The organism is Enterobacter quasimori, from assembly GCF_018597345.1.
Classification (GTDB): Bacteria; Pseudomonadota; Gammaproteobacteria; order Enterobacterales; family Enterobacteriaceae; genus Enterobacter; species Enterobacter mori.
Map to the genome: position 1 here is coordinate 57,672 of NZ_JAHEVU010000003.1, position 682,471 is coordinate 740,142.

General features: G+C 56.3%; 630 protein-coding genes, 13 tRNA genes, 1 rRNA gene, 3 other RNA genes, 12 pseudogenes, 1 riboswitch and 1 other annotated feature (1 of these 661 running past the window's edge). Of the genes and pseudogenes, 373 read left to right on the top strand and 286 right to left on the bottom strand.

Annotation, left to right across the window (positions count from 1 at the left end; all coding sequences use genetic code 11):
• Window positions 1-1,041: the 5' portion of a glutamate synthase small subunit gene (locus KK102_RS12400; protein ID WP_216357706.1), read on the bottom strand. The gene continues 378 nt to the left of window position 1, outside the view; the window shows 1,041 of its 1,419 coding nt (coding positions 1-1,041); it begins with the start codon at window positions 1,039-1,041; its stop codon lies off the left edge, out of view.
• 9 nt (window positions 1,042-1,050) lie between these two features.
• Window positions 1,051-5,511, bottom strand: a complete 4,461-nt coding sequence (gene gltB / locus KK102_RS12405; RefSeq protein ID WP_216357707.1) for a glutamate synthase large subunit — start codon at window positions 5,509-5,511, stop codon at window positions 1,051-1,053.
• A 687-nt stretch (window positions 5,512-6,198) separates the two neighbouring features.
• Here gltB and mnmL point away from each other — a divergent pair.
• Window positions 6,199-7,140, top strand: a complete 942-nt coding sequence (gene mnmL, locus KK102_RS12410) for a tRNA modification radical SAM protein MnmL/YtqA (RefSeq protein ID WP_216357965.1) — start codon at window positions 6,199-6,201, stop codon at window positions 7,138-7,140.
• Here the strand turns inward: mnmL and KK102_RS12415 are convergent.
• Entirely contained in the window at window positions 7,120-8,622 is a 1,503-nt protein-coding gene (locus KK102_RS12415) for a helicase HerA-like C-terminal domain-containing protein (RefSeq protein WP_109492456.1), read from the bottom strand. The two genes, mnmL and KK102_RS12415, sit on opposite strands and share 21 nt — an antisense overlap.
• 137 nt (window positions 8,623-8,759) lie before the next feature.
• Here KK102_RS12415 and KK102_RS12420 point away from each other — a divergent pair, with 137 nt between their 5' ends.
• Entirely contained in the window at window positions 8,760-10,400 is a 1,641-nt protein-coding gene (locus KK102_RS12420; protein WP_216357708.1) for a dihydroxyacetone kinase subunit DhaK, read from the top strand.
• 43 nt (window positions 10,401-10,443) lie between these two features.
• Here KK102_RS12420 and ahr read toward each other — a convergent pair whose 3' ends face one another.
• The 5 genes from ahr to pepA all read right to left on the bottom strand — a co-directional run bounded on the left by ahr (window position 10,444) and on the right by pepA (window position 17,102).
• Window positions 10,444-11,463 (bottom strand): NADPH-dependent aldehyde reductase Ahr, encoded by a 1,020-nt coding sequence (gene ahr / locus KK102_RS12425; RefSeq protein WP_126545337.1) that lies wholly within the window; start codon window positions 11,461-11,463, stop codon window positions 10,444-10,446.
• 83 nt (window positions 11,464-11,546) lie between these two features.
• Window positions 11,547-12,050, bottom strand: coding sequence for a GNAT family N-acetyltransferase (locus tag KK102_RS12430; protein ID WP_216357709.1), 504 nt, complete (start codon window positions 12,048-12,050; stop codon window positions 11,547-11,549).
• A gap of 123 nt (window positions 12,051-12,173) precedes the next feature.
• Window positions 12,174-15,029, bottom strand: a complete 2,856-nt coding sequence (locus KK102_RS12435) for a valine--tRNA ligase (protein WP_126545335.1) — start codon at window positions 15,027-15,029, stop codon at window positions 12,174-12,176.
• A complete protein-coding gene (gene holC, locus KK102_RS12440; RefSeq protein WP_010436086.1) occupies window positions 15,029-15,472 on the bottom strand; it encodes a DNA polymerase III subunit chi in 444 nt (147 codons plus the stop codon). The genes KK102_RS12435 and holC overlap by 1 nt, the downstream gene beginning before the upstream one ends.
• Window positions 15,473-15,590: 118 nt before the next feature.
• Window positions 15,591-17,102: a leucyl aminopeptidase gene (gene pepA, locus KK102_RS12445; protein ID WP_010436084.1), complete on the bottom strand. Its 1,512-nt coding sequence runs from the start codon at window positions 17,100-17,102 to the stop codon at window positions 15,591-15,593.
• Window positions 17,103-17,367: 265 nt separating this feature from the next.
• On the opposite strand from pepA, the gene lptF reads away from it, so the two are divergent.
• The 5 genes from lptF (at window position 17,368) to mtgA (ending at window position 23,627) form a co-directional block, all read left to right on the top strand.
• Window positions 17,368-18,468, top strand: coding sequence for an LPS export ABC transporter permease LptF (lptF, locus tag KK102_RS12450; protein WP_126545334.1), 1,101 nt, complete (start codon window positions 17,368-17,370; stop codon window positions 18,466-18,468).
• On the top strand, window positions 18,468-19,550 hold the full coding sequence (lptG, locus tag KK102_RS12455; protein ID WP_126545333.1) for an LPS export ABC transporter permease LptG: 1,083 nt from the start codon (window positions 18,468-18,470) through the stop codon (window positions 19,548-19,550). Before lptF ends, lptG begins: the two co-directional genes overlap by 1 nt.
• Window positions 19,551-19,685: 135 nt before the next feature.
• A complete protein-coding gene (arcB, locus tag KK102_RS12460; RefSeq protein ID WP_216357710.1) occupies window positions 19,686-22,019 on the top strand; it encodes an aerobic respiration two-component sensor histidine kinase ArcB in 2,334 nt (777 codons plus the stop codon).
• Between the two features lie 232 nt (window positions 22,020-22,251).
• A complete protein-coding gene (gene elbB, locus KK102_RS12465; protein ID WP_216357711.1) occupies window positions 22,252-22,905 on the top strand; it encodes an isoprenoid biosynthesis glyoxalase ElbB in 654 nt (217 codons plus the stop codon).
• Window positions 22,902-23,627 carry a monofunctional biosynthetic peptidoglycan transglycosylase gene (gene mtgA / locus KK102_RS12470; RefSeq protein WP_216357712.1) on the top strand — a complete coding sequence of 242 codons (726 nt, stop codon included), beginning with the start codon at window positions 22,902-22,904 and terminating at the stop codon, window positions 23,625-23,627. The genes elbB and mtgA overlap by 4 nt, the downstream gene beginning before the upstream one ends.
• A 39-nt stretch (window positions 23,628-23,666) precedes the next feature.
• Here mtgA and npr read toward each other — a convergent pair whose 3' ends face one another.
• The 11 genes from npr to KK102_RS12525 all read right to left on the bottom strand — a co-directional run bounded on the left by npr (window position 23,667) and on the right by KK102_RS12525 (window position 31,586).
• Window positions 23,667-23,939, bottom strand: a complete 273-nt coding sequence (gene npr / locus KK102_RS12475) for a PTS phosphocarrier protein NPr (RefSeq protein WP_003861872.1) — start codon at window positions 23,937-23,939, stop codon at window positions 23,667-23,669.
• Window positions 23,936-24,790, bottom strand: a complete 855-nt coding sequence (gene rapZ / locus KK102_RS12480) for an RNase adapter RapZ (RefSeq protein ID WP_010436066.1) — start codon at window positions 24,788-24,790, stop codon at window positions 23,936-23,938. The genes npr and rapZ overlap by 4 nt, the downstream gene beginning before the upstream one ends.
• A gap of 45 nt (window positions 24,791-24,835) precedes the next feature.
• Entirely contained in the window at window positions 24,836-25,327 is a 492-nt protein-coding gene (gene ptsN / locus KK102_RS12485) for a PTS IIA-like nitrogen regulatory protein PtsN (RefSeq protein ID WP_010436064.1), read from the bottom strand.
• Window positions 25,328-25,409: 82 nt separating this feature from the next.
• The gene (gene hpf, locus KK102_RS12490; RefSeq protein WP_010436063.1) at window positions 25,410-25,697 is read right to left on the bottom strand and encodes a ribosome hibernation promoting factor; all 288 of its coding nucleotides are present in this window, start codon (window positions 25,695-25,697) and stop codon (window positions 25,410-25,412) included.
• A gap of 22 nt (window positions 25,698-25,719) precedes the next feature.
• Window positions 25,720-27,153, bottom strand: coding sequence for an RNA polymerase factor sigma-54 (rpoN, locus tag KK102_RS12495; RefSeq protein WP_126545329.1), 1,434 nt, complete (start codon window positions 27,151-27,153; stop codon window positions 25,720-25,722).
• 47 nt (window positions 27,154-27,200) lie between these two features.
• A complete protein-coding gene (lptB, locus tag KK102_RS12500; protein ID WP_010436061.1) occupies window positions 27,201-27,926 on the bottom strand; it encodes an LPS export ABC transporter ATP-binding protein in 726 nt (241 codons plus the stop codon).
• 6 nt (window positions 27,927-27,932) lie between these two features.
• Complete coding sequence (lptA, locus tag KK102_RS12505; protein ID WP_010436059.1) at window positions 27,933-28,487, bottom strand: lipopolysaccharide ABC transporter substrate-binding protein LptA; 555 nt, start codon at window positions 28,485-28,487, stop codon at window positions 27,933-27,935.
• The gene (gene lptC / locus KK102_RS12510) at window positions 28,456-29,031 is read right to left on the bottom strand and encodes an LPS export ABC transporter periplasmic protein LptC (RefSeq protein ID WP_108416125.1); all 576 of its coding nucleotides are present in this window, start codon (window positions 29,029-29,031) and stop codon (window positions 28,456-28,458) included. The genes lptA and lptC overlap by 32 nt, the downstream gene beginning before the upstream one ends.
• On the bottom strand, window positions 29,028-29,594 hold the full coding sequence (kdsC, locus tag KK102_RS12515) for a 3-deoxy-manno-octulosonate-8-phosphatase KdsC (protein ID WP_126545373.1): 567 nt from the start codon (window positions 29,592-29,594) through the stop codon (window positions 29,028-29,030). Before kdsC ends, lptC begins: the two co-directional genes overlap by 4 nt.
• A 14-nt stretch (window positions 29,595-29,608) precedes the next feature.
• Window positions 29,609-30,595 carry an arabinose-5-phosphate isomerase KdsD gene (kdsD, locus tag KK102_RS12520; RefSeq protein WP_010436053.1) on the bottom strand — a complete coding sequence of 329 codons (987 nt, stop codon included), beginning with the start codon at window positions 30,593-30,595 and terminating at the stop codon, window positions 29,609-29,611.
• Between the two features lie 13 nt (window positions 30,596-30,608).
• Window positions 30,609-31,586, bottom strand: a complete 978-nt coding sequence (locus tag KK102_RS12525; protein ID WP_010436050.1) for a calcium/sodium antiporter — start codon at window positions 31,584-31,586, stop codon at window positions 30,609-30,611.
• A gap of 228 nt (window positions 31,587-31,814) precedes the next feature.
• Between KK102_RS12525 and mlaF the strand changes: the two genes are divergently transcribed.
• The 7 genes from mlaF to murA all read left to right on the top strand — a co-directional run bounded on the left by mlaF (window position 31,815) and on the right by murA (window position 36,609).
• Window positions 31,815-32,627 (top strand): phospholipid ABC transporter ATP-binding protein MlaF, encoded by an 813-nt coding sequence (gene mlaF, locus KK102_RS12530; protein WP_010436047.1) that lies wholly within the window; start codon window positions 31,815-31,817, stop codon window positions 32,625-32,627.
• A gap of 7 nt (window positions 32,628-32,634) precedes the next feature.
• Complete coding sequence (gene mlaE / locus KK102_RS12535; RefSeq protein ID WP_010436044.1) at window positions 32,635-33,417, top strand: lipid asymmetry maintenance ABC transporter permease subunit MlaE; 783 nt, start codon at window positions 32,635-32,637, stop codon at window positions 33,415-33,417.
• A 4-nt stretch (window positions 33,418-33,421) separates the two neighbouring features.
• On the top strand, window positions 33,422-33,970 hold the full coding sequence (gene mlaD / locus KK102_RS12540; protein ID WP_126545328.1) for an outer membrane lipid asymmetry maintenance protein MlaD: 549 nt from the start codon (window positions 33,422-33,424) through the stop codon (window positions 33,968-33,970).
• Window positions 33,971-33,988: 18 nt separating this feature from the next.
• Window positions 33,989-34,624, top strand: a complete 636-nt coding sequence (gene mlaC / locus KK102_RS12545; RefSeq protein WP_010436040.1) for a phospholipid-binding protein MlaC — start codon at window positions 33,989-33,991, stop codon at window positions 34,622-34,624.
• Window positions 34,624-34,917: a lipid asymmetry maintenance protein MlaB gene (gene mlaB / locus KK102_RS12550; RefSeq protein ID WP_126545327.1), complete on the top strand. Its 294-nt coding sequence runs from the start codon at window positions 34,624-34,626 to the stop codon at window positions 34,915-34,917. The genes mlaC and mlaB overlap by 1 nt, the downstream gene beginning before the upstream one ends.
• 126 nt (window positions 34,918-35,043) lie before the next feature.
• Window positions 35,044-35,298 (top strand): BolA family iron metabolism protein IbaG, encoded by a 255-nt coding sequence (gene ibaG, locus KK102_RS12555; RefSeq protein WP_010436035.1) that lies wholly within the window; start codon window positions 35,044-35,046, stop codon window positions 35,296-35,298.
• Window positions 35,299-35,349: 51 nt separating this feature from the next.
• Window positions 35,350-36,609, top strand: coding sequence for a UDP-N-acetylglucosamine 1-carboxyvinyltransferase (gene murA / locus KK102_RS12560; RefSeq protein ID WP_025756701.1), 1,260 nt, complete (start codon window positions 35,350-35,352; stop codon window positions 36,607-36,609).
• A gap of 64 nt (window positions 36,610-36,673) precedes the next feature.
• Here murA and sfsB read toward each other — a convergent pair whose 3' ends face one another.
• Window positions 36,674-36,949, bottom strand: a complete 276-nt coding sequence (gene sfsB / locus KK102_RS12565) for a DNA-binding transcriptional regulator SfsB (RefSeq protein WP_126545326.1) — start codon at window positions 36,947-36,949, stop codon at window positions 36,674-36,676.
• A 229-nt stretch (window positions 36,950-37,178) separates the two neighbouring features.
• Window positions 37,179-38,150 (bottom strand): octaprenyl diphosphate synthase, encoded by a 972-nt coding sequence (gene ispB, locus KK102_RS12570; RefSeq protein ID WP_216357713.1) that lies wholly within the window; start codon window positions 38,148-38,150, stop codon window positions 37,179-37,181.
• A gap of 257 nt (window positions 38,151-38,407) precedes the next feature.
• Here ispB and rplU point away from each other — a divergent pair, with 257 nt between their 5' ends.
• The 4 genes from rplU to cgtA all read left to right on the top strand — a co-directional run bounded on the left by rplU (window position 38,408) and on the right by cgtA (window position 41,247).
• Window positions 38,408-38,719, top strand: a complete 312-nt coding sequence (gene rplU, locus KK102_RS12575; RefSeq protein ID WP_010436026.1) for a 50S ribosomal protein L21 — start codon at window positions 38,408-38,410, stop codon at window positions 38,717-38,719.
• A gap of 19 nt (window positions 38,720-38,738) precedes the next feature.
• The gene (gene rpmA / locus KK102_RS12580) at window positions 38,739-38,996 is read left to right on the top strand and encodes a 50S ribosomal protein L27 (RefSeq protein ID WP_004385076.1); all 258 of its coding nucleotides are present in this window, start codon (window positions 38,739-38,741) and stop codon (window positions 38,994-38,996) included.
• A 94-nt stretch (window positions 38,997-39,090) separates the two neighbouring features.
• Entirely contained in the window at window positions 39,091-40,056 is a 966-nt protein-coding gene (locus tag KK102_RS12585) for a DMT family transporter (protein ID WP_216357714.1), read from the top strand.
• Window positions 40,057-40,071: 15 nt separating this feature from the next.
• Entirely contained in the window at window positions 40,072-41,247 is a 1,176-nt protein-coding gene (gene cgtA / locus KK102_RS12590) for an Obg family GTPase CgtA (RefSeq protein ID WP_216357715.1), read from the top strand.
• A gap of 33 nt (window positions 41,248-41,280) precedes the next feature.
• On the opposite strand, the gene pmrB is transcribed toward cgtA, so the two are convergent.
• Genes pmrB through dacB form a run of 3 tightly spaced genes read right to left on the bottom strand, consistent with a single transcriptional unit; the run spans window position 41,281 to window position 44,419 of the window.
• Window positions 41,281-42,324 (bottom strand): two-component system sensor histidine kinase PmrB, encoded by a 1,044-nt coding sequence (gene pmrB, locus KK102_RS12595; RefSeq protein WP_216357716.1) that lies wholly within the window; start codon window positions 42,322-42,324, stop codon window positions 41,281-41,283.
• The gene (gene pmrA / locus KK102_RS12600) at window positions 42,321-42,983 is read right to left on the bottom strand and encodes a two-component system response regulator PmrA (protein WP_216357717.1); all 663 of its coding nucleotides are present in this window, start codon (window positions 42,981-42,983) and stop codon (window positions 42,321-42,323) included. The genes pmrB and pmrA overlap by 4 nt, the downstream gene beginning before the upstream one ends.
• A gap of 2 nt (window positions 42,984-42,985) precedes the next feature.
• On the bottom strand, window positions 42,986-44,419 hold the full coding sequence (gene dacB / locus KK102_RS12605) for a serine-type D-Ala-D-Ala carboxypeptidase (protein WP_216357718.1): 1,434 nt from the start codon (window positions 44,417-44,419) through the stop codon (window positions 42,986-42,988).
• A gap of 228 nt (window positions 44,420-44,647) precedes the next feature.
• On the opposite strand from dacB, the gene greA reads away from it, so the two are divergent.
• Entirely contained in the window at window positions 44,648-45,124 is a 477-nt protein-coding gene (gene greA / locus KK102_RS12610; RefSeq protein ID WP_126545320.1) for a transcription elongation factor GreA, read from the top strand.
• 151 nt (window positions 45,125-45,275) lie between these two features.
• Here the strand turns inward: greA and yhbY are convergent, their stop codons facing one another.
• Entirely contained in the window at window positions 45,276-45,569 is a 294-nt protein-coding gene (yhbY, locus tag KK102_RS12615; RefSeq protein ID WP_003861814.1) for a ribosome assembly RNA-binding protein YhbY, read from the bottom strand.
• A gap of 127 nt (window positions 45,570-45,696) precedes the next feature.
• On the opposite strand from yhbY, the gene rlmE reads away from it, so the two are divergent.
• The 6 genes from rlmE (at window position 45,697) to KK102_RS12645 (ending at window position 51,289) form a co-directional block, all read left to right on the top strand.
• Window positions 45,697-46,323 carry a 23S rRNA (uridine(2552)-2'-O)-methyltransferase RlmE gene (rlmE, locus tag KK102_RS12620; RefSeq protein WP_003861812.1) on the top strand — a complete coding sequence of 209 codons (627 nt, stop codon included), beginning with the start codon at window positions 45,697-45,699 and terminating at the stop codon, window positions 46,321-46,323.
• 102 nt (window positions 46,324-46,425) lie between these two features.
• Window positions 46,426-48,360: an ATP-dependent zinc metalloprotease FtsH gene (gene ftsH, locus KK102_RS12625; protein ID WP_014833437.1), complete on the top strand. Its 1,935-nt coding sequence runs from the start codon at window positions 46,426-46,428 to the stop codon at window positions 48,358-48,360.
• A gap of 98 nt (window positions 48,361-48,458) precedes the next feature.
• Complete coding sequence (folP, locus tag KK102_RS12630; RefSeq protein WP_216357719.1) at window positions 48,459-49,307, top strand: dihydropteroate synthase; 849 nt, start codon at window positions 48,459-48,461, stop codon at window positions 49,305-49,307.
• On the top strand, window positions 49,300-50,637 hold the full coding sequence (glmM, locus tag KK102_RS12635; protein WP_126545318.1) for a phosphoglucosamine mutase: 1,338 nt from the start codon (window positions 49,300-49,302) through the stop codon (window positions 50,635-50,637). The genes folP and glmM overlap by 8 nt, the downstream gene beginning before the upstream one ends.
• 223 nt (window positions 50,638-50,860) lie before the next feature.
• Complete coding sequence (gene secG, locus KK102_RS12640) at window positions 50,861-51,193, top strand: preprotein translocase subunit SecG (RefSeq protein ID WP_003861803.1); 333 nt, start codon at window positions 50,861-50,863, stop codon at window positions 51,191-51,193.
• A 9-nt stretch (window positions 51,194-51,202) separates the two neighbouring features.
• Window positions 51,203-51,289, top strand: a tRNA-Leu gene (locus KK102_RS12645).
• Window positions 51,290-51,453: 164 nt separating this feature from the next.
• Here the strand turns inward: KK102_RS12645 and argG are convergent.
• Window positions 51,454-52,800, bottom strand: coding sequence for an argininosuccinate synthase (gene argG / locus KK102_RS12650; RefSeq protein WP_015571974.1), 1,347 nt, complete (start codon window positions 52,798-52,800; stop codon window positions 51,454-51,456).
• 287 nt (window positions 52,801-53,087) lie between these two features.
• Here argG and KK102_RS12655 point away from each other — a divergent pair.
• The 12 genes from KK102_RS12655 (at window position 53,088) to mtr (ending at window position 66,785) form a co-directional block, all read left to right on the top strand.
• Window positions 53,088-53,164, top strand: a tRNA-Met gene (locus KK102_RS12655).
• A 207-nt stretch (window positions 53,165-53,371) separates the two neighbouring features.
• Entirely contained in the window at window positions 53,372-53,824 is a 453-nt protein-coding gene (gene rimP / locus KK102_RS12660) for a ribosome maturation factor RimP (protein WP_014833432.1), read from the top strand.
• A gap of 28 nt (window positions 53,825-53,852) precedes the next feature.
• The gene (gene nusA, locus KK102_RS12665; RefSeq protein ID WP_126545317.1) at window positions 53,853-55,355 is read left to right on the top strand and encodes a transcription termination factor NusA; all 1,503 of its coding nucleotides are present in this window, start codon (window positions 53,853-53,855) and stop codon (window positions 55,353-55,355) included.
• A 24-nt stretch (window positions 55,356-55,379) separates the two neighbouring features.
• Window positions 55,380-58,067, top strand: a complete 2,688-nt coding sequence (gene infB / locus KK102_RS12670) for a translation initiation factor IF-2 (RefSeq protein ID WP_216357720.1) — start codon at window positions 55,380-55,382, stop codon at window positions 58,065-58,067.
• A gap of 106 nt (window positions 58,068-58,173) precedes the next feature.
• Window positions 58,174-58,578 (top strand): 30S ribosome-binding factor RbfA, encoded by a 405-nt coding sequence (rbfA, locus tag KK102_RS12675; protein ID WP_126545315.1) that lies wholly within the window; start codon window positions 58,174-58,176, stop codon window positions 58,576-58,578.
• Window positions 58,578-59,528, top strand: coding sequence for a tRNA pseudouridine(55) synthase TruB (gene truB, locus KK102_RS12680; protein WP_126545314.1), 951 nt, complete (start codon window positions 58,578-58,580; stop codon window positions 59,526-59,528). Before rbfA ends, truB begins: the two co-directional genes overlap by 1 nt.
• Before the next feature lie 155 nt (window positions 59,529-59,683).
• Complete coding sequence (gene rpsO, locus KK102_RS12685) at window positions 59,684-59,953, top strand: 30S ribosomal protein S15 (RefSeq protein ID WP_003861789.1); 270 nt, start codon at window positions 59,684-59,686, stop codon at window positions 59,951-59,953.
• Window positions 59,954-60,195: 242 nt separating this feature from the next.
• On the top strand, window positions 60,196-62,328 hold the full coding sequence (pnp, locus tag KK102_RS12690; protein ID WP_126545313.1) for a polyribonucleotide nucleotidyltransferase: 2,133 nt from the start codon (window positions 60,196-60,198) through the stop codon (window positions 62,326-62,328).
• 109 nt (window positions 62,329-62,437) lie between these two features.
• Window positions 62,438-63,322, top strand: coding sequence for a lipoprotein NlpI (nlpI, locus tag KK102_RS12695; protein ID WP_013098912.1), 885 nt, complete (start codon window positions 62,438-62,440; stop codon window positions 63,320-63,322).
• 107 nt (window positions 63,323-63,429) lie between these two features.
• A complete protein-coding gene (gene yrbN, locus KK102_RS22400; RefSeq protein ID WP_100122156.1) occupies window positions 63,430-63,510 on the top strand; it encodes a protein YrbN in 81 nt (26 codons plus the stop codon).
• Window positions 63,503-65,398: a DEAD/DEAH family ATP-dependent RNA helicase gene (locus KK102_RS12705; protein ID WP_126545312.1), complete on the top strand. Its 1,896-nt coding sequence runs from the start codon at window positions 63,503-63,505 to the stop codon at window positions 65,396-65,398. The genes yrbN and KK102_RS12705 overlap by 8 nt, the downstream gene beginning before the upstream one ends.
• Before the next feature lie 142 nt (window positions 65,399-65,540).
• A complete protein-coding gene (gene mtr, locus KK102_RS12710; RefSeq protein ID WP_126545311.1) occupies window positions 65,541-66,785 on the top strand; it encodes a tryptophan permease in 1,245 nt (414 codons plus the stop codon).
• Window positions 66,786-66,885: 100 nt separating this feature from the next.
• Here mtr and KK102_RS12715 read toward each other — a convergent pair whose 3' ends face one another.
• The 3 genes from KK102_RS12715 to ubiU all read right to left on the bottom strand — a co-directional run bounded on the left by KK102_RS12715 (window position 66,886) and on the right by ubiU (window position 69,853).
• Window positions 66,886-67,893 (bottom strand): luciferase-like monooxygenase, encoded by a 1,008-nt coding sequence (locus tag KK102_RS12715; protein WP_126545310.1) that lies wholly within the window; start codon window positions 67,891-67,893, stop codon window positions 66,886-66,888.
• Between the two features lie 78 nt (window positions 67,894-67,971).
• The gene (locus KK102_RS12720; protein ID WP_216357721.1) at window positions 67,972-68,850 is read right to left on the bottom strand and encodes a U32 family peptidase; all 879 of its coding nucleotides are present in this window, start codon (window positions 68,848-68,850) and stop codon (window positions 67,972-67,974) included.
• A gap of 7 nt (window positions 68,851-68,857) precedes the next feature.
• Window positions 68,858-69,853, bottom strand: coding sequence for a ubiquinone anaerobic biosynthesis protein UbiU (ubiU, locus tag KK102_RS12725; RefSeq protein ID WP_216357722.1), 996 nt, complete (start codon window positions 69,851-69,853; stop codon window positions 68,858-68,860).
• A 220-nt stretch (window positions 69,854-70,073) separates the two neighbouring features.
• Here ubiU and ubiT point away from each other — a divergent pair, with 220 nt between their 5' ends.
• Complete coding sequence (gene ubiT, locus KK102_RS12730; protein ID WP_126545307.1) at window positions 70,074-70,598, top strand: ubiquinone anaerobic biosynthesis accessory factor UbiT; 525 nt, start codon at window positions 70,074-70,076, stop codon at window positions 70,596-70,598.
• Window positions 70,592-71,095, top strand: coding sequence for a GNAT family N-acetyltransferase (locus tag KK102_RS12735; protein ID WP_010435964.1), 504 nt, complete (start codon window positions 70,592-70,594; stop codon window positions 71,093-71,095). The genes ubiT and KK102_RS12735 overlap by 7 nt, the downstream gene beginning before the upstream one ends.
• On the opposite strand, the gene KK102_RS12740 is transcribed toward KK102_RS12735, so the two are convergent.
• A complete protein-coding gene (locus tag KK102_RS12740; protein WP_045260079.1) occupies window positions 71,082-71,411 on the bottom strand; it encodes a GIY-YIG nuclease family protein in 330 nt (109 codons plus the stop codon). The genes KK102_RS12735 and KK102_RS12740 overlap by 14 nt on opposite strands.
• A gap of 14 nt (window positions 71,412-71,425) precedes the next feature.
• Here KK102_RS12740 and KK102_RS12745 point away from each other — a divergent pair, with 14 nt between their 5' ends.
• Window positions 71,426-71,860 carry a YhbP family protein gene (locus KK102_RS12745; protein ID WP_216357723.1) on the top strand — a complete coding sequence of 145 codons (435 nt, stop codon included), beginning with the start codon at window positions 71,426-71,428 and terminating at the stop codon, window positions 71,858-71,860.
• Here KK102_RS12745 and KK102_RS12750 read toward each other — a convergent pair.
• Window positions 71,840-72,358, bottom strand: a complete 519-nt coding sequence (locus KK102_RS12750) for a type 1 glutamine amidotransferase domain-containing protein (protein ID WP_216357724.1) — start codon at window positions 72,356-72,358, stop codon at window positions 71,840-71,842. The two genes, KK102_RS12745 and KK102_RS12750, sit on opposite strands and share 21 nt — an antisense overlap.
• 128 nt (window positions 72,359-72,486) lie before the next feature.
• On the opposite strand from KK102_RS12750, the gene KK102_RS12755 reads away from it, so the two are divergent.
• Window positions 72,487-73,131, top strand: coding sequence for an NAD(P)H-binding protein (locus tag KK102_RS12755; protein WP_216357725.1), 645 nt, complete (start codon window positions 72,487-72,489; stop codon window positions 73,129-73,131).
• 40 nt (window positions 73,132-73,171) lie between these two features.
• A complete protein-coding gene (locus tag KK102_RS12760; RefSeq protein ID WP_126545303.1) occupies window positions 73,172-74,209 on the top strand; it encodes a permease in 1,038 nt (345 codons plus the stop codon).
• A 49-nt stretch (window positions 74,210-74,258) separates the two neighbouring features.
• On the opposite strand, the gene dolP is transcribed toward KK102_RS12760, so the two are convergent.
• From dolP to KK102_RS12780, 4 genes are read right to left on the bottom strand one after another with little or no spacing between them, the layout of a single operon-like run.
• Complete coding sequence (gene dolP, locus KK102_RS12765) at window positions 74,259-74,834, bottom strand: division/outer membrane stress-associated lipid-binding lipoprotein (protein ID WP_089599837.1); 576 nt, start codon at window positions 74,832-74,834, stop codon at window positions 74,259-74,261.
• Window positions 74,835-74,843: 9 nt separating this feature from the next.
• Window positions 74,844-75,434, bottom strand: coding sequence for a DnaA initiator-associating protein DiaA (diaA, locus tag KK102_RS12770; protein WP_003861754.1), 591 nt, complete (start codon window positions 75,432-75,434; stop codon window positions 74,844-74,846).
• Window positions 75,435-75,455: 21 nt separating this feature from the next.
• On the bottom strand, window positions 75,456-75,851 hold the full coding sequence (locus KK102_RS12775) for a YraN family protein (RefSeq protein WP_216357726.1): 396 nt from the start codon (window positions 75,849-75,851) through the stop codon (window positions 75,456-75,458).
• Window positions 75,809-77,950 (bottom strand): penicillin-binding protein activator, encoded by a 2,142-nt coding sequence (locus tag KK102_RS12780; RefSeq protein WP_216357727.1) that lies wholly within the window; start codon window positions 77,948-77,950, stop codon window positions 75,809-75,811. Before KK102_RS12780 ends, KK102_RS12775 begins: the two co-directional genes overlap by 43 nt.
• A gap of 62 nt (window positions 77,951-78,012) precedes the next feature.
• Here KK102_RS12780 and rsmI point away from each other — a divergent pair, with 62 nt between their 5' ends.
• Window positions 78,013-78,876 (top strand): 16S rRNA (cytidine(1402)-2'-O)-methyltransferase, encoded by an 864-nt coding sequence (gene rsmI, locus KK102_RS12785; protein WP_216357728.1) that lies wholly within the window; start codon window positions 78,013-78,015, stop codon window positions 78,874-78,876.
• 53 nt (window positions 78,877-78,929) lie between these two features.
• Here rsmI and KK102_RS12790 read toward each other — a convergent pair whose 3' ends face one another.
• The 8 genes from KK102_RS12790 to garD all read right to left on the bottom strand — a co-directional run bounded on the left by KK102_RS12790 (window position 78,930) and on the right by garD (window position 86,979).
• Entirely contained in the window at window positions 78,930-79,703 is a 774-nt protein-coding gene (locus tag KK102_RS12790) for a DeoR/GlpR family DNA-binding transcription regulator (RefSeq protein ID WP_126545299.1), read from the bottom strand.
• A gap of 110 nt (window positions 79,704-79,813) precedes the next feature.
• On the bottom strand, window positions 79,814-80,857 hold the full coding sequence (gatD, locus tag KK102_RS12795) for a galactitol-1-phosphate 5-dehydrogenase (protein ID WP_126545298.1): 1,044 nt from the start codon (window positions 80,855-80,857) through the stop codon (window positions 79,814-79,816).
• A 41-nt stretch (window positions 80,858-80,898) separates the two neighbouring features.
• Window positions 80,899-82,272, bottom strand: a complete 1,374-nt coding sequence (locus KK102_RS12800) for a galactitol-specific PTS transporter subunit IIC (protein ID WP_216357729.1) — start codon at window positions 82,270-82,272, stop codon at window positions 80,899-80,901.
• Between the two features lie 4 nt (window positions 82,273-82,276).
• Window positions 82,277-82,561 (bottom strand): PTS galactitol transporter subunit IIB, encoded by a 285-nt coding sequence (gene gatB, locus KK102_RS12805; protein WP_126545296.1) that lies wholly within the window; start codon window positions 82,559-82,561, stop codon window positions 82,277-82,279.
• A gap of 28 nt (window positions 82,562-82,589) precedes the next feature.
• Window positions 82,590-83,057 (bottom strand): PTS galactitol transporter subunit IIA, encoded by a 468-nt coding sequence (gatA, locus tag KK102_RS12810; protein WP_216357730.1) that lies wholly within the window; start codon window positions 83,055-83,057, stop codon window positions 82,590-82,592.
• A 13-nt stretch (window positions 83,058-83,070) separates the two neighbouring features.
• On the bottom strand, window positions 83,071-84,342 hold the full coding sequence (gatZ, locus tag KK102_RS12815) for a tagatose-bisphosphate aldolase subunit GatZ (RefSeq protein WP_216357731.1): 1,272 nt from the start codon (window positions 84,340-84,342) through the stop codon (window positions 83,071-83,073).
• A gap of 34 nt (window positions 84,343-84,376) precedes the next feature.
• The gene (locus KK102_RS12820; protein WP_126545293.1) at window positions 84,377-85,231 is read right to left on the bottom strand and encodes a tagatose bisphosphate family class II aldolase; all 855 of its coding nucleotides are present in this window, start codon (window positions 85,229-85,231) and stop codon (window positions 84,377-84,379) included.
• Window positions 85,232-85,407: 176 nt separating this feature from the next.
• Window positions 85,408-86,979 (bottom strand): galactarate dehydratase, encoded by a 1,572-nt coding sequence (garD, locus tag KK102_RS12825; protein WP_126545292.1) that lies wholly within the window; start codon window positions 86,977-86,979, stop codon window positions 85,408-85,410.
• A 411-nt stretch (window positions 86,980-87,390) separates the two neighbouring features.
• Between garD and KK102_RS12830 the strand changes: the two genes are divergently transcribed.
• The 12 genes from KK102_RS12830 (at window position 87,391) to KK102_RS12885 (ending at window position 102,544) form a co-directional block, all read left to right on the top strand.
• Window positions 87,391-88,725 (top strand): MFS transporter, encoded by a 1,335-nt coding sequence (locus KK102_RS12830; RefSeq protein ID WP_216357732.1) that lies wholly within the window; start codon window positions 87,391-87,393, stop codon window positions 88,723-88,725.
• A 15-nt stretch (window positions 88,726-88,740) separates the two neighbouring features.
• Entirely contained in the window at window positions 88,741-89,511 is a 771-nt protein-coding gene (gene garL / locus KK102_RS12835; RefSeq protein ID WP_126545290.1) for a 2-dehydro-3-deoxyglucarate aldolase, read from the top strand.
• Window positions 89,512-89,531: 20 nt separating this feature from the next.
• Complete coding sequence (garR, locus tag KK102_RS12840; protein WP_216357733.1) at window positions 89,532-90,422, top strand: 2-hydroxy-3-oxopropionate reductase; 891 nt, start codon at window positions 89,532-89,534, stop codon at window positions 90,420-90,422.
• A 76-nt stretch (window positions 90,423-90,498) separates the two neighbouring features.
• Window positions 90,499-91,644: a glycerate 2-kinase gene (garK, locus tag KK102_RS12845; protein WP_216357734.1), complete on the top strand. Its 1,146-nt coding sequence runs from the start codon at window positions 90,499-90,501 to the stop codon at window positions 91,642-91,644.
• A gap of 32 nt (window positions 91,645-91,676) precedes the next feature.
• An RNA gene (gene rnpB, locus KK102_RS12850) (RNase P RNA component class A) lies at window positions 91,677-92,053 on the top strand.
• 663 nt (window positions 92,054-92,716) lie between these two features.
• The gene (gene tdcA / locus KK102_RS12855; RefSeq protein ID WP_126545287.1) at window positions 92,717-93,637 is read left to right on the top strand and encodes a transcriptional regulator TdcA; all 921 of its coding nucleotides are present in this window, start codon (window positions 92,717-92,719) and stop codon (window positions 93,635-93,637) included.
• Between the two features lie 99 nt (window positions 93,638-93,736).
• Window positions 93,737-94,726 (top strand): bifunctional threonine ammonia-lyase/L-serine ammonia-lyase TdcB, encoded by a 990-nt coding sequence (gene tdcB / locus KK102_RS12860; RefSeq protein ID WP_216357735.1) that lies wholly within the window; start codon window positions 93,737-93,739, stop codon window positions 94,724-94,726.
• Window positions 94,727-94,735: 9 nt separating this feature from the next.
• Window positions 94,736-96,067: a threonine/serine transporter TdcC gene (tdcC, locus tag KK102_RS12865; protein WP_126545286.1), complete on the top strand. Its 1,332-nt coding sequence runs from the start codon at window positions 94,736-94,738 to the stop codon at window positions 96,065-96,067.
• Between the two features lie 30 nt (window positions 96,068-96,097).
• Window positions 96,098-97,306: a propionate kinase gene (tdcD, locus tag KK102_RS12870; RefSeq protein ID WP_126545372.1), complete on the top strand. Its 1,209-nt coding sequence runs from the start codon at window positions 96,098-96,100 to the stop codon at window positions 97,304-97,306.
• A 15-nt stretch (window positions 97,307-97,321) separates the two neighbouring features.
• Window positions 97,322-99,616: a formate C-acetyltransferase gene (gene pflB / locus KK102_RS12875; protein WP_216357736.1), complete on the top strand. Its 2,295-nt coding sequence runs from the start codon at window positions 97,322-97,324 to the stop codon at window positions 99,614-99,616.
• Between the two features lie 271 nt (window positions 99,617-99,887).
• Window positions 99,888-101,219: an amino acid permease gene (locus KK102_RS12880; protein ID WP_216357737.1), complete on the top strand. Its 1,332-nt coding sequence runs from the start codon at window positions 99,888-99,890 to the stop codon at window positions 101,217-101,219.
• A gap of 20 nt (window positions 101,220-101,239) precedes the next feature.
• Window positions 101,240-102,544 carry an L-cysteine desulfidase family protein gene (locus tag KK102_RS12885; RefSeq protein WP_216357738.1) on the top strand — a complete coding sequence of 435 codons (1,305 nt, stop codon included), beginning with the start codon at window positions 101,240-101,242 and terminating at the stop codon, window positions 102,542-102,544.
• A gap of 100 nt (window positions 102,545-102,644) precedes the next feature.
• Here the strand turns inward: KK102_RS12885 and KK102_RS12890 are convergent, their stop codons facing one another.
• The gene (locus KK102_RS12890) at window positions 102,645-103,346 is read right to left on the bottom strand and encodes a pirin family protein (RefSeq protein WP_023309295.1); all 702 of its coding nucleotides are present in this window, start codon (window positions 103,344-103,346) and stop codon (window positions 102,645-102,647) included.
• 104 nt (window positions 103,347-103,450) lie between these two features.
• Here KK102_RS12890 and yhaJ point away from each other — a divergent pair, with 104 nt between their 5' ends.
• The gene (gene yhaJ, locus KK102_RS12895; RefSeq protein WP_003862655.1) at window positions 103,451-104,353 is read left to right on the top strand and encodes a DNA-binding transcriptional regulator YhaJ; all 903 of its coding nucleotides are present in this window, start codon (window positions 103,451-103,453) and stop codon (window positions 104,351-104,353) included.
• A gap of 41 nt (window positions 104,354-104,394) precedes the next feature.
• On the opposite strand, the gene KK102_RS12900 is transcribed toward yhaJ, so the two are convergent.
• The 11 genes from KK102_RS12900 to KK102_RS12950 form a co-directional block, all read right to left on the bottom strand.
• On the bottom strand, window positions 104,395-104,760 hold the full coding sequence (locus tag KK102_RS12900) for a DUF805 domain-containing protein (protein ID WP_126545281.1): 366 nt from the start codon (window positions 104,758-104,760) through the stop codon (window positions 104,395-104,397).
• Window positions 104,761-104,866: 106 nt separating this feature from the next.
• Window positions 104,867-105,853 carry a glutathione S-transferase family protein gene (locus tag KK102_RS12905; protein ID WP_216357739.1) on the bottom strand — a complete coding sequence of 329 codons (987 nt, stop codon included), beginning with the start codon at window positions 105,851-105,853 and terminating at the stop codon, window positions 104,867-104,869.
• A 72-nt stretch (window positions 105,854-105,925) separates the two neighbouring features.
• Window positions 105,926-106,318 (bottom strand): DoxX family protein, encoded by a 393-nt coding sequence (locus KK102_RS12910; protein WP_059355555.1) that lies wholly within the window; start codon window positions 106,316-106,318, stop codon window positions 105,926-105,928.
• Window positions 106,319-106,569: 251 nt separating this feature from the next.
• Window positions 106,570-106,866 (bottom strand): YqjK-like family protein, encoded by a 297-nt coding sequence (locus KK102_RS12915; protein ID WP_010435892.1) that lies wholly within the window; start codon window positions 106,864-106,866, stop codon window positions 106,570-106,572.
• On the bottom strand, window positions 106,863-107,261 hold the full coding sequence (locus tag KK102_RS12920; RefSeq protein WP_216357740.1) for a phage holin family protein: 399 nt from the start codon (window positions 107,259-107,261) through the stop codon (window positions 106,863-106,865). Before KK102_RS12920 ends, KK102_RS12915 begins: the two co-directional genes overlap by 4 nt.
• Before the next feature lie 2 nt (window positions 107,262-107,263).
• Window positions 107,264-107,569 carry an ElaB/YgaM/YqjD family protein gene (locus KK102_RS12925; RefSeq protein ID WP_010435890.1) on the bottom strand — a complete coding sequence of 102 codons (306 nt, stop codon included), beginning with the start codon at window positions 107,567-107,569 and terminating at the stop codon, window positions 107,264-107,266.
• 29 nt (window positions 107,570-107,598) lie between these two features.
• The gene (locus KK102_RS12930) at window positions 107,599-107,967 is read right to left on the bottom strand and encodes a DUF1090 domain-containing protein (protein ID WP_216357741.1); all 369 of its coding nucleotides are present in this window, start codon (window positions 107,965-107,967) and stop codon (window positions 107,599-107,601) included.
• Window positions 107,968-108,110: 143 nt separating this feature from the next.
• Window positions 108,111-108,494, bottom strand: a complete 384-nt coding sequence (mzrA, locus tag KK102_RS12935) for an EnvZ/OmpR regulon moderator MzrA (protein ID WP_216357742.1) — start codon at window positions 108,492-108,494, stop codon at window positions 108,111-108,113.
• A 2-nt stretch (window positions 108,495-108,496) separates the two neighbouring features.
• A complete protein-coding gene (gene yqjA, locus KK102_RS12940) occupies window positions 108,497-109,159 on the bottom strand; it encodes a DedA family general envelope maintenance protein YqjA (RefSeq protein WP_042713927.1) in 663 nt (220 codons plus the stop codon).
• A gap of 343 nt (window positions 109,160-109,502) precedes the next feature.
• The gene (gene exuR, locus KK102_RS12945) at window positions 109,503-110,279 is read right to left on the bottom strand and encodes a transcriptional regulator ExuR (RefSeq protein ID WP_216357743.1); all 777 of its coding nucleotides are present in this window, start codon (window positions 110,277-110,279) and stop codon (window positions 109,503-109,505) included.
• Window positions 110,280-110,460: 181 nt separating this feature from the next.
• The gene (locus KK102_RS12950; protein ID WP_126545276.1) at window positions 110,461-111,759 is read right to left on the bottom strand and encodes an MFS transporter; all 1,299 of its coding nucleotides are present in this window, start codon (window positions 111,757-111,759) and stop codon (window positions 110,461-110,463) included.
• 475 nt (window positions 111,760-112,234) lie between these two features.
• On the opposite strand from KK102_RS12950, the gene uxaC reads away from it, so the two are divergent.
• Together uxaC and KK102_RS12960 are read left to right on the top strand one after the other, a co-directional pair.
• Window positions 112,235-113,647, top strand: coding sequence for a glucuronate isomerase (uxaC, locus tag KK102_RS12955; RefSeq protein WP_126545275.1), 1,413 nt, complete (start codon window positions 112,235-112,237; stop codon window positions 113,645-113,647).
• Between the two features lie 17 nt (window positions 113,648-113,664).
• Entirely contained in the window at window positions 113,665-115,152 is a 1,488-nt protein-coding gene (locus KK102_RS12960) for a UxaA family hydrolase (protein ID WP_216357744.1), read from the top strand.
• Between the two features lie 85 nt (window positions 115,153-115,237).
• Here the strand turns inward: KK102_RS12960 and sstT are convergent, their stop codons facing one another.
• The 4 genes from sstT to KK102_RS12980 form a co-directional block, all read right to left on the bottom strand.
• Window positions 115,238-116,479, bottom strand: coding sequence for a serine/threonine transporter SstT (gene sstT / locus KK102_RS12965; protein ID WP_126545273.1), 1,242 nt, complete (start codon window positions 116,477-116,479; stop codon window positions 115,238-115,240).
• Between the two features lie 218 nt (window positions 116,480-116,697).
• A complete protein-coding gene (locus tag KK102_RS12970) occupies window positions 116,698-117,666 on the bottom strand; it encodes a TerC family protein (RefSeq protein ID WP_216357745.1) in 969 nt (322 codons plus the stop codon).
• 250 nt (window positions 117,667-117,916) lie between these two features.
• On the bottom strand, window positions 117,917-118,915 hold the full coding sequence (locus tag KK102_RS12975; protein WP_126545271.1) for a Gfo/Idh/MocA family protein: 999 nt from the start codon (window positions 118,913-118,915) through the stop codon (window positions 117,917-117,919).
• Window positions 118,916-118,985: 70 nt separating this feature from the next.
• Window positions 118,986-119,489: a YgjP-like metallopeptidase domain-containing protein gene (locus tag KK102_RS12980; RefSeq protein ID WP_047347756.1), complete on the bottom strand. Its 504-nt coding sequence runs from the start codon at window positions 119,487-119,489 to the stop codon at window positions 118,986-118,988.
• Window positions 119,490-119,572: 83 nt separating this feature from the next.
• Between KK102_RS12980 and rlmG the strand changes: the two genes are divergently transcribed.
• Complete coding sequence (gene rlmG, locus KK102_RS12985) at window positions 119,573-120,709, top strand: 23S rRNA (guanine(1835)-N(2))-methyltransferase RlmG (RefSeq protein WP_126545270.1); 1,137 nt, start codon at window positions 119,573-119,575, stop codon at window positions 120,707-120,709.
• A 91-nt stretch (window positions 120,710-120,800) separates the two neighbouring features.
• Here rlmG and KK102_RS12990 read toward each other — a convergent pair whose 3' ends face one another.
• The 3 genes from KK102_RS12990 to lsrR form a co-directional block, all read right to left on the bottom strand.
• Window positions 120,801-122,822: an NADPH-dependent 2,4-dienoyl-CoA reductase gene (locus KK102_RS12990; RefSeq protein ID WP_216357746.1), complete on the bottom strand. Its 2,022-nt coding sequence runs from the start codon at window positions 122,820-122,822 to the stop codon at window positions 120,801-120,803.
• Window positions 122,823-123,027: 205 nt separating this feature from the next.
• A complete protein-coding gene (gene lsrK, locus KK102_RS12995; RefSeq protein WP_216357747.1) occupies window positions 123,028-124,626 on the bottom strand; it encodes an autoinducer-2 kinase in 1,599 nt (532 codons plus the stop codon).
• Window positions 124,627-124,658: 32 nt separating this feature from the next.
• Window positions 124,659-125,630 (bottom strand): transcriptional regulator LsrR, encoded by a 972-nt coding sequence (gene lsrR, locus KK102_RS13000; RefSeq protein ID WP_216357748.1) that lies wholly within the window; start codon window positions 125,628-125,630, stop codon window positions 124,659-124,661.
• A 215-nt stretch (window positions 125,631-125,845) separates the two neighbouring features.
• On the opposite strand from lsrR, the gene lsrA reads away from it, so the two are divergent.
• The 6 genes from lsrA to lsrG are packed head-to-tail and all read left to right on the top strand — an operon-like array spanning window position 125,846 to window position 131,531.
• Window positions 125,846-127,333 (top strand): autoinducer 2 ABC transporter ATP-binding protein LsrA, encoded by a 1,488-nt coding sequence (gene lsrA / locus KK102_RS13005; RefSeq protein ID WP_216357966.1) that lies wholly within the window; start codon window positions 125,846-125,848, stop codon window positions 127,331-127,333.
• Complete coding sequence (lsrC, locus tag KK102_RS13010) at window positions 127,330-128,361, top strand: autoinducer 2 ABC transporter permease LsrC (RefSeq protein ID WP_216357749.1); 1,032 nt, start codon at window positions 127,330-127,332, stop codon at window positions 128,359-128,361. Before lsrA ends, lsrC begins: the two co-directional genes overlap by 4 nt.
• Window positions 128,362-129,339: an autoinducer 2 ABC transporter permease LsrD gene (gene lsrD / locus KK102_RS13015; RefSeq protein WP_216357750.1), complete on the top strand. Its 978-nt coding sequence runs from the start codon at window positions 128,362-128,364 to the stop codon at window positions 129,337-129,339.
• A 1-nt stretch (window position 129,340) separates the two neighbouring features.
• Entirely contained in the window at window positions 129,341-130,342 is a 1,002-nt protein-coding gene (gene lsrB, locus KK102_RS13020) for an autoinducer 2 ABC transporter substrate-binding protein LsrB (protein WP_023333523.1), read from the top strand.
• An 11-nt stretch (window positions 130,343-130,353) separates the two neighbouring features.
• Window positions 130,354-131,241 (top strand): 3-hydroxy-5-phosphonooxypentane-2,4-dione thiolase, encoded by an 888-nt coding sequence (gene lsrF / locus KK102_RS13025; protein WP_048992618.1) that lies wholly within the window; start codon window positions 130,354-130,356, stop codon window positions 131,239-131,241.
• Window positions 131,238-131,531 (top strand): (4S)-4-hydroxy-5-phosphonooxypentane-2,3-dione isomerase, encoded by a 294-nt coding sequence (gene lsrG / locus KK102_RS13030; protein ID WP_028014490.1) that lies wholly within the window; start codon window positions 131,238-131,240, stop codon window positions 131,529-131,531. Before lsrF ends, lsrG begins: the two co-directional genes overlap by 4 nt.
• Before the next feature lie 144 nt (window positions 131,532-131,675).
• Here the strand turns inward: lsrG and KK102_RS13035 are convergent, their stop codons facing one another.
• On the bottom strand, window positions 131,676-132,365 hold the full coding sequence (locus KK102_RS13035) for a B3/B4 domain-containing protein (protein ID WP_216357751.1): 690 nt from the start codon (window positions 132,363-132,365) through the stop codon (window positions 131,676-131,678).
• Between the two features lie 42 nt (window positions 132,366-132,407).
• Between KK102_RS13035 and KK102_RS13040 the strand changes: the two genes are divergently transcribed.
• Window positions 132,408-133,010, top strand: coding sequence for a helix-turn-helix domain-containing protein (locus tag KK102_RS13040; protein ID WP_216357752.1), 603 nt, complete (start codon window positions 132,408-132,410; stop codon window positions 133,008-133,010).
• A 41-nt stretch (window positions 133,011-133,051) separates the two neighbouring features.
• Here the strand turns inward: KK102_RS13040 and KK102_RS13045 are convergent, their stop codons facing one another.
• Complete coding sequence (locus KK102_RS13045) at window positions 133,052-134,023, bottom strand: WaaS/CpsH family glycosyltransferase (protein ID WP_216357753.1); 972 nt, start codon at window positions 134,021-134,023, stop codon at window positions 133,052-133,054.
• Between the two features lie 94 nt (window positions 134,024-134,117).
• Window positions 134,118-135,497: a putrescine aminotransferase gene (gene ygjG / locus KK102_RS13050; protein WP_042715413.1), complete on the bottom strand. Its 1,380-nt coding sequence runs from the start codon at window positions 135,495-135,497 to the stop codon at window positions 134,118-134,120.
• 425 nt (window positions 135,498-135,922) lie between these two features.
• Between ygjG and KK102_RS13055 the strand changes: the two genes are divergently transcribed.
• Together KK102_RS13055 and KK102_RS13060 are read left to right on the top strand one after the other, a co-directional pair.
• Window positions 135,923-137,443, top strand: a complete 1,521-nt coding sequence (locus KK102_RS13055; protein ID WP_042715415.1) for a methyl-accepting chemotaxis protein — start codon at window positions 135,923-135,925, stop codon at window positions 137,441-137,443.
• Window positions 137,444-137,771: 328 nt separating this feature from the next.
• Window positions 137,772-139,331 carry a methyl-accepting chemotaxis protein gene (locus KK102_RS13060; protein ID WP_216357754.1) on the top strand — a complete coding sequence of 520 codons (1,560 nt, stop codon included), beginning with the start codon at window positions 137,772-137,774 and terminating at the stop codon, window positions 139,329-139,331.
• On the opposite strand, the gene KK102_RS13065 is transcribed toward KK102_RS13060, so the two are convergent.
• Window positions 139,328-139,822 carry a PadR family transcriptional regulator gene (locus KK102_RS13065; RefSeq protein WP_216357755.1) on the bottom strand — a complete coding sequence of 165 codons (495 nt, stop codon included), beginning with the start codon at window positions 139,820-139,822 and terminating at the stop codon, window positions 139,328-139,330. The two genes, KK102_RS13060 and KK102_RS13065, sit on opposite strands and share 4 nt — an antisense overlap.
• Window positions 139,823-139,969: 147 nt before the next feature.
• Between KK102_RS13065 and KK102_RS13070 the strand changes: the two genes are divergently transcribed.
• Window positions 139,970-140,734, top strand: a complete 765-nt coding sequence (locus KK102_RS13070) for a siderophore-interacting protein (RefSeq protein WP_216357756.1) — start codon at window positions 139,970-139,972, stop codon at window positions 140,732-140,734.
• Here KK102_RS13070 and KK102_RS13075 read toward each other — a convergent pair whose 3' ends face one another.
• Entirely contained in the window at window positions 140,735-141,904 is a 1,170-nt protein-coding gene (locus KK102_RS13075) for a coiled-coil domain-containing protein (RefSeq protein ID WP_126545254.1), read from the bottom strand.
• Between the two features lie 288 nt (window positions 141,905-142,192).
• On the opposite strand from KK102_RS13075, the gene KK102_RS13080 reads away from it, so the two are divergent.
• Genes KK102_RS13080 through KK102_RS13090 form a run of 3 tightly spaced genes read left to right on the top strand, consistent with a single transcriptional unit; the run spans window position 142,193 to window position 154,227 of the window.
• Window positions 142,193-143,842 (top strand): ShlB/FhaC/HecB family hemolysin secretion/activation protein, encoded by a 1,650-nt coding sequence (locus KK102_RS13080; RefSeq protein WP_244992577.1) that lies wholly within the window; start codon window positions 142,193-142,195, stop codon window positions 143,840-143,842.
• Window positions 143,843-143,851: 9 nt separating this feature from the next.
• Window positions 143,852-153,877, top strand: coding sequence for a hemagglutinin repeat-containing protein (locus tag KK102_RS13085; protein ID WP_244992543.1), 10,026 nt, complete (start codon window positions 143,852-143,854; stop codon window positions 153,875-153,877).
• Window positions 153,877-154,227, top strand: a complete 351-nt coding sequence (locus KK102_RS13090) for a hypothetical protein (RefSeq protein WP_126545252.1) — start codon at window positions 153,877-153,879, stop codon at window positions 154,225-154,227. Before KK102_RS13085 ends, KK102_RS13090 begins: the two co-directional genes overlap by 1 nt.
• A gap of 88 nt (window positions 154,228-154,315) precedes the next feature.
• Here the strand turns inward: KK102_RS13090 and KK102_RS13095 are convergent, their stop codons facing one another.
• Window positions 154,316-154,771, bottom strand: a complete 456-nt coding sequence (locus tag KK102_RS13095; RefSeq protein WP_126545251.1) for a SymE family type I addiction module toxin — start codon at window positions 154,769-154,771, stop codon at window positions 154,316-154,318.
• A gap of 339 nt (window positions 154,772-155,110) precedes the next feature.
• Here KK102_RS13095 and KK102_RS22225 point away from each other — a divergent pair.
• From KK102_RS22225 to KK102_RS13120, 3 genes and pseudogenes are all read left to right on the top strand, one after another.
• Window positions 155,111-157,734: pseudogene (locus KK102_RS22225) on the top strand (hemagglutinin repeat-containing protein); the annotation flags it as partial.
• Between the two features lie 129 nt (window positions 157,735-157,863).
• Window positions 157,864-158,130: pseudogene (locus KK102_RS22450) on the top strand (EndoU domain-containing protein); the annotation flags it as partial.
• Window positions 158,131-158,140: 10 nt separating this feature from the next.
• A complete protein-coding gene (locus tag KK102_RS13120; protein ID WP_126545250.1) occupies window positions 158,141-158,392 on the top strand; it encodes a MafI family immunity protein in 252 nt (83 codons plus the stop codon).
• 505 nt (window positions 158,393-158,897) lie between these two features.
• Here the strand turns inward: KK102_RS13120 and KK102_RS13125 are convergent.
• Window positions 158,898-158,973: transfer RNA gene (locus KK102_RS13125), tRNA-Ile, on the bottom strand.
• A 124-nt stretch (window positions 158,974-159,097) separates the two neighbouring features.
• On the opposite strand from KK102_RS13125, the gene mug reads away from it, so the two are divergent.
• Window positions 159,098-159,604, top strand: coding sequence for a G/U mismatch-specific DNA glycosylase (gene mug / locus KK102_RS13130; protein ID WP_100166453.1), 507 nt, complete (start codon window positions 159,098-159,100; stop codon window positions 159,602-159,604).
• 30 nt (window positions 159,605-159,634) lie between these two features.
• Here mug and KK102_RS13135 read toward each other — a convergent pair whose 3' ends face one another.
• The 5 genes from KK102_RS13135 to rpsU all read right to left on the bottom strand — a co-directional run bounded on the left by KK102_RS13135 (window position 159,635) and on the right by rpsU (window position 166,938).
• Window positions 159,635-161,632, bottom strand: a complete 1,998-nt coding sequence (locus KK102_RS13135; protein ID WP_216357759.1) for a TonB-dependent receptor domain-containing protein — start codon at window positions 161,630-161,632, stop codon at window positions 159,635-159,637.
• 10 nt (window positions 161,633-161,642) lie between these two features.
• Window positions 161,643-162,692, bottom strand: coding sequence for a 7-bladed beta-propeller protein YncE (gene yncE / locus KK102_RS13140; RefSeq protein ID WP_216357760.1), 1,050 nt, complete (start codon window positions 162,690-162,692; stop codon window positions 161,643-161,645).
• Between the two features lie 162 nt (window positions 162,693-162,854).
• Window positions 162,855-164,726, bottom strand: a complete 1,872-nt coding sequence (rpoD, locus tag KK102_RS13145; protein WP_260591527.1) for an RNA polymerase sigma factor RpoD — start codon at window positions 164,724-164,726, stop codon at window positions 162,855-162,857.
• Window positions 164,727-164,861: 135 nt separating this feature from the next.
• Window positions 164,862-166,607, bottom strand: coding sequence for a DNA primase (gene dnaG, locus KK102_RS13150; protein ID WP_089599648.1), 1,746 nt, complete (start codon window positions 166,605-166,607; stop codon window positions 164,862-164,864).
• A gap of 115 nt (window positions 166,608-166,722) precedes the next feature.
• Window positions 166,723-166,938 carry a 30S ribosomal protein S21 gene (rpsU, locus tag KK102_RS13155; protein WP_001144069.1) on the bottom strand — a complete coding sequence of 72 codons (216 nt, stop codon included), beginning with the start codon at window positions 166,936-166,938 and terminating at the stop codon, window positions 166,723-166,725.
• A gap of 236 nt (window positions 166,939-167,174) precedes the next feature.
• On the opposite strand from rpsU, the gene tsaD reads away from it, so the two are divergent.
• A complete protein-coding gene (gene tsaD, locus KK102_RS13160) occupies window positions 167,175-168,188 on the top strand; it encodes a tRNA (adenosine(37)-N6)-threonylcarbamoyltransferase complex transferase subunit TsaD (protein WP_010435734.1) in 1,014 nt (337 codons plus the stop codon).
• Between the two features lie 85 nt (window positions 168,189-168,273).
• Here the strand turns inward: tsaD and ureG are convergent, their stop codons facing one another.
• The 10 genes and pseudogenes from ureG to plsY all read right to left on the bottom strand — a co-directional run bounded on the left by ureG (window position 168,274) and on the right by plsY (window position 176,044).
• A complete protein-coding gene (gene ureG, locus KK102_RS13165) occupies window positions 168,274-168,891 on the bottom strand; it encodes an urease accessory protein UreG (protein WP_024906473.1) in 618 nt (205 codons plus the stop codon).
• 9 nt (window positions 168,892-168,900) lie between these two features.
• A complete protein-coding gene (locus tag KK102_RS13170) occupies window positions 168,901-169,575 on the bottom strand; it encodes an urease accessory protein UreF (protein ID WP_216357761.1) in 675 nt (224 codons plus the stop codon).
• Window positions 169,575-170,114, bottom strand: a complete 540-nt coding sequence (locus KK102_RS13175; RefSeq protein ID WP_032650274.1) for a HupE/UreJ family protein — start codon at window positions 170,112-170,114, stop codon at window positions 169,575-169,577. The genes KK102_RS13170 and KK102_RS13175 overlap by 1 nt, the downstream gene beginning before the upstream one ends.
• Before the next feature lie 9 nt (window positions 170,115-170,123).
• Window positions 170,124-170,582 carry an urease accessory protein UreE gene (gene ureE, locus KK102_RS13180; protein WP_216357762.1) on the bottom strand — a complete coding sequence of 153 codons (459 nt, stop codon included), beginning with the start codon at window positions 170,580-170,582 and terminating at the stop codon, window positions 170,124-170,126.
• Window positions 170,583-170,591: 9 nt separating this feature from the next.
• On the bottom strand, window positions 170,592-172,295 hold the full coding sequence (gene ureC / locus KK102_RS13185) for an urease subunit alpha (RefSeq protein ID WP_216357763.1): 1,704 nt from the start codon (window positions 172,293-172,295) through the stop codon (window positions 170,592-170,594).
• Window positions 172,288-172,602 carry an urease subunit beta gene (locus tag KK102_RS13190; RefSeq protein ID WP_216357764.1) on the bottom strand — a complete coding sequence of 105 codons (315 nt, stop codon included), beginning with the start codon at window positions 172,600-172,602 and terminating at the stop codon, window positions 172,288-172,290. The genes ureC and KK102_RS13190 overlap by 8 nt, the downstream gene beginning before the upstream one ends.
• 10 nt (window positions 172,603-172,612) lie before the next feature.
• Window positions 172,613-172,915 carry an urease subunit gamma gene (locus KK102_RS13195; RefSeq protein WP_003862556.1) on the bottom strand — a complete coding sequence of 101 codons (303 nt, stop codon included), beginning with the start codon at window positions 172,913-172,915 and terminating at the stop codon, window positions 172,613-172,615.
• 10 nt (window positions 172,916-172,925) lie between these two features.
• Window positions 172,926-173,753 (bottom strand): urease accessory protein UreD, encoded by an 828-nt coding sequence (locus KK102_RS13200; protein WP_216357765.1) that lies wholly within the window; start codon window positions 173,751-173,753, stop codon window positions 172,926-172,928.
• Window positions 173,754-173,869: 116 nt separating this feature from the next.
• Window positions 173,870-175,336 (bottom strand): annotated as a pseudogene (locus KK102_RS13205) (MFS transporter).
• 93 nt (window positions 175,337-175,429) lie between these two features.
• Complete coding sequence (gene plsY / locus KK102_RS13210; protein ID WP_010435699.1) at window positions 175,430-176,044, bottom strand: glycerol-3-phosphate 1-O-acyltransferase PlsY; 615 nt, start codon at window positions 176,042-176,044, stop codon at window positions 175,430-175,432.
• A 107-nt stretch (window positions 176,045-176,151) separates the two neighbouring features.
• On the opposite strand from plsY, the gene folB reads away from it, so the two are divergent.
• Together folB and bacA are read left to right on the top strand one after the other, a co-directional pair.
• Entirely contained in the window at window positions 176,152-176,520 is a 369-nt protein-coding gene (folB, locus tag KK102_RS13215) for a bifunctional dihydroneopterin aldolase/7,8-dihydroneopterin epimerase (RefSeq protein ID WP_126545242.1), read from the top strand.
• 106 nt (window positions 176,521-176,626) lie between these two features.
• Window positions 176,627-177,448: an undecaprenyl-diphosphate phosphatase gene (gene bacA / locus KK102_RS13220; RefSeq protein WP_010435693.1), complete on the top strand. Its 822-nt coding sequence runs from the start codon at window positions 176,627-176,629 to the stop codon at window positions 177,446-177,448.
• 13 nt (window positions 177,449-177,461) lie between these two features.
• Here bacA and KK102_RS13225 read toward each other — a convergent pair whose 3' ends face one another.
• Both KK102_RS13225 and KK102_RS13230 read right to left on the bottom strand, forming a co-directional pair.
• Window positions 177,462-178,703 (bottom strand): multifunctional CCA addition/repair protein, encoded by a 1,242-nt coding sequence (locus tag KK102_RS13225; protein ID WP_126545241.1) that lies wholly within the window; start codon window positions 178,701-178,703, stop codon window positions 177,462-177,464.
• A gap of 60 nt (window positions 178,704-178,763) precedes the next feature.
• A complete protein-coding gene (locus KK102_RS13230) occupies window positions 178,764-179,384 on the bottom strand; it encodes a TIGR04211 family SH3 domain-containing protein (RefSeq protein ID WP_010435686.1) in 621 nt (206 codons plus the stop codon).
• Window positions 179,385-179,621: 237 nt separating this feature from the next.
• Here KK102_RS13230 and KK102_RS13235 point away from each other — a divergent pair, with 237 nt between their 5' ends.
• From KK102_RS13235 to hldE, 3 genes are read left to right on the top strand one after another with little or no spacing between them, the layout of a single operon-like run.
• Complete coding sequence (locus tag KK102_RS13235) at window positions 179,622-180,923, top strand: CYTH domain-containing protein (protein ID WP_216357766.1); 1,302 nt, start codon at window positions 179,622-179,624, stop codon at window positions 180,921-180,923.
• A 21-nt stretch (window positions 180,924-180,944) separates the two neighbouring features.
• A complete protein-coding gene (glnE, locus tag KK102_RS13240; protein WP_216357767.1) occupies window positions 180,945-183,800 on the top strand; it encodes a bifunctional [glutamate--ammonia ligase]-adenylyl-L-tyrosine phosphorylase/[glutamate--ammonia-ligase] adenylyltransferase in 2,856 nt (951 codons plus the stop codon).
• 40 nt (window positions 183,801-183,840) lie between these two features.
• Complete coding sequence (hldE, locus tag KK102_RS13245) at window positions 183,841-185,271, top strand: bifunctional D-glycero-beta-D-manno-heptose-7-phosphate kinase/D-glycero-beta-D-manno-heptose 1-phosphate adenylyltransferase HldE (RefSeq protein WP_003862540.1); 1,431 nt, start codon at window positions 183,841-183,843, stop codon at window positions 185,269-185,271.
• Between the two features lie 116 nt (window positions 185,272-185,387).
• Here the strand turns inward: hldE and ubiK are convergent, their stop codons facing one another.
• Window positions 185,388-185,684 (bottom strand): ubiquinone biosynthesis accessory factor UbiK, encoded by a 297-nt coding sequence (gene ubiK / locus KK102_RS13250; protein ID WP_126545238.1) that lies wholly within the window; start codon window positions 185,682-185,684, stop codon window positions 185,388-185,390.
• A 119-nt stretch (window positions 185,685-185,803) separates the two neighbouring features.
• Window positions 185,804-185,954: riboswitch (FMN riboswitch) on the top strand.
• Between the two features lie 106 nt (window positions 185,955-186,060).
• On the opposite strand from ubiK, the gene ribB reads away from it, so the two are divergent.
• Window positions 186,061-186,714 carry a 3,4-dihydroxy-2-butanone-4-phosphate synthase gene (gene ribB / locus KK102_RS13255; RefSeq protein ID WP_010435670.1) on the top strand — a complete coding sequence of 218 codons (654 nt, stop codon included), beginning with the start codon at window positions 186,061-186,063 and terminating at the stop codon, window positions 186,712-186,714.
• Window positions 186,715-186,746: 32 nt separating this feature from the next.
• On the opposite strand, the gene zupT is transcribed toward ribB, so the two are convergent.
• Window positions 186,747-187,520: a zinc transporter ZupT gene (zupT, locus tag KK102_RS13260; protein WP_126545237.1), complete on the bottom strand. Its 774-nt coding sequence runs from the start codon at window positions 187,518-187,520 to the stop codon at window positions 186,747-186,749.
• A 131-nt stretch (window positions 187,521-187,651) separates the two neighbouring features.
• On the opposite strand from zupT, the gene ygiD reads away from it, so the two are divergent.
• A complete protein-coding gene (gene ygiD, locus KK102_RS13265; RefSeq protein WP_126545236.1) occupies window positions 187,652-188,440 on the top strand; it encodes a 4,5-DOPA-extradiol-dioxygenase in 789 nt (262 codons plus the stop codon).
• A gap of 82 nt (window positions 188,441-188,522) precedes the next feature.
• Here the strand turns inward: ygiD and KK102_RS13270 are convergent, their stop codons facing one another.
• The 3 genes from KK102_RS13270 to tolC all read right to left on the bottom strand — a co-directional run bounded on the left by KK102_RS13270 (window position 188,523) and on the right by tolC (window position 192,024).
• Window positions 188,523-189,683, bottom strand: coding sequence for a glutathionylspermidine synthase family protein (locus tag KK102_RS13270; protein WP_216357768.1), 1,161 nt, complete (start codon window positions 189,681-189,683; stop codon window positions 188,523-188,525).
• A gap of 2 nt (window positions 189,684-189,685) precedes the next feature.
• A complete protein-coding gene (locus KK102_RS13275) occupies window positions 189,686-190,351 on the bottom strand; it encodes a DUF1190 family protein (RefSeq protein WP_126545234.1) in 666 nt (221 codons plus the stop codon).
• Between the two features lie 194 nt (window positions 190,352-190,545).
• Window positions 190,546-192,024 carry an outer membrane channel protein TolC gene (tolC, locus tag KK102_RS13280; RefSeq protein WP_216357769.1) on the bottom strand — a complete coding sequence of 493 codons (1,479 nt, stop codon included), beginning with the start codon at window positions 192,022-192,024 and terminating at the stop codon, window positions 190,546-190,548.
• Between the two features lie 203 nt (window positions 192,025-192,227).
• Here tolC and nudF point away from each other — a divergent pair, with 203 nt between their 5' ends.
• Genes nudF through parE form a run of 5 tightly spaced genes read left to right on the top strand, consistent with a single transcriptional unit; the run spans window position 192,228 to window position 196,636 of the window.
• Window positions 192,228-192,860, top strand: a complete 633-nt coding sequence (gene nudF / locus KK102_RS13285) for an ADP-ribose diphosphatase (RefSeq protein ID WP_216357770.1) — start codon at window positions 192,228-192,230, stop codon at window positions 192,858-192,860.
• Entirely contained in the window at window positions 192,857-193,279 is a 423-nt protein-coding gene (locus KK102_RS13290; RefSeq protein ID WP_003862516.1) for a DUF1249 family protein, read from the top strand. Before nudF ends, KK102_RS13290 begins: the two co-directional genes overlap by 4 nt.
• A 27-nt stretch (window positions 193,280-193,306) precedes the next feature.
• Entirely contained in the window at window positions 193,307-194,134 is an 828-nt protein-coding gene (gene cpdA, locus KK102_RS13295; RefSeq protein WP_042714985.1) for a 3',5'-cyclic-AMP phosphodiesterase, read from the top strand.
• Window positions 194,134-194,715, top strand: coding sequence for an esterase YqiA (yqiA, locus tag KK102_RS13300; protein WP_126545232.1), 582 nt, complete (start codon window positions 194,134-194,136; stop codon window positions 194,713-194,715). The genes cpdA and yqiA overlap by 1 nt, the downstream gene beginning before the upstream one ends.
• A 28-nt stretch (window positions 194,716-194,743) precedes the next feature.
• Complete coding sequence (gene parE / locus KK102_RS13305) at window positions 194,744-196,636, top strand: DNA topoisomerase IV subunit B (protein WP_126545231.1); 1,893 nt, start codon at window positions 194,744-194,746, stop codon at window positions 196,634-196,636.
• Window positions 196,637-196,738: 102 nt separating this feature from the next.
• On the opposite strand, the gene KK102_RS13310 is transcribed toward parE, so the two are convergent.
• Window positions 196,739-198,868, bottom strand: a complete 2,130-nt coding sequence (locus KK102_RS13310; RefSeq protein WP_216357771.1) for a TonB-dependent siderophore receptor — start codon at window positions 198,866-198,868, stop codon at window positions 196,739-196,741.
• Between the two features lie 383 nt (window positions 198,869-199,251).
• Between KK102_RS13310 and KK102_RS13315 the strand changes: the two genes are divergently transcribed.
• From KK102_RS13315 to KK102_RS13335, 5 genes are read left to right on the top strand one after another with little or no spacing between them, the layout of a single operon-like run.
• Window positions 199,252-200,064 (top strand): ABC transporter ATP-binding protein, encoded by an 813-nt coding sequence (locus tag KK102_RS13315; RefSeq protein ID WP_216357772.1) that lies wholly within the window; start codon window positions 199,252-199,254, stop codon window positions 200,062-200,064.
• Complete coding sequence (locus tag KK102_RS13320; protein ID WP_216357773.1) at window positions 200,061-201,044, top strand: FecCD family ABC transporter permease; 984 nt, start codon at window positions 200,061-200,063, stop codon at window positions 201,042-201,044. The genes KK102_RS13315 and KK102_RS13320 overlap by 4 nt, the downstream gene beginning before the upstream one ends.
• Window positions 201,041-202,081, top strand: coding sequence for a FecCD family ABC transporter permease (locus KK102_RS13325; RefSeq protein ID WP_216357774.1), 1,041 nt, complete (start codon window positions 201,041-201,043; stop codon window positions 202,079-202,081). Before KK102_RS13320 ends, KK102_RS13325 begins: the two co-directional genes overlap by 4 nt.
• 10 nt (window positions 202,082-202,091) lie before the next feature.
• Window positions 202,092-203,042, top strand: a complete 951-nt coding sequence (locus KK102_RS13330; protein ID WP_216357775.1) for an iron-siderophore ABC transporter substrate-binding protein — start codon at window positions 202,092-202,094, stop codon at window positions 203,040-203,042.
• On the top strand, window positions 203,039-203,914 hold the full coding sequence (locus KK102_RS13335; RefSeq protein WP_216357776.1) for a MurR/RpiR family transcriptional regulator: 876 nt from the start codon (window positions 203,039-203,041) through the stop codon (window positions 203,912-203,914). The genes KK102_RS13330 and KK102_RS13335 overlap by 4 nt, the downstream gene beginning before the upstream one ends.
• Before the next feature lie 28 nt (window positions 203,915-203,942).
• Here KK102_RS13335 and KK102_RS13340 read toward each other — a convergent pair whose 3' ends face one another.
• The gene (locus KK102_RS13340; RefSeq protein ID WP_216357777.1) at window positions 203,943-204,782 is read right to left on the bottom strand and encodes an AraC family transcriptional regulator; all 840 of its coding nucleotides are present in this window, start codon (window positions 204,780-204,782) and stop codon (window positions 203,943-203,945) included.
• 166 nt (window positions 204,783-204,948) lie between these two features.
• Here KK102_RS13340 and KK102_RS13345 point away from each other — a divergent pair, with 166 nt between their 5' ends.
• Genes KK102_RS13345 through KK102_RS13355 form a run of 3 tightly spaced genes read left to right on the top strand, consistent with a single transcriptional unit; the run spans window position 204,949 to window position 209,276 of the window.
• Window positions 204,949-206,763 carry a DUF2264 domain-containing protein gene (locus KK102_RS13345; protein ID WP_216357778.1) on the top strand — a complete coding sequence of 605 codons (1,815 nt, stop codon included), beginning with the start codon at window positions 204,949-204,951 and terminating at the stop codon, window positions 206,761-206,763.
• Window positions 206,764-206,795: 32 nt separating this feature from the next.
• The gene (locus tag KK102_RS13350) at window positions 206,796-208,061 is read left to right on the top strand and encodes an oligosaccharide MFS transporter (RefSeq protein WP_126545222.1); all 1,266 of its coding nucleotides are present in this window, start codon (window positions 206,796-206,798) and stop codon (window positions 208,059-208,061) included.
• Between the two features lie 27 nt (window positions 208,062-208,088).
• Entirely contained in the window at window positions 208,089-209,276 is a 1,188-nt protein-coding gene (locus KK102_RS13355) for a glycoside hydrolase family 88 protein (protein WP_216357779.1), read from the top strand.
• A gap of 32 nt (window positions 209,277-209,308) precedes the next feature.
• Here the strand turns inward: KK102_RS13355 and lysM are convergent, their stop codons facing one another.
• From lysM to qseB, 5 genes are all read right to left on the bottom strand, one after another.
• Window positions 209,309-209,749, bottom strand: a complete 441-nt coding sequence (gene lysM, locus KK102_RS13360) for a peptidoglycan-binding protein LysM (RefSeq protein WP_126545220.1) — start codon at window positions 209,747-209,749, stop codon at window positions 209,309-209,311.
• A gap of 151 nt (window positions 209,750-209,900) precedes the next feature.
• Window positions 209,901-210,215, bottom strand: coding sequence for a putative quinol monooxygenase (locus KK102_RS13365; protein WP_126545219.1), 315 nt, complete (start codon window positions 210,213-210,215; stop codon window positions 209,901-209,903).
• Between the two features lie 31 nt (window positions 210,216-210,246).
• Entirely contained in the window at window positions 210,247-210,828 is a 582-nt protein-coding gene (locus KK102_RS13370; protein ID WP_042714968.1) for an NAD(P)H-dependent oxidoreductase, read from the bottom strand.
• 104 nt (window positions 210,829-210,932) lie between these two features.
• The gene (gene qseC / locus KK102_RS13375; protein WP_216357780.1) at window positions 210,933-212,270 is read right to left on the bottom strand and encodes a quorum sensing histidine kinase QseC; all 1,338 of its coding nucleotides are present in this window, start codon (window positions 212,268-212,270) and stop codon (window positions 210,933-210,935) included.
• A complete protein-coding gene (gene qseB / locus KK102_RS13380; RefSeq protein WP_216357781.1) occupies window positions 212,267-212,926 on the bottom strand; it encodes a quorum sensing response regulator transcription factor QseB in 660 nt (219 codons plus the stop codon). The genes qseC and qseB overlap by 4 nt, the downstream gene beginning before the upstream one ends.
• 139 nt (window positions 212,927-213,065) lie before the next feature.
• On the opposite strand from qseB, the gene KK102_RS13385 reads away from it, so the two are divergent.
• From KK102_RS13385 to KK102_RS13405, 5 genes are all read left to right on the top strand, one after another.
• Window positions 213,066-213,467: a YgiW/YdeI family stress tolerance OB fold protein gene (locus KK102_RS13385; protein WP_216357782.1), complete on the top strand. Its 402-nt coding sequence runs from the start codon at window positions 213,066-213,068 to the stop codon at window positions 213,465-213,467.
• 118 nt (window positions 213,468-213,585) lie between these two features.
• On the top strand, window positions 213,586-215,844 hold the full coding sequence (gene parC / locus KK102_RS13390) for a DNA topoisomerase IV subunit A (protein WP_216357783.1): 2,259 nt from the start codon (window positions 213,586-213,588) through the stop codon (window positions 215,842-215,844).
• 164 nt (window positions 215,845-216,008) lie between these two features.
• Window positions 216,009-216,746, top strand: coding sequence for a 1-acylglycerol-3-phosphate O-acyltransferase (gene plsC / locus KK102_RS13395; RefSeq protein ID WP_216357784.1), 738 nt, complete (start codon window positions 216,009-216,011; stop codon window positions 216,744-216,746).
• A gap of 59 nt (window positions 216,747-216,805) precedes the next feature.
• Window positions 216,806-218,218, top strand: a complete 1,413-nt coding sequence (gene ftsP, locus KK102_RS13400; RefSeq protein ID WP_216357785.1) for a cell division protein FtsP — start codon at window positions 216,806-216,808, stop codon at window positions 218,216-218,218.
• 151 nt (window positions 218,219-218,369) lie between these two features.
• Window positions 218,370-220,541, top strand: a complete 2,172-nt coding sequence (locus tag KK102_RS13405) for a YgiQ family radical SAM protein (protein WP_244992549.1) — start codon at window positions 218,370-218,372, stop codon at window positions 220,539-220,541.
• A 73-nt stretch (window positions 220,542-220,614) separates the two neighbouring features.
• Here the strand turns inward: KK102_RS13405 and dkgA are convergent, their stop codons facing one another.
• Both dkgA and yqhD read right to left on the bottom strand, forming a co-directional pair.
• The gene (gene dkgA / locus KK102_RS13410) at window positions 220,615-221,442 is read right to left on the bottom strand and encodes a 2,5-didehydrogluconate reductase DkgA (protein ID WP_120158629.1); all 828 of its coding nucleotides are present in this window, start codon (window positions 221,440-221,442) and stop codon (window positions 220,615-220,617) included.
• 105 nt (window positions 221,443-221,547) lie between these two features.
• On the bottom strand, window positions 221,548-222,711 hold the full coding sequence (gene yqhD / locus KK102_RS13415) for an alcohol dehydrogenase (RefSeq protein WP_216357786.1): 1,164 nt from the start codon (window positions 222,709-222,711) through the stop codon (window positions 221,548-221,550).
• Window positions 222,712-222,906: 195 nt separating this feature from the next.
• Between yqhD and KK102_RS13420 the strand changes: the two genes are divergently transcribed.
• A complete protein-coding gene (locus KK102_RS13420) occupies window positions 222,907-223,806 on the top strand; it encodes an AraC family transcriptional regulator (RefSeq protein ID WP_126546257.1) in 900 nt (299 codons plus the stop codon).
• A 49-nt stretch (window positions 223,807-223,855) separates the two neighbouring features.
• On the opposite strand, the gene yghB is transcribed toward KK102_RS13420, so the two are convergent.
• Window positions 223,856-224,515 (bottom strand): DedA family general envelope maintenance protein YghB, encoded by a 660-nt coding sequence (gene yghB, locus KK102_RS13425; RefSeq protein WP_126546258.1) that lies wholly within the window; start codon window positions 224,513-224,515, stop codon window positions 223,856-223,858.
• A gap of 142 nt (window positions 224,516-224,657) precedes the next feature.
• On the bottom strand, window positions 224,658-225,845 hold the full coding sequence (gene metC, locus KK102_RS13430) for a cystathionine beta-lyase (protein ID WP_126546259.1): 1,188 nt from the start codon (window positions 225,843-225,845) through the stop codon (window positions 224,658-224,660).
• Window positions 225,846-226,096: 251 nt separating this feature from the next.
• Between metC and exbB the strand changes: the two genes are divergently transcribed.
• From exbB to KK102_RS13445, 3 genes are all read left to right on the top strand, one after another.
• Window positions 226,097-226,828, top strand: a complete 732-nt coding sequence (gene exbB, locus KK102_RS13435) for a tol-pal system-associated acyl-CoA thioesterase (protein ID WP_126546260.1) — start codon at window positions 226,097-226,099, stop codon at window positions 226,826-226,828.
• A gap of 4 nt (window positions 226,829-226,832) precedes the next feature.
• Complete coding sequence (exbD, locus tag KK102_RS13440; RefSeq protein ID WP_010435590.1) at window positions 226,833-227,258, top strand: TonB system transport protein ExbD; 426 nt, start codon at window positions 226,833-226,835, stop codon at window positions 227,256-227,258.
• Between the two features lie 273 nt (window positions 227,259-227,531).
• A complete protein-coding gene (locus tag KK102_RS13445; RefSeq protein WP_216357787.1) occupies window positions 227,532-228,983 on the top strand; it encodes a methyl-accepting chemotaxis protein in 1,452 nt (483 codons plus the stop codon).
• Here KK102_RS13445 and KK102_RS13450 read toward each other — a convergent pair.
• Window positions 228,980-229,447 carry a cytoplasmic protein gene (locus KK102_RS13450; protein WP_126546262.1) on the bottom strand — a complete coding sequence of 156 codons (468 nt, stop codon included), beginning with the start codon at window positions 229,445-229,447 and terminating at the stop codon, window positions 228,980-228,982. The genes KK102_RS13445 and KK102_RS13450 overlap by 4 nt on opposite strands.
• Window positions 229,428-229,832, bottom strand: coding sequence for a hypothetical protein (locus KK102_RS13455; protein ID WP_216357788.1), 405 nt, complete (start codon window positions 229,830-229,832; stop codon window positions 229,428-229,430). The genes KK102_RS13450 and KK102_RS13455 overlap by 20 nt, the downstream gene beginning before the upstream one ends.
• 104 nt (window positions 229,833-229,936) lie before the next feature.
• Between KK102_RS13455 and KK102_RS13460 the strand changes: the two genes are divergently transcribed.
• Both KK102_RS13460 and KK102_RS13465 read left to right on the top strand, forming a co-directional pair.
• Window positions 229,937-230,440 carry an ESA_00282 family adhesion-associated protein gene (locus KK102_RS13460; protein WP_216357789.1) on the top strand — a complete coding sequence of 168 codons (504 nt, stop codon included), beginning with the start codon at window positions 229,937-229,939 and terminating at the stop codon, window positions 230,438-230,440.
• An 81-nt stretch (window positions 230,441-230,521) separates the two neighbouring features.
• Window positions 230,522-231,010: a TIGR00645 family protein gene (locus KK102_RS13465; RefSeq protein ID WP_126546264.1), complete on the top strand. Its 489-nt coding sequence runs from the start codon at window positions 230,522-230,524 to the stop codon at window positions 231,008-231,010.
• A gap of 110 nt (window positions 231,011-231,120) precedes the next feature.
• Here KK102_RS13465 and KK102_RS13470 read toward each other — a convergent pair whose 3' ends face one another.
• Entirely contained in the window at window positions 231,121-232,161 is a 1,041-nt protein-coding gene (locus KK102_RS13470; RefSeq protein ID WP_216357790.1) for an aldo/keto reductase, read from the bottom strand.
• Between the two features lie 230 nt (window positions 232,162-232,391).
• Here KK102_RS13470 and KK102_RS13475 point away from each other — a divergent pair, with 230 nt between their 5' ends.
• Window positions 232,392-233,936 (top strand): methyl-accepting chemotaxis protein, encoded by a 1,545-nt coding sequence (locus KK102_RS13475; RefSeq protein ID WP_126546266.1) that lies wholly within the window; start codon window positions 232,392-232,394, stop codon window positions 233,934-233,936.
• Between the two features lie 37 nt (window positions 233,937-233,973).
• On the opposite strand, the gene fucR is transcribed toward KK102_RS13475, so the two are convergent.
• The 3 genes from fucR to yghU all read right to left on the bottom strand — a co-directional run bounded on the left by fucR (window position 233,974) and on the right by yghU (window position 236,183).
• Window positions 233,974-234,690, bottom strand: coding sequence for an L-fucose operon activator (fucR, locus tag KK102_RS13480; protein ID WP_216357791.1), 717 nt, complete (start codon window positions 234,688-234,690; stop codon window positions 233,974-233,976).
• A gap of 133 nt (window positions 234,691-234,823) precedes the next feature.
• On the bottom strand, window positions 234,824-235,156 hold the full coding sequence (locus KK102_RS13485; protein WP_216357792.1) for a YMGG-like glycine zipper-containing protein: 333 nt from the start codon (window positions 235,154-235,156) through the stop codon (window positions 234,824-234,826).
• 160 nt (window positions 235,157-235,316) lie between these two features.
• Window positions 235,317-236,183, bottom strand: a complete 867-nt coding sequence (gene yghU / locus KK102_RS13490) for a glutathione-dependent disulfide-bond oxidoreductase (protein ID WP_126546268.1) — start codon at window positions 236,181-236,183, stop codon at window positions 235,317-235,319.
• Between the two features lie 245 nt (window positions 236,184-236,428).
• On the opposite strand from yghU, the gene KK102_RS13495 reads away from it, so the two are divergent.
• The 6 genes from KK102_RS13495 (at window position 236,429) to gss (ending at window position 243,858) form a co-directional block, all read left to right on the top strand.
• A complete protein-coding gene (locus KK102_RS13495; RefSeq protein WP_216357793.1) occupies window positions 236,429-238,018 on the top strand; it encodes an ABC transporter substrate-binding protein in 1,590 nt (529 codons plus the stop codon).
• Between the two features lie 45 nt (window positions 238,019-238,063).
• Window positions 238,064-239,017, top strand: coding sequence for an ABC transporter permease subunit (locus tag KK102_RS13500; RefSeq protein WP_024906524.1), 954 nt, complete (start codon window positions 238,064-238,066; stop codon window positions 239,015-239,017).
• A 5-nt stretch (window positions 239,018-239,022) separates the two neighbouring features.
• Window positions 239,023-239,868 carry an ABC transporter permease gene (locus KK102_RS13505; protein WP_021242100.1) on the top strand — a complete coding sequence of 282 codons (846 nt, stop codon included), beginning with the start codon at window positions 239,023-239,025 and terminating at the stop codon, window positions 239,866-239,868.
• Window positions 239,861-240,838, top strand: coding sequence for an ABC transporter ATP-binding protein (locus KK102_RS13510; protein WP_216357794.1), 978 nt, complete (start codon window positions 239,861-239,863; stop codon window positions 240,836-240,838). Before KK102_RS13505 ends, KK102_RS13510 begins: the two co-directional genes overlap by 8 nt.
• Complete coding sequence (locus tag KK102_RS13515; RefSeq protein ID WP_216357795.1) at window positions 240,835-241,812, top strand: ABC transporter ATP-binding protein; 978 nt, start codon at window positions 240,835-240,837, stop codon at window positions 241,810-241,812. Before KK102_RS13510 ends, KK102_RS13515 begins: the two co-directional genes overlap by 4 nt.
• A gap of 183 nt (window positions 241,813-241,995) precedes the next feature.
• The gene (gene gss / locus KK102_RS13520) at window positions 241,996-243,858 is read left to right on the top strand and encodes a bifunctional glutathionylspermidine amidase/synthase (protein ID WP_216357796.1); all 1,863 of its coding nucleotides are present in this window, start codon (window positions 241,996-241,998) and stop codon (window positions 243,856-243,858) included.
• A 52-nt stretch (window positions 243,859-243,910) separates the two neighbouring features.
• On the opposite strand, the gene pgaD is transcribed toward gss, so the two are convergent.
• Genes pgaD through pgaA form a run of 4 tightly spaced genes read right to left on the bottom strand, consistent with a single transcriptional unit; the run spans window position 243,911 to window position 250,047 of the window.
• Window positions 243,911-244,342 (bottom strand): poly-beta-1,6-N-acetyl-D-glucosamine biosynthesis protein PgaD, encoded by a 432-nt coding sequence (gene pgaD, locus KK102_RS13525; RefSeq protein ID WP_090418649.1) that lies wholly within the window; start codon window positions 244,340-244,342, stop codon window positions 243,911-243,913.
• Window positions 244,339-245,670 (bottom strand): poly-beta-1,6-N-acetyl-D-glucosamine synthase, encoded by a 1,332-nt coding sequence (gene pgaC / locus KK102_RS13530; RefSeq protein ID WP_216357797.1) that lies wholly within the window; start codon window positions 245,668-245,670, stop codon window positions 244,339-244,341. Before pgaC ends, pgaD begins: the two co-directional genes overlap by 4 nt.
• Window positions 245,663-247,600, bottom strand: a complete 1,938-nt coding sequence (gene pgaB / locus KK102_RS13535) for a poly-beta-1,6-N-acetyl-D-glucosamine N-deacetylase PgaB (protein WP_216357798.1) — start codon at window positions 247,598-247,600, stop codon at window positions 245,663-245,665. The genes pgaC and pgaB overlap by 8 nt, the downstream gene beginning before the upstream one ends.
• Before the next feature lie 8 nt (window positions 247,601-247,608).
• On the bottom strand, window positions 247,609-250,047 hold the full coding sequence (gene pgaA / locus KK102_RS13540; protein ID WP_126546276.1) for a poly-beta-1,6 N-acetyl-D-glucosamine export porin PgaA: 2,439 nt from the start codon (window positions 250,045-250,047) through the stop codon (window positions 247,609-247,611).
• 672 nt (window positions 250,048-250,719) lie between these two features.
• Here pgaA and KK102_RS13545 point away from each other — a divergent pair.
• Window positions 250,720-251,271 (top strand): helix-turn-helix domain-containing protein, encoded by a 552-nt coding sequence (locus tag KK102_RS13545; protein ID WP_185805625.1) that lies wholly within the window; start codon window positions 250,720-250,722, stop codon window positions 251,269-251,271.
• Between the two features lie 557 nt (window positions 251,272-251,828).
• Here the strand turns inward: KK102_RS13545 and KK102_RS13550 are convergent.
• From KK102_RS13550 to tssB, 18 genes are all read right to left on the bottom strand, one after another.
• Entirely contained in the window at window positions 251,829-252,191 is a 363-nt protein-coding gene (locus KK102_RS13550; RefSeq protein WP_216357799.1) for a hypothetical protein, read from the bottom strand.
• Between the two features lie 26 nt (window positions 252,192-252,217).
• The gene (locus tag KK102_RS13555; RefSeq protein ID WP_216357800.1) at window positions 252,218-252,640 is read right to left on the bottom strand and encodes a hypothetical protein; all 423 of its coding nucleotides are present in this window, start codon (window positions 252,638-252,640) and stop codon (window positions 252,218-252,220) included.
• 19 nt (window positions 252,641-252,659) lie between these two features.
• Window positions 252,660-253,532: a LysM peptidoglycan-binding domain-containing protein gene (locus KK102_RS13560; protein WP_216357801.1), complete on the bottom strand. Its 873-nt coding sequence runs from the start codon at window positions 253,530-253,532 to the stop codon at window positions 252,660-252,662.
• 32 nt (window positions 253,533-253,564) lie between these two features.
• Window positions 253,565-254,044, bottom strand: a complete 480-nt coding sequence (locus tag KK102_RS13565) for an Hcp family type VI secretion system effector (protein ID WP_216357802.1) — start codon at window positions 254,042-254,044, stop codon at window positions 253,565-253,567.
• Between the two features lie 19 nt (window positions 254,045-254,063).
• Window positions 254,064-255,425, bottom strand: a complete 1,362-nt coding sequence (locus KK102_RS13570) for a VasL domain-containing protein (protein WP_216357803.1) — start codon at window positions 255,423-255,425, stop codon at window positions 254,064-254,066.
• 10 nt (window positions 255,426-255,435) lie between these two features.
• Window positions 255,436-258,897, bottom strand: a complete 3,462-nt coding sequence (gene tssM, locus KK102_RS13575; protein ID WP_476728972.1) for a type VI secretion system membrane subunit TssM — start codon at window positions 258,895-258,897, stop codon at window positions 255,436-255,438.
• 80 nt (window positions 258,898-258,977) lie between these two features.
• Window positions 258,978-260,393 carry a type VI secretion system protein TssA gene (gene tssA, locus KK102_RS13580; RefSeq protein ID WP_476728971.1) on the bottom strand — a complete coding sequence of 472 codons (1,416 nt, stop codon included), beginning with the start codon at window positions 260,391-260,393 and terminating at the stop codon, window positions 258,978-258,980.
• A 2-nt stretch (window positions 260,394-260,395) separates the two neighbouring features.
• Window positions 260,396-261,124 (bottom strand): type VI secretion system-associated protein VasI, encoded by a 729-nt coding sequence (vasI, locus tag KK102_RS13585; RefSeq protein WP_216357804.1) that lies wholly within the window; start codon window positions 261,122-261,124, stop codon window positions 260,396-260,398.
• Window positions 261,121-263,802, bottom strand: a complete 2,682-nt coding sequence (gene tssH, locus KK102_RS13590) for a type VI secretion system ATPase TssH (RefSeq protein ID WP_216357805.1) — start codon at window positions 263,800-263,802, stop codon at window positions 261,121-261,123. Before tssH ends, vasI begins: the two co-directional genes overlap by 4 nt.
• A gap of 8 nt (window positions 263,803-263,810) precedes the next feature.
• Window positions 263,811-264,569 (bottom strand): type IVB secretion system protein IcmH/DotU, encoded by a 759-nt coding sequence (icmH, locus tag KK102_RS13595; RefSeq protein ID WP_216357806.1) that lies wholly within the window; start codon window positions 264,567-264,569, stop codon window positions 263,811-263,813.
• A gap of 4 nt (window positions 264,570-264,573) precedes the next feature.
• The gene (gene tssK / locus KK102_RS13600) at window positions 264,574-265,905 is read right to left on the bottom strand and encodes a type VI secretion system baseplate subunit TssK (RefSeq protein WP_216357807.1); all 1,332 of its coding nucleotides are present in this window, start codon (window positions 265,903-265,905) and stop codon (window positions 264,574-264,576) included.
• 2 nt (window positions 265,906-265,907) lie between these two features.
• Entirely contained in the window at window positions 265,908-266,414 is a 507-nt protein-coding gene (gene tssJ / locus KK102_RS13605) for a type VI secretion system lipoprotein TssJ (RefSeq protein ID WP_420841354.1), read from the bottom strand.
• A gap of 23 nt (window positions 266,415-266,437) precedes the next feature.
• Complete coding sequence (gene tagH, locus KK102_RS13610; protein ID WP_126546292.1) at window positions 266,438-267,727, bottom strand: type VI secretion system-associated FHA domain protein TagH; 1,290 nt, start codon at window positions 267,725-267,727, stop codon at window positions 266,438-266,440.
• 24 nt (window positions 267,728-267,751) lie between these two features.
• Entirely contained in the window at window positions 267,752-268,840 is a 1,089-nt protein-coding gene (gene tssG, locus KK102_RS13615) for a type VI secretion system baseplate subunit TssG (protein ID WP_216357808.1), read from the bottom strand.
• The gene (gene tssF / locus KK102_RS13620; RefSeq protein WP_126546293.1) at window positions 268,804-270,657 is read right to left on the bottom strand and encodes a type VI secretion system baseplate subunit TssF; all 1,854 of its coding nucleotides are present in this window, start codon (window positions 270,655-270,657) and stop codon (window positions 268,804-268,806) included. The genes tssG and tssF overlap by 37 nt, the downstream gene beginning before the upstream one ends.
• A gap of 4 nt (window positions 270,658-270,661) precedes the next feature.
• A complete protein-coding gene (tssE, locus tag KK102_RS13625) occupies window positions 270,662-271,078 on the bottom strand; it encodes a type VI secretion system baseplate subunit TssE (RefSeq protein ID WP_126546294.1) in 417 nt (138 codons plus the stop codon).
• Complete coding sequence (gene tssC, locus KK102_RS13630; RefSeq protein WP_126546295.1) at window positions 271,075-272,547, bottom strand: type VI secretion system contractile sheath large subunit; 1,473 nt, start codon at window positions 272,545-272,547, stop codon at window positions 271,075-271,077. The genes tssE and tssC overlap by 4 nt, the downstream gene beginning before the upstream one ends.
• Window positions 272,548-272,837: 290 nt before the next feature.
• Window positions 272,838-273,341: a type VI secretion system contractile sheath small subunit gene (gene tssB, locus KK102_RS13635; protein WP_126546297.1), complete on the bottom strand. Its 504-nt coding sequence runs from the start codon at window positions 273,339-273,341 to the stop codon at window positions 272,838-272,840.
• Window positions 273,342-273,937: 596 nt separating this feature from the next.
• On the opposite strand from tssB, the gene KK102_RS13640 reads away from it, so the two are divergent.
• The 13 genes and pseudogenes from KK102_RS13640 to KK102_RS22240 all read left to right on the top strand — a co-directional run.
• On the top strand, window positions 273,938-274,456 hold the full coding sequence (locus tag KK102_RS13640; RefSeq protein WP_032944948.1) for an Hcp family type VI secretion system effector: 519 nt from the start codon (window positions 273,938-273,940) through the stop codon (window positions 274,454-274,456).
• A 225-nt stretch (window positions 274,457-274,681) separates the two neighbouring features.
• Window positions 274,682-276,799: a type VI secretion system Vgr family protein gene (locus KK102_RS13645; RefSeq protein ID WP_216357809.1), complete on the top strand. Its 2,118-nt coding sequence runs from the start codon at window positions 274,682-274,684 to the stop codon at window positions 276,797-276,799.
• 65 nt (window positions 276,800-276,864) lie between these two features.
• Window positions 276,865-280,650, top strand: a pseudogene (locus KK102_RS13650) (RHS element core protein); the annotation flags it as partial.
• Window positions 280,651-281,501: 851 nt separating this feature from the next.
• Window positions 281,502-282,248, top strand: a pseudogene (locus KK102_RS13655) (RHS repeat-associated core domain-containing protein); the annotation flags it as partial.
• A 5-nt stretch (window positions 282,249-282,253) separates the two neighbouring features.
• The gene (locus KK102_RS13660; RefSeq protein WP_216357810.1) at window positions 282,254-282,574 is read left to right on the top strand and encodes a hypothetical protein; all 321 of its coding nucleotides are present in this window, start codon (window positions 282,254-282,256) and stop codon (window positions 282,572-282,574) included.
• Window positions 282,575-282,690: 116 nt separating this feature from the next.
• Window positions 282,691-282,882 (top strand): annotated as a pseudogene (locus KK102_RS22230) (RHS repeat-associated core domain-containing protein); the annotation flags it as partial.
• Between the two features lie 39 nt (window positions 282,883-282,921).
• Window positions 282,922-283,305 (top strand): hypothetical protein, encoded by a 384-nt coding sequence (locus KK102_RS22235; protein WP_244992584.1) that lies wholly within the window; start codon window positions 282,922-282,924, stop codon window positions 283,303-283,305.
• A gap of 4 nt (window positions 283,306-283,309) precedes the next feature.
• Window positions 283,310-283,795: a hypothetical protein gene (locus KK102_RS13670; RefSeq protein WP_216357811.1), complete on the top strand. Its 486-nt coding sequence runs from the start codon at window positions 283,310-283,312 to the stop codon at window positions 283,793-283,795.
• Between the two features lie 9 nt (window positions 283,796-283,804).
• A pseudogene (locus KK102_RS22315) lies at window positions 283,805-284,554 on the top strand (type IV secretion protein Rhs); the annotation flags it as partial.
• Window positions 284,555-284,646: 92 nt separating this feature from the next.
• A pseudogene (locus tag KK102_RS22410) lies at window positions 284,647-284,724 on the top strand (RHS repeat-associated core domain-containing protein); the annotation flags it as partial.
• A 63-nt stretch (window positions 284,725-284,787) separates the two neighbouring features.
• The gene (locus tag KK102_RS22320) at window positions 284,788-285,345 is read left to right on the top strand and encodes a hypothetical protein (protein WP_338070880.1); all 558 of its coding nucleotides are present in this window, start codon (window positions 284,788-284,790) and stop codon (window positions 285,343-285,345) included.
• Between the two features lie 520 nt (window positions 285,346-285,865).
• A complete protein-coding gene (locus KK102_RS13680) occupies window positions 285,866-286,420 on the top strand; it encodes a hypothetical protein (protein WP_216357812.1) in 555 nt (184 codons plus the stop codon).
• A gap of 18 nt (window positions 286,421-286,438) precedes the next feature.
• Window positions 286,439-287,184: pseudogene (locus tag KK102_RS22240) on the top strand (ISAs1 family transposase); the annotation flags it as partial.
• A gap of 37 nt (window positions 287,185-287,221) precedes the next feature.
• Here KK102_RS22240 and KK102_RS13690 read toward each other — a convergent pair.
• The 3 genes from KK102_RS13690 to KK102_RS13700 all read right to left on the bottom strand — a co-directional run bounded on the left by KK102_RS13690 (window position 287,222) and on the right by KK102_RS13700 (window position 289,416).
• The gene (locus KK102_RS13690; protein ID WP_216357814.1) at window positions 287,222-288,007 is read right to left on the bottom strand and encodes a lipoprotein YafT; all 786 of its coding nucleotides are present in this window, start codon (window positions 288,005-288,007) and stop codon (window positions 287,222-287,224) included.
• A gap of 524 nt (window positions 288,008-288,531) precedes the next feature.
• Window positions 288,532-288,607 (bottom strand) — tRNA-Phe (locus tag KK102_RS13695).
• Between the two features lie 95 nt (window positions 288,608-288,702).
• Window positions 288,703-289,416, bottom strand: coding sequence for a DUF554 domain-containing protein (locus tag KK102_RS13700; RefSeq protein ID WP_126545033.1), 714 nt, complete (start codon window positions 289,414-289,416; stop codon window positions 288,703-288,705).
• A 181-nt stretch (window positions 289,417-289,597) separates the two neighbouring features.
• Between KK102_RS13700 and KK102_RS13705 the strand changes: the two genes are divergently transcribed.
• Window positions 289,598-291,733, top strand: a complete 2,136-nt coding sequence (locus KK102_RS13705) for an ornithine decarboxylase (protein WP_216357815.1) — start codon at window positions 289,598-289,600, stop codon at window positions 291,731-291,733.
• 99 nt (window positions 291,734-291,832) lie between these two features.
• On the opposite strand, the gene KK102_RS13710 is transcribed toward KK102_RS13705, so the two are convergent.
• Together KK102_RS13710 and KK102_RS13715 are read right to left on the bottom strand one after the other, a co-directional pair.
• On the bottom strand, window positions 291,833-292,525 hold the full coding sequence (locus KK102_RS13710; protein ID WP_010435522.1) for a response regulator: 693 nt from the start codon (window positions 292,523-292,525) through the stop codon (window positions 291,833-291,835).
• Entirely contained in the window at window positions 292,515-294,152 is a 1,638-nt protein-coding gene (locus KK102_RS13715) for an ATP-binding protein (RefSeq protein ID WP_216357816.1), read from the bottom strand. The genes KK102_RS13710 and KK102_RS13715 overlap by 11 nt, the downstream gene beginning before the upstream one ends.
• 345 nt (window positions 294,153-294,497) lie before the next feature.
• Here KK102_RS13715 and KK102_RS13720 point away from each other — a divergent pair, with 345 nt between their 5' ends.
• From KK102_RS13720 to citG, 8 genes are read left to right on the top strand one after another with little or no spacing between them, the layout of a single operon-like run.
• The gene (locus KK102_RS13720) at window positions 294,498-295,859 is read left to right on the top strand and encodes a 2-hydroxycarboxylate transporter family protein (protein WP_023333366.1); all 1,362 of its coding nucleotides are present in this window, start codon (window positions 294,498-294,500) and stop codon (window positions 295,857-295,859) included.
• A 17-nt stretch (window positions 295,860-295,876) separates the two neighbouring features.
• Window positions 295,877-296,740, top strand: a complete 864-nt coding sequence (locus KK102_RS13725) for a fumarylacetoacetate hydrolase family protein (RefSeq protein ID WP_120158650.1) — start codon at window positions 295,877-295,879, stop codon at window positions 296,738-296,740.
• A 10-nt stretch (window positions 296,741-296,750) separates the two neighbouring features.
• Complete coding sequence (gene citC / locus KK102_RS13730; protein ID WP_126545016.1) at window positions 296,751-297,773, top strand: [citrate (pro-3S)-lyase] ligase; 1,023 nt, start codon at window positions 296,751-296,753, stop codon at window positions 297,771-297,773.
• A 16-nt stretch (window positions 297,774-297,789) separates the two neighbouring features.
• Window positions 297,790-298,083 (top strand): citrate lyase acyl carrier protein, encoded by a 294-nt coding sequence (gene citD / locus KK102_RS13735; protein ID WP_008499773.1) that lies wholly within the window; start codon window positions 297,790-297,792, stop codon window positions 298,081-298,083.
• On the top strand, window positions 298,080-298,955 hold the full coding sequence (citE, locus tag KK102_RS13740; protein ID WP_216357817.1) for a citrate (pro-3S)-lyase subunit beta: 876 nt from the start codon (window positions 298,080-298,082) through the stop codon (window positions 298,953-298,955). The genes citD and citE overlap by 4 nt, the downstream gene beginning before the upstream one ends.
• Before the next feature lie 10 nt (window positions 298,956-298,965).
• Window positions 298,966-300,489, top strand: coding sequence for a citrate lyase subunit alpha (citF, locus tag KK102_RS13745; protein WP_216357818.1), 1,524 nt, complete (start codon window positions 298,966-298,968; stop codon window positions 300,487-300,489).
• Window positions 300,486-301,025 carry a citrate lyase holo-[acyl-carrier protein] synthase gene (gene citX / locus KK102_RS13750; RefSeq protein ID WP_126545013.1) on the top strand — a complete coding sequence of 180 codons (540 nt, stop codon included), beginning with the start codon at window positions 300,486-300,488 and terminating at the stop codon, window positions 301,023-301,025. Before citF ends, citX begins: the two co-directional genes overlap by 4 nt.
• Window positions 301,003-301,806, top strand: coding sequence for a triphosphoribosyl-dephospho-CoA synthase CitG (gene citG, locus KK102_RS13755; RefSeq protein WP_126545012.1), 804 nt, complete (start codon window positions 301,003-301,005; stop codon window positions 301,804-301,806). Before citX ends, citG begins: the two co-directional genes overlap by 23 nt.
• Before the next feature lie 78 nt (window positions 301,807-301,884).
• Here the strand turns inward: citG and KK102_RS13760 are convergent, their stop codons facing one another.
• From KK102_RS13760 to mutY, 4 genes are all read right to left on the bottom strand, one after another.
• Window positions 301,885-303,141 (bottom strand): nucleoside permease, encoded by a 1,257-nt coding sequence (locus KK102_RS13760; RefSeq protein WP_126545011.1) that lies wholly within the window; start codon window positions 303,139-303,141, stop codon window positions 301,885-301,887.
• 270 nt (window positions 303,142-303,411) lie between these two features.
• On the bottom strand, window positions 303,412-304,488 hold the full coding sequence (mltC, locus tag KK102_RS13765; protein ID WP_216357819.1) for a membrane-bound lytic murein transglycosylase MltC: 1,077 nt from the start codon (window positions 304,486-304,488) through the stop codon (window positions 303,412-303,414).
• 124 nt (window positions 304,489-304,612) lie between these two features.
• Window positions 304,613-304,885, bottom strand: coding sequence for an oxidative damage protection protein (locus tag KK102_RS13770; protein ID WP_008499765.1), 273 nt, complete (start codon window positions 304,883-304,885; stop codon window positions 304,613-304,615).
• Window positions 304,886-304,910: 25 nt separating this feature from the next.
• Window positions 304,911-305,963 (bottom strand): A/G-specific adenine glycosylase, encoded by a 1,053-nt coding sequence (gene mutY / locus KK102_RS13775; protein WP_216357820.1) that lies wholly within the window; start codon window positions 305,961-305,963, stop codon window positions 304,911-304,913.
• Window positions 305,964-306,107: 144 nt separating this feature from the next.
• Between mutY and trmB the strand changes: the two genes are divergently transcribed.
• Genes trmB through KK102_RS13790 form a run of 3 tightly spaced genes read left to right on the top strand, consistent with a single transcriptional unit; the run spans window position 306,108 to window position 307,927 of the window.
• The gene (trmB, locus tag KK102_RS13780) at window positions 306,108-306,827 is read left to right on the top strand and encodes a tRNA (guanosine(46)-N7)-methyltransferase TrmB (RefSeq protein WP_114980011.1); all 720 of its coding nucleotides are present in this window, start codon (window positions 306,108-306,110) and stop codon (window positions 306,825-306,827) included.
• Entirely contained in the window at window positions 306,827-307,153 is a 327-nt protein-coding gene (locus KK102_RS13785; RefSeq protein WP_010435485.1) for a YggL family protein, read from the top strand. Before trmB ends, KK102_RS13785 begins: the two co-directional genes overlap by 1 nt.
• Before the next feature lie 57 nt (window positions 307,154-307,210).
• Entirely contained in the window at window positions 307,211-307,927 is a 717-nt protein-coding gene (locus KK102_RS13790; RefSeq protein ID WP_216357821.1) for a YggN family protein, read from the top strand.
• Between the two features lie 67 nt (window positions 307,928-307,994).
• Here KK102_RS13790 and KK102_RS13795 read toward each other — a convergent pair whose 3' ends face one another.
• The 6 genes from KK102_RS13795 to KK102_RS13820 form a co-directional block, all read right to left on the bottom strand.
• Window positions 307,995-308,357, bottom strand: a complete 363-nt coding sequence (locus tag KK102_RS13795; RefSeq protein WP_216357822.1) for an endonuclease domain-containing protein — start codon at window positions 308,355-308,357, stop codon at window positions 307,995-307,997.
• Between the two features lie 63 nt (window positions 308,358-308,420).
• Window positions 308,421-309,563, bottom strand: coding sequence for a radical SAM family heme chaperone HemW (hemW, locus tag KK102_RS13800; RefSeq protein ID WP_010435478.1), 1,143 nt, complete (start codon window positions 309,561-309,563; stop codon window positions 308,421-308,423).
• Complete coding sequence (locus tag KK102_RS13805; protein WP_216357823.1) at window positions 309,556-310,149, bottom strand: XTP/dITP diphosphatase; 594 nt, start codon at window positions 310,147-310,149, stop codon at window positions 309,556-309,558. Before KK102_RS13805 ends, hemW begins: the two co-directional genes overlap by 8 nt.
• Before the next feature lie 3 nt (window positions 310,150-310,152).
• Window positions 310,153-310,449 carry a DUF167 family protein YggU gene (gene yggU / locus KK102_RS13810; RefSeq protein ID WP_010435470.1) on the bottom strand — a complete coding sequence of 99 codons (297 nt, stop codon included), beginning with the start codon at window positions 310,447-310,449 and terminating at the stop codon, window positions 310,153-310,155.
• Window positions 310,446-311,012: a YggT family protein gene (locus tag KK102_RS13815; protein ID WP_010435467.1), complete on the bottom strand. Its 567-nt coding sequence runs from the start codon at window positions 311,010-311,012 to the stop codon at window positions 310,446-310,448. Before KK102_RS13815 ends, yggU begins: the two co-directional genes overlap by 4 nt.
• Window positions 311,013-311,033: 21 nt before the next feature.
• A complete protein-coding gene (locus KK102_RS13820) occupies window positions 311,034-311,735 on the bottom strand; it encodes a YggS family pyridoxal phosphate-dependent enzyme (protein ID WP_216357824.1) in 702 nt (233 codons plus the stop codon).
• 17 nt (window positions 311,736-311,752) lie between these two features.
• Between KK102_RS13820 and KK102_RS13825 the strand changes: the two genes are divergently transcribed.
• The gene (locus tag KK102_RS13825) at window positions 311,753-312,733 is read left to right on the top strand and encodes a type IV pilus twitching motility protein PilT (protein WP_216357825.1); all 981 of its coding nucleotides are present in this window, start codon (window positions 311,753-311,755) and stop codon (window positions 312,731-312,733) included.
• Between the two features lie 10 nt (window positions 312,734-312,743).
• On the opposite strand, the gene ruvX is transcribed toward KK102_RS13825, so the two are convergent.
• From ruvX to metK, 8 genes are all read right to left on the bottom strand, one after another.
• Window positions 312,744-313,160, bottom strand: a complete 417-nt coding sequence (gene ruvX, locus KK102_RS13830) for a Holliday junction resolvase RuvX (RefSeq protein WP_006811925.1) — start codon at window positions 313,158-313,160, stop codon at window positions 312,744-312,746.
• On the bottom strand, window positions 313,160-313,720 hold the full coding sequence (locus tag KK102_RS13835) for a YqgE/AlgH family protein (protein ID WP_126545002.1): 561 nt from the start codon (window positions 313,718-313,720) through the stop codon (window positions 313,160-313,162). The genes ruvX and KK102_RS13835 overlap by 1 nt, the downstream gene beginning before the upstream one ends.
• Before the next feature lie 74 nt (window positions 313,721-313,794).
• Window positions 313,795-314,742, bottom strand: coding sequence for a glutathione synthase (gshB, locus tag KK102_RS13840; RefSeq protein WP_010435454.1), 948 nt, complete (start codon window positions 314,740-314,742; stop codon window positions 313,795-313,797).
• A 19-nt stretch (window positions 314,743-314,761) separates the two neighbouring features.
• Window positions 314,762-315,493, bottom strand: a complete 732-nt coding sequence (gene rsmE, locus KK102_RS13845; RefSeq protein ID WP_216357826.1) for a 16S rRNA (uracil(1498)-N(3))-methyltransferase — start codon at window positions 315,491-315,493, stop codon at window positions 314,762-314,764.
• A gap of 51 nt (window positions 315,494-315,544) precedes the next feature.
• Window positions 315,545-316,252, bottom strand: coding sequence for a deoxyribonuclease I (gene endA / locus KK102_RS13850; RefSeq protein ID WP_216357827.1), 708 nt, complete (start codon window positions 316,250-316,252; stop codon window positions 315,545-315,547).
• Between the two features lie 94 nt (window positions 316,253-316,346).
• Window positions 316,347-316,844, bottom strand: a complete 498-nt coding sequence (locus tag KK102_RS13855; protein ID WP_010435446.1) for a SprT family zinc-dependent metalloprotease — start codon at window positions 316,842-316,844, stop codon at window positions 316,347-316,349.
• Window positions 316,845-316,902: 58 nt separating this feature from the next.
• Window positions 316,903-318,300: a galactose/proton symporter gene (gene galP / locus KK102_RS13860; protein WP_216357828.1), complete on the bottom strand. Its 1,398-nt coding sequence runs from the start codon at window positions 318,298-318,300 to the stop codon at window positions 316,903-316,905.
• Between the two features lie 432 nt (window positions 318,301-318,732).
• Entirely contained in the window at window positions 318,733-319,887 is a 1,155-nt protein-coding gene (gene metK / locus KK102_RS13865; protein WP_010435443.1) for a methionine adenosyltransferase, read from the bottom strand.
• Between the two features lie 424 nt (window positions 319,888-320,311).
• On the opposite strand from metK, the gene KK102_RS22415 reads away from it, so the two are divergent.
• The 4 genes from KK102_RS22415 to speB all read left to right on the top strand — a co-directional run bounded on the left by KK102_RS22415 (window position 320,312) and on the right by speB (window position 323,873).
• Complete coding sequence (locus KK102_RS22415) at window positions 320,312-320,455, top strand: hypothetical protein (RefSeq protein ID WP_419716700.1); 144 nt, start codon at window positions 320,312-320,314, stop codon at window positions 320,453-320,455.
• A 94-nt stretch (window positions 320,456-320,549) separates the two neighbouring features.
• Window positions 320,550-320,681, top strand: a complete 132-nt coding sequence (gene yqgB / locus KK102_RS13880) for an acid stress response protein YqgB (protein WP_127312443.1) — start codon at window positions 320,550-320,552, stop codon at window positions 320,679-320,681.
• Window positions 320,682-320,689: 8 nt separating this feature from the next.
• Window positions 320,690-322,666: a biosynthetic arginine decarboxylase gene (gene speA / locus KK102_RS13885; RefSeq protein ID WP_216357829.1), complete on the top strand. Its 1,977-nt coding sequence runs from the start codon at window positions 320,690-320,692 to the stop codon at window positions 322,664-322,666.
• A 286-nt stretch (window positions 322,667-322,952) separates the two neighbouring features.
• Entirely contained in the window at window positions 322,953-323,873 is a 921-nt protein-coding gene (gene speB / locus KK102_RS13890) for an agmatinase (RefSeq protein ID WP_006811917.1), read from the top strand.
• A 3-nt stretch (window positions 323,874-323,876) separates the two neighbouring features.
• Here the strand turns inward: speB and KK102_RS13895 are convergent, their stop codons facing one another.
• Complete coding sequence (locus KK102_RS13895) at window positions 323,877-325,088, bottom strand: MFS transporter (protein WP_216357971.1); 1,212 nt, start codon at window positions 325,086-325,088, stop codon at window positions 323,877-323,879.
• A gap of 413 nt (window positions 325,089-325,501) precedes the next feature.
• On the opposite strand from KK102_RS13895, the gene KK102_RS13900 reads away from it, so the two are divergent.
• The 14 genes from KK102_RS13900 to KK102_RS13965 all read left to right on the top strand — a co-directional run bounded on the left by KK102_RS13900 (window position 325,502) and on the right by KK102_RS13965 (window position 338,196).
• On the top strand, window positions 325,502-325,825 hold the full coding sequence (locus tag KK102_RS13900) for a Rieske (2Fe-2S) protein (RefSeq protein WP_003860044.1): 324 nt from the start codon (window positions 325,502-325,504) through the stop codon (window positions 325,823-325,825).
• Window positions 325,822-326,130 carry a recombinase-like helix-turn-helix domain-containing protein gene (locus KK102_RS13905; RefSeq protein ID WP_126544997.1) on the top strand — a complete coding sequence of 103 codons (309 nt, stop codon included), beginning with the start codon at window positions 325,822-325,824 and terminating at the stop codon, window positions 326,128-326,130. The genes KK102_RS13900 and KK102_RS13905 overlap by 4 nt, the downstream gene beginning before the upstream one ends.
• Window positions 326,131-326,140: 10 nt before the next feature.
• Entirely contained in the window at window positions 326,141-327,163 is a 1,023-nt protein-coding gene (locus KK102_RS13910) for an aromatic ring-hydroxylating oxygenase subunit alpha (protein ID WP_216357830.1), read from the top strand.
• Window positions 327,163-327,912 carry an SDR family oxidoreductase gene (locus KK102_RS13915; RefSeq protein WP_126544995.1) on the top strand — a complete coding sequence of 250 codons (750 nt, stop codon included), beginning with the start codon at window positions 327,163-327,165 and terminating at the stop codon, window positions 327,910-327,912. Before KK102_RS13910 ends, KK102_RS13915 begins: the two co-directional genes overlap by 1 nt.
• A 12-nt stretch (window positions 327,913-327,924) precedes the next feature.
• A complete protein-coding gene (locus KK102_RS13920) occupies window positions 327,925-328,713 on the top strand; it encodes an IclR family transcriptional regulator (RefSeq protein ID WP_216357972.1) in 789 nt (262 codons plus the stop codon).
• Between the two features lie 78 nt (window positions 328,714-328,791).
• A complete protein-coding gene (locus KK102_RS13925) occupies window positions 328,792-329,718 on the top strand; it encodes a VOC family protein (RefSeq protein ID WP_216357831.1) in 927 nt (308 codons plus the stop codon).
• Window positions 329,715-330,902, top strand: coding sequence for an NAD(P)/FAD-dependent oxidoreductase (locus KK102_RS13930; protein WP_216357832.1), 1,188 nt, complete (start codon window positions 329,715-329,717; stop codon window positions 330,900-330,902). Before KK102_RS13925 ends, KK102_RS13930 begins: the two co-directional genes overlap by 4 nt.
• 25 nt (window positions 330,903-330,927) lie before the next feature.
• A complete protein-coding gene (locus tag KK102_RS13935) occupies window positions 330,928-332,184 on the top strand; it encodes an MFS transporter (protein WP_126544992.1) in 1,257 nt (418 codons plus the stop codon).
• Window positions 332,185-332,194: 10 nt separating this feature from the next.
• On the top strand, window positions 332,195-332,725 hold the full coding sequence (locus KK102_RS13940) for a cupin domain-containing protein (protein WP_216357833.1): 531 nt from the start codon (window positions 332,195-332,197) through the stop codon (window positions 332,723-332,725).
• A gap of 9 nt (window positions 332,726-332,734) precedes the next feature.
• On the top strand, window positions 332,735-333,505 hold the full coding sequence (locus KK102_RS13945) for an alpha/beta fold hydrolase (RefSeq protein ID WP_216357834.1): 771 nt from the start codon (window positions 332,735-332,737) through the stop codon (window positions 333,503-333,505).
• Entirely contained in the window at window positions 333,489-334,283 is a 795-nt protein-coding gene (locus tag KK102_RS13950) for an SDR family oxidoreductase (RefSeq protein WP_216357835.1), read from the top strand. The genes KK102_RS13945 and KK102_RS13950 overlap by 17 nt, the downstream gene beginning before the upstream one ends.
• Before the next feature lie 9 nt (window positions 334,284-334,292).
• Complete coding sequence (locus tag KK102_RS13955) at window positions 334,293-335,063, top strand: aspartate dehydrogenase (protein ID WP_216357836.1); 771 nt, start codon at window positions 334,293-334,295, stop codon at window positions 335,061-335,063.
• A 9-nt stretch (window positions 335,064-335,072) separates the two neighbouring features.
• Window positions 335,073-336,542 carry an aldehyde dehydrogenase gene (locus KK102_RS13960; protein WP_216357837.1) on the top strand — a complete coding sequence of 490 codons (1,470 nt, stop codon included), beginning with the start codon at window positions 335,073-335,075 and terminating at the stop codon, window positions 336,540-336,542.
• Window positions 336,543-336,555: 13 nt separating this feature from the next.
• Window positions 336,556-338,196, top strand: coding sequence for a thiamine pyrophosphate-binding protein (locus KK102_RS13965; RefSeq protein ID WP_216357838.1), 1,641 nt, complete (start codon window positions 336,556-336,558; stop codon window positions 338,194-338,196).
• Window positions 338,197-338,284: 88 nt separating this feature from the next.
• Here the strand turns inward: KK102_RS13965 and KK102_RS13970 are convergent, their stop codons facing one another.
• Together KK102_RS13970 and loiP are read right to left on the bottom strand one after the other, a co-directional pair.
• Entirely contained in the window at window positions 338,285-339,553 is a 1,269-nt protein-coding gene (locus tag KK102_RS13970) for an OprD family outer membrane porin (protein WP_216357839.1), read from the bottom strand.
• Window positions 339,554-339,763: 210 nt separating this feature from the next.
• Window positions 339,764-340,522 (bottom strand): metalloprotease LoiP, encoded by a 759-nt coding sequence (gene loiP, locus KK102_RS13975; protein WP_010435388.1) that lies wholly within the window; start codon window positions 340,520-340,522, stop codon window positions 339,764-339,766.
• A gap of 272 nt (window positions 340,523-340,794) precedes the next feature.
• Here loiP and tkt point away from each other — a divergent pair, with 272 nt between their 5' ends.
• The 7 genes from tkt to KK102_RS14010 all read left to right on the top strand — a co-directional run bounded on the left by tkt (window position 340,795) and on the right by KK102_RS14010 (window position 349,164).
• Window positions 340,795-342,786 (top strand): transketolase, encoded by a 1,992-nt coding sequence (tkt, locus tag KK102_RS13980; RefSeq protein WP_216357840.1) that lies wholly within the window; start codon window positions 340,795-340,797, stop codon window positions 342,784-342,786.
• Between the two features lie 326 nt (window positions 342,787-343,112).
• Window positions 343,113-344,132 carry an erythrose-4-phosphate dehydrogenase gene (gene epd / locus KK102_RS13985; protein ID WP_126544984.1) on the top strand — a complete coding sequence of 340 codons (1,020 nt, stop codon included), beginning with the start codon at window positions 343,113-343,115 and terminating at the stop codon, window positions 344,130-344,132.
• 49 nt (window positions 344,133-344,181) lie between these two features.
• Window positions 344,182-345,345, top strand: a complete 1,164-nt coding sequence (gene pgk, locus KK102_RS13990) for a phosphoglycerate kinase (protein WP_126544983.1) — start codon at window positions 344,182-344,184, stop codon at window positions 345,343-345,345.
• 92 nt (window positions 345,346-345,437) lie between these two features.
• Window positions 345,438-346,517 carry a class II fructose-bisphosphate aldolase gene (fbaA, locus tag KK102_RS13995; RefSeq protein WP_008499731.1) on the top strand — a complete coding sequence of 360 codons (1,080 nt, stop codon included), beginning with the start codon at window positions 345,438-345,440 and terminating at the stop codon, window positions 346,515-346,517.
• A gap of 186 nt (window positions 346,518-346,703) precedes the next feature.
• A complete protein-coding gene (locus KK102_RS14000; RefSeq protein ID WP_216357841.1) occupies window positions 346,704-347,558 on the top strand; it encodes a small-conductance mechanosensitive channel MscS in 855 nt (284 codons plus the stop codon).
• A 145-nt stretch (window positions 347,559-347,703) separates the two neighbouring features.
• On the top strand, window positions 347,704-348,339 hold the full coding sequence (gene argO / locus KK102_RS14005) for an arginine exporter ArgO (protein ID WP_003860085.1): 636 nt from the start codon (window positions 347,704-347,706) through the stop codon (window positions 348,337-348,339).
• Window positions 348,340-348,432: 93 nt separating this feature from the next.
• Window positions 348,433-349,164, top strand: a complete 732-nt coding sequence (locus KK102_RS14010; RefSeq protein WP_126544981.1) for an oxidative stress defense protein — start codon at window positions 348,433-348,435, stop codon at window positions 349,162-349,164.
• A gap of 42 nt (window positions 349,165-349,206) precedes the next feature.
• Here the strand turns inward: KK102_RS14010 and argP are convergent, their stop codons facing one another.
• Window positions 349,207-350,100, bottom strand: a complete 894-nt coding sequence (gene argP, locus KK102_RS14015) for a DNA-binding transcriptional regulator ArgP (protein ID WP_126544980.1) — start codon at window positions 350,098-350,100, stop codon at window positions 349,207-349,209.
• 127 nt (window positions 350,101-350,227) lie between these two features.
• On the opposite strand from argP, the gene rpiA reads away from it, so the two are divergent.
• A complete protein-coding gene (gene rpiA / locus KK102_RS14020) occupies window positions 350,228-350,887 on the top strand; it encodes a ribose-5-phosphate isomerase RpiA (RefSeq protein ID WP_003860091.1) in 660 nt (219 codons plus the stop codon).
• A gap of 266 nt (window positions 350,888-351,153) precedes the next feature.
• Window positions 351,154-352,386 (top strand): phosphoglycerate dehydrogenase, encoded by a 1,233-nt coding sequence (serA, locus tag KK102_RS14025; protein ID WP_032643292.1) that lies wholly within the window; start codon window positions 351,154-351,156, stop codon window positions 352,384-352,386.
• 154 nt (window positions 352,387-352,540) lie between these two features.
• Here the strand turns inward: serA and KK102_RS14030 are convergent, their stop codons facing one another.
• The 3 genes from KK102_RS14030 to zapA all read right to left on the bottom strand — a co-directional run bounded on the left by KK102_RS14030 (window position 352,541) and on the right by zapA (window position 353,716).
• Complete coding sequence (locus KK102_RS14030; RefSeq protein WP_216357842.1) at window positions 352,541-353,137, bottom strand: 5-formyltetrahydrofolate cyclo-ligase; 597 nt, start codon at window positions 353,135-353,137, stop codon at window positions 352,541-352,543.
• A gap of 24 nt (window positions 353,138-353,161) precedes the next feature.
• Window positions 353,162-353,345: non-coding RNA, 6S RNA (ssrS, locus tag KK102_RS14035), on the bottom strand.
• 41 nt (window positions 353,346-353,386) lie between these two features.
• Window positions 353,387-353,716 (bottom strand): cell division protein ZapA, encoded by a 330-nt coding sequence (zapA, locus tag KK102_RS14040; protein ID WP_006811891.1) that lies wholly within the window; start codon window positions 353,714-353,716, stop codon window positions 353,387-353,389.
• 167 nt (window positions 353,717-353,883) lie between these two features.
• Between zapA and KK102_RS14045 the strand changes: the two genes are divergently transcribed.
• From KK102_RS14045 to KK102_RS14080, 8 genes are all read left to right on the top strand, one after another.
• Window positions 353,884-354,462 carry a YecA/YgfB family protein gene (locus KK102_RS14045; protein ID WP_211446507.1) on the top strand — a complete coding sequence of 193 codons (579 nt, stop codon included), beginning with the start codon at window positions 353,884-353,886 and terminating at the stop codon, window positions 354,460-354,462.
• Between the two features lie 31 nt (window positions 354,463-354,493).
• Complete coding sequence (gene pepP / locus KK102_RS14050) at window positions 354,494-355,807, top strand: Xaa-Pro aminopeptidase (protein WP_216357973.1); 1,314 nt, start codon at window positions 354,494-354,496, stop codon at window positions 355,805-355,807.
• On the top strand, window positions 355,804-356,982 hold the full coding sequence (gene ubiH / locus KK102_RS14055) for a 2-octaprenyl-6-methoxyphenyl hydroxylase (RefSeq protein WP_216357843.1): 1,179 nt from the start codon (window positions 355,804-355,806) through the stop codon (window positions 356,980-356,982). The genes pepP and ubiH overlap by 4 nt, the downstream gene beginning before the upstream one ends.
• Window positions 356,983-356,994: 12 nt before the next feature.
• A complete protein-coding gene (gene ubiI, locus KK102_RS14060; protein ID WP_126544978.1) occupies window positions 356,995-358,197 on the top strand; it encodes an FAD-dependent 2-octaprenylphenol hydroxylase in 1,203 nt (400 codons plus the stop codon).
• 397 nt (window positions 358,198-358,594) lie between these two features.
• On the top strand, window positions 358,595-359,689 hold the full coding sequence (gene gcvT, locus KK102_RS14065; protein ID WP_216357844.1) for a glycine cleavage system aminomethyltransferase GcvT: 1,095 nt from the start codon (window positions 358,595-358,597) through the stop codon (window positions 359,687-359,689).
• Between the two features lie 23 nt (window positions 359,690-359,712).
• Window positions 359,713-360,102 carry a glycine cleavage system protein GcvH gene (gene gcvH / locus KK102_RS14070; RefSeq protein WP_008499718.1) on the top strand — a complete coding sequence of 130 codons (390 nt, stop codon included), beginning with the start codon at window positions 359,713-359,715 and terminating at the stop codon, window positions 360,100-360,102.
• Between the two features lie 127 nt (window positions 360,103-360,229).
• Entirely contained in the window at window positions 360,230-363,103 is a 2,874-nt protein-coding gene (gene gcvP / locus KK102_RS14075) for an aminomethyl-transferring glycine dehydrogenase (RefSeq protein WP_126544976.1), read from the top strand.
• Window positions 363,104-363,173: 70 nt separating this feature from the next.
• A complete protein-coding gene (locus tag KK102_RS14080; protein ID WP_126544975.1) occupies window positions 363,174-363,917 on the top strand; it encodes an SDR family oxidoreductase in 744 nt (247 codons plus the stop codon).
• A 3-nt stretch (window positions 363,918-363,920) separates the two neighbouring features.
• On the opposite strand, the gene KK102_RS14085 is transcribed toward KK102_RS14080, so the two are convergent.
• The 6 genes from KK102_RS14085 to KK102_RS14110 form a co-directional block, all read right to left on the bottom strand.
• A complete protein-coding gene (locus KK102_RS14085) occupies window positions 363,921-364,421 on the bottom strand; it encodes a protein disulfide oxidoreductase (RefSeq protein ID WP_126544974.1) in 501 nt (166 codons plus the stop codon).
• The gene (locus KK102_RS14090) at window positions 364,411-365,013 is read right to left on the bottom strand and encodes a DsbA family protein (RefSeq protein WP_126544973.1); all 603 of its coding nucleotides are present in this window, start codon (window positions 365,011-365,013) and stop codon (window positions 364,411-364,413) included. The genes KK102_RS14085 and KK102_RS14090 overlap by 11 nt, the downstream gene beginning before the upstream one ends.
• Window position 365,014: 1 nt before the next feature.
• Window positions 365,015-367,024: a protein-disulfide reductase DsbD family protein gene (locus tag KK102_RS14095; protein WP_216357845.1), complete on the bottom strand. Its 2,010-nt coding sequence runs from the start codon at window positions 367,022-367,024 to the stop codon at window positions 365,015-365,017.
• A gap of 49 nt (window positions 367,025-367,073) precedes the next feature.
• Window positions 367,074-367,433: a copper resistance protein gene (locus KK102_RS14100; RefSeq protein WP_126544971.1), complete on the bottom strand. Its 360-nt coding sequence runs from the start codon at window positions 367,431-367,433 to the stop codon at window positions 367,074-367,076.
• 121 nt (window positions 367,434-367,554) lie between these two features.
• A complete protein-coding gene (bglA, locus tag KK102_RS14105; protein WP_216357846.1) occupies window positions 367,555-368,988 on the bottom strand; it encodes a 6-phospho-beta-glucosidase BglA in 1,434 nt (477 codons plus the stop codon).
• A gap of 117 nt (window positions 368,989-369,105) precedes the next feature.
• Window positions 369,106-369,837, bottom strand: coding sequence for a MurR/RpiR family transcriptional regulator (locus KK102_RS14110; RefSeq protein WP_010435329.1), 732 nt, complete (start codon window positions 369,835-369,837; stop codon window positions 369,106-369,108).
• 266 nt (window positions 369,838-370,103) lie between these two features.
• Between KK102_RS14110 and trhA the strand changes: the two genes are divergently transcribed.
• A complete protein-coding gene (gene trhA, locus KK102_RS14115; protein ID WP_003863433.1) occupies window positions 370,104-370,763 on the top strand; it encodes a PAQR family membrane homeostasis protein TrhA in 660 nt (219 codons plus the stop codon).
• Between the two features lie 84 nt (window positions 370,764-370,847).
• On the opposite strand, the gene ygfZ is transcribed toward trhA, so the two are convergent.
• Window positions 370,848-371,828, bottom strand: a complete 981-nt coding sequence (gene ygfZ / locus KK102_RS14120; protein ID WP_216357847.1) for a tRNA-modifying protein YgfZ — start codon at window positions 371,826-371,828, stop codon at window positions 370,848-370,850.
• 294 nt (window positions 371,829-372,122) lie between these two features.
• Here ygfZ and sdhE point away from each other — a divergent pair, with 294 nt between their 5' ends.
• Together sdhE and KK102_RS14130 are read left to right on the top strand one after the other, a co-directional pair.
• Window positions 372,123-372,389, top strand: a complete 267-nt coding sequence (sdhE, locus tag KK102_RS14125; RefSeq protein ID WP_010435322.1) for an FAD assembly factor SdhE — start codon at window positions 372,123-372,125, stop codon at window positions 372,387-372,389.
• A complete protein-coding gene (locus KK102_RS14130) occupies window positions 372,370-372,780 on the top strand; it encodes a protein YgfX (RefSeq protein WP_010435320.1) in 411 nt (136 codons plus the stop codon). Before sdhE ends, KK102_RS14130 begins: the two co-directional genes overlap by 20 nt.
• A gap of 7 nt (window positions 372,781-372,787) precedes the next feature.
• On the opposite strand, the gene fldB is transcribed toward KK102_RS14130, so the two are convergent.
• A complete protein-coding gene (fldB, locus tag KK102_RS14135) occupies window positions 372,788-373,309 on the bottom strand; it encodes a flavodoxin FldB (RefSeq protein ID WP_042716099.1) in 522 nt (173 codons plus the stop codon).
• Window positions 373,310-373,410: 101 nt separating this feature from the next.
• Here fldB and xerD point away from each other — a divergent pair, with 101 nt between their 5' ends.
• From xerD to lysS, 5 genes are all read left to right on the top strand, one after another.
• On the top strand, window positions 373,411-374,307 hold the full coding sequence (xerD, locus tag KK102_RS14140) for a site-specific tyrosine recombinase XerD (protein WP_042716100.1): 897 nt from the start codon (window positions 373,411-373,413) through the stop codon (window positions 374,305-374,307).
• Window positions 374,308-374,335: 28 nt separating this feature from the next.
• Window positions 374,336-375,049 carry a bifunctional protein-disulfide isomerase/oxidoreductase DsbC gene (dsbC, locus tag KK102_RS14145; protein WP_010435313.1) on the top strand — a complete coding sequence of 238 codons (714 nt, stop codon included), beginning with the start codon at window positions 374,336-374,338 and terminating at the stop codon, window positions 375,047-375,049.
• A 5-nt stretch (window positions 375,050-375,054) separates the two neighbouring features.
• On the top strand, window positions 375,055-376,788 hold the full coding sequence (gene recJ / locus KK102_RS14150) for a single-stranded-DNA-specific exonuclease RecJ (protein WP_216357848.1): 1,734 nt from the start codon (window positions 375,055-375,057) through the stop codon (window positions 376,786-376,788).
• A gap of 89 nt (window positions 376,789-376,877) precedes the next feature.
• A protein-coding gene (gene prfB / locus KK102_RS14155; protein ID WP_216357849.1) for a peptide chain release factor 2 occupies window positions 376,878-377,976 on the top strand; the annotation gives its coding sequence in 2 pieces (ribosomal slippage) (window positions 376,878-376,952 and window positions 376,954-377,976; 1,098 coding nt in all).
• A gap of 9 nt (window positions 377,977-377,985) precedes the next feature.
• On the top strand, window positions 377,986-379,503 hold the full coding sequence (gene lysS, locus KK102_RS14160) for a lysine--tRNA ligase (RefSeq protein ID WP_126544965.1): 1,518 nt from the start codon (window positions 377,986-377,988) through the stop codon (window positions 379,501-379,503).
• A gap of 39 nt (window positions 379,504-379,542) precedes the next feature.
• Here lysS and idi read toward each other — a convergent pair whose 3' ends face one another.
• A complete protein-coding gene (gene idi / locus KK102_RS14165) occupies window positions 379,543-380,085 on the bottom strand; it encodes an isopentenyl-diphosphate Delta-isomerase (protein ID WP_216357850.1) in 543 nt (180 codons plus the stop codon).
• Window positions 380,086-380,248: 163 nt separating this feature from the next.
• On the opposite strand from idi, the gene actS reads away from it, so the two are divergent.
• Together actS and KK102_RS14175 are read left to right on the top strand one after the other, a co-directional pair.
• Window positions 380,249-380,992 carry an amidase activator ActS gene (gene actS / locus KK102_RS14170; RefSeq protein ID WP_216357851.1) on the top strand — a complete coding sequence of 248 codons (744 nt, stop codon included), beginning with the start codon at window positions 380,249-380,251 and terminating at the stop codon, window positions 380,990-380,992.
• 80 nt (window positions 380,993-381,072) lie between these two features.
• Window positions 381,073-381,146 (top strand) — tRNA-Gly (locus KK102_RS14175).
• On the opposite strand, the gene KK102_RS14180 is transcribed toward KK102_RS14175, so the two are convergent.
• From KK102_RS14180 to KK102_RS14215, 8 genes are all read right to left on the bottom strand, one after another.
• Window positions 381,113-381,742 (bottom strand): Crp/Fnr family transcriptional regulator, encoded by a 630-nt coding sequence (locus KK102_RS14180; RefSeq protein WP_216357852.1) that lies wholly within the window; start codon window positions 381,740-381,742, stop codon window positions 381,113-381,115. The two genes, KK102_RS14175 and KK102_RS14180, sit on opposite strands and share 34 nt — an antisense overlap.
• A gap of 107 nt (window positions 381,743-381,849) precedes the next feature.
• Window positions 381,850-382,329, bottom strand: a complete 480-nt coding sequence (locus KK102_RS14185; protein WP_216357853.1) for a hypothetical protein — start codon at window positions 382,327-382,329, stop codon at window positions 381,850-381,852.
• Window positions 382,326-383,105, bottom strand: a complete 780-nt coding sequence (locus tag KK102_RS14190) for a winged helix-turn-helix domain-containing protein (protein ID WP_108416309.1) — start codon at window positions 383,103-383,105, stop codon at window positions 382,326-382,328. The genes KK102_RS14185 and KK102_RS14190 overlap by 4 nt, the downstream gene beginning before the upstream one ends.
• 17 nt (window positions 383,106-383,122) lie before the next feature.
• Window positions 383,123-384,289 (bottom strand): HD-GYP domain-containing protein, encoded by a 1,167-nt coding sequence (locus tag KK102_RS14195; RefSeq protein ID WP_235843703.1) that lies wholly within the window; start codon window positions 384,287-384,289, stop codon window positions 383,123-383,125.
• 75 nt (window positions 384,290-384,364) lie between these two features.
• Window positions 384,365-385,537 (bottom strand): fimbrial protein, encoded by a 1,173-nt coding sequence (locus KK102_RS14200; RefSeq protein WP_235843700.1) that lies wholly within the window; start codon window positions 385,535-385,537, stop codon window positions 384,365-384,367.
• Window positions 385,538-385,561: 24 nt separating this feature from the next.
• On the bottom strand, window positions 385,562-388,066 hold the full coding sequence (locus KK102_RS14205; protein ID WP_235843698.1) for a fimbria/pilus outer membrane usher protein: 2,505 nt from the start codon (window positions 388,064-388,066) through the stop codon (window positions 385,562-385,564).
• Window positions 388,067-388,098: 32 nt separating this feature from the next.
• On the bottom strand, window positions 388,099-388,806 hold the full coding sequence (locus tag KK102_RS14210; protein ID WP_235843696.1) for a fimbrial biogenesis chaperone: 708 nt from the start codon (window positions 388,804-388,806) through the stop codon (window positions 388,099-388,101).
• A 38-nt stretch (window positions 388,807-388,844) separates the two neighbouring features.
• Entirely contained in the window at window positions 388,845-389,405 is a 561-nt protein-coding gene (locus KK102_RS14215) for a fimbrial protein (RefSeq protein ID WP_148102931.1), read from the bottom strand.
• Window positions 389,406-389,901: 496 nt separating this feature from the next.
• Between KK102_RS14215 and KK102_RS14220 the strand changes: the two genes are divergently transcribed.
• Together KK102_RS14220 and KK102_RS14225 are read left to right on the top strand one after the other, a co-directional pair.
• Window positions 389,902-390,531, top strand: a complete 630-nt coding sequence (locus KK102_RS14220; protein ID WP_216357854.1) for a winged helix-turn-helix transcriptional regulator — start codon at window positions 389,902-389,904, stop codon at window positions 390,529-390,531.
• Between the two features lie 100 nt (window positions 390,532-390,631).
• Window positions 390,632-391,246: an outer membrane beta-barrel protein gene (locus tag KK102_RS14225; protein ID WP_216357855.1), complete on the top strand. Its 615-nt coding sequence runs from the start codon at window positions 390,632-390,634 to the stop codon at window positions 391,244-391,246.
• Window positions 391,247-391,305: 59 nt separating this feature from the next.
• On the opposite strand, the gene KK102_RS14230 is transcribed toward KK102_RS14225, so the two are convergent.
• Window positions 391,306-391,704, bottom strand: a complete 399-nt coding sequence (locus tag KK102_RS14230; protein ID WP_126544955.1) for a hypothetical protein — start codon at window positions 391,702-391,704, stop codon at window positions 391,306-391,308.
• 171 nt (window positions 391,705-391,875) lie between these two features.
• Here KK102_RS14230 and KK102_RS14235 point away from each other — a divergent pair, with 171 nt between their 5' ends.
• On the top strand, window positions 391,876-393,858 hold the full coding sequence (locus KK102_RS14235; protein ID WP_216357856.1) for an alkyl/aryl-sulfatase: 1,983 nt from the start codon (window positions 391,876-391,878) through the stop codon (window positions 393,856-393,858).
• 35 nt (window positions 393,859-393,893) lie between these two features.
• Here the strand turns inward: KK102_RS14235 and KK102_RS14240 are convergent, their stop codons facing one another.
• Window positions 393,894-394,778, bottom strand: a complete 885-nt coding sequence (locus tag KK102_RS14240) for an SDR family oxidoreductase (RefSeq protein ID WP_216357857.1) — start codon at window positions 394,776-394,778, stop codon at window positions 393,894-393,896.
• Window positions 394,779-394,845: 67 nt separating this feature from the next.
• The gene (locus KK102_RS14245; protein ID WP_216357858.1) at window positions 394,846-395,235 is read right to left on the bottom strand and encodes a YdeI family stress tolerance OB fold protein; all 390 of its coding nucleotides are present in this window, start codon (window positions 395,233-395,235) and stop codon (window positions 394,846-394,848) included.
• A gap of 139 nt (window positions 395,236-395,374) precedes the next feature.
• Between KK102_RS14245 and KK102_RS14250 the strand changes: the two genes are divergently transcribed.
• From KK102_RS14250 to KK102_RS14265, 4 genes are read left to right on the top strand one after another with little or no spacing between them, the layout of a single operon-like run.
• Window positions 395,375-395,878 (top strand): hypothetical protein, encoded by a 504-nt coding sequence (locus KK102_RS14250; protein WP_126545026.1) that lies wholly within the window; start codon window positions 395,375-395,377, stop codon window positions 395,876-395,878.
• A 9-nt stretch (window positions 395,879-395,887) separates the two neighbouring features.
• On the top strand, window positions 395,888-396,334 hold the full coding sequence (locus tag KK102_RS14255; RefSeq protein ID WP_216357859.1) for a DUF421 domain-containing protein: 447 nt from the start codon (window positions 395,888-395,890) through the stop codon (window positions 396,332-396,334).
• Between the two features lie 11 nt (window positions 396,335-396,345).
• The gene (locus tag KK102_RS14260; protein ID WP_216357860.1) at window positions 396,346-396,858 is read left to right on the top strand and encodes a 2-oxo-tetronate isomerase; all 513 of its coding nucleotides are present in this window, start codon (window positions 396,346-396,348) and stop codon (window positions 396,856-396,858) included.
• A gap of 13 nt (window positions 396,859-396,871) precedes the next feature.
• A complete protein-coding gene (locus KK102_RS14265; protein ID WP_126544951.1) occupies window positions 396,872-397,858 on the top strand; it encodes an SDR family oxidoreductase in 987 nt (328 codons plus the stop codon).
• Here KK102_RS14265 and KK102_RS14270 read toward each other — a convergent pair whose 3' ends face one another.
• The 7 genes from KK102_RS14270 to KK102_RS14300 all read right to left on the bottom strand — a co-directional run bounded on the left by KK102_RS14270 (window position 397,859) and on the right by KK102_RS14300 (window position 404,207).
• Complete coding sequence (locus KK102_RS14270) at window positions 397,859-399,484, bottom strand: alpha-amylase family protein (RefSeq protein ID WP_216357861.1); 1,626 nt, start codon at window positions 399,482-399,484, stop codon at window positions 397,859-397,861.
• Between the two features lie 8 nt (window positions 399,485-399,492).
• Complete coding sequence (gene cydB / locus KK102_RS14275; protein ID WP_126544949.1) at window positions 399,493-400,503, bottom strand: cytochrome d ubiquinol oxidase subunit II; 1,011 nt, start codon at window positions 400,501-400,503, stop codon at window positions 399,493-399,495.
• Window positions 400,503-401,906, bottom strand: a complete 1,404-nt coding sequence (locus KK102_RS14280) for a cytochrome ubiquinol oxidase subunit I (RefSeq protein WP_126544948.1) — start codon at window positions 401,904-401,906, stop codon at window positions 400,503-400,505. The genes cydB and KK102_RS14280 overlap by 1 nt, the downstream gene beginning before the upstream one ends.
• Window positions 401,907-401,975: 69 nt before the next feature.
• Entirely contained in the window at window positions 401,976-402,848 is an 873-nt protein-coding gene (locus KK102_RS14285; RefSeq protein WP_010435239.1) for a manganese catalase family protein, read from the bottom strand.
• Window positions 402,849-402,865: 17 nt separating this feature from the next.
• On the bottom strand, window positions 402,866-403,372 hold the full coding sequence (locus KK102_RS14290; RefSeq protein WP_216357862.1) for a ferritin-like domain-containing protein: 507 nt from the start codon (window positions 403,370-403,372) through the stop codon (window positions 402,866-402,868).
• A gap of 59 nt (window positions 403,373-403,431) precedes the next feature.
• Window positions 403,432-403,929 carry a YciE/YciF ferroxidase family protein gene (locus KK102_RS14295; protein WP_126544947.1) on the bottom strand — a complete coding sequence of 166 codons (498 nt, stop codon included), beginning with the start codon at window positions 403,927-403,929 and terminating at the stop codon, window positions 403,432-403,434.
• Window positions 403,930-404,021: 92 nt separating this feature from the next.
• On the bottom strand, window positions 404,022-404,207 hold the full coding sequence (locus KK102_RS14300; protein ID WP_004136767.1) for a con-10 family general stress protein: 186 nt from the start codon (window positions 404,205-404,207) through the stop codon (window positions 404,022-404,024).
• Window positions 404,208-404,769: 562 nt separating this feature from the next.
• Here KK102_RS14300 and KK102_RS14305 point away from each other — a divergent pair.
• The 6 genes from KK102_RS14305 (at window position 404,770) to KK102_RS14330 (ending at window position 408,639) form a co-directional block, all read left to right on the top strand.
• A complete protein-coding gene (locus KK102_RS14305; protein ID WP_216357863.1) occupies window positions 404,770-405,798 on the top strand; it encodes an isopenicillin N synthase family dioxygenase in 1,029 nt (342 codons plus the stop codon).
• A 24-nt stretch (window positions 405,799-405,822) separates the two neighbouring features.
• Window positions 405,823-406,626 (top strand): MetQ/NlpA family ABC transporter substrate-binding protein, encoded by an 804-nt coding sequence (locus KK102_RS14310; RefSeq protein WP_371317575.1) that lies wholly within the window; start codon window positions 405,823-405,825, stop codon window positions 406,624-406,626.
• A complete protein-coding gene (locus KK102_RS14315) occupies window positions 406,619-407,407 on the top strand; it encodes a methionine ABC transporter ATP-binding protein (protein WP_126544945.1) in 789 nt (262 codons plus the stop codon). Before KK102_RS14310 ends, KK102_RS14315 begins: the two co-directional genes overlap by 8 nt.
• Complete coding sequence (locus tag KK102_RS14320; protein ID WP_126544944.1) at window positions 407,395-408,063, top strand: methionine ABC transporter permease; 669 nt, start codon at window positions 407,395-407,397, stop codon at window positions 408,061-408,063. Before KK102_RS14315 ends, KK102_RS14320 begins: the two co-directional genes overlap by 13 nt.
• A 62-nt stretch (window positions 408,064-408,125) precedes the next feature.
• Window positions 408,126-408,356 carry a 4Fe-4S mono-cluster protein YjdI gene (gene yjdI, locus KK102_RS14325; protein WP_010435213.1) on the top strand — a complete coding sequence of 77 codons (231 nt, stop codon included), beginning with the start codon at window positions 408,126-408,128 and terminating at the stop codon, window positions 408,354-408,356.
• 10 nt (window positions 408,357-408,366) lie between these two features.
• Window positions 408,367-408,639, top strand: a complete 273-nt coding sequence (locus tag KK102_RS14330; RefSeq protein WP_010435212.1) for a GNAT family N-acetyltransferase — start codon at window positions 408,367-408,369, stop codon at window positions 408,637-408,639.
• A 65-nt stretch (window positions 408,640-408,704) separates the two neighbouring features.
• Here the strand turns inward: KK102_RS14330 and KK102_RS14335 are convergent, their stop codons facing one another.
• The 3 genes from KK102_RS14335 to KK102_RS14345 all read right to left on the bottom strand — a co-directional run bounded on the left by KK102_RS14335 (window position 408,705) and on the right by KK102_RS14345 (window position 411,282).
• The gene (locus KK102_RS14335) at window positions 408,705-409,208 is read right to left on the bottom strand and encodes a DUF4760 domain-containing protein (RefSeq protein WP_216357864.1); all 504 of its coding nucleotides are present in this window, start codon (window positions 409,206-409,208) and stop codon (window positions 408,705-408,707) included.
• 263 nt (window positions 409,209-409,471) lie between these two features.
• Window positions 409,472-410,701 (bottom strand): amino acid permease, encoded by a 1,230-nt coding sequence (locus KK102_RS14340; RefSeq protein ID WP_216357865.1) that lies wholly within the window; start codon window positions 410,699-410,701, stop codon window positions 409,472-409,474.
• Between the two features lie 119 nt (window positions 410,702-410,820).
• Complete coding sequence (locus KK102_RS14345; RefSeq protein ID WP_042718447.1) at window positions 410,821-411,282, bottom strand: multidrug/biocide efflux PACE transporter; 462 nt, start codon at window positions 411,280-411,282, stop codon at window positions 410,821-410,823.
• Window positions 411,283-411,383: 101 nt separating this feature from the next.
• On the opposite strand from KK102_RS14345, the gene KK102_RS14350 reads away from it, so the two are divergent.
• The 3 genes from KK102_RS14350 to KK102_RS14360 all read left to right on the top strand — a co-directional run bounded on the left by KK102_RS14350 (window position 411,384) and on the right by KK102_RS14360 (window position 414,523).
• A complete protein-coding gene (locus KK102_RS14350) occupies window positions 411,384-412,250 on the top strand; it encodes a LysR family transcriptional regulator (RefSeq protein ID WP_042718446.1) in 867 nt (288 codons plus the stop codon).
• Between the two features lie 93 nt (window positions 412,251-412,343).
• Window positions 412,344-413,522 (top strand): acetyl-CoA C-acetyltransferase, encoded by a 1,179-nt coding sequence (locus KK102_RS14355; protein WP_216357866.1) that lies wholly within the window; start codon window positions 412,344-412,346, stop codon window positions 413,520-413,522.
• A 317-nt stretch (window positions 413,523-413,839) separates the two neighbouring features.
• Complete coding sequence (locus KK102_RS14360) at window positions 413,840-414,523, top strand: oligogalacturonate-specific porin KdgM family protein (RefSeq protein ID WP_010435198.1); 684 nt, start codon at window positions 413,840-413,842, stop codon at window positions 414,521-414,523.
• A 142-nt stretch (window positions 414,524-414,665) separates the two neighbouring features.
• On the opposite strand, the gene KK102_RS14365 is transcribed toward KK102_RS14360, so the two are convergent.
• A complete protein-coding gene (locus KK102_RS14365) occupies window positions 414,666-415,841 on the bottom strand; it encodes an oligogalacturonate lyase family protein (RefSeq protein WP_126544938.1) in 1,176 nt (391 codons plus the stop codon).
• Window positions 415,842-416,138: 297 nt separating this feature from the next.
• On the opposite strand from KK102_RS14365, the gene kduI reads away from it, so the two are divergent.
• The 3 genes from kduI (at window position 416,139) to araE (ending at window position 419,529) form a co-directional block, all read left to right on the top strand.
• Window positions 416,139-416,975 (top strand): 5-dehydro-4-deoxy-D-glucuronate isomerase, encoded by an 837-nt coding sequence (gene kduI, locus KK102_RS14370; RefSeq protein ID WP_089600936.1) that lies wholly within the window; start codon window positions 416,139-416,141, stop codon window positions 416,973-416,975.
• A 63-nt stretch (window positions 416,976-417,038) separates the two neighbouring features.
• Window positions 417,039-417,800 (top strand): 2-dehydro-3-deoxy-D-gluconate 5-dehydrogenase KduD, encoded by a 762-nt coding sequence (gene kduD, locus KK102_RS14375; RefSeq protein ID WP_126544936.1) that lies wholly within the window; start codon window positions 417,039-417,041, stop codon window positions 417,798-417,800.
• Window positions 417,801-418,113: 313 nt separating this feature from the next.
• Window positions 418,114-419,529, top strand: a complete 1,416-nt coding sequence (gene araE, locus KK102_RS14380) for an arabinose-proton symporter AraE (RefSeq protein ID WP_126544935.1) — start codon at window positions 418,114-418,116, stop codon at window positions 419,527-419,529.
• A gap of 68 nt (window positions 419,530-419,597) precedes the next feature.
• Here the strand turns inward: araE and KK102_RS14385 are convergent, their stop codons facing one another.
• The 4 genes from KK102_RS14385 to KK102_RS14400 are packed head-to-tail and all read right to left on the bottom strand — an operon-like array spanning window position 419,598 to window position 423,823.
• Entirely contained in the window at window positions 419,598-420,884 is a 1,287-nt protein-coding gene (locus KK102_RS14385) for an ABC transporter substrate-binding protein (RefSeq protein WP_126544934.1), read from the bottom strand.
• Between the two features lie 13 nt (window positions 420,885-420,897).
• Window positions 420,898-422,025, bottom strand: coding sequence for an ABC transporter ATP-binding protein (locus KK102_RS14390; protein ID WP_089601123.1), 1,128 nt, complete (start codon window positions 422,023-422,025; stop codon window positions 420,898-420,900).
• A 12-nt stretch (window positions 422,026-422,037) separates the two neighbouring features.
• A complete protein-coding gene (locus KK102_RS14395) occupies window positions 422,038-422,940 on the bottom strand; it encodes a carbohydrate ABC transporter permease (protein ID WP_216357867.1) in 903 nt (300 codons plus the stop codon).
• Window positions 422,933-423,823 carry a carbohydrate ABC transporter permease gene (locus KK102_RS14400; RefSeq protein ID WP_010435175.1) on the bottom strand — a complete coding sequence of 297 codons (891 nt, stop codon included), beginning with the start codon at window positions 423,821-423,823 and terminating at the stop codon, window positions 422,933-422,935. Before KK102_RS14400 ends, KK102_RS14395 begins: the two co-directional genes overlap by 8 nt.
• Window positions 423,824-424,362: 539 nt before the next feature.
• On the opposite strand from KK102_RS14400, the gene wzz(fepE) reads away from it, so the two are divergent.
• Window positions 424,363-425,505 (top strand): LPS O-antigen length regulator Wzz(fepE), encoded by a 1,143-nt coding sequence (gene wzz(fepE), locus KK102_RS14405; RefSeq protein WP_126544932.1) that lies wholly within the window; start codon window positions 424,363-424,365, stop codon window positions 425,503-425,505.
• 37 nt (window positions 425,506-425,542) lie between these two features.
• Here wzz(fepE) and KK102_RS14410 read toward each other — a convergent pair whose 3' ends face one another.
• On the bottom strand, window positions 425,543-425,866 hold the full coding sequence (locus KK102_RS14410; RefSeq protein WP_042715918.1) for a cupin domain-containing protein: 324 nt from the start codon (window positions 425,864-425,866) through the stop codon (window positions 425,543-425,545).
• A gap of 137 nt (window positions 425,867-426,003) precedes the next feature.
• Here KK102_RS14410 and KK102_RS14415 point away from each other — a divergent pair, with 137 nt between their 5' ends.
• Window positions 426,004-426,696 (top strand): aspartate/glutamate racemase, encoded by a 693-nt coding sequence (locus tag KK102_RS14415; protein ID WP_126544931.1) that lies wholly within the window; start codon window positions 426,004-426,006, stop codon window positions 426,694-426,696.
• On the opposite strand, the gene KK102_RS14420 is transcribed toward KK102_RS14415, so the two are convergent.
• Window positions 426,691-427,617: a LysR family transcriptional regulator gene (locus KK102_RS14420; RefSeq protein WP_010435167.1), complete on the bottom strand. Its 927-nt coding sequence runs from the start codon at window positions 427,615-427,617 to the stop codon at window positions 426,691-426,693. The genes KK102_RS14415 and KK102_RS14420 overlap by 6 nt on opposite strands.
• Window positions 427,618-427,743: 126 nt before the next feature.
• Between KK102_RS14420 and lysA the strand changes: the two genes are divergently transcribed.
• Window positions 427,744-429,006 carry a diaminopimelate decarboxylase gene (gene lysA, locus KK102_RS14425; RefSeq protein ID WP_126544929.1) on the top strand — a complete coding sequence of 421 codons (1,263 nt, stop codon included), beginning with the start codon at window positions 427,744-427,746 and terminating at the stop codon, window positions 429,004-429,006.
• Here lysA and KK102_RS14430 read toward each other — a convergent pair.
• Window positions 428,976-430,013 carry a LacI family DNA-binding transcriptional regulator gene (locus tag KK102_RS14430; RefSeq protein WP_216357868.1) on the bottom strand — a complete coding sequence of 346 codons (1,038 nt, stop codon included), beginning with the start codon at window positions 430,011-430,013 and terminating at the stop codon, window positions 428,976-428,978. The two genes, lysA and KK102_RS14430, sit on opposite strands and share 31 nt — an antisense overlap.
• A gap of 300 nt (window positions 430,014-430,313) precedes the next feature.
• On the opposite strand from KK102_RS14430, the gene KK102_RS14435 reads away from it, so the two are divergent.
• The 4 genes from KK102_RS14435 (at window position 430,314) to KK102_RS14450 (ending at window position 434,397) form a co-directional block, all read left to right on the top strand.
• Window positions 430,314-431,639 (top strand): PTS sugar transporter subunit IIC, encoded by a 1,326-nt coding sequence (locus KK102_RS14435; RefSeq protein WP_216357869.1) that lies wholly within the window; start codon window positions 430,314-430,316, stop codon window positions 431,637-431,639.
• 7 nt (window positions 431,640-431,646) lie between these two features.
• Entirely contained in the window at window positions 431,647-433,074 is a 1,428-nt protein-coding gene (locus KK102_RS14440) for a glycoside hydrolase family 1 protein (RefSeq protein ID WP_216357870.1), read from the top strand.
• A gap of 76 nt (window positions 433,075-433,150) precedes the next feature.
• The gene (locus KK102_RS14445; RefSeq protein WP_010435154.1) at window positions 433,151-433,924 is read left to right on the top strand and encodes a GntR family transcriptional regulator; all 774 of its coding nucleotides are present in this window, start codon (window positions 433,151-433,153) and stop codon (window positions 433,922-433,924) included.
• A complete protein-coding gene (locus KK102_RS14450) occupies window positions 433,921-434,397 on the top strand; it encodes a GNAT family N-acetyltransferase (RefSeq protein ID WP_216357871.1) in 477 nt (158 codons plus the stop codon). Before KK102_RS14445 ends, KK102_RS14450 begins: the two co-directional genes overlap by 4 nt.
• Here the strand turns inward: KK102_RS14450 and galR are convergent.
• Complete coding sequence (galR, locus tag KK102_RS14455) at window positions 434,358-435,374, bottom strand: HTH-type transcriptional regulator GalR (RefSeq protein WP_010435148.1); 1,017 nt, start codon at window positions 435,372-435,374, stop codon at window positions 434,358-434,360. The genes KK102_RS14450 and galR overlap by 40 nt on opposite strands.
• Window positions 435,375-435,997: 623 nt before the next feature.
• Between galR and aas the strand changes: the two genes are divergently transcribed.
• Both aas and lplT read left to right on the top strand, forming a co-directional pair.
• Entirely contained in the window at window positions 435,998-438,157 is a 2,160-nt protein-coding gene (aas, locus tag KK102_RS14460; protein WP_216357872.1) for a bifunctional acyl-ACP--phospholipid O-acyltransferase/long-chain-fatty-acid--ACP ligase, read from the top strand.
• Window positions 438,150-439,343, top strand: a complete 1,194-nt coding sequence (lplT, locus tag KK102_RS14465; RefSeq protein WP_216357873.1) for a lysophospholipid transporter LplT — start codon at window positions 438,150-438,152, stop codon at window positions 439,341-439,343. Before aas ends, lplT begins: the two co-directional genes overlap by 8 nt.
• Before the next feature lie 103 nt (window positions 439,344-439,446).
• On the opposite strand, the gene KK102_RS14470 is transcribed toward lplT, so the two are convergent.
• From KK102_RS14470 to KK102_RS22245, 4 genes and pseudogenes are all read right to left on the bottom strand, one after another.
• A complete protein-coding gene (locus tag KK102_RS14470; RefSeq protein WP_010435145.1) occupies window positions 439,447-440,487 on the bottom strand; it encodes an NADP(H)-dependent aldo-keto reductase in 1,041 nt (346 codons plus the stop codon).
• Between the two features lie 132 nt (window positions 440,488-440,619).
• The gene (locus KK102_RS14475; protein ID WP_010435144.1) at window positions 440,620-440,838 is read right to left on the bottom strand and encodes a YgdI/YgdR family lipoprotein; all 219 of its coding nucleotides are present in this window, start codon (window positions 440,836-440,838) and stop codon (window positions 440,620-440,622) included.
• A gap of 129 nt (window positions 440,839-440,967) precedes the next feature.
• A complete protein-coding gene (mutH, locus tag KK102_RS14480; protein ID WP_109081807.1) occupies window positions 440,968-441,660 on the bottom strand; it encodes a DNA mismatch repair endonuclease MutH in 693 nt (230 codons plus the stop codon).
• Between the two features lie 159 nt (window positions 441,661-441,819).
• Window positions 441,820-441,891, bottom strand: a pseudogene (locus tag KK102_RS22245) (hypothetical protein); the annotation flags it as partial.
• A 454-nt stretch (window positions 441,892-442,345) separates the two neighbouring features.
• On the opposite strand from KK102_RS22245, the gene rppH reads away from it, so the two are divergent.
• From rppH to recD, 12 genes are all read left to right on the top strand, one after another.
• Complete coding sequence (gene rppH / locus KK102_RS14485; protein WP_089601146.1) at window positions 442,346-442,876, top strand: RNA pyrophosphohydrolase; 531 nt, start codon at window positions 442,346-442,348, stop codon at window positions 442,874-442,876.
• A gap of 12 nt (window positions 442,877-442,888) precedes the next feature.
• Window positions 442,889-445,135 (top strand): phosphoenolpyruvate--protein phosphotransferase, encoded by a 2,247-nt coding sequence (gene ptsP, locus KK102_RS14490; RefSeq protein WP_126544925.1) that lies wholly within the window; start codon window positions 442,889-442,891, stop codon window positions 445,133-445,135.
• Between the two features lie 204 nt (window positions 445,136-445,339).
• A complete protein-coding gene (lgt, locus tag KK102_RS14495) occupies window positions 445,340-446,212 on the top strand; it encodes a prolipoprotein diacylglyceryl transferase (RefSeq protein ID WP_126544924.1) in 873 nt (290 codons plus the stop codon).
• A gap of 6 nt (window positions 446,213-446,218) precedes the next feature.
• Window positions 446,219-447,013: a thymidylate synthase gene (gene thyA / locus KK102_RS14500; protein ID WP_042715869.1), complete on the top strand. Its 795-nt coding sequence runs from the start codon at window positions 446,219-446,221 to the stop codon at window positions 447,011-447,013.
• Window positions 447,014-447,196: 183 nt separating this feature from the next.
• Window positions 447,197-447,661: a prepilin peptidase-dependent protein gene (locus KK102_RS14505; RefSeq protein ID WP_216357874.1), complete on the top strand. Its 465-nt coding sequence runs from the start codon at window positions 447,197-447,199 to the stop codon at window positions 447,659-447,661.
• Entirely contained in the window at window positions 447,652-448,212 is a 561-nt protein-coding gene (locus tag KK102_RS14510) for a prepilin peptidase-dependent protein (protein ID WP_216357875.1), read from the top strand. The genes KK102_RS14505 and KK102_RS14510 overlap by 10 nt, the downstream gene beginning before the upstream one ends.
• Window positions 448,209-448,610 carry a DUF2509 family protein gene (locus KK102_RS14515; RefSeq protein ID WP_216357876.1) on the top strand — a complete coding sequence of 134 codons (402 nt, stop codon included), beginning with the start codon at window positions 448,209-448,211 and terminating at the stop codon, window positions 448,608-448,610. The genes KK102_RS14510 and KK102_RS14515 overlap by 4 nt, the downstream gene beginning before the upstream one ends.
• Window positions 448,595-448,918 carry a prepilin-type N-terminal cleavage/methylation domain-containing protein gene (locus KK102_RS14520; protein ID WP_216357877.1) on the top strand — a complete coding sequence of 108 codons (324 nt, stop codon included), beginning with the start codon at window positions 448,595-448,597 and terminating at the stop codon, window positions 448,916-448,918. Before KK102_RS14515 ends, KK102_RS14520 begins: the two co-directional genes overlap by 16 nt.
• Window positions 448,919-448,930: 12 nt before the next feature.
• A complete protein-coding gene (gene recC, locus KK102_RS14525; protein WP_216357878.1) occupies window positions 448,931-452,305 on the top strand; it encodes an exodeoxyribonuclease V subunit gamma in 3,375 nt (1,124 codons plus the stop codon).
• A 139-nt stretch (window positions 452,306-452,444) separates the two neighbouring features.
• On the top strand, window positions 452,445-455,327 hold the full coding sequence (gene ptrA / locus KK102_RS14530) for a pitrilysin (protein ID WP_216357879.1): 2,883 nt from the start codon (window positions 452,445-452,447) through the stop codon (window positions 455,325-455,327).
• Complete coding sequence (recB, locus tag KK102_RS14535) at window positions 455,324-458,866, top strand: exodeoxyribonuclease V subunit beta (protein ID WP_216357880.1); 3,543 nt, start codon at window positions 455,324-455,326, stop codon at window positions 458,864-458,866. The genes ptrA and recB overlap by 4 nt, the downstream gene beginning before the upstream one ends.
• Complete coding sequence (gene recD, locus KK102_RS14540) at window positions 458,863-460,683, top strand: exodeoxyribonuclease V subunit alpha (RefSeq protein ID WP_216357881.1); 1,821 nt, start codon at window positions 458,863-458,865, stop codon at window positions 460,681-460,683. Before recB ends, recD begins: the two co-directional genes overlap by 4 nt.
• Window positions 460,684-460,717: 34 nt before the next feature.
• Here recD and argA read toward each other — a convergent pair whose 3' ends face one another.
• A complete protein-coding gene (gene argA / locus KK102_RS14545; protein WP_126544915.1) occupies window positions 460,718-462,049 on the bottom strand; it encodes an amino-acid N-acetyltransferase in 1,332 nt (443 codons plus the stop codon).
• Window positions 462,050-462,276: 227 nt separating this feature from the next.
• Between argA and amiC the strand changes: the two genes are divergently transcribed.
• Window positions 462,277-463,530, top strand: coding sequence for an N-acetylmuramoyl-L-alanine amidase AmiC (gene amiC, locus KK102_RS14550; RefSeq protein WP_021242006.1), 1,254 nt, complete (start codon window positions 462,277-462,279; stop codon window positions 463,528-463,530).
• Window positions 463,531-463,617: 87 nt separating this feature from the next.
• Here amiC and KK102_RS14555 read toward each other — a convergent pair.
• From KK102_RS14555 to KK102_RS14565, 3 genes are all read right to left on the bottom strand, one after another.
• Window positions 463,618-463,694, bottom strand: a tRNA-Met gene (locus KK102_RS14555).
• A gap of 44 nt (window positions 463,695-463,738) precedes the next feature.
• Window positions 463,739-463,815 (bottom strand) — tRNA-Met (locus tag KK102_RS14560).
• Window positions 463,816-463,859: 44 nt separating this feature from the next.
• Window positions 463,860-463,936: transfer RNA gene (locus KK102_RS14565), tRNA-Met, on the bottom strand.
• 208 nt (window positions 463,937-464,144) lie between these two features.
• Between KK102_RS14565 and mltA the strand changes: the two genes are divergently transcribed.
• Entirely contained in the window at window positions 464,145-465,242 is a 1,098-nt protein-coding gene (gene mltA / locus KK102_RS14570; protein ID WP_126544914.1) for a murein transglycosylase A, read from the top strand.
• A 75-nt stretch (window positions 465,243-465,317) separates the two neighbouring features.
• Window positions 465,318-466,124, top strand: a complete 807-nt coding sequence (tcdA, locus tag KK102_RS14575; RefSeq protein ID WP_216357882.1) for a tRNA cyclic N6-threonylcarbamoyladenosine(37) synthase TcdA — start codon at window positions 465,318-465,320, stop codon at window positions 466,122-466,124.
• On the opposite strand, the gene csdE is transcribed toward tcdA, so the two are convergent.
• Window positions 466,115-466,561: a cysteine desulfurase sulfur acceptor subunit CsdE gene (gene csdE / locus KK102_RS14580; protein ID WP_216357883.1), complete on the bottom strand. Its 447-nt coding sequence runs from the start codon at window positions 466,559-466,561 to the stop codon at window positions 466,115-466,117. The genes tcdA and csdE overlap by 10 nt on opposite strands.
• A complete protein-coding gene (csdA, locus tag KK102_RS14585) occupies window positions 466,561-467,766 on the bottom strand; it encodes a cysteine desulfurase CsdA (RefSeq protein ID WP_216357884.1) in 1,206 nt (401 codons plus the stop codon). Before csdA ends, csdE begins: the two co-directional genes overlap by 1 nt.
• Before the next feature lie 192 nt (window positions 467,767-467,958).
• On the opposite strand from csdA, the gene KK102_RS14590 reads away from it, so the two are divergent.
• From KK102_RS14590 to rlmM, 4 genes are all read left to right on the top strand, one after another.
• The gene (locus KK102_RS14590; protein WP_008499648.1) at window positions 467,959-468,186 is read left to right on the top strand and encodes a YgdI/YgdR family lipoprotein; all 228 of its coding nucleotides are present in this window, start codon (window positions 467,959-467,961) and stop codon (window positions 468,184-468,186) included.
• Between the two features lie 348 nt (window positions 468,187-468,534).
• Window positions 468,535-469,452, top strand: a complete 918-nt coding sequence (gene gcvA / locus KK102_RS14595) for a glycine cleavage system transcriptional regulator GcvA (RefSeq protein WP_126544910.1) — start codon at window positions 468,535-468,537, stop codon at window positions 469,450-469,452.
• Between the two features lie 39 nt (window positions 469,453-469,491).
• On the top strand, window positions 469,492-469,887 hold the full coding sequence (locus KK102_RS14600; protein ID WP_010435099.1) for a DUF423 domain-containing protein: 396 nt from the start codon (window positions 469,492-469,494) through the stop codon (window positions 469,885-469,887).
• Window positions 469,880-470,980, top strand: coding sequence for a 23S rRNA (cytidine(2498)-2'-O)-methyltransferase RlmM (gene rlmM / locus KK102_RS14605; RefSeq protein WP_112780981.1), 1,101 nt, complete (start codon window positions 469,880-469,882; stop codon window positions 470,978-470,980). Before KK102_RS14600 ends, rlmM begins: the two co-directional genes overlap by 8 nt.
• Before the next feature lie 101 nt (window positions 470,981-471,081).
• Here the strand turns inward: rlmM and xni are convergent, their stop codons facing one another.
• The 5 genes from xni to queF form a co-directional block, all read right to left on the bottom strand.
• A complete protein-coding gene (gene xni, locus KK102_RS14610; protein WP_216357885.1) occupies window positions 471,082-471,837 on the bottom strand; it encodes a flap endonuclease Xni in 756 nt (251 codons plus the stop codon).
• 112 nt (window positions 471,838-471,949) lie between these two features.
• Window positions 471,950-473,317, bottom strand: coding sequence for an L-serine ammonia-lyase (locus KK102_RS14615; RefSeq protein ID WP_126544906.1), 1,368 nt, complete (start codon window positions 473,315-473,317; stop codon window positions 471,950-471,952).
• A gap of 63 nt (window positions 473,318-473,380) precedes the next feature.
• On the bottom strand, window positions 473,381-474,670 hold the full coding sequence (locus KK102_RS14620) for an HAAAP family serine/threonine permease (protein WP_126544905.1): 1,290 nt from the start codon (window positions 474,668-474,670) through the stop codon (window positions 473,381-473,383).
• A gap of 513 nt (window positions 474,671-475,183) precedes the next feature.
• Complete coding sequence (gene ppnN, locus KK102_RS14625; protein WP_216357886.1) at window positions 475,184-476,548, bottom strand: nucleotide 5'-monophosphate nucleosidase PpnN; 1,365 nt, start codon at window positions 476,546-476,548, stop codon at window positions 475,184-475,186.
• 116 nt (window positions 476,549-476,664) lie between these two features.
• Complete coding sequence (gene queF, locus KK102_RS14630; RefSeq protein ID WP_126544904.1) at window positions 476,665-477,507, bottom strand: NADPH-dependent 7-cyano-7-deazaguanine reductase QueF; 843 nt, start codon at window positions 477,505-477,507, stop codon at window positions 476,665-476,667.
• A gap of 69 nt (window positions 477,508-477,576) precedes the next feature.
• On the opposite strand from queF, the gene syd reads away from it, so the two are divergent.
• The 8 genes from syd to KK102_RS14670 all read left to right on the top strand — a co-directional run bounded on the left by syd (window position 477,577) and on the right by KK102_RS14670 (window position 485,925).
• Window positions 477,577-478,122, top strand: a complete 546-nt coding sequence (syd, locus tag KK102_RS14635) for a SecY-interacting protein (protein WP_126544903.1) — start codon at window positions 477,577-477,579, stop codon at window positions 478,120-478,122.
• 632 nt (window positions 478,123-478,754) lie between these two features.
• Window positions 478,755-479,084 (top strand): YqcC family protein, encoded by a 330-nt coding sequence (locus KK102_RS14640; protein WP_126544902.1) that lies wholly within the window; start codon window positions 478,755-478,757, stop codon window positions 479,082-479,084.
• Entirely contained in the window at window positions 479,081-479,866 is a 786-nt protein-coding gene (gene truC, locus KK102_RS14645; protein WP_126544901.1) for a tRNA pseudouridine(65) synthase TruC, read from the top strand. The genes KK102_RS14640 and truC overlap by 4 nt, the downstream gene beginning before the upstream one ends.
• A 15-nt stretch (window positions 479,867-479,881) precedes the next feature.
• Window positions 479,882-480,331, top strand: coding sequence for a flavodoxin (locus tag KK102_RS14650; RefSeq protein ID WP_126544900.1), 450 nt, complete (start codon window positions 479,882-479,884; stop codon window positions 480,329-480,331).
• 328 nt (window positions 480,332-480,659) lie between these two features.
• Complete coding sequence (gudP, locus tag KK102_RS14655) at window positions 480,660-482,015, top strand: galactarate/glucarate/glycerate transporter GudP (protein ID WP_126544898.1); 1,356 nt, start codon at window positions 480,660-480,662, stop codon at window positions 482,013-482,015.
• Window positions 482,015-483,355 carry an enolase C-terminal domain-like protein gene (locus KK102_RS14660; RefSeq protein ID WP_126545025.1) on the top strand — a complete coding sequence of 447 codons (1,341 nt, stop codon included), beginning with the start codon at window positions 482,015-482,017 and terminating at the stop codon, window positions 483,353-483,355. Before gudP ends, KK102_RS14660 begins: the two co-directional genes overlap by 1 nt.
• Before the next feature lie 15 nt (window positions 483,356-483,370).
• Entirely contained in the window at window positions 483,371-484,708 is a 1,338-nt protein-coding gene (gene gudD, locus KK102_RS14665) for a glucarate dehydratase (protein ID WP_126544897.1), read from the top strand.
• A gap of 77 nt (window positions 484,709-484,785) precedes the next feature.
• Complete coding sequence (locus tag KK102_RS14670) at window positions 484,786-485,925, top strand: glycerate kinase (RefSeq protein WP_216357887.1); 1,140 nt, start codon at window positions 484,786-484,788, stop codon at window positions 485,923-485,925.
• Between the two features lie 83 nt (window positions 485,926-486,008).
• On the opposite strand, the gene barA is transcribed toward KK102_RS14670, so the two are convergent.
• Complete coding sequence (gene barA / locus KK102_RS14675; RefSeq protein ID WP_216357888.1) at window positions 486,009-488,768, bottom strand: two-component sensor histidine kinase BarA; 2,760 nt, start codon at window positions 488,766-488,768, stop codon at window positions 486,009-486,011.
• A gap of 59 nt (window positions 488,769-488,827) precedes the next feature.
• Here barA and rlmD point away from each other — a divergent pair, with 59 nt between their 5' ends.
• The 5 genes from rlmD to eno all read left to right on the top strand — a co-directional run bounded on the left by rlmD (window position 488,828) and on the right by eno (window position 496,509).
• Window positions 488,828-490,126, top strand: a complete 1,299-nt coding sequence (gene rlmD, locus KK102_RS14680) for a 23S rRNA (uracil(1939)-C(5))-methyltransferase RlmD (protein ID WP_216357889.1) — start codon at window positions 488,828-488,830, stop codon at window positions 490,124-490,126.
• Window positions 490,127-490,177: 51 nt separating this feature from the next.
• Window positions 490,178-492,409 carry a GTP diphosphokinase gene (gene relA / locus KK102_RS14685; protein WP_216357890.1) on the top strand — a complete coding sequence of 744 codons (2,232 nt, stop codon included), beginning with the start codon at window positions 490,178-490,180 and terminating at the stop codon, window positions 492,407-492,409.
• A 66-nt stretch (window positions 492,410-492,475) separates the two neighbouring features.
• Window positions 492,476-493,267, top strand: a complete 792-nt coding sequence (mazG, locus tag KK102_RS14690; RefSeq protein WP_126544892.1) for a nucleoside triphosphate pyrophosphohydrolase — start codon at window positions 492,476-492,478, stop codon at window positions 493,265-493,267.
• 223 nt (window positions 493,268-493,490) lie between these two features.
• Window positions 493,491-495,128: a glutamine hydrolyzing CTP synthase gene (gene pyrG / locus KK102_RS14695; protein WP_126544891.1), complete on the top strand. Its 1,638-nt coding sequence runs from the start codon at window positions 493,491-493,493 to the stop codon at window positions 495,126-495,128.
• An 82-nt stretch (window positions 495,129-495,210) separates the two neighbouring features.
• On the top strand, window positions 495,211-496,509 hold the full coding sequence (gene eno, locus KK102_RS14700; RefSeq protein ID WP_024909267.1) for a phosphopyruvate hydratase: 1,299 nt from the start codon (window positions 495,211-495,213) through the stop codon (window positions 496,507-496,509).
• 52 nt (window positions 496,510-496,561) lie between these two features.
• On the opposite strand, the gene KK102_RS14705 is transcribed toward eno, so the two are convergent.
• Window positions 496,562-497,386, bottom strand: coding sequence for a MurR/RpiR family transcriptional regulator (locus KK102_RS14705; protein WP_216357891.1), 825 nt, complete (start codon window positions 497,384-497,386; stop codon window positions 496,562-496,564).
• 165 nt (window positions 497,387-497,551) lie between these two features.
• On the opposite strand from KK102_RS14705, the gene KK102_RS14710 reads away from it, so the two are divergent.
• The 3 genes from KK102_RS14710 to queE are packed head-to-tail and all read left to right on the top strand — an operon-like array spanning window position 497,552 to window position 500,544.
• The gene (locus tag KK102_RS14710) at window positions 497,552-499,111 is read left to right on the top strand and encodes a PTS transporter subunit EIIC (protein ID WP_216357892.1); all 1,560 of its coding nucleotides are present in this window, start codon (window positions 497,552-497,554) and stop codon (window positions 499,109-499,111) included.
• Window positions 499,111-499,818, top strand: coding sequence for an N-acetylmannosamine-6-phosphate 2-epimerase (locus KK102_RS14715; protein WP_126544888.1), 708 nt, complete (start codon window positions 499,111-499,113; stop codon window positions 499,816-499,818). The genes KK102_RS14710 and KK102_RS14715 overlap by 1 nt, the downstream gene beginning before the upstream one ends.
• 54 nt (window positions 499,819-499,872) lie before the next feature.
• Window positions 499,873-500,544 carry a 7-carboxy-7-deazaguanine synthase QueE gene (gene queE, locus KK102_RS14720; protein WP_023333236.1) on the top strand — a complete coding sequence of 224 codons (672 nt, stop codon included), beginning with the start codon at window positions 499,873-499,875 and terminating at the stop codon, window positions 500,542-500,544.
• An 86-nt stretch (window positions 500,545-500,630) separates the two neighbouring features.
• Here queE and queD read toward each other — a convergent pair whose 3' ends face one another.
• Window positions 500,631-500,993 (bottom strand): 6-carboxytetrahydropterin synthase QueD, encoded by a 363-nt coding sequence (gene queD, locus KK102_RS14725; RefSeq protein WP_014885039.1) that lies wholly within the window; start codon window positions 500,991-500,993, stop codon window positions 500,631-500,633.
• Window positions 500,994-501,299: 306 nt separating this feature from the next.
• Between queD and cysJ the strand changes: the two genes are divergently transcribed.
• From cysJ to cysH, 3 genes are read left to right on the top strand one after another with little or no spacing between them, the layout of a single operon-like run.
• Window positions 501,300-503,105, top strand: coding sequence for an NADPH-dependent assimilatory sulfite reductase flavoprotein subunit (cysJ, locus tag KK102_RS14730; RefSeq protein ID WP_216357893.1), 1,806 nt, complete (start codon window positions 501,300-501,302; stop codon window positions 503,103-503,105).
• Entirely contained in the window at window positions 503,105-504,817 is a 1,713-nt protein-coding gene (cysI, locus tag KK102_RS14735; protein ID WP_216357894.1) for an assimilatory sulfite reductase (NADPH) hemoprotein subunit, read from the top strand. The genes cysJ and cysI overlap by 1 nt, the downstream gene beginning before the upstream one ends.
• 15 nt (window positions 504,818-504,832) lie before the next feature.
• Window positions 504,833-505,567, top strand: coding sequence for a phosphoadenosine phosphosulfate reductase (gene cysH / locus KK102_RS14740; protein ID WP_216357895.1), 735 nt, complete (start codon window positions 504,833-504,835; stop codon window positions 505,565-505,567).
• Window positions 505,568-505,638: 71 nt separating this feature from the next.
• On the opposite strand, the gene KK102_RS14745 is transcribed toward cysH, so the two are convergent.
• A complete protein-coding gene (locus tag KK102_RS14745; protein WP_126544883.1) occupies window positions 505,639-506,682 on the bottom strand; it encodes an aminopeptidase in 1,044 nt (347 codons plus the stop codon).
• A 237-nt stretch (window positions 506,683-506,919) separates the two neighbouring features.
• Between KK102_RS14745 and cysG the strand changes: the two genes are divergently transcribed.
• The 13 genes from cysG to rpoS all read left to right on the top strand — a co-directional run bounded on the left by cysG (window position 506,920) and on the right by rpoS (window position 517,921).
• On the top strand, window positions 506,920-508,278 hold the full coding sequence (gene cysG / locus KK102_RS14750) for a siroheme synthase CysG (protein ID WP_420842098.1): 1,359 nt from the start codon (window positions 506,920-506,922) through the stop codon (window positions 508,276-508,278).
• Window positions 508,279-508,287: 9 nt separating this feature from the next.
• Window positions 508,288-509,196, top strand: coding sequence for a sulfate adenylyltransferase subunit CysD (gene cysD / locus KK102_RS14755; RefSeq protein WP_010434549.1), 909 nt, complete (start codon window positions 508,288-508,290; stop codon window positions 509,194-509,196).
• Between the two features lie 9 nt (window positions 509,197-509,205).
• On the top strand, window positions 509,206-510,630 hold the full coding sequence (gene cysN, locus KK102_RS14760; protein WP_216357896.1) for a sulfate adenylyltransferase subunit CysN: 1,425 nt from the start codon (window positions 509,206-509,208) through the stop codon (window positions 510,628-510,630).
• Complete coding sequence (cysC, locus tag KK102_RS14765; protein WP_216357897.1) at window positions 510,630-511,235, top strand: adenylyl-sulfate kinase; 606 nt, start codon at window positions 510,630-510,632, stop codon at window positions 511,233-511,235. Before cysN ends, cysC begins: the two co-directional genes overlap by 1 nt.
• 58 nt (window positions 511,236-511,293) lie before the next feature.
• A complete protein-coding gene (locus KK102_RS14770) occupies window positions 511,294-511,620 on the top strand; it encodes a DUF3561 family protein (RefSeq protein WP_042716229.1) in 327 nt (108 codons plus the stop codon).
• 79 nt (window positions 511,621-511,699) lie between these two features.
• Window positions 511,700-512,011, top strand: coding sequence for a cell division protein FtsB (gene ftsB / locus KK102_RS14775; protein ID WP_003862095.1), 312 nt, complete (start codon window positions 511,700-511,702; stop codon window positions 512,009-512,011).
• Window positions 512,012-512,030: 19 nt separating this feature from the next.
• Window positions 512,031-512,741 carry a 2-C-methyl-D-erythritol 4-phosphate cytidylyltransferase gene (gene ispD, locus KK102_RS14780; protein WP_216357898.1) on the top strand — a complete coding sequence of 237 codons (711 nt, stop codon included), beginning with the start codon at window positions 512,031-512,033 and terminating at the stop codon, window positions 512,739-512,741.
• Complete coding sequence (ispF, locus tag KK102_RS14785) at window positions 512,741-513,220, top strand: 2-C-methyl-D-erythritol 2,4-cyclodiphosphate synthase (RefSeq protein WP_126544878.1); 480 nt, start codon at window positions 512,741-512,743, stop codon at window positions 513,218-513,220. Before ispD ends, ispF begins: the two co-directional genes overlap by 1 nt.
• Window positions 513,217-514,266 carry a tRNA pseudouridine(13) synthase TruD gene (truD, locus tag KK102_RS14790; protein WP_216357899.1) on the top strand — a complete coding sequence of 350 codons (1,050 nt, stop codon included), beginning with the start codon at window positions 513,217-513,219 and terminating at the stop codon, window positions 514,264-514,266. The genes ispF and truD overlap by 4 nt, the downstream gene beginning before the upstream one ends.
• Window positions 514,247-515,008 carry a 5'/3'-nucleotidase SurE gene (surE, locus tag KK102_RS14795; RefSeq protein ID WP_216357900.1) on the top strand — a complete coding sequence of 254 codons (762 nt, stop codon included), beginning with the start codon at window positions 514,247-514,249 and terminating at the stop codon, window positions 515,006-515,008. The genes truD and surE overlap by 20 nt, the downstream gene beginning before the upstream one ends.
• Window positions 515,002-515,628 carry a protein-L-isoaspartate(D-aspartate) O-methyltransferase gene (locus KK102_RS14800; protein WP_216357901.1) on the top strand — a complete coding sequence of 209 codons (627 nt, stop codon included), beginning with the start codon at window positions 515,002-515,004 and terminating at the stop codon, window positions 515,626-515,628. Before surE ends, KK102_RS14800 begins: the two co-directional genes overlap by 7 nt.
• 116 nt (window positions 515,629-515,744) lie before the next feature.
• Complete coding sequence (gene nlpD / locus KK102_RS14805) at window positions 515,745-516,869, top strand: murein hydrolase activator NlpD (protein ID WP_126544875.1); 1,125 nt, start codon at window positions 515,745-515,747, stop codon at window positions 516,867-516,869.
• Between the two features lie 59 nt (window positions 516,870-516,928).
• On the top strand, window positions 516,929-517,921 hold the full coding sequence (rpoS, locus tag KK102_RS14810) for an RNA polymerase sigma factor RpoS (protein ID WP_013098493.1): 993 nt from the start codon (window positions 516,929-516,931) through the stop codon (window positions 517,919-517,921).
• Window positions 517,922-517,972: 51 nt separating this feature from the next.
• On the opposite strand, the gene KK102_RS14815 is transcribed toward rpoS, so the two are convergent.
• On the bottom strand, window positions 517,973-518,353 hold the full coding sequence (locus tag KK102_RS14815) for a DUF4440 domain-containing protein (protein WP_126544874.1): 381 nt from the start codon (window positions 518,351-518,353) through the stop codon (window positions 517,973-517,975).
• A gap of 256 nt (window positions 518,354-518,609) precedes the next feature.
• Here KK102_RS14815 and KK102_RS22250 point away from each other — a divergent pair.
• A pseudogene (locus tag KK102_RS22250) lies at window positions 518,610-518,744 on the top strand (LysR family transcriptional regulator); the annotation flags it as partial.
• Here KK102_RS22250 and KK102_RS14820 read toward each other — a convergent pair.
• Window positions 518,741-519,148 (bottom strand): MarR family winged helix-turn-helix transcriptional regulator, encoded by a 408-nt coding sequence (locus KK102_RS14820; protein WP_126544873.1) that lies wholly within the window; start codon window positions 519,146-519,148, stop codon window positions 518,741-518,743. The pseudogene KK102_RS22250 and the gene KK102_RS14820 overlap by 4 nt on opposite strands.
• Window positions 519,149-519,320: 172 nt before the next feature.
• On the opposite strand from KK102_RS14820, the gene KK102_RS14825 reads away from it, so the two are divergent.
• The 3 genes from KK102_RS14825 to KK102_RS14835 are packed head-to-tail and all read left to right on the top strand — an operon-like array spanning window position 519,321 to window position 521,572.
• Window positions 519,321-519,923, top strand: coding sequence for a non-oxidative hydroxyarylic acid decarboxylases subunit B (locus KK102_RS14825; RefSeq protein WP_126544872.1), 603 nt, complete (start codon window positions 519,321-519,323; stop codon window positions 519,921-519,923).
• A complete protein-coding gene (locus KK102_RS14830; RefSeq protein WP_126544871.1) occupies window positions 519,913-521,340 on the top strand; it encodes a non-oxidative hydroxyarylic acid decarboxylases subunit C in 1,428 nt (475 codons plus the stop codon). Before KK102_RS14825 ends, KK102_RS14830 begins: the two co-directional genes overlap by 11 nt.
• A gap of 10 nt (window positions 521,341-521,350) precedes the next feature.
• Window positions 521,351-521,572: a non-oxidative hydroxyarylic acid decarboxylases subunit D gene (locus KK102_RS14835; RefSeq protein WP_033146398.1), complete on the top strand. Its 222-nt coding sequence runs from the start codon at window positions 521,351-521,353 to the stop codon at window positions 521,570-521,572.
• 140 nt (window positions 521,573-521,712) lie between these two features.
• Here the strand turns inward: KK102_RS14835 and mutS are convergent, their stop codons facing one another.
• On the bottom strand, window positions 521,713-524,274 hold the full coding sequence (mutS, locus tag KK102_RS14840) for a DNA mismatch repair protein MutS (RefSeq protein ID WP_126544870.1): 2,562 nt from the start codon (window positions 524,272-524,274) through the stop codon (window positions 521,713-521,715).
• A 474-nt stretch (window positions 524,275-524,748) separates the two neighbouring features.
• Between mutS and KK102_RS14845 the strand changes: the two genes are divergently transcribed.
• Both KK102_RS14845 and KK102_RS14850 read left to right on the top strand, forming a co-directional pair.
• Window positions 524,749-525,585, top strand: a complete 837-nt coding sequence (locus tag KK102_RS14845; RefSeq protein WP_216357902.1) for a winged helix-turn-helix domain-containing protein — start codon at window positions 524,749-524,751, stop codon at window positions 525,583-525,585.
• Complete coding sequence (locus tag KK102_RS14850) at window positions 525,582-526,064, top strand: hypothetical protein (protein WP_420841346.1); 483 nt, start codon at window positions 525,582-525,584, stop codon at window positions 526,062-526,064. Before KK102_RS14845 ends, KK102_RS14850 begins: the two co-directional genes overlap by 4 nt.
• A gap of 38 nt (window positions 526,065-526,102) precedes the next feature.
• Here KK102_RS14850 and KK102_RS14855 read toward each other — a convergent pair whose 3' ends face one another.
• Window positions 526,103-526,336 carry a SymE family type I addiction module toxin gene (locus KK102_RS14855; RefSeq protein WP_126544868.1) on the bottom strand — a complete coding sequence of 78 codons (234 nt, stop codon included), beginning with the start codon at window positions 526,334-526,336 and terminating at the stop codon, window positions 526,103-526,105.
• Window positions 526,337-526,511: 175 nt separating this feature from the next.
• On the opposite strand from KK102_RS14855, the gene KK102_RS14860 reads away from it, so the two are divergent.
• Window positions 526,512-526,856, top strand: coding sequence for a nitrous oxide-stimulated promoter family protein (locus tag KK102_RS14860; RefSeq protein ID WP_216357903.1), 345 nt, complete (start codon window positions 526,512-526,514; stop codon window positions 526,854-526,856).
• Between the two features lie 19 nt (window positions 526,857-526,875).
• On the opposite strand, the gene flhA is transcribed toward KK102_RS14860, so the two are convergent.
• From flhA to hypA, 6 genes are all read right to left on the bottom strand, one after another.
• Window positions 526,876-528,948 (bottom strand): formate hydrogenlyase transcriptional activator FlhA, encoded by a 2,073-nt coding sequence (gene flhA / locus KK102_RS14865; protein ID WP_216357904.1) that lies wholly within the window; start codon window positions 528,946-528,948, stop codon window positions 526,876-526,878.
• Between the two features lie 63 nt (window positions 528,949-529,011).
• A complete protein-coding gene (gene hypE / locus KK102_RS14870; RefSeq protein WP_216357905.1) occupies window positions 529,012-530,022 on the bottom strand; it encodes a hydrogenase expression/formation protein HypE in 1,011 nt (336 codons plus the stop codon).
• Entirely contained in the window at window positions 530,009-531,139 is a 1,131-nt protein-coding gene (gene hypD, locus KK102_RS14875) for a hydrogenase formation protein HypD (RefSeq protein WP_216357906.1), read from the bottom strand. The genes hypE and hypD overlap by 14 nt, the downstream gene beginning before the upstream one ends.
• A 2-nt stretch (window positions 531,140-531,141) precedes the next feature.
• Window positions 531,142-531,414 carry a HypC/HybG/HupF family hydrogenase formation chaperone gene (locus KK102_RS14880; RefSeq protein ID WP_010434489.1) on the bottom strand — a complete coding sequence of 91 codons (273 nt, stop codon included), beginning with the start codon at window positions 531,412-531,414 and terminating at the stop codon, window positions 531,142-531,144.
• A complete protein-coding gene (hypB, locus tag KK102_RS14885) occupies window positions 531,405-532,268 on the bottom strand; it encodes a hydrogenase nickel incorporation protein HypB (RefSeq protein WP_216357907.1) in 864 nt (287 codons plus the stop codon). The genes KK102_RS14880 and hypB overlap by 10 nt, the downstream gene beginning before the upstream one ends.
• 3 nt (window positions 532,269-532,271) lie before the next feature.
• Window positions 532,272-532,622, bottom strand: coding sequence for a hydrogenase maturation nickel metallochaperone HypA (gene hypA, locus KK102_RS14890; RefSeq protein ID WP_216357908.1), 351 nt, complete (start codon window positions 532,620-532,622; stop codon window positions 532,272-532,274).
• A gap of 211 nt (window positions 532,623-532,833) precedes the next feature.
• Here hypA and hycA point away from each other — a divergent pair, with 211 nt between their 5' ends.
• From hycA to hycI, 9 genes are all read left to right on the top strand, one after another.
• The gene (gene hycA / locus KK102_RS14895; protein ID WP_108416396.1) at window positions 532,834-533,298 is read left to right on the top strand and encodes a formate hydrogenlyase regulator HycA; all 465 of its coding nucleotides are present in this window, start codon (window positions 532,834-532,836) and stop codon (window positions 533,296-533,298) included.
• A 72-nt stretch (window positions 533,299-533,370) separates the two neighbouring features.
• Window positions 533,371-533,979 (top strand): 4Fe-4S dicluster domain-containing protein, encoded by a 609-nt coding sequence (locus KK102_RS14900; protein WP_216357909.1) that lies wholly within the window; start codon window positions 533,371-533,373, stop codon window positions 533,977-533,979.
• Window positions 533,976-535,790 (top strand): formate hydrogenlyase subunit 3, encoded by a 1,815-nt coding sequence (gene hycC, locus KK102_RS14905; RefSeq protein WP_216357910.1) that lies wholly within the window; start codon window positions 533,976-533,978, stop codon window positions 535,788-535,790. Before KK102_RS14900 ends, hycC begins: the two co-directional genes overlap by 4 nt.
• Window position 535,791: 1 nt before the next feature.
• Window positions 535,792-536,715 carry a respiratory chain complex I subunit 1 family protein gene (locus KK102_RS14910; RefSeq protein ID WP_216357911.1) on the top strand — a complete coding sequence of 308 codons (924 nt, stop codon included), beginning with the start codon at window positions 535,792-535,794 and terminating at the stop codon, window positions 536,713-536,715.
• A gap of 15 nt (window positions 536,716-536,730) precedes the next feature.
• Complete coding sequence (gene hycE, locus KK102_RS14915) at window positions 536,731-538,440, top strand: formate hydrogenlyase subunit HycE (protein ID WP_126544858.1); 1,710 nt, start codon at window positions 536,731-536,733, stop codon at window positions 538,438-538,440.
• 9 nt (window positions 538,441-538,449) lie between these two features.
• Window positions 538,450-538,992: a formate hydrogenlyase complex iron-sulfur subunit gene (locus KK102_RS14920; RefSeq protein WP_216357912.1), complete on the top strand. Its 543-nt coding sequence runs from the start codon at window positions 538,450-538,452 to the stop codon at window positions 538,990-538,992.
• On the top strand, window positions 538,992-539,759 hold the full coding sequence (gene hycG / locus KK102_RS14925; protein WP_032648040.1) for a formate hydrogenlyase subunit HycG: 768 nt from the start codon (window positions 538,992-538,994) through the stop codon (window positions 539,757-539,759). Before KK102_RS14920 ends, hycG begins: the two co-directional genes overlap by 1 nt.
• Window positions 539,756-540,166, top strand: coding sequence for a formate hydrogenlyase maturation HycH family protein (locus tag KK102_RS14930; protein WP_032640835.1), 411 nt, complete (start codon window positions 539,756-539,758; stop codon window positions 540,164-540,166). The genes hycG and KK102_RS14930 overlap by 4 nt, the downstream gene beginning before the upstream one ends.
• On the top strand, window positions 540,159-540,632 hold the full coding sequence (hycI, locus tag KK102_RS14935) for a hydrogenase maturation peptidase HycI (RefSeq protein WP_216357913.1): 474 nt from the start codon (window positions 540,159-540,161) through the stop codon (window positions 540,630-540,632). Before KK102_RS14930 ends, hycI begins: the two co-directional genes overlap by 8 nt.
• 60 nt (window positions 540,633-540,692) lie before the next feature.
• On the opposite strand, the gene KK102_RS14940 is transcribed toward hycI, so the two are convergent.
• Both KK102_RS14940 and ascF read right to left on the bottom strand, forming a co-directional pair.
• Window positions 540,693-542,117 (bottom strand): 6-phospho-beta-glucosidase, encoded by a 1,425-nt coding sequence (locus tag KK102_RS14940; protein ID WP_126544853.1) that lies wholly within the window; start codon window positions 542,115-542,117, stop codon window positions 540,693-540,695.
• Window positions 542,118-542,135: 18 nt separating this feature from the next.
• On the bottom strand, window positions 542,136-543,587 hold the full coding sequence (gene ascF / locus KK102_RS14945) for a PTS cellobiose/arbutin/salicin transporter subunit IIBC (protein ID WP_216357914.1): 1,452 nt from the start codon (window positions 543,585-543,587) through the stop codon (window positions 542,136-542,138).
• A gap of 213 nt (window positions 543,588-543,800) precedes the next feature.
• Between ascF and KK102_RS14950 the strand changes: the two genes are divergently transcribed.
• The 4 genes from KK102_RS14950 to KK102_RS14965 all read left to right on the top strand — a co-directional run bounded on the left by KK102_RS14950 (window position 543,801) and on the right by KK102_RS14965 (window position 548,741).
• Window positions 543,801-544,814 carry a LacI family DNA-binding transcriptional regulator gene (locus tag KK102_RS14950; RefSeq protein WP_126544851.1) on the top strand — a complete coding sequence of 338 codons (1,014 nt, stop codon included), beginning with the start codon at window positions 543,801-543,803 and terminating at the stop codon, window positions 544,812-544,814.
• 134 nt (window positions 544,815-544,948) lie between these two features.
• On the top strand, window positions 544,949-545,494 hold the full coding sequence (gene hydN / locus KK102_RS14955) for an electron transport protein HydN (RefSeq protein ID WP_042717120.1): 546 nt from the start codon (window positions 544,949-544,951) through the stop codon (window positions 545,492-545,494).
• Window positions 545,495-545,500: 6 nt separating this feature from the next.
• A complete protein-coding gene (gene hypF / locus KK102_RS14960; protein ID WP_216357915.1) occupies window positions 545,501-547,717 on the top strand; it encodes a carbamoyltransferase HypF in 2,217 nt (738 codons plus the stop codon).
• A 1-nt stretch (window position 547,718) separates the two neighbouring features.
• Window positions 547,719-548,741, top strand: coding sequence for a HoxN/HupN/NixA family nickel/cobalt transporter (locus KK102_RS14965; protein ID WP_126544849.1), 1,023 nt, complete (start codon window positions 547,719-547,721; stop codon window positions 548,739-548,741).
• 76 nt (window positions 548,742-548,817) lie between these two features.
• On the opposite strand, the gene norW is transcribed toward KK102_RS14965, so the two are convergent.
• Together norW and norV are read right to left on the bottom strand one after the other, a co-directional pair.
• Window positions 548,818-549,951, bottom strand: coding sequence for an NADH:flavorubredoxin reductase NorW (gene norW / locus KK102_RS14970; RefSeq protein ID WP_216357916.1), 1,134 nt, complete (start codon window positions 549,949-549,951; stop codon window positions 548,818-548,820).
• Window positions 549,948-551,396: an anaerobic nitric oxide reductase flavorubredoxin gene (gene norV, locus KK102_RS14975; protein WP_216357917.1), complete on the bottom strand. Its 1,449-nt coding sequence runs from the start codon at window positions 551,394-551,396 to the stop codon at window positions 549,948-549,950. The genes norW and norV overlap by 4 nt, the downstream gene beginning before the upstream one ends.
• 186 nt (window positions 551,397-551,582) lie before the next feature.
• On the opposite strand from norV, the gene norR reads away from it, so the two are divergent.
• Complete coding sequence (norR, locus tag KK102_RS14980; protein WP_216357918.1) at window positions 551,583-553,097, top strand: nitric oxide reductase transcriptional regulator NorR; 1,515 nt, start codon at window positions 551,583-551,585, stop codon at window positions 553,095-553,097.
• Here the strand turns inward: norR and gutQ are convergent.
• From gutQ to srlA, 7 genes are all read right to left on the bottom strand, one after another.
• Window positions 553,094-554,059 (bottom strand): arabinose-5-phosphate isomerase GutQ, encoded by a 966-nt coding sequence (gene gutQ / locus KK102_RS14985; RefSeq protein WP_126544845.1) that lies wholly within the window; start codon window positions 554,057-554,059, stop codon window positions 553,094-553,096. The genes norR and gutQ overlap by 4 nt on opposite strands.
• Complete coding sequence (srlR, locus tag KK102_RS14990) at window positions 554,052-554,825, bottom strand: glucitol operon DNA-binding transcriptional repressor SrlR (RefSeq protein ID WP_024907708.1); 774 nt, start codon at window positions 554,823-554,825, stop codon at window positions 554,052-554,054. Before srlR ends, gutQ begins: the two co-directional genes overlap by 8 nt.
• 63 nt (window positions 554,826-554,888) lie before the next feature.
• Window positions 554,889-555,248, bottom strand: coding sequence for a transcriptional regulator GutM (gene gutM, locus KK102_RS14995; RefSeq protein WP_032648019.1), 360 nt, complete (start codon window positions 555,246-555,248; stop codon window positions 554,889-554,891).
• Between the two features lie 93 nt (window positions 555,249-555,341).
• Window positions 555,342-556,121: a sorbitol-6-phosphate dehydrogenase gene (gene srlD, locus KK102_RS15000; protein WP_047348067.1), complete on the bottom strand. Its 780-nt coding sequence runs from the start codon at window positions 556,119-556,121 to the stop codon at window positions 555,342-555,344.
• 14 nt (window positions 556,122-556,135) lie between these two features.
• Window positions 556,136-556,498 carry a PTS glucitol/sorbitol transporter subunit IIA gene (gene srlB, locus KK102_RS15005; RefSeq protein ID WP_023308951.1) on the bottom strand — a complete coding sequence of 121 codons (363 nt, stop codon included), beginning with the start codon at window positions 556,496-556,498 and terminating at the stop codon, window positions 556,136-556,138.
• A 12-nt stretch (window positions 556,499-556,510) separates the two neighbouring features.
• A complete protein-coding gene (gene srlE, locus KK102_RS15010; RefSeq protein WP_216357919.1) occupies window positions 556,511-557,470 on the bottom strand; it encodes a PTS glucitol/sorbitol transporter subunit IIB in 960 nt (319 codons plus the stop codon).
• Window positions 557,467-558,030: a PTS glucitol/sorbitol transporter subunit IIC gene (srlA, locus tag KK102_RS15015; protein WP_003862164.1), complete on the bottom strand. Its 564-nt coding sequence runs from the start codon at window positions 558,028-558,030 to the stop codon at window positions 557,467-557,469. Before srlA ends, srlE begins: the two co-directional genes overlap by 4 nt.
• A 251-nt stretch (window positions 558,031-558,281) precedes the next feature.
• On the opposite strand from srlA, the gene mltB reads away from it, so the two are divergent.
• From mltB to KK102_RS15110, 19 genes are all read left to right on the top strand, one after another.
• Window positions 558,282-559,382 carry a lytic murein transglycosylase B gene (gene mltB, locus KK102_RS15020; protein WP_216357920.1) on the top strand — a complete coding sequence of 367 codons (1,101 nt, stop codon included), beginning with the start codon at window positions 558,282-558,284 and terminating at the stop codon, window positions 559,380-559,382.
• Window positions 559,383-559,695: 313 nt separating this feature from the next.
• The gene (locus KK102_RS15025) at window positions 559,696-560,349 is read left to right on the top strand and encodes a metal ABC transporter ATP-binding protein (protein WP_216357921.1); all 654 of its coding nucleotides are present in this window, start codon (window positions 559,696-559,698) and stop codon (window positions 560,347-560,349) included.
• Entirely contained in the window at window positions 560,346-561,206 is an 861-nt protein-coding gene (locus tag KK102_RS15030; protein WP_216357922.1) for a metal ABC transporter permease, read from the top strand. Before KK102_RS15025 ends, KK102_RS15030 begins: the two co-directional genes overlap by 4 nt.
• Before the next feature lie 14 nt (window positions 561,207-561,220).
• Window positions 561,221-562,099 (top strand): metal ABC transporter substrate-binding protein, encoded by an 879-nt coding sequence (locus KK102_RS15035; protein WP_216357975.1) that lies wholly within the window; start codon window positions 561,221-561,223, stop codon window positions 562,097-562,099.
• Window positions 562,100-562,228: 129 nt separating this feature from the next.
• Complete coding sequence (gene pncC / locus KK102_RS15040; protein WP_216357923.1) at window positions 562,229-562,726, top strand: nicotinamide-nucleotide amidase; 498 nt, start codon at window positions 562,229-562,231, stop codon at window positions 562,724-562,726.
• Between the two features lie 89 nt (window positions 562,727-562,815).
• Window positions 562,816-563,874: a recombinase RecA gene (gene recA, locus KK102_RS15045; protein ID WP_028014189.1), complete on the top strand. Its 1,059-nt coding sequence runs from the start codon at window positions 562,816-562,818 to the stop codon at window positions 563,872-563,874.
• 68 nt (window positions 563,875-563,942) lie between these two features.
• Complete coding sequence (recX, locus tag KK102_RS15050) at window positions 563,943-564,443, top strand: recombination regulator RecX (RefSeq protein ID WP_216357924.1); 501 nt, start codon at window positions 563,943-563,945, stop codon at window positions 564,441-564,443.
• 131 nt (window positions 564,444-564,574) lie between these two features.
• Entirely contained in the window at window positions 564,575-567,202 is a 2,628-nt protein-coding gene (alaS, locus tag KK102_RS15055; protein WP_126544836.1) for an alanine--tRNA ligase, read from the top strand.
• 241 nt (window positions 567,203-567,443) lie between these two features.
• Complete coding sequence (gene csrA, locus KK102_RS15060; RefSeq protein ID WP_000906486.1) at window positions 567,444-567,629, top strand: carbon storage regulator CsrA; 186 nt, start codon at window positions 567,444-567,446, stop codon at window positions 567,627-567,629.
• A 342-nt stretch (window positions 567,630-567,971) separates the two neighbouring features.
• Window positions 567,972-568,064, top strand: a tRNA-Ser gene (locus KK102_RS15065).
• Window positions 568,065-568,068: 4 nt separating this feature from the next.
• A tRNA-Arg gene (locus KK102_RS15070) sits at window positions 568,069-568,145 on the top strand.
• Between the two features lie 64 nt (window positions 568,146-568,209).
• A tRNA-Arg gene (locus tag KK102_RS15075) sits at window positions 568,210-568,286 on the top strand.
• Window positions 568,287-568,315: 29 nt separating this feature from the next.
• Window positions 568,316-568,392: transfer RNA gene (locus tag KK102_RS15080), tRNA-Arg, on the top strand.
• A gap of 28 nt (window positions 568,393-568,420) precedes the next feature.
• Window positions 568,421-568,497, top strand: a tRNA-Arg gene (locus KK102_RS15085).
• Window positions 568,498-568,747: 250 nt separating this feature from the next.
• Window positions 568,748-569,314: a fructose-1-phosphate/6-phosphogluconate phosphatase gene (gene yqaB / locus KK102_RS15090; RefSeq protein WP_120159325.1), complete on the top strand. Its 567-nt coding sequence runs from the start codon at window positions 568,748-568,750 to the stop codon at window positions 569,312-569,314.
• A complete protein-coding gene (locus tag KK102_RS15095) occupies window positions 569,311-569,739 on the top strand; it encodes a YqaA family protein (RefSeq protein ID WP_216357925.1) in 429 nt (142 codons plus the stop codon). The genes yqaB and KK102_RS15095 overlap by 4 nt, the downstream gene beginning before the upstream one ends.
• An 83-nt stretch (window positions 569,740-569,822) precedes the next feature.
• Window positions 569,823-571,367, top strand: a complete 1,545-nt coding sequence (gene gshA / locus KK102_RS15100; RefSeq protein WP_042716438.1) for a glutamate--cysteine ligase — start codon at window positions 569,823-569,825, stop codon at window positions 571,365-571,367.
• A gap of 154 nt (window positions 571,368-571,521) precedes the next feature.
• Window positions 571,522-572,037, top strand: coding sequence for an S-ribosylhomocysteine lyase (luxS, locus tag KK102_RS15105; RefSeq protein WP_126544833.1), 516 nt, complete (start codon window positions 571,522-571,524; stop codon window positions 572,035-572,037).
• Window positions 572,038-572,091: 54 nt separating this feature from the next.
• Window positions 572,092-572,856: an AraC family transcriptional regulator gene (locus KK102_RS15110; RefSeq protein ID WP_216357926.1), complete on the top strand. Its 765-nt coding sequence runs from the start codon at window positions 572,092-572,094 to the stop codon at window positions 572,854-572,856.
• Here KK102_RS15110 and leuA read toward each other — a convergent pair.
• The 13 genes from leuA to KK102_RS15175 form a co-directional block, all read right to left on the bottom strand.
• Window positions 572,843-574,498, bottom strand: coding sequence for a 2-isopropylmalate synthase (gene leuA, locus KK102_RS15115; RefSeq protein WP_216357927.1), 1,656 nt, complete (start codon window positions 574,496-574,498; stop codon window positions 572,843-572,845). The genes KK102_RS15110 and leuA overlap by 14 nt on opposite strands.
• A 199-nt stretch (window positions 574,499-574,697) precedes the next feature.
• Window positions 574,698-576,245 (bottom strand): multidrug efflux MFS transporter permease subunit EmrB, encoded by a 1,548-nt coding sequence (emrB, locus tag KK102_RS15120; RefSeq protein WP_216357928.1) that lies wholly within the window; start codon window positions 576,243-576,245, stop codon window positions 574,698-574,700.
• A gap of 16 nt (window positions 576,246-576,261) precedes the next feature.
• A complete protein-coding gene (gene emrA, locus KK102_RS15125; protein WP_042714077.1) occupies window positions 576,262-577,434 on the bottom strand; it encodes a multidrug efflux MFS transporter periplasmic adaptor subunit EmrA in 1,173 nt (390 codons plus the stop codon).
• 128 nt (window positions 577,435-577,562) lie between these two features.
• Window positions 577,563-578,093: a transcriptional repressor MprA gene (gene mprA, locus KK102_RS15130; RefSeq protein WP_042714079.1), complete on the bottom strand. Its 531-nt coding sequence runs from the start codon at window positions 578,091-578,093 to the stop codon at window positions 577,563-577,565.
• Between the two features lie 313 nt (window positions 578,094-578,406).
• Window positions 578,407-579,591, bottom strand: coding sequence for an MFS transporter (locus KK102_RS15135; protein ID WP_216357929.1), 1,185 nt, complete (start codon window positions 579,589-579,591; stop codon window positions 578,407-578,409).
• 205 nt (window positions 579,592-579,796) lie between these two features.
• Window positions 579,797-580,792 carry a glycine betaine/L-proline ABC transporter substrate-binding protein ProX gene (proX, locus tag KK102_RS15140; protein ID WP_216357930.1) on the bottom strand — a complete coding sequence of 332 codons (996 nt, stop codon included), beginning with the start codon at window positions 580,790-580,792 and terminating at the stop codon, window positions 579,797-579,799.
• Window positions 580,793-580,801: 9 nt separating this feature from the next.
• The gene (gene proW / locus KK102_RS15145) at window positions 580,802-581,872 is read right to left on the bottom strand and encodes a glycine betaine/L-proline ABC transporter permease ProW (protein WP_126544826.1); all 1,071 of its coding nucleotides are present in this window, start codon (window positions 581,870-581,872) and stop codon (window positions 580,802-580,804) included.
• Window positions 581,856-583,067, bottom strand: coding sequence for a glycine betaine/L-proline ABC transporter ATP-binding protein ProV (gene proV, locus KK102_RS15150; protein ID WP_126544825.1), 1,212 nt, complete (start codon window positions 583,065-583,067; stop codon window positions 581,856-581,858). The genes proW and proV overlap by 17 nt, the downstream gene beginning before the upstream one ends.
• Before the next feature lie 333 nt (window positions 583,068-583,400).
• Window positions 583,401-584,360: a class 1b ribonucleoside-diphosphate reductase subunit beta gene (gene nrdF, locus KK102_RS15155; RefSeq protein ID WP_216357931.1), complete on the bottom strand. Its 960-nt coding sequence runs from the start codon at window positions 584,358-584,360 to the stop codon at window positions 583,401-583,403.
• Between the two features lie 9 nt (window positions 584,361-584,369).
• Window positions 584,370-586,514 carry a class 1b ribonucleoside-diphosphate reductase subunit alpha gene (gene nrdE, locus KK102_RS15160; RefSeq protein ID WP_126544823.1) on the bottom strand — a complete coding sequence of 715 codons (2,145 nt, stop codon included), beginning with the start codon at window positions 586,512-586,514 and terminating at the stop codon, window positions 584,370-584,372.
• Window positions 586,487-586,897 carry a class Ib ribonucleoside-diphosphate reductase assembly flavoprotein NrdI gene (gene nrdI / locus KK102_RS15165; protein WP_216357932.1) on the bottom strand — a complete coding sequence of 137 codons (411 nt, stop codon included), beginning with the start codon at window positions 586,895-586,897 and terminating at the stop codon, window positions 586,487-586,489. The genes nrdE and nrdI overlap by 28 nt, the downstream gene beginning before the upstream one ends.
• Complete coding sequence (nrdH, locus tag KK102_RS15170) at window positions 586,894-587,133, bottom strand: glutaredoxin-like protein NrdH (RefSeq protein WP_216357933.1); 240 nt, start codon at window positions 587,131-587,133, stop codon at window positions 586,894-586,896. The genes nrdI and nrdH overlap by 4 nt, the downstream gene beginning before the upstream one ends.
• A 242-nt stretch (window positions 587,134-587,375) precedes the next feature.
• Entirely contained in the window at window positions 587,376-587,702 is a 327-nt protein-coding gene (locus KK102_RS15175) for an ElaB/YgaM/YqjD family protein (protein ID WP_010434339.1), read from the bottom strand.
• A 160-nt stretch (window positions 587,703-587,862) separates the two neighbouring features.
• Between KK102_RS15175 and KK102_RS15180 the strand changes: the two genes are divergently transcribed.
• On the top strand, window positions 587,863-588,207 hold the full coding sequence (locus tag KK102_RS15180) for a DUF2002 family protein (protein ID WP_126544821.1): 345 nt from the start codon (window positions 587,863-587,865) through the stop codon (window positions 588,205-588,207).
• Between the two features lie 32 nt (window positions 588,208-588,239).
• Here the strand turns inward: KK102_RS15180 and alaE are convergent, their stop codons facing one another.
• Window positions 588,240-588,689, bottom strand: a complete 450-nt coding sequence (gene alaE, locus KK102_RS15185; protein ID WP_042716310.1) for an L-alanine exporter AlaE — start codon at window positions 588,687-588,689, stop codon at window positions 588,240-588,242.
• A gap of 492 nt (window positions 588,690-589,181) precedes the next feature.
• Here alaE and stpA point away from each other — a divergent pair, with 492 nt between their 5' ends.
• On the top strand, window positions 589,182-589,586 hold the full coding sequence (gene stpA, locus KK102_RS15190) for a DNA-binding protein StpA (protein WP_126544820.1): 405 nt from the start codon (window positions 589,182-589,184) through the stop codon (window positions 589,584-589,586).
• Between the two features lie 38 nt (window positions 589,587-589,624).
• On the opposite strand, the gene KK102_RS15195 is transcribed toward stpA, so the two are convergent.
• Both KK102_RS15195 and KK102_RS15200 read right to left on the bottom strand, forming a co-directional pair.
• The gene (locus tag KK102_RS15195; RefSeq protein ID WP_216357934.1) at window positions 589,625-589,804 is read right to left on the bottom strand and encodes a YodC family protein; all 180 of its coding nucleotides are present in this window, start codon (window positions 589,802-589,804) and stop codon (window positions 589,625-589,627) included.
• 78 nt (window positions 589,805-589,882) lie between these two features.
• On the bottom strand, window positions 589,883-590,404 hold the full coding sequence (locus tag KK102_RS15200; protein WP_216357935.1) for a rhodanese family protein: 522 nt from the start codon (window positions 590,402-590,404) through the stop codon (window positions 589,883-589,885).
• A gap of 189 nt (window positions 590,405-590,593) precedes the next feature.
• On the opposite strand from KK102_RS15200, the gene KK102_RS15205 reads away from it, so the two are divergent.
• Entirely contained in the window at window positions 590,594-590,752 is a 159-nt protein-coding gene (locus KK102_RS15205) for a YqaE/Pmp3 family membrane protein (RefSeq protein ID WP_014884952.1), read from the top strand.
• Here the strand turns inward: KK102_RS15205 and KK102_RS15210 are convergent.
• Window positions 590,749-591,678 carry a LysR substrate-binding domain-containing protein gene (locus KK102_RS15210; RefSeq protein ID WP_216357936.1) on the bottom strand — a complete coding sequence of 310 codons (930 nt, stop codon included), beginning with the start codon at window positions 591,676-591,678 and terminating at the stop codon, window positions 590,749-590,751. The two genes, KK102_RS15205 and KK102_RS15210, sit on opposite strands and share 4 nt — an antisense overlap.
• 320 nt (window positions 591,679-591,998) lie before the next feature.
• On the opposite strand from KK102_RS15210, the gene KK102_RS15215 reads away from it, so the two are divergent.
• The 7 genes from KK102_RS15215 (at window position 591,999) to KK102_RS15245 (ending at window position 600,427) form a co-directional block, all read left to right on the top strand.
• Window positions 591,999-592,604 carry an ankyrin repeat domain-containing protein gene (locus tag KK102_RS15215; RefSeq protein ID WP_024907675.1) on the top strand — a complete coding sequence of 202 codons (606 nt, stop codon included), beginning with the start codon at window positions 591,999-592,001 and terminating at the stop codon, window positions 592,602-592,604.
• A gap of 106 nt (window positions 592,605-592,710) precedes the next feature.
• Complete coding sequence (gene fdrA, locus KK102_RS15220) at window positions 592,711-594,252, top strand: acyl-CoA synthetase FdrA (protein ID WP_216357937.1); 1,542 nt, start codon at window positions 592,711-592,713, stop codon at window positions 594,250-594,252.
• Complete coding sequence (locus KK102_RS15225; protein ID WP_185805599.1) at window positions 594,252-595,667, top strand: YlbE family protein; 1,416 nt, start codon at window positions 594,252-594,254, stop codon at window positions 595,665-595,667. Before fdrA ends, KK102_RS15225 begins: the two co-directional genes overlap by 1 nt.
• An 11-nt stretch (window positions 595,668-595,678) precedes the next feature.
• Entirely contained in the window at window positions 595,679-597,232 is a 1,554-nt protein-coding gene (locus tag KK102_RS15230; RefSeq protein WP_216357938.1) for a xanthine permease, read from the top strand.
• On the top strand, window positions 597,229-598,185 hold the full coding sequence (locus KK102_RS15235; RefSeq protein WP_216357939.1) for a carbamate kinase family protein: 957 nt from the start codon (window positions 597,229-597,231) through the stop codon (window positions 598,183-598,185). The genes KK102_RS15230 and KK102_RS15235 overlap by 4 nt, the downstream gene beginning before the upstream one ends.
• 1 nt (window position 598,186) lies before the next feature.
• Window positions 598,187-599,566 carry an amidohydrolase family protein gene (locus KK102_RS15240; RefSeq protein WP_216357940.1) on the top strand — a complete coding sequence of 460 codons (1,380 nt, stop codon included), beginning with the start codon at window positions 598,187-598,189 and terminating at the stop codon, window positions 599,564-599,566.
• Window positions 599,567-599,692: 126 nt separating this feature from the next.
• A complete protein-coding gene (locus KK102_RS15245) occupies window positions 599,693-600,427 on the top strand; it encodes a class I SAM-dependent methyltransferase (protein ID WP_216357941.1) in 735 nt (244 codons plus the stop codon).
• On the opposite strand, the gene KK102_RS15250 is transcribed toward KK102_RS15245, so the two are convergent.
• Complete coding sequence (locus KK102_RS15250) at window positions 600,421-601,023, bottom strand: short chain dehydrogenase (RefSeq protein WP_216357942.1); 603 nt, start codon at window positions 601,021-601,023, stop codon at window positions 600,421-600,423. The genes KK102_RS15245 and KK102_RS15250 overlap by 7 nt on opposite strands.
• 97 nt (window positions 601,024-601,120) lie before the next feature.
• Between KK102_RS15250 and KK102_RS15255 the strand changes: the two genes are divergently transcribed.
• Window positions 601,121-602,008 (top strand): LysR family transcriptional regulator, encoded by an 888-nt coding sequence (locus KK102_RS15255; protein WP_216357943.1) that lies wholly within the window; start codon window positions 601,121-601,123, stop codon window positions 602,006-602,008.
• Window positions 602,009-602,028: 20 nt separating this feature from the next.
• Window positions 602,029-603,210, top strand: coding sequence for an aminotransferase-like domain-containing protein (locus KK102_RS15260; RefSeq protein ID WP_216357944.1), 1,182 nt, complete (start codon window positions 602,029-602,031; stop codon window positions 603,208-603,210).
• Window positions 603,211-603,255: 45 nt separating this feature from the next.
• Here KK102_RS15260 and KK102_RS15265 read toward each other — a convergent pair whose 3' ends face one another.
• The gene (locus KK102_RS15265) at window positions 603,256-603,675 is read right to left on the bottom strand and encodes a nuclear transport factor 2 family protein (RefSeq protein WP_216357945.1); all 420 of its coding nucleotides are present in this window, start codon (window positions 603,673-603,675) and stop codon (window positions 603,256-603,258) included.
• 97 nt (window positions 603,676-603,772) lie between these two features.
• Between KK102_RS15265 and KK102_RS15270 the strand changes: the two genes are divergently transcribed.
• Window positions 603,773-604,558, top strand: a complete 786-nt coding sequence (locus KK102_RS15270) for an AraC family transcriptional regulator (protein ID WP_216357946.1) — start codon at window positions 603,773-603,775, stop codon at window positions 604,556-604,558.
• On the opposite strand, the gene KK102_RS15275 is transcribed toward KK102_RS15270, so the two are convergent.
• From KK102_RS15275 to KK102_RS15310, 9 genes and pseudogenes are all read right to left on the bottom strand, one after another.
• Complete coding sequence (locus KK102_RS15275; RefSeq protein ID WP_152540067.1) at window positions 604,559-605,728, bottom strand: beta-barrel domain-containing protein; 1,170 nt, start codon at window positions 605,726-605,728, stop codon at window positions 604,559-604,561.
• A 10-nt stretch (window positions 605,729-605,738) separates the two neighbouring features.
• Window positions 605,739-607,931 carry a type I secretion system permease/ATPase gene (locus tag KK102_RS15280; protein WP_216357947.1) on the bottom strand — a complete coding sequence of 731 codons (2,193 nt, stop codon included), beginning with the start codon at window positions 607,929-607,931 and terminating at the stop codon, window positions 605,739-605,741.
• On the bottom strand, window positions 607,928-609,331 hold the full coding sequence (locus KK102_RS15285) for a TolC family outer membrane protein (protein ID WP_126544805.1): 1,404 nt from the start codon (window positions 609,329-609,331) through the stop codon (window positions 607,928-607,930). The genes KK102_RS15280 and KK102_RS15285 overlap by 4 nt, the downstream gene beginning before the upstream one ends.
• A 79-nt stretch (window positions 609,332-609,410) precedes the next feature.
• The gene (locus tag KK102_RS15290) at window positions 609,411-619,832 is read right to left on the bottom strand and encodes a BapA/Bap/LapF family large adhesin (protein WP_216357948.1); all 10,422 of its coding nucleotides are present in this window, start codon (window positions 619,830-619,832) and stop codon (window positions 609,411-609,413) included.
• Window positions 619,833-620,570: 738 nt separating this feature from the next.
• Complete coding sequence (locus KK102_RS15295; RefSeq protein WP_126544803.1) at window positions 620,571-620,927, bottom strand: hypothetical protein; 357 nt, start codon at window positions 620,925-620,927, stop codon at window positions 620,571-620,573.
• 377 nt (window positions 620,928-621,304) lie between these two features.
• A pseudogene (locus KK102_RS22255) lies at window positions 621,305-621,496 on the bottom strand (integrase); the annotation flags it as partial.
• Between the two features lie 347 nt (window positions 621,497-621,843).
• Entirely contained in the window at window positions 621,844-623,037 is a 1,194-nt protein-coding gene (locus KK102_RS15300) for a hypothetical protein (RefSeq protein WP_023972318.1), read from the bottom strand.
• Window positions 623,038-623,042: 5 nt separating this feature from the next.
• Window positions 623,043-624,071 carry a site-specific integrase gene (locus KK102_RS15305; RefSeq protein ID WP_196353824.1) on the bottom strand — a complete coding sequence of 343 codons (1,029 nt, stop codon included), beginning with the start codon at window positions 624,069-624,071 and terminating at the stop codon, window positions 623,043-623,045.
• Between the two features lie 2 nt (window positions 624,072-624,073).
• Window positions 624,074-624,706, bottom strand: coding sequence for a phage repressor protein CI (locus KK102_RS15310; protein ID WP_216357949.1), 633 nt, complete (start codon window positions 624,704-624,706; stop codon window positions 624,074-624,076).
• A 116-nt stretch (window positions 624,707-624,822) separates the two neighbouring features.
• Between KK102_RS15310 and KK102_RS15315 the strand changes: the two genes are divergently transcribed.
• From KK102_RS15315 to KK102_RS15360, 10 genes are all read left to right on the top strand, one after another.
• Window positions 624,823-625,065, top strand: a complete 243-nt coding sequence (locus KK102_RS15315; protein WP_057060132.1) for a Rha family transcriptional regulator — start codon at window positions 624,823-624,825, stop codon at window positions 625,063-625,065.
• 32 nt (window positions 625,066-625,097) lie between these two features.
• Window positions 625,098-625,607: a phage regulatory CII family protein gene (locus tag KK102_RS15320; protein ID WP_057060133.1), complete on the top strand. Its 510-nt coding sequence runs from the start codon at window positions 625,098-625,100 to the stop codon at window positions 625,605-625,607.
• 7 nt (window positions 625,608-625,614) lie between these two features.
• Window positions 625,615-625,815 carry a phage filamentation protein Fil family protein gene (locus KK102_RS15325; protein WP_032442472.1) on the top strand — a complete coding sequence of 67 codons (201 nt, stop codon included), beginning with the start codon at window positions 625,615-625,617 and terminating at the stop codon, window positions 625,813-625,815.
• Window positions 625,779-626,120, top strand: coding sequence for a DUF5347 domain-containing protein (locus tag KK102_RS15330; RefSeq protein ID WP_013098807.1), 342 nt, complete (start codon window positions 625,779-625,781; stop codon window positions 626,118-626,120). The genes KK102_RS15325 and KK102_RS15330 overlap by 37 nt, the downstream gene beginning before the upstream one ends.
• Window positions 626,121-626,187: 67 nt before the next feature.
• Window positions 626,188-626,421, top strand: a complete 234-nt coding sequence (locus KK102_RS15335; RefSeq protein WP_001744223.1) for a DUF2732 family protein — start codon at window positions 626,188-626,190, stop codon at window positions 626,419-626,421.
• Window positions 626,421-626,648, top strand: coding sequence for a TraR/DksA family transcriptional regulator (locus tag KK102_RS15340; protein WP_000785510.1), 228 nt, complete (start codon window positions 626,421-626,423; stop codon window positions 626,646-626,648). The genes KK102_RS15335 and KK102_RS15340 overlap by 1 nt, the downstream gene beginning before the upstream one ends.
• The gene (locus tag KK102_RS15345) at window positions 626,645-627,502 is read left to right on the top strand and encodes a DNA adenine methylase (protein ID WP_244992561.1); all 858 of its coding nucleotides are present in this window, start codon (window positions 626,645-626,647) and stop codon (window positions 627,500-627,502) included. Before KK102_RS15340 ends, KK102_RS15345 begins: the two co-directional genes overlap by 4 nt.
• Window positions 627,499-629,907, top strand: coding sequence for a replication endonuclease (locus tag KK102_RS15350; RefSeq protein ID WP_216357950.1), 2,409 nt, complete (start codon window positions 627,499-627,501; stop codon window positions 629,905-629,907). Before KK102_RS15345 ends, KK102_RS15350 begins: the two co-directional genes overlap by 4 nt.
• A gap of 155 nt (window positions 629,908-630,062) precedes the next feature.
• Window positions 630,063-630,251, top strand: a complete 189-nt coding sequence (locus KK102_RS15355; protein WP_063849403.1) for a hypothetical protein — start codon at window positions 630,063-630,065, stop codon at window positions 630,249-630,251.
• Window positions 630,252-630,260: 9 nt separating this feature from the next.
• Entirely contained in the window at window positions 630,261-630,494 is a 234-nt protein-coding gene (locus KK102_RS15360; RefSeq protein WP_126344995.1) for a DinI-like family protein, read from the top strand.
• Window positions 630,495-630,626: 132 nt separating this feature from the next.
• On the opposite strand, the gene gcvA (KK102_RS15365) is transcribed toward KK102_RS15360, so the two are convergent.
• On the bottom strand, window positions 630,627-631,529 hold the full coding sequence (gene gcvA, locus KK102_RS15365) for a transcriptional regulator GcvA (protein WP_241235445.1): 903 nt from the start codon (window positions 631,527-631,529) through the stop codon (window positions 630,627-630,629).
• Between the two features lie 117 nt (window positions 631,530-631,646).
• On the opposite strand from gcvA (KK102_RS15365), the gene KK102_RS15370 reads away from it, so the two are divergent.
• On the top strand, window positions 631,647-631,979 hold the full coding sequence (locus tag KK102_RS15370; RefSeq protein WP_126296544.1) for a gamma-glutamylcyclotransferase family protein: 333 nt from the start codon (window positions 631,647-631,649) through the stop codon (window positions 631,977-631,979).
• A gap of 55 nt (window positions 631,980-632,034) precedes the next feature.
• Window positions 632,035-632,979 carry a DMT family transporter gene (locus KK102_RS15375; protein ID WP_153677142.1) on the top strand — a complete coding sequence of 315 codons (945 nt, stop codon included), beginning with the start codon at window positions 632,035-632,037 and terminating at the stop codon, window positions 632,977-632,979.
• 636 nt (window positions 632,980-633,615) lie between these two features.
• Here the strand turns inward: KK102_RS15375 and KK102_RS15380 are convergent.
• Window positions 633,616-634,665: a phage portal protein gene (locus tag KK102_RS15380; protein ID WP_216357951.1), complete on the bottom strand. Its 1,050-nt coding sequence runs from the start codon at window positions 634,663-634,665 to the stop codon at window positions 633,616-633,618.
• Window positions 634,665-636,428, bottom strand: coding sequence for a terminase ATPase subunit family protein (locus tag KK102_RS15385; RefSeq protein WP_216357952.1), 1,764 nt, complete (start codon window positions 636,426-636,428; stop codon window positions 634,665-634,667). Before KK102_RS15385 ends, KK102_RS15380 begins: the two co-directional genes overlap by 1 nt.
• Before the next feature lie 149 nt (window positions 636,429-636,577).
• Here KK102_RS15385 and KK102_RS15390 point away from each other — a divergent pair, with 149 nt between their 5' ends.
• The 17 genes from KK102_RS15390 to KK102_RS15465 all read left to right on the top strand — a co-directional run bounded on the left by KK102_RS15390 (window position 636,578) and on the right by KK102_RS15465 (window position 646,437).
• Window positions 636,578-637,405 (top strand): GPO family capsid scaffolding protein, encoded by an 828-nt coding sequence (locus tag KK102_RS15390; RefSeq protein ID WP_048971705.1) that lies wholly within the window; start codon window positions 636,578-636,580, stop codon window positions 637,403-637,405.
• 15 nt (window positions 637,406-637,420) lie between these two features.
• The gene (locus KK102_RS15395) at window positions 637,421-638,569 is read left to right on the top strand and encodes a phage major capsid protein, P2 family (protein ID WP_016150809.1); all 1,149 of its coding nucleotides are present in this window, start codon (window positions 637,421-637,423) and stop codon (window positions 638,567-638,569) included.
• 3 nt (window positions 638,570-638,572) lie between these two features.
• Window positions 638,573-639,226, top strand: a complete 654-nt coding sequence (gpM, locus tag KK102_RS15400; protein WP_006777754.1) for a phage terminase small subunit — start codon at window positions 638,573-638,575, stop codon at window positions 639,224-639,226.
• A 98-nt stretch (window positions 639,227-639,324) separates the two neighbouring features.
• Window positions 639,325-639,792 carry a head completion/stabilization protein gene (locus tag KK102_RS15405; protein ID WP_014884903.1) on the top strand — a complete coding sequence of 156 codons (468 nt, stop codon included), beginning with the start codon at window positions 639,325-639,327 and terminating at the stop codon, window positions 639,790-639,792.
• The gene (locus KK102_RS15410) at window positions 639,792-639,995 is read left to right on the top strand and encodes a tail protein X (RefSeq protein ID WP_000868184.1); all 204 of its coding nucleotides are present in this window, start codon (window positions 639,792-639,794) and stop codon (window positions 639,993-639,995) included. Before KK102_RS15405 ends, KK102_RS15410 begins: the two co-directional genes overlap by 1 nt.
• A 3-nt stretch (window positions 639,996-639,998) precedes the next feature.
• The gene (locus tag KK102_RS15415) at window positions 639,999-640,214 is read left to right on the top strand and encodes a hypothetical protein (protein ID WP_014884902.1); all 216 of its coding nucleotides are present in this window, start codon (window positions 639,999-640,001) and stop codon (window positions 640,212-640,214) included.
• Window positions 640,195-640,710, top strand: coding sequence for a lysozyme (locus KK102_RS15420; RefSeq protein WP_216357953.1), 516 nt, complete (start codon window positions 640,195-640,197; stop codon window positions 640,708-640,710). The genes KK102_RS15415 and KK102_RS15420 overlap by 20 nt, the downstream gene beginning before the upstream one ends.
• Window positions 640,707-641,135, top strand: a complete 429-nt coding sequence (gene lysB / locus KK102_RS22260; protein WP_244992563.1) for an Rz-like lysis system protein LysB — start codon at window positions 640,707-640,709, stop codon at window positions 641,133-641,135. Before KK102_RS15420 ends, lysB begins: the two co-directional genes overlap by 4 nt.
• Window positions 641,020-641,268: an Rz1-like lysis system protein LysC gene (gene lysC / locus KK102_RS15425; RefSeq protein WP_223195361.1), complete on the top strand. Its 249-nt coding sequence runs from the start codon at window positions 641,020-641,022 to the stop codon at window positions 641,266-641,268. Before lysB ends, lysC begins: the two co-directional genes overlap by 116 nt.
• Window positions 641,231-641,662 carry a phage tail protein gene (locus KK102_RS15430; protein WP_014884898.1) on the top strand — a complete coding sequence of 144 codons (432 nt, stop codon included), beginning with the start codon at window positions 641,231-641,233 and terminating at the stop codon, window positions 641,660-641,662. The genes lysC and KK102_RS15430 overlap by 38 nt, the downstream gene beginning before the upstream one ends.
• Complete coding sequence (locus KK102_RS15435; protein WP_032642152.1) at window positions 641,655-642,101, top strand: phage virion morphogenesis protein; 447 nt, start codon at window positions 641,655-641,657, stop codon at window positions 642,099-642,101. Before KK102_RS15430 ends, KK102_RS15435 begins: the two co-directional genes overlap by 8 nt.
• Window positions 642,102-642,169: 68 nt before the next feature.
• A complete protein-coding gene (locus KK102_RS15440) occupies window positions 642,170-642,748 on the top strand; it encodes a phage baseplate assembly protein V (protein ID WP_216357954.1) in 579 nt (192 codons plus the stop codon).
• Window positions 642,745-643,104 carry a GPW/gp25 family protein gene (locus tag KK102_RS15445; protein WP_150312766.1) on the top strand — a complete coding sequence of 120 codons (360 nt, stop codon included), beginning with the start codon at window positions 642,745-642,747 and terminating at the stop codon, window positions 643,102-643,104. The genes KK102_RS15440 and KK102_RS15445 overlap by 4 nt, the downstream gene beginning before the upstream one ends.
• Window positions 643,091-643,999: a baseplate assembly protein gene (locus tag KK102_RS15450; RefSeq protein WP_150312768.1), complete on the top strand. Its 909-nt coding sequence runs from the start codon at window positions 643,091-643,093 to the stop codon at window positions 643,997-643,999. The genes KK102_RS15445 and KK102_RS15450 overlap by 14 nt, the downstream gene beginning before the upstream one ends.
• Window positions 643,992-644,597 carry a phage tail protein I gene (locus tag KK102_RS15455; protein WP_216357955.1) on the top strand — a complete coding sequence of 202 codons (606 nt, stop codon included), beginning with the start codon at window positions 643,992-643,994 and terminating at the stop codon, window positions 644,595-644,597. The genes KK102_RS15450 and KK102_RS15455 overlap by 8 nt, the downstream gene beginning before the upstream one ends.
• Window positions 644,594-645,997, top strand: coding sequence for a phage tail-collar fiber domain-containing protein (locus KK102_RS15460; RefSeq protein WP_216357956.1), 1,404 nt, complete (start codon window positions 644,594-644,596; stop codon window positions 645,995-645,997). Before KK102_RS15455 ends, KK102_RS15460 begins: the two co-directional genes overlap by 4 nt.
• Before the next feature lie 5 nt (window positions 645,998-646,002).
• A complete protein-coding gene (locus tag KK102_RS15465) occupies window positions 646,003-646,437 on the top strand; it encodes a tail fiber assembly protein (RefSeq protein ID WP_063945935.1) in 435 nt (144 codons plus the stop codon).
• Here the strand turns inward: KK102_RS15465 and KK102_RS15470 are convergent.
• A complete protein-coding gene (locus tag KK102_RS15470; protein ID WP_048210629.1) occupies window positions 646,409-646,822 on the bottom strand; it encodes a tail fiber assembly protein in 414 nt (137 codons plus the stop codon). The genes KK102_RS15465 and KK102_RS15470 overlap by 29 nt on opposite strands.
• A gap of 259 nt (window positions 646,823-647,081) precedes the next feature.
• Between KK102_RS15470 and KK102_RS15475 the strand changes: the two genes are divergently transcribed.
• The 8 genes from KK102_RS15475 to KK102_RS15510 all read left to right on the top strand — a co-directional run bounded on the left by KK102_RS15475 (window position 647,082) and on the right by KK102_RS15510 (window position 654,575).
• A complete protein-coding gene (locus KK102_RS15475) occupies window positions 647,082-648,254 on the top strand; it encodes a phage tail sheath protein (protein ID WP_007848866.1) in 1,173 nt (390 codons plus the stop codon).
• Between the two features lie 9 nt (window positions 648,255-648,263).
• Window positions 648,264-648,779 carry a phage major tail tube protein gene (locus KK102_RS15480; protein ID WP_007848874.1) on the top strand — a complete coding sequence of 172 codons (516 nt, stop codon included), beginning with the start codon at window positions 648,264-648,266 and terminating at the stop codon, window positions 648,777-648,779.
• A gap of 54 nt (window positions 648,780-648,833) precedes the next feature.
• On the top strand, window positions 648,834-649,136 hold the full coding sequence (locus KK102_RS15485; protein ID WP_007848877.1) for a phage tail assembly protein: 303 nt from the start codon (window positions 648,834-648,836) through the stop codon (window positions 649,134-649,136).
• A gap of 14 nt (window positions 649,137-649,150) precedes the next feature.
• Window positions 649,151-649,270 (top strand): GpE family phage tail protein, encoded by a 120-nt coding sequence (locus tag KK102_RS15490; protein WP_007848878.1) that lies wholly within the window; start codon window positions 649,151-649,153, stop codon window positions 649,268-649,270.
• Window positions 649,263-652,706 carry a phage tail tape measure protein gene (locus KK102_RS15495; protein WP_216357957.1) on the top strand — a complete coding sequence of 1,148 codons (3,444 nt, stop codon included), beginning with the start codon at window positions 649,263-649,265 and terminating at the stop codon, window positions 652,704-652,706. Before KK102_RS15490 ends, KK102_RS15495 begins: the two co-directional genes overlap by 8 nt.
• Complete coding sequence (locus KK102_RS15500) at window positions 652,706-653,191, top strand: phage tail protein (RefSeq protein WP_032610580.1); 486 nt, start codon at window positions 652,706-652,708, stop codon at window positions 653,189-653,191. Before KK102_RS15495 ends, KK102_RS15500 begins: the two co-directional genes overlap by 1 nt.
• The gene (locus KK102_RS15505; protein WP_216357958.1) at window positions 653,188-654,288 is read left to right on the top strand and encodes a phage late control D family protein; all 1,101 of its coding nucleotides are present in this window, start codon (window positions 653,188-653,190) and stop codon (window positions 654,286-654,288) included. The genes KK102_RS15500 and KK102_RS15505 overlap by 4 nt, the downstream gene beginning before the upstream one ends.
• A gap of 68 nt (window positions 654,289-654,356) precedes the next feature.
• A complete protein-coding gene (locus tag KK102_RS15510; protein WP_216357976.1) occupies window positions 654,357-654,575 on the top strand; it encodes an ogr/Delta-like zinc finger family protein in 219 nt (72 codons plus the stop codon).
• A 115-nt stretch (window positions 654,576-654,690) separates the two neighbouring features.
• Here KK102_RS15510 and ssrA read toward each other — a convergent pair.
• Window positions 654,691-655,054: a transfer-messenger RNA gene (gene ssrA / locus KK102_RS15515) on the bottom strand.
• A gap of 89 nt (window positions 655,055-655,143) precedes the next feature.
• Window positions 655,144-655,626: an SsrA-binding protein SmpB gene (gene smpB, locus KK102_RS15520; protein WP_006178063.1), complete on the bottom strand. Its 483-nt coding sequence runs from the start codon at window positions 655,624-655,626 to the stop codon at window positions 655,144-655,146.
• A gap of 156 nt (window positions 655,627-655,782) precedes the next feature.
• On the opposite strand from smpB, the gene KK102_RS15525 reads away from it, so the two are divergent.
• Together KK102_RS15525 and KK102_RS15530 are read left to right on the top strand one after the other, a co-directional pair.
• The gene (locus tag KK102_RS15525; protein ID WP_024908332.1) at window positions 655,783-656,220 is read left to right on the top strand and encodes a type II toxin-antitoxin system RatA family toxin; all 438 of its coding nucleotides are present in this window, start codon (window positions 655,783-655,785) and stop codon (window positions 656,218-656,220) included.
• Entirely contained in the window at window positions 656,210-656,497 is a 288-nt protein-coding gene (locus KK102_RS15530; RefSeq protein WP_008502503.1) for an RnfH family protein, read from the top strand. Before KK102_RS15525 ends, KK102_RS15530 begins: the two co-directional genes overlap by 11 nt.
• A 104-nt stretch (window positions 656,498-656,601) precedes the next feature.
• Here KK102_RS15530 and bamE read toward each other — a convergent pair whose 3' ends face one another.
• The 3 genes from bamE to nadK form a co-directional block, all read right to left on the bottom strand.
• Window positions 656,602-656,940 (bottom strand): outer membrane protein assembly factor BamE, encoded by a 339-nt coding sequence (gene bamE, locus KK102_RS15535; RefSeq protein ID WP_014884883.1) that lies wholly within the window; start codon window positions 656,938-656,940, stop codon window positions 656,602-656,604.
• A 138-nt stretch (window positions 656,941-657,078) separates the two neighbouring features.
• Window positions 657,079-658,740 (bottom strand): DNA repair protein RecN, encoded by a 1,662-nt coding sequence (gene recN, locus KK102_RS15540; protein WP_216357959.1) that lies wholly within the window; start codon window positions 658,738-658,740, stop codon window positions 657,079-657,081.
• 85 nt (window positions 658,741-658,825) lie between these two features.
• The gene (gene nadK, locus KK102_RS15545; RefSeq protein WP_126544799.1) at window positions 658,826-659,704 is read right to left on the bottom strand and encodes an NAD(+) kinase; all 879 of its coding nucleotides are present in this window, start codon (window positions 659,702-659,704) and stop codon (window positions 658,826-658,828) included.
• A gap of 122 nt (window positions 659,705-659,826) precedes the next feature.
• Between nadK and grpE the strand changes: the two genes are divergently transcribed.
• The gene (grpE, locus tag KK102_RS15550) at window positions 659,827-660,420 is read left to right on the top strand and encodes a nucleotide exchange factor GrpE (protein WP_148102930.1); all 594 of its coding nucleotides are present in this window, start codon (window positions 659,827-659,829) and stop codon (window positions 660,418-660,420) included.
• A 51-nt stretch (window positions 660,421-660,471) separates the two neighbouring features.
• Here the strand turns inward: grpE and KK102_RS15555 are convergent, their stop codons facing one another.
• Together KK102_RS15555 and KK102_RS15560 are read right to left on the bottom strand one after the other, a co-directional pair.
• Window positions 660,472-661,758 (bottom strand): HlyC/CorC family transporter, encoded by a 1,287-nt coding sequence (locus KK102_RS15555; RefSeq protein WP_126544797.1) that lies wholly within the window; start codon window positions 661,756-661,758, stop codon window positions 660,472-660,474.
• A gap of 18 nt (window positions 661,759-661,776) precedes the next feature.
• Window positions 661,777-662,568, bottom strand: a complete 792-nt coding sequence (locus KK102_RS15560; protein ID WP_126544796.1) for a cytochrome C assembly family protein — start codon at window positions 662,566-662,568, stop codon at window positions 661,777-661,779.
• Between the two features lie 166 nt (window positions 662,569-662,734).
• Here KK102_RS15560 and ffh point away from each other — a divergent pair, with 166 nt between their 5' ends.
• From ffh to KK102_RS15595, 7 genes are all read left to right on the top strand, one after another.
• Complete coding sequence (gene ffh, locus KK102_RS15565) at window positions 662,735-664,096, top strand: signal recognition particle protein (RefSeq protein ID WP_003863132.1); 1,362 nt, start codon at window positions 662,735-662,737, stop codon at window positions 664,094-664,096.
• A 116-nt stretch (window positions 664,097-664,212) separates the two neighbouring features.
• Entirely contained in the window at window positions 664,213-664,461 is a 249-nt protein-coding gene (gene rpsP / locus KK102_RS15570) for a 30S ribosomal protein S16 (protein WP_003863133.1), read from the top strand.
• Between the two features lie 15 nt (window positions 664,462-664,476).
• A complete protein-coding gene (gene rimM / locus KK102_RS15575) occupies window positions 664,477-665,016 on the top strand; it encodes a ribosome maturation factor RimM (protein WP_029741020.1) in 540 nt (179 codons plus the stop codon).
• Between the two features lie 31 nt (window positions 665,017-665,047).
• On the top strand, window positions 665,048-665,815 hold the full coding sequence (gene trmD / locus KK102_RS15580) for a tRNA (guanosine(37)-N1)-methyltransferase TrmD (protein ID WP_014832949.1): 768 nt from the start codon (window positions 665,048-665,050) through the stop codon (window positions 665,813-665,815).
• Between the two features lie 43 nt (window positions 665,816-665,858).
• Window positions 665,859-666,206: a 50S ribosomal protein L19 gene (gene rplS / locus KK102_RS15585; RefSeq protein ID WP_002914145.1), complete on the top strand. Its 348-nt coding sequence runs from the start codon at window positions 665,859-665,861 to the stop codon at window positions 666,204-666,206.
• A 132-nt stretch (window positions 666,207-666,338) separates the two neighbouring features.
• Window positions 666,339-666,743, top strand: a complete 405-nt coding sequence (locus KK102_RS15590) for a DUF2946 domain-containing protein (protein ID WP_126544794.1) — start codon at window positions 666,339-666,341, stop codon at window positions 666,741-666,743.
• A gap of 38 nt (window positions 666,744-666,781) precedes the next feature.
• Window positions 666,782-668,152, top strand: coding sequence for a PepSY-associated TM helix domain-containing protein (locus KK102_RS15595; protein ID WP_216357960.1), 1,371 nt, complete (start codon window positions 666,782-666,784; stop codon window positions 668,150-668,152).
• A 2-nt stretch (window positions 668,153-668,154) separates the two neighbouring features.
• Here KK102_RS15595 and KK102_RS15600 read toward each other — a convergent pair whose 3' ends face one another.
• The 4 genes from KK102_RS15600 to KK102_RS15615 all read right to left on the bottom strand — a co-directional run bounded on the left by KK102_RS15600 (window position 668,155) and on the right by KK102_RS15615 (window position 670,928).
• Window positions 668,155-668,637 carry an OmpA family protein gene (locus KK102_RS15600; RefSeq protein ID WP_108416517.1) on the bottom strand — a complete coding sequence of 161 codons (483 nt, stop codon included), beginning with the start codon at window positions 668,635-668,637 and terminating at the stop codon, window positions 668,155-668,157.
• 13 nt (window positions 668,638-668,650) lie between these two features.
• On the bottom strand, window positions 668,651-669,871 hold the full coding sequence (dgcN, locus tag KK102_RS15605) for a diguanylate cyclase DgcN/YfiN (protein ID WP_126544792.1): 1,221 nt from the start codon (window positions 669,869-669,871) through the stop codon (window positions 668,651-668,653).
• Entirely contained in the window at window positions 669,864-670,400 is a 537-nt protein-coding gene (gene yfiR, locus KK102_RS15610; RefSeq protein ID WP_420842099.1) for a regulatory sequestration protein YfiR, read from the bottom strand. Before yfiR ends, dgcN begins: the two co-directional genes overlap by 8 nt.
• A gap of 153 nt (window positions 670,401-670,553) precedes the next feature.
• Window positions 670,554-670,928, bottom strand: coding sequence for a DUF2799 domain-containing protein (locus KK102_RS15615; protein ID WP_089600696.1), 375 nt, complete (start codon window positions 670,926-670,928; stop codon window positions 670,554-670,556).
• Between the two features lie 214 nt (window positions 670,929-671,142).
• Here KK102_RS15615 and aroF point away from each other — a divergent pair, with 214 nt between their 5' ends.
• The 3 genes from aroF to KK102_RS15630 are packed head-to-tail and all read left to right on the top strand — an operon-like array spanning window position 671,143 to window position 674,278.
• Entirely contained in the window at window positions 671,143-672,213 is a 1,071-nt protein-coding gene (aroF, locus tag KK102_RS15620) for a 3-deoxy-7-phosphoheptulonate synthase AroF (RefSeq protein WP_010434135.1), read from the top strand.
• 10 nt (window positions 672,214-672,223) lie between these two features.
• Window positions 672,224-673,345: a bifunctional chorismate mutase/prephenate dehydrogenase gene (gene tyrA, locus KK102_RS15625; RefSeq protein WP_126544790.1), complete on the top strand. Its 1,122-nt coding sequence runs from the start codon at window positions 672,224-672,226 to the stop codon at window positions 673,343-673,345.
• 60 nt (window positions 673,346-673,405) lie between these two features.
• Entirely contained in the window at window positions 673,406-674,278 is an 873-nt protein-coding gene (locus tag KK102_RS15630) for an SMP-30/gluconolactonase/LRE family protein (protein WP_126544789.1), read from the top strand.
• Here the strand turns inward: KK102_RS15630 and pheA are convergent.
• From pheA to bamD, 4 genes are all read right to left on the bottom strand, one after another.
• On the bottom strand, window positions 674,275-675,435 hold the full coding sequence (gene pheA, locus KK102_RS15635) for a bifunctional chorismate mutase/prephenate dehydratase (RefSeq protein WP_126544788.1): 1,161 nt from the start codon (window positions 675,433-675,435) through the stop codon (window positions 674,275-674,277). The two genes, KK102_RS15630 and pheA, sit on opposite strands and share 4 nt — an antisense overlap.
• 30 nt (window positions 675,436-675,465) lie before the next feature.
• Window positions 675,466-675,591 (bottom strand) — a sequence feature (Phe leader region).
• On the bottom strand, window positions 675,543-675,590 hold the full coding sequence (gene pheL / locus KK102_RS15640) for a pheA operon leader peptide PheL (RefSeq protein WP_100249759.1): 48 nt from the start codon (window positions 675,588-675,590) through the stop codon (window positions 675,543-675,545). (Overlaps the previous feature by 48 nt.)
• Before the next feature lie 110 nt (window positions 675,592-675,701).
• Window positions 675,702-676,043 carry a ribosome-associated translation inhibitor RaiA gene (gene raiA, locus KK102_RS15645; protein ID WP_008502470.1) on the bottom strand — a complete coding sequence of 114 codons (342 nt, stop codon included), beginning with the start codon at window positions 676,041-676,043 and terminating at the stop codon, window positions 675,702-675,704.
• Window positions 676,044-676,311: 268 nt separating this feature from the next.
• A complete protein-coding gene (bamD, locus tag KK102_RS15650; RefSeq protein WP_216357962.1) occupies window positions 676,312-677,049 on the bottom strand; it encodes an outer membrane protein assembly factor BamD in 738 nt (245 codons plus the stop codon).
• 131 nt (window positions 677,050-677,180) lie between these two features.
• Between bamD and rluD the strand changes: the two genes are divergently transcribed.
• The 4 genes from rluD to KK102_RS15670 form a co-directional block, all read left to right on the top strand.
• The gene (rluD, locus tag KK102_RS15655; protein WP_008502468.1) at window positions 677,181-678,161 is read left to right on the top strand and encodes a 23S rRNA pseudouridine(1911/1915/1917) synthase RluD; all 981 of its coding nucleotides are present in this window, start codon (window positions 677,181-677,183) and stop codon (window positions 678,159-678,161) included.
• Complete coding sequence (gene yfiH / locus KK102_RS15660) at window positions 678,158-678,889, top strand: purine nucleoside phosphorylase YfiH (protein WP_216357963.1); 732 nt, start codon at window positions 678,158-678,160, stop codon at window positions 678,887-678,889. Before rluD ends, yfiH begins: the two co-directional genes overlap by 4 nt.
• 129 nt (window positions 678,890-679,018) lie before the next feature.
• A complete protein-coding gene (gene clpB, locus KK102_RS15665; RefSeq protein WP_216357964.1) occupies window positions 679,019-681,592 on the top strand; it encodes an ATP-dependent chaperone ClpB in 2,574 nt (857 codons plus the stop codon).
• A 427-nt stretch (window positions 681,593-682,019) separates the two neighbouring features.
• Window positions 682,020-682,471: ribosomal RNA gene (locus KK102_RS15670) — 16S ribosomal RNA — on the top strand; the annotation flags it as partial.

Below are 682,471 nucleotides of genomic sequence, written 5' to 3' on the forward strand. Positions count from 1 at the left end.
CTGGATGTTGAACTGGAACTCCACGCCCTCTTCACGCGCGTTTTTCACTTCGCGTTTAGAGCCCGGCATGTTCTCTTCGTCGCGACGGTAAGCACAAATGACGTGTGCCGCATTCTGACGAATGGAGGTACGCACGCAGTCCATCGCGGTATCACCGCCGCCCAGCACCACCACGCGTTTGCCTTCCATGCTGACGAACGGCTCATCGGCAGTTTCGCCGTAGCCCATGATCTGCTTGGTGTTGGCAATCAGGAACGGCAGCGCGTCGTACACGCCCGGCGCGTCTTCGTTCTCCAGACCACCGCGCATGGACTGATAGGTGCCCACGCCCAGGAACACGGCGTCGTAATCCTTCAGCAGGTCGTCGAGCTGCACGTCGCGGCCCACTTCCACGTTAAGTTTGAACTCAATGCCCATGCCGGTGAAGATTTCACGGCGACGGGTCATGACCTCTTTTTCCAGCTTGAAGGCCGGGATACCGAAGGTCAGCAGACCGCCGATCTCCGGATGACGGTCAAAGACTACCGCCTTCACGCCGTTGCGGGTCAGCACGTCCGCACAGGCCAGGCCCGCCGGGCCCGCGCCGATGATTGCCACACGCTTGTCGGTTTGACGCACGCCGGTCATATCCGGACGCCAGCCCATCTCGAACGCTTTATCGTTGATGTAGCGCTCGATGTTGCCGATGGTCACCGCGCCAAACTCGTCGTTCAGCGTACAGGAACCTTCACACAGACGGTCCTGAGGACACACGCGGCCACACACTTCCGGCAGGGTGTTGGTCTGGTGAGAGAGCTCGGCGGCTTCAAAAATACGTCCTTCGTTGGCCAGCTTCAGCCAGTTCGGGATGTAGTTATGTACCGGACATTTCCATTCGCAGTAAGGGTTACCGCAGGACAGGCAGCGGTCTGCCTGCGCTTTGGCCTGGCCCTCTGAAAACGGCTCGTAGATTTCAACAAATTCAATTTTGCGGATCTTCAGCGGTTTCTTTGGCGGATCAACACGCTGCAGGTCGATAAACTGGTATACGTTCTGGCTCATCTGAATTCCTTACTGCGCCTGCACGCGCAGCTCTGCTGCGCTACGACTACGGTGACCCAACAGGGCTTTAACATCGCTGGACTTCGGCTTAACCAGCGCGAATTTCGCAGAGAACGCCGGCCAGTTAGCCAGGATCTCCTCGCCGCGCGAAGAACCGGTATGCTGCACGTGTTCGGTAATCAAACCGCGCAGGTGTTCTTCGTGGATAGCCAGCGTGTCAACGTCCAGCACTTCCACCAGCTCCGGGTTCACGCGTTTGCGGAACTCACCGTCTTCGTCCAGGACGTAGGCAAAACCACCCGTCATGCCCGCGCCGAAGTTCACGCCGGTTTTACCCAGAACGCAAACAATCCCGCCCGTCATATACTCACAACCGTTATCGCCGATGCCTTCCACCACGGTGATGGCACCGGAGTTACGCACCGCAAAACGCTCGCCCGCACGGCCTGCTGCGAACAGACGACCGCCGGTCGCGCCGTACAGGCAGGTGTTACCGATAATGCTGGCTTCATGGCTGCGGAAGGCTGAGCCAACCGGAGGACGCACCGCCAGCAGACCACCCGCCATGCCTTTGCCGACGTAGTCGTTGGCATCGCCGGTCAGATACAGCTCAACGCCGCCTGCGTTCCACACGCCGAAGCTCTGACCCGCGGTACCGCTGAAGTGCGCGGTAATCGGATCCGCCGCCAGCCCCTGGTCACCGTGCGTTTGCGCGATGTAACCGGAGAGGGAGGCTCCCACGGAACGGTCGGTGTTGCGGATATCAAACCAGAACGTTTTGCTCTGCTTGTCGTCCACATACGGCTTCGCCTGCTGCAGCAGCTGCGCGTTCAGCACGCCGTTATCGAACGGCGGGTTGTTCTCGGTGCAGTAGACCGCTTTGCCAGGATGCGGCTGCGCGGTTTCCAGCAACTTGCTCAACTCCAGCTTCTGCTGCTTGGCGGTGAAGCCTTCCAGCTCTTTCAGCAGATCGGTGCGGCCAATCAGGTCTACCAGACGCTTCACGCCCAGCTGCGCCATCAGCTCGCGGGTTTCGCGGGCGATGAACTCAAAGTAGTTGGTCACTTTGAACGGCAGGCCGTGATAGTGGTTCTTACGCAGCTTCTCGTCCTGGGTTGCAACGCCGGTTGCGCAGTTGTTCAGGTGGCAAATACGCAGGTATTTACAGCCCAGCGCGACCATTGGACCGGTACCGAAGCCGAAGCTTTCCGCACCGAGGATCGCCGCCTTGATGATGTCGAGGCCGGTTTTCAGGCCGCCGTCCACCTGCAGACGGATCTTATGACGCAGGCCGTTAGCCACCAGCGCCTGCTGGGTTTCCACCAGGCCAAGCTCCCACGGGCAGCCTGCATATTTCACGGAGGAGAGCGGGCTTGCACCGGTACCGCCGTCATAACCCGCGATGGTGATAAGGTCCGCATAGGCCTTCGCCACGCCGGTCGCGATGGTGCCGACGCCCGGTTCGGAAACCAGCTTCACGGAGATCATCGCCTTCGGGTTGACCTGCTTCAGGTCGAAAATGAGCTGCGCCAGGTCCTCGATAGAGTAAATATCGTGGTGCGGCGGCGGGGAGATCAGCGTCACGCCCGGTACGGAATAGCGCAGTTTGGCGATGTACGGGGTAACTTTATCACCCGGCAGCTGACCGCCTTCGCCCGGTTTCGCACCCTGAGCGACCTTAATCTGAATCACGTCGGCGTTGACCAGGTACGCTGGCGTCACGCCAAAGCGGCCGGATGCCACCTGCTTGATACGGGACACCTTGTTGGTGCCGTAACGCGCCGGATCTTCACCGCCTTCGCCGGAGTTAGAGTTGCCGCCGATGCTGTTCATGGCTTCCGCCAGCGCTTCGTGGGCTTCCGGGCTCAGCGCGCCGATGGACATCGCCGCGGTATCGAAGCGTTTGAACAGCTCGGATGCAGGCTCAACCTCGTCAATGCTGACCGCTTCATCACCCGGGTTCAGGGCAATGAGGTCGCGCAGCGTCGCCGCCGGACGGTTGTTTACCAGCTCAGCGTACTGCTGGTAATCACGGTATTCGCCGCTCTGAACCGCCTGCTGTAGCGTGCGCACCACGTCCGGGTTATAGGCGTGGTATTCGCCACCGTGGACGTACTTCAGCAGACCGCCCTGATCCAGCGGCTTACGTGCCAGCCAGGCGCGTTTGGACAGGTTCACCAGATCCTGCTGGAAGTCAGCAAAACCGGCGCCGCCGATGCGGCTGACCACGCCCTGGAAGCAGAGGTTGGCGACCTCGTCATGCAGGCCGACCGCTTCAAACAGCTTCGAGCAGCGGTAGGAGGCAATGGTCGAGATGCCCATTTTGGACATGATCTTGTACAGACCTTTGTTGATGCCGTTACGGTAGTTCAGCATCACCGCGCGGTAATCTTTGTCGATCGCGCGGGTATCCACCAGACGGGCCAGCGTTTCGTAGGCCAGGTACGGGTAGATCGCCGTCGCGCCAAAGCCCAACAGCACGGCAAAGTGGTGCGGGTCGCGGGCGCTGGCGGTTTCAACAATGATGTTGGCGTCGCAGCGCAGGCTCTTATCGACCAGACGCGTCTGAATAGCCCCCACCGCCATTGGGGCTGGAACCGGCAGACGGTTTTTCGCGATATTGCGGTCGGACAGCACCAGCAGAACGGTACCGTTACGCACCATCTGTTCGGCTTTGTCGCACAGCGCATTCACCGTCTCTTCGAGGGTCGCTTCGGTCACGTCGAAGGTAATGTCGAGCGTGTCGGCGCGGTAGTGATCCTCTTTCAGCGTAGTGAGCTGTTTGAAATCGGAGTACAGCAGGATCGGCGATTTAAAGGTCAGACGGTGCGCCTGGCCTTCGGCTTCGCAGAAGACGTTCATCTCGCGACCAATGCTGGTTGCCAGCGACATCACGTGCGCTTCACGCAGCGGGTCGATCGGCGGGTTGGTTACCTGCGCGAACTGCTGGCGGAAGTAGTCATAAATGATGCGCGGCTGGCTGGAGAGCACGGCAAACGGGGTATCGTCACCCATGGAGCCGACCGCTTCCTGACCGTTTTCACCCAGTACGCGGATGACGGAGTCCAGCTCTTCCGCGCTGTAGTTAAACTGCTTCTGGAAGCTTGCGAGGGTATCGTCGTCCAGCTCGCGGCTGCCTACTTCTTCGTCCGGCAGATCTTCGAACGGCACCAGACGACGCACGTTTTTCTCCATCCACTCTTTGTACGGGTGGCGGCTCTTCAGATCGTTGTCGGTTTCGGCGGAGTGCAGGATGCGCCCACCGCGGGTGTCGATTACCATCAGCTCGCCCGGACCGACTCGGCCTTTCTCGACCACTTCGTCAGGCTGGTAATCCCAGATACCGACTTCAGAGGCGCAGGTGATGAGCTTGTCTTTAGTGATGACGTAGCGTGCCGGACGCAGGCCGTTACGGTCCAGGTTACAGGCGGCAAAACGACCGTCGGACATGACGATGCCCGCCGGGCCGTCCCACGGCTCCATGTGCATGGAGTTAAAGTCGAAGAACGCGCGCAGCTCAGGGTCCATATCCGGGTTGTTCTGCCAGGCCGGCGGCACGAGCAGACGCATGGCGCGCACGATATCCATCCCGCCCGCCAGCAGCAGTTCCAGCATGTTATCCATCGAGCTGGAGTCAGAGCCGGTTTCGTTCACGAACGGCGCGGCATCGTGCAGATCGGGGATCAGCGGCGTCTGGAATTTATAGGTACGGGCGCGGGCCCACTGGCGGTTACCGGTGATGGTGTTGATCTCGCCGTTGTGCGCCAGATAGCGGAACGGCTGAGCCAGCGGCCAGCGTGGAACGGTGTTGGTGGAGAAGCGCTGGTGGAACAGGCAAATGGCCGATTCCAGACGCAGGTCCGCCAGGTCCAGGTAGAAGCGCGGCAGGTCAGCCGGCATACACAGACCTTTATAGATGTTCACCAGGTTAGAGAGGCTACAGACGTAGAACTCTTTATCGTCCTGGAGACGTTTTTCAATGCGGCGGCGGGCAATAAACAGACGGCGTTCCATATCACGCGGACGCCAGCCCGCAGGCGCGTTGACGAAAATCTGTTCAATACGAGGCAGCGAGGAGAGGGCGATTTCACCGAGCACCCCTTCGTTGGTTGGCACATCGCGCCAGCCGACAATCGACAGGGTTTCACGCTGAAGTTCTTCTTCGACGATGCGGCGTGAGGCGGCAGCCTTTTCAGGATCCTGATTCAGGAACAGCATGCCGACAGCGTAGTTTTTGGCTAAACGCCAGCCGCGCTCTTCCGCCACGATGCGGAAGAAACGATCCGGTTTTTGCAGCAGCAGGCCGCAACCGTCGCCGGTTTTACCATCGGCAAGGATGGCGCCACGGTGCTGCATACGGGCCAGTGCGTGAATAGCGGTACGCACTACCTTGTGGCTAGGTTCGCCTTCTATGTGGGCGATCAGGCCGAAACCACAGTTATCCTTCTCAAGGGATTTATCGTACAACATATCAGTGAACCTCCCCAGGCTCGTCGGGCTTCCCACTGAACTTTACCGTGGCGCACAGGCACAGAAAGAGCATGGCGACGGGGTTTGCGTTTCATACGCGGACCTCGCATTCGCCCTCTTTTTCATCCTTTCGCGCAGGTAAACAAGTTTGAGGACTTGCTTCAGAGGGAATCTCAATTACTGCATAAATATGATGAGCAGGCCGCTCATCCAGAAAGCTTCCAGCGGATTTCCAACTTATCGGGAATTGGTACACAGGTCAAATGGCAATCTTATTTATACAAAAATGTGCTAAAGAGAGTTTATCTGTTTGTATTTTAAGGTTATTTAACTAATTTTACATTGAATGAATGCCCTGAAAGAGCACAGCGGAGTGTGATCTGACTCACTATATGAAAGCGGTATTATCCATGTAGCGTGCTGAATAGCGGTTTTATAGCAGAACAATAATCTGGCATTGGCCGCAAACCCGCATAAACACACTGTTTTTCAGTGATGGCGCTATAAATGAAAAAAACAATCAGAACATAAGGAAAAGTAATCACATGCGGCGTGAATGAAATTGCAGTAATCCTGAGTATTTATTCATATAGATAAAGGCCGTCCAGGGCGATTGATCCAGGTCATCGCCGACAGAGGCTAAAAATGGCAGGCTTGTCCCCTTTCTCCGGGACGGTCTATCAGATTATGCAGTTACAGAAATTAGTCAATATGTTTGGTGGGGATCTTTTGCAGCGATACGGACAAAAGGTTCATAAGCTGACGCTGCACGGCGGGTTTAGCTGCCCGAATCGCGATGGCACCATCGGGCGCGGCGGCTGCACCTTCTGTAACGTTGCGTCGTTTGCCGATGAAGCGCAGCAGCATCACTCTATCGCGGAACAGCTCGCCCATCAGGCGAGCCTGGTGAACCGCGCGAAGCAGTATCTGGCCTATTTCCAGGCCTACACCAGCACGTGGGCGGAGGTGCAGGTGCTGCGCTCGATGTATCAGCAGGCGGTCAGCCAGGCTAACATCGTAGGGCTGTGCGTGGGGACGCGCCCGGACTGCGTACCGGACGCGGTGCTGGACCTGCTCAGCGAGTACAAAGAACAAGGCTACGAAATCTGGCTGGAGCTGGGCTTGCAAACCGCGCACGACAAAACTCTGCACCGCATCAATCGCGGTCATGATTTCGCCTGCTACCAGCGCACCACGCGGCTGGCCCGTGAGCGTGGGCTGAAAGTCTGTTCGCATCTGATTGTTGGGTTACCCGGCGAGGGTCAACAGCATGCTCTCGAAACGCTGGAAAAGGTGGTTGAGACCGGCGTGGACGGCATTAAGCTGCATCCGCTGCATATCGTTACGGGAAGCATTATGGCGAAAGCCTGGGAAGCAGGGCGGTTAAGCGGTATTGAGCTCGACGACTATACGGTGACGGCAGGGGAGATGATTCGCCACACGCCGCCGGAAATTGTCTACCACCGCATCTCCGCCAGCGCCCGCCGTCCAACGCTTCTGGCACCGCTATGGTGTGAGAACCGCTGGACGGGGATGGTGGAAATCGACCGCTATCTACAGGAGAACGGTGTACAGGGGTCGGCGCTTGGCCGCCCGTGGGTTCCCCGTCTACCGGCGACGGCCGCCTAACAGGCTTCCCAGCATGCCGCGCACTATCTGATTGGTGACCTGTCGTGCGGCACTTTTCGCCATGGTTTGTACCACGCCGTCGCGCTTGCCGCCGCGCGGCCCGGTGCTGCCGAACAGGATGTCTTTGAGCCCCCCGAGAATACCGTCATCCACGGCGACAGACTGCCCTTTTGCGGCAGGCGCATCCTGCGATTCCGTTGTCGCCTGAACCCCTTTTTGCAGCATCTCGAACGCGGACTCCCGGTCCACTTCGTCTTCGTACTTTCCGTAAACCGGAGAGTGGTTAATCAGGCCGTTGCGTTCATCGTCGGTAACCGGCCCCATGCGCGAGCAGGGTGCGATCACCATAGCGCGTTCCACCACGGACGGGCTGCCCTTCGCATCCAGGAACGAGATCAGCGCTTCACCGGTGCCTAACGCCTGAATCGCCGCTTCGGTATCAAAGGCCGGATTGGCGCGCATGGTTTGCGCGGCGGCTTTTACTGCTTTCTGATCTTTTGGCGTAAAGGCGCGCAGGGCGTGCTGCACGCGGTTACCGAGCTGACCGAGCACGTTATCCGGGATATCCGACGGGTTTTGCGACACAAACCAGACGCCAACGCCTTTGGAGCGGATCAGGCGAATGACCTGTTCAATTTTATCCAGCAATACCTGCGGCGCATCGTTAAACAGCAGGTGCGCTTCGTCAAAGAAGAAGACCAGCTTCGGTTTTTCCAGATCGCCCGCTTCCGGTAGCTGTTCGTACAGTTCGGAGAGCATCCACAGCAGGCTGGCAGCGTAGAGCTTTGGCATCTGGTAGAGTTTTTCCGAACTCAGAATGTTGATGATGCCTTTGCCGCTGCTGTCGGTGCGCATCCAGTCTTTGATATCCAGCATGGGCTCGCCAAAGAAGTGTTCGGCACCCTGTTGCTCCAGGGTCAGTAGCCCACGCTGAATGGCGCCCACCGAGGCGCTGCTGATGTTGCCGTACTGATTCTGGAAGGATTTAGCGTTATCGCCGATGTACTGGGTAATGGCGCGCAGATCTTTGAAATCAAGCAGCAGCAGTCCCTGATCGTCGGCAATACGGAAGATAATGTTCAGCACGCCGGACTGCACGTCGTTGAGGTTAAGGAGCCTCGCCAGGAGAAGAGGACCGAGATCGGAGACGGTGGCGCGCACCGGGTGCCCTTTTTCACCAAAGATATCCCACACTACCACCGGATTGCTGTGGGGCGTCCAGTCCGTGATGCCAATATTCTTCAGCCGTTCGAGCAGTTTTTCAGAGGCCGTCCCTTCCTGAGCCACACCGGTTAAATCGCCTTTCACGTCAGCCATAAAGACCGGTACGCCAATCTCCGAAAGCGACTCCGCCAGCTTTTGCAGGGTGACGGTTTTCCCCGTCCCGGTCGCGCCGGTGATCAGACCGTGGCGGTTCGCCATCGCGGGCAGTAAATACAGCTCTTTTTCCAGCGTCCGGGCAATTAACAATGGTGTACTCATGATGCGCTTCCTCTCTTTGTCCTGGGTGGAGTATAGGCAACCTGGCCGCAATTTGGTTGAGTAAATTCCTGACTTTGCGGCGCATTATCCAGCGCGGACTATGCTTTTGCATACGGTTCACAACATTTTGGGAATGTATGTCCAGATTCTTTTTTAATGATCGCAAACAACTGGTTAACGATGCTATTGAAGGCATTCTGATTTCTGCTCCGCACGGAAACCTCGTCAAGCTTGATGTTGATCCTGCCATTCGAATTGTTGCGCGCGGTGACTGGGATAAAAGCCGCGTAGCGGTGATCTCCGGTGGGGGTTCCGGCCACGAACCGGCGCATGCCGGGTTTGTCGGAAAAGGGATGCTGACGGCGGCGGTATGTGGTGACCTCTTTGCCTCGCCGAGCGTGGATGCGGTGCTGAATGCCATTGTGGCGGTCACGGGCGATCGCGGCTGTCTGCTGATCGTCAAAAACTACACCGGTGACCGCCTGAACTTTGGTCTGGCGGCGGAAAAGGCCAAACGCTACGGCCTGAAGGTGGAGATGGTGATTGTGGCGGACGATATCGCGCTGCCGGACAACAAGCAGCCGCGCGGTATTGCCGGTACGGCACTGGTGCATAAGATTGCGGGCTATGCGGCGGAGCAGGGGAAATCGTTGAGCGAGGTGCGGGAGATTGCGCAACAGGCCTGCGATAACCTCTGGAGCCTGGGCGTTGCGATGCAAACCTGCAACCTGCCGGGCAGCGACGAGGAAGAGGGGCGCATTAAGCAAGGCCACGTTGAGCTGGGTCTGGGCATTCACGGCGAGCCCGGCGCTTCCGTCGTAGATACGCAGAACAGCAAAGCCATTATCGACACGCTGGTGACGCCGCTACGCGCGCAGGCGGGTGAGGGGCGTTTTGCGGTATTGATTAACAATCTTGGCGGCGTATCGGCGCTGGAGATGGCGCTGCTGACCAAAGAGCTGGCGCACTCGGCGCTGAAAGAGAATATCGCGTACCTGATTGGCCCTGCGCCGCTGGTGAGCGCGCTGGACATGAAAGGCTTTTCTCTGACGCTGCTGAAGCTCAACGATTTCTTCGAAAAGGCTATTCACGCCGGGGTCGAGACGCTGGGCTGGCAGAAGCCCGTCGCGTTTGCGCCGCTGCGTACCGTGGCGCATAGCGCCATTCACGATCGCGTGGAATACACCCCGTCTGACAATCCGCAGGTGGGTGAGTATGTCTCCTCGGTAACGAGGACGCTGATACAACTCGAAAACCGCCTGAACGCGCTGGATGCCAAAGTGGGTGACGGTGATACCGGCTCTACCTTTGCGCAAGGCGCGCGGGATATTGCGCAGCGCCTGGAGGAGCGCAAACTCCCGCTTGATAACGTATCGACGCTGCTGCTGCTGGTGGGCGAGCGGCTGGCAACGGTGATGGGCGGATCGAGCGGCGTATTGATGTCGATCTTCTTCACGGCGGCTGGACAAAAGCTCCACGACGGGCAGCCGCTACCTGAGGCATTGCTCGGCGGACTGGCGCAGATGAAGCAGTATGGCGGCGCAGATCTTGGCGATCGCACGCTGATCGACGCGCTGCAGCCGGCGCTGGAAGCCTTGCAGAAAAAAGATCTTCAGGCAGCGGCGAAAGCCGCACTGCAGGGGGCAGAGGCAACGGCGAAGATGGCAAAAGCCGGTGCGGGGCGCTCGTCGTATGTGAACAAAGAGAATCTGGATGGGGTAATGGATCCGGGAGCGGTCGCGGTAGCGGAAGTATTTAACGTATTGGTACAGCAGTGAAAGTAGGCCGGGTAAGGCGAAGCCGCCACCCGGCACTGTCACATCAGAAATCCGCTTTCAACACCACGCGGTAGCGGGCTTTGCCGTCACGCACGTGCTGGATGGCTTCGTTGATTTTCGACATCGGATACAGTTCGGTGGTCGGGGCCACTTTGGTGCGTCCGGCAAACTTCATCAGCTTGCGCAACTCGTACGGCGTACCGGTTGCAGAACCGGATATGCTGCGATCGCCGCCGATCAGGGTAAACGCCGGAACCGGCAGCGGCTTCATCACGGCACCTACGGTGTGGAAGTTACCGCCGTAGGCCAGCGCTTCAAAATACGGCTGCCAGTCGAGATCGACGTTCACGGTATTGATGATCAGGTCAAACTGCCCTGCCAGCGCGTTCAGCGCTTCAGGATCGCGGCTGTTCACGACTTTATCCGCCCCCATCGCCAGCACTTCTTTCTCTTTCGCCGGGTTCGAGCTAAATGCCGTCACTTCGCAGCCCATCGCGTGCAGCAGCTTGATGGCGATATGCCCAAGGCCACCAATACCGATGACGCCCACGCGGCTGGTGGCGGTGATATGATGCATCAGCAGCGGCTTGAAGACGGTGATACCGCCGCACAGCAGCGGACCGGCGGATTCGATATCAATGCTGTCCGGCAGCGGGATGACCCATTGCCAGTCGGCGCGCAGCTTGTCGGCAAAACCGCCTTTATTCAGGATGGTGGGTACGGCGCCTTCGAGGCAGTTGATCTGGTTGCCGCTGATACAGGCGTCGCAGTGGCCACAGCTGCGTGCCGTCCAGCCAATGCCCACGCGCTGGCCCACTTTCAGCCCTTTGTCCTGCGCGGCGCTACCGAGCGCCACGACGCGGCCAATGACTTCGTGTCCGGCAACCAGCGGATAGCTCGAGAAGCCCCATTCGTTGTCGATCATCGAGAGATCCGAGTGGCAGATCCCGCAGTAATCAACCTGTACTTCGACGTCTTCTGCTTTTAGTACGCCTGCATCGTACTCGTACAGCTCAAGTTCTGCACCCGCCTGCGGTGCGGCGTAGCTTTTTATCTTCGACATCGTGTTTCCCCTGTTGTGGTGTGAACTGTGAGTGTAGAGCATCCAGTTTACAGCCGCTTAACAGAAGAGGGCAGGAACGAAAGTTACAGACTTTTCAGCATCCTGACTTCGCAATCAACGTGGCCGGTACAGCCCAGCGGCGCATCGATATGCTCAAAGCCGAGATGCTCATACAGGCCGATGGCCTCTTTGAGGAAGGCGGTGGTTTCGAGGTAACAGCGTTTGAAACCCTGGGTGCGCGCGTATTCCAGGGCAACCAGCGCCAGCTTTTTCGCCAGGCCCTGTCCGCGAACCGACGGGAGAAAATACATTTTCTGCAGCTCACAAATATCCGGCTCGCTGCAGCTCAGTGGTGCCACGCCGCCGCCGCCCACGACCTTGCCATTCTGCTCGATAACCCAGTAGGCATGGCCAGGCTGGTTGTACAGATGGAAAAGTTCATCGAGATTAGGATCGGCCACGGTGTAGCCTTTATCGGCTGTCAGCCCATATTCGGCGGAAACCGTGCGGATAACAGCGGCAATGGCCGGGTTGTCCTGCTCAGCGATCCGACGCATTGTCGTCGCGACGGGGGTAATCACGCTCATAGCATTACTCATTACAAAAATTGACACACAACTGCTGTTAATAGCACCGCAGAAAGGGGAGTGCAAGCGAGGAGTTTTCAGGAAGGGTACCCCTTACGCCCTGAAGCGTAAGGGGTAATAGTATTACAGGGCAGCAATAACCGCCTGCTGCTCAATCAGCTTGGTCTTCGCATCGGCGAAGGCAACCAGACGCTCACGCTCTTTCGCGATGACCGCTTCCGGCGCGCGGGCGACAAAGCCTTCGTTCGCCAGCTTGCCTTCGATTTTGCCAATTTCCACGTCGACTTTCGCCACTTCTTTCGCCAGACGCGCCAGCTCGGCGTCTTTGTCGATCAGGCCCGCCATCGGGATCAGCAGCTCGGCGCCGTCGATGATTTTGGTCACGGAAACCGGACCTTTGTCATCCGCAGGCAGCACGGTGATGCTTTCCAGACGCGCCATGGTCTTCAGGAAGGTGTTGTTCTCGGTGACGCGACGAACAGCCGCTTCGCTGCAGCCGCGCAGCAGCAGCTCCAGCGGTTTGCCAGGGGCGATGTTCATTTCAGCACGAATGTTACGCACCGCAACGATAGCCTGTTTCAGCCACTCGGTATCCGCTGAAGCCGCTTCATCAACCTTAGCCGCATCGAATTCCGGGAACGGCTGCAGCATGATGGTATCGGCGTTAATGCCTGCAATCACCTTCACGCGCTGCCAGATGGTTTCGGTGATAAATGGAATGACCGGATGCGCCAGGCGCAGCAGACCTTCCAGAACGGTAATCAGCGTGTTGCGCGTGCCGCGCAGCTCCGCCTCAGTACCGCCGTTCATCACCGGCTTCGCCAGCTCCAGATACCAGTCGCAGAACTGGTTCCAGGTGAATTCATACAGGATGCCCGCCGCGATATCGAAGCGGTAGCTGTCCAGCGCCTCGCGGAACGCTTTCACCGTCTGGTTGAATTCCGCCAGGATCCAGCGGTCCGCCAGAGACAGGGTCATTTCGCCGCCGTTGAAGCCGCAGTCCTGATCTTCGGTGTTCATCAGCACGAAGCGGCTGGCGTTCCACAGCTTGTTACAGAAGTTACGGTAACCTTCCAGACGCTTCATGTCCCAGTTGATGTCACGCCCGGTCGAGGCCAGTGCCGCCAGGGTGAAGCGCAGGGCGTCGGTACCGTGAGACTCGATCCCGTTCGGGAACTGCTTCTCGGTACGCTTGCGGATTTTCTCCGCCAGCTGCGGCTGCATCATGTTGCCGGTACGTTTTTCCAGAAGGTCTTCCAGAGAGATACCGTCAACCATATCCAGCGGGTCGATGACGTTACCCTTGGACTTGGACATCTTCTGGCCTTCGTCGTCGCGGATCAGACCGGTCATGTAGACGGTATGGAACGGAACCTGCGGCTTGCCGTCTTCGTCTTTGATGAAGTGCATGGTCATCATGATCATGCGGGCAATCCAGAAGAAGATAATGTCGAAGCCGGACACCATTACGCTGGTTGGGTGGAACTGACGCAGCGCGTCGGTGTTTTCTGGCCAGCCGAGGGTGGAGAAGGTCCACAGCGCGGAGGAGAACCAGGTATCCAGCACGTCTTCGTCCTGACGCAGCGCAACGTCCGCGCTCAGGTTGTTTTCCTGACGCACTTCGTCTTCGGTGCGGCCAACGTAGACGTTACCGTCGTTGTCGTACCACGCCGGAATACGGTGACCCCACCACAGCTGGCGGGAGATACACCAGTCCTGAATGTCGCGCATCCAGGAGAAGTACATGTTTTCGTACTGCTTCGGCACGAACTGAATGCTGCCGTTCTCAACCGCTTCAACAGCCGGTTTCGCCAGCACGTCGGCACGCACGTACCACTGGTCGGTCAGCATCGGCTCGATAACCACGCCGCCACGGTCGCCGTAAGGCACGGTCAGATCGTGAGGTTTAATTTCTTCCAGCAGGCCGAGAGCGTCGACTGCTGCAACGATCGCTTTACGCGCGGCAAAGCGTTCCAGCTTCTGGAACTCCGCCGGGATGTCGCTGGAGTAAACGTCAGACTCTTCGCCTTTGGTGTCATACACTTCTGCGCTTTCGCGGATATCGCCGTCGAAGGTCAGGATGTTGATCATCGGCAGGGCGTGACGACGACCGACTTCATAGTCGTTGAAGTCGTGCGCAGGGGTGATTTTTACGCAGCCGGTGCCTTTTTCCATGTCGGCGTGTTCGTCGCCCACAATCGGAATACGGCGGTTTACCAGCGGCAGCACCACGAATTTTCCGATCAGATCTTTATAACGTGGATCTTCCGGGTTAACGGCCACGCCGGTATCGCCCAGCAGGGTTTCCGGACGGGTGGTTGCGACCACCAGGTAATCTTTACCGTCGGCGGTTTTTGCGCCGTCGGCCAGCGGATAGCGGATGTGCCACATGGAGCCTTTAGACTCGCGGTTTTCCACTTCCAGATCGGAAATTGCGGTGCGCAGTTTCGGGTCCCAGTTTACCAGGCGCTTGCCGCGGTAAATCAGGTCTTCTTTGTACAGGCGCACAAAGACTTCTTTCACGGCGTTGGACAGGCCTTCGTCCATGGTGAAGCGCTCGCGCTCCCAGTCCACGGAGTTGCCGAGACGGCGCATCTGGCGGGTAATGGTGCCGCCGGATTCTGCCTTCCACTGCCAGATTTTGTCGATGAACGCGTCGCGGCCGTAGTCGTGACGGGTTTTACCTTCTTCAGCGGCAATTTTACGCTCAACCACCATCTGGGTCGCGATACCCGCGTGGTCAGTCCCCGCCTGCCACAGGGTGTTTTTACCCTGCATGCGCTGGTAGCGGATCATGGTGTCCATGATGGTCTGCTGGAAAGCATGTCCCATATGCAAACTGCCGGTGACGTTCGGCGGCGGGATCATGATGCAGAAGGACTCTTTGCTTTCGTCGCCGTTAGGCTTGAAATAGCCCTGCTGTTCCCAGTGCTCGTAAAGCGGCTGTTCGATATCGCGTGGGTTATATGTCTTTTCCATTATTTCCAGGTTGCCGTATTCAGGTTAAAACCAGCCAGGCGGTACGCTTTATAGCGTTCGCGCGCCAGTTGTTTCAAAGATTCTTCGTAAGGGACAAAGTCTACCACTTCTGTGAAAGCGGTGGCAAAATCTGCAAAGTCTACCCGCAGGCTGATGAGAATATCGCGCGCGCTGCTGTTGCGCTTCTGCGGCCAGGCAATTTCTACCGGCGCACCGCCGCGCGGGCCTTCGCCCGACAGGTTGTGCGGCACAAAGCTTTCCGGCGGGCGGGCCCACAGCGCTTCATCAAGGCGAATCGCCTGCTGCTCATCTTCACAGGCAATCAACACGCGTTTACCTGCGCGCCAACGTTCTGCGGCAATGTCACACACCAGCTGTTCGACGGCGCTGAGGCCATCCTGATGGGTGTCGTTGTCCAGAAGGTAGAACGTTGCATTCTTCATATATGGGGCTTCTTGTCGTGGATTTAAATGCAAAGCCGGGTGGCGCTACGCTTACCCGGCCTACGGTTGAGTGACGCTCCAGGCCGGGTAAGGCGAAGCCGCCACCCGGCGTTTTTCATCACTCGTCGCCGTTAAAACCCGCACGATTAAGCAGGAACTGCGACAGCAGCGCGACCGGACGACCGGTTGCGCCTTTGGCTTTACCGGAGCGCCACGCGGTGCCCGCGATATCCAGGTGCGCCCAGTTGTACTTGCGGGTGAAGCGCGCCAGGAAGCAGCCCGCGGTGATCGCACCGCCAGGACGACCGCCAATGTTCGCCATATCCGCAAAGTTGGACTCCAGCTGCTCCTGGAACTCATCGCCCAGCGGCAGACGCCACGCGCGGTCACCGGCCTGTTCGGACGCGCCTATAAGCTCGTGTGCCAGCGGGTTATGGTTCGACATCAGTCCCGTGATGTGGTGGCCCAGCGCGATCACGCAGGCGCCGGTCAGCGTTGCCACGTCGATTACCGCTTCAGGTTCGAAGCGCTCAACGTAGGTCAGCACGTCGCACAGCACCAGACGGCCTTCGGCGTCGGTATTCAGCACTTCAACAGTCTGGCCGGACATGGTGGTCAGCACGTCACCCGGACGGTATGCGCGGCCGCCAGGCATGTTTTCACAGCCCGCCAGCACGCCGATGACGTTAATCGGCAGCTGAAGCTCTGCGACCATGCGCATGACGCCGTACACCGCCGCCGCGCCGCACATGTCGTACTTCATCTCGTCCATGCCTTCGGCAGGCTTGATGGAGATACCGCCAGAGTCGAAGGTCAGGCCTTTACCGACCAGCACGATCGGGCGCGCGTCTTCGGACGGGTTGCCCTTGTACTCAATGACCGACATCAGGGATTCGTTCTGCGAGCCGTTGCCGACCGCCAGATAAGAGTGCATCCCCAGCTCTTTCATCTGCTGTTCGCCGATGACGCGAGTAATGACATTCTTGCTGTAGGAGTCCGCCAGCTGACGCGCCTGAGAGGCCAGGTACGCGGCGTTACAGATGTTTGGCGGCATGTTGCCGAGATCTTTTGCGGCTTTAATACCGGCGGCAATCGCCAGACCGTGCTGAATGGCGCGCTCGCCGCTGGTCAGTTCGCGACGGGTTGGCACGTTGAAGACCATTTTACGCAGCGGGCGACGCGGCTCGCTTTTGTTGGTCTTGAGCTGGTCGAAGCTATACAGGCTCTCTTTTGCGGTTTCGACGGCCTGGCGTACTTTCCAGTAGGTGTTACGGCCTTTGACGTGCAGTTCGGTCAGGAAGCAGACGGCTTCCATTGAGCCGGTATCATTCAGGGTATTAATCGTTTTCTGAATCACCTGCTTATACTGGCGCTCATCCAGCTCACGCTCTTTGCCGCAGCCAATCAGCAGAATGCGTTCGGACAGGACGTTCGGAACATGGTGCAGTAACAGCGTCTGCCCAGGTTTACCTTCCAGTTCGCCACGGCGCAGCAGGGCGCTGATGTAGCCGTCGCTGATTTTATCGAGTTGTTCGGCGATCGGGGAGAGTCGGCGCGGTTCAAACACGCCCACAACGATGCAGGCACTCCGCTGTTTCTCCGGGCTACCGCTTTTTACACTGAACTCCATGCACTACGCTCCTGAATCTTAAAGACAACGGCGGCAGCTACGGATAGAATTGAAACCTTTCGTAACTCATGTCCGCGGTTGTGGTGACTTCGTGTTAATCTTACGTTACTACGGTTTCGGCACGTCATTAAATGTTCTGAAGCGCGAATCCGCCGGGTTTTTTAATCTTAGCGATGATTTCGACGACTCAAGAGAATAAATGACGTTTAAGCCATGAAACAAGCTAAATTCCTGCAAAAGACGAGTTTTAACGGGCGTATTTAAAGTGATAATCATAAGATATCTGGTGCGGGAGACGCTGAAGAGCCAGCTGGCGATCCTCTTTATCCTACTTCTGATCTTTTTCTGTCAGAAGCTGGTTAAGATCCTCGGCGCGGCGGTAGACGGTGAAATCCCAACAAATCTGGTGCTTTCTCTGCTCGGATTAGGCGTGCCCGAAATGGCGCAGCTCATTCTGCCGTTAAGCCTTTTCCTCGGTTTGCTGATGACGCTCGGTAAGCTGTATACCGAAAGTGAAATCACGGTGATGCACGCCTGCGGCTTAAGCAAAGCCGTGCTGGTGAAAGCCGCCATGGTGCTGGCGTTATTCACGGGGATCGTCGCTGCCGTTAATGTGATGTGGGCTGGCCCCACCTCTTCCCGTCACCAGGACGAAGTGCTGGCAGAAGCAAAAGCTAACCCGGGGTTGGCCGCGCTGGCCCAGGGCCAGTTCCAGCAGGCCACCGACGGTAACTCCGTTCTCTTTATCGAAAGCGTTGACGGCAGCCGCTTTAACGATGTGTTTCTTGCTCAGTTGCGTACCAAAGGTAACGCCCGTCCTTCCGTGGTGGTCGCCGATTCTGGTCAACTGGCACAGCGTAAAGATGGTTCCCAGGTTGTGACGCTGAACAAAGGGACGCGCTTTGAAGGCACCGCGATGCTGCGCGATTTCCGTATCACCGATTTCCAGAACTACCAGGCGATTATTGGTCATCAGGCCGTCGCGCTCGATCCAACTGACACCGAACAGATGGACATGCGTACCCTGATCAACACCGATACCGATCGTGCGCGTGCTGAACTGCACTGGCGCATCACGCTGGTATTCACCGTCTTTATGATGGCATTGATGGTTGTTCCGCTGAGCGTGGTGAACCCGCGTCAGGGACGCGTGCTGTCGATGCTTCCGGCCATGCTGCTGTATCTGGTGTTCTTCCTGCTCCAGACGTCAATTAAGTCCAACGGCGGCAAAGGGAAAATTGACCCGGTTGTCTGGACCTGGGTAGTGAATGGTCTGTATCTGCTGCTGGCGGTGGGCCTCAACTTGTGGGATACGGTGCCAATGCGTCGAATCCGTGCCCGGTTTACGCGTAAAGGAGCCATCTAATGCAGGCATTTGGCGTTCTTGACCGCTATATCGGTAAAACGATTTTTACCACCATCATGATGACCCTGTTCATGCTGGTGTCGCTCTCCGGCATTATTAAGTTTGTCGATCAGCTGAAAAAAGCCGGGCAGGGGAGCTACGATGCGCTGGGCGCGGGGATGTATACCCTGCTCAGCGTGCCAAAAGACGTGCAAATCTTCTTCCCGATGGCGGCCCTGCTCGGCGCGCTGCTGGGGCTGGGGATGCTGGCGCAGCGTAGCGAACTGGTGGTGATGCAGGCTTCCGGCTTTACCCGTATGCAGGTTGCGCTGTCCGTCATGAAAACCGCAATCCCACTGGTGCTGTTGACCATGGCGATTGGCGAGTGGGTGGCGCCGCAGGGCGAACAGATGGCGCGTAACTACCGTGCTCAGGCCATGTACGGTGGCTCACTGCTCTCAACGCAGCAAGGCCTGTGGGCGAAAGACGGTAATAGTTTCGTCTATATCGAGCGCGTGAAAGGTGATGACGAACTGGGCGGTGTGAGTATTTACACCTTTAACGATGAACGCCGTTTGAAGTCAGTGCGTCACGCCTCCTCTGCAAAATTTGATGCTGAACACAAGCAGTGGCGTCTCTCTCAGGTGGATGAGTCTGACCTGAAAGATCCGAAACAGATCACCGGGACGCAGACGGTTTCCGGTACCTGGAAGACCAACCTGACGCCGGACAAGCTGGGCGTGGTTGCGCTGGACCCTGATGCGCTCTCTATCAGCGGCCTGCACAACTACGTGAAGTATCTGAAGTCGAGTGGACAAGACGCCGGGCGTTATCAGCTCAATATGTGGAGCAAAATTTTCCAGCCGATGTCTGTCGCGGTAATGATGCTGATGGCGCTGTCGTTTATCTTCGGTCCGTTGCGTAGCGTGCCGATGGGCGTGCGCGTCGTGACCGGTATCAGCTTCGGCTTTGTGTTCTACGTCCTCGACCAGATCTTCGGTCCTTTGACGCTGGTTTACGGTATCCCGCCGATTATCGGCGCGCTGCTGCCAAGCGCCAGCTTCTTCCTGATCAGCCTCTGGCTGCTGCTAAAACGTTCCTGACCTGTCTCTCCTCGCTTCCGGTTTGCCGGAAGCGAGGCTAATCTCCTGTTTCACCCCGCACTTTTTCTCACAACCTTCAACGCCTCGCCGCGAATTTGAGTATTATTGAGCGATAACGTCGTGAAGGGATCCCCTATGAAGCAAATTCGAATGCTGGCCCAGTATTACGTCGACCTGATGATGAAGCTCGGGCTGGTGCGTTTCTCCTTGCTGCTTGCGCTGGCGCTGGTCGTTCTGGCGATTGTCGTGCAAATGGCCGTGACCATGGTTCTGCACGGTCAGGTTGAAAGCATTGACGTGATCCGCTCTATTTTCTTCGGCCTGTTGATCACGCCGTGGGCGGTCTATTTCCTGTCGGTGGTGGTAGAGCAACTGGAGGAGTCCCGTCAGCGTTTATCAAAACTGGTGGATAAGCTGGAAGAGATGCGCGAGCGCGACCTCAAGCTTAACGTCCAGCTCAAGGATAATATTGCGCAGTTGAATCAGGAAATTTCGGATCGCGAGAAGGCTGAAGCTGAACGTCAGGCTACGCTGGAGCAGCTGAAAATCGAGATGAAAGAGCGCGAAGTGACGCAGATCCAGCTCGAACAACAATCCTCTTTCCTGCGTTCTTTCCTGGATGCCTCGCCGGATCTGGTTTTCTATCGTAACGAAGATAAAGAATTCTCCGGCTGTAACCGCGCAATGGAGCTGCTGACCGGCAAAAGTGAAAAACAGCTGGTTAACCTCAAACCGCAGGATGTCTATTCCGAAGAAGCGGCTGCCAAAGTGATGGAGACGGATGAAAAAGTCTTCCGCCACAACGTATCGCTCACCTATGAACAGTGGCTGGATTATCCCGACGGTCGTAAAGCCTGCTTTGAGATCCGCAAAGTGCCCTATTACGACCGCGTGGGGAAACGTCACGGTCTGATGGGCTTTGGCCGCGATATCACCGAGCGTAAGCGCTATCAGGATGCGCTGGAACGCGCCAGCCGCGACAAGACCACCTTCATTTCCACCATCAGCCACGAGCTGCGTACGCCGCTGAACGGCATCGTTGGGCTGAGCCGTATTCTGCTCGACACCGACCTGACCAGCGAGCAGGAAAAATACCTCAAAACGATCCATGTCTCGGCGGTCACGCTGGGCAATATCTTTAACGATATTATCGACATGGATAAAATGGAGCGCCGTAAGGTGCAGCTCGATAACCAGCCGGTGGATTTCACCGGTTTCCTGGCCGATCTGGAGAACCTCTCCGGCCTGCAGGCCCAGCAAAAAGGGCTGAGCTTTGTGATGGAGCCCACCCTGCCGCTGCCGCATAAAGTGGTGACGGACGGCACGCGCCTGCGCCAGATCCTGTGGAACTTGATCAGCAACGCCGTGAAGTTTACCCAGAAGGGGCGGGTTGCGGTGCGTATTCGCTATGACGAAGGGGATATGCTGCATTTCGACGTTGAAGATTCGGGGATCGGTATCCCGCAGGAAGAGCAGGATAAGATCTTTGCCATGTACTACCAGGTAAAAGACAGTCACGGCGGTAAACCCGCGACCGGAACCGGTATTGGTCTGGCGGTGTCGAAACGTCTGGCGAAAAGCATGGGCGGTGATATCACGGTTGCCAGCCATCCGGGCAAAGGTTCAACCTTTACCCTGACGGTGCATGCGCCCGCGGTGGCAGAAGAGGTGGAAGATACCTTTGAGAATGACGATATGCCGCTGCCCGCACTGCATGTGCTGCTGGTGGAGGACATCGAACTGAACGTGATTGTGGCGCGTTCCGTGCTGGAAAAACTCGGTAACAGCGTGGACGTGGCGATGACCGGTAAAGCGGCGCTGGAGATGTTTACGCCTGGCGAGTATGACCTGGTCCTGCTGGATATTCAGCTTCCGGACATGACCGGGCTGGATATCTCCCGCGAGCTTACGCGCAAATATGCTGCCGATGAGCTGCCGCCGCTGGTGGCGCTGACGGCGAACGTACTGAAAGACAAAAAAGAGTACCTCGATGCCGGTATGGATGACGTGCTCAGCAAGCCGCTGGCGGTGCCCGCCCTGACCGCCATGATCAAGAAGTTTTGGGATACCCGTGATGAAGAGGAGAGCACCATGACGTCTGTTGATAGCGCGAAAGCACACACACTACTCGATACCGCGATGCTGGAGCAGTATATCGATCTGGTGGGGCCAAAACTGATTACCGATGGTCTGGCGGTATTCGAAAAAATGATGCCGGGCTACCTGAGCGTGCTTGAGTCCAACCTGACGGCGCGCGATCGGAAAGGTATCGTTGAAGAGGGGCACAAAATCAAAGGTGCAGCCGGCTCGGTGGGGTTACGCCATCTGCAGCAGCTGGGTCAACAGATTCAATCGCCTGATTTACCTGCGTGGGAAGATAATGTGGGTGAATGGGTTGAAGAGATGAAACAAGAGTGGCAAAACGATGTGGCGGTACTGAAAGCCTGGGTGGATGCCAGAAAAAAATGACCCCGGCTTAACCGGGGTGCGCGAATACTGCGCCAACACCAGGGAAATCGTGGCTGCGCCTGTTTTTAAACGTTATTTTCGAAAGGGCGCTGCCTGAAAAATTTAGGCCGCACGCAGATAAGATAGCAAATCTTAAATGGTTTGTTACATGAATCAGTGAAATGTGTGAAGCATAGCGGTTTAATCAGAATTTTTAATGTGCTTCAGCATGTTGCAAAGAAGGAACGTCATAATGAAAAAGATTGGTGTCGTGCTGAGCGGTTGTGGTGTTTACGACGGTTCAGAGATACATGAAGCCGTATTAACGCTGCTGGCATTATCTCGTCAGGGCGCTGAAGCGATCTGCTTCGCGCCGGATAAAAGCCAGGCGGATGTAATCAACCATCTTACCGGCGAGCCGATGGCGGAAACGCGTAACGTCCTGATTGAAGCCGCGCGTATCGCCCGGGGCGCTGTCCAACCCCTGTCGCAGGCTGATGCCTCAACGCTGGATGCGTTGATCGTGCCGGGTGGCTTTGGCGCAGCTAAAAATCTCAGCACTTTTGCTTCGGAAGGGGCTGAGTGCCATGTCGATCCCGATTTAAAACGGCTTGCCCTGGCGCTGCATGCAGCAGGCAAGCCACTGGGTTTTATCTGTATTGCCCCGGCCATGCTGCCCCGGATCTTTGACTTCCCGCTGCGCCTGACCATCGGGACCGATATTGATACCGCAGAGATCGTCGAAGATATGGGCGGCGAGCATGTTCCTTGTCCGGTGGATGATATTGTGGTCGATGAAGACAACAAGATCGTCAATACGCCCGCCTATATGCTGGCGCAATCCATCGCTGAAGCTGCTACGGGCATTGATAAGCTGGTGGACAGAGTGCTGGTTCTCTCGGAATGAGCCGTAAATTTGCTGCGGGTACGTGGATAAAACGTACACTGTTACGCGTTGTGCTTGTACTGACCGTCTTCTGGGGCGGCGGGATCGCCTTATTCAGCGTTCTGCCGGTACCCTTTTCCGCCGTGATGGTTGAGCGCCAGCTCAGCGCGTGGTTGACAGGTGATTTCGGCTATGTCGCCCATTCGGACTGGGTAAGCATGGATGAGATCTCACCGTTCATGGGGCTGGCCGTGATTGCGGCAGAAGATCAGAAATTCCCGGAGCACTGGGGTTTTGACATGGCGGCCATCGAGAAGGCGCTCGCCCACAACGAGCGTCACGAAAACCGGGTGCGCGGCGCGTCGACGCTGTCGCAGCAGACGGCTAAAAACCTGTTTTTGTGGGATGGTCGAAGCTGGGTGCGAAAAGGGCTGGAAGCGGGGTTAACCCTGGGGATGGAAACGGTCTGGAGCAAAAAGCGCATTCTGACCGTCTATCTCAACGTCGCGGAATTTGGCGACGGCATATTCGGCGTGGAAGCTGCAGCGCAGCGTTATTTCAATAAGCCAGCCAGCCGACTGAGTATGTCAGAAGCGGCGCTATTGGCCGCTGTTTTACCGAATCCCATCCGTTTTAAAGCGAGTGCGCCGTCAGGGTACGTGCGAAGCCGTCAGGCGTGGATCATGCGCCAGATGCGCCAGCTAGGTGGGGAAGGGTTTATGCAGCGAAATAATCTTATGTAGGGCGGGTAAGCGCAGCGCCACCCGCCAGCGAGGCAGGGATCAGTCTTCGTCAAACCCAGCGTTGAACAGCGCAATCACCGCCGCCAGCGCTTCCTCTTCCTGAGGGCCGGTGGCCTCGACTTCAATCTGGCGACCTTTCGCTGAGTCCAGCATCAGCAGCGCAATGACGCTATTCGCTTCCGCTTCAGTGCCTTCGTCATTGCGCAGCAGAACTTCTGCATCGAAGCCCTGCATCAGTTCAAACAATTTCATTGCCGGGCGTGCATGCATGCCCAGCTTGTTGGTGATCTCAACGGTTTGTTTTACGGTCATGTTTTACGTTTTTCCAGCGTGCGATGACGGGACTGAACGTTCTTTCCGCGTGAGCGGAAGTAGTCGGCCAGCTGTTCGGCGATATAAACCGAACGATGTTTACCGCCGGTACAGCCAATCGCAACCGTCAGATAGCTACGATTGTTTGTCTCCAGCATAGGTAACCATAGCTCAAGGTAGCTTCGCGTCTGGTAGATAAAATTGTGAACTTCTGTGTGTCTGTCGAGGAAGGCCGCCACGGGCTTATCCAGACCGGTCATTGGACGCAGTTTGGGATCCCAGTGCGGATTCGGCAGGAAGCGCACGTCGAAAACATAATCCGCATCGATAGGAATACCGTGCTTAAAGCCAAAGGATTCAAACACCATCGTCAATTCACGCTCGCGTTTACCCAGCAGACGGGTTCGCAGCATTTCCGCCAGTTCGTGCACGGACATTTCGGAGGTGTCGACAATCAGGTCGGCCCGGGAGCGCAGCGGCTCCAGCAGATCGCTCTCTTCGTCGATGGCACTTTCCAGCGAAAGGTTTTTGCTGGAAAGCGGGTGTAAACGACGGGTATCGCTGTAGCGACGGATCAGGGTGTTACGATCGGCATCAAGGAACAAAAGCTGAGGCGAGAAGCACTCTGGCAGATTGCTCATGGCCTGCTCAAAGACTTCAGGTGATTCTGGCATGTTACGGACATCAATACTGACGGCGGCAGAAATTTGTCTGTCCGCAAGCGTCCGCGCCAGATCGGGCAACAGCACCACCGGCAGGTTATCTACGCAGTAAAAACCCATATCTTCCAGCGCGCGCAGGGCGACGGATTTCCCCGACCCCGAGCGACCGCTGACGATCATCAGCACCATGTTCCGTTTCTCCTCAGGACAACAGATGTGAAGGCCATCTCCCGGTTACGCGTCATCCTGATTGCCTTCTGCTTCAGTGATAATCTGGAAGAGCTCTTCATCACTTTGCGCTGAACGCAGTCGACGGCAAATGGTTTTATCGGCCAGGCGTTTAGCGACCAGCGACAGCGTATGCAGATGGGTCTTTGTCTGGTCTGCCGGCACCAGCAGCGCGAAGAGGAGATCGACGGGCTGGTTATCAATGGCATCAAAGGCGATCGGTGTTTCAAGCTGCACAAACACGCCGACGGCACGCAAGGTGTCTTCTTCGAGTTTGCCATGCGGGATCGCGATGCCGTTACCGATGCCGGTACTGCCCATTTTTTCACGGGTCAGGATAGCTTCGAACACCACCTGTGGCGGCAGGCCCAGCTGTTTTGCGGCCAGTTCACTGATGATCTCCAGCGCACGTTTTTTGCTCTGGCAGTGAACGCCACTGCGGGTACATTCCTGGTTAAGGACATTGCTCAGTTGAAGAGCCGAATCGTTGTTCATCATAATTTCACCTAAGCGCTAACTGTACAAATGGCCTGTTGTGTCGCACAACAGGCCGTCCTGCACCCGTTAACTGCCCGGACAATTAGTGTTGTTTCAGTTTATCTTTATGTTTATTGAGCTGTCGCGCAAGCTTATCAATCAAGCCGTCGATAGCCGCGTACATGTCTTGCCCTTCCGCACTGGCATGGAGTTCCCCCCCGTTAACGTGCAGGGTTGCATCCGAGATATGAGTCACTTTCTCCACTTTCAACACAATATAGACCTGATTGATCCTTTCGAAATACTGTTCGAGCTTGGCGAACTTCGTGTTCAGAAACTCGCGTAAAGCCTCAGTAATCTCGACGTTGTGTCCTGTGATGTTGAGCTGCATAGTGTCTTCCTTATCGGTTGTGTCAAACCAGTTGTTTACGCTGGTTAGACGGCGGAATGGATAAAGACTCTCGATACTTCGCAACAGTACGACGTGCCACCATAATACCCTGGTCGGACAGCATGGTGGTTAACTTACTGTCACTCAGTGGCTTCGCGGGGTTCTCCGCGGCGATCAACTTCTTCACCAGTGCGCGAATGGCCGTTGACGAGGCTTCGCCGCCGCCCTCGGTATTCACATGGCTGGAGAAGAAATACTTAAGCTCAAATATACCGCGTGGACTGTGCAGATACTTCTGCGTGGTCACGCGAGAAATGGTTGATTCATGCATCTCGACGGCCTGGGCGATGTCCGCCAGTACCATCGGTTTCATAAACTCTTCGCCCTGCTCAAAAAAGGCCTGCTGTTGTTCAACAATACAGCGGCTCACGCGCAGCAGCGTGTCATTTCGACTCTCCAGACTTTTGATCAGCCAGCGTGCTTCCTGCAAATTGCTACGAATATATTGATTATCGGAGTCATTGCGCGCGCTGGTGCACATGGAGGCGTACTGCTGGTTGATTTGCAGGCGAGGAATGCTGTCTGAGTTCAGCTCGACCACCCAGCGACCGTTGTGTTTTCTGACTAACACATCCGGAATGACATATTCCGGCTCGCTGGTCTGGATCGACTGGCCGGGACGCGGATCGAGAGACTGGATCAGATTCACCGCCTCTTTCAGCACCTCTTCCTTCAGACGCGTGACGCGCATCAGGGTGCGGAAATCGTGATTCGCCAGCAGATCCAGATGATCGCTGATGATTACGCGGGCTTCTTCAATCCACGGCGTCTCTTTGGCGAACTGCGACAGTTGGATCAGCAGGCAATCGCGGAGATCTTTCGCGGCCACACCGATTGGGTCGAAACGCTGAATGCGCTTCAGAACCGCTTCGATCTCTTCGAGTTCGATCTCGTCGTCGCCGATACTTTCCAGGATGTCGTCCAGGGTTACGGTTAAATAACCCGTATCGTCAACGGCATCGACAATCGAGGTCGCAATGGCGCGGTCGGTATCGGAGAAGGGGGTTAGCTCCACCTGCCACATCAGGTAATCCTGCAGCGACTGGGTGGTTTCGCCCTGATAAACCGGTAGCTCGTCGTCCTGGTAGTCTGCACGCGTGCCGGAAGGGGTTCCAGCGGTGTAGATTTCATCCCAGCTGGCATCCAGCGGCAGCTCGTCCGGCATCTCTTTTTGTTCGAGCGCATCAGCGGTGTCGAGCGTTTCAGTGTCCTGCGTTTGCTGGGTTTCTACCTCGTCATGAAGATCGGTTTGCTCCAGCAGCGGATTACTGTCCAGCGCCTGCTGGAGCTCCTGCTGGAGTTCTAACGTGGACAGCTGCAACAGACGGATCGCCTGCTGTAGCTGCGGCGTCATCGCCAGTTGTTGGCTGAGCCTTAATTGCAAACCTTGCTTCATGTTCAGAGCATTTTTCTCCGGTTCGGCGTTACGTTACCTCTACCCTATCAGAGTCTGAAGTCTTCCCCAAGGTACACGCGCTTAACATGCTCATCTTCGAGGATTTGCTGCGGTGTACCGTGGGCAATCAGATGGCCCTGGCTCACTATGTAGGCGCGTTCACAGACGGCCAGCGTTTCACGGACGTTGTGGTCGGTGATCAGCACGCCAAGCCCGCTGTCGCGCAGGTGTTCAATAATGCGTTTGATATCAATAACGGAGATCGGGTCAACGCCCGCGAAGGGTTCATCCAGCAGGATGAATTTCGGGTTGGCGGCCAGCGCACGTGCAATCTCGACACGACGACGTTCCCCCCCGGACAACGCCTGACCGAGACTGTCGCGCAGATGTTCGATATGAAACTCTTCCATCAGCTCGTTGGCGCGGTCGGTGCGCTGCTCGCTGGTCAGGTCGTCACGGATCTGCAGCACGGCCATCAGGTTGTCGTAGACGCTCAAACGACGAAAGATTGAGGCTTCCTGCGGCAGGTAGCCGATACCCCGGCGCGCGCGCGCGTGCAGCGGCAGCAGGCTAATGTCTTCATCATCAATGATGATGTTGCCAGCATCACGCGGCACAATGCCCACTACCATGTAGAAGGTGGTGGTTTTCCCTGCACCGTTAGGGCCAAGCAAACCCACAATTTCGCCGGAGTTGACGGTCAGGCTGACATCTTCGACGACACGGCGGCCCTTATACGCTTTCGCGAGGTTTTTTGCAGTTAATGTTGCCATAACGAATTAGTTACTCTTCTTTTGTGCCGGAGCCTGGCCTTTGCCTTTATCCTGCAGCTGCGATGGAACCAGCACGGTGGTGACGCGTTTGCCTTTCTCGCTGGAGGCCTGCATTTTCTGCTCTTTAACCAGATAGGTGATCTTGTCGCCGGTAATATTGCTGTCCAGCTGTTCCAGATAGGCGTTACCGGTCAGGATGACCAGATCCTTCGCCAGCTCATAGTGCATATGCGACGCGCGGCCTTTCACCGGTTTGCCGTTGTCCTGCATCTGGTAGAAGGTGGCCGGATTACCATAGCCATCAATGATCTCTTTGCCCTGCTCGCCGCCCGGACGGGTAACGACCACTTTATCGGCGTTAATTTTGATGGTGCCCTGGGTCATCACGACGTTACCGGTGAAGGTGACGACGTTACCTTGCATATCGAGGGACTGAGTGTCTGATTCGATATGAATCGGCTGTTCGGTATCGCCAGTCACAGCAATCGCGGGAAGACTGGCCGCCAGCAGTGCGCTGGCGATAATGGCTTTAAGGCTGAGTTTGTTTGTTTTGAATTTCATAGGAGGTTCTAACCTTTTCAATCAGCTCGGCGTTTTTGCTGCGTAAGTTCCCGCGCATTCTTAAACCGCTGGAATTAAATGTTGTGCCATACAGTGTGACCAAATCTTGCGAAGTCACGTCCTGGGTCACCAGGTTGATCTGGGCGTTATCCGTCGTAATTTTGCGCAGCTGTGAGTCCGCGGTCAGGGCATTGACTTCTACGTGGCCGTACAGATAAAGCATACGGTCATTTGTCAGTTTTGCCCGATCTGACTTAATTGACCATGTCGGGGTTTTGTCAGTATCAAAGGTGGTCATCACCGGTTGGGTAAACCACGAGATACCGTCATCGGAAAAATATTCCACATGCTGGGCAATCAGGCGATAGTTCAGCGCACCTTCAGGGCTATACACCACAGTATCACTGTGATCGCTTTTATAGGTTGGCTCGCTCGTATTAACCACTTCTGTTTGTGCATCGTCACGGTCGGCAAGGTTCACGCCAATCAGTACCAATGCGACAAGCGAAAGCAGAATGATAACCCAACGTCTGGTTTTACTCATATCGATTGCCCTTTGGCCTCATCAAGCTTGCCCTGCGCGAGCAGAAGCAGATCGCAGACTTCACGGACCGCCCCACGCCCACCGTTGATACGGGTGACGTAATCCGCGCGTGGGAGAAGCAGCGGGTGTGCGTCAGCAACTGCCACGCTCAGACCCACTTCCGCCATCACCGGCCAGTCGATCAAATCATCACCAACATAGGCCACGTTCTCAGGTGCGATTGCCAGCTTCGCCAGCAAATCGTTAAAGGCGGCCAGTTTGTCGGACTGCCCCTGATACAAATGGGTAATGCCCAGCGTTTCGCAGCGGTCTTCTAAAAGTTTAGCTTTCCGTCCGGTGATAATAGCAACTTCGATGCCGGACGTGAGCGCGCAACGAATGCCGTACCCGTCGCGAACGTTAAATGCTTTCAGCTCTTCGCCGCTGTTGCCCATATAAATCAGGCCATCGGAGAGCACGCCATCCACATCGAGGATCAACAGACGGATGTTTTCCGCCTTTGCCATCATGTGCGCGCTTACCGGACCATAACAGGTTGCAAGGGATGCACCCGCATTACTCATTGTCTTATCCTTCATTACACTACGCCTGCGCGCAGAAGATCATGCATATGTACCACACCCAGCAACTGGTCGCCATCGGCAACCATCACTGCGGTAATATGACGGGACTGCATCAGGTTCAGGACATCCACCGCAAGGATGCCCGGACGCACGCGAATTCCGCCTGGCGTCATGACGTCTGCGATACCCAATGTGCGAACGTCCACGCCCATATCGAACACCCGGCGTAAGTCGCCGTCGGTGAAGATTCCCTGAATTTTCATCAGATCGTCGCACACCACCGTCATACCCAGATTTTTACGGGTAATTTCCAGTAACGCGTCACGCAGGGAAGCCTCTTTGCTGACGTGAGGGATCTCATCGCCCGTGTGCATAATATCGTTAACCCTGAGCAGCAGCTTACGGCCCAGCGCACCGCCTGGGTGAGAAAGCGCAAAATCTTCTGGGGTAAAACCACGGGCTTCAAGCAGCGCAACGGCAAGGGCATCACCCATCACCAGTGCTGCCGTCGTGCTGGACGTTGGCGCAAGGCCAAGAGGGCAGGCTTCTTTGGGCACTTTTACGCACAGATGAATATCCGCCGCACGCGCCATGCTGCTTTCCGGGCGGCTGGTCATACAGATAAGCGGGACCTGTAGTCTCTTCAGTACCGGGATCAGGGCCAGGATCTCATTGGATTCACCGGAATTCGACAGTGCGATAACCACGTCCTGCGGGGTGACCATCCCGAGGTCGCCGTGCGCCGCTTCCCCTGGGTGCACGAAGAACGATGACGTTCCCGTGCTGGCAAAGGTCGCCGCCATTTTGCGTCCAATGTGGCCGGACTTGCCCATTCCCATTACCACGACTTTACCGGCACAGTAGAGTATCTTCTCACATGCCAGACTAAAATCCTGATTAATGTACTGATCTAACTGCGCCAGACCTTCACGTTCAATCTCCAGAACCTCTTTTCCTGCTTTCTGAAAGTCAAAACCCGGCTGCAATTCTATTTGCGACATAATGCGTTTCCGTTTACCCAGAGAGAAGCGGCGAGAGCCAGTACAGCATCGCCATCCATACGATAAATCCACCCGTCAGCAGTGCGCCTGCGCCTTTGCCAATTTGTCGTTGCCGCCGCCAGCAGAGCAGGGCAAAAATGACGCTGACAAGCAACATCACTCCGTAATCACGCGTGAACGCCATCGGGTTAAACGGCCCCGGTGAGATCAGGGCTGGCAGGCCCGTCACGATCGCGATATTGAAAATATTCGAGCCGATGATATTACCAATGGCGATATCATCTTCACCTTTGCGCGCGCCCGCGATGGCGGTGGCCAGCTCAGGCAGACTGGTACCGATAGCGATCACCGTCAGGCCGATTGTCAGTTCGCTCATGGCGAAATAGTTTGCCAGCACCGTCGCGTTATCGACGACCATGCGCGTTGCCATCGGCATAATGATCAGCGCGACGCCCAGCCACAATAGCGCCACGGGCAGCGTACCTTCACGCGGGAGTTCGGCAACCTGTTCTCGGGTCAGGCTGTCGTGCCCCTGTTTTTCTGCCTGACGGGCGATTTTAACACTATACAGCAGCCATATCCCGGCGAGAGCGAGCAAGAAAATGCCATCATCGTAGCTCAGCACCCCGTCATACAGCACATAACCCGCCAGCAGACTTACGATTAACATTAGCGGCAATTCACGGCGCAGAACATCGGAATGCACGCGAAATGGGTGCAGCAATGCGGCTAAACCTAAAATCAGTAGGATATTGACGATGTTAGAGCCAATCGCGGTGCCAATAGCAAGGTCCGTCTGGTCATGCAGCGATGCCGTGACAGAGACGATGATTTCAGGGAGTGAGGTGCCGACGCTCACAACCGTCATTCCAATGACGAGAGGGGGGACGCCAATCAGTCGGCACAAAATTGATGCGGCAAACACTAAACGGTCAGCACTGTAGACCACCAAAAGTAAACCAATTATTAACAGTGCTGTTGCTAAAAGCATCAAAAGTCCTTTCTTCAGGTATACTTGCCGGTCCACCGCGCAGGAATTGTTGGCGCTGCATACAGCCTGAGTCGTAACGAATTCCTAATTTTGACTTTATGCGCCGGAAAAGTAAAACAAATGCCAGCTTTCGCTAACCTCTACAGGCAATATTCTGTAAAAATGTGGCGTTTAGGGCTGATTTAAGCCTCATGCTTAGCCTGAGGCAGGGTAAGAAAGGAACCATAAATGAGCCAAACGATGGCGAATTTAGTCGATGTCCGTGGTGTCAGTTTCTCCCGCGGCAACCGATTGATATTTGATGATATTTCGCTGACCGTGCCGCATGGCAAGATCACCGCCATTATGGGCCCGTCAGGCATCGGTAAAACGACGTTGCTGCGTCTTATTGGGGGGCAAATTCCCCCGGACGGCGGCGAAATCCTCTTCGACGGCGAGAACGTCCCGGAGATGTCGCGCTCGCGTCTGTATACCGTCCGCAAACGCATGAGCATGCTCTTTCAGTCTGGGGCTTTGTTCACGGATATGAACGTCTTTGACAACGTGGCCTACCCGCTGCGTGAACATACCCATCTGCCGCCCGAACTGCTGAAAAGCACCGTCATGATGAAGCTTGAAGCCGTTGGTCTGCGGGGGGCGGCGAAATTGATGCCGTCTGAACTCTCTGGCGGTATGGCGCGCCGTGCTGCGCTGGCGCGTGCCATTGCGCTTGAACCCGATTTAATCATGTTTGACGAACCGTTTGTGGGACAGGACCCTATCACCATGGGCGTGCTGGTGAAGTTAATTTCTGAATTAAACAGCGCGCTGGGCGTTACCTGCATCGTGGTGTCTCACGACGTACCGGAAGTGTTGAGCATTGCCGATTACGCCTACATCGTGGCGGACAAAAAGATCGTCGCACACGGTAGCGCCCAGGCGCTGCAGGAAAATTGCGATCCGCGGGTGCGGCAGTTCCTCGACGGTATTGCAGATGGCCCAGTGCCGTTCCGCTACCCGGCTGGCGACTATCGTGACGATTTACTGGGAATAGGGAGTTAAGCCACTCATGCTGTTAAATGCGTTGGCTGCGCTCGGACACCGTGGCATAAAAACCATCAGGACGTTCGGGCGTGCCGGATTAATGTTATTCAACGCGCTGGTCGGCAAGCCGGAATTCCGCAAGCACGCGCCTTTGCTGGTGCGGCAACTTTATAATGTCGGCGTGTTGTCGATGCTGATCATCATCGTGTCCGGCCTGTTTATTGGTATGGTGCTTGGGCTGCAGGGCTACCTGGTGCTGACAACCTACAGTGCGGAAACCAGCCTCGGGATGCTGGTGGCGCTTTCGCTGCTGCGTGAGCTGGGGCCGGTCGTTGCTGCGCTGCTGTTCGCCGGACGCGCGGGCTCTGCCTTAACGGCAGAAATCGGGTTGATGCGCGCCACCGAGCAACTTTCCAGTATGGAAATGATGGCGGTCGATCCGCTGCGTCGCGTCATCTCACCGCGTTTTTGGGCGGGGGTGATTTCGCTACCGCTGCTGACTATCCTCTTTGTGGCGGTCGGTATCTGGGGCGGGTCGTTGGTCGGCGTGCACTGGAAAGGTATTGATGCCGGTTTCTTCTGGTCCGCAATGCAGGATGCCATCGACCTGCGGATGGATCTGGTGAACTGTTTAATCAAGAGCGTGGTCTTTGCCATTACGGTCACCTGGATTGCGTTATTCAACGGGTATGATGCTATTCCAACCTCGGCAGGCATCAGCCGTGCAACGACACGTACCGTCGTTCATTCGTCGCTGGCCGTACTGGGTCTGGATTTTGTGCTCACCGCACTGATGTTTGGGAATTGAGTTCATGCAAACGAGAAAAAATGAAATTTGGGTTGGCGTATTCCTGTTACTGGCGCTGCTGGCGGCCCTGTTTATCTGCCTGAGAGCGGCGGATATCACCTCTGTCCGCACCGAGCCGACGTATCGCGTTTATGCCACCTTCGATAATATCGGTGGCCTGAAGGCGCGCTCACCGGTCCGTATTGGCGGCGTGGTGATTGGACGCGTATCAGACATTACGCTGGATGAGAAAACCTATCTGCCGCGCGTCGCGATGGATATTGAAGAGCGTTATAACCACATTCCCGATACCAGCTCGCTTTCCATCCGCACCTCCGGTCTGCTTGGCGAACAATATCTGGCACTTAACGTTGGCTTTGAAGATCCTGAGCTGGGAACGACTATCCTTAAAGACGGTAGCGTGATCCAGGATACGAAGTCCGCGATGGTGCTGGAAGATATGATTGGTCAGTTCCTTTACAACAGTAAAGGAGATGATAAAAAGTCTGAGGCTGCCCCTGCGCAGAGTGAAGACCCTACCAATGTTGCGCCGACCCCTGGTGCTGCGAATTAATTTCAGGAGAAGTCATTCATGTTTAAACGACTGCTAATGGTTGCCATGTTGGTCATTGCCCCTCTCACTGCGGCACAGGCTGCAGATCAGAGCAACCCGTACAAACAGATGGACGCGGCCGCGAAGAAAACCTTCGATCGTCTTAAAAACGAACAGCCGAAGATTCGCGCTAATCCTGATTACCTGCGTGATGTGGTCGATCAGGAACTGTTGCCGTATGTGCAGATCAAATATGCAGGCGCACTGGTGCTGGGCCGTTACTACAAAGATGCGACCCCGGCACAGCGTGAGGCTTACTTTGCTGCGTTCCGTGAATACCTGAAACAGGCTTATGGCCAGGCGCTGGCGATGTACCATGGCCAGACCTACCAGATTGCGCCTGAACAGCCGCTGGGCGATGCCACCATCGTGCCTATCCGCGTGACGATTAACGATCCTAACGGTCGTCCGCCGGTTCGTCTGGACTTCCAGTGGCGTAAAAACAGCCAGACTGGAAACTGGCAGGCGTATGACATGATTGCCGAAGGGGTGAGCATGATCACCACCAAACAGAACGAGTGGAGCGACCTGCTGCGCACGAAAGGCATTGATGGCCTGACCGCGCAGCTGCAGTCTATCTCTCGTCAGAAAATTACCCTAGACGAGAAGAAGTAATGTCGCAGCAACTGAGATGGTCGCGTGATGGCGAAACGTTAACGTTGTCGGGTGAGCTCGATCAGGATCTGCTAAACCCGCTGTGGGATAAACGCCATGAGGCGATGCAGGGCGTGACGCTGATTGATCTCAGTGCTGTCTCGCGGGTCGATACGGCGGGAGTTGCGCTGCTCACCCATCTGATCGCGGTGGGTAAAACCCAGGGTGCAAACGTCAGGCTTCACGGCGCGAGCGATAACGTCATGACCCTGGCGCAGCTTTATAATCTGCCTCAGGACGTTTTACCGCGCTAATATTTTCAGTGCGTTACTTCTGAAAGCCCCGACTGTTTCATCGTCGGGGCTTTTTGCTTGTTTAAGACGACGCCACTTTGCTCTAAGATGTTGGGCTTGTTTTCACTATCAGATGATATAGACCCCATGGAAAATAATGAAATCCAGGCAGTGCTGATGAATGCACTCACCCTTCAGGAAGTCCACGTCTCTGGCGATGGCAGCCACTTCCAGGTTATTGCTGTGGGTGAGATCTTTGACGGGATGAGTCGTGTGAAGAAACAGCAGGCTGTCTATGCGCCGCTGATGGAATACATTGCGGATAACCGCATCCACGCCCTGTCGATTAAAGCGTTCACCCCGCAAGAGTGGGCACGCGATCGCAAACTAAACGGTTTTTGAGCTGAGGGCGAGACGCCCGCAGCACGGTTGAATTTATAAGAGAGCAATTACATGGACAAATTTCGTGTACAGGGGCCAACGCGTCTCCAGGGCGAAGTCACAATTTCTGGCGCAAAAAACGCTGCGCTGCCCATCCTCTTTGCTGCATTGCTCGCGGAAGAGCCGGTAGAAATTCAGAACGTACCTAAGCTGAAAGATATCGACACCACCATGAAGTTGCTCACCCAGTTGGGCACGAAAGTCGAGCGTAACGGCTCCGTCTGGATCGACGCCAGCAACGTGAACAACTTCTCTGCGCCCTACGATCTGGTGAAAACCATGCGCGCATCCATCTGGGCGCTTGGCCCACTGGTGGCGCGTTTTGGTCAGGGTCAGGTATCACTGCCGGGCGGCTGCGCCATCGGTGCGCGTCCGGTTGACCTGCACATCTTTGGCCTGGAGAAACTGGGCGCGGAGATCAAACTGGAAGAAGGTTACGTCAAGGCGTCCGTCAACGGTCGCCTGAAAGGTGCGCACATTGTCATGGACAAAGTGAGCGTGGGCGCTACCGTCACCATTATGTCTGCGGCGACGCTGGCAGAAGGCACGACCATCATCGAAAACGCCGCACGTGAACCGGAAATTGTGGATACCGCAAACTTCCTCGTGGCGCTGGGTGCGAAGATTTCCGGCCAGGGCACTGACCGTATCACCATCGAAGGCGTTGAACGCCTGGGTGGCGGTGTCTATCGCGTTCTGCCGGACCGTATCGAAACCGGTACCTTCCTGGTGGCTGCGGCGATCTCTGGCGGGAAGATTGTTTGTCGCAACGCACAGCCTGATACCCTGGATGCGGTGCTGGCTAAACTGCGCGATGCGGGTGCGGATATCGAAATCGGCGAAGACTGGATCAGTCTTGATATGCACGGCCAGCGTCCAAAAGCCGTCAATGTGCGTACTGCACCGCATCCGGCGTTCCCGACGGACATGCAGGCTCAGTTTACGCTGTTAAACCTGGTTGCCGAAGGCACGGGCTTCATCACTGAAACCATCTTCGAGAACCGCTTCATGCACGTACCGGAACTCATCCGTATGGGCGCGCACGCTGAGATCGAAAGCAATACGGTCATTTGCCACGGCGTGGAAAAACTGTCTGGTGCGCAGGTGATGGCAACCGATCTTCGCGCGTCTGCAAGCCTGGTGCTGGCGGGCTGTATCGCAGAAGGGACGACTATTGTTGACCGTATCTACCACATCGATCGTGGCTATGAGCGTATCGAAGACAAACTGCGCGCGCTGGGTGCAAATATCGAGCGTGTGAAAGGCGAGTAATCGTTCTTGCACCCCCCTGGCCTGTAAAGGCCGGGGGATTGCTGATGCTGTTAAATTTGCAGTGTTACTTCGACTGCTTCTTCTGGCGCATCGTGCGCGTTCTGTCGATAAATTCGTGAGTTATAGGGTCGTGATAGCGTGACGGCCAGATGATCCACGGATGCGTGTCCAGCGCCGTCGCAATAATCAATTCCCCCTTCGGCCACGGGCGAGTCAGCGCGTTTGCCAGCGTCGATGAGCTTAACCCGTTACGGCGCGATTCCGCCGCCAGTGATGTCCCTTTTTTGCGCAGCGCCGCAATAATATCAGCTGAGTGCCAGTCGATCAGTTTCATATCCATAAAGCTGTCCTTGTGTTCGTTTTCACCCACGCCATTTCTCCTGAAATGACAGGATTACTATACCTTCTTCGAACATGTGTTCTAAAAAGTTCGCGTTACTGGAAGCAATATTCAGAATATGACATGGCTTTATTCATGCGGGATGTAAGTCGATGATTTAACGTGATGATGGAATTTATGAGTGCTTATTGGAGCCTCCCCGTGTGGCCACGGGGAGAAGGGGGAAGGATTAACGATCGCGCTGAACGGCGATGTGGGCAAGACCAATCAACGCGTCACGCCACGGGCTGTCCGGAATCACCTGAAGTGCTTCGATGGCTTTGTCTGCCTCTTCTTCAGCACGCTGACGCGTCCATTCCAGCGATCCGCAGTGTGCCATTGTTTCCAGTACAGGTTCCAGAAGATGGCGACCATTTCCTTGCTCGATCGCTTCACGGATCAGTTTCGCCTGCTCGGGGGTTCCGTGACGCATTGCATGGAGCAGCGGCAGCGTTGGTTTGCCTTCGTTCAGGTCATCCCCAACGTTTTTGCCGAGCGTTTCGCCGTCGGCACTGTAGTCCAGCAAATCATCGATCAGCTGGAAGGCAGTCCCCAGATAACGGCCATAATCCTGAAGCCCTTTTTCCTGGGCTTCAGTGCAGCCAGCAAGGATGCCAGCGCATTGCGCCGCAGCTTCAAACAGGCGCGCCGTCTTGCTGTAAATCACGCGCATGTAGTTTTCTTCGGTGATATCCGGGTCGTTAACGTTCATCAACTGCAGGACTTCACCTTCAGCGATAACGTTTACCGCTTCAGACATCACTTCCAGCACTTTCAGCGAGCCGAGGCTGGTCATCATCTGGAAAGCACGGGTATAGATGAAATCCCCCACCAGAACGCTGGCTGCGTTGCCAAACGCTGCGTTCGCGGTTGCTTTGCCACGGCGCATGTCTGATTCATCCACCACGTCATCATGCAGCAGCGTGGCTGTGTGGATAAATTCGATCAGGGCCGCAATCGTGACGTGGGCATTTCCCTGATAGCCAACGGCGCGAGCGGCCAGAATGGCAATCATCGGGCGAATGCGTTTACCGCCGCCGCTAACGATGTAATAGCCCAACTGATTGATCAGCTGAACATCAGAGTTGAGTTGCTCCAGGATTGCTGCATTCACACCCGCCATATCTTGCGCGGTTAACTCGTTGATTTTTTCTAAATTCATCGCAAAAGCCGGGCTTTTTATCCTGTTTATCCCACGGAGTGTGGGTTCACAAAGGGTTTCGGTTTATCAATAGTATCGCTGATTGTACTGAAAAAACGGCTCAGATAAACGTTACCGTACGCGTTGTGTTTTTTTTCTTCATGTATTGATGGTAGCACTTGTCAAAGGCTCGCGTTTTGCGTAATATTCGCGCCCTATTGTGAATATTTATAGCGCACTCTGATTCATACGAGGATGTGCGCGGAAGCGGAGTTTATATGTACGCGGTTTTCCAAAGTGGTGGTAAACAACACCGAGTAAGCGAAGGTCAGACCATTCGCCTGGAAAAGCTGGACATCGCAACTGGCGAATCTGTTGAATTCGCTGAAGTTCTGATGATCGCAAACGGTGAAGAAGTCAAAATCGGCGTTCCTTTCGTTGATGGCGGCGTGATCAAAGCTGAAGTTGTTGCACACGGTCGTGGCGAGAAAGTTAAAATCGTTAAGTTTCGTCGTCGTAAGCACTACCGTAAGCAGCAGGGCCACCGTCAGTGGTTCACTGATGTGAAAATTACTGGCATCAGCGCCTAAGACCTGAGGAGAGATTTAAATGGCACATAAAAAGGCTGGCGGCTCCACACGTAACGGTCGCGATTCAGAAGCTAAACGCCTTGGCGTTAAGCGTTTCGGTGGCGAATCCGTTCTGGCGGGTAGCATCATCGTTCGTCAACGTGGTACCAAATTCCACGCTGGCAACAACGTAGGTTGCGGTCGTGACCACACTCTGTTTGCTAAAGCAGACGGTAAAGTGAAATTTGAAGTTAAAGGCCCGAACAACCGTAAATACATCAGCATCGTTGCTGAGTAAGGTTTTCTCGGTCCGGTAACGGATTAAAGCCCCGCAACGTGTTGCGGGGCTTTTTACATTGGAAACCCGGAAAATTTCTGTAGGGAAAACGGGCATGAAGCAGCAGGCCGGCATAGGTATTCTTTTGGCGCTCACCACCGCAATGTGCTGGGGTGCACTGCCAATTGCAATGAAGCAGGTTCTGGAAGTGATGGAGCCGCCTACGGTGGTCTTTTATCGCTTCCTGATGGCAAGCATTGGCCTCGGTGCCATTCTGGTGATTAAAGGTAAGCTTCCACCGCTGCGTCTCTTCCGAAAGCCGCGCTGGCTGGTTTTACTGGCGATTGCGACGGGCGGTCTGTTCGGTAACTTCATCCTGTTTAGCTCCTCCCTGCAATATCTCAGCCCCACGGCGTCGCAGGTGATCGGCCAGCTTTCACCGGTCGGCATGATGGTCGCCAGCGTCTTTATCCTCAAGGAGAAGATGCGCGGAACGCAGATTATCGGAGCGAGCATGCTGCTCTGTGGTCTGGTGATGTTTTTCAACACCAGCCTGGTTGAGATTTTCACCCGCCTGACGGATTACACCTGGGGTGTAATTTTCGGTGTCGGGGCAGCAACGGTCTGGGTGAGTTATGGCGTCGCACAAAAGGTGTTATTGCGTCGTCTGGCCTCACAGCAGATCCTCTTTTTATTGTACACTTTGTGTACAATAGCATTGCTGCCGTTAGCAAAGCCGGGTGTGATTACTCAGCTTAGCGACTGGCAACTGGCGTGCCTCATCTTTTGTGGGCTTAATACGCTGGTCGGTTATGGCGCGCTGGCTGAGGCAATGGCGCGCTGGCAGGCAGCGCAGGTGAGCGCGTTAATCACGCTGACTCCGCTGTTTACGCTGTTATTTTCAGATTTGTTATCAATGGCCTGGCCCGATGTCTTCGTCAAGCCGATGCTCAACTTGTTGGGTTATCTCGGTGCGTTTGTCGTGGTTGCGGGTGCGATGTATTCCGCCATTGGTCATCGTCTCTGGGGGCGTTGGCGCAAAAATGAAGCGGTCGTAGTAGTCCCCCGCTCAGGCGAATGAGTTACGGAGAGTAAAATGAAGTTTGTTGATGAAGCGACGATTCTGGTCGTGGCAGGTGATGGCGGTAACGGTTGTGTAAGCTTCCGCCGTGAAAAATATATTCCTCGTGGCGGCCCTGACGGCGGTGACGGTGGCGATGGTGGTGACGTGTGGCTGGAGGCGGATGAAAACCTCAACACGCTGATCGACTACCGTTTCGAAAAATCTTTCCGCGCCGAGCGCGGCCAGAACGGCCAGAGCCGTGACTGTACGGGTAAACGTGGTAAAGACGTCAACATCAAGGTTCCGGTCGGTACGCGTGTGATTGACCAGGGCACCGGTGAAACCATGGGTGATATGACCAAACACGGTCAGCGCCTGCTGGTTGCTAAAGGTGGCTGGCACGGTCTGGGTAACAGCCGTTTTAAATCATCGGTTAACCGTGCTCCGCGTCAGAAAACCATGGGGACACCGGGCGATACGCGCGAGCTGCAGCTGGAACTGATGCTGCTGGCTGACGTCGGTATGCTGGGTATGCCTAATGCCGGTAAATCGACGTTTATCCGTGCTGTATCAGCCGCTAAGCCAAAAGTGGCGGATTATCCGTTTACGACGCTGGTGCCAAGCTTGGGCGTTGTCCGTATGGACCACGAAAAGAGCTTTGTTGTCGCTGATATCCCGGGTTTGATCGAGGGCGCAGCAGAAGGCGCAGGACTGGGTATTCGCTTCCTGAAACACCTTGAGCGCTGCCGCGTATTACTGCACATCGTTGATATTAATCCAATCGATGAGTCCGATCCGGTCGAAAACGCCCGTATCATCATCAGCGAACTGGAAAAATACAGCGAAAAACTCGCAGGTAAGCCACGCTGGCTGGTCTTCAACAAGATCGACCTGATGGATAAAGCCGAAGCGGAAGCAAAAGCGAAAGCCATTGCTGAAGCGATGGGTTGGGAAGATAAATATTATCTGATCTCTGCGGCAAGCCAGGTCGGCGTGAAAGATCTCTGCTGGGATGTGATGACCTTTATCATCGAGAACCCAATCGTTCAGCCAGAAGAGGCGAAACAGCCTGAAAAAGTCGAATTCATGTGGGATGACTACCACCGTCAGCAGCTCGAAGAGCTGGAAGCGGAAGACGATGATGAAGACTGGGACGATGACTGGGATGAAGACGACGAAGAAGGCGTTGAGTTCATCTACAAGCATTAATACCTGAAAGAAGCCCCGCTAAGGGGCTTTTTTTTATCCTAACGTCGACGGCAACCAGCAGCTGGCGATTAAGCCGCCCTCAGCGCCGTTATCCAGCACTAAATTGCCATGGTGGAGTTGAACGATACGCTGAACAATACTCAGCCCCAGGCCGCTGCCACCGTAGCGCTGGTCGAGCCGACGGAAAGGCTCGGTAATGGACTGTCGATGAGCCTCATCGATTCCGGGGCCCTGATCCACCACGCTGACCTGCGTTCCGCCGTCAACTTCCGCTAATTTCACTTCGATGGTCGTTCCCGTTGGGCTATAGCGGGCGGCATTCTCCAGCAAATTTCTGAGCATCAGGCGCAGAAGCACGGCGTCTCCCTGCACGGTAAGACTGCTTTTAGCGGGCCATATCACCGTATGGTCTTTGGCTTCGTGCTCAAGACCCAGCGGCGCAATAATATTCTCTGTCCAGTTGATGGTATCGTAGTGGCCGCTTGCCATCGCCTGTCCGGCTCGCGCCAGCATGAGCAGCTGTTCAACGGTGTGCATCAACTGATCGATACGACTAATCAACGCGGTGGCTTGTGGTGAGCCGGACTGAGCCATTAATTCCAGATGCAACCGGATCCCGGCAAGCGGTGTTCGTAGCTCGTGCGCGGCATCAGCGGTGAAAAGACGCTCCTGCTGTAGGGTGTGATCAAGACGCGCCAGCAGTTGGTTTAGCGATGTCGTCACAGCGCCAACTTCTTCCATATCGGAATACATAGGCAGCGGCGTCAAGTTGTCGGCTGACCGGTTGGCCAGGCTGGCGCGTAATTTGTTAAGCGGGCGGGTTATCCAGGTAACCGCCCAAAAGGAGAAGAGCAGGGTAAAACCGACCATTACGAGAGAAGGGACCAGCAGCGACGCAATCGCTTCACGGATCTCTTTCTCAACGTGCTTGTTACGTGCTTTCGCCGAGAGTGTTTCATTCACCAGAAAGCCAATCTGTTCACGGCTTTCATGCCATAACCAGATGACGCTTATTAACTGGAAAAACAGCAAGATAATCGCCAGCAAAACCATTAATCGCCGACGCATACTGTTCATTTCTGGCTCTCCAGGCGGTATCCGACGCCACGGACCGTTTTGATCCGCTCTTTGCCGAGCTTGCGGCGCAGATTGTGAATATGAACCTCAAGGGTATTTGAACCCGGGTCGTCCTGCCAGGAGTAGATATCCTGCTGCAGCGTCTCACGATGTACCGTTTGACCGCTCCGCATGATGAGGCGCGTCAGGAGGGCAAATTCTTTTGGGGTCACTTCGACAGGCTGGGACTTACGCAACACCTGCTGCGTCTGGAGATTCAGCGTAATGTCACCGTCAGTCAGCATGTTATCGCTGTGTCCCTGATAGCGGCGGATCAGCGCCCGCACGCGCGCCTGAAGTTCTGCGAGGGCAAAAGGTTTAACCAGATAATCATCCGCACCGGAGTCCAGACCGTGAATGCGATCTTCAATGGCATCGCGCGCAGTGAGGATCAGCACTGGATTTTCAACGCCACGACGGCGCCACTGGCTGAGCAGCGTCGCGCCGTCTTTATCCGGTAAGCCTAAATCGAGGATCACCAGGCTATATTCACTGCTCTGGATCAGCGCATCGGCTTCTGCCGCCGTGGCGGCGCAGTCGAGCGCATACCCTTCATTCGCCAGTGCGAGCGCCAACCCTTCCTGCAATAACAGATCGTCTTCAACTATGAGTAGTTTCATCGCTAGTTATTCTGGTAGATGTCCTTGTATAGCCTGCTTTCGAAGCGCACCAGCGGAATACGGCGATTACGCTGATCGGTCGGTTCGACGGCATAGCCGGAAAGATACTGCACGAATGCCATACGTTGTCCGCTGGCCGTGGTGATAAAGCCCGCAAGGTTATACACCCCCTGCAGTGAACCTGTTTTCGCTGACACTTTGCCATCAACACCCGCGGCATGAAGCCCTGCCCGATACTGAAGCGAACCGTCATGCCCGGCAAGTGGCAGCATCGAAATAAAGTTTAGCTCAGCGTCATGTTGGGCAATGTACTGAAGCACTTGCATCATGGTGGCTGGGGAGATCAGATTATGGCGCGATAACCCGGAGCCATCGACGGCGATGGTATTACCAAGATCGATTCCCGCCTGCTGACGCAGGATCTGACGAACGGCGTCTGACCCCGCACGCCAGGTGCCTGGTACGCCGAAACGGGCGTGACCAATCATGCGGAACACGGTGTCAGCAATCATGTTATCTGACTTTTTCAGCATAATCCTGAGCAGGTCATGTAGCGGCGCAGACTGTTTGCTGGCGATGACGGTACCCGGTTGATTAACCTGTGTCTGACGCATCAGTGAGCCAGAATAGGTGATGCCAGCCTGTTTCAGTTCGTCTTTGAGTATCGCACCCGCATAACCCGCTCCGTCCTGAATGGCGAAGGCCAGCGGCAGCGGATCGGCACGCTGCGTCAGGCAGCCGGTGAGGGTGAAACGGTTAAGATCGCCCGGCACGACGTCCAGCTCGCAATACTGCGCATCCGGCGATCCTTTTGCTAATGTGCGTACCTGGCTGAACATCGTGACCGGGTAGTAGGACGCCACGCGGATAAAGGCTAAATCATCCGGCTTGGGGGCGCTGTAGAGCGACACGGAGAAGCAGTTACGGTCAACGATGGCCGCGGCAGGCGGGGCGCTAAAGCACTGCGTCATGTCATTCCACGGCCAGCCAGGGGCTTTATCGTGGCTGGCAAAGATGGACGTGTCGATCAGCACGTTGCCATCAATTTTCTGCACGCCAGATTTTTTCAGCACCGCCACCATATTGCGGATATCCTGGCGCTTGAAGGTCGGGTCACCCCCAAAGCGGGCAATCAGATCGCCTTTCAGTTCGCCACCTTCGACGTTACCTTTGGTCTCAAGCGTGGTCGTAAACCGGAAGTCAGGGCCAAGCTGAAGCAGGGCGGCGAGGGCAGTGATCACCTTCTGGGTACTGGCAGGCAGCGCCATCTGTTGACTGTGAAAGTCAATGTCAGGTGCCTGGGCGCCAACCTTCTGCACCATCAGCGCAAGGTTAGCGCCAGCGGGCAGTTGATTAATGTACTCATCAACGTTCGCGGCCTGAGCGGCGAACGCCATACTGGTAGTCAATCCGATGATAAAACTGGAAAATCGCATAATCTCGCGCTAACAACCCGAAAACAAACCGTCATACTACGGTGCATAGCACTGCAAAGTAAACGATGACCCATAGTGAACTTCGCGGTAAAATGCGTATCAAATTGAAAAATTGCTGCTGACCTGGGGCGTTGCTCCCGGGTCGGTTTTCTTTTTGCTTCTTGCCCGCTTAGGGGGGCAGGAGCAGGGAACACTGCTCCCAACAGGAATGTTTAAGAGGTATAACAAATGCAAGCTATTCCGATGACCTTACGTGGTGCCGAAAAACTGCGCGAAGAGCTGGATTTCCTGAAATCCGTTCGTCGCCCTGAAATCATCGCCGCTATCGCGGATGCGCGCGAGCATGGCGACCTGAAAGAGAACGCTGAATACCATGCGGCGCGTGAGCAGCAGGGCTTCTGTGAAGGGCGTATTAAAGACATCGAAGCGAAGCTGTCTAATGCGCAGGTGATCGACATCACTAAAATGCCAAACAATGGTCGCGTGATCTTTGGTTCTACCGTGAGCGTTCTGAACCTGGACAACGACGAAGAGCAGACTTACCGCATCGTGGGTGACGATGAGGCTGACTTTAAGCAGAACCTGATTTCCGTGAACTCGCCCATCGCGCGTGGTCTGATTGGCAAAGAGCAAGACGATGTGGTCGTGATCCGTACGCCAGGTGGTGAAGTGGAATACGAAATTACTAAGGTTGAGTACCTGTAATTCGCTTCTCCACTGAGATGTTGATACATTGTAAAGAAAAGAAAAAGGCCGCATAGCGGCCTTTTAACAACTCAAGGAGCGTGGCATTTTGCTCACCTGCTGACAGAAATCCCTCGTTTTACACAGAAAATGTGTTCGATTAGGGATATCCTTAACGTGGCAGCGAGATTTTGCGCTCTTTAGATGGGCGGTAGAGCACCAGCGTTTTACCGATGACCTGTACATTACAGGCGCCGGTTTCGCGCACGATGGCTTCCACGATCAGGTTTTTAGTGTCTCTGTCTTCAGAGGCGATTTTCACCTTGATCAGCTCGTGGTGTTCCAGCGCTTGTTCAATCTCGGCAAGCACCCCTTCGGTCAAACCATTGTTGCCAAGCATCACTACAGGCTTGAGCGGATGTGCCAGACCTTTAAGGTGCTGTTTTTGTTTAGTACTCAGATTCATCGTATATTTTTGCTTACGTTGGGATTGAAAACGGTTCATTCTACCGCCATCTCCCTTATATCGCCAAATAGCTGCGTAGAAATTTACGTCACAGGCAAGCAACGATGAACCAGGACGGAAATGTTAAATGACAGGTAAAAAGCGTTCTGCCAGCTCCAGCCGCTGGCTCCAGGAACACTTTAGCGATAAATATGTTCAACAGGCACAGAAAAAGGGGTTGCGTTCCCGTGCCTGGTTTAAACTTGATGAAATACAGCAAAGTGACAAACTTTTTAAGCCGGGGATGACGGTTGTTGACCTCGGTGCGGCACCTGGCGGATGGTCCCAGTATGCGGTAACGCAGATCGGCGGAACGGGCCGAATCATCGCGTGCGATCTTTTACCAATGGATCCCATCGTCGGTGTCGACTTCCTTCAGGGCGACTTTCGTGATGAATTAGTGCTGAAAGCGTTACTTGATCGTGTAGGTGACAGTAAGGTCCAGGTTGTCATGTCAGATATGGCACCAAATATGTGCGGAACACCGGCGGTGGATATCCCCCGCGCCATGTATCTGGTGGAGCTAGCGTTAGAAATGTGTCGTGATGTACTAGCGCCTGGTGGTAGTTTTGTTGTGAAGGTGTTTCAGGGCGAAGGTTTCGAGGAGTACCTTAAGGAAATTCGCTCCCTGTTTGCGAAGGTTAAAGTTCGTAAGCCGGACTCTTCCCGGGCGCGTTCCCGTGAAGTGTATATTGTAGCGACCGGGCGAAAATGATAACCGGTAGATTTCAGACGAAAGTTTGAATGAAACTGGATATAGAGTATCCTGACGCTGTTTTTAACACAGTTGTAATGTGAGGTTAATCCCTTGAGTGACATGGCGAAAAACCTAATTCTCTGGCTGGTCATTGCCGTCGTGCTGATGTCAGTATTCCAGAGCTTTGGGCCCAGCGAGTCGAATGGCCGCAAGGTGGATTATTCTACCTTCCTGCAGGAGGTCAATCAGGACCAGGTTCGCGAAGCGCGTATCAACGGACGTGAGATAAACGTTACCAAGAAAGATAGTAACCGTTACACGACCTACATCCCGGTGAACGATCCTAAGCTGCTCGATAACCTTCTGACTAAAAACGTCAAAGTGGTTGGCGAGCCGCCAGAAGAACCAAGCCTGCTGGCTTCTATCTTCATTTCCTGGTTCCCGATGCTGCTTCTTATCGGCGTCTGGATCTTCTTTATGCGTCAGATGCAGGGCGGCGGTGGCAAAGGTGCCATGTCGTTCGGTAAGAGCAAGGCGCGTATGCTGACGGAAGATCAGATCAAGACCACGTTTGCTGACGTTGCAGGTTGTGACGAAGCAAAAGAAGAAGTGGGCGAACTGGTTGAATACCTGCGTGAGCCGAGCCGTTTCCAGAAACTGGGCGGTAAGATCCCGAAAGGCGTTCTGATGGTGGGTCCTCCGGGTACCGGTAAAACCCTGCTGGCGAAAGCTATCGCGGGTGAAGCGAAGGTGCCGTTCTTTACTATTTCAGGTTCTGACTTCGTAGAAATGTTCGTGGGTGTTGGTGCATCTCGTGTGCGTGACATGTTCGAGCAGGCCAAGAAGGCAGCACCGTGCATCATCTTCATCGATGAAATCGACGCCGTAGGCCGCCAGCGTGGTGCAGGTCTGGGCGGTGGTCATGATGAACGTGAGCAGACGCTGAACCAGATGCTAGTTGAAATGGACGGCTTCGAAGGTAACGAAGGTATTATCGTTATCGCGGCGACTAACCGTCCGGACGTACTTGACCCGGCGCTGCTGCGTCCAGGCCGTTTCGACCGTCAGGTCGTGGTCGGTCTGCCGGACGTTCGTGGTCGTGAACAGATTCTGAAAGTCCACATGCGTCGCGTACCGCTGGCACCAGATATCGACGCGGCAATCATTGCGCGCGGTACTCCGGGCTTCTCCGGTGCGGATCTGGCTAACCTGGTCAACGAAGCTGCCCTGTTTGCTGCTCGCGGTAACAAGCGCGTGGTGTCGATGGTGGAGTTCGAGAAAGCGAAAGACAAAATCATGATGGGTGCGGAACGTCGCTCCATGGTGATGACGGAAGCGCAGAAAGAGTCCACGGCGTACCACGAGGCAGGTCACGCGATTATCGGTCGCCTGGTGCCGGAACACGATCCGGTGCACAAAGTGACGATTATTCCTCGTGGCCGTGCTCTGGGCGTAACATTCTTCCTGCCGGAAGGTGATGCGATCAGCGCCAGCCGTCAGAAACTGGAAAGTCAGATTTCAACGCTGTACGGCGGTCGACTGGCTGAAGAGATTATCTACGGCGCAGAACATGTTTCTACTGGTGCGTCTAACGACATTAAAGTCGCGACAAACCTGGCGCGTAACATGGTCACGCAGTGGGGCTTCTCCGACAAACTCGGTCCGCTGCTCTATGCAGAGGAAGAGGGTGAAGTCTTCCTGGGCCGCTCCGTGGCGAAAGCGAAACATATGTCCGATGAAACGGCTCGTATCATCGACCAGGAAGTGAAGGCGCTGATTGAACGTAACTACGGCCGCGCGCGTCAGATCCTGAATGACAACATGGACATTCTGCATTCGATGAAAGATGCGCTCATGAAATATGAGACCATCGATGCACCGCAGATTGACGACCTGATGGCACGCCGTGAAGTGCGTCCGCCAGCTGGCTGGGAAGATCCAGGTGCTTCCAACAATTCTGACAACAATGGCACCCCGCGTGCACCGCGCCCGGTTGATGAACCGCGTACGCCAAACCCGGGCAACACCATGTCAGAACAGTTGGGCGACAAGTAAGTCACATCTGTTGAAATGTTTGTCTGTACCTCAAACCCTGGAGCTTGCTCCGGGGTTTTTCTTATCCGTTAAAACTTATAAATACCAGGGATTTTGCCATGAAACTCTTCGCCCAGGACTCGCATCTCGATCTCTCGCATCCGCATGTGATGGGGATCCTGAATGTTACCCCTGACTCCTTCTCTGACGGTGGCACGCATAACACGCTTATTGAGGCGGTGAAGCACGCAAATTTAATGATCAATGCGGGTGCCACCATCATTGATGTCGGTGGAGAATCGACGCGCCCCGGTGCGGCGGACGTGTCTGTGGAAGAAGAGCTGGCGCGCGTGGTGCCCGTGGTTGAGGCCATTGCTCAGCGATTTGAGGTGTGGATCTCCGTTGACACGTCCAAGCCTGAGGTGATTCGTGAAGTGGCGAAAGTGGGCGCTCACATTATCAATGACATTCGCTCACTGACTGAGCCTGGCGCGATTGAAGCGGCTGCGGAAACGGGCCTGCCGGTCTGCCTGATGCACATGCAGGGACAGCCGAAAACCATGCAGGAGGCGCCGAAGTATGATGATGTCTTTGCCGACGTGAATCGCTTCTTTATTGAGCATATCGCACGCTGCGAGCGTGCGGGTATCGCAAAAGAGAAATTGCTGCTCGACCCGGGGTTCGGTTTCGGTAAAAATCTCTCTCACAATTATGCGCTGCTTGCGCGCTTATCAGAATTTCATCACTTCGGCCTGCCGCTGCTCGTGGGGATGTCGAGGAAATCGATGATTGGCCAGTTGCTGAATGTAGGGCCGAGCGAACGCCTGAGCGGCAGCCTGGCCTGCGCGGTGATTGCGGCGATGCAGGGTGCGCACATTATTCGTGTCCATGACGTCAAAGAAACAGTAGAAGCCATGCGTGTGGTGGAAGCCACACTGGCAGCGAAGGAAAACAAACGCTATGAGTAATCGTAAATATTTTGGTACCGATGGTATCCGTGGGCGCGTAGGCGATGCTCCAATCACCCCTGATTTTGTCCTGAAGCTGGGCTGGGCTGCTGGCAAGGTGCTGGCGCGTCATGGTTCCCGTAAGATCATCATCGGCAAAGACACCCGTATTTCAGGCTATATGCTGGAATCCGCCCTGGAAGCCGGTCTGGCAGCAGCGGGGCTTTCCGCTTCCTTTACAGGCCCAATGCCAACGCCTGCTGTTGCTTACCTGACGCGCACCTTCCGTGCGGAAGCAGGGATTGTTATCTCTGCTTCCCATAACCCGTTCTACGACAACGGCATCAAGTTCTTCTCCATTGACGGCACCAAGCTGCCGGATGATGTTGAAGAGGCCATTGAAGCGGAAATGGAAAAAGAGATCACCTGCGTCGACTCCGCTGAGCTGGGTAAAGCGAACCGTATCGTTGATGCCGCGGGTCGCTATATCGAATTCTGTAAAGGCACCTTCCCGAATGAGCTGAGTCTGGCCCATCTTAAAATTGTGGTGGACTGTGCAAACGGCGCGACCTACCACATTGCTCCAAATGTTTTTCGCGAGCTGGGTGCGAAGGTCATCACCATCGGCTGTGAGCCGGATGGTCTGAACATCAACGAAGAAGTGGGGGCGACGGACGTGCGTGCCCTGCAGGCTCGCGTGCTGGCGGAAAAAGCCGATTTGGGTATTGCCCTCGACGGCGACGGTGACCGCGTGATCATGGTCGACCACGAAGGTAACAAGGTCGACGGCGATCAGATCCTCTACATCATTGCACGTGAAGGTCTGCGTCAGGGTCAGCTGCGTGGCGGCGCGGTAGGTACGCTGATGAGCAACATGGGGCTGGAACTGGCGCTGAAACAGCTCGGTATTCCGTTTGTCCGCGCGAAAGTGGGCGACCGCTATGTGCTGGAAAAATTGCAGGAGAAGGGCTGGCGAATCGGTGCGGAAAACTCCGGTCACGTGATCCTGCTCGATAAAACCACCACCGGTGACGGCATCGTGGCGGGCCTGCAGGTGGTTGCCGCCATGGCGCGCAACCATATGAGCCTGCACGATCTCTGCAGCGGCATGAAGATGTTCCCGCAGATCCTCGTTAACGTGCGTTTCACAGCGGGGAAAGGCGATCCGCTTGAAAATGACAACGTGAAAGCGGTGATGGCTGACGTTGAAGCGGCTCTGGGCAGCCGTGGACGCGTGCTGCTGCGTAAGTCCGGTACCGAACCGCTGATCCGCGTGATGGTGGAAGGCGAAGACGAAGCGCAGGTGACTGAATTCGCGCATCGCATCGCGGATGCGGTGAAAGCTGCATAACTTTTCACAGTAAGTGTTTAAAAAGGCGGCGCTTGCCGCCTTTGTTTTAAGCATTTCATGGCTTTTTGCTGTTTTTTTCCGCAGTTGATACAATGCGTCGAAAATGCCCTTGCGAAGGTCATTCGCTTTGGTTAGTATTCACACCCGCTTCAGTGGGAAACAAAAATCCTGCTAATTGGTCGAAGCATTGGTATGCGGCAAATCCGCAAGGAACAGGTTGATTATGTACGAAGCTCTTTTAGTTATTTTCCTTATTGTAGCCATCGCTCTTGTAGCGCTGATCATGCTGCAGCAAGGTAAAGGCGCTGATATGGGAGCCTCCTTCGGAGCAGGCGCTTCCGGTACGCTGTTTGGTTCAAGTGGTTCTGCGAACTTCATGACCCGTACGACGGCGATTCTGGCTACGCTGTTCTTCATCATCAGTCTGGTGCTGGGCAATATCAATAGCAACAAGACCAGTAAAGGAAGCGAGTGGGAAAATCTGAGCGCGCCAGCAAAAACTGAGCAGACTCAGCCAGCTGCACCGGCTAAGCCGACCAGCGATATCCCGCAGTAAGTATTCCGTACCGAGGTGGTGGAATTGGTAGACACGCTACCTTGAGGTGGTAGTGCCCTAACGGGCTTGTGGGTTCGAGTCCCATCCTCGGTACCAATATTCCAGAAGAAAGACGTCGAAAGACGTCTTTTTTTTCGTCTGTAGATTATGTGTCTCCGATCTTTTGTAGGGCGGGTAAGCGCAAGCGCCACCCGCCATTTTGCCCGGTAAGCGCACAAAAAAGGCGCCCAGTGGGCGCCTTTTGCATGTCTTGCTGTCTATTACTTCTTATCGCTGTGTTCCAGGTTTTCAACCTGCGGCAGGCCGTTACCGGAGCTGGCGGAGAGCAGGCCATTCTCAACATAGTTGAACAGCTTCTCGCGGGTATCGGTAATGTCCAGGTTACGCATGGTTAGCTGGCCGATACGATCGTCCGGCGAGAACACGGACTCACCTTTCTCCATGGTCAGACGCTCTGCTTTATAGGTCAGGTTGTCAGACACGGTATTCAGGATGGAGTAGTCATTGCCGCGACGCAGTTCCAGCGTCACTTCACCGGTGATTGCACTCGCCACCCAACGCTGCAGCGCATCGCGCAGCATCAGCGCCTGCGGATCGAACCAGCGGCCCTGATACAGCAGTTTGCCCAGCTGACGACCATGCGAGTGATACTGCTCGATAGTGTCTTCGTTATGAATACCGGTCAGCAGACGCTCGTAAGCGATGTGCAGCAGCGCCATGCCCGGGGCTTCATAGATGCCACGGCTTTTCGCTTCGATGATACGGTTTTCAATCTGATCGCTCATGCCCAGACCGTGACGACCGCCAATGCGGTTAGCTTCCAGCATCAGCTCAACGTCGTCAGAGAAAGTTTTACCGTTCAGGGCAACCGGATGGCCGCGTTCGAAGCGTACGGTCACTTCTTCTGCCGGGATCTTCACGTTCTCGTCCCAGAACTTCACGCCCATGATCGGGTTAACGATCTTCACGCTGGAGTTCAGGAATTCCAGGTCTTTCGCTTCGTGCGTCGCACCCAGCATGTTGGAGTCTGTGGAGTAGGCTTTCTCGACGGACATCTTATAGTCAAAGCCGCAGGCGATCATAAATTCAGACATTTCATGACGGCCACCCAGCTCGTCGATGAAGTCGGTATCCAGCCACGGTTTGTAGATCTGCAGCTCGGCGTTGGTCAGCAGGCCATAACGATAGAAGCGTTCGATATCGTTGCCTTTATAGGTGCTGCCGTCACCCCAGATATTCACGCCATCTTCTTTCATGGCGGCAACCAGCATGGTGCCCGTCACGGCGCGCCCCAGCGGGGTGGTATTGAAATAGGTCAGGCCGCCAGTCGTGTTGTGGAAAGCACCGCACTGAATCGCAGCGATACCTTCGGCTACCAGCTGCTTACGGCAGTCAATCAATCGTGCGTTCTCTGCGCCATACTCCATGGCACGACGAGGGATCGCATCATAATCTTCCTCATCCGGCTGTCCCAGGTTCGCAGTATATGCATACGGAACCGCTCCCTTTTGGCGCATCCACAGCAGTGCAGCGCTGGTATCCAGGCCGCCTGAGAAAGCGATGCCAATACGTTGTCCTACCGGAAGATGCTTGAGAATCGTCGTCATATAATAAAACCCTGCTTGATTGACTGATTAGAGACCGCTTTCGCTCTCTTGTGCATTTTTATGCAAAATAAGTGAGTATTCATTTAATCATCTTTTGCCGAAGACCGGAAGAGACTCATGCGTTTTTTGTAAAAAATTTGGTCTAATCGATCTGGCCGAAGTCGCCTTGACAGGCGGGGTCAACTATCAATATACTGAACGCCGATTTTACGTCCCGTCTTCGGTACCAAATCCCAGCATTATTTGCATTTTCTACCTAAAACGCGTAGAATTTGCCACGTTTCAGGCGCGGGGTGGAGCAGCCTGGTAGCTCGTCGGGCTCATAACCCGAAGGTCGTCGGTTCAAATCCGGCCCCCGCAACCACTTTCCCATAAAGTTCTTTTTCAAATATACTGTGAAGACTTAGAGCCTTCGTAGCTGGATTTGAAAAAATTCTTTCGGAGAGTGCTCCAGGCCACAGTTGTGGCTATAGGGTTCAGTTATCTAAAGCCCCGATTTATCGGGGTTTTTTGTTATCTGACTACAGAATAACTGGGCTTTACGCCCTTTTTTTATGTCTTGGGGGTGGGCTTGTCCACATTAGAGCAAAAATTAACAGAGATGATTACTGCACCGGTCGAAGCACTGGGCTACGAACTGGTCGGCATCGAATTCGTTCGCGGCCGTACATCGACGCTGCGCATCTATATTGATAGTGAAGATGGCATCAATGTTGATGATTGTGCTGATGTCAGCCACCAGGTGAGTGCGGTTCTTGATGTTGAAGACCCGATTACCGTTGCGTACAACCTGGAAGTTTCCTCACCTGGCCTCGATCGCCCGATGTTCACGGCCGAGCACTATGTGCGCTTTACCGGTGAAGAAGTGGCTCTCGTTCTGCGTATGGCCGTACAGAACCGCCGTAAATGGCAGGGAATTATCAAAGCCGTTGATGGTGAAATGATCACGGTGACAGTCGAAGGCAAAGATGAAGTGTTCGCGCTGAGTAATATCCAGAAGGCGAACCTGGTTCCCCACTTTTAACAGTCTGGATTGAGGTGAAAAGCCCGCGATGAACAAAGAAATTTTGGCTGTTGTTGAAGCCGTCTCCAACGAGAAATCACTGCCGCGTGAGAAGATTTTTGAAGCGCTGGAAAGTGCACTGGCTACAGCAACCAAGAAAAAATATGAACAAGAGATCGATGTTCGCGTAGAAATCGATCGTAAAAGCGGTGACTTCGATACATTCCGTCGTTGGGTAATCGTTGAAGAAGTGACCCAGCCGACCAAAGAGATCACGCTGGAAGCCGCACGTTTTGAAGACGAAAGTCTGAACGTGGGTGACTACGTTGAAGATCAGATTGAATCTGTCACCTTCGACCGTATCACCACCCAGACCGCCAAACAGGTTATCGTGCAGAAAGTGCGCGAAGCCGAGCGCGCGCTGGTTGTCGATCAGTTCCGCGATCAGGAAGGCGAAATCATCACCGGCGTGGTGAAGAAAGTGAACCGCGACAACATCTCTCTGGAGATCAAATCCGAAGGGATGCCGGGCAACGCTGAAGCCGTGATCCTGCGCGAAGACATGCTGCCGCGTGAAAACTTCCGCCCAGGCGACCGTATTCGCGGTGTTCTGTACGCGGTACGCCCTGAAGCGCGTGGTGCACAGCTGTTCGTGACCCGTTCTAAACCAGAAATGCTGGTTGAACTGTTCCGTATCGAAGTGCCGGAAATCGGCGAAGAAGTTATCGAGATTAAAGCGGCGGCTCGCGATCCGGGTTCCCGTGCGAAAATCGCGGTGAAAACCAACGACAAGCGTATCGACCCGGTCGGTGCTTGCGTCGGTATGCGCGGCGCGCGTGTTCAGGCGGTTTCGACCGAGCTGGGCGGCGAGCGTATCGATATCGTTCTGTGGGACGACAACCCGGCGCAGTTCGTGATAAACGCAATGGCTCCGGCGGATGTCGCGTCTATCGTTGTTGACGAAGACAAACACACCATGGATATCGCTGTAGAAGCGGGCAACCTGGCGCAGGCGATTGGCCGTAACGGTCAGAACGTACGTCTGGCGTCACAGCTGAGCGGCTGGGAACTCAACGTCATGACCGTTGATGATCTGCAGGCTAAGCATCAGGCTGAAGCCCACGCGGCGATCGATACCTTCACGAAATACCTCGACATTGACGAAGACTTCGCCACTGTTCTTGTTGAAGAAGGTTTCTCTACGCTGGAAGAACTGGCCTATGTGCCAATGAAAGAGCTGCTGGAAATTGACGGTCTGGATGAACAGACTGTTGAAGCCCTGCGTGAACGCGCTAAAAACGCACTGACCACCCTGGCACTGGCTCAGGAAGAAAGCCTTGGCGATAAAAAGCCGGCTGATGACCTGCTGAATCTGGAAGGTCTTGATCGTGCGATTGCGTTCAAGCTGGCTGCCCGTGGTGTTTGTACGCTGGAAGATCTCGCCGAGCAAGGCGTTGATGACCTGGCTGATATCGAAGGTTTAACCGACGAGAAAGCCGGCGAGCTCATCATGGCCGCACGTAATATTTGCTGGTTCGGCGACGAAGCGTAATAAACTGTAGCAGGAAGGAACAGCATGACTGATGTAACTGTAAAATCGCTGGCTGCTGAGATTCAGACCTCCGTGGACCGCCTGGTACAGCAATTTGCTGATGCAGGGATCCCGAAGTCCGCTGATGACTCGGTGACCGCGCAAGAAAAACAAACCTTGTTAACGCACCTGAACCGTGAACACGGCTCTACGCCTGACAAGTTAACGCTGCAGCGCAAAACGCGTAGCACGTTAAACATCCCTGGTACCGGTGGCAAAAGCAAATCGGTACAAATTGAAGTCCGCAAGACGCGCACCTTTGTAAAACGTGATCCGCAAGAGGCAGAACGCCTTGCCGCGGAAGAGCAGGCACAGCGTGAAGCGGAAGAACAAGCTCAGCGTGAGGCGGAAGCAGCCGCCAAACGTGAAGCAGAATTAAAAGCTGAACGTGAGGCCGCAGAAAAAGCGAAACGCGACGCAAGTGATAAAGTGAAGCGTGACGCTGCGGAAAAAGACAAAGTGAGCAATCAACAGACAGACGAAATGACCAAAACCGCCCAGGCTGAAAAAGCCCGCCGTGAAAATGAAGCTGCCGAGCTTAAGCGTAAAGCGGAAGAAGAAGCCCGCCGTAAGCTGGAAGAAGAAGCTCGCCGCGTCGCCGAAGAAGCGCGTCGTATGGCAGAAGAAAATGAGAAGAACGGTGTTGATACCGTTGAGCAGTCTGAAGACACCAGCGACTATCACGTGACCACTTCTCAGCACGCACGTCAGGCAGAAGATGATAACGACCGTGAAGTAGAAGGCGGCCGTGGCCGTGGCCGTAATGCAAAAGCTGCGCGTCCGGCGAAAAAAGGCAACAAGCACGCTGAATCTAAAGCCGATCGTGAAGAAGCACGCGCGGCTGTTCGCGGTGGTAAAGGCGGCAAGCGTAAAGGTTCCGCTCTGCAGCAGGGCTTCCAGAAGCCGGCTCAGGCCGTTAACCGTGACGTTGTGATCGGCGAAACCATTACCGTTGGCGAACTGGCGAACAAGATGGCGGTTAAAGGCTCTCAGGTCATCAAAGCGATGATGAAGCTGGGCGCAATGGCGACCATCAACCAGGTCATCGACCAGGAAACCGCACAGCTGGTTGCTGAAGAGATGGGCCACAAAGTTATCCTGCGTCGTGAAAACGAGCTGGAAGAAGCAGTAATGAGCGACCGTGACACCGGCGCAGCGGCTGAACCGCGCGCACCGGTAGTGACCATCATGGGTCACGTTGACCACGGTAAAACCTCTCTGCTCGACTACATTCGCTCGACTAAAGTGGCATCCGGCGAAGCGGGTGGCATTACCCAGCACATCGGTGCTTACCATGTAGAAACCGAAAACGGCATGATCACCTTCCTGGATACCCCAGGCCACGCAGCGTTTACCTCAATGCGTGCTCGCGGTGCTCAGGCAACGGATATCGTTGTACTGGTTGTTGCGGCAGACGATGGCGTGATGCCGCAGACCATTGAAGCTATCCAGCACGCGAAAGCGGCGCAGGTGCCTCTGGTTGTTGCGGTCAACAAAATCGATAAGCCAGAAGCCGATTTGGATCGCGTGAAGAACGAACTGTCTCAGTACGGCGTTATGCCGGAAGAGTGGGGCGGCGAAGCGCAGTTCATCCCTGTATCTGCAAAAGCGGGTACCGGTATCGACGACCTGCTGAACGCTATCCTGCTGCAGGCTGAAGTTCTGGAGCTGAAAGCGATCCGTAATGGTATGGCAAGCGGCGCGGTTATCGAATCCTTCCTGGATAAAGGTCGTGGTCCGGTTGCAACCGTTCTGGTTCGCGAAGGGACGCTGCACAAAGGCGACATCGTTCTGTGTGGTTTCGAATACGGTCGCGTTCGTGCGATGCGTAACGAACTGGGTCAGGAAGTGCTGGAAGCGGGTCCATCCATTCCAGTGGAAATCCTGGGCCTGTCCGGTGTTCCGGCTGCCGGTGACGAAGTGACCGTTGTGCGTGACGAGAAGAAAGCGCGTGAAGTTGCACTGTATCGTCAGGGCAAATTCCGTGAAGTTAAACTGGCTCGTCAGCAGAAATCTAAACTCGAGAACATGTTTGCCAACATGACCGAGGGCGAAGTTCACGAAGTGAACATCGTGCTGAAAGCCGACGTTCAGGGTTCTGTGGAAGCGATCTCCGACTCCTTGCTGAAACTGTCTACCGACGAAGTGAAGGTGAAGATCATCGGTTCTGGCGTAGGTGGTATCACCGAAACCGACGCGACACTGGCTGCTGCGTCCAACGCCATCCTGGTTGGCTTCAACGTTCGTGCTGATGCGTCTGCGCGTAAAGTGATTGAATCCGAGAGCCTGGATCTGCGCTACTACTCCGTCATCTATAACCTGATCGACGAAGTGAAAGCAGCGATGAGCGGCATGCTGTCTCCTGAGCTGAAACAGCAGATCATCGGTCTGGCTGAAGTACGTGACGTGTTCAAATCACCGAAATTCGGTGCGATCGCGGGCTGTATGGTTACCGAAGGTAACATCAAGCGTCACAACCCAATCCGCGTACTGCGTGACAACGTGGTTATCTACGAAGGCGAGCTGGAATCCCTGCGCCGCTTCAAAGATGACGTTAACGAAGTCCGTAACGGCATGGAATGTGGTATCGGCGTGAAGAACTACAACGACGTTCGCGTTGGCGATATGATCGAAGTGTTCGAGATCATCGAAATTCAGCGTACCATCGCGTAATCTTCGTCGACTGAAGATTGGCTGACGTAGGCCGGGTAAGCGAAGCGCCACCCGGCAATAATTTTAAAAGGGGCTTTTAGCCCCTTTTTTGTCTGGAGAATTTATTATGGCGAAAGAATTCGGTCGCCCACAGCGCGTGGCGCAGGAAATGCAAAAAGAGATCGCGCTCATCCTGCAGCGCGAAATCAAAGACCCGCGTATTGGTATGATGACCACCGTTTCCGGTGTTGAGATGTCCCGCGATTTGGCCTATGCCAAAGTGTTCGTGACTTTCCTGAACGATCAGGACGAAGCCGCGGTGAAAAACGGTATTAAAGCGCTGCAGGAAGCCTCTGGTTTCATCCGCTCTCTGCTCGGCAAAGCGATGCGTCTGCGTATCGTGCCTGAGTTGACCTTCTTCTACGATAACTCGCTGGTAGAAGGTATGCGCATGTCCAACCTGGTGACCAGCGTGGTGAAACATGACGATGAGCGTCGTGTGAACCCATCGGACGACAGCAAGGAGGACTGATGAGTCGTCCTCGTCGTCGCGGTCGCGACGTGCATGGCGTACTGCTGCTGGATAAACCGCAGGGTGCATCCAGCAACGACGTACTGCAAAAAGTGAAGCGTATTTTTAACGCCAACCGTGCGGGCCATACGGGCGCGCTGGATCCGCTGGCGACCGGTATGCTGCCGGTCTGCCTGGGAGAGGCGACAAAGTTCTCCCAGTACCTGCTCGACTCCGATAAGCGTTATCGCGTTATCGCTAAACTGGGCCAGCGAACGGACACCTCCGACGCGGATGGCCAGGTCGTGGAGGAGCGCCCGGTGGCCTTCAGCGCAGAGCAGCTTGATGCGGCGCTGGAAAGCTTCCGTGGTGACACGATGCAGGTTCCGTCGATGTATTCGGCGCTGAAATATCAGGGCAAAAAGCTCTACGAATATGCGCGCCAGGGCATCGACGTCCCGCGTGAAGCCCGTCCGATTACCGTGTATGAACTGCTGTTCATTCGCCATGAAGGCGATGAGCTGGAGCTGGAAGTGCACTGTTCGAAAGGTACCTATATTCGTACCATCATCGACGATCTCGGTGAAAAACTGGGCTGCGGGGCGCATGTGATTTATTTGCGTCGTCTGGCTGTCAGCAAGTATCCGGTCGAACGTATGGTGACGCTTGAGCGTCTTCGCGAACTGGTTGAACAGGCGGAAGCGCAGGGAATAGCGCCAGCAGAATTGCTGGATCCCTTGCTGATGCCAATGGACAGTCCGGCGGCGGACTTTCCGATCGTTAATCTTCCTTTAACATCGTCCGTTTACTTTAAGAACGGAAACCCGGTTCGTACGGCGGATGCGCCGCTTGAAGGGCTGGTACGCGTGACGGAAGGTGATGACGGGAAATTCATCGGTATGGGCGAAATGGACGGTGAAGGGCGCGTTGCGCCGCGTCGTCTGGTCGTCGAGTATCCGGTCGAAGCGTGACGGCAATAACACCTCACCTTGCGATAAGCAGGGGAGACGAGTAGAATATCGCCGCTTAACGGTCTGCAAATTGTTTAACAGTTTGTTGGTCGTATACTGGGATTGCTGAATTAGAGATCGGCATCCTTACATTCTTTATATTCTGGAGTTTGAAAATGTCTCTAAGCGTTGAAGCTAAAGCTAAAATCGTTTCTGAGTTTGGTCGTGGTACTAACGACAGCGGTTCTACCGAAGTTCAGGTTGCACTGCTGACTGCACAGATTAACCACCTGCAGGGTCACTTTGCAGAGCACAAAAAAGATCACCACAGCCGTCGTGGTCTGCTGCGTATGGTTTCTCAGCGTCGTAAACTGCTCGACTACCTGAAACGTAAAGATGTTGCACGTTACACCGCGCTGATCGAGCGTCTGGGTCTGCGTCGCTAAGTCTTGCGAGTTTCAGAAAAGGGGGCCTGATGGCCCCTTTTTTCAACCAGACGGCAGCAATTCACTGGAAACTATTGTATTGTTGCTATAAATGATCTTCATTGCAGAGGTTCGCGCGGCTAATGAGAGGCTTCACCCATGGGGGTGTCGGTTGTCATTAGTCGCGAGGATGCGAAGAAGGTCGGGTTAAATCGTCAGCACACCTGTGGTGTGCTGTCATACATTTAAGAAAGGACAGAACTTTGCTGAATCCGATCGTTCGTAAATTCCAGTATGGTCAACATACCGTCACGCTGGAAACCGGCATGATGGCACGTCAGGCTACTGCTGCCGTTATGGTAAGCATGGATGACACCGCGGTATTCGTTACCGTTGTTGGCCAGAAAAAAGCTAAACCAGGTCAGGACTTTTTCCCGCTGACCGTTAACTACCAGGAGCGTACCTACGCTGCCGGTAAAATCCCGGGTGGCTTCTTCCGTCGTGAAGGCCGTCCAAGCGAAGGCGAAACGCTGATCGCGCGTCTGATTGACCGCCCGGTTCGCCCGCTGTTCCCGGAAGGCTTCGTTAACGAAGTACAGGTTATCGCGACCGTTGTTTCCGTTAACCCACAGGTTAACCCGGACATCGTTGCTATGATCGGCGCATCTGCTGCCCTGTCACTGTCTGGTATTCCATTCAATGGCCCAATCGGTGCCGCGCGCGTTGGCTACATCAACGACCAGTACGTGCTGAACCCAACTCAGGAAGAGCTGAAAGAAAGTAAGCTGGACCTGGTGGTTGCGGGTACCGAAGCGGCAGTTCTGATGGTGGAATCCGAAGCTGAACTGCTGAGCGAAGACCAGATGCTGGGCGCTGTGGTATTTGGCCACGACCAGCAGCAGATCGTTATCCAGAACATCAACGACCTGGTGAAAGAAGCCGGTAAACCGCGTTGGGACTGGCAGCCAGAAGCAGCAAACGACGCGCTGAATGCACGCGTTGCCGCTCTGGCAGAATCTCGTCTGAGCGATGCGTACCGCATCACCGACAAACAGGAGCGTTACGCTCAGGTTGACGTGATCAAGTCTGAAACCATCGCTACGCTGGTTGCTGAAGACGAAACGCTGGATGCTAACGAGCTGAGCGAAATTCTGCACGCTATCGAGAAAAACGTTGTTCGTAGCCGCGTACTGGCAGGCGAACCGCGTATCGATGGCCGTGAAAAAGACATGATCCGTGGTCTGGATGTTCGTACTGGCGTACTGCCACGTACTCACGGTTCCGCACTGTTCACCCGTGGCGAAACGCAGGCCTTGGTTACCGCGACCCTGGGTACCGCACGTGACGCACAGAACATCGACGAACTGATGGGCGAGCGTACTGACAGCTTCCTGTTCCACTACAACTTCCCTCCGTACTCCGTAGGTGAGACCGGTATGGTTGGCTCGCCGAAGCGTCGTGAAATTGGTCACGGTCGTCTGGCGAAGCGCGGCGTGCTGGCAGTGATGCCGGAAGCTGACAAATTCCCGTACACCGTGCGTGTGGTTTCTGAGATCACCGAATCTAACGGTTCTTCTTCCATGGCTTCCGTGTGTGGTGCCTCTCTGGCGCTGATGGATGCAGGCGTACCAATCAAAGCCGCTGTGGCGGGTATCGCTATGGGTCTGGTGAAAGAAGGCGACAACTTTGTTGTTCTGTCTGACATCCTGGGCGACGAAGACCACCTGGGCGATATGGACTTCAAGGTCGCGGGTTCCCGCGAAGGTATCTCTGCGCTGCAGATGGATATCAAAATTGAAGGTATCACCAAAGAGATTATGCAGGTTGCTCTGAACCAGGCTAAAGGTGCGCGTCTGCACATCCTGGGCGTGATGGAACAGGCTATCAACGCGCCACGCGGTGATATCTCTGAATTCGCACCGCGTATTCACACCATCAAGATCAATCCAGACAAGATCAAAGATGTTATCGGTAAGGGCGGTTCCGTCATCCGTGCGCTGACCGAAGAGACCGGCACCACGATCGAAATCGAAGATGACGGTACTGTGAAGATCGCAGCAACCGACGGCGAAAAAGCGAAATTCGCTATCCGCCGCATCGAAGAGATCACTGCAGAGATCGAAGTGGGTCGTGTCTACGCAGGTAAAGTGACCCGTATCGTTGACTTTGGCGCGTTCGTTGCCATCGGTGGCGGTAAAGAAGGTCTGGTCCACATCTCTCAGATCGCTGACAAGCGCGTTGAGAAAGTGACCGATTACCTGCAGATGGGTCAGGAAGTGCCGGTTAAGGTTCTGGAAGTTGACCGTCAGGGCCGTATCCGTCTGAGCATTAAAGAAGCAACCGAGCAGTCTCCTGCCGCTGCGCCAGAAGCGCCAGCCGCAGAACAAGGCGAGTAAGGTAGCATTTGCCCTCCGCTTCGGCGGAGGGTTTATTATCAGGCAGGACGCCTTGTTAAGCCGCCGGGGGACAGGACGTTCATCCAATAGTTGTCTTCGGGAGTGGGAAATGAAGCCTTTTTTGCGCTGGTGTTTCGTTGCGACAGCTTTAACGCTGGCAGGATGCAGCAACTCTGCCTGGCGTAAGAGCGAAGTCCTCGCAGTGCCATTGCAACCGACTTTGCAGCAGGAAGTGATTCTGGCGCGCATGGAACAAATTCTTGCCAGTCGGGCTTTAACCGATGACGAACGCGCACAGCTTTTATATGAGCGCGGAGTGTTGTATGATAGTCTCGGTCTGAGGGCATTAGCGCGGAATGATTTTTCACAAGCGCTGGCAATTCGACCTGATATGCCTGAAGTATTCAATTACTTAGGCATTTACTTAACGCAGGCAGGCAATTTTGATGCTGCCTATGAAGCGTTTGATTCTGTACTTGAGCTTGATCCAACTTACAACTACGCGCACTTGAATCGCGGTATCGCATTGTATTACGGCGGTCGTGATAAGTTAGCGCAAGATGATCTGCTGGCGTTTTATCAAGACGATCCTAATGATCCTTTCCGCAGCCTGTGGCTTTACATCGTTGAGCAGAAGCTCGATGAGAAGCAGGCCAAAGAAGCACTGAAACAGCGCTTCGATAAATCGGACAAGGAACAGTGGGGATGGAACATTGTCGAGTTCTACCTGGGCAACATTAGCGAAGCAACGCTGATGGAACGCCTCAAGGCGGACGCAACGGATAACACCTCGCTCGCTGAGCATCTCAGTGAAACCAACTTCTATTTAGGTAAGTACTACCTAAGTCTGGGGGATAAGGACAGCGCTACGGCACTGTTCAAATTAGCGGTTGCTAACAACGTACACAACTTCGTTGAGCACCGTTATGCATTGTTGGAATTATCGCTCTTGGGCCAGGAGCAAGACGACCTGGCAGAATCGGACCAGCAATAGCTGACGACATAAACATCAGCCCGTAATCTTTTGATTGTCATCACCTTAACTGGTGAGGGCGTTGTTGTTCGTCAATACACCTACTTTGAGCCGGTTCACACTTTTCAATGAAAATTGCTAATCATTTTCACGATGAGCTAAGTAGACTGGCCGCCATTGACATTGAGGCACTCGTACTACATGGCTGAATTCGAAACCACTTTTGCAGATCTGGGCCTGAAGGCTCCTATCCTTGAAGCCCTTAACGATCTGGGTTACGAAAAACCATCTCCGATCCAGGCAGAATGTATCCCACATCTGCTCTCTGGTCGTGACGTGCTGGGCATGGCCCAGACTGGTAGCGGTAAAACTGCAGCATTCTCGCTGCCGCTGCTGAACAACATCGATCCGGACCTGCGTGCGCCGCAGATCCTCGTCCTGGCACCAACCCGTGAACTGGCTGTTCAGGTTGCTGAAGCCATGACGGAATTCTCTAAACATATGCGCGGCGTAAACGTGGTTGCCCTGTACGGCGGCCAGCGTTATGACGTGCAGTTACGCGCCCTGCGCCAGGGCCCACAGATTGTCGTCGGTACGCCGGGCCGTCTGCTGGATCACCTGAAGCGCGGTACTCTGGACCTCTCTAAACTGAGCGGCCTGGTACTGGATGAAGCAGATGAAATGCTGCGTATGGGCTTCATCGAAGACGTCGAAACCATCATGGCGCAGATCCCGGAAGGTCATCAGACCGCGCTGTTCTCTGCAACCATGCCGGAAGCTATCCGTCGCATTACCCGCCGCTTCATGAAAGAGCCGCAGGAAGTGCGCATTCAGTCCAGCGTAACCACTCGCCCGGATATCAGCCAGAGCTACTGGTCTGTATACGGCATGCGTAAAAACGAAGCGCTGGTACGTTTCCTGGAAGCGGAAGATTTTGATGCGGCGATTATCTTCGTTCGTACCAAAAATGCGACCCTGGAAGTGGCTGAAGCCCTGGAGCGTAGCGGCTACAACAGCGCCGCGCTGAACGGCGACATGAACCAGGCCCTGCGTGAGCAGACTCTGGAGCGTCTGAAAGACGGTCGTCTGGATATCCTGATTGCAACCGACGTGGCAGCACGTGGTCTGGACGTTGAGCGTATCAGCCTGGTTGTTAACTACGACATCCCGATGGATTCCGAGTCTTACGTTCACCGTATCGGCCGTACCGGTCGTGCGGGTCGTGCTGGCCGTGCGCTGCTGTTCGTTGAGAACCGCGAGCGTCGTCTGCTGCGTAACATCGAACGCACCATGAAGCTGACCATTCCAGAAGCGGACCTGCCAAACGCAGAACTGCTGGGCAAACGCCGTCTGGAAAAATTCGCCGCCAAAGTACAGCAGCAGCTGGAAAGCAGCGATCTGGATCAGTACCGTGCGCTGCTGTCGCAGATTCAGCCTGTTGCTGAAGGCGAAGAGCTGGACATGGAAACCCTGGCTGCAGCACTGCTGAAAATGGCTCAGGGCGAACGTAGCCTGATCGTGCCACCAGATGCACCGATGCGTCCTAAGCGTGAATTCCGTGACCGTGACGACCGCTTCGAACGTCGTGGCGACCGTAACGATCGTGGCCCACGTGGTGACCGTCCAGAGCGTGGTGGTGAAGACCGTCCTCGTCGTGAACGTCGCGACGCAGGCGATATGGAACTGTACCGCATTGAAGTGGGCCGTGATGATGGTGTTGAAGTTCGTCACATCGTTGGCGCTATCGCTAACGAAGGCGACATCAGCAGCCGTTACATTGGTAACATCAAGCTGTTCGCCTCCCACTCTACCATCGAGCTGCCGAAAGGCATGCCGGGTGAAGTACTGCAGCACTTTACGCGTACCCGCATCCTGAACAAGCCGATGAACATGCAGCTGCTGGGCGATGCACAGCCACGCCCTGACCGTGGCGGCGAACGTCGTGGCGGTGGTCGCGGTTTCGGCGGCGAGCGTCGTGAAGGCGGTCGCAGCGAAGGTCGCGGTGGTGAAGGTCGTCGTTTCTCCGGCGAGCGCCGCGAAAGCCGTGGCCCGCGTCGTGAAGAAGGCACCAGCCGTCGTCGTTTCGGTGACGCGTAAGCCTTACGCTTCTGACGTAAAGTAAAATATACAGCCCCGATACATGCTATCGGGGCTTTTTTTATTCCCTTTGTACTCTTGTACTGGTACAGTGCGTCACATTAAAATGCAGAACCGCATGATTGACTGGAGAAAAGGCTGTATGGCGACACTAACCACCACCCAAACGTCACCTTCGCTGCTTGGCGGCGTGGTGATCATCGGCGGAACCATTATAGGTGCCGGGATGTTCTCCCTGCCCGTGGTCATGTCCGGTGCGTGGTTCTTCTGGTCGCTGGCCGCGCTGGTCTTTACCTGGTTCTGTATGCTCCATTCCGGGCTAATGATCCTCGAAGCCAACCTGAACTACCGCATTGGCGCGAGCTTCGACACCATCACCAAAGACCTGCTGGGCAAAGGCTGGAACCTGGTGAACGGGCTGTCCATCGCGTTTGTGCTCTATATCCTGACCTACGCGTATATCTCGGCAAGCGGTTCGATTCTGCATCACACCTTCTCGGAGATGTCGCTGAACGTACCGGCGCGTCTGGCCGGGCTGTGCTTTGCGCTGGGCGTGGCGTTTATCGTCTGGATGAGTACCAAAGCGGTGAGTCGGATGACGGCGATCGTGCTGGGCGCGAAGGTCATCACCTTCTTCCTGACCTTCGGCAGTCTGCTGGGGCACGTGACGCCCGCCACGCTGCTTAACGTTGCCGAAGTGAATACCTCCTATACGCCGTATCTGCTGATGACGCTGCCGTTCTGCCTGGCGTCGTTTGGCTACCACGGTAACGTGCCGAGCCTGATGAAGTACTACGGCAAAGATCCGCGCACCATTGTGAAGTGTCTGGTCTACGGCACGCTGCTGGCGCTGGGGCTGTACGTCATCTGGCTGCTCGGGACGATGGGCAACATCCCGCGCCCGGAGTTTATCGGCATTGCCCAGAAGGGCGGTAACATCGACGTGCTGGTGCAGGCCCTGAGCGGCGTGCTGAACAGCCGCAGCCTGGATCTGCTGCTGGTTATTTTCTCTAACTTTGCGGTGGCGAGCTCTTTCCTCGGCGTGACGCTGGGCCTGTTTGATTACCTGGCGGATCTGTTTGGCTTTGATGATTCTGCGATGGGGCGTTTCAAAACCGCGCTGCTGACCTTCCTGCCGCCGATTGTGGGTGGCCTGCTGTGGCCGAACGGTTTCCTGTACGCCATCGGCTATGCCGGACTGGCGGCGACCATCTGGGCGGCAATTGTGCCGGCGCTGCTGGCGCGTAAATCACGTAAACGCTTCGGCAGCCCGAAATTCCGCGTCTGGGGCGGTAAGCCGATGATTGCGCTGATTCTGGTGTTTGGCGCTGGCAATGCCCTGGTACACGTGCTGTCGAGTTTTAATCTGTTGCCTGTTTACCATTAAACCGTGCGGGCTGATCCCCTCACCCCGCCCCTCTCCCGAAGGGAGAGGGAGAAAAGAATGTAGGCCCGGTAAGCGAAGCGCCACCGGGCAAAGCAAAAAACTACCCCACCAACTCCTCTTTCACCTGCATCGCCAGTTCAAACGAATGTAAACGCGCCTGGTGATCGAAAATCTGGCCGTTAACCATAATTTCATCCGCCTGCGTTTCGCGCAGCACCGCCTCCAGCCCGTGACGCACTTTCGCTTTATCGCCTACCAGCGACATGCTCAGCGCCTGCTGAACGCCATACTGCTCTGAAGCTGACCACAGCTGATGCATATTCTCCACCGGCGGCGGAAGCTGGCCCGTCTCACCGCGACGCAGCTTCACAAACGCCTGCTGCATGGAAGTGAAGAGAAATTCCGCGTCACGGTTGCTGTCGGCTGCGATGATGTTGATACACACCATCGCGTACGGTTTCTCCAGACGCGCGGACGGTTTGAAGTTCGTGCGGTAAAGATGCAGTGCCTGATGCAGCATATCCGGCGCGAAGTGCGAGGCGAAGGCAAACGGCAGCCCCAGCTGTGCGGCCAGCTGTGCGCTGTAGAGGCTTGATCCCAACAGCCATACCGGGATCTTCTCACCGTAGCCCGGTACCGGGCGCACGTGCGGGTTCGGATCGCGCGCGTCGAACCAGTCCACCAGCTCTGCCACGTCGCGCGGGAAGTTATCGATATCGCCGCTCATGTGGCGACGCAGGGCGCGCATGGTTGGCTGGTCGCTGCCCGGCGCGCGGCCAAGCCCTAAATCAATACGGCCCGGATAGAGGGTGTTCAGCGTCCCGAACTGCTCGGCAATCACCAGCGGGGCGTGGTTCGGCAGCATCACGCCACCCGAACCAAGGTGTAACGTTGTGGTGTTTGCTGCCAGATAGCCAATCAGTACCGAGGTGGCGGCGCTGGCGATGCCCACCATGTTGTGGTGCTCGGCCAGCCAGTAGCGGTGATAGCCACGCTTTTCGGCCAGCTGAGCGAGATCGAGAGAGTGCGAAAAGGCTTCTCGAGCCGAGGAACCCTGAGGGATCGGCGCCAGATCCAGCACCGAAAACGGAATGGTTTTGTCAGTCATAACAGCTCACTTTGTCGACGGTGAATCTTTAATACTGCATTAAAAAATGATAACCGTTGTTAACAAAGTGAGCCTTTTTTACGCCTGAAGTTCCAGCCCGGCGAGACGTTTCCAGTAACCGTTGCAGTCGCTGTTTGCCGTCAGCGGCAGCGGAGCGGCGCCGTTTTCATTGGCGCGGAAGGCGTCCAGCATCGCGAACACGCCGGTATCCAGTGGCGACAAACGCACCATATCCACCAGCCCGTCCATCGACGCCAGCTCGTTGCCGAGGTTATAGACATAGCCGCTCATGGTCTGAATGCCGTTGAGGACAAACACCTGTTGGTTTTCCTGCGACAGCATGCTGCGTCCGTTCGGGTACTTGATGCAGCAGGTTTCGCATTCGTCTTTCGGACGGTCTTCCGAGCGCGCGGTAAAGCAGCGGGCGGAGTAGGCCAGCGGCAGATGCCCGTAGCTCAGCACTTCCACTTCAAACTTGTTGCGGATGCCCAGCTCGTCGCACTGCGTGAGCAGGTTTGCCAGCCAGTCACGAGAGAGTTCCACCGGCATGCACCAGCGCGTCATCCCCTGTTTGAGCAGCTGGCGCAGGGTCACGGCGTTATAGCAGTTCAGAGCGTGGCCCGCGACAAACGGCAGCTTGCGTTCGGCGCACATATTCACCACGCCGAGATCGCTCGCCTCCAGCAGGAACTCGCCGTTTTCGACGTAGCGCTTCAGCTCGCCCAGTTCAGAAGACGCCTGCACCAGCGCAAGCGTGGAGAGCACCACCTGCTTGCCGCTGCCGGCCAGGCTTTTCGCCATATCCAGCCAGTCGCCCACTTTGGTGGCGCGGCGCTTGCTGCACACCGCTTCGCCGAGGTAAATCACATCGGCGCTGCTGTTAGCCGCCTGCTGGTAAAAATCTTCCAGCGTCTCTTTTGGCCAGTAGTAGAGCACTGGTCCTAATGAATATTTCATGGTTATCTCACTGCCATTTACGGTGATACGCGCCCAGCGTGGTTTGCGTGCCTTCGGACATCGAACCGAGCGTCTCCATCCAGGCCTGCTGTGGAGCATAGTTCTGCGGGTCCGCCATGCAGCGGTCGATGGCCTGACGCCACACTTTCGCCACCTGGCTCACGTAGGCCGGGCTGCGCTGACGACCTTCGATTTTCACCGAGGCAATATTGGCCGCCAGCAGTTCCGGCAGCAGCTCCAGCGTGTTGAGGCTGGTCGGCTCCTCCAGCGCGTGGTAGCGCTCGCCGTCGACCAGATAGCGGCCTTTACACAGGGTTGGATAACCGGCGTTTTCACCGTCCTGATAGCGGTCAATCAGCACCTCATTCAGGCGAGACTCGAGCCCCTGAGGGGTCTGCTGCCAGCGAACAAAGCGGGCAGGGGAGCAGGCTCCGACGGTATTCGGCGATTCACCGGTTAAATAAGAGGAGAGATAGCAGCGGCCTTCGGCCATGATGCACAGGCTGCCAAAGGCAAAAACTTCCAGCGGCACTGGCGTGACGCGCGCGAGTTGCTTAACCTGATGAATAGAGAGCACGCGCGGCAACACCACGCGGGCCACGTCGAAGTTTTGATGATAAAAACGCACGGCTTCTTCGTTGGTGGCGGATGCCTGTACAGAGACGTGGCGCTCAATATGCGGATAGCGTTCTGCTGCATACTCAAGCATGGCGATGTCGGCCAGGATCAGCGCATCGGCACCCAGCTGTGCCGCCATGTCCACCGCGCGCTGCCAGCGGGCGTAGCCATCAGGATGGGCAAAGGTATTGATGGCAATGTGCAGCTTGCGGCGGTGCTGATGAACGAAGTTAACGGCTTCCTGAAGCTTTTTCTCCGTAAAGTTGAGGCCAGCAAAATGGCGGGCGTTGGTATCATCCTTTAGCCCGATATAGACCGCATCGGCCCCATTTTCAATGGCCGCCTTAAGCGCCGGAAGGTTTCCGGCAGGGCAGAGCAGCTCCATAATTTATCCTGATGTTCTCGATCGCAGGGATCGCAAAATTGTTAACGAGCTGGGATTTTAATTAACCCACAGGCGACAATTTTTGATTTAAGGCAGCTAATGGCGTATTGATGACACCAATAATGAGGTAAGCCGGACGACGGTTTGTTGATTTACGCCGCTATGTTCTGGAATGAATGTGGCAAAATAGCGGGATTACAGATATCAGGGAGTAAAGCTCGTGCTGGAGAAACTGCGTTCACGTCTCGTACAATTGGGTCCATCTATGCTGAGCGTGCCGGTCAAGCTGGCACCGTTCGCGCTTAAGCGCCAGGTGCTGGAGCAGGTCCTGAGCTGGCAGTTCCGCCAGGCGCTGCAGGATGGCGAGCTGGAATTCCTGGAAGGCCGCTGGCTCAGCATTGAGGTGCGCGACATCGGGCTGCGCTGGTTTACCTCCGTAGAGAACGGCCAGCTGATCGTGCGCGAGTCCGCAGAGGCGGACGTGAGCTTTAGCGCTGATGCCAGCGATCTGCTGATGATCGCCGCGCGGAAGCAGGATCCGGATACGCTCTTCTTCCAGCGCCGTCTGGTAATTGAAGGGGACACGGAGCTTGGCCTGTACGTGAAGAATTTAATGGATGCCATTGAGCTGGAGCAGATGCCGAAAGCGCTGCGCGTGATGTTGATGCAAATGGCAGATTTTGTTGAGGCCGGGCTGAAAACCCCGCCGGACGGTAAACACATTTCAGTAGGTGAGCCATGCTGATTCGAGTCGAAATTGGGATTGATGCACCGGGTATCGATGCGTTATTGCGCCGCTCTTTTGAGAGCGATGCGGAAGCTCAACTGGTCCACGATCTCCGTGAAGACGGCCTGATCACGCTGGGTCTGGTTGCTACCGATGATGAAGGTCAGGTTGTCGGCTATGTCGCCTTCAGCCCGGTCATCGTTCAGGGCGACGATCTTCAGTGGGTAGGAATGGCACCGCTGGCGGTAGATGAAAACTATCGCGGGCAAGGTCTGGCGCGCCAGCTGGTCTATGAAGGGCTGGACTCGCTGAATGAGTTTGGCTATGCCGCGGTAGTCACGCTGGGCGATCCGGCGTTCTATGGCCGATTAGGCTTCGAGCAGGCCGCGCATTACGACCTGCGCTGCCGCTGGCCGGGTACGGAATCCGCTTTCCAGGTGCACCGTCTGGCGGATGATGCCCTCAACGGCGTCAATGGCCTGGTGGACTACCACGACCATTTCAATCGCTTTTAATCAGGCTCTCGCGTAGCGCCTCAAAGGAGCCGTCTCCGGTCACGAGGCGCTCCTTCTGGCGCTTCGTCAGCTGCTTGATACGGTATTCCAGCCTGAGCGCCAGCGATCGGTCGCCGACGGCCGCCGAGAAGGCGAGCTGTAGTTCTCCTTTTCCCCGCAGCGCCTTTGCCCCTTTTCCCGTTTGATGTTGTAAAAAACGCCGCGCCACATCGGTGGTGATCCCGGTGTAGAGTGCGTTATCAGCGGTTCGGACAAGATAGAGAAACCAGCACACGGTAAACAGATTCAGTATGTTAAGGTGAACGCACCATAGCATGAGAGAGAACGAAAATGGAAACACTGGCCGCCATTAACCGCTGGCTGGCGAAGCAGCATGTTGTCACCTGGTGCGTCTGTGACGAGGGTGAGATGTGGTGCGCCAACGCGTTTTACTACTACGACCCTGAGCGCGTGGCTTTTTACGTCATGAGTGAAGACAACACGCGTCATGCGCAGATGACCGGCCAGCAGGCAAAGGTGGCGGGTACGGTGAACGGCCAGCCGAAAACGGTCGCGCTGATCCGCGGCGTGCAGTTCAAAGGGGAGATCCGTCGTCTGGATGGCGAAGAGAGCGACGCGCGCCGTAAGCGCTACACGCGCCGCTTTCCCGTTGCCGCTGCGCTAAAAGCCCCGGTGTGGGAAATCCGCCTCGATGAGCTGAAATTTACCGACAACAACCTGGGCTTTGGCAAGAAGCTGCACTGGCTACGCGCCGAGCAGGCGTAGCGCTTCGCGGTTAAACGCCGGGAGATCGTCCGGGGTTCGGCTGGTGATCAGCTGGTCTTTGTCGTTGACCACCTCCTGATCGTAAAACTCGGCGCCCGCATTTTTCAGATCGATAACGATCGGCTTCACGGCGGTCAGCTTACGCCCGCGTACGACTTCAGCGCTGATCAGCAGCTGCGGGCCGTGGCAGATGGCAAATACCGGTTTACCGGTACTCACAAAGTCGCGGGTGAAGGTGACAAAGCGCTCATCTCCGCGCAGGTAATCCGGGGAATGGCCGCCGGGTAACAGCAGAGCGTCAAAATCTGAGGGGCTAACGTTATCGATAGACTCATCAATCGTCACCGTGGCCTCGCCCTTATGGCCCGTCACCGTTTTGCCTGCCTCTTTCTCAATGGTGATGACCTCATGTCCCGCCTTGCGGAACGCCTCTGCAGGAGAGGTGAATTCTGAATCTTCAAACTCGTCGGTAATCAAGACTGCGATTTTCTTGCCCATGCTTCCTCCGTTGTTTTGGCTTCAGACTGATTTTTCTCCGCTTGTGGTAAATACTTACCTGTAACAGACTTCTAAGTGTGGTCGACCACGCTGAGTTCGCAAACGGACAATTCTGTAAAGGGGATACGATGAGTCAGGTACTGATTACGGGCGCCACCGGGCTGGTGGGGGATCATCTGCTGCGGCTGCTGATTCAGGATCGCCGCGTGAACTACATTGCAGCGCCTACGCGTCGGCCGCTGGTGGACGTCTCCGGCGTATTTAACCCGCACGATCCGCAGCTGACGGACGCGCTGGCGCAGGTCCAGGATCCCATTGATATCGCCTTTTGCTGTCTGGGTACCACGCGGCGGGAGGCGGGCAGCAAAGAGGCATTTATCCACGCCGACTATACGCTGGTGGTGGACACGGCGCTCACGGCGAAAAAACTGGGCGCAAAACATTTTCTGGTGGTCAGCGCGCTGGGCGCCAGTGCCGGATCGCCTTTCTTCTACAACAAGGTGAAGGGCAAGATGGAAGATGCGCTGATTGCGCAGAAATGGGAGCAGTTGACGATTGTGCGCCCCTCAATGCTGAGCGGCCACAGGGACGAACGCCGATTTAACGAGTCGATCCTGGCCCCGCTGTTTCGCATCCTTCCCGGCAACTGGAAATCTATCGACGCGCGGGACGTTGCCCTCGCGATGCTAAAAGAGTGGCTGGCACCGTTGAAAGCGGGCGTCAACATTATCCCTTCGGCAAAACTGCGTGAAATCGCCCAGGACGAGGCGTAAACTCCTCCGGCTAATTAAATAATACTCTCCGGGGAATGCTATGACTGGTCAGTCTTCATCTCAGGCGGCAACACCTGTCCAATGGTGGAAGCCCGCACTTTTCTTTCTCGTGGTCATTGTTGGCCTCTGGTATGTGAAATGGCAGCCGTACTACGGCAAAGCCTTCACCGCCGCCGAAACGCACAGCATCGGTAAATCTATTCTCGCTCAGGCTGATTCCAGCCCGCTTCAGGCGGCGTGGGATTACGCCATGGTCTACTTCCTTGCCGTCTGGAAAGCCGCTGTACTGGGCGTGATTCTGGGCTCGCTGATACAGGTGCTCATCCCGCGCAACTGGCTGGTAAAAACACTCGGCCAGCCGCGTTTTCAGGGCACGCTGCTGGGGACGATTTTCTCCCTGCCGGGCATGATGTGCTCCTGCTGCGCTGCACCGGTTGCGGCGGGTATGCGTCGTCAGCGCGTGTCGATGGGCGGCGCGCTGGCGTTCTGGATGGGTAACCCGCTGCTCAACCCGGCAACGCTGGTCTTTATGGGCTTTGTGCTTGGGTGGCATTTTGCTGCGATCCGCCTGGTTGCCGGGCTGGCGACGGTGCTGGTGGTGGCGACGCTGGTGCAAAAACTGGTGAAGGACAGCGCGCCTGAGGCCGCTGCCGTTGAGCTGGACATCCGCGAGCCGCAGGGTGGTTTTTTTGCCCGCTGGGGTATCGCGCTGTGGCAGCTTTTCTGGAGCACCATCCCGGTTTATATCCTGGCGGTGCTGGTATTGGGAGCGGCGCGCGTCTGGCTCTTCCCGCATGCGGATGGCGCTATCGACAACACGCTGATGTGGGTAATCGCAATGGCGGTCGCGGGCTGCCTCTTCGTGATCCCAACGGCGGCGGAAATTCCAATTGTTCAGGCCATGATGCTGGCTGGGATGGGGACCGCACCGGCGCTGGCGCTGCTGATTACGCTGCCGGCGATCAGCCTGCCGTCGCTTATCATGCTGCGTAAGTCTTTCCCGGCGAAAGCGCTGTGGCTGACGGCGGGGCTGGTGGCGTTAAGTGGGATGATTGTGGGCAGTATTGCGTTGATGTAAAAAAAGCCCGGTGGCGCTAGCGCTTACCGGGCCTACGGACAGGTGGGAATTACTTAATGTAAGTAAAGGCGGTGGTGACGTGCTTCACGCCGCTCACCCGGCTGGCGATATCCGCCGCCGCTTTCCCTTCACGCTCAGTCACCAGACCCAGCAGGAACACTTCGCCGTTCTCGGTGGTCACTTTCACGTTTGACGATTTCACCTGGTCCGATCCCAGCAGCTGAGAGCGCACTTTGGTGGTGATCCAGGTATCGGATGAGGCGTCACCCAAACCAATTGGCTGGCCCTGGCGCACTTCATTGAACACCTCTGTTGTCCCTTCTACACCCATCGCGATCTGTTTAGCGCGGGAGGCTAATTCGGTATTGGGTGCCTGGCCTGCCAGCAGCACTTTGCCCTGATAAGCCGTTACGTTAATACGCGCTTCTTTCTTGATTTGTTCGTCTTTCGACAGCGCACTGTTGACGCGCAGCTCCAGCGTGCCGTCATCAACCTGGGTCCCGACAGAACGCGGATCGGTCGCCGCTTTGGTGCCGACAGCTGCGGTACCGACAACAGCAGCGGCAATACATCCCTGAAGTAGAAGTGCAGACATAAGGACTGCAAGGGTCGATAAAGCCTTCATTAGAACTCCTTAATCATCCTGGTGAGGGAAAAGCGTGTTATCGATCAGATCGCATAAGCAGTTGACCGTGAGCATGTGCATTTCCTGAATACGCGCGCTACGGTGAGAAGGAATGCGAATTTCCACATCCTGCGGTCCCAGTAAACCTGCCAGCTCGCCGCCGTCATAGCCGGTCAGCGCAACGATGGTCATATCGCGGGTGACCGCCGCTTCAACGGCTTTAACGATATCCCGGCTGTTACCGCGCGTGGAGATGGCCAGCAGCACGTCTCCGGCATGGCCTAAGGCGCGCACCTGCTTCGCGTAGATCTCGTCATGCAGACGATCGTTAGCAATCGCTGTTAAGACCACATTATCGGTATTAAGTGCAATGGCAGGTAAACTCGGGCGTTCTGTTTCAAAACGATTGATCATGCTGGCAGCAAAATGCTGTGCGTTGGCGGCTGAAGTGCCATTGCCACAACAGAGGATTTTGTTGCCGTTCAGAAGAGATTGTACCAGCGTCATTGCTGCGCGGGAGATCGCGTCCGGGAGGGCTTCCGCCGCGGCAATCTGTGTTTGAATGCTTTCTGTGAAGCACACTTTAATTCTTTCGAGCACGTTATCCCTTTTAAATCTTAATTATGCGTCTTCGCCAAAAGCGTTTTTAAGCCATTCGATCTGATTTCCGGTGAAGGCTACCACATCGAACCGGCAATCCACAGTATCAAAGCTCCCATTATGGCGGGCAAGCCACAAGTGGGCAGTCTGTAATAATTTATGTTGTTTGGCGAGCGTCACGCTGGCGGCAGCACCGCCAAAACGGGAGGACTGTCGAAAGCGCACTTCTACAAACACGGTGACCTGACCGTCTTTCATGATCAGGTCGATTTCGCCGCCGCGCCCGCGGACGTTGGCGGCGATAAAACGCAGTCCTTTGCCTTCAAGCCAGCGACGCGCCTTTAACTCCCACGCGTCGCCGGTCTCTTTACGGCTTAACTGGCCGGGACGATCTGCCCCTGCTGGTATTTGAGCCATGATAACTTCCTGTTAATCACACAGTCCTGAGTGGCGGTCAGATCGCCGGTGTTGCCGTTGAGCTCGAAGCCCGGCACCTGACGCATCTGGGTAAAGTGGTTTGCCAGCGCCCACGCATCCACGCCCATGGCGTACAGACGCGCCAGCGAGTAGTCGTTACGTACCGAGCTCAGCGCCTGCTGCATCAGCGGCGGGTTGCTGCCCGCGAGCATTGGGATTTCGCTGTACTGCAGGCCGTCCATTTCCAGACGGAAATCCGGGCCTGCGGTGCCCTGCGCGCTGCGCGAGCTGGCGTAGAGGGTCGCGCCGCTCTGGCTGCCGTTGCGCATCGCAATCATCGGCTTGATGAAAGCAATCTCTTCCGGCGTTGCGACAATGTAGGCCGCATCCACTTTGCCGCCGCCGCTGATTTGCGCGTCGGTTGGAGGGGCCGGAATGGTCAGGCCGCCGATGGTCACGCTCTGCTGCTGCGGCAGGCTGGCGCTGACCGGGCTGCCGTTAAGGGCGATACCTGCACCGCCGTTGACGCCAGCGCGCAGTTCTGAGGCGGAACCAAATTTCTGCTGCAGCACCACGCCACCGCCGATCTTCTGCCACTCATCGGCAAAGGCATTGGCGACGCGATCGCCCAACGCGCTGCGCGGGATCAGCAGCAGCGGTGCCTGTTTACCCTGTTCGTGAATATGACGCGCCGCGTCGCGAGCTTCATCTTCTGGCGAAAGAGCAAAGTAGCAGATGTTAGCGCGGTTCTGCACGTTCTCTGGCTGGTTAAGCGCCAGCACGTTCAGCGTGGTGTTGCTCTTTATCAGCGTTTCCACGTCGTTTTTCAGCAGAGGGCCGACAACGATGCTCGCGCCATCTTTTTGCACCTGCGCCAGCACTTGATCGAGCGGCTGAGCGGTGGTGTCGTAGATTTTCAGCTCAGCACTCGGGTTGGCGCTGGTGGTCGCTACGGCCTGAGGCTGCGCGGCAGGTTGCTGTTCTGCTGGCGCGGCTTGCGGTTGCGGCTGTTCAGCCGTCACGGGAGCCTGAGTTTCCGCAGGGGCCTCTACTGCTTCAGGTGCAGGTGTTGCGGCTGGTGGCGTCGTCGGTGCAGTGACCGGGTTCTGCATTGTCCCCTGCGCTGGCGCCTGTGCCGCCGTCAGATCGCTGGTTTCAGCGGCAGAAGGGCTGACAACGTCGCTGACGTTGGCTGCCTGTGCGGACTGCGCCGGTACGGCACTACCGCTTACGGCAGTCGTCCCGTTTTTCGCCGCTTCAAAGCCTTGCTGAATGGTGCGACCAAAGACCGCCGCCTGGCCGTTCAACGGCAGAAGCAGCGCGATTTTGCTGGTCGAGGCTGGCTTAAAGTTCTGCACATTCACCAGCTGCGTCGGCAACATTTTCGCGCCCGGATTTTGCGGGTAGCGGGTTTGCCAGTCGGTAATACCCGCTTTCAGCATCGTGGGATCGCTGCGGTTGTTAAACCACATCTGCTGCAGATCCAGCCAGCCCTGCAAGACATTTTCGTCGGCGTTAATGACCAGCGTTTGCGCCTGTTCCGGGGTCATGGAGGCGAGCGCCTGCCAGGTCGCATCGATATTTTTCTGTTTATCCGCACCGGCGAGCAGCGGCTCCTGGGCGATAAGCGCGCGCAGCAGCGTCAGGGAAGGGCGACCCTGCTCGGCGGTAATGCCCGCCTGCCAGAAGCGCGCCTGCTGGTTTTTGTCCAGCGCACCGACGTCGAGGTCTCCGAGGATTTTCTTCGCTGCCGCATAATCTTTCTGCGCTACCTTCAGTTCAGCAGAGAGCAGACCCTGCTCGCGGCGCTGATCGTCGTTAAGATCCTGCGGTAGCTGATTGAACAGTTCGGCGGCCTGCTGGGTTTTCCCCTCTTTCAGCAGTGCACGAATGGCGAGTAATTGCCAGTTGGTCTTGGTATCATTTGAGCTCTGCGACATTTGTTGCAGATAAAAGCCAGAATCAGCCTGAGCGGATCCCTGCATATGGGCAGCGGTCTGATCGGGTGCCTGGGTGCCACAGCCTGCAAAGATCAGGGCTGCGAGCAGAAGCGGCACGCTGCGCGTGGCTTTTTTTCGAAGAAACGTTAACGGTACCATACTGTATCCAGTGATTTTTTTTACGCAATGCTCAATATTAAATCGGCAATACGGACGAAACAATGAAACAACACGAAACGGCAGATAATTCTCAAGGCCAGCTTTATATTGTACCTACTCCTATCGGGAATTTGTCTGATATTACCCAACGTGCGCTCACCGTGTTGCAAGCTGTTGATTTAATTGCCGCTGAAGATACCCGCCACACCGGCTTACTGCTGCAACATTTCGCAATTAACGCCCGTTTGTTTGCCCTGCACGATCACAATGAGCAACAAAAAGCCGAAACGCTGGTGGCGAAGCTGAAAGAGGGACAGAGCATTGCGCTGGTCTCCGACGCCGGTACGCCGCTGATCAACGATCCGGGCTATCACCTGGTGCGCACCTGTCGCGAAGCCGGTATTCGCGTTGTGCCGCTGCCGGGGCCGTGCGCCGCCATTGCGGCATTGAGCGCCGCAGGTTTGCCGTCCGATCGCTTCTGCTATGAAGGCTTCCTCCCTGCCAAATCCAAAGGCCGTCGCGACGTGTTAAAGGATCTGGAAGCCGAACCGCGCACCCTGATTTTTTACGAATCCACACACCGCCTGCTGGAAAGCCTGGAAGATATGGTGACCGTCTGGGGTGAATCCCGCTACGTGGTGCTGGCGCGCGAGCTGACCAAAACCTGGGAAACGATCCACGGCGCGCCGGTGGGCGAACTGCTGGCGTGGGTAAAGGAAGACGAAAACCGCCGCAAGGGCGAAATGGTGCTGATTGTCGAAGGGCATAAAGCGCAGGAAGACGCGCTTCCTGCTGACGCGCTGCGCACGCTGGCGCTGCTGCAGGCGGAACTGCCGCTGAAGAAAGCGGCTGCGCTGGCGGCGGAAATTCACGGCGTGAAGAAAAATGCGCTATATAAGCATGCGCTGGAGCAGCAGGGGGAGTAAGCCCCTAACGCCTGTTTTGCCGGGTGGCGTCTGTGCCTTACCCGGCCTGCACACTACACCGTGATGATCTCGGTACCCGTTTTACCCAACAGTTCTTTTTCGTGTTTTCCGATCCCATCATCCGTAATCACACAGTCGATTTTTTCCATCGGCAACACCTGGTTGAACCCGCGGCGGTTGAATTTGCTGGCGTCCAGCACGGCAATCACCTTATGCGCGGCGGCAGCCATCACGCTGCTAATCGAATAGCCTTCATTGAACGTTGTAATGCCGTTGGTGGCGTCAATACCGTCCGCCCCGACAAACATCAGGTCCGCGCTTATCCCGGTCAGAGAGCGCTCGGCGATGGTGCCGTGCATAGAGTGAGTTTTATGGCGCACGGTACCGCCGCAGACCACGAGCGTAATATCTTTATTTTCCGAGAGGGCAAACGCGGCAGGCAGGCTGTTGGTGATGACGGTGATATTGGCTTTTTTGGTGAGTGCTTCGGCGATGAGCATGGTGGTGCTACCGCTATCGAGAATGATCGTCATCCCTTCTTCAATCATGGCCGCTGCAGCCTGTGCGATCCGCTTTTTCGGGTCGCTCGCCAGCTGATAACGATCCTCCAGTACCACTTCCTGATTTTCGCTTTCCGCCAGGCTGCTGCCGGGTCTTGCTGCGCCACCGTGAAAGCGCGTGACCAATCCTTTTTCTTCCAGCAGGCGCAGATCTGTTCGGATCGTCACTTCTGAAATGCCAAACATAGTCGACAGATCCAACACCATCACACTGCCCTGAGCGTTGACGAGGTCAACGATTTTATTGCGTCGCTCAAATGAGTTCATATTGAAATGCCTGATAATTAACTGCCTCTATTCTAATCGAAGGTATGCGAAAGGTGTACGGTAATATTCGAAAGTAAATGTGAGCCAGCTCAGGTTGCTGGCTCGAAGCGCTACGCGAAGCGCAGCATGATTTTGCCCTGCATTGGGGCACCGTTTAGTCCCTGAACGGCCTGCGCAAAGCTATCGCTATCGCCGGTATGAGCAATAAGGGGCTTTAGCTGCAGTTTTTTCTCTGTAAGCAGGCGGGCCGCGGTTTCCCATTCTTCACCCGGCCACGGGGCCGAATAATTCATCCAGCTCCCCAGAAGCGTCAACTCCTTACGCAGTATCTTGCCAAATGTCGCCGCCGGTAAGTTCAGGTCGTGATGCAGCGTTCCCACCAGAGCGACCTGGGCGCGCGGCCCGGCGATATCAATGGCGAGCGTGACGGTTTGCGGTGTGCCGGCAGTCTCCAGAACCAACTGATCAAACGGGTGGTCGCTCAAGGCGTTGAGGATGTCGTCTGCGGCCAGAGTGCGGCTATTAAACACCTGAGTTGCCCCCAGCGTTGTTGCCAGCGCGAGCCTATCGTCGTTGATGTCGATCGCGGTAACGCTGTTGGCACCCAATGCCAGCGCACACTGCATCGCCAGCAGGCCGATCGTTCCTGCGCCGACAATGACGACGTTCTTACCCTCGCAGCCGGAAGCGAGATGAAACGCGTGTAGCCCTACGGTTATGGGCTCAATAAATGCACCATCTTCAATTGCCATCTCCGCAGGAAGGCGGAACAGGTTTGCGCGCTTCACCACGATATATTCCGCGTTACCGCCTTCGCTGCGAGATCCGACAAACTGATACTGCTTGCAGAGCGAGTAATAGCCTTTTTCGCACGCCGGACAGGAAAAGCAGGGCAGTAATGGCACGCAGGCAACCGGATCGCCTGCCTTGAGATCGTGCACTTCGGTACCACAGGCTTCGACATAACCGCTAAATTCATGTCCGAGGGTGATGGGATAATAATGTGCCCCTCCGGCAAAAATTCGCGGAATATCGGAGCCACATAATCCTGAGCAGGCAATGCGCACCTGCACATCATCCGCAGCCTGAATGTGAGGGATTGGACGTTCTTCAACGCGCACGTTGCCCTCAGCGTGAATTACCACTGATTTCATATTCACTCCAGAAAAAGAGGGGGAGCATGGCTCCCCGGATATCAAGACACCGTCTGGCTTTGCGGGGTTGCGGCGTTCTTTTCTGCCGCGTTAAACACGCGGGCACGTCGCCAGGTGAGCAGGATGCCGGTGACGTAAATCGCGCCAATCACGATGAACCCCATCACGTTTTGCCAGGTGAACAACTGGATGAGCAGCCAGGTGACGGGTGAACCGCCCTGGTCCATGGAGGCCACCAGCCCGCCCGCTTTCAACGCGCCAGCATTTTGCGCAAGCTGGGTGTGCAGGCCGATGGTCTGGGTCGCAATCCACAGCGTAATCCCCATGATGATGACGCCGGAGATAAGCGTGCGGAACAGGTTGCCCTGATGCACCGCGACCGCCATCGCCACAAAAAAGCCGATGGTGGCAAGGTCACCGAACGGCAACACCTGGTTTCCCGGCACCAGAACAGCAATCAGGATAGTGAGCGGTATAAAAATCAGGCTGGCGGAGACGACGGACGTATGGCCCAGCAGCAGCGCCGGATCGAGACCGATTAAGAACTCCTGACCACCAAACTTCGCCTGCAGACGTTTACGGGCATGTTTAGCAATCGGCGTCAGGCCGTCCATGATCGGTTTGATAACGCGCGGCATCAGCAGCATCACGGCGGCGGTTTTCACGGCCAGCTGGAGAACGGATTTGGCGTCGTAGCCTGCCAGCAGGCCAATGGCCAGTCCCATCACAAACCCAACCGTGACCGGTTCGCCAAACGGGCCAAAGCGTTTTTGCACGTCGTCAGCGCTAAAATGAATACGCTTCAGGCCTGGGATTTTGTCGATAATCGTATCGACCAGAACGGCGATTGGGCCGAGGTAAGCTGACGACCCGTGAGGGATGGCGATCCCTTCCAGACCGAAGAAGTCCCGCGTGTCTTTGGCAAACCAGTCCCCCAGCTTGTAAACAAACGCGGCGTGCACCACAACGCCCAGGATCCCCAGCCAGTAAGAGCCGGTTGCCAGGTGCAGCATTGCACCGGTGAAGGTCATGTGCCAGATGTTCCAGATATCGACGTTCACCACCCGCGTCATCCGCGTCACCAGCATGACAACGTTAACGCCAATGGCAACAGGGATAGCGATAAGCGCAATCTGGGATGCCCAGGTCATGGGGGATGAACCCGGCCAGCCGACGTCCACCACGTGCAGGTTAATCTGGAACTGCTCAGCCATCGCTTTGGCCGCCGGGCCGATGGAGTCAAGCATCAGGCCGATGACCAGCCCGATCCCAACAAAGCCAATGCCAATATGCAGGCCGGATTTAAAGCAATCGCCCAGCTTCATCCCCAACAGCTTTGAGAAGATGATGATGACGATTGGCAGCATTACGGTTGGCCCCAGATCGAGGATGTACCGCATGATTTCGGTAAACATGATCTTACCCCTCGAGGATGGTCAGAATTTTTTGCTGCAGGGCTTCGATGCCGACGCCGGATACAAACGGCATGCCGTGCACCACCGGGATATTGCCAAAGGCTCTGTCAACTTTCGCCGTGGTACAAATCAGGTCTGCACCGTCCATATAGGTTTCGATTTCAGTCACCCGGCACTGGACCAGATCCAGCTCAATGTGGTGGGCTTCACACAGTTCTTTGATCTCTTCTGCTGCCATGGTTGAGGTGGCGACAGCACCGCCGCAGGCAACAATAACTTTGCGTTTCATAGGGCACTCCTTTCTTATTATCAGTATGTTATGAAGCCTGGGCACAGGCGACAGGCTCAAGGATCGTCTCCCGGAAACGATCGGCCAGGCGCTCTGCGGGCGCAGCCAGCAGCATGTCCAGCGTGTCCGGGTTTTGTAGCTCACTGAAAAGGCGGCGCAGCAATGTCATTTGCGCCGCAGGGTTTTCAACGATTAACGCGATGATGAGTGAGACGGCGACCTCGCCATCATCATCGGCCTGCTGAAAATGCACCGGTTTGTCCGGACGAATCAGGTAAATCGCGGGGCGTTTCGCATGTACGGCTTCGCAGTGCGGAATAGCGACCGCATGGCGTTCAAGGGCAATGCCGGTGGGGTAGTTCATCTCCCTTTCCAGAAGGGCGGCAGGGTAGGTGGCGTGTACAACACCGTTAGCCAGCATCTCCTCGCCAATATGCGCCAGCGCCTGCTGGCAGGTTTCAAACTCAATTCCGGTACGGACAAAAACGTGACTCATACACTCTCCGGCATCAGACGGGTTCAGGGGTGCAGCCAAATCGATAGGCGCGTAATACATCCTGTATTTTGTCGATGATGAGATTTTGCGGTGTTGCGGCGATCTCATTCATCGACAATCGTTCGAACTGGACGGGCATAAACTGGCTGATCAGCCCCAGAGGCAAGGAGGTTGCGCTCAGATTAGCGATCAACTTCTCAACGCTCTGGCGAATACGCGGGTGCGGCCAGTAGTAGCGAATGCGATCGGACAGGCTAAAGTGAATATCCACCATTGCCTGGCTCCAGGTGGGGCGGTAGTACTTCTTCCAGTAATCCGGCTCGTTCAGCATGACTTCGTCGATCACGTCAAGCACATGGCTGCGTTGCTCAGGGGCGATGAGGGCCTTCTCCATCTGTGCGAGGGCAAAAATGGCTTCTCGCAGGGCAAAGGTCAGCGCCGGGCCGACTTTCAGGATCGCGAAGTGATCGCGAACCAAAGCGCGATAGGCCTGACGAGTCTGGTAGTCCGTGGAGTGCGCCTCATAGACCATGGGGGTCTGGCGGATCCAGCCGGAAAGCGCCTCTGCCGCGTGCGGCTGGTAGTGAATAATTTGCGTATGGTCGAACTCCACGCCGGGTTGCACGACTAACGCAATCACTCGCGTCATCGCCTCGTCCAGACCGAGCGCGGCAAAGGCCTCACGATGCGTTTCCAGCGTCTGCACGGCATCTTCCACACGGGTAACATGCACGCTGTTAATACTGCTGGCTTCACCGCCGGGAACGGGAACCTCAGTACCTATCACGTAGGCTAGCGCCGCTTTCTGTTCTTCAGTAGCCGTCTCTTCTGCGGCTTTGCACAGTCGGGCGGCACGCTGTGCCACCACTTCAGGCGGGAGTGGAACAGGATCGTCGGCGCAGGACATTGAGGCGTCCAGGTGGATCTTGCTAAACCCTGCCGCGACATAGGCTTTGATCAATGCGATGGATTTCTCCATCGCCGCGTCGGCCGGTTCGTTTTGCCAGCAGTTTGGCCCCAGATGATCGCCACCCAGGATCAAACGTTCATGCGGAAAGCCCACCGCTTCAGCGATCTTCAGCACAAAATCACGGAAATCAGCGGGTTTCATACCGGTGTAACCGCCGAACTGGTTCACCTGATTTGAGGTGGCTTCAATCAGCATCTTGTTGTCGGTATGCAGATCGAACCGCAATGCGGCTTCGATAACCAGCGGGTGCGCTGAGCAAACTGAGCAAATACCGAGATCTTCTCCCGCTTTATGGCGGGTAATAATATCTTTCACGTTTCCTCCAGGTCAGGACTTCAGGCTTTCGTATTTAGAGCTTTCCTTCACAGCCACAATCGTTAATCACTTTACGCACCACCTCTTTCATGGCGCGTTTGGCGGGCACCATGTAATGTCGCGGGTCGCTGGTTTCGGGATGTGAAGCGAGATAGGCCTTCAGGGCATTCGAGAAGGCGATTTTGAGTTCTGTGGCAACGTTGACTTTGCAGATACCGAGGCGAATGGCCTGACGGATATCGGCCGTCGATAAACCGGAAGCGCCGTGCAGCACCAGCGGGATATCGACCTGATTGCGGATCTCTGCCAGACGTTCAAAATCAAGTTTCGGCGTGGCGGTGTAGAGGCCGTGCGCGGTACCGATGGCGACGGCCAATGAGTCGATACCCGTTAATTCAACAAACTCGCGTGCCTGTAGCGGGTTGGTGTAAAGCGCATCTTTGCTGTCGACCACAAGGTCATCTTCCTGCCCGCCAAGACGGCCAAGTTCAGCCTCCACGCTCACATCGTAACGGTGGCAGTAGTCTGTCACTTTCTTCACCAGCGCGACGTTTTCAGTGAACGGATGATGAGATCCGTCGATCATCGCCGAGCGGATCCCGCTCTGGACTTTCTGCGCGATATCGTCGAACGCTTCGTGATGATCGAGGTGGATCGCCAGCGGCTGGTTGTACGTTTTGGCCAGATCGCTGGCGATGGCGACAACGTTCCCGGTTCCGGCATAGCTGAACGTGCCGGGCGTACCCGCCACGATCAGCGGAGATCGCATCTCAGAGGCCGTTTCAACGACCACCTGCAGCGTTTCGAGATTATGAATATTGAATGCCGGTACGGCGTAACCTTCGCGCTGTGCTTTCAGCAGCATCGCTTTCGACGAGATGATGAACATCTTTCCTCCGAAACCTTTCGTTTTGTTTATGCGAAAGACAATATAGGGTTTCGGAATGTTATTTTGTGATTGGTATCTTAAAAATGAAAGAATCGAAATGAAAGATAAGGATGCGAAAGAAATGAAAGCAAAAAAAAGCATGGCCGAAGCCATGCTAAGCGAGGTTTACAGCAAACTCACGTCACCGGTGCCGGGTTAAACACCGCCAGCTGATTATGTAATCCCCATTGATCAGAGAACGTTTTCTTCCGGCCGCTGGCAACATCCAGAATGAAGTGGAACAGCTTCCAGCCCACGTCCTCAATGCTCTCTTCCCCGGTGGCGATGGTGCCCGCGTTGATATCCATTAAGTCATACCAGCGGTTTGCCAGCTCGGTGCGGGTCGCCATCTTGATCACCGGCACCGCCATCAGGCCGTACGGCGTGCCGCGCCCGGTGGTAAAGACCTGCACCGTAATGCCGGACGCCACCTGCTGCGTGCCGCAGACGAAATCGCTGGCAGGCGTTGCGGCATAAATCAGGCCGCGTTTGGTCGGGCGCTGGCCCGGAGAGAGCACTTCGACAATCGCGCTCTGGCCGGATTTGGCAATCGAGCCAAGGGCTTTTTCCACCACGTTGGCCAGGCCGCCTTTTTTGTTGCCCGGCGAAGGGTTAGCGCTGCGGTCGGTTTGCCCCATGTCGAGATAGTTATCGTACCAGGCCATCTCTTCCAGCAGGCGTTTGCCCACCTCTTCGTTGACGGCGCGCGGCGTCAGCAGGTGGATAGCGTCACGCACTTCGGTCACTTCGGAGAACATCACCGTGGCGCCGCAGCGCACGAACAGATCGGACGCATAGCCCACCGCCGGGTTGGCGGTCACGCCGGAAAACGCATCGCTGCCGCCGCACTGGGTGCCCACCACCAGCTCAGAGGCCGGGCAGGTTTCGCGCTGGCGTTTGTTGAGCTTATCCAGGTGGCGTTCAGCCACCTGCAGAATATCGTCGACCATCGATCGAAAGCCGACGTGGTGCTCGTCCTGCAGGCGCACGATGCTGGCATCGTCTACCGGAATCGCTTTCACATCCTCGGTGCCCTGAAGCAGGCGCTCAGGCTGAAGTTTTTCACACCCCAGACCGATTACCATCACCTCGCCGCCAAAGTTCGGGTTGAGGGCAATATTGTGAATGGTGCGGATCGGCACTACCGCCGCGGGCGCGTTGATCGCCACGCCGCAGCCGTAGAGGTGGTTCAGGCCCACTACGCCATCCACGTTCGGGTATTTCGGCAGCAGGTCGCGCTCGATGATTTTCACCACGTAATCCACCACGCCCGCCACGCAGTGTACGCTGGTGGTAATGCCGAGCAGGTTCTTGGTGCCGACGCTGCCGTCCGCGTTACGGTAGCCTTCGAAGGTATAGCCCTCCAGCGGCGGCAGCGGTTCAGGCACGCGCGTCGCCAGCGGCAGGGTATTCAGCGGCGGCGCTTTTGGCAGTTCAACCAGCGACTCTTCAATCCAGCTTCCCTGCGGGATCGCGCGGACGGCATAGCCAATAATTTCACCGTAGCGCACGATTTCACCGTGCGCCGGGATATCCACCAGCGCCACCTTATGCCCTTGCGGAATATGCTCAATCAGTTCCAGCCCGTCCGGGAAACGGGTTCCCGCTTTTAAGCCGTTGTCGTTGACAATAATCGCCACGTTATCGGTGTCATGTACTTTTATATAAAACGCCGTCGGCGATGCCTGTCGAATTTCAATGTCGGCCATTGTTCACTATTCTCCAGCAAAGTGTCTGATCATTAATGCAGCCACACAGGTAGTAATTTACTTATTTTCGAAATAAAGACGCTGCTTACTTAAATAAAGAATGTCAGGACTTGAGATATAAGAATGTGATCCAGGTCACCCCCTAAAGCGAGAGACAGCGCGCTGCGGCTGTGAATGCGTGATTCTGTGCAGCAGCGCCCAGTGCTTTGTGCATATGCTCAAAAACTTATTCATATCAGGCGTGATAATTGAGCGTTAATCCAGTGCGATGCCATAAAGTGATGATTATACTGAATCACATTGATATTGCGTCTGGTTAATTACCTGATATTGCCTGCTATCGATAAATAATCAGGAAATATGTTTTCTAAAATTATAAATATAAATTTCGCTGTGCCTGAGGAAATAAACATGATTCTGGATACTGCTGTAGAATCGAAAAAGGGTGTACCCACTCGCTATTTAATATTACTGATTATTTTTATCGTCACGGCCATTAACTACGCTGACCGTGCGACGCTGTCGATTGCCGGTACGGAAGTGGCAAAAGAGCTGCAGCTCAGTGCCGTCTCAATGGGGTATATTTTCTCCGCCTTCGGCTGGGCCTACCTGCTGATGCAAATCCCCGGAGGCTGGCTGCTGGATAAGTTCGGCTCCAAAAAAGTCTATACCTACAGCCTGTTCTTCTGGTCGCTGTTCACCTTCCTGCAGGGCTTTGTGGATGTCTTCCCGCTGGCCTGGGCGGGCGTGTCGATGTTCATCATGCGCTTTATGCTCGGCTTCTCGGAAGCGCCATCGTTTCCGGCAAACGCCCGGATCGTGGCGGCCTGGTTCCCGACCAAAGAGCGCGGCACCGCGTCTGCGTTGTTTAACGCCGCGCAGTATTTCTCGCTGGCCATCTTCTCTCCGCTGCTGGGCTGGCTGACCTTCGCCTGGGGCTGGGAACACGTCTTTACCGTGATGGGCGTGATTGGCTTTGTGCTGACCGGCGTATGGGTGAAGTATATCCATAACCCGACCGATCACCCGCGCATGTCAGAGCAGGAGCTGAAGTTCATCTCCGAAGGCGGCGCGGTGGTTGATATGGACCATAAAAAGCCCGGAGCGCAGGTCGCAGGCGGTCCTAAACTCCATTACATCAAACAGTTGTTGACCAACCGCATGATGCTGGGCGTCTTTTTTGGTCAATACTTTATCAACACCATCACCTGGTTCTTCCTTACCTGGTTCCCGATTTATCTGGTGCAGGAAAAAGGGATGTCGATTCTGAAAGTGGGTCTGGTGGCCTCCATTCCGGCGCTGTGCGGTTTTGCCGGTGGCGTGCTGGGCGGGGTGTTCTCGGATTATCTGATTAAGCAGGGCAAGTCGATAACCCTGGCGCGCAAGCTGCCGATTGTGCTCGGCATGCTGCTGGCGTCGTCCATCATTCTGTGCAACTACACCAACAACACCACGCTGGTGGTAACCCTGATGGCGCTGGCGTTCTTCGGCAAAGGCTTTGGTGCGCTGGGCTGGCCGGTGATTTCCGACACCGCGCCAAAAGAGATTGTTGGCCTGTGCGGCGGGGTATTTAACGTCTTTGGCAACGTGGCGTCCATCGCGACTCCACTGGTCATTGGTTATCTGGTCAGTGAGCTGCATTCGTTCAACGCGGCACTGGTATTCGTTGGCTGTTCAGCGTTGATGGCGATGTTCTGCTACCTGTTCGTGGTAGGCGACATCAAACGTATGGAATTGCAGAAATAAGCAAAGGTATAAGCGATGAGTAACGATATCTTCCCGAACAAGTTTAAGGCGGCCCTTGCGGCGCATCAGATCCAGATTGGCTGCTGGTCCGCGCTGGCAAGCCCGATCAGCACCGAAGTACTTGGACTGGCCGGGTTCGACTGGCTGGTGCTGGACGGCGAACATGCGCCAAATGACATCAGTACCTTTATTCCGCAGCTGATGGCGCTGAAGGGCAGCCATAGCGCGCCGGTGGTACGCGTGCCGACGAACGAGCCGGTCATCATCAAGCGCCTGCTGGATATCGGTTTCTACAACTTCCTGATCCCGTTTGTGGAAACGGAAGAAGAGGCGGTGCTGGCCGTGGCCTCTACCCGCTACCCGCCGGAGGGCATTCGCGGCGTGTCCGTGTCGCACCGCGCCAACATGTTTGGCACCGTGCCGGACTACTTCGCCCAGTCCAACAAGAACATCACCATCCTGGTGCAGATCGAGAGCCAGCAGGGCGTGGATAACGTCGATGCCATCGCCGCAACCGACGGCGTGGACGGCATCTTTGTCGGTCCAAGCGACCTGGCCGCTGCGTTCGGGCATCTGGGCAATGCGGGTCATCCTGACGTGCAGCGCGCCATTCAGCACATTTTCGCGCGTGCCAAAGCGCACGGCAAACCGTGCGGCATTCTGGCCCCGGTTGAAGCCGATGCCCGCCGCTATCTGGAGTGGGGGGCGACGTTCGTTGCCGTAGGTAGCGATCTCGGCGTGTTCCGCTCCGCCACGCAGAAATTAGCAGACGCTTTTAAAAAATAACCATCACTGAGGAAAAGATTATGACGCTGAAAGTGGGCTTTATTGGCTTAGGTATCATGGGTAAACCAGTGAGTAAGAACCTCATCAAAGCGGGTTACTCACTGGTGGTTTTAGACCGTAATTCAGACGCCGTGGCGGAAGTGATTTCAGCCGGAGCGGAAGCGGCAACCACGGCCAAAGCGATTGCCGAGCAGTGCGATGTGATCATCACCATGCTGCCAAACTCTCCGCACGTGAAAGAGGTGGCGCTGGGCGAGAACGGCATTATCGACGGCGCGAAGCCGGGCCTGGTGGTGATCGACATGAGTTCTATTGCCCCTCTGGCGAGCCGTGAAATCAGCGAGGCGCTGAAGGTGAAAGGCGTGGACATGCTGGACGCGCCGGTCAGCGGCGGCGAGCCAAAAGCCATCGACGGCACGCTGTCGGTGATGGTGGGCGGCGACAAGGCAGTTTTCGACAAATATTACGACCTGATGAAAGCCATGGCCGGTTCCGTGGTGCATACCGGTGAAATCGGCGCGGGTAACGTCACCAAGCTGGCAAACCAGGTGATTGTGGCGCTGAATATCGCGGCGATGTCAGAAGCGTTGACGCTGGCCACCAAGGCGGGCGTCAACCCGGATTTGGTCTATCAGGCGATCCGCGGCGGCCTGGCGGGCAGCACCGTGCTGGATGCGAAAGCGCCGATGGTGATGGATCGTAACTTCAAGCCGGGTTTCCGCATTGACCTGCACATTAAAGACCTGGCTAACGCGCTGGATACCTCTCACGGCGTGGGCGCACAGCTGCCGCTGACCGCGGCGGTGATGGAGATGATGCAGGCGCTGCGCGCGGACGGTCTGGGCACCGCCGACCACAGCGCGATTGCATGCTACTACGAAAAACTGGCGAAAGTGGAAGTTGCTCGCTAATGACGTCCTGCCCGGTGGCGCTTTGCTCATCGGGCCTACGGTCCAGGCCGGATCCGTGCTGTAACAGGCTACAACTATGAAAATCGTAATCGCGCCAGACTCTTATAAAGAAAGCCTTTCTGCCACCGAGGTAGCTCAGGCGATAGAAAAAGGATTTCGGGAAATCTTCCCCGACGCACTTTATGTTTCTGTTCCCGTCGCCGACGGCGGGGAAGGCACGGTTGAAGCGATGATCGCCGCCACCCACGGCAGCGAACATCATGCCGTCGTCACGGGCCCGCTGGGTGAAAAGGTGAATGCCTGCTGGGGAATGTCCGGTGACGGCAGTACGGCGTTTATCGAGATGGCGGCAGCCAGCGGTCTGGCATTAGTCCCTCCGGCACAGCGCAACCCGCTGGTTACCACTTCACGCGGCACCGGGGAGCTTATCCTCTGCGCGCTGGATAAAGGCGCGCGCAATATTATTATCGGCATCGGCGGCAGCGCGACCAACGACGGCGGCGCGGGGATGATGCAGGCGCTCGGGGCGAAGCTCAGCGATGCTAACGGCACGGAGATCGGCTACGGCGGCGGCAGCCTGATGGCGCTTAACAGTATTGATCTTTCGGGTCTTGATATGCGTCTTCAGCATTGTGCGATCCGCGTCGCCTGCGACGTCACCAACCCCCTGGTGGGAGAGAAAGGCGCGTCGCGCGTCTTCGGCCCACAAAAAGGGGCGACCGAGGGGATGATCCTCGAGCTGGACGCCAATCTCAGCCACTTTGCTGACGTGATGAAAAAAAACCTGCGTATCGACGTGAAGCACGTGCCGGGAGCCGGTGCTGCGGGCGGTATGGGGGCAGCGCTGATGGCGTTTCTCGGCGCGGAACTTAAGAGCGGGATTGAGATTGTCACCCAGGCGCTCAACCTTGAAGAGCATATCCACGACTGCACATGGGTACTGACGGGGGAAGGGCGCATCGACAGCCAGAGCATTCACGGCAAAGTGCCCATCGGCGTAGCGAACGTCGCTAAAAAATACCATAAGCCGGTGATCGGCATTGCCGGTAGCCTGACCCCGGACGTGGGCGTCGTGCACCAGTACGGCATTGACGCTGTGTTCAGCGTGCTGACCAGCATTGGGTCACTGGAAGAAGCGTTTCGCGGGGCCTATGACAACATTTATCGCGCCTCACGCAATATCGCCGCGACTTTGCAGGTGGGGATGCACACCCAAGGGTGACAGCGGCGCGCAAACCCTCTATACTGCGCGCCGAAGCTGACCAGACAGTCGCCGCTTCGTCGTCGTCCCTTTCGGGGGAGACGGGCGGAGGGGAGGAAAGTCCGGGCTCCATAGGGCAGGGTGCCAGGTAACGCCTGGGGGGGAAACCCACGACCAGTGCAACAGAGAGCAAACCGCCGATGGCCCGCGCAAGCGGGATCAGGTAAGGGTGAAAGGGTGCGGTAAGAGCGCACCGCGCGGCTGGTAACAGTCCGCGGCACGGTAAACTCCACCCGGAGCAAGGCCAAATAGGGGTTCACATGGTACGGCCCGTACTGAACCCGGGTAGGCTGCTTGAGCCAGTGAGCGATTGCTGGCCTAGATGAATGACTGTCCACGACAGAACCCGGCTTATCGGTCAGCTTCAACTTCTTAAAGAACCCCGCTTCGGCGGGGTTTTTGCTTTCAGGTCATCCGGTCATATGGGCAAAGGATACCAATTATCAAAATTGCGACACTAAGCACATTTCACTATTTATGTGGTTAATGAATCCGTTCATTTGCCCTATACGATCCTAATCACAAAATTTCCCGCTAAGAAAAGACGCTTTCTCAGTGTTGTTAATTTGTTGCTGATGTTGCGCTAATGGTGTTCATAGTTTTCACATTTGATATGTGAATATTGAATTCAAAAACATTCATACTATGAATGTGTGATGTATTCGACCCTTTTGTATGCGCTAATAACGTCATTATTGTTCTTTTTGATAAAACACAAAAATGTTTTAAAAAGAAAATGGTTGTTTATTAGCCGTTAATTGTCTGAAAGATAGTCTTTATTGATATTTTAAAATACAAAAAATCCACCGCAGTTATCACCATAAAATAAAGTTATTACCGCCATTTTTATTGATCAATATCAGCGTATTGGTGTGTTTTTGTATTATTAACCAATTGATATATAAGTGTTTTAATGGCGTTTTGTGGGGGAGGGAAATGATGTGAAAAGGCAAATTGTGAGTAACAGCACATACCCCCTGAAACACTATTAGGTAGAATTCGCTCCGTCATAGGGAAATAAGCGCAGAATATTATGAACACTATTATTCTACCGAAAACACAGCACCTCGTGGTATTTCAGGAAGTCATTAAAAGTGGCTCCATAGGTTCTGCGGCAAGACAGCTGGGCCTGACGCAACCGGCCGTCAGCAAAATCATCAGCGATATCGAATCCTACTTCGGGGTTGAAGTGATGATTCGTAAAAACACGGGCGTTAAGTTGACCGCAGCAGGCCAGGTTCTGCTCTCGTACTCAGAGTCGATCACCCGCGAAATGAAAAACATGGTGAGCGAGATTAACAGCCTCAGTTTTAGCACCGTTATGGACGTCTCCTTTGGCTATCCGTCGCTGATAGGCTTCACCTTCCTGTCTGAGATGATCAAAAAATTCAAGGAAGTGTTCCCGAAAGCGCGCGTCTCGATGTACGAAGCACAGCTCTCTTCGTTCCTGCCCGCTATCCGCGATGGCCGACTGGATTTTGCCATCGGTACGCTAAGTGATGAAATGCTGCTGCAAGACTTGCACGTCGAGCCTCTGTTCGAGTCCGAGTTTGTGCTGGTCGCCAGCAAATCACGAACGTGCACCGGCCCGACAACACTGGCATCGCTCACGCACGAGCAGTGGGTGATGCCGCAAACCGATATGGGCTACTACAAAGAACTTCTGACCACCCTGCAAGACAACCACATCAGCATTGAAAACATCGTCCAGACCGATTCCGTCGTTACCATTTATAACCTTGTCCTTAATGCCGATTATCTGACGGTGATTCCCCGCGACATGATTGCGCCGTTCGGTTCTGACCAGTTTATTGTCCTGCCGGTAGAAGATGAATTACCCGTGGCGCGTTATGCCGCGGTATGGTCTAAAAATTACAGGATTAAAAAATCAGCGTCCGTATTAGTTGAACTGGCAAAACAATATTCGTCGATGAATATCGAAAGACGACGATGAATAATTAGCATCCATTTAAAAACACCCAGAGCTTATCTCAGTACCGCTCTGATACCCTGACTTTGCCTGAAAACAATGAATTATTATAACGAGGATATTATGCACATTACTTACGATCTCCCGGTAACGATTGAAGATATTCAGGATGCCAGAAAACGACTGGCAGGAAAAATCTATAAAACCGGTATGCCGCGTTCGAATTATCTCAGCGGACGTTGTAAGGGCGAGATATTCCTGAAGTTTGAAAACATGCAGCGTACCGGTTCATTCAAAATTCGCGGCGCGTTTAATAAGTTAAGCTCACTCACCGATGCTGAAAAACGTAAAGGCGTTGTCGCCTGCTCGGCGGGGAACCACGCGCAGGGCGTGTCCCTCTCCTGCGCGATGCTCGGCATCGACGGCAAAGTGGTGATGCCGATGGGCGCGCCGAAATCTAAGGTTGCCGCCACGCGCGACTACTCCGCCGAAGTGGTGCTGCACGGCGAGAACTTCAACGACACCATCGCCAAAGTGAGCGAAATCGTCGAGATGGAGGGGCGCATTTTTATCCCGCCTTATGATGACCCAAAAGTGATTGCCGGACAGGGCACCATTGGCCTGGAAATCCTCGAAGATTTATACGACGTGGATAACGTCATTGTGCCTATCGGCGGCGGCGGATTAATTGCCGGGATTGCCACGGCGATTAAATCCATCAACCCGACCATTAATATTATCGGCGTGCAGTCTGAGAACGTTCACGGTATGGCTGCGTCTTATCAGGCCGGGGAAATCGTCAACCATCGCGTCACCGGAACATTAGCGGACGGCTGCGATGTTTCTCGTCCCGGCAAATTAACCTTCGAAATTGTTCGTGAATTAGTTGACGACATTGTGCTGGTCAGCGAGGACGATATTCGCAACAGCATGATAGCGCTTATTCAGCGAAACAAAGTGGTGACAGAAGGTGCCGGCGCGCTGGCCTGCGCGGCGTTATTAAGCGGCAAGCTTGACCATTATATTCAGGGTCGTAAAACCGTCTGCATTATTTCCGGCGGCAATATCGATCTCTCCCGTGTTTCCCAAATTACCGGCTTCGTTGACGCATAAGGATGACCTATGAGCAACACAGAAAGCATTATCGTTGGCCAGACAAAAACGTCCTCCTGGCGTAAGTCTGATACCACCTGGACGCTTGGCCTGTTTGGTACCGCCATTGGCGCGGGCGTGCTGTTCTTCCCTATTCGCGCAGGCTTCGGTGGCCTGATCCCCATTCTGCTGATGCTGGTTCTCGCGTTCCCGATTGCGTTCTACTGCCACCGGGCGCTGGCGCGCCTGTGTCTGTCAGGCAGTAACGTCTCCGGCAACATCACCGAAACGGTGGAAGAGCACTTCGGCAAGACCGGCGGGGTGGTCATCACCTTCCTCTACTTCTTTGCGATTTGCCCGCTGCTGTGGATTTACGGCGTCACTATTACCAACACCTTCATGACCTTCTGGGAAAACCAGCTCCAGCTGCCCGCGCTGAACCGTGGCTTTGTGGCGCTGTTCCTGCTGCTGCTGATGGCCTTTGTTATCTGGTTTGGTAAAGACCTGATGGTGAAGGTCATGAGCTTCCTGGTGTTCCCGTTTATCGCCAGCCTGGTGCTGATTTCCCTGTCGCTGATCCCGTACTGGAACTCGGCGGTAATCGACCAGGTCAACCTGAGCGATATCGCCTTCACCGGCCATGACGGCATCCTGGTCACGGTGTGGCTGGGGATCTCCATCATGGTCTTCTCCTTTAACTTCTCGCCTATCGTCTCCTCGTTCGTGGTCTCCAAGCGCGAAGAGTACGAGCCGGAGTTCGGGAAAGAGTTTACCGAGCAGAAATGTTCCAAAATCATCGGCCGCGCCAGCCTGCTGATGGTGGCCGTGGTGATGTTCTTCGCCTTCAGCTGCCTGTTCACCCTCTCTCCGCAGAACATGGCGGACGCCAAGGCGCAGAACATTCCGGTGCTCTCTTATCTGGCAAACCACTTCGCGTCGCTGTCAGGCACTAAATCTACCTTCGCCACCGTGCTGGAATACGGCGCGTCCATCATCGCGCTGGTCGCTATCTTCAAATCCTTCTTTGGCCACTATCTGGGCACCCTGGAAGGGCTGAACGGCCTGATCCTCAAGTTCGGCTACAAGGGCGATAAGAAGAAAGTCTCCGTCGGCAAGCTGAACACCATCAGCATGATCTTCATCATGGGCTCCACCTGGGTTGTGGCCTACGCCAACCCGAACATCCTGGACCTTATTGAAGCCATGGGCGCGCCAATCATCGCTTCTCTGCTCTGCCTGCTGCCGATGTACGCCATCCGCAAAGCGCCAGCCATGGCGAAGTATAAGGGCAAACCCGAGAACATCTTCGTCACGGTTGTGGGCCTGCTGACCATTCTGAATATCGTTTACAAACTGTTCTAACCCATTGCTCAGGAAGAGCGGAGTCACATGATGATTGAGTTTCCGGTAGTACTGGTTATTAACTGCGGATCGTCCTCTGTTAAGTTTTCGGTGCTCGACGCCAGCAGCTGCGACGCCCTGATGACGGGCATTGCAGACGGCATCAACACCGAGAAGGCCTTTATTTCCGTGAACGGGGGTGAGCCGGTCAGGCTGGCTCACCAGGACTACGAAGGGGCGCTGGCTGCCATCGCCCTGGAGCTGGAGAAGCGTGACCTGATGAGCAGCGTGGCCTTAATTGGCCACCGCATTGCTCACGGCGGCGACCTCTTCAGCGAGTCGACCCTGATCACGGAAGAGGTGATTGCGCAGATCCGCCAGGTCTCCCCGCTGGCGCCGCTGCATAACTACGCCAACCTGAGCGGCGTGGAAGCCGCAGAGCGCCTGTTCCCGGGCGTGCAGCAGGTGGCGGTATTTGATACCAGCTTCCACCAGACGCTGCCGCCGCAGGCGTATCTGTACGGATTGCCGTACCGCTATTTTGAAGAGCTGGGCGTTCGCCGCTACGGCTTCCACGGCACCTCTCACCGCTATGTGGCCGCGCAGGCGCATACGCTTCTCGGGCTGTCCCCCGAAGACAGCGGCATGGTGATCGCCCATCTCGGCAACGGGGCGTCCATCTGCGCGGTGCGCAACGGCGAAAGCGTGGATACCTCCATGGGGATGACCCCCCTGGAAGGGCTGATGATGGGCACGCGCTGCGGCGACGTGGATTTTGGCGCGATGGCGTGGATTGCCCAGCAGACCGGGCAGTCCTTCGAGGATCTGGAGCGCGTGGTCAACAAAGAGTCTGGGCTGCTGGGGATCTCCGGCATCTCTTCAGACCTGCGGGCGCTGGAGAAAGCCTGGCATGAAGGCAACGAGCGGGCCGTGCTTGCGATCCAGACCTTCGTTCACCGCATTGCGCGACACGTTGCCGGGCACGCGGCGTCGCTGCACCGCCTGGATGGGGTGGTCTTTACCGGCGGGATCGGCGAAAACTCAACGCTGATTCGCGCCCTGGTGGCTGAACGCCTGAAGGTGTTTGGCATCCTCCTCGACGATGCCAAAAATGCCCTGCCGGGCAGCGCGGGTGAGCGCGTCATCAGCACCGATTCGTCCCGCGTGGCCTGCGCGGTGATCCCTACCAACGAAGAAAAAATGATCGCGCTGGACGCCCTCCGTCTTGGGAAGGTTACCCCGGCTGCGGCTTACGCCTGATAAAGCGAGAAACACATGAAAGTAACAATCGATACGGGCGTCGCGCCCTACAGCGACGCATGGGCCGGGTTTCGCGGTGAAGAATGGAAAAACGCCGTCAACGTCCGCGATTTTATTCAGCATAACTACACCCCTTATGAAGGCGATGAAGCTTTCCTCGCGCAGGCGACGCCAGCAACGACGGCGCTGTGGCAGAAGGTGATGGTCGGCATTCGTCAGGAGAATGCTACCCACGCTCCGGTGGATTTTGACACCAACATTGCCACCACCATTACGGCCCACGGGCCGGGCTATATCGACCAGGATCTGGAGACGATCGTTGGTCTGCAAACCGACAAGCCGCTCAAGCGCGCGCTGCACCCGTACGGTGGGATCAACATGATCCGCAGCTCGTTCGAAGCCTATGGCCGCGAGATGGATCCGCAGTTCGAATACCTGTTTACCGACCTGCGCAAAACCCACAACCAGGGCGTATTTGACGTCTATTCGCCGGAGATGATGCGCTGCCGTAAGTCCGGCGTGCTGACCGGCTTGCCGGACGGCTACGGGCGCGGACGCATCATCGGCGACTATCGCCGCGTGGCGCTGTACGGGATCGCTTATCTGGTGCGCGAGCGTGAACTCCAGTTTACGGATCTGCAGGGCAGGCTGGAGCGCGGAGAGGATCTGGAGGCGACGATCCGCCTGCGTGAAGAGCTGGCGGAGCACAAGCGCGCGCTGCTGCAGATCCAGCAGATGGCGGCGAACTATGGCTTTGATATCTCGCGTCCGGCGATGAACGCCCAGGAAGCGGTGCAGTGGCTCTATTTTGCCTACCTTGCCGCGGTGAAATCCCAGAACGGCGGGGCGATGTCGCTGGGGCGCACGGCCTCGTTCCTCGATATCTACATTGAACGCGACATGCAGGCAGGAAGGCTGAATGAAGTCCAGGCGCAGGAGCTGATCGACCACTTCATCATGAAGATCCGCATGGTGCGCTTCCTGCGCACGCCGGAGTTCGACACGCTCTTCTCCGGCGATCCGATCTGGGCGACGGAAGTGATCGGCGGCATGGGGCTGGACGGACGCACGCTGGTGACCAAAAACAGCTTCCGCTATTTGCACACGCTGCACACCATGGGGCCTGCGCCGGAGCCGAACCTGACGATCCTCTGGTCAGAACAGCTGCCGATCGCGTTCAAGAAATACGCCGCGCAGGTGTCGATCGTCACCTCGTCGCTGCAGTATGAGAACGACGATCTGATGCGTGCGGACTTCAACAGCGACGACTACGCCATTGCGTGCTGCGTCAGCCCGATGGTGATCGGCAAGCAGATGCAGTTCTTTGGCGCGCGCGCCAACCTCGCCAAAACGCTGCTGTACGCGATCAACGGCGGGGTGGACGAGAAGCTCAAGATCCAGGTCGGTCCGAAAACCGAGCCGCTGCTGGACGACGTGCTGGATTACGACACCGTGATGGCGAGCCTCGATCACTTTATGGACTGGCTGGCGGTGCAGTACATCAGCGCCCTGAATCTCATTCACTACATGCACGATAAGTACAGCTACGAAGCCTCGCTGATGGCGCTGCACGACCGGGACGTCTATCGCACCATGGCCTGCGGCATTGCCGGGCTGTCGGTAGCCGCGGACTCCCTGTCGGCCATTAAATACGCCACGGTGAAGCCGGTGCGCGACCATACCGGACTGGCGGTCGATTTCGTGATTGAAGGGGACTATCCGCAGTACGGCAACAACGACGACCGCGTGGACAGTATTGCCTGCGACCTGGTGGAGCGCTTTATGAAGAAAATTCAGGCGCTGCCAACCTACCGCAACGCGGTGCCGACACAGTCGATCCTGACCATCACCTCCAACGTGGTTTACGGCCAGAAGACCGGGAACACGCCGGACGGACGACGCGGCGGCACGCCGTTTGCACCTGGTGCGAACCCGATGCACGGACGCGACAGAAAAGGGGCGGTGGCCTCGCTAACGTCGGTTGCCAAACTGCCGTTCACCTATGCGAAAGACGGAATTTCCTACACCTTCTCCATCGTGCCGCAGGCGCTGGGCAAGGACGAGCTGGTGCGCAAAACCAACCTGGTGGGGCTGCTGGACGGCTACTTCCATCACGAAGCGTCCATTGAGGGGGGGCAGCATCTGAACGTGAACGTCATGAACCGGGAAATGCTGCTGGATGCGATTGCCCATCCCGAGAATTACCCGAACCTGACGATCCGCGTTTCGGGCTATGCGGTACGCTTTAACGCCCTGACGCGCGAGCAGCAGCAGGATGTGATTTCGAGGACGTTTACGCAGGCGATGTGACGCAGGCTTCCCCCAAGCCTCCTCTTTGGGGAGGCTTTCATTTCGTGATCAGCATCACTTTTAGAAAATCCCAGTTTTATTTGATACTACAGAAGCAAATTTTCCTCCCGGCACAGAATATCCTTATTAATGTTGTGACCTTTTTCTCCCACGCTCCGGATATGATCTTCCCACACCAATAACACACACCTGCAACCCTCTGAATCGCAATCGCTGGCGATCGGAAATCCATAAAAACAACTGTTTACCCTACAAAATAAGCGAGTGCCCAATGGATACGGCAACAAACAGCAGTGTGATTGTGAGTGATTCCCCCGCGGCAAGGCGAGCGGGAATGAGCGAGAGCGAGTGGCAAGCGGCAATTAAATTCGACAGCACCGACACGGGCTGGGTCATCATGAGTATCGGGATGGCTATCGGTGCGGGGATAGTTTTTCTCCCCGTGCAGGTCGGGTTAATGGGGCTGTGGGTATTTTTGCTCTCATCAATAATTGGCTATCCCGCTATGTATTTATTCCAGCGTCTGTTTATTAACACTCTGGCGGAATCACCGGAGTGCAAAGACTACCCGAGCGTCATTAGCGGTTATTTGGGTAAAAACTGGGGCATCTTATTAGGCGCGCTCTATTTCGTGATGCTGGTGATCTGGATGTTTGTCTATTCCACGGCCATCACCAACGACAGCGCCTCGTATTTGCACACCTTCGGCGTGACCGACGGTTTGCTCTCGGAAAATCCATTCTACGGTTTATTTCTGATTTGCATTCTGGTGGCCATTTCTTCACGCGGTGAAAAGCTGCTGTTTAAGGTTTCCAGCCTGATGGTGCTGACCAAATTATTCGTGGTAGCCGCGCTGGGGCTGTCGATGATTGGCCTCTGGCATTTAGCCAACGTGGGCATGCTGCCGCCGATGGGGCTGCTGATTAAAAACGCCATCATTACACTGCCCTTTACCCTAACTTCCATTCTGTTTATTCAGACCCTTAGCCCGATGGTGATCTCGTACCGTTCACGTGAAAAATCGGTGGAGGTTGCGCGCCATAAAGCGCTGCGGGCGATGAACATTGCCTTTGGTGTGCTGTTTGTAACGGTCTTCTTCTATGCCGTCTCCTTCACCCTGGCGATGGGGCACGATGAGGCGGTTAAAGCCTACGAGCAGAACATTTCGGCTCTGGCGATTGCGGCGCAGTTTATCAGCGGTGACGGCGCGGGCTGGGTCAAAATCGTCAGCGTGATCCTCAATATCTTCGCCGTGATGACCGCGTTCTTTGGCGTCTACCTCGGCTTCCGCGAGGCGACGCAGGGTATCGTCATGAACATCCTGCGCCGCAGAATGCCGGCAGAAAAAATCAATGAAAACGCCGTCCAGCGCGGGATTATGCTGTTCGCCATTCTGCTGGCCTGGAGCGCGATAGTCCTGAACGCGCCGGTGCTGAGCTTCACCTCCATTTGCAGCCCCATCTTCGGCATGGTGGGCTGCCTGATCCCGGCATGGCTGGTCTACAAGGTACCGGCCCTGCATAAATATAAAGGCGTATCGCTGGTGATTATCGTCATCACCGGACTGCTGCTTTGTGTTTCTCCTTTCCTCGCATTCTCCTGAGGGTAATTAAGGTCGTAACGATGTCTGAGCAAACTCATCCTTTATGGAATCAATTTATTCGCGCGGTGCAGGAAGAAGTGAAGCCTGCCCTTGGGTGTACCGAACCCGTCTCTCTGGCACTGGCCTGCGCGATGGCCGCAGACCTTCTGCCGGGGGAGGTCACGCGGATTGAAGCGTGGGTATCGCCGAACCTGATGAAAAACGGGCTAGGCGTGACGGTGCCAGGCACCGGGATGGTCGGTCTTCCCATTGCAGCGGCGCTGGGCGCGACTGGCGGTAACGCGCACGCCGGACTGGAGGTGTTGAAAGATGCTACCGCCGATGCGCTAATACGTGCCAAAGCCCTGCTTGAGGCGGGACAGGTGCAGGTCAAACTGCAGGCACCGTGCGATGAGATCCTCTACTCCCGCGCCCGTGTTCATGCCGGGGGTACCTCGGCAACGGTGACCATCGCCGGTGGGCATACGCGGGTGGCGGAAGTGATTTGCCAGGGCGAAACGCGCTTTACGCTGGGTGAACAATTGACTGAAGAAAATACCGATCCTCTGGCGGTGCTATCAGCCAGCACGCTGTCGCAGCTCCTGGAATTTGTCGAGCAGGTGCCGTTTGAAGACATCCGCTTCATCCTGGAAGCAGGGCAGCTGAACGACGCACTCTCTCGCGAAGGGCTCAGCGGGAAGTGGGGGCTGCATATTGGCGCAACGCTGGATAAGCAGCGCTCGCGCGGATGGATGGCGCAGGATCTGGGGTCAGACATTGTTATCCGCACCAGCGCCGCCTCGGATGCCCGGATGGGCGGCGCGACGCTGCCGGCAATGAGTAATTCGGGCTCCGGCAATCAGGGGATCACCGCCACCATGCCCGTCGTTGTTGTGGCTGAGCACCTTCAGGCCGGTGACGAAAGGCTGGCGCGGGCGCTGATGCTGTCGCATCTGTCGGCGATCTATATTCATTATCAGCTTCCGCGCCTGTCCGCACTGTGTGCGGCGACAACGGCGGCGATGGGCGCTGCGGCGGGTATGGCGTGGCTGATGGGTGGCACTTACCAGACCATCGCGATGGCGATTGGAAGCATGATTGGTGACGTCAGCGGGATGATCTGCGACGGGGCGTCAAACAGCTGCGCCATGAAGGTCTCAACCAGCGTCAGTAGCGCCTGGAAAGCGGTGATGATGGCGCTGGATGAGTCGGGCGTAACGGGAAACGAGGGGATTGTGGCGCACGATGTGGAGCAGTCAATCGCAAACCTGTGCGCGCTGGCGTGTCGCTCGATGCAGGCCACGGACCGGCAGATTATTGAGATTATGGCGAGTAAGGTGTCGTGATTTAATCCAACCCCTCACCCTGGCCCTCTCCCCAAAGGGGAGAGGGAACCGATCGAGCCTCTCGCCCCTTTGGGGAGAGGGGTTGGGGTGAGGGGGATTTTTAAACCGGTAAATCAATCAGCAGCGCGCGCAGCGGCGTATCCGCCACCAGGGTGATATTCGCTTCATCACGAATAAACGCCCCGTCGCCGCAGGTGAGCGCTTCTTTCTCTTCCGTATGCGTCACCGCATGCACCGTACCGTGAATCGACTGCAGATAGGCGCGCGGACCATGAAGCTGGAAGCTCGCCTGTTCACCTTTCTTCAGCTCGATATGGTGCAGCCACACCTGCTGACGCAGCTGCAGGCTACCTTTACTGCCATCCGGCGATGCAATCAGCTGCTGCTTATCGCCCGTTAAATCTAACTTCTGTACCAGCGGATTTTCCCGCTCAGGGCAGGCGTCCAGCCACAGCTGCATGCGGGTCAGCGTTTTGTCTTTACTGAGGTTATGCTCGCTGTAGCTGATGCCCGGCTGCGTGGAAATTAACAGCGCTTCGCCAGCCTTTGCCTGGACATGATTGCCCTCGCTATCGCGGTATTCTGCCTCGCCTTCCAGGATCAGGTTCAGGATATCGACTTTCGGATACGTACGCGGCTGGAAGGAGGCGCCCGGGGCGAGCACTTCCTGGTTCAACACGCGCAGTGAAGCGTAACCGAGGAGTTTAGGGTCAAAGTAGTGTCCAAAGGAAAAGGTGTAGCGGGCCTGCAGCCAACCGAAATCGGCTTGTCCGCACTGTTTAGCTGTTCTTGTCGTAATCATAAACTTGACCTCTCTTTACACTAAAACAATGGTAAAGGTATGGACGCTGCATTGTTAGCCAGATATTCTGCCCGGTATGTTCAAATTTCCTGAATGAGAACGAGATGGCTAAAGAGAGAGCATTGACGCTTGAGGCGCTTCGCGTCATGGACGCGATTGACCGGCGCGGCAGTTTTGCGGCGGCGGCCGATGAACTGGGGCGCGTTCCGTCTGCGCTGAGCTACACCATGCAGAAGCTGGAAGAGGAGCTGGACGTGGTGCTGTTTGACCGCTCCGGTCATCGAACAAAATTCACCAACGTCGGGCGAATGCTGCTGGAGCGCGGCCGCGTGCTGCTGGAAGCGGCGGACAAGCTGACGACAGACGCCGAAGCGCTGGCGCGCGGCTGGGAAACCCATCTGACGTTAGTTACCGAAGCGCTGGTGCCAACCGAAGCGCTGTTCCCGCTGGTGGACCGGCTGGCGGCGAAGGCCAATACCCAGCTGTCGATCATTACCGAGGTGCTGGCAGGAGCGTGGGAGCGTCTGGAAACGGGCAGGGCGGATATTGTTATTGCGCCGGACATGCACTTCCGCTCATCGTCAGAAATTAACTCCCGCAAGCTCTATAGCGTGATGAACGTTTATGTCGCCGCGCCCGATCACCCGATCCATCAGGAGCCGGAGCCGCTTTCGGAGGTTACGCGCGTGAAGTATCGTGGCGTGGCGGTCGCGGATACCGCCCGTGAACGTCCCGTGTTAACGGTACAGCTGCTGGATAAACAGCCTCGTCTGACGGTGACCTCACTGGAAGACAAACGGCAGGCGCTGCTGGCCGGTCTGGGCGTGGCGACGATGCCTTATCCTTTTGTTGAAAAGGACATTGCGGAAGGGCGACTGCGCGTTGTCAGCCCGGAATACACCAGCGAGGTGGATATCATTATGGCGTGGCGACGCGACAGCATGGGCGAAGCCAAATCCTGGTGCCTGCGCGAAATACCAAAGCTTTTTGCCCACCACAATAAATAATATCGTAGGCCCGGTAAGCGTAAGCGCCACCGGGCTCTGATTTACATGCCAGCTTTCGGATCCGGACCAAAGCGGTTTTCACCCGCCGTGCCGTTCTGACAGTTGAAGACCAGGATCACGATCCAGCCCACGATCGGGATCAACAGCAGCAAGAGCCACCAGGCCGAACGATCGGTATCGTGCAGGCGTCGGAACTGAACCGCCCAGGAAGGCAGCATAATAAACACGCCATAAATCGTGGTGAGAATGCCTTCTCCCCCGGCACGCTCCCAGCCCAGAATTTTGTCCACAATACTCAACACCAGGGCGAGGATGAAGTTCACCAGAACGAACATCCAGTACTCTTTGCGGCGGGCGCGGCCACCAAATCCAATGTAGTTGCGCAGTACGTTTAAATACCAGTCCATTTTCCTTGCCTCATTAGTCAGTCAATCACTTGTTTTCTAAGCGATCGAGGTAAGGATAGATGGAGATTGTGAATTAAAAAAGGGCATCTATTGATGCCCTGAATATTTATCCGAAACGAACGTCGCGCCCGTGAGGTTCATCCAGATCCTGCCATGGCCCAATGGATATGATGCCCGTTGGGTTAATCGTCTTGTGGCTGCGGAAATAGTGGGTGCGAATATGGTTGAAATCGACCGTCTCCGCGATGCCCGGCATCTGGTAGATGTCGCGCAGGAAACCATACAGGTTCAGGTAATCGCTGATGCGGTGCTTATCGCACTTAAAGTGGGTGACATAGACCGGATCAAAGCGAACCAGCGTGGTCCACAGGCGAATGTCCGCTTCCGTCAGGCGATCGCCCGTCAGGTAGCGATGCTTGCCGAGGATCTGCTCCAGACGCTCAAGCGATTCAAACACCTTCCCAACCGCTTCGTCATACGCCTCCTGGCTGGTGGCAAAACCGGCCTTGTAGACGCCGTTGTTCACGTTGTCGTAGATCCAGCTATTCAGCTCGTCAATTTTATCGCGCAGCTCGACCGGGTAATAATCCCCGGCGCGGGCACCGTGGGCATCAAACGCGGTGTTGAACATGCGGATGATCTCCGCCGATTCGTTGCTGACGATCGTTTGGTTTTTCTTGTCCCACAATACCGGTACGGTGACGCGTCCGGTGTAGTGCGGATCTGCGCGCAGATAAAGCTGGTAGAGAAAATCGTGGTGATAAAGGTCGTCACCGGTTGCGGCAGGAAAATCACTGTCGAACGTCCAGCCGTTTTCCAGCATCAGCGGGTTGACCACCGATACCGGAATGAAGGATTCGAGCCCCTTAAGCTTGCGCACAATCAGCGTGCGGTGTGCCCACGGGCAGGCGAGAGAAACATAGAGATGATAACGGTCTTTTTCTGCCGCGAAGCCACCTTCGCCGCTCGGGCCTGGCGCGCCGTCGGCGGTCAGCCAGTTACGGAAGGCCGAAACAGAGCGCTTGAAGCGACCCCCGGTGGATTTGGTGTCATACCAGACATCCTGCCAGACGCCGTCTACGAGTTGTCCCATTTTTTTCTCCTCCGTCAGATAGCAAAAACGAGGAGATATCTCCTCGCTTTGGGTTCAATCAGTATAGCGTGCTTACCACTTCTTATTCAGAAGACGGTCGATGCTGTATGCGCCTGGACCAGTGATGGCCAGCAGCAGGAAGCCACCCGCGATGGTCAGGTTTTTCATGAACATCAGAGAGTTCACGCCTTCCGCAAAGTTGCTGTGGAAGATGAACGCTGTCAGCAAGGTGAAGCCTGCGGTGAACAGCGCGGTGGTACGGGTCAGGAAGCCGAACAGCACTGCCAGGCCGCCGCCGAACTCAAGCAGGATGGTCAGAGGCAGCAGGAACCCCGGCACGCCCATGGCTTCCATATATTGCTGGGTACCCGCATAACCGGTGATTTTTCCCCAACCTGCCACGATGAACAGAATTGGCATCAGAATACGTGCTACCAGTACACCAACATCTTCTAATTTTTTCATTTTACTCTCCAGGAAACCACATGCGCGGCTGAACGTTATTTGTCTGCAATTCCGGGTAGATACCGCGTCGTTGCTGTCGATGGAGAGCATCATAAACGTGACGGTGGGCGATTGTTAGCAAGGAAAACTGTCAATCTTCTTCAAAGATATTGAGTAAGGGAGGTGCGCGCTGGTGCCCTCACCCCAACCCTCTCTCACAGGGAGAGGGCGTAAAACAAAAAACGGTAACCTGGGTTACCGTTTTGCTTTTATCACCGCAGCTGCTGCTGCCGCAACGTGGCTTTCACCAGACGCCAGGCGCTCCAGGCACCAAAGCCGCGACGCGCCCAGCGGATCAGCATATTCGGATGACGAACCGTCCAGATAGCCATCACGCTGCTGCCCACCAGCGCCCAGGAACGCAGGCTCAAAAATGTATTCCAGCCCCGGTCGAACGGACGTGTTGCCTCGATCCAGTCGCGACGACCGGCGGACAGATCCAGCCGTTGCTGCTGGATCTGGCTTAGCAGATACGCTTTTCGCTTTTGACGTTCGGCTTTATCGCTCACGGCTTGTTATCCTCCAGCAGCGAACGATCGTTGGCCAGCTCCTGGCGCGTGTGGCGCAGGAAGGTGGACCTGCGCGCTTTACGCATTGTCCAGATGCCGCCAATCAATGCCGCAACCAGTAACACCACCGTGGTGGCAATCATCGCGTTAAGACGATACTGCGGGTCGATAGCCCAGATGATTAATACCATCAGACTCATCAGACCGAACGCGGCGAAGAGCATGGTTAGCCCGAGCATGAGCAGCATCTGGAAGAGATTGGCTTTCTCCTCTTCCAGTTCAACCACTGCCAGCCGGACGCGCGTTTCGGCAATGCCGACCAGCGTGGTTAATATACGCTGGCCGATACCGAGGACGTTATTAGCAGGCCCTTGTGCGTGACGAGGATCTTCCATAATCAACGACGCGTCAGCAGGACACCCAGCACTACACCAACGGCAGCGCCGATACCCACACCCGTCCACGGATTGTCGCGAACATATTCGTCAGCGCGCGCGGCGGCTTCACGGGTCTGTTTGGCTAACGCATCGCCGGTTTCACCGAGGCGATAACGGCTCTCTTTCAGCGCCTGCTCCGCTTTGCTGCGAAGTTTGCTGACCTCTTCTTTCGACTTATCGGCAGAAGAGCTAAGTACCTCTTCCAGGGTGTCCGCCAGTGATTTCAGTTCAGCGCGCAGATTTTCTGACGTAGTATCTTTTGACATGATTCTCTCCTGTTGAGATTTCCGTTAACTCAATAATCGCGAGCTTCCAGCGCTTTCAGGTCGTCCTGCGCTTCTTTCAACTTCTTCTCGCGCTTAGCAATTTTTTCCGCATCCCCTTTCTCTTTCGCTTCCTGCAGGTCTTGACGGCGCTCGGCTATCTCGTCCTTCTGTTCAGCGATTTTTTTCTGATGATCGGCACGCAGCTTGCTGTCGGAACAGTTGGCTTTCACTTCGCTTAACGCTTTCTTCAGGCCATTAACGCGGTGCTGATTGTTATGCTTTTCGGCATAGCCGATCTCGCGCTGGATATCCTGTTCTTTCTCCTGACAGAGAGAGGTGGCGTATGAAGCTGCGCTTAAAGAAAAAAGGGCCAGAGCCAGGGTAATGCGGAATTTCATTATCGAAACCTTCCATTGTGTTACGGCGTGAGCCGTGATCCAGAACTATGCGGAGAACATCTGAGGGGTGCTCCGCGTACTTAAGCATAGTAAGTAAACGGCGTAATCACCAAAGTGAGTGAAAAGATTCGGAATCCTGGTAATTAACCAAACCGATGCGACGTATCGCGTAGCAGCGACATCCAGGCGGCAACATGGCTGTCGTCTTCCTGCTGCGCAATGATATAACCCTGCGGCAGCGTTCTGTCGAGCACGGCTTTTGCCGCTGCACTCTGTGCGCTGGAGTCAAATTTTATCAGCAGCACGTCGTCTTGCGGCGTGATGCTTTTAAAGCGGATCCCGTTGGCGTCCAGATGATGCCAGATGGAAAAACCATCCGGCACGCTGGCACCCTGATTTACCGGACGTATTGCCAGCGTCGATTCCTGATGCTGCAGCGCAGCCCATGCCAGGATCAGGACGCTGAACATCATCAGCGCGATCATGGCGTAAGAGACGCGACGCAGAGCAAGCGGGGAGATCACCATGGTTAGCCCCTGGCGCCGTATTTCTTTTTCCACAGGACAACCAGCGAACCCACCAGGCCAAAGACCAGCAGGACCACCGGTAACAGCATCAGGCAGGACATCAACTGATCTTCATACTTCATGAAAACCGGGGTTTTCCCCAGCGCGTAGCCCAGCGTGGTGAGGATCAGTACCCATAACAGGCCGCTCATCCAGTTAAAGAACTGGAAGCGGGCACTGCTCAGACCGGACAGCCCGGCGATGGTGGGCAGCAGAGTACGAACAAAGGCGATAAAACGGCCCATCAGCAGCGCCGAAAGCCCGTGCTTGTGGAAAAGATGGTGTGCGCGCTGGTGGTAATGGGCCGGAAGGTGCGAAAGCCAGTTTTGCACAATCCGCGTGTTGCCCAGCCATCGTCCCTGAATGTAGCTCACCCAGCAGCCCAGGCTGGCCGCAATGGTTAACAGCAATACGGTTTGCGGGAAGGCCATCGCCCCTTTCGCACAGAGTACGCCTACCAGCACCAGCAGACTGTCGCCCGGTAAAAAAGCAGCAGGAAGCAGTCCGTTCTCAAGGAACAGAATCATAAAGAGGACAAAATAAAGCATGCCAATCATGGAAGGGTTGGCCAGCGTTTCGAAATCCTGAGCCCACAGGGCATTCAGTAGTTGGGTCAAAAGTTCCATTCAGTGTTCCTGGAAATCGGTTAACGTCACGCCTGTAATCCGGGAAAAACAGCACGGCGACATTGTTGTGATTTCATTATGGTCGCTCGCGGACACATTGGTGTGTGGCCAACACTGTTCCCTGTTAATTGGCTGGTTAGCAAGCACTAACTTACAAAATAACGAAGTGAATCCAATTGTAACAAAGCCCGACGTTCTGCGTCACAGAATTTGCAGGGTGAAGTGATTTTGGCGTAAGGCCTGGAAGGGAGCGAGGGATTTTACAAAGGCTGACACTATATATGTTTTGCTTACCTCTGTTCGCCATCAGGCGCAGCGAAGCGCCTGCCGGCATCAAGGTAGTCTATTTTGCGTGACTGGATGCGGTATCGAGATGAACCACAGGATTATCGGCAAAAAGATAGCGGTCAGCGTTGAATTCGAAGTCGTCGCTGGTCTCGTTGAACAACATCTGTTTGGTGTTTTCCAGGTGCTGCCACATCGCCAGTTTTGCCGCATGCGGATCTTTGCGAATCAGTGCCTTAAGGATTTGGTCGTGATCGTCACACCAGTTATCCACGGTGCGCGAATCGATATGATCGTGCAGTTTTTTCCAGTACGGGTTGTGAACGCGCTGAGTCCACATTTTTTCCACGATTGCGGCCAGCGCCGTATTCTGCGTGGCTAGCGCCACCTGGACGTGGAACTGAAGATCCCATTCTGAATCGCGGAAACATTTTTCTTTACGCGCGTTTTCCTGGATCTCCATCAGCTTCATGATGTCCTGCTTGGTCACCTGCGTCGCCGCAAACTCAGCAATGTTGCTTTCAATCAGCTGGCGAGCCTGGAGCAGCTCAAACGGACCGTAGCTGGCAAATTCCAGATTTTCGTCCGGTACCGGGGAGTGTTTTGCCTGGTTGGAGATCACATGAATGCCGGAGCCTTTGCGTACCTCAACGTAGCCTTCCACTTCCAGCATGATGATGGCTTCGCGCACGACCGTGCGGCTCACGCTCTTTTCATCCGCAATAAAGCGCTCAGCGGGAAGTTTATCACCGACAAGATAGACACCTTGCTCGATGCGATCTTTCAGCTCGGCAGCAAGTTGTTGATATAAACGACGTGGTTCGGTGATTTCCATATGCGCTCCAGGCAGGGTACGGCGGATGATTTGTTATACCACTTTTGCGAGCCAGTCTCCATATTTCGCCATGAAAAAAGCCGCTACTGAGCGGCCTTTAAATGCCCGGCGGCGCTTCGCTTGCACGGGCCTACGGGTTTGTAGGCCGGGTAAGGCGAAGCCGCCACCCGGCACAGTGATGCTAACTCTGCGTAGCCGGTTTCCCGAGGGACTCTTTCGCCAGCTCCTCTGCCGATTTGCTTTTCAGCACCGTCCAGATCACCACCGCGCCCAGCAGGTCGAAAATAGCCAGCACGGCGAACAGCGGGCTGAAGCCGATGGTATCTGCCAGCGCGCCGACCACCAGCGCAAACATCGTACTCGCGGTCCAGGCGGCCATACCGGTCAGGCCGTTGGCCGTTGCCACTTCGTTACGACCGAAGACGTCAGACGATAGCGTAATCAGCGCGCCGGACAGGGACTGGTGCGCAAAGCCACCAATACACAGGAGGGCGATAGCCACATATGGGCTGGTGAACAGGCCGATCATGCCAGGGCCGATCATCAGCAGGGCGCCCATGGTGACGACCATTTTACGGGAGACAATCAGGTTCACCCCAAACCAGCGCTGGAACAGCGGTGGCAGGTAGCCGCCCACGATACAGCCCAGGTCAGCGAACAGCATCGGCATCCAGGCGAACATTGCGATCTCTTTCAGGTTAAAGCCGTAGACTTTAAACATGAACAGGGGGATCCACGCGTTAAAGGTCCCCCAGGCCGGTTCTGCCAGGAAGCGCGGCAGGGCGATACCCCAGAACTGACGGGTGCCCAGGATCTGCCAGACGCTCATTTTTTTGCCGTTGTTGGTCTGATGCTGAGATTCCTGACCGCCAATGATGTATTCACGTTCTTCTTCAGAGAGTTTCTTCTGGTCGCGCGGGTGTTTATAGAACACCAGCCATGCCATTGCCCAGGCAAAGCTCAGTACGCCAGAGATAATGAACGCCATCTGCCAGCTGTGCATCACGATGGCCCAGACCACCAGCGGCGGTGCAATCATCGCGCCGATGGACGAGCCCACGTTGAAGTAGCCTACAGCGATGGAGCGCTCTTTTGCCGGGAACCATTCGGAGCTTGCCTTCAGGCCCGCCGGGATCATGGCGGCTTCAGCCGCACCGACCGCACCACGCGCCAGCGCCAGGCCGCCCCAGCTGCCTGCCAGTGCGGTTGCACCGCAGAAAATCGCCCATGCTACGGCGAAGAAGGCATAGCCGATTTTGGTACCCAGAATATCCAGAACATAGCCCGCAACAGGCTGCATGATGGTATAAGCCGCGGAATAGGCCGCAATGATGTAGGAGTATTGCTGCGTGGTGATGTGCAACTCTTCCATCAACGTTGGAGCCGCTGCTGCCACTGTGTTACGCGTCAGGTAGCCCAGCACGGTGCCGAGCGTCACCAGTGCGATCATATACCAACGTAACCCTTTAATTTTACGCATGTAAAACCTCATCGTTATGTTATTTCCGTGCCAGAACACGGTAACAACTCAACCGTTGCCGGGAGTTGTTCAGTAACGGGAGGGGCATAACCGGGAGAAGTCCCGGAACGGCCCGAACCTTGCCATAAGTCATCGTGCATTAGTCGGTTTCCGTACCGTTAAATCTGATGTTCTTGACACCAGCAATGCATTCCGTAGGCGTAGTGTTTGCGACGGCGAAACGATAACTTGTCATACAACTTTAAAAGGTGAGTGACATCACAAATGTGTGAATCTTTGTAGGGATATTCTGCAGCGCGCGCAAAGCCAGTATTGGCGCGGTCTGCGAGAGGGTTTACTCCATTTGGGGTAATTTTTTTGTCGACGTTTATTGATCTGACTCACGAAAAAAACTTCGGTGGGTGGAAATTGGTGTGATAACTTTGCAGCATATGAACATACGCTTTCTGACGCTCCCGTAATGAGGAAGACGATAATGACGCCGTTTATGACCGACGATTTTCTGTTAGATACTGAATTTGCTCGCCGCCTGTACCACGACTACGCGAAGGACCAGCCGATTTTCGACTATCACTGCCATTTACCGCCGCAGCAGGTTGCCGAAAATTACCGATTCAAAAACCTGTATGATATCTGGCTGAAGGGTGACCACTATAAATGGCGCGCGATGCGCACCAACGGCGTCGCTGAGCGCCTGTGTACCGGCGACGCCACCGATCGCGAGAAGTTTGACGCCTGGGCGGCGACCGTTCCGCACACCATCGGAAACCCGCTTTATCACTGGACGCACCTCGAGCTGCGTCGTCCGTTTGGCATCACCGGTAAACTGCTTTCTCCCGCTACAGCGGATGAAATCTGGGCTCAATGCAACGATCTGCTGGCGCAGGAACAGTTCTCCGCGCGCGGCATCATGAAGCAGATGAACGTGAAGATGGTGGGTACCACCGACGATCCGATTGATTCCCTGGAACATCATGCCGTCGTCGCCAAGGACACCTCTTTTGATATCAAAGTGCTCCCAAGCTGGCGCCCGGACAAAGCCTTCAACATTGAGCAGGCCACCTTCACTGACTACATGGCGAAGCTGGCGGAAGTGTCCGATACCGATATTCGTCGTTTTGCTGACCTGCAAACCGCGCTGACTAAACGCCTGGATCACTTCGCGGCGCACGGCTGTAAAGTCTCTGACCATGCGCTGGACGTGGTGCTGTTTGCGGAATCCAACGAAGCCGAGCTGGACAGCATCCTCGCGCGTCGTCTCTCCGGCGAAACGCTGAGCGAGCATGAAATTGCCCAGTTCAAAACGGCGGTGCTGGTGTTCCTCGGCGCAGAATACGCCCGTCGCGGCTGGGTACAGCAGTACCATATCGGCGCGCTGCGCAATAACAACCAGCGCCAGTTCAAACTGCTGGGTGCGGACGTGGGCTTCGACTCCATCAACGATCGTCCGCTGGCGGAAGAGCTGTCCAAACTGCTGAGCAAACAGAACGAGCAAAACCTGCTGCCAAAAACCATCCTCTACTGCCTGAACCCGCGCGATAACGAAGTGCTGGGCACCATGGTCGGCAACTTCCAGGGCGAAGGGATGCCGGGCAAGATGCAGTTCGGCTCCGGCTGGTGGTTCAACGATCAGAAAGACGGCATGGAGCGTCAAATGACGCAGCTGGCGCAGCTTGGCCTGCTGAGCCGCTTTGTCGGCATGCTGACCGACAGCCGCAGCTTCCTGTCCTATACCCGCCATGAATACTTCCGCCGCATTCTGTGCCAGATGATTGGCCGCTGGGTGCACGCGGGCGAAGCGCCAGCGGATATCCAGCTGCTGGGGGAAATGGTGAAAAACATCTGCTTTAACAATGCGCGTGACTACTTCGCCATTGAACTGAACTAAGGCCGTCTGAGGTTGATATGCAATACATCAAAATCCATTCGCTGGATAACGTTGCCGTCGCGCTGGCTGATTTGACTGAAGGAACGAACGTCACGTTCGACGGTCAGTCTGTCACGTTGCGCCAGGCCATTGGGCGTGGACACAAGTTTGCCCTGATCCCCATTGCGAAAGGGGAGAACGTGGTGAAGTACGGTTTGCCCATCGGTCATGCGCTGGCGGATATTGCGCCGGGTGAATATATTCACTCCCACAATACCCGCACCAATCTGAGCGATCTGGACGAGTACAGCTATCAACCTGATTTTCAGGCGGAAGCCGGACAGGCGGCAGATCGTGACGTGCAGATCTACCGTCGCGCCAGCGGCGAGGTGGGGATCCGCAACGAGCTGTGGATCCTCCCGACCGTCGGCTGCGTGAACGGAATTGCGCGTCAAATTCAGACGCGTTTCCTGAAAGAGACCAACGATGCCGAAGGCACTGACGGCGTGCATTTGTTCAGCCATACCTACGGCTGCTCGCAGCTGGGTGACGACCACATCAATACCCGCACCATGCTGCAAAACATGGTGCGCCACCCGAACGCGGGCGCGGTGCTGGTGATTGGTCTGGGCTGCGAGAACAACCAGGTGGACGCCTTCCGCGACACGCTGGGGGAATTCGACCCTGAGCGCGTGCATTTTATGGTGTGCCAGCATCAGGACGACGAAGTGGAAGCGGGCGTGGAGCAGCTGCACCAGCTGTATAACGTGATGCGCCACGACAGGCGCGAGCCGGGCAAGCTGAGCGAGCTGAAGTTTGGTCTGGAGTGCGGCGGATCTGATGGTCTTTCAGGTATTACCGCTAACCCGATGCTCGGCCGTTTCTCCGACTACGTCATCGCCAACGGCGGCACCACGGTGCTGACCGAAGTGCCGGAAATGTTCGGCGCGGAGCGTATTCTGATGAGCCACTGCCGCGACGAAGAGACATTTGAGAAAACCGTCACCATGGTGAACGACTTCAAACAGTACTTCATCGCCCACAATCAGCCGATTTATGAGAACCCGTCGCCGGGCAACAAGGCGGGTGGGATCACCACGCTGGAAGAGAAATCTCTCGGCTGCACCCAGAAAGCGGGCGCGAGCCAGGTGGTCGATGTGCTGCGCTACGGCGAGCGCCTGAAAACGCACGGGCTGAACCTGCTCAGCGCACCGGGCAACGATGCGGTCGCCACCAGCGCGCTGGCGGGAGCGGGCTGCCATATGGTGCTGTTCAGTACCGGTCGCGGCACGCCGTACGGCGGGTTTGTGCCGACGGTGAAAATCGCTACCAACAGCGAGCTGGCGACGAAGAAAAAACACTGGATCGACTTTGATGCCGGGCAGCTTATCCACGGCAAGGCGATGCCGCAGCTGTTGACGGAGTTTGTGGATACTATCGTGGAATTCGCGAACGGTAAGCAGACCTGCAACGAGAAGAACGACTTCCGCGAGCTGGCGATCTTTAAGAGTGGTGTGACGCTTTAAGTACTTTGTCGGGTGGCGCTAGCGCTTACCCGACCTACTAAAACCTGTAGGCCCGGTAAGGCGTAGCCGCCACCGGGCTTTTTTTTTAACTGCGTAGGGCGTTCTTCGCTAAACGCGCGTCTTCCGCCTGACAGGCCGCTGCGGTGAACAGCACGTCGGTAGAGGAGTTCAGCGCGGTTTCGCAGGAGTCCTGCAGCACGCCGATGATAAAGCCGACGGCCACAACCTGCATCGCGATCTCGTTCGGGATGCCAAACATATTACACGCCAGCGGGATCAGCAGCAGCGAACCGCCCGCCACGCCCGATGCGCCACAGGCACACAGTGACGCCACCACGCTCAGCAACAGTGCGGTCGGCAGATCCACCGGAATACCCAGCGTATGCACCGCCGCAAGGGTCAGCACGGTGATGGTGATCGCTGCGCCCGCCATGTTCACGGTTGCGCCCAGTGGGATCGACACGGAATAAGTGTCGCGGTCCAGGTTCAGCTTCTCTGCAAGCGCCATGTTGACCGGAATGTTCGCCGCCGAACTGCGGGTGAAGAAAGCGTACACGCCGCTCTCGCGCAGGCAGGTCAGCACCAGCGGGTACGGGTTGCGGCGGATCTGCCAGAACACCAGCAGCGGGTTAATGACCAGCGCGACCAGCAGCATACAGCCAATCAGCACAATCAGAAGCTGTGCGTAACCCCACAGGGTTTCAAATCCGGTTGTTGCCAGCGTGGAGGAAACCAGACCGAAGATACCGATTGGTGCAAAACGAATAACGATTTTCACCATAAAGGTCACGGCGTTCGACACGTCGTTAATCAGGTTTTTCGTGGTTTCGTTGCCGTGACGCAGCGCGAAGCCCAGGCCAATCGCCCAGACCAGGATGCCAATGTAGTTTGCATTCAGCAGGGCATCAATCGGGTTAGTGACCATGCTCATCAGCAGGCCGCGAAGGACTTCTACAATCCCGGACGGCGGGGTGATATCACCCGCCGCGCTGGTCAGGTGCAGCGTGGAGGGGAACAGGAAGCTAAACACCACGGCCGTTAAGGCAGCAGAGAAGGTTCCCAGCAGATACAGGAACAGAATAGGGCGAATGTTGGTTTTTTGTCCGTGCTGGTGGTTGGCGATTGACGCCATCACCAGCATCAGTACCAGAACCGGCGCGACGGCTTTCAGTGCGCCAACAAACAGCGTACCCAGCAGGCCCGTCGCGATAGCGGCAGGTTTGGACACCAGCGCCAGCAGGATCCCCAGCACCAGCCCTACCAGAATTTGTTTAACCAGACTCCCCTGCGCCAGGCGCGCAAAAAGCCCCGTTGATTGTGTGCTCATACATTATTCCTGAGTGAAATTGCGTTCCATTCCGAATGTGCTCTAAGTCACATTTATGTCCGGATGTAAGTAAATGTTTGCCTGGTCGAGTATAGGGAATGCACGAAAGGAGGGAAGCGTAAAATGCTGGATTTTACGTAGTGCATCATATTTTTTAACTGCTGCGTTACAAAAGTGTGTTCACCCTCTCCCTGTGGGAGAGGGCCGGGGTGAGGGAATTACTCTACCTGCTGCTTCTTATCGTGCTGGCGGTTAACCCAGGTATTGATAATCAGCGTCACGATCAGAATGCCGAACACCACGCCGAGCGAAATGGCGATCGGGATGTGGTAGAAATCGACGATCAGCATCTTGATACCGATAAACACCAGGATCACCGACAGGCCGTACTTCAGCATCGAGAAGCGCTCCGCCGCGCCCGCCAGCAGGAAGTACATGGCGCGCAGGCCGAGGATCGCAAACAGGTTTGAGGTCAGGACGATGAACGGGTCGGTGGTGACGGCAAAGATTGCCGGGATGCTGTCCACCGCAAAAATCACGTCGCTCAGCTCAACCAGAATCAGCACCAGCAGCAGCGGGGTAGCAAACAGCAGGCCGTTCTTGCGCACGAAGAAGTGCTCGCTCTCAATCTTGTCGGTCATGCGCAGGTGGCCACGGATCCACTTCACCAGCGGGCGATCGCCAATCGCGGAGCCGTCCTCTTTCGCCAGCGCCATTTTGACACCGGTGAACAGCAGGAACGCGCCAAAGACGTACAGCAGCCATTCGAACTGGGCGATCAGCCAGCTGCCGGCGAAGATCATGATGGTACGCAGGATAATCGCGCCCAGCACGCCGTAGACCAGCACGCGACGCTGCAGGGCAGCAGGTACGGCAAAGTAGCTGAACAGCATCAGCCAGACGAAGACGTTATCAACCGCAAGGGCTTTTTCAATCAGATAGCCGGTGAGGAAGGCGAGCGCCTGAGGATCGGCCACCGCACGGCCTTCGGTCGAGGCCAGATACCACCAGAAGGCGGCACAGAACAGCAGAGAGAGGGTAACCCACACCAGAGACCAGGCCGCAGCCTGTTTGATGCTCATGCCGTGCGCGCCGCGACGGCCCTGCAAAAAGAGGTCGATTGCCAGCATGATGAGCACGACAACCGCGAATCCGCCCCACAACATTGGAGTGCCGACAGAATGCATACTATTTTCCTTACACATAAAAAACAAAAACGGCCATGGTCAGAAGACGATAGCCGTTAGCTTTTTATGCATAGACCTCGCCTTCCGGCAAGGTCTCACTTACAACCACGAGGGTTGCCCGGCGACCGGATGCGTGTTTAACGCATCGTAATGACGATCCACCGGCGAAGAAGTTACTCCCCTTTGCAGGTAACAAAATATGTCAGACCATTGGTTTCGTCAATGGTCTGCACGGTTTCATTACACAGTTTTACGCGATAGCTTCCGCGCTCACGTCGTCTGCCGGGAAAACCACGCCGGTCTGACGGCGGATCTCCGTTTGCAGCTTCGCCGTGGTGCGGCTTACCGCGAGGCCCGGGTGATTCACTTCGTTGTCTTCCACCAGGCGGGCGAAGACCTCTGCCTCATAGAGCATAGTGTTAATATGCTGAGGCTGCGTCAGCTCCTGCGCTTTACCGCCGCGCGGCACAAAGCTCACCTTCTGGCACTCGGAGATCTTCTCGATAACCAGCGAGCCCGCTTCGCCCTGAATTTCGCTCGGCAGCACGGAATCGCTCACCTTGGAGTGCTGCAGCGTAACGCTGAAATCGCCGTAGTCCAGCACCACGAGTCCGTGCGCATCCACGCCGCTCTCCAGCAGGCTGGCGGTGGCCGTTACGCCATGCGGCTCGCCCCACAGGGCCACGGCAGAGGCCAGGCAGTAGAAGCCGATATCCATAATCGAACCGTTAGAGAAGGCCGGGTTAAAGGTGTTCGGGTTCTCGCCGTCCAGGTAGCGCTGATAGCGCGACGAGTACTGGCAGTAGTTGATAAAGGCTTTACGCACTTTGCCAATTTTCGGCAGGGACTGCTGCAGCAGCAGGAAATTCGGCAAGCTGGCGGTTTTAAACGCTTCGAACAGCACCACCTGGTTTTCGCGGGCAAGCGCAATGGCCGCTTCCACTTCCTGAATATTCGATGCCAGCGGCTTCTCGCAAATCACATGCTTTTTGTGGCTGAGGAACAGCTTCGTTTGCGGGAAGTGCAGGGAGTTCGGGCTGGCGATATAGACCGCGTCAATGGCGTCGCTTTGCGCCATCTCGTCGAGCGAGGTGAAGAGATGCTCAACGAGGTAGTCGTTAGCAAAACTTTGCGCCTGCTCGAGGCTGCGGGAATAGACCGCGGTAAGCTTATATTTGCCGGTTTCGTGGGCGGCGTCGACGAACTGGCGCGTGATCCAGTTCGTTCCAATGACTGCGAAACGTATCATAAACGTTTACGTACTCCGTAGCGGGGAACCTTTAGCCACTGTAGCACGTCATCATGACAATTCGCGTGCGCTATTCCGCATTACTATTTAACGATAAATGCGTAAGCCATAGCCGGGTATCAAACTCCAGCTGGTGGTACTGCGGCTCCATGTGGCAGCACAGGGAATAGAACGCTTTGTCGTGCTCTTTCTCTTTCAGATGCGCCAGCTCATGGACGACGATCATCCGCAGAAAGGCTTCCGGCGCGTTACGGAAAACCGTCGCGACGCGGATTTCGGCCTTCGCCTTCAGCTTGCCGCCCTGCACGCGAGAGATGGCGGTGTGCAGGCCGAGCGCGTTTTTCAGCACGTGGATCTTGTTGTCGTACATCACCTTGTTGATCGGCGGCGCGCTCTTCAGATAACGGCTTTTCAGATCCTGCGTATACTGCCAGAGGGCTTTATCGGTCGCGAAATCGTGCGTGCCGGGGTAGCGTTTTTCCAGCACCGCGCCGAGCTTCTGCTCGGCAATCAGGCTGCGAACCTGAGTCAGTAAATGCTCCGGATAGCCCTGGAGATAAGTAAGTTGGTTCATCAACGCCCCAAATCGACAATAAAACGGGTATACTCACGCACCCTTTTCAGGGATACGCCAAATTTTACCATTCAGGAGGGCCGATGAGCCACTTAGACAACGGTTTCCGTTCACTCAACCTTAAACGTTTCCCGGAAACGGACGACGTTAACCCGCTTCAGGCGTGGGAAGCGGCGGATGAATATCTGCTGCAGCAGTTGGATGAGACTGAAATCCGCGGCCCGGTTTTGATCCTGAATGACGCGTTTGGCGCGCTGGGCTGCGCCCTGGCGGAGCACACGCCGTACAGCATCGGCGACTCCTACCTGAGCGAGCTGGCGACGCGTGAAAACCTGCGCCATAACGACATCGAAGAGTCCAGCGTGAAGTTCCTCGACAGCACCGCGGACTACCCGCAGGCACCGGGCGTGGTGCTGATCAAAGTGCCAAAAACCATGGCGCTGCTGGAGCAGCAGCTGCGCGCGCTGCGTAAGGTCGTCACGCCGGATACGCGCATCATCGCGGGTGCCAAAGCGCGCGATATCCACACATCGACGCTTGAGCTGTTCGAGAAAGTCCTCGGCCCAACCACCACGACCCTGGCCTGGAAAAAAGCGCGCCTGATCAACTGCACCTTCAGCGCACCGGAGCTGGCCGACGCGCCAGAGACCCTGAGCTGGAAGCTGGAAGGGACCGACTGGACCATCCACAACCATGCGAACGTCTTCTCCCGCACCGGGCTGGATATCGGCGCGCGCTTCTTTATGGAACACCTGCCGGAAAATCTGGAAGGTGAGATTGTCGACCTGGGCTGCGGCAACGGCGTGATTGGCCTGACGTTGCTGGCGAAGAACCCGGACGCCAGCGTGGTGTTCAGCGACGAGTCGCCGATGGCGGTGGCCTCCAGCCGTCTGAACGTGGAAACCAACATGCCGGACGCGCTGGACCGCTGCGAGTTTATGATCAACAACGCGCTGTCGGGCGTAGAGCCGTTCCGCTTCAACGCGGTGTTCTGCAACCCGCCGTTCCACCAGAAGCACGCCCTGACGGATAACGTCGCGTGGGAGATGTTCCACCACGCGCGCCGCTGCCTGAAAATCAACGGCGAGCTGTACATCGTGGCGAACCGCCACCTGGATTACTTCCACAAGCTGAAGAAGATTTTCGGCAACTGCGTGACCATTGCGACGAACAATAAGTTTGTGGTGCTGAAGTCGGTGAAGCTGGGGCGTCGTCGTTAAGATTGTTTTGCCCGGTGGCGCTTCGCTTACCGGGCCTACAATGGCCTCGGACCCGTAGGCCCGGTAAGCGAAGCGCCACCGGGCGATGCCGTTAAATACTCAGCGCCAGTTTTGTCCCCTGCGCAATCGCGCGCCGCGCGTCCAGCTCCATCGCCACGTCGCACCCGCCAATCAGATGCACCGTTTTACCGGCCTCGCGCAGCGGATCGGCCAGATCGCGCTTCGGCTCCTGCCCGGCACATAAAATGACATGATCCACGCGCAGCAGCTGCGGCTCGCCGCCGATCGTGACGTGCAAACCCTCGTCGTCGATCTTCTGGTAGCTGACCGCCGGGATCATCTTCACCCCGCGTGAGAGCAGGGTGGCGCGGTGGATCCAGCCGGTGGTTTTGCCCAGCCCTTCGCCCGGCTTGCTGGCCTTACGCTGCAGCATCACGATCTGCCGCGGGCTTTTCGGCAGCTGCGGCCCTTCCGGGCGTAAACCGCCGGACTGGCTCAGGCTGGTGTCGATTCCCCATTCCACGCAAAACTCGGCGATATTCTGGCTGGTGGCCTCGCCCGGCTGGCTTAAGTACATGGCGGTATCAAAGCCGATACCCCCGCAGCCGATAATCGCCACCTTCTCGCCAACCGGTACTTTGTCACGCAGCACGTCGAGATAGCTCAATACCTTCGGATGATCGATACCCTCGATCGCCGGCAGGCGAGGTACGATCCCGCTCGCCAGGATCGCCTCATCGAAATCAGTCAGATCCGCCGCGCGGACAAACTGGTTAAGCCGCAGCTCGACGCCTGTAAGCTCGATCATCCGGCGGTAATAGCGCAGCGTTTCGTAGAACTCCTCTTTGCCGGGGATCTGTTTGGCGATATTAAACTGCCCGCCAATCTCCCCCAGCGCATCAAACAGCGTCACGCGGTGCCCGCGCGAGGCGGCGTTCACGGCAAATGCCAGCCCCGCCGGGCCAGCGCCCACCACGGCCAGGCGTTTTTTATTAACCGCCGGAACGACCGGCATTTTGGTTTCGTGGCAGGCGCGTGGGTTAACCAGGCATGAAGTGACCTTGCCGACGAAGATCTGATCCAGACAGGCCTGGTTACAGCCGATGCAGGTGTTGATCTCATCCGCACGGCCGCTTTGCGCTTTGGAGAGCAGTTCGGCATCCGCCAGGAACGGACGCGCCATTGAGACCATGTCGGCGTCGCCGCGTGAAATCACATCGTCCGCCACCTGAGGATCGTTAATGCGGTTAGTGGTGACCAGCGGAACAGATACCTTGCCCTTCAGCCTGCGCGTTACCCAGCTGAACGCCGCGCGCGGCACCGGCGTGGCGATGGTCGGAATGCGCGCCTCGTGCCAGCCGATGCCGGTGTTGATAATGGTGGCACCTGCGGCTTCAATCGCCTGCGCCAGCTGCACGGTTTCGTCGAACGTCCCACCGCCTTCCACCAGGTCGAGCATCGACAGGCGGAAGACGATAATAAAGTCCGCGCCCGCACGTTCGCGCACCGCGCGCACTACCTCTACGGCAAAGCGCATCCGGCGGGCATAGTCGCCGCCCCATTCGTCTTCACGGTGGTTGGTGCGGGCGGCGAGGAACTCGTTGATCAGATAGCCTTCTGAGCCCATCACCTCGACGCCGTCGTAGCCCGCCTCGCGGGCCAGCGCCGCGCAGCGGGCGAAGTCGTCTATCAGCGCCAGGATCTCGTCGTGGCTCAGGGCATGCGGAGTGAAGCGGTTAATCGGGGCCTGAATGGCCGACGGCGCGACCAGGTTCGGCTGATAGCTGTAGCGCCCGGTGTGCAGGATTTGCAGGGCGATTTTACCGCCCTCGCGGTGTACCGCGTCGGTCACAATGCGGTGATGCGGCAGCTGTGACGCATCGTTCAGGACCGCGCCGCCCTCCATGCCCACGCCGGAAGGCGCAGGGGCCACGCCGCCGGTGACAATCAGCGCCACCCCGTGGCGGGCGCGCTCGGCATAGAAGGCCGCCAGACGCTCGGCCCCGTCCGGATGCTCCTCCAGCCCGGTGTGCATCGAGCCCATCAGCACGCGGTTTTTGAGTGTGGTAAACCCCAGATCGAGAGGGGCGAATAACGACGGGTAGCGGCTCATAGTCTCTTCCAGTGTAAAATTATTGTTATGTGGTCGGATGAGTTACTAATTTAGCCAGCGGCAGCGGAAAGGTAAAAGCGGGATCGAATGATTGTGATAGATCTCAAAGAACTTCCCCTCACCCTAACCCTCTCCCCGGAGGGGAGAGGGGACTCGCCGGTGCGGCCTTAAAGAATTGGCTCGATCTGGTTTTTTCCCTCTCCCCTTAGGGGAGAGGGGCAGGGTGAGGGGTGTGGGTTTTTACTAACCCCGGCGCCTGCCACATCGACGTCGTCAGTCCGCTGTCCACCAGCCCGAGCTGGTCTGCATATACCGCCTGCCATTTCTGCATCATGCCGTCGTACAGCTCGCGGTGCTGCGCGTTCGGCGTAAATTCGCGGCTCCACTTCACCAGCCGCTCGCCCGTCGAGGCCATATCCGCGAATAGCCCCGCGCCAGCCCCTGCCGCAATCGCGCAGCCGAGCGCCGTCGCCTCCTTCACTTCCGGCACGCGCACCGGCAGGCCGGTGACGTCGCTGAGGATCTGGCTCCACAGCGCGCCTTTCGAACCGCCTCCGGCAAACACCAGGCTCTCAAACGTCACGCCGGAGAAGCGCGAAATCTGCGCCAGGTTACAGGCTGAGACAATCGCCGCGTTCTCCTCCAGGGCGCGGAACAGCGTCGCTTTATTGCATTTTTCCGGGTCGATGGAGAGGTTAATAAACGACGGCGCGGCGTGGTACCACTGCTTAAAATGCATCGCGTCGGAGAAGATCGGCATTACCCCGTGTGAACCCGCCGGCACGCGGCTGGCCATCTCTTCCAGCAGGGAGTAGGTGTCCATCCCCATCCGCTCGGCAATCAGCTTTTCCTCCGCGCAGAAGGCGTCGCGGAACCAGCGCATGGTCAGCCCGGTAAAGAAGCTGATCGACTCCGCCTGCGCCATGCCGGGGATAACGTGCGGGTTCACGCGGATGTTCATCTCGGGGTCGGTGCGCACCTGCGGCAGGTTTACGACCTGCTGCCAGAAGGTACCGCCCAGCACCGCGGTTTGTCCGGCGCGAACCACGCCCAGCCCCAGACAGCCCAGCTGCACGTCGCCGCCGCCCATCACCACCGGGGTGCCTTCGCGCAGGCCGCTTTGCTGCGCGGCCTCTTTGGTGATAGCACCCAGCACGGTGCCGGTCTCTTTCACCGGGGAGAGGATATCGGCGCGCAGCCCGGCCATGTCGAGCAGCGCCGGACGCCAGGCGCGGGAGAAGAGATCCAGCATGCCGGTGGTGCCCGCGTTAGACGGGTCGACCGCCAGCTCGCCGGAGAGCTTCGCCGCCAGCCAGTCGCTGATCATGGTGATGGTCGCGGCCTTGCGGTAAATATCCGGACGATGGTGCGCCAGCCACAGCAGGCGCGGCATGGCGCTCAGCGCCAGCGTCTGGCCGGAGACGTCGTACACTTCGGATTCAAAACGGTTGTCGTGGATCTCTTTGAGTTCGGCCACCTCGCGGCTGGCGCGAGCGTCGACGTTGGCGCAGGCCCAGATGGCCTCGCCGTTGCGGTCGTACAGCACGATCCCTTCGCGCATCGAGCAGCAGGCGACGGACTGAATATCCGCCGCGCCCAGATTCGCGCGCGTCAGCGCCTGATGAATGCACCGGCAGGCCAGCCGCCAGTTGGTCTCCAGGTCGAACTCCATCGACCCCGGCACGTTCTCCACGCTCAGGTGCTTCCACTCGGCCTGACCGACGGCAATCTGGTTGCCCTGTAAATCGAAAATCACGGCGCGAACGCTGCCTGTCCCTGCATCTAACGCTAAAAGGTAACTCATGAGCTTGCCTCGCTGTTAGCGCAGGCAGGCTCTTATTTGGCCAGAGCCAGCACCGCGCGGGCTGTCGTCTCTTCCGTCACCAGGCCATTGATACGGCGACCCTTCAGTGCGGCATAAATCGCATCGGCTTTCTCTTCCCCGCCGGCCACGCCAACGATGGTGGGCAGCTGCGCCAGTTCATCGAGCGTGACGCCCAGCAGTTCTTTGTGGATCTCCAGCTCCTCGACGCACTCGCCCTCGGCATTGAGGAAGTAGCCGAGAATGTCGCCGACCGCCCCTTTGCGGGCGTACATCAGCTGTTCACCTTCGCTGATATAGCCGGAGCGCAGGATCGTGGCGTCACGGCGCTGGTTTACTGAACCAATACCAACTACCGCCACGTCGGCGGCGGTGGCGGCGAGGATCACGTCCCGCACGCTGGTTTCGCGCTTTAAAATCCCGGCCACTTCGGCGGATGACACGCGAAGCGGGGCGGGGATCATGCTGACGCTGCAGGCCGCGTCCAGCTGGCCGATACCGGTCATGTACGGCCCGACGCCGCCGGAGAGCGTCACCAGGCGGATCTGCTGCGAGCTGATAAAGCCGCTCAGGTGCTGCAGGCTGCTCATGGTGGTTTCACCAAACCCCACCGCCAGCAGCTGGCCGGGCTCCAGTACGCCCATCAGCGACTGCGCCGCGCCAATGCCCAGCCGCACGTTCATCGGCGGCGTATTCAGGGCGGGCATCACGCGCACCAGCTTCAGGCCAAAGCGCTGCTGCAGCTCGGTTTCCAGCGCCAGGCAGCCCTCGTAGCGGGAGTTGATCTGCACGCGGATCACCCCGGACTGACGGCCCTTCTCCAGCAGGCGGGAGATTTTTAACCGCGGCAGCCCGAGCCGCTCGCCGATGTCGTTTTGGGTCAGCCCGTCGTGGTAGTAGCACCAGGCCACGCGCGCCACCAGCTCCTCTTCCGCCAGCGCCAGCCCGGCAAACCGTCCTTCTTCCGCAGTGCGTTTATCGCTCATAGTTGAACTCTTATAAAAATTTAGATCATATGTTCGTGATGGCGCGAAGGGAAAGTGTGAGCCACGCGACAAAACGGATCATTTCGATCGTTTCTGGTTTATCTGAATCTCAATCGATAAAACTGTGATCCCTGCACGGTTGTAAATATAGTTCACCGTCTACGCTTTTGAACATTATTAAATCTAAAAATCATTTGTTCAATAGCGGAGCGATGATGACCTCACTTCTCGACGCGCGGAATATCAGCAAGCAGTTCTCAGGCGTGCCGGTTCTTAAAGGCATTGATTTCACGCTGCTTGCGGGCCAGGTGCACGCCCTGATGGGCGGAAACGGCGCGGGAAAATCGACGCTGATGAAGATCATCGCCGGGGTCGAAACGCCGGACGGCGGTGAACTTTCCGTCGAGGGACAGTCTTATGCGCGGCTGACGCCCGTGCAGGCGCACAGATTAGGCATTTACCTGGTGCCGCAGGAGCCGCTGCTGTTCCCCAACCTGACGGTGCGGGAAAATATCCTGTTCCGCCTGCCACGCGAGCGCGATCTGGAAAAGCGGCTGGCGGAGAAGCTCAAGCAGCTGCAGTGCCAGCTTAACCTCGACGCCGCAGCCAGCACCCTGGAGGTGGCGGATCAGCAGATGGTGGAGATCCTACGCGGGCTAATGCGCAACGCCAGGATCCTGATCCTCGACGAACCCACGGCCTCCCTCACGCCGGGCGAAACCGAACGGCTGTTCCGCCAGATCCGCGCCCTGCAGGCACTCGGCGTCGGGATTGTCTTTATCTCGCACAAGCTGCCGGAAATTCGCGTGCTTTCGAGCCACGTCTCGGTGATGCGCGACGGCGCGGTGGTGCTGAGCGGCGAAACCGCGCAGTTCGACGATAACGCCCTGATTGCCGCCATGACGCCGGTAAGCCGGGAGAAATCCCTCAGCGATACGCAAAAGCTGTGGCTGGCGCTGCCGGGCAACCGCCGCACCCAGCCGCAGGATTTCCCGGTGCTGCGCGTTGACGATCTTACCGGGGAAGGCTTTATCGATCTGAGCCTTGAGATCTACGCCGGGGAGATCGTCGGCCTGGCAGGGCTGGTGGGATCCGGGCGCACCGAGTTTGCGGAAACGCTCTACGGCCTGCGGCCGGTACGCGGGGGCCGCATCTGGCTGGAGAACCAGGAGATCGCCAACGAGCCGGTAAGTTCACGCCTGGAAAAAGGGCTGGTCTACCTGCCGGAAGACAGGCAGGTGTCCGGCCTGTTCCTCGACGCGCCGATCCGCTGGAACACCGTGGCGCTGAACGAGCCGTCGCTCTGTCAGCAGCGCAAGCGGGAGTCTGCGGTCGTGGAGCGCTATCACCGGGCGCTGGGGATCAAGCTCAACCATGCGGATCAAACCGTACGCACGCTCTCCGGCGGCAACCAGCAGAAAGTGCTGCTGGCACGCTGTCTGGAGGCCAATCCTTTACTGCTGATCGTCGATGAACCGACGCGCGGCGTGGACGTCTCGGCGCGCGCCGATATCTACCAGCTCATCAAAAGCGTGGCGGCGCAGAACGTGGCGGTACTGATGATCTCAAGCAATCTTGATGAGTTTCCGGGCCTCGCGGACCGCGTGTTGGTGATGCACCAGGGTGTGCTCAGCGGCGAGCTGCCGCGCCACGCCGTCAGCCTCGACAGAATGATGGCGCTGGCGTTCGGAGGGCAAGCATGAAGACTTTGCTGAAAAACCGCGAGCTGAGCGCGTTTCTCGCCATCCTGGCGCTGTTCGCCGTGCTGGTGGCGCTCAATCCGTCCTACCTGAGTTTGCAGACGCTGGGGATGATCTTCGCCAGTTCGCAGATCCTGATCCTGCTGGCCATCGGTGCGGCGCTGGTAATGCTGACCCGCAATATCGACGTCTCCGTCGGCTCCATCGTCGGGCTGTCCGCCATCGCCGTCGGCGTGGCGCTTAATAGCGGCTACAGCCTGCCGGTTTCCATTCTCTTCGCGCTCACGGTTGGCGCACTGGCCGGGGCGTTCAACGGGTTTCTGGTGGTGGGGCTGCGCATCCCGGCGATTGTCGCCACCCTCGGCACGCTGGGGCTGTATCGCGGAGCGATGCTGCTCTGGACGGGCGGGAAGTGGATTGAGGGGCTGCCGCCGGGCCTGAAATCCCTCTCTGAGCCTGCCGCCGTCGGCATTTCGCCGCTCGGCATGGTGGTGTTGATGATCGTGCTCATCGGTGCCTGGACGCTGTCGCGCACCGCGTTCGGGCGTGATTTCTACGCCGTGGGGGATAACCTCGCCGCCGCGCGGCAGCTGGGCGTGGCGGTGAACCGCACCCGCATGATTGCCTTTACCCTGAACGGCATGCTGGCGGCCTGCGCCGGAATCGTTTTTGCCGCGCAGATTGGCTTTGTGCCCAACCAGACCGGCAGCGGGCTGGAGATGAAGGCCATCGCCGCCTGCGTGCTCGGGGGGATTTCGCTGCTGGGCGGCACGGGCACGCTGGTTGGCGCGCTGCTCGGCGCCTTCTTCCTGACGCAAATCGACACCGTGCTGGTGCTGTTCAGGCTCCCGGCCTGGTGGAACGACTTTATCGCCGGGCTGGTGCTGCTGGGCGTGCTGGTGCTCGACGGGCGTCTGCGCCAGGCGCTGGCGCGCCATCAGCGGGCGCTGAAGTACGGTCGCTTCCAGCCGGGTAACAGAGGGGGAAAGCACGTCACCCCGTTTCCCAAACGCAAAAAAGAGGTGGCGTAAATGAGGCTTAACTGGGAAAGCGCGCTGCTCATTTTGCTGGTGCTGGAGATCCTGCTCTTTGGCGCCATTAACCCGCGCATGCTCGACGTCAACATGCTGCTGTTCAGCACCAGCGATTTTATCTGCATCGGCATTGTGGCGCTGCCGCTGACGCTGGTGATTATCAGCGGCGGGATCGACATTTCGCTGGGCTCGACTATTGGCCTTTGCGCCATTGCGCTGGGCGTCATGATGCAGGCGGGATGGCCGATGGCGGTCGCGATTCCGCTGACGCTGCTGCTGGGACTGCTGTGCGGGCTGGTAAACGCGGCGCTGATCCACTACACCGGCATCAGCCCGCTGGTGATCACCCTCGGCACGCTCTACCTCTACGGCGGCGGCGCGCTGCTGCTTTCCGGCATGGCGGGGGCCACGGGCTACGAGGGCATCGGCGGCTTCCCGGACAGCTTCACGGCGTTCGCTAACCTCACGGTGTTGGGTCTGCCGATCCCATTGGTCTTGTTCGCGGTAATTACCGTCTTCTTCTGGCTCATTACCCACTGCGGGCGCTTTGGCCGTCATCTGTTCCTGATTGGGCAGAACCCGCGCGCGGCGCGCTATGCGGCGCTGCCGGTGAACGGCATGCCCTACGTGCTGTACGGCCTGGTGGGCGTGGCCTCGGCGATTGCCGCGCTGGTGATGGTCTCCTATTTCGGCTCCGCGCGTTCGGATCTGGGGCGCGATCTATTAATGCCAGCGCTCACCGCCGCCGTGCTCGGCGGAGCCAATATCTACGGCGGGTCAGGTTCGGTTGTCGGTACGGCGCTGGCGGCGCTGCTGGTGGGGTATCTGCAACAGGGTTTACAGATGGTCGGTATTCCTAACCAGGTATCGAGCGCGCTGTCAGGGGCGCTGCTGGTTGTGGTGGTAATGGGACGTTCGCTGAGTCTGCACCGTGAGTGGGTGCGTTCTCTCTTTAGAAAACTATCCGGAGCGTAAGATGAAAACAAAACTGTTCGTCCTGGCAATGGCCCTCAGCTTCGCTTCGGCGCAGGCGGCGGACCGCATTGCCTTTATCCCGAAGCTGGTGGGCGTCGGCTTCTTCACCAGCGGCGGCAACGGCGCGAAAGAGGCGGGGAAAGATCTTGGCGTGGACGTGACCTACGACGGCCCGACCGAGCCGAGCGTCTCCGGCCAGGTGCAGCTCATCAATAACTTCGTCAACCAGGGCTATAACGCCATTATCGTCTCCGCCGTGTCGCCGGATGGGTTGTGTCCGGCGCTTAAGCGCGCGATGCAGCGCGGCGTCAAGGTCCTGACCTGGGATTCCGACACCAAACCGGAGTGCCGCAGCATCTACATCAATCAGGGGACGCCGGAACAGCTGGGCGGCCTGCTGGTGGAGATGGCGGGCAAACAGGTCACCAAACCGAACGCTAAAGTGGCGTTCTTCTACTCCAGCCCCACCGTCACCGACCAGAACCAGTGGGTGAAAGAGGCGAAGGCCAAAATCGAGAAGGATCATCCCCAGTGGCAGGTCGTCACCACCCAGTTTGGCTATAACGACGCCACTAAATCGTTGCAGACCGCCGAAGGGATCTTAAAAGCGTATCCGGATCTGGATGCGATCATCGCCCCGGACGCCAACGCGCTGCCAGCGGCGGCGCAGGCGGCGGAAAACCTGAAGCGGGAAGGGGTGGCGATTGTCGGGTTCAGTACGCCAAATGTAATGCGTCCGTACGTTGAGCGCGGCACGGTAAAAGCCTTCGGCCTGTGGGATGTCGTACAACAGGGCAAAATTGCGGTCAATGTCGCCGATCGCCTGCTGAAAAAAGGCGATCTTAACGTCGGCGACAGCGTAGACGTAAAAAATATCGGGGCGCTGAAGGTCGAGCCGAACAGCGTGCAGGGCTACCAGTATGAGGCGAAGGGCAACGGCATCGTGCTGCTGCCGGAGCGGGTGGTGTTCACCAAAGAGAACATCAGCAAATACGATTTCTGACGGGGGAGCAAATGGCTGATTTAGACGACATCAAAGACGGCAAGGATTTTGGCATCGGTACGCCGCAGGTCAACGTGCCGTTCACGCTGAAGGGCTGCGGCTCGCTGGACTGGGGCATGCAGTCCCGCCTGGCACGCATCTTCAACCCTAAGAGCAACCGTACGGTGATGCTGGCCTTTGACCACGGCTACTTTCAGGGGCCGACCACCGGCCTTGAGCGTATCGATCTCTCCATCGCGCCGCTGTTTGGCGAAACCGACGTGCTGATGTGCACCCGCGGTATCCTCAGAAGCCAGGTGCCCGCCGCGACGAACAAACCGGTGGTGCTGCGCGCCTCCGGCGGTAATTCGATTCTGGGCGAGCTGTCGAACGAGTGCGTGGCGGTGGCGATGGAGGACGCGCTGCGCCTGAACGTCTGCGCGGTGGCGGCGCAGGTGTATATCGGAAGCGAGTTTGAGCATCAGTCGATTAATAACATCATCAAGCTGGTGGACGCGGGTGCGCGCTACGGCATGCCGACGCTGGCGGTGACGGGCGTGGGGAAAGAGATGGCGCGGGACGCGCGCTATTTCTCGCTGGCCAGCCGCATTGCCGCCGAAATGGGGGCGCAGTTCGTCAAAACCTACTACGTGGATGAAGGCTTTGAAAAAGTGACCGCCAGCTGTCCGGTGCCGATTGTCATCGCCGGGGGCAAAAAGCTGCCGGAGCACGAGGCGCTGGAGATGTGCTGGCGGGCGATTGACCAGGGCGCATCGGGCGTGGACATGGGGCGCAACATCTTCCAGTCCAGCGCGCCGCTCGCCATGCTGAAGGCGGTGAAAAAAGTGGTTCACGAGAACTGGAACGCCCGCGATGCGTTCCAGTTCTGGCAGGAAGAGAAACAGGGAGAAGCAAAATGAACGTGACGCTGGTTGAAATCAACATTAAGCCTGAGCGGGTAGACGAGTTTCTGGAGGTGTTTCGCGCCAACCACGAGGGGGCGATCAGGGAGCCGGGAAACCTGCGCTTTGACGTCTTGCAGGACCCGCGGGTGAAAACCCGCTTCTTTATCTACGAAGCCTATAAAGACGAAGCGGCGGTGCTGGCGCATAAGCAAACGCCACACTATCTGGCGTGCGTGGATAAGCTTGAAGAGCTGATGTCAGAGCCGCGCAAAAAGCGCAGCTTTGTAGGGTTGTTGCCGGAGTAGCGGCTTTGCCCGGTGGCGCTGCGCTTACCTGGCCTACGGGTGCGGGATGGTGCGGTTTTTGCCCGGTGGCGCTGCGCTTACCGGGCCTACGGGATGTGGAATAGTGCGGTAGGCCGGGTAAGCGTTAGCGCCACCCGGCATTGTTCAGGCCAGCTCCAGCAACTGCACCCGGGCCGTTGCCCCGGGCATCAGCCGCTGCAGATTATTAACCAGTGCCGCGCCCGCCTCTTCCAGTGCCGCCAGCGGCATTGAGGGGAGGCTTTCAAGAATAAACCACATAGATTGCGCCTGGCTATCCAGGCGGGTACGCACTCCCTGGCGCCAGTTCCAGCGACGGCAGGTGACGCCGAGATCGTCGCGCCAGACAACCTCGCCCGGTTCCGGATGTTCCACCACCGGCTGGCCCTCTTTAAAGGTATCAAACGGCTCGCTGCCGTCGGCCAGCGTCAGGTGCGGTGCACCCGAGTACGCCGCGAGATTTTCCCCACCCACAGGAATGGCGTAGCGAATGCTCACCGCGTTATAGATATCCACCACCGGATCCAGCGACGGCAGCGAACCGTCTTTCAGCACCCGCTTGCGCAGGGCCGCGGCGGAACAGGGCGTGCGTTTCGGTTTCGCGCCGAAGGCTTTAAACACCTCATCCCAGTCTGAAAGGTGAGCATCAGCCCATGGCATATCATCATTCAACATCTGCTGGCAGGCCTGCGTCAGCGCGGCGGGCGCAACCTCCGGGTGGGTAATCGGCGCAGCTTCAACCAGAATGCTCAGCGCCCGAAAGCCCGGGGCAATTCCGGCAAGTCGCGAATCTATTGACGGCGTAACGAGAGACATAAATAATCCTGTATTGACTGTTTTATACCATGGTAGTGACCAATGACTGATAAAGTCAATATAATGACTGACTCGGGTGCCGATGTTGCCCAGGTAAGCCTGGCCGTGGCGAACCGCATTCGCAACTGGCGTAAAGAGAAAAAGCTGTCGCTGGACGAGCTTTCGCGGCGCGCCAGCGTCAGCAAAGGGATGCTGGTGGAGATCGAAAAGGGCGCAGCCAATCCCAGCATCGCCATTTTGTGCAAGCTGGCCGCCGCGCTCGGCATCTCCGTGGCGGATATCGTCAACGTCTCCAGCGAGCCGCTGGTGCACATTATTGAAGAAGCAGCGATCCCGGTGCTGTGGCAGGGCGCGCTGGGTGGACGCGCCAGACTGCTGGCGGGCACCGCGGGCCCGGACATGATTGAACTGTGGCAGTGGGAGATGCATCCGGGGGAGTCTTTCACCTCGACAGGGCATCCGGCGGGAACCTTTGAGCTGCTGCACGTAAACGAGGGCGTGTTAACGTTAACGGTGGATGAGACGGTGACCCAGGTTAACGCTGGCGCGTCGGCGGTGGCGAAAACCGAAGCGGCGCACGGCTATGCGAACGAAGGAGAGAGCGTGCTGCGCTTCACTATGACGGTGGCGGAATTTCACCGTTAAAAAACAGCCCGGTGGCGCTACGCTTACCGGGCGAACCTCTTTCAGGAATGATGATTTTGCAACGTAGCGAGCAGACTGTCCGCACTGTATTGTCTGAGGAGTTTTTCATCTCTTGCAGGCAGGTCGCTTTGAAGAAATGCGTCCAGACCCTCGGTATCGACTCCGTTATAAATAAAAATACGCGCGGGATCGTACAGCGCCATCGTTTTAATCGACGCATTGGTGGTGATCAGCTTCTTATTCAGAACCAGTGCTTCCAGCGCGCGGAGTGTTAAACCATTTTGCTCAGGTTTATTTATTTCCAGCATAATTGAACAGTGTTTGGCTTTTTTAATATTATCCAGATAGCTGAGTTTTTTATTCTGACAATTGCTGGGGTAGTTATCCTGATTATTGTACTTATCCAGTAGGTAAAAATCTGTCTCATAGCCGCTATTTTCAAGTACCGGTGTCAGGGTACGAAGAACATCTGCCCGAATGGGTTCATAGCCACCGACAAAAAAGCAGCTTTTATTTTCAGCTGCGCTCTCTTTTTGAAATTGCTGGATTTCTTGCCAGCTAAACGGCAAAAACTGCTCGATAGCACGCAAGTTATAGCGTTCGCAATCAGCAGGATCAAAGCTATAAATAGCATCAAAGACGGGCCGAACGGTCTCGATGTAATCCGCATCCTGCGCCAGCTGCCCAAGAAGACGACGTTTGCGCGTCAGGGCATCCACGGAGTCGCGCAGAATCAACACTTTTTTACACGGCATGCTGGCGACATAATCCAGGAACGGAAAGACGCTGTAGCCATTACAAATCGCGATATCATCCCGCTTGATTGCCGATAATTTAACGGCACAGTGCGTGCGCTTATGCCATTTTTTTAACGCCTCGCCTGGCAGTAGGGCATTGATCGTTTTGTAGCGTCGCATAATGCGATTAACTTGCTTTACGGGATGATCCTTAGCAAGCGAGTTAAGCATCATGATTTCGAAAGGATTGACCCATTCCAGGAAAAAATAGCGCATGGTCCCTCAAGAGAAGATAGCCGATATTGCAGGAATGATATCGTATTCTGCCAGACGGGTCATTAAACACCCCCTCCAGCGGAGGGGGGTTATATTACGCCTCTTCCACACTCACCCTGAGCGCGGCCAGCGCTTTGCGCGCCGCTTTCAGCACCTGCTCACACTGCTCAATGGTCAGCGTCAGCGGCGGCTCAATGCGGATGGTTTTCGAGTTGTTGAGCGTCCCGGCCACCAGCACCCGCTGGCGGAACATCTCGCTCGCGAAGCTGTAGCCGATTTCGTTGTCGACAAACTCGATTGCCATGAGCATCCCTTTACCGCGCGCCTCCTGCACAAGGTCCGGGTATTCCCGGCCCAACTGGCGGAAGCCGTCCAGCAGCATGTCGCCTTTCTGCTCCGCCTGCGCGGGCAGGTTTTGCTCCAGCAGCACGTTGATGGTCGCCAGCGCTGCCGCACAGGCCAGCGGGTTGCCGCCAAAGGTGGTGGTATGCAGGAACGGGTTGTCGAACAGCACCGAGAAGACCTCTTCCGTTGCCACCGTCGCACCTATTGGCATCACGCCGCCGCCGAGCGCCTTCGCCAGGCACAGGATGTCCGGCTGAACGTTTTCATGCTCGCAGGCAAACATCTTACCGGTGCGCCCCATGCCGGTTTGCACTTCATCGAGGATCAGCAGGGCGCCAAACTCATCGCACAGCTGACGCACGGCGGGCAGATAGCCCTGCGGAGGGAGGATCACGCCGCCTTCACCCTGGATAGGCTCCAGGATCACCGCTGCCACATCGTCGCCGGTTTTACGGCATTCGCTCAGCACGGTGCGCATGGCGTTAATGTCGCCAAACGGCACGTGGCGGAAGCCCGGCAGCAGCGGCATAAACGGTTTGCGGAAGGTGGATTTGGCGGTAGCCGACAGTGCGCCCAGGGATTTCCCGTGGAACGCGCCGCTGGTGGCGATAAAGGTGAATTTCCCGCGCGGCGACTGGTACGCTTTGGCGAGTTTAATCGCTGCTTCGACCGATTCGGTGCCGCTGTTGCTAAAGAAGCTGTACTTCAGTTTGCCGGGCGTTAGGGCTGCCAGCGTTTTCGCGAGCATGGCGCGAAGCGGGTCGAGCAGCTCCTGGCTATGGAGAGGTTGTTTCGCAAGTTGATTCTGTACGGCGGAAACCACAACTGGATTACGGTGCCCCACGTTGAAAATACCAAAACCCCCCAGGCAATCGATAAATTCCTGTCCCTGGGTGTCGACAAGCGTGTTCAGACTTCCCGCTTGCCACTCTACGGCTCCGTAATCCCCGCCGGCGGTAACAGATTTGCGATATTCCAGAAAACCAGGATTCACATGCTCTTTAAAGTAATCGATGACCTCTCGGTTAAGTTGTTTCATCTCCTCATGATCGAGCGTTCGCTTCTCAATGAGATTCAGTGCGTGCGCGGTACAGGCAAGAGCCGAGGCGCTGGAAGGTAACCTGTTCAAAATGTGCTCCCGGGGATCGCGTATCACATGATACTGAGATAAGTATTGCAGGGATTACGCCACTTCAGCGGACTTAACGAAAATCGGGATAAACACCAGGTTAAAATAATGTTGCGCAATATTTAATCATGCCGATACCAGCCTGATGGGATGAAGGGGCGAGGGGAGAGCGCGATGAATGAGGTCAATTGCACCGGAGTGGTGCGAAAGATGCCACTTAAGTGGGCGTTAATAGATCATGCTTTGCAGGTAATTTCTCTACGAAAGTATTTTAAATCAATCGATTAGAAAAGCGTACAGAAAGTGCGGTTTAGCCGAAATTTGCGATCTCGATCGGATTTAACAACTAAAGATAAATTTGTAACCGCCGAAAAAACAATAAACCACAAAATTAACACTCGAATAACCTGCAAGGAATGCCCGCCATGTCCTCTCCATCCTTTGTCACCCAGAATGAATTCCCTCTGGATAGTGACACCACTCTTATGTCTACCACCGATCTCCAGAGCTACATGACCCATGCCAACGACACCTTTGTGCAGGTAAGTGGCTATACGCTCCAGGAACTGATGGGCCAGCCGCACAACATGGTGCGTCACCCCGACATGCCGAAAGCGGCCTTCGCCGATATGTGGTACACGCTGCAACAGGGGGAACCGTGGAGCGGGATTGTCAAAAACCGCCGTAAAAACGGCGACCACTACTGGGTGCGAGCGAACGCCGTGCCAATGGTGCGCCACGGGAAAATGACCGGCTATATGTCGATTCGTACAAAAGCGACGGCTGAAGAGATTGCGACCGTGGAGCCTTTATATAAGGCGCTCAATGAAGGCCGTTGTAAAAAACGTATCCATAAAGGGCTGGTGGTACGCAAAGGCTGGCTCGGGAAGTTACCGGCTATGCCGCTGCGCTGGCGGGTTCGTAGCGTCATGGCGGCGCTGTTTGCGGTGATGGCTGCCACGCTGGCGTTAACCTCTGCGGGGTGGCCATCGCTGGTGGCGGCTGCCGTCGTGATGGTCGTCGGGACGATGCTGTTCGAGCAGCAGATTGTCCGACCGATGGAAAATGTCACGCGTCAGGCGCTGAAGGTCGCGACCGGTGAGCGTAACAGCGTGCAGCACCTGAACCGCAGCGACGAGCTGGGGCTGACGCTGCGCGCGATCGGACAGCTGGGGCTGATGTGTCGCTGGTTAATCAATGATGTCTCAAGCCAGGTGGTGAGCGTGCGCGATGGCAGTGATAGGCTGGCGCAGGGGAATGACGATCTCAACGACCGCACGCGTCAGACCGTCACCAATGTACAGCAGACCGTGGCGACGATGAATCAGATGGCCGCCTCGGTACAAAGCAACTCTGAAACCGCGGCCGAAGTCGATAAGCTCTCCGTGGCGGCCAGCAACGCGGCGACCAAAGGCGGAAATGCCATGCAGACGGTGGTGAAAACCATGGATGATATTGCGGACAGCACCCAGCGGATTGGCTCGATCACTTCGCTTATCAATGACATCGCTTTCCAGACCAATATTCTGGCGCTGAACGCGGCAGTGGAAGCGGCACGTGCAGGCGAACAGGGCAAGGGCTTTGCGGTCGTGGCCGGTGAGGTTCGTCATCTCGCCAGCCGCAGTGCCAGTGCGGCCAACGATATCCGTAAGCTGATTGACGCCAGCGCCAGCAAGGTACAGTCCGGCTCCGATCAGGTTCATGCGGCAGGTCGTACAATGGATGACATTGTTGAGCAGGTGAAAAACGTCACGCAGCTTATTGCCCAGATTAGCCACGCCACGTCTGAACAGGCTACCGGTCTGTCCGAGTTAACCCGGGCCGTTGCCGAACTGGACAGTATCACGCAGAAAAATGCGGACCTGGTAGAGGAGAGCGCGCAGATCTCCGCCATGGTGAAGCACCGTGCGGGACGGCTCAAAGATGCCGTGACCGTGCTCCATTGAGCCAGTCATGTTCCAGAAAAGCCGTTTATGCCACCAGGTATAAACGGCGTTTTAATGTGATTATTTTTAATGTTTATTGTTAATGCGATATTAAATAACTAAAAAAATCCGCTCAGTTATTTATGCCTGCCTAAGTCAGTTTTCCCCGATGCTATTTCAGAAATGCCCTCTCTGATGGTTACGCAACGATCGATGCGCCACAATTAATAGACTGTACCTATCCATTGTGATGGTTATGAAATAAAAAAACGATCAAAGTCATAAAGTTAGCGCGTTCGTTACCGATAACGGTGATCGTCTGAGAAATAATCACATCGATGGAGTAAATATGTTCTTACATGACGTAAAGATCGGCACGAAATTATTTCTGGCGTTTGGTTTCTTTATTGTTCTGATGATCGTCAGTGCGAGTGTCTCATTGCTGAGCCTGAATCGGGCGAACAACGGGATGCAGACTATCATTACCCACGATTATCCAACCACGGTAAAAGCCAACCAGCTAATCGACAACTTCCAGGAATTTATAAGCACGCAGCAGCTTATGCTGTTGGACGAGCAGGGCACCTACACGGGGCAATCTCAGCAGCGTCTGAAAGAGATCAGCGAGCACATTACGGTGATCCTGGGCGAGCTGAACAACGCGTTGCAGGATCAGAAGTCTCAGCAGGTGCTGGCGGATATCCGCAGCGTGCGCCAGCAGTATCTGGACTCGCGCTACCGCATTTTGCAGGCGGTACAGAACAACAACCGTGCGGGCGCTATCCAGGAGATGATGACCAACACCCTCACCGTGCAGCAGGCTTACAAAGCGAAGGTGCAGGCGCTGATCGCCATCCAAAACAACGAGATGCAGAGCGCGGGCGCGCAGGTGGACGGTGATTTTCGAACCAACCGCATGCTGCTGCTCCTGATCGCGCTCTTCAGCGTGGCGGCGGGCAGCCTGATCGGCTGGTTTATCGTACGCTCCATTACCCGTCCGCTGGGCGAGGCGGTGAGCTTTGCAGAAGCCATTGCCGATGGCGATCTGACCGGAAGCATTACGTCTCACGGTAAAGACGAAACCGGCCTGTTGCTGCATGCGCTGATGGAGATGAAAACCCGTCTGCTGGAGATTGTGCAGCAGGTGCAAACCGGCTCGGAAAACATCTCCAGCGCCGCCGCGCAGATTGTCGCAGGCAACCAGGATCTGGCCGCGCGCACCGAAGAGCAGGCCAGTTCCGTCGAGCAGACGGCAGCCTCGATGGAGCAGATCACCGCGACGGTGAAAAACACCGCATCGCACACCGGGGAAGCGACCACCCTCTCTGCCGATGCTGCTACGGTGGTGAAAAACAACGGTGAGATGATGAAACAGGTGACCAGCAAAATGCGCCTGATTAACGAAACATCCAACCGGATGTCCGACATTATCGACCTGATCGACGCCATTGCCTTCCAGACCAACATTCTGGCGCTTAACGCGGCGGTTGAGGCGGCACGTGCGGGAGAGCACGGGCGTGGCTTTGCGGTGGTCGCGGGCGAAGTGCGCCAGCTGGCGCAGAAGAGCGCCTCTTCGGCGAGTGAAATCCGCCAACTGATTGAAAGCTCCACCAGCCAGACCCAGGACGGGATGAACCTGGTCGAAAAAGCCAGCGGGCTGATCAACGGGATGGTCGGCAACGTGGAGGAGATGGACGCGATCCTGCGCGAGATCCGTCAGGCCAGCCATGAGCAGACGGAAGGCATCTCGCAGATCAACAGCGCGATTGGCCTGATTGACGCCACCACCCAGCAGAACTCCGCGCTGGTGGAGGAGTCCGTTGCGGCGGCGGCATCGCTGAATGAGCAGGCGATGCACCTGAAAGAGCTGGTAAGAGTGTTTCGCGTGAGCGAACGCGCGCTCGCTTAATCCAGCTGGGAGATCTCCAGCGCCGCGCGGTCAATCACGCCGATAATCTGCTTAAGCTGCGCGTCGCTGAGCTCTCCCTGATTCACCTTCAGGTCCAGCACCGCTTTGAAGTTTTCCAGCGCCCGCTTCATCTGCGGGTTTTTGCGCAGCTGGAAGCCGACGCTGCGCGCTTTGATGCGCACCTGGATCTGTTCCAGCTGTTCCCGATTTTCGTCCAGCCAGCTTTGTCCTTCAGCGGTTATCGCAATCTTCTTACGACCGCTCTCTTCTTCCGTAATGGTGATAAACGTCTGATCCTGCAGATAATCCAGGGTTGGGTAGATCACGCCCGGGCTCGGCGTGTAGTTCCCCTGCGTCAGGTTCTCGATCGCTTTGATCAGCTCGTAACCGTGACTGGCATTGCGGGTCAGGATATCCAGGATCACCAGGCGCAGATCGCCGTGGCCGAAAAAGCGCGGTCGGCGTCCGCCGCCGTCGTGTTCGTGTCGCATAGTGAACCTCTAAAATTGATATATCTAAACTATATCTTAGATATATTCAGATGCAATCTAAAAGATCTTGCATTCCTGGTTAATAGCAATCATTATCATTAAAAAATCAATTTAGATATATCGTATTCACCTGAGAAGGGCATAAAAATGACATCAACCCGTTACCCTCAACGTGTCCGCAATGACCTGCGCTTTCGCGAGCTGAACGTGCTCCGCGTCGAGCGCGTCAGCGCTGGCTTCCAGCGCGTTGTGCTCGGCGGTAAGGCGCTGGAGGGCTTTAGCTCCCGCGGCTTCGACGACCACACCAAGGTCTTTTTCCCTGCGCCGGGCGCGACCTTTGTTCCGCCCGTTGTCACCGATGAAGGCATCGACTGGGGCGACGGCGTGCGCCCGCAGGCGCGTGACTATACGCCCCTGTTCGATGAGCAGAAAAATGAGCTGGTGCTGGATTTCTTCGTTCATGATGGTGGCGTTGCCAGCAGCTGGGCGGTAGCGGCCAAACCTGGCGACAAACTCACTATCGGTGGGCCGCGCGGATCGCTGGTGGTGCCGGAAGATTACGCCTGGCAGCTGTACGTGTGCGATGAATCCGGCATGCCCGCGCTGCGCCGCCGTTTAGAAGGCATCGCAAAACTGCCGGTACGCCCGGACATTCATGCGGTCGTGACCGTGGGTGACGGATCCTATAAGGACTATCTGGCGCACCTGAGTGAATTCAACCTCACCTGGATTGTGGGCCACGACCCGCAGGCGGTTGCCGATCGTCTGGCGACGCTGGCCGTGCCCGATGAGGATTACTTTATCTGGCTGACCGGGGAAGGGAAGGTGGTGAAAAACCTGAGCCGCCAGTTTGAAACCGACGCGATTGACCAACAGCTGATGCGTGCCAGCGCGTACTGGCACGCTAAATAGTCAGGCTGCGGACTCCAGCTGCGCTTCGCTCACCTGATGTTCGAGCGAGGCGCGGACCTCATGTAGCGCCTTCTCCTGCTGGGCGAAGTAGGCTTCCATATTGTTCAGCGACGACACCAGCAGCCAGGATTCTTCTTTTTCCAGCTCCGCCAGCTCGTTCACTAAGGTGTCGATTTGCTCGCGCACCTGCGCCATTTTTTTGCGGATACGCTCCAGATCGTTCAGCCTGTCGCTCGCCATCATTGGCTCAAAGCCCTGCTGCAGGCGTGCCACCAGCGATCGGATCGCTTTCACATCTCCGCGCTGTTTGGCCTGGTTGAGCTGCACCATCATGGTGTTAGCTTCTTCTTTCAGATCGTCAGCCACCAGATCCGGGTGGCAGAGCTTGCTCGCCTGACGCCACAGGCGTTTGAGCTCGTTCCGATCCTCTTCCGAGAGATCTTTCCCTTTGCGCAGACGCACTTCGGCATCGTGATGCTGCTCGCGATACTTCTCGTACTCTTCGTTAGCCTCATCGCGCGCCTGGCGCGCGGGCTCTTCTTCACGCGTTAAGCCGCTCTCCAGCTCCAGCGCTTCGGCCAGAAGATTGGCAATCAGGTTGCTTTGCTGCTGCAGCTGTTTACGCGCCTCGGCAGCCTGTACGGAATCGGCCGGGAGCTCGCGCCAGCGCTGGGTGAGCGTTGCCAGCACCTCCACGGCCTGCGCCATGTAGCGCTGACAGCGGCGATAATCTTCTTCGCGACGACGCGCCTCCGCCTGCTGACGACGCAGGTTTAGCTCCGCCAGCGTTTTACGCAGGGCGAGGATCTGCTGCATCAGCGGCCCGAGACGGGAGAAATAGAGATCGTTGAACTCATCAAGCTGCTGTACGCGGGCGTTGCGGCGGTCAATCAGATCGCGCAGACGCTCTTCCAGCGCCTTCAGCTCCAGCTTGCTGGCGGCCACCTGCGGGTCACGCCACGGGGTCACGGCGCGCTGGCCCTGCAGCCACGCGGTGATGGCCCTGATGGCTGCGGTGTAGTTCTTATTCTCAAGCGCCACGACGATTGCCTGTAGCTCCTCGTCAAACGCTTCATTTTTCAGCCGCGTCAGCTGGCTCTGGATGATGTCGTCATCTTCCAGTTCGATGGCATTTTTTATGATTTCTAGCCGTTTGATCGGTGTGCTCATGATGCCTTTCGCTTTGGCGCTTAAGTATTTGAGTTAAGGTTAGTTGTTGTTAAAGCTACAGGAAATAATACACACGGATGATGATCGGCGCGACAAGGGATTTCTTTAATCTTGCTTCAGATATACCCCTGCAAAAATCTGAAAATGCGCCAGAAATATCCTTATTCTCTTTGTTGATATTTACACTATTTACTTTTTGAAATAAGTTGCTCGTTTTTTAACAGTCAAGTTTGAAAACGGACTTTAAGCGGAGAGTAAAGAGTGTTAGGGAAAACATCAGCATGCGCGCTGTTGGCGGCCATCCTGTTACTGGCGCCAGGGATCGCACTCGCCGCCCCGTTGTCACCGGCCGACCGTAATACCATCCAGCAGCAACAGCAGCAGCTGCTGGATGAGAGCCAGCGTCAGCGTGAATCGCTGGAGCGCAGCGTGGTGGTACCGCGTCCCGTTCAGCCCGACAGTACCGCGACGCCACAAGGCCCCTGTTTTGCTATCTCGCGCATCGAACTGACGGGTGCCAACCTTCTGTCTCCGTTAGTTAAAGAACGGCTGGTTGCGCCGTGGCTGAATCATTGCCTTGATATTGCTGGCTTAAATACCCTGACTAACGCCGTGTCCGACTGGTACATCAGCCGGGGTTATATCACCAGCCGCGCGTTTTTAACCGAGCAGGATCTCTCCGGCGGCGTACTCCATCTTGCCGTGCTGGAAGGAAAGCTTCAGCACATTCGCCTTGAAGGTGTTCCGGACCGCACGTTGAAAATGACCTTCCCCGGGCTTGAGGGGAAGATCCTTAACCTGCGCGATATCGAACAGGGCATGGAACAGCTCAACCGGGTACGTCAGCGGCCCGTTGAGATTGAAATTTTGCCCGGCGACAGGCAGGGCTACTCGGTGGTTAATCTGACCGCCACGCCAGAGTTCCCCCTTAGCGGCTCCGTCAGTTTTGATAACAGCGGGCAAAAGAGCACCGGGACCGGGCAGCTTAACGGCGCGTTGTACGGAAATAACCTGCTGGGTCTGGCGGATAAGTGGTTTATCAGCGGCGGGCGCAGCAGTGATTTTTCCAACAGCAAGGATGCTCAAAATTTTGCAGCAGGCGTCAGCATCCCTTACGGCTACGGACTGCTGGACTACAGCTACAGCTGGAGCAACTACCTCAGCACTATCGATAATAACGGCTACCTCTGGCGGTCGACGGGGGATACCGAAACGCACCGTCTGACGGGCTCATGGGTGTTGTTCCGCAATGGCGATATCAAAACCGGCGTGTCGGCGGGCATCACTCACCGCATCAACCGGAACTATCTCGATGATGTTTTGCTGGCCACCAGCAGCCGCAAGCTCTCCAGTGTTTCATTGGGCATTAACCACACGCAAAAAATCGCCTCGGGCGTGGCGACCCTGAACCCAACCTTTACGCAGGGCGTGCCGTGGTTGGGAGCGGAAGACGATAACGACAAGCAGGGTGATGTGCCAAAAGCCGAATTCCGCAAATGGAGCCTGAACGGCAGCTTTCAGCGTCCCGTGGCGGACAAACTCTGGTGGCTCACCAGCGTCTATTTTCAGTGGTCGCCGGACAGGTTGTACGGCAGCGAGCGTCTGACGCTGGGCGGCGAAACGTCCGTTCGGGGCTTTAAGGAGGAGTACATCTCCGGGGATAACGGCGGCTACTGGCGAAACGAGCTGAACTGGTCGCTCTTTACGCTGCCGTGGGTCGGCGATGTTGGCGTACTTGCCGCAATTGACGGCGGCTGGCTGAAGAAGGACGGCCAGGATCGTTACGCCTCCGGGACGCTGTGGGGAACCGCGTTGGGGCTTACCGCGACGAATCGCGGGTACGCCAGCCAGTTTACCGTCGGCACGCCTGTGGACTATCCGGACTGGCTGGCACCGGATCACCTCGTGATCTATTACCGTTTTTCAGTAGCTTTTTAAGGGACAGGGATGATGGAAAAGGATCAGGTTCGTTTTTCACAGCGTGCGCTTAGCGCGTTACTGAGCGTATTGCTGGCGACCCAGCCGCTGCTGCCTGCGGTGGCCGCCACGATCTCCCCGTCCGGAAATACGCAAATGGATAAGGCGGCCAACGGTGTTCCGGTCGTGAATATTGCCACGCCGAATCAGTCCGGTATTTCCCATAATAAATACCACGATTACAACGTCGGCAAAGAAGGGCTGATCCTGAATAACGCTACAGGACAGCTGAACCAGACCCAGCTTGGCGGGATTATCCAAAACAACCCCAACCTGAAAGCCGGGCAGGAAGCCAAAGGGATCATCAACGAAGTCACCGGCGCGAACCGCTCACATTTACAGGGCTACACCGAAGTGGCGGGCAAGGCGGCCAACGTTATTGTGGCGAACCCCTACGGTATCACCTGTAACGGCTGCGGATTTATTAATACGCCGAATGCAACGCTCACCACGGGGAAACCGGTGCTCGACGCCAGCGGGAAGCTGCAATCGCTTGATGTGACTAAAGGTACGGTCACCATTGAGGGGGCCGGTCTGGATGGCAGCCAGAGTGATGCCGTATCGATTATTTCCCGTGCGACCGAGATCAATGCCCAGCTGCATGCGAAAGAGGTAAGCGTGGTCGCCGGGGCGAACCGCGTCGCAGCAGACGGCAGCGTCAGCGCGTTGAAAGGGGAAGGGGACGCGCCGAAGGTGGCGGTAGACACGGGCGCGCTGGGCGGAATGTACGCCAACCGTATTCGTCTGGTGTCCAGCGAAACAGGGCTGGGGGTAAACCTGGGGGATCTTAACACGCGTCAGGGCGATATTACGCTCAGCAGCGCGGGGAAAGTGGTGCTGAAAAACACGCTTGCCAGCGGCAGTACCACGGTCAGCGCGGCGGACGTGACGTTAATCGGCGACCATAAAGCCGGGGGTAACCTCACCGTCTCCGGGCAGAGCGCGCTGACGCTCGATCAGGCCCATATCGCCGCCGAGAAAAATCTTCAGCTAGCGACCAACGGTACACTCACCCAAAACGGCGGCGCGTTCACTGCGGGAACCGACACCGCGCTCACGGCAAACGCCCTCGCCCAGAGTGCGGATGCCCAGGCCGGTGCCGGTCGTAACCTTGCCGTGGACGTGGCAGAAAACGCGGCGCTCAAGGGGAAAAACATCGCCGGGGTGGATGCCACGGTTAATGCGAAAACGCTGGAAACCGGGACGCAGCTGACCGCATCACGCAATATTTCGCTGGTGGCGTCGCAGCGCGCCGCGCTCAACGGCTCTGTCGTCGCGGGTCAGCAGCTGTGGGTTAAAGGCGGTGAGCTAACGCAGCGCGGAAGCGTAAGCGCCTCAGATATCACGCTCAGCGGTCAGACGCTGACTCAGGAGAGCAGCAGCAGAACCAGTGCCAGCGCGACTATCGCTCTCTCCACGTCCGGGAACACCCTGCTGAAAGGCAGTACCATTGCCGGAAAATCTCTTGCCCTTAACACGGGGAACCTGATCAACAGCGGGACGCTGTCCGCAGGGACGGATGCCTCGTTGAAGACCGGGGCCTTCAGCAATACCGGCACCGTTCAGGGCAACAGCCTGAGCGTTTCAGGGACCGATATCACCAGTTCAGGCAGCCTGAAAAGCGCCTCCACGCTGGATATCAGCGCACGCAACGCCACCCTGTCTGGCGACACCGGCGCGAAAGGCAAAACGACCGTTATCGCGAGCGGTAAGCTGGATAACAGCGGCGCGCTCGTCAGCGATGATACGCTGACGCTGAAGGCTGCACAGGTGACAAACAGCGGCACGCTTTCAGGCGGCAGGGGGCTTACTGGCTCAGCTGACGCATTCATCACCACCGAAAAGTCAGTGACCCACAGCGATGGCGATCTGACGCTGAACAATACGGCTACCACCCTTGCAGGCGAAACCAGCGCGGGCGGCTCCGTGAGCGTTCGGGGTCAAAGCCTGACGACCACGGCAACGGCACAGACGCAGGGTAACAGCGTCAACGTGGACGTACAGAAAGCGCAGCTTGATGGGACGCAGGCCGCGAAAGATGGCCTTATCCTGACGGCTACTGACGCTCTCAGTCACGGGGGAAAATCTTCAGCGTCAGCCCTGAAGATTGAAACCACGAATCTCAATAACAGGGGGACGCTGACGGCGTCTTCGCTCGCCATCAGCAGCCCTGCAGTCATTAACAGCGGTCTGATCCACGCGGGGCAGACGCTGTCGCTGGTTACCCGTCTGCTGGATAACCGCAGCAGCGGCGTGCTGTACAGCCCGGCGGCACTCACTCTTTCAGTTTCTGACGTGAAAAACAGCGGCATTATCACCAGCGATGCCGGGCTGTCCCTTTCCGGTTCGCGCCTGTCCAACAGCGGTGAGCTGAGTGGCGCGTCACTCCTTGTTGATTACGACACGCTGAATAACAGCGCGGGAGGCCTGCTGCTGGCGCAGGGGGCAAACCGCATCACGGCACAATCGGTATCCAGCGCAGGCAGTATCGTGGGGAACACGCTCACGCTGAATGCCGATCGTCTCGATAGTCGCGGTCTCTTGCAGGGGGATACCGCGTTATCCGTGACTGCCGGAGTGCTGGATTTAGCGGCAGGCTCGCGCACGCTTACGGGCGGGAGCCTCACCTTTTCAGGCACCTCGCTGGCCACCGCAGGCCAGCTGCAGGGGGAGAATGTCAGTCTCCGCGGCCGCGACTGGAATAACAGCGGAAGCTCGCTGGCGACCGGCTCCTTTGACGCCTCCGCTACCGGGACATTCAGCAATACCGGTGAACTGATGAGCCAGGGCGACATCACGCTGAATGCGGGCAATACCGTTAACCACGGCAATCTGTTATCGGCTGGCACGCTCTCGCTTACGGGGAATACGCTGCGCAACAGCGGAGCGGTTCAGGGCAACCGCGTTAACGCGCATCAGGACAGTATCACGAACAGCGGTACGCTCACCGGGATCGCCGCGCTGACGCTGGCTGCTCGTCTGGAGATGGCTGCACCGCTCCTCTCGCTGGTGAATGAAGCATCGGGAGCGCTGCTGACGGCGGGCGAGTTGACGGTGACGGCCGGTGACCTCGGTAACGCCGGGCAATGGCAGGGTAAACGGGTACTTATTCATGCGCAGGCGCTGACGAACGGCGGTGCGATCCAGGCAGCAGATGTACTGGATGCGCAGATCGTCAGCAATCTTATCAGTTCGACGGGCAGCAAAATCACCTCAAACGGAGAACTGGCGCTCTCAGCACTGACGCTTGCAAACAGCGGGCAGTGGATAGCCAAGGATCTGACGCTGAAGGCGAATACGCTGACAAACAGCGGTGAAATCACCGGGGTTGATGCGCTTTCCGTCGCGCTGAACCAGACGCTGAACAACCAGGCCGGCGGGAAATTTCTCACGGCTGGCGTCCTGTCGATGAATGCCGGTAACGCGACAAACGCCGGACAGATTCAGGGTAAAACGACCGCAATCACAGCCGGGCAGTTGATCAACAGCGGACGGCTTCAGGGTGAAGCGCTGACGCTGGACGTTTCCGGAGCGCTGAACAACACCGCCAGTGGTGTTCTGTTGAGCCAGAACGCGCTGACGGCGTCGTCCGCCACGCTGAATAATCAGGGGACGGTGCAGGGCGGCGGTGAATCCACGGTGAAAGCCACCGCCCATTTACAGAATGACGGCAAAATGCTCTCCGGTGGGAAGCTCAAGCTGGTCACGCCAGAGCTGGCAAACGGTAGCGGCGGGCTGGTTCAGGCCGTCACGCTGCTGCTGGATGTGGTGAACGCCGTGAATGGCGGAAATGTCCTGGCGACGGGCAGCGCTAAGCTGCGTGGCAGCTCGCTCGATAACCGCGGCACGCTTCAGGGTGCGGATTTGGGGGTGAAATACCGGAACATCATCAACAGCGGGACGGTGCTGGGGACTGCCTCGCTGGCGGTAGCGGGTGACGCTCTCACCGATACCGTCAGCGGTAAACTCTACAGCGGGGGCAGTCTGCTGCTCGATGTCGCCAACTTCAGCGGTCGTGGTCAGGTGGTTTCCCTGGGCGACGCGACGCTGAAGCTGGTTAATGCGCTCGTGAATACCGGTACGCTGGCCGCAGGTAAAACGCTGTCGGTCTCCTCGCAAAACGCCATCACCAACAGCGGCGTGATCCAGGGCAATGCCATCGCCCTCAGCGCGGGCGGAGCATTCACCAACAGCGGTACGCTCACTACAGGTAACGGCAGCAGCACGTTCAATGCGCAGAATATTCTGCTCAACGTTCCAGGTAGTCTCTCAGCTGGCGGTGACGTGGTCTTTAGCAGCCTGAGCGACATCACCGTTAATGGGTTTACCGGTACCGCGGGCAGACTGACGATGAATGCTGTAGGCACCTTGCTCAATACCGCATTGATTTATGCTGCGAATAATATGCAGCTATTCGCTGACCGTATCCATAACGTCTACGGCGATATTCTGGCAGGGAATAGCCTGTGGTTGCAGAAAAATACCGCGGGCGCAGCGAACAGTGAAGTAGTGAATAAATCTGGAAATATTGAGACGCAGAAGGGTGATATTGCGATACAAACCCGGCATTTTGAAAATAACAGAGATGAATTAACCTCAAAAGTCGTTGAAGAAACCTTTTACGATCAACTGCCCGATGCGAATGGAAGCACAATTACAATTTGGGGAAATGAAGATGGTCATCCAGATTACGAAATTTTTGTTGGTGGAGGTAACGCCGGACCGGCGCCAATGCTCGTTGTTAAACCCAATGAAACAACGAGTACAAAAAAATACCTGGTCGAAAGAAAAACCGAATCTGTAGATCTCTCCGGAACGGCGGGACGTATTTCTTCTGGCAGAGATTTGACCATCGGTGCTGACTATTTTCTCAATAATGCATCCCAGATTCTGGCTGGCAGGGATATTCTCTTAACCGGAAATCGGTTTGATAATTTAAGCTACCAGGACAAAGTGATTGAAACCTGGCGCACGTATATTTTTTCAAAAGCAGGTTTTTACTCTAACTGGATCCCCAAGCCAGAAGAAATCTACTTCATTTATGAACTTTCAGATAATGAAGTTACTGATCGAACTGGAGAGGTTATCCGCGCTGTTATTCAGGCGGGAGGTAATGTTCAGGCGAACTTCACAGAAGGTGTGAATAATGGCGATTTCTCACCATTAGCAGGAGAGATTGTCAATAACATCTCTACCCCAACGCTGACCCCGCTCAGCAACCAGTCCATCGCCAACGGCGAGCAGGCGCAATCTCTTGTCGAAACGGATACGCAAGATATCACCACGCCGCAATGGCGTGATGCGTTGAGCGACGCCCTTAAAGACATCTCCGGCGGTTCATCCCTTTCCGACCAGAACGGCAGCAGCGGTAACTACCCGCTGCCGTCTGGTGATAATGGTTACTTCGTGCCATCCACCGACCCCGATAGCCCGTATCTGATTACGGTGAACCCTAAGCTTGATGGCCTCGGGAAGGTGGATAACAGCCTGTTTGATGGACTCTATGGCATGCTCGGCATCAAGCCTGGCGATGCACCGCGTGAGACCAACAGTGCCTACACCGATCGGAACCAGTTCCTTGGCTCGGCGTATTTCCTCGACCGTTTGGGGTTGAACCCGGATCGCGATTACCGTTTCCTCGGCGACGCGGCGTTCGATACCCGTTACGTCAGCAACGCTATTCTGAACCAGACCGGCAGCCGGTATATCAACGGCATCGGTTCCGATCTCGATCAGATGCGCTATCTGATGGACAGCGCAGCCACACAGCAGCAGGCGCTGGGCCTGAAATTTGGCGTGGCGCTGACGGCAGCGCAGGTTGCCGCGCTTGACCACAGCCTGCTGTGGTGGGAAGCGGCGACCATTAACGGCCAGACGGTGATGGTCCCGAAAGTCTACCTTTCACCGAAGGATGTCACCGTGCACGGCGGCAGCGTGATCGACGGCAATAACGTGCAGCTGGCGGGCGGCAACGTCACCAACAGCGGCAGCACCATCACGGCGCAGAATGCCCTGTCCATCGACAGCAGCAACAGCATCAGCAACCTCAACGCCGGGCTCATCAGCGCGGGCGGCGGGCTGAACCTGAGCGCGCTGGGGGATATCAACAACATCGGCTCCGCCATCAGCGGTAAAACCGTCGGGCTTGAGAGCGTTTCCGGCAGTATCAACACTGTCACCCGTGCCCGGAAGTGGAATGTTGATGCGGGGAACGTGCATTTTGGCGGTACGGATGTGGGCACGACGGCGTCTATCATCGCGACAGACGGGCTGGCAATGCGCGCCGGACAGGATATCAACGTGACGGGCGCAACCGTGTCGGCGGGCGGCAGCCTGGGCATGGCGGCAGGGAACGACATCAACCTCACCGCCAACGAGATGGCGACAAGCGAGGGACGTGCCGGGCGCGAGACGGCGTCCGTCACGCATCAGGGCAGCACCCTGACCGCAGGCGGCGATCTCACCCTGCAGGCGGGTAACGACGTGAATGCCCGTGCGGCGGCGACGGCGGCAGAAGGGGATGTGGGCATTCAGGCCGGACGCGACGTGAACCTGCTGGCGGAAGCCAGCTCACAGAGTGCGAGCAGCCGGGAGAAAAAGAAAACCGTTATCGATGAGTCCGTGCGCCAGCAGGGCACGGCAATCGCCAGCGACGGTAACACGGTCATTCTTGCCGGGCGGGACGTGACCGCACAGGCGGCAGAGGTGACGGCGCAGGGTGATATCGGCGTGGCGGCAGGTCGCGACGTGACCCTGACCACGGCGACGGAGAGCGACTACCACTTTAAGGAAGAGACCAAAACCAAAAAAGGGTTCCTCAGCAAGAAGACCACCCACACCATCGAGGAAGACAGCGCGACGCGGGAGAAGGGCTCGCTGCTGAGCGGCGACAACGTGACGGTGTCGGCGGGGAACAACCTGCGGGTGTCAGGCTCGGCGGTGGCGGGTGACGGCGACGTGGCGCTGTCTGCGGGCAACAACGTGGACATCGTGGCGGCCACCAACACGGATACCTCGTGGCGCTTTAAGGAGACCAAAAAGTCCGGTCTGATGGGCACGGGCGGTATCGGCTTCACCATCGGCAGCAGCAAAACCACCCACGACCTGCGGGAGCAGGGCACGACGCAGAGTGAAAGCTTCAGCACGGTCGGTTCGACGGGCGGCAGCGTCAGCATCACGGCGGGCAAACAGGCGCATATCGGCGGGGCGGATATCATCGCGCAGAAGGATATTAATCTTACCGGCGACAGCGTGGTGATTGAGCCGGGGCACGACAAACGCACCCGCGATGAGAGGTTCGAGCAGAAGAGCAGCGGGCTGACGGTGGCGCTGTCGGGGGCGGCGGGGAGCGCGGTGAACAGCGCGGTCACCACGGCGCAGAGCGCGAAGCAGAGCAGCGACTCGCGCCTTGCCGCACTTCAGGGCACGCAGGCGGCGCTTTCCGGCGTGCAGGCGGGTCAGGCGGTGGGGCTGGACCAGGCGAAGGGCAGTTCTGACAAAGGGAATAACAATACCGTCGGCGTCAGCGCGTCGCTGGGGTCGCAGTCGTCCAAATCCTCCTCGCACAGTGAGAGCGAGACGACGACGGGCAGCACCCTGAGCGCGGGGAATAACGTCACAATAAAAGCCACCGGAAGCGACATCACCGTGGCGGGGAGCCAGATTAAGGCCGGGAAAGACGTGACGCTGGACGCGGCGCGTGACGTTAACCTGATTGCTTCGCAGGATACGCAGCAGACGACGGGTAAAAACAGCAGCAGCGGCGGCAGTCTTGGCGTCGGGGTGGGTGTCGGCTCCGGCGGTGCGGGCATCAGCATCTCGGCGAATGCGAACAGCAGCAAGGGGCATGAGAAGGGCAACGGCGTCTGGCAGAACGAGACCACGGTGGATGCGGGTAACCGCGTGACCATTAACACCGGGCGCGACGCGATAATTGCCGGGGCGCAGGTGAGCGGCGACGCCGTGGTGGCGGATATCGGTCGCGACCTGACGATAGCCAGCACGCAGGACAGCGACCACTACAACAGCAAGCAGAACAGCGTCAGCGGCGGTGTGGGTTACACCTTTGGTGCAGGCACGGCATCCGGCAGCATCAATGTCAGCCGCGACAAAATGACCAGCGACTACGACTCGGTGCAGGAGCAGAGCGGGCTGTTCGTCGGCAGCGGCGGGTTTGACGTCACTGTGGGTAACCACACGCAGCTGGACGGCGGGGTGATTTCCTCGACGGCGACGGCGGATAAAAACCACCTCGACACGGGGACGCTGGGCTTCAGCGATATCCACAACCAGGCGGACTTTAAGACGGAGCATCAGGGCGCGGGCATCAGTTCGGGCGGCAGCATCGGTGAGCAGTTTGCCGGGAACATGGCTAACGCTCTGCTGGCCGGAGGCGGTAACAGCGGCCACGCGGAAGGGACAACGCAGGCGGCGGTGAGCGAGGGGACGCTCATCATCCGCGATAAGGAGAACCAGAAGCAGGATGTGGCTGACCTGAGCCGCGATGCGGAGCATGCCAACGGCAGCATCAGCCCGATATTTGACAAGGAGAAGGAGCAGCAGCGCCTGCAGGAAGTGCAGCTGATTGGTGAGATTGGCTCGCAGGCGGTGGATATTGCGAATACGCAGGGCGAGATAAACGGGCTGAATGCAGGCAGAAAAGAGCTTGCAGATAAAGGGATAACCGAGCCGGGGGCGGATGCCAGCGACGCACTGAAAAAGGCCTATCAGGATGCGCTGCGCGGGACCGATGCGTACAAAACCACGACGGCGAAATATGGCACGGGCAGCGACCTGCAGAGGGGTATCCAGGCGGCGACGGCCGCGCTTCAGGGGCTGGCGGGAAGTGACCTTAAGGCAGCGCTGGCGGGGGTCTCGGCACCGGAGCTGGCAAACTATATCGGACATGGTTCCGGGCTGAGCGATGAGGCTGCGGTGGTGGCGCATGCCATCCTGGGCGGCGCGGTTGCGGCGCTGCAGGGGAACAATGCAGCAGCGGGTGCGGCCGGAGCGGCGACGGGGGAGCTTGCGGCGAACGCGATAATGGCCTCGCTGTATCCGGGCAAGACAGCGGGAGAGCTGGACGAGTCGCAGAAGCAGACGATCAGCACCCTGGCAACGATATCGGCCGGAATGGCGGGTGGACTGACGGGAGACAGCACGGGGTCAGCGGTAGCCGGGGGGCAGGCAGGGAAGAATGCGACTGAGAATAACTCGCTGGCTGGAGACCAGGCTCGTGAAGCGGCTAAGCAGGCTGCTGAATCCCTGAAAAATCAGGTCAGGGAGAAGCTGGGTGAAGGTACTGCCTCCTCCATCGCAAACGGCATTATCAATGCTCTTGCTGATACCGGCGATGCGGCTTTGGGTTCAGCGGACTATGCTGCTGATGCGGCAATGGCGCTGGCGTCGTGTGCTGCAGGTGACAGCTACTGCAGCAAGGCCATGAGCGACCTGGCCGGGAAGAATCAGGCACTGGCGGACAGTGTTAGCGCCCTGATGCAGAGTGAAACCTGGTCAGCGGTTGCGGATACGGTTAAACAGGCCGCTGGCGGAAATCAGGCTGCGCTTGAAGCAACGGGGGGACTGCTGGCAGGTATTATACTGCCGGGTAGGAAAATACCAAATGCTAATGCTGCATTTGATATATCCAAGTCTGTGGTAGATTCAAAGAAATTTAATTATCTTTTCGGAAAAGCAACGGGAAGCGATCATACATTGGATCGTACAAATCAGCTGGCATTGGAAATGAAAAGATTAGGAGTAGCCGATGATGCAAATGGACATGCTATACTTGCAGAACACTTCACAAAAGCGACAAAAGACCCAAGTAACATTGTAAAAACATTCGCGAATGAGTATGGCAATTTTGAGGTTAGAGAATCTTTCTTCATAGGGCCTTCAGGTAAAGCTACAATGTTTGAAAGTACGTTTAAGGTTGCAGATGACGGCTCTCACAATTTTATAACCACGATACCGAAAAATGGGGTGTCAAAGTAATGTTTATAGAGAACAAACCTGATGAATTAGAGTTATTGTCATTTTTTGAATGTGAACCCATCATCCTTGAAAAGGATAATGGGAGTTATTTATACGTTGTCACAGATCAAAAGGGATGTAGACTTGACTTTTCCTTTAGTGTTATAGAGGGCTGGATTCAGTATGCTGTGAGTCTTAATAATAGTAAGGTTGTTCAAAGTTATATTGAAGGAGTAAGTTATTTTAGTATAAAAAATGATAAGTCAGGTGAATATCTATATACGGAAGTAATTACTACTGAGCAGATTAAAAAAATTGAAGTACGCGTAAAGCCCTATATATTAATAAATAGTGGTGCTTTGGTTAGATAATAATTTCGACTATCTGGTCGGAACCAAAAGAAATTTTCCTCAGGGTTAATTAAAGATCCCGACCTCAGAGTCGGGATCTTTTTAACTGTCACGTACCCCGCTTAATCACCGGCACATCACCCAAATCATTCAGCGCTCCCGGAAACGTTTTCAACCACTGCGACACTTTCTTTTTATTAATATTCACCACACTCATACCTTCAAGGCATCCCCATAACTCACGCGTATGCTGCGGCGTAATGACAATACAATCCTTCATGACCCGGATTTTGACAGGCATCCCGTTGATAAAACCTGCATTTGCGAGCCATTTTCCACTAAGGGGAAGGTATCGACAGTCTACCCGTGAATAAAGCTCACAACAGGCAGAACTGTCTTCCTCCGTTTCCGCTCGGGGGTGAACGGGGGCAGCATCAGTTCGGTTCCCGTGCAAACGGCGAATATCATTTTTGCGTATCAGATCGCGGTTTTCGGTAATACTGTCAAAAGCGTCTGATTCTGTTTTGAAAACAGTAAACTCTGGCTTAAAATTCGTCTCAGCCATATTCAACTCCGTATAAGTTGCTTTGTGGTCAGCGGCATGAAGGTGCTGATACACCTTCATGTCGCGTTCTTTAATGATATGAAAGATTATATCCTGTTAACGCTTCCTTTACTGTGAAGTGATTTTCTATGTGTTGATTATACCGGACTGAATAAAAATACAGTATCTGATGAGAAATTAATTATTGAAATTGCGAGTTAGCTTCAGGAAATATTACTGCTTGCGGTCGTGTTGCATAATAAATAGCAACAATGGCTACTTTATACCGCCGCCTACCAGAATCGTTTCCACGGCGACGCGGCGTTCGATACCCGTTACGTCAGCAACGCCATTCTGAACCAGACCGGCAGCCGGTATATCAACGGTATCGGCTTCACCATTGGCAGCAGCAAAACTACCCACGACCTGCGGGAGCAGGGCACGACGCAGAGTGAAAGCTTCAGCACGGTCGGTTCGACGGGCGGCAGCGTCAGCATCACGGCGGGCAAACAGGCGCATATCGGCGGGGCGGATATCATCGCGCAGAAGGATATTAATCTTACCGGCGACAGCGTGGTGATTGAGCCGGGGCACGACAAACGCACCCGCGATGAGAGGTTCGAGCAGAAGAGCAGCGGTCTGACGGTGGCGCTGTCGGGGGCGGCGGGGAGCGCGGTGAACAGCGCGGTGCAGACGGCACGCGACGCGAAAGGCGAGAGTGATGACCGCCTCGCGGCGCTGAAAGCGACCAAAGCGGCATTGTCAGGCGTGCAGGCGGCTCAGGGTGCGGAAGTAGCACAGGTTAACGGTGACCCGAACAACGGCATTGGCGTGAGCGTTTCGCTCTCCTCGCAGAAATCGAAATCCGAACAGCACATGCAGAGCGACACGGTTGCGGGCAGTACGCTGAATGCGGGGAATAATCTGTCCATTACCGCGACCGGAAAAGGGAAGGGGGAGAACAGCGGCGACATCCTTATCGGCGGTAGCCAGCTGAAGGCGGGCGGCGACACCGCGCTTGCCGCTGCGAACGACATTGTGCTGGGCGGCGCGGCCAGCACGCAGCAGACGACAGGAAAGAACAGCAGCAGCGGGGGCGGCGCAGGCGTCAGCATTGGCGGTGGCAAGAGCGGTTACGGCATCGGCGTGTTTGCGAATGTGAATGCTTCGAAAGGCAGTGAAAAGGGAGACGGTACGGCGTGGACGGAAACGACGCTCGACAGCGGCGGGACGGTCTCCATGACCAGCGGTCGGGACGCCATTCTGAACGGCGCGCAGGTGAGTGGCGATAAAATCGTTGCGGATATCGGACGCGACCTGTGGATGAGCAGCCAGCAGGACAGCAACGATTATAAATCGACGCAGAACAGCGCGGCGGCAGGCGGCAGCTTCACCTTCGGCAGCATGACGGGTTCCGGCTACATCAGCGCCAGCCAGGACAAAATGAAGAGCACGTATGACTCGGTGCAGGAGCAGACGGGGCTCTTCGCGGGTGACGGCGGCTTTGATGTGACGGTGGGACGCCACACGCAGCTTGACGGTGCGGTAATTGCCTCGACGGCGACGGCGGATAAAAACAGTCTCGATACGGGAACGCTGGGCTTCCGGGATATCCACAACGAGGCGGATTATAAGGTCAGCCACAGCGGCATCAGCCTGAGCGGCGGCGGTGACTTTGGCGGCGATGCATTCAAGGGCAACCTGCCGGGCGGCGTGGTATCGGCAGCGGGCAGAAGCGGTCATGCGGAAGGCACGACGCAGGCGGCTGTGGGTGAGGGTAACATCACCGTCCGGGATACCGCGAACCAGCAGCAGGATGTGGTAAACCTGAGCCGGGACACGGAACACGCGAACGACAGCATCAGCCCGATATTTGACAAGGAGAAGGAGCAGCAGCGGCTTGCGCAGGTGAGCGCCATCAGCGATATCGGCGGGCAGGTGGCCGACATCGCCCGAACGCAGGGCGAGCTGAATGCGCTGGAAGAAGCGCGCAAGGCGCATCCTGACCTGACCGTTGAGCAACTGAAAGAGACGCAGACGTACCGTAACGAGCAGGCAAAATACGGCACGGGCAGTGACCTTCAGCGTGGTATTCCGGCGGCGACGGCGGCGCTACAGGGGCTGGCGGGGGAGATATCGCCGGCGCGCTGGCGGGAGCTTCGGCACCGGAACTGGCGCATCTGCTGAAATCAACCGAGGGTAATCCGGCCGTCAACACCATTGCGCACGCGATACTGGGCGGCGCGGTGGCGGCCTTGCAGGGGAACAGTGCAGCGGCGGGTGCGGCCGGAGCGGCCACGGGTGAGCTTGCGGCGCGTGCAATCATGGCGGCAATGTATCCGGGCAAAGCGGTCAGCGACCTGAGTGAGGAGCAGAAGCAGACGGTCAGCACGCTGGCGACGATATCGGCAGGGATGGCTGGCGGACTGGCGGGAGACAGCACGGCGTCGGCTGCAGCGGGGGCGCAGGGCGGGAAGAATGCGGTTGAGAATAACTATCTGAGCGTGTCTGAAAAGACAGAGCTTGAGTTAGCGAAGCTGAAACTCAACAGCAAAGATCCGGCAGAACGTGAAAAAGCACAGCAGACTATCAATGATCTACGTGAAAAAGATATCGCCAGCGACCAGAAAGTCATTGATGCCTGTGGTAATGGTAATGCTGGCAGTGCGGCCTGTGCCGGAGCAAGACTCGAAGTTATCGCAGCTAAAGGTGAATACGAAAAAACCGGTAACTATAACTCGAAAACTAGCCAGCAGTACGCCGATGCTTACGGTCAGATAGTGAACCTGCTGGATGTGACCAGCGTTGATGCACAGAATCAGCAGCAGGTGAAGGATGCGATGGTGAATTACGCCATGGTGCAGCTTGGGGTTGATAAGGCTACGGCAGAGCAATATGTATCTACTTATGATGGAATAAAAATCGTAGCGGCATCTGTTACACCTGTGCTGGGTTCGGCTGCTGCCGGAAAACTCAGTGGACTTATGGCTGAGAGTTCTATCACGCAGGCAAACCAGAAATATGTTGATATTCTTTCACCTGAAGCAAAACAGCATATTTTGTATGGGGATAGTCCTACGCAAGGTGGGCATCTATATCCAGGTAATCCGGGTAAAACAGTTTTCCCTAAAAGTTGGTCGGCAGATAAGGTTGTTCATGCTGTGGGTGATATAGCAACTTCACCCGATACCCAATGGTTTGCTCAGACAGAAACTGGTGGGGCGTATACAAATGCAGGAAATCCTGCAAGATGGGTTGCTTGGGAAGAACGAGATAATGTTAGAGTTCGTGTAGTATACGAACCAGCAAGTGGCAAAATAGTAACTGCGTTTCCGGATAGTAATCCTACTCCTCCAACGTTAAAGCCGATTAAGAAATAGAGTAAGCGTAATGGATATTAATGAAAAAATTAGATTATTGGGTGAAGGGCTGAAAGATCGGTTAGATCCTTCAATGGTTGACTTTGCTCTTGATTATATTGGATTCTCAGAGAATATATTAGCATTTGAAACTTTGTGCGATCATATCGGTGATCATGATGTTGTGATCAGTAAATGTGAATATGCTCAAATCATTGATATAGCTAATTATTTAAATCTTGAAATAAATAGTAGGTATACATATATAAATCCGGATAAATAATCTAATGAATTTATAAGTGATCCATATTTTTCACTTGGATCGCTTCATGAATGCTTACTAAGCGTGGAGCTTGAATAGCAACTCGTCGGTAAATCAGCCTGTGAGATCCACTCTCATTCAAATTAAGAATAATGAGCTGAGTGCCAAACAGATTGATAGTTTTGCTGCGAGGGGAAAAGTATGTGAAGCCCACGACTTTTTCCACAGGCAATAACGTGGACATCGTGGCGGCCACCAACACGGATATCTTGTGTTCGGTACGAAAGGGGTAGAGTGGTTGCCGATTGAGGAAAACATTTATTCTGACGAGTCGGAAGCATGGCAAGCGGCATATGGGCACTGGATGGATATTTGTACGCGTAGGGACAAAACAATGGGGAACTCAGGGGCGGATAGTCAGCATAGCGTTTTTAATTCGTGCGACACTTTTGCGACACTGGGATTTGATAATGAAAAAGCCACCTTATGAAAGGTGGCTTAATTTGCTGATTTTAAAGCTAAAATTTGGTGGCCCCTGCTGGGCTTGAACCAGCGACCAAGCGATTATGAGTCGCCTGCTCTAACCACTGAGCTAAGGGGCCGTGGCGGTGAATTATAAAGTAACTCCCCGCAGCAATCCAGCCATTCACTCCTGCCTGCTGTTTTTATAAACAATGCATAATCAATCCTTTATACTTCCATAACGACGTATCAGTGGGAGTAAAGATGATTAACGACATTCTGGCCCCTGGCCTGCGGGTGGTGTTTTGCGGTATCAACCCGGGGAAATCCTCGGCGCACACCGGTTTTCACTTCGCTCATCCGGGAAATCGCTTCTGGAAGGTGATCTATCAGGCAGGGTTTACCGACAGGCTACTCAAGCCAGAAGAGGAGCAACATCTGCTGGATACGCGCTGTGGGATCACCATGCTGGTCGAGCGTCCTACGGTGCAGGCAACCGAAGTCAATCTGCATGAACTACGCAGCGGCGGGCGGGAACTGGTCAAGAAGATAGAGGATTATCAGCCCGCTGCGCTGGCTATCCTCGGCAAGCAGGCTTACGAGCAGGCATTCAGCCAGCGCGGGGCGCAGTGGGGTAAACAGAGCATTAGCATCGGCGTTACGCAGGTGTGGGTGCTGCCAAACCCAAGCGGGTTGAACAGGGCAACGCTGGATAAGCTGGTTGAAGCCTATCGCGAACTGGATGAGGCGCTGATGGTGCGCGGGCTGTAGCTGCCGGAGCCAGAGGCTCCGGCGTCACTGTCAGAACTCGAAGCGTGCGCCCATGTTGTAGCGGCGTCCTTCCAGCAGGGAAGACTGGTTATAGGACGTTTTGTAGATCGGGTTCACGTCGAACAGGTTGTATACCCCCGCCATCAGCGTGATGCGCTTGTTGAGATGGTAGCGTGCGCCTAAATCGACCAGCGCATAGGCCTCTGTGGATGTCGATTTCCCGGTGTTCGGCGTGTTGCTGCGCCAGCTGGCTTTGGTCCACAGCTCAAGATCGTTAAGCGCGTTCCACGTCAGGGAGAGGTTGGCCATGCTGCTCGGGAATTCGTTCAGCGCTTCACCCTTGTACTGACCGCTCTTTTGCTCGCTGTGCGTATAGGTGTAGTTCGCGTTAGCCTTCAGCGCGGGCGTGACCTGCCAGTCACCGTTCAGCTCCAGACCATAAATTTCCGCGTCGCTGACGTTGAAGTACTGGGAGACCTCTTCCGCTTCATAGCCGTTGTACACACACTTCTGCGTAGCCGTTGCGGTACAGATGGTGTAATCGCTGATCTTGTCTTTAAACTTGGTGAAGAACACGGTGGCATCCAGCGCCAGCGCGTCCTCTTGCCAGTAGACGCCCAGTTCGGTGTTGACGCTCTGCTCGGGCTTCAGGTCGTTGTTACCGATGCCAATATAGGAATAAGGATACGAACCGTAAACGCTGGTGAATCCTTCGTTGTTCTGGCGCAGATCCGGTTTTTTATAGCCCGCAGAGACGCCACCTTTCAGCGCCCAGCTTTCATCAATCGTCCAGTTACCGTAAAGTTTTGGCGTCACGTGGTAGCCAAAGTAGCTGTCGTGATCGAGACGTGCTGAGGTGGTGAGGGTGAAGTCCGGCACCATCATCCAGGCGTCTTCGGCGAAGACCGCCCAGCCGTTACGCGTGATTTTGCTGACTGGCGTGACGCCCGGCACTTCCTTGTCTGCAATACCGAAGGTGTCGTCCAGCTCGTTGCGGGTGAAGTTAATCCCCAGCGTCAGCTTGTGATCGCCCAGCGTAAAGGTGTTCGCGCTATTGGCCTCGTAGTTGCGCTGTTTGATGAACTGCGAGCTCATCCCCGGAACGCGATATTCGGTTTTGGCGTTCTCGTAGCTGACGAAGTTTTTCGCTTCCAGCAAATCGTCGCCGTACCAGGCGTGCTGAGAAAGCGACGCGGCATCGCGGTCAAAATCCCATTCCCAGGCTTTATCGTTGTGTGATTTTTCCTGATGCCCTTTAACGACATTTAAATCCCACAGCTGGGTATCGGTCGGCGACATGTTGATGGTCGCGTCCAGATTCCCGGCCTTGTGCTTCACAAAGCGCTCATCGTTCTGGCTGTCGTCATCGCGACGGTCCAGATAATCCGCCGCCACGCTCACCCCGAGTTTGCCGGGAATAATCGGCCCCATCAGGAAAGCGTTGGTCTGGTTGGTGTTGCCGTACTCGCTCTTCTCCTGCAGGAAGTAGTTATCTTCCAGTACGCCGGTCCATGCATCCAGGTTGTAGCCTTTTTTGGTGATGACGTTCACCACGCCGCCAATGGAGTCAGAGCCATACAGGGAGGACATCGGCCCACGGATCACCTCGATGCGCTCGATAGCGGCAAGCGGAGGTAAAAAGGCCGCTTCGGTACCGATGTGGTGCCCGTAAGGGCGGGATTCACGGGTACCCTGTTTGATGCCGTTCACCATGTAAGAGGTATAGGTTGAGTCCATGCCGCGCATCTGAACATCACCCGTGGCCAGGCTTCCGTTACCGTTGCCCACTAATACGCCGGGCATCTCACGAAGCGCTTCGGTGACGTTCTGGTTCGACCGGGTGTTAAGCTCTTTTTCACCGACGACAGAGATGGTGGCCGGTGCTTCGCGGCGTTCCTGCGCGAAACCGGTGGCGGTGACGACAAGCTGATCTTCATCTGCCGGGGTAGCTTCCTCGGCGAAAGCCGCCCCAGGAAGGGTGGCGAGGGCGAGCGACATCGCCAGCGCCGTTCGTGTCTGGTTCATCACGTCGCACTCCTCAGAATGGGGTTAAATCGAGTTTGAGCACATAGTCAGCCTTGTTGGCCTTCTCATCCTGTTTCACGCTGACGAACAGCGTTTTGTTGTCAGGGGAAAGCACCATGCTGTTTGGCATCGCCGCCGTTGTGACGGTGTGTTTCAGGCTGTAGGTGTTGGCATCGATAACGCTTATCTGACGGGCATTGCGATGGGTAACATACACTTCATCGCGCGCAGGGTTGTAGACCGCGGCAATAGCGTTCGGGGTTGGAACGCGATGAACAATTTTGCCGGAGTCGAGCTGGACAACCAGCACGTCACGAATGTTGGTATCCGCAATAAAACCAATACCTTTGGCGGTGTTCAACGCGATGTTCAGGAAGTAGTGTTTAGGCTCAGCGGGGTCAACCTTCACGCGGGAGAGAACCTGCGAGGTTTTGCCATCCAGGGTAATTAGCTCGCCTTTGCCGGTCACAGCGTAAACTTTATCGCCTGCTGCATCGACCGCAAAACCGACCGGATCCATCTGTTTGTGGGTCAGCAGCAACGTCTGTTTTTGCGTGTCGACGACCCACAGCACGCCTTTGCCTTTACTGCCGATGCCGGAGACGTACAGGCGGTGGTGTTTCTTATCCAGTACCACCTCGCGGACGTGTGCTTTATTCTCAGCATCCGCAAGCTGGATGATTTTCACTTCTTTGTCGGTGCGGGTATCCAGCAGCGTCACGGAGCCATCAAGCGCGTTGCCTAACCACAGGATATGATTGGCATCGTCCAGTGAAACCGCAAACGGGCGGCGCTGGGTAGTAATGCGCTCATTAACGTTTAGTGAATCGGCCGCAAGCTGGAACACTTCACCGGCGGGTTTGTCTTTGTCGAAAGAGGGAGCCGAGGCCGCGTAGACAACCTTTTGTCCAGCGTCATAAGCCAGTTCGTAAACGCCGTGACCCAGCGGCTGAGAGGTGAACCGATCTTCCGTGAAGTCCTTTGCCAAAACAGAACCCGCGTGAAGTGCCAGGGAAATCGCGAGCGCACAGAGGGAATGATTTTTTAATGTTTTGAAATTCATGTAATTTTTCTTTACAGTAGTTTACGAAAAGAAAAATGATAATGAAAATAAATATCATTTACAATTGCATATGCAGGCGGTCACCCCTACTAATTTTTGTACTCCCGGTAGAAAATCCCCAAAAAAAAACTCCCCGCAGGGAGTTTTTGCTGTCAGGACAGATTAGTCGTCCAGGAAGCTACGCAGCACTTCAGAGCGGCTTGGATGACGCAGCTTACGCAGCGCCTTCGCTTCGATCTGACGGATACGTTCGCGGGTAACGTCGAACTGTTTACCCACTTCTTCCAGCGTGTGGTCGGTATTCATATCGATACCGAAACGCATACGCAGGACTTTTGCTTCACGGGCGGTCAGGCCAGCCAGAACGTCGTGCGTGGCAGCACGCAGGCTCTCGGTGGTGGCAGAGTCCAGCGGTAGCTCGAGGGTGGTGTCCTCGATGAAATCACCCAGATGCGAATCTTCATCATCACCGATTGGTGTTTCCATGGAGATTGGCTCTTTGGCGATCTTCAGCACTTTACGGATCTTGTCTTCCGGCATCAGCATGCGTTCAGCCAGCTCTTCCGGCGTCGGCTCGCGGCCCATCTCTTGCAGCATCTGGCGGGAGATACGGTTGAGCTTGTTGATGGTCTCAATCATATGCACCGGAATACGGATGGTGCGCGCCTGGTCTGCGATAGAGCGGGTGATCGCCTGACGGATCCACCATGTCGCATAGGTAGAGAACTTGTAGCCACGACGGTATTCAAACTTGTCTACCGCTTTCATCAGACCGATGTTGCCTTCCTGAATCAGATCCAGGAACTGCAGACCACGGTTGGTGTATTTCTTCGCGATAGAGATAACCAGACGCAAGTTCGCTTCAACCATCTCTTTCTTCGCACGGCGGGCTTTCGCTTCGCCGATGGACATACGACGGTTAATGTCTTTTACCTGCTCAATGGTCAGGCCGGTTTCTTCTTCGATCTGCTGAAGTTTCATCAGACCGCGCTGCACATCGTCTTTCACATCATGCAGTTTTTCTGACCACGGTTTGTTCATCGCGATAGCCGCGTTGAACCAGGTCTCGCTGGTTTCGTTGCCGGTGAAGAGGGTGATGAAGTTCTTCTTCGGCATTTTGCACTGTTCAACGCACAGCTTCATGATGATACGTTCCTGGGTACGCACGCGATCCATCATGACGCGCATGCTGTTCACCAGGTAATCGAACTGTTTTGGCACCAGGCGGAACTGTTTGAACACTTCAGACAGCTTCAGGATCTCTTCCTGAGCGGCAGCATGGCTGCGGCCTTTCGCTTTGATGGTGTCACGCGTCACTTCGTACTGGGTACGCAGCTCGGCAAACTTCTCACGCGCCAGCTCAGGGTCGATGCTGTTGTCGTCGTCGCTGTCGTCTTCTTCTTCCTCATCTTCGTCTTCGTCGTCATCCATCTCTTCCTGAGACAGTTCAGAACCGACGTGAGTGGCGGTAGGCGCCATATCTTCTTCAGCGTTCGGATCGACAAAGCCGGTGATCAGATCGGACAGGCGAGCTTCTTCAGCTTCAACGCGATCGTACTGTTCCAGCAGATAGGTAATGGCTTCCGGGTATTCAGCAACAGAACACTGAACCTGGTTGATCCCGTCTTCGATGCGTTTAGCGATGTCAATTTCGCCTTCGCGGGTCAACAGTTCAACGGTACCCATTTCGCGCATGTACATGCGGACCGGGTCAGTGGTACGCCCGATTTCAGATTCCACGCTGGACAGTACCTGTGCAGCAGCTTCTTCCGCATCTTCGTCAGTGTTGTTGGAGGTTTCAGCCAGCAACAGATCATCGGCATCCGGTGCTTCTTCCATCACCTGAATACCCATGTCATTGATCATTTGGATGATGTCTTCGATTTGATCTGAATCGACGATATCTTCCGGCAGATGGTCATTGACCTCGGCATAGGTCAGATAGCCTTGCTCCTTACCGCGTTGGACAAGAAGTTTCAGCTGTGACTGCGGGTTTTGCTCCATAAGACGGTATCCACACTTATTTCGTTTGATTGGTGTCGGCGATGGGGCTGCCAACCTTTAAAGCGAGGGCGTACTTATATTTTTGCCGCTGCCTCTCAGTGCGGCTGCCGGGGGCTTCCCGATCGATATTCGGCACTTAAGCCGTTAAATACTTTTGTCTTTGACTTATTTCTTCGCCAGTTCCTGGTTAATCATCCAGAGCTCCCGGCGTTCTTCGCTGCTTAAGCCGTGCGTGCGCTCGCGAGCTATTAACTCTTCCTGGCGCAGCTCAAGCATCGAATCAAACATATGGTTGAGCGAGTCGGTGAACGTTTTTTCTGCAATGTCTTTATCTGCTATATCGTCCCACATCGACAATTTTTCAAGGGTAGCGGCCTCTTTTGTGCCGCGATAATGTTCTAAAAGTTGTCCGGTGGTCAGACCTGGCTGAGACAAACATGTGTTGACCAGTTCTGAAAATAAGCCAAGTCCGGGCAATTTTTCGTGGTTCAAACCCGCCAGCGACGGCACTTGCGGAGCAAGCTCGGGGTTTTGCACCAATAACCCTATCAGTATACGCATGGTTGTGCGTTTTAGCTGAGGCGCGGCGCGAACCGCACCGTTTTCAGCCTGTTTAGGCATTAAACGTTCAAGCTGGCTATCGTCCAGAATGCCGAGCTTGTTGCCTAACTCCTGACGCAAATAGATGCGCAGCGTTTCGCCGGGCACCTGGCTGATTAACGGCAGCGCCAGCGTACTGAGCTGCGCGCGCCCGTCAGGGGTACTCAAATCGACCTGCGGCATCAGGCTGTTAAACAAAAACGTGGAGAGTGGCTGAGCCTGCTCCATCCGCGCTTCAAACGCCGCTTTGCCCTCTTTACGCACCAGCGTATCCGGGTCTTCACCGTCGGGCAGAAACATAAAGCGCAGCTGACGCCCATCGGTCATATAGGGTAGCGCGGTTTCCAGCGCGCGCCAGGCGGCATCGCGTCCGGCGCGGTCTCCGTCGTAACAACAAATCACGTTGTTGGTCACGCGGAACAGCAGCTGGATGTGATCCGCTGTTGTGGACGTTCCTAACGACGCAACCGCGTAGTTGATGTCGTACTGCGCCAGCGCCACGACGTCCATATAGCCTTCGACGACCAGAAGACGCGGAGGTTCCGCATTATCCTGCTGCGCCTCATAAAGACCGTACAGCTGGCGGCCCTTATGGAAAATATCGGTTTCCGGGGAGTTGAGGTACTTCGGCAGGGCATCACCCAGTACGCGACCACCAAAACCAATTACCCGGCCTCGCTTGTCGCGGATCGGGAACATCACCCGTTCACGGAAGCGGTCGTAGCTTCGTCCCTGGTCGTTGGTGACCAGCATGCCTGCATCGATGAGAGACTTACGATCTTCGCTATTGCCGCCAAAACGCTTTAACACGTTGTCCCAGCCGGGCGGGGCGTAGCCAATAGCGAAACGCGCAATGACATCGTCGCTCAGTCCGCGCTTGTTCAGATACTGACGCGCAGGCTCAGCAGCAGAGTGCTTAAGAGACTGTTGGTAAAACGAATTCAGGCCATCCATCAGTTGATACAGCGTCTGCCGTTGATGGCGCTCGATCTGACTTGGCCCACTGCCTGCTTCATACGGCACTTCAAGGTTATGCATCGCCGCCAGCTCTTCGACGGTTTCAACGAACTCGAGCTTGTCGTAGTTCATCAAAAAATCGACGGCATTACCGTGTGCGCCACAGCCGAAGCAATGGTAGAACTGCTTTTCACCGTTTACGGTGAAGGAGGGGGTTTTTTCGTTATGGAACGGACAGCACGCATGGTAGTTCTTGCCCTGCTTTTTCAGCTTTACCCGCGCGTCGATGAGATCGACGATGTCGGTTCTGGCAAGCAGGTCATTGATGAAAACGCGTGGGATTCTTCCGGCCATATGCCCCAAAATTTTAAGCGACTTATAAACGAAAACAAGCCGCGCATTCCTTCCGGAAGCACGGCCTTACGACTATTACTCTGTCTGTCAATTGAGGGCTGATGCCCTCAACCAATTAGTACAGACGAGTACGGCGTGCGTTTTCGCGAGCCAGTTTCTTCGCGTGACGTTTCACAGCGGAAGCTTTAGCGCGCTTACGTTCGGTCGTTGGTTTTTCATAAAACTCACGACGACGAACTTCAGCCAGAACACCTGCTTTCTCGCATGAACGTTTGAAGCGACGCAGTGCTACGTCGAACGGCTCGTTTTCACGTACTTTAATTACCGGCATGTAACTCTCACCTTTAATAAATTCGGTTTGCCGCTGGCATCAACGCCAGCTTATTTCAAAATGGTGCGGAATTTTACTGCAAATGCTGCTGCTTTGTAAAGCACCGATGCGATTTTGAAAGGGACTTTAATAAGGGTGAGGAGTATACACGAGCCTTCTTCCTGGGGCGAACAAAGTTTTACATCAACCCGCCCAGGCTCTACACTGCGCGGTATTGAAACGAGGTAAAACAAGTCATGCGTGTACTGGGTATTGAAACATCCTGCGATGAAACCGGCATCGCCATTTACGACGACGAAAAAGGGCTTCTCGCCAACCAGCTGTATAGTCAGGTGAAATTACACGCTGACTACGGCGGCGTCGTACCTGAACTGGCCTCTCGTGACCACGTGCGTAAAACGGTTCCCCTGATTCAGGCGGCGCTGAAAGAAGCGGGATTAACGGCAAAAGAGATTGATGCAGTGGCGTATACAGCAGGCCCAGGCCTGGTTGGCGCGCTGCTGGTTGGCGCAACGGTTGGCCGTTCGCTGGCGTTCGCGTGGGATGTGCCGGCGATCCCGGTTCACCATATGGAAGGGCACCTTCTGGCGCCGATGCTGGAAGAGAATCCGCCTGAATTCCCGTTTGTGGCGCTGCTGGTCTCCGGCGGCCATACGCAGTTGATTAGCGTCACGGGCATTGGCAAGTACGAGCTGCTGGGCGAGTCGATCGACGACGCCGCCGGTGAAGCGTTCGACAAAACCGCCAAGCTGCTGGGACTCGATTACCCTGGCGGCCCGATGCTGTCAAAAATGGCGTCGCAGGGAACGGAAGGGCGCTTTGTCTTCCCGCGCCCGATGACCGACCGTCCGGGGCTGGACTTCAGCTTCTCCGGGCTGAAAACCTTCGCGGCCAATACTATCCGCAATAATGATAACGACGAGCAGACCCGCGCCGATATCGCCCGTGCGTTCGAAGATGCGGTGGTGGATACGCTGATGATCAAGTGCAAGCGCGCGCTGGATCAGACCGGCTTTAAGCGCCTGGTAATGGCGGGCGGCGTGAGCGCTAACCGCACGCTGCGCGCGAAGCTCGCCGAGATGATGCAAAAGCGTCGCGGGGAAGTGTTCTATGCGCGTCCGGAATTCTGTACCGATAACGGGGCGATGATCGCCTACGCGGGTATGGTGCGCCTGAACGCTGGCGCAACGTCTGACCTGAGCGTGTCCGTGCGTCCGCGCTGGCCGCTGGCGGAACTGCCTGAGGCGTGAGTTTTTTTGCCGGGCGGCACTTCGTTTGCCCGGCCTACGGTTTTGTAGGCCCGGTAAGCGCAGCGCCACCGGGCAACAAACCGCACTACACCCGCAGCATCCCTTTCTCTTCCAGAAAAGCAATAATCGTCGCTAAACCGTCACCCGCCTTCAGGTTGGTAAAGGTCCACGGACGCTCGCCGCGCATGCGGTTGGTATCGCGCTCCATCACCTCCAGCGACGCCCCCACGTACGGCGCGAGATCGGTTTTGTTGATCACCAGAAAATCGGATTTGGTGATCCCCGGTCCGCCCTTGCGCGGGATTTTTTCCCCTTCGGCCACGTCGATCACGTAAATAGTCAGATCCGCCAGCTCCGGGCTGAACGTCGCGCTCAGGTTGTCCCCGCCGCTTTCCACGAAGATCAGATCCAGGTTGCCGAACTTCTCGCTGAGCGCTTCCACCGCCGCCAGGTTCATTGAGGCGTCTTCGCGGATGGCGGTATGCGGACAGCCGCCGGTCTCCACGCCCACGATGCGCTCCGGCGCCAGCGCGCCCGCCTCGGTCAGGATGCGCTGATCCTCTTTGGTGTAGATATCGTTGGTCACCACCGCAAGATGGTAGGTATCGCGCATCGCCTTGCAGAGCGCTTCCAGCAGCGCAGTTTTGCCCGACCCTACCGGGCCGCCCACGCCCACGCGCAGGGGATGTTTGTAATCAGCCATATTGACTCCTCAGGAACGGAATAGTCGTGAATATTGGGTTTCGTGGCGCGCGGAGGCGATGGCGGACAGCGGCGTTGCTGCCCCCAGCGCGTCGTCGCGACGTAAAAATACCTGTTCAAAACCAGCGGCGTAGTCGTCGCTCAGTTCGATAATCAGCTGCTGCGCGGCCTGTTGACCAAACGGCACCAGCTTGACGCCTGCCATCACCGCGCTCTCCATCCAGCTGTAGCCGAGGCTCAGCGCCAGCTCGCGCGCGCCAATACCCCAGCGCACGCCGAGCCAGGCCATGCCGCAGAGCTGGCTTTGCATAAACAGCGGCAGCCATTCGGGCGGACAATCCGGCTCCCAGCTCTTAATCAGGCGCGTAAAGGCCGCCCCGCGGTTGCGCTCCTCTTCTCGCAGCTCGCGCGTTTCCCGGCAGGCGAGAAGGTATGCCGTCCAGCGTTTTGCATGTGTAAGATCGCGTTGCTCACAGGCCTGATAAAGACGGAGAAATAGCGGCAGATCGACGCAGAAAAAGCTCTGCTCCATCTGCTGGATTTGCCAGCGTTTAAAGGCGTCGGCGTCCGTGACCCAGCCCGCCTCAACGGCCCACTCCAGCCCCTGCGACCAGGTAAACGACCCGACCGGCAGGCTGCTGCTGGAGAGCTGCATCAGGCGCAGCAACTGGCGGGAATGATCCATCAGCTCATCAGCGCCAGCAGGGCGGAGACGATCAGCCCGCCGCCAAAGGTCTTACGCAGGCCGTCGTGACGGCGCAGCAGCAGCCCCGCGGCAAAGCTGGCGCACAGCACCGCGGCGCTGGCCAGCATAAAGCCGCTGGTGAAGAGCCAGAAGCTGTGGCCGGACATCTCCACGCCGTGCGCCCAGCCGTGGAACATCGCCAGGGCAGGCACCGCCAGCAGCAGGCGGTTTTCAGTTTTAAACATCATCACGCCGGATACCGCCAGCGAGGCGATAATCAGCATCTCCATGCCGCTAAAGCCGCCGAGCAGGCTGCCCGCAATGGCGCCGACAAGCATCATCCCGAGGGTGGCAAACGGCAGCAGGAGCTTGCGGCCGCTCAGCGCCGAGAGCACGCCTGCACCGGTGAGCATCAGCAGGTGATCGAGCCCGGTCAGCGGGTGGAAAAAACCGGCCTGAAAACTGTCGGCGCCGTGGCCGGGATGCGCGAGCGCCGGAACGGAAAAAGCCAGAAGCAGCAGAGGTAAATACTTACGCATGATTAATCCTTAATGTGAATGAGCGTGAGAATGACTGTGGGCATCGCTGGTATAAGCGCCCGCTTCCGGTTCAAACGGCAGGCTGGCGTAGCCCACGTCCAGCCCGAACTGGCGCAGCATGTCGTCGAGAACGTGGTCGTGGTGATAGCGCAGCTCGCCGGGCATGATCTGCAGCGGCACGTGGCGGTTGCCCAGGTGGTAGCAGGCGCGGGCGAGCAGGAACGGATCGGCGCAGCGCACCACGGAGACCGACTCCGGGGCGGCGATCACTTCGATCACCTCGCTGCCGTCGTCGGTAGTCAGCAGGTCGCCCCCGCGCAGCAGCAGGCCGCGCGGCAGCATCAGCCCGGCTTCGCGGCCGTCGTTCAGCGATACGCGGGCGCGGCTTTTCTCCCGCACGTCAATCGGCAGCGTGACGCTGGCGGTGACGGGGCGCGCATGGTCCAGGCGTTGGGTTAAATAGATCATCATCACTCCTCAAAACAGGAAATAGCGTTGCGCCATCGGCAGAACGTTAGCCGGTTCGCTGGTTATCAGTTCGCCGTCGACGCGCACCTCGTAGGTTTGCGAGTCGACGGTGATATTCGGCTGCAGGCCGTTGTGGATCATGTCCGCCTTTTTCACCGTCCGGCAGCCTTTTACCACCGCGGTGGCGCTTTGCAGGTTGAGCTGCTGCGGGATGCCGTTAGCACTGGCTGCCTGCGAGACAAACGTCAGTCGGGTGGCGTGGCGCGCGGCACCCAGCGATCCAAACATCGGGCGGTAATGGACCGGCTGCGGTGTGGGGATTGAAGCGTTGATATCACCCATTGGCGCGCAGGCGATCATCCCGCCCTTGACGATGGTGGCGGGTTTTACGCCGAAGAACGCCGGGGACCAGACCACCAGATCCGCCAGCTTGCCCGCCTCAATCGAACCGACCTCATGGGCGATACCGTGGGTGAGCGCCGGGTTAATGGTGTACTTGGCGACATAGCGCTTCACGCGGAAGTTGTCGTTCTCGCCGGTCTCTTCCGGCAGCGCGCCGCGCTGGACCTTCATGCGGTGCGCGACCTGCCAGGTGCGGATAATCACTTCCCCGACGCGGCCCATGGCCTGCGAGTCTGACGAGGTGAGCGAGAACGCGCCGATGTCATGCAGCACGTCTTCGGCGGCGATGGTCTCCCGACGAATGCGGGATTCGGCAAACGCCACGTCCTCGGCGATATCCGGGTCGAGGTGATGGCAAACCATCAGCATGTCGAGATGCTCGTCGATGGTATTGACCGTGTAGGGCAGCGTCGGATTGGTGGAAGAGGGCAGAATATTCGGGTGCGCGCAGGCGGTGATGATATCCGGCGCGTGGCCACCGCCCGCCCCTTCGGTGTGGAAGGTGTGGATTGTGCGCCCGCCAATGGCGGCCAGCGTATCTTCGACAAACCCGGACTCGTTCAGCGTGTCGCTGTGCAGCGCCACCTGAATGTCCATCTCTTCGGCCACCTCCAGCGAGCAGTTGATCGCCGCAGGCGTCGCGCCCCAGTCTTCGTGGATTTTAAGTCCGATGGCGCCCGCGGCAATCTGCTCGCGCAGGGCGTCCGGACTGGAGCCGTTACCTTTGCCGAGCAGGCCGATATTCACCGGCAGCGTATCGGCAGCCTGCAGCATGCGGGCGATATACCACGGCCCCGGCGTGCAGGTGGTGGCGTTGGTGCCCGCCGCCGGTCCGGTGCCGCCGCCGATCATGGTGGTGACGCCGGAGACCAGCGCCTCTTCCGCCTGCTGCGGGCAGATCCAGTGGATGTGGGTGTCGATCCCGCCAGCGGTGACGATCTTTCCTTCGGCGGCAATCACTTCGGTTGCGGCACCAATCGGGATCGTCACCCCGGGCTGAATGTCCGGGTTTCCGGCTTTACCGACGGCAAAGATCCGCCCGTTCTTGACGCCGATATCGGCTTTTACGATCCCCCAGTGATCGACGATCAGCGCGTTGGTGAGAACCAGATCCACGCAGCCGTCTGCGGTCATCTGCCCCTGACCCATGCCGTCGCGGATCACCTTCCCGCCGCCGAATTTAACCTCTTCGCCGTAGACCGTGAGATCGTCTTCCACTTCGATCCACAGCTCGCTGTCGGCCAGCCGCACTTTATCCCCGGTGGTGGGGCCGAACATATCGGCATACGCCCGGCGTGAAATCTCAGCCATGTTTCACCTCGCCCATCACCTCGCCGCGAAAGCCGAAAATCCGCTGCGCACCCGCGACCTGCACCAGCGTCACTTCCCGCTTCTGGCCGGGCTCGAAGCGTACGGCGGTGCCCGCCGGGATGTTCAGCCGATAGCCTTTGGTGGCTTCCCGATCGAACTTCAGCGCCGGATTAACCTCGTAAAAGTGGTAGTGCGATCCGACCTGGATCGGCCTGTCGCCGTGGTTTTCGACAACCACGCTTTGGGTTTCTCGCCCGACGTTAAAGCTGATATTGCCCGGTTTGATCTGATATTCGCCTGGGATCATCACGCGCTCCTTAGACGATCGGGTTGTGGACGGTGACGAGCTTCGATCCGTCCGGAAAGGTGGCTTCTACCTGAATATCCGGGATCATCTCCGGCACGCCCTCCATCACCTGGTCGCGCGTCAGGACGTGGCGGCCCGCCTCCATCAGCGAGGCGACGGTTTCGCCATCGCGCGCGCCTTCCATGATGAAGGCGCTGATCAGCGCGACCGATTCCGGGTAATTGAGCTTTACCCCGCGCGCAAGGCGGCGCTCGGCAACCAGCGCGGCGGTGAACAGCAACAGCTTGTCTTTTTCTCTGGGGGTCAGTTCCATAACGTTTCTCTTATGTCTGCCAGATACGCGGCGAACAGGCGGTTTTGGTGGTGAGAAGCGGGCGAAGCGACTGCCAGACGTCGCGCATCACCCGCTGACAAATCAGGTTATCGTGGGAGAGAAAACGCACCGACAGCAGGTCATCAGTGAGCGTTGCACCTGCATAATTTTCCAGCGGTGCGAGGCGTTCACGCACCGCCTCGAGATGTTCTTCCTGGGCAGGGTAGAACAGCAGCGTGCCGAGCCACGGATGCCCGGCGACGGGCGCGAGATCGCCGCCGCTAAGGTGCTGACGCTCAATCAGGCGCGGCTCGTCATCTACCCACACCTCAAGACGGCTCTCCAGCGTGCCGTGGCTGAAGGTTTCGTTTATCACCGGGCGGCCCAGGCAGTACAGCTCCCACGCCAGCAGCGTGCTGGAGGCCTTCAGATGAAAAACGGAGCGCAGCGTGGCATTCGCGCCGGGAAAAATAATCGTGTCCTGCGGCAGCCACTCCAGGGTGGAATTTTCATCGAGATAAAAATGCTGATTCAGGCGAGCCTGTGGGCCGCTGCTGCGATAGAACTTGCTGGCGCCGGGCATGGTGATAAGCGCATGGCTTTTGGCGTCCAGCCGAATAGAAATGTCCAGCGTATCGCCGCCCACAATCCCGCCGGGCGGGTGCAGCAGGTAAAGGTGGCAGGTTTCCCCTTCGGGATAAAACGGACGCTGAACGGTAAGTGGCCCGACGTGATGCGCGGAATACAGGAGGGTTTTCTCAGGGGTGTGACAAAACTGCAGGGCAAGCGATGCCTGCCAGCCTTTATACGAATTATCAGTGACCTGAGCTGCTAACATGCTGCATCCATCTGCTCATCATCGGGGTCGTTTCAGTATGCCCTGGCGGAAATGAAGGCTGTCATATGAGTCGCTTATGGATAAAAAAACCGGCTCTTGTGAGCCGGTTTGCGGGACTACCGATAATCCTCCGCATCCACATCATACCCCGACGGCTCCCAGCGGATCGCCAGCAGCGAGGCCAGGCCGATAAACGGCGCCAGCGCAATCACCCAGAACACGGCGGTATCCAGCGAGGCGACCAGCAGCGGGAACAGGAACAGCGACAGCGTCGAGCTGCTGCGCATCAGCGTCTGGTTGAGACCCACGCCCACGCCGCGCAGGGACGTCGGGTAGCTCAATGACGCAAACGTCATGGTATGCGCGCCCGGGCCAAATCCCTGACCGAACAGGAACAGCGCCAGCATCGCGACGGCGAGCACGCCTTCAGAGGCACCTTCCGGTCGGCCTATCAGCGCCAGCCCGAGCAGTGCGGCAAGCTGGCAGGCATAGCCCGCAAGCGACATCCGCCACGCGCCGAAGCGCGGTACGTAGCGCACCGCCAGTAAACCGCCGACAAACGCAAACAGCAGGTTAAGCGCCAGAGATATCAGGATGGTGGTCAACATCGACTGCACGAAGAAGCTGGAGATGATCACTGGCAGACCAAACGCCACCGCGTTATAGGCGAACGAGGAGACGACGGACAGCAGCGTGGCGAGCGTGGTGCGCCGCAGATAGATGCCGCGGAACAGGTTGAGGTAGTTCGACCATTTTGCCTTGTTAACCACCGGCGCGGGCTGGTCAAGGGCATCCTGCGGCACGTGGGCATTGATGTTGTACGACTGCCGCAAAATGGATGCCGCCTCTTTCAGGTTGCCCTGATTCGCCGCCCAGACCGGAGACTCGCTCATGTAACGACTGCGAATGGCGATAATCACCAGCGCGGGCACCGCGCCAAAGCCGAGGATCAGGCGCTAGAGCCAGTCGCTGTGGCTTTCCGGCAGCACGGCGTAGAAGAACAGCACCAGCAGGTAGGAGACGCTGATGGCCGCATACCAGGTGGGGCACCACATCGCGACGCTGGACGCTTTGTTTCCCGGACCTTTCAGCCTGGCGAACTCGCTGAGAAACGCCATTGCCACGGGAAGGTCGATCCCCACGCCGAGCCCCATCACAAAGCGAGCGCCCGCCAGCACATATTCGTTCGGAGCGAGCGCACAGGCGATAGCGGCGACGACAAAGAAGACCATATCGGCCATAAACACGCGGTAGCGCCCGATTTTATCCGTGAGGTAACCGCCGAGCAGCGCCCCGACGATGGCGCCAAAGGTAATCGCCGATGCCACCATCCCCGTGCCAGCAGGGGTTAAATTGAATTCGCGGGTAATATCCTTGATGCCAAACGCCAGCGCGCCGAGATCGTACGCGTCGAGGAAAATGCCGCCCAGCGCGATACCGACCACGATACGGGCATTGGCCCGGCCCTGAGAACCGTCGTTAACCAGACGTGAAACGTCCGATGCGCTGCGCACCCACCTGATGTCGCCATCCGGGGCGCTTCCTGCCGTTGAAAGAGGGGTTGTATCTGTGATTTCTGCCATTTTTCTTATTGTGTGGTTGTGTTGTGTCTCTAACAGTTACCACAGGCAGAAGGTGACCAAAATCACATTTGGTTATAAGGCATAACGAACGCTTTATTTCGCGTCTTTCTTCTTACGCTTGAGCTTCGTCCAGATCTTGGTTTCCTGACGACGCCACAGGCGCTGAATATTGTCGTGATGGCGCAGCAGGATCAGGCAGGAGAGCATCGACACCGGGAAGGTGAACTGGGGTTTAAACCACCAGACGTAGAACGGGGCAATCAGCGCGCTGACGATAGCGCCCAGCGACGAGTAGCCGCTCAGAAGAATGGTGAGCAGCCAGGTTCCGGCCATTACGCCGGTGAGATCCCAGCCGATAGGTGCAATCGCACCGAAGGCCGTCGCAACGCCTTTTCCGCCTTTAAAACCAAAGAAAACGGGCCAGATATGGCCGACGCAGGCGGCGATGGCGATAAGACCGAGCCAGAACGGCGTGACGCCCAGCGCATACGCGCCCCAGACGGGCAGCATCCCTTTCAGAACATCAAAAATCAAAACCGCTACGGCTGCTCCCTTGCCGCCAATTCGTAGTACATTGGTCGCCCCCGGATTCCCGGAACCACTTTCGCGTGGGTCAGGCAACCCGGCGATGCGGCAGACCAGAATGGCGCTGGAGATTGAGCCGCAAAGGTAGGCGAGGATAATCATTCCAGGCGCGATTGCACTCATAACGCTGTTCCGTTTTGAAAATGTATCTGTATTCTCAGCATCTGTGGATAATACGCATAATTCGCCGGAAGTGGTATCCGGTTTAGCTAAAAAGCAGGCAGGTCGTGATGGATATTGTATTTATAGAGCAACTTTCGGTAATCACCACTATTGGTGTTTACGACTGGGAACAGACCATCGAGCAGAAGCTGGTGTTCGATATCGAAATGGGCTGGGATAACCGCGCGTCGGCAAAAAGCGATGACGTGAAGGACTGTCTGAGCTATGCCGACATCAGTGAAACGGTCATTAACCACGTGGAAGGGCAGCGTTTTGCGCTGGTGGAACGCGTGGCGGAAGAGGTGGCGGAGCTACTGCTGACCAAATTTAACGCCCCATGGGTACGCATCAAGTTAAGCAAACCGGGGGCGGTAGCGCGCGCTGCTAACGTAGGCGTGATTATTGAGCGTGGCAATAATCTGAAAGCAAAGATTTAACGTCATAATCGCTAAACCATTTTAGGTTATACCGGTCATAAAGCTGTATCTTTCACGGTTGTCCACGTGGGACACCGTTTTTTTATATCTTTTTAGGGGTTTATAGATGAGCGATATGCACTCGCTGCTGGTGGCGGCAATACTGGGTGTGGTCGAAGGATTGACGGAGTTTTTGCCGGTTTCCAGTACGGGCCATATGATTATCGTCGGCCATCTGCTGGGCTTTGAGGGCGATACCGCAAAGACGTTCGAAGTGGTGATTCAGCTGGGTTCGATTCTGGCGGTTGTGGTGATGTTCTGGCGTCGACTGTTTGGCCTGATCGGCATCCATTTCGGTCGCTTGCCGCAGCGTGAAGGGGAAGGCAAGGGTCGTCTGACGCTGATTCACATTCTGCTCGGGATGGTCCCGGCGGTCGTGCTGGGGCTGGTATTCCACGACACCATCAAATCGCTTTTTAACCCGATTAACGTGATGTATGCGCTGGTGGTCGGCGGTTTCCTGCTGATCGCAGCAGAAGTGCTGAAACCGAAAACCCCGCGTGCGGAAGGTCTGGATGATATGACCTACCGTCAGGCGTTTATCATTGGCTGCTTCCAGTGTCTGGCGCTGTGGCCGGGCTTCTCCCGTTCAGGAGCGACCATTTCCGGTGGCATGCTGATGGGCGTGAGCCGTTATGCCGCGTCGGAATTTTCATTCCTGCTGGCGGTGCCGATGATGATGGGCGCCACCGTACTCGACGTCTATAAGAGCTACCATTTCCTGACCGCAGGCGACATTCCGATGTTCGCCGTGGGCTTTATCACCGCCTTCATCGTGGCGCTGATTGCCATCAAAACCTTCCTGCAGCTGATCAAGCGTATCTCGTTCATTCCGTTCGCGATCTACCGCTTTATCGTTGCGGCTGCGGTATACGTGGTCTTCTTCTGATGACCAACGGCCCTCAGTCTTTTGGCTGAGGGCAACGCTTTTCCTTCCATGCCGCGACGGCTTCTGTCCTGCGTTTCGTCAACTCTTCCCGAATTTCCGGTCCTTTGAATCCTGCTTCAACAACATCTTTCGTGGGCACTGCTTTCGCGACTTCCCAGGCTTCGCGCAGCAACCGCCCCTGCGGATAATCGCAGGCCTCAAACCCGGTGCGGCCGCGCACGTCGGCTTCGCTGGTCAGGGCGATTTGCTCCACGCGCTGGGGCTTACGCCAGGCGTCGATGTTGTCGAACAGCTTAACGATGGTGGCCGGCTTCAGGATTGGGAAGGTATGGATGAGGTCGTGGAACTCTGCCACCAGTTTTGCCAGATCGCGGATCTCATTTGGCACGCGCAGACGCTGGCACAGCCCCTCGACCAGCTTCACCCCTGCCGGACCGTGCCCGTGGTGGCGAGGCCAGAATTCTTTTGGCGTTAAGCCTTTGCCGAGATCGTGGCACAGGGTGGAAAAGCGCACGTCCACGTCCGGGCTGAGCATCGCGGCCATGCTGAGCGTCATCAGGGTATGAATACCAGTATCAATTTCCGGGTGCCATTTCGCCGGGGCGGGGACGCCAAACAGCGCGTCGACTTCCGGGAACAGCACCTTCAGCGCGCCGCAGTCGCGCAGCACCTGGAAAAAGACCTGCGGGTTGCGGGTCGTGAGGGCGTTTTCCGTCTCTTTCCAGACGCGTTCTGGCGTCAGGTGTTCCAGCTCGCCCGCTTCGGTCATCGCGGACATTAGGGCCATGGTTTCATCCGCGATACGGAAACTGAGATGCGCATAACGCGCGGCGAAACGCGCCACGCGCAGCACGCGGAGCGGATCTTCAGAAAACGCCGGGGAAACGTGACGTAAAATACGGTCGCGCAGATCGTCCTGACCGCCGTAGGCATCAACGATCTGGCCGTGCTCGTCCTGCGCCAGGGCGTTGATGGTGAGATCGCGGCGCAGCAGATCCTGCTCCAGCGTGACGTCCGGGGCGGCGTAGCAGGTAAAGCCGGTATAGCCAGAGCCGGATTTACGTTCGGTACGCGCCAGGGCGTACTCTTCGCGGCTTTCAGGATGAAGAAAAACGGGAAAATCGCGGCCTACCTGCTGGTAGCCCGCGTCGAGCATCTCTTCGGGGGTGGCACCCACCACCACCCAGTCTTTATCTTTGACCGGCAGACCTAACAACGCATCACGTACTGCACCACCGACCAGATAACTCTTCACACTCACGCTCCCGTTTTCTCTTTTCGCAAGATAATACGTAAGTGTGGCAGAGAAGACGAGTTAGTTCATCCAGCGGTCTTTGCGCTTACGGCTTGGGATCAGCATTGGCAGCACCAGACCCAGCACCAGACCGACGCCCAGCACGCCGCCGCCATACATGAACCACTGCATGATGATGGTGCGCTGTTTGTCATCAAGCTGCAGGTTGGCGGCATTCACTTTCTTCTGCGCGACAATCAGCTCGTTTTTCAGCTTCTGGTTCTCTTCCTTCAAACCGTTTATCACACCATCGCTCTGGGCCACTTTCTGCTGCATTTCTGCCGTGCGCTGGTTCCAGGTGTTATCGATGTTGGTCAGCTTATCGGTCAGGGTTTTCACCTGGTTTTCCAGGTCCGGCACGCGGGTGCGCAGGCTTGGCACGTTGCTCAGCTCTTTCAGCGGGATCCAGGAGGTGCGGCCGGAGCTGTCGCGTACCTGGCCGTAGTTGGTGTCTGCATTGGTTTGTAACAGAACCACTTCCTCGCCGGCATTTACCGTGCCCACGAGGCGATAATTGTCCCCAGGGCCACTGCGTACCCAGGTGTTCAGTTCATCAGAAACGTAACGTTTCTCTTCAGCGTGGACCGCGGTTGCGGCGCTAAAAGCGAGTAAAGTAAGTCCAATCAGGCGTAATTTAAGCATATCAGTCGTTATTTTCATAAATAGTGGAACGATAGTAGTGGTATCAGTGTCGCTACGCAAAGGATTCGTCATCAATCGGAATCATCTGTGTCGTGATTTCCCCCACTTCAAACTTTTACGCCCGTCAAATTGCTCATTGCGTGGTAATTTGGCGCAAAATACTATGTACTGACAAACAAATGGCGAGGAAGTTCGCCTTCATCGACGCGTCTGTGACGCAGGCAAAAGTACAAGGCTATGGCACAAGAAATCGAATTAAAGTTTATCGTCGAAAAAGACAGCGTTGACGCGCTCCGTCAGCATCTGCACACGCTTTCCGGCGAACACCATGAACCGGTACAACTGCTTAATATCTATTACGAAACGCCGGATAACTGGCTGCGTCGTCACGATATGGGCCTGCGCATTCGCGGCGCGAGCGGGCGCTACGAGATGACGATGAAAATTGCCGGTCGTGTGGTGGGCGGTTTGCACCAGCGCCCGGAATACAATATCGACATCAGTAAGCCAGAACTTGAGCTAGAACGTTTTCCGGCTGAGGTCTGGCCGGAAGGCAAACTCCCTGAAACCTTATCCGCAGAAGTGCAGCCGCTGTTCAGCACCGATTTCTGGCGCGAAAAATGGCTGGTGACGGAAGGTAAAAGCCGCATCGAAATCGCCCTCGATCTGGGCGATGTGAAGGCGGGGGAATTCCAGGAACCGATTTGCGAACTGGAGCTTGAACTGCTGGAAGGTGATGCCAACGACGTGCTGAAGCTGGCGCGCAGGCTGGTGAACCAGTCTGGACTGCGTCAGGGAAGCCTGAGCAAAGCCGCGCGCGGCTACCACCTGGCGGCGGGGAATGCGCCGCGCGTGCTGAAAGAGACGACCATTTTGCGCGTGGCGCCGAAAGCCAGCGTTGAACAGGGTCTGGAAGCCGCGCTGGAGCTGGCGCTTTCCCAGTGGCAGTACCACGAAGAGCTGTGGGTGCGTAATGTGAAAAACGCGAAATCCCACGTGCTGGCGGCCATTGCCCTGGTGCGTCATACCCTTGCGCTGTTCGGCGGTGTCGTTCCTCGCAAAGCGAGTGCTCACTTACGCGATCTGCTGACGCAAACCGAAGCGCTGATGCTCTCCGACGTATCCGCGCAAACGGCGATCTACAGCCCGCAAGCCGCCGCGGCAAAACTGGCGCTGACCGAGTTTCTGGTGACGCGCGGCTGGCGCGCCTTCCTGGATGCGAAAGCAGAGGCCAAAATCGCGGAAAACTTCAAACGTTTCGCGGATATTCATCTTTCCCGCCATGCCGCCGAACTGAAGAGCACCTTTGCCTATCCGCTCGGCGATAAGTATGGCGATCAGCTTCCCCGTCTTTCGCGCAACATCGACAGCATGCTGCTCCTTTCCGGTGCCTACGACGGGCCACAGGCGCAGGCGTGGCTGGAAAACTGGCAGGGGCTGAAGCATGCCATCGAAACCCGCCAGCATATTGAGATTGAGCATTTCCGTAACGAGGCCATTTCGCAGGAGCCGTTCTGGCTGCACAGCGGAAAACGTTAACTCTGGCAAGGAACCCCAATAATGCCGCTTTCTTCGCAATTACAGCAGCAGTGGCAGACCGTTTGCGAACGTCTGCCCGAGTCATTACCGGCGTCATCGTTAAGCGAGCAGGCGAAAAGCGTGCTCGCCTTCAGTGATTTTGTGCAGGAAAGCATCACCGCCTACCCGGACTGGCTGGCTGAGCTTGAAAACGCACCGCCCCAGGCGGACGAGTGGCGGCACTATGCCGGCTGGCTGCAGGCCGCACTCGAAGACGTAGCGGATGAGGCGACGCTGATGCGCGTCCTGCGTCAGTTCCGCCGTCGGGTGATGGTGCGTATTGCCTGGGCTCAGGCGCTGGAGCGGGTAAGCGAAGAGAGCACGCTGCAGCAGCTAAGCGAGCTGGCGCAAACGCTGATTGTCGCCGCGCGCGACTGGCTCTACGCCGCCTGCTGTAAAGAGTGGGGCACGCCGTGCAGCGAGGAAGGGGTTCCTCAGCCGCTGTTGATTCTGGGGATGGGCAAGCTGGGCGGCTGCGAGCTGAACTTCTCCTCCGATATCGACCTGATTTTTGCCTGGCCCGAGAACGGCTCCACGCGCGGCGGCCGTCGCGAGCTGGACAACGCCCAGTTCTTTACCCGCCTCGGTCAGCGTCTGATTAAGGCGCTGGATCAGCCCACGCAGGACGGTTTTGTTTACCGCGTGGACATGCGCCTGCGTCCGTTTGGCGACAGCGGCCCGCTGGTGCTGAGCTTTGCCGCGCTGGAAGATTATTACCAGGAGCAGGGGCGCGACTGGGAACGCTACGCGATGGTCAAAGCGCGGATCATGGGCGACAGCGACGACGTCTACGCCAACGAGCTGCGCGCCATGCTGCGCCCGTTCGTGTTCCGTCGCTATATCGACTTCAGCGTCATCCAGTCCCTGCGCAATATGAAAGGGATGATCGCCCGTGAGGTGCGCCGTCGTGGGCTGAAGGACAACATCAAGCTCGGCGCGGGCGGCATTCGCGAAATCGAATTTATCGTTCAGGTCTTCCAGCTGATTCGCGGCGGGCGTGAGCCGTCGTTACAGTCCCGCTCGCTGCTGCCGACGCTGAGCGCCATCGAGCAGCTGCACCTTTTGCCGGAAGGCGACGCGCAAACGCTGCGAGACGCCTACCTCTTCCTGCGTCGTCTGGAAAACCTGCTGCAAAGCATCAACGACGAACAGACCCAGACCCTGCCGGGGGATGACCTTAACCGGGCGCGTCTGGCCTGGGGGATGCGCGTGGACGACTGGTCAACGCTGACCGAACGGCTCGATGCCCATATGGCAGGCGTGCGCCGCATCTTTAACGACCTGATTGGTGATGACGAAAGTGAATCCCAGGACGATGCCCTTTCCGAGCACTGGCGCGAGCTGTGGCAAGATGCGCTCCAGGAAGATGACACCACGCCGGTGCTGACGCACTTAACCGACGACGCGCGCCATCGCGTGGTGGCGCTGATCGCCGATTTCCGTCTTGAGCTGAACAAGCGCGCCATCGGCCCGCGCGGCCGTCAGGTGCTGGATCACCTGATGCCGCACCTGCTGAGCGAGGTCTGCTCGCGAGCAGACGCGCCGGTGCCGCTGTCGCGCATGATGCCGCTGCTGAGCGGGATCGTCACGCGTACCACCTACCTGGAGCTCCTGAGCGAGTTTCCGGGGGCGCTCAAGCATCTGATTTCCCTCTGTGCCGCCTCGCCGATGGTGGCCAACAAGCTGGCACGTTACCCGCTGCTGCTGGATGAGCTGCTCGACCCGAACACCCTGTATCAACCCACGGCGACGGATGCCTACCGCGACGAGCTGCGCCAGTACCTGCTGCGCGTGCCGGAAGAAGATGAAGAGCAGCAGCTGGAGGCGCAGCGGCAGTTTAAGCAGGCCCAGATGCTGCGCGTGGCGGCGGCGGACATCGCCGGAACGCTGCCGGTGATGAAAGTGAGCGATCACTTAACCTGGCTCGCGGAGGCGATCATCGACGCGGTAGTTCAGCAGGCGTGGGTGCAGATGGTGGCGCGCTACGGCCAGCCGAAACACCTTGCTGACCGTGAGGGGCGAGGGTTTGCCGTGGTGGGTTACGGCAAGCTCGGCGGCTGGGAGCTGGGATACAGCTCCGATCTGGATTTAATCTTCCTGCACGACTGCCCGGTTGACGTGATGACCGACGGCGAGCGTGAGATTGACGGGCGCCAGTTCTATCTGCGTCTGGCCCAGCGCATTATGCACCTGTTCAGTACCCGCACCTCGTCGGGTATTTTGTACGAGGTGGATGCCCGCCTGCGTCCGTCCGGCGCGGCGGGCATGCTGGTGACCTCAACGGAATCCTTCGCCGATTACCAGAAGAACGAAGCCTGGACGTGGGAACATCAGGCGCTGGTGCGCGCCCGCGTGGTATATGGCGATCCGCAGTTAAAAATGCAGTTTGATGCCGTTCGCAAGGACGTCATGACGACGGTACGTGAGGGTGCCACGCTGCAAACGGAAGTGCGCGAGATGCGCGAGAAAATGCGCGCGCACCTGGGTAATAAACACCGCGATCGCTTTGATATCAAAGCCGACGAGGGCGGGATCACCGATATTGAGTTCATTACTCAGTATCTGGTGCTGCTCCACGCCCACGACAAGCCGAAGCTGACCCGCTGGTCGGATAACGTGCGCATTCTGGAACTGCTGGCGCAGAACGACATCATGGACGAGCAGGAGGCGCAGGCCTTAACCCGCGCCTACACGACGCTGCGCGATGAGCTTCATCATCTGGCGCTGCAGGAACAACCGGGTCATGTCGCGCAGGACTGTTTCTCAGGTGAACGCGCACAGGTCACGGCAAGCTGGCAGAAATGGCTGGTGGAGCCGTGCGTAACAAAACAAGTGTGATATTATCGCGCGCAAATTGTGAATCTTTCTGGAGTCAGGAATGAAAGTAACACTGCCAGAGTTTGAACGTGCTGGGGTTATGGTTGTTGGGGATGTGATGCTGGATCGTTACTGGTATGGCCCGACCAGCCGCATCTCCCCGGAAGCACCGGTGCCGGTGGTTAAGGTCGATACCATTGAAGAGCGTCCCGGCGGCGCGGCAAACGTGGCGATGAACATTGCCTCTCTGGGCGCGCACTCGCGTCTGGTGGGCCTGACCGGTATCGACGATGCGGCGCGCGCGCTGAGCAAGTCGCTGGCGGACGTGAACGTGAAGTGCGACTTCGTTTCTGTTCCGACCCACCCGACCATCACCAAGCTGCGCGTGCTGTCACGCAACCAGCAGCTGATCCGCCTCGACTTTGAAGAAGGGTTCGAAGGCGTTGATCCCGAGCCGCTGCACGAGCGCATTAACCAGGCGCTGGGCAATATCGGCGCGCTGGTGCTGTCCGACTACGCGAAAGGCGCGCTGGCGAGCGTGCAGACGATGATCCAGCTGGCGCGTAAAGCCAGCGTTCCCGTGCTGATCGACCCGAAAGGCACCGACTTTGAGCGCTATCGCGGCGCGACGCTGCTGACGCCAAACCTCTCCGAGTTTGAAGCGGTGGCGGGCAAGTGCAAAACCGAGGAAGAGCTGGTTGAGCGCGGCATGAAGATCATTGCTGACTTTGAGCTCTCAGCGCTGCTGGTGACCCGCTCCGAGCAGGGGATGACGCTGCTGCAGCCGGGCAAGGCGCCGCTGCATATGCCAACCCAGGCGCAGGAAGTGTACGACGTGACCGGTGCCGGTGATACGGTGATCGGCGTGCTGGCGGCGACGCTGGCCGCAGGAAACTCCCTGGAAGAGGCGTGCTACTTCGCTAACGCCGCGGCGGGCGTGGTGGTCGGTAAACTCGGTACCTCAACCGTTTCCCCAATCGAGCTGGAAAACGCGGTGCGCGGCCGTGCGGACACCGGTTTTGGCGTCATGACCGAAGACGAGCTCAAGGTGGCCGTCGCCGCCGCGCGCAAGCGCGGTGAGAAAGTGGTGATGACCAACGGCGTGTTTGACATCCTGCACGCGGGCCACGTCTCCTATCTGGCGAATGCGCGCAAGCTGGGCGATCGCCTGATTGTGGCGGTGAACAGCGATGCGTCGACGAAACGCCTGAAGGGTGAAACGCGTCCGGTGAACCCGCTTGAGCAGCGGATGATCGTACTCGGCGCGCTGGAAGCCGTGGACTGGGTAGTGTCGTTTGAAGAAGACACACCGCAGCGTCTGATTGCCGGTATTCTGCCGGATCTGCTGGTAAAAGGCGGGGATTACAAGCCGGAGCAAATCGCGGGTAGCGAAGAGGTCTGGGCCAACGGCGGCGAGGTGATGGTGCTCAACTTTGAGGACGGGTGTTCCACCACCAACATCATCAAGAAGATCCAGAAAGACAGTCAGTAAAAAAACGGGCCAGTTGGCCCGTTTATTTATGTCGGGTGGCGGCTGCGCCTTACCCGACCTACGCATTCATGTAGGCCCGGTAAGGCGTAGCCGCCACCGGGCACAACAGGCCGCACTTACTCCTGCTCATCCACCGGAGGAATAGCCGGTGCCGGCTTCACTTCTTCCGGCGCATTGCGGTTTTCCAGCTCGGTCAGACGCTGTTCCAGCAGCGCCAGCTTCTCGCGGGTGCGCAGCAGAACTTGGGTCTGCACGTCAAATTCTTCACGGCTGACGAGATCAAGGCGAACCAACTGCGCCTGCAGCGTCTGGCGGATTTTTTTCTCAACGTCATCACCAAATTCACGAATGCCTTTCGGCATAGATTCATGAACCTGACGCGCAATTTGCTCAATTTTCTTTGGGTCAATCATTGTCGTTTCCCTTGATGAAAAGGTGTTAGTGCCTATTGTAGCGTGCCTGCCTCAGGTTAAACAAAATTGTTTGATGCTTATGCATTGCCCAGGGTAATCAATAGCGTTATAGTTATCTCGCTTATTCTCAGGGCGGGGCGAAATTCCCCACCGGCGGTAAATCAGCATGACGCTGAAAGCCCGCGAGCGCTTTGGGTGAATTCTCAAAGGTCAGCAGATCCGGTGTAATTCCGGGGCCGACGGTTAGAGTCCGGATGGGAGAGAGTAACGATCCAGTCGGGCATGGGCCCGCTCACGTTATTTTTTTGCCGCTTATACGGCGCTCCTAAGACTGCCCTGATTCTGGTAACCATAATGTTAATGAGGTTTTTTTACCATGAATCAGACGCTACTTTCCTCTTTTGGCACTTCAACTCAACGTGTTGAACATGCACTGGACGCACTGCGCGAAGGCCGCGGTGTGATGGTGCTTGACGATGAAAACCGTGAAAACGAAGGCGATATGATTTTCGCCGCCGAAAACATGACCGTTGAACAGATGGCGCTGACCATCCGTCACGGCAGCGGCATCGTATGCCTGTGTATTACCGAAGATCGTCGTAAGCAGCTCGAGCTGCCGATGATGGTCGAAAACAACACCAGCGCCTTTGGTACCGGTTTTACCGTGACCATTGAAGCGGCGCATGGCGTGACCACCGGTGTGTCTGCGGCTGACCGTCTGACCACCGTACGTGCCGCCATTGCTGACGGTGCGAAGCCATCCGATCTGCATCGTCCAGGCCACGTCTTCCCACTGCGCGCGCAGGCGGGCGGTGTCCTGACCCGCGGCGGTCACACCGAAGCGACCATCGACCTGGTGACGCTGGCGGGCTTCAAACCTGCGGGCGTGCTGTGTGAACTGACCAACGATGACGGCACCATGGCGCGCGCGCCGGAGTGCATCACCTTTGCCCGTCTGCACAACATGCCGGTGGTCACGATTGAAGATCTGGTGGAGTATCGCCAGGCGCACGAGCGCAAAGCCAGCTGATAATAAAAACGCCGGGATGTCCCGGCGTTTTTTTACCCGATTCCTGCGGTCTGCAGCAGAACCAGACTTAACCCCATCACAGACATCCCGCACAGCACGCCATAGCTGGGGTTGTTATTGGGGTCGATCTCTTTTGCCAGCGGCATCAACTCATCTACCGAAAGCGCAACCATAATCCCGGCGACAGCTGCCATGATAGCCGCCATCACAACCGGGGAGACCAGGCTGCCCAGGATCAGCCAGGCTAGCACGCCGCCGAGAATTTCCGCCATGCCTGATATTCCTGCCCAGAACACGGCGGTGCGCTTTGAGCCGGTGGCGGCATAAACCGGCCCGGCGACGGCCAGTCCTTCAGGAATATTGTGCAAGGCGACCGCCAGCGCGATGCCAAAGCCCATTTCCAGATTGCTGCTCGCCGTCACGTAGGTGGCGACCCCTTCCGGGAAGTTATGCAGGCTGATGCCGAGCGTCAGCAGGATGGCGGTACGCTTGATATTACGCGGCAGGGGGGTAACGTTTTTCTGCATTAGATCCTGCGGATGTGCATGAGGCAGCATGCGGTCGAGGGCAAAGTAGCCCAGCAACCCCAGTACAAACATGCCGTAGCCCAGAATGGGCGACATGCCCCTGGTACCCAGTGCTGCAGGGAGCATCTCCATTAACGAGATGAGCAGCATAATCCCGGCAGCAAAGCCCAGCGAGAAGGCCAGCACGCGGTTAGATGGTTTTTGTCCGAGCACGCCGAGGATCGCGCCAATAAAGGTGGCAGCACCCGCCAGTATTGTCAGAATTAAAGGTACTGACATTCATCCCTCCTTACGCTGTTCCTGATATTCAAATTTCCTGATGATGATCTTCATGCTTATCTGCGTTTATCTGCACGTGATTGCGCGTAATGTAGCATCATCAAATTGCCAATATCTCTAAGGATATCACCATGACTTCTTCACGTATGCCAGCACTGTTTTTAGGCCACGGTAGCCCAATGAACGTTCTGGAAGATAACGTCTATACCCGCGCCTGGCGTCATTTGGGTGAGACGTTACCGCGTCCGAAGGCGATAGTGGTGGTATCTGCACACTGGTTTACCCGTGGTACGGGCGTCACCGCGATGGAAGCACCAAAGACCATCCATGATTTCGGCGGCTTCCCGCAGGCGCTGTACGATACGCATTATCCTGCGCCGGGTTCGCCTGAACTGGCACAACAGCTGGTTGATTTACTGGCTCCCGTTCCGGTTACGCTGGATAAAGAAGCCTGGGGCTTTGACCACGGATCCTGGGGCGTGCTGATTAAGATGTATCCGGATGCCGATATCCCAATGGTACAGTTGAGCATCGACAGCACCAAACCTGCCGCCTGGCATCTGGAAATGGGCCGCAAGCTGGCAACCCTGCGTGATGAAGGCATCATGCTGGTGGCAAGCGGCAACGTGGTGCATAACCTGCGTACGGCGCGCTGGCACGGCGAAAACACGCCATATCCATGGGCGACCGCTTTTAATGACTACGTTAAAGCGAACCTGACGTGGCAGGGGCCGGCTGAGGCGCATCCGCTGGTGAACTATCTGGATCATGAGGGCGGTTCGCTCTCTAACCCGACCCCGGAGCACTTCCTGCCGCTGCTGTATGTGCTTGGCGCGTGGGATGGCCAGGAACCGATTACGATCCCGATTGATGGCATTGAGATGGGGAGTTTAAGTATGCTGTCGGTGCAGATTGGGTAAAAACATGCCGGGTGGCGGCTTCGCCTTACCCGGCCTACATGTCGCGCGTAGGCCCGGTAAGCGTAGCGCCACCGGGCAAGCCTTACTCAGTAAAAATATGCGGATAGAACCGCGACAGATCCTGCGTGATCAGCGCGCGATCTTCGCGAATGCCAATCCCGGCCGGTTGATCGTTGATGAGCCAGCTGCCAATCAGCGTATAGCTGTCGCCAAACTTCGGCAGTGGATAGAACTCCTGGACGATCATCCCTTCTTCGCCGTACGGCCCTTCAACCGCTTCCAGCGTTTTACCGTTTTCGATAATCGACACGTTCGCCCCTTCGCGGGAGAAGATCGGCTTAACGACGTATTTCTCCATCTGCGGGTAATTATCTTCCGCAAAGTACGCAGGCAGCAGGTTCGGGTGATTCGGGAACATCTCCCACAGCATCGGCAGCAGGGCTTTGTTGGAGATAATGCTCTTCCAGGCCGGTTCCAGCCAGCGCACGCCAGCATCTTCCAGCTTGGTGGAGAACATCTCGCGCAGCATGTACTCCCACGGGTAGAGCTTGAACAGGTTGCTGATCACCTGATCCTGCATGTCCGTGAACTGACCTTTTTCTCCCAGGCCGATATCTTCGATATAGAGGAACTCTGTCGCCACTTCCGCTTCTGCTGCGCAATCCTGCAGATACTGAACCGTTCCACGGTCTTCTTCCGTGTCGCGGCAGCAGGCGAGATGCAGCAGGTTGAAGCCAAACTGCTCGCGCAGCTCGGCGAAGCGCTCGATCAGCTTTTCCTGCAGGCTGTTGAACTGGTCGCTGCCTTCCGGCAGGTTCCCGGCACTCACCTGATCTTCCAGCCAGATCCACTGGAAGAACGCGGCTTCGTACAGCGAGGTTGGGGTATCCGCATTGTTCTCAAGCAGCTTAGGTTCGCCCACGCCATCCCATGCCAGATCGAGACGAGAGTAAAGCGACGGCTGGCTGGTTTTCCATGATTGATGAACAAAACTCCAGGTGTGTTTCGGGATGCGGAATTTGGTCATCAGCTCATCGCTGCCGATAACCTTCTCGACAACCTTCAGGCACATCTGGTGCAGCTCAGCGGTGACCTCTTCCAGCTTTTCGACCTGGGCAAGCGTGAGCTTATAGTAAGCATCTTCACACCAGTACGGTTCGCCGTACATGGTGTGAAAGTTAAAACCGTACTCTGTCGCTTTTTCGCGCCAGTCCGGGCGCTCAACAATACTGACTCGTTCCATGATCAGCCGCCCATTGAGCGAGTAGAGGTACCGGTCGCGCTACGCTGCATGGTGGTCTGTTTCGCCACAGACTCACCAAAGCCGCCACGGGTGATGGTGCTGGTGGTCGCTGGCTTAGGCGCCATCGCCGTTTTAGGCACGGTCATGGTACGGCCAGGCGTTGCTGCACCGTAGTTTTTACCTGTGGCGTCGGTGTATTTACCGTATGCCGGGCTGTTTGGGTTTTTGGAGCTAAACAGCGGCTGCTGCTGGTAGCCCGCGCCGCCGCTCATCATGCGGCCCATCATGTAGCCCGCCATCAGCGGCATCCAGAAGCTGCCGCTGGACTGCGCCTGCGCCTGGTTTTCCGGCGCCATGCCTGCCTGAGCAGGAGCCTGCTGGCACTGGCCTTCGCCGAATTCCGCCACGCAGTCTTCGCGCGAAGCATATTTCGGTGCGGTGCGTTCCGCTTCTTTCAGCGCGCTGTTATACGCCGTCGTACATTCTGCGGCTTTACCGGTTGCGGCCGAGCAGTCATCCGCGTTTTGATACATCGAGACCGTTTCGTCGCTTTGCTCACAGCCTGCCAGCATAAAGACGGCGGTGACCGCCAGTGCAACAGGGGTGAGGTGACGTGCGTTCCAGCTCTTGCGGAACGATGCGTGATTAATCGTTTTTGTCCGTTTCATCTTTGTCTTCCAGGACCCAGTGGTAATAACGCTCAGGATAGAGGATGAGTGGTTGAAAATGAAGCGAAGAGGGGCGGAATCAGGGGGATCTTTACGTTGGCTTACGTTCGGATGTGATTTTGCGCCGGGTGGCGCTGCGCTTACCCGGCCTACGATTCAGTAGGCCCGATAAGCGAAGCGCCATCGGGCAATGCTTAGTTACGGAACGGATTATTGCCCTTGCTGGCAGGCGCGGTGGTGCGCGCGGCAGCGGGCTGTGCAGCAGGGGTGTTGCTGTCACCGTTGAAGTTATCCACCGCGGCAACCTGCTGCGGGTTCTCCGGTGCAACGCTTTCCGGTGAAGTCGAAACCGGTTTGCCCAGCGCGCTGTTCAGCGACTGCAGATCCTGCTCGTTCAGCGTACCCAGAGCCTGCTTAATGTTCAGCTGGTTAATCAGGTACTGGTAACGTGCGCTGGAGAGCTGCTGCTTCGCGTTGTACAGCGTGGTGGTTGCGTCCAGCACGTCAACGATAGTACGTGTACCGACCGAGTAACCCGCTTCCATCGCGTCAAGAGAGCTCTGTGCAGACACAACGGCCTGTTTGTAAGCGTTGATGCTGCTGATCGAGGCGTTCACGTTGTTGAAGGAAGAACGCACGGTCTGTACCACGTTACGGTGTGCACTTTCCAGCTGCTCGCTTGCGCCAACAAAGTTGTACTGCGCCTGTTTCACCTGGGAGTTCACCATGCCGCCCTGGTACAGCGGCAGGGAGAAGCTCAGGCCCACTTTATTCTGACCCTGGTTGCTGTCGTCATACTGGGCTGAGTTGGTTTTAGAACCGCTATAGGTCGTATCAGAGACACCGGTAGAGGCGCTCAGGCTCAGGGTTGGCAGATGGCCGTCCTGCGCCTGACGAATTTGCTCGCGGGCCAGATCCTGGCTCAGACGCGCCTGCAATAACGCCAGGTTGCGGTTTTCCGCTTCTTTCAGCAGGGCGTTAACGGCCTGCGGCTTATCGGTTTTGAAGCTGTCCACGTTCAGGGAGGCCAGCTCAGGGTAGTAGTTACCCGTCACCTGACGAAGTGATTCCAGCGCGTTATCAAGGTTGTTACGCGCGGTGACTTCGTTGGCCAGTACGCTGTCGTACTGTGAACGGGCGTTCTGCACGTCGGTGATCGCCACCAGACCCACGTTGAAGCGCTGGGTGGTTTGATCCAACTGACGGTAAATCGCCTGTTTCTGCGCTTCGGTGTAGGAGAGCGAGTCAATCGCGCTCAGCACGTTGAAGTACGCGGTGGCGGTATTGAGGATCAGCGTCTGCTGATCGGTCTGATACGTCACGTCCTGAATACCCGCGCTCTTTTCCTGCAGGGTCAGGGCGCGCCATTTGGACATGTCAAACAGCGTCTGGGTTAACTGCAGTGATGCGCTGGTGGCATTGGAGTTAACGCCGTTAGCGTCGCGGAAACCGTTGCTGTAGGTATAATCTGCACCTAAACCTAACTGCGGCAGCAGCGGGCTACGCGCTTCGTTAATCTTTTCAAACGCAGCATCACGATCGGCCGCTGATTTACGTAAATCAGGGTTGCCCAGACGTGCCTGCTGGTAGACCTGTAACAGGTTTTCCGCCTGGCTCATTGCACTGAAGCCCGTCAGGCTCAGGCCGATAAGGATGGGGAGCAATTTCTTCATTTGCATTCCTTGTTGTGAAGCAGTATTAGCGCTGATCTAATTAAAAATAATTGCCGATTCTAACAGAATCATCCACACCAAAAGGTTGGCGTTACGTGCCATCTGGCGGTAATTTGCACCAATCTATCATATAGCCTTACAAACGGCAGCCAAACAGCCTTGAAATTCATCATTTCATCACCATTGCTACCAGGACATGATTTATGCAAAAAACAGAGAAGTTGCCCGTCACATTCGCCAAAAACGATGTAGAAATTATTGCACGAGAAACGCTTTATAGCGGTTTTTTTTCAATGGATCTTTACCGTTTCAGGCATCGCCTGTTTAACGGCGAGATGAGCGGCGAAATCAAACGCGAAATTTTTGAGCGCGGGCATGCTGCAGTCTTGCTACCCTTTGACCCAGTGCTCGATGAAGTGGTGCTGGTTGAGCAGATCCGCATCGCCGCTTATGACGTCAGCGAAAGCCCGTGGCTGCTGGAGATGGTGGCCGGGATGATTGAAGAGGGCGAATCGGTCGAGGACGTTGCCCGGCGCGAAGCGCTGGAAGAGGCGGGTCTGGTTGTCGGGAGAACAAAACCCGTGCTCAGCTATTTGGCAAGCCCGGGTGGCACAAGTGAACGCTTATCCATTATGGTGGGCGAAGTGGACGCCACGACCGCAGAAGGGATCCACGGTCTGGCAGATGAAAACGAAGATATTCGGGTTCATGTGGTGAGCCGGGAACAGGCTTACCAGTGGGTAGAAGAGGGGAAAATCGACAACGCAGCGTCTGTCATCGCCCTGCAATGGCTACAACTGCATTATCAGACATTACGAAACGAGTGGAAAAAATGAAGCGCTATACGCCTGACTTCCCAGAAATGATGCGCCTGTGCGAAACCAATTTTGCACAGCTGCGCCGTCTGCTGCCGAGAAACGACGCACCCGGCGAAACGGTAAGCTATCAGGTGAGCAACGCGCAGTATCGGTTAACGATAACAGAATCAACGCGCTACACTACGCTGGTGGAGATTGAGCAAACGGCCCCCAGCATTAGCTACTGGAGCCTGCCGTCGATGACGGTGCGCCTCTATCACGACGCGATGGTCGCTGAAGTGTGTTCGAGCCAGCAGATCTTTCGCTTCAAAGCGCGGTATGATTACCCGAATAAAAAGTTGCATCAACGCGACGAAAAGCATCAAATTAACCAGTTTTTAGCCGACTGGCTAAGATATTGTTTAGCACATGGAGCAATGGCGATTCCGGTTTGTTAGCGTCATAAACCTACCTAAGGACACCATTTGGAAAGCCTGTTGAACCTGACTGTTGCTGGTGGGGCGCCAGTCAGGATATTACAAATCACCGATACCCACCTGTTTGCCGAAAAGCATGAAACTCTGCTGGGCGTGAATACCTGGGAGAGCTATCAGGCTGTACTCAACGCGATTCACGCCGAAAATCGCGCCTGCGATCTGATTGTCGCAACGGGCGATCTGGCGCAGGATCAGTCCTCCGCGGCCTACCAGCATTTTGCTGAAGGCATCGCGAGCTTCAGCGTGCCTTGCGTATGGCTGCCCGGCAACCATGATTTCCAGCCTGCCATGTACAGTTCGCTCCTGGAGTCGGGGATCTCCCCGGCGAAGTGCGTTTTTGCAGGGGACCACTGGCAAATTTTACTGCTCGACAGCCAGGTCTTTGGCGTCCCGCACGGTGAGTTAAGCGAGTTTCAGCTTGACTGGCTCGAAACCAAACTGGCTGCCGAACCGGCACGCAATACGCTGCTGCTGCTTCATCATCATCCGCTACCCGCGGGCTGCAGCTGGCTCGATCAACACAGCCTGCGTAACTCAGCGGCGCTGGACAGCGTGCTGGTGAACTTCCCTCGCGTGAAAAATCTGCTGTGCGGACACATTCATCAGGAACAGGATCTCGACTGGAATGGCCGTCGAATGCTCGCCACGCCGTCCACTTGCGTGCAGTTTAAGCCGCATTGCGCTAACTTCACCCTGGACACCATCGCACCAGGCTGGCGCTGGCTGGAACTGCATGCCGATGGCAACCTGACGACAGAAGTGTGCCGTTTGTCAGGCGCAAAATTCCGTCCCGATACCGCTTCCGAAGGCTATTGATGTCTACGCTTCTCTATCTTCACGGTTTCAACAGCTCGCCGCGCTCCGCGAAAGCGACGCAGTTTCGCCACTGGCTGAGCGAGCATCACCCGCACGTTGAGATGATCGTCCCGCAGCTGCCGCCATACCCGGCGGACGCGGCGGAGATGCTGGAATCGATCGTCCTGGAACACGGTGGCGAATACTTTGGCGTGGTCGGTTCATCGCTGGGAGGATATTACGCCACCTGGCTGTCACAATGCTTTATGCTGCCCGCAGTGGTGGTTAACCCGGCGGTACGGCCATTTGAGCTGCTGAGGGACTTTCTTGGCGAAAACGAGAACCCCTACACCGGCCAACAATATGTGCTAGAGTCACGCCATATTTACGATCTCAAAGTTATGCAGGTCGACCCGCTTGAAGCGCCGGATCTCATCTGGCTGCTGCAGCAGACGGGTGATGAAGTGCTGGATTACCGCCAGGCAGTGGCGTATTACGCATCCTGCCGCCAGACTATAGAAGAGGGCGGAAACCATGCTTTCACGGGCTTTGAGGATCATTTCACCCAGATTGTCGATTTTCTTGGACTGCACAGCCACTGACAATCAATGCGAATTGCTAGCTTAAATCATGACGCAAACCTATAACGCTGATGCCATTGAGGTACTCACCGGGCTTGAGCCGGTTCGCCGCCGCCCGGGGATGTACACCGATACGACGCGCCCAAACCACCTGGGCCAGGAAGTTATTGATAACAGTGTGGACGAAGCGCTGGCAGGCCATGCCAAACGCGTTGACGTTATCCTGCACGCCGATCAGTCGCTGGAAGTTATTGACGACGGGCGCGGCATGCCGGTGGATATCCACCCGGAAGAGGGCGTGCCTGCCGTTGAGCTGATCCTCTGCCGTCTGCATGCGGGCGGTAAGTTCTCCAACAAGAACTACCAGTTCTCCGGCGGCCTGCACGGCGTGGGTATTTCCGTGGTGAATGCCCTGTCCAAACGCGTGGAAGTGAACGTTCGTCGCGATGGTCAGGTCTATAACATCGCCTTTGAAAACGGCGATAAAGTGCAGGATCTGCAGGTTGTCGGTACGTGCGGCAAACGCAATACCGGCACCAGCGTCCACTTCTGGCCTGACGAAAGCTTCTTCGACAGCCCGCGTTTTTCTGTTTCTCGCCTGACGCACCTGCTGAAAGCCAAAGCGGTGCTGTGCCCGGGCGTGGAAATCACCTTTACAGACCACGTTAACAACACCGCGCAAACCTGGTGCTACGCCGACGGTCTGAACGACTACCTGTGCGAAGCGGTTAACGGCCTGCCGACGCTGCCGGAAAAACCGTTCGTCGGCAATTTCACCGGCGATACCGAGGCGGTAGACTGGGCGCTGCTGTGGCTGCCGGAAGGCGGCGAGCTGCTGACCGAAAGCTACGTTAACCTGATCCCCACCATGCTCGGCGGTACGCACGTCAACGGCCTGCGTCAGGGGCTGCTGGACGCGATGCGCGAATTCTGCGAATACCGCAATATCCTGCCGCGCGGCGTGAAGCTGTCGGCGGAAGATATCTGGGATCGCTGCGCCTACGTCCTCTCCGTGAAGATGCAGGATCCGCAGTTTGCCGGTCAGACCAAAGAGCGCCTGTCATCACGTCAGTGCGCGGCGTTCGTTTCCGGCGTGGTGAAAGATGCATTTACCCTGTGGCTGAACCAGAACGTTCAGGCAGCCGAAATGCTGGCTGAAATGGCGATCTCCAGCGCCCAGCGTCGTCTGCGTGCCGCGAAGAAAGTGGTGCGTAAAAAGCTTACCAGCGGCCCCGCGCTGCCGGGCAAGCTGGCGGACTGTACTGCACAGGATCTCAACCGTACCGAACTGTTCCTCGTGGAAGGGGACTCGGCGGGTGGATCGGCCAAGCAGGCGCGCGATCGTGAATATCAGGCGATCATGCCGCTCAAGGGTAAGATCCTGAACACCTGGGAGGTCTCGTCTGATGAAGTGCTGGCCTCGCAGGAAGTCCACGATATCTCGGTGGCGATCGGCATCGATCCGGACAGCGACGATCTGAGCCAGCTGCGCTACGGCAAGATCTGTATCCTCGCGGATGCGGACTCCGACGGCCTGCACATCGCCACGCTGCTCTGCGCGCTGTTCGTGAAGCACTTCCGCACGCTGGTGAAAAACGGTCACGTCCACGTGGCGCTGCCGCCGCTCTACCGTATCGACCTCGGCAAAGAGGTTTACTACGCGCTGACGGAAGAAGAAAAAGCGGGCGTGCTGGAACAGCTGAAGCGCAAGAAGGGCAAACCGAACGTGCAGCGCTTTAAAGGGCTGGGCGAGATGAACCCGATGCAGCTTCGCGAAACGACGCTGGATCCGAACACGCGCCGCCTGGTGCAGCTGACGATCAGCGATGAGGACGAACAGCAGACCAACGCCATGATGGATATGCTCCTTGCCAAGAAACGTTCGGAAGACCGACGTAACTGGCTGCAGGAGAAAGGCGATATGGCGGATATTGAGGCCTGATGTCCTCTCACCCCGGCCCTCTCCCCAAAGGGGAGAGGGTGTTCAATTTCCCTCGCCCCTCTGGGGAGAGGGTTAGGGTGAGGGGAACACCCCGCACTGAAATCAAAACTCCATCTTCACCGTCAGCTGCACTTCGCGCGGGTCGCCAATCTGGTTGCCCAGGTTGTTGGTCGCAATGGACGACGTGTAGTAGGTCTTATCAAACAGGTTTTTCACATTCACCTGCAGCGTCACCGGATACTGCAGCTTCATCTTATACGCCGCAAACGCATCCGCCACGAAATAGCCCGGCAGATAGTAATCCGCACCGTTGGTTGCGGAACGACGGCTTACGCCGTGCCCGCCGCCGCCCAGCGTCAGCGTATTCCCGGCCAACGCATTGTGAATATCGTAGGTCAGGAACAGGGAGCCGGTATGGCGCGGCACGTTCGGCAGCGGTTTGCCCGCGTAGTCCGGGTCTTCCAGCACCTTCGCGTCGGTATAGCCGTAGCTGGCAATAATGCTGGTGTTCTCAGTCAGCGACCCGGCGAGATCCACTTCAACGCCCTGAGAGCGCACGCGGCCCGCGGTTTTGGCGACGGTTTCATCACCCACGCTTTCGGTGTACAGCACGTTGCGCTTGTGAATATCAAACAGCGCAATATTGGCGGTAATGCCGTCGAAAAGGTCAAACTTAGCGCCGATTTCATACGCATTCGACGTTTCCGGCGGCAGGTCGCCGATGTAGCTCGCAATGGACGACTGCGGCATAAACGTCTGGGAATAGTTGGCAAACAGAGAGACCGCCGGGGTGAGCTTATAAACAAGACCCAGCTTAGGCGTCCACTGGTCGTCGCGGCTGTCGGTATTCACGTTAAACGGACGGCCTTTGCCCGCGTACTGGGTGTAATACTGGTAGCGCAGTCCGGCGACGGCGATCCATTTCTCGCTCAGGTACAGCGCGTCCTGCGCGTAGGCGGAGTAGCTCTCCTGCTTAATGGTCTGGTCGCTGTCGGACGCCGAGACGGTGGTGCACTTGTCGAGATTCCCGTACGTCGGATTGTAGATATTGAAACCTTTGACGTTCTTACAGCGCATCATATCCGTGCGCAGCAGATCGTAATTCTCATACGACACGCCGGTCAGGATCTCGTTGTAGAAACCGGCGATATCCACGTTCCCCTGCAGATCCGCCCGCGTCGTATGCATCCGCTGGGTTGAGCCCTGGGTGGCATCCACGCGGCGGGTCAGGTTGCCGGTTTTTGAATCGTAGGCCATCACGCGGGCCTGGTTATCGCTGTACTTATCCTGGCTGTAGCTGTAGTCGAACTTCGCGGTCCACTGGCTGTTGAGGCGATACTCCGCGTTGAGCTGAGCGAGATCGGACTGGCCGTCGGTCACGTTGAACGGCTCATCGAAGCGGGTTTTGCGATCGACGTCGACGGCCTTTTTGGTGTTGAGATCGAAGATCGTTCCGCGATCGAACGGCGTTTTATAGTCGCGATGCGAATAGAGCACGGTCACGGTGGCGTCATCGCCAAACCAGGTCAGCGACGGGGCGATAAAGGTGCTGCGTTCGGTGCCAAAATTGCGCCAGTAGTCTTCGTCCTGATATTCCCCCGTCAGGCGATACGCCAGGCGCGTGCCGTCAATCGGGCCGGTGACGTCAAACTGTCCGGTGCCGCCGCCGAAGCTGGTGGAGGTGGCAGAAATCGAGCCGCCGAAGGTTTTCTCCGGGCGTTTGGTGACGACGTTAATCAGGCCGCCGGGGTCGAGAATACCGTACAGGGTCGAGGCCGGGCCTTTCAGCACCTCCACGCGTTCGGTTGAGGCGTTAAAGCTGCGCGGCAGCACGGTGCGCAGGCCGTTGGTCATGATCGAGCCGTCACGGTTCGCGCCGAAGCCACGGCGCACAAAGGCATCCTGCGTACCGCCCAGGGTGTTGGTCTGAACCACGTTGCTGACGTTATACAGCGCCTCGTCGAGCGTAGTCGCGTTTTGGTCTTCCAGCACGTTATCGCTGACGGTATTGACCACCTGCGGGATGTCCAGCATCGGCATGTTGGTCAGCGTGGCGGTGGAGGTGTTCAGGGGCTGATAGCCGCTGGTGGCGTCGAGGGTCGCATTCGGATCGGCGGTAACGGTCAGGGTCTCGCCGTCGTTTGCCGCTGCGTGTACCAAAGGTGCCATAAACAGCAGAGAAAAGAGCGCGCGCCCTTTTACCCCAGAGAATGAAGGTGTGAACTTAGCCATTACATCTGTTTTCCCAGAATATCCGGCGAAACAATCTTCGCGGAAAAATGTGTGAGTCATTGCCCTTACGGTCTGTTCGTTAGCCTGAATGGCATCGAACTTGTAATTGAGAATCATTCAACCATGCTGAAATGTAGTAGTAAATGGAAATGATAAAAAAATGACTACACTGATTATCGTATTGTTAAAATCAAAGAAATCAGCATTTATTTAATTGAAATATAAATGTTTTTGTTAATTTCACTTTGCGTCTTAAGTTGCGATCGCCCCTGGTTTTTTCAGGGCCTTTATTCGCTTGACTACTACATGGCGCAGCGGCAAAATTCTCAAAAGAGAATGAGTTTTATTTTTATTTATTGGTTTTTCATTACGTTGGCATTCACGTGGCGCATAACACGACAAAACCGGGACTGGTTCTGGAGAATCTTTCTGCGGGTTATCACAAAAAAATCATCGTTGATGATATCTCCCTCGCGATCCCGCAGCAGAAGATGACCGTTCTGGTGGGGGCGAACGGCTGTGGCAAATCCACGCTGTTGAGCACCATCGCACGTTTGCTTCAGCCGCTTGGCGGCAGCGTCATGCTGGACGGCAAAGCCATTCATGAACAGCCGACCAAAGCGATCGCCCGCGAGCTTGGCATTTTGCCGCAGTCTCCGCTGTTGCCGGAGGGGTTAACCGTCTTTGAACTGGTTTCGCGCGGGCGCTTTCCCTGGCAGAACATTATGCGTCAGTGGAGTGATGAAGACGAGCTGGCGGTGGACGAGGCATTACGCCTGACCGGAACGGCAGAGTTTGCGCATCTGCCGGTTGAAAGCCTGTCCGGCGGTCAGCGTCAACGCTGCTGGATCGCCATGGCGCTGGCGCAGCAAACGCCGTATATCCTGCTGGATGAGCCCACGACGTATCTCGACCTTCGCTACCAGGTGGAGATCCTGGAGCTGCTGCACGCCCTGACGCGCCAGCACGGGCGCACCGTGGTGGTGGTGCTGCACGATCTCAACTTTGCCGTGAACTACGGCGATTCGCTGGTCTTTTTACGCCAGGGCAAAGTCGAGGGCGTATTACATGAAGGCGACACCTGCACGCCGTCGCTGATCAAAACGGTGTTTGACGTCGACGTACATATGTCCGTTAACCCCATGAGCGGAAAACCGTTCTTTATGCCGTTTCGCAAGGTCGCAGAACAACCATGATGCGCACCTCTCTGGCATTCCTTGTATTCATATTGCTGCTGGCGATGGGCGCGATTGCACATCTGGGCATCGGCGCGCGCTTTATCGCTCCCCGGACGGTAGTGGATGCATTCTTCCATTTCGATCCGCGCAATTTCGACCATAGCGTGATTATCAGGCTCCGGCTGCTGCGTCTCTGCGCCGCAATGGTGACGGGCGCCGCGCTCGGCGTGGCGGGCGTGCTGCTGCAGTCGGTGATCCGTAACCCGCTCGGCGAGCCGCATATTCTTGGGCTCAACGCCGGGGCGGCGCTGGCGGTGGTGCTGACGAGTGCCCTCGGGCTGTCGCTGCCGTTTGGTCGCCCGCTAATTGCTGCCGTCGGTGCCGCGGCGCTGTTTCTGCTGGTGCTGACGTTCTCTTCGTCCGGTCGTACCGGGCTGACGCCGATGAAAGTCACGCTGTGCGGGGTGGCGATGTCGGCATTTGCCTCATCGGTGACCGCCGCGATATTAATCCTTGATGAACAGACGCTGCTCGCCATGCGCACCTGGCTGGCGGGAGATTTAGCGGGGCTCAGCGCCGGGACGACAGGAAGCGCTGCAGGGGGGGCTGCCGCTGGCTTCGCGCTGGCGCTGTGGCTCTCGCCCTCGCTCAACATGCTGGCGCTGGGCGACAGAATGGCGCAGGGGCTTGGCGTCTCATTGCTGAAAACTCGCCTGTTCGCGCTGCTGGCGATTGCACTGCTCTGCGGCGCGGCGGTCTCCCTCGCCGGACCGATTGGTTTTATCGGCCTTGTGGTGCCGCAGCTGATCCGCCGCCTGGTAACGGTGGACATCCGCGCAATGGTGCCGCTTTCGGCCCTGTGCGGGGCGCTGGTTCTCCTGCTGGCGGATATCGCTGCCCGCACGCTCTTTACGCCGTATGAGCTGGCAACCGGCGTCATGACCGCGCTGGTCGGCGCGCCCGTCTTTATCTTCATGGCGTCGAGGATGTTCAAATGAGCCGGACGGGACTGCGTGCGCTACGCGTCGGCCCCGTATCGGCGCTGGTTCGTCCAAAAGCGCTGGCATGCCTGGCATTTTTCTCGCTGGTAGCCTTGCTGCTGCTCAGTTTTGGTCTGACCCACGGCTCGCTGCCCATTCCTGCCTCTGCCATTGGGCGCGCGCTGTTTTATCCGCAGACGCTGGAAGCAGAGACGCATTACATCGTGATGGATATCCGTCTGCCGCGCCTGCTGATGGCGGTGCTGTGCGGCGCGATGCTCGGTATGGCGGGGGCGGCGATGCAGTCCATCACCCGCAATGGCCTTGCTGACCCCGGGCTTATCGGCGTGAAAGAGGGCTGTAGCGCGGCGGTGCTGTTGCTGATTTTTCAGTTCCCGGCGCTCAGCCTCTACTGGCGACCGCTGGTCGGCATGGCCGGTGGGCTGCTGACCGCGCTGCTGGTGGTGGCGCTGGCCCGCGATATTTCCCGTCCGCGATTCATCCTGACGGGTATCGGCGTGTCATGGACGTTTGCCGCCGCAATGGGCGTTTTTATGACCACCGCTGACGTGCGCGACGTGCAGACCGCGATGCTGTGGCTGGCGGGAAGCCTGCATGCGGCAAACTGGATGCTGGTCAGCATTGCGGCAGCCTGGACGCTTCCCGCGTTCGCGCTGCTGCTCTTTACCGCACGCGCCGCCGACGTGGCGTTGCTGGGTAACCACGCCGCGACCGGCCTTGGCGTGCGCACTTCACGACTTGCCTTGCTGCGCGTGCTTGCCCCGGTTGTACTCACCGCGGCCTGCGTCTCCTGCGTGGGAAGTATAGGGTTCGTGGGGCTGATTGCGCCGCATATGGCACGCCTGCTGCTGCGCGGTGGGCAAACAGCATTGCTGACGGGAAGCGCCGTGCTGGGCGCGCTGCTGGTGCTGCTGGCGGATAACGTCGGGCGTCTGGCATTTTTGCCGCTACAGCTGCCGGCGGGGATTGTGATTTCACTGATTGGCGGGCCGTTTTTCCTGCTGCTGCTCTGGCAGCGCCGGGACCGATTTTAGAGGGAGTGAGATGCGCGTACTTTTGACAATGCTGTTGCTGGTAGGGTGTGTGGCGAGTGCGGCGGAACCGACGCAGACGTTTACAGACGATCTGAACCGCAAGGTGGTGGTGCCGGTGCATCCGAAGCGGATCGTCTCGTTGCACGATTTGGATATCACCATCCCGCTGATTGAGCTTGGGGTGCTCCCGGTTGCCAGCCATGGCCGCACCCGACCGGACGGCAGCCATTTTCTGCGTTCCAGCGGCATGTTAACCGGCGTCGATTTTGATAATTCCGACATCACATTCATCGGCACTGCCGATATCGACATTGAAGCCATCGCAGCCGCGAAGCCGGACCTGATCATCACCGAGCCGACCCGCAACACGCCGGTAGAGCAGCTGGAAAAAATTGCCCCGACGGTGAGCATCGATCACCTCGACGGCGGTGCGCCGGAAATCTACCGCAAGCTGGCGCAGCTCACCGGTACGCAGGCGCGGCTGAAGGTTCTGGAGCGTCGCTATCAGGAGCAAATCATGGCCCTGAAAGCCACTCTCGACACCCGTTCGTTAACCGTGTCGGTGATTCAGGCCAATCAGGGCAAGATCAACGCCATGCACAGCTACCACTCCCTTGGACGCGTGCTGCGCGACGCGGGATTCAAGTTCCCACCGCTGATTGAGAGCATCCCGGACGGTGGGCGCATTGACGTCAGCGCCGAGCGCCTGCCGGAGCTGGATGCCGATTTCGTCTTCGCCACCTGGCGCGGCGATACCGGCGGCAAGCCGCAGGACGAGCTGGCGGCGATGGACGCGGTGATGCCGGGCTGGTGTCAGTTCCTTAACGCCTGCCGCACCGGACATTACGTGCTCATCTCCCGCGAGGAGGCCATCTCGAACTCGTACGCCTCGTTAGGCCTGATGGTCGCACAGGTGCAGTCGCAAATTGCGGGGCGTCCGCTGCCGGAGGCCTCACGGTGATCCGCAAAGCCGATGTCTACGGTGACCGCTTCCGTTCGCGGGCGAACCAGCTCACGCCGCGGCTGCTGCTGGTGGCGCGCTATATCAATGAGAACCGGGAAGCGGTCATGGAGCAGACGGCGATGGAGATCGCGACGCTGCTTAACACCTCGGATGCCACCGTCGTTCGCGCCATCCAGGCGCTCGGTTTTGCCGGATTGCGCGATCTGAAGCAGACCCTTGAGCAGTGGTTCGGCCCCGTGGTGACCTCCAGCGAGAAAATGTCTACCACGGTGAATACGCTGACCAGCGATGTGAATACGAGCATTGATTTCGTGCTGGAGGGGCATCGGCACACCTGCGAGGTACTGTCTGAACCACACAACCGCTATGCGATGGCGCAGGCCGTGTCGCTGCTGGCGCAGGCGAGGCAGGTCGCTATTTTTGGTATTGGCGCATCCGGCATTCTGGCGGATTACACCGCCAGGTTGTTCAGCCGTATGGGACTTCCCGCGATCCCGCTCAACCGCACCGGGATAGGGCTTGCCGAACAGCTTATTGCGCTTCAGCGCGGCGACGTGCTGATCATGATGGCGCAGAAATCCGCGCACCGGGAAGGGCAGACCACGCTGCGCGAGGCGAAACGTCTCGGCATTCCGACCATTTTGCTGACCAACGCCACCGACTCGCGCTTCAGCAAAGAGGCCAGCGTGGTGATCCACGTTCCGCGCGGCGGCGAGAAGGGCAAAATCCCGCTGCACGGCACGGTGCTGCTGTGTCTGGAGATGATTATTTTATCCGTCGCCTCCACCGAGCCGCAGCGCACCATCAAGTCGATAAAGCGCATCAACGAGTTGCATCGTGGATTAAAGCCGGGGAAAAAGAGTGGTTGATTTTCCCCCAGAGGGCTGGGGTGAGGCGTCAAACCGCACGATGGTTCTTCCTGTACTGCAGCGGCGTCTCGCCAATCCCTTTTTTAAACGCGCTGATGAACCACGTCACGTCGGAAAACCCCGTCTGCGCCGCGATGTCTCGCACACTGTAATCGGTATGCAGCAAACACTCACAGGCCTTACGCAGCCGTAACGTGTTGAGATAGTCGTGGATCTTCTCCCCCGTCTCCGCATGGAATTTTCGCGACACGTAGCTGCGCGATTTCCCCAGCTCTGCGGCCAGCGCGTCCAGGCGGAACTTCTCCTGATAGTGCTCATCCAGCCAGAACATCACCTGGCTGGCGATCCCCTGGCTGCTGCCCGGCGTGCCGTCGCGATCGTCGGGCAGCATAGCAAACAGGCCGATCAGCAGCCCGGCTATGGCCTCGCTGTTCATGGGCGACTGATAGCAGCCCAGCAGATGATCGACATGGTGATGGCAGTGCGCCAGGTCGGCGACCCACGCCTCGCCGCCGCGGCGTGAAAGCCGCTCCAGCCGCTGCCGGGTTTGCGGGAAATCACGCAGGTTTTTCAGCACGGCGTGATGGTCGAGATGAATGATGGTGCGCCGGTAAATGGCCTCCGCCTGCGGGTCCACCATCACCTTGTGCAGGGTAAAGGGCGGGAAGAAAAACAGCCGCCCGGGGCGCATGGTGTAATGCCGGTTGTCGACAATCGCGACGCCAAACCCTTCTTCCACATAGAGAATTTCCAGACACTGATGCCAGTGGTGGTAACGCACGGTATTGGCGAACAGGCGGCTGAACGATACCAGGGTGTCGTTTAGGGTAATCAGCTCCAGACGATCGGACGTTGGCGTGTCGCGCATAGTGCAATAGAACTCAACTTTTTCCCGTCAGATGCTCTTTATAAACCACCTTTTTAAATTTTCTTAACTGTAGGTTTATTCATCGTTCTCACCTGTGACGCGGCTAACATTTCTGCCCCTTGCGGATTCACTATGCTTTGCCGCAGTTGATGACGAGGGCAAATCGATGTGGGCGGCAAACAAAGAAAAATCAAATCCGTTGTCTTCACGCCGGGACGTGGTGGCGTATTTAAACGGGATGCTGGGCGCGCTGGATAAGCAGTTTCCGCCGGGCAGTTCACGTTTTTCGCTGGGCGAGACCTGCGCGCACTACGCGACGGATATCGCGCAGATGGAAGGGCTTTCCCGCGCGCTGTGGGGGCTGTTTCCGCTGATGGCGAGCGGGGAGGGCGAGCCGTGGAGTGAGAAATACCTGGACGCCATCAAGCTGGGCACCGATCCGCAGAGCGAGGGGTACTGGGGTGAAACCGGCCCCTACGATCAGCGTCTGGTGGAGATGGCGGCCTACGGTCTGGGGCTGTCCCTGCTGGGCGACAAACTCCTCGAACGCTTCACCGAGCGCGAGGTGATGAACCTCCACGCCTGGCTCAGCCAGATTACCGACGCGCAGATGCCGGACAGCAACTGGAACTACTTCGCCATCATAGTCCAGCTTGGCTTCAGGCGCGCCGGACTGCCGTATGACCAGCGCGCCATCGACCACCGCTTTGCGCTGATGGACGCCTACTATCTGGGCGACGGCTGGTATTCCGACGGCCCGGGGCGTCCGAAGGATTATTACATCTCGATGGCCTTCCACTTCTACGGGCTGATCTACGCTACCCTGAGCGGCGACGAGGCGAGGGCGGACGTGCTGCGCGAGCGTTCGCGCCTGTTCGCGGAAGACTTTATCTACTGGTCCGCTGCCGACGGTGCCTCGGTGCCGTTTGGCCGCAGCCTGACCTACCGCTTTGCGATGGTCGCGTTCTGGAGCGCGGTGGCTTTTTCCGGGCTGGAGGTGTTCACGCCGGGCATCGTGAAGGGCATTATTCTGCGCCATCTGCGCTGGTGGCAGCAGCAGCCGATTACCGATCGCGACGGCATTTTGACCCTCGGCTTTGCCTATCCGAACCTCGCGATGTGCGAGGACTACAACTCGCCCGGTTCGCCGTACTGGGCGCTGAAAACCTGGCTCATTCTGGCGCTGCCGGAGGCGAACCCGTTCTGGCTGGCCGATGAAGAACCGTTACCCGCGCTGGCTGAAAAGCACGTAATTCCGCATGCTCAGCAGATCCTTATCCATGCGGACAAGTCGCAGCACGTCACCCTGCTCACCGCCGGACAGCTTGAGCTGAACAACTACGTCAATACCGACGCCAAATACACTAAATTTGCCTACTCCAGCCGCTTTGGTTTCACCATTGAGCGCGGGCGCTTTGGCCTGAAGCATGCGGCCTGTGATTCCATGCTGCTGCTGGCGGACGGAGACGATTACTACCGCGGCCGCCGCGAATGCGAAGCGGTGCGGGTGGATGAAAACTATATCTACTCGCGCTGGTCGCCGTGGCACGACGTGCATATCGACACCTGGCAAATCCCCTTTGGCGAGTGGCATCTGCGCCTGCACCGCATCAACAGCGCACGCGCGCTGCAAACGGCCGAGGGCGGGTTTGCGGTGATAAAAACCGAACACCAGATACGCGAGCGCGGCTGTTATCTGGCAGCCGAGAACGGCAGCAGCGTGATTGTCGATCTCTCGCCCGCCATCGCGCGCGTGCCGGACAGCATCGTTACGCCGCCCAACAGCAGCATCATGTTCCCGGAGTGCGCCGCCATACCGCTGTTAAAAACCGATATCCCTCAAGGCGAAAGCTGGCTCTGCTGCGCCGTCTTTGCCGGCGAAAAGCAAAATAGTGCGGCCAGGCCGCACCTGTCTATCACCCAAAACCAGGTCGAGATCCGCGAACCTGGAGGCGAACGTCAACTGTCGTTCACATTATAAAAATTCTGACCCTACACCTCGGCGAGGATGGTATGAAAAATACATCGATAACCAACAGAACCGAATATTACAAAATCAGCAGCTTTATTTTTCTCTATTTCTTTACCTGGTCCGCCAGTATTGGCCTGCTGGCTATCTGGCTCGGTCAAAAAGCGAATCTCAGCGGGGCGGCGATCGGAACCGTATTCGCGGTGAACGGTATTTTCTCCGTTATTCTCAAACCCATCTACGGCTATATTCTCGATAAAATCGGCATGAGTAAATACCTGCTCTATTTTGTGGTCGCCATGTCGGCCCTGATGGCGCCGTTCTTTATTTACGTCTATCAGCCGCTGTTAATCTCCCACACCCTGTTGGGGATAATTATCGGCGCGCTCTATTTGAGCTTTGCCTGGTACGCGGGCGTGGCGGCGTGTGAATCCTATTCTGACCGCTTCAGCCGCCTGAACGGCATGGAGTTCGGGCAGATCCGCATGTGGGGCTCGCTCGGCTGGGCGGTGGCGTCGTCCTTCTCCGGCCTGCTGTTTAACCTCTCGCCTGCGTATAACTTTATTATGGGCAGCGTGACCTCGGTGGTGATGCTGATTGTCCTGCTCAGCCTGAAAGTGAACACTAACTCCGTTCACGCCGGTGAGGTACTGACCAAAGAGAAAATCGCCCCTTCAGACGTGTACGCTCTGCTGCGCAGCCGTAAATTCTGGGCTTTCTGCCTGTACGTGGCGGGCGTGGCGTGGATGATGTTTATCGCCGAGCAGCAGTTCTCGCGCTATTTCGTCACCTTCTTTGACGATATCCACCAGGGCAACGCGGTGTTCGGTTATTTGGGCACCGTCCAGTCCGGCATGGAGTTCGTCATGTATATGGTGATCCCCCTGTTCGTGAATTTTATTGGCGCCAAGCGCGGCCTGTTAATTGTCGGTCTGGTGGTGGGGGCGCGTCTGATTATTTCCGGCATGTGCGATTCTCACCTGTTAATTTCCGTGCTTAAACCCCTGTACGGCCTGGAAATCTGTCTGCTGCTGGTCTCGGTGTTTAAATATATCGCCGAGCATTTCGATAAGCGCGTGAACGCCACCATGTATTTACTGGGCTATCAGGCAATGCTGTACGTCGGTAACGTTGTCGTCTCCTCGCCTGCCGGATATATGTATGACCGCATCGGCTTTGAACAGACCTATATCATCATGGGCGCCACGGCGCTGACCTTTACCCTTATTTCTGCCTTCACGTTATCCGCCTGTCAGAGCAAATGGCGCGGGTCCCGCACGCTGAACGTAGCAGAAAACACTACCCGATAATTACGCCGTCAAAGAAGGAACCGAAATATGTTAAGTCGTATCAAAGAGGAGCGCCTGCCTGCAATTGCCGCGCCCGTTGACCCACGCGCATTTAGCGATGAACTCAGCTCGGCACGCGGCCATGTCCTCGACCTGATTAGCCGTCATTTAACTGAATTCGGCGAGCAGTTCCCGGCGGAAACCTGTAAGGACGGTTTTTATCCGTTGAACGACAACGTGGAGTGGACCACCAGCTTCTGGACCGGCCAGCTGTGGCTGGCGTGGGAGATGAGCGGCGAGAAGAAATACCGCGCGATGGCGGAAAAGCACGTGCGATCGTTCGGCCTGCGCATCGCCGGGCGCAATGACACCAATACCCACGACCTGGGCTTCCTGTACACGCTCTCCTGCGTGGCGGCCTGGCGGTTGACCGGGAACCGCGAGGCGCGCGGATTCTCCCTGCTGGCGGCAGAAGCCCTGCTGGAGCGCTTCCATGAGAAGGCGAAGATCATTCAGGCGTGGGGCGATCTGGCCGATCCGGAACAGGCCGGACGCATGATCATCGACTGCAACATGAACCTGCCGCTGCTCTACTGGGCGACGGAACAAACCGGCGATCCGCGCTTTGCCGAGGCTGCAAAAGCGCACGTGATGCAGGCGGCGACGTATCTCATCCGTGAGGATGCCTCGACGTTCCACACCTACTATATGGATGTGGACACCGGCGCGCCGCGCTACGGCAATACCCAGCAGGGCTATGCCGACGATTCATGCTGGTCGCGCGGGCAGGCGTGGGGTATTTACGGCTTCCTGCTGAGCTATATTTATACCGGTGACGAGACGATGATCGCCCTGTCGAAGCGGCTGGCGAACTACTTCCTCAACCGTCTGCCGGAGGATTACGTCTGTCACTGGGATCTGGCGCTGGTGGGCACCGACGCGCTGCGCGATTCGTCCTCGGCGGCCATTGCGGTATGCGGGCTGCTGGAGCTTGTGAAGCATCTGCCGGTTACGGATCCGGACCGCGAGCGCTATCTGGAGTGGGCAAAAGGGATCATGTCGTCGCTGACGAAGCACTATCTGATGGGTAAAGACGAGAAGGGCAACGGACTGCTGAAGCACTCGGTGTATCACCTGGCGAGCAATAAAGGGGTGGATGAGTGCGCAAGCTGGGGAGATTACTTCTACGTTGAGGCGCTGGTGCGCTTCACGCAAAGCTGGAAATCGTACTGGTGAAACAGTCGGGGGAGATACCCCCGACTCTGCGGTTACGCTTTCGGGATGCGCAGCGTCTGGCCTGGATAAATTTTATCCGGGCTGGAGAGCATCGGGCGGTTCGCCTCGAAGATCTTGTTGTACTGGTTAGCGTTGCCGTACACGGTTTTGGAGATGGCGCTCAGGGTATCGCCCGATTTCACCGTGTAGTAGGTCGCTTCATCTTCGGCATCGGTGGCGGTGATGTTGTTCTCCACCTCGCTTACCCCTGCGATGTTCCCCACGGCAACCTGAATCTTCTCTTTCTGTTCTTGCGTCAGCCCGTCACCCGTCACGCTGGCTTTGCCGTCGGTGACGTCCACCTTAACTTTGTCGGAACCGGGAATGTTGAGTTTCTTGAGATGCTCGGTGATTTTGTCGCTCTGACCTTTGTGGTCGGTCAGGTTATCCCACAGCTTTTCGCCTGCTTCTTTCACGAAGTTAAAAAGACCCATTCCATCCTCCTGTTAACAATGAAGTCAGAATAAGCATAGCAGTTGAGCTTAAGGTGATAAAAAAGCCCGGTGGCGCTAGCGCTTACCGGGCCTACGGGTCAGGTTTTGTAGACCGGGTAAACGCAGTGCCACCCGGCAAATTCCACGAACCTTAAACCCCTTGCTCCAGAATTCGGATATGGGTATCCAGCACGTCACCTTTCACCGCCTCACTCCACGCTTTCATGTGCGGAGTCTGAAGGTGCGCTTCGAGGTGCGCCACGGTTTCCCACTGTTCAACCATCATGATTGAATCCGGCGCGGTCGCCTGGAAGCTGGCGTCGGTGGCGGCATCCACCATCGGCGCATAGCCGTGGCAGCCTTCTTCTTTAAGTACGGTCGGGATAATCTTCGCGAACTGATCCAGCACCGCCTGGCGGTGATGTTGACCTGGACGAGTACGGATTTCTGCGATAACTGTAAGCATGGTTACTACTCCTTTAATTCCAGGCTACCAGTTAAGCAAAAATTTCCGCGAGATGCTTGCGATATTCTGCGATATAGCTCGGGACGTCAGGCATTTTAATGACGTCGTTGACGATAAAGGTTGGCAGCGGATCCATGCCCAGGAACTGGTTAGCCTTGTGGAACGGCAGGTAGGCGCCGTCGACGCCCACGCCTTCGAAGAACTGATCTTTCTCGGTGAAGGCTTCCATTGGCGCGTTCCAGGTCAGGGAGAGCATGTATTTTTTGCCCTGAATCAGGCCGCCGGAACCGTATTTTTTGGAGGCGTCTGAACGGGTACGACCGTCGCTGGCATACAGCGAACCGTGGCCTTCGGTGAACACGTCATCCATGTATTTTTTCACGGTCCACGGTGCGCCCATCCACCAGCCCGGCATTTGCCAGATAACCACGTCGGCCCACAGGAAGTTCTGCACTTCGGCTTTCACGTCATAATCGCTGTCCGCGCGCACGACCTTAACATCATGCCCGGCGTCGCGCAGGAAACCGTCCGCGACCTCGGTCAGGGTGTCATTCAGCTGGCCTTTAGAGTGCGCGAACTCTTTCGCGCCGTTGATAATCAAAATGTTGCTCATTATTTGTCCTCGGTGTTGAGAGTATGCCGGGGATTCTACGCGCGAGGACGGAGCGGAAAAATAAGCAAAATGTGCAAAGTCTTTTGCACATAGCGCAATAATGCCTACCAGCTGACGGTGACCTTAGCGCCCCCTTCAGCCGCATTTGCCAGCGAGACGCGCATACCGTGGAGGGTGGCGATGCGTTTAACAATCGATAACCCCAGCCCGCTTCCGGTGGCCTCTTGCCCCGGCGGACGATAAAAGCGCTCGCCAATGCGTGCCAGGGCGTCGGGGGAAATCCCGGGGCCGTTGTCACGCACGGTGAAGCGGTGACCGTCCAGCGTCACGTCCACCACGCTACCGCGCGGGCTGTAACGTACTGCATTATCCAGAAGGTTACGTACCAGCAGGCTCAGGAGCAGCCGTTGACCCGCGCGTTTCACCTCCGCCGTATGGATGTTCAGGCGCACATCAATGCCCGCCTGCTGCGCCGGATGATAAATATCCATCACCGCGGACTGCAGCAAATCGGCCATGACAATCGGCTCGACGCCGTCCAGGTTATCCAGCGAATCCAGGCGCGACAGCGTAAGGAGCTGATCCACCAGCCGGGAGGCGCGGTCGATACCCGCATGAAGCTGAGAAAGGGCTTTGGACTGTGCCTCGGGATCGTCCTGATACAGTTGTGCCACGTCGGTTTGCACCTTCAGGGCGGCTAACGGGCTGCGCAGCTCGTGGGCGGCATCGGAGGTAAAGCGGCGCTCGCGGCTCATCATCTCTTGCGTGCGCGTAAACAGGTGATTCAGGGCGTCGAGCAGCGGACGCACCTCAGTGGGGACACCCTCCGTAGGGAGTTTATCGGTGGCATCCGGCGTGCGGGAGCGCAGGGTCTGCGCCAGCTTTTTCAGCGGCTTCAGCTCGCGGCTCAGCAACAGGATCAGCAGCAGGAGCATCACGGGCAGCGCCACTAGCCACGGCGTAAGCTGCGAGCTCACCACGTCCAGCGCCATGTCCTGCCGGTACTCCCACTCCTGGCCGACCACCACGCGGTACTTACCGTCCGGCGACGTCAGCCATAAAAAGCGCCATTCGTCATTATCGTCCTGAAGCCGCCCGTCCGTAAACCCGTCACGGCGGTAGTGATACGGAATATCGCGCCCGTTTTCACCGTCGTTGAGGATCATGCTGCCGTCGGCGCTAAAGATGGCGAAGGCCAGCGCGTCATCGTCCAGATGCCCGTGCCTGGCTTTTTTGGGCACCTCGCGCATGCGCTCCGGCGCGCGGATCTCGTCCAGGTCCATCGTCAGCAGACGTTTGGCAAACAGCATCTGCTGGGTATCAAAGAGCTTGTCGAGCTTATGCGTCGTTTGCTGCCACGCGACAAGACTGGCGGCAAACCAGGCCGTCAGAGAGAGCAGAAGGAAAAGCAGCGTCAGGCGGAGTTTCAGGCTCAGTTTCATGCGTCACCCAGGGTGTAGCCGATGCCGTGCACGGTGCGGATAAACGCGCTGCCGAGCTTGCGGCGAAGATGATGGACGTGAACTTCCACGGCGTTGCTGGAGACGTCGTCATCCCAGTTATAGAGCTTTTCCTCAATCGTTTTGCGCGGCAGCACGCGGCCCGCGTTGCGCATCAGCAGCTCCAGCAGGGCGAACTCTTTTGGCTTAAGAGTCAGCGTTTCGCCCTCCAGCGTGGCGACAAGGCTCGTCGGGTCGAGCGTAACCTTACCGTGACGCAGCTCGCTGCGGGTCTGGCCGTGGCTGCGCCTCACCAGCGCCTCAAGACGCGCGGCCACTTCGATCAGGGCAAACGGCTTACAAAGGTAATCATCCGCGCCCAGACGCAGCCCCTCGACGCGCTGGTTCAGCGCATCCCGCGCCGTCAGAATCAGTACCGGCTCGCTGCGCCCGCTCTCGCGCCAGGCGCGCAGGATCGCCAGCCCGTCAATCTCCGGCAGCGTCAGATCCAGCACCACGGCATCATAGGGCGCGCTATACAGCGCGGCCTGACCGGTTTTCCCGTCGGTAAACCAGTCCACGTTAAATCCCATTTTGCTCAGGCCCGCCTTGATGCCGTCGCCGATGAGCCTGTCATCTTCTACCAGTAAAATGCGCATGTTCCCTCCTTGTTGCCGTCAGTAAACCCTCTGAATCAACATGCTGTACAGTAAAAATAAATAAATTTTCCCCTTAAGAAGTTGTTAAGGATTACCCTGTTTAATGGACTGCGAAACCACATTAAAGGGAGAGATTAATATGAAAAAATTCGCTGCACTTGCTGCCATCATGATGATGACCACTGCCCCTGTTTTTGCCGCTCAGGGCGGATTTAACGGCCCGTCCGCTACCGCAACCCAGACGCAAACCCAGCAGGGCGGTTTTGTGGATAACAACGCCAACCTGACGACGGCGGCAAAAGTGAAAGATCTGAAGGACGATGCCTGGGTGAAGCTGCGCGGTAACATCACCGAGCGCCTGTCCGATGACCGCTACACCTTCCGCGATGAAACCGGCACGGTGGTGGTTGAGATTGACCACAAGCGCTGGAACGGCGTGACCGTGACGCCGCAGGATAAAGTCGAACTTCAGGGGAAGGTTGATAAAGACTGGAACGAGTTTGAAATCGACGTGAAGCAGGTCATTAAGCTGAACAAATAACCCGGAAAGGGCCGCATAAGCGGCCCTTTTTCTTTGTGACTCAACTCGCCAGATAAGGTAGTATCTGCGGCAATATTGCCTGAAACCCTTCGGTTTCTGAGTTGAGGAATCACACGTAATGAGCGATATGGCAGAGCGCCTCGCGCTACATGAATTCACGGAAAACGCCTACCTGAACTACTCCATGTACGTCATCATGGACAGGGCGTTGCCGTTTATCGGGGATGGCCTGAAGCCCGTTCAGCGCCGCATCGTGTATGCGATGTCCGAACTGGGGTTGAACGCCACCGCCAAGTTCAAGAAATCCGCCCGTACCGTCGGTGACGTGCTGGGTAAATACCATCCGCACGGCGACAGCGCCTGCTATGAAGCGATGGTGCTGATGGCGCAGCCGTTCTCTTACCGCTACCCGCTGGTGGACGGGCAGGGGAACTGGGGTGCGCCGGACGATCCAAAATCCTTCGCGGCGATGCGTTATACCGAATCCCGTCTCTCTAAATACGCCGAAGTGCTGCTGGGGGAACTGGGTCAGGGAACCGTTGACTGGGTGCCAAACTTCGACGGTACGCTGCAGGAGCCAAAGATGCTGCCTGCGCGACTGCCGAACATCCTGCTGAACGGCACCACCGGCATTGCGGTCGGTATGGCGACGGACATTCCGCCGCACAACCTGCGCGAAGTGGCGAAAGCCGCCATCACCCTGATTGAACAGCCGAAAACCTCGCTGGACGAGCTGCTGGATATCGTGCAGGGTCCGGATTTCCCGACCGAAGCCGAAATCATCACCTCGCGCGCGGAAATCCGCAAAATCTACCAGAACGGTCGCGGCTCCGTGCGCATGCGCGCGGTGTGGAATAAAGAAGACGGCGCCGTGGTGATCACCGCGCTGCCGCATCAGGTTTCCGGTGCCAAAGTGCTGGAGCAGATCGCCTCCCAGATGCGCAATAAAAAGCTGCCGATGGTGGACGACCTGCGCGACGAGTCTGACCACGAAAACCCGACCCGTCTGGTGATCGTGCCGCGCTCCAACCGCGTGGACATGGAGCAGGTGATGAACCACCTGTTCGCCACCACCGATCTGGAAAAAAGCTACCGCATCAACCTGAACATGATTGGCCTTGACGGTCGCCCGGCGGTGAAAAACCTGCTGGAGATCCTCAGCGAATGGCTGACGTTCCGCCGCGATACGGTGCGCCGTCGTCTGAATCATCGTCTGGAAAAAGTGCTTAAGCGCCTGCATATCCTTGAAGGTTTGCTGGTGGCGTTCCTCAATATTGACGAAGTGATTGAGATCATTCGTACCGAGGACGAGCCGAAGCCGGCCCTGATGTCGCGCTTTGGCATCAGCGAAACCCAGGCCGAAGCCATCCTCGAGCTGAAGCTGCGCCATCTCGCTAAGCTGGAAGAGATGAAGATCCGCGGCGAGCAGAGCGAGCTGGAAAAAGAGCGCGATCAGCTGCAGGCGATTCTGGCGTCCGAGCGCAAGATGAACACCCTGCTGAAGAAAGAGCTGCAGGCGGATGCCGACGCCTTTGGCGACGACCGCCGTTCTCCGCTGCACGAGCGCGAAGAAGCGAAGGCGATGAACGAGCACGACATGCAGCCGTCCGAGCCGGTGACCATTGTGCTGTCACAGAGCGGCTGGGTACGCAGCGCCAAAGGCCACGACATCGACGCGCCGGGCCTGAGCTATAAAGCGGGCGACAGCTTCAAAGCGGCGGTGAAAGGCAAGAGCAACCAGCCGGTGGCGTTTATCGACTCCACCGGCCGCAGCTACGCCATCGACCCGATCACGCTGCCTTCCGCACGCGGGCAGGGTGAACCGCTGACCGGCAAGCTGACGCTGCCGCCGGGCGCGACGGTTGACCATATGCTCATGGAAGCGGATGACCAGAAGCTGCTCATGGCCTCCGATGCGGGCTACGGCTTTATCTGTACCTTTAACGATCTCGTGTCGCGTAACCGCGCCGGTAAAGCGCTGATTAGCCTGCCGGACAACGCCCACGTAATGACGCCGCTGGTGATTGAAAACGAAAGCGACATGCTGCTGGCGATCACCTCTGCCGGACGTATGCTGATGTTCCCGGTCAGCGACCTGCCGGAGCTGTCAAAAGGTAAAGGCAACAAGATCATCAACATCCCGTCGGCGGAAGCGGCGAAAGGCGAGGATGGCTTGGCGCACCTCTTCATTCTGCCGCCGCAGAGCACGCTGACGATTCACGTTGGCAAGCGTAAAATCAAGCTGCGTCCGGAAGAGCTGCAGAAGGTGGTTGGCGAGCGCGGTCGTCGCGGCTCGCTGATGCGCGGCCTGCAGCGTATCGACCGCGTGGAGATTGACTCCCCTGCGCGCAGCAGCGCGGGCGACAGCGAAGAGTAACGTAACGCCTCCCCCCTCCGTTCCGGAGGGGGCATTTCACGAAAATTTCCCGTAAAATCGTTGTTAATTCGTGCGTTGCGATTAACAATACGCGCTCGTAATAAAGTCCTTACCTGGCCACAGGTGAAGTATAATTGTCAGCTGTCAGGGCTTCAGAGGTCGCTATGCTATACATTGTTCGTCTCATTCTTACCGTTATCTACTGCATTCTGGTTTGTGTTTTCGGCTGCATCTATTGCCTGTTCAGTCCGCGTAATCCTAAGCATGTCGCCACCTTTGGCCATATGTTTGGGCGCCTTGCGCCGCTGTTTGGCCTGAAGGTTGAAAAACGCCTGCCGGAAGGCGCGGAGCAGTTCGGCAACGCCATCTATATCGCTAACCATCAGAACAACTACGATATGGTGACCGCCGCAAACATCGTACTGCCGCCAACCGTGACGGTGGGGAAAAAGAGTCTGCTGTGGATCCCGTTTTTCGGCCAGCTTTATTGGCTGACGGGTAACTTGTTGATTGACCGTAATAATCGAGCTAAAGCGCACGGCACCATTGCTGAAGTGGTGAATCACTTTAAGAAACGCAAAATCTCAATATGGATGTTCCCGGAAGGGACGCGCAGCCGCGGTCGCGGCCTGCTGCCGTTTAAAACCGGTGCGTTTCACGCTGCAATTGCGGCAGGTGTTCCAATTATTCCTGTGTGTGTTTCCAATACTTCTAATAAGATTAATCTTAACCGCCTGAATAACGGGTTGGTCATTGTCGAAATGCTGCCGCCGGTGGATACCAGTAAATATGGCAAAGATCAGGTGCGCGAACTGGCAGCTTATTGCCGTGAGCTGATGGCACAGCATATTGCGTTGCTCGACAAAGAAGTCGCAGAGAGAGAAGCCGCCGGTAAGATGTAATCCGGCGTTATAAGGGAAAACGAATTCCCGCGTTGTTAGTCGTTTCAGATGGAGCTTATATGTCATTCAGTCGGCGTCAGTTTATTCAGGCTTCGGGGATCGCCCTTTGTGCAGGTGCGATACCGCGGACAGCCAGCGCCGCCGGGCAGCAACAGCCGCTGCCCATTCCGCCGTTGATTGAATCCCGTCGCGGTCAGCCGCTTTTCCTCACGCTACAGCGTAGCCACTGGTCCTTTACCCAGGGGACGCGCGCGCAGATATGGGGAATTAATGGGCGCTACCTTGGCCCAACCATTCGCGTGTGGAACGGCGATGACGTTAAGCTGATTTACAGTAACCGGACGACTGAAAATGTCGCGATGACCGTCAGCGGGCTGCAGGTGCCTGGGCCGCTGATCGGCGGCGCGGCGCGCATGATGTCGCCAAACGCCGACTGGGCGCCCGTCCTCCCTATCCGCCAGAGCGCGACCACGCTGTGGTACCACGCCAATACGCCAAACCGCACTGCCCAGCAGGTCTACAACGGCCTGGCCGGGATGTGGCTGATTGAGGATGAGGTGAGTAAATCGCTGCCGATCCCGAATCACTACGGCGTGGATGATTTCCCGGTCATTATTCAGGATAAGCGCCTCGATAACTTCGGCACGCCGGAATACAGCGAGCCGGGCAGCGGTGGCTTTGTTGGCGATACGCTGCTGGTTAACGGCGCGCAAAGCCCCTATGTTGAAGTCTCTCGTGGCTGGGTGCGCCTGCGCCTGCTGAACGCTTCCAACTCGCGTCGCTATAAGCTGCAGATGAGCGATGGCCGTCCGTTGCACGTGATTTCCGGCGATCAGGGCTTTTTACCCGCGCCGGTTTCCGTTAAACAGCTGGCGCTCTCGCCGGGTGAACGTCGTGAAATCCTGGTGGATATGACCAACGGGGATGAAGTCTCTGTTACCTGCGGCGAAGCGGCAAGCATAGTTGACCGCATTCGCGGCTTCTTTGAGCCGTCGAGCATTCTCGTCTCCACCCTGGTGCTCACCCTGCGCCCAACCGGCCTGCTGCCGCTGGTGACCGATAGCCTGCCCATGCGTCTGCTGCCGCAGGAGATCATGAGCGGCTCGCCGGTGCGCAGCCGTGATATCAGCCTGGGCGACGATCCGGGCATCAACGGCGCGCTGTGGGACGTCAACCGTATCGACATTACCGCGCAGCAGGGGACCTGGGAGCGCTGGACGGTTCGTTCGGATATGCCGCAGTCGTTCCATATTGAAGGGGTGTCATTCCTGATCCGCAACGTCAACGGCGCAATGCCGTTCCCGGAAGATCGCGGCTGGAAAGACACCGTCTGGGTGGATGGTCAGGTTGAACTGCTCGTCTACTATGGTCAGCCTTCATGGCCGCACTTCCCGTTCCTGTTCCATAGCCAGACGCTGGAGATGATGGACAGGGGGTCGGTGGGGCAGATGCTGGTGAATCCGGCACCGTAAAACGAGTCGGGTGGCGGCTTCGCCTTACCCGGCCTACAGGCCCGTAGGCCCGGTAAGCGTAGCGCCACCGGGCAATAAATACCCCTTCATTTCCCACATTGATCCAGCGTATAATCCCGCTCCTTTTGTCTATTTTTTCTTCGGAAGCATTATGAGCGCAATTTCCCTGATCCAGCCGGATCGTGACCTCTTCTCCTGGCCCCAGTACTGGGCGGCCTGCTTTGGACCGGCGCCGTTCCTGCCGATGTCCCGGGAAGAGATGGATCAGTTGGGCTGGGATAGCTGCGACATCATTCTGGTCACGGGCGATGCCTACGTTGACCACCCGAGCTTTGGTATGGCCATCTGTGGCCGCATGCTCGAAGCGCAGGGCTTCCGCGTGGGGATCATCTCTCAGCCTGACTGGAACAGCAAAGACGACTTTATGCGTCTGGGTAAACCGAACCTGTTCTTCGGCGTGACCGCAGGCAACATGGACTCGATGATCAACCGCTACACCGCCGACCGTAAGCTGCGCCATGACGATGCCTACACGCCGGATAACCTGGCGGGCAAACGTCCGGACCGCGCTACCCTGGTCTATACCCAGCGCTGCAAAGAAGCCTGGAAAGACGTCCCGGTGATCCTGGGCGGCATCGAGGCGAGCCTGCGCCGCACCGCGCACTACGACTATTGGTCAGATACCGTTCGCCGCTCGGTGCTGGTGGATTCCAAAGCCGACATGCTGATTTACGGTAACGGCGAGCGTCCGCTGGTGGAAGTGGCGCACCGTCTGTCGCAGGGCGAGCCGGTGAGCAGCATCCGTGACGTGCGCAATACCGCCATCATGGTGAAAGAGGCGCTACCGGGCTGGCGCGGCGTGGATTCCCGCATTATTGATATGCCGGGCAAAATCGACCCGATCCCGCACCCGTACGGCGACGATCTGCCGTGTGCCGATAACAAACCGGTTGAGCCGAAAAAAGCGGAAGCGAAGGCAATCGTCGTGCAGCCGCCCCGCCCGAAGCCGTGGGAAAAGACCTACGTGCTGCTGCCGTCCTACGAGAAGGTGAAAGCCGACAAGGTGCTCTACGCCCATGCGTCCCGTATTTTGCACCATGAAACCAACCCGGGCTGCGCCCGCGCGCTGATGCAGAAGCACGGCGAGCGCTTTATCTGGATCAACCCGCCGGCCATCCCGCTCTCCACCGAAGAGATGGACAGCGTCTTTGCGCTGCCGTACAAGCGCGTGCCGCACCCTGCGTACGGCAACGCCCGTATCCCGGCGTATGAGATGATCCGCTTCTCGATCAATATTATGCGCGGCTGCTTCGGCGGCTGTTCCTTCTGCTCCATTACCGAACACGAAGGCCGTATTATCCAGAGCCGCTCTGAAGATTCGATCATCAACGAGATCGAAGCGATTCGCGACTCGGTGCCGGGCTTTACCGGCGTGATCTCCGACCTCGGTGGCCCTACCGCGAACATGTATATGCTGCGCTGCAAGTCGCCGCGCGCGGAGCAAACCTGTCGTCGCCTCTCCTGCGTCTATCCGAGCATCTGCGAGCACATGGACACCAACCACGAGCCGACGATCAACCTTTATCGCCGCGCCCGCGATCTGAAGGGCATCAAGAAGATCCTCATCGCGTCCGGGGTACGTTACGACATCGCCGTGGAAGATCCGCGCTACATCAAAGAGCTGGCGACGCACCACGTCGGCGGCTATCTGAAGATTGCCCCAGAGCACACCGAAGAAGGCCCGCTGTCCAAGATGATGAAGCCGGGCATGGGCAGCTACGATCGCTTTAAAGAGCTGTTCGACACCTATTCGAAGCAGGCGGGCAAAGAGCAGTATCTGATCCCGTACTTCATCTCCGCCCACCCGGGCACGCGCGATGAGGACATGGTCAACCTGGCGCTGTGGCTGAAGCAGCGTCGCTTCCGTCTGGATCAGGTGCAGAACTTCTATCCTTCACCGCTCGCCAACTCGACGACCATGTATTACACCGGCAAGAACCCGCTGAGTAAGATTGGCAACAAGAGTGAAGAGGTGGTGGTGCCGAAAGGGGATAAACAGCGCCGTCTGCACAAAGCGCTGCTGCGCTATCACGATCCGAAGAACTGGCCGCTGATCCGCCAGGCGCTGGAAGAGATGGGTAAAAAACACCTGATCGGCTCGCGCCGCGACTGCCTGGTACCGGCCCCGACGCTGGATGAGATGCGCGAAGCGCGTCGCCAGAACCGCAATACGCGCCCGGCGCTGACAAAGCACACGCCGATTGTGCATCAGCGTTCAAATGGTAATCCCAGTGTGAAGAAACCTGTGAAGCGTAAAGCGTAAAAGAAAACCCCGGCAAGCCGGGGTTTTTTGTAGGCCGGGTAAGGCGAAGCCGCCACCCGGTTTTTTTACGCACTTAACCGCCAAACTGATCCGGGTCCGGCCCAAGCCTCTTGCCCTTATCCAGCTTCGCAATCTCACCCAGCTCGTCTTTGTCCAGACGGAAATCCCAGACGTCGAAGTTCTCGGCGATGCGCGACGGCGTGACCGATTTCGGTATCACCACCAGGCCGTTGTCCAGATGCCAGCGAATGACGATTTGCGCCGGGCTTTTGCCGTATTTATCCGCCAGCTCACGGATAATCTTTTGATCGAACACGCCCTCGCCGCCCTGCGCCAGCGGGCTCCAGGACTCTGTCTGGATCTTATGCGTGGCGTTCCAGGCATGAAGCTGGCGCTGCTGCAGCAGCGGGTGCAGCTCGATCTGGTTGATGACAGGCGCAACGCCGGTTTCATCAATCAGACGCTGCAGGTGATGAACCTGGAAGTTACAGACGCCGATGCTTTTCACCAGCCCCTCTTTTTGCAGTTCAATCATCCCTTTCCAGGCGTCAACGTAATGGTCGATAGCCGGAACCGGCCAGTGCATCAGCCAGAGATCGACGAAATCGAGCTGGAGCTTTTCCAGGCTCTCCTGCAGGGCTTCGCGGGGGCGCTTTTGATCGTCGTTCCACAGTTTGGTGGTGATGAATAACTCATCGCGGGGGACGCCGGCGCTGGCCAGTGCGGTCCCCACGCCGTCCTCGTTTTTGTACGCGGCGGCGGTATCAATCGACCGATAGCCGACTTCCAGGGCTTTATGAATGGCGGAGACGACCTCGTCGTTACCGGCTTTCCATACACCTAGCCCCAGCTGGGGCATCACGTTGCCGTCCTGCAGCTTGATTACGGTTTGGTTTGCCATTTTTCCTCCTTCAGGTGCGCATCGCCGGAGGGGGACTCCGGCGATGGGGTGTGCATTAAGTCTGGACGAAATGTCAAAAAACGAAAGTCGGGAGGGCAAAAACGCTTAGCGTGCCGCTTCGTAGATCCGACGGCTGACGTCCAGCGTAATGTCGCCGTGCTCGCCCAACTGGGTCATGCCGTGCTCTTCAAGTTTTGCCAGCAGGGCAGGGATGGAGCTGCCGTCCAGGCCGTAGCCGGACAGACGCGTTGGCACGCCCAGACCTTCAAAGAAGCTGCGGGTCGCTTCGATGGCGGCATCAATGCGCGCGTCGTCGGAGCCCTCGGTGATGTTCCACACGCGCTCGGCGTACTGCAGCAGCTTGGCGCGCTTGGTGTCGCGTTTTTCATTCCACAGGGCAGGCAGAACGACCGCCAGCGTCTGGGCGTGATCCAGTCCGTGCATTGCCGTCAGCTCGTGGCCCAGCATGTGGGTTGCCCAGTCCTGCGGCACGCCAGCGCCGATCAGGCCGTTCAGCGCCTGGGTGGCGGCCCACATTACGTTGGCGCGAACGTCATAGTTTTCCGGCTCTTTCAGCGCTTTCGGACCTTCTTCGACGAGCGTAAGCAGAATGCCTTCCGCGAAGCGATCCTGGATTTTGGCATTCACCGGGTACGTGACGTACTGCTCAACGGTGTGAACAAAGGCATCGACCACGCCGTTCGCTACCTGACGCGCAGGCAGGGTGTAGGTGTAAACCGGGTCCAGAATGGCAAACACGGGCTGAACGTGTTCGTTCATAAAGGCCTGCTTGTCGCCGGTGGTTTTGCGGGAGATCACCGCGCCCTTGTTGGATTCAGAGCCGGTCGCTGGCAGGGTCAGCACGGAGCCCATCGGGATGGCGCTTTTAATGTCGCTGCCGCGGGTTTCCAGAATGTGCCATGGGTCGATGCCGTCGGCATAGTGCGCTGCCGCGGCGATGAATTTGGTGCCGTCCAGCACGGAGCCGCCGCCGACCGCCAGCAGGAAGGTAATGTTGTCTTCGCGGGCGATTTTCACCGCGTTCATTAGCGTTTCGTAGGACGGGTTTGGCTCAATGCCGCCGAACTCACGCACGTCCAGACCGTCCAGCGCGCTGTAAACCTGATCCAGCACGCCGGTTTTTTTGACGCTGCCGCCACCGTAGGTGATCAGCACGCGGGCGTCAGCGGGGATTTGCGCGCGCAGATCGGCGATGGCGTCTTTACCAAACAGAATGCGGGTTGGGGTGTGAAGATTAAAGTTGTTCATTGCTCGTTCCCTTTAGTGGGTGAAAAACCGTGGTGGCGCAGAGGGCGACCTGATGCTGCACATTGTGGCCGCCCGAGGGTATCCTCTCAATGCACATTCCTGCCGATGTCTTGCCCATTTCTACAGAGCGCTGGAGAAAGCGCGGAAAAGCACGCACACTGTCAACGTCGGAAACCTTAGCCGGAGTAACGTAAAATGAACCGTGAAGCGATCTGCCAGCAGCTTACTGGTCAGATTAAAACACTGATTGATAAAGAAAATGGTGTCAACAACCTGCTTCCTGACATTCGCCTGCTCTACGGCACGCAGCCCGGGACGCGCACGCCGGTGATGTACCAGCCGGGCATCGTTTTTCTCTTCTCGGGCCATAAAATTGGCTATATCAACGAGCGCGTGTTCCGCTACGACACCAATGAATATCTGCTTCTGACGGTACCTTTACCCTTCGAATGTGAAACCTTCGCGACAGAGTCGGTTCCGCTGGCCGGTATTCGCGTCAACGTCGATATTCTTCAGCTGCAGGAGCTGCTGATGGAGATAGGTGAAGACGAGTTGTTCCAGCCTTCGATGGCGGCAAGCGGGATTAACTCGGCCACGCTGTCGGAGGAGATCCTCTGTGCCATTGAGCGTCTGCTGGACGTGATGGAAAGGCCGCTGGACGCGCGCATTCTGGGCAAGCAGATTATCCGTGAAATTCTCTACCACGTGCTGCTGGGGCCGGGAGGCGGGGCGTTACTGGCGCTGGTGAGCCGACAGACCCATTTCAGCCTGATCAGCCGCGTGCTCAAGCGTATCGAAAGCCAGTACACGGAAAACCTCAGCGTCGACCAGCTGGCGGCGGAAGCGAACATGAGCGTCTCGGCGTTTCACCACAACTTCAAATCGGTGACCAGCACCTCGCCGCTGCAGTACCTCAAAACCTACCGGCTGCATAAGGCGCGGATGCTGATGATCCACGACGGCATGAAGGCCAGCGCGGCGGCAATGCGCGTCGGCTATGAAAGCGCGTCCCAGTTCAGTCGGGAGTTTAAGCGCTATTTCGGCGTCACGCCGGGAGAAGATGCGTCGCGCATCCGAACGATGCAGGGAGCCTGAGGGGAAACGTAGGCCGGGTAAGGCGTAGCCGCCACCCGGCAATTTTTTATCACGCGCTGCAGTACTTCTTCTTAATCACTACCGCAATCGTCCCTGCCAGCCCTGCCACCAGCAGAAATATCGGCAGCACCATCAGGAAGGTCATTACCTGGTCTTCATGCTGTTTCACAAACGGGATCATGTTCAGCGCGTAGCCGAGAGTGGTGACTACACCAACCCACAGCAGGGCGCTCAGCCAGTTGAAGAACTGGAAGCGTCGGTTTGACAGGCCGGAAATGCCCGCCATGGTTGGCAGAAGCGTGCGAACAAATGCCAGGAAACGCCCGGCCAGCAGCGCCAGCAGGCCGTGCCGGTCAAACATGCAGGTCGCACGCTGATGGTATTTATGCGGCAACTGCGCCAGCCAGCCTTTCACGACGCGCGTGTTCCCCAGCCAGCGGCCCTGCAAATAGCTTAGCCAGCAGCCCAGGCTGGCGGCTGACGTGAGGATCACCATCGTCGGCGTGAAGTCCATCACTCCCTTGCCGATTAACGCGCCTGCGAGCAGAAGCAGGCTGTCACCGGGGAGAAACGAGGCTGGCAGTAATCCATTTTCCAGAAACAGCGTCGCGAACATCACGAAGTAAACAATCCCCACGACGTGCGGATCCGCCAGCGCGGCAAAATCGTGTTGCCAGAGCGCCGCAATAATATCTTGAATAACAGCCATGGACTTTCCTGTGGAACAGCAGAGATAACGCTATTGTACTCCCGAATTGGCCCGCTGGGGTTGATCGCGGACGCAACTCATGCAGACTTTTCTGCTTGCAGTGTTCACAAAAACGTCCAGGAGTACATTTTCAGCCTGCACTCTACACGATACGTTCAAATCCTGCTGACAAATCCGCAATTAAATCGTCCACATTTTCTAAACCGATATGCAGTCGAATCAGGGTGCCGCTGAAGTCCACTTCGCCGCCGGGGCGCAGGGCCGCAATGTGTTCCGGCTGGTTAGGCAGGATCAGGGATTCAAAGCCGCCCCAGGAGTAGGCCATGCTGAAGAGGGTAAAATTATCCAGATAGCTTGCCAGCTCGTCGTTGTTCAGCCGTTTTTTCAGCACGAAGGAGAACAGGCCGCTGCTGCCCGTAAAGTCACGTTGCCAGAATTCATGGCCTTTACTGCCCGGCAGCGCGGGATGATTCACGCGCTCCACCTGCGGATGCTGCGCCAGCCACTCGGCAATCCTCAGGCTGCTTTCGTGGTGCTGACGCAGACGAACTCCCAGCGTGCGGATGCCCCGGCTGGTCATGTAGGCCGTGTCTGCGTCCACCATTTGCCCCATCAGATAGGCGTTTTCACGCAGCTGATCCCAGCAGCGCGCGTTGGAGACCGCCGTGCCGATCATGCCGTCCGAGTGGCCAATCAGGTATTTGGTCGCCGCCTGAATGGAGATATCAATGTCGAATTCCAGCGCCTTAAACAGCACGCCTGCCGCCCAGGTGTTGTCGATCATAACGATCGCCTCTGGCGCTTTGCTGCGCACGGCCTTCACGATGGCAGGGACGTCGTGCACTTCCATGGTGATTGAGCCGGGAGATTCCAGAAACACAATGCGCGTGTTTGGCTGAATAAGTTCGGCAATGCCTTCCCCGATCAGCGGGTCGAACCAGCCGGTCGTCACGCCGAGCTTGCTGAGGATTTTGGTGCAGAAGTCCTGGCTGGGCTCGTAGGCGGTGTTGGTCATCAGGATATGATCGCCCTGTTCCACAAACGCCAGAATGGTGTTGGCGACCGCCGCTGCGCCGCAGGGGAACAGCGCGCAGCCCGCGCCACCTTCCAGCTCGCACATGGCTTCCTGCAGAGAAAAATGGGTTAGCGTGCCGCGACGACCATAAAACAGTCCGCCTTTCGCGCGGTTGCGCGTGGCGATTTTTTTCTCCTCAACCGTATCAAACACCAGCGAGGAGGCGCGTTGAATCACGCTGTTGACCGATCCCTGGGTGTATTTCTTGCTGCGTCCTGCCTGTACCAGCGTGGTATCAAGATGCTTCTTAGTCATGTTCGCCAACCCTGTTTTTATACGTCTGGACGTCCAGACTACCACGATTGTAAAAATGTGCACCCGGATGCTTATCGAATAAGCAGAAAATATTATGAAAAATACGCATAAGAAATTTTTACTGCGTAAGCGCAAGGAATGTGAGCGAAAATTACGGCACTATGTAAATACTAATGAGAACTACTATCAATTCGACGACGTTTTGATATTATTACGCTCAGATTTTGTGATTTGCGTCCTGGAGATACAGAGTGGGTAATAATTTGATGCAGACGGATCTCTCCGTTTGGGGCATGTATCAACATGCTGACATCGTGGTTAAGATTGTGATGATCGGCCTGATTCTGGCGTCCGTTGTCACCTGGGCTATTTTCTTCAGCAAGAGCGCCGAGCTGCTTTCTCAGAAGCGCCGCCTTAAGCGCGAACAGCAGCAGCTGGCCGAGGCCCGCTCTCTGGATCAGGCTTCTGATATGACCTCATCCTTCCATGCGAAAAGCCTGACCAGCCTGTTGGTCAATGAAGCGCAGAACGAGCTGGAACTCTCCGCAGGTAGTGAAGATAACGAAGGCATTAAAGAACGAACCGGCTTCCGTCTGGAACGCCGCGTAGCTGCCGTCGGTCGTCATATGGGCCGCGGTAATGGTTATCTGGCGACCATCGGGGCGATTTCTCCGTTCGTCGGCCTGTTCGGTACCGTCTGGGGCATCATGAACAGCTTCATCGGCATCGCGCAGACTCAAACGACTAACCTGGCTGTGGTTGCACCAGGCATCGCAGAAGCGCTGCTGGCAACGGCCATTGGTCTGGTTGCCGCGATCCCTGCGGTCGTAATCTATAACATCTTCGCGCGTATGATTGGCAGCTACAAAGCCACGCTCGGTGACGTTGCTGCACAGGTTCTGCTGCTGCAAAGCCGTGACCTGGACCTCAACGCCAGCTCCGTTAAACCGGTGCATGCGGCCTCTAAACTGCGCGTAGGTTGATCGTATGGCAATGCGTCTAAACGAAAATCTGGACGATAACGGCGAAATGCATGAGATTAACGTGACGCCGTTTATCGACGTCATGCTGGTTCTGCTGATTATCTTTATGGTGGCCGCGCCCCTGGCGACGGTCGACGTGAAGGTGAATCTCCCGGCCTCGTCCAGCCAGCCGCAGCCGCGCCCGGAAAAGCCTATCTATCTGTCGGTGAAAGCGGATAAATCCATGTTCCTGGGTAACGACCCGGTAACGGATGCGTCAGTCATTCCGGCGCTGGATCAGCTTACCGGCGGCAAGAAAGACACCACCGTCTTCTTCCGTGCAGATAAGACCGTCGACTATGAAACCATGATGAGGGTGATGGACACGCTGCATCAGGCGGGGTACCTGAAGATTGGTCTGGTCGGCGAAGAAAAAGCGGCCGCGAAATAATAAGGAAGCTGGCGAAAGCCAGCTTTTTTGTTTGTTGCTATGTTAAATCGTTATTATTTTCTGCTGCATATCCTCATTCTTCATATTTATTTATCAATAAAGCCATAATTAATAATCTATTGATAGTTAAGTAAATATCAGTATTCGCCTGCGCGGTTAAAATATATCGTTTTCTGAAATGGCGTCGTGGAATATCCCCACTACGCTTAACAAAGATAATAAAAACAATCCTTCTTCGAAGGATCTTTTCACCTGCACAGCAAGAGACTCCCTATGGCTACGATGACATGGCTGTATCCGCACGCGCCTCAAAACGACCTGTTTTCGCTCTCTGCAATTCGACGACGCGCCGACAGGCTCATTCTGGTGCTTATCTGGTCGCTGTGGGGGATCTCGCTGGGTGTCGGTTATTTGAACGAGAATGTTGTGCAGGGGGCCATTGTCGGCACCTCTCTGGCCTCTTTCTCGACGCTGCTGACGCTGTTGTTTCCCGGCGCGCTGCTGCTCCGCCTGAGCTCTGCTTTCGTGCTAATGGCCTTTTCCGCGTTGCTCATTCATCTGGGCGAGGGGGAAACCGAATACCATTTCTCCGTTTTCGTCCTGCTTTCCGCGCTGCTTGCCTGGCGAGACTGGCGGCCCCTTGTGATGGGGGCCGCGGTCATCGCGTTACATCATCTGGTGTTTAACTATCTGCAGGAGAATGACCTTTACGGCGTGGTAGTGTTCATGCACACCGGCTTTCATATGGTGGTTTTTCATGGCCTGTTTGTGGTGGTCCAGACCGCGATCCTGGTCCTGCTGGCGATACGAATGGAGCAGGACGCCCGCTCTGCGAGCGAGGTGGCGGGGCTCGCGGGCGTGATCAACCGCGAGCCAGGGTACCTCACGCTTGCCGTCGATGCGGTACCAGCAGAGTCTCCTTTTGCCCGCACGTTCAGCCTGACGCTTGGCACCATGCGCGCCACGCTTGAGCAGGTCAGCGCCAATATTGGACAACTGCTGGAGGCATCCCGCGCGTTAGGACAACGCAACAGCGCGCTGTCAGAACGCACCGATCATCAGGCCAGTTCGCTGGCAACGGCGGCCAGTGCGATGGAACAGTTAAGGGCTGTCGCTACCCTGACCAGTGAAAAAGCCAGCCAGGTCAGGGAAGTGGCGTTAAGCACCAGCAACGTGGCGGAGCAGGGGGGACATAACGTACGGCAGGCGATTGCGGCGATGGAGCACATTCGCGAAGAGTCGCAGCGTATTTACGCCATTCTGGAGCTGATCGACGGGATTGCGTTCCAGACAAATATTCTGTCGCTCAACGCCTCGGTCGAGGCTGCAAGAGCAGGCGAACATGGCAAAGGCTTCGCGGTGGTTGCCTCAGAAGTGCGCGTGTTGGCCCAGCGCAGCGAGGGGGCGGCAAAAGATATCCGCCAGCTTCTGACAGCATCGCAGGCCACCACGCTGCAGGGCGTCGAGCAGGTTGAGCAGGCGGGTATGACAATGAAGTCGATCATTGAAAGTATCGAAGGGCTTCGCTCTCTGCTGGAAGAGCTGTCGCTGATGAGCGAGCAGCAGCGGGCGAGCATTGCGCAGATGAACGACAGCATTGCCAGCATCGATGCCAGCGTGCAGGAGAATGTGCGTCACGTTGCGCAAACATTGCAGGTGGCCGACGCGCAGCGGCAGCAGACGGGTCAGTTAAAAGAGGCGATTGCCGTATTCAAATTTAACTAGCTTTGCGGTTCGGAGGGGGGGCGGGTGCCAGTCACCAGCGCGTCTTCATTGAGCGCGACGTGGGTGACGTTTGAGGTGTGATAATCCCCCTCAGACAGTTTACGGGTCAGGCGCAGCGTCGCGGTCTCTCTCGCCAGCAGATACTGATAATTGGCCTCCAGGCGTCCCAGAAGCTTCTCTTTCAGCTCCGGGCGCTGCTCGATGATGGCATTCATCACGGCACCGTAGATCTCTTCTTTCACCTGTAACGGATATATTTCGCGGCGGTTCTGCCATTTCAGGCGCACGAGCGTGGCCGGGATCGATACCAGATCCTGGGTAATACGCGTCATCTCGTCATTTTTACTCTTTTTTAGCGCTTCGAGATTTTGCTTTAAGATAAATTCATCGCTTTTTTTATCATCTAAAGTCAAATAGACATTGTTATCATTAACTGGTTTCACGTTAATCTTCCCCGAAGTCATAAAAAATGGGGGCGTTTTTTTCACGGGTAATTAAATTAAGCCAAATTTCATTACCCATTTCGTTTATTTCTTTGGTCTTTTCAGCCATTATTTGACTGAGCTGCTGGGCATCTATTTCACCTTCGGCTTGCAGATCATTCAGCAGGTGCGCTAAGGCTTCAGTTTTCACAGCGCGAAATAAACGGTCTTTAATATGGCGGTCGTGCTCCTCCAGCAACATATTACGGGATTTGCCCGTTCGGGAAACACCAATTAATATGTCAGACTCGAAATCGGAGAGCTTTCTTTTTCCCTGAGTAAAATTAGCCTCTTTTTCTTCTTTCGTCGGTTGCTGTTCCACAGGCGTAATGTGGTACTTAGCCGGGACGAGACTGTCGGGCAGCATTTTTTAATTTCCTTTAATTTCAACAGGGTGGGGTTGGTAAAGGCGTGAGATTCGTTGACAATAACATGAGGCAAATTTAAAATCAAAAAAAATGGAGCCTACCCATGAACAGCATTTTCTTTACGGTCATCACATTACTATTACTGACCGCTGGTGTGCTTTTATTGATGCAAGAGTTCAATAAAACGAAAGTGTTGAAAGACGCCAGTGAACCGCCGCAACCTGAGTTGATGACAAAAGAGGAAGGAGAAGATCATTTCTCTGTATTGATGAACTCGGTGACACCGGTTTGGTACTGGCGGGTGAACCATGAATATATCGACTTTTTGCACGCGACAATTAAGCGGATGAAAATGTCAGAAATTAATGACACGCCGGGGTTGTTTGAAGCGCAGCGTCGCTGCAGCGACCTGAATTCCGCGGTCTATAAATATTATGACAATATCAAAAAGCGCTGTCTTAATGGCGAGAAAGTCTCGTATTCCGACCTGGACGTGTTAAACCTGCGTCAGTGTTTTCGCGAGTTTAGTCTGGAAGCCTACCCGGAGCTGGTGGTATTGGTCTGGCCGGAGTACGCGCGTCCGGAGGTTAACCCGGAAGAGGTGTAGGCGTGGTGTTGGTTAGTTGTTGCAAACAGTGAGCGTCGTTGAGATATACTGCCCGCTGGTTTCGATTGCAGACAGGATTCTATGGAACGCTTTTTTGAAAACGCAATGTACGCCTCTCGCTGGCTGCTGGCACCCGTCTATTTTGGCCTTTCCCTGGCACTGGTCGCGCTGAGCATAAAGTTCTTCCAGGAAATTTTTCACGTCTTGCCAAATATCTTCTCCATCGCCGAAGCGGACCTGATTCTGGTGCTGCTGTCGCTGGTGGACATGACGCTGGTGGGCGGATTGCTGGTGATGGTGATGTTCTCTGGCTATGAGAACTTCGTTTCCCAGCTTGATATCGCCGAGCACAAAGAGAAGCTCAACTGGCTGGGCAAAATGGATGCCTCGTCGCTGAAGAACAAAGTGGCTGCGTCGATTGTGGCGATCTCCTCTATTCATCTGTTACGCGTGTTTATGGACGCGAAAAACGTCCCGGATAACAAACTGATGTGGTATGTGATCATCCACCTGACGTTTGTGCTGTCTGCATTTGTGATGGGGTATCTGGATAAGATCAGTAAGAAATAAAGTACACCTTACCCCTCACCCTGCCCTCTCCCCAGAGGGGAGAGGGTGTTCAAGTTCCCTCTCCCCTCTGGGGAGAGGGTTAGGGTGAGGGGAGAGGGCAGCCGACCGCACTATTTATCCGACGACGCCTGCCACAGATTCAACTCCCCATCCGCCACATGCTGGTCAATCCGCTTGAGTTCGTCCTCCGTAAAGCGCAGGTTTTCCAGCGCCTGAACGTTCTCCTCCAGCTGTTCCGGACGGCTCGCGCCAATCAGCACCGACGTCACGCGTTCATCTTTCAGCAGCCAGCTCAGCGCCATCTGTGCCATGGTTTGCCCACGCGCATGCGCCATTTCATTCAGCAGGTGGAGGCTGCTCAGGTTGGCGTCGGTCAGCATTTTCTCCGTCAGGCCGCGCACCTTTTTGCCTTCGCGCTGCATGCGTGAACCTTCAGGAATACCGTTCAGGTATTTTCCGGTGAGAAGACCCTGCGCCAGCGGAGTGAAGGCGATACAGCCCGTCCCGTTTGCTTCAAGCGCATCCAGCAAACCGGTCTTATCGACCCAGCGGTTAAGCAGGTTGTAAGAGGGCTGGTGGATCAGCAGCGGGATTTTCCACTCGTGCAGCAGCTCGGCCATTTTCTGCGTGCGCTCGGTAGAGTAGGAGGAGATGCCCACATACAGCGCTTTGCCGCTCTGTACGGCGTGCGCCAGCGCTGAGGCCGTCTCTTCCATTGGCGTGTTTTCATCCACGCGGTGGGAATAGAAAATATCCACATACTCCACGCCCATACGCTTCAGGCTTTGGTCGAGGCTGGCGAGCAGATATTTACGTGAACCGCCGGAACCATACGGCCCCGGCCACATGTCGTAGCCCGCTTTGGTGGAGATAATCAGCTCGTCGCGATACGCGGCAAAATCTTCGCGCAGGATGCGGCCAAAATTCTCCTCGGCGCTGCCCGCCGGCGGCCCGTAGTTATTGGCGAGATCAAAATGGGTGATGCCGAGGTCGAAAGCTTTACGCAACAGCGCCCGCTGGGCATCCAGCGGCTGGACGTGGCCGAAGCTATGCCACAGTCCCAGTGACAGCGCGGGCAGACGCAGGCCACTTTTCCCGCAGTAGCGGTACTGCATATTCTCATAGCGGCCGGTGTAAGGGTGCCAGGACATGATGTCTCCTTTCTTATTGATGAATTTTCGAAACAGCGTTTTCATTCTGAACTTATCACATCACCCATTACATCACTAAGCGTGGGCATAATGGTTAACGGCAGCTGTGTGACTAGTGAAGCCACGCTAATTAAAAATAATCACAAAAGGTTATAATTTCCGCGCTCCCTGCCGATAACGAGAGTAGTACTCGCCTCTGGGCGAACTCACCCTCTCGGCAAGGAAGACTTATGAATATGCTCCGTAATTTCACGATCCGCTTCGTCATGCTGACGATTCTGGGGATCTTTTGTTTAATGTGGGCGGGGGTTGGGCTATACAGCACCTGGTCACTGTCCCGCGTTTCTGATGGTAACGACGTTGATCGGCAACTGGTCAAACAGATGACGGTGCTCAGCCAGGGTAACGATCAGTATTTCCGTTTCGTCACCCGTCTGAGCCGCGCAATGGAGGTCAAAGCCGCAGGCGGCACGCCGGACCTGGCCTCTGCCCAACAGGCGCTGGATAACATGAGTAAGAAGCTGGCCGAAATGAAGGCCATTTCCCCCGGCCCGATGGACGAACAGGTTTCTGCTCAGGTCATTAGCAGCTGGCAGGCGCTGCTCGATCGGGGCGTAACCCCGCAGATGCAGCAGGCTAAGCAGTCGCTGGACGGCTATCGCCAGCAGGCCAACAACGTCACGCCACCGCTGAGCCGCGCGTTCGGTGCCGCGGCGGAGAACTTTAACAACGCCGCCGCGAAGTCGCTCGACAGCACCCGCGTGGTGGTGGACGGCCTGACCAGCATGACCCGCACGGTGATTATCGTCGCCACGATTATTGGCCTGCTGATCCTGCTTTTCACCGACCGTTACCTGGTGGCGATGCTGGTGAAACCGCTGGCTCGTATTCGCCAGCAGTTCCGCCAGATTGCCCAGGGCGATCTCAGCCAGCCGATTGAGCCGTTTGGCCGCAACTGCGTGGGACAGCTGGTTCCCTTACTGAGCGCCATGCAGGACAGCCTGCGTGAAGCGGTCAGCACCATCCGCTCCGGCAGCGAAAATATCTGGCGCGGCGCGACGGAGATCTCCAGCGGGAACAACGATCTCTCGTCCCGTACGGAAGAGCAGGCCGCCGCGCTGGAAGAGACCGCCGCGAGTATGGAGCAGCTTACGGCGACGGTAAAACTGAACGCCGAAAGCGCGCGTCAGGCAAGCCTGCTGGCGGACGTGGCCTCGACGACAGCCAGCCGTGGCGGTTCGCTGGTGGACGATGTCGTTACCACCATGAGCGGAATTTCCGACAGCTCGAAGAAAATCGCAGAAATCACCACCGTGATTAACAGCATTGCTTTCCAGACCAATATTCTGGCGCTCAACGCAGCGGTTGAAGCCGCGCGCGCGGGCGAGCAGGGCCGTGGCTTCGCCGTGGTCGCAGGTGAAGTGCGTAACCTGGCAAGCCGCAGCGCCAATGCCGCAAAAGAGATTGAAGGGCTGATCGCGGACTCCGTTTCCCGCGTCGAGCAGGGGGCGCAGCTGGTGAACGACACCGGCACGACGATGGAGGCGATTCTGCGCGACGTGACCGAAGTGACCACCATCATGAAGCAAATCGCATCTGCCTCTGAGGAGCAGAGTAAGGGCATTTCTCAGGTCGGAATTGCCATAACCCAGATGGACGGCGTTACGCAGCAAAACGCTTCGCTGGTGGAACAGGTCTCTGCCGCTGCCGCAGCTCTGGAGCGCCAGACTGAAGAGCTTCAGCGCTCGGTGCAAAAATTCCGCCTCACCGCATAATCTTATCGGGTCGGGTCGCCTGTCGCGGCCTGACCCCTTATCTCCCTGAAAGACGATCCCGCTGAATCACCTGCGTCACCTGTGACAGCTGGCCTATCCTCACCTCACTTGACCGCTGGAATTTGCTTTTATCAATCAGCAGCAGCGACTGGCTTGCGCGGCTTAACAGCAGTGATTTAAAGACCGCGTTATGCTCCACCGGATCCCACAGCGTACCCTGCTCATCAACGCCCTCGCAGGAGAAGATAAACAGGTCAATCTCCAGCCCTTTAAGCTGTGTAAGCAGCGCCGGATTGACGTAGCAGCGGTACTTGCGATCCAGTGTGCCGCCGGAGCAGATAAGCGCGATCCGCTCGCGTTTTGCCATCTCATGACAGATCGGCAGGCTATTGGTAAAGACGGTGAGTTCGATATCCGGGAGCTGGCGCGCCAGGTGAAAGCAGGTCGAACTGGCATCGAGGGCGATGGTCATCCCTTCGCTGATCCAGTCCAGCGCATGACGGGCGATATCGGCTTTATCGGCGTAGTGGCTTTTTAAGCGCGCGCCAAATGGCTCTCCACTGTCGCGGCTGTTCGGATGGATAAGCCGCGCGCGGCCGTGCTGGCGCAGGATCTTGCCCTGCTGCTGAAGGGCATTCAGATCGCGACGGATCGTCTCCCTGCTGACGGCGAGTGTTTCTGCCAGCGCGTCAGTGGTTAGCCAGTCGCAGCAGCCCAGCAGTTCGAGAATGTTCTGCTGTCGGGTCAGCTTCATGCGTCAGCCCATTCTGATAGAAATAAAAATGATTCTTGCTAGTTTATCGGGACTTGTAAATATGCCGTTGAAAAACGAGAGGATATAATGCGAGAGAACGCCGGGCAGGCACCGCAGCGCCCGGCGTCAATTATCAATGCGTGGCTTCACCAATCAGCGCGCCAGCGCCTGCGCCAACGGCTGCACCTTTCAGTACGCTATTGCCCGTCACTGCTGCTGTACCCGCCCCAACGACTGCGCCCACGGCACCGCCCTTACGCGCATCTTTGCCTTTTTCACCGTTTTTAAACATGGCACCTGTACCCGCACCAACAACCGCGCCGCCTACTGTCGATTTCAGGTCTTTGCCCGTGGCTGCGCCAATCGCCGCACCGGCAACGGCGCCGGCGGCAGTTTTGTCCATCGCCATACCCGAGGTAGAAATAATGAGGGTGCTGAGAACCAGCGCTGTTTTGATGAATTTCATAACAGATCCTTTGTAATAGCTGTTGGTTGATACTTCGCTTCTCACAGCCAGGCGTGAGAAAAGAGGGCGAATAGTGCCAGTAATACCGGTTCAACCTTTAAGCTAATCATGCCCTGGGCAAGGATCGTTGTTACCGGGCGGTGGCCCGCCCGGCATAGCGTCAGGCCTGACGCTTATCTTCCGTATTCGTCTCGAAGTCGCTCGCCGCGTGGCGTTCGTGGAGCTGCTCGTTCAGCTCGCCGCTGGTGCGGTTAACGATGCGTCCGCGCTTAACGGCATGGCGATTCGCCACGTCTTTCGCCCAGCGCTGCACGTTGGTGTACTTTTCTGCGTCGAGGAACTCAGCGGCGTTATAAACGCTGCCCAGCGCCACGCAGCCGAACCATGGCCAGATGGCGATATCCGCGATGGTGTATTCCTCACCCGCCACGTAGCGACCGCGCGCCAGCTGTTTATCCAGCACGTCGAACAGACGTTTGGCTTCCATGGTGAAGCGGTCAATCGCGTACTCGATTTTCACCGGAGCATAGTTGTAGAAGTGGCCAAAACCGCCGCCGAGGAACGGCGCCGCGCCCTGCAGCCAGAACAGCCAGTTCAGCGTCTCGGTGCGTCCCGCCGGATCCTTCGGCAGGAAGTGGCCGAACTTCTCCGCCAGGTAAAGCAGGATATTACCGGATTCAAAGACGCGCGTTGGCGGGTTCGTGGAGTGGTCGCGAAGCGCCGGGATTTTCGAGTTCGGGTTCACCTCAACGAAGCCGCTGGAGAACTGATCGCCCTCGCCGATGCGGATCAGCCACGCGTCGTACTCCGCGCCCGTCACCCCCAGCGCCAGCAACTCTTCAAGCATGATCGTCACTTTCTGGCCGTTCGGTGTTCCCAGCGAGTAGAGCTGCAGCGGGTGCGAACCGACAGGAAGATCTTTCTCATGGGTCGCGCCGGAAATGGGGCGGTTGATGTTGGCGAACGCGCCGCCGCTGTTCTTTTTCCATTCCCACACTTTTGGTGGCTGATACGTGTTGTCTGACATGTTGACCTGCCTTTTGAGTGATGTGTTGAGGCAGTGTAGCAGGAGATTTGTGAAGCGTTTAACGTTGTGAGCGCAATCAATTAACCGCTATTCCTTCTGCTGCTTATATATATCAAATCCGGCATAAGCTTAATCGAAAATCGCATTTTCATAATTAATGCGTTAATGGATAAAGCTGCATATGATGCTTCAACATAAATAAAAGATGCAGTCATAAACACTTTATAAGGCAAGGAGTTAGTGAGATGCGCAAGCTTCTGTTATCGGCAGTGGTGGTTTCGCTCGCGTTAGGCCTGGCGGGCTGTGATGATGCGAAAAATAAAGAGACCAATACGCCCCCTGCGGCAAAAAGCGATGCGCCAAAAGCGGGCGGTTCGCTGATTATCGGGATTACCTCCGGCGACCCGTTAGCCGTTAATCCGCTCTATGCCAGTGACCGTACAACGTTAACGATCATGCAGGCGCTCTATGCCCCACTCTATAGCTTCAACAACGGTAAGATCGAATGGGGCCTGGCGGAAAGCCTGACGCCCTCCGCCGACAACCTGAGCTACACCCTGACGTTAAAACCCAACCTGAAATGGCAGGACGGACAGCCGCTGACGGCGGACGACGTGGTCTTCACCTTCAATAAGCTGCTGGATGCCAAACAGCACAGCTTCTTCCGCAGCATGTTCACCTACGGCGATAAGCCGGTACAGGTAAGCAAGGTTGACGACCGCACCGTTAAGTTCACCTTACCGCAGGTCAGCGCGGCCTTTACCGGCACGCTGGTACAGATCTACCCGATCCCGCAGCACGTGTTCGCTGCTGAAGGCGACCTGGAAAAGAGCAGCAAAAACGATGCGCCGGTCGGGTCCGGGCCGTTCAAATTCAAAGAGTACCGCGCCGGACAATACTACGCCCTGACCCGTTTTGACGATTACTGGAACGGTAAAGCGAAGCTCGATTCGGTGACCTACCGTTTCGCCAAAGACAGCAACGCCGCCAACCTGGCGCTGCAAAACGGTGAAATCAACCTCAAGATGGTTGACCCGCAGGACGTGAACCGCCTGAAAAATACCGGTAAGTTTGACTTCGTGGTCTATCCGGAAGGCCGCCTGGCCTATATGACGTTCAATCAGAACGTGCCGGTGATGAAGAGCAAAGCGCTGCGTCAGGCCATCGCGTATGCCATCAACAAAGACGAGCTAACCCAGACGGCGTTTACCTCGCTGGACTACGCTAAACCGGCGACGTCGTTCCTGACGCCCGATACGCTTTACAAGACGGATGACGTCGAGCAATACACATTCGACCTGCAAAAAGCTAAAGAGCTGCTTAAAGCGTCCGGCGCGCCGGACAACCTCAAGCTGCGCCTGGCGTATGTGAATACCAACAAAACCCAGGAGAGCATGGCGCTCTACATTCAGCAGGCGCTGAAGGGCATTGGGGTGAACGTGGAGCTGATGCCGCTGGACTCCAACGCCATGTCTCAGCGCAGCCTCGATATGAACAACACCGCGTGGGAGCTGAACCTGGGCGGCTACATCATGGGCTCAGAGCCGGACGGCTACAAATCGCTGTTCATGAGCAACGAAGCCTATAACTACGCGCACTACAAAAATCCGCAGTTTGATGCCCTGTGGGATAAAGGCGCCGTGGAAACCGACGCCGCAAAACGTGCCGATATCTACAGGCAAATTCAGCAGACCGTGGCGAACGACATGACGTACTACCCGATCGCCTATACCAATGCGACCGTCGCGGTGGACAAGCGTTTTGGCGGTACCGAGGAAGCGGAGCCGAAACCGGTCTATCTGTTCCAGGATCTGTCAAAAATCTATCAGAAATAAGCGATTGCCCCGACCGTCGGGTCGGGGCCTTGGTAAGGGCATGTCGTGAACACACTTCTCACGCGTCGGCTGCTGCAGCTGCTGCCGATGCTGTTCTTTATTTCGCTGGTGGCGTTTTTGCTGGTCAAGCTCGCGCCTGGCGATCCGGTGGCGGCGTACATTACGCCGCGTATGGCTCCGGAAGATATCGAACGTATCCGTCAGAGCCTGGGGCTGGATAAGCCCCTGGTCACGCAGTACGTCCTGTGGCTGAAAAACGTCCTGCAGGGCGATCTCGGCTATTCGCTTATCTACCACCGCCCCGTGCTGGAGATGATCGGCGAACGCATTCCGGCCACGCTGGGGCTGATGGGCGCGTCGCTGCTGATGGCGATCGTGCTGGCGATCCCGCTGGGCCTGCTGGCGGGGGCATTTAAGCACCGCTGGCTGGATCACCTGCTTAACCTGTTTGCCTATATCGGCATCTCGGTGCCGATTTTCTGGTTTGGCATCTTGCTCATTACGGTCTTTGCCGTGCAGCTTAACTGGTTCCCCAGCATGGGTATGCGCACCATCGGCATGGAAGATAATGCGCTGGACGTGCTGCGTCACGGCGTGCTGCCGTGTATTGCCCTCACGTTCTACAACCTCTCCAGCTATGTGCGCTACATCCGCTCCAACACCATCTCGCAGCTTTCGGCCGACTATGTGCAGACCCAGCTGGCTTACGGCGCCACGCGTTCCAGCATTCTGTTCCGCCACGTGCTGAAAAACGTGCTGCTACCGGTGATCACCCTGTTCGGCCTGTCGTTTGGTGAGCTGATTGTGGGGGCCTATGTGACGGAAAGCGTCTTCTCGTGGCCGGGGATGGGGCTGCTCGGGATCCAGTCGATCGCCTCGCTGGACTACCCGCTGATCATGGCGATCATCATGCTCTCGTCGATGATGCTGATCGTCGGTAACCTGATCGCCGATCTGCTTTATCGCTTCGCCGATCCCCGCATTCGTACGCTGAGGTAACCCGGATGAGCAGACGCTGGCAGCAGGTTCGTCACCAGCTGCGCCGCAATCGTCCGGCGCAGTTCTCCCTGTTTGTGCTTTTTATTTTCGTTGTCGCCGCGCTCTGTGCGGGGTTAAGTCCGTACGATCCGGATCGGATGGCGCTCGGTGCACGCACGCTACCGCCGGATGCCGCACACTGGTTCGGTACCGACGAGTATGGCCGCGACTACTTCACCCGCGCGCTGTATGGCGGCCAGATCTCCCTGATGGTCGGTTTTCTGGCGATGCTCTTTTCCACGCTTATCGGCACGGTGGTAGGAACGGTGAGCGGCTATTTTGGCGGCTGGCTGGATAACCTGATGATGCGCGCCGTGGATATCCTGATGGCCATTCCGGCCTTCTTCCTGCTGCTGGTGGTGAATGCTTACCTCAAGCCGGGCGTGGATAACATCATTCTGATTATCAGCCTGCTGACGTGGATGAACATGTCGCGGCTGGTGCGCGCAGAAACCTTATCGGTGAAAGAGCGCGAGTATGTGCTTTATGCCCGCGCGTCGGGGGAAAACCCGCTGCGCATTATCGTGCGCCACATTATTCCCGGCGTGCTGCCGACCATTATCGTGGCCGCCACGCTCAATATCGCCTCGGCCATTCTGATGGAGTCGACGCTCAGCTTCTTAGGGCTGGGCGTGCAGGCACCGGCGGCATCGTGGGGAAGCATGCTCAACAACGCCCAGTCGTATATTGGCGAAGCGTCGTGGCTGGCGATGTTCCCCGGCATTTTGATCCTGCTGACGGTGTTCAGCTTTAACGTGCTGGGCGATGTGTTCCGTACCGCCTTTGAGCCAGGAGCGAATCGCGATGAGTAACCTGTTAGCGCTTGAGAACCTGCAAACCACCTTCCGCACCCGCGAGGGCGAGGTTCACGCGGTGCGAGGCGTGAGCTTTCAGGTGCAGCCGGGAGAACTTGTCGGCATCGTCGGCGAGTCGGGCTGCGGGAAAAGCGTCACCTGTAAGTCGATCATTCAGCTTCTGGGGAGCAACGGACGGATAACCGGCGGCAGCATCCGCTTCCAGAATGACGATCTGGCGCAGAAAACCCCTGAGCAGATGCGCGCCATTCGCGGCAACGAGATCGCGATGATTTTCCAGGATCCAATGACCGCCCTGAACCCGGTGCTGACCATCGGCAAACAGATGGCGGAGATCCTGATGCGCAATAAAGGACTGACCAAAAAAGCGGCCAAAGCGGCGGCGATCGCCATGCTGGAACAGGTGGGTATTGCCGAGGCCGGGCGCCGATACGACCAGTATCCCCACGAGTTCAGCGGCGGGATGCGCCAGCGGGTGATGATCGCCATTGCGCTCTCCTGCAACCCGAAGCTGCTTATTGCCGATGAGCCGACCACCGCGCTGGACGTCACCATTCAGGCGCAGATCCTGCGTCTGCTGAAAAGCCTGCAACAGCAGACCCAAACCGCGATTCTGCTGATCACTCACGATCTCGGCGTGGTGGCGCAGGTCTGCAGCCGCGTGGTGGTGATGTACGGCGGGCTGGTGATGGAGGAGGGGAGCGTGGAGGACATTTTTTATCGCCCTGCGCATCCTTACACCCAGGGTCTGCTGGCCTCGCTGCCGCGCCCGGATGAGGTGAATCAGCGCTTATCGCCCATCGAAGGCGCACCGCCCGGCCTGCTTAACCCGCCGCCGGGCTGTCCGTTCGCCGAACGCTGCCCGAAACGCATGCCCCAGTGTGAACGGCAGCCCGCATTTTACACCGCCGGAGAGGGCCATCGCGCCGCCTGCTGGCTATGGGCCGATAAGGAGATTCAGGCATGAGTGAACAACAGGCGCCATTAGTGAGCGTTCGCGATCTGCGCAAACACTATCCGCTTAACGGCGGTTTGCTGCGTAAAGGCGCGGCCGCGAAGGCGGTTGATGGCGTGAGTTTTGATATTCAGCCCGGCGAGACGTTTGGCCTGGTGGGGGAGTCCGGCTGTGGGAAATCCACCCTCGGGCGCGCCATCCTGCGCCTTTTCGATATCACCGCGGGCGAGATCTACTTTGCCGGGCAGGCGATCGCTCACGCCCGCGAAAGAGAGCTCAAGCCGCTGCGTAAGCGGATGCAGGCGATTTTTCAGGATCCTTACTCCTCGCTTAACCCCGGCATGACGGTACGACAGCTGGTGGCCGAGCCGATGCAGATCCACGGCTACAGCCGCGAAGAACAGCGCGAACGGACGGAAACGCTGCTCTACAAAGTGGGGCTGAAGCAGGAGCACCTTGAGCGGTTCCCGCATGAGTTCAGCGGCGGGCAGCGTCAGCGCATCAGTATTGCCCGCGCGTTGTCCGTTCATCCTGAATTCGTGCTGTGCGATGAGCCGCTTTCGGCGCTGGACGTCTCGGTGCAGGCGCAGGTGGTGAATATTTTGCAGGATCTGCAGCAGGAGCTGGGGCTGACCTATCTGTTCATCGCCCACGATCTCTCCATGGTGCGCCATATCTCCAGCCGCATTGGGGTTATGTATCTCGGTAAACTGGTGGAGGTGGCGCCGGCGAATGAACTGTATCAGCGTCCGGCGCACCCCTACACCCGCGCGCTGCTGGCGGCGGTTCCCCGGCCCGATCCGCGCATCCGCAATCTCGAAGACGCCACTCTGCGCGGCGACATTCCAGGCCCCACGTCCGCGCTGCCGGGCTGTAAGTTCTGCAGCCGCTGCCCGCACGCCATGCCGGTTTGCCAGACGCAGGAGCCTGCCATGCGGGAGATTGCGCCGGGGCATTTCGCGGCGTGCTGGCTGTTTAAGATGTGAGCCTTAAACGTGTCGGGTGGCGCTTCGCTTACCCGACCTACAGGGTTTTGTGTTTTGTCGGCCGGGTAAGGCGAATTATTTACCACGCAGGTGTATGATAAACGCTCCTCTGTCAGGTTAATTACAACGTGCAGACGACGACAACCTATAAAAATTGCCGCCTGCCTGTTTTAGGTTTGATACATGCGTAAAGGAACGTTAAGCAGTGATGCGCCATTCGGGACATTGTTAGGCTATGCGCCCGGTGGCGTGGCGATTTACTCTTCAAATTACAGCAGTCTGGACCCGCGCAACTACCCGGAAGATGCGGATTTTCGCAGCTACATTGGCAACGAATACATGGGCCACAAGTGGCAGTGCGTTGAGTTTGCCCGCCGTTTCCTGTTTCTCAACTATGGCTTCGTGTTTACCGACGTCGGCATGGCGTGGGAGATCTTCTCCCTGCGCTTTTTGCGTCAGGTGGTGAACGATAACATCCTGCCCCTTCAGGCTTTTGCTAATGGCTCAAAACGCGCGCCGCGGGCCGGGGCGCTGCTGATCTGGCAGAAGGGCGGCGAGTTTCACGAGACCGGCCACGTGGCGGTGATCACCCAGCTTCTGGACGATAAGGTGCGTATTGCGGAGCAGAACGTGATTCACTCTCCGCTGCCGCTCGGGCAGCAGTGGACGCGCGAGCTGCGCCTGAGCGTGGAGAACGGGTGTTATACGATCCATGACACTTTCAACGACACGGAGATCCTCGGCTGGATGATCCAGACCGACGACACGGAACACAGCATTCCCCAGCCGGAAATCGACGGCGAACTGCTGAAAATCAGCGGCGCGCGGCTGAAAAACAGGCGTCAGTTCGACGGAAAATGGCTCAACGAAAATGACGCATTGCAGCAGGCGTATATCCGCGCCAACGGTCACGTGATCAACAAAGATCCCTGCCAGTACTTCACCATTACCGAAAGCGCCGAGCAGGAGCTGATCAAGGCCACCAACGAACTGCACCTGATGTACCTGCACGCTACGGACAAGGTACTGAAAGACGACAGTCTGCTGGCGCTTTTCGACATCCCGAAAATCCTCTGGCCGCGCCTGCGCCTCTCCTGGCAGTGGCGTCGTCACCATATGATCACCGGTCGTATGGATTTCTGCATGGATGAGCGCGGCATCAAGGTCTACGAGTACAACGCCGACTCCGCGTCCTGCCATACCGAGGGTGGGCTGATTCTCGAAGAGTGGGTGAAAAACGGCTATCGCGGCAACGGGCATAACCCGGCGGAAGGGCTGCTGGAAGAGCTGACCGGCGCCTGGAAGCACAGCCACGCGCGGCCGTTTGTCCACATCATGCAGGACAACGATGTCGAAGAGGACTATCACGCGCTCTTTATCCAGCGTTCGCTGATGCAGGCCGGGTTTGAAACCAAAATCCTGCACGGGCTGGGGGCGCTGAGCTGGGATGCCGCCGGACAGCTGATTGACGACGAAGGTCGCCACGTCAACTGCGTGTGGAAAACCTGGGCGTGGGAAACGGCGATAGAGCAGATCCGCGAGGTCAGCGAAACCGAATACGCCGCCGTGCCGATCCGGACCGGACATCCTGAAGGCGAGGTGCGCCTGATTGACGTCCTGCTGCGCCCGGAGGTGCTGGTCTTTGAACCGCTGTGGACCGTCATTCCCGGCAACAAGGCGATTCTCCCGGTACTGTGGCAGCTGTTCCCGAACCACCGTTACCTGCTCGACACCGATTTTGAGGTTAACGATCTGCTGAAGCAGACCGGCTATGCCGTCAAGCCGATTGCCGGACGCTGCGGCAGCAATATCGACCTGATTAGCGCCCAGGACGAACTGCTGGATAAATCCAGCGGCAAGTTTGTCGACCGTAAAAACATCTACCAGCAGCTGTGGTGCCTGCCGAAGGTCGACGGCAAGTACATTCAGGTCTGCACCTTCACCGTGGGCGGGAACTACGGGGGTACCTGCCTGCGCGGCGATGACTCGCTGGTGGTGAAGAAAGAGAGCGATATCGAGCCGCTGATTGTGGTGAAAGATAAGTAGTTGACTCCCGCGAGAAAAAAGCCCCCGCTGGGCATCCTGCGGGGGCTTTTTGTTACTGTTCTTCCTCTTCCTGCCCGTTGATCTTTAGATCGATGATGCGGCCAATCTGGTCATGATAGACCGTCAGCAGGTTGTACTGGCTCATCTCGGAGATGATCTGCGGTGAGACATTAAAGCTGCGGGCCAGCTCCTCCTGGTGAAAATAGCCCGGCTGACGCCGCCTCACGTGGGCGCGGCGGCGGTTGTACTGATACCACAAAATCAGCAGCCAGCCGTTGAGCGCGGCGAACAGTAAATAGATCAACACCGTATTAAAGGACGCAATAATGACGCCCCAGCGGTGGTCGCTCTCATCGGTGAGCTGCATCCAGAGCCGGGCATACAGGAAAAACAGAAAGCCTCCCCACGCCACCAGCGTTAACGCGGCATCGAAAACACGTGGCAATAGCCGATGTTCGGTCAAAATTAAGGTATTTTCGTTCATTGAATGCTTCCTTTTCCCCGGTCCGGACTGATCCAGCGCGCGCGGGCACGCTGGCGTTTAAGCATGACTTTTGGAAATGCGACGAGGGTGGTGAACAGGCCAATCATCCAGTACACCATCGGGAACCAGATCACCCAGAAAAGCGAGCTGGCTACCTTCCGTTCATAGCGCCTCTCGATGTACAAACTGACCAGGAACTGCAGGAGGCACATCACGCCCAGCAGCAGCCCGGTAAACTCCGGTGGAAAGAGGCTCTCCACGGTCAGCCTGGCAGGAACAGGGGCGATATGACTGAGGATAAATAACAGCACCGTCATGGCGTACGCGAAGGCCCACAGCGTTGACAGGGCATACTCAAGAAACAGGGGCCACATGCGGTGATGCTCCCAGCGCACAATCCTGCGCAGGTTGACCAGAAACACCTCCGCGCCGCCCTGGGCCCAGCGCAGGCGCTGTTTCCACAGACCCTTGAGCGTCTCCGGCATCAGGATCCAGCACAGCGCCCGCGGCTCGAAAAAGATATCCCAGTGGCGCAGCTGGAGCTTCCAGCTGATGTCGATGTCTTCGGTGATCATGTCCGGGCTCCAGTACCCCACGTCCGCCAGCGCCTGTCGGCGAAAGGCGGCGATAACGCCCGAGACGGTAAAGACCCGGCCATAGATCCGCTGCGTCCGCTTGATGAGCCCAATAATCGATGAGAACTCGCCCACCTGGATGCGACCAATCAGCGTGGAGCGCGTGCGAATACGCGGATTCCCGGTGACTGCCCCAACGTGGGGATACTGAATCAGCGGTGCCACCAGATACGCTGCCGTATCGCGATCGAGCAGGGCATCACCGTCAATGCAGACCAGCAGATCGCCCCGGGCCGCCGCTGCCCCGGCTTTGAGCGCCAGCGCCTTCCCCTGGTTCTCCGCGAGGTTAATCACCCGCAGGCGCGGCTGCTCCTGCGCCAGAGCCTGCAGAACCTGCGCGGTGTTGTCAGACGAGCCGTCGTTGATGGCGATAACTTCGATATTTTCATACCGCTGCTCCAGCGCGGCGCTGATGGTCTCCCGCGCATTTCGTCCCTCGTTGAAGCAGGGGATAAGAATGGAGATGAGCGGCTCACCGGCGAGCGTCGGGGCGGGCGTGTCTTTATCCCACGACCAGTGGCGTTCAAGCTGATACCAGAAATAGAGGCCGCCGGTTATCCAGAGCACCGACATGAACAGCGGCCAGAAAAACACAAAATCCAGAATCAGTTCGCCGGTAAAGAGGGCGGCCACGCCCAACGGCAACCCGAATACCAGACATAAAATAGAGAATGCGATAATGCGATCAGTCATTGTCAGGGTACCAGTACGAAGAAAATTCAGGCCTGATGCGCGAGATATCAGGTTGGTTGTTGATGAAATCATCGGGGTAGTAGCCGTAGTTTTTGACGCCGTTCAGCTGGAGCACGCGCATCCACTGTGCCAGCTGGCTGTCGGAAACGGCGCGCGGCGGTTGCTGATCCCAGTCTCTGGCCTGCAGCTCGAAAATGGTTTTATCGAGCGCGCCGGGACGCGTGGCGACCGCGTTAACCAGACGCGTCAGCCAGGCATCGCTTTCGTCTACCGGGACGGACTCCATCAACGGCATGGCCATCGGCACCGTCCAGTCATACTCCGCCAGAAAATCTTCAAGATTCTGCGCGAACCACGCCTCGCTTTCGGGCTGCAGAATGGGTAAGGCGAACATGTTGCGGGCGGTTTTTATCTGCGGGCCGCGGATATGCTTCACCGCCTGGCTCAGGGCGTGGGTAAACCCGATAAGCAGTTGGCTCTTCTGGCGAGTCGTGTCCTGCCCGGCATCGTCCACGTCCGTCAGCACCGCATCGTCATGGAACAAAATCCCATTGAAGCTGGCATAGCGGGACAGATCTTCATAGATGTCCGTCACCTGCTGGCGCACCTGCGGGTCCCACGGGGAGAGCCGGATATAGGGCTCGGTGGCCTCGCTCAGCTGGCCTGTCTGGCGATCCCGGCGCTGCACGCGCGGCAGAGCAGGATCGAGATCGAACGAGAGCACCGGCATCCACGCGAAGACTTTCACGCCCGCGCGGGTTTGCAGCTGCCAGGAGACAAAATTAAAGAGATCGGCCCGGACCGGCAGCTGGCGGTTGGGAAAATAGAGCGACTTGATCCTGCCGTCGCCCTGCGGGTCGGCAAACGCCTGCAGGAAAACATGGCTGATTTTCATGTCGTAGACCCGCTGGATCAGCCTGTTGATATTTTGGGTCTGCTGGGCCGGATCGGGATCGTAAACGTAGTCGAGATCGACGTGCATGACGCGCACGGGTTCGCGCTCCTGAACCTGGCTGACCGTACTGGCAAATGCCTTAAGCGAGGGATTGCCGGCGATCAGCAGACGGGGGATATTGCCCAGCTCCTGCACGTTCCCCAGCCCGTCCTCAAGGGTAAAGGCCAGCTGATAACCCTGCTGTCTGGCGATCGCAAGCGACGTGCCGTTGGCCGCACCATAGGGCCAGACCCAGGCGCGCGGCGCCTTGCCCGTTACCTGCGTAATTTTGTCTGTCACTTTGCGAACGTCATCGCCGATCCGCTGGTTGAACTGCCGATCGGTTTCATAGCGGCCCGTCGCTTTATCATAAAAGCGGTTGGCGATGGCCGGTTCGCGGCTGCCCTGCGGGTTAGCCGGAATGCCGTAATGCGAGGCCCAGGTGTGCGATCCGATCTCAATCAGCGGAGACCGGCTGAGCTCGCGCACCATGTCCCACGTCGCGAAGCGATCGCGGGGCGTCATCAGGCCGCCGAAGTTAACTTTTTGATTTTCCGGCGTATCCACCCAGCTGCCCACCGGCGCCCACAGCGCAGGGACGTTCCACGCCTGAAGCAGCGGCCAGACGCGGGTGTAAAAGCTGCTGTAGCCATCGTCAAAGCTGAGCAGAACGGCTTTGGGCGGCAGCGTTTTTTTTCCGTCATGGGCATCGAGAATGTCCTGCACGCTGATGACGTGATACCCGTTGTGCAGCAGCCAGCTTATCTGCTCGTTTAACGCGCTGGTGCGCACGGAGAGGTAGCGCTGATCGGCGGCATCGTCTTCGACATCGTGGTAGGCCAGCACCAGAAACTGGTTCTGCGGCCAGGGTTTGCTCGCCTCCAGTTGCGGCCGATCTTTGGGCGCAATAAACGAAAATGCCTGCGCGCAGACGCTCGCGCTGAGGCAGAGCCAGCCGAGGAGTATCAGGCTCGCGGAAAAACGTGTGTTCATCATCATCATCCTTAAAAGCGTAAAGTCGCATCAAACGTGACGGAGAGGTTGCTCTCGCGTTTGCCGTCGTAAGGGCGCTTGTCCCAGTTCAGCATCACGCCGGTATCCATGACGTTGTTCCACTGAACGCGTTGTCCGTAACCCAGCAGAGCGATGGCGCCAGCGGACTGATTTTTCTGCCAGTAGCGGCCGCCTCCCGCCACGAACTGCTGGCTCCAGAGGGTGTCGTAATGGCGGAGCATCTCATGGTCAACGGCCAGGGCGGCCGTCACGGAAAGATCCCGCGCCGGGTTGTAATAGAGGGTGTCCCGCAGGCTGTTTTTGCTGGCAGCGATCCCCGGTTCGAGATCCAGCGTCAGGGACGGGGTCTGCCAGAGACGCTCCTTACCCGTGAGGGTGTATTCCTGACGGCGGTTATGGTCTGAGAAGTGGCTCAGGGCGGCGTTGAACTGGTACTCACGGCGCTCGTTTTGATACCAGCGCACCCCGCCTTCACCCCGGTTGGCGCTAATTCCATTGCGTAATGCCCGCAGGGGCGTGGTGCGCGACAGGCGTTCAAGGCTGCCGCTGACCTGCCAATTATCCGTCAGAACGTACGAGGTTGAGAGGCGAGCGCCCGGCTTGTTTGCCCCGTGATAGCGGTTGCTGGAGAGTTCGGCTTCGAGCTGCAGGTCCCGTGGCCGCCATTCGACGCCGCCCAACAGGTGACGGCTGGTGCCTTTGCCTTCTTCGAAATTACTCTGCGCATAGCGGGTGCCGGCAAACAGCCGCCAGTTATCCGCTATGGGCGGGCCATAGAGCGTGGCGTCCCCGTTGAGGTCGTGCGTCCCGCTGACGGGGTTATCGGAGTGCAAGCCCTTGCTCGCGTTGAGGCGCAATTCGGACATGTGGTGGACGGTGCGTAGCCTGTCCAGACGCCTGGCGCTGCGATCGACGGGCGTGCGGGTGATGACGTCGTCGGCCAGTAAATCCATCTGCCGCCACTCCTGCAGATCCATGGCGACGTAAGCCTGCTGCTGCTCAAGTTCCAGATTCGAGGGCTCCAGCGCCTCCGCCGTTTTCAGCGTTTGCTCGGCCGCGCGCGGCAGACCCCGCGCCTGAAGCAGCGTGGCGTAGTCAATTTGTAGACCCTGATTGCCCGGCGCCGTTGTCGCCAGACGGTGCGCCAGCTTTTCGGCTTCCGGCAGGGCATTCGTCGCCAGCAAATAGTTAAAACGGAGCGACTGCCCGGTAAGCCAGAGATCGTTCGGCTGAGGGGTAGGGGAGCCGAAATCGTAGCGGGTCCAGGGGACGTTGCGGGTCTGGCGCTCAACGTACTGGCGGGCGGACGGATACTCTCCCGTATCCAGCCAGGTGTAGAAAAGCGCGTGCTCCTCGTCCTGCGGGTCGGAAGCGTATTGCGGATAGCGTTGCAGAAGCGAGAAGGCGGCAGCCGCGTTTTTCTCCTGCAGATACGCGGAGATGACCCAGCCGATTGCCCAGCCTGGCACCGGATGCTGGGCTGCCGTCAGATCCTGATATTCGCTTATCACCTGTTGGTAATCAGCATGGGCGTACAGCGCGCCGAGCCGGTCGATACGCGCAAGGACGATGTCTTCCGCCGCCTGTGGCTCGCCTTGCCAGCGAGACAGCAGCGCGTCGTAACGATTCAGCGCAGATTGCGCAAGCTGCAGGCGCTCTTTTTCTGTTCGGCCAGGCACATCGGCAAGGCGAACGCTTTCGGCTGCGGCATTCAGCTCAAGGCGACGACGCTCCGCGGGGGACAGCGCCACCTTTTGTGAAAGCAGGAGCGCGGGGGTATTGACCCGGTTATCCGTTAGCGCATCAATCCGCTCCCTGAGGAGCGCTTTATTCTCAGGTGCGATATTCAGCGCACGCGTGTCTGCTAAGAGCCGATCCCAGCTTTTTCCCTGGCGTAACCAGACATACGCCAGCGTCTGAAGATGCGACTGAGAGGGATTTTCCGCCACCAGCCGCCGGGCTTCCTGCAGAGCAAGCGTATCTTTGCGGGCATCGGCCAGGGTTTTGATATAGCCGATACGATAATCGTCGTTTTCCGGCGCAAGGCTGCGCGCCTCTTTCCAGAGCGTGAGGGCGGGCTGCCACGCTTTTTGATTTCGCCTGGACTGTGCGACGGCCGCAACGCCGCGGGCGGGCAGCGGCATATAAATGCCGTAACGCTGCCACACCTGAATAACCTCGTCATCATGACCCGCCCAGGCCGCCACCTGTAACCAGTCCGCTACTTGTTCAGGCGTCAGGGCATGCTGCTGCTGATAACGCTGAAGATAATCGAGAAACGGCGCGTAATTACCGTTACGCGCCTGTTGAATCTGTTGCTCATAAACGGATTCAGTCGCCTGAACCAGAACAGGAAAGAGGAATAACAGAAACAATAATGTTGGGGTGCGATAAAAGAATAACGTATTGAAGCGAAGCGATCTTTCCATATCTATTTGCCATTTGTTTATCGTGAATCCATTGCATAACACGGCCGCCTTTAAGCTCAGCATTAAAGGCCATAAATGAGAACATTAAAACTTAATGCAGTGATGTTACGGGATACTTACCTAAAGGTAATTATGGATCCTTATCTCAGTGGAATGGTTGAAAGCTAATGTACACCTGATATGTTGCCTGATAAATATGTTGAAAAGTGGGTTTGTCGTTTTGAGATAATTCTGTATCGAGGGGTTTTTAACGTTTTTATTGAATTGGTGGTTTATTTGTAACTCATTGAAAAATTGCTGTTTTATTTTTATTGTGACAGCCTGTTATATATTTTTTATGCGGTTTTGCTGAGTCAATTAAAGTACTTTCTGGTAGATATTTGGGAAGTTTCATGACAAAAATTCCTAATGTTTAGAGAAGTGACTTTTCTGCGATTGTTTTTTATTTATAATTAATGGCAGACATTGAATGATAGTCTACAGGAAGTCTTACTCATCAATGTCTGTATTGAGGGATATCCAAAGCCAGAATACGTTTATCGTTAAAATAACAGCGCTATAAAACGAAGGCGGTCTTCTTTTCGCAGGATCGTTCTTGCTTTAATCTAAAAGGGATGGTTAGTGGCAACTTCAATAGTGTTAGTGACTCAGGATCGCTACCTTGTCAGGGGCATGCGGATATTTTTTCCGGATATTATCCTGCTCGACAAGATTGACAGAAACATATTTGATAACGGTGCAGATGAATATTCTGTATTGATTGATAGTCGTGCTCCGCTCCGTTTATATGATTACCTGATACGCCATCCGGCCAGAACGAAAAAAACAATCTGCTGCGTTATGCTTGATATGCGACACCGTGAGGAGAATCTGCTCAGTATGAAGTTATTTATGAACACGTCGCTCACGGCGCCGGATATGGCCTCGCTGTTTAATCTGATTCTCAATATGAAGGGCAGACGCCTGACCACGAGGTGGCTACTTAATTTACGGCCTGGCACGCACGAAGCGATCATGCTGCGGTTGCTGAGGGCAGGGATGTCGATGGAAGCCATTGCTGAGGAGCTGAATACGTCGGTGAAAAGCCTCTATCGCAAACGAACGACGCTCTCGGAACGCCTGGGAGTGGAGAACTTCAACGAGGCGTGTTTGTTTATCTTTAAAAACAAACTGCTGGATGCGGTTGGGAACGATCCCTGGGGTGGGGAGAAACCAAAAGCATAAAACTGACTTGCGGGCGGGTTCTTTAAATAGGGGGGGCCGGACTCGGTGCAGTCCTTTGGGTTAATGAACGGTTTTCTATGCTAAAGCTATTTTTTGATTGTTTGTCAAGACCACCATAACACTAACCCTTACACCATTGCAGGCAATCTCCATTATTTGCCTGCTGGTTTGTTCGTTGTCCGATGTGGGTTTGGTTTCTGCTACTGTCTGATAATTGTTGAACCAGTTTCTTCTGTACCGAGTATCAGCAGGGCAGGTTTTCGAAATTTGACACTCAGCGAGGATCGGTGTGAGACACTCACGGTCTTTCCTCCAGCCTATTCATCATTGAAGAATGATAGTAGTTTTATGAGAATAAGGGCTAAAAATATAGAGGTGCCTGTATAAAGCCCTCGCTCTGTCCAGGTATCCAGACGAAATAACCAATAGGCACATAAAAAAACAAGTAGCCCACCAATAACTTTATAAATTATTCGTGAGAGTGCACTTTTATCATTCTTTTTTGATTTCACTAAGTACTACCACCATTAACTTATTAAATAATAATTATGAGCTAACTAATTATTTTTCACTCTCGTCTTTTTATACTCGTCATATATTATGATGGTATCATCATAAACAGTTAGTCTTGCAGAGTAATCTTTATTGTTTTTGTATTTTGTTTTCATCGAGAGTAATTTATTTTCAATGTTTGAGCAGTTTCTTTTAATCGAATCCTCTACAAACTGATAAGTCAATTTTTCTTGACGAACATCAAAATCCCTTATCCATCCTTCACAGGAATCAGCGGTTTCAAAAAAATCCTGCAAGTCTTGCGGCATATCATAAATAACGATGTGGTTAACATTTTCTGCAAATAAATAGTTACAGTAAGAAATAACTATAATGAAATTAATTATAATAAGGAATCTCTTGTGCATAATAGTCTCTATATATAATCTTTAAGTCATTTTATTTGTGAAATATTCATCTCGGTTTTGCAATATAATGAAGATATTGGAACCCTATAACCGGAAAGCGCTCCAATACTAAGTGATGAATAGCCGCATTGTTTTTCTCTGTAAATGATAAAATAACGATGAAGTTCGGGGAAGGTTATTCTTGCAAGGTGAATGTTAGAATCGTATGCCAGGGTCCCATCTTCATTAAGGCCTCTTTTCTTTCCTTCAATATTATCGAATCTTTCCAGCCTTTTTTGTGCATTAATTTCTTCTTTTTTTAAAGCGATAACACTTTTCTGGTATTTGTCCATAAGGCACCAGTAAACGTCACCCTGTTGTATCTCATTATTGCATTCCGCAGGATCGATGTTATGCGCATCGGCTGCATTACATATAAGGAAAAGAAATAGTATTTTTTTTATGTTCATTGATTATTCCTTGTAAACGTTATTTTCTCTCATCTGCAACAATGAGATCGTATGTGAATCTGATTTTATCCGCATAGGTGTGATCCCCTCTATGACCTGGTTGTGTTTTTGTTGGGTCTATATTATATTGTTTTTGAATGTTCTCAGGTGTAAATAAATACCATCCTGGTATATACTGTTCTATATGTGCTTTTTTATATTTAAGTTTACTCCCTATGTGAATGACTTTAACTCCATTCAGTGTAGTAAGCACACCCTGTGTTGTGCCTATTTTCTTTGCTATGGAGCTATAACCACGATCGCCATTAACAACTTCATAAGTATATTCATTTTCATCATCATATACAGTTTTATCTTTTTCTGTTTCTGACATTTTTATCATTAAAAGAGCAATGCCCGCACGGATATTATATTCCGGATTGCTCCTTATAAGATCTGTCTTATTGATTAAATAAGGGCCCCATGCTTTCGGAATTATGATGTTGTACTTTCTAGGACGAGCAGGAATAGCCACTTCTTTGATCCCCTCATCTCCTGTGTTTCCTATCTGTATTGGTCTTGTTTTCCATGCCGCTACCGTCGCACCTGTTTCAGTCCATATCATCGCCTTAATCAATTTCCAGTCCAGTGGTCTGTACTGTTCGATGTTTTTCGATATGGATAAATGCTGATTAATTTCAGATACAAGTTTCCTGATTGTATTATCATAAATGTACCAGTCAGAATTGCCAATTGCTTTTTCCCGACCTCTCTTCCATTCATCAAGAGGGCTGAGTTTTTTGGTCGGTTGTCCAGAACTCTTTCCTGTTGTCCGGGTATTTACCTGAGATCTTTTCCTCGGGTTTTCTGTTGCTGGGATGCCTTTGTGTGCCGCTGCCGTGCGCTTTACCATGTGAAGCCCTCTATTCATTGGTATAGTATTTACTAAAACACCCTCTCATCCCATAAACTGTATGCACTGGTTCCGGCAATGCAGTGCTCCCAGCTGATTGATTCATATATAAAAAAAATACTTTCCTGGGGTTGTGCTTCACTGTCAATGACTACATGCGCAACCGAGAAATTAATATCACTTACTCGGGCGTTTTTTAATTCCAGCTTGTAATATTTTTCATTAATACCAAATCTATTTGTCCGATAAAAATCAAAAGTGCAGGTCAGTATTTCATTATCGTTAATTGCTTTTCCCAGCAAAGGAGATGATTTATCGACAGGTTTTTTTATCGTAACTGAATGATGATTAACATTTTGATCCCGACTTAACCCATGCGTCAGTTCATATACCATAATATGATCAAGGTGCAGTAACTGTGCTTTATTACCGATAGAGTCAAGGGAACAGCAACCTGCTGAAATCAATCCTTGCTTTTCACCGCTCAGTGTTAAATAAATTAAATTTGCCATGTTGTTCTCCTCACATTAACTATTTTTTTCCGGATTTTGCATTCGTTGCCGACTCTGGCACTACATTGCTTTTCAGCAGCAGCCAGCGGCTTAAAACGCCTTTCAACTGTTCATTAACTTGTTTTTCCAGCGCTTCTGTATTCCGTCCCTGTGCCCTTGCGTCCTGGTACTGTGTCAGCAGGGATTCCAGCGGCGTTTCCTGATTCAGCAACCGTTCCGCCTGCCAGGTAACGGTTTTGATATAGGAAAGGGTAAAGCCCTGTTTCTCTGTCTCCCGTTGCATCATCAGGTCGGCAAAGTCGCGCAAATTCTTGCGTGCTTGCTGCCAGCCACGCATTTGTGGGCTGCTTTGCGCGCGGGTTTTCAGAATTTCATTCCACTGCGCTGTTGCCTGCTGCTGTTGCAAACTCTCCGGCCAGCGACTGTCTGCGGTTCGCATCATCTGCATACCTGTTTCCAGCAGTTGCAGCGGCGAGGCGTCGGGAAGCTGTTGCAGCCGTTGTCCGTAACTGTTCAGTTCAGGCGAAGCCAGCCAGACTGTTGCCGCACCTTGCGGCGTATCCTTGACCTGTGCCAGTTGTTGTTGCATCGGGTATACCTGCCACCACCACAGTGCGGCAGCGACAGCCGTTGTACAGGCAACACCCGCCATAAAACCTTTACAATTCCGGCCTGGCGTGGCGCTGGCGACTGGTGCGGTATCCTCCGCAGTGCCGTGGTAGACTTCCACCTTCATTTTAGGCAGGTCAGGCAGGGGCGGAAGGTTTTCCTCCGTAACGGGCTGTGTGCTCGCCGGCGCATAGATTAACGTTCTGACGGCGGCCTGTGACTGAGTGCCCCCACTGCTTTTCAGCTGTGGTTCAAGTCGTTTACGCGTGTTCTGCACAAAATAAAGCAGGTTTTCTACATGCGGCTGGCGGTTCAGTTTCACCTGCTGGAGTTTGTCGCAAATCAACTGCAATGCGCGCTCAGTCCGGTACAGAAAGGGCAGGTCAGCGTCTGAAAAGGACAGTTGCTGGCGCAGGAAATTACCGCTCCGGGTATTGAGCCAGTCAAGCATCCCGGTACGGGCTGATTCATCCTGCGGCCAGAACTTATCCCAGTCGTGGCTTATCATTGCCGCCAGTAGCTCCACCCCTTCGCAAAATCCGGCCAGCCCGTGTGTACGCGTGCGCGCCAGGGTGTAATAGGTCGCCGTGTGCAGATCCACGCCGTTGGCTTTAAAGATCGCCAGTGCCAGTGATTCCACCAGTTTCCAGTTCAGCTCCGGCTGCGACGGATGAGAGGATTTATTGATCTCTTCCCGCAGGGCGCTGAATTCCGGCAGGTCGCGAGGATCGCTGCCGGTAACAATAATTTGTGTGAGTATGTCCTGGCTCATTTCAGCCTCCTCAGTACAGGGTATCCGGCAGCCTGAACTGGCTGAATAGCCCGCCGGTGAACGGATTATCTTCCGTGTCCGTATGCACCCGGTACACCATTGCGCCGCCGTCCACGTTAAAGCGCACGCTGAATGTGCCATCCTGCACGCCAGTAAGCTGCCCTGCGCCAAACAACCTGAACTGTGCCCACGGCCCACTGAAACCGATGCTGCGCGGCGTTTTGCCGCCGGTGCCAATCAGCGTCAGCTTGCTTTCATTACCCTCACGCATGTTATTTGGCCAAACCAGATGCGCGGTATAATTGCGGCCCTGGCTGTAGTCCACTAACTGACCGTCAAGGTTGAGTACGCTGCGCCGTTTATTGCCGGAAAGCGATACGGTCTCCACGGCAAACTGGGTGCCCAGCCCATTCTGGCGGCTGAAAAATGCCTCGCGGATCTTTTGTGCGGTCTCCAGTTGCCTGCTGACATCCTCGCGAATGATGACGCTGTTGTCCCCGTCACCCAGGCTCAGGTCGTTCTCCATAAACAACCGCAGGTTCTGCTGATAAAAGGTATCCAGCACGCCGTCCGGTTTAAAGAAGCGTTCAAAGGCATCCAGTGACGCATCCTGTGATGATCGCGGGTTAAACGGATAGTTGTTGGCGAGTTGTTCATTAAAGGGTTTGACCACGTTGTCGCGCCAGTCCACTTCCATAAAATGAACTGCCTCCACCATCACCACATGCCAGGCCTGATCGGCTAGCCTGCCCACCCAGCGGTTAAGCGGGGCAGGCAATGTTTTTGCCATCTGGCGGGTGGCGAAGATTGGATCGCTGCTGTTTTGATCCAGCCGTAGCTGCACCGCCTTCAGCGCTGATTTTCCCGATATCGGCGCATTCTGAATAGCCAGCAGGTAACGGTGCAGTTCCGTCAGTTGTTGATAGACTGTCTGCAGGGTGTTTTCTTTGTCTTTCTGTACCGCCAGCGTGCTGTTCTCCGGGGCGAACTCATGCCCCAGACGGGTCAATAACTGATAATCCGGCTCAGCCATGGCTTCCTTAAGCGCCCTGTCATCCAGTTTTTCAGAGAGTACGGCGGGCTGCGTGTTGTCGCGCAGTGCCGTCAGCGCCCGCTGAAGCGGCTGATCGCCGCTGATAATTTGCTCCAGCGCCCCGGTCAGCTCCGCAACAGATTCATAACCACGCACGTTGAGGTTATCCATTCCGGCGCGCCAGGTTGCGGTGTAGTCGCTGAGATATTGTTCGGTAAGCTGGCGCTGAATTTCTGTCCGGTCGGCTTCGCTGTATTTCACGCTGTGAGTCAGGTTCAGCACCCAGGAATCCATCGCCGTCAGTTCGACCAGTGCATCGCGCTGTTTGACGAAATAACTTTGCAGGCCGTAACGGGTGAGGAACTGCGGAACAATAAGTTTATTATCATCTCCGGAGGTAAACACCTGATCAAACGTGGCGCCCACCTGGTCACGCAGGTTCAGATCGGCGGGCAGCACGCCGAGCGCACGCGTTTTAAGGCTCTGGTAAACACGCTGGTAGACGGGCAGTTTGCTGAGTTCTTTCTGAGCCGCCAGCACCGGGCCGTCATACGGTGTCCAGCGGTTGATGGCGTCACCGTCGCCTGCCTGACGTTCCGCGCGCCAGTCAGTATGTTGCAGGGCGTAGTCCAGATGAGACATCAACTGCGCCTGGAGATCACGCTGGCCATGGAACTTATCGCTCCAGCGTTTTGCCATGTACTGTTTCACCACTTCGTTGCTGCGTCCGCTTTTATCCTCCAGCATTCTGATGACGCGCAGCACCGCGAGTTTTTCCTCGCTCTCCGGCGGCGCAGCATTCATCTCTTTTACCAGTCCATTAAAAAGAGCCGGGAGGTAACGCTGCTCCAGTAGTTGCAGGTAGGTCTGCTCCACATATGGGCCGATACGTCTGCCCTGATATAATCCCATATCGGCCAGGCGGCTGCGATCATCCCAGTCGCCGTAGGCCAGCGTGGCATCACGCACCGGGTTGAGCAACGGCAATTGCAGGTTGCCGTAATCGTCCATACCCTGTGGTGGTGGAACAGACATAAAGGCTTTTGCCTGCTCCAGTACAGTGATGCCGGATCGCCAGTTGGTATTGTAATAGTGATGCCAGCCCGTAATCAGCAGCAGCACGGCAATGCCCCCGATGACGGAGAACACCGATAACCGTCGGCGGGACTGCATCAGCCAGACGCGGCTTTCACCAGCGAGGTTAGGCTCTGCCAGTAAGGTCTGTGGAAACAGGTTGCGGGTAAAATAGGGGGCCGTGTCCACCAGAGGCCAGGCCGTCATCGGGCTGTTGCCCAGGCGGAACTGACGGGCGGCAGACTGCATAAAAATATCGTCTATCTGGCCGCGTTGCAGGGAGGAGGTGAAGTACACGCCACGCAGCATGACGTCCATATTTTCTCCGTCCAGCAGTCCGTTCAGCAGGGATACCAGCGGCTCGCGGCTCCCCTGTATCTGGCGGACAAAGCTAAACAGGGAACTGCGGGATCCGGGGGTTAACATCCGCTCCGGCAGGGCGTTATTGAGCTGTTCGCCCCAGGTCTGCCAGAACGCATTCAGCTCCGCGCACCAGTCGTCATTTTCATGGGCATGACGGGTAAAGGTGACGCCAAGAATGGCATCGCGGTCGTTCCTGTCCAGAGACTCAAACAGCGCCGCAAAACCGTGCAGGAGATCCAGCCGGGTCAGCACCACATACACTGGTAACTGGCAGTGAAGGTGCTGGCGTATATCCTGCAAACGTCCGCGCAGGATTTGCAACAGGTGCTCCCGGCGTCGTTTGTCAGCAGTCAGAAGATCGGGCAGATCCAGCGTCAGTATCAGGCCGTTCAGCGGCTGTCTGGCGCGTTTTTGTACCAGCCAGTCCAGCATTGTTGTCCACAGGCGACGGTGCAGCACATCCGCCTCCTGCTGCTCAAAGAGGAGGCCATCTGCATCAAAAATGACCGCTTGTTTTCCCACATGTGGGATAACATACCGGCGCAGCTCCACTCCTCGCACGGCCTCCGGGGCGTAAATAATGTCGGACGGAAAACCTTCGCGCAGCAGCGACGTTTTGCCGCTTCCGGATGGACCAATAACCATATACCACGGCAGTTGCCACAGGTAGCGACGGTTGTCGAGATGGCGTTGCAGACGCAGCAGCCAGTGGTCGAGATAACGTTGCTGGGCAGTGAGCTCTGCGGTCAGAGGATCTTTTTCCTCTTCACGCTGTTGTTTTTGCTGTTTTTCCAGCAGTTGCAGGCGCTTCATTACCCTGACGGTAAGCCATACCAGCGCCGCGAGCGTCCATATCGCCGTCGCCAGCCAGCGGTTCGTTAGCGGTTTAAGCCACTGCTCGTCGTATAACGACCATGACGGGCCTTTCCACCAGATCCATACCAGCAGTACAATCCACGCCAGTGCCAGCAGCCAGGCGGCGGAAACCTTTACGCGGGGCATCGCCGGTCGGAGGGCGGATCGCAGACTGCTGAACAGTCGGGGTGTTGGTAATCTGAACACGGTAACTCCTTGTTACTTTATTATTTTTCTGCCGTGAATTTTTTTTCCAGTTGCTCCAGCAGGGACGGCTCCCAGTCAGCCAGCGTCATACGCAGCCCTGCTTTAAACAACATCCGGTACTGCTGCTGCGCAAGCTGCACCATTCCGGCGTCTTCCATCAGTTGCGCGCCAAGATACTGCCGGAGAAACTGATCGCGCGGATCGCCTTCCGGCAGCTTTTCCAGGTATTGCAGCGCGGCTTCCAGTCCCTGCTCACTGAAACACTGGCGAACAACCTCTGTGTCTTCATCGGTCCGCACAACCGGGGCTGTCTGACTGCCCGGAGACGTCGCCAGCCACTGTTTTGTCTGCTCGCTCATAAACGGTGTGCGGTCATTAAACCGCAGGGAGGCCAGTTGCGGCAGGCGGGCGAGAAAACGGGTCACTTCATCCCGGATGGCTTCCGCTGCGCTGGTGTAACCCAGGCGTTGCGCGGTCTGCGCCGAAAGATAATGGCCATCGAGCCAGTACGGGGCCAGAAGCAGGCTTTTTTCCACCTGCTGCCAGAGCGCCAGATCGGCATTGTTCAGTCGGGTCTGATAATCGGCGGTCATATCAGCAGGCACCGCCGCGAGCGGTGTCCGCCCGTCGCTTTCTGACTGGGGTACGGATGTAATGGCCTGCCATAACGCATGGCGTCGCAGGCGGTAACCCTGCGGCGAGTCCGGCTGGCGATCGCAGAGAATAGCGGCGACTTTCAGCAGTGTGTCGCGCCAGGACTTGTCATCGTGACTTTCAATATCGACAGTCGGGACAGCAGCGATGGCAGACGCCGTCACCGATGCTGGAGCGGGCGGAGAGACAGTGCGCGCAGGCGAACCGATGGATGGCGGCGCAGGGTGCACAGGGGCAGCCCTGTGAAATGCCCGGCGATACTGCGATGAGAGGTCATCTACGGCCTGTGCCAGCACCGGAACATTATGCACCTGCCAGCGCTGTGCCAGTTTTGCCAGCTCAGCCAGCAGGATGTCGCGCTGCGTGGTGTCTGCATTGTCTGCGAAACTCCCCACTCCGGCTTCAAAGCGTTTGATAACCTGAGCAGCAAAGCGCTGTTTATGTACGGCATTTTGCGGTGCGGCCTGCGCCCAGTAATGTTCCACATACAACGTCAGTAAACGTAACGCCAGCAGCGGATCGCCGGCGTGTTGCAGCGTGCGTAACAGGTGGGCCAGCAGGCGAAAATCTTTGTTTTCCGATGCCAGAAGCACTAATCCCCGGCGCTGAATCTCCGGGATATCCAGCTGACTGTGCGCCAGCGAGCCAAGTTTAAGCATTTCGCCGTCGATATATTCCCAGTCAGGATTATCATCTTTCAGCGCGGAGGTCAGTTTATCTTCCGGCAGATTTTCCAGTAGGTGTGAAATCCAGGTATCCGGGTTACGTAAGTCCATTGCCATTTTTATTCCCCCGCCCAGTGGCAGGCGTCACGCAGCGGTGCGATAGTTTTCGCCAGCCCGTCAATGTTAAATGTCAGTTTCCCGGCGGCACTGTCCGTACCGGTGTTGATGGCCAGGGTCTTTGCACCGAAAAGCTGTTTGATTTCGACAATGCCGGATAAGCCCCGGCTGGCCTCCAGCAGATAACCGTTCTCGCGGATAAACCAGTGTGACTGAAAACGTCCATTGTCAGTGGTCAGCGTCACGGCGATGTTGTCAGGTGTCATGGCATGGGGCAGTGCCACCTGCATTCGGGTGATGTTATCCACGCAACTGAACATCAGCACCGGGCGTGGCGGTACGTTGCCGATAGCGGGCGTGGTGATAATGACCGTTGGCCGCTCTCCACCGCTCTGCGTCATCATCAGTATGGTGGAGTTGTCAGGACGCTGTTTTTCCTGAGTGAAGGCCCGCTTCCAGGCTTCACCTTCATAGCTGGCCTTTACCAGCGCGCCATCAAAGCCGGATTGCTCCGGGGCCAGAATATTGTCATAGCAGTCAAGACGCTCCAGCGCAGCAGGCTCCCGGCGACAGTCCATCATGGCACTGAGCGTCGTCTGCGCGTTGGTTTCCGGCACCACACCTCCCGGCAGTACGGCAAGCGCCTGTTTCACAGGTGTTTCCGCCTGTACTGCGCCGGGGAATAATCCTGGCAGTAGCATCATGATCAGGAGCGTCTGCATTCTGCTCATAGAACGGTTTCGTCCTCTGTTTCCGGTTCAGGCTGTCTGTTTTTCACGAAGCTGTCGTCCGGTGCATCTTCAACGTCAGCGGTAAACGCACCATCCGTCACGTTCAGCACGATACGGGCAATCGCCGTGTTCGCTGCCATTTTCTGCAACAACAGCAGGGAGAGCGGCGGTAGCATCTCGCCGTCGATGATCGATTCCAGCATTCTCGCACCGTTTTCGGCGCGGGTGACGCGCTGCATGATTTCGTCGGTCACCTCCGGTTCAATCACCACCTCCGCACCAAAACGGGTACGCAGCACGTTATCCAGTCGCGCCAGCTTCCCGGCAATAATGACGGAGAGCGTTTCACGCGACAGCGGCAGATACGGCACCACTTCCATGCGTGCCAGCAGCGCAGGTTTGAAGAAATCCGCCAGCACCGGGTACAACGCGTCATGCATGGTTTTCGGGTTATCTGCATGTTCGACAATTACCTGATAGCCCAGATTGGAGGTGAGGAAGAAGACGATGTTTTTACAGTCAATTAGACGGCCTTCGCCGTCAGCCATTTCGCCTTTATCAAAGGCCTGGTAAAAGAGGTTAAGTACATCCGGGTGGGCTTTCTCCACTTCATCCAGCAGCACCACGGAGTACGGTTTCTGACGGATGGCTTCGGTCAGCACGCCGCCTTCGCCATAGCCGACATAGCCCGGTGGCGAACCGATCAGGCGCGAGACGGTGTGTTTTTCCTGAAATTCCGACATATTGATGGTGGTGAGGTACTGGCGACCGCCGTAGAGCAGTTCCGCCAGCTGCAGCACGGTTTCGGTTTTGCCCACACCGCTGGGACCGGCCAGCAGGAACGCGCCGAGCGGTCGCCCCGGACGGCGCAGATCCGCACGTGCTGTCAGCAGGTGCTTATGCAGATGCTTAATCGCCAGCTCCTGGCCCTTGATCGTGTCGCCCAGCCACTGCGGCAAATCGGTGATGACCGACATTTCGTTCTGCGACAGACGGTTAAGCGGTACGCCTGTCCATTCGGCAATCACTGCTGCGATTTGTTTTTTATCGACGTGTGGAGAAACCAGTAACTGCGTATGGTGCAGACTATCCAGTTCGGCGGTCAGCGCGGCCAGCCGTTCTGCCGGACAGCCTTCGGGGACGGTTTCTGGTTGCCCCGTCACGGATTCATCCAGCAGCCTCCTGCGTAGCGCGATTATCTCCTGCACGAGCGCCTGCTGCTGATGCCACGCAACTTCCAGTTCATCAAGTTCTGTCAGTGTTTCATCATACTGCACCAGCACCTCATTCAGCCGCGAGGTGTCAGATCGCAGGCCAATACGGATTTCACGCTCAAGCTGGCGGATTTCCGCTTCGCACTGATGGCTCAGTGTGGTCAGCGCCGAAATTTGCCGGGGAGGAGATGACAGATTAATTGCCACCCGCGCACAGGCGGTATCCAGCACATCGATGGCTTTATCCGGCAACTGACGACCAGAAAGGTAGCGCTCGCTCAATGCCGCCGCTGCCTGTAACGCTTCATCGTCAATCAGCACGCCATGGGACTGCTCATACACCGCCGACAGGCCGCGGAGAATAATGGTAGCTTCGGCAGCATTGGGTTCGCGTACTTTTACCAGTTGGAAACGACGCGACAGGGCGGCGTCTTTCTCGAAGTATTTTTTATATTCGCTCCAGGTGGTGGCGGCGATGGTTTTCAGTTCGCCGCGTGCCAGCGCAGGTTTTAGCAGGTTAGAGATATCCAGCCCGCCCTGTTGGTTGCCCGCGCCAATCAGCGTGTGGGCTTCGTCGATAAACAGAATAACGGGTTTCGGTGACTGAATGATCTCCGCCATCAGCCCCTTAAAGCGCTTCTCAAACTCGCCTTTAACCGATGCGCCTGCCTGTAATGCGCCAAGATCCAGGGTCATAATATCGATATCGCGCAGTTTTTCTGGTACCTGACCGGCAACAATACGCAGCGCCAGTCCTTCGATCAGCGCGCTTTTACCGACGCCTGCCTCACCAACCACCACCGGGTTGTTTTTACGGCGGCGGCAGAGAATGTCTGTCATCAGGTCGATTTCGTTATCGCGGCACAATACCGGATCGAGTTTGCCGTTGCGGGCATCATCGGTCATGTTTCTGGCGTAGCGGGCAAGCAGGCTGTCGCCGGTATCGGCTGCGGCGCTGATGACCTGTCCGTCCGCATTCAGCGTAACCGACTCGGCGGACGCCTGCGTCCATCCGGCAAAATCCTGCTGTAGCTGGTCGCGGTTGATGGCGGTGAGCTGCCGGGCGGCGGCAGGCAGCACGTAGCGCAGCGGCGAGTGGAGCACGGTGAGCAGCAGGACGCCGCCGCGCAGCTCTGTCTGCTGCATTTCAGTAGACGCCAGCAGCCAGGCCTCTTTCAGCCATTCAACCAGCATGGGGGAAAACGATGGATAGCTATCCACTGAACGGGTTGTGGCGTAATTTTCTACTGTCAGCGCCTGGCGTAAATCCTCGGAGTTGATCCCGGCGCGTTCAGTAATTACCCGTAAATCGCTGCGCAGGATAGCCAGCATCTGGAGCAGTACGTGGCTGACAGTGATTTCCGCCGCCTGCTGACTCATACACTCCGAGGCTGCGGCTTCCAGGGCCTGTTTCGCAAAAGGGTTAAGTCGTTTTACCAGTGTGGCCAAATCAATCTGGATCATATGTGTCCTTACCTGGCGAGCAGCCGGTTTAACTGGTGAAGAATGTCCTGCGTCTGGCCATCCAGGCGCAGCAGATAGAACAGATAAAACAGCGTCAGCACGACAATGCCGCCGGACAGAACGTGGCGGACGGTCAGTCGTTTAATAAGCTGGTAGTGTCCGCCCTGGATTTTTTTATCCTGGTGCAGCAGTGGAAAGGGCGCATCGCCGCGCAGTTTATGCAGGACGTGATACAGGCGGCGGTATATCTGCTCAAACTCCCCCTGATCCTGAGGCGCGACTTTATAGCGCCCGCGAAAGCCCAGCGAAAAGCAGATATACAAAAACTCCAGCAGATCCCGGTAGCGTTTTGGCTCGCGCATCAGGCGTTCCAGCAGAATAAAGACCTTTTCACCACCCCAGGCTTCATTGTGGAAATGCACCAGTAACGACTGTTTGATCCATTCGTTCTTATTGGACCAGCCGTTACCCAGCGCCGCTTCATCTATAAAGGTACAGAGGATGTAACGAAACGAGATAATCACGCCTGGCTCATAGCCCTGCTCCTGGAGCAGTTGCTCCACCGCCTGCACATCCGTCACCACCTGAGTGAACAGGTGTTCAGGCATGGCATGGCTGTTCATTCCCGCAACGCGCATCACCATCCCCAGAAGCGGCGTGGCGGCGTCGATCATCGGGTTCAGGCTGTTGCCACGAAGCGTAAGCTGGTACTGGCGGAGGCCTTCGCTTTCATATCCGGGTAAAGGGGACATTGACAGCTCATCCATCGCTTTATCCTCTTATAGCCCACAGTTGCATATTCAGTTCCGGAAACGAACCGGATACATGCAGGGCGATGGCACCTGTGGCCGCCACATCCGCCCAGGCTGTACCGCTCTTGTCCAGTTCGAAATAGCTGAAACCGGCATGGTACGGAAGCTGGCGGGGGGCCACCATCAGCGTATGCAGCGGGATACCGGGGATTTGCACGCTAACCATATTGCGAATTTTTTCCGGTGAGGAAATTTTTGACTGCTGGATAAACTGGCGCTGGAGTTGCAGGGTTTCCATTTTCGCCGCCACCGCCAGCACGAAGGTGGCCGACTGCAACAGCACTGAGTCATGTACGTCAGCCTGCCAGATGCCATCGCGCAGATGCAGCGGCAGATTAACCGCCCTGGGCGACAGGACGGTATGCAGTGCCCGCTTCACTTCCGGCAACAGTGTTTTGAATGTGAGCGTCAGATTACGGTGATCATAGATATCCAGTGGACAGGGAAGACGGGACGGTTCGGTAAATGTCATGAGTTCGCCCAGCAGCCCGGCAAGATCGAGATAAAACTCTTCCGGATGAAGCTGTGGTCTGCGGGCGCGGTGGGTGAACCGGGTCTGGTTACGGTTGAGCAGTTGCAGCATCATAAATTCCGCCACATCGGCAATACCACTTTGCGCCGGAGAACCAATGCGGTTAGCCAGGTCATTGGCCCGGCCGCCGACCGCTTCCTGGACTTCGCGGAGAAATTCACGCAGCCGTGCGCTGACATGGATGTTCTGACAGGAGGGGATAAAACTGTCATCCAGCATGAGAGAGCCGTCTGCACGCCTGTCTTTGATACGACACAGTGGCAGCGTGACATATGCACTCATATCGTCTGCCCCGCTCATAATACGGGGGGTTAACTGACCCAGCGTCAGTGCCCGTGCATCACCATTCTCTGAATGCAGATCCCGGACATCAGTATCGTTCAGCCGGTAACGCCCGATCTGTTGCCCGTAACTGACTTCGCCTCTCACATCGCTGGCGACGGGTAGGGCCAGATAGACATTACGGCTTTCTTCATCGGGAAAATTGTCCGGATGCAGCGGATCGGGTAGCGCATCCTGATCCGGAAGGGAGAACACCGTGCCATCCGGCAGCGTACCCGACGCGCTGTCGAGCATGATTTTACCCTGTGCCAGCAATTCGTGGTTGATGGACAACTCCGTAAATCCCCAGGACAAATCATGAACGGCCCGAAAACGCAGATTATTCACATATTCGTTATAGCGTTGTTGCTGCTGGAGATGGTGCGGACGCATCAGTGTCCCTTCCCGCCACATCACCTTGTTTCGCGTGGTTGCCATCGTTAATCATCCTCTTTTTTCATTTCAATACTGCTCTGCCGGATGTGCACCAGCAGGCGGTAGTTGTGTCCTGTTCCGGCCACCGGTTCGATTTGCTTCCATTGTGTAGTCTGGTCGTCGGAGAAGTAGGCAATCACGCCGATAAACTGCGTCTTTTCATCCATTTTCATCATTGGCAGGGTCTTTATTGTGTCGGGCAGCAGGCTGAAATCCTGGTGATCGATATAGTTCTTCCCCAGCGCGTCCGGTAACGGTGTGCTGGCGAGCTGGTCATAATCCGCAGCCTGTAATTTCGAATCATCACTCAGGTAAACCAGTTGCACGTCCACCGCCGTCGCTTCACCGTCCGCATTGATGTTGGCATCCGGCTCGGTCAGCAACGTGATCGTGACCTGTGATGACTGGTCAGCCAGTTTGCCGACCTGAATATCCGGGTTTGTGATAACCTGGCCGATTTTTTTTGCTGTTTCACAGCCGGTTAAACCGACGGTGAACAATGCCACTGCCATCCAGGTCCGGCAAAAACGCCTGGTCATGCTTCCGGCTCCCGCTGTTTTTCACGCAGTACCCGGTCATAAACCTGGGCATACACTTCGTTAAACAGCATCTCAAAACCCTGCTGGCGGCTGGAGGCTAGCTCATCGTAATAATCGCAGTACATCTGCCATGCTCCGGCATCATCCAGCGGCTTGCGCAGTTCATGGCTGCGGCGGTACTGCACAAAACGACGCATCAGGCTCTGCGGCGAGAAGGCGTCCAGCAGCACGCGTAGCGATTCCACAATGGCGGCGCGGTTGGCTTCTTCGTGATGGCGGATATTGCGCAGGCTCTCGCTGACGGCAGCAGGTGCGGCGAGATGTACCGGGCTTTTTCCTTCGGCAAACAACACGTCCAGCGCGGTGGCGTAGTCCATATTCAGGCGCAGCGGATTATCTTCCAGCGGGCGAAGATGTTTGTCAGACAGGCTGTTGCGGTGCTGCTGTAGCTCAAGCAACCCTTTAACCGCCGCCTGCAATGTCCTACCGGCTTCTTCCAGAAAATCGTCGGCATCTGCCGTGTTATGCACGGCAAGCGCTCCTCCCAGCCCACGCAGTAACGGGGTGACGGCAAGATGGCGCTGTGCCACGTCTGTCGGTGAAGTCGCGCTATCATCGCGGTCCTGCGGATCGGCATACATGGACGGCAGATCCATAAACGGCGTGTTGATCCCGCCATGCGTGACCGGGTCGGACAACGGGGTGGATGGCTGGACTGGCGCGAACGCTGCAAGGGGATCGCTCCTTGTGGTCAGACTTTCGGTCCGCAGCGCCTGCAACGGATCGGTGGAAAAGCCATTTATAACGGTATCGGCGAGCTGGTGGCGGGATGGCATTCCCGGATATTCCGGCGCGCCGTCAGTGGACAGCAGCGTGTCTGACAGAATATCGTGGTTAGAAACGATGGTTTCAGGGGTGGCCATCTCGTCGTCGTAATGCCGCAGCCCGCCCTGGTTCAGATAAACCCGGAGTATCAGATGTCCCGTCTGGATCTCATCGCCCTGACGTAAGTGCACCAGATCTGCAGCTACCGTGACTTTGGCCTGATTCAGCCATAGTGATGCGGTCAGCGGATGCAGGCAGAATGCACCGTCATGCAGACTGATGGTGAACGCTTTCGCCGGAACATCCTGATGCCTGTCCTGAACCGACCAGTGGCACTCACTGCTGTGGCCCACATCCCCGCTCTGTGTGAACAGACACCGTGCCGCACGCCCGCTTTCCAGTTCGCTGCCGTTAACGACGTGCAGTGAAAGCGTTTGTTGCCGCGTTTTTTCTTCCGCCATATTCTGCTCCATGTTGGTTATATTTTACTCCCTGACCCTGATGGTGACTGAGGGATGTTCTCCCGGATCGCCGAGAAATGACGTCCAGCCCAGCAGTGCGCTCTTGTTATCGCCCAGGCGCATGGTGCCCACCTGTTCCGGCGCCAATCCCAGGTGCAAATCCCAGGCAAGCTGATCGCGCAGGACAAAGGAGACAAACATCGCCAGCGGCAGAAAGCTTTCTCCTGATGGCAGGAACGAGAGGAACTGTTTACGGCTCAGGTTGTTAATGCTTAGCTGAAATTTACCGCTGAGATCGGGAACACTCGTCCCGAGAACAAAACCGCCCAGCACCGATCGACCGGCCAGTCTTTCGCCATTTTTAATCGTGTAACATCCGAGGCTGTTCTGCTGATCCGGCTCTATTTCCACCATTCGCCGCTGCCAGTTTTGCAGCGTTACGTCAGATAAATTTAAATCGAAACAGTGAGCGACCAACGAGCAGACGATCTCCGGCGAGCGTCCCGGATTCGCCAGTATTCCGGCATAGGCCAGCATTTTGCTGTGATTAATTGCCAGCCGGTCACGAAGCTGCCGGTGGCCCAGCCCCACCAGGGAATACATCCGCTGCGAGAACGCATCCACGCCGCCGTTACGGAAACTGACGTGGTAGCGGTACTTACGCCAGATATGCCAGACAAACTGTGTCAGGCGATGGCTGAACATATCCAGAAAATCGCCAACCGGACTTTGCTCCTGCACGGACTTCCAGGCCAGGCGATCAAGATAATAACCAGGCAGGGGAGACTGGCTGCCCTGTAGCCCCATAAAGGTGGTAGTCATCCGGAACTGCCCGGAGGCCTCCTGCTCCAGCGCGCTGACATCACTTACCGGAAATCCCAGGCTGGCATCAGCCCGGAAACGAATGGTCTCCTGTGCCGGAGGGGTATCCAGCGATAACGCCAGCGTTTCACCGCTCTCTGATGCCAGTCGGTGCAGCAGTTCGGAGAGGGCGAAAAAATTACAGGCACAGGCATCCTGAAGAAAACTCTCCCGTAACGCGTTTTGTTCATCCTGTACCGGAGCATCGTCCGGACTCAGATGAGCGGGTGTTGCCCGGTTTTTTCCGCCCATTTCCATGATTCCTGGCTTTCCGTGTTAACAAGGGTGAGCATGTGGAATGAATTGACGCTGGCATACAGCGACAGAAAGTGTGACAAAACTGCGCCCAGCAGGTACATCTCACCCTCACAGACAAACGGCCCCGGTTGGATATACAGGGTTGACGCCAGACCACGCACCGGTATCCCGGTAAACAGGCGATCAGCAGGCCTGGTTTCCAGCCGTTCAATGGCATCCAGTTTTTGCTGTGACAGGCGTGCCAGTTGTGGATGATGAATGGCGTGGCGATCAAAATTGGCTATGACCTGTTTGAGCGCATCAGCATCCAGCAGAGATAGATAATTCAGGTTCATGGCGGACAGCAGGGACCAGTGCAGGCTACCGTCTATAACCGGCCAGAGTGGCGGCGTGGGGCGGGTGATATTGCGAAATGATGCCACTGCCGCGTTTTTACCTGTTGTACCTGTGATGTCGCCAGGCAGGATCTGTACCGGCAGTTCCCGGTTGGTACAGGTCAGCGATGCCGAGACCACTTCATTATTAAGCAACAAGGCATCCGGGTGGCTGCCATCGGCATGAATAAAAGCCAGGGTATGATCAAAGCCCCGGTGAAACAGCGAGGTCTTTGTCCGGTGCTGCCAGTAGACCACTTCCCGTTTACGGCTGTATTCCATCTGGTGGCTGAAACTTTCAAAAGCAGGCCACTGACGTACAGAAGGTGTGGTAACAGGTTGTCCAAACTCTTTTTTTCTGAAGATACCCTGCGTCTGGCTCACCACACTGTTTACCGAAAAAATGTCGTAATGATCCGGATAGTGGCGACTGGGTATCAGCGGATAATCTGCCCGCTGGTGATCCAGCGTAATCGCTTCGGCATGATGGAAAAAAAGATTAATGGCGGGCGCACAGTATAAACGCAGGGAGCCGCGATGTAGCTGGATATCCACCGGTAAGGGGCGTGAAAAACGCAGCCGCAGAGTGAAACGGTTCTCCTTCAACCTGTCAGGTAGCGCCGGAATGCCACGGGCATCGAAAAAGAGAAAACTGTCGGCGTAGCAGAAAAATTCCTGGAGAATGCGGTAACCGCTGTGGACATTACCGGGCCAGGGCAGCATGGCATCCTCTGACTCAAATCCCACAGCTTTCAGCATAAATTCAGGCATCGGGATCGACTGCTCACCTGTAATCAACTCTGCGCCCTGTAAATATTCGCAAAACCACAGATAAAGCTGATAGCGGGTATAGTTATCATCATTGCCCAGCCAGAAGCGCAGCCTGTTCAGATCCAGGGTGGTGAAATCTGTACCCGGTGCGACGGCAAACGTAATATCAATGATGCCATGGCGGGGCGTACTGCGATCCTCAATCTGATCCAGTTGAACGGGTAACAGCCAGATATCACGGCAGAGAGTGAACGTACAGGGCGGAGCTGCATTGTGCTCATTGCCGGAATACGCAGACAATACATGGTTTCCCTGAGAGGCCTTCGCACCGATTGTGAACTGTTCGTTACGGGGGATGCGTACCGGCACGGAGGTTTTGTCCATATCCGGACTGTATTCAATCAGCGTCATTGACGGCACCGGGCGCAGATAATTGGGCCACAGCATTTTGATCAGGCCGTGTGTCAGCTCAGGAAACTCATCCTCAATTTTCTGGCGCAAATTACCGGTCAAAAAAGCCACACCTTCCAGCAGACGCTCGATATCCGGGTCGGTCCCTTTTTCAGCCAGAAAGCTGGCCAGATGCGGTTTTTCGGTCGCCAGTTGTTTGCTTAACTGCCGAAGGTAATTCAGCTCCTGCCTGTAATAGCGCTCTTCGAATTCCATTTTGCTACTCCACCCGATAATGCTGACTGCCGTCTGGTGCCATATCAAACTCAAGCACATCGTCGATGCCGTTAAATGTCACCCAGGCGGTGATATGGAAGGTTATTTCCTGTGGACTGGCCACCTGGGGAAGTACTGCCCGAACCTCAGCGTGTGAGATCCGGGGTTCATAACACTCAATGCACTGCACGATGGCCCGGCTCATGGCGCTGCGGTAATTATCAGACCCTTCCGGCTCTTCGATGCCCAGCGCAGGGGTACCTCGACAACTGCCGGCGCGGGTGTTCAGGATATTTCGCAGGCTGAGGCGAATGGACTGTCTGAATGCCTCTATATTAGTGTCCCCCCGCCAGTTTCTGGCAGGAGGGTTTTCCAGACGCTCAAACAGCGATCCGGCAGGCCTCTCGCGCTCCGGCATCACTTGTCTAACCGTCCGACTAAAGACAGTTCAAACGACGCACCCATATATTTAAAATGGGGCCGTGCGGAAATCGCCACCTGGTACCAGCCAGGTTCGCCGTCCACGTCCAGAACCTCAACTTTAGCGCCACGCAGAGGCTTACGGCTGCGGACGTCAGCAGGCGGATTCTCCTGGTCAGCGACATACTGGCGGACCCAAATATTAAGTTCCCGCTCAAGATCACTTCTCTCTTTCCACGACCCGAGCTGCTCGCGTTGCAAAACTTTAATGTAGTGTGCGAGGCGGTTGATAATGAACAGATACGGTAGTTGCGTACCCAGTTTGTAGTTGGTTTCGGCATCTTTACCCGGAAAATGCTTGGGTTTCTGAACCGAATTGGCGGAGAAAAAGGCTGCGTTATCGCTGCCCTTGCGCATGGTCAGGGTTATGAACCCCTCTTCGGCCAGCTCAAATTCACGGCGGTCGGTGATCAGCACCTCTGTTGGGATCTTGGCCTGAATCTGCCCCATTGATTCATACAGATGTACCGGCAGATCTTTTACCGCGCCGCCGCTCTGCGGCCCAATAATATTCGGTGCCCATCTATATTTCGCGAACGAGTCGGCCACATTGCTGGCCAGCATCCAGGCGGTATTGCCCCACAGATAATGCTCGTGGCTGTGGCTGACATCTTCTGCGTAGTTGAAACTTCTGATGGGGTTTTCGGTGGCGGAGTAGGGCTGGCGGAGCAGAAAACGCGGTGCGGTCAGCCCCAGGTAGCGGGAGTCTTCGGAATCACGCAGGGCGCGCCATTTTGTGTAAGCCGGGCTTTCAAAGATGGCGTAAAGATCCTTGATATTGGGCAATTCAGTCCAGGAATTTAACCCCATGAACTCAGGCGATACGGAAGACAGGAACGGCGCGTGAGCCATAGCGCCGACGGCGCTGACATAGTTCAGCAGCTTCATGTCCGGCGTGGTATTTTTAAACTCATATGCACCCAATACTGCTGCAATGGGTTCGCCGCCAAATTGTCCAAATCCGCTGGAATAAACATGCTTATAGAAGCCTGACTGGGTAATCTCTGGCGCAAACTCGAAGTCGTCCAGCAATTCTTCCTTGGTGACATGGAGAATATTAACCTTAATATTCTCGCGAAAATCAACGCGGTCCACCAGGGCCTTCATTGAACGCCAGAATGACTCCAGTTGCTGAAACTGAGGGGCGTGAATAATAGCATCCATCTGACGGCTGATGCGGGCGTCGATGTCCGCAATCATACTGTCCACGGCCAGTTTGTTTACGGGTTCTGCTGGCGAACTGGATTGCAGAAGGCTGGCAATAAAAGCCGTTACGCCCTGGCGGGCAATATCATAACCGTCAGCACCAGGCTGGATGCGGGTTTGTGCCATGATTTCATCAAGCAATGACGGGGCATGGCTTCCCTGTTCAGTGCGGGTGGAAACAAGTTCCTCTTCCTGTAACGACATACTGAAAATCCTTGTGTTTATCTGTATTTCTGGAGCCAGGTTTCACTGTCAGTGGAACACCTTCCGCCAGTGTGGCTTCATCTGCTGATACCCGTGGATAGGGATGATTTCATCCATCAGACATCCGATCCTCTGGCCAGGCGCTGCAATCAATACATCCAGTGTTTCTGTGTTGATGCCGCCTGTCTGACTGATACATAACCAGCTCACTGCCAGCGTTAGTGCGTCATCGGTTCTGGTGGTATCTTTCCGCAAGCCCATACCGGGATAATCTCCCTGAAAAACAGAGATTACTGGTTTTCCGCCTGGCTGATTTCCCGCAGTAACTGTTCGCGGGAGTCTTCATTTTCCAGCAATGCCTGAAGCTGGGCGCGAAATGCTGGCAGATTACCCAGCGGCCCTTTTAATGCTGTCAGCGCTTCGCGTAGCTCCAGCAATTTGTTCAACTCCGGTACCTGTTTTGCCACACTGTCCGGAGAAAAATCATTCAGGGATTTGATTTCCAGCGAGACATTCATTTCATCGTCATCTTTTGCGTCGTCTTTCAAAGTTGCCGGAACTGCAAAATTCAGGCTAATGGATGCTTCTGCCATCACTGAATTGAATGAATGTTTGTCGATAGAAACCATCTGACGTTCATCAAGCGGCGCTATTTCCTTTGAGTTTCCGGTATCTCCCACTATTAACATATTAAGGGGTAATTCCACCTCAGAAGGCTCGCCATCCGTTTTTGGAACGTAAGAAATATTAATGCGTTCTTTGGGTGCCACGCTGCCGTTATAATCATTGCTCATAGAGGTTATCCATCAGGTTACGTTATGTGTTCTGCATCTCTGTATAAACTATGGAATGCTGTGTGATAGAGAAACTGTTAATTATTTTACGCAAAGAAAATTTTTTGAGAAGCACTTTTTTAAAATTGAATACAGGCGTATTCTTCTTTCGAAGGGAGTGTTTTAGGTGGTGTTATTTTCATTAAAAATAACTTAAAAGGTGTTTTAATGAATCTTAATACGGTCTTAACTTATTGATTTTTATGTTATTTTTGTTTTTTATTATTCGTGAGGAAAATGCATGGTATATAAAATCATGCGCCGGGATTATCTTTATTGGAATAATGATGAAAAATGATAAATACAATATTTATTCATCATGAAGTATTGTCTTTATTTTATGGGGGGAATGCTGATATATCACCGCAGTGGATGTACGGATACGTATTTTTATCGTGAGGTAGATGTTTTTTAGTCTCTGACTGTACGGGTTCAGTCTGCTATGTGAAGAGTGCTTGATTTATAGGATTTGTTATGTAATCCGCATATTTTATCTGTCGGTTGTATTTCGGCAGATATACGTAAGATGTCGTTAATCGTCAACAAGGAGTTTATAAATGCCTACACCCTGTTACATATCAATTACAGGACAGACCCAGGGCAACATCACCGCTGGTGCATTCACCGCAGATTCTGTCGGCAATATCTACGTGCAGGGTCACGAGGATGAAATGCTGGTACAGGAATTCCAGCACAACGTGACTGTACCCACCGATCCGCAGTCCGGGCAGCCGAGTGGCCAGCGTTCGCACAAGCCGTTCATTTTTACTGTTGCGCTGAACAAAGCCGTACCACTGCTGTACAACGCGCTGGCTTCCGGCGAAATGCTGCCGAAAACTGAACTGCACTGGTGGCGTACCTCTGTTGAAGGCAAACAGGAGCACTATTTCACCACCCGCCTGACGGACTCGACGATTGTGGATATGAAGTTGCATATGCCGCACTGTCAGGATCCGGCGAAGCGCGAGTTCACGCAATTGCTCGAAGTCTCACTGGCCTACCGCAAAATCGAGTGGGAGCACGTCAAGTCCGGCACCTCTGGCGCTGATGACTGGCGCGCGCCGCTGGAAGCGTAAGGCTGAATCCACAGCACCCCGCCCTTACGGGCAGGGTGCTGTTTTTGTTGGGGGATCGTAAACAAAAAAACAGTGTCAGTAAGGGGTTACGTTTTTTTACGGGAGATGGCGGACGCCGGAAACTTCGGCGGTAGCGTGCCTGAATAATACAAGCATAACACTGTACTGTCATTTGCCGCAGTCTGGCTGGTGGTTTCTTTTACCTGTTAATTCAGGAGGTTATTCATGTCAACAGGATTACGTTTCACACTGGAGGCGGACGGCCTGCCACCGGATGCGCTGGCCGTGGTGTCCTTTCGCCTGGAGCAGTCCCTTTCCTCGCTGTTCACCCTGGATATTTCGCTGGTCAGCCAGCAGCTTCTCAGCATTGACTTTTCTCAGGTACTGGAAAAAACGGCCCATCTTAAAATCTGGCAGGGCACGGAGATACAGCGCCGGGTGAACGGTATTGTGACCTGGTTTGAGCTGGGGGAAAACGACGGACACCAGATGCTGTACCGCATGGTGGTCCGGCCGCCGGTGTGGCGTGCCTCCCTGCGGCAGAACTCCCGCATATTTCAGAATGAGGACATTAAAAGCATTCTGGGGACGATACTGCAGGAAAACGGGGTGACGGACTGGAGTCCGCTGTTCAGCGAGGCGCATCCGGCGCGGGAGTTCTGCGTGCAGTACAGCGAAACGGATTATGACTTTCTGGCGCGGATGGCGGCGGAGGAAGGGGTGTTCTTCTACGAAGAGCACTCGCCTGACAGCGACGACCAGAGTCTGGTGCTGTGCGACACGGTGCGCTTTCTGCCGGAGGCGTTTGAAATTCCTTGGAACCCGAATACCCGGACCGAAGTGAGCACGCCGTGCATCAGCCAGTTCCGCCACAGCGCACAGATACGCCCCTCTTCCGTCATCGGCAAGGACTACACCTTTAAACGCCCCGGCTGGGCGGGTCGTTTTGAGCAACAGGGGCAGAACCTGGATTACCAGCGAACACAGTATGAAGTGTTTGATTATCCGGGTCGCTTCAAGGACGGCCACGGGCAGAACTTCGCCCGCTGGCAGGTGGAAGGATGGCGTAATAATGCCGAAGTGGCGCAGGGAAAAAGCCGCTCGCCGGCAATATGGCCGGGACGGCGTATTCAGCTGACAAAACACCCGCAGGCGGGCCTGAACCGTGAATGGCAGGTGGTGAGCAGTGATTTGCAGGGGAAGCAGCCGCAGGCGGTGGCGGGGCGTTCAGGTTCAGGGACCACCCTTGAGAATGATTTTACGGTGATACCGGCGGACAGGACGTGGCGGCCCCGGCCGATGGAAAAACCGTCAGTGGACGGCCCGCAGTCAGCCACCGTCACCGGTCCGGAAGGAGAGGAAATCTTCTGCGACGAACATGGACGGGTGCGGGTGAAGTTTAACTGGGACCGGTATAACCCGGCGAACCAGGACAGCTCGTGCTGGATACGGGTGGTACAGGCGTGGGCGGGACCGGGGTTCGGCAACCTGGCGATACCGCGCGTGGGGCAGGAGGTGATAGTGGACTTTCTGAACGGGGACCCGGACCAGCCGATAATCATGGGGCGGACATACCACCAGGAAAACCGTTCGCCGGGCAACCTGCCCGGGACCAAAACGCAGATGACCATCCGCTCAAAAACCTATAAAGGCAGCGGGTTCAATGAACTAACATTCGATGATGCGACAGGGAAGGAGCGGGTATATATCCACGCACAGAAGAACATGAATACCGAGGTACTGCATAACCGCACCACTGATGTGACGAATAACCATGCTGAAACCATCGGTAATAACCAGGTGATCGCTGTCACCAATAATCAAATCCAGACCATCGGCGTCAACCAGGTGGAGAAAGTGGGCAGTAACCAGGTGATCAAGGTGGGGGCAAATCAGGTGGAAACGGTGGGGATCCTTCGCGCTCTGAATGTTGGCGTGATGTACCAGACCACGGTTGGTGCCGTTATGAATACTTCAGTGGCCATGATGCAGTCCTCGCAGGTGGGGCTGCATAAATCACTGATGGTGGGGATGGATTATAGCGTGAATGTGGGGAACAAAGTCACCTTCTCTGTGGGGAAAACAAGATCGGACAATGCCGGGAAGACAGCAATTTATTCTGCCGGTGAACATCTGGAACTTCGTTGTGGTAAAGCCCGGCTGGTAATGACGAAGGACGGAAAAATTTACCTTAACGGAACAAAAATTGATCTGGAAGGCGAGGAAAGCGTCAATGGTGATGCGCTGATGATCAACTGGAACTGTGGTGCAACAGGAACTGTACCTGATGCGCCGAAGGAAGATACGCCGGAGCCGAAGATGCCGGATATGCGGCAATTCTGAGTCAGATGCAACCAGTCCCATAACCACGCAAATAAAAAGCAATAAATGATGTTAAGGAGCAGATCATGGTCGGAAAACCAGCAGCGCGTCAGGGAGATATGACCCAGAAAGGCGGCCCGATAGTCCAGGGTTCGGCAGGGGTACTGATAGGTGCGCCGACAGGCGTGGCGTGTTCGGTGTGTCCGGGCGGAATGACCTCTGGCAATCCGGTAAACCCGCTGCTAGGGGCGAAGGTACTGCCCGGTGAGACGGATTTCGCGCTGCCCGGCCCGCTGCCGTTCATACTTTCCCGCGTCTACAGCAGCTACCGGACTAGAACGCCTGCGCCGTCGGGGCTGTTCGGTCCCGGCTGGAAGATGGCTGCCGATATGCGCTTACAGATTTGTGACCGTGAACTGATACTGAACGACAGCGGAGGGCGAAGCGTTCACTTGGAACCGCTGTCGCCGGGTGAGTCGGCATATAGCCGCAGCGAGTCGTTCTGGCTGGCGCGGTGCGGGGTGCTGACGCCGGACAAGAGTAACCCGCTGTATGGCCTCTGGCAGACCCTGCCAGAAAATATCCGGTTAAGCCCGCATATATACCTGGCGACAAACAGTCTGCAGGGGCCGTGGTGGATACTGGGGTGGGCGGAGCGGGTGCCGGGGCCGGATGAGATACTGCCCGCTCCGCTGCCGCCGTACCGTGTGCTGACGGGGCTGGCGGACAGTTACGGACGGACGCTGGCGTATCACCGTGCTGCAGAAGGTGAATTTACCGGGAGCGTCACTGATGTGACGGACGGGGCGGGACGGCGTTTTCACCTGGTGCTGACCACGCAGGCGCAGCGGGCGGAGGCGGCTTACGTCACAGCAGCCACCTCCAGCAGTGTCCGGCCTGCATCTGTTCCTTTTCCGGAGATGCCGCCCGCCACGGAGTACGGAACGGACAGCGGTATCCGCCTCTCCCAGGTGTGGCTGACATATGAGCCGGAGACGGCAGGATCAGGGGAAGAGCAGAAGCCGGTGATGCTGTCTCGCTATGAGTACACGCCACGCGGGGAGCTTGCCGGCGTGTACGACCGTGGCGGGGTTCGGGTACGCAGCTTCCTCTATGACGCGGACCACCCGGGGCGGATGACGAGCCACCAGTATGCGGGCAGGCCGCAGATGCGCTACCGCTATGATGAGGCGGGGCGGGTGGAAGAGCAGGTAAACCCGGAGGGATTAAGCTACCGCTATGCGTATGAGAAAAACTGCGTCACCATCACGGACAGCCTGGGACGGCGGGAGGAGCTGTACACGGAGGGTGAAGGCGGCCTGAAACGGGTGGTGATGAAGGCGTCAGCTGACGGGAGCGTGACACGTAGCGAGTACGACGCGGCGGGCAGGCTGAAGGCGCAGACGGATGCGGCGGGGCGAAGGACGGAGTACAGCCTGCACATGGCGTCGGGGGCGGTGATGGCGGTGGCGGGACCGGACGGTAGGACGGTGCGCTATGGCTATAACAGCCAGCGGCAGTTAACGTCCACGACATACCCGGACGGGCTGCGGAGCACGCGGGAGTATGATGAGCGCGGCAGGCTGACGGCGGAGACGACGCGGACGGGTGAGACGACGCGGTACAGTTATGACGGGTCGGACAGTGAGCTGCCGACGGGGATACAGGACGCCACCGGCAGCAGTAAGTCACTGGTCTGGAGCCGTTACGGCCAGATGGTGGTGTTCACGGACTGTTCGGGGTATGAGACGCGGTATGAGTATGACCGGTTCGGGCAGATAACGGCGGTACACCGTGAGGAAGGGCAGAGCCAGTACCGCCGTTATAACCGGCGGGGGCAGTTAACTGCAGTGAGTGACAGCCTGGGCCGTGAAACTCGCTATGACTATAACGACGCGGGCGACCTTATTGCAGTGACCGGCCCGGACGGGAGCCGGACGGAAACGCAGTACGACGGGTGGGGAAAGGCGGTCAGCACCACGCAGGGCGGGCTGACGCGGCGGATGGAATACGATGCTGCTGGCCGGGTGACGCGGCTGACGAACGAGAACGGGAGCCACAGCGACTTCACGTGGGATGTGCTGGACCGGCTGACACGGCAGACGGGCTTTGACGGCCGGGTGCAGCGGTATGGTTATGACGTGACAGGGCAGCTTGTCCGCAGTGAGGATGAGGACCTGGTGACGCACTGGCACTACGATGCGTCAGACCGGCTGACGCACCGCACCATCAACGGTGAGGTGGCTGAATGCTGGCAGTATGACGACCACGGGTGGCTGACGGAGTTGAGTCACCTCAGTGAAGGGCAGCGGGTGGCGGTGCATTACGGCTATGATGACAAAGGCCGCCTCATCAGTGAGCGGCAGACGGTAACGGACCCGCAGACGGGAATACTGTTGTGGGAGCATGAGACGCAACAGGCATACAGTGAGCAGGGGCTGGTGAACCGGTTCAGGCCGGATGGTCTGCCGCCGGTAGAGTGGCTGACGTACGGGAGCGGTTACCTGGCGGGTATGAAGCTGGGGGACATGCCGCTGCTGGAGTACACGCGGGACAGGCTGCACCGTGAGGTACAGCGGCGGTTCGGTTCAGGCACGAACGCTTACGAACAGAGCAGTACGTATACACTCAGCGGCCAGCTTCAGAGTCAGCACCTGAACCACCCGCAGCTTAGCCGGGAGTACGGTTACGATGCGGGCGGGAGACTGGTGCGTATCAGCGGGCCGCAGCAGACGAGGGAGTACCGTTACAGCGACAGCGGGCGGCTGAGCGCCGTCCACACCAGCGCCACGCATCTGGATATCACCCTCCCCTATGTCACGGACCCGGCGGGGAACCGGCTGCCGGACCCGGAGCGTTACCCTGAGAGCAGCAGCAGGGTATGGGCGGATAACCGCATCACGGAGGATGCGCAGTACCAGTACGGCTATGACAAATACGGCAGGCTGACGGAGAAGACGGACCGCATCCCGGAGGGGGTTATCCGGATGAACGATGACCGAACACACCGGTACGAATATGACAGCCAGCACCGGCTGGTCCACTATGTGCGCACTCAGCACGGGGAGACGCAGGCGGAGGGGCGGTATGTGTATGACCCGCTGGGCCGCCGTGTGGGTAAGCGGGTGTGGAAGCGGGAACGGGTCCACTGGAGCGACACGCGGATGGAACTGTCGGCCAGGCCGTATGAGACATGGTACGGCTGGGAAGGGGATCGGCTGACAACCATCCAGACGACGCAGAGCCGCGTCCAGACTGTTTATGCGCCGGGGAGCTTCACGCCGCTGGTGCGCATCGAGACCGGGAGTGCAGAACAGAAGAAGGCACAGCCCCGGAGCCTGGCGGAGAAGCTGGAGCAGGAGGGGAGTGAGGACGGCCAGGCGGTGCAGCTTCCGGCGGTGCTGAGGGTGATGCTGGACAGGCTGGAAGGCGAGCTGAGGCGCCACGCGGTGAGTGAAGAGAGCCGGGCGTGGCTGGCGGGATGCGGACTGACGGTGGAGCAGATGGCGGGACAGCTGGAGCCACACGATGAGCCGGAGAGGAAAGTGCATCTTTACCACTGCGACCAGCGTGGACTGCCGCTGGCGCTGGTCAGCCCGGACAACCAGGTGGCGTGGCGCGGGGAGTATGATGAATGGGGAAACCTGTCGGGTGAGGAGAATCCGGAACAGCTGGCACAGCTGATACGGCTGCCGGGACAACAGTATGATGAGGAGTCCGGGCTGTATTACAACCGGCACCGTTACTACAATCCGGGGCAGGGGCGGTATATCACCCAGGATCCGATTGGGTTAGAGGGGGGCTGGAACCTATATAGTTATGTATTTAATAATCCAATAAAATTTATTGACCCCAGGGGACTGGATATTTGGTTAGAGGGCGCGGCACCAGGTGAACCAGACCTCCATCAAAGTGTAAATGTTGGTGATCCAAATGGATTTTATGATTCATATAGTTATGGGATGAGTGACTTCCCGCGCGGTGAGGTTTATAAGGATACATCACATGGAGGGGTAATAGTCGATTATAAAAAAACAAATACTGAGCAAGATAAAATCTTCAAGGAGATGATGGATAAGAAAATTGGTGAGGGAAGCTACTATGGTTATGATGATATTTGTCGTAGCTGGAGCCAGCGTCAGTTCAAATCGGCTCCTGGTCAATCTGCTACTCCACCAGAAAGAAAAGGGGCTATTACTACAATGGGTGTAGGGGCATCCTTATCAAGGGGAAGCAGTACTACAACAAACAGTGGAACATCACAGTGAAAATTTTATTTTTTAGTATAGGATTGATTTTATCCATCATTGCCTTAATAGTGATTAACGTAACTGCTATTAATAATAATGTGTATCATAAATTATTCATTATCGCAATAATATGTGTTGTAATATCAATTATTATAACTCTGTCATTATATTCAAGTGGCGGATGGTTGCGTTATTGCTCATTTGCATTTTTAATTATTGGTGTATATGTTATTTATAACATAACTTATCGTTATTTTTTTAACAATTAGAATAATGAAGATGACCTGTCCGGTTTACGTAAGCGTCCGGCGAATTCGTATTGCGACATCAGTTCAGAACGCTGTCCTTCTCTCAGCCGGAGTGATTCTCTGGGTAAGGCAGCAGTTCGCGTGACCGGGCGTCGGGCTACTGTGGCAGGCGGGTCGATACCATTCAGCCACGCCGTCGCCAGCAGACTCATAATGGCCCTCCGCGCGATGACCGGCTTCACGCGCGAGGGGCTGAGTGAGTCTCTGGAGCCGTTAGCGGAAGTGAACAGGAAAATTCATCTGTACCACTGCGACCAGCGTGGACTGTCGCTGGCGCTGGTCAGCCCGGACAACCAGGTGGCGTGGCGCGGGGAGTATGATGAATGGGGAAACCTGTCGGGTGAGGAGAATCCGGAACAGCTGGCACAGCTGATACGGCTGCCGGGACAACAGTATGATGAAGAGTCCGGGCTGTATTATAACCGGCACCGTTACTATAATCCGGAGCAGGGGCGCTACATCACGCAGGATCCGATAGGGCTGGATGGTGGTTTAAACCCGTACCAGTATCCGTTGAATCCGGTTACAGAGGTAGATCCGCTGGGGTTATGGGCTTTTGTTATTCCGGCCATAATTGAAGGAATTAACTGGTTATTCTGGGGGAGCGCAGTCGCGGGCGGTGCGGTGTTGGCTACCTCAGGGGATTCAGAAAAGTCTAAAAATAAAACTGAGAGCTTAACGAATTGTCCAACAATGCCACCCAATGATCCTTGTGATAAAAAACTTGATAAAGGATTATTACGGAAAGCAGGGATTGAGAAAATGGAACACTCAATTAAAATCGAGTCAGTTGGACGAAATAATATATCAAAATTTGATTTATGTGGTTGTAATAATGGGAAAATAGTAATAAAAGAGCATGGGTGTAAAGGTAAGTCTATAGTTGATGAAACAGAATATACGTGGAAATAAAATATATGATCAACTTTATTATAGGTTTAAGTGGTATAGATCCTAAAACAGGTCAGGAAATCTGGCTGGCAAAAACTGAGAAAAAAAATGAAACTGAATACAGTATGGATTATTTAAGTGTTCTAATTGATAAGGTTTTAAATGAAGCTGCTAAATTTGGAGGAGAGAAGGGTCTTGAGGGTTTGAGGAATTATCACGTCCAATTATTAGTTGGTATATCTTCTGATGCAGAAGATAATGTTAGACCCAGTTTTCAGTTAAGTCCAAGAATTATCAGTCGTCTTTGTGCGGCAGGAGCTTCTTTTGATTTCGATCCGTATGTATAGCGGATAAATCTAATAGTTTAGTATAAACACCGGAAAATGGATTATAAAGCTGCCGGACGCAGCTTTATGTCAACGATGACGAATAGGGGAATGTGCAGCGGAAGGATAACCCAGAGAATGTGGCGCAGTTAATCCGCCTGCCGGGACAGTAGTATGATGAGAGAACGGGGCTGCACTATAACCGACACCGGTATTGCGATCCGGTACAGGGGCGTTATATAACTCAGGATCCCATTGGGCTGAAAGGGGGGCTAAACCCTTACCAATATCCGTTGAATCCAATTCAATATACAGATCCATTAGGCCTGTGTGCGGAAGATCTTTGTATCGTTGAGATTGGCATAGATCTGTCTTTTCTTTGGGGAGAAGCATCCGCTTATTATTATTCGCAACAATCGGCGCAACAGACAGAGACTGATCAATATGGACGTAAAGTTAATCCTGAAGCGGATGTATTAACTAGTGAACACAAATCAGGATTAAATCCTGGTGGAAATTGTACACCTCAAGATCTTAGCGACTTACAAAATGAGAAAAATAGGTTATGCAATCAATCCAGAGCGTGCTCTCCTCAAATGTCGAAGAATGAATTATTAAGGCGGTATGAAATAAATCTTGCGTGTGCTTCGGTTAGAAAGCAAATTAATAATCAATGCTTTGGTGATGGGGGTAAAGCTCTATGGAAGAAGAAAATAAAGCATATAAAACGGCTGCTGATTGTAGTGGGATAATGAAATGAAAAAAATAAATTATCTTGATAAAAAAGATGTGTATGATGAGCTTATGCTGAACTTCCCTGTTCAGTTTCCCCCTCTTCTTTCAGATGATATGAAAGGACTGGATGATTCAGAGTTAGTGTACACATTCTTTTCAGGAAACCAATGGAATGAGTTGGCAGATAATTTATTATTAAATGATAATTCTTATGCTCTGGAATTAGGGATCCTATTTCTTCCGGAAAAAGTATTTTGCTATTATATTCCTTTATATATTTATGCCTCTTTGTTTAATAAGAATGAGTTTTGGGTTTTTGAGTCAGATTTTATTCAGCAATATCTATGCCCAGAATATCGAGATCATGATGATTTTTTGAATTTTATTCTTGATTTTTCTGATTCTCAGTTATTTATTATTGCACAATTTATGTCTTTCGAATCAAAAAATCTTGCATTGCCTTATGTGAACAAAGCATGCGTAGATTTTTGGGATGATTATTTATAGTATAAGGTCGGGCAGGTGACGCAACTGACGAATGAAAACGGCAGCCACAGTGAGTTTACCTGGGATGTGATGGACCGACTGACGCAGCAGATGGGCTTTGACGGCAGAACGCAGCGTTATGGCTACAGCCTCAGCGGGCAGCTTATCCGCAGCGAGGATGAAAGCCTGGTCACGCTCTGGTATTACGATGAAGCCGACCGCCTGACGCACCGCACAGTGTATGATGAAGAGGCCGAACGCTGGCAGTACAACGAACGGGGCTAGCTGACGGAAATCAGCCATCTCAGCGGCGGCCACCGTGTCGCTGTTCACTACGGCTACGATGATAAAGGCCGGATGGGCCGCGAGCGGCAGACCGTCCACGCCCCGCAGACGAATGAACTGCTGTGGGAGCACCTCACGCAGCACGATTATCAGAACGGACTGGCGAATAAAACCACGCCCGACCACCTTCCCCCGGTGGAGTGGCTGACTTACGGCAGCGGTTATCTGGCCGGGATGAAGCTCGGCGACACCCCGCTTATCGACCTCACCCGCGACCGCCTGCACCGGGAGACGCTGCGCAGCTTCGGGGCATATGAACGTGCCAGTGCGTACAACGCTGGCGGTCAACTACAGCGCCACACGCTGAATATGACGGAGCTGAACCGGGAATACACGTATAACGACGGCGGACAACTTGTCCGTATCAACGGGCCACTTCAACAGAGACAGTATCAGTATGACGACGCGGGGCGACTGGGCCAGGTACAGCTTACCCCTGGCAGGACAACCTGTAGTGGTCAAGTAACCCGGAGAACCTGCAGCAGCTCATCCGGCTGCCGGGGCAGCAGCATGACCGGGAGTCGGGGGTGTACTACAACCGGCACCGGTACTACAACCCGCGGCAGGGGCGCTATATCACCCAGGACCCGATAGGGCTGAAGGGTGGGTTAAATCTGTACTCATATGCACTTAATCCTGTAAGTTGGACTGATCCATTAGGTTTATGGGTGGGAATTGATGACATAGTATTCTCGGTTGGCGGTGCAATTGTTGGTTTAGCTGGGCAAGGGGTAAGTGATTTAATTTCAGGAGAATTAAGTGGATGGGAGGATTATACTGGTTCTGCCATTGGTTGGGCGGCAGGAGGAGAAGCTTTATTGTATACGGGGCCAATTGGTGCGGGTGCCGCCGCTGGAGCTGCAACCAATTTAAGTAAGCAGGGATTAAAATACTTATCCGGAAAACAGTGTGGGTTCGAATGGTCAAGTTTCGTAGGTGATACTGCTATTGGTGCTGCCACAGGATTCATTCCCGGAATAAAAATCCAGTGTGTTACTGCTGGTCGTGGAAGTTATAATTCTATTTTTAAACAAATGACAACTAAAGCATCGAATGGAACTATTTCGTCAATGAAGCCCCAGACTGCCGCAAAAATGTTTGTGGGAAGAGCTGTTGACACATCACTGGTTCTTGGGGCAGCAGTGGGCGCAGTAGGAGGCGTGGCTGAATCAGCTGCATTGGAAAAATTAGACAGCTTAACCTGTGAACCATGTAGGTGCCAATAATATGAATATATCAGCCGGACGCTCAACTTATATTATATGGTTCAGTATATTAAGTATTCCTGTTTTAATTATTTTTGTAGCTATGCTGGTTAGAGGATTTGTTCTCAGTGTTGTTCCCGTGTTCTGTTGCTGGGGAATGATGCTATTTTTTTTTGTCTTTTTTTGGATATCAAGATTTAACCTAAAGATAGACGGCAAGTATATTTGTTACAGTAGCTTATTTTCTGGTGCAGATTGCATTCATTTTGCAGATATAGTTAGTGTAAAACATAGGGTTGGAATATACAAATATACTGACCGCTTCCTTCCTCCTGTACGACTCGAAATTAAAGGGAAAAGAAGGGGGGTATAGTAATTAATTTAAAAGTATTTAACAGTGAGGATGTTGAGTCTCTAATTAACTGGTTCGTAAATAGAGGATTTAGTAAGATATGAGCAGGCAATGGCTGGCGAGATGTGACCAACCAATGGCGATAGTCAGCATGGATGGCATGCTGACATAGAGTGCGGAATATGATTAATGGGGAAATCTGCCGGGCGAGGATGCTCGAAACATCTGATATGGCTGTCGGGGCAGCAGTTCGACGGGGAATCGGGGCAGTATTACAACCGGCATCGCTACTATAATCCGGGACAGGGAATTGATCCCCTGGGGTTGGATGCTATACAAATTAACTACGATTATTACCCAGCTAATACCGGAATGGGATTCAATTTGCCTCTCGGTCATGGTGCGGTTGCTACTGTTGATCCTAAAACAGGAAAAACTCAGTATTATGAATTTGGTCGCTACACAGACAAAGAGTGCGGGAATGTAAGACGGAGGCCTGTTCCAGACTTAAGTATGGGTAAAGATGGACAACCAACCAAAGAGTCACTAGTTGCACTGTATAAATTCACCTCAGAAGAATATGGACATGGTTCGACCGTAACGCCAACGTATTATTCTGATACTAATTACAACAATGCGAATAAATATGCCGAAGATTTTAGTAAAAAACACGACTGTTATAGCCTGATAGGGAATAATTGCACGGCATTTGCGCATGATGCTGCAATAGTGGGTGAAAAATAATTCCGTAGGGGACTATGTGATGGAGAGAATAAAACAATTGCCGCTATTTCTGAGTTTCTTAACATGCTGGATATCAGTGGTGAAATAATAACCACGACGCAATGAGATGTCAGAAAACATTGCAGAGAAGATACGCAGGCAGGATGATGACTGTTTATTATTTACTAAAATATAATCAGTGTAGATTGCAAAAAGCGGTTGAGGAAAAATTTCCGTTAAAAGAAATAAATAATCCAAAGTATGACAGTTATACCACAACCGAAAAGGGATGTGGAAGAGAAGAAACCCGGCTTCATATAATTAGCGATATTCCTGATGAACTGATTGATTTTACTTTTGAATAAAAGAATTTGAGAAGAATGTGTATGGCAGTATCTTTTCGTTCAGAATCGGGAGATTTAAAGAAAGAATCAGAAATGTAGGTGAGATACTATATAAGCTCCGCAGATTTAACAGCTGAGAAGTTTGCGGTAGCGATAACAAATCACTGGCATATAGAAATGAAATTGCACTAGTGTCTCGATGTAGCGATGCGGGAGCATGATTGCAGAATAAGAAGAGGCAACGCAGCAGAATTATTGTCAGGGATAAGACATGTAGCCATAAGTATCCTTGCCGAGAACAAGGGGTTTAAGGCTGGGTTGATGAGAAAGATGAGAAGAGTTGCGAGGGAGAGAGAATACCTCGCGTCAGTCCTTGCGGGGGGCGGGGTTTCGTCATCTTGCCCTGTCGAGTTCGGTGACCGCCTGAGCGATCACCTTTAATACAGTGGCAGTTACACAGAATTACTGACAGGCTTGATTACTGGTAACGGTTCACCAGGTCTCTTACCATTGACGCATAGGTTCTTTGCCTGAGCTGCGAAATCTGCTGTTCAGTTGTTGTCTCTGCCGTATCCTTTGTCCCCGCCAGCGGCGGTAACACTTTATCCTCATAATTGACTGGCGACCAGGTGGCCCATTCGCCTGTTGCCACATCCACCAGCGTGAAACGTACCAGATAACGTAGCGAAATACCGTCGGTCAGTATTTCATTTTTATAATCTGACCAGACCGTATTTTTTGTTACAGGGTCATATTTGCCGGACTGCAACGTATCCTGATAAACGACAATGGCCTTCTGATGTCCTTTCGCTCCGACGTAGCGTAATGCCTGCATCCAGTTCATGTTTTCGGCAGCTGCAACGTCCTGGCCTTCATCGTTCTTTTTATCTTTACTACAGGTCACAGCCTTTTGCCTGTCCGGAATACCGGAGAACGTTGCAACAGTATAATACCGGCTCATTTCCTGTTGCATGATGGCTTCCGGGGCACGACTACCGGACTGTACCAGAATGATGGATGCATTCCGGGGCACCCGGAATGCATCCTCTTCCAGTGCTGCCTGGATATCTTCTTCCGATATAGCCAGTGTGGTTTCATCGCCGAAAATGTCTTTATCCGTAAGATGCGCAGAAACGTTTTTATTAGTGACGCTGTTCACTTTTCCGGACGCGCCTGTTTTTTTCGCATCAATTGGAGAGTGTGGTGTGCAACCAGTCAGCAGGAATATTGCCATGCATAAAAATAGAGCCGATCCGAAATTCATTATTGCGTCCTCTGTGGCATAAGATGCTTCCCTGAAATATTTTATCTGAAAACTCAGGCTAAATTATACACTTGTTATGGGGGTCTAAAAAGCGGATTTGTTCCTGTTTAAATATTCATTGGGAAAATATTTAAAAGGTTTTCTATATTATATAAATATAATTTCTCATTTTATGGTTCAGTGCTTATTATATGTCTGATCGATAATGTTCCGGGAATTAGTGCTACTGGATTCTGGAATGGTATTAAGGAAGATGATATAGGTATGCTGTTATTAGAGGTGGCCATCATTCCACTGTAATTGAATGGAGCAATGGGTTTGGCAGAGGGCGTAAAATAGCGACGCTAAAGCCTGGGCTGGCATTCGTAGGTGGGACCGTGCGCGTCATTCGGTCCTCTGTTTTGTGTTGAGGTGTGGATATCACTTCAAATCAAATAGCCAAAATTACTGTACAACTTTGACCAGAGATCAACCGGCCCCTCAGAAAGCAAAAAACCAGCCCTAAGGCTGGTTTTTCTAAATAGTGGTGCCCGGACTCGGAATCGAACCAAGGACACGGGGATTTTCAATCCCCTGCTCTACCGACTGAGCTATCCGGGCAACGGGGCGCATTAAACCCGATCTGCCCTCTGCCGTCAACGAAAAATGTTGTTTTCGTTACAGACTGCGCAATCTCTCACCATTTCGCCGCATCCTTAAGCGAAAAAGTGCGTCCAGAGCGCGGAGAGCGGCATGGCGAGCAGCAATGCGGGCAGCATGTTCACCACGGCAAACATCTTGATTCCGCAGATACGCAACCCTGTCGCCAGCAGCAGCAGGCCGCCAACCGCGGTGAAGTCTGCCATCATCGCAGGCGTAGTCAGGGGCAGGATCAGCGTGGCGCAGGTGGCAAGCGCCAGCTGGATCAGCAGCATCGGCACGCAAATCGCGGCAACGGCAATGCCGAGCGTGGTGGCAAAAATAGTGGCCGTAAAGAAATCAAGAAACGCCTTCGCAATCAATATGCTTGGGTCACCCGTCATCCCTTCCTGCATGGAACCGAAAATCCCGGTGCCGCTGGCGCAAAACAGAATGATGATGGCGACATAGTTTTGAATAAACGACTCGTGGGTGCCGTGTTTCGCCTTGCCCGGGCGGGCAATCAGGTTTTTGGCTTTGCTCACCGCACTGTTAATGCCTTTTTCCAGGTAGCAAAATTCACCGATGAGCGCGCCGAGCAGGGTCGCAAGTACCATGACGGGCAGGTTGGCGCTTTTGATCACCAGAAGGATGCCGATGCCTAACGAGGCCAGGCCAAATATGGAGGGCATAGAGGTGCGAATACGCTCTGGTAACCGCTGGCTTAACACTGCGCCGAGTACGCCGCCTAACAATACGGCACCGGCGTTGATAAAGGGTCCAATTACCACCATAAACTCCTGTTACTTAATCATTGGTATTGCATGATTATGACACGACAACGCTGTATTACGCTTAGCTTTGCAAGGCGAAGTGCATACTGATTCCTTCTTGCGCGTAAAAATAAAAGGTGACATTATTGCGCGAATTTTCTCCTCCCTGTCTCACCGCCCGGTGAGGGTAACCGCGCCTATGAAAACCATGAAAATTGCCGTCAGCCGCGAGCTGGTTTCTACTGTGTCTACTCACCGGGAAATGGTGACGCTGGATAACACTGATTTTACCGATGTGGCGGCAGTCGTCATTACGGTCGCTGAAAGCTGTAGCGGCATCCTTGCGCTGCTGAAGCGTACGGGCTTTCAGCTTCCGGTATTTATGTTCTCGCAGGAGCCGACGAATGTTCCTGAAGGTGTCACTGCTGTAATAGCAGGAAAAGCGCAGGAGTTCCTGGAACTGGAGTCTGCCGCATGCCGCTACGAAGAGAATCTTCTGCCGCCCTTTTTCGACACCCTGAGTCAGTATGTGGAGATGGGCAACAGCACCTTCGCCTGTCCGGGCCACCAGCACGGCGCCTTTTTCAAAAAACATCCGGCAGGGCGGCAGTTCTATGATTTCTTTGGTGAGAACGTATTCCGCGCCGACATGTGCAATGCCGATGTGAAGCTGGGCGATCTGCTGATCCACGAAGGTTCCGCCAAGCACGCACAAAAATTCGCGGCAAAAGTGTTCAACGCGGACAAAACCTACTTCGTGCTGAACGGCACGTCGGCGGCCAACAAGGTAGTGACCAACGCGCTGCTCACCCGTGGCGATCTGGTGCTGTTCGACCGTAACAACCATAAATCTAACCACCACGGGGCGCTGATCCAGGCGGGCGCCACGCCGATTTACCTTGAGGCCGCACGTAACCCGTTTGGCTTTATTGGCGGGATTGACGACCACTGTTTTGACGATGCGTATCTGCGGAATCTGATCCGCGAGGCGGCCCCGGAGAAAGCCGACGAGGCGCGTCCGTTCCGCCTGGCGATCATTCAGCTTGGCACCTACGACGGGACGATCTACAACGCCCGTCAGGTGATCGACAAGATCGGCCACCTTTGCGACTACATCCTCTTTGATTCTGCCTGGGTGGGCTACGAGCAGTTTATCCCGATGATGGCGGAAACGTCCCCGCTGTTGCTGGAACTGAACGAGAACGATCCGGGGATTTTCGTGACCCAGTCGGTGCATAAGCAGCAGGCCGGGTTCTCACAAACGTCGCAGATCCATAAAAAGGATAACCACATTCGCGGTCAGGCACGTTTCTGCCCGCACAAGCGGCTGAACAATGCCTTTATGCTGCATGCCTCAACCAGCCCGTTTTATCCGCTGTTCGCGGCGCTGGACGTGAACGCCAAGATCCACGAAGGTGAAAGCGGTCGCAGGCTGTGGGCGGAGTGCGTCGAGCTGGGCATTGAAGCGCGTAAGGCAATCATTGCCAACTGCCATATGATCAAACCCTTTATCCCACCGGTGGTGGCGGGGCGGCCGTGGCAGGATCATCCGACGCACGCCATTGCCAGCGAGCGTCGCTTCTTCAGCTTTGAGCCGGGCGCGAACTGGCACGGGTTTGACGGCTACGCCCGCGAGCAGTATTTTGTTGACCCGTGCAAGCTGCTGCTGACCACGCCGGGTATCGATGCGGAAACCGGTAACTACACCGCGTTTGGTATCCCGGCGACGATTCTGGCGCACTACCTGCGCGAAAACGGCATCGTGCCGGAGAAGTGCGATCTCAACTCGATCCTGTTCCTGCTGACGCCTGCCGAGAGCAGCGAGAAGCTGGCGCAGCTGGTGGCGATGCTGGGCCAGTTTGAACAGCATATTGAAGACGATACGCCGCTGGCGGACGTGCTGCCGACCATCTATCAGAAATATCCCGTTCGCTACCGTGATTACACGATCCGCCAGCTGTGCCAGGAGATGCACGATCTCTACGTCAGCTTTGACGTGAAGGATTTGCAGAAGGCGATGTTCCGCCGGGAAAGCTTCCCCGACGTCGTGGTGAATCCGCAGGATGCCAACCAGGAGTACATTCGCGGGAACGTGGAGCTGGTGCGTATTCGTGACGCCGAAGGGCGCATTGCCGCTGAGGGCGCGCTGCCGTATCCGCCTGGCGTGCTTTGCGTGGTGCCGGGTGAAGTCTGGGGCGGGGCGGTCCAGCGTTACTTCCTGGCGCTGGAGGAGGGGATCAACCTGCTGCCGGGCTTCTCGCCGGAACTGCAGGGCGTTTACAGCGAGAAGGATACGAACGGGATTAAGCGGCTGTATGGGTATGTATTAAAGTAGACCCCCTCACCCTAACCCTCTCCCCAAAGGGGAGAGGGGATTGCACGGAGCCGTCTTTTCACCCTCGCCCCTTTGGGGAGAGGGGCGGGGTGAGGGGAGTTAAACCGCACTACGCTTGTACATCCTCCTCGGATGCCCAATCTTGCCGTACAGCATCTCCACGCTGAGAAATCCCGCTTCCACGCAGTGTTCCAGATAGCGCCGGGTAGTGGTTTTACTCAAACCCGTTTCGCTCACCACTTCATCCACGGAAAAGCAGTGCGTTGCTTTGGCGTTAAAAAGTGTTTGTACCAGCGCCAGCGTGTTCTCTTCGATGCCCTTGCTGCCGTTGTCCTGACGGTAATTTTTTGCCTGCAATTGATAGAGGGAATCCACGTTCTGCTGGTCGACTATCTTCCAGACCCGCTGCTGCTCGGCAAACTGCACAAAGCGCTCCAGCGACTGGCTGAGCCGCTTCCAGGACACCGGTTTGAGGATGTAGTCAAACGCGCCGTTGCGGATGGCCTGGCTGCAGGTGTCCATGTCACTGGCGGCGGTGATGAAAATCACCGAGCAGTTGGCGCGGGCCAGCATTGGGTTGCTGATAAGCGTGATGCCCTTGCCGTCCGGCAGGTAGTTATCCAGCAGCATCAGCTGAGGCTGCTTGCTCTCAAGCTGCGTCTGCGCGTCAGCCAGTGAAGAGGCAATCCCGACCAGCCTCAAGCGCGGGTGTTTACCGATCAGCTCCGCGTGCAGTTGCGCCAGTTCGTTCTCGTCTTCAACAATCAGTACGTCGATAAGTTCATGTTGCATAATCATTATCTTCCAGTTCTTGTGCGGGACGCCGGGCAGCTCCCATGGCGGGAATAAACAGTGAGAAAATGGCACCGCGCGGCGCGTTATCCGCAACTTCGATAGCGCCGCCCGCCTGCGTGACGTAGCTTTCAATCAGATACAGGCCAATACCGTGATCGCCGCGCGTTTTGGTGGTAATCCCGCGTTCAAATATTTGTTCACGGATCTCCGGTTTGATGCCAATACCCTGGTCGGCGACTTCAATGATGAGTTCCTGCTCGCTCAGTTTTATCAGCATTTCAACCGGCGCATGCGGAAGCGGTGCGCGCTGCGTCGCTTCAATAGCGTTATCCAGCAGGTTCCCGATAATCGAAATGAGTTCCGATTCAAGCAGCGGCAGGAAGGGTTTATCCATCCGGCAGGCGGGGTCGAAACTTAGCTCGACGCCTTTCTCCCGCGCACGCGCGGCTTTGCCTAACAGCAGGCCACACAGCGTCGGAGAGCTAAAGCGCGACGAGATAAAGTCCAGCAGCTCCTGTGCGTGTTCCGACTGTGCCTGAATATAGCCAATCGCCTCTTCATAGCGGCCCATGTGCAGCAGGCCGGAAAGGGTGGTCATCCGGTTGAGCTGCTCGTGACGCATGATGCGCAGGTTATCAACGTAGCGTTTAACCTGGCTGAGCTGGGCGCTGAGCGTGTCGATCTCATTGCGATCGCGGAAGGTAATCACCCAGCCCTGCAGCGAATTCTCCAGCATGATCCTTACCCGACTGGCAATGACCGTAAGATCGTTAAAGCGGCAGATTTCGTCATGGGTGTCTTTCGCCAGCATGGTGTGCGTATTGAAGAACGGAACGGGATCGATCACCTGGCTAATCAGTTGTCCACGCAGCTCGCGGGCGGGCTGGCTTAAGCCCAATAACTTGCGTGCTGCCTGGTTGATCACTTCGATGCGCAGATCGTCATCGATAGCGATGACCCCTTCATAGATGGATTCCATCATCGCCTTCTGCTGGCGTACCAGCAGGCCAATTTCGCGTGGCTCCAGCGAGAAGATCTGCTTCTTAATACTGCGGGTGAAAAACCAGGAGAAGATAAACAGGGCGATCAGCAGCAGCACGGCGGCGATCAGAATGTTAACCACTTTATTGACGGTGATGGTATCCAGATAGCTGGTGAGATAGCCCACCGAGACAATCCCCACGACGTGCCCCGCATCGTTAAAAATCGGCGCTTTACTGCGAAGTGAAATACCTAATCCGCCCTTGCGGATAGTGGTCGTGCTTTTACCCTGCAGAACCTCGTCGTTATCGCCGCCGACCAGCGTTTTGCCCACCCGGTCAGCAAACACCGAGTGAAACAGGTGCAGCCCTTTATTATCGCCAATCACAATAAAACTGGCGTCGCTGTGGGCCGCTATTTTCAGCATAAAGTCGCGGATGCCGTTGATATCTTTCTGTTCGACTTCTTTTCGCAAAGTAGGAATAAGCGCAATTTCTTCGGCCTGTATTTTTGCACGCGCGCTCATTTCCTGATAAAGCTGTCTTCCAACGTCGACGTAATAATATCCACCCAGTAGCGCAAACAGTACTGAGAAAAAAGCGACCAGCGAAATAAACAGCTTGATCTGAAATGACACTTTCATAACTATCACGCCGGGTATCAACAAGGCAGGCTAATATATCATCTTTTCTCGTGGTGACGCCTGCTTTGCAGAAAACTTGTGATCCCTTGCACAGCAGCACCTCTAAAAGGTTTATCCGAAACGCCAGGCGTCTTAAGGCTAAATTAATAAATGTTATTTATTTGTTCATTTAAGAAAAGAAACCATAAAAACCACGGCAATAAATAAGGTGTAAATCACATTAAATAAAAGAAACCATTAAAACCATAGCTGCCATTAAAACTTCGCTTTTAATATGCCATTCCTCACATAAAGTAAGCCTTTGTGACTCTAAGCTGAACGCACAAAATAACCAAGGGGCTTATTATGAGCACAACTGACGATTCTTTCTCTGTTACCCACGACCCGATTGAAATTCAGCGACCTTCGCTCAAAGAGCGCTGGTGGCATATTATGGATACCTGGAAAATCGGGATTATTCCTCTGCCGCTGTTCGTTCTGGCGGGCGCGCTGATTGCCATTGATTGCCTGGGCGGAAAACTGCCGAGCGATATCGTGGTCATGGTGGCGACGCTGGCCTTCTTCGGCTTTGCCTGCGGCGAGTTTGGCAAACGCCTGCCGATTGTCGGCAAGCTCGGCGCGGCGGCGATTTGCGCCACCTTTATCCCTTCCGCGCTGGTCTATTACGGCCTGCTGCCGGACGTGGTGGTCGAGTCCACCACCAAATTCTACAAATCCACCAACATTCTCTACCTCTATATCTGCTGCATTATCGTCGGCAGCATCATGAGCATGAACCGCACGGTGCTGATTCAGGGCTTCCTGCGCATCTTCTTCCCGATGCTGTGCGGCGAAATCGTCGGCATGCTGGTGGGGATGGGCGTTGGCCTGGCGCTGGGTCTGGAACCGTTCCAGATCTTCTTCTTTATCATTCTGCCGATTATGGCGGGCGGCGTCGGGGAAGGGGCAATTCCGCTTTCCATCGGCTATGCCACCCTGCTGCACATGGACCAGGGCGTGGCGCTCGGCCGCGTGCTGCCGATGGTGATGCTCGGCGGTCTGACGGCAATCATTATCTCCGGCTGCCTGAACCAGCTCGGTAAACGCTACCCGCACCTGACCGGTGAAGGCCAGCTGATGCCGAACCGCGCGAATGCCGATGCCACCGTCTCTCAGCCTGCGTTTTCCGGCAAAGCGGACGTCACCACTATCGCCTCCGGCGCGCTGCTGGCGGTGCTGCTCTACATGCTGGGCATGCTGGGACACAAGCTGATTGGCTTGCCTGCTCCGGTTGGCATGCTGTTTATGGCGGTGCTGGTGAAGCTCTGCAACGGTGCCTCTCCGCGTCTGCTGGAAGGCTCGCAGGTGGTGTACAAATTCTTCCAGACCTCCGTGACCTACCCCATCCTGTTTGCCGTCGGCGTGGCCATCACCCCGTGGCATGAACTGGTGGCGGCATTCACCGTCAGCAACCTGCTGGTGATCGTCAGCACCGTTTCCGCACTGGTGGCGACCGGCTTCTTCGTCGGCAAAAAGATTGGCATGCACCCGATTGATGTCGCCATCGTCTCCTGCTGCCAGAGCGGCCAGGGCGGTACCGGCGACGTGGCAATCCTGACCGCAGGCAATCGCATGAGCCTGATGCCGTTCGCCCAGATTGCTACCCGTATCGGCGGGGCGATTAACGTCTCCATCTCACTGCTGATTCTGGGCAACTTCCTCGTTTAAGTTTTCAGGAAAGAACAATGAAACTCGCAAGCTTTTTATACCAGGGAAAACGCAGCTACGGCATCGTCCAGGCCGACGGCGTGATTGATTTAGGCCGCCGTCTCGGCGACCGCTACGGCGACCTCAAGGCGCTGCTGCAGGGCAACGGGCTGGCGCAGGCCACCCGTTTCCTGAACGACGCCGTGGACGTGCCGCTGAGCGCCATCACCTTCTTACCGGTGATCGTGCAGCCGGAAAAAATCCTCTGCGTGGGCATGAACTACGCCGACAAGCGCAAGGAGTTTGACCAGCATAACCCGGCCCCGACGCTGTTTGTCCGCTTCCCGGATTCACAGACCGGCCACAACGAGCCGGTGCTGAAGCCGCGCCACTCCAGCGAATTTGACTATGAAGGCGAGCTGGCGGTGATCATCGGCAAAGGCGGGGAGAACATCAGCCGCGATGACGCCCTGCGCCACGTGGCGGGCTACAGCTGCTACATGGACGGCTCCGCCCGCGACTGGCAGCACACCTGGTTTACCGCCGGTAAAAACTGGCGTCAGACCGGCGCGTTTGGCCCGTGGATGGCGACAGCGGACGAAATCCCGGATCCGCATCAGCTGGCAATACGCACCTGGCTGAACGGCCGCATGGTGCAGGAAGACAACACCAGCAGCATGATCCACAAGGTTGCGGAGCTGATCGAGTACATCAGCACCTTTACCCGCCTCAGTCCGGGCGACGTGATCATCACCGGATCCCCGGGCGGGGTGGGTAAAAAGCGTAACCCGCCGCTGTTTATGAAAGAGGGCGATCGCATTGAGGTGGAGATCGAACATATCGGTCACCTGAGCAACGTGATTATGGAAGCGCCAGCCGTCGGGCTTGCAGCGGCACACTGAGAAAGGCGGCATGAACAGTCAACCCATCGATTTTCGCCACACGCTGGTGGCGAAACACCCGGAACGCTTAAGCCAGATCCGTTACCTGCTGGCAGACAGCGGCCTTGGCCTGGACAACGACATCACGCTGTTCGTCGAAGCCTGGTCCGGCCCGCAGCTGGTGGGTTGCGCAGGGCTTGCCGCCAACGTCATCAAGTGCGTGGCGGTCAACGAGCAGCTTCGCGGCGAGAACCTCAGCGCGCGGCTGCTGGCAGAGGTGGAACATGCGGCGCTGGAGCGCGGCCATTTTCACCTCTTCCTTTGCACCCGTCCGTGCAACCGGGAGCGCTTTGCCCGCAGCGGCTTCTGGCCGATTGCCCAGAGCGGGAACAACGCCGTGCTGATGGAGAACACCCCGCAGGGGATCGAGCGCTACTGCCGTTCCCTGCGCGCGAAGCGCAGGTGCGGGGAGAACATTGGCGCGATAGTGATGAACGCTAATCCGTTCACCCTCGGCCACCGCCATCTGGTGGAGCAGGCGGCGGCGCAGTGCGACGCCCTGCACCTGTTCGTGGTGCGTGAAGACGCGTCGTTCTTCCCGTTCAGCGCGCGCCTCGAGATGGTGCGCGCGGGCGTGGCGCATCTGCCCAACGTGGTGGTGCATGAAGGCTCACAGTACATCATCTCCCGCGCCACCTTCCCGGCCTACTTCCTTAAGGAGACCGGCAAAGTGCAGCAGGCGTGGAGCGAGATCGACGTGCTGATCTTCCGGGACTTTATCGCCCCGGCGCTCGGCATCACGCACCGCTTCATCGGCTCGGAGCCGTTCTGCGATATCACCCGCCAGTACAACCAGACGCTGCACGACCTGCTGGCCTCGCATATCGACGTGGTGGAAATGCCGCGCATCAAGGCCACCGGCAACGCCATTTCGGCCTCGGAAGTGCGCCGCTTACTGAAGACACAGCAGTTTTCCCGGATCCGGGAGATTGTCCCGGACTCCACCTTCGCGCATCTCGAAACGCATTACCGTGCGAGTGCCGAAGTCGCTTAACTACCAGGAATTTATCATGAAAATTGTAAGGGAGGCGCTGGCCGGAACGCAGGAGTCCAGCGACCTGATGGTGAAAATCGCTCCCGCTCACGGCGAGCTGGAGATTGTCATCCACAGTGAAGTGATTAAGCAGTTTGGCGAGCAGATCCGCCAGGTGGTCAACGACACATTGCGCGCCATGAACGTGCACCAGGGATTAATCATTATTGAAGACAAAGGGGCGCTGGACTGTGTGATCCGCGCCCGCCTGCAGAGCGCGCTGATGCGTGCCGCCGATGAACAGGCCATCAACTGGGGGGCGCTGAAATGAGCAAACTCCGCCGCAGCATGCTGTTCCTGCCGGGCGCCAACGCCGCCATGCTCTCCACCGCCTTTATCTACCGTCCCGACTCCATCATGTTTGACCTTGAGGACGCCGTTGCCCTGCGCGAGAAGGATACGGCGCGCATGCTGGTGTTCCACGCGCTGCAGCACCCGATGTATCAGGATATCGAAACCGTGGTGCGCATTAACCCGCTCAGCACGCCGTTTGGCCTGCTGGATCTGGAAGCCGCCGTGCGGGCCGGCGTGGACGTGATTCGTCTGCCGAAAACCGACACGCCGGACGATATCTACGAGCTGGAAGGCCACCTCGAGCGCATCGAGCAGGCGTGCGGCCGCGAGGTCGGATCCACCCGCGTGATGGCGGCGATTGAATCGGCCGTTGGCGTCATCAACGCCGTGGCGATTGCCCGCAGCTCCCCGCGCCTCATCGGCATCGCGCTGGCCGCCTTTGACTACGTGATGGACATGCAGACCGAGCGCGGCGACGGCACCGAGCTGTTCTACGCCCGCTGCGCCGTGCTGCACGCCGCCCGCGCTGCCGGTATCGACGCCTTCGACGTGGTGTGGTCGGACGTTAACGACGAGGCCGGTTTCCTGCGCGAGGTCGATCTGATCCGCAAGATGGGCTTCAACGGCAAATCGCTGATTAACCCGCGTCAGATTGACCTGCTGCACAACGCTTACGCCCCGACGCAGGAAGAGGTGGATCACGCCAGAAGGGTGATTGAGGCGGCAGAAGAGGGCGAGCGTAACGGCCTGGGCGTGGTGTCGCTCAACGGCAAAATGGTGGATGCACCGATTATTAACCACGCGCAGGTGGTGCTGGAGCGCGCGGCAGCCTCCGGCGTGCGTCGGTAAGGATGAGATGATGAATCAGACAGAACTTCTTCACGTGAATTTCCCCCATCTGCGGGACTTAAAACCCTTCGATACCGCCCACAGCGCCACGCCGTGGCTGGCGGACAGCGACGCGAAGCACAGCCGCAAGCTCTGCGCCTCTGTTGAAGAGGCGGTTAAGCGCTGCGGCCTGCAGGACGGGATGACCATCTCCTTCCACCATGCGTTTCGCGAAGGCGACCGGGTGATCAACACCGTCGTGGCGCTGCTGGCGCGGATGGGTTTTAAAAACCTGACGCTGGCCTCCAGCTCGCTGATGACCTGCAACGATGCGCTGATCGAGCATATTGAAAGCGGCGTCATCACCCGGATTTACACCTCGGGGATGCGCGGCAGGCTGGCGGACGCCATCTCCCACGGGCTGATGGAGGAGCCGGTGCAAATTCACTCCCACGGCGGGCGCGTGAAGCTGCTCCAGGACGGCGAGCTGAATATCGACGTGGCGTTTCTCGGCGTGCCGTGCAGCGATGAGTTTGGCAATGCCAACGGGACGCACGGTAAATCCTGCTGCGGCTCGCTGGGCTACGCCATGGTGGACGCCCACTTTGCCCGCAAGGTGGTGCTGTTGACTGAAGAGCTGGTGCCGTTCCCCAATATGCCCGCCAGCCTGGTGCAGGACCAGGTGGACTACATCGTGCAGGTTGAAAGCGTGGGCGACCCGGCGAAAATCAGCGTCGGCGCGGCGCGCGTCACCAGTAATCCGCGCGAGCTGATGATCGCCCGCTATGCCGCGGACGTCATTGAACACTCCGGCTACTTCAAACCGGGCTTCTCGATGCAGACCGGCTCCGGCGCGGCGGCCACGGCCTGCACCCGCTTTATGGAAGAGAAGATGGAGCGCAGCGGCGTGAAGGCGCGCTTTGCGCTCGGCGGCATCACCGGCAGCCTGGTGGATCTGCACGAGAAGGGGCTGATAGAAAAGCTGCTCGATACGCAGTGCTTTGACGGTCAGGCGGCGGCCTCGCTGGCGTGCAACCCGAACCACGTGGAGATCTCCACCAACGTTTACGCCAACCCCGGCAGCAAGGCGGCAAGCTGCGACCAGCTCGACGTGGTGATCCTCAGCGCGCTGGAAATCGACGTCGATTTCAACGTCAACGTCATCACCGGCTCCGACGGCGTGATGCGCGGCGCGTCCGGCGGGCACTGCGACGTGGCCGCCGCGGCGAACCTGACCATCGTGGTCGCGCCGCTGCTGCGCAGCCGTATTCCGACGGTCGTGAAGCGCGTCACCACGCGCCTCACGCCGGGCGAAAGCATTGACGTGCTGGTCACCGACCACGGCATTGCGGTCAATCCGGCGCGTCCGGAGATCCGCGAGCGGCTGCTGGAAGCCGGGCTCAACGTTGTGGATATCAGCGCGCTTTACGAGCGGGCAATTTCCCTGACCGGCGTACCAAAACCGATTGAATTTACCGACAAAATCGTCGGGGTGATCCGCTATCGCGACGGCAGCGTGATCGACACCGTTCGACAGGTGAAGGAGTCAGTATGATTTCAGCGACACCCGTGCGGGCGGGTGTCAGCCTGGACGAACTGCTGGCGGCGAAAGATCGCCGCGCGGCGCGTCAGGCTGACATGCTTGAGCACTATCAACAGCCGGTGATTTCCCTCACGCTGGTTACGCCGGGAGAAATTAAAGACAGCCTGCGCTATCGCAATACCATGGGCGTGGCGCTGCAGATGTGCGACCAGCTGCTGTGGGAGAACCGCTGGCAGGTGCTGGACCGCCAGGTGCTGTGGCTCCCGACCGGGCCAGAAGCTATCTGGTGCGTGTCCCATCCGGCGGCGGAAATCAAAGCGCACTGTGCGGATCTGGAGCAGACGCACCCGCTCGGCAGGCTGTGGGATCTGGACGTGATCTGCCCTCAGCACGGCCACGTCGGGCGTCAGTCGCTGGGGGCGAATCTCAGACGCTGCCTGATCTGCGACGAGCCCGCTCACGCCTGTTCCCGTTCGCGAAAGCATCCCGTTGAGCAGGTGGTTTCCCGCGTGGAGAAGACGATCGATGACTGGTTTGCTCGCGACTAAACCGCGCCCGGTTGACGTGCCCGCGCTTGCCGAAGCGGCGCTGTGGCAGGAGCTGGAGCTGACGCCCAAGCCGGGGCTGGTGGACACGCTCAATAACGGTTCCCATCGCGACATGGACCACGCGCTGTTCGTCCGCAGCATTGCGGCCATTACGCCATGGTTTTCGCGCTTTGCCGAGCTGGGTAGCGCGCATGCGGATAAACCTGCTGCCGAACAGTTAAGGATTATTCGCCCGATGGGGATAGCCTGCGAGCAGGCGATGTACGTCGCGACGAATGGAGTGAACACGCACAAGGGCGGGATTTTTGCCCTGGGTTTACTGTGCTTCGCCGCCGGGCGTGTGAAAAATATCTCCGCAGACAGCCTCTGCTGTGAGGTGAGTAACATCTGCCGCGGGCTGGTGTCGCGGGAGCTGGCCGCACGCAGCGGACGGGCGACGGCGGGCGAGCGGCAGTTTCAGCAGTACGGCTTAACCGGCGCGCGCGGCGAGGCGGAAAGCGGCTTCGCGACGGTGCGTAAGGCTTTGGATTCGTGGAACGGACAGTCGCTTCACGGCCTGCTGTTGCGCCTGATGGCGGTTAATCAGGACAGCAATATCGTGTCGCGCGGCGGCATGGAAGGGCTGCGCTACGTTCAGGGCTACGCGCGGGAACTGCTGGCTAACGGCTGGGACCGCGAGGCGTTGCTAAAGATGGATAAGGCATTGATTGAACGCAATCTGAGCCCGGGCGGCAGCGCGGATTTGCTGTCGGTGGGGTGGGTGCTCTCTGCAATAAAATAGCCGGGTGGCGCTAACGCTTACCCGGCCTACGGTCTGGTTTTGTAGGCCCGGTAAGCGCAGCGCCACCGGGCACAACAATCAATGCGCGATCGGCTGCGCACCGTGCGGTTCGCGCACGTGCTTGTACTTGAACAGCGCGATAAACGCGAAGAACAGCACCAGCGAGTACCCGGCGAAGATCAGCCACACGGGCTGCCAGTCGGTGATGCCGTTGGTGGTGTACATCTCAACCACTTTACCGCTCACCACGCCGCCCAGAATACAGCCGAAGCCGTTGGTCATCATCAGGAACATGCCCTGCGCGCTGGCGCGGATTTCAGGCTTCACCTCTTTTTCCACGAACACCGAACCGGAGATGTTGAAGAAGTCGAAGGCGCAGCCGTAAACGATCATCGACAGCACCAGCAGCACGGTGCCGAACGCGCTCGGGTCACCGTAGGCGAACAGGCCGAAGCGCAGCATCCACGCGGCGATACTGATCAACATGACGTTTTTGATGCCGTAGCGGCTCAGGAAGAACGGGATGGTCAGGATGAACAGCGTCTCAGAGATCTGTGAGATGGACATCATCACCGACGCGTGCTCGACGATAAAGCTTCCGGCAAACAGCGGGTTGTTATCGAAACTGTGCAGGAAGGTGTTGCCGAACATGTTGGTGATCTGCAGCTCTGCGCCCAGCAGCATGGAGAAGATAAAGAAGATCGCCATGCGTCTGTTTTTGAACAGCGCGAACGCGTCCAGGCCGAGCATGGCGCTCCAGCTCTGGTTTTTCTGCTGGTTAGACACCGGGATGTGCGGCAGCGTCAGGGTGAACAGGGCCAGCACTACGGAGAGCGCGGCACCGATATAGAGCTGCATATGGCTCAGCTCGAAGCCCGCGAAGCTCACGCCCCACATCGCCATGATAAAGCCGATGGTGCCCCAGATGCGGATAGGCGGGAAGTCGGTCACGATGTCCATGCCCGCAGATTTGATGCGGTGGTAGGAGATGGTGTTGATCAGGCCAAGCGTTGGCATATAGGCCAGCGAGTTAAGCAGGATCACCATGAACATCGCCCCCGGCGTGGTCACTTCGGCCGCCATAAACAGCGTCCCCGCACCCACCAGGTGGCAAAGCATGTACAGCCATTTCGCACTTAACCATTTATCCGCCACGATACCGAGCAGCGTTGGCATGAAGACAGCCGCAATACCGAGCGAGCTGTATACGGCACCGATTGACGCACCGTCGAACTTGAGCGTCACAAACATATAGGAGCCGAGTGTAGTCAGCCAGCTACCCCACAGGCAGAACTGCAGAAACGACAAGATTTTAAGCTGCAGCTTAAGGTTCATGTTACTTTCCTCACAAGTGAGCGGGAGATATGTTGTTTTGGGAACATTCAGGGTTGTTATTTGATGCAATTCTATCAGTTGGCAACGATATGTTTTGTTACCTCCCGCAAAAAAATGCAATCCACATTAATTTGCAGTTTGGATTGTGATGCAAATAACATTTTCGTATGGATGGGGTGAGTGCGGCCTGATGCCCTAACCCTCTCCCACGGGGAGAGGGAACTTGAATACCCTCTCCCTCTGGGAGAGGGCAGGGTGAGGGGTAGTTTTTTAGCGGCGACGATAATTCTTCTGCGCCGTATTCACCTTATACAGATAGCGGCGGGATTCCGCAGACGGGTGGCGGGTGGTGAGGGTTGAGTAGACATCCCCCGGCGCCATGCTGTTGATGATGTTCGCGGCCTGCACCTTATCGCTGGAGAAGACGCGCAGCACGCTGCCCGCACCGCCATTATAGGCCGTGATCACCGCATAGCGGCGCGACGTTGGGTTATCAATTCCGCCCAGGTACACATTATTCAGCATCGCCAGATAGGCGGTGCCGGTATCGATGTTGCTCTGCGGATCGAACAGATAGCTGCGGCTCGGCGTGCCGGATTTACCCTGCGAACGGAACACGTCTTTCCCGGCGCTGTGCTGTACCACCTGCATTAGCCCCAGGGCATCGGAACGGCTTACCGCGTACGGGTTAAACGAGGATTCGGTCTGCATTATCGCCAGGATCAGCGACTCATCCACGCCGTACTTACGCGACGCCTGACGCACCATGCCCAGGTACTTATGCGCACGCTTGTCGAGGTGGTTCGGCACCAGGTTGATGGTGATGCTGTAGATGATCTTCAGGCCGTTAGAGCGGCTTTTCAGGCGCGTTTGCAGCAGGTAGTCGGCAAATTTCGTCGCGCGACCTTCCCAGCGGATCGGCTGACCGGTCTGATCGACGACCTGACCGTACAGGAACGGCTCTTTCGAGATGGTGATATCGTCGGCATCGGAGTAGAGATCGATAGAGCCAGGATCGTCACCCATCAGCAGGGTTTTGATAATCGCCTGACGCAGGCGCGCTGCAGGGTCAGTGCCTGCGATGGTTTCAACCGTGATCGTACCGTCATCAAAGTTGATGTGGCTTCGGGTCTGATAGGCGTCGGTGTACTTAACGTAGTCCTTAGGTCCGGCGATAAGAACTTCGTTAAATCCCCATATGTTTTCGATGTTATGGGCAAACTGCCCCATCAAAATGTCAAAACCGTTGGTGTCCTTAACCCAGGCTTCGTTGTAATCATCGCCTTTTTTGGAAGAACACGAGACAAGCAACGGCGCAACAAGAGCTAGCGCTAAAAGTTTTTTCATCATTCCGGGAGTGCGTGTTGTGTTTGCTTAGTCGTTGCTGTTGCCCGGCGGCGCTACGCTTGCACGGGCCTACGGTTTTGTAGGCCGGGTAAGCGCAGCGCCACCCGGCAACAGCCGCTCGATATTATTTTTCCGGCGGCGTATAGCCTTCGATGTGTACGTCTTTACCTTCGAACAGGAAGCTCACCATCTCCTGCTCCAGAAGCTTGCGGTGCTCCGGGTTCATCATGCTGAGTTTTTTCTCGTTGATCAGCATGGTCTGCTTTTTCTGCCACTGTCCCCAGGCTTCTTTGGAGATTTCATTGTAGATGCGTTTACCCAGCTCGCCCGGATAAAGCTGGAAATCCTGGCCTTCAGCGTCACGCTGCAGGAAAGTACAAAAAATCGTTCTGGCCATACTCATTCCTCTTTTTTGACCGATGCTAAACCATTGCACCGGCACGTAATTGTTGTAACAGGCGCTCCACGGGAGCCGCCAGCCCGACTGAAGGCGGTTGCGCTAAGTTATACCAGAGAGCGGTGCCTTCATCCATGCACGAGGCGAAGGAGGACACGGGAAGCCACATCGGCACAATATCCAGATGGAAATGGCTGAAGGTATGGCGAAACGCGGTTAGCTGCGTCAGGTTATCGGCAGCTATCCCGCGCTGTTTAAGCCATTCACGCAGCAAATCTTCATCTTCAAACTGTGGGAAGCAGTATAGACCGCCCCACAGGCCGCTCGGCGGACGCTGGGCAAGGAACACCTCATCGCCGTGCTGCATCAGCAGCATATAGCCGGTGCGCTCCGGCAGCGTCTGTTTGGGTTTCTTGCCGGGATACTGCGCCCACGAATGGTTGGCATACGCCACGCAGAGAGTATTCACCGGGCAGAGTTCGCATTTTGGTTTTGAGCGCGTGCAGACCATCGCGCCGAGATCCATCATCGCCTGGTTGAAGCGCTCGACGCCGTTGGCCGGGGTGACCGCTTCACTGATTTCCCAAAGACGTTTTTCAACATCCTTCTTGCCCGGCCAGCCGTCGACGGCGTAGCAGCGTGCCAGCACGCGCTTTACGTTGCCGTCGAGGATCGGGAAATGCTTGCCTAATGAAAGGGAAAGAATCGCGCCTGCGGTGGAGCGCCCGACGCCGGGGAGATCGGCCACCTCATCGAAGGTTTCCGGGAATTTCCCGTTGTGGCGCGTCGCGACCTGCTGCGCGGCCTTGTGAAGATTACGCGCGCGGGCGTAATAGCCCAGGCCTGTCCACAGGTGCAGCACTTCGTCTAATGGCGCGTTTGCCAGATCGGTGACCGTCGGGAAGCGCGCCATAAAACGCTCGAAGTAAGGAATGACCGTGGCGACCTGCGTTTGTTGCAACATCACCTCGGAGAGCCATACTTTGTAAGGCGTTTTTTCAATTTGCCAGGGCAGGGTTTTACGCCCGTAGTTGTCGTACCAGTCCAGCACCTGGGCTGAAAATTGAGAGGCTTGCATGGTCATCGATTCGCATAATCAGGGACGCAGATTGCAGCACAGCGTCAATCTGCTGTAAACCGGATCTTTCCCATGCTTGCATAGAAGCCTTAACTTTGGATAATGCCCGTTTCCCAAACACTCTCACAAGCAGACAACTCTTTTATGAAAAACGACGTCATTTCACCGGAATTTGATGAAAACGGTCGCCCGCTGCGCCGTATTCGCAGCTTTGTCCGCCGTCAGGGCCGCCTGACAAAAGGGCAGCAACACGCGCTGGATAACTACTGGCCGGTGATGGGCGTTGAGTTCACTGAACAGCCTGTCGACTTCGCCGAACTGTTTGGCCGAGAAGCACCTGTGACGCTGGAGATCGGTTTTGGGATGGGCACCTCGCTGGTGACCATGGCAAAAGCCCGCCCGGAGCAGAACTTCCTCGGTATCGAAGTGCACTCGCCGGGCGTCGGTGCATGCCTGGCAACGGCCCATGAAGAGGGCGTTGAGAACCTGCGCGTCATGTGTCACGACGCGGTGGAAGTGCTGCACAAAATGATTCCTGACAATTCTTTGAACATGGTTCAGCTCTTTTTCCCTGACCCGTGGCACAAAGCGCGTCATAATAAACGCCGTATCGTTCAGGCACCGTTTGCCGAGCTGCTGAAAAGTAAGTTAAAACTGGGCGGCGTCTTCCACATGGCGACCGACTGGGAACCTTATGCGGAACATATGCTGGAAGTAATGTCCTCGCTGGACGGCTATAAAAACCAGTCTGAAAGCAACGACTATGTACCGCGCCCGGATTCACGTCCGGTGACAAAATTTGAACAGCGTGGCCATCGTCTTGGTCACGGTGTATGGGACTTAATGTTCGAGAGGGTGAAATAATGGCAAAGAATCGTAGCCGTCGTCTGCGTAAAAAGATGCACATCGAAGAATTCCAGGAAGTGGGCTTCTCTGTTGCCTGGCGTTTCCCGGAAGGCACCAGCGTTGAGCAGATCGATCAGGACGTTGACGCGTTCATCAATGATGTGATCGAGCCAAACAAGCTGGCCTTCGACGGTAGCGGCTATCTGGCGTGGGAAGGTCTGATCTGCACCCAGGAAGTCGGTAAATGCACCGAAGAACATCAGGCGCTGGTACGCAAATGGCTTGAAGACCACAAACTGGAAGATGTCCGCATCAGCGAACTTTTCGACGTTTGGTGGGACTAATAAAGCAAGTACAGGGCCAGCATTAGCTGGCCCATTTTGTCTGAGGGAGTGTCAAAGATGCGTAAAACGTTGCTGGCGGTTGCTTTACTGGCAATCGGATCCACCGCCCATGCGGAGTATAAATGTAGCGTCACCCCGCGTGACGACGTGGTATTAAGCCCGCAAACCGTGCAGGTCAAAGGCGAGAACGGCAATCTGGTGATTACGCCGGATGGCAGCGTAACGTTTAACGGCAAGCCGCAAAACCTGACTGCCGCCCAGCGCGAGCAGGCGAAGGATTACCAGGCCGAGCTGCGTACCGCACTGCCGTGGATTAACGACGGCGCGCTGACCCGCGTTGAGAAAAGCCGCGTCGCGCTGGATAAGATCATCACCAAAGAGGTGGGTGAGAGCAGCAATATGCGCACCCGTCTGACCAAGCTGGACAAGCAGCTTAAAGAACAGATGAACCGGATTATCGAGAATCGTACCGATGGTCTGACGTTCCACTACAAGGCGATTGATCAGGTCCGTGCTGACGGGCAGCAGCTGGTGAATCAGGCGATGGGCGGCATCCTGCAGGACAGCATCAACGAGATGGGGGCGAAAGCCGTGCTGAAAGGCGGCGGTAACCCGCTGCAGGGCGTGCTGGGTAGCCTTGGCGGCTTGCAGACCTCGATTCAGAACGAGTGGAAAAACCAGGAAGATGATTTCCAGCAGTTTGGCAAAGACGTGTGTAAACGCGTGGTGTCGCTGGAGGATAGCCGCAAGGCGCTGGTGGGGACGCTGAAGTAATTAATTTCACCCCTCACCCTAACCCTCTCCCCAAAGGGGCGAGGGGATGGTTTGCTCCCTCTCCCTTTCAGGGAGAGGGCCGGGGTGAGGGTTGCAGCATTTGTAGTGTCTCAAGGATCTTTTCTAACACCGCCTCTTCGTTATCCCAGAGTTCGTTATTCCAAAATCGAATGACATGCCAACCTTTCTTGTTAAGCCAGCACGTTCTTTGACGATCGTATTCCTGCTTTTCATCATGTTGCCCGCCATCCAGCTCAACGGCCAGACGTGCTTCGCAGCAGGCGAAATCCAGTACGTAGTTACCTACCGGATGCTGTCGACGAAATTTATAATTTTCGAAGCGACGGCTGCGTAATAAATACCACAGCCGTCTTTCTTCCTGTGTGAGCTCGCGTCTGAGCTGCTTTGCGTATGAACGAATAATTTCCATCCCCACACTCTGCCAGCCTTTCCCTCAGCCGGCAGAACGGGATGCAAAATCCTGAATCAGCCTTCAGGAATCTTCGGTGAGGAACAGCTCAAGAAGGGAGTTTAAGAACAATTTGCCGTGCTCGGTGATCTGCCAGAACGCATCACACTCGGTCAGATACCCCTGGGCCAGCGCCTCGTCGATCTGCGGGCGAATCACCGATTCCGGCAGCCCGGTGTACAGCGCAAACTCCGCGCGCGGCGCGGCTTCCAGCAGACGGAAGCGGTTCATGAAGAACTCAAACGGCTTATCCGCCGCCTCGACGTCGTGCTGACGCTCCAGATAGCGGCCTTCCATATATCCACGCGGGTGTCGGGTCTTAGCGGTGCGCAGTATGCGCCCGTCCGGGAAGGTCACCTTGCCGTGCGCGCCGCAGCCAATCCCCAGATAGTCGCCAAAGCGCCAGTAGTTCAGGTTGTGCTGACATTGATAGCCCGGCTTCGCGTAGGCGGAGGTTTCATACTGCTGATAGCCCGCAGCGGTCAGAAGCCTGTGGCCCTGCTCGAAGATATCCCACAGCGCGTCGTCATCCGGCAGCACCGGCGGGCGCGAGCCAAACAGGGTGTTGGGCTCGATGGTGAGCTGATACCACGACAGATGCGGCGGGTTCAGTTCGATCGCCTGGCGCAGGTCGTCCAGCGCCTCTTCCAGCGACTGATCCGGCAGGCCGTGCATCAAATCCAGGTTAAAGCTGCGAAGATTAAGCCCGGTCGCCAGGTTCGCCGCGCGCTTCGCCTCTTCCGGGCCGTGAATGCGGCCCAGACGTTTCAGTTTCGGCTCGCTAAAGCTCTGCACGCCGATGGAGATGCGGTTTACGCCCGCACGCTGATAGTCGACAAAACGGTCGGCCTCAACGGTGCCGGGGTTGGCTTCCATCGTAATTTCAGCATCCGCTGCCAGGTTCAGACGCGCGCGCACGCCGTCCAGCAGCGTCTGCATCGCCGGGCCGGACAGCAGGCTCGGCGTACCGCCGCCAATGAAAATGGTCTTAACTTCACGTCCCTGTGCGTAAGCGACATCGGCGTCCAGGTCGGCCAGCAGATGCGCAACGTAGTCATCGTGCGGCACTTCGCCCTTCAGCGCGTGCGAGTTGAAATCGCAGTACGGGCATTTCTGCACGCACCACGGGATGTGAATATACAGACTCAGAGGCGGCAAATTAGCCATTACGCAGTGCTTCCAGTAACAGTTTCAGCGCGCGTCCACGGTGGGATATCGCGCTTTTCTCTTCGCGGGTCAGTTCCGCGGCGGTTTTGCCCTCGGTCGGGACAAAGAAGATCGGGTCGTAGCCAAAGCCGCCGTTGCCCGCTGCTTCACGGGTAATCACCCCCGGCCAGCTGCCGTGGCAGACGATAGGCGTCGGGTCTTCCGCATGACGCAGATAAACCAGCACGCAGTGGAACTGCGCGGTGCGCTGTTCGTCCGGTACGTCCTTCAGGGCGACAAGCAGCTTTTCGAGATTCTGCTGGTCGGTAGCGTCTACGCCGGAATAGCGTGCAGAGTAAATCCCCGGCGCACCGCCGAGAAAATCCACGGCCAGGCCTGAGTCGTCGGCAATCGCGGGCAGGCCCGTAATCTGCGCGGCGTGGCGCGCTTTCAGGATCGCGTTTTCGATAAACGTCAGGCCCGTCTCTTCGGCGGACTCGACGCCAAGCTCGGTCTGGGCGACCACGTTCAGCCCAAAATCATTTAATAGCGAGGCCAGCTCGCGCACTTTACCGGCGTTACCGGTCGCGAGAACAACTTTCTGCATGGTTTAGTCCTGTTCTGTCAGAGCCGCGACTTCCGTCGGGATTACTTGCGGATTGAGGATTTTTACCTGTTTATGCCGCCCAAGTTCACCTTTTTCAATGATGACCTGGCTTTTGGCGACGCGAAACTGTTTTGCCAGATATTTGGTCAGATGCGCGTTCGCCTGGCCGTCAACCGGCGGGGCGGTGATGGCGACTTTCAACTCGTCGCCATGAAGCCCAACAATACTGTCACGGCTGGCTTTCGGCTGAATATACAGCCGCAAAACCAGCCCGTCAGCGCAGGTGCTTACGGCACTCATAGCGCCATCCACAGCCCCGGCAGCAGCATGTTGCCCGTGGACTGTAACAGCTCGGCGATACCCATGTTGACCACATACAGCAGCAGTACCAGGATCATCGGCGAGAAATCAATACCGCCCATCGAAGGCAGCAGGTTGCGAATAGGACGCAGCAGCGGTTCGGCCAGTTGGATCAGCGCATATTCAACCGGACTACGGCCCTGGCTTACCCAGCTCATTATCGCCATCACCAGCAGCACCCAGAAGATCAGCAACCCGACGGTTTTGACCAGAATCAGGACCGCAGCAATCCAGATAATCGGCTGGAAAGTGATGACCATAAACAGCACGATCGCTTTGATAACGCTCAAAATAAACGCCACCAGCAGAGACGAACTGTCGATGGGACCCATCGCCGGAATAATACGGCGCAGCGGCCCGACAACAGGTTGCGTGATTTTCACGACAAACTGGGAAAACGGATTGTAAAAATCACAGCGGGCCCACTGCATCCAGACGCGCAGTAAAAGCGCCATCGTATACAGCTCAAGCACCGTTGAGAGCAGGAAAGTCAACGTCTTCATGGCGTTCCTCAGGTTTCCTTATTATTTTGAGTAGTCGCGCGCACCGAAAATTGCCGTGCCGATGCGCACCATAGTGCTGCCTGCCGCGATGGCGGCTTCCATATCATCCGACATGCCCAGCGAAAGCGTGTCTACCGTTTCATAGCGCGCTTTAAGCGCCTCAAATGCTACAGCCATTTGCTGTGCCACGGCAAACTGCCTTTCATAACTTGACTCAGGCGCCGGAATGGCCATCAGCCCGCGCAGGGTTAAACGCGGCAGGGCGGCGATTTCTTCTGCCAGTGCATCCAGCTCGCTCAGCGCAATGCCGGACTTGCTGTTTTCGTCGCTGATATTGATTTGAATCAGCACGTTAAGCGCGGGCATCTCTGCGGGCCGCTGGTCGTTCAGACGGGTAGCAATGCGCAGTCGGTCAACGGTATGGCACCAGTCAAAATGCTCTGCCACCAGACGGCTTTTGTTCGACTGCAGCGGGCCGATAAAGTGCCACTGCAGATCCGAATTCCCCTGCTCCTGGAAGGTGCGAATTTTATCCACGCCTTCCTGCACGTAGTTTTCGCCAAACGCCCGGTGGCCTGCCGCTATCGCTTCTGCGATGGCGCTCGCAGGCTTAGTTTTGCTGACTGCAAGCAGGGTAATTTCTTCTGAAGCACGGCCGCAACGCGTTGCAGCGGCTGAGATTTTGTCCCGGACCTGTGCCAGGTTATGCGCAATGTCGTTCATTTTCCGAGGAGTAGTCTATGGATGTGGAAGAAATTGTGGCCCTTAGTGTAAAGCATAACGTCTCCGATCTACACCTGTGCAGTGATTCACCGCCGCGCTGGCGCAGATTAGGCCGCCTTGAACCGGCCCCGTTTCCGGCCCCGGACGTTGAGGCGCTGTTAAAAACCTGGCTCAACGATGAACAGCAGGGCGCGTGGTGGGCAAACGGACAGGTAGACTTTGCCGTCACGCTCACAGGCAATCAGCGTCTTCGCGGCAGTGCGTTTACGCATATGAAGGGGGTGTCGATCGCCTTGCGCCTGTTGCCGCTCGCGTGCCCGCAGCTTTCTGCACTGGGTGTGCCCAGGGCTATCCCGGAACTGCTCTCCAGCGAAAGCGGGTTGATTCTGGTGACGGGTGCGACCGGTAGCGGAAAATCCACGACGCTTGCGGCGATGGTGGATTTTCTCAACCATCACACTGACGGCCACATACTGACGCTCGAAGATCCGGTGGAGTTTATGTACCAGAGTGAACGCTGCCTGATACAGCAGCGGGAGATGGGTCAGTACAGTCTCTCCTTTGCCGAGGCGCTGCGCAGTGCGCTGCGTGAAGATCCGGACGTTATTCTGCTGGGGGAACTGCGCGATAGCGAGACTATCCGCCTGGCGCTGACGGCGGCCGAAACTGGGCACCTGGTGCTGGCGACGCTGCATACGCGCGGCGCTTCGCAGGCGATTGAACGGCTGGTGGATACCTTCCCGGCGCAGGAGAAAGATCCGGTGCGTAACCAGCTGGCAGGTAGCCTTCGCGCTGTACTGGCGCAAAAACTGCTCCAGGACGTGCAGGGCGGACGCGTGGCGCTTTATGAACTGCTGGTGAACACCTCGGCGGCGGCGAATCTCATCCGCGAAGGGAAAACGTGGCAATTACCCGGCATCATACAAACCGGTCAGCAGGCGGGAATGCAGAACTTTGAGCAGAGTCTCGCGGAAAGGCGGGCGCAGGGGCGGCTGTAGGCCCCGGCGCTCAGTAACCTTGTTCGAAATAGCTTTCGAGAATGATGACGGCTGAGGCGGAGTCGACGCTGCCTTTGTTCAGCGCCCGGAAACCCCCGTGCTCAAACAGGCCTGCGCGCGCTTCGACGGTACTCAGACGTTCATCGTGGAGCTTTACCGACACGCCAAAGCGGCCATGAATTTTGTTGGCGAACTTACGCGCGCGGGCGGTGAGCGGCTGTTCGGTGCCGTCCATGTTCAGCGGCAAGCCCACAATCACGTCGTCCGGCTGCCACTCTTTGAGCAGGCGCTCGATGAGGTTCCAGTCCGGCGTGCCGTCGTTGGCCTTGAGTGCCGTCAAAGGGCGCGCCGTGCCTGTGATGCGCTGACCAACGGCGACGCCGATGCTTTTGGTACCAAAATCGAAGGCCAGAAGCGTTCCGCTCATTACGCGTGCCCCGCTACGCCTGGCATGGTCAGAATATCGATGCCAATCAGTTTCGCCGCGTCACGCCAGCGATCGGCGATAGGCGTTTTAAACAGGATGTTCATATCGGCAGGTGCGGTCAGCCACGCGTTATCCAGTATCTCTTGTTCAAGCTGGCCTTTCTCCCACGAGGAGTAGCCCAGCGCGACAAGCACTTCGGAAGGTTGCTCGGCAGTGCCCAGCGTTTCAAGCACGTCGCGAGAGGTCGTGACAACGGTGTTGTCGGAGATACGAATACTGGAAGAGAAGATCGGCGGCGTATGCAGGATAAAACCACGATCTTCCGCGAGCGGGCCACCCAGCATCACCGGTTTATCGAGACGGATCTCCGGGAGACGCGCTTCAGCGGTGATTTTCAGCTTGTCCAGAATTCCTTCAACCTGCAGGTTTTCCAGCGGCTTGTTGATGATAATCCCCATCGCACCGTCTTCGTTGTATTCGCAAATATAAACCACGGCGCGGCGGAAAATCGGATCCTGGAGAGCAGGCATGGCAATAAGAAAGTGATGCTGTAAATTCATTGTCAGAGGTACTGTTTCCTGGTTTAAAAAGCGACAGCGCCCAGTATGGGGATAAACCTGGGCGCTGTCACAGATTATTTCTGTAAACGTTTTTCGATAGCGTCCATCAGCATTCCGGTGATCGAGATCGGGAACTCCGCTTCGATTTCACGGATGCAGGTCGGGCTGGTGACGTTCACTTCGGTCAGGCGATCGCCGATGATATCCAGCCCAACGAAGATCAGGCCTTTGGCCTTCAGCGTCGGGCCGACGCGGCGGGCAATTTCCCAGTCGCTCTCGGTCAGCGGACGGGGTTCACCGCGACCACCGGCGGCCAGATTACCGCGGGTTTCGCCACCCTGAGGAATACGCGCCAGGCAGTAAGGTACAGGTTCGCCATCTACGACCAGCACGCGCTTATCGCCGTCTTTGATCGCCGGAATGTAGTTCTGCGCCATGCAGTAACGCGTACCGAGCTCGGTGAGGGTTTCGGCAATCACGCCAATGTTCGGGTCGCCCTCTTTCACGCGGAAAATCGACGCGCCGCCCATGCCGTCCAGCGGCTTCATGATGATATCGCCGTGCTTCTGCCAGAACGCTTTCAGCTGCGCCTTGCTGCGGGTCACCAGGGTTTCCGGCGTCAGGTCAGAGAACCAGGCGGTGTAGAGCTTCTCGTTACAGTCGCGCAGGCTCTGCGGCTTGTTGACGATCAGCGTCCCTTTCTCTTCTGCACGCTCAAGAATGTAGGTGCTGTAGATGTATTCGGTGTCGAACGGCGGATCTTTACGCATCAGGATCACGTTAAGGTCGGCCAGGGCAATGTCCTGCTCGGTGCCGAATTCGTACCATTTGTCGTAGTTCTGCTCGACGTTAACGATGCGGGTGCGCGCGCGGGCTTCACCGTTGATCAGGTAAAGATCGTTCATCTCCATATAGTGGAGTTCATAGCCGCGACGCTGCGCTTCCAGCAGCATGGCGAAGCTGGAATCTTTCTTGATGTTAATGTTTGCGATGGGGTCCATCACGATGCCGAGCTTGATCATGTTCTTCTCCGTTATTACTTCAACCCAGATCGCCAAACCGTACCTGTAGCGCGGTAATGGCCGTGAGTGCCGTTGTCTCAGTGCGCAGAACGCGAGGTCCCAACAGAATATCAGTAAACTGGTAACGTGCCGTCATCGCAATTTCGTCCGCCGACAGGCCGCCTTCGGGGCCAATCAACAGACGTACGCGCTCGACGGGCAATGGCAGCGTATTGATGCTGGCGCTGGCGCGCGGATGGAGATTGAGCTTCAGCCCGCTGTCCTCTTCTGCACACCAGCCTTCCAGGTCCATCGCCGGGCGGATCTCCGGAATACGGTTGCGGCCACTCTGTTCGCACGCCGCAATGGCAATTTTCTGCCACTGCTGGATCTTTTTGTTCAGACGTTCCGCATCCAGTTTAACGCCACAGCGTTCAGAAAAAAGTGGCGTAATGAGGCTTACACCCAGTTCAATGGATTTCTGAATGGTGAATTCCATTTTCTCACCGCGCGACATCACCTGGCCCAGATGAATGTGCAGCGGCGATTCCCGGTCATCCACTTCGCCACGCAGCACGTTAACGTGCACGCTTTTTTTATCAGACCGCGTGATTTCCGCGTCGAAAACCTGGTTCGAGCCGTCGAACAGCTGTATTGCCTGACCTGCCCCCATGCGCAGCACGCGGCCCACGTGGTTGGCGGCGTCATCAGACAGGGCGATTTCGCGGCCTGCGGTAATCAGTTCAGGATGGTAAATGCGGGGAATGCGCATAGTCAGAAATTCCATGTGTCATGCGATATAAGCGAATTGCCGTAGTGTAGGTTAGCTCTTTTGCGCCTGGCAAGCCCGCTGGACGTAAGGGTTGTGATTCCCCTGGACGTTGGCGATGCGCTCGTCGCGCTGGCATTCCCACTCGGTCACCGGGTATTGCTTGTTCCAGGCATTGAACAGCTGCGTCTGCTGGCGTGAAAGGTTGAGGTTATAACGGTCACGCATATAGAAGTAGGTACGGGCGATGCTGCCGCGCGCGCGGGCAGGGGGCTCGGCGACTTTCTCTTTGAAATCCACCTTCATGCCGCACTGACCGTACTGGCCTTCGCCACCGTTCCACTGGCTATACATAAAGTTGCCGCGGTCACCGTTCACTTCGCCAACCGCAGGTTGCAGGTTGTGCATATCGCTTTCCATCTGGCGATAAACCGGATCTTTGGAACAGTTTTTACGCCCGCCATCCTGCCAGCACTGGCGCTGGTGGCCAAACTGCCACGCCGGAACGACATGTTCCCATTCGATGCGGCTGGCGCGGTTTTCGTTTTTACGCACCTTATAGCCGCAGGAATCAAGGTCAACGACCCCTTTTTTACCCTGCCAGTTAATTTTACAGCCGCAGTAGAAATCGCCCGGCACGTCGGCGTTCACCTTCACGCCTGCGGCTTTGGCCTGTGAGAAACTGTTGATACCGTCGGCCAGAGCATGGCCGGAGAGCGCCGTTGCAAGCAGGGCAACCGCGAGAGAAACATTACGGGACATCTTACACTCCGTGTCAAAACGAGCCCGCAACGTAACGAATGTTGTTCCCGTATGCAATCAGTCAGATCAGGAAAGTTCCTGAAAGTTCAGATAATTATTCGGCGACCAGCGGTTCGCCGCATTTTACGCAGCGGTAGGTTGCCTCGCCGCGCACCACGCGGTTGTGACGGCGGACGGTGAGCTGGTGCTGCTGGCACCGGCAGCGGTAGGAAAAGGTATTGCGGCGCACTGATTCCAGTTCGAACTGATGCGTGCGGCGAGCCGGAACGCCGAGCACGGCTTCCATCATCCACTTCCACTCTTTCCCGTGCGGCGCGACGCGGCCAAAGTGCTTCCATACCAGAAGATGCGCCAGCTCGTGCGGCACCACTTCCTCAATAAACGCCTGCTGGTTTTCCATCATCAGCACCGGGTTCAGGCGGATCTCATACGATTCCAGCCAGGCGGTGCCTGCTGCGGTGCCACGCTGCTGATATACCAGCTTCGGTTCAGGATAGTTGCGGCCGAGCTTCAGGTTGGCCTGGGCGAGTTTTTCCCGCAGGCTGCGCATAACGGCTTGCTGAATGGCGATGGGGAGACGGGGAGCTTTCATAGGGGCAGAGCATAAAGCGCGAAGCGGGGAGGTGCAAGAGGCACCTCCCGCCAGAGAATTAGTCGTGTGCGCCGATTTCGCGCAGCGGACGACCTTTCATCAGGTTACGTTCAATGTGTTCCAGTGAAACGTGCTTGGTTTCCGGAACCAGCCAGATAGTGAGAACAATAAAGAACAGGTTCAGACCGGCGTAGACCCAGAAGGTGTTGGCATTGCCCAGGGTATTGAGCATGGTCAGGAACGTTGCGCCGACGATCATATTGGCAATCCAGTTAGTCGCGGTAGAGCAGGTGATACCAAAATCACGCCCTTTCAGCGGCTGGATCTCCGAGCACAGCACCCAAATCAGCGGACCGGCGCTCATCGCAAACCCGACGATAAACATCAGCAGCATTGCTACCGCGAAGTACTGGGCGGTTGGAGAGTGAATGCCCACGTGCATCATGGTGCCCAGCACGCCCATGCCGACGGCCATCACCAGGAAGCCCAGCGTCAGGGTAGGCTTACGCCCCCAGCGGTCTACCAGCCCAATGGCAATAAAGGTCGCCAGCACGTTGGTCAGGCCGACAATAACGGTGCCCCACATCTGCTCGGTCGTGTTGGTATACCCCGCCAGCTCGAAGATTTTTGGCGCGTAGTACATGATGACGTTCATCCCGGTGAACTGTTGCATCACCTGCAGAAGCACGCCAAGGAACACCGCGCGGCGGAAGTTGCTGTTCTCTTTAAACAGCGCCCAGCCGGACTGTTTCACCTTCAGGCTTTCGCGGATTTCTTCCAGCTCGTTTTTCGCCTCAGCGCTGGTATCGCGCAGGCGAAGCAGCACGCGTTCAGCATCAACGAAGCGGCGTTTTGCGGCAAACCAGCGCGGGCTGTCCGGCAGGAAGAAGACGCCAATCAGCAGCAGGATGGCCGGGATGATGATCACGCCGAGCATCCAGCGCCATGCGCCGCTGTAGCTGAACGCGGTATCGGAAAGATAAGCACCCAGAATACCGATGGTGATCATCAGCTGGTACATGGAAATCATGCTGCCGCGGATTTTCTCCGGCGCGATTTCGGAAAGATACAGCGGTGCGGTATAGGAAGCGACGCCGACAGCCAGGCCCAGTAAAACGCGGGAAAGAATGAGCACTTCAACGTTAGGGGCAGCTGCAGAGAAGAGTGAACCGGCAACGAACAGGATCGCGCCGATCATCAGGCTCTTTTTGCGCCCGAGCTTGAAGGAGAGCCAGCCGCTGCCAACGGCACCGACTGCCGCACCAAACATCATGGAGCTGACCACCCATTCCTGGGTATGCGCGGTAATCTGGAACTCGTCTGCGATGAAGGGAAGTGCGCCGGCAATCACGCCGATATCCAGGCCAAAAAGTAATCCTGCCAGGGCGGCGAGGAAGCAGACGAAGAATGTCATCGCCTTGTTGGACGTACGCCCCTGTTTATAATTGTCAGGCATTATGCCCTCCATTTGATTTATCAGTTTTGTCGATGTTAAGGGTAGGTGAGTGACCCGTAAAAATATGTGAGACAAATCACATTGGTGTAATCGGTTACACTAATGTGAAACCGTAAAAATAATTAACGCTTTGAAAATATAGAGGTAAATGAGGTGATGCGCATCGCGTTTGTTTGAATTTCAGACTTAACTGAAATGAAATGTAACAGCAGAAGAAAGGCGATCAAGCAAAGAGATTATTCTGAAAGCGGCAGATATCCGCTGTGGTGTAATCGGTTCCAAATAACGCCGGGTGGCGGCTGCGCCTTACCCGGCCTACAAATACCGCAAAACCCGTAGGCCCGTGCAAGCGAAGCGCCGCCGGGCAATGATTATCGCACAAATGCAAAAGGCCAGCCCGAAGGCTGGCCTTTTAAAAGCGATGTCAGTCGATTACTTCAGACCGGCAGCTTCACGCAGCAGGGCGGCTTTGTCGGTTTTTTCCCATGGGAAATGTTCGCGACCAAAGTGACCGTAAGCGGCGGTTTCTTTGTAGATTGGGTGCAGCAGATCCAGCATCTGAATCAGGCCGTATGGGCGCAGGTCAAAGAACTCGCGCACCAGCAGGGTCAGCTGTTCTGAAGGCACTTTCTCAGTACCGAAAGTTTCCACCATGATGGAGGTCGGTTCAGCCACGCCGATTGCGTAGGAAACCTGAATCTCACAGCGGTCAGCCAGGCCAGCAGCAACGATGTTTTTCGCAACATAACGTGCAGCGTACGCAGCAGAACGGTCAACTTTAGACGGGTCTTTACCGGAGAACGCACCGCCGCCGTGACGCGCCATGCCGCCGTAGGTATCCACGATGATTTTACGACCGGTCAGGCCGCAGTCGCCCATTGGGCCGCCGATAACGAAGCGTCCGGTTGGGTTGATGAAGAATTTGGTCGCAGAGCTCAGCCATTCGGTTGGCAGAACCGGCTTGATGATCTCTTCCATCACGGCTTCCTGCAGCGATTTCTGATCGATATCTTCAGAATGCTGAGTGGACAGAACGACCGCATCAATACCGACGATTTTACCGTCGTCATACTGGAAGGTGACCTGGCTTTTCGCATCCGGACGCAGCCACGGCAGGGTGCCGTTTTTACGCACTTCAGCCTGACGCTGCACCAGACGGTGTGCGTAGGTAACCGGTGCTGGCATCAGCACGTCGGTTTCGTTGGTAGCGTAGCCGAACATCAGGCCCTGGTCGCCCGCGCCCTGCTCCAGCGGATCGGCACGGTCCACGCCCTGGTTGATGTCCGGGGACTGTTTGCCGATGGCGCTCAGTACCGCGCAGGAGTTGGCATCAAAGCCCATATCAGAATGTACATAGCCGATCTCACGCACCGTGTTACGGGTGATCTCTTCGATATCAACCCATGCGCTGGTGGTGATCTCACCGCCGACCAGAACCATGCCGGTTTTGACATAGGTTTCACAGGCTACGCGCGCTTTAGGATCCTGGGCAAGGATCGCATCCAGCACCGCATCGGAGATTTGGTCAGCAATTTTATCAGGATGTCCTTCTGATACGGACTCGGACGTAAACAGGTGTTTTGCCATGTTTTATTTCACCTAAGAGGAATTTGGTTAGCTCGAACTGCTGTGTGGAATAGCCAAAGGAGAGTATTCTACCAAGGCCTGCAGGTTTTTGACACTGGCAGTCTGAGTGTTAATCAGTATAGATGGATTAACATCTGGACGTCCATTTTAGGTCACTTCTTCACCCGATTTCCAGTTTTTTTTGACTTACCTCTCACTGCGTTGAAAACAAAGCTGGAAATATTTCCTGACGCCACTGGCAACCCGCGCATTTTTGTTTTGCATTTTCCCCACCTTCTCGGTATAAAACGCGGCACGCGGCTCATACAAAAAAGCGCTCGATGACCTCATCGTGTCGCCACTTCCAGCCGGGTTAAGCAGTGAACATTTAGCTTTGGCTTGTGGTCCGTTTCAGCAGAGGCGGCCGTGGAGGTGATACGAGATAATGAACCATCGTTTTCCGCTAATTCAGCGCAGCCGTTCTGGCGCGCAATTGATTCCCGCAACCCGCATTTCTAGTCTGCAAACCTGCCGATGTTATACCCATCTCGGCGCTTCTCAGGATCCCAGGGCCGGTTACGCTCTGTGACAGCTGAACAAGGGCGCTCTTGTTAATACAAGAGTTTTCTCGTGGTTTCGCCGAACCTTGTCATACAGAGTTCGGATACGTGTTTTACAATGATATGAATAAGAAACCGGTCGCACGGTCTGGATTTCAGCATACTCTGCTGGGAAACGGAGCCGTTTATGGGTTGTTATCGCCGTATAACGCTGCGATAGTAGTCAACTGTTTTACACTTAATACAAAGAGTTGAGGTTCGCTATGTCTGACGACATGTCTTCTTTTTCGCCTTCGTCAGCGGGCGAACAGGGTGTACTACGTTCTATGCAGGAGGTTGCGATGAGCTCCCAGGAAGCCAGCAAGATGCTGCGCACTTACAATATTGCCTGGTGGGGCAATAACTATTACGACGTCAACGAACTGGGCCACATCAGCGTCTGCCCGGACCCGGACGTCCCTGAAGCGCGCGTCGATCTCGCCAAACTGGTGAAAGCCCGCGAAGCACAGGGCCAGCGTTTGCCTGCACTGTTCTGCTTCCCGCAGATCCTGCAACATCGCCTGCGTTCTATTAACGCCGCGTTCAAACGCGCGCGGGAATCCTACGGCTATAAAGGCGACTACTTCCTGGTTTACCCGATCAAGGTAAACCAGCACCGCCGCGTGATTGAATCCCTGATCCACTCCGGTGAACCGCTGGGCCTGGAAGCCGGCTCCAAAGCGGAACTGATGGCGGTTCTGGCGCACGCGGGCATGACCCGTTCGGTGATCGTCTGTAACGGCTATAAAGACCGTGAATACATTCGTCTGGCGCTGATTGGCGAGAAGATGGGCCACAAGGTCTATCTGGTTATCGAGAAGATGACCGAAATCGCTATCGTGCTGGAAGAGGCTGAGCGTCTGAACGTCATCCCACGCCTTGGCGTGCGCGCGCGTCTGGCGTCGCAGGGGTCCGGTAAATGGCAGTCCTCCGGCGGTGAAAAATCCAAGTTCGGCCTCGCGGCGAACCAGGTGCTGCAGCTGGTGGAAATTCTGCGCGAGCGCGGTCGTCTCGACAGCATTCAGCTGCTGCACTTCCACCTCGGCTCACAGATGGCCAATATTCGCGACATCGCCACCGGCGTGCGTGAATCGGCGCGCTTCTACGTTGAGCTGCACAAGCTTGGCGTGAACATTCAGTGCTTCGACGTGGGCGGCGGCCTGGGCGTGGATTACGAAGGTACCCGCTCGCAGTCCGACTGCTCCGTGAACTACGGCCTGAACGAATACGCCAACAATATTATCTGGGCGATTGGCGATGCCTGTGAAGAGAACGGCCTACCGCATCCGACGGTGATCACCGAATCTGGCCGCGCGGTTACCGCGCACCATACGGTGCTGGTCTCTAACATCATCGGTGTTGAGCGTAGCGAAATCACCGACGCGACGCCTCCGGCAGAAGATGCCCCGCGTTCCCTGCAAAGCATGTGGGAAACCTGGCAGGAGATGCACGAGCCGGGCACGCGCCGTTCCCTGCGCGAATGGCTGCACGACAGCCAGATGGACCTGCACGATATTCACGTGGGCTATTCCTCCGGCACCTTTAGCCTGCAGGAGCGCGCGTGGGCAGAGCAGCTCTATCTGAACATGTGCCATGAAGTGCAGAAGCAACTCGACCCGAGCAACCGCGCACACCGTCCGATTATCGACGAGCTGCAGGAACGTATGGCGGACAAAATGTACGTCAACTTCTCGCTGTTCCAGTCGATGCCGGATGCCTGGGGTATCGACCAGCTGTTCCCGGTTCTGCCGCTGGAAGGGCTGAACCACGCCCCGGAACGTCGTGCGGTGCTGCTGGACATCACCTGTGATTCAGATGGCGCTATCGACCACTACGTTGACGGCGACGGTATCGCAACGACGATGCCAATGCCGGAGTACGACCCGGAGAACCCGCCGATGCTGGGCTTCTTTATGGTTGGCGCGTATCAGGAGATCCTCGGCAACATGCACAACCTGTTCGGTGATACCGAAGCGGTTGACGTGTTCGTCTTCCCTGACGGCAACGTGGAAGTCGAGCTGTCTGACGAAGGGGACACCGTCGCGGACATGCTGGAATACGTTCAGCTGGATCCGAAAAAACTGCTCACCCAGTTCCGCGACCAGGTGAAAAACACCGGTCTGGACGATGCGCTCCAGCAGCAGTTCCTGGAAGAGTTTGAAGCGGGTCTGTACGGGTACACCTACCTGGAAGACGAGTAGGTTAACCTCCCTCTCCCTGTGGGAGAGGGGCGGGGTGAGGGCAGCAGGCTGCTGTGCCGCTGATGCCCGGTGGCGCTGCGCTTACCGGGCCTACGTATGTAGGCCGGATAAGGCGGAGCCGTCATCCGGCAGAATGCTATACTCACTTGAACCCGTACGCATTACCGGCGATAATTTGCCCCAATTAGCGATTTACGAATCAATCCCTTCCTCGTCGGGTTTAACGACGCGGAGGGGATTTTTTTTCATCTGTTTTTAATGTATCGACGTTAAAAGAGGTCAGGACATGAGCACTTTAGGTCATCAGTACGATAACTCTCTGGTATCTAACGCGTTTGGTTTTTTACGCCTTCCAATGAACTTCCAGCCGTACGACAGCGACGCTGACTGGGTGATCACCGGCGTACCGTTCGACATGGCAACGTCCGGTCGCGCGGGCGGTCGTCACGGCCCGGCAGCTATCCGTCAGGTTTCTACCAACCTGGCCTGGGAGCACAACCGCTTCCCGTGGAACTTCGACATGCGCGAGCGCCTGAACGTGGTGGACTGCGGTGACCTGGTGTACGCCTTCGGCGACGCGCGTGAGATGAGCGAAAAGCTGCAGGCCCACGCCGAGAAGCTGCTGGCGGCCGGCAAGCGCATGCTCTCCTTCGGCGGTGACCACTTCGTGACCCTGCCGCTGCTGCGCGCTCACGCCAAGCACTTCGGTAAAATGGCGCTGGTGCACTTCGATGCGCATACCGACACCTACGCGAACGGCTGCGAGTTCGACCACGGCACCATGTTCTACACCGCGCCGAACGAAGGCCTGATCGATCCTAACCACTCGGTGCAGATCGGTATCCGCACCGAGTTCGACAAAGACAACGGCTTCACCGTGCTGGATGCGGGCCAGGTCAACGATCGCGGCGTGGACGATATTCTGGCGCAGGTTAAGCAGATCGTCGGCGATATGCCTGTGTACCTGACTTTCGATATCGACTGCCTGGATCCGGCTTTTGCGCCGGGCACCGGTACGCCTGTTATCGGCGGCCTGACCTCAGACCGCGCGATCAAGCTGGTGCGCGGCCTGAAGGATCTGAACATCGTCGGGATGGACGTGGTAGAAGTGGCTCCGGCCTATGACCAGTCCGAGATCACCGCGCTGGCCGCGGCGACCCTGGCGCTGGAAATGCTCTACATCCAGGCGGCGAAAAAAGGCGAATAAGCCTTACGCGCTCACTGCTGCTGCGCGACGCATGCGCAGCAGCAGCATTCCTCCGGCGAGCAGGGTAATCACTTGTGAGACGACCAGCACCGAAAAGCCAGAGCTGACCGACCCCACCGATTTCATCACCATCCCCATCAGTAGCGGAATAAACGCCGCGCAGATATTGCCTATCCCATTAATAATGCCGTACGCGCTGCCCACGGCATCCCGGGCGGCGTGATGCTGGATTACCGCAGGAATAGCCGCTCCCTGAAGTCCCCAGAACACGTTGGCAGACAGCATAAACAGCGCCAGCCATGCGGGTTGATGGCTGAGCATCAGCGCGACTACGGAGAGTGCCGTCAACGTACCGCCCACCACAAACAGTACCGGCGCCTGTTCCGGCCGCATTTTGTCGAGCAGCACGCCGCCCAGAAACTTTGACCCCAGGCTCAGCAGGAAGGGGACCGCCGCAAGCATGCCCGTCGCGTGCAGCGAGAAGTGGTGCTCGTCACGCAGCCATGCGGGCAGCCACGCGCTGCTGCCCCACAGATAGCTCAGCGTGGCGATTTCAACCAGCAGGATCCAGCCCAGCAGCGGCGTCTGCCAGGCCAGCGTGAAGGTGCGAACAAACCCCGGTTTTTTCATCTTCACCGGGCTGTGTGGCGCGGGCAGAAAACGCCAGATGAGCCCGCCGCCCAACACCAGATTCATCACCGCCAGCGCGTAAAACGACCCGGCCCAGCCCAGATGCGCCATCAGCCAGGTGACCAGCGGAAAGCCCACGGCCAGCCCGAGCGAGACGCCCAGCGCGGTGACGGCGTTGGGTTTGCCGATCTCTTCCGCGCTAAAGTTATCGTTGATAAAGCGCGTCTTCAGCGAAAAGAGCGGTCCTTCGGCAACGCCCAAAATCACGCGGGCGATAAGCATGCCCATTAGCGAACCCAGCAGCGGAGAAATTGCGCAGACCGCGGCCCAAATCGCAATGCTGCTTAATAATCCCTGACGGTAATGGAGTTTGCTTTCGATAACTGGCGTTAATAATAAAGCCGAAAAACCATAACCCAGCAGAAAGCAGGTCATAAGCATTCCCTGTAACATTCTGTTTTCATTTAGCTGAAAATGTTCGGCAAATTCAGGATTTAAAATCATTACCGAGATATTAACCCGGTCGACGTAGGAAATAATAATCAGTAATAACAGTGCAATTGTACCTTGCCATCTTGCCGTCATCATGCCCGCCTTACGTTTTCATTTATTTATATTTTTATCAAAGTGATTGTCACGGATCTAAAATGGTTCACTGGTGAAACTCATTGTTTATTAATGATAAATAATTTTTTGTTTCACAGATGAAACACTAAAGATGTGACGCTACTTTATTTTTAAGGAACAAAAAGAAAAGAAGTCAATATCTTTTATTGAAATATCGAGGGCATTAATAAATCGTATTTATCACGCCACAATAATGAAAATTTCATATCGCTGCATTTTTTCGTGATCCTTTGCACACTTAGTTAATTAATACCTGTTTGATTAACAAAATTGTCACATTGACGCTTGACGAAACATTCATCGGTTTTATATTGACCGTATTAAATAAGAAACAGAGTTTCATATATGAAACAAAAGCCTGGAGGATCGTGATGAGCTGGATAGGCGTATGTGACGCAGAACAAGTACAGGAAGATTTCCCTTTTAGCGGCAACGTCGACGGTAAAGAGATCGGCGTTTATTTGATTGACGGTGAATATTACGCACTGGAAGACGTATGCCCGCACGCTTATGCCCTGCTGAGCCAGGGATTTGTGGAGGACGGCAAAGTGGAATGCCCTCTGCATGAGGCGGTGTTTGACGTCAAAACTGGCCAGTGCCTGCACGGCCCCGGTGGTCGCAATCTGAACCGCTACCCGGTTCGGGTCTTTGAAAACCAAATTCAGATTACCTTCGTCGAGGAGACCGTGGCATGAGCAACACCCTGAACTACAACCCGGCGCTGCCGGAAAGCCGCCAGTTTACCCCGCCTGCAGAGGGCGGCAACGGCGCGATCCATAAGCCGGGTGACTACACCAACCTGATCTGGCAAACCCGCAGCCGCGAGCCGGAAAGCTGGGAGGTGAACCTGATTGCCACGCTGGAAGATCTCTTCGAACAGGGCGTTGAAACCCTACCGGAACTGGTGAACGGGCTGAACGCGGTGCGCATGCACGACCAGCAGGGCGAGCCGTGGAGCGACGCCAGCTTCCAGGCATTCTTACAGGTTAACGGCTACTGAGGGCAATGCGATGACGACGACCGAACAAAACTATCTCGATAAAGGCCTGCGCGGCCTCTGGTATCCGGTACTGGCAAGCTGGGAAGTGCAGTCTGCTCCTGTGGGCATCACCCGCCTGGGCGAGCAGATTGTGGTCTGGCGCAACAAAGACGGCCAGGTGCAGGCGCTGGAAGACCGCTGCCCGCACCGCGGCGCGCGCCTGTCGATGGGCTGGAACCTCGGCGACCGCATTGCCTGCTGGTATCACGGCGTGGAGGTGGCGGGCAACGGCGAGGTAAAAGATGTGCCCGCCGTGGATAAATGCCCGCTGGTCGGCCAGCAGTGCGTGCGCAGCTACAACGTACAGGAGGCGCACGGCGCCATCTTCCTGTGGTTTGGCGTTACCGCTGACCAGCAGCCGGACGCGCTGACCTTCCCGGATGAACTTGCCGATACGGAGAACTTCAGCAACTTCCTCTGCACCGCCGCGTGGAAGTGCAACTACCAGTACGCGCTGGAAAACGTGATGGACCCGATGCACGGCACCTATCTGCATTCATCGTCGCACTCAATGGCGGAAGGGGATCGCAAGGCCGACATGGTGCTCCAGCCGACCAAAACCGGCTTCATCTTTGAGAAGAAAGGGCAGAGCGGCGTCAACTTCGACTGGGTTGAGCTGGGTAACAGCGGCACCTGCTGGATGCGCCTCTCCATTCCGTACAAGAAACGCTTCGGACCGGGTGGCCACTTCTTTATCGTCGGCATGGTGGTGCCGGAAGATAACGACAACTGCCGCGTCTTCTTCTGGCGCATCCGCCGCGTGCAGGGCTGGCAGCGCGACATGTGGCGCTTCATGTACCGTAACCGTCTGGAGAAGCTGCACTGGGAAGTGCTGGAGCAGGACCGCGTGGTGCTGGAAAGCATGGCGCCAAACGCCCGCGACCATGAATACCTCTACCAGCACGACGTCGGCCTCTCCCGCCTGCGCCGCATGATGCAAAAAGCCGCGAAAGATCAGCTGGCAGCACGCGAAGCACAGCAGGGAGCCGCCTGATGAACGGGCTGCTGAGCGGAAAGCGCATCGTCGTTACCGGTGCCGCGCGCGGGCTGGGCTACCACTTTGCCAAAGCCTGCGCGGAGCAGGGTGCAAACGTAGTGATGTGCGACATTCTCAAAGGCGAGCTGGCCGAAAGCGCACATCGGCTGAGCGAACAGGGCTATGCGATCGAAGCGCACGTTATCGATCTGGCCGATCCGCATTCCATCGAGCAGGTCTTTAGCGCCATTGGCGTGCAGGGGCAGATTGACGGCCTGGTCAACAACGCGGCGATGGCAACGGGCGTGGGCGGCAAAAACATGCTCGATTACGATCCGGACCTGTGGGACCGCGTGATGAGCGTGAACGTCAAAGGTACCTGGCTGGTGACGCGCGCCGCCGTGCCGCTGCTGCGCGAAGGGGCGGGCATTGTGAACGTGGCGTCCGACACCGCGCTGTGGGGCGCGCCGCGCCTGATGGCCTACGTCGCCAGCAAGGGCGCGGTGATTGCCATGACCCGCTCAATGGCGCGCGAGCTTGGCGAAAAGCGCATTCGAATCAACGCCATCGCCCCGGGTTTAACCCGCGTCGAGGCAACCGAATATGTGCCGGCCGAGCGGCATCAGCTTTACGAAAACGGTCGCGCATTAACAGGGGCGCAGCAGCCGGAGGATGTCACCGGCAGCGTGGTCTGGCTGTTAAGCGATCTGTCGCGGTTCATCACCGGACAGCTGATCCCGGTCAACGGCGGTTTTGTCTTTAATTGAGGTAGGGCGATGATGGCAAACGATCGGGAAGTGAAGTATCTGGTGCCGGGGCTGGAGCGCGGTTTACAGCTGCTGTTGGCCTTTGGCGAGCAGCATCGCGAACTGACCTTTGCCGAGCTGCACCGGCTGGTGGATATGCCGAAGGCCACCGCCTACCGCGTGGTACAGACGCTGGAGTTTATGGGCTTTCTGGAGCGCAACGCACGCACCAATACCTTCTCGCTGGGCATGAACGTGCTGCGTCTCGGCTTTGAGTACATCGCCTCGCTGGACGTGGCCCAGGTTGGCCAGCCGGTTATCGAGCAGCTGCGCGACGTGAGCCAGTGCAGCAGCCATCTGGCGATCCGCGATGGGCGCGACATTATCTACATCGCCCGCGTCAGCGCCGCCGGGTCGCGTATCAATCAGGTCAGCATTGGCACCCGTCTTCCGGTGCACTGCACCTCGCTCGGCCGCATGCTGCTGACCGATATTTCCCGCGCCGAGTTTGAACAGCTGTTTCCGCACGAGCGCCTGCCGGGCAACGCGCCGGGACAGCTTCACGACCGCGAAGCCCTGTGGCAGATGGTGCAGCAGGACAAAGCCCGCGGGTACGTTATCGGCGAATCCTTCTTCCGCCACGGCATCTCCTCCATCGTCTACCCGGTGTATGACCGAAGCGGACGCGTGGCGGCGGTGATCAGCATTCTGGTGCCGTCGGAAGAGATCCCGCAGTCCGACCGCGAGCGCCTGCAAAACGAGGTTCGCCTCGCGGCGGATAAAATTTCTGGCTTCTTAGGATACCTGTCACAGGCCAGTTAAATCAGTGAGTTAACGTCAGGCGCTTGACCGCGTCGGGCATGTTTTACGCCCAATTTGGGCCAGATGAGGCAACGAACGATGAGTGTAACCGGAATTGAAAAGCTGGAATTTGGCGTGGAAGACCTGACGCACTGCGCCAAATTTATGCGTGATTTTGGCCTGACGGGCGATGCCAGCGGCCAGCGTTTTACCACCCTAAGCGGCGCGCGTGTGGAGCTTAATCCCATCGACAGCCCCGAGCTGCCGCCCGCGTTTGAGGTGGGCAACACCCTTCGCCGCATGACCTGGGCGGTTGCGAGTCAGTCAGATCTTAACGCGCTGCGCCCGAAGCTGGCGCAGCAGCCCGGCTTTCGCGAGGTGGGCGACGCGCTGGAGTGCCTCGACCCGAACGGCATGACGCTGCGCGTGCAGGTTAGCCAGCAGACCGACGTGGAGCTGAACGTTGAGCCGATCAACCAGTGGGGCGACGCCCGCCGGATCGACACGCCCAGCCCGGTTTACGATCGCGCCCAGCCCATCAACGTGGGGCACGTGGTGTTCTTCGTGGAGGAGCTGGCCGCGGTGGAAAAATTCTACCGCGAGGTGCTCGGCTTCCAGGTCTCTGACCGCTACATCAACCGCGCCGTGTTCCTGCGCTGCGGCGCGCGCGGCGGTCATCACAACCTGTTCCTGCTGCAGCTGCCGAACCGCAGGCGCGGGCTGAACCACGTGGCCTTCACCGTGCGCGACATTCACGAGGTGATCGGCGGCGGTATCGCGATGAATAAAAATGACTGGAGCACCTTTATCGGGCCGGGCCGCCATCCGGTGTCGTCGGCGTACTTCTGGTACGTCAACAGCCCGACCGGCGGGGCGTTCGAGTATTACACCAACGACGACTACCTGACCGAGAACTGGCAGCCGCGCGAGCTGGAGCACTCGCTGGTCTCCTTTACCGAATGGGCGGTGGAAGGCGGGATCGACCACGACACGCGCCGCCAGCAGAAAAAGCCGGAGGCGGTATGACGTCGCGCATTGTCATTATCGGCGGCGGCCAGGCGGGCGGCTGGGCGGCGAAAACCCTGCGCGACGAGGGCTTCGACGGCGAGATTTGCGTGGTGGCGGAAGAAGAGTGGGATTTCTACGAGCGTCCGCCGCTGTCGAAAGCCTCTCTGCTGGAGCCGGACGCGGCGCTTCCGCGCCTGTTTTCCGACGAAGCGCAGCGGAAGCTTAACCTGACCTGGCACCGTCCGCTGCGTGCGGAGCAGATCGACCGCGAGGCGAAAACGGTGCGTTTAAGCAACGGCGAGCTTCTTAGTTACAACATCCTTTTAATTGCTACCGGAGGGCGGGCGCGCGTGCCGGGTGAGGCGTGGGCTGCGCATCCGCAGGTCTATACCCTGCGCCACTGGCAGGACGCGCAGCGCCTGAAAGGTCGGCTGGCGGAAAGCCAAACCCTGGCGATCGTCGGCGGCGGTTGGATCGGCCTGGAAATTGCCGCGTCCGCGCGCAAACGCGGCGTGGCAGTCACCCTGTTCGAGCAGCAGCCCGCGCTCTGCATGCGCTCGGTGAGCGGCGAGGTATCGCAGCGCTTAGAGGCCCTTCACCGCGAGCAGGGCGTGGATATCCGAACCGGCTGCGGCGCGCTGGAGCTGGAGGACGATAACGGCCTGCCGGTTATCCACTGCGACGGCCAGCGTGAAACCTTTGATGCGGTGGTGGTGGGGATCGGCGTCGATCTCAATCAGGAGCTGGCCCGCGACGCGGGGCTGAAAACCGGGCGCGGGATCGTCGTGGATGCCCAGGGGCGAACGTCGGATCCGTTCATCTTCGCCGCCGGCGATGTGGCGCAGCATCATCACTACGGCCTGTGCATTCAGTCCTGGGCCTTCGCCCAGAATCAGGCGGTGGCGACGGCGAAGGCGATGCTCAACCCCGATGCGCCGGGCTACGACGACGCGCCGTGGCTGTGGTCGGATCAATACCAGCACAACATTCAGATCCTCGGCATTCCGCAGCCGGGCAGCAGAACGGTTGTGCGTGAAGAGGCGCTGTACTTCTCGCTGGACGACAACGGGCGGCTGACGCAGCTGGTGGCGTTCAACGACGCGCGCACCGTCAAGCTGGCGAAGCGCTGGATGGCGGCGGGGCGGGATCTGTCCGACGTGCCGCTCACCGACCCGACCTTTTCACTGATGTCATTGCGATAGCTAACCCGCACCCGTAGGGGGAGAGATGACCACACTAGAGACTAACACCGCGCCCGTTGAGGCAAGCGGTGAGGGAACCCGTACGCCTGAAAAAGCGGTGCGCTGGGCCATCCCGCTGTCGCTGCTGGCCTGCGTGCTGCTGGCGTTTTTCGACAAAATCAGCATCGCGGCGCTCTTTTCGGATACCCATTTCCAGCAGGCGATGGGCATTGATTTCGACACCACGCGTCTCGGCATTTTGATGAGCGCTTTCCTGCTGAGCTATGGCTTCTCATCGGTGTTTTTAAGCGGTTTAGGCGACAAAATTGCGCCGCTGCGCCTGCTCACGGGCATGATGGCGGTGTGGTGCGTGCTGATGGTGGCGATGGGCTTTACCCATAACTACACGCTGATGATCGTCCTGCGCATTCTGCTGGGCGTGGCGGAAGGGCCGCTGTTCCCGCTGGCCTTCGCCATCGTGCGCCACAACTTCCCGCAGCATCTTCAGGCGCGCGCCACCATGCTGTGGCTGCTGGGCACGCCGGTGGGCGCGGCGATTGGCTTCCCGCTCTCCCTCTGGCTGCTGAACGCCTTCGGCTGGCAGAGCACCTTCTTCGTGATGGCGATGCTCACCGTACCGGTGCTGATTTTCGTGCGCATCGGGCTGCGCGGGATCCGTCTGGATACGAAGCCCGGCACCTCGCAGGCGTCGCAGGACGAGCGCCGCGCCGCGCGCCGCGAGCTGTTTGTCAGCCCGCACTTCTGGATCATCTGCATCTTTAATATCGCTTTCCTGACCTACCTGTGGGGCATCAACGGCTGGCTGCCGGGCTACCTGATTAAGGGCAAAGGCATTCACCTGGAGCACGCGGGCTGGCTGTCGTCGATGCCGTTCATCGCCATGCTGGCGGGCGAGGTCATTGGCGCGTGGCTGTCGGACCGGGTCGATAAGCGCGCGGCGGCCTGCTTTATCTCGATGGCGGGAGCGGCGGTAGGCCTGGCGGCGGTGATGCACCTCGACACCCCGCTGGCCATCATCGCGGCGATGAGCTTCAGCACCTTTATGTGGGGCACCGGCGCACCCAACATTTTCGCCCTGCTGGCGAAGGCCACCCATCCGCGGGTGAGCGCCACGGCGGGCGGCATTTTCAACGGGCTGGGAAACTTTGCGGGCGCGCTGTCGCCAGCGGTGATGGGGGTGTTAATCGCCTTCACCCACAGCATGGATTCCGGGCTGATTTTTCTGGCGGTGATGGCGGCGGTGGGCTGCGTCCTGTTACTGCCGCTGCTGAGACGTTACTGAGGAGAGTGTCATGACTGATTCAACCGTAACCAACACAACAGGCATCAAACCTGACCACCTGACGATGGAAGAGTGGGTCGAGTCGCGCATTGCGCGCTTCGAAGGCCGCAAGTACGACTGGAACGCGCTGAAGTTCCAGGCCGATTTTGATCCGAAATACCGCCGGGCGCAGATGCGCTATATCGGCACCGGGGCAACGGGCGTCGCGAACGACACCAACACCGTGCAGGCGGACCATTTTACCTTCTCCACCATGGTGCTGCCGTCGAAGTGCGAAGGGCCGCTGCACCTGCACGATGACGTGGAAGAGGTGTTCTTCATGCTTAAAGGCCAGATCACGCTGATGATCCAGGACGGTGAGAACTACACCGAAACCGTGCTGCGCGAGCGCGACCTGATCTCCGTCCCGCCGGGCATCTACCGCGGGCTGTTTAACCATGGGGAAGAAGAGGCGCTGATGTGCGTCATGCTGGGGACCAACAGGCCGGAAATCCCAACCTACCCCGCCGATCATCCGCTGTCCAAAGTGAAGCGGAACTAAGGGGGCATGATGACGGGTTTTCGTGAACAGGGAAGCGGCATCCCGCTGATGCTGCTGCACGGTATCAGCTCCGGCGCGGCCTCCTGGCACAAGCAGATGGCGCTGGACGGCTTTCGCGTGCTGGCGTGGGACATGCCCGGCTATGGCGAAAGCCCGATGCTGGCGGTTGAGCGGGCAAACGCGGGGGATTACGCCGACGCGCTGGCGGCGATGCTTGACCGCGCGGGCGTCTGGCAGGCGGTGCTGGTCGGCCATTCGCTCGGCGCACTGGTCGCCAGCGCCTTTGCGGCGAAGTTCCCGGATCGCGTCATCCATCTGGTGCTGGCGGACGCCGCGCAGGGCTACGGCAATGCCGCACCGGCGCAGCGCGTGCAGGTCTGGCGCAGCCGCGAACAGCAGATGGCATTGGGCGGTGAGATCCTCGCCCAGACCCGCGCCGTGAAACTGCTGCGCCCCGGCGCGCGAGAGGAAGATGTTGCCACCGTGGCGGCGGGCATGCGCACGCTGCGCCCGGAAGGCTACCTCGCGGCCGCGTGGATGCTGGTGCACGACGACATTCACGGCTGGCTTAAGCGCTTCCCGGGCAATTTTGAAGTCTGGTGCGGCGAGCAGGATGCCATCACCCAGCCGGAGCTGGTGCAGGGGCTGGCGCTGCGCTACGGCATGCCGTTTATCGCGATCCCGCAGGCCGGACACGCCAGCTATCTCGACAACGACGCGTTTTTTAACCAACAGCTTTTACGCATTAACGAAGAGGTGCGCGATGAATGCACACATTGACGGCCGCGTGGCGGTCGTTACCGGCGGTTCGTCCGGCATTGGCTTTGAAACGCTGCGCCTGCTGCTGGGCGAGGGGGCAAGGGTCGCCTTCTGCGGCCGCGATCCGGACCGGCTCGCCAGCGCCCACGCGGCGCTGCAAAACGAATACCCCAACGGGGAGATTTTCTCTTATCGCTGCGACGTGCTGAACGCCGACGAGATTCAGGCCTTCGCGGACGCGGTGCAGGCTCGCTTTGGCGGGGCGGATATGCTGATTAACAACGCCGGGCAGGGCTACGTGGCGCACTTCCACGACACCCCGCGTGAGGCGTGGCTGCACGAGGCCGAGCTGAAGCTATTCGGGGTGATCAACCCGGTGCAGGCGTTTCAGCCGCTGCTGGAGCAGTCCGACATCGCCTCCATCACCTGCGTGAACTCCCTGCTGGCGCTGCAGCCGGAGGAGCACATGATCGCCACCTCCGCCGCCCGCGCCGCGCTGCTGAACATGACGCTTACGCTCTCGAAAGAGCTGGTGGGCAAAGGCATCCGCGTCAATTCCATTCTGCTCGGCATGGTGGAATCCGGCCAGTGGCAGCGCCGCTTTGAGAACCGGACGGACAAAAGCCAGAGCTGGCTGGCATGGACGGCGGAGATCGCGCGCAAAAGAGGCATTCCGATGGCGCGCCTCGGCAAGCCGCAGGAGCCCGCGCAGGCGCTGCTGTTTCTCGCCTCGCCGCTGGCCTCGTTTACCACCGGCGCCGCGCTGGACGTTTCCGGCGGCTTCTGCCGCCATCTGTAAGGACGCATCATGAAAAAGGTAATGTTAATTGGGTTTGGCGCCATGGCGCAGGCGGTGATTGAGCGCCTGCCTGCGGGCGTCGCTATCGGCTGGATTGTGGCGCGCGAGTCTCACCATGCAGCGATCCGCGCGCAGCTTGGCGAGGATGTGGTGGCGCTGACCTCCCCGACGGAGTGCGCGCATAGGCCCGATCTGGTGCTGGAGTGCGCCAGCCAGCAGGCGGTGGCGCAGTATGGCGAAGCGATTTTAAGACGCGGCTGGCATCTGGCGGTGATCTCCACCGGTGCGCTGGCGGACAGCGTGCTGGAGCAGCGGCTGCTTGCGGCGGGAGGCAAACTGACGCTGCTCTCCGGTGCGGTTGCCGGTATCGACGGGCTGGCGGCGGCGAAAGAGGGCGGGCTTGAACGCGTGACCTACCGGTCGCGCAAAAGCCCGGCCAGCTGGCGCGGCAGCTACGCCGAGCAGCTTATCGATCTCAATTCTGTTTCTGAAGCAAAGGTCTTCTTCGAGGGCAGCGCCCGCGATGCGGCGCGCCTGTTCCCCGCCAACGCCAACGTGGCGGCAACCGTGGCGCTCGGCGGCGTCGGGATGGATGACACCCGCGTGCAGCTGATGGTCGACCCGTTAACGAAACGCAATACCCACACGCTGCACGTGGAAGGATTGTTCGGCGAGTTCCATCTTGAGCTGAGCGGGCTGCCGCTGGCTTCTAATCCTAAAACCTCCACCCTGGCGGCACTGAGCGCGGTGCGCGCCTGCCGTGAACTGGCCCTGAGCTGAGGAGTGACGATGGACGATCTGAAGATTTTTATCGGCGGCCAGTGGCGGCGCGGCGGCGGCAGCCCGATGCAGAGCCACTTCCCGGCTGACGGGTCCATTAACGCTACGCTGAACGCGGCAAGTCTCGACGATCTGCAGGAGGCGATTGAGGCCGGAGATCGCGCCTGGCGCGATCCCGCGTGGCGCGGTTGCCTGCCGCACGTTCGCGCAAAGATCCTGCATAAGGTTGCCGATCTGATTGAGTCCCGCGTGGATGAACTGGCGCAGATGCAGAGCCGCGATAACGGCAAGCCGCTGGCGGAAGCGCGCGGGCTGGTAATGAGCGCGGCGGGAACGGCGCGCTATTTTGCCGCCGCCTGCGAGCTGCTGGAGGGCGAGCTTCCCACGCCGCGCCAGCCGGATCTACTGACGCTGAGCCGCTATGAGCCGCTCGGCGTGGTGGCCGCCATCACGCCGTGGAACTCGCCGATTGCCAGCGAGATGCAGAAGGTCGCGCCTGCCATTGCCGCGGGTAACGCGGCGATCCTCAAGCCCGCAGAAGCCACGCCTCTGATGGCGCTGGAGCTGGCGCGGATTTTTGAACAGGCCGGGCTGCCCGCCGGGCTGCTGAGCGTCCTGCCGGGCAAAGGCTCGGTGATTGGCGATGCGCTGGCGCGTCATCCTCGCGTGCGCAAAATTTCCTTTACCGGCGGCACCACCACGGGCCGTCATCTGGCGCACGTGGCGGCGGAAAAGCTGATCCCGGTCTCGCTGGAGCTGGGCGGGAAGTCCCCGACCATCGTGCTGGAAGATGCCGACCTCGAGCAGGCCGCGCGCGGGATCTGCTACGGCATTTTCAGTTCGGCGGGGCAGGCGTGCATTGCCGGATCGCGGCTGTTCATTCACGAGAGCATTTACGCGCCGCTGATGGCGCGGCTGCTGGAGTTAACTCGCGGGCTGCGCGTCGGGCACCCGTTTACCGACGGCGTCCACGTGGGGCCGCTGATCGGCGACGGGCATCGTCAGAGCGTGCAGGCGTACGTTGAGCAGGCGAAGCGCGAGGGGGGCCGCGTGCTGTGTGGCGGGGAGATCCCGGCGGATCCTGCTCTGGCAAACGGCAGCTTCTTCCTGCCCACGATTATCGAGGGGCTGAGCAACAGCGCCCGCGCGTGTCAGGAAGAAATCTTCGGCCCGGTGCTGGTGGCGATGCCGTTTCGCGATGAAGCGGCGCTTATTCGCGAAGCGAACGACTCGGTTTATGGCCTGGCTGCGGGGATCTGGACGCGCGATACCGGGCGTGCCCTGCGGTTAAGCGACCAGCTGGAAGCGGGAACCGTGTGGATCAATACCTACAAAGTTTTTGCCATTTCGACCCCGTTCGGGGGCTTTAAAGAGAGCGGTCTGGGCCGCGAAAAGGGTATTCAGGGGCTAAAAGCCTGGATGCAGCAAAAGAGCATTTATCTGGCGACGGGTAATAGCGTCAACCACTGGTGCGACTGAGAAAGGGTGAGCAATGAGCGAAATGATAACCGTCGGCGACGCCATCGCCAGAACGCTGGAGCAGTATCAGGTTGAGGCCATTTACGGCGTCATCTCCATTCACAACCTGCCGATCGCGGATGCGGTTGGGCAGCGGGGCAATATCCGCTTCGTGCCCGCGCGCGGCGAGGCGGGATCCGTCACCATGGCCGACGCCCACGGGCGCTTTTCCGGCCTCGGCGTGGCGCTGACGAGCACCGGCGCGGGCGCGGGTAACGCCGTAGGTGCGCTGGTGGAAGCGATGAACGCCTGCACGCCGCTGCTGCATTTAACCGGGCAGGTAGAGAAAGCCTGGCTGGATGCCGACACCGGGTTTATCCACGAAACCCGCGACCAGTTGACCTTCCTGAAGGCCAGCTCAAAGCGGGCGTACCGCATCAGCAACGCTAACCAGGCGATGGCCATTCTGCATAAAGCCATTCAGGAGGCGCAGACGCCGCCGTGCGGGCCGGTCTCTGTGGAAATCCCGATTGATATTCAGGGTGCGAAAATTCCGCTGTCGCTGGTGACGAAACCGGTGAAACCGGCTTCGGTTCCAGCCGTCGATCCCATGACGGTTGATGCGCTGTGGACGCAGCTTAAGCTGGCAAAACAGCCGCTGTTGTGGCTGGGTGGCGGGGCGCTGGGAAGCGCTGACGCGGTGAAAACGCTGGCGGATGCGGGCGTGACGGTGATCTCCAGCACCCACGCGCGCGGCGTGCTGCCGGACAGCCATCGTGCCAGCCTGCGGGCGTTCCACAACTCGCCGTCGGTGGAGGCGCTTATCGCGCAGTGCGATTTTACGCTGGTCGCTGGTTCACGCCTGCGCAGCAACGAAACCCGTTCCTGGACGCTTGAGCTGCCGCATCCGCGCGTGCAGATTGATATCGACCCGGCGGCGGCAAGCCGTAACTACCTGATGGACAACACGCTGGTCGCCGACTGTTCCGCGTTGCTTGGCGCGCTTGCAGACAAAATTCAGGGCCGCGAGTGGGGCAACGCACAGTGGGATACGCAGGTGCAGCAGGCGGTTGAGCAAGCCGAGCAGGGGCTGCGCGAGCAGTGCGGCGCCTACACGAAGCTCAACGACGCTATCGAGAAGGCGCTGCCGAAGGATGGCCTGCTGGTGCGCGATATCACCGTGTCCGGCAGCCTGTGGGGGAGCCGACTGTTCCGCGCCAACGGACCTCTGATGAACATTCACTCTCTGGCCGGGGCGATTGGCATGGGGCTGCCGATGGCGATCGGCACCGCGATTGCTAACCCGCAGCGCAAGGTGGTGGGGCTGGTGGGCGACGGCGGCCTGAGCCTGAATTTAGGCGAGCTGGCGACGCTGGCGCAGGAAAAAGCCAACGTGACGCTGTTGATCATGAACGACGGCGGCTACGGCGTGATGCGCGGTATTCAGGATAAGTATTTCGGCGGGCGGCAGTATTACAACGAGCTGCATACCCCGGACTTCACCCTGCTGGCACAGGCAATTGGCCTGCAGGCGTGGAGCGTCGAGCGGGCAGAGGACTTTGATGAGGTGATGACGGAGGCGCTGGCGATGCCGGGGCCGTCGGTGGTGGAAGTGCTAATGGGGCAGATTGGCGCGCTGAAGTTTGCCGGGCCGCCGCAGAAGACGCTTTACTAGCTGTTTCCCCTCACCCCAACCCTCTCCCACAGAGAGAGGGAGAAAACTGTAGGCCGGGTAAGGCGAAGCCGCCACCCGGCTTTTTTCATCAGAACACGTTAAACGGGTATTCCACGTAAGCGCGGATCTCATCCCCGCCCACATTGTAATCGCTGGCGTTGCTGGAGACGCGCAGTACGGAGTAGCGCAGGCGCAGCGTCAGGTCTTTTGCCGGGCCATCCTGTACCTTGTACTGGATCTGGTTAAACCACTCGTGCTCTTTGCCGTTGCTGGTTTCAGACGTTTTAATGTTGTCGCCACGCACGTAAGCGGTGGTCCAGCTCAGGCCCGGCAGGCCGAGGCCGCCGAAGTCCAGACCGTAAGAGGCCTGCCATGAGCGCTCGTCTTCACCGTTGAAATCAGACCAGTAGGAGTTCGCCAGCCAGATGGTGTTGCCGCCGTCCCCCACGCCGCCCTGGTCGCGATAGCCGCCGTAGTTGTAGCCGGTGCTGCCGCTGCTCTGCTGGTACGCCACCTTGAAGGTATGAATATCCCAGATGTAGCTCGCCGCCAGGCTCCAGATGGTGTTGCTGCGGCCCGTGTCGAGGCTGTCCGCGTAGCGCTGATCCAGTCGCGAATTGTAGCCGTTGAAATCAAGCACCAGCTGCTGTCCGGTGCTGAACGGCTGTTTGAAGTTCATGCCGAGATACTGCTTATTCATCACCTCTTCATTATGAGAGGCGTACAGCGCGCCGCTGAACTGGTCGTTGAACCGGTAGCTTGCGCCGCCGAAGGAGAGGCTCTTCAGCCCGCTGTCGTGGCGGTCATCGCTTTTACGCTGCTCGTCGGTGAAGTAACCGGCGTTCACTTCCAGACCGTCGATCTCTTTCGAGGTCAGCAGGGTGCCGGTGTAGCTTTCAAACAGCAGGCGGGAGCTGTCGGATGTAATGATTGGCAGCTCAGGACGCTGGTTCCCGTAGCTCAGCACGGTATTGGAGATGCGCATTTTGGCCGTGGCGCCAAACTTTGCCAGATCGGATTTTGCCCGGCCGTCGTCTTCCTGCTTAAAGAAGTCGATGCCGCCCGCGCCGCTCTTGCCGCGGCCACCGTCCAGACGCACGCCATACTGGGCGATACCGTCCACGCCGAAGCCCACCGGCCCTTCGGTATAGCCGGATGCAAAGGTGGCAATGATGCCCTGGCCCCATTCGGCTTTATCCTGCTGGCCCTGATGGTAATCGCGGCTGATATAGGCATTACGTAAAAACAGATCCAGATGGCTGTCGTCAATAAAACCCTGGCTGTCGGATTGCTGGCTTGCTGCGGCAGGTAATGCGGCGAATAAACTTAACGCAACTAATGATAATTCTTTTTTCACGGAGGGAACGTCTCTGTCTGGATATATTAATTTGAATGATTGCGTGGTTGATAATTACCGGAAATATTAACGATTGCAATAAATATGTGACCAGACGTTTCAGGGGCTAAATGCAGATGTGGCGGGGCTTGCTGGCGAGTTACCGATATGTGCTTTTAAATTAGCAATTCATGCGAAATAAAAGGGAGGCAAATATGCCTCCCGGTAAAATTATTTAATTCCGTCTGCGGCCATACGGTCGCGAATATGTTGTGCGCGTTCTTCCGAGGCCGGGTGATCGTCAAACATCGAGCTTTGGCGACCCGCCTCCAGCTTGGCCAGTTTTTCGAAGCTGGTGGCTAAACCTGATGGATTAATGCCGCGTTTGCGCAACAGATCGTAGGAGTAGTCGTCCGCTTCGGACTCCTGACGCTGGGAGAACTGGGAGTTAACCAGCTTTTCACCGACGTCGCCAAGCTGTGACTGCGACAGGCTGCCAACGATACCGCCCGCTGAGGCCGCCGCCGCACGAACGGCGTTGGTGCCTAACGCAACCTGCATCCCTTTCTTCACGTGGCCGAGCGCAACGTGGCCCATTTCGTGGCCGATAACCGCTTCCACTTCGTTGTCGGTCATCATGTCCATCAGCCCGCTATAGACGCGAATGCAGCCGTTCGCCATGGCGAAGGCGTTCACGTCTTTCGCCATGTAAACCTTGTAGTTCACCGGCTGGCCGTTGATGTTGTCGCCCAGCGCGGATGCAATCTTATTCAGACGCTGCGTGTAGGTACTGTTAGCCGGGGCAAGCGTGGCTTTTCCGTCCATATCCTTACACGCCTGATCGCTCAGCGCTTTTACCTGCGCGTCGCTCAGGGAATAGGCCTGAAAGGCTTCCGCGCCTGAGGTCATCAGACCGTTAGAATCCATATTCTGACAGCCGCTCAGCAGGAGCGTCGTACCCAGGGCCAGCACTATTGCACGCATTTTCATGAGGTTGCTTCCGTACTCGTTAATCTGAATAAAATCCGAAAAGTGCACCGTCAGCGAAGCCGGTGTCGGGCTAAGTATAAGGAATATCGACAGGGGCGGGCGAGGAGATTGCGCAACATGCGAGCATGATCCAGAGATTTCTTAACGAGCAAAAGAATGGTCCATGTACATGGCATGCGGCTTGGGTTACATTGTTGGCACTTTTTTCCGGCGTAGCCCAAAACGCGCTGTCGTCAAGGGCATGGCCTTTAACAGTCCGATCTGGAGTTAAAATGTCCTCACGTAAAGAGCTTGCTAATGCTATTCGTGCGCTGAGCATGGATGCAGTACAGAAAGCCAAATCTGGCCACCCAGGGGCTCCTATGGGTATGGCTGATATCGCCGAAGTCCTGTGGCGTGACTTCCTGAACCACAACCCGCAGAACCCGTCATGGGCTGACCGCGACCGCTTCGTGCTGTCCAACGGCCACGGCTCTATGCTGATCTATAGCCTGCTGCACCTCACCGGCTACGATCTGCCAATCGAAGAGCTGAAAAACTTCCGTCAGCTGCACTCCAAAACGCCAGGTCACCCGGAAGTGGGTTACACCGCGGGCGTCGAAACCACCACCGGCCCGCTGGGTCAGGGTATTGCTAACGCAGTCGGTATGGCGATTGCGGAGAAGACGCTGGCGGCGCAGTTCAACCGTCCTGGTCACGACATCGTTGACCACTTCACCTACGCGTTCATGGGCGACGGCTGCATGATGGAAGGCATTTCTCACGAAGTGTGCTCCCTGGCAGGTACCCTGAAGCTGGGCAAACTGGTTGCGTTCTATGACGACAACGGTATCTCCATCGACGGTCACGTTGAAGGCTGGTTCACTGACGACACCGCAGCACGTTTCGAAGCCTACGGCTGGCACGTTGTGCGTGGCGTTGATGGCCACGATGCTGACTCGATTAAACGTGCAGTAGAAGAAGCGCGCGCTGTGACGGACAAACCGTCCCTGCTGATGTGCAAAACCATCATCGGCTTCGGTTCGCCGAACAAAGCGGGTACGCACGACTCCCACGGCGCGCCGCTGGGCGACGCGGAAATCGCACTGACCCGCGAAGCGCTGGGCTGGAAACACCCTGCATTCGAAATCCCATCTGAGATCTACGCTCAGTGGGATGCAAAAGAAGTGGGCCAGGCGAAAGAAGCGGCGTGGAACGAGAAGTTCGCGGCTTATGCGAAAGCCTTCCCACAGGAAGCGGCTGAATTCACCCGTCGTATGAAAGGTGACATGCCGTCTGACTTCGACGCGAAAGCCAACGAGTTCATCGCTAAGCTGCAGGCGAACCCGTCTAAAATCGCGAGCCGTAAAGCGTCTCAGAATGCGATTGAAGCGTTTGGTCCTCTGCTGCCTGAATTCCTCGGCGGCTCCGCTGACCTGGCACCATCTAACCTGACCCTGTGGTCCGGTTCTAAGCCAATCAACGAAGATACTGCCGGTAACTACATCCATTACGGTGTACGTGAATTCGGTATGACCGCGATCGCCAACGGTATCTCGCTGCACGGTGGTTTCCTGCCGTACACCTCTACCTTCCTGATGTTCGTTGAATATGCACGTAACGCCGTGCGTATGGCCGCGCTGATGAAACAGCGTCAGGTGATGGTCTACACCCACGACTCCATCGGTCTGGGCGAAGATGGCCCAACTCACCAGCCGGTAGAGCAGGTCGCTTCCCTGCGCGTGACCCCGAACATGAGCACATGGCGTCCATGTGACCAGGTTGAATCCGCGGTGGCGTGGAAATACGGCGTTGAGCGTCAGGACGGTCCAACCGCGCTGATCCTCTCCCGTCAGAACCTGGCACAGCAGGAGCGTACGCCTGAGCAGCTGGCGAACATCGCTCGCGGTGGTTACGTGCTGAAAGATAGCGCGGGCCAGCCAGAGCTGATCTTCATCGCCACCGGTTCTGAAGTTGAACTGGCTGTTGCAGCGTGGGAAAAACTGACTGCCGAAGGCGTGAAGGCGCGCGTGGTCTCCATGCCGTCTACCGACGCGTTCGACAAGCAGGATGCCGCTTACCGTGAATCCGTGCTGCCTAAAGCGGTTTCCGCTCGCGTGGCAGTGGAGGCGGGTATCGCTGACTACTGGTTCAAATACGTGGGCCTGAACGGTGCCATCGTCGGTATGACCACCTTCGGTGAATCTGCTCCGGCAGAGCTGCTGTTCGAAGAGTTTGGCTTCACCGTTGAGAACGTTGTCGCTAAGGCGAAAGAACTGCTGTAATTGCCGTTTTGCCCGGTGGCGCTGACGCTTACCGGGCCTACAAATGGCACGAAAGTAGGCCGGGTAAGCGCTAGCGCGTTACCCGGCTTTTTTGTCGGCACTATTCCATCAAAAATGTGATGCAAGTCATATAGCTCGCTTATTCATCTGGACAGACATTCCTTTTATTCCTCAATTCGCTTATTCTTGCTGAAGCGTTTCAGTCGATTAAATGTTCGACAATTGACCAATCAATCGCAGTTTGTGACAGCAAGGATTCCCCTTCGGGCGTCGCTGGATTACTCTTTCAGCCACCTCAAACTCAGGGATTGCTTTGCAGGAGATCTATGACCGTACGCGTAGCGATTAATGGCTTCGGTCGCATCGGGCGCAACGTGGTTCGTGCTTTATATGAATCCGGGCGTCGTGCGGAAATAACCGTGGTAGCAATCAACGAACTGGCGGATGCTGCGGGCATGGCGCATTTGTTGAAATATGACACCAGCCACGGACGCTTTGCCTGGGATGTTCGCCAGGAAAGAGATCGTCTGTTTGTCGGCGACGATGCCATCCGCGTACTGCATGAGAGCAGCATCGCAGGGCTACCGTGGCGTGAACTTGGTGTGGATATCGTGCTTGACTGTACCGGCGTTTACGGCAGCCGCGAACATGGCGAAGCGCATCTGGCCGCAGGTGCAAAAAAAGTCCTGTTTTCTCACCCCGGCAGTAATGACCTCGACGCGACCGTTGTGTTTGGCGTCAACCAGCATGAGCTGCTGACCGAACACCGCATTGTTTCCAACGCCTCCTGTACCACCAACTGCATTATTCCGGTCATCAAACTGTTAGACGATGCGTATGGCATTGAATCCGGCACCGTGACCACGATTCACTCCGCCATGCACGATCAGCAGGTTATCGATGCCTACCATCCGGATTTACGACGCACTCGCGCAGCGAGCCAGTCAATCATCCCGGTGGATACGAAACTGGCGGCGGGGATCACCCGAATTTTCCCGCAGTTTAACGACCGTTTCGAAGCGATTGCCGTGCGCGTTCCGACGATTAACGTCACCGCAATCGATCTCAGCGTGACGGTGAAAAAACCGGTAAAAGCCTGCGAAGTCAATCTGTTGCTGCAAAAAGCGGCACAGGGTGCATTTCATGGTATAGTTGACTATACGGAATTACCGTTGGTCTCAGTAGATTTTAACCACGACCCGCACAGCGCCATCGTCGATGGCACGCAAACGCGCGTCAGTGGGGCGCACCTTATCAAGACGCTGGTTTGGTGTGATAACGAATGGGGCTTTGCTAACCGAATGCTCGACACCACGTTAGCAATGGCCGCTCAAGGTTTCAGGTAAGACGCATCGTGCGTCTGCAAAACTTTAAGAATCAACGAGAGGATTCACCATGTCTGTAATTAAGATGACCGATCTGGATCTGGCTGGTAAACGCGTTTTCATCCGTGCCGATCTGAACGTACCGGTTAAAGATGGCAAAGTGACCAGCGACGCGCGTATCCGTGCATCTCTGCCAACCATCGAACTGGCTCTGAAGCAGGGCGCTAAAGTGATGGTCACTTCCCACCTGGGTCGTCCAACTGAAGGCGAGTACAACGAAGAGTTCTCTCTGCTGCCGGTTGTTAATTACCTGAAAGACAAACTGTCCAGCCCGGTTCGCCTGGTGAAAGATTATCTGGACGGCGTTGACGTTGCAGCCGGTGAACTGGTTGTTCTGGAGAACGTTCGCTTCAACAAAGGCGAAAAGAAAGACGACGAAGCACTGTCTAAAAAATACGCTGCACTGTGCGACGTATTTGTGATGGATGCATTTGGTACGGCTCACCGTGCTCAGGCGTCTACTCACGGTATCGGTAAATTCGCAGACGTAGCCTGTGCCGGTCCTCTGCTGGCTGATGAACTGGAAGCGCTGGGTAAAGCACTGAAAGAACCTGCTCGCCCAATGGTCGCTATCGTGGGTGGTTCTAAAGTTTCTACCAAACTGACCGTTCTGGATTCCCTGTCTAAAATCGCTGACCAGCTGATCGTTGGCGGTGGTATCGCGAACACCTTCGTTGCTGCTCAAGGCCACAACGTCGGTAAATCCCTGTACGAAGCGGACCTGGTTGACGAAGCCAAACGCCTGCTGACTACCTGTGATATCCCTGTTCCAACTGACGTTCGCGTCGCGACCGAGTTCTCCGAAACCGCAACCGCGACCCTGAAATCTGTTAACGACATCAAAGATGAAGAGCAGATTCTGGACCTGGGCGACGTTTCTGCACAGAAACTGGCTGAAATCCTGAAAAACGCAAAAACTATCCTGTGGAACGGTCCTGTTGGCGTGTTCGAATTCCCGAACTTCCGCAAAGGTACCGAGACCGTTGCTAACGCAATCGCAGACAGCGAAGCGTTCTCTATCGCAGGCGGTGGTGACACCCTGGCAGCAATCGACCTGTTCGGTATCGCTGACAAGATCTCCTACATCTCCACTGGTGGCGGCGCATTCCTCGAATTCGTGGAAGGCAAAGTACTGCCAGCAGTAGCAATGCTCGAAGAGCGCGCTAAGAAGTAAGCCATTCAAGGGCAGGGAAACCTGCCCAATTTTCAGCGCGCTTATAAGAGCACGCACCTTTTCTAACGGCCGAAGATACAGGACTAAGCAACATGTCTAAAATTTTTGATTTCGTAAAACCTGGCGTTATCACTGGTGATGACGTACAGAAAGTGTTCCAGGTAGCTAAAGAAAACAACTTCGCTCTGCCAGCAGTTAACTGCGTGGGTACCGACTCCATCAACGCCGTACTGGAAACTGCTGCTAAAGTTAAAGCTCCAGTTATCGTTCAGTTCTCTAACGGCGGCGCTGCGTTCATCGCAGGTAAAGGCGTGAAAACTGACATTCCTCAGGGTGCTGCAATCCTGGGTGCTATCTCTGGTGCGCACCACGTACACCAGATGGCTGAACACTACGGTGTTCCAGTTATCCTGCACACTGACCACTGCGCGAAGAAACTGCTGCCGTGGATCGACGGTCTGCTGGACGCGGGTGAAAAACACTTCGCGGCAACCGGTAAGCCACTGTTCTCTTCTCACATGATCGACCTGTCTGAAGAGTCACTGCACGAAAACATCGAAATCTGCTCCAAATACCTGGCGCGCATGGCCAAAATGGACATGACCCTGGAAATCGAACTGGGTTGCACCGGCGGTGAAGAAGACGGCGTGGACAACAGCCACATGGACGCTTCTGCACTGTACACCCAGCCAGAAGACGTTGATTACGCTTACACCGAGCTGAGCAAAATCAGCCCACGCTTCACCATTGCAGCGTCCTTCGGTAACGTACACGGCGTTTACAAACCAGGTAACGTGGTTCTGACCCCAACCATCCTGCGTGATTCTCAGGAATACGTTTCCAAGAAACACAACCTGCCGCACAACAGCCTGAACTTCGTCTTCCACGGCGGTTCCGGTTCTTCTGCTCAGGAAATCAAAGACTCCGTAAGCTACGGCGTAGTGAAAATGAACATCGATACCGACACCCAGTGGGCAACATGGGACGGTATTCTGCAGTACTACAAAGCGAACGAAGCTTACCTGCAGGGCCAGCTGGGCAACCCGAAAGGCGAAGACCAGCCGAACAAGAAATACTACGATCCACGCGTATGGCTGCGCGCTGCCCAGACGTCCATGGTGACCCGTCTGGAGCAGGCATTCAAAGAACTGAACGCGATCGACGTTCTGTAATTTGAGCTGCTAACAGCATCAGAAGGCCCGCAAATGCGGGCCTTTTTTTATGCTTTTTCAATACCCTGCCGGACCGGTTTTTGTGATCTGTTTGGCAATACTTGCGCTTTTTGTTTACCCTTTACGGACCTGCCTGTCTCCATGGGGGATGGATTTTGTGTTTTGGTTTAACAAAAGGAAGAATAAATGGAACAACTCGATGTTGTAGACAGCATCAATCACGCCGGTAACTGGCTGGTGCGTAACCAGGCGCTGCTGCTGAGCTATGCCGTGAACATCGTCGCGGCGATTGCCATCATCATCGTCGGGATGATCGTGGCGCGTATCGTATCTAACGCGGTTAACCGCGTCATGCTGGCCCGTCACATTGACGCCACGGTGGCTGACTTCCTCTCCGCACTGGTGCGTTATGGCATTATCGCCTTTACGCTGATTGCGGCGCTGGGTCGCGTGGGCGTGCAGACAGCATCCGTCATCGCCGTGCTCGGTGCGGCTGGTCTGGCTATTGGTCTGGCACTGCAGGGCTCACTTTCAAACCTGGCGGCAGGCGTTCTGCTGGTCACCTTCCGTCCGTTCCGCTCGGGTGAATACGTTGACCTTGGCGGCATTGCCGGAACCGTGCTGCAGGTGCAGATTTTCTCAACCACCTTGCGTACCGTCGATGGCCGTATCGTGGTGGTACCGAACGGGAAAATCATCGCGGGCAACATCATTAACTTCTCCCGTGAACCGGTGCGTCGTAATGAGCTGATTATTAGCGTGGCCTATGACTCCGACATCGATCAGGTCAAATCGCTGATTAGCAATATCATTACTTCAGACGATCGTATTCTGAAAGATAAAGAGCAGACGGTTCGCCTCAACGAGCTGGGCGCGTCATCCATTAACTTCGTGGTGCGTATCTGGAGCAAAAGCAGCGATCTGCAAAACGTCTACTGGGACGTGCTGGAGCGCATTAAGCGCGAGTTTGACGCCAACGGCATCAGCTTCCCGTACCCGCAGATGGACGTAAACGTCAAAAAAGTAAAAGAAGCCGAATAACGTCTCCCGTAGGCCCGGTAAGCGCTAGCGCCACCGGGCTTTTATTTTATTAGCCATGCTAATACCCAATTAATATTATCAATTTCCTCTAATGTAATTCGCGCAGTATAGTCGGCTTCCAGAACAACACTGCGAGAAAATCGTCATGCTATCTTATTATTTTCAAGGGCTTGCCTTAGGTGCGGCCATGATCCTTCCGCTCGGCCCGCAAAATGCGTTCGTGATGAACCAGGGCATCCGCCGCCAGTATCATTTGATGATTGCCCTGCTGTGCGCGGTAAGCGATTTACTGCTGATCTGTGCCGGAATTTTTGGCGGCAGCGCATTGCTGATGCAGTCTCCCTGGCTGCTGGCGCTGGTCACCTGGGGCGGCGTGGCGTTTCTGCTGTGGTACGGATTCGGCGCGCTGAAAACGGCGATGAGCAGCAACCTCGAACTGGCGAGCGCGGAGGTCATGAAGCAGGGCCGCTGGAAGATTATCGTCACCATGCTGGCGGTCACCTGGCTGAACCCGCATGTTTATCTGGATACTTTCGTGGTGCTGGGCAGCCTGGGCGGACAGCTGGACGTTGAGCCGAAACGCTGGTTTGCACTCGGTACGGTCAGCGCCTCCTTCCTCTGGTTCTTCGGTCTCGCCATTCTTGCGGCGTGGCTTGCACCCCGTCTGCGTACGGCCAAAGCCCAGCGCATCATTAATACTCTGGTGGGGCTGGTGATGTGGTTTATTGCTTTCCAGCTGGCAAAAGAGGGCATTCATCATGTGCAGGGATTGTTCAACTAAGCGTTTGTCTTATGGACATCTGTACAAGACCCGCTAAGCTTGCTGGCATGCGCCCTGATGTTGGGGCACTCTTCGCAACATGGAGGAATGACAGTGAAGTTCAAAGTGATGGCCCTGGCGGCATTAGTGAGTTTAGGTGCGGTGTCGGTGCAGGCAAATGAATTGCCAAATGGCCCGCACATCGTCACTTCAGGCACCGCAAGCGTGGACGCGGTACCGGATATTGCAACCCTGGCAATTGAAGTGAACGTGGCCGCGAAAGATGCTGCTTCCGCTAAAAAGCAGGCTGACGATCGTGTTGCGCAATATCTCTCTTTCCTCGAGCAGAATGGCGTAGGTAAAAAGGATATCAGTTCCGCTAACCTGCGTACCCAACCGGATTACGACTACCAGAACGGGAAAAGCATTCTCAAAGGCTACCGTGCCGTACGCACCGTGGAAGTGACCGTGCGTCAGCTTGATAAGCTGAACTCGCTGCTTGATGGCGCGTTAAAAGCGGGGCTGAATGAAATTCGTTCCGTCTCACTGGGCGTTGCGCAACCAGAGAAATACAAAGACGAAGCGCGTAAAGCCGCGATTGATGATGCAATCCATCAGGCGGAGCAGCTGGCTTCTGGCTTTAAGAGCAAGCTCGGCCCGGTTTACAGCGTGCGTTATCACGTCTCTAACTACCAGCCAAGCCCGATGGTACGGATGATGAAGGCTGATGCAGCCCCGGTGTCCGCTCAGGAAACTTACGAGCAGCCAACCATTCAGTTCGACGATCAGGTGGATGTGGTGTTCCAGCTGGAGCCCGTTGCAGCACAGCCGAAACCGGCTCAGTAATCTGTAGGCCGGGTAAGGCGAAGCCGCCACCCGGCTTATTTTTTAATCCTGTCTCAACACCTTGTGCCCGTACGCCAGCAGCGCGTCGGTGACGTTGCGCATCATACGGCTTTCCGGCGCAAAGCGGTGCCAGTAAAGCATCCTACGCTGATACAGCCCCGGCGTCAGGTCAATCAGCTCACCGCTTTTCAATTCTCTCTCAATCTGCAGGTGCGGGATCATGCAGCAGGTGGTGCCCTGACGCGCAAGCTGCACAAAGGCTTCGGACGAGTTCACGATATGGCACGGCACGCTGCCCGGCGGGAGGTCGAAGTTTTGCTGCAGGAAGGCCTGATGCATATCGTCCAGATGGTCGAACGCCACGGCAGGGGCTTTCAGCAGCGCGGCGCGGGTGACGCCGTTCGGGAAGTAGCGCTCGGCAAAGGCTTTTGAACCGACAAACAGATAATCCAGCGCGCCCAGCTGATCGACAAGACAGCTTGGCAGCGCCTGAGGCTGGATACTGACCGCTCCAACCACTTCACCACGACGCAGACGCTCCTGAGTACGGGTTTCATCTTCTACCTGTAAATTCAGTCGAATAGGGGAGTCGGCCAGGACTGGCGCAAGGGCAGGCAGCAGCCAGGTTGCCAGACTGTCGGCGTTCACCGCCAGCGACAGCAGCAGCGGCGTGGAACCCGTTTGTTCATCACCCAGCCACTCGTCTTCCAGCAGTTCAACCTGACGCAGCAGCGCGAGAAGCTTTTGCCCTTGCTCCGTTGGACGCGGCGGAACGGTACGCACCAGCAGGGGTTGCCCGAACATGTTTTCAAGCTGTTTGATACGCTGTGATACGGCGGACTGGGTGATGCACAGCTTCTGCGCCGCGCGCTCAAAACCGCGTTCACGAATAACCGCATCAAGTGCCTGTAGTGTTCTGTAGTCCGGACGTTTCATTGCTCTGGCTTACTCCTTAATTTTGCTTAATCTGCACTATGACACAATTTTCCCTTCGTGGCAGACGAAATCCATCCGACGTGTTCTATAATGCGGCCTGAGTTTTCACACCACAGGCAAAACGATCATGACGCAGGATGAACTGAAAAAAGCAGTAGGATGGGCCGCTCTCCAGTACGTACAGCCGGGTACCATTGTCGGTGTTGGTACGGGGTCAACGGCGGCACACTTTATCGATGCGCTGGGCACGATGAAGGGGCAGATCGAGGGCGCGGTTTCCAGCTCCGATGCTTCCACGGAAAAGCTGAAAAGCCTCGGCATTACCGTTTTCGACCTCAACGAAGTGGATCGTCTGGGGATTTACGTTGATGGCGCGGATGAGATCAACGGCCATATGCAGATGATCAAGGGCGGCGGCGCGGCGCTGACGCGTGAAAAAATCATCGCCTCCGTTGCGGACAAGTTTATCTGCATCGCAGACGCCTCCAAGCAGGTCGACATTCTGGGCAATTTCCCGCTGCCGGTCGAAGTGATCCCGATGGCGCGTAGCGCGGTTGCCCGTCAGCTGGTGAAGCTGGGCGGTCGTCCGGAATATCGTCAGGGCGTAGTGACCGACAACGGTAACGTGATCCTCGACGTTCACGGTCTGGAAATTCTCGACGCGATTGCGCTGGAAAATGCCATCAACGGTATTCCGGGCGTAGTGACAGTAGGGTTATTCGCTAACCGTGGCGCGGATGTGGCGCTGATCGGCACGGCTGACGGCGTGAAAACCATCGTAAAATGATCTGATGGGGGGAGCCTTCCCCCCGCTAAAAAATTTTTGAAAAGCTAAATTCGGTGACTTGTATCACGTTTTTGAGCCTCCTTTGCCGATCCTGCCACGTTTGTAATTTTCCATAGCATTTTCCTCTGACATTTTGCCCTGGATGACTTTTCTTCAGCGTGCCGACGCAAACGTTCATATTGCTGCAATAGTTTTTTTTGATATGTTGGCTACAGCGGATTCATATCCAGCACAACATCAGTTCAGACAAAAACAGGGTCGGGTAAATGGCAAAGGTATCACTGGAGAAAGACAAGATTAAATTCCTGCTGGTCGAGGGCGTGCATCAAAAAGCAATCGATAGCCTTCGTGCGGCAGGTTACACCAACATCGAATTTCACAAAGGCGCGCTCGATACCGAAGAGCTGAAAGCGTCCATCCGTGATGCCCACTTCATTGGCCTGCGATCCCGTACTCACCTGACTGAAGACGTTATTGCTGCGGCGGAAAAGCTGGTGGCTATCGGCTGCTTCTGCATCGGTACCAACCAGGTTGACCTGAATGCTGCCGCGAAACGCGGTATTCCTGTCTTCAACGCCCCGTTCTCCAACACCCGTTCCGTGGCGGAGCTGGTTATTGGCGAACTGCTGCTGCTGCTCCGCGGCATTCCGGAGGCTAACGCCAAAGCGCACCGCGGCGTCTGGAACAAACTGGCTGCGGGCTCCTACGAAGCTCGTGGAAAAAAACTGGGTATCATCGGCTATGGCCACATCGGAACCCAGCTGGGGATTCTGGCGGAATCTCTCGGTATGCATGTCTATTTTTACGATATCGAAAGCAAGCTGCCGCTGGGCAATGCCACCCAGGTTCAGCACCTGTCTGACCTGCTGAACATGAGTGACGTGGTGAGCCTGCACGTGCCGGAAAACGCGTCCACCAAAAACATGATGGGTGCAGAAGAGCTGGCGCTGATGAAGCCAGGTTCACTCTTGATTAACGCCGCGCGCGGCACGGTTGTCGATATCCCGGCACTGGCGGATGCGCTGAAGCGTAAGCACCTGGCGGGCGCGGCCATCGACGTGTTCCCGACGGAGCCTGCCACCAACAGCGATCCGTTCACCTCTCCGCTGTGCGAGTTCGACAATGTGATCCTGACGCCACACATTGGCGGTTCTACCCAGGAAGCGCAGGAGAATATCGGTCTGGAAGTCGCGGGTAAGCTGAGCAAATACTCCGACAACGGGTCTACGCTCTCTGCCGTGAACTTCCCGGAAGTGTCTCTGCCGCTGCACGGCGGTCGTCGTCTGCTGCACATCCACGAAAACCGTCCAGGCGTGCTGACCGCCATCAACCAGATCTTTGCCGAGCAGGGCGTCAACATCGCCGCGCAGTATCTGCAGACGAACTCGCAGATGGGCTACGTGGTTATTGATATCGAAGCGGATGACGATGTGGCCGAGAAAGCGCTGCTGAGCATGAAGGCCATTCCGGGGACGATTCGCGCGCGTCTGCTGTACTAATTGTGCGGTTTGTGGTGTCGGGTGGCGGCTGCGCCTTACCCGACCTACAACGTATGTACGGTTTGTGTGTCGGGTGGCGCTTACGCTTACCCGACCTACAATGTTCGAGGATTTATGTAGGCCGGGTAAGGCGTAGCCGCCACCCGGCTTTATTCTACCAGGTCCAGGTTTTACTGGGCGTCACCACCGCCGGCAACGGCACATCCCATTTCTCCACCGGCAACGCCTCCACGCCCTGGCAATCATGCGCGTAGCCCACCGGCTGCAACCCATACTGCTGCCAGTTTTGCAGCGTTCTGTCGTAAAAACCACCGCCCATTCCCAGGCGCTGTCCCTGCTCATCAAACGCCACCAGCGGCGTAATCAGCACATCCAGCTGTGACAGCGGGAGCACGTCGCGCACGTCGAGTTTCGGCTCGGTGATTTTCAGGCGATTCACCACCAGCTCGCTGTGCGGGTGGTAGTGCAGAAACAGCAGATTACCGTCGCTAAACGGATGCAGCACCGGCAGATACACCTTCTTCCCGGCTCGCCAGAGCTGTTCTATCAGCGGCTGGGTATCCAGCTCACCATCAAACGACAGGAACAGCGCAACGGTGTGCGCCATCACGACGGGGGGATACGCCATCATACGGGCGGCGGCCTGCTGGGCAAAATGCGCTTGCTGATCGGGGGTTAACGCACGGCGGCGCTGACGAATGAGCTGACGGATATCCTGGCGTGAAGCAGAAACTTCAGGGAATTGAGTCATGGTAGTCGGTAGAAGAAAAGAGAGGGAATCTCCGAGATGCCGCCGCAGGCTGTAACCCTTGAACCCTTGGTTCAAGGTGAATGTGTCGTCATAGTTTTAAGGCTTCTCGGACGGACCGAGCATGCTCACCAACCATGGAGCGCCACATTCTTGTGGTATGAAATATCGGCTCAGGGGACTGGCCCGCTTGCGAACATCTCAGAGAAATTTTGTCTTCACAGTTACTCTACCATAGTCAACTGAGAAGTGTTATTCAAACTTTGGTCCCGGTCTTTCGGGATTGCGACCTTGATCAAGCAATGCCTGTTCAATGGTCTGCTGGAGCATTTTAATGCGCTGCTCCATGCTTGCCGCGTAGTCGCGGGTCTTCGCTTTTTCCTGAGTCAGTTCATAGCTGATGTTCAACGCGGCGATGAAAACCAGCTGCTCAGTATTTGTGACTCTAGTGCGTTCTTTTAGATCTTGCAACCGCTGATTCAAATCGTCCGCAGCCTGATTCAAAGCATCCCTTTGTTCAGGTGGACAATTCACTCGCAGTGAACGACCAAAAATCTGGAGATCGACGGGTTGTGCAGACATGCCACCTTCCTGCTGATTGACTGCGCTGCCTTCGCTTACTGCCCCGGGGGCTGCGAAGGGGCGACACTATAGCTACCCTGATGTGAAGATACAAGCCCTTTTCTGGTATCACCAGGGTCCAAAGTGGTAGCATATCATGAATATCCCCCCAATGATGACGAATGCGCATGTCTATACAGAACGAAATGCCTGGTTACAAGGATTTAAACCAGTTACTGAACCAGCAGGGAGTGGGTTTAACCCCAGCCGAAATGCACGGTCTGATCAGTGGCATGCTGTGCGGCGGAAACAGCGACAGCTCCTGGCAGCCGCTGATCCACGACCTCACGAACGAAGGGCTGGCGTTTGGTCACGAACTGGCAGAAGCGCTGCGTAAAATGCACGCGACGACCAGCGATTCGCTGGAAGACGATGGCTTCCTTTTTCAGCTTTATCTGCCTGAAGGGGACGACGTCAGCGTCTTCGATCGCGCTGATGCGCTCGCGGGTTGGGTAAACCATTATCTGCTGGGCCTGGGGGTGTCTCAGCCGAAGCTCGATAAAGTGACCGGCGAAGCGGGTGAAGCGATCGACGACCTGCGTAATATTGCACAGCTCGGCTACGATGAGGACGAAGACCAGGAAGAGCTGGAAATGTCCCTCGAAGAGATCATCGAGTACGTGCGCGTGGCGGCGCTGCTGTGCCACGACACCTTTACGCGTTCACAGCCGACCGCGCCGGAAGTCCGCAAGCCAACCTTACATTAAGAAAAATAACGCACAGGAGGGTGTCATGGTTATCTCGAATCAAGAGTATTTGCGCCGTCGTCAGGCGCTGTTAGCCAGCATGCAGCCGGGAAGCGCTGCCCTGATTTTTGCCGCGCCCGAAGTGACGCGCAGTGCCGACAGCGAATACCCCTATCGCCAGAACAGCGATTTTTGGTACTTCACCGGGTTTAACGAGCCGGAAGCGGTACTGGTGCTGATCAAGAGCAATGACACCCACAACCACAGCGTGATTTTCAACCGCGTGCGCGATCTGACGGCCGAAATATGGTTTGGCCGCCGCTTAGGGCAAGAGGCCGCCCCGGCGAAGCTGGGCGTTGACCGCGCGCTGGCCTTTAGCGAAATCAACCAGCAGCTTTACCAACTGCTCAACGGTCTGGACGTGCTGTATCACGCCCAGGGCGAATATGCGTATGCGGATGAGATTGTCTTCACCGCGCTGGATAAGCTGCGTAAAGGTTCGCGCCATAACCTGTCTGCTCCCGCCACGCTCACAGACTGGCGCCCGGTCGTGCATGAGATGCGCCTGTTTAAGTCTGAGGAAGAGCTCAGCGTGCTGCGCCGCGCGGGCGAAATCAGCGCCCTGGCCCACACTCGCGCCATGGAAAAGTGCCGTCCCGGCATGTTCGAATATCAGCTTGAGGGCGAAATTCACCACGAATTTAACCGCCACGGCGCGCGTTATCCCTCCTACAACACCATCGTTGGCGGCGGGGAAAACGGCTGCATTCTGCACTATACCGAAAACGAAAGCGCGCTGCGCGATGGCGATCTGGTGCTGATTGACGCCGGGTGTGAGTATCTGGGCTACGCAGGCGACATCACCCGAACCTTCCCGGTGAACGGTAAATTCTCGCCTGCTCAGCGCGAGATTTACGACATCGTGCTCGAATCCCTGGAAACGGCGCTCAGGTTATATCGTCCGGGAACCTCCATTCAGGATGTCACCGGTGAAGTGGTGCGGATCATGATTACCGGTCTGGTAAAACTCGGCATTCTGAAGGGCGACGTCGACACGCTGATTACCGAGAATGCCCACCGTCCGTACTTTATGCACGGCCTGAGCCACTGGCTGGGTCTGGACGTGCATGATGTGGGCGCATACGGTCCCGATCGTTCACGCGTGCTGGAGCCAGGCATGGTGTTAACCGTTGAGCCGGGACTGTACATCGCGCCGGATGCTGACGTGCCGGAACAATACCGCGGGATCGGCATTCGCATCGAAGACGACATCGTGATTACCGAAAACGGCAATGAAAACCTGACCGCAACCGTCGTGAAGAACGCCGATGATATTGAGGCGCTGATGGCAGCGGTACGCGCATGAGTGTGATCATCGTGGGCGGCGGGATGACCGGCGCCACGCTGGCGTTAGCCATTTCGCATTTGACGAAGGGCCAGCTCCCGGTACATCTGGTTGAAGCCGTCGCGCCGCAGGCAAAGCATCATCCGGGTTTTGATTCCCGCGCCATTGCCCTGGCGCAGGGGACCTGCCAGCAGCTATCCCGCATTGGCATCTGGCAGGCGATCGCCGATTGCGCCACGGCGATTAATACCGTGCACGTGAGCGATCGCGGCCATGCCGGGTTTGTAACGCTGGATGCCCATGATTACCGTATCGACGCGCTGGGTCAGGTCGTTGAACTCCACGACGTTGGCCTGCGTCTGTTCCGTCTGCTTCAGGATGCGCCGGGCGTCACGCTACACTGTCCGGCGCGCGTCGCCAGTTTTAGCCGCAGCGAAGACGCGGTGAGCGTAGCGCTCGATAATGGCACCGTTCTCGACGGTCAGCTTCTGGTGGCGGCGGACGGCTCGCGTTCGGCGCTCGGCACGCAGTGCGGCGTAGCGTGGCGGCAGCAGCCTTACGGGCAGGTCGCGGTCATTGCGAACGTCGCGACCGCAGCAGAGCACAACGGCCGGGCGTTTGAGCGCTTCACGCAGCACGGCCCGCTGGCGATGCTGCCGATGTCGGACGGGCGCTGTTCGCTTGTCTGGTGTCATCCGCAGGATAAAGCTGAAGAGGTTCGGGCCTGGTCCGACGAACGTTTTTGTACCGAGCTGCAGAAAGCCTTCGGCTGGCGACTCGGGCGTATTACCCATGCGGGGAAACGTGCAGTCTATCCGCTGTCGTTAACCACCGCATCGCAGTCTGTATCTCACCGCGTGGCGCTGGTCGGCAACGCCGCGCAGACATTACATCCGATTGCCGGACAAGGATTTAACCTTGGGCTGCGTGATGTCATGAGCCTGGCGGAATCGCTGGCGCTGGCATGGGGCGAGCAAAAAGATTGTGGCGCTTATTCGGTACTTAGCCATTACCAGAAGCGACGTCAGGCCGATAAAGAGGCGACAATCGGCGTTACAGATGGTTTAGTACACCTGTTCGCCAATCGCTGGGCACCGCTGGTTGCGGGCCGCAACCTCGGGCTGATGGCGATGGAACTGTTCATTCCGGCACGTGACGTGCTGGCGCAGCGGACCCTGGGTTGGGTCGCGCGTTAAGGAGTTATCACCGTGCAAAATGTTGATGTCGCCATTGTTGGCGGCGGTATGGTCGGGCTGGCGCTGGCCTGCGGTTTACAGGGCAGCGGCCTTCGCGTGGCCGTGCTGGAGCAAAAAGCGCCGCAGCCCGTCGCGCAGGATGCCCCGCCGGAACTCCGCGTCTCGGCGATCAATGCCGCCAGCGAGAAATTGCTGACGCACCTTGGCGTCTGGGCAGATATCGTGGCGCAGCGCGCCAGCTGCTATCACGGCATGGAAGTGTGGGATAAAGACAGCTTTGGTCATATAGCCTTTGACGATGAAAGCATGGGCTATAGCCATCTGGGTCACATCATCGAAAACGCGGTGATCCACCACGCGCTGTGGCAGAAAGCGCAGCAGTGCAGCGACGTGACGCTGGTTGCGCCCGCGCAGATCCAGCAGGTGGCATGGGGTGAAAACGAGGCGTTTATTACCTTACAAAGCGGCGACATGCTGACCGCGCGTCTGGTGGTCGGTGCCGATGGTGCGAACTCCTGGCTGCGCAACAAAGCCGATATCCCGCTAACCTTCTGGGACTACCGCCATCATGCGATGGTGGCAACGATCCGCACCGAAGAGCCGCACGGCGGCGTGGCGCGCCAGATTTTCCACAACGACGGCATACTGGCGTTCCTGCCGCTTGCCGATCCGCACCTGTGCTCGATCGTCTGGTCCCTGGTGCCGGACAAAGCCCGGCAGATGCATGAGGCGACGCCGGAGGCCTTTAACCAGGCGCTGTGCGTGGCCTTTGATAACCGCCTTGGCCTGTGCACGCTTGAAAGCGAGCGTCAGGTGTTCCCGTTAACCGGCCGCTACGCGCGTCAGTTTGCGGCGCACCGTCTGGCGCTGGTGGGGGATGCGGCGCATACCATTCATCCGCTGGCCGGGCAGGGCGTTAATCTTGGCTTTATGGACGCGGCGGAGCTGGTCGAGGAGCTGCGTCGCCTGCATCGCGAAGGAAAAGACATCGGCCAGCATCTCTATCTGCGTCGCTACGAGCGCAGCCGCAAGCACAGTGCGGCGATGATGCTGGCGGGCATGCAGGGCTTCCGCGAGCTGTTTGCCGGGGCAAATCCGGCGAAAAAACTGCTGCGCGATATCGGTCTTAAACTGGCCGATACGCTTCCTGGCGTCAAACCTCAACTTCTCCGTCAGGCGATGGGTCTTAACGATCTCCCTGACTGGCTGCGCTAACTTAGATCCCCGTCACACTTTATTTTCCCGGCCTCTGCGCCGGGGAAATTCCCTCGTTTGAAATATTCTAATTTCACGTCATTTTTCGCATTAGATAATCTAATGTCGCATTTTTCTCGTTACGGAAATTCGGCCCGATTTTCCGCACGAAATATCACCATGTGCTAAATCCTGTTAGATCATTGTTAATTTTGTGCGGGGTTAATCGCATTTTTCCAGTGAATAACTCTGTAGGCTTTTTAGCGATTTTTGGTCATAAGCTAATGTGATGACCCATTTTGCCTTATGGTTAACCGCCGGTTTCGGTGGTAAGTTCAGGTAAAAGAGAACGTTTGCGTCGGTGCCCGAACGCGGGGCCGATACCGGGTTTCACGGTGAATTTTTCAACGAGGACAAGATGGCTCAACAGACTCCTTTGTACGAACAACACGTGTTATGCGGCGCCCGCATGGTGGACTTCCACGGCTGGATGATGCCGCTGCACTACGGCTCGCAGATTGATGAGCACCACGCGGTGCGCACCGATGCCGGTATGTTCGACGTGTCCCATATGACAATTGTCGATCTGCGCGGTAGCCGCACCCGGGAGTTTTTGCGTTATCTGCTGGCAAACGACGTCGCCAAACTGAAGACGCCGGGTAAAGCGCTCTATACCGGCATGCTGAATGCCTCGGGCGGCGTGATTGATGACCTTATCGTCTATTACTTCACTGAAGATTTCTTCCGCCTCGTTGTAAACTCCGCCACCCGCGAAAAAGACCTCTCCTGGATCACCCAACACGCCGAACCTTATGCCATCGACATCACCGTCCGTGACGATCTGTCACTGATCGCCGTGCAGGGACCAAACGCGCAGGCGAAATCCGCCTCTCTGTTTAACGACGAGCAGCGCAACGCCACCGCTGGCATGAAGCCGTTCTTTGGCGTGCAGGCGGGCGATCTGTTTATTGCCACCACCGGCTACACCGGTGAAGCGGGCTACGAAATTGCGATGCCAAACGAGAAGGCCGCTGATTTCTGGCGTGCGCTGGTGGAAGCGGGCGTGAAGCCTGCGGGTCTGGGCGCGCGCGATACGTTGCGTCTGGAAGCGGGCATGAACCTTTACGGTCAGGAGATGGATGAAGGCGTCTCTCCGCTGGCCGCCAACATGGGCTGGACCATCGCGTGGGAACCGGCTGACCGCAACTTTATTGGCCGTGAAGCGCTGGAGATGCAGCGCGAGAAGGGCACCGAACAGCTGGTGGGCCTGGTGATGACCGAGAAGGGCGTGCTGCGCGGCGAGCTGCCGGTGCGCTTTACCGATGCCGACGGCAATCATCGCGAAGGCGTGATCACCAGCGGAACCTTCTCACCGACGCTGGGCTACAGTATTGCACTGGCACGCGTGCCGGCGGGCATTGGCGAAACGGCGGTGGTGCAAATCCGCAACCGCGAAATGCCGGTCAACGTGACCAAACCGATTTTTGTTCGCGCCGGTAAGCCGGTCGCCTAATCATTTTTATCAGGAGAACTTCAATGAGCAATGTGCCAGCAGAACTGAAATACAGCAAAGAACACGAGTGGCTGCGCAAAGAGGCGGACGGCACTTACACCGTAGGGATCACCGAGCACGCGCAGGAGCTGCTGGGCGACATGGTGTTTGTTGACCTGCCTGACGTGGGCACGACCGTGAGCGCGGGCGACGACTGCGCCGTGGCGGAGTCCGTAAAAGCGGCCTCTGACATCTACGCCCCTGTGAGCGGCGAAATCGTTGCCGTCAACGACGCGCTGAGCGATTCGCCAGAGCTGGTGAACAGCGAGCCTTATGAAGGCGGCTGGATCTTCAAGATCAAAGCCAGCGACGAATCTCAGGTTGCCGCGCTGCTGGATGCGACCGCGTACGAAGCACTACTGGAAGACGAATAACGTTGTGCCGGATGGCGCTGCGCTTATCCGGCCTACAGCTCAACGTAGGCCCGGTAAGCGTTAGCGCCACCGGGCAACAGCGTTACAGATAACTACGATTCACTGCACGTTTCAGGAACCATCGCTCATGACACAGACTTTAAGCCAGCTTGAAAACCGTGGCGCCTTCATTGAACGTCACATTGGGCCGGATGCTCAGCAACAGCAGGAGATGCTGAAGACAGTTGGCGCGGATTCATTAAACGCACTGATCGGCCAGATTGTGCCCAAAGACATCCAGCTTGCCACGCCGCCTCAGGTGGGGGAAGCCACCACGGAATTCGCCGCGCTGGCGGAGCTGAAGGCTATTGCCGGCCTGAACAAGCGCTATAAGTCTTACATTGGCATGGGCTACACCAACGTGCAGTTGCCGCCGGTTATCCTGCGCAACATGCTGGAAAACCCGGGCTGGTACACCGCTTACACCCCGTATCAGCCAGAAGTCTCCCAGGGCCGCCTGGAAGCGCTGCTGAACTTCCAGCAGGTGACGCTGGATCTGACCGGTATGGATATCGCCTCTGCTTCTCTGCTGGATGAAGCCACCGCCGCCGCTGAAGCGATGGCGATGGCAAAACGCGTGAGCAAGCTGAAAAATGCCAACCGCTTCTTCGTCGCGGCGGACGTGCATCCGCAGACGCTGGACGTGGTGCGTACTCGCGCAGAGACCTTCGGCTTTGACGTCATCGTCGACGACGCCGACAAAGTGCTGGATCATCAGGACGTCTTCGGCGTGCTGCTGCAGCAGGTGGGCACCACCGGTGAAGTTCACGACTACGGCGCGCTGATTGCCGAGCTGAAATCCCGCAAAGTGGTTGTCAGTGTTGCCGCCGATTTTATGGCGCTGGTGCTGCTGACGGCGCCGGGTAAACAGGGCGCAGATATCGTATTCGGCTCCGCACAACGCTTCGGCGTACCGATGGGCTACGGCGGCCCGCACGCGGCGTTCTTCGGCGCGAAAGATGAATTCAAACGCTCCATGCCTGGCCGTATTATCGGCGTCTCCAAAGATGCTGCCGGTAACACCGCGCTGCGCATGGCGATGCAGACCCGCGAGCAGCATATCCGCCGCGAGAAAGCGAACTCCAACATCTGTACCTCGCAGGTGCTGCTGGCAAACATCGCCAGCCTGTACGCCGTGTTCCACGGCCCGGCTGGCCTGAAGCGCATTGCCAGCCGCATTCACCGCCTGACCGATATTCTGGCCTGCGGCCTGCAGCAAAAAGGCCTTAAGCTGCGCCACGCTCACTACTTCGATACCCTGTGCGTGGACGTGGCGGACAAAGCGGCCGTGCTGACCCGCGCGGACGCGGCAAAGATCAACCTGCGCAGCGACATCCACAACGCCGTCGGCATTACGCTGGATGAAAGCACCACCCGCGACGATATCCTGAACCTGTTCAGCGTGCTGCTGGGTGACGCGCACGGTCTGGACGTTGATGCGCTCGACAAAGAAGTTGCGCTCGACAGCCGCTCCATTCAGGACAGCATGCTGCGTAACGACGCGATCCTGACGCATCCGGTCTTTAATCGCTATCACAGCGAAACCGAGATGATGCGTTACATGCACTCTCTGGAGCGCAAGGATCTGGCGCTGAACCAGGCGATGATCCCGCTGGGCTCCTGCACCATGAAGCTGAACGCCGCGGCAGAGATGATCCCGATCACCTGGCCTGAATTCTCCGAGCTGCACCCGTTCTGCCCGCCAGAGCAGGCGGAAGGTTATCACGTGATGATCAACCAGCTTTCCGACTGGCTGGTGAAGCTGACCGGTTATGATGCGCTCTGCATGCAGCCGAACTCCGGCGCGCAGGGCGAGTACGCGGGCCTGCTGGCGATCCGTCACTATCATGAAAGCCGCAACGAAGGTCACCGCGATATCTGCCTGATCCCAAGCTCCGCCCACGGCACCAACCCGGCCTCTGCCCAGATGGCGGGCATGGAAGTGGTGGTGGTGGCGTGCGATAAGAACGGCAACATCGATCTGGCCGACCTGCGTGCGAAAGCCGAGCTGGCGGGCGACAAGCTCTCCTGCATCATGGTGACCTATCCGTCCACCCACGGCGTGTACGAAGAGACCATCCGTGAAGTGTGCGAAGTCGTGCACCAGTTCGGCGGTCAGGTTTACCTCGACGGCGCGAACATGAACGCTCAGGTGGGCATTACCTCTCCGGGCTTTATCGGCGCGGACGTGTCGCACCTGAACCTGCACAAAACCTTCTGCATTCCGCACGGCGGTGGCGGCCCGGGCATGGGGCCTATCGGCGTGAAAGCGCACCTGGCGCCGTTTGTGCCGGGCCACAGCGTGGTGCAGATTGAAGGCATGCTGACCCGTCAGGGCGCGGTCTCAGCGGCACCGTTCGGCAGCGCCTCTATCCTGCCAATCAGCTGGATGTACATCCGCATGATGGGCGCGGAAGGGCTGAAGCAGGCGAGCCAGGTGGCGATCCTGAACGCCAACTACATTGCGACGCGCCTGAAGTCCGCCTTCCCGGTGCTCTATACCGGTCGCGACGGCCGCGTGGCGCACGAGTGCATCCTCGATATTCGTCCGCTGAAAGAGCAGACCGGCATCAGCGAGCTGGATATCGCCAAGCGCCTGATCGACTACGGCTTCCACGCGCCAACCATGTCGTTCCCGGTTGCGGGCACGCTGATGGTGGAGCCAACGGAATCTGAAAGCAAAGCCGAGCTGGACCGCTTTATCGACGCGATGCTGGCCATCCGCATGGAGATCGACCGCGTGCAGGACGGCGAGTGGACGCTGGAAGATAACCCGCTGGTTAACGCCCCGCACACCCAGCACGAGATGGTCGCAGAGTGGAGCCACGGTTATTCCCGCGAGCTGGCGGTCTTCCCGGCAGGCGTGGCAAACAAATACTGGCCGACCGTGAAGCGTCTCGATGACGTCTACGGCGACCGTAACCTGTTCTGCTCCTGCGTGCCGATGAGCGAATACCAGTAATCGTGCAGATGGAGTAACGTAGGCCGGGTAAGGCGAAGCCGCCACCCGGCTTTTTTATTGGGAGAAGCGAATGGCAATTGCACTCGTCACCGGCGCGAGCCGGGGCATCGGTAAAGCTACTGCGCTGCAGCTGGCACGCGAAGGCTACACCGTGGCGGTGAATTTTCACCATAACATCAAGGCCGCGACGGACGCGATCAATCAGATTGTTGAGGCAGGCGGTAAAGCCTTTGCCGTGCGCGCGGATATCAGCGATGAAGCGCAGGTTATGGCGATGTTTGACAGTATCGATCGTGAAGGCGAGCCGCTGACGGCGCTGGTGAACAACGCGGGTATTCTGTTCGAACAATCGACCATCGAAAGCCTCTCAGCCGAGCGCATTAACCGCGTGCTGGCCACCAACGTCACGGGCTATTTTCTCTGCTGCCGCGAGGCGGTAAAGCGTATGTCGCTCAAGCATGGTGGTAAAGGGGGCGCGATAGTGAACGTCTCTTCCGCAGCTTCCCGCCTGGGCGCGCCGGGGGAATATGTGGATTACGCTGCATCCAAAGGGGCGGTGGACTCGCTGACGACGGGATTATCTCTGGAGGTGGCAGCGCAGGGCATTCGCGTTAACTGCGTACGCCCTGGGCTTATCTATACCGATATCCACGCCTCCGGCGGCGAGCCGGGGCGCGTGGATCGGGTGAAATCCATGCTGCCCATGCAGCGCGGCGGCCAGCCGGAGGAAGTCGCTCAGGCCATTACCTGGCTGCTGAGCGACAAAGCCTCCTACGTGACCGGCAGCTTCCTGGAGCTGGCGGGCGGAAAGTAACAGCTACGACGCCAGCCACAGCCGCAGCCGCATGCCCCAGCTGCTGGTCCAGCCGGTGGTGATCGACTTCACCTCTCCGCGAGAGATCACCACCAGCGTGGGCGTGACCTGCACGTCCCACTGGCGAGACAGGCTTCCGCTGGCGTCGTTGACCGTCGGCAGCGTCATTTTCTTCTTCGCCAGCCATCTTTCCAGCGTGGCGTTATCACCTGAGCGCAGTGCAACCGACATCACGTTGCCGCCGTCTGCGGCAAGTGCCGCTACGGATGGCGTGGTGTAGCGGCATACGCCACACCAGGTTGCCCAGACGTACACCAGCAGCGGACGTTCCTCACTCATGGCGATAAGGTCGACGGGTTTACCGTCGAGCGTTTGCAGCGTGGCTGAGGCGAAATTCTGCGGCAGCGCGGGCTGGCGGAAATAATCTACCGCCAGGCTCACGGCAACGCCGATCAGCAGCCACATTGCCAGTTCGCGCACCAGGCGCGGGAGCTTACTGGCCACGGGCTTGCGCCAGCTGTTCTTTCACCAGCGCCTCCAGATCGTCATAGGGAATGGCGCCCGCGACCATCTGATCGCCTATGATGGTCGCCGGTGTGCCCTGAATATTCAGCACCTGCGACAGGATCAGATTCATTTTCAGAGATTCCATCGTTTTATCCTCCGTCTTAATGCCGTCCGTCCCGGTTTTTGTCTGCGCCGCCGCGATGCTGGCATCGTCGTGATACCCTTTTTTCATCATCAACCGCTGGTGCAGCGCCCAGAATTTATCAGGCTGTTGCTGCCATACCGAAAGCGCCGCTTTTGCCGCATTCACCGAGCTTTGGCCCTTGAACGGTAACAGCTTAACGATGAGCTGCACGTCCGGGTTGTCATGCACGATTTTCTCCAGCATGGGGTCGAACTGCTTGCAGTAAGGGCAGTTGTAGTCAGTGAAAGAGACAATAATCAGCTTTGGCGCTTTCGCGCCGGTACGCGGACTGTTGGGGTCGTTGAACAGCAGTTTAGCCAACTGGTCACTGGACGCGTCATCCGACGGCGCGGCGACGCTGAACGTCGATAAAGACAGCAGAAGCAAGGCAATAAAGGCTCTCATGTTATTTTCCTTTCGCATCGGACAGGGTGGTAAGCACCGCGTCGCGGCTTAATAGCGCAGGCAGCACGTGTCCCTGCGGTAATCCCGGTCCGTAAATCTGGTTAAACGGCACGGCGGCGCTGCCGCGCGTGGTTAAGAACTGACTAATGCTGGTGGAAGGTCGGCTCCAGTCTCCGCGCAGGGCGACAATATCCGGTGCGGAAAGCGCATCCTGCACGTCGTCGCGCAGCAGGACGTTGTATTTATTGGCTTTACAGGTCACACACCAGTCGGCGGTTACGTCAACAAACACCCGCTTGTTGTCAGCCAGCGCGCGGGCTATCGCCTCTTCACTCAGCGGCTGCCAGTTCACCCGATCGCGACGGCCATTCTCCCCGCCGGGAGCGGTAATAAACGCCGCAGCGGCGGCAACGACCAGAGCAAAGGCACCGGCACGCAGCGCGGTTTGCCAGCTATAGCGCCAGGCGGTAACCAGCAGCAGGATAAGGAGCAGCATCACACCCAGCGTGAGGACGGGCAGCGTGCCGATATGCACCACCAGCAGGCTCAGCAGCCACAGGGACGAGCCGAGCATCATTAATCCCAATACCACTCGCACCACGTTCATCCAGCGCCCCGGACGCGGCAGCCTCTGTGCCAGCCCCGGCCAGGCCGCCACCAGCAGCCAGGGAAGGCTCATGCCGACACCCATCGCAAAGAAGATGCCCCACAGCAGCGGGAGCGGTGCCGCCAGCGCTACCGACACGGCAGTCCCCAGGAACGGCGCGGTGCAGGGCGTTGCCAGCAGGGTGGCAAACGCGCCTTGCCAGAAATGGCCCGCGAGCCCGTTGCCGCCGCGCGTGGCGAGGAAGGTGCTGGCAGAGGAGGGGAGGCGGATCTCAAATAACCCCAGCAGGCTGGCGCTGAACAGCACCATCACCAGCGCCATTGCAGCGAGAAACCACGGGTTCTGGAACTGGATCCCCCAGCCGAGCGCCTGGTTACCTAAGCGCAGCACCGTCATCATTAGTGCCAGCGCGAGGAACGAAATCACGATCCCGCCTACTGAGGCAATAAACTGCCTGCGTATCTGGCCGCGCGCCTGGCGTTCGGTTTGCATCAGCGTGCCGAGCTTCATGGCCAATACGGGCAGTACGCAGGGCATGACGTTGAGGATCAGGCCGCCAGCCAGCGCCATCAGCAGGACCCAGCCTAACGAGAACGCTGGCGTGAGGGTGCCTTTCCCGATACTCAGACTGGACGCCTGCGCCTGGCCGCTATCCGCGAGAACAACCGACAGCGTTTTGCCGCTGATGTCAGGTGCTGCGTCGCCCCAGCTGTCCGTCACCGGTATGGTGGCGACAAGCGACCCGCTGCGCACGGAAAAGGCTGGCTTGCCGAAATCAACATCGTCCATGCTGTCGATAAACAGCGCGGGCTGCTGCCAGCCAGCGTCACGTTGTGCCGTTACGGTCAGCTTGCCGGAGGCGTAGCTGGCGCTGAGCGCTGACGTCAATCCGCTGCTGAGCGGCAGCGTGCCCATCGCCCGACTGTAATCGTAATCAAAGTCGCCGCCCGTGCTGGTCGTCAGATCCAGTGAGAACGGGTAGTCGGTGAGAATACAGACGTTGCTGCAGGTAGACAGCGTCAGCACGCCGCTCAGGGTTTTTGGCGACTCGCCACGCACCGTAATGGGAAAACTTACGTCGCCGTGATAACCCTGCGTGGTGATGCCTGCAACGTCGAAACGTTCGGGCGTAGGCCAGCGCCAGGTGGCATCAACCGGTTGTTGCCAGCGAATGGCTGGGGCAACGCCCCCTTCTCCCGGCGAGCGCCAGTAGGTTTTCCACCCTTTTTCAAGGGCGACATCCAGAAGCAGGCGGGTATCGCCATTATTGTCAGGCTGCGCGCGCAGCCTGACGCTGGCGTGCTGATTATCGGCGGCACGTAGCCAGCCGCTGTCGGCGGCCTGGCTGAGGGGCAGCCATAGCCAAAGCAGGCAGACCAGCAGTCGCCTGAATACAGTAAACATAAATTTTTCTCCGTAAATGATGAATTAACCTGATGTGTCAGGCGAATGCTCATTCACGGAAGACGCAGAGTTTTAGATGTACCCGTAATCGGGGCGGGGAGATAACGCGGGGAGGCCACAGACGCTCGCGGCGTGGCGGATTAGCGGCCAGCAGCGCAAGAAGCAGGGTGACGGCAAAGAGAGCACCTTCAAACAGTATTGGCGGAACGGCCATTAGCGATTTCGCGCTGAGTTCACAGGGCGTCACCGGGGCGTCGATGCTCTCCTGCCCCTGCTGGACAGACTGGCTTGCGGCGGTGACGTTCATGACAAGCGCGTGCATCCCGGCCATCCGCTGGGCGGTGCATATCAGCACCACCAGACAGGCCAGGGCAACAAGCAGGGTAGCGTTGCGTTGTCGTTTGATCATCTTCGCCTCACATATTCACGAGGCTTATCTTATAGGGCACAGGCTTTTTGGCAACGCTTAAGCTGTAAAGAAGTGTCTGGAAAAAAGAGATACCCTCTCCAGCGGGGGAGAGGGGGAGATATCACAGGGTTTCGCCGTTGCTGGCAATCACGGTTTTATACCAGTCAAAGCTCTTCTTACGGGAACGGGACATGTCGCCGGTGCCGTCGTCGTGCTTGTTCACGTAGATAAAGCCATAGCGCTTGCTGTACTGACCGGTGGTGAAGGAGACGCAGTCGATGCAGCCCCACGGGGTGTAGCCCATCAGATCCACGCCGTCGTACGTCACGGCCTTCATCATCTCTTCCACGTGGGCGCGCAGGTAGTCGATGCGGTAGTCGTCGTTGATGCTGCCGTCTTCTTCCACTTTGTCGTAGGCGCCGAAACCGTTCTCCACGATAAACAGCGGTTTCTGATAGCGCTCGTACAATTCACACAGGGAATAACGCAGGCCGACCGGGTCAATCTGCCAGCCCCAGTCGGACGCCTTCACGTGCGGATTCGGCACGCTGCCCTCGAAGCCGGAAATCGCATCGCCGGTGCCGCCTTCCGCTTTGACCGCGTTGGTCATGTAATAGCTGAAGCCCAGGTAGTCGCATGTCCCATCGCGCAGGATCTGTTCGTCCCCCGCTTCCATTTTGATGGAGAAGCCGCGGCGCTCCCATTCGTTCAGCACGTAGGACGGGTAATAGCCGCGCAGCTGAACGTCGGTAAAGACGTAGCGCTCGCGCATGGATTCCTGGGCGAACATCACGTCTTCTGGTTTGCAGGAGAACGGATAGAGAGCCACCATCGCCAGCATGCAGCCGACTTTCATCTCCGGGTTAATGCGACGGGCAGCTTTCACCGCCAGGGCACTGGCCACAAACTGGTGGTGCAGCACCTGGTACATGGTCTCTTCCGGGTTGTCGTGTTCGGTATAGACCACGCCGGAGCAGCAGTAGCCGAACAGCGGGGCACGCCAGTTACGCTGGTTGTTAATTTCGTTGAAGGTCATCCAGTATTTGACCTTATTTTTGTAGCGCTCAAACACGACTTCAGAGAAGCGCACAAAGAAATCGACCACTTTGCGGTTGGTCCAGCCGCCGTACTCCTGCACCAGGTGCAGCGGCATTTCGAAGTGGGAGAGGGTGATGACCGGCTCGATGTTGTACTTCAGCAGCTCGTCGAACATGTCGTCGTAGAACTTCAGTCCCTCTTCGTTTGGCTGCGTTTCATCACCCTTCGGGAAAATACGTGTCCAGGCGATGGAGGTGCGGAAGCACTTGAAGCCCATTTCGGCAAACAGCTTGATGTCTTCTTTGTAGTGGCCGTGGAAATCTACCGCGTCGTGGTTTGGGTAGTATTTACCCGGCACCACCTCCTGAGTGATTTCACGCGGTACGCCGTGCGCACCGCCGGTCAGGACGTCGCAAATACTTGGCCCTTTGCCGCCTTTATTCCAGCCGCCTTCAACCTGGTGTGCCGCAACCGCGCCGCCCCATAAAAAATCTTTCGGTAAGGTCAGTTTTTTCATCTTTGCTATTTCTCAATTCAGGACTCATTGAAATCGAGTCTAGCAAAGCGAAATTAAATGTCACGATATAACAATTTGTGCGTAATGTGATTTGTTACATCAAAAAAACAGGGTGTTTTATTCTGCTAATTTCTTCGCCAGCTTACGCCCAAGCGATTCCAGAATATAGATGACGGGAATTTGGGTGGTAATATCGTACACGCCTGCAATACGCGTTTGAGGCACATGCCAGGAGAGGTTAAAGTCCGCCAGCTTTGCCAGACGTGAGTGTTCGTGACTGGTGATAGAGAGCACCTTGCAATGGTGCAGGCTGAACTGGCTGGCAAAGCGCAGGATCTCCTCGGTTTCACCCGAGACGGAGAGCACGATAGCCAGCGCATTTTTTGCCATATCATTGGTGACCGGGAAATAAGGATCGTCGATATGGTTGCTGAATTTACCGATATTTGAAAAAAAGCGCGCGCCATATTTTGCCAGTGAACCGGATGTGCCCGCACCGACAAATATAATGCGTTCCGAAGATAAAATAATATCTACTGCGTCATCTAACAACGCATCAAACTCTTCATTGTTGACGCTTTTAAAGAAGCTGATAATTTCACTGGCACCAAAATTGGCCTGCTGGGGTTCATTTTGCTCTAAATAGAGCTTAAAGCGCACGCGGAATTCAGAGTAGCCGTCGCAGTTCAGCTTGCGGCAAAAGCGCAGGATAGTGGTGGTGGAGACGCCAGCCGCGTCCGCCAGTTCGCGGATGGTCATGTACATCACTTTGTCACGGTTCTTAATGACGTAGTTGTAGACCATCATCTCAAGGTTATTGAGACTGGCAACGGCGGAATGGGTGAACATACTCACGGTAGCAAAACTCTCATTCAGACAGCATGTTCTCATCATAACATGCCGTCAGACGGCATAACTCAATTTTATGCCCATGATTCTTAATAACTAATTTTAAATGTGAACAAATGTTAGGTGAGTTATTTGTATATGTGTTTGATTTATATTGTTATTTTTAGTGATTGAAATTATTTTGGCTAACAGGTGTTCACTGGAATCATTCTCAGTTAGCATAGTCAGGCGATGAATAATCATCTTTTGTTTTCCCGGAGTTAAGTATGGTAAGCAGACCATTAATCGCACAGGGATATTCGCTGGCTGAGGAAGTAGCCAACAGCATAAGCCACGGCATAGGCCTGGTTTTTGGGATTGTCGGTTTAGTATTACTGCTGGTGCAGGCGGTGGACACCAACGCCAGCGCGATGGCTATTACCAGCTATAGCTTGTATGGCGGGAGTATGATCCTGCTCTTCCTGGCCTCGACGCTGTATCACGCTATTCCCCATCAACGGGCTAAAATCTGGCTCAAAAAATTTGACCACTGCGCTATCTATCTTCTTATCGCAGGCACCTACACGCCGTTTTTGCTGGTGGGATTAAACTCGCCGCTGTCGCGTGGCCTGATGATTGTTATCTGGAGCCTGGCGCTGCTGGGGATCCTGTTTAAGCTGACCATCGCACACCGTTTTAAGGTGCTGTCGCTGGTGACCTATCTGACGATGGGCTGGCTGTCGTTGATTGTGGTATATCAACTGGCGATTAAGCTGGCGGTTGGGGGCGTAACGCTTCTGGCGGTGGGCGGCGTGGTCTACTCGCTGGGCGTGATTTTCTACGTCTGCAAGCGCATTCCGTATAACCACGCTATCTGGCACGGCTTCGTGCTGGGCGGCAGCGTGTGCCATTTCCTGGCGATTTATTTGTATGTGGGGCAGGTTTAGTTTGTTGTCGGGTGGCGGCTTCGCCTTACCCGACCTACGGGATCAGTAGGCCCGGTAAGCGCAGCGCCACCGGGCGATACAGCATCACTCATCCAGTGAATACGGCAGCGGTTCAATGCTCAACGTATTGGCATCGTCGCGCACGCGGAATACGCTGTCGGCTTCCATATCGTTATTCATGACGACCTGCACCAGCAGACGACCATCATCCAGCTGAACGGCGGCGAGTACCGTGCCGGTACGGCGCCAGTTTTCACCCATTTTCAACTCGAGGTCTTCACCTGCTTCCGGAACGCGGCTGGCGCGACCCGCCAGTGTCCACAGGGCGCGTTTGTTGGCACCGCGGAATTTTGCACGGGCCACCATCTCCTGACCGGTATAACAGCCTTTCTTAAAGCTGATGCCACCCAACGCCTGGATGTTTGTCGCCTGCGGAATAAACTGCGCGCTGTTCACCGCGTCAATGACGGGCAAACCCGCTTCAATGTTCAGCGCCAGCCACTGTTGGCTGTTATTTAACTGCGCTTCACCCCGCAGAGCGTCGGTCACGCGCTCAGCGGTGGCAACATCCGTCACCAGCAGGAAACGCTCGGCAGGATGCTCAAACCACAAAATAGAGGTCTCACCTTCGCTGACCACCTGTTTTTCCGCATCCGGCAGTTCGCTGAAGAGATTTTTGAGCGCTGCACGCGCCTGGAAACCCGCCACACCCAGCAAAACATGCTCGTCGTCCGGCGCGATGGTGACTTTGGAAAACACCGCATATTTTTTCAGTTCGGTCAGCTGGGCATCACGCAGGCTGCGGCGTTCAATTAAGGCAAACCCATCCTGACGGCGGAACAGACGCAGGTTGCTCCACATTTTACCTTTTGGATCGCAGTGTGCCGCCAGGAGGTGCTGGTGTTCAGTCAACTGCGCAACGTCAGCCGTCACCTGTCCCTGCAGGTATTTTTCGGCGTCGGGGCCGGTAAGCGTCGCCAGCGCCCAGTCATCAAGTGTCATCAGCGTCAGCGGCAGACGCGCAGAGGCGGCGGGCTGGCGAGGAGTAAATGGAGTAAATGCCATAGTGATATCCTGAATTGCTTAACGCTTTGATAATGCCTAATGGTAAAAGAGACTACAGCCATTGCAAGCGCTTTCAGCACGCCATTCGTGCCATAGTGCGGTTATGCGTAGCGTCACGCAAAATAATGTAATCCGCTGTCTTTAGAGGGGTTATTCTGGAATCCGGCTCGGTGATTGCAATATTCCAGTAAAGAAACGGCCAAAAACACGTTACACTAGCAACTGGTCCCGGAAAGAAATAATGAACACCTAACGGGATACCGACTGTGCCAAACGTAATGCAGGAAACAGAACATGGATATTAACAACAAGGCCCGTATTCACTGGGCGTGCCGTCGCGGCATGCGCGAACTTGATATCTCCATCATGCCGTTCTTTGAATATGAGTATGACAGCTTAAGCGATGACGATAAGCGTCTGTTTGTTCGCCTTCTTGAGTCTGACGATCCGGATTTATTCAACTGGCTGATGAATCACGGCAAACCCGCCGACACCGAGTTGCAACGGATGGTGCAATTAATTCAAACACGGAATCGGGAACGTGGTCCTGTGGCAATCTGATCTTCGCGTCTCATGGCGCTCGCAGTGGATGTCATTACTGCTCCACGGCCTGGTTGCGGCCTTTGTTTTACTGATGCCGTGGCCGCTAAGCTATACGCCTCTGTGGTTATTGCTGCTGTCGTTTGTGGTTTTTGATAGCGTGCGCAGCCAGCGCCGGATCAACGCCCGTCAGGGTGAAATCAAACTGCTGATGGATTCCCGTCTGCGCTGGCAGGGGAAAGAGTGGGAGATCGTCGGTACGCCGTGGATGCTTAGCGTTGGCATGATGCTGAGACTGCGCCAGCCTGAAGGTGGTCGTCGCCAGCACCTGTGGCTGGCTGCCGACAGTATGGATGCTGCGGAGTGGCGAGATCTGCGCCGGATGATGTTGCAACAACCGACGCAGGACTAAGTTCGCGTTAGCTGAACTTCTCGGCCATTTCACCCAGAATCTGTTCGCACCAGTTTTCCAGGCGTTCGTCGCTGAGGTCGTACTGGTTGGTTTCATCCAGGGCGAGCCCGACAAACAGCTGGCCATCCGCGATGATCGGTTTTTTGCTGGTGAACTCATAGCCTTCTGTTGGCCAGTAGCCGATAAACGTCGCGCCTTTCGGTGCCAGTTTATCGTGCAGCATGCCGAGCGCATCCAGGAACCACTCGCCGTAGCCTAGCTGGTCGCCCATGCCGTACATCGCAATGATTTTACCGTCGAGGTTGAGCGAATCGAGCTGATCCCAGATGGCTTCCCAGTCTTCCTGTATCTCGCCAAAGTCCCAGGTCGGGATGCCGAGGATCAGCACGTCGTACTGTTCCATCAGCGCGACGGCGTCATCTTTCAGGTTATGCAACGTCACCAGCTCCGGGCCGATGATGTCGCGAATTTTTTCCGCTGCCATTTCGGTATAGCAGGTGCTGGAACCATAGAAAAGACCAATATTCATCGCGTAACGTTCTCAATTCTTACTCTGACTTTGCGCGTAGTGTACCAGAAACCGATGGCAATCAGGCATAATGCCCGGATTGCAGAATCAAAGAGGTTGATGTGGAAAAGGATCTCGCACTCATCGAACAGTTTCTCGACGCGCTGTGGCTGGAAAAAAACCTGGCCGAAAACACGCTCAGTGCCTATCGGCGCGATCTCACCATGCTGGTGGAATGGCTGGCACACCGGGAACTGACGCTTGAGCGTGTCCAACGCGATGACCTGCAGGCGCTGCTGGGTGAGCGGATGGACGGTGGCTACAAGGCCACCAGCTCCGCACGCCTGCTTAGCGCAATGCGTCGTCTGTTCCAGCATCTCTACCGTGAGAAGATCCGGGCGGACGATCCCAGTGCGCTGCTGGCATCGCCTAAACTTCCGCAGCGGCTGCCGAAAGATCTCAGCGAAGCGCAAGTTGAGAGATTATTACAATCACCCGCTGTTGACCTGCCGCTGGAGTTACGCGATAAAGCGATGCTTGAACTATTGTATGCTACCGGTTTGCGCGTTTCGGAACTGGTTGGCCTGACGATGAGCGATATCAGCCTGCGTCAGGGCGTGGTTCGCGTGATAGGTAAAGGGAACAAAGAACGGCTCGTCCCGCTGGGTGAAGAGGCGGTGTACTGGCTGGAGACGTATCTGGAGCACGGGAGACCGTGGCTTCTGAATGGCGTTTCTATCGATGTGCTGTTCCCCAGCCAGCGCGCGCAGCAGATGACGCGACAAACCTTCTGGCATCGCATCAAGCATTACGCCACACTGGCAGGCATTGACAGTGAAAAGCTGTCGCCGCACGTTTTGCGTCATGCCTTCGCGACGCATCTGCTCAACCACGGCGCTGATTTGCGCGTGGTGCAGATGCTGTTGGGACACAGCGATCTCTCAACGACGCAAATTTATACCCATGTCGCGACGGAACGCCTGCGGCAGCTACACCAACAGCACCACCCACGCGCGTGAGTGCCGACGAATTGTTACAGGATTAATTATGAAAAAGTCTTTTGCGCTGTTCACCTTGCTGGCAGCCTCATTTACCGGTTTTGCTCATGCTGACGACGCCGCCATCAAACAGTCTCTGACGAAACTGGGCGTCACCAGCAGCGACATTCAGCCCGCGCCCGTTGCGGGAATGAAAACCGTCTTAACCAACAGCGGTGTGCTGTACGTGACCGAAGACGGAAAGCACATCATTCAGGGGCCGATGTATGACGTGAGCGGCGCACAGCCGGTCAACGTGACCAACCAGCTGCTGATGAAAAACCTGAATGCGCTTGAAAAAGAGATGATCGTTTATAAAGCGGCGCAGGAAAAACACGTGATTACCGTCTTCACCGACATCACCTGCGGCTACTGCCACAAGCTGCATGAAGAGATGAAAGACTACAACGCGCTGGGTATTACCGTGCGTTACCTGGCCTTCCCGCGCGCAGGCGTGCAGAGCCAGCCAGAGCAGGACATGAAGGCTATCTGGTGTGCGAAAGACCGCAACAAGGCCTTTGATGATGCCATGAACGGCAAAGGCGTTAAGCCCGCTTCCTGCGACATTGATATCGCAAATCACTATGCGCTGGGCGTGCAGTTTGGCGTGACCGGTACGCCAGCCATCGTGCTGAGCAACGGCTACGTGGTGCCGGGCTATCAGGGACCAAAAGAGATGAAAGAGTTCCTCGACGCGCACCAGAAACAGACTGCGGGTAAATAATCCGCGTGAAAGCTCCGATAAAACTGCGCCGCCGCGAAGCGGCTGACACGGCTGATTTACCTGACGATCTTTCGCCGCTGCTGAAGCGGCTCTATGCCAGCCGCGGTGTGCGAAAGGCGGACGATCTTGAGCGTAGCGTCAAAGGTATGCTGCCCTGGCAGCAGCTAAGCGGCGTCGAAAAGGCCACTGAAATGCTCTACAACGCGTTCCGGGAAGGGACGCGGATTGTGGTGGTGGGCGATTTCGATGCCGACGGCGCAACCAGTACCGCACTGAGCGTGCTCAGCCTGCGCGCGCTGGGCTGCGATAACGTCACCTATCTGGTGCCAAACCGCTTTGAGGACGGCTACGGTCTTAGCCCGGAAGTGGTCGATCAGGCTCACGCGCGCGGTGCGCAGATGATCCTGACCGTGGATAACGGGATCTCCTCCCATGCGGGTGTCGATCATGCGCATGCGCTGGGGATCCCGGTGCTGGTTACCGATCACCACCTGCCGGGGGAAACGCTGCCAGCCGCCGAAGCCATCATTAACCCCAACCTGCGCGACTGCGATTTCCCGTCGAAATCCCTGGCCGGTGTCGGCGTGGCGTTTTATCTGATGCTGGCGCTGCGTACGCTGCTGCGCGATAAGGGCTGGTTTGAGTCGCGCGGGATTGCCGTGCCGAACCTGGCGGAGTACCTCGACCTGGTGGCGCTGGGTACCGTGGCAGACGTGGTGCCGCTCGATACCAACAACCGTATTTTGACCTGGCAGGGCTTAAGCCGCATCCGGGCGGGCAAGTGCCGTCCGGGGATTAAGGCGCTGCTGGAGATTTCAAACCGCGATCCGCTCAAGCTTGCTGCCAGCGATTTAGGTTTTGCCCTCGGGCCACGCCTGAACGCCGCCGGAAGGCTGGACGATATGTCCGTCGGCGTCGCGCTGCTGCTGTGCGACAACATCGGCGAGGCGCGCGTGCTGGCGAACGAGCTGGACGCCCTGAACCAGACCCGTAAAGAGATCGAGCAGGGGATGCAGGCCGAGGCGCTGACCCTGTGCGAAAAGCTGGAACGCAGCGGCGATACGCTGCCGGGCGGCCTGGCGATGTACCATCCCGAGTGGCATCAGGGCGTGGTCGGCATTCTGGCGTCGCGCATCAAAGAGCGCTTCCACCGGCCGGTGATCGCGTTCGCCCCCGCGGGCGACGGCACGCTGAAAGGATCCGGTCGTTCAATTCAGGGGCTGCACATGCGCGACGCGCTGGAGCGCCTGGATACGCTTTATCCGGGTCTGATGATCAAGTTTGGCGGTCACGCGATGGCGGCAGGCCTGTCGCTGGAAGAGGCGAAGTTCGACGAGTTTCAGCGGCTGTTTGGCGAGCTGGTGACAGACTGGATTGACCCTGCGCTGCTACAGGGCGAAGTGGTCTCTGACGGCGAGCTTTCACCGGCTGAAATGACCATGGAGGTGGCCCAGATGCTGCGTGACGCGGGGCCGTGGGGGCAGATGTTCCCGGAACCGCTGTTCGATGGCCGTTTCCGCCTGCTGCAACAGCGCATCGTCGGCGAACGTCATCTGAAGGTGATGGTTGAGCCAGCCGGTGGTGGCCCGCTGCTGGACGGCATCGCCTTCAACGTTGACACCTCCATTTGGCCGGACAACGGCGTGCGCGAGGTTGAGCTGGCCTATAAGCTTGATATTAACGAGTTTCGCGGCAACCGCTCCCTTCAGATCATCATCGACAATATCTGGCCAATTTAGCGTCAGTAAAGCTACAAAAAAGGGCGTGGATTCGGTACAATCCCGCTCTTATCACCGCATTTTGACAAGCCCATAAAAGAAAACAGACCATGTTTGAAATTAATCCGGTAAAAAACCGCATTCAGGACCTCACGGAGCGCTCTGACGTTCTTAGGGGGTATCTTTGACTACGATGCCAAGAAAGAGCGTCTTGAAGAAGTAAACGCCGAGCTGGAACAGCCCGACGTCTGGAACGAACCTGAACGTGCGCAGGCGCTGGGTAAAGAGCGTTCCTCTCTCGAAGCGATTGTCGATACCCTGGACCACATGTCTCAGGGGCTGGAAGATGTCTCTGGTCTGTTGGAACTGGCTGTAGAAGCCGACGACGAAGAAACCTTTAACGAAGCCGTGGCAGAACTCGACGTTCTGGAAGAGAAGCTGGCACAGCTCGAATTCCGTCGTATGTTCTCCGGCGAATACGACAGCGCCGACTGCTACCTCGATATTCAGGCGGGTTCTGGCGGTACGGAAGCGCAGGACTGGGCCAGCATGCTGACGCGTATGTACCTGCGTTGGGCTGAAGCGCGCGGTTTCAAAACCGAAATTATCGAAGAGTCTGAAGGTGAAGTGGCGGGTATTAAATCCGTGACCATCAAAATCATCGGTGATTACGCCTACGGCTGGCTGCGTACCGAAACCGGCGTTCACCGCCTGGTGCGTAAGAGCCCGTTCGACTCCGGCGGCCGTCGCCACACCTCCTTCAGCTCCGCGTTTGTCTACCCGGAAGTTGACGAAGATATCGATATCGACATTAACCCGGCGGACCTGCGTATCGACGTTTATCGCGCATCCGGCGCGGGCGGCCAGCACGTTAACCGTACGGAATCGGCGGTGCGTATTACCCACATTCCTACCGGGCTGGTAACGCAGTGCCAGAACGACCGTTCCCAGCACAAGAACAAAGACCAGGCCATGAAGCAGATGAAAGCGAAGCTTTATGAACTGGAAATGCAGAAGAAAAATGCTGAGAAACAGGCGATGGAAGACAACAAGTCCGACATCGGCTGGGGCAGCCAGATCCGTTCTTACGTCCTTGATGACTCCCGCATCAAAGACCTGCGTACCGGGGTTGAAACCCGCAACACGCAGGCGGTGCTGGACGGCAGCCTGGACCAATTTATCGAAGCAAGTTTGAAAGCAGGGTTATGAGGAACCAACATGTCTGAACAACAAGCACAGGGCGCTGACGCGGTAGTCGATCTTAATAACGAACTGAAAACCCGCCGCGAGAAGCTGGCAGCGCTGCGCGAGCAGGGTGTGCCGTTCCCGAACGATTTTCGTCGTGACCACACCTCAGACCAACTGCACGCAGACTTCGACGGTAAAGAGAACGAAGAGCTGGAAGCGCTGAACGTTGAAGTGTCTGTGGCTGGCCGTATGATGACCCGTCGTATCATGGGTAAAGCGTCCTTCGTGACGCTGCAGGACGTTGGCGGCCGTATTCAGCTGTACGTTTCCCGTGACGACCTGCCGGAAGGCATCTACAACGAGCAGTTCAAGAAGTGGGACCTTGGCGATATCCTGGGTGCGAAAGGTAAGCTGTTCAAAACCAAGACCGGTGAACTTTCTATCCACTGCACCGAGCTGCGTCTGCTGACCAAAGCCCTGCGCCCGCTGCCGGACAAATTCCACGGCCTGCAGGATCAGGAAGCGCGCTACCGTCAGCGTTATCTGGACCTCATCTCTAACGATGAATCCCGCAAGACCTTCAAAATTCGCTCTCAGATCATGGCCGGCATCCGCCAGTTCATGGTCAACCGCGACTTTATGGAAGTGGAAACCCCGATGATGCAGGTGATCCCAGGCGGCGCGTCCGCGCGTCCGTTCATCACCCATCACAACGCCCTGGACCTGGACATGTACCTGCGTATCGCGCCGGAACTGTACCTGAAGCGTCTGGTGGTCGGTGGCTTCGACCGCGTGTTCGAAATCAACCGTAACTTCCGTAACGAAGGCATCTCCGTGCGCCATAACCCAGAGTTCACCATGATGGAACTCTACATGGCGTACGCAGATTACAAAGATCTGATCGAACTGACCGAATCCCTGTTCCGCACCCTGGCACAGGACATTCTGGGCACCACCGAAGTGCCTTACGGTGAAGAAGTCTTCGACTTTGGCAAACCGTTCGTCAAGCTGACCATGCGCGAAGCGATCAAGAAATACCGTCCGGAAACCGAGATGGCCGATCTGGATAACTTCGATTCTGCAAAAGCGATTGCAGAAAGCATCGGTATCAAGGTTGAGAAGAGCTGGGGTCTGGGCCGTATCGTGACCGAGATCTTCGAAGAAGTGGCCGAAGCGCACCTGATTCAGCCGACCTTCATCACCGAATACCCGGCAGAAGTTTCTCCGCTGGCGCGTCGTAATGACGTGAACCCGGAAATCACCGATCGCTTCGAATTCTTCATCGGTGGCCGCGAAATCGGCAACGGCTTCAGCGAGCTGAACGATGCCGAAGATCAGGCGCAGCGTTTCCAGGACCAGGTTGACGCGAAAGCGGCAGGCGACGACGAAGCGATGTTCTTCGACGAAGACTACGTGACCGCGCTGGAGCACGGCCTGCCGCCAACGGCGGGTCTGGGGATTGGTATCGACCGTATGGTAATGCTGTTCACCAACAGCCACACCATCCGTGACGTGATCCTGTTCCCGGCGATGCGCCCGGTGAAATAAGACGTTGAGATGTAAAAAAAGCCCCGAAAGGGGCTTTTTTTATTGCGCCGCGAAGGCTTTGAGTTTTTCGCGTGCGGTTGTTGCTTCCATGACCATCCACGGGCTAAAGGCCCAGGGCGTCGCGTCCAGCGCGCGGAATAACGCGTCCAGCTCAACCCACTGATAGTCCATCACTTCATCTTCGTTTATCGTCACGTCATTGGTGATGCGAGCGGCAAATACCGGGCAAATTTCGTTTTCCACGATCCCGGACGGGTCAGTTTCCCGATAGCGAAATTCAGGGGCGACGGCGGTGATATCGGCCAGTTCAGCGCCCACTTCAAAGCGGCAGCGGCGGATTATCGCCTGGGCTGTCTCTTCGCCGGACTGCGGGTGGCCGCAGACCGAGTTGGTCCAGACGCCGGGCCAGGCTTTTTTGGTTAAGGCGCGTCGGGTAATCAGACATTCGCCGCGGGCATTAAAAAGCCAGGAAGAGAACGCCAGATGCAGCGGGGTGTGCGAGGTGTGCGCGGCATATTTTTCCTGAGTGCCAATCACCTTTCCCTGGTCATTTACCAAAATAACGTGTTCTTGAATACTCATTGATGCTCCAGTGCCAGAATGCCGAGTGGTTCAGCACCATCAGCCGGATCATTATACGGCATTCTTATACGAACGGTTTGGCACCTGGAGCGGAAAAGGGCATGACCCCTGTTCGTTTTGGCTGCTATCATAGTGCGCCATTTACGCTGACCGAGGATCTGTTTTGTTTGCAGGAAGCCTGACGAGAAACCCCATCACTGCTGCTGTTTTCCTTACGCTGACGCTACTTCTGGCGGGATGCTCGGGAAGCAAATCGTCGGATATGGGCAGCTATTCCGGTGCGGTCTATACCGTTAAGCGCGGGGATACCCTGTATCGCATTTCACGTGCAACGGGAACCAGCGTCAAGGATCTCGCGCGTCTGAATAACATCTCTCCTCCCTACACCATTGAGGTGGGGCAGAAACTGAAGGTCAATGGCGGTTCCTCTTCAGCCAAAAAAACCTCCTCAAAAGGCAAAACGGCCAAAGTGACGCCGTCTTATCAGGTGCCGAAGTCTTCCTGGCCGCCGGTCGGGCAGCGCTGCTGGATTTGGCCCGCCAGCGGTAAAGTTGTGGTGCCTTATTCACTTTCTGAGGGCGGTAACAAAGGCATTGATATTGCTGCTGCGCGCGGCACGCCGGTCTATGCCTCCGGCGCCGGTAAGGTGGTCTACGTCGGCAACCAGCTGCGTGGATACGGGAATCTGATCATGATTAAGCACGGCGAAGATTACATCACCGCTTATGCGCATAACGACACGATGCTGGTCAATAACGGACAAAACGTGAAGGCGGGGCAGAAGATAGCCACCATGGGCAATACCGGGACGGACTCGGTGAAGCTGCATTTCCAGATCCGCTATAAGGCGACGGCCATCGATCCGCAGCGTTATCTCCCGGCGCAGGGCAGCAAACCGAAGTGCTAAGTGGTTATTTAATCGCCACTTGGTGATGCTGACACTTGTATGAAAAAGCGTAAGGTCTATAATGCCTTACGCACCTCAAAGCGGGCGTAGTTCAATGGTAGAACGAGAGCTTCCCAAGCTCTATACGAGGGTTCGATTCCCTTCGCCCGCTCCAGTCCCTGCTTCATCATCCGGTCCATCAAGCACGACAATCTCTTTTTTATTGATCGACAGTTTACGCTGCGCCTCCAGCGTATCGAATGCGCGAGACAGGGTTGATTGAGAAATGCCAAGCAGCTGCGCCAGCTCTTTTTTGCTGAGCGGCAGTTCAAGAATGTTATGCTCGAAGCCATACTCCCTGTTGATATCCACCATAAGTTGAATAAATCCACGCACTTTTTGCACGCCGTCATGATTCACCAGCACGCTGATAAACTGCTGTTTTTCCCTCGCGGAGCGGGAGAGGATAGCAATGATAAAATGGGTGAAGCTGCTGGTTATCTGGCTCAGGTGATAGAAATGGGTATTTTGTAACTCACAAATTTCTACCTCGGTGGCCGCCTGCACGCTGTACTGATAATGCTCGCTAAAGAGCTCCTCTGCCCCGATAACCTGACCGGGGAAGACAATTCCCTGAAGCGTTTGCTGAGCATCATAAATCTTCGCCACCCCACGCCTGAGCGCATACAATGCTTTTACTGTCGTTCCGTGCTGGTAGATAAATTCATTTTTAGCAATACGTTTTTTACGCGCGAAATCTTTAATAAACATGGGTTCCTGATGGTCGAAAAGATACGACTGGCATACCTCAGCAAAGCCACATTTTGCACAGCTGACACAATTATTCTTTTTCATAAAAACGGGTTCTTACCAAAACGTCAGGACTGTATAACGCAATTCATCAACGGTGAAAGTGAATTTCCAATCGTAATAAAGTTATTATCATGCTTGTGCAGGTACATAGAATATTCGCCGGCAAGAAATAATATCTTAATGGCAAGAGGCGAGATGGCTGCCGGGACATTGTCATGCGCCATGGTTTCGTGCGAAATGATTTTTATTCTGTAGGCATTATTTTTAATATTGACATAGTTAAACTTTACATAGCGCGAGAACGTGTAGTTTTGACCCTGATAGGAAACGTCACCGGATAAATTAAATTGTCCGGTTTTGTTCTTTGAAAATTCAAAGAATATGTTTCCTTTGAAATTGAATGCCTTTTCATTTGTGTTATCGGTATAGGTAAAATTGGCAAAGCACCGATCGTCGATATACGCCGAGGTGCGGTTAACCATTCCCCAGATAAGCGCACCTGTCAGGATCAGGACAGTCGCAGAAAGCGTTAGCGCAATCTTCATTTCATTTTCCAGTTAAAGGCGTAGTGATTTTCACAGTACGCTAGCGTTTCGTTTTCAGAATCTAAAGGACAAAAAGAGTAAAAAATGCGTCCGCTGCTGCCATAGAACACGCTGGGCTGAACGTTTACCGTTAACAGTGCTAAATGGTTTGCACATTTTTCTGCAAGCTGCGGCTGTGCCGACAGCAATACCTCATGTAACCGCTGCCGTTCATCGGCAGAAAGATGTTCATAGGTGGTGAGGGTACATTTTTCGAGCTTGCCTATCTCATTGACTCTGGAATAGCGTTCATTGGCTTTTGGCTGACTCCAGACCCATAAATTGGCCGCAATCAGCGCCAAAATAAGAAGCGCTGGGATGCTGTATTTAAGCGGCAACGACGGTATTTTCTTCTTTGCCGCAACGTTATCATTCCCGGGCGCTGGCGCACAGGGCTCATCCAGAAGCTGTACGTCAATATCGGCGGAAAAGTAAAACCCGACTTTTGGGACAACGATGATCGACTCTTCAATATCGGTCAGTGAGGTTAACGTCTTGCGTAAAATACTAATATATTGGTTGAGCGAAGAGCTAGACCCGGTATGCCCTGCGGATTCCCAAACATGTTCCAGCAGATATTGACGTTCAAGCACTGTTCCCGGCGAAGCAATAAGCAGCGACAGAATACGGTTGGCCGTATTCGTCAGTTTTTGAGCCTCAAGGCGCTCTGCCCCGGGAAGAGTGAATTCCCCGCTCTCTGTATCGTAAATAACTTTGCTGGCAATCAAATATTTCATTAGCTGTTCTTTGGGCGTTAACACATCGCGACAAGCGCTTTTACACTGCCAATATTATGGTCCAGCAATGTTACGATGTCCCTGTCCAGTCTGTAATTTCTTGCTTCTTCGTGGAGTATAGCCATCGCCTTAGCGCTCTCCATCCCTTGTCTGTAAGGACGGTTTTCCGTCATGGCAGTAAACACATCCGCCACCGCAAGGATGCGAGACGGAATATCAAGTGAGGCGGCGCCTAACCTGAACGGATATCCACTGCCATCCAGCCGCTCGTGATGGTTGGCGGCCCAACGGATAATATCCCCCAGTTCAGAGATAGGATGCAACATCACCAGCGTTTTGTAGCTGTGCTGCTTCATCGTGGCGTACTCAAAGGATTCAAGCTTGCCATGCTTTTCCAGGATATGGAGCGGCGTAAAAAGCTTTCCGATATCATGCAGATAGCCTGCAATACAGATTTTTTCTTGCATATCGACATCATAACCGTAGAGTTCAGCCAGGCGGGCCGCAACATGCGCTACGCTGGCACTGTGGGTGCGCGTAAAGCTGCTGTACTTATCGACGATTTTTGAGATGAGCTGGCACACTTCGAGAAAATCATGATGGTCGAGCATGTGGTCGTGCAGCGGGCTGATGGCGTTCAACACCTGGGAAAGCGAAGGATTGCCGAGGCGAAACCAAAAGCCATCCTGACGGGCAGATTCGCGTAGCGCCTGCTCCAGAGGGGCGGGCCACTGAATGGGTTGGGCAAAGAAATCCGAAATGACCCTTTCGCGTCGGGTAATAAAATCCCCGTCAATCCCGCGTAAATAGAGCTCAAAGGTATCCGCCATATTAACCAAATGATGTACCACAGGAAGATCGTCCGAGCCCGAGGAAGACCATGCGGTATGATGGTTTTCAAGGATCGGCGTGACGGGCTGCAGGAAACGGATCCCCGCCGTCATTGAACCCGCCAGCTGTTCATGCCCATCAAGAAACCCCTCGCTGCCGGGAGAAAGGTGTTCGCGGTCTTTACTCAGCGTACCAATGTCGTGCAGCATGCCAGCCAGAAAAGCGTTGCCGATCCCGGTTTTATCCAGCCCGATGCGCTGGCTTAAATACCAGGTGATGATGGCCGTGCGTTGTAAATGATTAACCAGATCGGCAGAGACCGGATGAATAATGTTATGTAATAAGTTAAGCACGGTTTGTACAGATATTTTCATGGCGTTTAATTGGCAGAGGTCTTAAAAAAGAAAGTCATTATCTACGTAAGTGAATTAGTCATAGCCGAACATGATTTGTGCGGTTGCGACCACCGTGCCGGTCGATAAGGCCGAGGCGTCATACACTCTGTAGTAAGCATGCAGAAGAATGTATTGCGTATCCTGAATGTCATCGTCCTTAACAATATCAAGGATCTGAGTGGCATTTCCCATGCTTGTGCTGCTGGAGAGTTTGACCTCTTCGAAATCCCCCATAAAAGATCGACTACGAATAGCAATACCGACCCCGCCCGCGGTTGTTTCATCATTTACCATCGTTTGCGAACTGCCATCCGTAGTGATCACATCATTGCTGGAAAGCCAGGCCTTAATATTCCGCGTAGATGTTTTTACGCCGGCAAGGTTTCCGCATTTGATGGGAATGGTGAAATCCGCCCCATTCGTTCTGCCGTACGTTTTAAGTTCTTTCAGCGGTGCAGGCGGAAGTTTTACCGTCATGTCACGCGTCATATTGCAGGTGGTTTCTTTCGGCTCGAATTGAATGGTCATTTTCTCGTACGCGAGGAAATAATCGGTATCCCAGCTTTTGCGCGCGGTATCTGACATCATGTTATTCCATGCCCTGGTCGCATACGTTTTAGAGGAGAGCAGGGGCGAGTCGGATCCCGAGCCGGTACCACTCATCACGGCAGGAATGACGCTCAGCGCACCGCTGGTGGTGGTTTTGGTATAGGTCGATACCCCAACAGGCGCGGATGAAAGTAACTCTGCTCGCAAGGTATATTGCGTCTGGTAGGAGAGCGAGTGTATCCCCACAATACCGCTCACAGTGACTTTACTGCTGCCGGTTATTTCAGAGGTCACTTTAATCCAGTAACTGTTTTCACCATCAGCACTGTTAAAATTCAAATACACCGGGTTGTTATTAAACCCAGTGAAATAGTAGAGGTGATCCTGAAATACTCCCCCAATACCCACGTTGCCATAGGTACAAGTCATACTCCCCGACCAGCTGGTGGTATATGTCTTTTCAACCACCGTGGAGGTGATAAATGCAGACGATAAATTAAGCGATTTATCCGCTTCCGCCACGCTTTTAAATATAATGCCGCTATTACGGCAGGTATCCCCCGTCACGCCTCGGGCCTGTGGTGCCGCCTGGGCTGAAAAGCCAGGGATCGTTATCAGGCTGAATACGGCAAAGATGAATAATAAAGATTTGCTCATGATCGATTTCATACTCGTGGTCGGTTACCGGCAGATATTGACGGCATGCTCTGTCGGCTGCGTAATAACACAGGATTTTTTGATTTTGCCTTTACTGGTATTAATGCGAATTGCCTCTGGCTGTGCGTCAGACTTCACAAAGATTTGGCTCCCCTGGGCGACGTAACCCAGTTCCTGATGATGGCTATCGGAAACCAATGCGCCGAAGGGGAGTTGATTGCCCTCGCTGTCCAGCACGTCGAAGGTATAAACCTTGCGCGTATCGGTCTTGTACTTCAGGTACGTTATGCTGCCTTCGTAAGGGGCAATATTAAGTAAATTCCCCTGTAAATCGACGTCGCTGCTTTTTGAACCATCCTGTTCCAGATGGAAGTTATTCAGCCGGTAAGGCGTTGCGCTGGCGATAAGGGCAATACCGTTGCGATTCGTGCGCGTAGAGGTATCCCCATTGACCACGGCGTTTTCGACGCCAGGGGCCTCAAGAATGACAAAGTTTCGGCCATTGTTTGGTGAGGTGATGACCCCACCGCGCCACGCGAGAATATTGCCGCTTGCGCCGAGGCTGGCCTGACGATACTCGCGCGAAAGCGTCAGCCCGCTGTTCAGGCTGGTGACGCTGTTTTTCCAGTTGGTATAGATATCGGCGGAGCGGGAATTACCCTCACTGTCATGCGCCAGCATAAGGCTGTAATCGACATCCTGGGCGCTGCCGCTCATGCTTATATCTGATGAAGCGTATTTCCCCTGCTGAACCGTCGCATGCGAAGCAACGCTTCCGGGACTGCCGAAGAGTGACATCGGAACATTGACGGAGAAATAAAGATTATTTTCCGTCTTCCCACGGGTGCGCAGCGACGTAACAACATCACCTTCGTAATCTGTTTCATAGTTGTAGTACGACTGAGTGACTTCAGAGCGGCGCAGTGATACCGCATAATTCACGCTGTTATACGCGTTGCTCCAGGTCAGATTATACTGGCGGCTGGTCTTTTGGCCGCGCCAGTAATCGCGCCAGTACGCCGTCAGGGAAAGTCGACCAAACCCATCGCCCAGCGGCTGGTTGAGGTTGGCGCTAAACGCCTGCTTGCTGTTGATGGTTGACGTGCCGGTGCCGCCATAATCCTGAATATTGGACTTCGCCAACACATAATCGTTAAACGATGCGTAATCCTGCGTGCGATAGTAATACGACGCCAGCGTCAGGTTAGTTTGCGTCGGGAAGGATTTACTCCATGAGAGTGCATATTTTTCTCCCCGGCGTCGATTATCGCCCGGCAAGCGATACTGCGCTTGTTCAAGCGACGCTGATAGCGATCCCGCATAGGGAACAGAAAGAGCACCGCCGAGCAGAAAGGAGAAATAGTCCGCGCTCCAGATACTCCCGGCGGTGGCGGTTACGTAGTTATTCATTCCGCGAGAGTAGCTGAACTGTGCAAACTGGCTGTGGTCATTGATGCCGCGCATGTCCACCTCACCGACGTTAAACTGGTAGTCGCTGGTGCCGGGACGCAGCATGTCCGGGATAGACGAAAAGGGAACCGCAAAGCGCTCTATCGTTCCGCCGCTGTTCTTTACCTCAACAGAGAGATCCCCACGCGAGCCGGTGGGCATTAAATCGCGGATCGCAAAGGGCCCGGCAGGGACGGTAATCTGATGGATGATGTGTCCATCCTGGTAAATGCTGACCACGGCCGAACTGGTGGCAATTCCGCTGATGACCGGCATATACACGCGTTCGCTGTCCGGCAGCATTTGACGGCTTTTATTCAGCGTCAGGCCGCGAAAACGAATCGTGTCAAAATAATCGGACGTGGTGTAGGTACGCCCCACGCGCATTAATGCCTCAATACCGACAATCGGTTTTTCAAGATAGCGTGTGGTGTTAATCCAATACCCTTTACCCATATTGCTGTAGCGCATCCACGTCGAGTTATCGAGGAGATGCCAGCCAGACATATTCAAGCCGCTATTTAGCGATAAATAAATATTATCGCTGTTGGTATACCCTTCACGCAGGCCATAAAAGTTGTAATAGTTGAGGTTGTAGTTGGTAAATACCCCATTAATCCCCTGGTCCCATTTTTGTGGGGCCACCCAGTTCTGTTTTTCGGTCACCACAAAGGCCTGAGGTACTTCTAAATCCAGACGCAATTCTCCTGGCGCCAGCGTGCTTTTTCCGCCGTGTAGCAGGGTACTGATGTCGATTTGCCCGTTTGATTTATTCGCGACGAGATCGTCGAGATCGCGAATGCCCAGTAGTGGCACATCATCTTTCAGAACAAGCACCGTCCCTTTATCGTCATTGGCAATCGTCATGTCGAATTTCCCGCGCCAGGCGTTATTCACATATACGTCGAGATCGTACGTGCCCGGTGTCATGACCAGTTTTGAATTGCTCCAGTCCATATCGGCTGAATTACCGACCAGCAGGCTGCTATTAAATGTCTCACCGCTCGCCCCAAAGGAACATAAGGCGAGGCTGACGGAGTGAACCAACAGGCTTTTACGAAACAGGGATCTGTTCTTCATCAGAATTGAACCAGGCATAGCCATAAAAATAATCAGTGAAGGGTGCTGAATCTTTTGGCGCCGTAATCATCAAGCCATGTAATACGATACTGAGAACCGGCCTGGATTTTGTTGGGAATCAGCGCGCAACCGTAAGGCGGAATAAAAGCGGTATCGCTCAGCAAATTATCGTCTCGATTCTGCTTCAATTTTCCACCCTGCCAGGTCACAACCTGTGGAATGGTTAAATAGTAAGGGGAACTGTTTTTGAGACAGGTTTGACTTCCTGAGGTGGAGATGGTGATCTTTTCGACAATTTTACTGTCCAGTTCCTGCAACGAGGCGGGGCGATAAAACAGTTTAATGCGATTGCGAATCGCCACCTGGAGATAATTATCGTTGCTGCCTTCCGGCGTTGGCGGAACATCCAGCACGTTTAACCAAAATACGCTTTCTCTGTCTGAAGGCAGAGAGGAGGTATTGGTCGCGGCGATTTTCAGCGTTTGACCACTGTGGCCATCCATTTTGACGACCGGCGGCATGACGGAAAAGGGAACTTTAATCTTTTCCGGGGCAGCTGAAGCGTCACCTTGATCAAGCCAGGACTGTACCAGGTGAGTTTTATCGCTCTCATTCACTAATTGCACGGTAACGAATTTTGCTTCGCTGGAATAAATCACGCGCGTCTGGTTTATTACCACGCTGGCCTGAGCCGCGTGTGAAGCGAACGCAACGAAGAGAAAGAAAATATGTTTTTTCATGGTCATTAATAACCGGGGATTGCTCCCCGGTTGGGCTATTAATCGTAGCTAAAGGAGTAAGTTGCGTCGGTAACGACTTTACCGGTCGTCACGGCAGAACCACCGAAGTTGTAGTAATTCGCGTGCATGGTCAGCGTAACGCCGTCGGCACCGGAAACATCATCAGAAGTCAGACCGGTGTTGAACGCGGTGTCGAACGGAACGGCGGTGGTGCCATCCTTCGTCAGGGTAATACCGACCCCTTCAGCGCCGCTTTCGCTGTAGTTCTTCAGGTATTTACCGTCATCAGACAGGTTGCTGCTTGAGAAGGTGATTTTCAGCGTTTTGGTTGCGGTGTCGGCAGCAGTGCAATTTTTCAGACTCATGGTGAAGTCTTTATTGTTGGCACTGACAACGCCAGTAGTGGTACCCATATCTGTCAGTGAGATAGGCGCCAGGTTCACCGTAAAATCGGAACCATTGTTGGTGGTCACGTCACAGGTTGTATCGGATACAGAACCATTGAAGGTGATTGTGCCACCCGCAACGCCGGTGCTTTCCGCTGCCATTGCCGCGCCCGAAAACATCATAGCGACTGCGATAACTGTTTTATTGAACATGCTTTTGTTTCCCGTTTTCATCATCATTTTTGTCTCCCAGGCGGTTGAGCGATGTGTTGCAGAACAACGTACCGCACTTCTTGCCTTTGGTTGGAATATAAGACCATTTCTGGTTGTTTTGGTAAACGTAAATATCGTTTAAATGAGTTTTTTAAACTTAAATACTCAGTTTTAAGTTTATGTATAGATTTATATGCTGCTTGATTGTGTTGGCGCAGTGGCAGGGAGAGAGGAATGGCTATTTAAAAATATCGTCAAAATCGTCATTTGACAGAGTTTGCATGTGGGGTTGCATGGAAATAAAACATCATGTTAACTATTTATATAAGCATCATTAACATAAAAGGCATTTATGCCGTGCCGGAATATTTAAAAATAAACACGTTTTCTTTTTACTGTGGCGGTTTCTGCTGTTATACCTTCCGGTATTGTGTACGGTAGCCGCTTAAATTATATGGTCTATACTGGCAGTTACCCGATGTTATAAGGTTGTGCCATGCATATTTTACCGCCCGTTCGTCCTGAACAATCGATTGAACGACTGACCGCGATCCTTGAGCCGATAGCGGAGAAAATGAAAGTGGTGCCGCGCAAACGCGTGACGTGGAAACATAAAGGTCGGCAGCAAATGTATCTCTTTTTAGAGGGCGGGTTGTCCCTGCTGCGCGCGTCCGACGGCCTGCTGCTGGTCACGGTTTACGAACCCCATCTCTTCGGTATTGCAGAAATGATCCAGCCGACGCAGGGGCATATTCTGCGAGTGGAAACCGAGTCGACGCTTTTACGGGTGGATGCCGAACGTGCGGCGGAACTGTTCCGCGAGCAGGGCGTGTGGGAAGAGGTGGCCGCACTTCTCTCCTATCATACTGCCTATCTAATTTATCGGGATGCGCAGGTCCTGCAGCAACGGACTTATTCCGTTATTCGCAACCATCTCCTGGAGATGATTTTGTTACCTGAGGAAGCACGAATGCGCACGACGATCCTCGAATATATCCAGGACCGCACGCTGTTGTCGCGCAGCAGTATTCTCAACGTATTATCGGCCCTTAAGCAAGGTGAATATATCTCGTTCAAAAGAGGTGGGTATCTCCTTGAAATCAGAAATTTACCGGAGTCGTTTTAATGTAAGTTTAAAATTAAATTAAAAACGAATTAACGACATTCTCGTTTTTGTTTACTGTTTGCTCACCGAAATAAATTTTGACGAAGCAAACAGGATACGTATGAAAAAGACATTGGTAGCTTTAATTCTGGTAAATGCATGTACCGCCACGACCGCTTTTGCCGCCGCAGATGCAGGCACCTGGTATAGCGGGGCGAAATTTGGCTGGTCACATTATTTTGACACCAACACTGGCTCTAAAGCACTCGAGAGTAATAACAGCGCTAACCATTTCGATATCGACCACGATAATGTCGGTGGCGGTATCTATACGGGTTACCAAATTACGCCATGGCTTGCGGTTGAAGGCGGTTATGATTATCTGGGAAATATGCAGATAAAAGGCCAGCATAGCGCGGGCGGTCAAATGAAAGCTCAGGGCCTGCAGATGTCTTTAAAAGCCAGCTATGCCGTGACGAACAATTGGGATATCTATGGCCGTGCGGGTGCGATGGGCTACCGTGCTGAATCTGATGTAAGTGGTCACAATCGTTTTGAGACCGGTGTACGCCCGCTTGCGGCAGTTGGTACGGAATACGCATTCAATAAAAACTGGGCCGGCCGCCTGGAGTACCAGTGGGTCAGCAACGTGGGCAATGCCAACCAGATTGGCGTCAGCAGCGATATCAGCTCCGTTACGGCTGGGTTGACCTACCGCTTTGGTCAGCACGATTAATCCCTGTATTCTTCTCGATGATAAAAAGCCCGGCTACCGTGTAGTCGGGCTTTTATCGTTTAACCCGTAATTAAGGGCTTAAGGACAAGATTGATATTTCTCAGGCCAGCCTCATTTTTATCTTTCAGGTATTGCTGATTTATCATGTCTAACTGCTCCAGCCTGGTGAGGGAGGCGTAGACGGGTTGGACGGCACTGTCTTCTTTAAAAATATCTTTTGCCGTGGCATCCCGAAGATACTGAGATTTGAGGCTGCGTGTTAATGAATCAATTTGCTGTTTATTCTCCTGGTAGAGCGACGCAATATGCGATGTTTGCACAGAGGATGGTTTCTCGCCAGGTAATATTAAAGGAACCTGCAAATGGTTAATCTGTTCGACTTTATCGGGGGGAGCAGAGCGACAGGCGGTTAAGGTGCTCAGGCTAAATATAACGATATAAAATGGCGTTATCTTCATTGGTTATCCTGGAGTGAATAAATGGAGTGAACATTATCCTGCCAGGCAATGACGACAACAGGTTAAGTTTGTTTATTTTTAAACGTTATTTGAATGGGGAAATAAATAATTGGCTGGTAACCTTATTTCCTAAACACATATCCGAACGTAATGATGACGTGTAGGGGATTTATGAAACTGAAAATTCTTGTTAACGCAATGACCGTTGCCGGTCTGTTATCCACCTCGCTGGTGGCCGCTCCTGCCATGGCGCAGTCAACGGCAAAAGAAGCTACCACCCATACCAAAGCAAATAATGATGCGCTGTATGGCCAGCTGCCATTTTTTGATAAAACCGATTTCAGCAACGCTCATAAAGGCTTTATTGCTCCGCTGCCACAGGATGTTATTAAGGGTGAAAAGGGTAATGTTATCTGGAACCCGCAGCAATACGCTTTTATCAAAGAAGGGCAAAAAGCACCGGATACGGTAAACCCAAGCCTGTGGCGTCAGGCGCAGCTGATTAATATCAGCGGCCTATTCGAAGTGACAGACGGCGTTTACCAGATCCGTAACCTCGACCTGTCAAACATGACCATCATGGAAGGCAAAGAGGGGATCACGGTTATCGATCCGCTGGTCTCTGCCGAAACCGCCAAAGTGGGGATGGATCTCTATTATAAAAACCGCGGTAAACGTCCGGTGGTGGCGGTGATTTATACCCATAGCCACGTTGACCACTATGGCGGCGTGCGCGGCGTGGTTGACGAAGCCGATGTGAAATCGGGCAAAGTGAAAGTCTATGCCCCGGCAGGCTTTATGAAAGAAGCGGTCTCCGAGAACATCATGGCCGGGAATGCGATGAGCCGCCGGGCCAGCTACATGTACGGCAACCTGCTGAAGCCGGACGCAAAAGGCCAGGTTGGCGCGGGTCTCGGGACGACCACGTCTGCCGGGACGGTGACGCTGATCGAGCCGACTCATTACATCACCGAAGATGGTCAGAAAGAGGTTATCGACGGTCTGACGTATGACTTTATGATGGCGCCGGGGTCAGAAGCGCCGTCTGAAATGCTGTGGTACGTTGAAGAGAAGAAGATGATTGAAGCGGCGGAAGATGTAACCCACACGCTGCATAACACCTACTCATTACGCGGGGCGAAGATCCGCGACCCGCTGGCATGGTCGAAATACATCAACAGCGCCATTGAGCGTTGGGGTGATAAGGCTGAAATCATCATGGCGCAGCACCACTGGCCGACGTGGGGCAACGACAACGTGGTGAAGTTGATGAAAAGCCAGCGCGATATGTACCGGTATATCAATGACCAGACGCTGAGACTGGCGAACAAAGGGCTGACGCGTGATGAAATCGCGGCCAATTTTGCGCTGCCGGACGGGTTAGCCAAATCCTGGTCGGGCCGCGGCTATTACGGCTCGGTAAGCCATGACGTGAAAGCGACCTATGTGTTTTACCTCGGCTGGTTCAACGGTAATCCGGCAACGCTCGACGAACTCCCGCCCGTCGATGCCGCGAAAAAATATGTTCACTATATGGGCGGCGCCAGCGCCATCCTTGAAAAAGCCAAAGCCGATTATGCGCAGGGGGACTACCGCTGGGTCGCGCAGGTGGTAAGCAAGGTTGTGTTTGCCGATCCATCAAACAAAGCGGCGCGTAATCTGGAAGCGGACGCGCTCGAACAGCTGGGGTATCAGGCGGAGTCGGGCCCGTGGCGTAACTTTTATCTGACCGGCGCGCAGGAACTTCGTAACGGCGTACAGAAATTGCCGACGCCGAACACCGCCAGCCCGGATACGGTTCGCGCCATGTCTCCGGAGATGTTCTTTGACTTCCTCGGGGTGCACATCAATGGCATGAGAGCGGCGAATGCAAAAGCGGTATTCAACGTTGACCTGGGTAAAGATGGCGGTCAGTACAAGCTGGAGCTTGAGAACGGCGTGCTGAATCACAGCGCGAATACGGTCGCAAAAGCGGCGGATGCCTCAATCACACTCAGCCGCGATACGCTGAACAAAATCATCCTCAAGGAGACCACGCTGAAACAGGCGCAGGAGAAGGGGGATGTGACGGTGACAGGCAATCAGGCGAAGCTTGATGAGCTGCTGAGCTATATGGATAGCTTTGATTTCTGGTTCAACATCGTCACGCCGTAGACGAAAAAAAGGCTGCTCACGCAGCCTTTTTATTTTTAGAGCGTCCCGTCGCCCCCGTCCGAGCACCACACTTGCCCGGAGGTAAACGAACATTCGTCAGAGGCTAACGTCACGTACAGCGGCGCGATTTCAACGGGCTGACCCGGACGTCCCAGCGGGGAACTCTCGCCAAAGTGCTTCACTTTCTCCATCGGCTGCCCGCCGCTCGACTGAAGAACCGTCCAGTAAGGCCCCGGCGCAACGGCGTTGACGCGTATCCCTTTAGGTCCCAGCTGTTTCGCTAAGGCCTTGGTAAATACTGCCAGACAGGCTTTCGTCTGCGCGTAATCGAGCAGCACGGCGCTCGGCTGTACCGCCTGCACGGAGGAGGTATTGATGATCGACGCAGGCGCTTTCAGGTGACGCAGCGCCGCTTTAGTGATCCAGAAGGGCGCGTAGACGTTGGTTTTGAAGGTGGCGTCAAAATCTTCGGTAGTGAGTTCTTCCAGCGTTTCGCGATACTGCTGGCGACCGGCGTTATTGACCAGGATATCCAGCCCGCCAAGTTTTGCTACCGCCTCTTCCACCAGGTTCTGGCAAAAGGTCTCGTCACGCACGTCGCCGGGAAGCGCGACGGCTTTCCGTCCCTCGGCTTCGATCAGCGCAATCACCTCAGCGGCGTCCTGCTCCTCTTCGGGCAGATAGTTAATGGCGACGTCGGCACCTTCGCGGGCATAGGCAATCGCCACGGCGCGGCCAATACCCGAATCACCGCCGGTGATCAGGGCCTTCTTACCGGCCAGTCGGCCATGCCCTTTATAGCTCTTTTCCCCGTGATCGGGCACGGGCTGCATCCTGGACGCCAGACCCGGCGGCGTTTGCGGCTGCTCGGGGAACGGCGGTTTTGGGAAAGCGTTGGTACGTTGTGTGGTATCACTCATTGCTGACTCCTTACAGGCCAAGGGGTGAGATTTGATGGATAGTGACAGCGTTAACGCTTCGCTGAATTTATTTCTGCAGATGATCGACGCGTACGACAGGAGGTGATGATTTCTTATCCAGTGAGCCGTTAATACCGATCATCTGATCGGGTTTGACGGTTCTGTCGTCAAACACCGCTTTAGGGATAATGACGTCTATTTTTCCCGTTTTATCCTGGAAAACATATTTGTCGCCGCTTCCGTCAATCAGGTTTCCGCGCAGTGAGATGGTTGCGCCATCATGCATTCCTTTTGCCTGAGTAATGGTCATAATCCGGGCGTCATCAGTGCCCCGATAACCGTCGTCCAGCGCATGAGGCGGGGGTGGCGCTTCGCCTTTTTGTAACCCGCCGTTATTATCTGCCCAGGCGGCGGGAACCAGTAATATAAATAAGGCTGAAATGACTGATAATTTCATCCGATATCCTTCATTTTGGCTGTCTTGACTTATTAAGTATTGTTGCTATTCCTTTATGTGGCAAATGTGATAAGTCCTAAAAGCATTTGCTTATAGAAATCATAAATTTCGACAAATAAGCGGAACGGTGATGGCGACGATGAATCGTAAAAATGAAAAGCTGCCCGGGATAAATGAAAGTTATCGTTTGCTGACGTTCGAGTATGCATTTCGGCAGGTCGGTTTTATCCTGTTGCTGGCTATTATTATCGCGGCAATTGCCGGTCTGTTTTCGAGCGGGGCGGTCAGTGATACTGAAAAAATGAATTCGGCAAAAACGCTCACTCTCAACTATGAGCGTTTTGGTCGCCGGGAAACAGAGTTTCCGCTGCAGCTCGCCTTCCCGGTAAAAACCCAGGGGGAATACGTCATCAGCATGGCGAGCGAGAGCGGTGATGTCTATGAGCCGGGCAGCATCTGGCCGCAGCCTGACAGCATGTACAGCCGGGGAGATACGCTTTTTTTCGTCTATAACAACCTAAAATATAATGAAAAATTCACCGTCAGGCTATTTCTGACGCCGTCGAAGGCGGGGAAATGGGCAAATGCAATTCGTGTAAACAACGAGCCGGAGATTCGCTTCTGGCAGTTCATTTACCCTTAGGAGGCGAATATGGATATGGTCTTTCGAGCCCTGGCCATTTATCTTTTTCTGGTCGTGGTATTCAAGGTGGCTGGACGGCGCGCGCTGCTGCAAATGACCAGTTTCGACCTGATCCTGCTGCTCATAATCAGTGAAGCAACGCAACAGGCGCTGTTGGGACAAGATTTTTCGGTCACCGGTGCGATGATTACCATCACCACGCTGGTGGTGGTAGACATTATATTTGGCTTACTGAAAAAATATTTCTCTCCCGTTGAAAATATTCTGGACGGTACGCCCGTAATATTAGTGGAAAACGGGATTCCACTCATGGATAAGCTTAAGAAAGTCGATGTTTCTTGCGATGATATTCTGGTTTCAGCGCGTCAAAATAACGGCGTGACGGAGTTTAAAGAAATTAAATACGCTATTCTGGAAAGGAATGGTCATATTTCTATCATTCCTTTTGAAAATTAAGAGGCACCGGTATGCATAATCTGGAGCATGATAAAAATGAAACCGTCGGGGAGTTAACGAAAAAGCTGGCGACAAAACTCACGGATGCAGGGCTGCGTTTGACCACGGCGGAATCCTGCACGGGCGGCAATCTGGCGGTTGCGCTCTGCGCTGAGGAGAACACGTCAGAATTCTATGATGTCGGGATGGTGGTGTTCAGCGATGAGGCGAAAGAGAGGATCCTGGGCGTTCGTCATGAAACCCTCACGCGCTTCACCGCCGTCAGTGAACAAACGGTCACCGAAATGGCAGCGAAAATTCGCGATATTGCGCAGGCCGATATCAGTATCGCTATCAGCGGATATGCGGGCCCGGAAGGCGGGGATGACGGTACGGCAGCCGGAACCGTCTGCTTTGCCTGGAATTTAGGCGCGCTAACGGAAACGAGCACCGTGCACTTTTCCGGTGAATGCCAGGATGTGGTGGAAAAAGCGGTTCGTTATGCCTTATCTGAACTGATCGAGAAGCTATCAGGCTTGAAATAATGGCGGAGGTTGTATGGCTGTAATTGTCATTACCGGCGGTACGGCGGGCGTGGGGAAAGCGACGGCGCTGCACTTTGCAAAAGCGGGTTACGATGTGGGTATTATCGCCCGCGAGGAAGAGAGCCTGCACTCGACGCAAGAGGAGCTACGCCGTTTTGGCGTCAATGCGTATGCCGTGCAGGCCGACGTGGCGGACAGCCAGGCCGTCGTCGATGCCGCCAACGAGATTGAGTACCGCCTGGGCGCTATCGATGTGTGGGTTAATAACGCAATGGGTGCCGTGCTGGCACCGTTTCGCACGATGACGCCCGATGAATTTCGCCGCGTTACGGAGGTCACCTATCTGGGCTACGTGAACGGCACCCGCGCCGCGCTGGAGCTGATGGTGCCCCGCGATCGCGGGACGATCGTTCAGGTAGGCTCCGCGCTGGCCTATCGCTCCATCCCCCTGCAGTCGGCCTACTGCGGCGCAAAAGCGGCGATCCGCGGATTCACCGACGCCGTGCGTACCGAACTGATGCACGAAAACAGCCGGGTTCAGCTTTCAATGGTGCAAATGCCGGGTCTCAATACGCCGCAGTTCGACTGGGCGAGAAACAAATTTGCCTGGGCGATGCGCCCCGTTCCGCCCGTCTTCCAGCCCGACGTGGCGGCCAGCGCCATTTTTAAGGTCGTGCAGAAACCGGTGCGTGAACTGTGGGTAGGCAGCAGTACCGTTCAGTCGATTGTCGGGCAGTTTCTCTTCCCCGGTTTTCTTGACAGGCTGATGGTAAAAAAGGCGTGGGAAGGGCAGATGACCGATAAGCTGAACGCCGAAGACCGCCGGGACTATCTGGATCAGCCGGTCAACGATCTGCACAAAATCCATGGACGCTTTTCTGCCGAAGCGAAGGATCGTGCCACGACCTTCTCCTCCGGCATGCCGGGGAAAGTGGTGCTCGGTTCGCTCGCGGTCGCGGGGCTGGTGATGGCTCGCCTGCTGGCGACCCGGAAAAAATAGTCAGCGCAGCGCGGTGCGGTTGGTCCAGAACCAGCGGTAGCCGTATCCGCCGATATTGAGCTCCACCGTTTTACCGGGCAGGAGCGCATCCTCGTAGCGTTTGTCTGCCAGACAGGCGGTCCAGGTGGCGTGCCGGATCCCTTTCGCGGTGAGCTGAACCGCCTTGTCGCTGAAGTTCACGAAGATCAGAATGCTGCGCTCGTCGGTTTCATAACAGAGCCCCAGGACGGCATCGTTGTCGATGTTGATGAGTCGAAACGGTGCCATGCCAATTTCTGGGAACTCTGAACGGGTATTGGCAATATCAATGATGCGATGCAGAAGCGAGTTGCGGTGCAGAAGGGAATCCGCCACGTTGATTTTTTGATAGCGAAAAGGGCCGCGATCGATGACAGGAGCAATAAAGGCGTCGGGGTCGGCATCCGAAAAACCCCCGCCCTGCGAGCCCGCCCACTGCATGGGGGTGCGGACGGCGTAACGCTCTTCCAGCTCCAGATCGTCACCCATGCCGATTTCATCCCCGTAGCGCATCACCGGTACGCCCGGCAGAGAGAACAGCACCGCGTGGCAGAACGCCAGCCGTTTCCGATCGCCATTCAGCATCGGCGCCAGACGACGGCGAATGCCGCGCTGATACACGTTCATATTGTCGTCCGGGGCGAAGGTATCAAGAACCGTCTGCTTCTCTTTTCTGCCGATCCCCTCCAGATCCAGCTCGTCATGATTGCGCAGCCAGTTGGCGAAGCAGCAGGAATCCGGCGGCACGATCATTTTCTTCACCGCCTTGCGCAGCGGGCGGGCGCTTTTCTCGGCCAGGCTGACGTAGAAATACTTGTTGAGCCAGAAGTTCAGCACCAGATTCAGGCGATCGTTATCACCAAAGTAGTCTTTATATTCTTCGACCTCCACGTCCACTTCCCCGAGCAGGATCGCATCCGGGTTGTGTTGTTCAATCAGCTGACGCATATGCTCGAGGATCCACAGCCCCTTTTTCTCATCCCCACGTCCGGCCTGTTTTGTCAGATGAGACGCCGCATCCAGGCGAAAGCCCGACACGCCGAGCTTGAGCCAGAAGCGGATGATGTTGTCGATCTCTTTGAGCACCGCAGGCGAGGCCAGATTCAGATCCGGCTCGTGGCGATAGAACATATGCCGGTAGTATTGTCCGGCTTCCTCGTCCCAGGACCAGATGCTTTTCTCCACGCCGGGAAACATGGGCGGCGTGTCGTCATCGTCGTTATCGGACCACAGGTAATAGTCGCGAAAGGGGGACTGCGGGTTACGGCGGGCCTGTTGAAACCATGGATGCGCGTCCGAGGTGTGCTGGATAAGCAGCTCAATGATGACCTGCATGCCCAGCTCGCGGGCCTGCTCGATAAAGGCGATGATATCCTTCAGTTTTCCGAACCGCGGATCGACCTGCAGGTGGTCGCTGACGTCGTAGCCCTCATCGAGAAACGGCGTCAGATAAAACGGGGTGATCCAGATAACCGTCGCTCCCATCCGGCGGATGTAGCGCAGCTTGGCCCCAATTCCGGCGATGTCCCCGCAGCCATCGCCGTTCAGGTCGTAAAACAGGGCGGTATCAATCTGATAAATAATGGCTCGTGTATGCCAGCCTGCCATAGCGCACCTCAGTGATAGCCTTCCGTATCAGACACTTTGCCCCGGAAGACGTAGTAGCTCCAGGCGGTGTACACCAGAATCACCGGAATAATCAGCAGCGTCCCGACCAGCATAAATAGCTGGCTGGCAGGCGGCGCGGCGGCCTCCCACAGGGTAATACGCGGCGGAATAATGTGCGGCCACAGGCTGATGCCCAGCCCGCTAAAGCCGAGAAAGATCAACCCTAGCGTCAGCAGGAACGGGCGGGCATGGCTGTTCGGATTGCGGGTCAGCCGCCAGATCCACAGGCTAAACACCGCCACCAGAAGGGGAACCGGCAGGAACCAGAAGAAATTCGGCAACGTAAACCAGCGGTCGGCCACGTACTGCCAGCCAAGGGGCGTCCAGATGCTGACCACCGCGATGACCACCATCAGCGCCAGCAGGACGTGGCGGGTCAACTCGCGCATGCGGGTTTGCAGCGCGCCCTCGCTTTTCATGATGAGCCAGGTCGTCGCCAGCAGGGTATAAGCGACGATCAGCCCCAGCCCGCAGAACAGGTTGAACGGCGTCAGCCAGTCCAGCGATGAGCCGACAAAACGACGTCCTTCCACATCGAAGCCGTTGATCATCGCCCCGACGACAATCCCCTGGCTGAAGGTGGCGAGCAGCGATCCGCCCGCAAAAGAGTAGTCCCAGAATTTGCGGTGCGACGGCGTCGCCTTGAAGCGAAATTCGAACGCCACGCCGCGAAAGATGAGGCCAATCAGCATGGCGGTAAGCGGAATGGTCAGCGCATCAATGATCACCGCATAGGCCAGCGGAAACGCACCAAACAGCCCCGCACCGCCCAGCACCAGCCAGGTTTCATTTCCGTCCCAGACCGGGGCCACGCTGTTTACCATCACGTCGCGTTCTTTGGCATCACCCACAAAGGTGAAGAGCATCCCAATCCCGAGATCGAAGCCGTCCATGATGATGTACATCAGCGTGGCGAAGACGATGATTGCAAACCAGATAACCGATATATCAACGCCCATCAGCTTCTCTCCTCTTCAGGAACCGATTCAGCGGCAGACAGCGGACGGGCAGGGGTGCCCGAGGTGTTAGAGGTTAGCGTGCCAACAGGCTGCGGCCCTTTCTTAATCAGCCGGACGAGATAGACATAGCCCACGCCAAACACCGAACAGTAGACCACGATAAAGGCCAGCAGGCTGATGCTCATCTGCAGCGTGCTGTGCAGCGACACCGCGTCGATGGTGCGCAGGTAGCCGTAAACCACCCACGGCTGGCGGCCCACTTCGGTGGTCACCCAGCCGGCCAGCAGCGCGAGCAGTCCCGCGGGGCCCATGCAGAGGGCAAACCAGTGGAACGGGCGCGAGTGGTACAGCCGGCGTCGATAGCGCAGCCAGACGCTAAGCGCGCCGAGCGCAATCATCAGCAGCCCCATCCCGACCATGACGCGGAACGACCAGAAGACAATCAGGGAGTTCGGGCGATCTTCTTTCGGGAAGTCCTTCAGGGCGGGAACCTGTTTATCCAGGCTGTGCGTCAGGATCAGGCTGCCGAGCGCGGGGATCTCCAGCCCGTATTTGGTGCGCTCTTCCTCCATGTCCGGCACGCCAAACAGCAGCAGCGGCGTGGCTTCGCCCGGCGGGTTCTCCCAGTGCCCTTCGATGGCGGCAATCTTGGCGGGCTGGTGCTCCAGCGTGTTCAGGCCGTGCATATCGCCGACCACCGCCTGGATGGGGGCGACCAGCAGCGCCATCCACATCGCCATTGAGAACATTTTGCGCACGGCGGGCGTGTCGTTGCCGCGCAGCAGGTGCCACGCGCCCGACGCGCCCACAAACAGCGCGCTGCTCAGGAAGGCGGCGATAGACATGTGGATCAGCCGATACGGGAAGGAGGGGTTAAAGATAATTGCCAGCCAGTCCTCGGGGATCACCTGGCCGTTCTGAATACTGAAGCCCTGCGGAGTGTGCATCCAGCTGTTGGAGGCGAGGATCCAGAAGGTAGACATTAACGTACCCAGCGCCACCATGCAGGTCGCGAAGAAGTGCAGGCCAGGGCCGACCTTGTTCCAGCCGAACAGCATCACGCCCAAAAAACCGGCTTCAAGGAAGAAGGCGGTGAGCACCTCATAGGTCAGCAGCGGGCCGGTGATACTGCCTGCGAACTGGGAAAAGCCGCTCCAGTTAGTCCCGAACTGGTAAGCCATCACCAGCCCGGACACCACGCCCATGCCAAAGTTGACGGCAAAAATCTTTAGCCAGAAATGGTACAGCGAACGCCAGACGTCGTTTTTGGTGCGCAGCCACATGCCTTCGAGCACCACCAGATAGCTGGCAAGCCCGATGGTGATGGCGGGAAAAAGGATGTGAAACGAGACGGTAAAGGCGAATTGTATTCTGGCCAGATGAAACGCATCGAGTTCGAACATGGGCCGTACCTCTGGAACGGAGGGCTAACGAGAATTGCCAGGCAGCGTCAGGCTACCTGGCAAAACCGATTACGGTTTTTTCTTCCCTGCGCCAAGCTCGGCGCCGGTTAGCGGATCGGCGTTTGGATCGGACTTCGTGCGTGCAGACATGGCTTTGACCAGCGTGGCCTGCTCGGTCGTTAGCGTTACGCTTGCACTGCCGTCTCCTCCGTCAACCGCTGGCTGGGGAGATTCGACGTAGTCGAAATGCTTATCGCTGTTCCAGCTTCCGCGAACTTCTCCACCTTCAGACATATTGTAGTACTTGTTGGTGTACTCCTCGATTGGCGGCAATTTTCCGGGCGGAAAATTATTGCGGATGGACTGCAGCGCCTTTTCAAAGGAGAGCTGATGCGCCGCCTCACGCGTCATCAGAAACGCCAGCGCATCCTTAACCCCCGGATCGTCCGTCACGTTGATCAGTCGTTCATAAATGATCTTGGCTCTGGCTTCCGCCGCCACGTTTGAGCGCAGGTCGGCGGTGGGTTCGCCGATGGTGTCAATGTAGGCTGCAGTCCATGGCACGCCCGCCGAGTTGGTCAGCGGCGTACCGCCGCCGTATAGCAGCGACGTGATGTGGCTGTCGTTGCCGTTTTCGGTCATTGACCGATACAGTTCCGCTTCACTTTCAACACCTTCCGCCAGTTCACCTTTGGCCCCTTTGTTAAGCATACCGACCAGGGTGCCGATAATTTCGAGGTGGCTCAGCTCCTCGGTCGCGATATCCATCAGCATATCTTTGCGGCCAGGATCGTCATCGCTCAGTCCCTGAGTGAAGTAACGACAGGCGGCGGCAAGTTCGCCCTGCGGCCCGCCAAACTGTTCCAGTAACAGATTGGCCAGGCCCGGATTGGGTTCGGCCACGCGAACCGTATACTGCAGCTGTTTTACGTGTCGGAACATAGACTCTCCCTCTCTAGTTATTTTTTCGCTTCAACGCCGTCCGCGTCCGAGCGCAGCAGGAACTGTTCCGTCGTTTGCGTAATATGGCGAATCAGCCAGTCGGCCATTTCGCGCTCTTCCGCCAGGATGGTCTCAATGGCGGGTATCGAGGCGGTATCACCCGCTTTTTTGGCGGCTGCCAGCAGGGAGGTATAACAGGCAATTTCAAACTGCTCGAAAACGTAGCCGCTGATTGAGCCTTTTAGGATCTCATCGGAAGGGAACATGCCGCCAATGGACTGTCCCAGTGCCGCCATTTTGCTCATTGAATCTTTTAAAACCGAACGTGAAATATCATTGCGGTCGAGTATTTCTTCCAGCAATGTGATTTGGCGTTTTGTCTCATTAATATGTTGTTCGATACGAGCACGTAAATCGGGATAGTTTTCAATACGGCTGGCCATGGATTCCAGCATCGATTCGGCTTGCTTTTCCATCGCATGGGCATCGCGCAGCCAATCATGGTAGTGTTCTACATGATTCATAATAAACTCCTGTGAGTTATTTGGTTTAATTAAATGCTGATGCTCATTTATTTCCGGGGTTAACCTTTTTGGGCCTTTTGATTAATATTACCAACGGCCAGATCGGTTAATTTAAGATCGGTTTCTTTCTCTTCTTCCAGCGTTTCGGCGAGAAGTTTAACGGCTTTTTTGTAGCCCAGCTGTTCTGCTAATGTCGCCAGGGTACCGTAGCTCGCTATTTCATAATGCTCGACTTTTTGCGCAGCAGCAATTAATGCCGCATCACGCACTTCATTTTTCTCTGTGCTCTCAATGACTTCATTGGCCTCTTCAATCAGGCCTTCCATTGCCACGCATTTCATGCGCTTTAATTTAATGCCGGATTCCTGCTCAATTATTTGGTCAATACGCTCAATCTGTCCCTGCGTTTCCTCAAGGTGAGCCGTAAACGCGGCGCTCAGTTTCTCACTGGAAGCCGCACGTGCAAGCTTACTGAGTGCTCGGGTGAGCTGCTTCTCTGCGCTGTAGGTATCGGACAGAAGATGAATAAAAACGTCTTCGATACTTTTCATGTTCATATTTACGCTCCGGTTAAAATAAGTAAAGGGTACTGCGAGCCTGGTGGCCCGCAGCATGCTCTCTGGTTTATTTATAAGAGACTTAAATAAGATCAGGAGTTATCAGATTTACGGCCCCCGCCGTGACTGTTCTGTCCCCCTTTCTTACCTGCTTCAGACGCGCGTTGCGGATCGTTTTTGAAATTACCACCGCTGTGCTGGCCGCCTTTACGTCCAGCTTCTGATGCTTTATCACGGTCTTCAGCGAAATTACCGGAACCACCACGATGTTCTGCCATATATCAACCCTCTTGTTGCGTTTATGTCAGGAGATACGATTTTTTAATTCGTATCATTTGTCGTTCAGGAATTAACATTAGTCGTTATGCTGGAAGAGTCAAATTACAGTTTCGTTTTATTTTGGAGAGAAGTGGTTACCGTTGTGAAATATACCGCTTCGTTATTTTACAGGGCTGCGGTTTATAAATGGTTAGGATATCCGTTGCTTACTGGTTTTATTCTTCGGTGCTTGCCGCCTGGCGTGGGTTGTTTTTAGCGTAAACCCGCCGCGGAAATGAATTACATGAGTTTACAAATTGTGCGTGAGAGAATGAAACGGCAATGTGCGCAATGAGAATGTTCTTAAGGTGGGAAATATAAGTGAGTAATTATTTTGGGGTAGGTGAGAGCGTTATTTATAAATAAAAGTGGTCATTGATGACAGAACCAGTGAAATAAAACTTAACCCTTATTCTTGCAAGCCTATTGCTGGCTTTTTGATATCGATAGACAGAAAACTTCGTAGTGCACTATGTGGCGAAATGGCAAGGTGAGCGCATTGTCATAAGCTGGAAAAAAACGATGAGCACAGCGCAAAATCTCTCCTTACCTGTTATTGAACTCTCCCGGTTGCAGGGCGATCCTCAACAGCGTAAAGCCTTTCTTGAAGACCTGGGGAAAGCGGCCCGCGAGGTGGGTTTCTTTTACCTTACCGGGCACGGTATTTCTCAGGCGTTGCTGGACGACGTGCAGCGCGTCTCGCGTGAATTTTTTGCCCTTCCGGAGCAGGAAAAGCTGAAGGTCAGGATGGTCAATTCACCGCATTTTCGCGGCTATAACCGCGCGGGTTCGGAAATTACCCGCAGCCAGCCGGACTACCGCGAGCAATTTGATATTGGCGCTGAACGCTCTGCCATCGAAAGCAGCAATGGCCCGGTATGGCAACGCATGCAGGGACCCAATCAGTGGCCCGAAGCGCTGCCGGAAATGCGAAACGTGATTACCCTCTGGCAGCAGAAAATGACCGACGTGGCGCTTGAACTTCTGCGGGCTTTTGCCGAAGCGCTGTCCCTGCCGAGAAACGCCTTCGATGACCTGTACGGCGAATATCCCAACGAGCATATCAAGTTGATCCGCTATCCGGGGCGCAGTGAAAATGAATCCCGCCAGGGCGTTGGCGCGCATAAGGATTCGGGTTTCCTGACGTTGTTATTGCAGGACGAGCAGGGCGGTTTACAGGTTGAGGTCTCGCCGAATGAATGGGTGGACGCGGTGCCGCTGCCTGGCGCATTCGTGGTCAATATCGGTGAACTGCTCGAACTGGCAACCAATGGTTATTTGCGCGCCACCGTACACCGCGTCGTCTCCCCACAGGCTGGCCGGGAGCGCCTGTCATACGCTTTCTTCCTCGGCGCACAGCTGAATGCGGTCGTGCCTGTCTTTCAACTGCCCGACTCCCTCGCGCGGTTGGCACACGGACCAACCAGCGATCCGCTCAATCCCCTGTTACGCGAAGTGGGCTGGAATTATTTGAAAGGCCGACTGCGATCACATCCTGATGTGGCAAACCGTTTTTACGCGGATCACCTCAACAGCGAACCCCAGTTTTAATAAACAATAAGAGATAAGACGATGATGAAATCTGCATTCTTTACGCTGGCCGGGCTTGCTTTACTGGTTTCACAAACGCTGCATGCCGCACCGTTACGTATCGCCGCCGATCCTATTCCCCATGCGGAAATCCTGGAGTATGTGAAAAAAATCGATCCTAAACTCGATCTGAAAATTATCGAGATGAGCAGCGGCGGGATAAACCCGAATGAGTTACTGGCTTCCGGAGAGGTGGATGCCAACTATTTCCAGCACCTGCCGTACCTGAAAGATCAGGAGAAGGCGCTGGGAAAAACCTTCAGCGTGGCTGCTGAAGTTCATATTGAACCCCTGGGTATCTATTCCCGTAAGGTAAAATCACTGGATGAATTACCGGAAGGGGCAAGCATTGCCGTGCCGAATAACGCCACCAACCTCAGCCGTTCATTGTGGCTGTTGCAGAGCAAAGGCGTGCTGAAACTGAAGGCCAGCGGCGACGCGGCTTCGACGCTGGTGACGCCCGCTGACATCAGCGACAACCCGAAGAAAATCAAGATTGTGGAGATTGAATCGCCGCAAATCCCGCGTGCGTTAGACGATGTGGACGCTGCGGTGATCAACGGCAACTATGCCCTGGAGGCGGGGCTGGTTCCGGCGAAAGACGCTTTAGGGCTGGAATCCGCCAGCAACAACCCTTATGCCAACCTGCTGGTCACCACGCCTGAATTGCTGAAGGACCCGCGTATTGCCGAACTCGCGAAAGACTTAACCTCCCCGAAGGTGGCAGCCTTTATCCGCGAGAAATACAACGGCTCGGTGATCCCCGTTACGGCGCCACAGCATGATTAAACTCGAGCACATCAGCAAACAGTATCCCGGCGCAACCGCGCCGGCCTTGACGGACATATCGCTGTCGATAGAAGAAGGAACGATTTTTGGCATTCTCGGGCGCAGCGGGGCGGGAAAAAGCACCCTGCTGCGCTGCCTGAATCGCCTTGAACAGCCGACGTCGGGTCGCGTACTCATCGACGGCCAGGACATCGCCACGCTGGGCGTGGCGCAGCTTCGCCAGCAGCGTCAGCAGATGGGCATGATCTTCCAGCACTTCAATCTGCTGCACTCGCGTACCGTCAACGACAATATCGATCTGCCGCTGGAGATTGCCGGCGTCCCGCGCCCGTTGCGCCAGCAGCGGGTTGCCGCCCTGCTCGAACTGGTGGGGCTGGGGAATTTTGGTCACGCGTGGCCCTCGCAGCTCTCAGGTGGTCAGAAGCAGAGGGTGGGTATTGCCCGTGCGCTGGCGGTGCAGCCTCGCTACCTGCTGTGCGATGAAGCGACCAGCGCGCTCGACCCGGAAACGACTCGCGCTATTCTCGATCTGCTGGCCGATATTCAACAGCAGCTCAACATCACCATTGTGCTGATCACCCACGAAATGACGGTCGTGAAGCAGATCTGCCATGCTGCGGCCCTGCTGGAGCAGGGGGCGCTCATAGAGAGCGGGTCGCTTTCGCAAATTATGTCGCGTCGGGAAGGGCGGCTGCGGCAAATGCTGCTGCAGGATGGCGAAACCGATCGTGCTTTCCTGGCAAAATATGAGTCAGAGACGGGGGCGAGATGCGTAGCGTGAACTGGGATCGCTTTCAGGACTTGATGATTAACGCCACCCTGGAAACCCTCTACATGGTGGCGCTGGCGACGCTCTTTACGGTAGCCATTGGATTACCCGTTGGCGTGCTGCTGTTTATCACCCGTAAAGACGGCGTCTTACCCAACCGGGCGGTGGCGGTCGTGCTCAATAGCCTCGTCAATATTGGGCGAGCCTTGCCCTTTGTTATTTTGCTCATTGCCCTTATCCCGGTCACACGGTGGATTGTCGGCACCACGCTTGGCAGCACCGCCGCCGTGGTACCCATTACGCTTGGCGCCTTTCCCTTTTTCGCACGCATTGTTGAAAGCGCGCTGGATGAGGTGGATAGGGGACGCATTGAAGCGGTGGAGTCGATGGGAGGCAGCCACTGGCATATTGTCAGCCGGGTTCTCCTGCCCGAAGCGCTGCCCGCGCTGGTGGCGGGAATTACGCTGACCATTGTGATGTTGATCGGCTTTTCCGCCATGGCGGGCGTGGTCGGCGGCGGCGGGCTGGGAGACCTGGCCATTCGCTATGGCTATCAACGCTTCGATAACACGCTGATTGCCGGCACGGTCATCGTATTGCTGCTGCTGGTGCAGGCTATCCAGAAACTCGGCGACAGACTGGTACGATCGCTCGCTTACCGACGCTAACCGCCTCCCGCTTTCCTGTGCTATAACCCATTCACCTACATAATAACAACAGAGGCTGTGTCGTGGATAAAGAGCTACTGGAAGCGGGATACCGGGCCTACACCGGTGAGAAGATCGACGTCTACTTCAATACCGGGATCTGCAAACATTCAGGAAACTGCGTGCGCGGCAGCGCGAAGCTGTTCAACCTGAAACGTAAACCGTGGATCGTGCCGGATGAAGTGGACGTTGAGACCGTCATACGCGTGATTGATACCTGCCCGAGCGGCGCGCTGAAGTATCGCCAAAAATAAGCGAGGAACCATGGATATTCTGGAAGGGCATAACAAATTTTACGTGAATGATGCAGACGGGAACCAGGTGGCGGAGATTGTCTTTGTTCCCACCGGTGAACACCTCAGCATCATTGAACATACCGACGTGGACGAGAGCCTGAAAGGGCAGGGCGTGGGTAAGCAACTGGTGGCGAAAGTGGTGGAGAAGATGCGCGGTGAAAACCGTAAAATTATCCCGCTGTGCCCGTTTGCCAAACATGAATTTGATAATACGCGGGAATATGACGATATTCGGGCGTGATTTTCTATGATGAGAAGGTTCCGTTCATCAGGAACTCTATGAAAGCTGCCATTGCAGGCAGCTTTCTATTTATTTTGCTTTAACGGACTGACTTTCCAGCGTTTTACCAGCCACTCAAACTCTTGATAAGTGGTATCTGAATTGATGTGCTCCCTGATGGCTTTGATTAACGGCTCGGCGATTTCATACGTTTCAATCACGGTTGTGAAAGATGTTCGCTTAATCATTCGTTCGTTGTAGATGCCTTCACGGATACTGACTGCAACGCGTTCATAGAAATTGAGTATGTATTGAAATTTTCGACGTTCTTCCATCTCATCATCGGTGATGATGTGTCCCTCTGGCGGAAATACATAAGAGCGAAATGATTTACCCGAGCGATGTACCTTTTTTAGAACATGCAAAGATTCTATGTACTGGCGATCCTGTCGGCTTTCAAAGAGAAAATTTGCAGTCTGCGTTTTCTTCGCCGTTCGGACGTTGTAGATGATAGTGCCAACGGCAACCACTACGCCGATAAAAACAAGAACGTTGCTGATGAGTTGAAGGGTATTTGAGTCTAATGTCATTTCTTTCATCCATGAAAAAGGCGGGGCTAAAATCCCCGCCTCATAGAGGTTAGTTCAGCTTAAAAACCGTCAAACTCGTCATATGCTTTTGTCATATTAACCCCCTTAGATAGTGTGTCTGATGACTACGATTTGTAGTCATATATGGGGAAAAATTACCCTAAAGGTAATATATAGTCAATCATGGTAGGGGCTTTGGAAGGGCAAGATGCGAACAGGATCCAGAAAGTTGTACCCGGCTGAGCGCCGGGCAGGAAAGGGGCTTATCCCACAAACATCACCGACACGCACAGCACGCCGACGATCAGCGTCAGCAGGTTGCCGATGGAACGATACGGCTTCAGCGACGGGAGCAGGTACGTCGACAGCGTCGGCATAATAAACAGGATCATCGCGATAAGCGGGCCGCTAATGGCATAAATCATCGAAATGGCGTTCGGATTGATGCAGCAGACCGCGAAGGTGATCAACGATACGCCAAGAATCGAAATCGCGCGGTTAAAGGCGCGGCTCTTTTTGACCCCCACCTGATTCAGCGACGATTTGACAATCTCTGTCGCCCCTTCAATCACCCCGAAATAGGTGCCGAGGAACGATTTTGACATCGCGATAATGGCCACAATAATCCCGGAAATGCCCAACCATGCAGGCGATGAGGGCATCATCGACAGCGCTGACAGGATCGTGACCCCTTGCTCTTTCGCCGACACAATGTACGACGGCGGGATAGAGAGCAGGCAGCTAAACACGAAGAACAGCACGCTCAGGCAGATAATCAGATACGCCACCTTCATGATTTTCTTGCATTTACCCATGGCCTCATCACCGAACTTCTCACGACGGTCAACCGCGAACGTCGAGATAATCGGGGTATGGCTAAAGGCGAAAACCATCACCGGGATCGAGATCCACACCTGATGCAACGTATGCCGATCGAACGCCATCTGGCTGGTGAGCAGTGAGGGCTGCCAGCTTCCCGTCAGGTACAGCGAGACAAACAGAAAATAGGCAATCAGCGGAAACACCAGGAATCCCATCACTTTGATGGTGATGTGCCGTCCCATCAGGAAGATCAGATTCAGTACCAGCACCACGCCAAAACTGACCAGCACGCGAACGGTGGTATCCACCGCCATCTGTTTTGCCAGTTGCTCGGTTAACGAGTTGGTGATAGCCACGGCATAAATCTGCACCACCACAAAAAAGGCGATGAAATAGAGCGTGGTGATCAGATTCCCAATCTTTCTGCCGTAGTAGTGGGAAACGGCGCCGGTGATCCCCTCATTACCTTTTGTCTTCGACGACAGAATAAACTGCGCCAGCGCTCTGTGCGGCCAGTAGGTTAAGGGGTAGGCCACGAGGGCGGTAATAAACAGGACAATGGCGCCTGCGGAGCCCAGCTGAATGGGCAAGAACAGCGTTCCTGCGCCCACGGCCGTGCCATAGAGAGCGAAACTCCAGAGAGTCTCATCTTTTGACCAAATTTTCGACATTAGAGCAACGTTTCAACTATCAAACCATCAGAATGGCGTGCAATTTACCATAATTATGCGTGAAGAGCGCAGTTGCTTCGAAGGAGTTTGGCCGGAACGGGCGTCCGGCCAGAGGGCGTTTATCCAGCCAGGGCGCGTCGCTGCTGGCGACGCTTAAGGAATTTTTCGCGCAGGGTATCGTACGCCCAGTTATAGAACATGGTGTACGGCAGGAAGAACAGGAAGAAACCTATTTCCAGCGTGAATGCCTGAAGCAACGTCACGCCGAGAACGGCGGCGACAATGGACACGCCAATCACAATAAACCCGCATTCGAACCCCAGTGCATGTAGCGCGCGCACTTTCGCCGTGCGTTTGACCCGCTGAACCGGCCAGAAACGGTCAAAGCCAAAGTTATAGATAATGTTCCACAGCATCGCCGTGGTCGCCAGGATAATGGTTAACCCACCCATTTCTACCACGGAACGCTGCATAAGCCAGGCTGCGGTTGGGGCGAGGATCGCCGTGGCAATCCCTTCAAAGCAGACGGCATGGAAGATCCGCTCCGGCAGTTTGCGATGGAGTGCATCTTGATGTTGCATAGTGACCTCATTAATTCGCCAGGATGGGCGTCGATGTGGCCTATTTTTATCGTTAAAGCTGATATATTAAAGATGGTATCCATCGATAAAGTAGATAGTTCATGCGCTATTCCCCTGAAGCCCTCACCGCGTTTGTCGAGACCGTGGCCGCAGGTTCCTTTTCCGCTGCCGCCCGCCGCCTGCGTAAAAGCCAGTCCACGATCAGCACGTCCATAGCCAACCTGGAAGCCGATCTCGGGTTTGATCTGTTTGACCGCTCGGCGCGCCAGCCGGTGTTAACCGTCCAGGGCGAGCAGGTGCTGGGCTATGTGCAGTCGATCCTGGCCGCCAGCGCGCGGCTGGACGAACTGGCGGTGTCGTTAACCGCGCAGACCGAGGCGCGGCTGACGTTTGTGCTCTCCGATACGCTCAACCCGGACGTGCTTGAAAACCTGATGAAACAGTTCGACCAGCGTTTTCCACATACGGAATTCGAATGTCTGATTGGCGAAGAAGAGGATGTCATCGATCTGCTGCAGAAGGAGAGGGCGCAAATTGGCCTGACGGAAGCGCGCGGCAGTTATCCTACCGATATCGGCGTGACCCGGCTTCCCCTGCAGACCCGGATGGCGATTTACGTCAGCGCGGAACACCCGCTTGCCGGGCAACACGAAACCAGGGCGGATGAGCTACAGGGCTGGCGCGAGCTGCGCCTGAGCACCTATCTCGAACGCGAAGCCACCCTTGCCCGGGGGCCGGTCTGGTCAGCACCGAATTACCTGTTACTCTTGAGTATGGCGGTTCAGGGATTTGGCTGGTGTGTACTGCCCTGTGCGCTGGTCGATGAATTTGCGGCGGCGAAATCGCTGGTGCAACTCAATGTCCCCGGCTGGCCACGCGCGATTGGTGTCGATCTGCTCTGGAACAAACGATCTCCCCCTGGCGTCGCCGGAAGCTGGCTGCGACAGTATTTGCAGGACGCGCGCTGATCCTTGTGATTTAACTCACTAATTTTAAACAATCGCGATAATTGTTGATAACAATACTCTACTATCGTCAGGTCATTTAACACTGAGGTCGTGATGAAAGATGTCGTTATAGTGGGTGCGTTGCGTACAGCTATCGGCTGTTTTCAGGGGGCATTAGCGCGCCACTCGGCCGTTGAGCTGGGTAGCGTGGTGGTGAAAGCGCTGGTGGAACGCAGCGGAATTGCCGCCCATGAAGTCGATGAGGTTATCCTCGGCCAGGTGCTGACCGCCGGAGCCGGGCAAAACCCTGCCCGACAGGCGGCGCTGAAAGGCGGGCTGCCCAACACGGTTTCCGCCATTACCATCAACGACGTCTGTGGTTCCGGCTTAAAAGCGCTGCATCTTGCCACGCAGGCCATTCAGTGCGGCGAGGCGGATGTGGTGATTGCCGGTGGGCAGGAGAATATGAGTCGTGCGCCACACGTTCTGACCGACAGCCGTACCGGCGCGCAGCTTGGAAACAGCCAGCTGCTCGACAGTCTGGTGCATGACGGCCTGTGGGATGCGTTCAACGACTATCATATGGGCGTCACGGCGGAAAATCTGGCGCGTGAATATGGCATCAGCCGCGAGCTTCAGGACGCCTACGCCCTCAGCTCGCAGCAAAAAGCCCGCGCCGCGATTGATTCCGGACGGTTTCGCGATGAGATCGTCCCGGTCAGCGCCCGGCGTCAGAACGGTGAAGCCGTGATGGTGGATACCGACGAGCAGCCGCGCACCGATGCCAGCGCAGAAGGGCTGGCGAAGCTCAACCCGGCCTTTGAAACGCTGGGGTCGGTGACCGCAGGGAATGCCTCTTCCATTAACGATGGCGCTGCGGCCGTGATGATGATGAGCGAAAGCAAAGCGCAGGAGCTGGATCTTCCCGTGCTCGCACGTATTAAAGCCTTTGCCAGCGTGGGGGTGGATCCGGCGTTGATGGGGATCGCCCCCGTCTATGCGACCCGGCGCTGTCTGGAGCGCGCAGGCTGGCAGCTTAGCGACGTTGATCTGATTGAAGTCAACGAAGCCTTTGCCGCGCAGGCGATCTCGGTGGGCAAAATGCTGGAGTGGGATCCGCTGCGGGTCAACGTCAACGGTGGCGCTATCGCGCTGGGGCATCCTATCGGCGCGTCCGGCTGCCGTATACTGGTTTCCTTAGTGCATGAAATGAAAAAGCGTAACGCCCGTAAAGGCATTGCCACGCTCTGTATTGGCGGCGGGCAAGGGGTGGCCCTGGCGATTGAGCGGTGATCCCTCCCTTTCAAAAAGCAAACCTCCCCTCGGGAGGTTTTTTTTACACATAGCGTGACGTTTTTACGATTATCAGTTCAATCTCAACGCAAACTGCAATAATTACGCGCTGTATTATTCTCCCCGCTAACGTCTTACTGTGATCTCTCCCCCGAAATTTAAGGTTAATAATCCCCTTTTGTTGACAGGCATCACGTCCATCTTTGCCAAAAAAAATGAAACAAATAATTACGATCCTGATCACTAAAATAACGTTTATTAAAAAATAAACTGCAGTTCCATAAAAACGAAACGCTATTTTATTTGAGGGTTTTTTCATGTTTAATAAATCTCTGGTCCTTGCCTCTCTTATTGGTGCGTCTTTTGCGGCTCAGGCGGTTACCGTCGATCTGCGCCATGAATATATTGATAACGGCGCGAACGCAGACCGCGTTGCGGTCTCGCATCGCTTTGCTAACGGCTTCGGCTTCTCCGTTGAAGCGAAATGGAAATCCGGTGGCGACAAGGCCGATCAGCCGTTTGCCGATGTTGTGGGTAACGGTCATGAAGACCAAATTAGCTGGCGCTGGAAAGCAACCGACAATATTGCGCTGACGCCTGCATTTACCATTGAGAGTAATGACAGCCGTACCATTTATAAACCGAACCTGCACCTGCAATACAGCTTCGATAATGGTTTTTACGTGGCGGCACGTTACCGTTACGAATATACCCGTTATCCGTCCAGCTCAAATAAAGACGATGACAAAGTTAACCGAGGCGATGCCTGGGTGGGTTGGGTCATGGGGGACTGGCGTACCGAGCTGAATTATGTTTATGCGAAAAGTACCGAGGGTATGATTCGTAATAATAATAAAGATTATTCTAACGAATATAACGCCAAGCTGGCCTATAAATGGGATCAAAACTGGGCGCCGTATGTTGAGGTGGGCAACGTGGGCGTAAAAGATACCGACGAGCGCCAGACCCGTTTCCGTTTAGGCGTGGCGTATTCCTTCTGATAATTCAGCTCCTTCGCTAAAAAATGCCGGGTGGCGCTAGCGCTTACCCGGCCTGGTCATTCCCTCCAGTCAGGCAGCCACCAACCAAAAAAAAGCCCTCCGAAACGGAGGGCAAGGCCAGTTACAGAAACACTAACTCAAATCATGCATGCAACATTTCAGGTTGCTCGGGGAGTTTCGCGATATAGAGCGCCGGTTTGCCGTCTTTATCGGAACTGTACAGCACCGCTTTATCATCCGGGGTAAAGGATGGGTGCGGGTGGGTGACCTGGCGGCTGTTTGCCACCGTTGCCCAGGAGGTGTCGTGACGCGCGATACGGAACCAGGCTTTTTTCGCGACGTCGAAGGCATACAGGTACGGGTCGTTATCGATGGTGTATCCCCCGGTGTCCTTCACGTCGACCGGCGTACCGGAACCGTCGCCTACCAGCAGCGTTCCGTCAAAATTACTCATCAGATGCGAGCAGGCGGGCATCTGCATCACTTCCTCGTTAACGCCGGTTTCCGGGTTAAAACGGGAGATGGTGCGACCCTGCTGACCCTTCAGATACGAGACGTACACCAGCGCGGATCCGTTCGGCACCCAGAATTCGTGCGTGCAGCTTTCGCCTTCTGCATGCGTTTTCACCTTACGCACGTTGCTGCCGTCTTCGTTGACCAGCCACATACGCGCGTCGACCAGATCGTGCGGGCCTTCGTGGCAGAAGGCCACCGTGCTGTCGTCGAACGGACGGTAAATAGGATGGCCCAGCCAGTTCTTCTCTTCATGGATGGTGGTGCTTGCGCCCGTTTTCAGATCCACGCGCAGCAGGCGGCAGCGTGGCCCCTTGTGGAAGAAGTCGTGGAATATCTTCCAGTCGTTCAGCGGCGTCCAGTCGCTTTTGGCGATCTCAATACCCACCAGTTTGGTGCAGTCGCTGTTGGCAACCCAGGTGCCGTAACCGACCCAGTCGTCAGAGACGCGATACACTTCGCGTTCTTGCAGCGTCTGCAAATCCACTTCCAGCAGGGTGCGATCGTTCTTCACATAGTAGAAGGCGGTGTCATCCGGCGAAAGGAAACCGCCAAAGGTGTTATCCCCCGCGCCTTCCGTCAGCTGTACCGCTTCGGCCTTATTCAGATCCAGCAGGTAGTAGTTCCAGTGGCCGTCGAACGCCCCCGCAAACAGCAGATGGCTGCCGTCGTTGAAGAAGCACTTCTGGTAAAAGTAGTTGCGATGACAGGTGACTTCCGGGGGGGTCAGGCGGGTGACTTCCACGCCTGTATCCGGATCGCGGCTGACCTCATAGTTCAGCTTGACCCGCATACCTTTAGCCATAATGCACTCCTTTGGATGAGGTTGAGTTAAAAACTGAGTGTTAAATTATCAAAACAATGTTTCATTATTTGTGACTGGTGGCGCAATTCGTAAGAATCATCGGGATAGATAGGGATGTTCTGACATTATCGTGATCGAAACATCATTTTCGGTATTAAGATGCAGAAAAAGTGAAACGTTGTTTTAAATGCAATTGAAAAGCCAAATCTCAGCGGATACTATGTGCTCATCAAGAAAACGGAACATCGTTTCGTTAATCATCTTTGCTCTCGGGCACGATCATTTCTGGAGGTCAACGTGGACATCAGACAAAGCATCCACAGTGCGCATGCTAAGGCGCTGGATACGCAGGGACTGCGTAATGAGTTTTTGGTGGAACAGGTATTTGAAGCCGACAAGTACACCATGGTCTACAGCCACATCGACCGCATCATTGTGGGCGGGATTATGCCCGTGGCGAAAACCGTCTCCGTGGGGGGAGAAGTGGGCAAACAGCTGGGCGTGAGCTATTTCCTCGAGCGTCGTGAACTGGGCGTGATCAACATCGGCGGGCCGGGCACCGTTACCGTCGACGGCCAGTGCTATGAGATTGGCCATCGCGACGCGTTGTACGTCGGAAAAGGGGCGAAAGAGGTGGTCTTTGCCAGCATCGACGGCGGTAAGCCAGCGAAGTTCTACTACAACTGCGCCCCGGCGCATACCACCTACCCAACCAAAAAAGTGACGCCAGCGGACGTCGCGCCGGTCACGCTGGGCGATAACCTCACCAGCAACCGCCGCACCATCAATAAATACTTCGTTCCGGACGTGCTGGAAACCTGCCAGCTCAGCATGGGGCTGACCGAGCTCGCGCCGGGCAACCTGTGGAACACCATGCCGTGCCATACCCACGAGCGCCGCATGGAAGTCTATTTCTACTTCAACATGGACGAAGACGCCTGCGTATTCCACATGATGGGACAGCCTCAGGAAACCCGCCATATCGTGATGCATAACGAGCAGGCGGTGATTTCGCCAAGCTGGTCCATTCACTCAGGCGTGGGGACGAAAGCCTATACCTTCATCTGGGGAATGGTCGGCGAAAACCAGGTCTTTGATGATATGGACCATGTCGCTGTTAAGGATCTGCGCTAGTCGCAGGCAGTGAAGCATAAACCTGCCTGTTGGTGACAGGCGCTGAACGATTAAGGAACAAACATGATTCTGGATGCATTTTCTCTGCAGGGTAAAGTGGCTGTGGTTTCCGGTTGTGATACCGGGCTGGGGCAGGGTATGGCGCTGGGTCTGGCGGAAGCGGGCTGCGACATTGTCGGTATCAACATTGTTGAGCCTACCGAAACTATCGAGCGCGTCACCGCGCTGGGCCGCCGTTTCCTGAGCCTGACCGCCGACCTGCGTAAAATTGACGCGATCCCTGAGCTACTGGATCGCGCGGTGGCGGAATTCGGTCATATCGATATTCTGGTGAACAACGCGGGTTTGATCCGCCGCGAAGACGCGATCGACTTCAGCGAGCGCGACTGGGACGACGTCATGAACCTGAACATTAAGAGCGTGTTCTTTATGTCTCAGGCCGCGGCGAAGCACTTCATTGCACAGGGCAAAGGCGGCAAGATCATCAACATCGCCTCCATGCTCTCCTTCCAGGGCGGTATCCGCGTACCGTCTTACACCGCGTCGAAAAGTGCGGTGATGGGCGTGACCCGTCTGCTGGCCAACGAGTGGGCGCAGCACAACATCAACGTTAACGCGATTGCGCCAGGCTATATGGCCACCAACAACACCCAGCAGTTGCGCGCGGACGAAGAGCGCAGCGCGGCAATCCTGGAGCGTATCCCTGCGGGACGCTGGGGTCTGCCGAGCGATCTGATGGGACCGGTTGTGTTCCTGGCATCCCCGGCTTCTGACTATATCAACGGCTACACCGTGGCCGTCGACGGCGGCTGGCTGGCGCGTTAATTCCGCCTGCATGACGAACCTCTGCCCCCGGGCGGAGGTTTTTTTTAGCTAAAAATTGTCATTATCCATATGACGTAAGATGAAAAATCCATACCGAAAATTCATAAATGACGCGTATCACAGTTTTATTGCTTAAATATTAGGTGATTAATAAAAAACGGTGCTATTTCAGCATTAGTTGAAATTGTAATGTCCATCACAGATCGCGATGCCATAGCGAAATAATCCATATCTTCACGAATTCCCGCCTGACACTTTTCTTCACTATCTCGTAATTTCACTTAACGAATTTTGCTGTTGAGGCAGGAAAAATATGACATCTATAAATGACTCTACCCTGATGCCCGCCGCGTTGCGCGATACCCGACGCATGAATCAGTTCGTCTCTGTTGCGGCAGCCGTGGCCGGTTTGCTGTTTGGTCTGGATATTGGCGTGATTGCCGGGGCGCTACCGTTTATTACCGATCACTTTACGCTGAGTAGCCGCCTGCAGGAGTGGGTGGTGAGCAGCATGATGCTCGGCGCGGCTATAGGGGCGCTGTTTAACGGCTGGCTGTCGTTTCGCCTCGGGCGCAAATACAGCCTGATGGTCGGAGCGATCCTGTTCGTCGCGGGTTCGATTGGCTCGGCGTTTGCCACGAACGTGGAGGTGCTGCTGCTCTCCCGCGTGCTGCTGGGCGTAGCGGTGGGAATTGCGTCTTATACCGCGCCGCTGTACCTCTCCGAAATGGCGAGCGAGAACGTGCGCGGGAAGATGATCAGCATGTACCAGCTGATGGTAACGCTCGGCATCGTGCTGGCGTTCCTGTCCGATACGTACTTCAGCTACAGCGGCAACTGGCGCGCGATGCTGGGCGTACTGGCGCTGCCCGCGCTGCTGCTGATCGTGCTGGTGATTTTCCTGCCGAACAGCCCGCGCTGGCTGGCGCAAAAAGGGCGTCACGTGGAGGCGGAAGAGGTACTGCGCATGCTGCGTGATACCTCAGAAAAAGCGCGTGAAGAGCTGAACGAAATCCGCGAAAGCCTGAAGCTCAAGCAGGGCGGCTGGGCGCTGTTTAAGGTCAACCGCAACGTGCGCCGCGCGGTGTTCCTCGGCATGCTGCTCCAGGCGATGCAGCAGTTCACCGGGATGAACATCATCATGTATTACGCGCCGCGCATCTTCAAAATGGCCGGGTTCACGACGACCGAACAGCAGATGATTGCCACGCTGGTGGTGGGGCTGACCTTTATGTTCGCGACCTTTATTGCGGTATTCACCGTGGATAAAGCCGGACGTAAACCGGCGCTGAAGATTGGATTTAGCGTGATGGCCCTCGGTACGCTGATCCTCGGCTACTGCCTGATGCAGTTTGATAACGGCACGGCCTCAAGCGGGCTGTCGTGGCTCTCCGTCGGTATGACCATGATGTGTATCGCCGGTTACGCAATGAGCGCCGCGCCGGTGGTGTGGATCCTGTGCTCGGAAATTCAGCCGCTGAAGTGCCGTGATTTTGGTATTACCTGTTCCACTACCACCAACTGGGTGTCGAACATGATCATCGGTGCAACCTTCCTGACGCTGCTGGATGCGATTGGCGCAGCAGGAACCTTCTGGCTTTATACGGTGCTGAACGTGGCGTTTATTGGAGTAACGTTCTGGCTGATCCCCGAAACCAAAGGCGTGACCCTGGAGCATATTGAACGCAAGCTAATGGCCGGGGAGAAATTGCGGAACATCGGCGTGTAATGTAATTGCCCGGTGGCGCTTCGCTTACCGTGTAGGCCGGGTAAGCGAAGCGCCACCCGGCTTTATGTTTACCGCATCGCGCGTTTCAAAATACGCTCTGCCTGACGCTGGAAGTCAGCCGCCGTCTCTTCCACGGTTTTCTGACCGTAATCGATATACTGCAGCGACGTCCCGAACTGGGCCACAATCTGCGGGTCGTCAAAGTAAGGCGACACGGTAAGCTTCGCAGGCAGCGACTGCGCCAGGCGCAGCCCCGCAACGGACGGGTCGTTCTCCTTGATGGTGCCGTCTTCGGTCAGGAACTGCACCGCCGCTTTGCTCAGCGGAACGCCGCGCTCCAGACCCAGCGTATCCACTCCCTCTTTGCTGTTCAGCAGGAAGTTAATCAGCTTCGCCGCCGCTTCCGGGTTTTTGGTAGATTTACCAATCGACAGCATCTGCGCCGGTTTGAAGAACAGTCCCGCATCGGTGGCACCTGGCAGCATAGGGTAGCTGCCCAGCTCCAGCTTCGCCGGTGGCTTCAGGTTGTCGGAATACTTGTTAATGGTCGAGTTCCACATGTAGGTGCCGCCCCATTCGCCCTGGATCCACGGCTTCATCTCATACATATTGCTCTTACCAAACGACGCGTAGTATTTGGTATCCGGCATCACGTGGCTATCCACCAGCTTTTTGTAGGTCTGGAAGAACTCCACCCACTGCTCTTTGGAATAGCTGAATTTTTTGGTTTTCTCGTCCACTGCAGGGATGTTGTACTTCTGGATCATGTACGAGTTCAGCAGCGCCAGCGTGTCCTGATGCTCCAGCACGACAGGGTAGTACTGCTTGCCGAGCTTGCTCTCGAACGTCTTGCCCGCCGCCATCAGCTCGTCCCAGGTTTTTGGGTATTCAATACCTGCTTTTTTCCAGGTCTCGTCGTTGAAGTAGAACACGCGCGCGGTCACGGAAATCGGAATGCCGTTCAGCTTGCCGTTAACCGTGGTGGACTGCAGCTCTTTCGGATCGAACTGCGTTAAGTCGATGACGTCCTTCATCTTATTCAGGTCGTAGAAGCCGTCGCCGGTCTTGGAGAAGATCGGCAGCCAGTTCCAGTTGGTCTGCATTACGTCCGGCTCGGTACCGCCCGCAATCTGGGTGGTCAGACGGGAGAGGTGACCGTCCCAGCCGGTGTATTCTGCCTTCACGTTGATGTCCGGGTTCTGCTTGTGGAACTCCTCCAGGGCTTTCAGGGTGACCTGATGACGGCCGTTGCCGCCCCACCAGGACATGCGTAAATCAACGTCTTGCGCCATCGATGGCAAAGCGGTAAGGCCCAGAGTCGCGGAGATTGCTGCGCTTAAAAGCACTTTTTTCATTTTTATCACTCCATCAGAGAGAGAGGTTTTGTTCAGTTTTTGCGTCAAAAATATGACACTTGTTCATATCAAACGTGAAATACACCTTACGGTGAAGTCCCTTATCTATCATCGGCTTAGCTTCATCGGAAGGAATTCGGGCGGTCAGTTCGTAGTCCGCAACTTTCAGGTACACAAAGAATTCGTGGCCCATGTTCTCGACGCGCACCATCTCGCCGCTGCAGCCGCCGTCCTGGAACGGCTCGTCAGAGAGGGACACGAACTCCGGGCGCACGCCGTAGAAGACCTCCTGACCGGCGTAAGCGGAAACCTTCTCCTGCTTTTCCGCGTTCAGCGGCATGGTTTCATTGCCGATGGCGATGTGCAGCTTCCCCGCTTTTTCCACCAGCAGGCTTTTACGAATGTTCATTTCAGGCGCGCCGATAAAGCCCGCCACGAACATGTTCTTCGGCTTGTGATAGAGATTATCCGGCGTATCCACCTGCATGATGTGGCCGAGCTTCATCACGCAGATGCGGTCGCCCATGGTCATCGCTTCGGTCTGGTCGTGGGTGACGTAGACGGTGGTGGCCGGTTTGCCGGAGGCTTTCAGCTGTTTGTGCAGGTCAGAAATACGGATTCGCATCGAGGCGCGCAGCTTGGCGTCGAGGTTGGATAACGGCTCGTCGAACAGGAACACGTCCGGCTTTTTCACGATCGCACGGCCCACCGCAACGCGCTGTGCCTGGCCGCCGGAAAGCTGGCGCGGCAGGCGGTCGAGCAGCTCTTCCAGCTCCAGGATTTTCGCGGCTTCGTTCACCTGAGACTCAATCTGATCTTTCGGCAGCTTGCTCAGCTTCAGGCCGAAGGCCAGATTCTCGCGCACCGTCATGTGTGGATAGAGCGCGTAGTTCTGGAACACCATCGCAATGCCGCGCTCCTTCGGCGCGAGGTTGTTCACAATCTTATTGCCAATACGCACTTCGCCGCCGCTTATGGTTTCCAGCCCGGCCAGCATGCGCAGGGTGGTGGATTTGGCGCAGCCGGACGGCCCGACAATCACCATAAACTCCCCTTCGGAGATGGAAAGGTCGATAGCATGTACCGCTTTGAAGCCGTTGGAGTAGACTTTTTCCAGTTTGTTGAAGATTACTTCAGCCATGAGATTTCCCTCTTAACCTTTAATTCCGCTGCTGGTGACGCCCTGTACGAAGTAGCGCTGTGCCAGGAAGAAGACAATGATGGATGGCAGAATGGAGATGCTTGCCATTGCCAGAATTTCGTTCCACGGCGCACCTTCGGTCACGTCGATGGACATTTTCAGCGCCAGTGCAATCGGGTATTTATCCACGCTGTAGACGTAAATCAGCGGCCCGATAAAGTCGTTCATCGACCACATGAACTGGAACAGGGCGACGGAGATAATGGCCGGTTTCAGGATCGGCACCACCACGTACCACAGCACCTGGATGGAGTTACAGCCGTCAATTTGCGCGGCTTCTTCCATGTCGCGCGGCACACCGCGCAGGAACTGGATCAGCATAAAGACGAAGAACCCCTGCGTGGCGAAGGCCAGCGGCAGGTACAGCGGCATATAGCTGTTGAGCATGCCCATTTCGCGGAACATCAGGTACTGCGGGATCAGCAGCACGGTGCTGGGCAGCAGCATGGTGGTGATGAGCGTGGCGAACCAGAATTTCTTCCATGGGATCTCGAAGCGGGCAAAACCGTACGCCACGATGGTGGACGAGATAATGGTCAGGATCACTTTCGGGATCACATACTTAAAGGTGTTGAGCATGTAATGGCCGAAGTTGTATTCGGTCCCGGTTTTCCAGCCGTTCACAAAGCCGTCCCAGGTTGCATGGGTAGGCCACAGGCTCAGGGTGGTGAAAATCTCGTGGTTCGGTTTGAACGAGGCCGAGAACATCCACACCAGCGGGTAGAGCATCAGCAGGCCGACAATCAGCAGGATCGTGTAACGAATGCTGGCGTTGATTTTCTCTCTGCGCAGCGTACGGGCGACCTCGCGCTCTGCAACGCTTATTGCCGTGGAGAGTTCCTGAATATCAGCCATTTTTGCCTCCTTTATCGGCAGAGTAGAACACCCAGTATTTCGACGACTTAAAGGCGATACCGGCAAAGACGGCCACCACCAGGAACAGGATCCACGCCAGCGCCGCCCCGTAGCCCATATCGAAGTATTTGAACGCGGTGTCGTAGATGTAGAGCGAGAACAGATAGGTCGAGTAGGTTGGCCCGCCGCCGGTAATCACGTACGGTCCGGTAAATTCCTGGAACGCCTGGGTGGTCTGCATAATGAAGTTGAAGAAGATCACCGGCGTAATCAGCGGCACCGTCACTTTTGTGAACATTTGCCATTTGGATGCACCGTCGATCATCGCCGCTTCATACTGCGACTGCGGAACGTTTTGCAGCGCGGCCAGGAAGATGACCATCGCAGAGCCGAACTGCCAGACGCGCAGCAGGGTAACGGACATCAGCGCCAGCGACGGCTCGCCCAGCCAGTTCACCGGGTCGAAACCAAACACGCCGATAAAGCTGTTGAGCAGACCATCAATGGCAAACAGCGCGCGCCACAGAACGGCGATGGCGACGGAACTGCCGAGGATGGACGGAATATAGTAGGCAGTACGGAAAAAGCCGATGCCGCGTAATTTAAAGTTCAGAACAAACGCAATCCCTAATGCGAAGGCGAGCTTAAGCGGGATGGTCAAAAATACGTAGGCAAAGGTTACGCCCATGGATGTCCAGAAGAGCGTGTCTTCGGTAAACATGTAGCGATAGTTCTCAATGCCGTTAAATACCGGCGGACTCATTAAATCGTAATCCGTAAAACTGAGGAAAAACGATGAAACAAAGGGGAAGGCGGTAAAGAGTATCAACCCGATGATGTAGGGAGATATCCACGCTAACCCCAGCAGCTTGTTTTCATTCATACATACCTACCTGGCGATCAATGGTTAAAACGGAATCTGGTTTGTTACAACTATCTCGCGCTTGCCCTGCTCAGCATGAGAGGAAATATCTCAGGTGATGTGTTGGTATTTGCTTTTTACATGCTGTTTTATAAGGTTTTTATTGGCTTTGCCTGAATGCATCATGGTCAAGTTTCAAAACTTACGAACCGGTGTTCTTGAATACTAAAACAACGTTTTATTTTATATTATTGCTATTTATTTCTGCGTCATTCGCTTAATGATGGAAATGTGATCGGCGTCGAAACGCTGTTTCAATAAGGTGATGAGAGTGGCATTTTTGCGCTATTTCACACAATCGCACCCGTCGGCAAGGAAAGGAGAGGGAAGAAACCGAATGATTAATAAGCACAATACCGCTTAGAAACTTCCTACTAAATCTGATAGTCGGTCTACAGATAGATCAATCTGGCGTTCAGATTATTCTTACTTTCTTGTATCATCCGACCACTGCAACCAATCAGGCAGAAATTTACTGCACCCCTAAAAGAAGAACGGTTATGTCAGCGATGGATTTCAAGAAAAACACGGACCTCGATTTTCCCCGTTATGCCACTCCGGTGGTAAGCACCAAAGAGATAGATCTTCTGGGGTTGTTAGACATACTTCTGGCAGCCAAAAAACGTATTGTCACGATCGTCCTGGCGTTTGCCGTGGTAGGGTTGGCTATTGCGTTTTTAATCCCGCAAAAATGGACCAGTAAAGCCGTGATCACGCCGGCCGAGCAGACGCAGTGGAACACGCTGCGCCAGATGATGGTGACGCTGCAGGTGCTGGATGTCGACGCGAAGGTGAGCCACGGAGACGTGTTTAACCTGTTCATCAAAAAGTTCCAGTCGCAGTCGCTGCTCGAAGAGTACATGAAAACCTCTCCGTACGTGATGTCTCAGCTGGAAGGCACCGAGGTGGATCCGCTGGAGCTGCATCGCGCGGTGGTGAGTATTGCTGAAAAAATGAAAGCCGTAGATAACTCGCAGGCTAAAGACGCAGACAAAGCGCCGTACACCTCCTGGACGCTGAGCTTTACCGCCCCAACGGCGGGAGACGCGCAGACGGTTCTGGAAGGTTACATCAACTATATCTCCCGCATTGTTGAGCAGGAGACCATGGAAAATATCCGTAACCAGATCACGCTGAAAACGAAAGTCGTTCAGCAGCAGCTGGAGCTGGATCGCGTGCGTCTGACCAATATCCACAACACCAACCTGCAGCGCCTCAACTATTCGCTGGAAGTGGCGAACGCGGCAGGCATTAAGAAGCCGGTTTACAGCAACGGACAGGCGGTAAAAGATGACCCGGACTACTCCGTGGCGCTGGGTGCTGACGGTATTGCGCAAAAGCTGCAGATTGAAAAGAATCTTAAGGACGTGGCCGAGCTGAACGCGGATTTCCAGAACCGGGAATTCTATCTGGCTCAGCTGCAAAAACTGTCCCTGGAAGACGTGAAGCTCGAGCCCTTCAGGTATCAGCTTTCACCGTCGCTGCCGGTGAAAAAAGACGGTCCGGGCAAAGCCCTGATTGTGCTGCTGGCAGGGATCCTGGGCGGCCTGTTTGCCTGCGGTAGCGTGCTGCTGCGTGATGCGATGCTCTCGCGTAATCCGCTGCCAGAGCCGATTACGGCCGTAACGCCAGCAGCAGAGTAAATACGATATAAAAAAGGCGCTGATTCAGCGCCTTTTTTTACTTCAGGAAATCGTCGCGCACCGGCGTAAAGGTATCCAGCAGGGTGCCGGGCTTCAGGCAAACGCAGCCGTGCATCACGTGCGGCGCTTTATAGAGCGTATCGCCCGCCGTCACGATCTGCTTTTCTTCGCCTATCGTAAACTCGAACTCCCCGGAGAGCACGTAGGTAAGCTGTTCATGCGGGTGATTGTGCATCGGGCCAATCGCACCCTGCTCAAAATTGACCTCCACCGCCATCATCTTTCCATCGTGCGCCAGAATACGCCGCGTCACGCCGTTGCCCAGATCCTCAAGCGTGGTCTCTTTGTGGAAAATAAACATCTCTCCGCTCCGCTATGTAATGAAACAATGTTTCATTTAACTTATCTCACCCTGCGATAAAAAGAAATGACGCGACAAAGAAGTGGAAACAGGATCACAAGTTTGCTTCACTGGGATAAACACATAAGGAGGGATGCATGAAAACGATCGGCCTGTTGGGTGGGATGAGCTGGGAATCGACCATCCCCTATTACCGCCTGATTAATGAAGGGGTGAAACAGCGTCTGGGTGGCCTGCACTCCGCGAGCCTGCTGCTGCACAGCGTTGATTTCCATGAAATCGAAGCCTGCCAGTCCAGCGGCGAGTGGGATAAAGCCGGGGAGATCCTGGCGCAGGCGGCGCTGGGGCTGGAACGTGCGGGGGCGGAAGGCATTTTGCTCTGTACCAACACCATGCATAAAGTGGCGTCTCATATCGAAGACCGCTGTTCGCTGCCGTTCCTGCATATCGCGGATGCGACCGGGCGCGCGATTCGCGCATCCGGGATGTCGCGCGTGGCGCTGCTGGGCACCCGCTACACGATGGAGCAGGACTTTTATCGCGGTCGTTTGAGCAGTGAATTCGGCATTGAAAGCCTGATCCCGGACGAGGCTGACCGGGCGCGCATCAATCAGATCATCTTCGACGAGCTATGTCTCGGCATCTTCAGCGAAACGTCCCGCGCCTACTACGTCAGCGTCATTGAGAGGCTCGCGCAGCAGGGAGCGGAAGGGGTGATCTTCGGCTGCACGGAAATCGGTTTGCTGGTGCCGGCCGAGCGCAGCGCCATTCCGGTGTTCGACACCGCGGCCATTCACGCCGCCGATGCCGTCGAGTTTATGCTGTCATAGGGCGTTTTGCAGGTCAGGTAAGCGAAGCGCCACCTGACGCGCATGCTCGGTCAAATGCCCGGTGAAAGCGTCCACCAGCGCCGAAGCCGGACGATGCAGGGGGCGAATCAGGCTCACGGTGAAGGGAACGGACACGCTAAACCGGCGGATGACGATCCCGCTTCCGGCATAGTCCAGCGCCGTGAGGGGATTGACGACCGCTACGCCCACGCCCGCGCGCACCATGGCGCATATTGACGCCGCGCTGTGCGTTTCCACTACCATCCGCCGTTTCACCTGATGTTCGGCAAACAGCGAATCCAACAGCTGACGGTAGCTGTCGGTCTGGGACAGGCTGATGTAGTTTTCCCCGTGAAAATCTGCAGGCGTCAGCACGGCCTTACCGGCGAGCCGATGCCCGGCGGGTAAGACGCAAACTTCATCCAGCGAGAGCAACTCCGTGCGCTCGGTGCCTGCGGGTGTGGCGAGCGTTTCCGTCAGGCCCAAATCGTGGCGCTGGGCGGAAAGCCACTCTTCAAGCAGCGGTGACTCCTGCGGAACAATGGTGAGATTGACCTCAGGATAGCGGGCCAGAAACGGCTGCAGCAGCGTCGGCAGAAACGACTGGGAAAAGACGGGCAGGCAGACGATGGAAAGCTCGCCCTGGCGAAACTCCCGCAAACTCTCCGCCGCGCTGACGATCCTGTCCAGCCCGTACCACGAGCGCTGGACTTCTTCGAACAGACGTAATCCCTGCACCGTCGGGTGAAGCCTGCCGCGCGCGCGTTCAAACAGCTTAAGCCCCAGCACCTTTTCAAAACGCGCCAGCTCACGGCTGACCGTTGGCTGCGAGGTATGCAGCATCTGTGCGGCTTCCGTGAGATTACCGGCGGTCATCACGGCGTGAAAAATCTCGATGTGGCGTAGGTTAACGGCGGGCATAGGGCACCTGAAAGCGGGTGAGGGTTCCATATCATTTTTGCATAGAGTCGGGATAAAACGATATTTTTTATTCCCTTCATTTTGTGGCGTAATCATAAAAAAATGATTCATGCCCCGGAGATAACCATGCCACGCCCGCTGAACCAGACTGATACTGATTTGAACGCCGATAACCTGCTGCGCCTGCCTGCCGAATTCGGCTGCCCGGTGTGGGTCTACGACGCGCAGATCGTTCGCGAGAAGATCGCCGCGCTGCATCAGTTCGACGTGGTGCGTTTTGCCCAGAAAGCCTGCTCGAATATTCATATTCTGCGCCTGATGCGCGAGCAGGGTGTAAAGGTTGACTCCGTTTCTCTGGGCGAAATTGAGCGCGCGCTGGCGGCCGGGTTTGATCCGAAAGCCGACGGCGACGCAATCGTCTTTACCGCCGACGTGATCGACGACGCTACGCTTGCGCGCGTGCATGAGCTGCAGATCCCGGTCAATGCCGGTTCTGTGGATATGCTGGAACAGCTGGGTAAGGTGTCTCCCGGCCACCGCGTCTGGCTGCGCGTGAACCCCGGTTTTGGCCACGGTCATAGCCAAAAAACCAATACCGGCGGCGAAAACAGCAAGCATGGCATCTGGTATGCCGATATGCCCGCCGCGCTTGACGTCTTGCAGCGTTATAACCTGAAGCTGGTGGGGATTCATATGCACATCGGGTCAGGCGTGGATTATGGTCACCTTGAGCAGGTGTGCGGTGCGATGGTGCGCCAGGTGCTCGACTTCGGGCAGGATCTGGAGGCGATCTCCGCAGGCGGCGGGTTGTCCATTCCTTACCGTGAAGGGGAAGAGGCGATCGATACCGATCACTATTACGGCCTGTGGAGTGCGGCGCGCGACAAAATTGCTGCCCATCTGGGCCATCCGGTAAAACTGGAGATCGAACCGGGGCGTTTCCTGGTGGCGGAGGCTGGCGTGCTGGTGGCACAGGTGCGCAGCGTGAAAGAGATGGGAAGCCGTCACTTTGTGCTGATTGATGCAGGCTTTAACGATCTGATGCGTCCGTCTATGTACGGCAGCTATCACCATATCACGGCGCTCGCTGCGGACGGTAGCGATCTGATTAACGCGCCGCGCGTAGAAACCGTCGTGGCGGGCCCGCTGTGCGAATCCGGCGACGTGTTTACCCAGCAGGAGGGCGGCAAAGTGGAAACGCGCGCGCTGCCAGAAGTGAAGCCGGGTGACTATCTGGTGCTACACGACACCGGGGCGTACGGCGCGTCGATGTCCTCAAACTACAACAGCCGCCCGCTGCTGCCGGAAGTGCTGTTTGATAACGGCGTGGCGCGACTGATTCGCCGCCGCCAGACCATTCAGGAACTGCTGGCGTTAGAACTCGTCTGAGTAAAATACGGCCCCGTGGTTACCGAGTCACGCAGCACCAGCGTGCCGGTAAACGGTGGGATCGCTTCGACCGGCTGGTTTTTTGCCAGCCGGATCGCCTGATCGATCGCCGTGACGATCATGCTATCAATCGGCAGATACACCGATGAGAGCGCAGGCTCCAGCCATTTTGCACTTGGGGCGTCATCAAAGCCGAACAGCGAAATATCCTGCGGGATTTTAAGCCCTGCCTGGTGTAATGCTTTGGACGCGCCCAGCGCCATATCATCGTTACAGGCAAACAGCGCGCTGAACGGTACCTTTTCCTCAATCAACTCGTTGCACAGCTCATATCCGCGCGTCATTCCCGCATCGCCGTATTTAATCCGCCGCTCGTCCAGCCGGATACCGTGCTTTTCCAGCGCCTTGCGGTAGCCCATCAGACGCGCTTTTCCGGTTGGGGTGTGGATAGGAACGGTGATGCAGGCGATCTCCCTGTGGCCCTGGCTTATCAGGTAATCCACCGCTTTGAATGCCGCATCCTGTTGTTCGAAAAAGACGCAGCGATCCGCCGCCTGGCTGACCTCGCGGTTGATCACCACCAGCGGGGTCTGCACCCTGTTCATCAGCTTGATGATCGCCTTTTCGCTCATGTAGCGGGTGTACAGCACGATGGCATCGCACTGGCGATCCGCCAGCATCTGTACCGCCTGCTCTTCCTGCTCCGGCGCGTCGTGGCCGTCGGTCACGATCAGCTGTTTACCGTGCGTTTCTGTTTGTCGGGAGGCCTGCTGCAGCAGGCGGCCGAAGTAAAAACCGTCGAAGGTGGAGACCACCAGACCAATGCTGTTGCTGGTCTGGTTGGCGAGCGAGCGCGCGAGAAAGTTTGGGCGATAGCCCAGCTCTTCCATCGCCGCGAACACCTGCTGACGCGTACTCTCTTTAACCTGACCCGTGCCGTTCAGCACGCGCGAGACGGTGGCCTTTGACACGCCCGCGCGCAGTGAGACATCCAGCATTGTTGCCATTCGAAATTCCTGCTTCCCCGTAATGGCATGCAGTTTAACACAGACCATCCGGCGCATAAGCGACGCGGGAAGGGCAAAACGCCCACCAGGATCACGCTTTTCGGTAACGATCCATCAGGTCAGGACAAACGGCGGTAAGTGGTATGCCAAATCAGTCAAAAATCATAATCTGGAATACCGGACGTCGCGTTGAGAGCTTAATCACAGAACAAATCGGGGCGTGAAGCTATTTTTGGTATGCCAATAGTATCCGGCTGTACACCTTATTCAATAAAGGCCCTTTTACTGAGGTATTACCCTATGGCATTACAGGAAAAACTGATCGACGCTCTGGGCAGTTTTGCCACCAAATTCAACAGCTATCGCTATATCATGGCGATCAAGTCTGCCTTTATTACCTTAATGCCGGTCATCATCGTTGGGGCATTTTCTGTGCTTATTTCCAACATGGTGCTGGATCCGAAAAATGGCCTGGCGAGCTTTGAGTCGCTGTCATTTCTCGCTGCGCTAAAACCGATAACCAGCGCGCTCAATTACGCCACGCTGAACTTCCTTAATATCGGCGCAGTGTTCCTGATCGGTATTGAGCTGGGGCGCATTAACGGCATTAAATCGCTGTTCCCCGGCCTGCTGGCGGTGATTTGCTTTATCTGCGTCACGCCGACCACCGTAGAGATGCTGGTGGACGGCGAAATGCACGTGGTGAAAGACGTGCTGCTGCGCCAGTTCTCCGATACCCGCAGCCTGTTCCTCGGCATGTTTATCGCCATTCTGTCGGTTGAGGTTTACTGCTGGCTGGAGAACCGCAAGGGGCTGAAAATCAGAATGCCGGACACCGTGCCGCCTAACGTGGCGGCGTCGTTCTCCGCGCTGATCCCGGCCATTATCACCACCACCGCCATTGCCACCTTTGGCTTTGTATTCCACCAGCTTACCGGCATGTATCTCTACGACGCGGTTTATCAGGTGGTGCAGCAGCCTCTGGAGCGCGTGGTGCAGAGCCTGCCGGGCATTCTGCTGCTGATGTTTGTCGCCCAGCTGTTCTGGGTGATCGGCATTCACGGCAACCAGATGATCAAGCCGATCCGCGAGCCGCTGCTGCTGGGGGCGATCACCGTCAACATGAGCGCGTTCGAGCAGGGCAAAGAGGTGCCGAACATCATCACCATGCCGTTCTGGGATGTGTATATGAGCATTGGCGGCTCAGGGCTGACTATCGGCCTGCTGATCGCGGTGATGATTGCCACCAAACGCAAGGAGATGAAGGAGATCGCCAAGCTCTCCATCGGACCTGGCCTGTTTAACATCAACGAGCCGGTGATTTTCGGCATGCCAATCATGCTCAACCCGATCCTTGCCATTCCGTTCATCATTACCCCGCTGGTGACGGGCTCCATCGGTTATTTTGCGACGGTGACCGGTTTTGCCGGCAAAGCCGTGGTGATGGTGCCGTGGACCACGCCACCGCTAATTAACGCCTGGCTCTCTACCGCAGGCTCGATGGGGGCGGTGATCACCCAGCTTATCTGCATTGTGACGGCGGTGATTATCTATCTGCCGTTTGTGAAAATTGCCTCACGCCGTGCAGAGCAGGCCGCGTTGAAGCAAGCCACCGATAACGTATGAGGACGTGATGAGCACAAAACAGATTACGATACCGCAGGATTTCATTTTGGGCGCAGCGGCATCGGCCTGGCAAACCGAGGGCTGGCGCGGTAAAAAACCGGGTCAGGATTCGTGGATCGATCTCTGGTATAAAAACGATCGTCACGTCTGGCATAACGGCTACGGTCCGGCGGTAGCGACCGATTTTATCAACCGCTTTCGCGAGGACGTGGCCCTGATGAAGCAGGCGGGGCTGACGCACTACCGGACCTCCATCAACTGGTCGCGTTTTTTGACCGACTATGAAAACGCGACGGTGGACGAAGAGTACGCCGCGTACTACGACGCGCTGTTCGATGAGATGCATCGTCAGGGCATCGAACCGATGATCTGCCTGGAGCATTACGAGCTCCCAGGCGCGCTGCTTGAAAAATACGGCGGCTGGGCGTCGAAGCATGTGGTTGAACTGTTTGTCCGCTACGCGGAAAAGGTGTTTGACCGCTACCACGGCAAAGTCACCCGCTGGTTTAGCTTCAACGAGCCGATCGTGGTGCAAACCCGCGTCTACCTGGACGCGCTGCGCTGGCCGTACGAGCAGAACACCTCCACCTGGATGCAGTGGAATCACCACAAGGTGCTGGCGACGGCGAAGGTCGTGAAGCTATTCCGGGAAAAGGGGTATGACGGCGCCGTCGGCTGTATTCTCAATCCGGAAGTGACCTACCCGCGTTCCCGCGCGCCACACGACGTGCGGGCGGCGGAGATCTACGATCTGTTTTATAACCGCGTGTTCCTCGATCCGCTGGTGCACGGCCGCTACCCGCAGGAACTCTTTACCCTGCTTGAGCAGCATCAGGTTGAATGGGACTACACGGAGGAAGAGCTGGCGCTGATTGCCGACAACACCGTGGACGAGCTGGGTATCAACCTCTATTACCCGCACCGGGTGAAAGCACCTTCCCGCGCCTGGCATCCGGAGACGCCGTTCCACCCGGCGTACTACTACGAGCCGTTCGAGCTGCCGGGGCGGCGGATGAACAAATCCCGCGGCTGGGAGATCTATCCGCGCATTATCTATGACATGGCGATGCGGATTAAAAAGGAGTACCGCAATATCGACTGGTTCGTGGCGGAGAGCGGGATGGGCGTTGAAAACGAAGCGCAGTTCCGTAGCCGTGACGGCACGATTGATGACGCCTATCGCATCGACTTTATCAGTGAACACCTTTACTACGCGCTGCTGGCGCGCGAGGAGGGAGCGAACTGCCGCGGCTATATGCTCTGGGCCTTTACCGATAACGTCTCGCCGATGAACGCCTTCAAAAACCGCTATGGGTTAATTGAAATCGACCTCGAAAACAGCCGCGCCCGCCGCGCGAAAAAATCGGCCACCTGGTTCCGTCAGCTGCGCGATGAGCGCGTGCTGACGCTCAGCGTTGACGATGAATGGAAGTAGGCATTCTGATAAAATAGCGCGCAAACTGGCCGGGAGGACGCCCGGCCTGCGCTTAACTGAAAACACAGGTGAAAACGTGGATAAGGCTGTCATCCTGCCGGAAAAAAAACAGTACCAGGAAATTGGCGAGGATTTAAGGGCGCAAATTATCCAGGGGCATTATCCCGTTGGGTCGCGCCTGCCGCCGGAGCGCAACATCGCCGAGACCTACGGCGTAAGCCGGACTATCGTGCGCGAAGCGCTGCTGATGCTGGAGCTACAGGGCACGGTGGATATTCGCCAGGGGTCCGGCGTCTACGTGATGCGTATTCCTGAAGAACATGAAAACGAGGAGGAACGCTTCCTCAATAGCGACGTTGGCCCGTTTGAGATCTTGCAGGCGCGCCAGCTCCTCGAAAGCAACATTGCCGCCTTTGCCGCCAAAATGGCGACGCGCGCCGATATCGATAACCTGCGCCGCATCATCGAGCAGGAGCAGCGGGCCATCGCCGCGGACGATCGCAGCCAGGACAACAACAAGATGTTCCACCTGGTGCTGGCGGGGGCGACGCAAAACCAGATGCTGCTGGCGACCGTCGAGAGCATCTGGCACCACATGGACAGCAGCCCGCTGTGGCAGCAGTTCAACGTCCACATCGCCAGCCGCGCGTATCGCCTGAAATGGCTGGGCGACCGGCAGACCATCCTTGCAGCCCTGCGCCGTCGCGACGTCATGGGCGCATGGCAGGCCATGTTCCAGCATCTGGAAAACGTGAAAAAGAGTCTGCTGGAGCTGTCGGATGAAGATGCGCCGGATTTTGACGGCTATCTGTTTGAATCTGTTCCCCTGTTCCAGGGAAAGCTGGTATGACGATCCTGCCGCTGTACGCCGCGCCGCAGTTTGCGGAGCAGGCGATCGACTGGATTTGGCGGGCCTTCGGCGACGGGCTGCCGCGCGAATTTTTCCAGAGCATTATTGAGCACAGCCAGACGCCCGGCGCGCTGCCGCTGACGTTTATTGCCGTTGAGGATGAACGGCTTCTGGGCACCGTCGGATTATGGCGCTGCGATCTCATCACGCGTCAGGATCTTTATCCCTGGCTGGCGGCGCTGTACGTGGATGAGGCGGCGCGAGGAAAAGGACTCGCGGGGAAGCTTCAGGAGCATGTTATTGCGTATGCCGCGCGGGCCGGGTATACCGAGCTGCATCTGTGGTCTGCCTGCCGCGACTTCTACGAACGCTACGGCTGGCAGTACATTGGCGATGGGCTGGAATACCCGAATACGCAGGTTCACCTCTACCGTTATTCGCTCTGCGCTTCTGCAAGAGACGCAACGGAATGACGGCGCACCAGCGTCGGGCTAAACAAATGCGTAATATCCGGCGGCTGGCGCTGTTCAGCCAGCGCTAACGCCAGTTCGGCGGCCTGCGTCGCCATGGTGATAATGGGGTAACGCACTGTCGTCAGGCGCGGGCGCACGTAGCGTGAGACCAGCACGTCATCGAAGCCAATCAGCGAAATTTCTGCCGGAACCTCAATGCCGTTGTCATTTAACACGCCCATTGCCCCTGCGGCCATCGAGTCGTTATAGCTGGCCACCGCCGTGAAATTTCGTCCGCGACCTAACAGCTCCGTCATGGCCTGCTCGCCACCGCTTTCATCAGGTTCACCATACGCCACCAGCCGGTCGTTACACGGCAGACCGTTTTCACGTAGCGCATCGTAATAGCCCTGCAAACGATCTTCCGCGTCGGAAATGGGGTGGTTAGAGCACAGGTAGCCAATGCGGGTATGACCCTGCTGAATCAGGTGTCGCGTGGCAAGCCAGGCGCCGTAGCGGTCGTCCAGCGCCACGCAGCGCTTTTCGAAGCCGGGAATGATGCGGTTGATGATCACCATGCCGGGCATCTGCTTCATCAGATGAATGAGTTCGGCATCGGGGATCATTTTTGCGTGAACCACCAGGGCGGCACAGCGGTGACGAATCAGCTGTTCGATGGCCTGGCGCTCTTTAAGTTCATTATGATAGCCGTTGCCGATCAGCAGAAAATTACCCGTCTGGTAAGAAACCTGCTCAACCGCTTTTACCATCGCCCCGAAAAAGGGATCGGAAACATCGCCCACGACCAGCCCGATGGTTTCGGTTGATTGCTGCGCAAGGGCGCGCGCATTGGCGTTGGGGTGATAATTCAGGTTTTCCATGGCGTCCTGCACGGCCTGGCGTGATGCGTCACTGGCTTTAGGAGAGTTATTGATCACGCGGGAGACGGTCGCGACGGAAACACCAGCCAGACGAGCCACATCCTTAATTGTCGCCATTTATTACCTTCTTATTAGGGGTAAGCGTTTACACACTAACTAGTGTTACGGAAAAGCGGCACGCATTCAAGGGGAGCGGGGCAACAGCCTCACCAAACGTGACGCAGAACACCCCTGGTCGTGTAATCGTTACACGGGCAGACGTGTCAAAATAATGTCAATCCGAACCTTTAGTTACACTTTGCCTCAGGCTGTTGCGATTGTCCGGTAGCAAGGACAATATCGCGGTTGATAGAGTCGAGATCCCAGAGGTATTGATAGGTGAAATCAACTCCAGTTGATTAACACGATTTACACCAACCTGCGTTTATACGCAGGTTTTTTTTGTCTGTAAGTTCAACCTGTAACAGCAAAAGAGAATATACACACCTGGTTGCACTTAGGCTCATTCCCTTGCGTTTTCTCACTGGCGAAGCGCCGGGTGAACGGCCACAATCAAGATCCCAGAGGTATTGATTGGTGAGAATTCTTAGTACGGTTTCGTACTCATCTCTTGCACCAACCTGCGCGGATGCGCAGGTTTTTTTTTGCCTCCGTTTTTGCTGTCGCTCCCTCCCCACTTCTCGTGTAATCTGCCACCATTTACTATCAACCCTTCATACTGGCTGGCAAAGGGAGTTGAAATGCTTTTTGGGTTCTTCCGCACACTGTTCCGTGTTCTCTTCCGTCTCCGCGTCACGGGCGATGCTCAGGCACTTTATGGCGAACGTGTTCTTATCACGCCGAACCACGTTTCTTTTCTTGATGGCATATTGCTGGCGCTGTTTTTGCCCGTGCGGCCAGTCTTTGCGGTCTACAGCTCCATCAGCCAAAAATGGTACATGCGCCGGCTGGCGCCGCTGATTGATTTTGTCCCGCTCGACCCCACAAAACCGATGATGATCAAACATCTGGTACGTCTGGTTGAGCAGGGGCGTCCGGTGGTCATTTTCCCCGAGGGGAGAATTTCCGTGACCGGCTCGCTGATGAAAATTTATGACGGAGCCGGTTTTGTCGCGGCGAAGTCACAGGCCACCGTGGTGCCGCTGCGCATTGATGGCGCAGAACTGACCCATTTCAGCCGCCTGAAGGGGCTGGTGAAGCAGCGCCTGTTCCCCAAGATTACCCTGCATATTCTGCCGCCCACAACGCTCCCTATGCCGGAAGCGCCGCGCGCGCGCGATCGTCGTAAAATCGCCGGTGAAATGCTCCATCAGATAATGATGGAAGCGCGCATGGCCGTCCGTCCGCGCGAGACGTTGTACGAATCTCTGCTGTCGGCGCAGTACCGCTACGGCGCGAAGAAAAACTGCATTGAAGACATCAACTTCACCCCGGACACCTATCGCAAACTGCTGACCAAAACCCTGTTCGTGGGCCGTATTCTGGAGAAGTACAGCAAGCGGGGCGAAAAAATCGGCCTCATGCTGCCTAACGCCGGGATCAGCGCGGCGGTGATCTTTGGTGCCGTTTCTCGCGGGCGTATTCCGGCGATGATGAACTATACGGCGGGCGTGAAAGGTCTCACCAGCGCCATCACTGCCGCCCAGATTAATACCGTCTTTACTTCCCGTCAGTTCCTGGACAAAGGCAAGCTCTGGCACCTGCCGGAGCAGCTTACCCAGGTGCGCTGGGTCTTCCTGGAAGATCTGAAAGCGGACGTCACGACGCTCGACAAGCTGTGGATTTTTGCTCACCTGCTCGCGCCTCGCCTGGCGCAGGTCAAACAGCAGCCGGAAGATGATGCGATTATCCTTTTCACCTCCGGCTCTGAGGGCAACCCGAAAGGCGTTGTTCACAGCCACAAAAGCATTCTGGCGAACGTTGAGCAGATCAAAACGATTGCCGACTTCACCGCCAACGATCGCTTTATGTCCGCGCTGCCGCTGTTCCACTCTTTCGGTCTGACCGTCGGCCTCTTTACGCCGCTGCTCACCGGTGCCGAAGTGTTCCTTTACCCAAGCCCGCTGCACTACCGCATTGTGCCGGAGCTGGTTTATGACCGTAACTGCACCGTGCTGTTCGGCACGTCAACGTTCCTTGGCAACTATGCGCGCTTCGCCAATCCGTATGATTTCTTCCGCGTGCGCTATGTGGTTGCCGGTGCGGAAAAACTGCACGACAGCACGCGGCAGATTTGGCAGGACAAGTTTGGCCTGCGCATTCTGGAAGGCTACGGCGTCACGGAGTGCGCGCCGGTGGTCTCTATCAACGTGCCGATGGCGGCGAAGCCGGGAACGGTCGGCCGCATTCTGCCGGGAATGGATGCGCGCCTGCTGGCGGTACCGGGGATTGAAGAGGGCGGTCGTCTGCAGCTGAAAGGACCCAACGTGATGAACGGCTATCTTCGCGTAGAAAACCCAGGCGTGCTCGAAGCGCCAACGGCGGAAAACGTCAATGGTGACGTTGAGACCGGCTGGTACGACACGGGTGATATTGTTCGCTTCGACGAGCAGGGCTTTGTGCAGATCCAGGGACGTGCAAAACGCTTCGCTAAAATTGCGGGCGAAATGGTCTCTCTTGAAATGGTGGAGATGCTGGCTACAGCGGTCTCCGCTGACAAACTGCACGCCACGGTCGTGAAGAGCGATGCGAGTAAAGGTGAGGCGCTGGTGCTCTTCACCACGGACAGTGAGCTTAAGCGTGACGCGTTGCTTAAGCATGCGCGCGAGCATGGTATTCCTGAACTGGCCGTGCCGCGTGATATTCGCTACCTCAAACAGCTTCCGGTGCTGGGTAGCGGTAAGCCCGATTTCGTGACCCTTAAGGGCATGGTGGAAGAGGCGGAACAGCAAAATGCATGAGTCAGCACAGGCTAACAACTCACTCCGGTCGAAGGGCATGATGGCGGTTATCGCCGCGCAGTTTCTCTCTGCGTTCGGTGATAACGCGCTGTTGTTTGCCACGCTGGCGTTGCTCAAGGCCGAGTTTTACCCCGACTGGAGCCAGCCGTTCCTCCAGATGGTGTTTGTGGGTGCTTACATTATTTTCGCACCGTTTGTGGGGCAGGTGGCGGACAGCTTCCCTAAAGGTCGGGTGATGATGTTCGCCAACGGTCTGAAGCTGTTGGGCGCGGCAAGTATCTGCTTGGGTATCAATCCGTTTATCGGCTATACGCTGGTAGGGATTGGCGCGGCATCCTACTCTCCGGCGAAGTATGGCATCCTGGGCGAGCTGACGACGGGCGATAAGCTGGTGAAAGCCAACGGTCTGATGGAGTCCTCTACCATCGCGGCGATTCTGCTCGGGTCCGTGGCGGGCGGTGTGCTGGCGGACTGGCATGTGCTGGCGGCTCTGGGCGTTTGTGCGGTGGTATACGGCGGGGCGGTTGTCGCGAACCTGTTTATTCCAAAACTGCCGGTGGCGCGTCCGGGTCAGTCCTGGCGTTTCGGGCCGATGACCGGCAGCTTCTTTAACGCCTGCCGCGTACTGTGGCGCAACGGTGAAACGCGTTTCTCATTGATGGGAACCAGCATGTTCTGGGGAGCGGGCGTCACGCTACGTTTCCTGCTGGTGCTGTGGGTGCCGATGGCGCTGGGGATCACCGACAATGCAACGCCAACCTACCTGAATGCAATGGTCGCCGTTGGGATTGTCGTTGGGGCAGGGGCGGCGGCGAAACTGGTCACGCTTGAGACCGTTGCGCGCTGTATGCCAGCAGGGATTTTAATCGGTGTCGGCGTGCTGTTCTTCTCGCTCCAGCATGCGTTGCTGCCAGCCTACGTGCTGCTTATCCTGATTGGTATACTGGGTGGTTTCTTTGTGGTGCCGCTGAATGCGCTTTTGCAGGAGCGCGGAAAGCAGACCGTGGGGGCCGGAAATGCCATTGCCGTGCAAAACCTCGGCGAAAACGTGGCGATGCTGCTGATGCTTGGGCTTTATTCACTGGCGGTCAAAGTGGGCGTGCCGGTGGTGGCCATTGGCGTCGGGTTTGGCGCGCTGTTTGCGCTGGCAATTGCGGGACTATGGATCTGGCAGCGTCGGCGTTGATCTCTTTGCCCGGTGGCGGCTTCGCCTTACCGGGCCTACGTTTGAGTACCTGTAGCAATGTAGGCCGGGTAAGGCGAAGCCGCCACCCGGCAAAAGCGTTCAGCTAGGGGGCCGGGTATGTGTAAACCTGATGCACCGCTTCAATCTCCGCTAACACCTCTTCACTCAGGTTCAGATTGAAACTCTCAATATTGGTTTTCAACTGTTCCATAGTGGTCGCGCCCAGCAGGGTGCTGGCAACAAACGGCTGACGCCGCACGAAGGCCAGCGCCATCTGCGCAGGGTCAAGACCGTGACGCTTCGCGATATCCACATAGGCCGCAACGGCTTTCTGCGTTTGCTCACCGCTGTAGCGGGTAAAGCGGCTGAAGAGCGTGTTACGCGCCCCGGCAGGCTTCGCGCCGTTCAGGTATTTGCCCGTTAGCGTGCCGAAGCCGAGACAGGAATAGGCCAGCAGCTCCACCTCTTCATACTGCGTCACTTCCGCCAGACCGACCTCATAGCTGCGGTTCAGCAGGCTGTACGGGTTCTGGATGGTGACAATGCGCGGGAGGTCGTGTTTATCGGCAAGGTGCAGATAACGCATCACGCCAAATGCCGTTTCGTTAGACACGCCGATGTAGCGGATTTTCCCCGCGCGCTGGCACTCTGTCAGCGCTTCCAGCGTTTCCAGCAGCGTAACGGCGGGCGCGCTCTCGTTCCAGCTGTAGCCGAGCTTGCCAAAGCAGTTAGTCGGGCGCTGCGGCCAGTGTACCTGGTAGAGATCGAGATAGTCGGTCTGCAGACGCTTCAGGCTGGCATCCAGCGCGGCGCGAATATTCTTACGATCGAGGATCTGGTTTGGGCGGATCCCGGCATCGTTATTACGCGAGGGGCCGCTGACTTTTGAGGCGATAACGAGCTTTTCGCGATTACCGCGTTTTGCCAGCCAGTTGCCCACATAAGTTTCAGTCAGCCCCTGCGTTTCCGGGCGAGGAGGGACAGGGTACATCTCTGCGACATCAATCAGGTTAATGCCCTGGCTGACGGCGTAATCGAGTTGCGCATGGGCATCGGCTTCGCTGTTTTGTTCACCAAATGTCATCGTGCCCAACCCCAGTTGGCTTATCTCCAGAGCGCTATGGGGGATACGGTGATAATGCATAGCCGGCTTCCTTCATTGAACATACGGACGCGTCAGGAACTTCCCGACAAAGGAATATAAACATGGCAGAGGGGAAGCAAAAGGGGAAGGGAAAAATCAAAAAGGCCAGCAAGCGACTGACCTTTAACAGGTTTAGCGCTCGATAATTTGCGAGACTTCGTCGCGGTTAATCTGCATTTTATTCCCTGCCGGGTCGCGGTAACTCACCAGCCCGGTATCGTCGTCGACTTCGGGTTTGCCATCGGTCAGGATCATCCGACCATCTTTTGTAGACATAACATAATCACTGCTACAGCCCGATACCGCAAACGCCAATCCGACTGCAGAAATTAACACTGCCCATTTTTTCATCGTTATCGTCCTCACCTGGCTTGTATTAAATCATAGTGTAGTAATAACCCGATATGACGAAAGCAGGAAGGGGTAAAATCTTAAAAACAAGGCGATTATGTTTGATAGCTCGCAAAATTCGTTAAAAACCTACGTTTTTAGTAAGAAATGGCGCGCGAGCAGCGTGCCAGTGAAATTCTTTTTGAGATAAAAGCCGCGGGGCAACGTCAGGATCGGCTCGCCATGAGCGCCGATCGCTTCGGTCAGGGCCTTGCTGTTGGCCGCCTTCGGACGCAGTTGCAACACCTCACCATGACGGGCGGTGATGCGCTCAACCTGCCCAAGGACGATCATGTCCATTAACTCTTCCCAGTCCAGACGCAACTGCTGCTCTTCGTCTTCATCAGGGCTCCAGAGCAGCGGTGCGCCCACCCGCCGTTCGGCTAGCGGGATCTGCCGTTCACCTTCCACCGGAACCCACAGTACGCGTTTCAGTTTATGACGTACGTGGCTGGTTTCCCAGGTTACGCCGGTATTGCCGGTCAACGGCGCCACGCAGACAAACGTGGTTTCCAGCGGTCTTCCTTGCCTGTCGATGGGGATCGTTTTTAACTCCACGCCCAGCGCGGCGAAATCTTGTTCTGGCTTACTGCCCGCGCTGGCACCTAACCACAGTTCCAGCAGCATGCCGATCCAGCCCTTGTCTCTTTTCAGATCGTCGGGGATCGGTAGACCCGCCATTGCCGCCAGATCGCCAAGCGAATAGCCTGCCAGGCGCTGAGCCTGAGTCAGCAGCTCGGTTTCGCTGGAGGGGGGAGTAAGCAAGGGAGCAAGCGGAAGCATTACGGTAACCTTCTGATTAAAAAATAAACTAAGAAATTATCCCTTGTGGATAGAGTCTACCGCTTTCTGTACGAATAATCCATGTGCATGATTTATAGGTTTTTTTTTACTACTGCAAAATGATTATGTCCGCGCCTGAAAACAGGTTGTTCAAAGATGGTCACTGACAATAAACAGGATCTTACACCCTGTTATCCACAGAAAAGTGGGATAACTGGGAATAACCCACACTACTGTTTCAATTTACAGCCTTGACGTGCGACGAAAATCGAATTTTCAGACAAATTGTGCCTAACTTATTGGCACAATCTGTGGATAAAACCGACGCTGTTCGATCTTTCATCAGTACAACGATCGATGATGTGATGATCGTCACGCTATCAGTTCTGGTATCAATAATTTATGATCTAACATTATGAAAAATAATATTTTTAATAATAAGCGGTATGAGCGGCTCTTAGCGACGATTCAGGTTGTTCATCGGTAATTCCATACTTCTTCACAACTATATCCACAGAAAAGGTGAATAAAATTGCCCTTACGGTCCCTTATCTGTTTATAACTCCCCACATATTTGTGAGTTATTCAAATGTTATTAGGTTGCAAGCCTGTAAGAGAGTGGTTTACCGCCTCCCTGTAGTGTGAAACAATCATTCATATATAAGGTTTAGTTTGGGGTAGTCCGGTGATTGATGACGATGGCTACCGCCCGAACGTAGGAATAGTAATTTGTAATCGTCTGGGTCAGGTCATGTGGGCCCGTCGATATGGTCAGCACTCCTGGCAATTCCCGCAAGGCGGGATCAATCCAGGAGAGTCCCCAGAACAAGCGATGTACCGGGAGCTGTTTGAAGAGGTCGGTTTAAGCCGAAAAGATGTTCGCATCCTGGCTTCGACCCGCAACTGGTTGCGTTACAAGTTACCGAAACGTTTGGTGCGTTGGGACACAAAGCCGGTTTGTATCGGCCAAAAACAGAAGTGGTTTCTTCTGCAGTTGGTGGGCAACGATTCAGATATCAATATGCAAACCAGCAGTACGCCGGAGTTTGATGGCTGGCGCTGGGTGAGCTATTGGTATCCTGTTCGTCAGGTCGTGTCATTTAAGCGCGATGTTTACCGTAGGGTGATGAAAGAGTTCGCAAGTGTTGTCATGCAGCTTCAGGAGATCCCGCCTAAGCCGCAAAGCGCACCTGCCTGGCGACGTAAAAGAGGTTAAGCTACGCAAATCATGCTCACCCGCTTGCGCGAAATAGTCGAGAAGGTCGCCAGTGCGCCTCGCCTGAACGAGGCGCTGAATATTCTGGTGACTGATATCTGTCTGGCGATGGAAACCGAAGTCTGTTCGGTGTATCTGGCCGACCATGACCGGCGTTGCTATTACCTGATGGCGACTCGTGGTTTGAAAAAACCACGAGGCCGCACCGTTACGCTCGCCTTTGATGAAGGTATCGTTGGGCTGGTCGGTCGTCTGGCCGAACCCATTAACCTTGCTGATGCGCAAAAACACCCTAGCTTCAAATATATTCCTTCCGTAAAAGAAGAACGCTTCCGCGCCTTCCTGGGCGTGCCGATTATCCAGCGTCGTCAGCTGCTGGGCGTTCTCGTTGTTCAGCAGCGGGAACTGCGCCAGTACGATGAAAGCGAAGAGTCATTCCTCGTGACGCTCGCCACGCAGATGGCCGCCATCCTCTCTCAGTCTCAGCTTGCTGCCCTGTTTGGTCAGTATCGTCACACGCGCATTCGTGCGCTCCCGGCGTCACCGGGTGTGGCAATCGCCGAAGGCTGGATGGACGCCACGTTGCCGCTGATGGAACAGGTTTACGAGGCCTCGACGCTTGATGAAGCGCTCGAGCGCGAGCGTCTTACCGCTGCACTGGAAGAGGCTTCCAACGAGTTTCGCCGCTACAGCAAACGCTTTGCTGCGGGGGCACAAAAAGAGACGGCGGCGATCTTTGACCTCTATTCGCACCTGCTTTCCGATGCGCGTCTGCGCCGTGAACTTTTCGCGGAAGTGGATAAAGGATCGGTGGCCGAATGGGCCGTTAAAAAAGTCATTGAAAAATTTGCCGAGCAGTTTGCGGCTCTGACCGATGGTTATTTGAAGGAGCGTGCCGGGGATTTACGCGCGCTGGGGCAGCGCCTGCTGTTCCATCTTGATGACACCATTCAGGGCCCGAATGCCTGGCCAAAACGGTTTGTGCTGGTCGCCGACGAACTCTCGGCAACGACGCTGGCAGAACTGCCCCAGGACAGGCTCGCCGGGGTAGTGGTGCGCGATGGTGCCTCCAACTCCCATGCTGCCATCATGGTGCGCGCGCTCGGTATTCCAACCGTTATGGGGGCCGATATCCAGCCCTCGGTGCTACACCGCCGCACGCTGGTGGTGGATGGTTATCGCGGTGAACTGCTGGTCGATCCTGAGCCCGTACTGCTGCAGGAATACCAGCGTCTCATTAGTGAAGAGAATGAATTAAGCAAGCTGGCGGAAGATGACGTCAACCTGCCCGCGCAGCTCAAAAGCGGTGAGCGGATCAAAGTCATGCTCAACGCCGGGTTAAGCCCCGAGCACGAAGAGAAGCTCGGCAGCCGCATCGACGGTATCGGCTTATACCGCACTGAAATCCCGTTCATGCTGCAAAGCGGCTTCCCGTCAGAAGAGGAGCAGGTGGCGCAGTATCAGGGGATGCTGCAGATGTTTAACGACAAACCGGTCACGCTGCGCACGCTGGACGTCGGGGCGGATAAACAGCTGCCGTACATGCCAATCAGTGAAGAAAACCCGTGTCTGGGCTGGCGCGGGATCCGCATCACGCTCGACCAACCGGAGATTTTCCTGATCCAGGTTCGTGCCATGCTGCGAGCCAATGCGGCAACGGGCAACCTCAGCATTTTATTGCCGATGGTCACCAGTATTGACGAGATCGACGAAGCAAAACGCTTGATCGAACGTGCGGGTCGCGAAGTGGAAGAGATGATCGGCTATGCGATCCCTAAACCGCGTATTGGCGTGATGCTCGAAGTGCCGTCCATGGTCTTTATGCTGCCGCAGCTGGCAAACCGCGTTGATTTTATCTCCGTCGGGACCAACGATTTAACGCAGTACATACTGGCCGTTGATCGTAATAACACGCGCGTCGCGAGTATCTATGACAGCCTGCACCCGGCGATGCTCCGGGCACTCGCCATGATTGCCCGTGAAGCGGAACAGCACGGTCTTGATTTACGTCTGTGTGGTGAAATGGCGGGCGATTCGATGTGCGTCGCCATCCTGATTGGCCTGGGCTTCCGTCATCTGTCCATGAACGGTCGTTCTGTCGCGCGCGTGAAGTATCTGTTACGTCATATTGATATAGAAGATGCCCGCGAGTTGGCGGAACGCTGTCTGGACGCACAGATGGCAACCGAAGTACGGCATCAGGTTGCGGCGTTTATGGAGCGACGCGGCATGGGTGGCCTAATCCGCGGCGGCCGCTGAAGCCTTTCCTCCTCTCCCCGTGGGAGAGGGCTGGGGTGAGGGCATCAGGCCGCACAATACCCTATACACATCTTTTACATCTCAGGCGCATCCTCCATGCCTGCCTTATGCTATGATTCGCACCTTTGGAGCCTCTGCGACACGCAGAAGCGCATTTCTACCGCTGTCCACTTTCAGCGGAATAACAACATCTTGTGGTGACAGATGAACAGTGGTTATCTGCATTTTCCGGAATTTGATCCGGTTATTTTCTCAGTAGGACCTGTCGCGCTGCACTGGTACGGTTTGATGTACCTGGTGGGCTTCATTTTTGCGATGTGGCTTGCGGGCCGTCGCGCGGGCCGTCCCGGCAGTGGCTGGACGAAGAACGAAGTTGAGAACCTGCTTTATGCTGGCTTCCTCGGGGTATTCCTGGGCGGGCGTATTGGCTATGTCCTGTTCTATAACTTCCCGGTATTCCTCAACGATCCGCTCTATCTGTTCCGCGTCTGGGATGGGGGAATGTCCTTCCACGGTGGCCTGATTGGTGTAATCCTGGTGATGGTGATCTTCGCCAAACGCACCAAACGCAACTTCTTCCAGGTGGCTGATTTTATTGCTCCACTGATCCCATTCGGGCTGGGGGCGGGGCGTCTGGGTAACTTTATCAACGGCGAACTGTGGGGCCGTGTTGACCCGAGCGTGCCGTATACGATGCTCTTCCCTGGCTCTCGTGCAGAAGATATCGCGCTGCTGCCATCGCATCCGGAGTGGCAATCCATTTTCGATACCTACGGCGTTCTGCCGCGCCATATGTCGCAGCTTTATGAGCTGGCGCTGGAAGGTGTGGTGCTGTTTATCATCCTTAACCTCTTCATCCGCAAGCCGCGTCCTATGGGGGCTGTCTCCGGTCTGTTCCTGATCGGCTACGGTGCGTTCCGCATCATCGTTGAATTCTTCCGTCAGCCGGATGCGCAGTTCACCGGTGAGTGGGTGCAGTACATCAGCATGGGGCAGATCCTCTCCATTCCGATGATTGTCGCGGGTGCCATTATGATGATTTGGGCGTATCGTCGACCACAGCAACAAATTTCCTGAGGAACCATGAAACAGTATCTTGAATTGATGAAAAAAGTGCTCGATGAGGGCACGCCGAAAAATGACCGCACCGGTACCGGTACGCTCTCCATTTTTGGCCACCAGATGCGCTTTAATCTGCAAGAAGGCTTCCCTCTGGTGACGACGAAGCGCTGCCATCTGCGCTCGATCATTCATGAACTGCTCTGGTTCCTGCAAGGCGATACCAACGTTGCCTATCTGCATGAAAACAACGTCTCTATCTGGGACGAATGGGCAGATGAAAACGGCAACCTGGGGCCGGTTTACGGTAAGCAGTGGCGAGCATGGCCAACGCCTGACGGTCGCCATATTGACCAGATCACCACCGTGATGAACCAGCTGAAAAACGACCCGGATTCGCGCCGAATCATCGTTTCCGCCTGGAACGTGGGTGAACTGGACAAAATGGCGCTGGCACCCTGCCACGCGTTCTTCCAGTTCTATGTGGCGGATGGCAAGCTCTCCTGCCAGCTTTATCAGCGTTCTTGCGACGTGTTCCTCGGTCTGCCGTTTAACATCGCCAGCTATGCGCTGTTAGTTCACATGATGGCGCAGCAGTGCGATCTCGACGTGGGTGATTTCGTCTGGACGGGTGGGGACACCCATCTCTACAGCAACCACATGGAGCAGACGCATCTCCAGCTGACTCGCGAACCGCGTGCGTTGCCGAAGCTGATTATCAAACGTAAACCAGACTCGATCTTCGATTACCGCTTTGATGATTTTGAGATTGAGGGTTACGACCCGCATCCCGGCATCAAAGCGCCCGTCGCTATCTGATACGGCAGATACTCACACAACCGGTGCTTTTTAGCGCCGGTTTTTTTCGTTATCGATTTGTTTTACGAGCCGTTTTCCAGAGACGCTGCAACGTCCTGCAACTGTCGACATTCACTGGATGACGGCTCGTAAAAACCTGATTTGCCCCTCGCTGCTTTTCCCGCCTTTCGCCACACTCCCGGCATGAAAAAAGAGAACGGCTTTACGCTTATCGAAACCCTGGTGGCCATTTCGCTAGTCGTGATCCTGAGCGCAACGGGTTTATACGGCTGGGACAGTTGGCAACGCCAGCAGCGGCTCTGGCAAACCGCGGTACAGATACGCGACTACCTGGTGTTTCTTCGCAACGATGCGAATCGGCACAATCGTGACCACCTCATTACGCTTCAGCGGGATGAGGCTGGCGTCTGTCTGTTGAGTTCAGTCGTACAAGGCTGTGTGAAGGAGAGTGCCTTTGTGCTGATTCCACTTTGGGCTGACGTCACCATAAGTGAGTTAACACCCTCATTGGGGTTCTATGGATTAAGAGATACAGCGTGGGCAGGGCGGATACGTGTGAACAGCCGTGCTGGGGAATGGCTGATTATTGTCTCAAATGGAGGGCGTATCAGGATGTGCAATGCCTCAGAGGGAGGGGAATGTCAATGAACCAGCACGGTTTCTCACTGACAGAGATCCTGATTGCCACGGCTATCAGCAGCCTTTTGCTCATAAGCGCATCGCGTTTTTTACCGGGTTTGCAGCGGGCGGTATTACTGCAATCTGGTCAGCGGGAGGTGGAAGAAGAGGTCTGGCAAAGGCTTTTTGCCCTCGGCAAACAGCTGCAGAGAGCGGGATATTGCGCGGGTAACTGTCCAGGGCAAGGCCTGGTGACGGCGAGGCAGGGGAGCTGCGTCATTGTGCAGTGGGATGCAAACAGTAACGGCATCTGGGATGCCTCAGCATCAGAAAACGACAGCACAGGGTTTCGTCTTGAGTCTGGCGCGCTGGAAACGCTGCGTGGGGCGACATCCTGTGAAGGAAAAGGATGGGAAAAGCTCACCGATCCGAACAGGCTGGTGATCCAGCACTTTAGGGTGGATAAGGTGCAACACGCTGGTTTCGCGCCTGAGTTGAATATCGAGCTGGCCGCCATTCGCCAGGGTGAAAAGGGTGAGCCCTTCCAGGCTGTTTATGGCGTCACGGGGTATAACTTATGAACCGTCAGCGCGGGATGTCTTCGCTGTCGCTGGTACTGCTTTTACTGGTGTTAGGCACGCTGATCCTCACGGGATTTAATCAGCAACTGACTACGTTTAGCGCACTCGTTGGCGGCGAGAGCCGCTCGCTCCGGCAGCAGGCATCTGTGCAATCAGCGCTTGAGTGGGGGCGCGTTCAGGATTGGCTGGTCTCCCCAGAGGTTCAATGCAAAAAGGCGTCGACGTGGCGAGCATGCTTGCGGCGGCTGAGCGAGTCGCGTGTTTTGCTCATTGCTGGAAACAATGACCTTTTGCTCTGGCGTGCAGGAGAGATAATCGACGGGAAGATTCATTTTTTGCCGCACGGCTGGAGTGATTTTTGCCCGCTTAAGGAGAAGGCGCTATGCCAGTTGCCGTGAACAGAGAGAAAGGATTTAGCCTGGTTGAGGTTCTGCTGGCGATGATGCTGCTGGTAATCATCGTCACGGCACTGGCCGGCTATCATCGGGCACTGGCGGCGCGATTTACCCTGTATAACCAGTATCGTCAGCTCTGGCATCATGCCTGGAATCAGGCCCAGCTCTCAACACCTATTCTCCCCGAAGGCTGGCAGGCCAGTCGGGGGCAGACAACGAACGCCAGATGTGTCAGCATCACGGTTACACTTATTTCTCCTCTGGGGCGACGCGGCGCGATGACGCGTCTGCATTGCCCGGTTAGCCAGTAGTCGGGAGCGTCTATGTTAAGGGTCTACCACTCAAATCGTCTGGATGTGCTGGAAGCACTGATGGAATTTATCGTTGAGCGCGAGCGGCTTGACGATCCTTTTGAGCCTGAAATGGTGCTGGTGCAGAGCACCGGCATGGCGCAGTGGCTGCAAATGTCGCTTTCCCGGAAATTTGGCATAGCGGCAAACATTGATTTCCCGCTTCCCGCGAGTTTTATCTGGGAGATGTTCGTGCGCGTACTGCCCGACATCCCTGAACAGAGCGCCTTCAACAAGCAGAGCATGAGCTGGAAGCTCATGGCCCTGCTGCCCGATATGCTGCCAGGCGATGCGTTCGCCATGCTGCGCCACTACCTTAATGACGATACCGATAAGCGCAAGCTGTTCCAGCTGGCGTCGCGTACGGCCGATCTCTACGACCAGTATTTAGTGTACCGGCCTGAATGGCTGACAGCCTGGGAAGCGGGTGAACGGGTGGAGGGCTTGCCGGAAGCACAAGTCTGGCAAGCACCGCTGTGGAAAGCGCTGGTTGAACATACTGAGGCGCTCGGTCAGCCAAAGTGGCACCGTGCAAACCTCTACCAACGGTTTATCTCGATACTCGAAAATGCGTCGGAGCGACCGGCTCGTCTGCCGTCACGCGTGTTTATCTGCGGTATATCAGCTTTGCCGCCGGTCTATCTGGATGCGCTAAAAGCGCTTGGTAAACACATTGATATCCATATTCTGTTCACCAACCCCTGTCGCCACTACTGGGGCGATATCCAGGATGCGCGCTGGCTTTCACGGCTGGTCACGCGGCAGCGTCGACGCCTCTTTGAAGACCGCTCCGTCCCCTTGTTCAAGGATAGCTCGACAGCCGCGCAGCTTTTCGATGAAGAGGGTATTCAGAACCTGCCGAATCCGTTGCTAGCCTCATGGGGCAAGCTTGGACGTGACTACATTCACATGCTCTCTGACATTACGTCATCTGGCGAGGGGGACGTGGACGCCTTTGTCGAAATCGAAGCTGACAGCCTGCTGCACAACATTCAGTTAGATATTCTGGATCTGGAAAACCGGGCCGTCATGGGCGTGACGGAGAAAGAGTTCGAACGCAGCGACAGGAAACGGAAGCTGGATCCTGACGATCGCAGTATCACCCTTCACGTCTGCCATAGCCCACAGCGTGAGGTGGAAATCCTGCACGATCGCTTGCTGGCGATGCTGCAGGACGATCCTGAACTCACGCCGCGCGGCATTGTGGTGATGGTGGCAGACATCGACAGCTACAGCCCCTTTATTCAGGCCGTTTTTGGCAGCGCGACGGGGGAGCGATATCTTCCTTACGCCATTTCTGACCGTCGTGCGCGTCAGTCCCATCCGGCTTTGCAGGCATTTATTTCCCTGCTGTCTCTGCCGGACAGCCGTTTTATCTCCGAAGATGTGCTGGCGCTGCTGGATGTCCCTGTTCTGGCTGCCCGTTTCAACATTAATGAAGAGGGGCTACGCTATCTTCGCCAGTGGGTTAACGAATCCGGCGTGCGCTGGGGAATCGATGATGACAACGTGCAGGAGTTTGAACTCCCACCAACGGGGCAGCACACCTGGCAGTTTGGCCTGACGCGAATGCTGCTCGGGTACGCAATGGAGAGCAGCCAGGGTGAATGGAATGACGTTCTGCCATACGACGAGTCCACCGGGTTAATCGCAGAGCTGGTCGGGCATTTAGCCTCGCTGCTGATGCAGCTCAACCGCTGGCGACGGGAGCTGATGCAGCCGCGCCCGCTGGACGCCTGGCTGCCGGTTTGCCGGGAAATGCTCACTGATTTCTTCCTGCCTGACAGTGAAACAGAAGCGGCGATGGCGCTCATTGAAAAGCAGTGGCAGGCCATCGTTGATGAGGGCGTGAAGTCGCACTATCAGGAGGCGGTGCCTTTGTCGCTTCTGCGTGATGAGTTGACCCTGCGTCTCGATCAGGAACGAATCAGCCAGCGTTTCCTGGCAGGGCCGGTGAATATTTGTACCCTGATGCCGATGCGATCCATCCCGTTCAAAGTGGTGTGTCTGCTCGGGATGAATGATGGCGTTTATCCTCGGGCACTACCGCCGTTAGGCTTTGACTTGATGAGCCCTAAACCGAAGCGGGGCGACCGCAGCCGCCGTGATGACGACCGTTATCTGTTCCTGGAAGCGCTCATTTCAGCGCAGAATAAACTGTATATCAGCTACATCGGCCGGTCGATCCAGGACAACAGCGAACGTTTCCCGTCGGTTCTTGTGCAGGAGCTGGTGGACTATATCGGGCAGAGCCACTATTTGCCGGGAGACGAAGCGCGTAATTGTGATGAGAGCGAGCGGCGGGTGAAGGCCCACATCACCTGCTGTCATAGCCGTATGCCCTTTGATCCGGTGAACTATGTTGCTAATGAACATCAGAGCTATGCGCGCGAGTGGCTCCCGGCAGCGAAGAAAGAAGGGGTGGCGCATACTGATTTCATTCAGGAACTGGATGAGATCCCCCTGGAAACGTTGACCTTCGAACAGCTTCAGCGTTTTTGGGCACACCCGGTGCGCGCGTTCTTCCAGCAGCGTTTGCATGTCAACTTCCGTTCTGAAGAGAGCGAAATTCCTGATGCCGAACCCTTTATTCTGGATGGGTTAGAGCGCTACAAGCTGAACCTCCAGCTCCTGAATGCCCTGGTAGAACAGGAAGATGCTGCCACTCTATTTCGTCGCTACCGTGCCGCGGGCCAGTTGCCTTACGGTGCGTTCGGGGAGATAGTCTGGGAGGCGCAGTGTCAGGAAATGAAGGCACTTGCTGAACGCGTCATTGAGTGCAGACAACCCGGTAAAAGCATCGAAATCGATCTTGACTGCAACGGTGTCAATTTGACCGGCTGGCTGACTCAGGTTCAGCCGGACGGGCTGCTGCGCTGGCGGCCCTCGATGCTCAGCGTTTCACAGGGTTTGCAACTCTGGCTCGAACATCTTGTCTACAGTGCTGGCGGCAATACGGGTGAAAGCCGAATTTTTGTACGCAAAGAGGGCGAATGGCGCTTTCCGCCGATGGATGCCGGGCAGGCTTTGTGTTATTTGTCGCTTTACATCGACGGCTACCGCCGGGGAATGAATAAACCTCTGCTCCTGCTACCGGAAAGCGGTGGCGCGTGGATAAAAGCCTGTTATGACGCGCAGAATGATGCCATGTTAACGGATGACGCATCACTGCAGAAAGCGCGGAACAAATTTGTGCAGGCCTACGAAGGGAACATGATAGTGCGTGGCGAAGGGGAAGATGTCTGGTATCAACGTTTGTGGCGAACGCTTGAGCCAGAATACTTCGACATTATCACTGAAGAGGCACAGCGCTACCTGTTACCGCTGTTCAAATTTAATCAGTCCTGAGCGCTGTATAAAAATTGCGCAGCATGAGGTGTTCATTTATGATGCACTTCTTATCACGGACTGATGTACCCAAAGAAAGAGATGTTGGCGTGTCCAGCACGCAGTTTGTTAATGATGTAGCCGTGATAAAGAGGTCGTAATGCCAGGCAGCACCTTGTTTAAAGCGTTGATTTTGTTTGTCGCCCTTTGGGCTCCCTTCACTCAGGCAGATTCCGGTTGGCAACCCGTTCAGGAAACTATCCGTAAGAGCGAAAAAGACACCCGCCAGTATCAGGCTATCCGCCTCGATAACGGCATGACCGTACTGCTCGTTTCCGATCCGCAGGCGGTGAAATCGCTCTCGGCATTAGTTGTGCCGGTCGGGTCGCTTGAAGATCCCGAGGCCCATCCGGGGCTGGCACACTATCTGGAACACATGACGCTGATGGGATCGAAAAAATACCCGCAGCCGGATAGCCTGTCCGAATTCCTCAAAATGCACGGTGGCAGCCACAACGCCAGTACGGCACCGTACCGCACCGCGTTTTACCTCGAAGTTGAAAACGATGCGCTGGAAGGGGCTGTCGACCGCCTGGCGGATTCGATTGCTGCGCCGCTTCTGGATAAAAAATACGCTGACCGTGAACGCAACGCCGTTAACGCCGAGCTGACCCTGGCCCGCACCCGCGACGGTATGCGTATGGCACAGGTGAGTGCCGAAACCATCAACCCGGCGCACCCAGGCTCGCGTTTTTCGGGCGGCAATCTGGAAACGCTGAGCGATAAGCCGGGTAGCCCGGTGCTTGATGCGCTGCACGCGTTTCGCGATAAATACTATTCCGCTAACCTGATGAAAGCGGTTATCTACAGCAACAAGCCGTTGCCACAGCTGGCGAACATGGCGGCGCAGACGTTTGGTCGTGTGCCAAATAAGAACATCGATCTCCCACAGATTAGCGTTCCGGTTGTCACGGATGCGCAGAAAGGGATCGTGATCCACTACGTCCCCGCCATGCCCCGCAAGGTGCTGCGCGTGGAATTCCGCATTGATAATAACACCGCGCAATTCCGCAGCAAAACTGACGAGCTGGTTACCTATCTTATCGGTAACCGTAGCCCTGGCACGCTCTCTGACTGGCTGCAAAAGCAGGGGCTGGTGGAAGGTATTCGCGCAGACTCCGATCCCGTCGTGAACGGCAACAGCGGCGTGTTGGCCATTTCCGCGACCCTGACGGATAAAGGGTTGGCTAACCGCGACGAGGTGGTTGCGGCCATCTTTAGCTATCTCTCATTGCTGCGGGAAAAAGGCGTCGACAAACGCTACTTTGACGAACTGGCACATGTACTGGATCTCGATTTCCGTTACCCGTCCATTACGCGCGACATGGATTACGTTGAGTGGCTGGCTGATACTATGATCCGCGTGCCGGTGGAACACACGCTGGATGCGGTCAATATTGCCGATCGGTATGACGCCGATGCGGTGAAAGCGCGTCTGGCAATGATGACGCCGCAGAACGCCCGTATCTGGTACATCAGCCCGAACGAACCGCATAATAAAACGGCCTATTTCGTGGATGCGCCTTATCAGGTCGATAAAATCAGCGAATCAACTTTTGCGGACTGGCAGAAAAAAGCCGGTGAGATTGCGTTGCAACTGCCGGAGCTGAATCCCTACATCCCGGACGATTTTTCGCTGATCAAAACCACAAAGGCGTACCCGCATCCGAAGCTTATCGTCGATGAGCCAACGCTGCGCGTGGTCTATACCCCAAGCCGCTACTTCGCAAGTGAGCCAAAAGCCGATGTCAGCGTGGTTCTGCGTAACCCGAAAGCGATGGATAGCGCTAAAAATCAGGTGATGTTTGCGCTCAATGACTATCTGGCCGGTATTGCGCTCGATCAGCTCAGCAACCAGGCCGCCGTCGGGGGGATAAGCTTCTCGACCAACGCCAATAACGGCTTGATGGTCAATGCCAACGGCTATACTCAGCGCTTGCCGCAGCTGTTCCAGGCGCTCCTGGAAGGCTACTTCAGCTACACGCCAACGCAAGAGCAGCTTGAGCAGGCCAAGTCCTGGTATGCGCAAATGATGGATTCCGCGGAGAAGGGCAAAGCCTACGATATGGCGATCATGCCTGCGCAAATGCTGTCGCAGATCCCCTACTTCCAGCGTGAAGAGCGCCGTGCGCTGTTGCCATCTATCTCATTAAAAGATGTGCTGGCATACCGTGACGCGCTGAAGGTCAATACGCGCCCGGAGTTCCTGATCGTGGGGAACATGAGCGAAGATCAGGCTAAAACCCTGGCGCAAAATGTCCGTACGCAGCTGGGTTCAAAAGGTGACGAATGGTGCCGTAACCAGGACGTGCTGGTTGAGAAAAAGCAGAATGTGATTTTCGAAAAAGCGGGTAGCAGCACCGATTCCGCGCTGGCCGCCGTGTTTGTCCCGACCGGGTATGATGAGTTTGCCAGCTCTGCGCAGAGTGCGGTTCTCGGACAAATCATCCAGCCCTGGTTCTACAACCAGTTGCGTACTGAAGAGCAGCTTGGCTATGCGGTCTTCGCCTTTTCCATGAACGTGGGCCGCCAGTGGGGGCTTGGCTTCCTGCTGCAAAGCAGTGATAAACAGCCTGCCTACCTCTGGCAGCGCTATCAGGCATTCTTCCCGCAGGCGGAAGCAAAACTGCGCGCCATGAAGCCAGACGAGTTTGCCCAGATCCAGCAGGCGGTCATCGCGCAGGTGATGCAGGCACCGCAAACGCTGGGTGAGGAAGCCTCTCAACTGAGCAAAGATTTTGATCGCGGTAATCTGAAGTTTGATTCGCGTGATAAAGTAGTGGCCGAAATAAAACAGCTGACGCCTCAGAAGGTTGCCGACTTCTTCCATCAGGCGGTGATTAAACCGCAGGGGATCGCCATTCTGTCTCAGGTTTCCGGTAGCCAAAATGGCAAAACGGATTACGTAAACCCGAAAGGCTGGGAAATCTGGAAGAGCGTCACTGCACTGCAGCAATCAATGCCCTGGAGTAAGAAAGAATGACCGATACCGCTGAGTCCCTTGATCCCTTACGTTTACCTCTACAGGGCGAACGATTGATTGAAGCCTCAGCGGGAACGGGAAAAACCTACACCATCGCCGCGCTCTATCTGCGTCTGCTGTTAGGGCTTGGCGGTACTGCCGCTTTTCCGCGTCCGTTAAGCGTGGAAGAGCTGCTGGTGGTGACCTTCACCGAAGCGGCTACCGCCGAGCTGCGTGGCCGTATTCGTGCCAATATTCACGAACTGCGCATCGCTTGCCTGCGACAGAGCACCGATAACCCGCTTTACGCCAGCCTTCTGGAAGAAATTACCGATAAGCAGCAGGCTGCGCAGTGGCTGCTGCTGGCGGAACGGCAAATGGATGAAGCGTCCGTTTTTACCATCCACGGCTTTTGTCAGCGCATGCTGAGCCTGAATGCCTTTGAGTCCGGCATGCTGTTTGAACAACAGCTCATTGAAGACGAGTCTGAGCTTCGCTATCAGGCCTGTGCAGATTTCTGGCGCCGCCACTGTTATCCCCTGCAGCGTGACATCGCCGAAGCAGTGCATGCGTTGTGGAAAGGCCCTGAAGAGCTTTTGCGCGCTATCGATCGCTATCTGCAGGGGGAAGCGCCCGTCATCAAATCACCCCCGCCAGCGGACGAAACGCTGGCATCACGCCATGAAAAGATCGTCACGCAAATTGCGACCTTGAAGCAAAAGTGGAATGCGTCCGTCGATGAAATTGCCTCTATCCTCGAAAACTCCGGTATCGACAGGAAAAAATTTAACCGCGGCAATCAGGGTAAATGGATCGACAAGATCAGCGCGTGGGCGCAGGAAGAGACGCGAGGCTACCAGCTTCCGGATGCTCTGGAAAAGTTCTCCCAGCGTTTTTTGACCGAGCGGACGAAAGCCGATGGCATCGTGCCAGAGCATCCTCTTTTTGTTGCCATCGAGAGTCTACTGGCTGAGCCGTTAACGCTTAACGACTTAATGATTACCCGCGCCATGACGGAAATCCGTGAAGCCGTGGCGCGTGAGAAACGCCGTCGGGGTGAGCTGGGCTTCGACGATATGCTAAGCCGTCTGGACGCCGCGCTGTGCAGTGAAAATGGCGAAGCGCTCGCTGCGGCAATCCGCACGCGTTTTCCGGTGGCGATGATCGATGAGTTTCAGGATACGGACCCCCAGCAGTACCGTATTTTCCGCCGTATCTGGCGTCAGCAGCCAGACACTGCGCTGCTGTTGATCGGTGACCCGAAGCAGGCGATTTACGCCTTCCGTGGCGCCGACATTTTTACCTACATGAAGGCCCGTAGCGAAGTTGCAGCCCATTACACCTTAGAGACTAACTGGCGATCCGCTCCGGGTATGGTGGAAAGCGTCAACACGCTCTTTAAGCAGATGGACGCGGCGTTTATGTTCCGTGAAATTCCTTTCCTGCCGGTCAAGTTTGCTGAAAAAAATGCCTCGTTGCGCTTTGAGTTCAATGGCGTGACTCAGCCAGCCATGAACCTTTGGCTACTCGATGGTGAAGGCTGTGGCGTTGGGGATTATCAAAGTGCGATGGCGCAGCACTGCGCCGCACAGATCCGCGACTGGCTGAGTGCCGGAGCGCGTGGCGAAGCCGTGTTATGGCGAGGGGAGCAGGCGAACCCCGTTAAGGCATCCGATATCACGGTGCTGGTGCGCAGTCGCCAGGAGGCGGCGCTGATCCGCGATGCGCTGACCTTGCTCAACATCCCGTCAGTCTATCTTTCGAATCGCGACAGCGTCTTTGAAACGCTGGAAGCTCAGGAGATGCTATGGCTGCTGCAAGCCGTGTTGGCTCCCGAGCGTGAAAGCACGCTTCGCAGCGCCCTGGCCAGCGCAATGATGGGGTTGAATGCCCGTGATATTGACGCGCTAAACAACGACGAGGAAGCCTGGGATAATGTCGTTGAAGAGTTTGCCCACTACCGGGAACGCTGGCAAAAACGCGGCGTAATGGCCATGCTGCGCGAGCTGATGGCGAAGCGTCAGATTGCGGAGAATATGCTCGCCACGGCAGGCGGCGAGCGCCGCCTGACCGATATTCTGCATATCAGCGAGCTGTTGCAGGAAGCGGGAGCGCAGCTCGAAAGCGAGCATGCGCTGGTGCGCTGGCTGTCACAGCAGATTGCCGATCCGAACAGCAATTCATCCAGTCAGCAGATGCGCCTCGAAAGCGATAAGCATCTGGTGCAGATCGTCACCATTCACAAGTCGAAAGGTCTTGAGTATCCGCTGGTCTGGCTCCCGTTTATCGCCAACTATCGCGTGCAGGACCAGGCCTTTTACCACGACCGTGAATCATTTGAAGCCGTGCTCGATCTCAGTAAAGCGGAATCCAGCGTTGAGCTGGCAGAGGCTGAACGTCTGGCAGAGGATTTACGCCTGCTCTACGTGGCGCTGACTCGCTCGGTCTGGCACTGCAGTCTGGGTATTGCGCCGCTGTTCCGTCGCCGGGGTGAGAAGTCAGGAGAGACCGATTTCCATTTAAGCGCGCTGGGACGTCTTATTCAGCTTGGAGAGCCAAAAGATGCGGCGGGCCTGCGCCAGTGCATCGAGGCGCTGTGTGGTGACCATATTGCTCTGCATATTCCCTCATCGCCGGATAACAGCCGCTGGCAGACGCCGGAGCAGCCTGCTGCCGATCTGAATGCCCGGCAAATCCAGCGCACTCTCGCTGACGACTGGCGCGTAACCAGTTACTCCGGTTTACAGCAGCACGGGCAGAGCATTGCTCAGGATCTGATGCCGAAGCTGGATGTGGATGCCGCCGGAGTGGGAGACATACTCCCTGAGCCTGCTCTGACTCCGCATCAGTTCCCACGCGGCGCGTCACCCGGCACCTTTTTACACAGCCTGTTTGAAGAACTGGATTTCACCCAGCCGGTTTCTTCGGAGTGGGTGCTGAAAATGCTTCAGAGCGGCGGCTTTGACGAGAAATGGCAGCCCGTCCTCACCGACTGGGTCACTGCGATTTTGCAGGCACCGCTCACGCAGCAGGGGATTTCGCTCAGCCAGTTGACCGCCAAAGACAAGCAGGTGGAAATGGAGTTTTATCTCCCTATCGCCAGCCCGCTTAAAGCCGATGCGCTTGATGCGTTGATCCGTGAGTACGATCCGCTTTCCGCTGGCTGCCCGCCCTTGAACTTCCGCCAGGTTCAGGGGATGTTAAAAGGTTTTATCGACCTGATTTTCCGCCACGAAGGGCGTTACTATCTGCTGGATTACAAATCGAACTGGCTGGGTGACAGCAGCGACGCCTACACTCAAGACGCGATGGCAGCAGCCATGCAGCAGCATCGCTACGATTTGCAGTATCAGCTTTATACGCTGGCGCTGCATCGCTATCTGCGCCACCGCATTGCCGATTACCGTTACGAAGATCATTTTGGCGGTGTTATTTATCTCTTCCTGCGCGGGGTGGACGCTACGGATCCCAACTCCGGCATTTTCAGCACGCGCCCGGACGCGGCATTGATAGAAAAGATGGATGAGCTGTTTGCCACAACCATGGAGGAGATGGCATGACGATGCACGAACTTTTGCTGGAAGCCGTGGAGCAACGCGTGCTGCGCCACCTTGACGTTCAGTTCGCCATGATGGTGGCGGGCGAAGAGCCGGAGGTGATGCTCGCTGCCGCTCTCCTTAGCAAAGACGCGGGAGAAGGTCACGTTTGCCTGCCGCTTTCGCGTCTGGCGCTGAATGAACAAATGCCTGCGGTATTGCAGTCCTGCTTCGTTCTTCTGGGGGAATCGGTGGACTGGCAGGCTGTATTACTCCGATCTCCCGCCGTCAGCGGGGCCGGAACGCAAACGCCGATGATCCTGACCGGCGAGCGTTTATACCTTAACCGCCTGTGGCGCAACGAGCTGACGGTGGCGCGCTTTTTCAGCGAAACGAATGTCCCGCTTCCGTGTGATGAAGCGCAGCTTCGACAAACGCTGGATGGCCTGTTTAGCTCGGGCGAAGCCATCGACTGGCAAAAAGTGGCGGCGGCCGTGGCCTTAACGCGGCGGATTTCTGTGATTTCTGGCGGCCCGGGCACGGGGAAAACCACCACGGTGGCAAAACTCCTCGCGGCGCTGATTCAGCTATCTGGCGAGCAGAAATGCCGTATCCGGCTGGCCGCACCTACCGGTAAAGCGGCGGCTCGACTCACGGAGTCGTTAGGCGGCGCGCTGCAAAAACTGCCGCTCACCGAGGCGCAGCTTGCACTTTTCCCCAATGAGGCCAGCACCTTACACCGTCTGCTTGGCGCACAGCCGGGCAGTCAGCGGCTGCGATATCATGCCGGCAACCCGCTGCATCTGGACGTGCTGGTGGTGGATGAAGCCTCAATGATCGACCTGACGATGATGTCGCGGCTGATTGATGCCCTGCCGCCGCACGCGCGGGTTATTTTCCTTGGCGATCGCGATCAGCTTGCCTCTGTGGAAGCCGGAGCGGTGCTAGGGGATATTTGCACCTACGCCAGTTTTGGCTATACCACCGCGCGTGCTCAGGAGCTGGCACGCCTGACCGGCTGCGCGCTCGAGCCCGATAACTCCCCGGTCGCGGGTGCGCTGCGCGACAGCCTGTGTCTGCTGCAAAAAAGCTACCGTTTCGGCAGCGACTCCGGCATCGGCCAGTTGGCTGCAGCGGTAAACCGCGGCGATCGGCACAGCACGCGCGGGGTGTTTGACGGCGCCTTTACCGACATCGAGAAAAAATCGCTGCAAAGCAGTGAAGAGTATCAGGCGATGCTGGATGACGCGCTGGAGGGATATCAGCACTTCCTGACCTGTGTACAGCAGCAGAATACGCCGGAGCAGGTCATTGCCGCGTTCGGTGAATATCAGCTGCTGTGCGCGCTGAGGGAGGGGCCGTTTGGCGTCAGTGGGCTGAACGACAGGCTGGAACAGCTGCTGGCGCAGAAGCGTAAAATCAGCCGTTTGCCGCATTCACGCTGGTACGAGGGGCGACCGGTAATGATCTCCCGCAATGACAGCGCGCTGGGCTTGTTTAACGGGGATATCGGAATTGCGCTCGATCGCGGTCAGGGGCTGCGCGTCTGGTTCATGATGCCGGAGGGAAGCGTGAAGTCCGTGCAGCCAAGCCGCCTGCCTGAACATGATACGACGTGGGCGATGACGGTACACAAATCCCAGGGCTCTGAGTTTAACCATGCGGCGCTGATCCTGCCTACGCAGCTGTCACCCGTCATCACCCGCGAGCTGATTTACACCGCTATTACCCGCGCGCGCCAGCGGCTGTCGCTCTATACCGATGAACGCGTTCTGGTACAGGCCATTGCCGCGCGAACGGAGCGTCGAAGCGGCTTAAGCGCGATATTCGAGGCCCTCTAAGAAAACGCCCTCACCGGACGGTGGGGGCGCTGTATTATCCCAGGTCAGCCATCAGCACTTTTGAACGACGCTGATAGTTGTACATCTCTTTCTTGCTTTCCGGCAGCGAATCAATATCGACCGGCGTAAAGCCGCGTTCCTGGAACCAGTGAATGCTTCGGGTCGTCAGAACAAACAGCTTGCTGAGCCCAATCTGGCGCGCCTGAGCTGCTACACGCTCCAGCAGCATCTCACCGCGGGAAGAGCTGCGGTAGTCAGGATGCACGGCAACGCAGGCCATTTCGCCGATCTTCTCCTCCGGGAATGGATAGAGCGCGGCACAGGCGATGGTCAGGTTATCGCGCTGTATGATGGTGAATTTGTCGATCTCCATCTCCAGCTGCTCGCGTGAGCGGCGAACCAGAATTCCCTGCTGTTCCAGCGGACGGATCAGTTCCAGTATGCCGCCAATGTCGTTGATGGTCGCGCGGCGGATCTGCTCGGCGCTCTCCATCACAATCTGCGTACCGATACCGTCGCGGGAGAACAGCTCCTGCAGCAGCGCACCGTCTTCCTGATAGCTGATCAGATGGCTACGGCGCACGCCGCTGCGGCAGGCTTTCACTGCGCCGCGCAGAAAGCGCACGGTGCCGGAGTGGTAATCTCCCGCTTCCTCGAGCGCTTCAACGCGCGCCTGCGCTTCGTTGGGGAATAGTTCAGGCACAATCATCCCTTCATCGTTTTCGACACCCTGCGAGGAACAAAACCCAATCATTTTTTCCGCTTTCAGCTTGATAGCAAGCTGGGTGGCAATCTCTTCAGACGTCAGATTAAAACTTTCGCCCGTTACAGAAACCGCGACCGGACCCATCAGCACGATGGCACCGCTGTCCAGCTGGCGGTGAATAGCCTCTTCATCGATACGACGAATACGACCGCTGTGGCAATAATCCACGCCGTCGTCCACGCCGAGCGGCTGGGCAATGATAAAGTTGCCGCTCACGACGTTGATATGCGCGCCCTGCAGCGGCGTGTTGTTCAGGCTCATGGACAGGCGAGCGGTAATATCCAGCTGCAGCAGACCCGCAGCCTGCTTCACCAGTTCAAGGGTTTTGGCATCCGTAACGCGGGTATGCTTGTGGTAAATCGGCTCGTGGTGGTGAGCAGCCAGATTGGCATCGATCTGCGGTCGTGCGCCATACACAACAACCAGGCGGATGCCGAGGCTGTGCAGAAGACCTATATCGTTGACGATACTGGAAAAATTTTCATGCTCAATGGCTTCGCCGCCGAGCATGATGACGAACGTTTTCCCCCGATGGGCGTTGATATAGGGAACAGAATGGCGGAATCCCTGGACCAGTTCGGTTCTACGTTCCTTCACCATGGCACAACCCTTAATGAATGTTTATTCGTAATTTATGTATTTTTATTCGATTATGGCCGCGTGCGCAAGCCTAAATTTTCCGCGACACACAGAAAAGAATAAGTAATCCGTGCGTTAACGTATGAATGTTTACCCTTTTATAGATGACAGTTTATGCGTCATTCGTTAAAGTTTTCGGTCAATCTGGACATTTTGTATATCAGTTCGTTTTCTTGCTCGGGAGAAGCATGTCGGGATCCAATTCAGCAATAAGCCGCCGCCGTTTGTTAAAAGGGGCCGGGGCAATGTGGTTGCTTAGCGTCAGTCAGGTCGGTCTTGCTGCCACAAGCCAGGTGGTGGCGGTGCGCGTCTGGCCGTCGTCGACCTATACGCGCGTGACGGTCGAATCCAATCGCGTGCTGAAATATAAGCAATTTGCCCTCAGCAACCCGGAACGCGTGGTGGTGGATCTCGAAGGCGTTAACCTCAACTCCGTGCTGAAAGGAATGGCGGCGCAGATCCGCGGCGACGATCCGTTTATTAAATCGGCGCGCGTCGGGCAGTTTGATCCGCAAACCGTGCGCATGGTGTTTGAACTGAAGCAGAACGTTAAGCCGCAGCTGTTTGCCCTGGCGCCTGTCGCGACGTTCAAAGAGCGCCTGGTGATGGATCTCTACCCGGCCAATGCGACGGATATTCAGGATCCGCTTCTTGCTCTGCTGGAGGATTACAACAAGGGCGATTTGCAGCGTCAGGTGCCCCCTGCGCAAAGCGGTCCGCAGCCGGGGAAGGCAGGGCGCGATCGTCCGATTGTGATCATGCTCGATCCCGGCCACGGTGGCGAAGACTCCGGCGCGGTGGGGAAATATCGCACGCGTGAAAAAGACGTGGTGCTGCAAATTGCGCGCCGTCTGAAGGCCTTAATCGATAAAGAAGGCAATATGCGCGCCTATATGACGCGTAATGAGGACGTCTTCATTCCGCTGAAGGTCCGGGTGGCGAAAGCGCAGAAGCAGCGCGCCGATTTGTTCGTCTCGATCCATGCGGATGCGTTTACCAGCCGTCAGCCAAGCGGCTCGTCGGTGTTTGCGCTCTCAACCAAAGGCGCGACCAGTACCGCCGCGAGATACCTTGCGGACACCCAGAACGCCTCTGACCTGATCGGTGGCGTGAGCAAAAGTGGCGATCGCTACGTCGACCACACTATGTTCGATATGGTGCAGTCGCTGACCATTAACGACAGCCTGAAGTTTGGTAAAGCAGTGCTGGGCAAGCTGGGCAACATCAATAAGCTGCATAAAAACAGCGTCGAGCAGGCCGGGTTTGCGGTACTGAAAGCGCCGGATATTCCGTCCATCCTGGTAGAAACCGCGTTTATCAGTAACGTGGAAGAGGAGCGTAAGCTGAAGACCGCTAAGTTCCAGCAGGAAGTGGCGGAGTCGATTCTGGCAGGGATTCGTGCGTATTTCTCTGACGGGGCGACGCTGGCGCGGCGCGGGTAGATCTTTTGGCCGGGTTCACGCCCGGCAATTTCACAAACGACAGATACAAAAAAACACCCTTAAGGGTGTTTATTGTTTTAGAAGTATTGGTTGCGGGGGCCGGATTTGAACCGACGACCTTCGGGTTATGAGCCCGACGAGCTACCAGGCTGCTCCACCCCGCGTCCGTCTTTCTACTCTTGTAGAAGCTTACTTCTTCAAATTTGATTGGTTGCGGGGGCCGGATTTGAACCGACGACCTTCGGGTTATGAGCCCGACGAGCTACCAGGCTGCTCCACCCCGCGTCCGTCTTTCTACAGTCGTAGAAGATACTTCATCAAATTTTAATTGGTTGCGGGGGCCGGATTTGAACCGACGACCTTCGGGTTATGAGCCCGACGAGCTACCAGGCTGCTCCACCCCGCGTCCGTGGATGCGCACTATACTCGGATAGGTTTGTGATGCAACCCCTTTTTCACATTTATCATGATTTTGTATGCAAATTGAACGACATGGCGCTGTTTGGACTATTTTTTGCGCAAAATTTGCCAAAGGGCATGCGATCGCATTTCATTAGCCCTGGCGGTTTGTTATCTTCATCACGCGGATAAGGGCAACTTAAAGACGAGATATAATGAAAGGACGTTGGGCGAAGTATCTGATGACGGGCGCAATGGTAGCGATTCTTGCGGCCTGTTCTTCCAAACCGACCGATCGCGGTCAACAGTATAAAGACGGGAAGTTATCCCAGCCTTTCTCTTTAGTTAATCAGCCTGATGCGGTCGGCGCACCGATCAATGCCGGTGATTTCTCCGAGCAGGTCTACCAGATCCGCAACGCGTCGCCGCGTCTGTATGGCACCCAGAGTAGCGTGTATAACGCGGTCCAGGACTGGCTGAAAGCCGGTGGCGATACGCGCAACATGCGCCAGTTTGGTATCGACGCCTGGCAGATGGAGGGGGCGGATAACTACGGTAACGTTCAGTTTACCGGCTACTACACCCCGGTTATCCAGGCGCGACACACGCGTCAGGGCGAGTTCCAGTACCCTATCTACCGTATGCCGCCAAAACGCGGTCGTCTGCCGTCGCGTGCCGAGATCTACGCCGGTGCGCTGAGCGAAAACTACGTTCTTGCCTACAGCAATTCGCTGATGGATAACTTCATCATGGACGTTCAGGGCAGCGGCTACATTGATTTTGGCGACGGTTCGCCGCTTAACTTCTTCAGCTATTCCGGCAAAAACGGTCACGCCTATCGCAGTATTGGCAAGGTGCTGATCGACCGCGGCGAAGTGAAGAAAGAAGATATGTCGATGCAGGCGATCCGCGAGTGGGGCGAGAAACACAGCGAAGCCGAGGTGCGCGAGCTGCTGGAGCAGAACCCGTCGTTCGTCTTCTTCAAGCCGCAAAACTTCGCCCCGGTGAAAGGGGCGAGTGCCGTTCCGCTGATTGGCCGCGCATCGGTTGCATCGGATCGTTCGATCATTCCTGCAGGCACCACGCTGCTGGCGGAAGTCCCTCTGCTGGACAATAACGGCAAGTTCAACGGCCAGTATGAGCTGCGTCTGATGGTGGCGCTGGACGTCGGCGGGGCAATCAAAGGCCAGCACTTCGATATTTATCAGGGCATTGGCCCTGACGCAGGCCATCGTGCGGGCTGGTATAACCATTACGGACGCGTGTGGGTGCTGAAGGCGGCACCGGGTGCCGGAAACGTATTCAGCGGCTGATTGTGGTATTCTGAGCGCAATACGGATTACTGTTCAGGGTGAGGAAAACCTCACCCTTTTTACATCTGAGGTTTTATGTCTGTGGTAATCAGCGACGCCTGGCGCCAGCGTTTTGGCGGTACGGCACGTTTATATGGTGAAAAAGCCCTGCAGCTGTTTGCGGATGCGCATGTCTGCGTCGTGGGCATTGGTGGTGTGGGGTCGTGGGCGGCAGAAGCGCTGGCGAGAACCGGTATTGGCGCAATCACGCTGATTGACATGGATGACGTTTGCGTCACCAACACCAACCGTCAAATCCACGCCCTGCGCGATAACGTCGGCCTGGCAAAATCTGAGGTGATGGCGGAACGCATTCGTCTCATCAACCCCGAATGCCGCGTGACGGTGATCGACGACTTTGTGACGGCAGATAACGTCGCGGAGTATATGAGCAAAGGCTACAGCTATGTGATTGACGCCATCGACAGCGTGCGGCCAAAAGCGGCGCTTATCGACTACTGTCGTCGCTACAAGGTGCCGCTGGTCACGACGGGCGGGGCGGGCGGCCAAATCGATCCGACGCAGATCCAGGTGGCCGATCTGGCAAAAACGATCCAGGATCCGCTGGCCGCCAAGCTGCGTGAACGCCTGAAAAGCGACTTCAACGTGGTGAAGAACAGCAAAGGCAAGCTGGGCGTCGACTGCGTGTTCTCAACTGAAGCACTGGTTTATCCCCAGGCAGACGGTTCCGTATGTGCGATGAAAAGCACGGCGGAAGGGCCAAAGAGAATGGATTGCGCCTCCGGGTTTGGCGCGGCCACCATGGTAACCGCTTCCTTTGGCTTTGTGGCGGTGTCTCACGCCCTGAAGAAGATGATGGCGAAGGCGGAACGTCAGGCCTGAACCTGACGCGCTGCGTCCTGTACCGCGTCGCTGAGCGCGATCAACCCCTGACCGCGCGAGGCGCTGAGCTGCGCGCGCAGCCCAAGCTCATCAAACAACGCCAGCGGCGAATGTGCCAGCAGTTCCGCCGCGCTTTTCCCTTCGACTGCGGTTAACAGCACCGCCAGCAGCCCTCTGACGATACGGCCTTCGCTGTCGCCAAAGAAATGCAGTTTCTCGCCGGAGACGCTATACCCGAGCCAGACGCGGTTTTCACAGCCTGCAATCTCTTTCGCCTGCGCTTTGAGATCGTCTGAAAGGGCCGGGAGCTGTTTACCCAGCAGGATCAGCTGACGATATTTATCTTCCCACTGTGTAAGCGGGGCGAAGGTCTGTTTTAACGTCTCTTCGGTGATCGCGGTGCCGAACGGATGCCCGGCTAAAGCAGCGCTAGTCATTAATCCACCAGTAATTCAAGGGCGCGGTCAACGGCGGCAACCAGCGCGTCAACATCGCTTTGTGTGTTATAAGGCGCGAAGGAAGCACGTAGCGTACCGCTAACGCCAAGCGCCGTCAGCAGCGGCTGGGCGCAGTGCTGTCCGGCGCGCAGGGCGATGCCATATTCCGCCAGCAGCGTGACCATATCGCTGTGATGCACGCCTGCAAAATCAAAGGCGAGCAGGCTGGAATCCTGCACGCGGAACGAACGGAAACCGGGGCGTTTTTTAAGCTCTTCTTCCGCAAGCGTTGCCAGTCCCCGGCTCCAGCTTTCAGCCTGAGCCACGTCCGTTTCTTCCAGCCACTCAAGCGCCGCGCTTAAGCCAATCACGCCCGCCACGTTCGGCGTACCGGCTTCCAGACGATAAGGCACGTCCTGAGTTTTAAAGCCGTCGAAGGTCACTTCGGCGATCATCTTGCCGCCGCCGAGCCACGGCGTCATGTGTTTCAGCAGTTCAGGCTTGCCGTACAGCGCGCCGATCCCGGTTGGCCCGTAGAGCTTATGTCCTGAGAAAGCATAGAAATCGATATCCAGCGTTTGCACATCCGCCGGAAAATGCACCACGCCCTGCGCACCGTCGACCATCACCACCATATTGCTGGCATGGGCGATCGCAATGGCTTTAGCCAGATCTGGGCAGCCACCGGTAACATTAGACATCTGCCCCAGCGCCAGAATCCGGCTGCGGGGGGTGATAAGCTCAGGTAAACGCGCCACGTCCGGCAGTAAATCGGCACCCAGCGGGAGCTTCACAATGCGCGCGCCCGTTTGTTCTGCCACCATCAGCCACGGCACCAGGTTGGCATGATGTTCAGCCTCGCTGACGATGATTTCATCGCCCGGTTGAAGCCGCGGACGTGCGTAGCACTGGGCCACCATGTTGATGGCCTCGGTGGTGCCGCGCGTCCAGACGATATTTTTCCCGCTTTCGGCATTGATCAGCCGTGCGACCCGATCGCGAGCGGCCTCATAGCGCGCAGTAAGACGCTGAGCCTCAGCGAACGGGCTGCGATGCACATTGCCTGCACTCAGGCTGTAGAACTGCTGCGTGGCGTCAATGACCGCCTGTGGCTTGAGGGCCGTGGCAGCGCTATCAAGGTAAATACCGGCATCGGCCAGCGCCGGAAACTGTGCGCGGAACTGCGCAGGACTGAAAGCGTTCATGGGATTCCTCATTTCAATATAGCGATCGTCGCGCAATTTCAGCGGCAGGGCAAGGAGGTTGATATCTATCAGAATTGTCTGCTTATCCTGATGACCCCAAAAAAGCAGGTTATGCTAAATAGTGTTAGGCGGATGTTTTAGCCTGTTATAAATCGAGGTTTGAATAGCATTAATTGCTAAAGGAGAATAATCATGAATAAGACAGCTGCAATCATTTCTGCCTGTGCGTTTACTTTTGCCCTGAGCGCCTGTTCCGGTAACAACTACGTGATGCACACCAACGATGGTCGTTCTATCGTATCGGAAGGGAAACCGACTACCGATAATGATACCGGGATGATTTCATACAAAGATGCTAACGGGAACAAGCAGCAGATCAACCGCACGGACGTGAAAGAGATGAAAGAGATCGAGCATTAACAGATCGCAGGCGAAAAAAAAGCACCGCAAATTGGCGGTGCTACATTAATCACTATGGACAGACAGGGTAAATGTACAGGAAGTGAAAAATTGGTAGCGTTGCTACCGTGGTCTGAATCGCAGACCAATTGCAAACACAACAACACAACATCACAACCGTAAGCCAAAAGCCCTTCAGAACACGCATTCCAAAAAAACTTTTCGTTCCGGCTCAGGAAGTGCCGCCACTATAGGTATTTGCTGGTAGTTCCTCAACGGACAAATTATAATGGCTCAGATAAAAAAAACTAATAGGTTAAACGTTGTTTCCTATATGTTAAATCTTGTTAACATCTAAGCCAGATAACCATGTCGAAGCGATTGCCACCTCTAAATGCATTACGTGTTTTTGATGCAGCAGCACGTCACCTGAGTTTCACCCGAGCGGCAGATGAGCTTTTTGTGACTCAGGCCGCAGTAAGTCATCAAATCAAGTCCCTGGAGGATTTTCTGGGGCTTAAGCTGTTCCGTCGACGCAACCGCTCCTTGCTTCTGACTGAAGAAGGTCAGAGCTATTTTCAGGATATTAAAGAGATTTTTTCCCAACTGACGGAAGCTACGCGGAAACTGCAGGCCAGGAGTGCCAAAGGCGCGCTGACGGTCAGTTTATTGCCCAGTTTTGCCATTCAGTGGCTGGTGCCAAGACTCTCAAGCTTTAACTCAGCTTATCCGGGAATCGACGTTCGAATCCAGGCCGTGGATCGTCAGGAAGACAAATTGGCTGACGATGTGGATGTCGCCATTTTTTATGGTCGCGGCAACTGGCCGGGCTTGCGTGTTGAAAAATTATACGCAGAATATCTGCTGCCTGTTTGTTCGCCGCTGTTGCTGACAGGTGACAAGGCGCTGAAAACGCCCGCTGATTTGGCGCAACATACGCTTTTGCATGATGCTTCTCGCCGTGACTGGCAAACTTATACCCGCCAATTAGGTCTTAACCATATAAATGTGCAGCAGGGACCCATTTTTAGCCACAGCGCGATGGTGTTACAGGCTGCTATTCACGGGCAGGGCATCGCGTTGGCGAACAACGTGATGGCACAGTCCGAAATTGAGGCCGGCCGTCTGGTCTGCCCGTTTAATGATGTTCTGGTCAGCAAGAATGCGTTTTATCTGGTTTGTCATGACAGTCAGGCAGAACTGGGTAAAATAGCCGCCTTCCGACAGTGGATCCTGTCTAAAGCGGCAAACGAGCAAGAAAAATTCCGCTTCAGGTATGAACAATAACTTTTGTGTGCTGTGCACGCATCACTTTAGGACTGAAACATGACCAGCCGATTCATGCTGATTTTTGCCGCGGTGAGTGGCTTTATTTTTGTGGCACTGGGTGCTTTTGGCGCGCATGTGTTAAGCAAAACTTTAGGGGTGGTAGAGATGGGCTGGATCCAGACCGGCCTTGAATATCAGGCGTTTCACACCCTGGCAATCTTTGGGCTGGCGGTGGCAATGCAGCGCCGCATCAGCATCTGGTTTTACTGGAGTAGCGTGTTTATGGCGCTGGGTACCGTGTTGTTCAGCGGTAGCCTGTACTGCCTTGCACTCTCTCATTTGCGCCTGTGGGCGTTTGTTACTCCTGTCGGCGGCGTCAGCTTCCTGGCGGGATGGGTATTAATGTTTATCGGAGCTATCCGTCTGAAACGCAAGGGCGTTGTTCATGAATAAGGTTGTTTTATATTGTCGCCCGGGGTTTGAGAAAGAGTGCGCCGCGGAAATTACGGATAAAGCCGCGAAGCGCGAAGTCTTCGGTTTTGCCCGCGTAAAAGAGAACGCAGGCTATGTGGTATTCGAGTGCTATCAGCCTGAAGACGCCGACAAGCTGGCACGCGAGCTGCCGTTCAGCTCGCTGATCTTCGCGCGTCAGATGTTTGTTGCGGGCGAGCTGCTGAAAGATCTGCCGCCGGAAGACCGCATCACGCCGATTGTCGGCATGCTTCAGGGCGTGGTGGAGAAGGGCGGCGATCTGCGCGTTGAAGTGGCGGATACCAACGAAAGTAAAGAGCTGATGAAGTTCTGCCGTAAGTTCACCGTTCCGCTGCGCGCGGCGCTGCGTGATGCGGGCGTGCTGACGAACTACGAAACGCCGAAGCGTCCGGTGGTGCATATCTTCTTTATCGCACCGGGCTGCTGCTATACGGGCTATTCGTACACCACCAACAACTCTCCTTTCTTTATGGGCATCCCGCGTTTGCGCTTCCCGGCCGATGCGCCAAGCCGTTCCACGCTCAAGCTCGAAGAGGCGTTCCACGTCTTTATTCCGGCGGATGAGTGGGATGAGCGTCTGGCGAACGGCATGTACGCCGTCGATCTCGGCGCGTGCCCGGGCGGCTGGACCTATCAGCTGGTGAAACGCAACATGTGGGTATCGTCCGTTGATAACGGCCCAATGGCGCAAAGCCTGATGGACACCGGGCAGGTCACCTGGCTGCGTGAAGACGGCTTCCGCTATCGCCCAAACCGTAACAACATCTCATGGATGGTGTGCGACATGGTTGAGAAACCGGCGAAAGTGGCCGCGCTGATGGCCTCCTGGCTGGTAAACGGCTGGTGTCGCGAGACCATTTTCAACCTCAAGCTGCCGATGAAAAAGCGCTATGAGGAGGTATCGCAGAACCTGGCCTACATTCAGGAGCAGATGGACGAGCACGGGATTAACGTGGAGATCCAGGCGCGTCAGCTGTATCACGACCGTGAAGAGGTGACGGTGCATATTCGTCGCTGGTGGGCTGCGGTCGGCGGACGTCGCGACGAGCGATAGTCCCCTCACCCTAACCCTCTCCCCACAGGGGAGAGGGGACTGCTCCGTGCGGTCTTTTCCCCCTCGCCCCTTTGGGGAGAGGGCCGGGGTGAGGGGGGATCTTAATGTTCTAACCGCAACTGCTGTAAATTCCCGTCCAGCTGTAAATCAGTCTGTAGCGTTGCGATTTCCCGGCAGATAAACGCCATCTCTTTATGCGCCTCCAGCTTCTTGCGCCACTTTTCCGGTACCTCATCCAGACGGGCGTAAATCCCTTCCAGACTTTGAAAATCCGTTAGCAGCTGCGCGGCGCTCTTCGGCCCAATACCGGCAACACCCGGAACCTTAGAGCTGCTGATGCCTGCCAGCCCCCAGTAGTCCGGCAGTTGCTCAGGCGAGACGCCAAACTCGCCGGCAATAAATGGCGCGTCCAGCCAGCGTTTTTGAAAATAGTCGCGAATGCGGACAGTCGGCGAGAGCAGCTGGCAGTAGCCTTTGTCAGTGGAAACGATAGTGGCCTGATGCCCGGCGCTCGCCACCTTTACGGCCAGAGTGGCCGCGAGATCGTCGGCTTCATTTCCCTGTGCCCCCCAGCAGGGGACGCCGCGCTGTTCAAATGCCGCGCGTATCATAGGTAACTCTGCATGAAGATCGTCCGGCATCGGTGCGCGTCCGGCTTTGTAGTCAGGCAGACGCTGGTGTCGCCAGCCCGTGTTGCGGGCTTCGTCATCAAATACCGCGACCGCGTGGGTGGGTTCACTGTGGCGGATAAGCTGTTCCAGCGCGTGCAGGCAGGTGTCTTTACAGGGCGTCCCCTGCACCGCATGGATACGGCGAATCAGGTTGAGCGCATCGACGATAAGTAAATGAACGGCCACAGATAATCTCCCTTCTATCTAATGCGTGAAGGGTAACACTGTCAGCAGCATGAAACTATGAATGGTGGGGAAAACAGGAAGAAGCCTCGCAAAACGAGGCTTCCTGAGAGGCTTAATCGCAGGTCACGATCTTCATCGCCAGGCCACCGCGGGAGGTCTCGCGATATTTAGCGTTCATATCTTTACCCGTTTCGTACATGGTTTCGATAACCTTATCGAGGCAGACGCGCGGTTCGCTGGTGCGGCGCAGCGCCATACGTGCCGCGTTCACCGCCTTCACGGAGGCAATCGCGTTACGTTCGATGCACGGTACCTGCACCTGTCCGGCGACCGGGTCGCAGGTCAGCCCCAGGTTATGTTCCATACCGATTTCCGCCGCGATGCACACCTGCGCCGGGCTTGCGCCGAGCAGCTCGGCCAGACCCGCTGCCGCCATGGAGCACGCCACGCCGACTTCACCCTGACAGCCCACTTCCGCACCGGAAATGGAGGCGTTCATTTTGTACAGTGAACCAATCGCACTGGCGACCAGCAGGTAGCGCGCCAGTGAGTTCGCGTTCACCTCACGGATGAACTTGTCGTAGTACGCCAGCACCGCCGGAACGATACCGCACGCACCGTTTGTTGGTGCGGTAACAACGCGGCCGCCCGCGGCATTCTCTTCGTTTACCGCCAGCGCGAACATGTTGATCCAGTCCACCACGGCCATCGGGTCAGTCGTGGTTTTGTCGGTGCTCACCAGCATACGGCGCAGCGCTGCCGCACGGCGCGGTACGCGCAGTTTACCTGGCAGGACGCCTTCAGTGGTGATCCCGCGCTCGATACCGCCGCGCATCACGTCCCAGACGTTTGCAAAGTGCTGTTCCAGCTCTTCTTTGCTGTGCAGCGCCAGTTCGTTTTTCATCATCAGGCCGGAAAGGGACAGGCCCGTCTCCTGGCAGTGACGCTGCAAATCCGCCGCGTTTTTGTACGGATAAGGCACGTCAACAGCGGAATTGTTGGTTTGACCAAAGTGGTCTTCGTCGACGATAAAACCGCCGCCGATAGAGTAATACGTCTGGCTGTATACCGCTTTGTCGCCCGCGAGCGCGGTAATGCGCATGCCGTTTTCGTGCAGCGACAGGTTGTCCGCATGGAAATTCATGCAGTGGTCAACCGGGAATTCAACCTCATGCTCGCCGTTCGCCAGCAGCAGGCGCCCGTGGGTGTTCACGTCCTGGATGAAGCCAGGGATCGCGTCGATATCAACGGTATCCGGCAGGTTTCCCGCCAGTCCCATGATAATGGCGATATCGGTGTGGTGACCTTTACCCGTCAGGGAAAGGGAACCGTATACATCGACAACCACGCGGGTGATGTCGTGCAAGATGCCGCGTGCAATCAAGTCATCCGTGAATTGTTTACCGGCTTTCATTGGTCCGACGGTGTGAGAGCTGGAAGGACCAATACCGATTTTGAAAATATCGAATACGCTAATCATGATGCGTCCATTGCTATCAGTCAGAGGGGAGGAGTGCGCCGCCCGAGGACGGCGCAGGAGGTATTAGCTGAACAGCGAGTAGAAAATGGCGGAGATGGCAATCAGGCCCATAATCACAACGAATACGTTGCTGATATGGCCACTGTATTTACGCATCGCAGGGACTTTCTGAATCGCGTACATTGGCATAAGGAACAGAATCATCGCGATAACCGGGCCGCCCAGGGTTTCAATCATGCCCAGGATGCTTGGGTTCAGGGTGGCTACTGCCCAGGTGGTGAGCAGCATGAACAGCGCAGTGATTTTGTTCAGCTTGTTGATTTCAATGCTCTTGCCTTTACCGCGCAGAGATTTAATCACCATACCGTTGAAGCCTTCACGTGCGCCCAGGTAGTGGCCCAGGAAGGATTTGGTGATAGCGATAATCGCGATGATAGGTGCCATCCACGCAATGACCGGTGCGTTAAAGTGGTTCGCCAGGTAAGACAGAATAGAGATGTTCTGCTCTTTCGCTGCCGCCAGATCCCCCGGGGAGAGGCTCAGTACGCAGCTGAACACGAAGAACATCACGGTCAGTACCATCATCACGTGAGCACGTGCCAGGATGCTGGAGCACTTCTTCTCTGCGCCATTGCCGTACTCTTCACGTTTCGCAACAGCGAAAGAAGAGATGATCGGAGAGTGGTTGAAAGAGAACACCATCACCGGAATCGCCAGCCAGAGGGTCATCAGCAGGCCGTTACCGGTTGCGGATGCGCTGCTCAGGGAGAGAGTTTCCAGCGCGGCACCGTTCCACTGCGGGATCAGGTAGCAGGCCAGCACCATCAGAGCAATGACGAATGGGAAGACCAGCACGCTCATTGCTTTCACAATCATCTGCTCGCCGAAGCGCACGATGGTCATCATGCCCACGATCAGGATCAGAGACAGAATCGCACGCGGTGGTGGCGTCATCTGCAGCTGGTGCGTCATGAAGCTTTCAACGGTGTTGGTGATCGCCACGCTGTAAACCAGGAGAATTGGGTAAATCGCGAAGAAGTAGAGCAGGGTAATCAGTTTACCTGCGCCGACGCCAAAGTGCTCTTCAACCACTTCAGTGATGTCTTCGCCCGGGTTTTTACCGGACAGCACGAAGCGGGTCAGGCCGCGGTGTGCAAAGAAGGTCATTGGGAAAGCGATGATAGCCATGATGATCAGCGGGATCAGACCGCCGACGCCTGCGTTGATAGGAAGGAACAGTACACCAGCGCCGATTGCTGTGCCGTAAAGGCCAAGCATCCACATGGTATCCGTTTTGCGCCAACCACTTCGGGAATCAATCGAAGCAACGGTGCTGGTTTGAGTGGTTTCCATCTGTATCTCCTGGAGGAAGCAAATTGTCAGGTTTTTTAGTCAAATCCGATGAAAAAGTGCCTGACGGTAATATGAAATTCGTTCAGTGACGGTTTTTTAATAATTTTCACCCGTAACTATTGGCGGGCGGAAAGATACATTTTCGTTATGAATCCTTCAGTGATCCTGATCCCAATTGCAATAATCCACTCTCTATGTGGGCATGTTTAGACCATTTATCTGTCAAAAAAACGTCAAAGAGAATTTACGGGCGCGAAGGCTACCATTAACGACATGTGGCTTGAAAGGCTGGCCCGCGAGTTAGGAGGGTTACGCTGTAAAGAAATGGGTTTTTAGGATTTTCTGGCAGTTAATTTAGATTAAGGCTGATATTTTACGGTTCCGAAAACAAGGTAATCGTTTGCGTATGGGTTAAAGATATAAATAACATAAATGATGTCCATGAATTGCATCAGTAATAAAAAAGCCGGATCCTGATGGCAGGCTCCGGCTTTAAAAGCGCAGGTTGAAGTCTTATTTGATGATTTCGTAGCAAGGAATATAGGCCGAGCCCGGCAGCTTCATACGGTGCTGGGCGACAAAGCCCTGCAGCATGTCATCCATGCGACGCATCATCTCCGGGTCACCGTGGATCTTATACGGTCCAAATTCTTCAATGGCGCGGATCCCCACCTCTTTCACGTTACCCGCCACAATGCCGGAGAAGGCGCGGCGCAGATCGGCTGCCAGGACTTCTACCGGCTGGTCCGGGTAGAGTTTCAGGTTCGCCATATTTTCGTGCGAAGGGTCAAACGGGATCTGCAGATCCGGCGCGATGCGGATTGACCAGTTAAAGCTGTACGCATCCCCGGTATCGCGACGGTTTTCTTTCACCAATGGCATCGCTTTCTTCATCTGGCGGGCCACTTCTGCGGCATCGTCGATGATGATGCGATAGTGACGACGCGCGGCTTCACCCAGCGTGTGCACGATAAACTCGTCCAGAACGCGGAAGTAGTCGGCGCTCTCTTTTGGCCCGGTCAGGATCAGCGGCAGAACCTGATCTTTGTTGGCCGGGTTCATCAGAATACCCAGAAGATAAAGCAGCTCTTCCGCCGTGCCCACGCCGCCCGGGAAGATGATAATGCCGTGAGCGATACGGACAAACGCCTCAAGACGTTTCTCGATATCCGGCATGATAATCAATTCGTTAACCAGCGGGTTAGGCGGCTCAGCCGCGATGATGGACGGCTCGGTCATACCGATAAAACGTCCTTCTTTATAGCGCTGCTGCGCGTGTCCCACTGCGGCACCTTTCATTGGCGCTTCCATCGCGCCCGGACCACAGCCGGTACAGATATTCAGCTCGCGCAGGCCAAGCTGGGTGCCCACCCGACGCGCATACAGGTATTCGGTCTCGTTAATGGAGTGACCGCCCCAGCAGACGACCATGTTCGGTGCTTCGCCCACGTGCAGGGCACGGGCGTTACGCAGAATCGAGAACACCAGGTTGGTGATATGGACCGAGCTTTCCAGGTCGAGATGCTGGAAGCGGCCAGCGTTGTGGATCTGCCCGTTAACGAACAGAATGTCGCGCAGCACGGCAAACAGGTTGGCCTGCAGAGAGCGAATAATACGCCCGTCGACAAAGGCGTCTTCCGGCGGGTTGATGACTTCAAGCTTCACGCCACGCTCGCGGCGCAGCACGTTGATATCAAAGCTTTCGAAGCGAGACAGCAGCTCTTTACTGTTGTCGGTCAGGCTTCCGGAGTTCAGTACGGCAAGTGAACAGTTACGAAACAGTTGATAGAGATCGCTACTGGCCGTGCGTTTAAGCATGTCCACTTCCAGCTGCGACAACATATCCATTGAGCCAAGCGGGCTAATATGTGTAATCAAGTGAGCTCCTTACGGGACGATTATCGTCTTTCCCTGTTGATTACAATAGCCCTGGCGCGTGACGTTTCACAACCTAAAGCGCGGAAGATACCGCGCATATTGTGAAAATATTTATATTATTGACGCACCAGACGGCCCGTTGCAGGCACAAAATCGGTGTTGGTACGCCACGGGTTGATGTCCAGTCCACCACGGCGGGTGTAGCGCGCATAAACGCTCAGCTTTTCTGGCTGGCAGAAACGTATAATGTCGTTAAAGATGCGCTCCACACACTGCTCGTGGAATTCGTTGTGATGGCGGAACGACACCAGGTAGCGCAGCAATTTTTCACGGTCGATTTTTGGCCCGCGATACTGGATCTGCACCGAGCCCCAGTCAGGCTGGTGAGTGATCAGACAGTTGGACTTCAGCAGATGGCTCACCAGCGTCTCTTCAACCACCTTTCCGCTTGCCGCGTTTTCGAGGTAGTCGGTACTGAACTCATAGCTTTCAACGTCAATGTCCTGATCGTCAATGCAGGCACCGTTAAAGTGGGCGATAGGCTGCCCTTCCAGTTCATTCAGGCGATACAGCGATACGGCAACGTTTCCTTGCGCACAGGCGCGTAAATCCCGCTCCAGCGTAGCCTGGACCTCTTCCCAGCTGTTGAATGTTGTCTGGTTAAAACTGTTGAGATAAAGCTTGAAGCTTTTGGACTCGACAAGGTTAACGCTGGCGTAATCCAGCTCCACATGGCCTACGGCGACCTGCGGCAGCCCGCGCGCGTTAAGCCAGGAGAGTTCATACAGCGTCCAGATGTCGCCGCCGACAAACGGCAGCGCGTCCGCGTGTAATCCAAGCGGGTCGCGGTTCAGGCTGCGGGGCACGCCCTGCAGAAGGCTTGCATCGTAGGTGTCGCGGTAATCGGTCGATTTACCCAGCGTTAAGCCGGTTAACGCCTGATGATTTTCGTAAGACATGTTTCATAGCCACTTTACAGGTACACTTATGGCCTGAGTTTATCCTGTCTTACAAGAAGAGAGAAATCGGTGGATATCGAAACTGCAAATGCCCTGACGACCTTCACGACCCGCTACTGCGATGCATGGCATGAAAAGCGGGGGACGTGGCCGCAAAGTGCTGATTTATATGGCGTACCCTCGCCGTGCATTATCTCTTCGCTTGACGATTACGTGATCTGGCAGCCGAAGCCGAATTCCGGCGAGCAGAATGTAAATGCGGTTGAACGGGCTATGGACATTGTGGTACAACCAGCGGTTCACGCGTTTTATACCGCGCAGTTTGCAGGGGATATGCTTGCGCGCTTTGCCGATATTACGCTGACGCTGTTGCAGACCTGGAGCGAAGACGATCTGCAGCGTGTACAGGAAAACCTGATTGGTCACCTGGTCACGCAAAAGCGCCTTAAGCTTTCTCCGACGCTTTTTATTGCCACGCTGGACAGCGAACTGGACGTTATCTCCGTCTGCAACCTGTCAGGTGAAGTGGTTAAAGAGACGATCGGTACCCGCAATCGCGAGTCTCTCGCCCCCTCTCTTGCGGATTTCCTCACCCAACTTGAGCCACTTCTGTAATCCATGATGCTACGGCGCGTGTGAGAGATCTCTTACAAGGTTTGTGAGAGATCGCTGGATCATTCAGTATTACCTTATTTAATTAAGATTAATATTACGCTGTTTTTCAATGGATTACTTATTTACTGCATCGTTTTTAGGGATTTCTGACGTCTTACAGCACGCACGGGGTGGGTTGTAAGACGAAGCGGAATAGCGGATTCTATCTCCGTCGACAGGAAGCCGACACGAGAAACGAACATCAGGATGATGGCGTTTCTTACTCAGGACTCGTCAGGATGGCGCTGCAGGAAGGCTTCAGGAAGAAGCAAAGTGGATCGCGCAGGATGCGTAAAGGACACCTCCAGGAAGGAGAACGAGAGCCGGTCAGGATGGTCGGTGGGTCAGGATGGCCAGGACGTTTCAGGATGAAACAATCACGTCAGGATGATGTGAGCAGGATGCGAAAGGTAGACGGATGACCAGGCCTTCGGGCATCAGGAAAAGTTGTCACGGATGAGCAGGGAGCACGAATTGTAGCTGGAATGCTGCGGAACGAACCGGGAGCACTGTTTTTACAGTGCTCCCTTTTTTTATTTCTGCGTTCTGCAATGCTATGCTGCGCGCCGTTCAGTTTTTCAGTTGAGGTGACTATGACGCAACACGATAGCGTTCGTGCCCAGTTGCACGCCATCGAAGCCCTTTTGCGCCAACATCAGCTGTGGCAGGAAATTGCGCCGCAGCCGGAAGCATTCGCAAGTACCCAGCCATTCTGCCTTGATAAGCTGGCTCCCTTTGAGTGGCTGCAATGGGTATTAATTCCGCGCATGCACGCTCTGCTGGACGGTGGCCATCCGCTGCCGCAGGCATTTGCCGTCTCTCCCTATTATGAAATGGCGCTCGAAGCGACGCATCCTGCGCGCGACGTCATGCTGGTCGAACTGGAAAAACTGGATGCCCTGTTTGCCGGTGAAGATGCATGACGCTTGAGATCCTCTATCAGGACGAGTGGCTGGTGGCGGTGAATAAACCGTCAGGCTGGCTGGTGCACCGCAGCTGGCTGGATCGCGACGAGAAAGTGGTGGTGATGCAGACCGTTCGCGACCAGATTGGTCAGCATGTTTTTACCGCCCATCGTCTCGACAGGCCAACCTCCGGCGTACTGCTGATGGGGCTGTCCAGCGAGGCCGGGCGCCTGCTGGCGCAGCAGTTTGAACAGCACCAGATCCAGAAACGCTACCACGCGATCGTGCGCGGCTGGCTGACCGACTCCGCCACGCTTGATTATCCGCTGGTGGAGGAACTGGATAAAATCGCCGATAAATTTGCCCGCGATGACAAAGGCCCGCAGCCTGCGGTGACGGATTATCGCGGCATGGCGACGACGGAAATGCCGGTGGCGACCAGCAAGTTTCCGACCACGCGCTACAGCCTGGTTGAGCTTTTGCCCAAAACCGGGCGCAAGCACCAGCTTCGCCGCCATCTTGCACATCTGCGCCACCCGATTATCGGCGACAGCAAGCACGGCGATCTGCGCCAGAACCGCAGCGCGGCCGAGCACTTTGGCTGTAACCGGCTGATGCTGCACGCCAGCGAGCTAAGCCTGACGCACCCGTTCACCGGCGAACCGCTGACTATCCGCGCGGGGCTGGACGAGGTCTGGATGCAGGCGCTGTCACAGTTTGGCTGGCTGGGACAACTCCCCGAAAATGAAAGGGTTGAGTTTGTATCGGGCAACGTTCAGGATGAACAGCAAGCGCAATAATTAAGGGAGCAAAGCATGGCTGAAGTAGGCATTTTTGTCGGGACAATGTACGGCAACTCGCTGCTGGTAGCGGAAGAGGCTGAGGCAATACTCGCCGGCCAGGGCCATAAAGCCACGGTCTATGAAGACCCGGAGCTGGCAGACTGGGAAAAGTATCAAGATAAATACATTCTGGTGGTGACCTCCACCACCGGGCAGGGCGATCTGCCGGACAGCATCGTGCCGCTGTTCCAGGGCATTAAAGACCAGCTTGGCTATCAGCCGAACGTGCACTACGGCATCATTGCCCTGGGCGACAGCTCTTACGCCAACTTCTGCGGCGGCGGCAAGCAGTTCGATGCGCTCCTGCAGGAACAGAGCGCCCAGCGCGTCGGCGAGATGCTGCTGATTGACGCAGGCGAACACCCGGAGCCAGAAAGCGAATCAAACCCGTGGGTCGAGCACTGGGCAACGCTGCTTAACTAGTTTTGTCGTTTGTAGGCCGGGTCAGGCGAAGCCGCCACCCGGCAACAAAGCCGCACGAAAACCTAAATTCCGTGAACCATCTTCCACTGCTTTGGGCTTATGCCCCAAACCACGTCTCACTCTCCCTTCAATGTTGTGTCGATGCACGGTGAGGAAGAGCACCACTCCTTCATATACTTTTCCCGTCAGTTACCCAATAAGGCAGCGCTTCACCATAAAACGGCCTTCAGCCGTACCAAAACTGCCGAACACTTATCTCTCATTCTGATTACCCTACAGGTGCTGTACAGAATGAACCAGGCGAAAGCTATGTTTCAGGAGTGCAACAATGAGTACATTAAGCCACGCGGCGAGCGGCGCTGAGAAGCGCACTAACGCTCGCTACTGGATAGTGGTGATGCTGTTTATCGTCACGTCCTTTAACTACGGTGACCGCGCCACGCTGTCGATTGCCGGTTCTGAAATGGCGAAAGATATCGGGCTCGATCCCGTGGGTATGGGGTATGTTTTCTCCGCATTTTCATGGGCCTATGTCATCGGCCAAATTCCTGGCGGCTGGCTGCTCGACCGCTTTGGCTCTAAACGGGTCTATTTCTGGTCCATCTTTATCTGGTCGGCCTTTACCCTTCTGCAGGGCTTCGTCGATATCTTCAGCGGCTTCGGCATTATCGTGGCGCTCTTCACGCTGCGCTTCCTGGTGGGCTTAGCGGAAGCGCCATCCTTCCCCGGCAACAGCCGTATAGTGGCCGCCTGGTTCCCGGCACAGGAGAGGGGAACCGCGGTCGCGATTTTCAACTCCGCACAATACTTCGCCACGGTTATCTTCGCACCAATCATGGGCTGGCTGACGCATGAGGTGGGCTGGTCACACGTCTTCTTCTTCATGGGCGGGCTTGGGATCGTCATCAGCTTTATCTGGTTGAAGGTGATCCACGAACCCAATCAACACCCGGGGGTGAACAAGAAGGAGCTGGAGTATATTGCGGAAGGCGGCGCGCTGATCAACATGGATCAAAAATCCGCAAAGGCAAAAGTCCCGTTCAGCCAGAAATGGGCGCAGATCAAACAGCTCGTTGGCTCGCGCATGATGATCGGTATCTATCTGGGCCAGTATTGCATCAACGCCTTAACTTACTTCTTCATCACCTGGTTCCCGGTTTATCTGGTACAGGCGCGCGGTATGTCGATTCTGAAAGCGGGGTTTGTCGCCTCGGTCCCGGCCATCTGCGGCTTCGTGGGGGGAGTGCTCGGCGGGGTGATTTCCGACTGGCTGATGCGCCGCACGGGGTCACTGAACATCGCGCGTAAAACGCCGATTGTACTCGGGATGCTGCTCTCCATGACCATGGTGTTCTGTAACTACGTAAGCGCTGAGTGGATGATTATCGGCTTTATGGCGATGGCCTTCTTCGGCAAAGGCATTGGTGCGCTGGGCTGGGCGGTGATGGCGGATACCGCGCCAAAAGAGATCAGCGGCCTGAGCGGCGGTCTGTTCAACATGTTCGGCAATATTTCGGGGATTGTTACGCCAATCGCTATCGGCTACATCGTCGGTACCACCGGCTCCTTCAACGGTGCGCTGATTTACGTAGGGGTGCATGCGCTGGTGGCGGTGCTGAGTTACCTGGTGCTGGTCGGCGATATCAAACGCGTCGAACTTAAACCTGTAGGGGAGCGTGGATGATGACAACGCAATCAAGCCCTGTCGTCACTGAGATGAAGGTCATCCCGGTGGCCGGACAGGACAGCATGCTGCTCAATATTGGCGGCGCGCATAACGCCTGGTTTACCCGCAACATCGTGGTACTGACCGACAGCGCGGGGAATACCGGCGTTGGCGAAGCGCCGGGCGGAGAGGTGATTTACCAGACGCTGGTTGATGCTATTCCACAGGTGGAGGGTCAGGAAGTGGCCCGTCTGAACAAAGTGGTTCAGCGGGTGCATAAGGGTAACCAGTCCGCTGACTTTGATACCTTCGGGAAAGGTGCCTGGACGTTTGAACTGCGCGTCAACGCGGTTGCCGCGCTGGAAGCCGCTCTGCTCGATTTGCTCGGTAAGGCGCTGAATGTCCCGGTCTGCGAACTGCTGGGGCCAGGCAAACAGCGCGATGCGGTCACGGTGCTGGGCTACCTGTTCTACGTAGGTGACCGGAATAAAACCGATCTACCCTATCTGGAACGTTCGCCGGGCAGCCATGAGTGGTACCACCTCCGCCATCAGGAGGCGCTCTCCGGCGAGGCGGTAGTTCGCCTGGCGGAAGCCGCGCAGGACCGCTACGGCTTTAAGGATTTCAAACTGAAAGGCGGCGTGCTGCCCGGCGAGCAGGAAATTGAAACTGCCCGCGCGCTGAAAAAGCGTTTCCCCGATGCGCGGATCACCGTTGACCCGAACGGCGCATGGTTACTGGATGAAGCCATCTCCCTCTGTAAAGGTCTGGGCGATGTACTGACCTACGCAGAAGATCCTTGCGGTGCCGAACAGGGCTTCTCTGGTCGGGAAGTGATGGCCGAATTCCGCCGCGCTACCGGGCTGCCGGTCGCCACTAACATGATCGCGACCAACTGGCGCGAAATGGGGCACGCGGTGATGCTCAATTCGGTGGATATTCCGCTGGCTGACCCGCACTTCTGGACGCTGTCCGGCGCGGTGCGCGTGGCGCAGCTGTGCGACGACTGGGGGCTGACCTGGGGCTGTCACTCCAACAACCATTTCGACATTTCGCTGGCGATGTTTACCCACGTTGGCGCGGCGGCGCCCGGTAACCCGACCGCCATCGACACCCACTGGATTTGGCAGGAGGGGGAAGCCCGACTGACGAAAAATCCGCTGGAGATCAAAAACGGCAGCATTGCCGTAGCGGATGCGCCGGGGCTGGGCGTGGAGCTTGACTGGGATCAGATCCACAAAGCGCACGAGGCGTATAAGAGGTTACCAGGCGGCGCGCGTAACGACGCGGGCCCGATGCAGTACCTGATCCCCGGCTGGACATTTGACCGTAAGCGCCCTGTTTTTGGACGTCACTGATAAAAGGATTGAACCATGAGCACATTTTCTACCCCTGTAGTCACTTCCATGCAGATCGTTCCGGTTGCGGGCCATGACAGCATGCTGATGAATTTGAGCGGCGCGCATGCGCCGTTCTTTACCCGCAATATCGTGATTATCAAAGACAATTCCGGCCATACGGGCGTGGGCGAAATTCCGGGCGGGGAAAAGATACGCAAAACGCTGGAGGACGCCATTCCGCTGGTGGTGGGGAAAACCCTCGGCGAATATAAAAATGTTCTCAATAGCGTGCGCAGCACCTTTGCGGACCGCGATGCGGGCGGGCGCGGGCTGCAAACCTTCGACCTGCGTACGACCATCCACGTGGTCACCGGTATTGAGGCGGCAATGTTGGATCTGCTCGGTCAGCATCTTGGCGTGAACGTTGCGTCCCTGCTGGGCGACGGCCAGCAGCGCACCGAAGTGGAAATGCTGGGCTATCTGTTCTTTGTCGGCAACCGCAAGCTGACGCCGCTGCCGTACCAGAGCCAGCCGGATGAGCGCTGCGACTGGTACCGCGTTCGCCACGATGAAGCGATGACGCCTGACGCGGTGGTGCGTCTGGCCGAAGCCGCTTACGAAAAATATGGCTTCAACGACTTCAAACTGAAGGGCGGCGTACTGGCAGGGGAAGAAGAGGCGGAGGCCATTACCGCGCTGGCAAAGCGTTTCCCGCAGGCGCGCGTCACGCTGGATCCGAACGGCGCATGGTCGCTTGATGAAGCGATTAAAATTGGTAAGCAGCTTAAAGGCGTGCTGGCCTACGCGGAAGATCCGTGTGGGGCCGAGCAGGGCTTCTCCGGGCGCGAGGTGATGGCCGAGTTTCGCCGCGCCACCGGCTTGCCAACGGCAACCAATATGATCGCCACCGACTGGCGCCAGATGGGGCATACCTTATCCCTTCAGTCCGTCGATATTCCTCTGGCGGACCCGCATTTCTGGACGATGCAGGGTTCAGTTCGCGTGGCGCAGATGTGCCACGAGTTCGGCCTGACCTGGGGCTCGCACTCCAACAATCACTTTGACGTGTCGCTGGCAATGTTCACTCACGTTGCCGCTGCCGCGCCGGGCGCGATCACCGCCATTGATACTCACTGGATCTGGCAGGAGGGCAATCAGCGGCTTACTAAGCAGCCGTTTGAAATCAAAGGCGGCATGGTGCAGGTGCCAACCACGCCGGGTCTGGGCGTTGAGCTGGATATGGACCAGGTGATGAAAGCCCACGAACTGTACCTGAAACACGGTCTGGGCGCGCGCGACGATGCGATAGCCATGCAGTATTTGATCCCGGACTGGACATTCGACAATAAACGTCCGTGCATGGTACGATAAACGCATTGGGACCGCTCCCATGGGCGGTCGTTTACGTGGTGTATGCTTAACGTAATGACTATGCGTAAGGATGGCTTATGAAAATTGTTATCGCACCGGACTCGTATAAGGAAAGTTTGAGTGCCCTTGAGGTAGCGACAGCGATAGAACGCGGCTTCCGCGAGATTTTTCCCTCGGCTAACTACATAAAATTACCGGTTGCCGACGGGGGCGAAGGCACCGTTGAGGCGATGGTTGCGGCCACTCAGGGGCGAATCATTCATGTCCCGGTGACAGGTCCGCTGGGGGAGCCTGTCGAAGGGTTCTACGGGTTATCCGGTGACGATCAAAGCGCGTTTATTGAAATGGCGGCGGCGAGCGGTCTGGAGCTTGTGCCACCTTCGCAGCGCAACCCGCTGAAAACGACCTCGTGGGGAACCGGCGAGCTCATCCGTCACGCGCTGGACGCGGGCGTTAAGCATATCATTATCGGCATTGGCGGCAGTGCTACCAACGACGGCGGCGCGGGGATGGTCCAGGCGCTGGGCGCGAAATTGCTGGATGCCGCTCAGGAGCCTGTCGGACTCGGGGGCGGCGAACTTGCCACGCTGGCGCATATTGACCTTACCGGTCTCGATAAACGGCTGAAAGCGTGCCGGATTGAGGTTGCCTGCGATGTCACCAACCCGTTAACCGGGGAGGAGGGGGCCACTGCGGTGTTTGGCCCGCAGAAAGGGGCGACGCCAGAGATGATTGTCACCCTGGACAACGCGCTTGCCCATTATGCGCAGGTTATCGCCCGCGATCTGGATATCGACGTTCTGAACCTGTCCGGCGGCGGTGCGGCGGGCGGAATGGGGGCCGCGCTATACGCCTTTTGCGGCGCTCAGCTGCGTCAGGGGATTGAGATCGTCACCGATGCCTTGCATCTCGCGGATCAGGTCGCCGATGCTGACTTAGTGATCACCGGTGAAGGCCGCATCGACAGTCAGACAATCCACGGTAAAGTGCCCGTTGGAGTGGCGAAAGTCGCAAAACGCTTTAACAAACCGGTTATCGGGATTGCGGGCAGCCTGACGGCAGATGTCGGGGTGGTGCATGAGCACGGTATCGACGCCGTGTTTAGCGTGATTTACACCATCTGTTCACTGGAGGATGCGCTGGAAAATGCCAGCGAGAATGTCAGGATGGCCGCAAGAAATATCGCGGCGGCGCTGAAAGTGGGGCAGGGAATGTAGTCCTCCCTCTCCCTGTGGGTGAGGGCATCAGGCCGCATCCGCAATCGTAGGCCCGGTAAGCGTAGCGCCACCGGGCTTTTATATCAGCTCCCTAACACCTTCATCGCTTCCCGCGTCACGTTATCCATTTCATCCAGCAGCTCCAGAAACTCGGGTTCAAGCTCGGATTCTGGCGTACCGGCGCGTAACTGTTGCTCCAGCAACTGACAAAGGTTCTTCAACCGCGGCACCCCGCTATAGCCGCAGCTGCCGTGCAGCTTGTGGATGGCTTCCAGCAGTTCTTCAGGGTTTTCTCCCACCAGCTGTTCTTCCACTTTATTACGGATTTCCGGCAGGAAGGCGACCAGCATCTGCAGCATGTCGCGGGCTAAATCGGTTTTCCCAGCCGCCTGGCGCAGCGCCAGCGACCAGTCGAAGGTGGCATTCTGGTTGACGCTAATCTCCGCCGATTCTGCTGCAACCGTGTACGTCCCGCCAATATGCCCCGGTCTGTAGCGCACCAGCAGGCTATGCAGTTTCTCTTCGTCGATAGGCTTGGCCAGATAATCATTCATACCGGCACTCAGCAATTTTTCTTTCTGTCCGGCCATGGCGTGCGCGGTCACCGCAATAACCGGCGTTTGCTGCTGATGCGGGAGCTGGCGGATAAGCTCGCAGGCGCGAATGCCGTCCATACCCGGCATCTGAATATCCATCAGAATCAAATCGAACTGCATCTGTTTAGCCTGTTCCACCGCCTGCGCACCGCTGGTACAGAGTTCCACGTGCTGAACCTGATCCTCCAGCAGCACGCCAATCAGCTTCAGGTTTGCCGGGTTATCGTCCACCGCCATCACGCTCATCGGCAGCTTTTGCTCGTCGCTGACGAGCGGCAGCGCGTGCTGGCTCAGTCGACAGTATTCGGTGAGCGCTGGCAGCAGGCGTGTGGCCGTGAGCGGTTTGAGCAGGCAGGCGGCGGCCCCGTCGTTTTTCAGCTCTTCGGCGTTAATTTGTGCATGGCAAGGCAGGGCCAGCAGCAGGTAATCGGTCATTGATGCCGCTTTCGCCAGGCGCTCCTGCTGCATGGTCAGTTCACCCGTAAAGGTCACCGGGATCCCCATCAGCAGGATATCGTAGTGCTCAACGGCAAGCGCAGAGAAGGTCGGACTGTAGACAACCTCCAGCGGCGTGGTGCTTAACACGTCCAGCGTGCACTGTGCCGCTGCGGCATTTGGCTCAACGTAGGCCAGACGCATCCCTTTCAGGCAGTCGGTCGCTGGCCCATCGGTCATGACGTTCGGGTTGAGATCGAGATTGATATGGAACCAGAAGGTCGAACCCCGGTTAGGCTGGCTGTGGAAGGAGATATCGCCGCCCATCTCTTTTACCAGTTTTTGGGTGATCACCAGCCCCAGGCCGGTCCCCCCGTGGCGGCGGGAAATACTGGCGTCCGCCTGACGGAATGCCTGGAAAAGACGCGACTGATCGCGCTCCGGTATGCCGATACCGGTATCGCGGATCTGCACCTCAATCTGCACCTTGTTATTACTGAGCGCCCGCTTTTCGACAAGAATGTCGATATTGCCGCTCTCGGTAAACTTGATCGCGTTACCCACCAGATTGGTGATGACCTGCTGCAGACGCAGCGGGTCACCAATGACGTTATCCGGCACATCGTTTTTGATATTGAGCGTCAGCTCCAGCCCCTTATCGTGTGACGAATGCGCAAGCAGCGTCACCACCTCATCCAGCGTGCCGCGCAGCGGGAACGGAATACTCTCGAGGATCAGCTTGCCCGCCTCCAGCTTCGAGAAGTCCAGCACGTCGTTAATGATCGCCAGCAGGTTGTTGGCCGAACGTTCGATAGTATGCAGGTGGTCGCGCTGGGTGGGGTTAAGCTCGCTTTTCAGCGTCAGACGGGTAAAGCCGATCACGCCGTTCAGCGGGGTTCTCAGCTCGTGTGACATATTGGCAAGGAATTCTGATTTAATGCGCGCGGCTTCCTGGGCGCGTTTTTTTGCCAGATCCAGCTCGACGTTCTGGATCTCCATTTGCTCCAGCGTTTCGCGCAGGTCGGAGGTGGCCTGGTCAACGTTGTGCTGCATCTCTTCATGATACGCCGCCAGCGACATCGCCATTGAGTTGATGCCGTTTTTCAGCATATCCAGCTCGCCCAACATAAACCCTTCCACGCGGCTGTCGAGCTGGCCGCGACGGATACGGTCAACGGTGTTGACCATGTTTCGAATCGGCCCCGTCACATCACGCATCAGTCGCCAGCCGAAAATCAGCGCAATGCCGATACAGAAGAGCATCATCACGCCGGAGATAAATATTTCTTTGTACTGCTGCAGCCGGACTGACTTGAGATCCAACTCCAGCGCCACATATCCCAGCATGTTGTTGCTGGATTTGGCTTCAGACTGAGCGGATTCATCAGGAGAATAGCTCTCGGAGATGATTGGCGTGCGCAGGATCATAATATCCCCTCGCCGCAATACGGTGAGACGGCGCGGAAACGGCGTGCCGTCAGGAATTTTCAGGGACGTCGGGTCAAGGTGAAAATTCGAGGTAACAAACAGACGGTTGTTTTCATCATAAACGGAGATAGCCCGCACGATGTCCGAGTGACGACGATGCAGGACGCTAATTAACTGACCAATGGATTCCCGGTTTTGCAGGTTCATCCCGTACTCGCTGGAGACCGCCAGCGGTTCGATAATGCTGGCTCCGGCGTCTTCCAGCTGTCGCTGCAAATCGTTATAGCGATGCACCACAAAGAAGATACTCAGCAGCAAACCGATCAATACGGTAGGGGCGAGGATCAAAATCATCATGCGTGCACGCAGGCTGTAGTTGGTCATGGCGTTCCGTTATGGGACAATTAGGACAATTATGTTTATATGTGAGAAAAATCTCAGCGATGGCGCAATTCTACTCTGCAAAGCGACGCGTGACGACGCGTCAGATCATAACTGTTGAAGCCACGGACCTCGATCCTTTTGGTCAGGGGGTGGCGCGGCACAACGGTAAGACACTGTTTATAACAGGTTTGCTGCCATCAGAACGAGCAGAAATTACGCTGACGGAAGATAAACGCCAGTACGCGCGCGGCCAGGTAAAGCGCCGACTGAGCGATAGCCCGGAACGCGAAGTGCCTCGCTGCCCCCATTTTGGCGTCTGCGGGGGCTGCCAGCAACAGCATGCCAGCGTAGTTTTACAGCAAAAAAGTAAAAGCAGCGCGCTGGCGCGTCAGCTTAAGCACGAGGTTAACGAGATTATCGCCGGGCAGCCCTGGGGCTACCGTCGGCGCGCGCGCCTGAGCCTGAGTTATCAGCCAAAAACCGAGCGGCTGGAGATGGGATTTCGTAAAGCCAGCGCCAGCGATATCGTGGATATAAAGCAGTGCCCTGTTTTGGTGCCCCAACTTGAGGCGTTGCTCCCTGATGTGCACCAGTGTCTGTCCGGGCTCGAAGGTGTACGCAATCTCGGGCACGTGGAACTGGTTCTGGCTAACAACGGCCCGCTGATGGTGCTGCGCCATACTGCGCCGCTGTCCGAAAAAGATCGCGAAAAACTGGAACGCTTTTCGCATTCCCACAAGCTTGCGCTTTTCCTGGCACCACAAAGCGAGATACTTGAGCAGGTTACGGGAGAGGCTCCATGGTATGCGTCAAACGGGCTACGCTTAACGTTCAGCCCGCGGGATTTCATCCAGGTCAATGACGGCGTGAATCAGCAGATGATTGAAAAAGCGCTGGACTGGCTCGATATCCAGCCGACCGACCGGGTGCTCGATCTCTTCTGCGGTATGGGGAATTTCACGCTGCCCCTGGCGCAGAAAGCGGCAAACGTGGTGGGTGTGGAAGGCGTTGAGGCGCTGGTCGCCAAAGGACAGGAAAACGCCCTACAGAATGGCTTGCAAAATGTGACATTTTTTCATCAAAACCTTGAGGAAGATGTGACTCAACAGCCGTGGGCAAAACAGGGCTTTGATAAAATTTTGCTCGACCCGGCACGTGCCGGTGCTCCGGGCGTAATGGCACATATTATTAAACTCGCGCCGAAGCGTGTGGTCTATGTTTCCTGTAACCCGGCGACGCTTGCCCGGGACAGCGAGGCATTAATCAGTGCGGGTTACCAGATTCAGCGTCTGGCAATGCTGGACATGTTCCCGCACACTGGACATCTGGAATCGATGGCGTTGTTTGAGCACATCTAATTTGTTTGGCTTGTCGACTTCGACAGGCCCTGGTCCCTAAAGGAGAGGACGATGGTTGCGGTAAGAAGTGCACATCTTAATAAAGCTGGTGAGTTTGACCCTCAAAAATGGATCGCAAGTCTGGGGATTTCCAGCCAGCAGTCGTGTGAACGCTTAACCGAAACCTGGGCCTATTGTCTGCGCACCACGGAGGGACATCCTGACGCCGAGCTGCTGTTGTGGCGCGGCATCGAAATGGTCGAAATTCTCTCCATGCTAAACATGGATATCGAAACGCTGCAGGCCGCGCTTCTGTTCCCGCTCGCCGATGCTGACGTGGTCAGCGAAGACGTGCTGCGTGACAGCGTCGGAACCTCGGTCGTCGCGCTGATCCACGGCGTGCGCGATATGGCGGCCATCCGCCAGCTTAAAGCTGCCCATACCGATTCCGTCTCCTCAGAACAGGTTGATAACGTCCGGCGAATGCTGCTGGCCATGGTGGATGACTTCCGCTGCGTGGTCATCAAGCTTGCCGAACGTATTGCGCACCTGCGCGAAGTGAAGGATGCGCCGGAAGACGAGCGCGTCCTTGCCGCCAAGGAATGTACAAATATCTATGCGCCGCTGGCGAACCGCTTAGGTATCGGTCAGCTGAAATGGGAGCTGGAAGATTACTGCTTCCGCTATCTTCACCCGGCGGAATACAAGCGCATTGCCAAACTTCTGCATGAACGCCGTATCGATCGTGAACACTACATCGATGAGTTTGTCAGCGGGCTGCGTCAGTCAATGAAAGAAGAGAACGTGCGCGCCGAAGTCTACGGTCGACCTAAGCACATCTACAGCATCTGGCGCAAAATGCAGAAGAAACACCTCGCCTTTGACGAGCTGTTTGACGTGCGCGCCGTGCGTATTGTGGCCGAGCGTCTGCAGGACTGTTACGCCGCGCTGGGGATAGTACATACTCACTTCCGCCACCTGCCAGACGAGTTCGACGACTATGTGGCGAACCCGAAACCGAACGGCTACCAGTCTATTCATACCGTGGTGCTTGGCCCCGGCGGCAAAACGGTTGAGATCCAGATCCGCACCAAACAGATGCACGAAGACGCCGAGCTGGGCGTGGCCGCGCACTGGAAATACAAAGAGGGTACGTCCGGCGGCGCGCGTTCTGGCCACGAAGACCGCATCGCCTGGCTGCGTAAGCTGATTGCGTGGCAGGAAGAGATGGCTGATTCCGGCGAAATGCTCGATGAAGTGCGCAGCCAGGTCTTTGATGACCGGGTCTACGTCTTTACCCCGAAAGGAGATGTGGTTGACCTGCCGGCAGGATCCACGCCGCTCGACTTCGCCTACCACATCCACAGCGATGTGGGGCACCGCTGCATTGGGGCGAAAATCGGCGGACGAATCGTGCCGTTCACCTACCAGCTGCAGATGGGTGACCAGATTGAGATCATCACCCAGAAGCAGCCCAACCCGAGCCGCGACTGGCTGAACCCGAACCTGGGCTATGTCACCACCAGCCGCGGGCGCTCCAAGATCCACGCCTGGTTCCGCAAGCAGGATCGCGATAAAAACATCCTTGCCGGTCGCCAGATCCTGGATGACGAGCTGGAGCATGTCGGGATCAGCCTGAAAGAGGCGGAGAAATTCCTGCTGCCACGCTACAACTTCAACGAGCTTGACGAACTGCTAGCGGCCATTGGCGGCGGAGATATCCGTCTGAATCAGATGGTGAATTTCCTGCAGGCGCAGTTCAACAAGCCAAGTGCGGCGGAGCAGGATGCGGCAGCGCTGAAGCAGCTGCAGCAGAAAACCCATGTACCGCAGCAGCGCAGCAAAGATAACGGCCGCGTTGTCGTGGAAGGCGTGGGCAATCTGATGCACCACATTGCCCGCTGCTGCCAGCCTATTCCGGGCGACGATATCGTCGGCTTTATCACCCAGGGACGCGGGATTTCTATTCACCGTTCCGACTGCGACCAGCTTGCCGAGCTGCAGTCGCATGCGCCGGAGCGCATCGTGGAGGCGGTCTGGGGGGAGAGCTATTCCGCCGGCTACTCGCTGGTGGTGCGCGTCACTGCCAACGACCGCAGCGGCCTGCTGCGCGACATCACGACCATTCTCGCCAATGAGAAGGTCAACGTGCTGGGCGTCGCCAGCCGCAGCGATACCCGCGAGCAGCTTGCCACCATCGATATGACCATCGAAATCTACAACCTGCAGGTGCTGGGCCGCGTGCTCGGCAAGCTGAACCAGGTGCCGGATGTGATTGACGCGCGTCGTCTGCACGGCGGCTAAACATCCTCTTACGTAGGCCGGGTAAGGCAACGCCGCCACCCGGCATTTTTTCATCAGGACAGTACTATGACTCAAATCGACCGCCTGCTCGGCATCATGAAACGCCTGCGCGACCCGGAAAACGGCTGCCCGTGGGACAAAGAGCAGACTTTCGCCACCATCGCCCCGTACACCCTTGAAGAGACCTACGAGGTGCTGGACGCCATTTCACGCGAGGATTTTGACGACCTGCGCGGCGAGCTGGGCGATCTGCTGTTCCAGGTCGTGTTTTACGCCCAGATGGCGCAGGAAGAAGGGCGCTTTAACTTTGACGATATTTGCGCTGCCATCAGCGACAAGCTTGAGCGCCGCCATCCCCATATTTTCGGTGACGCTACCGCAGGGAACAGCGCCGAGGTGCTGGCCCGCTGGGAGCAGATCAAAAGCGCCGAGCGGGCGGAAAAATCCCAGCACTCGGCGCTGGATGACATTCCGCTGAGCCTGCCCGCGCTGATGCGCGCGCATAAAATCCAGAAACGCTGCTCTGCCGTGGGGTTTGACTGGGACTCCCTGGGCCCGGTGCTGGATAAAGTGCACGAAGAGATTGACGAAGTGATGCACGAAGCGCAGCAGGCGGTGGTGGATGAAGCGAAGCTGGAAGAGGAGGTGGGCGACCTGCTTTTCGCTACCGTCAACCTTTCGCGCCATTTAGGTGTAAAAGCGGAAACCGCCCTGCAAAAAGCCAACATTAAGTTCGAACGACGCTTTCGCGAAGTTGAGCGGATTGTGGCCTCGCGCGGCCTGGAAATGACCGGAATCGACCTCGAAGCCATGGAAGAAGTCTGGCAGGAAGTAAAGCGCCAGGAATCTGATCTCTAACGAAATTTTGCGATCAAGCGCAATTTGTGTGATTTTTTAAATGACAAGCGCTTGATTTGCGTCAAAAACATTTACCCAAAAGGGGCTATTTTCTCACTCCTTATGTTTGTCATGGCCTGGTATGGAGACGGAGAATGAAAGTTTGTGGCGCTCGCCGTGTTCGGGTATACTACTTTCCCGTCCTGGTTATTCCATCGTTTCACCCTAACTTCTCAGGTTCAGCATGACAACGAACTATATTTTTGTGACCGGCGGGGTCGTATCCTCTCTGGGTAAAGGCATTGCCGCAGCCTCCCTCGCAGCCATTCTTGAAGCCCGTGGCCTCAATGTGACCATGATGAAACTGGATCCGTACATCAACGTCGATCCTGGCACCATGAGCCCAACCCAACACGGGGAAGTGTTCGTTACTGAAGACGGCGCTGAAACCGATCTGGATCTTGGCCACTACGAACGTTTCATCCGTACCAAAATGACCCGTCGTAACAACTTTACGACTGGCCGTATCTACTCTGACGTTCTGCGTAAAGAGCGCCGTGGTGACTACCTGGGCGCGACCGTGCAGGTCATCCCGCACATCACTAACGCCATCAAAGAACGTGTCCTTGCCGGTGGCGAAGGGCATGACGTTGTGCTGGTTGAAATCGGCGGTACCGTAGGGGATATCGAATCCCTGCCGTTCCTCGAAGCGATTCGTCAGCTGGCGGTAGATATTGGTCGTGAGCACGCGCTGTTCATGCACCTGACGCTGGTGCCTTACATGGCGGCAGCAGGTGAAGTGAAAACCAAACCGACTCAGCACTCTGTTAAAGAGCTGCTCTCCATCGGTATTCAGCCTGACATCCTGGTTTGCCGTTCCGATCGCGCGATTCCGGCGAACGAACGCGCGAAAATTGCATTGTTCTGTAACGTGCCTGAAAAAGCCGTTATTTCAATGAAAGATGTCGATTCCATTTATAAAATCCCGGGCCTGTTGAAATCACAGGGTCTGGACGATTATATTTGTAAACGATTCAGCTTGAACTGTCCGGAAGCTAACCTGTCTGAATGGGAGCAGGTGATTTACGAAGAAGCCAATCCGGGCGGCGAAGTGACTATCGGTATGGTCGGCAAGTACATCGAACTGCCGGATGCCTATAAGTCAGTTATCGAAGCGCTGAAACACGGTGGTCTGAAGAATCGCGTCTCTGTGAACATCAAGCTGATTGACTCGCAGGATGTTGAAACGCGCGGCGTTGAAATTCTTAAAGATCTGGATGCTATCCTCATCCCTGGCGGCTTCGGCTACCGTGGTGTTGAAGGCAAGATCGCCACTGCACGCTATGCGCGTGAAAACAATATTCCATACCTCGGTATCTGCCTGGGTATGCAGGTTGCGCTGATTGAATTTGCGCGCAACGTAGCGGGAATGGAAAACGCGAACTCTACGGAATTTGTGCCAGACTGTAAGTACCCTGTTGTGGCGCTGATTACGGAATGGCGCGACGAAGACGGTAACGTCGAAGTCCGTACCGAGAAGAGCGATCTGGGTGGCACCATGCGTCTTGGCGCACAGGCCTGCCAGCTGTCCGACGATAGCGTGGTACGCAAGCTGTACGGCGAGCCGGTCATCACCGAGCGCCATCGTCACCGCTATGAAGTCAACAACATGTTGTTGAAACAAATTGAAGCTGCGGGTCTGCGTGTTGCGGGCCGTTCCGGGGATGATCAGTTAGTCGAGATCATCGAAGTGCCTAACCATCCGTGGTTCGTGGCCTGCCAATTCCACCCGGAATTTACTTCAACGCCGCGTGACGGGCATCCGCTGTTTGCAGGCTTTGTGAAGGCCGCCAGCGACTACCAGAAGCGTCAGGCGAAGTAAAAAAAGTTAGAACGGCAACGCGTACCTTGGGTACGCGTTGTTTGTCTGGAGTTTTAGTTTAACTTGTACTGAGGAAAATCTAATGTCCAAAATCGTTAAAGTCATCGGTCGTGAAATCATCGACTCCCGTGGTAACCCGACCGTTGAAGCCGAAGTTCACCTGGAAGGTGGTTTCGTTGGTATGGCTGCTGCTCCATCAGGTGCTTCTACCGGTTCCCGCGAAGCGCTGGAACTGCGCGATGGCGACAAATCTCGCTTCCTGGGTAAAGGCGTACTGAAAGCGGTTGGCGCTGTAAACGGTCCTATTGCTCAGGCAATCATTGGCAAAGACGCCAAAGACCAGGCTGGCATCGACAAGATCATGATCGATCTGGACGGTACTGAAAACAAATCTAACTTTGGTGCGAACGCAATCCTGGCAGTTTCCCTGGCGAACGCCAAAGCGGCTGCGGCTGCTAAAGGTATGCCACTGTTCGAGCACATCGCTGAACTGAACGGCACCCCAGGCAAATACTCCATGCCTGTACCAATGATGAACATCATCAACGGTGGTGAGCACGCAGACAACAACGTTGATATTCAGGAATTCATGATTCAGCCAGTTGGCGCGAAATCCCTGAAAGAAGCGGTACGTATGGGTTCTGAAGTGTTCCACAACCTGGCTAAAGTTCTGAAAGCCAAAGGTATGAACACGGCTGTGGGTGACGAAGGTGGCTATGCGCCAAACCTGGGTTCTAACGCAGAAGCTCTGGCTGTAATCGCTGAAGCAGTTAAAGCAGCAGGCTACGAGCTGGGCAAAGACATCACCCTGGCGATGGACTGTGCAGCATCTGAATTCTACAAAGACGGTAAATACGTTCTGGCTGGCGAAGGCAACAAAGCGTTCACCTCCGAAGAGTTCACTCACTTCCTGGAAGACCTGACCAAACAGTACCCAATCGTGTCTATCGAAGACGGTCTGGACGAGTCTGACTGGGCTGGCTTCGCATACCAGACCAAAGTACTGGGCGACAAAATCCAGCTGGTGGGTGACGATCTGTTCGTAACCAACACCAAGATCCTGAAAGAAGGCATCGAGAAAGGCATCGTTAACTCCATCCTGATCAAATTCAACCAGATCGGTTCTCTGACCGAAACGCTGGCTGCGATCAAAATGGCGAAAGACGCTGGCTACACCGCTGTTATCTCTCACCGTTCTGGCGAAACTGAAGACGCGACCATTGCCGACCTGGCTGTGGGTACCGCTGCAGGCCAGATCAAAACCGGTTCTATGAGCCGTTCTGACCGTGTTGCTAAATACAACCAGCTGATTCGTATCGAAGAAGCGCTGGGCGAAAAAGCACCATACAACGGTCGTAAAGAGATCAAAGGCCAGGCATAAGCCTGAACTTTCATTCTTATGAAAAAACCCGCTTCGGCGGGTTTTTTATTTTCTATAGCAGAAGCGGCAACGTGGCGCTTGCCGTTTGCTGGCTGACGTCACCGTAATGGCTGTCTAATGCAATAAGGGACGTGGTTAGCAGTTCAACCAGCAGCATCACGCCAACCTTGGCATTGAGCGCCCCCGCGCTCAGCGGTCCCTCAGGCTTGGCTGCAACCAGCTGTAAATCGCTCAGGGAGGCCAGCGGGCTGCGGGGCGTATTGCTGAGGGCCAGAACCTTAACGCCGCGCTTGCGGGCAAGCTTCACCACGTGAAGCAAATCCCGCGTTGAACCCGAACTGGAGATGGCCACAACCAGCGTCTCTTTCGAAAGCGTTGTCGCATTCATGGCCGCGCGGTGCATATCGCTAAACAGCTGTGCGGGTTTGCCCAGCCGCAGCAGCTTGTAATGCAGATACTCCCCGAGGATCGCGCTGGCCGCAACGCCATAAATCTGCACGGATTGCGCCTGGTGCAGCGCCAGCGCCGCCTTTTCAAGCAGCGCGCGGTCGAGGAGCCTGGCGGTATCCTGCAAAGCCTGTACCGACTCCTCCACGACGTTATCAATCTCATCTCCCGCCTGACGCGCGGGCTGGCCCTGCTGAATATCCAGCGCAAGCGCCATTTTGAATTCGTTATAGCCCTTGCAGCCCAGCGTCCGGCAAAGGCGCGTGACGCTGGCCTCGCTGGTGTGGCTCTCGCGCGCCAGCTCGGTGATCGTCAGGTAGAGCACCCGGGCAGGATCGCTGAGGACAAACTCGCCGAGTTTTTGTTGCGTTGGGCTGTATCCGGAAGCCTCCTGGCGGAGCTTCAGCAGCAGATTTTCATGGTCCGACATGCCACGTCCTTAATGTGTTTCGCTGCGACTAGTGTGGCGGAAAGGAGGGGAAAGATGCCAGTCATTTTGAAAAAGTATGATCGGCTTCCTGGTTTTTGATGATAATTTTCACTACATAATATTTATATGGTAAAAATTTTCATCGTTAAGTGGGGAGATGAAAAAATGATGCAAATGTTCAGTGGCGCTTCTTCGGGGGGATGGTTTGAAAAAGCGCAGCGCTTTGGGAAATCCTTTATGTTGCCTATCGCCGTGTTGCCGGCGGCGGGTCTGCTGTTGGGGATAGGCGGCGCGTTATCGAATCCCAATACGCTGGCGGCTTATCCGTTTTTAGATGTGGGCTGGCTGCAGGCCATTTTCACCATCATGAGCAGCGCCGGTTCAATTGTATTTGCGAACCTCTCGGTGCTGTTTGCGGTTGGTGTTGCCGTCGGGCTGGCGAAAAGCGATAAGGGCACGGCTGGGCTGGCGGCGCTACTTGCGTTTCTGGTGATGAATGCCACCATCAACGCGCTGCTGATCCTCACCGGCAAACTGGCGCACGAGAATCCGGGCGCCGTGGGGCAGGGCATGACGCTGGGGATCCAGACGCTGGAAACCGGCGTGTTTGGCGGCGTGGTGATTGGTCTGGTGACCTGCGCGCTCCATCATCGGTTTAATAAAATTGCGCTTCCGCAGTTCCTCGGGTTCTTTGGCGGCTCGCGCTTTGTTCCCATCATCAGCTCGCTGGCGGCGATACTCGTCGGCGCGCTCATGACCGTGGTTTGGCCACATTTCCAGAAACTGATTTTTGGTCTCGGCGGGCTGGTCGATGCCACCGGTTATCTGGGCACCCTGCTGTACGGCTTCATTTTACGCATGCTGGGCCCGTTTGGTTTGCACCACATCTTCTATCTGCCGTTCTGGACCACCGCGCTCGGCGGCAGTGAAATCGTCAACGGACACCTCGTGGAAGGCACGCAGCGGATCTTCTTCGCCCAGCTGGCCGACCCTGGTACGCGGCAGTTTTACGAAGGCACGTCACGCTTCATGTCCGGGCGCTTTATTACGATGATGTTTGGCCTGCTCGGCGCGTGTCTGGCGATGTACCACACGGCAAAACCGGAGAACAAAAAGCGCGTTGCCGGGCTGCTGCTCTCTGCGGCGTTAACCTCATTCCTGACCGGGATTACCGAGCCTATCGAGTTCTCATTCCTGTTTATTGCGCCGGTCCTTTACGTCATTCATGCGCTGTTTGACGGGCTGGCGTTCATGCTTGCACACATGCTGCATATCACCATCGGACAAACCTTCTCCGGCGGTTTTATCGACTTCGTGCTGTTCGGCATTTTGCAGGGGGAGGCCAAAACCAACTGGATGTTCGTTCCGCTGGTCGGCGTGCCGTGGTTCTTCCTTTACTACTTCACCTTCCGCTACCTGATTAACCGCTTTGAATTTGCCACGCCGGGTCGGGAAAAGGAGGCGATGGCTGACGAAGTCAGTCTGCCGCAAAACGAACGCGCTGCTGCGGTGATCGCCGGATTAGGCGGAAAAGACAATCTGGAAGAGGTGGACTGCTGCGCCACCCGGCTTCGCGTCACGGTGAAGGACGGCAGCAAAGTGAATGACGCGGCGCTGAAGGCCACCGGCGCGCGCGGCGTTATCGTGCGCGGCAACGGCGTTCAGGTCATCTATGGCCCGCACGTCACGATTATCAAAAACGAAGTGGAAGAGATCTTATCGTAATGAAAACTGTACTGGATACCCTGAAGGGAAAACTGGTCGTCTCCTGTCAGGCGCTTGAGAATGAGCCGCTGCATAGCCCGTTTATTATGTCGCGGATGGCGCTGGCGGCGGCGCAGGGCGGGGCCGCTGCCATTCGCGCCAACAGCGTGGTAGATATCGAGGCCATTAAGCAGCAGGTCTCTTTGCCTGTTATCGGCATCATCAAACGGGATTACCCGGAAAGCGAGGTGTTTATCACCGCCACGATGAAAGAGGTGGATGAGCTCATGAGCGTCTCGCCGGAAATCATTGCGCTTGATGCGACGGCGCGGGAGCGTCCCGGTGGGGAATCCCTGGAAACGCTGGTCTCGCGCATCCGCTCACGCTATCCCGCGGTGCTGCTGATGGCGGATATCGCCTCCGTGGACGAAGCCGTGACGGCGCAGGCGCTGGGCTTTGACTGCGTCGGCACCACGCTTTACGGCTATACGGCGGAAACCGAGGGTCATACATTGCCTGACAACGACTGCGCGTTCCTGAAAGCGGTGCTGGCCGCCGTGGCGGTTCCCGTGGTTGCCGAAGGCAACGTGGATACGCCTGAACGCGCGGCCAGATGCCTGGCGCTGGGCGCGCATACGGTCGTCGTCGGCGGCGCGATCACCCGTCCACAGCAAATTACCGAGCGTTTTATGGCGGCGATTGGCGCGCAAAGCACCGATGGAGCATGACCATCCGGCGGGGATCTGCGATACTTATTGTTTATCCCCTTTACTGAGATGACTATGCAGTACCCGATTAACGAGATGTTCCAGACCCTGCAAGGCGAGGGTTACTTTACCGGCGTTCCCGCTATTTTCATTCGTTTACAGGGATGCCCGGTTGGCTGTGCCTGGTGTGATACCAAACATACGTGGGATAAGCTCGCAGATCGGGAAGTGTCGCTGTTTAGCATTCTGGCGAAAACCAAAGAGAGCGATAAGTGGGGCGCGGGCAGTTCCGAAGATCTGCTGGCCATTATTGGTCGTCAGGGCTGGACGGCGCGCCACGTAGTGATCACCGGCGGCGAACCCTGCATCCACGATCTGACGCCGCTGACCGAGCTGCTCGAAAAGAACGGCTACAGCTGCCAGATTGAAACCAGCGGAACCCATGAAGTGCGCTGTTCACACACCACCTGGGTGACGGTCTCGCCAAAGGTGAATATGCGCGGCGGGTATGACGTGCTGTCTCAGGCGCTGGAACGCGCGGATGAGATCAAGCACCCGGTAGGGCGCGTGCGTGATATCGAAGCGCTGGATGAACTGCTGGCCACGCTGACGGATGAAAAGCAGCGCGTCATTGCGCTACAGCCGATCAGCCAGAAAGACGACGCGACGCGCCTGTGCATTGAAACCTGTATTGCGCGCAACTGGCGCCTGTCGATGCAGACGCACAAGTATCTGAATATTGCATAAAAAAAGCCCGGTGGCGCGAGCGCTTACCGGGCCCAGGGTTCGAGGCTATTGTAGGCCGGGCAAGCGTCAGCGCCACCCGGCAAGCATCACTCCCCGCGATACACGCAGCCTGCCGTGCAGGTCTCTTTGATCATCACCGCGCTCAGCAGCGGTACCAGCGGCTTCATCTGATCCCAAATCCATTTTGCCAGCACTTCGCTGGTCGGGTTTTCAAGGCCCGGGATCTCATTCAGGTAGTAGTGATCCAGACGATCGTAGGTCGGCTTAAACGCGGCCTTCAGCTCGGCAAAATCCATGATCCAACCGGTATGCGGATCGACTTCACCGGTGATCTCAAGACGCACCATAAACGAGTGCCCGTGCAGGCGGCCACATTTATGCCCTTCAGGGACATGCGGAAGGTGGTGGGCGGCTTCGAAGGTGAAATCTTTAAACAGTGTGGTGGACATGATCGCTCTCAGTAATGCGGAAAAAACCGCCGCATAGTACCGGAAAGCACAATTTTTAGCATTAACTAAAACGGCTCAATAGGTACTGAGCCGTGACATGCCCTTTTTTTGTTAATTTTCGCATTATATTTCAAAGATTTAATTAATCGTTTTTACTGTTAAGAACGATAACTAAAACAGGTTAGTCCATTTGGTTATTTATTATTTCCATCCCTTCTTTAATTGTTATTATCCTCGCCGTTAACCTTATCTTCAGTTTGGATTTATTCGCTTAAAGTCCGCTTGGCTACTGGAACATAACGACGCATGACAACACAGGCCCCACCTTCAAATTTGCTTCCCCTGAACCCGGAGCAGCTGGCGCGCCTTCAGGCTGCCACCTCTGATTTTTCTCCCACTCAGCTTGCCTGGGTCTCCGGTTATTTCTGGGGAATGCTCAATCAGCAGCCTGGCGCCGTGGCGGGTGCACCGGCCACGGCCGTTGAAATTCCGGCCATTACCCTGATTTCCGCCTCGCAGACGGGTAACGCCCGCCGCGTGGCCGAAGCGCTGCGTGATGACCTGCTGGCCGCTAAACTGAACGTGAACCTGGTCAACGCCGGGGATTATAAATTCAAACAAATCGCGTCAGAAAAACTGCTGGTGGTGGTGGCGTCAACGCAGGGGGAAGGTGAGCCTGCGGAAGAAGCCGTCGCGCTGCATAAGTTCCTGTTCTCGAAAAAAGCGCCGAAGCTGGACGGCACGGCGTTTGCCGTGTTCGGCCTTGGCGATACCTCGTATGAATTCTTCTGCCAGTCCGGTAAAGACTTTGACAGCAGGCTGGCGGAGCTGGGCGCGGAGCGCCTGCTGGACCGCGTTGACGCGGATGTCGAGTACCAGACCGCCGCCGCCGAATGGCGTGCACGTATCGTTGAGGTGTTAAAAGCGCGTGTGCCGAAAGAGACGTCGGCGCAGGCCGCGTTCACCGCGACGGGTGTTGTTAACGATATCCACACCAGCCCGTACACCAAAGAGGCTCCACTGACGGCGAGCCTGTCGGTGAACCAGAAAATTACCGGCCGCGACTCGGAAAAAGATGTCCGCCATATCGAAATTGATCTGGGCGACTCGGGCCTGCGCTATCAGCCGGGCGATGCGCTGGGCGTCTGGTATCAGAACGATCCTGCTCTGGTAAAAGAGCTGGTTGAGCTGCTGTGGCTGAAGGGTGACGAGCCTGTCACCGTTGACGGCAAAACCCAGCCGCTTTCAGAGGCGCTGCAGTGGCATTTCGAGCTGACGGTGAACACCCCGAATATCGTCGAAAATTACGCCACCTTAACGCGCAGCGAATCCTTGCTGCCGCTGGTGGGCGACAAAGCGAAACTGCAGCATTACGCCGCGACGACGCCAATTGTCGATATGGTGCGTTTCTCTCCGGCTCAGCTGGATGCCGATGCGCTGATTGGCCTGCTGCGTCCGCTGACGCCGCGCCTGTACTCCATCGCCTCTTCACAGGCCGAAGTGGAGAGCGAAGTGCATGTTACCGTCGGCGTGGTGCGCTACGACATCGAAGGCCGCGCCCGCGCGGGTGGGGCATCTAGTTTCCTGGCGGATCGCGTGGAAGAAGAGGGCGAAGTGCGCGTCTTTATCGAGCACAACGACAACTTCCGCCTGCCGGCAAACCCGGAAACCCCGGTCATCATGATTGGCCCTGGCACCGGCATTGCGCCGTTCCGCGCCTTTATGCAGCAGCGCGCGGCAGATGAAGCGCCGGGTAAAAACTGGCTCTTCTTCGGCAACCCGCACTTTACCGAAGATTTCCTCTACCAGGTTGAGTGGCAGCGCTATGTGAAAGAAGGCGTGCTGACCCGCATCGACCTGGCCTGGTCCCGCGACCAGAAAGAAAAAGTATACGTACAAGACAAACTGCGCGAACAGGGCGCAGAGCTGTGGCGCTGGATCAATGACGGTGCCCACATTTATGTCTGCGGCGACGCCAATCGTATGGCGAAAGACGTTGAGCAGACTTTGCTGGAAGTGATTGCCGAATTCGGCGGTATGGATGCCGAAACGGCGGATGAATTTTTAAGTGAGCTGCGCGTTGAGCGCCGTTATCAGCGAGATGTCTACTAATGAGCGAAAAACATCCAGGGCCACTGGTGGTCGAAGGCAAACTGACTGATGCCGAGCGCATGAAGGTAGAGAGCAACTACCTGCGCGGTACCATTGCCGAAGATTTGAATGACGGTCTGACCGGCGGTTTCAAAGGCGACAACTTCCTGCTGATCCGCTTCCACGGTATGTATCAGCAGGACGACCGCGACATCCGCGCCGAGCGTGCAGAACAGAAGCTGGAGCCGCGTCACGCGATGCTGCTGCGCTGCCGTCTGCCGGGCGGGGTGATTACCACCAAACAGTGGCAGGCGATCGACAAGTTTGCCGGTGAGAACACAATCTACGGCAGCATCCGTTTGACCAACCGTCAGACCTTCCAGTTCCACGGTATTCTGAAGAAGAACGTCAAGCCGGTGCACCAGATGCTGCACTCGGTCGGGCTGGACGCGCTGGCAACCGCCAACGACATGAACCGTAATGTGCTTTGCACCTCGAACCCGTATGAGTCCGAGCTGCACGCCGAAGCGTACGAGTGGGCGAAGAAGATCTCCGAGCACCTGCTGCCGCGCACGCGCGCCTACGCAGAGATTTGGCTCGATCAGGAAAAAGTCGCCACCACCGACGAAGAGCCGATCCTCGGCCAGACCTACCTGCCGCGTAAGTTTAAAACTACTGTCGTGATCCCGCCGCAGAACGACATCGACCTGCACGCCAACGACATGAACTTCGTGGCGATTGCCGAAAACGGCAAGCTGATTGGCTTTAACCTGCTGGTGGGCGGCGGCCTCTCCATTGAGCACGGTAACAAGAAAACCTATGCCCGCACCGCGAGCGAGTTCGGCTTCCTGCCGCTGGAGCACACGCTGGCCGTGGCGGAAGCGGTAGTGACCACGCAGCGCGACTGGGGCAACCGTACCGACCGTAAAAACGCGAAAACCAAATACACCCTGGAGCGCGTGGGCGTTGAGACGTTCAAAGCGGAAGTGGAGCGTCGCGCAGGCATCAAGTTTGAGCCGATCCGCCCTTACGAATTCACCGGTCGCGGCGATCGCATTGGCTGGGTGAAAGGTATCGACAATAAATGGCACCTGACGCTGTTTATTGAAAACGGTCGTATTCTTGATTATCCGGGCCGCCCGCTGAAAACCGGTCTGCTGGAAATTGCTAAGATCCATAAAGGCGAGTTCCGCATTACCGCTAACCAGAATCTCATTATTGCCGGCGTGCCGGAGAGCCAGAAGGCGAAGATCGAGAAGCTGGCGCGCGATCACGGGTTAATGGATGCGGTGAAGCCGCAGCGTGAAAACTCCATGGCCTGCGTGTCGTTCCCGACCTGCCCGCTGGCGATGGCCGAAGCGGAGCGTTTCCTGCCGTCATTTACTGACAAGGTAGAAGCGATTCTGGAAAAACACGGTATTCCGGACGAGCATATTGTTATGCGCGTCACCGGCTGCCCGAACGGCTGCGGCCGCGCGATGCTGGCCGAGCTGGGTCTGGTGGGGAAAGCGCCAGGGCGTTATAACCTGCACCTGGGCGGTAACCGAATCGGCACGCGCATTCCGCGTATGTTCCGCGAGAACATCACCGAGCCGGAAATTCTTGATTCCATCGACGAGCTTGTCGGGCGCTGGGCGAAAGAGCGCGAAGCGGGTGAAGGCTTCGGCGACTTTACGGTGCGTGCGGGCATCATTCGCCCGGTGCTCGATCCCGCAAGGGATTTCTGGGAGTAACCACGAGAGGTAATTATGTCCGTACTCGATCTAAACGCCCTTAATGACCTGCCAAAAGTCGAACGCATTCTGGCGCTGGCAGAAACCAATGCCCACCTTGAAAAGCTGGACGCCGAAGGGCGCGTGGCGTGGGCGCTGGAAAACCTGCCGGGAGACTATGTGCTGTCGTCGAGCTTTGGTATTCAGGCGGCGGTCAGCCTGCATCTGGTGAATCAGATCAGCCCGGACATTCCGGTGATCCTCACCGATACCGGCTACCTGTTCCCGGAAACCTACCAGTTTATCGACGAGCTCACGGACAAGCTCAAGCTGAACCTGAAAGTCTACCGCGCGACGGAAAGCGCGGTCTGGCAGGAGGCGCGCTACGGCAAGCTCTGGGAGCAGGGCGTTGAGGGCATTGAGAAATACAATGAGATCAACAAAGTCGAGCCGATGAACCGCGCGCTGAAAGAGCTGAAGGCTCAGACCTGGTTTGCGGGTCTGCGCCGCGAGCAGTCTGGAAGCCGCGCTACGCTACCGGTGCTGGCGGTTCAACGCGGCGTGTTCAAAGTGCTGCCGATCATCGACTGGGATAACCGCACCGTTTATCAGTATCTGCAAAAACACGGGCTGAAGTACCATCCGCTGTGGGACCAGGGCTATCTGTCGGTGGGGGATACCCACACCACGCGCAAATGGGAGCCGGGAATGGCGGAAGAAGAGACGCGATTCTTTGGGCTGAAGCGCGAGTGCGGGCTGCACGAAGGGTGATCCTATATCCACCCTCTCCCTGTGGGAGAGGGTTGGGGTGAGGGCATCAGGCCGCACGAGGCTTTAAAACATCAGGCTTTACCCGCTTTCGCCAGCTCCTTCACCAGCGGCAGCATCACCTTCACCACATCACGGCTGCGGTGCTCAATTCGCTGAGGCAGCGCGCTGTCAATGTGCTGCTGATTGTCCAGCATCACGTTATGCCAGCTTGTCCCTTCCGGGAAGGCTTTCGATTTCGCCCGCTGCTGATAGCCATCTTTCTTGCCAAGGCCCCAGTTTGTCGCCTCAACGTACAAAACCGGAATGCCCGCTTTATCAAACACTTCTCCGTCGTTACAACAGCCCGTTCCTTTCGGATAATCCGGGTTGCCGCCGGGATTGGTGGTGGCATACACACCGTGGCTACGGGCGATGGCTAATGCCCGGTCGCGCGTTAATTTACGCACGCTGCTGGGGGTGCTCTGCCCACTATTAAAATAGAGCTTATCGCCGACGATCAAATTATCGAGATTGATCACCAGCAGCGTATTTTTTTTCTCCTCATTGCTCATGCGCTTAAGGAGATTCTCAGCGCCAAGCTTTCCTTCTTCTTCTCCGCTGGTGGCAATAAAGCGAATCCCGTATTTCGTTGGGATATTTTTCATTCTCTCGGCCAGTTCAAGCATGACGCCCAGACCCGCCGCGTTGTCGTCTAACCCCTGCAACGTCAAACCGCCGAGGTTATTGTCGGTGTCGGCGTCGCTCATCGGGGCGAAGGTATCGAGATGCGCCATGATAATGATCTGCTCAGCCGCTTTCCCTTCGTGTGCGGCAATGACCGTACTGCCCGTCACGTTGTGCCAGTTTTTTGTTTTATTACGTGAGGTATAGATGTAGCGGCTGTGAAACGAGCGGATATCGCTCTGGTAGCCCATATCGGCAAACTGCTGGCGAATATAGTCTGCGGAGAGCATCTCGGCCGGTGTGCCGGTCATGCGTCCAGGGAAGACCGTGGCAATATGCCGCGCCTGCATATTGGCGATTTCACCATAAGGTTGGTTTTTTGCCTGAACCGGAAGGATGAAGCAAACGCCGAGCGCCAGGGCAGCAATACGGTGGCGCGTTGCGGAAAACATAGTGAGTCCTTAAAAACAGAGCAAATTTTTAACTCGCTTAGTATGAAACTGTGATCGTGCATACACAATTTGAATTGCTCTTAAATGCCCGAAATTTCGCGTGTTAAGCACTTTTTGATATTTGCTTTTCCATGGCGTTATTCCATTGAGTAACTACTCATTCCAATTCGTAATTTCATTCGGTCTAAGCCGCCCCCTATAGTCCCTCTATTCCTCGTTGTTAGTGAGTTGTTGCCTGTGGACTATCTGCCCTTATTTGCTGCGATAAAAGAGAAGCCGGTGCTGGTTGTTGGCACGGGTGACATTGCCGATCGCAAAATCGCGTTCCTCCGACGGGCAGGTGCGCAGGTACGGGTAGTCGAAGAGGCGGATTTCGAGGCGTCGCAAATCGACAGCGTGGTGCTGGTGATTGCTGCCACCGAAAATCGCGAGCTCAATCGTCGAATTTCTGACGCGGCGCAAGCCCGCTACCGCCTGGTGAACGTGGTGGACGACCAGCCTTTGTGCTCGTTTATCTTCCCGTCGATCGTTGATCGCTCGCCGCTGCTGGTGGCGATCTCCTCCGGCGGCACCGCACCGGTGCTGGCACGCGTTCTGCGGGAAAAAATCGAAGCGCTGCTGCCGACCAGCCTCGGGCGCATGGCGGAAAAAGCCAGCTACTGGCGCAACCATCTTAAAACCCGCCTGACCAGCGTGACGGAACGCCGTCGCTTCTGGGAGCGCGTGTTTCGCGGCCGCTTTGCCAGCCTGATGCATGCCGGCAATGAGACGGCGGCGCAGAAAATCCTCGAGGACGAACTGGATAACCCCGGCAGCACGAGCGGGGAGATCATTCTGGTGGGGGCAGGGCCGGGCGATGCCGGGCTGCTGACGCTGCGCGGCCTGCAGGTGCTGCAGGACGCGGACGTGGTGTTCTACGATCATCTGGTCACCGACGGCGTGCGCGAGCTGATCCGTCGCGACGCGGAGCAAATCTGCGTCGGCAAACGGGCTGGCGAGCACTCTGTGCCGCAGCACGACACCAACCAGATGCTGGTTGACGCCGCCAAAGCGGGTAAAACCGTGGTGCGCCTGAAGGGGGGAGACCCGTTTATCTTCGGTCGCGGCGGCGAAGAGCTGCAGGCGGCAGCCGAAGCGGGCGTACCGTTCCAGGTGGTGCCCGGCATCACGGCAGCCTCTGCGGTGACGGCGTACGCCGGTATCCCGTTGACCCACCGCGATTTCGCCCAGAGCGTCACCTTTGTGACCGGACACTACAAGGCCGACAGCACGCCGTTTGACTGGTCGCATCTCGCCCAGAGCCGCCAGACGCTGGCGATCTACATGGGCACGATGAAGGCGGCTGACATCAGCGAACAGCTTATTCAGCACGGTCGCGAAGCGACGACGCCCGTTGCCGTCATTTCTCGCGGCACGCGCATCGATCAGCACGTTGCGACGGGCACCCTGGAACAACTTGCAACCCTGGCGAAAGACGCCCCGATGCCCGCTCTGATCGTGGTGGGGGAAGTGGTGCAGCTGCACAGCACGCTCGCCTGGTTTCAGCACACAACCGATACAGAAGGCTTTGGTTCTTCTGTCGTAAATTTGGCTTAAGGAACGGTTATGGACCAAAAACGTCTTACACACCTGCGGCAGCTTGAAGCGGAAAGTATCCATATTATCCGCGAAGTGGCCGCCGAGTTTTCTAACCCGGTGATGATGTACTCCATCGGTAAAGATTCCAGCGTCATGCTGCATCTGGCGCGTAAAGCGTTTTATCCGGGCACGCTGCCGTTCCCGCTGCTGCACGTGGACACCGGCTGGAAATTCCGCGAGATGTACGAGTTCCGCGATCGTACCGCGAAAGCCTACGGCTGCGAGCTGCTGGTGCATAAAAACCCGGAAGGGGTGGCGATGGGGATTAACCCGTTCGTGCACGGTAGCGCCAAACATACCGACATTATGAAAACCGAAGGGCTGAAGCAGGCGCTGAACAAATACGGTTTTGACGCGGCCTTCGGCGGCGCGCGCCGTGACGAAGAGAAATCCCGCGCTAAAGAGCGTATCTACTCCTTCCGCGACCGCTTCCACCGCTGGGACCCCAAAAACCAGCGTCCGGAGCTGTGGCACAACTACAACGGTCAGATCAACAAAGGCGAAAGCATTCGCGTCTTCCCGCTCTCCAACTGGACCGAGCTGGATATCTGGCAGTACATCTACCTGGAAAACATCGAAATCGTTCCGCTGTACCTGGCCGCCGAGCGCCCGGTGCTGGAGCGCGACGGCATGCTGATGATGATCGACGACGATCGAATCGACCTGCAGCCGGGCGAGGTGATCAAACAGCAGATGGTGCGTTTCCGTACCCTCGGCTGCTGGCCGCTGACCGGCGCGGTGGAGTCCAGCGCGCAGACGCTGCCGGAGATCATCGAAGAGATGCTGGTGTCCACCACCAGCGAGCGACAGGGGCGCGTGATTGACCGCGACCAGGCAGGCTCCATGGAGCTGAAGAAACGTCAGGGTTATTTCTAAGGAGCCGCCATGAATACCACTATTGCTCAACAAATTGCCAACGAAGGCGGCGTGGAAGCGTATCTGCACGCGCAGCAACACAAAAGCCTGCTGCGTTTTCTGACCTGCGGCAGCGTGGATGACGGGAAAAGTACCCTGATTGGCCGCCTGCTGCACGATACGCGCCAGATTTACGAAGATCAGCTCTCTTCCCTGCATAACGACAGCAAGCGTCACGGTACCCAGGGTGAAAAACTCGACCTGGCCCTGCTGGTAGACGGCCTGCAGGCGGAGCGCGAGCAGGGCATCACCATCGACGTGGCCTACCGCTACTTCTCTACCGAGAAGCGCAAATTTATTATTGCCGACACCCCGGGGCACGAGCAGTACACCCGTAACATGGCAACCGGGGCCTCTACCTGCGACCTGGCGATCCTGCTGATGGACGCGCGTAAAGGCGTGCTGGATCAGACCCGTCGTCACAGCTTTATCTCGACGCTGCTGGGGATCAAACACCTGGTGGTGGCGGTCAACAAGATGGATCTGGTGAACTTCAGCGAAGAGAAGTTCGAGGAGATCCGCCAGAGCTACCTGACCTTTGCCGAACAGCTGCCGGGCAACCTGGATATTCGCTTTGTACCGCTTTCGGCGCTGGAAGGGGATAACGTCGCCTCCCAGAGCGCAAACATGCCGTGGTACAGCGGCCCGACGCTGCTGGAAGTGCTGGAAACCGTTGAAATCCAGCGCGTGGTCGACACCCAGCCGATGCGCTTCCCGGTACAGTACGTGAACCGTCCAAACCTCGATTTCCGCGGCTTCTCCGGCACCCTCGCGTCAGGCTTCGTGAAGGTCGGCCAGCGCGTTAAGGTGCTGCCATCAGGCGTGGAATCCACCATCGCCCGCATCGTCACCTTCGACGGTGACCTGCAGGAAGCGGGCGCCGGTGAAGCGGTAACCCTGGTGCTGAAAGACGAAATTGATATCAGCCGGGGCGATCTGCTGGTGGATGCCCAGGAAACGCTGGCCGCCGTACAGGGGGCCTCCGTGGATGTGGTGTGGATGGCGGAGCAACCGCTGACGCCGGGGCAGAGCTACGACATCAAAATTGCCGGCAAGAAAACCCGCGCCCGCGTGGACGGTATTCAGTTCCAGGTGGACATCAACAACCTGACCCAGCGCGAGGTTACCGAACTGCCGCTGAACGGCATCGGTCTGGTCGATCTGACCTTCGACGAACCGCTGGTGCTGGATCCGTATCAGCAGAACCCGGTGACGGGGGGGCTCATCTTTATCGACAGGCTGACCAACGTGACCGTCGGGGCCGGTATGGTGCGCGAGCCTAAAGAACAGGCTGCCGTGGCGTCTGAATTCAGCGCCTTCGAGCTGGAACTGAACGCGCTGGTGCGCAAGCACTTCCCGCACTGGGGCGCACGCGATCTGCTGGGAGGCAAGTAATGGCCGCCCATGATGAGAACGTCGTCTGGCATCCTCATCCGGTGACCGTCGCCCAGCGCGAACAGCTCCACGGTCACCGTGGGGTTGTGCTGTGGTTTACCGGGCTGTCCGGCTCGGGCAAATCGACGGTGGCGGGCGCGCTGGAAGAGGCGTTGCATCAGCAGGGCGTCAGCACCTACCTGCTGGATGGTGACAACGTGCGCCACGGCCTGTGCAGCGATTTGGGGTTTAGCGACGATGACCGCAAAGAGAACATCCGCCGGGTGGGCGAAGTCGCCAGCCTGATGGCTGACGCCGGGCTGGTGGTGCTGACCGCGTTTATCTCTCCGCACCGCGCCGAGCGCCAGACGGTGCGCGAACGCGTGGGTCAGGATCGCTTTGTCGAGGTGTTTGTCGATACGCCGCTGGAGATTTGCGAAGCGCGCGACCCGAAAGGGCTGTACAAAAAAGCCCGTGCCGGAGAACTGCGTAACTTCACCGGCATTGACGCGGTCTACGAAGCGCCTGAATCGCCAGAGATTCACCTGGAAGGTCAACAATTGGTAACAAATTTAGTAAGCCAATTATTAGACCTGCTCAGACGGGACGATATTATCAGATCCTGAGACGGTATCGTTCGGGAGCTGTCTTCCCGAACGATGAGTCATGGTCACAGGATCAGCTATGCGCAACAGTGAAAACTACATTATCACCACCGGGTCGGAGCCGTTAACGACCGACGACGAGACGACCTGGTCCTTCCCCGGGGCCATTGTCGGCTTTATCTCGTGGTTACTGGCGCTGGGCATCCCGTTTCTCATTTACGGCGGTAACACGCTGTTCTTCTTCCTCTATACCTGGCCTTTCTTCCTGGCGCTGATGCCCGTGGCGGTCGTGGTGGGTATTGCGCTGCACTCCCTCTTCAATGGCCGACTCCTGTATAGTACGGTTATCACGATTGTGACCGTTGTGGTGATGTTTGGCCTGCTGTTTTTATGGCTGATGGGCTAACTTGCGACATAATTAAAACCCCGGAGTAGAGTCGAACGGAAAGTTATGGGATGATGATGCCGTTTTTTCAGGGGGCAGGATGGGTAAACTAACGCTGCTGTTGCTGGCTTTGCTGGTCTGGCTGCAATATTCGCTGTGGTTCGGCAAGAACGGGCTGCACGACTATAGCCGGGTAAGCGATGACGTCGCGGCTCAGCAGGCAACAAACGCCAAACTCAAGGCGCGAAACGATCAACTCTTTGCTGAAATTGATGACCTCAATGGCGGGCAAGAGGCGATTGAGGAACGCGCACGCAATGAACTCAGTATGACTAAGCCGGGCGAAACTTTTTATCGTCTGGTTCCGGATGCGTCTAAACGCAATCAGGGCTCAGCACAAAACAATCGATAATCAGGCCCAGGATTACGACATGGCAGCAACTTTTTCGGACGTCTGTGCCGTGGTGCCGGCCGCAGGTTTTGGCCGGCGCATGCAGACAGAATGTCCCAAGCAGTACCTTTCAATTGGCGATAAAACGATCCTTGAGCACGCCGTGGCGGCGCTGCTGGCGCACCCGAGGGTGACGCACGTGGTCATCGCCATCAGCCCAGGCGATGCGCGCTTCGCGCAGCTCCCGCTGGCAAACCACCCACAGATTACCGTCGTTGACGGTGGCGCCGAGCGCGCCGATTCCGTGCTGGCGGGCATTCAGGCTGCCGGAAACGCCTCGTGGGTATTGGTACATGACGCGGCGCGCCCGTGTCTGCATCAGGACGATCTTGCTCGCCTGCTGGCCCTGAGCGAAACAAGCAAGGTTGGCGGGATTCTGGCTGCCCCTGTGCGTGACACCATGAAGCGCGCCGAGCCGGGCAAACAGGCTATCGCCCATACCGTTGAGCGCGTTGATTTATGGCACGCGCTGACGCCACAGTTTTTCCCCCGCGAACTGCTCCACGACTGTCTGACGCGTGCGCTTGAAGACGGTGCGACCATCACGGACGAAGCCTCGGCGCTGGAGTATTGCGGTTTTCACCCTGAGCTTGTTGAAGGGCGCGCTGATAATATAAAAGTGACGCGCCCGGAAGATTTGCAGCTCGCGGAATTTTATCTTACCCGTTCGACCCATCAGGAGAAGGCATAATGCGAATTGGACACGGTTTTGATGTACACGCCTTTGGCGGAGAAGGCCCAATTATCATTGGCGGCGTACGTATTCCTTTCGAAAAAGGACTGCTGGCGCATTCTGATGGCGACGTGGCGCTGCATGCGCTGACCGATGCGCTGCTGGGCGCTGCCGCGCTGGGCGATATCGGCAAGCTGTTCCCGGACACCGACCCGGCATTTAAAGGGGCAGACAGCCGCGAACTGCTGCGCGAAGCGTGGCGCCGCATTCAGGCCAAAGGCTATACCCTGGGTAACGTCGATGTAACCATCATCGCTCAGGCACCGAAAATGCTGCCGCATATTCCGCAGATGCGCGTGTTTATCGCGGAAGATCTGGGCTGCCACATGGACGACGTGAACGTCAAAGCGACCACTACCGAGAAGCTGGGCTTCACGGGCCGTGGCGAAGGCATTGCCTGTGAAGCCGTGGCGCTGCTGGTGAAGGCGAGCAAATGACGGACTTTGACAACCTGACATACCTGCACGGTAAACCGCAGGGGAACGGGGTGCTGAAAGCCAGCCCGGAAGATTTCCTCGTGGTGGAGGATCTGGGCTTTGAGCCGGATGGCGAAGGCGAACATATCCTGGTGCGTATTCTTAAAAACGGCTGCAATACTCGGTTTGTGGCCGACGCGCTGGCAAAATTCCTTAAAATTCATGCCCGCGAGGTGAGCTTTGCCGGGCAGAAAGATAAACACGCCGTCACCGAACAGTGGCTCTGCGCGCGCGTTCCCGGCAATACGATGCCTGATTTAAGCAAATTTGAGCTTGAGGGCTGTAAGGTACTGGAATATGCCCGCCACAAGCGCAAGCTGCGTCTGGGGGCGTTGAAAGGCAACGCTTTTACGCTGGTGCTGCGTGAAGTGACCCACCGCGAAGACGTTGAAAAGCGCCTACAGGCGATAAACGAACGCGGCGTACCGAACTACTTTGGCGCACAGCGTTTTGGTATCGGTGGCAGCAACCTGCAGGGCGCGCTGCGCTGGGCGCAAAGCGACGCGCCGGTGCGCGACAGGAATAAACGCAGTTTTTGGTTGTCTGCGGCCCGCAGTGCGTTGTTTAATCAGATTGTGAGCGAACGTCTGAAAAAATCGGACGCTAATCAAGTTGTTGTCGGCGATGCGCTACAATTAGCGGGACGCGGAAGCTGGTTTGTGGCAACGGCAGATGAAATGGCCGATGTCCAGTCTCGTGTGGACGCTAAAGCGCTGATGATTACGGCCGCGCTGCCCGGTACGGGCGACTGGGGCACGCAGGGCGACGCGCTCGCTGCCGAGCAGTCAGCCGTCGCGGACGCGCCGGAATTACAATCACTGCTGGTGCGGGAAAAAGTCGAAGCAGCACGCCGCGCGATGCTGCTCTACCCGCAGCAGTTAAGCTGGAACTGGTGGGATGACGTGACCGTTGAGTTACGCTTCTGGCTACCTGCAGGTAGCTTTGCCACCAGTGTTGTCAGGGAACTTATCAACACCTCGGGTGATTATGCGAATATTGCTGAGTAACGATGACGGGATCCACGCGCCAGGTATACAGGCCCTGGCGAAACACCTTCGCGAATTTGCGGATGTGCAGGTTGTGGCTCCCGATCGTAACCGCAGTGGAGCGTCTAACTCACTGACGCTGGAGTCGTCGCTTCGCACCTTTACCTTTGAAAATGGCGATATCGCCGTACAGATGGGCACGCCGACCGACTGCGTGTTTCTCGGCGTGAATGCGCTGATGCGCCCGCGCCCGGACATCGTAGTGTCAGGTATCAATGCCGGACCCAATCTCGGCGATGACGTGATCTACTCCGGTACCGTGGCTGCAGCGATGGAAGGGCGTCATTTGGGGTTCCCGGCGCTGGCGGTTTCGCTTAACGGCCATACACATTACGACACGGCGGCGTCGGTCACCTGTTCGATTCTCCGCGCGCTGGGGCGCGAACCCCTGCGTACGGGCCGTATCCTGAATATCAACGTACCCGATCTCCCGCTTAATGAGATCAAGGGGATCCGCGTGACGCGCTGTGGCAGCCGTCATCCTGCTGACCAGGTTATTCCGCAGCAGGATCCGCGCGGCAATACTCTCTACTGGATTGGGCCTCCGGGCGAAAAATGCGATGCCGGTCCAGATACGGACTTCGCAGCTGTAGATGAAGGGTATGTTTCCGTTACGCCACTGCACGTAGATTTAACCGCGTATAGCGCGCATGATGTGGTGTCGGACTGGTTAGATCGGGTCGGGGTGAACGTGCAATGGTAAGCAAACGTGTACAAACTCTTCTGGAACAACTTCGCGCTCAGGGGATCACCAACGAGCATGTGCTGGATGCGCTTGCCCAGGTTCCGCGCGAGAAGTTTGTAGACGAGGCGTTTGAGCACAAAGCGTGGGAAAACGTGGCGCTGCCTATCGGGCAAGGCCAGACCATTTCTCAGCCCTACATGGTGGCGCGCATGACGGAACTCCTGGAGTTAACGCCGGAGTCCCGCGTGCTGGAGATTGGCACCGGGTCGGGGTACCAAACCGCGATCCTCGCGCATCTTGTTCGCCATGTTTGTTCCGTCGAACGCATCAAAGGTTTACAGTGGCAGGCGCGTCGTCGCCTGAAACAACTTGATTTACATAATGTTTCAACACGTCACGGTGATGGATGGCAGGGTTGGCAGGCTCGCGCCCCGTTTGATGCCATTATCGTCACGGCCGCACCGCTGGAGATCCCGGTAGCACTCTTGTCGCAGCTGGATGAAGGCGGCATTCTCGTCTTGCCCGTGGGCGATGAACACCAGCTTCTGAAGCGTGTTCGTCGGCGTGGCGGCGAGTTTATTATCGATACCGTCGAAGCCGTACGCTTTGTGCCTCTGGTTAAGGGAGAGCTGGCCTGAGACTCGGATTTATCCAGGGTTATTAAGGCAAATTCAGCGTATTGTGTGGCGCAAAAGGTTCGTGCCATCACGGTTATTTTTAAGTCACTGGTAGTTAACACATTCCTGGGGGATAAATGAGCGCGGGAAGCCCAAAATTCACCATCAGCCGTGTTGCGGCATTATCACTGGTTTCGCTCTGGCTGGCAGGCTGTACAAGTTCGAATAACGCACCTGCGCCTGTAAGCTCCGTCGGCGGGAACAGCGGCTCGGGTAACACGTCCAGCGGAATGTTGATCACTCCTCCGCCTAAAATGGGCACCTCTACGGCGCAGCAAACTCCGCAAATCCAGCCGGTTCAGCGTCCAACCACGCAGCCAACGCAGATTCAGCCAGTTGAACAACCTGTTCAGACGGAAAATGGCCGCATAGTGTACAACCGCAAGTATGGGAACATTCCGAAAGGGAGCTATACCGGCGGCAGCACCTACACCGTGAAGCGCGGCGACACGCTGTTCTATATTGCCTGGATCACCGGGAACGATTTCCGCGATCTGGCACAGCGCAATAACGTGCAGGCCCCGTATGGCCTGGAAGTCGGCCAAACGCTCCAGGTGGGCAACGCGACGGGTACGCCACTCACGCCGGGGAACACTGTTTCTGCGGCGGATGTGACCGCACAAAATAACAGCGTCGTGCCTGCACAAAAATCCACCACGGTGGTTGCTTCACAACCTGTAATTACGTATTCTGAGGATTCAGGTGATCAGAGTGCTAACAAAATGTTGCCGAATAATAAAGGGACTGCGACTGCTGTCACAGCACCTGTTACGGCACCTGTGGTTAGCTCTACTGAACCGACTGCCAGCAGTACCTCCACCAGTTCGCCTATCTCTGCATGGCGCTGGCCGACTGACGGCAAGGTTATCGAAAACTTCTCTTCCTCCGAGGGTGGAAATAAAGGGATCGATATCGCAGGGAGTAAGGGACAGGCTATCATCGCGACCTCAGACGGACGCGTTGTCTATGCCGGTAACGCTCTGCGCGGTTACGGTAATCTTATTATCATCAAACACAACGATGATTACCTGAGTGCCTACGCCCATAACGACACAATGCTGGTCCGGGAACAACAAGAAGTTAAGGCGGGGCAAAAAATCGCTACCATGGGTAGCACCGGAACCAGTTCTACACGCTTGCATTTTGAAATTCGTTACAAGGGGAAATCCGTAAACCCGCTGCAGTATCTGCCGCAGCGATAATTTGACGGGGCATGCCAGCCAGGGTGTCTCGTTCAGGGATCACGGGTAGGAGCCACCTTATGAGTCAGAATACGCTGAAAGTTCATGATTTAAATGAAGATGCGGAATTTGATGAGAACGGAGCAGAGGCTTTTGACGAAAAAGCCTTAGTAGAAGAGGAACCCAGTGATAACGATTTGGCTGAAGAAGAGCTGTTATCGCAGGGCGCCACACAGCGTGTACTGGACGCGACTCAGCTTTACCTTGGGGAGATTGGTTACTCCCCACTGTTAACGGCCGAAGAAGAAGTCTATTTCGCACGTCGTGCTTTGCGTGGTGATGTTGCCTCGCGTCGTCGCATGATTGAAAGTAACCTGCGACTGGTCGTGAAAATTGCTCGCCGTTACGGCAATCGTGGTCTGGCTCTGCTGGACCTGATTGAAGAGGGCAACTTAGGTCTCATCCGCGCAGTTGAGAAATTTGACCCGGAACGCGGGTTCCGCTTCTCAACCTACGCGACCTGGTGGATTCGTCAGACCATCGAACGGGCAATTATGAACCAAACCCGTACGATTCGACTGCCGATCCACATCGTCAAAGAGCTGAACGTCTATCTGCGTACCGCGCGCGAGTTGTCCCATAAGCTGGACCACGAACCAAGCGCGGAAGAGATTGCCGAACAGCTTGATAAACCGGTTGATGACGTAAGCCGTATGCTGCGTCTCAACGAGCGCATTACCTCCGTTGACACCCCGCTGGGTGGCGACTCCGAAAAAGCGCTGCTGGACATCCTGGCCGACGAAAAAGACAACGGCCCGGAAGACACCACGCAGGACGATGACATGAAACAGAGCATCGTCAAATGGCTGTTCGAGCTGAACGCCAAACAGCGTGAAGTGCTGGCACGTCGTTTCGGTTTACTGGGGTATGAAGCTGCGACACTGGAAGACGTCGGCCGTGAAATCGGCCTGACCCGTGAACGTGTTCGTCAGATTCAGGTTGAAGGTCTGCGTCGCCTGCGTGAAATCCTGCAGGGGCAAGGTCTGAATATCGAAGCGCTATTCCGCGAATAAGCAACCTTTCGTCAAAAAGGCCCGTCGTGAGACGGGCCTTTTTCTTTTGTGTTACGGCTGTGCCGCCGTCTCGTGCAGCAGACGCCACGTAATCCTGTCGCCTTCCTGATTCAGCACCGCCGTCGACCAGCGCACGTTTACCGGCATATCGGGGCGGGTTTGTGTTTCCCGATAGTGAAGCACTGCGCCGTTATCCCAGGCTTCTGTCGTGGTGAGTTCATCAATGATGATTTTCAGACCGGGTCGGCTTCCGCGCTGGGCGTCGAGAAAATGGGCAAGGGCGTGATGGTCAAGATGCGCGCCGCCCGGTGGTATCATCAGAAAATCCGCTCGAAAGCGGGTGAGCAAGGTTTCAGCATCACCTTCACCTTTGCCTAACCAGTTTTCAAGCGCAATGTGGAGGTCGATAATGTCGTGTTCAAAAAGCGTCATGAATTCTCCTGTCGCAGCTGGCTGAGCACCTGCATCGTGTTAAGACGAGAAACGTACAATACAGGCACTAAAGTGATGCCTGCGGCAAAAATAACATCCCGTGCCAGGCAACGAGCGGCGCAAGATAAACCTGCGCAATGCTCAGCACCTGCGCCAGTAGCAGAGTTGCCGCAAAAAAGCTTAGCTGACGATTAACAGCGCTGGCGTTGCCGAACTGACGTTCAGTAAGAGCAGAATGCCCCGTCGTCTGCAATATGCAGGGCAACTGGCGTCGGTATTACCCGGCTACACCTTTGCACGGCAGGGCATCTATGCGGTTTATCCCGATGCCCAACACGTGCCCGCGAAAGTCCGAAAGTTTATCGATTTTATGCGTGCGAGGGTGAACTAGTCGTGCATCATCTTTTTGATAAGCGCAGAAAATAGCTCGCGTTCGGCCTTGGTCAGGCGTCCTAAAAACGCCTCATCCACCTCGTTGCCGACCGGTTTACAGCCTGCAAGCAGGGCTTCACCTTCTGGCGTCAGGAAGACAAACCGGCGGCGCTTATCTGCGGGATCGTGCTCGCGTTTTACCAGGCCACGCGCTTCCATGCGGCTGAGCATCTCTGCCAGCGTCGCTTTCGTGCTGACCGCCACTTCGGTCAATGCCACCTGTTCGATGCCCGGATGTTCGGCAATTGAGCGCAGAACCGCATATTGCGGCTTGGTCAGCTCCGGCAAAGCATGCTGCCATTGCGCAGTATGTTGCTGAAAAAGCTGGCGCAACAGGTGGAACGCTTCTTGTCTTAGTTCCATGAACACTCCGACGAAAAAAATCACACTCTATGATAGCCGCTAACGCCCTGGATTATAACGCGGGAGTTTTTAGCATTTAGTGTGATCGTATGCGAACGATCTTGTCATGAACAGGTTCCAGGAGTAGGTTAATCAATATGTTCGTATACGAACAAAATGATTGAGGTACTGAATGAGATTGATAGTAGGAATGACAGGAGCAACGGGGGCGCCGCTGGGTGTGGCTTTATTGCAGGCACTGCGTGACATGCCGGAGGTGGAAACCCATCTGGTGATGTCTAAGTGGGCAAAAACCACCATTGAGCTGGAAACGCCTTACGCCGCGCAGGACGTTGCCGCACTGGCTGACGTTGTTCACAGCCCGGCTGACCAGGCCGCTACCATCTCCTCCGGCTCGTTTCGCACCGACGGCATGATCGTCATTCCCTGCAGCATGAAAACGCTGGCGGGCATCCGCGCGGGCTACGCCGAGGGGCTGGTGGGGCGCGCGGCGGATGTGGTGCTGAAAGAGGGGCGCAAGCTGGTGTTGGTTCCCCGTGAAACGCCGCTCAGCACCATTCATCTTGAGAACATGCTTGCACTTTCCCGCATGGGTGTGGCGATGGTGCCGCCCATGCCGGCCTATTACAACCACCCGCAAACCGCTGATGACATCACCCAGCATATCGTGACCCGCGTGCTCGACCAGTTTGGTCTGGAGCATAAAAAGGCGCGCCGCTGGAACGGCTTGCGGGAGGCGAAACATTTTTCACAGGAGAATAACGATGGCATTTGATGATTTGAGAAGCTTCCTGCAGGCGCTCGATGAGCAAGGGCAGCTGCTGAAAATTGAGGAAGAGGTGAACGCCGAGCCGGATCTGGCGGCGGCCGCCAACGCGACCGGGCGCATAGGCGACGGCGCGCCCGCGCTGTGGTTCGACAACATTCGCGGCTTTACCGATGCCCGCGTGGTGATGAACACCATCGGCTCCTGGCAGAACCACGCCATTTCGATGGGGCTGCCTGCTAACACCCCGGTGAAAAAGCAGATCGACGAGTTTATTCGACGCTGGGATAAATTCCCCGTTACGCCAGAGCGCCGCGCTAACCCGGCCTGGGCGCAGAATTCGGTGGATGGTGAAGAGATCAACCTGTTCGACATTCTGCCGCTGTTTCGCCTGAACGACGGTGACGGTGGTTTTTATCTCGATAAAGCGTGCGTCGTCTCGCGCGATCCGCTCGACCCGGACCACTTCGGCAAGCAGAACGTCGGCATCTACCGCATGGAAGTGAAGGGCAAGCGCAAGCTCGGCCTGCAGCCGGTGCCGATGCACGATATCGCTCTGCATCTGCATAAAGCGGAAGAGCGCGGTGAAGATCTGCCGATTGCCATTACCCTCGGCAACGATCCGATCATCACGCTGATGGGCGCGACGCCGCTGAAATACGACCAGTCAGAGTACGAAATGGCCGGTGCGCTGCGTGAAAGCCCGTACCCGATTGCCACCGCGCCGCTGACCGGCTTCGACGTGCCGTGGGGTTCTGAAGTGATCCTGGAAGGGGTGATTGAAGGCCGCAAGCGTGAAATCGAAGGGCCGTTCGGCGAGTTTACCGGACACTATTCCGGCGGCCGTAACATGACGGTTGTGCGTATCGACAAAGTTTCTTACCGCACCAAACCGATTTTTGAGTCGCTCTACCTCGGCATGCCGTGGACCGAGATTGATTACCTTATGGGCCCGGCAACCTGCGTACCGCTTTACCAGCAGCTAAAAGCAGAATTCCCGGAAGTGCAGGCGGTGAACGCGATGTACACCCACGGCCTGCTGGCGATTATCTCCACCAAAAAGCGTTACGGCGGATTTGCTCGTGCCGTCGGTTTGCGCGCCATGACCACGCCGCACGGCCTGGGCTACGTGAAGATGGTGATCGTGGTGGATGAGGATGTCGACCCGTTCAACCTCCCGCAGGTGATGTGGGCGCTGTCATCGAAGGTCAACCCTGCAGGGGATTTGGTGCAGCTGCCGAACATGTCGGTGCTTGAACTTGACCCTGGCTCCAGCCCGGCGGGCATTACCGACAAGCTGATTATTGATGCCACCACGCCGGTTGCACCGGACACCCGTGGGCACTACAGCCAGCCGGTACAGGATCTGCCTGAAACCAAAGCCTGGGCTGAAAAATTGACCGCGATGCTGGCAGCACGCCAATAAGGAGGAAAAGATGATTTGTCCACGTTGTGCCGATGAGCATATTGAAGTGATGGCGACGTCACCGGTGAAAGGGGTCTGGACCGTTTACCAGTGCCAGCATTGTTTGTATACCTGGCGCAATACCGAACCACTGCGCCGTACCAGCCGCGAGCACTACCCGGAAGCGTTCCGCATGACGCAGAAGGATATTGATGAGGCACCGCAGGTGCCGACGATCCCGCCGCTGTTGTAAAAAAAAGCCCGGTGGCGCAGCGCTTACCGGGCGATAACATCGTGCGATCTGTTTTGCCGGGTGGCGGCTTCGCCTCACCCGGCCTACAAAACCCGTAGGCCCGGTAAGCGCAGCGCCACCGGGCAAAAGACCGCAGAAAACTAAACCAGGCTCTTCAGCCGGTAAATCCACTCCAGCGCCTGACGCGGCGTCAGCGAATCCGGGTCAAGGTTCTCCAGCGCTTCCACCGCTGGCGACGTCTCTTCCGCAGGCACCAGCAGCGACATCTGCGTACCATCAATCTGGGTCGCCGCCGCGTTCGGCGACAGGCTTTCCAGCTCACGCAGTTTCTGCCGCGCGCGCTTGATCACCTCTTTCGGTACACCTGCCAGCGCCGCGACGGCCAGGCCATAGCTCTTGCTCGCCGCGCCATCCTGCACCGTGTGCATAAAGGCAATGGTGTCGCCGTGCTCCAGCGCATCAAGGTGCACGTTCGCCACGCCTTCCATTTTCTCCGGTAGCTGCGTCAGTTCGAAATAATGGGTCGCAAACAGCGTCATAGCCTTGATTTTATTCGCGAGGCTTTCCGCACAGGCCCACGCCAGGGACAAACCATCATAGGTAGACGTCCCGCGCCCAACTTCGTCCATCAGCACCAGACTGTGCTCGGTCGCGTTATGCAGAATGTTGGCCGTTTCGGTCATCTCGACCATGAAGGTTGAGCGACCGCTCGCCAGATCGTCCGCAGCCCCGACGCGGGTAAAGATGCGGTCAATTGGGCCAATCTCCACGTGTTGCGCGGGGACGTAGCTGCCGATATAGGCGAGCAGCGCAATCAGCGCCGTCTGACGCATATAGGTACTCTTACCGCCCATGTTTGGTCCGGTAATGATCAGCATGCGCCTCTGAGGCGACAGGCTAAGCGGGTTAGCGATGAACGGTTCGTTCAGCACGCGTTCCACCACCGGATGACGCCCTTCGGTAATGCGAATGCCGGGCTTGTCGGTAAAGGTCGGGCAGGTATAGTTCAGCGTTTCAGCGCGTTCAGCCAGGTTGACCAGCACGTCCAGTTCGGCCAACGCGGCGGCACTTAGCTGCAGATCGGCCAGGTGCGGCATCAGCCTGTCGAACAGCTCGTCATACAGCTGCTTTTCCAGCGCCAGCGCTTTTCCTTTCGAGGTGAGGACTTTGTCCTCGTACTCTTTCAGCTCGGGAATAATGTAGCGTTCAGCGTTTTTCAGCGTCTGGCGGCGCACGTAGTGAATCGGTGCCAGGTGACTTTGCCCGCGGCTGATCTGAATGTAGTATCCGTGGACCGCGTTATAGCCCACTTTCAGGGTATCAAGACCCAGACGCTCGCGTTCACGGATCTCCAGCTTATCAAGGTAGTCCGTTGCGCCGTCAGCCAGCGCGCGCCACTCGTCCAGCTCTTCGTTATACCCGGGGGCAATCACGCCGCCATCGCGCACCAGAACCGGAGGCGCATCGATGATGGCGCGCTCAAGCAGCTCGCGAAGCTCGGTGAATTCGCCCATCGTTTCGCGCAATTTTTGCACCGGTGCGCTGTCGACGTTGCCCAACTGAGCGCGCAGTTCCGGCAGCTGCTGGAAAGCATGGCGCATACGCGCGAGGTCGCGCGGGCGTGCCGTACGCAGAGCCAGACGGGCGAGGATACGCTCCAGATCGCCCACCTGGCGCAGCACCGGCTGTAATTCGGTGTAACTGTCCTGCAAAGCGGCGATGGTTTGCTGGCGGCCGATAAGCGTATTAGTGTCGCGAATCGGCATATGCAGCCAGCGCTTAAGCATGCGGCTGCCCATCGGCGTAACGGTACTGTCGAGGACGGAAGCCAGGGTGTTTTCAATGCCGCCCGCCAGATTCTGGGTTATCTCCAGGTTACGGCGCGTGGCGGCGTCCATGATGATGCTGTCCTGCTGGCGCTCCATGGTGATAGAGCGGATATGCGGCAGGGCAGTACGCTGGGTATCTTTTACATATTGCAGCAGGCAGCCTGCCGCACACAGTCCGCGCGGGGCGTTTTCCACGCCAAAGCCAATCAGGTCGCGCGTGCCAAACTGCAGGTTGAGCTGCTGACGCGCAGTATCAATTTCGAATTCCCACAGCGGACGACGACGCAGGCCACGACGACCTTCAATCAGCGCCATTTCAGCGAAATCTTCGGCGTAGAGCAGCTCTGCCGGGTTAGTACGCTGCAATTCGGCAGCCATCGTCTCGCGGTCAGCCGGCTCACTCAGGCGAAAACGCCCGGAGCTGATATCCAGCGTCGCATAGCCAAACCCTTTGCCATCCTGCCAGAGTGCGGCCAGCAGGTTATCCTGGCGTTCCTGCAGCAGCGCTTCGTCGCTGATGGTTCCGGGCGTGACGATGCGCACGACTTTGCGCTCAACCGGGCCTTTTGACGTGGCGGGATCGCCAATCTGCTCGCAAATGGCGACGGATTCCCCCTGATTCACCAGTTTCGCCAGATAGTTTTCCACCGCATGATGCGGGATACCGGCCATAGGGATGGGCTCACCTGCTGATGCGCCGCGTTTGGTCAGGGAGATGTCGAGCAACTGCGACGCACGTTTAGCATCGTCATAAAAGAGCTCGTAAAAGTCGCCCATACGGTAAAACAGCAGAATTTCCGGATGCTGTGCTTTCAGCTTCAGGTACTGCTGCATCATGGGGGTATGTGCGTCGAAATTCTCTAGTGTACTCATTAGCGTATCGTGTCCATTTTATTAACTTTCAATGAGTTGGGTTTTTTATTGTCAGGCGTCTTCCTGTCTCATTGGAACTCATGAAATCCTGAGCGTCTTATCATGCAACGTTTAGTGACCATGATAACGAAGTCTGTATGGCAGGAAAACAGAAGGAGAAGGCTCTTTCGACTAAAGTGCGTACCTCATTCCATCTATGCAGAAAAGCGTGGTGCTTAACGGGCGGAGGTCGTACAGGTGGGGTATCACTCACTACGCTTAAAAGAGAAAAAACTGCCCCCGCATCCGGGCCGTCTCATCATTAATCGTTGCACAGCGTAAACGTATTATTTTGTTAGAAATTCACTCTTCAGAAGAGCCTTAATAACCTCATTTTTAGGGTAACTTCTTGCTTTGACAGGAAATAATCCCGGCGTATAATTACCATCAATATCAACAGCTTCCAGATTCTGTTTATTGTCGAGTGAGTAGCATATGTTTTGGATAATTAACGATAATATTAAATTTTGTCCAGAGAAAAACTTACTCGTTTCTTTAACTAAACCTGAGCTGAGCGTAATTCTGACGACACCTGCAACGCGTTGTCTCGCTCTTCTGCTGGAATCTTCCCCGGAAGTTGTGAATCAGAAGGAATTTTTCGATAAAGTGTGGGGCGAGGACGGAATGATAGTTCCGGCAAATACACTTTATCAGAATATTTCTATAATCCGACGCGGTTTGCGTTCGGCAGGAGAGACGAGCGACACGCTGGTCGCGACGGTGCCGAGAAAAGGGTTTCAGATTCACAAAAGCGTGAAAGTGACCCGCGTTGAAACAAACGTTGTTGACTCAGATGAACCCGCAGAACTGATGTCGCCGGAAGTGCACTCCGTTGATTTTCCTGAAAAAACCGTCGCCAGTGTTCCTGATGTGCCGGTTGAGCCGGTTGAAAAGAAAACGCAGCGGCCATTACGTCGCCTGTTCATTCCTGCGCTATTAATGGCCATCTCGTTTGCTTTGGGTTTTTTCACGTTACACCACGTTTTACGTGATAATCCGGAAAAAGATTTTTTCAGAGATTACACCATTAACCGAACCGAAAACGGTTGCCATTTTTTCTCGCAAAATGATGACATTAAAAGTATCGGGAATTTTTCACGCTTTATTAAAATAATCATGAATACCGGGCTTGATTGTAAAAAATATCCGTGGGTGTATTTCTCCTCATCAAGCAACGCGCCAGCCTTATCGGTACTTGTTTGCAGAGCCCCTTATGAGAAAAAAGCCAATGCAGGATGCATGACGTTGTATTTCAGGGGATATATGCAATGACGAAAAGGATGACAGTGTTAATGTTCCTGGTGTTTTTTGTCGCGGGCGCGTTGATCGCCTGGTTATATCATTTACGCCTTGAAAAAGTTGAGAATACAGAAGCCTGTTCGGCATCAATCGTTGTTTACCATGAAGATGTACGCGCCCATATCACGCTGGACTTCATGTATACGCTGCAGAAGCAAACCGGCATCGTCGCGGTAAGCGGTACGTACTATAAAAACGACAAAGTGGCAGGCATTATCCGCAGAGACGTCTCCTATGTTTGGACGGAAAACAAGGACTCCTTCCACTTTACGTCGATCAATATTCATCATGTGAATGATGATGAATCACTGTCCAGTGAAGTTATCAGCGATGTTCTGCCCGACTTTTTTGTTTATCCAAACAAAAAAATGAACTATTCCATTACAAAACAAGGCTCCAGGGGATTTATGTTCTCCGTCGGCAAACGCCCCATTTTCTTCTGCGCACGCTGAACAGGGGAGTGCCCTGGGTTGCCGGATACCCGGCAGCGTCATCGCTCAGTCTCTTCCGTCATGAGCTCAATGACGATTTTTCCCTGTCCGACGTCCACCCTGACGCGTGAATTGGTCGTAAAACCCGCTTTTTCAAGCCAGTCGCCTTTCAGGCTCAGGGCGGCGTGCATACTGTAGCGACGCGGAATTTTGGTTTTACGATCTTCATGGCGCTTGCGGAAATAGCCCACTTTTAAATGGCGATAGGGTTTGCTGATAGCGATCTCTTGCATGGTGCCTCCAGTTGATGCGGGTCACAGGCCTGCGTTTTGCCTGTATAAAATAACAGTAAACGTCACGCCGGATAGGCTTAATTCTGGAAGGCGGCTTCAGAAAACGAAATGCAACACCTGAAATCCTGAAGATAAAAGGGTATTATAAATGCACTTTTAGCTTCGGTAATCCGTTATGTCAGGTAAACGCATCTCACGAGAAAAAGAGACGATCGCCAAAATGATCGCCCTGTATGAAAAGCGCTGTCCTCAAGCCTCTCAGGAGGAAGGGCATTATCAGGCGCTGACGGCTTATGCCGATAAGCGCCTCGATAAATGCGTTTTTGGAGAGGAAAAGCCAGCCTGTAAGCAATGTCCGGTACATTGCTACCCGTCGGCTAAGCGCGAAGAAATGAAGCAGGTGATGCGCTGGGCTGGGCCTCGTATGCTATGGCGTCACCCGATTCTGACTCTCCGCCATCTGCTTGATGACCGCCGTTCGGTCCCGGAATTACCGGAAAAATACCGTCCCAAAAAATAGCGCCACCTGCTGTCGCCGGTTAGACCAGGCTCTCTTTATCAATCCCCAGACGCTTCATGCGTGAAAGCAGAGTGGTGCGCTTCAGTCCCAGACGTTGCGCTGCGCCCTTAGGCCCAGCCACCACGCCATTGGTCTCTTTCAGTACGCGCATAATGAGCTGGTATTCGTCTTCGCCTGCCTGCGCCACTTCCGTCGCCACGAGGCGCTCGTCTGGCAGAGAAACTTCAGGCAGCGACAGCTGCAGCACGCTACCGCGCGTCAGCAGCACCGCGCGTTCGATGACGTTTTCCAGCTCGCGCACGTTGCCTGGCCACTCCATTGACGAGAGCGTACGTAACGTTTCGGCAGGAATGCTGTCGATGTTCCTGCCCATCCGCCGCGCAATCTTTGCGGTAAACGCTTTGACCAGCAGCGGGATATCTTCCGGGCGTTCACGCAGCGGCGGCAGGCAGATCGGGAAGACGTTCAGGCGGTAATAGAGATCGCTTCGAAATTCTCGGTCAGCGACCATTTTTTTCAGGTCGCGGTTGGTGGCGGCAATTAGCCGTACGTCGGTCTGAATCAGCTTGTTGCTGCCAAGGCGCTCAAACTCCTGCTCCTGCAGGACGCGCAGCAGTTTCGGCTGTAGCTCCAGCGGCATATCGCCCACTTCGTCGAGGAACAGCGAGCTTTTGTCCGCCAGCTCAAAACGCCCCAGCCGCTGGCTGCTGGCCCCGGTAAAGGCGCCGCGCTCGTGGCCGAACAGATCGCTTTCCAGCAGTCCCGCAGGCATCGCCGCGCAGTTCATCTTCACCATCCGGCGGCTGTTGCGGTTGCTCAGTTTGTGGATAGCGCGGGCAATCAGCTCTTTACCCGTACCGGTTTCGCCGAGGATTAGCACCGTGCTGTCGCTCTGCGCCACCATCTCAACCTGCTTGAGCACGCTGTACATGGCGTCGCTGCGCCCGATGATTTCACCAAACTCGCTGTCCACGTTGTTGAGCTGTTCGGTCAGGGCCAGGTTCTCATCCACCAGCCGCTCTTTCAGACGATGAATTTCCTGATAGGCGAGGGCGTTATCCAGCGCGATGGAGATACGCTCGGCAATCTGGCGCAGCAGCTTCAGGTTGGCGGTGGTAAAGATGCCTTCCTCGCACTGCGCCAGCTTCAGCACGCCCAGCATGGTGTTGCCGGACATCAGCGGCAGCAGGCACAGGGTCTGAATTTTGTTACCCCAGGTGTTGAACAGCATTCGCTCGTAAGGGGCCACCGGATCCTGTTCGTTGAGGTTGAGCAGCAGGATCTCTTTGCTTTTAAACACCCGCTCGGAGAGCGTACCGGCCTCATCGACCTCGCTCTGCTCGTGCGCCGGATTGGCCTCATCAAGATAGTGGGTAGAGTAGATGTTCAGTTTGCCCTTGCGATGGCCGCGAAGCGCAATGCTGATGGCATCGATTTTGAAATAGTGGTGGATCTCTTTCGAGACTTCGCTGACCAGCTCATCCATGTCGAGGCGCGACAGCACGGCGTTGGTGATGGCGACCAGAATGCGGAAGTTGTCGCGCTCGCGGCTCAGCAGGTCGTAATCCACGTTGTTGGTGACGCGGCTTTGGATCTGCTCCGCAACGACGGCCACTATCTGGGTAAAGGTATGCAGGCGCTCGTACTCCGCCTCGCTCCAGGGCTGGTCGGTCGTGCGGATAAACTCGCAGCCGCCAAAAATCTGTCCCTCTGCCGCCAGCGGCAGCATGCAGTAATGCCCGAAAGGCTGATAGAGATTGCTCTCCGCCAGTCTTGGCCACGCCATCCTGAACTCCGCAAAATTGCAGTGCAGCACTTCAGGCCGGGAGAGTATACGGCGCACCGGGCCATGCGCGAGGTACGTTTCGTCCTCATACTCAAACGCTTTGCCGTTATCACGCGTTGAGTAGTAGCTCGCGCGATGCGTTCCGCTATGCCACAGCACAATCGCGGCGCTGTCCGCCAGCGCAGATTGCCTGACCAGCCGGGTCAGGGCATCGCTCAGCGCGCCGAGATCGGGCTGCTGTAAAAGTGTGCGCGTGATGTCAAACAGGCCCTGCTGTCCAAGATCGCTCATCGGTGTATACGGCATATTGCTTTCCAATAGAAACTGGCAAAAAAAAGAGATTCAGTGCTGACCGCTTATGGCGCGGTTCTAGCAAATTCGGGGTAAGGGTTCCGCGTGCGGCAGATCCAGCGTGCGTTTAACGCCATACAGCCCGGCCAGGCGCACCCCTTTGCGCTCAACCACTTCGCCAATGATAGCGGCGTTTTTTCCTGAGGGATGGGCGCGAAGCTGTTCCAGCACCACTTCTGCAGCGGTACGTTCCACGCCGATCACCAGCTTACCTTCGTTAGCAAAGTTAAGCGGATCGAGGCCCAGCAGCTCGCACAGCCCGCGCACGGCAGGCTTGACGGGCAGATCGCGCTCGGTCAGCTCAATGCCGCATCCGCAGCTTGCCGCAAACTCGTGCACGACGGCATTCACGCCGCCTCGGGTGGCGTCCCTCAGGGCTTTTACGCCCGGAAGGGTACGCAGGGTTTGAATCAGCGGGGTGAGTACCGCGCAGTCGCTGCGCAGTTCGCCGTCCAGCCCTAAGCCTTCGCGCAGGTTAAGGATGGTTGCCCCGTGACAGCCCAGCGTTCCGGTCACGATCAGCACGTCGCCTGCGCAAAGCTGCTGCGCGCCCCAGTGAATGCCGGCCGGTATCGCGCCCATTCCTGCAGTATTGATGAAAAGTTTATCCGCCGCGCCGCGCTGAACCACTTTGGTATCGCCGGTGACGATAGCAATGCCCGCCTCGCGTGCGGTCTGCGCCATGCTGCTCACTACCGCGTTAAGCGTTGCCATCGGTAAACCCTCTTCGAGAATAAACCCGCAGGAGAGGTAGCGCGGAACCGCGCCGCTGACGGCGATATCATTGGCCGTACCGCAAATGGCGAGCTTGCCGATATCACCGCCGGGAAAGAACAGCGGGTCGATGACGTAGCTGTCGGTCGAAAACGCCAGTCTGTCACCGTGGGCGGTGAGCGTTGACAGGTCAATGCGCGCCTGGTCTTCCTGCTCGGCAAGCCAGGGGTTGTTGAACGCTTCCATAAACAGCTGGTTAATGAGCTGCTGCATCGCCTGACCACCGCTTCCGTGCGCCATTTCAACCGTGTTCATGCTCACACTCCTGATTGCGGAACTGATACCACGCGGCGCAGGCTCCTTCAGAGGAGACCATCAGCGCGCCAAACGCGGTTTGCGGGTTACAGGTGTTGCCATATAACGGGCAATGATGAGGTTTGCATTTGCCGGTGAGGACCTCACCGCAGCGCGCGCGCGGATCGTCACACACCTGCTGCGGCTGCGGGCGAAAATGCGCTTCTGCGTCATAGGATTGATACGCGGGCGTCAGGCGCACGCCGGATTCGGCAATCACCCCCAGACCGCGCCATTCGCTGTCGCCCTCAACGCTAAACACGTCGGCTATCGCCTGCTGCGCTCGTTCATTACCCGCATCGGGCACCACGCGGCGATACTGATTTTCCACCGCGCTCAGGGCCGCTATTTTCTGCTCAACCAGCATGGTGACGCCTTGCAGTAGATCAAGCGGTTCGAAACCAGCCACCACTAACGGACGATTGTACTGTTCAGCGATAAAACCATAGGCGTCTGTGCCAATCACCATGCTTACGTGGCCCGGTGCCAGAAAGGCGTCAATGCCGTTTTCCGGCTCCTCCAGCAGGCTGCGCAGCGTGGGAATGAGCGTAATGTGCTGGCAGAAAAAGAAAAAGTTATCGACGCTGCGAGCTTTAGCCTGCTGCAGCGTAATGGCCGTGGCGGGCATGGTGGTTTCAAACCCCAGGCCAAAAAACACCACCTTGCGCGAAGGGTTATCCGCTGCCAGCGTCAGGGCATCCATCGGCGAATAGACGATCCGGATGTCGGCCCCGCGCGCTTTCGCCTGCAGCAGCGAGCCGTTTTTCCCCGGCACGCGCATCGCGTCGCCAAAGGTGCAGAAAATGACGTCGGGCTGGCTGGCAATTTCAATACAGCTGTCGATGCGCCCCATCGGCAGCACGCAGACCGGGCAGCCGGGGCCGTGGATAAACTCAATGTTCTCCGGCAGCAGCTGGTCGAGGCCAAATTTGAAGATGGCGTGGGTGTGTCCGCCGCACACCTCCATGATCCGCAGCGGTCTGTCTTTGGTGTAGTCCAGCAGCGCGGCGCGCGTTTTCAGGTGCCCGATCAGCTGCATCACCTGTTCCGGCGCGCGATATTCATCAACGTAACGCATGATTACCGCTCCTCGCCGTACAGGAGCGCGCCTACGTCAGGCTCCACGTCGAACATGTTTTGCAGGGCATCGAGCGTGTCGCGGGCTTCCGCTTCGTTAATCACGCTCATGGCAAACCCCACGTGGACCAGAACCCACTGGCCGAGACGCGATGCGCCCGTTTCATCGCTGCTGCCAACCAGCGTGAGATCGACATCGCGCAGGATGCCGCAGACTTCAACTTTGGCCTGGTTACCGTCGATGGTGTGAATTTGTCCGGGGACGCCTATGCACATCGTTCGTTCTCCAGCCAGTGTAGCCAGCTGTCCATCCCGTCGCCGCGCGTGGCGGAGACCAGCAGGATCGTAATGTCCGGGTTCACTTCCCGGGCGCAGGACAGGCACTTATCCACGTCGAAATTCAGGTACGGCAGCAGGTCGACTTTGTTCAGCAGCATGAGGGAGGCGGCGGCAAACATATGTGGGTACTTCAGCGGTTTGTCTTCCCCTTCGGTGACGGAGAGCACCGCGACTTTATGCCGTTCGCCAAGATCAAAGCTCGCCGGGCAGACCAGGTTGCCGACGTTTTCAATAAACAGGATGCCGTTATCCGCCAGCGGCAGACGCGGGGCGGCGTCGGCAATCATCTGCGCGTCCAGGTGGCAGCCCTTGCCGGTATTGACCTGAATCGCCGGCGTGCCGGTTTCGCGAATGCGCGCCGCGTCGTTAACGGTTTGCTGGTCGCCTTCAATGACGGCGCAGGAGACGCGCTGGTTCAGGCGTTTGAGCGTTTCCGTTAACAGCGTGGTTTTGCCGGAGCCGGGGCTGGACACCAGGTTCAGCACCAGCTGTTGACGGGCGGCAAAGCGGGCGCGGTTGCGGGCGGCAATCTGGTTATTTTTGTCCAGTACGTTGATCTCCACGTCCAGCATCTGGCGCTGGCTGATGCCCGGCGCGTGGGTACCCGCTTCGCCGTGGCCGTAGTGCAGATCGCCCGCAGGGGATTGCTGCGGGGCGAAGGTGATACCGATCAGCGTCGCCGCGGGACGCGGGGCCGGTGAAAAGGGCGCGGAGCGAAACGCGGAATGAGGACGATGTTCATCCCCTTCGATATACAGGTTGCCTTCGGCGCAACCGCAGGTACTACACATACTTTACTCCTTCTCGATTTCGAGACGTTGGATCTGCATGCCGTCATCCGCCACGATCCGCAGCCCGGTATTCTGGCATTGCGGGCAGCGCTGAACCTTCGATGACAGCAGGGTGACGTACTGCTGGCACTGTTCGCACCAGCACTCCGCCTGCTGCTCTTCAATATGCAGTTCGCAGCCTTCCGCCAGCGTGCCGCGGCACACCAGTTCAAAACAGAAATTCAGGGCGCTGGTTTCGACGCAGGAAAACGCCCCGATCTTCAGCCAGACGCCGGTGACGCGCTTCGCGTGGTTTTGCACTGCCTGCTGTTCGATAAGCTCCAGAGCCCGCTGGCAGAGGGTGATTTCGTGCATGACGCCTCCTCAATGAATTGCGCCATTGAATGCAATAACGGTGCCAGCTTGATTTTTGTTAAGGCGTGACGATGTCAACGCTGTCGAAATGACACGTCGACACCGCGCGGTTGACAGTGTGGTAAGAGTTAAAACTTATATAAATCATTGCCTTAAAAATTGGCATGGAATCTGCTTAACAGCCGCTATCTCCATTAACCGGATACCTTTTATGACTATTTGGGAAATCAGCGAAAAAGCGGATTACATCGCGCAGCGTCATCAGCAGCTCCAGGATCAGTGGCACCTCTACTGCAACTCTCTGGTTCAGGGGATCACCCTGTCAAAGGCCCGTCTGCACCATGCGATGAGCTGCGCGGCGCAGGGCGATATGCGCTTTGTCCTCTTCGGCCACTTCACGGTCTTTGTCACCCTGGCGGACAGCTTTAACAGCCACACCATTGAGTACTTTGTTGAGAACAAAGAGGGTGAAAAACACTGTATTGCGCAAGCGCAGTTGATGGCTGACGGCATGGTCGATGGCTACGTCAGCAACCGCGATCGCCAGCAGGTGCTCGAGCACTATCTGGAGAAAATCGCGCCGGTTTATAACGGGCTTTATACCGCGGTCGAGCACGACCTGCCGGTCGATCTGAAACAGCTGACGGCGGGAAATGCCTCCGCAAACGTTGCCTGATAACCAAGTGTCGAAAGTGTCGATAAGACAGTTTTTCTTCGTCAAAAATGACCATCACCTGAGGATTGCCCGGTGAACCGTTTTGTAATTGCTGACTCGACGGTCTGTATTGGCTGTCGAACCTGTGAGGCGGCGTGTTCGGAAACCCACCGCCTGCACGGGCTGCAGTCCATGCCGCGTCTGCGCGTCATGCGTAATGAAAAAGAGTCTGCTCCGCAGCTCTGCCACCACTGTGAAGACGCCCCGTGCGCGGGTGTCTGCCCGGTGAATGCCATCACCCGCGTTGATGGCGCTGTCCAGCTCAACGAAAGCCTGTGCGTCAGCTGCAAGCTGTGCGGCATTGCCTGCCCGTTCGGCGCGATTGAATTTTCCGGCAGCCGCCCGCTGCATATTCCGGCGAACGCAAATACCCCGAAAGCGCCGCCCGCACCACCCGCTCCGGCGAAGGTGAGCACGCTATTGGACTGGGTGCCCGGCATCCGCGCCGTCGCGGTGAAATGCGATCTGTGCAGCTTTGACGAACAGGGCCCGGCCTGCGTGCGCACCTGCCCGACCAGGGCGCTGATTCTGGTCAACATTCGCGACATCGCCCGCACCAGCAGGCGCAAGCGCGAGCTGACCATCAACAGCGATTTTGGCGATCTTTCGCTTTTGCAGGCGCTTAACGAGGGGGCGAAATGAACGCGATATTCATGATTAACAGCGCCGTGGCGTGCTTCACTGCCGCCGCCGTGCTGGCGCTGGTGTTCTCTTTCCATAAAACCCTGAGCGGCGGGATTGCCGGTATCGGCGGGGCGGTCGGTAGCGTGATGACGCTCGCTGCGGGCGGCGTCGTCCTGATCGGCGGGCAATCTGTTGAAACACTCATGCCGCTGATTCGTCATACCGTGGCTATTACTCCGCTGAATGCCATCTGGCTGGTGACCTTTGGCCTGTGCGGGCTGTTTATCAGCCTGTTCAATATCGACTGGCACCGCCATGCGCACGCCAATGCCAACGGCCTGCTGGTTAACCTGCTGATGGCAACGGCGGTATGCACCGTTATCGCCAGCAACCTCGGCGCGCTGGTGGTGATGGCGGAGATCATGGCGCTGTGCGGCGTGTTCCTGACGGGCTGTAGCGCCTCCGGCAAGCTATGGTTTGCGCTGGGTCGCCTCGGCACGCTGCTGCTGGCGCTGGCCTGCTGGCGGGTGTGGCAACGCTTTGGCACGCTGGATTTCTCTGCGCTCAACGGACATCCGCTGGGGAACGACGTCTGGCTGCTGGGCGTGGTCGGCTTCGGCCTGCTGGCCGGGATCATCCCGCTGCACGGCTGGGTGCCGCAGGCGCACGCGAATGCTTCCGCCCCCGCCGCCGCGCTGTTCTCCGCGGTGGTGATGAAAGTGGGGCTGTTCGGCATCACGGTGATTACGCTGACCGGTGGCCAGCCGCCGCTGTGGTGGGGCGTGGTGCTGCTGATTGCCGGTATGATCACCGCCTTCGTCGGCGGCCTGTACGCGCTGATGGAGCATAACATCCAGCGCCTGCTGGCGTACCACACGCTGGAAAACATCGGCATCATCCTGCTCGGCATTGGCGCGGGCGTGACCGGGCTGGCGCTCAACCAGCCGGCGCTGATTGCGGCCGGGTTTATCGGCGGCCTGTATCACCTCATTAACCACAGCCTGTTTAAAAGCACCCTGTTCCTCGGCGCGGGAAGCGTCTGGTTCCGCACCGGGCATCGCGATATCGAAAAGCTCGGCGGCATCGGCAAAAAGATGCCGGTGATTTCACTGGCGATGCTGGTCGGGCTGATGGCGATGGCCGCGCTGCCGCCACTGAACGGCTTTGCCGGGGAGTGGGTGATCTATCAGTCCTTCTTCGCCCTCGATCAGAGCGACGCATTTATCGCTCGCCTGCTTGGCCCGCTGCTGGCTGTCGGGCTGGCGATTACCGGGGCGCTGGCGGTGATGTGCATGGCGAAAGTCTACGGCGTCACCTTCCTCGGCGCGCCGCGCACCCGCGAAGCGGAAAACGCCTGCTGCGCGCCGGTGCTGATGGGCGTGAGCGTGGTCGCGCTGGCGCTGTGCTGCATCGCGGGCGGCGTCGCCGCACCGTGGCTGCTGCCGCTGCTGGGCAACGCTATTCCGCTGCCGCTCGCGACGGCGCATACCGTCGTTTCCCAGCCGATGATGGCGCTGCTGCTGATTGCCGCGCCGCTGCTGCCGTTCGTGCTGATGCTGTTCTTCAGGCGCGACCGCCTTGCCTCCCGCTCGCGCGGGGCGGCGTGGGCCTGCGGCTACGAACACGAACAGTCGATGGTCATCACCGCCCACGGTTTCGCCATGCCGGTGAAGGAGAACTTCGCCGCCGTGCTGAAGCTGCGCCACTGGCTGAACCCGGTGGACTGGGTACCCGGCTGGCAGAGCGCCGCCGCGCCCGCGCTGTTCCGTCGTCTGGCGCTGATCGAGCTGGCGGTGCTGGTGGTCATTGTGATTTCACGAGGAGCCTGACATGAGTTTGTTACTGGCCATTCTTCAGGCGCTGGTGCTGTTCGCCGCTGCGCCGCTGCTGTCGGGCATCACGCGCGTGGCGCGCGCCCGGATGCACAACCGTCGCGGGCCCGGGGTGCTCCAGGAGTACCGCGATCTCTTCAAGCTGCTCTCTCGTCAGAGCGTGGCCCCGGACGCCGCAGGCTGGGTGTTCCGCCTGACGCCCTTCGTGATGGTGGGCGTGATGCTGACCATCGCCACCGCGCTGCCGGTGGTCACGGTGGCGTCGCCGCTGCCGGCGCTCGGGGATCTGATTACGCTGATTTACCTCTTCGCCATCGCCCGCTTCTTCTTTGCGATTGCGGGCCTGGACACCGGTAGCCCGTTTACCGGCATCGGCGCCAGCCGCGAGGCGATGCTCGGCGTGCTGGTTGAGCCGATCCTGCTGCTGGGGCTGTGGGTTGCCGCGCAGGTCGCCGGTTCAACCCATATCAGTTTTATCACCGACACCGTTTATCACTGGCCTGTGGCGCGCTCGATCCCGCTGGTGCTGGCGCTCTGCGCCTGCGCGTTCGCCACCTTTATTGAGATGGGCAAACTGCCGTTTGACCTGGCAGAGGCGGAGCAGGAGCTGCAGGAAGGGCCGCTGACCGAGTACAGCGGCTACGGCTTCGCGGTGCTGAAGTGGGGCATCAGCCTCAAACAGCTGGTGGTGCTGCAGATGTTTGTCGGCGTCTTCTTCCCGTGGGGGCAGATGACGCACTTCTCCGCGGGAGGTCTGGTGCTGGCGGTTGTCGTTGCCGCCCTTAAGCTGCTGGTCGGCGTGCTGGTGATTGCTCTGTTTGAAAACAGCATGGCGCGCCTGCGTTTTGTCGAAACGTCACGCATCACCTGGGCCGGTTTTGGTTTTGCATTTTTAGCGTTCGTCTCCTTGCTGGTGGCGTGATTAAAGAGAATTTTTATGTCTGAAGAAAAGAAAGGTCAGCAGTATCTCGCCGCGTTGCATCAGGCTTTCCCCGGCGTGGTGCTTGAGGAGTCCTGGCAAACCAAAGACCAGGTAACCGTCACCATTAAGGTGAACTACCTGCCGGAAGTGGTGGAGTTTCTCTACTACCAGCAGGGCGGCTGGCTGTCGGTTCTGTTCGGCAACGACGAGCGCCAGCTGTGCGGCAGCTATGCGGTGTACTACGTGATGTCGATGGAGCAGGGCGAGAAGTGCTGGCTCACCGTGCGCGTCGAAGTCGATCCGAATAAGCCGGAATACCCGTCCGTCACGCCGCGCGTGCCCGCCGCCGTGTGGGGCGAGCGCGAAGTGCGCGACATGTACGGCCTGGTGCCGGTCGGCCTGCCGGACGAGCGCCGCCTGGTGCTGCCGGACGACTGGCCGGACGAACTCTACCCGCTGCGCAAAGACAGCATGGACTACCGCCAGCGCCCGGCGCCGACCACCGACAGTGAAACCTACGAGTTTATCAACGAGCTGGGCAGCAAGAAGAACAACGTGGTGCCGATCGGTCCGCTGCACGTCACCTCTGATGAACCGGGCCACTTCCGCCTGTTCGTCGACGGCGAAAACATTATCGACGCCGACTACCGCCTGTTCTACGTCCATCGCGGCATGGAAAAGCTGGCGGAAACCCGCATGGGCTACAACGAAGTGACGTTTCTTTCTGATCGCGTGTGCGGCATCTGCGGCTTCGCCCACAGCACCGCCTACACCACCTCGGTGGAGAACGGCATGGGGATCGTGGTGCCCGAACGCGCGCAGATGATCCGCGCCATTCTGCTGGAGGTGGAGCGCCTGCACTCGCACCTGCTGAACCTCGGCCTGGCCTGCCACTTCGTCGGTTTTGACTCCGGGTTTATGCAGTTCTTCCGCGTGCGCGAGGCGTCGATGAAGATGGCGGAGATCCTCACCGGGGCGCGTAAAACCTACGGTCTGAACCTGATCGGCGGGATCCGCCGCGACCTGCTGAAGGACGACATGATCCAGACCCGCCTGCTGGCGCAGCAGATGCGCCGCGACGTGCAGGAGCTGGTGGACATGCTGCTCAGCACGCCAAACATCGAGCAGCGCACCGTGGGCATCGGCCGTCTTGACCCGGAAATCGCCCGCGACTTCAGTAACGTTGGTCCGATGGTGCGCGCCAGCGGCCACGCCCGCGATACCCGCGCCGATCACCCGTTCGTCGGCTACGGCCTGCTGCCGATGACCGTGCACAGCGAGCAGGGCTGCGACGTCATCTCCCGCCTGAAGGTGCGCATCAACGAGGTGTTTACCGCCCTGAACATGATCGACTTCGGCCTCGATAACCTGCCGGGCGGCCCGCTGATGGTGGAGGGCTTCACCTATATTCCGAACCGCTTTGCGTTGGGCTTTGCCGAGGCGCCGCGCGGGGACGATATCCACTGGAGCATGACCGGCGACAACCAGAAGCTCTACCGCTGGCGCTGCCGCGCGGCCACCTACGCCAACTGGCCAACCCTGCGCTATATGCTGCGCGGCAACACGGTTTCCGACGCGCCGCTGATCATCGGCAGCCTCGATCCGTGCTACTCCTGCACCGACCGCATGACCGTTGTGGACGTGCGCAAGAAGAAAAGCCAGGTGGTGCCGTACAAAGAGCTTGAGCGCTACAGCATCGAGCGTAAAAACTCGCCGCTGAAATAAGGACTCGCCATGTTTACCTTTATCAAAAAAGCGATCAAAACCGGCACGCAGACCAGCAGCTATCCGCTGGAGCCGATGCCGGTGGATAAAAACTTTCGCGGCAAGCCGGAGCACAATCCGCAGCAGTGCATCGGCTGCGCGGCCTGCGTCAACGCCTGTCCGTCGAATGCCCTGACGGTCGAAACGGATCTCAAAACCGGCGAGCTGGCCTGGCAGTTTAACCTCGGGCGCTGCATCTTCTGCGGCCGCTGCGAAGAGGTCTGCCCGACGGTCGCCATTCGCCTGTCTCAGGAATTCGAGCTGGCGGTGTGGAAGAAAGAGGATTTCCTCCAGCAGTCGCGCTTTGAACTGTGCCACTGCCGCGTCTGCCAGCGCCCGTTCGCCGTGCAAAAAGAGATCGACTACGCCATCGCGCTGCTGCAGCACAACGGCGACGCCCGCGCGGAGCATCACCGCGAAAGCTTTGAAACCTGCCCGGAGTGCAAGCGTCAGAAGTGCCTGCTGCCGTCCGACCGTATTGATATCACCCGCCATATGAGAGAGGCCAGCTGATGGAAAACCTACTGGGCCCGCGCGACGCGAACGGCATTCCGGTGCCGATGACGGTGGACGAATCCATCGCCAGCATGAAGGCGTCGCTGCTGAAAAAAATCAAACGCTCGGCCTACGTCTACCGCGTGGATTGCGGCGGCTGCAACGGCTGCGAGATTGAGATCTTCGCTACGCTGTCACCGCTGTTTGACGCCGAGCGCTTCGGCATCAAAGTGGTGCCGTCCCCGCGCCACGCGGACATCCTGCTGTTTACCGGGGCCGTCACCCGCGCCATGCGCTCGCCCGCGCTGCGCGCCTGGCAGTCCGCCCCTGACCCGAAAATCTGCATCTCCTACGGTGCCTGCGGCAACAGCGGCGGGATCTTCCACGACCTTTACTGCGTCTGGGGCGGCACCGACAAAATCGTGCCGGTGGACGTCTACATTCCGGGCTGTCCGCCAACGCCCGCCGCGACGCTGTACGGCTTTGCCATGGCGCTCGGCCTGCTGGAGCAAAAAATCCACGCGCGCGAGCCGGGCGAGTTGGACAACCAGCCAGCGGCCATTCTGCACCCGGACATGGTGCAGCCGCTGCGGGTGAAGGTGGACCGCACGGCGCGCCGGCTGGCGGGCTATCGCTACGGCCGCCAGATTGCCGACGACTATCTGCGCCTGCTGAGCCAGGGGGAGCATCAGGTGGCGCGCTGGCTGGAGGCGGAAAACGATCCGCGCCTCAATGAGATCGTGGCGAACCTGAACAGCATCGTCGAAGAGGCGCGTATCCGATGAGTGAAACGGTGGTGTTCAGCCAGCTGAGCCGTAAGTTTATTGATGAGAACGATGCCACGCCGGATGCGGCGCAGCAGGTGGTCTATTACAGCCTGGCGATTGGGCATCACCTCGGGGTGATTGACTGCCTGGAGGCCGCGCTGAGCTGCCCGTGGCCGGAATACCTGGCGTGGATTGCCACGCTGGAGGAGGGCAGTACGGCGCGGCGCAAAATGGAAGGCGTGCCGAAGTACGGCGAGATCGTGATCGATGCGAACCACATTGCGATGCTCGCCAACGCCTTTGACGCGGCGCTCGGCAGGCAAACCCCGGAGCAGCAGGCGTGGAGCAAAACGCTGCTTAGCATGCTGCACGATATTCATCAGGAGAGCGCCATCTACCTGATGGTGAGGAGATTACGTGACTGACGTTTTACTGTGCGTGGGCAACAGCATGATGGGCGACGACGGCGCGGGCCCGCTGCTGGCGGAGATGTGCAGCGCAAACCCGCCGGGCAGATGGATGGTGATTGACGGCGGCAGCGCGCCGGAAAATGACGTAGTCGCCATCCGCGAGCTGCGCCCGGACAGGCTGCTCATCGTCGATGCCACCGATATGGGGCTCAACCCCGGCGAGATCCGCCTGATTGACCCGGACGACATCGCCGAGATGTTTATGATGACCACCCACAATATGCCGCTGAACTACCTGGTCGATCAGATCAAAGGTGATGTGGGCGAGGTGCTCTTTTTGGGGATTCAGCCTGACATTGTCGGGTTTTATTACCCGATGACGCCGCCGGTGAAAGCGGCGGTGGACGTGGTGTATTCACGGCTTGCGGAGTGGGTTGGGGACGGTGGGTTTGAACCCCTCACCCCGGCCCTCTCCCCATAGGGGAGAGGGTGTATTTTGTCCCCTCTCCCCTGTGAGGAGAGGGTGAGGGGTAAGCACAGGCTACTCGAGATCCCCCCCGTTACTCGCAATCACCTTCTTATACCAACCGAACGATTTCTTGCGCTTGCGGTCCAGCGTGCCGTTTCCGGCGTCATCCCGGTCAACGTACACAAACCCGTAGCGCTTGCTCATCTCACCGGTTGAGGCCGAGACAAGGTCAATGCAGCCCCAGGTGGTGTAGCCCATCAGCGGCACGCCGTCCTCAATCGCGTCGCCCATCGCGCGGATATGCTCGCGCAGATAGCTGATGCGGTAGTCGTCGTTAATCTCGCCGTTTTCATCAACGACATCCTTCGCTCCCAGGCCGTTTTCCACCAGGAACAGCGGCTTCTGGTAGCGGTCGTACATCATGTTCATGGTGATGCGCAGGCCGAGCGGGTCGATGCCCCAGCCCCATTCGCTCACCTGAATGTGCGGGTTGCGCAGAGATTTGACGATGTTCGCCGCATTGGTGTTGTTCGCATTCATGTCCGCCGAGGCGCAGCGCGAGGCGTAATAGCTGAACGAGACAAAGTCGACGGTGTTTTTCAGCAGGTCGTCATCGCCCGGGTCTTTAACAATCACGACGCCTTTCTCGCGGAACACGCGGGCAGAATAGGCCGGATAGCTGCCGCGCGCCTGCACGTCGATAAAGAACAGGTTCTCGCGGTCTTTCTCCAGCGCCATCCACACGTCTTCCGGCTTGCAGGAGTATGGGTAGAAATTCCCGCCCGCCAGCATGCATCCGACCTGGTTTTCCGGGTTCACCTCGTGAGCAATTTTGGTCGCCAGCGCGCTCGCCACCAGCTCGTGATGCGCGGCCTGGTATTTCACCTGGTCTTCGTTTTCGCCTTCCTCAAACACCAGCCCCGCGCCGGAGAAGGGGCTGTGCAGCATGATGTTGATTTCGTTGAAGGTCAGCCAGTATTTCACCAGCCCGTTAAACTCCTCGAAGCAGGTGCGGGCGTAGCGGGCGAAGAAATCGACCATCTTGCGGTTGCGCCACGAGCCGTACTCCGTCACCAGGTGCATCGGCACGTCGAAGTGGCAGAGGGTCACCAGCGGCTCAATGTTGTACTTTTTGCACTCTTCGAACACCGCGCGGTAGAAGGCAATACCCTCTTTGTTCGGCAGCGGTTCGTCGCCGTTCGGGTAGAGTCGGCTCCAGGCAATCGAGGTGCGGAACACCGTAAAGCCCATCTCCGCCATCAGGGCGATGTCCTCTTTATAGCGATGGTAAAAATCAATCGCCTCGTGGCTCGGGTAGAACTCGTCGTCACGCAGCGAGAAACGCTTTTCCTTACCGACCTTCACCGCCAGGCGATTCGCGCCGTGGGGGATCATATCGACCGTGGTTAGCCCTTTGCCGCCTTCGCGGTAAGCGCCTTCACTCTGGTTGGCGGCAAGCGCGCCGCCCCATAAAAATCCTTGTGGAAAAACAGACATTCTTACCTCGCTTTCAATTTATGCTTGTGCTGCGTTGTTCTGAACCGGTGCGGTCTGCAGGGCGCGCGCTTTTTCAGCCTCGTCTTCGACCGGGATATCCTCAAAGCCTAAGAGCAGGGTCAGAACAAACGACAGCACCACTGCCAGCCCCATCACGCCAAACACCCATACGATCGTCATCGGGTTGGCCGGGTCGAAGAACTGCACGCTGGTGAACAGCCCCGGTGCCGCCATCGAATGGCTGGCGAGACCGGCCATGCCCGCCACCGCGCCGCAGATAAACCCGCTGATCAGGCTCGCAATCAGCGGACGTTTGAGCCGCACCGCCACGCCGTACAGGGCCGGTTCAGAGATCCCCGCCATGATGGCGGAGGCCGCCGCCGCCAGCGCCGTCTGGCGCAGCTCCGGGTTTTTGGTTTTCCACGCCACCGCCAGCGACGAGCCGCCGAGCGAGAGGTTGGCACCGATTTCCGACGGCATCACCATCCCTTCTTTGCCCGTCTCGGCAATGGTTTGAATGATGGTCGGCGTAAACACGCGGTGCATCCCGGTCATCACCAGCAGCGGCCACAGCGCGCCCATGATGGCGACGGAGAGCCAGCCCAGATAGCCGTGAATGGTGTAGACCAGCGCGGAGATGGCGCTACCGATCCAGATCCCCAGCGGCCCAATCAGCACGATGGCGAGCGGGGCGGCAATCAGCACGATCAGCATCGGCTTGAGGAAGTTTTTGGTGACCGCCGGGGTAATGCGATCCACCCAGCGCTCGATGTACGACAGGCACCAGGTCATCACCAGCGCCGGGATCACCGTGTAGGTGTATTTCACCGCCGTCACCGGGATAAAGGCGAACTCAACGTGCTCGCCCTGCGCGGCTTTCGCCATCAGCTCGATAAAGCTCGGGTGCACCAGCACGCCCGCGATGGCAATCGCCAGCGACATGTTGGTTTTGAACTTTACCGCCGCCGAGGCCGCCACCATCAGCGGCAGGAAGAAGAACGCGCCGTCGCCAATGACCGTCAGGATGGTCAGCGTGGGATCGCCCTTGCCCAGCACGCCGGTCATCTCAAGGATCATTGCCAGCAGCTTGACCATCGAGCCGCCGATGATCGCCGGGATCAGCGGAGACATGGTGCCGATCAGCGCGTCGAGGATCCCGGCGCCGATGCGGCGTAAGGTCAGCTTCTGCGGGCCTTCCGGAACGGCAGGCTGCAGGCTGGTTGGCAGCAGGCTCACCACTTCGCGGTACGCCTGTGAAACGGTGTTGCCAATAATGACCTGACACTGGTTGTCATTGCGTACCACGCCGAGCACGCCGCTGATGCTTTTCAGGCGCGCGGCATCGGTAAGGCTTTCGTCTTTCAGGACGAAGCGCAGACGCGTCATGCAGTGGGTGACGGCGACAATGTTCTCTTTGCCGCCCAGCGCGCTGACAACGTCGTTCGCCAGCGCGGCGTAATTTTTGGCCATCGGATGTGATCCTGTTATCGTTGTGAGAAATGTAGGAAACCGGTTTCACATAATCATCATGAGTTTCTTTGAATGAAACAAGAACGCTTTTTGTACATTTTTCACATTCGTGATGACGATCACCTATCGACGGTCAAAGCGTGATTTCGCCGCTGCGACAATTTTTTTGCAGTGCAGTACACTGCGCTCATCAGTTTCAAACGGAATAACAAGATGACCACGATGCTGGAAGTGGCGAAGCGGGCAGGCGTTTCGAAAGCGACGGTCTCCCGGGTGCTGTCGGGAAATGGCTACGTCAGCCAGGAGACCAAAGACCGGGTGTTTCAGGCCATTGAAGAGAGCGGCTATCGCCCGAATTTGCTGGCGCGCAACCTGGCGACCAAACGTACCCAGACGCTGGGGCTGGTGGTGACGAACACCCTTTACCACGGCGTCTACTTTAGCGAGCTGCTGTTCCACGCCGCGCGCATGACGGAAGAGAAAGGGCGGCAGCTGATCCTCGCGGACGGCAAGCACAGCGCCGACGAGGAGCGCGAAGCAATTCAGTATCTGCTCGACATGCGCTGCGACGCGGTGATCATCTACCCGCGTTTCCTGAGCGTGGAGGAGATGGATGAGATCGTCGAGAAGTGCGAGCAGCCGATTATGGTGCTCAACCGCCGCCTGCGGAAAAACAGCAGCCACAGCGTCTGGTCCGATCATAACGCCTCCTGCCAGGACGCGGTGTCGAAGCTGATTGCGAAAGGCCATCGGGATATTGCGTTTATCACCGGCTCACTCGATTCCCCGACCGGCGTTGAGCGTCTTTCCGGTTACCGGGCAGCGCTGATGCAGCACGGCATTCCGCTGCGCGAGGAGCTGATTGCGCAGGGGAAATGGAACCCGGCCAGCGGTGCGGCGGCAGTGGCCGAACTGTTATCCCGTGGCGAACGCTTTACGGCGCTGGTGGCGAGTAACGACGATATGGCGATTGGTGCCATGAAGCAGCTGCACGATAGCGGCGTCGCCACGCCGGACGCGGTGTCGGTGATCGGTTTCGACGATGTGGCCATCGCGCCGTACATGGTGCCGTCTTTGTCCAGCGTGCGCATTCCGGTGACGGAGATGATCAAGGAGACCATCAGCCGACTGATCTTCATGCTTGACGGCGGTGAGTTCAAATACCAGCAAACCTTCTCCGGCGAGCTTATCCTGCGCGACTCCGTGATCGACGGTCCGCATCGGTGACGTCGACAGCTGTTATCGTCATAAGTGACGATGACAGCACCACGCTCATTTTTAAAATCATTAAAAATCATAGTGTTAATAATTGGCACGGTTTATGAATATCTCCGCGCATAACTGTAATGCTGGAGAAGCAGATGAACCGTTTTATTATGGCCGATGCCAGTAAGTGCATAGGTTGCCGTACCTGTGAAGTGGCGTGCGTGGTTTCCCATCAGGCGGAGCAGGACTGCGCGTCGCTTACCCCTGACACGTTTTTGCCGCGCATCCACGTCATCAAAGGCGTGAATATTTCTACCGCCGCCATCTGTCGCCAGTGCGAAGACGCGCCCTGCGCGAACGTCTGTCCGAACGGGGCGATTAAACGCGAGAAAGGCTTTGTGCACGTGATGCAGGAGCGCTGCATTGGCTGCAAAACCTGCGTGGTCGCCTGCCCGTACGGCGCGATGGAGGTGGTTGTCCGCCCGGTGGTGCGCAACAGCGGTTTGGGGCTGAGCGTGCGGGCGGAGAAAGCTGAAGCCAACAAATGCGATCTTTGCTACCACCGCGACGCTGGCCCGGCCTGCATGGAAGCCTGCCCGACGCACGCGCTGGTCTGCGTGGATCGCGACAAGCTTGAGCAGATGAGCGCCGAAAAGCGCCGTCGCGCGGCGTTCGATACCTCAGCATCACTGCTGTTCTGATCCGCTATGAGCAGTAACGGCGTACAGCTGCGCGTGCGCGGCAAGGTGCAGGGCGTCGGGTTTCGGCCCTTCGTCTGGCAGCTTGCGCATCAGCTTCAGCTAACGGGCGATGTCTGCAACGACGGAGAGGGCGTGCTGGTGCGCCTCGCGGGTAATGGGGGGGCCTTTACCGCGAGGCTGCATCAGGACTGCCCGCCACTGGCACGCATTGACCGCGTTGAAACGCAGCCGTTCACCTGGACGAACCTGCCTGACGCGTTTGTTATCCGCCACAGTGCGGGCGGCACGATGGACACCCAGATTGTGCCGGAAGCCGCCACCTGTCCGGCGTGTCTGGCTGAAATGCGCGACCCCGACGAGCGCCGTTATCGCTACCCGTTTATCAACTGCACCCACTGCGGGCCGCGGTTTACCATTATCCGCGCCATGCCCTATGACCGTCCGGCCACGTCGATGGCCGCATTTCCCCTCTGCGTACCCTGTGAGACGGAGTACCGCAATCCTGCCGACCGCCGCTTTCACGCTCAGCCGGTGGCGTGTCCGGACTGCGGGCCTGCGCTGGAATGGCGTACGGGCGACGTTGTTGCCACCCGCGAAACGGCACTGCGTGCGGCGGTGGAGATGTTGAAAAACGGCGGCATAGTCGCGGTCAAAGGGCTGGGCGGTTTTCACCTCGTCTGCGACGCGCTCAACCCGCAGGCGATACTGACATTGCGGTCACGCAAGCAGCGCCCGTCGAAGCCGCTGGCGGTGATGATCCCGCAGGCGGATAAGCTGCCTGAGTCGATTCAGACGCTGCTGCGCTCACCCGCCGCACCCATCGTGCTCACGCCAAAAGCCTGGCTGCCCGCGTTACCGGAAGGTATCGCGCCCGGTCTGGATTCCGTAGGCATCATGCTTCCCGCGAACCCGCTGCAGCATTTGCTGATGATGGACTGCCAGCGCCCGCTGGTGATGACCTCCGGCAACCTCAGCGGCAGGCCGCCTGCCATCAGTAATCAACAGGCGCTGGATGAACTGGGCAACATTGCGGACGGCTTCCTGCTGCACAATCGCGATATTCTTCAGCGGATGGACGATTCGGTGATGGATCGGGACGGCGCAATGCTGCGACGGGCGCGCGGTTTTGTGCCGGATGCCATCACGTTGCCTGCGGGTTTCGATAATATCCCCGCCACGTTATGCACCGGTTCGGAGATGAAAAACACCTTCTGCCTGGTGCGTGGCAGCCAGGCGGTGCTGAGCCAGCATTTTGGCGATCTCGGTGACGAGGGGGTCAAAGCGCAGTGGCGCGCCGCCCTCTCGACGATGCAGGACATCTACGCCTTCGAGCCGGAGCGCGTGGTGTGCGACGCCCATCCGGGCTATCACACGCAACAATGGGCGCAAGCGCAGGCGCTGCCGGTCGAAACCGTACTGCACCATCACGCCCACGCGGCGGCGTGCCTGGCGGAAAACGGCTGGCCGCGTGAGGGCGGAGACGTTATCGCCCTCACGCTGGACGGGATCGGCATGGGCGAGAACGGCGCGCTGTGGGGCGGGGAGTGCCTGCGGGTGAACTATCTCGCATGCGAGCATCTGGGCGGGCTGCCTGCCGTTGCGCTGCCGGGCGGCGATCTGGCGGCGCGGCAGCCGTGGCGCAATTTACTCGCCCACTGTCTGGCATTTGTCCCTGACTGGCAGCAGTATCCGGAAACGCGCGCGGTACAGCGCCAGAACTGGCCGCTGCTGGCGACGGCGATCGGGCGCGGCATCAACGCGCCGCAGGCCTCGTCATGTGGTCGCCTGTTTGATGCGGTCGCCTGCGCGCTCGGTATCGACGCGCAGTCCTGGGAGGGGGAAGCCGCCTGCAGGCTGGAAGCGCTGGCCTCGCAGTGCGCGGGCGTCGACCATCCGGTGACGCTGTCTGTCGACAACCTCGTGCAGTTCTGGCAGCAGTGGCTGAGCTGGCAGACGGAGCCCTGCGAGCGCGCGTGGGCGTTTCACGACGCGCTGGCAAAAGGGTTGGCAGAACTCGCCGCGTTCCATGCCCGACGCTTATCGCTGTCGACAATCTGCCTCAGCGGCGGCGTGGTACACAACCGTCTGCTGCGCGCACGCCTGCGTCATTATCTTTCTGACTTTACGCTTCTTTTTCCTTCGCGCCTGCCCGCAGGTGACGGAGCGATCTCCTTCGGGCAGGCGGTGGTCGCCGCTGCCCGGTCATGTTCACAAAGGACTTAAAATGTTACGACTCTTACGCAATGAACCTCGTGCCGCGCTCCTGCTGCTGGCTCTGGTAATGGCAAACCTGCTGGCCTGGGGATGGGCATGGCGCGTCTTTAGCGGCAGCACGGCGCTGATGGCCGCGAGCCTGCTGGCGTGGTGCTACGGGCTGCGTCACGCGGTGGACGCTGACCACATCGCGGCCATTGATACCGTGACGCGTAAGATGATGCAGCAGGGCAAACGCCCGTCCGGCGTGGGGGCGTGGTTCTCGCTGGGGCACTCCACCATCGTGGTGCTGGCCTCCATTGCCATCGCCGCTACCGCCACGGCGTTTCAGAAAAACATGGAATGGTTCCACGAAACCGGCAGCCTGATTGGCACGGCGGTGTCGGCGACCTTCCTGCTGGCGATGGCGCTGGTGAACATGGTGATCCTGCGCGGCGTCTGGCGCAGTTTTCAGGCGCTGAAACACGGCAGGTCAGTGCAGGGCGACATCACGCTACCTGCCCAGGGCGGCGTCATGAACTGGCTGTTCGGCAAAACCTTCCGCCTGGTGAATAAAAGCTGGCAGATGTACCTGGTTGGTTTCCTGTTTGGCCTCGGCTTTGACACGGCCACCGAGATTGGCGTGCTGGGGATCTCTGCCGCCAGCGCGTCCAGCGGGATGTCGGTGTGGTCAATCATGATCTTCCCGGCGCTCTTCGCCAGCGGCATGGCGCTGGTGGATACCCTCGACAACCTGCTGATGGTCGGTGCCTACGGCTGGGCGTTTAACAAGCCGCAGCGCAAGCTCTACTACAACATGACCATCACCGGCACCTCCGTGGTGGTGGCGCTGTTTATCGGCGGGCTGGAAGCGCTGGGTCTGCTGATGGACAAATTCGCCCTCAGCGGCGGCGTCTGGGATCTGATTGGCGCGGTGAACGACAACCTGGGCAACGCCGGGTTTGTGGTGGTCGGGCTGTTCGTTGCCTGCTGGCTGATCTCGATGGCGAATTACCGCTGGCGCGGCTACGACGCGCTGGTGGTGCGATCCTGAGCAGGAGGTCGCCAGTATCCAGGCCGGGTAAGTACTGTAGGCCGGGTAAGCGGAGCGCCACCCGGCATGACGAGGGTTAAGCAGGTAATGATTTCAGCAGCGCGAAGGCCTCCTTCATTCTGTCTTCGCTGACGACAAAGGCGCGCATCTGGCCGTCATTATCCGTACCGCGCGCCACCATGCCCTGCGGCGAAAGGGCAATCTGCCAGTCCAGATCCTGACGCTGCGTTTCGCCTGCGAGATGCAGCGGTAATTCCGGCGTTTTTACTTTGACCAGCATGGCGGGTAATTTCAGCGGCGCGCTGCCGCCGAGCAGGTTTTTTGCCAGATACATCGCGCTTAATTGAATCGGCTGTAAAAAGGGCAGCACCTGGCCGTTGATTTCCGCGCAGTCGCCCAGGGCATAAATGTCCGGCTGGGTGGTTTGCAGGTAGCTGTCTACCTTCACGCCGCGGTTGATTTCGGCGCCTGCCCGGTGCGCCAGCGCGGTTTCCGGGCGCAACCCCGTCGCCGCAATAACCACATCCACCTCAACGCTGCGGCTGCGGTCGAGCGTTGCACGTAGGCCGCTGCCGGTTTTGCGCAGGCTCTGCAGCTGCGATTTCAGCAGCAGATGGACGCCCATGTCGGTCAGATGATGCTGTAAGCGGCTGCTCACTTCAGCGGGCATCAGCGCTGACAGAATGCTCGCCGCGTGGTCGACCAGGGTGACGGATTTACCCGCACGGCAGAAATCCATCGCCAGTTCGGTGCCGATCAGCCCGCCGCCGACAATCATCACCCGCGTGGCGTCGCGAAGCTCCGTTTCGCTGGCCTGATACGCCTGCTGGCTGTTGAGCGCGACCATCAGCTCGCGGCCCTCAACCGGCGGCACAAACGCAGAGGCACCCGTGGCCAGCACCAGCTTGTCGTACTGCCAGGTTTTATCTTTCGCTTTCACCAGACGGGCATCGGCGTCGATATCGGTGACCCAGGTGTACGGAAACAGACGCAGGTTAAACTGCTCTGCGAACTCCCCCGCCGTCTGGCGGGTGAGGTCTTCGGCGCGCTGATTCTGGCTAATGACGTGGCTTAAATCAGGCTTGTTGTACTCGTCCATGCTGTCGGCGGCGATCACCGTCAGCGGCACGCTGGCATCCTGCTTGCGGATGTTTTTCACCAGCTGGCGGGCGGCAAAGCCCGAGCCGATGATGACGATACCGTTGCTCATTTTGCCTCCGTACCCAGTTCGTCAAAGACGTCCTTACCGAGGGAACATTCCGGGCAGAGGAAGTTGTCCGGCACGTCACTCCACGGCGTGCCCGGAGCCACATCCTGCAGCGGCTCGCCCAGTTCAGGGTCGTAAATCCACTGGCAGACACTGCACTGCATGCGCGGGCCGAGATCGGCGGCTGCCGCGGCGGCACAGGCGCAGGCTTCCTGCTGTTCGGTTGGTTTTGCCGTCACTTCCGGCAGCGGAGCGAGCGCCCACTGACGGGCAATGTCGCGGCCATGTTGGCGACAGATCTCCAGGGCGTCGATATCCGGACGCCATTTCGCCTTCAGGCTCAGGGACATTTCGAAACCGGCATCCTGCAGGCGGGTAGACAGACGGTCTACCGCGCCGCCGCTCCAGCCGTGGGAGCCAAAGGCGCTGGCGCGCTTGTTGCGAAAGCGCAGGCCGGTCATCTCTTCTACCAGACCGGCAATTTTCGGCATCATTACGTTGTTCATGGTGGAGGTGCCCACCAGCACGCCCTTCGAGCGGAACACGTTGGTCAACACCTCGTTCTTATCGCTGCGCGCCACGTTGAAGATTTTCACCGCCACGTTCGGATCCACTTCGTTGATGCCCTGGGCAATGGCGTCCGCCATCTTGCGGGTGTTGTTGGACATGGTGTCGTAGAAGATCGTGATGCGGTCTTCCTGATAGTCCGCCGCCCACTTCAGATACAGCTCGACGATCTGGGTGGGGTTCTCACGCCATACCACGCCGTGGGAGGTGGCAATCATCTCCACCGGCAGGTTGAAGCCGAGGATTTCGGTAATTTTTGGCGTCACCAGGCGGCTGAACGGCGTCAGGATGTTGGCATAGTACCGCTGGCACTGCTCGAACAGTTCGGTCTGGTCCACTTCGTCGTTGAACAGGCGCTCGTCGCAGTAGTGCTGGCCGAAGGCGTCGTTGCTGAACAGCACCGCGTCGCCGGTCATGTAGGTCATCATGCTGTCCGGCCAGTGCAGCATGGGCGTTTCCACGAAGATCAGCTGTTTGCCGTTGCCGATATCCAGCGCGTCGCCGGTTTTCACGGTGTGGAAGTTCCACTCCGGATGGTGGTGGTGGCCGTTGATCGAGTCGATGGCGTTGGCGGTGCAGTAGATAGGCGTGTTCGGAATGTAAGACATCAGCTCGGTCAGCGCACCGGCGTGATCTTCTTCCGCGTGGTTGATGATGATGTAGTCGATGGCGTCAAGGTCGATTTCACCGCGCAGGTTCTGCACGAACTCGCGGCTGAACTTGTGATCGACGGTATCGATCAGCACGTTTTTTCCTTCGCGGATGAGATAGCTGTTGTAGCTGCTGCCGCGCAGCGTTTTGTATTCCGTCCCGTGGAAATCGCGCACTTCCCAGTCACGTTGACCGACCCAATGAATATTATTTTTAACCAGAATAGACATAGCAACCTCTACGTAATACAGCATTTTCAAATAAGAGGGTTTGCCTATATCAAGTTGCGTGCCAACTTTTAATGTATTGATTTTGTTTGATAAAAATTCTTATGATTCGTAATGGGTAGTCATTATGACTATTAAAATCAGTGTCAATATGACAACATGAATTGTCAAAATGACAGCGAGGTCACTATGAGCTTTTCCGTCGACGTGCTGGCGAAGATCGCTATTGAGCTGCAAACCGGTATCGGCCATCAGGACCGCTTTCAGCGGCTGATCTCCACGCTGCGCCACGTCCTGGCGTGTGACGCCTCGGCGCTGCTGCGCTATGAAGGGCGGCAGTTTATTCCGCTGGCTATCGACGGGCTGGCGAAGGACGTGCTCGGGCGGCGTTTTACCCTTGAAGGCCATCCGCGTCTGGAAACTATCGCCCGCGCGGGTGACGTGGTGCGCTTCCCGGCGGACAGCGACTTACCCGACCCGTACGACGGGCTGATTCCCGGACAGGAGAGCCTGAAGGTGCACGCCTGTATCGGCCTGCCGCTGTTTGCCGGACAAAACCTGATTGGCGCCCTGACCCTCGACGGCCTGTCGCCGGACCAGTTCGACACCTTTAGCGACGAAGAGCTGCGCCTGATTGCTGCTCTGGCCGCCGGGGCGCTGAACAATGCGCTGCTGATTGAACAGCTTGAGAGCCAGAACATTCTTCCCGGCAGCCCGGCGGCGTTTGAGCAGGTCACGCACACGGAGATGATTGGCCTTTCGCCGGGCATGGCGCAGCTCAAAAAAGAGATTGAGATTGTGGCCGCGTCCGATTTGAACGTGCTGATCTTCGGCGAAACCGGCACCGGCAAGGAGCTGGTGGCGAAATCCATTCACGAAGCCTCGCCGCGCGCGATTAACCCGCTGGTGTACCTCAACTGCGCCGCGCTGCCGGAGAGCGTGGCGGAAAGCGAGCTGTTTGGTCACGTTAAGGGAGCGTTTACCGGGGCCATCAGCAACCGCAGCGGCAAGTTTGAAATGGCCGATAACGGCACGCTGTTTCTGGATGAGATTGGTGAGCTTTCCCTTTCGTTACAGGCCAAGCTGCTGCGCGTGTTGCAGTACGGCGACATCCAGCGCGTGGGGGATGATCGCAGTCACAGAGTGGACGTTCGCGTGCTGGCGGCAACCAACCGTGACCTGCGTGAAGCGGTGCTGGCCGGGCAGTTCCGCGCCGACCTGTTCCACCGCCTGAGCGTGTTCCCACTTACCGTGCCGCCGCTGCGCGAGCGCGGGGACGACGTGGTGCTGCTGGCGGGCTATTTCTGCGAGCAGTGCCGCCTCAGGATGGGGCTTTCCCGCGTGGTGCTGAGCCCGGGAGCGAGGTCGCATCTGCTGAGCTACGGCTGGCCGGGCAACGTGCGCGAGCTGGAGCATGCGATCCACCGCGCGGTGGTGCTGGCGCGGGCGACGCGTTCGGGTGATGAAGTGGTGATTCACGCGCGGCATTTTGCGCTGCAGGATGAAACCGCACCGGCTGTCGTGCAGGCGGCGCCAGAGATAGCGAATGAAAATCTGCGTGAAGCTACAGAGGCGTTTCAGCGTCAGATGATTACCCGCGCGCTGGAGCAGAATAACCGCAGCTGGGCGGCGTGCGCCCGGGCGCTGGAGATGGACGTCGCCAACCTGCACCGGCTGGCGAAGCGTCTCGGACTTAAGGGTTAGATAATCCCGGCCTGATAGAAGTCCTGCAGGTTGATGGCACCGCACAGCCTGCCGGCGTCATCCACCACCGGCGCGGCGGTGATTTTGCGCTTCATCAGCACCTCTTTAGCTTCAATGGCGCGGCTCTCGGCGTTCAGCGTCAGCCCGCCCTGTGTCATAGCGTCCGACACGTTTGTGTCCAGTTTGCCGCCGCCCACCAGCCAGCGGCGCAGGTCGCCGTCGGTGAACACGCCTTTGACGTACCCGTTGTCATCGCAGACCGCAACCAGCCCCAGACCGGTGCGGCTGAGCTCCAGCATCGCGTCCATGACGCTGGTATCGAGTTTGACCTGCGGAATGGCATCGTCGGTGCGCATCAGGTGGTGAACCTTGTTGAGCAGGCGTGCCCCGAGCGCGCCCGCCGGATGCGAGCGGGCGAAATCTTCTTCGTTAAAGCCGCGCGCCTGCATCACCGCCATCGCCAGCGCGTCGCCCATCATCAGGGTATTCACGGTGCTGGAGGTGGGGGCGAGGTGCATCGGACAGGCTTCACGCTCAACGGAAATATCCAGCGTTGCTTTGGCGGCCAGCGCCAGGGGCGAGCGGGATTTCCCGGTCATCGCCAGCAGGGCGACCGATTTTTCCTGCAGGCGTGGAATAATCAGGTCCAGCTCTTTGGCCGAACCGGAGTAGGAGATAAACAGCATCACGTCGCGGCTCTCAATCATCCCCAGATCGCCGTGCAGCGCTTCGGCAGGATGCACGAAGAACGCCGGGGTGCCGGTGCTGGCGAGCGTCGCAGCAATCTTTTTGCCGATATGGCCGGATTTACCGATGCCCGCCACGATCACTTTGCCTTCGCAGTGGATAATGGTGTTGGCGGCGCGGACAAAATCCTCGCCCAGACGTTCCGGCAGGCGGCTGGCTTCCTGCAGCTCAAGCATCAGCGTCTGGCGGCCCGTTTCTAACAGAAAATCACTCATCTCTTTCTCCGGTTACGATCACGTCGATGCCTTTCTCTTCCAGCGCTTTCCTGAACGCCGGGTCGATACCCGCGTCGGTAATCAGCTTATCAACGCTTTCCAGGCTACAGACAATGTTGGGGCTTTTGCGGCCAAACTTCGACGAGTCTGCCATCAAAATTACTTCCCGCGCGGCGTTGCACATGGCTTTACTGACGCTGAACACCTCGTTGAAGGTCGTGACGCCCGCGTTCAGATCGATGCCGTCGGTGCCCATGAACAGCTTATCAAAGCTGAAGTGGTCGAAGGCGTTCTCCGCTAGTTGGCCGTGAAACGAGGCGGATTTTTTGCGGAAGGTGCCGCCGGGCATCAGGATGGTCTGCTCGCAGTCGTTCTCCGACAGGGCGTTGACGATGTGCAGGCTGTTGGTCATCACCGTGATGTTGTTAAAGCGGCTGAGCAGCGGGATCATCTGCAGGACGGTGCTGCCGGCGTCAAGGATAATGGAGTCGCCATCGTGGATAAATTTCACCGCCGCTTCGGCAATCAGCGCCTTCTGGTGGGTGTTGATCAGCGTTTTGTGATCGATAGGCGGGTCCGCTTCATCCTTATTGAGCACCACGCCGCCGTAGGTTCGAATGACGGCGCCAGAGTTTTCGAGCAATACCAGGTCCTTGCGTATCGTCGTGCCGGTGGTGTCAAAGTAGTGGGCCAGATCCTCTACCGAACATTTTCCCTGCTTTTGCAGATGTTCAAGAATGGCCGCCTGCCGCTGACGAGGTTTCATAGGCGCTTCGTTCCTTAGGTTGCGAAATGATAATTTCGCAAGTCTATAGCTTTCACAACGAAATTATCCATGTTTCAGATTAAGCGCTAATGATAGTGCATTCTGACAGAGTGGATCATGGGGAAAGATCACATCAGGCTGCAATTCCTGCAACGAAATGCCGTTAATTGCCTGGATTTTAACCGGACGGGCAAAGACGGTCATGCCGCGCATGAGCAGTGAATCGCAGACGTTATTGTTTTCATCCAGCGCAATAGCCACGACGACCCGCGGTTTGAAGCGTCCGCCGGAACGTCCGACCCCGACGCGACCTTTCTGACACAGGGCATCAAACGCGCGGTTAAACTGGTGGATCTGCCAGCCGCCGAACGCCATCTGGCAGAGCCAGGCGAGGGCGGCAACGGTGATGAGTGCGGTGACCATATCGGCTCCTTTAATTGCCGGGTGGCGGCTGCGCCTTACCCGGCCTACGTGGTGTTGTAGCCCCGGTAAGCGCAGCGCCACCGGGGAATGAACTCAGAACATGACCTGCCCACCGGTGACGTTAATCGACTGCCCGGTGCAGTACGAGGCTTTCGGGCTGGCGTAAAACAGCAGCATGTTCAGCACGTCCTGATAATCGCACCCGCGCTTCAGCGGCACTTTATCGATGTAGTACTGCTCCACTTCTTCCGCCTTGATGCCGAGCTTGGTGGCGTACTGCGGCAGCAGGGACTGGAACATCGGCGATTTCAGCAGGTTGCCCAGCATCAGCGAATGCACGGTAATGCCGTATTCGGCCAGATCCAGCGCCAGAGACTGCGTCAGCCCCACGCCTCCAAACTTCGCCGCGCTGTAGCCGGAGTTATGCTTGCTGCCCACTTTCCCTGATTTTGAGTTGATCTGAATGATGCGCCCCTGAATGCCGTCGCGGATCATCAGACGGGAAAACTCGCGGGCGCAGAGGAAATAGCCCACCAGATTCACCTGCAGCGAGCGGTCAAAATCCCCCAGCGCGAAATCGCTGATAAAGGCCGCTTTCGCAATCCCCGCGCTGTAGACCAGCAGGTCGGTGCGTCCAAAAATCTCGTCCACGCCGCGGGCCAGCGCCATCACGCTCTGCTCGCTGGTGGCGTCGGCACCAAACCCGTACGCCATCCCTTCGCCAAACTCGGTGTTAATGGTGTCCGCCACGCGGGCGGCTTTTTCACTCTGAATGTCCACTACCGCCACGCGATAGCCCTCAGCGGCAAGCCCACGGCAGAGGAACTCGCCTAAGGTTTGTCCTCCACCAATGACAACGGCAACCTGACTCATGTGTTTCTCCTTAATTACGCAACAAATTTTAACGTGCAGCCTGGGGTGACAGCCTGCGGAACCGGGCCCGCGACGTGAACCGTGCCGGGATATTCCGCCTGCGGCTGGCCGTCGAAACGCAGGGTGATATGGCCCAGCTCGCGCAGGTTTTGCTCGGCCACGTCGCCAACGGCGGTGACGGCATAGCGCGCCTCGCCCAGCTCCAGCTGGCTTCCTGCCTTCAGCTCGCCCTTCAGCTCGCCGTGGCAGTGGATAAAGCAAAACTCTTCGATATCCGCAGGCGCGCCTTCGCGGAAGGTGATCAGCATCTGGTCGCTCAGCGCGTCGGCCGCGCTCTGGCCGATGCGGGTAATGGTGGTCTGGTAAATCACGGTCATCGCAGGAACCTCTTATTGATAAATAAAGCCGGAGACAAACCAGGCAATCAGCACCGTCGGCGCGCCCGTCAGGAAGCGGCTCACCAGTACGGACGGCACGCCCACGCGCACGGTGTCCTGGCGCGCTTCGGCCAGCGACAGCCCCACGGGGATGAAATCGCACGCCGCCTGGGCGTTAATGGCAAACAGGGCGGGCAGGGCGAGGTGCGGAGGGATGTTCCCCAGACCAATCTGCACGCCAATCAGCACGCCGATGACCTGGGCAATCACCGCGCCCGGGCCGAGGAACGGCGACAGCAGCGGGAAGGAGCAGATCAGCGCCAGCGTGACCAGCCCGAGCGGGTGGCTGGCGAGCGGGGCGAGGCCGTGGGCAATCCAGTCGCCCAGGCCGGAGGCCATAATGATGCCGATCAGCGCCGAGACGAACGCCATAAACGGCAGAATGGTCTTCAGCACCGTGTCGATGGTGTCGCGCCCGGACTGGAACAGCACCGCCACGGCGGAACCCATGCCCATCCCGACCTTCGCCAGCAGGCCGTCGCTCTGCTCGGTGATTTTCTTGCTGGTGTCGTACTCGCGCGGGGCCGCTTTTTGCGGCGCAGGCGTCCCCTTCACCAGGGTGATGTTGTCTTCCTTGACGCCCGAGACATAAATGTCCTCGAGGATGAACTGCGCCAGCGGGCCGGATTTTCCGGTGGAGTGAATATTCACCGTCGGAATGCGGCGCTTCGGGTAGATGCCGCAGCGCAGCGTGCCGCCGCAGTCGATCACCGCCACGCCGATTTCCGCTTCCGGCGGTTCCCCTTCCTTGAAGCCGTCGACCGCTTCCCAGCCGGTTAGCTCGCGCAGCCTGTCGACGATCGCCGGGCGGGTGCCCGCGGTGATGTAAACAATCTTTTTGCCTTCGGTGGCGTCGAACTCCAGCGGGCCGCCCCAGCCGCCCGTGCCTTTCTCAATGCGGATCCGGTTCATGCTGTGGCTCCTGAAAGATGGACTTTCTGTTCAAGCTGGATGCCCATTTTTTTCTCAAAAATGGCGGTGGTGAGGTCCGTCACCCAGCCGCGGAAGAAGTTGGTGACCAGGCCGACGAGCAGGTAGCTCACCGCCAGCGGGCCGAGCGGCAGGCCAAGGGTGGTGAGGCCGCTGGCGATCCCGAGATACACAAACAGTTCGCCGGGGTTGATGTGCGGGAACAGGCCGTTCATCGAATGGCAGCTGTAGGAGGCGGCGGCGTAATAGCTCGGCTTGTACTTCTCTGGCATAAAGCGACCGAGGCTTAAGGTCATCGGGTTGCAGAACACGAAGGTGCCGATAAAGGGCAGTATCAGGTAGCGGGACAGCGGATTCCCGGCGCAGCGCTGGGCGAAGCGTTCAATACGCTGCTGCCCGATAAAGTTGATCAGCGCGTTCATGATCACCAGCAGGCTGATCAGCAGGGGCAGGATCCCGGTCACCATGCCGGTGAACACTTCTCCGCCTTTCTGAAACAGCCCGATGAACCACTCGGCGCCGTGGGTGATGGTTTCTATCATTCTTCTCTCCTGTGGGGCGTTTGTTTTTGTCTATCTGCGGCTAATAATAATCACTTTGAAAGGTTTTAAAGTGTTAGTTAGATCTCACAATGAAAGAAAAATGGATTATTTTGAAAGTTAATTGACGTGGTGAATGATTTTCGGTGTAAAAAAGCGCGGATTTGCGTGGGGGAGGTGCGTACCGCTTCCTTGAGGTGTTGCGGATGCTTTACCATACTGGGTTCTTATCGAACCCGTTAAATGGATGTCTCATGTTCAAGCGTCGTTATGCAGCGCTGTTGCCTGCGCTTATTCTGCTGTCTGCCTGTAGTAGCAAACCTAAGACCGAAGCCGTTCAGCAAACGGCGGGCGCGCCTTCCGGAGGATTCCTGCTGGAGCCGCAGCACAATATGATGCAGATGGGCGGCGACTTCGCGAATAACCCGGCGGCCGAGCAGTTCATCGATAAAATGGTGAGCAAACACGGCTTTGACAGACAGCAGTTGCACGAAATTTTGTCTCAGGCTAAGCGTCTGGACTACGTGCTGCGCCTGATGGACAGGCAGGCGCCGACGGCCCAGGTGCCGAGCGGGCCAAACGGCGCGTGGCTGCGCTATCGCAAACAGTTTATTACCCCGGACAACGTGCAAAACGGCGTGGTGTTCTGGAATCAGTATGAAGATGCGCTTAACCGCGCGTGGCAGACCTACGGCGTACCGCCGGAAATCATCGTCGGGATTATCGGCGTGGAAACCCGCTGGGGCCGCGTGATGGGTAAAACCCGCATCCTGGACGCGCTGGCGACGCTCTCCTTTAACTACCCGCGCCGCGCGGAGTATTTCTCTTCCGAGCTGGAAACCTTCCTGCTGATGGCGCGCAGCGAGCAGGACGACCCGCTCGATCTGAAAGGGTCGTTTGCCGGCGCGATGGGCTACGGCCAGTTTATGCCGTCCTCCTATAAGCAATATGCCGTTGACTTTAACGGCGACGGCCACATCAACCTGTGGGATCCGGTGGATGCCATCGGCAGCGTGGCGAACTACTTCAAGGCGCACGGCTGGACGCCGGGCGGGCAAGTTGCGGTGCAGGCAAACGGCGAGGCGTTTGGTCTGGAAAACGGCTTCAAAACCAAATACAGCGTTGCACAGCTGACGGCGGCAGGCTTAACGCCAACCCAGCCGCTGGGCAACGTCGAGCAGGTGAGCCTGCTGCGTCTGGACGTGGGAACAGGGTATCAGTACTGGTACGGCATGCCGAACTTCTACACCATTACCCGCTATAACCACAGCACCCACTACGCAATGGCGGTATGGCAGCTGGGGCTGGCGGTGTCTCAGGCGCGAGTTCCGGCGGCGTCGCCGTTTAGTCAGTAAGCCGCTCCGGCGGGGAGGCCGGGTAAGGCAACGCCGCCACCCGGCATGGCTGCGCGCACGGAGCGGCCTGATGCCCTCACGCTGACCCTCTCCCACGGGAGAGGGAAGTTTTGCAGAAACATTTCGCCACACTCCCTTTTCAAACCTGCCATTTACATCTCTGTCGCCTTTTATTATTGTTATGTTATAACATTAAATATGGTATCAAGATGTCAACGTCCCTTTTTTCTCTCTCTGCTCCGGTTCGGCTTTTGCTGGCGCTGGTGCTTATTATCTTTCTCGGGCTGGCCGTGCGCTGGGCGGTGGCGTTGCCATGATCGTGATGCACGAACTGGTCGCGGGCTATGACCGCCAGCCCGTTACGCGTCCTCTTTCGGGGGCGATCGAACGTGGGAGCATGACCGCCATTATCGGCGCTAACGGCTGCGGGAAATCGACGCTGCTGAAAACGCTGGCGGGGTTTATTCCTCCCGTTAGCGGCGGCTTCCGCTGGCAGGGTAAGCGCCCGGTAATCGGCTGGCTGGCGCAGCGCCACGCGCTGGAGGCGCAGTTTCCGCTGACCGTACAGGACGTGGTGAGCATGGGCTGCTGGCCGCGCATATCGCTTTTTTCCGGTTTTCGTCGCGAGACGCGGTTGCGGATTGCCGGCGCGCTTGAGCGCGTCGGGCTGGCATCCATGGCGTTATCCACCATCGATGAGCTCTCCGGCGGCCAGTTTCAGCGCATGCTGTTTGCCCGCGTCCTGGTACAGCAGGCGCCGCTGGTCATGCTGGATGAACCCTTTACCGGAGTCGATGAAGCCACCTGCAGCGTGCTGATGGACCTGATGCTGGAGATGTACATGCAGGGGCAAACCCTACTTGCAGTTTTACACGACAGCGAGCGCGTGTCGCGCCACTTCCCGCAAACCTTGCGGCTGGATGCTGACGTTCCCCAGTGGAAAACCGAGCGGGTGAGGGTGGCATGATCTGGCAGACATTTTTTCAGCCGTTTATTGAATACGGATTTATGCGCCGCGCGCTGGTGGTTTGCCTGGCGCTCTCCGTCAGTACGACCGCACTCGGCGTGTTTCTTCAGCTGCGTCGGATGAGCCTGATGGGGGATGCGCTTTCTCACGCCATTTTGCCGGGTGTCGCCGTAGGGTATTTGCTTAGCGGTATGTCGCTGCTGGCGATGAGCATCGGGGGCTTTATTGCTGGAATTACCGTGGCGCTGGTGGCCGGTCTGGTCAGCCGCCGCACGCCGCTGAAAGAAGATGCCAGCTTTGCCGGTTTCTATCTTGGCTCGCTGGCGCTGGGCGTCACGCTGGTCTCACTGCGCGGCTCGAACGTCGATCTGCTGCATCTGCTGTTTGGCTCCATTCTTGCGGTGGACAACGACGCCGCGCTGTTCGTCACCGGCGTATGCATAGTCACCCTTATCACGCTGGCGATGTTCTATCGCGGGCTGGTGACAGAAGCCTTTGATACCGCCTGGCTGCAGGTGAACGCCCGCTGGCTGCCCGGCTTGCTGCACGGACTGTTTCTGGCGCTGCTGGTGCTTAACCTGGTGGCCGGATTTCAGGTGCTTGGCACGCTGATGGCCGTCGGGCTGATGATGCTTCCCGCGGTGGCGGCACGCTGCTGGGTACGCACGCTACCGGCGTTACTTCTGATGGCGGGCATCAGCGGTATTTTCTGCGCATGGCTGGGGCTGAGCCTCTCCTGGGCGATGAGTCTTCCCGCCGGGCCATCCATCGTACTCACCGCCAGCGCGCTGTTCTTTATCTCTGTTTTATTTGGCTCGCGCAGCAGGCTGGCTGGCAGCGTGCGGGCGCTTTTTTAACGCAAGGGGAAATGATGAAACGTACAGGATTAGCCGTGGCGCTCGCGCTGGGGATGATGTCGCACGGCGTGATGGCGAAAACGCTCAACGTGGTGACCAGTTTTTCAATATTGGGCGACATGACTCAGGAAGTGGGAGGAGACCACGTGAAAGTGACGACGCTGGTAGGGCCGGACGGCGACCCGCATACCTTCGAACCGTCACCGAAAGACAGCGCGGCGCTGAATAAGGCCGATGTGGTTGTGGTCAACGGCCTGGGGCTGGAGGGCTGGCTCGACCGGCTGGTGAAGGCCTCAGGATTTAAAGGCCAACTGGTGGTGGCGTCAACCGGAGTGAAAACCCACACGCTTGAGGAAGAGGGCAAAACCGTGACCGATCCGCACGCGTGGAACAGCTCGGCGAACGGGGCGCTGTATGCACAAAATATTCTGGAGGGGCTGGTAAAAGCTGACCCGGAAGATAAAGCTGCGCTTGAAGCTTCCGGAAAACCCTATATCGCACAGCTTAACCAGCTGGATAGCTGGGCCAAAACGCGTTTTAACGCGATCCCGAAGGATAAGCGCAAGGTGCTGACCAGCCATGATGCGTTCGGCTATTTCAGCCGCGCCTACGGCGTGACGTTTATGGCGCCGCAGGGGCTGTCCTCCGAGAGCGAGGCCAGCGCGGCGCAGGTGGCTGAGATCATTAATCAGATCAAAGCCGACGGCGTGAAAACCTGGTTTATGGAAAATCAGCTCGATCCGCGTCTGGTTAAACAGATTGCGTCGGCGACGGGCGCGCAGCCTGGGGGCGAGCTTTACCCCGAAGCGCTGTCGTCAAAAGGCGGCGTAGCGGACACCTACGTTAAGGCGTTTCGTCACAATGTCGATACGATTGCGAACAGCATGAAATAACATGCCCCGAGCCGGTGCGCCTGCATCGGCTTTTTTCTGAAGCCCCCTCGTAAAACCGCAAGCTCATCCCCATATCTGACGAGAAAGTGCTATCTTGTGCAGCACGTTTTTCCGAAGCCTGGAGCGAGAATGACTGACCATGAATTGATGCAGCTTAGCGAAGTGGTAGGGCTGGCGCTTAAACAGCGTGGGGCGACCCTCACAACGGCGGAGTCCTGCACCGGCGGTTGGGTTGCCAAAGTGATTACCGATATTGCCGGCAGTTCCGCCTGGTTTGAACGCGGTTTTGTGACCTACAGTAACGAAGCTAAAGCACAGATGATTGGCGTGCGTGAATCGACGCTTGAACAGCATGGTGCGGTGAGCGAGCCGGTGGTGATTGAGATGGCCATTGGCGCGCTGAAAGAGGCGCGGGCAGATTACGCCATTTCCATCAGCGGTATCGCAGGGCCGGACGGCGGCAGCGACGTGAAGCCTGTCGGCACCGTCTGGTTTGGTTTTGCCACCGCTAAAGGTGAAGGGATCACCCGCCGGGAGTGCTTCAGCGGCGATCGCGAAAGCGTGCGTCGTCAGGCAACCGTTTATGCGTTAAAAACGCTCTGGCAACAATTTCTACAAAATACTTGATACTGTATGACCATACAGTATAATTGCACCAACAGAACAGAAATCCACGGTGAAGCGCAGTCGCTTCTCCCGGCATGACAGGAGTAATAATGGCTATCGACGAGAACAAACAGAAAGCGTTGGCGGCAGCACTGGGCCAGATCGAAAAGCAATTCGGTAAAGGCTCCATCATGCGCCTGGGTGAAGACCGTTCCATGGACGTGGAAACTATCTCCACCGGTTCGCTTTCTCTGGATATCGCACTGGGCGCTGGCGGTTTGCCGATGGGCCGTATCGTAGAAATCTACGGACCGGAATCCTCAGGTAAAACCACCCTGACCCTGCAGGTTGTTGCAGCGGCGCAGCGCGAAGGTAAAACCTGTGCGTTTATCGATGCTGAGCACGCGCTGGACCCTGTCTATGCCCGTAAACTGGGTGTTGATATCGACAACCTGCTGTGTTCCCAGCCGGATACCGGCGAGCAGGCGCTGGAAATTTGTGACGCGCTGGCACGTTCTGGTGCGGTTGACGTGATCATCGTCGACTCCGTTGCGGCACTGACGCCAAAAGCGGAAATCGAAGGTGAAATCGGTGACTCTCACATGGGCCTCGCGGCGCGTATGATGAGCCAGGCGATGCGTAAGCTGGCCGGTAACCTGAAGCAGTCCAACACGCTGCTGATCTTCATCAACCAGATCCGTATGAAAATTGGTGTGATGTTCGGTAACCCGGAAACCACGACGGGTGGTAACGCCCTGAAATTCTACGCTTCTGTCCGTCTGGATATCCGCCGTATCGGCGCGGTGAAAGAGGGCGAGAACGTGGTTGGTAGCGAAACGCGCGTGAAGGTTGTGAAGAACAAAATCGCTGCGCCGTTTAAACAGGCTGAGTTCCAGATCCTCTACGGCGAAGGCATCAACTTCCTCGGCGAGCTGGTTGACCTGGGCGTGAAAGAGAAGCTGATTGAAAAAGCGGGCGCATGGTACAGCTACAACGGTGACAAGATTGGTCAGGGTAAAGCGAATGCTATCTCCTGGCTGAAAGAGAACCCGGCTGCAGCGAAAGAGATTGAGAAGAAGGTACGTGAGCTTCTGCTGAACAACCAGGACTCCAAACCTGATTTCGTGGTGGATGCCGCGGATGCTGAAGAGACCAACGAAGACTTTTAAGTCTCTCGTGTAAAGATGAAGGGCTGCTGATGCGGCCCTTTTTGCATTTCTGAATCTGCAGGTTTTTTATGAGTGAATCCACATCACGTCGACCCGCGTATGCACGCTTACTGGACCGCGCGGTGCGCATCCTTGCCGTGCGTGACCACAGTGAACAGGAGCTGCGGCGAAAGCTGTCCGCTCCCGTGATGAGCACAAACGGTCCGGAAGAGATTGATGCCACCGCGGAAGATTACGACCGCGTCATCGCCTGGTGCTATGAGCATCGCTATCTTGACGACGAGCGCTTTGCTTCTCGCTTTCTCGCCAGCCGTGGCCGCAAGGGATACGGGCCCGCGCGCATTCGGCAGGAGCTAAACCAGAAAGGGGTGGCCCGGGAATCCATCGAAAAAGCGATGCGCGAATGCGACATTGACTGGTGCGAGCTGGCAAAAGAGCAGGCCATTCGTAAGTACGGCGAAGCGCTGCCGCGTGAATTTTCAGAAAAAGTCAAAATCCAGCGCTTTTTGCTCTACCGGGGCTTCCTGATGGAAGATATTCAGGATATCTGGCGTAATTTTGCCGATTGAACGCATGCGGGATTTTACTTCCCACCAAAGAAAACTTATCTTATTCCCACTTTTTCCAGTAGCTGGTCTGTCCAACGGTTTACCGATACAGGCTGGCTACGACATTTCGTTAGCTTGATTTCAGGATAATTATGAGCAAGAGCACCGCTGAGATCCGTCAGGCGTTTCTCGATTTTTTCCATAGTAAGGGACACCAGGTTGTTGCCAGCAGCTCCCTGGTACCGAACAATGACCCGACTCTGCTGTTTACCAACGCCGGGATGAACCAGTTCAAGGATGTTTTCCTTGGTCTCGACAAGCGTAATTATTCCCGCGCCACAACCTCACAGCGTTGCGTGCGTGCGGGCGGTAAACACAACGATCTGGAAAACGTCGGTTACACCGCGCGTCACCACACCTTCTTCGAAATGCTGGGTAACTTCAGCTTCGGCGACTACTTCAAACACGATGCCATTCAATATGCGTGGGAACTGCTGACCGGTGAAAACTGGTTCAACCTGCCGAAAGAGCGTCTGTGGGTTACCGTCTATGAAACCGATGACGAAGCCTACGAAATCTGGGAAAAAGAAGTCGGTATTCCGCGCGAGCGTATTATTCGCATCGGCGATAACAAAGGCGCACCTTATGCGTCTGACAACTTCTGGCAGATGGGTGATACCGGTCCTTGCGGTCCGTGCACCGAGATCTTCTACGATCACGGCGACCACATCTGGGGCGGCCCTCCTGGCAGCCCGGAAGAAGACGGCGATCGCTACATTGAGATCTGGAACATCGTCTTCATGCAGTTCAACCGTCAGGCCGACGGCACGATGGAGCCGCTGCCGAAACCTTCCGTTGATACCGGTATGGGGCTGGAGCGTATTGCTGCGGTTCTGCAGCACGTTAACTCCAACTACGAGATTGACCTGTTCAGCACGCTGATCAAAGCCGTTGCGGAAGTGACCGGCGCGACCGATCTGAACAACAAATCGCTGCGCGTTATCGCAGACCACATTCGTTCCTGCGCGTTCCTGATTGCCGACGGCGTTATCCCGTCGAATGAAAACCGTGGCTACGTGCTGCGTCGTATCATTCGTCGTGCTATCCGTCACGGCAACATGCTGGGCGCGAAGGACACCTTCTTCTATAAACTCGTTGGGCCACTGATTGGCGTGATGGGTGCTGCCGGTGATGAGCTGAAACGCCAGCAGGCGCAGGTAGAGCAGGTACTGAAAACCGAAGAAGAGCAGTTTGCACGTACGCTTGAGCGCGGTCTGGCGCTGCTGGACGAAGAGCTGGCGAAGCTTCAGGGCGACACGCTGGATGGCGAAACCGCTTTCCGTCTGTACGACACCTACGGCTTCCCGGTTGACCTGACGGCGGACGTCTGCCGCGAGCGCAACATCAAAGTTGACGAAGCGGGCTTCGAAGCCGCGATGGAAGAGCAGCGCCGTCGTGCGCGTGAGTCCAGCGGTTTCGGCGCCGACTACAATGCGATGATCCGCGTTGACGGCGCGTCAGAATTCAAAGGCTATGAAGCACTGGAACTGACCGGCAAAGTGACCGCCCTGTTTGTTGACGGTAAAGCCGTGGACAGCATCAGCGCGGGTCAGGATGCGGTTGTTATTCTGGACAAAACGCCGTTCTACGCGGAATCCGGCGGCCAGGTTGGCGATAAGGGCGAACTGAAGGGCAATGGCTTTAGCTTCAGTGTGACCGACACCCAAAAATACGGTCAGGCGATTGGTCACCAGGGCAAACTGGTTTCCGGTTCTCTGAAAGTGGGCGAGGGTGTTCAGGCTAACGTTGATGAAGCTCGCCGCGCGCGCATTCGTCTGAACCACTCTGCAACCCACCTGATGCACGCTGCCCTGCGCGACGTGCTGGGTACCCACGTTGCACAGAAAGGTTCTCTGGTTAACGACAAAGTGCTGCGTTTCGACTTCTCGCATTTTGAAGCGATGAAACCGTCTGAAATCCGCGCGGTGGAAGATCTGGTGAACGCGCAGATCCGTCGTAACCTGCCAATCGAGACCCACATCATGGATCTCGAGGACGCGAAGAAAAAAGGTGCGATGGCGCTGTTTGGCGAGAAATACGACGAGCGCGTTCGCGTGCTGAGCATGGGCGATTTCTCTACCGAACTGTGCGGCGGTACGCACGCCTCGCGCACCGGTGACATCGGCCTGTTCCGCATTGTTTCCGAATCAGGTACGGCGGCAGGTGTGCGTCGTATTGAAGCGGTGACCGGTGAAGGCGCAATCGCCAGCCTGCATGCGCAGAGCGATCAGCTGCACGACATCGCGCAGCTGCTGAAAGGCGATAGCCAGAACCTGGGCGAGAAAGTGCGCGTTGCGCTGGATCGCACGCGTCAGCTGGAAAAAGAGCTGCAGCAGCTGAAAGAGCAGGCTGCGGCGCAGGAGAGTGCAAACCTCTCCAGCAAGGCTGTAGACATTAAGGGCGTCAAACTGCTGGTCAGCGATCTGGCGGGCGTTGAGCCTAAGATGCTGCGTACTATGGTCGACGATCTCAAGAACCAGCTTGGTTCTACCGTTATCGTGCTGGCGACAGTGGCAGAAGGTAAGGTTTCTCTGATTGCGGGCGTCTCTAAGGATGTGACCGACCGCGTCAAAGCAGGGGAACTGATTGGTATGGTCGCCCAGCAGGTGGGCGGCAAGGGTGGCGGTCGTCCGGACATGGCGCAAGCCGGTGGTACGGATGCGGCGGCGCTTCCTGCGGCATTGGCCAGCGTTGAAAGCTGGGTAAGCGCGAAACTGTAATAACTACAAAGCACAAGCAGACGCCATAGCGGTAACGTTATGGCGTCTTGTTCACTGCGCTATCGATAACGATAAAGTCAGGTTGAGTTTGTGTATATCGGCTAAACTTACGTTTAACAGAATGTGATGCCGTGACTGCTTACACTTTACGTGTTTGTCATCGCTTACTTTTTGGCGTTATATGATGGATAATGCCGGGATACAAGAGACCCGACTCTTTTAATCTTTCAAGGAGCAAAGAATGCTGATTCTGACTCGTCGAGTTGGTGAGACCCTCATGATTGGGGATGAGGTCACCGTGACAGTTTTAGGGGTAAAGGGTAACCAGGTACGTATTGGTGTTAACGCTCCTAAAGAAGTATCTGTCCACCGTGAAGAGATCTACCAGCGTATCCAGGCTGAAAAATCCCAGCAGTCCAGTTACTGATATTGTCGCGTCTCGCTGTCGGGCGAGACGCAACCCTCATGCCATTTTTCCTGCATAAAGTTACCGTTCTATTTCAATCGCTCTGTTTTTAACCACTCCCTCACCTTTATCTCGCCCTGACTGCGTGTTTCTCACAAGAGTTTTCTGTGAAGATGCCTGCAAAATCCGCTTATAAAACACCCTCTTTGCGGCTTTTACATGCGAATTGCATGCGATTTGTGCAAACGATAAAAGGTTGTGGAAAATTGTTTGACTTATAAGTCCAGGAAAGTAATATATGCGCCACGCAGCGACGAGAAGCTCTTAACGAGTTACTCGAAGCACTCGAAAGAGGCGTTGTGTGGTGAGGTGGCCGAGAGGCTGAAGGCGCTCCCCTGCTAAGGGAGTATGCGGTCAAAAGCTGCATCCGGGGTTCGAATCCCCGCCTCACCGCCATTTTGCATCCGTAGCTCAGCTGGATAGAGTACTCGGCTACGAACCGAGCGGTCGGAGGTTCGAATCCTCCCGGATGCACCATCTATTACTTCATATTGCTTTAGAAGTGATATGAATATCGAGCAGTACAGTAGTAAATCCCGATGCATCCGTAGCTCAGCTGGATAGAGTACTCGGCTACGAACCGAGCGGTCGGAGGTTCGAATCCTCCCGGATGCACCATTTACTATTTCTGAAAGCAGTACCCTGATGCATCCGTAGCTCAGCTGGATAGAGTACTCGGCTACGAACCGAGCGGTCGGAGGTTCGAATCCTCCCGGATGCACCATTTACTGTTTCTAAAAGCATTTCCCGATGCATCCGTAGCTCAGCTGGATAGAGTACTCGGCTACGAACCGAGCGGTCGGAGGTTCGAATCCTCCCGGATGCACCATATTCTCCTGGATAACAGCGATGCTGTTGTTTTAAGGTCTGCGAGTTAATCGCAAGCACCAGGGAGGATAACGTTGCTTTAGCAACGGCCCGCAGGGCGAGGCGTAAGCCGAGTAATCCTCCCGGATGCACCATCTTCTCCTTCTTTGTTTATTCCTTCGACGTTCCGTCAGCAATCACACTCTCTGTCAGCGACAAAAACCACCATTTACGATAAAGTAATGCTTTGTTAATCGGTTAGCGAGAGCACGATGTACGCACAGTATGACGGTTTGATCTTCGATATGGATGGTACTCTCCTGGATACCGAACCTACGCATCGTAAAGCCTGGACTGACGTTCTGGGCCGCTACGGTATGCGTTTCGACCTTCAGGCGATGATTGCCCTCAACGGATCCCCCACCTGGCGTATTGCGCAGGCCGTGATTGAACTGAATCAGGCCGATCTCGACCCGCACCTGCTCGCACGTGAAAAAACCGATGCGGTAAAAGCCATGCTTTTAGATACCGTGCGCCCTCTGCCGCTGATTGATGTGGTAAAAGAGTGGCACGGGCGTCGCCCGATGTCGGTGGGGACGGGCAGCGAAAGCGCGATTGCTGAAGCATTACTCAACCATCTTGGCCTTCGCCACTATTTTTCTGCCGTGGTGGCCGCCGATCATGTTAAACATCACAAGCCCGCACCGGACACTTTCCTGCTCTGCGCAGAATTAATGGGCGTCCCGGCGGCAAAATGCGTTGTGTTTGAAGATGCCGATTTTGGTATCCAGGCCGCGCGTGATGCCGGAATGGACGCGGTGGATGTGCGCTTACTGTGAGTGACGCGCTGTCACTTTCCTCATTATTCGCCAGCAGTTTTTTAAGCGCCACGCTGTTACCGGGAAATTCGGAAGTGGTACTGGTGGCAATGCTGTTGTCCGGCGTGAGTCAGCCCTGGTTGCTCGTATTAATAGCAACAATGGGTAATAGCCTTGGGGGGCTGACTAACGTTATTCTTGGGCGTTTCTTTCCGCTGCGCGAAAAGTCGCGCTGGCAGGAAAAGGCAGTCGGCTGGCTAAAACGCTATGGCGCTGCCACGCTGTTATTAAGCTGGATGCCTGTAATAGGCGATTTACTGTGTCTGCTGGCGGGATGGATGCGCATCTCCTGGGGACCGGTGCTCTTTTTTTTGTGCCTTGGCAAGGCGTTGCGCTATGTTCTCGTGGCGTGGGCAACACTACAGGGTATGACGTGGTGGCACTAATTGGTGGAATGAATACGCGACCTTCAATCGTCAACCATTACAATTATGCTGAGTAACATTACTTTGACAGGCGGGAGGTCAATTTGATCCCGGACGTATCTCAGGCGCTGGCCTGGCTGGAAAACCACCCTCAGGCATTGAAGGGTATTCAGCGTGGTCTTGAGCGTGAAACGCTGCGCGTTAACGCGGACGGCAGTTTAGCGACGACGGGTCACCCGAAGGCGTTAGGCTCGGCGCTGACACATAAATGGATCACAACCGATTTTGCTGAGGCGCTGCTGGAATTCATCACGCCGGTGGAAGGTGATGTTGATCATATGCTTTCCATTTTGCGTGACATTCATCGCTTTACTGCCCGTAACATGGGCGATGAGCGCATGTGGCCGCTCAGCATGCCGTGCTATATCGAGCAGGGGCAGGAGATTGAGCTGGCACAATACGGCACGTCCAATATCGGTCAACTGAAGACGCTTTATCGCGAAGGGTTGAAAAACCGCTACGGCGCGTTAATGCAGACGATTTCAGGCGTGCATTACAACTTCTCACTGCCAATGGCCTTCTGGCAGGCAAAATGCGGTGAAACCGATAAAGACGCGATCTCTGCGGGCTACTTCCGCCTGATCCGCAACTACTATCGTTTTGGCTGGATCATTCCGTATCTGTTCGGTGCCTCTCCGGCGATCTGTTCTTCCTTCCTGCAGGGAAAACCGACCACGCTGCCGTTCGAGAAAACCGAGTGCGGGATGTATTACCTGCCGTACGCGACCTCTCTGCGCCTGAGCGACCTTGGCTATACCAATAAATCGCAAAGCAATCTCGGTATTACGTTTAACGATTTGCACGAGTATGTGGCAGGATTGAAGCGGGCGATCAAAACCCCGTCGGAAGAGTACGAGAAAATCGGCCTTGAAAAAGACGGCAAGCGCCTGCAAATCAACAGCAATGTGCTGCAGATTGAAAACGAGCTGTATGCGCCGATTCGTCCGAAACGCGTTACCCGCAGCGGTGAAACGCCGTCGGATGCGCTGCAGCGCGGCGGGATTGAATACATAGAAGTTCGCTCGCTGGATATCAACCCGTTCTCGCCGATTGGCGTGGACGAGCAGCAGGTTCGCTTCCTCGATCTGTTTATGGTCTGGTGCGTGCTGGCGGATGCGCCGGAAATGAGTTCAGACGAACTGCTTTGCACCCGCACCAACTGGAATCGCGTGATTCTGGAAGGGCGCAAGCCAGGCCTGACGTTAGGCATCGGCTGTGAAACGGCACAGTTCCCGCTCGCTAAGGTGGGTAAAGATCTGTTCCACGACCTGAAGCGCGTGGCCCAGACGATGGACAGCGTATACGGTGGCGAAGCGTATCAGGCCGTTTGCGACCAGCTGGTTGAAAGCTTTGATAATCCTGAACTGACGTTTTCAGCGCGTATTCTGCGTTCTATGATTGATCAGGGCATTGGCGGCACGGGGCGTTCACTCTCAGCGGAGTACCGTGAGATGCTGATGCAGGAGCCGTTAGAAGTGCTGAGCGAAGCGGATTTTGTGGCGGAACGCGATGCGTCCGTTGTGCGTCAGAAAGAGGTTGAAGCGGCGGATACCGAGTCGTTTGAGGCGTTTCTGGCGAAGCAGGCTTGAGCTGAAAAAGAAAAAGGCCACATCGCTGTGGCCAAAATATACATCTCTGAATTCAGGGATGATGATAACAAATGCGCGTCTTTCATATACTCAGACGCGCATTCTGTAGAAGAGTTCAGTTTATTTTAAAAAAAATCACTATCGGAGGTGACGTATGCCGTTATTAGATAGCTTTACTGTCGACCATACCCGTATGGAAGCACCTGCAGTCCGCGTGGCGAAGACCATGCACACCCCGCACGGCGACACGATCACCGTTTTCGATCTGCGTTTCTGCGTGCCAAACAAAGAAGTGATGCCGGAGAAAGGCATTCATACGCTGGAACACCTGTTCGCCGGTTTCATGCGCGATCACCTGAACGGCAACGGCGTTGAGATCATCGATATCTCTCCGATGGGCTGCCGTACCGGTTTCTATATGAGCCTGATTGGTCAGCCTGAAGAGAAACGTGTGGCAGAGGCCTGGAAAGCGGCCATGCAGGACGTGCTGAAGGTGAAAGAGCAGAACCAGATCCCTGAGCTGAACGTTTACCAGTGCGGTACCTACCAGATGCACTCTCTGGAAGAAGCGCAGGAAATCGCGCGTCACATCATCGAACGCGACGTTCGTGTGAACAGCAACGACGAGCTGGCCCTGCCAAAAGAAAAACTGCAGGAACTGCACATCTAGTGCACCTTTTCCCTCTCCCTCAGGGAGAGGGTAGGGTGAGGGTGGTTTAACCCCATGACCACAACCGCAACCTTCTCCTTTACCCACCGTCCCCTCGTTCCGTTTGCCCATGATTACGTTCACGGCGACAGCGAGCCGTGGCACCAGCACGACTGCGCTCAGCTGTTGCACAGCCTGACTGGCGTGGTGCGGGTCGATACCGCATCCGGCTGCTGGGTGGTGCCGCCCGGTCGCGGTGTCTGGCTCCCTGCCGGGGCGCAGCACTCTCTTCGAATCACCGGCAATGTTGCAGCCCGCACGCTGTTTATCGATCCGCTGGCGCGCGCCGATCTCCCGGCAACCTGTCAGATCGTGCAGATCTCACCGCTGTTGCGCGAGCTCATCCTCATCTCCCTGACGCTGCCGGAATCCTACGCACCCGGCAGCCGGGATGAACGGGTCTATGAGCTGATCCTCGATGAAATCCGCATGATGCCGGTATTACCGTTCCATCTGCCGGAGCCGGAAAGTGAGGCGCTACGTCGCCTGTGCCTGCAAATTCGACAAAACCCGGGGAAAAGCTGGAGCAGCGCGCAGGCTGCAAGCATGATGAACATGAGCGAGCGCACGCTGAACCGCCATTTTCAGCAGCAGACGGGTTTAAGCTACGGTGAGTGGTTGAGAAGGGCGCGCCTGCTGGAAGCCTTAGTGCGGCTGGCGCAGGGCCAGCCGGTGCTGCGTGTGGCGCTGGATCTGGGTTACGGCAGTCACAGCGCCTTTACGGCGATGTTCCGCCGGGTGATGGGAACTTCACCCAGCGATTACTTTAAGAACGGCTGACGGCGTTGAACAACGCCTGAAGCGACGCGCGCGCCACGTCGCTGTCAATGCCCACGCCCCAGCGGCTGCTGCCGTCCTGGAACAGGCAGCGGATGTAGGCCACCGAGCGGCTGTCGCTGCGTTCGCCTAACGTATGCTCGTGGTAATCCTTAATCACGAACGGGGCGTTGACCCAGCGGCTTAAGCCCTGAGCGGCGGCAGAAAGCAGACCGTTACCCTGACCTTCCAGCTGGCGCGTTCCTCCCTGCGTATAGATGCTTGCCGTTAAGTGCAGCTGGCCGTCCTGCTGGCTGTCGCTACGGTAGGATTGCAGCGCATACTGCGGTGTCGCTATCAGGCCGTAGCGGGTGCGAAACAGCTGCCACAGCGCATTCTGCGTCATCTCTTTTCCATGGCGATCGGTTTCCTGCTGCACGTGCTGGCTGAAATCCTGCTGCAGGGCGCGGGGCAACTTCAGGCCATGGTTCTGTTCGATGAGCCACGCGCTGCCGCTTTTGCCCGACTGGCTGTTCACGCGGATCACCGCTTCGTAGGTACAGCCGATATCCTGGGGGTCGACGGGCAGATAGGGCATCTCCCAGCGCTCGCCTGGCCTGCGGGCATCAAAACCTTTTTTGATCGCGTCCTGGTGCGAGCCGGAGAAGGCGGTATAGGCCAGCCGTCCTGCCCAAGGGTGGCGCGGGTGGACCGGCAGCTGATTGCAGGCTTCCACCACTTCCACCACCCGGTTCATATCGCTAAAGTCCAGGTTCGGGCTAACGCCCTGGCTGTAGAGGTTCATCGCCAGAGTCACCAGGCAGACGTTGCCCGTGCGCTCGCCGTTGCCAAACAGGCAGCCCTCCACGCGGTCTGCGCCTGCCATCACGGCCAGCTCGGCGCTGGCGACGCCGGTGCCGCGGTCGTTATGTGGATGCACGCTGATGCAGACGTCGCGGCGGCGGCTGAAGTGGCGGCAGAAATACTCGATCTGGTCGGCATAGACGTTCGGCGTGCTCACTTCGACGGTGGCAGGTAAGTTGATCACCATAGGCCGCTCGTCGCACGGCTGCCAGATTTCCGCCACGGCTTCGCAAATCTCCAGCGCAAACTCCGGCTCGGTAAAGCAGAAGGTTTCCGGGGAGTATTCATATTGCCAGCGGGTGTCGGGATTTTCCTCACACAGCTGGCGAATAAGCCGCGTCGAGCGCGTCGCCAGCTCGACGATTTGCGCTTTCTCCATGCCGAAGACCAGGCGGCGGAACAGCGGAGCGGTGGCGTTATAGAGATGGACGGTGGCCTGCTTCGCGCCGCGCAGGGATTCAAAAGTGCGATGGATGAGATCTTCCCGTGCCTGAGTGAGCACCTGAATCGTCACGTCATCCGGAATGCGGTTTTCTTCAATCAGCTGGCGCACAAAGTTAAAGTCGGTCTGGGAAGCGGACGGGAAGGCCACCTCAATCTCTTTGAATCCGCAGCCCAGCAGCAGGTTCCAGAACTGCAGCTTGCGCGCGCTGTCCATCGGCTCGGCAAGTGCCTGGTTGCCGTCGCGTAAGTCGGTTGAGAGCCAGCGCGGCGCGCGGGTGATGCGTTGCTCCGGCCAGCGGCGGTCGGGCAACGAAACGGTGGGATAAGGTTGGTATTTGTCGGCGGGTGTGTTCAGCATGATGCGCTCCTGTTGTCTTTTCACTATCGTGAATTGATTTCAGGCGTGCTGCTTTATCGAAACTGACAATCGCTGTCGCGTTCTGGACACGGTGGCGATTGTTGCCCGGTGGCGCTGCGCTTACCGGGCCTACGAATGGTGGCCCGGTAAGCGTAGGCCGGGTAAGGCGTAGCCGCCACCCGGCAACTCGTGCACAGAACTAGTGCGCGCCGCCGCCGCCGCTACCGGCGCCAAACGGTGGTTTAGCAAACCACACCAGCCCCAGCAGGACGATAAAGATCCCCGCCGATATCCAGAAAATCTCGTTTGCCGAGATGATCAGCCCCTGGTTGGTGATCTGCTGAGCAATCCAGCCGGACGCCTGCTGCTCCGTCATCCCCATGCCCTGAAGCTGATTGTACATCTGCTGAGCATTCGGATTGAACGGGTTCACCGCTTCGGTCAACTGCGCATGGTGCAATGATTCCCGGTTGGTCCACAGGGTCGTGGTGATGGATGTCCCAATCGATCCCGCCAGCGTTCGGGTAAAGTTCGACAGGCTGGATGCCGCCGCCATGCGCTCAGGCGGCAAGCCGGAAAGCGTAATGGTGGTCAGTGGCATAAAGAAGCACGCCACGGCAAAGCCCTGAATAAACTGCGGCCACGCGGAGGCGCCAAAGTCCATGCCCGGTTCGAACGTATACGCGCGCCAGTAGAAGCAGACGGCGTACATGATAAAGCTGAACGTGACCAGCCTGCGCATGTCGAGCTTGTGAGCAAAGCGGCCAATAATCGGCGACAGCAGAACCGGTATTAACCCCACTGGCGCAGAGGCCAGCCCCGCCCAGGTCGCGGTATAGCCGTACACCTCCTGCAACAGCTGCGGCAGCAGAACGATCGCGCCGAAGTAGAGCATATAGGCAAGGCTGATACACAGACAGCCAATGGTGAAGTTTCGCGATTTAAACAGCGAGAGATCGACTATCGGGTTGTCGTCCGTCAGTTCCCACACAATCAGGAAGCTGATAGCGACCACGGCCACTACCGTGAGGACGATGATTTCCGACGAGGCAAACCAGTCCAGCTCTTTACCCCGGTCGAGCATGATCTGCAGGCTACCAATGCCGACGACCAGCAGCGCCAGCCCCACGCCATCAATTCGCCGCTGCTCGGTCCGCGTTTCACGCCCGCGCAGAGACTGCAGGGTCATCAACACCACCAGCGCACCAATCGGTACGTTGATAAAGAAGATCCAGCCCCAGTGGTAGTTATCGCTAATGTAGCCACCGAGAATCGGTCCGCAAATCGGCGCGACAATTACGGTCATTGACCACAGCGCCAGCGCAATGGAGCGTTTGGCGGGCGGGTAGTTGTTCAGCAGTAAACTCTGCGACAGCGGAATCAACGGCCCGGCCACAATCCCCTGAATGACGCGGAAGAAAATCAGCATCGTCAGGCTGTTGGACATGCCGCACGCCCAGGAGGCGAGAACGAACAATATCGTTGACCACAGGAACAGCTTCACCTCACCGACGCGCTTCGCCAGCCAGCCGGTGATCGGAATGGAGATGGCGTTGGCCACCCCGAACGAGGTAATGACCCAGGTTCCCTGGCTCAGCGATGAGCCAAGGTTCCCGGCGATAGTCGGGATCGCCACGTTTGCGATGGTGGAGTCCAGCACCTGCATGAATGTCGCCAGAGAAAGCGCAATGGTCATGATGACCAGCTGCGCCCCTTCCAGCGGTTTTTGCGGCTTTTGCTGTTGCATAACGCTCACCTTCGGATTAACCGGCGTTTGCCTTCACGATGTCATCGATCAGCTTGTTGACCGGATCGAGGCTAATTTCACGGGCGTTACTTTCATAAGCCGGGCTGCTGCGCACCTGGCTTGCGAGGATCTGACCGTCGCGGTTGGCGGTGTCAACCGTCACCAGCGTGGAAAGACCGATACGCAGCGGGTGATCCGCCAGCTGCTTGGCATCCAGCTCGATACGCACCGGCAGACGCTGAACCACTTTGATCCAGTTACCGGTGGCGTTCTGCGCAGGCAGCAGGGAGAAGGCGCTGCCGGTCCCCATATCCAGACCGACCACTTTACCGGTGTACTTCACGTCATCGCCGTAGATGTCGCTGATTACGGTCGCGGTCTGGCCGATACGCATATGCGCAAGCTGCGTCTCTTTGAAGTTCGCATCCACCCACAGATTGTTCGCGGGAACGACCGCCATCAGCGGCGTCGTGGTACCAATCTGCGCGCCTGGCTGCACGGAACGACGGGAGACGTAGCCGGTCATCGGGCTGACGATTTTGGTACGCTGCAGGGCAAGCCATGCGTTACGCACTTCGGTCGCCGCCTGCTTAACGGCTGGCTGGTTTTCCAGACTGGTGCCCAGCACCATCGCCTGGTTGGCGTTGTACTGTTGGATTGCCACGTCCAGCTGAGCCTGCGCGCTGGCAACGGCGTCGCGGGCGTGCTGCAGCTCTTCACGGCCAATCAGGTTGGCGGTGCCGAGAGGAACACGACGATTGAGGTCGCTCTGCGCCTGCGCCAGTGCGGTTTTCTGCACGTCGATGCTGGCCTGAAGCTGTTTGCTGTTGATCATCAGCTGGCGAGTTTGACGGACGCTGGAGGCCAGCTCTGTCTGTGCTTTTTCGAATGCCTGTTGGGCGTCGGTCGGATCGAGCGTGACCAGCACATCCCCTTTTTGCACAAAGTCGGTATTGTCAGCCCAGACTTTCGTCACGCTGCCCGACACCTGCGCCATAATTTGAACCTGGTTCCCTGCCACGTACGCGTCGTCAGTCTCTTCAGCATGACGCAATACTAAAAACCAATAGATCCCATATGCCACGGCAATAATAATAAAGAGCAAGGTCAACAGAAGAAGGGCGCTCTTACGTTTGCCTTTCTTGTTGGCCGGTTGCTGCGGGTTGGTATTCTCCGCATTTGCGCTCATTGTTGTTCTCCACGATCTTCTTATTTTCACATCGGCTGAGCCGACCTGTTGTCAGAAAGGCCAGCAGTTTGACGTGCTGGCCTGTCAGTTTTCTTTTTTAAATCAGGATATTCGAGCGTGTCGTCGCGTTAGCGCAGCGCCTCAAGAATGGCGCCGTCTTCATCCATCTGGTCCAGACGGGTGAGCAGCTTGCGAGTGATGTGCTCAAGCTGGTCGCGCTCGGCGGTGCTGAGAACAGACCAGAGTTTGTGCAGGCAATTGTGCTGAGGTGGCAGCACCTCATGCAGGAATTCGTGACCTTTATCGGTCAGTTGCAGATGCAGACAGCGGCGGTCGTTATCGCTTTCACGGCGCTCTATCCAGCCGCGTTTTTCCAGTTCATCTGCGATACGGGTCGCATTGGTGCGGGATGAACCCAGCGCGCAGCTCAGCTCAGACGGCTGAATGCTGTGGTTTTCCTGAGACTGCAGCGTAATTAACGCCATAAACAACGTCTCGTTAATCCCTTGAGCTTTCAGCATTTTATTACGGTTTTCCAGCAACTTACCTTGCATGTGCATGCACAGGCGAGTCAGCAGGATTTCCTGATAAGGGAAGTCCTCATGACGACTGGCGCGGAATTTAAGCATTTGTTCAATGGGCGTAAACGAACTATCCATTTTGGGCATAACCTCATTAATTACAGCCGATATAGTAACGACAGTGACAAATAATGTAAATGAATTATTTGTGCGGTTATATCCGCCAAACGTATGTCACCATCAGAAAGCGCCGGGTAAATCCGTGACCCGGTGAGCACAGAAAGCGTAGGGTATGAACCCGTTGAAGAGGGGATGTGAGGATGGGGGGCTGAGCTATTCATGCGTATACTAAATATGTCACCCACATTAAAATTTCTGGAATAAATAATTGCGTTAACATTAACAGATGCAGGCCCCCTTTACACCCCAGGAGGCCTAAACAGTGTAAATGTTAGTGAATGGCCTCCTGGCGGTGATAGCCACGCCACCAGACCAGCAGATTCAGTATCGCCATGATGGCGCCGATGGCGCACACGCCTGTCCAGCCCGCATGCTGCCATGCCGAAGCAGAAATCAACGAACCTGCAGCGCCACCGATAAAGTAGCTGGTCATGTACCCGGCCGTGAGGCGGTTTCGCGCTTCTGGCTTCACGCGGTAAATGACGGTCTGGTTGGTGATATGCACGCCCTGAACGGTCAGGTCGAGCACCAGAATACCGACGATCAGCGCCAGCACGGAGACGTGCCCATACCAGATAGCCGCCCAGGAGAGCAGAAGTAACACCAGCCCGGCAGTCGTGGTCATGTGCGATTTGCCTTTGTCAGCCAGCCCGCCTGCCGGCCGTGCGCCCAGCGCGCCCGCCGCGCCGGCGAGACCAAACAGACCAATCACCCCTTCGGAATAGTTAAACGGCGGTGCGGCCAGCAGAAAGGCCATCGACGTCCAGAGAATGCTGAAGTTGGCGAAAGTGAAACACCCCAGCAGAGCGCGGGTGCGCAGCAGTTTGTCCTGGGTGAACAGGCTGAACACCGAGGCCAGAAGCTGAGGGTAGTTAAGATGGTTTTCCTGCTTCACTTTTGGCAGCCCGCGCCACAGCGCCAGCGCCATGATGACCATCAGTACGCTCGCTACCCAGTATACGGTGCGCCAGCCGCCGAGGCTTGCCAGCAGCCCGGCAACGGTACGCGCCAGCAAAATCCCCAGCAGCAGGCCGCTCATGATGGTGCCCACCACCTTGCCGCGTTTTTCCGGGGAGGCGAGGGTCGCGGCGAGCGGGACCAGAATTTGCGCCACCACGGAAAACAGTCCCGTCAGGGCGGTACCGATAATCATCATCGTCAGCGACTGGCTGCTGGCGGTGATCAGCATCCCACCGGCGGCCAGCAGGGTCATGGAGACGATCAGCATTCGGCGTTCAAACATATCGCCGAGCGGCACCAGGAACAGCAGCCCGGCGGCATAGCCAAGCTGGGCGGCAGTGACGATAAAGCCTGCGGAGCTGGCTGAGAGATTGAACGCGCGGGCGATGGTGTCGAGAAGAGGCTGCGCGTAGTAGTTGCTGGCGACTGCCAGACCCGTTGCCACGGACATTAAAAGGATGAGTGCGGGGCTAAGCCCCTGAGTTGTTTTTGTCATTAGTTTCAGGAATCGTTAGTTGAGTGATTATATTTCCGGAAACCATAATAACCAATGATGGTGAATGTTGGGGGATTGTTATGTGTGTGTTTGTGCGGTTAATCCCCTCACCCCAGCCCTCTCCCCAAAGGGGAGAGGGTGTATAAAGTCCCCTCTCCCCTTTGGGGAGAGGGTTAGGGTGAGGGGTAAGGTTGTGTTGTATTTTTTACTTCTGCGCGTCAAGCGCCTCTTTCACCCAGCCGTCAAACTGCTGCTGGTGGGCTTTGATCCAACCGTCCACGTGGCCTTTCACATCCGCTTCTGACGATTTACCCGCATGCATCATGGCGTTCTGGGCATTGATGTCCGCCAGCGGCAGCTTCATCACCGAGAACAGCTTCGCTGCCGCCGGGTTTTTCTCTGCCCAGGCTTTGTTGGCTACGATATGCATGGTGTTTACCGGGAAGCCGTAGTTCATGCCGTTCGGCAGTTTGGTATCTATGTCTTTCTGCTCGCCCGGCAGGGAGGAGAACGGCACCTGCAGCCACACCACGTCTTTACCCGGCTTCAGCACGTCGCTCACCCAGTACGGCGTCCAGGTGTAGTAGATCACCGGTTTACCCTCTTTGAAGCGGGCAATGGTGTCGGCCATCATCGCGGAGTAGTTGCCGTGGCTCACGTCGACCGTTTTCGCCAGATCGAAGGCTTTGTTCTGGTGGTTAATCACCGCTTCACAGCCCCAGCCCGGCGAGCAGCCCATCATGTCGGCCTTGCCGTCACCGTTGGTGTCGAACAGTTTGGCGATCTTCGGATCTTTCAGCTGTTCAATATTGGTGATGTGGTACTGATCGGCGGTTTTCTTGTCGATCAGATAACCCTGCGCCGCGCCCGTCACGAAGGTGCCTTCGCGGTAGAACTTCTTGTCGCCACCGGCGGCGGCATACATGTCGTCGTGCAGCGGCTGCCAGTTCACCGCGGTAAAGGTGGCGTCACCGGAGGCAATTGAGGTATAGCCCACGTTGTAATCCACTTCGCTCGGCGTGTTGACCGTGTAGCCCAGCTTCTCCAGCGCGCGGCTGACGATCAGCGTCTGGAAGCTCTCTTCCGAAATGGTGCTCTGCACCGGCTGCACGGTAATGCCTTTGCCCGGCAGGTCAGCCGCAAACGTGCTGGTGGAGACAAAGGTGGCAAACGCGGTAGCAAAAAGTACGTTATGTCGCATCGTTGTTCCTTATTTTGACTTCGTGAAAGGGCGGGTGAGTAACCCGACGGGGCCGGTGGTATACCAGCGACGGTTGCCGCGACTGCGTGAATCACGACCGACGGCCTGGGTCAGGCGGTCAAGAATAATGGCGAGGATCACGATGCCGACGCCGCCGACGGTCGCCAGCCCCATGTCGAGACGGCCAATACCGCGCAGCACCATCTGGCCCAGTCCGCCAACGGCGATCATCGAGGCGATCACCACCATCGACAGGGCCAGCATCAGCGTCTGGTTAACGCCCGCCATGATGGTCGGCATCGCCAGCGGAAGCTGAACTTTGAACAGCATCTGGCGCGGGCTGGCGCCGAACGAGCGTGAGGCTTCGATCAGATCCGCAGGCACCTGGTTAATCCCCAGAATGGTCAAACGGATAATCGGCGGCAGGGCGAAGATAATGGTCACCACTACCCCCGGCACGTTGCCGATGCCGAACAGCATTACGATAGGCACCAGATAGACGAACGCCGGGGTGGTCTGCATTGCATCCAGCAGCGGACGAATTATCTTCGCGGCCCGCGGGCTGCGCGCCAGCCAGATCCCCATCGGCAGGCCGATGACGATGCAAAAGAGCAGGGCGGTCAGCACCAGCGCCAGGGTGATCATCGCCTGCGACCACGCGCCAATCGCCCCAATGGCAATCAGCGAAATCAGCGTGGCGACCCCCATGCCCGCGCTACCGAACTGCCAGGCGATCAGGGAGAACAGGATAATCGCCACCGGTGCCGGCATGCCCAGCATCAGCTGCTGGAAGCCGTTCAGGATGTAATCCACCGGGATGCGGATCCCCTGGAAGACCGGACGGAAGTGGGTCACCACCCAGTCGATCCCCTCCGTGACCCAGCTGTCCAGCGGGATCAGCGTCTTGTGGAACGGATCCATGATGTTGAAGTGTTCTGGCGCAGGCGCGGGTGCGCTGTTCAGCCAGTCTGCCGCGCCGCCGCCGTCGGTCGGCGCTGGCGTGGAACCCCACGCGTCGGCAGATTGTGCAGCGCTGTCCGCCGCTTCAGTGGTACCCCACGGGTTAGATTGATCGGTCATTGTTTGCCCCCTCGCGATCTAAAGCCTGCAGCAGCATCCGTTTGGAGATGATGCCGACGTACTGTTGTTCCTCACCCACGACCGGCACGGCGCACGGCGCCTGGCCCACGTGAGAGAGCAACTCGCTGAGCGGCGTTTCTGCGTCCACGGCGAGTGGAGCGTCAATTAACGCCGCATCGATCCCCTGGTTCTCCGTGAGAGCCGTTTTCAGGGAGTCGATGGAAACAACGCCGACAAATTTATTGCCGCGTTCAACCAGATAACCGTATTCACGGTCTTCATCCTGCAGCAGCTTAAGCGCCGAGCGCGGGCCAAAGCCTGGCGTTTTACGGATAATGCCGTTTGGCGTTCGACGGGCAATATCTTTGGCGCTAAACACCTGGCTAATATCCACGCCGCGGAAGAAGGTGCGGACATAATCATTCGCCGGATTATTGAGAATTTCATCCGGCGTGCCGACCTGTACCACTTCACCGTTTTGCATAATGGCAATACGGTCGCCAATACGCATGGCTTCATCCAGATCGTGGGAAATAAAGACAATGGTACGTTGATGTTTAGCCTGTAATTTTACCAGCTCATCCTGCATCTCGGTGCGAATTAACGGATCGAGCGCCGAGAAGGCTTCATCCATTAATAATATATCTGGATTAATGGCTAACGCGCGGGCTAATCCCACGCGCTGACGCATACCACCGGAAAGTTCATCCGGATACGCGTGGGCATAATTTTCCAGCCCGACCTGACGCAGTGCATCAAGGGCTTTTTCCTGCCGTTCCTGAGCGGGCGTACCGGCTAATTCCATGCCGAAGGCGGCATTATCCAGCACCGTCATGTGCGGCATCAGCGCGAATGACTGAAACACCATCGCAATCTTCTTTCTGCGCACCTCGCGAAGCTCTGCGTCTGATATTCTGGCGATATCCACGCCGTCAATCAGCACCTGCCCGCGGGTGGGTTCAATCAGGCGATTGAGAAGGCGAACCATAGTAGATTTACCCGAACCGGATAACCCCATGATGACAAAAATCTCGCCTTCTTCAATGGCCAGACTGGCGTTTTTAACGCCAAGCGATAGCCCGGTTTTTTCCAGAATTTGCTCTTTCGAAAGGCCTTTCTCAATATATTTGAATGCGCGCTGCGGATGCTCGCCAAATACTTTATAAAGATTTTTCACTTCTAATTTAATTGCCATGCAATAGAGAGTGTCCTGTTATTAGTTTATGTCGATATGATTACCATGGTAAATTGTTAACGGGCATAACCCTAACATACTGAGAATCTGAGACAACCCTGAGGTGACCTGAAGTTGGAATTTTGATGCAAGCGAAACGGCTGAATTTCCCATGAGTAAAGGGCTGAGGGCTTCTTGAATTTTTCTCAATTTTTTGCTGCTGCATCGGGAAATTTCGCCTGAATCGGTATGATTCAGGCGAATATGACGAGGAAATTACAGTGTAGTGCCTGGTGAAATATTGGTATGGAAATAATGAGATTTATATTTAATTAATGAACGTTAATTCACATATTAAAAGTCCCAGTCCTCATCTTCCGTCTCCACCGCTTTGCCCATCACGTACGACGAGCCAGACCCGGAGAAGAAGTCGTGGTTTTCGTCGGCGTTAGGCGACAGCGCGGCCAGAATCGCCGGGTTCACCTCCGCCATTTCCGGCGGGAACAGCGCCTCGTAGCCCAGGTTCATCAGCGCTTTGTTGGCGTTGTAGCAGAGGAACGCCTTCACGTCGTCCTCCCAGCCCGTTCCTGCGTACAGCTCTTCGGTATAGCTCAGCTCGTTGTCGTACAGATCCATCAGCAAATCGAGGGCAAAACCTTTGAGTTCCTCGCGTTTCTCCGGACTGACTTTCTCCAGCCCTTTCTGATACTTATAGCCGATGTAATACCCGTGTACCGCTTCATCACGAATGATGAGCCGAATCAAATCGGCGGTGTTGGTGAGCTTGCCCCGGCTCGACCAGTACATGGGCAGCCAGAAGCCGGAATAGAAGAGGAAGGATTCCAGGAACACGCTGGCGATCTTCTTCTTCAGCGGCTCGTCGGCGCGGTAATGTTCCAGCACCAGTGCCGCCTTGCGCTGCAGTGACGCGCTCTCTTCGCTCCAGGCGTAGGCCGCATCCACGTCTTTGGTCTGGCACAGCGTGGAGAAAATCGAGCTGTAAGAGCGGGCATGCACCGCCTCCATAAAGCTGATGTTCGACATCACCGCCTCTTCGTGCGGCGTCAGCGTGTCGCTCATCAGCGCGGGCGCACCGACGGTATTCTGAATGGTGTCCAGCAGCGTCAGGCCGGTAAAGACGCGGATCGTCAGCTGCTGCTCGGCGTGGCTCAGCGTTTGCCAGGCCGGAATGTCGTTGGAGAGCGGCACCTTTTCCGGCAGCCAGAAGTTGCTGGTCAGGCGGTTCCACACCTCCAGGTCTTTATCGTCCTGGATTTTGTTCCAGTTAACGGCACTCACGCGTGACAGTTTCATCCTTTCTCCTTACAGCGCGCAGGACACGCAGCCTTCGATTTCGGTGCCTTCCAGTGCAAGCTGGCGCAGGCGAATGTAGTAGAGCGTTTTGATGCCTTTCTTCCAGGCGTAGATCTGCGCTCTGTTGATATCCCGCGTGGTGGCGGTGTCCGGGAAGAACAGCGTCAGCGACAGCCCCTGATCCACGTGCTTTGTTGCCTCGGCGTAGGTATCGATGATTTTTTCCGGGCCGATCTCATAGGCGTCCTGATAGAGCGCCAGGTTCTCATTGGTCATAAACGGGGCTGGGTAGTAAACGCGCCCGGTTTTGCCTTCCTTACGGATTTCAATTTTCGACACGATCGGGTGAATGCTCGACGTGGCGTGGTTGATGTAGGAAATCGAACCGGTCGGCGGGACGGCCTGCAGGTTCTGGTTGTAGATGCCGTAGCGCATCACGTCATCACGCAATTGCTGCCACATCTCGCGCGTCGGCAACGCGATTCCGGTGCGAGCAAACAGTGCGCGCACTTTTTCGGTTTTCGGCTGCCAGTCGCCTTCCAGGTACTGGCTGAAATATTCCCCGCTGGCGTAGCGGGACTGCTCAAAGCCCGCGAAGCGCTGGTCGCGCTCGCGCGCCAGCATCATCGACGTATGCAGCGCGTGCCAGGTGACGGTGTAGAAATAGAGGTTGGTGAAGTCCAGCCCTTCCGGACTGCCGTAAGCGATGCCTTCCCGCGCCAGATAGCCGTGCAGGTTCATCTGCCCCAGTCCGATGGCGTGCGACGCGGCGTTGCCCGCTTCAATAGACGGCACGCTGCGGATGTGGCTCATGTCGGACACTGCCGTCAGCCCGCGAATGGCGGTCTCCACCGTGCGGCCAAAGTCTGGAGAATCCATGGTGTGGGCAATATTCAGCGACCCGAGGTTGCAGGAAATATCTTTCCCGACGTCCGCGTAGTCCAGGTTTTCGTCGTAGGTGGAGGCGCTGTTGACCTGCAAAATCTCCGAGCACAGGTTGCTCATGTTGATGCGCCCGGCAATCGGGTTCGCGCGGTTCACCGTGTCCTCAAACATGATGTAGGGATAGCCGGACTCAAACTGTATTTCTGCCAGGGTCTGGAAGAAATCGCGGGCGTTGATGTACGTCTTGCGAATGCGATCGTCGGCAACCAGATCGTCGTACAGGTCGTTTATCGCCACGTCGCCAAAGGCTTTGCCGTAAATACGCTCGATGTCATACGGCGAGAAGAGCGCCATATCGGCATTCTCTTTGGCGAGCTTAAAGGTGATGTCAGGGATCGTCACGCCGAGCGACAGGGTTTTGATGCGGATTTTTTCGTCGGCGTTTTCGCGCTTGGTATCCAGAAAGCGCAGAATATCCGGGTGGTGCGCGTGCAGGTAAACCGCCCCCGCGCCCTGGCGCGCGCCAAGCTGGTTAGCATACGAGAACGCATCTTCCAGCATCTTCATTACCGGGATCACGCCCGAGGACTGGTTTTCGATGCGCTTGATTGGCGCGCCCGCTTCTCGCAGGTTCGAGAGCAGAAACGCCACGCCGCCGCCGCGTTTAGAGAGCTGCAGCGCCGAGTTCACCGCGCGGCCAATCGACTCCATATTGTCTTCGATACGCAGCAGGAAGCAGGAGACCAGCTCGCCGCGCTGGGCCTTGCCGCAGTTGAGGAAGGTCGGCGTGGCGGGCTGGAAGCGGCCGGAGAGGATCTCCTCCATCAAGCGTTCAGCCTGCGCTTCATTCCCTTGCGCCAGGGTTAACGCCACCATCACGGTGCGATCTTCAAAGCTCTCTAAGTAGCGCTTGCCGTCAAAGGTCTTGAGGGTATAGCTGGTGTAGTACTTCCACGCGCCAAGAAACGTCTGGAAACGAAAGCCGCTGGCGTGCGCCCGTTCAAACAGCTTCACCACAAAGGTGCGGTCGTAGCGGGTCAGCACGCGTTCTTCGTAGTAGCCTTCCTTAACCAGATAGTCGAGACGCTCATGCTGGCTGCCAAACGTCACGGTGTTAGGCCGGACGTGGGCGGCAAAAAAGGCGTCCACCGCATCATGATCTTTGCCAAACTGGATGCGCCCCTCCCGGTCATAGAGGTTGAGCATCGCATTTAATGCGTGGTAATCAGGCGTTGCCTGCATTACGCGTTCTGCGGTTGTCGTTGCCAAAATTCGTTCACTCCTTTACGCACGTTTTCTACGTCCTGCTGTGTCCCCATCAGTTCGAAGCGATAGAGATACGGCACGCCGCATTTTTGAGAGATGACATCCCCGGCGCGGCCAAAGGCATCGCCGAAATTACGATTCCCCGCCGCAATAACCCCGCGGATCAGTGCCCGATTACGCGGATCGTTGAGAAAGCGGATCACCTGACGGGGAACCGCCCCTGCCGTACCCCCGCCGCCATAGCTGGGCACCACCAGTATGTAAGGTTCGTCTACCTGAATTCGCTCCCGCTCGTTAAGCGGGATGCGGGTCGCAGGCAGCCCGAGGCGCTCGATAAAGCGGAGCGTGTTTTCCGAACTGCTGGAAAAGTAGACCAGCCCGCTCATGCACGGACGGCCTGAGCGGCGAGACGGTTGATCATGTCCGGGCGGAAGCCAGACCAGCTGGTCTCTCCGGCAACGACCACCGGAAGCTGCCGGAAACCTTGCGCACGCAGGGTATCGGCGGCATCGGGCACCAGGTCGATATTCACCATCTCAAACGCCACGCCGCGGCTCTCCATTGCACGTTTGGTTGCGTGGCACTGAACACAATCGTTACGAGTGTAAATAATAATGCTCATGATTCGTATTTCCATTTAGAATAAGAAAACGGCGCGATTGTACGCGTCGGGTTGTGTCTCTGTTGCTAAAGGAATACTAGATGTAGTTGTGGTAATTATCAACCATACAAGATATGGGAAATTTAGATTGATCATGCCCGGGTGATGAGCACAACGGGGCAGGGCGTGCTGTGCGGGTTTTACAGGCGTTCGGACAAAGAAAAGCCCCGGCGCCTGTGGCAACCGGGGCTGATAAGTCGTGTTTACTTACGCAGGCTGAGGAGGGCGCCAACAAAAATACCGACGGCGGCAACCGTACCCAGCGCACAAAGCGGTTTTTCACGGACGAAGGTATTGGCACAGCTCACCGCGTCGCAGGCCGCCTGCGTGGCGCGTGAACGTCCATGCATCCGGGCACGGGTTTCACGCAACAGAGACTGAGCCTTACGTTTTGCGGCATCTGCTTCATCCTTCGCGTCACTTCCCCAGGACTTCAGCACTTCCTCTAGCGTGTCCGCTAATTGGCTGACATCATTACGAATATCCTGCGCATCATCATTAATATCGTTTCGGTTCGGTCTGTTAAACATAGGATCCTCCATAATTTTGCGTTCCCGTTCAGTTTAGTTCAGAAATTTAATATCTGAAGCGAGTCACGGCTTATTGAACAGTTTATGGAATATTCTGAAAGCCCTGCTAATGCTGAATACTGTAAGGTTGCCGGGCAGGAAAAGATAACGAGGAAGAGATATGTATTTACGACCCGATGAGGTGGCGCGCGTTCTTGAAAAAGAGGGGTTCACCATGGATGAGGTGACATCTAAAGCGTATGGATATCGCCGTGGCGAGAATTATGTTTACGTAAACCGTGAAGCGAGAATGGGGCGCACCGCTCTCATTATTCATCCGACCCTGAAAGACAGAAGTTTGTCCTTTGCTGAGCCTGCCTCGGAAATTAAAACCTGCGATCATTATCAGCAATTTCCGCTCTATTTAGGCGGAGAGACGCATGAGCATTATGGTATTCCGCACGGTTTCAGTTCACGGATGGCGCTGGAGCGTTTTCTGAAGGGACTGTTTGGCGACATTCAGTAAGTCTGCGACTGGCATGAGCCAGTCGCCTCACCTCATGCTTTTGCCTGGCTGTACTGGCTGACTTTAAACAGACGGCGGCAGTAGTCGAGAAAGTAGCCGTAGACCGCACCCATTAACATCGAAACCACGATATTTGAGCTGACAGCCGCCGCGATTTGATGCCAGTCTGCGCCCACGGTCAGCAGAATAGCCACATAAACCGGTGACTGGAATGTGACATACGCCAGCACGTCGGCCAGATTTTTAACCCAACCTGCCGGGCTAATGCGACGGGCAAAGCGCATAATCGCATCGCGATATAATCCGTAAGGCCAGGCAATAACGATGTTGACCGGGATGGCCACCAGACGAGATGAAAGTGACTGCTCGAAGGTCATTCCGGAGAGGAAAATTTCAATCAGCATGTTGACGACGGAACAGTAGACTACCATCGCGAAGGTATCCGCTACCGCATGGCGCAGGCGTGATTGCGGTGAGAACATGTCTGAACTCCTTGAGAAGCGCAAAAGGTGATATTTTATCGGTAAATCTTAGTGATTTGGATTGGTTTGTTTGACGTGTATAGCGTATCTCTCTGGCTATGAACTAACAACTAGTGATAAATTTTTATTTGTGGGCGTTTTTTCCACAAAATGCTCTAAATTTGTCTGTTTTTTGCCCGCTTCGTTATTTTCTCTCCTTGATGTGTTTTTGTGTTTATAAATCAATTTGTTATGTGGTATTGGTTCAGGGGGCGTAACCGCTACTCTGTGGGCCGCGTGATATTCTACAATTTGGCTTAAAGGTAACCGTATATATTGATGCGGAAATTCATTTCCGAGACGCATGCGGTTCTCTCGGCAGATATATAAATAATTTATTTTAAAATATTTACAAAATTGTCCTGTCACGCTGATGGGTAGATATTGTTTGCAAAATGAATTATTCTGTCGGCTGAATTCCGGTTTACTCCAAAGAAAAGGTTTTTAATTATTATGTCTTTGACGTTACAGAATCTTAATAATATCCGTACGCTGCGTGCAATGGCGCGTGAATTATCCCTCGACATTCTTGAAGAAATGCTGGAGAAGGTCAGGATCGTAGTTGAAGAAAAACAACACGAGCAGTCGGAATTGGAGCAGCAACGTGCAGAGCAGCAGGATAAAATTAATGCGTTGCTGGAACGGATGAAAGCCGACGGTATTTCACCTTCCGATCTGCTCGGTACCGAACGCGCGCTGGCGGGCAAACCGGCGAAAAAACGCAAAGTGCGTGAAGCGAAATATCGCTTTATTGATGTGAATGGCGAAGAGAAAACGTGGACCGGCCAGGGCCGAACGCCAAAGCCGATTGCCAATGCGCTGGCAAACGGTAAGACACTGGATGATTTCCTGATTTAAGCCTTGAGCCGGGCGGACGTGTCCGCCCGGTGACACGATCAGCAGACGCCGAAATCACCCGCTTCGGTATATAACGTCACCTCTGCGGCTTTCAGGGTAAATGTCTCGCCCTGTTCATTGCTGGCCTGCACGACCACAATGCTGTCGCCCTTCACGTCGAGCACTTTCAGTTTTGGGCCGCCCTGACGCGGTTGCACATAATCACCGACAGAAAACATAGTACCTCCTCTCATTTAGCGATCTTCACCTTAGCCCACGTCGTGCAATGGGTACAGCATTAAACGGTCTGGTACTGCTTACGAGGTACGACGGTTCCACGGCATGATCTTCAGCAGCCGCGCCATCCCGCAAAAACCGGTCAGACCGGCAAACAGCAGGCCCGCCCCTACAAAACCACTCAGCAGGAAAAAGCCGCCTGAGAGCGTGTAGCCCAGCACCACGCCGAGCAGGATCAGCAGCCCCGCTGCAATTTGTACCTGCCGCATCAGTGGCAGAGGCTGTGATTTATCTTCGACGGTCAGCAGCCCGGCCTGTTTCCAGCCCTGAATGCCACCCTCAACCACGAAGGCCTGAGCGGGTGATGCTGCCTGGGCCAGGCGGGCATCATGGTTTGCTGTCCGTGCGCCGGACTGGCAATGAAAAATCACCGTTTCACCGGGCGCTGTTGTAAGCCCGGCAGGTAAGGTATCCAGCGGTACGGACTGGGCAACCGCAATATGTTCACGGGCATATTCATCGGTATCGCGAATATCAATCAGTCTTGCGCCCTCAGCAATAAGCGCATTCGCCTGCTGTGGCGTAATAAGAGCAAGAGGCATCGTGTTTCCTTACAGCAACTCATCGGAATAGGTCTGACAAGTAGAGCACTTAATGGATGCCTTAAGCCAGTGTAAAGAGGGTAAAGGCAGGTAAAAGCGCAAGAGCGTCCTGGCAGCAAGCGGTAAACTGGCTATGCTTAGAGATAGTCTCTTTTTATTTTCAATTGGTTAGCTTGCACGGAGTCTGTTATGGGTTTTTGGCGTATTGTTTTTACGATTATCCTGCCGCCGCTGGGGGTACTGCTTGGCAAAGGGTTTGGCTGGGCGTTTATCCTCAACATCCTTCTGACCCTGCTGGGATACATCCCGGGTCTTATCCACGCGTTTTGGGTCCAGACCAAAAGCTAAGCACGCCAGAGTAAATCGCTGTAGATGCCGGTCAGCACGCCTTCTGGACCAAACTGCTGTTTGATCCAGCGCGTCACCTGACCGGTCGCGGCATGCTGCGTGGCGAGCAGCATGCGCGAGTCCTGACGCGGGTTGTTAATGCGCCGCGTCACCAGGAGTCCATCCTCCACCGCCTCTCTCGCCATGTATTCCGGCAAAAAGCCAATCCCTTCCCCCAGGATCTGACACTGGCATTTGGTGTTGAAATCCGGCACCAGAATCGCCTCCTGCCCGTGCAGCAGCCAGCCAACCTTCTTATTAATGGTATGCGCGGTGTCTTCCACCATGATGTTCGGATACAGGCGCAGCTGGCTCTCCGCTATCGGTTCGGGAACAAAGGCGAGCGGATGTTCCGGTGCGATGGCAAAGACCCAGCGGATGGCGCCAATTTCGGTGTAATCAATCCCGCCGCCGTCGAGCAGCGTGTCCGGTGCGCCAATCGCGATATTGGCCTGGTTGTTGATAATAGAATCCCAGACGCCGTTGTAGACTTCGGTAGTGACGGTGATCTGACAGGTGGGAAACTGCTTTTTCAGCACCTGCAGCAGCCGCGCGGTATGGCGCGGCGTATACAGCAGCTGGTTAATACAGATGCGCACCCGAGCCTCGATGCCCTGTGAGATGGTATCAATCCCGCGCTTGATGGCGTGAAAGTCGTTAAGCAGGTCGGTGGCCTTACGGTAAAAGTAAAAGCCGGACTCGGTCAGCTCAATGCTGCGCGTGTTACGCACAAACAGCACCACGTCCAGCCCGGTCTCCATGCGCTTAATGGTGTAGCTGATGGCGGACGTGGTGACGCCCAGCTCGGCGGCGGCTTTGCTGAAGCTGCCGAAGCGTGCGGCGGTAGTAAAGGCCAGCAGGTTCTCTTCGGTAAAGATGGAATTCATATATCTCTCCCTTCAGCCATCAGTTTTGAACATATTTTAACAGCGTTGTTACAACGCATTTGAAGCCGATCACAGTTCTGACTCTTTGCTGAAAGCCCTGGTACGTAAGGCTTCCTCAGGCATAAGTATAATGCAGTCTCGGGCGCTAAAAAGCAGATAAACATAAGAAAAAGGTTGCACAGACGCACGTTTTGACCGGTTTGTTGAATTTAACTCAACAATGAATTGACTGTCGATGAATCATTTTTAAGCGGATTCTTTTATGACCAGGCTGTTGCTATTCTCAGGTCAACAGAAATAAAAACATCAGGAGTCTGAATATGTCTGCAACTGAACTCGTTACTGAATTTCTGCTGGCGGCAGAGGAAGGCAATAGCGATGCGCTAAAAGCCTGCCTGGAGAAAGGCGTGGATATTAACGCCACCAACCGCCAGAAAAGAACCGCCGTTATTATTGCCAGCCTGAAAAAACATTATGCCTGCGTAGAGTTATTAATTGCCGCCGGAGCGGATATTGATAAACAGGACCAGACCTGCTTTAACCCTTTCCTCATTAGCTGCCTGACGAATGATTTAACTCTCCTGCGGCTGGTATTGCCCGCGAACCCGGATCTCGACCGCCTGACGCGTTTTGGCGGCGTGGGCATTACGCCAGCCAGTGAAAAAGGGCACGTGGAGATCGTACGCGAGCTGCTGGAAAAAACCGATATCAACGTCAACCACACCAACTTTGTTGGCTGGACGCCGCTGCTGGAAGCCATCGTCCTAAACGACGGCGGCGCAAAGCAGCAGGCGATCGTGAAGCTGCTGCTGGATCACGGCGCGAACCCGCACATGACCGACAAATACGGCAAAACCCCGCTCGAGCTGGCGCGGGAGAAAGGCTTCACTGAGATTGCCGACCTGCTGCTGGCGGCGGGCGCGTAAAGCAATCGGCCAGTCATTTCCGGCTGGCCGTTAATTCAAAAGTATTTTTACCGACGTGCATTTTGCACGACGGCGGCCCCCTTTTATCCGTATTCAGGAGAAAACAATGCCAACCAAAATCGTTATAAAAAAGAATACGTATTTTGATTCGGTGTCATTAATGTCCGTTTCCACCAAAGCCAATAAATTGCCAGGCGTCGACCAGGCGTTTGTGGCCATGGCGACGGAGATGAATAAAGGCGTATTAAAAAACCTCGGGCTATTAACGCCGGAATTAGCGGAAGCCAAAAACGGCGACCTGATGATCGTGATTAAAGGCGACGCGGCGAATGATGAAACGCTGGCCGCTATTGAAGCGCTGTTCACGCGTAAAGAGAGCGCAGGTTCCCATGAAGCGCGCTACGCGACGATTGCCAGCGCCAAAACCCATCGCCCGGACAGCAACCTTGCGGTGATTTCCGTCAACGGCACCTTCGCCGCCCGCGAGGCGCGTCAGGCGCTGGAAAACGATCTCAACGTAATGCTCTTCTCCGATAACGTGTCGCTCGACGACGAGCTGGCGCTGAAGCAGCTGGCGCACCAGAAAGGGCTGCTGATGATGGGGCCGGACTGCGGCACCGCCATCATCAACGGCGCGGGGCTGTGCTTTGCTAACGCGGTGCGCCGCGGCTCGATTGGCATCGTCGGCGCATCCGGTACCGGCAGCCAGGAGCTGAGCGTGCGCATTCACGAATTCGGCGGCGGCGTGTCGCAGCTGATTGGCACCGGCGGGCGCGATCTCAGCGAGAAAATTGGCGGTCTGATGATGCTCGACGCCATCGACATGCTGGAAGCCGACGAGGGCACAGAGGTGATTGCGCTGATCTCCAAACCAGCGGCGCCTGCCGTGGCAGAAAAGGTGCTGGCCCGCGCCCGCGCCTGCCGCAAGCCGGTGGTTGTTTGCTTCCTCGGGCGCAGCGAACCGCCCGCCGATGAAGACGGCCTGCAGTTTGCGCGCGGCACCAAAGAGGCAGCCCTGAAGGCGGTCCTGCTCACCGGCATCAAAAAAGAGTCCCTTGATCTGCATCCGCTCAACTGGCCTTTGATTGAAGAGGTGCGCGCCCGCCTGACTCCGCAGCAGAAGTACATTCGCGGCCTGTTCTGCGGCGGCACCCTGTGCGACGAGGCGATGTTCGCGGCGCTAGCGAAATTCGACGACGTCTACAGCAATATCCAGCCGGATCCCGCTAAACGCCTGCAGGACGTCAGCGTCAGTAAAGCCCACACCTTCCTCGACTTTGGCGACGACGATTTCACCAACGGCAAGCCGCACCCGATGATCGACCCGACCAACCGCATCAGTCGCCTGCTGCAGGAGGCGCGCGATCCGGAGGTGGGCGTCATCGTGATGGACTTCGTGCTGGGCTTTGGCGCGCACGAGGATCCGGTCGGCGTGATGCTCGACGCCATTAAAGAGGCGCAGGCAATTGCAAAGGCCGATAACCGTCCGCTGGAAATCCTCGGCTATGTGCTCGGCACCGACCAGGATCCGCAGTCGCTGGCGCAGCAGTGCCAGCTGCTGACCGACGCAGGCGTCATCTGGGCCAGCAGCAGTACCAATACCGGATTACTGGCACGCGAATTTGTCTGCAAAGGGGAGAACGCATAATGACCACCTTATTCAACCAGCCGCTGAACGTCATTAACGTCGGCATCGCGATGTTCAGCGACGATCTTAAAAAACAGCACGTACCCGTCACCCAGCTCGACTGGACTCCGCCGGGGCAGGGCAATATGCAGGTCGTTGAGGCGCTCGACCAGCTGGCGGAAAAACCGCTGGCGGAGAAGATCGCCGCCGCCAACAAGCTTGCGCTTGAGCGCATTATTCAGTCCCATCCGGTGCTGGTGGGCTATGACCAGGCGATTAACGTTGTGCCGGGGATGACCCGCACCACCATTCTGCACGCCGGTCCGCCTGTCTCCTGGGAAAACATGTGCGGCGCGATGAAGGGCGCGGTCACCGGGGCGCTGGTGTTTGAAGGGCTGGCGAAAGATCTGGACGACGCGACACGGCTTGCCGCCTCCGGGGATATTACGTTCTCGCCGTGCCACGAGCACGACTGCGTGGGCTCGATGGCGGGCGTCACCTCCGCGTCGATGTTTATGCACATCGTTGAGAACAAAACTTACGGCAACCGCGCCTTCACTAACCTCAGCGAGCAGATGGCGAAGATCCTGCGCATGGGGGCCAACGACCAGAGCGTCATCGACCGCCTGAACTGGATGCGCGACGTGCTCGGTCCGATGCTGCGCGATGCGATGAAGATTATCGGCGAAATCGACCTGCGGCTGATGCTGGCCCAGGCGCTGCACATGGGCGACGAGTGCCATAACCGCAACAACGCGGGCACCACGCTGTTGATCCAGGCGCTGACGCCGGGGCTGATCCAGGCGGGCTATCCGGTGGCGCAGCAGCGCGAGGTATTTGAGTTTGTCGCCAGCAGCGACTACTTCTCCGGCCCGACGTGGATGGCGATGTGTAAGGCCGCGCTGGACGCCGCTCACGGGATTGAGTACAGCACCGTGGTTACCACCATGGCGCGCAACGGCTACGAGTTTGGCCTGCGCATTTCCGGCCTGCCGGGGCAGTGGTTCACCGGCCCGGCGCAGCAGGTGATCGGCCCGATGTTCGCGGGCTATAAGCCGGAAGACTCCGGGCTGGATATCGGCGACAGCGCCATCACCGAAACCTACGGCATCGGCGGCTTTGCGATGGCGACGGCTCCGGCGATTGTCGCGCTGGTGGGTGGGACGGTGGACGAAGCCATCGACTTCTCCCGCCAGATGCGCGAAATCACCCTCGGCGAAAACCCGAACGTCACCATTCCGCTGCTCTCGTTTATGGGCATCCCAACCGCCATCGACATCACCAGAGTCGCGGGCAGCGGCATTCTGCCTGTCATTAACACCGCCATTGCCCATAAAGACGCGGGCATCGGCATGATTGGGGCGGGCATCGTTCACCCGCCGTTTAGCTGTTTTGAAAAGGCGCTGTTGACCTTCCGCGATCGCTACTTTTTATAAGGCAAGCATCCATGAAAAACATGAAACTGGAGTGGAAAAGAGGTGACTGGGCGGCGTATTTCGGGTTGATGACCAACAACCTGACCAATTTGCTGACCATGATGGGGCTGCTCATTTTTGTCGTCGGCATCCCGAAGGAGATTGTTTATGGGCGCATCGCGCCGGCCTTCGGGCTGGCGGTGCTGGTCGCAAGTATTTGCTACGCCTGGTTCGGCATGCAAATGGCGCGCGCCACCGGGCGAACGGATGTCACCGCGCTGCCGTCCGGCCCCAGCGCGCCGTCCATTTTTACCGTGACCTTCCTGGTGCTGATGCCGGTGTACCAGCAAACGGGCGATGCGGATTTCGCCATTCAGATTGGCCTGGTGTGGTGCTTTGTTGAGGCGATGATCCTGGCGGGCGGTTCGTTCCTGGGGGAGACCATCCGCAAGATGATCCCGCGCACCGTGCTGCTGTCGTGCCTGTCCGGTTTGGGCCTGCTGCTGCTGGCGATGAACCCGATGCTGCAGGCGTTCGAAGCGCCGACCGTGTCGTTTATCGTGCTGCTGCTGATCTTTATTAACTGGTTCGGTAAAAAGCCCATTTTCGCCAAAATCCCGACCGGCCTGCTGTTGCTGGTTGCAGGAACGGCGCTAGCGTGGCTCTCGGGTCTGCAAAGCCCGGAAGCGATTAAAGCGTCCATGTCATCCTTCGGCTTTAACCCGCCGCAGGTGCACATAGAAGGCTTCCTGCAGGGCCTGCCGCACGCGCTGCCGTATCTTGCCTCTGCCGTACCGCTGGGGCTGGCGAACTACATCTTTGACCTGGAAAACATCGAAAGCGCCCACGCGGCGGGGGATGAATACCCGACCCGCAAGGTGATGCTGGCGAACGGTCTGGCCTCCATGCTCGGTTGCCTGATGGGGAACCCGTTCCCGGTGACGGTCTACGTCGGCCATCCCGGCTGGAAAGCGATGGGGGCGAGCATCGGCTATACGCTGGCCTCCGGCGTAACCATGTTCATCGTGCCGCTGTTCGGGCTGGGGGCGTTTATGCTCGCCATCATACCGATGACCGCCATCGTGCCGATTCTGGTGTTTATCGGCGTCGTGACGGCCAACCAGGTGGTGAGGGAAACGCCCAAAGTGGAGGTGCCCGTCATCTTCATCTGCCTGTTCCCGTGGATCGCCAACTGGGCGCTGACCATGATGAACAGCGTGATGGGCGCGGCGGGCACGAATGCCGCCAAAATCGGTACCGACGTGCTGCACAGTAAAGGGATCTACTACGAAGGATTAGTCCATCTGGGGAACGGGGCACCGCTCGCCAGCATGCTGTGGGGCTGTATCGCCATTTTCGCCATCATCAACAAACCGCTGCGCGGCGCCGTGGCCGCGGCGGGCGGGGCACTGCTGGCGCTGTTCGGGGTGATCCACGCTCCGGTCGTGGGCTTTGCCGAAGGCAGTTCGCTGATGTTCGTCACCGCGTATCTGATGATGGGCGGCATGTTTGTGGTGAAGCATGTGCTGGATAGCCGCGAAGCGGCGAGCGCTGCGCCGGGTACCGTTGCGAAGGAGCACGTATGAAAGAGCTTATGGTTGTCGCCATTGGCGGTAACAGCATTATCAAAGACAACGCCAGCCAGTCGGTTGAACATCAGGCGCAGGCGGTGAAAGCGGTGGCAGAGTCGGTGCTGGAAATGCTGGCCTCCGACTATGACATCGTGCTCACCCACGGCAACGGCCCCCAGGTGGGGCTGGATCTGCGCCGTGCCGAAATCGCCCACGAGCGGGAAGGACTGCCGCTGACCCCGCTGGCAAACTGCGTGGCGGACACCCAGGGCGGTATCGGCTACCTGATCCAGCAGGCGCTCAACAATTGCCTGGCCGTGCGCGGGGAGCAAAAAGCGGTCACGGTCGTCACGCAGGTGGAGGTGGATAAAAACGATCCCGGCTTTGCGCACCCGACGAAACCTATCGGCGCGTTCTTCAGCGAGGCGCAGCGCGACGAGCTGCAGCGCGCGCACCCGGACTGGCATTTTGTTGAGGATTCCGGTCGGGGCTACCGTCGCGTGGTGGCTTCACCCCAGCCGCTGCGCATCGTTGAGGCCGACGCCATCAAGACGCTGACGCAAAAAGGCTTTGTGGTGATCGGCGCGGGCGGCGGGGGGATCCCCGTTGTTCGCAGTGAGCAGGGGGATTACCGGAGCGTCGACGCGGTGATTGATAAAGATCTCTCTACCGCGCTGCTGGCACGCGAGATCCGCGCCGACGTGCTGGTGATTACCACCGGCGTGGAGAAGGTGTGCATCAACTTCGGCAAGCCAAACCAGCAGGCGCTGGACACCGTTAACGTGGCGCAGATGAGGCGTTATATGGAGGAAGGCCACTTCCCGGCAGGAAGCATGCTGCCCAAAATCGTCGCCTCGCTGGAATTTTTAAAACACGGCGGCAGGCGGGTGATTATCACCTCTCCAGACTGCCTGCCCGCGGCGCTGCGTGGAGAAACCGGCACCCATATCGTTAATGAAGGAAGATAAGATGAGTGAAAATAAAAGCCGTCGCGAGTTTATCAGCCAGAGCGGCAAAATGGTCACCGCCTGCGCGCTGTTTGGCGCCACCGGCTCCGTCGCGTATGCTGCTGACTCCGCAAAGCCAACCTGCGAGACCGGCAAACCGATGAGCATCACCGCAAAACATTACTATCTGGACAACGTGCTGCTCGAAGCCGGGTTCAACTTTGACGGCAGCGTGGCGACGAGCACCCGCACCGAGCTGAAAACGCTGGAAATCAAGGACGGGAAGATCGTCGCCCTGCGCGACAACAAAAGCCATGCCGACGCCACGCTGCCGCACTACGATGCGGGCAACAAGCTGATGCTCCCGGCGATGCGCGACATGCACATCCACCTGGATAAAACCTTCTACGGCGGCCCGTGGCGATCCCTCAACCGCCCAGCGGGCACCACGATTCAGGACATGATCCGCCTTGAGCAGAAGCTGCTGCCCGAGCTGCAGCCCTACACCCAGGAGCGTGCGGAAAAGCTGATCGATCTGATCCAGTCGAAAGGCTCCACCATCGCCCGCAGCCACTGCAACATTGAGCCGGTTTCCGGCCTGAAAAACCTGGAAAACCTGCAGGCGGTCCTGGCGCGCCGCAAAGCGGGTTTTGACTGCGAAATCGTCGCCTTCCCGCAGCACGGGCTGCTGCTGTCGAATTCTGAAAAGCTGATGCGCGAGGCGATGCAGGCCGGGGCGCACTACGTGGGCGGGCTGGATCCAACCAACGTTGACGGCGCGATGGAGAAATCCCTCGATACCATGTTCCAGATTGCGCTGGACTACGACAAAGGGGTGGACATTCACCTGCACGAAACCAGCCCGGCGGGCGTGGCGGCGGTGAACTACATGGTCGAAACCGTGGAGAAAACGCCGGCGCTGAAGGGGAAACTCACCATCAGCCACGCCTTCGCGCTGGCGACGCTCAACGAGCAGCAGGTGGATGAGATCGCCACCCGCATGGCGGCGCAGCAGGTGACCATCGCCTCCACCGTGCCGATTGGCACCCTGCATATGCCGCTGAAGCAGCTGCGCGAGAAGGGCGTGTTTGTGATGACGGGGACCGACAGCGTAATCGACCACTGGTCGCCGTACGGTCTGGGGGACATGCTGGAAAAAGCGAATCTCTATGCGCAGCTCTACATCCGCCCCAACGAGCAGACGCTCTCCCGCGCGCTCGGTATCGCCACCGGCGACGTGCTGCCGCTGAACGACAAAGGCGAGCGCGTGTGGCCGAAAGCGCAGGACGACGCCAGCTTTGTGCTGGTGGATGCCTCCTGTTCCGCCGAAGCGGTGGCGCGCATTTCCCCGCGTACCGCGACGTTCCATAAAGGAAATCTGGTCTGGGGTACGGTGGGATAAACGCGAGCCGGGTGGCGGCTTCGCCTTACCCGGCCTACTGAAACCCTCAAATTGTAGGCCGGGTAAGCGCAGCGCCACCCGGCAATGTTTTATACTGGGCGTCGCATTCTTAAAGAGGGATCTGCCATGGCACAAAACATCTACGACAACCCGGCATTTTTCGAAGGCTACGCCCAGCTTCCGCGTTCGGTGCAGGGGCTGGACGGCGCGCCGGAGTGGCCCGCGCTTAAGGCCATGCTGCCGGACTTAACCGGCAAATCGGTTGTCGATCTCGGCTGCGGCTACGGCTGGTTCTGCCGCGCGGCGAGGGAGCTGGGCGCTGCTGACGTCACGGGCGTTGATATCTCCGAAAAGATGCTCGCCCGCGCAGCGGAGCTTACCGCGGACCCACTGATTCACTATCAGCGTAGCGATCTGGACTCTCTCAGCCTCGACGAAACCAGCGTCGATCTGGTCTACAGCTCGCTGGCGCTGCACTACCTGCCGGAGCTGGATACCCTGTTTGCGAAGGTTCAGCGCGCGCTTAAGCCCGGCGGCAGCCTGGTCTTTTCCATGGAGCACCCCATTTACACCTGCGCCACCCGTCAGGGCTGGCTGACCGACGATAGCGGCGAGCGGTTCTGGGGCGTGAATCATTATCAGGACGAAGGCCAGCGCGTCAGCAACTGGCTGGCGGACGGGGTGATCAAATACCACCGCACGCTGGGCACCACGCTTAACGCGCTCATCAGGGCTGGATTAACGATAAGCGAGGTCAACGAGTGGGGGCCAGCGCAGGCGCAGATTGACGCCTGGCCCGCGCTGGCCGAAGAGGCGGAGCGCCCGATGCTGGTGCTGATCGCCGCCCGTAAGGCTCAGTAACCCACTTTATACACGCGTCCGCTCTGCACGCCTTCCACGCTGCGACGGTAGGCCTGCGCCACGGTCGCGGCGGGAACGCTCTCAAAGCCCGGGAAGAATCCGTCGTACGCTTCGACGGATTCGGTGAGTACCGTCGGGCTAATCAGGTTGATACGGATCCCGCGCGGCAGCTCGCAGGCGGCAGCGCGCACAAACCCTTCCAGCGCCGCATTTACCGTGGTGGCATTCACGCCCTGCGCAATCGGCTCGTGCGCCACAATTCCGCTTATCAGCGTAATCGAGCCGCCTTCATTCAGGTAGTGCTGGCCGGTCAGCGCCAGGCGCACCTGCCCGAGCAGTTTATCCTGCAGGCCCTGGTTAAAGTCGCTGTCTTTCATGGTCGCGAGCGGGCCGAAGTAGAGGCCACCGCTGGCGGACACAATCGCATCCACCTGACCGATTTTCTCGAAGAGCGCCTGAACGCTCGCCTGCGAGGTGATATCCACCTGCTCGTCGCCCTGCGTGCGACCGACGCGGATGACCTCGTGGCGACGACTCAGCGCTTCCGTTACCGCACGACCGACCGTACCGCTGGCACCAATAATGACGATTTTCATAGCTGACTCCTTCTGTTGTGAGACTTCATTCTTTAATAAATAAAAAGTCAGATAAACTGGGCTAACGTTAGAAGATTGCTAACCAGAGGTTCGGAATATGGATAAGCTACGCGGTATGGAGACGTTTATTGCGGTGGTGGAAAGCGGCAGCTTTACCGGCGCAGCGTCACGGCTGGAGATGTCGGCGGTGATGGTGGGCAAGTACGTTGCGCTGCTGGAAGCACAGCTCGGCACACGCCTGCTGGAGCGTAACACGCGCCGTCAGAGCCTGACGGATGCCGGACGCGTCTATTTCGACGAGGCGAAGCGGGTGCTGGAGCAGGTCTCCATCGCCGAAAGCGCGGTGGAACGGCTGCGTGCTGCACCTGCCGGAACGTTGCGCGTCACGGCGCCCACGTCGTTTGGCGGCTGCGTGATCGCCCCGCTGACGGCAACCTTTTTACAGCGCTACCCGGAGGTACGCATTGAGCTGGATCTCACCAACCGGATGGTCGATCTGGTGGAGGAGGGCGTCGATCTGGCCATTCGCATTGGTGACGTTCGTAATGACGATCTGGTGGCGAAATACCTGTGCCCCTACAACATGGTGATCTGCGCCGCACCGGACTATTTAGCGCGACACGGCACGCCGCAAACGCCAGACGATCTGGTGGATCATCTGTGTCTTTCGCACACGGTGTGGACGGCACGCAACGAGTGGCGGCTGCCGGGCGTGGAAGGGGAGGTGCGCTGGAAGCGGGATGCGATATTAAGATGTAACGACGGCTACGGCTTACGCATGGCGGCGCGGGCCGGGGCGGGGCTGTTGCTGCAACCGGAAGTGCTGGTGGCGGAAGAGCTGGCAAGCGGCAGGCTGGTGCGGGTGCTGGAGCCGTTCACGCCCGCGCCAAGGCCGGTGCATTTACTGTGGCGTCAGGATTTACGTCAACTGCCTAAGCTTACGGAATTTATCGCCCATATTCTGCTAAGATTGGGCACAATATAAAAAAAGAAGGTAATCAAAGAATGTCTGCAAACAAACTCGCCAGCAGCGCGCAGGGCCTGCAATCATCTGCCATCCGTGAATTATTAAAACATAGCAAAATGGCCGGCGTCATTTCGCTGGGCGGGGGGATTCCTAATCCCGATCTGTTCGATCGCGAAGGGCTTAAAATTGCTGCCGATACCGTCTTATCACAGCATTTTGGCGAGGCGTTCCAGTACGGCCTGACGGAAGGCGTCCCGGGACTGCGCGAGGAAATTAAACGCATCTGCGAGGGGCGCGGTATCGCCTGTAAGGCCGATGATGTCGTGATTACTTCCGGCTCGCAGCAATCGCTTGACGTGCTGGCGCGTGCCTTAATCAACCCGGGTGACACCGTTGTGGTTGAGCGTCCAACCTATCTTGCCGCGCTGCAGGTCTTCGGCCTGGCGCAGGCGAATTTTGAATCCGTTGGCACCGACGGCGACGGCATGAAGGTGGATGAGCTTGAGGCCCTGGTGGCAAAGAAAGCCATCAAAGCGGTCTATATTGTTCCGACGTTTGGCAACCCTGGCGGGGTAACTCTTTCTGAAGCGCGCCGTAAACAGCTGGTGGAATTATCGAAGCGCTATGACTTCGTGATTATTGAAGACGATCCGTACAGCGAAATTAATTATACCGATGAAGTCTTCCGCCCGTTAATTGCCCATGCCAAAGATATCGGCAATGAAGAGAACGTGGTGTATACCTCGACCTTCTCTAAAATTCTCGCGCCGGGGACTCGCGTAGGCTGGGTGCTGGTACCGGAATGGCTGAAGCGCGCGGTAGTGAACCTTAAGCAAACCACCGATCTGCACACCAGCACGCTGTCGCAGCTGATGACGTATGAGTACCTGAAGACCGGCCGTCTGGCCGATCAGATTAAAACGATCCGCGAAGCCTATCGCCAGAAATACCAGACGTTTGCAACCGAACTGGAGGCCGAGCTGGGCGATGTGATGTCGTTCCACAAGCCGAAGGGCGGCATGTTCCTGTGGGCGAAAATGAACAACGGCATCAACACGACGAAATGGCTGGAAAAAACCTTGAGCAACGGCGTGGTATTTGTGCCGGGCGAGTTTTTCTACTGCAATGAACCGGACCAGACAACGCTGCGCATGTCATTCGTCACACCAACGGATGAGCAGCTAAAAGAAGCGGTTCGACGTTTGAAGATCTCCCTGTAACAGAGCGCGCATAACGGCAGTTGCCGTTGTGCGCGCAGGGTGAGCTTATTGCGTGGCGTGGGCGAGCGTGAGGTCTGAAGCATCGCCGCCGATCGTCTGCGTCACTTCATGGATACGACAGATTTTCCCCTCGCGCAGTGCGGCAAACATATACACCTCTAATTCCGTCTGGCGACCATCAGGATACGTCACCGTAGCCCAGTGTCGGTCTGCTAAAAGATTCTCGTGACAGGCCAGCTCTTCTACCCTGAATGCGATCGCGCGGATCTGCGAGCGAACGTGGTTCAGGTGCTGCATAAAACCCCGATAATCAAGCGCGTGACCATCCGTGTACTGCTGGTAATCGGGCGTAAACACCTCTGCGGGATCTAATTCACCTTTGAACAAGCGGCTTAACAGGCACGCCATTTTTTCGCGCTGTAGGATATTGTCAGGCTGGGCTATCAGGGTTGTGATGATGCTCATGTTGGCTCCTTGTGTCGTTGAGCCACCATTATCCTTGACAGTCGACGGCGCAGTTTCTGTAATGCGTCGATGAATAACGATTTTCGGTCAAAATGAGATGGTCAGTTTTGAAACGCTCCGTCATCCCGGCGGGTATCGAACGCCATGGCACAGTCATCGCACCGGCCAGCTGTGGCGCATTGCAACGGGTCTGCTGGTCATTGAGACGCTGCAGGCGCGCTCGGTCGTACCGGCAAAACACATCGGCTGGCTCCCGCCAGGTCAGCAGCACGCCGCTTTTTCTGAAAGCGCGATAGAAGGCTGCGCTATCTATCTTGACCCCGCCTGCTGTGCAGGGCTTCCCGATGCGCCCGCGCTGTTCGAGCCCGACGATCTTACTCATGCACTGTTTTCCCGTTTATGTGGTGCAGAAAACGAGTACGATCCGCGAAAGCTGACTTTGCTGCTGGATGAGCTTGCCCTGACGCCCCAGGCTCACTTTTCTCTTCCCGTGCCGACGGATCCGCGTCTGAAGAACGTGGTCAGCCATTTGCTGCAGTTTGTCGATGATAACCAGACGGTCGAGAGCCATGCTATTCATGCTGGGATGAGCGTGCGTACGTTCAACCGTCGGTTTAGTGTCCAGACCGGAATGAACTTTGTTAACTGGCGGCAGCTGGCACGCGTCATGCGGGCAATGGAGTGGCTGGCGGCGGGGAAGCCGGTAGGGTGGATTGCGCTGTCCTGCGGCTACAGCAGCGTCAGCGCATTTATTGAGGTTTTCAGAGCATGGACCGGTAAAACGCCGGGGCAGTGGGCGATGTTGCGGTCTGATGCTCTCCCCACGTCCCGCTCAGCTTTACAATGTAGGCCGGGTAAGGCGAAGCCGCCACCCGGCGATTGACTACCGCTCCCTCAGCGCCTCTTTCGCCCGGTTAAACGGCTTAATCAGATAATCCAGCACCGTTTTCTCGCCGGTCTTAATGTCCACCGTGGCAATCATCCCCGGCACAATCGAGAAGTGCCTGCCCGCCTTATTCACCAGGTAATCCTGGCTGGTGCGGATAAATACCCGGTAATAGAACACTTCCGGCTTGGCTTCATCCTGTATGGTGTCCGGCGAAATGGTTTCCACCACGCCGTGCAGCCCGCCGTAGATGGCATAATCGTACGCGGTGATCTTAACCAGCGCCTCCTGGTTCGGGTGGATAAAGGCAATATCGCGAGGCGACAGGCGGGTTTCAATCAGCAGGTGATCGTCCACCGGCACAATCTCCATCAGCTCGCCGTTGGGCGGGATCACGCCGCCGATGGTGGTGACCTTGATGTTTTTGACGATCCCGCGCACCGGGGATTTTACCGTCAGACGGGTGACGGAATCCTGACGGCCCTTGAGGATCGCAGAAACCATATCCACCTCCGCGTTGGCCTTGGAGAGCGCCTCGCGGGCCTGAACGTAATACTGCGAGCGCACGTCGGTGAGCTTCAGCTCCAGATCGCTTTTCTGCCGCTGCAGACGCAGCACCTCCACGTGGCTGGCGGCGCCGGTTTTGACCAGCCGCTGGGTGATGGCCAGCTCTTTATTCGCCAGATCTAACGCGGCGCGCAGCTCCCGCTGGGTATCTTCCAGCTGCGCGCGGCGCGAGTTGTAGAGCCGCGTTTCGTCGGCAATCAGATCCGGCCATTTTGCCAGCGAAGGGGGGAACTTCAGCGGGAGATCGTTCACCTCGGCGTACAGGCGGGCGCTGGAGGCCAGTGAAGCCCGGTAGCGCGCCGCGCTTTCGCCGACGTTGGATTCGGAACGGGTTGGATCAAGCCGCGCCAGCACCTGCCCGGCCTGCACCTGATCCCCCTCGTGGACGTTCAGCTCGGTGAGGATCCCGCCGTCCAGCGACTGTAAGACCTGCTCGCGCGAGCTGGGGATCACTTTACCCGAGCCGGTTGAGACCTCATCCAGCATGCCAAACCACGCCCAGACGCCCAGCACCACAAACATCAGCAGCGAGAAGATCACGATCCGCCGCGCGCCGGTGTAGCCGCTTTCGGAGTCGAGGGCGTTATCCAGATCGTCCATTGCGGCCACGTCACGCTGACTGATTTTCATTTTTCCACTCCCGTCCGGTTGCCTGCTGCTGTTGCTGCATGCGGCTGTTGCTCAGGGCCTGCGCTTTTGGCGCATCCATCACCAGCATCCCTTCTTTCAACACCACCACGCGCTCCACCAGCTCCAGCACCGGGACGCGGTGGGTGGCGACAACCAGCGTACGGTTGCCAAGCCAGGCGTTAAGGCGCTGGATAAATTCCCGCTCGGTGTGTTCGTCAAGCGACGCCGTGGGTTCGTCCATCAGCACGATATTCGGATCGCGCAGAAGCATGCGCGCCAGCAGAATGGACTGCCGCTGCCCGCCGGACAGCCCCACGCCATTCTCCATAATCGCGTAGTCCAGCCCCTTCGGCAGCTTCTGCACAAAGCTCGCCGCGCCGCATATCTCCAGCACCTCAAAAATCTCTTCATCGGTGGCGCGCGGCATACCCAGCGTGATGTTCTCGCGCAGGGTGCCGTAAAACAGCCGCGCGTTCTGGGTCATAAAGCCGACGTTGCGCCGCACGTCCGCCACGTCGAGATGGGGCAGGCTGAAGTTGTCGAGCCGCAGCTCGCCGCCCGCCAGATCCATCCCGCCTGCCATCGCCTGCAGCAGGGTGGACTTGCCCGCGCCGTTGCGCCCGAGGATCGCCACTTTCTCGCCGGGTTTGATCTCCAGACGGTTGATGCGCAGCGCCATGCGGGGATCTTCCGGGTGATAGCGGAACTGCGCCTGCTCGAACAGGTAATGGCCGCGCAGCACGTCCTGGCGGATCGGCGTCTCTTCGCGCTGGTTCTCGGTGGGCAGCTGCATAATGCTGTCCAGCCCCTCTTTGGCGGCCTTCACCTGCTGCCAGCGGGCCAGCACGCCGCAAAGGGTCGCCATCGGAGCGATCATGCGGGAGGCCAGCATTGAGGCGGCCACCACCGAGCCGGTGGTTAGGGTACCGTCGATCACCATCGGCGCGCCGACCACGATGACGCCTGCGTAGACCAGACTTTGAATGGTCATCCCCCAGCTGATCAGGTTCTGCGTCAGCTCGCGGGTGCGCAGGCCGGACTCGGCGGTGATCTGGATGTAGCTGTTCCACTGCTGCAAAAAGCGGTTTTCCGCCTGCATCAATTTGATGTCCTCCAGCCCCTGCACGCTCTCCACCAGCACCGCGTTGCGCAGGGTGGATTCGTGTGCCGACTGTTTCGCCAGCTCCGCCAGCCGCTTTTGCAGCAGCAGGCCTGGCAGCACCATGATCACCGCCGCGACCGGGGCGATCCACGCCAGCTGCGGCGCGATGATCGCCAGCACCACCACAAAGAGGAGGAAGAAAGGCAGGTCAACAATCGTGGAGATGGTAGAGGAGGTGACCATCTCGCGGATCTGCTCCAGCTCGCGCAGCTGGGAAATGAAGCTGCCGGTGGAGCGGGGGATGGCGCTGTTGCGCAGGCGTAGCGCATGGCCAAAGACGCGATCCGACACGCGCAGATCCGAGCGCTTGCCCAGCAGATCCATAATGTGCCCGCGCGCCACGCGCAGCACAAAACCAAACAGCGTGGCGATCAGCACCCCAATAGTCAGAACGTACAGCGTCGGGTAGGACTGGGCCGGGATCACCCTGTCGTAAACCTGCATGGAAAACACGATCCCCGAAAGCGACAGCACGTTGATAAACAGCGCGGCGAGCATGACCCAGCTGTAGGGGCGAAGATCGCGCATCACCAGCCGGTAGAGCCAGTCCGGGCGGTATTTAGAGATATAGGCATCCACCCGGCTGTCCTTCAGGGCGGACAGGGGACGCAGGGCTATCACGTGGCGAATCGCCGGAAGCATTGCCGTCATCGACAGGCGGTTCGTGTGCGCAGTGTCGTCGAAAAAACTCACTTCGAGGGTGTCTTCCCCGTCAAAGCGATCGATGACTCCGATTTTTCCGTCGTTCAGCTCGACCACCACCGGCAGACGCCAGCTGTTGATAGACGGCCGATCGGCCGTCAGCAGCTGGAACGACAGCCCGGCCTCGCGGGCAAGCTGCGTCAGGGCCGGCACCATCGGCTTCCCCTTCAGCCATGGCGCCCCCGCCAGCAGCGCACCGGGGGAACAGGCGACGCGATAACGCGTTGCCACGTAGCCAAACGCATGCGCCCACTGTTCCAGCGCAGCATCCTTCATGGGTTCACCCTGTGGGACATCACGTTGCTTCATGGCTGGATCTCCACGGTCTGGATGGTGCGGTTATCAAGATCGAACGCGTGGCGTAAGCGCCCGGTGTTGTACAGGCAGTTGAGCTGAAGTTGATGCAGCTGTCCGGCGGTTTGCTGCTGGGTGAAACGCGCCTGATAGACCTCCTGCTCGGCGTTGAGCACGTCGAGCAGCGGACGCGAGCCCAGGTCGAGATACTGCTGCTGATACAGCTCGCGGGTGCGGGCGCTGAGCGCTTCCTGACGCCCCTGAATTTGCAGCGTGGCCATCAGGCTCATTACCTGGCTGCGCGCTTCGAGCAGTTTTTGCCGCACGTCGAGGCGGGTGCGCTGAATGGTAGACTGAGCCGACTCGACCGCGTGTCCGGCCGCATTGCGACGGGCGGTCAGGCCGCCGCCCTGATAGAGCGGCATCTGCACTTTGACCCAGGCGGAATACTGGGTGCGATCCCGCGTTTCGTTGCCCGCATAGCGATCGTTGAGGTAATGGCGCACTTCGGGCTCAAGCGAAATGGTCGGCGTCATCTGCGCGTTGGCATTGTCAAGGTTAGCCTGCGCGACGTTGGCCTGCGCCCAGGCGGCTAAGACGGCGGGCACCAGGCGATCGTCCGGCTCGGCGATGTCGCAGCTGCGCGCCAGACTTTGTGGGAAATCGTTGCTGACCGTGTTCAGACTGTCCCAGCCGAGAAAGCTCATCAGCGTGGCGCGGGCGCTGTCGAGGCTGGCCTGATACTGCATCAGCTGCGCGCGTGCGCCTTCGATACGGGCATCGGTCTGCACCACGTCAGAGAGTGAGGTGGCCCCTTCGTCATTGCGCAGCTTCGTCAGCTTTCCGATAGAGGAGAGGGCATCAAGCTGCTCTTTGGCGGTGTCCACCATCTGCTGCAAGGTTTGAACCTGCACCATGGCGATGGCGGTATCGTGGGCGATGGTGTCAATGCTGACCAGCACGTTAGCCTGCTGCTGGGCGACGCCTGCGCTTTCGGCGCGCACCTGGCTCGCCACTTTGCCGAAGTCGTAGAGCATTTGCGAGAGGGAGAGCACCAGCGACGGCGTGAAGCCGTTGTCGTCACCGTCGTGGGTATAGCCGTTCTCCATTCCGGCATTGATTTGCGGATAGTATTTCGATTTGGCGACGTCCACGTTTTCGCTCTGCTGGTAGAGTTTACCTACCGCTTCGCTGATGGCCGGGTGCCAGGTGACGGCACGGTTTACGGCTTCGCCCAGCTGCAGCGTGCCGGGCGCGGCTTTTGTGGCCACCGGGGCCACGCGGCCGTTCAAAGAGGGGAGTTCCTGCGTTTCGCTGAGTTGTTCGGCATTGATCGTTCCCGCCGGGTTGGCAGCTAGAGCGGGCACAGATATCAGGCAGCACGAGAGCCACCAGTAAGGCATCTTCTTTCCCATGTCTTGTCCCTAATAAAATGGTACAGCTTTATTGTTGTGCCCGGGCGCTGTGCGCCCGGGTCAGGTGGTTCTGTGGCTATCAGGTAATGATGTGCTGCTGGTTAACAAGCTCGTCGTAGGTGGTCTGAACGCCATCAAGCGTAACGAGTGCAGATTGAGTGTAGGCGGCCCCCGTACCGTCACGGTCGATGGAGATCACAGTATTGCTACCGCTTTGTGAAACAGTGAGATAGTTACCCAGCGTCGACGCGCTGCCGTTCCAGCCCACCAGCAGATCGCCAATGTCGATCTTGTCTCCCTGCGCCAGTGAGAAGTTGGTCCAGTGGTCGCCCGCGCTGTTCCCCGCCGTTGCGTTGCCTGCCGTGCTGTTCAGCACCTGGTAAATCAGCGTATCGCCGTAGGCCGTACCGGTGATGACGTCGTTGTGTTCAGAGCTGATGAACTGCGGCGCCATGTTGATGGTCAGCGTGGCGGTATCCGTGTTGCCGTTGGCGTCGGTCAGGGTGTAGTTGAATGTCTCCTTCGAGGTGATGGTTGAGAGCGATACCCCGCTGTTGAGGGTATAGGTGTAGTGGCCGTCCGCGCCGATCGCCAGGATGCCGTAATGACCGGTGATGTTCACGGTGGTGCTGCCGGTGTACGGATCCAGGGTGGTGGTCACGCCGTTGTAGCCGGTAATGCTTACGCGGGTATCGACCGAGTGCAGCTGATCCAACACGCCGCCAGAGTCGGTGCCGTCAAAGATATTGCCGTTAACGGTGTGGGTGCCGGTGACGTCGAAATCACTCAGCGAGTAGGTGGTGCCGTTCACGCTTGGGGTGATGGCGATGTTCCCGACGCTGAGCCCCGGTACGCTACCGGTAAAGTTCAGCGTATAGGTCCCGGCGTTAAGATCCAGCCCGGTCAGCGGAACGTCGATACTGCCGCCTACCAGAGGAACCAGCGCCAGAGAGCCACCGCTGAAGGAGCCGCTGCGGATCACGCCTGAGCCGTCGCTGATGGACCAGGTCACCGTCAGCCCGCCTAGCGCCAGCAGCGAGGCCACGTCGAAGTGCAGCGACGCGTTGTGCAGCGCGGTGTTCGGGTCGACCACGAAGGTCCCACTGCCGGAGCCCTGGGTTGATGAAAATACGGCTGCCGTCCAGCTGGCGGTGCCGACAGTGGTATCGGTGTAGGTCGACGTGTGGTGCACCGAGGTGAGGGCCATCGCGGTGCTGACATCATTCACCGCATTCATCGCCTGCGCGGTAGGGGTAATGTTCAGCGACGCCGTGTCTTTCGTCCCATCCGGAGCTGTGATGGTGTAGACGAAGGTATCTGGCGTGCTGATATGGTCGGAGCCGACGCCGCTATTCAGGGTGTAGGTGTACTCCCCGGCCGCGTTGATGCTCAGCTTACCGTATTCCCCCTCAATTTCCGTCAGGCCGCTGCTGTTAACCTCCACGCCGTTCACTTCCGTCACCAGCGTACCGGCTGGGGCAATGTCATCCGACAGCACATCCCCGGAGGTGGTCTCGCTAATGCTCGCCACGCTGTAGACATGATCCTGCAGAACGTCCAGCGTATAGGCCGTCAGCGCGGTGATCCCTGCCGCCGTATTGAGCAGGAACAGGTACTCCCCGGCGGGCAGGTTCAGCGTCAGCTGTGGCGAGGTTCCGCCCAGCAGCGGCGCGCGCAGCCAGCCCGACTCCACGCGCATCTGTTCAAAGGTCTGCGTCGCGTTGTTGAACTTATAGATGTACAGGTCGAACACCGAGGCCAGCGCCACGCCGCCTACGGAAGCCTGTACGGTCATGGTGCGGGTGGTGCCTTCCTCCACGCTGTAGATGATTGGGTTAGTCATATCGTCCAGCAGATTCAGCCCCAGCGTGTTGCCGAGGTTAATCCCGACCAGGGTAAAGCCGCCCTGGGACGAGGTGCCGTTATCAATGGCCGTTACGGTGGTGTCGAAGGTCAGTGAGGCGGTATCGTCCACCGCCACAATGCCGCTGGTGGCGGTTCCTGTACCCAGCGACAGTACCAGGTTCGCCGACGCGCTGACGCCGTTATAGGTGATGGTGTAGCTGAAGCTCTCCGTGCGGCCAATGACCGAGGCGCTGGTGTCCGTCAGGGTGTAGGTATAGCTGCCGTCCCGGTTGATGGTCAGCGTGCCGTACTCGCCCTGAATCACGGTGCCGTCAGCGGTCACGTTGGTGAGGTCGCCTTCCGTATTGGTCACGGCGGTGATTCTGGCACCTGCCGGGGCGTTGTCGCTGCCTGCTGTCGGGTCGACATCGGTGATGACGTTGCCCGTCAGGCTGGTTTCGCCAGAAACGGTACCCGCGCTGGTCTCTTTCACCGCGACATCCAGGCTGGTGTAAGAACCGGTCGCCAGGAGGTTGGTGTTGTAGCTCAGAACGCGATACTGACCATTTTCCAGCCCGGTCAGGTTCAGCGAGACGCCGGTTGCGCCGAGCGTCAGCAGGTCAGCAAACTGCGGCTGGCCTGTATCCACCACCGTTGTCCAGGTGTTGTTGACGCTGTCGAACCGCTGCACCACCAGTTCAAGGGTGTTGAGCAGCGACAGCACCGCCCCCGTGGCGTTGGCATTCACCTCGATATCCGCGCTGCCGCCGCTGCCTACGGTGAACCCTACCTGTGCGGTGTCGTTACCCAGTAGCGTCAGCACGTTACCCACGGCTCCCACCAGCAGGAAACCATAATCGCTGTACTGCGAATTGGTCACCGTTGCGGTGGTGGTGAGTTCCAGCTCTTCAACGTTGTTGCTGGCCGACAGCGGCACGACTGGCGCAAGGACCGAGCCAGGCTGTGAGACGTTGCCTGCAACGTCGGTGGCGGTGATCTGCAGCGTCTGGCCTTCCGTCTGTTTATTGAGGAAGGTATAGCTCCAGGCTCCGTTGCTGTCCGCCGTGGCGGTGACCGTTGAATTGTCCGCCAGACGGATAGTGACGGTGCTGCCTGCTTCGGCATTACCGGTCAACACGCTGCCGTCCGCGTTAAAGGTCCCGGTAGGGACCGTTGGCGCAGTGAGATCGACAATAATTGTCGTCACGGCCGAAGCCGGGCTGGTGTTGCCCGCTGCATCGGTGGCGGTGGCCGTGAAGTTATGCGTACCTTGCGTCAGCGTGGTGGTGGTTTGCGCCAGCGTCCAGTTGCCGCTGCCATCGGCGATGGCCGTGCCGACCAGCGTTGCGCCGTCATAGATGCGTACCGTTGCATTGGCCTCTGCCGTTCCGCTCAGTGTCGGACGCGTATCGTTGGTCGGGTTATTGCCAGTCACCGGTCCGGTGACGCTGCCCACATCATCGATAACCGCACTGATGACCGGCGCGGCTGGCGCAGTGGCGTCGACGTTTATGACATATCCGGCCGTTTGCGCGCTGGCGTTGCCCGTCGCATCGGTGGCGCTAAAGGTCAGACTATGCGGCCCGTTGCTCAGCGCCGGGGAAGGGGTGAAGCTCCACGCTCCGCCGGTGGCAATGACGCTGCCAATCTGTACGCCGTTATCAAAGATTTTTACCGTGACGCCGGCTTCCGCCGTACCGGTGAGGGTTGGCTGGGCATCGTTGGTCAATCCGCCGTTAGCGATGGTCGTCGCCGCGTTGCCCACATCATCCACTATGTTGGTCAGTACCGGTAACGCAGGCGGCGTGGTGTCGATAGTCAGACTAAAGGCCGTTGACGACGTGCTGGTATTGCCTGACGCATCCGTGGCCTGCGCCGTGAAGCTGTGCGGGCCGGTTGTCAGCGTGGTGTTGAGCGCAATATTCCAGTTGCCGCCAGCATCAGCGGTGCCCGAACCGACCAGCGTTGCGCCTTCATAGATACGCACGGTGGCAAACGGCTCGCTGGTGCCGACGAGACGCGGCTGGGTATCGTCCGTGGTCTGTCCGGATCCAAGCGGACCGGTGACGCTGCCCACATCGTCAATCGCCTGGCTGATAACGGGCGCGTTTGGTGCGGAGGTATCGACCACCAGCGTAAATGCGGGGGAGGCCGGGCTGACGTTGCCCGCCGCATCGGTAACCGTGGCGGTCCAGGTATGGCTGCCATTGACCAGCGGTGTTGACGGCGTAAAGCTCCATGACCCGCTGCCGTTCACCTGCGCGGTGCCAACCTGCTGTCCGTTTTCGTAGATAGTCACCGTGGTGTTGGCTGCCGCCGTGCCGTTCAGCGTCGGCGTGGTGTCGTCGGTGCTCTGGTTGGTGGCGAGCGACGTTTGTACGCTGCCCACGTTGTCGCTCGCGGAGGTAATGGACGGCGCGGTCGGCACGCCGGTATCCACCGTCAGGTTAAACGGTGCCGTCGTGCTGCCGGTGTTGCCTGCCGCGTCGGTGGCGTTGAAGGTGACGGCATGAGGTCCGTCATCCAGGTCGGTGCCAGGGGTGAAGGTCCAGTTCCCCTGGGCGTTCACTACTGCAGTGCCAATCTCGGCACCATCTACCAGAATGTGAACCGTCGACCCCACCTCGCCCGTGCCGTTGAAGGTTGGCCGCGCGTCGTTGGTGCTGTTGCCCGACGTAAGCGTGCCGTTGACCGGCGCGACATCGTCAATCACGCTGGTGACCTGTGGCGCGGCTGGGCCTGAGGTATCGACGGTAAAGACGAAGACCGGCGAATTGGCGGAGACGTTACCTGCCGTATCGCTGGCGTTAACGCGAATGTTGTAGCTGCCATCGTCCAGGGCCGGGTCTGGAGTGAAGCTCCAGCTGCCGGTGCCGTTAACCGTTGCGGTGCCGATTTCCACACCATTATTCAGAATGTGGATCGTGCTGCCCGCCGCCCCCGTTCCGCTGAGGGTTGGCGTATTGTCATTGGTAGTCTGCCCGGTTGTCAGATCGCCGAGGGTCCCGCCCGCTACGCTGTCGTTGACGCTATCAAGGGTCGGGATCGTCGGTGCTGTCAGGTCGACCGTCACGCTCCAGGTGTTTGATACCTGGCTGTTGTTGCCCTGCGGATCGGTGGCCGTGACGGTGAAGCTGTGCTGACCTTCGACGAGAGCGGTGTCCGGGGTAAAGCTCCACGCCCCGGTTCCGTCAGCCGTGACGGTCGCAATCGGTGTGACGCCGTCGAAGATCGTCACCACGCTGTTTGCCTCAGCCGTGCCGGTGAGGGTTGGCGTGGCATCGTTGGTCGGCGTACCGCTGACGACGGTAGTGGCGGCATTGCCGACGTTATCCGTGACGTTGGTAATCACCGGCGTGGTGGACACCGTATCCACCACGATAGTGAAGCCCGCCGATGGGCCACTCTGGTTACCCGCCGGATCGGTTTCCCGGATGGTCAGGACGTTATTGCCCTGTGCCAGGGCAGGCGTTGTGAAGCTCCAGTTGCCCGTATCGCCGACCACCACAGTACCCTGCAGCGCCCCGTTGCTGTAGATGGAGATGGTATCGCCTACCGTACCGGTGCCGGTGAGCGTCGGCTGGCTGTCGTTGGTGATCTGTCCGTTTGTCAGCGGACCGGTGCCGGGGCCAACGTCGTCAATTACCGCACCGATGGACGGCGTGCCCGGTGCCGTGAGATCCACGGTAACGGTTGAGATCGGCGATCGACCGCTGGTTTCGCCGTTGAGGGTGGCGGTCGCCTCAAAGGTGTGCTGCCCTTCGCCAAGCGCTGGCGACGTGTAGCTCCAGTTGCCACCTGAATCGGCAATGATGTTCGTTTGTGGAATCGCCACCCCGTCCAGATAGAGAGTGATAAGGCTTCCGGCTTCAGCCGTACCGACGAGGGTTGGAGTGGTATCGTTAGTGGTTTTATCTTTCACATCGCCTGTAACCGGCGCCACGTCATCATTGATGGCGGTGATGATGGGCACGTCCGGGAGATTAGGCAAGGTACCGATGACGGTGTAGGAGGCCTCGGGGCTCTCATTGCCAGCCCCGTCAGTCGCGATAACGGTCAGCACTGCGCCATCCGCTTGTGCGGGACTGAGCGCAACAGAGAAAGAGCCGCCGGTGGCAACGCCGGTACCCAGCACGTTACCGTCAGCATCCGTTACGGTGATGGTGACTCCTGACTCGGCGCTACCGGTCATCGGTGTGCCTTGAGCAGCCACGCTGATCCCGGTTGGGGCTGCCGGATCTACGGTATCCACCGTCACGCTAAGCGGAGCCGAGCTGGTGGAGGTATTACCGACCGGATCGCGGGACGAGACGGTGAAATCATGCGAAGCATCCGACAGCGCGCTTCCGGCAGTCCAGCTCCAGGTGCCGTTGGGCTGCACCGTTACCGGCGCGCCGGATGGCGTGCCGTCCACAGACACAATCACGGTGGATCCCGGTTCGCCAGTGCCGGTAAGGGTCGGCGTACCGTCGCGAGTGTAAAGCGTACCGTTTGTCAGCTGGCTGTCAGAGACGGCGTTAATCTGCGGGACCGCTGGCGGCGTGGTGTCAATTGTGACGGTGAAGACAGGGCTGAGATCGCTGACGTTACCTGCGTCATCAACGGCTGCAGCGGTGACGTTCACTGGGCCATCGCTTTGAGCTGGCAGAGTGAAGGTCCATTCTCCGGTATTACTGACGACTACGCGGCCTAACTCAACGCCGTTGTTGTAGACGATCACCGTTTCGCCCGCAGGGCCCGTTCCCCCTACGGTTGGGGTTGCATCCGAGGTGATCCCGTCATCCGGCTTACCGTCAATCGCACCAATCACCGGGGTTGCAGGGGCGACGGTATCTACCGTGATGGTGATCCCCGTCGACGGGTCTGAGACGTTGCCAGCTTCGTCGGTGGCGGTTGCCGTATATTCGTGGCTGCCCTCCGCAATGTCGCTGCCGGGACGCCAACTCCAGTTGCCGTTGCTGTCGACCGTGACGCTACCCACCGCTGTTGTCGGACCGCCATCAACGCTGTCATAGATGGTGATCAGCTCGTCTGGCGTACCGGTTCCGCTCAGGATCGGGCGCGGATCGTTGGTGGTTTCCCCATCGGCAACAGGGCCGGTTATCTGGCTGACGCTGTCAGTAATGACCGGAGGTTCTGGTGCAACTGGCGGATCGGTGTCAATGGTGATGCTGACTGGTATGGATGGGGCGCTTTCGTTGCCCGTGCCGTCCATGTTGGTGACGGTCAGGGTGATGTCGTAGGTACCGCTGGGGAGCGGCGTTGTCGGCGTCCAGCTCCAGTTACCCGTGCCGTCCACCACAACATCATCAAATTTGTCGCCATCAATGTAAATCGTCACGGTTTCGCCCGGATTGCCGGTACCGCTCAGGGTTGGCGTGGTATCGCGGGTGGTTTCACCCGGGTTCAGCGGCGTTTGTGTTGGGCCGCCGTCAGGGTTTACGGTGATTGTCGGGATAGCTGGCGTCGCGGGCGGGACGGTATCCACCACCAGTTCGAATGGGCTGGAGACGGTGACATTCCCGCCTGCGTCTGTGGCATAGACGGTGAGGGTATGCGGTCCATCGGTAAGCGGCGTGGTGGGGCTGAAGCTCCAGCCGCCGCTGCCGTTAAGCGTGGCGGTGCCGAGCAGGGTTGTTCCGTCATAGACAGTAATCACCGTCCCGGCCGGGGCGCTGCCCTGAAGCAGGGGTTGAGTGTCGTCCGTGGTATCGCCGCTGTCGAGCGTGCCCTGGATGCCGCCGACATCATCGGTGACGGTGGCAATGGTTGCCGCAGGTGGCGGGACGGTATCGACCGTGAAGGTGAAGCCACCAGACGCAGGGCTGGTATTACCTGTACTGTCGGTCGCTACGGCGGTCAGGGTATGCTGGCCGTCGCCAATCGGCGTAGTGGGGGTAAAGGTCCACGCGCCGTTGGTGTCGGCCACCGCCGTGCCGATAGCGGTGCCGTCCAGACGAATGGTGACCGTCGAGTTCGGCTCGGCGGTGCCATTGAGGGTTGGCGTCGTGTCGTTGGTGGTGTCGTTGGCATTGAGTGCACCCGTGCGTGCTGGCACATCATCCACCACCTGCGTAATAACCGGCGCAACGGGCGCGGTACTGTCGATCGTTAAGTTCCAGGTGTTCGAGCTTCCGCTGGCATTGCCTGCTGGATCGGTCGCGATGGCGGTCAGGGCGTGCTGACCGTCGCCAATCGGCGTTGAGGGAGTAAAGGTCCATGCGCCGCCGCTATCCGCTACGGCGGTACCCACGCTGATACCATCCACAAGGATGGTGACCGTCGCGTTGGGTTCTGCGGTGCCGTTGAGTGTTGGGGTCGGATCGTTGGTGGGCTCATTAATATCGAGCACGCCGGTGCGGCCGGGAACATTATCCACCACTTCTGAAATCACCGGGGCGACGGGCGCAGTCGCGTCCACGGTAAAGCTCCAGCTATTCGATTGCCCGCTCGGGTTACCGGCAGGATCCACGGCTTTTGCCGTCAGCACATAGGGACCGTCAGCCAGCGGCGTGGGCGGTGTAAAGCTCCACTGGCCGGACGCCTGAACGACCACCGTGCCAAGAACCGTGCTGCCGTTGGAGAGGGTGATGGTCGTGCCGGGTTCACCCGTCCCGTTAATGGTAGGCGTTCGGTCATTGGTGATCCCGCTCTGGCCAACAGGTCCGGTCGAAGCAGGAACGTCATCAACCACCGACACGATGACCGGGGTTTGTGCTGCGGTCGTGTCAGGCGCAACGGCGGGCGCGGTCGGTCCCGTATTGCCAGCCTGGTCGGTTGCTTCTGCGGTCAGGGTTTGGCCGTTGAGCTTGGGAGGCGTCAGCGTCAGGCTATAGTTGCCCTGGTCATCGGCCACGACATCCCCAATTTTGACGCCCCCTTCACGGATGGTTACCGTGCTTCCAGGCTCTGCTGTGCCGCTGATGGTCGTGCCGTCATCCGAAATGACCACGGCAGGTGCCAGCGGCGGCGTGGTGTCCACGGTGAAGGTAATGGGTTGTGATGACGTACTCTGGTTACCTGCTGCATCCGTGATTTGCACGGTGATGGTGTGTGTACCATCCGCAAACGGTGTCGTCGGCGTCAGGCTCCAGGTGCCGTTAGGCAGAACTGTCGTTGTTCCAATCACCACGCCGTTTTCATAGAGCGTGATTGTCCCGCCGGGCTCTCCTCTGCCGACCAGGATCGGCTGAGAGGCATCGGTGGGGACGCCCGCGGTAATCGCCCCTTTGATAAGACCGGTATTATCGTTCAGTACCAGGGCGGTTGGTGCGTCTGGTGCGGTGAGATCAACGGTAATGGTAAACACCGGCGACGCTGGCCCTGTATTGCCGGCGGCATCCGTTGCTCTGACCGTGAGCGAGTGGGTGCTTTCGCTGAAGTTCACGGACGGGGTGAAGCTCCAGGTGCCGTTGCTGGCGACGACGGCCGAGCCAATCGCGACGGTGCCGTCATAAATGGTGATCGTGGAGCCTGCTTCACCGGTGCCAGAAATCTGGGGCCGCCGATCGTCGGTGCTGCCGCCGTTGCTGACTGAACCGGTTACCGGGTCAACATCGTCCGTCACGCTGGTGATGGTGGGGGCAGCTGGCGCGATGGTGTCTACCACAAAGGTGACGGCACCGGAGGCCGGGCTGGTATTGCCTGCCGCGTCGGTCGCGGTAGTGGTAATGGTGTGATTACCGTTGGCGAGATCTTTGGCTGGAGTAAAGCTCCAGTTACCGTTGGCATCCGCTTTGCTGGTGCCAATTTGCGTACCGTTATCGTAAATGGTGATGGTGGTCCCCGCTTCAGCGATACCGCTAAAGGTTGGGCGCGGATCGTCGGTGCGTTGGCCATTGTCCAGCGGGCCTTGTTCAGCCCCCACATTGTCATCAACAATCAGAATATCTGGCGCATCCGGTGTCGTTAAATCTGGCGCGGTTACCTGTCCGGCCTGGCTGGTGTTGCCTGCTGGATCCGTCGCGGTGGCGGTCAGTTTCTCGCCGTTGGTAAGTGGGGTTCCCAGCTCGATAGAGAATTTACCGTCACTGCCGGTTTTACCCGTGCCAACCAGATTGCCATCCGCATCTTTCAACGTAATGGTGCTGCCGGGTTCCGCGGTACCGGTTACCGTTGAGCCATCGGCCGAGAACTGTAAATTGCCTGGTGCCGCGGGGGCGGTTGTATCCGGAGAAGACGGTTCCCCGGGGGTGACAGGATTAGTGGTGTTGTCATCATCGTCACCGCCGCCTCCGCCGCCGGTGCCCGCCGCGATGGCAATCCCACCTGCTACTGCAAGACCACCCAGCACCCATGGCCAGACGGCGGCACTGCCTGCATCACTCCCTGACGCGGCAAGTAAAACGTCCGTGGAGGCGATGGATTCGTACGTGGCAGCCCCGGTGGGATCTTCAATCCACCATAGCGCTCCATCGCTCTCCTCCAGCACCAGCTGGCTTACCCCCTGAGCGTCAGTAACGTAGAAATTCTTAATGGTAATGACCTCACCAGAATGCAGCGTGATCACCAGATCGTTACCGCTACGGGCGAAATCAGAGACATTGGCTCGTTCGACATGAAGCTCAACAATAGAGGAATGGCTCAGCGTAACTTGTGTACCCTCTGTGGTGGTTTCCACGCCAGTAAGTTTCGATATAACAGAGATTTGGCTCATTTAGTCATTACTCCAGACGAGTTGTCGTGAACGGCGTGCAAGATGAGCCATCTGTTTTGAAGGGAAAAGCGCGCCCCCGGCGGAGTCACTGCAATTAAGCAGTACTCACCGTATTTTTTCAGAGCGAACGATGCCCGCCAGGATATAGAGTGGCAACATCAGATCGAATCTATTTATTTGATGGAAAATATTGCGTATTCTTTTTTTTGTGCTCTAGATAACCCTGTAATTAATAGAGGAATTAATCCGAAACGGTATAAAAATGATATAGTCAGAAAAGTCTCGATATGCAAATTAAGCTTCTGTAAATACAGGTGGATATTGTGAAGTAGGCATTAATATATTGATGTTAATTATCGATGCAAATAATTAACGGTCTGTTTTTGAACGTTTTTTTATTAAAGTTTGACGTGTTTTTGAACGTTGCTTGAGAAGTAAATTAATGCAGCAGAAAGAAAGTCACCCTTTATTTTGAATTATATTATTTATGGCTGCTTAATGCGTGTTTAAGTTAGGGTAACATTTTTGATGTAAGATATATTATGTTGTCTTGGTAATGAAATATATTCTGATGCGCAGAAAAATTTCTGCTAATCAGAGAGCGCTAAACGTCGTTGTGAGGCGGGTAAATTCATTCGGTTGATACCAACGCCGATCTTCTTCTGCTCGCCACGCTGGTATCTTGCGTCTTTATTCGGCGAGACAAAAAAAAGACCGCTAATGCGGCCTCTTGGGGGATTACTCAGTGACTTTCTTTTCTAACTCACTGGCACCCTGTTTGGTTTTATTCCAGCCTTTCTCAGCACCTTCTTTGGTGGCATCCCACCCCTTTTCGGTGCCTTCTTTGGTTTTATGCCAGGCTTTCTGGGAGTCTTCGCTGACCTTGCTGCCAAAGCTTTCGCTTTTACCTTCTGCGGCATGCTCTTTTTTCAGCTTCAGTTCTTCACCTTTGTTCTGCTCTTCGTGCAGTTTTTGCTTCGCGTCGTTGGCATTTGCTTTCGCCGCGGCGACAGTGTCGTCAGTTGCATGTGTGGTCGCAGCAAAAACTGGGGAAGCCAGCAGAACGGCAGATAATGCAATAATTGTTTTTTTCATAATATCCTCATTTAACGTTTTCGGTTATGAGCGTGATTCAGCATGTCACAGACGAAGCGAAGCGGCTTTAGGAAAAAACTGTAAAAGAATGGATGCCACAAAGGCGCTATTTCATGCGAACGGCTAACCGAGCGTGAGATATCCCATCTCAGCCAGTGCTGCCAGCGTCAGTAGAATAAAAAATAGTATGGTGAAGGGCCTGTACATATTACTCTCCTTGTTGTGCTTATATTCTTCCGTGTTGAACCTGTCACGCGCCAGTCCTGTGTTCTTAGAGGCAACGCTATTATCTCCGGGACAGCGGAAATAATCATGGATGCCGCTCACAAGTTATGAGACGGCATTTTATTAGTCACGGTGATTAAATATTTCCAGTATGAGTCGGCGTAAAGAATGCTGGGATAATAGCCCTGCTTTGTCAGAGGTCGATAGTAACGGAGCTGCCAGAGCTTGCTACCGCTGCACTTTATTAACAAAGTAAGCCCGTCACCAACATAAAGCTTGTACTCGGCATCTTTGCTGTCAGTGTCAGTAACGACATGTTTTTTCCTGCCATGGGGAGTCTCCATGCGTTTAGGCCCAACGGAAGCAATAGAGCTTTTCGTTGGGCCTACCTGTGGGCCAATAAGGTTCGGATTTAACCAGTTGATTTGGACATCGCGGGTCAAATTTCAGGCACAAAAAAGCCCGCAAGGCTTATGCCGTGCGGGCTTTCAGGACTTCATCAGTCGACTCTGGTGATCGCCGATGGAGAATTTTGGTGGAGCTGGCGGGAGTTGAACCCGCGTCCGAAATTTCTACATACCATTTATACTATAGTAAAAACAGTAAGTTATCTTTTAAAACAATGCCTTAGTATTATTTTGTATTTGTCCGTTTTACGCGTTTTTAATGCCCTGTCGCCAAATTGCCGCCATCATTTCTTATCTTTGATTGAATCGTATTCAAGAAGGTTGTCCATACACTTCTCTAACCTATAGAAATCAGTCAAAGGATAGAGATTGACAATGTTGTCATCAAAACTTTGCATACCTGATATACGTTCTTTCGTTCTTAAGAATCTTGAGGCAGACTTAACACCATCATCTTCACTTGGTTCAAAGGAGTAATCTAAAGTTTTTAGTACCTGCCATGAAACGGGGGGAGTAAGCTTGAACATTTTTACTAGCTTAGGACAAAAATCTTTTGTTATGGTTTGCTGATATGTAACTTTAGGAGGAAGAACAACGTTAATAGATTTTTCTCCATGGTTTGTTTTAATCATTCTTGTCGATCTGTATGCAATTCCGACAATGTTTGATTTATTTCTGCGGCTAATCCATTGCATCAATAAATTTGGAATTATATATTCCTGAGTGAATGAGGTGCTGCCATTAATCTTTGCAAAACTACAAGCGTAAATGAGTGGCATTAAACAAATGTAAGACATCTTTGTGATATATGACATTTTGTCATTATCAGTCTTACCATAGAAACGTGAGTAGAGAATTTCCGAGGTGAAATCTAATATTTTGGAACTCTCTTCACTGGATATAAAAGAGGATATATATAACTTATCAAAATCAGGTTTATCCATTTCAAGCCAACATACATATAGGGATGAGCCTAAATATAAACAGGGTAGGCCAGCAACCGAGTATCTTTGAGCGTTTACCAGGTGCCTCTTAGAGAATGGTATATGAAAGATTTCATTTCTATTTTTTACTGCTGTATCAGATTTTCTAACCCTGAATAAAGGCCTTGAAGAATTGCAAATATTCTCTAAGGGGATAGATATTTTTTGGATATAGTTAGCTGTGTATCGTTCAGAAAATGTTCTGTCGAAAGTATCATATGAGGATTTGATATCACCTGACAAAAAATATTCCAAAGAACTCACAACGCCAAAGTATATTCTTGTTATTCTATCCAGTTTAGATCTCAATCTCCGAGATAATTCATTGTCATTATCTTCTATATAATCATTTAAGGCATTAAAATAAATTTCACATTTATTCTTGAAATCATTTATAATATCTGTCTTAACAGTGAAAGGAAGTTTTAAATCTTCTGTTCTTACAAGACTTTCAAATAAATCATTAAAGTCATCATGTATATATTCGGTTTCCATTTATATTATCCTTTAGAATGATTTAATGAATATAACGGATTTTTCGTAACTGCATCTTCCAAATGATCAGGAGCAAAATGAGCATAAATCATTGTCATTTTTATATCGGCATGACCCAGAATATCGCGCAATACCAGTATGTTTCCGCCATTCATCATAAAATGGCTGGCGAATGTATGACGCAGCACGTGAGTACATTGGCCTTCAGGCAAGTCGATACCAGCTCTTTTTACTGCGCGCTCAAAAGCTTTTCTGCAGGGCGTGAATAGCTTACCTCTATTTTTGGGCAGCTCGTCATACAGATCCTGAGATATCGGTACGGTTCGGTTTTTCTTACCTTTGGTTTTGGTATAGGTGATCCGGTATTTAGATAACTGGTGGCCCTGCAGGTTTTCGGCTTCACTCCACCGCGCGCCGGTGGCGAGGCATACCTTTGCGATCATTAACAGGCTGGGGCTTTGAGAATCAGCGCAGGCATCAAGCAGGCGTTTAATTTCGTCTTGGGCAAGAAACGCCAGTTCCCCCTCTGCGATTTTGAATGTTGGTAGACCGGCAAGCGGGTTAGGCGCTGACCAGTGGCCCAGCTTTTTCAGGGTGCCAAAAACGGATGATAAGTTACGCTGTTCCAGGTTTACCGTGCGGGGCTTTACTGGCGACATCAGCGCGCCGTCTTCGTTACGTACTTCACCTTTTAACCGTGCTTCGCGATATTTTGTAAAGTCACCGGCGGTTAACTCAGAGGCGACGGGATCGCCGAGGCCATTGCAGATAATATTCAGTTTCGCCATTAGGCGCTTGGGGTCTGCGAGCGTCTGGCCGTAAAGGGAGTGCCACTGCTCAATCAATTCTGACAAACGCCGCCGATCTTCCTTTTCACCCAGCCACGGTTTTTTGTTCACTTCATCCATGGTGAAGTTTTCGAATGCTACAGCCTCGCCCTTTGTCGCAAATTGCTTGCGCACGCGCTTGCCGTCACGCCCGTTCGGGTAACACTCACACAACCATTTTCCGTTCGGCTGTTTTCTGATGGTCATGGTTAGATGCTCTTAATGACTTTTACTGCGCGGCCTACTACCTCAACATCATCTACGGCGCACTCAAAGGATGCTTCATCCTGATGAACTACAATTTTATTGCCAGGAATGCGAGCAATCTTAACCAAGCTTTTAACGCCGTCGATGTCTACCAGCCAATAACCATTGCTGATTTGTTTCACAGAGGTATCCACAACAAAGCTATCACTAGCTGTTTTTACAAAAAGAGAGTTGGACGATTCACCATCCAGCAGTCTTCTATCGAGAAGGATTTCATCACTCGGATGCAGTTCGCCGTTCTTCAGTTCAGCATGTTTGATACTGGGAGCCACGATTTTAGAAAGTGGTCTAACCGTGACGGAAGTTTCGTTTTTGAGATTCTTTTCTTCGTTCTCACTCGCATACATATCTCCCTGACCGGTAGCCAACCAAAGAAGGGAAATTCCTGTTTCAAGGGCGCATTGAATTACCCATTCGGCGGGGAAGCTATCTCTTAAGTATCTGTTAGCCATAGTGCTTTTCGATACGTCCAGATGTTCGCAGAGCTGCTGACGTGAGCTGAAATTGTAGGCCTTAATAAGCCTGTTGATTGCATCACGCCCACCACTATCATTTCCCGCCTTGATTAAACTCATAATCAAACCCCTTGACGCATATAAAAAGTGATCCTAATATCCGCTCATGGTTTGAAAAGCAAAACCAAACCACATAAAACGAGATGAAACGAAAACAAACTAAGAGATACTGCACTATGAGCACAGATATTTCAATTCGTGTACCAAAAGAGATGGCTACGCCTGCGGAATTTGCCGAATGGGAAGGCATTTCACGCGGTTCTGTGTATCAAAAAATTCACCATGGTCAGCTGGCTAAATACATGGTTAAAAAGGATAAAAACAAGGGACGCGTAAGCCTGCGTTATCTTATGTACAAAACCGATCAGGTTCGCGAGTCCCTTGGTCATTCCAACTTCCGCGTTGTTGTTGGTCAGTGAGTTCAATTATGAGAACTTTCGAAGAGGCTCACATGTTTGATTATAAGATTTCCAAACATCCGCACTTTGACGACGCCTGCCGGGCTTTCGCACTACGTCACAATATGGCGAAGCTGGCGGAACGCGCCGGAATGAATGTTCAGACTCTGCGCAACAAGCTGAACCCGGACCAGCCACATCAACTGACGCCGCCGGAAATCTGGCTGCTTACCGATCTTACTGAGGACTCCACGCTGGTTGACGGCTTTCTGGCTCAGATTCACTGCTTGCCATGTGTACCGATGAACGAAGTGGCAAAAGAGAAGCTGCCGCATTACGTCATGAGCGCTACTGCTGAAATCGGACGTGTTGCTGCCGGTGCCGTATCGGGTGATGTGAAAACCACCGCAGGCCGCCGCGATGTTATCAGCAGTATTAACTCTGTAACTCGTCTGATGGCACTGGCTGCCGTTTCCATGCAGGCGCGTTTGCAGGCTAACCCGGCGATGGCAAGCGCGGTGGATACCGTGACGGGCCTCGGCGCTTCGTTCGGCCTGATCTGAGGTGGTTATGCTGACTAAAGAACCATCTTTCGCGTCACTTCTTGTAAAGCAAAGCCCGGCAATGCACTACGGTCATGGCTGGATCATGGGGAAGGATGGTAAGCGCTGGCACCCGTGCCGCTCTCAGGATGAACTGCTGGCTGACCTGTCCACAACCAAACAGGGGAAATCATGGCTATTGAAGGCGCTACGGCGACTGTTCCATTAAGCCCCGGTAAACGCCTGGATGGACTGAACCATATTGCGGAATTGAGGGCTAAAGTGTTTGGTCTGAATATTGAGCCGGAGCTTGAAAGGTTTATTAAAGATATGCGCGACCCACGCGACGTAAATAATAAACAGAATGAGCGGGCACTGGCAGCCATTTTTTATATGGCAAAAATTCCGGCAGAACGTCACGGCGTCAATATTAGTGATCTGACTACTGACGAAAAGCGGGAACTGGTGAAAGCAATGAATCATTTTCGTGCAGTGGTGAGCTTATTTCCCAAACGGCTAACCATGCCGAATTAATCCACAACAGAAATTAATGGCGTAAACCCGCCGGGCTTCTTATTGCCCAAATTCAGGAGAAACAACGATGCGAAATATTGAAACCCGTACCACTAAAACCGGACCAGATGATGCTGGACTCAACCTGCTGCTGACTGAGGCACGCAAAGAAGAACGCCGGGGACGCGCAGATGTGATGGCTGCGCGTCTGGATTCTTTAGCTGCTCGTATCGTGTCACGTCAGCTTAACCACACGGAAGCGGCTGAGCTGCTGCGTCAGGAAGCTGTGAAGATTCAGAACGAAGCGCAGGAGATCCACTGATGGCTGATTCAATGGACCTTGTACAGCAGCGCGTTGAAGAAGAACGCCAGCGCCACATCCACACCGCCCGCAATAAAACACCGGGCGTTTCCCGTGTTCTCTGCATTGATTGCGATGCACCGATCCCGCCAGCACGCCGCCGCGCCATTCCGGGCGTGCAGTGCTGCGTCACCTGTCAGGAAATCGCAGAGCTGAAAGGCAAACACTACAATGGAGGTGCTGTATGAGCACCATCCTGAAATGGGCGGGAAATAAAACCGCCATCATGCCGGAACTGATTAAGCACCTTCCCGCTGGTCCGCGACTGGTTGAACCTTTTGCGGGTTCCTGCGCTGTGATGATGGCGACAGACTATCCTCATTATCTTGTCGCGGATATTAATCCAGATCTTATCAATCTCTATAAAAAAATTGCCCTTGATTGTGAAGCTTTCATATCACGCGCAAAAAATATTTTTGCGATTGCGAATAGAGAAGTTGCTTATTACAACATTAGGCATGAATTTAATCATTCCTCTGAAATTACTGATTTCATGAAAGCAGTATATTTCCTTTATCTCAATCGTCATGGTTATCGTGGGCTGTGCCGCTATAACTTGAGCGGTCATTTTAATGTTCCTTACGGTAATTATAAAAATCCGTATTTCCCTGAAAATGAAATACGCGCTTTTGCTGAAAAGTCTCAACGCGCAACGTTTATTTGTGCCAGCTATGATAAAACACTGGCACTGCTGCAGGCTGGTGATGTTGTTTATTGTGATCCGCCATACGATGGTACATTTAGCGGTTATCACACTGCCGGTTTTACAGAGGACGACCAGTATCATCTGGCGTCTATTCTTGAGCGCCGGTCATCAGAAGGTCATCCGGTTATCGTGTCCAACAGCGACACATCCCTGACCCGTTCTCTCTATCGTAATTTCTCCCGCTATCGGCTGACGGCAAAGCGCAGCATGGGCGTGGCTGCCGGTGATGGTAAGTCCGCCGTGGAAATCATCGCTGTTTCAGGAGCTACCCGCTTTAACCGGGTTTATTCCACACACGGGGATGTGTGCTCGGTTATTTTAGAGGTGCGGGCGTGACGGTAGGTAAGTTCGCGTCCCACAATGTAGCAACCACCGGCGGCTCGAATGAGGCCGCCGTGGCCTTTTCATGGAATAACCCCAAAAAAGCGGTTAACCCATATCTGGACCCGGCGGAAGTTGCGCCGGAGTCTGCGCTTTCAAACCTGATTGCTCTTTACGCTGCGGATAACGAGCAGGAGCAGCTGCGCCGTGAGGCGCTGAGCGATGAGGTCTGGGAACGCTATTTCTTCAATGAATCCCGTGATCCTGTCCAGCGCGAAATGGAGCAGGACCGGCTGATTAGTCGTGCCAAAATGGCGCGCGAGCAGCAGCGTTTTAATCCCGATCTGGTCATTCTGGCTGACGTTAACGCCATGCCGTCCCATATCAGCAAGCCTCTGCTGGAGCGGATTAAATATTTCCATAGCCTGGGCAGAGCAAAAGCCTATTCCCGCTACCTGCGCGAAACAATCAGGCCGTGTCTTGAGCGGCTGGAGCGCGTGCGTGACAGTCAGGTATCTGCCTCTTTCCGGTTCATGGCAAGTCATGACGGGCTGGAGGGGCTGCTGGTACTGCCTGAAATGAATCAGGATCAGGTCAAGCGTCTTTCCACGCTGGTTGCGGCTCATATGAGCATGTGTCTTGATGCGGCCTGCGGTGATCTGTTTGTCAGCGACGATGTTAAACCAGAAGAAATCCGCCAGGCATGGGAAAGGGTTGCAGCAGAGGCGATGCGCCTTGAGATCATCCCGCCTGCGTTTGAGCAGTTACGCCGCAAAAAGCGTCGACGCAAGCCGGTGCCCTATGAACTGATCCCACCGTCGCTGGCGCGGATGCTGTGCGCGGACTGGTGGTATCGCAAATTGTGGCAGATGCGCTGCGAGTGGCGGGAGGAACAGCTGCGTGCTGTCTGCCTGGTCAACAAAAAAGCGTCCCCGTATGTCAGCTATGAAGCCGTGATCCACAAGCGCGAGCAGCGCCGCAAATCGCTGGAGTTCTTCCGCTCACATGAGCTGGTCAACGAAGACGGTGACACGCTGGACATGGAAGACGTGGTGAACGCCAGCAACAGCAACCCGGCACACCGCCGTAATGAAATGATGGCCTGTGTTAAGGGACTGGAGCTGATAGCGGAAATGCGCGGAGACTGCGCAGTGTTCTATACCATCACCTGCCCGTCACGCTTCCACGCAACCCTCAACAACGGCAGACCTAATCCGAAGTGGACCAGCGCCACCGTCCGGCAGAGCAGTGACTATCTGGTTGATACGTTCGCCGCTTTCCGCAAGGCAATGCACAAGGCGGGTCTTCGCTGGTATGGCGTCCGTGTGGCAGAGCCGCACCATGACGGCACCGTGCACTGGCATCTTCTGTGCTTTATGCGCAAAAAAGACCGCCGTTCCATCACTGCGATGCTGCGCAAGTTTGCCATCCGCGAAGACCGCGAGGAGCTGGGCAACAATACGGGGCCGCGTTTCAAGTCCGAGCTTATCAACCCGCGCAAGGGCACACCGACCAGCTATATCGCTAAATACATCAGCAAGAACATCGATGGGCGCGGGCTGGCTAAAGAAATCAGCAAAGAAACCGGCAGATCACTGCGTGACAGCGCCGAGCATGTCAGCGCCTGGGCGTCACTGCACCGTGTCCAGCAATTTCGTTTCTTTGGTATTCCGGGGCGTCAGGCATACCGCGAGCTGCGCTTGCTGGCTGGTCAGGCGGCGAGAGTGCAGGGCGAACGCAAAGCGGGCGCACCGGTACTGGATAACCCGCGTCTGGATGCGGTACTGGCGGCAGCTGATGCGGGCTGCTTTGCCACCTACATCATGAAGCAGGGCGGTGTGCTGGTTCCCCGCAAACATCACCTTATCCGCACGGCTTATGAGCTTAACGACGAGCCGAGCACCTACGGAGATCACGGTATCCGTATCTATGGAATCTGGTCCCCGATTGCAGAGGGCAAGATTTGCACGCACGCGGTAAAGTGGAAAAAGGTTCGTAAGGCCGTTGATGTTCAGGAGGCGGCAGCCGACCAGGGCGCTTGCGCCCCTTGGACTCGTGGCAATAACTGTCCCCCTGTTGAAAATTTGAACCAGACAGGGGGTGAAGTACCGGATATTACTTACATGGAGGAAAAGGCGCTGCAGGATTACCTGCATGGAATGGGAAAAAAGGAGAGGCGGGAGTTGGTTGCCCGGCTCAGGCTGGTAAAACCGAAGCGAAGAAAGGCTTACAAGCAGGATATTTCTGAGCAGCAGCGCCTGCAACTGGAGTATGAGCTGCATTCCAGAGGCTTCAATGGCAGCGAGTATGAGGTGAATTTACTCCTACGCGGCGGCAGCCTTCCGTCTGGGGGAGGGCTGCGCATCTTTTACCAGAACGGGCGGCTGCGTGAGGATGACAAATGGCGTCAGTATTACTGACACATCGGAATTTTTTTCTGTTTTTGACTCATATCAGGTCTTTCTTATTGAAGGCCAAAAAGCGTTTTACATTTAGAAATTGGTACTATACTGTATATATAAACAGTGTATATACATACAGTTAGATTGTGTAGGTGGCCGTAAAAGGAGGGAAAATGCAGGATTATCTTTTGGAGTCATTGAAACTTCAGCGCATTGATTTTTTCTTAAAACTGGTGGCGGCAAGCGATTGCAGCGACGAAGAAAAGCGGTTGGCAATTCAGTGGGTTTCTGAGCTGACTGACGAGCTGATGGCAAAAATACGTAACCATGAGTACAGCCGCACAATGGACGCTACCAGTTAGGGGGAATCTATGCGCATAGAAATAATGATCGATAAAGAGCAGAAAATTAGTCAGGCGCTGTTAGAAGCACTTGAATCCGAGCTTTACCGATATTTGCGCCCCCTCTACCCAAAAACAGCTATCCGAATCCGCAAGGGCAGCGCCAACGGTATTGAACTTAGCGGGATAAGACAGGCTGAAGATAAAGAACGTGTAATGGAAATTCTGCAGCAGGTCTGGGAAGACGACAGCTGGTTACACTGAAACGTTGCCCCCGAAAGAATTCATTCTGATGGGGGTAAGGTTGAACAACGAGTGAAACGAGGCGTTAGGGGCGACGGCCACTTGAAAATGGTCGTCCGCTTTGTGCCAATAGCGGACTTTTTTAGACAGCATTCAATCTTTCAGAGAGCTCAATTCTTCAGAGAGCCACTGTTTTAGAATGCATATTTTAAATGAATCTTGATCATCTGAACGGTAGACTAAATCGTATCCCCGCTCCGCCTTAAGTTTGTACTGGGGAAAGGGAACAACAAGCCTTCCAGCAGCTAAATCATCCGCAATCAGAACACTGCGTCCCAGAGCAACACCTTCGCCACGTATAGCAGCCTCAGTCGCCATGCTGCCAAGAGTCCATAAGGGCCCCTGCTGGCAGCTATAATTTTTTTCTCCGGCCATCTCAAACCATGCCTTCCAGTTAGCCAGCATTCTGTACTCATGAAGAAGAACGCAGTTTAAAAGTCCCTTAATCTCTGTCAGTCCATTATGTTTCTTAAGAAAATCTGGGCTACAGACAGGGGTAACTGTTTCATCGAACATACGTTTAGACGAAACATCTCGATAATTGCCAAGGCCGTACCGAATGGCAGCATCTACCTGACCATCATTAAGATCCACATTGATGTCAGTAACATCCAGTTCAATATCAAATTCTGGATATCTCTGCCTAAAACGGCTGAGACGCGGTGCTAACCACTTGCTGGCAAATGAAACCGTTGTACTTATACGCAAACTCTTCATCTGGTTTCTTCCACGCAGGCGCTCAGCTTCCCTCATTAAGTCACTCAAAAGACGGGTAACCACATGGTGAAATTCAGCCCCTTGCTCCGTCAGAATGATCTGCCGTGTCAGCCTGATAAATAGCTTTAACCCCAGATGCTCTTCGAGCTTCCGGATTTGCCGGCTTATCGCGCCATGCGTAACGTGCAACTCCGCAGCCGCCAGCGTCATGCTGGAGAGGCGGGCAGTGGCTTCAAAAGCGCGCAGAGTCTGTAGTGGTGGAAGGCGATCGTACATCATATGCGTGATAATAATTCACGCGTGTTGTGAGAACAAATGATTTGTCAGGCCAGAGGCCCGCAATCAAACTTTACGAAAAGAATGTTATTCATTTCCATAATGCCAACCGGAGGAACGATGGAAAGTTTGTTTGTTTACGGGACACTCGGCCCGGGTCGGCCTAATGCTCATATCCTTGAGAATATCGGGGGGACATGGCAGGAAGGTCACGTTGGCGGTTCTTTGGTAGATAAAGGCTGGGGCGCAGAAATGGGTTATCCGGGGATCGTACTGGATAGTTCAGGTAACCGTGTACAGGGTTTTCTTTTTACGTCTGAGAATTTGCAAAATCACTGGCACATGCTTGATGAGTTCGAAGGTTCTGAATATGAACGTGTTCCGGTAGAGGTAACCACATTAACCGGTCAGACAGTGCAATCGTGTATCTATATGCTAAAGCATAAATTATGAGGCCCGCAGTGGGCGAGTTAAACAATGCCCAGTGCACCCTAAATAAATCGGTTTGATGGACAATCAAGTGACAATAGAGCGAAAACAGATCGACGCTTATGCCACACTGGTCATGACCTTGCTGTGCGTTATCTGGGGAACTCAGCAGGTTGCAATTAAAAGCGTAGCCAATGAAATTTCTCCAGTTCTACAGGTAGCAATTAGAAGTGGAGCTGCTGCAGGCCTTATATGTTTATTGTTTATTCTAAAAAAAACGTCTCTAAGAAACTTTGCTATATGCGTAGTTCCCGGGGGAGCTGTGGGCATACTTTTTGGTTTGCAATTCCTGTTTGTTGCTGAAGGGCTGCGATATACGTCGGCATCGCACATGTCAGTATTCCTATACACCGCACCAATTTTTGCTGCTCTGGGGCTACAGTTTTTAAGGCGCGATGAACGACTAAGTGCACCGCAATGGATAGGGATAGCAATTACATTTGCAGGGATTTGTGTTGCGTTTCTGACAGGTAGTGCTTCAGGGGATAGTTCCAGCCAGACTCTGGCAGGAGATATAATGGGTTTATTTGCTGGCCTGTCATGGGGAGCCACTACCGTACTCGTCCGATGCTCATCTCTTAGTGAGTCGCCGGCTTCTCATACGCTTTTTTTCCAGCTCGCAGGGGGTGTTTTAGTTTTATCAACCTACTCATACTTCTCCGGCCAAAATCACTTTGTACCCGGCACCTTCGGGATTATTAGTTTAATCTTTCAAAGCGTAATAGTTGGCTTTCTGAGTTATTTAGCCTGGTACAGTTTAATGCGGAAATACATGGCATCTCAGCTCGGTGTTCTCTCATTCATGACTCCTTTATTTGGGGTCATTACAGCAATATTTATTTTGAGAGAACAGCTACAGCCAGGGTTTATTTCTGGATCGATGCTAATTCTGAGTGGCATAAGTATCGTTAGCGGCTGGTCCTGGTTCAGGTCGAGATTTTTAACTGGGTTAGTTAAAAAATAAAGATGACTGTCGGATTATTACAGGTAATGTGACGATTTCAGCGAGCATGTTCAGAGATGGCTGATTTTACGACCAAAGATGCTAGTACGCTTTACAGGCTCTAATGCAAAGAATAAATCATCCATAATGCATAAATCTTTAGCCCGATTTATGTCTGCTTCTCGCTCATAGCAGACCTTAAACCTTTTCAATTCATCTGCGTTTTAAAACCGTGATTTAGATGAGCGCATCCACTTCTCTCGTCAGTGCATGACTATGCCGCATGAGATCGCATGATCGTTTGAGGATCGTTTTGATGCAGGCCCGCCAGTTCTGGCGGGCTTTTGCTTATGTCATGCACCTGCATGAAAACCGCTCCATAAAGCGGGCAGGCGTGGCGGGGCTACGAGCGCGCGGTTTTGGGGTTAATCGCGGTTTTGGGGCCTCAATGTCTGGCGGGCATGGTCATTTTTTGTGGCTGGTCGTGCGCGCCTGCGTCGTGGTGAGGCGCTGCGTTTCGTCGTGAGCTGCCAGGTGGCGAAAGTGTAGGAGCGCTCAGCGAGGCGCTGAGGCGCTCTGATGGTGGGGCAGGGCGTAAGGGAATAAAAAAACCGCCCGGAGAAGGGCGGTTAATATTAAAGGTTGGTCGGCTGAGCGTCAGTCTTCATCGGTCAGGTAGGGGTCAAAGCGTATCACCTCATCACCCAGCCACTCGTTAACTTCTGTGATACGGCCCTGCAGGGGGGTAAGTTCGTTGCGAACGAAAACGCGCGCCGCTTTTTCCACATCGCCAAACCCGCCGGTATTCGTTGGAATAATCCCCATCAGCTGCGGCGGCACGCGGTGAGCTGCCAGCATGTCATCACGGCTCACATTCTTGATGTTAAGAAACTCATCTTTCGCTGCGACTTCTGACAGCGGGATGATCTGAATGCCGTCTTTCTTGCCGTTCGGGCTGTACATAAACAGGTTGCGGAAGTTGCCTGGCCCTTTCGATTTTTTCAGCGATTCTCGTATGTTGTCCACGTCTTTCTGATCGGCGGCGGGGTCGCTCATGTACATGATAAAACCAGCATGGCTACCGTTTAGGTAATACTTACGGCGAAACAGCGTGGCCGATTCATTCAGCAGGGCAGAGGGAATGGCGGAGAGGTATTCCGGCATCCCGTAAAGCTCCTGGTTAACGTCGGGTTCCATCAGGTGAAACACGCTTCCCTCATCGAACTGATAGGGCTGTGAGTTGTGGCCATACTGTGCAAACCAGTAGGTGTCCGGGTCAATGCCGCGACGGGTATATTTGGCAAGCGAGGCGCGCAGCTCCATGATCTGCCCTAACCGGTTCATGCGTTTTTCAAGGTAGGCATTACCGAATACCAAAAAGTCCTGGGCGAACCGGGAAAAGGCTTGTTTAGACAGCCAGCGGTGAGGGATGAAGGTACTGGTAAGAATATTGCGTTTTACCTGAATAGCGCTGGAGTGATGCACGGCGGCGCGGTAAGTTCGCGCCAGGCCATCCATGCTGATCGGTGGTTCGTACCAGCGGTCTACCTGAACGCACTCCAGGTAATCAAATAACTCCAGGCGGTCCATCACGGGGATCGGATCGCCAAACGTAAACGCCTCCGCATGTGCATTACTGACCATGTTGGCCGTATCGGTGGCGGTCTGGCCGCGCGGTGCCTTGCTGCGGTTTTTGCGGTTAGCCATTAAAAAATCTCCACGATGTTGCTGGTACTGGCGGAAGCTCCTGCCAGTGGTTCGTTATAAAGTGCGTGCATGGTTGCCCAGGCTAAATCCGCATGGCTGGCTTCTTCTGTGCGGGCTGCTTCGTAGGTTGGCCGGTTGCCGCTGGCGGTGGTTGAGCGGCGAATGGACATAAAGGACTGCGCGATATCCAGCATCCCCGCGTCAAACTCCAGACGGCGCCCGCTGATGATGTCGTAGGCTTTAAGCACCAGGGCATTTTTTACGGTCGGGTTGTAGACAAACTCGCGCGCGGCAGGGAAGAACTGCTTAACCGTTTTGTAAACGCCATCGCCAACGCCGGTCGAGTCAATACCGATGTAGGTCACGTTGTAGCGTCTGGTGATTTCCTCAATCGCTGAGGCCTGGGCGCGGAAGTCCATCCCGCGCCACTGGTGACGCTCAAGGATACGGAATTTACCGCCGGGGACGACGGGAGGCGCAATGACCACGCAACCGGCGCTGTCACCGTTCTGCGTTCCTTTTGCCGGGTCATAGCCGATCCAGACAGGGTGGAATGCAAACGGACGCAGTAAAAGCGGTTCGAAATCGTCCCACACATCCCAGCTGTCAACCATGCAGGACTGCAGCAACGCCAGCGGGAACACGGACGCCAGGTCGTCAACGAACTGACACATCAGCAGGTTGTTGTATTCGTCCGGGCTGTACTCCAGGCGCAGCTGGTCCAGGTCGAAAAGGTTACACCCGCCGTTTACGGCATCCTCAATGGTGACTATCTGGCGGTACTGGCCGTCAGGGCATAAAACGCCGTGCGCCAGGCTACTGTGAGAAAGGTCAAATTCTACCCTGTCGGCTTTCGGGCGCCCTTTATTGAACAGGGCGCCAGACCAGAACGGGTAGGCGCTGTGCGTCAGGCTGGAAGGTGTAGAGAAATAGGTCTGGCGCCATTTTTTGTGCAGCGCCATACCGGAGGCCACCTTGCGCAGCTCCTGGAATTTCGGTATCCAGAAATACTCATCAAGATACAGATTGCCGTGATAGCTCTGCGCGGTACGGGCATTTGTACCGAGGAAGTAAAGACAGGCGCCGTTAGGCAGCACCATCGGATCGCCTTTCAGCTCAACATCCACCTCTTTTGCGAAGTCGATGATGTACTGTTTAAAAACGTGTGCCTGGGCTTTACTCGCTGACAGAAAGATTTGATTTCGGCCCGTGGTCAGGGCGTCTATCAACGCTTCACGGGCGAAATAGTAGGTTGCACCGATCTGGCGTGACTTTAAGAGGTTGCGGATACGGTGTTTGATACCAGCGTCCCACCAGTGGCGCTGGTATTCGAACATACCGGCGCGGAAAATCTCTTCCAGCTTTTCGATCTGTTCGTCGGTAAACAGGTTTTTTTCCGGCGGTTTGCGCGGGCCTTTATTGCGGTTGGCCACGTTGGGGTTCAGGTCTGCTTCATTCCCGCCATTGTTAAATTTGCCGATCCTGGCCTGTCGTTCGGACTGACGCGCCAGCAGGTCAATTTCTTTAAAATCCTTTCCTTCCTTCTGCTCCTTCATGACGAGCTGGCAGTAACGTGCGGCGGTGGTGAGCTGCATCTGATCCAGCGGGCCATATTCGCCCCACTTATCGCGTTTTTTCCAGCTGTGAACGGTTGCAACTTTCTCGCCCAGCATTTCAGCAATGCGGGCTACGCGGTATCCCTGAAAGTACATCAGCATTGCCTGACGACGGGGATCGAGGTCTGCGGGGGTCAGTGTTGTCATGGCACAAACATACGGCCTCAAATCAGCACTTTCCCCGGCTTCGCATTGTGTGGGAGTTCGCACAAGCCCAACGCGTTGTTTACACGCGCCCATCACCGCAAACATAAGGCTCTGAACGTGTTACGAACTAACTAACCGGAGCCGGACCGATGGCAAAAAAATCTAAGCGTTTTCGTATTGGGGTCGAAGGGGCCACTACTGACGGGCGCGTTATTGAGCGTGAATGGCTCACCCAGATGGCGGCGAGCTATAACCCGCAGGTATACACCGCGCTGATCAATATGGAACACATCAAGGGCTTCACCCCTGATGGGCCTTTCCGTCGTTTTGGCATGGTGGAAAAGCTGGAAGCGGAAGAAATCACCGAAGGGGCATTATCCGGGAAAATGGCGCTGTATGGCTGGATTGCCCCGACTGACGATCTGGTCACGATGACCAGCAACTGGCAGAAGCTTTTCACCTCAATGGAAGTTAACACCAGCTTTGCCGATACCGGCTCCGCTTATCTGGTTGGCCTGGCGATTACTGACGATCCGGCAAGCCTCGGCACTGAAATGCTGCAGTTCAGTGCCAGCGCAGAACATAACCCACTGGCGCGCCGCAAGCTGGACAAAGACAACCTGTTTACCGCTGCTGTTGAAACGCTGATCGAGTTTGAGGACGTGCCGGAAAAAACCAGCCTGTTTACCCGCGTGAAAGAGCTGCTGTCCCGCAAAAGCGCCGATGATAACGCCCGCTTTGCTGATGTGAATCAGGCTGTTGAAACTATCGCGCGTGAGCATCAGACGCTGGCGGAGCAGGTCAGCACCCATCAGACCGATTTCAGTAACAAGCTGAGCGATATGCAAAAGGTTGTTGATGAGACAACCAGCGCACTCTCCACCCTGCGTGAGCAGCTTTCCACTCAGGACAGCCGCAGCGAACGCCGCCCTAATGCGACCGGCAATAACGGCGCAGAACAAACCACCGATTGCTGACGGAGCAAAAGCACAATGAAAAAAGAGACACGTTTTAAATTCAACGGCTATCTGACGCAGCTCGCCAAACTCAACGGCGTATCTGTGAGCGATATCGCCTCGAAATATACGGCTGAGCCGTCAGTGGCGCAGACGCTGGAAACGAAAATCCAGGAGTCTTCCTCGTTCCTGCAGAAAATCAACATTATCCCGGTTGATGAGCAGTCCGGCGAGCGTCTGGGGCTGGGTATTGGTTCCAGTATTGCCGGAAATACTGATACCACCCAGAAAGACCGTGAACCCGTTGATCCGACTTACATCGACGGTGAAGGGTACAAGTGTACCCAGACCAACTCTGATACGGCGCTGCCCTATGCGAAGCTGGATTTATGGGCCAAATTCCAGGACTTCCAGACGCGCATCCGTGACGCCATCATTACCCGCCAGGCTCTTGACCGCATCATGATCGGCTTCAACGGCGTGAAGCGTGAAAAAACGTCAGACCGCGCGACCTATCCACTGCTGCAGGATGTGAATATCGGCTGGCTGGAAAAAATCCGCCAGGAGAAACCCGTTCAGGTGATGGATAAGATCGTGTCCGAAGGCGAGGTTATTTCTCAGACTATCCGTGTCGGTAAAGGCGGTGATTTCCTGAATCTGGACGCGCTGGTTATGGGCGCCGTGAATGAGAAAATCGCGCCGTGGTATCAGGAAGATACGGAGCTTGTGGTTATCGTCGGGCGCCAGTTGCTGGCGGATAAATATTTCCCGATCGTCAACCGTGACCAGCCAAACAGCGAAACGCTGGCGGCAGATCTTATCGTCAGCCAGAAGCGTATCGGCAACCTCCCGGCCGTTCGTGCGCCGTTCTTCCCGGCGAATGCCATGCTGATCACCCGCCTGGATAACCTGTCTATTTACTGGCAATCAGGCTCCCGCCGCCGTTCGGTCATCGACAATCCGAAGCGTGACCGCGTGGAGAACTTCGAGTCCGTTAACGAGGCGTATGTTGTCGAAGATTACGACGGCGTTTGCCTGGTTGAGAACATCGAACTGTTGCCCGTGCAGGCAGGTGGCAATGCCAGCCCAGCGCTGACAACTGAAACCATCCAGGAAATCGTCACGGCAGCGGTGAAAGGCGCGCTTGATGCGCAGGCAGCTGGCGGTGCTGGCGCCGGAGCGTGATAAATGAATCCGTTCCGTGCTCACACTCAGTATGTACAGGCACAGGATGCCGCCCGGCAGGGCGGCAGTAATGCCAGCCTGACGGGCTACAACCAGATGCTGTTACAGCTGACAGAACACCGCAGGCGCCTTAAAACCGTCCAGTCAAATGAGCGCAAGGCTCAGCTCAAACGTGAGTTTCTTCCCGCTTATGCCTCATGGATTGCCGGTTTACTGGATGCTGACGCGTCAGGCCAGGACGACGTGGCGATGTACGTCATGATCTGGCGCATTGATGCCGGAGACTATACCGGCGCGCTGGACATTGCCCGTCATGCCATTAAACACGGCTGGGTCCTGCCGCAGCGATTCAACCGGACCTGCGGGACCGCTGTTGCGGAAGAGTTTGCCGACGCGGCAATGCGCGCTTTTTCTGCCGGTGAATCATTCAGTGCCGCCATTCTTACCCAGGTGCTCGATATCGTTGAAGGTCAGGATATGCCGGATCAGTCCCGCGCCCGACTTCATAAGGCGATGGGCTACGCGCTGCGGGATAACGATCAGGCAGTGGCGGCACTTAACCATCTGAAGCGTGCCCTGCAGCTGGATAACAGTTCTGGCGTCAAAACCGAAATCAACAAGCTTGAAAGCCGATTGCGACAGGCAATGTCGGCTTAACGAATCGTGCCAACGCGCGGGGCGGCACGGGGTGGCGACAGGCTTTATGCCGCGTCAAAACCCCGTCCACCGCCCAACTATTTGGGAGTGCCAGAAATATGCAATTCGTTTCGCCGGAACAGGCCGGGGAAAGTACCCAGGACGTTATTAAAAACACCAGTTTCTGGCCTGATGTCAGGGTTTCAGAGTTCCGCCGTGATATGCGCATGGATGGGAGTGTCACCGATCCGCGCCTGCGTCTGGCGTTGCTGACAGCGATTGCTGAAGTTAACGCCGATCTTTATGAGTTCCGCGAGAAACAACGGGCGCAGGGGTATGCGAGCCTGGCCGACGTCCCTGCAGATGTGATCGACGGCGAAAGCCAGCGGCTCATGCTGTATCGCCGTGCGGTGTTTTGCTGGGCAAAAGCAAACCTGGTTGAGCGCTATCGCGATTTTGACGCAACCGGCGACGGAAGCAAGAAAGCTGAAGATATCGAAACAACCTTAGGCGAGCTGTGGCGCGATGTGCGCTGGGCGGAGTCCCGCCTGCGCGATATGCCGCATATGACGGTGGAGCTGATTTGATGAAAGTGCGTGCGCATCAGTATGACACGGTGGACGCACTCTGCTGGCGCCATTACGGGCGCACGCAGGGAGTCACTGAACAGGTGCTGCAGGCGAATCCGGGGCTGGCTGAATATGGCCCCTTTTTACCGCACGGGCTGCAGGTGGAGCTGCCGGACATTACGGCGTCAACCACTGCGCAGACTGTCCAGTTATGGGACTGAACTATGACGCTTGAACGAATCAGCGCCTTTATCACTTACTGCGTTGCCCTGCTTCTGGCATGGCTCGGCGATTTGTCTCTTAAAGATGTATCGACCATTACTGGTCTTGCGCTGGGGATTATTACTGCAGCGGTGACCTGTTATTTACGCTGGAAAGCCTACCAGCTGCTGCGGGACGGCAGAATATCCAGGGGGGAATATGAGTCCTTCAATCGTTAAGCGTTGCCTGGTCGGCGCGGTGCTGGCGATTGCCGCCACGCTGCCGGGTTTTCAGTCGCTTCATACCTCCGTCGAGGGGCTGAAACTGATTGCTGATTTCGAAGGGTGTCGCCTCCAGCCATACCAGTGCAGCGCCGGGGTCTGGACTGACGGGATCGGCAATACGTCCGGGGTAGTGCCGGGCAAAACCATAACGGAGCGACAGGCCGCGCAGGGGCTGATTAATAACGTATTGCTGACGGAAAAAAGGATTGAAGCCTGCCTGCAGGTTAAGCCACCTCAGCATGTTTACGATGCCCTGATCAGTATCGGTTTTAATGTCGGAACGGGGGCAATCTGCCGGTCAACAATGGTTTCTTACATCAATCGCCAGCAATGGTGGCAGGCGTGCAACCAGTTCCCCCGCTGGGTTTATGTAAATGGTCAACGGAATAAAGGGCTGGAAAACAGGCGCGCCCGTGAGCTTGCCTGGTGTCTTAAAGGGGCGGGGGTATGACGCGCGCGCTGGCGGTGATCCTGGCTCTGGCGCTGGCACTGCTGGGCTGGCAGTCATGGCGGCTTAACAATGCCGGTCACACCATCGGGACGCAGGCTGAGGCGCTTAAAAAGAACAAGCAGGAGCTGGCGAAGAAAAACAGCCAGCTCATCAGCCTGTCCATTCTTACCGAAACCAACAGCCGGGAGCAGATGCAACTTTATGCTGCAGCGGAGGAGACTTCCTCGCTGTTGCGGAGTCGCCAGCGCCGGATCGAGGAGCTAAAACGTGAAAACGAGGATTTACGCCGCTGGGCTGACACTCCTTTGCCTGCTGACATTATCCGGCTGCGGGAGCGCCCGGCCCTCGCCGGAGGTGCAGCTTACCGTGAGTGGTTGTCCAAAAGTGACGCAATGCCGCCTGGACAGGTCAGCGCCGCGCAGTAATGGGGATTTGAACCAGGTGCTTGATGAGACTGAGGCCGCCTGGGCGGTGTGTGCCGACAAAGTGGACACGATCATAGCGTGTCAGGAGCGAGACAGTGAACAAGCCGCAGTCCTTACGCAACGCCCTGAATAAATCGGTGGCGTATGTCCGTGACAACCCGGACAAACTGCACCTTTTTGTTGATAACGGTTCGCTGGTCGCAACCGGCGCCCGTTCAATGTCATGGGAATATCGCTACACCCTGAACGTGGTGATTGAAGACTTTAGCGGCAACCAGAATTTAGTGATGGCGCCCGTGCTGCTCTGGTTAATGACCAATCAACCGGACGCTATCAACAACCCGGAGCTGCGCGAAAAACTTTTTACCTTTGACGTCGATATCCTGAGCAACGATCTGTGTGATATCAGCCTCAATCTGCAGCTCACGGAGCGCGTGATTGTCAGCACAGACGGCACCGTATCGAGCGTAGAAGCGGTGCCGGAACCCGACGTACCCGAAGAAATGTGGACGGTGAAACGTGGATGACCTGCAGAGGGTGGATGACTGGCTGGCGGCGCTGCTGGCGAATCTGGAACCGGCAGCCCGCAACCGTATGATGCGACAACTGGCGCAGGAGTTGCGCCGGTCGCAACAGCAAAACATCAGGCTGCAGCGCAATCCAGACGGCACCGCCTTTGAGGCGCGCCGGGTGACGGCCAGAAGTAAAAAGGGGCGTATCAAGCGCCAGATGTTCGCCAAATTGCGTACCACTAAATACCTGAAAACCGCAGCCACTGCGGACTCTGCCAGCGTGCAGTTTGATGGGAAAGTCCAGCGCATCGCCCGTGTTCACCATTATGGTCTGCGTGATCGAGTCAGACGCAACGGCCCGGAGGCCAGGTACCCGGCACGCCGTCTTTTGGGCGTGAATGATGAGGTGGAAACTATCACCCGTGACACGTTGTTGCGCTGGCTGTCGGAGTGAAATTTGTGTCACGGACGACACAAAACCCAACGCTGCCTCCCTTTTCCCTCTGATGGCAACCTTTCGTTATGAACGCACAACTAACCGAAATCATGCGCCTTATCACCAACCTGATCCGTACCGGCACCGTAACCGAAGTGGATCGGGAAAACTGGCTGTGCCGGGTGAAAGTGGGCGAGCTTGAAACCAACTGGATTAACTGGCTGACACTGCGCGCAGGCGGTGCCCGTACATGGTGGTGCCCGTCGCCGGATGAGCAGGTGGTGGTGCTGAGTATGGGCGGCAATCTGGAAACCGCTTTTGCCTTACCTGCGATCTATTCCAACCAGTTCGCGCCACCGTCGGACTCAGTAGACGGCTGCGTAACGGAATACCCGGACGGTGGCTGGTTTGAATATGAACCTGCGACCGGCCGCTGGCATGTGCGGGGCATCAAATCAATGGTGATCGAGGCTGCAGATAACATAACCCTGAAAACGGGGGAATTTGTGGTGGAAGCAAGCAACACGCGCATAAACAGCGAGGTGGTGATCAATGGTGGCGTCACCCAGGGCGGCGGCGCCATGAGTTCCAACGGGGTCGTTGTCGATAATCACGGCCATACCGGCGTTAAGTCCGGCGGCGATACATCAGGAGGCCCGGTATGACGCTTTATATCGGCATGAGTCAGGGCAACGGCAGGTCTATTACCGACACGGACCACCTGCGCCAGTCGGTCCGGGATATTCTGCTGACCCCGCAGGGGAGCCGTATTGCCCGGCGGGAATACGGCTCGCTTCTTTCTGAACTGATAGACCAGCCGCAGAACCCGGCGCTACGCCTGCAGGTAATGTCTGCGGTCTATGTGGCACTGAGTCGCTGGGAGCCACGGCTTACCCTGGATTCCATCACCATAAACAGCAGTTTTGATGGTTCGATGGTGGTTGAGCTTACCGGGCAGCGTGATAACGGCGCGCCGGTTTCACTTTCGGTATCAACAGGAGCAGACAATGGCAGTCATTGACCTTTCCCAGCTGCCCGCCCCGCAGATAGTGGATGTGCCGGATTTTGAAACGCTGCTAAACGAACGGAAAGCCGCGTTTATGGCCCTTTATCCGGCAGACGAGCAGGACGCGGTAAGGCGCACGCTGGAGCTGGAGTCTGAACCCGTGACCAAGCTCCTGCAGGAAAATGCGTATCGTGAAATCCTCCTGCGCCAGCGCATTAACGAGGCGGCGCAGGCGGTCATGGTGGCTTATGCCATTGGCGGTGATCTCGATCAGATGGCAGCCAACTACAACGTGAAGCGGCTGACGGTTACACCTGCGGATAACGACGCGGTGCCGCCGGTCGAAGCGGTAATGGAAAGTGATGAGGCGCTGCGCCTGCGTGTTCCTGCTGCATTTGAGGGGCTATCCGTTGCAGGTCCGACGGCGGCCTATGAGTTTCACGCCAAAAGCGCGGACGGGCGAGTGGCTGATGCCAGCGCAACCAGCCCGGCACCGGCGGAGGTGGTGCTTACCGTACTGAGCCGTGAGGGCGACGGAACGGCAGCGGCGGACCTGCTGGCAGTGGTTGAACAGGCGCTTAACAGTGAGAACGTGCGGCCGGTTGCTGACCGTCTGACGGTGCGCAGCGCAGAAATTATTCCATACAGCGTGGATGCGACGATCTTTCTTTACCCGGGGCCAGAAGCTGAGCCGGTGATGGAGGCGGCAAAAGCCAGCCTGCAGAAATATATCGCCAGCCAGACGAGGCTGGGGCGCGATATTCGCCGCAGTGCTATTTATGCCGCGCTGCATGTTGAAGGTGTGCAGCGTGTCGAGCTGGCCTCGCCGCTCGCTGATGTGGTGCTGGATAAGACACAGGCCGCTTCATGTACGGAATGGAGCGTAACCAACGGGGGAACGGATGAATAGTCTGCTTCCTCCTGGTTCATCGCCGCTTGAGCGCCGACTTGCTCAGACCTGCAGCGGAATTTCCGATCTGCAGGTGCCGCTGCGGGATTTATGGAACCCCGCAACATGCCCGGTCAAGTTTCTGCCGTATCTGGCGTGGGCCTTTTCGGTTGATCGCTGGGACGAAGGATGGGCGGAGAACGTGAAGCGCCGTGTGGTGCAGGATGCTTTCTATATCCATCAGCACAAGGGCACAACCAGTGCTGTGCGGCGTGTGGTGGAGCCGTTCGGCTTTCTGATCCGCATTATTGAATGGTGGCAGACCGGCGAGGCGCCGGGCACGTTTCGCCTGGATATCGGGGTGCAGGACCAGGGCATAACAGAGGAAACCTATCTGGAGCTGGAGCGCCTGATTGGTGACGCCAAACCCTGCAGCCGGCATCTGATCGGCATGTCCATAAACCTGCAGACGAGCGGACCATATCTCGTTGGGGCTGCCACTTACACCGGCGAAGAAATCACGATTTACCCGTATATCAACGAAACCATCATTTCAGGTGGCACTGCCTACGAGGGCGGCGCCGTCCATGTTATCGACACAATGAGAGTGAACCCATGAGCGCAAAATTTTATACCCTGCTGACGGATATTGGCGCGGCGAAACTGGCAAGCGCTGCCGCGCTCGGTGTGCCGCTGAAAATTACCCAGATGGCGGTGGGGGATGGCGGCGGCGTGCTTCCAACTCCCAGCGCACAACAGACGAAGCTGGTTTCCGAAAAGCGGCGCGCTGACCTGAACATGCTTTACATCGATCCGCAGAACAGCAGCCAGATTATTGCTGAGCAGGTGATTCCTGAAACTGAGGGCGGTTGGTGGATTCGTGAAGTTGGGCTGTTCGATGAAACGGGCGCGCTGATCGCAGTGGGAAACTGCCCGGAGAGCTACAAACCGCAGCTGGCAGAAGGGAGCGGCCGCACGCAAACAGTGCGCATGGTACTGATTACCAGCAGCACCGATAACATTACGCTGAAAATTGACCCGTCCGTAGTGCTGGCTACCCGCAAATATGTGGATGACAAGGTGCTGGAACTGAAGGTGTATGTAGATGAGCTGATGGCGGCGCATCTTGCTGCAGCTGATCCGCATACGCAATATGCGCAAAAAGCCAGCCCGACGTTTACCGGCACCCCAAAAGCCCCGACTGCAGCTGCAGGTAACAATACCACTCAGCTTGCCACAACTGCGTTTGTGCAGGCGGCTCTGATCGCCCTGGTGAATGGTGCCCCGGCTACGCTGGACACGCTGAAAGAAATTGCTGCGGCTATCAATAACGATCCTAATTTCAGCACCACTATTTCTAACGCGCTTGCACTCAAAGCCCCACTGGCAAGCCCGGCCCTGACCGGAACGCCGACGGCCCCCACGGCTGCGCAGACTGTCAACAGTACGCAAATTGCCACTACTGCTTTCGTAAAATCAGCTCTGGCTGCGCTTGTTGGCTCATCACCTGCGGCGCTTGATACCCTGAACGAGCTGGCGGCGGCGTTAGGAAACGATCCTAACTTTGCAACCACCATGACAAATGCACTGGCAGGCAAGCAGCCGCTGGATAGCACGCTGACAACGTTGTCTGGAAAAACAGCTGATGGGATTATTGAATACCTTGGTTTGGGAACAGCCGCAAAACGGAACGTGGGAACCGGTGCGAATCAGATACCAGATATGTCCTCCTGGACGTTCGGGGTTGGCTTCATTGACACGCCACTGGTTAAGTTTCGATTTGGCTCTGCGTCTGGCGCGGGAGCTAAAACATTTTCAACGCCATTCCCAACCGAGGCTTCGATTCTTGTGTTTGGGGCTGTTCAGTCATCAAGTGGTGAAGTGGTCTTATATTCTCCCCAAACAAAATTCGGGACTTTGACGAAGACCGGATTCGAGTTTATTAACCAGGCTTACACCGGGTCAGGTTCAATTGTTTCAAGCTCTAACTCTGTTCATTATCTGGCAATCGGAAGGTAAAAATAATGACTTACAAATACAGCCCATCACTCAATTTATTTTTTGTTGAAAGTGCCGTTCCTGGGTACGAAGCAGCAGGCTGGAAACTTGACGATCTGGTGGATGTAACAGATGAACAATTTGATGAGTTCAATATCGACAAAACTCTGGAGGGATTGGTTCGTGTGGCAGGCTCTGATGATTTACCTGAATGGGGAGAGATCCCGCCTCCCACACATGAGGAGGAAGTAGTGGCGGCCGAAGCGCAGAAAAGTGTACTGATTAGTCAGGCCAACGACTACATAAACGGTAAGCAATGGCCAGGCAAAGCGGCATTAGGCCGACTAAAAGACACGGAGAAAGAGCAATATAACCAATGGCTGGATTATCTTGATGCGCTGGAAGCTGTGGACACCTCCAGCGCACCAGATATTAACTGGCCTGCTGCTCCGGCGGCGTAGGCCAGTCCGGGTCTTCTGTATCAACACGCATCAGCAGAACCCGGTATTTTTTCCATTCAGCTAATGCGGCGGTTTCCTCTCCCGTCGCAATCCCTGCATCAACGGCATCCTGCCGCCATTCAATTTCAGAATCAGCAGCGGCGCGTAATTGCGCCTTCTGTGATTCAGTCTCGGCAATTAATTCTTCCTCAGATTGCGGTGGTGCATCCATCCATGCAGGCATTCCCGCATTATCAGCCCCTATGATTTTACCTTCCGGCCAGGATACCCCCGAAAATTCATCATAAATATCCTGTGTAATTTCGACCGAACCGTCAGGAATAACGGAATTATATTGCGTATCGTAAAAGCCATTATTTTCTGGATTAAAAAACAGTTTTCTCATGCCAGATACCCCATAGCTAAAATTGCTCCGCTTGCAGCAGTTGCCGCGACAGTTCCTGCGGTAGTCATCACCGCTCTAAATGAGACTGTTGATTCTGTTGTGCTGCCCATATCAATCCCCCAGGATGTAGCACGAGAGCCATTCCAAACCGTATCCGCGCGGGCGTATTGTGTGATTAAGGGAACAATGCCGCGTAGCTGTCTGCGCGGCCCATTCAATTCACCATAGGGCGAAACCTAAACACCGGAGGGTTCGCCGTATGGCTCAGGATTATCACCACGGTGTGCGCGTCGTTGAGGTCAACGATGGCACCCGCCCCATTTCAACAGTAAGCACGGCAATTGTCGGTATGGTCTGTACCGGCGATGATGCAGATGCGTCCGTGTTCCCCCTCAATAAACCGGTCCTGCTCACCGACGTGCTGACCGCCAGCGGTAAAGCAGGCGAGTCCGGCACGCTGGCCCGCTCGCTGGATGCAATTGCCGACCAGGCTAAACCCGTGACCGTCGTTGTGCGCGTGGCTCAGGGTGAAACCGAAGCGGAGACAACCTCCAACATTATCGGCGGCGTGACAGCTGACGGTAAAAAAACGGGCATGAAAGCGCTGTTATCTGCGCAGTCTCAGCTCGGCGTTAAGCCGCGCATTCTGGGCGTGCCGGGGCATGACACGCAGGCGGTTGCCACTGAGCTGCTGAGCGTGGCGCAGAGTCTGCGTGGGTTCGCCTATCTGTCCGCCTACGGCTGCAAAACGGTAGAGGAGGCCATTGCCTACCGCGCTAATTTCAGCCAGCGCGAGGGGATGCTGATCTGGCCTGATTTCATCAGTTTTGACACCGTGCTGAATGCTGACGCAACGGCTTACGCCTCAGCCCGTGCGCTTGGCCTGCGTGCCAAAATTGACGAACAGACCGGCTGGCACAAATCCCTGTCCAACGTGGGCGTGAATGGCGTCACCGGCATTTCTGCTGATGTGTTCTGGGATTTGCAGGACCCGGCAACCGATGCGGGGCTGCTGAACCAGAACGATGTCACCACGCTGATCCGCAAAGACGGCTTCCGCTTCTGGGGTTCCCGTTGCCTCAGTGACGATCCACTGTTTGCCTTTGAAAACTACACCCGCACCGCGCAGGTACTGGCTGACACCATCGCCGAAGCGCATATGTGGGCGGTGGATGGCGTGCTTAACCCGTCACTGGCCCGCGACATTATCGAAGGTATTCGCGCCAAACTGCGCAACCTGAAAACGCAGGGCTACATCATCGGCGCCGACTGCTGGCTGGATGAGTCCGTAAACGATAAAGATTCCCTGAAAGCCGGGAAGCTCACTATCGATTACGACTATACGCCGGTACCGCCTCTGGAAAACCTGATGCTGCGCCAGCGCATCACCGATCAGTATCTGCTGGATTTCTCCAGCCAGGTCAGCGCGTAAGGGGACAATATGGCTTTACCACGCAAGTTAAAACACCTGAACCTGTTTAACGACGGGAATAACTATCAGGGGATTGTTGAGTCCCTGACCCTGCCTAAATTCGGCCGCAAGTTTGAAAAGTACCGCGGCGGCGGTATGCCCGGTTCGGCTGATGTTGATCTGGGGCTGGATGATGGCGCGCTGGACACGGAATTTTCAATCGGTGGCACCGAACTGCTGTTATTCAAACAGATGGGTAAAGCCACCGTTGACGGTATCCAGCTGCGTTTCACCGGCTCCATTCAGCGTGATGATACCGGCGAAGTGCAGGCCGTTGAGCTGGTTGTGCGCGGGCGACATAAAGAAGTCGATTCCGGCGAATGGAAAACCGGCGAGAGCAACACCACAAAAGTCAGCAGCACCAACAGCTACGCGAAGCTGACCATTAACGGCGAGGTGCTCTATGAGGTTGATGTGATCAACATGATTGAAATCGTTGATGGCGTGGACCTGATGGAAGAACACCGCAACGCCCTGGGCCTCTGATCTACTTTAAAGGCGCGGGCAGCCGCGCCAGTACCTTATTAACAGGAAATGACAATGAGCGAACAACTGACTGAAAAAACCGTACAGCTGGACACCCCAATCAAACGCGGTAAAACCGAAATTGCCGAAATTGTGCTGCGCAAGCCGCAGTCCGGCGCGCTGCGTGGCACCCGTCTGCAGGCGATCATGGATATGGACGTCGGCGCGATGATGACGATTATTCCCCGCATCTCAACGCCCGCGCTGACCGCTCAGGAAATGGCTGAAATGGACCCCGCAGATCTCACCGCGCTGTCGGTTGAGGTGGTCACTTTTTTGTTGAAGAAATCGGTGCTTGCCGGTTTGCCGACAGCCTGACGGTAGAAGACCTGGTGGCTGATATCGCCACCATTTTTCACTGGCCGCCGTCCGTCACTGACGTTATGCCGCTGACCGAAGTGCTGGAGTGGCGGCATAAAGCGATTCAGAGAAGCGGGGCCAGCGATGAGTGACACGAACCTGCGTTTGCAGGTAATTCTAAATGCGGTTGATAAGCTCACCCGCCCATTCCGATCAGCGCAGGCCAGCTCTAAAGAGCTGGCTACCGCCATTCAGCAAAGCCGCGCAAGATTAAAAGAACTGGACGCCCAGGCGGGCCGTATTGACGGTTTCCGCAAGGCAAGCGCGCAGCTGGCCGTCACCGGCAACAGTCTTAAAGCCGCACGCGAAGAAGCGGCGAAGCTTGCCACGCAGTTCTCGGCAACTAACCGCCCGACGGCGGCGCAGGCGCGTCTGCTTGAGCAGGCAAAAAACCGCGTTAACGAGCTGCAGAGCAAATACAACGGCCTGCGTCAGTCGGTGCAGCGTCAGCGTCTTGCGCTCAATGAGGCCGGGCTGGACACCAAAAAGCTGAGCAGTGCGCAGCGTGAGCTGCGGCAGAATGCCGACGAAACCCGGCAGGCGCTGGACCGACAGCAGAAATCCCTTAAACGCCTGGGCGAGCAGCAGGCCCGAATGAACGCCGTCCGCGATCAGTATTCCCGGCGACTTGAGGTGCGGGATCGTATCGCGGGCGCCGGAGCAACGACTACTGCCGCCGGGCTGGCGATGGGCGCGCCAGTGATGGCAGCCGTTAAAAGCTATGCCAGCATGGAAGATGCGATGAAAGGCGTTGCAAAGCAGGTTAACGGGCTGCGGGACGACAACGGCAACCGCACAAAACAGTTTTACGATATGCAGGATGCCATTAAGGCCGCCAGTGAACAGCTGCCGATGGAGAATGGCGCTATTGACTATGCCGCGCTGGTTGAAGGTGGCGCCCGCATGGGCGTGACAAACCAGAACGATTCTTACGAAGACCAGAAGCGTGACCTGCTGGCCTTTGCATCCACTGCAGCAAAGGCCGCAACGGCATTCGAGCTGCCCGCTGATGAGCTGGCGGAGGGGCTGGGGAAAATCGCGCAGCTGTATAAAGTGCCGACCCGAAATATTGAACAGCTTGGCGATGCCCTGAACTACCTGGACGATAACGCCATGTCTAAGGGCGGCGATATCATCAATGTGCTGCAGCGCATGGGCGGCGTAGCCGACCGGCTTGATTTCCGCAAGGCGGCCGCGCTGGGTTCCACCTTCCTGTCTCTGGGGGCCGCGCCTGAAATTGCCGCCAGCGCATCAAATGCGATGGTGCGCGAACTGTCGATTGCAACCATGCAGAGCAAGCGGTTCATGGAAGGTATGGATCTGCTGAAACTCAATCCAGAAGAGATTGAAAAGCAGATGACAAAGGACGCAATGGGGACCATTCAGCGCGTGCTGGAGAAGGTCAACAAACTGCCGCAGGATAAACGCCTGTCCGCCATGACGATGATATTTGGCAAGGAGTTTGGCGATGATGCGGCGAAGCTTGCAAACAACCTGCCGGAGCTGCAGCGACAGCTGAAACTTACCTCAGGCACTGAGGCTAACGGCTCCATGCAGAAAGAATCCGATATCAATAAGGATTCTCTTTCCGCGCAGTGGTTGCTTGTGAAAACTGGCGCGCAGAACGCTTTCAGTAGCCTGGGTGAAACCCTGCGCCAGCCGCTGATGGATATCATGGGGTATGTCAAAAGCGTTACCGGGGCACTGCGTCGATGGGTTGAGGCTAACCCGCAGCTGGCGGGCACGCTGATGAAAGTGGCGGCGGCCGCTGCTGCGATCACCGTTGTACTCGGCACGCTGGCGGTGGCCGTGGCTGCCGTGCTGGGGCCGCTGGCGGTGATCCGTTTTGGCCTGTCCGTGCTGGGTGTAAAAACACTCCCCTCCGTTATGTCTGCAGTGACACGCACTGGCGGCGCGCTGTCCTGGCTGGCAAATGCGCCGCTTTCCCTGTTGCGCCGTGGCCTGGCTGCATCCGGCAGCAGCGCCGGATTGCTGGCGTCTCCCCTTAACTCCCTGCGCCGTTCTGCCGCGCTGGCTGGCAATGCGCTGAAAGCGCTGGCCGGTGCGCCGCTGGCTGTCCTTCGCGGCGGAATGTCTGGCATTCGCAACATTATCGGCATGGTAATGAATCCGCTGGCCGCGTTGCGCGGGGGGTTATCCGCAGCCGGTGGCGTGCTGCGTTTTCTGGCGTCCGGCCCGCTGGCCCTCCTTCGCGTCGCGCTGTACGGGATTTCTGGATTGCTGGGCGCCCTGCTTAGTCCGATAGGGCTGGTCGTGGCGGCCCTGGCTGGCGTGGCGCTGGTTGTCTGGAAATACTGGCAGCCAATAAGCGCATTTTTAGGCGGAGTGGTTGAAGGATTCAAAGCTGCAGCTGCGCCTATCAGTGCGGCGTTTGAGCCACTGCAGCCTGTTTTCCAGTGGATTGGTGACAAGGTCCAGGCGTTGTGGGGCTGGTTTACTGATCTGCTTACGCCGGTTAAATCCACCTCTGCAGAACTGCAAAGCGCGGCGTCGATGGGGCGGCAGTTTGGCGAAGCGCTGGCGGCAGGGCTGAACATGGTCATGCACCCGCTGGATTCGCTTAAATCGGGCGTGTCCTGGCTGCTTGAAAAACTCGGCATTGTCAGCAAGGAGGCGGCAAAAGCGAAGCTTCCTGAGCAGGTCACGCGGCAGCAGCCAGCCACGGTAAACACAGACGGTAAAGTGGTGCTTCCGCCTGGCGGATTCCCGCCGATGGGTTTTGCTGGTATGTACGACAGCGGCGGTACCATTCCGCGCGGCCAGTTCGGCATCGTGGGCGAGAATGGCCCTGAGATTGTTAACGGGCCCGCCAATGTCACCGGCAGGAAACGGACTGCTGATCTGGCGAGGATGGCGGCAACGCTCAATCCTTCCCGGACGGAACCTGCCAGCGCTAAACAATATCCTGAACGCGGGATAGTTCTGCCGCCTGATAATGTGAACGGTCCGGCAAATCTTCCGATAATCAATCGCACTACTGAACTGGTGAAACTGGCGGCAACAGTAAGCCCCGTTCGTGATGTAACAGCCAGCCCGGAGCAACGGCCTGAAAGCAGGTTAATACTGCCTCCTGAGATTGTTAACGCCCCGGTAAATCGTCCAGGTCGGGATCGTGCTGCGGAGCTGGCTGATATCGCTGCGGCTGTCATGCCAGCACCGGCCATTACGGAAATCACGGATAACAGGGCTGACCCGATGGCTATGCGCCAGAAGGTGTTCGCTTCAGTGGTCGCTGGCGTAATGGGCCTGGCGGCTGCCCCGGCAGAAGCCGCGCCAATTCATCCGTACAGTGTACCTGTCAGGACGCGACCGGCGCCGTCGGAGAAGACAGAGAGACAGCCGCAGGTCATTAAGTACGAGATAAGCGCGCCAATTCATATTGTCGCCCAGCCAGGGCAAAGCGCACAGGATATCGCCCGCGAGGTGGCCCGGCAGCTTGATGAGCGAGAGCGCAGGGCCAGGGCAAAAACACGCAGTAATTTCAGTGATCGAGGGGGTTACGAATAATGATGATGGTGCTGGGGTTGTACGTATTCATGCTGCGAACCGTACCCTATCAGGAGCTGCAGTATCAGCGCAGCTGGCGGCACGCAGCTAACAGCCGGGTAAACCGGCGCCCGACAACGCAGTTTCTTGGACCGGATAACGATTCGCTTACGCTGTCCGGCGTCCTGCTGCCGGAGATTACCGGCGGCAGGTTGTCTTTGCTGGCGCTGGAGCAGATGGCGGAGCTGGGGAAAGCCTGGCCTCTTATTGAGGGGAGCGGGACGATTTACGGCATGTTTGTGATTGAGAGTCTGAGCCAGACTAAAACAGAATTTTTTGAGAGCGGTATGCCCCGGCGCATCGAATTTTCGCTGAGCCTGAAACGGGTGGATGAATCGCTGTCTGATATGTTTGGCAGCCTCAGCGATCAGCTCAGTAATTTGCAGGACTCCGCCACCTCTGCGATAGGCAATATGAAAAATACGGTTGGGGGGTTACTGCAGTGAATTTCAGCTCTGATCTCCTGAACCTGAACAGCAAAACCCCCGGTTTCAGCATCATCATTGAAGGTAAAGATGTGACTACAGTGTTGGATGCGCGCCTGATGAGTCTGACGCTGACGGATAACCGGGGCTTTGAGGCGGACCAGCTTGATCTGGAACTGGACGACTCGGACGGGCTAATCGTTCTCCCGCGTCGGGGGGCCATTATTCAGTTTGCGCTGGGGTGGAAAGGTCAGCCGCTTTTTCCGAAAGGGGCCTTTACTGTCGATGAGATTGAGCACAGCGGCGCGCCTGACCGTCTCACAATTCGCGCGCGTAGTGCAGATTTCCGTGAAACCCTGAACACGCGGCGTGAAAAGTCCTGGCACCAGACAACGGTGGGCGAAGTCGTGAAGGAAATCGCCGCCAGGCATAAATTAAAGATGGCGCTGGGGCAGGACCTGATGGACAGGCCTGTAGATCATCTTGACCAGACAAATGAAAGCGACGCCAGCTTTTTGATGAAGCTGGCGCGGCAGTATGGGGCGATAGCCTCCGTTAAGGACGGAAATCTGTTGTTTATCCGCCAGGGGCAGGGCAGAACGGCAAGCGGTAAGCCGCTGCCGGTTATCACCATAACCCGCCAGGCCGGTGACGGTCATCGTTTTACCCTGGCAGATCGCGATGCCTATACGGGGGTGATTGCCAGCTGGCTCCATACCCGTGAGCCAAAGAAAAAAGAGACAGCAAAGGTTAAGCGCCGTCGAAAGAAAACCACCGCAGCAAAGGAGCCGGAAGCAAAACAGGGAGATTACCTGGTTGGAACGGATGAAAACGTGCTGGTACTCAACAGAACTTATGCAAACCGCAGCAATGCAGAGCGAGCGGCAAAGATGCAGTGGGAGCGCCTGCAGCGCGGGGTTGCAACATTCTCCCTGCAGCTCGCAGAGGGAAGGGCTGATCTGTATACCGAAATGCCGGTGAAGGTGAGCGGCTTTAAACAGCCCATTGATGATGCCGAATGGACCATTACCACGCTGACGCATAGTGTCAGTGCAGATAATGGTTTCACTACGACTTTGGAGCTTGAAGTTAAGATTGATGATCTTGAAATGGAGTAATGGGTTCTCAAAATTGAATAATGATGTATCATTATTGTGATTTTGGCAAAAGTGGTGGGATAACCGGAATGATGAATTGTCCAGAGTGCGGCCAGGCAGCCCATACAAGAAGCAGTTTTCAGGTCTCAGCAACAACCAAAGAGCGTTACAACCAGTGCAAAAATATCAACTGCGGTTGTACTTTTGTCACGCATGAAACATTTGTTAGGCATATCATTAAGCCTAATTTGATTTCTTCTGCGCCCCCACATCCGGGAGAGGATGGGCAAGGGCACATGAATTTTTAAAAAAGAACCCGCTTTGAAAGCGGGTTTTTTGTCGCCAGTCCAAAAGCCTGTCGCCATTTTGCCGCCATTGGAAAAGAAAAAGGGGCTACGTTTTCACGTAACCCCTTGTTTTATTTGGTGGAGCTGGCGGGAGTTGAACCCGCGTCCGAAATTTCTACATCCTCGGTACTACATGCTTAGTTTGTCTTTACATTCGCACGCCAGCTGCGGACAGACACGCCACTAACGAACTAGCCTGATTAGTTTTAACGCTTCAACCCCAGGCAGGGCTTCCACGCGATCTCTTTTGGGTTTGACCTCTCTTTGATCCCCGTCTTAAGAGCGGAAGCTAGGGAGAGAGGGCTCTTAGCAGGTTATTAAGCTGCTAAAGCGTAGTTTTCGTCGTTTGCGACTATTTTTTTGCGGCTTTTTACGAGGCAAACCGCCCCTCGGCATGCACCTTGGGTTTCGCAAATCCCGTCGAATCCAGAATCAGCCCCAATAGTGTTGAACTAAGTATACCAGATTTCACTTCCTGGATACCAGCCCGAAACGCTAACTTATTGAATAGTACAATAAGTGTGCAGAATCAACGTCCTGCGTTTTTCATGATGCGCGCTTTGTCGAGCTGCCACTCGCGCTCTTTCAGGTCAGTACGTTTGTCGTGCTGTTTTTTACCTTTCGCCACGCCAATTTTCACTTTGCACCAGGCATTTTTCCAGTACATAGAGAGCGCAACAACGGTAAAGCCTTCACGGTTGATACGCCCGTAAAGGGATTCCAGCTCACGCTTGTTCAGCAGCAGTTTACGCGTGCGCGTTGGGTCGCATACGTAGTGTGAAGAGGCGACGGTAAGCGGCGTAAAGTTCGCACCGAACAGGAAAGCTTCGCCGTCTTTCAGGATCACGTAGCTGTCGCCAATGTTCGCTTTACCCGCGCGCAGCGATTTTACTTCCCAGCCCTGCAGCGCAAGGCCTGCTTCGAATTCTTCTTCAATGAAATACTCGTGGCGAGCACGCTTGTTTTGCGCAATGGTCGCCGAGCCTGGTTTATGTGCTTTTTTCTTCGTCATAAGTGTCGTAAAGCCGTCGGTAATCTGATTTCAAAAAGTCACCTCATTGCGTCCTGTGAGGTCTAACGCGCTATCTTAGCACGAGATGAGGCTTAGCGTTTTTTTAACAGGTGATAAATGTTATTATTTGTCCGTTGTGTGACCATGGAAAATGCTATGCCTCAGATTAGCCGTACTGCGCTTGTGCCTTACAGCGCGGAACAAATGTATCAGTTAGTGAACGACGTTCAGTCTTATCCAGAGTTTATTCCGGGATGTACCGGAAGCCGCGTTCTGGAGTCCGGCCCGACGCAGATGACGGCGGCGGTAGATGTCTCCAAAGCGGGGATCAGCAAGACGTTCACCACCCGCAATACGCTGACCAGCAATCAGAGTATTTTGATGCATCTGGTGGATGGTCCGTTTAAGACCCTGATGGGCGGCTGGAAGTTTACGCCGCTTAGCGCTGATGCCTGCCGCATTGAGTTCCAGCTGGATTTCGAGTTTACCAATAAGCTGATTGAACTGGCGTTTGGCCGCATCTTTAAAGAGCTGGCGTCTAACATGGTTCAGGCGTTCACCACCCGCGCCAAAGAGGTTTACAGTGTCGCATAAGATTGCGGTAGAAGTGGTGTACGCGCTGCCGGAGAAGCAGTATCTGCAGCGAGTGACGCTGGAAGAGGGGGCGACCGTTGAGGCAGCCATCCGCGCGTCCGGCATCCTTGAGCTTCGCAGCGATATCGACCTGGCGAAGAACAAGGTCGGGATTTATAGCCGTCCGGTGAAGCTCGGCGACGTATTGAAAGAGGGTGACCGGGTGGAGATTTATCGTCCGCTGATTGCCGACCCGAAAGAGCTGCGTCGTCAGCGTGCGGAGAAGGCCAGTAAGTAGCGCTTTCTTCCCCTCACCCTGACCCTCTATTCAAAGGGGCGAGGGAATCAACGGAAAACAAAAAAGGTGCTCATTGAGCACCTTTTTGCATTTCTGACGCCTGATTACTTGGTCAGGGCAGGCTTGTTGTCGATGTTGGTTAAGACACCGGCGCTGCTGAAGGTCAACGTCAGGGTTTGCTGGGTCACGTCTTCGTGGCCTGGCTGCTGACGGAAGACATAGAACCATGTATTTGTACCGAACGGATCGGACATCATCGGGGTTCCCAGTGCATAAGCGACCTGCTGTTGTGTCATCCCCACGCGGATTTTGGACACATCGTTAGGGGTAAGGTAGTTCCCCTGGTTGATGTCAGGACGGTAAACCACTTTCTCCAGAGTGGAACAGCCTGCGGTCAACATCAGAAGAACCGCTGCGGCAGCGGTCAGCATTTTACAACGCATAGTGATTTGATTCCTTTTCGGGCCCGAGCAGAACGCGGCTCATATGTAATATGCCGATGATAATAGACCTTGCCCCACTTTGAAACCGGTCTGGCGGCGTTTTTGTTGTTCTCTATGACTCTGAGATCCCGAAAAAGTTTATGCCGCCAGCAGTTCTTTCGCATTCGCGAGCGTATTGCGGGTGACTTCGCTACCACCGAGCAGGCGCGCCAGCTCCTGCAGACGCGCGCGTTTATCCAGCGGTTTCATGTGCGTTTCGGTCATTTCACCATCCGTCTCTTTGCTGACGATAAAGTGATGATGACCACAGCCAGCCACCTGTGGAAGGTGGGTGACGCACATCACCTGCGTTGATTCGCCTAGCTGGCGCAGCAGTTTACCCACTACCGCCGCCGTCGGGCCGCTGATGCCTACATCTACTTCATCGAAAATCAGCGCCGGGGTTTCCATTTTACGCGCGGTAATCACCTGAATCGCCAGCGCAATACGCGACAGTTCGCCGCCTGAGGCCACTTTAGAGATCGCCTGCAGCGGCTGACCCGGGTTGGTGGTGACGCGGAACTCGATGCGGTCCGCACCTTCCGCCGTCAGGTGGCTCTCTTCAAAGCGAACGTCAATACTGAATACGCCGTGCGGCATCGCCAGGGTGTGCATGCTCTCGGTGATGTGCTGGCTTAACTCCTGCGCATAGTGCTGACGAATTTCATGCAGTTTTTGCGCTGTCGCCAGCGCCTGTTCATGGTGCAGGCTCACCGCCAGAGAGAGGGTTTCCAGCGAGTCAGCCTGATCGTCAAGCTGCTGCTGCTCGTCCAGCAGAGACTGATAGTAGCCCGGCAGCTCTTCCGGCGTGACGTGGTGCTTGCGCGCCAGTGAAATCTGACGGGAGATACGCTGCTCCAGCTCAAACAGACGGTTCGGGTCGAGATCCAGACGTTCACAGTAGTGGCGCAGTTCGTCACTGGCTTCGGAGATCTGAATAGCCGCTTCTTCCAGCATATCCAGGACGCCTGAAAGCTTGCTGTCCATGCCGACCAGTTCGGTAATCAACTGGCGGACGTTATACAGCTGTCCTTGCAGGTTTACGTCTTCGCCATCCGCCAGCATGTTGAGCGCATTTTGGCTGGTTGAAAGTAAATGACCGCTGTTCGCCAGACGTTTGTACTCTTCGTCGATTTGCTCAAACTCTCCCGCCTGCGGGTTGAACTCGTTCAGCTCTTTAAGCTGGTACGCCAGCAGCTCCGCACGGGCGGCGCGCTCCTGGCTTTGCTGCTGGTGCTGAGCGAGTTCACGGCAGCTCTGGTGCCACTGGCGATAGTGTTCCGCCATAAGTTGAGTAAGCGCGTACTCACCTGCGTAGCCATCAAGAAGGGCCTTCTGCTGCTCGGGTTTAATCAACTGCTGATGCGCGTGCTGACCGTGGATCTGGATAAGCAGCTGGCCAAGCTCGCGAAGCTGGGAAAGGGGGACCGCCGTACCGTTGATAAAGCCGCGTGAGCGACCGTCGCTGCTGATGACGCGGCGGAGTAAACACTCACGTCCGTCTTCGAGCTGGTTTGCTTCCAGCCAGCGCAGGGCTGCAGGGGTGTCTTTCAGGGAAAAGCGGGCGCACAGGTCGGCACGGGTTGCGCCCCGGCGCACCATATCGCCCTCTGCGCGGCCGCCAAGGCACAAGCCGAGGGCATCAATGGCAATAGATTTACCTGCACCGGTTTCACCGGTGATTGCCGTCATGCCGCTGTGGAAGTCGATCTCAAGCTCACGAACAATGGCAAAGTTGCTGATGGTCAGTTGTGCCAGCATAATTGTTTTCCTGTATGAAAAACCATAACTGTGTTTCTATACAGTATAATCTGGTTTTTTATACAGTAAAGTACTGGATGCAAAATCAGAACAATTTTTTTGACCAGCCAAGCTTCGAGCTTAATGTGTTGAAATAGCTGTAATCTTTCGGGTGAATCAGATTCAGATGGTAATCACATCGACGAATGAGAACATCTTCACCTTCCTGGATCGGCAGCGCTATCTGGCTGTCGCAGCTGATCTCCAGGTCATTACGACGGTGAGAGAAGCGCAGACGGATCGTGCTGTCGCCGTTGATGACCAGCGGACGGGCGGAGAGCGTGTGCGGGAACATTGGCACCAGGGTAATGGCGTCCAGCGAGGGCGTCAGGATCGGGCCGCCGGCAGAAAGCGAGTAGGCGGTTGAGCCGGTCGGGGTGGAGATAATCAGTCCGTCAGAGCGCTGCGAAAAGGCAAAGATTTCGTCGATATACACTTCGAACTCAATCATGTGCGCCACTTTACCGGGGTGGAGAACCACCTCGTTGATCGCGGTGCTGATGCGCTTCTGGCAGTCCTGCTGACACACCTGCGCTTCCAGTAAAAAACGTTTTTCGCTGATGTAGTGCCCTTCCAGCACGTCGGCCAGCTGTTGCTGGGCGTTATCCGGGTCGAGATCGGTTAAAAAACCGAGGTTGCCACGGTTGATGCCAATAACCTTGATATCATAACGCGCCAGCGTGCGGGCCGCACCGAGCATGTTGCCATCGCCGCCCACCACCACGGCGAGATCCGCCTGCTGACCAATTTCTGCCAGCGTGCCGGTTTTGACGCTCTTGAGCTGCAGCTCCTGAGCAATCTGCTGCTCGACCATCACTTCATAGCCTTTGCCACACAGCCAGCGATACAACATTTCATGTGTCGTCAATGCGGTAGGGTGACGCGGATGCCCGACGATCCCAATACACCTGAAATGATTATTCATTTTCTGGAGGTCCTTGTGCCTGATGAATGATGACAATCTGTCTTGTTCCCTTGAATCCCGGAAACTGATCCCCATAATAAGCGAAGTTAGCGAGATGAATGCAGAAAAACGCGGAGAAATTCATGAGTAGTAAAGAACAGAAAACGCCTGAGGGGCAAGCCCCTGAAGAAATTATCACGGAACAGCACGATGAAGTTGAGGCTGTAGAGCCAGAAGCGTCTGCTGAGCAGGTGGACCCGCGCGATGAAAAAATTGCCAACCTGGAAGCCCAGCTGGTAGAAGCGCAAAATCGCGAACGCGATGGCGTGCTGCGTATCAAAGCGGAAATGGAAAACCTGCGTCGTCGTACCGAGCTGGACGTTGAGAAAGCGCACAAGTTTGCGCTGGAAAAATTCGTTAATGAACTGCTGCCGGTAATCGATAGCCTGGATCGTGCGCTGGAGGTGGCTGACAAAGCGAATCCGGATAACGCGCCAATGATTGAAGGTATCGAGCTGACGCTGAAGTCGATGCTGGACGTGGTGCGTAAGTTTGGCGTGGAAGTGATTGCCGATACTAATGTCCCGCTGGATCCGAACGTACACCAGGCGATCGCAATGGTGGAATCTGAAGAGATTGAAGCCGGTAAGGTGCTGGGTGTGATGCAGAAAGGGTACACCCTGAACGGCCGCACCATTCGTGCTGCAATGGTGACCGTGGCGAAAGCCAAAGCGTAATACGCTGCCTGTAGTGCCGGGTGGCGGCGTGCGCCTTACCCGGCCTACATTTTATTCGGCAATACTTTCCCGAAGTGGCGTGACGGGCAGGACTTTCACCTGCTTAATCATGTTGTCCTGCACGTCCAGGATATCAATATCATACTGTTCAATACGCACGCGCGTACCTGCCGCCGGGATCTCCTCCAGCGCTTCCAGAATCATGCCGTTCATCGTTCGCGCTTCATCTTCCGGCAAATGCCAGTTAAACGCTTTATTGATTTCACGAATGTTTGCGCTGCCGTCGATAAGCACCGAACCGTCGTTTTGGGGCGTGACTTCCTCCGCCAGGGACGGTGACATCGAGGTCGTAAAGTCCCCGACGATCTCTTCCAGAATATCTTCAACGGTGACCAACCCCTGAATGTCGCCGTATTCATCCACTACCAGGCCGACTTTCTTTTTGTTGCGCTGGAACTTCACCAGCTGCGTGCTGAGCGGGGTGCCTTCCGGCACGTAGTAAATCTCATCGGCCGCGCGCAGCATCACCTCTTTGGTGAACTCGTTTTTCTCGGTCATCAGACGATAGGCTTCGCGCACGCGCAGCATGCTGATAGCATCGTCGAGGGAATCGCGATAGAGCACGATACGCCCGTGCGGGGAGTGCGTCAGCTGTCGGACGATGGCTTTCCAGTCGTCGTTGATATCGATCCCAACGATCTCGTTACGCGGTACCATGATGTCGTCCACGCTGACCTTTTCCAGATCAAGTACCGACAACAGCATGTCCTGATTGCGCCGGGAGATCTGCGAGCGGGATTCATTCACGATGGTGCGCAACTCGTCTTTGCTGAGCGCGCTGCTGATGGTGACGTCCGCTTTGATGCCGACCATGCGCATCAGCAGGCGAGTCACCATATTCAGCAGCCAGACCAGCGGCATCATCAGGATCAACAGCGGTGACAGCAGAAAGCTGCTCGGATAGGCGACCTTCTCCGGGTAAAGCGCGGCGATGGTTTTCGGCAGCACTTCGGCAAACACCAGCACCACGAACGTCAGCACCCCGGTAGCAATCGCCACCCCAGCGTTGCCGTACAGGCGCATACCGACAATGGTGCCCAGTGCCGAGGCGAGAATGTTGACGAGGTTGTTACCGATAAGCACAAGGCTAATCAGGCGATCCGGTTTACGCAGCAGCTTTTCGACACGGCGGGCGGCACGGTTACCCTGCTTGGCGCGGTGACGTAACCGGTAGCGGTTGAGCGTCATCATGCCGGTTTCCGAGCCTGAGAAATAGGCGGAGATGACCACCATGACGATCAGCGTAACGATCAGCGTGGTGGTGGAGATGTGTTCCAGGGGGAACTCCTTTGTTACTTAGCCAGCAAATTGCTGTATGAAGCGACTGCCAAAATAGGCAAGGGTAAGAATGCCCGCGCCCGCGACGTTGAACCAGACTACGCGACGACCGCGCCAGCCTTCATGATAATGGCCCCATAACAGGACAATATAGACAAACCACGCGACGATGGAGAGTACCGCCTTATCGATATTCTCCACGCTGAACAGGTTTTTCATATAAAACAGACCGGTGCAGAGCGTCAGCGTCAGCAGGACGACGCCCACCTGGGTGATGTGGAACATCTTACGCTCAATGACCATCAGCGGCGGCATTTCGTGATTGAAGGCCAGCTTTTTGTTCTTCAACTGGTAGTCAATCCAGGCGAGCTGCATCGCATAGAGCGCGGCAATGATCAGCGTCGCGTAGGCAAACAGCGACAGGCCAATGTGCACCAGCATCCCCGGCGTGGCTTCCAGATGGGTGATGAACTCGTTGGGCATAAACGTGGCTAACGCCAGATTGATCAGCGCGAAGGCATAAACAATCGGCAGCAGCAGCCAGCCGCGGTTTTTGGACGCAACAATGGTCATCACCGTACAAATCATCAGGCTGACCAGTGAGCCGACATTCAATACGCTCAGGTTTTGCACGCTGCCGTCGCCGGGAATAATGCGGGATTCCAGCGCAAAAGCGTGGCTTATCAGTGCTATCACCGCCGAAAGAACAGCCATGCGCCGCCAGCCGCTGTTTTTTTGCAGCAGGCCGGGAATGATCAGCGCGAGGCTGACAGAGTAGGCAACAAGGGCGATCAGTGCGAAAACAGGCATATAGGCGTCGACAGTTGTCTTAATAAGAAAGATAAGCAGTATAACGTTACGTGACGCGTGCTCCAACCGTTGCATAACAACAAAGCTGCCTTCATGTTATACTCCGGCAAAATTCTGTGTATGTGTCGCTTACGCGACCCAACGTTTCTACCCCAGGCGAAAGACAATGTTTGATAATTTAACCGATCGTTTGTCGCGCACGCTGCGCAACATCAGCGGCCGCGGACGCCTCACCGAAGAGAATATCAAGGAAACGCTGCGCGAAGTGCGCATGGCGCTGCTCGAAGCAGACGTTGCGTTACCGGTCGTGCGTGATTTTATCAACCGCGTAAAAGAAAAAGCGGTTGGACATGAAGTTAACAAGAGCCTGACTCCGGGTCAGGAGTTCGTCAAAATCGTTCGTAACGAGCTGGTTTCGGCGATGGGCGAAGAGAACCAGGTGCTTAACCTGGCGGCTCAGCCTCCGGCCGTGGTGCTGATGGCGGGCCTGCAGGGTGCGGGTAAAACGACCAGCGTTGGTAAGCTGGGTAAATTCCTGCGCGAAAAGCACAAGAAAAAAGTGCTGGTGGTATCTGCGGACGTCTATCGCCCGGCGGCGATCAAACAGCTGGAAACGCTGGCAGAGCAGGTTGGCGTGGATTTCTTCCCGTCAGACGTGGCGCAGAAGCCGGTCGACATCGTTAACGCGGCGCTGAAAGAAGCGAAGCTGAAATTCTACGACGTGCTGCTGGTGGATACCGCCGGTCGTCTGCACGTCGACGAAGCGATGATGGACGAGATCAAGCAGGTGCATGCCTCTATCAACCCGGTAGAGACCCTGTTTGTTGTTGACGCCATGACCGGTCAGGATGCGGCGAATACCGCGAAAGCCTTCAACGAAGCGCTGCCGTTAACCGGCGTGGTGCTGACCAAAGTGGACGGCGACGCCCGCGGCGGTGCGGCGCTCTCCATTCGTCATATCACCGGTAAGCCAATCAAGTTCCTCGGCGTGGGTGAAAAAACCGAAGCGCTGGAGCCGTTCCACCCGGATCGTATTGCTTCTCGTATTCTCGGCATGGGCGACGTGCTGTCGCTGATCGAAGATATCGAGAGCAAGGTTGACCGTGCGCAGGCCGAAAAGCTGGCCAGCAAGCTGAAAAAAGGTGACGGTTTCGATCTCACCGACTTCCTTGAACAGCTGCGTCAGATGAAAAACATGGGCGGCATGGCAAGCTTAATGGGCAAACTGCCGGGCATGGGGCAGATCCCTGACAACGTAAAATCCCAGATGGATGACAAGGTGCTGGTCCGTATGGAGGCAATCATTAACTCGATGACGCTGAAAGAGCGTGCGAAGCCAGAAATCATCAAAGGTTCTCGTAAACGCCGTATCGCGGCCGGTTGCGGCATGCAGGTGCAGGACGTTAACCGCCTTCTGAAACAGTTCGACGACATGCAGCGCATGATGAAGAAAATGAAGAAAGGCGGCATGGCGAAGATGATGCGCGGCATGAAAGGGATGATGCCACCCGGTTTTCCAGGGCGTTAATCGCTTTTGAGATTGCTTTTTGCCCGAAAATGAGTAAAATTTTCGGGCTTTTAATATGACACCCGGGCTCCGTTCCTCGATGGGGCCCGGTTGTTTTATTCACACAAGAGGATGTTATGGTAACTATTCGTTTAGCTCGTCACGGCGCTAAAAAGCGTCCGTTCTACCAGGTTGTTGTGACTGACAGCCGTAATGCACGCAACGGTCGCTTCATCGAGCGCGTTGGTTTCTTCAACCCACTGGCCGCTGGCGCAGAAGAAGAAACTCGTCTGGATCTGGATCGTATCGCTCACTGGGTTGGCCAGGGCGCTACTGTTTCCGATCGCGTTGCTACGCTGATCAAAGCAGCAAACAAAGCAGCTTAATCTGTCACGGTGGTCATGATGAGCAATAAAGCACCTGTTGAACCGATCGTATTGGGAAAAATGGGTTCTTGCTACGGTATCCGTGGTTGGCTCAGAGTGTTTTCCTCCACTGAAGACGCTGATAGCATTTTTGATTACCAGCCCTGGTTTATCCAGAAAGGCGGTAAGTGGGAAGAGGTCGAGCTGGAAAGCTGGCGTCACCACAATCAGGACATCATCATCAAGCTGAAAGGCGTTGACGATCGTGATGCCGCGAATGCGCTGACTAATTGTGAAATTGTCGTGGATTCGTCGCAGTTGCCACAGCTGGAAGAGGGCGACTACTACTGGAAAGACCTTATGGGTTGCCAGGTAGTCACTACCGAAGGCTACAGCCTGGGGAAAGTCATCGATATGATGGAAACCGGGTCAAATGACGTTCTCGTCATTAAGGCAAACCTGAAAGATGCATTTGGCATCAAGGAGCGGTTGGTTCCGTTCCTCGATGGACAGGTTATCAAGAAAGTCGATCTCACTACTCAAACCATTGAAGTAGATTGGGATCCTGGTTTTTAAATTCTCCGGATAAACGGTAAAAGACGGCGCTATGTGGATTGGCATAATTAGCCTGTTTCCTGAAATGTTCCGCGCGATTACCGATTACGGGGTAACTGGCCGGGCAGTAAAGAATGGCCTGCTGAGCATCCAGAGCTGGAGTCCTCGTGACTTTACTCATGACCGGCACCGTACCGTGGACGATCGTCCTTACGGCGGCGGACCGGGGATGCTAATGATGGTGCAACCCTTACGGGACGCCATTCACACAGCAAAAGCCGCGGCAGGTGAAGGCGCAAAGGTGATTTATCTGTCACCTCAGGGACGCAAGCTTGATCAAGCGGGCGTGAGCGAACTGGCGACGAATCAAAAGCTGATTCTGGTCTGTGGGCGCTACGAAGGGATAGATGAGCGCGTAATTCAAACCGAGATTGACGAAGAATGGTCTATCGGCGATTACGTTCTCAGCGGTGGTGAGTTACCGGCAATGACGCTGATTGACTCCGTCGCCCGGTTTATTCCGGGTGTTCTGGGCCATGAAGCTTCGGCAACGGAAGATTCCTTTGCCGATGGGTTGCTGGACTGTCCACACTATACTCGTCCTGAAGTGTTAGAAGGGATGGAGGTTCCGGCAGTGTTACTGTCTGGAAACCATGCCGAGATACGTCGCTGGCGTTTGAAGCAGTCGCTGGGCCGAACCTGGCTTAGAAGACCTGAACTTCTGGAAAACCTGGCTCTGACTGAAGAGCAAGCAAAGTTGCTGGCCGAGTTCAAAACTGAACACGCGCACCAGCAGCATGAACATGATGGGAATGCGTAATACGCTCCCGAATATCAGTTTACCCAGGATAAGAGATTAAATTATGAGCAACATTATTAAGCAACTTGAACAAGAGCAGATGAAGCAGGACGTACCTTCCTTCCGTCCAGGTGACACCGTGGAAGTGAAAGTATGGGTTGTTGAAGGTTCCAAAAAACGTCTGCAGGCATTCGAGGGCGTGGTTATCGCTATTCGTAACCGCGGTCTGCACTCTGCATTCACTGTTCGTAAAATTTCCAACGGCGAAGGCGTTGAGCGTGTCTTCCAGACTCACTCTCCGGTAGTTGACAGCATTGCTGTTAAACGTCGTGGTGCTGTACGTAAAGCTAAACTGTACTACCTGCGTGAGCGTACTGGTAAGTCTGCTCGTATTAAAGAGCGTCTGAACTAAGATTCGCTTAAGCGACATCCTGTTAGAAAGGGCTGGCCGAAAGGCTGGCCCTTTTTTTATCCCATCGCACCTCTCGCATTAACCCTTTTGTCATAAATCATTTACAATGCTTGCCTCTTGAGTGGAGGGGACGTGGATAACGTACTGCATCAGCCTGACCGGAAACGCGCAGCGGCATTGACCGCGCTGTTCGCGATCCTGCTGATCGTGGTTGCGCCGCTGATCTCCGTCTCGCTGCAGAAAGACCCTATGAGCGCCATGCCGGGCATGCATCATGATATGAGCATGATGTCGATGGATGAGCATCATGGCGATATGCCTCACTCGATGCCCGTCGACCATGCGGAAGCCTGCGGCTACTGCGTGCTGTTAGCGCATGTCCCTGGCGTGATGCTGGCGCTCATCGTCCTGCTCAGCGCGGTGCTGCAGAGGCTGCGCGTTAAGCCGCCGCGTCAGGCGGTCAGCCACTGGCACTTCTTCCCCTGGCTTTACCCTGATACCCGCGCGCCGCCGCGGCAGTCTGCTTTTTCCCTTTAAAAATAAATCGATAACTTACTGCCTTAAAAAGGAAAAGTATGACTACCTGCACGCCGCGCGCGGCATGGGGAAACCTGCTGCGTCGCCTTCATTTCTACGTCGGGCTGTTTGTCGGCCCGTTTATCTTCTTCGCCGCGCTGACCGGTACGCTGTATGTGGCAACCCCGCAGCTGGAGAATGCGCTCTACCGGCACGCGCTCCACGCGGATTCCGTGGGCGAGTTGCAGCCGCTGGCGGAACAAATTGCCGTGGCGGAAAAAACCGTTGGATCAGATCTGCGTTTGCACGCCGTGCGTCCGGGGCTGGCTGAAGGCGAAACCACCCGCGTGATGTTTGCGGACCCGTCGCTTGGTCCGTCGGAACATCGGGCTATCTTTGTCGATCCGATAAGCCTGGCGGTGCTGGGGGATATGACGGTATACGGCACCAGCGGGATTTTACCGCTGCGTCAGACTATTGATTATCTGCATACGTCGCTGATGCTGGGCGATGTCGGGCGGCTCTACAGCGAGCTGGCGGCCTCGTGGATGTGGGTCGCTGCGCTCGGCGGCATTGCGCTGTGGTTTTATACCCGACCCAAACGGCGCATTAACAACCCCTTTCAGAACCGACGTCGGGTGCATGTGGCGTTAGGCTGGACGCTGCTGGGCGGAATGTTGTTATTCTCAGCAACCGGCCTGACCTGGTCTCAGTGGGCCGGGGGGAACGTTGATAAACTGCGTGCTGAGATGAACTGGCTGACGCCGCAGGTCAATACAAGGCTCTCCGGTACGCCAATGGTCATGGACGAACACGCCGAACATCGCGGTGATCATGGGGGAATGTTTATGCCGGAGATGGCAATGGATCTGACGCAGTTTGACGGCGTGCTGAGCGCTGCGCGAAAGGCAGGAATTGATGCTAACAAGCTTGAGATCCGCCCCGCCGGTCAGTCCGATCGAGCCTGGACGGTAACCGAAATCGATCGCAGCTGGCCAACGCAGGTTGATGCCGTTGCGGTTGATCCCAGTACGATGCAGGTCATTGACAGAACCCGCTTTGAGGATTTCCCGTTAATGGCAAAACTGACGCGCTGGGGCGTAGATTTCCATATGGGGATCTTATTCGGGCTGGTGAATCAGCTGCTGCTCGTTGCGTTCGGACTTGCCCTTTGCGTGCTCATTATCTGGGGGTACCGGATGTGGTGGATGCGTCGTCCGGCAAGGTCAGCTGCGAACCCGGTGCAGACGCTTTGTCAGAGCTGGCTGGCGCTTTCATTCTGGGGGAGGACGGTCACGATAGTGGTTAGTGCTCTACTGGGGCTGGCGTTACCGGTGATGGGCGCGAGTCTTGCCTTGTTTATATTTGTCGACTGGCTACGCTGGCGAGCGGCGTCAGGCGTGTCGCTCGCCGGATCCTCCGTTAAATAACCTTATGGCGTGCTGATAACCACCGCGACCCGGCGGTTTTCAGCGCGCCCTTGCGAGGTGCTGTTGCTGGCAACGGGATATTTTTTGCCTAATCCCCGCGTGGTGAGATTGCTGCGTGGGATATTTGCACCCTTTGCCCAGGTGTCTGCAACGGCATTCGCGCGTTTTAACGAGAGCGCTTCGTTATAGCTATCCTCACCATAATTATCCGTGTGACCGTCCATCCGGGCATGGTTCAGACCGGTTGCCGCCAGACGAGAGGCCATGGTCTGGATCTGTGTTTCGCTCTCCGGGCGCAGTCTTGCGTCATTTTTATCAAACAAGATTTTATCCGACAGCCCCAGGGACCAGTCGCCATTCAGTTCGTTAAAGCCGTAAGACTTCATCGCCGCAACTTGTTCTGGTGTAAATTTACCTGGCGGTGTCTGGCAGCCTGCCAGGGCCAGCGATCCAAGTAACAAGGGCGCGATATATCGCTTTAACATAGTGCATTCCTTTTTAAGTTATTGTTTTTGTACGCTGATTCTTGACCAGGTACATATTGCGGTCAGCTTGCTCCAGTAATGCTTCCACGGAGGCATTTTCCCACGCCAGAGCGAAGCCAATGCTGAGTGACAATGATGCGGTTTGCCCGTTATGCAGATCAAACGGACGGATAAACTGCTGCGACAGCGCAGCACAAATATGTTGAACTTCACGCTCAGAATGGACGCCGTAGAGCACCATGGCGAACTCGTCGCCGCCTAGGCGGTATGACTGATGACGTTTATCACCAAACTCAACCATCCTGCTGGCGACTTCGATCAGCACGCCGTCGCCTGCCGCATGTCCCCAGGTATCGTTGATGAACTTGAAGTTATCCCCATCGAGGAAAAGCAGGGCCGAGTTTGCCTTTGCCGATGAATCGTTCATCAGTGCCGCAATGCTATTACGAAACGCGGCGCGGTTAGCCAGCCCGGTTAAAGGGTCGTGCATGGCAGTACGTAGTAACTGGGCATTCTTCGCCTGGAGCTTAAGCTGCCACTCTTCCATCTCATCCAGCAGGCTGTTGAAGTCTTCGCCAAACTGGTGGAATTCTTCAATACGGCCTTCCGTCACCCGACGGGAGAAATTGCGGTTGGCGCGCACATCGTGAACGACGTCGGTAATGTTCTGCATTTCCGTAACCATGCCGTGATGCAGGGAACGTGTAATGGTGAGCGCAACGGCAGAAGCAAACAGAATGCAGCCGGTCAGGACAGCAAACGACAGCCAGATAAAGTGGCTGATAAGGCTGTCTCGTGCGGTAAGGCGAATTTCGCCGATCGCCGTGCCGTTATGCACGATCGGTTGTGCAACAGGGACAGGAAACAGCCAGCGGCTGACCAGCGCACCCAGGGTATCGGTGTTCTCTTCCGGATCCCATGACCAGTAAGCGAACCGTTTTTGGTGGGCATTGAGAACTTCCGCCACGGCAAATTGCCCCTGTTTTCCAAGGGCGGCAAGTGTTTCATTGGCTGCGAGTGAATCATTGAAAACCAACGAGGCTTCAAGGCTGTGACTCATGGTTGAGCCGGTGAGTTCAAGATTCTTTTGTGCGTATTGCTTTAATGTCACCACGGAAGCGAAGCACAGCAATAACCATATAAATGTCATTGTAATGATGACGCTTATCATGCTGATCCGGCGCAACGTTCTTTTAAACGTCGGACGCGGTGTAGAGGCGAAATCCTTATTCATGCTTTTTATTCCGTGCGAGCATTAATACATCTGGATTGACGCGTACGCCACTGCGCGTCAATGCATCCAGATTGACGGAAAACCTGACCTGGTTTTGTTCTGTTATCAGGCAAAATGCACTGCCAATAACACATTCAGGATTTTGCTCTGAGATTAATAGCAACGCTCGGCCCTGATATTGACTAATTAATTCAAGTTGTTTTGCAGGCGATTCAGCCCCGAAATAAATAGCATCGCACTTCGCGGAGAGTGCTTCCCGATCGTTACGTACAATGACAGGAGTATAAGGTAACTGGCTTTGCTCATCTTCACTGCTGAGTACTTGCGTAAAGTGAGATGAAGCATAAATACAGAGCTTAGGCTGCCCTGAGAGCGAAGGCCATCGGGTATAGCTCACAATACCGGAAACAATCGAACGTACCGATTTATCGGTATCGGTGAACGGAGCTGCCGTCGCTGGACCTGCCGTAAAGAACAGCATTATCACCAGAGTGAATCGGAACAAAGAGATCAAGAATAAATTTCTCACCAGATTCCGCCACACTGCTCTGGAAATAGTTGTTCTAAAGAGTTGTTGGCAGAATACCATTGTTTATCAACGCCGTCATTATGTCAGAAAAATCGCAAGCCAGACTTAAGCTAAATCCTACAGTTGATTATATTTGGACATTAAAAGCCAGACTCAATTAAGTCTGCTGGTACTCATACTTTCATCCATCCCTTTCTGCCATGACTCATGCAGCTTTGCGGCATTTTCGGCAGTATCACAGCTGGCAGGAAAAGATTTACCTGCTAGTCCCCATGCGTGAATAAAACCCTCTTCACACACTTTCTTCTGACCGTCAGTATAACCCCGGAGATATTCACTCCGATCGACATGGGGGTCGTTAAAACTATCGGCCAGGGTTTGATTATCTTTAACCGGCAGGCCATTCATGGCGTCTTCTTTACCTGCATCAAACCAACTCGGACTGGTCCAGTCAGGCTGGAAGGTGTAAGGATTGATCTGGCAACCTGATAAGAACAGTGACAACAGCGTGAGAGCAATTGAACGCATAGCCATTCTCCTTTTTCTTCAGCATAGCCTGGCTAAAGAAAGTCTGTGTGTAATTTAAAGTTTACGTTTTTATCGGCTGTTTTTTTCAATAAATTGGCATCTGTAAACTAAAGTGTACGTATTTTGGATTGAAATGTTTACTTTTTATGGTATGGTGGTTTCACCTCTTCGAGGAAAAACAACTATCGCAAACGAGCTTGACAGGATCGCCATCATGCAAAAAGACGCGCTGAACAACGTACATATCACTGACGAACAGGTTTTAATCACACCGGATCAGCTTAAAGCGGAATTCCCGCTGAGCATTGCGCAGGAAGCTCAAATCGAGCACTCGCGCCAGACCATTTCTGACATCATCGCTGGCCGCGATCCGCGCCTGCTGGTGGTTTGCGGTCCTTGCTCCATTCACGATCCTGAAACCGCCATTGAGTACGCTCGTCGATTTAAAGCATTAGCGGAGGAGGTCAGCGATAGCCTCTATCTCGTGATGCGCGTCTATTTTGAGAAGCCACGTACTACCGTCGGCTGGAAAGGGTTGATTAACGATCCGCACATGGATGGCTCGTTTGATGTGGAAGCAGGCCTGAAAATTGCGCGTCGCCTGCTGGTGGAACTGGTGAGCATGGGGCTGCCGCTGGCTACCGAAGCGCTGGATCCGAACAGCCCGCAGTACCTGGGCGATCTGTTCAGCTGGTCTGCCATTGGTGCGCGTACCACGGAATCACAAACCCACCGCGAGATGGCGTCTGGCCTGTCGATGCCGGTCGGTTTCAAAAACGGTACCGATGGCAGTCTGGCGACGGCGATTAACGCAATGCGCGCTGCCGCAATGCCGCACCGTTTTGTCGGTATCAACCAGGCGGGCCAGGTATGCCTGCTGCAAACGCAGGGCAACCCCGATGGCCATGTGATCCTGCGCGGCGGTAAAGCGCCAAACTACAGCCCGGCGGATGTCGCGCAGTGTGAAAAAGAGATGGAACAGGCAGGACTGCGCCCGGCGCTGATGGTAGATTGCAGTCATGGTAATTCGAATAAAGATTACCGTCGCCAGCCTGCGGTTGCGGAATCGGTGATCGCACAGATTAAAGATGGCAACCGTTCCATTATCGGTCTGATGATTGAGAGCAACATTCATGAAGGCAATCAGTCATCGGAACAACCGCGTAGCGCTATGAAGCATGGCGTCTCCGTTACGGATGCCTGCATCAGCTGGGAAACCACCGATGCGCTGCTGCGTGAGATCCACAAAGATTTGAACGGCCAGCTGGCGACGCGTCTGGCTTAAGAGGGTAGTTATGGTTGCTGAATTGACCGCATTACGCGATCAAATTGATGAAGTGGATAAGGCGCTGTTGGACCTGCTGGCGCGCCGCATGGCGCTGGTTGCCGAAGTCGGAGAGGTGAAAAGCAAATACGGCCTGCCGATTTACGTCCCGGAACGCGAAGCCTCTATGCTCGCCTCCCGCCGTAAAGAGGCACAGGCGCTGGGCGTTTCTCCGGATTTGATTGAAGACGTCCTGCGCCGCGTGATGCGCGAATCTTACTCCAGCGAAAATGACAAAGGCTTTAAAACCCTTTGTCCGTCGCTGCGCCCGGTGGTGATTGTCGGCGGCGGCGGTCAGATGGGCCGTCTGTTTGAAAAAATGCTGACGCTTTCTGGCTATCAGGTACGCATTCTGGAAAAAGAGGACTGGGGGCATGCCCCGGAACTCATGAAAGATGCCGGAATGGTTATTGTCAGCGTTCCGATCCACGTGACGGAGCAGATCATCGGGAAGCTTCCTCCTTTACCGGATGATTGCATCCTGGTGGATCTGGCTTCCGTCAAAAATGGTCCGCTGCAGGCAATGCTGGCTGCGCATACGGGCCCGGTGCTGGGTCTGCACCCGATGTTTGGCCCTGACAGCGGCAGCCTGGCGAAGCAGGTAGTCGTCTACTGTGATGGGCGTCAGCCGGAAGCATACCAGTGGTTCCTGGAACAGATTCAGGTGTGGGGTGCTCGACTGCACCGCATTAGCGCGGTTGAGCACGACCAGAACATGGCCTTCATTCAGGCCCTGCGCCACTTTGCGACCTTTGCCTATGGTCTGCATCTGGCGGAAGAGAATGTTCAGCTTGAACAGCTTCTGGCGCTCTCTTCACCTATCTATCGTCTGGAACTGGCGATGGTTGGGCGCCTTTTTGCTCAGGATCCACAGCTTTACGCGGACATTATTATGTCCTCCGAAAACAATCTGGCGCTGATCAAGCGCTACTATCAGCGCTTTGGCGAAGCGATTACGCTGCTGGAGCACGGAGACAAGCAGGCGTTTATCGACAGCTTCCGGAAGGTAGAGCACTGGTTCGGCGATTACGCCACGCGTTTCCAGAGCGAAAGCCGCACGCTGTTGCGTCAGGCAAATGACAGTCGCCAGTAATGCAATGATGTATATACTGAAAGCCAGCATTGCTGGCTTTTTTCATTTTGGGGACCTGTCATGGCTGAACCGCAGCTGCTGTTGAATTACACCGGACATTTGCCAGAGTGCCCGACGTGGAGTGCGGAAGAGAATGCACTCTACTGGGCGGATATTCTGGAAGGGGAGATCCATCGTTATCATCTGCCCACGGCCGAACATACCGTGCTCTCTTTTCACGAAGAGGTGGGCTGTTTCGCGCTGCGCGAGCGTGGCGGGTTTATTGTGGCGATGCGTACGGGGATCTGGCTGACCGATAAACATGGCCTTCTCCGACGCAAGGTGTGCGACAACCCGTCCAACCCGCAGCTTGCTCGTTTTAACGATGGGGGCACCGACCATCTGGGACGGTTCTATGCAGGCACCTTCTGGGGCCCGGGGGATTATAACGGTGCCATGCTGATGCGTATCGATAACGACCTGACGCCGAAGGTGATCCAGTGCGATATCCATGGGCACAACGGCCTGGCGTTTAGTCCGGATAAGCAGTGGATGTTTACCTCCGACACGCCAAACGGTGTGATCTACCGTACGCCGCTTGATGAGCAGGGCGAACCCGGCAAGCGCGAGGCGATTCGCCGGTTTAAAGAGGGCGAAGGGATACCGGACGGCGCGGCGATGGATGTGGAAGGCTGCTACTGGAGCGCGCTGTTTGACGGCTGGCGCATCGCGCGTTTTTCACCGCAAGGGGAGCTGCTGGAGGAGTATCGCATGCCGGTACGCTGCCCGACGATGGTTTGCTTTGGCGGCGATGATATGAAAACGCTGTTTATTACCACCACGCGGGAAAATATGGAGGCGGAGGAGGTGGAGAAATATCCGCTCTCCGGGGCCATCTTCACCCTGCCGGTTAACGTGGCAGGGATGAAGAAAAGTCGATTTATCGAACGTTAAGCCGGGTCAACCGGGACCACGTTCTCGCTCGGGTAGCAGCCGAGCACCTTCATGGAGCGGGTGATCTCGCCGAGTTCGCGCAGGGCTTTCTGCATGGATGCAGATTCCAGGTTGGCCTGGATATCGAGGTAGAACATCTCTTCCCACGGATTACCGTGGATCGGACGTGATTCCAGCTTCGTCATGATCAGGTTGTGGTTACGCAGTACCAGGAGGGCTTCAACCAGTGCGCCTGCCTGCTGGCCGGTGGCCATAAGCAGGGTCGTTTTTGCCGGAACCTGATCCGAGACATCAATCGCTTTACGCGCCAGCACCACGAAACGGGTGATGTTTTGCGTCTGGTTTGCCAGGTTGCGTTCCAGCACCTGTAAACCATACAGCGCGCCACCCGCTTCGCTGCCGAGCGCGGCGACGGTGGGGGAGTTAGCCTGCGCCACTTTTTCCATCGCCGCCGAGGTGCTTTCGGTGTACTCAATTTTCCAGTTCGGATAGTGGTTCAGGAACTGACTGCACTGCTGGAACGGTTGAGGATGGCTGTAAACCGTCTCAATTTTACTTAAATCCGTTGAGCCGGAGACCAGCACGCAGTGATCGATAGGGATTGTCAGCTCGCCAACCAGCGACAGGCTGGTGTGCTGCAGCAAATCGTAGACGTCGTTGATGGCACCGGAACTGGTGTTTTCAATCGGCACCACGGCGTAATCCGCCTGGCCGGTTTCTACCTGGTTAAAAATATCGGCAAACTTCGCGCAGCCGCTTTCAATAAATTCTTCGAAATGGCGAGCGGCATACTGACGTGCGGCCAGGTGAGAATAGGAGCCCTTTGGCCCGAGGAAAGCGATACGCGCAGAGTGCGGATTGGTTTTATTGAGATGCTGCTGGAGTAGCGCTTGCTGGGTCAGGACGGAGTCTTCGATGATGAGCTGGAACAGCCGGGTGATGTAGTGGGCATCGAGATGATGCGCTTTGCCGAGCTGAATGAGACGTTCCAGCAGATCCCGCTCGCGGTCGATATCACGGACCGGACGATGGGAGTCCAGCTTGGCTTTGCCCACTTCAACGGCGAGGGCGCGGCGTTCGGCCAGCAGCGCCAGCAGTTTCTCATCCAGCGCGCTGATTTTTACGCGCAGATCCAGTAACGGGTTTTCCGGTGTCATAGTGTTGCCTGTCTCATCTTATCGTTATCAATAAAAAAGGCCCCCCGGTGTGGGAGGCCTTGTTGTTCGTCTTCGCATTCTTTATCACACGACGAAACGCCTCCCGTTCAGGGGAAGGTAAAAAAGAATGCGAAGAAGAACGGCGTGAGTTTCATAAAGTCATCCTGTGAGTGATAACGTTAAAGTACCCGTACTGTTTTCATCCTGTCAATAAAAAACAAAAAACGCGCCCGAAGGCGCGTTGGCGGTACACTCAATTTAAAGGATTACTCTTCTTCAACTTCTTCCGCGAAGCTGGCGTCTTTCACCGACGTTGTGGCGCGACGGGCTTCACCTTTGTGTTGCACTTTATTGAGCTGCCGTTCCAGCTTGTTGATCAAATCGTTAATTGCGGTGTACATATCCTCATGTTTTGCGCTGGCGACCAGATGGCCGTTTGGAGTATTGATAGTTGCGTCAGCGATGAAACCCTGCGGCTCCTTGGACAGGATGATATGTGGATTAATCAAATGTGTTTGCCATTTATCCAGTTTGGCGAGACGGTCTGCGACGTGCTGGCGAATTGCCGGAGTAATTTCCATTTGTTTACTGGTAATGTTCATTGTCATAAATTTTACCTCTTGTCTTTCCGTCTTGGTGATTCCAGCATACCCGACCTAATGTCAAAATGTGTGATTTAGATCACGTTATTTTGTCGGTTTTTGTCAGGGAATGTTTTTTGTGAGGCAGGGCAGGAAGAGGTGAGATTTACCTTGTAGAAGGCATAAATTGGGGCCATAGTTGACAGGATGTGTTGAGGGTAACGCGCTTCAGCGACGCTCAGAAACGAATAAAAAAACGGCAGCCTTCGGGCTGCCGTTTTGCATTGAGGCAAAATCAGGTGTTGCTGCTGTTCGCGGCGATGATTTTCGCCACTTTTTCAGCCTGAGTGGTCATCTGCATCTGACGGTAAGCATTTTCCATCAGCTTCAGGCCATCGCGCGTTGCCTGAGTATCCGGGTAATCACGCAGCATTCCTTCTACGCGGTTAACCACGGCAACCCATGCGCCACGGCGGGTATAATATTCCGCCACGGAGTATTCATATTTCGCCAGACGATCTTTCAGGAACACCAGACGCTTGGTGGCATCGGTAATGTACTGACTGTTAGGGTAGCCACGCACCAGCTTGGAGAAGTCATTGAAGGCGTCGCGCGCATGCTGCGGGTCACGGTCGGAACGATCCACGCCGAAGAAGCCCTGCAGCGCACTGTCGTCCAGCGCCATGTTGGTGAGGCCGCGCATGTACATCACGTAGTCGATGTTAGGATGAGTCGGGTTCAGACGCATGAAACGATCGATGGTTGCCTGAGCCAGCGGCAGATCGGCATTTTTATAGTATGCGTAGATGAGATCTAACTGTACCTGCTGCGAATACGGACCAAATGGATAGCGATTATCCAACGCTTCCAGTTGCGTTATCGCCTGTTTCCAGTTACCGTCCTGCAACTTTTGTTGTGCAGTCGCATAGATTTCATTCGGCGGATTGTCAGGGACCTGTTCATTTGAACCGGAGCAGCCCACCAAAGCCAGGCTCAACGTGGCCGCTGCCACCAGATATTTCATGCGCGTCATGACGTTTTGACTTTCCTCAAATGTTTGTCCGGGAGAAACTCTGTTCCTGCTCCCGATTAAGACCAGCTACAATAGCACACTATATTAAACGGCAAAGCCGTAAAACCCAACGTTAAACGAAGAAGCAGTTTATGGCACAACGAGTAGAACTCACCGCAACAGTCTCCGAAAATCAGCTCGGTCAACGCTTAGATCAGGCTTTGGCCGAATTGTTCCCTGATTATTCGCGTTCACGCATAAAAGAATGGATCCTTGACCAGCGCGTGATGGTAAACGGCAAGATCTGGGACAAACCAAAAGAGAAAGTGTTAGGTGGGGAAGCTGTCGCCATCAATGCTGAAATCGAAGAGGAAATCCGCTTCGAGCCGCAGGATATCCCACTGGACATCGTCTATGAAGATGATGACATTCTGGTGATCAACAAGCCGCGCGACCTGGTTGTTCACCCGGGTGCGGGAAACCCTGACGGTACGGTACTTAACGCACTTCTCCATTACTATCCGCCGATCGCGGATGTTCCGCGCGCGGGCATCGTGCACCGTCTGGATAAAGACACTACCGGTCTGATGGTGGTGGCGAAGACCGTTCCTGCTCAGACACGTCTGGTGGAGTCGCTGCAGCTGCGCGAAATCACCCGTGAGTATGAGGCGGTAGCCATTGGGCATATGACCTCTGGCGGGACGGTAGAAGAGCCTATCAGCCGTCACCCGACCAAGCGAACCCATATGTCGGTGCATCCGATGGGTAAACCGGCGGTGACGCACTATCGCATTATGGAGCATTTCCGTATCCATACGCGTCTGCGTCTGCGTCTGGAGACCGGACGTACCCACCAGATCCGCGTGCATATGGCCCACATTACCCATCCGCTGGTGGGGGATCAGGTCTACGGTGGTCGTCCTCGTCCGCCTAAAGGCGCATCGGATGAGTTCATCAGCGTATTGCGTAAATTCGACCGTCAGGCGCTGCACGCAACCATGCTGCGTCTTTACCATCCTATCACCGGCATTCAGATGGAGTGGCATGCGCCTATCCCGCAGGATATGGTGGACCTTATTGACGCCATGCGTGCCGATTTCGAAGAACATAAGGATCAAGTGGACTGGTTATGACCAAACTGATTGTCCCGGAGTGGCCATTGCCTGCCGGCGTGGCTGCCTGCAGTTCAACCCGTATTGGCGGTGTTAGCCAGGGCGCGTGGGCGTCGTTGAACCTCGGTGCGCACTGTGGTGACAACCTGGAACACGTGGAAGAGAACCGCAGGCGTCTGTTTGCTGCGGGGAACTTGCCGTCGAAGCCGGTCTGGCTGGAACAGGTTCACGGCAAGGCGGTGCTGAAGTTGACGGGGGAACCCTATGCTTCTAAACGCGCTGATGCCTCTTACAGCAATACTCCGGGAACCGTTTGTGCCGTAATGACCGCCGATTGTCTGCCTGTGCTGTTCTGCAACCGCGCAGGCACCGAGGTGGCTGCAGCACACGCGGGCTGGCGTGGGCTATGCGAAGGCGTGCTGGAAGAAACAGTCGCCTGCTTTAAGGATGAGCCCGCCAATATTATGGCCTGGCTTGGCCCGGCTATTGGTCCTCGCGCTTTTGAAGTGGGGCCGGAGGTTCGCGAAGCCTTTATGGATGCAGATCCGCAAGCGGTGGACGCCTTCCTGCCTTCTGGAGATAAATATCTGGCCGATATTTACCAGCTTGCGCGTCAGCGCCTGAATAATGTCGGCGTGACGCAGATCTTTGGCGGCGATCGCTGTACCTTCACCGAAAAGGGTGATTTTTTCTCTTATCGCCGCGACAAGACGACGGGCCGTATGGCAAGTTTCATTTGGCTGATATAACCTAAAGAATCAAGACGATCCGGCACGTGCCGTTTTCTTTTCACATAATTCAGGTCATTAACCTTGAATAATTGAGGGATGACCTCATTTAATCTCCAGTAGCAAATTTGACCTGTAATGGGAGGAGTTATGCGTCTGGATCGTCTTACTAATAAATTCCAGCTTGCTCTCGCCGATGCCCAGTCCCTCGCACTGGGGCACGACAACCAATTTATCGAACCTCTTCATTTAATGAGCGCCTTGCTGAATCAGGAAGGGGGATCGATACGTCCTTTATTAACGTCCGCTGGCATTAATGCTGGCCAGTTACGCACCGCTATCGATCAGGCGCTGAGCCGTTTACCGCAGGTCGAAGGGACCGGCGGCGACGTTCAGCCGTCGCAGGATCTGGTCCGCGTGCTGAACCTTTGCGACAAGCTGGCGCAAAAACGGGGTGACAACTTTATTTCGTCAGAGCTGTTTGTTCTGGCGGCGCTTGAATCACGCGGTACCTTGACCGACCTGCTGAAATCTGCCGGTGCGACCACCGCCAATGTGACTCAGGCGATTGAGAAAATGCGCGGAGGTGAAAGCGTGAACGATCAGGGAGCCGAAGACCAACGTCAGGCTTTGAAGAAATTTACGGTCGATCTGACCGAACGCGCTGAGCAGGGCAAACTTGACCCGGTGATTGGCCGTGATGAAGAAATTCGTCGTACCATTCAGGTACTGCAACGTCGTACCAAGAACAACCCGGTACTGATAGGTGAACCGGGTGTCGGTAAAACCGCCATTGTTGAAGGGCTGGCCCAGCGTATTGTGAACGGTGAAGTGCCGGAAGGCCTTAAAGGCCGCCGGGTGCTGGCGCTGGATATGGGCGCGCTGGTGGCCGGTGCGAAATACCGCGGGGAGTTCGAAGAGCGCCTGAAAGGCGTGCTTAACGACCTGGCGAAGCAGGAAGGCAACGTCATTCTGTTTATCGATGAGCTGCATACCATGGTTGGTGCCGGTAAGGCAGACGGCGCGATGGATGCCGGGAACATGCTGAAACCTGCGCTGGCGCGCGGTGAACTTCACTGCGTCGGTGCCACTACGCTGGATGAGTACCGTCAGTACATTGAGAAAGATGCTGCGCTGGAACGTCGCTTCCAGAAAGTGTTTGTTGCCGAGCCAAGCGTTGAAGATACCATCGCTATCCTGCGTGGTCTGAAAGAGCGCTATGAACTGCACCACCATGTGCAGATCACTGACCCGGCCATCGTTGCGGCAGCGACGCTTTCGCATCGTTATATCGCTGACCGTCAGCTGCCGGACAAAGCGATCGACCTGATTGACGAAGCGGCATCGAGCATTCGTATGCAGATTGACTCGAAACCGGAAGAGCTTGACCGACTCGACCGACGCATTATTCAACTCAAGCTGGAACAGCAGGCGCTGAAGAAAGAATCTGATGAGGCCAGTAAGAAACGCCTGGATATGCTCAATGAAGAACTGGACGATAAAGAGCGCCAGTATTCAGAGCTTGAAGAAGAATGGAAAGCCGAGAAAGCCTCTCTTTCTGGGACCCAGACGATCAAAGCTGAGCTGGAACAGGCAAAAATTGCCATTGAGCAGGCGCGTCGTGTCGGTGACCTGGCGCGTATGTCTGAATTGCAGTACGGCAAAATTCCTGAGCTTGAGAAACAGCTTGAGATTGCGACGCAGTCCGAAGGCAAAACGATGCGCTTGTTACGTAATAAAGTGACGGATGCTGAAATAGCTGAAGTGCTGGCGCGCTGGACCGGTATTCCCGTGGCGCGCATGCTGGAAGGCGAGCGTGAGAAACTGCTGCGCATAGAGCAGGATCTCCACAATCGTGTGATTGGGCAAAACGAGGCGGTTGAGGCTGTTTCCAACGCGATTCGTCGTAGCCGTGCGGGGCTTTCCGATCCTAATCGTCCAATCGGTTCGTTCCTGTTCCTGGGGCCAACCGGTGTGGGTAAAACCGAGCTGTGTAAAGCGCTGGCTAACTTTATGTTCGACAGCGACGACGCGATGGTGCGTATCGACATGTCCGAGTTTATGGAGAAACACTCCGTCTCGCGTCTGGTCGGTGCGCCTCCGGGATATGTCGGTTATGAAGAGGGCGGTTACCTGACGGAAGCGGTTCGCCGTCGTCCTTATTCCGTCATCCTGCTGGATGAAGTGGAAAAAGCACACCCGGATGTGTTCAACATCCTGTTGCAGGTGCTGGATGATGGGCGTCTGACGGACGGGCAGGGAAGGACAGTCGATTTCCGTAATACGGTAGTGATTATGACGTCGAACCTGGGTTCCGATTTGATTCAGGAACGCTTCGGCGAACTGGACTACAGCCATATGAAGGATTTGGTGCTGGGTGTGGTAAGCCATAACTTCCGTCCGGAGTTCATCAACCGTATTGATGAAGTGGTGGTCTTCCATCCTCTGGGTGAGAAACACATCGCGTCGATTGCGCAGATTCAGCTGCAGCGTCTTTATAAACGTCTGGAAGAGCGTGGATATGAAATCCACATTTCGGATGATGCGCTGAAGCTGCTGAGTGAGAATGGTTACGATCCTGTTTATGGTGCGCGTCCGTTAAAACGTGCTATCCAGCAGCAGATCGAAAACCCGCTGGCACAGCAAATCCTCTCCGGGGAGCTGGTTCCGGGCAAAGTTATCCGTCTGGAAGCCAACGACGATCGCATTGTGGCAGTGCAGTAAGTCACAAAATGCAAAAACGGGCCGCTTGCGGCTCGTTTTTGTTTAAAAACCAGGCGAAAATTGAGGTCTGGGATGTGATTCGCCTGGAAAGTGAGCAGTCGGTAAATAATTTTCACTTTATCCTTGCAGGTTCGGAATTACTCCCTATAATGCGCCTCCACTGACACGGAACAACGGCACACACGCCGCCGGGTCAGCAGGGAAAAGCGAAAATAAACGCTTGACTCTGAAGCGGGAAAGCGTAATATGCACACCCCGCGCCGCAGCGAAAACGAAGCGGCACTGCTCTTTAACAATTTATCAGACAATCTGTGTGGGCACTCAAAGTGACATGGATTCTTAACGTCCTCGGACGAAAAATGAATACCAAGTCTCTGAGTGAACATACGTAATTCATTACGAAGTTTAATTCACGAGCATCAAACTTAAATTGAAGAGTTTGATCATGGCTCAGATTGAACGCTGGCGGCAGGCCTAACACATGCAAGTCGAGCGGTAACACAGGGAGCTTGCTCCTGGGTGACGAGCGGCGGACGGGTGAGTAATGTCTGGGAAACTGCCTGATGGAGGGGGATAACTACTGGAAACGGTAGCTAATACCGCATAACGTCGCAAGACCAAAGAGGGGGACCTTCGGGCCTCTTGCCATCAGATGTGCCCAGATGGGATTAGCTAGTAGGTGGGGTAATGGCTCACCTAGGCGACGATCCCTAGCTGGTCTGAGAGGATGACCAGCCACACTGGAACTGAGACACGGTCCAGACTCCTACGGGAGGCAGCAGTGGGGAATATTGCACAATGGGCGCAAGCCTGATGCAGCCATGCCGCGTGTATGAAGAAGGCCTTCGGGTTGTAAAGTACTTTCAGCGGGGAGGAAGG

Excerpts from the sequence above, each read along its gene's own strand:
- KK102_RS12910 (WP_059355555.1), bottom strand. The coding sequence starts at position 106,318 with ATGAAAAAATTAGAAGATGTTGGTGTACTGGTAGCACGTATTCTGATG.
- KK102_RS13955 (WP_216357836.1), top strand. The coding sequence starts at position 334,293 with ATGAAAAAGGTAATGTTAATTGGGTTTGGCGCCATGGCGCAGGCGGTG.
- KK102_RS13785 (WP_010435485.1), top strand. The coding sequence starts at position 306,827 with ATGGCAAAGAATCGTAGCCGTCGTCTGCGTAAAAAGATGCACATCGAA.
- pmrB (WP_216357716.1), bottom strand. The coding sequence starts at position 42,324 with ATGAACAGTATGCGTCGGCGATTAATGGTTTTGCTGGCGATTATCTTG.
- bamD (WP_216357962.1), bottom strand. The coding sequence starts at position 677,049 with ATGACGCGCATGAAATATCTGGTGGCAGCGGCCACGTTGAGCCTGGCT.
- KK102_RS15475 (WP_007848866.1), top strand. The coding sequence starts at position 647,082 with ATGGCTCAGGATTATCACCACGGTGTGCGCGTCGTTGAGGTCAACGAT.
- KK102_RS14280 (WP_126544948.1), bottom strand. The coding sequence starts at position 401,906 with ATGTTCGAACTCGATGCGTTTCATCTGGCCAGAATACAATTCGCCTTT.
- KK102_RS13690 (WP_216357814.1), bottom strand. The coding sequence starts at position 288,007 with ATGAATTTCGGATCGGCTCTATTTTTATGCATGGCAATATTCCTGCTG.
- KK102_RS14000 (WP_216357841.1), top strand. The coding sequence starts at position 346,704 with ATGGAACAACTCGATGTTGTAGACAGCATCAATCACGCCGGTAACTGG.
- KK102_RS13090 (WP_126545252.1), top strand. The coding sequence starts at position 153,877 with ATGTTTATAGAGAACAAACCTGATGAATTAGAGTTATTGTCATTTTTT.
- pgk (WP_126544983.1), top strand. The coding sequence starts at position 344,182 with ATGTCTGTAATTAAGATGACCGATCTGGATCTGGCTGGTAAACGCGTT.
- tssJ (WP_420841354.1), bottom strand. The coding sequence starts at position 266,414 with ATGGCAGTGGCATTGTTCACCGTCGGTTTAACCGGCTGTGAAACAGCA.
- KK102_RS14470 (WP_010435145.1), bottom strand. The coding sequence starts at position 440,487 with ATGCATTATCACCGTATCCCCCATAGCGCTCTGGAGATAAGCCAACTG.
- cysN (WP_216357896.1), top strand. The coding sequence starts at position 509,206 with ATGAATACCACTATTGCTCAACAAATTGCCAACGAAGGCGGCGTGGAA.
- KK102_RS15275 (WP_152540067.1), bottom strand. The coding sequence starts at position 605,728 with ATGGACGATCTGGATAACGCCCTCGACTCCGAAAGCGGCTACACCGGC.
- KK102_RS12790 (WP_126545299.1), bottom strand. The coding sequence starts at position 79,703 with ATGAACTCATTTGAGCGACGCAATAAAATCGTTGACCTCGTCAACGCT.
- dgcN (WP_126544792.1), bottom strand. The coding sequence starts at position 669,871 with ATGAATAAGGATTTCGCCTCTACACCGCGTCCGACGTTTAAAAGAACG.
- KK102_RS14880 (WP_010434489.1), bottom strand. The coding sequence starts at position 531,414 with ATGTGCATAGGCGTCCCCGGACAAATTCACACCATCGACGGTAACCAG.
- tssC (WP_126546295.1), bottom strand. The coding sequence starts at position 272,547 with ATGTCGTTACAGGAAGAGGAACTTGTTTCCACCCGCACTGAACAGGGA.
- KK102_RS15285 (WP_126544805.1), bottom strand. The coding sequence starts at position 609,331 with ATGGGAAAGAAGATGCCTTACTGGTGGCTCTCGTGCTGCCTGATATCT.
- KK102_RS14910 (WP_216357911.1), top strand. The coding sequence starts at position 535,792 with ATGAGTTTGTTACTGGCCATTCTTCAGGCGCTGGTGCTGTTCGCCGCT.
- tyrA (WP_126544790.1), top strand. The coding sequence starts at position 672,224 with ATGGTTGCTGAATTGACCGCATTACGCGATCAAATTGATGAAGTGGAT.
- citF (WP_216357818.1), top strand. The coding sequence starts at position 298,966 with ATGAATCAGACAGAACTTCTTCACGTGAATTTCCCCCATCTGCGGGAC.
- KK102_RS15495 (WP_216357957.1), top strand. The coding sequence starts at position 649,263 with ATGAGTGACACGAACCTGCGTTTGCAGGTAATTCTAAATGCGGTTGAT.
- KK102_RS12920 (WP_216357740.1), bottom strand. The coding sequence starts at position 107,261 with ATGGAAGATCCTCGTCACGCACAAGGGCCTGCTAATAACGTCCTCGGT.
- hycE (WP_126544858.1), top strand. The coding sequence starts at position 536,731 with ATGTCTGAAGAAAAGAAAGGTCAGCAGTATCTCGCCGCGTTGCATCAG.
- metC (WP_126546259.1), bottom strand. The coding sequence starts at position 225,845 with ATGACTAAGAAGCATCTTGATACCACGCTGGTACAGGCAGGACGCAGC.
- KK102_RS12720 (WP_216357721.1), bottom strand. The coding sequence starts at position 68,850 with ATGAAATATTCATTAGGACCAGTGCTCTACTACTGGCCAAAAGAGACG.
- gltB (WP_216357707.1), bottom strand. The coding sequence starts at position 5,511 with ATGTTGTACGATAAATCCCTTGAGAAGGATAACTGTGGTTTCGGCCTG.
- pncC (WP_216357923.1), top strand. The coding sequence starts at position 562,229 with ATGACTGACCATGAATTGATGCAGCTTAGCGAAGTGGTAGGGCTGGCG.
- pflB (WP_216357736.1), top strand. The coding sequence starts at position 97,322 with ATGAAAGTAACAATCGATACGGGCGTCGCGCCCTACAGCGACGCATGG.
- KK102_RS14850 (WP_420841346.1), top strand. The coding sequence starts at position 525,582 with ATGACGAAAAGGATGACAGTGTTAATGTTCCTGGTGTTTTTTGTCGCG.
- KK102_RS13645 (WP_216357809.1), top strand. The coding sequence starts at position 274,682 with ATGTCAACAGGATTACGTTTCACACTGGAGGCGGACGGCCTGCCACCG.
- KK102_RS15320 (WP_057060133.1), top strand. The coding sequence starts at position 625,098 with ATGTTTGATTATAAGATTTCCAAACATCCGCACTTTGACGACGCCTGC.
- KK102_RS13405 (WP_244992549.1), top strand. The coding sequence starts at position 218,370 with ATGAGCGCAATTTCCCTGATCCAGCCGGATCGTGACCTCTTCTCCTGG.
- KK102_RS15110 (WP_216357926.1), top strand. The coding sequence starts at position 572,092 with ATGACCACAACCGCAACCTTCTCCTTTACCCACCGTCCCCTCGTTCCG.
- galP (WP_216357828.1), bottom strand. The coding sequence starts at position 318,300 with ATGCCTGACAATTATAAACAGGGGCGTACGTCCAACAAGGCGATGACA.
- rsmE (WP_216357826.1), bottom strand. The coding sequence starts at position 315,493 with ATGCGCATTCCCCGCATTTACCATCCTGAACTGATTACCGCAGGCCGC.
- uxaC (WP_126545275.1), top strand. The coding sequence starts at position 112,235 with ATGACGCCGTTTATGACCGACGATTTTCTGTTAGATACTGAATTTGCT.
- KK102_RS15035 (WP_216357975.1), top strand. The coding sequence starts at position 561,221 with ATGAAACGTACAGGATTAGCCGTGGCGCTCGCGCTGGGGATGATGTCG.
- KK102_RS13770 (WP_008499765.1), bottom strand. The coding sequence starts at position 304,885 with ATGGCCAGAACGATTTTTTGTACTTTCCTGCAGCGTGACGCTGAAGGC.
- tssB (WP_126546297.1), bottom strand. The coding sequence starts at position 273,341 with ATGAGCAATGATTATAACGGCAGCGTGGCACCCAAAGAACGCATTAAT.
- trhA (WP_003863433.1), top strand. The coding sequence starts at position 370,104 with ATGGTAAGCAGACCATTAATCGCACAGGGATATTCGCTGGCTGAGGAA.
- KK102_RS15200 (WP_216357935.1), bottom strand. The coding sequence starts at position 590,404 with ATGCCTCTTGCTCTTATTACGCCACAGCAGGCGAATGCGCTTATTGCT.
- lsrC (WP_216357749.1), top strand. The coding sequence starts at position 127,330 with ATGAAGACTTTGCTGAAAAACCGCGAGCTGAGCGCGTTTCTCGCCATC.
- glnE (WP_216357767.1), top strand. The coding sequence starts at position 180,945 with ATGCCGCTTTCTTCGCAATTACAGCAGCAGTGGCAGACCGTTTGCGAA.
- KK102_RS14350 (WP_042718446.1), top strand. The coding sequence starts at position 411,384 with ATGCGCTATTCCCCTGAAGCCCTCACCGCGTTTGTCGAGACCGTGGCC.
- mnmL (WP_216357965.1), top strand. The coding sequence starts at position 6,199 with ATGCAGTTACAGAAATTAGTCAATATGTTTGGTGGGGATCTTTTGCAG.
- KK102_RS13200 (WP_216357765.1), bottom strand. The coding sequence starts at position 173,753 with ATGTTAGCAGCTCAGGTCACTGATAATTCGTATAAAGGCTGGCAGGCA.
- zapA (WP_006811891.1), bottom strand. The coding sequence starts at position 353,716 with ATGTCTGCACAACCCGTCGATCTCCAGATTTTTGGTCGTTCACTGCGA.
- pyrG (WP_126544891.1), top strand. The coding sequence starts at position 493,491 with ATGACAACGAACTATATTTTTGTGACCGGCGGGGTCGTATCCTCTCTG.
- KK102_RS14745 (WP_126544883.1), bottom strand. The coding sequence starts at position 506,682 with ATGTTTTCCGCAACGCGCCACCGTATTGCTGCCCTGGCGCTCGGCGTT.
- citX (WP_126545013.1), top strand. The coding sequence starts at position 300,486 with ATGATTTCAGCGACACCCGTGCGGGCGGGTGTCAGCCTGGACGAACTG.
- KK102_RS14835 (WP_033146398.1), top strand. The coding sequence starts at position 521,351 with ATGATTTGTCCACGTTGTGCCGATGAGCATATTGAAGTGATGGCGACG.
- srlR (WP_024907708.1), bottom strand. The coding sequence starts at position 554,825 with ATGAAACCTCGTCAGCGGCAGGCGGCCATTCTTGAACATCTGCAAAAG.
- KK102_RS13895 (WP_216357971.1), bottom strand. The coding sequence starts at position 325,088 with ATGACGGCAAGATGGCAAGGTACAATTGCACTGTTATTACTGATTATT.
- KK102_RS12975 (WP_126545271.1), bottom strand. The coding sequence starts at position 118,915 with ATGATACGTTTCGCAGTCATTGGAACGAACTGGATCACGCGCCAGTTC.
- hydN (WP_042717120.1), top strand. The coding sequence starts at position 544,949 with ATGAACCGTTTTATTATGGCCGATGCCAGTAAGTGCATAGGTTGCCGT.
- KK102_RS15560 (WP_126544796.1), bottom strand. The coding sequence starts at position 662,568 with ATGCCTGTTTTCGCACTGATCGCCCTTGTTGCCTACTCTGTCAGCCTC.
- cysH (WP_216357895.1), top strand. The coding sequence starts at position 504,833 with ATGTCCGTACTCGATCTAAACGCCCTTAATGACCTGCCAAAAGTCGAA.
- KK102_RS14660 (WP_126545025.1), top strand. The coding sequence starts at position 482,015 with ATGACAACGCAATCAAGCCCTGTCGTCACTGAGATGAAGGTCATCCCG.
- lysA (WP_126544929.1), top strand. The coding sequence starts at position 427,744 with ATGCCACGCCCGCTGAACCAGACTGATACTGATTTGAACGCCGATAAC.
- luxS (WP_126544833.1), top strand. The coding sequence starts at position 571,522 with ATGCCGTTATTAGATAGCTTTACTGTCGACCATACCCGTATGGAAGCA.
- KK102_RS15460 (WP_216357956.1), top strand. The coding sequence starts at position 644,594 with ATGAGCGCAAAATTTTATACCCTGCTGACGGATATTGGCGCGGCGAAA.
- KK102_RS14505 (WP_216357874.1), top strand. The coding sequence starts at position 447,197 with ATGAAAAAAGAGAACGGCTTTACGCTTATCGAAACCCTGGTGGCCATT.
- tssK (WP_216357807.1), bottom strand. The coding sequence starts at position 265,905 with ATGGCAACCACGCGAAACAAGGTGATGTGGCGGGAAGGGACACTGATG.
- KK102_RS14385 (WP_126544934.1), bottom strand. The coding sequence starts at position 420,884 with ATGAAAAAAGTGCTTTTAAGCGCAGCAATCTCCGCGACTCTGGGCCTT.
- holC (WP_010436086.1), bottom strand. The coding sequence starts at position 15,472 with ATGAAGAATGCAACGTTCTACCTTCTGGACAACGACACCCATCAGGAT.
- recA (WP_028014189.1), top strand. The coding sequence starts at position 562,816 with ATGGCTATCGACGAGAACAAACAGAAAGCGTTGGCGGCAGCACTGGGC.
- KK102_RS14600 (WP_010435099.1), top strand. The coding sequence starts at position 469,492 with ATGACCAGCCGATTCATGCTGATTTTTGCCGCGGTGAGTGGCTTTATT.
- KK102_RS13170 (WP_216357761.1), bottom strand. The coding sequence starts at position 169,575 with ATGGATCATTCCCGCCAGTTGCTGCGCCTGATGCAGCTCTCCAGCAGC.
- KK102_RS15290 (WP_216357948.1), bottom strand. The coding sequence starts at position 619,832 with ATGAGCCAAATCTCTGTTATATCGAAACTTACTGGCGTGGAAACCACC.
- KK102_RS15525 (WP_024908332.1), top strand. The coding sequence starts at position 655,783 with ATGCCTCAGATTAGCCGTACTGCGCTTGTGCCTTACAGCGCGGAACAA.
- KK102_RS15480 (WP_007848874.1), top strand. The coding sequence starts at position 648,264 with ATGGCTTTACCACGCAAGTTAAAACACCTGAACCTGTTTAACGACGGG.
- KK102_RS15305 (WP_196353824.1), bottom strand. The coding sequence starts at position 624,071 with ATGACCATCAGAAAACAGCCGAACGGAAAATGGTTGTGTGAGTGTTAC.
- KK102_RS13920 (WP_216357972.1), top strand. The coding sequence starts at position 327,925 with ATGGCAAACGATCGGGAAGTGAAGTATCTGGTGCCGGGGCTGGAGCGC.
- csdE (WP_216357883.1), bottom strand. The coding sequence starts at position 466,561 with ATGACTAGCGCTGCTTTAGCCGGGCATCCGTTCGGCACCGCGATCACC.
- KK102_RS12900 (WP_126545281.1), bottom strand. The coding sequence starts at position 104,760 with ATGGACTGGTATTTAAACGTACTGCGCAACTACATTGGATTTGGTGGC.
- queE (WP_023333236.1), top strand. The coding sequence starts at position 499,873 with ATGCAGTACCCGATTAACGAGATGTTCCAGACCCTGCAAGGCGAGGGT.
- raiA (WP_008502470.1), bottom strand. The coding sequence starts at position 676,043 with ATGACAATGAACATTACCAGTAAACAAATGGAAATTACTCCGGCAATT.
- rbfA (WP_126545315.1), top strand. The coding sequence starts at position 58,174 with ATGGCGAAAGAATTCGGTCGCCCACAGCGCGTGGCGCAGGAAATGCAA.
- parC (WP_216357783.1), top strand. The coding sequence starts at position 213,586 with ATGAGCGATATGGCAGAGCGCCTCGCGCTACATGAATTCACGGAAAAC.
- mltA (WP_126544914.1), top strand. The coding sequence starts at position 464,145 with ATGAAAGGACGTTGGGCGAAGTATCTGATGACGGGCGCAATGGTAGCG.
- KK102_RS13935 (WP_126544992.1), top strand. The coding sequence starts at position 330,928 with ATGACCACACTAGAGACTAACACCGCGCCCGTTGAGGCAAGCGGTGAG.
- tdcC (WP_126545286.1), top strand. The coding sequence starts at position 94,736 with ATGAGCAACACAGAAAGCATTATCGTTGGCCAGACAAAAACGTCCTCC.
- KK102_RS15375 (WP_153677142.1), top strand. The coding sequence starts at position 632,035 with ATGGACAATCAAGTGACAATAGAGCGAAAACAGATCGACGCTTATGCC.
- KK102_RS14265 (WP_126544951.1), top strand. The coding sequence starts at position 396,872 with ATGGCTGTAATTGTCATTACCGGCGGTACGGCGGGCGTGGGGAAAGCG.
- KK102_RS12885 (WP_216357738.1), top strand. The coding sequence starts at position 101,240 with ATGTCTGAGCAAACTCATCCTTTATGGAATCAATTTATTCGCGCGGTG.
- dacB (WP_216357718.1), bottom strand. The coding sequence starts at position 44,419 with ATGCGATTTTCCAGTTTTATCATCGGATTGACTACCAGTATGGCGTTC.
- KK102_RS12740 (WP_045260079.1), bottom strand. The coding sequence starts at position 71,411 with ATGCTATGGTGCGTTCACCTTAACATACTGAATCTGTTTACCGTGTGC.
- glmM (WP_126545318.1), top strand. The coding sequence starts at position 49,300 with ATGAGTAATCGTAAATATTTTGGTACCGATGGTATCCGTGGGCGCGTA.
- KK102_RS15440 (WP_216357954.1), top strand. The coding sequence starts at position 642,170 with ATGAACGCACAACTAACCGAAATCATGCGCCTTATCACCAACCTGATC.
- KK102_RS15405 (WP_014884903.1), top strand. The coding sequence starts at position 639,325 with ATGCAATTCGTTTCGCCGGAACAGGCCGGGGAAAGTACCCAGGACGTT.
- KK102_RS14920 (WP_216357912.1), top strand. The coding sequence starts at position 538,450 with ATGTTTACCTTTATCAAAAAAGCGATCAAAACCGGCACGCAGACCAGC.
- secG (WP_003861803.1), top strand. The coding sequence starts at position 50,861 with ATGTACGAAGCTCTTTTAGTTATTTTCCTTATTGTAGCCATCGCTCTT.
- mtr (WP_126545311.1), top strand. The coding sequence starts at position 65,541 with ATGGCGACACTAACCACCACCCAAACGTCACCTTCGCTGCTTGGCGGC.
- tsaD (WP_010435734.1), top strand. The coding sequence starts at position 167,175 with ATGCGTGTACTGGGTATTGAAACATCCTGCGATGAAACCGGCATCGCC.
- KK102_RS13900 (WP_003860044.1), top strand. The coding sequence starts at position 325,502 with ATGAGCTGGATAGGCGTATGTGACGCAGAACAAGTACAGGAAGATTTC.
- yhbY (WP_003861814.1), bottom strand. The coding sequence starts at position 45,569 with ATGAATCTGAGTACTAAACAAAAACAGCACCTTAAAGGTCTGGCACAT.
- KK102_RS15345 (WP_244992561.1), top strand. The coding sequence starts at position 626,645 with ATGAGCACCATCCTGAAATGGGCGGGAAATAAAACCGCCATCATGCCG.
- KK102_RS14345 (WP_042718447.1), bottom strand. The coding sequence starts at position 411,282 with ATGCAACATCAAGATGCACTCCATCGCAAACTGCCGGAGCGGATCTTC.
- rpoN (WP_126545329.1), bottom strand. The coding sequence starts at position 27,153 with ATGAAGCAAGGTTTGCAATTAAGGCTCAGCCAACAACTGGCGATGACG.
- pgaD (WP_090418649.1), bottom strand. The coding sequence starts at position 244,342 with ATGAACGAAAATACCTTAATTTTGACCGAACATCGGCTATTGCCACGT.
- KK102_RS15410 (WP_000868184.1), top strand. The coding sequence starts at position 639,792 with ATGAAAGTGCGTGCGCATCAGTATGACACGGTGGACGCACTCTGCTGG.
- infB (WP_216357720.1), top strand. The coding sequence starts at position 55,380 with ATGACTGATGTAACTGTAAAATCGCTGGCTGCTGAGATTCAGACCTCC.
- mltC (WP_216357819.1), bottom strand. The coding sequence starts at position 304,488 with ATGAAAAAACTTTTAGCGCTAGCTCTTGTTGCGCCGTTGCTTGTCTCG.
- truB (WP_126545314.1), top strand. The coding sequence starts at position 58,578 with ATGAGTCGTCCTCGTCGTCGCGGTCGCGACGTGCATGGCGTACTGCTG.
- dolP (WP_089599837.1), bottom strand. The coding sequence starts at position 74,834 with ATGAAGGCTTTATCGACCCTTGCAGTCCTTATGTCTGCACTTCTACTT.
- proV (WP_126544825.1), bottom strand. The coding sequence starts at position 583,067 with ATGGCAATTAAATTAGAAGTGAAAAATCTTTATAAAGTATTTGGCGAG.
- rplS (WP_002914145.1), top strand. The coding sequence starts at position 665,859 with ATGAGCAACATTATTAAGCAACTTGAACAAGAGCAGATGAAGCAGGAC.
- nlpD (WP_126544875.1), top strand. The coding sequence starts at position 515,745 with ATGAGCGCGGGAAGCCCAAAATTCACCATCAGCCGTGTTGCGGCATTA.
- bglA (WP_216357846.1), bottom strand. The coding sequence starts at position 368,988 with ATGAAAAAACTGACCTTACCGAAAGATTTTTTATGGGGCGGCGCGGTT.
- fdrA (WP_216357937.1), top strand. The coding sequence starts at position 592,711 with ATGCCAACCAAAATCGTTATAAAAAAGAATACGTATTTTGATTCGGTG.
- argA (WP_126544915.1), bottom strand. The coding sequence starts at position 462,049 with ATGGTGAAGGAACGTAGAACCGAACTGGTCCAGGGATTCCGCCATTCT.
- KK102_RS13660 (WP_216357810.1), top strand. The coding sequence starts at position 282,254 with ATGATCAACTTTATTATAGGTTTAAGTGGTATAGATCCTAAAACAGGT.
- argP (WP_126544980.1), bottom strand. The coding sequence starts at position 350,100 with ATGAAACGTCCGGACTACAGAACACTACAGGCACTTGATGCGGTTATT.
- KK102_RS13060 (WP_216357754.1), top strand. The coding sequence starts at position 137,772 with ATGTTCTTACATGACGTAAAGATCGGCACGAAATTATTTCTGGCGTTT.
- nadK (WP_126544799.1), bottom strand. The coding sequence starts at position 659,704 with ATGAATAATCATTTCAGGTGTATTGGGATCGTCGGGCATCCGCGTCAC.
- queD (WP_014885039.1), bottom strand. The coding sequence starts at position 500,993 with ATGTCCACCACACTGTTTAAAGATTTCACCTTCGAAGCCGCCCACCAC.
- lysS (WP_126544965.1), top strand. The coding sequence starts at position 377,986 with ATGTCTGAACAACAAGCACAGGGCGCTGACGCGGTAGTCGATCTTAAT.
- hycG (WP_032648040.1), top strand. The coding sequence starts at position 538,992 with ATGGAAAACCTACTGGGCCCGCGCGACGCGAACGGCATTCCGGTGCCG.
- recN (WP_216357959.1), bottom strand. The coding sequence starts at position 658,740 with ATGCTGGCACAACTGACCATCAGCAACTTTGCCATTGTTCGTGAGCTT.
- KK102_RS15465 (WP_063945935.1), top strand. The coding sequence starts at position 646,003 with ATGACTTACAAATACAGCCCATCACTCAATTTATTTTTTGTTGAAAGT.
- argG (WP_015571974.1), bottom strand. The coding sequence starts at position 52,800 with ATGACGACGATTCTCAAGCATCTTCCGGTAGGACAACGTATTGGCATC.
- KK102_RS13790 (WP_216357821.1), top strand. The coding sequence starts at position 307,211 with ATGCGTAAAACGTTGCTGGCGGTTGCTTTACTGGCAATCGGATCCACC.
- icmH (WP_216357806.1), bottom strand. The coding sequence starts at position 264,569 with ATGGATGAGCTGTCAATGTCCCCTTTACCCGGATATGAAAGCGAAGGC.
- tolC (WP_216357769.1), bottom strand. The coding sequence starts at position 192,024 with ATGAAGAAATTGCTCCCCATCCTTATCGGCCTGAGCCTGACGGGCTTC.
- gutM (WP_032648019.1), bottom strand. The coding sequence starts at position 555,248 with ATGGTCACCGCACTCATCACCGTTGCCGCCCTCGCCTGGCTCTGCCAG.
- KK102_RS13470 (WP_216357790.1), bottom strand. The coding sequence starts at position 232,161 with ATGTCCTGGCACCCTTACACCGGCCGCTATGAGAATATGCAGTACCGC.
- KK102_RS13550 (WP_216357799.1), bottom strand. The coding sequence starts at position 252,191 with ATGCACAAGAGATTCCTTATTATAATTAATTTCATTATAGTTATTTCT.
- KK102_RS13475 (WP_126546266.1), top strand. The coding sequence starts at position 232,392 with ATGAATATGCTCCGTAATTTCACGATCCGCTTCGTCATGCTGACGATT.
- KK102_RS15595 (WP_216357960.1), top strand. The coding sequence starts at position 666,782 with ATGACTACCTGCACGCCGCGCGCGGCATGGGGAAACCTGCTGCGTCGC.
- KK102_RS15370 (WP_126296544.1), top strand. The coding sequence starts at position 631,647 with ATGGAAAGTTTGTTTGTTTACGGGACACTCGGCCCGGGTCGGCCTAAT.
- KK102_RS14215 (WP_148102931.1), bottom strand. The coding sequence starts at position 389,405 with ATGTTCAATAAAACAGTTATCGCAGTCGCTATGATGTTTTCGGGCGCG.
- KK102_RS15310 (WP_216357949.1), bottom strand. The coding sequence starts at position 624,706 with ATGAGTTTAATCAAGGCGGGAAATGATAGTGGTGGGCGTGATGCAATC.
- mzrA (WP_216357742.1), bottom strand. The coding sequence starts at position 108,494 with ATGGTGATCTCCCCGCTTGCTCTGCGTCGCGTCTCTTACGCCATGATC.
- yrbN (WP_100122156.1), top strand. The coding sequence starts at position 63,430 with ATGAAAATTGCTAATCATTTTCACGATGAGCTAAGTAGACTGGCCGCC.
- KK102_RS14235 (WP_216357856.1), top strand. The coding sequence starts at position 391,876 with ATGAAACTGAAAATTCTTGTTAACGCAATGACCGTTGCCGGTCTGTTA.
- gcvH (WP_008499718.1), top strand. The coding sequence starts at position 359,713 with ATGAGCAATGTGCCAGCAGAACTGAAATACAGCAAAGAACACGAGTGG.
- serA (WP_032643292.1), top strand. The coding sequence starts at position 351,154 with ATGGCAAAGGTATCACTGGAGAAAGACAAGATTAAATTCCTGCTGGTC.
- rapZ (WP_010436066.1), bottom strand. The coding sequence starts at position 24,790 with ATGGTGCTGATGATCGTCAGCGGTCGCTCGGGGTCGGGGAAATCCGTC.
- KK102_RS14830 (WP_126544871.1), top strand. The coding sequence starts at position 519,913 with ATGGCATTTGATGATTTGAGAAGCTTCCTGCAGGCGCTCGATGAGCAA.
- ffh (WP_003863132.1), top strand. The coding sequence starts at position 662,735 with ATGTTTGATAATTTAACCGATCGTTTGTCGCGCACGCTGCGCAACATC.
- mlaC (WP_010436040.1), top strand. The coding sequence starts at position 33,989 with ATGTTTAAACGACTGCTAATGGTTGCCATGTTGGTCATTGCCCCTCTC.
- fucR (WP_216357791.1), bottom strand. The coding sequence starts at position 234,690 with ATGAAGCTGACCCGACAGCAGAACATTCTCGAACTGCTGGGCTGCTGC.
- qseC (WP_216357780.1), bottom strand. The coding sequence starts at position 212,270 with ATGAAACTGAGCCTGAAACTCCGCCTGACGCTGCTTTTCCTTCTGCTC.
- KK102_RS12430 (WP_216357709.1), bottom strand. The coding sequence starts at position 12,050 with ATGAGCGTGATTACCCCCGTCGCGACGACAATGCGTCGGATCGCTGAG.
- KK102_RS12745 (WP_216357723.1), top strand. The coding sequence starts at position 71,426 with ATGGAAACACTGGCCGCCATTAACCGCTGGCTGGCGAAGCAGCATGTT.
- KK102_RS13045 (WP_216357753.1), bottom strand. The coding sequence starts at position 134,023 with ATGCGCTATTTTTTCCTGGAATGGGTCAATCCTTTCGAAATCATGATG.
- thyA (WP_042715869.1), top strand. The coding sequence starts at position 446,219 with ATGAAACAGTATCTTGAATTGATGAAAAAAGTGCTCGATGAGGGCACG.
- truD (WP_216357899.1), top strand. The coding sequence starts at position 513,217 with ATGACGGACTTTGACAACCTGACATACCTGCACGGTAAACCGCAGGGG.
- parE (WP_126545231.1), top strand. The coding sequence starts at position 194,744 with ATGACGCAAACCTATAACGCTGATGCCATTGAGGTACTCACCGGGCTT.
- KK102_RS13035 (WP_216357751.1), bottom strand. The coding sequence starts at position 132,365 with ATGTCTCTCGTTACGCCGTCAATAGATTCGCGACTTGCCGGAATTGCC.
- KK102_RS15205 (WP_014884952.1), top strand. The coding sequence starts at position 590,594 with ATGGGTTTTTGGCGTATTGTTTTTACGATTATCCTGCCGCCGCTGGGG.
- pgaB (WP_216357798.1), bottom strand. The coding sequence starts at position 247,600 with ATGATGAACACACGTTTTTCCGCGAGCCTGATACTCCTCGGCTGGCTC.
- KK102_RS13565 (WP_216357802.1), bottom strand. The coding sequence starts at position 254,044 with ATGGCAAATTTAATTTATTTAACACTGAGCGGTGAAAAGCAAGGATTG.
- lsrK (WP_216357747.1), bottom strand. The coding sequence starts at position 124,626 with ATGAGTTACCTTTTAGCGTTAGATGCAGGGACAGGCAGCGTTCGCGCC.
- KK102_RS14520 (WP_216357877.1), top strand. The coding sequence starts at position 448,595 with ATGCCAGTTGCCGTGAACAGAGAGAAAGGATTTAGCCTGGTTGAGGTT.
- KK102_RS13855 (WP_010435446.1), bottom strand. The coding sequence starts at position 316,844 with ATGAAAGCTCCCCGTCTCCCCATCGCCATTCAGCAAGCCGTTATGCGC.
- KK102_RS13805 (WP_216357823.1), bottom strand. The coding sequence starts at position 310,149 with ATGCAGAAAGTTGTTCTCGCGACCGGTAACGCCGGTAAAGTGCGCGAG.
- KK102_RS14400 (WP_010435175.1), bottom strand. The coding sequence starts at position 423,823 with ATGAATGAAAACAAGCTGCTGGGGTTAGCGTGGATATCTCCCTACATC.
- KK102_RS15215 (WP_024907675.1), top strand. The coding sequence starts at position 591,999 with ATGTCTGCAACTGAACTCGTTACTGAATTTCTGCTGGCGGCAGAGGAA.
- KK102_RS14240 (WP_216357857.1), bottom strand. The coding sequence starts at position 394,778 with ATGAGTGATACCACACAACGTACCAACGCTTTCCCAAAACCGCCGTTC.
- endA (WP_216357827.1), bottom strand. The coding sequence starts at position 316,252 with ATGTCCCGTAATGTTTCTCTCGCGGTTGCCCTGCTTGCAACGGCGCTC.
- KK102_RS12780 (WP_216357727.1), bottom strand. The coding sequence starts at position 77,950 with ATGGTACCGTTAACGTTTCTTCGAAAAAAAGCCACGCGCAGCGTGCCG.
- KK102_RS13420 (WP_126546257.1), top strand. The coding sequence starts at position 222,907 with ATGAACCGTGAAGCGATCTGCCAGCAGCTTACTGGTCAGATTAAAACA.
- KK102_RS15330 (WP_013098807.1), top strand. The coding sequence starts at position 625,779 with ATGGCTATTGAAGGCGCTACGGCGACTGTTCCATTAAGCCCCGGTAAA.
- KK102_RS14255 (WP_216357859.1), top strand. The coding sequence starts at position 395,888 with ATGGATATGGTCTTTCGAGCCCTGGCCATTTATCTTTTTCTGGTCGTG.
- dnaG (WP_089599648.1), bottom strand. The coding sequence starts at position 166,607 with ATGGCCGGAAGAATCCCACGCGTTTTCATCAATGACCTGCTTGCCAGA.
- gss (WP_216357796.1), top strand. The coding sequence starts at position 241,996 with ATGCGTAAAGGAACGTTAAGCAGTGATGCGCCATTCGGGACATTGTTA.
- ispF (WP_126544878.1), top strand. The coding sequence starts at position 512,741 with ATGCGAATTGGACACGGTTTTGATGTACACGCCTTTGGCGGAGAAGGC.
- KK102_RS12880 (WP_216357737.1), top strand. The coding sequence starts at position 99,888 with ATGGATACGGCAACAAACAGCAGTGTGATTGTGAGTGATTCCCCCGCG.
- KK102_RS13310 (WP_216357771.1), bottom strand. The coding sequence starts at position 198,868 with ATGGCTAAGTTCACACCTTCATTCTCTGGGGTAAAAGGGCGCGCGCTC.
- KK102_RS15030 (WP_216357922.1), top strand. The coding sequence starts at position 560,346 with ATGATCTGGCAGACATTTTTTCAGCCGTTTATTGAATACGGATTTATG.
- clpB (WP_216357964.1), top strand. The coding sequence starts at position 679,019 with ATGCGTCTGGATCGTCTTACTAATAAATTCCAGCTTGCTCTCGCCGAT.
- trmB (WP_114980011.1), top strand. The coding sequence starts at position 306,108 with ATGAAAAACGACGTCATTTCACCGGAATTTGATGAAAACGGTCGCCCG.
- yggU (WP_010435470.1), bottom strand. The coding sequence starts at position 310,449 with ATGAGTGCCGTAAGCACCTGCGCTGACGGGCTGGTTTTGCGGCTGTAT.
- KK102_RS14845 (WP_216357902.1), top strand. The coding sequence starts at position 524,749 with ATGTTTTGGATAATTAACGATAATATTAAATTTTGTCCAGAGAAAAAC.
- KK102_RS13560 (WP_216357801.1), bottom strand. The coding sequence starts at position 253,532 with ATGGTAAAGCGCACGGCAGCGGCACACAAAGGCATCCCAGCAACAGAA.
- KK102_RS14825 (WP_126544872.1), top strand. The coding sequence starts at position 519,321 with ATGAGATTGATAGTAGGAATGACAGGAGCAACGGGGGCGCCGCTGGGT.
- KK102_RS12820 (WP_126545293.1), bottom strand. The coding sequence starts at position 85,231 with ATGTTCATCATCTCGTCGAAAGCGATGCTGCTGAAAGCACAGCGCGAA.
- mutS (WP_126544870.1), bottom strand. The coding sequence starts at position 524,274 with ATGAGTACACTAGAGAATTTCGACGCACATACCCCCATGATGCAGCAG.
- KK102_RS12420 (WP_216357708.1), top strand. The coding sequence starts at position 8,760 with ATGTCCAGATTCTTTTTTAATGATCGCAAACAACTGGTTAACGATGCT.
- aroF (WP_010434135.1), top strand. The coding sequence starts at position 671,143 with ATGCAAAAAGACGCGCTGAACAACGTACATATCACTGACGAACAGGTT.
- KK102_RS15250 (WP_216357942.1), bottom strand. The coding sequence starts at position 601,023 with ATGAAAATCGTCATTATTGGTGCCAGCGGTACGGTCGGTCGTGCGGTA.
- elbB (WP_216357711.1), top strand. The coding sequence starts at position 22,252 with ATGAAAAAGATTGGTGTCGTGCTGAGCGGTTGTGGTGTTTACGACGGT.
- lsrG (WP_028014490.1), top strand. The coding sequence starts at position 131,238 with ATGAACGTGACGCTGGTTGAAATCAACATTAAGCCTGAGCGGGTAGAC.
- KK102_RS13175 (WP_032650274.1), bottom strand. The coding sequence starts at position 170,114 with ATGCGTAAGTATTTACCTCTGCTGCTTCTGGCTTTTTCCGTTCCGGCG.
- KK102_RS12435 (WP_126545335.1), bottom strand. The coding sequence starts at position 15,029 with ATGGAAAAGACATATAACCCACGCGATATCGAACAGCCGCTTTACGAG.
- KK102_RS14650 (WP_126544900.1), top strand. The coding sequence starts at position 479,882 with ATGGCTGAAGTAGGCATTTTTGTCGGGACAATGTACGGCAACTCGCTG.
- KK102_RS15600 (WP_108416517.1), bottom strand. The coding sequence starts at position 668,637 with ATGTTAAAGCGATATATCGCGCCCTTGTTACTTGGATCGCTGGCCCTG.
- lsrF (WP_048992618.1), top strand. The coding sequence starts at position 130,354 with ATGGCTGATTTAGACGACATCAAAGACGGCAAGGATTTTGGCATCGGT.
- KK102_RS13330 (WP_216357775.1), top strand. The coding sequence starts at position 202,092 with ATGCGCGTACTTTTGACAATGCTGTTGCTGGTAGGGTGTGTGGCGAGT.
- KK102_RS14335 (WP_216357864.1), bottom strand. The coding sequence starts at position 409,208 with ATGACATTAGACTCAAATACCCTTCAACTCATCAGCAACGTTCTTGTT.
- speA (WP_216357829.1), top strand. The coding sequence starts at position 320,690 with ATGTCTGACGACATGTCTTCTTTTTCGCCTTCGTCAGCGGGCGAACAG.
- KK102_RS15510 (WP_216357976.1), top strand. The coding sequence starts at position 654,357 with ATGATGAATTGTCCAGAGTGCGGCCAGGCAGCCCATACAAGAAGCAGT.
- KK102_RS12990 (WP_216357746.1), bottom strand. The coding sequence starts at position 122,822 with ATGAGCCGCTACCCGTCGTTATTCGCCCCTCTCGATCTGGGGTTTACC.
- KK102_RS13760 (WP_126545011.1), bottom strand. The coding sequence starts at position 303,141 with ATGAACCTTAAGCTGCAGCTTAAAATCTTGTCGTTTCTGCAGTTCTGC.
- kduD (WP_126544936.1), top strand. The coding sequence starts at position 417,039 with ATGATTCTGGATGCATTTTCTCTGCAGGGTAAAGTGGCTGTGGTTTCC.
- KK102_RS13555 (WP_216357800.1), bottom strand. The coding sequence starts at position 252,640 with ATGAACATAAAAAAAATACTATTTCTTTTCCTTATATGTAATGCAGCC.
- tssG (WP_216357808.1), bottom strand. The coding sequence starts at position 268,840 with ATGGGCGGAAAAAACCGGGCAACACCCGCTCATCTGAGTCCGGACGAT.
- nrdF (WP_216357931.1), bottom strand. The coding sequence starts at position 584,360 with ATGAAACTGTCACGCGTGAGTGCCGTTAACTGGAACAAAATCCAGGAC.
- eno (WP_024909267.1), top strand. The coding sequence starts at position 495,211 with ATGTCCAAAATCGTTAAAGTCATCGGTCGTGAAATCATCGACTCCCGT.
- ispB (WP_216357713.1), bottom strand. The coding sequence starts at position 38,150 with ATGAATTTAGAAAAAATCAACGAGTTAACCGCGCAAGATATGGCGGGT.
- KK102_RS13350 (WP_126545222.1), top strand. The coding sequence starts at position 206,796 with ATGAAAAATACATCGATAACCAACAGAACCGAATATTACAAAATCAGC.
- rluD (WP_008502468.1), top strand. The coding sequence starts at position 677,181 with ATGGCACAACGAGTAGAACTCACCGCAACAGTCTCCGAAAATCAGCTC.
- yqjA (WP_042713927.1), bottom strand. The coding sequence starts at position 109,159 with ATGGAACTTTTGACCCAACTACTGAATGCCCTGTGGGCTCAGGATTTC.
- KK102_RS15390 (WP_048971705.1), top strand. The coding sequence starts at position 636,578 with ATGGCAAAAAAATCTAAGCGTTTTCGTATTGGGGTCGAAGGGGCCACT.
- cgtA (WP_216357715.1), top strand. The coding sequence starts at position 40,072 with ATGAAGTTTGTTGATGAAGCGACGATTCTGGTCGTGGCAGGTGATGGC.
- KK102_RS13270 (WP_216357768.1), bottom strand. The coding sequence starts at position 189,683 with ATGGAACGAGTCAGTATTGTTGAGCGCCCGGACTGGCGCGAAAAAGCG.
- KK102_RS13235 (WP_216357766.1), top strand. The coding sequence starts at position 179,622 with ATGGCACAAGAAATCGAATTAAAGTTTATCGTCGAAAAAGACAGCGTT.
- ureC (WP_216357763.1), bottom strand. The coding sequence starts at position 172,295 with ATGGCTGAGATTTCACGCCGGGCGTATGCCGATATGTTCGGCCCCACC.
- lsrB (WP_023333523.1), top strand. The coding sequence starts at position 129,341 with ATGAAAACAAAACTGTTCGTCCTGGCAATGGCCCTCAGCTTCGCTTCG.
- KK102_RS13325 (WP_216357774.1), top strand. The coding sequence starts at position 201,041 with ATGAGCCGGACGGGACTGCGTGCGCTACGCGTCGGCCCCGTATCGGCG.
- vasI (WP_216357804.1), bottom strand. The coding sequence starts at position 261,124 with ATGAGCAGAATGCAGACGCTCCTGATCATGATGCTACTGCCAGGATTA.
- KK102_RS15300 (WP_023972318.1), bottom strand. The coding sequence starts at position 623,037 with ATGGAAACCGAATATATACATGATGACTTTAATGATTTATTTGAAAGT.
- KK102_RS14100 (WP_126544971.1), bottom strand. The coding sequence starts at position 367,433 with ATGATCAAACGACAACGCAACGCTACCCTGCTTGTTGCCCTGGCCTGT.
- tssA (WP_476728971.1), bottom strand. The coding sequence starts at position 260,393 with ATGGCAATGGACTTACGTAACCCGGATACCTGGATTTCACACCTACTG.
- gcvT (WP_216357844.1), top strand. The coding sequence starts at position 358,595 with ATGGCTCAACAGACTCCTTTGTACGAACAACACGTGTTATGCGGCGCC.
- KK102_RS15180 (WP_126544821.1), top strand. The coding sequence starts at position 587,863 with ATGTATTTACGACCCGATGAGGTGGCGCGCGTTCTTGAAAAAGAGGGG.
- KK102_RS14320 (WP_126544944.1), top strand. The coding sequence starts at position 407,395 with ATGCGTAGCGTGAACTGGGATCGCTTTCAGGACTTGATGATTAACGCC.
- leuA (WP_216357927.1), bottom strand. The coding sequence starts at position 574,498 with ATGCTGAACACACCCGCCGACAAATACCAACCTTATCCCACCGTTTCG.
- KK102_RS14090 (WP_126544973.1), bottom strand. The coding sequence starts at position 365,013 with ATGAGAGCCTTTATTGCCTTGCTTCTGCTGTCTTTATCGACGTTCAGC.
- ptsP (WP_126544925.1), top strand. The coding sequence starts at position 442,889 with ATGCTCACCCGCTTGCGCGAAATAGTCGAGAAGGTCGCCAGTGCGCCT.
- KK102_RS15245 (WP_216357941.1), top strand. The coding sequence starts at position 599,693 with ATGGCACAAAACATCTACGACAACCCGGCATTTTTCGAAGGCTACGCC.
- bacA (WP_010435693.1), top strand. The coding sequence starts at position 176,627 with ATGAGCGATATGCACTCGCTGCTGGTGGCGGCAATACTGGGTGTGGTC.
- hypF (WP_216357915.1), top strand. The coding sequence starts at position 545,501 with ATGAGCAGTAACGGCGTACAGCTGCGCGTGCGCGGCAAGGTGCAGGGC.
- KK102_RS14365 (WP_126544938.1), bottom strand. The coding sequence starts at position 415,841 with ATGGCTAAAGGTATGCGGGTCAAGCTGAACTATGAGGTCAGCCGCGAT.
- yghU (WP_126546268.1), bottom strand. The coding sequence starts at position 236,183 with ATGTCAGACAACACGTATCAGCCACCAAAAGTGTGGGAATGGAAAAAG.
- gatA (WP_216357730.1), bottom strand. The coding sequence starts at position 83,057 with ATGAGTCACGTTTTTGTCCGTACCGGAATTGAGTTTGAAACCTGCCAG.
- gudP (WP_126544898.1), top strand. The coding sequence starts at position 480,660 with ATGAGTACATTAAGCCACGCGGCGAGCGGCGCTGAGAAGCGCACTAAC.
- nrdI (WP_216357932.1), bottom strand. The coding sequence starts at position 586,897 with ATGAGCGGGCTGGTCTACTTTTCCAGCAGTTCGGAAAACACGCTCCGC.
- KK102_RS14270 (WP_216357861.1), bottom strand. The coding sequence starts at position 399,484 with ATGGCAGGCTGGCATACACGAGCCATTATTTATCAGATTGATACCGCC.
- srlE (WP_216357919.1), bottom strand. The coding sequence starts at position 557,470 with ATGAACCGGATCCGCATTGAGAAAGGCACGGGCGGCTGGGGCGGCCCG.
- exuR (WP_216357743.1), bottom strand. The coding sequence starts at position 110,279 with ATGGAAATCACCGAACCACGTCGTTTATATCAACAACTTGCTGCCGAG.
- KK102_RS14510 (WP_216357875.1), top strand. The coding sequence starts at position 447,652 with ATGTCAATGAACCAGCACGGTTTCTCACTGACAGAGATCCTGATTGCC.
- KK102_RS14230 (WP_126544955.1), bottom strand. The coding sequence starts at position 391,704 with ATGAAGATAACGCCATTTTATATCGTTATATTTAGCCTGAGCACCTTA.
- hypA (WP_216357908.1), bottom strand. The coding sequence starts at position 532,622 with ATGCACGAAATCACCCTCTGCCAGCGGGCTCTGGAGCTTATCGAACAG.
- KK102_RS13515 (WP_216357795.1), top strand. The coding sequence starts at position 240,835 with ATGAGTGAACAACAGGCGCCATTAGTGAGCGTTCGCGATCTGCGCAAA.
- mlaE (WP_010436044.1), top strand. The coding sequence starts at position 32,635 with ATGCTGTTAAATGCGTTGGCTGCGCTCGGACACCGTGGCATAAAAACC.
- KK102_RS15415 (WP_014884902.1), top strand. The coding sequence starts at position 639,999 with ATGACGCTTGAACGAATCAGCGCCTTTATCACTTACTGCGTTGCCCTG.
- KK102_RS14615 (WP_126544906.1), bottom strand. The coding sequence starts at position 473,317 with ATGATTAGCGTATTCGATATTTTCAAAATCGGTATTGGTCCTTCCAGC.
- trmD (WP_014832949.1), top strand. The coding sequence starts at position 665,048 with ATGTGGATTGGCATAATTAGCCTGTTTCCTGAAATGTTCCGCGCGATT.
- KK102_RS13510 (WP_216357794.1), top strand. The coding sequence starts at position 239,861 with ATGAGTAACCTGTTAGCGCTTGAGAACCTGCAAACCACCTTCCGCACC.
- nudF (WP_216357770.1), top strand. The coding sequence starts at position 192,228 with ATGCAAAAAACAGAGAAGTTGCCCGTCACATTCGCCAAAAACGATGTA.
- ibaG (WP_010436035.1), top strand. The coding sequence starts at position 35,044 with ATGGAAAATAATGAAATCCAGGCAGTGCTGATGAATGCACTCACCCTT.
- KK102_RS14355 (WP_216357866.1), top strand. The coding sequence starts at position 412,344 with ATGAAAGATGTCGTTATAGTGGGTGCGTTGCGTACAGCTATCGGCTGT.
- rlmE (WP_003861812.1), top strand. The coding sequence starts at position 45,697 with ATGACAGGTAAAAAGCGTTCTGCCAGCTCCAGCCGCTGGCTCCAGGAA.
- yghB (WP_126546258.1), bottom strand. The coding sequence starts at position 224,515 with ATGGCTGTTATTCAAGATATTATTGCGGCGCTCTGGCAACACGATTTT.
- rlmM (WP_112780981.1), top strand. The coding sequence starts at position 469,880 with ATGAATAAGGTTGTTTTATATTGTCGCCCGGGGTTTGAGAAAGAGTGC.
- KK102_RS12970 (WP_216357745.1), bottom strand. The coding sequence starts at position 117,666 with ATGCATTCTGTCGGCACTCCAATGTTGTGGGGCGGATTCGCGGTTGTC.
- KK102_RS14590 (WP_008499648.1), top strand. The coding sequence starts at position 467,959 with ATGAATAAGACAGCTGCAATCATTTCTGCCTGTGCGTTTACTTTTGCC.
- mltB (WP_216357920.1), top strand. The coding sequence starts at position 558,282 with ATGTTCAAGCGTCGTTATGCAGCGCTGTTGCCTGCGCTTATTCTGCTG.
- KK102_RS14440 (WP_216357870.1), top strand. The coding sequence starts at position 431,647 with ATGAGCACAAAACAGATTACGATACCGCAGGATTTCATTTTGGGCGCA.
- ygiD (WP_126545236.1), top strand. The coding sequence starts at position 187,652 with ATGACTTCTTCACGTATGCCAGCACTGTTTTTAGGCCACGGTAGCCCA.
- KK102_RS14180 (WP_216357852.1), bottom strand. The coding sequence starts at position 381,742 with ATGTTTATTAAAGATTTCGCGCGTAAAAAACGTATTGCTAAAAATGAA.
- srlB (WP_023308951.1), bottom strand. The coding sequence starts at position 556,498 with ATGACCGTGATTTACCAGACCACCATTACCCGCATCGGCCAGAGCGCG.
- KK102_RS14095 (WP_216357845.1), bottom strand. The coding sequence starts at position 367,024 with ATGTTTACTGTATTCAGGCGACTGCTGGTCTGCCTGCTTTGGCTATGG.
- KK102_RS14030 (WP_216357842.1), bottom strand. The coding sequence starts at position 353,137 with ATGACTCAATTCCCTGAAGTTTCTGCTTCACGCCAGGATATCCGTCAG.
- norW (WP_216357916.1), bottom strand. The coding sequence starts at position 549,951 with ATGAGCAACGGTATCGTCATCATCGGCTCGGGCTTTGCCGCCCGCCAG.
- tssF (WP_126546293.1), bottom strand. The coding sequence starts at position 270,657 with ATGGAATTCGAAGAGCGCTATTACAGGCAGGAGCTGAATTACCTTCGG.
- ptrA (WP_216357879.1), top strand. The coding sequence starts at position 452,445 with ATGCCAGGCAGCACCTTGTTTAAAGCGTTGATTTTGTTTGTCGCCCTT.
- dkgA (WP_120158629.1), bottom strand. The coding sequence starts at position 221,442 with ATGGCAAACCAAACCGTAATCAAGCTGCAGGACGGCAACGTGATGCCC.
- plsY (WP_010435699.1), bottom strand. The coding sequence starts at position 176,044 with ATGAGTGCAATCGCGCCTGGAATGATTATCCTCGCCTACCTTTGCGGC.
- nlpI (WP_013098912.1), top strand. The coding sequence starts at position 62,438 with ATGAAGCCTTTTTTGCGCTGGTGTTTCGTTGCGACAGCTTTAACGCTG.
- tkt (WP_216357840.1), top strand. The coding sequence starts at position 340,795 with ATGTCCTCACGTAAAGAGCTTGCTAATGCTATTCGTGCGCTGAGCATG.
- KK102_RS14930 (WP_032640835.1), top strand. The coding sequence starts at position 539,756 with ATGAGTGAAACGGTGGTGTTCAGCCAGCTGAGCCGTAAGTTTATTGAT.
- KK102_RS14620 (WP_126544905.1), bottom strand. The coding sequence starts at position 474,670 with ATGGAAACCACTCAAACCAGCACCGTTGCTTCGATTGATTCCCGAAGT.
- KK102_RS22415 (WP_419716700.1), top strand. The coding sequence starts at position 320,312 with ATGAACCATCGTTTTCCGCTAATTCAGCGCAGCCGTTCTGGCGCGCAA.
- KK102_RS12960 (WP_216357744.1), top strand. The coding sequence starts at position 113,665 with ATGCAATACATCAAAATCCATTCGCTGGATAACGTTGCCGTCGCGCTG.
- KK102_RS15455 (WP_216357955.1), top strand. The coding sequence starts at position 643,992 with ATGAATAGTCTGCTTCCTCCTGGTTCATCGCCGCTTGAGCGCCGACTT.
- KK102_RS15395 (WP_016150809.1), top strand. The coding sequence starts at position 637,421 with ATGAAAAAAGAGACACGTTTTAAATTCAACGGCTATCTGACGCAGCTC.
- hypB (WP_216357907.1), bottom strand. The coding sequence starts at position 532,268 with ATGTGTAGTACCTGCGGTTGCGCCGAAGGCAACCTGTATATCGAAGGG.
- KK102_RS14205 (WP_235843698.1), bottom strand. The coding sequence starts at position 388,066 with ATGAAGAACAGATCCCTGTTTCGTAAAAGCCTGTTGGTTCACTCCGTC.
- lgt (WP_126544924.1), top strand. The coding sequence starts at position 445,340 with ATGAACAGTGGTTATCTGCATTTTCCGGAATTTGATCCGGTTATTTTC.
- KK102_RS14430 (WP_216357868.1), bottom strand. The coding sequence starts at position 430,013 with ATGGCAACAATGCTGGATGTCTCACTGCGCGCGGGCGTGTCAAAGGCC.
- KK102_RS15210 (WP_216357936.1), bottom strand. The coding sequence starts at position 591,678 with ATGAATTCCATCTTTACCGAAGAGAACCTGCTGGCCTTTACTACCGCC.
- KK102_RS14260 (WP_216357860.1), top strand. The coding sequence starts at position 396,346 with ATGCATAATCTGGAGCATGATAAAAATGAAACCGTCGGGGAGTTAACG.
- KK102_RS14390 (WP_089601123.1), bottom strand. The coding sequence starts at position 422,025 with ATGGCTGAAGTAATCTTCAACAAACTGGAAAAAGTCTACTCCAACGGC.
- ubiU (WP_216357722.1), bottom strand. The coding sequence starts at position 69,853 with ATGGAGCTGCTCTGCCCTGCCGGAAACCTTCCGGCGCTTAAGGCGGCC.
- nusA (WP_126545317.1), top strand. The coding sequence starts at position 53,853 with ATGAACAAAGAAATTTTGGCTGTTGTTGAAGCCGTCTCCAACGAGAAA.
- fbaA (WP_008499731.1), top strand. The coding sequence starts at position 345,438 with ATGTCTAAAATTTTTGATTTCGTAAAACCTGGCGTTATCACTGGTGAT.
- citE (WP_216357817.1), top strand. The coding sequence starts at position 298,080 with ATGAGCAAACTCCGCCGCAGCATGCTGTTCCTGCCGGGCGCCAACGCC.
- KK102_RS15240 (WP_216357940.1), top strand. The coding sequence starts at position 598,187 with ATGAGTGAAAATAAAAGCCGTCGCGAGTTTATCAGCCAGAGCGGCAAA.
- lptA (WP_010436059.1), bottom strand. The coding sequence starts at position 28,487 with ATGAAATTCAAAACAAACAAACTCAGCCTTAAAGCCATTATCGCCAGC.
- KK102_RS13040 (WP_216357752.1), top strand. The coding sequence starts at position 132,408 with ATGACTGATAAAGTCAATATAATGACTGACTCGGGTGCCGATGTTGCC.
- KK102_RS13835 (WP_126545002.1), bottom strand. The coding sequence starts at position 313,720 with ATGAATTTACAGCATCACTTTCTTATTGCCATGCCTGCTCTCCAGGAT.
- citG (WP_126545012.1), top strand. The coding sequence starts at position 301,003 with ATGACTGGTTTGCTCGCGACTAAACCGCGCCCGGTTGACGTGCCCGCG.
- ptsN (WP_010436064.1), bottom strand. The coding sequence starts at position 25,327 with ATGATGAACAACGATTCGGCTCTTCAACTGAGCAATGTCCTTAACCAG.
- KK102_RS15340 (WP_000785510.1), top strand. The coding sequence starts at position 626,421 with ATGGCTGATTCAATGGACCTTGTACAGCAGCGCGTTGAAGAAGAACGC.
- proX (WP_216357930.1), bottom strand. The coding sequence starts at position 580,792 with ATGCGACATAACGTACTTTTTGCTACCGCGTTTGCCACCTTTGTCTCC.
- KK102_RS13055 (WP_042715415.1), top strand. The coding sequence starts at position 135,923 with ATGTCCTCTCCATCCTTTGTCACCCAGAATGAATTCCCTCTGGATAGT.
- csdA (WP_216357884.1), bottom strand. The coding sequence starts at position 467,766 with ATGAACGCTTTCAGTCCTGCGCAGTTCCGCGCACAGTTTCCGGCGCTG.
- KK102_RS14310 (WP_371317575.1), top strand. The coding sequence starts at position 405,823 with ATGAAATCTGCATTCTTTACGCTGGCCGGGCTTGCTTTACTGGTTTCA.
- KK102_RS13710 (WP_010435522.1), bottom strand. The coding sequence starts at position 292,525 with ATGCAACATGAACTTATCGACGTACTGATTGTTGAAGACGAGAACGAA.
- recB (WP_216357880.1), top strand. The coding sequence starts at position 455,324 with ATGACCGATACCGCTGAGTCCCTTGATCCCTTACGTTTACCTCTACAG.
- KK102_RS14200 (WP_235843700.1), bottom strand. The coding sequence starts at position 385,537 with ATGAGCAAATCTTTATTATTCATCTTTGCCGTATTCAGCCTGATAACG.
- KK102_RS13815 (WP_010435467.1), bottom strand. The coding sequence starts at position 311,012 with ATGAAGACGTTGACTTTCCTGCTCTCAACGGTGCTTGAGCTGTATACG.
- cysD (WP_010434549.1), top strand. The coding sequence starts at position 508,288 with ATGGACCAAAAACGTCTTACACACCTGCGGCAGCTTGAAGCGGAAAGT.
- KK102_RS15355 (WP_063849403.1), top strand. The coding sequence starts at position 630,063 with ATGCAGGATTATCTTTTGGAGTCATTGAAACTTCAGCGCATTGATTTT.
- garD (WP_126545292.1), bottom strand. The coding sequence starts at position 86,979 with ATGGCCGACATTGAAATTCGACAGGCATCGCCGACGGCGTTTTATATA.
- qseB (WP_216357781.1), bottom strand. The coding sequence starts at position 212,926 with ATGCGCATTTTACTGGTAGAAGATGACAGGCTCATCGGCGACGGCATC.
- sfsB (WP_126545326.1), bottom strand. The coding sequence starts at position 36,949 with ATGGATATGAAACTGATCGACTGGCACTCAGCTGATATTATTGCGGCG.
- ubiK (WP_126545238.1), bottom strand. The coding sequence starts at position 185,684 with ATGATTGACCCAAAGAAAATTGAGCAAATTGCGCGTCAGGTTCATGAA.
- lptB (WP_010436061.1), bottom strand. The coding sequence starts at position 27,926 with ATGGCAACATTAACTGCAAAAAACCTCGCGAAAGCGTATAAGGGCCGC.
- KK102_RS15335 (WP_001744223.1), top strand. The coding sequence starts at position 626,188 with ATGCGAAATATTGAAACCCGTACCACTAAAACCGGACCAGATGATGCT.
- KK102_RS15295 (WP_126544803.1), bottom strand. The coding sequence starts at position 620,927 with ATGAAAAAAACAATTATTGCATTATCTGCCGTTCTGCTGGCTTCCCCA.
- KK102_RS12905 (WP_216357739.1), bottom strand. The coding sequence starts at position 105,853 with ATGGGACAACTCGTAGACGGCGTCTGGCAGGATGTCTGGTATGACACC.
- fldB (WP_042716099.1), bottom strand. The coding sequence starts at position 373,309 with ATGAATATTGGTCTTTTCTATGGTTCCAGCACCTGCTATACCGAAATG.
- sstT (WP_126545273.1), bottom strand. The coding sequence starts at position 116,479 with ATGAGCACACAATCAACGGGGCTTTTTGCGCGCCTGGCGCAGGGGAGT.
- proW (WP_126544826.1), bottom strand. The coding sequence starts at position 581,872 with ATGACCGATCAATCTAACCCGTGGGGTACCACTGAAGCGGCGGACAGC.
- KK102_RS15260 (WP_216357944.1), top strand. The coding sequence starts at position 602,029 with ATGTCTGCAAACAAACTCGCCAGCAGCGCGCAGGGCCTGCAATCATCT.
- mug (WP_100166453.1), top strand. The coding sequence starts at position 159,098 with ATGATTAACGACATTCTGGCCCCTGGCCTGCGGGTGGTGTTTTGCGGT.
- KK102_RS13085 (WP_244992543.1), top strand. The coding sequence starts at position 143,852 with ATGATGGAAAAGGATCAGGTTCGTTTTTCACAGCGTGCGCTTAGCGCG.
- tagH (WP_126546292.1), bottom strand. The coding sequence starts at position 267,727 with ATGGCGGAAGAAAAAACGCGGCAACAAACGCTTTCACTGCACGTCGTT.
- emrB (WP_216357928.1), bottom strand. The coding sequence starts at position 576,245 with ATGCAACAGCAAAAGCCGCAAAAACCGCTGGAAGGGGCGCAGCTGGTC.
- KK102_RS13960 (WP_216357837.1), top strand. The coding sequence starts at position 335,073 with ATGGACGATCTGAAGATTTTTATCGGCGGCCAGTGGCGGCGCGGCGGC.
- KK102_RS14415 (WP_126544931.1), top strand. The coding sequence starts at position 426,004 with ATGAAAACGATCGGCCTGTTGGGTGGGATGAGCTGGGAATCGACCATC.
- KK102_RS14330 (WP_010435212.1), top strand. The coding sequence starts at position 408,367 with ATGGATATTCTGGAAGGGCATAACAAATTTTACGTGAATGATGCAGAC.
- citD (WP_008499773.1), top strand. The coding sequence starts at position 297,790 with ATGAAAATTGTAAGGGAGGCGCTGGCCGGAACGCAGGAGTCCAGCGAC.
- gutQ (WP_126544845.1), bottom strand. The coding sequence starts at position 554,059 with ATGAGTGATTTTCTGTTAGAAACGGGCCGCCAGACGCTGATGCTTGAG.
- KK102_RS13370 (WP_042714968.1), bottom strand. The coding sequence starts at position 210,828 with ATGAGCAACATTTTGATTATCAACGGCGCGAAAGAGTTCGCGCACTCT.
- KK102_RS13505 (WP_021242100.1), top strand. The coding sequence starts at position 239,023 with ATGAGCAGACGCTGGCAGCAGGTTCGTCACCAGCTGCGCCGCAATCGT.
- KK102_RS12415 (WP_109492456.1), bottom strand. The coding sequence starts at position 8,622 with ATGAGTACACCATTGTTAATTGCCCGGACGCTGGAAAAAGAGCTGTAT.
- rlmD (WP_216357889.1), top strand. The coding sequence starts at position 488,828 with ATGGCGCAATTCTACTCTGCAAAGCGACGCGTGACGACGCGTCAGATC.
- KK102_RS14225 (WP_216357855.1), top strand. The coding sequence starts at position 390,632 with ATGAAAAAGACATTGGTAGCTTTAATTCTGGTAAATGCATGTACCGCC.
- lysB (WP_244992563.1), top strand. The coding sequence starts at position 640,707 with ATGACGCGCGCGCTGGCGGTGATCCTGGCTCTGGCGCTGGCACTGCTG.
- pgaA (WP_126546276.1), bottom strand. The coding sequence starts at position 250,047 with ATGGAAAGATCGCTTCGCTTCAATACGTTATTCTTTTATCGCACCCCA.
- kdsC (WP_126545373.1), bottom strand. The coding sequence starts at position 29,594 with ATGAGTAATGCGGGTGCATCCCTTGCAACCTGTTATGGTCCGGTAAGC.
- speB (WP_006811917.1), top strand. The coding sequence starts at position 322,953 with ATGAGCACTTTAGGTCATCAGTACGATAACTCTCTGGTATCTAACGCG.
- KK102_RS13910 (WP_216357830.1), top strand. The coding sequence starts at position 326,141 with ATGACGACGACCGAACAAAACTATCTCGATAAAGGCCTGCGCGGCCTC.
- KK102_RS15630 (WP_126544789.1), top strand. The coding sequence starts at position 673,406 with ATGGCTGAACCGCAGCTGCTGTTGAATTACACCGGACATTTGCCAGAG.
- KK102_RS14640 (WP_126544902.1), top strand. The coding sequence starts at position 478,755 with ATGACGCAACACGATAGCGTTCGTGCCCAGTTGCACGCCATCGAAGCC.
- ruvX (WP_006811925.1), bottom strand. The coding sequence starts at position 313,160 with ATGAGCGGAACGCTTCTGGCCTTCGATTTTGGTACCAAAAGCATCGGC.
- KK102_RS12585 (WP_216357714.1), top strand. The coding sequence starts at position 39,091 with ATGAAGCAGCAGGCCGGCATAGGTATTCTTTTGGCGCTCACCACCGCA.
- KK102_RS14450 (WP_216357871.1), top strand. The coding sequence starts at position 433,921 with ATGACGATCCTGCCGCTGTACGCCGCGCCGCAGTTTGCGGAGCAGGCG.
- plsC (WP_216357784.1), top strand. The coding sequence starts at position 216,009 with ATGCTATACATTGTTCGTCTCATTCTTACCGTTATCTACTGCATTCTG.
- tdcB (WP_216357735.1), top strand. The coding sequence starts at position 93,737 with ATGCACATTACTTACGATCTCCCGGTAACGATTGAAGATATTCAGGAT.
- lptG (WP_126545333.1), top strand. The coding sequence starts at position 18,468 with ATGCAGGCATTTGGCGTTCTTGACCGCTATATCGGTAAAACGATTTTT.
- mlaD (WP_126545328.1), top strand. The coding sequence starts at position 33,422 with ATGCAAACGAGAAAAAATGAAATTTGGGTTGGCGTATTCCTGTTACTG.
- KK102_RS15135 (WP_216357929.1), bottom strand. The coding sequence starts at position 579,591 with ATGACAAAAACAACTCAGGGGCTTAGCCCCGCACTCATCCTTTTAATG.
- csrA (WP_000906486.1), top strand. The coding sequence starts at position 567,444 with ATGCTGATTCTGACTCGTCGAGTTGGTGAGACCCTCATGATTGGGGAT.
- KK102_RS13720 (WP_023333366.1), top strand. The coding sequence starts at position 294,498 with ATGAGCACAACTGACGATTCTTTCTCTGTTACCCACGACCCGATTGAA.
- KK102_RS13825 (WP_216357825.1), top strand. The coding sequence starts at position 311,753 with ATGGATGTGGAAGAAATTGTGGCCCTTAGTGTAAAGCATAACGTCTCC.
- rsmI (WP_216357728.1), top strand. The coding sequence starts at position 78,013 with ATGAAACAACACGAAACGGCAGATAATTCTCAAGGCCAGCTTTATATT.
- tdcA (WP_126545287.1), top strand. The coding sequence starts at position 92,717 with ATGAACACTATTATTCTACCGAAAACACAGCACCTCGTGGTATTTCAG.
- tssM (WP_476728972.1), bottom strand. The coding sequence starts at position 258,897 with ATGCCCCGCGTAAAGGTTTCCGCCGCCTGGCTGCTGGCACTGGCGTGG.
- KK102_RS13065 (WP_216357755.1), bottom strand. The coding sequence starts at position 139,822 with ATGCGACACGAACACGACGGCGGCGGACGCCGACCGCGCTTTTTCGGC.
- tcdA (WP_216357882.1), top strand. The coding sequence starts at position 465,318 with ATGTCTGTGGTAATCAGCGACGCCTGGCGCCAGCGTTTTGGCGGTACG.
- KK102_RS12705 (WP_126545312.1), top strand. The coding sequence starts at position 63,503 with ATGGCTGAATTCGAAACCACTTTTGCAGATCTGGGCCTGAAGGCTCCT.
- KK102_RS12925 (WP_010435890.1), bottom strand. The coding sequence starts at position 107,569 with ATGTCAAAAGATACTACGTCAGAAAATCTGCGCGCTGAACTGAAATCA.
- galR (WP_010435148.1), bottom strand. The coding sequence starts at position 435,374 with ATGGCGACAATTAAGGATGTGGCTCGTCTGGCTGGTGTTTCCGTCGCG.
- amiC (WP_021242006.1), top strand. The coding sequence starts at position 462,277 with ATGTCGGGATCCAATTCAGCAATAAGCCGCCGCCGTTTGTTAAAAGGG.
- lptC (WP_108416125.1), bottom strand. The coding sequence starts at position 29,031 with ATGAGTAAAACCAGACGTTGGGTTATCATTCTGCTTTCGCTTGTCGCA.
- KK102_RS14475 (WP_010435144.1), bottom strand. The coding sequence starts at position 440,838 with ATGAAAAAATGGGCAGTGTTAATTTCTGCAGTCGGATTGGCGTTTGCG.
- KK102_RS14295 (WP_126544947.1), bottom strand. The coding sequence starts at position 403,929 with ATGAACATGAAAAGTATCGAAGACGTTTTTATTCATCTTCTGTCCGAT.
- KK102_RS14185 (WP_216357853.1), bottom strand. The coding sequence starts at position 382,329 with ATGAAGATTGCGCTAACGCTTTCTGCGACTGTCCTGATCCTGACAGGT.
- KK102_RS13725 (WP_120158650.1), top strand. The coding sequence starts at position 295,877 with ATGAAACTCGCAAGCTTTTTATACCAGGGAAAACGCAGCTACGGCATC.
- barA (WP_216357888.1), bottom strand. The coding sequence starts at position 488,768 with ATGACCAACTACAGCCTGCGTGCACGCATGATGATTTTGATCCTCGCC.
- KK102_RS13365 (WP_126545219.1), bottom strand. The coding sequence starts at position 210,215 with ATGCTTACAGTTATCGCAGAAATCCGTACTCGTCCAGGTCAACATCAC.
- KK102_RS13230 (WP_010435686.1), bottom strand. The coding sequence starts at position 179,384 with ATGCTTAAATTACGCCTGATTGGACTTACTTTACTCGCTTTTAGCGCC.
- folB (WP_126545242.1), top strand. The coding sequence starts at position 176,152 with ATGGATATTGTATTTATAGAGCAACTTTCGGTAATCACCACTATTGGT.
- truC (WP_126544901.1), top strand. The coding sequence starts at position 479,081 with ATGACGCTTGAGATCCTCTATCAGGACGAGTGGCTGGTGGCGGTGAAT.
- KK102_RS13915 (WP_126544995.1), top strand. The coding sequence starts at position 327,163 with ATGAACGGGCTGCTGAGCGGAAAGCGCATCGTCGTTACCGGTGCCGCG.
- lsrD (WP_216357750.1), top strand. The coding sequence starts at position 128,362 with ATGAGGCTTAACTGGGAAAGCGCGCTGCTCATTTTGCTGGTGCTGGAG.
- gatD (WP_126545298.1), bottom strand. The coding sequence starts at position 80,857 with ATGAAATCAGTGGTAATTCACGCTGAGGGCAACGTGCGCGTTGAAGAA.
- citC (WP_126545016.1), top strand. The coding sequence starts at position 296,751 with ATGAACAGTCAACCCATCGATTTTCGCCACACGCTGGTGGCGAAACAC.
- grpE (WP_148102930.1), top strand. The coding sequence starts at position 659,827 with ATGAGTAGTAAAGAACAGAAAACGCCTGAGGGGCAAGCCCCTGAAGAA.
- KK102_RS13385 (WP_216357782.1), top strand. The coding sequence starts at position 213,066 with ATGAAAAAATTCGCTGCACTTGCTGCCATCATGATGATGACCACTGCC.
- KK102_RS13925 (WP_216357831.1), top strand. The coding sequence starts at position 328,792 with ATGAGTGTAACCGGAATTGAAAAGCTGGAATTTGGCGTGGAAGACCTG.
- KK102_RS13320 (WP_216357773.1), top strand. The coding sequence starts at position 200,061 with ATGATGCGCACCTCTCTGGCATTCCTTGTATTCATATTGCTGCTGGCG.
- mlaF (WP_010436047.1), top strand. The coding sequence starts at position 31,815 with ATGAGCCAAACGATGGCGAATTTAGTCGATGTCCGTGGTGTCAGTTTC.
- ftsP (WP_216357785.1), top strand. The coding sequence starts at position 216,806 with ATGTCATTCAGTCGGCGTCAGTTTATTCAGGCTTCGGGGATCGCCCTT.
- rlmG (WP_126545270.1), top strand. The coding sequence starts at position 119,573 with ATGAGCCACTTAGACAACGGTTTCCGTTCACTCAACCTTAAACGTTTC.
- KK102_RS14515 (WP_216357876.1), top strand. The coding sequence starts at position 448,209 with ATGAACCGTCAGCGCGGGATGTCTTCGCTGTCGCTGGTACTGCTTTTA.
- loiP (WP_010435388.1), bottom strand. The coding sequence starts at position 340,522 with ATGAAAATGCGTGCAATAGTGCTGGCCCTGGGTACGACGCTCCTGCTG.
- KK102_RS15470 (WP_048210629.1), bottom strand. The coding sequence starts at position 646,822 with ATGAGAAAACTGTTTTTTAATCCAGAAAATAATGGCTTTTACGATACG.
- cysJ (WP_216357893.1), top strand. The coding sequence starts at position 501,300 with ATGACAACACAGGCCCCACCTTCAAATTTGCTTCCCCTGAACCCGGAG.
- arcB (WP_216357710.1), top strand. The coding sequence starts at position 19,686 with ATGAAGCAAATTCGAATGCTGGCCCAGTATTACGTCGACCTGATGATG.
- KK102_RS14855 (WP_126544868.1), bottom strand. The coding sequence starts at position 526,336 with ATGCAAGAGATCGCTATCAGCAAACCCTATCGCCATTTAAAAGTGGGC.
- aas (WP_216357872.1), top strand. The coding sequence starts at position 435,998 with ATGCTTTTTGGGTTCTTCCGCACACTGTTCCGTGTTCTCTTCCGTCTC.
- argO (WP_003860085.1), top strand. The coding sequence starts at position 347,704 with ATGCTATCTTATTATTTTCAAGGGCTTGCCTTAGGTGCGGCCATGATC.
- KK102_RS14710 (WP_216357892.1), top strand. The coding sequence starts at position 497,552 with ATGATGCAAATGTTCAGTGGCGCTTCTTCGGGGGGATGGTTTGAAAAA.
- KK102_RS15255 (WP_216357943.1), top strand. The coding sequence starts at position 601,121 with ATGGATAAGCTACGCGGTATGGAGACGTTTATTGCGGTGGTGGAAAGC.
- queF (WP_126544904.1), bottom strand. The coding sequence starts at position 477,507 with ATGTCTTACGAAAATCATCAGGCGTTAACCGGCTTAACGCTGGGTAAA.
- gudD (WP_126544897.1), top strand. The coding sequence starts at position 483,371 with ATGAGCACATTTTCTACCCCTGTAGTCACTTCCATGCAGATCGTTCCG.
- KK102_RS14860 (WP_216357903.1), top strand. The coding sequence starts at position 526,512 with ATGTCAGGTAAACGCATCTCACGAGAAAAAGAGACGATCGCCAAAATG.
- ubiH (WP_216357843.1), top strand. The coding sequence starts at position 355,804 with ATGAGTGTGATCATCGTGGGCGGCGGGATGACCGGCGCCACGCTGGCG.
- KK102_RS13950 (WP_216357835.1), top strand. The coding sequence starts at position 333,489 with ATGAATGCACACATTGACGGCCGCGTGGCGGTCGTTACCGGCGGTTCG.
- yncE (WP_216357760.1), bottom strand. The coding sequence starts at position 162,692 with ATGAATTTCAAAACATTAAAAAATCATTCCCTCTGTGCGCTCGCGATT.
- KK102_RS12930 (WP_216357741.1), bottom strand. The coding sequence starts at position 107,967 with ATGAAATTCCGCATTACCCTGGCTCTGGCCCTTTTTTCTTTAAGCGCA.
- rpsU (WP_001144069.1), bottom strand. The coding sequence starts at position 166,938 with ATGCCGGTAATTAAAGTACGTGAAAACGAGCCGTTCGACGTAGCACTG.
- KK102_RS15380 (WP_216357951.1), bottom strand. The coding sequence starts at position 634,665 with ATGGCTAACCGCAAAAACCGCAGCAAGGCACCGCGCGGCCAGACCGCC.
- KK102_RS14190 (WP_108416309.1), bottom strand. The coding sequence starts at position 383,105 with ATGAAATATTTGATTGCCAGCAAAGTTATTTACGATACAGAGAGCGGG.
- srlD (WP_047348067.1), bottom strand. The coding sequence starts at position 556,121 with ATGAGTCAGGTTGCCGTTGTCATTGGTGGAGGACAAACCTTAGGCGAG.
- KK102_RS14800 (WP_216357901.1), top strand. The coding sequence starts at position 515,002 with ATGGTAAGCAAACGTGTACAAACTCTTCTGGAACAACTTCGCGCTCAG.
- KK102_RS13460 (WP_216357789.1), top strand. The coding sequence starts at position 229,937 with ATGAACAGCATTTTCTTTACGGTCATCACATTACTATTACTGACCGCT.
- KK102_RS14410 (WP_042715918.1), bottom strand. The coding sequence starts at position 425,866 with ATGTTTATTTTCCACAAAGAGACCACGCTTGAGGATCTGGGCAACGGC.
- KK102_RS13965 (WP_216357838.1), top strand. The coding sequence starts at position 336,556 with ATGAGCGAAATGATAACCGTCGGCGACGCCATCGCCAGAACGCTGGAG.
- KK102_RS14395 (WP_216357867.1), bottom strand. The coding sequence starts at position 422,940 with ATGGCTGATATTCAGGAACTCTCCACGGCAATAAGCGTTGCAGAGCGC.
- KK102_RS14420 (WP_010435167.1), bottom strand. The coding sequence starts at position 427,617 with ATGCCCGCCGTTAACCTACGCCACATCGAGATTTTTCACGCCGTGATG.
- KK102_RS13930 (WP_216357832.1), top strand. The coding sequence starts at position 329,715 with ATGACGTCGCGCATTGTCATTATCGGCGGCGGCCAGGCGGGCGGCTGG.
- KK102_RS15615 (WP_089600696.1), bottom strand. The coding sequence starts at position 670,928 with ATGCGTTCAATTGCTCTCACGCTGTTGTCACTGTTCTTATCAGGTTGC.
- lsrR (WP_216357748.1), bottom strand. The coding sequence starts at position 125,630 with ATGAGCGATAAACGCACTGCGGAAGAAGGACGGTTTGCCGGGCTGGCG.
- KK102_RS12755 (WP_216357725.1), top strand. The coding sequence starts at position 72,487 with ATGAGTCAGGTACTGATTACGGGCGCCACCGGGCTGGTGGGGGATCAT.
- KK102_RS14950 (WP_126544851.1), top strand. The coding sequence starts at position 543,801 with ATGACCACGATGCTGGAAGTGGCGAAGCGGGCAGGCGTTTCGAAAGCG.
- KK102_RS13795 (WP_216357822.1), bottom strand. The coding sequence starts at position 308,357 with ATGGAAATTATTCGTTCATACGCAAAGCAGCTCAGACGCGAGCTCACA.
- greA (WP_126545320.1), top strand. The coding sequence starts at position 44,648 with ATGCAAGCTATTCCGATGACCTTACGTGGTGCCGAAAAACTGCGCGAA.
- KK102_RS14340 (WP_216357865.1), bottom strand. The coding sequence starts at position 410,701 with ATGTCGAAAATTTGGTCAAAAGATGAGACTCTCTGGAGTTTCGCTCTC.
- yqgB (WP_127312443.1), top strand. The coding sequence starts at position 320,550 with ATGAATAAGAAACCGGTCGCACGGTCTGGATTTCAGCATACTCTGCTG.
- rpiA (WP_003860091.1), top strand. The coding sequence starts at position 350,228 with ATGACGCAGGATGAACTGAAAAAAGCAGTAGGATGGGCCGCTCTCCAG.
- KK102_RS14285 (WP_010435239.1), bottom strand. The coding sequence starts at position 402,848 with ATGTTCCGACACGTAAAACAGCTGCAGTATACGGTTCGCGTGGCCGAA.
- KK102_RS14080 (WP_126544975.1), top strand. The coding sequence starts at position 363,174 with ATGGCAATTGCACTCGTCACCGGCGCGAGCCGGGGCATCGGTAAAGCT.
- ureG (WP_024906473.1), bottom strand. The coding sequence starts at position 168,891 with ATGGCTGATTACAAACATCCCCTGCGCGTGGGCGTGGGCGGCCCGGTA.
- KK102_RS14315 (WP_126544945.1), top strand. The coding sequence starts at position 406,619 with ATGATTAAACTCGAGCACATCAGCAAACAGTATCCCGGCGCAACCGCG.
- KK102_RS14360 (WP_010435198.1), top strand. The coding sequence starts at position 413,840 with ATGTTTAATAAATCTCTGGTCCTTGCCTCTCTTATTGGTGCGTCTTTT.
- lysM (WP_126545220.1), bottom strand. The coding sequence starts at position 209,749 with ATGGGTCTTTTTAACTTCGTGAAAGAAGCAGGCGAAAAGCTGTGGGAT.
- smpB (WP_006178063.1), bottom strand. The coding sequence starts at position 655,626 with ATGACGAAGAAAAAAGCACATAAACCAGGCTCGGCGACCATTGCGCAA.
- KK102_RS15230 (WP_216357938.1), top strand. The coding sequence starts at position 595,679 with ATGAAAAACATGAAACTGGAGTGGAAAAGAGGTGACTGGGCGGCGTAT.
- rimM (WP_029741020.1), top strand. The coding sequence starts at position 664,477 with ATGATGAGCAATAAAGCACCTGTTGAACCGATCGTATTGGGAAAAATG.
- ftsB (WP_003862095.1), top strand. The coding sequence starts at position 511,700 with ATGGGTAAACTAACGCTGCTGTTGCTGGCTTTGCTGGTCTGGCTGCAA.
- pepA (WP_010436084.1), bottom strand. The coding sequence starts at position 17,102 with ATGGAGTTCAGTGTAAAAAGCGGTAGCCCGGAGAAACAGCGGAGTGCC.
- KK102_RS15270 (WP_216357946.1), top strand. The coding sequence starts at position 603,773 with ATGGTCAGTTTTGAAACGCTCCGTCATCCCGGCGGGTATCGAACGCCA.
- emrA (WP_042714077.1), bottom strand. The coding sequence starts at position 577,434 with ATGAGCGCAAATGCGGAGAATACCAACCCGCAGCAACCGGCCAACAAG.
- hypE (WP_216357905.1), bottom strand. The coding sequence starts at position 530,022 with ATGAACACGGTTGAAATGGCGCACGGAAGCGGTGGTCAGGCGATGCAG.
- sdhE (WP_010435322.1), top strand. The coding sequence starts at position 372,123 with ATGGATATTAACAACAAGGCCCGTATTCACTGGGCGTGCCGTCGCGGC.
- gshB (WP_010435454.1), bottom strand. The coding sequence starts at position 314,742 with ATGATCAAGCTCGGCATCGTGATGGACCCCATCGCAAACATTAACATC.
- KK102_RS15445 (WP_150312766.1), top strand. The coding sequence starts at position 642,745 with ATGACGCTTTATATCGGCATGAGTCAGGGCAACGGCAGGTCTATTACC.
- KK102_RS13275 (WP_126545234.1), bottom strand. The coding sequence starts at position 190,351 with ATGAAACGGACAAAAACGATTAATCACGCATCGTTCCGCAAGAGCTGG.
- hldE (WP_003862540.1), top strand. The coding sequence starts at position 183,841 with ATGAAAGTAACACTGCCAGAGTTTGAACGTGCTGGGGTTATGGTTGTT.
- recX (WP_216357924.1), top strand. The coding sequence starts at position 563,943 with ATGAGTGAATCCACATCACGTCGACCCGCGTATGCACGCTTACTGGAC.
- KK102_RS13450 (WP_126546262.1), bottom strand. The coding sequence starts at position 229,447 with ATGACTTCGGGGAAGATTAACGTGAAACCAGTTAATGATAACAATGTC.
- folP (WP_216357719.1), top strand. The coding sequence starts at position 48,459 with ATGAAACTCTTCGCCCAGGACTCGCATCTCGATCTCTCGCATCCGCAT.
- KK102_RS15025 (WP_216357921.1), top strand. The coding sequence starts at position 559,696 with ATGATCGTGATGCACGAACTGGTCGCGGGCTATGACCGCCAGCCCGTT.
- KK102_RS14435 (WP_216357869.1), top strand. The coding sequence starts at position 430,314 with ATGGCATTACAGGAAAAACTGATCGACGCTCTGGGCAGTTTTGCCACC.
- KK102_RS14715 (WP_126544888.1), top strand. The coding sequence starts at position 499,111 with ATGAAAACTGTACTGGATACCCTGAAGGGAAAACTGGTCGTCTCCTGT.
- gcvA (WP_126544910.1), top strand. The coding sequence starts at position 468,535 with ATGTCGAAGCGATTGCCACCTCTAAATGCATTACGTGTTTTTGATGCA.
- cysC (WP_216357897.1), top strand. The coding sequence starts at position 510,630 with ATGGCCGCCCATGATGAGAACGTCGTCTGGCATCCTCATCCGGTGACC.
- gatB (WP_126545296.1), bottom strand. The coding sequence starts at position 82,561 with ATGAAACGCAAAGTTATTGTTGCCTGCGGCGGTGCTGTCGCCACCTCA.
- KK102_RS13340 (WP_216357777.1), bottom strand. The coding sequence starts at position 204,782 with ATGCGCGACACGCCAACGTCCGATCGTCTGGAGCTGATTACCCTAAAC.
- metK (WP_010435443.1), bottom strand. The coding sequence starts at position 319,887 with ATGGCAAAACACCTGTTTACGTCCGAGTCCGTATCAGAAGGACATCCT.
- KK102_RS13940 (WP_216357833.1), top strand. The coding sequence starts at position 332,195 with ATGACTGATTCAACCGTAACCAACACAACAGGCATCAAACCTGACCAC.
- ribB (WP_010435670.1), top strand. The coding sequence starts at position 186,061 with ATGAATCAGACGCTACTTTCCTCTTTTGGCACTTCAACTCAACGTGTT.
- KK102_RS13190 (WP_216357764.1), bottom strand. The coding sequence starts at position 172,602 with ATGATCCCAGGCGAATATCAGATCAAACCGGGCAATATCAGCTTTAAC.
- tssH (WP_216357805.1), bottom strand. The coding sequence starts at position 263,802 with ATGATCCAGATTGATTTGGCCACACTGGTAAAACGACTTAACCCTTTT.
- KK102_RS13715 (WP_216357816.1), bottom strand. The coding sequence starts at position 294,152 with ATGAAAGTGTCATTTCAGATCAAGCTGTTTATTTCGCTGGTCGCTTTT.
- KK102_RS14300 (WP_004136767.1), bottom strand. The coding sequence starts at position 404,207 with ATGGCAGAACATCGTGGTGGTTCCGGTAATTTCGCTGAAGACCGTGAT.
- rplU (WP_010436026.1), top strand. The coding sequence starts at position 38,408 with ATGTACGCGGTTTTCCAAAGTGGTGGTAAACAACACCGAGTAAGCGAA.
- mprA (WP_042714079.1), bottom strand. The coding sequence starts at position 578,093 with ATGGATAGTTCGTTTACGCCCATTGAACAAATGCTTAAATTCCGCGCC.
- cydB (WP_126544949.1), bottom strand. The coding sequence starts at position 400,503 with ATGGGCGTTGATATATCGGTTATCTGGTTTGCAATCATCGTCTTCGCC.
- KK102_RS13075 (WP_126545254.1), bottom strand. The coding sequence starts at position 141,904 with ATGAGCACACCGATCAAACGGCTAGAAATCATAAAAAATGCCATCGAA.
- mtgA (WP_216357712.1), top strand. The coding sequence starts at position 22,902 with ATGAGCCGTAAATTTGCTGCGGGTACGTGGATAAAACGTACACTGTTA.
- ygfZ (WP_216357847.1), bottom strand. The coding sequence starts at position 371,828 with ATGGCATTTACTCCATTTACTCCTCGCCAGCCCGCCGCCTCTGCGCGT.
- mutY (WP_216357820.1), bottom strand. The coding sequence starts at position 305,963 with ATGCAAGCCTCTCAATTTTCAGCCCAGGTGCTGGACTGGTACGACAAC.
- mazG (WP_126544892.1), top strand. The coding sequence starts at position 492,476 with ATGACTCAAATCGACCGCCTGCTCGGCATCATGAAACGCCTGCGCGAC.
- yfiH (WP_216357963.1), top strand. The coding sequence starts at position 678,158 with ATGACCAAACTGATTGTCCCGGAGTGGCCATTGCCTGCCGGCGTGGCT.
- KK102_RS13290 (WP_003862516.1), top strand. The coding sequence starts at position 192,857 with ATGAAGCGCTATACGCCTGACTTCCCAGAAATGATGCGCCTGTGCGAA.
- pmrA (WP_216357717.1), bottom strand. The coding sequence starts at position 42,983 with ATGAAACTACTCATAGTTGAAGACGATCTGTTATTGCAGGAAGGGTTG.
- yqhD (WP_216357786.1), bottom strand. The coding sequence starts at position 222,711 with ATGAACAACTTTAATCTTCACACCCCAACCCGCATTCTGTTTGGTAAA.
- KK102_RS13705 (WP_216357815.1), top strand. The coding sequence starts at position 289,598 with ATGAAAACCATGAAAATTGCCGTCAGCCGCGAGCTGGTTTCTACTGTG.
- KK102_RS13465 (WP_126546264.1), top strand. The coding sequence starts at position 230,522 with ATGGAACGCTTTTTTGAAAACGCAATGTACGCCTCTCGCTGGCTGCTG.
- gcvA (WP_241235445.1), bottom strand. The coding sequence starts at position 631,529 with ATGATGTACGATCGCCTTCCACCACTACAGACTCTGCGCGCTTTTGAA.
- rpmA (WP_004385076.1), top strand. The coding sequence starts at position 38,739 with ATGGCACATAAAAAGGCTGGCGGCTCCACACGTAACGGTCGCGATTCA.
- KK102_RS14305 (WP_216357863.1), top strand. The coding sequence starts at position 404,770 with ATGAGCACAGCGCAAAATCTCTCCTTACCTGTTATTGAACTCTCCCGG.
- flhA (WP_216357904.1), bottom strand. The coding sequence starts at position 528,948 with ATGCCGTATACACCGATGAGCGATCTTGGACAGCAGGGCCTGTTTGAC.
- KK102_RS15265 (WP_216357945.1), bottom strand. The coding sequence starts at position 603,675 with ATGAGCATCATCACAACCCTGATAGCCCAGCCTGACAATATCCTACAG.
- hpf (WP_010436063.1), bottom strand. The coding sequence starts at position 25,697 with ATGCAGCTCAACATCACAGGACACAACGTCGAGATTACTGAGGCTTTA.
- kdsD (WP_010436053.1), bottom strand. The coding sequence starts at position 30,595 with ATGTCGCAAATAGAATTGCAGCCGGGTTTTGACTTTCAGAAAGCAGGA.
- murA (WP_025756701.1), top strand. The coding sequence starts at position 35,350 with ATGGACAAATTTCGTGTACAGGGGCCAACGCGTCTCCAGGGCGAAGTC.
- KK102_RS14670 (WP_216357887.1), top strand. The coding sequence starts at position 484,786 with ATGAAAATTGTTATCGCACCGGACTCGTATAAGGAAAGTTTGAGTGCC.
- stpA (WP_126544820.1), top strand. The coding sequence starts at position 589,182 with ATGTCTTTGACGTTACAGAATCTTAATAATATCCGTACGCTGCGTGCA.
- rpoS (WP_013098493.1), top strand. The coding sequence starts at position 516,929 with ATGAGTCAGAATACGCTGAAAGTTCATGATTTAAATGAAGATGCGGAA.
- KK102_RS15280 (WP_216357947.1), bottom strand. The coding sequence starts at position 607,931 with ATGAAGCAACGTGATGTCCCACAGGGTGAACCCATGAAGGATGCTGCG.
- KK102_RS13355 (WP_216357779.1), top strand. The coding sequence starts at position 208,089 with ATGTTAAGTCGTATCAAAGAGGAGCGCCTGCCTGCAATTGCCGCGCCC.
- KK102_RS14210 (WP_235843696.1), bottom strand. The coding sequence starts at position 388,806 with ATGAAAAAACATATTTTCTTTCTCTTCGTTGCGTTCGCTTCACACGCG.
- KK102_RS15325 (WP_032442472.1), top strand. The coding sequence starts at position 625,615 with ATGCTGACTAAAGAACCATCTTTCGCGTCACTTCTTGTAAAGCAAAGC.
- KK102_RS12800 (WP_216357729.1), bottom strand. The coding sequence starts at position 82,272 with ATGTTTACCGAAATCATGCGGTACATCCTCGATCTGGGGCCAACCGTA.
- hemW (WP_010435478.1), bottom strand. The coding sequence starts at position 309,563 with ATGGCTAATTTGCCGCCTCTGAGTCTGTATATTCACATCCCGTGGTGC.
- dsbC (WP_010435313.1), top strand. The coding sequence starts at position 374,336 with ATGAAAAAGTCTTTTGCGCTGTTCACCTTGCTGGCAGCCTCATTTACC.
- idi (WP_216357850.1), bottom strand. The coding sequence starts at position 380,085 with ATGAGTATTCAAGAACACGTTATTTTGGTAAATGACCAGGGAAAGGTG.
- KK102_RS13680 (WP_216357812.1), top strand. The coding sequence starts at position 285,866 with ATGGGGAAATCTGCCGGGCGAGGATGCTCGAAACATCTGATATGGCTG.
- KK102_RS13095 (WP_126545251.1), bottom strand. The coding sequence starts at position 154,771 with ATGGCTGAGACGAATTTTAAGCCAGAGTTTACTGTTTTCAAAACAGAA.
- rpsO (WP_003861789.1), top strand. The coding sequence starts at position 59,684 with ATGTCTCTAAGCGTTGAAGCTAAAGCTAAAATCGTTTCTGAGTTTGGT.
- lsrA (WP_216357966.1), top strand. The coding sequence starts at position 125,846 with ATGACCTCACTTCTCGACGCGCGGAATATCAGCAAGCAGTTCTCAGGC.
- KK102_RS13120 (WP_126545250.1), top strand. The coding sequence starts at position 158,141 with ATGGATATTAATGAAAAAATTAGATTATTGGGTGAAGGGCTGAAAGAT.
- alaS (WP_126544836.1), top strand. The coding sequence starts at position 564,575 with ATGAGCAAGAGCACCGCTGAGATCCGTCAGGCGTTTCTCGATTTTTTC.
- garR (WP_216357733.1), top strand. The coding sequence starts at position 89,532 with ATGACGCTGAAAGTGGGCTTTATTGGCTTAGGTATCATGGGTAAACCA.
- KK102_RS12890 (WP_023309295.1), bottom strand. The coding sequence starts at position 103,346 with ATGATTACGACAAGAACAGCTAAACAGTGCGGACAAGCCGATTTCGGT.
- KK102_RS14290 (WP_216357862.1), bottom strand. The coding sequence starts at position 403,372 with ATGAATCATGTAGAACACTACCATGATTGGCTGCGCGATGCCCATGCG.
- KK102_RS14705 (WP_216357891.1), bottom strand. The coding sequence starts at position 497,386 with ATGTCGGACCATGAAAATCTGCTGCTGAAGCTCCGCCAGGAGGCTTCC.
- norV (WP_216357917.1), bottom strand. The coding sequence starts at position 551,396 with ATGTCTATTCTGGTTAAAAATAATATTCATTGGGTCGGTCAACGTGAC.
- hypD (WP_216357906.1), bottom strand. The coding sequence starts at position 531,139 with ATGCGTTACGTTGATGAATATCGCGCGCCGGAACAGGTGATGCAGCTG.
- epd (WP_126544984.1), top strand. The coding sequence starts at position 343,113 with ATGACCGTACGCGTAGCGATTAATGGCTTCGGTCGCATCGGGCGCAAC.
- ahr (WP_126545337.1), bottom strand. The coding sequence starts at position 11,463 with ATGTCGAAGATAAAAAGCTACGCCGCACCGCAGGCGGGTGCAGAACTT.
- yqiA (WP_126545232.1), top strand. The coding sequence starts at position 194,134 with ATGTCTACGCTTCTCTATCTTCACGGTTTCAACAGCTCGCCGCGCTCC.
- gcvP (WP_126544976.1), top strand. The coding sequence starts at position 360,230 with ATGACACAGACTTTAAGCCAGCTTGAAAACCGTGGCGCCTTCATTGAA.
- KK102_RS14940 (WP_126544853.1), bottom strand. The coding sequence starts at position 542,117 with ATGTCTGTTTTTCCACAAGGATTTTTATGGGGCGGCGCGCTTGCCGCC.
- KK102_RS15225 (WP_185805599.1), top strand. The coding sequence starts at position 594,252 with ATGACCACCTTATTCAACCAGCCGCTGAACGTCATTAACGTCGGCATC.
- KK102_RS13195 (WP_003862556.1), bottom strand. The coding sequence starts at position 172,915 with ATGGAACTGACCCCCAGAGAAAAAGACAAGCTGTTGCTGTTCACCGCC.
- alaE (WP_042716310.1), bottom strand. The coding sequence starts at position 588,689 with ATGTTCTCACCGCAATCACGCCTGCGCCATGCGGTAGCGGATACCTTC.
- garK (WP_216357734.1), top strand. The coding sequence starts at position 90,499 with ATGAAAATCGTAATCGCGCCAGACTCTTATAAAGAAAGCCTTTCTGCC.
- hycC (WP_216357910.1), top strand. The coding sequence starts at position 533,976 with ATGAACGCGATATTCATGATTAACAGCGCCGTGGCGTGCTTCACTGCC.
- KK102_RS13070 (WP_216357756.1), top strand. The coding sequence starts at position 139,970 with ATGACATCAACCCGTTACCCTCAACGTGTCCGCAATGACCTGCGCTTT.
- KK102_RS12950 (WP_126545276.1), bottom strand. The coding sequence starts at position 111,759 with ATGCGTAAAATTAAAGGGTTACGTTGGTATATGATCGCACTGGTGACG.
- KK102_RS13455 (WP_216357788.1), bottom strand. The coding sequence starts at position 229,832 with ATGCTGCCCGACAGTCTCGTCCCGGCTAAGTACCACATTACGCCTGTG.
- recD (WP_216357881.1), top strand. The coding sequence starts at position 458,863 with ATGACGATGCACGAACTTTTGCTGGAAGCCGTGGAGCAACGCGTGCTG.
- ispD (WP_216357898.1), top strand. The coding sequence starts at position 512,031 with ATGGCAGCAACTTTTTCGGACGTCTGTGCCGTGGTGCCGGCCGCAGGT.
- KK102_RS15235 (WP_216357939.1), top strand. The coding sequence starts at position 597,229 with ATGAAAGAGCTTATGGTTGTCGCCATTGGCGGTAACAGCATTATCAAA.
- rpsP (WP_003863133.1), top strand. The coding sequence starts at position 664,213 with ATGGTAACTATTCGTTTAGCTCGTCACGGCGCTAAAAAGCGTCCGTTC.
- KK102_RS13445 (WP_216357787.1), top strand. The coding sequence starts at position 227,532 with ATGGCTACGATGACATGGCTGTATCCGCACGCGCCTCAAAACGACCTG.
- gpM (WP_006777754.1), top strand. The coding sequence starts at position 638,573 with ATGAATCCGTTCCGTGCTCACACTCAGTATGTACAGGCACAGGATGCC.
- KK102_RS15420 (WP_216357953.1), top strand. The coding sequence starts at position 640,195 with ATGAGTCCTTCAATCGTTAAGCGTTGCCTGGTCGGCGCGGTGCTGGCG.
- tdcD (WP_126545372.1), top strand. The coding sequence starts at position 96,098 with ATGATTGAGTTTCCGGTAGTACTGGTTATTAACTGCGGATCGTCCTCT.
- KK102_RS12750 (WP_216357724.1), bottom strand. The coding sequence starts at position 72,358 with ATGGGCAAGAAAATCGCAGTCTTGATTACCGACGAGTTTGAAGATTCA.
- KK102_RS12715 (WP_126545310.1), bottom strand. The coding sequence starts at position 67,893 with ATGACTGACAAAACCATTCCGTTTTCGGTGCTGGATCTGGCGCCGATC.
- cysI (WP_216357894.1), top strand. The coding sequence starts at position 503,105 with ATGAGCGAAAAACATCCAGGGCCACTGGTGGTCGAAGGCAAACTGACT.
- lplT (WP_216357873.1), top strand. The coding sequence starts at position 438,150 with ATGCATGAGTCAGCACAGGCTAACAACTCACTCCGGTCGAAGGGCATG.
- recC (WP_216357878.1), top strand. The coding sequence starts at position 448,931 with ATGTTAAGGGTCTACCACTCAAATCGTCTGGATGTGCTGGAAGCACTG.
- KK102_RS15360 (WP_126344995.1), top strand. The coding sequence starts at position 630,261 with ATGCGCATAGAAATAATGATCGATAAAGAGCAGAAAATTAGTCAGGCG.
- KK102_RS12735 (WP_010435964.1), top strand. The coding sequence starts at position 70,592 with ATGCTGATTCGAGTCGAAATTGGGATTGATGCACCGGGTATCGATGCG.
- KK102_RS12525 (WP_010436050.1), bottom strand. The coding sequence starts at position 31,586 with ATGCTTTTAGCAACAGCACTGTTAATAATTGGTTTACTTTTGGTGGTC.
- KK102_RS15450 (WP_150312768.1), top strand. The coding sequence starts at position 643,091 with ATGGCAGTCATTGACCTTTCCCAGCTGCCCGCCCCGCAGATAGTGGAT.
- norR (WP_216357918.1), top strand. The coding sequence starts at position 551,583 with ATGAGCTTTTCCGTCGACGTGCTGGCGAAGATCGCTATTGAGCTGCAA.
- garL (WP_126545290.1), top strand. The coding sequence starts at position 88,741 with ATGAGTAACGATATCTTCCCGAACAAGTTTAAGGCGGCCCTTGCGGCG.
- KK102_RS13905 (WP_126544997.1), top strand. The coding sequence starts at position 325,822 with ATGAGCAACACCCTGAACTACAACCCGGCGCTGCCGGAAAGCCGCCAG.
- KK102_RS14045 (WP_211446507.1), top strand. The coding sequence starts at position 353,884 with ATGTCTATACAGAACGAAATGCCTGGTTACAAGGATTTAAACCAGTTA.
- KK102_RS13640 (WP_032944948.1), top strand. The coding sequence starts at position 273,938 with ATGCCTACACCCTGTTACATATCAATTACAGGACAGACCCAGGGCAAC.
- KK102_RS13345 (WP_216357778.1), top strand. The coding sequence starts at position 204,949 with ATGTGGGCGGCAAACAAAGAAAAATCAAATCCGTTGTCTTCACGCCGG.
- exbD (WP_010435590.1), top strand. The coding sequence starts at position 226,833 with ATGGCAATGCGTCTAAACGAAAATCTGGACGATAACGGCGAAATGCAT.
- KK102_RS14770 (WP_042716229.1), top strand. The coding sequence starts at position 511,294 with ATGCGCAACAGTGAAAACTACATTATCACCACCGGGTCGGAGCCGTTA.
- KK102_RS15500 (WP_032610580.1), top strand. The coding sequence starts at position 652,706 with ATGATGATGGTGCTGGGGTTGTACGTATTCATGCTGCGAACCGTACCC.
- KK102_RS14245 (WP_216357858.1), bottom strand. The coding sequence starts at position 395,235 with ATGAAATTATCAGTCATTTCAGCCTTATTTATATTACTGGTTCCCGCC.
- KK102_RS14250 (WP_126545026.1), top strand. The coding sequence starts at position 395,375 with ATGAATCGTAAAAATGAAAAGCTGCCCGGGATAAATGAAAGTTATCGT.
- KK102_RS12775 (WP_216357726.1), bottom strand. The coding sequence starts at position 75,851 with ATGGCTCAAATACCAGCAGGGGCAGATCGTCCCGGCCAGTTAAGCCGT.
- nrdH (WP_216357933.1), bottom strand. The coding sequence starts at position 587,133 with ATGAGCATTATTATTTACACTCGTAACGATTGTGTTCAGTGCCACGCA.
- araE (WP_126544935.1), top strand. The coding sequence starts at position 418,114 with ATGACATCTATAAATGACTCTACCCTGATGCCCGCCGCGTTGCGCGAT.
- KK102_RS15485 (WP_007848877.1), top strand. The coding sequence starts at position 648,834 with ATGAGCGAACAACTGACTGAAAAAACCGTACAGCTGGACACCCCAATC.
- surE (WP_216357900.1), top strand. The coding sequence starts at position 514,247 with ATGCGAATATTGCTGAGTAACGATGACGGGATCCACGCGCCAGGTATA.
- KK102_RS15175 (WP_010434339.1), bottom strand. The coding sequence starts at position 587,702 with ATGTTTAACAGACCGAACCGAAACGATATTAATGATGATGCGCAGGAT.
- yhaJ (WP_003862655.1), top strand. The coding sequence starts at position 103,451 with ATGGCTAAAGAGAGAGCATTGACGCTTGAGGCGCTTCGCGTCATGGAC.
- ascF (WP_216357914.1), bottom strand. The coding sequence starts at position 543,587 with ATGGCCAAAAATTACGCCGCGCTGGCGAACGACGTTGTCAGCGCGCTG.
- KK102_RS14815 (WP_126544874.1), bottom strand. The coding sequence starts at position 518,353 with ATGACGCTTTTTGAACACGACATTATCGACCTCCACATTGCGCTTGAA.
- KK102_RS14110 (WP_010435329.1), bottom strand. The coding sequence starts at position 369,837 with ATGTTCACCCATTCCGCCGTTGCCAGTCTCAATAACCTTGAGATGATG.
- KK102_RS13820 (WP_216357824.1), bottom strand. The coding sequence starts at position 311,735 with ATGAACGACATTGCGCATAACCTGGCACAGGTCCGGGACAAAATCTCA.
- relA (WP_216357890.1), top strand. The coding sequence starts at position 490,178 with ATGGTTGCGGTAAGAAGTGCACATCTTAATAAAGCTGGTGAGTTTGAC.
- pheA (WP_126544788.1), bottom strand. The coding sequence starts at position 675,435 with ATGACACCGGAAAACCCGTTACTGGATCTGCGCGTAAAAATCAGCGCG.
- KK102_RS15195 (WP_216357934.1), bottom strand. The coding sequence starts at position 589,804 with ATGTTTTCTGTCGGTGATTATGTGCAACCGCGTCAGGGCGGCCCAAAA.
- KK102_RS12830 (WP_216357732.1), top strand. The coding sequence starts at position 87,391 with ATGATTCTGGATACTGCTGTAGAATCGAAAAAGGGTGTACCCACTCGC.
- KK102_RS13570 (WP_216357803.1), bottom strand. The coding sequence starts at position 255,425 with ATGAGCCAGGACATACTCACACAAATTATTGTTACCGGCAGCGATCCT.
- zupT (WP_126545237.1), bottom strand. The coding sequence starts at position 187,520 with ATGTCAGTACCTTTAATTCTGACAATACTGGCGGGTGCTGCCACCTTT.
- srlA (WP_003862164.1), bottom strand. The coding sequence starts at position 558,030 with ATGATAGAAACCATCACCCACGGCGCCGAGTGGTTCATCGGGCTGTTT.
- mutH (WP_109081807.1), bottom strand. The coding sequence starts at position 441,660 with ATGCTTCCGCTTGCTCCCTTGCTTACTCCCCCCTCCAGCGAAACCGAG.
- ureE (WP_216357762.1), bottom strand. The coding sequence starts at position 170,582 with ATGATCTATTTAACCCAACGCCTGGACCATGCGCGCCCCGTCACCGCC.
- KK102_RS12980 (WP_047347756.1), bottom strand. The coding sequence starts at position 119,489 with ATGAACCAACTTACTTATCTCCAGGGCTATCCGGAGCATTTACTGACT.
- mlaB (WP_126545327.1), top strand. The coding sequence starts at position 34,624 with ATGTCGCAGCAACTGAGATGGTCGCGTGATGGCGAAACGTTAACGTTG.
- KK102_RS14220 (WP_216357854.1), top strand. The coding sequence starts at position 389,902 with ATGCATATTTTACCGCCCGTTCGTCCTGAACAATCGATTGAACGACTG.
- KK102_RS13945 (WP_216357834.1), top strand. The coding sequence starts at position 332,735 with ATGACGGGTTTTCGTGAACAGGGAAGCGGCATCCCGCTGATGCTGCTG.
- hycA (WP_108416396.1), top strand. The coding sequence starts at position 532,834 with ATGACTATTTGGGAAATCAGCGAAAAAGCGGATTACATCGCGCAGCGT.
- KK102_RS15385 (WP_216357952.1), bottom strand. The coding sequence starts at position 636,428 with ATGACAACACTGACCCCCGCAGACCTCGATCCCCGTCGTCAGGCAATG.
- bamE (WP_014884883.1), bottom strand. The coding sequence starts at position 656,940 with ATGCGTTGTAAAATGCTGACCGCTGCCGCAGCGGTTCTTCTGATGTTG.
- npr (WP_003861872.1), bottom strand. The coding sequence starts at position 23,939 with ATGACCGTAAAACAAACCGTTGAGATCACCAACAAGCTGGGCATGCAT.
- KK102_RS12760 (WP_126545303.1), top strand. The coding sequence starts at position 73,172 with ATGACTGGTCAGTCTTCATCTCAGGCGGCAACACCTGTCCAATGGTGG.
- KK102_RS13670 (WP_216357811.1), top strand. The coding sequence starts at position 283,310 with ATGAAAAAAATAAATTATCTTGATAAAAAAGATGTGTATGATGAGCTT.
- KK102_RS15315 (WP_057060132.1), top strand. The coding sequence starts at position 624,823 with ATGAGCACAGATATTTCAATTCGTGTACCAAAAGAGATGGCTACGCCT.
- KK102_RS13485 (WP_216357792.1), bottom strand. The coding sequence starts at position 235,156 with ATGAAATTCATCAAAACAGCGCTGGTTCTCAGCACCCTCATTATTTCT.
- yqaB (WP_120159325.1), top strand. The coding sequence starts at position 568,748 with ATGTACGCACAGTATGACGGTTTGATCTTCGATATGGATGGTACTCTC.
- ftsH (WP_014833437.1), top strand. The coding sequence starts at position 46,426 with ATGGCGAAAAACCTAATTCTCTGGCTGGTCATTGCCGTCGTGCTGATG.
- KK102_RS14820 (WP_126544873.1), bottom strand. The coding sequence starts at position 519,148 with ATGGAACTAAGACAAGAAGCGTTCCACCTGTTGCGCCAGCTTTTTCAG.
- KK102_RS13495 (WP_216357793.1), top strand. The coding sequence starts at position 236,429 with ATGCGCAAGCTTCTGTTATCGGCAGTGGTGGTTTCGCTCGCGTTAGGC.
- KK102_RS14965 (WP_126544849.1), top strand. The coding sequence starts at position 547,719 with ATGTTACGACTCTTACGCAATGAACCTCGTGCCGCGCTCCTGCTGCTG.
- KK102_RS13545 (WP_185805625.1), top strand. The coding sequence starts at position 250,720 with ATGCGGATATTTTTTCCGGATATTATCCTGCTCGACAAGATTGACAGA.
- pgaC (WP_216357797.1), bottom strand. The coding sequence starts at position 245,670 with ATGACTGATCGCATTATCGCATTCTCTATTTTATGTCTGGTATTCGGG.